The organism is Emticicia sp. GW821-FHT11C11, from assembly GCF_058808615.1.
The window spans coordinates 115344-1038089 of record NZ_JBXARV010000001.1 but is presented as its reverse complement, the minus strand read 5'-3'; the positions used below and the strand labels follow the sequence as shown (position 1 = coordinate 1038089).

General features: G+C 40.4%; 762 protein-coding genes, 9 tRNA genes and 4 pseudogenes (2 of these 775 running past the window's edge). 362 read left to right on the top strand and 413 right to left on the bottom strand.

From position 1 onward, the window contains the following. Window positions 1-1971, bottom strand: partial view of a xanthine dehydrogenase family protein molybdopterin-binding subunit gene (locus AC1RRY_RS04345; protein WP_492817841.1) — the 5' portion only. It extends 180 nt beyond the left edge of the window; only the first 1971 of its 2151 coding nucleotides appear in the window; it begins with the start codon at window positions 1969-1971; its stop codon lies beyond the left edge, outside the window. Window positions 1972-1977: 6 nt separating this feature from the next. Further along, window positions 1978-2439 (bottom strand): (2Fe-2S)-binding protein, encoded by a 462-nt coding sequence (locus AC1RRY_RS04340; protein WP_492817842.1) that lies wholly within the window; start codon window positions 2437-2439, stop codon window positions 1978-1980. Window positions 2440-2690: 251 nt separating this feature from the next. Between AC1RRY_RS04340 and AC1RRY_RS04335 the strand changes: the two genes are divergently transcribed. The 6 genes from AC1RRY_RS04335 to AC1RRY_RS04310 all read left to right on the top strand — a co-directional run bounded on the left by AC1RRY_RS04335 (window position 2691) and on the right by AC1RRY_RS04310 (window position 9847). Continuing rightward, window positions 2691-3476: an MlaE family ABC transporter permease gene (locus AC1RRY_RS04335; protein WP_492817843.1), complete on the top strand. Its 786-nt coding sequence runs from the start codon at window positions 2691-2693 to the stop codon at window positions 3474-3476. Between the two features lie 139 nt (window positions 3477-3615). Next, window positions 3616-4371, top strand: a complete 756-nt coding sequence (locus AC1RRY_RS04330) for an ABC transporter ATP-binding protein (protein WP_492817844.1) — start codon at window positions 3616-3618, stop codon at window positions 4369-4371. 3 nt (window positions 4372-4374) lie between these two features. Then, window positions 4375-5412: an MlaD family protein gene (locus AC1RRY_RS04325; RefSeq protein ID WP_492817845.1), complete on the top strand. Its 1038-nt coding sequence runs from the start codon at window positions 4375-4377 to the stop codon at window positions 5410-5412. 205 nt (window positions 5413-5617) lie between these two features. After that, on the top strand, window positions 5618-6490 hold the full coding sequence (locus AC1RRY_RS04320; protein WP_492817846.1) for a methyltransferase domain-containing protein: 873 nt from the start codon (window positions 5618-5620) through the stop codon (window positions 6488-6490). A 610-nt stretch (window positions 6491-7100) separates the two neighbouring features. Continuing rightward, window positions 7101-8249: a hypothetical protein gene (locus AC1RRY_RS04315; protein ID WP_492817847.1), complete on the top strand. Its 1149-nt coding sequence runs from the start codon at window positions 7101-7103 to the stop codon at window positions 8247-8249. 29 nt (window positions 8250-8278) lie between these two features. Beyond that, complete coding sequence (locus AC1RRY_RS04310; RefSeq protein WP_492817848.1) at window positions 8279-9847, top strand: hypothetical protein; 1569 nt, start codon at window positions 8279-8281, stop codon at window positions 9845-9847. 64 nt (window positions 9848-9911) lie between these two features. Here the strand turns inward: AC1RRY_RS04310 and aspS are convergent, their stop codons facing one another. Continuing rightward, the gene (aspS, locus tag AC1RRY_RS04305) at window positions 9912-11663 is read right to left on the bottom strand and encodes an aspartate--tRNA ligase (RefSeq protein ID WP_492817849.1); all 1752 of its coding nucleotides are present in this window, start codon (window positions 11661-11663) and stop codon (window positions 9912-9914) included. A gap of 179 nt (window positions 11664-11842) precedes the next feature. Here aspS and AC1RRY_RS04300 point away from each other — a divergent pair, with 179 nt between their 5' ends. The 4 genes from AC1RRY_RS04300 (at window position 11843) to AC1RRY_RS04285 (ending at window position 17479) form a co-directional block, all read left to right on the top strand. Continuing rightward, complete coding sequence (locus tag AC1RRY_RS04300; protein WP_492817850.1) at window positions 11843-12571, top strand: tRNA1(Val) (adenine(37)-N6)-methyltransferase; 729 nt, start codon at window positions 11843-11845, stop codon at window positions 12569-12571. A gap of 13 nt (window positions 12572-12584) precedes the next feature. Continuing rightward, window positions 12585-13550 (top strand): glycosyltransferase family 2 protein, encoded by a 966-nt coding sequence (locus AC1RRY_RS04295; protein ID WP_492817851.1) that lies wholly within the window; start codon window positions 12585-12587, stop codon window positions 13548-13550. 23 nt (window positions 13551-13573) lie between these two features. Then, the gene (locus tag AC1RRY_RS04290) at window positions 13574-14872 is read left to right on the top strand and encodes a M20/M25/M40 family metallo-hydrolase (protein ID WP_492817852.1); all 1299 of its coding nucleotides are present in this window, start codon (window positions 13574-13576) and stop codon (window positions 14870-14872) included. Window positions 14873-15157: 285 nt separating this feature from the next. Further along, a complete protein-coding gene (locus AC1RRY_RS04285; RefSeq protein ID WP_492817853.1) occupies window positions 15158-17479 on the top strand; it encodes a penicillin-binding protein 1A in 2322 nt (773 codons plus the stop codon). Here AC1RRY_RS04285 and AC1RRY_RS04280 read toward each other — a convergent pair whose 3' ends face one another. After that, a complete protein-coding gene (locus tag AC1RRY_RS04280) occupies window positions 17480-17677 on the bottom strand; it encodes a hypothetical protein (RefSeq protein ID WP_492817854.1) in 198 nt (65 codons plus the stop codon). It lies immediately after the preceding gene. 639 nt (window positions 17678-18316) lie between these two features. Between AC1RRY_RS04280 and AC1RRY_RS04275 the strand changes: the two genes are divergently transcribed. Both AC1RRY_RS04275 and AC1RRY_RS04270 read left to right on the top strand, forming a co-directional pair. Next, window positions 18317-21364, top strand: a complete 3048-nt coding sequence (locus AC1RRY_RS04275; protein ID WP_492817855.1) for a SusC/RagA family TonB-linked outer membrane protein — start codon at window positions 18317-18319, stop codon at window positions 21362-21364. 12 nt (window positions 21365-21376) lie between these two features. After that, entirely contained in the window at window positions 21377-23062 is a 1686-nt protein-coding gene (locus AC1RRY_RS04270) for a RagB/SusD family nutrient uptake outer membrane protein (protein ID WP_492817856.1), read from the top strand. A gap of 85 nt (window positions 23063-23147) precedes the next feature. On the opposite strand, the gene AC1RRY_RS04265 is transcribed toward AC1RRY_RS04270, so the two are convergent. Next, entirely contained in the window at window positions 23148-23510 is a 363-nt protein-coding gene (locus tag AC1RRY_RS04265; protein ID WP_492817857.1) for a DoxX family protein, read from the bottom strand. Window positions 23511-23648: 138 nt separating this feature from the next. Here AC1RRY_RS04265 and AC1RRY_RS04260 point away from each other — a divergent pair, with 138 nt between their 5' ends. After that, on the top strand, window positions 23649-24017 hold the full coding sequence (locus AC1RRY_RS04260) for a winged helix-turn-helix transcriptional regulator (protein ID WP_492817858.1): 369 nt from the start codon (window positions 23649-23651) through the stop codon (window positions 24015-24017). A 4-nt stretch (window positions 24018-24021) separates the two neighbouring features. Here the strand turns inward: AC1RRY_RS04260 and AC1RRY_RS04255 are convergent, their stop codons facing one another. Continuing rightward, the gene (locus AC1RRY_RS04255; protein ID WP_492817859.1) at window positions 24022-24558 is read right to left on the bottom strand and encodes an AAA family ATPase; all 537 of its coding nucleotides are present in this window, start codon (window positions 24556-24558) and stop codon (window positions 24022-24024) included. A 179-nt stretch (window positions 24559-24737) separates the two neighbouring features. On the opposite strand from AC1RRY_RS04255, the gene ffh reads away from it, so the two are divergent. Then, window positions 24738-26054, top strand: a complete 1317-nt coding sequence (gene ffh / locus AC1RRY_RS04250) for a signal recognition particle protein (protein ID WP_492817860.1) — start codon at window positions 24738-24740, stop codon at window positions 26052-26054. 88 nt (window positions 26055-26142) lie between these two features. Here the strand turns inward: ffh and AC1RRY_RS04245 are convergent, their stop codons facing one another. Continuing rightward, complete coding sequence (locus AC1RRY_RS04245; protein WP_492817861.1) at window positions 26143-27402, bottom strand: DUF937 domain-containing protein; 1260 nt, start codon at window positions 27400-27402, stop codon at window positions 26143-26145. Between the two features lie 119 nt (window positions 27403-27521). Here AC1RRY_RS04245 and AC1RRY_RS04240 point away from each other — a divergent pair, with 119 nt between their 5' ends. Next, window positions 27522-29249 carry an IlvD/Edd family dehydratase gene (locus AC1RRY_RS04240; RefSeq protein WP_492817862.1) on the top strand — a complete coding sequence of 576 codons (1728 nt, stop codon included), beginning with the start codon at window positions 27522-27524 and terminating at the stop codon, window positions 29247-29249. A gap of 50 nt (window positions 29250-29299) precedes the next feature. Further along, window positions 29300-30010, top strand: a complete 711-nt coding sequence (locus tag AC1RRY_RS04235; RefSeq protein WP_492817863.1) for a hypothetical protein — start codon at window positions 29300-29302, stop codon at window positions 30008-30010. Between the two features lie 85 nt (window positions 30011-30095). Here AC1RRY_RS04235 and lpdA read toward each other — a convergent pair whose 3' ends face one another. Next, window positions 30096-31496, bottom strand: coding sequence for a dihydrolipoyl dehydrogenase (lpdA, locus tag AC1RRY_RS04230; protein ID WP_492817864.1), 1401 nt, complete (start codon window positions 31494-31496; stop codon window positions 30096-30098). A gap of 300 nt (window positions 31497-31796) precedes the next feature. After that, a complete protein-coding gene (locus AC1RRY_RS04225; protein ID WP_492817865.1) occupies window positions 31797-32960 on the bottom strand; it encodes a sigma-54-dependent transcriptional regulator in 1164 nt (387 codons plus the stop codon). A gap of 217 nt (window positions 32961-33177) precedes the next feature. Here AC1RRY_RS04225 and crtD point away from each other — a divergent pair, with 217 nt between their 5' ends. Then, entirely contained in the window at window positions 33178-34665 is a 1488-nt protein-coding gene (gene crtD / locus AC1RRY_RS04220) for a 1-hydroxycarotenoid 3,4-desaturase CrtD (protein WP_492817866.1), read from the top strand. Here crtD and AC1RRY_RS04215 read toward each other — a convergent pair. From AC1RRY_RS04215 to AC1RRY_RS04205, 3 genes are all read right to left on the bottom strand, one after another. Further along, window positions 34662-35426, bottom strand: a complete 765-nt coding sequence (locus tag AC1RRY_RS04215) for an alpha/beta fold hydrolase (RefSeq protein ID WP_492817867.1) — start codon at window positions 35424-35426, stop codon at window positions 34662-34664. The genes crtD and AC1RRY_RS04215 overlap by 4 nt on opposite strands. 151 nt (window positions 35427-35577) lie before the next feature. Further along, a complete protein-coding gene (locus AC1RRY_RS04210) occupies window positions 35578-36462 on the bottom strand; it encodes an aldose 1-epimerase family protein (protein WP_492817868.1) in 885 nt (294 codons plus the stop codon). Window positions 36463-36623: 161 nt separating this feature from the next. After that, a complete protein-coding gene (locus AC1RRY_RS04205) occupies window positions 36624-37028 on the bottom strand; it encodes a hypothetical protein (RefSeq protein ID WP_492817869.1) in 405 nt (134 codons plus the stop codon). 322 nt (window positions 37029-37350) lie between these two features. On the opposite strand from AC1RRY_RS04205, the gene AC1RRY_RS04200 reads away from it, so the two are divergent. Then, the gene (locus AC1RRY_RS04200) at window positions 37351-38655 is read left to right on the top strand and encodes a TolC family protein (protein ID WP_492817870.1); all 1305 of its coding nucleotides are present in this window, start codon (window positions 37351-37353) and stop codon (window positions 38653-38655) included. Window positions 38656-38669: 14 nt separating this feature from the next. On the opposite strand, the gene scpA is transcribed toward AC1RRY_RS04200, so the two are convergent. Both scpA and AC1RRY_RS04190 read right to left on the bottom strand, forming a co-directional pair. Beyond that, window positions 38670-40817, bottom strand: a complete 2148-nt coding sequence (gene scpA / locus AC1RRY_RS04195; protein WP_492817871.1) for a methylmalonyl-CoA mutase — start codon at window positions 40815-40817, stop codon at window positions 38670-38672. A gap of 284 nt (window positions 40818-41101) precedes the next feature. After that, window positions 41102-41216 (bottom strand): annotated as a pseudogene (locus tag AC1RRY_RS04190) (helix-turn-helix domain-containing protein); the annotation flags it as partial. A 468-nt stretch (window positions 41217-41684) separates the two neighbouring features. On the opposite strand from AC1RRY_RS04190, the gene AC1RRY_RS04185 reads away from it, so the two are divergent. The 3 genes from AC1RRY_RS04185 (at window position 41685) to AC1RRY_RS04175 (ending at window position 46773) form a co-directional block, all read left to right on the top strand. After that, on the top strand, window positions 41685-44111 hold the full coding sequence (locus AC1RRY_RS04185; protein ID WP_492817872.1) for an ABC transporter permease: 2427 nt from the start codon (window positions 41685-41687) through the stop codon (window positions 44109-44111). 478 nt (window positions 44112-44589) lie between these two features. After that, the gene (locus AC1RRY_RS04180) at window positions 44590-45195 is read left to right on the top strand and encodes an FMN-dependent NADH-azoreductase (protein ID WP_492817873.1); all 606 of its coding nucleotides are present in this window, start codon (window positions 44590-44592) and stop codon (window positions 45193-45195) included. 213 nt (window positions 45196-45408) lie between these two features. Beyond that, window positions 45409-46773, top strand: coding sequence for an aldehyde dehydrogenase family protein (locus AC1RRY_RS04175; protein WP_492817874.1), 1365 nt, complete (start codon window positions 45409-45411; stop codon window positions 46771-46773). A 42-nt stretch (window positions 46774-46815) separates the two neighbouring features. On the opposite strand, the gene dtd is transcribed toward AC1RRY_RS04175, so the two are convergent. Genes dtd through rsmA form a run of 3 tightly spaced genes read right to left on the bottom strand, consistent with a single transcriptional unit; the run spans window position 46816 to window position 49421 of the window. Next, window positions 46816-47268 (bottom strand): D-aminoacyl-tRNA deacylase, encoded by a 453-nt coding sequence (dtd, locus tag AC1RRY_RS04170; RefSeq protein ID WP_492817875.1) that lies wholly within the window; start codon window positions 47266-47268, stop codon window positions 46816-46818. 7 nt (window positions 47269-47275) lie between these two features. Next, window positions 47276-48631 carry a magnesium transporter gene (mgtE, locus tag AC1RRY_RS04165; protein ID WP_492817876.1) on the bottom strand — a complete coding sequence of 452 codons (1356 nt, stop codon included), beginning with the start codon at window positions 48629-48631 and terminating at the stop codon, window positions 47276-47278. A 10-nt stretch (window positions 48632-48641) separates the two neighbouring features. Continuing rightward, window positions 48642-49421 carry a 16S rRNA (adenine(1518)-N(6)/adenine(1519)-N(6))-dimethyltransferase RsmA gene (gene rsmA, locus AC1RRY_RS04160; protein ID WP_492817877.1) on the bottom strand — a complete coding sequence of 260 codons (780 nt, stop codon included), beginning with the start codon at window positions 49419-49421 and terminating at the stop codon, window positions 48642-48644. A 164-nt stretch (window positions 49422-49585) separates the two neighbouring features. On the opposite strand from rsmA, the gene AC1RRY_RS04155 reads away from it, so the two are divergent. The 4 genes from AC1RRY_RS04155 to AC1RRY_RS04140 all read left to right on the top strand — a co-directional run bounded on the left by AC1RRY_RS04155 (window position 49586) and on the right by AC1RRY_RS04140 (window position 55240). Further along, window positions 49586-50245 carry an OmpA family protein gene (locus AC1RRY_RS04155; protein WP_492817878.1) on the top strand — a complete coding sequence of 220 codons (660 nt, stop codon included), beginning with the start codon at window positions 49586-49588 and terminating at the stop codon, window positions 50243-50245. 105 nt (window positions 50246-50350) lie between these two features. Then, window positions 50351-51214, top strand: coding sequence for a TolB family protein (locus AC1RRY_RS04150; RefSeq protein ID WP_492817879.1), 864 nt, complete (start codon window positions 50351-50353; stop codon window positions 51212-51214). An 80-nt stretch (window positions 51215-51294) separates the two neighbouring features. Then, on the top strand, window positions 51295-54636 hold the full coding sequence (locus tag AC1RRY_RS04145; RefSeq protein ID WP_492817880.1) for a PAS domain S-box protein: 3342 nt from the start codon (window positions 51295-51297) through the stop codon (window positions 54634-54636). A gap of 76 nt (window positions 54637-54712) precedes the next feature. Beyond that, on the top strand, window positions 54713-55240 hold the full coding sequence (locus AC1RRY_RS04140; protein ID WP_492817881.1) for a nuclear transport factor 2 family protein: 528 nt from the start codon (window positions 54713-54715) through the stop codon (window positions 55238-55240). A 38-nt stretch (window positions 55241-55278) separates the two neighbouring features. On the opposite strand, the gene AC1RRY_RS04135 is transcribed toward AC1RRY_RS04140, so the two are convergent. From AC1RRY_RS04135 to AC1RRY_RS04120, 4 genes are all read right to left on the bottom strand, one after another. Next, window positions 55279-56307 carry a DUF922 domain-containing protein gene (locus tag AC1RRY_RS04135; RefSeq protein ID WP_492856480.1) on the bottom strand — a complete coding sequence of 343 codons (1029 nt, stop codon included), beginning with the start codon at window positions 56305-56307 and terminating at the stop codon, window positions 55279-55281. 184 nt (window positions 56308-56491) lie between these two features. Continuing rightward, entirely contained in the window at window positions 56492-59140 is a 2649-nt protein-coding gene (locus AC1RRY_RS04130) for a TonB-dependent receptor (RefSeq protein ID WP_492817883.1), read from the bottom strand. A 34-nt stretch (window positions 59141-59174) separates the two neighbouring features. Further along, window positions 59175-59924: a LytR/AlgR family response regulator transcription factor gene (locus tag AC1RRY_RS04125; RefSeq protein WP_492817884.1), complete on the bottom strand. Its 750-nt coding sequence runs from the start codon at window positions 59922-59924 to the stop codon at window positions 59175-59177. 597 nt (window positions 59925-60521) lie between these two features. Then, the gene (locus AC1RRY_RS04120; protein ID WP_492817885.1) at window positions 60522-62309 is read right to left on the bottom strand and encodes a restriction endonuclease; all 1788 of its coding nucleotides are present in this window, start codon (window positions 62307-62309) and stop codon (window positions 60522-60524) included. Between the two features lie 556 nt (window positions 62310-62865). Here AC1RRY_RS04120 and AC1RRY_RS04115 point away from each other — a divergent pair. Further along, the gene (locus tag AC1RRY_RS04115; protein WP_492817886.1) at window positions 62866-63801 is read left to right on the top strand and encodes a helix-turn-helix domain-containing protein; all 936 of its coding nucleotides are present in this window, start codon (window positions 62866-62868) and stop codon (window positions 63799-63801) included. Between the two features lie 281 nt (window positions 63802-64082). Further along, window positions 64083-64934: an SDR family oxidoreductase gene (locus AC1RRY_RS04110; protein ID WP_492817887.1), complete on the top strand. Its 852-nt coding sequence runs from the start codon at window positions 64083-64085 to the stop codon at window positions 64932-64934. 103 nt (window positions 64935-65037) lie between these two features. On the opposite strand, the gene AC1RRY_RS04105 is transcribed toward AC1RRY_RS04110, so the two are convergent. The 9 genes from AC1RRY_RS04105 to AC1RRY_RS04065 form a co-directional block, all read right to left on the bottom strand. Continuing rightward, the gene (locus tag AC1RRY_RS04105) at window positions 65038-65829 is read right to left on the bottom strand and encodes an SDR family oxidoreductase (protein WP_492817888.1); all 792 of its coding nucleotides are present in this window, start codon (window positions 65827-65829) and stop codon (window positions 65038-65040) included. A gap of 104 nt (window positions 65830-65933) precedes the next feature. Then, window positions 65934-66512, bottom strand: a complete 579-nt coding sequence (locus AC1RRY_RS04100; RefSeq protein ID WP_492817889.1) for a TetR/AcrR family transcriptional regulator — start codon at window positions 66510-66512, stop codon at window positions 65934-65936. A gap of 107 nt (window positions 66513-66619) precedes the next feature. Continuing rightward, window positions 66620-67537, bottom strand: coding sequence for a helix-turn-helix domain-containing protein (locus AC1RRY_RS04095; protein WP_492817890.1), 918 nt, complete (start codon window positions 67535-67537; stop codon window positions 66620-66622). A 28-nt stretch (window positions 67538-67565) separates the two neighbouring features. Next, window positions 67566-68324 carry an SDR family oxidoreductase gene (locus AC1RRY_RS04090; RefSeq protein WP_492817891.1) on the bottom strand — a complete coding sequence of 253 codons (759 nt, stop codon included), beginning with the start codon at window positions 68322-68324 and terminating at the stop codon, window positions 67566-67568. A gap of 287 nt (window positions 68325-68611) precedes the next feature. Continuing rightward, window positions 68612-69070, bottom strand: a complete 459-nt coding sequence (locus AC1RRY_RS04085; RefSeq protein WP_492817892.1) for a MarR family winged helix-turn-helix transcriptional regulator — start codon at window positions 69068-69070, stop codon at window positions 68612-68614. After that, window positions 69063-69503 (bottom strand): EVE domain-containing protein, encoded by a 441-nt coding sequence (locus tag AC1RRY_RS04080; protein WP_492817893.1) that lies wholly within the window; start codon window positions 69501-69503, stop codon window positions 69063-69065. Before AC1RRY_RS04080 ends, AC1RRY_RS04085 begins: the two co-directional genes overlap by 8 nt. Beyond that, the gene (locus tag AC1RRY_RS04075; RefSeq protein ID WP_492817894.1) at window positions 69493-69876 is read right to left on the bottom strand and encodes a VOC family protein; all 384 of its coding nucleotides are present in this window, start codon (window positions 69874-69876) and stop codon (window positions 69493-69495) included. The genes AC1RRY_RS04080 and AC1RRY_RS04075 overlap by 11 nt, the downstream gene beginning before the upstream one ends. Before the next feature lie 238 nt (window positions 69877-70114). Next, window positions 70115-70186, bottom strand: a tRNA-Arg gene (locus AC1RRY_RS04070). A 368-nt stretch (window positions 70187-70554) separates the two neighbouring features. Then, window positions 70555-72906 carry a glycoside hydrolase family 20 protein gene (locus tag AC1RRY_RS04065; protein ID WP_492817895.1) on the bottom strand — a complete coding sequence of 784 codons (2352 nt, stop codon included), beginning with the start codon at window positions 72904-72906 and terminating at the stop codon, window positions 70555-70557. A 257-nt stretch (window positions 72907-73163) separates the two neighbouring features. Between AC1RRY_RS04065 and AC1RRY_RS04060 the strand changes: the two genes are divergently transcribed. Continuing rightward, complete coding sequence (locus AC1RRY_RS04060; protein ID WP_492817896.1) at window positions 73164-75449, top strand: ATP-dependent helicase; 2286 nt, start codon at window positions 73164-73166, stop codon at window positions 75447-75449. A gap of 53 nt (window positions 75450-75502) precedes the next feature. On the opposite strand, the gene AC1RRY_RS04055 is transcribed toward AC1RRY_RS04060, so the two are convergent. The 5 genes from AC1RRY_RS04055 to AC1RRY_RS04035 are packed head-to-tail and all read right to left on the bottom strand — an operon-like array spanning window position 75503 to window position 77944. Then, entirely contained in the window at window positions 75503-75889 is a 387-nt protein-coding gene (locus AC1RRY_RS04055; protein ID WP_492817897.1) for a thiol-disulfide oxidoreductase DCC family protein, read from the bottom strand. A 4-nt stretch (window positions 75890-75893) separates the two neighbouring features. Then, window positions 75894-76346, bottom strand: coding sequence for a cytochrome c maturation protein CcmE domain-containing protein (locus tag AC1RRY_RS04050; protein ID WP_492817898.1), 453 nt, complete (start codon window positions 76344-76346; stop codon window positions 75894-75896). Continuing rightward, entirely contained in the window at window positions 76343-76549 is a 207-nt protein-coding gene (locus tag AC1RRY_RS04045) for a CcmD family protein (RefSeq protein WP_492817899.1), read from the bottom strand. The genes AC1RRY_RS04050 and AC1RRY_RS04045 overlap by 4 nt, the downstream gene beginning before the upstream one ends. Window positions 76550-76582: 33 nt before the next feature. Next, window positions 76583-77245, bottom strand: coding sequence for a cytochrome c biogenesis protein CcsA (gene ccsA, locus AC1RRY_RS04040; RefSeq protein WP_492817900.1), 663 nt, complete (start codon window positions 77243-77245; stop codon window positions 76583-76585). A gap of 36 nt (window positions 77246-77281) precedes the next feature. Beyond that, on the bottom strand, window positions 77282-77944 hold the full coding sequence (locus AC1RRY_RS04035) for a heme exporter protein CcmB (RefSeq protein WP_492819278.1): 663 nt from the start codon (window positions 77942-77944) through the stop codon (window positions 77282-77284). A 249-nt stretch (window positions 77945-78193) separates the two neighbouring features. Here AC1RRY_RS04035 and AC1RRY_RS04030 point away from each other — a divergent pair, with 249 nt between their 5' ends. The 3 genes from AC1RRY_RS04030 (at window position 78194) to AC1RRY_RS04020 (ending at window position 81078) form a co-directional block, all read left to right on the top strand. Then, a complete protein-coding gene (locus tag AC1RRY_RS04030; RefSeq protein WP_492817901.1) occupies window positions 78194-78439 on the top strand; it encodes a FeoA family protein in 246 nt (81 codons plus the stop codon). Window positions 78440-78475: 36 nt separating this feature from the next. Beyond that, window positions 78476-80584, top strand: coding sequence for a ferrous iron transport protein B (gene feoB, locus AC1RRY_RS04025; protein WP_492817902.1), 2109 nt, complete (start codon window positions 78476-78478; stop codon window positions 80582-80584). A 116-nt stretch (window positions 80585-80700) separates the two neighbouring features. Next, the gene (locus AC1RRY_RS04020; protein ID WP_492817903.1) at window positions 80701-81078 is read left to right on the top strand and encodes a co-chaperone GroES; all 378 of its coding nucleotides are present in this window, start codon (window positions 80701-80703) and stop codon (window positions 81076-81078) included. Between the two features lie 66 nt (window positions 81079-81144). Here the strand turns inward: AC1RRY_RS04020 and AC1RRY_RS04015 are convergent, their stop codons facing one another. The 3 genes from AC1RRY_RS04015 to msrB all read right to left on the bottom strand — a co-directional run bounded on the left by AC1RRY_RS04015 (window position 81145) and on the right by msrB (window position 84191). Further along, complete coding sequence (locus tag AC1RRY_RS04015) at window positions 81145-82788, bottom strand: serine hydrolase domain-containing protein (protein ID WP_492817904.1); 1644 nt, start codon at window positions 82786-82788, stop codon at window positions 81145-81147. Between the two features lie 68 nt (window positions 82789-82856). Then, window positions 82857-83666, bottom strand: coding sequence for a helix-turn-helix domain-containing protein (locus AC1RRY_RS04010; protein WP_492817905.1), 810 nt, complete (start codon window positions 83664-83666; stop codon window positions 82857-82859). A 66-nt stretch (window positions 83667-83732) separates the two neighbouring features. Next, window positions 83733-84191: a peptide-methionine (R)-S-oxide reductase MsrB gene (gene msrB, locus AC1RRY_RS04005; protein WP_492817906.1), complete on the bottom strand. Its 459-nt coding sequence runs from the start codon at window positions 84189-84191 to the stop codon at window positions 83733-83735. 346 nt (window positions 84192-84537) lie between these two features. Here msrB and AC1RRY_RS04000 point away from each other — a divergent pair, with 346 nt between their 5' ends. Then, window positions 84538-84822, top strand: a complete 285-nt coding sequence (locus AC1RRY_RS04000; protein ID WP_492817907.1) for a PqqD family peptide modification chaperone — start codon at window positions 84538-84540, stop codon at window positions 84820-84822. Between the two features lie 90 nt (window positions 84823-84912). Here AC1RRY_RS04000 and AC1RRY_RS03995 read toward each other — a convergent pair whose 3' ends face one another. Beyond that, on the bottom strand, window positions 84913-85962 hold the full coding sequence (locus AC1RRY_RS03995) for a sugar phosphate isomerase/epimerase family protein (RefSeq protein ID WP_492817908.1): 1050 nt from the start codon (window positions 85960-85962) through the stop codon (window positions 84913-84915). Between the two features lie 42 nt (window positions 85963-86004). Beyond that, the gene (locus tag AC1RRY_RS03990; RefSeq protein WP_492817909.1) at window positions 86005-88830 is read right to left on the bottom strand and encodes a DUF7133 domain-containing protein; all 2826 of its coding nucleotides are present in this window, start codon (window positions 88828-88830) and stop codon (window positions 86005-86007) included. 388 nt (window positions 88831-89218) lie between these two features. Here AC1RRY_RS03990 and AC1RRY_RS03985 point away from each other — a divergent pair, with 388 nt between their 5' ends. After that, window positions 89219-90427, top strand: a complete 1209-nt coding sequence (locus tag AC1RRY_RS03985) for a chorismate-binding protein (protein WP_492817910.1) — start codon at window positions 89219-89221, stop codon at window positions 90425-90427. Between the two features lie 82 nt (window positions 90428-90509). Here the strand turns inward: AC1RRY_RS03985 and AC1RRY_RS03980 are convergent, their stop codons facing one another. From AC1RRY_RS03980 to AC1RRY_RS03970, 3 genes are all read right to left on the bottom strand, one after another. After that, window positions 90510-91379, bottom strand: a complete 870-nt coding sequence (locus tag AC1RRY_RS03980; protein WP_492817911.1) for a hypothetical protein — start codon at window positions 91377-91379, stop codon at window positions 90510-90512. 105 nt (window positions 91380-91484) lie between these two features. Next, complete coding sequence (locus AC1RRY_RS03975) at window positions 91485-92177, bottom strand: hypothetical protein (protein ID WP_492817912.1); 693 nt, start codon at window positions 92175-92177, stop codon at window positions 91485-91487. A 3-nt stretch (window positions 92178-92180) separates the two neighbouring features. Beyond that, window positions 92181-94388, bottom strand: a complete 2208-nt coding sequence (locus AC1RRY_RS03970; protein ID WP_492817913.1) for a carbohydrate binding family 9 domain-containing protein — start codon at window positions 94386-94388, stop codon at window positions 92181-92183. A gap of 390 nt (window positions 94389-94778) precedes the next feature. Here AC1RRY_RS03970 and panD point away from each other — a divergent pair, with 390 nt between their 5' ends. From panD to AC1RRY_RS03940, 6 genes are all read left to right on the top strand, one after another. After that, window positions 94779-95129 (top strand): aspartate 1-decarboxylase, encoded by a 351-nt coding sequence (gene panD / locus AC1RRY_RS03965; RefSeq protein WP_492817914.1) that lies wholly within the window; start codon window positions 94779-94781, stop codon window positions 95127-95129. Beyond that, the gene (locus tag AC1RRY_RS03960) at window positions 95126-96115 is read left to right on the top strand and encodes a lysylphosphatidylglycerol synthase transmembrane domain-containing protein (RefSeq protein ID WP_492817915.1); all 990 of its coding nucleotides are present in this window, start codon (window positions 95126-95128) and stop codon (window positions 96113-96115) included. Before panD ends, AC1RRY_RS03960 begins: the two co-directional genes overlap by 4 nt. 277 nt (window positions 96116-96392) lie before the next feature. Further along, window positions 96393-96872, top strand: a complete 480-nt coding sequence (gene rfaE2 / locus AC1RRY_RS03955; protein WP_492817916.1) for a D-glycero-beta-D-manno-heptose 1-phosphate adenylyltransferase — start codon at window positions 96393-96395, stop codon at window positions 96870-96872. A 54-nt stretch (window positions 96873-96926) separates the two neighbouring features. Further along, window positions 96927-97625: a zinc metallopeptidase gene (locus AC1RRY_RS03950; RefSeq protein WP_492817917.1), complete on the top strand. Its 699-nt coding sequence runs from the start codon at window positions 96927-96929 to the stop codon at window positions 97623-97625. Between the two features lie 111 nt (window positions 97626-97736). Further along, entirely contained in the window at window positions 97737-98873 is a 1137-nt protein-coding gene (locus AC1RRY_RS03945; RefSeq protein ID WP_492817918.1) for an iron-containing alcohol dehydrogenase, read from the top strand. Window positions 98874-99006: 133 nt separating this feature from the next. Continuing rightward, entirely contained in the window at window positions 99007-99756 is a 750-nt protein-coding gene (locus tag AC1RRY_RS03940) for a hypothetical protein (RefSeq protein WP_492817919.1), read from the top strand. A 58-nt stretch (window positions 99757-99814) separates the two neighbouring features. On the opposite strand, the gene AC1RRY_RS03935 is transcribed toward AC1RRY_RS03940, so the two are convergent. Next, window positions 99815-100696: an EamA family transporter gene (locus AC1RRY_RS03935; RefSeq protein WP_492817920.1), complete on the bottom strand. Its 882-nt coding sequence runs from the start codon at window positions 100694-100696 to the stop codon at window positions 99815-99817. Window positions 100697-100770: 74 nt separating this feature from the next. On the opposite strand from AC1RRY_RS03935, the gene AC1RRY_RS03930 reads away from it, so the two are divergent. Both AC1RRY_RS03930 and AC1RRY_RS03925 read left to right on the top strand, forming a co-directional pair. Beyond that, window positions 100771-101346 (top strand): dihydrofolate reductase, encoded by a 576-nt coding sequence (locus tag AC1RRY_RS03930; protein ID WP_492817921.1) that lies wholly within the window; start codon window positions 100771-100773, stop codon window positions 101344-101346. 85 nt (window positions 101347-101431) lie between these two features. Continuing rightward, window positions 101432-103111 (top strand): N-acyl-D-amino-acid deacylase family protein, encoded by a 1680-nt coding sequence (locus AC1RRY_RS03925; RefSeq protein ID WP_492817922.1) that lies wholly within the window; start codon window positions 101432-101434, stop codon window positions 103109-103111. 27 nt (window positions 103112-103138) lie between these two features. Here AC1RRY_RS03925 and AC1RRY_RS03920 read toward each other — a convergent pair whose 3' ends face one another. Both AC1RRY_RS03920 and AC1RRY_RS03915 read right to left on the bottom strand, forming a co-directional pair. Then, the gene (locus tag AC1RRY_RS03920) at window positions 103139-104698 is read right to left on the bottom strand and encodes a phytoene desaturase family protein (RefSeq protein WP_492817923.1); all 1560 of its coding nucleotides are present in this window, start codon (window positions 104696-104698) and stop codon (window positions 103139-103141) included. A 23-nt stretch (window positions 104699-104721) separates the two neighbouring features. After that, window positions 104722-105417, bottom strand: a complete 696-nt coding sequence (locus tag AC1RRY_RS03915; protein ID WP_492817924.1) for a gamma-glutamyl-gamma-aminobutyrate hydrolase family protein — start codon at window positions 105415-105417, stop codon at window positions 104722-104724. Between the two features lie 348 nt (window positions 105418-105765). Here AC1RRY_RS03915 and AC1RRY_RS03910 point away from each other — a divergent pair, with 348 nt between their 5' ends. The 3 genes from AC1RRY_RS03910 to AC1RRY_RS03900 all read left to right on the top strand — a co-directional run bounded on the left by AC1RRY_RS03910 (window position 105766) and on the right by AC1RRY_RS03900 (window position 111940). Beyond that, window positions 105766-108942 (top strand): PAS domain S-box protein, encoded by a 3177-nt coding sequence (locus AC1RRY_RS03910; protein ID WP_492817925.1) that lies wholly within the window; start codon window positions 105766-105768, stop codon window positions 108940-108942. Window positions 108943-109077: 135 nt separating this feature from the next. Next, window positions 109078-110493 carry an inorganic phosphate transporter gene (locus AC1RRY_RS03905; protein ID WP_492817926.1) on the top strand — a complete coding sequence of 472 codons (1416 nt, stop codon included), beginning with the start codon at window positions 109078-109080 and terminating at the stop codon, window positions 110491-110493. Between the two features lie 127 nt (window positions 110494-110620). Then, the gene (locus AC1RRY_RS03900; RefSeq protein ID WP_492817927.1) at window positions 110621-111940 is read left to right on the top strand and encodes a porin; all 1320 of its coding nucleotides are present in this window, start codon (window positions 110621-110623) and stop codon (window positions 111938-111940) included. Here AC1RRY_RS03900 and AC1RRY_RS03895 read toward each other — a convergent pair. Beyond that, window positions 111937-116535 (bottom strand): translocation/assembly module TamB domain-containing protein, encoded by a 4599-nt coding sequence (locus AC1RRY_RS03895; RefSeq protein WP_492817928.1) that lies wholly within the window; start codon window positions 116533-116535, stop codon window positions 111937-111939. The two genes, AC1RRY_RS03900 and AC1RRY_RS03895, sit on opposite strands and share 4 nt — an antisense overlap. Window positions 116536-116622: 87 nt before the next feature. Between AC1RRY_RS03895 and tsaD the strand changes: the two genes are divergently transcribed. Beyond that, window positions 116623-117621, top strand: coding sequence for a tRNA (adenosine(37)-N6)-threonylcarbamoyltransferase complex transferase subunit TsaD (gene tsaD, locus AC1RRY_RS03890; protein ID WP_492817929.1), 999 nt, complete (start codon window positions 116623-116625; stop codon window positions 117619-117621). Between the two features lie 58 nt (window positions 117622-117679). On the opposite strand, the gene AC1RRY_RS03885 is transcribed toward tsaD, so the two are convergent. Further along, complete coding sequence (locus AC1RRY_RS03885; RefSeq protein WP_492817930.1) at window positions 117680-119038, bottom strand: vanadium-dependent haloperoxidase; 1359 nt, start codon at window positions 119036-119038, stop codon at window positions 117680-117682. A 388-nt stretch (window positions 119039-119426) separates the two neighbouring features. Here AC1RRY_RS03885 and AC1RRY_RS03880 point away from each other — a divergent pair, with 388 nt between their 5' ends. The 5 genes from AC1RRY_RS03880 to AC1RRY_RS03860 all read left to right on the top strand — a co-directional run bounded on the left by AC1RRY_RS03880 (window position 119427) and on the right by AC1RRY_RS03860 (window position 124756). After that, a complete protein-coding gene (locus tag AC1RRY_RS03880) occupies window positions 119427-120662 on the top strand; it encodes an HD domain-containing protein (RefSeq protein WP_492817931.1) in 1236 nt (411 codons plus the stop codon). A gap of 132 nt (window positions 120663-120794) precedes the next feature. After that, on the top strand, window positions 120795-121853 hold the full coding sequence (gene lpxD, locus AC1RRY_RS03875; RefSeq protein ID WP_492817932.1) for a UDP-3-O-(3-hydroxymyristoyl)glucosamine N-acyltransferase: 1059 nt from the start codon (window positions 120795-120797) through the stop codon (window positions 121851-121853). A gap of 33 nt (window positions 121854-121886) precedes the next feature. Continuing rightward, the gene (locus AC1RRY_RS03870) at window positions 121887-123278 is read left to right on the top strand and encodes a bifunctional UDP-3-O-[3-hydroxymyristoyl] N-acetylglucosamine deacetylase/3-hydroxyacyl-ACP dehydratase (RefSeq protein ID WP_492817933.1); all 1392 of its coding nucleotides are present in this window, start codon (window positions 121887-121889) and stop codon (window positions 123276-123278) included. 64 nt (window positions 123279-123342) lie between these two features. Next, a complete protein-coding gene (lpxA, locus tag AC1RRY_RS03865) occupies window positions 123343-124143 on the top strand; it encodes an acyl-ACP--UDP-N-acetylglucosamine O-acyltransferase (RefSeq protein WP_492817934.1) in 801 nt (266 codons plus the stop codon). After that, entirely contained in the window at window positions 124133-124756 is a 624-nt protein-coding gene (locus AC1RRY_RS03860; RefSeq protein WP_492817935.1) for an ABC transporter ATP-binding protein, read from the top strand. Before lpxA ends, AC1RRY_RS03860 begins: the two co-directional genes overlap by 11 nt. 13 nt (window positions 124757-124769) lie before the next feature. Here AC1RRY_RS03860 and queG read toward each other — a convergent pair whose 3' ends face one another. Together queG and lpxK are read right to left on the bottom strand one after the other, a co-directional pair. Then, window positions 124770-125708, bottom strand: a complete 939-nt coding sequence (gene queG / locus AC1RRY_RS03855; RefSeq protein ID WP_492817936.1) for a tRNA epoxyqueuosine(34) reductase QueG — start codon at window positions 125706-125708, stop codon at window positions 124770-124772. A gap of 114 nt (window positions 125709-125822) precedes the next feature. Then, window positions 125823-126872, bottom strand: coding sequence for a tetraacyldisaccharide 4'-kinase (lpxK, locus tag AC1RRY_RS03850; RefSeq protein WP_492817937.1), 1050 nt, complete (start codon window positions 126870-126872; stop codon window positions 125823-125825). A gap of 122 nt (window positions 126873-126994) precedes the next feature. On the opposite strand from lpxK, the gene AC1RRY_RS03845 reads away from it, so the two are divergent. Then, complete coding sequence (locus AC1RRY_RS03845; protein ID WP_492817938.1) at window positions 126995-128083, top strand: o-succinylbenzoate synthase; 1089 nt, start codon at window positions 126995-126997, stop codon at window positions 128081-128083. Between the two features lie 17 nt (window positions 128084-128100). Here the strand turns inward: AC1RRY_RS03845 and AC1RRY_RS03840 are convergent, their stop codons facing one another. Together AC1RRY_RS03840 and AC1RRY_RS03835 are read right to left on the bottom strand one after the other, a co-directional pair. Continuing rightward, window positions 128101-129603, bottom strand: a complete 1503-nt coding sequence (locus AC1RRY_RS03840) for an McrB family protein (protein ID WP_492817939.1) — start codon at window positions 129601-129603, stop codon at window positions 128101-128103. Window positions 129604-129773: 170 nt separating this feature from the next. Then, the gene (locus AC1RRY_RS03835; protein ID WP_492817940.1) at window positions 129774-131093 is read right to left on the bottom strand and encodes an alkaline phosphatase D family protein; all 1320 of its coding nucleotides are present in this window, start codon (window positions 131091-131093) and stop codon (window positions 129774-129776) included. 79 nt (window positions 131094-131172) lie between these two features. Between AC1RRY_RS03835 and AC1RRY_RS03830 the strand changes: the two genes are divergently transcribed. The 7 genes from AC1RRY_RS03830 (at window position 131173) to miaA (ending at window position 139663) form a co-directional block, all read left to right on the top strand. Further along, window positions 131173-132063 (top strand): diacylglycerol/lipid kinase family protein, encoded by an 891-nt coding sequence (locus tag AC1RRY_RS03830; RefSeq protein ID WP_492817941.1) that lies wholly within the window; start codon window positions 131173-131175, stop codon window positions 132061-132063. 112 nt (window positions 132064-132175) lie between these two features. Beyond that, window positions 132176-134569, top strand: coding sequence for a TonB-dependent receptor (locus AC1RRY_RS03825; RefSeq protein ID WP_492817942.1), 2394 nt, complete (start codon window positions 132176-132178; stop codon window positions 134567-134569). A gap of 8 nt (window positions 134570-134577) precedes the next feature. Continuing rightward, window positions 134578-135576, top strand: a complete 999-nt coding sequence (locus AC1RRY_RS03820; RefSeq protein ID WP_492817943.1) for a DUF4249 domain-containing protein — start codon at window positions 134578-134580, stop codon at window positions 135574-135576. Between the two features lie 88 nt (window positions 135577-135664). Then, entirely contained in the window at window positions 135665-136042 is a 378-nt protein-coding gene (locus AC1RRY_RS03815; protein ID WP_492817944.1) for a DUF3127 domain-containing protein, read from the top strand. Window positions 136043-136170: 128 nt separating this feature from the next. Then, window positions 136171-137391 carry a diaminopimelate decarboxylase gene (gene lysA, locus AC1RRY_RS03810; RefSeq protein ID WP_492817945.1) on the top strand — a complete coding sequence of 407 codons (1221 nt, stop codon included), beginning with the start codon at window positions 136171-136173 and terminating at the stop codon, window positions 137389-137391. A 37-nt stretch (window positions 137392-137428) separates the two neighbouring features. Next, entirely contained in the window at window positions 137429-138640 is a 1212-nt protein-coding gene (locus AC1RRY_RS03805; protein ID WP_492817946.1) for an acyl-CoA dehydrogenase family protein, read from the top strand. Window positions 138641-138733: 93 nt separating this feature from the next. Then, the gene (gene miaA / locus AC1RRY_RS03800; protein WP_492817947.1) at window positions 138734-139663 is read left to right on the top strand and encodes a tRNA (adenosine(37)-N6)-dimethylallyltransferase MiaA; all 930 of its coding nucleotides are present in this window, start codon (window positions 138734-138736) and stop codon (window positions 139661-139663) included. A gap of 13 nt (window positions 139664-139676) precedes the next feature. Here miaA and AC1RRY_RS03795 read toward each other — a convergent pair whose 3' ends face one another. Continuing rightward, entirely contained in the window at window positions 139677-140285 is a 609-nt protein-coding gene (locus AC1RRY_RS03795) for a DJ-1/PfpI family protein (RefSeq protein ID WP_492817948.1), read from the bottom strand. Window positions 140286-140408: 123 nt separating this feature from the next. Between AC1RRY_RS03795 and cmk the strand changes: the two genes are divergently transcribed. From cmk to AC1RRY_RS03750, 9 genes are all read left to right on the top strand, one after another. Further along, window positions 140409-141110, top strand: coding sequence for a (d)CMP kinase (gene cmk, locus AC1RRY_RS03790; protein ID WP_492817949.1), 702 nt, complete (start codon window positions 140409-140411; stop codon window positions 141108-141110). A gap of 5 nt (window positions 141111-141115) precedes the next feature. Then, window positions 141116-142186, top strand: coding sequence for an NAD(P)/FAD-dependent oxidoreductase (locus AC1RRY_RS03785; protein WP_492817950.1), 1071 nt, complete (start codon window positions 141116-141118; stop codon window positions 142184-142186). Window positions 142187-142249: 63 nt separating this feature from the next. Next, window positions 142250-144571 carry a hypothetical protein gene (locus tag AC1RRY_RS03780; RefSeq protein WP_492817951.1) on the top strand — a complete coding sequence of 774 codons (2322 nt, stop codon included), beginning with the start codon at window positions 142250-142252 and terminating at the stop codon, window positions 144569-144571. A 105-nt stretch (window positions 144572-144676) separates the two neighbouring features. Beyond that, a complete protein-coding gene (locus AC1RRY_RS03775) occupies window positions 144677-145231 on the top strand; it encodes a glycosyl-4,4'-diaponeurosporenoate acyltransferase CrtO family protein (protein WP_492817952.1) in 555 nt (184 codons plus the stop codon). Window positions 145232-145277: 46 nt separating this feature from the next. Further along, window positions 145278-146264 carry a phosphotransferase enzyme family protein gene (locus AC1RRY_RS03770; protein WP_492817953.1) on the top strand — a complete coding sequence of 329 codons (987 nt, stop codon included), beginning with the start codon at window positions 145278-145280 and terminating at the stop codon, window positions 146262-146264. A gap of 12 nt (window positions 146265-146276) precedes the next feature. After that, window positions 146277-147350, top strand: coding sequence for a winged helix DNA-binding domain-containing protein (locus tag AC1RRY_RS03765; protein ID WP_492817954.1), 1074 nt, complete (start codon window positions 146277-146279; stop codon window positions 147348-147350). A gap of 12 nt (window positions 147351-147362) precedes the next feature. Then, the gene (locus AC1RRY_RS03760) at window positions 147363-148133 is read left to right on the top strand and encodes a helix-turn-helix domain-containing protein (RefSeq protein ID WP_492817955.1); all 771 of its coding nucleotides are present in this window, start codon (window positions 147363-147365) and stop codon (window positions 148131-148133) included. A 48-nt stretch (window positions 148134-148181) separates the two neighbouring features. Next, a complete protein-coding gene (gene bla / locus AC1RRY_RS03755; protein ID WP_492819280.1) occupies window positions 148182-148898 on the top strand; it encodes a BlaB/IND/MUS family subclass B1 metallo-beta-lactamase in 717 nt (238 codons plus the stop codon). A 162-nt stretch (window positions 148899-149060) separates the two neighbouring features. Further along, the gene (locus AC1RRY_RS03750; RefSeq protein WP_492817956.1) at window positions 149061-149726 is read left to right on the top strand and encodes an MCP four helix bundle domain-containing protein; all 666 of its coding nucleotides are present in this window, start codon (window positions 149061-149063) and stop codon (window positions 149724-149726) included. Window positions 149727-149816: 90 nt separating this feature from the next. Here AC1RRY_RS03750 and glgB read toward each other — a convergent pair whose 3' ends face one another. Continuing rightward, on the bottom strand, window positions 149817-151784 hold the full coding sequence (gene glgB, locus AC1RRY_RS03745; RefSeq protein ID WP_492817957.1) for a 1,4-alpha-glucan branching protein GlgB: 1968 nt from the start codon (window positions 151782-151784) through the stop codon (window positions 149817-149819). A gap of 161 nt (window positions 151785-151945) precedes the next feature. Between glgB and AC1RRY_RS03740 the strand changes: the two genes are divergently transcribed. Further along, a complete protein-coding gene (locus AC1RRY_RS03740) occupies window positions 151946-153208 on the top strand; it encodes a replication-associated recombination protein A (RefSeq protein WP_492817958.1) in 1263 nt (420 codons plus the stop codon). A gap of 187 nt (window positions 153209-153395) precedes the next feature. Here the strand turns inward: AC1RRY_RS03740 and AC1RRY_RS03735 are convergent, their stop codons facing one another. The 3 genes from AC1RRY_RS03735 to AC1RRY_RS03725 all read right to left on the bottom strand — a co-directional run bounded on the left by AC1RRY_RS03735 (window position 153396) and on the right by AC1RRY_RS03725 (window position 158559). Continuing rightward, on the bottom strand, window positions 153396-155111 hold the full coding sequence (locus AC1RRY_RS03735) for a GMC oxidoreductase (RefSeq protein WP_492817959.1): 1716 nt from the start codon (window positions 155109-155111) through the stop codon (window positions 153396-153398). Between the two features lie 25 nt (window positions 155112-155136). Continuing rightward, a complete protein-coding gene (locus AC1RRY_RS03730) occupies window positions 155137-155658 on the bottom strand; it encodes a gluconate 2-dehydrogenase subunit 3 family protein (protein ID WP_492817960.1) in 522 nt (173 codons plus the stop codon). Window positions 155659-155817: 159 nt separating this feature from the next. Beyond that, on the bottom strand, window positions 155818-158559 hold the full coding sequence (locus tag AC1RRY_RS03725) for a DUF1553 domain-containing protein (RefSeq protein WP_492817961.1): 2742 nt from the start codon (window positions 158557-158559) through the stop codon (window positions 155818-155820). A gap of 408 nt (window positions 158560-158967) precedes the next feature. Between AC1RRY_RS03725 and AC1RRY_RS03720 the strand changes: the two genes are divergently transcribed. From AC1RRY_RS03720 to AC1RRY_RS03710, 3 genes are all read left to right on the top strand, one after another. Further along, window positions 158968-159627 carry a hypothetical protein gene (locus AC1RRY_RS03720; protein WP_492817962.1) on the top strand — a complete coding sequence of 220 codons (660 nt, stop codon included), beginning with the start codon at window positions 158968-158970 and terminating at the stop codon, window positions 159625-159627. Between the two features lie 113 nt (window positions 159628-159740). After that, a complete protein-coding gene (locus AC1RRY_RS03715) occupies window positions 159741-160724 on the top strand; it encodes a hypothetical protein (protein ID WP_492817963.1) in 984 nt (327 codons plus the stop codon). Window positions 160725-160831: 107 nt separating this feature from the next. Beyond that, window positions 160832-161875, top strand: coding sequence for a hypothetical protein (locus tag AC1RRY_RS03710; RefSeq protein ID WP_492817964.1), 1044 nt, complete (start codon window positions 160832-160834; stop codon window positions 161873-161875). An 88-nt stretch (window positions 161876-161963) separates the two neighbouring features. On the opposite strand, the gene AC1RRY_RS03705 is transcribed toward AC1RRY_RS03710, so the two are convergent. From AC1RRY_RS03705 to AC1RRY_RS03660, 10 genes are all read right to left on the bottom strand, one after another. Beyond that, window positions 161964-164315 (bottom strand): ABC transporter permease, encoded by a 2352-nt coding sequence (locus tag AC1RRY_RS03705; protein ID WP_492817965.1) that lies wholly within the window; start codon window positions 164313-164315, stop codon window positions 161964-161966. 409 nt (window positions 164316-164724) lie between these two features. Then, window positions 164725-165732: a Gfo/Idh/MocA family oxidoreductase gene (locus AC1RRY_RS03700; protein WP_492817966.1), complete on the bottom strand. Its 1008-nt coding sequence runs from the start codon at window positions 165730-165732 to the stop codon at window positions 164725-164727. A 104-nt stretch (window positions 165733-165836) separates the two neighbouring features. Then, a complete protein-coding gene (gene thrC, locus AC1RRY_RS03695; protein ID WP_492817967.1) occupies window positions 165837-167156 on the bottom strand; it encodes a threonine synthase in 1320 nt (439 codons plus the stop codon). 153 nt (window positions 167157-167309) lie between these two features. After that, window positions 167310-168413, bottom strand: a complete 1104-nt coding sequence (gene carA, locus AC1RRY_RS03690) for a glutamine-hydrolyzing carbamoyl-phosphate synthase small subunit (RefSeq protein ID WP_492817968.1) — start codon at window positions 168411-168413, stop codon at window positions 167310-167312. Between the two features lie 223 nt (window positions 168414-168636). Further along, on the bottom strand, window positions 168637-169353 hold the full coding sequence (locus tag AC1RRY_RS03685) for a carboxypeptidase-like regulatory domain-containing protein (protein WP_492817969.1): 717 nt from the start codon (window positions 169351-169353) through the stop codon (window positions 168637-168639). A 70-nt stretch (window positions 169354-169423) separates the two neighbouring features. Further along, complete coding sequence (locus AC1RRY_RS03680; RefSeq protein ID WP_492817970.1) at window positions 169424-170257, bottom strand: phosphatidate cytidylyltransferase; 834 nt, start codon at window positions 170255-170257, stop codon at window positions 169424-169426. Next, a complete protein-coding gene (locus tag AC1RRY_RS03675; protein ID WP_492817971.1) occupies window positions 170229-170456 on the bottom strand; it encodes a putative signal transducing protein in 228 nt (75 codons plus the stop codon). The genes AC1RRY_RS03680 and AC1RRY_RS03675 overlap by 29 nt, the downstream gene beginning before the upstream one ends. A gap of 67 nt (window positions 170457-170523) precedes the next feature. After that, complete coding sequence (locus AC1RRY_RS03670) at window positions 170524-171603, bottom strand: dipeptidase (protein ID WP_492817972.1); 1080 nt, start codon at window positions 171601-171603, stop codon at window positions 170524-170526. 29 nt (window positions 171604-171632) lie between these two features. Next, on the bottom strand, window positions 171633-172103 hold the full coding sequence (locus AC1RRY_RS03665) for a GNAT family N-acetyltransferase (protein WP_492817973.1): 471 nt from the start codon (window positions 172101-172103) through the stop codon (window positions 171633-171635). 15 nt (window positions 172104-172118) lie between these two features. Next, window positions 172119-173018 carry a nucleotidyltransferase family protein gene (locus AC1RRY_RS03660; RefSeq protein WP_492817974.1) on the bottom strand — a complete coding sequence of 300 codons (900 nt, stop codon included), beginning with the start codon at window positions 173016-173018 and terminating at the stop codon, window positions 172119-172121. A gap of 135 nt (window positions 173019-173153) precedes the next feature. Here AC1RRY_RS03660 and AC1RRY_RS03655 point away from each other — a divergent pair, with 135 nt between their 5' ends. From AC1RRY_RS03655 to AC1RRY_RS03640, 4 genes are all read left to right on the top strand, one after another. Further along, the gene (locus tag AC1RRY_RS03655; protein WP_492817975.1) at window positions 173154-174857 is read left to right on the top strand and encodes a 3-keto-alpha-glucoside-1,2-lyase-like domain-containing protein; all 1704 of its coding nucleotides are present in this window, start codon (window positions 173154-173156) and stop codon (window positions 174855-174857) included. 65 nt (window positions 174858-174922) lie between these two features. Continuing rightward, window positions 174923-176911 (top strand): plastocyanin/azurin family copper-binding protein, encoded by a 1989-nt coding sequence (locus tag AC1RRY_RS03650; protein ID WP_492817976.1) that lies wholly within the window; start codon window positions 174923-174925, stop codon window positions 176909-176911. A 310-nt stretch (window positions 176912-177221) separates the two neighbouring features. Continuing rightward, window positions 177222-178121 (top strand): beta-1,6-N-acetylglucosaminyltransferase, encoded by a 900-nt coding sequence (locus AC1RRY_RS03645; protein WP_492817977.1) that lies wholly within the window; start codon window positions 177222-177224, stop codon window positions 178119-178121. A 118-nt stretch (window positions 178122-178239) separates the two neighbouring features. Continuing rightward, window positions 178240-179139: a beta-1,6-N-acetylglucosaminyltransferase gene (locus tag AC1RRY_RS03640; RefSeq protein ID WP_492817978.1), complete on the top strand. Its 900-nt coding sequence runs from the start codon at window positions 178240-178242 to the stop codon at window positions 179137-179139. A 24-nt stretch (window positions 179140-179163) separates the two neighbouring features. Here AC1RRY_RS03640 and AC1RRY_RS03635 read toward each other — a convergent pair whose 3' ends face one another. The 4 genes from AC1RRY_RS03635 to AC1RRY_RS03620 all read right to left on the bottom strand — a co-directional run bounded on the left by AC1RRY_RS03635 (window position 179164) and on the right by AC1RRY_RS03620 (window position 182324). Next, the gene (locus AC1RRY_RS03635; RefSeq protein ID WP_492817979.1) at window positions 179164-179901 is read right to left on the bottom strand and encodes an alpha/beta fold hydrolase; all 738 of its coding nucleotides are present in this window, start codon (window positions 179899-179901) and stop codon (window positions 179164-179166) included. A gap of 30 nt (window positions 179902-179931) precedes the next feature. After that, window positions 179932-180471 (bottom strand): hypothetical protein, encoded by a 540-nt coding sequence (locus tag AC1RRY_RS03630; RefSeq protein ID WP_492817980.1) that lies wholly within the window; start codon window positions 180469-180471, stop codon window positions 179932-179934. Between the two features lie 117 nt (window positions 180472-180588). After that, a complete protein-coding gene (gene clpX, locus AC1RRY_RS03625) occupies window positions 180589-181845 on the bottom strand; it encodes an ATP-dependent Clp protease ATP-binding subunit ClpX (protein ID WP_492817981.1) in 1257 nt (418 codons plus the stop codon). 122 nt (window positions 181846-181967) lie between these two features. Continuing rightward, window positions 181968-182324, bottom strand: a complete 357-nt coding sequence (locus AC1RRY_RS03620) for a hypothetical protein (RefSeq protein WP_492817982.1) — start codon at window positions 182322-182324, stop codon at window positions 181968-181970. A gap of 259 nt (window positions 182325-182583) precedes the next feature. Here AC1RRY_RS03620 and metF point away from each other — a divergent pair, with 259 nt between their 5' ends. Continuing rightward, window positions 182584-183543, top strand: coding sequence for a methylenetetrahydrofolate reductase [NAD(P)H] (metF, locus tag AC1RRY_RS03615; protein ID WP_492817983.1), 960 nt, complete (start codon window positions 182584-182586; stop codon window positions 183541-183543). Between the two features lie 77 nt (window positions 183544-183620). Here metF and AC1RRY_RS03610 read toward each other — a convergent pair whose 3' ends face one another. The 10 genes from AC1RRY_RS03610 to AC1RRY_RS03565 all read right to left on the bottom strand — a co-directional run bounded on the left by AC1RRY_RS03610 (window position 183621) and on the right by AC1RRY_RS03565 (window position 194568). After that, window positions 183621-184727 carry a D-TA family PLP-dependent enzyme gene (locus tag AC1RRY_RS03610; protein ID WP_492817984.1) on the bottom strand — a complete coding sequence of 369 codons (1107 nt, stop codon included), beginning with the start codon at window positions 184725-184727 and terminating at the stop codon, window positions 183621-183623. A 32-nt stretch (window positions 184728-184759) separates the two neighbouring features. Further along, window positions 184760-185149: an SMU1112c/YaeR family gloxylase I-like metalloprotein gene (gene gloA2 / locus AC1RRY_RS03605; protein WP_492817985.1), complete on the bottom strand. Its 390-nt coding sequence runs from the start codon at window positions 185147-185149 to the stop codon at window positions 184760-184762. Window positions 185150-185152: 3 nt separating this feature from the next. After that, window positions 185153-185620 (bottom strand): RidA family protein, encoded by a 468-nt coding sequence (locus tag AC1RRY_RS03600; RefSeq protein ID WP_492817986.1) that lies wholly within the window; start codon window positions 185618-185620, stop codon window positions 185153-185155. A gap of 9 nt (window positions 185621-185629) precedes the next feature. Further along, window positions 185630-186937 (bottom strand): gluconate:H+ symporter, encoded by a 1308-nt coding sequence (locus AC1RRY_RS03595; protein ID WP_492817987.1) that lies wholly within the window; start codon window positions 186935-186937, stop codon window positions 185630-185632. A gap of 78 nt (window positions 186938-187015) precedes the next feature. After that, on the bottom strand, window positions 187016-188281 hold the full coding sequence (locus tag AC1RRY_RS03590; RefSeq protein WP_492817988.1) for an McrC family protein: 1266 nt from the start codon (window positions 188279-188281) through the stop codon (window positions 187016-187018). Window positions 188282-188394: 113 nt separating this feature from the next. Beyond that, window positions 188395-189918, bottom strand: a complete 1524-nt coding sequence (locus tag AC1RRY_RS03585; RefSeq protein WP_492817989.1) for an ATP-binding protein — start codon at window positions 189916-189918, stop codon at window positions 188395-188397. 5 nt (window positions 189919-189923) lie between these two features. Further along, window positions 189924-191063, bottom strand: a complete 1140-nt coding sequence (locus AC1RRY_RS03580) for an FIST signal transduction protein (RefSeq protein WP_492817990.1) — start codon at window positions 191061-191063, stop codon at window positions 189924-189926. Between the two features lie 202 nt (window positions 191064-191265). Next, a complete protein-coding gene (locus AC1RRY_RS03575) occupies window positions 191266-192333 on the bottom strand; it encodes a mevalonate kinase family protein (RefSeq protein WP_492817991.1) in 1068 nt (355 codons plus the stop codon). Between the two features lie 192 nt (window positions 192334-192525). Continuing rightward, window positions 192526-193734, bottom strand: coding sequence for an MFS transporter (locus AC1RRY_RS03570; RefSeq protein WP_492817992.1), 1209 nt, complete (start codon window positions 193732-193734; stop codon window positions 192526-192528). Window positions 193735-193851: 117 nt separating this feature from the next. Beyond that, the gene (locus AC1RRY_RS03565) at window positions 193852-194568 is read right to left on the bottom strand and encodes a DUF3667 domain-containing protein (RefSeq protein ID WP_492817993.1); all 717 of its coding nucleotides are present in this window, start codon (window positions 194566-194568) and stop codon (window positions 193852-193854) included. A gap of 342 nt (window positions 194569-194910) precedes the next feature. On the opposite strand from AC1RRY_RS03565, the gene AC1RRY_RS03560 reads away from it, so the two are divergent. From AC1RRY_RS03560 to AC1RRY_RS03545, 4 genes are all read left to right on the top strand, one after another. Beyond that, entirely contained in the window at window positions 194911-196059 is a 1149-nt protein-coding gene (locus tag AC1RRY_RS03560; RefSeq protein ID WP_492817994.1) for a Gfo/Idh/MocA family protein, read from the top strand. A 102-nt stretch (window positions 196060-196161) separates the two neighbouring features. After that, a complete protein-coding gene (locus AC1RRY_RS03555; RefSeq protein ID WP_492817995.1) occupies window positions 196162-196560 on the top strand; it encodes a four helix bundle protein in 399 nt (132 codons plus the stop codon). Window positions 196561-196620: 60 nt separating this feature from the next. After that, entirely contained in the window at window positions 196621-197673 is a 1053-nt protein-coding gene (locus AC1RRY_RS03550) for a sugar phosphate isomerase/epimerase family protein (RefSeq protein ID WP_492817996.1), read from the top strand. A gap of 175 nt (window positions 197674-197848) precedes the next feature. Then, a complete protein-coding gene (locus tag AC1RRY_RS03545) occupies window positions 197849-198553 on the top strand; it encodes a 3-keto-disaccharide hydrolase (RefSeq protein ID WP_492817997.1) in 705 nt (234 codons plus the stop codon). Between the two features lie 54 nt (window positions 198554-198607). Here the strand turns inward: AC1RRY_RS03545 and AC1RRY_RS03540 are convergent, their stop codons facing one another. Next, window positions 198608-198970, bottom strand: coding sequence for a DUF4180 domain-containing protein (locus AC1RRY_RS03540; RefSeq protein WP_492817998.1), 363 nt, complete (start codon window positions 198968-198970; stop codon window positions 198608-198610). A 207-nt stretch (window positions 198971-199177) separates the two neighbouring features. Here AC1RRY_RS03540 and AC1RRY_RS03535 point away from each other — a divergent pair, with 207 nt between their 5' ends. The 3 genes from AC1RRY_RS03535 (at window position 199178) to AC1RRY_RS03525 (ending at window position 203072) form a co-directional block, all read left to right on the top strand. After that, a complete protein-coding gene (locus AC1RRY_RS03535; protein WP_492817999.1) occupies window positions 199178-199819 on the top strand; it encodes a M23 family metallopeptidase in 642 nt (213 codons plus the stop codon). Between the two features lie 151 nt (window positions 199820-199970). Continuing rightward, window positions 199971-200984, top strand: coding sequence for a LacI family DNA-binding transcriptional regulator (locus AC1RRY_RS03530; RefSeq protein ID WP_492818000.1), 1014 nt, complete (start codon window positions 199971-199973; stop codon window positions 200982-200984). A gap of 84 nt (window positions 200985-201068) precedes the next feature. Next, window positions 201069-203072, top strand: coding sequence for a M1 family metallopeptidase (locus AC1RRY_RS03525; protein ID WP_492818001.1), 2004 nt, complete (start codon window positions 201069-201071; stop codon window positions 203070-203072). Window positions 203073-203132: 60 nt separating this feature from the next. Here the strand turns inward: AC1RRY_RS03525 and AC1RRY_RS03520 are convergent, their stop codons facing one another. Further along, a complete protein-coding gene (locus AC1RRY_RS03520) occupies window positions 203133-203792 on the bottom strand; it encodes a hypothetical protein (RefSeq protein ID WP_492818002.1) in 660 nt (219 codons plus the stop codon). Between the two features lie 289 nt (window positions 203793-204081). Here AC1RRY_RS03520 and AC1RRY_RS03515 point away from each other — a divergent pair, with 289 nt between their 5' ends. The 5 genes from AC1RRY_RS03515 to AC1RRY_RS03495 all read left to right on the top strand — a co-directional run bounded on the left by AC1RRY_RS03515 (window position 204082) and on the right by AC1RRY_RS03495 (window position 208624). After that, the gene (locus AC1RRY_RS03515) at window positions 204082-204780 is read left to right on the top strand and encodes a hypothetical protein (protein ID WP_492818003.1); all 699 of its coding nucleotides are present in this window, start codon (window positions 204082-204084) and stop codon (window positions 204778-204780) included. Window positions 204781-204857: 77 nt separating this feature from the next. After that, window positions 204858-205427: a hypothetical protein gene (locus AC1RRY_RS03510; RefSeq protein ID WP_492818004.1), complete on the top strand. Its 570-nt coding sequence runs from the start codon at window positions 204858-204860 to the stop codon at window positions 205425-205427. Between the two features lie 269 nt (window positions 205428-205696). Next, window positions 205697-206716: a Kelch repeat-containing protein gene (locus tag AC1RRY_RS03505; RefSeq protein WP_492818005.1), complete on the top strand. Its 1020-nt coding sequence runs from the start codon at window positions 205697-205699 to the stop codon at window positions 206714-206716. A gap of 8 nt (window positions 206717-206724) precedes the next feature. Further along, the gene (locus AC1RRY_RS03500) at window positions 206725-207417 is read left to right on the top strand and encodes a glycosyltransferase family 2 protein (RefSeq protein ID WP_492818006.1); all 693 of its coding nucleotides are present in this window, start codon (window positions 206725-206727) and stop codon (window positions 207415-207417) included. Beyond that, the gene (locus tag AC1RRY_RS03495; RefSeq protein WP_492818007.1) at window positions 207401-208624 is read left to right on the top strand and encodes a hypothetical protein; all 1224 of its coding nucleotides are present in this window, start codon (window positions 207401-207403) and stop codon (window positions 208622-208624) included. The genes AC1RRY_RS03500 and AC1RRY_RS03495 overlap by 17 nt, the downstream gene beginning before the upstream one ends. Window positions 208625-208749: 125 nt before the next feature. On the opposite strand, the gene AC1RRY_RS03490 is transcribed toward AC1RRY_RS03495, so the two are convergent. Further along, window positions 208750-210762: a M13 family metallopeptidase gene (locus tag AC1RRY_RS03490; protein ID WP_492818008.1), complete on the bottom strand. Its 2013-nt coding sequence runs from the start codon at window positions 210760-210762 to the stop codon at window positions 208750-208752. A 255-nt stretch (window positions 210763-211017) separates the two neighbouring features. On the opposite strand from AC1RRY_RS03490, the gene AC1RRY_RS03485 reads away from it, so the two are divergent. Both AC1RRY_RS03485 and AC1RRY_RS03480 read left to right on the top strand, forming a co-directional pair. Further along, entirely contained in the window at window positions 211018-213063 is a 2046-nt protein-coding gene (locus AC1RRY_RS03485) for a leucine-rich repeat protein (RefSeq protein ID WP_492818009.1), read from the top strand. Window positions 213064-213091: 28 nt separating this feature from the next. Further along, window positions 213092-214435 (top strand): neutral/alkaline non-lysosomal ceramidase N-terminal domain-containing protein, encoded by a 1344-nt coding sequence (locus AC1RRY_RS03480; protein WP_492818010.1) that lies wholly within the window; start codon window positions 213092-213094, stop codon window positions 214433-214435. Window positions 214436-214438: 3 nt separating this feature from the next. Here the strand turns inward: AC1RRY_RS03480 and AC1RRY_RS03475 are convergent, their stop codons facing one another. The 3 genes from AC1RRY_RS03475 to AC1RRY_RS03465 form a co-directional block, all read right to left on the bottom strand. Continuing rightward, entirely contained in the window at window positions 214439-215332 is an 894-nt protein-coding gene (locus AC1RRY_RS03475) for a phage exclusion protein Lit family protein (RefSeq protein ID WP_492818011.1), read from the bottom strand. Window positions 215333-215748: 416 nt separating this feature from the next. Further along, window positions 215749-216117: a hypothetical protein gene (locus AC1RRY_RS03470; protein ID WP_492818012.1), complete on the bottom strand. Its 369-nt coding sequence runs from the start codon at window positions 216115-216117 to the stop codon at window positions 215749-215751. A gap of 17 nt (window positions 216118-216134) precedes the next feature. Next, on the bottom strand, window positions 216135-217079 hold the full coding sequence (locus tag AC1RRY_RS03465) for an SDR family NAD(P)-dependent oxidoreductase (protein ID WP_492818013.1): 945 nt from the start codon (window positions 217077-217079) through the stop codon (window positions 216135-216137). Window positions 217080-217303: 224 nt separating this feature from the next. Between AC1RRY_RS03465 and AC1RRY_RS03460 the strand changes: the two genes are divergently transcribed. Next, window positions 217304-217963, top strand: coding sequence for a hypothetical protein (locus AC1RRY_RS03460; RefSeq protein WP_492818014.1), 660 nt, complete (start codon window positions 217304-217306; stop codon window positions 217961-217963). A 181-nt stretch (window positions 217964-218144) separates the two neighbouring features. On the opposite strand, the gene AC1RRY_RS03455 is transcribed toward AC1RRY_RS03460, so the two are convergent. From AC1RRY_RS03455 to AC1RRY_RS03445, 3 genes are all read right to left on the bottom strand, one after another. After that, window positions 218145-218228, bottom strand: a tRNA-Leu gene (locus tag AC1RRY_RS03455). 231 nt (window positions 218229-218459) lie between these two features. After that, the gene (gene murA, locus AC1RRY_RS03450; RefSeq protein WP_492818015.1) at window positions 218460-219764 is read right to left on the bottom strand and encodes a UDP-N-acetylglucosamine 1-carboxyvinyltransferase; all 1305 of its coding nucleotides are present in this window, start codon (window positions 219762-219764) and stop codon (window positions 218460-218462) included. A 41-nt stretch (window positions 219765-219805) separates the two neighbouring features. Then, entirely contained in the window at window positions 219806-220525 is a 720-nt protein-coding gene (locus AC1RRY_RS03445) for a DUF4290 domain-containing protein (RefSeq protein ID WP_492818016.1), read from the bottom strand. A 196-nt stretch (window positions 220526-220721) separates the two neighbouring features. Here AC1RRY_RS03445 and AC1RRY_RS03440 point away from each other — a divergent pair, with 196 nt between their 5' ends. Together AC1RRY_RS03440 and AC1RRY_RS03435 are read left to right on the top strand one after the other, a co-directional pair. Continuing rightward, entirely contained in the window at window positions 220722-222275 is a 1554-nt protein-coding gene (locus tag AC1RRY_RS03440) for a glycoside hydrolase family 10-like protein (protein ID WP_492818017.1), read from the top strand. Between the two features lie 2 nt (window positions 222276-222277). Then, window positions 222278-223777, top strand: coding sequence for a lipopolysaccharide biosynthesis protein (locus tag AC1RRY_RS03435; RefSeq protein WP_492818018.1), 1500 nt, complete (start codon window positions 222278-222280; stop codon window positions 223775-223777). Between the two features lie 72 nt (window positions 223778-223849). Here AC1RRY_RS03435 and AC1RRY_RS03430 read toward each other — a convergent pair whose 3' ends face one another. From AC1RRY_RS03430 to AC1RRY_RS03420, 3 genes are all read right to left on the bottom strand, one after another. After that, window positions 223850-225043: a PQQ-dependent sugar dehydrogenase gene (locus tag AC1RRY_RS03430; protein WP_492818019.1), complete on the bottom strand. Its 1194-nt coding sequence runs from the start codon at window positions 225041-225043 to the stop codon at window positions 223850-223852. 87 nt (window positions 225044-225130) lie between these two features. Beyond that, window positions 225131-225763 carry a hypothetical protein gene (locus AC1RRY_RS03425; RefSeq protein ID WP_492818020.1) on the bottom strand — a complete coding sequence of 211 codons (633 nt, stop codon included), beginning with the start codon at window positions 225761-225763 and terminating at the stop codon, window positions 225131-225133. Further along, window positions 225760-226245 (bottom strand): RNA polymerase sigma factor, encoded by a 486-nt coding sequence (locus AC1RRY_RS03420; RefSeq protein ID WP_492818021.1) that lies wholly within the window; start codon window positions 226243-226245, stop codon window positions 225760-225762. The genes AC1RRY_RS03425 and AC1RRY_RS03420 overlap by 4 nt, the downstream gene beginning before the upstream one ends. Window positions 226246-226399: 154 nt before the next feature. On the opposite strand from AC1RRY_RS03420, the gene AC1RRY_RS03415 reads away from it, so the two are divergent. Then, on the top strand, window positions 226400-227677 hold the full coding sequence (locus AC1RRY_RS03415) for a glycosyltransferase family 4 protein (protein ID WP_492818022.1): 1278 nt from the start codon (window positions 226400-226402) through the stop codon (window positions 227675-227677). On the opposite strand, the gene AC1RRY_RS03410 is transcribed toward AC1RRY_RS03415, so the two are convergent. Then, complete coding sequence (locus AC1RRY_RS03410; protein ID WP_492818023.1) at window positions 227674-228828, bottom strand: glycosyltransferase family protein; 1155 nt, start codon at window positions 228826-228828, stop codon at window positions 227674-227676. The two genes, AC1RRY_RS03415 and AC1RRY_RS03410, sit on opposite strands and share 4 nt — an antisense overlap. A gap of 68 nt (window positions 228829-228896) precedes the next feature. Then, window positions 228897-229742: a hypothetical protein gene (locus AC1RRY_RS03405; RefSeq protein WP_492818024.1), complete on the bottom strand. Its 846-nt coding sequence runs from the start codon at window positions 229740-229742 to the stop codon at window positions 228897-228899. A gap of 348 nt (window positions 229743-230090) precedes the next feature. On the opposite strand from AC1RRY_RS03405, the gene AC1RRY_RS03400 reads away from it, so the two are divergent. The 5 genes from AC1RRY_RS03400 (at window position 230091) to nspC (ending at window position 236229) form a co-directional block, all read left to right on the top strand. Then, window positions 230091-231278, top strand: coding sequence for a phosphoglycerate kinase (locus AC1RRY_RS03400; protein ID WP_492819282.1), 1188 nt, complete (start codon window positions 230091-230093; stop codon window positions 231276-231278). A 421-nt stretch (window positions 231279-231699) separates the two neighbouring features. Further along, complete coding sequence (locus AC1RRY_RS03395) at window positions 231700-232911, top strand: saccharopine dehydrogenase family protein (RefSeq protein ID WP_492818025.1); 1212 nt, start codon at window positions 231700-231702, stop codon at window positions 232909-232911. A gap of 91 nt (window positions 232912-233002) precedes the next feature. Further along, entirely contained in the window at window positions 233003-233743 is a 741-nt protein-coding gene (locus AC1RRY_RS03390; RefSeq protein WP_492818026.1) for a hypothetical protein, read from the top strand. A 286-nt stretch (window positions 233744-234029) separates the two neighbouring features. Continuing rightward, on the top strand, window positions 234030-234848 hold the full coding sequence (locus AC1RRY_RS03385) for an energy transducer TonB (RefSeq protein ID WP_492818027.1): 819 nt from the start codon (window positions 234030-234032) through the stop codon (window positions 234846-234848). A 244-nt stretch (window positions 234849-235092) separates the two neighbouring features. Beyond that, window positions 235093-236229 (top strand): carboxynorspermidine decarboxylase, encoded by a 1137-nt coding sequence (nspC, locus tag AC1RRY_RS03380; protein WP_492818028.1) that lies wholly within the window; start codon window positions 235093-235095, stop codon window positions 236227-236229. A 77-nt stretch (window positions 236230-236306) separates the two neighbouring features. On the opposite strand, the gene rplI is transcribed toward nspC, so the two are convergent. From rplI to AC1RRY_RS03360, 4 genes are all read right to left on the bottom strand, one after another. After that, complete coding sequence (gene rplI / locus AC1RRY_RS03375; protein WP_492818029.1) at window positions 236307-236750, bottom strand: 50S ribosomal protein L9; 444 nt, start codon at window positions 236748-236750, stop codon at window positions 236307-236309. A 178-nt stretch (window positions 236751-236928) separates the two neighbouring features. After that, window positions 236929-237183 (bottom strand): 30S ribosomal protein S18, encoded by a 255-nt coding sequence (rpsR, locus tag AC1RRY_RS03370; RefSeq protein WP_116982542.1) that lies wholly within the window; start codon window positions 237181-237183, stop codon window positions 236929-236931. A 14-nt stretch (window positions 237184-237197) separates the two neighbouring features. Next, the gene (gene rpsF, locus AC1RRY_RS03365; protein WP_492818030.1) at window positions 237198-237599 is read right to left on the bottom strand and encodes a 30S ribosomal protein S6; all 402 of its coding nucleotides are present in this window, start codon (window positions 237597-237599) and stop codon (window positions 237198-237200) included. Window positions 237600-237745: 146 nt separating this feature from the next. Continuing rightward, window positions 237746-238195, bottom strand: coding sequence for a type I restriction enzyme HsdR N-terminal domain-containing protein (locus AC1RRY_RS03360; protein WP_492856476.1), 450 nt, complete (start codon window positions 238193-238195; stop codon window positions 237746-237748). Window positions 238196-238279: 84 nt separating this feature from the next. Here AC1RRY_RS03360 and AC1RRY_RS03355 point away from each other — a divergent pair, with 84 nt between their 5' ends. Beyond that, on the top strand, window positions 238280-239053 hold the full coding sequence (locus tag AC1RRY_RS03355) for an AMP nucleosidase (protein ID WP_492818032.1): 774 nt from the start codon (window positions 238280-238282) through the stop codon (window positions 239051-239053). A 118-nt stretch (window positions 239054-239171) separates the two neighbouring features. Here the strand turns inward: AC1RRY_RS03355 and AC1RRY_RS03350 are convergent, their stop codons facing one another. Further along, window positions 239172-240137 (bottom strand): polysaccharide deacetylase family protein, encoded by a 966-nt coding sequence (locus AC1RRY_RS03350; protein WP_492818033.1) that lies wholly within the window; start codon window positions 240135-240137, stop codon window positions 239172-239174. A gap of 561 nt (window positions 240138-240698) precedes the next feature. Here AC1RRY_RS03350 and AC1RRY_RS03345 point away from each other — a divergent pair. From AC1RRY_RS03345 to AC1RRY_RS03310, 8 genes are all read left to right on the top strand, one after another. After that, window positions 240699-241946 (top strand): efflux RND transporter periplasmic adaptor subunit, encoded by a 1248-nt coding sequence (locus AC1RRY_RS03345; RefSeq protein WP_492818034.1) that lies wholly within the window; start codon window positions 240699-240701, stop codon window positions 241944-241946. 28 nt (window positions 241947-241974) lie between these two features. Further along, window positions 241975-243432 carry a TolC family protein gene (locus tag AC1RRY_RS03340; protein ID WP_492818035.1) on the top strand — a complete coding sequence of 486 codons (1458 nt, stop codon included), beginning with the start codon at window positions 241975-241977 and terminating at the stop codon, window positions 243430-243432. 174 nt (window positions 243433-243606) lie between these two features. Beyond that, complete coding sequence (locus AC1RRY_RS03335) at window positions 243607-244272, top strand: ABC transporter ATP-binding protein (protein WP_492818036.1); 666 nt, start codon at window positions 243607-243609, stop codon at window positions 244270-244272. Between the two features lie 171 nt (window positions 244273-244443). Then, window positions 244444-245697 carry an ABC transporter permease gene (locus AC1RRY_RS03330; RefSeq protein WP_492818037.1) on the top strand — a complete coding sequence of 418 codons (1254 nt, stop codon included), beginning with the start codon at window positions 244444-244446 and terminating at the stop codon, window positions 245695-245697. A gap of 33 nt (window positions 245698-245730) precedes the next feature. Next, window positions 245731-246888: an ABC transporter permease gene (locus tag AC1RRY_RS03325; protein WP_492818038.1), complete on the top strand. Its 1158-nt coding sequence runs from the start codon at window positions 245731-245733 to the stop codon at window positions 246886-246888. A 224-nt stretch (window positions 246889-247112) separates the two neighbouring features. Next, window positions 247113-248486 (top strand): sigma-54-dependent transcriptional regulator, encoded by a 1374-nt coding sequence (locus tag AC1RRY_RS03320; RefSeq protein WP_492818039.1) that lies wholly within the window; start codon window positions 247113-247115, stop codon window positions 248484-248486. Beyond that, window positions 248467-249783, top strand: a complete 1317-nt coding sequence (locus tag AC1RRY_RS03315) for a sensor histidine kinase (protein ID WP_492818040.1) — start codon at window positions 248467-248469, stop codon at window positions 249781-249783. The genes AC1RRY_RS03320 and AC1RRY_RS03315 overlap by 20 nt, the downstream gene beginning before the upstream one ends. A 110-nt stretch (window positions 249784-249893) precedes the next feature. Beyond that, window positions 249894-251219: an alpha-L-fucosidase gene (locus AC1RRY_RS03310; protein ID WP_492818041.1), complete on the top strand. Its 1326-nt coding sequence runs from the start codon at window positions 249894-249896 to the stop codon at window positions 251217-251219. A gap of 61 nt (window positions 251220-251280) precedes the next feature. On the opposite strand, the gene AC1RRY_RS03305 is transcribed toward AC1RRY_RS03310, so the two are convergent. The 3 genes from AC1RRY_RS03305 to AC1RRY_RS03295 form a co-directional block, all read right to left on the bottom strand. After that, window positions 251281-253755, bottom strand: coding sequence for a zinc-dependent metalloprotease (locus tag AC1RRY_RS03305; RefSeq protein WP_492818042.1), 2475 nt, complete (start codon window positions 253753-253755; stop codon window positions 251281-251283). A gap of 282 nt (window positions 253756-254037) precedes the next feature. Further along, window positions 254038-254469, bottom strand: coding sequence for an IS200/IS605 family transposase (gene tnpA / locus AC1RRY_RS03300; RefSeq protein WP_492818043.1), 432 nt, complete (start codon window positions 254467-254469; stop codon window positions 254038-254040). Between the two features lie 323 nt (window positions 254470-254792). Further along, complete coding sequence (locus AC1RRY_RS03295; RefSeq protein WP_492818044.1) at window positions 254793-255383, bottom strand: DUF1684 domain-containing protein; 591 nt, start codon at window positions 255381-255383, stop codon at window positions 254793-254795. A gap of 114 nt (window positions 255384-255497) precedes the next feature. On the opposite strand from AC1RRY_RS03295, the gene AC1RRY_RS03290 reads away from it, so the two are divergent. Then, window positions 255498-256127 (top strand): riboflavin synthase, encoded by a 630-nt coding sequence (locus AC1RRY_RS03290; RefSeq protein ID WP_492818045.1) that lies wholly within the window; start codon window positions 255498-255500, stop codon window positions 256125-256127. Between the two features lie 52 nt (window positions 256128-256179). Here AC1RRY_RS03290 and AC1RRY_RS03285 read toward each other — a convergent pair whose 3' ends face one another. The 3 genes from AC1RRY_RS03285 to AC1RRY_RS03275 form a co-directional block, all read right to left on the bottom strand. Further along, window positions 256180-257457, bottom strand: coding sequence for a citrate synthase (locus tag AC1RRY_RS03285; RefSeq protein ID WP_492818046.1), 1278 nt, complete (start codon window positions 257455-257457; stop codon window positions 256180-256182). Between the two features lie 453 nt (window positions 257458-257910). After that, window positions 257911-259938 carry an NAD(+) synthase gene (gene nadE / locus AC1RRY_RS03280; RefSeq protein ID WP_492818047.1) on the bottom strand — a complete coding sequence of 676 codons (2028 nt, stop codon included), beginning with the start codon at window positions 259936-259938 and terminating at the stop codon, window positions 257911-257913. A gap of 85 nt (window positions 259939-260023) precedes the next feature. Next, window positions 260024-260467, bottom strand: a complete 444-nt coding sequence (locus tag AC1RRY_RS03275; RefSeq protein WP_492818048.1) for a transposase — start codon at window positions 260465-260467, stop codon at window positions 260024-260026. 403 nt (window positions 260468-260870) lie between these two features. Between AC1RRY_RS03275 and AC1RRY_RS03270 the strand changes: the two genes are divergently transcribed. The 5 genes from AC1RRY_RS03270 (at window position 260871) to AC1RRY_RS03250 (ending at window position 266597) form a co-directional block, all read left to right on the top strand. Further along, window positions 260871-261425, top strand: coding sequence for a DUF2975 domain-containing protein (locus tag AC1RRY_RS03270; RefSeq protein ID WP_492818049.1), 555 nt, complete (start codon window positions 260871-260873; stop codon window positions 261423-261425). A gap of 21 nt (window positions 261426-261446) precedes the next feature. Then, window positions 261447-262004, top strand: coding sequence for a DUF2975 domain-containing protein (locus AC1RRY_RS03265; protein WP_492818050.1), 558 nt, complete (start codon window positions 261447-261449; stop codon window positions 262002-262004). A gap of 30 nt (window positions 262005-262034) precedes the next feature. Continuing rightward, on the top strand, window positions 262035-262250 hold the full coding sequence (locus AC1RRY_RS03260) for a helix-turn-helix domain-containing protein (protein WP_492818051.1): 216 nt from the start codon (window positions 262035-262037) through the stop codon (window positions 262248-262250). A gap of 435 nt (window positions 262251-262685) precedes the next feature. After that, window positions 262686-265256, top strand: a complete 2571-nt coding sequence (locus AC1RRY_RS03255; protein WP_492818052.1) for a TonB-dependent receptor — start codon at window positions 262686-262688, stop codon at window positions 265254-265256. 288 nt (window positions 265257-265544) lie between these two features. After that, on the top strand, window positions 265545-266597 hold the full coding sequence (locus AC1RRY_RS03250) for a serine hydrolase domain-containing protein (RefSeq protein ID WP_492818053.1): 1053 nt from the start codon (window positions 265545-265547) through the stop codon (window positions 266595-266597). 48 nt (window positions 266598-266645) lie between these two features. Here AC1RRY_RS03250 and AC1RRY_RS03245 read toward each other — a convergent pair whose 3' ends face one another. The 4 genes from AC1RRY_RS03245 to AC1RRY_RS03230 all read right to left on the bottom strand — a co-directional run bounded on the left by AC1RRY_RS03245 (window position 266646) and on the right by AC1RRY_RS03230 (window position 270409). Beyond that, the gene (locus tag AC1RRY_RS03245) at window positions 266646-267590 is read right to left on the bottom strand and encodes a 3-keto-disaccharide hydrolase (protein WP_492818054.1); all 945 of its coding nucleotides are present in this window, start codon (window positions 267588-267590) and stop codon (window positions 266646-266648) included. Window positions 267591-267822: 232 nt separating this feature from the next. Continuing rightward, on the bottom strand, window positions 267823-269079 hold the full coding sequence (locus tag AC1RRY_RS03240) for a porin family protein (protein ID WP_492818055.1): 1257 nt from the start codon (window positions 269077-269079) through the stop codon (window positions 267823-267825). A 9-nt stretch (window positions 269080-269088) separates the two neighbouring features. Next, window positions 269089-269637: an RNA polymerase sigma factor gene (locus AC1RRY_RS03235; protein WP_492818056.1), complete on the bottom strand. Its 549-nt coding sequence runs from the start codon at window positions 269635-269637 to the stop codon at window positions 269089-269091. A 130-nt stretch (window positions 269638-269767) separates the two neighbouring features. Beyond that, a complete protein-coding gene (locus tag AC1RRY_RS03230) occupies window positions 269768-270409 on the bottom strand; it encodes an Ig-like domain-containing protein (protein ID WP_492818057.1) in 642 nt (213 codons plus the stop codon). Window positions 270410-270675: 266 nt separating this feature from the next. Here AC1RRY_RS03230 and AC1RRY_RS03225 point away from each other — a divergent pair, with 266 nt between their 5' ends. Further along, window positions 270676-271914 carry a hypothetical protein gene (locus AC1RRY_RS03225; protein WP_492818058.1) on the top strand — a complete coding sequence of 413 codons (1239 nt, stop codon included), beginning with the start codon at window positions 270676-270678 and terminating at the stop codon, window positions 271912-271914. A 6-nt stretch (window positions 271915-271920) separates the two neighbouring features. Here AC1RRY_RS03225 and AC1RRY_RS03220 read toward each other — a convergent pair whose 3' ends face one another. From AC1RRY_RS03220 to rplC, 30 genes and pseudogenes are all read right to left on the bottom strand, one after another. Further along, window positions 271921-272784 carry a glycosyltransferase family 2 protein gene (locus AC1RRY_RS03220; RefSeq protein WP_492818059.1) on the bottom strand — a complete coding sequence of 288 codons (864 nt, stop codon included), beginning with the start codon at window positions 272782-272784 and terminating at the stop codon, window positions 271921-271923. A gap of 178 nt (window positions 272785-272962) precedes the next feature. Next, window positions 272963-273568 (bottom strand): 50S ribosomal protein L17, encoded by a 606-nt coding sequence (rplQ, locus tag AC1RRY_RS03215; RefSeq protein WP_492818060.1) that lies wholly within the window; start codon window positions 273566-273568, stop codon window positions 272963-272965. Between the two features lie 159 nt (window positions 273569-273727). Next, window positions 273728-274717, bottom strand: coding sequence for a DNA-directed RNA polymerase subunit alpha (locus tag AC1RRY_RS03210; RefSeq protein WP_492818061.1), 990 nt, complete (start codon window positions 274715-274717; stop codon window positions 273728-273730). A 118-nt stretch (window positions 274718-274835) separates the two neighbouring features. Continuing rightward, a complete protein-coding gene (gene rpsD, locus AC1RRY_RS03205; RefSeq protein WP_492818062.1) occupies window positions 274836-275441 on the bottom strand; it encodes a 30S ribosomal protein S4 in 606 nt (201 codons plus the stop codon). A gap of 226 nt (window positions 275442-275667) precedes the next feature. Beyond that, window positions 275668-276063 (bottom strand): 30S ribosomal protein S11, encoded by a 396-nt coding sequence (gene rpsK / locus AC1RRY_RS03200; RefSeq protein ID WP_492818063.1) that lies wholly within the window; start codon window positions 276061-276063, stop codon window positions 275668-275670. A gap of 125 nt (window positions 276064-276188) precedes the next feature. Beyond that, a complete protein-coding gene (rpsM, locus tag AC1RRY_RS03195; RefSeq protein ID WP_492818064.1) occupies window positions 276189-276563 on the bottom strand; it encodes a 30S ribosomal protein S13 in 375 nt (124 codons plus the stop codon). Between the two features lie 6 nt (window positions 276564-276569). Beyond that, the gene (rpmJ, locus tag AC1RRY_RS03190) at window positions 276570-276686 is read right to left on the bottom strand and encodes a 50S ribosomal protein L36 (protein ID WP_015027349.1); all 117 of its coding nucleotides are present in this window, start codon (window positions 276684-276686) and stop codon (window positions 276570-276572) included. Between the two features lie 137 nt (window positions 276687-276823). Next, on the bottom strand, window positions 276824-277042 hold the full coding sequence (gene infA / locus AC1RRY_RS03185) for a translation initiation factor IF-1 (RefSeq protein WP_101727430.1): 219 nt from the start codon (window positions 277040-277042) through the stop codon (window positions 276824-276826). Window positions 277043-277092: 50 nt separating this feature from the next. After that, complete coding sequence (gene map / locus AC1RRY_RS03180) at window positions 277093-277914, bottom strand: type I methionyl aminopeptidase (RefSeq protein ID WP_492818065.1); 822 nt, start codon at window positions 277912-277914, stop codon at window positions 277093-277095. 15 nt (window positions 277915-277929) lie between these two features. Next, a complete protein-coding gene (gene secY, locus AC1RRY_RS03175) occupies window positions 277930-279264 on the bottom strand; it encodes a preprotein translocase subunit SecY (protein ID WP_492818066.1) in 1335 nt (444 codons plus the stop codon). 398 nt (window positions 279265-279662) lie between these two features. Continuing rightward, window positions 279663-280100, bottom strand: a pseudogene (rplO, locus tag AC1RRY_RS03170) (50S ribosomal protein L15); the annotation flags it as partial. A gap of 96 nt (window positions 280101-280196) precedes the next feature. Beyond that, the gene (gene rpmD, locus AC1RRY_RS03165; protein WP_130022930.1) at window positions 280197-280376 is read right to left on the bottom strand and encodes a 50S ribosomal protein L30; all 180 of its coding nucleotides are present in this window, start codon (window positions 280374-280376) and stop codon (window positions 280197-280199) included. A gap of 28 nt (window positions 280377-280404) precedes the next feature. After that, window positions 280405-280908 (bottom strand): 30S ribosomal protein S5, encoded by a 504-nt coding sequence (gene rpsE, locus AC1RRY_RS03160; RefSeq protein ID WP_460473320.1) that lies wholly within the window; start codon window positions 280906-280908, stop codon window positions 280405-280407. An 18-nt stretch (window positions 280909-280926) separates the two neighbouring features. Further along, on the bottom strand, window positions 280927-281274 hold the full coding sequence (gene rplR / locus AC1RRY_RS03155) for a 50S ribosomal protein L18 (protein WP_492818067.1): 348 nt from the start codon (window positions 281272-281274) through the stop codon (window positions 280927-280929). A 56-nt stretch (window positions 281275-281330) separates the two neighbouring features. Continuing rightward, window positions 281331-281891 carry a 50S ribosomal protein L6 gene (gene rplF, locus AC1RRY_RS03150; protein ID WP_492818068.1) on the bottom strand — a complete coding sequence of 187 codons (561 nt, stop codon included), beginning with the start codon at window positions 281889-281891 and terminating at the stop codon, window positions 281331-281333. A gap of 128 nt (window positions 281892-282019) precedes the next feature. Further along, entirely contained in the window at window positions 282020-282421 is a 402-nt protein-coding gene (rpsH, locus tag AC1RRY_RS03145) for a 30S ribosomal protein S8 (protein WP_492818069.1), read from the bottom strand. A gap of 192 nt (window positions 282422-282613) precedes the next feature. Next, window positions 282614-282883, bottom strand: a complete 270-nt coding sequence (gene rpsN, locus AC1RRY_RS03140) for a 30S ribosomal protein S14 (RefSeq protein ID WP_492818070.1) — start codon at window positions 282881-282883, stop codon at window positions 282614-282616. 44 nt (window positions 282884-282927) lie between these two features. Further along, on the bottom strand, window positions 282928-283485 hold the full coding sequence (gene rplE / locus AC1RRY_RS03135) for a 50S ribosomal protein L5 (RefSeq protein ID WP_492818071.1): 558 nt from the start codon (window positions 283483-283485) through the stop codon (window positions 282928-282930). A gap of 72 nt (window positions 283486-283557) precedes the next feature. Next, window positions 283558-283896, bottom strand: coding sequence for a 50S ribosomal protein L24 (gene rplX, locus AC1RRY_RS03130; protein ID WP_492818072.1), 339 nt, complete (start codon window positions 283894-283896; stop codon window positions 283558-283560). A 102-nt stretch (window positions 283897-283998) separates the two neighbouring features. After that, window positions 283999-284367, bottom strand: coding sequence for a 50S ribosomal protein L14 (gene rplN / locus AC1RRY_RS03125; protein WP_116982343.1), 369 nt, complete (start codon window positions 284365-284367; stop codon window positions 283999-284001). Window positions 284368-284418: 51 nt separating this feature from the next. Then, window positions 284419-284673 (bottom strand): 30S ribosomal protein S17, encoded by a 255-nt coding sequence (rpsQ, locus tag AC1RRY_RS03120; protein ID WP_101727419.1) that lies wholly within the window; start codon window positions 284671-284673, stop codon window positions 284419-284421. A gap of 40 nt (window positions 284674-284713) precedes the next feature. After that, a complete protein-coding gene (rpmC, locus tag AC1RRY_RS03115) occupies window positions 284714-284896 on the bottom strand; it encodes a 50S ribosomal protein L29 (RefSeq protein ID WP_492818073.1) in 183 nt (60 codons plus the stop codon). Window positions 284897-284970: 74 nt separating this feature from the next. Next, on the bottom strand, window positions 284971-285399 hold the full coding sequence (gene rplP, locus AC1RRY_RS03110) for a 50S ribosomal protein L16 (protein WP_492818074.1): 429 nt from the start codon (window positions 285397-285399) through the stop codon (window positions 284971-284973). A gap of 108 nt (window positions 285400-285507) precedes the next feature. After that, on the bottom strand, window positions 285508-286383 hold the full coding sequence (gene rpsC / locus AC1RRY_RS03105) for a 30S ribosomal protein S3 (protein WP_492818075.1): 876 nt from the start codon (window positions 286381-286383) through the stop codon (window positions 285508-285510). An 80-nt stretch (window positions 286384-286463) separates the two neighbouring features. Beyond that, window positions 286464-286808: a 50S ribosomal protein L22 gene (rplV, locus tag AC1RRY_RS03100; protein WP_492818076.1), complete on the bottom strand. Its 345-nt coding sequence runs from the start codon at window positions 286806-286808 to the stop codon at window positions 286464-286466. Between the two features lie 20 nt (window positions 286809-286828). After that, window positions 286829-287107, bottom strand: coding sequence for a 30S ribosomal protein S19 (gene rpsS / locus AC1RRY_RS03095; RefSeq protein WP_492818077.1), 279 nt, complete (start codon window positions 287105-287107; stop codon window positions 286829-286831). A gap of 28 nt (window positions 287108-287135) precedes the next feature. After that, on the bottom strand, window positions 287136-287960 hold the full coding sequence (gene rplB, locus AC1RRY_RS03090) for a 50S ribosomal protein L2 (protein ID WP_492818078.1): 825 nt from the start codon (window positions 287958-287960) through the stop codon (window positions 287136-287138). An 84-nt stretch (window positions 287961-288044) separates the two neighbouring features. Further along, window positions 288045-288332: a 50S ribosomal protein L23 gene (gene rplW, locus AC1RRY_RS03085; protein ID WP_492818079.1), complete on the bottom strand. Its 288-nt coding sequence runs from the start codon at window positions 288330-288332 to the stop codon at window positions 288045-288047. 34 nt (window positions 288333-288366) lie between these two features. Beyond that, window positions 288367-288993 carry a 50S ribosomal protein L4 gene (gene rplD, locus AC1RRY_RS03080; protein ID WP_492818080.1) on the bottom strand — a complete coding sequence of 209 codons (627 nt, stop codon included), beginning with the start codon at window positions 288991-288993 and terminating at the stop codon, window positions 288367-288369. Window positions 288994-289107: 114 nt separating this feature from the next. Continuing rightward, window positions 289108-289728: a 50S ribosomal protein L3 gene (rplC, locus tag AC1RRY_RS03075; protein WP_492818081.1), complete on the bottom strand. Its 621-nt coding sequence runs from the start codon at window positions 289726-289728 to the stop codon at window positions 289108-289110. A gap of 652 nt (window positions 289729-290380) precedes the next feature. Between rplC and AC1RRY_RS03070 the strand changes: the two genes are divergently transcribed. Next, on the top strand, window positions 290381-291865 hold the full coding sequence (locus AC1RRY_RS03070; RefSeq protein ID WP_492818082.1) for a TlpA family protein disulfide reductase: 1485 nt from the start codon (window positions 290381-290383) through the stop codon (window positions 291863-291865). Between the two features lie 40 nt (window positions 291866-291905). On the opposite strand, the gene AC1RRY_RS03065 is transcribed toward AC1RRY_RS03070, so the two are convergent. Further along, a complete protein-coding gene (locus AC1RRY_RS03065) occupies window positions 291906-294623 on the bottom strand; it encodes a hypothetical protein (RefSeq protein WP_492818083.1) in 2718 nt (905 codons plus the stop codon). Window positions 294624-294796: 173 nt separating this feature from the next. On the opposite strand from AC1RRY_RS03065, the gene mnmE reads away from it, so the two are divergent. From mnmE to AC1RRY_RS03020, 9 genes are all read left to right on the top strand, one after another. Next, entirely contained in the window at window positions 294797-296647 is a 1851-nt protein-coding gene (gene mnmE, locus AC1RRY_RS03060; RefSeq protein ID WP_492818084.1) for a tRNA uridine-5-carboxymethylaminomethyl(34) synthesis GTPase MnmE, read from the top strand. Between the two features lie 200 nt (window positions 296648-296847). Beyond that, window positions 296848-298020 carry a phage integrase SAM-like domain-containing protein gene (locus tag AC1RRY_RS03055; protein WP_492818085.1) on the top strand — a complete coding sequence of 391 codons (1173 nt, stop codon included), beginning with the start codon at window positions 296848-296850 and terminating at the stop codon, window positions 298018-298020. Between the two features lie 11 nt (window positions 298021-298031). Continuing rightward, window positions 298032-298658: a hypothetical protein gene (locus AC1RRY_RS03050; RefSeq protein WP_492818086.1), complete on the top strand. Its 627-nt coding sequence runs from the start codon at window positions 298032-298034 to the stop codon at window positions 298656-298658. A 150-nt stretch (window positions 298659-298808) separates the two neighbouring features. Continuing rightward, entirely contained in the window at window positions 298809-299111 is a 303-nt protein-coding gene (locus tag AC1RRY_RS03045) for a helix-turn-helix transcriptional regulator (protein WP_492818087.1), read from the top strand. After that, window positions 299111-299584, top strand: a complete 474-nt coding sequence (locus AC1RRY_RS03040; RefSeq protein ID WP_492818088.1) for a hypothetical protein — start codon at window positions 299111-299113, stop codon at window positions 299582-299584. The genes AC1RRY_RS03045 and AC1RRY_RS03040 overlap by 1 nt, the downstream gene beginning before the upstream one ends. A 57-nt stretch (window positions 299585-299641) precedes the next feature. After that, a complete protein-coding gene (locus tag AC1RRY_RS03035) occupies window positions 299642-300577 on the top strand; it encodes a phage/plasmid replication domain-containing protein (RefSeq protein WP_492818089.1) in 936 nt (311 codons plus the stop codon). A 72-nt stretch (window positions 300578-300649) separates the two neighbouring features. Then, window positions 300650-300994, top strand: a complete 345-nt coding sequence (locus AC1RRY_RS03030) for a hypothetical protein (protein ID WP_492818090.1) — start codon at window positions 300650-300652, stop codon at window positions 300992-300994. Between the two features lie 460 nt (window positions 300995-301454). Next, window positions 301455-301901, top strand: coding sequence for a hypothetical protein (locus tag AC1RRY_RS03025; protein WP_492818091.1), 447 nt, complete (start codon window positions 301455-301457; stop codon window positions 301899-301901). 91 nt (window positions 301902-301992) lie between these two features. Then, a complete protein-coding gene (locus tag AC1RRY_RS03020; RefSeq protein WP_492818092.1) occupies window positions 301993-302193 on the top strand; it encodes a hypothetical protein in 201 nt (66 codons plus the stop codon). Between the two features lie 56 nt (window positions 302194-302249). On the opposite strand, the gene AC1RRY_RS03015 is transcribed toward AC1RRY_RS03020, so the two are convergent. Beyond that, the gene (locus AC1RRY_RS03015; RefSeq protein ID WP_492818093.1) at window positions 302250-304547 is read right to left on the bottom strand and encodes a TonB-dependent receptor; all 2298 of its coding nucleotides are present in this window, start codon (window positions 304545-304547) and stop codon (window positions 302250-302252) included. A 354-nt stretch (window positions 304548-304901) separates the two neighbouring features. On the opposite strand from AC1RRY_RS03015, the gene AC1RRY_RS03010 reads away from it, so the two are divergent. The 6 genes from AC1RRY_RS03010 (at window position 304902) to AC1RRY_RS02985 (ending at window position 310442) form a co-directional block, all read left to right on the top strand. Continuing rightward, window positions 304902-307460 carry a TonB-dependent receptor gene (locus AC1RRY_RS03010; RefSeq protein WP_492818095.1) on the top strand — a complete coding sequence of 853 codons (2559 nt, stop codon included), beginning with the start codon at window positions 304902-304904 and terminating at the stop codon, window positions 307458-307460. A gap of 408 nt (window positions 307461-307868) precedes the next feature. Continuing rightward, window positions 307869-308393, top strand: a complete 525-nt coding sequence (locus tag AC1RRY_RS03005) for a phage tail protein (protein WP_492818097.1) — start codon at window positions 307869-307871, stop codon at window positions 308391-308393. Window positions 308394-308445: 52 nt separating this feature from the next. Next, entirely contained in the window at window positions 308446-308994 is a 549-nt protein-coding gene (locus AC1RRY_RS03000) for a phage tail protein (protein WP_492818099.1), read from the top strand. Between the two features lie 104 nt (window positions 308995-309098). Further along, window positions 309099-309623, top strand: coding sequence for a phage tail protein (locus AC1RRY_RS02995; protein ID WP_492818101.1), 525 nt, complete (start codon window positions 309099-309101; stop codon window positions 309621-309623). 58 nt (window positions 309624-309681) lie between these two features. Continuing rightward, window positions 309682-310230, top strand: coding sequence for a phage tail protein (locus AC1RRY_RS02990; protein WP_492818103.1), 549 nt, complete (start codon window positions 309682-309684; stop codon window positions 310228-310230). 35 nt (window positions 310231-310265) lie between these two features. Further along, window positions 310266-310442, top strand: a complete 177-nt coding sequence (locus AC1RRY_RS02985; RefSeq protein WP_492818105.1) for a hypothetical protein — start codon at window positions 310266-310268, stop codon at window positions 310440-310442. Between the two features lie 3 nt (window positions 310443-310445). Here AC1RRY_RS02985 and AC1RRY_RS02980 read toward each other — a convergent pair whose 3' ends face one another. Next, window positions 310446-312308: an asparagine synthase-related protein gene (locus AC1RRY_RS02980; RefSeq protein WP_492818107.1), complete on the bottom strand. Its 1863-nt coding sequence runs from the start codon at window positions 312306-312308 to the stop codon at window positions 310446-310448. A 94-nt stretch (window positions 312309-312402) separates the two neighbouring features. On the opposite strand from AC1RRY_RS02980, the gene AC1RRY_RS02975 reads away from it, so the two are divergent. From AC1RRY_RS02975 to AC1RRY_RS02960, 4 genes are read left to right on the top strand one after another with little or no spacing between them, the layout of a single operon-like run. After that, window positions 312403-313347 (top strand): hypothetical protein, encoded by a 945-nt coding sequence (locus AC1RRY_RS02975; RefSeq protein ID WP_492818109.1) that lies wholly within the window; start codon window positions 312403-312405, stop codon window positions 313345-313347. Continuing rightward, complete coding sequence (locus AC1RRY_RS02970; RefSeq protein WP_492818111.1) at window positions 313344-314231, top strand: sulfotransferase domain-containing protein; 888 nt, start codon at window positions 313344-313346, stop codon at window positions 314229-314231. Before AC1RRY_RS02975 ends, AC1RRY_RS02970 begins: the two co-directional genes overlap by 4 nt. Window positions 314232-314243: 12 nt before the next feature. Next, window positions 314244-314504 (top strand): PqqD family protein, encoded by a 261-nt coding sequence (locus tag AC1RRY_RS02965; protein ID WP_492818113.1) that lies wholly within the window; start codon window positions 314244-314246, stop codon window positions 314502-314504. Next, the gene (locus AC1RRY_RS02960) at window positions 314501-314932 is read left to right on the top strand and encodes a lasso peptide biosynthesis B2 protein (protein ID WP_492887583.1); all 432 of its coding nucleotides are present in this window, start codon (window positions 314501-314503) and stop codon (window positions 314930-314932) included. The genes AC1RRY_RS02965 and AC1RRY_RS02960 overlap by 4 nt, the downstream gene beginning before the upstream one ends. 77 nt (window positions 314933-315009) lie before the next feature. On the opposite strand, the gene AC1RRY_RS02955 is transcribed toward AC1RRY_RS02960, so the two are convergent. The 3 genes from AC1RRY_RS02955 to AC1RRY_RS02945 all read right to left on the bottom strand — a co-directional run bounded on the left by AC1RRY_RS02955 (window position 315010) and on the right by AC1RRY_RS02945 (window position 319903). After that, a complete protein-coding gene (locus AC1RRY_RS02955) occupies window positions 315010-316164 on the bottom strand; it encodes an FG-GAP repeat domain-containing protein (RefSeq protein ID WP_492819284.1) in 1155 nt (384 codons plus the stop codon). A 57-nt stretch (window positions 316165-316221) separates the two neighbouring features. Continuing rightward, window positions 316222-319089 (bottom strand): PVC-type heme-binding CxxCH protein, encoded by a 2868-nt coding sequence (locus AC1RRY_RS02950; protein ID WP_492819286.1) that lies wholly within the window; start codon window positions 319087-319089, stop codon window positions 316222-316224. 172 nt (window positions 319090-319261) lie between these two features. Continuing rightward, a complete protein-coding gene (locus AC1RRY_RS02945; RefSeq protein WP_492818117.1) occupies window positions 319262-319903 on the bottom strand; it encodes a 3-keto-disaccharide hydrolase in 642 nt (213 codons plus the stop codon). A 478-nt stretch (window positions 319904-320381) separates the two neighbouring features. Here AC1RRY_RS02945 and AC1RRY_RS02940 point away from each other — a divergent pair, with 478 nt between their 5' ends. Together AC1RRY_RS02940 and AC1RRY_RS02935 are read left to right on the top strand one after the other, a co-directional pair. Further along, window positions 320382-320888: an RNA polymerase sigma factor gene (locus tag AC1RRY_RS02940; RefSeq protein WP_492818119.1), complete on the top strand. Its 507-nt coding sequence runs from the start codon at window positions 320382-320384 to the stop codon at window positions 320886-320888. A gap of 4 nt (window positions 320889-320892) precedes the next feature. Beyond that, window positions 320893-321567 (top strand): hypothetical protein, encoded by a 675-nt coding sequence (locus tag AC1RRY_RS02935; protein WP_492818121.1) that lies wholly within the window; start codon window positions 320893-320895, stop codon window positions 321565-321567. Between the two features lie 168 nt (window positions 321568-321735). Here the strand turns inward: AC1RRY_RS02935 and AC1RRY_RS02930 are convergent, their stop codons facing one another. The 4 genes from AC1RRY_RS02930 to AC1RRY_RS02915 all read right to left on the bottom strand — a co-directional run bounded on the left by AC1RRY_RS02930 (window position 321736) and on the right by AC1RRY_RS02915 (window position 326047). Next, window positions 321736-322032: a hypothetical protein gene (locus tag AC1RRY_RS02930; RefSeq protein WP_492818123.1), complete on the bottom strand. Its 297-nt coding sequence runs from the start codon at window positions 322030-322032 to the stop codon at window positions 321736-321738. 142 nt (window positions 322033-322174) lie between these two features. Beyond that, a tRNA-Ala gene (locus AC1RRY_RS02925) sits at window positions 322175-322248 on the bottom strand. A 51-nt stretch (window positions 322249-322299) separates the two neighbouring features. Continuing rightward, window positions 322300-325425, bottom strand: a complete 3126-nt coding sequence (locus AC1RRY_RS02920) for a tolB protein precursor (RefSeq protein WP_492818125.1) — start codon at window positions 325423-325425, stop codon at window positions 322300-322302. Window positions 325426-325498: 73 nt separating this feature from the next. Beyond that, complete coding sequence (locus tag AC1RRY_RS02915; protein ID WP_492818127.1) at window positions 325499-326047, bottom strand: C40 family peptidase; 549 nt, start codon at window positions 326045-326047, stop codon at window positions 325499-325501. 368 nt (window positions 326048-326415) lie between these two features. Here AC1RRY_RS02915 and recN point away from each other — a divergent pair, with 368 nt between their 5' ends. The 4 genes from recN to AC1RRY_RS02895 are packed head-to-tail and all read left to right on the top strand — an operon-like array spanning window position 326416 to window position 329572. Next, window positions 326416-328074, top strand: coding sequence for a DNA repair protein RecN (gene recN, locus AC1RRY_RS02910; RefSeq protein ID WP_492818129.1), 1659 nt, complete (start codon window positions 326416-326418; stop codon window positions 328072-328074). A 29-nt stretch (window positions 328075-328103) separates the two neighbouring features. Beyond that, a complete protein-coding gene (locus AC1RRY_RS02905; RefSeq protein WP_492818131.1) occupies window positions 328104-328496 on the top strand; it encodes a hypothetical protein in 393 nt (130 codons plus the stop codon). A gap of 46 nt (window positions 328497-328542) precedes the next feature. Then, on the top strand, window positions 328543-329151 hold the full coding sequence (locus AC1RRY_RS02900; RefSeq protein WP_492818133.1) for an SCO family protein: 609 nt from the start codon (window positions 328543-328545) through the stop codon (window positions 329149-329151). 22 nt (window positions 329152-329173) lie between these two features. After that, a complete protein-coding gene (locus AC1RRY_RS02895) occupies window positions 329174-329572 on the top strand; it encodes a c-type cytochrome (RefSeq protein WP_492818135.1) in 399 nt (132 codons plus the stop codon). Here AC1RRY_RS02895 and lptC read toward each other — a convergent pair whose 3' ends face one another. From lptC to AC1RRY_RS02875, 4 genes are read right to left on the bottom strand one after another with little or no spacing between them, the layout of a single operon-like run. Then, window positions 329573-330175 carry an LPS export ABC transporter periplasmic protein LptC gene (gene lptC / locus AC1RRY_RS02890; RefSeq protein ID WP_492818137.1) on the bottom strand — a complete coding sequence of 201 codons (603 nt, stop codon included), beginning with the start codon at window positions 330173-330175 and terminating at the stop codon, window positions 329573-329575. It abuts the gene before it with no gap. Window positions 330176-330186: 11 nt separating this feature from the next. Beyond that, window positions 330187-331488, bottom strand: coding sequence for a BamG family beta-barrel-assembly machinery protein (gene bamG, locus AC1RRY_RS02885; RefSeq protein ID WP_492818139.1), 1302 nt, complete (start codon window positions 331486-331488; stop codon window positions 330187-330189). After that, on the bottom strand, window positions 331463-332248 hold the full coding sequence (locus AC1RRY_RS02880; RefSeq protein WP_492818141.1) for a type III pantothenate kinase: 786 nt from the start codon (window positions 332246-332248) through the stop codon (window positions 331463-331465). Before AC1RRY_RS02880 ends, bamG begins: the two co-directional genes overlap by 26 nt. 2 nt (window positions 332249-332250) lie before the next feature. Continuing rightward, window positions 332251-333042: a tRNA threonylcarbamoyladenosine dehydratase gene (locus AC1RRY_RS02875; protein WP_492818143.1), complete on the bottom strand. Its 792-nt coding sequence runs from the start codon at window positions 333040-333042 to the stop codon at window positions 332251-332253. Between the two features lie 227 nt (window positions 333043-333269). On the opposite strand from AC1RRY_RS02875, the gene AC1RRY_RS02870 reads away from it, so the two are divergent. Together AC1RRY_RS02870 and AC1RRY_RS02865 are read left to right on the top strand one after the other, a co-directional pair. Continuing rightward, entirely contained in the window at window positions 333270-334178 is a 909-nt protein-coding gene (locus AC1RRY_RS02870; protein WP_492818145.1) for a DNA/RNA non-specific endonuclease, read from the top strand. Window positions 334179-334209: 31 nt separating this feature from the next. Beyond that, window positions 334210-335853 (top strand): CotH kinase family protein, encoded by a 1644-nt coding sequence (locus AC1RRY_RS02865; RefSeq protein ID WP_492818147.1) that lies wholly within the window; start codon window positions 334210-334212, stop codon window positions 335851-335853. 3 nt (window positions 335854-335856) lie between these two features. Here AC1RRY_RS02865 and AC1RRY_RS02860 read toward each other — a convergent pair whose 3' ends face one another. Further along, a complete protein-coding gene (locus AC1RRY_RS02860; protein ID WP_492818149.1) occupies window positions 335857-336330 on the bottom strand; it encodes a GNAT family N-acetyltransferase in 474 nt (157 codons plus the stop codon). 48 nt (window positions 336331-336378) lie between these two features. Between AC1RRY_RS02860 and AC1RRY_RS02855 the strand changes: the two genes are divergently transcribed. The 6 genes from AC1RRY_RS02855 to AC1RRY_RS02830 all read left to right on the top strand — a co-directional run bounded on the left by AC1RRY_RS02855 (window position 336379) and on the right by AC1RRY_RS02830 (window position 341034). After that, on the top strand, window positions 336379-337053 hold the full coding sequence (locus AC1RRY_RS02855) for a TatD family hydrolase (RefSeq protein WP_492818151.1): 675 nt from the start codon (window positions 336379-336381) through the stop codon (window positions 337051-337053). A 94-nt stretch (window positions 337054-337147) separates the two neighbouring features. Next, window positions 337148-337945: a HipA family kinase gene (locus tag AC1RRY_RS02850; protein ID WP_492818153.1), complete on the top strand. Its 798-nt coding sequence runs from the start codon at window positions 337148-337150 to the stop codon at window positions 337943-337945. Beyond that, window positions 337923-338306 carry a DUF3037 domain-containing protein gene (locus tag AC1RRY_RS02845; RefSeq protein ID WP_492818155.1) on the top strand — a complete coding sequence of 128 codons (384 nt, stop codon included), beginning with the start codon at window positions 337923-337925 and terminating at the stop codon, window positions 338304-338306. Before AC1RRY_RS02850 ends, AC1RRY_RS02845 begins: the two co-directional genes overlap by 23 nt. A gap of 150 nt (window positions 338307-338456) precedes the next feature. Continuing rightward, the gene (locus tag AC1RRY_RS02840; protein ID WP_492818157.1) at window positions 338457-339830 is read left to right on the top strand and encodes a Gfo/Idh/MocA family protein; all 1374 of its coding nucleotides are present in this window, start codon (window positions 338457-338459) and stop codon (window positions 339828-339830) included. A 193-nt stretch (window positions 339831-340023) separates the two neighbouring features. Then, the gene (locus AC1RRY_RS02835) at window positions 340024-340251 is read left to right on the top strand and encodes a DUF3820 family protein (protein WP_492818159.1); all 228 of its coding nucleotides are present in this window, start codon (window positions 340024-340026) and stop codon (window positions 340249-340251) included. 60 nt (window positions 340252-340311) lie between these two features. Beyond that, a complete protein-coding gene (locus AC1RRY_RS02830; protein WP_492818161.1) occupies window positions 340312-341034 on the top strand; it encodes an SDR family oxidoreductase in 723 nt (240 codons plus the stop codon). A gap of 129 nt (window positions 341035-341163) precedes the next feature. Here AC1RRY_RS02830 and AC1RRY_RS02825 read toward each other — a convergent pair whose 3' ends face one another. The 3 genes from AC1RRY_RS02825 to AC1RRY_RS02815 form a co-directional block, all read right to left on the bottom strand. Continuing rightward, complete coding sequence (locus AC1RRY_RS02825) at window positions 341164-342444, bottom strand: amidohydrolase family protein (protein ID WP_492818163.1); 1281 nt, start codon at window positions 342442-342444, stop codon at window positions 341164-341166. A gap of 65 nt (window positions 342445-342509) precedes the next feature. After that, window positions 342510-342965 (bottom strand): DUF4920 domain-containing protein, encoded by a 456-nt coding sequence (locus tag AC1RRY_RS02820; RefSeq protein ID WP_492818165.1) that lies wholly within the window; start codon window positions 342963-342965, stop codon window positions 342510-342512. Between the two features lie 196 nt (window positions 342966-343161). Continuing rightward, entirely contained in the window at window positions 343162-344538 is a 1377-nt protein-coding gene (locus tag AC1RRY_RS02815) for a HAMP domain-containing sensor histidine kinase (RefSeq protein ID WP_492818167.1), read from the bottom strand. A gap of 90 nt (window positions 344539-344628) precedes the next feature. Here AC1RRY_RS02815 and AC1RRY_RS02810 point away from each other — a divergent pair, with 90 nt between their 5' ends. From AC1RRY_RS02810 to AC1RRY_RS02785, 6 genes are all read left to right on the top strand, one after another. Next, window positions 344629-345462 (top strand): MBL fold metallo-hydrolase, encoded by an 834-nt coding sequence (locus AC1RRY_RS02810; protein ID WP_492818169.1) that lies wholly within the window; start codon window positions 344629-344631, stop codon window positions 345460-345462. Window positions 345463-345535: 73 nt separating this feature from the next. After that, the gene (locus AC1RRY_RS02805; protein ID WP_492818171.1) at window positions 345536-346294 is read left to right on the top strand and encodes a patatin-like phospholipase family protein; all 759 of its coding nucleotides are present in this window, start codon (window positions 345536-345538) and stop codon (window positions 346292-346294) included. A gap of 101 nt (window positions 346295-346395) precedes the next feature. Further along, a complete protein-coding gene (gene porW, locus AC1RRY_RS02800) occupies window positions 346396-348576 on the top strand; it encodes a type IX secretion system periplasmic lipoprotein PorW/SprE (RefSeq protein WP_492818173.1) in 2181 nt (726 codons plus the stop codon). 26 nt (window positions 348577-348602) lie between these two features. After that, window positions 348603-348752, top strand: coding sequence for a hypothetical protein (locus tag AC1RRY_RS02795; protein WP_492818175.1), 150 nt, complete (start codon window positions 348603-348605; stop codon window positions 348750-348752). Beyond that, a complete protein-coding gene (locus AC1RRY_RS02790; protein WP_492818177.1) occupies window positions 348749-350470 on the top strand; it encodes a sodium:solute symporter family protein in 1722 nt (573 codons plus the stop codon). The genes AC1RRY_RS02795 and AC1RRY_RS02790 overlap by 4 nt, the downstream gene beginning before the upstream one ends. Further along, window positions 350425-351120: a response regulator transcription factor gene (locus tag AC1RRY_RS02785; protein WP_492818179.1), complete on the top strand. Its 696-nt coding sequence runs from the start codon at window positions 350425-350427 to the stop codon at window positions 351118-351120. The genes AC1RRY_RS02790 and AC1RRY_RS02785 overlap by 46 nt, the downstream gene beginning before the upstream one ends. On the opposite strand, the gene AC1RRY_RS02780 is transcribed toward AC1RRY_RS02785, so the two are convergent. Further along, window positions 351117-351806, bottom strand: a complete 690-nt coding sequence (locus AC1RRY_RS02780; RefSeq protein ID WP_492818181.1) for a response regulator transcription factor — start codon at window positions 351804-351806, stop codon at window positions 351117-351119. The genes AC1RRY_RS02785 and AC1RRY_RS02780 overlap by 4 nt on opposite strands. 12 nt (window positions 351807-351818) lie before the next feature. Continuing rightward, window positions 351819-353474 carry a sensor histidine kinase gene (locus tag AC1RRY_RS02775; protein WP_492818183.1) on the bottom strand — a complete coding sequence of 552 codons (1656 nt, stop codon included), beginning with the start codon at window positions 353472-353474 and terminating at the stop codon, window positions 351819-351821. A gap of 203 nt (window positions 353475-353677) precedes the next feature. Between AC1RRY_RS02775 and AC1RRY_RS02770 the strand changes: the two genes are divergently transcribed. From AC1RRY_RS02770 to AC1RRY_RS02755, 4 genes are all read left to right on the top strand, one after another. Then, window positions 353678-354421, top strand: a complete 744-nt coding sequence (locus AC1RRY_RS02770; RefSeq protein WP_492818185.1) for a GLPGLI family protein — start codon at window positions 353678-353680, stop codon at window positions 354419-354421. Window positions 354422-354660: 239 nt separating this feature from the next. Continuing rightward, complete coding sequence (locus AC1RRY_RS02765; protein ID WP_492818187.1) at window positions 354661-355011, top strand: RNA recognition motif domain-containing protein; 351 nt, start codon at window positions 354661-354663, stop codon at window positions 355009-355011. Then, a complete protein-coding gene (locus AC1RRY_RS02760; protein ID WP_492818189.1) occupies window positions 355008-356252 on the top strand; it encodes a DEAD/DEAH box helicase in 1245 nt (414 codons plus the stop codon). The genes AC1RRY_RS02765 and AC1RRY_RS02760 overlap by 4 nt, the downstream gene beginning before the upstream one ends. Continuing rightward, window positions 356249-356479 carry a VF530 family protein gene (locus AC1RRY_RS02755; RefSeq protein ID WP_492818191.1) on the top strand — a complete coding sequence of 77 codons (231 nt, stop codon included), beginning with the start codon at window positions 356249-356251 and terminating at the stop codon, window positions 356477-356479. Before AC1RRY_RS02760 ends, AC1RRY_RS02755 begins: the two co-directional genes overlap by 4 nt. A 56-nt stretch (window positions 356480-356535) precedes the next feature. On the opposite strand, the gene AC1RRY_RS02750 is transcribed toward AC1RRY_RS02755, so the two are convergent. Beyond that, window positions 356536-359316: an outer membrane beta-barrel family protein gene (locus AC1RRY_RS02750; protein WP_492818193.1), complete on the bottom strand. Its 2781-nt coding sequence runs from the start codon at window positions 359314-359316 to the stop codon at window positions 356536-356538. 228 nt (window positions 359317-359544) lie between these two features. Here AC1RRY_RS02750 and AC1RRY_RS02745 point away from each other — a divergent pair, with 228 nt between their 5' ends. Continuing rightward, entirely contained in the window at window positions 359545-359736 is a 192-nt protein-coding gene (locus AC1RRY_RS02745) for a cold-shock protein (RefSeq protein WP_492818195.1), read from the top strand. Window positions 359737-359819: 83 nt separating this feature from the next. On the opposite strand, the gene AC1RRY_RS02740 is transcribed toward AC1RRY_RS02745, so the two are convergent. Next, on the bottom strand, window positions 359820-361580 hold the full coding sequence (locus AC1RRY_RS02740; protein ID WP_492818196.1) for an ABC transporter ATP-binding protein: 1761 nt from the start codon (window positions 361578-361580) through the stop codon (window positions 359820-359822). Window positions 361581-361645: 65 nt separating this feature from the next. On the opposite strand from AC1RRY_RS02740, the gene AC1RRY_RS02735 reads away from it, so the two are divergent. From AC1RRY_RS02735 to AC1RRY_RS02715, 5 genes are all read left to right on the top strand, one after another. Next, window positions 361646-362152: a YdeI/OmpD-associated family protein gene (locus AC1RRY_RS02735; protein WP_492818198.1), complete on the top strand. Its 507-nt coding sequence runs from the start codon at window positions 361646-361648 to the stop codon at window positions 362150-362152. Between the two features lie 47 nt (window positions 362153-362199). Further along, a complete protein-coding gene (locus tag AC1RRY_RS02730) occupies window positions 362200-362799 on the top strand; it encodes a TetR/AcrR family transcriptional regulator (protein WP_492818200.1) in 600 nt (199 codons plus the stop codon). A 36-nt stretch (window positions 362800-362835) separates the two neighbouring features. Continuing rightward, window positions 362836-363051: a hypothetical protein gene (locus AC1RRY_RS02725; RefSeq protein ID WP_492818202.1), complete on the top strand. Its 216-nt coding sequence runs from the start codon at window positions 362836-362838 to the stop codon at window positions 363049-363051. A gap of 7 nt (window positions 363052-363058) precedes the next feature. Next, window positions 363059-364306 (top strand): MFS transporter, encoded by a 1248-nt coding sequence (locus tag AC1RRY_RS02720; protein WP_492818204.1) that lies wholly within the window; start codon window positions 363059-363061, stop codon window positions 364304-364306. 251 nt (window positions 364307-364557) lie between these two features. After that, window positions 364558-365874: a spinster family MFS transporter gene (locus tag AC1RRY_RS02715; protein ID WP_492818206.1), complete on the top strand. Its 1317-nt coding sequence runs from the start codon at window positions 364558-364560 to the stop codon at window positions 365872-365874. 2 nt (window positions 365875-365876) lie between these two features. Here the strand turns inward: AC1RRY_RS02715 and AC1RRY_RS02710 are convergent, their stop codons facing one another. The 3 genes from AC1RRY_RS02710 to AC1RRY_RS02700 all read right to left on the bottom strand — a co-directional run bounded on the left by AC1RRY_RS02710 (window position 365877) and on the right by AC1RRY_RS02700 (window position 369406). Further along, window positions 365877-366851, bottom strand: a complete 975-nt coding sequence (locus AC1RRY_RS02710; protein WP_492818208.1) for a glycosyltransferase family 2 protein — start codon at window positions 366849-366851, stop codon at window positions 365877-365879. Between the two features lie 127 nt (window positions 366852-366978). Next, window positions 366979-367581, bottom strand: coding sequence for a T9SS type A sorting domain-containing protein (locus tag AC1RRY_RS02705; protein ID WP_492818210.1), 603 nt, complete (start codon window positions 367579-367581; stop codon window positions 366979-366981). A gap of 181 nt (window positions 367582-367762) precedes the next feature. Further along, window positions 367763-369406 (bottom strand): OstA-like protein, encoded by a 1644-nt coding sequence (locus AC1RRY_RS02700; protein WP_492818212.1) that lies wholly within the window; start codon window positions 369404-369406, stop codon window positions 367763-367765. Between the two features lie 49 nt (window positions 369407-369455). On the opposite strand from AC1RRY_RS02700, the gene tilS reads away from it, so the two are divergent. From tilS to AC1RRY_RS02655, 9 genes are all read left to right on the top strand, one after another. Next, complete coding sequence (tilS, locus tag AC1RRY_RS02695) at window positions 369456-370793, top strand: tRNA lysidine(34) synthetase TilS (protein ID WP_492818214.1); 1338 nt, start codon at window positions 369456-369458, stop codon at window positions 370791-370793. Window positions 370794-370918: 125 nt separating this feature from the next. Then, window positions 370919-371464 (top strand): RNA polymerase sigma factor, encoded by a 546-nt coding sequence (locus AC1RRY_RS02690; RefSeq protein WP_492818216.1) that lies wholly within the window; start codon window positions 370919-370921, stop codon window positions 371462-371464. After that, window positions 371454-372026, top strand: coding sequence for a hypothetical protein (locus AC1RRY_RS02685; RefSeq protein ID WP_492818218.1), 573 nt, complete (start codon window positions 371454-371456; stop codon window positions 372024-372026). The genes AC1RRY_RS02690 and AC1RRY_RS02685 overlap by 11 nt, the downstream gene beginning before the upstream one ends. Window positions 372027-372054: 28 nt before the next feature. Continuing rightward, entirely contained in the window at window positions 372055-373200 is a 1146-nt protein-coding gene (locus AC1RRY_RS02680; protein WP_492818220.1) for a hypothetical protein, read from the top strand. 110 nt (window positions 373201-373310) lie between these two features. Continuing rightward, complete coding sequence (locus tag AC1RRY_RS02675) at window positions 373311-374183, top strand: carboxypeptidase-like regulatory domain-containing protein (protein WP_492818222.1); 873 nt, start codon at window positions 373311-373313, stop codon at window positions 374181-374183. Window positions 374184-374246: 63 nt separating this feature from the next. Further along, a complete protein-coding gene (locus AC1RRY_RS02670) occupies window positions 374247-375107 on the top strand; it encodes an alpha/beta hydrolase (RefSeq protein WP_492818224.1) in 861 nt (286 codons plus the stop codon). A gap of 104 nt (window positions 375108-375211) precedes the next feature. Continuing rightward, complete coding sequence (locus AC1RRY_RS02665) at window positions 375212-376282, top strand: M42 family metallopeptidase (RefSeq protein WP_492818226.1); 1071 nt, start codon at window positions 375212-375214, stop codon at window positions 376280-376282. 89 nt (window positions 376283-376371) lie between these two features. Further along, window positions 376372-377907, top strand: coding sequence for a glycosyltransferase family 39 protein (locus tag AC1RRY_RS02660; protein WP_492818228.1), 1536 nt, complete (start codon window positions 376372-376374; stop codon window positions 377905-377907). Between the two features lie 76 nt (window positions 377908-377983). Further along, window positions 377984-378310 carry a HesB/IscA family protein gene (locus AC1RRY_RS02655; protein WP_492818230.1) on the top strand — a complete coding sequence of 109 codons (327 nt, stop codon included), beginning with the start codon at window positions 377984-377986 and terminating at the stop codon, window positions 378308-378310. Window positions 378311-378379: 69 nt separating this feature from the next. Here the strand turns inward: AC1RRY_RS02655 and AC1RRY_RS02650 are convergent, their stop codons facing one another. From AC1RRY_RS02650 to AC1RRY_RS02640, 3 genes are all read right to left on the bottom strand, one after another. Further along, window positions 378380-379615 (bottom strand): M16 family metallopeptidase, encoded by a 1236-nt coding sequence (locus AC1RRY_RS02650; protein WP_492818232.1) that lies wholly within the window; start codon window positions 379613-379615, stop codon window positions 378380-378382. 102 nt (window positions 379616-379717) lie between these two features. Next, window positions 379718-382489, bottom strand: a complete 2772-nt coding sequence (locus AC1RRY_RS02645) for a CHAT domain-containing protein (protein ID WP_492818234.1) — start codon at window positions 382487-382489, stop codon at window positions 379718-379720. 43 nt (window positions 382490-382532) lie between these two features. Next, the gene (locus tag AC1RRY_RS02640) at window positions 382533-383666 is read right to left on the bottom strand and encodes a hypothetical protein (protein ID WP_492818236.1); all 1134 of its coding nucleotides are present in this window, start codon (window positions 383664-383666) and stop codon (window positions 382533-382535) included. A 608-nt stretch (window positions 383667-384274) separates the two neighbouring features. Here AC1RRY_RS02640 and AC1RRY_RS02635 point away from each other — a divergent pair. From AC1RRY_RS02635 to ispF, 3 genes are all read left to right on the top strand, one after another. After that, window positions 384275-384880 carry an RNA polymerase sigma factor gene (locus AC1RRY_RS02635; RefSeq protein ID WP_492818238.1) on the top strand — a complete coding sequence of 202 codons (606 nt, stop codon included), beginning with the start codon at window positions 384275-384277 and terminating at the stop codon, window positions 384878-384880. Between the two features lie 16 nt (window positions 384881-384896). Beyond that, the gene (locus AC1RRY_RS02630; protein ID WP_492818240.1) at window positions 384897-385526 is read left to right on the top strand and encodes a hypothetical protein; all 630 of its coding nucleotides are present in this window, start codon (window positions 384897-384899) and stop codon (window positions 385524-385526) included. A 216-nt stretch (window positions 385527-385742) separates the two neighbouring features. Further along, window positions 385743-386225 (top strand): 2-C-methyl-D-erythritol 2,4-cyclodiphosphate synthase, encoded by a 483-nt coding sequence (gene ispF, locus AC1RRY_RS02625; RefSeq protein ID WP_492818242.1) that lies wholly within the window; start codon window positions 385743-385745, stop codon window positions 386223-386225. 27 nt (window positions 386226-386252) lie between these two features. Here ispF and AC1RRY_RS02620 read toward each other — a convergent pair whose 3' ends face one another. Beyond that, window positions 386253-386891 carry a SanA/YdcF family protein gene (locus AC1RRY_RS02620; protein ID WP_492818244.1) on the bottom strand — a complete coding sequence of 213 codons (639 nt, stop codon included), beginning with the start codon at window positions 386889-386891 and terminating at the stop codon, window positions 386253-386255. Between the two features lie 224 nt (window positions 386892-387115). Here AC1RRY_RS02620 and AC1RRY_RS02615 point away from each other — a divergent pair, with 224 nt between their 5' ends. Both AC1RRY_RS02615 and AC1RRY_RS02610 read left to right on the top strand, forming a co-directional pair. Next, complete coding sequence (locus AC1RRY_RS02615) at window positions 387116-388258, top strand: amidohydrolase family protein (RefSeq protein ID WP_492818246.1); 1143 nt, start codon at window positions 387116-387118, stop codon at window positions 388256-388258. 18 nt (window positions 388259-388276) lie between these two features. Continuing rightward, window positions 388277-389899, top strand: coding sequence for an amidohydrolase (locus tag AC1RRY_RS02610; RefSeq protein ID WP_492818248.1), 1623 nt, complete (start codon window positions 388277-388279; stop codon window positions 389897-389899). 63 nt (window positions 389900-389962) lie between these two features. Here AC1RRY_RS02610 and AC1RRY_RS02605 read toward each other — a convergent pair whose 3' ends face one another. Together AC1RRY_RS02605 and AC1RRY_RS02600 are read right to left on the bottom strand one after the other, a co-directional pair. Beyond that, a complete protein-coding gene (locus tag AC1RRY_RS02605; RefSeq protein WP_492818251.1) occupies window positions 389963-390541 on the bottom strand; it encodes a hypothetical protein in 579 nt (192 codons plus the stop codon). A gap of 213 nt (window positions 390542-390754) precedes the next feature. Beyond that, window positions 390755-391501 carry an NIPSNAP family protein gene (locus AC1RRY_RS02600; protein WP_492818253.1) on the bottom strand — a complete coding sequence of 249 codons (747 nt, stop codon included), beginning with the start codon at window positions 391499-391501 and terminating at the stop codon, window positions 390755-390757. 207 nt (window positions 391502-391708) lie between these two features. Here AC1RRY_RS02600 and AC1RRY_RS02595 point away from each other — a divergent pair, with 207 nt between their 5' ends. After that, window positions 391709-392890, top strand: coding sequence for a hypothetical protein (locus tag AC1RRY_RS02595; RefSeq protein WP_492818255.1), 1182 nt, complete (start codon window positions 391709-391711; stop codon window positions 392888-392890). 134 nt (window positions 392891-393024) lie between these two features. Continuing rightward, window positions 393025-393942, top strand: a complete 918-nt coding sequence (locus AC1RRY_RS02590; RefSeq protein ID WP_492818257.1) for a PfkB family carbohydrate kinase — start codon at window positions 393025-393027, stop codon at window positions 393940-393942. 139 nt (window positions 393943-394081) lie between these two features. On the opposite strand, the gene AC1RRY_RS02585 is transcribed toward AC1RRY_RS02590, so the two are convergent. Both AC1RRY_RS02585 and ald read right to left on the bottom strand, forming a co-directional pair. Next, on the bottom strand, window positions 394082-394711 hold the full coding sequence (locus AC1RRY_RS02585) for a ribonuclease H1 domain-containing protein (RefSeq protein WP_492818259.1): 630 nt from the start codon (window positions 394709-394711) through the stop codon (window positions 394082-394084). A 99-nt stretch (window positions 394712-394810) separates the two neighbouring features. Next, window positions 394811-395923: an alanine dehydrogenase gene (gene ald / locus AC1RRY_RS02580; protein ID WP_492818261.1), complete on the bottom strand. Its 1113-nt coding sequence runs from the start codon at window positions 395921-395923 to the stop codon at window positions 394811-394813. Between the two features lie 291 nt (window positions 395924-396214). Between ald and AC1RRY_RS02575 the strand changes: the two genes are divergently transcribed. The 4 genes from AC1RRY_RS02575 (at window position 396215) to AC1RRY_RS02560 (ending at window position 399442) form a co-directional block, all read left to right on the top strand. After that, complete coding sequence (locus tag AC1RRY_RS02575) at window positions 396215-396670, top strand: Lrp/AsnC family transcriptional regulator (RefSeq protein ID WP_492818263.1); 456 nt, start codon at window positions 396215-396217, stop codon at window positions 396668-396670. Window positions 396671-396787: 117 nt separating this feature from the next. After that, a complete protein-coding gene (gene hemL / locus AC1RRY_RS02570; RefSeq protein ID WP_492818265.1) occupies window positions 396788-398092 on the top strand; it encodes a glutamate-1-semialdehyde 2,1-aminomutase in 1305 nt (434 codons plus the stop codon). 60 nt (window positions 398093-398152) lie between these two features. Further along, on the top strand, window positions 398153-399052 hold the full coding sequence (locus AC1RRY_RS02565; RefSeq protein ID WP_492818267.1) for an outer membrane protein assembly factor BamD: 900 nt from the start codon (window positions 398153-398155) through the stop codon (window positions 399050-399052). Between the two features lie 84 nt (window positions 399053-399136). Further along, the gene (locus tag AC1RRY_RS02560; RefSeq protein WP_492818269.1) at window positions 399137-399442 is read left to right on the top strand and encodes a DNA-directed RNA polymerase subunit omega; all 306 of its coding nucleotides are present in this window, start codon (window positions 399137-399139) and stop codon (window positions 399440-399442) included. Window positions 399443-399512: 70 nt separating this feature from the next. On the opposite strand, the gene tamL is transcribed toward AC1RRY_RS02560, so the two are convergent. Both tamL and AC1RRY_RS02550 read right to left on the bottom strand, forming a co-directional pair. Then, window positions 399513-401876, bottom strand: a complete 2364-nt coding sequence (gene tamL, locus AC1RRY_RS02555; protein WP_492818271.1) for a translocation and assembly module lipoprotein TamL — start codon at window positions 401874-401876, stop codon at window positions 399513-399515. Next, window positions 401873-406816, bottom strand: a complete 4944-nt coding sequence (locus tag AC1RRY_RS02550; protein ID WP_492818273.1) for a translocation/assembly module TamB domain-containing protein — start codon at window positions 406814-406816, stop codon at window positions 401873-401875. Before AC1RRY_RS02550 ends, tamL begins: the two co-directional genes overlap by 4 nt. 134 nt (window positions 406817-406950) lie before the next feature. Between AC1RRY_RS02550 and coaBC the strand changes: the two genes are divergently transcribed. Together coaBC and porD are read left to right on the top strand one after the other, a co-directional pair. Further along, complete coding sequence (gene coaBC, locus AC1RRY_RS02545; protein WP_492818275.1) at window positions 406951-408153, top strand: bifunctional phosphopantothenoylcysteine decarboxylase/phosphopantothenate--cysteine ligase CoaBC; 1203 nt, start codon at window positions 406951-406953, stop codon at window positions 408151-408153. A gap of 19 nt (window positions 408154-408172) precedes the next feature. Continuing rightward, on the top strand, window positions 408173-409078 hold the full coding sequence (porD, locus tag AC1RRY_RS02540) for a type IX secretion system protein PorD (protein ID WP_492818277.1): 906 nt from the start codon (window positions 408173-408175) through the stop codon (window positions 409076-409078). Window positions 409079-409127: 49 nt separating this feature from the next. Here the strand turns inward: porD and AC1RRY_RS02535 are convergent, their stop codons facing one another. After that, on the bottom strand, window positions 409128-409349 hold the full coding sequence (locus tag AC1RRY_RS02535; protein ID WP_492818279.1) for a hypothetical protein: 222 nt from the start codon (window positions 409347-409349) through the stop codon (window positions 409128-409130). A gap of 1017 nt (window positions 409350-410366) precedes the next feature. Next, window positions 410367-411395, bottom strand: coding sequence for a sialidase family protein (locus tag AC1RRY_RS02530; RefSeq protein WP_492818281.1), 1029 nt, complete (start codon window positions 411393-411395; stop codon window positions 410367-410369). Window positions 411396-411597: 202 nt separating this feature from the next. Between AC1RRY_RS02530 and AC1RRY_RS02525 the strand changes: the two genes are divergently transcribed. Together AC1RRY_RS02525 and AC1RRY_RS02520 are read left to right on the top strand one after the other, a co-directional pair. After that, a complete protein-coding gene (locus tag AC1RRY_RS02525) occupies window positions 411598-413157 on the top strand; it encodes an FMN-binding glutamate synthase family protein (protein WP_492818283.1) in 1560 nt (519 codons plus the stop codon). 142 nt (window positions 413158-413299) lie between these two features. Further along, window positions 413300-415051, top strand: coding sequence for a DUF885 domain-containing protein (locus tag AC1RRY_RS02520; protein ID WP_492818285.1), 1752 nt, complete (start codon window positions 413300-413302; stop codon window positions 415049-415051). Window positions 415052-415092: 41 nt separating this feature from the next. On the opposite strand, the gene hemF is transcribed toward AC1RRY_RS02520, so the two are convergent. Then, a complete protein-coding gene (gene hemF / locus AC1RRY_RS02515; protein WP_492818287.1) occupies window positions 415093-415989 on the bottom strand; it encodes an oxygen-dependent coproporphyrinogen oxidase in 897 nt (298 codons plus the stop codon). A gap of 78 nt (window positions 415990-416067) precedes the next feature. On the opposite strand from hemF, the gene AC1RRY_RS02510 reads away from it, so the two are divergent. Further along, a complete protein-coding gene (locus tag AC1RRY_RS02510) occupies window positions 416068-416835 on the top strand; it encodes a 3-hydroxyacyl-CoA dehydrogenase (RefSeq protein WP_492818289.1) in 768 nt (255 codons plus the stop codon). Window positions 416836-416889: 54 nt separating this feature from the next. Then, window positions 416890-417936, top strand: a complete 1047-nt coding sequence (gene hisC, locus AC1RRY_RS02505; protein WP_492818291.1) for a histidinol-phosphate transaminase — start codon at window positions 416890-416892, stop codon at window positions 417934-417936. Between the two features lie 75 nt (window positions 417937-418011). Here hisC and AC1RRY_RS02500 read toward each other — a convergent pair whose 3' ends face one another. Further along, a complete protein-coding gene (locus tag AC1RRY_RS02500; protein WP_492818293.1) occupies window positions 418012-419892 on the bottom strand; it encodes a M61 family metallopeptidase in 1881 nt (626 codons plus the stop codon). 318 nt (window positions 419893-420210) lie between these two features. On the opposite strand from AC1RRY_RS02500, the gene AC1RRY_RS02495 reads away from it, so the two are divergent. Next, window positions 420211-421095: a PhzF family phenazine biosynthesis protein gene (locus tag AC1RRY_RS02495; protein ID WP_492818295.1), complete on the top strand. Its 885-nt coding sequence runs from the start codon at window positions 420211-420213 to the stop codon at window positions 421093-421095. Window positions 421096-421147: 52 nt separating this feature from the next. After that, a complete protein-coding gene (gene mtgA / locus AC1RRY_RS02490) occupies window positions 421148-421927 on the top strand; it encodes a monofunctional biosynthetic peptidoglycan transglycosylase (RefSeq protein ID WP_492818297.1) in 780 nt (259 codons plus the stop codon). A gap of 114 nt (window positions 421928-422041) precedes the next feature. Here mtgA and AC1RRY_RS02485 read toward each other — a convergent pair whose 3' ends face one another. Next, the gene (locus AC1RRY_RS02485) at window positions 422042-422569 is read right to left on the bottom strand and encodes a DUF2911 domain-containing protein (RefSeq protein ID WP_492818299.1); all 528 of its coding nucleotides are present in this window, start codon (window positions 422567-422569) and stop codon (window positions 422042-422044) included. Window positions 422570-422709: 140 nt separating this feature from the next. Here AC1RRY_RS02485 and AC1RRY_RS02480 point away from each other — a divergent pair, with 140 nt between their 5' ends. The 3 genes from AC1RRY_RS02480 (at window position 422710) to AC1RRY_RS02470 (ending at window position 426207) form a co-directional block, all read left to right on the top strand. Beyond that, complete coding sequence (locus tag AC1RRY_RS02480; RefSeq protein ID WP_492818301.1) at window positions 422710-424020, top strand: hypothetical protein; 1311 nt, start codon at window positions 422710-422712, stop codon at window positions 424018-424020. A 29-nt stretch (window positions 424021-424049) separates the two neighbouring features. Next, complete coding sequence (locus tag AC1RRY_RS02475) at window positions 424050-425171, top strand: DmpA family aminopeptidase (protein ID WP_492818303.1); 1122 nt, start codon at window positions 424050-424052, stop codon at window positions 425169-425171. Between the two features lie 328 nt (window positions 425172-425499). After that, entirely contained in the window at window positions 425500-426207 is a 708-nt protein-coding gene (locus AC1RRY_RS02470; protein ID WP_492818305.1) for a hypothetical protein, read from the top strand. 47 nt (window positions 426208-426254) lie between these two features. Here AC1RRY_RS02470 and AC1RRY_RS02465 read toward each other — a convergent pair whose 3' ends face one another. The 15 genes from AC1RRY_RS02465 to AC1RRY_RS02395 form a co-directional block, all read right to left on the bottom strand. Further along, entirely contained in the window at window positions 426255-427733 is a 1479-nt protein-coding gene (locus tag AC1RRY_RS02465; RefSeq protein ID WP_492818307.1) for an FG-GAP repeat domain-containing protein, read from the bottom strand. Between the two features lie 137 nt (window positions 427734-427870). Next, on the bottom strand, window positions 427871-429589 hold the full coding sequence (locus tag AC1RRY_RS02460; RefSeq protein ID WP_492818309.1) for a GMC oxidoreductase: 1719 nt from the start codon (window positions 429587-429589) through the stop codon (window positions 427871-427873). Window positions 429590-429626: 37 nt separating this feature from the next. Then, window positions 429627-430157, bottom strand: coding sequence for a gluconate 2-dehydrogenase subunit 3 family protein (locus tag AC1RRY_RS02455; RefSeq protein WP_492818311.1), 531 nt, complete (start codon window positions 430155-430157; stop codon window positions 429627-429629). Between the two features lie 268 nt (window positions 430158-430425). Then, entirely contained in the window at window positions 430426-431304 is an 879-nt protein-coding gene (locus AC1RRY_RS02450; RefSeq protein WP_492818313.1) for an alpha/beta hydrolase, read from the bottom strand. Between the two features lie 12 nt (window positions 431305-431316). Then, the gene (locus tag AC1RRY_RS02445) at window positions 431317-432192 is read right to left on the bottom strand and encodes an alpha/beta hydrolase (protein ID WP_492818315.1); all 876 of its coding nucleotides are present in this window, start codon (window positions 432190-432192) and stop codon (window positions 431317-431319) included. Window positions 432193-432500: 308 nt separating this feature from the next. Further along, window positions 432501-434162 (bottom strand): carboxylesterase/lipase family protein, encoded by a 1662-nt coding sequence (locus AC1RRY_RS02440; protein ID WP_492818317.1) that lies wholly within the window; start codon window positions 434160-434162, stop codon window positions 432501-432503. Between the two features lie 415 nt (window positions 434163-434577). After that, the gene (locus AC1RRY_RS02435; RefSeq protein WP_492818319.1) at window positions 434578-438021 is read right to left on the bottom strand and encodes a VCBS repeat-containing protein; all 3444 of its coding nucleotides are present in this window, start codon (window positions 438019-438021) and stop codon (window positions 434578-434580) included. A 256-nt stretch (window positions 438022-438277) separates the two neighbouring features. Continuing rightward, complete coding sequence (locus AC1RRY_RS02430) at window positions 438278-440074, bottom strand: RagB/SusD family nutrient uptake outer membrane protein (RefSeq protein ID WP_492818321.1); 1797 nt, start codon at window positions 440072-440074, stop codon at window positions 438278-438280. 59 nt (window positions 440075-440133) lie between these two features. Next, window positions 440134-443310 (bottom strand): SusC/RagA family TonB-linked outer membrane protein, encoded by a 3177-nt coding sequence (locus AC1RRY_RS02425; RefSeq protein ID WP_492818323.1) that lies wholly within the window; start codon window positions 443308-443310, stop codon window positions 440134-440136. Window positions 443311-444070: 760 nt separating this feature from the next. After that, window positions 444071-447622 carry a VCBS repeat-containing protein gene (locus AC1RRY_RS02420; protein WP_492818325.1) on the bottom strand — a complete coding sequence of 1184 codons (3552 nt, stop codon included), beginning with the start codon at window positions 447620-447622 and terminating at the stop codon, window positions 444071-444073. A gap of 84 nt (window positions 447623-447706) precedes the next feature. Further along, window positions 447707-449428, bottom strand: a complete 1722-nt coding sequence (locus tag AC1RRY_RS02415) for a RagB/SusD family nutrient uptake outer membrane protein (protein ID WP_492818327.1) — start codon at window positions 449426-449428, stop codon at window positions 447707-447709. A 25-nt stretch (window positions 449429-449453) separates the two neighbouring features. Beyond that, a complete protein-coding gene (locus AC1RRY_RS02410) occupies window positions 449454-452711 on the bottom strand; it encodes a SusC/RagA family TonB-linked outer membrane protein (RefSeq protein WP_492818329.1) in 3258 nt (1085 codons plus the stop codon). A 786-nt stretch (window positions 452712-453497) separates the two neighbouring features. Next, on the bottom strand, window positions 453498-454709 hold the full coding sequence (locus AC1RRY_RS02405) for a dipeptidase (RefSeq protein WP_492818331.1): 1212 nt from the start codon (window positions 454707-454709) through the stop codon (window positions 453498-453500). A 25-nt stretch (window positions 454710-454734) separates the two neighbouring features. Next, a complete protein-coding gene (locus AC1RRY_RS02400; RefSeq protein WP_492818333.1) occupies window positions 454735-455883 on the bottom strand; it encodes a glycosyltransferase in 1149 nt (382 codons plus the stop codon). 28 nt (window positions 455884-455911) lie between these two features. Then, window positions 455912-456913 (bottom strand): hypothetical protein, encoded by a 1002-nt coding sequence (locus tag AC1RRY_RS02395; RefSeq protein WP_492818335.1) that lies wholly within the window; start codon window positions 456911-456913, stop codon window positions 455912-455914. A gap of 2 nt (window positions 456914-456915) precedes the next feature. Between AC1RRY_RS02395 and ruvC the strand changes: the two genes are divergently transcribed. Beyond that, entirely contained in the window at window positions 456916-457476 is a 561-nt protein-coding gene (ruvC, locus tag AC1RRY_RS02390) for a crossover junction endodeoxyribonuclease RuvC (protein ID WP_492818337.1), read from the top strand. A gap of 87 nt (window positions 457477-457563) precedes the next feature. Here ruvC and hisB read toward each other — a convergent pair whose 3' ends face one another. Beyond that, on the bottom strand, window positions 457564-458679 hold the full coding sequence (gene hisB / locus AC1RRY_RS02385; RefSeq protein ID WP_492818339.1) for a bifunctional histidinol-phosphatase/imidazoleglycerol-phosphate dehydratase HisB: 1116 nt from the start codon (window positions 458677-458679) through the stop codon (window positions 457564-457566). An 87-nt stretch (window positions 458680-458766) separates the two neighbouring features. Next, window positions 458767-459723: an ABC transporter ATP-binding protein gene (locus AC1RRY_RS02380; protein WP_492818341.1), complete on the bottom strand. Its 957-nt coding sequence runs from the start codon at window positions 459721-459723 to the stop codon at window positions 458767-458769. A 121-nt stretch (window positions 459724-459844) separates the two neighbouring features. Between AC1RRY_RS02380 and AC1RRY_RS02375 the strand changes: the two genes are divergently transcribed. Further along, window positions 459845-460552, top strand: a complete 708-nt coding sequence (locus AC1RRY_RS02375; protein WP_492818343.1) for an NUDIX hydrolase — start codon at window positions 459845-459847, stop codon at window positions 460550-460552. A gap of 169 nt (window positions 460553-460721) precedes the next feature. Here AC1RRY_RS02375 and AC1RRY_RS02370 read toward each other — a convergent pair whose 3' ends face one another. Beyond that, window positions 460722-461171 carry a hypothetical protein gene (locus tag AC1RRY_RS02370; protein ID WP_492818345.1) on the bottom strand — a complete coding sequence of 150 codons (450 nt, stop codon included), beginning with the start codon at window positions 461169-461171 and terminating at the stop codon, window positions 460722-460724. 1098 nt (window positions 461172-462269) lie between these two features. On the opposite strand from AC1RRY_RS02370, the gene AC1RRY_RS02365 reads away from it, so the two are divergent. Continuing rightward, entirely contained in the window at window positions 462270-462680 is a 411-nt protein-coding gene (locus AC1RRY_RS02365) for an OsmC family protein (RefSeq protein ID WP_492818347.1), read from the top strand. Between the two features lie 242 nt (window positions 462681-462922). Further along, on the top strand, window positions 462923-463795 hold the full coding sequence (locus AC1RRY_RS02360) for a helix-turn-helix domain-containing protein (RefSeq protein WP_492818349.1): 873 nt from the start codon (window positions 462923-462925) through the stop codon (window positions 463793-463795). Between the two features lie 93 nt (window positions 463796-463888). Here the strand turns inward: AC1RRY_RS02360 and AC1RRY_RS02355 are convergent, their stop codons facing one another. Then, complete coding sequence (locus AC1RRY_RS02355; RefSeq protein WP_492818351.1) at window positions 463889-467761, bottom strand: PKD domain-containing protein; 3873 nt, start codon at window positions 467759-467761, stop codon at window positions 463889-463891. Window positions 467762-468031: 270 nt separating this feature from the next. Here AC1RRY_RS02355 and AC1RRY_RS02350 point away from each other — a divergent pair, with 270 nt between their 5' ends. Then, window positions 468032-469063, top strand: a complete 1032-nt coding sequence (locus AC1RRY_RS02350; RefSeq protein WP_492818353.1) for a PorP/SprF family type IX secretion system membrane protein — start codon at window positions 468032-468034, stop codon at window positions 469061-469063. A gap of 25 nt (window positions 469064-469088) precedes the next feature. Here AC1RRY_RS02350 and AC1RRY_RS02345 read toward each other — a convergent pair whose 3' ends face one another. The 3 genes from AC1RRY_RS02345 to AC1RRY_RS02335 form a co-directional block, all read right to left on the bottom strand. Next, the gene (locus AC1RRY_RS02345; protein WP_492818355.1) at window positions 469089-469574 is read right to left on the bottom strand and encodes a hypothetical protein; all 486 of its coding nucleotides are present in this window, start codon (window positions 469572-469574) and stop codon (window positions 469089-469091) included. Between the two features lie 106 nt (window positions 469575-469680). Then, entirely contained in the window at window positions 469681-471084 is a 1404-nt protein-coding gene (locus AC1RRY_RS02340; protein ID WP_492818356.1) for an AAA family ATPase, read from the bottom strand. 194 nt (window positions 471085-471278) lie between these two features. Next, window positions 471279-472571 carry a Gfo/Idh/MocA family protein gene (locus AC1RRY_RS02335; RefSeq protein WP_492818358.1) on the bottom strand — a complete coding sequence of 431 codons (1293 nt, stop codon included), beginning with the start codon at window positions 472569-472571 and terminating at the stop codon, window positions 471279-471281. Between the two features lie 85 nt (window positions 472572-472656). On the opposite strand from AC1RRY_RS02335, the gene AC1RRY_RS02330 reads away from it, so the two are divergent. From AC1RRY_RS02330 to AC1RRY_RS02320, 3 genes are read left to right on the top strand one after another with little or no spacing between them, the layout of a single operon-like run. Further along, entirely contained in the window at window positions 472657-473964 is a 1308-nt protein-coding gene (locus AC1RRY_RS02330; protein WP_492818360.1) for an NCS2 family permease, read from the top strand. 11 nt (window positions 473965-473975) lie between these two features. Further along, window positions 473976-474788: a 5'-methylthioadenosine/adenosylhomocysteine nucleosidase gene (locus tag AC1RRY_RS02325; protein WP_492818362.1), complete on the top strand. Its 813-nt coding sequence runs from the start codon at window positions 473976-473978 to the stop codon at window positions 474786-474788. A gap of 7 nt (window positions 474789-474795) precedes the next feature. Further along, entirely contained in the window at window positions 474796-475941 is a 1146-nt protein-coding gene (locus AC1RRY_RS02320; RefSeq protein WP_492818364.1) for a MalY/PatB family protein, read from the top strand. An 81-nt stretch (window positions 475942-476022) separates the two neighbouring features. Here AC1RRY_RS02320 and AC1RRY_RS02315 read toward each other — a convergent pair whose 3' ends face one another. Next, the gene (locus AC1RRY_RS02315; protein ID WP_492818366.1) at window positions 476023-476580 is read right to left on the bottom strand and encodes a hypothetical protein; all 558 of its coding nucleotides are present in this window, start codon (window positions 476578-476580) and stop codon (window positions 476023-476025) included. A gap of 248 nt (window positions 476581-476828) precedes the next feature. Here AC1RRY_RS02315 and AC1RRY_RS02310 point away from each other — a divergent pair, with 248 nt between their 5' ends. After that, window positions 476829-477392 carry a hypothetical protein gene (locus AC1RRY_RS02310; protein ID WP_492818368.1) on the top strand — a complete coding sequence of 188 codons (564 nt, stop codon included), beginning with the start codon at window positions 476829-476831 and terminating at the stop codon, window positions 477390-477392. Between the two features lie 42 nt (window positions 477393-477434). On the opposite strand, the gene AC1RRY_RS02305 is transcribed toward AC1RRY_RS02310, so the two are convergent. Next, complete coding sequence (locus AC1RRY_RS02305; protein ID WP_492818370.1) at window positions 477435-478310, bottom strand: alpha/beta hydrolase; 876 nt, start codon at window positions 478308-478310, stop codon at window positions 477435-477437. A 145-nt stretch (window positions 478311-478455) separates the two neighbouring features. On the opposite strand from AC1RRY_RS02305, the gene AC1RRY_RS02300 reads away from it, so the two are divergent. The 10 genes from AC1RRY_RS02300 (at window position 478456) to AC1RRY_RS02255 (ending at window position 486972) form a co-directional block, all read left to right on the top strand. Continuing rightward, the gene (locus AC1RRY_RS02300) at window positions 478456-479034 is read left to right on the top strand and encodes a Crp/Fnr family transcriptional regulator (RefSeq protein ID WP_492818372.1); all 579 of its coding nucleotides are present in this window, start codon (window positions 478456-478458) and stop codon (window positions 479032-479034) included. A 123-nt stretch (window positions 479035-479157) separates the two neighbouring features. Next, on the top strand, window positions 479158-480342 hold the full coding sequence (locus tag AC1RRY_RS02295; RefSeq protein ID WP_492818374.1) for a parallel beta-helix domain-containing protein: 1185 nt from the start codon (window positions 479158-479160) through the stop codon (window positions 480340-480342). A 26-nt stretch (window positions 480343-480368) separates the two neighbouring features. Next, window positions 480369-481439 (top strand): SO2930 family diheme c-type cytochrome, encoded by a 1071-nt coding sequence (locus AC1RRY_RS02290; protein ID WP_492818376.1) that lies wholly within the window; start codon window positions 480369-480371, stop codon window positions 481437-481439. 134 nt (window positions 481440-481573) lie between these two features. Beyond that, window positions 481574-483067: an NHL repeat-containing protein gene (locus tag AC1RRY_RS02285; protein WP_492818378.1), complete on the top strand. Its 1494-nt coding sequence runs from the start codon at window positions 481574-481576 to the stop codon at window positions 483065-483067. 11 nt (window positions 483068-483078) lie between these two features. Continuing rightward, window positions 483079-483432, top strand: coding sequence for a hypothetical protein (locus AC1RRY_RS02280; RefSeq protein WP_492818380.1), 354 nt, complete (start codon window positions 483079-483081; stop codon window positions 483430-483432). Window positions 483433-483434: 2 nt separating this feature from the next. Continuing rightward, the gene (locus AC1RRY_RS02275) at window positions 483435-483929 is read left to right on the top strand and encodes a hypothetical protein (RefSeq protein WP_492818382.1); all 495 of its coding nucleotides are present in this window, start codon (window positions 483435-483437) and stop codon (window positions 483927-483929) included. Between the two features lie 6 nt (window positions 483930-483935). Continuing rightward, window positions 483936-484445 carry a hypothetical protein gene (locus AC1RRY_RS02270; RefSeq protein ID WP_492818384.1) on the top strand — a complete coding sequence of 170 codons (510 nt, stop codon included), beginning with the start codon at window positions 483936-483938 and terminating at the stop codon, window positions 484443-484445. Continuing rightward, window positions 484442-485509, top strand: coding sequence for a sensor histidine kinase (locus AC1RRY_RS02265; protein ID WP_492818386.1), 1068 nt, complete (start codon window positions 484442-484444; stop codon window positions 485507-485509). Before AC1RRY_RS02270 ends, AC1RRY_RS02265 begins: the two co-directional genes overlap by 4 nt. After that, the gene (locus tag AC1RRY_RS02260) at window positions 485506-486261 is read left to right on the top strand and encodes a LytR/AlgR family response regulator transcription factor (RefSeq protein WP_492818388.1); all 756 of its coding nucleotides are present in this window, start codon (window positions 485506-485508) and stop codon (window positions 486259-486261) included. Before AC1RRY_RS02265 ends, AC1RRY_RS02260 begins: the two co-directional genes overlap by 4 nt. 108 nt (window positions 486262-486369) lie before the next feature. Continuing rightward, window positions 486370-486972 (top strand): dioxygenase family protein, encoded by a 603-nt coding sequence (locus AC1RRY_RS02255; RefSeq protein ID WP_492818390.1) that lies wholly within the window; start codon window positions 486370-486372, stop codon window positions 486970-486972. Between the two features lie 7 nt (window positions 486973-486979). Here the strand turns inward: AC1RRY_RS02255 and AC1RRY_RS02250 are convergent, their stop codons facing one another. The 5 genes from AC1RRY_RS02250 to AC1RRY_RS02230 all read right to left on the bottom strand — a co-directional run bounded on the left by AC1RRY_RS02250 (window position 486980) and on the right by AC1RRY_RS02230 (window position 493153). After that, window positions 486980-487258, bottom strand: coding sequence for an Rdx family protein (locus tag AC1RRY_RS02250; RefSeq protein ID WP_492818392.1), 279 nt, complete (start codon window positions 487256-487258; stop codon window positions 486980-486982). A 57-nt stretch (window positions 487259-487315) separates the two neighbouring features. Beyond that, complete coding sequence (locus tag AC1RRY_RS02245; RefSeq protein ID WP_492818394.1) at window positions 487316-490324, bottom strand: PVC-type heme-binding CxxCH protein; 3009 nt, start codon at window positions 490322-490324, stop codon at window positions 487316-487318. Window positions 490325-490409: 85 nt separating this feature from the next. Further along, on the bottom strand, window positions 490410-491585 hold the full coding sequence (locus AC1RRY_RS02240) for a C40 family peptidase (protein ID WP_492818396.1): 1176 nt from the start codon (window positions 491583-491585) through the stop codon (window positions 490410-490412). Between the two features lie 9 nt (window positions 491586-491594). Further along, entirely contained in the window at window positions 491595-492617 is a 1023-nt protein-coding gene (gene thiL, locus AC1RRY_RS02235) for a thiamine-phosphate kinase (RefSeq protein WP_492818398.1), read from the bottom strand. Between the two features lie 98 nt (window positions 492618-492715). Beyond that, a complete protein-coding gene (locus tag AC1RRY_RS02230; protein WP_492818400.1) occupies window positions 492716-493153 on the bottom strand; it encodes a hypothetical protein in 438 nt (145 codons plus the stop codon). A gap of 247 nt (window positions 493154-493400) precedes the next feature. On the opposite strand from AC1RRY_RS02230, the gene AC1RRY_RS02225 reads away from it, so the two are divergent. Both AC1RRY_RS02225 and AC1RRY_RS02220 read left to right on the top strand, forming a co-directional pair. Further along, a complete protein-coding gene (locus tag AC1RRY_RS02225) occupies window positions 493401-493631 on the top strand; it encodes a cytochrome b5 domain-containing protein (protein ID WP_492818402.1) in 231 nt (76 codons plus the stop codon). Window positions 493632-493694: 63 nt separating this feature from the next. Further along, complete coding sequence (locus AC1RRY_RS02220) at window positions 493695-493940, top strand: hypothetical protein (protein WP_492818404.1); 246 nt, start codon at window positions 493695-493697, stop codon at window positions 493938-493940. A gap of 9 nt (window positions 493941-493949) precedes the next feature. Here AC1RRY_RS02220 and AC1RRY_RS02215 read toward each other — a convergent pair whose 3' ends face one another. Continuing rightward, window positions 493950-494756 carry an MOSC domain-containing protein gene (locus AC1RRY_RS02215; RefSeq protein ID WP_492818406.1) on the bottom strand — a complete coding sequence of 269 codons (807 nt, stop codon included), beginning with the start codon at window positions 494754-494756 and terminating at the stop codon, window positions 493950-493952. Between the two features lie 193 nt (window positions 494757-494949). Between AC1RRY_RS02215 and AC1RRY_RS02210 the strand changes: the two genes are divergently transcribed. Continuing rightward, a complete protein-coding gene (locus tag AC1RRY_RS02210; protein WP_492818408.1) occupies window positions 494950-496953 on the top strand; it encodes a CHU_0125 family OmpA-like outer membrane integrity protein in 2004 nt (667 codons plus the stop codon). 76 nt (window positions 496954-497029) lie between these two features. Here the strand turns inward: AC1RRY_RS02210 and AC1RRY_RS02205 are convergent, their stop codons facing one another. The 3 genes from AC1RRY_RS02205 to AC1RRY_RS02195 form a co-directional block, all read right to left on the bottom strand. After that, a complete protein-coding gene (locus AC1RRY_RS02205; RefSeq protein ID WP_492818410.1) occupies window positions 497030-498085 on the bottom strand; it encodes a 3-oxoacyl-ACP synthase III family protein in 1056 nt (351 codons plus the stop codon). A gap of 337 nt (window positions 498086-498422) precedes the next feature. Next, complete coding sequence (locus AC1RRY_RS02200; protein ID WP_492818412.1) at window positions 498423-499988, bottom strand: hypothetical protein; 1566 nt, start codon at window positions 499986-499988, stop codon at window positions 498423-498425. A 70-nt stretch (window positions 499989-500058) separates the two neighbouring features. Continuing rightward, entirely contained in the window at window positions 500059-501519 is a 1461-nt protein-coding gene (locus AC1RRY_RS02195) for a TonB-dependent receptor (protein ID WP_492818414.1), read from the bottom strand. 814 nt (window positions 501520-502333) lie between these two features. Here AC1RRY_RS02195 and AC1RRY_RS02190 point away from each other — a divergent pair. The 4 genes from AC1RRY_RS02190 (at window position 502334) to AC1RRY_RS02175 (ending at window position 509301) form a co-directional block, all read left to right on the top strand. After that, window positions 502334-503626, top strand: a complete 1293-nt coding sequence (locus tag AC1RRY_RS02190) for a TolC family protein (RefSeq protein ID WP_492818418.1) — start codon at window positions 502334-502336, stop codon at window positions 503624-503626. Window positions 503627-503659: 33 nt separating this feature from the next. Beyond that, window positions 503660-504763 carry an efflux RND transporter periplasmic adaptor subunit gene (locus AC1RRY_RS02185; protein ID WP_492818420.1) on the top strand — a complete coding sequence of 368 codons (1104 nt, stop codon included), beginning with the start codon at window positions 503660-503662 and terminating at the stop codon, window positions 504761-504763. 326 nt (window positions 504764-505089) lie between these two features. Next, window positions 505090-508200 (top strand): efflux RND transporter permease subunit, encoded by a 3111-nt coding sequence (locus AC1RRY_RS02180; RefSeq protein ID WP_492818422.1) that lies wholly within the window; start codon window positions 505090-505092, stop codon window positions 508198-508200. A gap of 207 nt (window positions 508201-508407) precedes the next feature. Beyond that, window positions 508408-509301, top strand: a complete 894-nt coding sequence (locus tag AC1RRY_RS02175; RefSeq protein ID WP_492818424.1) for a M23 family metallopeptidase — start codon at window positions 508408-508410, stop codon at window positions 509299-509301. A gap of 232 nt (window positions 509302-509533) precedes the next feature. On the opposite strand, the gene AC1RRY_RS02170 is transcribed toward AC1RRY_RS02175, so the two are convergent. After that, window positions 509534-509980 carry an RrF2 family transcriptional regulator gene (locus AC1RRY_RS02170; protein WP_492818426.1) on the bottom strand — a complete coding sequence of 149 codons (447 nt, stop codon included), beginning with the start codon at window positions 509978-509980 and terminating at the stop codon, window positions 509534-509536. A gap of 140 nt (window positions 509981-510120) precedes the next feature. Further along, window positions 510121-512565: a TonB-dependent receptor plug domain-containing protein gene (locus AC1RRY_RS02165; protein ID WP_492818428.1), complete on the bottom strand. Its 2445-nt coding sequence runs from the start codon at window positions 512563-512565 to the stop codon at window positions 510121-510123. A gap of 367 nt (window positions 512566-512932) precedes the next feature. Here AC1RRY_RS02165 and AC1RRY_RS02160 point away from each other — a divergent pair, with 367 nt between their 5' ends. Next, the gene (locus AC1RRY_RS02160; RefSeq protein ID WP_492818430.1) at window positions 512933-513295 is read left to right on the top strand and encodes an HPF/RaiA family ribosome-associated protein; all 363 of its coding nucleotides are present in this window, start codon (window positions 512933-512935) and stop codon (window positions 513293-513295) included. Between the two features lie 48 nt (window positions 513296-513343). On the opposite strand, the gene AC1RRY_RS02155 is transcribed toward AC1RRY_RS02160, so the two are convergent. Continuing rightward, window positions 513344-513607, bottom strand: coding sequence for a hypothetical protein (locus tag AC1RRY_RS02155; protein WP_492818432.1), 264 nt, complete (start codon window positions 513605-513607; stop codon window positions 513344-513346). A gap of 300 nt (window positions 513608-513907) precedes the next feature. On the opposite strand from AC1RRY_RS02155, the gene AC1RRY_RS02150 reads away from it, so the two are divergent. The 3 genes from AC1RRY_RS02150 to AC1RRY_RS02140 are packed head-to-tail and all read left to right on the top strand — an operon-like array spanning window position 513908 to window position 516799. Beyond that, window positions 513908-515071 carry a glycosyltransferase family 87 protein gene (locus AC1RRY_RS02150; RefSeq protein WP_492818434.1) on the top strand — a complete coding sequence of 388 codons (1164 nt, stop codon included), beginning with the start codon at window positions 513908-513910 and terminating at the stop codon, window positions 515069-515071. Then, the gene (locus tag AC1RRY_RS02145; protein ID WP_492818436.1) at window positions 515053-516012 is read left to right on the top strand and encodes a glycosyltransferase family 2 protein; all 960 of its coding nucleotides are present in this window, start codon (window positions 515053-515055) and stop codon (window positions 516010-516012) included. Before AC1RRY_RS02150 ends, AC1RRY_RS02145 begins: the two co-directional genes overlap by 19 nt. Next, the gene (locus tag AC1RRY_RS02140; RefSeq protein WP_492818438.1) at window positions 515987-516799 is read left to right on the top strand and encodes a polysaccharide deacetylase family protein; all 813 of its coding nucleotides are present in this window, start codon (window positions 515987-515989) and stop codon (window positions 516797-516799) included. Before AC1RRY_RS02145 ends, AC1RRY_RS02140 begins: the two co-directional genes overlap by 26 nt. 8 nt (window positions 516800-516807) lie before the next feature. Here AC1RRY_RS02140 and AC1RRY_RS02135 read toward each other — a convergent pair whose 3' ends face one another. Together AC1RRY_RS02135 and AC1RRY_RS02130 are read right to left on the bottom strand one after the other, a co-directional pair. Further along, window positions 516808-517329, bottom strand: coding sequence for an acyl-CoA thioesterase (locus AC1RRY_RS02135; protein WP_492818440.1), 522 nt, complete (start codon window positions 517327-517329; stop codon window positions 516808-516810). Window positions 517330-517376: 47 nt separating this feature from the next. After that, complete coding sequence (locus AC1RRY_RS02130) at window positions 517377-517967, bottom strand: methyltransferase (RefSeq protein ID WP_492818442.1); 591 nt, start codon at window positions 517965-517967, stop codon at window positions 517377-517379. Between the two features lie 102 nt (window positions 517968-518069). Here AC1RRY_RS02130 and AC1RRY_RS02125 point away from each other — a divergent pair, with 102 nt between their 5' ends. Next, complete coding sequence (locus AC1RRY_RS02125; RefSeq protein WP_492818444.1) at window positions 518070-518552, top strand: DinB family protein; 483 nt, start codon at window positions 518070-518072, stop codon at window positions 518550-518552. A gap of 37 nt (window positions 518553-518589) precedes the next feature. Here AC1RRY_RS02125 and AC1RRY_RS02120 read toward each other — a convergent pair whose 3' ends face one another. Continuing rightward, complete coding sequence (locus AC1RRY_RS02120) at window positions 518590-519483, bottom strand: nuclear transport factor 2 family protein (protein ID WP_492818446.1); 894 nt, start codon at window positions 519481-519483, stop codon at window positions 518590-518592. A 10-nt stretch (window positions 519484-519493) separates the two neighbouring features. Continuing rightward, entirely contained in the window at window positions 519494-519832 is a 339-nt protein-coding gene (locus AC1RRY_RS02115) for a DUF6249 domain-containing protein (RefSeq protein WP_492818448.1), read from the bottom strand. A gap of 165 nt (window positions 519833-519997) precedes the next feature. Between AC1RRY_RS02115 and AC1RRY_RS02110 the strand changes: the two genes are divergently transcribed. Together AC1RRY_RS02110 and AC1RRY_RS02105 are read left to right on the top strand one after the other, a co-directional pair. Then, the gene (locus AC1RRY_RS02110; RefSeq protein ID WP_492818450.1) at window positions 519998-520546 is read left to right on the top strand and encodes an RNA polymerase sigma factor; all 549 of its coding nucleotides are present in this window, start codon (window positions 519998-520000) and stop codon (window positions 520544-520546) included. Between the two features lie 12 nt (window positions 520547-520558). After that, window positions 520559-521047, top strand: coding sequence for a hypothetical protein (locus tag AC1RRY_RS02105; RefSeq protein ID WP_492818452.1), 489 nt, complete (start codon window positions 520559-520561; stop codon window positions 521045-521047). 54 nt (window positions 521048-521101) lie between these two features. On the opposite strand, the gene AC1RRY_RS02100 is transcribed toward AC1RRY_RS02105, so the two are convergent. The 7 genes from AC1RRY_RS02100 to AC1RRY_RS02070 form a co-directional block, all read right to left on the bottom strand. After that, complete coding sequence (locus tag AC1RRY_RS02100) at window positions 521102-521956, bottom strand: pirin family protein (RefSeq protein ID WP_492818454.1); 855 nt, start codon at window positions 521954-521956, stop codon at window positions 521102-521104. A 32-nt stretch (window positions 521957-521988) separates the two neighbouring features. Continuing rightward, on the bottom strand, window positions 521989-522555 hold the full coding sequence (locus AC1RRY_RS02095) for an NADPH-dependent FMN reductase (protein WP_492818456.1): 567 nt from the start codon (window positions 522553-522555) through the stop codon (window positions 521989-521991). Window positions 522556-522582: 27 nt separating this feature from the next. Continuing rightward, on the bottom strand, window positions 522583-523299 hold the full coding sequence (locus AC1RRY_RS02090; protein WP_492818458.1) for a pirin family protein: 717 nt from the start codon (window positions 523297-523299) through the stop codon (window positions 522583-522585). Window positions 523300-523385: 86 nt separating this feature from the next. Then, on the bottom strand, window positions 523386-524057 hold the full coding sequence (locus AC1RRY_RS02085) for a DUF2461 domain-containing protein (RefSeq protein ID WP_492818460.1): 672 nt from the start codon (window positions 524055-524057) through the stop codon (window positions 523386-523388). 58 nt (window positions 524058-524115) lie between these two features. Beyond that, complete coding sequence (locus AC1RRY_RS02080; RefSeq protein WP_492818462.1) at window positions 524116-525099, bottom strand: 2-hydroxyacid dehydrogenase; 984 nt, start codon at window positions 525097-525099, stop codon at window positions 524116-524118. Further along, window positions 525096-525989: a PorV/PorQ family protein gene (locus tag AC1RRY_RS02075; protein WP_492818464.1), complete on the bottom strand. Its 894-nt coding sequence runs from the start codon at window positions 525987-525989 to the stop codon at window positions 525096-525098. Before AC1RRY_RS02075 ends, AC1RRY_RS02080 begins: the two co-directional genes overlap by 4 nt. A 30-nt stretch (window positions 525990-526019) precedes the next feature. Next, on the bottom strand, window positions 526020-527240 hold the full coding sequence (locus tag AC1RRY_RS02070; RefSeq protein WP_492818466.1) for a DUF8457 domain-containing protein: 1221 nt from the start codon (window positions 527238-527240) through the stop codon (window positions 526020-526022). 155 nt (window positions 527241-527395) lie between these two features. On the opposite strand from AC1RRY_RS02070, the gene AC1RRY_RS02065 reads away from it, so the two are divergent. The 4 genes from AC1RRY_RS02065 (at window position 527396) to AC1RRY_RS02050 (ending at window position 529832) form a co-directional block, all read left to right on the top strand. Beyond that, window positions 527396-527974 carry a thymidine kinase gene (locus tag AC1RRY_RS02065; protein ID WP_492818468.1) on the top strand — a complete coding sequence of 193 codons (579 nt, stop codon included), beginning with the start codon at window positions 527396-527398 and terminating at the stop codon, window positions 527972-527974. A gap of 55 nt (window positions 527975-528029) precedes the next feature. Further along, window positions 528030-528101 (top strand) — tRNA-Arg (locus tag AC1RRY_RS02060). 264 nt (window positions 528102-528365) lie between these two features. Next, window positions 528366-529106, top strand: coding sequence for a polyphosphate polymerase domain-containing protein (locus tag AC1RRY_RS02055; RefSeq protein ID WP_492818470.1), 741 nt, complete (start codon window positions 528366-528368; stop codon window positions 529104-529106). 57 nt (window positions 529107-529163) lie between these two features. Next, window positions 529164-529832 (top strand): DUF4956 domain-containing protein, encoded by a 669-nt coding sequence (locus AC1RRY_RS02050; RefSeq protein ID WP_492818472.1) that lies wholly within the window; start codon window positions 529164-529166, stop codon window positions 529830-529832. A gap of 6 nt (window positions 529833-529838) precedes the next feature. Here the strand turns inward: AC1RRY_RS02050 and cysC are convergent, their stop codons facing one another. The 4 genes from cysC to AC1RRY_RS02030 all read right to left on the bottom strand — a co-directional run bounded on the left by cysC (window position 529839) and on the right by AC1RRY_RS02030 (window position 535739). Continuing rightward, window positions 529839-530363, bottom strand: a complete 525-nt coding sequence (cysC, locus tag AC1RRY_RS02045; RefSeq protein ID WP_492818474.1) for an adenylyl-sulfate kinase — start codon at window positions 530361-530363, stop codon at window positions 529839-529841. 224 nt (window positions 530364-530587) lie between these two features. Then, the gene (locus AC1RRY_RS02040; protein WP_492818476.1) at window positions 530588-531217 is read right to left on the bottom strand and encodes a hypothetical protein; all 630 of its coding nucleotides are present in this window, start codon (window positions 531215-531217) and stop codon (window positions 530588-530590) included. 13 nt (window positions 531218-531230) lie between these two features. After that, entirely contained in the window at window positions 531231-533903 is a 2673-nt protein-coding gene (locus tag AC1RRY_RS02035) for a hypothetical protein (protein WP_492818478.1), read from the bottom strand. A gap of 51 nt (window positions 533904-533954) precedes the next feature. Further along, window positions 533955-535739, bottom strand: a complete 1785-nt coding sequence (locus AC1RRY_RS02030; RefSeq protein ID WP_492818480.1) for a hypothetical protein — start codon at window positions 535737-535739, stop codon at window positions 533955-533957. A 715-nt stretch (window positions 535740-536454) separates the two neighbouring features. On the opposite strand from AC1RRY_RS02030, the gene AC1RRY_RS02025 reads away from it, so the two are divergent. Continuing rightward, complete coding sequence (locus AC1RRY_RS02025) at window positions 536455-536982, top strand: DinB family protein (RefSeq protein ID WP_492818482.1); 528 nt, start codon at window positions 536455-536457, stop codon at window positions 536980-536982. A 63-nt stretch (window positions 536983-537045) separates the two neighbouring features. On the opposite strand, the gene AC1RRY_RS02020 is transcribed toward AC1RRY_RS02025, so the two are convergent. The 5 genes from AC1RRY_RS02020 to AC1RRY_RS02000 form a co-directional block, all read right to left on the bottom strand. Further along, entirely contained in the window at window positions 537046-538434 is a 1389-nt protein-coding gene (locus tag AC1RRY_RS02020) for a SulP family inorganic anion transporter (protein ID WP_492818484.1), read from the bottom strand. Between the two features lie 3 nt (window positions 538435-538437). Next, window positions 538438-538920, bottom strand: coding sequence for an adenine nucleotide alpha hydrolase family protein (locus AC1RRY_RS02015; protein ID WP_492818486.1), 483 nt, complete (start codon window positions 538918-538920; stop codon window positions 538438-538440). Between the two features lie 107 nt (window positions 538921-539027). Next, window positions 539028-540404: a sensor histidine kinase gene (locus tag AC1RRY_RS02010; RefSeq protein ID WP_492818488.1), complete on the bottom strand. Its 1377-nt coding sequence runs from the start codon at window positions 540402-540404 to the stop codon at window positions 539028-539030. Then, window positions 540401-541096 carry a response regulator transcription factor gene (locus AC1RRY_RS02005; protein ID WP_492818490.1) on the bottom strand — a complete coding sequence of 232 codons (696 nt, stop codon included), beginning with the start codon at window positions 541094-541096 and terminating at the stop codon, window positions 540401-540403. The genes AC1RRY_RS02010 and AC1RRY_RS02005 overlap by 4 nt, the downstream gene beginning before the upstream one ends. A gap of 144 nt (window positions 541097-541240) precedes the next feature. Next, window positions 541241-541639: a hypothetical protein gene (locus tag AC1RRY_RS02000; RefSeq protein WP_492818492.1), complete on the bottom strand. Its 399-nt coding sequence runs from the start codon at window positions 541637-541639 to the stop codon at window positions 541241-541243. A 274-nt stretch (window positions 541640-541913) separates the two neighbouring features. On the opposite strand from AC1RRY_RS02000, the gene AC1RRY_RS01995 reads away from it, so the two are divergent. The 3 genes from AC1RRY_RS01995 (at window position 541914) to AC1RRY_RS01985 (ending at window position 544267) form a co-directional block, all read left to right on the top strand. Next, window positions 541914-542105 (top strand): hypothetical protein, encoded by a 192-nt coding sequence (locus AC1RRY_RS01995; RefSeq protein ID WP_492892825.1) that lies wholly within the window; start codon window positions 541914-541916, stop codon window positions 542103-542105. Window positions 542106-542252: 147 nt separating this feature from the next. Continuing rightward, window positions 542253-543086 carry a UDP-2,3-diacylglucosamine diphosphatase gene (locus AC1RRY_RS01990; RefSeq protein WP_492818496.1) on the top strand — a complete coding sequence of 278 codons (834 nt, stop codon included), beginning with the start codon at window positions 542253-542255 and terminating at the stop codon, window positions 543084-543086. After that, window positions 543083-544267: a glycosyltransferase family protein gene (locus AC1RRY_RS01985; protein ID WP_492818498.1), complete on the top strand. Its 1185-nt coding sequence runs from the start codon at window positions 543083-543085 to the stop codon at window positions 544265-544267. Before AC1RRY_RS01990 ends, AC1RRY_RS01985 begins: the two co-directional genes overlap by 4 nt. Before the next feature lie 97 nt (window positions 544268-544364). Here AC1RRY_RS01985 and AC1RRY_RS01980 read toward each other — a convergent pair whose 3' ends face one another. The 4 genes from AC1RRY_RS01980 to AC1RRY_RS01965 all read right to left on the bottom strand — a co-directional run bounded on the left by AC1RRY_RS01980 (window position 544365) and on the right by AC1RRY_RS01965 (window position 551027). Further along, window positions 544365-545432 carry an alkaline phosphatase family protein gene (locus AC1RRY_RS01980; RefSeq protein WP_492818500.1) on the bottom strand — a complete coding sequence of 356 codons (1068 nt, stop codon included), beginning with the start codon at window positions 545430-545432 and terminating at the stop codon, window positions 544365-544367. A gap of 86 nt (window positions 545433-545518) precedes the next feature. Next, on the bottom strand, window positions 545519-546085 hold the full coding sequence (locus tag AC1RRY_RS01975; protein ID WP_492818502.1) for a phosphonate degradation HD-domain oxygenase: 567 nt from the start codon (window positions 546083-546085) through the stop codon (window positions 545519-545521). An 82-nt stretch (window positions 546086-546167) separates the two neighbouring features. Beyond that, the gene (locus AC1RRY_RS01970; RefSeq protein ID WP_492818504.1) at window positions 546168-547760 is read right to left on the bottom strand and encodes a SusD/RagB family nutrient-binding outer membrane lipoprotein; all 1593 of its coding nucleotides are present in this window, start codon (window positions 547758-547760) and stop codon (window positions 546168-546170) included. A 63-nt stretch (window positions 547761-547823) separates the two neighbouring features. Then, window positions 547824-551027: a SusC/RagA family TonB-linked outer membrane protein gene (locus tag AC1RRY_RS01965; protein ID WP_492818506.1), complete on the bottom strand. Its 3204-nt coding sequence runs from the start codon at window positions 551025-551027 to the stop codon at window positions 547824-547826. Between the two features lie 456 nt (window positions 551028-551483). Here AC1RRY_RS01965 and AC1RRY_RS01960 point away from each other — a divergent pair, with 456 nt between their 5' ends. Continuing rightward, window positions 551484-552281, top strand: coding sequence for a protein-glutamine glutaminase family protein (locus AC1RRY_RS01960; protein ID WP_492818508.1), 798 nt, complete (start codon window positions 551484-551486; stop codon window positions 552279-552281). A gap of 57 nt (window positions 552282-552338) precedes the next feature. Here AC1RRY_RS01960 and AC1RRY_RS01955 read toward each other — a convergent pair whose 3' ends face one another. Beyond that, window positions 552339-552824, bottom strand: a complete 486-nt coding sequence (locus AC1RRY_RS01955; RefSeq protein WP_492818510.1) for a YMGG-like glycine zipper-containing protein — start codon at window positions 552822-552824, stop codon at window positions 552339-552341. A gap of 459 nt (window positions 552825-553283) precedes the next feature. Here AC1RRY_RS01955 and AC1RRY_RS01950 point away from each other — a divergent pair, with 459 nt between their 5' ends. The 3 genes from AC1RRY_RS01950 (at window position 553284) to AC1RRY_RS01940 (ending at window position 555797) form a co-directional block, all read left to right on the top strand. Then, window positions 553284-554024 carry an HAD hydrolase-like protein gene (locus AC1RRY_RS01950; RefSeq protein WP_492818512.1) on the top strand — a complete coding sequence of 247 codons (741 nt, stop codon included), beginning with the start codon at window positions 553284-553286 and terminating at the stop codon, window positions 554022-554024. Continuing rightward, on the top strand, window positions 554025-555167 hold the full coding sequence (locus AC1RRY_RS01945; protein WP_492818514.1) for a TIGR03364 family FAD-dependent oxidoreductase: 1143 nt from the start codon (window positions 554025-554027) through the stop codon (window positions 555165-555167). It abuts the gene before it with no gap. Window positions 555168-555314: 147 nt separating this feature from the next. After that, window positions 555315-555797, top strand: a complete 483-nt coding sequence (locus AC1RRY_RS01940) for a DUF4494 domain-containing protein (RefSeq protein WP_492818516.1) — start codon at window positions 555315-555317, stop codon at window positions 555795-555797. A 74-nt stretch (window positions 555798-555871) separates the two neighbouring features. Here the strand turns inward: AC1RRY_RS01940 and AC1RRY_RS01935 are convergent, their stop codons facing one another. Further along, window positions 555872-557167, bottom strand: a complete 1296-nt coding sequence (locus AC1RRY_RS01935; protein WP_492818518.1) for a DUF5690 family protein — start codon at window positions 557165-557167, stop codon at window positions 555872-555874. Window positions 557168-557403: 236 nt separating this feature from the next. On the opposite strand from AC1RRY_RS01935, the gene AC1RRY_RS01930 reads away from it, so the two are divergent. Both AC1RRY_RS01930 and AC1RRY_RS01925 read left to right on the top strand, forming a co-directional pair. After that, window positions 557404-558522 carry an AI-2E family transporter gene (locus tag AC1RRY_RS01930; RefSeq protein WP_492818520.1) on the top strand — a complete coding sequence of 373 codons (1119 nt, stop codon included), beginning with the start codon at window positions 557404-557406 and terminating at the stop codon, window positions 558520-558522. Window positions 558523-558645: 123 nt separating this feature from the next. Beyond that, window positions 558646-559899, top strand: a complete 1254-nt coding sequence (locus AC1RRY_RS01925; RefSeq protein WP_492818522.1) for a hypothetical protein — start codon at window positions 558646-558648, stop codon at window positions 559897-559899. 174 nt (window positions 559900-560073) lie between these two features. Here AC1RRY_RS01925 and AC1RRY_RS01920 read toward each other — a convergent pair whose 3' ends face one another. The 3 genes from AC1RRY_RS01920 to AC1RRY_RS01910 form a co-directional block, all read right to left on the bottom strand. Then, entirely contained in the window at window positions 560074-560622 is a 549-nt protein-coding gene (locus tag AC1RRY_RS01920; RefSeq protein ID WP_492818524.1) for a hypothetical protein, read from the bottom strand. Between the two features lie 76 nt (window positions 560623-560698). After that, window positions 560699-562459 carry a beta-helix domain-containing protein gene (locus AC1RRY_RS01915; RefSeq protein ID WP_492818526.1) on the bottom strand — a complete coding sequence of 587 codons (1761 nt, stop codon included), beginning with the start codon at window positions 562457-562459 and terminating at the stop codon, window positions 560699-560701. Between the two features lie 67 nt (window positions 562460-562526). Continuing rightward, on the bottom strand, window positions 562527-565337 hold the full coding sequence (locus AC1RRY_RS01910; RefSeq protein ID WP_492818528.1) for a TonB-dependent receptor: 2811 nt from the start codon (window positions 565335-565337) through the stop codon (window positions 562527-562529). Between the two features lie 233 nt (window positions 565338-565570). Between AC1RRY_RS01910 and AC1RRY_RS01905 the strand changes: the two genes are divergently transcribed. Next, window positions 565571-566278 (top strand): thioredoxin domain-containing protein, encoded by a 708-nt coding sequence (locus AC1RRY_RS01905; RefSeq protein ID WP_492818530.1) that lies wholly within the window; start codon window positions 565571-565573, stop codon window positions 566276-566278. 34 nt (window positions 566279-566312) lie between these two features. On the opposite strand, the gene AC1RRY_RS01900 is transcribed toward AC1RRY_RS01905, so the two are convergent. The 5 genes from AC1RRY_RS01900 to AC1RRY_RS01880 form a co-directional block, all read right to left on the bottom strand. Further along, the gene (locus AC1RRY_RS01900) at window positions 566313-568730 is read right to left on the bottom strand and encodes a 3-coathanger stack domain-containing protein (RefSeq protein ID WP_492818532.1); all 2418 of its coding nucleotides are present in this window, start codon (window positions 568728-568730) and stop codon (window positions 566313-566315) included. 8 nt (window positions 568731-568738) lie between these two features. Further along, a complete protein-coding gene (locus tag AC1RRY_RS01895) occupies window positions 568739-570253 on the bottom strand; it encodes a DUF1501 domain-containing protein (RefSeq protein ID WP_492818534.1) in 1515 nt (504 codons plus the stop codon). Window positions 570254-570260: 7 nt separating this feature from the next. Continuing rightward, complete coding sequence (locus AC1RRY_RS01890) at window positions 570261-572183, bottom strand: DUF1800 domain-containing protein (RefSeq protein ID WP_492818536.1); 1923 nt, start codon at window positions 572181-572183, stop codon at window positions 570261-570263. A gap of 379 nt (window positions 572184-572562) precedes the next feature. Continuing rightward, the gene (locus tag AC1RRY_RS01885; RefSeq protein WP_492818538.1) at window positions 572563-573657 is read right to left on the bottom strand and encodes a M48 family metallopeptidase; all 1095 of its coding nucleotides are present in this window, start codon (window positions 573655-573657) and stop codon (window positions 572563-572565) included. A 29-nt stretch (window positions 573658-573686) separates the two neighbouring features. Continuing rightward, window positions 573687-574712, bottom strand: a complete 1026-nt coding sequence (locus AC1RRY_RS01880; RefSeq protein ID WP_492818540.1) for a KpsF/GutQ family sugar-phosphate isomerase — start codon at window positions 574710-574712, stop codon at window positions 573687-573689. A gap of 442 nt (window positions 574713-575154) precedes the next feature. Between AC1RRY_RS01880 and AC1RRY_RS01875 the strand changes: the two genes are divergently transcribed. Further along, window positions 575155-577533 (top strand): RecQ family ATP-dependent DNA helicase, encoded by a 2379-nt coding sequence (locus tag AC1RRY_RS01875; protein ID WP_492818542.1) that lies wholly within the window; start codon window positions 575155-575157, stop codon window positions 577531-577533. Between the two features lie 239 nt (window positions 577534-577772). Then, window positions 577773-578099 (top strand): RNA-binding regulator, encoded by a 327-nt coding sequence (gene rbp / locus AC1RRY_RS01870; RefSeq protein WP_492818544.1) that lies wholly within the window; start codon window positions 577773-577775, stop codon window positions 578097-578099. 140 nt (window positions 578100-578239) lie between these two features. On the opposite strand, the gene AC1RRY_RS01865 is transcribed toward rbp, so the two are convergent. From AC1RRY_RS01865 to AC1RRY_RS01845, 5 genes are all read right to left on the bottom strand, one after another. After that, window positions 578240-578869, bottom strand: coding sequence for a 3-keto-disaccharide hydrolase (locus AC1RRY_RS01865; RefSeq protein ID WP_492818546.1), 630 nt, complete (start codon window positions 578867-578869; stop codon window positions 578240-578242). 126 nt (window positions 578870-578995) lie between these two features. Further along, window positions 578996-580372: an L-serine ammonia-lyase gene (locus AC1RRY_RS01860; RefSeq protein WP_492818548.1), complete on the bottom strand. Its 1377-nt coding sequence runs from the start codon at window positions 580370-580372 to the stop codon at window positions 578996-578998. 76 nt (window positions 580373-580448) lie between these two features. After that, window positions 580449-580841 (bottom strand): hypothetical protein, encoded by a 393-nt coding sequence (locus AC1RRY_RS01855; protein WP_492818550.1) that lies wholly within the window; start codon window positions 580839-580841, stop codon window positions 580449-580451. A 7-nt stretch (window positions 580842-580848) separates the two neighbouring features. Then, entirely contained in the window at window positions 580849-581256 is a 408-nt protein-coding gene (locus AC1RRY_RS01850; RefSeq protein WP_492818552.1) for a VOC family protein, read from the bottom strand. Window positions 581257-581301: 45 nt separating this feature from the next. Further along, window positions 581302-581751, bottom strand: coding sequence for an AraC family transcriptional regulator (locus AC1RRY_RS01845; protein WP_492818554.1), 450 nt, complete (start codon window positions 581749-581751; stop codon window positions 581302-581304). Between the two features lie 413 nt (window positions 581752-582164). Here AC1RRY_RS01845 and AC1RRY_RS01840 point away from each other — a divergent pair, with 413 nt between their 5' ends. Continuing rightward, entirely contained in the window at window positions 582165-582632 is a 468-nt protein-coding gene (locus AC1RRY_RS01840) for a redoxin domain-containing protein (RefSeq protein ID WP_492818556.1), read from the top strand. A gap of 60 nt (window positions 582633-582692) precedes the next feature. Here AC1RRY_RS01840 and AC1RRY_RS01835 read toward each other — a convergent pair whose 3' ends face one another. Both AC1RRY_RS01835 and hisIE read right to left on the bottom strand, forming a co-directional pair. Next, complete coding sequence (locus tag AC1RRY_RS01835) at window positions 582693-583031, bottom strand: phage holin family protein (protein ID WP_492818558.1); 339 nt, start codon at window positions 583029-583031, stop codon at window positions 582693-582695. Between the two features lie 73 nt (window positions 583032-583104). Beyond that, window positions 583105-583725, bottom strand: coding sequence for a bifunctional phosphoribosyl-AMP cyclohydrolase/phosphoribosyl-ATP diphosphatase HisIE (gene hisIE, locus AC1RRY_RS01830; protein WP_492818560.1), 621 nt, complete (start codon window positions 583723-583725; stop codon window positions 583105-583107). 254 nt (window positions 583726-583979) lie between these two features. Here hisIE and AC1RRY_RS01825 point away from each other — a divergent pair. Together AC1RRY_RS01825 and AC1RRY_RS01820 are read left to right on the top strand one after the other, a co-directional pair. Continuing rightward, window positions 583980-584052 (top strand) — tRNA-Gly (locus AC1RRY_RS01825). A 72-nt stretch (window positions 584053-584124) separates the two neighbouring features. Continuing rightward, window positions 584125-584213: transfer RNA gene (locus tag AC1RRY_RS01820), tRNA-Leu, on the top strand. Window positions 584214-584298: 85 nt separating this feature from the next. Here AC1RRY_RS01820 and AC1RRY_RS01815 read toward each other — a convergent pair. From AC1RRY_RS01815 to AC1RRY_RS01710, 22 genes are all read right to left on the bottom strand, one after another. Then, window positions 584299-584658: a hypothetical protein gene (locus AC1RRY_RS01815; RefSeq protein ID WP_492818562.1), complete on the bottom strand. Its 360-nt coding sequence runs from the start codon at window positions 584656-584658 to the stop codon at window positions 584299-584301. A 511-nt stretch (window positions 584659-585169) separates the two neighbouring features. After that, window positions 585170-585427, bottom strand: coding sequence for a hypothetical protein (locus AC1RRY_RS01810; RefSeq protein ID WP_492818564.1), 258 nt, complete (start codon window positions 585425-585427; stop codon window positions 585170-585172). Window positions 585428-585606: 179 nt separating this feature from the next. Beyond that, entirely contained in the window at window positions 585607-586392 is a 786-nt protein-coding gene (locus tag AC1RRY_RS01805; protein ID WP_492818566.1) for a hypothetical protein, read from the bottom strand. Window positions 586393-586741: 349 nt separating this feature from the next. Continuing rightward, window positions 586742-587284: a hypothetical protein gene (locus AC1RRY_RS01800; protein WP_492818568.1), complete on the bottom strand. Its 543-nt coding sequence runs from the start codon at window positions 587282-587284 to the stop codon at window positions 586742-586744. Window positions 587285-587296: 12 nt separating this feature from the next. Further along, entirely contained in the window at window positions 587297-587677 is a 381-nt protein-coding gene (locus tag AC1RRY_RS01795; RefSeq protein ID WP_492818570.1) for a M15 family metallopeptidase, read from the bottom strand. A 348-nt stretch (window positions 587678-588025) separates the two neighbouring features. Beyond that, a complete protein-coding gene (locus AC1RRY_RS01790; RefSeq protein WP_492818572.1) occupies window positions 588026-588436 on the bottom strand; it encodes a hypothetical protein in 411 nt (136 codons plus the stop codon). Between the two features lie 11 nt (window positions 588437-588447). Then, the gene (locus tag AC1RRY_RS01785) at window positions 588448-588714 is read right to left on the bottom strand and encodes a hypothetical protein (RefSeq protein WP_492818574.1); all 267 of its coding nucleotides are present in this window, start codon (window positions 588712-588714) and stop codon (window positions 588448-588450) included. 11 nt (window positions 588715-588725) lie between these two features. Continuing rightward, a complete protein-coding gene (locus AC1RRY_RS01780; protein ID WP_492818576.1) occupies window positions 588726-588926 on the bottom strand; it encodes a hypothetical protein in 201 nt (66 codons plus the stop codon). A 428-nt stretch (window positions 588927-589354) separates the two neighbouring features. Further along, window positions 589355-591718, bottom strand: coding sequence for a TonB-dependent siderophore receptor (locus tag AC1RRY_RS01775; protein ID WP_492818578.1), 2364 nt, complete (start codon window positions 591716-591718; stop codon window positions 589355-589357). 352 nt (window positions 591719-592070) lie between these two features. After that, window positions 592071-594434 (bottom strand): GH92 family glycosyl hydrolase, encoded by a 2364-nt coding sequence (locus AC1RRY_RS01770; RefSeq protein ID WP_492818580.1) that lies wholly within the window; start codon window positions 594432-594434, stop codon window positions 592071-592073. 24 nt (window positions 594435-594458) lie between these two features. Then, on the bottom strand, window positions 594459-595970 hold the full coding sequence (locus tag AC1RRY_RS01765) for a sulfatase family protein (RefSeq protein ID WP_492818582.1): 1512 nt from the start codon (window positions 595968-595970) through the stop codon (window positions 594459-594461). Window positions 595971-595996: 26 nt separating this feature from the next. Continuing rightward, on the bottom strand, window positions 595997-598264 hold the full coding sequence (locus AC1RRY_RS01760; protein WP_492818584.1) for an alpha-L-rhamnosidase-related protein: 2268 nt from the start codon (window positions 598262-598264) through the stop codon (window positions 595997-595999). Window positions 598265-598316: 52 nt separating this feature from the next. After that, a complete protein-coding gene (locus AC1RRY_RS01755) occupies window positions 598317-599642 on the bottom strand; it encodes a Gfo/Idh/MocA family protein (protein WP_492818586.1) in 1326 nt (441 codons plus the stop codon). Window positions 599643-599669: 27 nt separating this feature from the next. Beyond that, window positions 599670-601217 (bottom strand): DUF8769 domain-containing protein, encoded by a 1548-nt coding sequence (locus AC1RRY_RS01750; RefSeq protein WP_492818588.1) that lies wholly within the window; start codon window positions 601215-601217, stop codon window positions 599670-599672. Between the two features lie 33 nt (window positions 601218-601250). Further along, the gene (locus tag AC1RRY_RS01745) at window positions 601251-603269 is read right to left on the bottom strand and encodes an NPCBM/NEW2 domain-containing protein (RefSeq protein WP_492818590.1); all 2019 of its coding nucleotides are present in this window, start codon (window positions 603267-603269) and stop codon (window positions 601251-601253) included. Between the two features lie 13 nt (window positions 603270-603282). Next, on the bottom strand, window positions 603283-605289 hold the full coding sequence (locus tag AC1RRY_RS01740) for an NPCBM/NEW2 domain-containing protein (protein ID WP_492818592.1): 2007 nt from the start codon (window positions 605287-605289) through the stop codon (window positions 603283-603285). Between the two features lie 23 nt (window positions 605290-605312). After that, a complete protein-coding gene (locus AC1RRY_RS01735) occupies window positions 605313-607019 on the bottom strand; it encodes a hypothetical protein (protein ID WP_492818594.1) in 1707 nt (568 codons plus the stop codon). Between the two features lie 37 nt (window positions 607020-607056). After that, on the bottom strand, window positions 607057-608427 hold the full coding sequence (locus AC1RRY_RS01730; RefSeq protein ID WP_492818596.1) for a 3-keto-disaccharide hydrolase: 1371 nt from the start codon (window positions 608425-608427) through the stop codon (window positions 607057-607059). Between the two features lie 80 nt (window positions 608428-608507). Continuing rightward, entirely contained in the window at window positions 608508-610364 is a 1857-nt protein-coding gene (locus AC1RRY_RS01725; protein WP_492818598.1) for a RagB/SusD family nutrient uptake outer membrane protein, read from the bottom strand. Window positions 610365-610384: 20 nt separating this feature from the next. After that, window positions 610385-613693 carry a TonB-dependent receptor gene (locus tag AC1RRY_RS01720; protein ID WP_492818600.1) on the bottom strand — a complete coding sequence of 1103 codons (3309 nt, stop codon included), beginning with the start codon at window positions 613691-613693 and terminating at the stop codon, window positions 610385-610387. A gap of 318 nt (window positions 613694-614011) precedes the next feature. Next, window positions 614012-615091 (bottom strand): FecR family protein, encoded by a 1080-nt coding sequence (locus AC1RRY_RS01715; RefSeq protein ID WP_492818602.1) that lies wholly within the window; start codon window positions 615089-615091, stop codon window positions 614012-614014. Between the two features lie 67 nt (window positions 615092-615158). After that, complete coding sequence (locus AC1RRY_RS01710; protein WP_492818604.1) at window positions 615159-615773, bottom strand: RNA polymerase sigma factor; 615 nt, start codon at window positions 615771-615773, stop codon at window positions 615159-615161. A gap of 689 nt (window positions 615774-616462) precedes the next feature. Between AC1RRY_RS01710 and AC1RRY_RS01705 the strand changes: the two genes are divergently transcribed. Continuing rightward, window positions 616463-616819, top strand: a complete 357-nt coding sequence (locus AC1RRY_RS01705; RefSeq protein WP_492818606.1) for a hypothetical protein — start codon at window positions 616463-616465, stop codon at window positions 616817-616819. Window positions 616820-616922: 103 nt separating this feature from the next. Here AC1RRY_RS01705 and glyA read toward each other — a convergent pair whose 3' ends face one another. The 6 genes from glyA to AC1RRY_RS01675 form a co-directional block, all read right to left on the bottom strand. Further along, window positions 616923-618215 (bottom strand): serine hydroxymethyltransferase, encoded by a 1293-nt coding sequence (gene glyA / locus AC1RRY_RS01700; RefSeq protein ID WP_492818608.1) that lies wholly within the window; start codon window positions 618213-618215, stop codon window positions 616923-616925. A gap of 145 nt (window positions 618216-618360) precedes the next feature. After that, window positions 618361-619554 carry a hypothetical protein gene (locus tag AC1RRY_RS01695; protein ID WP_492818610.1) on the bottom strand — a complete coding sequence of 398 codons (1194 nt, stop codon included), beginning with the start codon at window positions 619552-619554 and terminating at the stop codon, window positions 618361-618363. 101 nt (window positions 619555-619655) lie between these two features. Further along, window positions 619656-620156, bottom strand: coding sequence for a hypothetical protein (locus AC1RRY_RS01690; protein ID WP_492818612.1), 501 nt, complete (start codon window positions 620154-620156; stop codon window positions 619656-619658). 26 nt (window positions 620157-620182) lie between these two features. Continuing rightward, window positions 620183-620434: a phosphoribosylformylglycinamidine synthase subunit PurS gene (purS, locus tag AC1RRY_RS01685; protein ID WP_101726793.1), complete on the bottom strand. Its 252-nt coding sequence runs from the start codon at window positions 620432-620434 to the stop codon at window positions 620183-620185. Window positions 620435-620479: 45 nt separating this feature from the next. Continuing rightward, window positions 620480-621199 carry a CDP-diacylglycerol--serine O-phosphatidyltransferase gene (gene pssA / locus AC1RRY_RS01680; RefSeq protein WP_492818614.1) on the bottom strand — a complete coding sequence of 240 codons (720 nt, stop codon included), beginning with the start codon at window positions 621197-621199 and terminating at the stop codon, window positions 620480-620482. Between the two features lie 199 nt (window positions 621200-621398). Further along, on the bottom strand, window positions 621399-622121 hold the full coding sequence (locus AC1RRY_RS01675) for a GNAT family N-acetyltransferase (RefSeq protein WP_492818616.1): 723 nt from the start codon (window positions 622119-622121) through the stop codon (window positions 621399-621401). A 328-nt stretch (window positions 622122-622449) separates the two neighbouring features. Here AC1RRY_RS01675 and AC1RRY_RS01670 point away from each other — a divergent pair, with 328 nt between their 5' ends. From AC1RRY_RS01670 to AC1RRY_RS01650, 5 genes are all read left to right on the top strand, one after another. Continuing rightward, the gene (locus AC1RRY_RS01670; RefSeq protein ID WP_492818618.1) at window positions 622450-623076 is read left to right on the top strand and encodes a hypothetical protein; all 627 of its coding nucleotides are present in this window, start codon (window positions 622450-622452) and stop codon (window positions 623074-623076) included. An 89-nt stretch (window positions 623077-623165) separates the two neighbouring features. Beyond that, window positions 623166-623774 (top strand): RNA polymerase sigma factor, encoded by a 609-nt coding sequence (locus AC1RRY_RS01665; RefSeq protein ID WP_492818620.1) that lies wholly within the window; start codon window positions 623166-623168, stop codon window positions 623772-623774. Window positions 623775-623822: 48 nt separating this feature from the next. Next, complete coding sequence (locus tag AC1RRY_RS01660) at window positions 623823-624401, top strand: hypothetical protein (RefSeq protein ID WP_492818622.1); 579 nt, start codon at window positions 623823-623825, stop codon at window positions 624399-624401. Further along, a complete protein-coding gene (locus tag AC1RRY_RS01655) occupies window positions 624376-625461 on the top strand; it encodes a DUF4097 family beta strand repeat-containing protein (RefSeq protein WP_492818624.1) in 1086 nt (361 codons plus the stop codon). Before AC1RRY_RS01660 ends, AC1RRY_RS01655 begins: the two co-directional genes overlap by 26 nt. Window positions 625462-625613: 152 nt before the next feature. Beyond that, window positions 625614-626426 carry an SDR family NAD(P)-dependent oxidoreductase gene (locus AC1RRY_RS01650; RefSeq protein WP_492818626.1) on the top strand — a complete coding sequence of 271 codons (813 nt, stop codon included), beginning with the start codon at window positions 625614-625616 and terminating at the stop codon, window positions 626424-626426. On the opposite strand, the gene AC1RRY_RS01645 is transcribed toward AC1RRY_RS01650, so the two are convergent. The 5 genes from AC1RRY_RS01645 to AC1RRY_RS01625 all read right to left on the bottom strand — a co-directional run bounded on the left by AC1RRY_RS01645 (window position 626427) and on the right by AC1RRY_RS01625 (window position 631977). Beyond that, window positions 626427-627584, bottom strand: a complete 1158-nt coding sequence (locus AC1RRY_RS01645; RefSeq protein WP_492818628.1) for an endonuclease/exonuclease/phosphatase family protein — start codon at window positions 627582-627584, stop codon at window positions 626427-626429. A gap of 40 nt (window positions 627585-627624) precedes the next feature. Beyond that, window positions 627625-628566, bottom strand: coding sequence for a coiled-coil domain-containing protein (locus AC1RRY_RS01640; protein WP_492818630.1), 942 nt, complete (start codon window positions 628564-628566; stop codon window positions 627625-627627). Window positions 628567-628659: 93 nt separating this feature from the next. Continuing rightward, on the bottom strand, window positions 628660-630036 hold the full coding sequence (locus AC1RRY_RS01635) for an ATP-binding protein (protein WP_492818632.1): 1377 nt from the start codon (window positions 630034-630036) through the stop codon (window positions 628660-628662). Beyond that, entirely contained in the window at window positions 630036-630716 is a 681-nt protein-coding gene (locus AC1RRY_RS01630; protein ID WP_492818634.1) for a response regulator, read from the bottom strand. The genes AC1RRY_RS01635 and AC1RRY_RS01630 overlap by 1 nt, the downstream gene beginning before the upstream one ends. 109 nt (window positions 630717-630825) lie before the next feature. Further along, window positions 630826-631977: a glycoside hydrolase family 88/105 protein gene (locus AC1RRY_RS01625; protein WP_492818636.1), complete on the bottom strand. Its 1152-nt coding sequence runs from the start codon at window positions 631975-631977 to the stop codon at window positions 630826-630828. A 231-nt stretch (window positions 631978-632208) separates the two neighbouring features. Between AC1RRY_RS01625 and trxA the strand changes: the two genes are divergently transcribed. After that, window positions 632209-632508, top strand: coding sequence for a thioredoxin (gene trxA / locus AC1RRY_RS01620; RefSeq protein WP_492818638.1), 300 nt, complete (start codon window positions 632209-632211; stop codon window positions 632506-632508). Between the two features lie 76 nt (window positions 632509-632584). Here the strand turns inward: trxA and AC1RRY_RS01615 are convergent, their stop codons facing one another. Both AC1RRY_RS01615 and AC1RRY_RS01610 read right to left on the bottom strand, forming a co-directional pair. After that, complete coding sequence (locus AC1RRY_RS01615; RefSeq protein ID WP_492818640.1) at window positions 632585-632737, bottom strand: hypothetical protein; 153 nt, start codon at window positions 632735-632737, stop codon at window positions 632585-632587. A gap of 191 nt (window positions 632738-632928) precedes the next feature. Then, a complete protein-coding gene (locus AC1RRY_RS01610) occupies window positions 632929-634263 on the bottom strand; it encodes a 4Fe-4S dicluster domain-containing protein (RefSeq protein WP_492818642.1) in 1335 nt (444 codons plus the stop codon). A gap of 192 nt (window positions 634264-634455) precedes the next feature. Here AC1RRY_RS01610 and AC1RRY_RS01605 point away from each other — a divergent pair. From AC1RRY_RS01605 to AC1RRY_RS01595, 3 genes are all read left to right on the top strand, one after another. Beyond that, window positions 634456-634531, top strand: a tRNA-Phe gene (locus AC1RRY_RS01605). Between the two features lie 232 nt (window positions 634532-634763). Beyond that, on the top strand, window positions 634764-635102 hold the full coding sequence (locus tag AC1RRY_RS01600; RefSeq protein WP_492818644.1) for a PadR family transcriptional regulator: 339 nt from the start codon (window positions 634764-634766) through the stop codon (window positions 635100-635102). Continuing rightward, the gene (locus tag AC1RRY_RS01595) at window positions 635090-637846 is read left to right on the top strand and encodes an ABC transporter permease (RefSeq protein ID WP_492818646.1); all 2757 of its coding nucleotides are present in this window, start codon (window positions 635090-635092) and stop codon (window positions 637844-637846) included. The genes AC1RRY_RS01600 and AC1RRY_RS01595 overlap by 13 nt, the downstream gene beginning before the upstream one ends. Before the next feature lie 137 nt (window positions 637847-637983). Here AC1RRY_RS01595 and AC1RRY_RS01590 read toward each other — a convergent pair whose 3' ends face one another. From AC1RRY_RS01590 to AC1RRY_RS01540, 11 genes are all read right to left on the bottom strand, one after another. Further along, window positions 637984-638901: a sugar ABC transporter substrate-binding protein gene (locus AC1RRY_RS01590; protein ID WP_492818648.1), complete on the bottom strand. Its 918-nt coding sequence runs from the start codon at window positions 638899-638901 to the stop codon at window positions 637984-637986. 1 nt (window position 638902) lies between these two features. Then, window positions 638903-639841: an ABC transporter permease gene (locus tag AC1RRY_RS01585; protein ID WP_492818650.1), complete on the bottom strand. Its 939-nt coding sequence runs from the start codon at window positions 639839-639841 to the stop codon at window positions 638903-638905. After that, window positions 639828-641312, bottom strand: a complete 1485-nt coding sequence (locus AC1RRY_RS01580; protein WP_492818652.1) for a sugar ABC transporter ATP-binding protein — start codon at window positions 641310-641312, stop codon at window positions 639828-639830. The genes AC1RRY_RS01585 and AC1RRY_RS01580 overlap by 14 nt, the downstream gene beginning before the upstream one ends. A 60-nt stretch (window positions 641313-641372) precedes the next feature. Then, entirely contained in the window at window positions 641373-642536 is a 1164-nt protein-coding gene (locus AC1RRY_RS01575; protein ID WP_492818654.1) for a Gfo/Idh/MocA family protein, read from the bottom strand. Between the two features lie 19 nt (window positions 642537-642555). Beyond that, the gene (locus AC1RRY_RS01570) at window positions 642556-643584 is read right to left on the bottom strand and encodes a sugar phosphate isomerase/epimerase family protein (RefSeq protein WP_492818656.1); all 1029 of its coding nucleotides are present in this window, start codon (window positions 643582-643584) and stop codon (window positions 642556-642558) included. Between the two features lie 74 nt (window positions 643585-643658). After that, complete coding sequence (locus AC1RRY_RS01565) at window positions 643659-644864, bottom strand: hypothetical protein (RefSeq protein WP_492818658.1); 1206 nt, start codon at window positions 644862-644864, stop codon at window positions 643659-643661. A gap of 35 nt (window positions 644865-644899) precedes the next feature. Continuing rightward, on the bottom strand, window positions 644900-645958 hold the full coding sequence (locus tag AC1RRY_RS01560; RefSeq protein ID WP_492818660.1) for an aldose 1-epimerase family protein: 1059 nt from the start codon (window positions 645956-645958) through the stop codon (window positions 644900-644902). 229 nt (window positions 645959-646187) lie between these two features. After that, on the bottom strand, window positions 646188-646961 hold the full coding sequence (locus AC1RRY_RS01555; protein ID WP_492818662.1) for a 3-keto-disaccharide hydrolase: 774 nt from the start codon (window positions 646959-646961) through the stop codon (window positions 646188-646190). A gap of 79 nt (window positions 646962-647040) precedes the next feature. After that, window positions 647041-649737 carry a c-type cytochrome gene (locus AC1RRY_RS01550; RefSeq protein WP_492818664.1) on the bottom strand — a complete coding sequence of 899 codons (2697 nt, stop codon included), beginning with the start codon at window positions 649735-649737 and terminating at the stop codon, window positions 647041-647043. 198 nt (window positions 649738-649935) lie between these two features. Continuing rightward, the gene (locus tag AC1RRY_RS01545) at window positions 649936-651441 is read right to left on the bottom strand and encodes a RagB/SusD family nutrient uptake outer membrane protein (protein WP_492818666.1); all 1506 of its coding nucleotides are present in this window, start codon (window positions 651439-651441) and stop codon (window positions 649936-649938) included. A gap of 23 nt (window positions 651442-651464) precedes the next feature. After that, a complete protein-coding gene (locus AC1RRY_RS01540; protein ID WP_492819288.1) occupies window positions 651465-654515 on the bottom strand; it encodes a SusC/RagA family TonB-linked outer membrane protein in 3051 nt (1016 codons plus the stop codon). Between the two features lie 887 nt (window positions 654516-655402). Between AC1RRY_RS01540 and AC1RRY_RS01535 the strand changes: the two genes are divergently transcribed. The 5 genes from AC1RRY_RS01535 to AC1RRY_RS01515 all read left to right on the top strand — a co-directional run bounded on the left by AC1RRY_RS01535 (window position 655403) and on the right by AC1RRY_RS01515 (window position 660160). Further along, window positions 655403-656443 (top strand): RNA polymerase sigma factor, encoded by a 1041-nt coding sequence (locus AC1RRY_RS01535; RefSeq protein WP_492818668.1) that lies wholly within the window; start codon window positions 655403-655405, stop codon window positions 656441-656443. Beyond that, a complete protein-coding gene (locus tag AC1RRY_RS01530; RefSeq protein WP_492818670.1) occupies window positions 656443-657078 on the top strand; it encodes a hypothetical protein in 636 nt (211 codons plus the stop codon). The genes AC1RRY_RS01535 and AC1RRY_RS01530 overlap by 1 nt, the downstream gene beginning before the upstream one ends. Continuing rightward, the gene (locus tag AC1RRY_RS01525) at window positions 657075-658730 is read left to right on the top strand and encodes a hypothetical protein (protein WP_492818672.1); all 1656 of its coding nucleotides are present in this window, start codon (window positions 657075-657077) and stop codon (window positions 658728-658730) included. The genes AC1RRY_RS01530 and AC1RRY_RS01525 overlap by 4 nt, the downstream gene beginning before the upstream one ends. An 11-nt stretch (window positions 658731-658741) precedes the next feature. Continuing rightward, window positions 658742-659737 (top strand): matrixin family metalloprotease, encoded by a 996-nt coding sequence (locus AC1RRY_RS01520; protein WP_492818674.1) that lies wholly within the window; start codon window positions 658742-658744, stop codon window positions 659735-659737. A gap of 66 nt (window positions 659738-659803) precedes the next feature. Further along, window positions 659804-660160, top strand: a complete 357-nt coding sequence (locus AC1RRY_RS01515; protein ID WP_492818676.1) for a LytTR family transcriptional regulator DNA-binding domain-containing protein — start codon at window positions 659804-659806, stop codon at window positions 660158-660160. Between the two features lie 309 nt (window positions 660161-660469). On the opposite strand, the gene AC1RRY_RS01510 is transcribed toward AC1RRY_RS01515, so the two are convergent. Then, window positions 660470-660718, bottom strand: a complete 249-nt coding sequence (locus AC1RRY_RS01510; protein WP_492818678.1) for a hypothetical protein — start codon at window positions 660716-660718, stop codon at window positions 660470-660472. 226 nt (window positions 660719-660944) lie between these two features. Next, entirely contained in the window at window positions 660945-661193 is a 249-nt protein-coding gene (locus tag AC1RRY_RS01505; RefSeq protein ID WP_492818680.1) for a hypothetical protein, read from the bottom strand. Window positions 661194-661452: 259 nt separating this feature from the next. Between AC1RRY_RS01505 and AC1RRY_RS01500 the strand changes: the two genes are divergently transcribed. Together AC1RRY_RS01500 and AC1RRY_RS01495 are read left to right on the top strand one after the other, a co-directional pair. Beyond that, window positions 661453-662016, top strand: a complete 564-nt coding sequence (locus AC1RRY_RS01500; protein WP_492818682.1) for an RNA polymerase sigma factor — start codon at window positions 661453-661455, stop codon at window positions 662014-662016. A gap of 2 nt (window positions 662017-662018) precedes the next feature. Next, window positions 662019-662723, top strand: a complete 705-nt coding sequence (locus AC1RRY_RS01495; RefSeq protein ID WP_492818684.1) for a tetratricopeptide repeat protein — start codon at window positions 662019-662021, stop codon at window positions 662721-662723. Between the two features lie 87 nt (window positions 662724-662810). Here AC1RRY_RS01495 and AC1RRY_RS01490 read toward each other — a convergent pair whose 3' ends face one another. From AC1RRY_RS01490 to sucD, 9 genes are all read right to left on the bottom strand, one after another. Beyond that, complete coding sequence (locus AC1RRY_RS01490; RefSeq protein WP_492818686.1) at window positions 662811-665492, bottom strand: CHAT domain-containing protein; 2682 nt, start codon at window positions 665490-665492, stop codon at window positions 662811-662813. A 289-nt stretch (window positions 665493-665781) separates the two neighbouring features. After that, window positions 665782-666657, bottom strand: a complete 876-nt coding sequence (gene porN, locus AC1RRY_RS01485; protein ID WP_492818688.1) for a type IX secretion system ring subunit PorN/GldN — start codon at window positions 666655-666657, stop codon at window positions 665782-665784. Window positions 666658-666680: 23 nt separating this feature from the next. Further along, window positions 666681-668282, bottom strand: coding sequence for a type IX secretion system motor protein PorM/GldM (gene porM, locus AC1RRY_RS01480; RefSeq protein ID WP_492818690.1), 1602 nt, complete (start codon window positions 668280-668282; stop codon window positions 666681-666683). A gap of 95 nt (window positions 668283-668377) precedes the next feature. After that, window positions 668378-669190: a type IX secretion system motor protein PorL/GldL gene (porL, locus tag AC1RRY_RS01475; RefSeq protein ID WP_492818692.1), complete on the bottom strand. Its 813-nt coding sequence runs from the start codon at window positions 669188-669190 to the stop codon at window positions 668378-668380. 208 nt (window positions 669191-669398) lie between these two features. Then, complete coding sequence (gene porK / locus AC1RRY_RS01470) at window positions 669399-670487, bottom strand: T9SS ring complex lipoprotein PorK/GldK (RefSeq protein ID WP_492818694.1); 1089 nt, start codon at window positions 670485-670487, stop codon at window positions 669399-669401. Between the two features lie 459 nt (window positions 670488-670946). Then, window positions 670947-671897, bottom strand: coding sequence for a PorP/SprF family type IX secretion system membrane protein (locus AC1RRY_RS01465; protein ID WP_492818696.1), 951 nt, complete (start codon window positions 671895-671897; stop codon window positions 670947-670949). A 113-nt stretch (window positions 671898-672010) separates the two neighbouring features. Next, window positions 672011-672796 carry a uroporphyrinogen-III synthase gene (locus AC1RRY_RS01460; protein WP_492818698.1) on the bottom strand — a complete coding sequence of 262 codons (786 nt, stop codon included), beginning with the start codon at window positions 672794-672796 and terminating at the stop codon, window positions 672011-672013. A gap of 87 nt (window positions 672797-672883) precedes the next feature. Next, on the bottom strand, window positions 672884-674038 hold the full coding sequence (locus AC1RRY_RS01455; protein ID WP_492818700.1) for a DUF4271 domain-containing protein: 1155 nt from the start codon (window positions 674036-674038) through the stop codon (window positions 672884-672886). An 86-nt stretch (window positions 674039-674124) separates the two neighbouring features. Continuing rightward, window positions 674125-675000 (bottom strand): succinate--CoA ligase subunit alpha, encoded by an 876-nt coding sequence (gene sucD, locus AC1RRY_RS01450; RefSeq protein ID WP_492818702.1) that lies wholly within the window; start codon window positions 674998-675000, stop codon window positions 674125-674127. A 600-nt stretch (window positions 675001-675600) separates the two neighbouring features. Here sucD and murB point away from each other — a divergent pair. Beyond that, complete coding sequence (gene murB / locus AC1RRY_RS01445) at window positions 675601-676617, top strand: UDP-N-acetylmuramate dehydrogenase (RefSeq protein ID WP_492818704.1); 1017 nt, start codon at window positions 675601-675603, stop codon at window positions 676615-676617. A gap of 213 nt (window positions 676618-676830) precedes the next feature. Next, window positions 676831-677559, top strand: a complete 729-nt coding sequence (locus AC1RRY_RS01440; RefSeq protein ID WP_492818706.1) for an outer membrane beta-barrel protein — start codon at window positions 676831-676833, stop codon at window positions 677557-677559. Window positions 677560-677638: 79 nt separating this feature from the next. Here the strand turns inward: AC1RRY_RS01440 and AC1RRY_RS01435 are convergent, their stop codons facing one another. After that, complete coding sequence (locus AC1RRY_RS01435) at window positions 677639-678091, bottom strand: hypothetical protein (protein ID WP_492818708.1); 453 nt, start codon at window positions 678089-678091, stop codon at window positions 677639-677641. Window positions 678092-678216: 125 nt separating this feature from the next. Between AC1RRY_RS01435 and AC1RRY_RS01430 the strand changes: the two genes are divergently transcribed. Continuing rightward, the gene (locus AC1RRY_RS01430) at window positions 678217-678633 is read left to right on the top strand and encodes a DoxX family protein (protein WP_492818710.1); all 417 of its coding nucleotides are present in this window, start codon (window positions 678217-678219) and stop codon (window positions 678631-678633) included. A gap of 35 nt (window positions 678634-678668) precedes the next feature. Here the strand turns inward: AC1RRY_RS01430 and AC1RRY_RS01425 are convergent, their stop codons facing one another. The 3 genes from AC1RRY_RS01425 to hflX all read right to left on the bottom strand — a co-directional run bounded on the left by AC1RRY_RS01425 (window position 678669) and on the right by hflX (window position 684144). Next, window positions 678669-680459: an acyl-CoA dehydrogenase gene (locus tag AC1RRY_RS01425; RefSeq protein ID WP_492818712.1), complete on the bottom strand. Its 1791-nt coding sequence runs from the start codon at window positions 680457-680459 to the stop codon at window positions 678669-678671. A gap of 3 nt (window positions 680460-680462) precedes the next feature. Continuing rightward, complete coding sequence (rnr, locus tag AC1RRY_RS01420; protein ID WP_492818714.1) at window positions 680463-682817, bottom strand: ribonuclease R; 2355 nt, start codon at window positions 682815-682817, stop codon at window positions 680463-680465. A gap of 91 nt (window positions 682818-682908) precedes the next feature. Further along, window positions 682909-684144 carry a GTPase HflX gene (gene hflX, locus AC1RRY_RS01415; protein WP_492818716.1) on the bottom strand — a complete coding sequence of 412 codons (1236 nt, stop codon included), beginning with the start codon at window positions 684142-684144 and terminating at the stop codon, window positions 682909-682911. An 848-nt stretch (window positions 684145-684992) separates the two neighbouring features. On the opposite strand from hflX, the gene smpB reads away from it, so the two are divergent. After that, window positions 684993-685448: an SsrA-binding protein SmpB gene (gene smpB / locus AC1RRY_RS01410; protein ID WP_492818718.1), complete on the top strand. Its 456-nt coding sequence runs from the start codon at window positions 684993-684995 to the stop codon at window positions 685446-685448. Between the two features lie 38 nt (window positions 685449-685486). Beyond that, window positions 685487-686290, top strand: a complete 804-nt coding sequence (locus tag AC1RRY_RS01405) for an HpcH/HpaI aldolase family protein (RefSeq protein WP_492818720.1) — start codon at window positions 685487-685489, stop codon at window positions 686288-686290. A 48-nt stretch (window positions 686291-686338) separates the two neighbouring features. On the opposite strand, the gene AC1RRY_RS01400 is transcribed toward AC1RRY_RS01405, so the two are convergent. The 7 genes from AC1RRY_RS01400 to AC1RRY_RS01370 all read right to left on the bottom strand — a co-directional run bounded on the left by AC1RRY_RS01400 (window position 686339) and on the right by AC1RRY_RS01370 (window position 694882). Continuing rightward, the gene (locus AC1RRY_RS01400; RefSeq protein ID WP_492818722.1) at window positions 686339-689362 is read right to left on the bottom strand and encodes a PVC-type heme-binding CxxCH protein; all 3024 of its coding nucleotides are present in this window, start codon (window positions 689360-689362) and stop codon (window positions 686339-686341) included. Between the two features lie 209 nt (window positions 689363-689571). Further along, the gene (locus AC1RRY_RS01395; protein WP_492818724.1) at window positions 689572-689916 is read right to left on the bottom strand and encodes a hypothetical protein; all 345 of its coding nucleotides are present in this window, start codon (window positions 689914-689916) and stop codon (window positions 689572-689574) included. A gap of 127 nt (window positions 689917-690043) precedes the next feature. Further along, window positions 690044-690991: a hypothetical protein gene (locus tag AC1RRY_RS01390; protein ID WP_492818726.1), complete on the bottom strand. Its 948-nt coding sequence runs from the start codon at window positions 690989-690991 to the stop codon at window positions 690044-690046. 4 nt (window positions 690992-690995) lie between these two features. After that, a complete protein-coding gene (locus AC1RRY_RS01385; protein WP_492818728.1) occupies window positions 690996-691907 on the bottom strand; it encodes a DUF6175 family protein in 912 nt (303 codons plus the stop codon). A gap of 21 nt (window positions 691908-691928) precedes the next feature. Further along, window positions 691929-692405 carry a hypothetical protein gene (locus tag AC1RRY_RS01380; RefSeq protein ID WP_492818730.1) on the bottom strand — a complete coding sequence of 159 codons (477 nt, stop codon included), beginning with the start codon at window positions 692403-692405 and terminating at the stop codon, window positions 691929-691931. Window positions 692406-692407: 2 nt separating this feature from the next. Continuing rightward, window positions 692408-693271: an LpoB-related protein gene (locus AC1RRY_RS01375; protein ID WP_492818732.1), complete on the bottom strand. Its 864-nt coding sequence runs from the start codon at window positions 693269-693271 to the stop codon at window positions 692408-692410. 444 nt (window positions 693272-693715) lie between these two features. Beyond that, complete coding sequence (locus tag AC1RRY_RS01370; RefSeq protein WP_492818734.1) at window positions 693716-694882, bottom strand: RCC1 domain-containing protein; 1167 nt, start codon at window positions 694880-694882, stop codon at window positions 693716-693718. Window positions 694883-695095: 213 nt separating this feature from the next. On the opposite strand from AC1RRY_RS01370, the gene AC1RRY_RS01365 reads away from it, so the two are divergent. The 4 genes from AC1RRY_RS01365 to AC1RRY_RS01350 all read left to right on the top strand — a co-directional run bounded on the left by AC1RRY_RS01365 (window position 695096) and on the right by AC1RRY_RS01350 (window position 699870). Beyond that, window positions 695096-696853, top strand: a complete 1758-nt coding sequence (locus AC1RRY_RS01365; protein ID WP_492818736.1) for a sensor histidine kinase — start codon at window positions 695096-695098, stop codon at window positions 696851-696853. Further along, window positions 696846-697589 (top strand): response regulator, encoded by a 744-nt coding sequence (locus AC1RRY_RS01360; RefSeq protein ID WP_492818738.1) that lies wholly within the window; start codon window positions 696846-696848, stop codon window positions 697587-697589. The genes AC1RRY_RS01365 and AC1RRY_RS01360 overlap by 8 nt, the downstream gene beginning before the upstream one ends. Before the next feature lie 219 nt (window positions 697590-697808). Next, window positions 697809-699050 (top strand): PQQ-dependent sugar dehydrogenase, encoded by a 1242-nt coding sequence (locus tag AC1RRY_RS01355; protein ID WP_492818740.1) that lies wholly within the window; start codon window positions 697809-697811, stop codon window positions 699048-699050. Between the two features lie 184 nt (window positions 699051-699234). Then, window positions 699235-699870 (top strand): TetR/AcrR family transcriptional regulator, encoded by a 636-nt coding sequence (locus tag AC1RRY_RS01350; RefSeq protein ID WP_492818742.1) that lies wholly within the window; start codon window positions 699235-699237, stop codon window positions 699868-699870. Window positions 699871-699924: 54 nt separating this feature from the next. Here the strand turns inward: AC1RRY_RS01350 and AC1RRY_RS01345 are convergent, their stop codons facing one another. Next, the gene (locus AC1RRY_RS01345) at window positions 699925-702771 is read right to left on the bottom strand and encodes a M16 family metallopeptidase (protein WP_492818744.1); all 2847 of its coding nucleotides are present in this window, start codon (window positions 702769-702771) and stop codon (window positions 699925-699927) included. A gap of 203 nt (window positions 702772-702974) precedes the next feature. Here AC1RRY_RS01345 and AC1RRY_RS01340 point away from each other — a divergent pair, with 203 nt between their 5' ends. Beyond that, window positions 702975-706916, top strand: a complete 3942-nt coding sequence (locus tag AC1RRY_RS01340; protein WP_492819290.1) for an AAA domain-containing protein — start codon at window positions 702975-702977, stop codon at window positions 706914-706916. A 58-nt stretch (window positions 706917-706974) separates the two neighbouring features. On the opposite strand, the gene AC1RRY_RS01335 is transcribed toward AC1RRY_RS01340, so the two are convergent. After that, a complete protein-coding gene (locus AC1RRY_RS01335) occupies window positions 706975-707595 on the bottom strand; it encodes a transposase (protein WP_492818745.1) in 621 nt (206 codons plus the stop codon). A gap of 49 nt (window positions 707596-707644) precedes the next feature. Further along, on the bottom strand, window positions 707645-708712 hold the full coding sequence (locus AC1RRY_RS01330; protein ID WP_492818746.1) for a TerC/Alx family metal homeostasis membrane protein: 1068 nt from the start codon (window positions 708710-708712) through the stop codon (window positions 707645-707647). Between the two features lie 200 nt (window positions 708713-708912). On the opposite strand from AC1RRY_RS01330, the gene AC1RRY_RS01325 reads away from it, so the two are divergent. Next, complete coding sequence (locus tag AC1RRY_RS01325; protein ID WP_492818747.1) at window positions 708913-709653, top strand: glycosyltransferase family 2 protein; 741 nt, start codon at window positions 708913-708915, stop codon at window positions 709651-709653. A 58-nt stretch (window positions 709654-709711) separates the two neighbouring features. Here AC1RRY_RS01325 and AC1RRY_RS01320 read toward each other — a convergent pair whose 3' ends face one another. After that, window positions 709712-710986: a metallophosphoesterase gene (locus tag AC1RRY_RS01320; RefSeq protein ID WP_492818748.1), complete on the bottom strand. Its 1275-nt coding sequence runs from the start codon at window positions 710984-710986 to the stop codon at window positions 709712-709714. Window positions 710987-711248: 262 nt separating this feature from the next. Between AC1RRY_RS01320 and AC1RRY_RS01315 the strand changes: the two genes are divergently transcribed. The 6 genes from AC1RRY_RS01315 to purU all read left to right on the top strand — a co-directional run bounded on the left by AC1RRY_RS01315 (window position 711249) and on the right by purU (window position 715515). Then, complete coding sequence (locus AC1RRY_RS01315) at window positions 711249-711806, top strand: TetR/AcrR family transcriptional regulator (RefSeq protein WP_492818750.1); 558 nt, start codon at window positions 711249-711251, stop codon at window positions 711804-711806. Between the two features lie 111 nt (window positions 711807-711917). Next, window positions 711918-712442 carry a DinB family protein gene (locus AC1RRY_RS01310; protein ID WP_492818752.1) on the top strand — a complete coding sequence of 175 codons (525 nt, stop codon included), beginning with the start codon at window positions 711918-711920 and terminating at the stop codon, window positions 712440-712442. Between the two features lie 177 nt (window positions 712443-712619). Further along, window positions 712620-713279 (top strand): thioredoxin family protein, encoded by a 660-nt coding sequence (locus AC1RRY_RS01305; RefSeq protein ID WP_492818754.1) that lies wholly within the window; start codon window positions 712620-712622, stop codon window positions 713277-713279. A 101-nt stretch (window positions 713280-713380) separates the two neighbouring features. Then, the gene (mazG, locus tag AC1RRY_RS01300; protein WP_492818756.1) at window positions 713381-714196 is read left to right on the top strand and encodes a nucleoside triphosphate pyrophosphohydrolase; all 816 of its coding nucleotides are present in this window, start codon (window positions 713381-713383) and stop codon (window positions 714194-714196) included. A gap of 20 nt (window positions 714197-714216) precedes the next feature. Continuing rightward, the gene (gene ruvX / locus AC1RRY_RS01295; protein ID WP_492818758.1) at window positions 714217-714624 is read left to right on the top strand and encodes a Holliday junction resolvase RuvX; all 408 of its coding nucleotides are present in this window, start codon (window positions 714217-714219) and stop codon (window positions 714622-714624) included. Between the two features lie 51 nt (window positions 714625-714675). Then, window positions 714676-715515 (top strand): formyltetrahydrofolate deformylase, encoded by an 840-nt coding sequence (gene purU / locus AC1RRY_RS01290; protein WP_492818760.1) that lies wholly within the window; start codon window positions 714676-714678, stop codon window positions 715513-715515. Window position 715516: 1 nt separating this feature from the next. Here purU and AC1RRY_RS01285 read toward each other — a convergent pair whose 3' ends face one another. Continuing rightward, complete coding sequence (locus AC1RRY_RS01285) at window positions 715517-717142, bottom strand: OmpA family protein (protein ID WP_492818762.1); 1626 nt, start codon at window positions 717140-717142, stop codon at window positions 715517-715519. A gap of 216 nt (window positions 717143-717358) precedes the next feature. Here AC1RRY_RS01285 and AC1RRY_RS01280 point away from each other — a divergent pair, with 216 nt between their 5' ends. Both AC1RRY_RS01280 and rsgA read left to right on the top strand, forming a co-directional pair. Next, window positions 717359-718339: a bifunctional heptose 7-phosphate kinase/heptose 1-phosphate adenyltransferase gene (locus AC1RRY_RS01280; protein WP_492818764.1), complete on the top strand. Its 981-nt coding sequence runs from the start codon at window positions 717359-717361 to the stop codon at window positions 718337-718339. 574 nt (window positions 718340-718913) lie between these two features. After that, window positions 718914-719822 (top strand): ribosome small subunit-dependent GTPase A, encoded by a 909-nt coding sequence (gene rsgA / locus AC1RRY_RS01275; RefSeq protein WP_492818766.1) that lies wholly within the window; start codon window positions 718914-718916, stop codon window positions 719820-719822. A gap of 6 nt (window positions 719823-719828) precedes the next feature. On the opposite strand, the gene AC1RRY_RS01270 is transcribed toward rsgA, so the two are convergent. Then, the gene (locus AC1RRY_RS01270) at window positions 719829-720476 is read right to left on the bottom strand and encodes a phosphatase PAP2 family protein (protein ID WP_492818768.1); all 648 of its coding nucleotides are present in this window, start codon (window positions 720474-720476) and stop codon (window positions 719829-719831) included. Window positions 720477-720538: 62 nt separating this feature from the next. Between AC1RRY_RS01270 and AC1RRY_RS01265 the strand changes: the two genes are divergently transcribed. The 8 genes from AC1RRY_RS01265 (at window position 720539) to accC (ending at window position 727043) form a co-directional block, all read left to right on the top strand. Continuing rightward, window positions 720539-721099, top strand: a complete 561-nt coding sequence (locus tag AC1RRY_RS01265; protein WP_492818770.1) for a YceD family protein — start codon at window positions 720539-720541, stop codon at window positions 721097-721099. Window positions 721100-721170: 71 nt separating this feature from the next. Continuing rightward, on the top strand, window positions 721171-721362 hold the full coding sequence (gene rpmF, locus AC1RRY_RS01260; RefSeq protein WP_130021442.1) for a 50S ribosomal protein L32: 192 nt from the start codon (window positions 721171-721173) through the stop codon (window positions 721360-721362). Between the two features lie 97 nt (window positions 721363-721459). Further along, window positions 721460-722401 (top strand): phosphate acyltransferase PlsX, encoded by a 942-nt coding sequence (gene plsX / locus AC1RRY_RS01255; RefSeq protein WP_492818772.1) that lies wholly within the window; start codon window positions 721460-721462, stop codon window positions 722399-722401. A gap of 124 nt (window positions 722402-722525) precedes the next feature. Beyond that, window positions 722526-723512: a beta-ketoacyl-ACP synthase III gene (locus AC1RRY_RS01250; RefSeq protein ID WP_492818774.1), complete on the top strand. Its 987-nt coding sequence runs from the start codon at window positions 722526-722528 to the stop codon at window positions 723510-723512. Between the two features lie 30 nt (window positions 723513-723542). Next, entirely contained in the window at window positions 723543-724211 is a 669-nt protein-coding gene (locus tag AC1RRY_RS01245; RefSeq protein ID WP_492818776.1) for a hypothetical protein, read from the top strand. 33 nt (window positions 724212-724244) lie between these two features. Continuing rightward, on the top strand, window positions 724245-724814 hold the full coding sequence (gene efp / locus AC1RRY_RS01240) for an elongation factor P (RefSeq protein ID WP_492818778.1): 570 nt from the start codon (window positions 724245-724247) through the stop codon (window positions 724812-724814). Window positions 724815-725122: 308 nt separating this feature from the next. Next, the gene (gene accB, locus AC1RRY_RS01235; RefSeq protein ID WP_492818780.1) at window positions 725123-725605 is read left to right on the top strand and encodes an acetyl-CoA carboxylase biotin carboxyl carrier protein; all 483 of its coding nucleotides are present in this window, start codon (window positions 725123-725125) and stop codon (window positions 725603-725605) included. 94 nt (window positions 725606-725699) lie between these two features. Continuing rightward, window positions 725700-727043, top strand: a complete 1344-nt coding sequence (accC, locus tag AC1RRY_RS01230) for an acetyl-CoA carboxylase biotin carboxylase subunit (RefSeq protein ID WP_492818782.1) — start codon at window positions 725700-725702, stop codon at window positions 727041-727043. Window positions 727044-727167: 124 nt separating this feature from the next. Here the strand turns inward: accC and AC1RRY_RS01225 are convergent, their stop codons facing one another. The 8 genes from AC1RRY_RS01225 to AC1RRY_RS01190 all read right to left on the bottom strand — a co-directional run bounded on the left by AC1RRY_RS01225 (window position 727168) and on the right by AC1RRY_RS01190 (window position 738999). Continuing rightward, window positions 727168-728298 (bottom strand): serine hydrolase domain-containing protein, encoded by a 1131-nt coding sequence (locus AC1RRY_RS01225; protein WP_492818784.1) that lies wholly within the window; start codon window positions 728296-728298, stop codon window positions 727168-727170. 114 nt (window positions 728299-728412) lie between these two features. Next, on the bottom strand, window positions 728413-729021 hold the full coding sequence (locus AC1RRY_RS01220) for a helix-turn-helix domain-containing protein (protein ID WP_492818786.1): 609 nt from the start codon (window positions 729019-729021) through the stop codon (window positions 728413-728415). A gap of 921 nt (window positions 729022-729942) precedes the next feature. Then, window positions 729943-731370, bottom strand: coding sequence for a TolC family protein (locus AC1RRY_RS01215; protein WP_492818788.1), 1428 nt, complete (start codon window positions 731368-731370; stop codon window positions 729943-729945). Beyond that, a complete protein-coding gene (locus AC1RRY_RS01210; protein ID WP_492818790.1) occupies window positions 731342-734587 on the bottom strand; it encodes an efflux RND transporter permease subunit in 3246 nt (1081 codons plus the stop codon). The genes AC1RRY_RS01215 and AC1RRY_RS01210 overlap by 29 nt, the downstream gene beginning before the upstream one ends. Before the next feature lie 82 nt (window positions 734588-734669). Then, window positions 734670-735752: an efflux RND transporter periplasmic adaptor subunit gene (locus AC1RRY_RS01205; RefSeq protein WP_492818792.1), complete on the bottom strand. Its 1083-nt coding sequence runs from the start codon at window positions 735750-735752 to the stop codon at window positions 734670-734672. Window positions 735753-736536: 784 nt separating this feature from the next. Then, window positions 736537-737307: a sulfite exporter TauE/SafE family protein gene (locus tag AC1RRY_RS01200; protein ID WP_492818794.1), complete on the bottom strand. Its 771-nt coding sequence runs from the start codon at window positions 737305-737307 to the stop codon at window positions 736537-736539. A gap of 102 nt (window positions 737308-737409) precedes the next feature. Beyond that, window positions 737410-738381 (bottom strand): aldo/keto reductase, encoded by a 972-nt coding sequence (locus tag AC1RRY_RS01195; RefSeq protein ID WP_492818796.1) that lies wholly within the window; start codon window positions 738379-738381, stop codon window positions 737410-737412. A 57-nt stretch (window positions 738382-738438) separates the two neighbouring features. Next, entirely contained in the window at window positions 738439-738999 is a 561-nt protein-coding gene (locus tag AC1RRY_RS01190; protein ID WP_492818798.1) for a hypothetical protein, read from the bottom strand. Window positions 739000-739191: 192 nt separating this feature from the next. Here AC1RRY_RS01190 and AC1RRY_RS01185 point away from each other — a divergent pair. Together AC1RRY_RS01185 and AC1RRY_RS01180 are read left to right on the top strand one after the other, a co-directional pair. Next, window positions 739192-739264 (top strand) — tRNA-Lys (locus tag AC1RRY_RS01185). A gap of 215 nt (window positions 739265-739479) precedes the next feature. Further along, window positions 739480-740376 carry a hypothetical protein gene (locus tag AC1RRY_RS01180; protein WP_492818800.1) on the top strand — a complete coding sequence of 299 codons (897 nt, stop codon included), beginning with the start codon at window positions 739480-739482 and terminating at the stop codon, window positions 740374-740376. A gap of 663 nt (window positions 740377-741039) precedes the next feature. Here AC1RRY_RS01180 and AC1RRY_RS01175 read toward each other — a convergent pair. Then, complete coding sequence (locus tag AC1RRY_RS01175) at window positions 741040-741408, bottom strand: winged helix-turn-helix transcriptional regulator (protein WP_492818802.1); 369 nt, start codon at window positions 741406-741408, stop codon at window positions 741040-741042. Window positions 741409-741521: 113 nt separating this feature from the next. Here AC1RRY_RS01175 and AC1RRY_RS01170 point away from each other — a divergent pair, with 113 nt between their 5' ends. Continuing rightward, the gene (locus AC1RRY_RS01170) at window positions 741522-742505 is read left to right on the top strand and encodes a zinc-dependent alcohol dehydrogenase family protein (RefSeq protein ID WP_492818804.1); all 984 of its coding nucleotides are present in this window, start codon (window positions 741522-741524) and stop codon (window positions 742503-742505) included. A 78-nt stretch (window positions 742506-742583) separates the two neighbouring features. On the opposite strand, the gene aac(6') is transcribed toward AC1RRY_RS01170, so the two are convergent. Together aac(6') and AC1RRY_RS01160 are read right to left on the bottom strand one after the other, a co-directional pair. Beyond that, complete coding sequence (gene aac(6') / locus AC1RRY_RS01165) at window positions 742584-743030, bottom strand: aminoglycoside 6'-N-acetyltransferase (protein ID WP_492818806.1); 447 nt, start codon at window positions 743028-743030, stop codon at window positions 742584-742586. A gap of 55 nt (window positions 743031-743085) precedes the next feature. Further along, the gene (locus AC1RRY_RS01160; RefSeq protein ID WP_492818808.1) at window positions 743086-743730 is read right to left on the bottom strand and encodes an ankyrin repeat domain-containing protein; all 645 of its coding nucleotides are present in this window, start codon (window positions 743728-743730) and stop codon (window positions 743086-743088) included. 229 nt (window positions 743731-743959) lie between these two features. Between AC1RRY_RS01160 and AC1RRY_RS01155 the strand changes: the two genes are divergently transcribed. The 8 genes from AC1RRY_RS01155 to AC1RRY_RS01120 all read left to right on the top strand — a co-directional run bounded on the left by AC1RRY_RS01155 (window position 743960) and on the right by AC1RRY_RS01120 (window position 756755). Next, entirely contained in the window at window positions 743960-747508 is a 3549-nt protein-coding gene (locus AC1RRY_RS01155; protein ID WP_492818810.1) for a T9SS type A sorting domain-containing protein, read from the top strand. Window positions 747509-747742: 234 nt separating this feature from the next. After that, a complete protein-coding gene (locus AC1RRY_RS01150; RefSeq protein ID WP_492818812.1) occupies window positions 747743-750331 on the top strand; it encodes a T9SS type A sorting domain-containing protein in 2589 nt (862 codons plus the stop codon). 371 nt (window positions 750332-750702) lie between these two features. Further along, on the top strand, window positions 750703-751608 hold the full coding sequence (locus tag AC1RRY_RS01145) for an OmpA/MotB family protein (protein WP_492818814.1): 906 nt from the start codon (window positions 750703-750705) through the stop codon (window positions 751606-751608). Between the two features lie 158 nt (window positions 751609-751766). Next, window positions 751767-752471, top strand: coding sequence for a DUF4386 domain-containing protein (locus tag AC1RRY_RS01140; RefSeq protein ID WP_492818816.1), 705 nt, complete (start codon window positions 751767-751769; stop codon window positions 752469-752471). A gap of 173 nt (window positions 752472-752644) precedes the next feature. Then, window positions 752645-753685: a DUF4097 family beta strand repeat-containing protein gene (locus tag AC1RRY_RS01135; RefSeq protein WP_492818818.1), complete on the top strand. Its 1041-nt coding sequence runs from the start codon at window positions 752645-752647 to the stop codon at window positions 753683-753685. A 45-nt stretch (window positions 753686-753730) separates the two neighbouring features. Continuing rightward, window positions 753731-754513: a pentapeptide repeat-containing protein gene (locus AC1RRY_RS01130; RefSeq protein WP_492818820.1), complete on the top strand. Its 783-nt coding sequence runs from the start codon at window positions 753731-753733 to the stop codon at window positions 754511-754513. Window positions 754514-754728: 215 nt separating this feature from the next. Further along, a complete protein-coding gene (locus AC1RRY_RS01125; protein ID WP_492818822.1) occupies window positions 754729-755391 on the top strand; it encodes an ABC transporter ATP-binding protein in 663 nt (220 codons plus the stop codon). 35 nt (window positions 755392-755426) lie between these two features. After that, entirely contained in the window at window positions 755427-756755 is a 1329-nt protein-coding gene (locus tag AC1RRY_RS01120) for a TolC family protein (protein ID WP_492818824.1), read from the top strand. Between the two features lie 43 nt (window positions 756756-756798). Here AC1RRY_RS01120 and folK read toward each other — a convergent pair whose 3' ends face one another. The 8 genes from folK to AC1RRY_RS01080 all read right to left on the bottom strand — a co-directional run bounded on the left by folK (window position 756799) and on the right by AC1RRY_RS01080 (window position 763785). Beyond that, window positions 756799-757287: a 2-amino-4-hydroxy-6-hydroxymethyldihydropteridine diphosphokinase gene (gene folK / locus AC1RRY_RS01115; protein ID WP_492818826.1), complete on the bottom strand. Its 489-nt coding sequence runs from the start codon at window positions 757285-757287 to the stop codon at window positions 756799-756801. Continuing rightward, window positions 757287-758045 (bottom strand): phosphoglycerol geranylgeranyltransferase, encoded by a 759-nt coding sequence (locus AC1RRY_RS01110; RefSeq protein ID WP_492818828.1) that lies wholly within the window; start codon window positions 758043-758045, stop codon window positions 757287-757289. Before AC1RRY_RS01110 ends, folK begins: the two co-directional genes overlap by 1 nt. Further along, window positions 758026-758427, bottom strand: a complete 402-nt coding sequence (locus AC1RRY_RS01105; protein ID WP_492818830.1) for a hypothetical protein — start codon at window positions 758425-758427, stop codon at window positions 758026-758028. Before AC1RRY_RS01105 ends, AC1RRY_RS01110 begins: the two co-directional genes overlap by 20 nt. 238 nt (window positions 758428-758665) lie before the next feature. Further along, on the bottom strand, window positions 758666-759856 hold the full coding sequence (locus AC1RRY_RS01100; RefSeq protein WP_492818832.1) for a molybdopterin molybdotransferase MoeA: 1191 nt from the start codon (window positions 759854-759856) through the stop codon (window positions 758666-758668). Window positions 759857-760017: 161 nt separating this feature from the next. Beyond that, on the bottom strand, window positions 760018-760773 hold the full coding sequence (locus tag AC1RRY_RS01095) for a hypothetical protein (protein WP_492818834.1): 756 nt from the start codon (window positions 760771-760773) through the stop codon (window positions 760018-760020). Window positions 760774-760921: 148 nt separating this feature from the next. Next, window positions 760922-762043, bottom strand: coding sequence for an XdhC family protein (locus AC1RRY_RS01090; RefSeq protein WP_492818836.1), 1122 nt, complete (start codon window positions 762041-762043; stop codon window positions 760922-760924). A 30-nt stretch (window positions 762044-762073) separates the two neighbouring features. Further along, window positions 762074-762553 (bottom strand): nucleoside deaminase, encoded by a 480-nt coding sequence (locus tag AC1RRY_RS01085; RefSeq protein ID WP_492818838.1) that lies wholly within the window; start codon window positions 762551-762553, stop codon window positions 762074-762076. A 77-nt stretch (window positions 762554-762630) separates the two neighbouring features. Next, window positions 762631-763785, bottom strand: coding sequence for a cysteine desulfurase family protein (locus AC1RRY_RS01080; RefSeq protein WP_492818840.1), 1155 nt, complete (start codon window positions 763783-763785; stop codon window positions 762631-762633). Between the two features lie 334 nt (window positions 763786-764119). Here AC1RRY_RS01080 and AC1RRY_RS01075 point away from each other — a divergent pair, with 334 nt between their 5' ends. Beyond that, the gene (locus AC1RRY_RS01075; protein WP_492818842.1) at window positions 764120-766579 is read left to right on the top strand and encodes a phosphoenolpyruvate carboxylase; all 2460 of its coding nucleotides are present in this window, start codon (window positions 764120-764122) and stop codon (window positions 766577-766579) included. An 88-nt stretch (window positions 766580-766667) separates the two neighbouring features. Here AC1RRY_RS01075 and AC1RRY_RS01070 read toward each other — a convergent pair whose 3' ends face one another. Next, window positions 766668-767885, bottom strand: a complete 1218-nt coding sequence (locus tag AC1RRY_RS01070; RefSeq protein ID WP_492818844.1) for an anhydro-N-acetylmuramic acid kinase — start codon at window positions 767883-767885, stop codon at window positions 766668-766670. Between the two features lie 119 nt (window positions 767886-768004). On the opposite strand from AC1RRY_RS01070, the gene AC1RRY_RS01065 reads away from it, so the two are divergent. After that, the gene (locus tag AC1RRY_RS01065; protein ID WP_492818846.1) at window positions 768005-768850 is read left to right on the top strand and encodes a PIG-L deacetylase family protein; all 846 of its coding nucleotides are present in this window, start codon (window positions 768005-768007) and stop codon (window positions 768848-768850) included. On the opposite strand, the gene dacB is transcribed toward AC1RRY_RS01065, so the two are convergent. After that, window positions 768851-770155: a D-alanyl-D-alanine carboxypeptidase/D-alanyl-D-alanine endopeptidase gene (gene dacB / locus AC1RRY_RS01060; RefSeq protein ID WP_492818848.1), complete on the bottom strand. Its 1305-nt coding sequence runs from the start codon at window positions 770153-770155 to the stop codon at window positions 768851-768853. Window positions 770156-770286: 131 nt separating this feature from the next. Further along, window positions 770287-772971, bottom strand: coding sequence for a T9SS type A sorting domain-containing protein (locus tag AC1RRY_RS01055; RefSeq protein ID WP_492818850.1), 2685 nt, complete (start codon window positions 772969-772971; stop codon window positions 770287-770289). A gap of 307 nt (window positions 772972-773278) precedes the next feature. Between AC1RRY_RS01055 and AC1RRY_RS01050 the strand changes: the two genes are divergently transcribed. Then, window positions 773279-775177: a RecQ family ATP-dependent DNA helicase gene (locus AC1RRY_RS01050; protein ID WP_492818852.1), complete on the top strand. Its 1899-nt coding sequence runs from the start codon at window positions 773279-773281 to the stop codon at window positions 775175-775177. 47 nt (window positions 775178-775224) lie between these two features. Then, the gene (gene moaC, locus AC1RRY_RS01045; RefSeq protein ID WP_492818854.1) at window positions 775225-775707 is read left to right on the top strand and encodes a cyclic pyranopterin monophosphate synthase MoaC; all 483 of its coding nucleotides are present in this window, start codon (window positions 775225-775227) and stop codon (window positions 775705-775707) included. A 40-nt stretch (window positions 775708-775747) separates the two neighbouring features. Here moaC and AC1RRY_RS01040 read toward each other — a convergent pair whose 3' ends face one another. Both AC1RRY_RS01040 and moaD read right to left on the bottom strand, forming a co-directional pair. After that, a complete protein-coding gene (locus AC1RRY_RS01040) occupies window positions 775748-776164 on the bottom strand; it encodes a molybdenum cofactor biosynthesis protein MoaE (protein ID WP_492818856.1) in 417 nt (138 codons plus the stop codon). A gap of 12 nt (window positions 776165-776176) precedes the next feature. Beyond that, window positions 776177-776419 (bottom strand): molybdopterin converting factor subunit 1, encoded by a 243-nt coding sequence (gene moaD / locus AC1RRY_RS01035; protein WP_492818858.1) that lies wholly within the window; start codon window positions 776417-776419, stop codon window positions 776177-776179. A gap of 189 nt (window positions 776420-776608) precedes the next feature. On the opposite strand from moaD, the gene blaOXA reads away from it, so the two are divergent. Continuing rightward, window positions 776609-777397, top strand: a complete 789-nt coding sequence (blaOXA, locus tag AC1RRY_RS01030) for a class D beta-lactamase (RefSeq protein WP_492818860.1) — start codon at window positions 776609-776611, stop codon at window positions 777395-777397. Window positions 777398-777523: 126 nt separating this feature from the next. Here the strand turns inward: blaOXA and AC1RRY_RS01025 are convergent, their stop codons facing one another. Then, window positions 777524-778105: an NUMOD4 domain-containing protein gene (locus tag AC1RRY_RS01025; RefSeq protein ID WP_492818862.1), complete on the bottom strand. Its 582-nt coding sequence runs from the start codon at window positions 778103-778105 to the stop codon at window positions 777524-777526. Window positions 778106-778312: 207 nt separating this feature from the next. On the opposite strand from AC1RRY_RS01025, the gene AC1RRY_RS01020 reads away from it, so the two are divergent. After that, window positions 778313-778675, top strand: coding sequence for a CoA-binding protein (locus tag AC1RRY_RS01020; protein WP_492818864.1), 363 nt, complete (start codon window positions 778313-778315; stop codon window positions 778673-778675). Window positions 778676-778741: 66 nt separating this feature from the next. Here AC1RRY_RS01020 and AC1RRY_RS01015 read toward each other — a convergent pair whose 3' ends face one another. Next, complete coding sequence (locus AC1RRY_RS01015) at window positions 778742-779410, bottom strand: YdcF family protein (RefSeq protein WP_492818866.1); 669 nt, start codon at window positions 779408-779410, stop codon at window positions 778742-778744. 438 nt (window positions 779411-779848) lie between these two features. Here AC1RRY_RS01015 and AC1RRY_RS01010 point away from each other — a divergent pair, with 438 nt between their 5' ends. Together AC1RRY_RS01010 and AC1RRY_RS01005 are read left to right on the top strand one after the other, a co-directional pair. Next, window positions 779849-783496 carry a T9SS type A sorting domain-containing protein gene (locus AC1RRY_RS01010; protein WP_492818868.1) on the top strand — a complete coding sequence of 1216 codons (3648 nt, stop codon included), beginning with the start codon at window positions 779849-779851 and terminating at the stop codon, window positions 783494-783496. A 203-nt stretch (window positions 783497-783699) separates the two neighbouring features. Next, complete coding sequence (locus tag AC1RRY_RS01005; RefSeq protein WP_492818870.1) at window positions 783700-784002, top strand: YtxH domain-containing protein; 303 nt, start codon at window positions 783700-783702, stop codon at window positions 784000-784002. Between the two features lie 43 nt (window positions 784003-784045). Here the strand turns inward: AC1RRY_RS01005 and AC1RRY_RS01000 are convergent, their stop codons facing one another. Continuing rightward, a complete protein-coding gene (locus AC1RRY_RS01000; protein ID WP_492818872.1) occupies window positions 784046-784465 on the bottom strand; it encodes a hypothetical protein in 420 nt (139 codons plus the stop codon). A gap of 247 nt (window positions 784466-784712) precedes the next feature. Here AC1RRY_RS01000 and AC1RRY_RS00995 point away from each other — a divergent pair, with 247 nt between their 5' ends. Together AC1RRY_RS00995 and AC1RRY_RS00990 are read left to right on the top strand one after the other, a co-directional pair. Next, entirely contained in the window at window positions 784713-785495 is a 783-nt protein-coding gene (locus AC1RRY_RS00995) for a TIGR00266 family protein (protein WP_492818874.1), read from the top strand. 173 nt (window positions 785496-785668) lie between these two features. Continuing rightward, window positions 785669-786505: a sugar phosphate isomerase/epimerase family protein gene (locus tag AC1RRY_RS00990; protein ID WP_492818876.1), complete on the top strand. Its 837-nt coding sequence runs from the start codon at window positions 785669-785671 to the stop codon at window positions 786503-786505. A gap of 52 nt (window positions 786506-786557) precedes the next feature. Here AC1RRY_RS00990 and rnhB read toward each other — a convergent pair whose 3' ends face one another. Next, window positions 786558-787157, bottom strand: coding sequence for a ribonuclease HII (rnhB, locus tag AC1RRY_RS00985; RefSeq protein WP_492818878.1), 600 nt, complete (start codon window positions 787155-787157; stop codon window positions 786558-786560). Further along, a complete protein-coding gene (locus tag AC1RRY_RS00980; protein ID WP_492818880.1) occupies window positions 787150-788538 on the bottom strand; it encodes an MATE family efflux transporter in 1389 nt (462 codons plus the stop codon). The genes rnhB and AC1RRY_RS00980 overlap by 8 nt, the downstream gene beginning before the upstream one ends. A 361-nt stretch (window positions 788539-788899) precedes the next feature. On the opposite strand from AC1RRY_RS00980, the gene plsY reads away from it, so the two are divergent. From plsY to AC1RRY_RS00950, 6 genes and pseudogenes are all read left to right on the top strand, one after another. After that, window positions 788900-789502, top strand: coding sequence for a glycerol-3-phosphate 1-O-acyltransferase PlsY (plsY, locus tag AC1RRY_RS00975; protein WP_492818882.1), 603 nt, complete (start codon window positions 788900-788902; stop codon window positions 789500-789502). 136 nt (window positions 789503-789638) lie between these two features. Beyond that, entirely contained in the window at window positions 789639-791018 is a 1380-nt protein-coding gene (locus AC1RRY_RS00970; protein WP_492818884.1) for a dipeptidase, read from the top strand. A gap of 5 nt (window positions 791019-791023) precedes the next feature. Then, window positions 791024-792400 (top strand): annotated as a pseudogene (locus AC1RRY_RS00965) (FAD-binding oxidoreductase). Window positions 792401-792508: 108 nt separating this feature from the next. Beyond that, window positions 792509-793627 (top strand): FG-GAP and VCBS repeat-containing protein, encoded by a 1119-nt coding sequence (locus tag AC1RRY_RS00960; protein WP_492818886.1) that lies wholly within the window; start codon window positions 792509-792511, stop codon window positions 793625-793627. A gap of 67 nt (window positions 793628-793694) precedes the next feature. Beyond that, entirely contained in the window at window positions 793695-794522 is an 828-nt protein-coding gene (gene murQ / locus AC1RRY_RS00955) for an N-acetylmuramic acid 6-phosphate etherase (RefSeq protein ID WP_492818888.1), read from the top strand. 76 nt (window positions 794523-794598) lie between these two features. Then, complete coding sequence (locus AC1RRY_RS00950; protein ID WP_492818890.1) at window positions 794599-795588, top strand: VWA domain-containing protein; 990 nt, start codon at window positions 794599-794601, stop codon at window positions 795586-795588. A gap of 1 nt (window position 795589) precedes the next feature. On the opposite strand, the gene AC1RRY_RS00945 is transcribed toward AC1RRY_RS00950, so the two are convergent. Beyond that, window positions 795590-796696 carry an SGNH/GDSL hydrolase family protein gene (locus AC1RRY_RS00945; RefSeq protein ID WP_492818892.1) on the bottom strand — a complete coding sequence of 369 codons (1107 nt, stop codon included), beginning with the start codon at window positions 796694-796696 and terminating at the stop codon, window positions 795590-795592. Between the two features lie 35 nt (window positions 796697-796731). Beyond that, window positions 796732-798468, bottom strand: coding sequence for a DUF4091 domain-containing protein (locus AC1RRY_RS00940; protein ID WP_492818894.1), 1737 nt, complete (start codon window positions 798466-798468; stop codon window positions 796732-796734). 205 nt (window positions 798469-798673) lie between these two features. Between AC1RRY_RS00940 and AC1RRY_RS00935 the strand changes: the two genes are divergently transcribed. Continuing rightward, the gene (locus AC1RRY_RS00935; RefSeq protein WP_492818896.1) at window positions 798674-799498 is read left to right on the top strand and encodes an SGNH/GDSL hydrolase family protein; all 825 of its coding nucleotides are present in this window, start codon (window positions 798674-798676) and stop codon (window positions 799496-799498) included. 29 nt (window positions 799499-799527) lie between these two features. Here AC1RRY_RS00935 and AC1RRY_RS00930 read toward each other — a convergent pair whose 3' ends face one another. The 5 genes from AC1RRY_RS00930 to AC1RRY_RS00910 all read right to left on the bottom strand — a co-directional run bounded on the left by AC1RRY_RS00930 (window position 799528) and on the right by AC1RRY_RS00910 (window position 804001). Further along, a complete protein-coding gene (locus AC1RRY_RS00930; protein ID WP_492818898.1) occupies window positions 799528-800655 on the bottom strand; it encodes a dienelactone hydrolase family protein in 1128 nt (375 codons plus the stop codon). 146 nt (window positions 800656-800801) lie between these two features. Then, a complete protein-coding gene (locus tag AC1RRY_RS00925; protein WP_492818900.1) occupies window positions 800802-801917 on the bottom strand; it encodes a nucleotidyltransferase family protein in 1116 nt (371 codons plus the stop codon). Between the two features lie 6 nt (window positions 801918-801923). After that, window positions 801924-802595 carry a glycosyltransferase gene (locus tag AC1RRY_RS00920; RefSeq protein WP_492818902.1) on the bottom strand — a complete coding sequence of 224 codons (672 nt, stop codon included), beginning with the start codon at window positions 802593-802595 and terminating at the stop codon, window positions 801924-801926. Then, a complete protein-coding gene (locus tag AC1RRY_RS00915; RefSeq protein ID WP_492818904.1) occupies window positions 802585-803583 on the bottom strand; it encodes a hypothetical protein in 999 nt (332 codons plus the stop codon). The genes AC1RRY_RS00920 and AC1RRY_RS00915 overlap by 11 nt, the downstream gene beginning before the upstream one ends. Then, window positions 803564-804001 (bottom strand): PqqD family protein, encoded by a 438-nt coding sequence (locus tag AC1RRY_RS00910; RefSeq protein ID WP_492818906.1) that lies wholly within the window; start codon window positions 803999-804001, stop codon window positions 803564-803566. The genes AC1RRY_RS00915 and AC1RRY_RS00910 overlap by 20 nt, the downstream gene beginning before the upstream one ends. Before the next feature lie 318 nt (window positions 804002-804319). Here AC1RRY_RS00910 and AC1RRY_RS00905 point away from each other — a divergent pair, with 318 nt between their 5' ends. Continuing rightward, window positions 804320-805825 (top strand): DUF6734 family protein, encoded by a 1506-nt coding sequence (locus AC1RRY_RS00905; protein ID WP_492818908.1) that lies wholly within the window; start codon window positions 804320-804322, stop codon window positions 805823-805825. Here AC1RRY_RS00905 and AC1RRY_RS00900 read toward each other — a convergent pair. After that, window positions 805812-806927 (bottom strand): acyltransferase family protein, encoded by a 1116-nt coding sequence (locus AC1RRY_RS00900; protein ID WP_492818910.1) that lies wholly within the window; start codon window positions 806925-806927, stop codon window positions 805812-805814. The genes AC1RRY_RS00905 and AC1RRY_RS00900 overlap by 14 nt on opposite strands. 258 nt (window positions 806928-807185) lie before the next feature. On the opposite strand from AC1RRY_RS00900, the gene AC1RRY_RS00895 reads away from it, so the two are divergent. The 4 genes from AC1RRY_RS00895 to AC1RRY_RS00880 all read left to right on the top strand — a co-directional run bounded on the left by AC1RRY_RS00895 (window position 807186) and on the right by AC1RRY_RS00880 (window position 814255). After that, window positions 807186-808331 (top strand): putative phage abortive infection protein, encoded by a 1146-nt coding sequence (locus tag AC1RRY_RS00895; RefSeq protein WP_492818912.1) that lies wholly within the window; start codon window positions 807186-807188, stop codon window positions 808329-808331. Window positions 808332-808705: 374 nt separating this feature from the next. Further along, window positions 808706-809920, top strand: coding sequence for a phage integrase SAM-like domain-containing protein (locus AC1RRY_RS00890; protein WP_492818914.1), 1215 nt, complete (start codon window positions 808706-808708; stop codon window positions 809918-809920). A gap of 526 nt (window positions 809921-810446) precedes the next feature. Next, window positions 810447-811928, top strand: a complete 1482-nt coding sequence (locus tag AC1RRY_RS00885; RefSeq protein WP_492818916.1) for a metallophosphoesterase family protein — start codon at window positions 810447-810449, stop codon at window positions 811926-811928. Next, window positions 811925-814255, top strand: a complete 2331-nt coding sequence (locus AC1RRY_RS00880; RefSeq protein ID WP_492818918.1) for an ATP-binding protein — start codon at window positions 811925-811927, stop codon at window positions 814253-814255. The genes AC1RRY_RS00885 and AC1RRY_RS00880 overlap by 4 nt, the downstream gene beginning before the upstream one ends. 474 nt (window positions 814256-814729) lie before the next feature. Here the strand turns inward: AC1RRY_RS00880 and AC1RRY_RS00875 are convergent, their stop codons facing one another. Then, window positions 814730-815080, bottom strand: coding sequence for a hypothetical protein (locus AC1RRY_RS00875; protein ID WP_492818920.1), 351 nt, complete (start codon window positions 815078-815080; stop codon window positions 814730-814732). A gap of 258 nt (window positions 815081-815338) precedes the next feature. On the opposite strand from AC1RRY_RS00875, the gene AC1RRY_RS00870 reads away from it, so the two are divergent. Next, window positions 815339-817156, top strand: a complete 1818-nt coding sequence (locus tag AC1RRY_RS00870; protein WP_492818922.1) for a hypothetical protein — start codon at window positions 815339-815341, stop codon at window positions 817154-817156. Window positions 817157-817189: 33 nt separating this feature from the next. Next, a complete protein-coding gene (locus AC1RRY_RS00865) occupies window positions 817190-817678 on the top strand; it encodes a hypothetical protein (protein WP_492818924.1) in 489 nt (162 codons plus the stop codon). On the opposite strand, the gene AC1RRY_RS00860 is transcribed toward AC1RRY_RS00865, so the two are convergent. Beyond that, entirely contained in the window at window positions 817675-818418 is a 744-nt protein-coding gene (locus tag AC1RRY_RS00860) for a hypothetical protein (RefSeq protein ID WP_492818926.1), read from the bottom strand. The two genes, AC1RRY_RS00865 and AC1RRY_RS00860, sit on opposite strands and share 4 nt — an antisense overlap. 333 nt (window positions 818419-818751) lie before the next feature. On the opposite strand from AC1RRY_RS00860, the gene AC1RRY_RS00855 reads away from it, so the two are divergent. The 4 genes from AC1RRY_RS00855 (at window position 818752) to AC1RRY_RS00840 (ending at window position 821176) form a co-directional block, all read left to right on the top strand. Beyond that, window positions 818752-819156: a helix-turn-helix transcriptional regulator gene (locus AC1RRY_RS00855; RefSeq protein WP_492818928.1), complete on the top strand. Its 405-nt coding sequence runs from the start codon at window positions 818752-818754 to the stop codon at window positions 819154-819156. Window positions 819157-819310: 154 nt separating this feature from the next. Next, window positions 819311-819775 (top strand): GNAT family protein, encoded by a 465-nt coding sequence (locus AC1RRY_RS00850; protein ID WP_492818930.1) that lies wholly within the window; start codon window positions 819311-819313, stop codon window positions 819773-819775. A 311-nt stretch (window positions 819776-820086) separates the two neighbouring features. Then, the gene (locus tag AC1RRY_RS00845) at window positions 820087-820632 is read left to right on the top strand and encodes a hypothetical protein (RefSeq protein WP_492818932.1); all 546 of its coding nucleotides are present in this window, start codon (window positions 820087-820089) and stop codon (window positions 820630-820632) included. A 142-nt stretch (window positions 820633-820774) separates the two neighbouring features. Then, on the top strand, window positions 820775-821176 hold the full coding sequence (locus tag AC1RRY_RS00840) for a DUF2958 domain-containing protein (protein WP_492818934.1): 402 nt from the start codon (window positions 820775-820777) through the stop codon (window positions 821174-821176). Window positions 821177-821309: 133 nt separating this feature from the next. Here the strand turns inward: AC1RRY_RS00840 and AC1RRY_RS00835 are convergent, their stop codons facing one another. From AC1RRY_RS00835 to AC1RRY_RS00820, 4 genes are read right to left on the bottom strand one after another with little or no spacing between them, the layout of a single operon-like run. Then, window positions 821310-822350, bottom strand: coding sequence for a DNA cytosine methyltransferase (locus tag AC1RRY_RS00835; protein ID WP_492818936.1), 1041 nt, complete (start codon window positions 822348-822350; stop codon window positions 821310-821312). Beyond that, window positions 822332-822907 carry a hypothetical protein gene (locus AC1RRY_RS00830; RefSeq protein WP_492818938.1) on the bottom strand — a complete coding sequence of 192 codons (576 nt, stop codon included), beginning with the start codon at window positions 822905-822907 and terminating at the stop codon, window positions 822332-822334. Before AC1RRY_RS00830 ends, AC1RRY_RS00835 begins: the two co-directional genes overlap by 19 nt. Window positions 822908-822913: 6 nt before the next feature. Then, the gene (locus AC1RRY_RS00825; RefSeq protein ID WP_492818940.1) at window positions 822914-823756 is read right to left on the bottom strand and encodes a hypothetical protein; all 843 of its coding nucleotides are present in this window, start codon (window positions 823754-823756) and stop codon (window positions 822914-822916) included. Window positions 823757-823766: 10 nt separating this feature from the next. Next, entirely contained in the window at window positions 823767-826502 is a 2736-nt protein-coding gene (locus AC1RRY_RS00820) for an ATP-binding protein (RefSeq protein WP_492818942.1), read from the bottom strand. Between the two features lie 731 nt (window positions 826503-827233). Here AC1RRY_RS00820 and AC1RRY_RS00815 point away from each other — a divergent pair. Next, window positions 827234-828337, top strand: a pseudogene (locus tag AC1RRY_RS00815) (tyrosine-type recombinase/integrase); the annotation flags it as partial. A gap of 94 nt (window positions 828338-828431) precedes the next feature. Here AC1RRY_RS00815 and AC1RRY_RS00810 read toward each other — a convergent pair. Beyond that, window positions 828432-828596 carry a helix-turn-helix transcriptional regulator gene (locus AC1RRY_RS00810; protein ID WP_492856543.1) on the bottom strand — a complete coding sequence of 55 codons (165 nt, stop codon included), beginning with the start codon at window positions 828594-828596 and terminating at the stop codon, window positions 828432-828434. 326 nt (window positions 828597-828922) lie between these two features. Between AC1RRY_RS00810 and AC1RRY_RS00805 the strand changes: the two genes are divergently transcribed. The 6 genes from AC1RRY_RS00805 to AC1RRY_RS00780 all read left to right on the top strand — a co-directional run bounded on the left by AC1RRY_RS00805 (window position 828923) and on the right by AC1RRY_RS00780 (window position 832810). Further along, on the top strand, window positions 828923-829117 hold the full coding sequence (locus AC1RRY_RS00805) for a helix-turn-helix domain-containing protein (protein WP_492818946.1): 195 nt from the start codon (window positions 828923-828925) through the stop codon (window positions 829115-829117). 41 nt (window positions 829118-829158) lie between these two features. Then, window positions 829159-829938, top strand: a complete 780-nt coding sequence (locus AC1RRY_RS00800) for a DUF8464 domain-containing protein (protein WP_492818947.1) — start codon at window positions 829159-829161, stop codon at window positions 829936-829938. Window positions 829939-829955: 17 nt separating this feature from the next. Then, entirely contained in the window at window positions 829956-830471 is a 516-nt protein-coding gene (locus AC1RRY_RS00795) for a JAB domain-containing protein (RefSeq protein ID WP_492818949.1), read from the top strand. 298 nt (window positions 830472-830769) lie between these two features. Further along, on the top strand, window positions 830770-831243 hold the full coding sequence (locus tag AC1RRY_RS00790; protein ID WP_492818951.1) for a JAB domain-containing protein: 474 nt from the start codon (window positions 830770-830772) through the stop codon (window positions 831241-831243). Window positions 831244-831275: 32 nt separating this feature from the next. Further along, the gene (locus tag AC1RRY_RS00785) at window positions 831276-832169 is read left to right on the top strand and encodes an ArdC family protein (RefSeq protein ID WP_492818953.1); all 894 of its coding nucleotides are present in this window, start codon (window positions 831276-831278) and stop codon (window positions 832167-832169) included. A 158-nt stretch (window positions 832170-832327) separates the two neighbouring features. After that, window positions 832328-832810, top strand: a complete 483-nt coding sequence (locus AC1RRY_RS00780) for a hypothetical protein (RefSeq protein ID WP_492818955.1) — start codon at window positions 832328-832330, stop codon at window positions 832808-832810. 35 nt (window positions 832811-832845) lie between these two features. Here the strand turns inward: AC1RRY_RS00780 and AC1RRY_RS00775 are convergent, their stop codons facing one another. The 5 genes from AC1RRY_RS00775 to AC1RRY_RS00755 form a co-directional block, all read right to left on the bottom strand. Then, window positions 832846-833229, bottom strand: coding sequence for a hypothetical protein (locus tag AC1RRY_RS00775; protein ID WP_492818957.1), 384 nt, complete (start codon window positions 833227-833229; stop codon window positions 832846-832848). After that, window positions 833213-835957 (bottom strand): MobF family relaxase, encoded by a 2745-nt coding sequence (gene mobF, locus AC1RRY_RS00770; RefSeq protein ID WP_492856541.1) that lies wholly within the window; start codon window positions 835955-835957, stop codon window positions 833213-833215. Before mobF ends, AC1RRY_RS00775 begins: the two co-directional genes overlap by 17 nt. Before the next feature lie 178 nt (window positions 835958-836135). After that, window positions 836136-836990: a hypothetical protein gene (locus AC1RRY_RS00765; RefSeq protein ID WP_492818961.1), complete on the bottom strand. Its 855-nt coding sequence runs from the start codon at window positions 836988-836990 to the stop codon at window positions 836136-836138. Window positions 836991-837015: 25 nt separating this feature from the next. Beyond that, window positions 837016-838512, bottom strand: coding sequence for a type IV secretory system conjugative DNA transfer family protein (locus tag AC1RRY_RS00760; protein ID WP_492818963.1), 1497 nt, complete (start codon window positions 838510-838512; stop codon window positions 837016-837018). 102 nt (window positions 838513-838614) lie between these two features. After that, window positions 838615-839241, bottom strand: coding sequence for a hypothetical protein (locus AC1RRY_RS00755; RefSeq protein ID WP_492818965.1), 627 nt, complete (start codon window positions 839239-839241; stop codon window positions 838615-838617). A gap of 69 nt (window positions 839242-839310) precedes the next feature. Here AC1RRY_RS00755 and AC1RRY_RS00750 point away from each other — a divergent pair, with 69 nt between their 5' ends. Then, window positions 839311-840036, top strand: a complete 726-nt coding sequence (locus AC1RRY_RS00750) for a hypothetical protein (RefSeq protein ID WP_492818967.1) — start codon at window positions 839311-839313, stop codon at window positions 840034-840036. A 235-nt stretch (window positions 840037-840271) separates the two neighbouring features. On the opposite strand, the gene AC1RRY_RS00745 is transcribed toward AC1RRY_RS00750, so the two are convergent. The 13 genes from AC1RRY_RS00745 to AC1RRY_RS00685 form a co-directional block, all read right to left on the bottom strand. Then, window positions 840272-840544 carry a helix-turn-helix domain-containing protein gene (locus tag AC1RRY_RS00745; RefSeq protein ID WP_492818969.1) on the bottom strand — a complete coding sequence of 91 codons (273 nt, stop codon included), beginning with the start codon at window positions 840542-840544 and terminating at the stop codon, window positions 840272-840274. A gap of 167 nt (window positions 840545-840711) precedes the next feature. Next, window positions 840712-841767, bottom strand: a complete 1056-nt coding sequence (locus tag AC1RRY_RS00740) for a hypothetical protein (RefSeq protein WP_492818971.1) — start codon at window positions 841765-841767, stop codon at window positions 840712-840714. A gap of 9 nt (window positions 841768-841776) precedes the next feature. After that, window positions 841777-842757, bottom strand: coding sequence for a PD-(D/E)XK motif protein (locus AC1RRY_RS00735; protein WP_492818973.1), 981 nt, complete (start codon window positions 842755-842757; stop codon window positions 841777-841779). A gap of 1 nt (window position 842758) precedes the next feature. Beyond that, window positions 842759-844948, bottom strand: a complete 2190-nt coding sequence (locus AC1RRY_RS00730; protein WP_492818975.1) for a Z1 domain-containing protein — start codon at window positions 844946-844948, stop codon at window positions 842759-842761. Between the two features lie 3 nt (window positions 844949-844951). Next, window positions 844952-846487, bottom strand: coding sequence for an ATP-binding protein (locus tag AC1RRY_RS00725; RefSeq protein ID WP_492818977.1), 1536 nt, complete (start codon window positions 846485-846487; stop codon window positions 844952-844954). Next, complete coding sequence (locus AC1RRY_RS00720) at window positions 846480-847772, bottom strand: DNA cytosine methyltransferase (protein ID WP_492818979.1); 1293 nt, start codon at window positions 847770-847772, stop codon at window positions 846480-846482. The genes AC1RRY_RS00725 and AC1RRY_RS00720 overlap by 8 nt, the downstream gene beginning before the upstream one ends. 400 nt (window positions 847773-848172) lie before the next feature. Next, a complete protein-coding gene (locus tag AC1RRY_RS00715) occupies window positions 848173-848520 on the bottom strand; it encodes a tyrosine-type recombinase/integrase (RefSeq protein WP_492819292.1) in 348 nt (115 codons plus the stop codon). Between the two features lie 318 nt (window positions 848521-848838). Beyond that, entirely contained in the window at window positions 848839-849108 is a 270-nt protein-coding gene (locus AC1RRY_RS00710) for a hypothetical protein (RefSeq protein ID WP_492818981.1), read from the bottom strand. Next, the gene (locus AC1RRY_RS00705; RefSeq protein ID WP_492818983.1) at window positions 849105-849380 is read right to left on the bottom strand and encodes a helix-turn-helix domain-containing protein; all 276 of its coding nucleotides are present in this window, start codon (window positions 849378-849380) and stop codon (window positions 849105-849107) included. The genes AC1RRY_RS00710 and AC1RRY_RS00705 overlap by 4 nt, the downstream gene beginning before the upstream one ends. Before the next feature lie 88 nt (window positions 849381-849468). Beyond that, window positions 849469-850269, bottom strand: a complete 801-nt coding sequence (locus tag AC1RRY_RS00700) for a tetrahydrofolate dehydrogenase/cyclohydrolase catalytic domain-containing protein (protein WP_492818985.1) — start codon at window positions 850267-850269, stop codon at window positions 849469-849471. Then, window positions 850270-850890 carry a cyclodeaminase/cyclohydrolase family protein gene (locus AC1RRY_RS00695; RefSeq protein WP_492818987.1) on the bottom strand — a complete coding sequence of 207 codons (621 nt, stop codon included), beginning with the start codon at window positions 850888-850890 and terminating at the stop codon, window positions 850270-850272. It abuts the gene before it with no gap. A 1-nt stretch (window position 850891) separates the two neighbouring features. Next, window positions 850892-851743 carry a bifunctional 5,10-methylenetetrahydrofolate dehydrogenase/5,10-methenyltetrahydrofolate cyclohydrolase gene (locus AC1RRY_RS00690; RefSeq protein ID WP_492818989.1) on the bottom strand — a complete coding sequence of 284 codons (852 nt, stop codon included), beginning with the start codon at window positions 851741-851743 and terminating at the stop codon, window positions 850892-850894. Window positions 851744-852007: 264 nt separating this feature from the next. Continuing rightward, window positions 852008-852080: transfer RNA gene (locus tag AC1RRY_RS00685), tRNA-Met, on the bottom strand. An 84-nt stretch (window positions 852081-852164) separates the two neighbouring features. Here AC1RRY_RS00685 and era point away from each other — a divergent pair. The 3 genes from era to der all read left to right on the top strand — a co-directional run bounded on the left by era (window position 852165) and on the right by der (window position 855517). Beyond that, entirely contained in the window at window positions 852165-853067 is a 903-nt protein-coding gene (gene era, locus AC1RRY_RS00680) for a GTPase Era (RefSeq protein WP_492818991.1), read from the top strand. A 39-nt stretch (window positions 853068-853106) separates the two neighbouring features. Then, window positions 853107-854006, top strand: coding sequence for a DMT family transporter (locus AC1RRY_RS00675; RefSeq protein ID WP_492818993.1), 900 nt, complete (start codon window positions 853107-853109; stop codon window positions 854004-854006). Between the two features lie 200 nt (window positions 854007-854206). Next, complete coding sequence (der, locus tag AC1RRY_RS00670) at window positions 854207-855517, top strand: ribosome biogenesis GTPase Der (protein ID WP_492818995.1); 1311 nt, start codon at window positions 854207-854209, stop codon at window positions 855515-855517. Window positions 855518-855578: 61 nt separating this feature from the next. On the opposite strand, the gene ettA is transcribed toward der, so the two are convergent. Further along, entirely contained in the window at window positions 855579-857240 is a 1662-nt protein-coding gene (ettA, locus tag AC1RRY_RS00665) for an energy-dependent translational throttle protein EttA (RefSeq protein ID WP_492818997.1), read from the bottom strand. 200 nt (window positions 857241-857440) lie between these two features. Here ettA and AC1RRY_RS00660 point away from each other — a divergent pair, with 200 nt between their 5' ends. Then, window positions 857441-858715: a DUF349 domain-containing protein gene (locus AC1RRY_RS00660; RefSeq protein WP_492818998.1), complete on the top strand. Its 1275-nt coding sequence runs from the start codon at window positions 857441-857443 to the stop codon at window positions 858713-858715. Between the two features lie 153 nt (window positions 858716-858868). Here AC1RRY_RS00660 and AC1RRY_RS00655 read toward each other — a convergent pair whose 3' ends face one another. Together AC1RRY_RS00655 and AC1RRY_RS00650 are read right to left on the bottom strand one after the other, a co-directional pair. Beyond that, window positions 858869-859258: a hypothetical protein gene (locus AC1RRY_RS00655; protein WP_492819000.1), complete on the bottom strand. Its 390-nt coding sequence runs from the start codon at window positions 859256-859258 to the stop codon at window positions 858869-858871. Window positions 859259-859375: 117 nt separating this feature from the next. Beyond that, window positions 859376-859750 (bottom strand): T9SS type A sorting domain-containing protein, encoded by a 375-nt coding sequence (locus tag AC1RRY_RS00650; protein ID WP_492819002.1) that lies wholly within the window; start codon window positions 859748-859750, stop codon window positions 859376-859378. A gap of 985 nt (window positions 859751-860735) precedes the next feature. Here AC1RRY_RS00650 and AC1RRY_RS00645 point away from each other — a divergent pair. Both AC1RRY_RS00645 and AC1RRY_RS00640 read left to right on the top strand, forming a co-directional pair. After that, complete coding sequence (locus AC1RRY_RS00645) at window positions 860736-861518, top strand: 3-keto-disaccharide hydrolase (protein WP_492819004.1); 783 nt, start codon at window positions 860736-860738, stop codon at window positions 861516-861518. Window positions 861519-861751: 233 nt separating this feature from the next. Then, complete coding sequence (locus tag AC1RRY_RS00640) at window positions 861752-862741, top strand: aldo/keto reductase (RefSeq protein ID WP_492819006.1); 990 nt, start codon at window positions 861752-861754, stop codon at window positions 862739-862741. A gap of 46 nt (window positions 862742-862787) precedes the next feature. Here AC1RRY_RS00640 and AC1RRY_RS00635 read toward each other — a convergent pair whose 3' ends face one another. From AC1RRY_RS00635 to AC1RRY_RS00605, 7 genes are all read right to left on the bottom strand, one after another. Further along, complete coding sequence (locus AC1RRY_RS00635) at window positions 862788-863759, bottom strand: S41 family peptidase (protein WP_492819008.1); 972 nt, start codon at window positions 863757-863759, stop codon at window positions 862788-862790. A 260-nt stretch (window positions 863760-864019) separates the two neighbouring features. Beyond that, window positions 864020-866407, bottom strand: a complete 2388-nt coding sequence (locus tag AC1RRY_RS00630; RefSeq protein ID WP_492819010.1) for a M56 family metallopeptidase — start codon at window positions 866405-866407, stop codon at window positions 864020-864022. Between the two features lie 39 nt (window positions 866408-866446). Continuing rightward, window positions 866447-866833 carry a BlaI/MecI/CopY family transcriptional regulator gene (locus AC1RRY_RS00625; RefSeq protein WP_492819012.1) on the bottom strand — a complete coding sequence of 129 codons (387 nt, stop codon included), beginning with the start codon at window positions 866831-866833 and terminating at the stop codon, window positions 866447-866449. Between the two features lie 277 nt (window positions 866834-867110). Then, on the bottom strand, window positions 867111-868625 hold the full coding sequence (locus AC1RRY_RS00620) for a serine hydrolase (RefSeq protein WP_492819014.1): 1515 nt from the start codon (window positions 868623-868625) through the stop codon (window positions 867111-867113). Window positions 868626-868715: 90 nt separating this feature from the next. Continuing rightward, a complete protein-coding gene (locus AC1RRY_RS00615; RefSeq protein WP_492819016.1) occupies window positions 868716-870194 on the bottom strand; it encodes a leucyl aminopeptidase family protein in 1479 nt (492 codons plus the stop codon). Window positions 870195-870426: 232 nt separating this feature from the next. Continuing rightward, on the bottom strand, window positions 870427-871518 hold the full coding sequence (locus AC1RRY_RS00610) for an alpha/beta hydrolase (protein ID WP_492819018.1): 1092 nt from the start codon (window positions 871516-871518) through the stop codon (window positions 870427-870429). 195 nt (window positions 871519-871713) lie between these two features. After that, window positions 871714-874644 carry an FAD-binding and (Fe-S)-binding domain-containing protein gene (locus tag AC1RRY_RS00605; protein WP_492819020.1) on the bottom strand — a complete coding sequence of 977 codons (2931 nt, stop codon included), beginning with the start codon at window positions 874642-874644 and terminating at the stop codon, window positions 871714-871716. Between the two features lie 403 nt (window positions 874645-875047). Here AC1RRY_RS00605 and AC1RRY_RS00600 point away from each other — a divergent pair, with 403 nt between their 5' ends. The 7 genes from AC1RRY_RS00600 to panB all read left to right on the top strand — a co-directional run bounded on the left by AC1RRY_RS00600 (window position 875048) and on the right by panB (window position 885974). After that, window positions 875048-878353, top strand: a complete 3306-nt coding sequence (locus tag AC1RRY_RS00600; protein ID WP_492819022.1) for a VCBS repeat-containing protein — start codon at window positions 875048-875050, stop codon at window positions 878351-878353. A gap of 27 nt (window positions 878354-878380) precedes the next feature. Continuing rightward, window positions 878381-879892, top strand: coding sequence for a lipopolysaccharide biosynthesis protein (locus AC1RRY_RS00595; protein WP_492819024.1), 1512 nt, complete (start codon window positions 878381-878383; stop codon window positions 879890-879892). A gap of 6 nt (window positions 879893-879898) precedes the next feature. Next, entirely contained in the window at window positions 879899-880750 is an 852-nt protein-coding gene (locus AC1RRY_RS00590; RefSeq protein ID WP_492819026.1) for an NAD(P)H-binding protein, read from the top strand. Window positions 880751-881036: 286 nt separating this feature from the next. Beyond that, window positions 881037-882761, top strand: coding sequence for a tetratricopeptide repeat protein (locus tag AC1RRY_RS00585; protein WP_492819028.1), 1725 nt, complete (start codon window positions 881037-881039; stop codon window positions 882759-882761). Between the two features lie 101 nt (window positions 882762-882862). Beyond that, entirely contained in the window at window positions 882863-883693 is an 831-nt protein-coding gene (gene lolB1, locus AC1RRY_RS00580) for a lipoprotein insertase outer membrane protein LolB1 (protein WP_492819030.1), read from the top strand. A 155-nt stretch (window positions 883694-883848) separates the two neighbouring features. Further along, complete coding sequence (locus AC1RRY_RS00575; protein WP_492819032.1) at window positions 883849-884997, top strand: murein hydrolase activator EnvC family protein; 1149 nt, start codon at window positions 883849-883851, stop codon at window positions 884995-884997. Between the two features lie 161 nt (window positions 884998-885158). Continuing rightward, window positions 885159-885974: a 3-methyl-2-oxobutanoate hydroxymethyltransferase gene (panB, locus tag AC1RRY_RS00570; RefSeq protein WP_492819034.1), complete on the top strand. Its 816-nt coding sequence runs from the start codon at window positions 885159-885161 to the stop codon at window positions 885972-885974. 74 nt (window positions 885975-886048) lie between these two features. Here panB and AC1RRY_RS00565 read toward each other — a convergent pair whose 3' ends face one another. After that, window positions 886049-888970, bottom strand: a complete 2922-nt coding sequence (locus tag AC1RRY_RS00565; RefSeq protein WP_492819036.1) for an FAD-binding and (Fe-S)-binding domain-containing protein — start codon at window positions 888968-888970, stop codon at window positions 886049-886051. Between the two features lie 308 nt (window positions 888971-889278). Here AC1RRY_RS00565 and secA point away from each other — a divergent pair, with 308 nt between their 5' ends. After that, entirely contained in the window at window positions 889279-892599 is a 3321-nt protein-coding gene (gene secA / locus AC1RRY_RS00560) for a preprotein translocase subunit SecA (protein WP_492819038.1), read from the top strand. A gap of 88 nt (window positions 892600-892687) precedes the next feature. Continuing rightward, window positions 892688-893191: a methylated-DNA--[protein]-cysteine S-methyltransferase gene (locus AC1RRY_RS00555; protein ID WP_492819040.1), complete on the top strand. Its 504-nt coding sequence runs from the start codon at window positions 892688-892690 to the stop codon at window positions 893189-893191. Window positions 893192-893514: 323 nt separating this feature from the next. Here AC1RRY_RS00555 and rpoC read toward each other — a convergent pair whose 3' ends face one another. Both rpoC and rpoB read right to left on the bottom strand, forming a co-directional pair. Then, window positions 893515-897831: a DNA-directed RNA polymerase subunit beta' gene (rpoC, locus tag AC1RRY_RS00550; protein WP_492819042.1), complete on the bottom strand. Its 4317-nt coding sequence runs from the start codon at window positions 897829-897831 to the stop codon at window positions 893515-893517. Between the two features lie 78 nt (window positions 897832-897909). After that, the gene (rpoB, locus tag AC1RRY_RS00545; protein WP_492819044.1) at window positions 897910-901767 is read right to left on the bottom strand and encodes a DNA-directed RNA polymerase subunit beta; all 3858 of its coding nucleotides are present in this window, start codon (window positions 901765-901767) and stop codon (window positions 897910-897912) included. A 563-nt stretch (window positions 901768-902330) separates the two neighbouring features. Here rpoB and AC1RRY_RS00540 point away from each other — a divergent pair. Further along, a complete protein-coding gene (locus tag AC1RRY_RS00540) occupies window positions 902331-903536 on the top strand; it encodes an RsmB/NOP family class I SAM-dependent RNA methyltransferase (RefSeq protein ID WP_492819046.1) in 1206 nt (401 codons plus the stop codon). 95 nt (window positions 903537-903631) lie between these two features. Here the strand turns inward: AC1RRY_RS00540 and AC1RRY_RS00535 are convergent, their stop codons facing one another. Then, a complete protein-coding gene (locus AC1RRY_RS00535) occupies window positions 903632-904075 on the bottom strand; it encodes a thioredoxin family protein (protein WP_492819048.1) in 444 nt (147 codons plus the stop codon). Between the two features lie 169 nt (window positions 904076-904244). Here AC1RRY_RS00535 and AC1RRY_RS00530 point away from each other — a divergent pair, with 169 nt between their 5' ends. Beyond that, window positions 904245-905648: a serine hydrolase domain-containing protein gene (locus tag AC1RRY_RS00530; protein ID WP_492819050.1), complete on the top strand. Its 1404-nt coding sequence runs from the start codon at window positions 904245-904247 to the stop codon at window positions 905646-905648. A gap of 168 nt (window positions 905649-905816) precedes the next feature. Here AC1RRY_RS00530 and AC1RRY_RS00525 read toward each other — a convergent pair whose 3' ends face one another. Together AC1RRY_RS00525 and AC1RRY_RS00520 are read right to left on the bottom strand one after the other, a co-directional pair. Further along, window positions 905817-907529, bottom strand: a complete 1713-nt coding sequence (locus AC1RRY_RS00525) for a DUF6089 family protein (RefSeq protein WP_492819051.1) — start codon at window positions 907527-907529, stop codon at window positions 905817-905819. Between the two features lie 231 nt (window positions 907530-907760). Beyond that, complete coding sequence (locus AC1RRY_RS00520) at window positions 907761-909848, bottom strand: S9 family peptidase (protein WP_492819053.1); 2088 nt, start codon at window positions 909846-909848, stop codon at window positions 907761-907763. A gap of 256 nt (window positions 909849-910104) precedes the next feature. Between AC1RRY_RS00520 and AC1RRY_RS00515 the strand changes: the two genes are divergently transcribed. Further along, window positions 910105-911586 carry a M28 family peptidase gene (locus AC1RRY_RS00515; protein ID WP_492819055.1) on the top strand — a complete coding sequence of 494 codons (1482 nt, stop codon included), beginning with the start codon at window positions 910105-910107 and terminating at the stop codon, window positions 911584-911586. Window positions 911587-911744: 158 nt separating this feature from the next. Here the strand turns inward: AC1RRY_RS00515 and AC1RRY_RS00510 are convergent, their stop codons facing one another. The 4 genes from AC1RRY_RS00510 to AC1RRY_RS00495 all read right to left on the bottom strand — a co-directional run bounded on the left by AC1RRY_RS00510 (window position 911745) and on the right by AC1RRY_RS00495 (window position 918502). Next, a complete protein-coding gene (locus AC1RRY_RS00510; protein ID WP_492819057.1) occupies window positions 911745-912137 on the bottom strand; it encodes a MerC domain-containing protein in 393 nt (130 codons plus the stop codon). A gap of 189 nt (window positions 912138-912326) precedes the next feature. After that, window positions 912327-917072, bottom strand: coding sequence for a hypothetical protein (locus tag AC1RRY_RS00505; RefSeq protein WP_492819059.1), 4746 nt, complete (start codon window positions 917070-917072; stop codon window positions 912327-912329). Window positions 917073-917112: 40 nt separating this feature from the next. Next, entirely contained in the window at window positions 917113-917934 is an 822-nt protein-coding gene (gene prmA / locus AC1RRY_RS00500; RefSeq protein ID WP_492819061.1) for a 50S ribosomal protein L11 methyltransferase, read from the bottom strand. A gap of 43 nt (window positions 917935-917977) precedes the next feature. Next, window positions 917978-918502: a DUF2911 domain-containing protein gene (locus tag AC1RRY_RS00495; protein ID WP_492819062.1), complete on the bottom strand. Its 525-nt coding sequence runs from the start codon at window positions 918500-918502 to the stop codon at window positions 917978-917980. Window positions 918503-918829: 327 nt separating this feature from the next. Between AC1RRY_RS00495 and mutL the strand changes: the two genes are divergently transcribed. From mutL to dxs, 4 genes are all read left to right on the top strand, one after another. Then, window positions 918830-920728: a DNA mismatch repair endonuclease MutL gene (gene mutL / locus AC1RRY_RS00490; protein WP_492819064.1), complete on the top strand. Its 1899-nt coding sequence runs from the start codon at window positions 918830-918832 to the stop codon at window positions 920726-920728. 10 nt (window positions 920729-920738) lie between these two features. Next, entirely contained in the window at window positions 920739-921392 is a 654-nt protein-coding gene (locus AC1RRY_RS00485; protein WP_492819066.1) for a rhomboid family intramembrane serine protease, read from the top strand. Between the two features lie 38 nt (window positions 921393-921430). Further along, on the top strand, window positions 921431-922339 hold the full coding sequence (locus AC1RRY_RS00480) for a rhomboid family intramembrane serine protease (RefSeq protein WP_492819068.1): 909 nt from the start codon (window positions 921431-921433) through the stop codon (window positions 922337-922339). A gap of 179 nt (window positions 922340-922518) precedes the next feature. Further along, window positions 922519-922746, top strand: the beginning of a protein-coding gene (gene dxs, locus AC1RRY_RS00475) for a 1-deoxy-D-xylulose-5-phosphate synthase (protein WP_492819070.1). It continues 1707 nt past the right edge of the window; 228 of the gene's 1935 nt are visible here — the first part of the coding sequence; it begins with the start codon at window positions 922519-922521; its stop codon lies beyond the right edge, outside the window.

Genomic DNA, 922746 nt, shown 5'->3' with positions numbered 1-922746 from the left:
CTCGTTCATCTTAATCAAACGGAAAGTATTGAAGTTGCTTTGTGCAGGAGTGCCTTCTTTAAAAGTAAGATTACCGAACATGGCATGACCCATGCCATCAACAATCCCTCCGACTACCTGATTTCTGGCGCCACTCTGGTTTACTACCACGCCACAATCTATGGCGGCATATATTTTCTGCAAAACTGGTTTCCCTTTTTTTGTCACTACTTCAGCTACCTGAGCCACATAAGAAGCATGAGAGAAATATACACTAAAACCCAGACTAATACCTTTACGCTTTTTGAACCAGCCCGATTTTTCAGCCGCCAGTTCAATGACTGTTTTCATGCGGTCGATGTCATACCGAATAGGGCCTGCCGGTGAGGTTCTCGCTTTTTCAAGCAGATCTAATCTGAACTGCACCGCATCTTTGCCGGCTGCGTTGGCTACTTCATCTATGAAAGATTGTTCTGCAAATGCCAAAAAATTGGTAATAGGCGCTCTCCAGGGGCCAGTAGTAATGGGTGATTTATGTTCAACCGAATCAATCAACAGGTGAGGTACTGCTCCCGATGGGAAGTTGTTCTCGCGCGTGCTGTTGCCTGAGTTGATACCCACCCCACGAAGAGAGTAACCAATCATATTACCCTGTTTATCGAGTGCAGCACGGAAACGATATCGAACCGCCGGACGATAGCTTCCACCGGTCATGTCGTCTTCACGTGTCCAGATTACTTTCACTGGCGCTTTTATGATATTAGAGACCTCAACAGCTTCCAATACATAATCGGTACCTAAACGGCGGCCAAAGCCACCACCCATGCGTGTCAATTCTACCGTCACCTTATCCGGCTCTATGTTCAATAGCTTTGCCGTTTGGGTCTGTGCAGCTTGTGGAGTCTGCGTCGGGCCGACCAATTCCACACCATCTGCTCTTACATGAGCAAAAAAGTTCATCGGCTCCATAGGGTTATGTGGCAGGAACGGGCATTGGTATTCCGATTCCACAATTTTTGCAGCATTTTTAAATGCTTCTTCTATATTACCCTCTTTACGACGCACATCTGCTTTGGGCGAATCAAGTAATTCTTTAAAAATACGGTTATGGTCTTCAGTGCTCTCCAGGTTCCCGTCTTTCTCCCATTCTATTTTCAGGGCCTCTCTGGCCTTTTTCACCTCCCAGGTAGATTTCCCTACTACAGCCACTTTGTTTTTAAACGAAACCACATCCACAATGCCGGGCATGGCTTTCGCTGCGGAGGCATCGACCGACTTCAGTTTCAAACCAAAGGCAGGTGGGCGCTGAATCATAGAGAAGAGCATTCCTTCGCGATAAAAGTCAATCCCAAAAAGCGGCTTTCCTGTCAGAATTTCTTTGTTGTCAACCCCTTTAATAGTAGAGCCGATCAGCTTGAAATCTTTTATGTCTTTCAATTTTACATCAGCCGGTGGCGTAATCTGTGCCGCTTCTGTAGCCAGTTCGCCATAGCTCAGTTTCTTATTAGAAGGAGTATGTATCACAAAACCTTTGTCGGTTGTGCATTCTGCGGCTGGTACATTCCAGCGTTTGGCGGCGGCTTCGATCAGCATCTGCCGGGCTGTTGCTCCGGCCTTGCGTAGTCTCTGCCATGAATGCGGTATGGAACCGCTGCCGCCAGCCACCTGGCGTTCAAACTTTTTAGTATCCAATGGCGCCTGTAAAACTTTTACTTTTGCCCAGTCTACATCCAGTTCTTCTGCTACGATAATCGGGAATGCGGTTTTGATTCCTTGCCCGATTTCGGGATTCGGTGACATGATAGTTACTATCCCGTCCGGACGTATAGATAGAAAGGCATTGGGAGTAAAATCGGCAGCAATGGCAGTCGTTGCAGTTTCAGAAGCAAAAACCTCTTTACCAAACCAACTGAAACTTAACATAAAACCCCCGCCGGCCAGGGCGGCAGATTTCAGAAAATCTCTACGATTATTATTGATAGTCTTATCCATGGCAGGTTATTTCATTTTGGTTGAGGCAAGTTGAACGGCTTCTCTGATACGGTGGTAAGTACCACAACGACACAAATTATTTGACATTGCAGACTCAATCTCTTCCAATGTAGGTTTTGGGTTGCTTTTCAAAAACGAAGCGGCAGTCATCATCTGTCCGGCCTGGCAATATCCGCATTGAGGAACATCTACCTCATGCCATGCAGCCTGCACAGGATGGTCACCTTTTTCAGATAAACCCTCAATTGTGGTTATTTTAGAAGCGCTAACCGATGAAACAGGTAAAATACATGAGCGGGTAGCTTCTCCGTTTACATGCACAGTGCAGGCACCGCACATGGCCATCCCGCAACCGTATTTTGTACCTAATAATCCTAAATGATCGCGCAAAATCCATAGCAAAGGTGTGTCGGGGGCAACATCCAGGTTATATTGTCGCCCGTTAACGTTAAGGTTGTAATTTGCCATCGTAGTTTATTTGATTGATAATCAATATTTTAACCAAAAATAACAAAAATACTTACATATAGGAAAGAATTTTACTTCAAATTAATTAAATTGTTATCTATTAAATCTATAGATTTACAAATATATTATCGCATCTTGGGCATTTTTTTCCACATACGTATATAAATTCCGTAAAAACTTAATTGGTTCATTAATTTAACAATATACTTTAATAACTTTGAGGCGCCAAATTTCCGCAAACGCAATACTATATGGGTTTACAATCAAGAAAAAATTTATTCTCTGAAAAAATAGATAATTGGCTTATTGGGTTTAAAGATGGCGCTGACTTTGTGGTTATGTTCTTTAAAGAAGCGCTTAGTGGGAATTTTGAATTTAAAGAATTCATCAATCAATGTTACAGAATCGGTAATAGTTCATTACTCCTCATTTCCCTTACCGGTTTCGTTACAGGCTTCGTATTTACCAAGCAGTCGCGCCCATCGCTCGAAAGTTTCGGTGCAACCTCATGGCTTCCCTCGCTAGTTACTATCGCTATCATCAGAGCGTTGGCTCCTTTGGTAACATCACTGATATCTGCCGGTAAAATCGGGTCGAGTATTGGTGCAGAGTTAGGCTCTATGAAAGTAACTGAGCAGATTGATGCCATGGAAGTATCAGCCGTTAATCCTGTTAAGTTTTTGGTTGTTACCAGAGTATTAGCTACCACTGTTACTATTCCTATTCTATCCTTTTACTGTGCTTTAATGGCCTTGACCGGCGTATTTTTGAATGTAGCTACCAACGAAGAAACCAGCCTGCCGGCTTTTTTTGAACAGGCTTTTAACAGCATCATATTCCTTGACCTCTGGACAGCCATCATCAAAGCAGTAGCTTATGGCTTTACAATAGGCATTGTAGGTTGTTATAAAGGCTACAACGCCAGCAATGGCACATTGGGTGTAGGTAAAGCAGCAAACGCGTCAGTTGTGACATCTATGTTCCTGATATTTATTGAAGAAGTATTTATAGTGCAGGTAACCAACTGGTTTAGATAGATTTATTTAGTGATTGTGAGAATGAGTGATTCAGTGATTATAATATTTAAGAATTTAATCAATCTGAAAACCTGATTTTCGAGATTTCAGAAAAAAATCACTCAATCATTCAATCACTCATTCACTCAATAAGTAACGCATGAACAAAGTAATAGAAATAGCACATCTTCATAAGGCATTTGGCGACAGGGTCGTTTTAAAAGATGCCAACCTGGATGTCTATGAAGGCGAAAACATGGTGGTGCTGGGTAAGTCAGGAAGCGGAAAATCGGTTCTGATAAAAATCATTGCCGGACTTTTAGCCGCCGACAAAGGGAGTGTAGAAGTTTTAGGGAAGGAAGTAACGCATCTGAGCAAAAAAGAACTGAATGAACTACGCCTTAAAATAGGTTTTTCGTTTCAGAACAGTGCTTTATATGACAGTATGACCGTTAAGGAAAATCTCGAGTTCCCTCTGGTAAGAAATGTACGGAATATGACCCGCGGCCAAATCGATAAAGCGGTGCGCAAGGTATTAGACTCTGTAAGTTTGTTGCAGGCTATACATCAGATGCCTGCGGAGCTTTCGGGTGGACAGAAAAAGCGGATTGGTATTGCGCGTACGCTCATTATGAATCCCAAAATTATGTTGTATGATGAACCAACCGCCGGGTTGGACCCCATCACGTGTATTGAAATCAATCAATTAATTAACGAAGTAAAAGAAAGTTATAATACGAGTTCTATCATTATTACCCACGACCTCACCTGTGCAAAAGAAACAGGCGACAGGCTGGCAGTTCTATTTGATGGTAACTTTAAATTCCAGGGTACGTTCGATGAGGTCTTTACACATCCTGACCCCCGGATCAAAAACTTTCATGATTATAATTTCATAGAAAATAAAAGGAAATAGTTTATGGCGACCCCACAATCTTCACAAAAAATAGCTGCCAAGGTTGGTTTGTTTATTTTGATAGGAATCATTATACTGGCGGCTGGTATTCTTACGCTTGGCACCATGCGGAAATCGTTTATTAGCAGGATTGATGCCACAGCTACATTCGAAAGTGTTAACGGACTTACAAAAGGTAATAACGTATGGTTTGCCGGAGTAAAAGTAGGAACCGTACGCGAAATAACGTTTACGCCTGATTCGAAAGTAAGGGTGTTGTTCAGCATAGAAGATACCTCTCAGCCTTTTATTAAGCAAGACGCCTCGGTAAGAGTAAGCTCTGACGGATTGATCGGTAATCCGATTATTTTGATTTCAGGCGGTACTCCAAACGCCAAAATGATTGAAAGCGGATTTAATTTTAAGGTTGAACCTGATGTAACCCAACAGGAAATGCTCACAACCTTACAGGCCAACAACAAAAATATTCTATCGATTACCGACGATTTGAAAGGTATAATAGGTGATATCCGCGCAGGACAGGGCTCAATAGGCAAACTGATGAAAGACGATGAACTTTACACGCATCTGAACAGAAGTATGGCTACAGTAGAAGCGGCAACCAGAGACCTCAAAAAAGGCGCTACAGGTTTGGCCACTCTAACTGATAAACTAAATGCTGATGGTAATTTCATTAACTCTATTGCAACCGACAAAGAGATATATCCGAACATCAAGAAAACAGTGGCCTCTTTAGAGAATACCTCTCAGACATTGAAAGAGACCACTATTTCTGCCAAGCAAATGGTGAATAATCTGGAACAAACCAGTAATACATTGCTTAACAATCCGAAAAGCCCGGTTGGCGTCTTATTGCACGACGAAAAAGCAGCTAATAACATCAGAGAGACTATCAGCAATCTGGAAAGCAGCAGTGCCAAACTGGATCAGAATCTGGAAGCACTGAAACATAATTTCCTGTTCAGAAGATATTTCAGGAATCAGGCGAAAGACGAAGCCAAAAGAAAAGCAGATAGCACTGCGAAAGCAAAGCAGCAATAGAGAAGGAATAAGTACCTGGCATGAAATTTTAGACAGTAGTAAACAAGTGTTTACTACTGTCTTTTTTTTAATATGCTTTGCTGTAAAAGATTTCAGTCTGTAGATAAGACCAAGTACCTCTAACAATTTTAATAAAATTTTAAGGGTCAATTTTTCAACAGGAACCTGCATTTTACTATATTTAGGTTTGTCAAAACTAGCTGATATGAAACCAGAAGATATCCAAAAGGCGTTTAATTTTCAATATGGAATAGTTTACGATAATCGTTTTCATTTGTTAGACGAATGGAGAATCAGAACCGACTCCCATATTGAAATCTTCAAAACTTTACTTGCAAATACTGGCAAAGGTAACGATGCCCATTGGTTAGATGTGGCGTGCGGAACTGGCCATTTGCTTTCTTTGATTCCTAATGTTGTACGAACTGGGTTTGATTTATCTCCAGGTATGGTATTTCAAGCCAAAAAACAAAATCCAACTGTCCCAATTATTGAAGCGAACTACTTGAATACTTCTTTATATCCCGCAAATTCGTTTGATTTAATAACTGAAACTGGTTATGCACACACATATATTGACTCTTTCGAACAATGGGATTTAATGATTAAGAATTTTCATACATGGTCGAGCGAAAATGGCGCATGCTTCATATCATTACCAGTATTATATAATTTATTCAACTGGGTGGGAAAGAACACAGCACCTGATTTTCCTTATGAAATAGGCAATGATTATGAAGGCGGGCCTATCAAACTTACCTCATTTGAATGGACATGGCAAGAGTCAATTGGTTCTTTTCATCGAATGCGTGTTCCTCAGCCTGAAGTATTAGAAGAATTATTTAGCCAATATTTTGAGGAAGTACACCGCATACATTATCCACCATGGTATATTGGAGTTCTTGCATTTAAGAAAAAACAAGATACAGATGTAGTTGAACAAATTAAAGAAAGAATGCGTCAGTTAGCAGAGGAAAGAAAGAATTTCCGTCCGGCACCAACTGACCCAAGATCTTTTATTCGTAAGTCTTTATCAAAATTGAAACAGCGCATTAAACACGCTGTAAGCAAGTGGTAAAAAGTTTTCATTTGACAGTGATAACATTCTATGCTGTAAAACAAACTGAAAACATTTACTAATTTTAAATTTTTGAAGAATTTAAAAAAATAAAATCCACAACTTACAATTATTGTTTTTTTTTATTTATTTCGCACCCAGACAGGCCAACGCTAATCTTTTTGCTAAAACTTTAAAAGCCTAAACTGTTGATTGATGTCTATTATATTCTTTTGTCTGTGATTCTTTCAAACTCTGAGCATATTAATCCTATTGTTCTGCCAGACAAAACATATAAAATGATGTCTTTCATATTTAAGGATTATTGTCGAAACCTATTATTTAGTTTTCTTTTTTTTGCACTAAAAAAGCTTAATCTCTCTTGTTTCTATCAGAAGACATTCGTCTGATAAATTAATTACACCAATATTCTAAAAGCATTTATGTATTGCGTAAGCCAACATAAGCATGTACTTACGTATAGGCATAACAATTATAGAAAAAATGAGCAGTTGACAACCGTCATTGCATAATAAAAGAAGCTCTTACATCAATGCTTACCGAACTAATCTAAACTGCGGTGTATTGCAGACTAAGCCTTTATAACCACTTTTTAAACACTTAATACTTTATGAGACTACAATTTATTTTTGTTTTTTGTATTACACTTTTGTCATCATTTCTGACATGCTTTGCTCAAAAGGTCGACTTAGACAGGTATAATTTCAATGTTAGTTTTCAACAGTTACCGAAAGAGTTTGTTCCGTTGGAGCAACGCACTTATGGAGCTAAAGTAACTGTAGGCAGTTCATTAAAGTCTTATACCGACGAAGCTACCCTATATGATAAAATAAAAATATTCGGTTGGAAGAAAGTCGAATCAAGCCCAACTGTTGGAATTGATATGAATCTTGAATATTTCTCTTTTAAGGACGCGAATTTAAAATCAGAAACAACTGAACAAAAAGACAAAGAAGGTAAAGTAACATCAAGAACAACTTCATACTGGATAGATGCTACTTACGAGTCGAGAGGTTTTTCTAAGATAAATGGTCCTCTTACTCCAAAACCGCTCAGCGAAAAAGAACTATTGGAACAAAAGAAAAAAGAAGAAGCTAAAAGTAACAACAGATTTTTGGCTAGTGTATCAGTTAATAAAGAGCCTGAAGTAACTAATGGTCTTAATATCAGGCATGGTACAATTTATACTTATGCTACGGAAAAAAACACCAGTTCTTCTGCAGCAAGCTCTGCTTTCCAAAACAAGAAAGACGCGATTTATTCAGATCAATTGAAAAATTTTGTTAAAGGTTCAGTTGAGGCGGTTAATAATAATTTAAATTTTTATTACGGATTCAGACCTATTCAGACTAATGATTATCTGTGGATTCTGAATTCAAAAGATCACCCAGAATATCAAACACAGCAAGAGGCGATTCAGGCTGTGAAAGAATTGTTTAAAACCATGAAAGCCGACCAGCCTATTACTGATCTGGAAAGCAATCTTTCTCCTCTTATTGACTATCTACAATCTTTGAAAACCAAATACAAAGGCGATGATAAGCGAAATAAAAAAATGAGGTACTCTGCCTACTACAATTTGTCAAAAATCTATTATTATCTCGACAAACCTGAAAAAGCGCGTGAAGAGGCAGAGGGGCTAATGAAAAATGAGTATGATGAAAAAGACGGAGAGTCATTAGTACAAATGGCTAACGAATTGGCAGAGGCAATGAAAATAGCCAAAACAAATACCAGACATAATCCGGAATTACGCTAAAACTAACTTTAATACTAATCAATACCTTAATGAAAAAACACCTGAGTATTATTTTATTCCTTTTTGTTGCAATAACTGGAAATGCCCAAAAGAGAAACGAAAAAAATATCGCTTTAAGAGGCCCTATTGCCCCTTTTGATCAGAATTATACTAATTACAAAAGTTATTCCCTGAAACTTAATGTGCCTGCTATGTTTGAGTCTACTGTTCGAAAAGCAGGTGGGGCCTATACCCCTTCCTGGGCAGACGATTTACGGATTTATGGTTTGAAAAATGACACTGACGGCGATTTTAAAATCGCATATAATGTCACAAAATTTGCATTCCTTGAACAAAAAACAATTTCGCGCTCTCCGGCATACGTAATGGGTATAGAAGCCAACTTGGAAATAAAAGATAAGGAGGGAAAAGTAATTTATCAAAGATATATTACGCCGAAAGTAAATACCTATATGGTAGATAATCAAATACAGCCAGCTCTGGTAATCAATATTATAATAATCAATTCTTTTAACCAGCTAATTAACGATTTTAACCAATACTTTTTATATGGCCCGGTTTTAGTTGGCCGATATGTTGAGTTAACCAAATTACCCAAGAACAGCAACCTTGAGGATTTTAATCTTTCAGCTCAGGTATTTGCAAATATTTCAGGTGTGAGCCGCGATCAATGGACAAACCTGTTTGGGGAAGCTCAAAAATATTGGGAATCACTTTTAAAATATCAGACAAAAGACGAGGATGCTACCCAAGAAGTAAGAATAGGAGCAGCAAAAAACCTTGCATTTTCTCACCTGCTACTAGGTAATCTACCACTCGCCGAAAAATATGCTGCAATGGTAAAAGAAGACGACCGTAAAGTTTTTGGTTTAGTTGCTACTCCTGCTACTCCTACAACACCTTCCATTCTTGATAACATCAAGGCAGTGAAAGATTATACAACGGATTCAAAAGAAGCTAAAAATATTAGCCCTATTTCACCAGCACCGGTTTTGCCTGAATACAACAAAACTTCAGATGCCTTCAAATATGTTTCGATAGAGGGGGAATTGATTGATAAAAAAAATGAACACTTTGTTGGGAATATAAAATTGATGAATGATAACCCGCCAATCATTGATTATCGACAAAACATACAACAAGGAGGTTTAGGGTCCGGCATATTAAACCTAAGCGCTTTCAAAGCTGACAATAGCACTGTTTTTATTGAAATGACTGGTGAAAAGAAACCTGTAAAAAGGAAAATTGATGACATCTCTTCTATTAAAACAAAAGACGGGAAGACTTATGTTGTAGGGGTTGTTGGAGACTTTATGCAAGATAATAATCATTATGCTTTACTAGAAGAAATTAAGTCGCATGCTGGCCTTTCAGTATATAATGAAGTCTTTCCTCAAAATGAAAGAGCATTAAAAAAGCCAAAAGAAGAGAAATACTATCAATTACCCTTAATAGCTGTAAAAAAATCACTAAAATCATACTTTGCTGATTGTCCGGCAATGCAAAAAAGAATTGATACTGGTGAATTTAACTCAACAACTCCGCAAAACTATATCCAAATATTTGAAGCTTATACTTCTTCATGCGGTAAAAAATAAATCAGATAAAGTATCAAAAAAATAGAGCTTCTTGCGAGGCTCTATTTTTTTGATACTTTATCTATTACAAAACCGTCTTAATCTTCAATTCATCCAATTGTTTCTGGTCGATGGTAGATGGTGAATCAATCATCATATCGCGACCAGAATTGTTTTTCGGGAAGGCAATGAAGTCGCGGATTGAATCGGCACCACCAAATATAGAGCAAAGTCGGTCGAAACCAAACGCAATACCTGCATGCGGAGGAGCACCGTATTCAAAGGCATCCATCAGGAATCCGAATTGTTTTTTCGCTTCCTCTTCACTAAAGCCCAGTATACCAAACATTTTTTGTTGTAGCGGTCGTTGGAAGATACGTACCGAGCCACCTCCTACTTCTGTTCCATTAATTACCATGTCATAAGCATTGGCTCTAACATTGCCTAAATCGTTAGTATCCAATAGCTGGATATCCTCTGGTTTCGGGCTGGTAAACGGATGGTGCATAGCAAACCAGCGCTCTTCTTCTTCGCCGTATTCCAAAAGCGGAAAATCAAGCACCCAAAGTGCCTTAAATTCTTCAGGATTACGCAAACCTAAGCGGCTACCCATTTCCAAACGAAGTTCGTTCAATTGTTTGCGGGCTTTACCTGCATCCCCTGCCAGAATCAATATCAGATCACCGGGTTTTGCTTCAAATTGATCGGCAATCTGTTTCAGTGCAGCTTCATCAAAGAATTTATCGAACGATGATTTCAAGGTACCATCAGCATTGTATCTGATATAGGCCAATCCTTTAGCGCCAACCTGCGGGCGTTTTACCCATTCTGTTATCTCATCAATCTGCTTACGGGTATACTCTGCACAACCCGATGCATTGATACCTACCACCAGTTCAGCTGAATCGAATACTACAAAGTCTTTACCTTTCACTACATCATTCAGTTCAACAAACTGCATACCGAAACGAGTATCGGGTTTATCAGACCCATACAAACGCATGGCGTCGGCGTAGGTCATGCGCGGTACTTCCGGCATATCAATATTTTTCACTGTTTTGAACAGGTGACGAATCAACCCTTCAAACATCTGTAAAATATCTTCCTGTTTCACAAAAGACATCTCGCAGTCTATCTGTGTAAACTCCGGCTGACGGTCGGCACGTAAATCTTCGTCACGGAAACATTTCACGATCTGGTAATAACGGTCAAAACCTGATACCATCAACAATTGTTTGAATGTTTGCGGAGATTGCGGCAAAGCATAAAACTCACCCGGATTCATACGGCTTGGTACTACAAAGTCACGGGCGCCTTCAGGAGTCGATTTAATCAACACGGGCGTTTCTACCTCAATGAAGTTTTGTCCGTCCAGAAAATTACGGGTTTGTTGCGCTACTTTGTGGCGTAGCTGTAAATTCTGACGAACCACGTTGCGGCGTAAATCCAGATAACGGTATTTCATCCGGATGTCATCTCCCCCATCCGTTTCATCCTGAATCAAAAACGGAGGTAATTTAGCCGGGTTCAGTATCTCTAAACCAGTTACTTTTATTTCAACATCACCGGTAACTATTTTATCATTTTTTGATACACGTTCAATTACTTCTCCCACTGCCTGAATCACAAATTCACGGCTTAAAGTACGGGCCAAAGCAATTATGTTTGCATCGCTGCTATTTTCATTCAGAATTAATTGTGTGATGCCGTAGCGGTCGCGAAGGTCAATATAAATAATGCCTCCCTTATCACGAACAACTTGTACCCACCCGCATAAGGTAACTGTCTGATTAATATCCGAGATTCTTAATTCTCCGCAGGTATGCGTTCTTAACATTATGTATCAACGTTTATGTTTTGCAATTTTTTTGCAAAAGTACGAATTTTAAAGAAAAGCTATTATGGCTTTGCTAAAAATACCGAATTTCATAATAAAGTAAATCAACAGGCGGAGAGAACTGATGCTTAGAATTACTCAAAAACCACTATCTTCGCACTCTTATAAGTCAGTTTAGCGTGCCAAAATCTTATTTTCAATTCAAGCAATTCATCATTCATCAGGACAAGTGCGCCATGAAAGTATGCACCGATGCCTGCATTTTAGGTGCCTATGCTGAAAAAGAAAATGCACAAAGGATTCTGGACATCGGCGCAGGAACAGGACTTTTGTCATTAATGCTGGCCCAAAGAACCCAGGCAACAATTGATGCCGTTGAAATTGATGACGATGCTTACACACAAGCACAAGAGAACATTGCATCAAGTAAATTTGCACACCGTATCCGGTTACACCATCTGTCTATCCAACAATTCAGCAAGTTGCACCAAGATGCAATTATTAACTCATACGATTTAATTATTTCCAATCCACCATTTTATCAGAACTCATTGCCATCGCCTGATGCACAAACCAACAAGGCACTTCATGCCGCTACGCTTACGTTTGACGAACTGGTAGACGCCGTTGTACAAATGATGGCACCTGATGGCAGGTTTGTTGTCTTATTTCCTCCTTTTGAAGCTCAACAATTAGCCGGAGTTGCTCAGAAAAAAGCCTTATATTTGTCAAAAAAATTGCTGATAAAGCATAATCCTCAAAAGCAGGTATTCAGACATATCATGACTTTCGAAAAACAACCGGAACCTGCGTATAGCGAAGATACCTTAGTGATTTTTGAAAAAGATTCGAATACGTATTCGGATAAATTCCGGGAGCTATTGAGCGATTATTACACTATTTTTTAGAACTTTGCCTTTAATGAACCCAATACTTCAAATATCTGTAGTTATTCCATTATATAATGAGGTTGAATCACTGCCCGAACTCCACGACTGGATAGTACGGGTAATGCAGCAAAATAACTTCAGCTACGAAATTCTTTTTGTTGACGATGGAAGCCAGGATGGCTCCTGGCAGGTGATTCAAGACCTGGCCAATAACAATGCCTGCGTAAGAGGTTTCAGATTTGTACGCAACTATGGCAAAACAGCTGCTTTACAAACAGCTTTTGTTCAGGCAAAAGGTAATGTAATTATTACCATGGACGCCGACCTGCAGGATAGCCCCGACGAAATTCCGGAATTATACAGAATGATAACTGAAGACGGATTCGATCTGGTGTCTGGCTGGAAAAAGAAACGTTATGACCCATTGACTAAAACTATTCCCACCAAGCTCTTCAATGCCATTTCGCGCTGGGTGTCAGGCGTTCATCTGCACGATTTCAATTGTGGTCTGAAAGCCTATCAGTCAAGAGTTGTAAAAAACATCACGATTTATGGCGAAATGCATCGGAATATCCCAATCATTGCCAAGTGGAATGGCTTCAAAAAAATAGGTGAAAAGGTGGTACAACATCAGGCACGCAAATATGGCAGCACCAAATTCGGTCTCGAACGCTTCATTTTTGGTTTTCTGGACTTGCTGACGGTTGCCTTTGTTAATAAATTCGGACGACGCCCCATGCACTTCTTCGGTACAATGGGTGTGCTCTCTTTTATTGTCGGCTCTATTATGGCCTTTTATCTGATTTTTGAAAAGCTTTATAATATCAGCCAGGGTTTGCGCTACCGCAACGTAACAGACAACCCGATGTTTTTTCTGGCATTGGTGGCTATCATTATAGGCTCACAGCTTTTTCTGGCCGGATTCATCGGCGAATTATTTGTAAAACAGACCTTTAAAAAAGACGAATACCTGATAGAAGAAAAAACCGGAGAGTAAATTCCTTAAACCAACAAACTACTATGAAGTTGATCAGACTCACCCTACTACTCTTTGTTTTCAGCCATGTTTCCATGGCTCAGAAAGTTAATAAGCTTATCAAGGAAAATGAAGTTAAACGGATCATCAGTACCCTGGCAGCCGACGATATGATGGGCAGAAGCTCGTTACACCCTCAGCAAATTGAAAAAGCTACGGCCTTTATTGCTGACGAGTTCAAAAAAATCGGTCTTCAGCCGTTGAATGGCCAGACAGGATACAGACAGGAATTCCCGATTACCAAAATTGACGGATTCGAAAAAGCAGAGGTAATTATTAACGGACAGGTTCTTACCAAAGATAAGTTCGTTTTTATGTCAGACAACGAAGAAGTAAGCTGGACTTCGAACATTCCTGTTGTAATAGTAGGCAAAGGTGATACTTTTTCTCCTAACCAGTTTATGAGTGACTCAACCAGCAAAATTGTATTGGTAGATGCCGCACACGAAAGTAAACTGGCAGGTTTAAAGCGCTTTTTTGGTCGCACACGTTTGTTATCGAAACCGTATCCTAAAATAGCCGGAAATATTTTATTTGTTTTGGGTTTTAGCTCATTAGAAAATTATTCAGTGAAAATCAAACAACATAAAGAAGCATTTAAAATGACCAATGTTGTAGGCATGATTCCGGGCAAAAGCAAACCTGATGAAATCGTTGTGTTCTCGGGTCACTACGACCATCTGGGTATTCAGAAAGCCGTTGAAGGCGATTCGATAGCCAATGGTGCTGATGATGATGCCTCGGGTACCACTGCAGTTATTGCATTAGCCAATTATTTCAGGAAACTGAAAAATAATGAGCGTACCATTGTTTTTGCAGCATTTACGGCTGAAGAAATAGGCGGTTTTGGCTCTAAGTATTTCTCTGAGCAACTAAACCCCGACAAAGTAGTGGCCATGTTTAATATAGAAATGATAGGTAAGGCATCTAAATGGGGCATTAACTCTGCTTTTATTACAGGCTTTGAACGTTCAGATTTCGGCCCGATCTTACAGAAAAATCTGACAGGTACAGCCTTTACATTCCATCCGGACCCGTATCCGCAGCAAAACCTTTTCTATCGTTCTGATAACGCCACCCTTGCCCGCCTGGGAGTACCGGCACATACCATATCAACGGATCAGATTGATTCTGACAAACTTTACCATACGGTAAACGACGAGGTGGAATCGCTTGATATGCAAAACATAGTGGCTACAATCAAAGCAATTGCCTTAAGCGCACAAAGCATTATAGCAGGAAAAGATACCCCAACCAGAATTGATAAAAGTACGGTAAAATAAGAATTGCCTCAGTTCAATAAACTAAACCTTAATCCTCTCTTCTCTCTATTGGGCAAGAGAGGATTTTGTTATCATATGCACTTCCACATATTGATTTAGAAATAGCCGGGCATCTGTTTTGTTATTCAATTTCGTATACAATAATTTCAGTCAGACTTTCGTATAATAGAGGTTTAGAGGCGTAAAAATATTTATCTGATTATGATATTTAAACCCTTTAACCTTTTGCAACAGTTCACAAAAATGCTTACGTTTGCTTTCATATAACACCCTTTCCTCACCAAAATGAAGTTTACACTCCCGCAATTAGAAAAAGGCAAGTTCAAAAAAATCATTGCTAATATTTGGAAATTTACCGGATATGCAAGCATTGCTTTTGTTATATATCTGGTGGCTGTCAGTTTCAATTTATTCTGGTTGTTTGGCAAAATGCCAAGCCTTGAAGAAATTGATAATCCAAAAAGTGAAGTGGCGTCAGAAATTATTTCAGCCGACGGAAAAGTAATTGGCAAGTTCTTTCATGAAAACCGCAGTCCTATAGAGTTCAGTGAGCTTTCTCCTAATATTATTAATGCTTTAGTAGCTACCGAAGACGCCCGGTTTACTGTGCACTCAGGTATCGATGCCCGCAGTACACTTCGGGTTGTAACGGGTGTATTCACAGGCCAGAGAAAAGGCGGAGGAAGTACTATCACTCAGCAATTAGCCAAGAACTTATTCAAGCTGCGTGAAATTGACTTTTACAAAGGCCCTTTATATAGCATACCCGGTTTTAAACAACTGCTCATTAAAACCAAAGAATGGATCACCGCCATTAAGTTGGAACGCAGATACACCAAGCAGGAAATAATGGAAAAATACCTGAACACCATTGAGTTCAGCAGTGGGGCTTTTGGTATCAAATCTGCTTCTAAAACGTATTTCAAAAAAGAACCGAGTGAATTAACCCTTGAAGAAGCCGCCGTTTTGGTGGGTATGATTCAGAATCCTTCGCGTTTCAATCCGAAGTTTCATCCGGTAGCTTCAAAAGCCCGTCGGAACATTGTATTTGACCAGATGGTGAAATATGACAAACTTTCACCTGCTACGGCAGAATCATTAAAACAAGTCCCTATTGCACTCAATTACCAGCCCGAGAGCCATAATACGGGTCCGGCACCATATTTCAGAAAGTTTTTGAAAGACTGGCTGAAAGACGAATTGGGTAAAGACGGGTATGATATTGAAGATATTGAGACGAAAGGTTTCAAAATCTATACAACCATAGACTCGAAAATGCAGATTTATGCTGAAGAAGCGTTGAGAGAGAATATGAAAGAGCAGCAGAAGAAATTCTATGAACACTGGAAAGGACGCCAACCCTGGGTATTGGGTACTGAAGGAAATTACAAACCGATACCTAACTTTATAGAAAATATTGCTAAAACTACGCCGCGTTTCAAAGAGCTGAAAGAGCAATATAATGATGACATGGACAAGGTATGGAAAGAAATGAACCGACCCACCAAGATGCGTGTGTTTTCATGGAATGGTGAAAGAGATACCGTTTTGTCATCCATGGACTCAATCAGGTATTACAAGTTTTTATTACATTCGAGTTTTCTGGCTATGGATCCTCGCAATGGCCATATCAAAGCATGGGTAGGCGGCATTAATTATAAGTATTTCAAGTACGACCATGTATATCAGGGAAAACGCCAACCCGGCTCTACGTTCAAGCCATTTGTATATGTTACAGCTATTGACAATGGGTTTTCAACCTGCGAGCAGGTGGTTGACCAACCTGTAACGATTCCTGTACCCGGTGGTAGCTGGACACCCAAAAACTCTGACGGAGAATACAGCTATAAATCTCTCACTTTGCGACAAGCCCTGGGGCAATCTGTCAACTCAGTGAGTGCTTATCTCATTAACCAGTTTAAGGCCGGGAATGTCATAAAATATGCGCACAAACTAGGTATTAAAAGTAAGTTAGACGAAGTGCCAGCACTTTGTCTGGGCATCAGTAACGTTTCCTTATATGAACTAATGGCAGGATACAGCGTATTTGCCAACGGTGGTAAGTATACCGAACCAATTTTTGTAACCCGCATTGAAGACAAAAACGGCGAGGTGATAAAAGAATACTATTCAGATAGCAAGGAAGTAATCAGTCAGGAAACCGCTTATAAGATGATACATCTTATGCGTGGGGCTACCCAACCCGGCGGTACAGCTTATGGGGGGCTTTCAAGATACGGACTACTGGATGGAAACGAAGTGGCGGCCAAAACAGGTACTACTTCCAACTACTCAGATGGTTGGTTTATGGGAATAACACCTACTCTGGTAGCCGGAGGCTGGACCGGAGGCGATGAGCCAACTATCCACTTCCGCTCTATTGCGCTGGGGCAAGGCTCGAGGGTATCATTACCTACCTGGGGGATGTTCTTTCAGAAAGTATATGCCGATAAAACCATTGAATACAAAAGAGGTTCATTCTTAAAACCGTCAACGGTTTCTATATCGGGTGATTGCGTGTTTACCGCTGGCGAAGGATATCACATTGATTCAACTCAGAAATATACTCCGCCAACGGCAAAACCTGCTGACGATGACCAGCTATAGTTAAGCTGCCATCCGGACGCGTTCTGTTTCCTGTTCTGATGCAATCTCAGAAGATTCAAATAACAGATAAACGGTCTTTGAATGCTTTTCTTTACTGACAAAGTATTCGTTCCAGTTAGAGATAATTACACTGATTCCACAGAAGATGCCCAGAATCACATACGGAATCTGTACTAGTAATATAAAGATGTGTGACATATAAGTTGTTAGTTTCATGGATATACCCTAACAATAGAAAACTCTGTTCCACAAATGATTATCCATAAAAAAGCGAAAGATGAGGAAAAAAGTCCTCATCTTTCGCTTTTTACATTACATGCCAATCACAGTTCCGTTCTTATACAGTGTAATTAAATAATACGTTAATCTGCTCAAAAACTACCCTCATTTAACAATACCTTAACACGTCGGTAACACCTCAGGAATAATAAAGCCATACTTTTGCGGCGTGAAAATTAGTAAAATCAAAGTATTACAAAGCAAAGTGCAGGTTAATTCACCAACTCATAGGGCTATTCTACCGACCGTAAACTGTTTCCAAAATTCAGGTCATTTTTCCAAAAAAATTAAAACGTTTGCAAAGCGATTTAAAACGTTTGCATTAGGTTACTCAAAAAAAATAATATTTTTTATTGTTATAATGCAACAAATTTGAAATAACACCTATAATCTGAAGATTCATAAACTTTCTGTCGTAAAGTATTTTTTGTCCCATGGATTGAACAAATCCGACGACTAAGTCTTTTGGCGCGTACATTATGCACTATTATTTATGAAACCCTTCGCCCTTTGTAAGTACATTGAAAAACATCAAATTGTTTAATTAACTATCTTATTATGAAACACCTTTCTGCCTCTCCCCCACCCTTAAAATTAATCTTGGGGGTATTTTTGTTTGCTATTGTGTGTTTGTCTGAATCATATGGACAAAACACAGTATTTGCCAGCGCGAAAACCTCATTGGGCACCAGCCCTGTTGATGGAAAAATTGTAGAGTTAACTGTGAAAGGTCGCGTGACTGATGCCACTACCGGCGAGCCATTGGTTGGCTCTAGTGTTGTTCTGAAAGGAACCCAAAAAGGTACAAGTACCGATGCAGAGGGTAACTATTCAATATCAGTAACCGACGAAAAATCAGTTCTGGTATTTGGGTTTATTGGCTATACCAAACAAGAAATTGTAGTAGGCAACAAAACCACCATTGATGTATTGCTGAAATCGGAAGCCTCAGACCTGGCGCAGGTTGTGGTAATCGGTTATGGTAGTGCTACCAAAAAGGATATGACCGGTTCGGTAAAATCTATCAAGAGTGCCGAGTTTAATAAAGGTATCATCAACTCACCTGAGCAACTATTGCAAGGTAAAGTAGCAGGCGTAAACGTTACTTCTGCCAGCGGTGAGCCGGGCGGTATTCAGGGAATCACAATCCGTGGTCCCGGAGGGGTTCGTACAGGGAGTACTCCACTATTCATTCTGGATGGTATGGCGCTTGATAACTCAAGTACCGGTGGTGCAACCAACCCTCTGAACTTCCTTAACCCACAAGATATTGAATCGATCGACGTATTGAAAGATGCTTCGGCTACGGCCATCTATGGTTCTCGCGGAGCCAATGGTGTAGTACTCATCACTACTAAAAAAGGTAAAGCAGGTTTCTCAACTTTCAACTACTCAGGAAGCGTGGGCATTTCAAAAATAGCCAGAGCATTGCCTGTGTACGGAGCCGATGAATTCAAAAAACAAGTAACAGCTATTGGCGGTATTTTAGAAGACTTAGGTGGCAATACCAACTGGCAAAACGAAATCACCAGAACTGCCATTACTCAAAACCACAATATTTCAATTGGTGGTGGTGCAGATAAACTGACTTACTATGGTTCGTTTGGTATCCAGAATCAGGAAGGTATCCTAAAAAACAACTCCCTGAATCGCTACACCGGACGTATGAATGTATCTCAGAAATTCCTTGACGACCGTTTGACCATCGATGTTAACATGAACGCCACTTATACGGCCAACACCAGACCTCCTATTGAAGGTTTGATTGGCGGGGCCATCTCAATGAACCCGACGTATCCGGCGTATAACGACAACGGTCTGCCAAGAAACTACCCGAACGTTACAAACCCTTTGATTACCTTGAAACTGGACAAAGATGTAACTAACATCAATCGGGTAATCGGTAATATCTCGCCATCGTTCAAAATCACAAAAGATCTGATTTACAAACTGAACTTCGGTATTGATAACTCCAGCTCTGTTCGTGATTTGCAATCATTACCTAATGCTGAGCCTCAAAGAGACGGAAGGTTGGAAACTATCTATACCTATAACCGCAATAAGCTGATTGAAAACTATATCACTTATACGCTTAACAAAGATATTCATAGCCTGACTGCCTTAGCGGGTCATTCATACCAGAAGATATTTGTTCAGGGCCGCACTAGCAGTATCAACAAATTCCCGATTACTGATATTGAGCCTATCTACAACCCGGGCTTAGGACAAGAACTAACACTAGCCAACAACAAACCTACAGGTTATGCTTTGGTTAATGAGCTGCAATCATTCTTTTCGCGTGTGAACTATCAGTACAGAGACAAGTATCTGGCTACTGCAACCGTACGTGTGGATGGTTCTTCTAAATTTGGTTCTAACAACAAATACGGGGTGTTCCCGTCGTTCTCAGTGGGTTGGAGACTTTCTGAAGAAGACTTCCTGAAATCGTCAAACATCGGTGAATTGAAATTGAGAGCAGGTTGGGGACAAACCGGTAATCAGGAGATCCCTTCAAAAATTACGCAGGCTTTGTTCACGTCGCAGGTTTCTGCAGCAACCAGTTATCCATTATATGGAACATCGGTATACCCTGCAGGTACTTCTTATACTCGTCTGGCTAACCCGAATATTCAGTGGGAGGTTTCGACTCAAACAGACTTAGGTCTTGATTTCGGTTTCTTTAACGGTGCTCTGACAGGTTCTGTTGATTACTTCAACAAAGTATCGAACAATATCCTATTGGAAGTTATTCCTTCTGACCCTGTTCAACCGGCCGGTACATTCTGGACAAACGTAGAAAACATGACCATTACCAACCAGGGTGTTGAACTTGACCTGAACTATCGCTACACATCAGGAAGCGGTCTTAGAGTAGACGTAGGCGGTAACATTACATTCATTGATAACGTGGTTAAAAACTCTCCATATACGGTTATCCAGTCAGGTTCTGCTTCAGGCTCTGGTCTTACCTCAGCCACCATCAATGGTTATGTGAGCGGCCAGCCTATCGGTGCATTCTATATGCTTGATTTTATCGGCTTTGACGACAAAGGCATCAGCAAATACAGAGATGTAAACGGCGATGGCATTATTACAGACAAAGACCGTATTACAGCCGGAAGTGCTCTGCCAACTAAACAGTTTAACTTTAATGCAAACATAGCTTATAAAGGCTTTGATCTGGCTGCCAACTTCAACGGGGTATCTGGTAATAAAATTTATGATAACACCGCCAATGCTAACTTCTATAAGCTGAGATTGTCGAAAAGTCTTAATACAACGCCTGAAGCCAATGACCCTAAAGAGTCAATCAACAATGCCGCTTCAGTTTCTACGAGATTCCTGAAAGACGGAACATTTTTCAGATTAAACAACTTGTCTTTGGGTTACAATGTCAATACAAAAACTATAGGACTCGGCAAATGGGTTTCTGCTTTGAGATTGTCAGTAACAGGCCAGAACCTGTTCGTTATAACCAAATACAATGGTTATGACCCGGAAGTAAATACTGACAGAACTGTAGCAGGTATTTCTTCTTACGGTATCGATTACTTAAGTTATCCTAAAGCCAAATCTGTAGTATTTGGTCTGAATGTTTCATTTTAAAATTTAAAACTCATGAAAAAGAAAATATATTCAACATTGGCTCTTGCCGGATTGTTGGTATTGAACAGTTGTACAGACCTAAAAGAAATCGTTTTAGATGAAACACTTAGTTCAAACCTTTCAGACAAAGCTGCCGTAGAGGGTATCATTGCCCCGGTTTATGCACGTCTTCCGGACATATTCTTACATACCAACTATTTTGCACTACAGGAGATTTCGACCGACGAAGCTATCCTTCCTTACCGTGGTGGTACTGACTGGGGTGATAACGGTATTTACCTGAACATGCACGCCCATAATTATGTTAGTACTGACCCGAATATCCGTAACACGTGGAACCTGATTCTGCAAGGTATGTCGAGAGCTATTACGGCTATCAACACATTACCGACACTAAAAGACCCATCTACCAAAACCTTTTTGGCAGAAGCCCGTGGTATGAGAGCCTATTACTCTTTACTTACGCTTGATTTGTTTGGTCTGGTTTTCGTAAAGGACGATATCGGACAGACTTCTAAAATCATCAGAGGTGATGAAGCAGTAGAATACATCAAAAGCGAACTATTGGCTGTGGAACCCAACCTTGAAACAAACGTTGGCCCGGGTCGCTTAACCAAAGGCGCCGTTTGGGGACTACTAGCCCGTTTGTATCTGAATGCGGCCGTTTACAGAGATATAAATGCGGCCAATTTCACGTTCAAGCCGGAAGACATGGACAAAGTAATTGAATATAGCGATAAAATCATCTCATCAGGTCAATACCAGTTGTCGAATGACTTTTTCTCTATTTTTGGTTCTAATAACCACGATAACAAAGAATTGGTTTTTGCAGTAGATCAAAGAGCAGAGTTGAACGGACATAACCGTATGGCTTACTTCTCTTTGTCTGGTGACCAGTTCCCGCTGCCTGCGTATCCTGCAGCCAACGGTACTGACGGCCCCGGTATTACCTCTGACTATTACCGCACATGGGTTAATGCTTATGCACCACAGGACCCTAAAGTTGACCCACGTTTTTACAAACAAAACATATCTATTTACACCAATCCGGCTGACTCTTGTGTAACAGAAGCCAATTTCAACGTTGACCGTGGTATCCTTCGTGGCCAACAATATGGTTTAATCAGAAAGAACGGTGTATTTGTAAAATGTGCAAACGGCAACTTTAAAGTTGGTAAATTGTTTCACGATACCCGTAACAGACCAACACAGCCGGTTGAGTTTACAGAAAAAATCGACTTTACAGTTGAAGGAAGTAACTACAACACTGGTTACCGTGTTGAGAAATATGAGTTCAGCAAGAAATCAACAAGTGGTAGAAACTTCGGTGAAGCAGATATCGTAATTGTTCGTCTGGCTGATGTTTACCTCATGCGTGCAGAAGCTAAACTTCGCAAAAGCGGAGATGCCGCCAGCGCGTTAGCCGATGTAAACACGGTAAGAGCTGCCAGAAACATTACAACGCCTCCTCCGGCATTAACATCAATGTCTTTAGACTTGTTGTATCGTGAGCGTGGTTTTGAGTTCTACTGGGAAATGTTAAGACGTTCAGATATGATTCGTTTTGGCAAATATGAAGGCACCTGGACAGAGAAAACCAACAACGATAAGCAGAAAAGAATCTTCCCGATTCCACAAACAGCTATCGATGGTGCCTCAAATATCCCGGGTTATCTGAAACAAAACCCAAGTTATTAATCAGCACTTACTTACCTATTCGTTTATCGGGCCATGTTTCCTTCATTGGAAACATGGCTTTTTTTAATAATACAGCTTCGCACTATTAGTTTTTGGCTTCAACCAGAAAGTTCTCTTTACTTTTCAAAAAGAAGCCGATCCAGGCCAGGGCAATAAGGACAAAAGCCATGGGAGGTGCTCCTGCGGCCACTTCAACCGCCGAGGCTCCACCTAAATAAGACAAAATAAAATAGAAGCCTATTTTGTAGGTTTTCGGAATCCACAACAGAATCACAAAAATGATTTCCGCAATTCCGAATACGCTGATGTAAGGACCGAAACCCGCTTTGGTAAGACCCGTCACCACCTGCTCACCTCCGGAAATTTTAGTAACGCCACTCATTACAAGCATTAACGACGGAAGTGCCAAAAAAATAATTGACAAGATTTTCTTTGTTTTGTTCGACATAAAAGTATTAGTTTATAAGTAATTAAACGATTATCAAGATTAATACACGAACTCAAAAGAATAAGTTTACGTTTAACAGTAAATTTCCTTTAGAAAGTAGTTTCCTTCAAGAAACTACCAGTATTAATAAATTGGAGTATGGAGAATAAGATTATTAAAATGCCAGACGTAAAAGATCATGCGCAATGCAGCAGCCACATGATGGCCGTGCAGGATGCCATGGATATTTTAAATGGTAAATGGAAGATAATGATAATTGGCTCACTGGGCTTTGGCAAAAAGCGCTTCATGGAATTATTACGTGACGTGAACGGAATTGGTGCTAAAATGCTTTCTAAAGAGCTGAAAGATCTGGAAGATAATGACCTCGTAAAACGTACCGTTTATGATACGAAACCGGTAACAGTAGAATATGAGCTGACAGAATACGGCGGCACATTACAAGAAGTTATAGGTGCCATTGCCAATTGGGGTGCAGAACACCGGAAACGGATATTCAATAAGTAATCTTTTACTGAAAATCACGCAACTTGTTTAAAACAAATCCCATTCGTTCGTTTACAGTATAGTCGCCTCTTAATTCAAGAATCGGGCACACCTGTTGTTGCAACCAATCTTCATGAGCGGCAAGATTTCTTCCCTGTGTGCTGTTGTCATCATAGCCATTGGCCCAGTTCATAAAGTCATGATATTGTCGTTTTCGGGTCTCATCGGTAAGAATGATATGCCCATAACGCGAATATTCTCTTTTTCGAAGTCTTTCCATTCGTATTTCATTCGAGATGTACAAAAAGACGATTAAATCGAACGCTATTTCTATATCCCATTTCAATAACGAACCTCCTATTATCCAGCTACTGTGTTTCAAAGTGTCGGCTTCAATCAATTCGTTGCGTAACTCCGGTTGCCGGCGTTCTAAAAAAGGCGGATCGGTTTTCACCCAGAAATACTCATCGCTATCAAAATATGGTACATTCAGCCGGTTGGCTAAAGCACTACCCAGTGTGGTTACGCCACTTCCAGAAGCGCCCATAATATGCAGTTTCATCCATCAATGGTTTTGTCAGTCACAAATATAATTCATCCTTAGACAAGTAAACACAATTGAGCAAAAGCAGCAAAAAACTTTTATGCAATTGCTGTTAAAATCTTAACTTTGCAAATTATTACAAAATTTACTATCCTTTAGCCATACTACTGGAAGGATAATCACTAATTGACTGGGAAATGTTTGAAAATTTAAGTGATAAGCTTAATAAAGCTGTCAAAACCCTGAAAGGGCAAGGTAGAATTTCTGATATAAATATTGCCACTACTATAAAAGAAGTACGTCGTGCCTTAATGGACGCTGACGTAAACTATAAAGTAGCTAAAGATGTAACTGACCGTGTACGTGAGAAAGCCATCGATCGTAAAGTGATGATTGCCGTTGAGCCGGGTCAGTTGTTTGTCAAAATTATTCAGGAAGAATTAACCGAACTTATGGGCGAACAAGCCCAGAGCGTAAACCTGAAGGGTTCTCCGGCAGTAGTGCTGATTGCAGGGTTGCAGGGTTCAGGTAAAACCACATTTTCGGGCAAATTTGCCAATTATTTAAAAAAACAAGGCCGCCAGGTATTATTGGTAGCCTGTGATATCTATCGTCCGGCGGCCATTACACAGTTACAGGTATTGGGCGAGCAAATCGGTATAGATGTATATGCTGAGCCTGAAAGCAAAAATGCTGTTGAAATTGCCAAAAATGCATTAGCATTTGCAAAAAGCAACGGTAAGAATATAGTCATCATTGACACCGCCGGTCGTTTGGCCGTTGACGAAGTCATGATGCAAGAGGTTGAAAATATTAAGAAGGCAGTTACTCCGGGCGAAATTCTGTTTGTAGTTGACTCAATGACCGGCCAGGACGCCGTGAATACTGCCAAAACATTTAACGAGCGTCTGGATTTTGATGGTGTGGTATTGACAAAATTAGATGGTGATGCTCGTGGTGGTGCTGCGTTGTCTATCAAAGCGGTTGTCAATAAACCTATTAAGTTTATTTCGACCGGTGAGAAAATGGAAGCCATTGATGTTTTCTACCCTGATCGTATGGCCAGTCGTATTTTAGGCATGGGTGACGTTATCTCGTTGGTAGAAAAAGCACAACAGGCTTTTGATGAAGATGAAGCCAAGCGCCTCAACAAAAAAATGCGTGAGAATAAGTTTGACTTAAACGACTTCCTGACGCAGTTGGAGCAGATAAAGAAAATGGGTAATATCAAAGACCTGATGGGCATGATTCCGGGTGTTGGTTCGCAGATAAAAGACCTTGACATCAGCAACGATTCTTTTAAACCTATAGAAGCAATTATTCGTTCAATGACTCCTACAGAGCGCGAAAAACCGGATTTGATTGATGGCAGCCGTAAGAAAAGAATCGCAGCTGGAAGTGGCACACAGATTATACAGGTAAATAATCTGTTGAAGCAATTTGATCAGATGCGCTCTATGATGAAAAAGGTAAATCAGATGCAGACCGGAGGAAAATTAAAGGCTTTTAAATAGACTTTATTCAGGATTCGATTTTGCATAAAAAAAGGCCACTTGCAGTACACAAGTGGCCTTTTTTTATGGGTCAATTTCTATTTAAGTCTTATTTCGATACAATTTTTATCTTAGCAGTGTCTCCTTCGCCTCTGATACCGATAGCGTCTATACGTGTCTGTGTAATACCTGCTGTCACTAGTTTTCTCTTAATTACAAAAGCTCTTTTAATAGCCATGGTTCTATTATCTATACCAACAGCATCTGAAGAATAACCCTGAATCTGGATTTGCAATTTAGGATATTTCGTAAACAATTCTATTAATTGATTAATCGATGTATTTGATTTATCGTCCAACGCCTGCGACCCTTTTACAAATGAAACATCTTTCAGTTCAAACACCTGACCCGCAGGTTTTGTTTGATCAGAAAGATAAGCTTCCAATTCCTGAGTCAGGCTACCTCCTGCTGTTTGAGCAGTGTTCGCAGCCGGCACACTGTCTTTTAAAGCTGTAGAATCAACTGATGCCGCAGACGTAGTGTCTATACCGGCAGTGAGTGAGTCTTCGACAACAGTGGTTTCCTCCTGAATCGTGTCAGTAAGAGACGGCTTATAATAGTTCTCATACCAATAATAGCCACCCGCTGCTGCAGTTATAATCAGTAGGAAAACCAACAAGCCCTTAATCGGGAATGTAGAACCGCTAGTTGTTTCTTCTTCTTCCGGTTCAACAAATTGTGGTGCAGCAGCCGTTTTCGATTTAAGTGCCGTAGGTTTAGCTGTAACAACACGTTTTGGCAGAGGAGACTTAGGCGAGAGTAATTCCTGCAAACCTAATTGCGGAATCATCTTTTCCATTAAGTCTTCTGGTGCTCTTTTAAATAACGGCTCGTGATGTTCAGTCAAGAATGCGGCTAAAGCATCAACATCCATTTTGTTGTTATCAATCTCTACACTAACTGCATCAATCAATATCGGTGTTATGAGGCTCGCGTAAGTACTTGAAGAGTTCTTCTTAATACCGGCATAAATACCAATAAGACTTACCAGCGGGCTTTTGTAAGCCGGGAAAATCTGGCTTACCTGGCTGTCTCCTATTTTTAGTATGGCATCAAGTTCTTCTTTTTTATTCAGATAAGACATCACATCGCCAATGAGCCTTCCACCCTGGTTACCCTTTTTAATCTGGTTATATAGCATGTTTAAACTCATGGTGCTTCCTGTTCTTCGCACCAGCCCTGCTACCAGGGTATAGAGAATGCCATCAATAGCTTTTTTAGTTTTCGTTGGGTCTTCATCAGTTAACTTGGCAAGTTTTGATACCACTTCATCAGTCAATGCCTCGTTCAACGTATCAAATAAGTTCATATTCTTTATATTTTGAATTATTCACAATTAATTACAACAAATTTCTTAATATTGGTTGCAAAACAACACAAAAATAAGGATTATTGACAAATTTTTTGCCTTTTTCTCTAACTTAAATTATGACCACTGAAAATACAACAAAACTACGCAGCCAGGATTGGTTCGGAAAAGATGGGAAAGACGGATTCATTTACAGAAGCTGGATTAAGAACCAGGGCTATCCTGCGCATCAGTTTAAAGGAAAACCCGTTATAGGAATTTGCAATACATGGTCGGAAGTAACTCCCTGCAACGGGCACTTCCGCGAACTGGCTCAATCTGTAAAAAATGGCATTTATGAGGCCGGTGGATTCCCCCTCGAATTCCCGGTGATGTCTCTTGGGGAAACCATTATTCGTCCGACAGCCATGCTTTACAGAAATCTGGCGGCGATGAGTGTAGAGGAAAGCATCAGGGGGAATCCTTTCGATGCGGTTGTACTTTTAACCGGTTGCGACAAAACCACCCCGTCGCTAGTAATGGGTGCAGCAAGTGTTGATTTGCCAACTATAGTAGTACCCGGCGGCCCAATGCTCAATGGCCGTTTTCAGGGAAAAGCCATCGGCTCAGGTACAGACGTGTGGCGTTTTGCCGATGATCTGAAAACCGGTAAAATGACACCAGAAGAATTTGAAGAGGCTGAGTCGTGCATGAGCAGAAGTATCGGGCATTGCTCAACTATGGGCACGGCATCTACCATGGCTGTAATGGTAGAATCTCTCGGATTAACACTTCCGGGAGCATCGGCCATTCCGGCGGCTGATTCGCGTAAAAAAGTATTAGCGCATATGTCGGGTATGAGAATTGTAGAGATGGTTCGTGAAAAGCTGTCGCTATCTTCTGTGCTGACGCGGGAAGCATTTGAAAACGCCATTATGATGAATGCCGCCGTGGGAGGTTCAACCAATCTGGTGCTTCATTTATTGGCCATTGCCGGACGAACAAATGTAGATATTACGCTTGATGATTTTGACAAGATTGGCAGTAAGATGCCGTTTTTACTCAATCTGATGCCGTCAGGCAAATACCTGATGGAAGATTTCTACTATGCAGGAGGGTTACCGGCAGTTATAAAGGAGATGGCAGGCTTTTTAAATAAAAATGCGGTTACTGTCAATGGCAAAAGTCTTATTGACAATTCGAAAGGAGCTAAAATATGGAATGAAGATGTCATTACTACCGCCAAGAACCCGATACTCCATGAAGGTGGCATTGCTGTTGTGAAAGGTAATCTATGCGAAAACGGAGCGGTTATCAAACCATCAGCTGCCTCAGCCCATCTGATGAAACACAGTGGTAAAGCGGTAGTTTTTGAAACCATAGAAGATTATCATGCCAGAATAGACGACCCGGATTTAGAGGTTGATGAAACCAGTGTTTTGGTTCTGAAAAACGTTGGGCCTAAAGGGTATCCGGGTATGCCTGAAGTAGGCAATATGCAATTACCTAAAAAACTGCTTGAGAAAGGTATTACAGATATGGTTCGTATATCTGACGCACGGATGAGCGGAACAGCCTATGGTACCGTATTTCTGCATGCCTCGCCTGAATCTGCCGTAGGCGGAAACCTCGGACTGGTACAAAACGGAGATTTAATAGAAGTTGACGTGGATGAGCGCAGAATATGGCTCCATGTATCAGACGAAGAACTGGCCGGAAGACGCAAAAACTGGAAACCTATTGACTTAGGATATAGTCGCGGCTATGTACAATTGTATGTCAATACCGTAACACAAGCCGATAAAGGTGCTGACTTAGACTTCCTGACTGGTTTCTCTGGTCATGAAGTAAAAAGAGAGTCTCATTAGCCACACCAAAAAGAGCCTGTAATAATCTTACAGGCTCATTTTAAGATTTGATGAACACACGATATTTAATCATTACTACTTTATTACTGCTGTCAGAGTTTTTTCTAATTAAACTTCCGGATGATGGTGTTTTCTGGATAGCCATGACAAGAATTACAGCAGCCTGTGTGCTTATTATGTGGTATTATAAATATCGCAAACCACTGCCCACTTTAATTGACAAACTCTTCATTAGCACACTGATTATCCCGGTTTTTATTTCAATATGTGTTCTGTTGCTTCCGGCAATTATTAAAGATTTTAATCTTTTGTCCCATGCCATTATGCTTAGCTTCTGGGCTGTGATATTTAAAATGATGGGCGCCAGAATAAAGTTTCAGGGGGCTTTTTTAAAATTTCTGAGAGTAATACCTGTTTATTCTTTATTCCCTATTTTGTTTTATATTTTTTCGCTGCATCCGGCACTGCCTCAATATGAAAAAATCCTGCTTTTGCTTTATACTTTAATTTATGTTTATACTTCCACTCTGGCATCTTTCCTACCGATTAATGACTCAGATAAGTTCTGGATAAGCTGGAGCGTAGCATTAATGGCCTTTGCCAATCTATTGGTATTCTACAGTATTTTTGTTGAGCAATTGCCCTGGCTTGGGTTCATACCACGGGCTATTGTGATACTTGCCAGATGTATCTTGATTATAAAAATGGTAGATTATTTTAATAAGAGACAAACCTCTGCTTCCTCTAATACTATTTCTTAAGATTTCACAGGGTTTTATTAAAAGCAGACCCGGGCAAGCGACTTGTCCGGGTCTGTCTATTTCTGTAGATAATAACTATCAAATACTAAACATGAATGGCTCTGTTATCAGCAGCTGCCAAAGCCGCTTCTTTTACTGCTTCCATATAGGTTGGGTGCGCATGCGAAATACGGGCAATATCTTCTGCACTCGCTCTGAACTCCATCGCCGTAACTGCTTCTGCAATCATATCGGCAGCTCTGGCACCAATAATGTGTACTCCTAATACCTCATCAGTGTCTTTACTTGCCAGAATTTTAACCAGTCCGTCAGTATCCCCACTGGCAGTGGCACGACCCAGCGCCTTAAACGGAAACTGTCCCGACTTGTAATTCACTCCTTTGGTTTTTAGCTCTTCCTCGGTTTGTCCTACCGAAGCTACTTCCGGCCAGGTATACACAACTCCCGGAATAAGGTTATAGTTAATATGCGGTTTCTGACCATTCATAATTTCGGCTACCAATACACCCTCTTCTTCTGCTTTATGAGCCAGCATGGCTCCTCTTATCACATCTCCGATGGCATAAATACCTTTCACATTGGTTTCTAGTGTATGTTCATCTACTACAATTTTACCACGGTCAGTTGTCACGCCGGCAGCCTCGAGATTCAATCCATCAGTATAAGCTCTTCTGCCAATACAAACCAGGCAATAATCACCCTTGATCTCCACGGGTTTACCGTCTGCGCCATCGGCTGACACCAGCACCTCTTCACCAAGATTCTCAATTTTAGTTACTTTAGTATTGAAATAGAAATCAGTACCCAATTTCTTTACAGACTTCTGTAATTCTTTACCCATGGTTTTGTCCATTGTCGGAATCATCGAATCGGCAAACTCCACAAATGTTACTTTCGCTCCCAGACGTGCGTAAACTGACCCCAGTTCTGCTCCGATTACCCCCGCACCGATCACAATTAAATGCTTGGGTATTTCTGTCAGGTTCAAGGCTTCGGTACTTGTAATGATGCGCTTTTTATCATAGTTCATAAAAGGCAAAATAGTAGGCTTTGAACCGGTAGCTATAATCACTTTTGCTGTAGTTATCTGCTCTTCTGTTCCATCTGCTTTTTTGATATGAATTGTATTCTTATCCTGAAATGAGCCCAGCCCGTTATAAACAGTGATTTTATTCTTTTTCATCAGAAAATTGATACCGCCATTCATTTTCTCAACCACACCTTTTTTTCTGGCCATCATTTGTTCGATATTTACTTTGGGCGCAGGTATTTCAATACCATGTTCAGCAAAATGATGAGCTGCGTTATAAAAATGCTCTGACGAGTCGAGCAGCGCTTTTGATGGAATACAGCCCACATTAAGGCAGGTGCCACCTAATACATTATATTTTTCAATGATTGCGGTTTTCATCCCTAGCTGAGCGGCTCTGATGGCAGCTACGTATCCTCCCGGACCTGAACCTATAACCGTAACGTCGTATTGCATGTGATTGTGAAGTTTATATTTTACTCGAATATACTTAAACCTGGAAATTGTAAACTCTTATTCTCTGGTTAGAAAGTTGCCACTCTGTCTTTCTATCCTTATAGATAAAGTGTACTTCAACCTTGTAATGACTGCTTCTTTTTATTACTCGCATTTGGCACAAATACACCTTTATTAAAGAACAAATTTTTGCATTTAATTATTCCTTTCATTCTGTTAAATGCCGCGGCAATACCAAAATAAATATATGTACTAGATAGCTGTTTCTCCCGCCGGACTTACCTAATCTCTTAAGCTATATCAGTATCCTATACCTGCGTATAATTTAACGTCGTCAAGTGTGATAGTTGCTCCGCACATAATCACGAGCCGCTCAACCACATTCCTTAGTTCTCTTACATTCCCTGTCCAGGGTAGGCTTTGCATGTATTCCATCGCCTCAGCATCAAATTCTTTTACGGCATCGCTATATTCATCAGCAATATCTTGCAGAAATTTCTCTGTCAGCAACGGGATATCATTTTTCCGGTTGGCCAGAGAAGGTACATGAATAGGTATTACATTTAAACGATGGTATAAGTCTTCACGGAAGTTTCCCTCCGCAATTTCTTTTCTCAAATCTTTATTGGTAGCGGCAATTACCCTCACATTCACTTTTATTTCTTTATCACCACCCACACGTGTAATCTTGCTTTCCTGCAAGGCTCTCAGCACTTTTGCCTGTGCTGAAAGACTCATGTCACCTATTTCGTCAAGGAAAAGCGTACCGCCATCCGCCTGTTCAAACTTACCAATCCGCTGTTTGATAGCAGAAGTAAAAGCACCTTTCTCATGACCGAAAAGTTCACTTTCAATCAATTCCGAAGGAATGGCCGCACAGTTTACCTCAATTAAGGCCTGATTGCAACGGTTACTTTTCTCATGAATCTGTTTAGCTACCATTTCTTTACCAGAGCCATTAGGCCCGGTAATTAAAACGCGTGCTTCTGTAGGGGCTACCCGGTCAATGGCATCTTTTACTTTCCTGATTAGCTCCGACTCCCCCACTATCTCATTGATTCTGTATATTCTTCGCTTGAGCGTTTTTATTACTTCTACATCCTTACTCTTTTCAATGGCATTGCGCACTGTTACAAGTAAACGATTCAAATCCGGTGGTTTGGTTATGAAATCAAAGGCACCCCGTTTGGTTGCTTCAACTGCGTTTTCAACATTACCAAAAGCCGAAATCATCACAAACTGGGTTATCACACCTTCTTCTTTAGCTTTATGCAACATTTCAAGGCCATCAAGTTTGGGCATTTTTATGTCACATAATGCCACATCATAATATGTTTTAAGCACCATTGCCAACCCCTCTTCACCGTCTTTAGCTTCGTCTACTTCATACTGTTCATATTCCAGAATGTCTCTTAGGGCATCCCGAATACTCTTTTCATCATCAACTATTAACAATTTTGCCATTATAGATTTATTGGGGGACAAGTTCAATCAAAACAATGCGAATTGTTTAATTTTAAGCTGCAAAATAATGAAAAAATAGCATAGACCGTTAGGATTTTATTCTAAAAATAGATTTCCGGTTATATCGGCTCCCTCTACCAGGAGCTACTGTTATCAACAAAGAAACTCTATATTTGTTAATTCTTAACACAAAACACTTTTACAATACACCTCGTTTATGAAGGCAGGCATTATCGGCGCGGGCATAGGAGGTATTGCAACGGCAATCCGTTTACGCAATAAAGGGTACGAGGTTGATGTATTTGAGGCCAATGATTATGTCGGAGGAAAATTGAGCAGTTTCAAACAAGGTTCTTATCGGTTTGATGCGGGTCCTTCACTTTTTACAATGCCCCAATTGGTAGAAGAGCTGTTTGAAATATCGGGCAAATCGGTAAAAGATTATTTTAAGTATATCAGGCTTCCGGAAATATGCCGTTATTTCTGGGAAGACGGCACAAGATTAAATGTATCGGCCAATAGCATTGAGTTTGCTACAGAAGCCGAAAAACAATTGGGTGAGCCTGCCGAAAAAATAACAAAAGCCTTGCAAAACAGCGCCTTCAAGTATGAAATTCTCAGTGGTCTTTTTCTGGAAGACTCTCTGCATAAATTTTCTACCTGGACCTCGGCAAAAGCGCTTAGGGGTTATCTGAACCTACCTAAATTGGGTATTTTCAGTACTATGAACAATGCCAATGAAAAGTTTTTTTCTACTGCTAAGGCTGTTCAGTTATTCAATCGCTATGCTACTTATAATGGTTCTGACCCTTACCAGACTCCTGCTACGATGAATATCATTCCTCACCTGGAATACAACGTCGGTGCATTTTTCCCTGAAAATGGCATGTACGGTATTACAGAAAGTCTGGTTGCTTTAGCAAAAGACTTAGGAGTACAATTTCATTTTAACACCCGGGTCAAAGAAATTTGCGTAGCAGATAAAAAGATAAAGGGATTGAAGGTTGAAAAAACGGAAAATAGCACCAGCGCTGATTATTTTCTTCCGTTCGATGTAGTGGTGAGTAATATGGATATTACCCCAACTTACCGGAAATTGCTACCTCATGCCAGGCACCCCGAAAAATTGCTCAACCAACCCAAAAGCGGCTCAGGTCTTATTTTCTATTGGGGCATTAAAAAGGAATTTGAGGAGTTGGGATTACACAACGTTTTTTTCTCGGATAACTACAACGCAGAGTTTACGCATCAGTTTCAGAAAAAAAACATTTATCATGACCCGACCATTTATTTGAACATTACTTCGAAATACAAAAAAGATGATGCACCGGCCGGATGCGAAAACTGGTTTATTTTATTGAATGCTCCGGCAAATGAGGGTCAGAACTGGGATACCCTCATTGAGGATACCCGACAAAATGTAATTGAAAAACTAAGCAGAAACCTGAACGCGGATATTAAATCCCTGATTGAATCAGAATCTATACTTGACCCGCGCACAATTGAGTTCAGAACATCATCGGTGCAGGGAGCTTTATATGGCAACAGTTCCAATAACAAATTTGCGGCGTTTATGCGCCATGCCAATTTTTCTTCGCGAATCAGAAATCTATATTTTGTAGGTGGCAGCGTACATCCGGGCGGGGGTATCCCGCTGGCGCTTTCCTCGGCCAAAATTGCAGGTAATATGGTGCCTAATGCTTAGGCTATAAATTTTACCACCGCCTCTACAAACTCATTCGGCTTATCCGCCTGTATCCAATGCCCTGCGCCTTCAATGGTTTCAATGACAGCATTCGGGAAAACTTTCCTGATAGCAGGTATGTCCTCATCATAAATATATCCCGACTCACTGCCACGCAGAAACAATACCGGTTCTGTGATTTCACGGGTATCGATAAAATCGCCTCCTACCTGGTATATCTCACGACTTAATACCGGAAGATTAATACGCCAGTCGAATTTACCCATTTCGTTTCTATAGAGATTTTTCAACAGGAACTGACGTTCACCTACGCTGGTTACATATCTGTCTAATTGCAGTTCTGCCTCTTTCCTGTTTGTAAGTGTGTCTAAATCTATCGAGTTGAGCCCCTGAATGATGTGCCCATGATGTGACGGGTAATATTTGGGAGCAATATCTACCACAACCAGTTTGCTAAACTTGCCCTCATGCTGCATGGCAAATTGCATAACGGTCTTCCCCCCCATTGAGTGACCTACGATAATAGGTTTATCAAGTTGATGCTCATCAATAAAGTCGTTCAGGTCTTCAGCCATCAATTCATAACTGAATTCTTCACTGCGAGGTGATTGTCCGTGATTCCGTGCATCAAGTGCATATACGGCATAACCTTTCTCAGCAATCATCTTGCTGATGGTAAACCAATTGTCTGAAGAGCCAAAAACACCGTGTAGAATCAATACAGGCTGCCCTTCGCCTGTTTTTCTATAGAAAAGTTTCATCTGTTGGTAATCATATTAAGCAATCTTGTGGCAAAGATAGGATTTTATTAGATATTGAGTGAATGAGTGAGTTAATGATTGAGTGATTTATAGTATGGAAATTCCAGCTTATTTTGCCACAATGTACACGAAGTATAACTATTTAAAATAATCACGCATTCACTAAATGCTTTATTTCCACAATCCATGTTTTATCAAAGCTTTCTTCCGGTTTCAAGGTATTAATGCCCTCTTTCTCTTCAATCTGCTGATTATGATTTACACTATCTGCAATACCACACCAGGGTTCAATACAAACAAAATCTGCATCCTTAGCAGCCCAGACTCCCAGAAACGGAAAACCTTCATAATAGAATCGGAGTTGAACCGGTGTTTTGTCTGATTTTAGTGTAACCCTGTCAGACTTTAAGTGTTTAAACACCAGTGCATCCTGATAAAATAGTTCTTTTGTTAAATGTAAGCGGCCGGAATCATCCGTAACTTTTTCAGGATTTATCTCTATCAGACCACCGTCTGCCAAAGGCCATCGCATGAAGTGTTCTTCTCTGTTGAACTCCAGGTAATAATCATGATACGAAGTACCTTCAGCAAAGGGAACCTTAAAAGCCGGGTGGCCACCTACCGAGAAAAACATGGTTTCTGCACCTAAATTTCTGACCTCATATTTTACCTTTAACTGATTTCTTTCTAATGTATAACACAAGCGAAGCTCAAACTGAAAAGGATATACCTTTAGTGAGGTTTCATCATGTGTCAGTAAAAAAACAACGCTATCCCCGGTCTGGTGTTCAACCTCAAAAACCTGTTCACGCGCAAAGCCATGACGCGGAAGAGAGTACTGCTGTTCTTTATAAATAAAAGTATTGTTCTTTAAAGATCCAACAACAGGAAATAACACCGGTGAGGACTTCCCCCAGAACTCAGGGTCAGCCGACCACATGTGTTCAATTTGTGATGGTTTATGGATTAAACTGACTAACTCAGCCCCTTTAAGGTTTATGGTAGCACTAATGAGCTCGTTCTGAATAGTTATCATACAATTGATACATGAATTATCAGACCACAAGATACATATCTCCGGTAATTCTCTCCCAAAAAAACTCAATATTTAAAATGGGATTCTCAACAAAAACAAAGGGTAAGGTCATTGACCCTACCCTGTCTTTACGAAAAAGCATTATTAATAAAACTCATTTACTAATATTTTCCATAGCGGTCGTTGTATCTGCCACCGGCATAACCACGGCTATAATCATCATATGTTAAACGATCTCTGTCTCTTTTTTCACGTGCAATCCATGTATTCAGAACAGCCAGGTCCTGTGTCAGTTCGCGACGTTCGAATGCATCCAGTCTGCCATCACGTTTAAAACGATTCTCTTTTACCTCAATTCTTTCTGCTTCTTTCAATAATCGTTTTGCTTCGTTTGAAGTAATTCTGCCACTCTCAATTCCCGCGGCAATCTGACGGCGTGCTTCACGTTGGTAACTATCTACCTTGTCATATCCGTTGTCAAAACGACCAGGTCTGTCATGTCCTCTTTGTGCATTAGCAGAGATGGCTCCAGCCACCAACATTGCTACAAACATTAACTTTTTCATAGTAAAATTCTCGGTTATTAATTCTTCTTGTTTTTGTTTATTTGAATCTTAGATATAAAAGACAAGCATCTGGTTTATTGACACAATTGTTAATGATTCGTTAAGAACTATAACCACCTAAAAATGAAGTGATTGTGAAAGAATAGACAGCCTAATGCTTATACAAAGCAGGCCTATAAGAGAATCAGATAAAATGAAGATTAGTGAATAAAACAGAAACTCAGCCGCAAATCCTGTGATTTAATGTGGCTTTTTTTCCGTCTTGCAGAAATAAATAAGTTCTCATTTTAATATGTATTTACTTTTGAGAAAAAATTGATCTATGAAACCGATTATTTTTACGATTATATTTTGTTTCGCCCTCGGAAAAATCAGTGCCCAGAAAATCAGCCTCAGTGAAGCTGTGCAGAAAGGGCTGGAGAACCGCATAGAATTGAAAGCGCAAAACCTGAATGTTCAGATAGCGACTATAGAAAATGAAAAAGTGAAAGCGCGATGGCTTCCGCAGGTAAGCGGCAATGCTGACATACGTTGGAACACGCAACTACAAACTACCATTTTACCTTTTGCCTTGCCAGGATCTAGTGAAACTCAGACCGAAATAAGACTGGGCCGACCATTCAACAACTCTTTCCTGATACAAGCCGAACAAAAAGTGTATGATGCTAATCGTAAAATTGATCAGCAATTGAATAATACGCAGTTAGAGGCACAGAAAAATAATCTTGCCCAGATAAAAGTGAATCTGAAACAGGTTATAACAGAGGCTTATTACAATAGCGTTTTTGCTAAAGAGAGACTCAATTTGTCTGTTCTGGCATTGCAAAGGGCCAATAGTTATCTCGAAGTGGGCAAAGCTCGTTTCGACCAGGGAGCTATTCTGAAAAATGATCTGGATAAACTGGAACTGGATGCCAGCAATGCAAAACTGGCACAAACTAAAAATCAACAGGATTATGACCTGAGCCTGATTGCCTTGCAGTATCAGTTAAACGCAACAGGCAACGTAGAACCGGCAGAAGACTTACCAACCATATTTGGCCATTCGCAAATCGTTGAAGGAGAATCGAACATTGAAAATCGCTCTGAAATAAAAGCAGAACAGCTGAATCTGCAACTCAATGAACTGAATGCCCGAAAACAGCTCGCCAGAAACAAACCTACGGTTTCGGCATACGGCAATTACTCCTATTTTCAATTATCTGAGACACTGAATCCCTTTGAAAAGAATACCTGGTTTCCGGCTAACTACGTAGGCATCAGAGCTAATGTACCGATATTTGACGGACGGCAGGCACGGCTTTCTGCCAATGATTTCAGGACCCGTCAGCAGATAAATACCTTAAATGCCGAACGGTTAAGAAACGATTTCAATTACGAATCTAAAAGTACCTGGAATACCCTGCAACAATCGAAACTGAATCTGGAAGAAGCACAGAAAAACATTGAACTTGCCCGGAGAATTCTGGAAACAGACAAGTTTCGTTTTGAAAAAGGGGTGATTTTATTATCTGACCTTAAAAACACTGAATACACGCTACAAAGTGCTGAAAACCAGTATTTATCAAGTATCTATAATTTTCTGATAGCAAGTGTCAGATATAAGAAGGCGAGCGGGAATTTGTAATAAAGGGAGTAATACTACTCCCCCATCAATTCCTTCAAAATCTTCTGTGCAGCTATTGAGATAACCGTACCCGGGCCAAAAACACCTTTCACGCCGGCATCATATAAAAACTGGTAGTCCTGTGCAGGAATCACTCCTCCGGCAATTACCATGATATCGTCTCTGCCTAGTTTTTTGAGTTCTTCAATTAATTGAGGAATAAGCGTTTTATGACCGGCAGCCAGACTTGATGCCCCAACAATATGCACATCGTTTTCAACGGCTTGCCGTGCTGTTTCTTCCGGTGTCTGAAAAAGCGGGCCTATGTCTACGTCAAATCCCAAGTCGGCAAAGCTGGTGGCTATTACCTTTGCTCCTCTGTCATGCCCATCCTGACCCATTTTGGCAACCATGATTCTGGGTCTTCTACCCTCCAATGCAGCAAACTTATCTGCCATTTCCTTAGCTATCCTGAAATTTTCATCGTCAGAGACCTCAGACTGATACACTCCTGAAATCGAACGGATGGTAGCCTTATGACGCCCGACAATCTTTTCCATAGCATATGATATTTCACCTAAGGTAGCCCTTTTACGAGCGGCTTCAACTGCGAGTGCCAGCAGGTTATCTTCCGGTGCACTGCTTGCATTGACTGTTACCTCAGTAATCTTGTTTAAAATCTTTTCAATCTCTTCATTATTTCGTTCGCTCTTTATTTTCTCGAGCCTTTCTATCTGCTTCCTGCGTACGTTTTGATTGTCTACCTCAAGTAGTTCTATTTCAGTTTCAGCGTTGGTTTTGTATTTATTCACTCCTACAATCACATCCTTACCTGAATCAATACGAGCCTGCTTGCGGGCAGCGGCTTCCTCTATACGCATTTTGGGCAGGCCGGTTTCTATTGCTTTAGTCATGCCGCCCAATTCTTCTACTTCCTCAATTAAAGCCCAGGCTTTTTCCACCAGTTCCTTGGTCAGATACTCCACATAATAAGAGCCGCCCCAAGGATCAACCACTCTGCAAATTTCTGTTTCGTGCTGAATGAACAACTGCGTATTACGGGCAATGCGTGCCGAAAAATCAGTCGGCAAAGCGATGGCTTCATCTAATGAGTTGGTATGCAACGATTGTGTATGCCCCAGAGCAGCAGCCATGGCTTCAATTGCCGTACGGGCTACATTATTGAATGGATCCTGCTCAGTAAGCGACCAACCCGAGGTCTGGCAATGTGTTCGCAAAGCCAATGATTTAGCGTTCTTAGGATTAAACTGTTTCACAATTTTTGCCCAAAGCAAGCGCCCGGCTCTCATTTTGGCTATTTCCATGAAATGATTCATGCCTATGCCCCAGAAAAACGAAAGCCTGGGAGCAAAATCATCTATATCCATACCTGCGGCTATACCGGTTCTGATATACTCCAGTCCATCAGCCAGAGTATAAGCCAATTCCAGATGCGCGGGCGCACCGGCCTCATGAATATGATAGCCTGATATGGATATTGAATTAAACTTAGGCATGAGCCTTGAAGCATAAGAGAAGATATCTCCCACAATTCTCATCGAAAATTCGGGCGGATAAATGTATGTATTACGAACCATGAACTCTTTCAGAATATCGTTCTGAATGGTTCCCGAAAGCTGAGCGGGGTCAACTCCCTGTTCTTCAGCTGCTACGATATAGAATGCCATAATAGGCAATACTGCACCATTCATGGTCATAGACACCGACATTTCATTGAGCGGAATCTGGTCGAAAAGAATTTTCATATCTTCGACCGAATCAATGGCTACTCCTGCCTTACCCACATCACCTACTACCCTGGGGTGGTCAGAATCATAGCCTCTGTGTGTTGCCAGATCAAAAGCGACTGACAACCCTTTTTGCCCGCCAGCCAGGTTTCTGCGATAAAAAGCATTGGATTCTTCAGCTGTTGAGAACCCCGCATACTGACGGATTGTCCAGGGCTGCATTACATACATGGTGCTATAAGGCCCTCTCAGAAAGGGGGGAATACCTGCCGAAAAATGCAGGTGCGCTGCCTGTTGAATATCAGTCGCAGTGAACCGGGGTTTTATTTGTATTCCTTCAGCTGTTTTGAAAACATACCCGCTTTCATTATTCTTCGATTCCGGTAGGGTACTATCTTTTTCAAAAAGCTTTATGCTGGAAAAATCAGGCTTCATAGTTTATCTGCTACGATTAAAAAAATCGTGATACAATTACGAAGTAAATATCTTCTTTTTTAAAAACAAACCAATGGTATTTTTCAATTTGAGTAAAGTAGAAAAAAAAAGTTTGCCCCTAGAAGAGACAAACTTTAATAAAAATAGAAGTAGATTTGTTTCAAAAAGTTTTTCTAAATTACTTAATTAGGTTCCTTAGTTAACAACGCGGTATCGCTCAATTTCACTTAAAGGAACATTATGTGATTGTTTTGGAAGATCTTTCAAACCCTTGATACCCCTTGCTTCCCATGCATCCAACCAGTTGGTAATGGTAGCTCTGCTCACTTCAAAGATATCTGACAAGGTGGTTACATTATAGCCCTTAAAACTCAACAGAATTGCTTTTGCCCGTTCACGCTCTCTGTAATTCCTGCCACGGCGAGAGACCTCTCTCAGATGCTCTACCTGATCGGGAGTTATTTTCCTTACGTAACGCATAAGCAAAATGTTTTAACTGTTAATTTCAAATGATAGCTTTTTTCCAAAATAAGCCTGCCATACTTATCTCTAATCTCTCTCACAACCCGGCGCCTCATTAGGTTTAGTGGACTCTCTAAAACCTAAGACGTTTAAAAAATCTGGAACGCTGTGGAATCGATGAAATTTATTTTGGGCTTTTAAATCATTAAGATTTGCTCGTCAATACTGATTAAAGCTTCGTTTTCAATGAGTGCAGTAAGTATTAACCCGGTCAAAGTCATATTTATTAGAGTTCGTCCCATTTTTATCATAGTTCACACCATTTTTTCATTGTGGTCAAATTGACTTACTATTTTTACTGATGGCTCTATGGACAAAAAATGTTAACCTTTTATCAACCAGATTATGATCGGAAGCTACATCAAAACATCGAAGCGTAATTTACTGCGCAACAAAATGTTCTCATTCATCAATATAGCCGGCCTTGCCATTAGTATGTCCGTCGGATTATTACTGATTGCGTTCGTGCTCGATATGCGCTCGTATGACAGGTTCCACAAAAATGGTGAGAGGATTTATCGTATCACCAGTGTACTGACTGAAAACCGTAAACAAAGCGGCAAGTTTGCCACCACATCAATAAAGACCGGGAAACTCATCCGGCAAAAATTACCTGCCATAGAAGAAGTGACTATTATGCGCACCGACTTTTCGGAAGATGCAAAGGTGGGCAACAATATTTTCCCTATTAAAGGTTTTTGGGCGGATCCGTCTGTATTCAAAATTTTCACCTTTCCGATGCTGGAAGGCAACCCCGAAACAGCGCTGAAAAATCCCTATTCTATTGTTCTTACACAGACCACCGCCAGAAAACTCTTCGGCAGTGAAGATGTGCTGGGTAAGGTAATCAGTTTTGATACATACAACTACCAGGTGACCGGTGTAATGAAAGACATACCCTTCTTTTCGCACATCAACTTCGAAGCCCTGGTATCGCTGTCTACAGCCGAGCAACTCCATAAAAACGACAACAACTTCGAAAAATGGACAAGCATGTCGTCTAACTATGTGTATCTCCGGCTACCTGAAAACGCCGATATGACTTCAATTCAGTCGCAACTTGACGCTATTGCGAAGGAGGAAAACCTTGCTGAAGAAAACACTAAAATCCGACTTGAGCTTCTTCCTCTATATAAGATTGTGGTAGGCGAGAATCTCCGTGCGTCTGAGGGCGGGCCGGGTTCTGTGGGTCCGCACATGCATCCGATGGTTCTTTGGATACTTGGCGGACTTGCTCTCGTTGTAATATTATCGGCGTGTTTCAACTATACCAATCTTTCAATAGCACGTGCCATGCGCCGCTTTAAAGAAGTAGGTATCCGGAAAGCTATCGGTGCTCAAAAGAACCAGGTATGGGAACAGTTTCTGGTAGAATCAATCATGATCTCTCTGGCAGCACTTTTTCTTTCGTTTTTCCTCTTTCTGATACTGCGGCCACAACTGATAAACCTTGCGCCGGAGATGCAGCGCACGGTAAAGCTTGGGCTCACACTGCCTATGGTGGTGGCCTTCATCATCTTTTCGATTACCGTAGGTGTGATTGCCGGCTTTATGCCTGCCCTATTCTTTTCGAAGGTCAGCGCCATCAATGCGCTCAGAAATGCGGCCTCAGTAAAAGGGTTTAAACACTTAACATTCCGACGCACACTGGTGGTGATTCAATATACGCTCACGCTGATTTTTATAACAACAACTGCCGTGGGCTATGTGCAATACAAAAATATATTGGCATTCGATCTGGGGTTCAACACAGAAAACATCCTGAATATAGACATGCAGGGTAATAAACCCGAGGCACTTCTCAAGGAACTGAGCGAGATGCCGGAAGTAAGCGCTTTGTCCAGGTCTCTGATAATCACCAGTGTGGGTAATGCCTGGGGAGGTTTTATGAAATACAAAGATTCGCGCGATTCGGTGCTGGTCATGACTAACAACGTCGACGAAAACTACCTGCCTCTGCACGATTATAAACTCATTGCCGGAGGAAATTTTATGGCACGACCTACTACCCGCGAAGCCGTAAGAGAAGTGATTGTTAACGAGAAGTTCTTAAAACGATTTAACATTGGCCAGCATGACCCCCGGAAAGCAATCGGGGAGGAAATCACATTTAGCAGTTTCAATGTACATAGTCGTAAAATGACCATTGTTGGCGTAATAAAAGACTTTCACTATGGCAAGGTCGAGAACCTCATTGAACCTGTAGCCTTCATGTTCTGGACACCCGGAGACAGGGCTGTCATCAATGCCAAAATACAAAGTACTGATATGCCCGCAACCATGGCCAGAATTGAGTCTGCATGGAAAAAAATTGATCGTGTTCATCGGTTTGAGGCTAAATTCTATGACGAAGAAATAGAAGATGCTTACAGTGAATTTTCTATCATGATCAAGATTATTAGCTTCCTTTCAATTCTGGCCATTTCTATTTCGTCAATGGGATTATTTGGAATGGTCGCGTTCACTACCGAAACCAGATTGAAAGAGATCGGCATCCGTAAAGTGATGGGTGCAAGCTCCGGCAGTCTCATCTACTTATTGAGCCGTGGCTTTCTTGTATTGCTGTCAATATCGGCACTCATCGCTTTGCCCATAACTTACCTTTTCTTCGAAAAATTTATACTTACCAATTTTCCGTATCACACACCTGTGCAGGTCGCCGAGTTGCTGGCCGGCTTGCTGGCTGTGCTACTGATTGCATTCATTATGATTGGATCGCAGACAATGAAAGCGGCCAGGAGTAATCCGGTGAAAGTTTTGAAGAATGAATAAAGATGAAAAGCTCTATCAACCGGTACCGAAGCCAATCGGTACCGGTTTCTTACTCTTATGGCAGCAATTTCTATAAACGACCGATAGAAAATTGTATTTTTCAGAGACTCGCTACATTCATTCATCATCTGTTCCATCCTCTCAATGTCTGATTAGAGTCACTCACTCTTTTTATCTCTCATTCTTTCGAATTGGTTGAGTCCACTCTTACTGTGCCAGTGTGTCCACTCAGCAATGCCATTATCAATTGAAATTTCCATTCTCTACCAGCAAAACATAATGCATCTCTCGTTGCAGTCAGGTTCTGCTGCATTACAATCCAGAAAATGCTACTTTTTACCAATAACTCTTCTGTTTTTCAGAGGCAGTAACCAAAATATTACCACTAACCTTTAGTTTACTACTAACTTTTTATTAGCAAATATACATAAGTTTGTGGCGTCAAAAATTTAGTAGTAATCATTAAAAAACAAGAATCGTGAAAAAAGTATTGCACATTATATCAAGCCCGCAAGGTGAAGCATCTGTTAGTAAAAAACTCGGAAATACCATCATTGAAAAGATTAAAGACAAGTATACTGATATCAGTGTGACTGAACGAAATCTGACAACAACCGTTTTTCCGCATTTAGACCAACTACAAATCGGTTCGTGGTTTACACCTGCCGAAAACCATTCATCCGAACAGGAAAAGGCTATTAAAATTTCAAACGAAGCGATTGCAGAAATGCAGGAAGCAGACATTTATGTGATTGGCGCCCCGTTCTATAATTTTGCTATCCCTTCTACCCTAAAAGCGTATTTAGACCACATTGCAAGACCAGGGATTACCTTCCGATACAACGAAAATGGACAACCAGAAGGCTTGTTGAAAAACAAAAAGGCATATATTGCCACTTCCTCAAGCGGCGTTTATTCTGAAGGTGCGTTTCAATCGTTTGATTTTGTGAGCCCGTACCTGAAATTCTTACTCGGATTTCTGGGCATTACAGATGTTGCCTTTGTGCGGGTTGAAGGCCTAAGAATAGATGGCTTTAAAGAAACCGCTTTCGAAAGAGGTGTTGAAAGTATTGCAATTGACTGATTGTGATAAAGTGCGCTTTCCTGTTCGTTGGCTATAAGTTTAGCGTAAGCTATATAATTTAAGTTTCTAAAGGTTAAAAGCATAATAAGGTCTTAAGATACCTTATTATGCTTATCTCTTAGTAGTCTGAATACTATCTTTTTCTGTATTATTTTGTAGATTTGCTTCAACAATTAATCATTACAGAAAAAGATATTTATTTGTCATATAGACATGCAGATTGTAAATCCAGCCACCGAAGAAATCATTACCACGCTCGCTGAAGACTCTCCCGTAAGTCTTCAGAATAAACTAAAGACACTTCAAAAAGGGCAAAAAGCCTGGGCCAAGGTTCCGCTCAAAAAACGCATCGGAATCATTGCGCACTTTTCTGACTTACTGGCCGAAAACATAGAAGAATTAGCGGCCACCCTGACGTCTGAAATGGGCAAGCCATTACAGCAGGCCCGCAATGAGGTAAACGGCGCCAGAGCCAGAATTAAATACTTCATAGAGAACTCACAAAAGTATCTGAAAGAAGAAACCGTAACTCGCCAGGAAGGACTCACAGAACGGATCTCTTACGAACCTCTGGGCGTTATCTGCAATATTTCTGCCTGGAACTACCCTTTTCTGGTGGGAGTCAACGTTTTTATTCCGGCGTTGATTGGAGGTAATTCCGTTTTCTATAAGCCATCAGAATTCTCAACGCTTACAGGTTTAAATATTGAAAAATACCTGAAAAAAGCAGGCGTGCCGGAAGATGTATTTCAGGTAGCAATTGGCGCAAAAGAAGTAGGCGAACAATTGCTGGAAATGCCTCTGGATGGTTATTTCTTTACAGGTTCTTACCGTACAGGTTTGTATATCTACGAAAAAGTAGCCAATAAGATGGTACCATGCCAGCTTGAATTAGGAGGCAAAGATCCGCTGTATGTAGCTGATGATGTGGCTGATATTCAATCGGTAGCTGCAGGGACGGCCGATGGTGCATTTTATAACAATGGCCAGAGTTGCTGTGCAGTAGAAAGAATATATGTGCACGAAAAAGTGTATGACCAATATGTAGATGCGTTTGTGAAAGAAGTAAAGGCTTATAAAATCGGTCAGCCTGATGCTGATGGTGTTTATATCGGGGCTTTAAGCAGACAATCACAATTAGGCTTTTTGGAAAATCAGGTGCAGGATGCTGTGAAAAAAGGCGCCACTCTTTTAACAGGCGGAAAAAGCATTGCCGGACAGGGCTATTTCTTTGCTCCCACTGTGCTGGCCGATGTAAACCACAAAATGAGTGTAATGAAAGATGAATCTTTTGGGCCGATCATTGGTATCATGAAAGTGAAAGATGATAAAGAAGCTACCAAACTAATGCAGGATACAGAATATGGCCTGACAGCCGCAGTTTATACTACTGATAAAAAACGAGCGGAAAAAATATTGAAGCAGATCAATGCCGGAACAAGCTACTGGAATTGTTGCGACCGTGTTTCAGCACCGTTGCCCTGGAGCGGACGTAAAAACTCTGGTTTTGGCGCTACGCTATCACATGCAGGTATCAGGGCATTTGTAAAACCTAAAGCGTGGCATTTGAGAGGTTAATGTAATATAGAGGGTATCTGTTTTGTCAGGTACCCTTTCTTATCAAATTCTATTCTTCGAATCAATTATTATTGTTACCGGGCCATCGTTTAGCAGAGCCACTTTCATGTCTGCGCCAAACTCTCCGGTTTCAATAGGTTTTCCTAATTCCTGTGACAGTTGAGCAATCATTTTTTCGTACAAAGGGATAGCTACTTCAGGTCTTGCGGCTTCAATGAAAGAAGGTCTGTTGCCTTTTTTGGTACTGGCATGTAAGGTAAATTGGCTGATTAACAGGATATCTCCGCCAATAGCAGATAAATCCAGATTCATTTTACCCTCGGCATCACCAAATACCCGTAATCCGATAATTTTCTTCGACAGCCAGTCAATATCCTCTTGTGTATCCGCATGTGTGATACCCAGTAATACCAGAAAACCCAATCCGATTTGTCCTTTTACTGAATTATTGATGGTTACCGAAGCCTGTGTTACCCGTTGAATGACTGCAATCATAATTGTGTTATAGTCGTAGCAATAAATCTGCAATTAAAAGATAAGTGCCTATGCCGATGATATCGTTGGCAGTAGTAATAAAAGGCCCCGAAGCAATAGCAGGATTCACTCCGAACCTGTCAAGTAAAAGAGGGGTAACAGTACCCATAAAAGACGCCAGCACCACTACTGAAAGCAAAGAAAAACAGACAACAAGAAAAAGCTCAGGCTCGCCGATAATATAAATATAAGCACCTGCCAATGCTCCAATTACCAACCCATTGACCAATGCCACCAGAATAATTTTAAAGAGACGTTTCCATAAACTAGTTACGATACCTGTTTTTTCAGCCAGACTTTGCACAATGAGCGAAGACGTCTGAATCCCAACGTTGCCGCCTGTAGAACCCATAATAGGAATAAACGCCGCCAAAGCTGCTACCTTCTGAAATTCTGCCTCAAAGCCTTTTATAACTGTAGCGGCCAGTAAACTACCTATTACGCCGACAACTAACCATGGCAAACGCGCTTTTGCCAGTTGCCATACACTGTCATCTTCTTCGGCTTCACCGGTAATACCGGCCATTACCTGAATATCTTCTTCAGCCTTTTCGGTGATAAAATCGACTACGTCATCAATGGTAATTCTACCTAATAACCGTCCTAATGTATTAACCACTGGAATTGCCTCCAGGTCATATTTCTGCATCAAATCGGCTACTTCTTCCGCCGCGGCTGTGGTTTCTACAAATACTATGTCGTCGTCAAGGATATTCTCTATTCTTGTATTCTTGCGTGCCAGTACAATCTGCTTCAAAGAAACTATCCCTTTCAGCTTCTGGTCGTCGTCTACTACATATATTGCAAATACCTTCTCTACATCTTCTGCCTGCCGCCTGATTTCTTCCACACACTCGCTTACGGTCCAGCTTGAGTTCACTTTCACCAACTCTTTTTGCATCAACCCACCTGCAATATCTTTCGGATAATACATCAGGTCGATGATAAACCTTGCCTGTTCACGGTCGTCGAGCAAGGCAATTACCTTTTCCCGCACTTCTATCGACTGCTCGTTCAGTAAATCAGCTGCATCATCCGAATCCAGAAGGTTTACATACTTGGCAATTTCTTCAACCGCAAACTGCTCTTTTATAAAGCTTTTCCGGGTTTCGGGCTCAATGTGTGCCAGAATTTCGGCTCCGGTTTCCACCTCAACCAGTGTCAATAAATAATGCCCCTGATGCCCGTCGAGCTCAAGCAAAAGACCTGCAATATCTGCCGGATACAGTTCTTCCATTTCAGCTTTCAGCAGATTTTCATCTCCCTGCTCAATGGCCGATTCAAGTTTTTCTATGTACTCTCTGGTTAGCTCAAAAGTACTCATTGTTACTCGATTAGTTTTCGGTAAATGCCTTAGTCAAAAATATAAACTCAGCTACACCTAATTGTTCAGCCCTTTTATTCAATAATTCATGTTCAAAATTCAATCCAATGGGCTTTAAGGCATTCCGAAGTGTTTTCCTTCGCTGATTAAACCCGGCCTTCACTACCTGAAAGAACTTTCTCTCGTCACAATCCAGTTTTTCTACTGCGTTTCTTTTAAGGCTGATCACTCCGGAATCAACTTTGGGAGGAGGATTAAATGCACCGGGCAATACTGTAAATTCATACTTAATGTCGTAATACGCCTGTAAAAATACACTTAATATGCCGTAATCTTTATTGCCGGGTGGCGAGGCTATCCGTTTAGCTACTTCTTTCTGCAGCATACAAACTACTTCGGCCACTATATCTTTATGCTCAAGAATCTTAAAGAAAATCTGTGACGAAATATTGTACGGAAAATTACCAATAACTGCCAGAGGCTCTGTGCTGTCAAACCCTTTCAGATTGGCCAGATCCATTTTCAGAAAGTCTTCCGAAAAAATTCTGTCGCTCAATTCCGGAAAATTCAATTTCAGATACTCCACCGACTCTGTATCAATCTCTACCACTGACGTCTGATAGTCAGTCTTTTTCATTAAAAACTGAGTCAACACACCCATACCCGGGCCAATCTCCAAAACATTGGTATAGTCTTTATGCTTCGAAAGCAGATTCACAATTCTTTCGGCTGCATTCAGATCTTTTAGAAAGTGCTGTCCGAGATGTTTTTTAGGTTTGACTTTTTGCATGCTCAAAATTAGTTCTTTCTATGCAGAATGTATTCAAAGGGTTGAATTTTGTTGAGGATCTTCCTCAATTTGTACAAATCTTTACACTATATCAGCCAAATATCCGGAACATCGTATTCTGGAATACTTCTTTTACTGTTCACTACAACAAAACTCCAAAACTCATGAATCGCAATCTTATTTCAAAATCGATAGTTTTAGCAACTTCTTTAATGGTGGTTGGCTATACCAATATGAGCTGTAAATCGAGCAGCTCAGTTTCTAAATCCACCGCAACTGACGTTGCAGTATCTGCACATGCAGAGCAGGCAACTATTTCTACCGTTTCAATGGGTGGTGCATCCGGCGAAGAACTTAAAAAAATAATGGCTGATTACGCTCCCCAACTGAATGAAAACCTAATCGGCATTGCAACTGTGGAAGCATATGACGAAGGCTTGTTGGTTACCATGACCAAGGGTAATCTTTTCAAAGTTGATTCATACATGATTAATGAAAAAGCAAAGCAAGACCTTCTGAGAATTGCCTACTCATTAAAACAAATACCGAACACTTTTGTTTTGGTTGGCGGTCATGCTGATGCAACCGGAAAAAATGCGTATAACGATAAGTTATCAAGAAAAAGAGCTGTTCAGGTAGCCAATTACCTTCGATCGGCAGGGGTAGAAGAAAACAGATTGTTAGTAGACGGCTTTGGTGAAAAAGTACCGGTGTCTTCTAACAAGTACCTTACGGGCAGAGATAAAAACCGTAGAGTTGACTTCGTAATTGTAGCAGATAATTTTATACGTGAAAACGTAGTTAATAATACCGGAGTAAGATAATTAAACTATCTTACTCGAAAACCCGGTCGGAGTAGCTCACCGTTACTCCGATTTTTTTGTTTCATGAATTCAATTTTTAGCTACATTTGGTTAAAAACTGAAATTATGAAACAAATTTTATTCTATCTATATCTACTTCTTCCGGCTGCTTTACTGGCACAAACCGGCTCCGAAATTTATCTGTTCGATGTTCAGTTTAAAGATAATCGATTCCGTTTATCGAACCCCGTTAACATAACACAGCATAAAGGGTATGACAATCAACCCTTTTTCCATCCTTCTTCGTCAATTATCTATTATGCATCTGCCGACGAGAATGGCCGCACCGAACTTAAATCTTACGATTATAAAAAGCGTATCACGAAGCTGGTAACAAACACCCCTGAAAGAGAATACTCTCCTACCATAACACCTGATAAGCTTTATATTTCTTGCATTATACAGAGAGACAACGGCAAACAGGACTTAGGTAAGTACCCCATAACCGGTGGCCAACCCACCACAATCATTGATGATTTAACAGTAGGATATCATACCTGGGTTGATAATACGCATCTGCTGCTATTTGTACTAGCCGACTCAACCAATAATCTGCATTATTACGACCTTAATACTAAGAAAAGTACTATTTTAGCTGTTAATCCCGGGCGGTCATTGCATAAAATTCCTGGCAGAAATGCCTTTAGTTTTATCGATAAGTCTTCTGACCAATGGTTCATCAGGCAGTTCAATCCTTCTACTGGGGTAATTGATTCCATTGTAGCCACTTTAGGAAAATCGGAAGATATTACCTGGACACCCAACGGATATATTCTGACCAGTAATGGAGAAAAACTTTTTGCTTTCAGACCCGATTCAGGTTCGGATTGGGCAGAAATAGATAGTAGTAATCTGCCTATGCTAAAGAAAATCTCTCGTCTGGCTATTAATAAGACCAACACTAAACTGGCAGTAGTAGTGAGTGAATAAGATTTAGCCTGCAAATTAGGGTTTAAAATCTTCTTCTTTCTTTGTAGATTTACCTCAACATTTATTATGCTACCAGAAAGATGACGGCCGAAAAATCGAATGAAGAGTTGTTGTATGAGATTGAAAAACTCAAACGCAAGCTTGAAGAAGCAGAACATAACAGTGCCATTGACCAGCTACAGGATTTAGTTGATAATACATCTGAAATTATCATGCTGCTTTCATTGAACGGTCGGTTTTTGTTTGTCAACAAGGCTTCAAGAGAGGTTTTAGGCTATACCAGTGAAGAACTTTCAAGGCTTACATTACAGGATATTCTGCATCCGCAGTTTGCTGAAGACATGCTTGCTACGCTTCAACAGATAAAAACAGACAGACAGGTAGTTGACTATCAGACTGTTATGCGCAATAAAGAGGGAAAACGTGTTTATCTGCTGGGAGACATCAGCTGCCGGTTTGAAAACGGTGTACCTACCGCTTTCCGTTGTCTGTTTCGTGACATCACCCTGCGCCGACGGGCAGAAAGAGCTCAGCAATTGTATTATACCATAGCCCAGCTGAACCTGAACACGCTGAACCTGAAAGATTTCTTAACACAGGTACACGTAGAACTCCAGAAACAAATACAGGCCAATAACTTTTTTGTTGCACTTTTTGAGCCCGACGAAGGTACTATCTACTACCCTTATGTAGTAGATGAGTATTCTGATACCATCGGGAATTTCCTGCGTCGTAAGCTGGGCAATGGTATCATCGAATACTCGATGGTTCAGAACAAACCCCTGTTTCTATATAAAGAAGATATTGAAAGGCTTTCAGAAACTGAAAGGTTGACGCTGTATGGCTCTTCACTGCCCGAAGTGATGCTGTGTGTGCCTCTGAAAGTAGATACCAAAACCACGGGAGTAATTGGGGTACAATCGTATAGTGACCGGAATAAATTCAATATCCGTGACCTCGAACTACTGGAATTCGTTTCCGGACAGGTAGCCGTAGCCTTAGTAAGAAAACAAAAAGAAGAAGACTTGCTGAGGCAGACGTCGCGGCTGAACGCTGTATTTGACAGCAGTTCGCACGTTATCTGGACCGTGAACCTGAAACGCCAGTTGAGTTCTTTCAACAAAAACTATGAAGAATTAATCAGGAAAAACCTGGGGTATCCTCCGGAAATCAACTCAAGTACTGAAAAAATAGGCTGGCGCCTCATTGCACCGGAAGACCGGCCGGTTTTGCGGGAAAAATACAACGATGCCTTTAAAGGCAAACCGCAGAACTTTGAAATGCACTGGGGACAGATAGATGGCGGCGACGACTGGTATGAGTTTTATCTGAACCCGATTTTATCGTCTTCCAGCGGGCAGATCGAGGAGATATCAGGCATTGCGCAAAATATTACTGAAAAGAAAAATTCAACCATACGGCTTCAGAAAAGCGAACAGAAGTTTCGCGATACCATTGAATCATTTATTGATATTTACTACCGTACTGACCTGGCCGGTAATATCAGCATGATATCCCCATCCGTATTAACTCACACAGGATACACCGTTGAAGAAGTGATGGGCAATAAGGTGGACAAATTCTTTGAAAATGCTATTGACAGCTCTAAAAACATCAAAGGGCTTCTGAAATCAGGTAGCATTACCAACTTTGAAGTAATTGTTAAACGTAAAGACGGGGAACTAAGGCAGTTTATGCTTAACATCCGGATGATTAAAGATTCCAAGGGAATTCCAATAGAGGTTGAAGGGGTAGCCCGTGATATTTCTGAATTGAAACTTGCCAATGAAGACCTAATTATTGCGAAAGACGAGGCCGAAAGATCGCTGAAAGTGAAAGAGCGCTTCCTGGCGAATATGAGCCATGAGATTCGTACGCCTATGAACGGCGTAATCGGTATGATCGATCTGATGTATGAAACCCCGCTGAATCCTGAGCAAAGAGACTATGTGCAGACCATCAAGAAATCATCAGAAACCCTGTTGACTATTCTGAACGACATACTCGACCTGTCGAAAATTGAAGCAGGTAAAATGGATTTGCATAATGCACCGCTCGACATACGCGAATTGCTGGAAAGGTTAGTTGGTTTGTTCCGCCAGCGGGCTATTGAAAAGAATAATACCCTTACCTATCATATAGCCGAAGATGTACCTGCCTATCTGATAGCCGACCAGACGCGTCTGCTTCAGATTTTCTCTAATCTTACCTCAAATGCACTGAAATTTACCGAGAACGGAAGCGTGAAGGTGTCATTATCCAAGGTATCATCAAACGGGAAAATACACATTCTGAAAGGTGAGATTAAAGACTCGGGTATTGGTATCTCAGAAGAAGACCAGAGACTATTATTCGGAGCATTTCAGCAAGTTGATAACTCTACCAAAAAGTCTTTTGGTGGTACGGGTCTCGGCCTGGCCATTTCAAGAGAATTATGCCGCCTGATGAAAGGCGATATGGGTGTAGTTTCCGGCGAAGGAGAAGGAAGTACTTTCTGGTTTACGATTGAAGTACGAGCTACTAGTATCAGCCCGAACGTTTCAGATAGCCAGGAAGGAGAAATCCAACTCACTAATTTTTTCAGTCAATACTCACCTAAAATTCTACTGGTAGACGACAACCAGGTTAACAGAAAAGTGGCGTCTGAAATATTGCATAAGTCAGGCTGTACAGTAACCACTGCTGAAAGCGGTGCCAAAGCCATTGAGATATTTGGGGATAACCCGTCTTTCGACCTGATATTCATGGACATTCAGATGCCTGAAATGGATGGCATTGAAACCACCCATCGCATGCGGGATATTTACGGGTCGTCTTTACCAAAAATCATAGCCATGACCGCCTACTCTATGCAGCACGACCGGGAGCGCTTCCTTAGTGAAGGAATGGACGACTACGTGCCTAAGCCTATCAGAGCAGCGGTTTTGGTACAAAAAGTGAACGAACTGGTAAAAACAGAAGAAAAGGCCAGGCAACTATCTGCATCAGTAGAAAAAACTTCTGCAAAGAGGCCTGTCAAAAATGTTTCACCTCCTGTAGCGGATGAAAACACCCCTGTCTTGCACGCGTTCGGTGTTGCCACCGAAATTCCGATGTTTGATATGGAAATAGTAAACCAACTAAAAGAAATGGTAGGCGATGAAATGCTGCTGACCGTATTTGAAGATTTTGAACAGGAAGCAGAAGAACAGATACGAAATACAAAAGAGGCCTATCCTGATAACGTAAAAAGCATCCAGAGTGAATTACACACACTGAAAGGCAATTCGGGTACAATCGGGCTTTCGCGCATTCATGAGATTACTAAAGATATTGAAGTGCCATCAAAAACTGGAGATTTAACGCATTTCGCTGAGCGGATGGCAGTGCTGGAAGATGAATTTGCCAGATTTCAGGAAGCCTACCGAAAGGTTTTATCCTGATTAATTGAGCGGAAAAATTTGCAATACTCCCATAATATTTTCGTTAATTTGAACAGACGATTAAACAATTATACACATGAAATATAATACACTATTATTCGCATTTATATTGTTACTTGGCTTTTCGGTGAAAGTCAACGCACAATCGGATGAAGATGCCATTAAAGAAACTCTCCTGAATTATCTGGATGGCGGAGCTACCGGAGATTCAGCCAAATTGAACCGTGCGTTTCATCCGGCAGCCAATTTACGGAGTTTGTCGAACGGACGTATCTCTGAGATTCAGGTGAAAAGATTCATTGCTTCTGTACCTGCCGGAGGCGCCAAATGGAAGAGTAATATTGTAAGTTACAGCTTTGCAGGCACCGCCGGAACAGCCGTAACAGAAGAAGAATTTGATAATTTTAAATATGTGGATTTCCTGAATCTGCTAAAAGTAAACGGGGAGTGGAAAATTGTAAGCCGTGTATTCTCTAAAGTTGACAAAACCATTGCAGTTGCATCAAACGGTCTTTCTGCTCCTCCGGCTAACACATTAAAAGCAGGTAATACGCCTGGCAAAAAACCTGCCGCCAAACCAAAACCATCAGACGACGGTTGGTGATAAAAAAACAGGCCTTTCTTTTCAGAAGGCCTGTTTTTTTATCCGATAATCTCGCTTAGCCACGCTTTTACTTTTTCTGCCCATTCGGCTTGTTTAAAAGTATCCTGACTATGGCGGGTTTCATTGTCATACTCCCGCTGCAGGCGGTTCATTTCTCTGTATGCTTCCAGATATTCATACTGAATCATGCTATTCAGATCTTCTATGCTTTCTGCCTGCATTACCTGTATTCTTTTTCTGAATCGTTCCACAACCAGTTTAGTGATATCGAAGTGTAATTGCTCATGCGCCAGTGCATAGGCATTCTTTGCACTTTCATTAGCCCACGACATCCCCCGTACCATATAGGTTCTGGTCTGAATATTAGCCCGGATAATTCCCTCTGATACCCCGAATGAAGCCGTATAAGCAAAGTTGCTGAAAATAGCCGCACCATACCTGTTTAATCCTGATGGGCTGCCTCTGAAATCATCCCAGTTTATTTTTCTGGTTTCATAATGAATAGTGTCGCTGTCGTTAAGCTTATAATCAGGCAGGAATGTTATCTGAATACCCTTTGCCAGTGCTTCATGCTTACCGTTGTTCAGATTCATCCAATCAGTAAAATACTGCAGGGTCTGAATAACCAGTTGACGCAAGACCGACTCATAGTTATTCATATTGGGTGACCCTCCCGAACGCTTATAATCCATGTACACATTGGAACTGACGAGAGAGACGGTATCGCTCCTGCCAATTCTTTCAAAACTTGCGGTTAAAGACATCCTGCCATTAATGCCTCCCGATGCATTTTTTGTTTCGTGCACTTTCAGTTGGGTAAGATTATAAAGGATAGGTACCGTTGAAGTATTTTTAGGGAGATTTCTGGTAATGAAATTCTGTAAACCGTTTTTAATACCACCTGCGATGGTAATCGGGGTTTTATCGTTTGAAGAGGTGATAATGGTACCGATTCCGTGATTTTGCGACCGGGTGTCTTTTACATTCGCTATATAATACCCCACGGGTTTCACATCAATCGGAATGTCTTTCAACGGAATTAAATACTGTCCGGATGCTATCTGCACCCAACAACAGCAACAAAACAGTATCAATATTTTGGCATTTCTATGCATATACCACCTCTAATCTTCTCAAATTTGCAAAAAAAGGGCCATTAATAATAATTTCTTCAATCATTATTAATATGTACCAACAAAAAATCTGCATGGCGGCACAGAGACCACCATGCAGATTTATATTTACAAACGATTAATTTTTGCTTTTATTGAAGTCGAGGTTGCAAACAATACCTGCATAGATAATCCGGCTGATAGGTGCTGAACCATAAACACTAATGGCATTGGCATTGGTCAGATTAGTACCTCCCAATTTAATAGTACTTCTGATATCTTTCAAGTAATAATTCAATTGTGCATCTACTGTGCCAAAAGCTTTGATTTCTCCCTCGTCAAAAGGCATAAAATACATGTATGTACTATTCCATCTATAATTAACCGAATAAGAAAAATTCTTGTTTATCAATCCGTTTGCTCCCAGATTAAATTTATGCTCCGGAGTATTGAACCCGGCTATGAGGTCTTTAATATCTGAAATCTTTGCCCAGGTATAATTGCCATAAACACTCAGCTTGTGGTTAACCCGGTAATCAAGACTGATGAAAGCACCTTGTGTAGTAACCGGCTTATCGAAATTAGCCCAGGTCTGAATAAACCTGCCTCTGGTGCGGTCAGGCGTAGCTTTTGCCCAGTCCCCGGTTTTTTGTTGATAATTGCCTTCCGGCATTTTTCCGTCTTCCCGTCCCTGAAAGCGTACAATACCTATAAAGCCATTGTAAAGGCTGTGGTAGTAGCTCAGGTCAATCTGCAAGTCTTTAGTCAATAAACCTTTATAGCCCAATTCCCAGCTGTTCATTTTTTCAGGAGCCAGTTTCTTTACCTCATAAGGTTGCGTGCCTGTCGAGTTAAGTCCTTTAAATCCGTTTTCTACGTTTCCTATCAGCAAAATGCTACCATAGTCCAGATAGATGTATTGGTCTAATTGAGCAGGAGCTCTGAAAGCGGTTGAGTAATTGGCTCTGAAATTATGCTTGCCAGCCGAGTATACAGCCGAGATTCGTGGTGAAAACTTCGCATCAAAATTCTGAAAGAAATCGGCCCTTCCTGCTGCTGCCAGTGTCAGTTTTTCATCCAGCAGTTTTTGTTGCACCTGTCCATAAATGCCTGATTCCCAATTCACAATACTGTTTCTTTTTTCCCCGGTTAATGGTGAAAAGTTTCCGTCAGACAACAAGGTACCATTCGATTTCAACAGATAAGTTCTATAGGCACCGCCAATCACGATATCAGTCGAAGGCAGCTTAAACTCTCTTTGGGCTGAAAAATCGGTATAACGGGCAGTATTAGAAAAGGCTGCTCCTTTAATAGTTGAGCCATTGATAAGCAAGTCTCCTACTCCATCAGCCACTTTTCTTGTTATCTGGTCAAATTGTGAAGTTGAAGCGCCAGCTGGTTTTGAATTCCATTGCAGGTTCTGGGTAAGATTAAAAGCAAGCCGTGCTGCATCTTCAATTGATTGGCCTCCCTGAATTACCGGTATTGAAAAGCTACCGGGTACCCCGCCGTTTACCATGTCAGGTGTATAAACACCTGCAAGGCTGCCACCACCCAAACCATTTCCTCTTGCTGCGGCAAATATCTGATTCCAGGCATTGAAATAGTTTGAAGATACAGTCGGGTATGCTCCGTTTTTAGGGTCGGTAAGTCTTACATTCTGCAAGGCATTGGCCACTCCTCCTGCTTCATAGGCTTTTCCACCGTAATCAAACATGGAATATGCCCGAATAAACCATTTATTGTTTTTCACCTCCAGTTTATGCAAATCGTATTGCATTTCTCTCCAGACAAAACGGCTTGTACTCTGGAAAATCCCGTTGCCTAACGACCAACGATACTCATAGGATGCCTGTGTTTTTTCGTTAATTTTAAAATGCAAAGAAGGATTCAGCCGAATACTACCTGCCTGAAAAGTATTGATATTTACAAATTTGTTTCCGGCATTTTCGCCAATAATATCTGCTTCTTTATAACCGGGCATATAAATCCGGTACGGCTGATTATTATTGTATTTTGTTAAATTGGGGTCGGTTACTGTGAAACCCACATCGCCAAAATAATTGACTTTGTTCCATCCGAAAGGTGACCCATAGGCATTATTGCTCGCATCAGACCCTGCCAGTCCACCGGCTGTTACGGCTTTAATGGAGGCGTCAGATTCTCCCATAAATTCTTCACCCTGTGTAAAATTCGCATTCAGTTTAAAGGCAAAGCGCTTGGCAAAGGCTTGTGCGTATCTTATTTGCCCATCAATCAAAGACCGTGACCCTCCTCTGACAGAAGCAGCCAGCCCCTGATACTTAAACGGATCTTTTGAATGCATCAGAATCACGCCATTAAATGCACCAGAACCATAAAGAGCTGAATTTGCTCCATAAATTACTTCAATGTTATCGATATCTAGGTCGGGTGTACCCATCCAGTTACCACCGTATAGCGATGAAGTGGGCGACATAAAGTCTACGTAATCGGCCAATTGCAGAATTCTTTCCGCTTTAGAGCTGTTAAATCCACGGGTACTTAGGCTTGCTACAAACCAGCTCGACTGGCTCACATCAATCCCCTTGTATCTTGACAAAGAGGATATCAACTCAATACCCGGTGATTGCTGCAGCTGCAGAGCTGAAACTTTAGTAACCGAAACAGGTGCCTTAAAAATACTCTCTTCAATTCGTGAAGCCGACACCACAACTTCATTCAAAACCCGTGCACTATCGGCTGGGATATTCTGTGCCCAAGCCACATTAGTTGCCAGACAAGCCATTAAGTAAAGCTTTCTTTTCATTTTCCTTGGTTTTATGATGGTTTTGTTTTGCTGCCTATCCTTCAATCCATCGTCTGAATTGCGTTGCATTTTCCTGGCTGATACTCACTTCGGCCTTTGAAAGATGCATCAGTTCTAAGGCTATTTTTCCTTTAAATGATGGTTTAAAATTTTTAATGGCATCTATGTTAACTATGAATTTCCGGTTTACTCTGAAAAACTGTCTACCCGGCAACTCTAATTCCAGCTCTCCCAGGTTTTTCTCTATTGTATATCTTTCACCTACTTTATCAATCAAAAAAACTACCCGCGCTTCGGTGTAGATAAAGGCGATATCGGTAATTTTAATCACATAATAATTTGTTCCTCTTTTTACAATCAATCTGTCTTTGTCTACTCCCCCCTTAAAGCCGGGTGCCTGGTCGGCGCTACGTGCATGCATTACAAAATGCTTGCGAAGCGACTCATACTTATCCAGCACCCTCATCAACTCGGCCTTTTCAATGGGTTTTCTCAGATAATCAATCGCATTATAAAGCAAAGCCTGCGACCAGTATTTGTCGTAGGCCGACATAAACACTATCGGAAAACCGGGGTTCATTTCCTGAAAAACCTCAAAACTCAGTCCGTCTGCCAATTCTACTTCAAATAAACCCAGACTCACGCCGTCATTCGCAGCCAACCAGGCCAAAGTTTCCTGAACACTCTGGCAATGAATAATGGCAGACATCGGATAAAACTCTGCCAGCGTTTTCGCTATCTGCTTAAAATTATCTTCTGCTTTTTCTACAATCAGAATAGTCATCGGCTATTTCAGGGGTGAGATTTCCATTTTCAGGCAATATATCTCGGTATTGGCGAAAAAAAATTTGCGTGGCAAAATTACAGAGAACAAATTAGAATAACGCCAAAGCCTGTATTTACCTGCATACTTATGCCCATAATAGCTTAATTTCTGCTCCGCATGTAGTTACGGAATAGATGAATTGGTGATTGGAGTTATATCTTGATCACTGTATGTGATCAAGTCTATAGAATTAATCAGAGTAGTCAACGAAGTTATTATTCTGAGGGCTTTAGTTACTGTGAGATAAAGATGTATCTCGATATGTAGGAAATTAGAAAACTAATGATGCCATCTATTTAATTAAAACAGGATTAGACATGATGTTACAATTAAAGAACTCTATATCGCGCCTAAGTATTGAAAAGCCTATATTTCTAATTATTACAATATACCAAATGACCTATCTCCTAAATTATATAGCGAAATGAAACAACAAATAAAGCAGTAAGGTTACTTGAAAATCTTATGTTTACATTGCTATGAATTACAAATTGCTGTTAAACTTATGAAGTTTAACAGCAATTTGTAATTCATAATGTTGCAATAATACTAGATTTATCCTTTGTAGTTCTTTTTCGCTTCAACCAAATCAATTTTTGCTTTATGCCCATGCTTCTCTAATAAGTAAAGTAAATTTGCACCATTCATTAATGTTAAGGGTTTATTTTTTGCAAATTCATAAGCATCTGAACCATAATCTGATGTGGTAACCAATATACCCTTAGTAGCACCTTCATTTAATACAGTACCATACAAATCACGAACTGCGGATACTCCTACTGTATTGGTATAGCGTTTTGCTTGAATAGCGATTTTACCCCCTCTAATTGGATCGGGATCAAAAGCTATAGCATCTACACCTCCATCTCTGCTTGCCTGAGTTACTTTTACTTCACCACCATTATGGCTAAATTCTTTTTGAAATATCTCACGAAGTAAATGTTCAAAATCTTCCCATGCCATAGAAGCTAAATTATCTTCTTCATTTATATTATCTGCAACATTATATGACGAAACAAACCTTTTATCATTTCTATTAATTTGAAGTACTGGCTGTATAGCAGTAAGTCCACTTAGTTTACTACTTCCTATACCTTTTAAGCTCTTAAAGCAGCTTTTAGGGTCAACTTTTGAAAGCTCGATTTCAATAAAATCTTCTTTCTTTGTTTGAATCGAAACAATGCAATTAGTAATCACTTTGCCTGTTGCTTTATTAACTGCTTCCACCCAGCCATTAAATACAATTACATCAATTGCATTCGCAATATCTGCTTCAAATAATTCATGTAAAGTTCTTAATACTATTTTGTAAATGGTTTCATCATATATCTTTAAAAGCTGAGATTCAGACAAACAATACTCCTTTAATTCTTTTTTAGTTGCTATATATTTTATCTCTAGTAGTGTTGGAATATTTTTTGGCGAAGGAAGTATATATTCAACAATTAAAACTCTATTTAAAGAATTATATTCTATTTCAAAGTCTTTAGGAAATGTATCAATATATGAGGAATTATTTAATACTAATTCACAATACTCTTTAACCGCCAAATTATCGCACTGGAGATATTTCTCCTTTAATATATCTATCTTTTTATTATAGTCAGTTTGCAATTGATAATACTCTAATTCTTGATTTTTCCATTGACTTTCTAATACTTCATATCTTTTGGTAATTTCTGCTTTCAACTCAAGCATTTCATTCACTCTTTTTCTTTCTTCTTCCTCAATTCTCTGATTATAAGCATTTATATCGTCAATATTCTTTTGCCATACAACAATTGCTGCATTATACAGATTTTCTGATTTCTCAATCTTTTTCTGCGCAAAGGATTTAAAAACTTTGTCAAAAAAAGTTAAGCTCGGTAAGTAATTCTTTTTATCCGGCTGCTTAGGAATTTCTTTCAAAACTGGAGCACTTGATAATTTAATCTTTTTCAACTCATTTGGAAGGTCATTTATAGGATTACGAACTTTAAACTTTTTATAATCCTTTAAAACATCCCAATCTATAGCATCATTAATATCAAGAGTATGAATTAGAATATCTTCAAGTGTTTTTTGTATTTCCTTTGCCTCTTTCGAACGTTCATCTGCAATATTTATACTTGCTTCTTTGTCTGCCAAGCTTTTATTCTTGCTAACAATTTTTGCCCACTGCTCATCCCATTGTTTAAACTGCGCTTCTATTTTATTATCTAAAAAAAAAGAATCAAGATCTTTTAATACTCTATATGTGCCCAATCCAAGGTGTTTAATTTCTGCAATATATCTTGTATCATAACTGCGAGTATATTCTTCAGAATGATTAATCTCATGTAATTCTTTAAAATCGTATTTCATTACTTTAATTTGTTCTAGTGGTTGGTATACAAACTGAAAATTATTTATTAATTAAAATTTTATACTCTTATAATGGTAGAATAATTTCAAATCAATCGTTAAAACTGTGTATACACATGAATATCTTTCAGAAGGAATAATTTCAAATATTTGTTTTTATTTATTTTTTTACAAAAAAACTTATTTAACGGCACCCTTGAAGATAGTGAATGTATTACGATTAATTTGAATTTTCTCTTGAATGCAATTTCAATCTATTCGTGATAAAGTGAATCCATTAAAAAATTAAAGATTATGTAGTACAATAAACTTATACACTCATAATATAACACTCAAGAAATTTATCCTTAATGAAGAGGCACTTTGCCTCGAATCGAAGCCTATACAATCCGACAAACGTTGACAGCCCGAACAAATTACCGGAAGAGTTGAAGTTACGCTGGGAAGCATCACAGCTGAATATCTTATACCTACTTTAGCCTTTTCTGACAGTCTTAAAATGATTTAAGCAAACAGAATAATTGCATCCTTGCTTTGATTTAAATAACTTTGCAAAATGCAGGAAATACATGGACTAAAGGATTTGGTATCTACTAACAAGGAGTGTTATGCAGAGTACCGGTTATTGGCTGAAGTGACCCATTTCAATGTTTTTAATCAGTCTGAAATCTGTGAACGGACCCGGCCTATGCATAGAAGCGATTTCTACAAAATTTCGCTCATTAATGGTACCGGCATATTGCAGATAAAAGATGAATACATTGAGATCAATGGAAACGTATTGATTTTTTTCAATCCGACAGTGCCTTACTATTGGCAGGCTTTGTCGGAAGAAAAACCTTCCTATTATTGTTATTTCGACAATCATTTTCAATCGAAACTATTGAACAAAGACTATTTTCAACAATCTGCTTTGTTCACTCCCCGTACCAGTCCCGTATTTATACTTAATGACGAGCAGGCTGCTGATGTACGGCTTGTTTTCGAGTCTATGTACCGGGAAATTCAAAGCGATTACCACCATAAGTACGATATACTTGCCACCTATCTTCAATTGCTTATTCAGAAAGCTTTTAAGTTCCAGAATACTTCCGAAAGGACATCTGCCAATAAATCTGCTTCTATACGCATCATTTCTAATTTTTTAAACCTGCTTGAAAAACAGTTTCCTATTGACGCAGTGGAACATTCCCTGTTACTAAAAACACCGAATGATTTTGCGCAGGAATTGTCCATCCACGTCAATCACCTTAATTATTCGGTAAAAGAACTAACAGGAAAAAAGACTTCTGAAATTATTGCCTCCCGGGTAATCACTGAAGCAAAGGCACTATTGAAACATAGCAATGCCGACATTGCAGAGATAGCCTATATGCTCGGTTTCGAGTATCCGTCCAACTTTATTACTTTCTTCAAAAGGCACACCAAAGAAACGCCCAAATCATTTCGTAATAACGGAAATATTTCGCTTCCGGAAATCCATAATATTTGAATCGAATAATTTTCCGTTTGATATAAAAACTTCTTCTCGCTGAGTAGAGCCTACCTTTGCCCTACGTTATTTTTAACAATAATAAAGTATCTGTTAAGACTATTTGCCTTGCTTGTCAATCAGTGCTAGCTGGGTAAAATACACCTTTTTTTATTGATAAGGAATGGATAACTCTATGTTTAATCAAGTATGCAAAGCCAGTTTTGATGTCCAGAAAGAGAAAAAATGTGGCTTGTGCAGTTGCGAATGAGTAATAATTGATAAAATATATAAAGCAAAAAATGAAAAAAGTAATTTTAATTACAGGCTCTAGTACCGGCTTCGGTGCTTTAATGGTAAAAACATTTGATAAGGCAGGCCACACCGTAATTGCCACGATGCGCAATGTAAACAGTAAAAATGCTGTATTCGCCGAAACCTTGGGGGCATTGCCAAATACAGAGGTGGTAGATCTGGATGTGACCGATGATGCTTCTGTAAAGAAAGCCGTAGAAGAGATATACGCAAAGCATGGTAAAATAGATGTGTTGATCAACAATGCGGGTATATACGGTGGAGGACTATTGGAAGGGTATACCACATCTCAGATTCAAAAACTATATGATGTGAATGTCTGGGGAGTTCTCAGAATGAACAATGCAGTACTGCCCGTTATGCGTGCAGCACGCGAAGGGCTGATTATTACTATCTCAAGTATAGTCGGCAGGGTTTCTTTTCCATTACAGGCTGCTTATAACTCTACTAAATTTGCTTTGGAAGGATTGGTAGAGGGGTCATATCCTGAATTGATAAGCCAGGGAGTGGAATCCGTTCTGATTGAACCGGGTAGTTTTTATACAGAAATTGCTACAAAGCAACATGTGAATCCAGACCGTGAGGGCATACTGGAATCATACGGATCAGAGATTCCCGCCATACAGCAGCATTTGCAGGCCGTTTTTACAAAAATCTTCACCGGAACAATTCCTGATCCGCAACTTGTGGCAGATGCAGCACTGAATCTGGTTAATACGGAAAAAGGCAAGCGACCTTTGAGAACACCTGTTGACCCAAATTCGAAAGGCGTTGATATTGAATATAACAATAGAACTGAGGAAATCAGAAAAAACTGGCTTGAAGTATACGGCATTTAAACAGAATAGTGTTGCCGAGTATCAAAATTGTTTAATCGGAAAAATTTCAGGTGCATACTTTTCAGGAAGTATGCACCTGTTGCTACCCGACACACAGTATAAGTTATATCATAGGTAAAGAACCCCCATCAATAGCATAGATTGTTCCTGTTAGGTACGAAGCGGCCGGTGAAACCAGAAAATGAACCAGTGAGGCAACCTCCTGAGGTTCAGCCATTCTGCCCATTGGTATTCCACCAACCTGAGTCAGCAATTGTTGAAACGCATCGTCAACTGCTATACCGGCAGAGGCGGCGTAATCATGGATAAACTTTTCCATGGGTGGTGTTTTCGTTGCACCCGGTGACACTGTCAGTACTCGCACCCCTTTAGTGGCTAGTTCAGTTGCCAACGATTTGCTATAGCTATTTAAGGCAGCTTTGGCAACAGCATAAGCCATGTTGAGATTCCATAAGGGTTGCTTAGCTGCAACTGAAGATATATGGATGATTACACCGTTTTTCTGTTCAAGCATTTTGGGTAGCAGTATCCTGTCCAACCGGATTGCTGCTAATAAATTCAATTGCAGTTCGTTCAGCCAATGTTCGTCAGTTAATGTACTGAAGCCACCGCCTGGAGTAGTAAGCCCGCCAACGTTATTGATCAGAATATCAATTCCACCGAATTTTTCGTTGATTTCCCGTTCTAATTCAGCGACCTGTTCAGGCAGCGTCAGGTCTGCCGCAATGAAATGATACGTAAAACTGGCTTCGCCTGGATGATTTCTGGCAGAGACAATAACCTGAGCACCTGCCAGCGCCAACTTGTCTGCAATGGCTTTTCCAATTCCTTTGGTGCCACCTGTTACTAAAGCCCTTTTGCCTTGAAGATCCGGGTAATTCTGATTGTTTTCCATTTACTTGTTTATTTAAAATTCTGAAATGATTGTTTCAAATTAACCACCAAATACCCACAGCAAGTCTATTCTAAAACATTTGTTTCAGAATAAGGCAAAAAAATTTACTTTGAAATCTGTCTGATAAAATATTGCGCCATTCTCTTAATCTTGATAGGGTCTTTATGAAGAATGTAAGACTCATACCAGCCTGTCCAGGTACTGATAAAATAGTCGGCTAATAGCTCCGCATCCTCTTCTGTCGATATCTCGCCATGGGCTATCGCATCCTTAATGAGAGAATACAAAAACTGATAAGCGTAGTCACTGTCGGCCTTAAGAATGTCTTTAACGCTTTGATCGTTGTTGGCGACCTCAAAAGCAGTCTTAACCGCCATACAACTGTTTGTCTCGCTGATAATTACCGTAACCGCATCGTTTATATAATTCACCAATATAGTAAGTGGCGATTCGGCACTCTCCAATCGCTTTTGGAGGTCTTTTTTCCTGATTTCGGTATAGTGCTTAACGCATCTTACAAATAGCTCCTGCTTATCGCCGATTGTGTTGTAGAGGCTACTACTGTTAATTTTCATGGCATCGGTCAAGTCACGAAGAGAAGCACCATTATAGCCCTTCTCCCAAAAAACTTCCATAGCTCTTTGGATGGCTTCTTCTTCGTTAAATTCAACATTACGTGCCATGCTTATAACATTTGTCTGGTAAATATAGGCGCGGATTATTTCTGAAACAAACGATTCAGAAATAATTTATTTTTGAAGAGTAATTATAATATCTTGAAAAGATTGTTTTAGTTGAACGATTGTCTGAATTCTACCGGTGATAGATTAGTTTTTGATTTAAACAACCTGCTAAAAGATTGTGAATGCTCAAAACCAAATTGGTAGGCTATCTCAGAAACTGATAACGTTGTGGCTGCTAATCTTTCTTTAGCCTTTTCAATCAATTTATTATGTATGAGTTGTTGTGCATTCTGCCCTATCAACGAACGCAACATATCACTTAAATAGCTTGGTGAAAGGTGCAATTGTTCTGAAAGATATTGAACAGTTGGTACTCCCTTCATCAGCAATTGCTCGCTATTAAAATAATCGTCCAGAATCTCTTCCAATTTTTGCAGCAAGTTGTTGTTTACGGCTTTTCGCGTAATGAATTGTCGCTTATAAAAACGGTTACTATAGTTCAACAATGACTCAATTTGAGAAATGATTATATCCTGGCTAAAATCATCAATCCTGTTTTGCAATTCATCATCAATGTTTTTAAAGATGGAAATAATTATCTCCTTTTCTTTAGCTGACAGATGCAATGCTTCGTTAGCCGAATAAAAAAAGAAACCGTATTGCTTGATTTTTTTTGCCAGTGGATACGACAACAAGAAATCAGGATGAATGATTAAAGTATAGCCCGAATGGTCTCCGTTATTATGGCTATTGGCGGTCAGCTGATTCGGTGAAACGAAAAATAACCCGCCTTCATCAAAATCATAATAATGCTGCCCGTATTTCAGTTTACCGCTCAGATTACTTTTATACGAAATTTTGTAGAAAACAGAAATATGCGAATCTGGCAGATGACTGCCATCCAGTGTATTATTGCTGTTATCTATTAAACTTATGAGCGGATGTACGGGTTTTGGAAGCCCGAGCATCCGATGCACGTCAGATAAAGAGTTATAATTGTAAGTAATGTTTTCGTCTTTTTTCATCTGATGAATTTATTAAATTGGACGGTAGTTACCAAGGAATCTCTCCGGTTTCAGGATTATTATCTTCACAGAAAAATTTGCCTGTCGGGCCGTCATTATCTATTAAAGCGTATTTAAGAATGTGTTGTGCTCCTACTTCCACTGTACTTGAGCCGAGATGGCGATTAAAATCGGTTGCGGTAGAAGGCGGACTTACCGCATTTACTTTAAAATTAGTATCCCGTAGTTCAAAAGCCAAAGCAATGGTATACATATTCATGGCTGATTTTGAAGACTGGTAAACTGCGCCTTTATGTTTGTAGTATTTATAGGTTGGATTGCTATGCAAAGTGAGCGATCCCTGGCTCGAACTTACATTTACTATACGAGGTTCAGAAGATTTTTTTAATAAATCTACGAACGCTTGCGTAACTCTTATGACACCAAACACATTGGTTTCATATACTTCTTTGAATTTCTCAACACCTGTGGTAATCGCACTGTGCATAACGGGTGTGTTGCCGTTAAACTCTATACCATTGATCCCTGCATTGTTGATAAGAATATCTAACACCTCTGTTTGTTTTCCTATCAGGGAACGAGCTTCGTTTACCGATTCCTGACTGGTTACGTCTAATTGTATGGCTTTGGCATTTATAAGCCCCTCATCATTAAGTATTTTGACGGCTTCAAGGCCATTCGCCAGATTCCGGCTACCTAAATAAACAAAAAAACCTTTTTGTAACAGTTGTCTTGAAATCTCAAACCCAATCCCTTTGTTGGCTCCCGTAATTAGTACCTTTTTCATTTTCTAATCGTTTAAATTTTGTAGTACAAAGGTCAACAGGTTTTATCTGCAAGTTGTAACCTAAATACGGGAGTATGTAACAATATCGAGGACTTTTGGTAACCGACGGAATTGGCATCAATATTTCAAACCACAAAGCCTTCAAAGTCAATGACTTTGAAGGCTTTGTGGTTCTGTGACCTCGCCGGGAATCGAAGACTAAGCATAACAGCAAACGTTGCGCGCAGGTATTGGCCTTGCATGTACACAGCCCCTATAACGCCAATACCTTGCTAGCGGCACCTCTTTTACTCACTATTTTTCTCAATAAGTTGTACCATATTTTTATTGAATGAAGAAAGTTTAGTGCCTAATGAAGCAAAAAAATCCAAGTCGGCATTTTCTATCTCAATAATCGCTTTCTGCAACACAAGTTCACCAGTAGTTGTCAATCGAATTGTTTTTGCTCTTGTGTCGGTTTCGTGTTCTTGTCGTGTTATAAACCGTTTATCTTCTAATGTTCGTAATACTTTTGACACCATCATTCTGTCGGCATTACTTTGATTGGCAATGTCAACTTGTGTTACCGCCTTACTTTTTTTTGAAAGCCACCCTAATGCCGCCAACAACACAAATTGGGTTTGTGTTAAGTCCAAAGGGTCTAATACCTTTTTTTGTTTCCGCTGCCATAACATAGTTACTTGCCCTAACAAATAACCCGGACTATCATTCGGACTTTTAAAATGGAATTCAATTTCTTTAGACATGATGATGTTGAAGCATTTGTGATGAAATCAGATTAAAATCGTGTTGATTAATTTCAAAAAAACCAAATCTGAACGGATATCCCCAGCTTTTTTTGTTCTGAATAAAATCTAAATGATTAATCAAAGGAAGAATAGAGGTGTCTTCGCATTCAGAGAATTCAATGTTGCGTCTTGCAGGACAAAAGTCTTCAGAAGCTTGAAACTGATATATTTCATCATCTATTACCTTTCCTAATGCTGTAAACTCCTGGCATTTATAAGGCTTTTCTAAAGTTTGTTTTCCTGAATAATAAACTACAAAATCTCTTTTCTTCATTCTTTTTAATGGTGAAGATTTACCGTGGCAGCTTTGCGCAATTCCTTGGGCAATGCCTCTTTTTACATGGTCTTTCGATGCCACTATTACCCAATATTTTGCCTCTCTATTGGTCATTGCCGGTGGTTTTAGTTTCTTCCAAAAACGTAATAACGTAACCGTCCGGGTCTTTCACTATCAATGTTTTACCAAAAGGTGTATTGTTTATGGTTCCTAAAGGTGTTACTCCTTTCTCTGCCAGTCGACTTTGAAGTTCTTCAATTTTTTCATCAATACCAAACCAAAGTGACGCACCAACGCCCAGTTCTTTTCCGTCTAAATTTACTATAGGCCTTCTAATGGCAAAACTTGCATCGCCCTTGTTGTATCTGAAAATACAAGCATCCGGATTCGTCATTTCCGATAACTCAAACCCTAACTTTTCTGTGTAGAAGACTTTTGATACTGCTAAATCTCTAACCTGAAGAGATGCAAAACTTAATTTTCTCATTGTGTTTATTTTTGTTGTCGTAAATATAATATACACGACAACAAAATCCTAATCTTTTTTTTGCTTTTTCTATATAGTTAGAATACTCTTATAAAAATACATTGGGCCATTAAACCGCAAAAGCCTTCAAAATCAATGATTTTGAAGGCTTTTGCCTTTCTTGTGACCTTGCCGGGAATCGAAGACTGCGCATCCCGCCCGCATCTAAAGTTTAGGAAACTTCTATTCTTTTGAAAAGTGACCTCGCCGGGAATCGAACCCGGATCTAAAGTTTAGGAAACTTCTATTCTATCCGTTGAACTACGTGGTCTTTATTTCTTAATTATATCTTAACTGTTAGGTGTCGTGACCTCGCCGGGAATCGAAGACTACGCGTCCCGCCCGCATCTAAAGTTTAGGAAACTTCTATCGGGCGACGTTCGCTCTATCCGTTGAACTACGTGGTCTTTATTTCTTAATTATATCTTAACTGTTAGGTGTCGTGACCTCGCCGGGAACCGAAGACTACGCGCCCCGCCCGCATCTAAAGTTTAGGAAACTTATATCGCGCGACGTTCGCCGGGCGACGTTCGCTCTATCCGTTGAACTACGTGGTCATGAGTTAATTCATAGTATTCTGAATTAACTACAAATTTCAACAATTTTTTGTTTCAATACATAAAAATTCTTCAAAAACATCTAGTCTATCGAAATCTCATCTATAAACAGCCATGCCGGATTCCCTTGCCCGGGGTGACTTTCAGGCAGTTTGCCGTAGTTTTTTGCATATACTCTCACATATCTGGCCTTCTTGCCATTGACGGCTACACCTAATTGCTGAACCGCCCTGCTTTGCTCGTCAGTGTTACCCATCGTTATTTTCTGCACGCTGGTAAATGTCTTACCATCATTAGAAATCGACACTTCTACTTCTTTTGGCAGCATAATCCAGGACGCACTGGCCCTTAGAAATGCAAAAGATACTTTAGTCAAAGAGGTTGCCTGTCCCAAATCAATGGTCATATCCAAATCTTTTCCTTCAAAACCAACCCAGGTAGCACTGTTAGCTGCCTCACCCTTTACTCCGTTGGTTAGTCCGTAGGTTTCACCGCCTGTATAGTTTTTAGGTTGGTTTACGAGGGTATAGTTGTGGCCGGTGGCCTTGTTGATATAAAAGTACTTGGTTAATACCTTGCCCAAACGCTCACCTTTCTCAGAAAATGCTGCCGCGCTTATGCTGCCATCTTCGGTGATAACCACTCCCGTTGGTTGATACTGAGCAGATTTAACGGTAGGTTCTGAACTATCGAGTGTATATCTGATAACCGCATTTTTATCAGCCGACTTCAATTTCACAACTACTTGTTTTTTCTCATTCAAGGCCGACGAAGCAGAAATATCATAATAGCTTTTGGCATAATTGACACCGAGATACTTCAAACGTTCGAAATGCGTTTTCAGGCGGGTCGTGAAATCTTCATAATCTTTCTGTTTCAGCGAAGTCCAACCTATTTCTGCAATAGCCGATGCTCTCGGAAAAATCATATATTCCAGATGTTCGGGTGTTTGTATGTATTCTGTCCAGATATTAGCCTGCACACCCAGAATATGTTTAGCCTGCTCAGGTGTAAGTCCTTTTGGAGTAGGATCATAAGAATATACCTTATCTAATGGCAGATATCCCCCGATAGCCAACGGCTCAGTTGTCGGGTCAGACTGATAATAATCCAGATAGCAAAAACCTGTCGGTGTCATAATGGCATCATGGTTCTGTTGCGCTGCAGCTATCCCCCCTTCTACACCACGCCACGACATAATGGTAGCATTAGGCGAAATACCTCCTTCCAGAATTTCATCCCAACCTATTGCTTTCTTTCCTTTAGAAGTCAGAAAATTATCGAAATGCTTAATGAAATAACTCTGCAATTCATGCTCGTCTTTCAGGCCTTCTTTCTTCATCAAATCCTGACAAAACTGGCTTTGCTTCCATGCAATTTTCGGACATTCATCACCACCGATATGAACGTATTCACCTGGGAATAACGCAATTACTTCCGTCAGTACATCTTCCAGAAAAGTAAAAGTCTTTTCGCTTGGGCAGAAAACATCATCATGTACACCCCATATACCTGTTACTTCATATGGTGTTCCTTTTAACGATTTTTCAGTACAACCCAATTCCGGATAAGACGCCAAAGCCGCTAGTGCATGACCCGGCATTTCTATTTCAGGGATAACAGTAATAAACTTTTTCTGCGCATAACTTACTACTTCTTTAATATCTTCCTGTGTATAAAAGCCGCCATGAGGGGTACCGTCAAATTTCCAATCGGTGTAGTGTCCTTTCATACTTTCTTTACGCTTAGAGCCGATTTCTGTCAGTTTCGGATACTTCTTAATCTCAATTCTCCATCCCTGATCGTCTGTCAGATGCCAGTGAAAACGGTTCATTTTGTGTAAGGCCAGCAAATCTATGTACCGTTTCACAAACGACACCGGAAAGAAATGACGGCTTACATCCAGCATACTTCCACGATGTTTATAACGAGGACGATCGAAAACAGTACAACCCGGCACAGACCACTTTACATCCTTGGCAAGCGTGCTGCTATATATTTGCGGAGGCAACAACTGCAACAAGCTTTGCAAGGCATAAAATTCGCCCTGACTCGTGGCACCTGTCAATATGATTCCTCTTGCATCAGTTTTCAGAATATAATCTTCTTCGCCCAGCATTTTATTGTATACCTGCTCTTTGAACGGCGCAAATACAATGGCTTTATTAGCGGGTACCAGACTACCGGGCACATCTTCCTCTTCAATTTTCAACGTTATACCCCCGGCTGCTGATAAACGTTCTGACAGCATTTCGGCAAGAAGACGTTGCCCGGCTCCACCTTTAGGAATAACGATTTTGGTTTGGGCATCAATCACAAATGCGCCATTGACAGGGGTCAGTTCTAAAGGCTTGGGTATAATAGCATATTTGTTTTGAGCAATGCCAGTAAAGGAAAGCATGAGCAGACTTAAATAGCCTAGTATTTTTTTCATATTGAGGGATATTTTTATTAATCTCCGGGCAAAATTAGTTTTTATTGATGAAAATTACCCGTATAAATTGTTTTTTGAGAATAATGCTGTATTCTGCATTTTAGTATGGTTTATACTGACATTAATTGATAGCAAACGCATGAAAGCAGATGAATTCTCCAGATCAGTGCATAAAAGTGAATTCCGAAAATAAATTTGATACAGATTAATAGCTATGATATAGCTATATTTGCATTAAATTTAATGAATGTGATTCCGTGCAGAACCAGAACAATTACTTAGACAAACTTAACCCACCCCAACGAGAAGCTGTAACCTATCGCGAAGGCCCGCTGATGATTATTGCCGGTGCAGGCTCGGGCAAAACCCGTGTATTAACCTACCGGATTGCCTGGTTGATAGAGCAAGGGGTTGATCCTTTCAATATTCTGTCCTTAACTTTTACCAATAAGGCCGCAGGCGAGATGCGTCATCGGATTGAACAGGTTATAGGTGGCGATGCCAAAAATCTGTGGATGGGCACGTTTCACTCTATTTTTGCCAAGATTCTACGTTTTGAGGGCAAAAGGCTGGGTTATACCTCCGACTTCACCATTTATGATACCGACGATTCGAAATCTCTGATAAGAACCATTATCAAAGAACTGGGGCTGGATGATAAAACCTACCGCCCTAATTATGTTCTGAATCGTATCTCGAACGCCAAAAATGCACTGGTTTCTTGGGAGTCTTACGCGGACAATCCTATTTATATGGAAGACGATAAGGCCGCCAGAATGCCCGAAATAGGCCGCTTATATAAAATGTATCAGCTGCGTTGTTTTCAGGCCAATGCTATGGATTTCGATGATTTGCTGTTCAATACCAACGTACTTTTCCGTGATCACCTCGATATTCTGAACAAATACCAGCACAAGTTTAAACATGTACTGGTGGATGAGTTTCAGGATACCAACGTATCTCAATATCTGATTACCAAAAAACTATCGGCGGTACATCAGAATATCTGCGTGGTGGGTGATGACGCCCAAAGTATCTATGCTTTCCGCGGAGCCAATATTCAGAACATTCTGAACTTCAAGACTGACTATCCGGAATTGCACGTGGTAAAACTGGAGCAGAATTATCGTTCTACTAAAACAATCGTTAGCGCAGCTAACTCAGTAATTGCCCGTAATAAAGAACAGCTGGAGAAAAACGTTTTTACCGATAATGAAGAAGGGACAAAGATTGATGTAATCAAAGCAGCATCTGATAACGAAGAAGCCCGTTTGGTTGCTACCAGTATTTTTGAGGCAAAGAATAACGAAGGCTTAAAAAACAGTGAGTTTTCGGTGTTGTATCGCACTAATGCACAATCGAGGGCATTTGAAGAAGCCCTCAGAAAAATCAATATCAAATACCGCATTGTTGGCGGTCTCTCTTTCTACCAACGCAAGGAGATTAAAGACTTATTGGGGTATTTGCGCTTTACCGTCAATCAGAACGATGAAGAAGCCTTTAAGCGGATTATTAATCTACCTAAAAGGGGTATTGGCGACACAACCGTAGCCAAAATAGTAGTAACAGCTGCAGAAAACAACCGCTCGGTTTGGGAAGTAGTAAGCGATATTAATCAATATGTAGCAGGCCGTGCGGCACAGTCCATAGACGACTTCGCTACGCTGATCAAGAGCTTTAAGCTCATGATAGAAGAAGGCAAAGATGCGCATACAGTTGCTTCTTATATTGCCAAAACTTCCGGCATATTACGTGAGCTTTACGAAGATAAAACCGTTGAAGGGCTCTCCCGCTACGAAAACGTACAGGAATTACTGAACTCTGTTAAACAGTTTGTTGATAATCCTGAAAACGAAGAAAAATCGTTAAGCACATTTCTACAGACGGTTACACTCATGACATCAGCCGATCAGGAAGATGAAGACGGTGATAGCGAGCGTGTAACACTCATGACTATTCACGGAGCTAAAGGTCTGGAGTTTAAATATGTCTACATTGTCGGTATGGAAGAAAACCTCTTCCCTTCTCAAATGATGTTGCAGAACCGAAATGATTTAGAAGAAGAACGCCGGTTGTTTTATGTGGCTATCACGCGGGCAGAGAAAAAACTTACCCTGAGCTATGCCGAAACCAGATATAATTATGGCAGGCTGAATTATTGTGAACCCAGCCGTTTTCTGGAAGAGATAGACAAAAGCTACCTGCAGTTATCGAAAGGCCGTTCGGTTTCCTATGAATCAACTCCTGCCAAGCCGGACCGACCGACTTCCAGCCTGTCGTTTGCAAAAAAGGAAAGCATTATTTCGAACCTGAAACCTGTGCAGAAAGCGGTTCCACCGCCTCAGCATACGCCGTCAGGAGATTTCGCACCCAGCGATACGAGCAAGCTGAAAGAGGGTGATAAGGTAGAACACCCGAAGTTCGGTTTTGGAACAGTAAAGAAAATGGATATCAATGGCTCAGACAGAAAAGCCACTATCTCATTTGATGGTCAGGGTGAAAAAACGCTATTGTTGAGTTTTGCGAAACTAAGAATACTATAAGTGATAGGCGTATTAGCAAAAGAAGCCCGGTTGATTGACCGGGCTTCTTCGTTTTATAAAAATCTTGCTCTGAGTTCTGGTGTCGGTATCCGGCAGCTATCTCGTTTTCCCATAAATTTGTAGCGGTTTTTTGCCACTAAATTGTAAACAGAATCACGGATAAACTTCGGTACTATTTTAAAGACATACAGCAATTTCCACAGGCCATCCATCTGGCGGGCAATCTCTAAAGCGGCATCAGATTTCTGATAGACTTTGCCATCTTTCTCTAACACAACGCTGTCTGATTCTGTAAGTTCTATTCCGTAACGTTTCAGAATATCTCTTCCCGGCTCTGACTGCAATGCGGCAAATTTAAAAATGCCTTTTTCGTCTCTGTCGATTAAAAAATTGATAGTTGCATTGCAGAAATTACATACACCATCAAATAAAATAATCATGATTTTATTGATTTGTCATCGATACCGCAGGTTTGGTTTCTTCAACCTCCAGCTCACCATTATTATACTTCGACGGGCACTTTAACAATATCTGGTCGGCACGAAAAACCTTATTCTGCAGATCCATGCTGCCAACAACCACTACTTTTTCAGATTTATCCAAATCCTGCGGTTTAGGCTGGCTGTAAATTACTCTTTCTTCCCTATTCAAAGAGTCCACCATGGTAAACTCAAAACTGTTTGGGTCAGCCACAGGGTCATATCTCATACCTACAATATTTCCCTGTCCATCTTTTTTCAAAGTACCTACTACGTGGATTGACTTATTGTTTCCCTCCTTCGCTAACGATTCAGCTTCACTGAATCCAACATAAGTACTGGCATCGCCCACAGTAGAAATAATAATTCCAACGGCTATCGCAATTACTCCAAGTGCGATAATATGTGATTTTTTCATAAACCTTTTTCTATTTTACTAATCTTTCTATCTAACAAAACCAGATATGTAATGATTCCCGCAAAAACTACGGCCATTACAGCTACAACTACCCATATTTTCCCGTCGGCACGCATTTTATCGGCCATTTCTACTTCCTGTTGGGCAAAAAGGTTGGTTGAAAACAGTAAAGTCATCATTACCAGTGTTAATATTCTTTTCATATACGATTATTTTTAACAAAAATTATACTGATACTATTGATCCATTTTCAATCTCTTAATAATTCTGAGTCTGATTCGCAGGCTTGTTATCCAAACACCCAGAAGTGTCCAACCTATAATGGCAGGGTAAAACACCATTCTCACGCGGTTGTCCATATCATATTTCCCAAAGGCAGGGTTTCCACCGTTACCCGGATGCAACGAGTCTGTCATGCGGGGTAATATCCACACCAAAGGCATAAAGGCTGCAAAGGCAAAAATATTGTATACTGCCGATAGACGTCCTCTTTTTTGCTCGTCTTCAAACGAACTTCTTAATACAAAATAGGCAGAGTATATCAACAAGCCTACTTCTACCGCTATAATTTTAGGATCTTTGGGTATCGGGTCTCCCCAGGTATAATTGCCCCATACAGCTCCTGTCAGAAAGCCCAGTGCACCATACAGAATGGCCGTATTGGCAAATTCTGACGAGTATTCATCATCCTGTATATTACCCCCTCTTAAATATTTAATTCCAAACCACACCGAGGCCACCATGAGTGTCATCATGCCAAACCATAAGGGTACATGAAAATACACATTGCGGAGTGTTTCGTTCAGCACGGGCTGGCGTGGAATAGTACCGCTAAGACCTTGTATAATTGTGTAGAACAAAAGCACTACACAAAGGATTTTCCACCAGGATTTTCTCATAAATCTATCAAAACTTTAAACTTATATTCATTCATCTCAGCTTCTCCATAAGTATGGAAAAAGCAAATAACTTATACTCAGCACAATGGCATCAATGGCCAGTAAAATGGCAATCTCGTCATAACTGGTTTCCCAACCCAAACCATCCATTGCACTTTTCGACAGTTTGGTTATCATCATCAACATGGGCAAAATAATTGGAAAACTCAGAATGGCCATCAACGTTGAGGTGTTTTCGGCCTTTGAGGCAATTCCGGCTACCATGGTCAGTGTACTGGCAAAACCAATTGCGCCTAGTACTAAACAGACCAGATACATGGGTATATTTATGACAGGGTTACCCATCATGATGATATAAATCAGAAAACCCAGCAACGATAGCAACAACATTAACAGGGTATTATAAATTATCTTGGACAGGATAATTCCCTGCGGACTAGCCAGTGTATAATAATACAGCTGGCGGCCTGCACCCTCTTGTGTAAAGCTTTTAATAATTGAATTCACTGCCGAAAAAAGCAGGATGATCCAGAAGAGGGTATTCCAGGTAATTGGCTCTATGGTATCTACTTTCAGTTTAAAACTCATATAACAGACAAAAACCGTGCTGATGATATACAAAAGCATACCATTCAGGGCGTATTTCTGACGCCATTCTAAACGGATTTCCTTTTCTATCAATGCTTTGATTTCCTGCATGTAACCGTAGGTCTGTTTATTCGTTGTCGTACTATCGTGCTGCAAAGGTACTACGCAAACGCTTAGCATTTTATGATTTTTATTCTTTTTTTAAACATAATCACGATTAAAAAGAAATAAATTTCATATAATAATCAGCCTTCGTTACAGGCAGGAAGTGACCTGCCAATGACCTTGCCAAAAATCATTTTTATTTCCGAACAAAAACTGTTAAACTTGCGTTTTATTTAAAATAATTCTAAATAAGTAATGGTGAAGTTTCCAGAAAAAACCGTTGCAGACCTAAACATTGGAGAGAAAGGAATAATCAATGATTTTAAAGACGCTTCTATGTCTTTAAAGCTATTGGAAATGGGTTGTCTGCCCGGAACTGAAGTTACCCTGGATTTTATTGCTCCCCTAGGTTGCCCTGTGGGTATCCGAGTAGCTGGCTACCATCTCTCTCTTCGAAAAAAAGAAGCGGCAACCATTGTGTTAAAACCCAATCAGGCATAAGAATCCGGCTTGATTTATTAAATTTTTGGATGTAAGGTGAAAGAAAAAAAAGTTATAGCACTGTTAGGAAATCCTAATGCAGGGAAATCTTCTCTTTTTAACCAATTGACCGGGCTTCGCCAGAAAATCGGAAACTTTCCGGGTGTAACGGTCGACAAAAAAGTGGGATTCTGCCGGTTGGATTCCAAAACCGATATAGAAATCCTTGATTTACCCGGTACTTACAGCATCTACCCCAACTCACTTGACGAACAAGTAGTGTTGGAAGTGCTGGCAAACCCAAAACACCCCGAATACCCTGATGTTGCCGTTGTAGTAGCAGATGCCTCAAATCTGAAACGCAACATGTTACTCTTTGAGCAGGTGAGTGACCTGGGCATACCTACCATTCTGGCACTTAATATGCTCGATGTGGCCGATGAAATGGGAATCTCGATTAATTCGGGTAAGTTATCCAAAATTCTTGGTGTTCCGGTTGTAGAGTTAAACGCCCGCCAGGGAATTGGCATAGATGGCTTGAAATATACCATTCTAAACCAATTGGAAGCCAGACGAACACACATAAACCCACCGATACTGGACGAGAAGTCTGAAGCGGTTGCTTCTGAAGTTCGTAAAAAATATAATATCTCTAATAAGTATCTTGCCTTACAATATGCTGCGCAGTCGCCTAAAATGATGTTTTTGGGCAGCGATGCTCAAAAAGACCTACAGGCACTTGTGGCCCGGCACGACTTCAATGCAGATGCATTCCAGTCTACAGAAACCATTAATCGTTATCACGACATCAGTGGTACGCTTACGCAGGTAATAACCGAAACCGGTGAAAAAAAGGAAACCATTTCAGAGAAGATTGATAAAATATTACTTCACAAAATATGGGGTTATGTCATTTTCTTAAGTATCCTGTTTCTTATCTTCCAGTCGGTTTTCTCTTTTGCTGAATATCCGATGGATCTGATCGATCAGGGTGTTGCCGGTCTGAACGACTGGCTTAAAGCTGTTCTGCCGGACAGCGTACTGGTCAGTTTACTGACCGACGGTCTGATTGCCGGTATCGGCGGAGTTGTTATTTTTATTCCGCAGATTGCTTTCTTATTCGCCTTTATATCTATTCTGGAAGAATCGGGCTATATGGCTCGTGTTGTGGTATTGATGGATAAACTCATCAGACGCTTCGGTATGAGTGGAAAATCGGTTGTACCGTTAATTTCAAGCATGGCTTGTGCGGTTCCGGCCATTATGTCGGCGCGTACTATCGGTAGCTGGAAAGACCGCCTCATTACCATCATGGTTACTCCATTAATGAGTTGCTCGGCTAGACTTCCCATCTATACTATTCTGATAGCCCTTGTGGTGCCTGATACCAAAGTTCTGGGTATCTTTAACATACAGGGTATCGCATTGATGGGTCTTTATCTGCTGGGTTTTTTATCGGCTCTGATAGCGGGTTGGATAATGAAACTGATTCTGAAATCGAAAGAAAGAAGCTACTTCATTATGGAGTTACCCACCTACAAAATGCCTCGTTGGAAACAGGTAGGATTCATGATTCTGGAAAAAGTAAAAACCTTTGTTTTTGAAGCCGGAAAAGTAATTGTGGCCATTTCGATTGTGCTTTGGGTACTGGCTTCTTATGGCCCCGGCAATGAAATGGAGCAGGCAGAACAGCAGATAATAGCAGCTAACCCAACCACACCGGAAGAAGAACTGGCCTCGAAAATCGCTTCTGTACGACTTGAGAACTCTTATGCAGGGCACTTCGGTAAGTTTATTGAACCAGCCATAGAACCACTGGGCTATGACTGGAAAATAGGTATTGCTCTGATTACCTCTTTTGCCGCTCGTGAAGTATTTGTAGGTACTGTATCTACTATATACAGCATCGGTGCAGACCCTGAAGATGAATCTACCATAAAAGAAAGACTAAAGAATGAGATTAACGCCAATACAGGTAAGCCTTCTTTCTCGGTAGCCACTTCATTCTCGTTGCTTATTTTCTATGTATTTGCCATGATGTGCATGAGTACCATCGCCACCGTATATCGTGAAACCAAAGGCTGGAAATGGCCGCTTATTCAGTTAGGTTATATGTCAGTACTGGCTTATGTTGCTGCCTTAGTGGTTTATCAGGTATTGAAGTAAACCTTTTTATTGACTTAAACGTTTGCTCGATACTACCCTACTGAAATCTGATTAACTCATAGGCTTTAGTAGTACTATTTTCCACTATTTTTGTGTTCCATATTTATTAACGACTTATGATTGGCGTAACTGCAGATAACAAATTGAAAAGACTGATTGTCGTAGGTGACAAAGTGCTGGTAAAACCTAACAATCCGGCTGATAAAACAAATACAGGTTTATACCTGCCCCCAACCGTAACCGAAAAAGAAGAGGTACAGTCTGGTTATATCATTAAAGTTGGCCCGGGCTACCCCCTGCCACAACAAAGTGAAGACGAACCCTGGAAAGAAACAGAAGAAAAAGTAAAGTATATGCCATTACAAGCGCAGGAAGGTGACCTGGCCATTTATCTGCAAAGACATGCCATTGAGGTAATGTATGAAGGTGAGAAATACGTAATCCTGCCGCAGGCATCTATTCTGATGCTGGAGCGATTCGAGGATTTAGACTGATAACCTTTATCTATTTTATAAAAGAAAAGTCGGGAATCAACCCGACTTTTCCTGTTTCTGATAGTTTCAATTCAACACAGCCGGAAGTATATATTCCTGCATCATTTTATCTACCTGTGGGTGTGCATAAGGCCTGCCGTACGCTTTGGCTGTAATCACAATTGTAAGCGGTATGTTCTGAAAAACATAAATCTTGTTACCGCCATTACCAGTACAATAAAATGCCTCATAACTTTTACCGTTTATAACAAAGGTTTTGTTCCAGAACAAATAGCCGTAATACTCATTGGTTCTTCCCGGAATCGGCAGATACTTTGTAAAGGTTTTAGCCACCCATTCTTTAGGTATAATCTGCTTGCCATTATAAACACCTTTGTTCCGGTACAATTCGCCATATCGTGCAAAGTCTAATGCCGACATCTGTAAACCACCTGCCGTGTTGGCAACATTTTGCGGAGTAAACTGCCACTCATAACTTTTGATACCTAAGGGGCTGAACAGCTTCTTATCGGCGTATTTCTGTAGCCCATCCGGTACTGATTGATGCAGAATATCACCCAGCACTACAACCCCGGCCGTAAAATAATCCCATTGTTTGCCATTGCTTTTGCGTGCATCCATCGGTAAATCCAGTGCAAACTTTACCCAATTGGCTGTAGGATACATATTTTCTTCATTGCCGGGCGAATCGCTGTCATTATCTGAGGCATCAAAGGCTGAGCTCATGCTCAATAAATCCTTAATTCTCACACTGTCTTTTCTCAGGCTGTAGTTGGCAAACTGTTTTAAATCATAAAAACTTTTCAGGGTTTGAGATTCACTTTTAATATATCCGTCATGAATCGCTATTCCCATCATGGTAGAAGCAAAGGACTTACCAACCGAGCGAGGATTGTGCAGCGTAGCTCTGTCTTCTTTATTGAAATACTCTTCCAACAATAGCTTCCCTTCTTGTATCACCACAATTCCGGTAATCTCTTTCAATTTATTGAGATGAATGTTCTTATTCATCTCTTCTATCTTTTGTTTGTCAATCGCCGCGTCAGAAATCTGCCAGCCAGAATTAGGTTGAATCGGCTGAACATCCGTTTGCTCTTTAGTTAATACCGGTGTTTTAATGATTAGCTTTAGTTCTCCCTGCGCTATCAGATTACCTACTTTTATTTCACCTGTATTAATATATGGACGCATTTCCAATCTGAAATTATGCGTACCGTCGGTCAATGCTTTGTCGCCTCCGTTCATCATGAATCGGTTAAACATATAAACCGCCCACCAGTCTTCTCCTGACGAGGTAGTCAACGGAACTCTGAAAGTGGTAGTGGTACTCTTCCTGAGCCCGGCCCCGTGATGCAGATTTTCTTTGTAAATCAACTGGCCGTCTACATAAAAGGAAAACTGGTAATTACCTTTCTTATTCAGTTCTTCTTCACTTAAATCAGGTGCCAGCTGATGCAGATAATTGGTAATGGAATTAGCCAGAAAAGGTCTGATGTTCAGGTCACTGACGGGTTTTAACTCAAAACTGGTCAGGAAATCACTTTCCTTATACTGATCAATCGGAATGTTGCCATTCATGAAGGTGATTCGGCCTACATGGGCCTGATGCAGGGGATTGGTAATACCATCTGTTTTTACCAGATCATTGCCTTGCCCGCGAGCTGTTAAATAACAGAGGGGTAATAATAAAATCAGTGTTAGCTTTTTCATTGTTCAATTTTATAAAATGCAAAGGTAGACAATAAAAAAAGCCAAAAATAGAACAGGATTAACGTGAGTTAGGCGAACAGAATGCGGCGATGCGCTAACGGCTTGATGTCATTTGCAGCTTTGAAGCAACGGGTAAAATGGCTCTGGTCAGCAAAGCCACATTCATACGTAATTTCAGTAAGCGATTTATTGTGTTGTGCGAGAAGTGAGAGGGCTTTTTCTACTTTCAGTTTTCTAATATACTCACTCAGCGTGCAATGGAAATACCTCGGAAAGTCTCTTGAAAGATGTACAGGATGAATGCCTAATTCGGTTGATAATTCATTAAGACTCAAGTTATCAGCAACGTTGTCATGCAACAATTCTCTGAGTCGATTTACCCACAGCGGTTTATCGCGAAATGCAATTTGGTCGTCCTGATGCATTTTGCTGAGTAATTCAAGCAACAAAGTCTGCACTCCTACTTCTGTGGTATTGTCTGCCAATTTTGATTCCCTGAAAATCTTATAAAGTAGTACTTTCAAATCGGGGTTCGAGATATTAATGCTTCCCGTCAGATTTTTAATATCGAAATCAAGATTTTTAAACCATTTATCTGCCAGTTCTATATGAAAACCACGGGTAAATCCGGGTGGTTTAATATTATAGTGCGGCTCCTGCCAGTGATGAAACAACAGACTTCCTGCCCCGCAGTTATACACTTCTTTCTTGTTCCCTTCTATTACATTTCCCTGTAGAATAAAAGTAAAATAGGCATTTTCATGATAATGCCAGTCTACCTTATCTAAAGTATACTCGGTGTCAGTCAGGGTAATCCCATCCAGAGAAATCGTCCGGTTGGTTTGTCCATGAAATTGCCCCGTCTGCAAGTGTTTCATTGTCTGATCAACGAAAAGCTCTTTTATCGAAAAGCCTTTAATTAAAATATCTGTTACAATACTGTATTATAATTGCGACTTGTCGTCAGGTATGAAATCCAAAGCGATAGAATTCATACAATAGCGTTTGCCTGTAGGTTCAGGGCCATCATCAAAAATATGGCCTAAATGCCCACCACAACGCCCGCATAGTGTTTCAATACGCTGCATGCCATGAGTAAAATCATCTTTAAAAACGATGCTCTTCTTATCTTCCTGCTCAAAGAAACTCGGCCAGCCACACATACTAGCAAACTTGGCATCAGAGCGGAACAACTTATTGCCACAGGATGCGCAATGATAGGTGCCCTTACCTGTGTAGTTCCAGTATTGACCCGTAAAAGGTCTTTCGGTATCTTTCTCACGCATAATAGCGTATACATCAGGTTGCAATACTTTTTTCCATTCGGCATCGCTCACGTGCAGTGGTTCTTTACTGGTAAGCGAATAATACGGATTCCCCTTTTTCTCTTGTTCTACTTGCATTGACATACTCTTATGTTGGGATTTATTTTGACAACTAACCAATCCGAAAATAGTAAACAGGGCTATTGCTAAGCCAAAGAATTTACTGCTGATATTATTAGTCATGATTTTGATGTCGGGTTTTAAAATTATAGTTCCATCTGTTTAAAAACATTAACCAATAATTAAATGTTCATTAAGACTTTGAAAATAAAACATACGCAATTTCAGTCATTTTTTCACTCCTTTTTCAATTATTGTTTAAGGATATATTACGGATTATGACACTACATTATTGCACTTTTTGGACTATATTTGCAAACAAATATGTTTAAATAAAGCTATACCAGCAACTTTTAAAGGAATCATGATTAATCTGCAAACAAAAATCAAACGCAACGAAGAATCATTTACGATTTCCGGCCTTGGAGATGAGGCGGTAATGATGAATCTGACAACCGGAGATTTCCTTGGTCTTAATCCTGTAGCAGCCGATATATGGGAATTTATGGCAGAACCAATTGCTGTAGGAGACATCATCAAAAAACTGACGGAGAAATACGATATCGACGAAGCCGTCTGTACAACCGAAACCATTACTTACCTGCAAAACATGCTGAAAGAAAAAATGGTTGTTGAGATAAGTGAATAATCAGTGATAACAGGCATAAAAATATAAAATCTCCCACATTCGACTTGCAAATTTGGGAGATTTTCTTTTTTTCAGACTGAGAAAAATAACTTAGCTCAATGAGTTTTTACAAAACTCAAGGCATTTTTTCACTTCAGCTATCGAATTAGAACCTTCCGGTATTTTATATTCAAGCTCAATAGTAGCCGGGAATTTGTACTTATTAGTTTTCATCAGATTCAAAGCTTCTCTGATTGGCGTATCGCCTTGTCCCCATACTACATTGCCTTTGCCATGTGCAGGTGTCTGGCGATCTTTAATGTGCATACTCACAATACGGTCATGCTTTTGCTTGATGATATCCAAAGGGTTCGGATTTCCGGCTGCTACGAAGTGACCTAGGTCAAGATTCAATGCATTGGCAGGAGATTGAGCCAAAGCAGTATCCCAAAGGGTAAAGGTTTGTTGTTCGTGTCCATGATATCCTACCTTAACACCCATTTTTTGAGCAATAGTACCTAGTTTCAAGGTATGCTCATCATTAGACGGGTGTTCTAAAGTTACCTGACCAGCACCTAATGCTTTAGCTGCTTTCATACCATATTCAATTTCAGCGTCACTGTTGTTTCTACCAAAAGCATTGGGTTTAAAAGCGTAGATAGATATACCTGCTTTTTTGTATGCTTTGCCTAATTCTTCAAATTTTGCCATAGAAGCACCTGCTCTCCATTTAGCCACTTCTGTATTATAGGCTTTCATTTGAGTTTCTGCATCTTCTAATTTCTTTTTCTCTTCTTCGGTCAATTCCTGTTTTTCATTTCTTTTTCTCATTAAAGGAAAAACAGAACGCATATCAACAGAACTTTTAGGCTTGCCTGCAAAAATTTCGGCGTGGTCTCCTAGCAATTCTATCGCGCTTATGCCAGACTCCAATACATATTGCAGCACGGCTTCTGCACTTTGATCAGGCATTTCTCTGAACGAGTAAGTAATAGCACCAATCTGAACCCCATTGATTAATGAATTAGGACCGAAAAGGTTTTTTATGTAAGCAGGAGCTCCGAAAATCGGACTGCTGGCTAACACCGAACCAGAAACAAGGGCAGCGGTAGTTCCCAAAAACTGACGGCGTGATACTGAGAGATTGTTTGATTTTTCCATTGAATAATTATTTTTTCCTTGATATAATACGATTATGAATATTTAGTTGAGTTCGAATATTTTCAGTTGCTTCATTGTCCACGGGATATCGTCTTCAGTGTTTTCGAGCCCCTGCTCCAGCTTTATTCTGATAAATTTCGCTTTACGCGGACTCAAAGCAATGATATTGTCGCCATCGTTTCCTTTACCTGCTACAAGGGTCGACTGCCAGTTGACACCATCTGACGATGTTTCGACATTATAGATTCTCGGGTGGGTTTGCACCATTGGCCGTTGCCCTGGAGGCGTATTAGGCTTGGGCACCCAGCCTTTTTTTACCATAGCCGCAGAGTTAAACTGTATTTCACTCACAGCTGTTTCTGCCGGAAACTCTATCTGGTACCACATGCCTTTCTCCTGTTTTACACCTGTAGACCAGCCCTCATAAGTAAACGCACTGATAGGTGAAACATTGCCACCTATGCGGGTAGACGCTGTATTGCTGGCGGTTACTTTCCATCCTTCACGTTGCTGTAATTCGTGTGGCACCGATTGAATCAGTCCGGCGTATTGATACATGCCCGATTGTCCGGCTGTTTTCTGCCGTATTTTGGCTACCATATCAGGCGAAATCAAAGAAGCATCGTTCGACAAGCCGTTTCTGATATATGAAATCACATCAGCCACCCATTCGTTCGACTGTTCTTTCATGCTGGCCATCATTCCTCCGGCATAGGTTTTGCCTTCAATGGCTCCATCCATGCCATGCAGCACTACTCTGACCGCATACTCAGGATGCGCCTGTATTCTTGAAGAACCGGCTAATGCCGGAGCCAACAGTTTACCGTCGCCGGCAGGGGTACCCATACCATTGTTGCCATGGCATTGTGAACACAATTCGTTGTAAATAACTGCTCCACGACTAAGCGACTCCTGCTGGCTTTTGTTCAGTTCAGCTACTCCTAAACCACTTCTGGGTCTTACTGGTGTAATGATTTGCCCGGCTACCAGTTTCACTCCGGCAGCTTTGTTGTTAGCTACAGTAGCCTTAATATTATTTTCCAGGTCAGGCAGTTTCAGAAACTTAGCACTTAGCATGGCCTGAATGGCCACATCTGCGTCGGCATCGTTCAATGCTGCTTTAAAATTAGCTTCCAGTTCTTTCTCTCCGTTTTTATGTAAGGTTTCCCCGGCTCTCATGGCCTGTATCCGTATGCGTGGATTGCTGTCATTAAACAACTTCTGAACTGTTTCCTTTTTAAGGGCATTTAAGCCTTCCAAAGCCCAGATGGCATGAATTCTTGCTAAAACATTGGGACTACCCAAAGCCATTTTTTCTAAAGCAGGTACTACCGAAAGGTCTTTTCTTAAAACAATCAATTGCTGGGCGGCGTCTCTCCACCAGCCATTAGGATGCTCCAGATGCTTTACCAATGCCGATGTTTTTTCGTTAAACATTTTAGGTTTGGTTTTATCGCGCTCTTTACCCTCATAGGTAATACGCCAGATGCGCCCCAACCCTACTACTTTGTCTAATTGATACTGGTCAATTTTTGTACGCAGATACGTTCCTCTCTGTGTCCACTGTCCTTCCTGAATAATACCATGATACATATCTACTATATACATCGTGCCGTCAGGCGCCGTAGCCATATCAACCGGTCTAAAAAGCGGATCGGTTGAGCGAAGGAATTCCGATTGTTGATCCTGATATACATTGTGCAGGGTAGTTAAGCCCTCTTTTACCACAGGATTAACCTGGCGAACAATACGGGCCACGGGTTCTCCATAAAAATACTGGCCTTTGAGTGATTCAGGCAGGCGGTCTCCACGGTAAACGTCATTTCCGGCTGAACCTGTTACTCGTTTTAATGAACCATCAGGTTGACGAATTTCGTCCATACCACCCTGCATATCTGATATTTTTATGGCAGCACCCCAGGGAATATCAAAGCCTTTGGCAAACTCGTTGAGTACTTCAAAATTGCCGTAATGAATCGGAAACTGAAAATAAGAAGGTAAACCACTGGCACCACCCTGAAACCACAGTTTGCCGTCATCGTCATGGGTAATACCCCACTGGGCACGGTTGAAGCCCGTCTTCTCACGAATTACACCGCCTGGTGTTTCACGTACCCTGAACGCATTAACTGTGCTATACAGCCAGTTGTCCATCCCCCAGTACATAAAAGCCTGTTGGTGCTCCACATTGCCTGAGCGTCCATATTTATTAGTGAAAAGTTCTTTTTTATCTGCTTTACCATCACCGTCAGTATCGGTATATTTATAGACATTGTCGGCGTCTGACTCCATCGTTAGCACGCAGTCTTTGCCATAAGGCAGCACAAAACGTGGAAATATCAGATTATCAACGAAAGTCGTACCTGTTTCATAAACACCGTCATTGTCTTTATCTTCCCACCTCGAAATACGGCTTGTTGGTTCCAGCTCATCTTTTGAGTCGGCATTGAGCATATAAGATCTTAATTCAAGCACATACATGCGGCCGTTGCCATCAAAAGCAATAGCACCCGGTTGTTGAATGGCGGGTTCGGTCAGTATAGGTTCAATTTTGTAGCCGGGTGGCAATAAAAAGTGTTTGGCCTCTTCGGAGGCATACAGCGGCTTAACCGGCTGTTTTTCTCCTAAGTCAATCCCTTTCCAATCATCACCCTCGGGATCTGCTCCGGCAGGTAATGTACTTTCAGGAAGATTGGAAGAAAAAGAATTGACAACATCCTTAACTAAGTCCTGTTGAGGAACAACCGTTGATGGCGCCTGCGTCTGGGTAGGTTGACTGACTTTACAAGAACTTATGAAATACAGACAAACAGCTACTGTCAGGAAAATTTTCAGTACTCCGGAAGGACTATTCTTAGATACTTTCATTTTTTTATTTAAAAAATAATATACTTCAATAAAAATAATGCTTTATCAGGCATACTACCAAACAAATCGACAAATTGCCTTATTAAAACGGCAAATCAGCGATTTACTAAATACCGGTGGTTAATCGGAGTTCATAAGACCTGAATTCGAGTGTTATTTTCAGCTATATATAATTCATTAAAGCGGTGTCTTTTGGCCTGTTTTATGGTGAGATTTCTCCAACGATTTATAGGTTTTTTTGCACATTTCTAACAAAATAGCAGGAATTAACCCCTATTAAAAAACTTCTGCTTTTTTTTGAGAGGTTTTCAAATCATATTTGTTGTAAGATGTATAAGGATTAATAATTACCACATATCTTAGTTTTTTTAAGGTATAGTATCAGCATATGACAACAGCGACTTCAAGGACAAACAGTTTCAGGCAAACACGCTGGAATGCAGCGTTACAAGTAGGATTACCGACCGTGATGTGGCGTTTGCCTAAACAAAACGACAAACACTTTCTTACCTCTTTTCTCAAAAATCCCGAACAAGTCAAGATAGATTTCGAAGAATCAGGCCCGGGCTTTGCATTTTCTCCGTTTATTAATCCTGAAGGCAACGATACTTATTTTCTGAAAGCAGACCTGCACTATGTTTTTTCGGATGCATTAAACCCAGAAAGTTTTCACGAAATCGTAAGTCCGTCATCAGTTGACCCGAATTTCATAGAGTTACTTCATGCGCAAGAAGTCGGCGGCAAATCATCCGTTAATCATTCTGATGAAATTACAGAAGACTCGACTTCAAAGGAAAATTTCATTGAGGCGGTTAATGAAGCTGTAAAACAGATTGAAGCAGGGAGTTTTCAGAAAGTTGTGCTCTCCAGAACAAAGAAAATAGCTATTCCGACCGATTTTGAAATAGTTGCCATCTTTGATAAGCTTTGCAAAGCTTATCCGACAGCTTTTGTTTCGGTGGTGTCTGTTCCCAGCTTAGGAATAGTCTGGATCGGTGCCTCGCCCGAAACACTGGTAAGCCAGGATTCAGAAGGGAAATTCCGTACAATGGCATTGGCCGGCACACAACCCTCGCACGATACAGAAGGGAATCTGATTAAAACGTCAGAAGCATTGTGGCGGCAAAAAGAAATTGAAGAGCATGCACTTGTAAGCCGGTATATAGTAAACTGTCTGAAAAGAATCCGGGTACGTGAATTTGAAGAAGATGGTCCTAAAACAGTGATTGCCGGTAATCTGATGCATCTGCGTATGGATTTTACCATTGATACCGTTGCCATCAATTTCCCCCAGCTGGCAACGGTGATGCTTGATTTACTGCACCCGACTTCTGCCGTTTGTGGTATGCCTAAAGAACCCGCCAAACAGTTTATACTGGCTCATGAGAAATATAACCGTGAGTTTTACAGCGGATTCCTCGGCCCGGTTAATATTCAGCAGGAGTCTCATATTTTCGTAAACCTGCGAACCATGAAACTGCAGAATGGTATTGCAACGCTTTATGCCGGTTGTGGTATAACGGCGGACTCGAATCCGGAAAAGGAATGGGTAGAAACCGAATTGAAATTACAGACTTTAGGAAAGATTTTATACTAGTCAGACCTGTAGAGATAAAATGAATCGGGCAGTAGAATTGAGTTCTACTGCCCGATTGACGTTTAGAGGCTATGCCAATCATTTATTTTCTACCAAATAAGCGGCTCCAGAACCCTCTGGCTTTTTCGGTTACTTTTTCAGCCACTTCTGAAGCTTCCCCAGCCAATTCCTGTGCTTTTACTTTAGCAGATTCTAAGGCTTCAGCGGCATCCTCTTTTATATCTTCCAGTTTTTCAGCCGCCTGATTTTTCAGTTCGTTGATTTTTTCTTCTGTGGCATATTTATTTTTGAATTCTTCAAACTTTTCTGACGCTTCCGCAACAAATTCCTTTGCTTTCACTTTTGCTGCTGCAACCGCTTCTTCCGCCTCTTCTCTAAAATCTTCAAACTTGTCTTTTGCGTCGTCTGCTACTTCTTTGGCTTTTGTTTTTGCTGATGAGGCAGCACCTTTTACTTCTTCTTTAAAATCTTCAAACTTATCTGCTGCATCAGAAGCGGTTTGTTGTGCTTTTACTTTGGCAGTACCTATGGCTTCAGATACATCTTCTTTTATGTCTTCCACTTTATCACTTACAGATGCTTTTACTTCCTCAGCCTTTTCTTCACCTGCTGCGATGGTTTCACTCGCTTCTGCCTTTATTTCCTCTGCTTTAGCTTCTATTTCTGCTTTCACTTCTGCTGCTTTTTCTTCTACAATCACGGCAGCCTCTTTGGCATCAGCTTTTACTTCTTCAGCTTTGGCGGCTATTTCTTCTTTTACTTCCTCTATTTTTTCTTCAGCTGCCTCTTTGGTTTCTTCTGCTTTTGCCGATATTTCAGCTTTCACTTCTGCTATTTTTTCTTTGCCCTCCTCAATTTTATCTGCTACCACAGCTTTGGCATCAGCTACTGCCTCAGATACGCTGATTGTTTCTTCTGCCTTATCGGTTTCGTTTTTCTTATTAGTTGCCATGATATTTTTTTATTTGATTATGAATCTGATATTTTTACTACAAATAAAAAGTAAACAATTGATTTTTAAGCGATTATAACGTTTTTTTATTATTAAAATAACGTACTATCTGAAACTGATGATAAAATGCGACACATAAGGGTTCAGTTTTTGTGCATTCGGGTCTTTAGAGTCAAAAGAAGAATCACCTAATAACTTATCTGCCGCACCTTGCAGACTGTCATCTTCATAGTCATAATCCAGAAATACCGCCAGATAACCACCCTGATTTTTCTCTCCCAGCTTACCACCCTCCCAGTTAACAACAGTTCCACCGTAGTCCCAGTCAAAGCCTGAAAACTTAAATGGACTGTCGTTTATCTGCTCCAATTCTTTTAATGTGGTTCCAACCTTTACTCCGGTATTGGTATACCATTTCACTTCCGATTTATCGCCAGGTTCACTGAAACCAACCATAACATATTCAGGACTTTTAAAATTAAGTGTGTCTTTCCATACAATATGTGCCTCATTAGGCGTGCCTTTATAAATAATGGTACCAATAGAAAAAATTCCTTCGGCACCATAAATGGTATCATGCGCACTTACATTAGCACTGCCCAGCTTGTCTATTAGTTCCTGCTCGCTTGTAGCGTTTGTAATAATCCCTACCTTTTGGCCAATAATACATTCCCAGTCTTCTTTCAATGTTAAAGTAGTGTCGGCTAATGCAACAGAATCCGTTTTTTGCTCCTCAACCTTAGTTGTGCAGGCATTCAGAAAACAAAGGCAAATACTTCCTAACAACAAAAATCTCATGGCTCAGAATTGTTTTAAATAACTTATTTTAGCAATCACATGGTCTTCAGTTTGTGTTTGTTTCAACTGCAGATTATCGAATCCGCGATGATTATACACCACATAAATATATGATAAGGGTCGGTATTCCCACGACAACCGTATATTATAGTTCTGTGACCGGTTTTCAGAGTTTTTCTGATAAAACCCAATCAACTGAACGCGGGGATTCAGTGCAAAACGACCTTCAATACTGTATAAGTCTATGTTGGTAGTTGTATTCAATTCACCCACATTTTTAAAGTGATTGCGGTTATACCTCGTCAGAATAGATACGTGCGGAATAGGCGCTATTTGCAGACGGATATCATGACCGTTCAATCGGCCGTTGAAATAAGTACCCCAGTTGAATTCTGTATTGATACTGACAACCTGAGAAGGATTAGTACTGGCATAAATCTGGTGGCGTACATAGTTGTATTCACCCGGGCCAATATACACACCCAATGGTTCGAATGCCTCTGTAAGGTGCTGAAACGTAGGATTAACCAGGTAGCCGAAAAAGCCACCTCGCTGAAAATTCAACCAGATCGGGTTCAGATTCAGTTGTCGCTCAATCAGTTTGCCTGTTGATGCCTGATGGTAGAACTCCGTCATGATACCCGGCTCAAAAGCGCGGATTAATTTTTTGAACGGTATCCACTTCCCTCTGTTAAAGAAAAACACGCCGGGGGTTGTTCCGATTACATCATTTCTGGACACAAAGCCCACTTCGGGGTTGAAGTCTTTCGTTACGATGGACTGTGTCCACCAGAATTTCAACTGATTGGTAGTATAATAATACTGAGCCAGACCCGAAAAACCCTGCTTGCCCCCATTGGTAGAGGTAGAATATACCGCCATTGTATTAAGCGAATGCGATTCGCCCAAACGAAAAAAACCATCAATTGTACTTGTAATATTTGTCGCATCCGGACGATTCTTTATGGTCATAAGCCCGCCTATCCGATTTTGTTTGCCGAAATTTTCAGAATACCTGCCCACAAAAAAATTAGTACCCGGTGTGTCTCCCACTTCCCGCTGGCGCATGGCTATGGCTCCATAGTTTCTTTTGAGAGAACGATAAACAAACCTCCCTCCTACATCAATCGGAATAGGATTTCCGTTATCATCCAGACCTATCCGTCTACTGAAAAAAGGCTGTACACGCATGGTTCCGCCTGACAGATCATCATTTGGCCCTATACCCACCCCAAACAATGAGGCGTTTTCCAGAAAAAACTGTCTCCGTTCAGGGAAAAAGACCGAAAACCTCGTTACGTTATTCACCTGCCTGTCGGCATCGGCTTGAGCAAAGTCGGTATTGGCTGTCAGGTCGAGAATGGCATTCGGATTGATTGCCCATTTTATTTCGCCGCCTACTTTATAATTGTTTGCATTGGGTTTGTTATCGAAATTTCTGTAGCGGTCGAACGAGGTCAGTAAATAAGGTTGCACACGCAGGTTGGTGGATGGTGGCGGTGGCTGCAGGTTGGTCAGCACCCCGGCATAATCCATACGTGTATTACTGAATGAACGCGGATATGGTGAAAATGCTGTTTGCTCATTGGTTAATCGTCGATTCCTGAATACGTTAAAGCCCCAGTTTTGTATTGGCGAGTCAGTTTTAGGATAACGCAATGTTTGCCAGGGAACAGCCATTTCGGCTACCCAACCCGAATCAGTGCGTGAAGTACGTACCCGCCAGAGTCCATCCCAGTCAAGATCGAAATAAATATCATCGAACGACAACAAGTCCCGCTGAACACCATAAGGATTAGTAACCAGTGCCATCGCATTGCGTTTATCGTTGAAGCCATCAAACGCCAAAGCCACCAGATCATGTTGCCTGAAATTAAAGTCTCTCTTAAAATCGGTAGCACGAATCGCTTTCTTACCGATTGAGTCACGTGCAAAAATACCAAAATACAGATATTGCTTGTTATAAAGCACCCGTATCTCGGTTTTATGGCTCGGAGCTTTACCCTGGTATGGTTCAATCTGTACAAAATCAGACACCGGCCGGGCCAATTTCCACTCGGTGTCGTTCATTATTCCGTCTATTTTTAATGCAGAACTAATGGGCGTAGCTTCAATTGTTTTTTTTATTGAATCCGGTTTAAAAACTTCAGCATCCTGAGCAAAAGAGAAATGAGTAATACAAAGTAAAAAAGGAAGTAATTTTCTAATCATAAATTGGTAGCTTTTCAAAAATGCAAAAGTAATAATAAAGTAGTATCTAATCCTAGATTATACCGTGTAACTAACAAATAAATTGAAGCACGTAATTCCTCTAAATCAAGCGTTTATAACTCTTCTCTACCGTACTAAGCGGCTGCATTGATTCAGACATGTTGCGTTGTACAATTTTTATAAAATGAAGCGTGACCCATGCGTTACTTTGGTGGAACAATTACTTAGCTGACCCAAACCACCAGCGATATTGATTTATCATTACTATTGAATGATAAGTAAATGAATTAATCTATCTAAAGCGGCTATAAGGAATTTTATTCAATACCGGAACGTTTGTTTACTAAGCAATTTTATAATTTTGCACCACATTCAAAAAGGTAGGTAAATATGCTTGTTAACATTTTTAAGTCGAAAATCCATAGAGTGAAAGTAACGCAGGCCGAACTCAATTATGTAGGGAGCATCACGATTGATGAAGACTTGCTCGAAGCCGCGGGTATTGTGGAAAATGAAAGGGTACAGGTAGTTAATAATAATAATGGCGAGCGTCTGGAAACCTACGCCATTAAAGGCAAAAGGGGCTCTGGTATCATTTGTCTGAACGGAGCAGCAGCAAGAAAAGCAGAAGTTGGTGATATTGTAATCATCATTGCGTACGCGTGGATGTCGCCTGAAGAGGCCAAAACCCATAAACCGCTGGTTGTTTTTCCTGACGAGAATAACCGGGTAGTGAAATGAAAAAAATTCTGCAGTATGCTATCTCACTCGCCATAGCAGGGGGCTTATTATGGTTTGTTTTTAAAGACATAGACTTAAATGAGCTCTGGAAAAAAATTAAAGAAGCCGATTACCGGTGGGTCGGTTTGTCTGCGGTACTGGCTTTAGCTGCTCACTGGAGCAGAGCTTATCGATGGGCATTAATGCTCGGTCCGCTGGGTTATAAACCATCTGTTTTCAGAACTACGCTGGCTGTTCTGGTTGGATATCTGGCCAATCTGGTTTTTCCACGTGCCGGGGAATTTGCACGTTGCGGCACCTTAAACAGACTGGAAGATATCCCCTTTGAAAAATCTTTCGGTGCCGTTGTGGCCGAACGTATAGCCGATGTGCTGATACTCCTGGTTTTGATATTACTCAACTTATTTTTAGAATTCGACCGGTTGAGTACTTTCTTCTTTAATTTTTTTGGAGATAAGTTCAAAAACCCGATTCTGCTGCTAAGTATCTTAACAGCCCTGGTTATTCTGGCAGTGATGGCGTATCTGACCTTCAAGCGTAATATTGACAGAATCTCTCAGTTGCCACTATATCAGAAAATAAGTGGTTTTGTAGCTGGGCTTGCCAGTGGTTTTTTAAGCGTACGCAACCTTAAAAATCCGATGGCGTTTGCGTTTCATACCCTGCTAATCTGGACACTCTATTTTGTAATGACTTATGTGCTCTGCTTTGCATTGCCTGAAACCGCAAACCTGTCGCCTCTGGCAGCTCTGACCATCTTTGTAATGGGGTCTATCGGTATGGCAGCACCTACACAAGGTGGTATAGGCAGTTATCATTTTCTGGTTGGCAGCATTGTGGTTTTATATGGTTTGTCTGAGCAGGATGGCATCACATTGGCCACTTTCTTACACGCCATGCAAGGGTTGATTTTCGTGGTTATTTTTGGCATTATTGCTTTTTTACTGAGCTTCATATTGCCCAAGAAAAAGGCTGAAAGTGTTTGATTTGTGGATAATTTCTTTTAATTTTCTATCAGTTAATTAATTGAATTATGATAGGTTAAGAAATAGAGTCGCTTCTCAAAGAAGCGCAAAAGAAAGTGTATGAGTAGAGGTATTTTTTAAAATTCAGATATAGGGCGTCGACAAGCATAGAAAGAGAGCAAAACATTAAACTTAAAAATGAAGGAGATTTTCTATCAAAAGGTAGTAAATTAAATCATTAATAGAATTTCATTTAGAGTTCTGTCTTTTGATGGAAAAATCAACTCTTTATAAATCCATGACCGAATCAAAAATATTAAATAGAGAAGAAGCACAAAAACAAGTAAAAGAATGGCAATCTGAGGGTGAAAAAATCGTTTTCACTAATGGATGCTTTGATATTGTTCATCTCGGACACATTGATTACCTGGAAAAAGCCCGGAATCTGGGAGACAAGCTGGTACTAGGCCTAAATACCGATGCCTCTGTCAAAAGACTGAAAGGCGAAAGCAGACCTGTTGTAAATGAATATGCAAGAGCACGGATGATGTCGGCCCTCGCATTTGTAGATGCTGTCATTTTGTTCGATGAACCTACCCCACAGGAATTGATTGAGACACTTTGTCCGAATATTCTGGTGAAAGGTGACGATTACACCATTCAGAACATTGTTGGAGCAGATTTTGTTATCGGTAAAGGAGGAGAAGTAAAGACTATCTCATTGGTCGACGGATATTCGACCAGTGCCATTATCAAAAAAATAAAGGATTTAGACTGATACCTTTTATCAAAATCAGTCGTATGACTATCACAATAATGAAAAGTTAAAACTATGATTTTTGTAATAAGTATTGTTTTTATGTTGCTGGGTCTGGCGGTATCGTCAAGACTAAAGAGCAAATTTGCCGAATACTCTAAATTCGGTTTAGCAAATGGCATGACCGGCGCAGAAATTGCCCGCAAGATGCTCAACGACAACGGGATATATGATGTACGAGTAATACAGGTAGAAGGTCAGCTGACTGATCATTACGATCCGCTCAAAAAAACTGTTAATCTGAGCTACGATGTATTCAACGGTAACAGCGCGGCTTCTGCAGCCGTAGCCGCACACGAATGTGGGCACGCAGTGCAACATGCAGTGGCTTATGCTCCGCTTAAAATGCGTTCGGCTCTGGTGCCTATTGTAAATGTGGCCACTAACGCCATGAACTTCTTCTATATGTTCGGGTTCATGTTTATGGCTTATATTTTCTCAAGAAATACCCCTATGGCACAAACGGTGTTGCTGGCTCTGATAGTAGCTAACGCCATTATTGCTTTATTTTCCTTGATTACGCTTCCGGTAGAATATGATGCAAGCAACCGTGCTTTGGCATGGATGGAATCAAGAGGCGTTGTAACCAACCGCGAACACGGCATGGCGAAAGATGCTTTAAAATGGGCGGCGCTTACCTACGTGGTAGCAGCAGCAGGTGCAGTAGCCAACTTATTGTATTATCTGAGCATGTTTCTTGGCAGACGCGACTAGACATTAGAAGCAAAAAAATAAAGCGAAACCATCAATCAAACAAGCTTATTAATTACTTTTGTTTGATTGATGGTTTTTCTGTTTATTATTCATTCTAATCGTTTTTTCATTGTGATTTTAACCTACAACTTCCCAACTAAAATACGCTTCGGCGCAGGTGCAGTAGAAGAACTGGCCGACTACCTGAAAGACAATAACCTTTCAAGACCACTCATTGTAACCGACCCGGTAGTAGCTCAATTGCCTTTTCTGAAACGGATTGTTGAGAACTTAAGTACCAAAGGTATTAGTCCCGAAGTATTTGCCGATATCCATAAAAATCCGGTTAAATCTGATGTTTACAAGGGAGACCAAGCCTATCATGCTACCCATAGAGACAGCATTATAGGAATAGGAGGAGGTGCGGCTATGGATGTGGCCCGGGCTATTGTACTGCGCATTAATCACAGAGAAGATTTATTCAAATATGATGATTTAATAGGTGGTGATATATACGTAACCAACGATGTACCGCACTTTATTACCATTCCGACTACTTCAGGTACAGGTAGTGAGGTGGGAAGAAGCGCCATCATTGCAGACGATGAAACCCATCAGAAGAAAATACTTTTTTCGCCTAAATTACTGGCAAAAATAGTTTTTGCCGATCCGCTTCTGACAATGGATCTGCCTCCTTTCGTTACTGCCGCTACGGGTATGGACGCCCTCACGCACAATATGGAAGCTTTTCTGGCCAAAATGTACCACCCTATTTGTGACGGAATAGCGCTTGAAGGTATTTCATTAATCCACCAATCATTAGAAAAAGCGGTTAATAATCCTGACGTCGAATCGCGCAGTAAAATGCTTTTGGGTTCTATGATGGGCGCCATAGCATTTCAGAAAGGATTGGGTGTCGTGCATTCACTGGCTCATCCGCTTTCTTCATTGCTTGATACTCACCACGGATTAGCTAACGCAGTCAACATTCCATACGGCATGCGATTCAACATAGCAGGTTTTGAGGGGAAGTTCCGCAGAATAGCACAGACACTCGACCTAAAAGAAGAAACAGGCGAAGCCGTAGTAAATTATCTGTTCGATCTCAATAGCCGCGTGAACATTCCACATCGTTTAAGCGACATCGGTGTAAGAGATGAGCATATTGAAACCCTAGCCGATCTGGCTATTGCTGACTTTGCACACCCAAATAATCCTAAACCTGTGAGCAGAGCCGATTTTAAGGCATTGTATCTGGAAGCGTTGTAAGATAAAGAGAGTATAGACTCATTGGTTAAAAGACATACGACAGCACTACTAGAAATATTCAAAGATTTTCTAGGAAAAATACATTTTTATCTGTTATTTTTGTTATAGATATTTACTCGTATTCTTTAAACTTATGAAAGCGCTTCTAACTCTCTTCGCTCTTGTGGCTTTGCCGCTTTGCCTTGCTGCGCAGGAACTGTATAATCCTTCCAAGGACTACCGTTACTTCATCAGAGATGCCAAAATAACCGATAATAACGATACCAGAATCGTTATTAATGGTAAAGGAGATACCACCCTTGTAGCACATTACAAATTACAGGATGTAGTCGCCAGAACTAATCAGGAGCTTACTAAAACTTTTAAGGGAACACCCTTCTTTAAAAACGGGTGGTATAATGGCACGCTCAGTTTACAAAACGGACAAAACGTGAATTTTCTGATGGCGTATAACATTCAGAAAGGCGTGGTTTATATTGTAAAAGACAAAAATGCAGATGCAGTGGCCGTGCGTCCGGAGGAATTTACCATTGCAGGGCATACTTTTCGGAAATATGAAAACGTATTTCTGGAAACGCTTTATATGCAAAAAAGCAATTTATTGAAAGCTTATGAATGCTCGTTAAGCGCTCGGACGGTTGAGAAAACAGGTTATGAAGCTACCGGAGGAGATTTTGAATATGAAGGAGAATTCACAAAGTCTCACAAGTTTTTTACCATACAGGATGACATACTGCAAGTTGTATCAACCGGTAAAAAAGCTTTGCAGAATTTCCCGAAAACCCAACGACCTCAATTAGAGTTATTTGTAAAGAAAAACAATCTCAACTTGAAAACGCAACATGGGCTTGTTCAGCTTTTCAGATATTACGATACTTTATAGTTGTACTTATTCTTCAATAGGCTTATTTCAGCAGAGATAAGCCTATTTTTGTTTGATGTCAGAACAAAATAATCAGCACCGAGCCTGCAATCATTATCATGGCACCGATTAGTTTCTTTACAATATCTACTTCCTTAAAAATCCGGTATCCAAGAAAAATATTTACCAGAACCGATAGTTGAAATAACGAAAGCGCATAACCTACGGGCATGCTGTCGAAGATAAAACCTGTCGAGAACTGCGAGACTCCTATGCAAACAACCAACCATACGAAGTTACTTGTAGCACCGGCTTTTACCTGTTTTATCTCTGTTTTCAATTCTGTTTTATTGATAAGTAACCATACAAATGAAAACAAGGCTCCAAACCAGCACCAGCTAAAAAATGAATGCGCAACCGAGGAAACCAAAATCACTTTTTTCACAAAAATGGCCTCGGTGGCTGTCAAAATCATTGCCCATATCCGGAACTGTATTTCCTTGCGTTTAAACAGTGCCAGACTAAAGCCCTCAGCAGTGGTATTCAGTACAAAATAGCTTCCGAAAATAATCAACGCTACACCCGTCAGTCCTATAACACCCGGTATTTCGTGCAAAATAAAAAGTCCGATAATCATACTGATCACGGCTTTGTAGGCATTGATAGGACCAAGAACAGAGAGGTCTCCGGCATGGAGAGCTTTTACTAAATACAAATTACCCATTGCACCGAGCAAACCCATGATGATTGAGTATGTCCAGTATTCCGGTGATACTGATGCCCAATCAAGTCTGAAACTAAAAACAAGGCAGACGATTGCTAAAATGAGGTAAGTAAAAAAATTGACAACAAGAGCAGAAAGTCCGTTAACCGTTAGTTTTTTTTGAAAAACGTTCGCTACCGGATTAGAACATATCCTTAATAAAACGACTAGTATAAGTATGAAAATATTGTCAGACAATGCTATTTAGATTAGTGGTAAAACATCCCGGCTTGCAGTAAAATTAAGTATTTAAGCCATAGCTGCTTGTTAAAATGCTAAAAATTGATATTTTTAAACTTTATTTTCCTAAACTACCGAATAAACTAACCATGCCTATTATCTCTTTAATAGCAGCCATGAGCGAAAACCGGGCTATCGGGCTTAACAACGCCTTACCTTGGGAACCAATCGTCGCAGATTGGGATAATCTAAAACGCGTAACCAAAGGCAGAAAAATGATTATGGGTCGCAAGAGTTATGATAACCCTCACAGGATCTGGTCGGAAGCTGGAAATTATGTAATTACCCGTCAGCCAGATTATCGGATTGAGCAAGGGTTTGAAGTGGTAAACAGTCTGAATGAGGCCATAGAAAAATGCCGCGACCAACAAGAAGTATTTGTACTGGGTGGTGAAGAGATTTTCAGATTGGCTATACCAATAGCCGATAAGATATACCTGACGATAGTCCATGCTGTTTTTGAAGGCGATGCCTTTTTTCCGATCTTCGACGAAAATCAGTTTAATGTAACAGAACGTAAGGAATTTAAAGCAGGTGAAAATACACCATATGATATTTCAATCCTGACTTATGAAAGGAACAGTTCCGATAACTTTATTGCCGAATAAACACAATTGGTACAATCGACTTTAACTTAAAATTCGTAATTTGAAGCCTCACATCACAACATAAATAATTTTAACCTTTACTCTCATGCGCTATCCGTCACTTTTATCGGGCTTGTTCATGCTTCTTCTATTAACTGCCTGCCAGCAGAAAGCCAGTTATGACATCATCATTAAAAACGGATTGGTATATGATGGTAATGGTGGCGAACCCCAAAAAGCAGATATTGCCGTTAATGCTGATACCATAGCTTTTATTGGTGATTTATCGGGGCAGTCGGGGACTAAACAAACCATTGATGCCCAGGGGTTAGTGGTGTCGCCGGGTTTTGTGAATATGCTAAGCTGGAGCACCGAGAGTTTGATTCACGACGGCCGTTCAATGGGAGAAATAATGCAGGGTGTTACGTTGGAAGTAATGGGTGAGGGTAACTCGATGGGACCACTGAGTGATTCTGTTAAGGCGTATGAACAAAAACTGCAGGGAGATATCAAGTATAAAATAGAATGGACAACCCTGGGCGAATACCTGCAATATCTGGAAAAGAACGGGGTTTCTACCAATGTGGCATCGTTCGTGGGAGCAGCTACCGTGAGGGCTAATGAACTGGGCTATGCCAACAGGCCACCTAAACCCGATGAACTGGAAAGAATGAAGCAGCAAGTAAGAACAGCCATGCAGGAAGGTGCCATGGGTGTGGGCTCATCGCTCATTTATGTACCGGGCACTTATGCTAATACACACGAACTGACCGAACTGGCGAAGGTGGTATCTGAGTATGGTGGCATGTATATTTCGCACATCAGAAGTGAAGGCAACAAGCTGGAAGAGGCCGTAGATGAAATCATAAAAATAGCTAAAGACGCCCATATTCACTCCGAAATATACCATCTGAAAGCAGCAGGGAAAGACAACTGGGCGAAGCTGGACAAGGTAATTACGAAAATAGATAGTGCACGCGCAGCAGGCATCACTATTACTACTGATATGTATAACTATGTGGCCGGTGCTACCGGGCTCGATGCCGCCATGCCACCATGGGTGCAGGAAGGCGGTCTGCCTCAATGGCGAAAAAGACTGCAACAAGGGACTAATAGAAATAAGGTGGGTGTAGAAATGCAGTCTAAGCAAAAAGACTGGGAGAATCTTTGTCTGGCTGCGGGACCAGATAAAACCTTACTGATAGGCTTCAAACAAGATTCCCTCAAGAAATATATCGGTAAAACACTGACCGAAGTGGCCGCTATAAGAAATAAAACATGGTACGAAACAGCAATGGATCTGGTGATTGATGATGATTCTCGCGTGGAAGTGGTTTATTTCCTGATGAGCGAAGAAAACGTAAAAAAACAGATACAATTACCGTACATGAGTTTCGGCTCTGATGCTTCATCCATGGCAGCAGAAGGCTTATTTCTTAAATCGAGTGCACACCCACGGGCTTATGGTAACTTTACGCGCTTAATTGGTAAATACGTACGTGACGAAAAAGTGATTACACTTCAGGAAGCCATTCGGAAACTGACGTCTTTACCTTGCGATAACCTGAAAGTGAAGAAAAGAGGGCGTCTGCAAGTAGGCAACTATGCCGATGTATTGGTATTTGATTTAGCTAAAATGCAGGATAAAGCCACTTTTGAAAAACCACATCAATTATCTGAAGGCATGGTGCATGTGTTTGTGAACGGACAACAGGTTTTAAATAACGGTACGCATACAGGATCAAAACCCGGCCGGTTTGTGAAAGGACCAGGTTGGAAACCATAAGAAAGAGGTTTAATTTGAATCTCTTTCTTAATCTAATAACAGCTTAGCGGCATTTCTACCTGGTATTCCGCTCACGGCGCCACCTCTGGACGCACCTGAACCACATACATAAATATGTTCGTATGGTGTTTCCACACCCCATTTGCCAACGGCATCATGATTTTCGGCATAAAACCACGACAGACCATTATGAAAAATATTACCCCGGGGCATACCTAATGCATTTTCAATATCAACCGAACTCTTGGCTTCTATGCACCAGTTACCGTTTTTGTCTCTGGCAAGACAGTCTTCTATTGGCTCAGCTAAATAGGCATTAATCCCTTTCAGAAACTTCTCAACCACTTCTGCTTTGGCTGCTTCATTGTCTTCTATAAACAATTCATACGGTAAATCAAGCCCGAATACGGTCATCGTATGGTATCCTTGTTCATGCAGTTCTTCAGATAAAATAGTAGGGTCAGTCAAAGTATGACAATAGATTTCACAGGCGATTGAACCAGGGATTCGACCCGATGCTGCTTCCTGAAAAGTTTCTTCCATTTGCGAATAAGACTGATTGATATGGAATGTACCGGCAAATGCCTGTTGCGGTGCAACCGCCTTATCTTTAAGTTGAGGAAGTTTTTTCAACAACAGATTCATCTTAAATGCAGTCCCCTCTTCTGTAGATAGGGCAGGTTTGGGAGTATTGCCCAATAGCTTTTCAAGCACCTTCGGGGCAGCATTTACCAGAACATCTCTGGCCTGCACAGTATAGGGCAAGTGGTTTTGATGGTAAATTACGTCGGTTACATCACCTGCCTTTATCTGCACCACAGTCGTATCGGTCTTTAAATCTACTCCCAATTCTGTTGCTTTGGCAATCAGCTGAGCAACCAGGTTACCCATTCCGCCTTTCGGTACCCGCCATTCTCCTGTTTTATTACCCACCACATGGTATATGAATGTTCTGTTCTGCAACAGGCTTTCGTCATAGGCATGTGTATACGACCCTATTTTGGCATCAGTCATCAATACACCTCTCAGAATATCCGATTTCACATGCCTTTCTATCAATTTGCCGATGGGTTCTTCCACAAAACTATCCCACAGTTCAGCATGCCCATTGGCCTTAAAATAAGCTTTCCATTCTTCCTTGCTTTTAAGCGGCTGCAGGAATGAATCCCATATTAATTCAGCAAAAATCTGCTGCTTTTGGAGTATGGTCTGATACCCCTCCCACTCTTCTGGTCCATATCCTAAATCTAAGATTGACTCCCTTGATACTGCCTCGTCCTCATTACTGATTATCAAACCTTTATGTGCACCATTCTGTACATAAGGCGTATAAGAAGCAACGGATCTACGCAGTAGTTGAACGTCAATATTCAGTTCATCAAATATTTCTTTCGGGAATAAACTAACCAGATAAGAATATCGAGAAAGATAGGCTTCATAATCCGGAAAAACTTTCTGTGACGTGGTGCCCCCTCCTATGTAATCATTTTGCTCCAGTACCAATACCTTTTTGCCGGCCTTGGCCAGATAGCACGCTGCCACCAATCCGTTGTGTCCACCACCGATAATAACCGAATCGTAGATCATATTTATTTTCAATTACAAAATCTTTATTTACCTGAAGCCGCCTGAATAAACACTTCTCTGATGCGACGATTAAACGGATTATGCACATCCTCAATACGTTCAGGATGCCATTGTACCAGCGTTAATGAATGATCGCCCGGAGTTTTCCACTCCAAACCCTCCACAATGCCGTCATCCGATAAAGAATTAACTACCAATGAAGAAGCCGGAATATCTACTGATTGATGATGTGCAGAATTAATCTCTCCTTTTGTTGCTCCAATCAAACCTACCAGAGTTGAATCAGGAAAGACCTCAATAGGATGATACCGGTCTTTGCCCTCATAATATTTCGAGTGGTTATTCTTACCAATGCTTGGTATATCAGCTACTAAAGTACCTCCTAAAAATACATTGACAAATTGTAATCCTCTGCAAATACCCAAAGCTGGCACTTTATTGGCAAAAATGTATTCACAAACCCGCCATTCAAATTCGTCGCGATCTTCGTCCATAAAATCCGGATTACAAAAAGGCAGGTTTTCGGGTTTATTATAAAATCTTGGGTGTACATCTTCACCACCTGTTAGCAATACACCGTCACAAAGACTGATTTCATCAAAATTGTTGTGCGCATACCCAAGCTTGATTACTTTTATATCTGCATTCTGGTTCAATATCCATTTTTCATAAATCGGATGCTTATCACCACAATCAGTAATGCCAATTGTTATTTTCATCTAGTGAATTTAAGAAATAATTTAAGTAATGTATCCATTGAATAAGAAAGCCAACAATAATTGTCAAGTAACCTGACCAATTGCAAAAAATACCCTGGCTGATATGATTTTTTGTTAACTTTGATGTTTAAATTTACTGCAAAAATTACAATTTGTCTGACTAAAAACAAGTAATTAAGAAAGCCCGCTTTAGTGAATATCAAAAAAATGTTTACAACTTTTGCTAAAATTCAAGAAAAGTTTGACAATTGTCTTTCTTGTTTTTATTAATGTACACTACAAAACACAATTTTTGATTTGATACGCAAAATTTCGGATTTGAGATTACAAGAATTCATTTAAGTATTTATGACGGATTTATTACCTGTTCCTGCTAACGAAAAAGAAAGACTTCAAGCGCTGAGAGATTATGATATTCTTGATACAGGCTATGAAAAAGAGTTTGACCGTCTTACCCAACTAGCTGCTGTTATTTGTGGTGTTCCGATGTCTGTACTCACTCTGATTGCAGAAGAACGACAGTGGTTCAAGTCAAAGGTGGGGATGGAAGGCACTGAAACTACAAGAGATATATCCTTTTGCCGATATACCATCATGGGTGATACCATGCTATCTGTTGAAGATGCAACTCAGGATATACGTTTTAAAGATAATCCTCAGGTAACAGGTGACCCTTACATACGTTTCTATGCGGGGTATCCGCTCATTGACCCTAAAGGCTACGCATTGGGTACACTATGCGTAATTGATGATAAACCCAAAAGATTAAACAACGATCAGGAATATGCCTTAAAAGTATTGGCTCAGGAGGCTATTTCTCAGATTATTGCCCGCAAAGAAAAACAAGAGCTTCAACACTATGAAACGCTCTTCAACCTGTCGAACGACCTTATCTGCATGACAGGGGCAGACGGATATTTCAAGAAAATAAATCCATCTTTTGAACAAACCCTCGGTTGGACCAACAATCAGTTAATGGGACGCCAAGCCATTGAGTTTGTGTATCCTGAAGATATTGCCTATACCCGCGAGCAATTAAGTCTTCTTAATATCGGTGCTAAAACCGTAGCTTTAAACAACAGATTCACTACAGCAAACGGAAGTTTCAGGTATCTGCATTGGGTAGTTACCAAAGACCCTGCAACTTCGTATAGTTATGCTATCGCACGAGATATTACACAACAAAAGTTAATAGAGCAGGAATTGGTCGAAACCAAAAATATGCTGGAATCGGCTAATAAAATTGCAAAAATCGGTAGTTGGAAAGCTAATCTGGAAACACAGGAAGTACATTTTTCTGACCTTATCAAGGAAATTTATGAGGTTGAGGCTGACTTCGTACCAACTTTTCAAAACAGTATTCTTTTTTCAGACCCTGAGACCCGTGAAATAATAGAAAAACTGATTGCCCATACACTGCACACCGGAGAACCTTTTGATACTGAACTTCGGATTACAACGGCTGAAGGAAACTATAAATGGACACGGGCTATGGGTGGCGTGGAATTGAAAAATGGCAGACCCCATATTATTTATGGCACTATGCAAGACATAGACCGGGAAAAACGGATTCGTTTGGAGTTCAACGAAATTTATACTGAATTAAAAGGTATTATGGACGCTGACTCAGGCATTTTAATTATTACCGGCGACATACGCGGCAAAATAAAGACATTCAATAAAGGCGCTGAAAAAATGCTGGGCTATAAACCTGAAGAAATGATTGGTATTCAGCATGCAACGGTCTTCCATGATCCTGAAGAAATTAAGAACTATGCCGAAAAAGTATCAAAAGAATTAAATATTGACTTAGTTGCACCTGGTGAGGCTCTGATTGCTAAAGCCAGACTGGGCACTACTGATACCAATGAGTGGACTTTTATTACCAAAGATGGCTCCAGAATTACAGCTGAATTATCACTGACAGCCCTTAAAAACGTAGACAACCAAATTACGGGATTCCTCGGTATTGCCAAAGATATTACAGCCAAGAGAAACTCCGAACGCCTGCTACAACTCAGTGAAGAACGCCACAGAGGTTTCTTTGAACACTCTCAGGGACTGATGTGCACTCATGACCTTAAAGGGAAGTTCTCTTCGGTAAATCCGGCGGGAGCCGAACTCCTGGGTTATTCGGCTGAAGAATATATGCAAAAAACGCTGTTTGATTTGGTACCATCAGAATTTTCGAACAGAGTACAGGAGTATCTGGATGAAATACAGCAAGAGGGGCAGTCTAAAGGACTTATGCTGGTTCAACACAGAGACGGCTCAATCAAAACATGGATGTACAACAATATACTTTCGGAATTGCTTGACGGAGAAAAGTATGTGATAGGTAATGCTGTTGATATTACCGAACGCATTCAGAATGAAAAGGAACTTGTACAGGCTAAAATTCAGGCTGAAAAAAATGCTTACGCCAAAGATGTTTTTCTCGCTAACATGAGCCACGAAATCAGAACCCCGATGAATGCGATTGTGGGTTTTGCTAATTTGCTCAAAGATAGTCCTTTAAGCACCGAGCAATCAGAGTACCTGTCTTACATTATTATATCTACTGAAAATCTGCTGGGCATCATCAATGATATTCTGGATCTCTCAAAAATCGAATCTGGTCACATTGCAATTGAAGAGGTACCATTCAGCATTAAAGAAATTTTAAAAACAATTAGAAGCATTTTTCAGGGCAAAGCCGCTGAAAAGGATCTGGAATTATTCTGCTCGGCTGATGACGCAATACCTGATTCGGTTGTAGGTGACCCTACCCGACTCAATCAGATATTACTGAATCTGACCAATAATGCCGTTAAGTTCACTACCTCAGGCTCTGTTAAGATTATTGCTGAGCAAAGCAGTGATTCGGATACCGAAACTACCATTATATTTAAGGTAATTGATACGGGTATCGGTATCTCCCAAGATAAACTTGAAATGATTTTCGACCGTTTTACTCAGGCCAATTCAGACACTACCCGTAAATACGGAGGTACCGGACTAGGTTTAAGTATTTCAAAATCACTGATTGAATTGCAAAACGGCCGTATATGGGTTGAAAGTCATCCGGGTAAGGGTTCTACCTTCGGGTTTTCGATAACCTATAAAAAGATTCGTTCAAAAACTGTTAAGGTATCTGCCATTAAAGCTTCCGAATTGATTACTGATAAAAAAATAAACATTCTGCTGGTGGAAGATAACATACTTAATCAGAAACTGGCCATTCGTGTACTGGAAAAATTCGGGTTCGATGCCGACTTAGCACAAAATGGAAAAATTGCAGTAGAAAAAGTCAAAAGCAATCGTTACAATATTATCCTTATGGATCTTCAAATGCCTGAAATGGATGGGTATCAGGCAACGACTACTATTCGGGATGAGTTGAAAAATGATACCCCGATTATCGCCATGACAGCCCACTCACTGGTTGGAGAAAAAGAAAAATGTATTGAAATCGGTATGAACGAATACATAACCAAACCATTCAATCAAAGAGAATTATTCGAAAAAATTATGCGATTTGCCTAAAACTCAAACCGTACAACTTAGTCTTTACAATTTCTTAACATGAAATCTTTCAGCTATCATGGAATCTTTCGGATTTTTGCGACCTAAATAGACACCAATATAATCGTACTGTTATAACTAAACCCCAAAGACCCCATGTTTGGCTTAGAAACCGACATTTTCCTGCTTCTCTCATTTTGTCTGCTTGCAGCCTGTGCATTTGAATTTATCAACGGTTTTCATGATACTGCCAACGCCGTTGCAACCGTTATATATACCAATTCTCTTAAACCAACTCAAGCGGTTGTCTGGTCTGGTTTAATCAATTTTATTGGTGTTGTAACCGGAGGCGTAGGGGTAGGTATGAGCATAGTAAACCTGCTTCCTGTAGAATTATTAATTGACCAGAACGTTTATCATAGCATTGCTATGGTACTGGCGCTGTTATTCAGTGCCATTATATGGAACTTCGGTACCTGGTATTTTGGTATTCCGGCTTCAAGTTCTCATACACTGATAGGTGCTATTTTGGGGGTAGGTCTTGGTTACGCTCTTTTACCTGAAAACACTCAGGGAGTAGCCGCTGTTAACTGGGACAAAGCCAGAGAAATCTTCTACGCTCTATTCCTTTCACCTTTAGTAGGTTTCAGCTTGGCTGTCATTTTAATGTTTACGCTTCGCAGAGTTCTCAATAAAGACATCAGAAAACAGATATTTGACGAACCTAAGAAAAACGAGGAACCTCCGTTCTGGGTCAGAGCCATTTTGATAACTACCTGTACATTGGTAAGCTTCTTTCATGGTCGTAACGACGGACAAAAAGGGATTGGTCTTGTGATGTTGATTCTGATTGGTGTTCTTCCTGCCTATTTTGCGATTAATAATACTATCGACTTTGACAAAATCAAACCGGAGTTAACAACGATATCTGAGAAAGTGGCATTAATCGACACTACCCGGACGTCTGACATTGAAAAACAAAGAATTAAACAAATTAAGGCAAGTGTCAGCTTTCTGAATGCACTGGCCGATAGTAATAAAGTTAGTAAAGCCAAGGCTTTAGACGCCCGCAAGGCACTGTTGACCTTAAGTGGTAATGCAAAAAAACTGGTAGAAGATCCTGATGTGATTTTGAGTGACGCCAACAAGGCTGAACTTAAAGCAGCGGCGGTTGTAGAAGAAAAAGGTATCAGAAAATATACCGATCATGCTCCTATGTGGGTTATCCTGATGATTTCGCTTTCGTTGGGTCTGGGAACAATGATAGGCTGGAAACGGATTGTAGTAACCGTTGGTGAAAAAATCGGGAAGTCTCACCTTACTTATGCACAGGGTGCTTCAGCAGAGTTGGTTGCTGCGGCAACCATTGGTATGGCTTCATGGTTTAAACTACCTGTCAGTACTACTCACTCGCTATCATCAGGTATTGCCGGAACCATGGTTGCCAGCAAAGGTATTAAAAACCTGCAATCGGGTACTATCAAAAACATTGTGCTGGCCTGGGTACTTACGCTGCCTGTAGCAATTCTTCTATCGGCAACATTGTTCATATTTTTCCGCTGGTTGTTATAACTGGTTTTAACCGGTTTTTCTGTTTAAAATTCAAAATTGTATTATACCCGGGTTCCGGAATTGACTTTCCGGAATCTGTTTATTTAAAATACTTACACAATTGTTCTGATTGTGTCTACGCACCAATATGAAACTATGCTTACATCTGTTTGTCAGAACAGGTATCACCTGTCTGCTCATAAGCTTATGCGCCTCTGTGTCTTTAGCACAAGACCACGGTTCTTTAAATGAAATTGACACCACAACTGCGCGGAAACTACTTTCAACATTCCGTAAATACGAATACATTGGTGTGGGCGGATACATTCAGCCACAATTCCAATGGATACAAAGTAAAGGCGCCAGGAATTTCAATGGAGGTGATTTCCAACCTAATGCCAGTAACCGCTACATGCTTCGACGAGGTCGTATACGTTTCGATTACGCTCGTTTCGATAAAAACAATAACCCGAAACTTTACTTTATTTTTCAGTTTGACGGCACCGAAAGGGGTATCTTTATCCGCGATTTCTGGGGACGTATCTACGAAAACAAATTCAACTCATTCTATCTCACAACCGGTATGTTTGCCCGTCCTTTCGGCTTTGAAGTTGGCTACGGATCGCCGGATAGGGAATCACCCGAACGGGGAAGGATGTCTCAGATATTAATGAAAGTTGAACGCGATTTTGGTTTTATGGGTACTTTTGAACCCCGGAACAAAGCCAATTTTATGAAATATATAAAATTTGACGTAGGGGTATTTAACGGACAGGGCGTCAATGCCGTTGCCGATTTTGATAATCATAAAGATGTTATCACCAGGTTCTCAGTGAAACACCTTCCTATTTCTCCCAGATTGTTTATCAGCGGTAGCCTATCCGGTTTCTTCGGAGGGATGGAGCAATTCACGAACCAGATTTATAGAATAAAAGGAACTGAGAGGCATTTCACTGTCGATTCGTCATTGGCTAATGTGGGCAAAATTGCTCCGCGTAATTATTTCGGTGCCGATGTGCAAATCAGAATTCCTAACCGCAAAGGTGGCGAAACAGAGTTCAGGGCAGAGTATATCAGAGGTACACAAACAGCCATACAGAGTACCACTGAAACCCCGGCCGTTATACCGATGGAAAACGGTAAGTTAGCGCCGCTATTCATCCGTAATTTTGATGGAGCGTATTTCTATTTTCTGCAGCATCTGGGTAGTAAAAAACATCAGCTTGTATTGAAATACGACTGGTATGACCCGAATAAAAAGGTTAAAAACACTGAGATCGGGCAAGGTTTCTCGGCCGCAGATGTGCGCTTCAATACTTTTGGCTTTGGCTATCTTACCCACCTGAACGAAAATGTACGTTTAATGCTGTGGTATGAAATGCCTCAAAATGAGAAAACCGCGCTTAAAGATTATACCGACGATTTGAAAGATAACAACTTTACCTGCCGCGTACAGTATCGTTTTTAAAGACCTTTAAAAGTCACTTCTGACCCTTCAGGCTTTTTGATTGTGGTAATACCGGTAGACACCTGCTTAGCAGGTTTACGTTTGAAGATCGTATTAAAGTTGCGTGTGTGCTGCAAGCTTACACCATTTACGGTTACGTTATTATTGAAATTGTAGAAATAGTTCGGCACGTTACGGCTATATGCTTTTAGTCGCCAGCTGCCGTCTTCATTCAACATCCACTCTACTTCACCTCCGTAAAAGTAGTTACTGGCAGTTTGTTCCTGATTCTGCAGAATAGTATTGTTAACACTTAGTTTTAAGCGGTTATTGCTGAACCGGTATGAGAAATTGAGCTGCATATTATTAAACAGACTCTGACGTACATTACTCAAAACGCCCAACTGAACCCCAATCTCCAGATTAGGGTCTATTTTTGATGCAATGGTACCCAATTGATTGGTTAACAGATTGCTGACGTTATCAAGCAACAGTTGTGAGTCAACCGCATCCTTGAAGCTGTTGTCAGAAAACAGACGGTTCAGTGCCGTTATACCCACAAAGTTATTGGCCAGTAATTGTTCGTCGTTTCTCAGGCGCTGCTCAAAAGCAATTACCTGAGGCTGAAGATTCAACGGAAGGCGGCGCTGGTCAAACTTGATATCATACTTAATGGTAGGTTTCATCAGTTTGTCAGTCAGCATCACATAGGCATTCACGGGATACGGCGTTTTCAATTCAGCACTATTGGTACTCGATGCTATTCCTTCCGGCAGCATCACATTAGCCGTAACAATGGCATTGATGCTTATATCTGCATCATAAGGATCACCCGACCAGCGAATCCAACTCCCTTCTGCTATATCAAATTTACGCACCCTCGATATATTCTGTAAGCTGAAATCATACTTTCCGTTTTTAATGGTATAGGGGCCTGTCATGGTAAAACCACCGCGGGTGTCATACTCAATACTTATACGCCCATTGCCTACCGCAGTGAGCATGTCTTTGTTGTTACGGTCAAAAATCACTTCACATTCGGCATCGGGGGTAAAAGTAAAATTGAAAGCCATCTTCAAACTTCCTTTCTCTTCACTTATCAACGAATCTTTTTTCGCAGCTTTGTTTTTGAACAAACCTGTATTTTTACTCACAAAGCTTATTCCGTCAGCCTCCGTATCTACACTGGTTGCGCCATCGAGCGGTATCGTAATTTTCGTTCCCGATTTGCTGGTCAGATTCCCCGTTATGGCTACGTGCTTAAAGTTGCCGGTTATGTGCATGTCGCCGGAAGCGATTCCGACGCCATAAAAATCTTCATTATCTCTGATGCTCGTATTCATGATTCTGAAACCATCACGGCCTCTCATGTAAGCATGCAGACCTAGCATAAAATGTCCGTTACCTCCATTAAAAATACCTCCGGCCAGTTCTGCTTCATTCCCATTTACTCGTGCATCCCGAACTTTAAAGCCTTTTTGCACTACAAAGCCCTCTTCATTAAAGTTGATTTTATCGTCAAAATATAGAGGGGCTCTTAATTCATTAACAATCAGACTACCCTGGTCAATATCCACACTTCCTCTGATAACCGGATCGCCCGGGGTTCCTCTAACTGTCAGTCTTCCAGAACCATAGCCCCCGAGATTTGAAAAAATATCATCAACAAACGAGTCAAATATCTCTAGATTAGCCTTGCTGAGATTGGCTTCAAGATTCAATGGATTGTACTCGTTTTTCGGATCATAGGTGCCTGACAAACGGAAAATCTCATTGTTGAGTCTGACAATGTTTCCGTTAATGTTCAGCTTTTGCGAGAGGTTATCCCACAGTACTTCTCCGGCTATTGTACCGATCAGGCTCTTTTTGTATATCAGATCAGCTACATCAAACTTACTGGTTACCAGTGCTTCGTTGTAAACATCTCTCACCATCAGCTTACCATTTACAATTCCTTTCAGATCAATATTTGAAAGCGGCTTAATGGTTTGCAAGTCAAAGTCATGCACATCAATATATGCTTCTTTGCGGGCATCTTCAGAAAGTACTCCACTCAGTGAGATACTCTGTTTTTTATTAGAAATGGCTACATTCCTGAATAGGATATCGCTTTCATTAAAACTAACTCGATTGTTTTCATCTATCCGCCAGGTATCCCCCAATAAGTCGAGTCTGGTATTGCGAGGATTAAACGCCAGATCTATACCCTCTGGCAAAAACTTCAACTGCCCGAATACCTGCGCCTGATTAGAGCTTTTCTGCTGTCTGATTTTTGCATCAAACTCAATAACATTGTCCAGACCCCAATCGCCGCTTACTTCCAGTTTTTCGGTAGGCTCCATGTCACCCAGTTTCTGTTTTTCAGAATTGAATATTAACGAAGTAAGTATGTTGGGAGAATTCAGTTCTTTCGAAGTATTGAAGTCTAGCTCATTGTTATAGAATGCAAAACTGCCATGCCGCAGGGTGTCTATCTTACCCGCAAGAGATAATTCTACGGTATTTCTGATATTCAGTTGTCCTTCCAGCTCTGTATTGGCCGCTACAAACAACTCCGGATAGAAGTAGGCAAAAAATGGCTGAGATTGTTTAAATAGCACCTTATAGCCCAGGTTATATCCGGGCTGATTGTTTCTATACGACCGCTGTGCATAATAGGCCAGCCGGGTTGCTTCGTTATCTACAAAATACTGGCTGTATTCCTTTGAGAAACGCGCCACGTCACTGATAACCTGACTTGGTGTAAATTTACCGGTAACGTCAATATTGAAAAATTCTGAAAGCAGACTTATGCGCCGGTTATCATCAACTAATGCTGAAGTGACAAAAACAGAATCTATGCCAAGCAATCTTTTATCGTATTGCAATACAGTGTGCAATAGTTGCGCCTCGCCAATCCAGTTATCCAATTCGTTACCCTGAAAGTTCAGGTTCAATTCCGAGCGCAATTTCACATCATTGTCGGTATAACCCAAAGCCCTCAGATTGGCGTTTTGAACTAATCCATGAATATCAAACTTATTTAAAGTTTTGCTGAAATCAACTCTACCCCCTACATCAAAAGTCAGATTCGTATCTTTCACACTTATCCTCCCCTCAAATAACGATTTACTCATTGCCCCGTCAACGTTTATATTTCTGAAATCATAACCGTTGAACCAGATATGTTTCACGTTGCCGTCGAAGTTCAGAAGGGCATCTTTAATGGTTAATCCTTTACCCTTGATTTCACCTGTGAAAGATATCCTCTGCAAGGTTTTTTCTTCCTCTACCAACTTACCGAGTTCGAGGTTATCAACTGTCAGGTTTCCCGCATAGGTAGCTAAAGCCTTATTGTCAGGAATCTTCATGGCAATTTTACCGGACACTGTACCTAGCTGAGATTTAATCTGGGCAGTAGTGGTGAAATCATCATACACCCCTTTGAAAATGCCTGAAAAGTTTACTACGCCAAACTTATATACCTGCCTGGTATACAGAGAGTCGCCAACATATTGCCGGGCATCGATGGCATCAATCTGAGACGGTTTCCAGTCTAAATCCATTACTGCTTTTCGCAGATCCGGCATATTTTTAAATGCAATTTCACCATTCAAATAGCTGTTCCTACCAAATTTCAGATCGAAATTTTTCACTCTGAAATCATGTACAGTACCTTTGAAATCGCCATTAAGCAGATAATTTTCGTGATACTGATACATATCTGTTGCAAACCGACCCAAATCCTGTGCATCAATTTCACAGTCTCGAAGGTCGCCAATCATTACTACTTTTTCATTGAAGTCCTGAAAATCACGTGGAGTAAGATACTCGAAATGAACCGATTTTTTCAGTATAGAATTATTAATCCGTGCATACAGATCGTCGAATCGCATGTGCTGCCTCGAATAAAAGAATTGCGTATTCATTTCTTTTATTTCTAGATCACTTCTGCGGTCTATTCCTTTCAGGTCGGTGAGTTTGAATTTAATAGTATCGCCCTGAATAAAAAAGTTTTTCAGCAGGCCCTGTACTTCATGAACCGTAAAGTTGTTGTAATCGAATTCTTCTTTCGAAAACGGCTCTTTGTCAGGGTCTTGTAAAGTAAATGTTCCTCCCTGAATATACGCTTCGTCAATCGTAAACGGAGTATTGCGCTCAATATAAGGCTTGGTAGTATCTCGCGGAGGGGACGTCAATTCTTCAACTTTGGCAATCCATTTATCAATATTGAGATCACCATCCTGCTCATAAATCAGTTTCACCCGCGGACTCATAACCATTACGTAGTCAAGGTTATTGTCGAAAGTAAGAAAAGTGTTCCAGTCAAACTTGAAATTGCTTTTGGTATTGACATACAATTCTTTCACAAAAATCATTTCACGATCTTTGTAGTCATAAATGGTAATGTTTTCAAGTGTGATTTCGTCGAGCCAGGTAAGTTTTGCTTTTTCAATTTTCACCTTCGAACCCAATTGCCGGGACAGGTATTCGGTGGCTCTTTGCAAAGTAAGGGTTTGAACTGACGGAAGCTGCAGGGCATAGAACACCATCATTATCCCCAGAAACGAGTAGAGAATAAGATTAGGTAGTATCCTCGATAATATTTTAAAAGCCCTACGCAAAATAATTGACAAATAAATTAATTAGTGAATTACTGTATAGTAATTTTGTGTTATGAATAGTATCTGAACCTCTAAAACACAAAATTTTAATCTTTAGTTTTGAATATTTTAGCAATCGAATCTTCGTGCGACGAAACGTCGGCAGCTGTTATTTCTAACGGCAAAATCTGCTCTAACATTGTGGCTGGCCAGATAATTCATGAACGTTTTGGTGGTGTAGTACCCGAATTGGCCTCGCGCGCACACCAGCAGCACATATTACCGGTGGTTGAAAACGCTCTTAGAAAAGCAAATATAACAAAAAAACAACTAAATGCTATTGCATTTACCCGCGGACCCGGCCTTTTAGGTTCTTTATTAGTGGGCACATCTTTTGCCAAGGCCATGGCACTCGGACTCGACATCCCCCTGATAGAGGTTAATCACATACAAGCGCATGTGCTGGCGCATTTTATTGATACGCCGGCCCCTGCATTTCCATTTCTGTGTCTTACTGTAAGCGGAGGCCACACGCAGATTGTATTGGTAAAGGATTATCTGAACATGGAGATAATAGGTGAAACACAGGACGACGCCGTAGGAGAAGCCTTTGACAAGACAGCAAAATTACTGGGACTACCGTACCCCGGTGGGCCGCTGGTTGACAAATATGCCCAAGGGGGAAATCCGTTGGCATTTGAGTTTCCGATGTCTGAAATGCCTGCATACAACTTTTCGTTTAGTGGTATAAAGACCTCTATTTTGTACTTTTTAAAGGCAAAACAGGCTCAAAACAGCCATTTTGTAGAAGAAAACATAGCAGATATATGTGCCAGTGTACAGCATACATTGATAAAAATGCTGCTTCAAAAATTGCGTAAAGCTGCCCGCGAACTGCGCATAAAAGAAGTTGCCATAGCAGGGGGAGTCTCGGCTAACAGTGGCTTGAGAAAAGCTATTCAGGAATTGGGAGAAAAGGAAAAATGGAAGGTTTTCATACCTGAGTTTCAGTATTGTACCGATAACGCCGGTATGATAGCCATGGCGGCTCATTTCAAATATCTGAAAGGAGAATTTACGTCTCAGCAGGTAAGTCCTTTACCACGCATGGAATGGTAAATTCCACGTCGGTTTTTAAATAAAAATGGCCTTGTTTTAGCAAGGCCATTTTGTTATATTATTTAGCCGCAACGGCATTTTTTCTTCGGGTTTGGGCTATTTGCAACACATGCTGCCCTATTTTAATACCACATTTGTTTCCTTCATCGCAGCCGGATCTATAGTGAATACCACCATACATACGGCTCACGCTCGCCATCCGAGCCGCTTCTCTGAACGACTGAAACGACATCACTCCATGGCCATGTTTATATTCTGTAGAGTCTGTAAAAGAGAAATTATCGCCATGTACAAAGCTGAGTACTTCTGCTGCCGCAGCTGATATGGTACTATGCCCGCTGGTGTATTCCGGAAATGGCGGAGTCTGCAAAAACGGTTGCCATTTCGGATCCAGCTCCTGGTTAATAACCGTCTCCGGGCGTACTTTCACACTGCGGTATTTTTCTTTCCAGCAACTGATAAATCCGTCCAGAAGAGCAACAGAGGTAAGCATGTAACCTTCCACACTTTTTTGGAACGAAGCATTTGTTTTGCGTGAAACCGTGGTGTGAATGGCCAACCAGTGCCCACCGGGAGTCATTTTCTTGTTGGCAAACATCACGTGCCCCATCACGTTCATTACAAACGGATTATCATCCCAGAACCAGGCAATACGTTTTTGTTCTTCAGTAAGGTTCCTGCCGGTATCATATACTTCTAATGTCTCTTTCCAGAAAGCGCTTTTTCTGTCATGGTTATATTGGGGCGGTGGTGGTGGTGGATATTGCCCTGCCGAGTCAAGCGAAAAGGCCCGTATCTTGTTCCATTCCGGTTCGCATGCATCAGCATATGCCGGGGGGGTTGGTACCCAGGTACCCGGAACGTTAGTTACTGTAAATCTGATTCCACGGGTTTGTTTATACTTATCTCCGCCTGAATACCGCATCACGTGTGCAGCCACACTATCGCCATAAGCCATTGAGCGCACCATTACGTCTTCAGGTACTCCCATGTCTTCATACTTCTTAAAAAATCCTTTTTCGTAATCGTCAAAAAAATTACCGGAGAAAGTCAGCGTACGTGCTATTTTCAGAAATGCTTTAGTACTTGCCAATGGGAAACAATAGTCTTTCCCTTTTTCCGGTTGCGGCCCTTCTTTGAATCCTTTCAACTTACCGGCCATGGATTGATATTCCGGAAAACCGGGTACCATCGCCTCATAGCCCGCCAGACTAGCATACGCACAAATACGACTGGCTACAGGCGGTTTGAAAATATCATGAATGATAACTTCTGTCAACAATTCTACCGATTGATGATAAAGTTCGGGGTCAGCAGCTTTAGCATTATAAACTTTAGAATCACTTTTAGGTTTACAGCCATTGCAAAGCAGCCCCAATAGAGCTACGCTCAGGAAGAGGGAGAATCTTTTAAACATGAGTAGTGTAAAAACTGAAACTAAAAAAAACACAATTATTAAATGCAAATCTACAAAAAATCCTGATTGATTGCTCTGATTTTTATCATTTTAATCTCGAATTAAATTACTCATACTTTAACATCACATATCATGATATTTTTCTGCATTTTAACCACTTTACCTGCCTATTAAGTCTGAACCCGAAAGATGTTTTATTAAACAAATGCGTACGTTTATCTGGTACTTTTTAGCCTTGGCTAAATAATTTCAGAAATTTCATTATCATTTTAAGCCTTTTCACAACCAAATACGTCTTGTTTATGTTGTTCGAATGGAAAACAATAAACTTTCATTCATACCTTTACAGCAAAGTAGCCAGTATATAAAGCCAATACCTTAAGTTTCGATGACAACCAACAAAAGAAAGATATTCAATGACCCGGTTTATGGATTTGTAACTATTTATTCGGACCTGATTTATGACCTGATTGAACATCCTTTTTTTCAGCGTTTACGTCGCATTAAACAATTGGGCATGGCCGACCTGGTATATCCAGGGGCTTTGCATACTCGTTTTCATCATGCTATGGGTGCTATGCACCTGATGCACGAAGCACTACAGGTACTGCAATCGAAAGGACACAATATTACCGAAGAAGAATTTGAAGCTGCTCAGATAGCCATTTTATTGCATGATATAGGCCATGGGCCATTTTCGCATGCATTAGAGTATTGCTTTCTGCATGATGTGCACCACGAGCATATTTCATCATTACTGATGGAAAAACTCAATCAGCAGTTTAACGGGAAACTTTCACTCGCCATTGAGATGTTTAAGGGTAATTACGGGCGGGATTTTTTCCATCAGCTGATTTCAAGCCAGTTGGATATGGATCGCATGGATTACCTGAATCGTGACAGTTTTTTTACAGGGGTGGCAGAAGGAACCATTGGTGTAGATAGAATCATTAAAATGCTTAATGTGAAAGACAACCAACTGGTAGTAGAAGAAAAAGGCGTACTGAGTGTTGAAAATTTTCTGAACGCACGCCGGCTTATGTATTGGCAGGTATATTTACACAAGACCGCCATTTGTGCCGAAAACATGTTGATTTCGATTATCAGACGGGCGCGCGAACTAATCAGTAGCGGAGAAGAGCTGTTTGCGAATCCGGTATTTCTGATTTTTTTAAAAGAAAATGTGAGTTTAGAACAGTTCAAAAGCAATGATAGCTATTTACAATCGTTTACACAATTAGACGATTATGATATCTGGGCCTGTATAAAAAACTGGCAGTTTCATTCAGACAGGACTTTATCAACCATTTGCAGAGACTTATTGAACAGAAACCTGTTCAAGATAATCATATCAAATAACCCGATTGACGAAGCACTCATTAGTACATTAAAACAAGCACTCATTGACAAAGGCATTCCCCAAAATCAATTACATTATTTTATTACTGAAGGCGATGTAAGCAACAAAGGCTATGTTCATGGTAATGAAACAATCTACATCTGCAAGAAAAACAAAGATGTTGTTGACATTGCCGATGCCTCAGATTTACCAACCATCAAGGCGCTGAGCAACATCGTTAAAAAATACTATGTATGTTGGGGCAAAAATGTATATTTGCAATGATTTTGCCATGTTGTGGTGCATTTTTGAATTATTTCAAGAATATTTTCGACAAAAATAATTTTGTCGATACTTGATAAATTAAAGTGTCATATTTCTCAACTTACGCAAAGTTTAAACTCGCTGAAGTATTCTATGCAATTTACGGTAAAGCAAATAGCACATCTGATAAACGGTGAAATTAAAGGTAATGAAACCTTGACCATCAGCAATTTAGCAAAAATAGAAGAAGGAAAAGCAGGTGATATTTCATTTCTTGCCAATCAAAAATATGAGCCTTTTATTTATACTACAAAGGCTTCAGCCGTAATTGTTAGCCGTGAGTTTGAGCCTAAAAAAAGTATTTCTTCAACTCTGATTCTGGTAGATAACGCCTATACAGCGTTTACCCAATTGCTCGAAGAATATCAAAAGATTTTGAATTTTTCTAAGAATGGCATTGAACAACCGTCTTTTGTTGGTGCAGGAACACAGGTTGGAGAAGGCGTTTATCAAGGTGCTTTTTCTTACATCAGTAATAATAGCAGAATAGGTAAAAACGTAAAGATTTACCCACAGGCATACATAGGAGACAATGTAACCATTGGTGACAATACGCTTATTTATGCAGGAGTAAAAATATATGACAACTCTGTTATCGGCAGCAATTGCATCATACATGCAGGAGCAGTAATTGGTAGTGACGGCTTTGGATTTGCTCCACAAGATGACGGCACCTATCGTACCATTCCTCAACTTGGCAATGTGCTCATTGAAGATAACGTAAGTATCGGCGCCAATGCAACTATTGATCGTGCCACAATGGGCTCTACCATTATCAGACAAGGAGTTAAAATTGATAACCTGGTGCAGATAGCCCACAATGTTGACATTGGTAAAAATACTGTGATTGCCGCGCAAACAGGTGTGGCGGGCTCAACAATCATTGGTGAAAACTGTGTAATTGCCGGACAGGTCGGATTCGTAGGCCACATAAGCATTGCCAACGGCACCAAGATTGGCGCACAGGCCGGAGTCAATAAAAGCATTAAGAAAGAAAATACTTCCATCACGGGCACCTATGCCTTTGATATCAATGAATATATGAGGTCATCAGTTATTTTCAGAAAACTTCCTCAATTGGAAAAGCAAGTAAGGGAATTAGAGAAACGTCTTGAAGAACTCATCAATGAGGGAGCCTTCACAGAGGTATAACATAGCTGACACCGAAAAATATGATATTTGCCAATGAACGTAAAACAACAAACCGTTAAAAAGAAAGTTTCAATTTCAGGCGTAGGTTTGCATACAGGTGAAAATGTAACGCTTACTATTCAACCTGCTCCTATTAACCACGGTTATAAGTTCCAGAGAATTGATTTAGACAATAAACCTGTAATTGATGCCGATGTAGACTACGTGGTAGATACCTCAAGAGGTACCGTACTTGAAAAAGATGGTGTGCGCGTACATACAACAGAACACGTTCTGGCGGCTTTGGTAGGCTTGCAGATTGACAACGTTTTGATTCAGCTAGATGGCCCCGAGATTCCTATTCTGGATGGAAGTGCCATTCAGTTTGTTGAGTTACTGGAAGAAGCCGGTGTTGAAGAACAACCTTCTTTGCGTAATTATTATGAAGTAACAGAGGCCATTCACTACCGCAACGACGAACGCAACATTGAACTGGCAGCTTTACCTTTAAACGACTATCGCATTACTGCTATGGTCGACTATAATTCTTCTATTCTGCACAGCCAGCACGCGCAATTGCATGATATAGAGCTTTTCAAGAACGAAATTGCCCCTTGCCGCACTTTTGTGTTTCTGCATGAACTGGAAGCCCTTTTTAAAGCTGGGCTTATTAAAGGTGGTGATATCGGCAACGCCGTTGTTATTGTAGATAAAGAAGTGTCGGAGGATGAGGTTGAGAATTTATCTAAGTTGCTTAATAAACCAAAAATTCAGGTAGGTAAAACCGGTGTTCTGAATGATACCCCGTTGCGTTTCCAAAACGAACCGGCAAGACACAAATTATTAGATGTAATGGGAGACCTGGCATTAGTAGGCCGCCCGTTAAAAACTCATATACTGGCTGCACGCCCGGGACATACACCGAACGTTGAACTGGCAAAGAAAATCAAAAAGCAAATGCTTGACTCTGCCAAAAGCGCTCCGCAATATGACCCTAACACGCCACCTGTGTTTAATGTAAATGATATAGCGAAACTATTGCCGCATCGTTATCCGTTTGCATTGGTAGATAAGATTGTTTATTTAGACGGACAAACCGTAGTGGGTATCAAAAACGTAACCATGAACGAACCGCAATTTACAGGTCACTTCCCCGAAAACCCTGTAATGCCGGGTGTGCTTCAGATTGAGGCCATTGCACAAACTGGTGGTGTGTTGGTGCTTACTTCTACAGGTAATCCCGAAGCTTACTGGCCATATCTGGTTAGTATAGATAACTGTCGGTTCTATAGAAATGTGTTGCCTGGCGACACGCTTATCATCAGATGCTCTCTGATTAATCCAATGAAATTGGGAGTAGCTAAAATGCACGGAGAAGCGTGGGTTGGCAAAACACTTGTTTGCGATGTAAACATGACAGCCAGACTAGTAAAAAAAGCTAAATAAGGAAGAAACAAGGCTGATATCGTCCTTATGAAGCACACCATTCAAAAGCAATAATCAAACAATTATGAATCAACCATTAGCATTCATACACCCAGACGCAAAAATTGCACATAATGTAGTTATAGAACCATTTGCTGTAATCAATAAAGATGTAGAAATCGGAGAAGGTACTTGGATTGGCTCTCATGCAATTATTATGGAAGGTGCACGAATCGGCAAAAACTGCCGTATTTTTCCGGGAGCCGTTATTTCGGCAGTACCTCAGGACCTAAAATTTAAAGGCGAACAAACGGTGACTATCATCGGTGACAACACCACAATCAGGGAATGTGTAACCGTAAACCGGGGTACCGTTGATAAATACCGTACAGAAATCGGCTCTAACTGCCTGATTATGGCCTATACACACATAGCCCATGACTGTATAGTAGGTAACAACGTGATTCTTGCCAACTGTGTGCAGTTAGCCGGCCATATTACTATAGGAGACTTCGCCAACATCGGCGGTATGTCTGCCGTGCAACAATTTGTTAAAATTGGTAAGCATACCTATATAGGTGGTTGTTCGCAGATAAGAAAAGATGTGCCTCCTTATATTAAAGCAGCGCGTGAACCTCTTTCGTATGCAGGTATTAACTCGGTAGGACTTAGACGCAGAGGCCATACTGACGAAAAAATAGCAGAGATACAAGATATTTATCGTTATATCTATCTGAAAGGATTGAATAACAATGATGCCGTTACACAGGTAGAACTAGAGTTTCCGGCTACGCCTGAGCGTGACGAAATCCTAAACTTTATTTCTAATTCTGAAAGAGGAATCATCAAAAGCCCATTAAAAAAATCTTTGGATAGTGAAAATTGAGCTCACTAACATAGGTAAGAAATACAGAAACGAATGGATTTTCCGTCACACCAATTTGTCTTTTTCAACCAATGAAAGTTATACTTTTGTAGGGCCGAATGGTAGCGGAAAATCCACACTTTTACAAGTAATAGCAGGTGCTTTGCCTCAATCTGAAGGGCAGATTTCATATTCTGAAAACGGTACGATTATCGGCATGGAGGATGTATTCAGAAAAATCACCATTGCTGCGCCCTATCTTGAGCTGGTAGAAGAATTCACCCTGCTTGAACTGATCGAATTTCACCAGAAATTCAAGCCCCTGAAAGATCACATCTCTCCTATTCAGTTACTAGAGCTGATAGAACTGGCAGTTCATAAAAACAAACCCATAAAAAATTTCTCCTCGGGTATGAAGCAAAGGCTGAAACTGGGTCTGGCGTTTTATTCAGACTGCCCCGTTGTCATGCTCGACGAACCCACTTCAAATCTGGACGCCCAAGCCACTGAATGGTATCTGAACCAGGTTGAAAAGCATACAGCTAACCGCCTGTTGATTATCTGCTCAAATCAACCACAGGAATATACTTTCTGCAAAAATATTATAGATATAAGGGATTTAAAATTGAGATAACTGCAATTGGCCGTTATGAGTCTTTAAGAAAAGTAATATTTCTTTTTAAACCTTCCAGCTTGGTTCTTTTTACAGCCGACCGACGGAAAATCTCCTGAAACAATTCTTCGGTTATTTCTTCCCAGTCTTTTTTTGTGAATTCTTTTAACTGCGGATTCAGCTCAAACTCAGGTGTTTTATGCGGACGGGCAAAGGAGTTCCAGGGGCACACATCCTGACAGATATCACAACCGAAAATCCAGTTTTCAAACTTATTCTTTACTTCGGCAGGAATAGCCTCTTTTAGTTCAATTGTAAAATAACTGATGCACTTGCTTCCATCTACCACGTATGGTTCCACAATGGCATCGGTAGGACACGCATCCACACAGCGGGTACATGTGCCACAGTAGTCTTTTATAGGGCCGTCGGGTTCGAGTTCCAGGTCACAGATAATCTCGCCTATAAAGAAGAAACTCCCTATTTCACGGTTAATCAGATTCGTATGTTTCCCTACCCACCCTACTCCGCTTTTCTTTGCCCAGGCTTTATCCATTACGGGTGCTGAATCCACAAAAACCCGTCCGTTTACCTCTCCTATTTCTTCTGAAATTGCCTCTACCAAATCTTTCAGCTTATCTTTCATTACAAAATGATAGTCTTTTCCATAAGCATATTTCGACAGCTTAAAGGCATCAGGTTCGTTTGATAAGGCTTGCTCCGGATAATAGTTCAGAATGAGAGTAATAACAGACCTGGCACCGTCGACCAGCTTGCGGGGGTCAAGTCTTTTATCGAAATGATTGGCCATGTAAGCCATTTTGCCATGATAATTCTTATTGAGCCATGCTTCCAGACGTGGAGCTTCTTCCTCCAGAAATTCAGCTTTAGATATACCACAAAAATCAAAGCCCAGTTCTCTGGCTTTGGCTTTGATAAAATCGGAGTATTTAACTGAATAAGACTGAAACATAACACAAATATACAGCTTATCATGCTGCAAGAGTTAATTAACGCAGATAGATTAGCATTTAGCATGCATAAATACCGTAGAGTAATTATTTCGGGATTAATCCGGCAGAGATAATCAATGAATTGAAATAAATTCTGACACCTTTGTCAGAATGAAGTCGTTAAAATCATTAGTACCAGATATAACTACTTCAATCGGTAGATAAAAGAATCTTTCAAGCTCTTGCTCACTTAGCAAGGGCTTGAGTTTTACCATATCTTTTTCGGTTGTAACAATCTGGAGAGAAGAGTCATTACTATCAAAGAAGTTTGCTATTTCTTTTCTTGAAAAGGCAAAATGGTCCGGGTATTCATAGGTATTTCTAACACTAATGCCCTGATCGGTAAAATATTGAATGAATACTTCCGGCTTAGCAATAGCCGTCACTACCGTAACCGGATTCTTGCTATTAAAACCTTCACTAGTTGCATAAGGTGTAACAGCATTGTATTGAATGCGGGAGAAAAACACAGGGGTATCGGGTCTTGTATACTCAGCTATGCCATTTATTAAATTTTCCTTTCCCGATTCAGCAATATCTTCGGGGCATTTGGTAACAATAACGGCATTGGCTCTTCGTGCGCTGTGGCGTACATCACGCAACAGACCGGACGGCACTATATAATCCCGATAAAAGGGATTGTTATAGTCACACAACAGCAGATTCAGATGAGGTGCAATTTTGCGGTGCTGAAAGGCATCATCTAAAATGATCAGTTTGTTATCAGGCCATTGAGATTGCAGTTGATTAACGCCACTTACCCTGTCTTCACAAACCACTACATGTATTCTATTTTTGAATTTCTGAAAGTACTGCATAGGCTCATCGCCGATTGTTTTTGCAGTAGCTGTATCATCAGCACTGACAAAACCGCTCGTTTCGCGTTTGTAGCCTCTGCTTAAAATACTCAGCTTGTATTTGTCGGCAAGCAGATTAACCAGATATTCAACATGAGGTGTTTTACCTGTGCCTCCCAGATTCAGATTCCCTACGTTAATTGTAAATACGTCAGGTCGTGTGCTTTTCAACAGGTGCTTATCATACAACCAGTTTCTTATACCAACTATACAAGCCAGTATAACGCTGAAAGGGGAAAGCAATATTTGTAAGATGGAAGGTCTCATGCACAGTTTTTACAAGAAACCCGTTTTTTAATACCGCTTAACAAGAATGCCGCACAAAACAGGTAATCTGTAGAGTAAAAAATAAAACTTTCAGTACTTTTGCCAAAATTAAGCATTTTTCAATGGGGCTGAAAGCTAAATGGTCTAAACACTTATTGAAATTCAAGTTTGAAGCTGGAACTTCGCGCGGTGTTTATACAGAAAAAGAAACATACTTCTTAAAAATCTTTGATTCTGAAAATCCTGCGGTTTTTGGTTTAGGAGAAATTGCGCCCTTGCATGGCCTGAGTATTGACCATGTACCCCATTTGGAAGAAGTAATTCATAATACCTGCGTTACTTTCGATAGCCTCGATCTGGAAGTTTTCCCCTGGAATCTCAACATTATTCTTTCTCAACTGATTGACAATGCATACCCGTCTGTCAAGTTTGGTTTTGAAACAGCTCTGCTTGATTTTATGAACGGAGGTCGAAGAATTATTTTTGAAAATGATTTTTCAGATGGTGCAAAAGCAATACCTATCAATGGCCTGATCTGGATGGGCAGTAAAGAATTTATGGAGCAACAGGTAGAAGAAAAGCTTAAAAGTGGATTTGATACGCTGAAACTCAAAATAGGTGCCATTAACTTCGAAGACGAGCTGAGTATTCTGGCCTCAATCAGAGAGAAATTCTCTGCCGACCAGATAAGTCTGCGTGTAGATGCCAATGGAGCTTTTGCCCCTACAGAAGCAGAAGAAAAACTGAAGCGATTGAGCCATTACCAACTGCATAGCATTGAGCAACCTATCAAGGCAGGACAATCTGATTTGATGGCTGTTTTAAGTGAAAAAAGTCCTGTTCCGATTGCATTAGATGAAGAGCTGATTGGCATCAGTGAATATGTGCACAAAATGCAGTTACTCAAGAAAGTAAAACCACAGTATATTATTCTGAAACCTACGTTGCTAGGTGGACTGCAACACTGCCGGGAATGGATTGAAATTGCCACCCGACTACAGATTGGCTGGTGGATTACCTCTGCCCTGGAATCGAACATCGGCCTGAATGCAATTGCCCAATTTACTGCAGAATATAAAAACATTTTACCTCAAGGCCTAGGTACCGGTGCATTATATCATAACAATGTTGATAGCCCCCTTACTGTAGAAAACGGCAACCTGAAATATGACAATCAAAAAAGCTGGGATTTAAGCGTTATCGGACATTAACTCAAAAGACTACGCTCTTAGCTATATATCCGTTTCAGAATATCAGTGCTCAGTTCCGGATTAATTAGATAGCGATATGTTTCATCATCAAAATTATCGAGGTTGGTGCCAAATATATCCTTCGTTCTAATGGTTTCTCTCAGTATAATTTCAGGTCCTAATATTAAACGTATCTTTTCCCAATCGTTATAAAAGTACTCCTGCAACAGAGGTATGACTTTGTTGAAAAATATCCGATACAGATCTTCGACCGATTTTATCTCAAGAAAATAAGCATGCCCAATGGTATGATTGCGGTCCAGCAAATACTCGATGCGCCGGTTTATTTTAATGAGTAGTTTTTCTAAGTCGATGTCATCTACTGTTTTCAGTAAAAAAGGTTTAGGCATCAGTTCTCTGAACTCAAATCTGCGTCGTAAAGCTAAATCCAAAAGCGCAATGGATCGGTCAGCAGTGTTCATGGTGCCTACAATGTGCAAATTGCCCGGTACACCGAAACGCTCCTGCGAATATGGAAGCACGAGAGAAAGCTCGTTGGTTGCACCCAATCGCTTATCTTCTTCTATCAGTGTAATCAACTCACCGAATACTTTGGAGATATTGGCCCGGTTCAACTCATCTATAATCAGCACATGGCTTTCGGCATTTTCAAACCTCTTTGCACGGTTTTCCCGGGTATCATTGAGACAATCCGCAAAACCTGAGTAGCCTGCTTTTTTCAGAGCCTCCACACAAGCCTTATAGAATATTCCTTTTACCACTTCATAATGAACCTGCCCACCTCTGGCAATGGGTCTGAGCCCTTCTATGAACTCTTCATAGCTGTAAGATTGATGAAAAGCAATAAACTGAACGGCTACATCTCCGGAAATATGCCTTGCCTCAAATGTTTTTCCTGTTCCCGGTGGGCCATATAAAATTACATTGAGTGGTATATCTAATTTAGATCCATAACTTGCTTCACCCTCATTTACTTCCGCGGGTTCGTTATCTGTGGCATTATATACAGGTTCCGAAGTATCGATTTCCCAGAGAAGTTCATTTCTCAGGTTTTCATTTTCTGCTATTTCATAAATATAAGGATTATGTCTTTCCTTACGGGCACTTGACAATGCCATTGCTTTCAGTTCTTCCAGGCACTCATGCCAGGCGCTTCTTATCTTGATATCTTCAATAATGTACTTTTGCTCGAAAGGTATATGCGCATAGAGATAATCAGGATTATTCAGCGCTGACAATTCTATGGCTTCATATTTTGCAAACAAAGCCTCGTGGCGTTTACAGAAAATGAAGTCATACCACAAACCCTTTTTGCGTTTGAAATCAAGCGCTACATAATTATTGATATTGGCCGATATAGCTTTATCCTTTCTGACTGAAAAGGAGATGCGGGGGTCATCAATACCCAGATTGGTTACTTCTATTAACTCTTTTAAAAGTACGAAAAACCATAAAGAGGCTTCCTTATGGTCTATTTCCTGTAATTTCTCTATTAGAAGTTCTTTATTCGAACCGGCCATACTCATCTTTTGTCAGGATTTTTCTTTATTCACAACATCTTTCTACGCAATAAAATTAGCATAATAAAGATTCAAAAAAAACTAAGCCTATTTATAACCCTTTTTAAACAAAAAAAGGCTGTGCGATTTATATTCACACAGCCTTTTATAAAGAACCCTTGCGGGCTATCTTATTTCAACTCACTGGCTTTTATTTCTCTTGTCCAAAGTTCCTTGCCGTCTTTATCAAGTATATTGATTTTCAACACACGGTCGGTGCGTTTACCTGAGATTTCTAGCAAACCATAGTTATGCTTGGTGACAGTCGTACCCTCTACATAAGGGCTGCCTGCCTCTTCCTTCACCGGTTTCGATGGCCCGGATGTAAGCGCAGACACCGTGAGGTCGTATAGCGGATAAGCACCGGGGCGATCTATTTTAGTAAGAGCCGTCCAATGGCGATCGCCACTGATAAAAATTACTCCCGGGATTTTCTCTTTTGTGATAAGATCAAATAACTGATTGCGTTCTTCTTCATAATTAGCGAAATTCTCAAATATCCTGGCGGGGTTGCCTACCTGCCCACCTACTATCACAAACTTAAAAGGAGCATTTGAAAACTTAAGGGCATCAACCAACCACTGAATTTGCTTTTGGCCGAAATACTCCCTATTACCGGTTATTCGGTCATTCGGAGTTCTCCACCAGCGGTCGTCCATCAAAAAGAACTGAGAGTCTGCCCATTGAAATGACCCTGTAACACCTTCATCTTTAAAAGTATAGTTCAGATTCCCCCAGAACAGCTTGAAGGCATCAAGCGTCTGTTTCTTACTGACAAAGCCTCTATCGGCATCATTCGGGCCAAAATCGTGGTCGTCCCAGATAGCGTAGTTATGAATACTCCCTAACATCGGCTGCATTTCCGGCAATGAGCGTGTATGTGTATAGCGTCTAAGAATTCCCGTTTTAGTATTCCAATCGGGTTCTCTCAGGTAAATATTATCGCCGCTCCATAGCATAAAATCAGGCTTTGATTTATATATGCTTGTGAAAATTTCATATTCTGAGCCATACGGTGTACCGGGACGGTCAAAATCTGTTTCGTTAATATAAGCGCAGCTGCCAACTGCAAATTTAAAAGCTGGCGGATCGGTGCGCCATTGCCAAAGTGCCTGAGTCTGAAATTCAAGCGGATAATTGACCGATGCTTTCTTTTTATCTAACCAAACTTCATAGGCATACTTTTTACCGGGCAGCACTTCATCAGCAATCAATCTGGCAACATAAGCATCGGTTTTACTGGTTTTTACTTCCTCAGTTGCGAATTTTATTGCAGGTCTTTCTTTGTCCCAATATACAAATTTTACCGAAGCCTCCTTTTTGGTTTGTACCCAAAGCAATACCTCTCTCATTTCAGAATACCCAAGCATTGGACCAGACTGTATCTGTGCAGAAAGCGTAGAGATACTAATCAAGGCTATGAATAGTAGCAGATGTAATTTTTTTATCATAATATTAAGTATTGATTAGAACATGAATCAATACAAATTTAACCTATTCAAAACAAACCCTGTATTAAACTTCTGTAAAATGTCCAAAAGGCTTCTTTTGCTCATCAATCCGTTTTCGGGTTCGGGTAAAAGTCTGGCTGCCAGCAATTACCTAAAAAAAAGACTGGACGGCTATGAATTTAACACCATTATAAGTCAGTACCCGGGTCATATTTTTGATTTTCTGCAAAATGAAGACCTGGCGCCCTATGAAAAAATAGTAGTATTTGGCGGCGATGGCACCATGCACGAAATATGCAATGCGATCGCCGAAAAACCATCTGTTCCCCCACTTTTATTGTTTCCCTGCGGTGGAGGCAAGGCATTGAATCATGACCTGCAGAATCTGGATTGGGAGAGTTCGCTGGAAAAATTCTTCCAAAACAATAGTAAACACATTGATATCTTCAAGGCAACTTTTCCGAAAGCACCAGCCGGGGAACAAATGAGCTATGGTTTCAATATAATCGGTTGGGGGCTGGTATCATACATTAATAAAACAGCCGAGAAACTGCGTTGGCTAGGGAGTTTGCGTTATACGCTGGGAGCTATTGTACATATTTTCAATAACCCCTCATTTAAGGCCACCGTAATTGTAGACGACGAAACATTCACCGGTCAATTCAGTTTTATACTGGCCTGTAATACCCAACACACAGGCAAAGCCATGAAGATTGCTCCGCTGGCTGTACTGGATGATGGGTTACTGGACATACTGGTAATCAGACATGTACCCTTTTATCATTTACTGCGCCTGTTTCCCTTGATTTTCTCAGGCAAACATATTCATTCACCTTTAGTCATTTATCGCAAAGCCAGAAAATTCAGTATAGATGCCGACCCTATGTTGCTGGTTATTGACGGGGAAGTTAAAGGACATAGTCCTTTACAAGTTGAAACGCTTGGTAATAAACTACCGGTAATTGTGTAAACCGGATTCTATTATCAATACAGGCACACTCACTCAAAAGCCGCATTTCACCCAATATTTCTGCCCGAAATGCGTTAATCTGCAAGGCTAATGCCTAAGAACCTATCTCGATATGAATTTAAAAATTACTTTCTTACTCTTATTTGTTTCAACGCTTGTCTTTGCTCAGACCAAACATACCATAAGTGGATACATACGCGAAAAAGGGAGCCAGGAACAACTGATAGGAGTGAATGTATACCTTCCTAATACATCTATTGCCACGGCATCTAATACCTATGGCTTTTATTCGCTGACCTTAAATGCAAACGACAGCCTTACATTGATATTTTCACTGGTGGGTTATCAAAGGATAGAAAAAAGAATCAGTCTGCAAAAAAATCTGGAACTGAATATTGAATTAGACCCGGCCAATCAGCTGCAGGAAATTGTGGTATCGGCCAAAAGACAGGAAGAAAAAGTGAGCGAGACCCCTCAGATGAGCCGGATAGATTTGCCTATTCAACAGGTAAAGAAAATACCGGCTTTTCTGGGAGAAAAAGACGTTTTAAAAGTACTGCAACTCATGCCTGGTGTGCAGAAAGGCTCTGAGGGGCAATCTGGAATCTATGTCAGAGGTGGTGGTGCAGACCAGAACCTGATTATTCTTGATGATGCCATCGTCTATAATGCCAGCCACCTTTTTGGTTTCTTTTCCACTTTCAATGGCGATGCTCTGAAAAGTGTAGAACTTACGAAAGGGGGGTTCCCCGCCCGGTATGGTGGGCGGTTGTCGTCAGTGATTGACCTGAACATGAAAGAAGGCAACAAAGAAAAACTGCATGGTGAAGGAGGAATAGGCCTGATATCGTCGAGGCTAACCCTGGAAGGCCCCATTAAAAAAGGCAAGTCGTCCTTTCTGATTTCCGGCCGGCGGACTTACCTCGATGTAGTCGCCCGACCGTTTATCAAAGCACAATCGGGCGGAGATTCTCAGGATGATGGTGGCTATTATTTTTATGATCTCAACGCTAAACTGAATTACGATTTCGGGCGTAGAGATAAGGTTTATATCAGCGGGTATTTCGGCAGAGATAAATTTTATGCCAATTCGAAAAGTGAAGCAGACAACAACGAATCTAATCTGAATTGGGGTAACATTACAACCACCGCCCGCTGGAACCATCTATTTAATGAGAAGCTATTCTCCAATACCTCATTCATTCTTAGTAGTTATCGGTTTGGTATTGGTAGTCTTTATCAGAATACTCAACAAAGCAACGATAATTTTGTACTCGATTACAGCTCGCGTATTAATGACATCGGCTTGAAAAGTGACTTTGATTATTTCCCTGATCATCTGCATTCGGTTCGGATGGGCATAGCCCTCACCCGCCATCGTTTTATTCCGTCGGCCATTGTTTTAAAAAGCAGCCAGACCAACCTTGAGCGTGAAGCGCACCCTATCGACGTAGTGGAATCAGGCATTTATGGCGAAGATACCTGGAAAGTTACCGACAAATTGAAAATGAACATGGGTCTAAGATTGAGCTGGTTTATTGCCCGGCAAAAGAACTACGTTCGGCCCGAGCCGCGTTTCTCTGCAGCATTGAAACTGGCAGAAAATCTTTCGGCCAAAGTTTCTTATGCCGAAATGAATCAGTTTGTGCATTTACTTTCAAACACCGGCATCGGCCTGCCTACCGATCTCTGGGTACCTACTACAAAAAATGTTGCACCGCAAAATTCAAGACAGGTAGCGGCAGGTCTTGCGCAAGACCTGCCTTCTCATAACCTCACCCTTACCGTTGAAGGATATTATAAATACATGCATAACATACTGGCTTATAAAGAAGGCTCTACATTTTTGAATCTGGACGGCCTTGGCGCACAGGAAGTAAACTGGGAAAACAATGTTACAGCGGGAAACGGGTGGTCATATGGGGGAGAGTTTTTACTACAACGCAAAACAGGTCGTTTTTCGGGTTGGGTAGGCTACACCCTTTCATGGACCCAATGGCAATTTGCTGAACTTAACGCAGGAAAGAAATTTTACCCCAGATATGACCGCCGGCACGATATTTCTGTGGTTGGTATTTATGAGTTGAGTCCGCGTATTACCTTGTCAGGCACATGGGTATATGGCACTGGCAATGCACTCACTCTGCCTGTTGCTACTTATGATGCCTACATTGACCGTTTCAATAATACAAGACGCGGCCAGACTGTCATTGACCGGATACAGTGGAGCAATCAGGGCGTAAACGAATATGGTGAGAAAAACTCTTTCAGGGCAGAAGCTTATCACCGGCTTGATTTTGGTATACAGTTTCATAAAAAACTCAAACACCACGAACGTACCTGGGAGTTTAGTTTATATAATGCTTACAACCGCAGGAATCCGTTTTACTATGACGTAAGCACTGAAACCAGCACCAATGGAAGTACAACCGAAGAAAAAACCGTACTAAAGAAATACTCATTGTTCCCGATAGTACCTGCTTTTTCCTACAACTTCAAATTTTAACTGATATTATGAAATACCTGATTCAACTATTATTGATACTATTGACCGGAAGTCTGTTTTCCTGTGAAAGTATGATTACCACTGTTCCAGAAAGTAAATTACCGAAGGTGACAGAAAAAATAGTGCTTCACTCCTATCTATCTCCGCAAGATACAGTCATTCTGGTAAAACTGACGCTATCAAATCCGTTATTGGGTGTTCATCGCAACAATGGTTTAGGCTATACTGTTGTGGGGCAGGATACCATTTATTATACAGGCTCTTCTGTCAGCAATGCCAGAGTGGTATTATCAAACTCAAAAGGCCAGTCTGTCGAGATTCCTTACAATACGACCGAGGCTATTTATAGACTGGATGCGCGAGTGTTTCCGATTGAGACCGGAGAAACTTACACACTCACGGCAGAAGCATCTATGGGAAAAGTAGAAGCCTCCTGCACTATCCCTAAAGAAACCGCTGTAATTAGTAGTTATAAAATTGATACATTAACCAACAGGAATCTGGAACCCCAGCGCCTCACCTACCGTATTAATTTCGACTGGGACGATATCCCCGGCCAGGCAAACTTTTATACCATGAAAGCCGAGGTTAATGCCCAAATGCTGCTAACCCCCTCTCATGATAACCGGAATCAACAGACTATAACCGGGGTATTGAAATACACCGGCTATTGGGATGAAGAAAACCGTCAGGAACAATACCAGAGCGATGCCAATCGCGACGGAAAGGTTCTTTCCACTCCTAACGGAATTATTACCCTGGGTGCAGAAGCCATTTATGAAAACAACCAGCACTACTTTACGAAGTTCTTAGGGAAAAAGAGCACTATCAGATTGATAGTACTGAATACCGACAAGAATTATTACAATTATCACCGGGCTGTGCGAATCAATAACAGACAGGACGGCAATCCGTTTGTAGAGCCGGTACCCATACCAACCAATGTAAAAAACGGTCTGGGTTGTTTTGCGGCTTCCAATAAATCTGTGCTGACTGTCATCTTCTAGACGGCGCTACAATTTGGCCGGTGCCGTTTTATTTATTGATCATTGCTTTGTATCTTTGCACTCTTAAGCACGAAATAATTTTAAACGCATGGAAATTACAGGTAAAATCGTACAGTTGTTGCCTTTACAAACAGGACAAGGGAAAAATGGTGTTTGGAAAAAACAGGATTTCGTAATTGAAACCGAAGGGCAATACCCTAAAAGAATATGTATTTCGGCATGGGGCGATAAAGTCAGCGAAAGTCTTTTGGTTGCAGGCAAAGAGGTAACTGTATCATTTGACCTGGAAAGCCGCGAATTCAACGGACGTTGGTATACAGATGTACGCGCCTGGAAAGTGGAGGAGACTTCAGCCGAAACGCCTTACTATGCAGCCGCTACTCCGTCAGCTCCGGCAGCAGGTAAATCAGCCGCACCTGAGTTTTTAGTGTCGGCAGAAGAAGGTCAGGACGACTTACCTTTCTAAAAATACATTCAAAATACTGAATATTGAAGAAACACAGAGCGGTAGTATCCTCTGTGTTTCTTTATAATAATACTGCCCTACACGAGTTATTCATAACCATTTAAATATCTGTTTTAAACAGAAAAACCATGTTTTCAATTCAGAATTACACAGTTGAGTCTTTAGCCAATCAGTTTGGAACACCGCTTTATGTCTATGACGGCAATAAAATTGAGGAACAAATCGGTAAAATGCGCACAGCATTTGCAGGCGCCAACCTCAAAATAAAATATGCCTGCAAGGCCCTTACCAATATTAACATCATGAAGTTGATGCGAAAAAACGGGGTGGATATAGACGTGGTATCCATGCAGGAAGCTCACCTGGCAATTCTGGCTGGTTATGAACCGCATCAGATACAATACACTCCAAGTGGTGTGGCTTTTACAGAAGTGCAGGAGGCCGTTACTTTAGGTTTAAGAATGAACCTTGACTCATTGCCTTTGCTGGAAAAATTCGGACAAACCTACGGCGGCTCACTGCCTATCTGTCTGCGTATCAATCCTCATATTATGGAGGGAGGCACCTTGAAAATATCAACCGGACACAAGGATTCGAAGTTCGGTATCTCTATTGAACAGGCATCTGAAATCTACGAAATAGTACAGAAGTATAACCTCCGGGTGGTTGGTTTGCACCAGCATACAGGTTCTGATTTCAAAAACGCCAATGTGATTATTGATGCAGCCGAAAAACTCTTCGATCTGGCGTTCAACTATTTCCCTGATCTTGAGTTTCTCGACTTAGGTTCAGGTTTTAAAGTAGCCTATAAAGAAGATGACCACGTGACCGACATGGAAAAACTCGGTAAAAGCGTAGTAAAAGTATTCAACGATTTCTGCCAAAAATATGGCAGAGAAGTACAGCTATGGTTTGAGCCGGGCAAATTTCTGGTAAGTGAGTGCGGATACCTGCTGGCACGTGCCAACGTAGTTAAACATAATCCGGGACGTAATTTCGTGGGGGTAGACTCCGGCCTTAACCACCTTATCCGCCCGATGATGTATGATGCTTATCACGAAATAATCAATGGGTCAAACCTCGGAGGTGAAGAAAAAGAAACCTATGATGTTGTGGGATACATCTGCGAAACAGATACCCTGGGCAAAGACCGCACGATTCCGAAAGTAAATGAAGGTGACATACTGGTTATCAAAAATGCAGGCGCCTATGGTTTCTCGATGGCCTCTAACTATAACTCACGTTTCCGCCCGGCAGAAGTATTGATTTATAATGGCCATGCGCAGTTGATTCGTCAGCGTGAAACGATGGAGGATATTCTGAGGAATCAGATTGTGCTTGAAATATAGTTTGCTTACATTTGAAGCCTCAACTTATAGCTAAAATATGATCGCTTCAGAACAAACTTTTCATCGTTCCAATAAGAAAGACGAGTTTGAATCGCCTGATTTTTACGGAATTGACGACTTACTGACCGAAGAACAACTGATGATTCGTTCGGCAGTGCGCGATTTTGTGAAGCGTGAAATATCTCCTATCATTGAAGACGCCGCTCAGCGATGCGTTTTTCCCGAACATCTGGTTAAAAAATTTGGAGAACTAGGCATCTTCGGCCCTACTATTCCGCCGGAATATGGCGGGCAGGGGCTTGACTATATTTCTTATGGCCTTATGATGCAGGAAATTGAACGTAGCGACTCAGGCATGCGTTCAACTGCTTCGGTACAAGGTTCTCTGGTCATGTTCCCCATCTTTAAATTCGGTAGTGAAGAGCAAAAGCGTAAGTACCTTCCCAAATTAGGCAGTGGGGAGTTTCTGGGTTGTTTCGGATTGACGGAACCTGATTTTGGCTCAAATCCGAGTGGCATGACAACCCATTTTGTAGAAGACGGCGACCATGTGATACTGAACGGCACTAAAATGTGGATTTCGAACGCCCCGAAAGCAGATGTGGCGGTGGTGTGGGCCAAGAACGAGCAGGGGCGTGTGAAAGGCCTGATTGTGGAACGTGGTATGGAGGGTTTCAGCACACCTGAAATACATGGTAAGTGGTCGTTGCGGGCAAGTATTACAGGTGAACTGGTATTTGACAATGTAAGAGTACCCAAGGCTAATATTTTACCGGAAGCCGATGGCTTGAAAGCGCCGATGGCTTGTCTCGACAATGCCCGATACGGCATTGCATGGGGCGCTTTAGGCGCAGCAATGGACTGCTACGAATCGGCCAGAAGATACGCTCTGGAAAGAATCCAGTTCGATAAACCCATTGCTTCATTTCAGCTGATTCAAAAGAAACTGGCTGAAATGCTTACCGAAATAACCAAAGCACAACTCATATGCTGGCGTTTGGGGAACCTGAAAAATCAGGGTAAAGCAACTACTGCACAGATATCTCTGGCCAAGCGTAACAATGTAGCCATTGCACTGGACATTGCACGTGAGGCCCGCCAGATACACGGTGCAATGGGTATAACGGGCGAATATTCCATTATGCGCCACCAGATGAACCTCGAATCGGTAGTGACTTACGAGGGTACGCACGACATCCACTTGCTTATACTTGGTAATGCCATCACGGGTATTCCTGCATTTAAATAATTTAGTGCTTGAGTGAATGAGCGATTGAGTGATTATGCCTCCATCGATTGTTATTTCATTTAATTTTATAGTCAAACCGTACTTTACATTCACTTGGCAATTACACCCGGCAAATATTTAATCCTTCTTGTTGGCCCTACTGCGGTAGGTAAAACCGACTTATCTGTTAAACTGGCACACCTGCTGGATACGGAAATCATTTCAGCCGATTCAAGACAGTTTTATCAGGAATTAAGTATCGGGACGGCAAAACCTACTGCTGAAGAAATGGATGGAATTACGCATCATTTCATCAATTCACACAGTATTTCTGACTATTATAGTGTCGGTGATTTTGAAAGAGATACCATCCAATTATTGGAAGCAGACATTTTCAGGCGAAAAGATGTGGCTATCATGACAGGTGGCTCCGGTCTGTTTGTAAAAGCCATTACTGATGGGCTCGACGATATGCCTGAAGCGCCTTTGGAATTGCGAGAAAAATTAATGAGCCGATTGGAAACTGAAGGCCTTGAAACCCTGGTTGAAGAATTACAAAAACTAGACCCCGAATACTGTGCTACTGCAGATTTGCAGAATTCGCAACGGGTGATCAGGGCTCTGGAAGTCTGCTTAAGCACGGGTATGCCCTTTTCCGAGTTCCATAAAAAAAACAAGATTCAACGAAACTTCCAATTTATTAAAATCGGTATCGAACGGCCCAGAGAGGAACTCTATGATAGAATTAACAGACGAATGGATATAATGCTGGCGAATGGGCTCGTGGATGAAGTGAAAAATTTAGCGGCATTCAGGAATCATAATGCCTTGCAAACGGTAGGTTACAAAGAAGTATTTGAGTATCTGGATGGGAATTGTGATTACGCAACAATGGTAGAGTTGCTGAAACGCAATTCGAGACGATATGCCAAAAGACAAATGACCTGGTTCAAGAATCAGGACAATTTTCAGTGGTTCAATGCCGAAGATTTTGAAGGGATTTATGAGTATATCAAACAAGAATTAAAGACTTTTAGTCTTTAATAGAATTAATATATTATCTCCAATAATCATACTGAATATACTTTGCCGTCTCATCAGCCGCATCTTTTCCATGCAATTTTGAAACTACATACAGCGCCATATCAATACCCGCCGATACCCCGGCAGAAAGAATAATCCGGCCGTTATCAACCCACCGCTCTTCCGGATATAACGTTGTACTGGGTGCCGCCAGGCGCATTTGTTCAACTGCTTTAAAGTGTGTAGTAGCAGACAAGCCCTCTAATAAACCGGCTTTAGCCAGAATCAAAGATCCCGTACAAACCGATAAAAGCAGTTCTACTTTTTCATTCATGGCTTTTACCCAGTCCAGCAGTCTTTCATTATTCATTTCCCGTCTGGTTCCAAAAGGAGTACCGTCGGGTTTGAAACCACCACCACCGGGTATCAGCAGAATATCAGGCGTTGGGCAATCTTCAAAAGTATAAGTAGGTATCACTACTAAATTATTCCTTGCTGCAATTTTCGGTTTTTCTGCCACCGTGAAAACATCAAAATAGCCCTCTGCCCCATTTTGCTTGCCTGCAACACCAAAAATTTCGAAAGGCCCGGTAAAATCCAGAACCTCCACGTCGTCAAATATAAAAATGCCTACTGTTCTCATACAACTGAATACTTGATTGATTTTGTACAATACCTGGAATCCAATGAAAAATCCCTAAATCCTGTCTCAACAGATTGTTACTCTCGCAAAATAGATTTTTCTTTGCAAAAACTTTCTGATTGAATGCAAAAAATTACAATTGCCGTTGATGGCTATTCCAGTTGTGGTAAAAGCACCACCGCTAAAAGAGTAGCCAAAAAATTGGGTTATACTTATATTGATACCGGTGCCATGTACCGTTCGGTAACGCTCTATTTTCATGAGCACCTGATCACGCTCACCAACGACAAAGAAGTAGAAAAAGCCCTTGAAAATATTCATATTGAGTTCAGAAGGAATCTGAACGACGGCCGGAACGAAACTTTTCTGAATGGCCTGAATGTGGAAGATGAAATCAGAAAGTTATACATTGCCAATCAGGTAAGTGAGGTAAGCGCTGTGGCAGCAGTAAGACACGCCATGGTAGCACAACAACGCCGCATGGGCAGGAAAAAAGGAGTTGTAATGGATGGCCGGGATATAGGAACCGTTGTTTTTCCGGATGCGGAGTTAAAAATTTTTATGACTGCCGAACCCCTCATCAGAGCCAACCGCCGACAAATAGAGTTGGCTGAAAGGGGCGATCTGGTAGACCTGGAGGATATCATCGAAAACATCAGAAAACGTGACTTTATTGATACTACACGTAAAGAAAGCCCGCTCAGAAAAGCCGATGATGCCATTGAAGTGGATACCTCGTACATGACACTCGACGAACAGATAGATGTGGTATGTTTGCTGGCAGATGAAGCGTTGAGTAAAAAAATCAAGAATGATTCGTTATAAAGCCAATGCAGGAGTTTGATTATATCATAGTGGGGCAAGGCATTGCGGGTTCATTGCTGGCATATCAGCTTATGAAAGCCGGCAAAAGGGTCATTGTCCTGAATGATGAGTCTATTCCATCGTCATCCGCAGTAGCCGGAGGCATCTTCAACCCTGTTACCGGTAAAAATCTTGATAAGACCTGGCTGGCAGATACCATTTTTCCTTTTTCCAGAGATTTTTACCATTCGATCGAAAAAGAAACGCATACCAGTTTTTATCACGAAACCAATCTTTTCCGCCCTTACGCTAATGAACAACAGCGAAAGCACTTTTTGCAGTTGACCGATGAATATGATTTAGATAATTATATCAGTCTGGCAAAACCCGGTGTTTACAATGAAATAGAAAATCCCTTAGGTGGTCTTTATACTTCTTCAGCAGGCTGGGTAGACGTGCCAATAATGTTGGATGCGCTGAAAAAAGTTTTTATCGGGTCAAATGCTTACCGCACAGAAAAATTCGACTATGCTGCCTTGCAGATTTCAGAAGAACGCGTTACTTACCACCTATTCACCGCACCGAAAATCATTTTCTGCGAAGGCTATTATGCTTCTCAAAACCCCTATTTCAAATGGCTGCCGTTTAATCCGGCCAAGGGTGAAACTCTTATTGCAACCATGACTGACTATTCCATCAAAGAAATTGTGAATCAGGGCTCATGGATTATCCCTATTGGCAACCAGCAATATCGTTTTGGTGCTACGTATATCTGGAATCAGTTAGACTGGGTGACTACTCGGGAAAGCCGGGAGACCATACTGCATAAAATTGACAAATTTCTCAAAGTCCCCTATCAAGTTATCGGCCAGCAGGCGGGTATCCGTCCGACTACAAAAGACCGTCGCCCGTTCTTAGGCAACCATCCTGCACATGCCAACGTCTGTGTTTTTAACGGGTTAGGAACCAAAGGTGTATCTTTGGCTCCATATTTCGCTCAGGAAATGTTATTTTTTTTGGAAAACCAGAAAGATTTAATGTCTGAATCTAACATTCGGCGATTTTATTCGTTATATTCGTTACAAGATTTAGCATAAACCCAAAAATCAGGAATCAGTGTTTCAGCCCCGAACGAAAGGTCGGGCTATATACAGAGCGCTATGAAAAAAATCTATACTTTTCGTCGAAACGTTGCTCGTTTATTTATCATTAATGCTCTTATTTTCATAGGAACGCCTATAGCTTTTGCTCAGAATTATTATGCCTCTACACAAGAAGAGTTCGGTAAAAACCGGATTCAGCAAAAAAGATTCGAATGGGTTACAATTACGAGCAATAACTTTGAATTTAACTACTACAGAGGTGGTGATAAAATAGCACAGAATGCAGCTAAATTCTCCGAAAGTGAATACGACCGGATTACGGAGTTGCTGGGCTATACGCCGTTTACCACCATGAAGATTTTTCTGTATAACTCTCCGAAAGATTTAGCACAAAGTAACATCGGCCTTACGGCTCCCATAGACCTCGACGGCAGCATTCTTAATCTGGCTAAATCGAGGGTACAGATTGCATACACCGGCAACGAAGAAACATTCAGAAAAGAATTGATCAGACAAATAGCCCGCCTGTTCGTCTATGACATGCTATACGGCGGCTCGTTGAAAGAAGTATTACAAAGCTCACTGCTATTGACGGTACCTGAATGGTATATGTCAGGTATTGCCGCTTATATTTCAGAAAACAGTGAAGACCCTGCCGCTCTTGACCGCATGCGGGTTGCCGTCTTGAAAAATAAAGATAAGAAGATATCGCATCTGGAAGGAAAAGATGCCGAATTGATAGGCCAGTCTATCTGGAACTACATAGCCATGAGATACGGTAAAGATAATATTTCAAACATTCTGAATCTGACTAGGATTATTCGTACTGAAGAATCGAGTATTACAAGCACGCTGGGTATCTCGTACAACCGGTTCATGAAAGAATGGAAAGAGTTTTATATGAGTGGTGCCTATGCCAATGCCCCTGAAAAAGTAGATGGACCTGCCACGAAATCGATTGTATCTCCAAAAATAGATCTTAATAAGCCTAAAGAGAAACTGGTTCTGGAAAAAGGTGAAGTAGATACCGACAACTACGAATTTGATGCCGAAAACATCATGAAGTCGTTGGCCACAGAGACCGGCAAAAGCAAGATTGAGAACAACGATAAGTCGACTCCGAAACTCGGTCGTTTCCGGGAGACCTTAAAAATCAAAGGGCCTTTTGCTTATGAAAACATTATGGTGGCCAACGATGTAAAGACCGATTTTCTGATGGATCCGGTAAGACGAATGGGTATGAAAAACACATTGGTACTTAATGACTTACTGGAAAACCACAACATCAAACTAGGGCTTTTCATTACACCGATACTTCGTAATCATGACATACAACTGGAGTACAACAATAACGCCAACCGTGTTGACTGGGGTTTAGGTATTTTTCGCCGTTCTGTTTCATTTGGCGAGCTCGACAACCGGACCATGTACCTGTTCCGTCCGCTGAATATTAATCCGCCTTCCAGCGCTGTGGGTAGCATCGACAGACGACTCTTTTATAATAAATTCTCCGCTTATGCCAATTACCCTATTTCGAGAAATCTCAGGGTTGGTATTTCGCCATTCCTGGTAACCACTACCGATGTTGATTTAATTGATCTAGGTCGTAAGACACTCAGTTCGTATTATCTTGGCTACAAAGGAGAAATTGTATTTGATAACACCACTCCTCTGTTCAGTAAAGTATTAACCGGCACCAGGGCAAAACTTCGTTTGGAACGCTCATACAGCCTTACTTCAAGTACTGAAAATTTCAGTCGCATGGTAATAGATGCACGTCATTATCAGAGAGTGCTGAACACCTTTATCTTTGCAGCCAGAGTATCATATAGCCGCTCGCTAGGTAATGCCCCCAAGGTTACATTTTTAGGTGGGGTTGAAAACTCTATCAACCGTAGTATTGAAGGATCAAATGGACAAGGTACCGGTGTTCCGCGTGACTTAAGAGATGTTTTGTTTTACGACTATGCAGGCAATTTAAGAGGTTTTAATTTTGCCAAGTTATTTGGTACCAGCCATTTATTAACCAATCTAGAACTTCGTTTACCTCTGGCTCAGTATTTCTCTAAAGGTTCGTTTACTTCCAATTTCCTTCGCAACATGCAGTTTGTGGGCTTTAGCGATATTGGTACCGCGTGGTATGGTAGTAAAGGGCCGTTTAACCGTCAGAACAGCCTGAATACAGAAGTAATCGGAGGTGGTGATAACCCGTTCCAAGCTACTGTAACAAATTTCAAAAATCCTTTTCTGGTGGGTTATGGTGTAGGTGTCAGAACTACCGTTTTGGGTTACTTTGTAAAAGCTGATTATGCCTGGGGAGTTGAAGATAGCGAAGTGGGTAAACCTAAGTTGTACCTTTCGCTTGGATATGATTTTTAATTGATACATACGCTTCAGATGCAAGCATCTGAAGACGGATATAGAAAAACCCGTTCAACACGAATGGGTTTTTCGTTTGTTTAATGGCCTCTTCATAGTTATCTGATGAATACAGAACACAAACAGATTCAGCAAAAAGCTATTTTTTATAACCAGCTGATTAATTTTTTCTGGTCTATTCTGTCGTTTACCCCTGTTGTTTATTTCTGTTATCAGTATGTACCCCTTCTACTCTTATACTGGTTTCTGGGCGCAAGTGGTCTGGTTCTTTTAGTGCCTGCTGCCTTGCTTTCTAAATTTCAACTCAGTACCCGTCAACATATATACAGACGAATAGGTATCAGAGTCATCAAAAAATATACGCAAGACGGCGACCTGGTAAACTGCTTCATCAAGAGTCAATATCCACAATATAAGTATGTTGAAAACAGGCAATCTTTCAGAAAGGTAATGGCCAAATCTTATGTCAATGAAAAATTCCATTATATGGTTTTTATCTTTTTTCTGTGTATCAGTATTTATGCCTTCGTTGAAGAACTACCGGGATGGGGCATTTGCATAAGCATCATGAATATAGTATATAACCTTTACCCTATCTTTTTGCAGCAATATAACCGGATCAGGCTCAATCGATTGATGCAACGGCAAAGCAAATCCTGATTTTACCAATTTCACCTCCACCCTATTTTAATAATTAGCGCAATCAATGAATCATTTTCCTGTTATCACTTCAACACTTTCCGAAAACCACCTGGCTCTATTTTTACAGGAAAAATATAAGCTCGGCCATGATACTACCTGCCGCCTCATAAAAACCGGAATCAACCATGTATATCTGATTACTGATCAGGAACAGAAATATGTTTTCAGGGTATATAGCCTTAACTGGCGGACAACTCAGGATATTAGTGAAGAAATCAGACTGCTGAATCTGCTGAAAGAACATCAGTTATCGGTTTCTTATCCTGTAGCAGATACACAGAATCATTACATTCAGTCTCTTAACGCACCGGAAGGCATCAGATACGGGGTTATGTTCTCTTATGCCCCGGGTGAAAAAGTATTGAGTTTCTCTTCTGAACTGCATTATAAAATCGGAGAAATAATGGCTCGTTTTCATCAGATAACACATAACCTATCGTTAGAAAGAGTCACTTATACGCCTGAAAAACTATTGTTTGATTCACTGCAGCATTTCTTTGGTTTTCTACCTGATGAGTCGCCGGAAGTAGCATTTATCAGACAAACACAGGCCTATCTGTATGAGCAACTGAAAAAGGTAAATACCAACCAGCTAAGGCAAGGAGTAGTACATATGGATATATGGTTTGACAACCTGAACATTCTGGATGAAAAGGAAATAACTATTTTCGACTTCGACTTCTGCGGTAATGGATGGCTTTGCTACGACATCAGCTATTATATCATGCAAATATATAGCACCGAAGCTGACGAGAACGAATACAAACGTAAGGCTGAAAGTTTTCTGAAAGGTTATGAGTCTGTAACACCCCTAAGCGACGAAGAAAGACGCATTTTACCTATGCTCGGCGAATGTATTTATCTGTTTTATCTGGGTGTGCAATGCCAGCGATTTAATAATTGGTCAAATACGTTTATCAATGAGGTTTATTTGAAAAGATTCATAAATTTACGTATTAAAAGATGGTTTGAATACAACAATTTAGGATAGGTTCTTAACTTGATGACAAAGGCTGAAATCATAACTTACCGGCTTTATAACCAGCAAATCAGTGAACCAAAATTTACTGAACCTCAGGAGGTGGTATCGTGTATGGTAGCCATGCAGGCACAGGAATATGCCATGGCAAAATGGGCTATCGCCCTTCGCGCAACTCATGTAAGCGAAGCAGCCATTGAACAGGCCTTTAACGACGGAAAGATACTCCGTACTCACCTGATGCGCCCTACCTGGCATTTTGTATCTCCGGCCGATATCAGATGGCTATTGGCGTTGACAGCCCCACGTGTGCATGCCTTTAATGCTTATCAATACAGAAAAAACGGGCTGGATAGTGCCGTGTTCACTCAGTGCAATGATACTATCATTGAACAATTGGAGGGAGGGAAGTTCCTCACGCGCCCTGTATTAAATGATGCCTTTGTTGAAGCCGGAATTGTAGTTGATGGTGTAGGCTTAAGTTGTCTGATGATGCAGGCTGAGTTAGATGGTATCATTTGCAGCGGCCCAAGACAAGGTAAACAATTTACCTATGCCTTAATTGACGAGCGGGTTGCTCCTACCAAACCACTGACGCAGGAAGAAGCATTGACCGAATTGGTTAAAAGATATTTTACAAGCCGGGGTCCGGCCACTATAAATGATTTTGTGTGGTGGTCAGGACTGACAGCAAAAGATGCCCGGGTTGGTATAGCGAACCTGTCATCTGATTTTATCAGAACAAAGGCAGACGGGCAGGAATACATCTATGCTCCTGTCAGTACAAAAGAGATAACACATCCCGGGCATTCGTTCCTGATGCCGGATTATGATGAATATGGTATTGCCTATAAAAACCGTGACGCTATACTTCCCGTTAAAGACGTGAATGCCGGACAAGCCGTTTTTGCTTTCAACCGAATGGTAGTTATCGACGGAGTGATTGTGGGTTCATGGCAGCGAACTACAAAAAACAAAAGTATGACTATTGAGGTTGTACCGGTTTATTCTTTAACCAAACAGGAAAAAGCAATCATTGACCAGGCCATTGACCGATTTAAAGCGTTTGCCAGTAGAATAGCCGACGAAATTGACTAATAAATTGGAAACATGAGTTTTACCACTTTCATACCATGTGATGCACTGAAACCTTACGTAAAGCTACTGGCGATTTCAGAATCTACGGAGGAATCGGCGTATAAGGTGCTTCCCGTTACAGGTATGGTAATGGGTTTTCAATACAGTGGTAATCTGGTTAGTATCGAGAATGCTAAAGAAACAAGACTGAATACAGCCGGCATAACCGGCTTACAGGATAAATTCAGACTATTTAAAAGCTCAAAGAACATAGGAACGGTGCTGGTATATTTTAATGAAACCGGGGCAGCTTATTTCTTTAAAGTACCCATGAATGAGCTATTTGGCGAAAGTGTGTCTTTAGAGAATTTTATGCGCCAGTCTGAGTTGAATGAGATAGAAGACCGACTGTCGGAAGCGCCGTCACATGCACAGCGCATTGCAATCATAGAACAATTTCTGATGGCACGTTTGCAGCCTGTTTATACAGATAAACTTATCCAGACGGCTATTTATCATATTCAGGAAGCAAAAGGAAACATTAAAATAAGCGACCTGGCTCAACAACTATACACCAGCAAAAGTCCGCTCGAAAAACGATTCAGGAAAATTGTGGGGGCATCACCCAAAAAATTTGCCAGCATTGTGCGCTTCAATACTCTGCTGAAAAGCCATACAGACCAAAAAACATTAACCGAACTGGGCTTGGAGGCAGGCTATTTCGATCAGGCGCATTTCATACACGACTTCAGGGCTTTTACTGGAGAAACCCCCGAGACGTATTTCCAGCCTAAAAACAAGTAAATTCTCAATCATCTATAAACGTGCATCGTGCTAATGAAAACAATCAAAATGTTCCTTTCTTTTATTATCTTATTTATAAGCTTTCAGTCATGGAGCCAGGTCAGCCGATTGGATATCAGACATTTAACCGGAGACTTCTACGTCTATATCACCTATAACGATTACAAAGGAACACTCTACCCTGCCAACAGCATGTATGTAGTTACGAAAGACGGGGTAGTAATGATTGATACCCCCTGGGATGAAAACCAGATGGTGCCCTTGCTGGACAGCATTGAGAAAAGACACCGAAAAAAAGTAATTATGAGTATTTCTACCCATTTTCATGCCGACAGAACCGCAGGCCTTGAAATATTAAAAGAACGGGGTATTAAAACCTATTCCAGTCGTTTAACACAGGAACTATGTCTGGAACACGACGAGCAGGTTGCCGAATATAGTTTTGCAAAAGATACCACATTCAATGTTGGAGAATATTTGATTAAGACTTACTTCCCCGGTCATGGGCATAGTCCCGACAACATTATGGTTTGGTTTGAAAAAGGCAAAGTACTCTATGGCGGATGTTTCATAAAAAGTACCGAAAGTACAGACGTTGGCAATTTATCTGATGCCAATGTACCGGAATGGGAAAATTCTCTGACACGCGCCATTAAAAAATATCCGGCACCGAAGTATATTATACCCGGGCATTTGTCATGGAGCAGTCCACAGTCAATGCAGCATACGCTTGAAATGGTAAAGAAATATAATAATACAAAGTAGAGTCGTCGGTTCTACAAAGAAGAGTTTAAAAGGAGCTATTAAATGGCTCCTTTTTGCTTTTTTATACCAAATTCTACTTCCAGACGTTAAATAAAATATAGTTATTTTTACTTATATTTGTATAAAATCAATTTATCAGAGGAATCGTCAAAATCATCCAATATGAAATGGGCATATAGTATCGAACAAAAAATGAAAGCTGCCATGGTTCTGACAGTCATTTTCGTTTTTTTATTTATCAAGAATGTATCAGATAAACGCCATTTTAATGAACTGGGCGATAGCTTCTCAGCAGTTTATGAAGACCGGTTGATGGCTGAAAGTTATATCTATGAATTATCGAACCACCTTTCAAGAAAAAAGCTGCTGGTTGATGATTGTACTACCAAAGAAGATATCGTTCATATTAAAGACAAAATAAAGGTGCATAACCGTGCCATAGAGTCATTAATAGTATCTTATGAAAAAACCAGGCTGACGCCTACCGAAGAAGTTCTGTTTAAGGATTTTAAGAAGAAGATAGATCATGGAATAACTTTGGAACAAAAACACATCTATCAGGCTGAATTCAGCAATGCGGAAAACGTGAAGCATATATTGGACGAAGCTTTTTATGGGGTACTTAATACGCTGAATCATCTGTCGAACATACAGATTACTGAAGGAGAAAAACTAAACAAAACATCTCAGAAAATTGTGCTGGGTTCGGCATCCGATACCCAGTTTGAATTAACACTGCTGATTGTTCTGGGTACCATCATATTAACTCTGATTTTCACTTCGCGATCAACTATGCCTAAAACCCCGCAGAATCCGTCACTAAATTAAGTCTATAAAAAAAGAGTCCGGCTTCCTGAGTGGAAAGCCGGACTCTTTTCATTTATATGGTTCGTGCAAAGTTTCAGAACCAATTATGGGTTATGCTTTGAGTCTGAAAACTACTCCACCCAATGGCGGCAATGAGATTTCAATAGAGTTTTCTTTGCCATGCAACGGCACTGGCCCGGTATTTACACTACCATTCAACACACCTGTGCCCCAGTATTTCTGGTTGTCACTATTAAATACTTCTTCATAAGTACCTGCCGCCGGAACACCAACTCTATAGGGCGAACGAGGCACCGGAGTAAAGTTGAGCACTATAATTACCGTATCTTTTTCATTGAAACCTTTGCGGGCATATACTATCACTGCATTTTCGCGGTCACTGGTATCAATCCATTCAAACCCTTCGGCCGAAAACTGCTTGTCAAATAAAGCCGCCTCGCCTCTGTAAAGCCGGTTCAAATCTTTTACCAGTTCGTTTACTCCTTTATTAGGTTGATGCTCCAGCAAATGCCAGTCAAGACTTTTCTCAAAGTTCCACTCGGCATACTGAGCAAATTCTCCGCCCATAAACAATAGCTTAGCCCCTGGATGGGTAAACATAAAGGTAAACAGTAAGCGCAGATTAGCGAATTTCCTCCATTGGTCGCCAGGCATTTTTTCAATCAATGACCCCTTGCCATAAACTACTTCGTCATGCGAGAGCGGCAGCATGAAATTTTCAGAAAAAGCATATACCATGCTGAACGTTATATCGTTCTGATGCCATTTTCTGTACATCGGGTCTTTGGCAAAATAACGTAGGGTATCGTGCATCCAGCCCATCATCCACTTCATACCAAAACCTAAACCTCCATTATAAACCGGCCTTGAAACACCCGGAAAAGCGGTTGATTCCTCAGCTACAGTTTGCACATCAGGGAAACTCCTGTATATTTCTTCATTGAGTTCTTTTAAAAGCGATATTACCTCCATGTTCTCTCTGCCGCCATACATATTAGGCACCCACTCACCGGCTTTGCGCGAGTAGTCACGATACAACATGGAAGCCACGGCATCTACCCTTAAGCCATCGGCATGGAATATATCCAGCCAGAACAAAGCATTACTTATGAGGAATGAGCGCACTTCAAAGCGACCGTAATTAAAGATATAACTCTTCCAGTCGGGATGATAGCCCTGTCTGGGGTCTTCATGTTCATATAAAGAGGTGCCGTCAAACCGGTAAATTCCATGCGGGTCGTTCGGATAATGTGAAGGTACCCAGTCTAGCAGAACTCCGATTTCGTTTATATGTAACTGTTCTACCAGATACATAAAATCCTGAGGCGTACCAAAACGGCTGCTTGTTGCAAAATAGCCGGTAATCTGATAACCCCACGATGGCTCGTACGGGTGCTGCATGACAGGCATGAACTCCACATGTGTGAAACCCATTTCTTTTATATAAGGCACCAGAGAATTGGCTATTTCTCTGTAACTAAGTTTGCGCTCGGGATCTGACGGATCGCGCTGCCATGAGCCCAGATGCAGTTCATAAACTGATATCGGTGCATTTAGTGCATTATGACGATGGCGTGTTTGCATCCACTCCTTATCCTGCCATTCATACCAGGTATCCCACACCACCGACGCAGTTTTAGGCGGTATCTCCCAATGCAAAGCATAAGGGTCGCCCTTTTCCATATCTTCGCCTGTATTAGAAGCTATAAAATATTTGTAAACCTCGCCATTACCTATGTTCGGAATCCATCCTTCCCATATCCCTGAGCTGTCCCAACGTAATGTTAGTGGATGCGATCCACGTTCCCAACCGTTAAAACCTCCTATCACTGATACATACCGGGCATTAGGTGCCCAGACAGCAAAGTAAGTACCCACCACACCCTGGTTTTCAACTACGTGCGACCCCATCTTTTCATATAAGCGATAATGCTTACCTGCTTTGAAAAGATTAATGTCAAAATCAGTAAATAAACTAAGGGGTTCTACGTTTTTGAAACTGGGTGTACCCGGGTTAGATTCTTCTGTCACTTCTGTAGAATTCTGTTTCTTTGCCATAGGTTGAAGCTAATCAGGTTTTGTTTTCCAATGGGTAAAAATAGAGGAGTGGTTCTACAATTCCAAGAAGCGAAGTATATTTGTCTTGCAAATTCTTTTTTAGAAAAATTAAGAAAGAATGCTACTAATATCCCATATACAAAACTTATAACAGTAATCTTATGACAGCACCATTAGCCGAACGCCTGCGTCCGAAAAAGCTGGATGAATATATCGGGCAAGAACATATTTTAGGGAAGAACAAACCTCTTCGCAAAGCCATTGAAGCCAATCTGGTTCCATCAATGATTCTGTGGGGGCCTCCCGGCACGGGTAAAACCACACTGGCCTTACTGATTGCCGAAACTACTAAAAGACAGTTTCACCAGCTGAATGCGGTTAGTTCAGGGGTAAAAGAATTACGTGAGGTGATAGGTAGGGCAACAGGCTTATTCCCCCCTATTGTGTTTATAGATGAGATTCACCGCTATAATAAATCACAGCAGGATTCTCTATTGCTGGCGGTTGAAAAAGGACAGATTACATTGATTGGCGCTACGACAGAAAACCCTTCTTTTGAGTTAAACAGTGCGGTGTTGTCGCGTTGTCAGGTATATATTCTGGAATCATTCGGTGAAAAAGAATTAAAAGAACTGACAGACAGAGCCATAAAAGAGGATGTCGCCCTGAAAGAAAGAGATATAAAAGTGGAATCGTATGATGCACTGATGCGCATTTCAGGCGGTGATGGACGAAAATTGTTGAATCTGATTGAAATCATCAGTTTTTCCTTCCCACCGGATTCACCTATTGTGATTACCGATGATTTGGTGGAGGAAGTGGCGCAGCGTAACATTGCCCGTTATGATAAATCAGGCGAGCAGCATTATGATATCATATCAGCCTTCATCAAGTCAATGAGGGGTTCAGACCCGAATGCAGCAGTATATTGGATGGCGCGTATGATTGTTGCCGGAGAAGACCCTGAATTTATTGCCCGCCGCATGCTGATTCTGGCTTCGGAAGATATTGGCAACGCTAACCCAACAGCAGTAATTATGGCCAATAATTGTATGCAGGCAGTGAAGACTGTCGGGTATCCTGAGTGCCGGATTATCCTTTCACAAACGGCTATATATCTGGCTACTTCGCCTAAATCAAACGCCTCCTATATGGCTATTGAAAATGCCATTGCTTTGGCAGAGAAAACCTCTCACCTACCTGTGCCTTTAGCCTTGCGCAATGCACCTACCAAACTGATGAAACAGATTGGTTACGGCAAAAACTACAAATATGCGCATGATTTTGAGGGTAATTTCACCAAATTGAATTTCTTACCCGATGAGTTGAAAGGCACTAAATTATATGAACCCAGTAACAATGCCAGAGAAAACGAGATACGTAGGCAATTGCAGGCCTGGTGGGCGGAATGGTATGGATATTGATAATCTGAATTAGTATATATAAAAAAGCCTTGTCCATTTAAACGTACAAGGCTTTTTTTAGTCCCTTTAGGGACGATACATTAATATACTATCCCTACGGGATTTAAATCTGTTTCTACCAATTTTCTACTGATATAACATCCCTACGGGATTGAATACATCATACAAATTCTATTTTGGAAAACTCTTACAAATTCCCTTTCTTCAATTCTTTTACGGCGTAGTCTGCTGCGCGGGCAGTAAGAGCCATGTAAGTAAGTGATGGGTTTTGTGTTGAGGTTGAGGTCATGCATGCACCGTCAGTCACGAATACATTTTTGCATTCGTGCAGGGCATTCCACTTATTCAACAATGAGGTTTTAGTGTCTTTGCCCATTCTAACGCCACCCATTTCGTGGATATCCAGCCCCGGTGTACGGTTTGAATCATTGGTACGGATATTTTTGAAACCAGCTTTGGTATACATCTCTGTCAATTGCTCAAAGAAATCTTTCACCATTTTGCGGTCGTTATCGTCATAATCCACCGAAATGCTCAACTGTGGTATTCCCCAAGGATCAAGCTTCGATTTATCCAATCTTACATAATTGCTTTCTTTTGGTATGGTCTCTCCCATCATGTGTGAGCCTACACTCCATACGTTATTCAGGTAAGGATTAAGCAAACCTTTTTTCAGGTCTTCTCCCATACCGCTTCTGTCGTCTCGCATGTATCTGCCTGCCTGAAAACCCGAAGCATAACCCCGTAAGAAATCTGTTTCCTGTTTGAACACGTTACGAAAACGAGGAATATATGGTGAGTTCGGACGACGACCATCAGTGGTAGTATCTAAAAATCCCTCGTATTCTGCGTTAATGGTAGCAGTATAATTGTGGAAAGCTACATATTTACCCAACAAACCACTATCATTGCCCAAACCATTCGGGAAACGGCTGGATACTGAGTTCAACAATATCAGGTTAGAATTTAAGGCCGCAGCATTGACAAATATAATGCGGGCATAATACTCGGTCATTTGTTTTGTGTTCGAATCTATCACTCTTACACCGGTTGCTTTGCCTTTTTTCTCATCATAAATGATTGAATGCACTACCGAATCGGGGCGTAGCGTCATTTTACCAGTTTTGGCAGCCCACGGAAGCGTTGAAGCATTACTACTGAAATAACCTCCGAAAGGACAACCACGTTCACAGATAGTGCGGTGTTGGCATTTGGCTCTTCCTTGATCGAGGTGTATTTTTTTAGGCTCTGTAATATGCGCACAACGACCCATGATAATGTGGCGGTCGTTATAGTTCTTAGCTACCTGCTGGCTGAAATACTTTTCAACGCAGTTCATTTCATGTGGTGGCAGAAACTCGCCGTCTGGTAAGCTGGCTACCCCATCTTTATTACCTGAAATACCTGCAAATTTCTCTACATAGCTATACCAGGGAGCAATATCATCATAACCGATTGGCCATTCTACTGCAAAACCGTCACGGGCAGGGCCTTCAAAATCGTATTTCGACCAGCGTTGGGTCTGGCGTGCCCATAGTAAAGATTTTCCACCTGTCTGGTATCCGCGGATCCAGTCAAATGGTTTTTCCTGCACATAAGGGTGCTCGGCATCTTTTACAAAAAACTGTTGCGTTGCCTCATAAAAAGCATAGCATTTGCTTACAATGGGGTTGGCATCTCTTACTTCTTTTTTCAATTGACCGCGATGCTCAAACTCCCAGGGTTGCATCATGGTTGTGGGGTAATCGGTTACGTGTTTCACTTCACGGCCGCGCTCCAGCACCAATGTTCTTAAACCTTTACCGGTTAATTCTTTAGCCGCCCAACCGCCACTGATACCCGAGCCGATAACGATGGCGTCAAAAGTTTGCGCCTTAACGGCATCTATATTAAAATATGACATGATAAGAAAATTTCAAATAGGGTTATTATGATTTTACAGGCACACAACCATGATAGCGACCCGGAATAAATTCATAGATTCTCAGGTTGGTCATTACGTATTCAGAGTTCAGATAGCCCTGTATGGTTATGTTTTTCACTAATCTGATGAAGCCTTTATCAGTTTCATTGTCGGCATTAGCCATTTTATTCAAAACTGCCAGTCTTTGTTTCGGATCAGCCTCGATAAATGATTTTGAAAAATCTTTTCCGGCAATGGCTTCTACGTTCAATAAACCTTTAGAAAAGACATCCTGTGCCTTAGCATCATAGCAATCGGCTACCATTAACGCAACGAACTTGTCTACATTCAGGTCTTTAGCGCCGGGAGTATCTGTTTTCGGAATTATTGTGTCAACAATTTCAGCAAGAAGTGCTTCTTGCGAAGCCAACAGAGTAGAAGTTGACTGATGGAGAGTCTCTTTGCTCCAGGCATTTGCCCACGAAGGTAAAACAAGGGTACTCCCAATGCTTAGGGCAAAAGTTTTTAGGGCTGCTCTACGTTGCATTCTATATTCAGGGTAAAATTTTCACAATTTACGGCTTTGTCAGCAAACTGAATCAGCCAGACTATTCAAAACCGATTAAAGAACGATTAAAATTGGATTATATGTCAGAAACCTTCCGATTTTAATATAATCGTTACTGTTTACCGTCTTTGTTATCTGTTATTCTTTGGTTACAATCTCGTCCAGGTTCAGCATGGCATTGGCTGTAACGGCTAAGGCAGCCATTTTGGGCGTAACATCAGACTTGCCGAAGAACTTATAGGCTTCTACAGGATGTCTGGTATATTCCTGCTCGGTTTGTCTGTAAAGTTTCGTCAGAATCTTCAGTTTATTATCATCAATATTCCGCATCATAATCAGGTTAAAGCCTGCCTGAATCTGTTCTTCGGGAGTCTTTCCTTTTTTCATCATGTTTCTGGCCAGCTGCTGTGCGGCTTCTACGTAAGTCGGGTCATTGAGGGTTACCAATGCCTGCAAAGGTGTATTGGTGCGAAGCCTTCTTAACTGGCAGAATTCCCTACTTGGTGCATCGAAAGACATCATCGACGGATATGGAGCAGTACGTTTCCAGAATGTATAGATAGCCCGGCGGTATTTATCTTCACCCTGCGAAAGCCTCCATGATTCTCCATTCCAGGGCGACTGCCACAGCCCGTCCGGTTGATAGGGCATTACGCTCTTTCCATATATCTTCTTTGATAACAGTCCACTGACAAGCAGTGCCTGATCTCTCACCTGCTCTGCCGTTAGCCGGATTCTAGGCCCGCGTGCCAGATACCGATTGTAAGGGTCTTTTTCCAGTAATTTATTATTTACTTCTGACGATTGCTGATAAGTACCAGACATCACAATCATTTTCAGTAGCTTTTTCACACTCCATTTCATATCACCCTGAAAGGTAACAGCAAGGTAATCCAGCATTTCGGGGTGGGTAGCACTAAAACCCTGTGTTCCAAAATCTTCTACTGTTTCAACAATGCCCATGCCGAATATCTGTTCCCAGAAACGATTCACAGCCACACGAGCCGTGAGAGGATTGTTCCCGTCAACCAGCCATTTAGCCAATCCGAGTCTGTTACCCGGGTAGTTCTTCGGCATTTTCGACAGATACTTTGGTACACCAGGTTTTACCTCCTTACCGTGCACCAGCCAGTTACCGCGTTCAAAAATACGCTGCTTGCGGGCCAAATCACCTTCACCCTCACTCATGATCGGGGTAAAATCGGCCTTGGCATTTAATAGTTCTTTGTATCGTGTTTCTATGGCCTCATATTCTTTGCCTTCACCAAAGGCATTCTGAAACGACAACCATTTTATCTGTAGCCAGTCTTTTGGTTTTTTAGGATTAGTAAAAGTAAAGTAGAGGTCATGTTTACCTTCCAGCTTAGGAAGCGGATAAAACATTACCGTATCTCGTGCCGGAGAAATCGGGATAGTCAGAATCACATTCCCGTCCACTTTCCCATCTTTGATATGCAGCACGCCTTTTTCAGTACCGGTGTTGAAATTCATCACCAATCTGTTTTTTCCGGTCAGGGTCACACCTTTTAACCGGCCATAACCAGTATGCTGTAAACCCAGATATTTGGCATCAAGCAGGGAAGAAGTACCGGCAGAAAGCGGTTCCACATCATGCGAGTTGAATTTCGGTTCAAGAACCTTCACAAACTTCTCAAAATCTTTCTCATTTCTTCCCTTAGTCAGAATCCAGTTTTTCACCTCTTCTATCTTCGTCGAATCTTCCGGATTATAGAATCTGAGGTAAGGGGTATCACTCACTACGTCTTCATCACGGGCATTGTTAAAAAATGCCATCAGTTTGTAATATTCATCATGCACAAAGGGGTCGTACGGGTGCGTGTGGCATTGCACACAGCCTATGGTTGTGCCCTGCCATACATCAAAGGTAGTATTCACTCTATCGATAGTTGCCGCTACTCTGAACTCCTCATCCACTGTTCCTCCCTCATCGTTGTTCATGGTGTTCCGATGGAAACCCGTAGCTATCAGTTGCTCATTGCTTGCGTTCGGCAACAAATCACCAGCCAGCTGTTCAATAGTAAACTGGTCGAAGGGTTTATCTTCATTAAAGGCTTTAATAACGTAGTCGCGGTACCGCCAGATATTCCGGTAAACATCTCTTTCATACCCTTTGGTATCGGCGTATCTGGCCAGATCGAGCCACATGGCTGCCCAACGCTCGCCGTAGGCAGGAGAAGTCAGTAACTGGTCAACTACTCTTTCGTAAGCCTTTTCAGATGTATCGTTCAAAAAGGCTTGTAATTTTTCTTCGGTTGGAGGCAGGCCGGTCAAATCCAGATAAACCCGGCGTAATAGCGTTCCTTTATCTGCCTGCTTTGAAAACGACAGCCCCTCTTCTTTTAACTTAGCTACTACAAAATTATCTATCTCATTTTTGGCAAAGCGGGTTTCGTCGTCTTCAAACAAACCTAAACGGGCAAAAAAACCACCCACCGAAGGCACATCTGGTTTTTCGGGTTTCTGATAGGCCCAATGATCACCCCAGGGAGCACCCTGCTCAATCCATCTTTTTAAAATTTCAATTTCTTCTTTCTTTAGCGGGTCTTTGCCTTTAGGCATCCGCTCTTCGGTATCGTTGGTGAGCAGACGTTTATAAAACTCCGAATGTTCTGCATCACCCGGTATGATGGCAACTTTGCCCGACTTCCCTTTTGTATTGATGGCCTCCTGTGAAAACAGGAAACTCATATCACCGGCTTTTTTTACACCTCCATGACACGCCACACAATGCTTGTTCAGAATAGGTTTGATTTCAGTATTGAAATCTACTTTATTCGAAAAAGGATTGAAGTTGAAAGCCATAATGGCTCCAACGGCAATGATTGTCAGGGTGAATAAGAAAAACCTTGTGTATCTCATAATTGCTTATACAACAAAAAATCTTTACAAATTTATAATTGTTTGAGTTAAGTTATGCATTGGCAAATGAATTAATTTTCAGACCTGAGCACAGAAATTTCGGCGCTAACAAACTTTTGACAGGCTCTCCTGAAAACATTTACTGTCAATACATCTGCCTGAAGCTGTGCTACATACAACGCTCCTATTCCGGGTGAATATTTACACAAAAACCGTCCGGATTAAAAAGTTTCCAAAAATCATCATTAAATTTAACCATTCGACACCGCGTTTCCCTTATGTCATGTGATATTATTTGTACAATTCTGGTAATCCCTCAAAATTTGAATCGAAATTGATCGAAAGATTAAAATCAAAGTAGCAATTAATTATCTGATTTAAACTAAAAGTAAAGCATCAGCATTACAAATGAGCGATTTTCTTAAAAAACTAAAGGGTATTTTTGTAGTTGAGGCCCCTGCGGGAGAGGCCTCAACCGATACGTCGACCCAAGCCAACCCGGCCGAAAAATCTGCCAGCGCCGCCCCGGTGGCTAGCACCACGCCGGAAGGCAAAGCCACAGAGAAGTTTTACGACATTCTGTTTGGGGCCATGGAAGCTAACAATCAGGAAGGTTTCGACTATCTGGAGTTTAAAAAGTCGTTGCAGACGCTGTCGAAGATGCCCATGGATGAACCCACCCGTTATCTTTCTGCGTATGCCGCAGCTCAGGCTATGGGTATAAGTCCTCAGAAACTAACAGAGTCGGCCAATTTCTATCTGAAAGTGCTGCAATCGGAAGACTCAAAGTTTCAGGAGTCTGTCAATTTGCAGCGCCAGAAACAGATTGGCAATAAAGAAAAAGCCATTGCCGATATGGAGGCTACCATAAAAGCGAAAGGCGAACAAATTGCCAGACTGACACAGGAAATTCAGGAACACCAGACGGGCATGGAAAAAATGCAGGCGGAGATTTCTGATGCCGTGGTGAAAATTGAAACAACTTTGAGCGATTTCCATGCCACATTCAGCGAGCTTACGGCTCAAATCAGCAAAGATGTGGACAACATGAGCAAATACTTAAAATAAGTAAATCCCTGATTCGGACTGAAACAGCCCCTTTGTTTCCTGCCGGATTGAAGTAAACATATCATTATACACTTATCAAATTTCTCCGGGGGCGGAGGGATACCCAATAAAACATGGAAATGCAAGAAACCAGACCCAAATCGTTTTGGGAACGCCCTGAAGGCAAAACAGGTACTCTTTTTGCCGCAGGTTTATTATTAGGTGGGGGTTATTTATTGTATAAAGCACTGCCTTTTCTGATTACTCTGGCCTCCAATACGCTTTATCTGGCCGGCTTGCTTATTGCACTGGCGGCAATTATATATATGATACTCGACCCAAAAATGAGAAACCTTGTTTTCTACATTTATAAGAGTATCATGCGATGGGTAACCGGACTGTTCATACAGCTTGACCCGATAGGTATTCTGAAAACTTACGTTGACGAATTGCGCAATAACCTGGGAAAAATGAACCAACAGATTTCTACCCTTAAAGGGCAGATGTACAATCTGAAGACTATCATTGAAAACAACAGGAAACAGATTCAGAATGATCTTAATCTGGCAAGCAAGGCTAAAGAAACAGATAAACAAGCCATGATGGTGCTAAAAGCCCGGAAAGCCGGCCGCTTGCAGGAGTCAAACATTAAGCTGGAAGATCTGTACAAAAAAATGGAGATTCTCTACCGGGTTCTCAATAAAATGTACGAAAATTCAGAGATAATGCTCGAAGACATCAAAGATCAGGTAGCGGTAAAAGAACAGGAGCGTAAAGCCATCCGTACCAGTCATTCGGCCATGCGTTCGGCCATGAATATCCTGAACGGTAATAAAGACCAGCGCCAGATGTTTGATATGGCCATGGAATCAATTGCCGATGATGTAAGTCAGAAAGTAGGTGAAATGGAACGCTTCATGGAGATGTCTTCTAATTTCATGGATTCTATCGACCTGCAAAATGGCGTATTTGAAGAAGAAGGACTGAAAATGCTTGAGAAATGGGAGCAGGAAGGTGTTTCTTTACTACTGGGCAACGACAAAAAGGCTCTGATTGCCGGCAAAGATGTGCCTACAAACAAGCCGTCGGGCAACCAATACGACAAACTTTTTGAATAAAATCTATAAATACTGTCACAGGCACAACCATTGCCTGTGACAGACAAATCTTATTTATCCATTTATTTCAATTACTCAAAATCTCTGTAGGTTTAAATAACAACACAATGAAAACAACACTCACACCATTTGCCCGCTTTCTGTTTACGCTTGCCATTCTGGGAGGTTTATTTTTTGGCGGTAAATATGTTCTTGATAACACAAGTTGGGGCAAGTCTTTATTAGATAAAAATAACGAGACCAAGATAGATGAAACTGATACCAAAGCGCCTGAAGGCGGCCCTGCTTCTGAGAGTTCATCAGCTGCTTCGGGCAGTAATTCAGAAGCAAGTACTTCCAATTCATCATCTTTTAATTACGTTGCCCGTGAACCGATCAATGGTAAGCTGAAAGGCGTGGTTGAATTAGGCGCCAGTGGTTTCAACTCATTTATTGTAAGAATTGACAAAAGCAAAAACTGGAAACTGGAAAAAGCCGAGTTTGGTAATAGTCTGGTAACAGAAAACATGGCCACAGATGATGATATCAGAGCCGGCTTGAAAAAATACATTGGTGGCATGCTTGATTTCGGTGTAAGCGGTCGTGATATCCACTTTGTGGTAAGCTCGGGTGCAGTGAAAGCCGATGTTACACAGAAAATCGTTAAAAACCTGAAAGCCCTTAATTATTTTGTAAATACTGTTACCCCAGAACAAGAAGGTGCTTTGGCTTTGAAATGTGTATTGCCTGAAGATTTTGAAGAGGAAGCATTTGTGACCGACATCGGTTCAGGTAACACAAAGATTTCATGGTCTACGAACGGTAGTGTTTCGGCACTTGAAACTTACGGAGCCAAGTATTTTCAGAATGATATTGACGATGGCAAAGTATATGACGAAGTAAAAACAAAAGCCTCAGCTATACCAAGCATGAAACGCAAAACCTGTTTCATTATCGGTGGTGTGCCTTTCTCAATGGCTAAAAAAGTGAGAGAAGGCAAAGAACGCTATACAGTGTTGAAAGAGCCTGCATTCTATAAAGGTCTGACTGATGCCAAAGACAAAGCAGGGATAAATATCTACAAGGCCATTAAAGATGCTACCGGTTGCGAGCAATTCGTATTCGACTGGGATGCTAACTTTACTATTGGCTTCTTGTTGGGATTGCCTTGATGAATTAAGTGATTGAGCGAATGAGTGATTCAGTAATTAATTTACTGAATCACTCATTTTTGTTTACAACGAATCGTTTACTAATTCGTTATTCTGTCTGTAAACTCTCAATCGGATTCAGAAGAGCCGCCTTGATACTTTGTAAGCCTACTGTTAACAGTGCAATAAGTAATGATACAGCACCTGCTATTAAAAAAAACCACCATTGCATTTCGATTTTGTATACAAAATTCTGTAGCCATAAATTACTTAAATACCAACCCGCAGGTACCGAAATAAGAATAGCAATTACTACCAGTTTAAGAAATCTGGTTGAAAGTAAGGCAAGAATGCTTGCGACCGATGCACCCAGAACTTTGCGTATGCCGATTTCTCTTGTGCGTCGCTGTGCTGAAAGCTTTGCTATTCCAAACAATCCAAGACAGCAGATGAAAAAGGAAATGACAGTAGCATAACCAATGATTTTTTGCCAGCGCTCTTCCTGATAATACTGTTTATGATTGAGTTCATCTAAAAAACTATATTGATACACTGCTCCGGGCATTATTCTTTTGAATGTTTTTTCCCAGGAATTCAAAGCAAGCGTTTGATTTTTATGGTTTATTTTTAACCATATACCTCCTCCATATTGTTCACTCATAAACATGGCCATCGGTTCAATCCGTTCTTTCAAAGACCCCGAATGGAAATTCCTTACAACTCCTATTATTTCCATTGGGCCTTTCTCAAAATATGGATCAATCACTATCTGAGCCCCTATAGGTTTTTCAATTCTGAATGCTTTTACGAACGCTTCGTTTACAATAAGGCCACGATGCCTGTCCCCCGAGAAATCAGGGGAAAAATTTCTACCAGCTTTTAACTTGATGCCTAAAGTTGGAATATGATTATAATCGGCAATCCTATAAGTACTTTTAATTGTATGATTTTCAAATTTCGTATTATAAGCCCCATACTCACCACCAAATGAGACATTTTCAATAAAACTATTAGTTAAAAGCTCATTTCTCAGCTGTGAACTAATTTTGTTTACGTCCCTGTCTCCCGGAATCTCAGATCTTAAAACCTGAGCAGGAACATAACCCAGATCTTTATTCTGAATGAAATCCATTTGATTATAAAATATGATAGTTGCAATAATCATTACCATGGAAAGAAAAAACTGAAAGACAATCAGGCTATTACCAAAGAGACCATTATTCAAGAGTTTTGGCTTTTTATTTAACGCATCAATCGGCCTCAAAGAAGACATCACCACAGAAGGATAAAAGGCCGCCAAAAAAATATTAATCAATAGCAATGCTCCCAAACACAAAATTGACTGAATACTTAATAAATTGATGAATCGGATAGATTTCTCTGACAAAACATTAAACATGGGTAGACAGATAAAAACAATTGCTATTGCCAGAACGAAAGCCATCATACAAACAATGGCAGATTCGTTCAGAAATTGAAATATAATTTGTCGCTGTGTACTTCCTGTTACTTTGCGGATACCGACCTCTTTAAAGCGGGAAAATGAATTTGCCAAACTTATATTGATGAAGTTAATGCTTGCCATAATCAGTATAAAAGCAGCAATGCCCACGAACATATAGCTGTAGATCGGTGAGCTTGTTTTAACCACTCCGGATTCACCGTTGAGTTGTAAGGGGTTTAAGTGTATATCTTTGATTGACTGCAAACCGTAGTTTATATCAGGATCATGCTTATTTTTAAGGCTCTCTGCCAATTGATCTTTAGCATAGACACGATATATTTTATTCATTTTATTGATTACATTGTCTGTATTGGCTTTGGGGTTTAGTACCATAAATGTACCCAAATAACTATTTAACCAATTGTTATCATCAAATGATAGTTGCATAAACCCGAATGGAATAAGCATTTCAAATTGAAGCGACGAGTTTTCAGGAGGGTCTTTTACAATGCCGGAAATTATTAAGGGCTTGCCCAATCGTTTAGCTGATGGGTCAGCATCAAGCTCAAGTAATTTACCTAATACATCAATGCTGTTAAAAAAACGTAGTGCCGTTTTTTCTGTAATTACAACAGAATTTAATGCCGAAAGGCTAGTCTCTTTCGTACCTCTGAGCATTTGAAAGGAAAATACATCAAAAAAGCTGCTATCCACAAATAAGGGTTTTAACCGAATTGCTTTAAGTTCCGAATGTACATCACTATGCATGTTCCCTCCCATCACTCTGGTAATAGCTACTATTTCAGCAATTTGTTGTTTAAAGACAGGAGCCTGCACCATTCCGGTACCTCCTGTAAGTTGCCTTTCCGCTCCGGGTTCTTCTGCGATAGTTGTTGTTACCCGATAAATATTAGAGTTATTCTGATGAAATGTATCAAAGTCCATCTCGTCTCTGACAAACAAATACGCCAGCAGCATGCAACTTATACCAATAGCAAGCCCAAATATATTAATCAAAGAGTAAATCTTGTTTTTGACAAGATTACGTACCGCTATTTTAAAATAATTTCTTACCATACATGAGCATTTAAACGATGATGAGGTCAAGCCTTTGTTGATACATAAATTACGTATCTTAATCAAGATTAATGCTTCTATTCTAAATTCCCTTAGAAATCCGGTAAAAGATTGTAAATCAATTGTAAATTAACTTATGCAAAATAGCTTCTATTAAAACAGGAGTTCAGATATCCGAAGAAAGCAGGTAAAATTATTTATCTGAATGAAGGGCAATCTAACTGATTCAGAGGAAGAAGATTTATAACACTATATTGTTCATTAATAAGGGCTGTAATAATTTTAAAAAATTACTACAGCCCTTATTAATGAACGCAATGGAATTCTAATTCTTTATTTATTCGCTCAATTATGCCTGCTTCACTGCTTCGATAACTTTTAGTTGCTCGAGTATTTCTTCGGGTTTAATGAGTAGTTCTTTGCCCTCGGTAATAGCTTCATAGAGATTCTGGAATAATAGCCCCCAATTGCCTACCTCGGTATCTACATGCCCTCTGACCGATATACCGTTTATCTCAGCATTCAAAATGCCACTATTCTGTTTTGATTCAATACCATAACCATCCATACCCGGCATGAGTCCGGCTTTTAGATTATCTTCCTGCACATCGAGCCCGTATTTCACAAACGACCCCCTGGTGCCATGCAACACATATCTCGGGCCTTCTTCCCGTACCAAAAGGCTGGCTTTCAATGTAACTTTCAGTTTGCCGTAATCCAACCTGATATCAAACGCATCGTCAATTTCAGAGCCCTCTCTCTGTACGAAAGTTTCACCCCATACACCTTGTGGTTTCCCGAAAAGCGTAATAGTCTGGTCAATAATATGTGCGCCCAAATCATACAGAATACCATTAGCCGGGCTTACCACTTCTTTCCACCTTTTAGGATTTAATACAGGCTTGTAGCGGTCGTAATGTGCTTCGTAGCTGATTAATTCACCTAAAACCCCACTTTCCACAACCTTTCTTACCGTTCTGAAATCGCCGTCGAAGCGTCTGTTCTGAAACACACACACAACTCTGTTCTGTTTTCTGGCAAGTTCAATAATCTCTTCTGCCTCGGCCACTGTAGAAGTAAAGGGTTTTTCAACCAGAATATGCTTATTCGCTTGCAGACTTTTGATAGCCAGCTCATGATGTGTAGCACTTGGTGAACAGATACTTACCAGATCAATTTCATCATCAGCCAGCACTTCATCTATGCTTTTAGCTACCTGCACCGACGGGAAAATGGCTTGCGGGTTCTGACTATTGGTAACAACTGTCTTTAAGCGGAAATTAGGGTTAACTTCAAAGAAGGGGGCTTGCAGGTATCTTCCCGAAAGTCCGAAACCTACCAGGGCAACGTTAATCATATCTATTAATAAGAAAGGTTTTAATTGATTGGCTAAATTATAAAAAAAGCCTTGCTATTTTCCCAAAGCAAGGCTTTTTTACCGGAATCTTTTCCGATTCTATATCAGCTTAAAGAAAACGACTCTACCAGTTTTTGTTTAAACTCTTCGTAGTCTGTACTGATTTTAGTTGCTTGTTTTTCTTTATCCAGCAATGCTGATAGTCTTTCAGGGATAGGCTGTGTGCCTATTACTTCTTCTACCACATCCAGAAACTTGGCATAATGTGCTGTTGAGAAGAAAACGCCGGAAACAGATTCCTGCAGGGTATTTGTATAATCTTTCAAACCTAAATAAGCAACTGCTGTATGCGGGCACATTACATAGCCGTTGCGTTCATATACTAGTCGCATGGCATTTTTAGTTTCAGTATCAGAGTAAAAACTACCTGTCAGCATTTTCTGCATCTGTGTCAGATCATTATCAAACAATGCCAGCATACGCGGAAAATTGCTCGGGTTACCCACATCCATCGCATTCGAAATGGTAGAGAGTGATGGGTTAATGGCTTTATAAACGCCCGTTTCCAGGTAATCAGGTACTACTTTGTTTACATTGGTAGCTGCTATAAATTGTTTCACAGGCATACCCATTCGCCAGGCGATGATACCTGCACTTAAGTTACCAAAATTACCACTGGGCACAGCTATCACAATCTCTTTATTCAGCCCTTTCTTTTTCAGTTGGGCATAAGCATTGACATAATAAAACGCCTGAGGAATCAGTCGCGCAATGTTAATGGAGTTGGCTGATGCCAATGAAAAACGGCCGGTTAATTCTGTATCCAGAAATGCCTGTTTAACCAGTTTCTGGCAGTCATCAAAGGTACCTTCTACTTCCAGGGCTTTTACGTTCTTTCCTAATGTAGTTAATTGCTTTTCCTGAATGTCACTTACTTTACCACTCGGATATAGGATCGTCACATCAATATTAGGTACCTGATAGAAGCCTTGCGCTACAGCCCCACCGGTATCACCAGAGGTGGCCACTAAAATATGAATCTGTTTCTCTGATTTCTGCAGAAAATAAGACATTAGTGCAGCCATGAACCGGGCACCGAAATCCTTAAATGCCATAGAAGGTCCATGAAACAATTCAAGGCAATAAGTATCTTCTTCAACCTCTACCAAAGGGGCCGGAAAATCAATAGCATTATTTATCAGTACTTTTAAATCATCCACCGGTACATCGCTACCAATCAGTGCATGAGCTATTTCAAAAGCAATTTCGGGCAAACTCAGATTTTCAACACTATTCCAGAAGGTCTGTGGCAGCTTCGGAATGCTGGTCGGCATATACAAGCCGTTATCAGGAGGTAGCCCTCTGAAAATGGCTTCTTCTAGATTTACATCAGGGCTTTGGTGTTTTGTACTATATAATTGCATAAAGCCTTATAATCAATTTAAACAGGTTATAGGTCGAACGGAGACATTGGGATGCTGTAGCATTCAGATGACAGACTCCCTTTTACAAATATAGGACGATTTAAAAAACCGTCCTATCCATTTATCTTTCAGTAGCTAATATCGTTTCAGATATTAATTCTCCAGCATTTCCACAAAATTATCAAACAGATATCTTGAATCATGCGGCCCCGGTGATGCTTCCGGGTGATATTGTACTGAGAATGCAGGCTTATCTTTCCGGCGGATACCTTCAATGGTATCGTCGTTCAGATTCACATGTGTTAATTCTATATTTTCATTACTTCTCACCTGGTCGGGCTTTACAGCAAAACCGTGGTTCTGAGACGTAACTTCACAGTAGCCCGTAATCAGGTTTTTAACCGGATGGTTCAGTCCACGGTGTCCGTTTTTCATTTTATAGGTTTCAATTCCACTGGCAAGGGCCAATAGCTGGTGCCCCAGACAGATGCCGAATACCGGCTTACCGGTGTCTACTACATCTTTAATGGTTTCAACTGCATAAGGCATGGCAGCAGGGTCGCCAGGGCCATTTGAGAGGAAGAATCCGTCAGGATTAAAAGCCTGAATATCTTCAAAACTCGATTTGGCATTGAAAACCTTACAGTAGCAATCTCTGGATGTAAAGTTTTTAAGAATGCTTTTCTTCACACCAAAGTCTAGTACCGCCACTTTGTATTTGGCATCTTCTTCACCCATGGTGTAGGGCTCAGGTGTACTTACTACCGACGATAGTTCCAGTCCTTCCATTGATGGACATTTCTTCAGTTCAAGCATCAGTTCTTCCGGATCAAGGATTTCAGAAGAAATAATGCAGTTCATCACACCTGCATCGCGGATATGTCTTACAATCTGGCGGGTATCTACATCGCAGATTCCAACAATGCCGGCACGCTCAAAATATTCCTGCAAAGAGAAATCGGCAGTTGTACGCGAGTAATAATGATTGGCAAAGGCATTGCAAACCATACCACTTATGGTTACACTCTTCGACTCTTCCTCATCGTCAAGCACTACGCCATAATTACCAATGTGCGAAGTAGTATTTACAATGATTTGTCCGAAATAAGAAGGATCTGTATAAATTTCCTGATAGCCGGTCATTCCGGTATTAAAACAGATTTCCCCAGCCGAAGTACCGATTTTACCAAGAGCTTTACCTTTGAAAACAGTGCCATCTTCGAGAAGTAGAATGGCGTCAGAAGGTGTATGAGTCATTGAAAGAAGAATGTATTTGTTCCGATAAATATTAAAAAAATCTGCATGATTCAATGCCATCAGGCAAACAATCCAAGTACAGTATCGGAGAACAAAGTTATAATAAAAACAGATACGCGCGGTAGAAATCTACTGAAGTAGGTATTATTTCTTTCTATAGTACAATTACACTATAATAAAGTTATATTATTGCACCTAACAGGCTAATAGAGCCTGCCCGGCTTTAGTCTTTCTTCTTCAGGTTATCTCTGAAATACTGGTCTCGGGTTACGTTGTCGCGGGGAGCTGCGTCGGCTCCTGCCTTCCACGATTTATCTTTCCATGCTCCGCTTTTAATAGATTTCACAAAGTTTGCCCATGAGAACGGATTCAGTAGTGGGTTGGTTGTTACCGACCCGCGGTTTTCAATCTGTTTCAAAAACTGACTATTCCCATACTTAAAATTATCAGTGGCTGTCATACCGTGCACGGCGGCCATTTTGGCTATGTTTTCAGCACTATATGTTTCCCTTAGTATTTGTCGCTCACGCTCATCCGGTAGTTTCATATCTACCAGTGCCTGCTTGAATTCTTCTTCAGTATTAAACGGATAAACTTTAACTTCTTTTAACAATTTTGAGTCTACCTGCAGCTCAACAAATACTGAATAATCTACATCGGTCTTCCGTGGAATCACATGGTACTGTTTCTTAAAACCCAGATAACTGAACATGACGGTGTCACCCGGAAATACCGACAAAGCAAAATATCCCCTACTATTTGAAAGTGTTCCTCTGCCTGCCTGCGGAATAGTAATATAAGCACCAGGTAAAGGTTCTTTTGTCTGGCCATCAATAACTACTCCTGAAAAAGTAACGTATTTAATTTCGCCCTGAGCAAAAGACAAATGACTTATAATCAGGCAAATAAAAACAAATAAATATGTAAGATTTCTTTTCATTGTATTTCAGTAAGGGTAACGGTCAACACACTCTATTAAAACATTTTTTTCCAGCGAGGCTTCTGAAAGATTAAGCAAAAATCTTTAAGAACGTAATTATGAAAGGCATTGAGAGCAACAGCCCGTCAAATCTATCCATAAATCCTCCATGCCCGGGAATCATACTCCCCGAATCTTTTATAGCAATACTACGCTTAAATAATGATTCCACCAAATCTCCAAGTGTCCCGGTTACCGAAATAATTACTGCCACAGCATACCATTGCCAGGGCAACACGCAATCGAAATACTTTGTTAAAACAAACGCCACGACCAATGCCAATATTGCCCCTCCGAAAAAACCTTCCCAGGTCTTTTTAGGAGAAACGCGCTCAAATAATTTACGCTTACCCAGAAACCTGCCCGCAAAATAAGCGCCTGTATCACTGGCCCATAAAATGAACAGACAACCTAATAATAGTGTCGGTTCATAGCCGTTGACAGTGAGTACCAATTCGTTAATGAGTGCAAACGGCACTGCTACATAAATAATACCCAAAAAAGTGTACCCAAGGTTTGCAAAAGGCTTGGCATCTCTTTTTTTGTATAGCTTTATAAAAAAAGTAGTTGTCAGCAGAGGCACAACTGCATAATAGAACTTAAACGGGATGATGTCTTTTTCAATAAAAAAAGTAAGCACATTGAGCACCGCACCGCAGAAAGTACCATAAAATGCCAAAGGAAGATTGGCATCTAATTTCAATAATTTGTAAAACTCACGTTGGGTTAAGATGCTGATAATGAGGAACAAAATCCAGAATGTCCATTCATTATAAAGCACACAGGCCAAAATAATTGACACCCCTATAACAGCAGCAATGATTCGTTGGTTCAGGTTAGATAGTTGGTTCAGTTTCCTCGTCATTTTGGTTGAATATATCAATAATCTCTTTTGCAATACTTTCCTGGTGATCAGGCACGTGCACTTCGCACCATCCTAACAGGTAGCTCCGGTCTTTCTTATTTAAAACTACAGCCGCTACTTCATGATTCAGTAATTCATTCTTGAGCATTTCTGCTCTGAACACATTCGGAGACTCAAAAACCTTTACCCAATTCGCCATAGTTTCTTTTAATGATTTATCAAATATAATGGTATTTTCTCTAAAACCGTATTTCTGTATATGATTATCAGGCCAGCGCTTTGCGCATTAATCTCAGCCAGTTTTTATGAAAAATATTCTCTATATCAGTCTCTGTATAGCCTCTTTTGGTTAACAGATGTTGGTAGTTCTGCAAATCAGCAATGGTATCTAAATCGTAGGGAGATTGTTCTGTTCCGAAAGTACCGTCAAGGTCGCTACCAATGGCAATATGCAAGCTATTACCGCTTATCTGGCATATGTGGTCGTAATGGTCAATCAACACTTCCAGATTCGCACCTACTGCACGTGGGTCTATCTGTCTCTGAATCAGATTCGGTTTCAGCATCCATACGTCAAGGCACCCCCCTATCACAGCATCTCTTTCTATTAAACGTTTAATTTGTTCGTCATTCAATTGTCTTTGGTGTGGCACCAGACTGCGGCAATTATGGTGGCTCGCCCATACCTGTCCCTGAAACAAATCAAGGGCTTCGTCAAAGCCTTCGTCGGTCAGATGAGTGGCATCAAGTACCATACCGAGCTTATCCATTTCTTTCACCAGTTCTCTACCCTCTTTGGTCAGGCCGCCCGTCATTCCTGTGCCGGGTGCATATCGCCCTGGGCCATAATGTGCCGGACCGATGGCTCTTAACCCATAACTATAGGCTTTTTCAAGATAAGAAAGATTAACGAGAGAATCTGCCCCCTCCAGACTCAGTATGAACCCGACGGGCTTTGTGGCATCTTCAACAGAAGCATTCTCCCACAAGGCAATATGATTATCCAGTTGTGCACGGGTGGTAATCTGAACCATTTCTCCGGCCTCAACCATTGCCTGATACCACGCCAGTTGCGCCTGAGTCATAGCCCATGCCTGATGCGGCGAATTCCAGCCAGAACCCGGCATGTTACCATTGTTTTCGCTGAACCGTGCTAATTGAGTTGCTACAATCAGGGCAATTTTACCTTTACGAAGCTCCGGCAGTGAAACCACTCCTTTTCCCCTATCAATCTTATCGGTCATTGCTTGTTCCATTGTCCGGATTTCCTCAACCGTTCGTCTGTAGTCGCGGTTCCATTCAATGGCGTTCATGGCCATATCTAAATGCGCATCAATAATAATCATCTCTGTATAATAGGTTTCAGATAAGGGTTTTAAGATAGTCTCAGTTCCATTTCATCGGTGGTAGCCCGGAAACCGAATTTTTCATAAATCGGCCGGCCGTCTTCTGAGGCATGTAAAGAAATACGTTTATAGTCTCTTCTTTTAGCTTCTTCAACAATATGTTCGAAAATCCTTTTGCCCAGTCCTTTTTTCCGCCAGGCGGGTAATGTATAAATATTAAGAATGTAGGCAACTCTGCCGTCCGGCAACGAAAAGCCCGGAAAAATCTTAAAAAAGCATAGCCCACTGGTAGAAACTATTTCGCCATCTGCCTCTGCCAGCCAGGCAACAATTTCGTCTCTTTCCAGATGTTTCTGAAAATAATCTTTCAGTACATCGTAGAGACCTTCCGCATCAATCAGATGCATTTCCTTGCTTTGTACTTCTTTAAGAAATTCAACTCTCAGTCTTGCCAGTTCTTTTACATCGGCAAGTGTGGCTTTTCGATAGGTAATGTTCATCAGGTTAAACTTTTATCAATCTGCAACCGGGTATTTGCCTTGCTCAGACAGTTTCTTCAATGCTTCTGTAACAGTTGGCTTATCTTCCGGATAGGTTACTCCAAACCACTCTGATTCGTTAGAAAACACCTTACATTTACCCAAATCGTTCTGAATCAGGTAAGTCATCACGGTTGGTATATAGAATTCGGCTTTGGGCGAATGCAGATTTTTAACCGCATAGTCTTTGAACATGGCATCAATTACCGGAAAAACATTAGGCATAAAACCCCAGAAGTTCATCGAAACAATGGTATTGTCGTCCAGATTTGTCAGAGCATCTTTTTCTTCAAATACGATCTGTCCGTCGGGTTGACGATAAATCTTGGTGCGTTCGGTTACTACTTCCAGAAACCCGCCTTTATCCAGTTCACATACTCCTCTGGACACTGAACCATTCTCAGACAATGTATTTTTTATCTGATAGCCTACCATTGCATGGCAGGTTTCATCTGTATTATCTGATAAGAAATCAGCCATGATTTTAAACCCTTCGTATCCGTAAAAATCATCGGCATTAATTACCGCGAAAGGGGTGTCTGTTTGTTCCCAGGCACACAATACAGCATGACCTGTTCCCCATGGCTTGGTACGGTCAACAGTACCTAATTCTTCAGGCACATAACTTTGTACACTCTGAATGGCAAAATCATAGTCAATTTTACCCTCTAGTTTAGGTCCGAATATCTCCTGAAAATCAGTTTTTAATTCTTCTCTGATGATAAACACTATCTTTCCGAATCCGGCTTTGATAGCATCATATATTGAATAATCTATAATTGTTTCGCCGTTGGGGCCAAACTTATCCAGTTGTTTCACTCCTCCGTAGCGGCTCCCCATACCAGCCGCCAAAATCAATAAAGTTGGTTTTGACATAAAATGCTTTGGTTTCATTAATTCACAGCAAAAGTACAAAACTGTTTCATTAGTACTTAAAAAGTTTTTCCGATTTTAATTGTAGGAAACACAATTATTCGGCTAGTTTTGTACAAAACTGTAACGAATTCAACCATGCACCTACGCTACCTCGCCATTTTTATGGCGTCTTTTTTCTATTTTCAAGCCCTTGCACAAGAATTTCCATTAAACCAGTTGCCTATTGACAACTGGGACACCGGAAACTGGAAAACGGCTGAGAGCCTTGATAATCCATTCAAAAAGAAAGCCGGTTTTAAGGCAGGCAATCAATTATTGTTTTCGAATACTCCGGGGAAAACCACTTCAAAACTGAACACTGCCGATGCGAAAGTCAGATTTGAATTTATGCTGGGTAATAACAGCGACGGTGTTTTTTATATTCAGGGGCGCCATGGCATTGTATTGAGTAATACCCGTGCTACAGGGGCTATACTCCGACCGAATGGTACTGTTCAATTACCGGGACAGAATGCAGGTAAAGCCGTAGGTCTGTGGCAAACATTAGAAGTGACTTTCTCTGATGCACCTTATGGAGGGGCTTTAATCATAGAAAAAGTGACACTCAATAATGTAGTGATACAGCAGGGATACGTAATACCAACTGAAGGTAAAAACGAAGGGCCTCTGGCTTTTGAGAATAAATCGGGCACTATAGCTGTCAGAAACATTCAGTATCTTAAATATAATAAAGAAAAACCTTTGAAGCTGAGTGACTTAAGTTATGAAATGTATGATACCTACGACTGGAATCAGCAATTTGCACCTAAAAGCACTACCCCTAATGATAAAGGTACAACCAACGCACTTACTAAAAATTATGGTGCAGGTTTCAATCGTTTTCTGTTGATCTTTAAAGGTAATCTGGACGTAGAAAAGGACGGCAGTTACTCATTGATAGCCGACTATGCTGGAAAAGCCTCAGTAACGGTTGATGGCAAAGATGTGATACCATTAGAAAGCGGGGAAACTTATCGCAGACCAAGAGCTGCTTATCTTGATTTGAAGAAAGGGAAGCATCCGATCGAGATTCGATACAACAAAGTATGGTGGCGGGCAGAGTTAGGTCTTTTTGCAGCAGGGCCGGAAATCAGAGCCTATCCGCTACATGCCGAAACCTCCCTTCCTTCTCCGCAGGCAGTTGGTGAAATAAGTATTACTCCCAAAAATCAGGTGGAAGTCATCCGTTCGTTTGTGATGTTTAATGATAAAAAACGTACACATGCCATTTCTGTGGGCACACCGGCAGGTACCCATTATTCGTTCGATCTGGATCAAGGCACTCTGCTTTATGCATGGCGTGGCGACTTTGCCGATGTAACCGAGATGTTTCATGAGCGTGGAGAACCGCAATTACTAAAACCGAAAGGTGTAAAGGCCATTTTCTCCGGCAAAACAATGATAGCCGCTTTAGCCAACACTAATGAGTCTATGCCTGACACCCTTGATGATTATAACGATTTCGTTTTTAAAGGCTATGTACTTGATGCGGAAGGATTACTCACGTATAAATACCAGTATAAAGGAACAGATATAACACAGAAATTAACACCTTCTGCCGATGGAGGACTTACAACGGTGATCAGTGCTAACGGAGGAAATAATCTCTATACCAGACTTGGAGAAGCGAAAAGCATCACCGAAATCAGTAAGGGATTCTATCTTTTAGAAAACGGCAATGCCAACGATAGTTACATCCGGTTAGATGCCAAGCTGAAACCCATTGTCAGAAATACCCGGGCCGGACAGGAGATTATTGTACCACTGACAGGCAACGTTTCCTACACTGTTTTGTGGTAAACCAGGTGCTATTCTAATAAATCAGGGTTGCACGACAACCAAAACCCATTCAATCAAATCTGAAAATGAGAAAGATATTCATTCTATTATTATTCACCATTTCGGGAGTATATGCACAAAACCGACCTTTGGTAGAAGAAGATTTTTACCGCATTGTAACCTTGCCCGTACCTGAAGGCGTAAAACTGGAAGTAGGCGGGCTGGCAGTATTGCCAGACGGCCGTCTGGGAGTTTGTACCCGTCGTGGCGAAGTATGGGTCGTTTCGAATCCTTATATGAAAAACGGCACCACTCCTACCTATAAAAGATTTGCATCCGGTTTACACGAGCCATTAGGTCTTAATTACATCAAGGGGAATCTGTGGGCTACTCAAAGAGGTGAAGTAACCATTCTGAAAGACAATGATGGTGACGAAGTAGCTGACGAATACAGTTCGTTTTATAAATTTCCACTTTCGGGCAACTACCATGAGTATTCATACGGCCCTGTAGTATTGCCCAATAATGACCTGCTGATAACACTTAATCTGGGTTGGATTGGCCACGGTGCCAGTTTATCCAAATGGCGTGGATGGATGTTAAGATTGACTCCTGATGGAAAAATGACGCCCTGGGCAACGGGTTTACGTTCTCCGGCCGGTTTCAATGTGCTCAAAAACGGTGATATTTATTATACTGAAAATCAGGGAGACTGGGTAGGCTCAGGACGCATGACACAATTGGAATCGGGCGATTTTGCCGGAAATCCGGAAGGTCTTGTCTGGACATCAGAGACGGGCTCACCGCTCAAAATCAAGGCATCTGATATACCCGATACCGGAGAACCTATGTATGACGTAGCCAAACGTGTATCCAACCTTAAAGTTCCTGCCGTGTGGTTTCCACATACATTGATGGGTATCTCTACTTCAGATATCGCCGAAGATTTATCAGATGGGAAATTCGGACCATTTGCCGGTCAGCTCTTTGTAGGCGACCAGGGGCATAGCAAAATTATGCGTGTGTTTATCGAAAAGGTAAAAGGTAAAAGCCAGGGAATATGTTTCCCTTTCCGTGAAGGATTCCAATCGGGGATTCTGCGTATGCAATGGGGACTTGACCATTCTATGTTTGTGGGCATGACCAGTCGTGGATGGTCTTCAACCGGAAAAGACGAGTTCGGACTTCAAAGAATGGAATGGACAGGCAGAACACCATTTGAGATAAAAACTGTGAAATCAATGCCTGATGGTTTTCTGATAGAATTCACCCAGCCGGTTAGTAAAGAATTGGCGAAAGATATTGACTCTTATAAACTTAATAGCTTTACCTATAAGTATCACCACAACTATGGCAGCCCGATAATTAATGCCAAAAAGCTGAGCATACAGGCTATTCAGGTGGCAGAAGACGGGTTGAGTGTACGACTGGCCATAGATTCGCTTCGATTAGGCTATATTCATGAATTGCGTCTGGAGGGAATCAAAAACACCGAAGACAGACCCTTACTGCACAACGTGGGATACTACACCCTCAACAACATTAATGACGAAGCACCGAGAATGGACATTGCTAAATATGCTGTAGCCGAAAAGAAACCAGCTGATGAACATGCGGGACATTCGACGACTAACACATCTAAGGCAGAACTAAAGACCAGCGCTAAAAGAGTACTGGAAATACCTGCAGAATGGGGAGGCAAAGTTGATCAGACTATCACCATAGGCACTAAGCCGGGATTAAAATTTGATATTGCTCGGGTGCAAGTGAAAGCCGGAGCCAGAATACGTCTGGTTTTCAATAATAACGATGACATGCTGCATAATCTGGTTATTGTAAAACCCGGTACCGTCGGTAAAGTAGGTGAAGCGGCGTTTAAAATGGGGCTTGAAGGTGAAAGCAAAGCTTATGTGCCTGATTTAGGCGAAGTACTGTTTCATACAGGATTGATGCAGCCCGAAGCACAGGAGTCTATTTACTTCGTTGTACCTGCCACTCCGGGCGATTACACATTTGTATGTACGTACCCCGGGCATTACACAGTTATGCAGGGTATTCTAAAAGTGGTGAAGTAAGCCTATACAAAAGAGTGAGCTATGGAGAACTACTAGTCTCTCCTGTTTATCAGCTATTGTAATTATAGATTCATTATCAGTTTGTATAGCTAAGAAGGAATAAATCATATATTTTAATACCTGAAACTTGCCTGTAAATCAGTAGCTTTAGCTATGAGATATAAAAGCCTATCTCAAGTTATTACAGTTTTAGGTGAGCAAATAGAATTGAATGTACGATTATGTAATTGCGGGTTCCGGACTTTTTGGTGCAACATTTCCTCATGAAGTTTCTGAAGCCCGCAAAAGTTCTGGTAATTGAAAGAAGAAAATGAAGAAGAAACATGCCTATTTAATTATTGCCCATAACAATCCGTGGCAACTTTCAGTATTACTCCAATTAATTGATGATAAGCGCAATGACATTTTCTTATTGATTGATAGTAAATCAACCTTAAAAGAAGATCAAATTCATTATACTCCTGTACATTCAAAATTCAAGGTTTTCCGGGACGAAAAAATGAAGGTTTCCTGGGGTGGGCTGAGTTTAATATTGGCAGAGATATTTTTGCTTGAGCAGGCAGTAGCCGAATATGAATATACTTATTTCCATCTCCTATCCGGTTCGGATTTACCAATAAAGTCACAAGATTATATCCATGATTTTTTTGGTAAAACGACTAAAGAATATGTCGGATTTGATGATAATCACCTTTATAGTGCTCTTTGGAAAACTGAAAGATATCACTTTTTTGTAGATGGATTTAATTATCGTGGTAATCGCATTTACAAGTATTTACGTACTAGTCTGGTTTTATTACAAAAGATTCTGGGCATAAAAAGGAAAAGAGAATTTACTAAATACTATCATGGTTCTGCGCTGTTTTCCATTTCATTGGGCTTTGCGAAACACCTTATTAATAGAAAAGCTGCAATAAGGAAATCTTATAGTTATACTCTTTGCTGTGAAGAGGTATTTTTACAAACTGAATTGGTAAACTCATCGTTTGATAGAAATCCATCTACGTCTGAAATTCCGGATAGAGAGAACATGAGATTGATTGATTGGTCACGTCGTGATGGCAATAGTCCATACACATGGAGAATTCAGGATTTTAATGATATGATTGATTCACCTTATTTATTTGCGCGAAAAATTGATGAAAACGTTGACAAAGAATTAATAATTAAAATCAGAAACTCATTATTACCAATCCACAACAAAATTTAAATCTATTTACTGATTATGTTCATTTAAGCTGCAACTCCATAAAAAATCAAACCTATTACCTTTAACAAACAAATTCTTTAGCTAACTTGCTTAAAAAAATAAATAATTGAAAAGAGATATGCAAAAAAAACATGCTTATCTGATTCTTGCTTTTAATAACCCGTGGCAGCTTTCGATACTGCTTGAATTAATCGACGACAAACGCAACGATATTTTTCTATTTATCGACGGCAAATCAAGCCTTACAGAAGACCAGATTACATATACTCCCAGATGGTCAAATTTCAAAATTTTCAGAGACAAGAAAATCAAAGTTTATTGGGGAGGATTGAGTTTCATTCTAGCAGAAATATTCATGCTTGAAAAATCATTAAATGAGTATCCTTACACGTATCTCCATTCGCTTTCAGGTATGGATTTACCTATAAAATCACAAGATTATATCCACGATTTTTTTGAAAGAACAAATAAAGAATATGTCGGATTCAACGATAATTACCTTGATGATGCCCTTTGGAAAACTGAAAGATATCATTTTTTTGTAGATGGATTTAATTATCGTGGTAATCGCATTTACAAGTATCTACGTAATGGTCTGGTTTTGTCACAAAAGATGCTGCGTATAAAAAGGAAAAGAGAATTTACTAAATATTATCATGGCTCAGCATTGTTTTCTATTACTTCAGGCTTTGCGAAGTATCTCATTAATAGAAAAAACGCAATTATTGAGACCTATAAATATACAATCGGCTGTGATGAGGTATTTGTACAAACCGAACTGATGAACTCTAATTTTGAAAGAAATCAACTGGAATCTGAAATTCCTGACAGAGAGAATATGAGATTGATTGATTGGTCGAGACGCCAGGGGAATAGTCCGTACACATGGAGAGTCCAAGATTTTGACTATATGATTAATTCATCCTATTTATTTGCGCGAAAAATTGATGAAAAAGTTGACAAAGAATTAATAGTAAAAATCAGAACCACCCTATTGCAAAATCATGAGATAGCATGATAGCGTAATATAATCATTCATATTTTACTCTAAAGAATAGGAGTCCCGGCAACCTTGTAAGAAAGCCGTTACTATCTTTGCGCATTCTTCAGGTCTCTCGAACATTCCGGCATGAGCTACTCCACTTAGAATATCAGAATACCCCTTCTTCAATAATTTCATCTGTTCTTTTGATGCTTCTACAGGTACAAACTTATCTTCTTCTCCGGCAATAATCATAATCGGGTGCTTGGCCGCTTTCAATACTGCTATAGTATCGTTCCTGTTTCTCATGGCCATCTGTGCGTTTTTCAACGCTTCCTTCGGAAAAGCGCTGTAACGTTCAATCTGGCTATCAATCAGTGTCTTATTATTCTTCTTGAATTCGTCTGTAAACATTTTCGGATAGAAGTCTTTTATAAATTCAGCCGATCCATGTTTCTCAATAAAATCAATGGTCTTTAATCTTGTAGCCTTTCTTTCTTCATCATCCGGATACGCCGACGAATGAAAAAGCCCCAGCCCTTGAACCACGTCCGGATACTTCTCAGCAAAAGCCAAAGCGATATATCCACCCATCGAGTGTCCTATCAGAACATTTTTATTTTCCTCCCGTTCGTTTAATATACCCTTTAGCCAACTCACATAATCGTCAATAGACTCACAATCCGTAAGTGTGGCATAGTTCGGAGTTACATAAGTATGCTCTCGTGGGAGCAGTGAAATAAATTTGTTCCACACAATGTGGTCTTCGCCAAAACCATGAATCAGTATTACGTTCATACTTCTCTTGTTTTTATGTGGTTATTGTCGTTAAAATAGTTTTCTCAGCCCTCGTATAATCATAAACGCCGATAAAATTCCGAAAATAATTGCCAGAATAGTAATGTGCAGCAAAGCAAAAACTACAGCTATTCCTAATAATACAAATCCTATTTCCAGTCTCACAACTGAACGATGACTCAAACCACCTCTTTTTTTTGACTTCTTCTTTTGAAAAATACCTTTTTTCTCAGGCTTCTGAAAAAGCCCGGGTTTCTTTTTTTCAGGTCCTTGTGTTTTCTTTTTAAATAACCCTTTCGGAAACAAATCTGTTTTGTTGTTTAACTGATTTTTTTCGATTGGCGTATCCGTTTCGATTCCGGCAGTAATATTCTCGAAATCAGGCATTGGTAAAGGCGCTATCTCCTTCTCATCATTTCGAGCCAAATCCTGAAGAGTATTTACAGGTTTTTCTACTTGCTTCTTAGGTTTTGGGTAATTGTCGGAGGCAGTGTTCTGGAAGTGAGCATACTCACGTCGGCATCCTTGTGCAATCAGAAGCACAAAGATAAATTTTAAGGGTTTGAGCATTGAGGTAATAGCTTTTATAAAGAAACAAATCTTGTATAAAACCGATAGAGGTATCAACAAAAAACCCTATAAAGCCACTTGGTAAGCTTTATAGGGTTCTATAAGAATGCCTGCAGATTATGCTACCAGTTTCAATTGATAGAACGCTGAGTGCTCGAATTTATTTCGTGCGTAGTCGAGCGTAAGAGTGAAAGTCTTAATGTCTTTATTAGAAGGCACTTCATACATGATATCAGTCATAATGGCTTCGCAAATAGAGCGCAGGCCACGTGCACCCAATTTGTATTCCATTGCCTTTTCTACGATATACTCTAATACCTCGTCCGAAAACTCAAGCGTTACCCCTTCCATAGCAAAAAGTTTCTTGTATTGCTTAGTCAAGGCATTTTTTGGTTCTATAAGAATACGTCTCAATGCATCATGGTCCAGCGGATTCAGATACGTCAACAAAGGTAAACGACCTATCAACTCCGGAATCAATCCATAAGACTTCAGATCCTGTTGGGTAACAAAACGTAACAGACTGGTGTTTTCCCAAAGTTCAAGCCGCTTGGCATCGTTTGAAAAACCAATCGGGCGGGTATTAATACGTTTGGCAATGTGTCTGTCGATACCGTCAAAAGCCCCACCACAAATAAACAGTATATTTTCAGTATTAATCTGAACCAGTTTTTGTTCCGGGTGTTTTCTGCCGCCCTGAGGTGGTACATTAACAATTGACCCTTCTAACAGTTTCAATAGCCCTTGCTGCACACCTTCGCCACTTACGTCACGCGTAATAGACGGATTATCGCTTTTGCGGGAAATCTTGTCAATTTCGTCAATATATACTATCCCTCTTTCGGCTAGTTCGGTATTATAATCAGCTGCCTGCAATAATCTGCTCAAGATACTCTCCACGTCCTCACCTACATAGCCGGCTTCAGTTAAAACGGTAGCATCGGCAATGGCGAAAGGCACCTGCAAAACTTTGGCGATAGTCCGCGCCAGATACGTTTTACCGGTTCCGGTCTCTCCTACCATAATGATGTTCGATTTTTCAATCGTCACGTCATCATCTTTTCTGGTTTGCATCAGGCGCTTATAGTGATTATAAACAGCCACACTCAATACTTTCTTGGCCTCGTCCTGCCCTATGACAAACTGATCAAGATGACCTTTCAGTTCGGCAGGGGGTTTCAAGTCAAATCTGGGTAAGTCTGATTTTTTCTTTTTTTCTTTCTTTGTTACTCCAAATAACTCCTGTTGTACAAGCTGATGCCCTTGTTCAACACAAAAATTGCAAATATTTGCTTCTGTACCCGAGATCAAGAGTTCTACTTCGCTTTTTCCTCTACCACAGAAAGAGCAATAAGGTTGCTGTCCAAATTCCATTGAGTATTATTATCTTATTTATCTGCAAAAATAAGAAAAATGTTTGAGTATATAATCAAAAAGCCTGAGAGCAGATTCTGGGCTCTCAGGCTTTAACGTTCGTCAGGCATTTAAAATTTCACTCAGGGCTGTTTATCTCCCTCCATGGTCGATCCCTGCATAGTAAGTTTCAGTTTAATTACTGTTTTGGCTTCATTTTTAACAAACTCCAGTTTGCCATCATAACCTACCACTTCAAATACATCCGGCTCTTTAGTTGGAGCCAGCTCGGCAACACCCTGGCCTACGGCCTCTCCTATCAGTTTGCCGCCTTTTAATGTTACGATTATTTCTTCAAACGGAGAATCTTTCATTTTATACTTACCAACGTAACTTTTTGCGGCAACAGTATCTAAGGCAGCAGTTGTAGTAGTTTGCGCAGAAACTTCAAAAGAAAACGCAAACAAGCCAATAATTAATAACGTAAATAGTCTTTTCATTTTGTTTAATTGATTTGATGTTGAAAACGATATATTGCATAAAATTAGAAATGCAAGATAATTAATTTAGGAAATATCAAAAACAAAAAGCTATTAGGTTTTAATTAAAAAAAGAAATTCGTTCGTAATTATGGACAAGTAACGATATAAAAACTATTTCATTGAAAATTAAAAGATAATTTAACTACAAAAATTTGTTCAAATAAATAATATATCTAATTTTGTCGAAAATAAAAGATATATTCTCAATCAAAGAACGATGGCTAAGGTAATTGAACACTTAAGCAATGCAACGGATAAACCCGTTTTTTCAATCGAAATCATTCCTCCAGTTAAAGGAAGCAATATCAATGATTTAATGAAGTCGATTGAGCCGATGATGGAACTGAAGCCGCCTTTTATTGATGTGACCTATCACAGAGAAGAATATATATTCAAGCAGTTGCCGGACGGACAGGTAAAAGAAATAAAAGTTCATAAGCGACCTGGTACTGTTGGTATTTGTGCTTCAATTATGCACAAATTTAAGATAGACCCCGTTCCACATGTGTTATGTGGTGGTTTTACTAAAGAAGAAACAGAAGATTTACTGATTGATCTCAATTATCTGGGCATTGAAAACGTGCTGGCCTTAAGGGGTGATTTTGCCAAACCTTACAATTCATTCATAGCGAAAGAAGACGGCCATTTTTATGCCAATGGACTGGTAAGCCAGATTAAAGATATGAATAACGGTAAATATTTGCACGATGATTCAGAGTATCTTACCAGTAGTAATTTCTGCATTGGCGTAGCTGCGTATCCTGAAAAGCATTTTGAAGCTGAAACTTTAGACCTGGATATCGAAAACCTGAAGCGTAAAATTGCCGCAGGGGCCGACTATGTAGTCACGCAGATGTTTTTTGATAATCAGAAATACTTTGATTTTGTAAACCGCTGCCGTGCCGAAGGCATCACTATACCGATTATTCCCGGACTGAAGGTTTTATCGACTAAAAAACAGTTAGATGTGCTACCGAAACTATTCTTTCTGGATATGCCGGAGGCTTTCAGAAAAGACATAGCTGCCTGCGAAAACGATAAGCAAGCAAAACAATTAGGTATAGAATGGTGCACGCAACAATGCCGTGAACTGATGGATTTTGGAGTACCGGCTTTACATTTTTATACAATGAGCAAGTCTGATACTACTCTTGCCGTTGCCAGACAGATATTTTAAGATAAGAACAATAACAAAGCCGGCGCTGTCAATGACAATGCCGGCTTTTATTTTAAAGGAGGCAATCCTGTTTGCCTCTATACACTGACTTTTCTCCGGCGGCCTAAGACCTGCCACACTTCTTTTGCCTGGCGGTCTTCAATCACATAGGCTTCATCATATAAATTAACAGTAGGGCATACATGATACGGTACACCATACAATGCATCGCCCACTTTTATTGACTCCCAATCTTTCACTTTCAATACGCCATGTTCTTCGCTTTGTCCTATCAATTCATAATCTGTCAGGTTCAGAAAACGTATGCGTTTATCTATCGGGTTTTCAGCTGATACCGCCTTATGACCCATATCAACTGTTACAATACCCTTCTGTGGCTTAGAAATGACTCTGGTAAGCACCAAAGCGGCGTACTCAAAAGGTTGTTCGGTTAGTTTATCGCCATAGCCCCAGTCCCACAAAACACAGGTACCCGGGCTGCAATAGGTTTCAGCGCGCAAGGCATGAGACGTGAAAGCAGGTGTACCACCTGCAATTACCATAGGTTTGGGTAAACCTTTTTCGTCAATGGTTTCTAACAAGTGCTTTACATCTACAAACCCATTATCAATTTCATGCTTGCGTTCTCCAAAATCATCGGCACGTATATGACCGTCATAAACATGCAGTCCATGCAACTTTAAATGAGGCTGTGAGGCCAGATACGTGTACAAATCAAGAATTTTATCGTCCAATGGATGTCCTGACCTATCCATGCCGCTGTTTACATCCAGAAACACGTTCGATACAAGCCCCGCTTCTTCAAAAATCTCATTGTGTTGTTTCGCAATCTCTATCGAATCAATCAATGAAGCAAAAACTACATCCGGATACAACCGACATAATTGCACCAGGCGCTCAATTTTCGGGCCTACTAACTGGTGGGCAATCACAATGAATTTTGCCCCGGCCATGGCTGTTATTTCAGCCTCGGCAATGGTAGCACATTTAAACTTACTGATGCCTTCGCTGATCATCATCTTCACAATCTCGGGCATTTTGTTGGTTTTCACGTGCGTAAATAAGCGCTCTGCACTTCCGGCAATCTCAATCATTTTCCGGATGTTCTCTCGCACGCGTTCTTTATAAATCAACAATGAGGGAGAATCAAGTTCATGCTCATTGCTTACTTTGTACCAATCCATAATATCATTCTTTAAAACACAATCAATGTTTATTACTGCTCGTAAATCTCAATAGGTAAATCGTCGGGATCGGCAAAAAAAGTGAACTTTTTACCGGTAAATTCATCTATCCTGACAGGTTCTACTTCTACTCCTTTCTGCTCAATGGCCGCTTTGGCTTTTTCAACATTGGCTACTTCAAAAGCCAGGTGTCTTAAACCACGGGCCTCCGGACGCGACGGACGAAGTGGAGGGTTCGGAAATGAAAACAGTTCTATCACGTAGTTATCCCCTATGGCCAGATCCAGTTTATACGACTGACGGGCTTCACGATACACTTCTCTGACGATTTGCAAACCCAAAACTTCTGTATAGAAATACTTTGATTTTGTGTAGTCGGAGCTGATGATGGCTATATGATGTACTTTATTGATTGTAAGCATTTCTCAATCTTCGTTTAGCTCAAAAATCACTTCGATTTCAACCGGAATATTTTCAGGTAGAGAACCCATTCCTACGGCAGAACGCACACCGATGCCATTTTCGGTACCCCATATATCGGCAAATAATTCGCTGCAACCGTTAATTACATAAGGGTGACTTCCGAAATCACCAGTACAATTAACCATACCCAGTATTTTCACTACGCGTTTGATCCTGTCAAGGCTTCCCAATGCTGTCTTCAATGTAGACAGGATGGTAAGCCCAACCTGACGGGCTGCTAATTTACCTGCTTCAATGTCTACATCATCGCCAATCCGGCCAAAAATGAGCGTGCCATTAGTTTGAACAGGTCCATGACCTGACACATAAATAAATTTATCAACTATCAATGCCGGCTTATATACGCCTTTAGGCGCGGGTGCCGGAGGTAACTCTACATTCAGTTTTGCCAGATTTTCTTCGGGTGTCATAATAATATTTTATACAAAAAGATTTAAAACTAATACGCCTAATAAGCCCACTACCGACACAATGGTTTCCATAACCGACCACGTTTTGATAGTATCCTTGATAGACAGGTTAAAATATTCTTTAAAAAGCCAGAATCCGCCATCATTGAGGTGCGAAAATAATAAACTTCCGGCACCTATCGAAAGTACCATCAGTTCTGGTTTTACACCTGTCTGATTCTGAATCAATGGTGCCAGTATACCTACGGCAGTTAAACCGGCCACCGTAGCTGAACCCACACAAAGACGTAGCACCGCCGCAATAGTCCAACCTAGTATCAGGGGATTAATATCAAAGCCTTGCAATTGTGCTCCGATGTAATCGCTGGTGCCACTGTCTTTCAATATTTGTTTCAAAGCGCCTGCTCCGGCAATAATCAGTAATATTACTGCGCAACTCTTAAAGGCTTCTTCCAGTTGCTTGCTTACTACCTTTATGCTATGCCCCTGTTTGATGCCAAGAAAATACATAGCCAATAGTAATGAAAGCAACATACCTACATAAGGCTCGGCAATCAACAACACTATCTGGTTATCGGGGGCATAGCCTTTAACGAAAGAGGTTAAAGTCAACAGAAAAACAGGCATTAAAGCTACCAGCAGGCTTTCAAATAAACTGGGTTGTTTTTCTTTAGGTACTGGTTTCAGGCTAAATAATGTAGTATCAATCTGAGGTTTATACTTTTTCAGGGTACGCCCGAAAATCGGCCCGGCAATAGCAATTGCCGGAATAGCCACAATGATGCCGTAAATAAGGGTTTGCCCTACATTAGCATTGAGCTGAGAAGCAATAGCAGCCGGTGAAGGATGCGGAGGTAAATAACCATGTGCTACCGATAAGGCCGAAAGCATAGGAATACCCACATACAAAATAGGCATATTGGTTGATGCCGCTATAGAAAATATAAGGGGGATAACAATAATGAAGCCTGCATTATAAAACAAAGGAATACCTATGATAAAACCTGCCAGCGCAAGCCCCCATTGCAGGTATTTTTTGCCGAAAATATTGATTAGCGTATCTGTAATGCGTTGAGCTGCACCACTCTCTGCTACCAGTTTGCCGAGCATAGCACCAAACCCGATAATGAGTATAAGGTCTCCTAATGTACCGCCAATACCTGTCTGAATGGCTTTACCAATAGCCGGAACATCCATGCCTGTTGCAAGACCCAGAGAAATGGCGATCAGAATAAATGAAATGAAGGTATCAAGCTTTACAAATGCTACTAAAACTACAAGCGCTATGATAGCAAGTAAGGTGAGTAAAATAGGCATAGTTAAGATCAGGTTGAAGGTTTCAATTGCAAGATAAGTAAAAATGTCTAGTTTAAAAGCACTGGTACTGATAACTTATCAAAGCATAATCTTTTGTAGTTCGGCACTTCCTTCGCTCATTAAATTGAAAGGTATTACGTGCAGCACCAGGTCTTCTTCGTAATCAAATACCTCCAACGATTCTCTGAAATTTTCGTTGGCCGGATAAATCAGATACAGCTTTTTAGCGTTGTATTTCTTACCATAGGCATACATCTGGTATAAATCAGTCTGTTCAATTCCGTAATTCTGCCTGTTTTTAGAGGCATCAATGAGTTTCCATTTCGTATCAAAAATCAACACTTCCCCAGCTTCATTTTCCACCACGATATCGGGTATTAACCTGAACCTTGAATTTTCCCTGTGTTTTACTATCAGGTGCTTGCGGCGGTCTTGTAGCCTGACCTGATGAGAGCCCGGTATATATTTACGGAATAAACTACCCACATAGTTTTCGAACAGAACCTCCATCGGAAACAACAAAGATAATTGTTCGTAATCGCCGGAGAATGGCAGGAACGATTGTTGATTGAGTAATACCTTAGCCCACTGCAGCAGGTTTACGTATCTCTCGAAATGCGGGTTGGCCGTATGACTTTTGACGAAGTCAAGCGTAAGGTTATCGGACAGACTAATACCTTCAAAAACTGACAGATTCTGCCAGATCCGTTGCCTGGTGTGGCTACTGAATGCCGCAGTTTTAAGTCGGTACAGGCAGGTTTTTAAGATTCTGTTTTGAGGTATATTTTCTATGAAGTTATCATAAGAAACAAACAAACGGTGCTGCTGCAAATGGTTCTGTCTGATGTTTTCAGCAATCAGTACTTTCCCTTTAATGAATGCTTCGTTGGCTTCTGTTTTCTCGTAGTTTCTGCCTAGCCCTGTTCGTAGGAGTTTCTCGAGTTCATCAAGGAAAACAACCGCATAAATTTCGAGCAAGGGTAAATGGCTGGCTTCTACATTAGCCTGAGATAAAACCTGATAAGACGGAATTTTCTGAAGCATCTTCAATAGTATCCGTCGGGCTTCTTTAGTAGAGTTAGCGGTTGTTTTAGGAAGGATTTCTATCTGAACCGCATCAGATACGGGAATAAGCCCTACATAGTTTTTCACTTTCAACTGCTCTTTGCCGCGCTGGGCAGTATAAGTAAAGAGCAGGTCATTCGCGAAGGCAAAAACAAATGTCTTTATTTGTAGAAAAACCTTGTCAGATACAAATACTTCGGTAAAAGAATCAACAGGCGAGTCATAATCACTCGCTTTTCTGATAACCCCAAACTCTGAAATAACAATATTCTTTGTCACAATCAATCCTTCAAAATGGCTTATACCGCACTAATTTACAAAATAGTTCGTAATTCAGCTATTCATCAGATTTTGGTATCCTGGTATTCAGTCAATGCACAGCAAGCAATTTATTATATCCTGCCGCTATACTTAGCTATTTTATGGTAGAGCTCTTTAGGGTTAAATGGCTTCGTTACGTAGTCATTCATACCTACAGAAAAGGCTCTGTCCTGATTATTCATGGTTGCAGAAGCAGTTAATGCAATAATAGGTATCTCTGAGCCCGTCTCCCTTATCTTTTCTGCGGCAGTATATCCGTCCATTTCGGGCATCAGTATGTCCATCAGAATCAGGTCATATTCATTGTTTCTGAACTTTTCAAGTGCAATAATGCCATTTTCAGCCGTATCAAACGTTACCTTCCATTTTTCAAGAAATTTGGAAGCCACTCTGATATTCACGAAATAATCGTCAACCAATAATAGCTTTACCCCTTCTAGGCTCACATCATTTTCATCTTCTGTCAGAGAAGACGCAACCTGTTGTTTCAGTGTGGCTCCTATACGCAGGTCTATCGTAAACCAGAATTTTGTTCCTTTGCCTACCTCACTTTCCAGACAAATATCGCTATTATGAAGTTGAACCAGTTTTTTACTGATTACCAGCCCCAGACCTGTACCGCCAAATTTCCGGGTTGTTTCGGAGTCTGCCTGCGAGAATCTTTCAAAAATCAGATTCTGCCTGTCAAGCGGAATACCTATACCGGTATCGGTAACAGAAAAGTATACAGTTGCCTTCTCTTCATTTTTCTTCACAACAGATACCTCAATAGTTACACTGCCATTCAATGTAAACTTAACGGCATTTGATACCAGATTAGTCAGCACCTGTCCAATTCTCAACGAGTCTCCGATTAAGGTAGCAGGAATATCGTCATCAAACATAAGTTTGATTTTGTTACCCTTTTCCTCAGCCTTTACCTGATTTGCCTTTTTGATGTTCGAAACCAGCAATTTCAAATCAAACGGCATCTCTTCCAATTCTACCTTTCCTGCTTCTATCTTGCTGAAATCTAATATATCGTTGATTAACAGGTGTAGGTTTTCAGCCGAAAAATGCAGGGTTTTCAGGTTTTCCATAACCGTAGGCGTCTGCTCTTCCTGTTGCATCAGGTAGGTAAGCCCAATGATGGCATTGAGTGGCGTTCTGATTTCATGACTCATCATCGACAGGAATTCAGATTTTGCCTGAGTAGCGCTTTCTGCCACTTCTTTTGCATTAATCAGTTCAGCCTCTGTCTGCTTCCTGATATGGATTTGTCTTTGAAGCAAATCAACTAATGATGCCAGATTATTATCATCTATCTTAGAAGAATCGCTTTCGGGTGTTTCAAGCAAATTGATTGCATCAATCAGCTTTTCAACCGACTGGCGACGTTGCGCTATTTCATTTTTGAGTTTCTGATTTATTTCATAAAACTCACGCTCATTCAGATACGTCGAATGCTCTGACAGTTCTTTATCACGATCAAAACTATGATAAGAATCATTAACCGCTCTTATGAAATTCTGAAAGGGTGGTTGCTTAAGACATTCTTCCGACAAATGTTTCTTTATTTGCTTGGCAAGTAGTCTATGTATATTGTCGAATTCCATTTTTATTAATTTTCAGAAAAAGTGGTAATGGTCATCGTCTGATTATGCAAATCACAATGAGAATGTAATGAAACCGGTGATATTTCACCATAAGAGTAAAAGCCCGTTATTACCGTTTTGTCACCAAAAATATCTCTGGCAGCCTCTACTTCTTCATCTATTCTTTGTCCCAAAACCAGTTTCCTCCCTACACAACTTATTAATAGTGCCAATTCCGGTGCTTTCGATTGGTTTTCTACCGAGGCTTGCGCTGCAGACGAGGAAGCATCAATAAGATGATCGAAATTGGCTTTCATAAACCTTACCATGGCACCTTTAGGCAACTCTCCGGCAAATGTCATGCTTTTCTTTTCCTCGTCTATGGTAAGAATAGTTCTTACTACGGGTTCAGAATTAGGCTTGAATCGCATTGAAAGCGGGAACAACAAAGCAGCACCCGGTAAATCTTTAGCATATTTGCCCAGATAATCCTTATATAAATCAAGGGCTGCGTTATCTCCTATCTTATATAACACATTATATTCAGATTCTGTCACTTCTCTTTCAGGCCCAAACACATCCCACCCTCCTTTTGTTCCATGGCCTATTTTCAGGTCTTTCCCATACAATCCTATACCAACTATACGGCCTTCAGTAGGCTGTTCGTTTAGCCCTACCAGTGTTTTTTCAAAACGACCTGCGTCACCGGCCAAGCCACCTGAAATCGGAATTTTATTATCGGTAGCAATATTCAGCGCCTCTATCAGTTTGCTGCCGTTTACTTTCCCGCCGTCAGAAATTACCAGAATAGCCGCTAAATCGTCGGTTTTCAGATTTTGTGCTATTGTTTCACCGGCAGTAAAACTTTCTGTATGGTCAGTAATATCAATCTTGGTAGTTTTTACGGTAGTTTTTTCAAACTCAATAGCTGTTACTATGATTGAGCCGTCATGAACGCTATCGTCGTAGATTTCTCCCGAAGTAGAATTAATAATAATCTCAGCGTTGGGATACTGTTGGTTCAGGTATGGGTAAGGATTATATACTTCCAGAATTTTCCTGTCTCCGAATGCAAGTACTAACCCGGTTTTGTGGTTTGAAAAATTGTCTTCTGTTGAAAGTTCTTTCCAGGTGTTATCGACAAATTTTGTCTGACTTATTCTCATTGACGCTTATTTTTCTAAAATTTCGTGCAAAAACTACTTTTTTTTCTTAAAAAAACACATGAAACTCAAAGGCTTTGCTAAAAAGCAAAGCCATTTCACATTTTAAGGCTATAAATTTGAAAACAAAAATAATTATTAAACGGATATATAATCACTTTTTGTCGAAAAAAATTCCATCAGAATTTACAAATCGGGAGTACCCTCAGAAACAGATCGTACCGTTATCAATCCTGATTACATAGCTTTTACCACCAACGGCGTCTATCGCTGCTGCAACTTTTTCCGGCTCATCGGGTGCATATACAAACATACAGCCACCTCCACCCGAGCCGTTGATTTTTCCGCCCAATGCCCCGGCTTCAAGTGCCGCCGACATCATACGTTCTATTTTAGGAGTGGAAATTTGAAGAAGGTCTCTTAAAATATTATGGTGTTCTGTTAATAGTTTCCCTAGTGTTTCATCGGTCATGGTATTGTTCTGAAATAACACCAGAGCCTCTCGCAGAATGTCCCGATTGCGCAAGGTTCCACTCAGCAAGGCATATTCATCTGCTGTCAGTATGGTTTCCAGTTGGGTTTTGTTATCGGTTTCAAAATCATGTAGAGAAAAAGCAGGAATGCTCTCCCTGATTTTGCTGATTAATTCCAGACGGGCAAATTTAGCGCGTCTCAGCACTCCGATAGTATCTTTAGGCTCAAGAGAATCGGCCAATACAAATGTGCCCAGCTTTGGCTGCAATGCTTCTGCTATTACTTGAGGTTCAAACTGCAGATAAACCGCATTACCAATGGCAGTAGAAAGATGATCCATCATACCGCCGGGTTCGTTGAATTCAACAATCTCAGCTTGAAATGCCAGTTCGCCCAATTCCTGTGAGGTAAACTCGTGTGGACTATCAGACATTTTAGATAGAAAATGAATCCAGGTTACCAGCAAGGCAGAGGAGCTGGATGTTCCGGAATTGATGGGGATATTGCCATTTACAGTACATTCCATGCCTTTCGAAAACGTAAGGCCTTTATCTATCAGTACATTATAACCGCTTCTGAAATAATCGCGTTTCTCCAGATAAGGCATTCTGGCATCTGAAACTTCCATTTGCAGTTCCGAGCCGATATCCGGCAAATGGATAATGATTTTGTTGTCGTTCCGGTGTTCACCTTTGATTTGCACTCTGCGCGAAATAGCTGCTGCAATGACGGGTAAGCCCAGGTAGTCCTGATGTTCGCCAAAAAGGCAGATTCTGCCCGGTGTAGAAATAGTTAGCATTTTTAATTAGATATGATTGAAGCAGTGGTAATCTGTTGATGTTCTGACACTGTGCTATGCATCTGGCATTCAACCGGATTACCCTTGAAATATGGTTAAAATTGACTCAGTAGCAAAAATAACAAAAAAGCCTTGCTAAGTGAATTAACAAGGCTTTCTTGAATATCTATATAATACTAAATAGTACTAAAATCAGGCGTGTACAGGTTTTTTATTCTTTTGCCAGAAATAAAGCCCGGCAAATAACACAATTAATACCAGTGGAAACAATGTTAAAATTCCCAGTACTTCTTGTCCGGCTGCCAGTTCTAATTGCTCACCCTGAAGCCCCAGGCTTGCCTGATTCGCTTTTGCAGTATCAAGCCATTTGCCAATTTGAGGGTTCATAAATGCCTGAGATAACATACCGATTCCACCGATTACAGACATACCAAGCGCACCACTTAAAGGTACTCTCTCAGCTGTAAAGCCAATCATAGTCGGCCAGAAATAGGCAACACCCATGGCAAAAAAGATAGCCGCTACATATGCCATAGTACCTGTTTGGGTACTGAACAAATAAACACCGATGGTAGCAAGAACTGCAGAACCTAATAAAACACCGGTTTGGTCGAATCTATGTATAATAGCGCCACCGAAAAATCTGGCAACGGCCATCAGACCTGTAACCAGAGCCAGAATCAACATTGGTTTAGCTCCGCTGCTTTTCAAAATTAAACCTACCCATTGTTGAGGACCAAATTCGGTAGTAGCGGTCATGATCATACATATAAATATGAAGATAAACAAAGGCGTAGCCATTGCTTTCAGGTTATTTCCAACAGATGTTACACCTTCAACTTTTGGTTTAGGGAACGCTTGTCCGAAGAATAAGAAAGCATAAATTAAAGTTGGAATAAGAATTATCCAGATTTGTGTTTGCCACGCAAAGCCTTGAGTAGTCATAAATTCTGATAACAAGCTTCCGATAACAATTCCTCCCGGGAACCACATATGAAACCGGTTCAACATGGTATTCATTTTTGTTCCTGAATAAGTATCTGCAATCATAGGATTACAAGCTGCTTCGGTACAACCATTACCCAATCCAATTAAAAAAGTAGATATCAACAAGCCAATGTAGCTTCCACCATAAATTGTTAATATAATTCCGGCGAAATGAGCAAAAAAGGCAAATTGCATAATAATTTTTGGTCCGATTGTATGATAAACCAATCCGCCGATAATCATTGAAAGCGGAAATCCGTAGAACCACATTGAATTGATGTATCCTACTTCTTCACCCGTAAGATTTAATTCTGTCTGGAGCTGAGGCAAAATACCTGCCCTAATACTGAATGAAAATGCTGTAGTAATTAGCGCAAAACAACTTGCATTAAATAGGCGCGAATCATTTACCATAGTGTTAGTAGTTTTTTAGGGTTTAATAAATTTTTGTGTGCGTAAAAGTAACTTTTTTTATATTCTTTCAAAAGAAAATCATATTTATAATTGTATATTTTACAATTGCATTACTATTTAGTGCTGGTTCTTAAAAAAAGCATGGTAGGCAAATCCGATTACGATGGCTATAATCATCTGATTGATTACAAATGAAGCTAAAATTTTGATTCCCGTAAGCCACAAGTTTTCTTCATAAAACTGTTTGGCTGCCCAGGTAACGTATAAGATATATATCCCAAAATAAATATACAGAATCTGATTATAATGCTCTCTGAAAAGGCTTACGAAAGTAACAAATATCAGCACGAAAAACACGAATCTGAAACCACCCAGAAAGCAATGAAAGAGGATATTTTCGGCATAGTTATACTTCTTTTTTCTGAAAAACAGCCAGGTAAAAAACGCTTGTATGGGCACGGAAGCAACGAAAATCCAGTTCACGCGTTTGGTTACAATGGCCGAAACCGGATTGGTGGATTTTAAATCGACATCGAACAGATGAAAGTAGGAAGATAAAAAGGCCGAAATAGCAACCGTAATCAGAAAAAAATTGAACGGGTTGTAGTATTTTTTCCTTTCGCCGGCTACATATTCTTTTATAACCTCGCCAGGCCTCAGCGCCAGTTCTTTTACCAGATAGAAAATTCCGGTGTCGGCATGTGTGAAGGCGTGAATCACCTCATGAACCAGAAACGAGGTATTTATGCGATGAACCGTAGCTTTTTGCCCACAAGTCGGGCAAAACTTATAAGATGTATCGTATTCCTTATGACAATTAAGGCAGGTTTTCATAAAAAGTGGTCGAAAATTAATGAAATAAAAGGTTTTCTTAATTGTAAAATCAGATTAAACCTTTTTATTTTACACAAAGTTATAATTTTAGCTTTCATTAGCAAATTTCGGCCTTTAATGATATTGTAAAGCATTTTCATCAATAAAAATACTGCTTTCTGATGCTATTCAAAGATGAATTTAACAGAGAGTTTCCTACTTAAGCGTATGTAATTGTATCTGTTAAAGTAAGTCTGTCAGAGGCATTCAAGTAACCTCGTTTTTCATTGGCAGACAATCAGTTGATGAAAAGCAGTTTTTAAATAAATAGTTTAATTAAAATTCAACCCTTTAGTCTACAATATGCAACGAAAAATCCGAATGGGAATGGTTGGTGGCGGTCGTGGAGCTTTTATTGGTGCTGTACACCGAACAGCCGCTGCCATTGATGGCGAAATCGAATTAGTTTGCGGGGCGTTCAGTTCTACTGTCGAAAAATCAAAGGCGTCAGGTGAAGACTTAATGCTGGCGCCGGAACGCTGCTATGGTGATTTCAAAGAAATGATTCAAAAAGAGAAACGACGCAAAGATCGTATGGATGCGGTTTCTATTGTTACTCCGAATCACATGCACTTTGCACCTGCTAAAATGGCCCTTGAAAACGGCTTTCATGTCATTTGCGACAAACCTGCCACATTTACTCTCTCTGAGGCCAGAAAACTAAAAGACATTGTCGAAAAAACAGGCCTTACCTTTGCTCTTACACACAATTATACCGGCTACCCGATGGTAAAACAGGCACGCCATTTAGTGCAAAGCGGTGCTTTGGGTAAAATACGCAAGGTAGTAGTCGAATATCCGCAAGGCTGGCTGTCATTTCTGGAAGAAAAACGCGGGTACAAACAAGCCGAATGGCGCACTGACCCTAAACGTTCAGGGATAGCCGGCGCTGTGGGGGATATCGGAACCCACGCTGAAAATCTGGCTGAATACATTACAGGCCTGAAGATTACCGAAATGTGTGCCGATGTGAGCACTTTTGTTGAAGGCCGTTTACTCGACGACGACGCCAACGTATTGCTTCATTTTGAAGGCGGTGCCAAAGGTATTTTGCATTGCAGCCAGATTGCCAATGGAGACGAAAACAATCTGAACATCAGAGTTTACGGTGAGTTGGGTAGTGTTGCGTGGTTCCAGCAAGAGCCAAATACCTTAACGCATAAAACACAGGAATTCCAGCATATTTACCGTCCGTCGGTGGGTAATCTTTGTCCTGAAGCGAAAGCTAATATTCGTCTTCCATCGGGCCATCCTGAAGGATACCTGGAAGCATTCGCCAATATTTACCGTAATTTCGCCCGTACTGTTCGCAAGAGAATGAACGGAGAAACCCCAACCGATATCGAACTGGATTTCCCGACTATCGAAGATGGTATCAGAGGTATGCAGTTTGTTGAAACTGTTATTGCCTCAGGCAAAAGCAATTCGAAGTGGGTCAAATTTAAATCGTGAAATTACCAATTTAGTGAGTTAGTGAATGAGTGATTTAGTGATTACGAAGAAACTTTGTGATTTAAATAGACTAGATATTAATCGTTTTAACCATATCGCTCTATGAGTTTTTTTCTTGAAGAGGCTCAGGCTGCTTATTTGCCCAAAGAAGAATTTGCTGAATTAATGATGAAGCGAATTAAATCTTTTGCAATCAGGTGTATTAAAGTCTCAGAGTCTCTTCCAAATAAGATAGAAGCAAATGTTTTTAGAACTCAATTAGTAAGGTCAGCTTCATCTACGGCAGCAAATTATAGGGCTGTACGAAGAGCCAGAAGTCGCAATGAGTTTTTCTCAAAGATTTCTATTGTTATTGAAGAATTAGACGAGTCTATATTTTGGCTAGAAATGACTATCGATATTGGTTTTCAAACGCTCGAACGTTTACAGGAATTAATCAAAGAAGGATATGAACTATTATCAATTCTAGCAAAAGCCAGAAAAAACACTAAACAACAATAATCGCATTGTAATCACTCATTCACTAATTCACACAATCACTCAATACTAATTATCAGACATATGAAAACAATCAAAGGACCAGCCATATTTCTTGCGCAGTTCATGGGCGATGAAGCCCCATTTAATTCATTAGATACCATTGCCGATTACATGGCAGACCTAGGTTATAAAGGTATTCAGTTACCTACCTGGGATGGCCGCGTCATCGACCTGCAAAAAGCGGCAGAGTCTAAAACATATGCCGACGAACTGAAAGGTAAACTGGCAGACAAAGGTCTTGAAATCACCGAATTATCAACCCACTTACAGGGTCAATTGATTGCTTCACACCCAGCTTATAATGCCATGTATGATGCTTTCGCACCTGCGTCTGTTCATGGCAACGAAAAAGCACGCCGTAAATGGGCAGAACAACAATTGCTCTGGGCAGCTAAGGCATCTCAGAACCTGGGACTTACGACGCATGTAGGTTTTTCAGGGGCACTGGCATGGCCGTTTTTATACCCATGGCCACAACGCCCTGCCGGATTGATTGAAACTGCTTTTAAAGAACTGGCCCGCCGCTGGAAACCGATTCTGAATGTTTTTGATGAAAATGGCGTAGATTACTGCTACGAATTGCACCCGGGAGAAGACCTGTTCGACGGCTCTACTTTCGAAATGTTTGTTGATTACCTGAAAGGCCACAAACGTGCTTGTATCAACTATGACCCAAGCCACTTCGTGTTACAGCAATTAGATTATCTGGCGTTTATTGACCTGTATCATGATCGTATCAAGGCATTTCATGTAAAAGATGCCGAGTTTAACCCATCAGGCCGTCAAGGTGTTTATAGTGGTTATGCCGGTTGGGCTGATCGCGCGGGTCGTTTCCGCTCATTGGGTGACGGACAGGTAGATTTCTCAAGCATTTTCAGTAAGTTGTCGCAATACAATTACGAAAGCTGGGCTGTATTGGAATGGGAATGCTGCATTAAATCGTCAGAACAAGGGGCGGCTGAAGGTGCGCCGTTCATTGCCAGTCATATCATTCAGGTAGCCACTCGTGCCTTCGACGATTTTGCTGCTACCGGTGCTGATGAAAAGGTAAACCGTAAGGCATTAGGACTTTAACAGTTTGATTAAATCTGTATAAACAAAGGGGCTTTAACGGCCCCTTTGATACGATTAAACCAGCAGGATCGTTATAAATGGCAATCAAAAGAATAATATATAAATCTCTCTTGATTTGCATTTAATTTATTATGTACTTTTGAATCAAAATCAACCTCAATCTTATTATATCTTCATGAAAAAAATTCAATTAGGTGGTGTTGCGTTAATGGTTATTTTAATGACTTGCGCAACTACTACATTTGCTCAGAAAAAAGGAAAATGGGTAACAATTTTCAATGGTAAGGATTTCACCGGCTGGCATGCATTTAATAAAACCGAGCCCCTATCAGACAAATGGAAAATAGAAGACGGCGCCATGGTTTTAACAGAAAAAGGCGGTGGCGATCTGATTACTGATAAAGAATATGAAAGTTTTGAATTAGAACTTGACTGGAAAATTGCCGAAGGTGGTAATAGTGGGGTGATGTGGGGTGTAGTTGAAGACAAAAAATATTGCTGCCCTTACCTTACAGGTCCTGAAATGCAGGTACTTGACGACGAACGCCATGCTGATGCTAAAGCTGGTAAAAACGGCAACCACAAAGCGGGTTCATTATATGACATGATTCCTCCGACGTCTTTTGACATAGTAAAACCTGCAGGTCAGTGGAACACAGCCAAAATGAGAATCGACCGTAAAGCTAATAAAGGTACTTTCTGGTTGAACGGCAAACAAACTGTTGAGTTTGACCTGAGTGGCGCGAATTGGGATAACCTTGTAGCCAACAGCAAATTCAAAAAATGGGAAGGCTTTGCAAAATTTCCAAAAGGGAAAATTGCTATTCAAGACCACGGAAATAAAGTGTGGTATAAAAATATCAAAATCAGAGAGATTTAAGCCGACATCTGCTAATATCTTTGAAAGCCCGTATCTACACCGATACGGGCTTTTTCATTTCTTTAGCAAAGCCTCTAACGCTTCTTCTACACTGCTCACAAAATTCACCCTGCCTCCTTTGTTGCTTTCATAAATAAAATCTTTCAGGCTCTTGCTTGTGTATGAGGAGTAGTCGCCCACAATGGCCAGTGGCATATTATAGTTCGAAAATTTCTGCAGAATCTCTCCGGCAATTCCGGTCTTCAGATCAAAAAAATCAGGCGTAATATTCTTTGCATGAATAATCAGTTTATCAGCACCTGAATAGCCCGCATTGGCCAATATATCTAATGCATCCTGCACTTCATTAATCACTATTCCGTCAGCAATCAATTCTGCTATAGGCACCCCGTTGCGGTCTGTTATTTCAATATTCATGAGGCAATTCTGTTTTTAGAAATGGATGCCAAAGATACTTATTCACTGAAAGAAATGAAGCTATATACGTATAAAATAGGGTGAAATACTAATTAAACCATCCGTCTTACGGCTTGTCAAAAGAATTCTGTCCGGCAATAAACACCCGGTTTATTCGTTCAGAAGAGATAAGTTACTTTTGCAAAACTTTAACCAAAGAAGTCGGGAATGAAAAAATTAGCTTTCAGTTTTTTAATTATTTTTGGATGCATCAGCTCAGGTTTCTCACAGAATATCGCACTTAACAATTTATCAAAAGCAGTAAAAGAAGACAGTTGGAAAGGATTAAGTTACCTCAGAGAAGTACACGATATTCTTCGTTACATATACAATCACCCCTTCAAAGAAAATTATATTTACAATATTCCCGCAGGCTCCCCTCTCGACAGAAGTATTCATATCAATTCTTTCTTTGGCTCTCGTAATCACCCCGTTCATAAGGTAACCCGGTTTCATCAGGGAGTTGACCTGAAAGGAGGCGTTGGCGAAAAAGTGTACTCAACCGGAGACGGCGTAGTACTTGAAGCAGGCTATAAAAGTGATATCGGCAATTACGTCCGCATCAGGCATCAGCATGGCTTTGAATCGGTTTACGGACACCTGAGTAAAATATCTGTAAAAAGAGGTCAGAAAATTTCCCGTAGACAATTGATTGGCAAAGTAGGTGCTACCGGAACCGTAACAGGCCCTCATCTGCATTATACACTAAAAAAGAATAATCAGTTTATCGATCCTTTCGATTTCCTCTTTCTTGATTCTGCGCCGGAAGGAATAAGCTTTCAATGGCATAGGAAAGGCACTTTAGCTTAGCATATCGAAGCCCTATAAGGGCTTTTTTTATGGGCCGACTCTCTTGATTTCTGCTTTAATAGCTATTCTTTACCTTATGAAAATCCGGGAAATTATATAAATATCCAATAATTATTATATTTTTGAGAGATAAACTCCCATCATCACTCCCTTGAAAAAAAGAAAGTCAATTTACGATGTGGCACAAGAGCTACAGGTTTCTGTTACTACCTTGTCATTCGTGCTTAATGGCAAAGGTCAGGAAAAAAGAATCAGCAAAGAGGTTATACAGAAGATTGAGTCCTATATTAAAGAGATTGACTATCAACCCAATCATTTAGGCCGCAGTCTGAGTACAGGCAAAAGTAGAACCATAGGCATGATTGTGGGCGATATTGACAATCCGTTCTTTTCGGAGGTTGCCAGTGGTATAGAAAAAATTGCTCTGAAAGCCGGATACACACTCATCGTAGCCAGCTCAAACAATGAACTGAATCAGATGAAATCGGTTATCAAACTCTTGCACGACCGTAATGTGGATGGTTTTATTATTTCACCAGTATCGGGTATTGAAACGGTCATTGAAAACCTGCATAAAGAGGGCAAACCCATGATCATCTACAATTGCTGCTTCTCTGAAATCAACACTTTTAATATACTGGTCGATAACAAAACGGGAGCTTATGAAGCTACCAGTCACCTGTATGAAAACGGATTCAGAAATATTGGTTTTGTAACACTGGATTTATACAGCCAGGTAGAACGAATTGAGGGCTATATGCAATTCATCGAATCGAAACAACTGAAACCGCATTTGTTGAAACTGCATTATGAGCTCAATTACGAAGAAATAACCAATACAATAACACAGTTTCTACAAGCCAATGATGAGCTGGACTCCGTCTTTTTCAGTACTAACTTCCTTACCTTTGGCGGGCTGAAAGCCATTAACAAACTGGGTGGAAAATATGCACAAATGGGGTTGGTGAGTTTTGACGACCACCTGCTGTATGATGTATTAAACCCTGCCATCACGGCGGTGAAACAACCGGTGAAACAAATCTCTTCTTCTGTCATCAATCATCTGCTTGAGATGCTCAACGCTCCTGCTGATACCACGATAGAACCCCGGACGATCGTTTTTCCGGTGGAATTGATGGTGAGACAATCTTCGTTTATGAGGTAAACACCACAACCGTTGGCTTTACGGCAAATATTACTAAATTAGCAATCTAAACTTACAAAGCAAACTCTAAACAGCTTAATGATCATGATTGCCAGAATTACCCTCATCACACTGCTGATAGCAACTACGTTTGCATCAGCGCAACAGACTAATCCCCCAAACACTAAACCATTTGAAACATCGAAGCGCTCAGTGCGATTGGATGTACCGATGACCAACTCTATCCGCAAAACATTTGCTGCTGGTACCCGTGATTTATCCGGTAAACCCGGCCCTAATTACTGGCAATTAGAAACCGATTTCACGATTCACGCAAGCCTCGACCCGGCCACACAAACCATTACCGGATCGGAGAAAATTACGGTACATAATAACAGCAAGGACGACCTGAAAACAATTGTACTGCGCCTTGATCATAACCTCTTCCGTCCGGAGATTCAGCGCGGGGCATCAGTACCTGCTGAAACAACTGAAGGCATGATAGTAACCAGCCTGAAAGTAGACGGCCAGACAGTAGACCTGACACCTCCCCCAGCCATGGGTCGTGGTGGTAATATGGCAAGTGGTAAATTGCAGGTGTATGGTCTTAAACAGTCGATAGCCACTATTACCCTTACTAATCCGGTGAAAGCAGGTGCCACCGCTGTACTGGATATTGACTGGCATACCAAGCTCCCCGGTGGATCACAGGGACTTGGACACCGCATGACACAACGATTTGATAGCAAGCTGTTTCAGCCTACGCAGTGGTTCCCTCGTCTGGCTAAATATGATGACCTGCGTGGTTGGGAAACCAGCCCTTACCTGGGCCCTTCGGAGTTCTATAATAATTTCGGCAAGTTTGATGTGTACATCACCGTGCCCGGTGGCTGGGTTGTAAGCGGTACAGGAGTACTGCAGAACCCGAACGAGGTATTGACTGAAACTGCCAGACAAAGACTTTCTACGGTTCTTAACTCGAATGATGAGGTAATCATTGTGGGCGAGGCAGAAAAAGGAGCTGGTAAAGCAACAGCAACGGGCGACAAACTCACCTGGCATTTTGCTGCCGACAAAGTGAATGATTTTGCCTGGGCTACCGCTGAAAACTTTGTATGGAGAGCCACACGTGCCACTATACCGGGCAAAGGCCCTATTCCGATTCACATGGTTTACCTGCCTGAAAGAGCCAAATTGTTTGAAAAAGCCGGTATCTTAACACGCCATGCGCTTGAGTTCTATTCAAAACTTTGGGCACCGTATCCTTTCCCTCAGATGACCTTGCAGGATGGCCCGAGTGCAGGTATGGAATACCCGATGGTTATCAACTCTAATCAAGGTGCGGCAGACCACGAGACCGGACACCAATGGTGGCCGATGGTGGTAGGCAATAATGAAACCCGTTACGGCTGGATGGATGAAGGTTTTAACCAGTATATGAATATACTGTCGAATGCTGATATAGCAGGAAGACCTTATAAGTTAGATGGGCTGGGACAAAGCTATGGCCGTGTAACCGGCGATGAAAACGAAGCGCCTCTCATGTGGAGCGCCAACGATGCAGGCAGCGGCTATAGATTCCAGACCTATGGGAAGACACCTTTGATGTTGTCGATGTTGGGTGGTATTGTGGGTGACACAGCCGTGATGAATGCCATGAAAAAATACACCACCACGTGGTCTTATAAGCACCCGTCTCCGTGGGATTATATCTTCTTTATGAATAATGAATTGGGACAGGATCTGAACTGGTTCTGGTACTATTGGCTGTGGACAACAGAAACGGTTGAAAGCTCGATACAGGATGTAAAAACCGCCAGTGGCAAAACAACGGTAACGGTGCATCAGGCAGGGCAGATGCCATCACCAGTGGTGCTGAAAGTGGAGTTTGAAGTAGAAGGTCCGGCTATTAAAACCTTAGCGAATGCTAAAATGATTGACGCCACCACCGCCGAAATTACCTGGCCTGCCTCAGTTTGGTTCGATGGCAAACGTACATACGATGCCGTGCTGAATTTTGGCAAGCGTAAAATCAAAAAAATAACTTTTGACCCTCACGGCCGTTTCCCGGATTCCAGCACTGCCGATAATGTTTGGCCGAGGGAGTAGTTTGTGATATTAAATCTTCTTTTGAACAGCCCTGAAATGCTTTTTTGGGGCTGTTTTTTATTACAGAACTGTTTCCGAATCCAGATATTTGAGCAAATCAATCAGGTCTTGTGCGGTGGTAATCTTCCGGTTCCATTTTCGGATATAATAGGTCAATCCATCATATTCTTTCTCTAGCGCAACTGCAACCGAATAGTTACTGAGGCCGATTGCGTGCAATTTATTATCCGGGAATAACAGAAAATAATCTGTTTTATGAACAACCTCTCCTATAAAATCATTGTCGATTTTAGGGAAAGACCTATCTTTTCCCCCTTTGTCAAAGTCTTTCAGCACACAACTGTAGCGTACCAGTATTTTTACTTTTGCATCAAAAAAGGTCTCAAAATAGCTGTGATTTATGTTTTTAAAGAAACGATTACCCACCTGAATATCTGTATTACGGAGAGGTACAATCTTAGTTCCGAAGTCAGCGAGAAAGCTCTGATTGAAAACATCAAAAAGAACCGGTTTCTGAAATATTTCGCCACCGGCTACAGCAAAAGTCCCCATTTCTACTGAATCCTTCAGAAAGAGGCTCCCCTTATACCTTAAAACCGGCAGGTGATTATAATTCACCTCGGTTACCATCATTCCGTTCGGTTCCTTTACTACCCGGGTTTGTGCCCAAGTGCAAAGCCCGGTTAAAGTATAAACAACTGCCAAAAGAAGTTTTCTCATGATGCTTTGTTTGAAACACTCCGTTAAATAAAGAATAAATTATAAGAAAAGCAAGGAAAGTTGGATTTTGTTTGTAGGTGAATTTAGGTAGATAACCAGTGGTTTTTATTAACCATCTTTTACAACGTGTGGTCAAGGGATTAGTTTGGTACTGAATATTGTTCTAAGCCGCCACGAGACATTTGTTCTATACTATTTTTTTGTTTTAAGGGTCGCAAATAACTAGGAAAACCTTAGTTTTACATCTTAATTTCATATTAAAAAATATTGACCACTGCGCTCTAGTTTTATGAATACCACAATTTTAGATGTGACTAATAAATACCAAAAAGAACTGGATTTAGTCAGAAAAAATCCTGATTTATTGGCAAATTACAGTTTTGATGAAAATGATGAAAACTCAAATCAGTTTTTGCGACTAAGGCTCAATATTGCCGTTTATAATGATTTTAGAGAAAGCGACTATGAGATTGTTAAGTTTTTATTCAAGGAAGAAATAAAATTGCGTAAGAATGATTGCTCAGAAACAGACTATGAAGTTGATAATTTATACTTTTGCGCATACATTCTAACGCTTTTCAATAATCTCGAAGTAATTTGGGCATTTTATGAAGCTAAAGATATAGACCTTGACAGTTGGTGTGGTTTTGATGGAGAATACTTACTATTTTCTGGAATTGAAGCTTCATATAATTATTTGCAGAGTGTCGAACACCCGTTGAAAAAGGTAATATATGATTATCTAGGCTCAGGTGTTGATAATTGCATCCATTCTCAAGCACGAATAGATGAATGGAAAACTTTTAAGCTGCAATATTTCCGAAACTATAAATACCCAATTACAGACCAATTAAGTTTCCTTTATGAAACCAAAGAAAAATCTCTTCTCTTAAAGAAACTACCCGAATGGGTTAACAACCAGAAAATCTGGGATGAAAATAGTATATACATTTATCAACTGTATGCAAGATATGTTGGGGATAAGTAAATGGAAATGGATGCGCTAAAATTGAGTAACGGGTAGCTCAGAAACTTCAATTAAACTATAATTAAAATCTTTTTTTTATGAAGGCTATAATTTTAATTCTGATTCTGTTGGTTACTTATTCCTGTAACAAACGAAATGAAACCGCAAAAACCATTGATAGTACTAGTAACTTAAAACCTTCCGAAGTTAAAGCTAAGATATTACAAGATACTATTGCCAACGGAGCCGAGGATATTCAATCTGAACAAATTTCTTTGGCACGTGAATTTAAAGATTATAAAATATACAAGTTAAACGATACCATTAAAATTGACTTGAATAATGATAATTTTATAGACCTGATTTTTTTTGTCAATAAAAATAACATAAAGAATATTATGATTATTGACGGACAAAGTAAAAAAATTACAACAGTTGGATTAGATAAATCCTTTGGTGAAATGGGAACAAATTTCAGTTGGGTAGATTTTTGGGGTACAACGATAGATAAAGAAACTAACACAGTAATTGTTGAAGACGGTGAAATTATAGGAGGTGAACAAGTTGAACTAAAAAACCCATCAATATTAGTTCGTAAACATGAAGAAGGTGGTGGAGTTATTACTTTCAAAGAAAATAAGTTTATTTGGGTTCATCAAGCAGAATAAAATTACAATTGAACCGTAAAAAACAAAAAGACCGTAACCACCAAAGCAATTACGATCTTTGATATCTATAATCAAACACAAACTGTTAACCATCCACCACATTACCATATCAAACCTAGCCGCAGGCTCCCATTAAAAATTCCCCTCCCCAATTATCTCCGGATTAAATTTAACAATCCCTTGTCTTTATAAATTGGAATTTTAAACGTATACATATACCTTCGTCAAATTTTACTATAGCCATTGATTCTAACTTAAATTAATTCCTAGTGAAGAGATATCTACTTCTGTCCTTATCCCTTGTCATTATTATTGGTGTATTCCTTGCTAAATGGTGGTTTGTTTCCTGGAGCCCCTTTGCTCTTGCTTCACCAGTTGTCACACAAAACGGCACTTTTACCATAGAAAGCGAGCTTCCCGAAGCACGTACAGAAGCGGGAGGAACTACGCAAAATGGGTTCTTCTATATTTTTGGAGGTATCAATCAATGGGGGCAAACGTTTATCAGTTCCTACCGGTATTCAGCAGATAAAAAACAATGGGAGGCCATCAAAGATACTCCTCAACCAATCAATCACGGTGGTGTTGTAGCAGACAATAAATATGTATATCTGGTTGGAGGTTTTAAGCCTTTATCTTTACGAATTAGGGGCTTTATGTTTGCCAACTGGGAGCCTCTGAATACTTTATACAGATATGACCCTGCCACTAATAATTGGGCAACTTTAGCTGCCATGCCTGAGCCCCGGGGAGCCGGAGGTATATGTATCAGCAATGATACTATCTGGTATGTAGGCGGCATTAAAGCAGATAAGAACATTTCTAATGCTTTATTCGGTTATTCCATCAAGCATAACAGCTGGTTCAGGGCGCCATCGATGACGCACCCCAGAGATCACCTGAGAGCAGAAAGTGTGAATGGGAAAATCTATGCTATCTCAGGCCGGAAAGATGATTTAAGGTTCAATCTGGCTTACATGGAAGAGTATAACCCCACCACACAAAAATGGAGAAGAATGGCTGATATACCCACACCAAGAGGCGGCTTTGGTTCTTCTGTTCATAACAATAAAATTTATACTTATGGTGGAGAAAACGTCTGGAGCTGTTTTGACGTGCTGGAAGTTTTTGACCCCCTGACCAATAAATGGGAAAAACAAGGCCCGATTCCGGAGGGGCGCCATGGTATTATCAGTGGCTGGATTGGAGATCAGTTACATTTAGTGTCCGGAGGACGACACCCAAGACTATCCATCAGTGGCATTCATAGAGTATATACACTTAAATAAGAATGCAGATGAGCGAAATTTCATTGATTATACTGGCGTACAACGACGCAGATTCACTGATTAATTTAATCCCGGGCGCGTATTCTGTTCTAGAATCGAACTTTGATCGTTTTGAATTGATAGTGGTTGATGATTGCAGCCCAGATAATACACCACAACTTGTAGGAGCGTATAAAGAGAAATATAAAAATCTGGTTTATGAGAGAAACCCTGTCAATAAAGGGGTTGGATATACTTTTCAAAGAGGTGTAGAACTTGCCAAATATGTCAGCGTAGCCTACACAGATGGCGATGGGCAGTTCGATCTGAACGACTTAGTAGAACTATATCAATATAGAGAAGAATTTGATATTGTTTCAGGGAAAAGGAACATAAGGGCAGATGGTTTAAAACGATTGATTATATCAAAAGTGTATAATCAACTGTTGAAGCAGGTTTTCGGTGTAAAAATGAAAGACACTAATTCGGCTCTGAAAATCTACAGAAGAGAAATATTTAAGGATATTCTGCCTTTACAATCTCATAGTGGGTTTTATGATGCTGAAATTATAATTAAATCTCTGCGATTAAATTATACTATTAAAGAAGTTCCTGTAACTCACTATCCCCGGCAATTCGGAGTTGCCAGCGGTGTAAAATGGAAGAGTATTGTAAATGTATCAAAATCATTAATTCAGTTTTACCGTGATACAAAAAAGTAACGTTGTTCTGTGTATAGTAATACTTGCCTGGATATCCTTAGCACTTATTATTTTACTATCTCCTAACAAATTCATACTTGATGAGTATATCTATTATAAGAATCTATATTCGAATTATCCGCCGTTTTCTGTAGAATTTATCAGAAACTATCAGGGTACGGCAGGGATAGTATCTACGTGGTTTCATATTCTTATATTAAATATTACAGACGGAGATATTGTCAAGATGAGAATCACCAATCTTTTCTGGGTATTTCTCACAGCATTATTATTCAGTAAAAGTTATAAAACTGAAGACAGTGGCTCCGATAAACTATTAGGTTTTGCACTTATTTTAAGCCCATACATGTTTGACATGACCGCTCGGGTGATGGGAGAATTCCCTATATTTTTTCTGGGTTTTGCCTTTTATACACTGTTCGATAAAATTGAGCGTACAAATACAAAGTGGTATTGGTATCTGCTAACGGGCCTTATAGGAGCCCTGGCGATTGCAGGAAAACAAACATTTATTTTGCTATTGATATTTCCTGTTTATTCTTTATTGACGAATAAGAGTAATTTCCGTAATAAGGTAATACTCATTTTAAGTATGTGCTCTTTACCAGCTTATATTTATTGGATCTGGGGCGGAATTGCCCCCAAGAGCTCATCGATCAAATACAACTCGCTCAGCATTGCCTATGCTGATTTCATGAATATACTTTTTTATCTGACACTCATCAGCATTGTATTTTATGCTTATTACATCAAAGAGTTCATCATCGCTCAATTGAAGAAAAAACTGATACTGTCAGTATTTATAATCATTATTATTGCGGCTGTAATTCTTTTCGCCTATTCGAATATACCCTCTGTAGTGGCACTAATACGTTATACACGCGGACTGGTGGTAGATGCCTTTTCGATTACGTCAGCGTTTTTCTTATATGTTTGTTGCAGAAAAGTTTTTAAAACCTCTGCTCCTCTGGCAGTATTTGTCTGCTTGTGGTGTGTAATCCTTTTGAAAATTCCCTATTTTCAAGGAAGATACCTGGCATTAATTACGCCATTCATACTTTTGCTTCTCCTGAAAGCAAATAAAATAAGGCTTACTCCATTGACTGCATTGGTCGGTTATCTGTTCAATTTATTTTCTACACTAGAATTATATCAGTTTTTCTATATCAGAAGTGCCATTAAACAACTGGTAAAAACCATTCTTTAATAATTTTACGTGGTTGATATTACATAGCTAAGTGGATTTCAAATTCCTGTATTTAAAAGGACAACAATAAAAAGACCGTAACCACTCAAAAGCAATTACAGTCTTTAAATACTTCTTTCTATACCCTACCAAACTGTAATCCGTTCGCTTTCAGGTTTGTACATTTTATCACCGGGTTGCACATTAAATGCTTTATAAAAAGGTGTAAAGTTCATCAAGGGTCCGTTCACACGCCATTTGGCAGGCGAATGTGGGTTGGTATTCACGTATGTTCTCATGTAGGCATCTTTGGTTTTTACCCGCCATATTCTGGCAATAGAAATAAAGAATCGCTGCTCGGGAGTGAATCCATCTATTTTTTCACCACTCTTGTATTGCTGGGTCAGTTTAAAGGCATCAAAGGCAATGGCTATACCGGCAATGTCTGCGGTGTTTTCGCCTACTGTCAGGGCACCTTTTACATGTACCGAATCCAATACAGTATATTGGTTATACTGGTCTATTACCTGCTGGGTTCTGGCTTTAAACTTTTTGAAATCATCTGCCTTCCACCAGTTTTTCACATTGCCAACTTTGTCGAATTGAGCGCCCTGGTCATCGAATGAGTGGGTAATCTCATGGCCAATCACCATGCCGATTCCACCATAATTAAGCGCATCATCGGCATTCAAATCAAAATAAGGCGGTTGTAGAATTCCTGCCGGAAACACAATTTCGTTCAGTGGCGGGTTGTTGTAGGCCGTAACTGTTGGCGGAGTAGTGCCCCATTCAGTGCGGTCAACCGGCTTACCTACTTTTGCTATCGAATAATTAAAATCGTTCTGACTGGTAGCCAGACGGTTTTCAAAATACGTACCCCGATTGATTTTCACGGCAGAGTAGTCTCTCCATTTATCCGGATAACCGATTTTCTCACTGAATGCATACAGCTTTTCTTTGGCCTTGGCTTTGGTGGAATCGCTCATCCAGTCTAGTTGGGTAATGCGGTTTTCAAAAGCCGTTTTCAGGTTATCTACCAACACCCGCATCCGTTTCTTGGCTTCTTCAGGGAAATACTTCTTTACATACAATTGTGCCAGTCCATGCCCAAGCGATCGGTCTATGGTCTCTGTAATCTCTTCGCCACGTGGTTTTTGTGTAGCCTGTCCTGACAATTTCTTAGAATACTCAAAAGACGCCGTAGCGAAATCTTTACTCAGGAAATCGGCATAAGCCGTCAATGTTCTGGCTTTTAGGTACGCTTTCCAGTCTTCTATTGAAACAGAGATCAGTAGTGTATTCAAACGGTCATAATATGCAGGTTGCTGCATATTTAGTGAATCTATCTTTATTCCTAGTCCGTCAAAATAGGTCACCCAACCTATATTAGGTTGTTTCAGAGCGATGTTTGCTACCGCCAGTTTGTTATAATTGGCCTGTACATTTCTGCGCTCAATATTGGTTTTGTGCGATGCCGCAAGTTCTTTCTCAATACCATACACAGCAGTTGCCATTCTGGTAGCAGCCGATGCCTCAGTACCCGATAGTTTAAACAAAGTAGTAAGGTACGTTGTATAGGCCTTCTGAATAGCAATGGTTGAAGAATCGGTTCTGAAATAATAATCTCTTTCGGGTAATCCTATACCGGTTTGTGTTAAATTGACAATGTTAATAGCGCTATTTTTGATATCAGGCCCTACACGGAACCCAATAATAGAATAGTTATTAAACTTTTGCTGGTCGGTTACAAATTTCATCAGCGAAGCCACATCCTTTATACCATTAATGCGTTTCAGAATAGGCTTTACGGGTTCATAACCTCTTTTATTGATAGTGGCGACGTCCATCCCCGAGGCGTAAAAATCACCTACTTTCTGTTCAATACTTCCTGCGGGATTTTTCGCTGCAGAAACACTGTCGAGAATGCCCTGCATCCGGACACGCTGCGGGAAATTGAGGAATGAATAAGACCCTACACCCGATTGAGTAGATGGAATCTCAACGGAATTGTACCATTTGCCGTTGACATACATAAAGAAATCGTCGCCCGGTTTGATACTTGGGTCAGTATCAGTAATGTGTACTTTCTGTGCCAGAGCGGATAATGCACCAATCAAAGCGAACAAAAAGATTAAAGAGAAAGAAAAGAGTTTTTTCATGTTTTATTTCAGGATGTTGAATAAAGGTGATTTTGATGGAAAAATACGGAAAATGTTTTGGCAAGCCAAGTAAAGATGTGAAAGTGTAGTTTTTAGTGGTTGCTGAAACTGGTTTGGTTAGCTTTGGTCTGTTAGTAATCAAGCTACTATTCAGGATACTATAAATATACTAATCACTACTACATTCAATATGCGAGATTAAATTTCTATTTTTGAGAAACAGACTCCATACCTAAACATTTTAAAACCTTTGCTATGTCTGAATTTGCTTTACGACTAATAGAAGAAAACAAAAGAACCCAAAACCCATACTTAGATTTAGGAAATTGCGGACTCGAATATAAATTACCTAAAGAGTTATTTGAATGTAATTGGTTGAAAAGTTTGATTTTGGGTAACCGATATTTTGATGATGAAGAGAATAAATGGATCGGTTCCGAAAATACAGGTGAGGAAAATATATTTCAGGGCAAGGAATTAATTGTTCTAAAACATCTTTACCAATTAGAATCTTTAAACCTTTGCTGTAATCAGATTCAAGAATTATCAGGCTTAGTTTCATTAACGACTTTACAGGATTTAAACCTTGGCGACAATCAAATTAAAGAGCTTTCAGGATTAGAATCATTGACAGCATTAAAGACATTATATCTCAATTCTAACGAAATAGAAAGAATATCAGGCTTAGATTCTTTGGTGCATTTAGAATCATTAGATATTAGTTACAACCAAATCAAAGAAATTTCAGGTCTGGAGTCATTAACTGCTTTAAAATCATTAGACATTACAGGAAATCAAATCCAAAAACTATCAGGCTTAAAATCATTAGCAGCGTTACGAACTTTACAGGCTAGCTTTAACCAAATCCAAGAATTATCTGGTCTAGATGCTTTGGTTAACTTACAGATATTATATCTTGTCTCGAATAGAATCAATAAAATATCAGGTTTAGGCTCATTAACTAACTTAGAGTCATTAGTCATTGGTCTGAATCCAATTCAGGGAATATCAGGTTTAGAGTCATTAGTTAGCTTGCAGACTTTATACCTTAGTAGGTGTCAAATTCATAAAATATCAGGCTTAGAATCATTAACTAACTTACAATTATTAGACCTTAAAGGCAATAATATTGAAGAAATATCAGGTTTAGAATCATTAGCTTCCTTAAAATCATTAGACCTTAGCGGAAATAAAATCTATCATCTGTCAGGATTAGAATCATTATCGGCTTTAAAAACATTCCGCCTTAACTTCAATCAAATTCAAGGATTATCAGGGTTAGATTCGCTAGTCTCTTTAGAATCACTAGAACTTAATTATAATCAAATCAAAGAAATATCAGGTTTAGACTCATTAGCAGCTTTACAATCATTAGACCTTCGGGAAAATCAAATCCAAAAACTATCAGGCTTAGATAGGCTTACTTCTTTACATGCAATAGACCTTAGCTTTAATCAAATCAAAGAAATATCAGGTTTAGACTCATTATACGCTTTAAAGTCACTAAACCTTTGGTCTAATCAAATTAAAGAAATTTCGGGCTTAAACTCACTGATCACTTTGCAGACACTATTCCTTAGCCGTAATCAAATCAAAGAGACATTAGGCTTGGGTTTGTTAACAGCATTGCAAGAATTAGACCTTCGTGACAATCAAATTCAAAGTTTAGCTGGTTTAGACTTCTTGAACTCATTACAATCATTAAATCTAGAAGACAACCAACTTCAAAGAATAACAGGTATAGACTCTTTAACTACTTTACAGTCACTAGACCTAAGCGGAAATCAAATCAAAGAAATATCAGGTTTAGGCTCACTCACCTCTTTAAAGACATTGTTTCTCGGGGGGAATCAAATCAAAGAAATATCGGGTTTAGATTCATTGCCTGCTTTAGAAAAATTAAGCCTTAGCAACAATCAAATTCATAAAATATCAGGTCTAGATTCATTAACGGCTTTACGATCTTTGTATCTTTACCATAATAAAATTCAAAAGTTAAACGGCTTGGAGACTTTAACAACTTTACTGGAATTAAATCTTGGTGATAATCAAATCCAAGAATTATCATGCTTAGATTCATTGGTTTCTTTACAGAAATTAGACCTAAGCGACAATCAAATCCAAAATTTAGACCAAGTAAGAAGAATTATTCAATTTCCTAAGCTAAAAGAAGCAAGACTAAATAATAATCCTTTTTCTGTACCAAATGAAGTGGATAAAAATATTTTAAGCGATTTACAAGCTTATTTTAACAATTTAGAGCAATTACCAAGAAACCAAACTTTCGTCACTTACTTATAAGCCATATTAACGAAAAAGCACTCTTGAATTGAAAAAACTCATTAAAATCCTCACCTGGTTTATTGTTGTATTGGCAGTATTGGTTGTAAGCCTGTTCACCTTGAATGATAACCGCCCCCTTGAGGAAACCGACTATTATGCAACAACCAAAAATAAGCTTAAAACACTAAAAATCAGTAGTGGACACGGAACCGCACTGAAAGGCGGGTGGAGCAAAGAAAATATCACGACAAACGCTGAAATCTATATTGCCGGATACGGCCTTCGCGAAAATCCGGCGTCGGCGGTGCACGATAGTATTTATGTACGCTCAATCATTTTAGATAACGGCAAACAAAAGATAGCCATGATTACCATGGATTTGCTGATTGCACCTCCGTTGGTGGTGGCACAGGTTATTCCGGCGCTAGGTAAGCTTGGTTTCGGCCGGGAGAATATTTATTTTGGCGCCACACATACACATAGCAGTGCAGGCGGCTGGGCAGGCGGACCAGGAGGCAGGGCAATGGCCGGACCAAAGAATGAGCAGATGATTAAAACCATTGCTGATGCCATTGTCAGAAGTGTTAAAAAGGCCGAGTCCACTGCTGCTGACTGTAAAATTGGCTTCCAAAAAATCAACGCCGGAGATTATGTAACCAACCGCTTGTTTGGAGAAACAGCAGCGGAAGACCCCTGGCTGCGTATCATGAAAATAGAAAAAGCCAATAAGGAATCGGCTTTAATACTCACTTATGCCGCCCACCCTACTGATATTCCGAAGGATGACAACCGGATAAGTGCCGACTACCCGGGCATGTTGGTTACCAGTCTGGAAAAATCTGGTGTATGCAATTTTGCTGCTTTTTTCGCAGGAGCAGTAGGCAGCATGAGTCCGGCGGATAATGGTGCTGATTCCTACCAGAAAGCTGAACTGATTGCTTCTAATCTTGCCAACCTGATCAAAGCCGGCAGTAGCTCACTAAAAACAGATACCACCTCTTTGATACGAACTGTTTATTTCCCCTTGGCATTGCGCGACCCTCAGCTGCGACTAACGAAACATATCCGTATCCGTCCATGGGTATTCAATTGGCTGATGGGAGAACAACAAGTAGGCATCAATGCCTTACGCATCGGTGATATGATATGGATAGGCACTCCATGCGATTATTCAGGAATGATGTACAGCCAGTCTGATTTGACAGCTCAGAAAATGGGCAAAAATTTGATTATTACTTCATTTAACGGTGGATACGTAGGCTATATCACCCCCGATGAGTATTACAACGAACACAAAGCCGAAACCCAGGAAATGAACTGGTTCGGGCCATACAATGGCAGGTATTTTAGGGAGGTGATAGATGGGTTGGTTGCGAAGGCAGGGAGGTAGGGTTTATGCCTCAGAGTCACTTTGCATTCCTTTTAAATATTTCGTGTATTTGAGATAATCTTCTTTAACTGTTTTTTTTTCCGTATAGAACAATTCATTAGTTTTTCTATATTGCTTATTCCATAAATTTAAAATAAGTAGCCCCATTTCCCAATACGCATCGTCACTACCATTTTTATCTTCTATATTTTGTAATATTTTATAGAATCTTTCATCACTATCTGGATGGGTATCATCACCTCTCCATGAACTTTCAATCAATAAAATAGAACCCAAGCCAATTATTATACCCATATTAAGAGAATGATTTTTTAAATCATTCTCTTTTTCATGTCCTCCAATTAAAACATCAAAAGCATACTTGTCAGCGGAAAACTCTTCCTCCTTTGCTTTTTCACCTACTTCTGAGCCACTTAAATCATGTCCAAGATAATGATGACCAATTTCATGTGCTATTATGTAGTTCATCGCAAATACTGTCATAGCATTAGCCTCATCAATACATCTATTCTCTGTCATTGTCGGATTTGGTAAATCAGTTGGCCATTCCGTCCAATTTTCCTTTAAGGAATATCCATAATTTAATAATGCAATGGCGTCATACAAATTTGAATCAGTTTTAAAGTCTATCCTCTCCCTTCTGTTATTAAATAGAGAAACTACTAAAAAACTTACACACCATACAAATGCTATATAATTCTCATAAATAGTAATTTGACTATCTGTTGTAATTTCTGCTATATCATGAATTTTTACTCGGGCATTATCGTATATAATAATACTATTAAGTCCTGAATATTCAATTGCTTCAGTAAGCTCTTTCGAATAATTAGGAGAAGCTTTGTCTAAATACTTGAGAATTTTATCAGTAAAAGGATGTAATGGTAGATTGTGCATTTGAAAAATCTTAAGTAATTCTAAAAACTATTTAAGTTATTCCTAAAGACCGTGCCAATATATGTTTCTGACAAAACTTCATCGCTTTTCCGCCATCTTGTCAGATAACAAAATTTACAGCTTTAATATAACATAGCCTGATTAATAAAATTATAAAGATCGATTTTTGGTATACTTCCCTCAAAAGTGTCTAACCTTAGTGTGTGTAAGGTTTGGGGCTTTTAGCTTTGCTGAAAACTTATGATAACAAAAGTCTATTTGTTAAGTTAAGATGTGCACACAAGCGACTCCGAGAGGGCATAAAAACTCGTAATCACTTATGAAATAATTACGGCCTAATACCCACAGCCGGAGTCGAGCCACTATACCCGTGAAGCCATTGATGTTTGAGACCAACGCGTCTACTGATTCCGCTTTTAAGTAAACAAGTTTCTGATTTTTTCAAGAACCGATGCGGGATAACCCGACCAAACTATAAAAACCGGTATCTGCAGAAATATAAATTCAAAAAATCCGCCGTGCCAATCTTTAATTACAATAAAGCAAACGATAGTAATCAGCGAATGAATTATCAACATTGTTCCACCAACTTTGAAAGTCGGTGGAAACAACAAAAGCAAGCCGCCTATTCCCAAAAATAACGATAGTAATTGTATGCCTGAACGAGAAATGTTTGCTTTATTATATACCAGGGCAGTTTCGGGTTTTATTACCCCACCAAACGAATAATAAATGGATGCCATAGAACTAATCAGAATCAGTATGGCTGTTATGGTCTTTATCATATTTTTGATGTTCAGGCTTATGATACAGCAAAAGATTTTTTGTCTTCCGATTGATTGGATGTCTTTTCGGACAAGGCTTTTGCAGGATTCTTCATATTCAGCTTATACATACTTTTATTCAGTGAAAAACGCCAGCTTAACGGAATGATTTTCGTCATTATTTTGTCCATAAAAGCAGCATCCATGGCCAAATTGTATTTGTGTTGTGGTTTTCTTGCTTCCACTATTTTGTATAACTTTTTAGCAAGAACATCGGCCGTCGGTAAAAGCTTAGAATTCCCTGAGCCCTCGCCCATTGCTTTACGATGGTCTAAGTAGGGTTTGTAGAAATCAAAACCCGCTTTCGGAAGCGCCTGTAAATTATCATCTCCATCTTCTGTCGCTTTGCCGAGCATTGGCGTTCTGGTAACACCCGGAGAGGCCAGCACTACGTGAATATCTAACAAACCCAAATCATAATACATAGATTCTGACAGCCCTATCAAAGCAGCTTTTGAGGCATTGTAAAACGGAATAAACGGTTGCCCGATATACCCGGCCCACGAAGCAATATTGATAACCCTGGCTTTGATGGCTTTGCTTGCATTATGCTTTTTGAGCAGTGGAATAAAAGTCTGCGTGATTTTGAATGGAGCCATTAAATTGACTTCCATCACCTGTCTTGCCCGTTTTTCGTCGACGTATTCAAATGGGGCTGTGTACATAATGCCGGCATTGTTGATAATGGCATACAAACCATTGTCGCCAACGATGTTTGAAATTTGCAGAAACGCTTGTTGAATGTCGTCGCCATTGGTAACATCCATTTTGACAGGCTGTACATTTTTAAGCTCACTCAATTTGCCCTTGTCTTTATCATTGCGATAAGTAGCAAAAACCTGATAACCGTTTTGGGCGAAAAGAATAGTGTCAGCTAAACCCATTCCTGTAGATGCCCCAGTAATTAAAATTGATTTTTTCATTTTGTACTATTTTTTGTTCACTGCAAAGGTGGGACAAGCCTTTCAGTAACCACTTACAAAAAAAGTCCAAAGTTGAGGAGGATTATATTTAGGACGAGTCACACCATTGGTTCTTTATATAATAGGATTAAATTGCATCAGTGAATTTAATCACAGCAACAACTATTGCATGCCAGCAGGATGATTAAGTGTTTATTATTAAATATTTTTGATTTGCAATTAATATGCGCCGCGTATCCATTTTCATTATTCTTTTTAGCTGCACGAAGATCGCCGTCGCTCAATTCTCAAATACAAATTGGGCAGCCGGTGCTTATTATGATACAAAAGGCACAAAATATACGGGGTTGCTGACATGGATAGCACCTGACCAGGATACAAAGGCCTTGGAAAGTATCATTTATTTTAAGGCCGACGTGCAGTCAAATGAAATTAAAATTCCTACCCGGGGAGTAACCGGATTTGTAATTAACCGGAATAACTTTGGCGATATTGACAGTTTTATGGTGTCAAAAAATCCGTTATTTAACCGTAAACCCATAATAGAAGTACTCGTTTACCGAAACTCCATAAAACTTTATAGAAGCATCACTTTTGTTATGAGCAAAGCCATCAGGTGGCCCGATGGCAGGATAAGCCCAAGTTCCAGAGTATTGCAGTTCGATTACTATTTCGGACCGGATGATCAGCAGCTTACTCTCCTTGATGACAACAATTTTCAGGAAATCATGCCGGTCATTATGGCTGATAATGTAGAAGCAACGGCAAGGATCAAAAATAAAGAGATGAGATTTAAAGACATCCTTACACTTTTATACACCTATAAATATAACAGCCTGCCACCTGTCTCAGCACCTGCTCCTTTGAAAAATTCCGGGCAGTGAATTTTTCGGAAATAGAAGTACCCGGGATTTTGCTTCATGCAAGTCAGTGTCAAGGACCGTAAGAAGCAGTTTTGCTCCGGAAAAGTCAATCAGGCCACTTTGTTTATCTATCAGATTAGTAGAACTTTATGACATAAAAAAACCGGATTGAAATCTAATAAAAGAAATCAATCCGGTTTTGTACCCAGAGCCGGAGTCGAACCGGCATGCCCTTGCAGGCATTGGTGTTTGAGACCAACGCGTCTACCGATTCCGCCATCTGGGCATGTACTACGGTATTAATCGAATTGGGACTGCAAAGGTATGAGTTATGATTTATAATTCAAAGTTTGAAGTAAAAAAAAATGAGTGGTTTAGTGAATGAGTGATTTAGTGATTATTTTTATTACTATTGCCACTATGTACACTAAGACACCATGAATCACGACTATTCACTAATTCATAATTCACAATTAAACCAATCACTCATTCACACAATCGCTCAATCACTAAATTCTTATATCCTCACTATCTCTGCTCCTATCGCATTCAGGCGGCCGTCTATATTCTGATACCCGCGGTCTATCTGCTCAATATTATCAATGATACTTGTTCCCTCGGCAGACATCGCTGCAATCAGTAACGATACACCGGCACGTATATCCGGCGATGACATACGGATACCTCTCAGTTTATAGTCACGGTTCAGACCAATCACATTGGCACGGTGCGGGTCACAGAGAATTATCTGTGCTCCCATGTCAATCAGTTTATCTACAAAGAACAGGCGGCTCTCAAACATCTTCTGGTGTATCAGTACCGTTCCTTTTGCCTGTATGGCTGTTACCAGTATAATAGAAATCAGGTCGGGCGTAAAGCCAGGCCACGGTGCATCATAAATGGTTAGAATAGAACCGTCAATCAGCGAACTGATCTGGTAATTCGTCTGTGCCGGAATATGAATATCATCGCCTCTGAACTCCATCTGAATCCCCAGTTTCCTGAACACATCAGGTATAATTCCTAATTCCGGTATCCGGCAGTTCTTAATCGTTATTTCCGATTGGGTCATGGCTGCCAGACCAATAAAGCTACCAATTTCAATCATATCAGGCAGCATGGTATGCTCGCAGCCGTGTAATTCTTTTACACCTTCAACGGTTAGTAAGTTAGACCCCACACCGCTTATCTTCGCTCCCATGCTGTTGAGCATCTTGCTTAGCTGCTGCAGATAAGGCTCACAGGCGGCATTGTAAATGGTGGTGGTGCCTTCGGTCATTACAGCGGCCATTAGTACATTGGCTGTGCCGGTTACTGAAATCTCATCCATCCACACATAAGCGCCTTTCATTTTTGAGCCTTCAACGGTATAAAACGCATCGTTTGGGTCATAAATAAATTCTGCTCCTAATTTCTGAAAACCCGTAAAGTGTGTATCCAGTGGTCTGCGACCTATTTTATCGCCACCCGGACGAGGCGCCTTTCCTTTGCCGAAACGAGCCAACATCGGCCCGAGAAGCATGATAGACCCACGTAACGCAGAGGCTTTCTCTTTATATTCGGCGGTTTCGAAATATTCAAAATTCACGTTATCTGCCTGAAAACGATACGAACCCTCGCCTATCTTCTCAAGGCGCACACCCATATCTTTCAACAACTCCATCAGTTTGTTTACATCTCTGATATCCGGAATATTATGGATAGTCACAGGTTCTTTAGTCATCAGTACTGCACATACAATCTGCAATGCTTCATTTTTCGCTCCCTGCGGTATAATTTCCCCCTGTAGTTTTTTACCTCCTGTAATCTTGAAAGATGCCATATAATAGAAATATCTTACGTTTTGAAAGGTGCCCCCTTCTTTTATCTTCTTCTTTTGTTGTTGTTATTATTGTTATTGTTGCTGTTACTTTTGTATCCCCCTCCGTTAAAATTCTTGTTACGGTTGCGGTCGCGGTTATCCCGGCTATCTCTATCCCTATCCCTGTTATCGCGGTTGTGTCCTTGTCCCTGCGCCTGCTGTGGTTGTGGTATACGCTGACGGCTACCGTTACCATCTTTCGGTGATGATTCCATCAGTCCGTCACGACGTAAGTCATCAATTTCTCTCTGGAATCTGAAACCAGACAATTCCAGAATCTGTTGTAAGCAATCTTCTGTTTCAATGCTGTCTTTGTTCCAGGTCTGGTAGAACCCTTTCATCAACCTTACCATATACGAAATAAAGGCCTTGCGGTCTTCAAAGTCTTCGGTTATCATGGCTTTCAATACCAGCAGCTCCAGATTGCGACCATAGAAACGGTGCTTCAACGGATGCTGGTTATAAGGAATAAGCATTGGTCTTTTCCCCAGGATTTCCTTGGGTGGTGGCGGAAAAGGGCTGTCCACATCAAGGTCAAAATTGGCTATGATATATAGGTCATCCCATAGTTTCTTAGAGTAATCAATGCCTTCACGCATATTCGGGTGAATCTGGCGCATTAATTCTATTAGAATATGGGCATACTTAGTACGTTGATCTTTGTCGGATAAACTGACAATGTACTCGGTTAATTTCTGAATGTTACTTCCGTATTCTTTCACAATAATTGGTATTGTATTGGGTGACTTGAATCTTTAAGAATCGATTCTATAAAAAAGCAGATAATAATAAGGGCTTTTTTACTATTAATAATGTTAAACCTCTAACATTATTGCAAAACAAAGCAAAAGTAACAAAAAATAGCCGTTGGGTTAAATTTTTATCTACTTTTGAATAAAATTTCAAACCAGTGGTTAGATGTATTTGAAAAAAGCTGCTCTCTTCCTGATAATCTATGCTTTCCAGAGTAGTTGTAGTCCGAAAGTTACCCAACAATATATCTCCAGATCTCCGGCACCCAAGCGGGAGTTCCGTGCGGTGTGGGTAGCTACTATCGATAACATCGACTGGCCGTCCCGCAAAGGATTATCTTCTGAAGTACAGCAACAGGAATTTAGAACCTTGCTTGACCGCCATCAAAGCTACGGTATAAATGCCGTATTGGTACAGGTAAGAGCCGCTGCCGATGCATTTTACGCCCAAAGCAAAGAACCCTGGTCTGAATGGTTGACAGGTACCCAGGGCAAAGCTCCGGTACCTTTTTATGACCCCATGCAATTCATGATCCAGGAGGCCCACCAACGAAACATGGAGTTTCATGCCTGGTTGAACATGAACCGCGGCACCCATAAAGCCTCCAGAAGTGTTGCTAAAGGGCATCTGGTAAACACAAGACCCGAGTGGTTTTTTACTTATGGCGGTCAGAAACTTTTTAATCTGGGCATACCTGAGGTAAGGGCATATATTACTGATATTGCTTTAGATATTGTCAGAAATTATGACGTAGACGGTATTCATTTTGATGATTATTTTTATCCGTATCCGGTTGCTAATGAGAAACTCCGGGACGAGGATACTTTCAGGAAATACAAGGGCAACTTCAAAAATATTGAAGACTGGCGCCGCAACAATGTTGATTTGATTGTTAAAGCGATAAGTGATGGAATCCAGGCCTTGAAACCAAAAGTAAAGTTTGGCATCAGTCCGTTTGGTGTGTGGCGAAACGCGTCTGTCGATCCGATCGGCTCACAAACCACAGGCGGGCAGGCCTCTTACGATAATCTGTATGCCGACACCAGAAAGTGGATTCAGAAAGGCTGGATTGATTACATAGCTCCGCAGGTTTATTTCAGCTTTGAATTCAACAAAGTACCTTACAAAACACTGACTGACTGGTGGACTCAACACAACTCTGACAGACATCTGTATATCGGACATGCCGCGTATCGTGTAAAAACGGGTAGTACAGAAACCGGTTGGGAAAAAGCCAGTCAGATTCCACGACAAGTAAGGTATAACCGCACTAAGCCTCAGATTTCGGGTAGTATTTATTTCAGTGCAAAGCCTCTAAGTAAAAATGAGTTGTCGGTGGCTGATTCGCTCAGAAATTTATATGCATACCGTGCCTTGCCCCCAGCCATGCCCTGGAAAGACAATATTCCGCCCAATGCCCCTGAAAAAGTAAAAGCCAGAAAAGTAAGTGATCTGGGGATGTCGATTACCTGGGATCTACCATCAATACCTGCTAAAGATGGCGATGCAATCAAATCTTTTGTGGTGTACAAGTTCGATAAAAATGAAAAAATCAATCTTGATAATCCCTCAAAAATACTGGCGATTGTCAGAAACGAAGGTGTGCTCGCGTATGTAGACAATACGTATGAGCCCCGTAAATCTTTTGTATATGTAGTAACTGCACTCGACCGGCTGAATAACGAAAGCCCTATGAGCAATGTAGTATTTGTTAAATAAGTATGAATGTTATAAAAAAACAGGCCTTTATCAGTACCATCTTCTCTTATGCCGGGGTATTGGTAGGCTTCATTTCACAGTTTTTTATTTTTCCCAATTTTTTTGAGAAAGAAGAAATTGGTTTACTGAACGTATTACTCTCTTATATGTACGTAATGGTTCAGCTTTCGTCGCTTGGCTTTAATGCTGCGGGGAGCCGTTTTTTTGTACATTTCAGAAATGCAAAGCAAGGGCACAACGGATTTTTGTTTTTAGGCCTTTCTGTCTGCCTTACGGGCTTTCTGATTTGTAGCGTTGGTATTTATTTTCTGAAAGACTGGATGATTGCCAGCAAAGGCAAAACCAATCTGCTGGCCGCTAATTTTTATTTACTTTTACCTATTACACTGGCAACAGTTCTTTTCAACCTGTTCGATAATTACGCTAAAAACCTGTATGAAACCGTAACCGGAACGTTTCTGTCTCAATTCATTCAACGATTCCTGATTCTGGCTTCGTTGTTTCTGGTGGTTTTCAATGTGCTCGATTTCTCGCAATACATCTGGGTTTGGGTGCTGGCTTTTTCTTTTTATGTGATACCCATGATCTGGAAAGCTTCCAAACTGGATGGTTTTTCGTTGAGGCCCGACTTTTCGGTCATGACACCCTATTTCACAAAGCAATTTGCTACTTATAGTGTACTGACTATTCTCACCGGGTTTTCGTCAATGATTATTCTGTATATTGACAAAATCATGCTGGCAGAAATTTCTACCTTACAGGAGACCGGTATCTACAGCACAGCAGCATTTTTTGGTAGTGTTATGGGCATGTCGTTAATAGCGCTCAATAAAGCTTCGGCTCCTATCATTGTCGACTCCTTTGCAGCTAACGACCTTAAAAATATTGCTATCATTTACCGGAAAAGCTGTACTACCTCGCTCATTGTTGGCTGCTGGATTTTCCTCGGTATCTATCTGAACATCAATAATCTTTTTGAGTTTCTTCCGCCTGGTTATGAAGAAGGTAAATGGGTTATTATTATTCTGAGTGTTGGTAAATTATTCGACTTAGCAACAGGGCTAAACGGCACTATACTAGCGCTTTCTCCATACTACAGGTATGATACCTACATTATGATCAGCCTCATTGGCCTGACCGTATTTCTAAACTGGTTACTGATACCCATGTACGGAATCAATGGTGCAGCCATTGCGTTGGCACTGGCTACTATTTACTATAATGCTGTCCGCTATGCATTTTTATGGTGGAAATTAGGGATGCAGCCCTTCACGATGGATATCCCTAAAGTACTGTTAATTATGGTTACAATAGGCTTTGCAGTAAGCCTGATACCTACTTCAGAAGGCACTAAGTTCAATACGGTAATAGATATTGTGTATCGTTCCACAGCTATAACACTAATCTATGGAGCCGTTATTTACTGGAGCAACATTTCACCGGAACTGAACGGAGCCATGAAAAATCTTTGGAAAACAATAGTAAAATTTGGAAAGAAATAACCCTATCCCTCTCTTCTCCACAATCAGAGACGGTAAGGATAGGGTTACTTCACTTTTATATCAGGAACAAGCCTATTTTTTCTGTAGAGAATAAATTTTCCCTGCGTTATAATCAAGTATATACAACTCCTTAGCGGCATCTTCACCAAAAGCAGAAACAGTGCTTACATTGTCAATTTTATCACCGCTATTGGTTGCCTTCGAGCCATCGTAATTCAAAGCCCATATTTTGCCACTTACATAATCACCAAAAATATACTTTCCGACCAGACCAGGTAATTTTGTACCCCTGTATACAAATCCTCCCGTTATTGAACGGCCATCGGCACCCTGATTATAACTCCATACAGGTGCAGCCAAACCAGCCTGATTACAATTACCCGAGGCATCGAAACACTGGTTGCCTTCTTTTATTTTCCAGCCGTAATTGCTTCCTTTCGTTACTATATCTACCTCTTCTACGTCGTTCTGGCCTACATCTGCTACCCAGAGGTTATTATTGGCAGCATCAAAACTGAATCGCCAGGGGTTACGTAAACCATAGGCATAAATCTCCTCTCTGAAACCATCGCTATTGCCTTTATAGGGGTTATCCGCAGGTATGGTATAAGTACCGCTTTCGGTTGTGCTCACATTGATACGCAATATTTTTCCAAGCAAATTTTTGCGGTTCTGCGCATTATTCTGAGGGTCGCCCCCACTTCCGCCATCGCCGGTAGCAATATACAGATGCCCATCGGCCCCGAACGCCAGTTTCCCTCCTTTATGATTCGTATAGGGTTGGTCAAAAGTAAGCAGTATCTTCTCACTGCCCGCATCGGCTGTCTGTGACCCCGAACTGACTTTGAATCTGGCTATCACTGTCTGACGCGTAGGCGAATTACGATTATAATTGACGTAAAAGAATCCGTTCGTTTTAAAATCAGGATGGAACGCAAGGCCTAATAAACCCATTTCGCCCCCGGCGTCCACACGGCTGTCAATATCAAGAAACACAGGTGCTTGCGACGTACCCGATGCGTTATCAAATACACGTATAACTCCCCTTTGCTCAACCACGTATACCTTGCCGGTACCATCGGAAGCGTGGGTAAACTCAACCGGATCATCAAATGTTAAGTTCGGAAATGCAACAACTGCCTGATATTCTCCGGCCACAGGATTAGAGGTTGAGTCGTCCGTTTTATCAACGGAGTCTGAATCACAACTAAAACCCCAAAAGGCACTTAAGGCAGACAAGACGATTAGAATGCTTATTTTTTTCATACAAGTTCTGGATTTTTAGAATAAACGAATAAAACCCCCGGAATAATTTAAGAACCTGTAAAAACACATTAAAAAATCGTACCATCATCAGTATATCTGTTCCAGTTCTTCCGAAAGAGTCTCCAACTCCTTTAAATCTTCTTTAAAACCGGCACTTTTTCGGTTTTTAAAAGCACCTAACCGAAATGCCAGAAAATATATAAACAGGCAAATAGCTAATGGAATAAACGTATCAATCACGGCAGGCCACAGGCCTTGTTTTGCTATTTTATTAGGCAAAAAAGACAGGATAGTCAAACAACCGGATGCAAGCATAATGATTCCGAACCAGCCCTCGAGTTTTTTATTTTTCTCATACTCTCGTATCATCTTTTTTAGGAATGCCCCCAACGTTGTACTGTTGATATCAGTTGCTATTATCATCTGGCTTTTATAGACTTTCCAAAGTGCCATCAGAATACCAATTGTCAAAAAAACAAATGGTATAAATTGCGCAGTATAGGTAAAGTCGAACGGATTACCGGCAAAAATGGCTCCCATTAACAAGAGTTCAAAAGCCAGCAATGCAAAGAAAAACCTGTTTTCTCTTCTTATTTGTGCCACTCTCGACTGTGACTTTTCACGTATCATATTCACAATCAGTTTTTCAGTAAGCAACTGTGATGCCTGTAGTTTAAGATCATACGTCTGCCAGGCCGATTTTAATTCATCCAAGTTCATATTCTGTTCGTTTTAATGATTTTTTCTAATTTGATTTTGATTCTATTCAGCCTTACCCCTACGTTTGAGTTCGTAATCCCGATTATTTCAGAAATTTCATCATAGCTTTTATCGTCCAGATAGAGCATAATTATTGCCTTTTCAATTTCCGACAATTGCTCAATGGCCTGTTTCAATATACCTGAGTGGTTATTCTCTTCAAATGCCATATCGGGTATCTGCAGCTCGCTGATAGAAAGAGACTTTCGTTCGGGCCTACCGGATTCTTTTCTGAAATTTGAAATAGCTGTATTCAAAGCTACTCTGTACAGCCAGGTGGTATGACGCGACTCGTTCCTGAAACCGGGGTAAGAAGTCCACAATTGCAAAACAATTTCCTGAAAAAGGTCTTTTTTATCGTCATCGTCATGACAATACAAATTACATACTTTGTATATGAGGCCTCTGTTTATATTAATCAGACTGATAAATTCCTTTTCCATTAACTGATGCATTGTTTAAACAATTAGTCGCAAAGCAGATGAAAAACTTACATGAATGGAGATATTTTTTTACGCTTGCCAATTCGATTATTAAAGATATGCCAAAAAATCGCTTAATTCGCATCTGTTATTGACACAATTGCCGGAATAATACTTGAAAATTCTACTGATAAATACCGACGACAGCATGGGTGGTGCAGCCATTGCCTGCTTACGTATACTGACGGTACTGGAAGAAGAAAAAGACATTGAAGCCGGCCTGCTGGTTCAGGAGAAAAAAGGTAAGAGAGAGGATGTCACCGCCGTTGCCACCAGCTGGCTGGACAGAAAAAAAGCTTTTGCGCGCTTTGTCTGGGAGCGACTCTATTTCAGGTTACATGAAAAGAACAAAGAAGTACGCTTTGCCTTTTCACCTGCCAATGCAGGTATTGATATATCAGAACATTCCCTGGTGCAGGAAGCCGATATCATTCATCTGCATTGGATTAACTTCGGATTTCTGTCAATTCAATCGCTCGAGAGACTGTTTAGTCTGGGCAAACCTGTTATCTGGACACTGCATGATATGTGGGCATTTACTGGGGGATGCCATCACAGTGGTGATTGCGAAAACTACCAGCAGCAATGTGGCTATTGCGTTCCTTATTTAAAGGCGCCTTCAGCCCAAGACTTATCGGCAAAGATATGGCAACAGAAAAATCTTGTTTTCGGCCAATCACAACTACCTCCGGTTAAGATTGTTGCCTGTAGCCAATGGCTGGCAAACAGGGCTCGTAAGAGCAGTTTATTTAAGCATCTGCCGGTTACATCTATCCCGAATCCTTTAGACATCACAGTTTTTAAACCAACTGGTAAAACAGAGGCCCGAACTCAACTTGGATTACCCCTCGACAAAAAACTGATTTTGTTTGCTGCTGCAAAAGTGACGGTTATCTGGAAAGGCTTCAGTTATTTTCAGGCAGCCCTAGATTTATTATATAAATTGGTTAGTAATAAGGAAGCCATTGAACTGGTGATTCTGGGCGAAAGTGATGAAGAAATAAACAAAAGCCTGCCATTTAAAACCCATGCCTTGGGAAGAATATCTGATACTCAGAAAATTGCTTTAATCTATTCGGCTGCCGATGTTTTCACAATCCCGTCGATACAGGAAAACCTACCCAATACTATTATGGAATCGCTGGCCTGTGGTACTCCGGCAGTAGGTTTTGAAGTCGGCGGTATTCCCGAAATGATTGAACACAAACAAACCGGTTTTCTCGCTAAGTATAAATCAGCTGAAAGTCTGGCAGAAGGTATCAACTGGGTTTTGTTTGAAGCAGATACGCAAACACTTGTCGCGAACGCCAGAAAAAAAGTGCTTGAGAATTATTCGCAGGAAGTAGTCAAAGCTAAGTATTTAGAGGTGTATAAAAGTCTTCTGCCTCGTTAAGGTTTCTGATTCGTCCCTAATCGTCTCACATCCTCATAGGCATCAACCACCGTATTTTGCAATTCATTGAATAACAGTTGGGCATTACCCCTTTTATGCTGCATATCTTCTGTGGTCAGGGCAACCAGAAACGCTTTTATTTGCGCATCTATCTGTTCATTTTCTTCAATCAGCCAGCCTGCACGGTGCAACAAAGCCCATGTATCTGCTTCATTGCTGCCACAAAACAAAATGCTTGCACCGGCACAGATAGAACTCACCGCCTTTGAGGGTACTGCTATGTGTGTCCATTGCTGTAATAAACTTACCAGGTGCACATCAATAAAATGCAACTGGCTGCGCGGTACACTTTTCAGAATGGTTATTCCTTCACGATTGTGTGCATAGGCTAATGCCTTATCAGCTTTCTCGCCATAAACCGCCAGTATTAAATGATGCCTGCTGCTATCAAGGTTATCGATAAATCGTAGTAAGAATTCGTCAGAATGCGCCTGCCCCAGATTTCCACAATAACCAAAATAGATTTTCCCGTCAGTTTTTTTCCATTGCGGCACAACCGGGTCGTTTTCCTGATGCACCAACACTCCGCATGGCAAAATCGTAGTCGGGATATTGTGATGATAACTCTCTCTAACAAAAGTTGCCTGATTGGGTCCAAGAGCTATCAGGTGCTGTGGGGGTGTCTGATATGTTTTTCTGAGAACCAACCGGTATAAAAAATTAGACGTACTAACAGTACCGGCTGCTACGAAACCTTCAGGGAATAAATCCATCGACCACAAGACCCAGTCCTTCAAAAACAAGGACGCCCAGAAAGGCAGCAAGGGGGGACTGGTCATCACGATTATCTTTCCTCTTCTAATTTTTCTGGCTTTTAGTACTAGAAAAAGGCCGTCCAATGTACCGGAAATTAATCTCAGTAAGCCATTTTTACCTTCATAGAAGGTCTTAACTGCATGCAGAATACCTATGGGCTTACGCACCTGTCCGCCACCATCATAAGTGCGGTCAATGTGCACAATGTGAACTTCTGCCTGATAATTTTCTATCAAATACCTGGCTAAGTCCCACGCAGACTCACCCGTGATCCCGGGGTTAGGCGGATAATGACGATTGATGATGGTAATAACCGGGGATTTGATTTCAGACATGGGATAATGGCAGCAAGTATACCATCACAAAGGTAACCAATAAAGGCAAAAAAGAAATAAGTGACGGGTTACTCCTCGTCATTCTTATCGATATACTTATAGCCTCTCAGTATATTATACCTTAGCACCAGGCCAAAGTTAAAACTGAAGCCATTGGTAAGCTGTTGTGCCTTGTCGATGGTTACTTTATTAATAGAGTAGTCTATATCTGAACGAATCAGCCCTTTGGGGGCGATATTCCCTCTGGCAAAAACAACAATTGACAGCGTTTCTGATACCCTCCCATGTAATTCAACCTGAACCTCGGCTTGCGCCGCAGCTCTTTTACTTAAAAAGGCTTCGCTTCTCAATCTGAGAGTATCAGGTACTTGCTGTGGATTATTTGAAAGACCTGCAAAATGGCGTTCACCGATCTTCATATTTTTGGCATCGGGCGAAAGTAAAACACCAAGACCCACATGGATTGTCGCATTTTTCGTAATAGGGTCTATTGTCAGAATCTTTCTTTTATAACGGATCGGAATGGTTGTCAGCCCGGAACCCAGTCGATAAATATACGGAATCGACCTGCCCGAGCTTACCGATTGTATCAGATACGTCGGATTTTTGTAATAACCCGTTTCAATCGACCAGATATTATTCATACTATAACCTAACACTACACCCCAGTACAAGTCATTACCTTTTTGTTTTCCTATCAGACCATCCAGATTGTTGACAAGCGTAGACTGGCTGAATTCCATGCCTCCTTCCACCCCCAGGTATAGATTGATTGTTTTCCTGTCCAGGTTTGGATACACGTTGTTTCTTACATCTGTTCTTTGGCCCGGTGCTCTGTAATAATCGTCTTCTTCCTGGCTAAATACCAGAAATGAGACACAGACAAATACCATTGAAAGTAAAACTTGTTTCATATTATAGTGGAAGTGAATTCAAATTTACAAAAAAACTAAACTTCAGTACGCTTAATTTGATATACATATAATTGTGACAGATACGCCATTTCGAAATGAAAGACGCTTAAACTTGTAAAATAGTTGTTAGGCCAAATAATATTTTTCATAACCAAAGAAAAAGTATAGTTATTTCAAGAAATTTTGGTATTAAGCGAAAGAATCGTGGTAAAATTTCGTGATGTTAGCGAAAAGAAAATCTATATTTGTCTAACTAAAATCGTCTGACCGCAAAATTATCTAAGCAAAAAAACAATGAGTAAATATACTCACTAGCTCAGGCTTATTACTCACTCACTAATCTCAATGATGAAAACATTAGATACTTATGACTTCTCGGGCAAAAAAGCCCTTATTAGAGTTGACTTCAATGTTCCTCTGAACGAAAAATATGAAATCACTGACGACACCCGGATTACAGCAACCATACCAACCATTAAGAAAATTCTGAAAGATGGCGGTTCTTGTATTCTGATGTCGCATCTGGGTCGTCCGAAAGACGGACCAACCGAAAAGTATTCATTGAAACATCTGGTGAATCCGCTTTCAGTAATATTGGGTCTGCAAGTGAAATTTGCTGATGATTGTATCGGAAAATCAGCTACTGAGCAAGCGGCAGGTTTACAACCCGGAGAAGTACTACTGCTTGAGAACCTGAGATTTTATAAAGAAGAAGAAAAAGGAGATGTAGCCTTTGCTGAAAAACTTTCGAAACTGGGTGATGTATGGGTAAATGATGCCTTCGGTACCGCGCATAGAGCACATGCTTCTACAGCAGTAATCGGTCAGTTCTTTACAGATCGTGTATGCGGGTATGTAATGCAGGCCGAAATTGACAATGCCCAGAAAATACTTGAGCATGCAGAGCGCCCATTCACTGCCATTATGGGAGGCGCCAAGATTTCTGATAAAATCCTTATCATTGAACGTTTGCTTGACAAAGTAGATAATCTGATTGTAGGCGGTGGTATGACCTATACCTTTACTAAAGCCAAGGGTGGTGAAATTGGTAAATCTTTGCTGGAAGCCGATAAACAACCGCTTGCTTTAGAATTAATAGAAAAAGCAAAAGCAAAAGGCGTAAATCTGATATTGCCTTTAGACAATGTTTGTGCCGATGACTTTTCTAATGATGCAAACAGACAGATAATAAAAACCGGACAGATTCCTGCTGACTGGCAAGGGCTTGATATTGGTCCTGAAACTATAGAGTTATTTAAAGATATTCTTGAAAAATCTAAGACGATTCTTTGGAATGGCCCGATGGGTGTTTTTGAGTTTCCTAATTTTGCAGTAGGTACTAATGCCATTGCAGAGGCTGTTGTAAAAGCAACCGAAGAAAACGGGGCGTTCTCATTAATAGGTGGTGGTGATTCGGCGGCGGCTGTGAACAATGCCGGATACGGAGACCGTGTATCGTATGTTTCAACAGGTGGTGGTGCTTTGCTTGAATACATGGAGGGTAAAACCTTACCGGGTGTAGCAGCTTTAGAATAATAGTATATGAGTAATAAAAATGAAAGCCCCTGTCTGTCAGATCAGGGGCTTTTTTCAATATTTTAGCGGGGAAAAACCTATTTTACCACAATTTAATATTTGTAAAATAGATACCAACGGCAACAATTAGTGTAAGGATACCTACCAGAACAATTTCGGCATACTTCACCGGAGATTCAGTTTTCGTAGTCTTTTGCATGGCGTTTTAGAGTTTTCGGGATTTTATGACTCTAATATAACGGATTTGAACAATAAAAAAATATACCCGCACTTTTTTTTATCCGGCGGCATTATTTACTTAAAAACAATACAAAGTTACTCGTTCTTTTTTTTGAATACATTATCTTTGCGGCTTGTTTAAACATTAGCATAACTTAATGGGTTGCTGATGTGACAGTTCACTCATTCTTCATTCATACAGATGTCAAAAGTAATTATTATTGGTGCCGGTGGAGTCGGCAGTGTAGTTGCCCATAAATGTGCAATGAACTCCCTTATTTTTACGGAAATTTTATTGGCAAGCAGAACAAAATCTAAATGCGATAAAATAGCAACCGATATTGAAGAAATGCACGGTGTAAAAATACAAACGGCTCAGGTTGATGCCGATAACGTACCCGAATTAGTGGCACTTATCAAAAGTTTTCAGCCAAAAATGGTTATCAACGTAGCATTGCCTTATCAGGATCTCACCATTATGGATGCGTGTCTTGAAACAGGAGTGCATTACCTTGATACCGCCAATTATGAACCAAAAGATGTTGCTAAATTTGAATACAGCTGGCAATGGGCTTATCAGGATCGTTTCAAGGAAGCCGGTTTGATGGCGCTGTTGGGTTGTGGGTTCGACCCGGGTGTTACTCAGGTATTCACTGCCTATGCAAACAAACACCATTTTGACGAGATGCATTATCTGGATATTATAGATTGTAATGCCGGAAACCACGGTAAGGCTTTTGCAACGAACTTCAATCCGGAAATTAACATTCGTGAAATTACGCAGAATGGCCGTTATTGGGAAAACGGCGAATGGATAGAAATTCCACCTATGTCTATTCACAAACCCATTGATTATCCTGAAATCGGGCCGAAAGAATCGTATGTGCTTTATCATGAAGAGTTAGAGTCGCTGGTTAAAAACTTCCCTACATTGAAACGCGCCAGATTCTGGATGACTTTCGGGCAGGCTTATCTTACTCACCTGGAAGTGCTTCAGAATGTAGGCATGACACGTATTGACTCCGTTAAATTCAATGGTATCGATATCGTTCCCTTAGAATTTCTAAAAGCAGTTTTACCGGCTCCGGACACCTTAGGTGAAAACTATACCGGCCAGACCTCAATCGGTTGCCAGATAAAAGGTATTAAGGACGGGGAAGACAAAACCTATTATGTATGGAACAACTGCGACCACGCCGAATGCTACAAAGAAGTGAAAGCGCAAGCCGTTTCTTATACCACCGGTGTGCCGGCCATGATAGGCGCCATGCTGATGCTTACCAATTCTGAATGGCAAAAACCGGGCGTTTGGAATTGCGAAGAACTGAATCCGGACCCTTTCATGGATTTACTCAATACACAGGGCTTACCTTGGCATGAAAAAGTTAACATCGAATTGCCTCATGAATATTGATAAAAACAGTAAATAATATTAAAATCCGTTAAGCACTTAGCGGATTTTTTTCGTTTCTATAGTAAATTGCACTAAATAAACCTTATTCCAAATGAAAGCTACCACCTTTATTATTGCTATCGTTTTAAGCGCTGTATCAGCTTTTGCTCAAGATAATAAAATACAAGATGCTGTGGTTTTTAATTCTTTACCCAATGGTTTTGGTACCCCGGGGAAGAATCAGAATACAGTCAGTTCTTATGATTTACGTTATGAGGGAGTAAAAGGTTCTAAGTACTTTGTAGAAGAATGGCTTACAGGGCAACTCGTTTTTGTAAAAGAAAACACCAAAGCTCCTAAAGTTGTCCCTTTAAAATACGATACATATACCAAAGAATTGTTATTCAAACGTTCAATAGGTGACTCCATCGTTGTGAATCCGAATCAGATTACAGGGTTTATCATTAATGACAGTAAAAACAACATCAGCTATCCATTTGTAAAAGTTGATGGGCTGAAAACTGAGGGAGGCACAATGCCTGTAAGCTATTTGCTGGTTTTATATAAAAACAAAATATCCTTGCTGAAACACGTCAGCAAAATGATGCAGAAAGCCAATTATCAGGGGGCATACAGTGTCGACCGCCGTTATGATGCCTATCTTGACAATTCAGAATACTATGTACAGAAAGCTGATGGCTCTCTCACGAGAGTTAAACTAAAGAAAAACTCGGTTCTGAATGCCTTTGAAGATAAGAAAGATGAGGTTGATGGATTTATCAAAAAAGAGAATCTAGCCCTGAAATCGGAATATGAATTAGCCAGGGTGGTTGATTATTACAATAGTCTCTAGTAAATGCATTAAATAGCTAAAATCCTTTTCTCAATAAGTAATTGGGAAAAGGATTTTTTCATGATTTCCCACCCTATTTAGAACTATTTTCCTGCAATCAAACCAACTCTTTTCTTGTTTACTGCTTACCTATCGGTTTCCAATATTCTCTTAAATATATTAAAAATAAATATTTAGATAATTATCTAAATATTTATTCGTTTTTACTTGCAAGAGATTATTTTGTTTTTTAATGTTGTACTGTAGTTTACTCAACTACTAAATGTTCAACTTAAACTTTACAAAAATGGAAACACATGTTCAGGCATCGCCGCCTGCGACACTCGATGAGATTGTATTCGAGTATCGGAACAAAGATTACGGAGCTTACGAGCTGCGCAAGTCTTACACTTCAACGGTCAACCGTGCCATGTGGATTGGCATCACGCTCTTCACCGCTCTTTTTGTGACTTCCTACATCTTTGCCCAACAAAAAGATGACATAGAGGCTCAGAATGAAGTAATCATTAACCTGCAGGATTTAAAAGAACCCGAACAACCACCCATTGAACAGATTCCGGAACCGGAACCACCCAAACCAATTGAGCCGGTACAAACTATTAAATATCTGGCACCTGAGATAGTGAATAATCCGGAAATAGAAGAAGCGCCGCCCACGCAGGAAGAAATGGAGAAAGCCGTAATCAGTAACAAAACAACACCCGGTGAAGAAAGCGAAAGTATTGCAGAAGCTCCACCGGCGGATGCTCCGCCTGCTGAAACAAAAGTTGCTGAAATTATAGAAGATAATACGCCGTTTCTGCATGTTGAGGTGCAGCCCTCATTTGTAGGTGGCAATAGTGAAATGTACAGGTTTTTAGGCAAAACGCTTAAGTACCCGTCAGCTGCGCAGCGGTCAAATGTTGAAGGAAAAGTTTTCCTGAGTTTTATTGTGGAGCGCGACGGTAGCATTACCGATGTGCAGGTGGCGAAGAGCGTTGGGTTTGGCTGTGATGAAGAAGCTATGAGGGCTGTAAAACTGATGCCAAAATGGATTCCGGGAAAACAAAATGGTAGAAACGTGCGCGTAAAATATACAATACCGGTCTTTTTTAAACTTGATTAATACTATGAATGTAAAACTAATGCCCCGTAATCCCCCGTAAGAGGATTTATTCCGATTTCGTCAAAAAATTTTATTTGAGGTAATGCAAGACAGTCCGAGTGATTTTCATCCGGACTGCTTTTTTATATATCTGTTAATTTTCTGTAAACACCTTTGGTAAGCCTGATACATGGGGTATATCTGTAAGAAAATGAGTAATTTTGCAAATTATTCATTCATGTTACTCATTGTTCAGCAATAGAAAATGGCTATAGATATTACTAAAATCCCGTCGCCGTGTTATGTTTTAGAAGAAAGACTGTTACGGCGAAATCTTGAACTATTGAATCGTGTACAAACGGAATCCGGTGCACAGATCATTCTGGCACTAAAAGGTTTTTCTATGTATGCTACTTTTCCTATGGTGGCCAAATATCTTTCGGGCGCTACTGCCAGTTCTTTAAACGAAGCCCGGCTGATAGTAGAAGAAATGGGTTGCCTGTCGCACACCTATGCACCGGCTTATAAGCCTGATGAGTTTGCAGAAATGATGCGCTACAGTAGCCATATCACTTTCAACTCGTTGAATCAGTGGGAGCAGTTTAAACCACAGATTCAGCAATCGCGCCGGAAAATATCCTACGGTTTAAGAATAAATCCACAGTATGCCGAAGTAGCCACTGAAATGTATAATCCTTGTATACCCGGCTCACGTCTAGGCATTACCAGAGATTTGCTGGGTGAAAAATTGCCCGAGGGGATAGAAGGTTTGCATTCACATACGCTGTGCGAAAATGACTCTTATACACTGGAACGCACATTGGTACATATAGAAGAGAAATTCGGTGATTTACTGCACCAGATCAAATGGTTGAATTTAGGTGGTGGGCATTTAATGACACGCGAAGGCTATGACCATGCGCACCTGATTAAACAAATTAAACGCCTGAAAGAAACCTACAATATTGAAATAATCCTGGAGCCAGGCTCGGCAATCGGCTGGCAAACGGGCTATCTGGTGTCAACAGTGCTGGATATTGTTGATGCACAGGGCATTGACGTAGCTATACTCGATGTTTCTTTTGCTGCTCATATGCCCGATACATTGGAAATGCCTTACAAACCGCGTATATGGGGAGCTACTGATGCCGTCACAGGAAAACCAACGTATCGTATGGGTGGTATGACTTGTCTGGCCGGTGATTTTATGGGAGATTATTCTTTTGACCAGCCGCTAAAAATCGGCGACCGCGTAGTATTTGATGACATGATACATTATACCATGGTAAAAACCACGACATTCAACGGTGTGGGGCTTCCGTCGATCGGTATCTGGAAAGAGAACGACGAGTTTCAGCTGCTGAAAAAATTCGGTTTCAGAACTTATAAGGATAGGATATAAAAAAGACAGGAGGCTCCCTTTCCGGAAAGCCTCCTGCACTCATATATCCTCCACGGATTACCAATCCGTGATACGTTTTATGCTTCAGCAACAACTTTTACTGCTACTTTGTGTTTCACTTCTTTGTGAAGGTCAACAAGGGCAGTGTAGTCACCAACATTTTTGATATCTTCCAAAGAGATTTTCTTACGGTCGATGTCAAAACCTTTTTCTTTTAAAGCATCTGCAACCTGTGTGTTAGTTACACGACCGAAGATACGACCGCTTTCACCAACTTTCATTGGGATACTGATTACCAGGTCACCGATGGCTTCTGCAGTAGCCAAAGCTTCGGTTTTGATTTTCTCAGCTTTGTGAGCAACTTGTTTAAGGTTTTCAGCTAAAACCTTGCGATTCGACGCAGTAGCTAATTGAGCAAAGCCCTGCGGAATAAGGTAGTTACGGGCATAACCTGGCTTTACAGCAACCACGTCGTTTTTGTAACCTAGCCCTACTATATCAGTTTTTAATATTATTTCCATCTTTCTTAATTGTGAATGAGATATTACAATTGAGTGATATTACTATTGAGTGATTGAGTGATTGATGATTGAGTGATTATTTAATTAATAATAACTCAGACTAATTAATTCACTTCGCAAAGATTGCTAATCACTCATTCACTAAATCACCGCAGCGGCGGACCGCTAATTCACTAAATTATTTCAATCCGTCGGCTACGAATGGTAATAGGGCCAGGTGTCTGGCGCGTTTAATAGCTACCGAAACTTTGCGTTGGAATTTAAGGCTATTGCCCGTCAGACGACGAGGAAGGATTTTACCTTGCTCATTCACAAATTTCAATAAGAAATTCGGGTCTTTATAATCTACGAATTTAATACCTGCTTTTTTGAAGCGGCAATATTTTTTACGAGCTGTATCTTTTCTGTCTACAGGATCGTTTACAAGTGACATTGTGTTATTTTTCATTATGCTGCTTCGTTTGATGCTTCTGCATTTTCTTCTTTAGCAGGAGCAGATTCTACATTTTTCTTTCCAATTAAGCCTTTGCTACGGCGTTCGCTGTAGTCAATAGCATATTTGTCTAATTTCGTAGTCAAATAACGCAATACACGCTCGTCACGTTTGTAATCGATTTCCAAAGTAGCTACAATTTTTGGAGTAGCTTTGAATTGAACTAGCTGATAATAGCCCGTGTTTTTGTGCTGAATGGTATACGCCAGTTTACGAAGACCCCAATGCTCTTCATGAACCAACTCAGCACCGTTATCAGTCAATGTTTTTTTGAATTTTTCGACAGCTTCCTTTATCTGGGCTTCAGATAAAACGGGAGTTAAAATGAAAACTGTCTCATACTGATTTTGAAACATACTAAAACAGTGTTTAATTAATAATTAAGTTTTATTCTCGAAAATGAGGGTGCAAAGGTATAAATAATTACAGAAAATGAAAAGGATAACAGCAATATTTTTCAAATAAATGTCTAAATATAAAGCAGATAGCTATCATTGCCTACTTATAATACCCGTCGGGGTAAATCCTGCAGCTGTTTAAAGCCCTGTGTAGTATAATCCATTTCAAAACAAAAGGTTTTCAAACCATTGGTAATGGCCAGATATCGGCACCTGAGCGTGAGGTTATAGCGCGACGCCTGCTCAATAACTGCCTGACTGATAGGTACCTCCGGAGCTTTGCACTCTATCAACAAAGATGGCAAGCCGGATTCATCAAAAATCACGATATCTGAGCGCTTTTGCAGCTGATTATATTTCAGCCCGCCTTCCAGGCGTATCAGATTTTTGGAATACTGATATTGATTCACCAATAAATGAACAAAGTGCTGTCTTACCCACTCTTCGGGAGTTAGAACCATGTATTTTCGACGTATAACATCAAAAATGCAGATTTTTCCCTCAATTTCCTTAATTTTGTATTCGAAAGGCGGCAGGTTTAGTGGTATCATCATTCAATTAACTAACCGTTAAATTATTAAGGCGGCACTTACGCTTTTAATAATTATACTTAATTTTAAAACAAAACTACGTTTATTATGGAAAAAAAAGAAGAGATTGTTGCGAACTGGCTTCCGCGATATACAGGCACTCCTCTATCAGAATTTAAACCCTATATCTTACTTACAAATTTTCATAACTATGTCGATATGTTTGCCGAGATGTTCGGTGTTGAAGTAAAAGGGAAAGATAAACCCATGCAGACGGCCTCAGCCGGACACATCACCATCATCAATTTTGGTATGGGCAGCGCCATGGCTGCAACTGTGATGGACTTACTGTCGGCTGTTCAGCCTAATGCTGTGCTGTTTCTTGGTAAATGCGGTGGTTTGAAAAAAACAACGCAACTAGGTGATTTGATTCTGCCGATAGCAGCCATACGCGGCGAAGGTACAAGTAATGACTATGCCCGCCCTGAGATTCCGGCACTACCATCGTTCCGTTTACAAAGAGCAGTGAGCTCAATGATAAAAAAACATGAGCTTGATTACTTGACAGGAACCGTTTACACGACCAACCGCCGTGTGTGGGAACATGACACCGTGTTTAAAGAATACCTGCGCGAAATACGCGCTATGGCCATAGACATGGAAACAGCCACTATCTTTATTACAGGCTTTGTAAACGCCATTCCACACGGTGCCTTATTGTTAGTATCTGACAACCCTATGATACCGGACGGCGTTAAAACCGAAGAAAGTGATAAAAAGGTAACAACAGGCTTTGTGCAAAAACACTTGCAGATAGGTATTGATTCATTGGAAGAACTGGCCAACTCAGGTGAATCAGTAAAACATTTGAGGTTTGAATAGACCTCTATTTTATAGAAGATAATTTGGATGCCGGATGATTTATCGTCCGGTTTTTTTGTTTGCCATCCTGATAACAGATATAGTCATGCGTTAATAGCACGATATGGCATTCGCTCCATCAAAGACCCAATTTATCCATCATTGGTTTTTCATATTCGCCGTCTTCTGCCGGGTATCGTAATATTTTCTCAAACTTACCCGATTGCTTGGCCAAAGCCCATATCAGACTTTCTCCTGCCGGTACATTGCCGGGTATTTGCTCATAAATTTTATCCTGATAGGCTTTGTTGGCGTTTACCACTTCCCAACCATTATCTTTAAAATGCGTAATCAAGTCGTCTATAAATAAAGCCGCGGCTAAATTATGATGGAGCAATATTACGTGACTGACTCTTCTGCCAGATATCTGATAAGCTAAAGAATCATAAAAGATAGCACGGCTGAGTAAATGATTTTTATAATACTCTCTGAAGCCCGCAATATCAGCTTTAGGGTTTTGTTTTAATCGTGTCGCCAGTCGATTACTAATATACCAGTCAGAAGCATCAATCGTAACATATCCGTTTTTATATCCTTTTTGCTTCATAAATTCTCTGAATCCTTCGATCTTCTCTTTGGTATTACCCTCTTTCAGGTATGGGAATCTGAAATATGGATAGTAATTACTGTAGTTTCTGATAATGGAATCATTTTTTACAAGCTCCGCCTCAAAAGCCTTCAGGCTTGTATTGTTACTATTAAAATTGGGATGCGTGAATGTATGATTGGCAATCAGGTGTCCTGCATTATTCCATGACGATAATACATATCTGCCCTTTTCTGTAGTTTTATTAGCCCCTGACGAAAATAAGATAGCTGTAAGTTGGTGCTTCTTCAATTTGCTGAGCAATAACTCATTCCAGACTTCCAGCTTATACCCTCCAATATCATCGGTTCGCCCATCATCAAAAGTAAAAGCTATTTTAGGTCTGTCTATTCCTGGTTTTATGCGCTGTGCATTAATTGGTTGATGAGAATTACTTTCATAAGAAATTGCCAGAACAGAAACTGTCGACGAAATTAAGAATAACAGGAATTTATTCATAAGTCTTGTGGGGGCACGTGATTTTCTAAAATTAAGTCTGCCAATATACAAATATTTTATAGAAGATAATTTGGATGTCTTACGATGTTTTCGTTCGTTTTTTAGTTTTCACCCAATAAATTGGGCGGCTAATGAAACAAAGGATAAGATTTAAGTAAATTGACCGACTTAAGTCGGTCATGAATACAAAAATACCTTTGTTATAATAGACGGCGAATTCATTCGCTGTAATTGCCGATACCTCACCCAATAAATTGGGCGACTAACGAAACAAAGGATACTTTTTTAGTAAATACCGACTAAAGTCGGCATTGGTATCCATTTGTCCCTTCCCACTTCCGAACAATCGTCCCATTATCGGACACTTTTTTATTCTTAAAAAAATACATAACACACTCATTATCAATAACTTACCAATTGGCACGCTGATTGAAAGGATAATACTGTATTTGTTTCAAAAATGAACATTTACAGAGTCTAACCGTGCCACGCTCATTATCGTCCGAGTATAGGCGTGACACGATTAAAAACCTCAACACTTATACAAAATTATAAAAAGCTATGGACAAAGAACTCTCAGCAAACGAGGTCCGCAAACAGAAAAGTAAAAACTGGTTAATTGGTATAGTGGCGTTGGTTGCCATTATACTGATCGTCTGGTGGGTAAGAAATTCTCTGTCGTCATCGGTCAAAAAATCAGAAATCAGAACCGCCGTTGCCGAAATGGGTGCTGTAGAGAACACGCTCACGGCCTCAGGCGAAGTGCAACCTGAATTTGAGCAGGTAATTACCAGCCCTATCACGGCCGTGATTCAGCAGGTATTGCTCGATGCCGGAAGCAATGTGAAAGCCGGAGAAAAAATTCTGGAATTAGACAAGGAAGCCACACAATTGAATTTCGATAAAGAAAAAGACCAGCTGGACTTAAAGCGGAACACCATCGTAAAACTGCGCCTTGACCTCGACAAAAGTTTCTATGACCTGAAAATCTCCGACTCTATCAAGGCTATGAAAATCACCAGCCTGAAAGCCGATGTTGAAAATGCCAAACGTCTGCAAAAAGCAGGTGGTGGTACCCGTGAGGCTATTGAAACGGCTCAGATGAATCTCAGAATTGCCGAACTGGAGAAAAAACAGTTGGAGAACGACATCAAAATTAAGCAACAAACCATGCGCGCTGATTTGAAGGAATCGGAGTTGTCGGCACAGATTCAGGAAAAACAACTGATGGAATACCAAAGCAAATTGCAAAAGGCTAATATCATCGCTTCTCGTCCGGGGGTACTCACGTATGTCAATAAAAACCTGGGGTCAAAGGTAGCAGAAGGTGAAATTCTGGCACGGCTGGCCGATTTAGGCAGCTTCAAGATTATAGGTGCTATTTCAGACAATTACGCCGATCAGGTAAAAATAGGTATGCCGGTTATTATCCGCATCAACAACACGCAACTGAGGGGCAGCCTGACCAACATTCAGCCGTCAGTGCAGAACAACATCCTGAGTTTTGATGTGGCACTTGATAGTAAAAGTACCGATATGCTTCGTCCGAAACTGAAAGTGGAAGCCTATCTCATTACTGCTGCCCAACAAAACGTGGTTCGGGTAGCGAATGGACCTGCCTTTAAAGGCGCATCAATACAGGATGTATTCGTGCTCAGAAAAGACGGTAAAGCCGAAAGAAGAACAGTCAAAATAGGACTTACGAACTTCGATTACGTAGAAATTACTGAAGGAATAAAACCGGGAGAAACCGTGATTATTACAGATTTGAGCGAATACAAAAACACCAAGGAGTTGGAGATTAAATAACCGGAATTTGCCTAACAGACCCCAGCTTATGAAATACCTTATTTATATATTAAGCCTATATTTACTGACTTACACCTACCCCACGGTGGCACAGGGCCTTACCAAACTGACCCTGACAGAAGTAGTGGAAATGGCCAAGAGTCAGTCAATTGCCTCAAGACAGGCTGCCACAACCAAAGAAACCAAGTTTTGGGAGTGGCGCACATTTCAGTCGAACTATAAGCCACAATTGGTGCTCGACGGAAGATTACCTGCCTTTACCCGCTCGTTTACGGAGGTTATCCAACCTGACGGAACCATCCAGTTTCAACCGGTACGCTATAATAATTCATCATTAAATCTGTCATTAAGCCAGTCGGTCATGCAAACAGGAGGGCAAATCTATGCTACTACGCAATTGCAGCGTTTTGATGATTTTGCCCGAAAGAATACCTTATATAACAGCACTCCTTTTGCGGTAGGCTATGAGCAACCGATTTTCAGATTCAACGGTTTTAAATGGGATAGAAAAATTGAGCCCCTAAAGTATGATGAGAGCCGCCAGGTTTATATTGAATCGCTGGAGAAAATAGCCTCAAAATCGACTGGATACTTTTTTAATCTATTATTGGCGCAGGTAAATCTGCAGATTGCAGAAACCAACTTAAGCAATACCCAGACTATTGTAAAAATAGCCAACGAAAAATATGATATAGGCAAAACTACCAGAAACGAAATTCTGCAGCTGCAATTAGAATCGCTCAAGGCACAAAAAGCCATTGCCACTGCCAAAAGAGATTTGGAAATTGCCACCTTAAATCTCAAAGCCTACATCGGTTTACAAACAGACAGCAAACTGGAATTGATAATACCGGCTACTATTTCTAGCATTTCAATACCTAATCAGCTGGCGTTGGAAGAAGCTTTTGAAAATCGTTCGGATGCTATTTCGTTTCGTCGTTTAATTTTAGAAGCTGACCGGGCAGTAGCGAAAGCCATTGGCGACAACGGACTGAATATGACCCTGACCGCCAGTCTGGGTTTTTCGAACAGAGGCTTGACGATTCCGGACTTGTATAACAAACCCCAAAGCCAGGAATCAGTACAATTGCAGCTCGATATTCCGATTCTTGACTGGGGACGCTCAAAATCAAGAACTAAAACAGCAGAAGCGCAAAAAAAGCTGACGGAGTATACGGTTGAACAGGCCAAGCAAACTTTCAGACAGGAAATTTACACACAGGTAACACTTTTTGAAATGTTGAAGAATCAACTGACGCTTACAGCACAGGCCGATAGCATTGCCTCAGAGAAGTATCAGATAGCACAAGATAGATATGTGCTGGGGAACCTGAGCATCACCGACTTGAGTATTGCTTTCCAGGAAAAAGACCAGGCAAAACGTGACTACATCAATGCGCTGCAAGATTATTGGAAAACGCATTATGAATTACGCTACCTGACACTCTATGATTTTGAAAAACAAAGAAAGATACAACCGGAATAAGGAAATTAGTGATTGTGCGAATGAGTGATTTAGTGATTAAACTATCATAGTAATTCAGGCAGATTATTGCCACAATGTACTCGAAGACACACTATGTATCACAATCAAAAAATAATCACACAAACACTAAATCACTCAATTAATACATTAATTACATTAAACTCTCAATAAATTATGATTAAGTTAAAGAACATCGAAAAAGTCTACCGCACCAGTACTATTGAAACCCTTGCCCTTAATGAGATTAACCTTGAGGTAGGCAAAGGAGAGTTTCTATCCATCATGGGGCCTTCGGGATGCGGCAAAAGTACCCTACTCAACATTATGGGTTTGTTAGACGAACCTTCAAAAGGTGAGATAACGGTTGACAACGCTGTTATCAACAATTTCTCAGACAAAAAACTGGCACATTTTCGCAATCAGAAATTGGGCTTTATTTTTCAGAGCTATCACCTCATTAACGACCTGCCTGTTATTGACAACGTAGAGCTGCCACTCCTGTATCGTACTTCCTCAGCAAGCGAACGCACCAGGCTAGCCTCAGAAGCCCTGCAAAAAGTTGGTTTGAGCAATCGCATGAAACATTATCCTTCACAACTTTCAGGTGGACAAAAACAACGTGTAGCCATTGCCCGTGCCATTGTGGGTCGCCCTGAAATTATTCTGGCCGATGAACCTACCGGAAACCTCGACAGCGCTATGGGAAATGAAATCATGGATATACTGATTAACCTGAACAAGAACGAAGGCACTACCATTGTGATGGTAACACACGATGAAAACATGGCCAAAAAGACCAATCGTCTGGTGCGCCTGTTCGACGGCACACAGGTAATGTAAAAATTGAGTGATTTGGCGATTGATTGAATAAATGATTAATAAGCTGCCACAACGATACTGGATATCCTGCGTACAGCATTTCAAAAACGGTCAAACTAAATTATTCACTATTTCAAAATCGCTGATTCGTAATCACTCATTCACTAAATCACTAAATTAATATTAACTCATATGTTAAAGAATTATTTAAAAATAACATTTGCCGTACTGAAACGCCGGAAGTTCTTCACGTTTATCAGTCTCTTCGGCATTAGTTTCACCCTATTGGTGTTGGTGGTCATTACCTCTTTTATCGACCACCTGGTTTCTGCAGGATACCCTGAACTTAACAGAGACCGGTCTTTGTACATCGAAAAAATGGTACAGCAGGATACCACCCAGCAAGGCATGCAAAGTTCTCCTGTCAGTTTGTATTTCATTCACAATTATGTACAAAAAATGACAACCCCCGAAATAATAGCCTATGGGAGCTATCCGAATACCATCAATGCTTATGCTAATCAGAATAAAATAAAGCTGATGTATAAGTATACCGATGCCAACTTCTGGAATGTAAGCAATTTTGATTTCCTGGAGGGGAAACCCTACACCAAACAGAACATTGATAATAACGACTACGTGATAGTGATTAATGATGACACCCGAGATAAATACTTTGGCAAAGGAGTATCTGTAGTGGGTAAATCGATGGAAGTCGATAACGTCAATTATCGTATCATCGGTGTAGTGCGTGGCTGTCCGGTTACCCGTATTTATGTGGCGTCAGACATCTATCTGCCTTATAACACTCAAAAAAGAGACCAGACCAAGCAAAGTCTTAACGGCAGCTATTTGGTATTTTTGCTCGCGAAAAGTAAGGAGGATTTCCCAAAAATCAAGGCTGAGTATCAGTCAATCATGAAGAAAGTACCATTAATCAGTACTGATAAATGGTTTAAACCCAATAAGGCGAGTTCTACTGCCAACACTTATGTAGGTTCATTTTTAAGTCAGTTTTTACGTTCTGATGGTGATGCAAAACTATACTATGTATATATGGCATTAATTGGCTTAGCTTTACTTTTCATGTCATTACCTGCCATTAATCTGGTGAATGTCAACATCAGCCGTATTATGGAGCGTGCTTCTGAAATCGGCATCCGTAAAGCATTCGGGGCATCATCCAAAGTACTCACTTATCAGTTTATTATCGAAAACATTATTCTCACACTAATCGGGGGTATCATTGCGATTATCCTTTCGGTAGGTGTAATATACTTTATCAATACCAGTGGTATGATCAACTATGCCGATTTAGCCATCAACTGGAAAGTTTTCGTAGTAGCTATTTCTGTTAGTCTTATATTCGGTTTGTTGTCAGGTGTTTATCCTGCGTGGCGTATGTCAAGGTTGCAGGTTGTAACAGCTCTGCGTGGTGGAGAATGAGACCCTATTTAAAACATTAAAATTATTAAAACCATGTTTAAACATCTTTTTAAATTGATATGGAAGAAGAAAAAGAGCAATTTTCTGATGATGCTCGAAATCTTCATTTCCTTCCTGATATTGTTCTCTATCTGGAGTTTGAGTTTCTACAATTACCGCAATTATTCAAAACCATCAGGTATTGACCATGAAAATGTATGGGCAGTTTTTGTTGACTTCAATACAGATAGTGATAGCTTGAGAAGCATCTATCGTGATTTGGTTCGACAAAAGCTCAAAACCTATCCTGAAATAGAGGCTTTTTCGTTCACTTCAAGTAATCTGCCATATAGTTTCAGTTCATCCAACAACGAAATGAATTATAAAGGAAACAGGACTATGACTGAAATGATGAGTGTTGACCCGGCATATCCTGATGTGCTGAAAATGCAATTATCTGAAGGCCGATGGTTTACTGAGGGAGATAAAGTAAATAAAATCAGACCTGTGATTATTACTCAGTTTCTGAAAGACAAATTGTTTGGTAACGAAAACGCTTTGGGGAAAATTATCGGAAAGGATGACGGCAGACGACAAGTGGTAGGTGTGCTCAGCCATTTTAAATTTGAAAACGATTTTCAGTCTGAATCTGCCTGTTTGTTACAACCACTTGAGACCTGGCCATCTGATATGTTGATACGTGTAAAACCGGGCACAACTGTAGAAACAGAAGCTAAATTATCTAAAGATCTGGTACAATTGGGTAAAGACTGGTCAGTTGAAGTACAGCACCTTGAAAACATGAAAGCCAATAAAAACCAAATGATATGGATACCGATTCTGATTCTGGTAATTGTATGTGGCTTCCTGATTTTCAATGTGGCGCTTGGCCTTTTCGGGGTGTTGTTCCAAACCATCAGTCGTCGGAAACAGGAAATTGGTGTCCGCAGAGCCATTGGCGCAACTCAAAGCCACATTTTATGGCATTTTGTAGGTGAAACAACCGTGATTACCACATTCGGTGTGATACTGGGGCTTTTCTTTGCTATTCAGTTCCCACTGCTGAATGTATTTGATGTAGACACTTTTGTGTATGTAACAGGCATTATTCTTGCAGTACTATCTATCTATGTATTAGTAATTGCCTGTGCTATATTTCCAAGCAAACAAGCCTCGGAAATATATCCGGCAGTTGCGCTAAGGGAGGATTAATGGGTAGCGTGTAATTATTGGTTATATTTGCGTATATGACTGAATTACGCATTAAAACAGCGAATAAATTCGCTGGCTAATAAAACAATGGAATATTTTTATTTAAAATATGCGGACTTAAGTCCGCATTAGATACATAAATACCATTGTTAACGTAGCCACCGAATTTATTCGGTGAAAACCCGGAATAATTGGCTAAGACCTCAAGATAATAAAATTACCCTATGCTCCTAATCATTGATGATGACATAGCCGTTCGAACCTCACTTTCTCTTCTGATGAAAAAAGAGGGCTTTGATTTTGTGGCTGTGGGCTCACAGCAGGAAGCCCAGGCGTTTCTGGAATCAGAGGTTCCTGATTTGATTATTCTGGACATGAACTTCTCTAACGATACCTCCGGAAATGACGGTCTGAGCCTGTTGGAAAAAATCAAGAAAATTAATAGTGTTATCCCGGTTATTCTTATCACCGGCTGGGCCACTATTGACTTGGCAGTTAACGGTATGAAGCTTGGTGCCAGCGACTTCATCAACAAACCCTGGCAAAATTCTCATTTGATGCAGTCTATCCGAACCATTCTGGATTTATCGGAGAAAAAAACGCTTACGCTCACCCGTAAAAAGCTCGACACACAATATAATTTCAGTCAGTTGATTGGTGAAGATGCCGAGTTTCTGAAGATACTGGAAACCATTGGCAGAGTAGCCTCTACTGATGCCTCGGTGCTGATTATGGGTGAAAGCGGCACGGGCAAAGAATTGATTGCGGAAGCCATTCACCAGAATAGCCAGAGAAACCGGAAACCCTTTGTTAAAGTGAATCTCGGTGGTATCTCAACCAGTTTGTTTGAATCCGAGATGTTCGGGCATGTGCGTGGTGCTTTTACCGATGCCCGTTATGACCGCATAGGTCGGTTCGAAATGGCTAATAAGGGCACCATTTTTCTGGATGAGATCGGCGATTTGGATCTGAGCAGCCAGGTTAAATTATTACGGGTACTACAAGACCGCACCTATGAAGTGCTGGGTAGCAGCCGTACTAAAACGCTAGACGTACGGGTGGTTTGCGCTACCAACAAAAACCTGGAAGAAAGTGTACAGAAAGGCGGATTCCGGGAAGATTTACTCTACCGTATCAACCTGATTACTATCAATCTGCCTCCATTACGCAAGCGTCCCGGCGATATTCCTCTGCTTGTCAACTTCTTCGTTCAGAATCTCCGAGAAATCTACAACAGGCCTCAACTGAAAGTAACACAGGAAGCCATGAAGTGGATTAAACAATTGCCATTACCGGGTAATATCCGTCAATTGAAAAATTTAGTCGAACGCACTATTCTGGTCAGCCATCATGATACGCTTGAGGCCGTCGACTTTCAGGCACAATGGCAACCTACTGCCAAAAAAGCAGGTACAAATGCACTTCCTGAAGTGGGTAGTATGACCTTAGAGGAAATGGAAGTGCAAATGATAAAAAAAGCTTTGGAGTTTCACAAAGGCAAGGTAATGACAGTTGCCAAAGCACTTGGCTTGACTAGAAGCGCTTTATATCGTAGATTGGAGAAATATAATATCCCGCATGATGAAGATACGGACTAAGTTTTTACTTTTCATGGCGCTTATTCACGTTATCGTGATTGGCCTTTCTTTCTACATTTTTAAAGACGACAAGCTATTATTCATATTCTCAGAGGTTTTCATTCTGGTTTCCCTCTTCATTTCCTGGCAATTGTATCATGATTTAATTGCGCCCATACGTCTGCTTATGACAGGTGTCGATGCCATGCGCGACAAGGATTTCAACGTAAAATTTCTAAAAATAGGCAAGTATGAAATGGATGCACTGATTGACGTGTACAATGGTATGGTAGACCAGCTCAGGCATGAACGAACCCAACAGGAGCAACAGCATTATTTTCTTGAAAAATTGGTTCAGACTTCTCCTACCGGCATTTTAATTCTTGATTTTGATGATAGAATAACCAATATAAACCCCAAGATTTGTGAAATTCTGAACCTGAATGCACATGAGTTGGTGGGCAAATCTGTTTTTGATTTCAACGACCTGTTCCTTCAATCTATCAGCACGCTTAAAACCGGCGAATCACGAACCATCGCTCTCAACGGCATTCAAACCTATAAATGCCAGAAATCACATTTTATCGACAGGGGTTTCCCACGCTATTTTGTCATGATTGAAGAGCTGACGCTCGAAATTCTGAATGCCGAGAAGAAAGCCTACGGCAAAGTGATACGGATGATGGCGCACGAAGTAAATAACTCAATCGGTTCGGTCAATTCTATTCTTGATACCACCATTCAACTACAAGAACATGATTCTGATATTAAACATGCGCTTGAAATAGCCATCCAGCGCAACGACCACCTGAACCAGTTCATGCGTAATTTTGCTGATATGGTTCGTTTGCCTGAACCCCGGCTCAACAAATTAGATTTGAATGAGTTGCTGAGAAATGCTGTCCGGCTAATGGAGTTCAGAGCATCTCAGTTCAACATCCTGATTGATACCCATCTCACCGAAACGCCGTTCTTACTATCGGCGGATTTACATCAGATAGAACAGGTACTTATCAATATCATCAAAAATGCCATTGAATCAATAGAGTTGCGTAAAAAAAGAAATCCTGACTGGGTGCAGAAAGGAACCATCCATATCAGCAATTCATTCCGCCCCAAGCAACTGCTAATTGAAGACAACGGCATAGGAATTTCTCCAGAGGCAGAACAACAGATTTTCTCTCCATTCTTCACTACCAAAGAAAACGGCCAGGGTATTGGCTTGACATTGATTCGTGAAATTCTGATCAATCATGGTTTTCAGTACTCGCTTAAAACCAATGAAAACAAGGTAACGACTTTCCGGATTGGATTCTGAGTACTCAAAATTAATCCTTGCCAATTCTATAAATTTACTAATTTTGACCCGCTGAACATACGGCAAAAGGTCAGATTTATTGGCCGGCATTACCTACAAAGCTAACACACATGAAAAAAATCTTTTTTTTATGCTTGCTTGCAAGCATGTCGATGGCACAAACTCCCAAGCCCTATGGTGCTACCCCATCGACCGAACAACTTAAATGGCACAATCTCGAATACTATGCCTTTGTACATTTCGGACCTAACTCTTTTACTGACAAAGAATGGGGAGATGGCAAGGAGAAAGAAGATGTATTCAATCCTACTCAGCTGGATTGCCGCCAATGGGCCAGAATCTGCAAAGCCGCAGGCATGAAAGGTATCATTATTACAGCCAAACACCATGATGGCTTTGCGCTGTATCCGAGCAAATATTCTACGCATACGGTGAGAGAATCTCCCTGGAAAAACGGGAAAGGAGATATTTTGAAAGAATTATCAGCTGCCTGTAAGGAATACGGTCTGAAAATGGGTGTTTATATTTCGCCTTGGGACAGAAACCATCCTACTTATGGTACTCCTGAATACAATCAGGTATATGTAAATATGCTGAAAGAAATCACTACTCAATATGGCGATTTGTTTGAAGTATGGTTCGACGGTGCCAATGGTGAAGGCCCCAACGGCAAAAAACAGGTGTACGATTTTCCGTTGTTTAACAAAACCGTAAAAACCTATCAGCCTCATGCGCTTATCTTTAGTGATGCAGGTCCGGATATCCGCTGGGTTGGCAATGAAAGTGGTTTTGCAGGCGAAACCTGCTGGAGCACCATTAATGGCGCGCAGTTGTTCCCGGCTTACGATAAACCCAAACACCTGAATGTAGGTGACGAAAATGGTACTCACTGGATTCCGGCTGAGTGCGATGTATCTATTCGCCCGGGTTGGTTTTATCATAAAAATGAAGATGATAAGGTAAAAACCCCACAGACTTTGATGGACATCTGGAATAAATCGGTAGGCAGAGGTGCTAATTTATTATTGAATATCCCGGTTGATAACCGTGGCTTAGTCCATGAAAACGATGAAAAAGCCCTTTTGGGTTTCAAGAAATTGCGTGATGACTATTTCAGGAAAAACCTATTGACTAAAGGTACTTTCACCAAGACTGCCGGAGAGAACAGCTATGGTATAAAACTGAATCAGGTACAGAACTTTAACTGTCTGGTAGTGCAGGAAGATATCCGCTACGGTCAACGCATCAGCCAATTTGCGGTGCAGATAAAAGAAAATAATGAGTGGAAAACAGTTGCAACGGCAACCACCATTGGCCATAAGCGAATTGTTTATTTCCCGAGAGTTAGCAGCAAAGAAGTTCGCATAGCAGTACAGGGCACATTAGCCAAGCCTCTGATTACGAATGTTGAATTGTATGATACCCCTGCCAATTAATTTTGTCTTTATAGCTTAACAAAAAACCCTTTCGGTGTCCGAAAGGGTTTTTTGATGGGTTTTACTTCCATTCACAATCCTGATCCAGCCACTCATAGCCTGGCTCAATCGGAGCGCCCTCCGGTGCCGGAAGCGCCATTGATGAAATGGTAGCTTCAGGGTTTTCTTCAAACTGCTTGATTTTCAGTAAGGTCAAACGAGCGAATCCTGCACCATCTACATTATTACTTTTCAGCCATCCTTGTATATCATCAATAGCACCATAAGCATTGGCACGTGCTTCCATTGATGCATTTTTGTTATTGGCCAGCATCATCAACTGGTCTAAAAACAACATAGCCACCATTCTGTCTATCTGGGCATAGTAGCTGTTATTTCTGAACATCTCCGTTTTTTTCCACAGTTTCTGAACCATAATCGATGACACCTCAGCCAGAGTAGGTAAATCGGCTTTCAGCACTTTCTGGCTTACAAGCCTGGCACTGCGCTCAGGATTCAGAATCAGTCTTAGTGTTAATCCTGCTGATGCTTCTGCAGGTCCTAACGGATCAAAACCCAAACCTGTATGGCGTTTAAATGTCTCTCTCGGATTAGCCTGATAGCGGAATGGTCTTGGAGGAATCATTTTTAGAATATGATCCGGTACAGCCAGAAAATCTGGCGTAAGAGTCTGCATCAGCGCATTAAATGCTTCCCGTTGTTTAGCGGCAGGTACCGGTTCATAAATCACCTGTCCATCGCCACGCAAGGCAAAATTATAGTCTGCACCTCCCAACACCTTAGCCGCGGCTTCAGTCTGATAGCGATGAAACATATACATAGGCACCAATACTTCTTCAATAGTAGCCATAGGGGCATTCGCTCTGATTTTCTTATCAGTAAAATCTTTTAACGCTATTTTGCGTAGCTCCATCACTCTTTTTAATTCGGTTACGGCGTCTCCACCATTATCCCATAAGTGTGTGTACGGGCTTACCGAACCTTCCGGACGGGCATCCTGATCGGTTAAGAATCGCAGACCTTTTCTTAAAGTATTCTGTACAATTTTCTCCAGTTCTGCTTTTTCATTCACGTTATCCGGGAAATCCTGATATCCCCAGATGACAGAGGCCTTGTCGTATTCACCTATGCCCATTGAATAAGCTCTTGAAAGATCAAATTTTCCATTGGCATAGCTGATAAGTGGGTGAGGATAATCCATCACAGAGGCTCTGCCGTTAATACTTGAAATATAGTTATGCGGTAGACCTAAAGTATGGCCTACTTCATGGGCTGCTAATTGTTTCAGCCTGTCGATCGACATCTGACTGATCTCTTTTACCTTTGATGAATCGGTTTCATAATTACCCAGAAAACCCTGCGCAATCAGGAAGTCCTGACGAACCCGGAGCGAGCCCAATGTTACTTTACCTTTTAATATTTCTCCGGTGCGAGGGTCAATCACACTTGCGCCATACGACCAGCCACGTGTGCTGCGGTGCACCCACTGAATCAGGTTATAACGAATATCCATAGGGTCTGCATCTGCCGGAAGCAATTTTACCTGAAAGGCGTTTTTATATCCGGCGGCTTCAAATGCCTGATCCCACCACGCAGTGCCTTCCATCAAGGCCGAACGAATAGGCTCCGGAGCACCCGGATCCATATAATACACAATAGGTTTTACGGGCTCACTCAAAATAGAAGTCGGGTCTTTCTTCTGCAATCGGTGGCGTGAAATGTATTTTTTCACAATCGGCTCGCTGATAGGCGTAGCATAATCAAAGAACTGAATACCTCCGTATCCAATTCGAGGGTCAAATTCTCTTGGAGTAAATGCTTTGCTTTTTTTGTCTGCTTCTAAATCGGGTAATGCTATAAAAGAGTGATGCTGATACATAGTAACAATAGAAGGGGTAGGAACCACTTCACGGAGATACGGACCTGGGTTATCACCAGTCAGCGTAATAATCACCTCAAATTCAGAGTTCAGAGGAAAATTTCTGGTATTAGGCAGATGGATGGCGCTGCGAGTAGCATCTAAGCGAAAAGTGCCTTGCTTGGTATTCGAAATATCACGAATTGCTCCTACGGCATCCTGAATCAGGAAAGGAGTTAAATCAACCAGAACTCTGCCATTATTCTCTGCTCTTATTTCGAATCCGTAATGTACTGATTTGGCGAACGACTGCTCTACTGCCTGTTTTTCCAGCGGGTCTTCAGAAATAGCCCTGTAGGAATAATTAGGCTCAATCATTAAAACTTTATTACCATTTCTCTGAAATTTCACTACATGTTCTTCTCCCAAACGCCCACGATCTAAGCCTATGTCATTTGAACCAATTCCCTGGGCTAATGATGGATAATAGAGGAATTCGGTATTAAACTGAGAGATTTCAAGGTAAATTCTGCCGTCTTTGGCATTCCAGTAGTAGTTCAGAAAGCCTTCTTTTTTCTCCATGCCAGTCGTGAAATTTTCTATTGATTTCAAATCCTGAGCCATGGCGTAAGCACTGCAAATCAGAAAGACAAGTGTTTGGATGAAGCGTTTTTTCATGCGAAGGTAATTTTTGTTTTTGGTTATGTTAATAGAGGTTTATGATAATTTGAAAAGGTTGAATGGGCTTGCTGGAAAAATAATAATCTTTGTTTTGATAGTCGACCAATTTATTGGGTGATTATCAATCTGCTAACTCTTTTTTCGTCGGATAACAGCGAATAAATTCGCTGGCTATTTAAACAATGGAATTTTTATCCTTCATATACCGACTTAAGTCGGTATGCTAAAATGGTAACCTTTGTTTCGATAGTCGCCCAATTTATTGGGTGAATGGGTTAATTAATTCCCCTCATCCGAAAACTTCTCAAATATTTTCAACTCATCTTCCAAATTATTAAAGGCATGATGAGTTTCCTGATTAAAAATATAATTTCTGGTTCTTATAAAATGTTGTGGGCTTACCGAAATAGCTCCATATCCATCCTGCCACGCAAAATCCTTATCAAACCACCCTTGCTGATTAAGCCACCAGGAAGATTCTCCTTTTAGAATTTTTACTATATCTGAAATACTCTGTGTTGGATGTAAACTCACTAAACAATGCAAGTGATCCTCTACTCCGTTTATTATTCTAATTTTTACACTTTTCTCCAGACCTATTTTTCTAATATAGTCTAAAAGCGGATAGCGAAATTTTGTCTCTAAAAATGGACATTTATTCTTCGTTGTCCATATTAGATGGACGTTCAAAGCAATATAGTTCCCTTTCATAGTTAAGTATAAAATTCACAGCAAATTATTAAATTGGTAAAATACAAACCGACTTTAGTCGGCATGCTAAAATCGTAACCTTTGTTTTGATAGCCGCCCAATTTATTGGGTGTACGATTGGCAATGTCAGCGAATCAAATTACACGCTAAATCTAGTCGGTGCACTAAATGATAACCTTTGTTTTGATAGTCGCTCAATTCATTAGGTGATTTTCAATCTGTTAATTCTTTCTTCGTCGGATAACAGCGAATAAATTCGCTGGCTATTTAAACAAAGGAACATTTATCCTTCATATACCGACTTAAGTCGGTATCATTACCCACTACTTATAATTCTTCTCTCCTGCGTTTATTTCAATGTTAATTTTGTTCTCTTTTGGTGGTATGGGGCATATAAAGCTTTCGTTATAAGCGCAGTAAAAATTGTGGGCATTATTAAAATCAATTTCAATTTTATTGCCTACCAACGCATCTTTCGGGATATTGATATAGCGGCCGCCCCCGTAAGTTTCCTTACCGTTAGTCAGGTCACGGAAGGGCAACAGGTAAGTGCTTTTTTCATCAAAAATGCTTACTGTATAGGTAGTGCCCTCTATTTCAAAAGTAGCCTCCCCTGCCTTTTTCATTTCGCTTTGAGTGCTGTCGGTCATTAGAACCATACTCTCGCCACTATCAGATATTGCCTTAAAGTCAGCCTCAAATCTATATCTGGCATCAGGCTCGAAATACTTAAATCCTGTAAAGTTTGTCAGATTGGAAACCGGAGAATTCTTTTCCTTAGATAAATCCTGTTCGTAGGTTTCTCTTTTTTCGTTGATACGCCCCACATAGTCTTCTGAGCCATTCAAAGAGTAAAACAGAATACCTATCACTGCGATGACGATAATTAAAAGTACAACTTTGTTCTTAAGCATAGTCTGTTTATGATTGTGGCTAAACGTCGGCTAATATACTTAAATCAGAACTTTTATTCGCTATTCTTAGTTGAAATATCGTAATTCGCAGACGAAAACCTTATTAATTATTACATGTTTACCGGAATCGTAGAGTCAATGGGACAACTCGTTGCCATTGAGCCTAATGGCACAAATTTAACTTTTACTTTTGAATCTGACATTGCTCATGAACTAAAAATAGATCAGAGTTTATCGCACAGCGGTGTTTGTCTGACAGTAGTTGAACTCCTGAATGCCGAATATCAAAGCGTGAATGCGGAGCAGATAAACACGTCGGTAATGTATAAGGTAACGGCTATCGATGAAACGCTAAAAAAGACGAATCTGGGCAAATTAAAGATTGGCGACAAAGTAAACCTGGAACGGTGCATGCCTGCGAATGGTCGCTTTGATGGACACATTGTACAGGGGCATGTCGATCAGACAGGTATCTGCACTGCACTGGAAGACCAAAACGGTAGTTGGCTTATTTCATTTGAATACGATGCTTCAAGCAATAATATAACGGTAGAGAAAGGCTCCATTTGTGTAAATGGGGTAAGCCTCACGGTTGTTCATTCAACAGACAATGGTTTTAGTGTAGCCATTATACCTTATACATGGGAACACACCAATTTCCATCAATTGTCAGTGGGCAGTGTGGTGAATCTCGAATTTGATATATTAGGAAAATACATGCAGCATATTCTGCAAAAAAAATAAAGCCTTAGAAGTTTCCTCCTAAGGCTTTTAGCATATTTGTATAGGTCAATTCTTATTCAAATGATTGGAACGGACGAAGCGTTTCTCCTGTATAAATCTGACGCGGACGACCAATCGGCTCTTTATTCGCTCTCATTTCTTTCCATTGTGCAATCCAGCCCGGTAGACGTCCCAAAGCAAACATCACGGTAAACATATTGGTTGGAATACCCAATGCACGGTAGATGATACCCGAATAGAAATCAACGTTCGGATACAATTTTCTTGCAATGAAATAATCATCATGCAAAGCGGCTTCTTCCAATCCTTTGGCAATTTCAAGTACCGGGTCGTTTACACCCAATTTAGCTAGAATATCATCCGCAGCTTTTTTAATGATTTTCGCACGTGGATCAAAGTTTTTATAAACTCTGTGTCCGAAGCCCATCAAACGGAAGCCTGAATTTTTATCCTTAGCTTTGCTTACAAATTTGTTTACATCTCCACCGTCAGCCTTAATGTCTTCCAGCATCTCAATCACTTCCTGATTCGCACCGCCGTGCAATGGTCCCCAAAGGGCTGAAATACCTGCCGAGATAGATGAGTAAATATTAGCTTTTGACGATCCCACTAAGCGAACGGTTGAAGTAGAACAGTTTTGCTCGTGGTCGGCGTGAAGAATCAATAGTTTATTCAATGCTGCCGAAACCACAGGGTCAACCGAATACTCTTCCACCGGCAGTGAAAACATCATATGTAGAAAATTAGAGCAATAATCTAATGAGTTTTTAGGATAATTGATTGGATGCCCGTTTGATTTCTTATAACACCACGTAGCCAATGTAGGGAACTTAGCCAATAAACGAATGATGTGTGTATCGGTATGATCCGGGGCCTTATCATCATACGAGTCAGGATAGAATCCGCTCATGGCACTTATTAAAGACGACATCACACCCATCGGATGAGCATTCACCGGGAATCCGTCAAAAATGCGACGCATATCTTCGTTTACCAGTGTGTGTCTGCGGATATCGTTATCAAATTTATTGTATTGCTCTTTTGTTGGCAATTCGCCGTAAATAAGCAGGTAAGCTACACTTAAAAAGTTGGCCTTTTCTGCCAGATCTTCAATGGCATAGCCGCGGTAGCGTAATATTCCTTCTTCACCATCCAAAAAAGTAATGGCACTTTTAGTAGCCCCAGTATTTTTATAGCCGCTATCAATTGTTATGTATCCTGTTTCGTCACGGAGCTTGGCAATGTCAATTGCCTTTTCTCCTTCCGAACCTTCTATGGTAGGGTATTGGTATGACTTACCGTCAAGTATTAATTCTGCTGTACCAGCCATAAAAACATTAAGATTATTTTGTGGTTATCAATTTTATTGATGAATTATTTCGCAAATTCAGTTGCAATAATAACAAAAAAAGCGTAAAAATAACCATTTACAGAGAAATATTTGTTAAAGCAACTAAAATTTAATACAACCCCTGAATATCGGGATGCGAAACTTACAATTCCTTAACTTTATAACCCTTCCGTTTCTAAAAAAGTTTGTATTTACATTAAAACATGCTTAAACTTTCCGGTAATTTCATACGAATAAGTCGGTCATTATCCTGGCTGAAAACACAAATATACTACTGAAATAGCAAGCAATAACCATTATAGCAACAAAAAAACACTTATAATTGTACGTAAGGGTTCCTTTCCTATTTCAGTGTATAAATTGATATAAAACAGACCGATTTCATTCCGCTTTTAAACAGCAAAAGCCTTGATTACTCAAGGCTTTTGCTAATCAGAATCCAATTCTTCCTTTCAGCTTTCTGTGTTCTCCTTTGGCAAGGTATTCTTGCATATCGGCCAGTTCTTTTTCAAACCCGCCACTTAAAATCGGGAACCGGCACCAGCTTCTGGGGTCAAGGTTGTGGCTGTCCAGATGGAAACTCGGCGCATAGCGCTCACGTTTCCATTGGTTACGGCTCCAGAGCCTGAAAAACCTCTCAACCCACCCGGCAAGGGTTTGTTGATCGAAACGACCCGCGAATTGCGCTTCCATAAACAAAAGGCATTCCAGCGGAGGTTTTTTATCTCTGATAGCCACTTTTTCTATTTCATTGAGCACATCATAAGGCATCAGATCTTTTTCATCTGTTTGCTTTTTATCAAGGGGTCTCAGTTCGGCAGTTGGTTGCAGATTATTCACTTTATTCAAACCTTCAATTCTGATGTGTTTGCCTTTTACTTCGCATCCTACAGTTTCCAGCCAAACCAGCCAACCTCTCAGCCAGAATTTTTCAATACCTGCAATGGGGTTAATACTGCCTGCGGTATCACCGTCCATTGTGCAATAGCCCACTGCTACTTCTGAGCGGTTAGAAGTTGCCAGCAACAAATGGTTGTATAAATTAGTAAGCAACCATACACCAGGGGCTCTTACCCGTGCCTGAATATTCTGTAAAGGCAAATCGTCGGTTTCCCAGGTAAGATTGCGGCCAATCTGAGATTCGATAAGACCTTTATAGGTTTCTACCAGTCCGTTGATATTAACATTGTAGAAAGTAGCTCCAATTGATCTGGCCAGACTTTCAGCCGACTCATAAGTATCTGTAGAACTATTTTCAGTACCCTGATAAATGCTGTGTATCAGTTCTTTTGTAATTTCTTCTGCCGTTGTGCAAGCCTGAATCTTTTTTATGTAAGAGAGCTTCTTCTTAAATGCATCCAGACCGATACTTTCATCGGCCAGGCGAATCATTAACCCACATAGGGCTACACAGGCGCAAGAATCTGCCCCGCCGGATAATGACACTGTGAAACCCTGAGAACGGGACTTACGCAGGTAGTCAAATAATGCCAGCGAAACCGCCCGGGCAAATTCTTCTTCTTTCAAGTAACCGCCTCTTTCAAATTTCTCTAACTCTGCATATTGGTTCGCAACGGGCTTAATATCAGGAAAATCGAAAAGTGCTGCTACTTTCCAGTTACTTGCCACAAGTGTAGATTTAACCTGCGAATGATTCACCCTTGGCCCCTCAATATCTACTACAGCGCTAGTTACGTAATAATCGCCATAACCAAAGCGGGGTGAAGAAACCAACAGGTTCCCGTCAGAAGCAATCATGGCATCACCATCAAAAATCAGCCGTCCGGATTCATTCCCCAATAAGTTAGTATAAATATAACTACAGGCAAAAGAACGGCTACCATCAATCACAAATCGCTCCCGGGTCACGAACTTCGAAAACGAGAAAGGGCTCGCACTAGGATTCAGAATAATGTCTACCCCTCTATCAAACAACACTCTGCCGGGTCGGTTAGCTACCCAGGCATCTTCACATATCTCGAAACCTACGCGCACGCCGCTTAAATCAAAGACTAAATCACCTATCGGGTACTTAAATTCATCTATCTCAATCTCATCGCGCATACCAGCAGGCCAGCGATGAAACCAACGGTCTTCATAAAATACTCCGTAATTAGGCAAATGCTGCTTACATACAAAACCGAGTATCCGCTTGTTGGCTATCAAGCAAGACGTATTATAAACTTTATTATTAAAACGAATCGGTAAGCCCACCGATACAATGATACCTGAGGTATGGGGTACAATCTCCAAAAGACTTTCTTTGGCCTGCTCGACTACATCGGGCGAATAAAAGGCATCGTCACAACCATAACCGGTAATACAAAGCTCTGGCAGGCACAACAGGCTTACGTTCTGCTTGTCAGCCTCTTTGATACAATCGATAATATTTTTACGGTTCTGCTCCCAGTCCAGAGGGGTCTGGTTTAGCGTACCTGCAGCCACTTTTACTAATTTCATTTTTTAATTGTTTGTTTGTTCCAATCCGTGTCACGCGTATACTCGGACGAGTATAGGCGTGACACGGTTAATCAGCACAGTTAAATCACCAAATGCCTGAAATTTTATCCGGATTTATGACTTTATAAGATTCCTCATAAAAATTGTCAAAATCTATTCTTAGAACATCTTTTGCACACAATTGATTACACAAAGTTCCGTTTCTTAGTTTGCTATAATCCCTAAAAGAAGAAAACTCCCAGTTTTCCATCTTTGTTACGAGAGCTGCCGTGACGGGATTTTGATGAATATAATGAAAACAAGTTACAGCATATTCCCAATCTGCCGGAGTGGGCGTTAAATCTTTTACCTTCGTATTTTGAGTAAACAATGAACCGGTTCGGTTTTGTTGTTTATTAATGGCCTGTGTATAACTACTCAACATATTTCTGAAAGCCTCAGATAAAACATTTCTTTCTTCATTACCTATTTTAATACTCTTTACTGAATTTTCAGTTGTCCATATCTGAAAGTGAAAATGATTGGGCATTAAACAGTATGAAATAATATGACAATGTGGTAGCAGATGTTTTCTGACTTTCTCCAGAAAGTATAAATAATTACCTCTGGAGAAAAAAAGTTTTTGTCGATTATTCCCTCTGTTATAAATATGATAGATATGATTTATCTGATATTCCATAAATATCCATTTCACAAATATACTTCCGCAAAATACTTCTAAATCAATGAAAGGCAAAATATAGAGCCTCCTTTCTATAGTTCATACCCAGTTATGCGTGACACGCTTCCAAGCGTGCCACACAAGCTATCCACTCATCCTCAAAAAACTGTTATTCATAAATATTTTTCCTTTTATTAGTATATATTTATTGTTTATCGATAAATACTTTATACATTTGCATCATCAAACTAATCAAATAACAAATACAATTATGAAAACAAGAACACAAAGTATGCTAGACGTTATCCGAGTCGTTGTCCTTTTAGGCTATATAGGAGCCATTATTCATGCAGCCAGAATCATCATTCCTTACATTATAGGTTTTGTGAGCGACAAACTCTATAGTATGGGTAAAATCAAAGAAAAATTTATAACAGATACCGGTACAGGGCTCGATCACCTGAAAGATACTCACCTGTTCCCTTATATCAGTCTTATGGCATTTGTTATCGTTATCGCCATCATTCAGGTTCAAATTTGGGAAAACCTGAAGAATATCCTTGATGAAATAAACTTCAACACACCATTCTCTATGAAAGTGGCAAAAATGATACAGAAGATGAGCTATATCGTACTAAGCCTGGGATTAACTTTTATTGCCGCCGACTTCTACCTGAGCGTGCTGACAGATGTTATTCCGGGTATAGATAAGGGGCTGTTCAAATCTGCTTTTCAGTTTTTACTTGCTGCCGGAATCATCTACGTAATAGCGCAAGTCTTCAAACGTGGTGTTGAATTACAAGAAGAAAATGAATTAACTGTTTAATAATCCATAAAAAATATTCGTATGAAAACCAGAACACAAAATATACTTGCCGTAATAAAAATTGTTGCATTGATAGGTTATATCGGAGCGATCGTTCATGCCGCCAGAATTATTATTCCTTTCATCGGAAGTAATGTTACTGACTTACTGCGGAGATTCAGCAATATAAACATTACGTTCTCTTTCGACACCGGAACAGGTCTTGACCATCTGAAAAATAATCATGATATATTTCCGTATCTGGCACTTATGTCTTTAGTTATAGTCATTGCTATTCTGAAAATACAGGTTTGGGAAAAACTGAGAAATATTCTGCAGGAAATAAACCTTCATTCACCATTCTCAACAAAAGTGGCATCAATGATTGAAAAGATGAGTTATACTATTCTTAGTTTAGGCATTCTATACTTTGCTGCCGATAGTTATGCGCATCATTTTATCAAGCGTATCGACGGAATAGACAGAGGCTTGTTCAATTCAGACTTCCAATATTTGTTTTCAGCAGGAGTTGTGTACGTAATGGCACAGATATTCAAGCGTGGCGTTGAATTACAGGAAGATAACGACTTAACCGTTTAAGAACCACTCAACCATTAAATTGATAAAAACATGCCCATTATTGTAAACCTGGATGTGATGCTGGCCAGAAGAAAGATGCCGCTTTCTGAGCTGGCCGAAAAAGTAGACATCACTTTGCCCAACCTGTCGATTCTGAAAACCGGTAAAGCCAAGGCTGTGCGATTCTCAACATTAGAGGCTATCTGTGAAGCATTGGATTGCCAGCCGGGTGATATCCTGGAATTTATTCCTGAAAAAAAATCGTAACTCAGTGCAACCGAAACCCAAATGCCTGCATCTAGAGTACATGTGCAAGGGTTTTGCCACTCATCAAAAATTAAAGCCACTTATGTAATATAAGTTACCTTGCATTACAAAGTACTATAGATTTGTACAAGAAAATTATGAAAGAGCTAACAACATTTAGTTTAACTTGGGTTAATTAAAGATTAAAACTGTCTCAGGCTTTAGGGGCAGTTTTTTAAGAGGTCGAATGTAACCCGGGTCATTTCTTTTGCATCTAACAGGATACTAAAAGAAGTTTTATAAAAAATTTATGAAAAGCAATTAATAAACAGTTTACAATTATCAGCATTTGAACCAGGTCGGAATCTTTAAAACACATTGAAACTAAACTTGTAACGTCTGCTTTAAAGATACTCACTCAATACAAAGCTATTACTAATAACAATTAAAAAAGCAATGAAAAAGCTATTACTAACACTCCTACTCGCAGGAGCGAGTTTGATTTCTTTTGCCCAAACCAACAAAGGAAAGATCTCCGGAAGCCTTTTTGACGAAAAAAAACAGGCACTCCCCTTTGCCAGCGTGCTATTACTTCGTGCACAGGACTCCGCCCTTGTAAAAGGTAGTGTGAGCGATGTAGAAGGCAAATTCTTATTCGAGCAATTTGTAAGTAACGATACTCAAAATCAATTTATCGTATCTGTTTCGATGGTTGGTTATAAAAAATACTTCTCTCCGAAAATCATTATCAGCGCCGAAAACCCTGAAGTGAAATTATCTAATGTTCAGTTAGAACTAGATACGCAGAATCTGAAAGAAGTAACGGTGTCTGCCAGAAAACCTTTTGTTGAGCAACAAGCCGACAAACTGATTGTAAATGTAGAAGGCAGTATAGTGGCTAATGGTAATACAGCTTTAGAAGTATTGCAAAAATCGCCGGGAGTTACGGTTGATAACAACGATAACATCAGCGTAAAAGGGAAACAGGGTGTTTTGATCATGATGGATGGCAAGCCGACGTATATGTCGCAGAGTGATCTGGCCAATCAGTTGAAAAACATGAACAGTGACCAGATTGAAAAAATCGAGATTATCTCAAATCCGTCTTCTCGTTACGATGCTGCAGGTAAGGCCGTTATCAATATTGTGACCAAGAAAAACAAAAACTATGGTACAAACGGAAGCGTATCAGTAGGTATGGCTGTGAGTTTGCCCCCTTTTCTAAAAACCGGGTTAAACAAAGAACTTACCGCCGTAGAAGAAATGAAACCCGGTTTAATGCCAAAATACAATACCAGCCTCAACTTAAACAACCGTCAGGGCAAATTCAATACGTTTACGAATCTTACATTTTCTGACAACCAGCGTTTTAATAACAATGCCTTTGTGAGAGAAATTGGCGGACAAACCTTTGAGCAATACGCGTATCGCTATCAGTTAAACCAGAATTTCAGCTATAAATTAGGTACAGATTATTACGCTACTAAAAAGACCACACTGGGTGTTCTGATAACCGGTAATGTGGGTTCATGGGAAAGTTCAAATCCGAATCGTAACATTACTTATATGAAAAAAATTGGTGCAGCTACTCCCGATTCAAGTCTGGTAACAACCTCAAGCAATTTGAGAACCTGGACCAACACCACTTTTAACGCCAACCTGAAACATACTTTCGATTCGACCGGAAAAGAATTGACTGCCGATATAGACTATTCAATTTATGACAACCAGGGAATGGAAAGAGGTATGATTTCCAAATTCTATAAGTATATTGACAAGGTAGAAACCGAATACAATACGCCACTTAACATTACCAGCAACGCGCCGAACAAATACAACATCTTTGCCGTAAAAGCTGATTATGTGAATCCTTTGCCAAAAATTAAAGGCAAACTGGAATTCGGAGTGAAAAGCAGCTGGGTGAAATCAGATAACGACATCCGTTTCTATCAGAACGGTGCAGTAGACAAAGGACGTACCAACTACTTTATTTATACTGAAAACATCAACGCGGCTTACGCCAATTTTAACAAAGAATTGAACAAGAAATTCAATTTACAGGCAGGTTTGCGTATGGAACATACACACTCAGAAGGCAAATCGGTAACCTTGAACGAGTCTCGTGAACGCAATTATGTGAAACTGTTCCCAAGTGTGTTTTTAACGCAGAGCATCAACAAAGACAATCAGTTGACGTATTCATACAGCCGTCGTATCGACCGCCCGGGATATAACTCACTGAATCCGTTCATTTATTTCCTTGACCCATATACTTATCAGCTTGGAAATGAATACCTGATGCCACAGTATACCAACTCGTTTGAATTGACTCACAGCTTCAAGCAATCATTTGTAACCAGCGTTGGCTACAGTATTACAAACGATTACATGGCTGAGGTGATTAAAAATGCAGTAAACGTGCCGGAAGTATTGGAGAAATTGAAAAAGTATAACAACATACAAGGCATTGACCCTGAAAAAATCACCTTTGCAACGCAGGAGAATATCGCCAGATTTGAAAACATAAATGTTAACTTCAGCGTACCGATTCCGATTACAAAATGGTGGAACTCACAGACAAACATATCAGTATACTATAATAAATATACCGGAGAAGTATCTGACCAGAACCTGAACGTAGGCCAATGGGCGTATAACTTCTATACCAACCAAAGTATCAAATTACCTAAGAATCTATCGGCCGAGGTGTCAATGTGGTACAACTCACCTAACGTGTACGGTATCATGCAGGGAAAATCTCAGTATGCTGTCAATGCAGGTTTGCAAAAAAGCATCTGGAACAAAAAGGCTACTTTGAGACTGAACATAAACGACATTTTCTTAACCAGTTTCTGGTCGGGTAAAACCAACTTTGCAGGAGTGAACATGCTCTTAAACAACCGTTGGGATAGCAGAACTGTTCGTTTCTCGTTCTCGTACAAATTCGGAAATCAGAACGTGAAAAATGCCCGCAACCGTAGCACTGCTACAGAAGCAGAACAAAGACGTACTGGTGGTGGAAATTAAATTAAGATTAGATAATATATAATGCGGAAACGCCTCAGAAAATATTCTGGGGCGTTTTTTTGGCGTAAGTGCATGGTTGTTTTGCGACCACTCAGAATCACTCAAAGACATTTGCAACAAGTTTGTGCAAATTTGTTACCGAATTAGCCAAAAAATAAAAAACCTCTTACATATTTTTTTATACATATACGTTTATATAAATAAGGCTATATTCACACGAAAATAAGTGATACAAAAACTCAACCATCGCAACACACTATAAACCATCCATATATCTACCTCCAGTTTATGAAAAACCTACTTTTCGCTCTATCTATTCTATTGTTCAATAACTGCCAAGCACAGCAGCAAGGCAACTCACTCATTAAGGAATTAAAAGACAAAGTCGCTGATAAAACTTATCCTAAAATTGATGCTATTTTAGTTGAACAGGGAGATAAGGTTATTGTAGAAGAATATTTTAACGGCTTCAAAAAAGATACGCCACACGATGTGCGCTCGTCTTTCAAATCCATCACAAGTCTTTTGGCAGGAATTGCCATCGACAAAAAACTAATGACATTGGATGACAACCTCGGGCGTTTTTTTCCGGAACTTAAACATGAAGGCAAACGAAAAATCACCGTCAGGAATTTATTGGAAATGCGGTCAGGATTAAATTACGAAGAGTATTACGATATTGGCCCCGAATGCGAAGTAGAAATGGTTAAAACACAAGACTGGGTAGCCTTTTGTCTGGGGGTTGACTTAATCAGGGAACCGGGGTTAAACTGGTCTTATAATTCTAACGAACCCATGATTATGGGAGAAATCATAGCAAGGGCCAGCAAAATGAGCGTTATGGAATTTGCCAAACAAAACCTTTTTCTGCCTCTGGGAATCACCGATTACAAATGGACTGTCTCGCCAAAAGGCCAGGGCATGACAGCCGGTTCATTTTATATGCTGCCTGCAGATATGCTCAAAATCATTGATATGGTTAAGAATGAAGGCAATTGGAAAGGCAAACAAATTATAAGCAAGGACTGGATAAAAAAATCCACTGACTGCCACATAGTAACTGACTTCTCATTTACCCGATACTCCAGAATCCCCAATGCCAGATATGAGAGTTCACGTTATGGTTTCTTCTGGTACCGGGAAAATCTGAAATACAAAGACATCAACACAGAAATCCTGTTTTCATCCGGAAACGGAGGGCAATACATGATGTTTATTCCGGAGTATAAGCTAACGGCGGTATTTACAGGCAGTAACTACGGCAACTGGAGAGGAAAGCTTCCTTTTGAAATGCTTCTGAAATATATTATCCCTGCAGTTAAAAAAGAAACCGGTAGGTAATAAGACTGTTAGTCCTGAAACAGGTTGCTGTTTCAGGACTATATACATTTACTTCGCAGGAGTAATCACAATATTCCGATACTCAATCGGGCCATGGTCTCCCTGAAAGAAAATAGGGCCGGGTTCACCTTCATTGCTATCTAAAGCTCCACCTGTTATACCTGGTATCTCGCTTTTATAGATAATCGTCTTTCCGTTCAAAGCAATGGTAACTACTCTACCCACCAACGTAATATCAAAACTTTGCCATTCACCCGCCGATTTCAATGGCAGTTCTAAAGGAGTAACGAATCCGTAAATAGCCCCCAACTGGTCTTTCGAAGGCTCTCTGCCCTCGCTATCGGTCACCTGTATTTCATATCTGCCTCTCAAGTAAACACCACTGTTACTCTCTTTCGGGTATCTGAACTCCACATGGAGTTTAAAGTCATTGAAAGTACGTACGCTACGAAGATTAGAACCTGATTTCGGGCTTTTCAATACGCCATTTTCTACAATCCATTGGTTGGTAGCACCGGTAGCTTCCCATCCATCCAGGTTTTTACCATTGAAAAGTTTGATAGGCGCTCCCCAAACGGGTGTTCTGGTGCTATTTAATTTAGGCGCTCTTACTCCAACCCAACTCAAAGTTTCGCCTTTAGGTGTAGTAATTGTACCGCTTAGCTTATCATTTTTTAAAACTCCCTCTACTACATAATCTTTGTCGATGGCATCCCATTGTGGTGGAACAGAAAACGAAACTTTATTATCAGTAAAGTTGATGCGCGAAATCGGTCTGGCGCTTCCCCCCTCGCCTACAAAAGATCCGTTCAGGAATTTCGTACCCGAGTGGTTTACTTCTAACCATGACGGCGCGGTTTTGCTTCCATGTGTAATAGTTAGGTCCCAACGGCCTTCGATACTCTTAATAGGCTCTAATTGAGCAAGTACAGTATGGCCCAAAATAAGAATAATGCTAAAAACGCTGATGCATTTTTTAAATGGAGTAGTCATTTCAGATGTTTTTTGGTTGAATAAAATTTACGGTAATAAGTTGATTAACTAAATACGCTTGTTTTTATTGGCAAAATAGCAATAAATTCAGAAAAGGATTCAATCAAGCGCATTAAATAAATTTACTAAGAAACTCATCTGAATCTATCACGCAAAAAACGCTTTAGAGATTCCTCCCTAAAGCGTTCCATTACTGTATATTCACTAATTCGCTCAATCACTAAATCACCAATTATTTCAATAAGCTCACCCCCATATTCAGGCCGAAACCATTAGTACGATACATAAACAGGTTTTCAACTGAATTTTGCGAGGATAATGAAATGGACACTGCCGGTTCCAGCCACAGCGCCCACCGGTCGTTTACAGGTCTGCTAAATCTGTACCCTACTCTTGCCTGAACCAACGGCGACCTGAATGCTGATGCCTGTACTCCCAGTTTCATGCCTACAGACAAGGCCTGCATTCGTTTAACATGAAACAGAACGTCGCTTTGTAATTCAATATATTGCCAGTTTTTATTTTCGCTCTGCGTAGAATTACCCGGATCAATCTTTATCGAATTATCATCTATTACTGTTACATTCTTTTTCGAATCGTCGGTCACGCCATAACTGATACTCGATCTTTTGGTAAAATAACTCAGTCCGGTTCTAAGATCCATTTTCCGTGCAATCGGATACACAAACCCAAGTTGCGCTGCAAAGCCCAATCGCTGGGAGCTGTTACTGAAATCACTGACAACTATGTGATCACTTCTATTCGGAGAAAACATGTAATAACTCAATGAAGAAGTCACGTTTGCAAATATCTCGGTAGGTGCCACAAATACCCTTCTTTTCTTCTCTTGTGGTAAATAGACTATTGCCTGAGTTGATACCTGAGGCACCTGTATGCATTTTTGAACAGCAGGCAGATTTACCTCTTTTCCTTTGATCACATATAAATCCTTAAACAGCATATCACTCGATTTGCTATCAGCGATTACTTCCGAAACAATGGCAACGGGTACTGATTGTTCACTTATCAATTCTTCAGCCACATTATTTACAATCCTATTTCTTTTGGGAAACGACGTTTTTTCCCGGTTTGTTGCACCTGTAAGTGCTAATGCTACATGCCGTTCTTTTCCGGTAACATCCGGTTTATTCACTATTCCTTTACTATCAATCTTGCCGGCTGTTTGTTCACCAGTTATGGTATTTAATTCATTTTTTTTGATACCTGAATTATTTTCACCCGATAATCCGGACAAATTGCTATCGTACGTTTTAAGCAGCAAATAGGCACCGGCTATTAATCCAATCAGTAGTCCGGCGGCTATACCTGCAGGGCGCTTCAGGGTATTCCATACTATCAGCCATGGGCGTTCTTTTTCAGACCCTATTCTCGCCTGAATATTACTCCATAGCAAATCATCGGGCATTTCTTCGAAATCTTCGAAACGCCTCCTGTATTCATTCTCTATGTTGTCTTCAAAATTTTCCATTTTTATCGGCTAATCAACTGTTATTCCAATAGTCTGTAGTTTTTTTTTAAGTAGTTTCTTCGCAAAAAATAATTGAGACTTCGATGTGCCTTCCGAAATACTCAACATCTGGGCTATTTCCTGATGGCTGTAACCATCTATCACAAACAGGTTAAATATCATTCTGGCACCGTCGGGTAATTCATTCACCATACTCAAAAGCTCCTGATTATTCATTTTCGAAATCACTGAATCACTCTGCCAGTCTGATGGCGCCATTTCGGGCACCTCCGTGATATCTACAAAAACCATCCGTTTATGGTAATAATCAATACATACATTTACTACTACCCTCCGGATCCAGGCACTTAATTGGTCGGCACTTCTTAGTTCTTTCAGGTTAAGAAACACTTTCACAAATGCATCCTGAAACATATCTTCTGCTTCTTCTTTACTTTGGGCATACCTTCGGCAAATACCAAAAAAGCGTCCCTTATACTGTTGGTAAAGAGCCGCTTGTGCTTTAGAATCTTTTCTAAGGCACCCCTCCAATAATTCACGATCAGTTTTTAACTGCACAGAAGTCGGTAAAAATCGAGTCTATATTATATACTAATTTTGCAGATTCATTTCTGCTTTCCCGATATAGAATACTTTTCTATACGGACTAAAACTCCCAATACCTAATTCCTTCACTGCACGCTGCCGATTACTTTATCTTCAGATCGACTGAAGTTATCGGGTTCTTCATTGTATTAATATCTACTCTGTAAAAGAAGATGTCGTCACCCCGGTAATCTTTATCCGGGGTATAAACAATTTTCTGATTAACAACCTCAGCTTTTCCATGCTTTGGCGTAATGATAACCGCTAAAGAATTAGGGTTAATAGTACTACAGGCTTTATCGTTGAGCAACACATTAATTTCTACTGCTTTTCCTGCCTCTGTTTGAGCAGTATCGCTCAAGGCGCCTGCAAAACAGGGTAATCCGGAAGAATTGCTGGCAAAAGCTATTTTTATCTCTTCAGTTATACTCGCGCCACTCACTGTTTTACCCTCTATTATAAAAGCATCCGAAGTAACCTGTGCATCAGCCGGACGATAAAAGATGAATCCATTTTCTATAAACTTCGCTTCTCCATGTTGTGGCTGTCTGCTTATTGAGATAGACGTAGCCGATCTAAGTTTTTCAAATCCAGAAGGATCAATTGTAGTATTGCCTCCCGGCAATGCATAAAAAATATTACCCGGATTAACATCTGCCCCACCTGGAGATAATGCATCATCCTGTGCCACATCGCACGATATAGCTATAGCCGATAAAAAGAATATACAAATTTTCCGAAGCATTTTTCTCATTAGTTGTTTCATTGACTGCCTATGTCATCAAAAGGTTGTAATGATTTTCATCATTTTTTAAATTTTTGAAATAATAAGCTTTGCATTCGCCATGCTGCTGGTCATTTCCAGGCTGGCTATTCAGCTTGTTCTGGTAAATTTAACATTTCAATTGTAACTTTGCACTCTAACGTTTCCATGCATCATTCGCAGGGTCTGTTTAAATGTAATATTTAATATCACCTGTGAAAACTAACACAGCAAAAACCTGATTATCGATGTCTGTAGTTCTAGGCAAAGTGGCTATCTCTATATTTTTAAGTCTTTTTACTATCGCTTTGCTTTTCTGGAAAGAGAAGCTTAACCCTTTGATTTCGAACAAAAGTAATTGGGCTATTATGAGTGTCTGGATAGCCTTTCGAGTACTGCCATTTGTTGTGTTTTATCTTGTCCTGAATTTTTCGGTAAAATCAGACGTCATTTTCTTTTACGACACCGCCAAGCAAGCCCAGGCAGGGCTTATAGTTTATCGAGATTTCTGGCAACCTTATTCACCTCTTTTTCCGTATCTCAATGCTCTCGTACTGGCAGTTATCGATTCGCCTAAATCAATCATTTTTTTAATGATGATTTACGAACTAACGGCCATCTATATCACTAAAGCCTTGTATAGTAGTAAAAACTCTGTTTTTTATATCCTACTTTATTTGACTTTGCCGGCACCGCTTATATTTCTCATTTTCGGTGGACAGGAAGACATCTTCTTATGGCTATTTATAGCATTGGCTATCTGGGTTTATAAAAAATATAAAAATCCTCTTTACATCGGAATAACACTGGGCTTAGGAATCTTGTGTACAAAAATATTGCTGATTATTCCTATCGCTATTTTACTGATTTTTTCGAGACTACGTATCATGATTCTGTACGGTTTATTGATGATAGGAATCCCGTCTATTGCTATAATGCTTTATCTGACCGGTGATAAAATCCTGGCTCCGTTAGAATTAGGAGATTTACCGTTTGCTCCTAACCTTGTCAGCATTATAAGTCCGTTTATAGGTGGTATTGCGCCAAAAAGTAAATTATTAAACTGGGGAGGGCTTATTGTCATCGTATCAGGTGCCTGTTATTACCTGAGAAATCTTAAACCATATGGGGAGTCCAGGCTGTTGATATTTACTTTTATAATCACCAATATGATTACCATTATTGTACATAAGAATTCTTTACCTAATTACTTATTTACAATATTATTACCCATCATTTATTTCTTTGGAGAGTCTTTCACAACCAGACAATGGGTATCAATGATACTTCTAAATATCATCGGTGCTGTTCAGCCTTCCTTATGGTATTATCTGGGTGGCAAATACTATGATTCTTTCGGGAGCCTATCAGTATTGCATGTGGTAGAATATATTATGCAAATAGTGTATCTCGGGCTTTGTATATACTTTTTCTATCTTTTCAGTCAGATTTCGAAGGGGAACATCAAAGTCTCGCTTCCGGAATAACTCGCATCAGGATTTAAGTTTCTCGTTCTTTTCAAGCTCTCTGATTTTTGCATCCACCAAAAATCTGAACCAAAATCCTTGCAGAAAATGGAATGTTCTACCCGAGGTTGTTTCTAAAAAACCTAATCTGATTACAAACCGATAGAAAAAATAGATCATTGGTCTGATATAGAGCGGCAGATTCCACCATATTTTTTTCAGAAACGCAGTTCTCTCATCAGGGTTTCCGAATAAGTTAGGATCCAGCGTTTGTCCTCTCAGGCCTTTTTTGCGTTGAAACTCTTCCTGAGCAGTCAGATTGCTATAGCGAATCTGTTTAGTAAGCCAGAAATCGATGTCATGCTCTTTCAGGTTATCCTCTATTAATATTTCATTCTTCCAGATTACCGTTTTGCCATCTACAACAAACCGATGGTCCATGTTTTCATTCAGATCAGACCAGCCTTTTCCTTTACGAAACATCTTAAGCATATAGAAATTTCTGTATCCGCCATACTTTAGTCTTTCGCCTTGAAAGTAATTATGCCTGTTGAAGAATATACCATTGATATCCTGAGGAACAACCGCATCTGAGAAGGCATCCAATTTATTCAACAATTCTGCTGATGGGTACTGGTCTGCGTCCAGGCCGACTATCCAGGGGGTGGTAACCTGGCAGTTTTTCAGTGCAAAATCCCATTGTTTCGGATGGTTTTCAAAAACATTGGTTTTTACAACGGCTCCGTATTCTTCTGCAATAGCAACGGTATCATCGGTGCTTCCTGAATCTACTACAAATATCGGGGCATTGATTCCGGCTATTTTCGACAACAGTCTTCTTAAATGAACAGATTCATTGTAAGTCAGAATAATAAATGAAATATCGCTCATGATCAAAGATTACGAAGAAGGAATACGAATTGAAACAATTAGAAAACGTTACAAAATTAGTAAATATCAATGAACATTGTTTGCCAGACTATTTATTCTCTACTACATAAAAGTCATTATGCCGTAACAAAAAAAGCCCCTGAAACTTTCAGGGGCTTTCTGTATTCGTATCCGAATCTTAGGCTTCTTCTTTTTTATCTTCTTCTGAAGCCGGAGTTTCTTCTTGTGCTGGTGCAGCGTCAGCCACTTCTGTTGCTGGTTCTGCTTCAACTACTGCTACTGGGGTTTCTTCAACCACCTCTGCTGATGACTCATCTGTAGTTGCTACAGGAGCTGCTTCAGCAACCGCATCAGTAGATTTTTTACCACCACGACGACTACGACGAGTTTTCGCAGATTTCTCTTCTACGGCTGTCAATAGTGCTTCGTTGTAATCAACCAACTCAATCAGAGCTACTTCGGCGTTATCACCGAAACGAGTACCTAATTTAATGATACGAGTGTATCCACCATTACGGTTAGCTACTTTCTCTGCAATCTCACCAAAAAGAGTTTTGATAGACTCTTTATCTTGCAAATAAGAGAATACCATACGACGTGAGTGTGTTGTATCATTTTTTGCCTTTGTAATAATAGGCTCAACATACTTACGCAATTCTTTAGCTTTTGCCAAAGTTGTTTCAATACGTTTGTGCTGAATTAAAGAAATGGCAAGGTTTTTCAATAACGCATCTCTGTGTGAATGGGTTCTACCTAAATGATTGGTTTTGTTACCGTGTCTCATTGTAATAATTTTCGTAAGTAACGGTCAAAATAACCTACGCAGTCTTGGCTATTCCACCTATTACGATTGATAATTGTTTTATTCGAATACTGCGGTTTCGATTATATACAAAAAATTCCCCTCCCGTTTTAAAACTATCAGGAGGGGAAAAAATCAGTATCAATCTTCGTCTAACTTGTATTTAGTTACGTCCATTCCGAAGTGAAGACCTTTGTCGGCAACTAATTGTTCCAACTCAGTCAACGACTTCTTACCGAAGTTACGGAACTTCATCATGTCAGCTACTTCAAGTCTTGCAAGATCGCCCAAAGTACGAATATCTGCCGATTTCAAACAGTTGTAGGCACGAACTGACAAGTCAAGGTCTTGAAGAGAAGTTTTCAACAGCTTACGCATGTGTAAGAATTCTTCGTCTACAATATTGTCTTCGTCATCCTTCTTAGTATCAAACACCATGTTCTCGTCAGTGAACTTCAAGAAGTGCTGAATCAGAATATGTGCAGCTTCCTGCAATGCTCTTTCAGGGTGAATTGAACCATCAGTTTTAATTTCCAACAAAAGTTTTTCGTAGTCGGTCCGTTGTTCCACACGGGTATTTTCAATGCTATACTTCACGTTTTTGATCGGAGTATAGATTGAATCAACCGAGATAAAACCGATAGGTAAATCGTTTTGTTTATGCTCTTCGGCAGAAACATAACCACGACCTTTATCTACAACAATTTCAACTTCTATTTCTTTTTGGTCGTCCAAACGGGCAATCACCAGATCAGGATTTAAAATCTGAAAACTCTGAGTGAATTTGCCGAGGTCGCCAGCAGTTAACACACTTTGATTTTTTACTCTGACGGTAAATTTATTGTCTACATAATCTGAGACTTTTTTGAAACGAACCATTTTAAGGTTTAAGATGATTTCCGTCACATCATCTACAACCCCTTCTATGCTCGAAAATTCGTGTAGTACCCCGGGGAACCTCACGGCCGTGATTGCATAACCTTCCAATGAAGATAGCAAAATACGACGTAGGGCGTTCCCGATGGTCACACCATACCCTCTTTCAAGTGGTTTAAACTCGAAAAAGCCATGGAAGTCGTCTGCTTTTTCCATGACGACCTTGTCAGGCATTTGAAATGCTAATATTGACATACGTATGCAGTGTGTTTGTTTTCGTTAACGAAAAGGGTGGTTAGCTATGCCCACCATAAAAAAACGTAGCTGTGCCACCGCCGATTTTGTCGGCAATGGCACAACTAATATTCAAATATTATTTGTTATACAACTCGACGATGGCCTGTTCGTTGAAGTTTTCAGGGATCTGGTCACGCTCCGGATAGTTAATAAATTTACCTACCAGCTCAGTACCATCCCATTCTAACCAGTTATAACGTTTAGCATTACGAGCATTCAAACTTTCAGTGATTGTTTCAAGTGCTTTCGATTTTTCACGTACACCTACCAATTGGCCTGGTTTCAAAATCAACGACGGAATGTTTAACACTTCGCCATCAACTGTGATATGACGGTGTGTCACCAACTGACGGGCAGCACGGCGTGTTGGAGCAATACCTAAACGATATACGGTGTTATCAAGACGTCCTTCACAAAGTTTAAGGAGGTTCTCGCCAGTACGTCCTTGTCTAACAGAGGCTAAATGGAAGAAACGAGCAAACTGACGCTCTAATATACCATAAGTATATTTTACCTTTTGCTTTTCGATTAGCTGTTGGCCATATTCTGATTTTTTACCTTTACGTCCTTTGCCATGTTGGCCAGGAGCATAATTCTTTTTGCTTAACGCTTTGCTTGGGCCCATTACTGGTTCGCCAAACTTTCTTGAAATTCTAACTTTCGGACCTGTGTATCTTGCCATTATTTGTTTGTGTTAAGAGAAGTAAAGATTGATTAGCCCCAATGTCCAAACTATCAATCCATATAGTTAATTCATTGCTATATTTTACTTCAGGTGTCTGCCGGGCAGGCTTTTGCAATTGATTATTAAAAATTAAGAAACAGAAGAACGAAATATTTAAATTCTGCTGCCTGAATTAATAAATTCTAAGGCATAAATCTAAACTATTTCACTCTTCTGCCTACTATTAAACTCTTCTACGTTTTGGAGGGCGACAACCATTGTGTGGCAGAGGAGTAACATCAGTAATTGAAGTAACTTCAATACCTGAACTCTGTACCGTACGAATAGCTGACTCACGACCAGAACCAGGGCCTTTTACAAATACTTCTGCTTTACGCATACCTGCATCATACGCCACTTGCGCACAACTTTGTGCAGCCATCTGGGCAGCATAAGGAGTATTTTTCTTAGAACCCCTGAATCCCATTTTACCGGCAGAACCCCAGGAAATAACCTGACCCTGACTGTTGGTAATTGAGATAATAATATTATTAAATGAAGCCCTAATGTGTACTTGACCCACCGGCTCTACTATCACTACTCTTTTTTTAGCTTTATCTTTTCTTTTAGCTTGTGCCATTGTGACAAACAGTGTTAAATGATAGGCAATACAGAAATACCTGTATTCTGTTCGATTTTACCCCCGTTACTAGTAAAATCCTACTTCGTATCTGTTCAGGATACCCGGGGAGTCCCTAGACGGGCTTACTTGGTAGCTTTCTTCTTGTTTGCTACAGTCTTACGTTTACCTTTACGGGTACGTGAGTTGTTCTTGGTACGTTGTCCGCGTAATGGTAAACCTTTACGATGGCGCACACCACGGTAGCAACCAATGTCCATCAAACGTTTAATGGCCAGCTGCACTTCAGAACGCAACTGTCCTTCAACAGTTACTTCTTCACTGATGATACCACGAATGGCATTAGCTTCTGCGTCGTTCCACTCACCTGCTTTTTTATCGAAGCTAACATTAGCTTTTTCTAAAATCTTTTGTGATGAACTACGACCAATACCGTAGATGTAAGTAAGGGCGATTTCGCCTCTTTTCTTGTCTGGGATGTCAACACCTGCAATCCTCATAGATAATTAACCTTGTCTTTGTTTAAACTTCGGATTTTTTTTGTTAATAACGTAAATTTTACCCTTACGACGGATAACTTTACATTCAGCACTACGCTTCTTTACTGACGCTTTAACTTTCATATTCTGTTTTTTACCCCGACCCTTAAAGGGAAATTTGTACGAAAGTTTTCATGTTTTGGGGTTGAAATTAAACATGAAGTTTCTATTAATAAATCATCCCGTTAACTGCTATTCCTTCACCTTCACGGCTTCAGAGATTATTTATAACGGTACGTAATTCTTGCTTTTGTTAAATCATAAGGCGACATCTCCAATCTAACCTTGTCTCCTGGCAATATACGAATGTAATTCATTCTCATTTTACCAGAAATATGGGCGACCAGTTCGTGCTTGTTTTCCAGACGCACACGAAACATGGCGTTTGAAAGTGCTTCAGTAATGATGCCGTCTACTTCGATATTTGCTTGTTTTGCCATATTTTTTAAATTGCGCCGAAAACCAAGGTTTTCCTTAAACGCTATTTCATCTACGCCACTTGTGTTTTATGCTTGGCCAGTACTTCTTCAATGTATTCAAAAGTGGTCAGTATCTCTCCGGCGCCCTTTCTTACAACAATTGTATGCTCAAAATGTGCTGATTGCTTCCGGTCTTCAGTTCTGATCGTCCAACCGTCGTTTTCCTGCACTACCGATCTCCTACCGAGGTTAATCATTGGTTCAATAGCCAGTACCATACCCTCTTGTAATTTCGGACCGTTACCACGTTTGCCAAAGTTAGGTACTTCCGGTGCTTCATGTAAAAACTTACCAACACCATGCCCTACTAATTCGCGTACTACTCCGTATCCAAGTTTTTCAGTGTAATCCTGTACTGCAGCACTAATATCACCGATTCTATTACCTGTTCTGGCTTGCTCAATACCTTTGTATAATGACTCATACGTATGTTTCAGCAAATCGGCCACTTCTTTCGATATACTTCCAACCGGATAAGTATAAGCGCTATCGGCATGATAGCCATCCTTATAAACACCACAGTCAATCGAAACTATATCTCCTTCTTTCAGCGTTCTGTTACTTGGTATGCCATGCACAACCACATCATTTACAGAAATACAAAGTGAGGCTGGATATTTAAGACCACTGACATCATAACCTAAAAAAGATGGATGCCCTTTATGATCTTTAATGTATTCGTAAGCAATCTTATCTAATTCTTTGGTGGTTACGCCCGGTGCTACTGCTTTCGCTACTTCAGCATGGGCTTTACCTAATATCTGACCATTGTTTCGGATAATCTCTAACTCTTCTTCCGATTTCAAATATATAATTCTATCCTGTTTACTCATGGCATTTATCTTCTATCAGATAGAGACCGTCGAAACCGCCTGACGACCCTGAATACGTCCTGACTGCATCAAGCCTTCATAACGCTTCATTAACAGATAGCTCTCTATTTGTTGCAATGTATCTAACACAACACCAACCAGAATCAACAGTGAAGTTCCACCGAAGAATGAAGCAAAATTCTGCGTCATTCCTAACAGGCCTGCTAGAGCTGGCAGAATAGCGATCACCGCCAGTAATACACCACCCGGTAAGGTAATTCTATCTAACACATTGGCTATGTAATCAGAAGTGGGTTGACCAGGCTTAATACCCGGAATAAAACCACCACCACGTCTCATATCGTCTGCAATCTGATTAGGATTAATCGAAATAGCTGTGTAAAAGAAAGTAAAACCAATAATAAGAATAGCGTATATCAAACAATACTGCCATGACGTTGGGCTGTTCATGATAATCGCCCAGTTCTGGAAAGTATCATTTTTGGTACTTTCAGCAAGGTAATTCAAAATCAAACCCGGAATAAACATTAATGCTTGTCCGAAAATGATAGGCATTACACCGGCAATATTCAATTTTAAAGGCAAATACTGACGTTGTCCTGTTACTACTTTGTTACCAACTATTTGTTTCGCGTATTGAACCGGAATTCTGCGTGTAGCCTGAGTAATGGCTACAGCAAACAAAACAACCATGAACAAAGCTACAATCTCTATGACAAAGAACAGAACCTCACCACTACCCGCTCTCGATTTGGCTTCTCCCAGAATTGCACCAGGGAGCCTTGAAACGATACCAATCATAATCATCATTGATATCCCGTTTCCAATACCTTTCTCAGTCATTCTTTCGCCTAACCACATACACATGATGGTTCCGGCTATAATCAACAATACTGAACTCAAGTAGAAAAGACCCTGGCTTACCATGATTGCATCTGTTGGAATAGTAGTCTGCACATAAGTAAACCCTTGTGCCGCTGCTACTGCTATGGTTAACCAACGGGTAATCTGATTCAATTTTCTTCTGCCCGACTCACCTTCTTTCTGCAATTTGCTGAAATACGGTAAAGCCAATGTCAATAGCTGGATAGCAATTGAAGCTGAAATGTATGGCATAATACCTAACGCCATAATTGAAGCATTCTTAAAAGCACCACCGACTAATGTATTTAAAAGACCCAACAAACCGTTGTCGGCTGTTAAATCTTTTAATTTAGCTACATCAACACCCGGTAAAACTACGTGGGATCCGACACGAAAAATAACTATTATCAAAAGAGTTTGAAGAATACGTTTCCTCAATTCCTCTATTGACCAAATGTTTTTGAGTGTTGTTATAAATTTGTTCATTTTTTTAGGAAAAACTAGGCTTTAGGTTGAAAATGCTCCGCTGCGTCCGTCTAAAGTTCATCCTGCAATTCTCTTAACTCATTCCACTTATCATCACTCGCTGTTTCCGCTTGTTCTGCTCAAGTAGCCGGTCATCTACTGCAAATTCCGAACTGTTTACTTAAGGATTTCTGTGACTTTTTCCGGTTTTGCTGCTAAATCACAAAGCTAATGATTACTTCGCTAATAAGCAAATCTGCCGGTTTCTTCCCTTTGCCCTAGATTATTTATAAATCGTTTCCTTCAGCTGCTTTTTTCGTCTTCTTCGGTTTCGCTTCAGCTACTGCTTCCTGAGCAGCCGGTTGCTCTGTTGCTTTTCCTAAACCTGCAGAAGCGGCCGGATCAAATGTTGCATCAACAGTTGCCGAACCACCTGCTTTCTCAATAGCAGCAATAGCTGATGCTGAGAACGCATTTGCTTTCAGATTAACTGTAGCAGTCAATTCACCACGTCCTAAAATTTTCACAAGATCTGATTTTGAAGTCAAACCATTGTTATACAAGAAACCTAAATCAATGCTATTCACACCAGTTTTGTCAAACAATGCCTGGATTGTGTCAAGATTGATAGCTTTATATTCTACTCTGTTGATATTCTTAAAACCAAACTTAGGTACACGACGTTGCAATGGCATCTGACCACCTTCAAAACCACGCTTCTGGCTGTAACCTGAACGAGATTTTGCTCCTTTATGACCACGTTTTGCAGTACCACCACCACCAGAGCCATGTCCGCGACCTACTCTGTCATTCACTTTAACTGAACCTTTAGCAGGTTGTAATGAACTTAATTTCATTGTAATTCGATTATTTTAATCGGTTAAAAATACGCAATTCCGACTTTCGGAATCACTCGGCTATGCCTACCCTAAACCCGTTGCCGGGAGAATCTATTATGCTTCTTCTATTACTAACAAGTGTTTTACCTTGTTAATCATACCTTGCATAGCAGGGTTCAGTTCTTTTTCTACAGTACGGTTAAGTTTGCCAAGACCCAAAGCAGCGATTGTACGCTTTTGCACTTCTGGTCTGCCAATTGTACTTCTTACCTGAGTAATTTTTACCTTTGCCATCTTTTTATTAGCTATAAGCTGGGCGCTATTATCCGTTAAATACTTTTGTCATTTTAACACTGCGTTGGAACGCCACGGTATGAGGTGCACGCATTTGGCTTAAAGCATCAATAGTAGCTTTAACCACGTTGTGCGGGTTTGATGAACCTTTAGATTTCGCCAATACATTATGAATACCGGCTGCTTCTAAAACGGCACGCATCGCACCACCGGCAATAATACCGGTACCAGGAGCTGCAGGTTTAACAAACACAAAACCACCTGAGAACTTGCCGTGAATTTCATGAGGAACGGTGTCATTGATTACAGGCACAGATACCAGATTTTTCTTAGCATCTTCAATAGCCTTAGCAATAGCATCTGTTACTTCATTTGCTTTGCCCAGACCTTGTCCTACAACACCTTTACCGTCGCCTAACACAACGATTGCCGAGAAACTAAAACGACGACCCCCTTTCACCACCTTGGCTACACGGTTGATGGCTACTACTCTTTCTTTGAGTTCTGCCTCGTTAACTTTTGCTTTATTCATTGATTCAGAATTGCAAGATTAGAATTTCAAACCGCCTTCTCTGGCACCATCTGCCAAGGCTTTAATATTACCATGATACAAATAACCATTACGGTCAAACACACAGGCTTCGATACCTTTTTCAGTAGCGATTTCAGCTAATTTCTTACCTACTTCTTTAGAGTTATCAACTTTCACACCTTTCAATCCTAAACCAGAAGTAGACGCTGAAGCTAAGGTAACACCTTTAGTGTCGTCAATTAACTGAGCGTATATGGCTGTATTTGAGCGAAACACCGTTAAACGTGGTCTTTCAGAAGTTCCTGAAACCTTACTACGGATGCTCCACTTAATTTTTTGTCTTCTATCAGTTTTAACACTTGACATTGTTATAAATATTTTGAGACCTTGAAACGCGTTTCGCCGTCTGGTATGTCTAATGATTATTTCTTCTTACCTGAGGTTTTACCAGCTTTGCGACGAACAACTTCACCAACAAAACGAATACCTTTTCCTTTGTAAGGCTCAACTTTACGCAGAGATTTGATCTTCGAAGCTACCAGACCGATCAATTGTTTGTCGGTACCTTCAAGCGTTACAAGCGGGTTTTTCCCTTTTTCCATAGCAGTTGTAACTTTCAACTCTTCAGGAACCACAAAATACACATTGTGTGAGAACCCTAAGCTAAGGTCTAATACGTTTCCGTTGTTTGATGCCTTATAACCTACCCCAACAATTTCCATTGAAGTTTTGTATCCTGTGCTTACACCAATAACCATGTTATTGATTAGTGAACGATACAAACCATGTAAGGCTTTGTGACGTTTTTGTTCGGTTGGTCTTTCAACTTTTAATTCGTTGTCTTCAACACCAACTGTGATATCAGAATCAACTTTTTGAGTGAGAGTTCCTTTCGGGCCTTTTACAGTTACCACATTAGCACCATCTACTGTGATACTTACTCCGCTCGGAATAGCAACTGGTTTTTTACCAATTCTTGACATTTTACTTTGAGTTTAAGGCTTCATGACACTTTCGTTGAGAAACGAGTTATCAAGAGCGGTCAACGATTCATTTAATTAGACTGCAGAAACCTGCATAAGATATAAGTATATTAACAAGCCTGAGCCTATTAATATACATAGCATAATACTTCACCACCTACTTTCAAAGAACGTGCTTCCTTGTCAGTCATTACACCTTTCGAAGTTGAAAGGATAGCAACGCCTAATCCGTTTAATACACGTGGAATTTCAGTAGTGCCTGAGTATTTACGTAAACCTGGTTTAGAAACACGTTTCAATTCAATGATGGCCGATTGTTTCGTTACCGGATTGTACTTTAATGCAATTTTGATAACACCCTGTGGAGCTGCTTCTTCAAATTTATAGCTTTGAATAAACCCTTTATCGTACAGTACTTGTGTAATCGCTTTTTTGATGTTCGAAGCAGGAATTTCTACCACTCTATGACGCGCCTTGATGGCATTTCTGATTCTGGTAAGGAAGTCTGCTATTGGATCCGTTGTAATCATTTTGCTGTTTAATTTTGGATACCTAAGCCAACATTGAGCAGTATCGCAAGCGCGACTTTCTCAATTGGGCTGCAAAATTAGAAAATATTTTTAATAAATAGTATATTGATAAGGAAATATTATTTAACAGAATTTATGTTCCTTGAATAATTTATATCAATTCACTAAATTCTACTAAACCATTCGCCTATCTTACCAAGATGCTTTAGTAACACCCGGAATCAACCCTTTTGATGCCATCTCGCGGAAGGTAACACGGTTGATACCAAATTTACGCATATACCCTCTTGGACGACCCGTCAACTTACAACGGTTGTGTAATCTAACCGGTGAAGCATTACGAGGTAATTTATCCAACGCGGCATAGTCGTTAGCTTCTTTCAAAGCGGCACGCTTAACTGCATATCTTGCTACAGTTGCCTCTTTCTTTCTATCTCTTGCTTTTATTGATTCTTTTGCCATTGTATGACTTTTAATTAAGCTGATTTCAAAGACTTAAATCTCTGTTAAGATTGTTGTTTTTTGCTGCTTGTAAATGGAAGACCCATTTCTTTTAATAGTTCGTAAGCTTCTGCATCTGTTGGAGCTGAAGTAACGAAAGTTATATCCATACCCTGAATCTTTGAGATTTTATCAATCGAAATTTCAGGGAAAATAATCTGCTCTTTAATACCAAAGGTATAGTTACCGCGTCCGTCAAAACCTTTATCGCTGATACCTTTGAAGTCTCTTACACGTGGAAGTGCAATTGCACATAGACGATCAAGAAACTCGTACATTTTCTGTCCGCGAAGTGTAACTTTCACACCAATCGGCATGTTTTCGCGAAGTTTGAAGTTAGAAACCGCTTTCTTTGAAAGGGTAGCAACTGCTTTTTGTCCGGTGATGTTGGAGATTTCTTCCAGACCACTGTCGATCAATTTCTTGTCGCCGGTTGCAGCGCCTACACCACGGTTAATAACGATTTTCTGCAAGGTAGGAACCTGCATGATAGATTTGTACCCAAACTTTGTTTTCAAAGTTGGTACTACATCATTTGTATATTTTTCTTTTAAGCGTGCCATTTTCTGAATTGCTTTTATGAGGATTTCCGACCCTCTTCTATTGTGCCGGCTTCTCAGTCAGCCAATTAAATATTAAATAAATTTATCGGTCTTCTTCGAGTAACGTTGCAGTTTGCCTTTATCGTTTTCTTTGCGACCAGTACGGGTAGTTTCACCTGTTGCCGGATCAACCAAGGCCACATTGCTGATATGAACCGAACCCTCAATCTCACGGATTTCCCCCTGAGGATTTTGAGCCGATGGTTTCACGTGTTTTTTCTGAATGTTTACACCTTCAACCACAACACGTTGTTTTTCAGCGTTAATATCAGTGATTTTACCACGCTTTCCTTTCGAATTACCTGCAATCACCTCTACTGTATCGCCCGAGCGTACATGAAGTTTCTGTTGCTTATTGAATTTTCTTTCCATTACTTTTAAATTTGAAAATTTGAATAGTTAAGCATCGGACAAAGAACTGACGCTCTCTGCCACAATGGCGGGCTAAGCTATACTTAGAAAACCGCTTTCAAATTAAAGAACTTCAGGAGCCAAAGAAACGATTTTCATGAATTGTTTCTCACGTAATTCACGTGCAACAGGTCCGAAAATACGAGTACCGCGTGGCTCGTCTTGGTTGTTTAATAATACTACTGCGTTGTCTTCAAAACGTATGTATGAACCATCTTTGCGACGAACCTCTTTCGTGGTTCTAACTACGACAGCCTTCGATACTGTTCCTTTCTTCATGTTTGATGAAGATAAGGCCGATTTTACGGATACGACAACCTTGTCACCAATAGAAGCATAACGCTTACCTGTTCCGCCCAATACACGGATCACAAGCACCTCTTTTGCTCCACTATTATCGGCAACACCTGCTCTTGATTCTTGCTGTAACATTGTCTTAATTTTTGGCTACAGGCGCATAAGCCAATAGCTATTAGCTTTAAATTACTTCGCTTTTTCTACGATTTCTACTAATCTCCAATTCTTATTCTTGCTCAATGGGCGAGTTTCCTGAATCTTAACGGTATCACCGATACCTGCCTCATTTTTCTCGTCATGGAACATGAATTTCTTGGTTTTGAGCATGAATTTTCCGTATTTCGGATGTTTCAATTTACGAACTACAGCTACAACACCAGATTTATCCATCTTGTTGCTAACTACTGTTCCGATACGCTCTTTTCTAAGATTTCTTTCCATTGTTCTTTACTTAATTCCTGATACACAGGGTATTTAATTATTAACGGGCATTCAATTCTGTCAACATTTGAGCAATCAGTCTGCGAGACTGACGAATACGCATCGGATTTTCGATAGGCGTGATAGCATGAGCAAACTTCAACTTGTTGATTCTTTCTTTCTCAACGACGATGTTCTGCTGCAACTGCTCAACTGACAATGCTTGGATTTCTGACTTTTTCATTTGATTATTGAATGAATGAATGAGTATAAACTGAGCTCATTCCGGTTATCATCACAGAGATTTTTCACTGCGAATTATTCTGCGTCTTCCTGATAATCTCTACGTACTACAAACTTGGTTTGTACCGGCAATTTCTGAGCTGCCAGACGAAGAGCTTCACTGGCTACTGCCAAAGGCACACCGGTTGCTTCGAAAAGAATAGTACCTGGTTTAACGCTGGCTACCCAATATTCTGGGGCACCTTTACCTTTACCCATACGTACCTCAAGTGGCTTTTTAGTGATAGGCTTATCAGGGAAGATACGAATCCATACCTGACCTTCACGTTTCATTGCACGGGTAACCCCGATACGAGCTGCCTCAATCTGACGAGAGGTGATTCGACCCGGCTCTAAAGATTTGATAGCGAATGTTCCGAATGCAATCTCATGTCCTCGGGTTGCGAGACCCTTGATTCTGCCTTTTTGCTGCTTACGGAATTTGGTTCTTCTTGGTTGTAACATGACGCTATTATATTATCAGCACTATGTGCTTAGTTTCAAGTTTCAAATATTCTAAGTTTCAAGTATCACATTTCAATAAAGAAACCGAAAACCTGAAACTCAAAACTATTATCTTCTATTGTTATTACCTCTGTTGTTATTGTTGTTACGGTTACCGCCGCCGCCACGATTGTTGTTGTTACGGTTACGGTCTCTGTCGCCACCGCCGCCTCTGTTGTCGTCACGTCCGCCACCTCTTCTGTCATCACGTCCACCACCTCTACGATCGTCGCGTCCGCCACGTCCGCCGGCTGATGCACCTTCGCCACCTCTTTCATTACCTTGTGATGCAGCACCACCTGCCGGAGTCAAATCACGCTTACCAAATACTTCGCCTTTGAACACCCATACTTTAATACCGATTTTTCCGTATACGGTAAGGGCTTCTGATATAGCATAGTCAATATCAGCGCGAAGTGTATGAAGCGGGATACGTCCTTCTTTATACATTTCATTACGTGCCATTTCGGCTCCTGCCAAACGACCACCTAATTTCACTTTAATACCTTGTGCACCTACACGAACAGCTGCCTGAATGGCTTGTTTCATGGCACGACGGTAAGAGATACGAGCCTCCAATTGTTGTGCAATTGATTCACCGATCAATTTAGCATCCAATTCAGGGCGTTTGATTTCGTAGATATTGATCTGAACGTCTTTACCGGTCAGTTTCTTCAACTCTTCTTTAATCTTATCAACTTCGTTACCACCTTTTCCGATTACAACACCCGGACGGGCAGTATGGATAGTAAGTGTGATACGCTTTAAGGTGCGCTCGATAACTACTTTCGAGATCGCTCCTTTCGGAATACGTGCTGCCACGTATTTACGGATTTCTTGGTCTTCTACAAGCTTCTCAGCAAAGGTTTTGCCACCATACCAGTTAGATTCCCAACCTCTGATGTACCCAAGTCTAAGACCGACAGGATTAACTTTTTGTCCCATTAGTTATGATTTGCTTATTACGGCTTATAGCCGTATACATTTTGTGCGATACGAGTAGTATATCGTTCGCTTATTAATAATTAAACTGCACTATCAACTACAATAGTAAGGTGATGAGAACGTTTACGAACCCTGTATGCACGCCCTTGAGGTGCCGGTCTTAAACGTTTGATCATACGACCACCATCAATGAAGATAGACTTCACAATAAGCTCAGCTTCTTCAATTTTCTGGTCTTCGTTTCTTTGTTGCCAGTTGGCTACTGCTGATAACAAGACTTTCTTGATAACAGGTGAAGCATGTTGAGGTTGAAAGCTCAAAATACCCAGCGCTTGGCTTACCTTTTTACCTCTGATCAGGTCTGCAACCAGTCTTGCCTTACGTGGCGAGGTAGGATAATCATTTAATTTTGCTACTGCTTCCATTTTCTACAAATGTACAATTATTATCTTTTTCCTTTATCTTTCTTTGCTATGTGACCACGGAAGTTACGCGTTGGAGAGAATTCTCCCAATTTGTGCCCTACCATGTTATCAGTTACATATACAGGTATAAATTTATTCCCGTTATGTACTGCGAAAGTATGTCCAATGAAATCCGGAGAGATCATTGAGCGACGCGACCATGTTTTGATGACTGACTTCTTGCCTGAATTGTTCATATCAACAATTTTCTTATCGAGGCGGTAATCAATATATGGTCCTTTTTTTAGTGAGCGTGCCATAAATACTTATCTATATTCTTTATTTTGATTATTTACTTCTTCTTGAAACGATTAGCTTGGTTGAAGGCTTCGTCTTGTCACGGGTTTTCTTACCTTTAGCAAGTAAACCATTACGTGAACGTGGATGACCTCCGGACGCACGGCCTTCCCCACCACCCATCGGGTGATCAACCGGGTTCATAGCTACACCTCTTACTCTAGGACGAACACCCAGCCAACGTTTACGACCGGCTTTACCGTAAGTAACGTTCATGTGATCGGCATTCGAAACAGTACCTACTGTAGCAATACAAGTAGCTAATACCATTCTCATTTCACCTGAAGGCATCTTCAAGGTTACATATTTACCGTCTTTCGCCAACACCTGTGCGTAAGTTCCTGCGCTACGTGCCATTTGGGCACCTTTACCAGGATGCAACTCAATGTTGTGAACAATTGTACCCAGCGGCATGTTTCCCAGTGGAAGAGCGTTACCGATTTCAGGAGCAACCGTTTTACCGGAAATAATTATCTGGCCAACTTTCAAACCTTGTGGGGAAATGATATAGGCCTTTTCGCCGTCTGTATATTGCACTAGGGCAATACGAGCCGAGCGGTTTGGATCGTACTCGATAGTTTTTACTTCAGCCGAAACATCTACTTTGCTTCTTTTGAAATCGATGATACGATATTTACGTTTGTGGCCACCACCGATGTAACGTGCGGTACGGTGTCCTTCGTTATTACGACCACCGGTTCTTTTGATCGAAGTGGTCAGGCTTTTCTCAGGTTTACTTGCAGTAATCTCCGAGAAATCAGGCGCTACACGATGACGTTGACCCGGGGTGATTGGTTTTAATTTCTTGATACCCATTTTTACTTAATCTTTTGCAGCCTTTTATAGGCTATACCTGAAATTTAATGATGGAATGATTTGTGCTTACACACAGAATCTTTCTTATAAATTTTCGTAGAAATCAATCATTTCGCCATCCTTCAATGTTACTACTGCTTTTTTGAAAGTAGAAGTAACACCAGAAGACGCTCTGCTACGAGTCATTCTTGATTTCTTTTTGCCGATCTGGCGAATGGTGTTTACATCAGTAACTGTTACACCATACATCTTTTCTACGGCTTTTGCGATCTCTATTTTGTTCGCATCCTTAGCCACCTCAAACACAAACTTGCCTTTAGCAGTGCTTTTTTGCGTTTTTTCGGTGATGATTGGTCTTTTAAGTACACTCATTTTCTTAATTTATTAGCAAAGCTGTTTGCAGCTTTTAGTTCAATATTGATTCTATTTTCGACAAAGCACCTTCGCTAATGATTAACTTATCAGCATTGATTAAGTCATAAGTACTTACTTCGTCAGCACTCAAAACCTTAGTTTTTGGAATGTTACGAGCTGATAAATACACATTGCTATCATAAGAAGGCAGGATGAAAAGAGTCTTGCTACCTGTCAATGACAATGCACTAAGAAATGCTAAGTATGATTTTGTTTTTGGAGACTCGAAAGTGAAATCTTCGATAACTGAGATGTTATTCTCTTTGGCTCTTGCTGAGAAAACCGACTTACGAGCCAATACTTTTACTTTCTTATTCAATTTGAAATCGTAATCGCGGGGAACAGGTCCGAATACACGACCACCACCTACGAAAATCGGAGCTTTGGTAGAACCATGACGAGCACCGCCAGAACCTTTTTGACGAACAATTTTCTTGGTTGAACGTGCAATTTCAGCTCTTTGCTTAGCTTTGTGCGTACCTTGACGCTGATTAGCCAAATAGTGTTTTACATCAAGATAAACCACATGTGTATTTGGCTCGATTCCGAAGACATCGTCTGACAATACTGCCTTACGACCTAAATCTTTTCCGTCTTTGCTTAATACTGATAATTCCATTGTATTTACCGATTTTTTCGATGTCGTCCGGTTTCGACCTAAATGTTCGCCCCCCGCCCTAAAGGGAGCTATTAAAATTAAAGGACTATTTTACCCCCCTTTAGGGGTTGGGGGTTATTTATGTAAAGTAATGAAGCCGTTTTTTGCACCAGGAATCGAACCGCTGATAACGATCAGGTTCTGGTCTGACAACACTTTCAATACTTTAAGGTTTTGCACAGTTATACGTGTGTTACCCATACGGCCGGCCATACGAATGCCTTTGAAAACACGTGATGGGAACGAACATGCACCGATTGAACCGGGGTGACGTCCGCGGTTGTGCTGACCGTGAGTCTGGCCACCTACCCCGCTGAATCCGTGGCGTTTTACAACCCCCTGGAAACCACGACCTTTTGAGTTTCCGGTTGCATCTAAGAAATCGCCTTCTGCAAAAACATCTTCAATACGAATAGTATCGCCAAGGTTGTATTCTTTTTCGAACTCTTTAAACTCAACTAATTTACGTTTAGGCGTTGTGCCTGCTTTTTTGAAATGACCTACCAACGGGCGGCTGGTATTTTTTTCTTTCTTTTCGCCGTAGCCTAACTGAATAGCTTTGTAGCCATCATTTTCTTCAGTACGAACTTGAGTTACAACACAAGGACCTGCCTCAATCAAAGTGCATGGTACTGCTTGGCCTTCTGCGTTGAAGATAGTGGTCATCCCAACTTTCTTTCCGATAATTCCAGACATGGTATTTTACGCTTTATTTTGCTATTACAACCTAATTTGATTCTTCTTCTGCCAAATCGCAATCCGGCGTCCAAACGGGGGTGCAAAATTCATAAAAAAACTGCACTAAACCAAACTTCAGTCAAAAATTATTTACTATTTCCAGAGGTTGGAAAATCCAACTTGTTCATTACACTGCAAACCGTCGGACGAATCCGCGCCGGTAAGGCCTAAAAATTAAAGGTGCAGGACGATTCCTTGTTACCTTGCAGCGATTCCTGTAAAATTCATAGCTTTCGGAGACTGTTCTGAATTAGTATTTACGAAACGTGTTCGTTGATGCTTACAGTCAAAGTTAAACTGGTTTCCCGAATGATTCGAGACTTCGTTTAACCAAATGAGAAGTACTCCGCTTTTTATTGAGGTGCAAAGGTACTGATTTTTTTTTGCCTGCAAAATATATCACAAAAGTTTTTTCAATTATTTTTCTAGTTATCAGGCAATTAGATCAATGCTATGATTTCGGCCCGTAAAGTCTAATTATTAATAGCCATAATATGCTTCCGGTCGCCCATTAAAATTAACAATACCGTGTCAATAATATTTAGAAAAAATTACTACTTTTAAAAATCTTAAATGTTCCTATACGTTCAACTTATCTTTTAACTACCTTATGAAAACATCTTTTACGTTTTTGTTGTGCCTTTGTGCGCTCTTCGGTTCGTTTGCCCAAAATACGATCATCCGCGGAAAGCTCCCTTCCATGAAAGGGGCCGTGGTTCAAATTACCCGTCCGGCCAACCAATTTATTAAAACTCCAAAAGGCTTTGTTACTAAAACCCTCGTGAATCCGGCAGGCAATTTCAGCCTCAATGCCGATTTCCTGAACAATGAAATCGTAGTCGTATCCATTGAAGACACCACCCGCAACAGAACATTATTTAAACAGTATTTTTTTATTACCAAAGGCGACAATCTGCTGATTGCTGAAAATGCCAATAACACCATTAGCATAACAGGCATTGGGGCAAATCATAATCAGCTAAGGAGTATTTCTACATTCTATCACTACGGGCAAACCAAACAAGACTCCATACCTTTCGGACTTTATAAAGTTGTGACAGGCTTTCATGAAAAAGATAAAAAGAATATAGATTCTTTAGTAGCCTCTCAAAATCCTTCAGATGCTTTTATTGAGGCTTGGCATTATCACCTGAAATATGCTCGTGTGGCCTCATTATATTATACTTATGACGACTTGAATACCTCTGGTCCAAACTCATTTAATAGAAACAAACAAGCATGGCAGAGTTTCTTCAGCATATTGGCCAACGAAGCTCCTGTATCAGATGAAAAAGCCCTGGTTGCCCCCTCCTATCATCAATATCTGGAGCTGTTTCTGGAAACAAAATATGTCGATTCGCGCGATGATTACTTTAAGCAACCTCAGAAATTTTATAACGAATGGTTTGATGGTGATAGCCTGAGCGGGAAAGCAATTATGCAGGATGACATTCGCAATCAGTTAAAACAAAAGATAATCGAAAGATATTTTGATGGGAAGGTAAAAGAGCAAATGTATGCATTCTTATTTGCTTCAATGATTAAACTCAAGGATTTCAGTAACATCGAAAGCATCTATGGCAGTTTTAAGAAGCAATTTCCTGACAGCAAGTTTAATCAATACTTCAAGAAAAATATTGGTGAAGCTATTGCACGCTCAGAAAGAACCCTTAGCACGAAAGTAATCTTTTTGAACGACACAAAAAATTGGAACGACATTCTAGCTCAGTTCAAAGGGAAAACGGTATTTCTTGATATGTGGGGGAGCTGGTGCAGGCCTTGCAGAGAAGATATAAACCTGTATTCGGCAGCTCTGAAAAAGAAGTACAAGAACAAGGGTTTGGTGTTTTTGTATATTACCAATTTTGACAATGAAGTGAAATGGAAACAATTAATAGCCTTTTATAAACTGGAAGGGTATCATGTCTTTGCTTCGGAAGATTTATCCAATGAAATCATGCGAAAAATAAAAAGTATCAGTTATCCGAGCTATGCCATTATCGATAAATATGGGAATGTAGAAAAGATGAGAGTTGAGCGTCTTGAAGAGCGGGAAATCTTAGATACACAGATTGAAGAAGCTTTGAAAAGGTAAAAATAACAGGGGCAGGGAAATTTCCCTGCCCCTGTTATTTTTACTTCAATTTAACTGTCCAGACTTCAAATCTTGTCTTATTGGTATTATAAATGAATAGCTTATTATATACCTCTGAATAGGACACTGCAGGCAAAGCACTGGCTGGTAGTGGCATATCTCCCAGCATTTGTCCTTTCAGGTTGAATAAGGTATTATTCTTCCCATCAAAAACAGCTATGAAGCGCAAGTCATTACCCAGATCAAAATACCGCAGCTGCGATTGCATAAAATTGGTACTGCCAATTTCAAGCACAGGGTTGCCCTGTCTATTAGCAATCATTAAAGATGTCGGTGTTCTTCTGGCAATAAGCCAGTCTTTACGGTTCTGATCGAAAATCACTTCAAAAACTGTTCGCTTGTCAGGTCTTTCCAGTTGTATGCCGGATCCGTTTAAGTAATTGCCGGTCATATCTACTTTTCTGATTTCACCGGTTTCTGAAATCAGCGTGATCACCGGCTGTCTGGCCGATCCTTCTTCTGCTATCATCTCTAGGGGACGCGATGACAGGGGCACTTTAGGAAAACCACTCAGCATCGGCCCCTGCTCATAAAACACACTCAAAGTGCCGTCTTTCTGAATAGCTGCCAGATACGTATTATTTTTATACTTAAGCGGATGAATCTGTACGATATCGTTCAGATGCACCTGTGTATTTAACCGGTTAATCCGCTGGGTTTCTTCATCTATGATGTAAATATTTCCGCCCTCATCTGCTACATAAATTCTGGTTTCGCTTGTTGCAACTGCTTTAATAGCCCCTTTGAAATCAATATCGGCATAATTGGCAACCAGCCCTTTCTGGTTTTCTCTGGTAAAAAACAACAACTGATTGGCTGTGGTGGCCAGGTAGTGTAACGCCCCATTCTGAAAATAATCGGTAGGTAACAAGTAGGTACTCGTTATTGCCTGCCCGAGCGGAATTTTATTGATTTCTGTAGCAGAATGACTTAGCAATGCTACCTGATTATCGTCTTGCTGTACCAGAATTTCTTCAGAAGCATTGAAAGCACTTTTAATAACAAATGGCTTACTTCTGAAAGCGGCGCCCATATTCAGACTATCCTGCAGAAAAAACCGGTTAACCAGCACTTCTTTCTGGGTCTGCGGTATCTTCTCAATCAATAGTTTGGTTCCAAACCTGTTGTTCATTACAAAGTTTTCCACCGCTATAAACCGCATCGATTTAGCACGTTGTTCATGTTTGACAACAGAGTTTTTCCACTTTTGCGGCAATGAATGGTAAAAATTGTTCCAGATTCTCTGCGGACTGATAATTGCGGTTACCTGTGCCTGCGGGCGTAGTTTTTTTATAAAATCTGAATACATGGTTGATTTGGCCCAGGTTTGTCCGAAATTCAGATTATTCAGATACTCACGCATGGCATCGTCGTCACTGGCCAGAATCATGTAATCCCCAATCTGCGTATAATAACAATCCGGAAACCCTCTGAATACCGACCCGAAAAGCAGTGCAGGCAGTTGGCTTACCTGTATTTTACGAACATAGCTATTCAGATAACTGAACGGCTTCGGTTTAAAGTAAGAAGATATTCTTTCTGCATTAACGGCCAGATCATCAAACATATTCAGTGCCTCAGCCGGGTCGCCGGTCTTTATCAACAATATCTTCTTCGATGGTTCATCGGTTGTTGTTTCCATTTCGCATAGCACCAGCTCGTTTTTCAGGATGGTATACAGGCTGCTCAGATTAATATTCAGTAACCGGTTGAGGCTATCTCTCTCCGCTAACAGTAACTGCTCATTGGTGCGGAAATAATTGTTGAAATCTTTCTCCAGCTTCGGTCTGTTATGAAAACTAAGCCTAAACGCAATGGCCGTATTAACTGGTATTAAATCGGTGCAGGTTAAGGGTTGAGGCTTCTGTTGACCAAAAATACCTAAAAACGGAATGGTATTGGTACCTTTTGAATAGATATAGGCAGACACCGTATTGGGCTCATTTGGTTTCTCAAACACGATATCAGGATTCCGCGGTGTGATGCTGCCAAAAAATTCTATCAGACCTGGTGAGAGCTGGGAAGGCAGAATATCTGCCACATCCTGCAGATTCCTGCTTTTGAAATAAATATGCGCTACTCCCCTGCGGGTTTCTTTAAACGGTGTATTCTCGATAGCCACCCCCGACTTCATCTTGTTCACCACTTCCTCCAGCAGTATTTTAGAACCACTGCAGATGAGGAAATCGTCATGGATCAAGAAATTAAAAAGTAAGCGATTATTGACACTATATAACTCTTCAATTCTGACACCCTTGTAGTTACGTCCATACACCTTTCTTTTAGTCGGGTCAGGGTTTGTCAGTTGATTCAGGAACCCGGCATCGCCAAAAGCTCCGGCAGGTATATAAACTATGTATTCGAGATTCTTTTTAGTTTCCCTATGCAAAGAATAGGTTATCAGTTTTTTCTTCAGAAATTTCTGTGCGGTTTCGGAGGTATCGACATTCTCCCCTATCAGTTTCAAGGGTTGCAGGGCATCATAGAAAAAAGGGATATCGGCCAGTTGCGTAGAGTCAATACCGTCGTTACTAAAGAGAGAACGATGAATTTGCGAACTTTCAACCACTAGAAAGGCGTTATCCGGAATATAATTCCAGGCGTCACGTCTGGGAGCAAGCCAGATGCGGTAAGCCACAAATAGGGCAACTAACACCAATAAGGCATTGATATACCAGAGGTATTTAGGTTTTATCATATGAAAGCAACGTAAATTCTATTATAAGCAGGGTTATCTGTCCGGACTACTTCCAATTACTGAAGTTTACAGGTAGATTTGCAAAAGTAAATAAATTTTGATCAAATTTTTCTGAAATAAGACCAATTTTGAACATCACAAATGGTTGAATGGTTGGTATTTCGTTACAATATATGGTTCAGTTAGACACAATATGTGCTTTAGCCACTCCGCAGGGTATAGGCGCTATAGGGGTAATCAGAGTATCAGGTGAAAGAACTTTTGAAATCGTCAACAAGATTTTCAAAGGTAAAGACCTGAGCAGAGTGGAGTCTCATACTATTCATTTCGGAACCATCAGAGATTATTCTGATAGCCCCGAAGGAAAAGTAATAGACGAAGTGCTGCTATCTGTCTTTAAAACACCGCGGAGCTTCACGAAAGAAGACGTCATAGAAATATCGTGTCACGGAAGCGACTATATCATTAAATATATACTCAAATTACTGATACAAAACGGCTGCCAAATGGCCCGGCCCGGTGAATTTACTCAAAGAGCTTTTCTGAACGGGCAATTTGATCTGGTACAGGCTGAGGCCGTGGCTGACCTGATTGCTGCCGACTCAGAAGCAGCACATAAGACGGCACTCAACCAGATGCGCGGAGGCTTTTCTACGCAACTGAAAACCCTGCGGGAAGAGCTGGTGCATTTTGCTTCGTTAGTAGAACTGGAACTGGATTTTGGCGAAGAAGACGTGGAATTTGCAGGTAGAGACGATCTAAGACAATTAATACTGAAAATTCAGAATTTTCTGAAAAAATTAATAGATTCGTTTGATTCCGGTAATGTAATCAAAGAAGGCATTCCTGTAGCCATTATTGGTCCGCCTAATGCCGGTAAATCTACCTTATTGAATGCTCTGCTGAACGAAGATAAAGCCATTGTAACCGATATTGCCGGCACGACACGCGACGTAATTGAAGACGTACTTTTTATAGGTGGCATCAAATTCCGGATCATAGATACGGCGGGAATCCGTGAGACGAAGGATGTGGTGGAGAGCATTGGCATAGAACGCTCAAAACAGGCCATGGATAAAGCGGAAATTGTACTGATGCTATTTGAAAACGAGCCTGACAGGCAGTTTCTGGCCAATACATTTGCCGACATACTCACCAGCAAAGTTGTAATCTGGGTAAGAAACAAGATTGATCTGGAGGGGAATCCTTCACTTATACAGAGTGATGAAAAGCCCTCTCCTTCAAGGAGAGGGTTGAGTGAGGTGTACTCTCACAAATCTCCTTTTGTTATAGTTTCTACTGAATTGCTAAAAAAGGCAAGAGAACTACGAAAAAACTCCACGGAAGCAGAAAAAATATTGTGGGAGTTACTAAGAGACAGACAATTACTTAATAAAAAAATCAGGAGACAACATCCATTGGAAGAAGGGTTTATTTTGGATTTTTATTGCGATGAATGCAAACTGGGGATAGAATTAGATGGGCGGTACCATGAAGACAAGGTTCAAAAAAGATATGATGAGTTCAGAACCCGAGAAATTGCAGCTATTTATGGAATTAAAATATTGCGGTTTACTAATGAAGAAGTACTTCATAATCCGGAAAAAGTGTTGGAAGTGATTGCGGAGAACTTCACCTCACCCCCTTCCCCTCTCCTGGGAGGAGAGGGGAGTGAACGTAAGCCCTCTCCTTCAAGGAGAGGGTTGGGTGAGGTGTACTCAACCATCAACATCTCAGCCAAAAACAATATAGGTGTCGATGAGTTGCGGAATGCAATAGCAGCGCAGGCACAGGTAAAGAAACAGGCCGACACAATGCTGACTAATCTTCGCCACTATGAACATCTAGTAAAAGCGCATGACGCACTGGGCGAAGTTTTAAACGGATTGAGCCTGGGTATAACCGGCGATTTCCTGGCACAAGACATCCGCCTTTCTCTCTATCATTTAGGTGAAATAACCGGACAAATCACAACAGATGATTTACTGGCAAATATCTTCAGTAAGTTTTGTATTGGCAAATGAGTCCCATTTTTTCTATTGAAAACAATAACAAAAATAAAGTCAAAAATAAGATAATAATTCTTTAATTATCAGTTATTTACAAATTAATTCTTTCATCTAGATTTACTCATTTATTTTCTTTTGATTTACTCTTATTTATTGTTATTTTGTTATTACTTTGTTACTGAAATTAGAATGAGTAACAAAAAGTAACAGTAATTATGAGTAAAACGAAAACACCTACCGGAAATAAAGGGCAAAAAGAACCTGTAAGATTAAGAGAAAAGAAATTAGCTAATGGAAGCATTAGCCTTTATCTTGATATATACTATAATGGAAAAAGAAGTTATGAGTTTTTAAAACTCTACTTAATTAATGCTAAAACTCCATTAGAGAAAGAGCAAAATCGACAAACCTTACAAACTGCCCTAAGTATAAAAGCTAAACGCCAAATAGAAATTCAAAACGGAGAGCATGGCTTTGCAAGTACTTTTAGAACCGACACGCCTTTTTTAGATTATTTTAGAAAGCTATGCGAGGGAAGAAAAGCGAATGTAGGGAATTATGGAAACTGGTTTAGCTGCTTAAAGCATCTTGAAAGGTATTGTGATGAAAAAATAACCTTTAAGAACATTGATACTAATTTTATAGAGGGGTTTAAAGTATATCTTGATAATGCATCAAAAGACCAACATAAAAGAAGACATAATCAGTTAGATGATAAAGAAGCCACTAAATCATTATCTCAAAACTCAAAAGTCAGCTATTTTAACAAACTCAGGGCGTGTATAAATCAAGCTTATGACGATAGAATATTATCCATAAATCCATTGAGAGGTATAGAGGGGTATAAACAGGATGAAACAGAAAGGGTTTACTTAACAGTCGAGGAAGTCAAGACTTTAGCTAAAACGCCTTGTAGATACCCTGTATTAAAACGTGCCTTCCTCTTTAGTTGCCTAACTGGAATAAGGAAAAGTGATATTGAAAAAATGACTTGGCGAGAGATACAACCTTTTGGAGAATATACTCGAATAGTATTTAAGCAGAAAAAGACGAAAGGTCAGGAATACTTAGATATAAATAAACAAGCTGTAGAATTTATGGGAGAAAGAGGGGAATCCGATAAACTTGTATTCTCTGGTTTTAGGTACAATAGCCAAACCTTAACTGAATTATCAAAATGGTGCATGAAAGCCGGAATAACAAAAGATGTTACTTTTCATAGTGCGCGGCACACATTTGCAGTTATGATGATTGATTTAGGAGCCGAGATATACACGGTATCCAAACTATTGGGGCATAAGGAAATTAAAACGACGCAGTTATACACTAAAGTATTAGACAAAAAGAAGCAAGAGGCCGTTAACCTTATTCCAGATATTAATATCTAATGCAAACACCTATGGAAGATGGATTTATAACCAAATTTGAAAGCCTTGATATAGCATCACAGAACACAATAGAGAGCCGGATTCAGGAATTGGAAAGAAAGATTGAAATACATAAGGAGAATGATAGTCCAGATGAATTTGATGATTTTATTGCAAAAGAAATAACCAGATGCAAAGAAGATATGAACACAATGATAAATGAAGCATGTAGCCCACTTTTAGACGTTTATTGCTTACCTAATATATCAATGATATATAATCTATCTAAAGAATATAAAAAGGTCTTAGAAGGGAAATTTAGAAAAAATAACAAAGACTCAAAATCCGCTTTGCAAAAAAAAACTCGTACTTCTTTACCCAAAGACTTAGATAACTCCGAGGTTAAAAAACTACTACAAATAGCAATAAATAAAGGTTTATTAAATAAAGATTATAGTACAACAGAGTTTACTAAAACAATAGCACAAAAAGCCCTATTGGCTCAAATAATAAGTGAACGCCTAGAACTCCCAAAACCTATGTGGAAACCATTTGAAATTCTTTGGGGAGTTAAGAATTTGGCTCAACAAAAATATGCAAGTACAGAGAAAGTAGGCACTGTTAAAGGTGGTAAAATTATAGAACAAGCTTTCAAATAAGTTTTAATAAAAAAAATTAAGGCTCCCTATATAGGTACTATAATGGTACCTATATAGGGAGTTTCTTTTATCTTTCTTTCTAATCTTTACATTATCAAACCAGACAAAGAAAGGTGCGCGCTATTTCAATGTCTATTAAACAATCAGACAATGGAAGAAAAAATCTTAGAAAAACTAGATAAGATAGAACAACTTACTATCCTATCGGCAAAGAATGTATTATGCTTTAATGATTTAGCTATTTTGACCGGGCTTAGTAAAAGCCATCTGTATAAACTGACTTGTAGCCATCAAATACCATATTATAAGCCTAATGGAAAACAGGTGTATTTTGACCGGACGGAGGTTGAAAACTGGATGAAACAAAACCGAGTTGCAACTGCAACAGAAATTGAGCAAACAGCCTTGAACCATATTGTGACTAAAAGGAGGGGTTTAAGAAGAATAAATTGATGATACTCACAGACTATTATCGCTTTGAGAAACTCTCAGACCAAAAAAGTAAGCTAAGAATAGACGGGATAGCTTCAACTAGGAGTTATAACCCTCTTGAAGCTTTAAGAGATAAGCACGGAGATTTATTTGTTTACATTGGAGATAACACCTATACAAAAGCAGGTGAGAAAAGAAAAGCTGATTTAGCAATTTCCAAAAATAAGCATATAAGTAATATTTACAATCCAGATATAAATTTACCATTCTGGTATGGCGATATGATTGGTACATCAGATGCATTTTTATTTATGCACTACAATTTTAAAATAGTAGAGGGTAGAGTACAAGCGAGTTCAATAGTTGAAATATTTATAGCCAGGGGGCAAAGGAGCAATAGGACACAGCTATATAATTTACTGACTGATAATCAACTTAATGACGAAATGAATACGCTAAGAATGCAAGCGGCCATTAAGAAAAACAAATTATAGTGAACGCAAAAGTCATTTAGCTGTAGGTTGTAATTTGTTACAAATTTAGCAAACGTTATGTATGATAGTGTAAATTTTATTCTAAAGAAAGATGATATAGGCAGGTCTAATTTCCTTAAAGAAGTACCCCGTCATTTAAAGAATGTAGGTGAACACTCCTATAATGGAGAAATGACTATATCAGGTAATCTTTATGGATTAAAAGTAACTCTCAATCAATGGCAAATAAAAGTGAAAGATGGAAGCCTATGCAAATGGCACTTAGGTGATAACTTTCAAACGATGGGGCGGGGCGATACTCAGAGAGCAATAGAAAAGTTAAGTGAAACTCTACATCTTCCAATGAGTAAAGCCACCGTTACCCGTCTGGATATAGCACATAATATTATCACTAATCACCCGCCAGAAATATACTTAAATCATTTAGGGCTACTAAAAAACTCCAAACGATTGCCAGAACCGAATGGGCTTTATTATAGCCGGACAGGTGGTAGATTATGTTTTTATGATAAGATACAAGAACAGAAAAGCAGACGTGACCCCGTCCCATTATTTTATCAAAACAAAAACGTGTTTAGGTATGAGCAACGATACACTAAAAGAATAGCCTTACAATTAGGTGTTCCTAAAGTAACAGGGGCTTTACTTTATGATGAGACTTTTTATATTGATTTGCTCAATCGGTGGCAAAACACTTATCAAGCTATACAGAAAGTAAATGATGTAATGCTAAATTTTGAAGCAATGAGAACTAAACAACAACTTTATAGAATGGGGGTACTTGTCTTAATAGAACAAGCGGGAGGACAATTAGAAATGTTAAACCAGATAAACGAGGCTTCAAAGCGAGGTGAACTTTCAAAAAAACAAGCATTTGACCTAAGGCAGACAATTAATAATGCTTGCACAATTAAAGAAAGTTTAATTGTTCCAAATGAAGCGATAAAGGAACTTGACATAAAAGTGAATGAAGCGGTAAAGCGTTACTCGTAAATACTCTATATTAAGATGTATTCTATTACCAATTTAGTAACCGACCTTAATCTAAAATAGAGAGAAATAGGTATGAGCAGAACAAAAGGAAGCCCTAAAACCGGGGGCAGAAAAGTAGGAACACCAAACAAAGTAACAGGAACTTTAAAAGATTGGATGACTGATTTGTTAGATAGGAATAGAGTGCAAATTGAAAAGGATTTAAAAGCCCTTTCACACAAAGAAAGGTTACAAATACTTGAAAAATTTATGCAGTATATAGTTCCAAAACAGAAAACAGAATTAGAAATTGTAACACAACAATCTAACGACGATTTCAACAAAATAGACTTACCTACAGAATTGCTGTTTCAATTTGCTGATTACCTACAGGATGAGAGACTTAAGCAGATTTTGAAAGACAAAACAACCCTATAAGTACTCCATTTAAAAACCACCTCTTAAATAGCTTACTTACAGGCATTTAGCATTTATTAAGTAAATCTCATGCATTAGACATAAAGAGGTTAAAAAAATCACCTAAAAAACATCAGAAAATGTAATTATTTTCCATTGCCTTCATATTGTAATTTATTTCTAATGAACCTATTCAATTTGTTCAATTGAATATGGAGAAATTCCATTAGGAGACATTATATTTGTTCCAAATATTAGGAATTATAGCGTTTAGCTATTGTTTTTGGGTAAAGAAAATCGCCAATTTTAAGCACTCCAAAGGACAATAAGTAAAACGCTCACGCTTTGGCGTGGGCTTGCTTATTGGAGTGTGGGCGTTTGGCGATGCCTCTTTACCGATTAAGTTTTGTCCACGCCTATTTTTATGGTGTGGTTTAAGGTTAAATCTCTTAACATTTAACAATTAAAATAAAACCGCATCATGAAAAAGAGCATTATTTGTATGATTTTAGCAGTTATAAGCGTCGACTTGTATTCACAAGGGTTTGATAAAAAATCAGTCACTTCAAACAAGAAAGTAGTGAGTGTTATAGGTGGAAATGTTGAATTATGGAGCCATATTGGCATTTTAGATACAACCTACACAATTAGATTAAAAGACCATCAATATTCAAGATTGCATGATTCTATTAACCTTAAATTTCAAAATAAAGCAAGCATTGTTGATTTTTTAGACAAAGTTATATATCAGTATGCGGAGATGAAAGTCGGAGATAGTTTTGATTTAGGTTTAGAGACGGGAAATACAGGTGTATGTAAAAGTATTCTTGGAATAAAAGTTTTGGCAATAACGGGAGAACTTGATATGTTTGGCTATTTAGAAAAAAAGCATGTGGAAAAGATGCTTAACTATTTAAAAAAATTGTAGAATACCAAAATATTTTAGTCATACACAGTTTTTTTATGACGTGAGTTGAAGTAAAATCTCTATTTGTTATCAATCTATAAAACCCTTTACAATGAAAAAATTAATGTGTGTCTTATCACTATCTTTATTTATATTTTCCTGCAATTCATCTGAGGATAAAGCAAAGGCACTTGTAAAAGATTATTTGAAGAACAATTTAGATGATTTTAGTAAATATGAGCCTGTTAGTTGGGGAGAGTTAGATTCAGTTGTCAATATTTTAGATAAGAACTCATATTATATTGGGAAGTAATACTATAAACCAACGGAAACCGTATCAAGAGAAAATACTGATTATAAGCATTTTATTTAAAATTCGAATTTATAGTTAAACACCGGAATTAACCCTAATTGATTAATTTCAACTAAAGCATTGGGGCTAGCGAAATACCGGCTTTTAGGATTTTTGTGATTGGTTACATTGTTCAAATCCAATGAAAAAGTAGATGTAGTTTTAGAAGTATTTTTGACAAAGCTTATGCGGAGGTCTGTTCTGAAAAAACCTGATAGTTGCTCTTTATTATAGATTTCACTGTAATTCAAAATTTCCTGTTGATTTTTTATGGATTCATCCAGGTTAATAGGTATGACTCTGATACCCCCTGCCCATGTAGTTCTTAAATTCAATCCTAACAAGTTCATGCCTTTTTTTCCTACCTTCCATTCTTTACCGGCCAGAATATTCTGCACATAATTATTATTAAATCTGGCAGTTCTTTTTACTTTATCTAAAGTTGTATAGGTACCGTTGAATAGTGAGGTAGTTCCTAAAAAATAAAAACCTTTGGTTAAAGATTTTTCTATCGTCAATTCTATGCCGTAATTCTCCCCGGTACCTTTGCTTACCAATTCAATCGCATTTACGCCATCTATTTCATTCAGAGATGAGTAAGTGCTAATTTCCTTATTAGTTAGTGAGTAGCCGACTCCAACTTTATCATGTTTTTGAAAATAAACTTCGCTCACAATTCGCCATGTATTGGCAGGTCTGAATTCGTATCCGATAATATAATGATAAGATCTTGGTATCTCTAAATTCCTGTTAGGTTGAACTATTGCTTTCGCAGTTGTATCATATTTACTAAGCATATAGGTCGAGATGGGCTCTAATCTACTGTGTATGCCAAGTCCCCAGTTTATACTGCTTTTATCACTAACCTGCCATTTCCCGGCCAATCTGGGCTCAATTGTATAGGTATTATTCAGTGTTAAAAACATAGAATGAATACCATAATTCAAGGTTACGTTAGGCGCAATTCTGTATTTCCATTGCAGATACGCCTGCAAAGTATTCGTATTTCCTGTTCCGTTTTGTTTTACAGCTGTAGCGCTTTGAACCTGAAATTTGTTTAATACATTATAATTCAAATTACTGTAAATGAATCCTAAACGAAGCGAATGCAGATTGTTTATTTTATTGTTATACTGATTTGAAAACCTTAAGGTTGAGTATTTATTCTGAGCGATATCGATAAAGTACGTACCTTTTTTACTCTCATTGCTGGTAATGTTTTCATTTCCTGACAAAGACAGTATACTTTCCATGTATGATTTTTCATTCAGTCTGTGGACAATGTTCAAACCGGAGGTGAAAAAATTGGATTTCTCCACTTGCAAAAAGTCCGGATTGGCCTTGTAGTCACTGGAACTCAAGGCGCCCAATCCCCAGATTGAAACAGAAGTTTTACGAAATAGGAAAGAAAACTTAAAAACCAGATCTTGAAAATTAGGAGTTGCAGTTGGGACAACATTTAATCCGAAAGACTCAATAATTTTCAGTGTCGAATAGCGATAGTTAAATAAATAAGAAGATTTATTCTTTTTCGAGAGAGGTCCTTCTGTCGAAGCTTCAATACCTTGAAAACCCAATTGAATACTATTTTCTCTTTTTTCGCTATTACCTTTTCTTAATCTTATATCAAATACGCCTGAACTTGCATTGCCATACTCAGCAGGAAATGCGCCTGTATAAAAATCTGAGTTACTTAGCACATTAGTACTTATTGCGCTAATCCCTCCACCGGAAGCTCCTTCTGAAGAAAAATGATTAGGACTGGGTACTTCAATTCCGTCAATTTTCCATAACAGCCCTTTAGGACTATTTCCCCGGATCACAATTTCATTAGTTTCATCATTTACGTTTGACGTACCGGCAAATGATAGTGCCATTCGACCCGGGTCACCCCATGCAGCAGCATATCTTTTTGTTTGCTCAACCGAAAAAGATCTGACACTAACAGTTGCCATATCATTAATTGGTGAGCCGTGTGCTTTTTGGGCTCTTATTACCACCTCATCCAGTTTATTAAAGCTCTGACTTAATAAAATATTCAATTCTGTTTCTTTGCCCGAACTTACCAGAACTTCGTTTAAAACAGCATCATCATACCCGACACAGGAAACTTTTACCGAATATCTGAATATCGATAAGTCCAAAATTTTAAATTCTCCCTCCTGATTGGTTAAAGTAATACTCTTGTTGTTTAAATAAATAGTTGCATTCAGAACAGGTTGTTTTGTCTCAGCGTCTATAACCTTGCCTTTAATTGTTTGAGATAAGCTCTCGGAATAAATAAAGAATAAAACAACCCCTAAAAATATTCTCATTTTGATTGAAATAACATGTAAAAAGGAACTATGTGAAAATTAATACAATTACTTAGAAAATAATAATTAAACACAAATCCGAGGTTGGAGCAACATACCCTCAATATGTAGATTATATAAAAAAAGAAGATTGTTCCTCTTCTTCCGTGTCATTTTTCTGTTAAAATTCTCTAGTTCTGCAATTCAAAACTCAAAAAAACAATTCAAATATAATTTTTCAAATAACAAATTGCACAATATAAATATATTTAAATAATATTAATCTACTAATTTGGTAGATTAAATAGAACTAGTATATATTTACATCGCCTTATTAATAACGGCATCCGCTTATAACAAAAAAACAATCTCACTATGCAGAAAATTCTATTACTCATTTTTGGAGTTATTTATTCGTTTCAGATAATTGCTCAAGATAAACCTACCATTAACGCCAATATAACAGGTAAAGTGGTAGATGCTGTCACTAATGATCCCCTTATAGGTGCTACCGTAACCATTAAAGGTACCACCAATGGCGGACAAACCGATGCCAACGGAGAGTTCAGACTTATTACCGGTCAAAAGCTCCCTTTCACACTTATAGTGAGCTACATTGGCTATCAGAAAAAGGAAGTAGTCATCTCTGAACCAAATGTTGAAATCAGATTGGATGCTGCGCAAAATCAACTCTCTGATGTGGTAATTACTTCACGTCGTCGTCAGGAGTCGGCACAATCAGTACCTATTCCGATTTCGATTATAAGAGGTGTATCGGTTGAAGACGCCGGTGCATTTAACGTAAACCGTCTGAAAGAACTGGTACCAACTGTTCAACTATATGCTTCTAATGCCCGTAATACCACTTTGAATATTCGTGGTCTGGGTTCTACCTATGGCCTAACCAACGACGGTATCGACCCCGGTGTAGGTTTCTATGTTGACGGCGTTTATTACGCCCGGCCGGCAGCCACAGCCCTTGACTTTATCGATATTGAGCAAGTAGAGGTGTTGCGCGGCCCACAAGGGACACTTTTTGGAAAAAACACTACGGCCGGTGCTTTTAACATTACTACGCGTCAGGCAAGTTTTACGCCAGGTGCAAGTTTTGAATTGAGCTACGGTAACTATGGATACATTCAGGCAAAAGGTTCAATAACCGGCCCGTTAAGCAAAAAACTCGCTGCCAGAATCTCGTTTACAGGTACTCAACGCGATGGGTTGCTTTTCAATGTAAGCAAACAACAGTATATCAACGACATCAATAACCTGGGTTTAAGAGCGCAATTGCTCTATGCACCTAGCGATAATGTGAAGATTACAATCATTGGCGATGTGACAGAACAAAAACCTAATGGTTATGGTTGGGCTGTAGCAGGAGTTGTAACCACAAAACGCCCGGCTTACCGTCAATTTAATGCTATTCTGGCTGATTTGAACTATACGCTGCCTTATTCGAGCGCCTTTGAAAGAAAAGTTGACCTTGATACACAGTCTAAAGCTGATAATAAGTTTGATGGTGTTTCGGCCAATGCTGATATCAAAATCGGTAACGGAACGCTTACTTCTACTACTGCTTATCGTTACTGGAAATGGGTTCCGCTAAACGACCGTGACTACACAGGTCTGCCAATCTTTACTATTTCATCAGGCAACTCAGTGCATACGCAATGGTCGCAGGAAATCAGATATTCGGGACAGATCTCTTCAAAAGTAAGTGGTGTAATCGGGGTATTCGGCCTTTGGCAAGACTTGAAATCAGATCCTGTACAAACAGAGGAAGCCGGTTCTGCCCAATGGAGATTCGCGCAAAGTTCAACAAGCAACTTATGGAAAACACCCGGCTTGTTTGATAACTTCGGTATCAGAACTACCAACCGGATCCAAAGCACAGGTTTAGCTGTTTTCAGCCAGGTTGACTGGGCAATCACCAGTAAAATACATGTATTGCCGGGTCTTAGATATAACTACGATAAAAAAATAGCTGATTACAAACGTGAAACCTACGGCGGATTACAAACGACTGATCCGGCTCTTATTGCTCTGAAAAATGGAATCTACAGCAATCAGGCATTTAACACTACCGTAAATGAAGATAACGTTTCAGGTCAGTTAACACTGCAATACAGAGCCAGCGATAAATTCAATGCATTTGCTACTTATTCAATCAGTTACAAACCGGTTGGTGTAAACATAGGTGGTTTACCAACTGCTAATGGCCAGGTCTTGATTGATCTTGCCAAAGTGAAACCTGAATTTGTGTCGCACAAAGAGATAGGTATCAAAACCAAACCATCAGCCAACTCAATTCTGAACATTGTTTTCCACGATACTGATATCAAAGATTATCAGACTCAAGTACAAACGCCTGAACCGGGTGTAAACAGAGGTTATCTGGCCAATGCCGAGAAAGTAAGAGTAATTGGTGTAGAATTAGACGGTAACATAAGATTGGGCAACCACTTCACTCTTAATGGTGCACTTGCTTATACAGATGGCAAGTATGTCACATTCAAAAATGCGCCAGTACCTCTTGAAGAAGTAGGCGGGGCACAAGCCTTTAAAGATATTTCAGGTAGTGAATTACCGGGTATTTCTAAATGGGCCGGGTCAATAGGTGGCGAAGTAACTGCAAAAGGTGGTCTGCTCGGACTAAAAGGTAATTATTTCTTAGGTCTTGATGCTTACTTCCGTTCTAAATTCTCTTCAAGTCCTTCACCGTCACAATACCTGAATATTGATGGATACACACTAGCCAATGGCCGTGTTGGGTTCAGGGCTTCTAATGGTATAACTTTCTTTGTGTGGAGCAGAAACCTGTTCAATGTAGATTATTACGAACAATTACTGGCAGCGCCGGGTAGTGCAGGTAATTACGCAGGTATTGTGGGTGATCCCCGTACATATGGAGTTACACTACGATATACTTACTAAAATGCAGTAAAATATACTGAAATACAGATTCAGAATTAAAGCAAACAAAAGGGATTGTACTCATAATAGAGTCAATCCCTTTCTGTTTTTTGTGTTTAATATCATATTTTTAGATGTCATTCTTATTACACTCTTCCTTGTTTATTAAGCCTCTGTTTCTCCGGCCCTAGGTACCATTAAATAAAAATAACTGAAACTAAACTACAAATGCTTGACAAAGTACCCGAATTACCATTTATTTGAAACAGTAAATATAACGCTATAGACTAAAAAAGAGGCCTTCATTTTGTCTCACATTGCTCTCGTTCAAATTAAGTCAGCTGCCACAAAATTTCACAAGAGTCAGCTGATGTAAACGTATAATCTTAAGTAAAAAATCTATCAACCTTATAAACTTTTGTTTTGACTATGGAGGAATACATTGGTATTATTAAGCCCTTTGCCGGAACCTTTGCGCCAAGAGGCTGGCAATTTTGCGACGGAAGAAAATTACCGATTCGTGATTATGAAGCGCTCTACACAATTATTGGAACAATCTATGGAGGAGACGGTGTCAAAGACTTTGCCGTGCCTGATTTAAGAAGCCGCATACCCATTGGCCAGGGGCAATCACCCGGGTTAACTGCAAGAGCAATTGGAGAAGACGGAGGCTCAGAAGAATCGATTATTGATTTAAAAACTTTAGCGCGCCACTCTCACACTTCTAATGCACTGAATGTAGCGGCCAGTTCAGATACGCCTGAAGACCACTTTTTAACTGTAACTACTACTGATCGCTATTGCACCAAAGATGCAGTAGATACTGATATACTTATGAATAATGAGGTAATATCTGTTGCAGAAGGTGGCTCTGAATCTCACTATAACATGCCCCCTTTCCTTGTCATTAATTATATAATTTGCTGTATAGGCATCTTCCCTTCTCAACAATGACTTTGTAAGACTTTATTATAACTCTGACTTTATTTTAAACTAATTAATTAAGATGGAAGATTACATAGGAATGATTAAAATGTTTGCCGGTAATTATGCACCCAAAGATTACCTTCTTTGTGACGGTAAAATACTTAGTATTAGACAATACCAGGCCCTTTTTGGCGTCCTTGGCTTTACTTATGGCGGTGATGGTAAAGAAACATTTAAGTTGCCTGACTTAAGAGGGCAAATGATAGTAGGAGTCGGCACAGGAAAAACAGATTTAACAAACCCCAATTCTGATAATCTGACTCCCAGAAGCAGAGGTAATTCCGGAGGCGTAGAAAAGGTAGTACTCGGTGCTGAGCATATACCTAAGCATACCCATACTTATAATGCTTTAACTGGCGACAGAGAAAACAAAGAACCTAATAATAATTTTTTAGGGAAAACAGTAAGTGTGTTTTATGCCAGCAAGGGGGCTACCGACCAATTAGTGCCCATGGCTTCGGGTGCTATTTCTCAGGCAGGAGAAGGATTTGGGCACGAAAACATGCCTCCATTTTTAACTATCAATTACATTATTTGCATCAGAGGTATATATCCCACAAGACCTTAACAGTTATTGTTTTTTATCAACCCTGATAATCAGTTAAAATTTGAAAGAGAAGCACAGAATATTGCTGTTTTATTTTCAAATTACTAAACACTTTTGCTTGAAATATGGAGGAATACATTGGCATTATTAAGCCCTTTGTAGGGCACTTTGTACCAAGAGGTTGGCTGCCCTGTGACGGAAGAAAACTACCGATTCGGGAATATCAGATATTATTTGCAGTTATTGGAAGAATATACGGGGGAGACGGAATGAATGACTTTGCCTTACCCGATTTAAGAAGCCACATACCAATTGGCCAGGGGCAATCACCCGGGTTAACTGCAAGATCAATCGGACAACAAGGAGGTTCTGAAAAGTCGATTATTGATTTAAAGACTTTAGCGCGTCACTCTCACACTTCTAATGCACTGAATGTAGCGGCCAGTTCAGATACGCCTGAAGACCACTTTCTAACTGTAACTACTACTGATCGCTATTGCACCAAAGATGCAGTAGATACTGATATACTTATGAATAATGAGGTAATATCTGTTGCAGAAGGTGGCTCTGAATCTCACTATAACATGCCCCCTTTCCTTGTCATTAATTACATAATCTGTTATGTGGGCCTATATCCTCACCGCTCATAACCTGATAAAAAGAATATCTTTAATACAACTCTAATTTTACTTTAAACTACTCAATAAAATGGAAGAATACATAGGAATGATTCAATCGTTTGCAGGTGATTATGCCCCCTATGGCTACTTACTTTGCGAAGGTCAAACGCTTAACATTCAGCGATATGCAGCCCTATATGCCATTATAGGTGCTACTTATGGTGGTGATGGTAGAACTACTTTTAAATTGCCTGATTTAAGGGGTCGTGCAATAGTTGGAGGTATAACCGACTTATCTCCAACAACCCCTGCCATTTCTACAGGTTCGTCCAATAGAAGTGCCGGTGAATTTGGGGGATTGGAAAAAGTAAAACTTGAAAAAAAACATATTCCCCCACATAATCATGGTTATAATGCTATATCAGGTAATAGAGAAAGTAAAGACCCGAAGGATAAGTTTCTAGGGGCTACAGCAGGTTCTTTTTACGCAAGAAAAGATGCTACTGATACGCTAATGGCTATGAATGCCGAGGTTATTTCTCCGACAGGAGAAGGGAAAGAACACGATAACATGCCTCCATTTTTATGTGTCAATTACATCATCTGCGTGGATGGTGAGTTTCCTGATAAACCATAGTAATTATTAAAAATTTATATAAATATCCTACAATCATGGAAAATTTTAACGATATCCTATCTGAAAACTCAGACGGTATCCTAACTGAAAATTCAGATAAGCATTCAACAACGAAGAAAACATGGATTAAGCCGGCAATGAGAACGCTTCAGACCTCAATTAACGGTGCAGGCGATGGAGATGATGAAAACGCTTCAGGTCTTGCTTCCTGACTCTTAATTTTTTAAATCTGAGAGATAAATTGCTGTTAAAAGGGAGGTCACATCAGTCTCCCTTTTCAAATTTTGTGGGGTTGCCAATCGTTCAATTATTTTTTTATTGTTTACCATACTGTTTTCAAAACTTTCCGGTAACCCGCTTTCAAGTAATTTCTCCAGGAAAACTTTATTTTTGAATCTCAAATAAGGTATAACTGCTCCACTTTTATCATTCCGATTATAAATTTCTTCCGGCAATATTCTTTCAAGCGATTTTCTAATAAACTGCCTTTTTATATTTTGAGGCTTGAAAAAATCTGAAGGTAATTTTAACATAAACTCCAACAATCTGATATCTGCCATTGGATACCTGCATTCTGCATTGAATCTTAATGCGTGTAAGTTTTCTGCCTCAAATCGTAGAGAAATAAATGGACGCATAATCCGAGAAACAAGATAGTTTTTGTACGACCTCACATCTATTTTATAGTCGATTCCCGGCAAATCCTTCAAATGATCAGAGCTCAGAAAATCAGCATCCTTATCCTTAGCTATGGCTCTTTTACCCATTCTGTAGCCAAAAATTCTATCCCTAATGTATCTTAAAAGCGATTTATAAATTTTTAAATCAAACCTTAAAAACTCTTTTAATATACGGCTTAACCTGAATTTGTACCAGATGTCATACATCCACAAATTGCCCGAATCGGTTACTATTTCATCTCCGGCAAAACCGCTGAGCTTGACACGGCAGTTATTTAGCCTCATTGCTTCATATATCGACTTTTGCCAGGTAAAATTCGGCATCTGTAGGCCACCGTGTACATTTATGCCATACTTTATCTCATCAAAATAGTTTTCGAATGGATGTTTATTCAGTTTACGGATATTTTCTTTTTTAATCCTTAGTAAATCCAGTACTAAATCTTGTAAATGCTCTTCTTCTTCCTTTACATCTGGTGCATGAGCTCGGCCTTCTTCCGACTGCACCAGAGAATACGAGAATAAATTGTCAATAAAACTTTCATTGCTCTTAAGAACTTCTTTGCTCATACAGGCAATTGATGAAGAATCAAGCCCTCCGCTAAGCTCCAGCCCAACCCCAAAACATTCGATTCCGCGCATTCTGCATTTAACCGCCTCATAAAACAATTGATAAAATTCCTGATAGCAATCTTCTTTCAAAACAGCTTCTTTCGGAAAAACCGGCTTCAACTCCCAGTATTGTACCTCCTCTAAATTATTCTTATCAAACATTAAATAATAGCTTGGCTTTATTCTGAAAATGTCCTCATAGCAAGTATACTGCACGCCTACTGATCTTTGAATAAACTCTCCATGAAGCATCCCCGCTAAATACGATTTTTTATATTGAGTATTGATAAATCCAAGATTCCGGAAAGCATTCATATCGCTTGCGAAAAGTAGTATTCCATTCTGATACGTATAGAAGTGAGGCCTTACTCCTATATGGTCTCTCGCCATAAAAAGTGTCTCCTGTTGCTTATCCCATACAACAAAGGCGAAGTCACCTAAAAGATGTGTCACACATTGCTCCTGATAGTGAGTGTAGGCAGCCAGTATATATTCATGGTCTGATACGGTGGGCGCATCTTTTATATTCACTTTAGAAGCCAGTTCTTCACGGTTATCTATTCTGCAGGAAGCCGCCAGCACATACCGTTCATTCTGTACAATACAGGTAGTTTTGAGAGATTCGGGAGTATTGAACAGGAATTTATTGCAGATAAACACGTCATTGGTTTGATAAATCCCTACTGCATCCCCCTTAAAAAAAGCCATTGATTGTTGCATATTTTGAGCAACCTCAGAAATATCAATAGAAGGGTTTAAACAAACACAGCCAAAGAATTGTGACATATACAGCAAAAATTAGTGTCTAGAAATAGAAGAAAACTTTATTTACTTCTTTCATTGAAAAATACGTAATTTGTAATAAAATACAAAAAGCTTAATGACTAATAAGTATCTTGCTTACGGTATCCCGGTAATTTCATCAATTAATCTGCCCGCTTTTGCAAGACTTTCTGAATTAAATGGCCATAAACCAATTAATGTGACTGTCGGTAAAGTGCCGGGTAAATTAGTAAATGTGCCACTAGTACAAAAACCATTCTCTGCCTTTAACGAATCTGAGTTTTTATACACCATACCCGGTGTGGCAAACTATTATGTTAGCAATGGAGAAAACATAATTATAGAGCCGACATGTGATAGCCAGGAAGATATATTGCTTTATTTTTACTCCAACTGCATGGCCGCGGCATTATTCCAGAGAAATCTGATCCCTTTTCATGTTTCAGGAGTATTTATTGAAGAGAATAAAGTTATCTTATTTGCCGCACCCTCACGGACAGGCAAGTCTACCACTTCGGTAATGTTGCAACAAAAAGGGTATGCTCCCTTTACTGACGACACAGCCATACTAAGTATTGAAAACGGACAATGCTTTGCGTATGCTTCCTACCCTATGATGCGCTTATGGCAAAATACTATAAAGGAGCAAAGCCTTCTGAGCGATGCCGATAAACAATTAATCCGGAACAATATCAACATAAATAAATTCGGCTTTTCGTTTCATGATCAATTTGTAACTGAGAAGGTTGAAGTAGCAGGAGTAGTATATTTAAGTGCTGAGGGAGACCATATTAGAATCAAGAGCCTTAATATGAGTGATTCTATTGAAACATTACACAAAAATGTATATAGGAAACAATGGTTACACGGCATGAAAAAACAGGTATTATTATTCAAACACCTTACAAATATTGCCAGTGCGGTTCCTACATGGAAAGCTATCCGACCTAAGTTAATACCTACCTTCAAGCATTTTGCTGATACTATTGAAAAAGAAATTATAATGCCTTTGAAACACAACGAGTCGATGTTAAGCAAATGAACTTAATTGCTGCAAAAGAAAAAAAAGTTACATCAGAAGTAACCAGCCCCTCTAACATAGTGTGGTTGGCCTCTTATCCGAAATCAGGTAATACCTGGTTTCGATCGTTTCTGACAGTTCTTTTAAATGATGCAGAGCTAGATATCAATAAAATAGGAACGGATGGAATTTTCTCCAGCAAATCATTCATAGAAAATACGTTAGATCTCAGCGCTGACTATCTGAATCCGCGAGAAATAGAAACATTTCAGAGAATCACTTTCTCTTATATGTCTGAGAAAAGTCTGAAAAATATTTACTTGAAAATCCATGATGCGTTCACTTTTTCAGAAACAGACAAACAACCGCTGATTCCGGAAAATCCAACTAAACTGGCAATCTATTTAATCAGAAACCCGTTAGATGTGGCCTTGTCATTAGCTAATCATCTGAATACAAGCGTAGATGACGCCATAGACAACTACCTGAATAATGAGAACGGAGCATTTTCAAAAAAAAGGAATATAGGTGTAAATCAATTTCATCAACCACTAGGCACCTGGTCAATGCATGCAGAGAGTTGGTTAACAAACCCCACTTTTCCTGTTCACGTCATCAGATATGAAGATATGAAAGCCCAACCTTTTGAGACATTCAAAGGCGCCGTAAACGCGATAGGGTTAGATGCACCTGACGAAAAAATACGACAGGCTATTGATGCGACAACCTTTGAGAAATTAAAAAAACTTGAAGATGAAAAAGGTTTTAAAGAAAAAATGAACTTCTCAAGCAATTTCTTTTTTAAAGGACAAGCAGGCCGGTGGAAAGAAGAATTAACACAACATCAAATTGAAAAAATACGCGTAGCCCATGAACCCATGATGCGGAAATTTGGCTACTGGTAAAATTTAATAACAATGAATTACCAACTCAACAACGAAAAAATTCTGTTCACACAATTAGGTGATGAAGGTATCATATTTGACTTAGAGAGTAACGAGTATATCTCGCTGAATGAAACGCTCTATAAAATTCTTAAAGGTGTAGAGCAAGGCAACGATACTGACACTATTGCGCTAGCCCTCTGTAATGAATATTCTATTTCAGCAGAAGAATGCAAAGTTGATGTTGCCGCTGCTTTATCTGAACTGGAGGAAAAAAAATATATAATCAGATGAGTTTTTTAAGAGGCATACGGCTTTTTTTTCGAATGAGTTTACGCCGTAAACTGCTTTTGATATCGGTGGTTCCACTGTCTTTTTACAGCTTCATTTTATTTCACTTTTTCAGGTCAAAGGCTCGGTTCGGAGAAAGAGATAAAACAGCTGATACCAGAGAAGATGTCGATATGCAGTTGGTGAGAGATATCAGCCTGGCCATCAGGGTGATTGGTAAATATAGCCCGTGGGCCAATGTTTGCCGGCACCAGGCTTATCAGGCAAAGTTGCTTTGTAAATTTTATAAAATACCTTATACCATTTATGTAGGTTTCAGGAAAAGCCCCGAGGGAGCTATTGAAGGACACGCCTGGACAATGGTTAACGGTTATTTTATGACAGGTATCTGCAAACCGGAAGAATATACAGTTCAGACGATTTTCGCTTGAAATTATAAAACCACTCAGCATATACTTAATAGTAAAAGGCCGGAATATTCCGGCCTTTTACTATTTCATTCAGTTTGTTATTTCTTCATTCGATTCTCAAACAAAAACACGCCGTTTTTATTCGCAACCACCAGGTCTATTTTTTTGTCTTTATTCATATCACGGGCAACAATATTCAAGCCTGCGCCTGAGTCGTTGTCAATTACATGCTCTTCCCAATAAGGAGCTTTAGCGGGTGTAAACTCAAACCACAGCAAAAAGGGAGAATCGGCATCGCCCGGGTCGCGGCCATGGTGCGCCAGAAATCTTTTCCCTGTAATGTATTCTTCACGACCATCCCCGTTTAAATCAGCCATTATTGATGAGTGTGTCTGCGCAGTAGTAGTGCTCATCAGGTGAGTAACAAAATCTATCTTGCCATCTTTTTCTACCTGCTCATGAAACCAGATACCTAAAGCATGGGCCGATGCACTCACTACATCATTTTTACCATCGCCGTTTACATCTAATATCTGCATATGGGAACAGGGCTCACCCAGATTAGCCGGATGAAACACCCAGTTACCTGCTTTATTATCTTTTGTACCTTCAAACCAGCCTTCGCGCACTATCACATCTTTTATACCGTCTTTATTGATATCACCAAAGCCAATACCGTGAGAAAACATTTCTGTACCGGGTACATTTTCTTTGCTGATGGCATGGCGTTTCCACGCGGTTTCTCCTTTTTTTGTCGGAGCTTGTAACCACACTATCTGTTTCTTTTCTTTGTCGCCGCAGAGTATGTCCAGCCTGCCGTCGTTATCAATATCAATAAACCCCGGTGATTCATTCGAAATACCTACCGAGTCGGCAATGATGTGTTTTTTCCATTGTCCCGGTTTATTTTTAGGGTTTTCGAACCAGAAACCTGCTTTGCCCGGAAAATCAATGATTACCACGTCATCCCAGCCGTCCAGATTTACATCCATTCCCAGATTCAGAAAAGATTCGCTGTATTCCTTGCGAGGGTCAAATGCACGGGAGGGAGCCATTTCATGGCGTTTCCAGTTTGGTGCCTCAAACCAATAATAGCCGGCAACTATATCAAGTTTTCCATCTTTGTTCAGGTCGGCTACGGCTACGCCTTCGGAAATAAAGTCTCCGGTGATTTTCGTCTTCTTGAAATCGGGCGAGGTAATGGTTTGTCCGGAAATATCACTCCAGAAAAAAGCACCGGCCAACAAGAGCATTAACTGACCGGTTTTTTGTTTTATCTTCATCTTGATACTGTTTTAAATTCTTTAAAATTAATGGGTGCCTGTTTCATTTCCATGCTGTTCATGCACTTGTGTCGGGTTCAATATTTTCGCAATTAACAGCTGGTTTTCATGATTAACCTGCGAACGCACCTTTCCTAATCTGTCATCCAGTTCCTTCAAAAGCCCCTTAGCTTCAGACGTATTCAAAGCGCCCGTGCGTTGAATGGCATAAGTCAAAAATTTAGGCAATTTGGCTCTCTCTGCCAGTTGCATGAATCTTTTGGCATCTAGCGTAGCCAATGGCTCGGCTGCATACCAAACCAAGAGTGGTATATTGTGGTCTGCTTTATCAACAGTCTTTTGCGCCAATGCATCTACTACTTCCCATCTTTGTGCCGGGTCAATTCTCTGCATAGCAGAAGCGAGGTACAGCCTCACCAAAGCAGAATTGTCGGTTTTTGCCATTGCGACAAATCTTTTCAGCGTTTCAGAAGAAATGCTGTTGTCTTCAGCCAATAGCTGAATAGCCCAGCTTCTGACATACTCACTCTGGTTAGATAACAAAGCAACTAAGTCTTTTTCAGTAAGCCCCTTGGTTACATGAAGTGCCCACAGGGCTCTTAACTTACGGGTTACATCTGGGTTTTTGGTCAGAATTTCCTTCAGTGCTTCATGAACTTTAGGATTAGGGCCACGTTCCTGCAAAATTACCCTCGCCTGCCTTACATACCACTCATTAGGGTTTAGCTGATATTTTACCAATTCCATATCTGTGGCTTTCGATAAATCAACCTGCACCCATTTGTCATTCTCGTGCGTAATCTTAAAAACACGACCCATGGTTTTATTATGCACATCGGGGTTTGGGCTATGGCATTGGTTTTTATCGTACCAATCAATGGCAAATACAGAGCCGCTTGGGTCATATTTGAAATTGAGCCATTGTGACCACGAATCATTCATGATAATGAAATCTTTATTGTGCGAAGCCACATATCCTGAGCCCGTGCGTGTCAGTTGGTCAACATTTAACCGGGCACCATTGATGTTATTCATAAAAATCTTATTCCGGTATTCAGCAGGCCAGGTGTTACCCAAATATAGCATTGCGCCTGCATGAGCATGTCCGCCACCGGCAACACCAGACCTGAAATTACCTGCATGAGGGCCTCTGTCACCCAACCAATGGCGATGGTCGGCAATGGTTGTGATATCGTCATAGATATAAGGATTAAAATGCTTACCAGCCTGGCGGAAATAACGCCCTCCCTGAATAACATGATACATGTGCGGAATAACACATGCTGTGATGAAAGGATGCCCGTAATCGTTGAAATCAAGCCCCCACGGATTACTGGAACCCTCAGCAAATACTTCGAATTTCTGAGTAGCAGGATGAAACCGCCATACACCGGCATTAAGTTTTACACGTTCGCTATCAGGTGCTCCCGGTTTACCCACATTTGAGTGCGTAAACACCCCATGCGTGCCATACAGCCAGCCGTCCGGGCCCCATCTGAAACTGTTCAGTACCTCGTGTGTATCTTGTGTTCCCCAGCCATTAAGCAATATTTGTGGCGGCCCGGCAGGTTTATCATTTTCGGCATCAAGGGGTATAAACATAAAATTCGGTGCTGCGCCTATCCATACTCCTCCCATGCCCAATTCAATGCCACTTACCAGATTTAAACCTTCTATAAATACCTTTTTCTTGTCGAGCGTACCATCACCGTTAGTGTCTTCAAAAATCAGAATACGATCTCTACCCTGTCCTTCGGGTGCAGGAACCGGATAAGTATGACCTTCGACTACCCAGAGCCTGCCGCGCCAGTCAATTGTAAAACAAATAGGGCGTATGATATCAGGCTCGGCAGCAGCCAGTGTTACTTTAAACCCTTTGGGGGCTGTCATGGCCTTAGCAGCATCTGTGCCTGACAACCCTGCATTTAGTACAGGGTCTAAAGGGGGCAGTATGATAATATCTTTTTGCTTCAGCTCATTCGGAAAATCAGGCCGGCTGGGATAGAAAAGGAAGTTATCGAAGTTAATATGCGCCCATTTATCGTTAGGTATGTAAGGTATCTGAGATATTCCCGTTTCATTGTCTATGATCCGGATGAATATGTTTTTGTTTAGATAAGGCCTCAGATCAACTACTACGGGTTGGAGGGTAGCCCTCCCCTGTCCGGTTGAATGAAAAATCACCTTTTTGGTATCTGCCTGTACAATTTCCACACGTGTATCCTGCAAGGCTCCACCAGACACCCGAAAAGCCGCATAAGGTTGGGTTACTTTAAATGGTACCGATGTGAGTGTACCCGTCAATTGATAATTCTTAGTACCTCCACTACTTAAAAAATGTTTGCCCTCAAAACCAATAAGCATTTCTTTCTCATGCACCGGCGATGGTTCCTCATTGAAAACAGGGTCTGTAAACGCATTTCCGGTAGCTGTCCAGTCTTTCAGTGTTCCGGTCTCGAAATTCAGATTCAGCGGTTGGCCCGCTTTTAATGGTAGTTTCCCGGCTACAACTGCCTCGGTTATCGGGCCATCTACTACTTCCAATTTACCTACCATACCTGCAGCCCGATGCCCCGGCACTGTACAATAGTAAGTATCGCTTTTCTCAGCTTTGAAAACAATACTGGCGGTCATGCCTTTTTCAGCTATTGTCTTACTTTTGGCGCCTGCTTTTTCAAGGGCTATATCGTGGGTCATCAATTCAGTATTAACAATCGTAATACGAACAGTCTTGCCCCTCGTTGCTTTCAATGTTGGGTTCCGGGTGCCGTCTTTGGCAAAGTAGCCAAGCATGCTTGCTTCTAATGTGTAGTCGAAATCAATTTTTACTGTGTCCTGCGGCGATTGGGCTTTAATAGGCAATACCTTTGCATAAATTTCAGGTATTACCAGCATAAGCAAGAGTAAGAGCAAATGTTTTTTTTTCATATACATAGGTTGAATATAGTAAGTAATATAGGTTGAGTATTTAATGGCGAATTAGTAAATATCTTTATGCCACCATGTATACAAAACACAATGCAGCACAGCCATTCACTAATTCATCATTCGCTAATTCGCGATTATATTAATCCGGCAATTCTTCAAGTGTAATATCTTTAAAGGCTACTTGTGCAGCACCTCCGCCATGAATCTGAAAACCGATCAGACCCGACTGTGGAATGTTTGTATCAGGTTCAACATAGTCAACCGTTTTTTTACCATTTACATACAAGCGTATATGGCGCTTTTCAGCTCTTATCTCATAGTCATTCCAATCGTTTTTCTTTATCCAACTTAGTACCTGAACCGAATCAGGTCTTATCAGCGTTTTATTTCGCCTCGATTCGTCATACAGTCCACCCCAAAATCCTTCGCCCCAATCGGCCTGATAGCCTTCCATTTCATAAGGAGGATTCACCAGTCGCTTGCTCCGGAACTGCACACCTGAATTAATAAAGCCTTTATTTCCGGTCAGTTTCACCTTCAGTTTCATTATAAAATTGGCATACGGGCGAGTAGTACACAGGAAGTCATTATGAGGTACTTCCTTTTGCGTTGAGCCCCCAATCAGCATACCGTTCTCTATGCGCCAGGTATGCAGGGTGTCGCCCTCCCACCCTTTAAAGGTCTTACCGTCAAAAAGCCTGACAGGTCTTGTTGTAGTTTGAGGTATAAAACCCATCAGAAAAAAACTGATGAGTGTTGAATAGAATAGAAAAGATTTCATCCCGGGGTTTATTTAAAATAGCGGAGAAACGCTTAAAACTTTAGCGGCCTTATGCAGAAATTATACGCTTGAAATTTTATAAAATACTCCGTTTCTCAAAGTTATCAATTCTGGAAATCATTTTCAGAATTAATACTTTTATTTTTATCAGCTGAATCTGATTGGCAACAATTAGTGTTTATCGGCTTTTTATCAAGCAGTTAGCAAAACATTTGGTATAGTTACATTTATTTTCGTAAAAAAAACTTTTACTAAATGTGATTTTCACTTGATCGATGCGAATAATTGACTAAAACACAGTTTAAGCGTATGTCAAATAAAAGATTAAGATTAGTCACTATCATTATGCTGATTATAGCATTTATGAATACGAGGTGCCAGGTAAGTATTGTTCAGAATTATTATCAGGGCTCCTTCAAAAAATTGCACATAAAAAACCACTTATTTATAGCCAAGACATTAACCCTGACCACATGCCATGAGTTCTGAAAACAGATCTGATAAATTCCTGACGGTTATCAACGCGCATAAAGGCATTGTATACAAAATAGCAAGAGCCTATTGCAAAGATACCGAAGACAGAAACGACCTGATTCAGGAAATCATGACTCAGTTATGGCGGTCATTTGATAGCTATAAGGAACAGTTTAAATATTCTACCTGGATCTATCAGATTGCTCTCAACGTGGCTATTTCATTTTACAGAAAGGAAAGCAGACGGCAACAGACGGCTGTACCTATCGACGAGCAAATTTTGAGTTACGCTGATAATACGGCAGATGAAACAGAAGGAAATATTACTATTCTGCACAAATTCATAGCAGAATTGAAGGATCTGGACAAAGCACTGATGCTGCTGTATCTGGAAGAAAAAAGCTACAAAGAAATGGCCGATATTCTCGGAATTTCGGAGACGAACGTAGCTACTAAAATAGGGCGCATCAAAAGTGTGTTAAAACAAAAATTTTCTAACATTAAAAATTAAGACAATGGAAGATAAAGAAATCATGAACATGTGGAAAGCATACGATAAAAAACTGGAAGAAAATCTGACTTTAAATAAGGCAAACGCTGCAGAAATCACAAAACTAAAAGTCCGTTCTTTTCTGGACTCGATGCGACCGATAAAATACTTTACCATTATTGTTGGTATTCTATGGGTAGTTTTTGTAGATGCACTGATTTTTGTTGCTTTCAAAGCAGGCGGTACTTTCTTTCTGATTTCGGCCATAATTCAGGTTCTGCTGACCAAACTGGCCATCGGGGTATATGTATATCAGTTAATTCTGATTAATCAGGTTAATATCAGTGATTCTGTATTGGCCACGCAGGAAAAAATAGCCCGGTTGAAATCATCAACCGTTTGGGTGGCACGCCTGCTTTTTCTTCAGATACCGGTATGGAATACTTTTTATTGGACCGTGGCCATGTGGCAGAATGCCAATATATGGTTTTACCTGATTCAGATAACCTTAACCTCTGCCTTTATCTATCTGGCCGTTTGGCTGTTTTTTAATATCAGGTATGAAAATAGAGATAAAAAATGGTTCCAGCTTATTTTCAACGGTAATGAATGGACGCCCATGCTAAAAGCAATGGCTTTGCTTGAACAAATAAAAGAATACCGGGAAACAGAGACTAAATCTATGGTTTTATCACAGTAGAAACCATTATTGACAAGTCTGAAAACACGTAAGGGTAGCAGGTAATATCAAAAACCTACTACCCTTATACTTTGGGGCATAAGATAAACCAAACCTCGCCGGTTTGATTAGAATAATTTCATACGCGCAGTTCTTCCAAAGAAGCCTTTCGGATATTCTGAACAAAGATTAGTTCGTTGATTCTCCGGATTGGTTTTGAGATGCCAAAGCCTTCTGTTGCTTCAATAGTTCTCTTTTCAATCTGCGCTGCTCTTTTCTTTTGGGCCAGCGGGCAGCTTCATAAGCGGCCAGCTTTTCCTTATTCACTTGCCGGTACTCTTTGGATTTTTCCCTTAATTCTTCCCGATGTTGAATCGCATAATCTCTCGATCTTTGATTGAGGACGTCACGATGAATCTCACGATACTTTTTATGGTATTCTCGTTGATACTCGCGACTTTTTTTTGTCTTTTCTTCTGGAGTCATGATAATAAAAAAGTTCTTGACAATAATAAATGTCTGTCTCTCTTTTTTTGATTAAACTTAAATGGAAACCGTGAAATGACAGCGCAAGAAGTTTTGGATGGGAAAATTCATCTATACAACCGACAGATGAATTTTATTACAGTGGAGAAGATGGGACTCGAACCCACGACTTTTTGACTGCCAGTCAAACGCTCTAGCCAACTGAGCTACATCCCCTTACTTTGTACCATGCACAAAAATGCAACTTTTCTTCAACATCTACAAATATTACCAGCCCGGAATCATAAAATTAATTCCTGTTACACCTTTTTGTACTTTTCCGTTATAAATCGGAAACGCCAGGTATGGCTCCAGAATCAAATAGCCCAGGGCATTTATACGCAAACTAAGCCCAGTACTAACAATGGGCTTCAACTTTAAACGTTGTTTTTCTCCATCGCTGAAAACATACTCATACTCTTTTCCGGGTGCCCGTTTGTCGTCCCAGGCCATACCCATATCAAAAAAGAAATTCAGGTCGGTCGGCACATACATAAAATCAATCAACGCCAGTTTTTTTGGTCCGGTAAAGGGCAGTCTTATTTCAAAGTTGGTTAAGCCCATCTGCGACCCTTTCAGTTGCTCTTCACTCAACGACAAGGTCGATGTCTGGTTAGCCAGAGCCTTACCCCAGAAACCATGCATATACCACGGATACCCCAGAAACATCGGGTACAATCTATTATAATCTTCCATATTTCTGGTACCCAGGCGGCCATAGTAATACAGTCTGGCAGCAATCGTAACCGGTTTCAGGTATTTATAACGTCGGTAGTCAGCCGTAATAGCATTATGGGCGATATCGCCGAAATATCTTGAAAATTCAAATCTGTAACGATAGCCGTTTAACGGAGCCGTTGTACCAAAAGTAGTGTTATCGCCCACATAAGCCACATACAATTGCTGCAGGTTAAAAGGTTTATATCCCTGGCTCAACAATTCTGCCTGTGGTATTCTCTGCGGTGTTTCGCTTCCCCGATAATAACTTCCCGTAACCGGATTTACGCCATAATAATCGCTATAAACACGCCCGCTGTAACTATACCAGTTAGCGCTCCCCCCCACTTCAATCCGTTTGGCGGTACTAAGCGGATAAAAGGCAAAAAGGCCTACCTGATTAATAAACAGCCTGTATAAATTATAGCTCGATTGAATAAGTGAATCTGTTGCCGGAATACCGAGACTGGCCTTCTGATTGGGATCAGTAATGTACTTATTAGTAGGTCGGTAATCAGAAAAACGATATGGTATTCTGGAAAAACTGGCTCCCCATTGTAAAGGACTCTTTTGATTCAGGTAGGCAAACTGCCCGCCGAAATCCTGTATTTCGCCATTAAGCGCCAGCACTCCTGACACCTGATTATTGTTCAACATATCACTGGCAAGCCCTACAACCCCTCCGCCGAGCCCTGTACCCCACCGGCTGGTAGACACGCCTAATCCGGAACTGCCCAGGTAGTCTAATTTAAACTTCGGATTGTATTTCAGCGTTTTCAGGTTTTTCTCTTGTACCCTGCCCAGAAGGCTTTGCTTGCTCAGATTACTTTCTACAATATTTCTACCTTCTTTCCACTCAAAAGGCGCCAGTGTTGCTGCAGATTTATCTACTTTATCAGCGACAGGTTTACCGACAAACTCGCCTTCCTTTACCACATACAAATTATACTTGCCTGCCTGAAAATAGGAATAAACCAAGGCTCCGGTTTTAGCCGCCACACTCACTGCAGGAGAATACATCGTAATACCACTGATGCCCGTAAAATAATTGCTTAACTTTTCGAGGCTGTTTTCTGCTATCGAATAGCGATACAGATTTCTGAAACCATCGGCATCAGACAAAAAATACAAAAAATGACCGCTCGGGTCTACCAGAGGATTAAGATTATCTGCCCCCTGAAAAAAGGAAAAGGTTTCTACTTGTAATGTACCGGCATCAAGCCTTGACACTGAAAAGTCTGATTTTTCAAACCGTGCAGAATTATTGTCGCGGTCAGACACAAAATAAATCCATTTACCATCCGGTGACCACGTAGGTTGTATGTCCGAGTGGTCATCGTTTGTCAGATTCTTTACCGTTTCTTTCTTTAAGTTGAAAGTATATAAATCGCTTACGCCATTCATCAATCCTGAAACCACAATCGTGCTCCCGTCGGGAGACCAGGCAGGATTTGTAAATGAGTCTACTCCCTTCAATTCGTAAGTACGTTTATTCCCATTGCCAATATCAACTATCGACAATTTATTGCGGCCTTTGCTCTGAATCACCAGTGCCAGACTTCTGCTATCCGGCGACCACGCACCGGCTGTCTCTAAAAAACTATACGAATCAACATGCGAGCCGAAAGATGTACTCTCTATTTTACGTACAACTTTACCCGTATGGGCATCAGCTATGAAAATATCTAAAGAAATAACATTCTTTGAAGAAATATAGGCTACAAAGTTGCCATCGGGACTAATGGTTGGCGATAAATTCATCTCCCCTGCATTTTTAACCGAGGCAATCTCCTTACCTGCCGGCATAGACGATGTACCTATTCGCAAGGGCGCATACGTATCTGTCATCACTTTTTTCCAGCGGGCCGAAAACTTGTCAATATCCATTTTCAGGTTTCTTCTGAAAGCGGCTTCAATACCGTATCTGGCCGTTTCTTTGAACAACGGGCGTATCATATCATCGCCATAAGTAGCGGCAACATATGCCCAGAAAGCCTGCCCCCAGCGATACGGAAAGTACTTATACTCTTTTGTTACCAGGTCTTTAATCGTTGGGATATCGTCACTCAATACGGCGTCACGCATCCACATGGCGGTGTGGGCATCCACTCTTCCTAAAGACATATATTCTGCCAGGCCTTCGACCATAAACAACGGTAGGTTTTGAATATTCCCCAGCGTTGTAGAATCGCCGGAAGTCATCAACTGGTACTGAAACGCATGTACCAATTCATGTCCCAATACGTGGTCTGTCTGGCGTTTGGAATACATCATGGGCATAACCACTCTGTTACGCAGCCCTTCCGTTACACCACCTGTCCCTTCCCCTATTTGTCCGCTGATTGCAGTTGTTTCCTGAAAATCGGGGTGGTTCTGATAAATAATGACCGGATTAGGTTTGATGAAAGCTAGTTTGAAAACCTCCTGATGAATTTTGTACCAGTGTTCACTGTTAATCATCAGATCGTTAGGAATGGCGTTGTCTTTGAAGTAATGATAGAGTTCGAAATGAGGGCTTTGTAAAACTTTAAAACCAAAGGATTTGTAACGAGGTTTGTTTTGTCCGAAATACTGTGACTGTGAAAACGCTAAATTACTTATTATCAACCCTATAGTTACCAAAAAAAAGTTTTTCATACCCTCTTCGTAGTGTTATTTTCTCATTATAACGTAAATTAAGAGAAAATAGCTTAAAAACCGTTCTTAAAATTTATTTTACAAAAGAGGGACGGCAGGCACGTGCAAATCTGGCTTTCCAATAGGTATTCATCATATTATCTTCGCGTACGCCTTTACTTGACGACGCATGAATAAATATAATCTCTTCTTCGCTTTTTACTTCGGTAACGATTCCGGAATGGTTAATTTCATTGCTTGTGGTTGCAAAAAAAACCAGGTCACCCTTCTGAATATTCGGAATATCAATGGCCGGATAATATTCTGACTGTTTCCATGAAATTCTGGGCAGTAAGATACCGAACTCCTTAAAGCTATTGCATATCAATCCGGAACAATCAATCCCTTTCAGATCGTTACCTCCGGTTCTATACGGCACCCCGGTATACGATCTCGCCACTTTTATCAGGTTTTTCGTATTCATTGAAACAACCGCCTCAGTACTCATGCCAGTGGCCGGTCGTTCATGTGGGGTTCTTGTTGGAACCGTAGTGTTTTTAGTTCTCAGAACACTACATGCTGAAATGCCCGACATCAGACCGATCAGGCATCCGTATCTAAGTAGTTTTTTTAAGTCAGGCACGTTTGGAAAGCATTTTTATAATCTAACGAGAAAATTATGCCAAATTTTAAAAATTTAAAAATTTTTATTCTAATTTTCTGTAATCAAACCTAAAACCCGGAGCTCTGAATAAGACTATTCCTGCTTCGGTTTCAGTATCATGGCAATGAGGGCAGTTGTTTTACAAAAAAATTATGTCATACATTGATGCCTTCGTTTTTTTACATCTAAATTTGTCATTTGAACCAACGAATTTTTTACATTCAATTGTCGTTGAAATATTTGGAGCAGTGTATGTTCAGACTAACATACGTAAAGATATACTGAGCGTTTATCTTCTTTACTGATAATGTTTTGTATAACTTAATTACTCAAACAAAGCTTTTTTCATGCTTTCAAACCTTCTGATTAAGAATTATGCACTTATAGAGCAGCTTGAAATTTCTCCGGATGCTCATCTTAACATTGTTACAGGCGAAACAGGTGCCGGGAAATCTATTATGCTGGGTGCGATAGGTTTACTGCTGGGGAATCGTGCTGACGTGAAAACGCTATACAATGAAGCAGAAAAGTGTATAATAGAGGGCACTTTTTCAATGGATGGCTTCTACATAAAGAATATATTCGACGAAGAAGAGCTTGATTTTGAAAATCCGTGTATCATTCGCCGGGAGATTGCACCCAGTGGTAAATCGCGCGCATTTATTAATGATACTCCGGTAACACTCGAAACGCTTCGCAAGATAACTTCTCAATTAATGGATATCCATTCCCAGCATGACACCATCCAGTTGGGTTCTAATGAATATCAATTAACCATTGTTGATACTTATGCGCAATGCCATTATAAACTGGTTGAGTATCAGGAGAAGTACCGCACCTATAAAAAACTGGAAGATGCTTACGCACAACTACAGACTGATGCAGAGCAAAGTAAAAAAGAATTTGAGTTTAACAGTTTTCAGTTAGATGAATTGACAAAAGCCAAACTGGAAGCCAACGAGCAGGAGCAACTGGAACAGGAACTGAATATTCTGGAGCATGCCGAAGAAGTAAAATTAAAACTACGAACAACTCATACTTACCTGACAGATACCGAGCAATCGGTACTTTCCAGTCTGCAGAGTATTGTTAGCAATCTTAATCCAATAGCTGGCTACTCGCCTGAATATCAGCAATATAAAGACAGGATTCAATCCTGCCTGCTCGAACTGAAAGATCTGGCACGAGACATTGAGGCAGAAGAAGAAAATATAGAACTTGACAGCCAACAGATAGAGAATATTCAGAGCCGCCTCGATTTGCTATTTAAACTTCAGCAAAAGCACGGGGCGAAATCAAACGCTGAGTTGCTGGAAATACAGGCCGTGCTGGAAGAAAAAGTAAGCAGGGTTATTAACCTGAGCGAAAACCTTGCTGCGGCTAAAGAGCGTGTAGACAAAGCCTATGAAATGGCCATGCATGCCGCAGAAGTTTTATCTGGCTCGCGCCAGAAAGTACTGCCCGATATAGAAAAACGCGTGGTAAGTCTGCTTGTGGAATTAGGAATGCCTAATGCTGCCATGAAAATCCAACAACAGACGGGTAAACTAACCAACGACGGCATCGACCAGATTCAGTTCCTGTTCAGTGCCAATAAAGGTATTACTCCACGGCAGTTGAAAGATGTAGCTTCAGGTGGCGAATTTTCCCGGTTGATGCTTGCTATTAAATACGTGTTGAGTGATAAGCGTTCCTTACCAACTATTATTTTTGATGAAATAGACACGGGTATTTCCGGTGAAGTGGCCATCAAAGTAGGAAAAATGATGCTCGAAATGGCACAGAACCTGCAAGTAATTGCCATTACGCATTTGCATCAGATAGCAGGCCGGGGCACCAGCCATTTCTTTGTCTATAAAGACAATAGCTCATCAAAAACCATGAGCCGGATACGCCAGTTGAAACCGGATGAACGAATTGTGGAAATCGCAAAAATGATCGGGGGCGAAAATCCGTCAGAAAGCGCCATACATAGTGCCATAGAAATATTAGGCTTCAGTATCTAAAAAAATTAATGAACAATAACCTGAATCAAATGAAAACGATACTTTATTCACTATTAGTCATTTTTACTTTTTCTTGTGCCAATAAATATGCGGAAGAAGCAGCCAAACTGAAAGAAGAAACTTTCAAATTGCACGACGATGTAATGCCGGTGAGCATGGAATTGGAAACCTATCGCGAAAAAGTAATAAAAAAGGCAGAGACCATGGACTCTACTGGCAAAAAACAGGCACTTGAAATATCAAAAATACTTGATGAAGCCTATGGTGATATGGAAGCCTGGATGCCCAAACTGGGTGATGCCGCCGACATGAAAGACAGCCAGGAGAAAGTAAGTGCATTAATAGAGCTGAAAACAGAGGGAGATAAAATCAAACAAAAAACCCTTGATGCCAAGAAAAAAGCTGAAGATTTTCTGAAATAATTATTTACTGAATGCCTAACGCTTTCAGAGAGAGAGATTTTACTATATGAAGCACCTGATTATATTAATGGTAGTTCTCAGCGGTATACTGGGAGCCTGCCAACCAAAAAAACTGCCCATACTGGGAGATCGCGAATTCATCAATGGCGACTCGGTGTATCATACCATACCTGATTTCAAATTTGTTGATCAGGATAGTAACGAAGTGACCAATCAGACCTACAACAACAAAATTTATGTGGCTGATTTCTTCTTTACTACCTGCCCTACTATTTGCCCTATCATGAAAACGCAACTGCTCCGGATCTACGACAAATTCAAAGATAATCCGCAAGTAGGTATCCTTTCGCATACCATAGACCCCCGTCATGATTCGGTAGCAGTATTGAAAGCCTATGCAAAGCGTCTTCGTGTTGAAGGAAACTTCTGGCATTTTGTAACAGGTGAAAGAAGTAAGATTTATGAATTAGGGCAGGAAGCGTATTATGTAACTGCCGGTGAAGATTCAACCGCAGCGGGTGGTATCATTCACAGCGGTGCGTTTATACTTGTCGATAAAAAACGCAGAGTAAGAGGTATGTACGACGGTACCCAGGAAAAAGACGTGAGCCGTCTGATAAAAGACATGAATACCTTGTTGAAGGAAGAAGAATGATATGATACAGAAATACAGGCGGATGCCCTTGAAATTTATCCCTTTTCTGGTTTTATTGAATGCATGCCAGTCGGCAGAGCAAATCAAACTGGAACAATATTATATTGGCGGGAAAGAAATTTTTGAACAAAACTGTGCCAACTGTCACCAGAAAGACGGCAAGGGTTTACAAAACTTATATCCGCCCATTGCAGGAAGCGATTTCCTGCAAAACAAAACCAGAGTAATTTTAGCGATAAAGAATGGTTTATCAGGCGAGATAATAGTGAACGGAAAATCTTACAACCAACCCATGCCAGCTAATAGCCACTTGCAAAATCTGGATATCGCTGAGGTTGTAACCTATATCTATAACGAATGGGGAAATGAGCAAAAAATAACTACCATAGAAGAAGTAGAAAAAGCCCTGAAACAACACTGACTAATTGCTGGTAGTATCCGGTTCGGCTTCTGCTCCACCACCTGTAGCAACAGAATCAATCGCCAAAACTCCTTTGCTTCTTCTGAGGGTATAATGGGTAAAGTCCTGATCAGCCTCCATACCTATGCCATGTATTTCATCTGCGATCGTCTTAATTACGAACGGATGATCAGTAAAGATCTTTTTCTTACTGGTACTCCAGTTTAATAAATCTGTTGAAAGGCTTTGTTTCTGAAGACGATTAAAGAAGAACACATTACCCATTACTTTGTACAATCCTTCATTTTTGAAATAACGCCCGGAGTCTCCCCTTAATGAAGAATACTCTACGCCGTTTTTATCAAAAAAAGTAACGTATATCGGCTTAGGATAAACCTCATCTTCGTTTTGCAGTTTTATCTGTCGGGCAGTAGTGACCTTCACAGTCGTTTTGCCGGAATCACTCATCATAATGGCCAGGTTGTCTGTTACCATCAACGGCCCGTTGTATCTCTGAGGTCCACCCTTTTTCTTTTTATCTTCACATGATAAGAAAAACATTCCCACAATTGCCACCAAGCAGAGCATGAGGCGCCCGATACGTAATGAAGATATACTTTTCATAGCTGTCGCTATTAATCGATTTTCGATTTAAGGAACCAGCGCGTATCGATCAATGAGAACCCTAAAGACATCTTAATGTAGTTTTCTTTAATAAGTCCATTGCCCACAACGCCTCTGTTGCCTATTGATACGCCGAAGTCAATATAACTCAGGTTTCTGTATCCTAACGGTGTAGAAAGACCAAATGAGAAGCTTCTGTCAATCACTTGCGTATTATTAATCAGATACGGTGTCTTAATCTGCTGGAAACCTACCCGATAAAACACCTGATTGAAATAGGACGTAGAAGTAACTTTAGGCAGGAATTCAATTCCGGCGGCTATTCTTTCGCTGCCGGTAAGCGTATTTTCAGCTACGCCCTGGAAATTGCGGTATTGTTTCCAGTCCTGCTTACTGTATTCAGCTGCAAAAATCCATTTTAGCGGACTTTCCAGACTGATACCGATAGCATATTGAGACGGCAGAGTCAAATTACCTTTAGCAATACTCAGAGTATCAGGTTTTTTAAGTACCTGAGGGCCATTCTGACCTTCAATCAAAGTAGTTAAACTACGCAATTGCTCCCCATTCAGTTTGTTTTGTAATTCATAGGTACCTCCCAGATTCAAATACCATTTTTCAGACAGTTTCTGTTGCCATGCAAACCCACCCTTTACACCAAATCCATTGGCATTGATACGGTCCGTATAACGCAAGTAATAATCCTCTCCATCGTTCAATAACAATCTTGAAGTAGTATCGCGACTCATACTGCCAAAATAATAAGCTCCTTCTGCTCCTACATATAGTGATTTACCAATCAAATGCCCTGTACCCATTGTGGCCTTAGAAAAACCACCCTGACCTTTGTAGATGTATTGTACATTATTGGTTGTACCAGGAACCTGCCGAATATAACGTGCTTCATATTCTACACTTGAGTGAGGTCTTAAACCAATCGACATCGTCCATTTCGGCTTTATCGGGAAAGCCATCATTATGTGGCTCAGGTTAGCTCCAAAATCAGACTGAGAATTGGTTCCGTCTGAAATGGTACGGTATTGCCCGCGGATACCTGTATTGAATGCCACAAAGCGGTTTTTGGCTAACATGGCAGGATTGATGGTGTTGAGATAAATACCATTGCCGAAAGTTAAGCCTGTATTGCCCATGGCATCACTGGCAATAGTTCCGCCTGGTGCCACATCGCCTATCCCTAAAGCCGAGTAAGGAGAGTTACCGGTTAATCTTGATTCTTTTCTTTGAGCGAATGTATCTGTAAGTACAAGAGTGCAAATGAAAAAACAATTAATGAGTAGTAAGTTTTTCAACATTGTATCTTAAAATTCGGTTTAGCCCGATCAGGACTAAATTTGGTATCAATTCAATTTTTGTATTGTCAATCGGAGTTTTTTCCAATGAGCCCGCAAAGTTCGGCTTTTTTATTCGACTTTCAAAGAAAGAGGCATCACCACCGCACAAGATTACCTCACATTTGCCCAGTTTTGTGTAATTTTCAATCATTCCGTTCACTTCTGCAATGATTCCGTTCACCACTCCGCTCTGTATACACGTTTTAGTGCTTTTACCTATCAACTCCGGAATCTCTTCTGCGCTCACGAGGGGTAATCTTTTTGTAAACGTATGGAGTGATTCAAATCGTATTCTCATGCCCGGAGAAATTATACCACCTCTAAACGTACCTTTTCCGGCATCGGCTGACACGTAGTCATATTTAATAGCCGTACCCATGTCAATAACGAGGCAATTACTATCAGGATACAGGAAATTGGCTCCTACTGCAGCAGCCAGGCGGTCGGCCCCGAGCGTTTCAGGCGTTTCATAATCTTTCTCAATAGGCAGAACAGTAGCCGGATTGAGAATCAGTTTATCAAACGGTGCCTGTTCAAAGATAGCATCTAATTCTTCCTGATTTCGGGTGACGGAAGAAATAATGGCTCTTTTAACTTTTTTTAACGAAAGAAAATCGTCCAGCGCTTCAATTTCAAGTCCGGTTACTACATCCAGTAGCTCATCCTTTTCGAAAAGACCCACTTTAGCGAATGTATTCCCGATGTCTACGGCTCCAAACATGGCTATTCTTCAGTTTTCTTAATCGTTTTTTTCCTTGACTTTTTCCGGATTCTTTTCGGTCTTTTTACCATTTCAACCGGATACCCTAGCAATTCGCGTATCACTACAGACGCACAAACTCCACCAAAGGCTGCAGGAATATACGAAATGGTACCATAGGCTGATCTTTTAAAATTACTGCCATCTGTCAGAATCAGCGAATCCCGTTTGACGGCTTCGGTCGAAAAAACTGCTTTAATACCTGCATAAACACCTAGCTTCTTGATACGCTTGCGGACATACTGTGCAAACAGGCACTCGTAGGTATCATACAAATCGGCCACAAACAACTGGGTCGGGTCCATCTTCCCTCCTGCGCCCATTGAGCTTACAATTTTTTGTTTCTGCTCATACGCTGTAGAAAGCAACGTCAATTTCGGTGTAATGCTGTCGATACAATCCATTACATAATCATATCTCACTTCCAGTATCTCCCGGCATTTTTCAGGCGTCAGAAATTCTTTCACCACATTCAATTTCAGTTCCGGATTAATCGCTGACAGGCGTTCGGCCATAATATCGGCTTTCGATACCCCGTGGTTAGTAGCCAAAGCCGGTAATTGCCGGTTTCTGTTGCTAGGGTCTACTACGTCGCCATCTACAATCGTCATTTCTCCTACACCGGCACGACATATAAACTCGGCTGCAAATGAGCCAACCCCTCCTAATCCCACCACCAATACGTGGGCACTTTGTAATTTTTCTATTCCTTCTGTTCCGACTAACAATTCGGAACGCGACAACCAGGCAGGCATTTTTTTAGCGTATTCTTAATATTTAGGTTCAATAAACCTCAAAGTTACATACAATCTGACGATTCACGTTATTTTTCTTCATAATGGGTTTGCATATTCACCCGGTTCTGTGACCGCTTGATTAAGTAAACCACACTGCTTAATTCAATCAATGATTAACATCTTCTTAACATAGACGCGGTAACTACCGATTTTTTCATATTTTTGAGAAAAATCTTACATTTTCTATGTCCGTTTTTTCAAGAAAGCCCTGGTTTGTTTTATTCTTCTCGGCTGTTGTTATTGCTTGTGTGCCTCGTAAAATTGCGACTACCACAAATAAAAACACTACTGACACAGAAAACTCAACCATTGCCACAAGGGATTACAACCTGGCACTGGGCAACCCCAGTAAAGCTTCTGTGAACGACGAGAATAATTATCTGATGATAAAGCCCCAGTATGCCCTTTCTTATAGCAGAGAACGAAGCTCGGCCAACTGGGTAAGCTGGCACCTGAGCAGTGCCTGGCTGGGAGCCGCCGAAAGAACCGATAATTTCAGGGCAGACGAAACACTACCCAAAGACTGGTACAGGGTTCATAGTACTGATTATCTTCATTCCGGGTTTGACCGTGGTCATCTGTGTCCATCGGGCGACAGAAACGGAAGCATGACTGACAACGACGCCACTTTTCTTATGACTAATATTGTTCCGCAGGCTCCTAATCACAACCGCGGCCTTTGGGCTGACCTGGAAGCCTATTGCCGAAAAGTAGCAGCCGAAGGCAATGAACTATACATTATTGCAGGTGTACACGGCACAGCAGGTACGGGCACCGACGGTGGTAAAAGCTTTACACTCGACAACGGCAAAATGGTTGTACCTCAGAATTTCTGGAAAGTAATTGTGATTCTGCCCATCGGACAAAACGATATAAGCAGAATAAACGAACAAACACGTGTTGTAGCCGTATATATCCCCAACCGGCAAACCGTATCAGATACCAAATGGGGTGAGTATCGTTTAAGCATTGATGATCTGGAGAAAATTACCGGTTACGATTTCTTATCGAATGTGCCGGTTAAAATTCAGCAAATCATAGAAGCCGAGCCTGATAATGGCCCGACTATTCAGGTATCGGCCATCAAACAGTAAGAATACTATATTATCCGAAAAAATCTAACCTATGAAAAAAATATACTTTAATCTTTTACTCATTTCTTTGTATTCAGGACTTGCCTGCGGACAGACCCTGGAATCATCAAACCTACCCATTATATACATCAATACCTTGGGGAATGCTATTTTAGATGATCCGAAGATTAAAGCCGAAATGAAAATCATTTACAATGGTCCCGGTAAAACCAATAGTGTCAAAGATATTCCGAATCATTATAATGGTTTGATAGGTATCGAAACCCGCGGGTCTTCTTCACAGATGTTCCCTAAAAAAAGTTATGGCATAGAATTATGGGACGACAAAGGGAAATCTAAAGATGCCAGCATTTTTGGCATGCCTGAAGAATCAGACTGGATTCTTTTTGCTTCTTACAACGAAAAAAGCCTGATGCATAATGTATTGACCATGCACCTGGCACGACAAATGGGAATTTACGCCAGCCGTACCCAATATGTGGAGGTTTTCATTAATGACACTTACATGGGTGTTTATGTTTTTATGGAGAAAGTCAAAAGAGCAACAGGCAGAGTCGATATTGCGAAACTGAAAGAAACAGACCTGAAAGGCGATGACATTACGGGCGGATACATTTTCAAAGTAGATAAAAATACAGGAACCAACATAGGCGGGTGGACATCTCAATTCACCAATTATCTGCCTGTCAACAACCGGACTTATTATCTGTACGAAGCGCCTAAAACCATTACTTCCGAACAAAAAACCTATTTAAGCGAATATGTTAACGGAGCCGAAAAAGCGCTGAAAAATGATAACTTCAGAGACAAGGAAAACGGTTACCGGAAATACTTCGATACCCCCTCTTTTATAAAGCTGTTTCTGACCAACGAGATTTCCAAAAATGTGGATGGTTACCGCATCAGTACTTTTTTCTACAAGGATAAAGACAGCAAGGGTGGCAAAATAAAAGCCGGTCCGCCCTGGGATTACGACATATCTTACGGCAACGGTAATTATTGCGAAGGAGACAGCTATAAAGGTTTCTCATACAAGTTTAACGATGTTTGTCCGAACGATGGGCTTCAGGTGCCATTCTGGTGGGAACGGATGATGGAAGACTCCGCTTTTGTACGAGAATTGAGTGAAGAATATAGCTACCAACGAAAAACTGGCGCATTTCAGCGCGAAAAGATTAATGAATACATCGATAGCCTGACGGTTGTTTTGCAGAAACCTGCACAGAGAAACTTCCAGAAATGGCCCATATTAGGGGTGTATGTCTGGCCACAGCCTAATCCAATATCAAATAGCTGGACCGGAGAAGTCGAAGAACTGAAAATATTCATAGCCAATCGCCTGCAATGGCTTGATAGCAACATCAAACAACTCACTAATCAAGCGATAACAGCTGTTGAGCCCGGTGGTGCTGAGCATGTCTTGTCGATGAGTACCTATCCGAACCCTTATTCAGATAAAATTTATATTACGGTTTATTCGCCAAAAGCAGAAAAAGCCAGCTTGTTTCTGACTGATATGCAAGGGAAAACATTGGTCAGAAAAGATGAAATACTGCAGGTCGGAGAAAACCGGCTCACGATACAAATACCACCCGGTACTTACCCCGGTAACTTAGGAATACTGCAACTGGAAACAACCGGAAATAAAATCGTGAAGAAGATAGTAAAGGAATAGGTCTTAGCAGAGGTGTTTATCGTAAATCATATAAGTATGCGGAATGCCGTCTTCTATGTAATCATTACCTGTTAACTCAAAACCCAGTGATTGATAAAACTTTTCGAGATACTTCTGTGCGCCTATTTTAATGGGGGCTTTTTTAAATTCGCTCAATACTTTGTCAATCGATTTTTCCATCAGCAACCTGCCTAAACCTCCACCCCGTGCATGAGGTGAAGTAACCACCCGCCCGATAGACGTATAGCCCTTATAATAGATATCCTTATCGAAAAGCCGGGTATATGCCGATAGTTTGCCGGCCTCATCATAAATCATCAGGTGTAGTGCAATCTGGTCTTTACTGTCGGCATCTAAAAAGGGGCAGTTTTGCTCTACAATAAATACCTCTTGCCGCAATGCCAGAATCGCATACAGTTCCTCCAGACTCAACTCATAGAAAGGTACACATTTGATAGTAATTGATAAACCGGGCATATATATTTGCGATTGGGTATTGATAATCAGTATAAAAAAAGCACAAAAATGCTGCTCAATTTACATACACATCTTTTGAAAAAACAAGCCGGTGAGCAGATAATTTTCAACGAAATTATACCCGATTCAGAAGAAGCATTGGAAACCTTTGCCTTGCCTAATTCTGATAACTGGCTATCGGTTGGTATACACCCCTGGTATATTAACGAGAAACTATATCCTTTACAACTTAAGAAACTGGCTTCTATAGTTGCCGACCCGTCTGTAAAAATGGTAGGTGAATGCGGCCTGGACCGGCTCAAAGGAGCGCCATTGCCTTTGCAGGAAGAAATCTTCATTAAACAAATCAGACTGGCAGAAGAGTACAGAAAACCTGTTGTCATTCACTGTGTGAGATGTTATAACGAATTGTTTTCCATCAAAAAAATAGTTCGCCCAAGGGTACCTTTAATATTGCATGGTTTCAACAGCAAAATTGAAATAGCCAGACAATTGATAGAGAAAGGATTCTATTTATCGTTAGGTGGTGCTTTATTACATGAGGACTCAAATGCATTGAAAATTCTGCACGAGATTCCGGCTGAAAAGCTTTTCCTTGAAACCGATGATAAAGACATCTCCATTGCTGAAGTCTATCAGAAAGCTGCAAAGGTGAAGAATCTTTCCGTTGAAGAACTGGAAAATATAATCTTCGATAATTATTTGGCTTCTCACAAAGCCTAATAAAAATATCGATTCCCATAAGCAATCGTAATTTTGATTACTTTTACGGCACAGTAAAAAAGGCATTTGCCTGAAGAGCAATCGAAGCAATACAATGAACAACGAACAAGCTCAGTTAAGGACCGTCAACATAACCCGCTATGTTACGCCATTGCGCGAGGGCGGATCGTTGCCTGCTATTGTGGAAGCGGACGACAATTTTTTATATGCTCTGAAATTCAGAGGTGCCGGACAGGGCGTAAAAGCACTGATTGCAGAACTGATAGGTGGCGAAATAGCCCGTACACTGGGTCTGCGCATGCCTGAAATGGTTTTTGCCAATCTGGATGCCGCTTTTGGCAGAACTGAGCCGGACGAAGAAATACAAGATCTGCTACAGGCAAGTGTCGGGCTAAACCTGGGTGTACACTACCTGTCAGGCGCTATCACTTTCGACCCTGTACTGAACACCATCAGCCCGGAACTTGCCTCGCAAATTGTGTGGCTTGATTGCCTGCTTACCAATGTTGACCGCACCGCCCGCAATACCAATATGCTCATGTGGCACAAAGAATTATGGTTGATTGACCACGGAGCCTCACTGTATTTCCATCACTCGTGGGACAACTGGAAAGAACAATCCGAACGACCTTTTGTACAGATAAAAGACCATGTGTTGCTTGCGTTTGCCAGTGAATTGGAGGCCATTGACGAAAAATTCAGAAAAATACTGACCCCTCAGTTGATAAGAGCCATTGTGGCCTTAGTACCAGACGACTGGCTGCAGGATGCCTCGCTGACAGAATCGCCGGAAGAAAGAAGGGCAGTATATGCTCAATTTTTAGAATCCAGAGTGAATCACTCCGAAAACTTTGTAAAAGAAGCCCAGCATGCAAGAGAATCACTTATATGAATATGCCGTTATCCGGATTGTACCTCGGGTTGAAAGAGAAGAATTCCTGAATGTGGGAGTGATTCTCTATTGCTCGTCTAAAGGCTTTTTGCAGGCCTTGTACAAACTGGACGAAGCACGTTTAAGAGCATTTTCGTGCACGTTGGAGGCTGAAGAACTACAGGAATACCTCCAAACTCTGGAACGCATTTGCAAAGGGGGCAGAAACAGCGGCCCTATAGGTACCCTGCCTATTGCTTCTCGTTTCCGCTGGTTGACCGCCACCCGCAGTACCATTATACAGACCTCAAAAATACACCCCGGTTTTTGCACCGACCCACAAGAGACACTTCACAGGTTGTATACACAACTGGTACTTTAAACCTCATTTTGTAATAGGTTTATGAGCCGCTATTCTATTTATCAGCAAAATACATTTATCGAGTAGTATAAGTCAGTTAATTTCTTGTATAAAATCTTAGTTAACACTAAATTTATACCCTCACGTATTTAACCCCAACAATCATTTACTATGACACCTTCTCGCAGAAAGTTCATTAAAGGTATTGGTGCGGCTTCGGTGCTGATGGCTACTGAATCATTCGCCAAGCCTTTTAATATCATCAAGAGTTTAAAAATAAGTCCGAACGACAAAATCCGCATTGCAACTATCGGTCTGGGTATTCAGGGAAACTCTGACACCAGAGCAGCTTTGAGAAATCCTGAAGCAGAATTGGTAGCTGTCGCCGATTTGTATGACGGACGATTAGTAAGAGGCAAAGAAGTATACAACAAAGACCTTTTTACCACCAGAGACTACAGAGAAATACTAGCCCGCAAAGATATAGATGCGGTTATCATAGCCACGCCTGACCATTGGCACGACCGCATTTCGATTGATGCCCTGAAAGCAGGCAAAGCTGTTTACTGCGAAAAACCGATGGTTCAACATATTGATGAAGGCCGTGCCGTAATAGAGACCTGGCAAAAGACCGGTAAAACCATGCAGGTAGGTAGCCAGCCTATCAGCGGAGCAGCCTATGCTGAAGCACAGCGATTGTTACAGTCCGGAGAAATCGGTGAGCTCAACTTCATTGAGGCCACTTACGACCGTTTCAATGCACTGGGAGCCTGGACTTACTCTATCCCACCGGATGCTTCACCGCAAACCATTGATTGGGATAAGTTTTTAGGGGATGCTCCACGCAGACCTTTCGATTCCACTCGTTTCTTCCGCTGGAGAAATTACCGTGACTATGGTACCGGAGTAGCCGGAGACTTATTTGTGCACCTCATTACCGGTATGCATTATGCGACAGGAGCCATCGGGCCACATCGTATTTTCTCATCCGGCGAATTAAGCTACTGGAAAGATGGCCGCGATGTACCCGATGTAATGGTAACCGTGCTTGACTACCCCGAAACAGAAAAACATACCAAGTTTCAGGCAGTGCTGCGAGTAAACTTTGCCAATGCGGGTGCTATTAAAAACGTAACGCGTGTAGTAGGTACTGAAGGAGAAATTCAATGGAGTGCCAGCGGATTGACGCTTACCAAAAGAAAACTTCCGAAAGCGCCGGGTTACGGAAATGGCGAAAGCTTCCCGACCTTTGCCGAAGCTACTCAACAAGAGTTTTTGAAAGAATACAATGCAAAATACTCTGAAGCCGACAGAAAGGCTGAACCGGTAAAAGAAATAAAATTTGATACACCGCAAGGAGATGATGCGCACGCCAAGCACTTCAAGAATTTCTTCGATAATATGCGTGCCAACAGCCAAAAAACCATTGAAGACCCGATTTTCGGGTTCCGTGCGGCTGCTCCGGCACTGGCTTGTAATCTCAGCTATTTCGACAACAAAATAGTTTACTGGGATCCAATTACGATGAAACTGAAAAAGAAATAAGAACAATCTCAATCCCTTCCCTACTCGAGTCTCCCCAACAGTGGGGAAGGGTTCTTTAAGTCTCTCCGCGCGACGGACAGACTTAGAGAGCAGGGTTAAATAGTGTTTAATACATCTACATAATATTTAAATCATTTTTTTGAATCACTCTTGAATAGAGTCGAAGCAACTTTAAGACTAAAACACCCACCCAATGAGTGAAGCAAATTCTGCTATAATTAAAGAACTGGTTACGTTCAGGATGCCTTTTGGCAAATATAAAGACCGGCTTATCTGTGACCTCCCCGAGCATTATCTGTTATGGTTTCAGAGAGAGGGCTTCCCCGATGGTAAACTGGGTACACTATTGGCTACCATGTATGAAATCAAACTTAACGGTCTTGAATACCTGCTCAAACCATTGAAGGAAAGAAAAATCTGAATGCAAAACTATCTGCTTGCAATGGCTGTTATAGCCTAATATAACTCATATCATTTTTATATGTCTGATAACACAACAACTATCCGGACTGCGCTGGTTACCGGCGGTTCGAAAGGAATTGGCTATGGTGTAGCAGAGGTACTCATTAAAGAAGGAATCAGAGTAGCTATTACCAGCCGTAACAAAGAAGCAGCAGAGGCAGCGGCCACAGAATTAAACAAAATCAAAGAAGGGTATGCGCTTCCACTTGTATCAGATGTTCGCGATTTCGACTCGCAGCAACAGGCGGTTGATACCATTTTGCAAACCTGGGGTCGGCTCGATTACGTAATTGCCAATGCAGGTGTAGGCCATTTAGTTCCTTTTCAGCAACTGACGGCTGACCAATGGCACGAAACCATAGATATTAACCTTACCGGAGTATTTTATAGTGCCAAAGCCACTTTAGATGCGCTTAAATCGTCGAAAGGATATTTTATAACCATTTCCAGTCTGGCAGGAGCCAATTTCTTTGACAAAGGGACAGCCTACAATGCCAGCAAATTTGGTCTGGTAGGTTTTACTCAGGCGCTTATGCTCGATTTACGCCAGGAAGGTATTAAAGTATCTACCATCATGCCCGGTTCGGTAGCTACTCATTTCAATAACCACACACCCGGCGAAAAAGATGCCTGGAAGATTCAACCGGAAGACATCGGCCAGATTGTGTCGGACTTAATCAAAATGCCGGCTCGCACTTTACCCAGCAAAATTGAAGTGCGCCCATCGATTCCATCGAAATAAAAACATTATTTTTATAAGGCAGGGTTATCAAACGCCTGCCTTATTTTTTATAAAATACCCATAAAAAAGGTTCAATACATCTGCATTGAACCTTAGTAAATATTTAAGTTTTGCGTTTGTTTTTACAACTTATTTTTCTTTATAGATCTTCCCGTCTTTCATCACAAGAGCTACGTTCATCATTACTTTGGCATCTTTAAGCGGATCGCCTTCTACAGCAACAATATCGGCTAATTTTCCTTTTTCTATTGATCCTAATTCAGATTTCATTCCTAAAATTTCGGCATTTACTATGGTTGCTGCTTTAATGGCTTCCAGCATCGGCATGCCCCCTTCTGTCATGTACTGAAACTCCTTGGCATTGTATCCATGCAGAAACACTCCCGCATCCGTTCCGAAAGCTACTTTCACGCCGGCTTTATATGCTTTGGCAAAAGTTTCAGCAATTTGCTTTGAGGTTTCAATAGCTTTAGGCACTACCAGTGGATGATAATAACCAGGTACTTTGGCCGAATCGCCAACGGTTTTTCCGGCAATAATAGTCGGCACATAATAGGCACCATGCTTTTTAAATAGTTCAATGGCTTCGTCGTCCATAAAAGTGGCGTGTTCAATTGTAGTTACACCCGCTCTGATGGCTCTTTTCATTCCTTCAGCACCATGCGCATGAGCAGCCACATGAAAGCCATAATCTTTCGCAGTAGATACAATGGCCGAAATTTCATCTTCGGTAAACTGAGGGCCTTTGCCATTTTTAGCAATACTCAATACCCCACCGGTAGCTGTTATCTTAATTGCATCTGCACCGTCTTTATATCGTTGGCGCACAGCCTGGCGTCCTTCGTCCGGGCTGTTTACTACCCCATTAGTTACAAAATCAGGTACTGAATAACTATTGCTGAAACCATTGGTAGGGTCGCCGTGTCCTCCGGTAGTAGCAATGGTTCTGCCGGAAGTAAAAATTCTTGGGCCGTTTACCAGACCTTTATTAATGGCATTACGGATAGAGATGTTCACTCCGCTGCCGCCTAAATCTCTTACAGTCGTAAAACCTGCCATTAAGGTTGTGTTCGCATGTTTTTGTGCTTCAAAAGCTATATCGGCCATGCTCTGGCTCATGCGTTTCAGGTATTGATCTTTACTGGTTTCGCTCTCAATGTGTACGTGCATATCTATCCAGCCCGGCATCACCGTGCGGTTTTTCATATTCACTACTTTGTCGGTAGGTTGTGCAGCCGAATAACCATTTTGAATATCTGTTATGCGATTTTTTTCTACAACAATTGTCATTTGTGTTTTAGGTGCATTAGCAACACCGTCAATCAGGGTACCACAGTGAATCAGAGTACGTTGTGCCAAAACCGGAGAAGAAACACCAAGTATGAGGGCTAAGAGGTAGTTTTTTTTCATAGATGTTTAGTTTAGGTATGAAGAATAAAAAAGCCTCTCTGTCAATTCGGAGAGGCTTTCAACTATTAGTTTTTCGGAATCAACACGCCATTGGCTACAAATGTCAGTTCTGTTTTAGCTTCAGTAATCTTAGCTACTTCTTCCTTGCTTTTACCGGCATCTTCGGCATAGTGACGAAGTTCATCTACCGATGTAGTTTTGGTTTTAGCATTTCCTTCAAATACTACCGTTTTTCCGGCTAAGTCTTTTGGCACAAAAAAACCATAGTCTTTAAAAGTAACACGCATGCTTTGTCCGTCTTCCATTTTCACTTTCATCCAGCAGCCTTTTACCTGACATACCGATTCTACCACACCTGTAACCTTGCTTTCGAAGGCAGGCGTTTCTTTTGCTTTTTTGCTTAATTCTGCTGTTGACAAAGCTCCATCAGAAGTGATTTTTTCACCCACGTTTTCGTATTTCTGGCCGAATGCAACATTGACGGTGATTAAAATTGCGAGAATTGAAACGAGTTTTTTCATTTGTTTGATTTTTACAAAATGTTTAAATTTAGAAATTGGCTAAACTTTTCTAAATAACTGTCTGTCATAGGTTTTAATAATTCTGGTCAGTAAAACTGTCGGGTATCTTTTTTAGAATTATGTTTTTACAAAGTTATCATTTTTTCTTTCATTCTGATATTATTACTTAGGCTGAATTAACCTAACCCGAACTCAATTATAAGTGAGGCAATGTTACTTCAAAAATACTTCCTTTCCCTACCTCGCTCTGCACTTTAATTTTCCCCTGATGAATATCTACGATTCTTCGGCACACCGACAGACCGATTCCATGCCCCCGATAAACCGAGGCATTCTGTGTACGATAAAACGGCTCAAAAATTCTGCCCAGTTCAATTTCCGGAATCCCTATCCCATTGTCTTTTACAGCTGCAATGCATTGCGTCTGGTTAAACCTTATTTTCACCTCCGCCTGGTGGTCCGGTGAATATTTGCAGGCATTATCGAGCAAATTGGTAAATACGGTTAGCAGAAGCGTTTCATTGCCGTTAACGGTTACCCACTTGTCGTCTTCAGGTATGTCGTCGAAATCTACCGTTATTTTGTAATTGGTGTTCAGGCTCTGCACCTCTTCCTGTGCTTTAAACAATACCTCATCAATCCGTGCGGGTTTCAGTGCCATATTGTCCTCACGGTTTTCTGATTTTGCCAGTTGTAACAAACCGTTAGTTAGTTGTATGAGCCTTTGCGTATCAGTCAGCAACGATTTCAGAATGCTTTTGTATTCATCACCTGTGCGTTCGTTTTCAAGGGCAATCTGAATTTCTGACTTTAATGCGGCCAATGGTGTGCGCAGCTCATGCGAGGCATTAGACACAAAACTTTTCTGCAATTGAAATGAGTTCTCTAAACGCTCCAACATCTGGTTAAAGTTGTTTGATAACTTAGCTATTTCGTCTTTGTTATTACCGGTGTTCAGTTTTCGTTTCAGATTATAGGCCGTAATATTCGAAATCTCCTCGTTAATTTCAGCAATAGGTTTCAACGATTCTCCGGCAAAAATAAACCCCAGGATAATGGTGAGTGTGATACCAATCACAAAACTGATTATCAGTGTATCACGGACATTCTGCAGTTTTTCTTTTCCGTATATATCGTTGGCTTTGGCTATTACTACGTACGACTTGTTGTTTTCATCAGTATATAATGAACCCGTCAACTGATTATCCCAATCGCTCTTTTCAATATACTTTTGTTGTCTTACCTGTTTCAGAAACGCCGGGCTGTACAGGATAGAATCAGCCTCATAGCTGGCATAGACCAGTTCGTCTTTATCATTGAACATCAGCACTTTTTCTACATTCAGCTTGCCGAGTATTGTTTTGTTGGCATCACGTAATTTCCTTTTATCTTTTTCTGTAATCTTCAGCTCTTTCAACAATTGGGCGGTCAGTATACCTCTGTCGTGCAACCTGTTATAGAACTCCTGCTTACGGAAATTCTCTGAAGTATAGTACACAGCCAATGAGAATATAATAAGAATACAGGCGATTATTATAGTGAATTGTATTGCTATCTTGGTACGTATTTGCATATTTGGTCTTTATTTAGGCCATGAATCTAAATCTTGCCTATTTACAACGAGGTGTATCAACAAAACTGAACCGAAATTTAATAAAAGAATATGCAAATTCATGTAATTGATGCAGGACATTTCAAATTAGATGGTGGCGCCATGTTCGGAGTAGTACCCAAGACCCTCTGGAACAAACAGATACCGGCAGATGAAAACAATTTGTGTAGCTGGAAGATGCGTTGCTTACTCGTAAATACTGGCCGGCAACTGATTCTGATTGACAGCGGTATGGGTGATAAACAGGAAGCGAAATGGCAATCTTATTATTTCAGACACGGAGAGGGCGACTTGATACAATCAATAAAAAAGGCAGGATATTCGCCTGATGAGATTACTGATGTGCTGAGCACTCATTTACATTTTGACCACTGCGGCGGCAGTGTAAAATGGAATAACAGCAAAGACCGCTTGGAACTGACGTTCCCGAATGCCCGGTACTGGACTCACTCTGCCCACTGGGAGTCGGCCATTAATCCTAATCCCAGAGAAAAGGCCACGTTCCTGAAAGAAAATATCTTACCAATGCAACAAACAGGTGCTTTGCATTTTACTGATAAAGTGACCGGAGCTTTCGGTGATTCAATAGAGTTGCTCTATGCCAACGGGCATACCGAAAAAATGATCATGCCTAAAATAAAACAGGGCGAAAAGACGTATTTATTCATTGCAGACACTATTCCGTCGCATGCGCATGTACATGTTCCTTATGTAATGGGTTATGATATACGTCCTCTTGAAACCATGAATGAAAAAGAACAATTACTAAAACAGGTAGTTGATAACAATTGGACAGTTATATTTGACCACGACCCTATACATGACGCAGCGTACATTCATCTGACAGAGAAAGGATACAGAGTGGCTGATTTGTTCAATTTATAACTATTTTTGACGAAAAGACCGGAAATTAAGAAAGGTATTGAATGGGTTTACCGGTTAAAACCTGCATGATATTATGAAGATAGGATTAGCATTATCAGGTGGAGGAAGCAGAGGTTTTGCTCATTTGGGAGTAATTAAAGCGCTTGATGAGATGGGCTTGAAACCATCAATGATTACCGGTACCAGTGCCGGATCTATTGTAGGAGCACTTATTGCTGCCGGCAATACTCCCGACTATGTTTTTGAAGCCGTGGCTTCTATCGGGATATTCAGTCATTTGAAATTTGCGTTTAATCGTTTTGGTTTATTTAAATTGGAAAAAGCCGAAGAGTTATTTAAACGGTTTCTCCCTGAAAATTCTTTTGAAAGCCTCAAAATTCCATTGACGGTTTGTGCCACAGACATTGAAAGTGGCGAGCCCGTTTATTTCAATGAAGGAGAATTAATCAAACCGATTCTGGCATCCTGCTGTCTGCCCGGTATTTTTGAACCAATGCGGTTTCAGGGAAGACTCCTGATTGATGGAGGTATAACCGATAACCTGCCAGTAGGCCCGTTGAAGGAGGCCTGCGACTTTGTAATAGGTGTAAATGTGATGCCCGTCAGCAGCAATATGCCTATTAACTCAGTAAAGGATATTCTGATGAAAAGCATTTTTCTGGCGATCAGAAACAATTCGGGCGAGCAACTGAAACGCTGCGATGTAGCCATTGAACCGGCAGAAATCTACAGATATGATGGCCTGAATATGTCTAAAGCTAAAGAAATGTATACGATCGGTTATGAATGTGCACTTCAGGAATTAGAAGGGAAACTTTCTCAGGTGTTATGATTTTGGCATTCAATCAGATAATTTTTTCGTCAGCAAATCGTTTAAAAAAGGGTATTATTGCATTCAGTTTCAAGCCTATCGCCCTAAAATCATCTTGTAAAGTGCAAAAACTGTTTATATTTATATTGTTGTTGGGTATTGCAACCGGGTGTTCGCAGTTCAGCCATTCGCCTACCAGCAAGGCTTGGCATAACACGAATGCACGTTTTAACTCATTGATTATAGCCCGCGAAAACATGAAAGAGGCCGAAAAGGCGCTGTTCAATACCCGGGAAGAAAATTATAGTGCACTGATACCGATTCTCTTACCTATTGACTCTGTCAAGAGCCAGGCGGTTGCCACTAATCTGAAAGAGGTAATAGAAAAAACTTCTCTGATTGCCGAAAGACACTCTAACTCAAAATACCTGGCCGAAGCCTATGTACTGTTAGGCAGAGCCCGTTTAATGAAGGGCGATTTCATTAATGCTATTGAGGTTTTCAAGTATGTAAACTCTACCAGCAAAGATGAAACCGGTCGCCAGTCGGCCTTAATCTGGCTGATGCGATCATACATTGAGCAGCACGACTACGAAACAGCATTGAAAGTAGCTGATGCCATAAGAAATCTTGATCTGACCAATGCCAATACCATCAGTTTTTATCTTACCAAGGCTTATCTGCACCAATACAGAGGAGAATTGGCTACCTCAGCCGCTATTGCAGAAGAAGCATTAAAACTGATGGCCAAAGAAGAGAAAACAGCACGGGTGCATTATGCCGTCGGGCAGATGTATGACATGATAGGTCAAAGAGCCAAAGCGCTACCACATTATGTAGCTGTAAACAAAAATCGCCCGAACTATGATATGGAGTTCTACGCAGGGATGAATGCCTTACTCGACGAAGCTACGGCTCGCCGGGGAAGCACCGCAGGGGTGCAGGAGAATTTCAAAAAAATGCTGATAGATCGGAAAAACACCGACCTGAAAGATAAAATCTATTTTACGATGGGTAATCTGGAGGCAGAGAAACTGAATTACCCAAAGGCCATTGAGTATTACAATGCTTCTATCAGAAACTCGAAAGGTAACAATGCCCAGAATGCCTATACCTATCTTGAACTCGCTGAACTGCATTATAACAAATTGCTTAAATATGATATAGCCAGTTCATATTATGACAGCACGCTTACGATTTTACCTAAAAACATACCAGATTACGAACGTATTTCTAAACGGGCGCAATCGTTAAGCGATTTTGTTAACTATCAGCGTGTATTGGTACTGGAAGACAGTCTGCAGCGTTTAGCAGCTATGAGCCCGGCATTATTGGATAAAGCACTTGAGAAAGCAATTCTTCAAAAAGAAGAGGAAACCAGAAAAGCCAAAGAACTTGCTGAACAGGCAGCTCGTAAAAATGCCAATGCTTCTGTAGAAAGACTGTCTGACAAAGACGAAACTTTTAAACGATGGGCGCTGTATGATCCTCTTGCCATTGCCCGTAATAAATCCGATTTCCAACAAATCTGGGGACAAAGAGCCCTGGAAGACAACTGGCGCAGACGTGATAAAGAAGCTGGTTCAATCAGCTTTGGAACCGAGCGCGGTGTAGCGGGCAATAGTACGTCAGCTACTAATACTAATGCCGCTGTTCAGAATACCCAACAACAGGCAACCGAAATCGCAGCCAGAGCAATGGAAGCGAAGAAAAAAGAATTGTATGTGGCTATTCCTTTAACGCCTGAAAAACTTAGTGTTTCTAAGCTTAAACAGGAAGAGGCATACTACCAGTTAGGTAAAATATACAAGTTTCAGTTCAACGAAGCTGAAAATGCCATTGCTACATTCAACACGCTTCTAGAAAAATTCCCGGGTACAGCGCACGAAGCTGAAGTATTATACCTGCTCAGCCTGAGTGCCGGTAATCAGGAGACAAATCTGTATCGCAGTGCATTATTAGAAAAGTATCCGGCCTCTACCTATGCAAGGCAATTACTGAGAGGAAACGTGGCCATCACCAGCGACATGGAATCAAAAGCCAATCTGGTATATTCTCAGGCATTTAATCTATACAGTAACGAAAGTTACTTATCGGCTCTAAAAATGGCTGAGGATGGATTAATTACTTATACAGGCACAAGCATAGAAGACAAATTTGCCATGCTGAGAATTCTGCTTCTGGCAAAAGCCGGACAGAAAGAAATCTATCAGCAAGCCCTGAACGAATTTGTTCAGGGATACCCGGCCAGTAATCTGATGCCAAAAGCCAAAGAACTGATGGCTGTAGTGAATAAAAAATAAAACATCTATAACCTATAAATAACACGATGAAACAACAACCCGATAATTCCTCTGTCGAGGATGATGATACGCATGCTCCTATTCTAAAAACCTGGCAAAACGTATATATACTGGTTGCCGGTGTGCTTTTGGTTATCATTATCCTTTTCTACTTTTTTACCATCTATTTTGCATGACAAACCTCGACTGGACTCTTTTAACTGTAACGCTACTTTTTATTATACTTTACGGTATCTACAAAAGCCACCGAGACAAAAATATTGACGGTTATCTGCTGGGCAATCAGTCTTTACCCTGGTATCATGTGGGTCTTTCGGTGATGGCTACACAAGCCAGCGCCATTACATTCCTTTCAACTACAGGCCAGGGCTTCGACGACGGCATGCGTTTCGTGCAGTTTTATTTCGGACTACCACTGGCTATGATTGTGCTTTGTATCACTTTCATTCCAATTTTTCACCGATTAAAAGTTTACACGGCCTATGAATATCTGGAACACCGGTTTGATGGAAAGGTACGCATCTTCACCGCTTTTCTGTTTCTGATTCAACGTAGTCTTTCAACCGGTATCTCTATTTATGCTCCTGCCATTATTCTGTCTACTATTTTTGGGTGGGATATTTTCTGGACCAATGTCATCATGGGTGGGCTGGTGTTGACCTACTCGGTTGTAGGAGGTACCAAAGCCATATCGTATACTCACGTGCAGCAAATGCTGGTTATTACTGTGGCTATGTTTTTGGCAGGAGTAATAGTATTACAAATGCTACCTGAGAATATCGGTATTGTAAAAGCCCTGAAGATTGCCGGCAAAGCCGGACACATGAACATGGTTTCGTTTGAATTTAACCCCAAAGACCGCTACAATCTGTGGTCGGGGTTGATTGGTGGTTTTTTTCTGCAACTTTCTTATTTCGGCACCGACCAGTCGCAGGTTGGGCGCTATCTTACCGGAGAATCGACCAGCCAAAGCCGATTGGGCCTTGTAATGAACGGTCTGTTAAAAGTGCCTATGCAGTTTTCTATTCTGCTGGTAGGTGTACTGGTTTTTGTATTTTATCAATTCAATACCTCTCCTGTTTTCTTCAACAAGATAGAGGTTGATAAGCTCCGCAGTAGCCAATATGCGCCCCAGTTGCAGGAACTGGAAAAAGAACACGTTGCCATTTCGCAGAAAAAACAACAATTATTAAGTAATATAGGTGATGCTGAAAATGAGCAACTTATGGTTTACAAAGCCTCATTGAAAGAGTCAGACTCACTCAGCAAAGGCATCAAATCGAGAGTTGTGGGTTTAATCAAACAAAATAATCCGGGTGCCACAACTAACGACCGCGACTTTGTATTTCTGCGTTTTGTTTTAGACTACCTGCCGCACGGCCTTATCGGCCTGCTGATTGCCGTAATTTTTGCAGCGTCTATGGGATCAATCGCTTCTGCCTACAACTCATTGGCGGCTACTACTGTGATAGATGTTTATCGGAAATATGCCAAAACTCCACCAACAGAAAAAGCAGAATTGAAGGCATCTAAGGTTTCAACTGTTTTATGGGGTATTTTTTGTATATTTGTAGCACAATATGCCAGCGAACTGGGCAATATGATTGAGGTTGTCAATGTATTGGGTTCATTGTTCTATGGTATTATATTAGGTGTTTTTCTGGTAGCATTCTATTTCAAAAATATTGGCGGTACAGCCACTTTCTGGGCAGCAGTAATAAGCCAGGGTATTATTTTAGGAATCGGAATTCCTCAATTAATATTGAAAAAAGAATGGATTGCCTACCTTTGGTTTAACCCCATTGGCTGTTTTCTGGTAATTGGCATAGCGTGGATGATTCAAAACTTATGGAAAAAAAGCGAATACTCATCGTCGAAGACGACCAACGCTTAGCTGAAAATATCAGCAAAGGGTTGGCCGAGAAAGATTTTGATACTTCTGTAGCCTTCGACGGACAGATAGGGCTTCGGCTGGCTTCAAGCGGTAAATTTGACCTCATTATTCTGGATGTCAATCTACCGGTAATGAATGGCTATGAAGTTTGTGCCAGAATACGCGAAAAAGACAGCCAGATACCTATTATTATGCTGACAGCGCTGGGTGAAACCGACGATAAGATATTGGGCTTTGAAAAAGGTGCCGACGATTACATTGTAAAGCCCTTCGAATACCGTGAATTACTGGCACGTGTGAATGTATTTCTGAAAAGAGCCCATGCCGAAAGTGAAACCAATGCATCGAACTTACTCAGGATTGCTGATCTGGAAATAAACCTGGAAAGCAAAACAGCATTGCGCCAGAATACCAAAATTGAACTGACCCCGAAAGAGTTTTCTTTACTTGAATACCTGATACGTAACAAAGGGAAAGTGATTTCGAAAGCAGAAATTGCCGAAAAAATATGGGACGGTAACAATGCCGAAACAAGTCTGAATGTAATTGAAGTTTATATTAACTTTCTGCGCAAGAAAATTGATAAAGATTTTGAGCCTAAGCTAATACATACCAAAACAGGTATGGGCTATGTATTGAAAGAAGATTAAGCCATAGGTGTAGTGAAATGATACCCCACACCTTTAATAGTCATCAGTTCGATGGCTTCGTCTTCTTTCAGGTAATCACGCAGTTTGGTGATATAGACATCGAGATTCCTTGAGTTAAAAAAAGAATCATCACCCCAGATCTTCAATAGTATTTCTTTCCTGTTTACTGTATAATTCCTGTTTTCTGAGAAAATCTTCAACAACTCGGTTTCTCTGTAAGAGAGTTTCCGGCAATTGCCATCAAATCTCAACTCATATTTATGCGGCGAAAACTCATACTTTCCCAGTGGGATGCTCCCCTGTTGGGTTATCCCCTTGGTAAGAGAAAGCGATAGCAGGTTATTGATTCTGACAATCAGCTCTTCCATGCTGAATGGCTTACGGATATAATCGTTCCCACCCGACTGAAAGCCCTTCAGTACATCGTCAGTCTGGGTCTTGGCTGTCAGAAATATAATAGGTATGGTCGGTTTAATCACCCTGATTTCAGCGCCCAATGTGTAACCGTCTTTATTAGGCAGCATTACATCGAGCACACAAATATCCGGTTTGAATTGCTCAAAAGCTTTTAGTACCAGATTACCGTCTGCTACCATTTTCACCTCAAAATTCCTACTTTCAAGGCTCTCTTTCACAATTTTACCCAGAAAGGGCTCGTCTTCTACATACAATATCTTTGTGGTCATAGCTGAAACTAATTAGGCCGGTAGCGGTAATGTCATAATAAAAGTACTTCCCTCCCCTACTCTGCTGCTTACTTCAATGGTGCCATTATGATGTTCTATTACATTTTTTACATAGCTAAGCCCCAATCCATAGCCTTTAATGTTATGCACATTGCCGGTAGGCACTCTGAAAAATTTATCGAATATCTTAGGCAGAAACTCTTCTGAAATTCCGATGCCGTTGTCTTCAATGCTCAGTTTCAGGTGCTCATCATTCGCTTGCAGGATTACGTTTATCTGTGGTTCGGTACTATATTTCAGGGCGTTTTCGAGCAGGTTATACACCACGTTTGTCAAGTGAATCGAATCACCCAGTATATCAAAGCGTTTGCCCAGCAAATCGAAGCTTACATGTGCACGGCATTTCTCAAACTGGAGTTTCATGGTAGCCAGTACGCTTTCCACCAAACTCTTGAAATTGACACTATCTGTATTCAACACCAACTCTTTCTGCTCAAAGACACTCATTTTTAAAACCTTATCAACCAGTATAGAAAGTCTGTTGAGTTCATTTTTTGAGATTTCGAGATACTCTTTTGTTTGTGTCGGGTTCTGCAATACATTAAAATTACTCAGCGCCTCAATGGCCACGCTTACAGTAGCAATCGGGGTCTTCAGCTCATGCGTTATGTTGCTCACAAAATCGTTTTTCAGGGCGGTCAGGCGGTTCTGCTTTTGCAGATTTCTGTAAATAAGCCAGAACGAAAGGCCAGTGATGGTTATCAGAAATAGCGAGAAAAACATCTGTGGGACGATCTTCTTAACAAGATACCAATTGGCATCTGCAAAACTAGCCTCATAGACCATGTTGCCAAAAGGTACTGCAGCTCTTATTTCAAGAGTGGTATCGGCTTCAGTCTTCTTTACTCTCGAAATACTGAATGGCAAATTTATCTGTTGCTTCAATAATCTGGCTCTGTATTTCTCGTCAATTTCAGTAGTTTTAAGTGTATCTATCATGAAATTTATAACAACATTCTGCGGTTTACCTTTCTTTTTGAATGACGAATTTAAAAATACCCGGTTAATTAATTTTCTACTGGGTTTAATGATCGTATCAAATTTCAGGTCAGACAAAAGTATCATCCGCTCGCCGGCAGGTTTGCTGTGTACTTCATTTCTGTTGGAGGAATCAGACTTAAATTGTATTCTAATACTCTTTCTATTTGAGTCCATTTGGATAGAGTGTATCATCTTTGTCAGCATTTCCTTGCCGAGAGAGTCAAAAGCACCCATTTTTCCGCTCGAATAAACCTGAAGTACGTTACGTTTATTTGCTCCGATGGGTATTTCTCCGGGCTCCATTTTTTTGCTCATAAAAACGCTACTTACTACTTTAACGGCAGAATCAGTCGTATTTTTTGAAGGCTTTTTGCTGGTAGTTTTTCTTTTAGCCGCTACCAGTTCTTTATTCGCATTCAATTTCAGGGAAGAGTCAACCTGACGTTTAATAAGAGAATCCTGCATGACCGATACGGTCTTTTCAAAACTATTTGTAATGTCTTTCTGCAGATTCCGCTTCTGCTCATTGTAATTCTGCCGAAGCCAAAAAGCATTAAACAGCGTCAGCACTGCCAGGCTCACACATATCAGTATAAATTGCGTTCTATTTTTTATCCTTGTGTTCAATGTCTTATCAATTACTAAAGCTATTACTGCCACCGCAAATTACCAGAGCCTGTTGTCTACTCCATGATGTGCAATCAAAATTAAACTACATTTTTGGTTTCACGATTATTTATTAACCTTAATTAACATTATTTCAATAAAGATTAACCTTTATAGAGCCTTATGAAATCTACTTTTGTTGAAAACATTTCAAAACCAATCATATGAAAAAGGTATTTTTATTTATTGCACTGTTTATCAGCCAGTTAGCAATGGCTCAACTACAGGAAGGTATTATTGATTATGAATTCAAGGTGAATCTTCATAAAACCCTGGGCAAAGATCAGGAAGCCATGAAAGGAATGATTCCGGAATTCAGAACCAGCAAAAACCGCTTGTATTTTACCCCTACCAGGTCATTCTATACCAATATTGATGAAGATACGGAAGAAGTCAACAACTCTGTAGGTGGTGCCAATGTACAGATGCGTTTCACCCGTCCGCAGTTAGACTTGTATCGCGACTTTGAAGCGTCTCAGTTTATTACCCTTACCGATTTTGCCGGCAAGAAATTCAGAGTGGAAGATTCTCTGAAAACCAACCCGTGGAAGTTTCATGATGAAACCAAAAAGGTGCTAGACTACACTTGCAAAAAGGCATCATTCTATAATGAAGAAGTTAAGCAGGAAGTAGTGGCGTGGTATACTGAAGCTTTAATAAGCCCAGCAGGCCCACAAAGCTTTTACGGATTGCCCGGCACTATTCTGGAGGTGAACCTTAATGAGGGTAACACCATTATTACTGCCAAGAAAGTAGAATTAAAAAAACTGACTAACGAGATTAAGACACCAACCGGTGGTAAAAAAGTAACTAACAAAGAGTTTAAGAAAATCCGTGACGATTACATGAAAGAAATGGGTATGCAGCCGGGTGCATCTGGTAATAGATTTATTATCAGAAGTAACTGATAAAATAACGGGAGAGAAGCACAAGCCATCTTTCCTCTTTACGCTTGAATCAGCTATTACTTTTTGTAAAATCAAACGAGCCCTGATTTTTGGGCAGAATAACGAATAGAGGGTGCAGATAAGACTCATCTGCACCCTCTATTCGTTTGTTTTTTACTATTCTTCACTCCTTTCCTGTCCGGTTTCTGCTTTTCAGTTTAAAATTCGTAATTTTACGCCTCAATCATAATGACCAGACAATGGATATTTTCGTGGGGAGTATTCCTTTCAAACTGAAAGAGAAAGAATTGAGAGCCTTATTTGAGAAATATGGCGAAGTGACATCAGTCAAAATCGTTAAAGACAAAGTTACACGCCAGAATAAAGGCTTTGGCTTTGTAGATATGCCAGACGAAGATGCCGTAAGAAATGCTATTCATGAATTGAATGGTACAGAGCTGATGGGTCGTGAGCTTGAAGTGAGCGTATCGGCCAAGAAAGAACCTCCCAAACCCGTCAAAAACTTCAAGATAAATCATTTGGGTAAAGCAACTACTAACCAGTCGTTCAGAGGCATTGGTAAAGGCTATGATAAACGCAACAAAAAATGAAATTTGAAGAATACCGCATAGCACCGGAGATAAAGCAGAATCTGGACAAACTGGGGTTTAAAAAACCGACGGATATTCAGTATAAATCTATTACTCCCATTTTAAAGGGAGAAGATGTACTGGCTATTGCCCAGACAGGTACGGGTAAAACTGCTGCCTTTGCGATTCCGGTATTGCACCTGATAAACGATACCAAGAAGAGTTCGAGGGCTGATGCCATCCGCTGTATTGTGATGGTGCCCACCCGTGAGCTGGCTATTCAGATTACGGAAGTTTTTCAGAAAATCGGTCAGGGTACTAAAGTGAAAACGTTTTCGCTCTTTGGAGGAGTTGAACAAGACCCTCAGATTCTGAAACTGGAAAAAGGTATAGATATATTGGTAGCAACTCCGGGCCGTATGTTCGACCTCGTGAGCCAGGGACACCTGAAATTGAATCATGTAGAGATTCTGATATTAGACGAGGCCGACCACATGCTCGACATGGGCTTTATTAAAGATATTCAGGATTTAATCAGGTTTCTGCCTCGTAAGCGGCAAACCCTGTTCTTCTCGGCTACTATCAACGAGACCATTAAGAAACTAGCCTATTCGCTGGTACATAATGCCATCAGAATACAGATTTCGCCCAACGATAAGGTTGCGAAGAACATTCAACATGCCGTAATATATGTTGAAATGGACGACAAGCGTTTCTTTCTCGAACGCTTAGTCAATGAGTATCCGGAAAGCAAAATTCTGGTATTTGTGCGTACCAAGGTAAGAGCAGAGCGTGTAAATGCAGCCATGGAACGGGTGGGCATAAAGGCAGAAACCCTGCATGGAGACAAAGAACAACAAGACCGCCTGAAAGTGCTGGGGCAGTTCAGAACCGGTGAAACCAAATTACTGATTGCTACAGATGTAAGTGCCAGAGGCATTGACATAGCCAACGTTGATTATGTAGTGAATTACGACCTGCCCGATGTGCCTGAGAATTATGTACACCGCGTAGGACGAACCGGCCGTGGTACACAAAAAGGCAATGCTATCTCGTTTTGCAGCACTGAAGAAAAACCCGTGCTCAACGAAATTGAAGCTTTCCTGAACAAACCGATACAAGTGATGGAAATAGATAAACTTGATTACGAGGCTACCATAGATTTCTCAAAAGACACAAGCAGCTCTGACTTAAAGGCCTTGCTGAAAGAAGCTGAACAATTTGAAGAAATGAAACGAAAGAAAAGCAAAGGCAAGAAATGACACAGGAACAGCCCAATAATCCGCTACATGGCAAAACCCTTGAAATGATACTGAACGAACTGGTAGAATACTACGGTTGGGATCAGATGGCGTATCATGTACGTGTTAATTGCTTCATGAGTAATCCCAGCATTAAATCGAGCCTCACTTTTCTGAGAAAAACACCCTGGGCCAGAAAAAAAGTCGAAGATCTGTATCTCAGAATGCTTGATGACCTAAAAAGATAGGCAACCCAAAACAGGGCTGCCTCTTCCAACAAACTAAAAATATTTCAAACATATATTTATCTCGATATAATCCTCACGCCTCCTCTCTGTGCCGGATTAATTCCTTTTAAAGCATAAGTGAAGCTTAGCAAGAAGTATCTGCCCAATGTTGTGATGCGTTCATCCTGTACAAAGTTCAATTGAGCCGTACGGCTTATACCGGTGTTGCGGTTCAACAGGTCATTTACTGACAACTTCAACTCTCCCCTTCTGTTTTTAAGAAAAAAAGTTGATACCGACATAGCCCACAGCGGAATCTTCTGATTGTAGCCACCTGTAAGTCCTGAATAAACGTTATAGTCAAAATCAGTACTAAAAATCAGATTTTTTGTGATGGTCCAGTTCATGTCGGTTGAAAACACGTTATTGAAATAATCCTGGTTCATTTGTCTGTTAACCGAATAATGCGTCTGGTTATATCCTACCCGGGCCTCGGCCGACATATCAAATTTATCCTGTTGATAACTCAATCTTAAGGTAGTATTCAACTGCATACCTTTGGTACGGTTTTCTTGTTGATTAATATAGTTTATGCCTCTGTTCAACATTACTCGTTCGCTTAAATCAACTCTCAGTTTAATTGGTCTGATACGGAACCCGTAGTTAATATTACCTGTCAGCAAGTAATCATCATCTACATTGACAGGCTGCGAGGTTTGCACAAACGATGGACTGATTTCTTGTGCATTATTGATTTTATTAGTGGTATAAACCAGATTAGCTGCCACAAAGAAATTGGTAAAACTCAGCTGATTGAACGACATATAGTTCAGACCCACACGATGCGAATATTCAGGCTTAAGGTTCGGATTACCCACATAAATATTCAGTGGGTCACGGTTATCTGTAATCGGTGCGAGTTGGGTTACACTTGGTTCCTGCAGATTTGTTTCGTAATCGAATCTAAGACGCTGGCTTTGCTGAAAATCATAGCTGAAATGCATATTCGGCAATACATTCTGGAAATTCCGCGAAATATCGTCATCAAGCAATAACAGTTTTCCTCTCAGATTAGCATGCTGGAAACTAAGACCTGTAGAGAAATTGTACTTTTTCTCAACTAATCTGAAGTTGGTACCGAGACGGTTATAGATAAAACTGCTCTCAAATTTATTACTCAACTGGTTATTATAAACGGGGATCCCATCTTTGATATCATTCACCAATGCATCAGACAGGTAATCGTTCTTTTGCAGGGCATAGTTTACCTCCAGGTATTTCTTTTTGCCCAGTGGTTCGGTATAAGCAGCTACTAATCCATAATTGGTACGGTCTGATTTCCGCACGCTGTTCTGTCTGATGTTCTCAGTGCGGGTAAGATTACCGTCGGTATAATATTTATTCAGGGCTGCGAGGTCTCCGTCGCTATCAGAGTTGTTAACCTGAAAGTTAAGGTTTGCCGAGAGAGTCCTGCCCTTTTTGTTGAACTTGTGGCGTAGCAATAAATTGCTGCTCACACTCAATCCTTCACTACCGCCACCATAGTTGCGGTTCCCTTCGTTCTCTAAAACATTAGCACTGTTGAGTGATTGGCTGGCACTATAAGTATTGGCTTTGGTGCGGTTATAATTAATATAAGATGACCATTTCAGTGAGTTCATCGAATCAATCTTCTGATCAAGCGTAAAGTTCAACCGATGATTATCATTAAGTGTGTTCTGAGAATTTTTCTGCAACGAAGTGTAGCTATCCCCATTAGGTAAAAAATTCTGGCGATTCACAATCCTGTCAATTATCTGGTTAATGTTATTGAACATATAACTACCATTCAGCTCAGTTTTCTTGGTTACAGGGTCATTAAAGTTTAAGCCCCCGGCCCAGTTTCTTACAAATCCATTCTGGCGGTTCCCGAAGTTCAGCGGCAAGCCCCCTTCATCGCCACCATTCAGTTCCAGGCGGAACTGCCCACCACCTCTTCCTCCCATCATGCGCATCAGATCACCCGAGAAATTCATATAGTCGTCAATTGAAAAACCCTGTTGATTCACATTATTGCCCATCGCCAGGGCCGACAATTGCTTGTCTTTGTTGAATCTGTTTACACTCAGCCTGCCTGCATAGCGTTCATCCAGACCACCACCGGCAGTAATATTACCAAATGCTCCTTTCTTACGATCCTCTTTCAGTTTCAGGTTGATGTTCTTTTGCCTTTGTCCGTCATCAATACCCGTAAAGTCTGACTGGTCAGAACGTTTGTCATACACCTGCACTTTATCAATGGCATCGGCAGGTAGGTTTTTAGTAGCCATTTTAGGATCTCTGCCAAAAAACTCTTTGCCGTCAACTGTTATACGTCTTACGGTTTCGCCCTGAGCTTTCACGGTTCCGTCTTTTTCTACTTCTACACCCGGTAGTTTTTTGAGTAAATCTTCTACTACAGAATTGGGCTTTACTTTGAAAGAATCGGCATTGAATTCAATCGTATCTCCTTTAATACTGACAGGCGCTTTCTCACCTTTAATGGTTACTTCAGCTAATTCTCTGCTGATGGGTTCCAGTTTGATGGTGCCCAGGTCTATCCCTGTGGCTTCGCCGGGAACTATCGGTTTATAAAAGGTTTTATGCCCCACATAAGTAATCTTGAACAAATAGTCGGTTGAATTCAGATTCTTAAGTTCAAAAAGGCCCTTATCGTTGGTCCTTGCGAAGTTTATCAGCGACGAGTCTTTAGGGCTTAACAATAATACGGTAGCATATTGCAAAGGCACCGACGCCGAATCGGTTACCATACCTTTAATCGTTATTTTTTGCGCAACGCCCGGTAGTGAAAAAAGAAGAAGGATAAAAAGCTTTCTCATAAGTGGTTAAAAATTTATACTGGAACAAAAGTAGAAACCACGTGTATGAAGATAGGTTAACAGAGATGGAAATAATGTTAATTAAGGTTAATGAAAGTTTTTTATTAAGCAAAACACCGGAAACGCCTGCGGCTATGTCACCATTCAGTAACAATAAATGTATTTTCTTGGTTTTGTTGATAAATAATCCATATCTTTGTATTTTAAGTACATAATACAAATTTTAAAATGTCTAACGGAACAGTTAAGTTTTTCAATGAAACCAAAGGTTATGGTTTTATTAAAGTAAATGACACAAACCAAGAGGTTTTTGTTCATGTGTCAGAGTTAAAGGATCAAATCCGCCAGGATGACGAAGTAACATTCGAAATTCAAGAAGGCAAAAGAGGTTTGAATGCCGTGAACGTGAAATTGGCATAATTATATCAATATATAATTATCAAAAAAAGCTCTCAATCTGCATTGAGAGCTTTTCATTTTTATATGGATTGTAATTATCGTTCCTATACCAGCATTTCTTTGTATTGCATCCGGTAGAGGTTGGCATAAAAGCCGTCTTTCTCTAATAGTTCCTCATGATTTCCTTCTTCCATAATCTGCCCTTTATCAAGTACAATAATTTTGTCAGCCTTCTGAATGGTACTCAGGCGATGCGCAATTACAATAGCGGTGCGGCCTTTCATTAGCAACGAGATAGCGTTCTGAATCAGCTCTTCGGTTTCAGTATCGACCGACGAAGTGGCTTCGTCCAATACTATAATCTTCGGATCCTGCACCATCGCTCTCACAAACGAAATCAATTGTCGTTGGCCTACCGAAAGTGTGGATCCGCGCTCCTGCACGTTGTAATCGTAACCGTTGGGCAATTGCATAATAAAATCGTGCACGCCAACCAGTTTCGCAGCTTCTATGATATTCTCTCTCGATATCGAGGTGTCTCCTAAGGTAATGTTCTTCTCTATGGTATCAGAAAACAAAAATACATCCTGCAACACAACGCCAATCTGTTCGCGCAAATGTTTTAATTCATACTCTTTGATATCCACCCCATCTATTTGTATCTCTCCTTTATTGATTTCGTAGAATCTCGACAGCAGATTGATAATTGAAGATTTGCCCGCTCCTGTGGCCCCTACAAAAGCGACCGTTTCGCCCGGGTTAACTTTAAATGAAATATTTTTCAATACATAGTTTTCCTGATTGTAGGCAAACCATACATCTTTGAACGACACATCGCCTTTCAGATGGGTGGTATAGGTACCTTCGTTAGAAGTGTATTCGTCGCTATCAAGCAATTTTAAAATACGATCTGTACTCACAATACCCATCTGCAGGGTATTCATTCTATCGGCCAGCATTCTGATGGGCCGGAAGAAAATATTGATAAACATAATAAAGGCTGTTACTGTACCATAGCTTACCTCACTACTCAGCATCTGTTTGGCGCCAAACCATACTACCAACCCGGTTCCCAGGGCCGCAATCACTTCTGCTACCGGATAATACACCGAGTAATACATGATAGACTTGATGTTGGCATCGCGGTGTTCTTTATTGATGGCTACAAACTTCTTATACTCTATTTTTTCGGAGTTGAAAATCTGAACAATGCTCATGCCTGTAATATGCTCCTGCACAAAAGCATTGAGATTGGCAACGGCATTGCGGACAATGTTAAACGATTTCTTGACCTTTTCTTTGAAAATATAAGTACTGATCAGCATCAGTGGAATAGTACTGAGGCTTATCAGAGATAACTTCCAGTCGGTATAAAACATAACTGTAATAATCAGCACTAGTTGCAGGATATCACCGGCTATGGCTGCAATACCTTCACTGAAAACATCGGCCAAGGTTTCAATATCTGAAATAGTACGGGTAACCAATCGGCCAATGGGGGTATCGTCAAAGAATTTCAGCCGTAAATGAATTATTTTCTGATATAACTGTATTCGGATGTCGCGGATGATATTCTGTCCCAGCCAACCTGCCAGATAAGTGTTCACAAACTGAATAAGGGATTGTAGCACTAGTACGCCGATCATCAGCAGCATCATTCGTGCCAGTCCGGTATAATTGCCAGCAGAAACAGGGCCATCGATAGTCTGGCGAATCAACAGTGGAATAGCAGGCGCCAATGCCGCCCCTGCCAGAATCACAAATACAAGTACATAAAAACGAAACCGATACGGACGTATGAACTGAAACAGCCTTTTCAGAACCGACCAATCGAAAATTTCGCCAGAAGGATTTTGTTCACTCATTAAGTTTGTTTTTGCAAAGTTTCTTAATTTTAAACTCATAAAGATACATAATCGTTCAGATAACAATGCTCACTTTTAAGACTACCATACAGAAATTTGAAAAGCAGGGAGAAAAGACCGGCTGGATGTACATTGTTATACCGGCTCACATTGCTCATGAATTAAAGCCTCGTACACGTACGTCGTTCAGAGTAAAAGGAAAACTTGACCAGCACCCTGTTAATCAGGTTGCACTGCTGCCTATGGGCGAGGGTGATTTTATCATACCTATTAATGCAGGTATACGAAAGGGCATCAGGAAAGGTGAAGGCGCCATGCTGGACGTAACCCTTGAGCTGGACGAAAGCGAATTTATTATATCTCCTGATTTTCTGGCATGCCTTGAAGACGAACCCAAAGCACTGGAAAGGTTTAATGCCATGGCTCCCAGCCATCAGAAATATTACTCTAAATGGATTGAAGAAGCCAAAACCGTTGAAACAAAAACGAAACGCATCACCCAGGCTATATTCGGATTAGTCAGAGAAATGGACTTTGGCGCTACGATCAGGCATTTCAAAAATAAAAAATAATTTTTTACAGTATTAGTGAACGAACATTCATTTATATTTGTAGAGAAATGAGAACACGCAATGAACATAAAGAACAGATAGTAAAGGAAAAGGCCATCGAGATGCTCGTGAAAGAGGGGTTTGATGGCTTCAGCATGCAAAAGCTGGCTCGCGTGGCCAAAGTTTCGCCTGCCACCTTGTATATCTACTATAAAGACAAAGAAGATTTACTGATTCAGCTGGGGGCAGAAGAAACGCAGCGGTTATCTGCCACGCTTCTAAAAGACTTTAGCTCAGACATGTCTTTTGAAGAAGGCATGCGAATACAGTGGCGAAACAGAGCAGAATATTGGTTGAGCGACCCCGTAAGAGCCTCGTTTCTGGAACAGATCAGGCATTCTCATTACAGAGACAATGTCTACCACGCTATGGATACCGAATTTGTAGAGGCCATGGGTAGATTTTTGCATAGCGCCATTGACAGGCAGGAAATATGGCCCATGAAAAAAGAAGTATTCTGGTCGGTTGCGTATGCACCCTTATATAATCTGATTCGTTTTCATACAGAAGGAATCAGTCTGGCCGGAGAACTCTTTCAGTTTTCGGATGAAATCATGTGGCAGACTTTTGATGTAGTAATAAAGGCATTGAAACGCCCAAAGACTTAGTACAACATTAGAATATAAGTGGAAAAACTATTATTTATGGAAATATTAATACTCAAAACAAACGTGCTGAGCCTCGAGATGAAAGAGGGTATCGCTCCGGCACTCAACAGAATTCCACAAATAGAAAAATGGTCAATTGATTATCAGGACTGCGACGGTGTACTGCGTGCATCAGTAACAGGACTTTGTGCAGAAGAACTGGTGAGGATAATCAGACAGTTGGGGTTTGAGTGTGAAGAATTAAACGATTAAAAATACTATGGAAAAAGCATCATTTACAGGGTATCAGAAGTTAGTTATTGGTCTGCTAGCTATTACGCAATTTACTGTTATTCTTGATTTCATGGTGATGTCGCCATTGGGTGATGTCCTGATGAAATCACTTGACATTACCCCTAAACAATTCGGTATCGCCGTATCGAGTTATGCATTCAGTGCCGGTATTTCGGGTTTACTGGCTGCAGGATTCGCCGATAAGTACGATCGCAAAAAATTGCTTCTGTTCTTTTATGTTGGTTTCATACTAGGCACATTATTTTGTGGTCTGGCACCAAACTATCATTTTCTGGTAGCAGCCCGTATCATCACCGGATTATTCGGAGGTGTAATCGGCTCGATCGGTATGGCCATTATTACCGATATCTTTGCCATTGAACAAAGAGGACGCGTGATGGGCACAGTACAAATGGGCTTTGCGGCCAGCCAGGTATTGGGTATTCCCATTGGCCTATACTTTGCCAATATCTGGGGTTGGCATGCACCTTTTCTGATGATCGTAGTTTTGAGTATTATCATAACTCTGGTTATCCTGAAAACACTTAAACCTGTAACCAAACACCTGGAATTAAAAACCGAACGCAATGTGTTTGAGCATTTTCGTCATGTGCTGGCAACGGGTAACTATCAGGTTGCTTTTCTGGGCACGGCCTTGCTCTCGGTGGGTGGATTCTTAATGATGCCTTTTGGTAGTGCCTTTGCTATCAATAACCTGCATATTTCACAAGACCAACTGCCTATTCTGTTTATGGTAACGGGTATATCGTCGCTGGTTATTATGCCTCTTGTGGGTCGATTGAGCGATAAATTTGATAAATTTAAGATATTCACCATTGGTTCTGTGTGGGCAATTATCATGATAATTATTTACACGAATCTGCCCCCTGTTCCGCTCTGGATTGTTCTTGTTTTGAACATTTTACTATTTGCCGGTATCATGTCCAGAATGATTCCTTCCACTTCATTGATGACGGCTATTCCGAAGATGCAGGACAGAGGCGCGTTTATGAGTATCAACTCATCTCTGCAGCAAATTGCAGGGGGCATTGCTTCAGTATTTGCCGGCATGATTATCGTTCAGAAAGACAAGCTCAGTCCGCTTGAGAACTATCCGATACTGGGCTATATTTCAGGCTTTATCATGCTTCTATGTATCTGGTTGGTATATAGAGTCAACGTAATTGTAAAGCACAAAATAGCTCCGAAAAAAACAGTTTCAGAAACTTTGTAAATCCATTATCAGATAAAACTGCCTGAACCGGAAAGGATTCCGTTCGGGCAGCTTTTTTATGCTCCTTCTCTGTTCAATTTCATTATATCTGCCTCGCTTTTCCTTTCTTCTCTTCTTTCCGGATACCATCATCCAATCAACTATTCTAAAAGTAAAATTACTTATTAGAATAATGCCAATTCTTCAAAAAAAAGATTAACTTACCTCCCAATCTGACACCTTAATCCTAATTCAGTTTCCGTAGCTACTCTATGAAAGAGCAACCATCACTCCGCTATGCCTGGTATGTATTGGGCATTTTATTGCTTGCGTACATTTCTTCATTCATTGACCGACAAATTCTGGCACTGCTCGTAAAACCCATTAAAGCAGCTTTCGGTATTTCTGATACCCAAATGGGCTTACTGATGGGGCTCAGTTTTGCCTTGTTTTATACATTATTGGGTATTCCTATAGGTGTAATGGCCGACAGAATGAGCCGCAAGAAAATAATAGGCTGGGGAATAGCCATCTGGAGCCTGATGACTGCCCTTTGCGGACTGGCGGGAAGTTTCTCGATGCTGTTTCTGGCCAGAGTCGGGGTTGGTATTGGCGAAGCAGCCTTATCTCCGGCAGCTTATTCCATGATTTCAGATTATTTCCCTAAGAAAAAACTGGGCACTGCTCTCGGAATTTACAACATGGGGGTTTTTCTGGGCTCAGGGCTTTCTATTCTGATAGGTGCGGCTATCAGGTCAATGGTTGGGCAGGAGAATATCCATTTGCCTTTTGTAGGCGAAATTTTCTCATGGCAGGTTGTTTTCTTTTACATTGGCTTGCCCGGTTTTCTGATAGTATTACTCGTGCAAACTATTAAGGAACCCAAACGTAAAGAACTGGACAGTAATAAAGAGTCAGCTAAAAAGGCCAGTTTCAAAGAGATTATTACGTATTTTAAAGCCAATAAATCTACATTTCTGTCGCTGAATTTCGGAATGGCTTTTATGTCTTTTGCATCATTTGCAGGAACTTACTGGATTCCGACCTTCCTGAACCGCGTACACGGCTGGACAGACACCAAGGCTGGAGTAACTTTTGGTATTATTGTGAGCGTATTCTCTACTTTGGGAGTGGTTCTTGGAGGAAGATACGCCGACCATCTGTTAAAGAAAGGTATCATTACGGCCCGTATGAAAACCAGTTGGCTGGGGATGTCCGGTGCTGTACTTTCAACAGCCGGTTTACTATTTGCCAACCCGGATATAACGCTGGTATTCATAGCGCTTTTCTGTTTCTCTTCTTCGTTTTCTTATGGCTCGGCAACGGCCGCTATTCAGGAGATAGTTCCTAATAATATGAGGGCTATTTTTTCAGCCTTTTTCTTATTTGTAGTCAACCTTATCGGTCTGGGTCTTGGGCCTTTATCGGTAGGATTCTTCAACGATGTCGTTTTTAATGATCCGCAGAAAATCCATTATTCTATATTCATTGCTCAGTTTGCCGGTTGCCTTATTTCATCCTTTTTGCTTTACACTGGACTGAAACCTTTTGCCGGAAGTATATCTTATCTGAAAAAGCACCTGGCTTAAGTTTAACCTTTCAGTTTTTCCTGTATAAAGCCCATGCCATAGGCAAAAAGCTGTATAAAGCAGGCTATAATGCTCAGGAGGCCCACTTTCAGGCTTTTGTTTGTCAGGGTAGAATCTATCAGTATCAGCAGGATATATAAAAGAAATAAACCCGCCGACAACAGAAAAGTATATTGGAAGAAAGGCAGCACAAAGCTGAGTATATATTGCACCGGAATAGCTAAACAGCCCAATGTAAATAAGGCCGGAAAAAAATGAATTGCCTTTAGTTCAGACGGAAACATACGAGCCAGATTGATGCGTCCGCGCCCGAAGAAATGCAGTTGTTTATAAAATTGCCCGAAATCGGTACGTCTTTTATGATAAATGAAAGCCTCTTCTATGAGGCCGACTTTAAATCCGTTGTCTATAATCCGGATGCTGAACTCAATGTCTTCGGCCATGCGGGTCATGGTATAGCCTTTGGTTACCTCCCATACTTTGCGCGATATACCGAAATTAAAACTACGTGGATGGAATTGCCCCCCGGCATTCTTCTTCTTCCCCCTTATTCCCCCCGTTGTAAATACCGAGGTCATGGCATAATTAATGGCTTTCTGTACATCCGTAAAACTCTCGTGCGCGGCATCGGGCCCGCCATAGGCATCCAGCCAATTTACGCTTAAAGATTTATCAACAATTTCAAAATATCCGTCTGGTATAATGGCATCAGAATCCAGCTGGACGAAGTAATCGCCGGAGGCTCTTTCAAAACCATAATTACGGGAAAAGCCCTGCCCTGAGTTCGGTTTATAGAAATAGTGAATATCCAGCCTGTTTTCAAAACTCCGGCAAACCTCCTCGCATTTCAGTGTTGAGCCGTCTTCAATAATAATTACCTCAAAGTTCTTATACGTCTGACGGGTCAGGCTTTCCAGCAATTCTCTGACTTCGTCCGGACGGTTATATACAGGTGTGACAACAGAATATTTTAACATGCAGGAAATTTAGAATTTAGGCTTGGGGCAAAACAATTTCAATGCAAAAAAGCCACATTCTGATTGTTTTTCCAAAAAAAATAGGGAAGCGTTAAAGCTTCCCTACGAGTATTTCTTTAAGTAGTACTTAATTATGTCTTATCAATAATTTCTTTGTAACAACTTTCTTATTGTCTACTACTAACTGATACAAATATACACCTGCATCCCAATTAGCAGTATTTACTTTTAACTTACGGTCACTTCTGTCTAATTCAAAGTTGGCAATCTCATTACCCAATAAATTATAGAAGGCCATGCTTGCATTGTTCAGATTACCGGTAATTGAATAATCAAACACCGCGAAATCATTAGCCGGATTAGGATAAATATTCGATACCGTTATTTTATCATTTACAAATAGCTTGTCGCTGTGCTCACTGCTTCCTATACCTCTTTCGGCATTCATCGCCACTGTTTCAGTATTTACCGCTTTAGTACTTGCAGATTTCGAAGTGCCATTTAAGAGCGCATCTCTGTAGAATTGATTAACAACAGTAGGTTTGTCCAGCTTTACTTCCTTTGGCATTGGTTTGGCAACAAAACTCAGTTTCTGGGCAGATACTTTGGTTGTTGGCTTTTTACCAATATCCAAGCGCGACTTTCCCCTCTCGACCTGTGCCAGAGCCACGTTTGATAGTAGAATCAATCCAATCAACACAAATATATATTTCCGTAAACCTTTTACCATATTTTAAAATGAACCTGTTATTAATTTAGTTATGTGATTTGTAGGGATTATACAAATGTAAACAACTCAATATAAAATTCCAACTGTTTTTTTATAGAAAGACGCTTTTTATGATCAAATGGTTGCAATAAGATTTAAATTTTATCGTTAGGGGTAATTTTCACCTCTTTTGTGTTCTTTTTCATTGTTTTATCGCCTCTTTTTCTCCAAGTACGTCTTCTTTTGTTGGCCTTTCACTCTCTCTCCAGTTAAAGCCGTCCAGTCTGTTCGCACTGTTAGTCAGCTCTTTAGGAGGCACCAGTTTTGCATCTGGTTTACCGACAAACGTTATCCGCTTTACTTGGTTCTCTCTGAACCTTATATTCATTTTACTACATTCGACATGATTCACGCCAATTAGTTTATTCTGGTCGTCTAAAGCATAGTAAATACTTTGTCCGTTACCCTCAACTACCACCTGTTCTATACGCGTTTCATCATTAAAAAAGGCTGTGATTTTTCGTCCTTTTACCTGGTTAAAATTCTGTGAAGTATCCTGGGCAATCACAAAGCCCTGATTGACCATAAACATCTTACTCACTTTACCGTTTTTCATGTATACATGAATCGTATCGGCCTCTGACTGATTCTGCGGGCTCCAGAGTATCGGCTTGGTAAAAAAATGGATAACCGAGTCTTTCAGGTCATATAGCAGTGAATCGCTTTTACTCTGTATATCCAATCTGAAAACCCGTACGTTTCCGCTGGCTATCAGTTTTTCCATTTTCTTCTCGCGCTTTACTGTGTCTTTGCCGGTTCTTGGTGTATTATCCACCATTTCGTAGGCATACAGCGTATCGGCTCTCAGGTAAAGCGTATCCCTGTCTGCTCCGTTCCGCATAATGGCATTTCCCATTATTTTGGTAAAACCTGTTTTCCCATCTCGGGTGGCTCTGTTGCCGGTCAGAATAACCTTATCTTTCTTAGAAACCAGTTCTACATTTCCCCGTGCCACACCTGATTCCATCTTCTGGTCGAATGTTAGCGTATCTCCTACCAGTGTATACTCTTCATTTATCACTTTCGACCTGCCCTTCAGGTTCGACAGCTGAGTTTGGGTGTTATAAGTACTGCCGCTGTTGGCCATTATGTTTCCATCTTTACTCTTGATAAGCGTGGGAGCTTTGAAAAGCGCAATTTTCGTTCTTGCATTGTATTGCAGGCTATCAGTAGTAATCGTATACTTCGGATTCACTATTTCTACGTTCTCCTTATAATTAAAAACCTTCGAACGCGTATTATAATACCCTTTTTCGCTTTTTAAAGTGCTTGAGTCCTGTACTATCACGCCTCTTACCGGATAATACGCTCTGTTGCGCGACAAATCATATTCAATGATGCGTGTAGTGAGCGTCACTTTGGAGTCAGTTAGCACTACTTTCCTACCCAATACCCTGGCAAAGCGTGTATTGGCATCATAATAAAGAGAGTCGCCTGTTATGGTCAGGGTATCTCCCTGCACAATCTTTACATTTCCAAAAGCCTCAAGCGTGTTAGTCAGTTCATATTGTGTGGCTGTCTCGCAATACAATATGGCTCCTTTGTGCTGAAAAGACACATTCCCGCCAAACTGCCGTACTTCTGCTGGCGTCCGGCCGGTAACATGAACACTATCGGCATTCAGAAGATTAATGTGTGTTTTGGGCGCAACAGGTGCCGGAGGGTTGAGCGGTTTCTGGGCATACGAAATAACCGGGCAAAACAAGCTGATCAACAGTGCTATGCATGCATAACCAGAACTGAATAACTTGATTAATCTTATATTTTTCTGACCAATAGTCAACATCTTCTGTGCAATATTCTAATTTTGTCTGCAAAAGTACTTAATTACGTGTATGCTTCATGCTATCTTAACATATATTAACGAACAAAGTCTCTTTAAACCCACCGATAAGGTCTTGCTGGCCGTAAGCGGAGGCAAAGACTCTGTGGTTTTATTTGACTTGTTTCTTGAAGCAAAGTTTAATTTTGCGGTAGCCCATTGTAACTTTCAATTGAGAGAAAAAGATTCGGATCAGGATGCCCAGTTTGTTCAGCAATTGTGTGAGAAAAACGGCATACCTTTTTATTCAATCTCCTTTGAAACCCGAATCTTTGCAAAAGCGAACAGGCTTTCTATTGAAATGGCTGCCCGCCGGCTGCGCTATGAGTGGTTTGAACAAATACGGCAACAATCCGGCTGCCGGTATATTGCCACGGCACACCATTTGAACGACAGCATTGAAACCATTTTGCTGAACCTCACCAAAGGTACCGGCATTGCCGGACTAAGGGGGATTCAATCTAAAAAAGAGTATATCATCCGGCCCTTGCTTTTTGCTTCCAGAGCAGATATTGAACAATATCTATCTGACAAACATCTTGACTGGCGTGAAGATAGCAGTAATGCGCTGAACGACTATCAGCGCAATCTGTTGCGCAATGAGGTGGTACCACTCTTAAAGCAAATTAATCCGAATCTGGAACACACTTTTGCACGAAACATTGAACGCCTGCAAGCACTTGAAGGTATTTTTCTGACCACCCTTGATGCATTCAAAACCGCTGTTGTCAGTAAACAGGATTCTTTTACTCTGCTCAATATAAACGCCATCCAAGCCCAACAATCAGCAGGCTATTTATTGGAAGAGACACTCAAAGACTTCGGATTTAATTATTTTCAGTCGAGAGAGATTTATCTTTCACTTGATAAAGCATCAGGTAAAACTTTTCACTCGGGCGCTTATACATTGGTTAAAGACCGGGAATACCTCCTAATCTCACCTAAAGAAACAACAGATTTTGAAGAACTAGTAATTGAGGAAGATGTTTCTTCCATTCACTATTATGACTGGCCATTACATATAACCCGGGTTTCTGTAGAAGAGTGGCAGGCTTACCTTAATACTGACAGGAACCCGGACGTTCTTTGGGTTGATGCAGAGACAATAACCTTCCCACTGAGCATTCGCCCGTGGCAGGAAGGTGACCGGTTTGTCCCATTGGGTATGAAAGGCAAGAAAAAAGTAAGCGATTTTCTGGTCGACACAAAAGTGCCGCTTCCTCAGAAAAAAACCACATTTGTGATCACTTCTGCCAATGATATTATCTGGCTTGTGGGTCACAGACCCGACGAACGGTTTAAAATAACGCCCGCTACCCAAACGTTACTAAAGATTGAAATTGAGCGGTAAGCATCAACTTATTCCCGGCTTCGAAAATTTTTTTTCTATTATTTTCAAAAAAAAACTCCACGCCAGACAACTTCTCTGTTAATATCTGCATATATACTATTGAAAGCATTATCTAATTATACTTGATGCAGGAACTTCAACTGATACAGGAACTCCAAAAGCATAACCCGTTTGTTCAGAAACGCATCTATGACCGTTTCGTAAAACGAATGTTCCGGCTATGTGTACGCTACGTTTCTGTAGAGGCCGATGCACAGGAATTACTGATGAATGGCTTTCTGAAATTTTTCAATGCGGTTGGCAAAATAGAGTATCGGAGTGAAAACACCATTGAACCCTACCTGAAGAAACTCATGGTTAACGAATGCCTGATGTTTATAAGGCAGAAAAAAATGAACTGGGTTTCAATGGAAGATATAAGCAGCGACGAACCTGCCACCGACTTTTCAGCATTTGAAAATTTTGCCGAAGAAGAGATATATCAGTTGGTGCTGAAATTACCCGATGGCTACCGAACAGTTTTCAATCTGTATGCCATAGAGGGTTTCAGTCACAAGGAAATAGCCAATCAATTGAATATCAGCGAGAATACTTCAAAAACGCAATTACACAAAGCCCGGGCAATTTTACAGGCCGGACTAACCCAATTAGGCTACAGCTATGGAACATAAACTTGATGATTACTTCCGCAAAAAAATTGAGCTTGCGGAATACGACCTCTCCGAAAGCTCAGGTTTTGATGAAAACCTGTTCTGGGGAGAATTACAGAAAAACGTACACAAACCTCAACCAAAGCACACATGGAAATGGGTGGCGGCAGTTGCTTGTCTGGCAGGTATTGCGATAGGGTTATTTTTCATTGACAGGCCGGAAGCGGGTATCCCCGAAAATACGATTGCTATACAGCCAGCAACAATGCAACCTGAACCAGCCGCAGAAACGATTGCACTGCAACCGAAACTAACCATTGCGCATAAAACAATAAAAAAAGAAACCCTAGAGGCTGCAAAAGAGACAAAACCTGAGATTGAAATGATGGCAATCAGATTGCCCGAGCCTGTTGTATCCGTCCAGGTCGTAAAACAGGATTCCATTCATTTTCAGACGCCTGCAATGGTTGAAACCAAACCAAAGTTTAAAACCGTTCATGTTAACGAAATTTCCAATACTGAAGAAGAGAGTATTCCACAACCTAAATTCAAAATAAGATTTGCAGCCAGAAATCTGCCCTAATCAAGATATTCATTTAAAATAAATCATTATGTTACGAACACTCATTATTATTTCAATGCTCATAACAGGCATTGCTGCCGGAGGCGTTTGCCAGACTAAAGCAGATTACGACACAATGGCCGTATTGGAAGGCATTCGCCCTCCTATTCTTATCAATGATTTCGGCAAACGTTCAGACGTATTTCAGCAGGAGGATGTAATCAAAAACAATAATAAGGTTACTATTCACTTCGGTCATAAAAACAGGTTATTGATTGATTTTCAAGGAAAAACATTTGACCTGAAACTGAATGCTGATTCGCTTCTGCGTAATTTCTGGGAAGACTACCAACTGGTAAAAGACAGTTTCAGAAAAGATGCGGCTAAAAAAATCACCTACTTCGGCAAGAATAAATTTGTAAATGGCCGGCCTCTGATTGATGTAACCTATTATCAGCAAAAGGATGTTTTGCAGATTGCCCACGACAAAGAAGTGCATCAGGTTCAACTGTTACAAGACACATTGATATTGGTGAATTATCTGGATAAGGCTGAATCGGAGCTGGTAAAATCGCACAACAGAGTTTTCAAGACCTATCCTCATCAGCAGTTCGTTTTTGTTTTAAACAGTCTGGATGACATCGGGGATATTCTGGAACTGAATATCAATCAGACCATCATTGAAGCTATGGAAAGAGTGCAAAACGAACGAAAAAGCGCTTACCCCTGGAAGATGGTAAAAGTTGAAAACGATGTGGTAAATCAGAAAATCAAGTCGGACGTGGTGGGATCTGCACTTTTAGACTTTCTGGAATTTCATGGAGATATAGGCGTAGGTACTTATCAAGATAAAATTATTCCCTCAGCTACCCTTGGTGTAAGTCTGGTATCCGGCAGGTATCTGAAAAAAGGGTTCGTAATTGGTGCCCAGGCCTATTTCCCTCATGAACGCAAAGCAGATAATACCTATCAGTTCAGCACCAAATACATGCCCTTTGTAGGTATGACGTTTTTCAAGCAGAAAGAAAAAAGTAACGACACTGCTTTGAAAGGCGGCATATTTGCCGGCTATGCAGAAAAATCGCTGAAACTATTCAGTTGGTATCAGGTTACCCCATTCCTTAAACTTCAGCCTGAAATCAATCTCTTTAGCAAGCAGCCACCGGTGGGTTTGCGTGTAGCCATAGGTTTCTGATTATTAGCAAATTAACTTATTTTAACAACAGTAAAATAAACCAACGTATAGAGTTTTCGTTATTAGCTTGGCATTATCCTTCCTAAACTCATCTCGAAATTTCTAATACAATGAAAACAAAAATACTTATCGCCATTTACTTTACTTTCCTGTTTTTTGTAAAAGCATTTTCACAGAATCCGACAAAAGAAAGTATTACTGTTAGAGGCGTAATTATCCAACATGAAAACAAGCAACCGCTATCTTATGCATGTATCGGACTGCTCAATAAATCAATTGGTACACTTACAGACAGTCTTGGCAACTTTAGATTTCAAATCAGTAAGGACAATCTGGCCGATACCCTTCAAATTAGTTTGGTCGGATACTTTTCAAAGAAAATTCTGGTAAAAAACTATATCGAAAGCAAAGAAGATAGAATCAGCTTAAGAGAAAAAATTACCGAACTGGGAGAAGTAGGAATAGTGAATCGCAGAATAAATACCGAAACAATTGGCAGACAAGCAAGCGGAAAATTTATTCAGATTTCTATTCACAATAAAAAGTCTGTTGAAGAAACAATTGGCTCCGAAATGGGAATGAGATACAAGACTAAAAAACCGAATGCAATCTTAAAAGACTTTAGCTTCAATATATCCGGCAACAATTTCGACTATATTAAATTCCGCATTAATATCTATTCTGTAAAAGATAATATGCCCGATACATTAATCTATAACAAACAAATTTTAAAGACTGTTGATAAGTTCAAAACAGATTGGGTAAAGATTGACCTGGCGCCATATAACATAAAAGTATCTCAAGACTTTATCGTAACTGTCCAATGGGTTGAAAGCAGAATGGATAAAAAGCAAGACCCTGTCACCTTAGTTCCTGTTGCAAAGACATTTTTTTCTAAGAATTGCTATACACGAATTGCCAGTCAGGACAAATGGAAAAGAACAGGGATAAATTTAAGCAACTTTATAACCCTTATCTATTAGGCTTCAAATCTTTGCCCGGTTGGCAGCAGTATTTAATCAATATGTACTTTATGAATTAATCAGATGCAAAAGATATTTTCCATAATTATAATAGTTTTATTTGCTTATGCCTGTTCGTTTTCCGACAAAAAAAGTACTGAGCCTATCCAGCCATTAGAGAAGCAATTCAAGCTCTATTCTGCGGCAGTGAAAGATTCATTTCATATATCGGTGCAACTACCAAAGAAATACTACGAAAAGCCCGACACTCAATACCCTACCGTTTATGTACTTGACGCTAACTTCTATTTCCCGATGTTGGCTGAGGTAGTAAAACAGTACGAAATTGCCGGTTTGTTACCACCAATGATACTGGTGGGTATAGGCTACCAATCGTTTGCGGCCATGGATTCTCTTCGGGAGCGGGATTATTTATACCCGGCTTCTATCCCATCTGATGAAATGAAAACAGTTGGAGGCGGTAAGAATTTCAATGATTTTATTACAAAACAACTGGTGCCTCATATCGACAGTCAATTCCATACCAATACCGAAAGCCGAGCATTGCTGGGGCATTCATTCGGAGGGTATTTTACACTGTACGCGCTACTAAATCAGTTGGCAACCAATCAGACCACCTTTGATAACATTGCTTCGGCGAGCCCCAGTTTATGGTATAATAATTTTTACCTCAATCAGCTGACGGAAGCTCTAAAAAACCGGAGGACCAATACACCCTTGAGTGTATTCATAACGGCAGGCGGCAAAGAAGATCCTCAATGGAACATAGAACCTGTAAAAAATCTGTCAAAAAGCATAGTTGATTCATCCACCCCAAATGTGACTCTGCAATACAGCCTCTACAATGACCTTGATCATATGGATACCGCCCTGATTACTTATATCAAAGCTTTACAAACATTTTATAAACAGGCAGCGCATTAATACCTAAAACAGCATTTATAACACTGCAAAATGAATTTTATCCTAACCGAAAATTCGCAATATTCTCTACCTTTGTGAAAATTTTACACAAAGAGTCAGAAATTATGGCAGAACCCAATATCGAATTTCTTTATAAGTATTTAAATAATGCTTCTCCTACCGGTTTTGAAGCATCAGGACAACAAATCTGGCTTGATTACATGAAGCCATATATTGATACACAACTCATTGATGTTTACGGCACCGCTGTAGGGGTTATTAATCCGGGTCAGCCTTATAAGGTCGTAATTGAAGGACATTCGGATGAAATCTCCTGGTTTGTCAACTATATAACTGAAGACGGCTACATCTATGTACGTCGTAACGGCGGTTCTGACCACCAGATCGCCCCTTCAAAAAGAGTAAACATTCATACCCGCAAAGGTATTGTAAAAGGTATCTTCGGCTGGCCGGCTATCCATGTACGTGACTCTGCCACGGAAGAAAGACCCTCATTGAAAAATATTTTTATTGATGTGGGCGCAGCCAAAAAAGCAGAAGTAGAAGAAATGGGTATCCATGTAGGTTGTGTCATTACCTTTGAAGACACCCTGATGGAACTCAACAATAAATTCTACGTTGGTCGTGCATTAGACAATCGCATTGGCGGATATATAGTAGCAGAAGTAGCACGCAAGCTGAAAGAAAACAACATACAGTTGCCTTATACCTTATATATAGTCAATTCGGTTCAGGAAGAAATCGGGCTTCGTGGTGCTGAAATGATTTCGAGAAGACTGAAACCGGATGTTGCTATTTGTTGCGATGTAATTCATGATACGCAGTCGCCGATGTATAATAAAAAAATGGATGGTGACTTAGCCTGTGGCAGGGGTCCTGTTCTGACTTACGGCCCCGCCGTGCAAAACAACCTGTTAAACTTCATTATTGATGTAGCAACCGAAAAGTCAATATCTTTCCAGAGAGCTGCAGCCAGCCGTTCAACGGGTACGGATACCGATGCATTTGCTTATTCATCAGAAGGTGTAGCTTCGGCGCTTATCTCACTGCCACAAAAATACATGCACACTACTGTAGAAATGTGCCATAAAGATGATGTACAAGCCTGTATTGACTTATATTACGAAATTCTTCTGAAACTGGAAGCAGGCCAGGATTTCAGATATATTAAATAAAAAGATTAAATCGTAAGAAAGCCACTCCTCATGAAAGGGTGGCTTTTTTTGTATAAAAATCTTACCTTGCTACAGATAAACCGCCTGTTATGCAATCAAACTACCTGAAATGGCTGATACCGGCCCTTGCCCTACTCAAAATTTGTTTTCATTTATGGTTTTATAATAGCCTGGAACCCCATCGGGACGAGCTCTTGTACTTCTCGTTGGGTACTCATCCGGCAAGCGGTTATGCCTCAGTACCTCCTATGGTAGGCTGGTTAGCATTTCTTTTGACGAAAACTTTTGGTTTTTCTGCACTGGCCATCAAGATTCTTCCGGCCATTCTCGGAGGCATCATGCTTTGGCTGACAGCACAAATAACAAAAGAACTGGGAGGTTCATGGTTTGCACAATTACTAACTGTTTTAGGTACCTTTCTGGCGCCTCTCTTTATCAGGCCGTTTTATCTCTATCAGCCGGTTTGTTTTGATATGTTCTTCTGGACACTCCTGTTTTACTTTACCATTCGCTTCTTGAATACAAATCAAGATAAATACCTGATTCTGATTGGCATTACGGCAGGGCTGGCTATACTGAACAAACATCTCGTAGTATTATTACTCATCAGCTTGTTTCTGGCCTTTTTGCTGAGTTCTGAAAGAAAAGCTTTAAGTAAAAGAAGTTTTCTATATGCCATTGCATTATGTATCATTATTGCTTCTCCTAATATTATCTGGCAGCTGAGCCACGGGCTTTCGGGCATTAAACATCTGGGCGCTTTGAACAAGCATCAACTTGTTTATCTCAGCCGGGCTAATTTTCTAAAAGACCAACTGCTTATGCCCGGTATCTTTTTCCTAATTACCTGTGCAGGGTTAGCCGCTTTGTTGTTCTTCGATAAATTAAAGAAGTATCGTTTACTGGGTATTGCCATTTTGTTTGTCATAGGAGTTCTGCTTGTAGCCAAGGGTAAAGGTTATTATACTATCGGGGTATTTCCGGTCAGTATGGCTGCTGGAGCCTTCTGGTGGGAAAACTTTCTTAAAAAATGGTATTTAAGAGCGGCTTTAACAACTGTATTAATCGGCCTCTCTATTTTTCTGGTACCTATGGGAATCCCGACTGATACCCCCGAAAATCTGGCTGTCTACTTTAAAAACTTTACCAGCAAATACGGGATGGATGGCTTATTAAGGCATGAAGATGGGAAAATCCATTCTTTACCTCAGGATTATGCTGATATGCTGGGTTGGGAAGAATTAGCCTCAATTACCTCCAAAGCTTATGACGAGACCGTCGACAAAAGTAGAATACTTATCTATTGTGAAAATTACGGGCAGGCTTCGGCGGTTAATATCCTCGGTAAGAAATACGGATTGCCGGAACCGGTAAGTTTTTCAGATAATTATTATTTCTGGTTTCCCAGAAAAATCCCTGTTACTACCGACACCTTTATTTATATAAATGATGAACTGGGTGAAGATGTCAGCAAACTGTTTGCAGATATAAAATTGGTGGGCAAAATCAGTAACCCATTGGCACGCGAATATGGCACACAGGTATATTTATGTCGCAGTCCCAGAACAAGTTTTAGTGAATTCTGGAATCATCGGGTAACAGAAATAGAAAGTCCGTTCCAATAATTCAATAATTACGAAACTTTTCGATAGCTAAAGTCGTTTTTAAATCAGCATTCAAATAATAAACCTTTTAAAGGGCATGGTAACTGTAACAGAAATAGCAAAAAACAAAATCATTGAGTTAAGAGAAAAAGACGGCTTAACTGATAATCACGGTGTGAGAGTGGCTGTAGAAGGTGGTGGTTGTTCAGGCTTGATGTATGATTTGAAATTTGATTTTGAGATTCGCTCAAACGACCATATTTTTGAAAACAACGGTATTAAAGTATTTGTAGATAAAAAAAGCCTCTTATATCTGATTGGTACTGAACTGGATTATTCTGACGGACTGAACGGCAAAGGTTTCCAATTCAAAAATCCGAACGCGTCGCGCACTTGCGGTTGCGGAGAAAGCTTTGCAGTCTAAACTGGTTTGAAAAAGATTGAGCCGTGTCTGTATGTCAGGCACGGCTCAATTGTTTATAGCTCTTATAAATCAGTTAGCTCTATAATACAAGGTAGAGCTGTTTTCTTTTCTCAGAATATGTCTGGCCATTGTTTGCAGTGATTCCGGTGTTACAGCCGCTATCTTGTCTGCATCCTGATTACACCATTCTGCATTACCTGCATTAGCTGCAAAAGCCAGGTTCATGGCTCTGTTCAGTAACTCTACCTCAGCAAAAGCCAGTGTAGATTCGCTCTGATTCTTCACTTTTTGCAATTCATCTGCATCAATTTTTTTATCTATCAGTTCCTTTACAATCTCTTCAAGGGCAGCATTAGCTGTTTCCATGGTTACGCCTTCATTCAGATTCCCCTGAATAACCATTAAACCAGGGTCCAGCGAAGCCGTTATATATGCCGAAACGTTATTGAACAATTGTTTTTCTTTCACTAATTCAGTGTATAGTCTTGACGATTTCCCCCTGCCGAGTATATCGCTCAATAAATCTGCATTGTAGAAATCGGGGTCAAAACGCCCTGGCATGTGATACGCCTTATAAATAGCATTCAAAGGTACTTTAGCTGATGCTTCTATAAATTTAGGCTCTGTCTGTATTACTTCCTGCGGAAGATTCCTATGGTATTTTTCTCCGGGCGGAATCGGCTCGAACCATTTCTCGCATAAATATTTTACCTGCGCTACTGTTACATCCCCGGCCACTACCAGAATAGCATTATTCGGTAGATAGTACTTAAAGAAGAAAGCCTTCACATCTTCCATCGTAGCCTCTTCTATATGGCTTATTTCCTTACCTATGGTTGCCCATTTATACGGGTGATTTTCATATACTACCGGGCGTAGTTTCAACCATACATCACCATAAGGCTGGTTCAGATATCGTTGTTTAAACTCTTCAATTACCACTTTCCGTTGCACCTCCAGCACTTTTTCATCAAACGATAAACTCAGCATCCGGTCTGATTCCAACCAGAAGGCCGTTTCAATATTCTTAGCAGGCAGCGTTATATAATAATTGGTTATGTCGGGCGATGTAAACGCATTATTCTCTCCACCCACTTTCTGCAAAGGTTCGTCATAAGCAGGTATGTTCTTCGAGCCTCCGAACATGAGATGCTCAAAAAGATGGGCAAATCCTGTTTTGTTCTCATCCTCATCTCTCGACCCTACGTTGTATAAAATATTTACAGCAGCCATAGGAGTCGTATGGTCTTCGTGTACATACACTTCCAAACCATTCTTTAAAGTAAAATGCTCGTATCTAATCATTCGGGTGCGATTTGTCTGGTTCTATCTATAGCGATGTTCTGATATAACAACAATCGCAAATGTAAGGTTTCTGAAAACAGTTCTAAAAGACAAGCCGGGAATTTATCTGGAGAGATTTGAGAAAAAGGCAGCGATTCTGGTTCTGAACAAATAAACGCAAATGGCTATGGTACAAAATACCCCCAGCCACAGGTAAAAGATTTGATTTGATTCAATCTGAATCACAGACGATTTGCCGATTAATATAAAATTAGACCAATAAAAAGGATGATCAGACTCAGCCTTGATTAAATCTATTTTAGATAAACGGATAGCCTCGTCTGTAGGATATCCTTTTTTAAGATAATAGTAAAATTTCTTTGATAGCTTCGCAATGCTTTCGTCGTGGGCATTCCAAAGCGTGGTAATAACTGATGGGCAACCAGCAAACTGAAATGCTCTTGCCAGGCTGATAATCCCCTCTCCTTTCCTGATCTTTCCTTTACCTGTTTCACAGGCACTTAATACTACCAATTGTGTGTTTTCAAGCGACAGGTTATACAATTCGGCTGTGTAAAGTTTAAAATCTTTCCCTTCCGGATACAACGCAATAAACGATTTTAAAGGCTCGGTGTCATCTACCTGTGCATGCGTGGCAAAATGTATAATGCCTTTATTTCTGTACGTTTCCTGAAAATTGAGTTTGGTCGCTTTCCTGTTTTTATAAATTTCACCACTAATCTCTCCGATTTCATCAGCAGACGCTGACAGCGTTTTAAAGCCCTTATCTCTGAAATCACCTTTCTGATCTCCGTTACTAAACGGGGCGTAAGCAATTATATCTGCCCGCGACTTCGTTACTGTAGTATCAAACTGCAAAGAAGCCGAATTAGCATATGAAATCGTGTAATCAAATAACAGATAATCAGACTTCCCCTTTTTCTCTAAAATTTCAAAAGGCAAAAAACCCAAAATATCATGGCGCGCAATAATCAGTTTCTTCGATTTTTTCAACATCTCTTCGACAGGAGCCAACAGAATATCGTAGGTTTTTTTCGATACCACGTGCCCTCTGTAGGCATCAATATTTGGAGGAGAATTTACCTTACTATACAACTCAAATACCTGATTGCTTATCTGCGCTGAATTCTCTTTCTTAATAATAGAATATGAATGCGTATCGGCTACCAGATAGTATAAGGACGACTCACCCAGAAAATAACTGATAAATGCTGTGTTCTGATCAATTTTTTGTTGCGTTTCATTAAGCGAAATGAGGTAATCGTCATACTTGAGCTTATAATAGTTCTTCGACGTCTGCTCGATCTTCTTTGTTAAATGATTCAACTGAATTTTAGTATCAGATAAATCCGAAAGTGTTTTTTCATTTCCCGATTCCAGCAATCTGATTTGTAGTTTCACGATCTTCTGGCGCAAGGTAGCTTCCTGAGTCAAGAGGTCTTCACCTATTTCCTTGGGTCTGATTTTTTGACCTTTTATGGCGTCCCACAAGGCCGCAGATTTACTGGCTTCCAGTGTATAAAAGAATTTCTCAGCCCATTCTGCGGACTTGCCAGACTGCCATTGCTCGTATATGCGGTCTAATGCTTTTTCATATATAGGATATACCTTTTCAGTATAAAACAATTTGGACTCCGGCATATCAAAGGTTTTCCGAATATGCGCCGCAAACTTAATGGCTTCAATATAAGTATCGGCAGATAAGGCAGGTTGAGAAACCGCGAGCAGGTCTGCCTTCTGGTCGAGTGCTACGAAAAATTCTTGTGGTGCATTAACGGCATCAAATCCGGAACGTGTCTTCAGTGTATAAGAAGTATCAGCCGCCAGAATCGCATTATTACTATGTATCAATGCTTCTTTAATATTGCCTTTTTTCTGATGGATTTCACTGAGACCATTTTCAATACGCGCCACTTGCACTCCCCGAAGATGATTGAAACTGCGTTGAAAGTCTTTTAATATACTTTTGTAGATTCCTTCGGCTTTATTGAGGTCATTTAATTTAAAATAAGATTCGCCACGGTTAAGCTGAATATTTGCCCATAGACGGGGTTGTGGCTCTTTAGACTTCCGGTAAAATCTCTCGGCTTCTGCAAATGCTTTCAGGGCATCAGCAGGCTGGTTCATCTGATTATAACAACGTCCTATTGATGAATAAACAGTAGAGGTTTTGTCATCGCTTTCTGCCAGCGGCAGAGCTTCTTTCAGCAGATTCAATGCACTTCCATATTGTTTCTTCTCGCGGAAATACTTAGCCATATTACTCAGAACCGCATACTGGTTAAGTGTAATTTCTTCTTGTTTGGCAATTTGCCTGGCTTGTTGAAAATAATAGAAACTTTGTTCCGTATCGCCCAAATCATCTATCAGGCGCCCGTAATTACTCAGAAAAGTAATAACAAAGGCAGGTATATCTTTTTGAAGACTCTTATGTTGCAGAAAAAAATCGTACCCTCTTTTGAAATATTTCTCCGCCTTATTCTGGCTGGCGGGCATTCGCCTGTAATACTCCGACAGCTCGGCATTCAATTCAAAAAAAAGAATGTCCTTTTTCTTATCATTAAAATATTTCAGGTCTCCGAGCCCTTCGAGAATCACTTTCGACGCCCCTTCATAATCATCTTTTGTAACGTAGATATCAACCGCAGCAAACAGGTATAAATCAATATAATTGTCGTAATCTTTTTCGGCAAGTAGCTTTTTCTGTAGAGTCTTATATTCCTGATAAGCTTTTTGGGGTGTAATCAACCCGGTATTCAGGTTCTTGAATACTGCATTTCTAAGCTGCTGAATCTCTTTAGCATTGTCTTTCAACTTTGCCCATACATTCAACACACAGACAGCAAAAACCGATATAAGAATATACTTTCTCATATTAACTCATTAGCTTATTGTCCCGATGAACCTATTACCCACATTAATTAGTAACCCCATCTTCTGTACCTGCTGTTGGTGGTGGTACTTTCGGGCGGTCCGGATCTGCTACTTTTAATTTTGAACTAGCCGCTGGGACTGAGAAGTCCAGTGTAGAGGGAATATTAGCATTCAAGGCTTTTAAATAATAGTCGTTCAAATAACTTGTACGATTACGAACTTTTCCTTTGGTATCAAAATATTTTTCCAGACTGGCTTTAGTCGGACGATGCGTGAAAATTCTGATACGATAGTTGGGAAGATCTTTTGACTTAGCTATAAAATAGATAACTCCATAGTTGCTCTCTGGTCTCTTTCCCTGAGGGAAAGTCAATATCCCATCATTGACAGCAAACCATGGCGAAGAACTGACAACATTGTACAACTTTGGATTCAAACCCATTGCAGTGTACAAATTAACCGAAGTCTTTGCTGTAATTAAGTCGTCAAAAAAATCAGTAAACCCACTATATTTCTCTATAAAAACCTTATTCTGAAATTTATATGCTTTCAATCCCAGGATAGTCCCTTCCTTGCGCTCAAAGCTGCCTGCCTCTCTCACATTATAGGTAAGTGCGGCGTCGTCAGCTTCTGTTATAATATCCACGGGCTGGTTATAAGTGCTTGGCTTATCCCACTGCGTGCGGTTAATAATATTCAATAATTCATTGGGAGGCAGAAGCTGAATTTTTAAAGGAAGAGGTGACTCAAAAACAACCACATCCTGGTTGTCAAGTATAAAACCATTGGGCTGTTTTCCGCCGGGTTTTATGGTTCCTATGCCATTATCTGTAATCTTAAAAACACCTAAATTGCTAGCAGAAAATAAAGTACTCAGGCTCGATTTTGAGCTCGCAAGTGTAAATGATTCAATAGTTGCCAATTGTGCGCTTATGTAGCCTTCCTCTCCACAACCCACACATCTCCAGTTCGAACCGTCATAGACTCTTACCACACCGTAAGTCAGGTCAAATACCATCATTCCTGATTGCGGCGTCTCCATCAATAATATATCCTTATTTGTCAATACGGGTAATTGAACATTGGCTTTAGGGCCTGCAGTAATAATGGTTGCCTGAGAAAAACCGCTGATGTTAAGAGTAAACAGCAAAAATAAAGTAGGTAGAATATTTTTCATTACAACTTCATTGATTAAATTGAATAAACTAAAGTATAGCCAATCATTGCAGGTATTTCAACAAATATCTTTAATTTTTGTTGTAAGGAAAACTTTGTTGACATTTTTTTTACTTATAACTTTGAAGAAAGTCAATCTCCCCCTATTTCTGAACGAAATAAGGGGAATCTTGAACTAATTAACCCTAACCCTAGTAAAATTTTGGGTGAGGGCGATGTTTTATGGCTATAAAAGTTAAATTGTGTGTATTAATATCAGCGGGGCACTATTTTGTAACCTCATCAATCGGTTTTATTTCAAAAAAAATGACGCCGGGTAAAAATAAAAAGCAGTGTGTAGATTTAGTACGCAACAAACTTTTCCTATTAATATCAACTGACACCGCTTTTGTAACTTAAAAAATTTTATTTTTTAATTTTTTTTTGTTCTTGTGTAGAGTGTATTGTTTTACATAATTTTAGCTCTAAATTTAGTTCAAATTCAGTTCACTGTAAACAACGCACCAAACATTGGACATTGAATGATTTATTACTTAACCTATATGCCTTAAAAAAAAATCTCATGCAAAAGTTACATTGCAGGGGGTTATTGATATTAATAACTGAAATATGATCCTTGGTTTATCTAAACACCCGTCCGATGAAGCAATTATAGAGGGGATTCTGGCAGGTGGACGCAAAGAACATGAGGCGTTAGTAGCATTGTATAAAAAATTTCATGTTTCGCTGGAAAGATTCATTATCCATCGAAGCACTGGAAGGGATTATGCTAAGCAACCGGAGGACATTATTTGGGAAGCCATTGAGGCTTTTGTTGTGAACGTAAAAAAAGGCTCATTTACACTCAGAGATGCCACATTAGAAACTTACCTCAAAAGTATTTGTAAAAATTTATGGTTCAGGTATATATCGCAGGAGGCTTCTCGTGAGGAGCGTCACAATAGATATGTGGCTGAATGGGATAAGCTGGAAGACGACGTAAATGATATGTTGATTGAACGTGAGAATTGGGAGTATTATATAAGTCTTGTTAACAAATTAGGTAAAAATTGTCGGCAAATACTTGAAATGCGCTTAGTAGAAGGTTTGTCAATGCAAGAGATTTCTCAAAGACTGATTGCCAACGGCACTTTTGAAAATGATCAGACAGTCAGAAATGCCAAAAGTAAATGTCTTAAAAAAATAATGGAAATGATATCCTCTAATCATCAATAAATTTCTTTTTAACACTATGGATGATATTCTGCAAAATCAGATTGAAGATTATGTAACTGGTTCAATGGCGGAGAAAGAAAAACAAGCGTTTGAGAACCAGATAAAAAGCGACCTGATTTTATATCAACAAATTGAAACCGTCAAACGCGTAAGAGAAGCCGCCATGCGGGCCAGAGTAAGAAACAATGTTGCCTTTGCCAGGTCTGTAGTTAACAAGCCCAAAAAAGGTTTAGCATATGTTTTAGGTTCATTCAGCGCTGCTGCCGGTATTATATTCTTCCTGCTTTCAACATCTATTACTTTTTCATCGAAAAAGTTTGATTATCGTGGAGAAGAAACGATCGTAAAGGCTGAAACGCAAATGAGAGCTGATGATTACGAGAAAGCTTCCAACCTTGTACAAACAGGTACAAATCCAACTGAGGCCATCAGAATATTGGAGCGTTTAAAATCTGATGAGAACGTAAGTAAAAATTATCAGAACGAATCTAAATGGATGCTTGTATTGGCGTATCTGCAAGCAGGAGAAGCCGAAAAGGCTGAAAAAGTGTTCGATGAAGTGAAATGGGAAGTTGCCGGCCAACCTTTTTCTAAATGGGTAATTACCAAAATTCATTGGCAGATTTTCTGGGGAAAACTATTCTGATTGTTTCTTTATACCAATTTCTGATTTTATAAATACTCGTAGAGTAATAGTAAACCGTTGCTATACGTATAAGCATATTTAACCAAACGACAAACTGTTTATTTTTTTTGCTACGGCCTCCTGCACACGGATTCTGAACGTCTTCTATTTCCCCAATTTCAATAAAAGTAGTAGCTTTACCCCAGTTTCAAAATTCTGACCACAAAACAATTGTATATGAATATCAGAATCGGGCAAGGTTATGACGTGCACCAGTTAGGTGAAGGATACGAATTATGGCTTGGCGGTGTTAAAATCCCACATAGTGTTGGTTCAATAGGGCACTCGGATGCCGATGTGCTTTTACATGCTATTTGCGACGCGCTTTTAGGTGCCGCTGCCATGGGCGACATAGGCAAACACTTCAAAAATACAGATCCCCAATGGAAAGGTATTGATAGTAAAATATTGCTTCAGATAGTAACAGAAATGTTAAAAAAGGAAGGATATAGCATTGGTAACATTGATTCAACCGTTTGTTTGCAGGAACCTAAAATAGGCAAGTATATTCCGGATATGATAAAAGCTATTGCTGATGTAACAGGTTTACCTGCAGACTGCATTTCTATTAAAGCTACCACCTCTGAAGAAATGGGTTTTGTAGGCAGAAAAGAAGGGCTGGAAGCTCATGCTATAGCCTTGATTTACAAAAATGTATAACGGTTTGAAAAATCGTTATACAAAAATCTAATCAGGCAAATTTATCTTTTCTCCCAGAAACTTCGGTTTGGTGGCTACCAGATAATCTACAAATACTTTTACTCTGGCCAGTTTTTCTCTAACCATAAATCCCTCTGCAACGGCATCTTGCGCATTAAAACCATTGGCCACAACGCCTTCTTTTGATGCAATATAGATGGCGCGTTCATTATGAAATAATTGCGAAATAACTGTGACGGAATCCTGCCCGAAAATTTTTTTGAGCCGTACAATCGAATCAAAGGTTCTGAATCCGGCATAATCAAGATAAATGCGTGTAGAATCAATGCCTGCCTTTATTAAATCTTCGCGCATCATTTCGGGTTCGTTATAGTCCGGTCTGCTATTATCACCACTTATAACGAGGTATTTTATTTTACCGGCTTCCATTAAGCTGGTAGCCGCCTTAATTCTGTGCGCATAATAAGGATTAACCTCTCCCGGCTTTTTGGTATATTTGCCAGTGCCCAGCAACAAACCCACTCTGCTATACGGAATATCTTTTGTGTTGGTGTAAAGCCGCCCTTTTGCATACGATTTAATCGTAGAATCAGCTACGTATATAGCTATTGCCGCTATAAATATCAATACAAGCAAAGACCGGGTAACAAGCTTCTTCTTTTTCATATAGTACCTATAAACAATCAATACTCTCTAAGGAATTAAACCATTGACAATCAATTCATTAATGGCAGCACGGTGATGGTTAAATAGCGCAATGCTACAAGCACATTTATTGAATTTTATCGCCAATTTAAGTATTCTTGTCTTGAAACGCGTATTCTTCTGCCAGAATTTTATCTTTTTCATTATATTGCGTTACACATTCATAAAACCACCTGGAACTATTAATGAGAACATTTGCATTGGCTGCCACCGCTCTACTGGCCACAAGCCCCTTATTTGCGCAACAGATTAAAATCGGAGATAACGCCGGAGCCGTTACATTTGAAGAGTACGAACCCAAATCGACACTGGTTGTACCCGGTAAGGTAATCACCCGGGCTAAATTCCCTTTCATAGATATTCATAATCACCAATGGGAAATGGGCAGTAAAGACGATCTGAAGAAACTCATTACTGAAATGGATAAAATGAATATGGGCATTATGGTCAATCTGAGTGGGCGCGGATTTAACCAGGATGAAGCCAAAAGCACAGCAGGTCTGGTAAAACAGATTGAAGCCGTAAAAACTAATTACCCGAGTCGCTTTACCGTCTTTACTAATATAGATTTTTCTAAAATCAATGAACCTGGCTGGACAGCCAAAGCAGTAAAAACGTTGGAAGATGACGTAAAACTACGAGGAGCCAAAGGCTTGAAAATCTACAAAAGTTTAGGACTCAATGTAAAAGACAAAGACAAGATAGTAGCTGTTGACGATCCTCGCATTGACCCTATCTGGAAAAAAGCCGGAGAACTCGGTATTCCGGTGTTAATTCATACGGCTGACCCTTCTTCGTTCTGGGATCCTATTAACGCGCAAAACGAACGCTGGCTTGAGCTGAAAACGCATCCCGGCCGTAAACGTGATGCCTCTGGCGGAAAGGAGTTTACCTGGGAAGAACTCATTGAACAACAACACAATGTTTTCAGAAAAAACCCTAAAACCATCTTTATCAATGCGCATATGGGTTGGTATCCGAACAATCTGGCTAAGTTGGATAGTCTGATGGATGCATTCCCTAATATGTATGCAGAAATCGGAGCAGTGATTGCCGAATTGGGCCGCCAGCCGCGTAATGCCAGAAATTTCTTTATCAAACGTCAGGATAGAATCCTTTTTGGAAAAGACTCGTGGGTGCCGGATGAATACCAGACTTACTTCCGTGTGCTGGAGTCAGAAGATGAATACTTTCCCTATCATAAAAAATATCACGCCTATTGGAAAATGTATGGTTTAGGATTGCCAGACGAAGTGCTGAAAAAAGTTTACTATAAAAACGCCCTCAAAATTGTTCCGGGTCTTGATAAAAGCCAATTTCCACGATAAACTTAAGCTAAACTCAATATGAAAAAACACTTCATCCTTGCTCTTGTATTATTAATGAGCACTGGACAGGCCTTCTCTCAGAAGAAAAAGAAAGCACCTGAAACAGCTCCTGATAAACTGGAGCTATTGAAACAGGAAGTAATCAGAAAGATTGATGAACGTCAGAAATTCACACAAGAAGTAAACGACCAGATATTCAGTTTTGCCGAACTCGGCTTTCAGGAAGTTGAAACTTCTAAATATCTTACTAATCTTCTGGAAAAAAACGGATTTACAGTTGAAAGAGGTGTAGCCGGTATGCCTACAGCATGGATAGCCAAATGGGGCTCTGGGAAACCTGTGATCGCAATTGGTTCAGATGTTGACTGTATCCCGAAGGCCTCTCAGAAACCCGGCGTTGCTTATAAAGACCCCATTGTAGAAGGTGCCCCCGGACACGGCGAAGGACACAATTCAGGACAGGCGCTTAACATAACCGCCATGCTCGCATTGAAAGAGGTAATGGAACGCGAGAAGATTTCGGGCACATTGGTTCTATGGCCGGGTATTGCAGAAGAGCAGGTCGGAGCAAAAGCAATTTATGTAAGAGAAGGATATTTTAAAGACGTGGATGCCTGTATTTTCACGCACGTGGGCGACAATCTGTCTGTAGCGTGGGGAGACGTAGGCAATGTAGGCTTGGTTTCGGTTAAATTTCACTTTGAAGGAGAAGCAGCCCACGCAGCCGGTGCTCCGTGGAGAGGCCGGAGTGCATTGGATGCCGTAGAACTGATGAATATTGGTTGGAATTACAAGCGTGAACATTTGGAAACAACCCAGCGTTCACATTATGTTATTTCAGACGGCGGTGACCAACCGAATGTAGTTCCATCAAAAGCAACTGTGTGGTATTATTTCCGTGAGCGTACCTACCCCAGAATCAAAAATCTGTTTGACAACGGATTGAAAATGGCACAGGGCGCAGCTATCATGACCGATACTAAATTTACCTACGAGATTCTTGGCAGTGCATGGCCCGGGCATTTTAATAAACCTATTGCCGAAACCATGTATTATAACATCAAACGTGTCGGGCTACCCCAATGGTCGGAAGAAGACCAACTTTTGGCCAAAGCATCGCAAAAAGAACTGAAGTCACCCAAAACTGATGGACTGGCAGTAAAACTGGATACCGTTGCCGAGCCTGTCTATACACCTAGCATTATACGTCAGGGGGGGTCTGACGACATCGCCGATATCGCATGGTCTTTACCCACAGTAGTTCTTCGTTATCCTTCTAATATGCCCGGCATGCCGGGGCACCACTGGGCTAACGCCATTACAATGGCTACACCCATTGCACACAAAGGATGCACAGCAGGCGCCAAGGTAGAGGCACTAACGGTGTTGGATATGCTTTTCAAACCGGAAATTATCCAGAAAGCGTGGGAATATTATAACAAAGAGCAAACGAAGGAGATAAAATATACGCCTCTGATTTCAAAAGACGATAAACCCGCTATTCATCTGAACAAAGAGATAATGGAAAAATACCGCCCGGAATTGAGCAAGTATTATTATGACCCCACTAAATACAAAACTTACCTGGAGCAGTTGGGCATTAAGTACCCGACGGTGAGAGAAGACCAGGGGAAAAAATAGTTTCCGGATTCCAGAATTTAACGATTTACTGCAAGATGCCCATAACAGCTGTTTATGGGCATCTTATTTTTTATGTGTGATTCTCACAAATGTTCCTCCATAAAAATACCCTGTTGGTTTATCTTTTGCATCATATTGAATAGATTTCAATTCATATTCATTTTCTGAAATCCATTTATAAGAGTATTGCCTGTAAGTACCTTCCGGTTCGTCAGCAAATGATATTTTTAAGTAAACATCTCCATTTTCATTTACAGTTCCCTTTCCTACCCCTGCTCTGGTGGCTCCGAAACTTGATAAATGATCTACCTCCTTCTTTACGGGATTATAAGACCAGAAAATATGTCCGTGAGGAGGCGCACCATCAATCACGGCAAGAAGGCTATTATCAGTATTAATTGCCTGACAAACGGTATGATGATTGGGAATCTTTATATGCTCATCTTTTCCTCCCCAGTTCTGAGACCAATTATCATCTTTTAAAGTCCATTCACCGATAAATTTCCTAAACGGATTTTTTGAATTTCCCGAACCATTTTCCTTAGGGAGATCTGAAGCCGAAGTCTTACTCTGAGAATAACAGGTAAGGTACGAAATGCTAAACAAAAACAGGAATATTGATTGAGTAGAGATATTTTTCATTGAATTGTTAGTGTTTATGGTTCAATGAACAGCGCATATAATACACTCAACGTATAAATATTACGTTTAGTGTTTAATTGACTGAGAAAGCCCTGTTTTTCATTATTTTAACACAATCAGGCTTCCGGAGCAATTAAGTCCATAAAAAAAGTGTACAATTGCTGACAATTGCACACTTTATCATTTGAGAAACTTCGTGAATTTCTTTAAGCTTTATCTGATTTCAGAGAAGTCCGTTGGCGTCATATATATTGACTCCACTTTGATGGCGAGCTTGCCATTTTTCTCTGACTCATCACGGGCTTTTACCCATTTTTTATCATTTCTGAATGCATCAAAAGATGCCTTACCTGCAGCCTCACTCTTATGCGCCAGCAGATACACAAGTCTGGGTTGTGTACCCTCTTTTTCAATACTTGTCCAGTACACTACATTCTGCATGCCATGTTTTTTGAAAAGCTTTAAAGTATAGTTTCTGAAACGCGCTAGCAGGTCTTCAAGTTTGCCGGTGTCGGCAGTATAAATTCTTAGTTCAAATACTCTCTCCGGATTTTTCTTCTGCGCCTTTACCTCAGGTGAGAAGTCCGTCCGGTTCATGAATATCGATTCCACCTTGCCTACAATTTTTCCGTTCTTTTCAGATTCCTCTCTAACGGTTTTCCACTCCGGATCAGCGCCGAAAGCCTTCCATGAAGCGTCTCTTGCTTCTTTGCTTGGATATGATAATACATAATACAACGCATTTTTATCATTTGTAATGGGCACCCAATACCCAACGTTTGTCATTCCGTGCTTTTCAAAAAGCTTAGTGGTATGGTTCCGGAAACGGTTCAGTAAATCAGGTAGTTTGCCGGGCTCGCAATAATAAATCCGCATTTCGTAATAGCGGGTATCTTGTTTATGGGCTATTGCAGCCATAGAAATAAAAGTAGCAATGAAAAGGCTAATAATTGTCTTCATAGATTGAGGTTGATTAGATGAGTACAAAGGTATTTTATTGCATCAATAATCGATTCATAATTGCCATATTTTTATCCTGATTCAACATTCACAAGATATCTTTATGCTAAAATAAACACAAAACCACTTTGAAAGGCAATCGATAGCTTGTTTCTGTTTAACCTTAAGTGAATATTGCATTACCTTTGCTTAGTAAAAATGCGTAAAATGACAATTGCAGAAGTAGGTAATAACCATCGTTTGAAGAAAGAGTTTCTGGAATTTCCGGTTCGGCTGTATGCCGGCAATCCTTATTGGATCAGGCCACTTGACAACGATATTAACAGAGTCTTTGACCCCTCGAAAAATCCGCTTCTGAATAACGATAACTGTATACGGTGGCTGGCTGTTGATACAAATGGACAGACAATTGCCCGAATAGCGGCATTTATTAATTCTAATACCGTGCACAGCAACGACCAACCGACCGGCGGTATAGGATTCTTTGAATGTATCAATGATAAAAAAATAGCGTTTGCTTTATTTGACAAATGCAAAGAATGGCTAAAAGCCAGAGGGATGGAAGCCATGGATGGGCCTGTTAATTTTGGCGAACGCGACAACTGGTGGGGACTACTGGTTGATCCTTACGATGCAGAACCCACCTGGTCTATGTTCTATCATCATCATTATTATCGTGCTTTTTTTGAAGATTACGGTTTTCAGGACTACTTTCAGCAATACACTTTTCTTTTACCGCTTGAAGAAAAAAAAGCCCGGAAGGTGGTTCGCCCGGCTCTTTTCGAAATAGCGAACCGGGTTTATAATACCCCTGGATACGATTTCCGTCATGTAGACAAAAAGCAACTTTCAAAATTTGCGCAGGATTTCAGAACTATCTATAATCTGGCATGGGCAAAAAATATGGCCGCCGGAGAAATGACCTCCGAACGTGCCGAGGCTATTATGCAAATGATGAAACCTATTCTGGTAGAAGAGCTGATGTGGTTCGGGTATCACGACGAGCAACCAATTGCTTTTTTCATTATGATACCCGAACTAAATCAAATCATCAAGCATCTTAATGGCAAGCTGAATTTTATCGGTAAGTTAAAATGGGCTTATCACCAGTTAAGGAAAACAAACCATAAAGCCCGGGGAGTTATTTTCGGGGTAATCCCTGAGTATCAGGGCCGGGGAATAGAATCTGCCATTTCACTGGCTTTTTCAAGAGCGTGCTGGCGACCCGGATACCAGTATACTACATTAGAACTGAACTGGATAGCTGACTTTAATCCGAAAATGCTGAAAGTGACACAATTGCTCGGGGCGAAAAAATTCAAGACTTATATAACCTATCGTTATATGTTTGACCACACCCGAGAGTTCAAAAGACACCCAATTATTTAAACAAATAATTGGTATAGGGCATTTATCAGGTTTTTTGTTAATTTTGCATCGTTTTTGCTTCAAAATTATATTAAACTTCATATTTTTCATCCAAAACAAAAATTTACCCAATACATAAAGGGACACATCAATATATGTCTTTACTTACAGTTGGCTCGGTGGCATTCGATAAAATTGAAACACCTTTCGGAAAAACAGATAAAATCATTGGCGGTGCTGCTACTTTCATTACGCTTACTGCTTCTTATTTTGTAAAAGAAAATAACCTGGTTGCAGTGGTTGGTGAAGATTTCCCGCAAAGCATGATTGAAGTGCTGGAAACGCACGGGGTTAATACCAAAGGGCTGGAAATTGTAGAAGGCGGAAAAACCTTCTTCTGGTCGGGTCGTTACCACAACGATATGAATTCACGCGATAGTCTTGAAACCCAGCTGAATGTAATGGGTGATTTTGATCCGAAAATTCCGGAAGCTTATCAGGATTGTAAGTACCTGATGTTAGGTAATACCTCTCCTGAGATTCAGATGCGGGTATTAACACGCCTGAACAACCGTCCGAAATTTGTGATGGTTGATACGATGAATCTATGGATAGAAATTGCGAATGTTGATTTAAAAGCTTTATTGAAACAAGTAGACTGTCTGACGATTAATGATGAAGAGGCGCGTATGTTGTCAGGCGATTACTCGCTTCGTAGAGCGGCCAAGACCATCATGGCAATGGGGCCAAAAACGCTTATCATCAAAAAAGGTGAGCATGGGGCTTTACTTTTTCAGGATGACAACATTTTCTTCTGCCCTGCCCTGCCTTTAGAGGAAGTTTTTGACCCGACCGGCGCAGGAGATACTTTTGCAGGCGGGTTTATTTCATATCTTGCCCAGACAGACGATTTGAGTTTTGAAAACCTGAAGCGTGCCATTATTTACGGTTCGGCCATGGCATCATTTTGTGTTGAGCAATTTGGTTCTGAAAGAATACAGAATCTGACACAAGAAGAAATTACAGCACGTGTGGGTGAATTTAAAAAACTGGCGAGTTTTGAATTAGAATAAGCGCATAAAATTAAAATACAACCCTAGTCAGGCTATCCGCAGAATAAAATACCGGGTAGCCTGATTTTTTTATACCCATACAGAGTATTTATATTATTATTACCCGAATAAGAGCTACTCCCCTTGTAATGCGCACCAATTATTTCCGACCGAAATCTGCCGGATTTTCACCCCAGTAATCTGTTTCCCATTTAAGTACTTTATTGGGGTATTGATTAGCTTGTAGCCATTTTTCGGCGCGGTCCAGCAGATCAAAAACCTCTTCGTTACCTCCGGCTTCTTCCAGTTTGGTATTCGCCTTTTTATTTCTTACCCAACTGATAGCCGTTCGTGAGTCGGAATATATCGGCAATGGCGAATTCATTTTTTTCAGATACGCCAGCGCATGGACTATGGCCAGAAACTCACCAATGTTATTGGTGGCTTGCGGAAATGGCCCTTTATGGAAAATTCTCTCTTTGGTTTTCAAATAAAATCCCTGATACTCCATGTCTTTCTTTACCGAATTCCAGGCGGCATCTACCACAATTGATTCCAGAATTGGCGGCGGAAATGCAGAAGCAGGAATTTTGGTCTGCTTTTGCCCGGTATTCTGGGTATATTTCCAATAGTTTTCTTTTAAAGCTTTTTCGGCCTCTGCTCTACTATCAAACGATTTGTACTTTGCTCCCTGAAAACCCTCTACCTGTTTCTTGCACTCATCCCAAGAGCTATAAACACCGCTCTTCCGGCCCTCCCACACGGTATAGTATTTCTGTTTCTTTTCCATGCTGCAAATTGCATTTTTTATACACAAAATTAAAATCAGGGCATAAAAAAAACCTCTTCTAAAAAAGAAGAGGTTTTCCGACACAAAACAATCGTTATCTTACAAAACTGTTGCTACATCGCTAAACTCAAGTCCCCATGCATCTGCAACACCCTTGTAAACCACTTTTCCATTTACAACGTTAAGCCCTTTCTTTAATTCTTCATTTTCAGTACAGGCTTTTTTCCAACCTTTGTTCGCCAACTGAATGGCATATGGCAAGGTTGCGTTTGTTAATGCCAATGTAGACGTATAAGGCACCGCGCCCGGCATATTTGCCACGCAATAATGTACCACGTCATCTATAATAAATGTGGGGTTTTCGTGTGTGGTTGGTGTACAGGTTTCGATACAACCGCCCTGATCAACCGCTACATCCACAACTACCGTACCCGCCCGCATTGTTTTCAACATATCTCTTGTAATCAAATGAGGTGCCTTTGCTCCCGGTATCAATACCGCTCCTACAATTAAATCAGCCTCTTGAATAGCCTCACGGATATTGTACTCATTCGACATTATAGTCACCACATTCTGCGGCATTGTATCAGACAAATATCTTAAACGCGGCAGGCTCACATCCATAATCACTACTCTTGCGCCCAAACCTGCAGCCATTTTCGCGGCTTGTGTTCCTACAATACCTCCTCCTAAAATCAATACTTTTGCCGGAGGCACACCAGGTACACCCCCTAATAAAATTCCTTTGCCTTTCAGTGGTTTTTCCAGATACTTTGCTCCTTCCTGTATAGCCATACGCCCTGCCACTTCCGACATCGGCACCAGTAACGGCAAACTTCTGTCAGTTTTTTCTACAGTCTCATAAGCCAGACAAACCGCATCCTGTTTAACCATGGCATGCGTTAATTCTTCTGACGAAGCAAAATGGAAATAAGTGAAAAGCAGTTGATCTTTTTTAATAAGATTATACTCTGAAGCGATAGGCTCTTTAACTTTGATAATCATCTCAGCAATTCCATACACCTCTTCTATAGTTGTCAGTAACGTTGCTCCTGCCCTGGCATATTCTTCGTCCGGAAAGCCACTGCCTTCTCCGGCCGTTGACTGCATATATACTGTATGTCCGTGTTTTTTAAATTCTGCTACGCCTGCCGGTGTAAGTGCTACTCTATTTTCGTTGTTTTTAATTTCCTTGGGTACCCCGATAATCATTCTCTATGAAAGGTTTGTTGATGAAGTGTTTCAATACAAATACAGATAAAAACTGCAGCGATTGATTTGTTATAATTTATTGATGAAGTGTAATTGTTCAACAAAGTTAGCACATGAAGAAAATATTTTTTCTATTTCAAGAAAAATAAGAAATTACTCTTATGAATAATATATATTTACATAAAATATTTCTTTTAGCAGTTACGTTTAGTATCGGCTAAAAGAAAAATTTTCGGTATGTGCTTGTGAACTTATACAATTCTTTGTGTAGCACTTTAAAATTTGAATACCATGATTGACGAAACCGACCGAAAAATACTTCGGCTTTTACAAGGAAACGCTCATCTCACTTTTAAAGAGATTGCTCAGCAAATCAATCTTTCACTCACGCCAGTACATGACCGTATCAAGCGAATGGAGCATGACGGTATCATAGAAAAATACGTTTCTATTCTTAATAAAAAGAAGCTGGGCAAACACCTGACCGTCTATTGCCAGGTGACACTTATCAAGCAAACACATGATACTTCAGAAGATTTTAACCAGTCTATCCTTGACCTACCCGAGGTCATCAGTTGTGATTTCGTCTCAGGCAGTTTCGACTATCTGCTTAAAATTGTAGTACCAGATATGGAAAGCTATCATCAGTTTCACCAGCAGAAACTCTCGGTGCTGCCCAGCGTTTCGTTGATACACAGTTTTTTTGTGATGTCGGAAGTGAAGAGTACTACGGTGTTGCCGATATAACAATTTCCCGGCGAATGAATCCGATGTGCCGACAATTGCCTAAAATTGCAAAAGACTTTCTTCATTCCCATTTCTTCACGACCTTTGCAGCGAATTTGAATTAAAATAAATCGGCTAATGACAACCAATACCAGTGAGGCGCTTTTTGCCAGAGCTAAAAATTTTATACCCGGCGGGGTCAATTCTCCTGTAAGAGCTTTTAAATCAGTAGGTGGTAACCCTCTTTTTATTAAAAGAGCAAAAGGCGCTTATATATTCGACGAAGACGACAATCAATATATAGAACTAATCAACTCATGGGGGCCTATGATTCTGGGGCATGCCTATGAACCCGTAGAAGAAGCCGTAAGAGAAGCCATTAAAAACTCGTTTTCTTTTGGCGCACCGACACGCCGCGAGGTAGAAATGGCCGAATTGATTATTGATATGGTGCCTTCTATTGAAAAAGTGAGAATGGTTAACTCAGGTACTGAAGCCACTATGTCGGCCATCCGGGTGGCGAGAGGATTCACAGGTCGCGACAAAATTATCAAATTTGAGGGTTGTTATCATGGCCACGGAGATTCGTTCCTGATTGCCGCAGGTAGTGGTGCTGTAACAATGGGTGTACCAGATAGCCCAGGTGTAACCAAAGGTGTTGCCAGCGATACGCTTACAGCTCCATTCAACAATCTGGCTGCGGTGCAGCAATTAATAGATGCCAATAAAAACCAGATTGCCGCACTGATTCTGGAACCTGTGGTAGGTAACATGGGTTGTGTACTGCCCAACGATGGTTTTCTCGAAAGCCTGCGTGAACTTTGTACCAAAGAAGGAATCGTATTGATTTTTGATGAGGTTATGACGGGCTTCCGTTTAGCCAGAGGCGGTGCGCAGGAGCGTTTTAATATCGTGCCGGACCTGACTACTCTGGGTAAGATTATAGGAGGAGGCATGCCTGTAGGCGCCTATGGTGGTCGTAAGGAAATCATGGATTGTGTGTCGCCCCAAGGGCCTGTTTATCAGGCAGGAACCTTATCAGGCAACCCGATAGCCATGGCTGCCGGTTATACTATGCTTACTTACCTGAACGAGCACCCTGATGTCTATACGCAATTAGAGCGCACAGGAAACAAGATTGTGGAGGGTATCAGAGAAACCCTCAAAAAGCTGGGATTAAATTATCAGGTTAATCACATTGGTTCTATGTACAGCTTATTCTTTACAGACAAACCGGTAGTTGATTTCGAATCGGCGAAAACCTCTGATATTCCTCGTTTTGGCAGATATTTTCATGCCATGCTTAACCGCGGAATCTATCTGGCACCTTCGCAATACGAAGCGCTTTTCCTGTCCACAGCACTAACTGACGACCACGTAAGAGTGATTCTGGAAGCAAACGAGGCAAGTCTGAAAGATTTACAGGTTAATTTGCACCAATAAAAATAATTATGCTGAATTTTTCGTTCTGAAAGCATACATTTTTTTATTATCTTTGCACCCATGTTTTTGAAAAGACCATATACCGCCCTTTTATTTGTCGTAATTGTATTATCTTCGGCTTGCTCGGCAAAATTTGCCAGATTGCAGAAAAAAGGTACAACCGAAGAAAAATACAAAGCGGCTAACGAATACTACAAAAAGGGAGACTACTATAAATCAGGTTTACTTTTTGAAGAGATTATACCGTTATTGAAGGGAGATTCATTGGCGGAGCAGGCACAGTTTTATAATGCTTATTCACAGTATCAGCAAAAGCAATATAGCATGAGCTCTTACTTGTTTAAGAGTTTTTATGCCACGTATGCCAACAGCCCGCTTGCCGAAGAAGCATTTTATATGTACGCTTTTTCGATGTACAAAGATTCGCCGAATTTTAATCTGGATCAAACCAATACGCTGACCGCTATTGATGCGTTACAGACCTTTATTAATAGTTTCCCGAATAGCAAATATGCTGAAAACAGTAATCAGCACTTGCTCGACCTGAGACACCGGTTGGAAGAAAAAGCCTACGAAAAGGCTAAGTTGTATTATAAAACCAGTGGCGTGACCATTGCCAATTTTAAGGCAGCGGTAGTGGCTATTGATAATTTTCAGAAAGATTTTCCTGATTCACAATATAACGAAGAGTTGGCGTTCCTGAAAGTTCAGGCGCAATATGAACTGGCCGTGGTAAGTTTTGAGAACAAACAGAAAGAGCGTTTTCTGGATGTACTTAAGTTCTACGAAGAGTTTATAGATGTGTATCCGAACAGCAAATATGTTAAACAGGCTCAGAAAGCTTATGACGGAGCCAACAAAGAACTGGAAACTCTTGCCAAACGCGAGCAGGAAATAAAAGAATTAAAAGCAAAACGAGCAGTTGAGGCGCAAAAAGCCGATACTGCTAAAAAAGGATAAGAGAGTTGTCCGGGGCCTCAAAGGACATTCTTATCTATCATCATACATAAATCAGCGCCCCTCGGAGGCAGGGGTTTTCATATTATGGCAGTAAATCCTTCAATAGTAACCAGAGACGTAGATAAACTTGCTGCAAAAACAGGCAATGTTTATGAGTCTGTATTCATCGTATCGCAACGTGCGAAACAGGTGGCCGTTAAGACCAAAGAAGAATTGACACAAAAACTGGCAGAGTTTGCTTCGAATATCGATAACCTTGAAGAAATTTTCGAAAACCGTGAGCAGATTGAAATCTCAAGATTTTATGAGCGCCAGCCAAAGCCAACTTCTATTGCGCTTGATGAATTCGCTGAAGACAGAGTTGAATATCGTGTAAAAGACGAAGAATAATATTTGTGTTGCAACACAAACAAAGGGTGTACGCCAATGGTGTACACCCTTTGTTTGTTGCCCGTCTATCCTAAAACGGATAGTCAACCGCTATATTCAGAATCAGGTTTTCCTGTCGCCAGGCTTTTCTTGAGAAATCAATGTCTTTCAGCACCCAGCGTTCTCCTTCCGGCAGCCAGGGTTTCCTGAACGGAGTGGCCAGGTCAAATCTGAGTTTGATATAACTGAAATCCAATCGCAGCCCTATACCTCCACCCATGGCCAGTTGCTTATAAAAATCTTTTGAAAACTCTGAGGTGACATCATATTCCGAAACCATCGGGTCAACCTTCTTCATCCAGACGTTACCTACATCAACAAAAGCGGCCAGATTAATGTAATTAGTAGCTTTATAGCGAAGCTCTGTATTTCCCTCTAATTTGATGTCTCCATAAGAAAGATAACCAAAAATAGAAACTGTAACTGAATCGGCATGATAAAGACCCGGTCCAACCGAACGAGCTCTGAAAGCCCTCATACTGTTGCTTCCCCCTATAAAATACTGCTTAATCTGCGGCAGTTGTTTTGAGTTTCCGTAAGGAAGCCCATATCCGAGCACCAATCTGTTTGCAAGCCGAAGACTGGGCGACAGGTCATAGTAATATCGCACTTCGCCATCAAAACGTACATACTGTTCATACGCTACTCCAAGCAAAAGTTTTGGTGAAGTTTCATCTGAGCCTTTCTTTGAAAACAAACTTCCTATATTACCAGCTATATCTACCCCACCCGACAGATTCAAATAATGACGACTATTCCTCTTTTGTGGTGTGTATGAAATATTATATTGCCCCCCCAAAATCAGACGTGTATCTAAAACTCTTACATATCTTATTATATCGGCCGGATTACTGCTTTCAAAGATTTTTTCTACAAACAACTGGCTGATGTTTCGCGGTTTCAGGAAATTGACCGAAAACGGAGTGAGCGTATGAATCACTCTTGGATTAGGACGCCACTCGTAACCCCACGAGGCTATCGCAGAGGTCAATACGTATTGAGTATAAGGAAATGTGGTGCTATCTTCATTATAGGCCATTCCTCTCTGTTGCAACCAGTTATACGACAAGCTAAGGTTTGTTTTCGGTAAAGCCTGGTTTCTGGCCGGATTGACTTTATAGAATGGTAAAACAAACCTTGGGAATGTTAAATCGAGCGTAACGGCATATTTATTATAACTATTGATGTTATCATTTTTACGTCCGCTTATCTGTATATCTGTCCCTGCGTTTACACCCACATTCAGCACTTCGGCTCCTCTGAACATATTTCTGTTCGACCAGTTCGTACCAAACTGAAATCCAACCAGACCATTTGATTTAGATGAACCAGTAACCTCTGCACGTAAGGCTTTTTTCTTCATGGGGGTCATGTCATAATGCACGTCTATCAATGCCGAATCTGACCGGGGTACTAATTCGAAACGGTTCTTCACAAATTTGAAGTTACGAAGGTTTATCAATCTTGATAGCGATGCATCGTGCACTGTGCTGCTGTATATCATACCCGACCGGAAACCTATGGCATCGTTAAAAACACGTGGCTTATACGTATTGTGAACGTCTGATATTTTCAGACCTTTGCGCTGTATATAATTGGCATGCAGTGTGTCTGTAGCATCGGTGTTTACAAAAATATTACCGATGCGGTATTGTTTAATTGATGTCTGATTTACATTGGGCTTTAGATCAACGTAAAGATTTACCTTATGGCTATTCTGATTGGTATCTACTTTCACAATCAGATGATCGGGCCGGAAGTAATAAAATCCACGACGCTTTAATAGCTGGTCAACACGCTCACGTTCCATTTTAACTACTTCAAACCGGTAAGGGTCTCCTTTTCTTAACAATGTCCGGCGTTGTGCCGTTTTCAGACTTTTCTGAAAAGCGCTACTGTCTTTGATAATAAATTGTGTTTCATTGATGGTGTATCGTGGTTTAAGATACACCGTGAAAACCCCTTTTGCCTTCTTACCTTTTACCACAAGCTCACCACTTGCGGTAGAGCGGAAATAGCCCTCATTATTTACGAAATTGGCAATAATTGCCGAACTGGTGGAAACAGATCTTTTATCTGCCAGTACAGGTGCCTCGCCAAAACGTTTTCTTATAAAGTTCTTGAATCCCTTTGGTTTTTTAGGTTCTCCGAACAAATAGTAAAACCAGACTTTATATGGGAATCCGAAAATTGTGCTGTTTGGTTTCGGGCGTATAATTTCCTCTGACAGCCCCCGCACTTCTTTTGCCTGTGATTTAGTAACCAGGGAATCTGCCTGTACTTTTATCTCAGCTCCTGTATATAGGCTCTCTCCTGCCGGAATATGCTTCGTAACCGAACAGCCCGACAGACTTATTATAGCTATTAGAAATATAAATACGGTAGTTCTTTTCATTTCTTCTTATTCAATAATTCTTTTAGCTGGTCATAACTTAATGTAATCAGAAAACTTACACCTGTTTCCTGAACGTATCCGTCCAGTATGAAGAACTCATTCTTACGGAAAGCTCTGAACATGTATTGCCCGTCTTTAGTAAGGGCATAATTCAAGGCAATGTTATCAAAAATTTCAGTTGAGCTTTTCTGAATCCCGGTAGTGTTTTCCAATTGGAAATTTCTACCCACCGATACCGTCAGGCGGTCATTTAAAAAGGCTTTACTTAAACCTACATTCAAATCCGTTCTGTTTCCGACTATTGAGCCTGTCTGGCCGGTAAGGATATCAGAGTTTAAGTTGAAGTCGAGTTTTACGCCTTTAATGAGGTCACCTGCCAATACATTCAACTGTTCGGTCAGAATTTTACTAACACTCTGCCGTGCCATGGCTTCGGCATTAATACCCGAGAAGAAATCAGAAGATTGCTCACCTGAGAAACGATTCAATATCAAGAGCGAGAAAACCTGCTTGTTCATGGCAACGGGGTCGTCTCTGAACGTTGAAAACAAAGCGTTATTTTCTACGAAATTCTTCTGATCTCCCGTTGCTCTCACGTCATCAAGCACAATGTCAAAACTTATGTTTGGACTCGACAAATTACCCTGCATTTTCAGTAATACCTTTACCGGCACTTTGCCAAAGGCTTTGGCTTCGTCGCTCAGGGAAGTTAACTCAACATCAATCGGATAAGCCGCCGTGATATCAATCTGCGCTTTCATAGGGTCACCGGTCCATAGTAAAGTACTACCTTTCTCAATGGTAAATTGTCTTTTCAAAACCTGAAAGGTAAGATCATACTGACCCGAAGCCAATTCATATAAACCAAAAATGTAGAATTCTCCGCTCGGGGTTATTCCGGTATTCAATTGGGCGTTACCTTTAATTTTCAGATTATCACCGTTCACTTCGTCAATGATAATATTCAACTGCGACTTGTCGTCAACCTCAATGTTCAGCGCCATTTCTGAGGCAAAATCATAATTGGTTTCAATGGCAGTACTATCTTTTGGCAGATTAGCCGCCGGATTCTTCATGTTTACAAACTCTACCACTCCCTCGGTTTCTGTTTCGCCAATTGAGTCGTCGGGTAAAATCACCGTAATATCGCTGCCTTCCTTCAGCTTCACACTTCCTTCTATGGATGGCTTCGCACCTACACCTCGCACATTTAAATTGGCATCAATAAATCCTTTTCCGTAAAAGAAATCGTTGTCTTTCCTGCTACCGTTCAGCACCATGAAGTTGTTGGCTTTTACGTCCAGGTTATAGGCAAAATCAGGTATATTCTGAATATTCAGGTTCCCGTTTACCTGCAGTTTCTGGCCCAGTGTATCTGCTATTACAAAGTTGTTGAATTTAATATCGCTGTTGTCAAAAACGAGTGTCTGGTTTGTGAGTTTGTATTTAGATCCAAGTTGGGTCAGAGTCAGAGCCACATCATCAAACTTCACGTCTCCTGTTATAAGTGGCTTAGTTGGTTCTCCTTTCAGGCTTAACTTTCCTTGTAAGTTTCCGCTTGAATTTTTTAATTGCCCGAAACTGAATGCCTGCACAGTTTCTGCGCTCAGCTTATTGATATCAACATTAAAATCAAGCGAATTCTTTTCATTAAGAAGGTAATTCCCATTTAACTGAATATCGTTTTTGTCGCTGGTTATCGCGGCTTTAGCAGCAATTCTGTCAGCTGTTTCGTTAGTTGCATTTGCGGTCAGGTTACCAATTGGTTTTTGAGAAACAGTAAGGTTTCTGATAACCAGATCTCCTGTAAAGCCAGGAGTACCGCCTGCCATATAATTAGATATCTTGAAATCGCCGTTCAGCGTTCCTCCTGCTATTGTGGAGTCGAGCGTAACCAGCGTAACAAAGGGCTTAATGTCCAGACTGTCGATATCAACCGATATCGGTGAATTAGGTTCTTCAGTAGTACTGTTTACTAACAAACGTTGGCCGTTTTGCTCTAATAGAAACTGCTTTGCTAAAATTCCCTGCGGTCCATACTCTATATATCCGGTTGAGTCAGAACGCCATTCTTTGTAATCGATTAATGTACCTCTGTTGCTCAGGTTCAGGCGGTATTTATCGTCTATTGACTGTAAACGGGCCGGAATAATATAGCGGTCTTTATTGACTGAATCTTTTAATACCACTCTGGTAGTTATCGCGTTATCGGCGATTTCACCGCCCAGGCTTGTGCGTCTGATGCTGAAATCAGCAACATTAATCCGGCCGATTGTTCCGCTGTAAGTAGCTTTATCACCGACGGCATCTATTTTAAGATTAGCATTTCTTACACTCGACGAATCATATTCAACCAATGGTACGGCAAGCGCTACATGTAATGTGGTGTCTTTACGGCTATCCAGATTGACCACCAGTCGGACAGTATCGAGTTTAGTCAGTTCAGGAACAAAGCTCTGAATAAGCGGATGCTGATTTACCTTTGCTTCAATTTTCACGTTATAGGCTTCAGTAACCGGCGTATATGCTAAGTTCGGTATGATAAAATACTTGCTTATTTCGGTAAGCAGAATATCAAGCAAACGGACGTAATCAAATTCACCATTCACCTGAGCATTGACAATCGGAGACTTCAAATCTATATTGTGCCCTTCCGGAAGATTTTTAATCACTAAACTGGTGGTATCCAGAGGTATGGTCTTGCCTCCTGTCTGCACTACCACCTGGTTAACCCATACACTTCCTTCCGGATTCTTCGGGTCAGTTGAGGCCATGTCAACTTTTATATCTCCCTTTACCTTAAAATCTTCGGCATACAGGTTGAGTTTTTTCAAATCAATATTATTGATATTGATTTCTCCTTTCACACCCGGATACGGCTTCGATAAATCAATAGTCGAAACGAGCTTAAAATCGGCGTTAGGGTCGTCAAGAGAAGTCTGAATATTGGCTATCTGATTATGGATGTCGCCTCTCAACACTATATTATTATATTCATAGCCTTTCAGAACTGCCTTTTGGGCCGTGCCTGAAAAGTTGGCATTCATGGTTTTGGGGTCAATACCTGTGCCTTTGGCGTTCAATTCCAGTGTCAGTTTACCCACATTTTCAGGCTGCTTAATCAGCTTACCTGCATCAAAGTCCTGCAGAGTAAGTTTGGCGTCATATGCCTGATTCCTGCCTTTCACAAAGTTCTGCAGTTTACCGGTTACAGCAGCCACGCCAAAGTCTGAATTGAGAGTGGCGTCTATCTGCAAATCATCTGCTTTGCCTTTCAATTTACCTCTGAGTGTTAGTTTTTCCGGTATCTCTATTGACTCAGGTAAAGTTTCAGAACCTATGAGTTTGACTATGTCTTTCCTGGTTGTGCTTACCTCGTCAATATTCAAATTAAACCCTAATTTATTTACATCAGGTAACCCGGTAATACTTCCTTTCGCCAACACTTTGGTTGCACCAAAACCAGTAACGGTGAGTTTCGGTATGGCAAGATTATTAACCTTTCCGGTTATCAACCCATCTGCCTTGATAATGTCGTTCTGGTTTTCTTTAATCGCCGGGTTCCTGGCTAAATCGGGTAACAGTATCAACAGGTCTCTCATGGCCAGTTGGCTTTGTTTGATACTTGCTTTTACGCGTACATTCCCTAAATTATTTGTTAAATCGGCAAGAGTATCATACTGCATCACTATCTCGTCGCGAATCACAGTCTGGGGAGTTTTGAGGAAAAAATTCCTCAATCCTATTTCATTGTCAGTATAATTAAAATTGGCTGTCAGGTTTTGTAGCACCAGCCCACTTTGCTCTGTAAATGTTCCTTTTGAAACCTGCCCTGCTATTTTATCGGGGCTGTAGATAAAGTTTTTCAGCATTAAACCCAGGTCTTTCACGTTCAGGTGCGAATAATCCAAGCCTCTGGTTATACGCACAGCGTTATTATCATCATACCGAAGGCCAACTTTACTGAGCCTGATGTCTCCAATAATGGCCGACCAACCCGGAGAACCACCGGCAGCAGAGTCAGGTATAGCAGATTTCGGCGTTTTCTTAGGCATTTTAGCCATTTCAACAAAGGCTTCAGTATTTTGCAGGGTAATTTTTTTGAAAATGATCTTCTGCCCGCTTAAATAAATCTTGTCGCCTTCGGCCTCTATATGCCCCAGATTTACACTGTTTTTAAGTCCGTCTTCTTCACTGTCAAGTAACCATTTAAAGTTAGCCAGATCTACTTTGCCAACATTCAAATCAAGAGTATCTGCTGCGTTAGTACCGGCAGGGGTTTCAGCGGTTGACGTACTGGTTTTCAGAGGCTTATATAATCTTAACTTCGCATTGCCTCCATCACCCTTCACGTTATCAAAGTGGTATTGTGACTTTGTAATATTGAATTCACCGAATTCAGTAGTCAGGTCTTTCAGATATAAGTCCGCATCAGTGCCTATAACAGCATCCTTATACGTTATTTTTACATTATTCAGCTTTACGCGTTTCAGACTGATATCAAAAGGAGTATTTGAAGTGGTAGTATCTTTAGGCTCTCCAGACATGAAAGCTTCCAGAATATAGTTAAAATTAAAAGTGGTATCAGGTAAAGTACGGTTCACTTTCACCCTTATATTCTCTAATTCAATCTGATTCAATCTTACCTTGTTGCTCAGCAGTGCAAGCATATCAATGTCAATATACAATCGTTCACCTGCCAGTAAGGTGTCTTTTTTAAGATCCGGCACATAAACTCCTTCCAACAGAATCCAATCGGGAATACGAAAACGTACTTTTTCGATAGAAACAGGAGTACCAAGCTTTTTACGGAGAAAGGAAGCAGCCTGAATGGTGATGAAGTCCTGCCCTGTAGGTGATTGCACAAAAAGAAAGACTAATCCCACCAAAACGAATAGTCCGACTATCAACCAAATAAAAATGCGTGTGAGTCTTTTCATTAAAATTTATTCTGGCTACCTGAGTTCTAAAAGTATATACTTTTAACGAAAATATCAAAGACTTAATCTGATGTTTTCTACTTTTGTTGTGTTATATTTATACATAGATAAAAAATTATACCAACGTTAAAACATTGAGTTTAAAAGATAAAAAAATACTGTTAGGTGTTACCGGGAGCATCGCTGCCTACAAGTCGGCATTGCTTATACGCTTATTGGTTAAAGCCGGTGCACAGGTAAAGGTAATCATGACCGATGCAGCAAAAGAGTTTATTACTCCGCTCACTTTGTCTACATTATCCAAGAATCCTGTCTTGTCTTCATTCACAAAAAATGACACAGGTGAATGGCACAATCATGTTGAATTGGGGCTCTGGGCAGATATAATGCTCATTGCGCCTGCTTCTGCCAACACACTGGCTAAATGTGCCAACGGTATGGCAGATAACCTGCTGACAGCTACATATCTGTCAGCCAGATGCCCTGTCTTTTTTGCACCGGCCATGGATCTGGACATGTACAAGCATCAGAGTACACTTAATAATATTGAAAAACTGGTTTCGTATGGCAACCATATCATCAGTGCTGAATATGGTGAGCTCGCCAGTGGATTAATAGGCGAAGGCCGTTTCGCAGAGCCTGAGCATATTGTGCATACTTTGCTCCGGCATTTTTTGAAGAATCCGGCACTTACAGGCAAAAAAGTACTTATTACGGCCGGGCCAACTCAGGAATCGATAGACCCTGTGAGGTTTATCAGCAATCATTCATCGGGCAAAATGGGGTTTGCCATTGCTGATGCCTTCCAAATGGCCGGAGCAGAAGTCACGCTTATCCATGGTCCTGTTTCTTTACCACTACCCAGCGGGGTAACTGCTACACAGGTTTTTTCGGCGCAACAAATGTACGAGTCCGCTGAAAAACATTTTCATGAAAGTGACATCGTGATTCTGGCCGCAGCCGTGGCTGACTATACCCCACTGCAAGTAGCCGACAAAAAAATAAAAAAGAAAGAGGCTGTTTTTAATATAGAGCTAACCAGAACTATTGACATTGCCGCTACACTGGGTAAACAAAAGAGAGCAGGGCAACTCATTGTAGGCTTTGCTCTGGAAACCGATAATGAACTGGAAAATGCTAAAAGCAAATTAGAAAGGAAGAACTTTGATCTGATTGTCTTAAATTCGTTACAAGATAAAGGGGCAGGTTTTCGTTATGATACCAACAAAATCAAAATTATTGACCGGGAAGGCAATCAGTATGATTTCGACCTGAAATCGAAACAGGAAGTAGCCGATGATATACTGAAAATTGTACTGGATAAATTTACAGAATAAGATAAGAGTTGTGTTCGATATGAAGAAAATACTAATTATATGGCTGTCGGGTTGTTTTTCAATGGCCGCTTATGCACAGGAACTAAGTTGTAATGTAACCATTATATCAGACCAGATTAACGCACAGCAAGCGTCTGAAAAACAGGTGTTTACGGACATGAAAATGGCTATCAGCGATTTTATGAACAACAAACGCTGGACAAATGATATTTATGCCCAGAACGAACGCGTCAAGTGCAATCTTATCATCACTTTTACGAAATCGCCGCAACAGAATATCTTTCAGGGCAATGCCCAGTTTCAGGTAATCAGGCCAGTTTACAATACGACTTATGAAACCCTACTCCTTACGTATGTAGACCGCAACTTCAATATTTCGTTTTCTCCGGATGACAGACAGATGATTTTTAATGAGCAAAACTTTTCGAATAATCTCACTTCCATTTTAGGCTTTTATTCATTAATCGCATTGACGGTCGACTACGATAGTTTCTCAAAGAACGGGGGCGATCAGTTCCTGACACGCGCCTATAACGTGGCCAATCTGGCTGCCAGTGCAGGGCAAGGCGGATGGGAGCAAACGGGAGACGTAAGAAACAGATACTGGCTGGTTGAAAATCTGCAGAATCAGCAATTGCTTCCTTTCAGAGAAGGGCTTTATACCTATCACAGGCTGGCGTTAGATAACTTAATAAACGATCCTGCAACCGGAAGGCGACAAATACTTGATTTTATGAATTCTATAAAAACCATGCAGCAGTCAAGAACCAATTCGGTGCTGATGAATAGTTTTTTGGATGCGAAAGGACAGGAACTGGTAAATGTTTTCTCGGAAGCGACAAAGGATGAGAAACAAAAGGCTTTTCAGATACTTTCTTCAATAGACCCTTCCAGAACAGAGCTATACAAGAAATTGATACGATAAATTCTAATTGATCTGATTGCTTAATTGAGAGAGTCAATAATCAGTATGTTTATCTACTGAAGCTGACCTGCCAGGAGATATTTTTACTAAAGCGAGTGGAGCGTATATCCATTATTGTTAGATACTCGTTTGAATGGTAAGTCGACGAAAGATTATTGCGCTTTATGAAAATCCGTGCGTAATCTTCTTTCTCCTGCTGTGCAATCAAGTCGTTAATTTCGGTCAATACTTCCTCAAAAGTATTCAAAGTAGCCTTCGTACGGTTTTTCATTCTTCACGAGTTTACTAGATTTATAACACATAAAAAAAGTACAAATTACCTCTGGTAAAGCAGCCGGCGTTGCAAGCAAATTTCATACCATTTTTTATTCACCTTTATTTTGATGCCGTTTGGTAATTTTATCACTTGGAACGCTTATTTTCCAAAATATTTGAGCAATAAAATTCTTTCTTCATAAAAACTATCAAGCGGTACCAATAGGCCAAATCAATGATTTGACGGTGTAATTTCCACAGCAAGCATCGCCATTATAGCTCTGCTTTCTTTACTCTTCAAAATCACTGCAAAAACAAAAGGCTATGCCTGAATGGTTTTTGGTATGATTATTTCTTAGTTAATGTTGGGACATCGTAATGGTCACTCCAACCCTCCCGTAAATGAGCATTTTTGCTCTCCTGGTGATTTGTAAAGATGCTCATTGCAGGGAGGTGTTGGAAGTGATTGTGTACTTTTGCTTGATACGATTTTTTTCTATCAAATATATTCTTTACAAAAAGTAGAATATTCCTGCGAGACATTATTGGAAAAATACAATTTCCTGAAAGAAATTACATTCTGATTTAATAAATCGGTGTAATAGAAATATTCACTCAATAGCAATTGTCAGTAAAAGTGGAGTAACCTTTAATTCCACTTTTCTTTTTTTTATACGCCTTTTGCTTTGGGCAGTATTCAGGCTTATTTTAACAAAAGCAGCAGTTTGACGTCGAGCATGTTTTATTCAATAGCAATTGTACTCTCAAATTCTTCATTCTTTAACCCAACGCTTCTTCTGCTGCGTTTTGTTGATACAAATTTAGGTTCAGATTCACGATCAAAACGGCCTTTTCGATGAAATGCAAAAAATGATGCTTTTTCGGAATCATTTCCAATTTTATCGAAAAAACAGACTTGCTATCAGCATGTTATAAGCAATAGATAATGAAATGATACGACTCTCAGATATCGATATAAACAAAAAGCAGATATGGAGGCCATATCTGCTTTTTGAATCTTATTCCAGAACGTTTATTTAATATCAAGCACTACATATTTTACGTTTTTACGATCGTTCGTATAAGTAACGTGCACCAGCCCATCGCTCGACTGAATAATGGCCGGATAGCTGAACTCCCCTTTTGGCTCATCTTCCAATACGCAAATATCTTTCCAGTTCACACCATCTTTTGAAACCGCCACACTCAGTTTCTGACGTCCGTTCGACCACTGTTTACCCTTTTTCAATGGATTATACACAATTGCCTGTAAACCATTTTTTAAAGTAACGGCATCAGTACCCGAATTAGGATTCGGCAGGTCTGTTACTTTTAATGGCCCCCAGGTTTTGCCATTATCGCTAGACCACGTCTCTACTACATAATTCTGTTTACTCCGGCAAAGCAATTGCATTCTGCCATCGGCATATTGCAGAATACTCGGCTGAATTACTCCGAAGGTATCATTTTCTATAGCAATACTCTCCCAGTTCTTCGCATTCTTATCTGATTTCTCCAGATGAATATGCCAGATATTTCCCTTTACACTTTCTGTGCTGGTTGGGTATAAGATATCGCCATTAGCCAGTTGTACTGGTTTGTTTTTAATGGGTCCCAACATTCCTTCAGGTAATTTTTCTGCCGCTGACCATGTAGCACCATTATCGGTTGATGTTTTTACCTCGCCCCACCATTCTCTTGGATTCTTACCAACTTTATAAAACAGAAAAAGCTTTCCCTCGTTAGTCTTAAACAGAACCGGATTCCACGTAGCATAGCGCAGCTTATCGTTAATAACGCCATCTGCCACTTTTTCAGGTTGCGACCATTGACTTCCGTCATACTTCGATGTCCAGATGCACACATCCGGATTTGACTCACGTGTACCGGCAAACCAGGCGGCCATCATTTTACCTTTCGACAATTCAACTATAGTTGAAGCATGACACTCGGCAAACGGAGGATTTTCGAAAATATTCCCTTTTTTAATGATAGGGCTTTGTGAAAAACTATTTTTGAAGGTCAATAAACAAATCAGAATAAATAGGTGTTGAAGTTTCATAGGATACAATAGTTTTGAGTAAGCTGTTTTTTGATTCATAAAGATTGATAATGTCGGATTACCAAATGGCAAATATCATAGATTAATACGAATTTAATCAGATATATTACTATCGGTCTTCAGAAAACTTATACATTTAGTCTATTCTGTCTCGTTTATTTAACCATACATTACTTTAAATTCATCAATCAAATTTTTGCTTATGGAAGTCATAGTACAGTTTCTGAGTAATATTCCCTGGTGGGTGTATCCTATAATTATTGTTGTTTTACTGGCTGTCCGCGATATTTCACAAAAAAAGCATACAATTCAGCACAATTTCCCCGTTGTTGGGCATCTCCGTTATTTCATAGAAAGCGTCGGGCCTGAGCTTCGCCAATACATAGTAGCCAATAACCGTGAAGAACTACCGTTTAATCGTCGGCAACGTTCATGGATCTACGCGTCGTCTAAAAAGGAGAATAATTTTCAGGGTTTTGGTACCGATCAGGATATGTATAGCTCCGGCTATACTTTCATAAAACCGGCCTTGTTACCTTTAAGACTACCCACCGGCCATCCGAATCTTGCCAATCCTTACATTTGTCCGTCGGCAAAAGTAATTGGTGAATACCATCAACGTAGGCACCCGTATCTGCCTAAATCTATCATCAATGTATCGGGTATGAGTTTTGGTTCGCTGTCTGCCGCAGCTATTGAGTCTCTTAACAAAGGAGCCGACAAGTTTGGCTGTTACCATAATACCGGTGAGGGCGGGGTATCAGCCTATCATAAAATGGGCGCAGATGTAGTGATAAACATTGGTACAGCTTATTTTGGTGTGAGAGATGACGACGGCAACTTTGTAATGGAAAAACTCGTAAAGCTCTGCAAGGATAATCCGTCAGTGAAAATGATTGAACTGAAATTGTCGCAGGGAGCCAAACCCGGTAAAGGTGGTGTATTGCCCGCTTCTAAACTAACACAGGAACTGGCCGAAATCAGGCACGTGCCTTTGGGGAAAGATGTTATTTCTCCGGCTAATCATAGTGCGTTTTCAAACATTCCTGAAATGGTCGATTTCATAGAAAAAATGGCCGATGCCACCGGGCTACCTGTAGGCATTAAATCGGCTGTTGGTAAAACGGAGATGTGGGAAGAACTGGCTGATATAATGAAGAAAACAGGAAAAGGGCCGGATTTTATTAATATTGACGGTGGAGAAGGCGGAACAGGAGCCGCACCGCCCAGCTTTGCCGACCATGTTTCCTTACCTTTTGTTTACGCGTTTTCATCTGTTTATAAAATATTTCAGAAAAGAGACCTGAACGATAAAATCACTTTTATGGGAGCAGGGAAACTCGGTTTGCCAGACAAGGCTATTATGGCTTTTGCCATGGGTGTCGATGTAATCAATGTAGCCCGGGAAGCCATGATGTCTATCGGTTGCATACAGGCACAGGTTTGCCACACGAACACGTGTCCTACCGGAGTAGCTACCCAAAACAAATGGCTACAGGCAGGTATTGACCCCACACTGAAAAGTGAACGCCTCTACAATTACATGAAAACTATGACCAAAGAGATATTGGAAATCTGCCATGCCTGCGGTTACGAACACCCCAGCCAGTTTATGATGGATGACGTTGACGTGGCAATGGGCGACAACAACAAAACACAGTCTCTGCGTACTACCTATCAATATCAGAAGACTCCGGTAAAATTTGAAGGCTTTCAAAAGTTATTGGAAAGCCCGTATCTGGGTGGTAAGTCGTCACATTGATCTGATACAAAAAGAGAGCGGGAGGTGGTCATCTCCCGCTCTCTTTTTGTACATTAATCATTCAATTTCAGACAGCTTCTATCTGAGACTCTAAATTTTACTATATTCGGACTTTCATACAACCACCTTAACTTATTGATTAATGAAAAAACTTTTCTTTCTGATTCTGATAAGCCTTGTAAGCGCTGATGCTTTCTCGCAAACCGCTTCGATAAACCCGGCGATTAATGAAGTACTCGAAGAAATAAAAGCTTTTTATAAAAGAGAAGATGCCGGAGACACTATCAATTCTGCTTACCCTTTCGGCAGAAACCGGGAAGAAGATTTTCTACGCAGATATCAGTTTTTTAAAAAGGAATCTGACAAACTGAATGTCATTGATGAAGTCAAACTGACATTTGATGATCAGATAAACATGGCACTACTGAAATACCAACTTAACGATGAGCTGATTTCCTATGAATACAAAGAATACCTGAATCCTATCCTTTCTGATGAAGGGTTCCATACCAGTCTGGCAAGAATTGCGCCTGCAGGTTTTACTACTAAAAAACAGGCTGAACACTACCTGACCAAACTGAGAGGAATACCTGTTTTTGTTGAGGAAAACCTGGCATTAATCAGAAAAGGACTATCATTAGGTATCTCGCAACCCAGCGTAGCGCTAAAAGGCTATGAGGCTACCTATAACACACACATTGTTGACAACTACGAAAAATCAGTCTTCTGGAAACCCTTCAGTGAAAAGCCACAGGGTATTTCTCAGGAAGACTGGGCACTGCTGCAAGCAGAAGGCAGAAAACAGATTGAGGAAAGTGTGATTCCGAGCTATACAAAAATCAGAACGTTTTTTGAGAAAGAGTATCACCCTAAAACCAGAACCACTCTTGGGGCTTCTCATTTTCCGAACGGTAAAAAATTCTATGCCGAAAAAGTGAAGCATTTCACTACTACCAACAAAACTCCTGATGAAATTTACACAATAGGCTTGCAGGAAGTAGAGCGCATCAGAAAGGAAATGCAGCAGGTGCTTAATGAAGTAAAATTCAATGGGTCTATCAAAGAATTTATAGATTATCTCAGAAATGAGCCTAAGTTTTACCCCACAAGCGGCGAACAACTGCTCAAGGAAGCATCATTCATTGCCAAAAAGATTGACGGTAAATTGCCATTGCTATTCGGCAAACTACCCCGCCAGCCTTATGGCGTGGTGCCTGTGCCCGATTATCTGGCACCCACTTATACAGCTGGCAGGTACAGTGGTGCCTCTATCCACTCAAAAAATGCGGGTAATTACTGGGTAAACACCTATAACCTGCCCAGCCGTACTTTATACACACTGGAAGCGCTTACATTGCATGAAGCCGTGCCAGGGCATCACCTGCAGATATCACTGACACAAGAGTTGGACTATCTGCCGGATTTCAGACGAAACCTGTACGTAAATGCGTATGGTGAAGGCTGGGGTTTATACGGTGAGTATCTGGGTTATGAATTAGGCCTTTATAAAGATCCTTATAGTCTGTTTGGAAGGTTGACCTATGAAATGTGGCGCGCCTGCCGCCTGGTAATTGATGTAGGCATCCACGATAAAGACTGGACGCGTGAACAGGCTGTAAGTTTTCTAGCCGATAACACAGCTCTTTCATTGCATGAAGTCAATACTGAAATCAACCGTTATATCTCATGGCCGGGACAAGCCCTGGCTTACAAAATCGGAGAAATAACCATTAAGAATCAGCGCAAAAAAGCGGAGGAAGCACTTAAAGATAAATTTGATGTGCGTACATTTCATGATATGGTTCTGTCGCAGGGAACTGTAACCATGGCAATACTCGAAAAAATGGTTGACAAGTACATTGCCGAAGAACTTAAAAAGAAGACTGAGAAATAAAAACTATCGTGCCACGGTTCGAAACCGTGGCACGATTAAATCTACACCCAGTCAATCCCTTTTCTCAGCAATTTAAGTGTTTTCTCTTCTTCACTATCAGGCTCAGGTTTGTAGTCATATACCCAGTTCGCTACAGGCGGTAAACTCATCAGGATAGATTCCGTGCGGCCATTGGTTTCGAGCCCGAACTTCGTACCTCTGTCCCACACCAGATTAAATTCTACATAACGTCCTCTGCGAAACATCTGCCAGTTTGTTTCACGTTCACCATAAGGCAGTTGACTGTTTTTTGCCATCAGATGTGTATAAACAGGTGCAAAGCTCTCCCCTACAGACTGCACAAAGGCAAACAATTCTTCTTTGGGCAATTGTTCTGTAGGTTTCAGGTAATCGAAGAATATTCCCCCTACGCCACGGGTCTCGTTTCTATGTGGAAGAAAAAAGTAATTATCTGCCCATTCCTTATATTTTGTGTAATACTCAGGGGCATGTTTATCGCAGGCCGCTTTCAGTTGTTCATGAAACCAGCGGGCATCATCTTCTACTACATAATGCGGGGTCAGGTCAATCCCGCCACCAAACCAGCACGTACCATTGGCCAGTTCAAAATAGCGCACGTTCATGTGTATAATAGGTACCCCCGGGTTAACCGGATGCTGCACAATAGATACGCCGGTAGCAAAATAGTCTGACTTTTCAGGCAGATTCAGTTGTTTTTGCAGGGCATCAGACACTTCGCCCGAAACCGCCGAAAAGTTTACGCCTCCTTTTGCTATAATATTACCATCTACTATTACTCTGGTGCGTCCGCCTCCGCCGCTCTGATGTTGCCATTGGTCTTCATGAAACTTCCCTTTGCCATCCGTATTTTCTATGGCAGCACATATATCATCTTGCAGGTTCCTGAAGTATTCAGCAATATTTTCTTTGGATAACATAAGATTCTTTTCAAATTTTGTGGCAATTTAGCGACACTTATAGAGCTACCAATAACAATTTTTCTTTTTTATCGATTTATGCAGCTAAAAGGAATAACAGCCGTAGTTACCGGAGGAGCATCAGGATTAGGCGAAGCCGTTGTCAGAAGATTTGTAAAAGCAGGCGCCAATGCCGTGATAGCAGACCTGAATGAAGAGAAAGGCAAAGCACTGGCCGGAGAACTGGGGCGAAAAGCAAAATTTGTAAAATGCGATGTTTCGTCAGAGAAAGATGCGCAGAAAGTGATGAATCAGGCCATAGCTCGTTTCAAAGCCATACATATTCTGGTCAATTGCGCCGGTATTGCCCCACCTGCCCGCACTGTAGGTAAAGAAGGCCCGCATTCCTTGACTCATTTTCAGAAAATCATCAATATCAACCTGATAGGTTCATTCAATATGATTCGTCTGGCGGCATTTGAAATGACCAACAATGAAGCTAATGATGGAGGCGAAAGAGGCGTGATTATCAATACAGCTTCAGTAGCTGCCTATGACGGACAAATCGGGCAGGCAGCGTATGCTGCTTCAAAGGGTGGTATTGTATCTATGACCTTACCCATTGCCAGAGATTTATCCAGAAACGGAATCAGGGTAATGACCATCGCGCCGGGTATTTTTAAAACCCCATTAATGGCTTCTCTACCCGAAGAAGCACAGTTATCATTGGGTCAACAGGTGCCCTTCCCTTCTCGTTTGGGTCAGCCGGACGAATACGCACAACTCGCCCAGCATATTGTAGAAAACACCATGCTGAACGGAGAAGTAATACGGCTGGATGGCGCAATCAGAATGGCACCGAAATGACAGTTCAATTAGTACAACAAAACACCATTGAAAAAATAAACCTGATACGCCCTTATGTTTTCTCTTAATAATATAATACGCCAACATATTCTTACACTTGCCCCTTACTCATCTGCCCGCGATGAATATACGGGCAAAGAAGGTATTTTTCTGGATGCCAACGAAAACCCTTTCGGCTCTGTGATAGAGGGGAATTATAATCGTTACCCCGACCCCTATCAAACGGACATTAAAGAAAAACTGGCAAAGATAAAAGAAGTGCGCCCGGGACAGATTTTTCTGGGCAACGGCTCTGACGAAGCCATTGACTTATTGATTCGGGCAACGTGCGAGCCCAAAGAAGATAATATTCTGATTATGCCACCGACCTACGGTATGTACAAAGTATGTGCCGATGTGCAGAATACACCGGTGATACAGGTACCGCTGACACCTGATTTTCAGATAAATACGGAAGCCGTATTAGCAGCGGTTACGCCAAATACCAAATTGATATGGGTTTGCTCGCCTAATAACCCATCCGGGAATCTGGTTAGCAGACAGGCCGTCTTAGAGATTCTGGATAATTTTAGAACCGGACTGGTGATAGTAGATGAAGCCTACATTGATTTTGCCGATGCCGGGTCTTTTACCAGGCTACTGGATACCTACCCGAATCTGGTAGTATTGCAAACCTTCTCTAAAGCATGGGGCTTGGCAGCCTTGCGCTTCGGAATGGCCTTCGCTTCAGAAGAACTGATCAGGATTCTGAATAAAATCAAATATCCTTATAATCTTAATGCCGTAACGCAATCGTTGATTCTGGAGGCGTTGGATAATGAAGAGACCAAAAACAAGTACGTGAAAGAGATTTTAAAGGCGCGCCAGCATCTGGCAGACCTGTTAAGTGAATTGCCTTTGGTCAAGCATATCTACCCGTCTGACTCTAACCAGTTACTGGTTAAGTTTGAGGATGCCAAGGCTGTTTTTAAGTATCTGATTGACCAGAAGATTATTACCAGAGACCGCTCAAACGTGCAATTGTGCGAAGGTTGTATCCGTATTTCAATCGGTACAGATACTGAAAATGTCACTTTAATAGAAGCATTGAAAGCCTATTAATTCTATAAAATAAGAGCGGCCCAAAAAATTTTCGGGCCGCTCTTATTTTATCAAACTCATCGGGAAACCCGTTAGTTAGTTATTTTCAGTACTCAACCAGTCCTTTCTTAACTTCAATTGTGCTGCTGTCGGGTTTGCAGCCAGTTTCAATACATTCTTTTCTACTACCTCCACCATTATTGCCGGTGACGACAACTTCACTATTTCCTCCTTGCCTTCACTGTTTTTACGGGCTACTTCCATCACAACTATATCACCTTCCTTGGTAGTGCTGGCATACTCATCCAGTATATGCTGTGCTTTCATCATTTCAAACGGTTGGCCGTTTAAAGATACAATCTCATCATTTAGCTGATATCCCATTTTCTTTCCAAACTCATTTATTTTGCTCACATTGGCCACCTTAATTCGTTTGGTTTGCGCATTATAACCGAGGTTAATACCGCCAAGGCTAACTTTTTTCACGGTTGCTTCAGGTAAGAAATCAATGCCTACACTTTGAAAAGTCTCAACCAGTGGCAAAGGTTCAGGGCCTTCTACATATTTGGTAAAGAACTCGCGTATTTCAGGGTAAGTCAATGCCGTGATTTTATCAAACAATTCATCATCCTTAAACGATTTCGTTTTACCGTAAGTTTTTGCCAGGTCACGCATCAGGTTCTGAGTACCATATTTCCCGCCTGACAACTGGCGAAGTTTAATATCAAGTACCAGACCAATCAATGCCCCTTTGTTATACACATTCATATACTGGTTTTTGTATTTGTCCAGTACATCTTTGCTCATTTCAGTAAACGGCAGCTTATCGTTCAGCCTATACATGGTTCCGATTTTCTCCTGCAACATACCCAGATATTGCTCTGTGCCAACCAATCCATATTTAGCCTGCATGTGTCCTGCGGCATATTCCGTAGCTCCTTCATACATCCACAGGTGTTTCGACATCTTCGGTGAATTATAATCAAAATCACCGATTTCTTCCGAGTGAATGCTCAAAGGTGTAATGATATGGAAAAACTCGTGCGATGCCACATCTTTTACGGTCTGAGCAAGCTCCTTTGAAGTGCCCTCGGGCAGGTAATAGAACGATGAATACGAGTGCTCCAATGCACCATAGCTCATCAGATTCGGGTTATCTGACAACACAATCAAAAAGGCGTATTTCTGAATCGGCAGTTTACCACCCAGATAATCTTTTTGTGCATTGAGCAGCGAATTGATATTAGCTGCAATCTCTTTAGAGTTAGCTTTTTTGTTAGGCGAGAAAACTGATACCAGAATGTCGGCCCCACCGATTTTCAACACGGTAGTATCCGGGCGGGTATAAAGAATCGGCGCATCAGATAAATCCATGTAGTTATCCGCTTCAAAAACATCGCGGGTTGCAGAAGTAGAAGCAAAATTCATGGAAGTGGCGCCATAAAACCCTTCAGGCTTGGTGAAAGACACTCTGTAAGGCACTTTCGTCATGCCATCAAAATAACCGAAAAAACAAAAAGTGTTCACGGCAAACTTCTTGTTAGGGTCAATATCACTACCGGCAGGTTCAAATATCTTCTCACCTTTTATTTCCGGCGAATCCCACGTATCATCAATTTTATAGGTGATCTTGTAAAGACTCTTCGCATTCTTAACAGACCAACTGTTTACATCTGCTCTTACAACCGGAAGCGTATCGCCTTTGGCAGTATAAGCTTTGAAATTGGAAACATAACGGCCAAAATCGTAGTTAGCATAAGTACCCGGTACAATCTTAGGCAGGAAATACGTTATCTCGTCGGTATTGATTTTGGGAGCAACCAAAGAAACCTCCAGTTTATCGCGTTCTACTTTTGTCAGGTCAACAGAAAACTGATACAGGTTATCTTTTTGTGTGGATGATGTACTCACCGAAGCGCTTCTCGTACAGGCAGTCATGACGGCCATCGTCAGAAGCAAATATGCTATTCTTTTCATAAATAATTGATTATCGTTTGTTAATAAAACTCACATGGAATATGGACTGTAAACGCACAAAGTTACCAATTCGTATGACACCACAAAACATACCGAATAAGCAATAACCGGTAAAATCTTCTTTTCTGTTGGTTCAAAGATTGCTAATCAAATAACAGGCTTGTAAGATGCGCGGCAAATAAGTAAAAAAAAATGAGCAGGCTATCACCCATTTTCGGGGATATTTCGTTCTTTAGCAAAGCGTTGGAATGGTAATTTTGTAAATTATTCCAATAGATTCCTGAAGGAAACATCCTGTAAATCTTAAATTGAAGAAATATGGAATTAGACTTTTCAATTGTCGATGTGTTTGCTCAGCAAAAATACCAGGGTAATCAGTTGGCTGTATTCAGAAATGCACAAGGGCTGACGGACGAGCAAATGCTGAAAATTGCCCGGGAAATCAATTTTCAGGAAACCACCTTCATTCTTTCAGACGAAACCGTTGACTGCGGTTATGATGTGCGGATTTTTACTCCTGAATACGAAGTGCCGTTTGCCGGTCATCCCACATTAGGTACTGCGTTTGTACTGATGGGCGAATCAGAATCTGATATAACTCTGAACCTGAAAATAGGAAAGGTGCCTGTCAAACCAGACAATGGTTTTTTATGGTTTGAACTGAACAACCCTATCTTCGGAGCTACTTTCCAAACTGATATTGCTCCTTTGCTGGGTATTTCTCCAACTGATATCGACGAAACCCTGCCTATACAACTGGTTTCAACCGGCTTGCCTTATCTGATTTTCCCGCTTAAAACACTCAGGGCTGTTCAGGAAGTGCAGATAAACGCACCGACCATAACCCAATGGCTGGCAGATAACCAATTGCATAAAAGTAATTCGCCTGATGGGCTCACTGCCGCTTTCTTTGTGTATACCTCAGAAACTCACGCAGAAGTGAATCACCTGCATGCACGAATGCTTTGCCTTGAAAACAATAAAATTGTGGAAGACGCCGCAACAGGAAGCGCCAATAGCTGTTTATTAGCTTTTTTACTCAAATACGAATTGCCTGTTATTCACAAATTTGTAGAGCAGGGTTATGAGATCAACCGCCCTTCATTAATCAGTATTAAAGGTGAGCTAAGCGATGACGGAAAATACAAATTACAGGTAGGCGGTAAAGCCCAATTGGTTGCACAAGGTAAATGGTTTGTGTAGAACCAAAATTTTACGATTTTTGTACAAATAAGCTAAATATCTAACCTACCTCATGGCTAAGAATACATTCAGAAGTAAAACACCTGCCCCTAAGAAATCTAAAACCTCGTCAAGACCCCGATTAGCCTCTGTTTGGGTCAGATTGAAGCGTGTCCTCATCAGGTTCGTGATTTTTTTCTTTGTTTCTACCATCAGTGCGGTTGTCTTTTTCAAATTTGTGCCTGTTCCTTTTACGGTAACCATGTTTTCAAGAAAAATAGAAGCCATTGCCGAGAGTAAAGACAGCGAGATTCATTACCAATGGGTTTCTTACGATAAGATATCAAAAGAAATGCCTCTGGCTGTGGTGGCAGCTGAAGACCAGCTTTTTACGGTACACAAAGGGTTTGATTTCGGATCTATGAAGACTGCCTTTAACAGGAATCTGAAAGGCCGGAAAATAAGAGGCGCCAGTACCATTTCTCAGCAGGTAGCCAAAAACGTTTTTCTATGGCAAACCCGTAGTTATATCCGCAAAGCCATTGAGGTCTATTTCACGGTGCTGATAGAGCTTATATGGGGTAAACAACGTATTCTGGAGGTGTACCTGAATGTAGCCGAAACGGGCGATATGACGTTCGGCGTAGAGGCGGCATCCAGCCGTTACTTTAATAAATCAGCCAAAAATCTTACCCGCGAACAAGCCGCTCGTATAGCGGCCGTATTACCCAGCCCAAGAAAATGGTCTATCCAAAAACCGGGGCCTTACGTAACCCGTAGAACAGCAGGAATTGTCCGGCAGATGCGGGCTTTGGGTGGGCCTGCATTTCTGAAAGACTTGCGGAAATTTTAAAATAAATACCCGCCAAAGACAGGTATTTATCTGACCTATTGATAAATAATACTAATACATATTTGTTGTATGCCTACACAGGTATGATTCCAGTTATGTAATTGGTACAGGATTCTATTTTACACCAAATGCTACTTCGGTGTTTTCCCATGCCAGGCTCACTGAATTTTTGTTAACTGCATACCACAGTTTTTCGTTAAATGCCTTGGCTTTCTTTGGTTTTACTGTCACTCGTAAAGCATCTTGCGTGGCGTCATACTTAAATGCACCCCATTGGTTTGGCACTTTGTTGAAAATGATAGTCCATTCATTCGTACCGGGAATCGTAAAGAAGCCGTATTTACCGGCAGGAAGGCTCTTCCCTTCAATACTTACGTCTTTCGAAAACTCAATGGTGGTGGCCTCATTGGCACCTGCCCGCCACACTTCATTATAAGGAACCAGTTTACCCCAAATCTCACGGCCTTTTACTGACGGTTGACCGTAATTGACAGTTACACTCTTGCCGTTAATTTGTCCGCTGGCAGTAGCTGGTGGTGACGGACGCTTGGTCTTGTCTTCCTGCGCTGAAAGAGTAAATGAAAGAAACGAGAGAGCGAAAAAAACTGCCATAAGCACCGATTTTTCTGTGTTCTTTTGCATAGCTTTGTTAGTAGTTTTAGAATTTGAAAATTGGTTTATCGAATCGACCTGACAAAGCTATGAAGACACTACACATGCGCCTATTCAAGACCTTTCCAAGTCTATTCAAGTTCATTCAAACCATTAAACATTAAAAACCGTTGAGCTCAGAAACTGACGACATATTATTGATGCATTGCAGAAATCTGATTGAAAACAAACTGGGCTGGGGCAACAGCACCCAGTGGAGCAACCGGGATTTTGAAGAATTATCTCAACGGATTTTTGAAATAACCTCAGTCAACCTGAGCCCCACTACGTTGAAGCGAATATGGGGAAAGGTAAAGTATGAGTCAGCTCCTACCAACACTACGCTGAACACATTAGCCCAATACCTGGGATTTGAAAACTGGAGAGATTTCCGTCAGAATCAGACTGATAATAAGATTCAGGAAGAACCCGCACCTTCAATTGTCAATTCGCCGGTTAAAAAGCCTGAAATCCGGAAACGCCCCTATCTGTTCTCTTTCATACTGCCGATTCTACTGGCCTTAGGGATTATCGGCTGGGTGTTGGTTTCCAGAAAAGATGTAAACACTTCAGTACAGCTTAATCCGGACGATTACCAGTTCAGCAGCAAAAAGGTGGTGGCGTCAGGTATACCTAATTCGGTTGTTTTTGATTACGACGCCTCCAAAGCGCCGGAAGATTCTGTCTATATTCAACAAAGCTGGGATCCTTCTAAAAGAGTAAGGGTTTCACGCAATCAACATCAACATACTTCCATTTACTATTATCCCGGTTTCTTTCAGGCCAAACTGGTGATTGGGCATCAGGTAGTAAAAGAGCATCATCTGTTTATCAAAACCGACGGTTGGTTACCTATGATAGATCAGGAGCCGATTCCGGTATATCTGAAAGCCGAAGAGGCTATCAACGACGGAAAACTTGGTTTGTCACCCGAAAAAATCAAAGCGCAGAATATCAATCTGAAACCGGCTGCACCGGCTGTGAAATACGTTAATTTCAGAGATTTCGGTGATACAAAAACTGACAACTTTGTATATGAGACTTCCATAAAAAATACTTATAAAGAAGGTTCTGCTGTGTGCCAGTATTCTGAAATCGGCTTACTATGTGAAGGCTCTGCCATCATGATTCGCTTGTCTGCCAAAGGGTGCATTTCAGAAAATAACCTATTTTTTATCGACAAAAACATATCCGGCAAAGAAAACGACTTATCAGGCTTCGGTGTTGATTTCAAAGACTTTGCAAAAGTTCGTTGTGAGTCGGTAAAGGGTCAGGTAAAAATATTTGTCAATAACAAGCTGGCCTATCAGTTTCCTTACAAAGGTGCCGGAAGCAAAATCGTGGGACTTTCCTATCGCTTTCAGGGCACCGGGCTGGTAGACGAAGCGAAACTTTCACAAGGTGACGGCAAGGTTGTTTATGAGGATACTTTTGATAGATAAGCCCGCTCACTCAGCAATACATTATACACATGAAATCACTTCTTCTTTCTCTGTCTTTATTAAGTATTGTAGCACACGCTCAACAGAAACGTCCACGTGAACTGGGCATTAAAATTGGCGTGATGAAACCCGGCCTAAATAATGCCATTACTGATGTGGCAGGTGTAAAAGTAGGGCACACAACCTTAATTGAAGGAGAGAAGGTTCGTACAGGAGCTACAGCCATTGTTCCACATGATGGAAATCTTTTTCAGGATAAAATACCGGCTGCTATTTTTGTCGCCAATGGCTTTGGGAAACTGACGGGCATAAGCCAGGTACAGGAACTGGGTAATATAGAAACCCCAATCGTGTTAACCAACACGCTTTCGGTACCCACAGCAGCCGATGCAGTGATAGACTATACACTGGCACAAAAAGGGAATGACAACGTACGATCGGTTAATCCGATAATAGGAGAAACCAACGATAGTTACCTTAACGACATTACAGGCAGGCATGTAAAAAAAGAGCACGTTCTGAAAGCCATTGAAACCGCCGCCGCCGGTAAGGTAGAAGAAGGTAATGTAGGTGCAGGCACCGGCACCATTTGTTTTGCATGGAAAGGCGGCATAGGAACAGCCTCAAGAGTATTGCCTGCCAAATCCGGTGGCTATACAGTGGGGGTAATTGTACAGACCAATTTCGGTGGAGTATTGCAGGTGAACGGTGTACCTGTGGGAGAAGAACTAAACCAGTATTTTTTGAACAATCAACTCAATGATCCGGCCGATGGGTCTTGCATGATAGTAGTCGCTACCGATGCTCCGCTTACCTCGCGTAATTTGGAGCGGCTGGCTAAAAGAGCTATTTTCGGACTGGCTAAAACGGGGGGTATTGCTTCAAACGGCAGTGGTGACTATGTAATTGCCTTTTCAACTGCCAAGCAATTACGGGTAACACACAGCGCCTCCGGCAGATTCTACGAAGCCACTGAACTCCGGAACGACGATGTCTCTCCTCTATTTCTGGCAGCAATTGAAGCCACTGAAGAAGCCATTATTAATTCTTTATTTGCCGCCCAAACCGTTAAAGGCGCTAACGGCACTATCCGGGCATTACCTGTCGACAAAGTACTGGAACTCAGCCGGAAGTACAATAAACTTAAATAACCGCTCGTGGCGGCAATCATGCCGTTAATAAATGTTTGCTTAACTGAGACAATGTTGCTATCCTAACTTGCATAGGCAAATGGAGAAATTACTCTTAAAACAGAGGGTTGTCTTGATGAAAAAGCATCATTATGAATATTGACGCATTTCCGATAGAAATGCCCGAGGCACTCATTGCTTCAATATTGTCTGCATCATCTCATCTCCATCTCAAAAAATTTTACAGTTCAGATAGGGGCAGTATTAACCACGATTGTCTGTAAGAAACATACAGCTTTGCGCTGGATTTGTAGGAAAGCCTTTTATTAATGTTAAAACAATTAAAATTATGAAAAAAATAGCATTGCTTTTAAGTTTATTGAGCTGCACAACAGCTTTTGGCCAATTGTTCACACCGGCTTATGACCTTTTTTCTAACAAAGAGATTGCCTATATTTATCTGGAAGACGGCAATACTTTAGAAGGGATTGTCAGTTCTGTCAATCAAAAAAACGGGCTGATACAGAGTCTTATGCTTACGCCTAAGGGTGAAACAAAAAAGATGAAAGTGAAGGCGCAGGATATCACGGCCATGTATTTGCCTATCAGTGATTTCAGCAAGGTAAATAATGCCATTAACCTGACCTTCGATCCGCGCAAGTGGAGAGATAAAGGCGTCAGCAATGAAGTTCTTCAACAAGGTTACGCGTATTTTGAAAAAACAAAAGTAACCAATAACGCAAAAATAGACGAATTACTGGTGCAATTGCTGAACCCTACTTTCAGCGAAAAAATAAAAGTGTATCATAATCCACTGGGTGTATCAACCAGAAGCATGGAATTCAAAAAGGGCTTTGCGATTGAAGATGAAGTTAACAAATCTTACTTTGTAAAAATAGGTGATGCAACAGCCATAAAGCTTAAAAAGAAGGATTATGACGATGCTTATGCCGTCTTATATAAAGACTGCCCTCAATTGGTTGAAAAACTAAGAGACAATCATCGCTGGACAAAATTTGATGAACACCTGCATGCGTATACTACGGCGTGCAAATAAAATCAAACGCATAAAGAAGCGAAAAGGCAGGGCTGAAAACCCTGCCTTTATCGTTTAATTAGCTTATTCTTCAACAATAAGAATGCAATATCTTTTTGCATAGTATCCTTCTTGTTTCGTTTGTTCAGATCCAGACTCCCTATTACCAGGTCTTTGTCGCCGTCACCATCTATGTCTCCGGCATCAATCATTAACCAGTTTCCTGCGTTTGCCTCTTTAATAGAATACGGTTTAAAATTCAGCTTACCCTGATTTTCAAGATATACAAAGCCTTCTTCGGGTTGGTTTTTCCTATCCGGGAAATAGGAAATTGTAGCAATGTCGATGTCTCCGTCATTGTCAAAATCATAAGCAATTGCCTTAAAACAACCATTGATGGGAAAGAAAAACGCCTGTTTAAACTCATTCTTACCGTTATTCAGGTATCCATACACCCCATGATAGTTTTTCAGCAGATTGCTTGAAAAATCGGCGTTATCACCACTTACATACACAATGTCTTTGTGGCCATCTTTATTCAAATCGGTGAGCTCAAAATAAGAAGAGCCATAAACCGACGGAAAACGCATAATCTCTTTGGTTTCGAATTTACCGCCCCCTTTGTTCATAAACAAAAATATGCCTTCCTGCGCCTGTGCAAACAACACCCACACATCAAGTAAGCCATCATTATTTTCATCTGTAATATAGGCTTTAATAGCTCCGGGCAGCTCTCTTATTACACGCTTTTCATAGCCTTTACCGTTCAGATTTTTATACCATGCTAATACTCCGTTTGTATTACCAAAACTACAAATCAACTGGTCTTTCAATCCATCATTGTCCAAGTCAACAGCAATGCTCTGAACCGGTCTTTGCAGACTGTCAATCAGTGCTTTACTTTTAGCGGTAGCGTCGAAATCCAATAACCTGCCTTTGCGTAAGTCATTCGGGTGTACAATACCAATGCTGGTCATAAATCCACTGCGCTTGCCCGATTGTTTCAGATCATTACTAAAGTCTATGTCTACAATGGTGGCATTAAGTTTCCTTGAAGAAACGGCTTTCAGATTTTTACAGAATACATTCAATGAGCTGTCAAAAAGGCTTGCCTGATAAATCAGTTGATTACCTTCATCAATTTTCAAATAAGTAGTTGAAGGAAAACCGTTTTTCTGAACAGGCCGCACGCTTACTTCAAATAAATCAGTAATATCTTTTATAGGTGGGCGGTTCTGTTTGGCTATTTTTTCAGGCGCTTTTTCAATGTAATAGCTAACCAGTCGTTCCCATTCATCAATGCTCATGGCCGACTTACTAACTATATAGCTTGAATCGCCTCTGATCTCCTGTTGTATATCAGGATACACCTCATCGCCGTTAATTTGAAAACCTAACTGCAGGGCCATTACGGGCAAAACACCTTTTTTCCAGGTCTGTTTATCCAATAATTCGGGCTCAGGAAATAAATGGCAGGATGCACAATGCGTTTTGGCGAGTTGTTCGCCACTTTGTTGAGCAGTTTCTTTTTTTTGCTGACAACTCATAATGAATAATAAACTCAGGACAGAAATGCAGCTTATTATCCGAAGGAATTTCATTGTATCCGGTAAGTTTATTGATAAAATTAACCTCCCCGGCAGATTGCCCGAGAGGTTAATTATTTATAGAATCATTTTACTGATTATATATTTTTCTTCTTCAACTGATCAACTGCAAAGTTAGCAGCGCGGGCTGTCAGTGCCATATAAGTCAAAGATGGGTTCACACATGAGGCAGAGGTCATACACGCACCGTCTGTTAGGAATACGTTTTTGACATCATGCACCTGGTTGTTCGCATTCAATATCGAAGTTTTCGGATCACGACCCATACGGGCTGTTCCCATTTCGTGAATCGCCATACCTAAATAAGAGCCGTTGTCATAGCCTCTCACGTTTTTCACACCTGCGCTTTCCAACATTTCCTTGGCGTCGTTCAGCATATCTACACGCATCTTCTTCTCGTTTTCTTTCAATTCTGCATCGAAAACAACCAATGGCATACCCCATTTGTCTTTCTCTGTAGCGTGTAAATACATTCTGTTTTCGTAGTATGGAAGCGTTTCACCAAAGCCGCCCAAGCCCATGGTCCACAAACCCGGTGTAGTTACTTCGTTTTTATAGTCAGCGCCAAAGCTCAATTCGGCCACGTTACGTTGCCAGCCCTGACGGCCTGCACCGGCTCCACCCTGATAACCAAAACCGCGCAGATAATCGCGTTTGTCGTTACCTATGTTGCGATAGCGAGGTACATAGATACCATTCGCACGACGGCCATAAGAATATTTATCCAGATCACCATCCCAAACGCCTGATGCACCTGTACGGAAGTGGTGGTCCATCAGGTTATGCCCCAATTGCTGAGAGTCATTGCCTAAGCCATTAGGGAAACGGTTTGATTTCGAGTTAAGTAAAAGGGCTGTAGAACCCAGAGCACTACCGCAAACAAAAACAACTTTAGCAAAATATTCTGTAGTTTGTAAAGTTACGGCATCTGTTACTCTTACACCTGTTGCGCTTTTTTTGTTTTCGTCATAAATGATTTCAGTTACTACCGAATCAGGACGTAAAGTCAAACGGCCTGTTTTGGCAGCCGGAGGTAGTGTACAAGATTGTGTACTGAAATAAGCACCAAACGGACAACCCAACGAACATTTGTTACGATACTGACACGAGGCACGGCCAACACCCAATTGTGCTTTAGCTGCTTCTGACAGGTTGGCTACACGGCCAATAGTCATGTGGCGACCCGGGAAGTTTTTCTCGATGCGTTTACGTACTTCTTTCTCTACTATATACATTTCCATCGGAGGTAAAAACTCACTGTCAGGTAATTGAGGCAAGTTCAGTTTTTCTCCTGATATACCTACGAATTTCTCTACGTAAGAATACCACGGCGCTATATCTTTATACCGGATAGGCCAGTCAACAGCTATTCCGTCTTTTAAATTAGCTTCAAAATCAATATCACTTAAACGATACGACTGACGGCCCCACATAATCGATTTACCACCTACAATACCCGGACGGAACCAGTCAAATCTTTTATCTTCTTTGTACATCGAATCTGAATCGTTCATCCAGTATTTCTCTGTCATTTCATTATACGGATAATCGCGTGATAATTTTGGATGTGACTCTTTCTGTGCAGTAGTCAAACGTCCGTTATATTGCATTTGCCATGGGTCTTTCATGGCGTTTTCATAACCTGTTACGTGCTCCAGCTGTTTGCCTTTTTCGAGCATTATAACACGTAATCCTTTTTCTGTCAATTCTTTTGCAGCCCAACCACCTGTTACACCAGAGCCAATCACAATGGCATCGTAGGTCTGGGCTTTAATTGCATCTATATTTAAGTTCATTTTTTGTCTGTACGTTTAGCTGTGATCAGGTTGATAATTAAATAGCCCAGGTTTTTTGTCCGGGTTTGTAAGGTGCACTTCCATCGAATCTACCCGGAATCGGTAAGTATTCCAAAGCCTGGGTAGCGCCTATTTCAGAAGTAAAATAACCTACGGTTGTTAGTTCTTTCATTCTTAAGAAGAAAGCCTTATCGGTAGTGATGGTTTGCTTCACCATTTCATTCTTTTCTGCAGCGCTCAAACTCACGAAACCTTTTCCGTATTTGGTTTTGCTGTCAGCATCCAGCTTAGCCAGACCTGCATAGAATTTATCCTGATCTTCTTTCACGAAGCAATCGCGCATTACTCTGATGATAAACTTTTCTGCACCTGCAGCTTTGGCACCCGGTGTATCGGTTGTTGGAATAATAACGTCGGCCAATTCTACAATCAGTGCCTCCTGTTCGGCAGTTGTAGCAACACTTGCGCCTGTATTAAGTACTTGTCCCATTACACCAGCTATTACCGGTGGAGATAATACCCCACCAACTAACAGGGTAAGTCTCTGAACAGCTTCTCTACGATTCATTCTTGATTAGATTAAATAATATGGATAATGTTTAAAAATATACGTTGTTAAAACTATTTAGTGATTGAGTGAGTTAGTGATTTTGTGATTAAACTAATTGTGAATTAGTGAATATTTTGCTTTAATCTCTAAATTCTGAATTAACTGTCTATACTATGATGAATAATCGTGTTACTTCGTTTTATACACTATGCACCACTTTATTCACGAATTCACCACTCCTAATTAATTAATCACTCATTCACACAATCACTAATTCACTCAATTCTCACCTATGAAAACTCTCTCCCACAAATTTCAGCACTTCGGGCAATGCCGTACGCCAGTAAGTCCAGGTATGTCCTCCGTCTCTTACTCTGAACTCATGCGGAATCTTCTTGTCTATCATCATGGCATGCAAGGCCATATTACCTTTGATAAGGAAATCGTCGTCACCACAATCAATATAAAACTTCACTTTCTTAAGGTCTTCGGCATTGGCTGTTTCTACAATTTTAATGGGTGCATTTTTATAGTAATGCTCTGTCAGGCGCTCTTTGCCTTTCAGATTTTTACCGTATAAGTCACCAAAAACGTAGTTCCATTGATCCTGATTCTGATTTCCTGATACCACCTCTTCATCTGTCCATACAGCTGCACTTAACGGAGCCGCTGCGGCAAACATTTCCGGATGCTTGGTTGAAAACAAAAGTGTACCCAAACCACCCATCGAAAGCCCGGCAAGGGCTCTGAATTCTTTCTTAGAACGAATTCTATAAGTAGTTTCGATATATGGAATAAACTCCTTGATGAAAAAATCTTCATATTTGGTCTTTCCGTCAAAAGAATTCATATACCAACTCACACCGGCATCAGGCATTACAATTATCATAGGCGGCGCTTCTCCGCTATTAATGGCTTTATCAGCAATCTCCGGGGTTTGTCCAAACTGTGTCCAGCCTGTTTCATCGTCAGTATAACCGTGCAACAGATATAACACCGGATACAAGCGGTTATTTTTTTCATAGTCGGCAGGTAAATAAATGTTATACTTCACTTCCTTACCTAAGGTACTACTCTTCACCTTCAAACTTTCTTTGATAATACCTTGCTGGGCAAAGCTGAGGGTTGAAATGAGTAATAACAGAAACAGACTTATCTTCTTCATGATCTGAACAGATTATTTTTGATGGAAACTTTCACTTACAAATTTCAGCACTTCCGGCAATGCCGTACGCCAGTAGGTCCAGGTATGGCCTCCCTGCCTAACACGAAACTCATGCGGTATCTTCTTGTCAATCATCAGGGCATGCAAGACCATATTACCCTTAATCAGAAAATCATCGTCGCCGCAATCAATGTAGTAACGTACTTTTTTGATTTCGTCAGGATTGGTTGTCTCAATAATTTTCAGGATGGAGTTCTTCTTATAATGCTCGTTGATACGCGCCGTACCAACCAGATTACTGCCATAGCGTTGGGCATAAGAGTTAGCCCACTGCGCATCTGGCATAGCAATTACCTCTTCGTCAGTACGAACCCCGGCACTTAACGGAGCAGCTGCGGCAAATAAATCAGGATGCTTGGTAGACATGACCAACGTACCATAGCCACCCATCGAAAGCCCGGCAATAGCTCTGTAGCGTTTCTGGGTACGAACTCTGTAGTTAGACTCAATATAGGGGATAAATTCTTTAATGAAGAAGTCTTCGTAAGGCACTTTACCGTCGAAACTGTTTACATATCCGCTTACTCCGCCATCAGGCATGGCAATAATCATCGGCGCTACTTCTCCGTTTTCAATGAGTCTGTCAGTAATGCCATTGGCTTCGCCAAATTGCACCCAACCCGTTTCATCATCACCAAAACCATGTAGTAAGTAAAGAATAGGGTAAGAACGGCTGGACTTTTCGTAGTCGGCAGGAAGATAGATATTATACTTTACGTCCTTACCTAAAAGAGAACTTTTAATGGTTAGACTTTCTTTTACAGTTCCTTTCTGCGCCAGCGCAGTAAAAGACAAAAATAAAAACAACACATTAAAAATGCGTTTCATTGCATAGGTCAAGGTTATAAGATGAATAAGTAGTAAATATACTATGATAATATGTTTAAATCCAAATTTAAAACAACTTCAAACTTGTTTAGTACAAAAACGGCTTCAGCCGCTTTCCTCTTTCGAGGAAAGACGACTGCCGCCTGTCCAGGGTCAGGTGTATACTGTTTTTTGAAAAGATTATTTCTCAATAAATTCTGCTAGCACTATCGGTTATTTTTTAATAATTCCTGTACCTCTACCTCTATCCATTTTCCGAAACACCTATCTACAAGTTTGTTTTCATCATGTCAAATCTATGACACGATTCAGGCAAGGGCTTTTCTTGCTTCCCGGTCAGGATCATTTTTTATGGCGCACACATCATCCAGAATCATGGTTTCGCCATTGGCAGCAGTGTATGGTGCCCATGTTGGCAGCCCGCCTCCATTCGGATTACCAGTCCGAACGAAATTGAGGAATGATTTTGCCATTTTCTCCGATAAACGTCTTGGCCTTGCCCCTCCGCCTGTGTGTGTCAGCATCAGGTCGGTATTATAAAACCAGAAACAGATGTCATCGCAATGAAATGCCCGCATCCGGCCATCAAACAAGGGTGGCTGCCAGCCAAACCAGGCCAGATATACAGGCGCTTTTTGCTTAGTTTTGGCATCTGCTGCCATAATAGCATTTTTGCGATTACTGAGAATCATCGACCAGATTTCAATCGGCTTTTTATTCGGAAAAACCTTTGCATAGGCATCTGCTATTTCGCCCGACTTCTCTCCGAATCTCGGTTTTAGTTTATCTTTTACATCAGTTAAAGATACTTTTTCAAGCGTAGCATCGGTTCTGCTTGGTGAAGACTCATTGAAAGTTGTGCTGATAATAAGCGGGATATCGGCTGAAAAATGATTGGTATCTGTAAAAAATGGTTTATCGCTCAGAAAATGCCCATCTGCAGCCGGGGCATAACCACCTCTTTGCAAATTCAGTTTTCTGGCTTCCTCTGCCAATGAGGTTACGGCTCTATTCGCAATGTCAATGTATTGTCTCCACGGAATCTGCTGCAGTTTTTCAATCTCATTTGCTCCTAGTCCTGCCTCTTTCAGCACAGCGGCACCCAGCTTTTCAGAATAATCTTTCTGTACACCACTTAAAGTTGAGCCACTTAAAGCTACTGCTTTATGGAACAGTCCCTTCGCTGAAGGCATAGCCATTAAAGTACAAACCTTAGCTCCCCCTCCCGACTGCCCTATAATGGTTACATTGTTGGCATCACCGCCAAAATTCGCTATGTTTTCTTTTACCCATTCCAGCGCAGCCACAATGTCGAGCATACCTACATTGCCTGATGCAGCAAATTTGCTTCCGCCCGCACCGGCCAGATTAGTAAAGCCTAAGGAGCCTAGCCTGTGGTTCAACGAACAAAAAGCCACATCACCCAAACGGCTGATGTTCTCGCCATTGTATCCATCCTGTTCGATGCCGTTTCCATTCACAAAACCACCACCATGCAGCCATACAATCACCGGTCTTTTTTTAGTGTCCGTCGCAGGTGTCCACACGTTTATTCTTAGACAATCTTCACTTACATCATCGTAGTTCCAATGATCAACAAACGAGGAATACTGATCCGCATAGCGTTTTTCCATAATCTGCGGCGCACTATTGCCCCACCAGACCGTCGGTTTTACGTCCGTCCAGGGCTTGGGTTTCTGCGGGGGCATGAAACGATTCTCTCCGCCGGTATCAGCCCCATAAGGTATACCCAAGAATGTATGAATACCTCTTAGTATATGCCCCCTTATTTTCCCGTAGCTTGTATCAACTACAGCAATATTATCTCCTACAAACAGTATCTGCTCATCTTCCTTTTCTTTATATCCGAACGATTGCGCCTGGGTCGTTAAAGGTATCGCGCCACCTATACCCAGGCCGGCTGTTCCCAAACCAAGTTTCTGAATAAAGTTTCGTCTGTCTGATTTCATAAAAATAAATTTAAGCGGTTGAAGGATGGAATGCTCTACTCTGAATGATTCTTAAATTTACAATACTAAAAAGTGTGCATGGGTAAGAATCGACTTACGGTAAGAATCCGTGTATAAATCGCTTTTTTATAACGATTTGGCACAAAGAAAAAGCCAGATTTATAATTTTTTCAATATTACATTAGAACAAATATAGTTATTGTACCATATTGTAACAATAAAATTTAACCAAAACTAATCTTGCAGATTCTCTTAATGATTGTATGTATTGATGCAGCTATCTGAACTCGGTGCAGTTTTAACCGGGAGAACTCTATTACATGAGTAACTCAGCGAAGAAGCGAAATACTAAGGAAGATACAATAAACCAAAAGAGCCGGTAAATGTTGAATTACCGGCTCTTTATACTTTCAAATTATGGCTTAACTATTCGTTTTTTGCCAGCATTATCTACAATTTCCACATTCGTCACGCCTGCTGGTAATATAACACTTCGAGACGATTGCGATAAGAACGAAGAGCCATAACCCGGTTCTTCTTTTCTTATTTTTCCTCCCTTGAGGGTCAGCAAGACTGAAGTCTCGTTCGGCTGCAAGTCAATGCTTCTAACAGGGTTTTTATAAGCGAAAAACTTCAGATTATCCCGGTTCTGCGACGCTACCAGCAGCAACTCACCCTTGGCATTTTTCAAACGCACCAGGCTTTTCGCATCTCCTTTCACACAATAACCGCTTGCTTCAGCCAGCACCGGTGTAAAATTACCTTTGCCGTCTCCTTTCAACAATAAACCGTTGAGGGCATCATGCCTGCCTACAGCTACTTCTGTTCCATAGTCGTTGCCCGCTATCAGCACATCCAGATTACCGTCCTGATCGAAATCTCCTGTCACCATACCGTTTATCGGAGCAAATTGCACCTGAACCGGGAGTTCTCTTATTTCAAACTGGCCGTTGCCTTTGTTCTCAATATAGCTGCTCTTCATCCAGTTGGCTTGTAAAACAAGCGCATCCTTCATTTCTTCCGGTTTCAGGATTTTATCAATGGTAGCTTCTGAGAACTTGGCATAATTCTGGAATCGCTGCCTTGTCTGAATAAACTGTTTCGCCAGGTCGTCACGGGTATTATAGGGGAACTCTTTCGGTTTACCGGCTTCATCCGGAAAATACACCGTCGGAATAGCATCAAAGAAGCCATCATTATTAAAATCTTTGGCATACATTCTTACAGGCTGCTCGTCGCTGGCTTGCATTAGCGTATTTAAGCCCAGGTTCCCTGCTATATAGTCCACATCACCATCGTTATCGAAATCACCCGAGGTAATGCTTGTCCACCAGCCGGTTTTCGTGGCAAGCGCTCCGCTTTGCGCCATTGGTTCCAGTTTGCCTTTATTGTTTTTCAGGATGGTAACCGGCATCCATTCACCTACCAGAATTAAATCCTGCCAGCCGTCGTTGTCGTAGTCGCTCCATAGTGCATCACATATCAGGCCTATATTCTGCAATTTAGCTGCCACCTGAGGTGTTACATCTGTAAATTTAACCTGACCATTCACGCTGTCATTTCTTAAAATGTAGCTTGAAACAGGCTTCGGATAAGCATTCGGCTCAACCCGCCCGCCTACGAACAAATCAAGGTCTCCATCATGATCATAATCTGCTGCTTTTATACAAGAGCCGCTTTTCAGAAATGCCGGAATAGCTTGCGTATTCAAAGTATAGTGTCCTTTGCCATCGTTAATGTACAGCCTGTCTTGTAAAGCCGGAGAATCAGCCTTGAACTCATAGCTGCCACTTACAATATAAAGGTCGAGGTCCTTATCGTTATCTGCATCAAAAAGCAGTACGCCCGCATCTTCTTCTGGTTTTTTAAAGCCATCTTCACCGGGTAACCAATCCTGTACACTAAACCTGCTCTCTTTATTCTGAATCAAAAATTTACCCTTTCGGTATTTAGATCCTCCTACAAATATATCTTCCAGACCGTCGCCATTCACATCACCAACTGCAACAGCCGGGCCATATTGTGAAAGCTTATGTGGCAACAGTTTTTGTACGTTGAAATCGATATAATCGTCTTCCTCGTGTTTATAAGGCACCTGCAGTTGCGTACTTATATCAGTAAATAACTGCACAGGATTTGCTTGTGCCTCTGCCGGAAGTAAAGTAGCATCACTTTCTTTTAAATTCAGTACCTGATTTGTCTTTATGTCCTTCAGTATCTGTGTTTTACCTCCCTGCCAGGTTATTTTCAGCTGGCTAATCTTCTGTATTTTTCCTAAACCAAAATGTGCTACCGGCTCAACCGACGACAAATATCCTCTATATGGAGTATGCTCATATACCTGCTTTTTACCGTTGTCATACTCAATTTCTACCCATGCCCCCAAACCCATCAGATTCGGGCTGTTACCCTTGAACTGCACCCGCAGATAATTACTCTCCTGCGGTTTCAGCTGGATAGAATTGTTTCTGTAAACCGATGCAGAGTCATTAACGTTATTGATAATATAATCAAGGTCACCGTCATTATCCAGGTCTGCATAGGCCGCTCCGTTAGAGAAAGAAGGCTCGCTCATCCCCCATTTTTGGGTCACTTCTTCAAACTGGAAATCACCCTTATTCCGGAACGCAAAATTCTGTATTTTAACCGAAGGTATGTATCCAAGCAGGTGTTCGGGTGCTGCAAGCTGCGACACCGTTTGCCTATAGGCCATAAAGTCCAGATCGGTAATATCTTTAGGGAATCCGTTTGTAACAATGATGTCACGCAGACCATCATTATCAAAATCTACCACCATCGGGGTCCAGCTCCAGTCGGTTTGTGCAATACCTGACAGTAACCCGATTTCACTGAACATCGGGCGCCCTGTTACCGGGTCTTTCCCCTGATTTGCCTGCAAAGTGTTCCGAACATACTGATAAGTATAATGAAACTGGTCATTGTTCTGGAACATCTGGTAGTTGTTGGCCATAGTCATCATCTTTTTCCGCTTATTGCTAAACGGCATCATGTCCAGGGCTACAATGTCTACTAGTCCGTCATTATTGAGGTCGGTCACATCATTACCCATGGCATAATAGGATGTATGCTTAAAATAACTACCGGCCTCCTCAGTAAAACCTGTATGCTTACCATCCTTATGCTGATTTATATACAGTAAATCGTTGGTCAGGTAGTCGTTCGTTACATAAATATCTTTCCAGCCATCCCGGTTTATATCTGTAATATTCAGTCCCAGGCCAAAACCCTCTACCAGAATACCTTCTTCCTTAGACACATTGGTAAAAAACGCATGCTTTTTAGATTCGTCCCAGTCATTTCTGTAAAGTCGGTGTGTGCGCTTAGAGCTGCCGTCTTTCAATACTTCACGATACTTATTCGGAATATTAATGTCTTCCATCTGATTTACCAATATGTATAAATCGAGATCTCCGTCATTGTCATAGTCAAAAAATGAGGAATGGATAGAATAAGTTGTATCGGCAATACCATAATCGGCAGCCATTTCTTTGAATGACGGAATACCATTCTTTCCTACGCCCTGATTGACGTACAATAAGTTTGTTCTTTGTCCGACTACTTTTTTGACCGAAGTTGAAATATAAATATCAGGCAGATTATCATTATTGATATCAACCACTGCAACCCCATTGCACCATCTGCCTTCCCCTCCTACATTAGCTTCTGCGGTTATATCCTTGAATTTCAGCTCGTTACTTTCATCAACTCCCTGATTAAGATACAGTTTGTTGGATACCTGATTTCCGGTAAAATAAACATCCGGTTTGTTGTCATTATTGAAGTCGCCTATGGCCACTCCTCCTCCATTATAGATATATTCAAACGATATTATATTCATCGTATCATTTTCTGTAATGCGGTTTGAGAACTGAATCCCGGTTTCTTCTGTAGTTAACTTACTAAAAACGGTTTCAGACTTTTCGCTACAAGAAAAAAGTATCGGTATTAATAATAGGAATAGAAGCTTTCTCGGAAGAGAGCCAGAAATGTGTAGTTTCATTATAAAATTAGGTAGTATTCAGAAAAAAACAGAGATGGCAAAGCTACCATCTCTGTAAAAATAAACTTTTTTTTCTAAAACAATCACATTAAAATTATTTGTAAGCAGGATCCTGCTCCAATGTAGCTTTGCCATCTTTTTCTGAGCGGTCAATAGCCTCCTGAGGAATAGGGTAGAATTCATTTTTACCTTTTGTGAATTTTGCACCCTTCTTATATACACGCTTATTAGACTCCACATCGTTGTATTTGTTCAATACTTCAGCAGCTATACCCCATCTTTGCAGATCAAAGAAACGGTGTCCTTCCATACCAAACTCCAGACGTGTTTCAAAACGAACCGCATTACGTGCTGCGTCTTTGCTTGCCCAAGGTGTGGTATAGTTTTTAATTACGTAATTCGCTGCCGGTACCGGAGCCCCCTGCGAGTCAAATTCCAAAGTATAGGCGTCACGAGTTGAACCTTGCGTAGCCTTTTGCACGAAACCTGCAGGATTGGCAGCACGGGTTCTGATCATATTTACCAGTTCTCTGGCTCTTTCCAGGCTTCCTATTTCTACTTCACACTCAGCCAACCAAAGCAGGATCATGTCGTAGCGAATGATACGGTAGTTGTTGCTGGTCAAGTTACCCCAACCGTTTATACCGGTAAATGCTTTAGAAGGGATGTGTTTTCTAGGTGAATACGGCCCTGCATACGTCTGGTCACGGATAAAGTCTACATTATGAATTTTGTAGTCAATAAACAAGATACCACGACGACCTACTGTCTGATCTAAGCGTGGGTCTAATCTTCCATCATACGGTGTGAAAGAATCTTCCAATTTTAAACCCTGGTCGTTTTTCACATCCGAATCGTTGAAAGTATCTATCAATGGCAAACCGTCTGCGCTTGTTTTGAAAGCATTTACCAGGTTTTGCGATGGCTGATAGAATCCACAACATCCCCAAGGAGAAGCATAAGGGTGTGCCAAAGCCACACCTTGGTTAGCGGCATCGCCGGTAGCACTTGAAGAAGCAAATTGAACTTCAAAGATTGATTCAGCATTGTTACGGGTACTGGCATCAAAATTATCTCTGTAAAGATCAACCAATCTGTATTTACCGCTATTGATAATTTCTTCCAGAATTGCTTTAGCCGCTGTTAATTTAGCAGTATTTGCAGCTCCTGTGCTTACATTAAAGCCCTGGAACATCAATGCTTTAGCCTGGAAAGCTTTAGCAGCCCATTTGGTTGGGCGACCTACCTGTGCTTGCGTAACCGGTAATACTGCTGCTGCATCTGCAAAATCTTTCTCAATTTTTGCCCATGCATTGGCATCTACAGGTACCTTGGTACTTTCAAGGTCGTCCAGATTAAACGTAGTCTCATCAATGTACGGAATATTCTTCCACATTTTTTTTGCCTCAAAGTGGAATAACCCTCTCAGAAATTTTGCTTCAGCTAAAACCTGTGCTTTTCTGGCATCGGTTATATCTTTCACATCTTTCAGCGTATTGATAACATCGTTCGTACGTGCTACACCTTTAAACAAACCTCTCCATTTATTTTTAATATGGTTATTGGTTGGTTGAAAATCCCATTTTTCAAGGAACGATTCTTCAGGTTGGTCACCGGCGTCAGTTCCTTTATAGGCATCGTCTGAAGGAATTCCACCAAAAACCCAGTTATGAATATCATTCATCCAGGGGTCTTGTCCTTCCAGTCCTGTTCCATCAATCATGGCATAGGCTCCTAATAAAATACCTTCTACACCCTTTGCCGTTTTGAGCGAGGTAGGGCTGTATTGGGCCTGTGGTTCACGGGTAAGGAAGCCGTCGCTACATCCGATCGCGAATCCACCCGTAAGTCCTGCTGCTAGAAATATTTTAACAATTTTGTTACTTTTCATATTTGAATAGTATTTGTTTAATAGTAATAAATGTGTTGGTTATCAAACCTTATTCAGGATTAGAAACCAAAGTTAACGCCTACAATAAATGTTCTTGATACTGGCATATATCCACCATCGAAACCTAAAGTATTATCAGTTCCTGTCTGAATCTCAGGGTTAAGACCTGTATACTTAGTAAACGTAGCTAAGTTCTGCACTTGCACATAAATCTGAGCATTATCCAATGCTGTTCTTTTAGCAAATTTTGAAGGCAGATTATAAGTTAACTGCACATTTTTGATACGGAAATACGAGCCATCTTCAATGAAGTAACTTGATGGGCGGCTACTAACCTGGTCATTAGCATCCATAATAGGTACAGTACCTGAAGTATGGTTAGGTTGCCATGCATCATACAAGGCGCGTTTTGAACGGTTACCCTGGAAAGTGTTGAAATCAGAGAAATAGCGAGTATAGTTGAATACATCGTTTCCTTGACTACCATTCGCAAAAATGGTCAGGTCAAATGCTTTGTATCCAAGGTTCAAACTCAAACCGTATACAAAATCAGGGTGAGGATTTCCGATAATAGTACGGTCTGCATCTGTGATTTTTCCGTCACCGTTAATATCCTCCACTTTAAACTTACCAGGTTTGTTGTAATCTTCATACTTAGGCCATGCGTCGGCTTCAGCCTGAGTCTGGAAAATACCAACAGTCTTATATCCATAGAACGAAGATATTGGTAAACCTGCCTGGGTTAGTGTAATAGCTGGCACACGTGAACCATAACCGAAATAACGTGTATTTGGGCTGGCATCCAGTTTATCTACGATGTTTTTGTAAGTAGACAAGTTAGCTGAAATGCTATAGCGGAAATTGTTGATGTTGCTCTTATAGTTAACACCCAGATCAAGACCTTTGTTGGTCATCTGACCAACGTTGAATGCCGGAGCATTCGCATCACCTACAGTGAAGGTCAATGGAGTAGTAAATAACATATCAGAGGTTACACGTTTCCACAAATCGATTTCAAAGTTCAGTTTACCTTTGAAAAACGACGCATCTAAACCAATGTTGGTTGACGTAGTAGACTCCCATTTAGCTTTAGGATTACCAAATGCCTGGGTATCATAACCGATAGTCGGAGTTGTCTGGTTACCATCAATCGGATAACCCGCATGCCATATATCTGAACGATAAGTAGTATAGGCATTGTAGTTACCAATTTTCTGGTTACCTGTTTTACCCCAACCGAAACGAAGTTTCAAATCAGAGATGAAATTCAGATTACCTGCAATGAATTTCTCTTCAGACAAACGCCAGCCTAAACTAAATGCTGGGAAAAGCGCATTACGTGATGCAGACAGGAAGCGAGAAGAGGCATCATTTCTGATAATGGCCTGTACAAGGTATTTGTCGTTGTAAGCATAGTTGAACTTACCGAACTGAGAAGACAGGGTGTAGTCATTACCTACTCTACCATAGTTACCTACTTTGGTTGGATCTCCCAGATCAAGGTAGCTGATGATCGGTAATGTTTCGAAAGCATATCCATTACGGGTTGCACCAAAATACTCACCAAACTGCTTGATGGCCTCAGTACCAATATACGCATCTACTTTATGTACATTATTAAATACTTTGCTGAACGACAAGGTATTTTGCCATACCCATTGGTAATCGTAGCTGGTGTTTGACTCCGAACTGTTGTTGAAGCTTCCTTCAATATATTCAGGGTTCGCACGACCTATGTATTTACCGTTTTCACCGGTAACATCGATACCTAAACTGGTTTTGAAGGTCAGGAATGGCAGAATTTCATATTCTGCATAAACATTACCAAAACCTCTCAGTCTATATCTTCTGTTATCAGCCTGGCGGGCAAGCGTTGCATAAGGGTTTGAGTTGTTACCCAGGTTGGCTCCGCGAGATCCGGCAAAGAATCCGTTAATATCATATATCGGAAGCAATGGGTGGTGTTTGTAAGAACCCGAAACCGCATTTTGCTCTTCATTATTAGTAAAGCCTCCCTTACGGTTGTCTAACGATACCGTGAAGTTTTCACCTACTCTCAGCTTTTTGTTGATTGCTGAAAACTCCGTATTTGAACGAAGCGTATAACGGTCATAACCAATAAATTTCACTACCCCATCTTGCGAGAAATAACCTACAGAAAGCGCATAACGGCTGTTTTCTGAACCACCGCTGGCTGTTAACTGATAGTTCTGGATAGGAGCTGTCTGTGTTAGCTCTCCCCACCAATAAGTATCTGCAGATTTGGTGATGGCATAGATGTTATCAGGCGTTAATGAATATAAAGCAGGATTCGTATTGGCTGCTCCTTGTTTACCTGCACTTGGAAACACATAGTCAGGAATGGTTACCTCACCATTAGGACCATAGGTATACTGGCCATGAGACGGGGTTTTCCCGGCATATTTATCAGCCAGATACAGGTACTCACCTAATTCTTTTGCGTTAAGTGACTGCACATCTTCTGAAACTTTCTGAGAGCCGTAATATGCCGAGAAGTTAATCTTAGCCGGGCCTATTTTCCCTTTTCTTGTGGTGATGATAACAACCCCGTTGGCTGCACGAGAACCATAAATAGAAGAAGCCGAGGCATCTTTCAGAATTTGTATGGTCTCAATGTCATTCGGGTTCAGGTTACCCTGGTTTTCAGTTGGTACACCATCTATGATAAACAGAGGGTCGTTATTACCGATAGTACCAAAACCGCGTATACGAACAGTTGCATTACCACCGGGTGTAGCGTCGTTTACGATGCTCAAACCAGAAGCACGGCCCTGTAATTGTTGCGCAAACGTTGTTGCAGGCACTGACTGTAATTCTTTAGCGTTTACCGTTGTTACGGCACCTGTAATATCTCTTTTTGATTGTGTACCGTAACCGGTAACTACCACTTCATCAAGAGCGGCTTCGTCTGATTCTAAAACAACATTTAACGTAGTTTGATTGCCAATAGCTATTTCCTGGCTTCTGAAACCAATAGAGCTCACAACCAATACACCTCCGGAGTTAGGAACATTAATCTTATAATTTCCCGATGCATCTGAGATCGTTCCGGTCGTAGTTCCTTTTACAGAAACACTGGCGCCCGGAATAGCCTCCCCTTTTGGATCACTTATTTTACCACTAACAGATTTTTGTGCAAAAGCTACAATGGACATTAACCAAAGTATGCCACAAATCAGAGTACCCCTAATGGGTACAAAGTAGTTTTCTTTCATACGCTTGTTTTGTTTGTTTAAAAATTAAAAATTAACAGTAAAAAATCAGTATTCCCTTTGCAAATACATAGAGCATAACTGAATGGAAGAAATTAATCTTTCATACGCTTTAAAAAAAATCAGACAAAATACTAGATAATGTTTTCTATCAGTGTGGAGTTTTAATATACACAGATTCCTAAGGCGTAAAGAGATTACCTCTCACGCATTTGTATTGAATCATGCATTACAAAAAATTTCATTATAAGATAATAATCCGGATTACTTGTGCGGTAACAACAAGAAATTATCTTTCATACGCTTTAAGTTACCCGATTGAATCAGGTATTTGTCAATACTCTTAAAAATGCTAGTTATCAGAATTTTTTAATGTAATGTGCGGCAGAAATATGGAAACTTCATCATAGGCTTTTTTAGTATTAGTTTAAAATTAGGTCTATTTATAATTACAATAAATCTACGGCATTCGGGCAAAATAAAAAGCCTCGATTGAAGAATAATTTATAGGTAAAGTATTTTTTCTAAAAATTCGTATTTCCCGTCTTCTTGTGAATAACGGGTACAAATTAGATGAATTCTTTAATTTTTCCAAATTTTTCCATTTATTTTATAAATTTTAATTTTTAGCTATTTTTTTAAAATAAATGTCATCGTTTCTAAAAAAAATTAAAAACCTCCTTTTGTCTTTATCTATATAAAAACACAAGAGGAGATATTGAATAATATCTCCTCTTGTTACTAATCTATATACGTTTTACTATTAAGGCTTTACCTGCCTTTTCTTACCTGAAACATTAATGATTTCAATGCTTTCTACATTAGCAGGAACAATCAGATTTCTGGATGATTGCGACAAAAATGAAGAACCATAAAGTAACTCTTCTTTTCTGGTCTTCCCTCCTTTTAATTTTAACAATGCAGAAACCTCGTCCGGTAACACGGTTACTTTTCTAACCGGCTTAACGTTTGAAAAGAATTTCAGGCTATTTTTGTTCTGCGATGTCACCAGCAACATCTCACCCTTTGCATTAGAAAGTCTAACTAAACTTTTAGCATCACCGGCTACACAATAACCACTATTGGCATGCAGTACCGGAGTAAAATTACCCTTACCGTCTCCTTTCAGTAATAACCCGTTTAATGCATCGTGCCGACCTACTGCCAGTTCAGTTCCGTAATCATTGCCGGCTACGAGCACATCCAGATTTCCATCCTGGTCAAAATCTTCAGTCACCATACCAAAAATTGGTGCGAATTGCGCCTGCACAGGTAATTCTTTTACGGTAAAGATTCCGTTCCCTCTGTTTTCTATGTAGCTGCTTTTCATCCAGTTGGCTTTCAGAATCAAAGCATCTTTCATTTCTTCGGGTTTCAGAATCTCGTTAATAGTTGCTTCTGAAAACTTGGCGTAATTCTGGAATCTCTGCCGTGTCTGGATAAACTGTTTGGCCAGATCGTCACGGGTATTGTACGGAAACTCTTTCAGATTACCCTCCTTATCAGGAAAATACACCGTCGGAATAGCATCATAAAAGCCGTCATTATTAAAATCTTTGGCATATACACTCACCGGTTTGCCTTCAGACGCCTGCATCAGTGTATTTAGCCCGAGGTTCCCTACAACGTAGTCTATGTCACCATCATTATCAAAATCGCCCGATGCAATGCTTGTCCACCATCCTGTCTTTGTTGCCAAATCACCATTTTGTGACAACGGCTCCAGTTTACCTTTGTTGTTCTTCAGTATTGTTATAGGCATCCACTCTCCAATAAGAACCAAGTCCTGCCAGCCATCATTATCGTAATCGCTCCATAATGCATCACATATCAAGCCGATATTCTGCAATTTCGGAGCTACCTGTGCAGTAATATCCGTAAATTTAACTTGTCCTTTCTGGCTGTCATTCCGAAGAATATAGCTTGACACCGGCATCGGATACTTACCGGGTTCGACTCTTCCCCCTACGAATAAATCCAGATCACCATCATGGTCATAGTCAGCTGCCTTTATACAAGACCCGCTTTTCAGAAACTTAGGTACGGCCTGCTCGTTCAGTGTGAAATGCCCTTTACCATCATTGAGATAAAACCGGTCCTGCAGAGACGGAGAGCCAGACTGGAACTCATAACTGCCGCTTACAATATACAAATCAAGATCAGAGTCATTATCTGCATCAAACAATAGCACGCCCATATCTTCAAAGGCTTTCGCCGGCCCGTCTTCACCTGCTAATAAATCTTCAACACTAAATTTCCCTTCTTTAGTCTGTATCAGAAATTTACCCTTATGTTGGTTCGCTCCACCAACAAACACGTCTTCCAGGCCGTCGCCGTTTACATCTCCTACGGCAAGGGCAGGCCCGAATTGTGAAAGCTTATGCGGCAGGAGTTTCTGTACATTGAAATCAATATAATCAATTTCTTCGTGTTTATAGGGCACATTTAATTGATTGGTTATGTCTGTAAACAATAGCGGTGCTCCCTGACTCGTCTCAGCGGGCTGCACAAAAGCATCACTTTCTTTCAGATTAATTACCTGATTAGATTTAATATTTTTCAACACCTGTGACTTACCGCTTGGCCAGGTAATTTTCAGCTGGTCAACCTTTTGCGTTTTTCCTAAGCCAAAATGAGCAATAGGCTCTATTGACGAAAGATAGCCTCTGTAAGGGGTATGCTCATATACCTGTTTTTGCCCATTATCATAAAGAATTTCAATCCAGGCCCCTAGCCCCATCAGGTTATTGGCAGCCCCTTTCATTTGCACGCGTAAATAATTGCTTTCCTGAGGTTTCAGCTGAATCGAATTATTCCGATACACAGAGGCCGAATCGTTGATATTGTTGACGATATAGTCAAGATCACCGTCATTATCTAAATCCGCATAAGCGGCTCCATTCGCGGAAGTAGGCTCAGTAATACCCCATTTATCCGTTACATCTTCAAATTGAAAGTTTCCTTTATTATGATAGGCATAATTTTTCAGCTTTATGACAGGCACATAATCTACAAGCATAGCTTTAGACATCAAACCTATTACCTGTTCTCTATAAGCCAAAAAATCGTGGTCGTTAATATCTCTCGGAAAACCGTTGGTAACAATAATATCCCGTAGTCCGTCATTATCAAAATCGGTTACCAGTGGAGCCCAGCTCCAGTCTGTTTGTGCTATCCCCGCCAAAAGCCCGATCTCACTGAACATCGGTTGGCCTGTGGCCGGGTCTTTTCCCTGGTTTACCTGCAGTGTATTACGCGCATACTGATAAATATAATTGAATTTGTCATTATTCTGATAGGTAACATAACTATTGGCCGGAGTCATCATTTTTTTCCGGTCGTTAGTGGCCGGCATCATATCCAGAGCTATTACATCTACCAATCCATCATTATTGATGTCGGTCACATCATTCCCCATGGCTGAATACGAAGTATGCTTGAAATAACTGGCCGCCTGCTCTGAAAACGTTCCGTCCTGATTATTTATATATAATAAGTCATTGGTCAGAAAGTCATTAGTAATGTAAATATCTTTCCAGCCGTCCTGATTGATATCGGTAATATTAATCCCCAGGCCAAAGCCCTCGTCAAAAATCTTAGCTTGTGTGGTTACATCGGTGAAAACAGGGTGCTTTCTTATCGGGTCAAAATCATTCCTATACAACCTATCGTTTCGCTTTGAGGAACCATCCGTTACTTTTTCATGAAATTGGTTCGGGAAACGGGTATCATCCATCTCATTTACCAACACATACAGATCCAGATCACCGTCATTGTCATAATCAAAAAAAGCGGCATTCGTGGTATGGGTAGTATCGGCAATACCATAGTCTTTGGCCATTTCTTTGAACGACGGGATACCATCCTTTCCTATTCCCTGATTCACGTATAGCATATTTGCTCTCTGGTCGGCTATTTTTCGCGCAGTAGCACAGACATACATATCAAGCAGGCCATCATTGTTGATGTCTACCAATGCTACTCCTGACGACCAACGGCCTGCTCCATCTACTCCTGCCTGCTTGGTAACATTTTCAAATTTCATATCTCCTTTGTTGAGATACAGTTGATTGGCAGTGGTATTCCCTGTAAAATAAGCATCAGTGAGGCCGTCGTTATTAAAATCACCTAAGGCTACTCCTCCGCCATTATAGACGTATTCAAAAGTAAAAATATTTAAAGTATCATTTTCGGCAATTCGATTAGAAAATGTAATATTAGATTTATCAGCGGATATTGATGTGAAGAGTTTTTGTTCTTTTTTGCAGGAGAAAAGCAAAACACAGATAACAATAAAGTACAATACCTTTTTCATGATGAATTCAGGGTAGAGGTTATAAATCAGAAGAGATGGCAGGTTTGCCATCTCTTTTTGATAAAATATTAGACAATCCGGATATTAATACCCAGGATTCTGTTTTAATACATCGGCACCTACAAGGTCGATTTGAGATTGTGGTAATGGGAATAAAGCATACTTTGCTTGATAAACAGCACTACCCAAAGCACCTGGTAGTAACACTTGGTCGTACTTAAGATAGCGGTTAATCGCTTCAACATCTTCACCCCAACGAACTAAATCATAGAAACGGTACCCTTCCATTCCCAATTCTATTCTTCTTTCAAAACGAACTGCTGATTTTGCATATTCTTTCGTAGGGAAAGAATCATACAATCCAATTTTGTAGTTAGCAGCAGGCTCACCATTAATCTTTACAAAGTCAGCGGCATTGGCAGCTCTACCTCTTACCATATTTGTATACTCAAGCGCTTTTGCTAATGAACCAACCTCAATTTCAGCTTCAGCAGCCATTAATAAAACATCTGCAAATCTTATAACTGTTATGTTATAAGCATTGTATGTTTGGTGTCCCCAACCGCCTGTTTCTGTCAGTCCGGCTTCTTTTTCTGCCTTAGTAAACAAATATTTCTTAGGAGAGTAAGGACCGCCATTTGGTTGGTTACGAATCATGCTGAAACCTGTATGTAGACCCCAATCTAAGAAAGGAATACCTCTACGACCTACTGAATGGTCTAATCTTGGGTCTAACGGGCCATTATCTAATTGGAAAGGTTCATCAGATTTAATACCCATATCAGTCTTAACTGCATTTGCAGGACTGTTATACGAATTATCCAATAATGGTAATCCGTTAGCAGTAGTACGGAATGAATTTACAAACTCAAATGCCGGTTGGAAAAATCCGCAACAAGTACCCGGGTCAACTCCTTGAATAAAGTTAAGTTGCAAATCACCATTGGCATTATTTCCACTACCTGATTTTACAGTTGCCTGAACAGCAAATATTGATTCTGAATTATTATCATTTGCAACTCTGTACAGGTCAGAATACTTAGGCAGTAGCGCATATTTTTTCCCGTTAGTAGTTTTACCATTAGCAATTACTTGATCAAAAAGTGCTTTCGCTTCTGCATATTTCTTTTGATACAAATATGTTTTTGCTAAGTATGATGCTGCTGCCCATTTATTCGCACGGCCAACCGAAGAAGAGGTTTCCGGTAAGGCATCATAAGCTGCTTTAAAGTCAGCCTCAATTTTTGGCCATAAGTCTGCATCATTTTTTACTTTCTCAATTCCGTTGCCTACACCTATGTTTTCATCAACATAAGGCACCATATTGAAGTTTCTCTTCAACTGAAAATAAAAGTGTCCTCTTATGAAATGAGCTTCAGCTGCAATTCTTACTTTATCTGCCTCTTTAACATTCGGTTGGGCGTCCTTTAATAGACTTAACACTGCGTTTGCTCTTGCTACTCCATCAAAGTAGCTTTGGTAAACATTCCCGGCCACCGCATCGGTAGAAACATACTCATATCTTTGAATAGGAATCATTTCGGTACCATCACCAGGGTCAGTTCCTTTATTGGCATCGCCTCCTCTGATACTACCAATAAGCCAGTTCGACGGGCCAGAGTGAGTTTGACTTAAGGCACTTAACTGAGCATAAGCTGCTATTAAAGATCCTTCCAAACCGGCAGTACTGGTTAATTGATCTTTAGAAAGTGTACCGGTTGCGGGCACTTCCAAGAAGCTATCTTTACAAGCATACATCCCTGCAAAGAGGACACAGCTGGATATTAATATTTTGATTTTTTTCATTATCTTAATTGTAATTTAACTTAGATTAGAATCCAACATTTAAACCGAAAGTTACTTGGCGGGTCATTGGGAAATTACCCAAATCTATACCAAAGTTAGTATCAGCAGCTCCTGCTACTTGCGGGTCAAGACCACCATATCCAGTGATTGTGAATAAGTTATTAACCGAAGCGTTAACACGAATTCTACCTAATTTCAATTTGTTTGCAAGTGACGTTGGGAGATTGTAAGCAACTGAAAGGTTCTGGAATCTTAGATATGAACCATCCTCCACATAAAAATCACTTGCCTGAGAGCCTGTACTGAAACCATCATTTTGTTCAAAACGTGGAATTTTAGTGTCTCTGTTTTCCGGAGACCAAGAATCTTTAACACGCTCAGAAATAGCAGCACCAGCAAATAATGGATAAAAATCTGTAAATCTTTTCGAAAGATTAAAGATTTTGTTGCCGATTGAAGTATAGAAGTAAGAAAGTACTTCAAAATTCTTATAAGTAAGTTTGAAATTCAATCCACCTGTAAATTTAGCAACCGGGCTACCTAAATAGGTACGGTCATCTGCAGTAATGGCACCATCTCCATTTAAGTCAGCATAGCGGAAACGACCAAGACCTGCACCAGTTTGAGTCGGAATTGAAGCACCAGGTGTTGATGTTGCTTTCAAAGCCTGATCAACTTCTTCCTGAGTCTGGAACAAACCTGTTACTTTATAACCAAAGAAAGAAGATAATGAATGTCCTAATTGGTTACGAATAGGGTTTACACCTCTGAAACCCGGGTTAACATCCAATAGGTAGGTAAGATCACCACCGATTTTAGTGATTTTATTATCAAGGAAACTACCGGTAACATCGAATTCGTATCCTACTTCGCTACCAAATTTCCCTCTTGTTATCACTTGAATATCAATACCCTTGTTGACCATTGTACCCACGTTTACTGAAGGAGCAGTAGCTCCACCAACTGTTTGTGTAATTGGCAGCGTGTATAATAAGTCTTTGGTATCTTTCTGCCAAACGTCCAAGATAACATCTAGTTTGCCTTTAAGAAATGAACCATCTATACCAATATTTTTGGTAATACTGGTTTCCCACTTAGCATTAGGGTTACCAATTCTTGATTGTCTGAATCCACCTACTATTCCACCGTTTGTACCATTAATGTCATAGCCTGAAGTTCCTACATTTTGCTCATAAAGATTAAATTGGTTTACAGGTGATACGTTATTTGAGTTACCCATTGTACCATATCCCCCTCTGATTTTCAAATCAGATACCCAAGGAAGGCTCTTCATAAATGACTCATCTGAGACTCTCCATGCAGCAGACACTGCAGGGAAAACACCATATCTGTTGTTTGAACCAAAGCGGGATGAACCATCACGTCTGATAACCCCGGTAATGATGTACTTATCTTTAAAGCTATATATCGCTCTACCAAAGTATGAGTTAAAGTTCACACCATTATCCTTAACACTGGTGGCAGGATTTCTGATATCCAGAGTAGAAATGGTTATGTAGTTAGGGTCACCAGAGAATGGAGCGCGACCGTCAGCTCTAACATCTTTACCAAATCCGGTATTAAGGGCTTCTTGTCCGGCCAATAACTCTATGTTATGAATACCAAATTTCTTCTTATAAGTAGCAGTATTGGTAAGAGTCCAGCCTAATCTGAAACCACCGCTTTCATTATAAGACCATACTACACCTTTGTTTTCAAGGGTTTCATAAATCGGACGACCATATCCCCAACCGTAGGCGTTGTTAAAAACACCTCCAATTGAAGAGCGCAATGTTAAATCTTTGATTGGGTCAACCTCAATATAGAAGTTACCCGAACCTATTGCATTATAGTTTCTGTTTAGTTTTCCTGCTTGTTGGTTAGCAACAGGGTTTGAACCTTGACCAAAACCAAGTGCAGTTGTACCAGCATATCCACCAAATTCATCATAAACAGGAAGAATAGTTGGAGATCTGAAGGCGCCAAGGATATCGTTTTCATCTTGTGATGATTGTAAACCATTATTTCCTCCCTGACGACCCAGGATTTGCAGGAATGTAAGCTGGATATTTTCACCAATTCTTACATTTTTGAAAACATCAAATTCCGTATTTACACGCATGGCAATACGCTTGGCTCTCTGACTTGCCAAAATACCCTGTTGATCTTGTAAAGACAAACCAACATAGTAGCGCGAAGCATCGCCACCACCTTCAAAACCTAATGAATGTCTTTGGATTGTACCGGTCTGAGTCAATTCTTTGTACCAGTCTGTACCTTGTTTATTGGCTTTTATTACCTGATAGAAATCACCAATTGTTGGACCTGTAATGTTGTATTTTAATTTTTCTGCAGCTAAATCAACCGTACCGATTACGCCACTTTGGTTTCCTACTTTAAGGTAGTCAGGAAGCACAGGAGTCGGGCCAGAACCATATTGTGGGTGAGATAATGGTGCTCCTGAGTTTCTAAGAGCAGTCCAGGTCCAATCTGCCTGGTCTTGCGGGTTCATCATTTTCTGACCTTTGCCCGGATCTGTAAAACCAAACACGCCATCATACGTAACATTCAATTTTCTGGCGTTTTTCTTTCCTTTCTTAGTAGTATAAATAATTACACCGTTGGCAGCTCTTGCTCCATAAATAGAAGCCGCAGAAGCATCTTTCAATACCGTAGTAGACTCAATATCTTCCGGATTCAAGAAACCTGCATCACTCGGCAAACCATCCACGATAGTTAAAGGTTCGTTACGATCAAATGCACCAAAACCACGAACACGAATCTGACTTCCTGAACCTGGCTGACTGGTTGTTACAACTGTTAAACCGGCTACTCTACCTTGTAATTGTTGTTCAACACTTGCAGAAGGAACTGTGGTAAGGTCTTTGGTTTTTACAGTTGAAATCGCACCGGTCGACTCACGTCTTTTATCAACAGAATATCCCGTTACAACAACCTCATCAAGACTTGAAGCATCATCTTCAAGAGTAACATTCAGATTGCTTTCGTTTCCTAATTTGATTTCTACCGTTTTGTAACCAATTGAACTGATTACTAATGTACCACCCGCGTTCGGAACGCTAATCTTGTAGTTCCCCTCAGCATCTGAGATTGTACCGGTTGTAGTTCCTTTTACAGAAACACTGGCACCCGGAACACCCTCTCCTTTTGAATCACTTACTTTACCACTGACAGATTTTTGTGCAAATGCTACTAAGGACATAATCCAGAGTAGTCCACAAAACAGAGCACCCCTTATAGGCACAAAGTAGTTTTGTTTCATAGTTTTGTTTTAGTTAAAAAAAAAGTAAAAAATAAATTGTAATTAAAGTCTTTTATTCTCTCACGATATCAGGAGTGTATGGATAACTCCTGATAAGTGTGTTTTACACAATTATAAAAACGCGCTTAAAATTTCCATAGTTTTTCTCGTTTTTCTTATATATTCAAAAAAACGTAAAACATCCGGACTTATTTGCGATAAATAAAAATGCTTGCACTTATTTTTCTTGTGAAAAATCTACTTTTTAAAGGAAGTGGTGGAAATCATACAACAAAATCAAGACCTACAAAAGTCAATCGAATCTTAATTCTGCGGTTACTAAAATAATAGTGCCTACTAAAGGCTGAAAATTGATTTTACGTTTTGTGTATGTGAGGATCGTAGTAATTGTACTACTTAATCTAAACGAAGTATTTTATTACAAAAGCTAAAGTTAGGTTAAAACGAAAGTATTAAAGTAAAAATCGTTAATAAGAGATTGTTTTAATAAGCAATCAAGTATTATTGTATCAATATGTTACAATATTAAACAGTTTGGACAATTCTTCCAAATTTTTCTAAGTATTTTAATATAAAAAAATCTTTGCGATTCAATTTGTTATAGAAAATGCTTAAAAAATTATAACTGGACAAATATATGAAGTTGCCTGATAAAAGCCAATTTATCATTTATTTTCGGCAAAAAAATATCAGATTGTATCAGTTTGAGATAAAATTGTATAGCTATGAAAAATTTATGTCAAATAGTCACAAAGCATAATCCGGTATTACTTAAGGTGCAGTGTTTCATTGCTTAGCTACTTTCTCGGCAGCCGCTAACACACGCATGGTGTTTCCACCCCAGATCTTACGTATGTCTTTTTCTGAATAGCCACGGCGCAATAATTCAATAGTTACATTTTTAATTTTACTTACATCTTCACATCCCACCACGTCGCTGCCGCCATCCATATCCATGCCGATACCCACATGGTCGATTCCGGCAATTCTGACTACATGGTCAATATGGTCAACTACCGTTTTCACATTGGGTACATCGCCGGGATACTTGTATTTCAACTGACGTAACTCATTGTTGATTCTCTTTTTATCTTCAGGAGTGGCATCTGCTTTCATGGCCTGCATTCTGAGGGTTCTGATAGATATCATTACTTCTTCCGAAGGTCTCTTCAGAAAATCTGCAACAAAATTAATATGAATTACGCCCCCCTTCGATGCCATCAACTTTATCATGTCATCAGTCATGTTTCTTTTCACATCGCTCAACGCCCTGCAAGAAGAGTGCGAAGCAAAGACAGGCGCCGTGCTCAGGCGCATTACATCATAAAAAGCCGAATCTGAAATATGAGACACATCAACTACTATACCCAGCTTGTTCATTTCAGCAATACATTCTTCACCAAATTTGCTAACGCCTTCGTGCTCTGCTCCCTCTGGGTCGCCCGAAGAGTCACTTAAATCATTATTAAACGAATGAGAAAGCGTAATATAGCGCAGACCTAAATCATAATATAATTTAAGGTTCGACAAGTCATGGCCTACTGGCCATCCGTTTTCCATTCCTATGAATACCCCCAGTTTACCTTTTTTATGCGCGGCATATCCTTCTTTGGAGCTGGTGACCAGTTCAGCCATATCCGGATATTTCTTTACGGCGTCATGAATTGCGCTGAAAATTTTCAGCGCTTTTTCTTTGGCCTCAGCGTTTCCTTCCGGTGTTCGCTTGCCCTGTGCCATATATACTGCAAAAAACATGGCGTCCATCCCACCCTCTTTCATACGCGGGAAATCAATTTGCGTACCGTCCTGCTCGTAATCATGTTTCACTCCGATATCAAAACCTTCCATTTCCATCATGTTGATGGGCACATCGGCGTGAGTATCGACTGTATAGGCACGGGCATGAATTTTATCGGCTTTTTTAAGAAGACGTTGTTCTTTTTTGCTCTGTGCGAAAACTACTACAGGTAAGAAGAGGATTAGGAATAAGTGTTTCATCAGATACGTTTGGTGATGCGAGTGTTTATTGAAGTTTTCTGCCTTTCCAGATATACTCGTTTTCCCCCTGGGCAATTAATCCAAAGAAAGTAACATACCACGGATAAACGAGCTGAACGAAAGGGATGAACCAAATTAATCTTTTTTTGTTCAAAAAGCTAAGAACCAGCATTAAAAAAAGAAGCTCAGCCGAAAATTTAAGAAAAAAGATAAGCAGCATTTTCTCACACGTAATTGCATGAAACAGATATAAGCCTGCCGTAAGAATGACTGAGAAATTGGCTAAAAAAATAAAGACAGCTAAAGCGGTGGTGACAACGCTATTATAATGCTTCCACTTACTCGCCCAACGCTTGCGCTGATAATAAAAAGATTTTAGCGACTCATGTGCCTGTGTTTCTACAATAGCCCCCTGATGCTTAAGAAAACGAACCCGAGCCGGATAACGAGCGGCTATTTTATGCATCAGGAATTCATCATCGCCCGAAGCCAGATTCTCATTACCCGAAAAACCGCCGACTTCAGTAAAAACTGATTTCAGATAGGCCAGATTTGCTCCGTTGCACATATTGGGTTTGCCGATAAACATGGCACAGGCTCCGGAACCTATCAGACTGCTGAACTCAATGGTTTGCAGTTGCTGCCATATTCTGCTGAAAAACCCTTGCTTATCATTAATAAATGTAACCGGTGAGCTAATCAGGTACGCACCTGTCTCTGCCTGAAAGTTTGCAATTACCTCGAGCCAATTATCGCTTACCCGGCAATCGCCATCGGTTGTAACAATCAGGTCTCCTTTGGCTAATTGAATGGACGAATCAATCGCGCGCTTTTTAGGTGAGGCGTTGTTTTCCTTAGGAGGCAATTGATTAATCAATAACCGTAACGAGGTTTGCTTTTGAAAGTTCTTTAAAAGAATCAGCGTATCATCTGTTGAATCATCATCAGCTACAATCACTTCAAATGCCTCAGTTGCATAAGTCTGTTTTTCCAGATCTTCCAATAAGCTGATGATGTTGGCTGCCTCGTTTCGCACCGGTATAATAACTGATATCTGCAACAACTGCTTGTTACCTGCCTGCAAATGATAGGGTTTGTTCCAAAGCCATACCCCTATAAGCCCGATATTCATCAGGAAATACGCAGATATAATTATGAGTAGAAAAGTTGCCAATACTAATAATAGAAAATTAACAATGAACTCACCTGGCAGATGCGTCTGAAGGTTTGACTGAAAATCTTAGTGACAAGATGAACAGGCTTCCGACAATAAGCGGCACCAACACATTAATAAACCATATAGTAAAAGTAGCTGTGGTAATCAACGAAAGTTTTACTCCGAAATACCCGAAATAATAGACCGAAGTAATGGCACGTACACTCAGGTCGCCCAGAAAATTGAAAGCCGCTCCCAAAGTTTTTGTCAGAAAAATAATCCCGACGCCTGCCAGCAATACCAATACAGGTAATTGAATTTGAAACAACTGCAATACTAATAAAAACTGAATGGTAAAGATAGCGTATCGGCCGGTGGCAATCAGAAAAATATCTCTGGTTTCCTTAAGCTCATATTCCTTTAATATAATAAGGTATTTCCAGATGTATTCAATGACCCGGTTTTTTGTGCCTGCAAAATTAAGCCCTTGCAGATTGAAGGCTATCCATACACCGAGTAACAACAGCATACACAATAATACTACTATACATATATGTAATAAAAAAGGACCTGGTTTTGCCACAACAACAAAATACAGATAGCTGATGCCTCCGAATAAAAGAGACACATATAATTGTATACCGTTACCAAGCAAAATGGCACCTACGCTTTCCGTGCGCTTTTGTGTTTTAAGCATGGCAATTTTTCCGGCATAATCTCCCATCATCAATGGTGTGAAATTACCCAGTGCCAGTCCGGCCAATACTCCACGATACGCTTCCCAGAAACTAATCTTTTCAATTTTCATGGCCAGTCTTTGCCATTTCCAGGCTTCAAAGGCCCAATTGACCGGAATTAACAATAGAACAGTTAGGAACATGACATTGAAAGGAATCTGTCTGAAGTATCCTACCATCCCGGCTATATTCTCTCCTTTTTCCACCAGCAGCAGATAAACCGCATACAACACCACTGCAAAAAGGATATTTTTTAATATCCATAACCAGAAACCAGGCTTAAAGTCTAAGATTTTTGAGTTATTTTGCATGTATGAACAACGAAAAAATTATTTTGGGTGTGGACCCCGGTACAAGAATTATGGGATACGGTATTATTGCCGTGCAAGGCAGTACCATAACCCTGATTCAATACGGAGTTTTAAAGCTCGACAAATATAGTACACACGAACTGAAGTTAAAGAAGATTTACGAAAGAATGACGCAACTGATTGAAGAATTTCTGCCTGATGAAATGGCAATTGAGGCGCCGTTTTATGGGGTTAATGTTCAATCGATGTTAAAATTGGGAAGAGCACAGGGCGTAGCCATTGCTGCTGCTCTGAACCGGGATGTACCTATTGTAGAGTATCTGCCTAAAAAAGTAAAGCAATCTGTAACCGGAAACGGGAACGCAAGTAAAGAACAGGTAGCTTATATGCTTGAACAAACGCTGAAAATAAAACTGGAAACCGAATTTTATGATGCCACCGACGCCGTAGGTGTAGCAGTGTGCCATTATATGCACGGCAAAACCAAAGCGCTGACGGGCAATTCTTCAAAGAAGAAAGGTTGGGCTGCCTTTGCAAGCGAGAACCCGGATAGGGTTAAATGAGTGAGTTAGTGATTAAGCTAATGATTGAATTATCGGCTACTATATTTTAAATATTAAGGGTTTGCAAATACTGCAAACCCTTAATATTTAAAGTACTCCTTTGGTACTTGGTAGGCTGTCGAGTTCTTTTAAATCTCTCTTAACCGCCATTTTTATCGATTTGGCAAAAGCCTTGAAAATCGCTTCTATCTTATGATGCTCGTTCTGCCCTTCACACTTTACATTCAGGTTACACTTTGAGGTATCTGAAAACGACTTAAAGAAATGATAAAACATTTCGGTAGGCATCTCCCCTACTTTCTCTCGTTTGAATTCCGCATCCCAAACCAACCAGGGTCTGCCCGAGAAATCGATGGCAACCTGTGCCAGCGCATCATCCATCGGTAAAAGGAATCCGTAACGTGAAATCCCTTTTTTATCACCCAACGCCTTCAGATACGCTTCACCTAAAGCCAGGGCAGTGTCTTCAATGGTGTGGTGCTCGTCTATGTGCAAGTCGCCCTCTACGAAAATTGACAAATCGGCACCCGAGTGCTTGGCCAGTTGGTCGAGCATGTGATCATAAAAGCCAAGGCCCGTATGTATGTCCGATTTACCCTTGCCGTCAAGGTTCAGTTCAATCTTAATGCGGGTTTCCTTCGTGTTGCGTTCAATAGCCGCTGTTCTTGGCGGCAGCTTCAGAAACTCATAGATTGCGTCCCACTCATTGGTGACAAGGGTTGTGACACTTTCCTGCTCGGGTGTCAGGGTTGGATTCTCTCCTATAAAAATGGCCTTAGCACCCAGATTAACAGCCAATTGCACATCCGTCGCTCTGTCGCCAATTACATAAGAATTGGCCAAATCATAATCACCGGTTATATATTCAGTAAGCAGGCCTGTGCCCGGTTTACGGGTGGGCAGATTCTCTTCCGGAAAACTACGATCTATATGGATAGCTTCAAAATACACATTTTCATTTTCTAAAGCCTGTAGCATTTTGTTGTGCGCAGGCCAGAAGGTATCCTCCGGAAAAGAAGCCGTTCCCAATCCGTCCTGATTGGTTACCATTACTAATTTGTAATCGGTCTCCTCGGCTATTTTTCTAAGATTAGAAAGAGTTTTAGGAAGGAAAAATAATTTTTCGAGAGAATCTATCTGAAAATCTGTCTTGGGCTCATCAATAATAGTACCGTCGCGATCGATAAAAAGAATTTTCTGCATGCTTTTGAATCAAATAGTTTTTCCGGTAAAGTTAGGGAGGTTTTTTGGAAAATATAGCTTATTGATTGGGAAACTATACATTAGCATTTACTGTCGTAGTCCGATGCCCGTTTCTGCACCTGTTTCCAAGGGTTCAAAACTAAACATCTTCAATTCCTGTTCAAGGCATTTCAGAATCACTTCATAATAATTGCCTAAAAACTTAACCGATAAAATAGTTGCTTTAAGTAATGAAGCGGGCATAACCCTGATTTGGTCCGGACGGATAAACAAGCTTTTGTGGTTTTCAATACCTGCTTTAATGAGCCATTCCTCGCTCACTACATTTACTTCGCCGGTTATCTCAGCCACATAGCGGTTCACGGGAAACTGATACACCTTATGCGGATTATCTGATTGCAGAATCTTTCCCTTTCGCATTACAGCCAGGCGGTCAGCCATGCCGTAGGCGTCACTCACATCATGCGTTACAAAAATACAACTCACTTCTTCGGCTTTAATCAGGCGCAAAATCTCTGTTTTCAGTCTGCGTTTATTGACAGTATCCAAATGGCTGAAAGGTTCGTCGAGTAGTAATAACTTCGGTTGCTCGGCAATCGCTTTAACAATCACCGCTCTTTGTTGCTCACCACCTGATACCTCACGCGGCAGATGTGCCTGCACTTTATCCAGTCCACTCAGTTTCAGTAATTTGTCTACCCGTTTATTCCGATAGTTTTCCTCATAATAACGTAGCTCATACGCAATGTTTTCTCTGATGGATACATTCGGGAAAAGGCCGTAATCCTGCCGCACAAGTTTAATATCGGGGTGCCCGGCAATGAGTTTTTGCGAAGGGGGCGTTATGCGTTTGTCTTCCAGCAGTAATGTTCCTTCATCGGGTTCCTGCAACGCTCCGATCAGGTGCAGCAAGGTTGTTTTGCCGGAACCGCTTTCGCCCAGAATCGCCAGAATCTCTCTTTTTTCCATTGTAAAAGAAATCTGATTGACAGCCTTTTTGTCTTCGAAAGATTTGGACAGATTCTGTATTTTAAGCAAGGGCATTTGTTTTTTATTGTAAAACTATGTCTTTTTTCTCTTTTTTGTTGTGCATCGGCGTTCACTTTCCTAATATTGTTGATAAATTACTAACCAAAAGAAAAACACCGCAAGCTCAACCGTCGAGATGTTAGAACTTTACAAACAGCAAACCAAATGTCTGGTAGCTCTCGATTCGATTATTTTCGGATTCGACGGAGAAGAATTAAAATTATTATTGGTAAAACGGGGCGTTCAGACCGACAAAGATACCTGGTCATTGATGGGCGGGTGGCTGAAACCTTCTGAAAGTCTGGATGAAGCGGCCAACAGAATTTTATTTGAGTTAACTGCCTTAACGGGGGTATTCCTGGAGCAACTGGGGGCTTTCGGTGACCCAAACCGTGACCCGGTAGAAAGAACAGTTGCCATAGCCTATTATGCTTTGGTGAATGTAAAAGACTATGAGACGAGAATCTCTGATTCGTATCATGCCAAGTGGTTTTCAATGCACGACTTGCCCGAACTATTGTTTGACCATGCCGGTATGATAAAAATGGCTATTGAACGCCTGCGCTATAAGGCTGCTTTTCATCCCATTGGTTTTGAACTGATGCCCGAGACCTTCACTATCCCGCAGATACAGAATCTGTATGAAGCCATTTATGGCAGTAACTTCGACAAACGGAATTTCAGCAGAAAAATACTTTCGACCGGGCTACTTATTAAACTGAAAGAGAAGCAAAAAGGCTTTTCGAAAAAAGGCGCATTCCTTTATAAACTGGACACCGAAAAGTATCTCTCACATTCAGACTCTTTCCTCAATTTTGTACCTAATCCGGATGGGTTGGTGTAGGACTAGTTTGGCTTTGAGCTTTTTAATGATTTAAAGTCAGAGATTGATGCAGTTTCAAATGAGCGTTTATCAACTAAATGCAGAACATTTAGCCGAACGAGGGGAATAAGAAAACGAGTATACTCTTATGTATTAGCGCCACAATTTTAGAAAAAATAACTAATAGTTTTTAAAATTCTCTTAATCTGATAGAATCATCAACCATATGCCCGTTGTCATGTAACTCATAATATTTTCTTGCACTCTCAGAATTGTTTATTTTAACGATATTTTTAAGAGCTTGGTTTTCTCTATTTTGTTTCATTCCTAATAATAATACATTAAGCGTGTCTTGTTTTATATAATAAAGATATGAATTCCTACTCCCCTCATAAATAATGTCATTATTCTTATCAATAGTTTGAGAACTGTCTTTTGAAATAACGATTATCTCTTTATCTTCCGTTATTCCCCCATATGCATATTTTATAAATATCAAACTATTCTGGACGTATACAGGTATGATTTTAAAATCGTCATAAGGGTCAGGCCCTTCTATTACATCTTCTTTTAAAAAAGTAAAATAAAATAAGATTGATGAGACTGCAATTAAAACAATAAGAGTAATTCTCGATTTCATACAATTACCAATTTATAATTAAAATACTCTATTTTGTTAAAAAGTGATGAATAGTTGTTTACTAATTATTTTTCACATTTTTCCTACCACCGTAGGCATCACTTCATCCCTCCGCAATCATTCTTCCAGAATACTCTGTTTAGTGTTATTTTAAATACTTTCCAAGAACGCCTGATACAACGACTAAATGCAGGATATTTGGCCGAGCTTGGGTTAACATATGCATCACGAAAGTGTCAAACCTGTATTTGCGTAAGCGATTTTTTTAATGGAAAAACCAAAAACCAATTGTAACTGCAAAATATATCGATGTAATCAAAAATGTTGAACGCTTCGATAATGGAGGATACTCACTATATATACTCTCTCGAATACCAAAAAAATACTTGTTAATAAGCCATAGAATTGACCCTATAACTAACCTCACTACCCATTTATTTCCCAATTCTTCGGTTAATGGTAGTCTATAGTTAAAAATGAAGGATACATCCAATACAAGAGTTATTTGCATTAAGATTACACAAAACATTACAGCCAAATCAGGATCGGGATTTCCAATATTATGGAATAGCTGATAAAGCCCATTTAAATATCTATTAACGATTCTCATCTTTTTCTATAAGATCTGCTGAGTTTGTTTTGTCATAATCATCCCATAAATAGTAACTATTATGATACTTCCACCTGTCGCTTAAAATATTTCTGTTTCTGTTGTTTTACCAAAGCAAGGCAAGCCTGGGTGGCATTCTCTTTTTCTACGTATCAATAGGTAGCATGAAGGCTACTGAGGTAATCTTTAATTGATACTCATATCGGCCGTACTATAGGATTTAAAGTTATCAAATTTACGCTCAAATACAAACCCCTGAATTGGTTCAAGGCCATAACTTCTCCTTGGGGTTAATGTGACAGACATAACTCATCCTCTCCCTCCCATCACCAACAACCAGTAAAATTTTCATCCAAAAATATTCGAAAACTCCTTCAAAAGGAAAAAAGTACAATATCTATAGAAAACTGTGCATTGGCTGGACTGTAAATTACGGCCAACTTTGTGCTATCAAATTAAAACAGTAAATCATCTAAAATAAAAACAAAATGAATCGTTCAGCAAAAGCCATCTGGAATGGCACTATCAAAGAAGGCAAAGGTCACCTTACTTCACAAAGTCAGATTTTGAATAAAACTCCTTATTCTTTCGTATCGAGATTCGAAAACCAGGCGGGAACCAATCCGGAAGAACTAATGGCAGCCGCCCATGCCGGATGCTTTACCATGAAACTAAGTGCCGACCTGACAACAGCAGGTTTTACTCCTGAAGAATTAAGCACCGAAGCAGTGGTTTCTCTACACAATGGCATCATTACCAAATCAGCTCTTACGGTTCACGCCATAGTGCCTGGTATCACACAAGAACAATTTATTGAGATTGCCTTTGCATCAAAAGAAACCTGTCCCGTGAGCAAGGCTTATAACTTGGAAATTACGCTGGAGGCTTATCTTAATTGACAACATTTCAAGTTTAAATAGCTATCCATAAAATAGCCAGACAACTTAACACAGAACTAGAGAAATTTGCCAGACAATAAGGCATACCTTAAATATGCGGAGGTTTTAAGCACCTCTGCATATTTAAATTTGTAATATTGTCTAAATTTAATGTTTCATGATTTCATCAGCAAGCGGCCAATTGGGCATGTCACACATTATAAGTTTTCAGACAAAGGGTTTCTTTTTAAATCGGAGAATATATGTTAAAACAAAGTCTATTTGAAGCCAGCCTCAAAAAACTCGGACTGTTATACGTAAATAACGAGAGCAGTAAGATAATCAACAGCGGTGCTTACAAAGCCTATATCAAGATTCTATATCTCCCGGCAGGTTATCAGCTTACGGTAGACTTTAACGTATACACAACCACGCAGCATACGCTTTTCTTTGTAGGGCCCAATCAGTTTCTGCACATTGAAACCGCGGGGCCGGAAGAAGGACGTCTTATCTTTTACAACCGTGATTTCTATTGCATACAGATACATGATGCAGAAGTAGCTTGCGACGGTCTGTTGTTCAACAACATCAATCGGATGCCGATGGTGAAGGTCGAGGAAGAAGAAAACGTTTCCATCAATTCTCTTTTTCAATGCATCGATGAGGAATTCAGCCTCAATGACACATCGCAGGAAGAAATGATACGTACCTATCTGAAACAGTTACTCATCAAATCAACCCGGCTATGGAAGAGACAACACCTGGGACAGGAACTACTGCAGAATAACAATGAACTGGACTTTTTTCGCCGCTTTAGTATTCTGGTCGATGCTTATTATAAAGAAAAACACAGTGTTGCCGATTATGCCGATTTGTTATGCATAGCCGCAAAAACCATCACCAACAAGTTCAAACGTCTCAACCTGCCTCAGCCCAATGAGGTCATCAAAGACCGCATTGTATTAGAAGCCAAGCGACTATTGATTCACACCTCTATGACCGCCAAAGAAATTGCCTATCAGCTCGGCTACGAAGACCCCGCCTATTTCAGTCGGCAATTCTTACAAAAAACTGGTGAAAGCCCCTCCAACTTCAAGAAAAAGTATCTTTCGGGTGTAGAGGTGCTGGAAGCCTAGGTTGTTACTTTGTTACTTCTTATTTAAATCAAATGCAATCAGGTACTAATTGAAGATAGATTGGATAGTCTGAAAACCGACTCTACGTGATTCTTAATTATCACGGATCAGCTTGATAAATCCTCTTTTTTTATCTTCCCTGCCGTCTATCAAAACGATTTTTGCCTGATATGGGTACGATCCCGTTGGCATTTTTTCACCTTTGTAAGTGCCATCCCAGCCTTTTTCGTGGTCGTTCTGAATTGTCTCATTGTTGTAATAGATAACTTCACCCCATCTGCTAAAAATGCTTAATTCGACGTTTTCAATGCCCTTTCCAAAAATCGTCCAGTATTTTCCCTGGGTTCCGTCGGGAGTAAAAGCATCCGGATAAAAGACCTCACAAGGTTGTGCATTTATTGCCGCCGGAAACAAAGTTGAATCTTGACAAGTACCATCATTGACTACCAGAATTACGTCCAGAATCCCCTCTTTTCTTGTCAAGGTAATTGCAGGAGAATTAGGCGAGCCATCGGCATATCTCTTTCCGTCAACATACCAAGTCCATAGCAGCATGTTTTCGGTAGCGCTTCTTAAAACAAACGAATTGGCTGAACATATTAAATTCGAATCGTTTACCATTTGCGCTTTCGGTTTCGACCGAACAAAAATGGAGGTATCTTTCGTAGCCAAGCATCCGTTTAAATCCCGTATTGCCAGAGATATTTTTATTGTTCCTGCCTTTTCAAATTTATGTGCAGTGTTAAAATTAGTTGAGTCAACTGGTGTACCGTCTCCGAAATCCCAATAGAATGATTTAACATTACTGAAGCCTGTCAGATTCTGAATTTTCACCTCCTCCCCTTCACAAATCACCTTGCTGCTAATGCCCATTTTTGCGTTTATCGACTGATAAGTTCTTATCTGTGACCTTCTTGTATCATAACTGTTACAATATGTTTTTGAGGTCATTATTACATCATAAACTTTGTTAGGCCCATAAAATTTATGTGTAACCAGTTCACCCGATGCAGAATCAAGCAGGGTATTTCCGTCTTTAAATGCCCATAACACTTGGTAAGGTATAGGCGTAGACGCATCTTTAAAAGTTACAACACTGCCTACGCAGACATTTTCAGTGGGTGAAATCGTAAAAAAGGCATCGATGCTTCTCGGGCTCACCACAACTTTAATAGAATCGGTATTAGTGTCACATGTATTTTGTACTTTAATTTTCACATAGAAGGTTTTTTCTTCTGTTCCATCAACTACAAATTCATGTTTGATTGTATTTTCTCTGCCGGATGTGGTTCGTTTGGGGGTACCATCTCCAAAATCCCATTCGGAAATTCCATCAGCACCAGTTGAACGATTAGTAAATAAAATATTAGCCGGACTACAGCGGGCAATGGTTGAATCAGCGCCGATAGCGGCTTTGGGCTCAGGTTTTACATTCAAATCAAGCGTTTTGCTTTGTGGACTCCCACAACCCGTATTTGCTTTAACCGTTATGGTGATTTTTTTAGTATCTACTCCCTGATTAATATATGACTTATCAGGTGGTTGAAATCCACTGAATGTAGTTCCATCTCCCAAATCCCAGGCATAACTGACATCATTTCTATTATTGCCCGTAACATTAAATACTACTTCAACAGGTGAACAATCTCTGTTTTGTGTTAAGCTAAAATCTATCGGGTCTGCCGGTGTATTTACAGTAACTGTCTTTTCGGAAGTATTTTTACAAAGTCCTGCTCCGGCAGTTAATTGAATAACAGAATTACCTGCGCTCAAATCAAACTGTGGCTGTGCCTCTGTTGATTTCAGAATCCCATTCACATGCCATTCAAATACACTGGCATTCTTTGAGTCGTTTTTTATAACAGGCTTCTGACCCATGCAAATACTGTTATCAATCGTAAAAACAGATTGCGGATTGCCAATCGTTAGAGTGGCGCTGTAGCTGGCAGGACAACCGTTAACTGCTTTTGACTCATAGGTAAACTTTAAGGTATTTTCAGTTAATATTTTAGTCAGATCGATGGTATTTCCGTTAATACATGACGATGAAGCACATTCTACGCTATTCCCGGCAATTTTCCAGATACCGCCCGCTGGCTCTGCTTCTAAAACTACAGATGGAACTCCCTGACAAACGGAAATATCTTTTGCAAAGCCTGAAACACCTTCCACATTGATTGTTTTTTGATCTTTCACTTCACAAACTCCTTTTCCGCCTGAATAAACTATTGTGTATTTTCCTGTGGCTGTAGGAGTAAAATAAGTATCATTCCCTGTTTTTTTAATCCACTGGCTTGGCTGCCAGGTTCCAACTCCATCCGGGTCTGACACACTTAAAAGAATATCTGGTGAATTCAGACAAACAACCGCCGGAATATCAGTAGTTATTTTGACAGGTTTAAACTCTCTTATCTTAAATGAGATTTCATCTTTCAATGTACTACCGCAGGCTGTAACCAATGTAGCTTTAACAACATATGGAGTTGGGGCTATTTCTAACAATTTACCTTCAGGCGGAAGCGGCGCATCATTAATTGTGTAAACTGCACCCGGTACAGGATTATCTATTTTATAAGTAAACGCCTTACAGGTATCTGCCCGGACAGGTATTTTTAATGTCGGTTCCTGAACAACAGTCACATCAATACTGGCACTTACAGGGCAGTCTGCCCCTCCGTTTTTGAAAGTAAGTTTAAATGCTCCCACCTTATTAGGATAGAAAAAGTACTTGTCGCCTTCTTTCTTAACCAGTCTGTCATCTTCCCATTTGCCACCACCTGATGGGTCACTTACCACGATTTCAACCTTTGAAGAATTGAGGCATAAGGTATTTTGGGGCAATGGAGTGATTGACACGGGCTTAATGCCTTTCACATAAAATTTTCTACTGCCTGCAGTTCCACAACCACTTGCCGAATTTGCAGAGATAGTATGCTCTTCGTCCGAGAGGTCTAGATGTATCCCTTCAGCAGGTAAAACCTTACCGTCCAGATAATACGTTACACCCGGCTCCGGGTTGTCAATTTTTACCGTAACCGGCTTGCAACTGCTGAAATCTTTTAATGTTATGACCTTATCCTTTACTACTTTGTAAGTCATGGTTTTCCAGTCACTCCAGACATTACAGGCATTTTTGACCCTTAATCTAATGCTATAGGTACCTTCGGAAATGAATTGTAATTTAGGGTTCGGAGAATTCCGGTCAGTCGTCTCAATGTATTGAACATTAGGTCCACTAATATCCCATTGATATTCATTAGGGTCATTTGAAGATGACCTTCCATCGAATCTTACGATCCCTCCTCCGGACAGACAAATTAAATTTTCACCTCCAAAAACTACAACAGCGGAATCTTTAACCACTGGCTGGGGCGGATCCAAGACTACTAAAGTCTGGCTATAAGTGCTTACGTCACACTTATTTCTTGCAGTTAATGTTATGGTATAACTACCTTTTTTATTATAGGCGTGTGAAGCAGAGGTCCCTTTCGGTGAGCCATCACCGTAATCCCATTCATAAGTTGAGCCTTCTCCAGGTGTAGACTCATTGTTAAATGTTACGTTTGTGTTATTCCCCAAACAAATTTTGTTTGAGGTTAGTGAGAATCTTGCTATTGGTGAATTAATAAAGGTAAACTCATTTAAGCCTCTGTCCGGATCAGGATTACAAGAAACATCATTATACGCTATAATTCTTACGACTATTATTTTTTCATAGTCCGATGAATTCGCAAAAGACTCTACATCATATTCATGTGGCGGGATATCAAAAAAGACCGGTTCATCTTTTGTTGCAGCAATAACCCTCTTTTCCTTATACACATCAGACGGTTTGTTAATATCCCAGATAACGTCAAATCCGGTTATTCCACAGTGATTTTTAGGAATTTGCCCTTTAAAACAAACCGTTACTTTTTTTTGTCCTCTAACACAGATATTCTGGTCATTGCACAATGCAAGCGTCACAGTTTTAGATTCAGTTTGCCCAAATAATTCTAAAGAAAGCAATAGTGATAAAAGTAGTAAGCAAAAGTTTTTCATTATAATTCAGATAAGTGCACACAGCATTGTTGCAACTCGTAATTTAGCATTTACTTAAATGTTTTTCTATTATAAAAATAGTTCTTTATAATAGAAAAATATGCACTTCCATTAACTTTTTTAGCCCCATTCTTATAAACACTAGCAAAAGAACCAACAAACAAATATATTTGAATAATGAATTTGTAAACCATTATGGTAAAAAAATTACTTTTGCTGATTACTTCTATAAACATTTGTATTGAGAGCTTTGCACAAGACCCTCAATCGTCACTGTTTAATGCTACTCCACTTTATCATAATCCGGCATTTGCGGGTAGTACCGCATTTTCTCGATTTTCTATGAGCCATAGAAGCCAATGGATTTCACTGGGCAATTTTGCGGCTTATAACACGCAAATGGCCTCATTTGATACGTACATTGACAAACTGCACTCCGGCTTTGGAGCAAGTATTATAAACGATACTCAGGGAGCCGGTTTTCATTCTTTTAGTGGTTCTTTTGCCTATTCGTTTAATTTAATCAATGCAGAAAAAAATGGAAGACTGCACCAAGTATGGCTTGGTGCTGAAGCCAATTATAAGCGGCGCTGGATCAGTGACGAAGACATGACATTCGTCTATCAATACAATTCGAATGGGTTTGACGGTTCAATACCTTCTCCTGCTTTAAACTCAAGCCTTTTCAGGAGTTCACTTATTGACTTTGGAAGTGGTATCGTTTACGCCACCCGGAGCACGCATAATATAAATGAACCGGCTTTTATTGCCGGCTTTTCTATGCAACACATGGGGCAAAGTGGCTTCAAAAACACTAAAATGACATTCCATCTCAGCAAAACCATACCTTTAACTAATGAAACAGGAACTGATGAGAATTCCCTTGTTTTTACAACATACTATAGAAGAATGTCAGGGAATCAACAGATAGATGTCGGCATTAACAGAATTAATGGAAGCTTTATGTATGGAGTATGGTATAGGGGGATGCCGTTTTTAAAGAATAACGGAATAATACAAAGTGATGCCATTTACCCAATGATTGGGCTGCAGTCTGACAAACTAAGAGTTACTTTAGCATATGACATCCCCATAACCGCTTTAAGATCCAGCGGATCCTTTGAGATTTCCGTCGGATATGTTTTTGCAAGAGGCTTCGACTTTAAAACACATACGTCTGACGACCGTACAAGGTGTACCCAGTATGGTTATTACTGGCTGTTTTAATATCCCCTAAATTAGAATACTATAATTAACTGGCTGCCGCAGCAGCCCTTCTGCGATAAACGAAATTAACAAAGGTGCTTAGCAGTACCAACAGCCCCATTTTTTCATTGTCATCCACATTGGCTGTAATCGTTCCCTCATCTGTCCAGAAATGTCTGGTTTGTTCAAAATCTACTACATCTCTGTTTGTATCATCCAAACTCCACTTCGTATTCCAGAAGTTTTTAGTTCTCATCACAAACTTTTCTCCATTTATCAAGCTAATCTCTGCCTTTTGTTTCCAGCTCGAAAACACCACCTCGCCAATCAATTGCTGGTTATCGTCCCGGTAAATTTCATAATTTGAATTCCAGAAACTCTTCTTTTTGAACCAGTATTTTGTATGCTTGAAAACCCCCGCGACATCGGTTTTGAAATTACCGAATTGTACATAACCTACCTCTGCATCTCTCTCAAGTATTTCTATTTTGTTGTGGAGTGCTTTTTTAAAATAGTTGAACGTGTTTCTCATCTTATTTTCAGTTTATAAAGTAAAAATAAGGGTTAATCTGACAAATACTTTCAAATTTATAGAGACGGGCTACCGTATGGATAACAGGTCTTTTTTAAGGATATTGTCAGTCTTCCATCACGGGTATATCAGCCTCTTTAATCAGGCTTATATCTGTATTCTCAATACCCTCCTTTACTAATCTGTTTGCCTGCTTCTCATACGTTTTTTCGAAGACATTCCGCGCCAGGCGACCATTACCAAACGATGAGTCACGGTCTTCATAGAGCTTCTTAAAAAGTTTATAGACTTTCTTTTTAGCCGCTTCCTCTACTGTCAATTGCACTTTCTGCGTCTGTATCAGAAATATCTCCAGTATTTCTTCGGGTGTATAATCTTTAAACCCAATGTATTTATTAAACCTTGAATGCAAGCCCGGATTTGAATTGATAAACTCAGTCATTTTTTCTTCGTATCCGGCCACAATCACCACAAAATCGTTGCGGTGATCTTCCATATACTTCACGATCGTGTTCACAGCCTCGGGGCCATACGTATCATCGGTATTCAAAGCATAAGCTTCGTCAATAAACAAAATACCACCTGTAGATTTCTGACATACCTCCATAGTTTTCAATGAGGTCTGTCCGGTATATCCTGCCACTAATCCGCTGCGGTCGGTTTCATACAGATGACCTTTACTCAGCACACCAAGCGCTTTAAAAATCCTGGCCAGTAAACGCGCTATTGTAGTTTTACCGGTACCGGGGTTGCCATGAAAAACCATATGCAGCGAACGCTCCGGTACTTTAATACCCTGTTCTTTCCTTATTTTCTCAATCTTCAGCACATTAACCAGGCTGCTTACTTCGTCTTTTACATTCTGTAGCCCTACTAAGGCATTCAGTTCGGCCAGCAATTCATCCAACGTTTTTTCGGGCTCTACAGGTGGGGTGGCAGTTGGGGCATTCTGAGTTGTTTTTCCAGATTGATTTACCCTTACTTCAGGATTAATCATTTTCGTAAGGCCGTCAAGCCCTCGTAAAATCACATGAAAAGGATTGCCACCCTGCTCCTGCTGTGGCTGTGCAGAATAATCCTGCTGCTCTTCTGCAGGTTTTGAATAAATATCTTTCTCGCGGTAAATCTGTGGTTCTTTGCCTTCCTGCCTGTCTTTCACTACTTTATAGAATGCCGCTATGTATTCTTCAATAGTATTATCTACTCTCACTTTTCTTTCGGCTGTACCGAACACCACCGAATCGGGGGTTGGGCATCTTACCGTAACCGTGTTGTCGTACGGAAATTCTATTACTTCCACATCGCCATACTGGTCACTATCTACCAACAGAATTCTTTGCGTAGTAGCCAACAGTAAAACATGGCGGGAGTTCCAGTATCCATGCACTGAAGCATCAATGTATTCATCTTCGCGAACAATACTCGGCAAAGCCTTGAATTCATTGCGGAGCATCAGCAATGCGAAAGGATTTAAATCTATTTGTCGTTTGATTTGTCCGTAGGTCGGCATTTGATTCAGGTAATTTGTCAGTCTAAATTAAATCTATTATTTTCTTTAAAACAACCTGATAAATGATGAACAGCCTGAAACACAGGAACAGGCCTGAGTTTTGTCTGATGAATGCGGCACCGCTTAAACAAGGAAGAGGTAAGTCTATCTGCAGACTTACCTCTTCCTGACGGGTAAATATTCTCTATGAATAATCAGGCTTTAGGATACACCCAACCATTTCTGTATTGACGACTGAGGTATTTATTGGCAGCCGGATCGTTCGTGAATATCTCCTTTTGCGTATCCCATTCAAGGCTTTTACCTGATTTCAGTGCAGCCATGCCCAGTAAGCTCATATTGGTAGCTCGGTGCCCTTTCAGAATATCGGCAAATGGTAATTGTTTGCTTTTGATAGACCTCAGTAAATCGGCAAAAACAAGATCGATGTTCTGCTGGTCTGGCAGGTTTAATACCGGATCCTGATGAATAATTTCTTTTTTCGAATCGCGCGGGTAAAACGTCCAGCCGTTTATCCACCCCATGTGGAATGTCCCTTCGGTGCCATGAAAATACACACCTACATTTTCGCTTTTCGAAGTCGGTCTTCCGTTCAGCGTGCTGTGTTCCCAGGTACAGGTAAAGTCTTCAAAGTCATAGACTACTATCTGGCTTTCAGGGGCATTGTTGTTATTGGTATTGAATTTATCGGTAGCTATTGAAAATACTTTCTTAGGTCCTATTTCTTCTGTCCACCACAAAATCTGATCAAACCAGTGCGGGCCCCAGTCACCTACCGTTCCATTGGCAAAATCTACCTGATTACGCCAGTTTCTTGGATGTATCGCTGGGTTATAAGGCACTAACGGCCCCGGCCCACACCACATGTTCCAGTCGATTCCTGCCGGTGCAGGTTCATCAGGTGTTACCTTTCCTTGTCCGAAACCGTAGGTTACAAAGGCGCGAACTTCTTTTATTTTTCCTACTTTACCAGATTTCAAAAACTCCTGTCCACTTACATTATGCGGTGAATACCGGCGGTGAAATCCTGTAATACATATTTTCTGGGTATCGCGGGCCGTTTTTACAATAGCCTTTCCTTCATTAATAGTGTGCCCGATTGGTTTTTCCAGATACACGTGCGCTCCGGCTTTCATGGCGTCAATAGCTATCAGTGCATGCCAATGGTCTGGTGTGGCATTTATTACAATCTCAGGTCTCTCTTTCTGTAATAACTCCTGATAGTTTTTATAAATCTTTGGCTGGTCGTTGGTCAACTTCGCTATTTCACCCAGACATTGCTTGATTTGCCTGTCGTCTACATCACAAACGGCTACAATCTGGCATTCACCTGACTTGATGGCTTCTCTCACAATGTTGGTTCCCCACCAGCCCGTGCCAATCAGAGCGGTTTTATATTTTGACTGCGAGGCGTAAGTTATAAACGGGCGGGAAACAAGCGCCCCCGTGGCAAGTGCAGAAGTGCGAATAAAGTCTTTACGATTCATGATTTAATTAAGTGTTTTGAATAGAATTTCAGAAAATTAAGTTTTATCCGATTATCTTGCAAAACAATTTGCAAAAGTTTACTCTATGCTGCAAAAACCTCTACTTAAAACTGAAATTCTTGCAGGCGTTTCTACTTTTCTGGCAACCATGTACATTATTGTGGTCAATCCGGCCATTTTAAGCCAGTCAGGAATGTCTTTTAACGGTGTGCTTACTGCTACAGTTTTGCTTTCATTCTTCTGCAGTCTGATGATGGGTATTTATGCCAAAAACCCCATTGTTGTAGCTCCCGGAATGGGCATGAATGCCTTTTTTACCTTCACGGCTGTAAAAGGCATGGGCATATCCTATCAGGTTGCATTGGGGGCCGTTTTCTGGGCCGGCGTGTTATTTTTGTTGTTGTCGGTATTCAATATCAGGTCTCAGATTCTAAAGGCTATTCCAAAACCGCTGCGTTATGCTATTTCAGCAGGGATAGGACTTTTTATCACGCTGATCGGCTTTGCCAACGCCAAATTTATTGTACCTAATCCGGCTACTATTATAGGTATTACCAACCTGCACGACCCTGTCATCATTACTTTTCTGATAGGGCTGGCCATCACCATGATTTTACTCGTGAAACGTATACAGGGCGGTATCATTGTCGGTATTCTGACTACTACGCTGTTGGCTATTCCGATAGGCCGTTGGTGGGGCGATGCTTCAGCTGTTAATTTTGGTCAGGCAACGCTCGTGACATGGCAGGGAGTTTTTTCGGCACCTGATTTCAGCCTGTTGTTTCAGCTCGACATCATCAATTCATTAAAAATAAGCCTGATACCCGTCATATTCGCCTTTGTTTTCACCGATTTGTTCGACAGCCTGTCCACGTTTGTAGGAGTAGCCGAAGCGGCAGATTTATATGATGCAGATGGTGAGCCACGAAATATCAAACAATCGTTGCTGACTGACGCAGTAGCTACTACGCTGGGAGGCTTACTAGGCACCAGTCCGGGCACTGCCTATATTGAATCGGCCGTGGGCATCAGCCAGGGCGGGCGCACAGGTATCACCGCTATCACGGCAGGGATACTCTTTTTACCATTCATGTTTTTGTCGCCCTTACTCAGCATCATTCCTGCCATTGCCACTGCACCTGCACTGATAATAGTAGGTGTACTCATGATAAAGCCCGTTACGAAGATTAAATGGGACAAACTCGACGACGCCATTCCGGCCTTTCTGGCTATGGTGCTGATTCCTTTCACTTATTCCATCACGCAGGGCATCATCTGGGGTTTTCTGGCATGGACCATCATTAAGCTGGTTACCGGCCAATCGAAAGAGGTTTCTCCGGCACTGATAATCATTGATATTTTTGCACTCTGGGCTCTGTATTTAGGGCATTAATTACACTTCTGATGAAAAAGAATTCCGTCTATTTATTATTGACCTTCGTTTTTTTAAACGTAACTACCCCGTTGATTTCAGTGGCACAGAAAATTGCCATTCTCGGCGCTATGCCGGAAGAAATTCAACTGCTGGAATCTCAGTTAAAGCACGTTCGCACTAAAAACATACTGGGCTTTCAGTTCAAGACCGGGAAACTGAACGGAAAAAAGGTGATTCTTACCGAAACCGGTATAGGCAAGGTAAATGCTGCCGTTGTCACTACGTTGATAATTAAGGAGTTCCATCCTGAATCAGTCATTTTCACCGGTATAGCAGGAGGTATCAGCGAGAACCTGAATCAGGGTGATATCGTAATCGGCAGCCGTCTGACCTATCATGATTACGGCAGATTAACCAATGAAGGGCTAAGCACCAATGCGACCCGGAATCCCCTGACTAAACAACTAAACCCTGTCTATTTTGCATCTGACTCTCTATTGGTTGCACTGGCTGTGCAGGCATCAAAAGAAATTCATCTACAGAAAATTTCAGCCGAAAGCCCACAACCGACAATCTCGGTGGGAACTATTGTGACGGGAGATACATTTGTTACTTCAAGCACGGCGGTGAGCCATTTCCATACAACCTTACAGGCCAATGCAACAGAAATGGAAGGTGCCGCGGTAGCTCAGGTATGTTTTCAGCTGAATGTACCATTTCTGGTGATCAGAAGCATCAGCGATAAAGCCAATGAAAAAGCTTCTGTAGATTTTTTAACTTTTAAGAAAATTGCCTCTGACAATTCAGCTATGCTGGTTAAAGAGATACTCAAAAAACTATAATTAGTAAATGACTTACGATTTTGACGAACTAATTGACCGCACACATACTGACAGTGCCAAATGGAAAAAATACGCAGGAAAGGATATTATACCCCTATGGGTAGCCGACATGGATTTCAAATCATCACCGGCTATATTGAAAGCGCTCGATAAAGTAACGAAAGAAGGGGTAATTGGCTACTGGCAGATACCGGACGAACTAGTGGAAGTGACGCTTAAGCGGCTGGAAGAACGACATAACTGGAAAGTACCCAAAGAATGGCTGGTGTGGCTGCCTGGAATGGTGCCCGGTATAACACTCACCTGCATGTGCGTAGGCAATGATGACGACGAAGTGATAACAACCGTACCTGTTTATGGGCCTTTTATGAAAGCTCCCATAGCTGCCCGCAAGAAGCTGGTGAAAGTACCTATGAAAGAAGAGAATAATCGTTGGACGCTGGATTTTGAAGCAATTAAGGCCGCTATAACCCCTCGTACACGAATATTCATGTTGTGTAATCCTTATAATCCGGGCGGTACGGTTTTTTCAAAAGAAGAATTACAAACGCTGTCTGACATTTGTACAGCTAACAATATAGTGATTTGTGCCGACGAGATTCATTGTGATTTGATATTGGACGAAACTAAAAAGCATATTTCAATCGCAACGCTGAACCCGGAAATTGAGAAAAATTCGGTTACATTGCTGGCACCAAGCAAAACATTTAATATTGCCGGGCTGGGTTGCTCGTTTGCTGTGATTCCAGATGCTGAATTGAGAACTAAATATGCCAGCCTTCGATACATTCTCGAGCCTATGGTATCGGCTTACGGGTACGAAGCTGCATTAGCCGCTTACCGCGACAGCGATGATTGGCACCAGCAATTGCTGGCTTATTTACGGAAAAACCACGAGTACATTCTGAAAGAAATGAACTCGTTTAAAGGTTTTAAAATGCTGCCGCTGGAAGCCACATATTTAGCCTGGATAGATGTACAGGAGACCGGAATAGAAAATCTGGCGCAAAAATTGGAAGAAGCAGGCGTAGGCATTTCGGATGGTGAGTTCTTTTTTGACGGCAAGGGTTTTATTCGTCTCAATTTCGGCACACAAATGAGCCGATTGGTAGAAGCCGTTGAGAGAATGAAGAAAGTTTTAGAAAGGAAATAGATATATCATTTTCGGCTTGAAAATGATATATCTATTATTAATTGCTATAGAAATCCTTGTTTTTTCCTTAAGATAAGAACGTTACTTTTCGGAATTAAACTGAAGTATTTCCGCCATTGCATTTCTTGCTAATGTCCAATATTCTGTTTCATCTACACTTAATAAATCAAGTCCTTTATGAAGATAAACCACAGCATTTTTTACATCTCCTAAATTTTTATAACACAATCCCATTTTAACATAAGCTATATTTCTGTTAGACTTACATTCATTTGCCTTTTTTTCAAATTGTATAATAGGCCTTATTTTAAAAATTGAAAAATTCTTTCTAGCTTCATAACTAGCTGAATAGTATGGTTCAACACATTGAGCTAACAAATTTGCGAGCCAATTCACATTTTTTGAATAGGATTCATAAGCGGCAGCGGCCTCTTTCCAAGATTTTGCCTCATATAAAGCATCTGCCTTCATTTTCATTTCATCAACAGAAGCAATTGTAGGAACTCCATATTTTTCTATCTGTTCCAATTGTCTAGAGATATCTAAAGGATCATCTTTTACTTTAGTTTCTTCTTTGGTTTGAGCAAACGCTGATGTGCATATACACATCAAAAAGATAATAATTAGGTTCTTTTTCATTTCACATTTAAAGTTTAAAGTTTCAGAAGAGTAAGTTTAGTTAATTTTATATTAAAATGGCTTGTTAAAGTCCCCCAATATAAAGAATTAAAAAACTATTTTGACAATAATATTGTAATAATATCTGGAGTAAATTAACACAGTTAAAAATCAATTATGCGGTTTTTAAGTTTAAAATGACCACAATAGCAATTTAGAAATAGTTGGAATAATTACTGTTAAATCAAAGAGATAAATTCTAATTCCACATGCATGAAATTGAACCTTTTTATAACTGGCAACGGTATTATCTGTCGGAAGAAGACGAAAAATCTCCTTTCTATGGCCGTACCTATGGTATAGAATATGAGGATACTATCTATGGTTATTATATTGACCCCAACTGGGACCACATAGGTTCCGAAACACTGTACTGCAAGATATTGATGGTCGATTACGACCTGCGTTATGCGGTTATTGAGCTTTTTGGCGAATGGAATGACACCCTGCACAATGATATTATGTTTCTGAAAAGAACTGTCATTGATAAACTCAATAAGCAAGGGATTAATCAATACCTATTGATTGGTGAAAACCTTTTTCAGTTTCATGGCGGTGAGGAAGATTACTACGAAGAATGGTTTGAAGACGTAGAAGATGGGTGGATAGCTGCTATCAATTTCCCGGGTTTTATTCAGGAAGAGTTCAGACGATACCGCCTCGATTCTTACATCAATTTCGGAGGCACACTTCAGGTTGGCAACTGGCGAACCTTAAAACCACACCAGTTTTATGATGTGGTAAAGGGGGTGATTATGAGGAGGCTGACGTAATATAAAATAAGGGGTGGAACAACATTCCACCCCTCGTTATTTCTACTTCATCAATTTCCTGTCTTTCAGCCAGTCCTCCATGCGGTTAGCCCAGGTTTCTACAGGCCCTCTGCCTTGTTTCTTCAAGCCGTAGCCATGCCCACCCTTTTCGTAAATATGCATTTCAACAGGTACTTTGTTTTTCTTACATGCCAGAAAATATGCAATGCTGTTTTCAGGCTGAACCCAATCGTCTGTAGTACTTACCAGAAAAGTCGGAGGGGTATCTTTAGTTACCTGTTTGTCGTTCGAATACAATTCTATTTTATCTACCGAAGGGTTCTTCCCAATCAAATTATCTCTTGAACCCAGATGCCCATGTCTGTCTCCAAATGAGATTACCGGATAAATCAGTAAAGAAAAATCCGGACGAACACTCACTGATGGGTCAGTTACCTCTCCTACCTGTGTTGTGAAATGCGTAGAGGCTGTTGAAGCCAGGTGTCCTCCGGCCGAGAAACCCATAATACCTATTTTATCAGGTGCTATACCATACTTGGCTGCATTTTTACGTATAAGCCTGATAGCCTGCTGTGCATCCTGCAGAGGTCTGATCTCATCATTATCAAATAAATCATCTTGTGGTAAACGATATTTCAATACAAAGGCTGTCATACCTCTTGCATTAAACCATTTAGCAATATCATAACCTTCATGGTCAATCGCCAGAATGCCATATCCTCCACCGGGACAAATAATAACGGTTGCGTCAGAGGTTTTCTTTTTGGCCGGATACACTATCAGAGCAGGTTGGGTTACATCTTTCACACGTGTAACGCCGTCGGAAGTTTTGGAATCCTCAGGCACCTGCTTTTTTAAGCCGGGGGTGGCATCAGTATAAAGCAAAATAGTTTCGTTTTGAGCATAAAGATCTGACATGAGAGTCGCGGTGAATAGTATTAGAAACAATTTTTTCATTGAATAATTTTTGATAGGTTGTATAATAGACGGTTATTTTACAAAGTTGGAAAAAAATATTGTTTCTGGCACATTTCTGCTAATATTGTAGAGCTATATCTTTAATATGCTTCCTGTATACGAAAAATACCTCCGGTTTGTTCAAGAATTATCCCCCCTTTCGCAGGAAAGCATTGATGCGCTTGTGCCATTTTTATCTCAGAGAACATTCGCCCGGAAAGACTTTCTGGTTCGGCAGGGAAATATATCCAATGAAATGCATTTTATTATTTCTGGTTCTGTAAGAGAGTATTTTGAAGACGCCAAGGCCAATGAAATCAATACATGGTTCGGGTTTGAAAACGCCATTGCTGTATCAACCTACAGTTTTTTTTCACAGAAACCTAGCCTGACCAACATTCAGGCATTAGAAGATACCGATACAATTGTATTGAAACATGAAGACATTCAGCAACTTTTCGACCGGTTTCATGAAATAGAAAGGTCAGGGCGTCTACTGGCCGAACAATACCTTGTGCAGATAGAAGAAATCAAGATTATTCTGCAAACACTTACGGCGAAGCAACGCTACGAATATCTGCTGCAACACAAGCCCGAATTCATTAAACGAGTACCGCTTAAATACCTGGCCTCATTCTTAGGTATAAAACTGGAAACACTAAGCCGTGTAAGAGGGCAGAAATAAATCGTATTATTACGGTTTGACAATCGAATCCGGTCATTAATCAAATTATTTGACATATATCAAACAGTTATCTCACAAAAAACTGCCTAATTTGAAATCTGTTCATTCAATTCTATCTTACACATGAAAAAAATCGCCTTTTACCTTAGCTTTCTAACGCTATGTTCGTCTCTGACCTATGCACAAAAAGACGTACAGAAACGCTACCAGACTCAGTTTATCATGGCTGAAAACGGTTCAACTATTGAGTTGGACGAAGGCTCTTTTACTTTCTCAGCCAGCCTTTCAATGGAAGGAAAAAAGAACATAATCATTAAAGGGAAAGGAAAAGATAAAACCATTTTGTCGTTCAAAGGTCAAACCGAAGGAGCCGAAGGGATACGTGTCTCAAATGCTGAAAATATCATTATTCAGGATCTGACAGTGCAGGATAGCAAAGGCGATGCCGTAAAAACCATGAATGTGAAAGGTATTACGTTCAGAAACGTAAAAACCGAGTGGACAGGCGCCCCTAAAAAAGAAAACGGCTCATATGGTTTGTATCCGGTGCAATGTGAAAAGGTACTGATTGAAGGCTGTGAAGCCATCGGCGCTTCTGATGCAGGTATTTACGTGGGGCAGTCGAAAGACATTATAGTTCGTAAATCTCGTGCCTATCATAATGTGGCAGGTATTGAAATAGAAAACTCGCTCAATGCCGATGTCTATGAAAACGAAGCCACCGAAAATACCGGGGGTATTCTTGTATTCGATCTGCCTGACTTAATCCTTAAAAAAGGTGGATACACCCGCGTTTTTAATAACAATATTCATCATAACAACCTACCCAATTTTGCCCCGAAGGGTAATATTGTAGGCAAGGTTCCGGATGGTACAGGCGTATTGATTCTGGCAGCCAATAATGTAGAGATATTCAATAACCAGATTATCAATAACAAATCTGTTAGTACCGGTATCATCAGTTATTTTACTACAGAAAATCCAATCAAAGACCCTACATACTACCCCTACCCTGTCTCTATTAATATTCACGATAACGTCTATGAGCGCGAACACGTGAAAACAACAGGCAAAGGTCGTTTCGGACAGATGTACCGGTTTAAGCTGAGATTCGGTAAGAATGTACCGCACATTCAATGGGATGGTATTGTTGACTCAAAAAATCCGGAGAAAGTTCTTTGTATTAAAAACAATAAGAATACCTCCTTTGCTAACCTGGATGTGGAGCATAATTTCAAGAATGTTTCACGCGACGCCTCAACTCACGACTGCACACTGGAAAGTCTGAAAGTGGCCACCATTGATTAATTGACCGGGCAGGAGCCTCAAATTTCATGCAGAAAATTGTTTTTTTATTCATAGCCCTTGGCATTTTTGCTTTTACTTCTTTCAATCAACAAGATGAAATCACGAAAGTAAAGGCAAGTCCGCCTAAGGAAAAATTATCTGATTACAAGTTTTTTGAAGGTAACATAACCGGGCAAAAACCGGCAACGGGTGTTGTCCCGTTTTCATTGAACACACCCCTTTTCAGCGATTATGCAGAAAAATTGCGGTTTATAAAATTACCTGAAGGTGCCAAAGTGGCTTACAATGCCACGGAGGTATTGGAGTTCCCTGTGGGTACTACACTCATCAAAACCTTTTATTATCCTAACGATTTCCGTAATACCAATAAAGGTCGGAGAATCATGGAAACACGCCTGCTGATACATGAAACCGATGGCTGGAAAGCACTGGCCTATGTCTGGAACGATGAACAGACTGAGGCTTATCTGGAAGTAGCCGGCGATACCAAAGAAGTTATTTATGTTGACCTGAACGGCAAAAAGAAAAAACACGAATACAGTGTACCGAATCTGAATCAGTGTAAGGGATGCCACAACAGAAACGAGGTGATGTCGCCCATTGGTCCGTCGGCACGACAGCTCAATGGCAGTTACAGAGCCTGGGGATTGCAAGAAGATACCGAAAATCAACTTATTACCTGGCAAAAAGCCGGACTCCTGCCAGACCTGCCTGCTATAGAACAAGTACCCAAGGCACCTATATGGAATAAACCTGAAACCGGAACCATTGACGAAAGAGCCCGTATCTGGCTTGATATCAATTGTGCGCATTGCCACCGCTTAGGTGGGCCTGCCCAAACCTCCGGGCTCAATCTGAGCATACATGAGACCGATCCGCTTGCCTTTGGTATGCTAAAAACCCCCGTAGCTGCCGGGCGGGGTTCAGGAAACCGGAAGTTTGATATTGTACCCGGCAAGCCCGACGAATCTATTTTACTCTACCGAATTGAATCGACAGACCCGGGCGAAATGATGCCGGAGTTAGGCAGAAAAACCAACCACAAAGAAGGCATTGACCTGATTAAAGAATGGATTAAACAAATGAAAAAGTCTTAAGCATTGCGCTTAAGACTTTTTCATTAATACACTTCTTCCCTCCCCTCGCCATTCTATTCCATCGTTTGGTCATATTCCCGTTCACCGGCTTTTTTATCCCGCATAGATTTGTTCAGCAAAAACAACCATGCTTTATGAAAAAGCTATTTCTTTTTATCATTTGTCTGCTTGCATTAACAAGCGTCCAAGCCCACCCGGGTATTGGCATTGCCTGTAATTCAAAAGGAGAAATTTTCTACAGCGATTTAGCCAGAGTCTGGAAAGTTTCAGCCGATGGTAAATCTAAAAATGTGGTTATACCCAATGTACATACCCATGAGCTACACATGGATGCACAGGATAACTTGTACGGCGAGCACCTGTGGTATGAAGGCGAAGCCACCAACAAATGGGGTCATTTTGTATGGAAATATGATGCCCATGGGAGTTTCACAAAAGTAATACCCAATAAGGAAGGCTTTTTGAGCAATTACAGTTTCAATCGCGATACAGCGGGGAATATGTATTGGATTGAAAGAGGTAAAAAAGAGAGCCTGCTAATGAAACGCGCCATTGACGGAACCATATCTATCGCACAAACCCTGAAAACCGTTGATGCGCGTTGGCAGCACTGCAGCAAAGATGGCACTTTTTACTATGTAGATGATAATGATTTATTCAAAGTAAAAGACGGCAAGGTATCAGCACTTGCTTTGAATCTGGACGATGTAAAGGGTTATAATCTGACCGGTAAGCCCAATCATCATATTTTCGGTATCTGGGCTGGTAACGCCAACGATATTTATGTGGCGGTGTATGACAAAAAAGAGATACGAAAGATTGGCAAAAGTGGCAAAGTAACTGTGACCTATACCAGTGAGCCGGGCTGGGGCCCTACAGGCGGGCTTTTCGATAAAGAAGGGAATCTTTGGGTACTCGAAAACAATGCACTAAATCAGGTCAGGGTTGTGAAGATAAATCAGTCCGACTTAGGTAAAGTATCTGCTGATAAATCCGGTATTGAATCGTTTATTTTCAATATTATTAGCCTTTTACTTACACTTGGTTTTATCGCTTTTCTTGTCAGAAAATTTCCTGTTATGAAATCTCTCCGGCTTATTACTCAAACCCTGTTTTTCATCTGCTTTGCTTCATCCGGGGCTTTTGTCCAACAATCAGGCATTGCTGTCGGAGCCGATGCGCCTGCTTTTGACCCCTATCATGTATCCGGTAAAGACAAAGGCACAAAAACATGCCCTATCTGTAAATACGGTACCCGAACCGATGGTTTGATGATATGGATAAACGATGACATGAAAAATTATGAACCTCTGCTTTTATTTCTTGAAGCACAATACATGATCAAAAATGCCAGTCAATGGAAAACCTTCGTAATCTATATGAATCCCAAACGTGAAAAACCGGAGGTACTTAAACAAAAATTAAGTAATTACGCTGAGAAACTGAATCTGAAGAACGTCGCACTTACATTTATTTCTTCACCGACCGATGCAGAAACAGCCGGAGTATACCAGATTAATCCCGTGGTTAAAAACACCATTTTTGAATACAAAAAGAGAGTAATCTCAAAAAAAACAATCGATTTTAATGTCAACACTGAAAGTTTTAGTACATTAATAAACCTCTAACATTTATTACTATGAAAAATCAAAAGCTTCCGATCCTGCTTACCCTATTCAATCTGGTTTTTCTGTTATTCATTGCCGCCAGACCTAATCAGGAGAACTTCGAAAAAATCGTTGTAAAAGAGTTCGAAATGGTTGATAAAGCAGGCGTGAAACGTGCCTCATTAAAAACCGAGAGCGATGGGTCAGTAATTATGCGTCTGATTGATAAAACCGGAACCATCAGAGTGAAACTAGGTGCAGATGAAAACGGTTCGGGCTTAGTGTTATTGAACAGCGACACAGAAGTAGGTCTGCACGCGCTAGTCAAAAAAGAAGGCACCAAACTTGTATTAGTTGATAAAAACGGCAAAAAAAGAGAGTTTTAATCATGAAAAAGCACTTCAAATATCCGTTTGCCGGTTTCATCTTTTTCTTGTTGAGTACAGGTATACTCCAGGCGCAAAAAACAACTCCATTTGCGGTTTATGTGGGCACGAGTCCATGCGGAAATATCATCAAACCCCTCTTAGGAGTTAACGATGACAACGAATGCGATTTCACAAAATGGACGCTGACCCTTTACCCGCAAAAGGTTAATGACCCGGCACCTGTAAAACTGGTATACCGCTTTGGCATAAGTAAGCCTAACACCAGCGGTTTTATGGAAGAAAAAAGAGTAGAATTTGAAGGGCACTGGACTATTCAGAAAGGCACTAAGACCAAGCCAAATGCTATTGTTTATCAGATAACGCTCCATCATGCCGATAAGAATCTGCTTTTTGTCAAATTAAGTGACAACGCCATTCACATGCTCGATAGCCAGCGGAACCTGATGATAGGCAACGCCGGTTATAGTTATACATTCAGTAAAGCCAAACCCTGATGCATTATGAAAAATATTATGCTGATATTTATATTCGCTTTCTTTTTTCATGAAGTTTATTCTCAAAGAAAAGGCATAGAAAACGAACCGTATGTTACCACGTCTTCCAAACCTATTCCATCGGGTAAAGATGTCTATGGCATCTTTGAAGGAAGAGGTGCCTGTCAGGAATTAGCTAAAGTACTGAATAAAGAAGTTTCACCCGACTGTTTTAAAACCAAGTGGGGGCTTGACCTTTATCAGCACCCGGAAACAAAGGCTCCGACCACTTATGTATTAGAAGGCTCGTTTTTCAGACAAGCCATTCGCAAAGGGACATGGAGCATTACAAAAGGCACAAAAACTGACCCTGACGCGCTTATCTTTGAATTAGCGGCAGACAATCAGCAAACTATTTTTCTGCTGAAAGGGGATGATAACGTATTGTTTTTCTTAGACAAGGATAAAAATATATTGACAGGCAACGAACATTTTAACTATACGCTTAACCGAGTACAGAAGAAACCGGCAGAATGAAAATTAAGCAACTGAAATACTACCTGATTCCCGCTTTCTGGATCATCGTAACGATTCTGATGATTGGACAAGACCTGCTGTTCAGTACCTTGAGAGGGAATCCTGTAGTATGGTCAGATATTCTGATTTTTAAAATCAAGTGGTTACTCTATATCCCGATTACATTTTTTGTGTTTTGGCTGGGAGAAAAATTACCCCTGCAAACACCGTATATCTATAGAAATCTGTTTATAAACTTACTGGTTTCTTTAACCGTAAGTTTGCTTGCAGTAGTGGTATATTCTGTATTGGTAACCTGGCTTTGGAACTGGTTTATCGGACAAACCGTATTCATCACCATCTTTAAACGTAATCTGTCGGTTTCACTATTTAACGAATTCGTCAATTACTGGATCATCCTGGCTGCGCACAAGGCCTATATCATTTTCCGACAGTTTCAGCAGGCACAGGTCGATAAAGCCAATCTTGAAAAACAGTTGACTGATGCCAAGCTTAGTTTTCTGAAAATGCAGTTACAACCTCATTTTCTCTTTAATACGCACCACAATATTATCGGGCTCATGCAAAAGGGAGACACCGAAAAAGCTACCCGGATGTTGATGAAACTGAGCGATTTATTACGTTTGAGTCTGAAAGAAAACAATGATGATCTGGTTCCGCTGAAAAACGAAGTGCATTTATTGCAGCTTTATCTCGACATACTGAAAGTCCGCTTTGAAGAGCGGCTCGACTACCGGATTTCCATAAGCAATGACCTGCAAAAGGCTTTTGTACCTCCTATGCTTTTACAGCCACTTGTGGAAAACGCTGTTAAGTATGGCATTGAACCTTTTGCCAAACCGGGTATTATTGAGATACTGGCGCAAAACGGGCAGGATAAACTGAAATTGCTGGTAAAAGACAATGGCATTGAAACGTTTGAATCATTCAATTTCGGAATAGGATTGATGAACACACAAGAACGCTTAAAGAACTTATTCGGAGAAGACGCAAGCCTTGATATTACCAGTAATCCATCTGATCGTGGTGTAACTGTTACCATCACTTTACCTCTTATCAAATGACCTATACAGTTGTCATAGCTGACGATGAACCTATTGCCAGAGAAATACTGCAAAAACAACTGCAGGACTATCCTCAGGTGGCGGTTTTAGCCGTTTGTTCTAACGGGAAAGAGGCACAAACAGCCATAGAAAAACACCAGCCGGATCTGGTTTTTCTTGATATTCAAATGCCGGAACTGAACGGGATTGAACTGGCTAAAAGCATAACTATTGAAAAGCTACCACTCATTATATTCGTTACAGCATTTGATAATTATGCCTTGCAGGCTTTTGAAGCCAATGCCATTGATTACCTGTTGAAACCCTTTGACAACGAACGTTTCGACAGAACTTTTCAGAAAGCGCTGAAGCAATTGCAACTATCAGACAAAGATGATTTGTCTCTGGCTTTTGATAAATATAGCAGGCTGTTTCAACAGTTTGCACAACCTAATTACCCGGAGATAGTTACTGTAAAAGATGGAGGCAGAATACAACTGCTCAAAACAGCTGACCTGATGTATATTGAAGCAGAGGGCAATTATATAGCGCTTCATACCGAGAAATCGAAACATCTGTTGTATGAAACGCTTACGAGTTTCGAACAAAAGCTAAATCCCAGGTCGTTTGTAAGAATACACCGCTCTACGATTGTCAATATCAATTTTATTAAAGAAATCCAGTCACATTTCAATGGTGACTACTCAGTGCTGCTAAAAAACACCAAGGTTTTGCGCATGAGCAGAAATTACAAAGAAAACCTGCTCCACTAGGCCGCTATTGATTCTTTCAAATGAACATTCATTAGGATAAAAATAAGATAAAGAAGCTATTCGCTCAATCACTCATTCACACAATCACTCAATTAATTACTCCAAGCTATGAAAAAGTTAATGCTATTACTTTGCCTGCCAGTGGCAGCAGTGTTTGCTCAAAAAAAAGTGGGCGGCCCCTGCGAATGTTGCGAAAGTATTTATCAGAATATGCCTAAAGTGTTATCCTGGGAAACTCAGATTTCGGATAGAAGCGAAGCAGGAGAACCTATGGAGATAACAGGCATTATTTATCAGAAAGATGGTAAAACACCTGCTGCCAATGTCATTCTCTATGTGTATCATACCGACGCGAAAGGTCTCTATTCCAGAGGTACCGGTGATGCATGTACCAAACGACACGGTAAATTACGCGGATGGATGAAAACCGATAGCCTGGGGCGATACAAGTTTACCAGTATCAGACCTGCCTCCTACCCAGATGCTACTATTCCGGCACATATTCATCCCATAATTAAAGAACCTCATAAGAACGAATATTACATTGACGAATATCGTTTCCGGGATGATAAATTCCTGACAAAAGAAGAAATTGCCAAAGATGAAAACCGTGGCGGAAGTGGTGTGATTGACCTAAAAAAGAATAGCAAGGGCGTATGGGTTGGGAAAAGAGATATTATACTGGGCAAGAATATTCCGGCTTATCAGTAAGCACGCCCTATTTTCTGTCACTATGACCCAGAGATTTACCCGGAGCCACCAGGTCTCTCACCAGTTGTTTCAATTCTTTTATTTCCGGAAAATGCCCTTCTCTCTTGCGGTCAAATATCACTTCTTCATTAAGCAATACCTTGAAGCTCCCGGCCACTTCGCTTGGGCGTAGGCTTACCTCACCCAGTTCTTCTTCAAAAGTGGTCAGCAACTCCTGGGCTATCCAGGCCGAACGCAAAAGCCAATGGCATTTGGGGCAGTATTCGAGCGTAATTTTCGGTTTCATGGGCAGTCAATTTACATTTAGCCGTGCCACGCTTTTGAAGCGTGGCACGGCTGGGGATTATTTTTTCAAGGTCGATAAATATTCTACCAGATCTACTAGTTCCTGTTTTGGCAACGGGAACTGAGGCATTAATGACTCTTTATGCTCTTTGATAGAGACAATCTCAGAGCGTTTGTAAGTAGTAGGGTTGGCGCTTCCGAGCGTTTTCATTGTTACCTCGTTTTCGGTTCTGGTCAGAATCATCCCATCTACTTCCGAGCCATTTTTCAACTTCACTGTAAAGCCTTCAAATCCGAAACTAATACCCTGACTTGGATTGAGGATAGCCGAGTACAAGGCGTCTTTCGACAATTTACTACCTATCTCAGTCAACGCAGGGCCAAAATTTACCCCTTCGCCTTTACCTACATGGCACGAAGTACAATACATTTTAAATGCCTCATGCCCTTTTGATGCATTACCTGTCAGTTTAACCAGATCATTGATATTACCGACAGATTTATCTACACTTGCTCCGAACATTTTCATGGCTTCCGAACGGATATCACCATGCCAGGTTTTTAATAGTATTTTCTGAGCAATTGGCATTACATCGTCCGGCACCTGATTGGCTTTTACCAGATTCCACAACACCTCTTCACTGTTCCAGCCGCTCATGGCCCACATAGCTCTTTCACGCACTGCCTTGCTCAGCAATTTGTTATTGTACAAAACTATCAGATAATCTGTAACGGGCTTCTCGTCAACACTGCCAAACATATCAATGGCTTTCAATACCGTTTTTTCATCCTTGCTTCTGGTTAGTTTTTTAAACTCATCTGTACCATTTAATCGTATCTGTAGTCTGGCTGCTTCACCTCCAAAGGTCTTGTCCTGCATCACCATACTCACCAACCGGGCCGACTGGTTCTTTAACTGATAGCGTTTTACGATATCGATGTAATCAGAAGGTGATTGAATACCGGCAAGCACTTTAGGCAAAAGCGCAGCATAACGTGGGTCTTTCTTGGCATTCTCCACATCCAGATGCTTGAAAACCAGCGTCATTATATCAGCAGGTGCTTTACCTCCATCAAGCATGCCTAACAAAATCTTTGTTTTTTCAGGATTCGTCTGAAAATCAAAGGCCCGGAAATACCGCAATTTTGCATCACCCTGAGTAGTTTTGGCCAGTTCAGCCAATCGTGAAATATTATCAGTTGAGCGGCTTCTCCAGACTATATCCCTGGCTTTAGGGTCGGTTTTCCATTGCTCACCAGTTTTCTCTATATATTTGGCAAAAAAGCTATCCCATTGGTTATCGGCAGCAATACCTAATGCTTCCAGATACCAACGGTCGCTGCCATCATATTGAGTGGCCAATGCAGTCCATATATCAGCAGCTTCCGGATTTTTATGATGACGAATGGCTAAAGCCACTTCCCTGCGAATTTGAGACGACGGATCTTGAGCCAATTTGCTGAGCACAGCGAAATCTGTCATTTTCAATTCCTGCGCCAATCGGATACCCATTATCCGTACGTCTTCGTCTTTATCTGCTAAAGCAGCATTGATATATTTCTTTTCTTCGCCTTTAATATTGCCCAGCAACCACAAAGCTCTGGCTCTCATGCGAGGATTTTCAGACGCCCACAAATGCAGCAAAGCCGGTTCGGCTTTCTTTTGCCATCCGTTCAATTTCGTCCATGCCAGGTATCTCACGGCCAGGTTCGAATTTTGTATGGCTTTCACACAACCCTCAGGTGTTTCTAAATCAAAAGCAGGTATTGAGTATTTGTTTCCTTTAGGCGCCACACGATAGATACGCCCACGAAGACTATCGCCCATCGCATGCCCTCCTACGCCCGGATCATACCAGTCGGCTATGAAAATGGAACCGTCGGGTGCTGTTGTGACATCCGATGGCCGGAACCACTGGTCTCTTTTCGAACCGTCAAGAATATTGTTGATGGTAGCTTTAAAACCAGCCCCACTTTTTTCTACTGCATAAGAACGCACAATGTTTGGCCCGGCATCACAATGAATCATCTGATTCCGGTACTTCTGAGGTAGCAAATCGCCTTCGTACACAATCATACCGGTTGGTGAACCTGCGCCTGTCTGAAGCAGATTAGGCACTACACCCGGATCGTTCAGGTGCCAGTGGCGTAGCGGAATTTCATTCTCCCAGTTAGTGCGGCGTTCCTGCCAGCTGGCTCCGGTCATTTCATCTTTGAAGCCATAGTTACCATGATCCATCACATAGTTGATGCGCACGCCCTTATTGCCGTCATCATCATTATCCGACTGCCACATTCTTCCGTAAGAGTCTATCGCTACCTCATAGTTGTTTCTGAAATTATGCGCCAGAATCTCAACATTAGAGCCATCAACATTACATCTGAATATTTTCCCTTGTTTGTAGCTTGAAAAAGGCCTTCCTAAATCATCCTTTAACTCTACCCCGTTTTTATCGCTTAGGGTCTCTACTTCGTTACCACCGTTGAAATACAATTTTCCGTCAGGGCCAAAAGTAAAGGCATGAATGGCATGGTCATGCTGAACCCCTTTTAGGTTTGTAAAAATTACTTCTTTTTTGTCGGCCTTATCGTCTCCGTTTTCATCAGTAAATAAAAAGACATTCGGGCTGCAGGATACAATCACCTTATTGCCCAATACTGATATACCCAAAGCCGAATTAATCTCTTCTCCCTGATAAAACACCGTGGTTTTATCGGCTTTGCCGTCTTTATCTGTATCTTCCAGAATCAATATTCTGTCTCCCTTGGTGTTGTAAGGATTCTGCGGATTAAGTTGATTCCGGTAATTATATCCTTCGCAAATCCAGACCCTGCCTTTGGCGTCAATATCCATATTGGTGGGGTTCATCATCATGGGCTCCGATGCAAAAAGCGTTACTTCCAGCTCAGGGTCGGCCAGTTTAACACCATCCAGTGCATATTGCACTTTCCGTTTGTCTTCTTCTGTCAGTTTTGCGTATTCTTCGTCGGTAAGTGGCCCGGAGTCTTGTCTGAAAGCCGTTGAGAACAATAGAATAGTGATAGAAAAAATGATAGATTTTTTCATTGCAGATAGTTAAATAGTTATAGGCTTTGAATAGATACTTTAAAAGTAAAGAATTGGTGTCAATCTGACAAATAAAAGAAGCGGACTAATTTCTGAGGGAAACGATACCCTTATCTGCTCCGATACCTAAGATGCGTTTGGCTCTCAGATATCTTGCCACGTTGCTTGCATCGTAATGGTCGCTTTCTTTATCGAAACTGCTGATTCTTACCATGCCCGACGAGTGAATGAATTCGTTGTTTCCTATCCACATCCCTACGTGCACTACTCTCTCGGCTTTTTCGGTTGTAGCTTTTTCACCAAAAAACAGCAGGTCTCCTGTTTTCAGGTTCTCAAAGGCAACGTCTTCACCCACAAAAGCCTGTTGAGAAGCGTCACGGGGCAGTAAAATACCATTCGTCTGGAAAACCATCCGCATATAGCCACTGCAATCTACGCCTTTCCACGAAGTGCCGCCCCACAAATAAGGCAGTCCCATCATTCTGTAAGCAGTTTTAGTAAGTGCTTCAGGTGAAGGGTTTGTTATTTTCTTCCATTCCTGATACGATATTACTTCTCGTTTCAATACATATCCCTTTCGGGTATCGGGGTATACAACTTCATAGAAATCCGGCAGTGACGCTTTTACCACAAGCAAGTCGCCCCAGGTAAGATCAGAAACCGTCTGGGCGTTTTCGTCTGCTTCGGCATAAGCAAAGCCAAAAGGTCTGGCAAACATCAGTTTCTGTTGGCTCTCATAACTCTCAATATCTGTGCTTGCTAATCGCTTGATGGTTGTGCCTTCTACCCAACCAATGTAGTGGTCGGGTGTCTGAACCATGTACCAGTAACGGTCTTTATCTAACACTTTAAGCCTTGTACCCATCAATGCCTGTGTAGCCAGTTCTGCTGCTTCTCTGGGCTGGGTGCGTATGTTGGCCACGGAAACATTCACCAAAGCAAAGATTTTCCCTTCCAGTTCTACTGCGTCTGGCAAAACCTTTATTTCATCAACCGGTGTATAACCGGCATCTTTCAGGTGGCTTAGTAATTCTTTCCTGGCCAAGGGCAGGTTCGTTTTGCCTTTCAGCTTATTGCTGTCGAGTGCAATCTGAAAAACAGCCACGCGCTTGTCAGGCGCATATTTTTTCTTTACCTGCTCTATAATAGCAGCTACAGAATGGTGGTTTTCCTGAGTTACCTGAGCAAAAAGAACAGGACTCAAGCCCAACAAAAACAGTAATAAGGCAAGTTTGCTACGAGTGTTCAGGTAATAGTACATGATTTATAGCTATTGTAAGTGATCCCATCCCTGGGCTTTAATACCAACTTTCGAGCCACTATTCAGTACCAGCTCCACTGCTTTATCCTCCGTCATATATCCGATAGGTGTAATATCCGACAGATTCTTGATTTTATCGAAATCTGACTGTTTGATGGTAAACAACAATTGATAGTCTTCACCTCCGTTCAAAGCAGCAGTAATAGGGCTCAGGTTAAATTCAGAGGCGGTCAGCATGGTAATATCTTCAATTGGCAACTTATCTTCAAAAATAAGCGCTCCCACACCTGACTGGCTGCTCAGATGTATAATTTCAGAAGCAAGTCCGTCTGAAATATCAATCATTGATGTAGGCACTACGCCCGCCTCTGCCAATTCATGAACAATGTCTGTTCTTGCCTCAGGTTTTAGCTGCCTGCCGACCAGATACGATTTTTCTTCCAGATCCGGCTGCATGCCCGGATTCGCGAGAAATACCTGTTTTTCGCGTTCCAAAATCTGAAGGCCAAAATAAGCAGCGCCCAGGTCACCGGTTACACACAGAATATCATTTGCTTGTGCACCATTTCTGTATGACACCTTATCTTTATCAACCAGGCCTGTAACAGTTACTGAAATAACCAGACCTGCACGTGAAGACGTAGTGTCACCACCAATTAAATCTACTTTGTAATCTTCGCAGGCAAATTTTATACCTTCATATATCTCGTCTACGGCTTCAACCGAAATACGGTTACTCAATCCTATGCTAACTGTAATATTTTTAGCGATGCCATTCATAGCGGCAATATCTGAAACATTTACCGCTACCGATTTATAGCCCAGATGGCGAAGCGGCGTATATGCCAGGTCAAAATGGACTCCCTCAAGCAGCATATCTGTTGAAATCAGCATGTACTTGTCGCCCATATCTATTACAGCCGCATCATCACCTATTCCCTTTACTGATTCGGCGTTCTGCAAACTGAATTTCGTTTTTATGCGGTCAATCAAACCAAACTCTCCTAATGTGTTCAACTCTGTTCTTTCCATACTATCTGCTGTTTTTGTACAGCCGGTTTCATTGTTTTTTTACAAAGATAAAAAAAGGTGGACTTCCCAGCCCACCTTTTTTTAAAGACCCGGTTCTCTTATTGAGTCACAAGGGTATAAGTATTAATCGTTCCTCCGGTTTTTGCACTTGCCGAAGTCCGTGTAATGATCAGCTGTGTATCGGTAATTGAATCAATAGTAAACTCTATTGTTCCGTTCGTACCTGTTGGTACCGGATTCAGATTTTTCAAAATCAATTTAGTATCGCCTACTAATTCATATTGTCCTGAAAACGCATTGCCGTCAAATTCAATATAGGTAACTGCAGGGGAAGTCAATAATCTTAACTGAAAACCTGAATAACCTGGTTTTGTATTATTAGCGGCTCCCTTGCTATATACTATAGCGCTACCTTCTTTTACTGTATTAGCCGACCAGTTTTTCTTAACCTTCTCCGATACAGGCACTACTTTTTTATCACCACATGAAAACATGAAAAAACTACAAGCGAATAAAAGAATGGCAATCTTTTTCATAGAGTATTATTTTTGAATATGTTCTTTCAATCTTTTTTAATCAGCGTCATTTGCCCAAAAGACGTTATAGCAAATACGGCTTAAATATAAGCTAAAAAAAAATCTTCTTAATCATATAGACGTAATTTTTAAAGAATTAGTTGTATGTAATAAGGTACTAATGACACATACCGGCTTAATTAATCAGATTTTCATTGCCTGCATTCATAAATCTTTACGACCTTTACCAAAAATATTTCAACAAACCTTGAAAGAGTATACCAGAAGCCAGTTGGCACTTCGAAACGGTCAGGATAAAGAAGAAATATGGGTAGCCTACCGGTCTGTCATTTATGATGTAACCGGATCAAGGCTTTGGCGGAAAGGCAAACACTACGAACACTGGGCAGGACAAGACCTGACTGACGAATTGAAGGACGCCCCCCATACCGAAAGTGTTTTTCTGAAGTTTAAGGCTGTAGGAAAACTCGTCCCCTGATTACGTAGCAATAGTAAGTAATCACTCAATCGCTCATTCACAAAATCACTCATTAATAACAATATGAAACTCATCGAATCAATCATACTTTTTGCGAGTCTTGCTTTTTTAGTCATGTTTGTAGACCAGGCACTTTACAAAAAAGTAGCCTTGAAAGACAGTTACTTCTTCCTGATGTTTTCAGTAGCGGGTTTCTTATATTATACCTACCGAAGAGGCCTGAGAAAAATGAAAGAAAAACAGGAAGCCGAAACAAAAAAGAAAGAAGAAAAGCCCACAAGTATTGAGAAACGACTTAGAAAGAAATAAGCCGCTTTCTCACTGTGCAAGTATTATCTCATCTCCGATATTGATTTTACCTTTTTCAACCACAAGCAGGTTCTGTCCGAAAAGAATTTTGTTGCCGTTGCGCCTGTATTGATTCAGGGTTTTCAGGGGTTCCTTCCCTTTTTCTGCTGTATCAGGATTGATGGTAGTCAACACACAACGGGCGCAGAGTTTTACACCTGCCAGTTTTGTGGTACCTGCACTAAAGTATCTGAAATTATCTTCATCGTGCGGCTCTCCTCCATTGAAAACCAGATTTGGCCGAAAACGTTTCATAACCATTTTTTCATCCAGTTTCTCATTCAGAAAGTCCAGACTGGCCTGCCCGATTATCAGAAGCGGATAGGCATCAGCAAAACTGGTATGTTCTGCATGGGTAATCGAATATTTAGGGTCTGTCGGGCGTATTGAATCATCCGGTTGATAATACAGATGCGTTTCTTTGTCCAGCACTTCGGTAAACCAGGCATCGGCTTCATCACTCACTCTGATAGCCCTTACGGTATCATCCCATATGGTTATCATCCGCTCATCATCTGTCTGGGGTACAAATGGTACTTTCAATGGTGCTATTGCTTTCATGCGATGGCTTACCACCAGTCCGTCGGTTTCAATAGCCACATCAATCAATGCCATCTGCTCATTTTCCCGTTGGGTTCTGAACACATTTTCATCATCCGCTAATACCCACCGGCGGTCAAATTGTAAGCCACGGTCTTCTACCAGCGCCTCCTGAAGTGAGATTCCCCCCAACGATTTAATGGGGTAAATATTTATTTCGCTTATAATCATTGACATCTTTACTTATATTTTTTCTGGCACAACATTTCTCGTTCAAAATCGTTTGTGTTATTAGGTCAAACATATAAATTGGAGGAAATTTTAAAGCACTACAGCCCGTATTTGTTTGTACCTTTGATCGAAGCAATAAACTTATAGCTACAACCCGGAAAAATTGTGGGCATATAGATTGACCCGAACCGCTTATATGATGAAAAAAATACTTTATATCATTACAATCCTGCTCCTTTCGAACAATGTTTTTGCGCAGCTTCAGCTGTACAAAAAAGGTCTGGCCAGTTTTGATAAAGGTCAGTACGACTTAGCCATCAAAGACCTGGCAAAGGTAACCAATATTGCCGAAAGTGAAAAAGCTAATCTGAATTACAAAATAGCCGAAGCATACCGGTTATCGAACCGTTGGGTAGAGGCCATTCCGTATTATGAAAAAGCTTTTGAAGCAAAATTACTGGTGCCTGAGGCCCACTTCCATTATGCATTTGCACTGAAAGCCGCCGAAAAGTATGACCTGGCACTACGTGAATTGCAACAGTTTATTGATGCAAAAAGCACTGTTAAAGCTTATAACGAAAAAGCTTACCGCGAGGTAAACACTTTAAGACTTATAGGTGAGATCAAAAAGAAGCAGACGGATATTACTTTCAAAAATCTTTCCCAACTCAATACATCAGGGGCAGAGTTTTCTCCGGTTATTCTTGGTGACGAAATCGTTTTTACGGCCTCGCGCAAAAGCAAAACTTACTCGAACGGCTTACCTTACGTAGGCTTGTATAAATCAAGACTGGCACGTTCGATGGCAGAGATAAGCAAACCAGAGAAATTCAGCAATGCCATTTTTGATGAAGAACGCAACGAAGGCACTCCTGCTTTTTCGCCGGACGGCAAAACCATGATTTATGCCAGAGGCAATACAGGTAAAAGAAAAGACTTTTCACCTGACATGGACTTGTACATCTCTCGTTATGTAAACGGCAGCGGATGGACAGAACCCAGCTATGTAAGTGCTTCTGACTCGGCCAGTTGGGATGGTTCTCCGGCTTTCTCTCGTGACGGTAAAACCGTTTATTTTGCTTCTAACCGCCCCGGTGGACTGGGCGGAATAGACCTATACAGAGTTAATATGGATGCCTCAGGACGATTCGGGAATCCTGTGAATTTAGGAAAAGAAATCAATACTGCCGGAGATGAAATGTTTCCTTATGTATCAGAAGACGGCAAACTCTATTTTGCTTCTGACGGCCACCCCGGTCTTGGGAAACTTGACCTTTTTGTTGCGATACGCTCTGGCGGTAAAATAACCGTAGAAAACTTGGGGATACCGTATAATTCGAACATGGACGATTTCGGATTGGTGATGAGCCCAAAAGGTGATATGTTCTTTTCTTCAAACAGAGCCGGAGGTGCCGGTGACGACGATATTTACTATTATGAAGCACCGAAACAAACTGAATTGGCTACAACCACTCCTTTGATTCCGGTTTCAACGCCTGATAGTCTGAGCAAACCGCTGGAAATCAAAACGGTAAGGTACTTCCTGGCAGGTACAATCTATACCAAAAATGCTAACAATGAAAATGTACCGTTGGATTCTGTGACTGTAAAGATTATTACCACAGGCCAGGATGAGCCACTGAAAGAAATCATTACGCAAAAAGACGGTAAGTTTGGCCCCATAGCGGTAATAGAAGATAATGATTATGTGATTCTGGGCAGTAAGAAAAATTATCTGGCCAAACGTGAGGATTTCTCAATGTATGGCCGGGCTATCCCACAGGCTTTATTGACCAAAGCTGTAACTGATACTACTTTTTATACTTCTCTGAATCTGGAAGAAATTACTCTGGATAAAACATTCAGGGTTGAGAATATTTACTATGATCTGGATAAGTGGGACATCAGACCGGATGCAGCCATTGAGCTGAACAAACTGGTACAGGTACTGGTTGATAACCCGACTATCAAAATTGAGTTGGGCTCGCATACCGACTCACGGGCTACTGAAATATATAACCAGCGGTTGTCTCAAAGACGTGCCGAGTCTGCAGTGAATTACATTGTTTCTAAAGGTATTGACCGGGTGCGTATCACAGCCAAAGGTTATGGCGAGAGTGAACTCATCATCAGGAACGCCAAAACCGAAGAAGAACATCAGACCAATCGCCGCACCGAGTTCAAGATTATTGAAATTGAATAACGTACATATCTGCTTTAAACAAAACACCGCGGAGAGAATCTCTCCGCGGTGTTTTGTTATTATCATCATGTAAGATTTACCAGCGAATCAGGGCTGAACCCCAGGTAAAGCCGCTACCAAAAGCAGCCAGACACACCAAATCTCCTTCTTTTACTTTTCCTGCTTCCCATGCTTCACACAGCGCTATCGGAATAGACGCCGCTGTGGTATTGCCATATTTCATAATATTATTATAGACTTTCTCATCAGGCAGTTTCAACGTTTTCTGAACAAACTGCGCAATGCGCAGATTGGCCTGATGTGGCACCAGCATATCTATATCACCGGGGGTTAGTCCTACCTTATTCAATGCCTCCATAATTACCTCCGGAAACTTCGTAACTGCTGTTTTAAACACCAGCTGCCCGTTCATATTAGGGTAATAGGTTTTATTTTCAATCAGGTTTTCATACACGAAAATTTCCCCGTATAATGCCTCAGGAAAACCGAAATTTTCTTTACCCAAATGGTATCCACCATGACTACCCGGGCTTATCAGCGCCAGTTCTTCGGCATAAGTACCGTCTGAATGCAAGTGGGTTGTCAGAATACCTTTTCCTTCTTCGGTATTAGGCTGCAATACAACCGCGCCTGCTCCGTCGCCAAACAAAACGGCAACATTACGCCCACGTGTAGTGAAATCAAGCCCCATAGAATGCATCTCAGCCCCAACAACCAGTATGTTTTTATACATACCTGTTTTGATGAACTGGTCAGCTACCGATAAGGAGTAAATAAAGCCAGAGCATTGATTACGGATATCAATTGCTCCGGCTTCTTTATGCGCAATGCCTAACTCCCGCTGTAATAATACACCGCAGCCCGGAAAATAATAATCAGGACTCAGTGTGGCAAATACTATAAAATCAATTTCTTCCGGTTTTATACCCGCTCTCTCACAGGCTATTCTGGCTGCATTAGCGGCCATGGTAGTAGGAGTTTCTTCATGTTTTTTACCGTATCTTCTTTCCTTAATACCCGAACGCTCCTGTATCCATTCATCAGAAGTATCCATTACTTTCATCAGGTCCTGATTGGTAACAACCTGCTCAGGTACGTAAAACCCTATACCTGCTATTTTCGAATTTACCATATTTGTTGTTTTTTGAATCCTGACACGAAATTACGAGAAAAACTCTTAATTGTTCAAGATATTCTTAGAATAGTACTTTATGTGGTTTTATTTTTTCTGTCCGCAAAGTAAACTACTATTGCGCATCTATTGAAACACTATTTTTACTATTACTAGTAATACCAGTAACCTTGCCAATATTACTACAGCCTATTAAAAAAAATCTGATTACAAAGGTATCGGGTTGTAAGAAACCGATTCACTACTGTAACCTCTTAAAACAAATCGCATACTTTTTTAAGGTCTTCCATTCACCTCAAAAAGTACGCGATTTAAAATAACTACGCCTGCTCAAATATCAAAACGAATCGGCCTGTTCAGGACTAAAATCCTTAAATGTTTTCTTTATAATGGTATCAGTAGGTTTAGTTTTAGGCTCCCAGGCGGCATCAAGGTCAAGCACTACCAGACCTTTCAGGTTCATGGCATTCATGAAATCGTCTACTTTTCTGATGAAATCAGGCCCACGACGCGATGACTTTAAAGAAAAGTCTCTGGCAAAAATATCTCCTTTGGTTTGTATCTCGTTTTTCTTTTCTATCACGTAGTTAAGCCTATCCAACAAATCCTTCATCGACTTTCCGATTACCTCAGTTGCTTCCAACGTACCGATTGTTAAAACTGTAGTACCACCCAGAGTCGAAGCCAATCTTTGTTGCTCCGGTTGTTCTTTAGGAATCAGGAAGGACGATAAGCTTGTAGTAGCGCCTAACGAGGCCGTTACTATCGAACGGTTCTTCTTGCCTTTTTTAGCTCTGGTATACAGTCTTTTCAATTCAGACTCTTTTTCTCTCAATTGTTCCATCAACTCCCACCCTCTCAACAATGTACCTCTGTAGATGTTATACAGCTTCAAATCTGCCTCAGCTTCGTTAACAGCGTTTTTCACAACAAATTTGATGGTCTTTACCGCTCTTTTTCTTGTTTTATCAATTACGAAGAAATCTACCGTAAAAGACAACGTATCGTACGGGTCTCTCACGAAATCATAATCGGGTTTGAATATAAACTCGTATTGATTCTGTGAATTTTTCACCAGCATACTTTTGGTAATAGCCGGGTTACCAGTCAAAAAATCAAACTCCTGAATATCGTCATCGCCGTTGGGATCTGACAAATAAAACCGAATACTTACCGTCTGGTTTTCTTTCAGTAAAAAGTTGTTTTCTCTTGGCACAACCACTATTTCAGGTGGTAAATCAATCTGTGTTGCTTCAACTTTCAGCCTTCCTTTTACCTGTACCTTAGACGGCTGGTCTTCCACGTAAAACTCAATATAAATCGGCTGGCTCTTTAACTGTTTAAATTGCGTAAGCGAAGGTGTCCATGACACTTCTCCCTGCGACGACATCTTCATGCCTTCCGGTAATGTTTCCGGTGCCGGCACTACCACAATCGGGTCGTTGTCTTCGTCATACACAAAGTAACGGTCTAGCTTATAAATATTCGTCGTATTGTACTGTACGTAAAACGGATTCTGATCTTTTACAATCGGTGGGCGGTTCGTATGCTGAATCCTGAATTCGACCTTAGACGAAATCACATCTTTAGTTGAGTCACATCTGGCTTCAAATATTACCTGCTGAAATTTAAATCCGGTCAAACGGTCAATCAGGTCATAAGAAGGTGTCCAGGAAAATTTACCCAACGAATCCAGTTCCATTCCTTCAATTTTGCCCTGGGGGATAGAAAACCTGAATCTGTCGCAGTCTTTTCCTTCAATCTTCAACTGAAACGAAACCGGCACACCTTCTTTCAGCTGGGTCCATTCCGTGCCGGAAGGCAAAACAATCTTTGGAGAATCTTGTGCGAACAAATGCTGAAAAAGTACTAAAAAACTAAAAATCAGTAGGTTAGTTCTCATTTTAATCATACGGTAAATTATAATACAAAATTGGTAAATCGGGTTGTAATTACCCATTAGTATTCACCTGTTACTTTTCTTCGGCGGCCATATCCTGCTTGTTCAGACCGGGTATAACCACACACGGAAAACCAAACAAACAACGGTCCTTTATCATTTTTATTACCTCGTCCGGAACGTTTTCTTCCCACCCGTCTTCACCCTGTTTAATAAGCTGCAGCGTTCTGTCGGTGTTGATGGCCAGGTTTTTTTCGTTGTAATGATGAATATCTTCTATTTTATTATTGGCAATCAGATAACGATACAAGTCAATAAGGTGGATCGGCGGTGTAAACCGCATGCCACTCATAATATTGTTGTTCTGGTAAGTCGGATATACAAAAACTTTCAGATTACGGCTGAATAAGGTAGCGAACGACTCCAGAATACCACCTGATAAATCAGTATAGTGTTTTTCTTCAAAAATGTATTCCAGATTCGGATAACCTATAATTAACCCCATTTTCAGTTTGGTGATCTTCGAAACATACGACGCCAGTTTATAGTATTCCTGGTAATTCGAAATCATGACCATGTGACCCGTTGAACACAGAATATCCACGCGGTCAAGGAAATCCTTCTCGTCTATTTCAGCATCGTTTTGTTTCAGACCCTGCAAGGTAATTTCACACATCACCACCACCTTCTCCTTGTCTACATCAGGCTCTCTCATAAACTGTTTCGTGCCGTTATCCAGCATATCCAGGTGCACATTTACCAATGGCCGGAACCGCCCCCTCAATACCAGCGCATGTTTTCTGAATAACACTTCCGACGGCTGCAGGTTCTCACCATCTGAGCCAAAAAGGGCAATATCAGAAAAACCATGCATAACCAGACGTAAACTCATCACACGATTATCAACATGCTGAAAATCAGGCCCTTCAAACCTAATCATGTCAATCTGGATTCTGTCCTTAGACAGGTCGTCCATTAAAGATAACAACAAAGACTCGGGATCCTGATGGTAATAAAAGCTTCCATATACCAGATTAACACCCAGTATACCAAGTGCCTGATGCTGCAACACGTTGTCGTTGTCCAGCATTTTTACGTGAATAATTATGTCATTATACTCTCCCCCCGGTGTCAGCTGAAACCTTACACCCATCCAGCCATGCGCTTCATTATTTCTATGATAATTCAACGCTGCTACTGTATCCGAAAACGCAAAAAATGTGGTTGTTTCTCCTCTCTTTTCGTTCAATCGTTCAATCAAAAGACCATACTCATGGTCAAGCATGCTCATCAAACGCGGTTCACATACATACCGCCCGTTCTCCATTGCTCCATAAATCGCGTCAGAGAAAGTCATATCATACGCCGACATGGTTTTTGCAATCGTTTTCGATGCTCCACCTGCCTTAAAAAAATTTGCCGCTACGTCCTGTCCTGCACCAATTTCAGCAAAGCACCCGTAAATCTGTTTATTCAGGTTTATGCGCAACGCCTTTTGCTTGGTACCCAGGTTTTTCTCATAGATGGTTTCCATTGTTGATGCTTTTTTACCTGTATTATTCACTCCTCACATGCCTTATTCTTCTTTACAAAGGTAGCCCTATATTTGTACTTTTCCAAGTATGAACAATAAGAATAAGTAACCTGAATATAAAATAAATATCAAGACAAATATAAGATTTTATAGCAAAAATGACTTTTTAATAAATTTTTAAGGGCTATTTGTCAGATTAAATTCGGGTAAAGCCCTAAATTTGAACCTGAAATGAACCATACATGCATTTGGTAATAAACTAATCTGAAAGCCCTTTGGTTTGTATCGATAAAAACATTATCCCGCGGCTGTTGCAGAAAAGTACTTCCTATTATTAGAACCTGTAAAAAATGTTTAAGCGAATTACATATATTATACTGTTCTTAAGCCTGAGTGGGCTATTGTTTGCCAATGAACGGCATACGGCTTCGCTTTCGCTTCCCGGTAAAAAATGTATCCGCAATACAACCGGCTTACCACCGAGCGCAGACGATTTCCTTACCGTCGACTTTCATACCAATCACTATTTTGTCCGTTGTGCTAACGACAAGCAAGACAGTTATACTCACCACAGCCCGCTATCTTATATCTTCTTTAAAGAAAATGTTTTAAAGGGTTTATTCGTTCAAAAAAAGCTTAATTTTTTCAAGAGCATATCCATCCATCTTCTTAATTGTATCTGGCTAATCTGATTCCTTCGATCCGTATTTCCTGACCCAAAACAAAACTGCATTTGTCAGGCAGCCTGTCATTTGATTTACCAAATGAAGGGTTGAATACTGCGTTTAAAATTCATTAAAATACCCACATTACCGTGAAAAGACTACAAAACATTGTTTTTCTATGGCTTTTCTGTGTCCCGGTTTTTGCCTCAACAGATTCTCTTAAAATAAATCTACGGGAATTAGAAGGCATTTTCCTGCAGAAAAACGCCCTGCTCATGGCTCATAAATTCGACATTGAAGCCAATCGGGCAACTATTATACAAGCCAAACTATGGGAGAACCCGACGTTGACGGTTGAGCAAATGCTCTATAATAATCAGACACAAAGCATTCTGCCCATATTGGGTCAGAACGACGTAAAAGGCCAGCCCACTACGCAACAGACTGTACAATTGCAGCAGCTTTTTTATCTGGCAGGTAAACGTACCAAACGCACTGCGCTGGCTGAAACGAGTACGCAAATGGCTGAGGATAGCTATTATGATGTATTGCGAGGCTTGAAATTTGAACTGCGGAGCAATTTCTATGACCTCTTTTATCTACAAAATATCATGGGGATTTACGACGAAGAAATTGCCTCTCTGGAGAAAACACTGGCAGGCATGAATACCCTGCTTCAGAAAGGAATCATTCCTATTAAAGATATAACGCGTGTCAGGGCTTTGCTGTTTACATTAGAAACCGAGCGAAAAGACCTACGGATAGAGATGCTCGAACGACAAGTGAACCTGCGCATCATCACCGGTACCCGAAACGAGGTCTTTTTTATTCCCCAGGTAGACAAAAACGCTATTGATACAGTAAACCCTCAATTGCTTACGCTTGACAACCTGATGACAGCTGCTCTGGATACGAGACCCGATTTAAAATTACAACAATCGGCATTAAAACTGGAACAACAGAATCTGGTATATCAGAAAGCCTTGAAAGTGCCTGATTTGCAGGCCGGGCTCAGCTATGACCGCGCCGGTAGCAGTGTACCCAACTATTTCGCGGCTACTCTTCAGATGAATCTGCCTTTTTTCAACAAAAATCAGGGGAATATCAAAGCAGCAGAATATAGAATCCAGTCAGTGCAAAAGCAGCTGGCAAGTCAGGAAGACAAGGTAATCGGCGATATCCAGTTGGCCTACCGGAAAGCTATGGAAACCGATAAATTGTATAAGGGCTACGACAAAGCCTTTATGATTGACTTCGACAAGCTTTTCGACAACGTAAAGCTGAATTTCGAAAAACAGATTATCTCCATGCTTGAGTTCATCGATTTTTACGAGTCATACAAAAGCAGCGCCGTGCAGATGAACCGCCTGCAAAACGACCGGATGAATGCCTTAGAAGAAATCAATTTTATGGCCGGTAAGGAAATAATCAGCCTGCCATAAGAAACCACTGAATATCAGACAAACTTCAATACAATGAAAAATATATCAAAAATTATCTTTTTACCCGGCTTATTGTTCGCTTCGGCTCTGGTATTTCAGAGCTGTAAAAGTGAAACGAAGCAGGAAGAACCGGCCAAAGAAAGCTTTATGCTCACCGACACGATGATGTCAAAACTCGGATTTGACGAAGTTACCTCAAAAGTGCTGCTGTCGGAAGTAAAACTGAGCGGAAAAGTAACCGCAAATGAAGACAAAATGGCCAAAGTGTTTCCGCGGGTAGATGGCAACATAGAAAAACTGAATGTTCAACTGGGTGATTACGTCCAAAAAGGTCAGATATTAGCCATTATACGTAGCCGTCAGGTAGCAGAAATGGACAATCAGCTAAGCATGGCCTTATCGAACCTGCAAATTGCCAAAAAGAACCTGGGAGTTGAAGAAGAACTGTTCAAAGCAGGGCTTGAACCTGAAAGAAATCTGGTAAACGCCCGCCAGGAGGTACATAAAGCAGAATCAGAGCTGAAACGCGTACAAGAAACTATGAAGATATATGATATAGGCAAAGAAGCTACGTATCAGATAAAATCACCGATTTCGGGCTTTTTGATTGAGAAAAATGCCGTAGCCGGTATGGACTTCAACATCGAAAATATTGACAATTTCTTTACTATCTCTGACTTGTCAGATATATGGGTACTTGCCGATGTATACGAAACCGACATCAACAAAGTGAAAGTAGGCTATGAGTGCGACATTACTACATTGGCAGACCCCGACAGGAAAATCAAAGGTAAAATAGACAAAATATTCAACGTGCTTGATCCTGAAAGTCGCGTCATGAAAGTGCGCATACGTCTCCCTAACCCCGGCTATACCCTAAAACCACAGATGTTTGCCATTGTGCGGGTATACCATGAAGAGCCTCAATTCATGCTTGCTATTCCTGCCAAGGCTGTGATTTTCGACAGAAGCAAGCAATGGGTAATGGTATTCAAAGACCGCCGGCATGTAGAAACCCGTCTTGTAAAGATTTTCAAAACGGTAGGAGACTATGCCTACGTTGAGTCGGGGCTGGCTGCCGGCGAAAAAATTATATCTAATCAGCAATTGCTGGTATACGATGCGCTGAACGATTAATCAGAAATCGGTAAACATTATCAAAAGACAAACATGAAAAGGTTTTATGTATCATTATCCTATTAGACAATACATTCTTTTAAGCAATGAAACAGAACCGGTAGAAGACAGGCAAAACCTGCGATTATACCGCTAACGTAATAGGATATACACAAGGCATTATGCGCCCGTTATTGACTGTCTGTTATGCTCAGATACCTTTAGAGCAAACGGAACAACAATGGACAAAGATTCTGGTAAGGCACTTTCGCATCACCTAAAAATTGAAAAAACTTTTGGTAATTCCAGTCATTCATTATTGAGTAAGCTCACTAAGCAACAATCTCATGAACAAATTCATTAAAAATATCCTGGCGTTTTCACTCAAGAATCGCTTTTTCACATTCTTCTTTGTGGGTGTGCTCTCCATTGCCGGAGTAGTAAGCTACCTCAACACTCCCATTGAAGCCTTTCCCGATGTAACTAACACACAAATTATTATCGTAACCGAATGGAATGGTCGAAGCGCCGAAGAAATTGAACGCTTTGTTACGATTCCCATTGAGGTAGCCATGAACTCCGTACAACGTAAAACTAATGTGCGGAGCATTACCATGTTTGGGCTTTCGGTCATGAAAATCATCTTTGAAGATGAAGTAGACGATTTCTTTGCCCGGCAACAGGTAAACAACCAGTTGCGCACCATAAGCCTGCCCGAAGGTGTGGAACCCGATGTACAGCCTCCCTATGGTCCCACCGGTGAGATTTTCAGATATACACTGAAAAGCCCGAACCGCGACTCCAGAGATTTATTGACTATTCAGAACTGGGTAATTGACCGCCAGCTGCGGGCAGTACCGGGCGTTGCCGATCTGGTTGCCTTTGGTGGCCGTGAGAAAATTTACGAAATCATGGTGAATCCGCTCCTATTGCATAAGTATGACATTACGCCACTGGAAGTGTACAATGCCGTAGAAAAAAGCAATGTAAACGTAGGTGGCGATGTAATCGAGAAAAACGGGCAGGCATATGTGGTACGGGGCCTGGGGCTATTGACCAAAATTGAAGACATTGAGAATATCATTGTAGAAAACATCAACGGCACTCCTATTTATGTTAAAAACGTAGCGGAAGTCAACGAATCTAATTTCCCTCGCGTAGGGCAGGTCGGCTTAGATAAAGATGACGACGTAGTAGAAGGGATAGTAGTGATGCGTAAAGGAGAAAACCCCAGCGAAGTGCTGGAAAGAGTAAAAGCCAAAATTGATGAGCTGAACAATAAGATTCTGCCGTCAGATGTAAAAATGGTTACTTTCTATGACCGCGACAATCTGATGAAATTCTGTACCGAAACAGTTTTGCACAATCTGGCCGAAGGGATTGTGCTCGTTACGGTAATTGTTTTACTGTTCATGGCTGACTGGCGAACCACCGTCATCGTTTCTATCATCATTCCTTTGTCTCTGCTTTTTGCCTTTTTCTGTCTTAGGCTTAAAGGTATGTCGGCCAATCTCCTTTCCATGGGGGCCGTCGATTTCGGAATTATCATTGACGGAGCCGTAGTGATGGTAGAAGGGATATTTGTGGCGCTCGACCATCTCTCGCATAAAGTGGGCATGGAGAAATTCAACAAACTATCTAAACTGGGATTAATTAAAAAGACCGGTGCTGAGATGGGTAAGGCCGTCTTCTTCTCCAAGCTGATTATCATCACTGCTTTAATACCGATTTTCAGTTTTCAGAAAGTAGAGGGTAAAATGTTCAGTCCGCTGGCGTGGACACTCGGTTTTGCATTACTGGGTGCGCTTATATTTACATTGACACTGGTGCCTGTACTATGTTCTATTTTATTACGGAAAAATGTGCGCGAAAAGAACAATCCGGTTGTGCGCTTCTTCGATAAAGGCATTACTTCATGGTTTGGATGGACATACGCACACAAGCGCCTGAGTGTGCTGATTGCCTTCATAATTATGGGCGTGAGTTTTGCTTCTACTGCTTTGCTGGGCACAGAGTTTCTACCTCAGTTAAACGAAGGAGCACTTTGGGTAGAAGCCAAAATGCCTATGAGTATGTCGCTTAACGAAACCGTAAAAATGGTAAGTACACTGAGAGATAAACTGAATAAATATCCGGAAGTAAACGGGGTGCTTTCACAAACCGGGCGCTCTAATGACGGTACCGACCCTTCAGGGTTTTATTATGTGCAGATGCAGGTAAACCTGAAACCCAAAAAAGAGTGGACAAGGAAAATCAATACTGATGAGCTGATTGAAGAAATGGATAAAGACCTGAAACAATTTCAGGGCGTAAATTATAACTATTCGCAACCCATTATTGATAACGTAGCCGAGGCTGTAGCGGGGATGAACGCATCCAATGCCGTTAAGATTTTCGGTAATAATCTGGACGACCTCAATAAATATGCCGATGAAGTACTCAACGCCATTAAAGATGTACCGGGTATTAAAGATATAGGTATTCTGAGGAATGTCGGCCAACCCGAAATGCGTGTAAATCTGAATCTGCGCCGAATGGCTTTCTACGGGGTACAAACCAGTGACGCCCAAGCAGTGATTGAAATGGCGATTGGAGGAAAAACCGCCTCTATTATGTATGAAGGCGAAAGGAAATTTGATATTCGCATACGTTATCTGCAGGAATACCGCAAAGATGAAAACGACTTGAGCAGCCTGCTGGTTCCTACGGCCCGGGGCACCAAGGTACCACTGAAAGAAATAGCCACCATAGAAACCGTAACAGGCCCGGCCTTTGTGTATCGTGATAAAAACAAGCGTTTCATTGGTGTAAAATTCTCTGTACGTGAACGCGACCTGGGCAGCACCATTGCCGAAGCACAGGCAAAAGTTGCTGAAAAAGTAAAACTGGATCGTGATACCAGCATTGAATGGACCGGAGAGTTTGAGAATCAGGTGCGTGCCAGCGAGCGCTTAGGCCAGGTGGTTCCGCTTTGTTTACTGGCCATTTTTGTGATTCTGTTCATTATGTTTGGTAATGCCAAAGATGCGGGTCTGGTGTTGGTTAATGTGCCTTTTGCCCTGATTGGCGGTATACTGGCATTGCATACCACAGGTACTATTTTCGGTATTTCGGCAGGGGTCGGGTTTATCGCCCTGTTTGGTATCTGTGTGCAGAACGGGGTAATCCTCATTTCGGTTTTCAATAAAAATCTAGCTGCAAGGATGCCACTGGACGATGCCATTAAAGATGGCGTAAAATCAAGAATACGCCCGGTAGTAATGACCGCCCTCATGGCAGCCATAGGACTGTTGCCTGCAGCCATATCAACAGGAATCGGATCTGAAACCCAGAAACCACTCGCCATAGTAGTGATCGGCGGGTTGATTTCTGCCACTGTGCTTACTCTGCTGATTTTCCCGATTATTTACCGGTTTTTCTACCGGCATAATGTACATACATTGAGGGATTTAGAATAACCAATGCCCTCATTTTTTTAAGCCGGATAGCTCTCCTATCCGGCTTTTTTGTTGAATTGAGCATGAGCGGAACACCGATAACCAGGCTCCAGAGCATCTACTGATAAATTCCTTATAATAATTCATTGAAAATAGCGTAATTTGTAGGGTGATTTTGATTTTCGTTTGCGAATTCCACAGGCACTATCACCACATTCATTGAAAAGTATGATTAAAATTTTTGCCTTTTGTCTGAATCTTCTGATTTTTCAGAAAGACACTTCCGGCATTACCTATGAAAGCTACCAGAGTGCCATCTACGATTACAAGCCTCTTCTGGCCGACATCAGGGAATACAAACTTACTCCTGAAGAAGCCCGTGAAAGATTTCAGAACATTATGCATACGCTGAAAAAAGCCCATCCCACGGTGGCTTACGATTCTTCTGAGGTAAGTATTTTCTTTCCTTTGCTGGGCTTCGACTACCGGGCTGTAGGTGGCAGGCGAGGCAATGGATACAAGGTAAAAGGATATGATTTGTTCGACCAGAACGCCAAAGGCAGCCACCCGGCTCATGATATTTTTATTAAAGATAAAAACCAGGATTGCAAAGACGATAGAACAGGTGACTATGTAAGCATTGTGTCAGTGAGCGACGGAGTAGTGATTGGTACAGAAACAGACTGGCAGCCCGGCAGTGATTACAGAGGAGGAAATTATATCTGGATTTATGACACTACCACCGGCGGGTTATGGTATTATGCACACCAGAAAGAAATTTATGTAAAGACCGGCGATGTAGTAAAAGCCGGGCAGAAAATCTCCATTATCGGACGAACGGGCTATAATGCCTACATGAAACGCTCTGATACCCATTTGCATCTTACCTATCTGCACATTGATGAGGGAGGGAATCCTTTCCCGGTTAATACATACGGCTGGCTGCAAAATGCTGCTACACTGCTCGACCCCCGCATTGCAGTTGACCTAAAGCCTTTCTCCTATTATGCAGAACCTAAGCCCCTGAATGTAAGTCCTAAAAAACTGTCTGCTCCTGTTATCCGCTCAAGAAAATTTACGAATGATAGCCGTAAAAAGAAAAGAAGACGCTCACGAAACTGATAATACCTACGTCCAATAATTTTCTATTGAAAAGATTATATATTCGGCTATAATCAATCATTATCTATATTTCTGTAGTATATGCCGGATTTTCATGCAAGGGTTACTATGTCCTTAATTGCAGCGGGCAAATCATAAGGCATATTGGTATTGACCTTGACACCTCTATTCAGTAAAGAACATTAGTTAAAACGTTTCTCAGCAAAACTCACTAAACTGTACGAAATTTTTATTAAACATCCGTATGCGCTGCCAGCAACGGTGTCTCTTCCATCAGATCTTTTAGTGTTGTGTGTTCATAAACAGCCAGATTGGCATCTCTCACTTTTTCCATAATAGGTCTGATACGGCAAGTCACTTCATTATCACAGTCGTCGCACTTTCCGTAGAAATGTAGAGAAACACATAGCATAGGAGCAATAGGCCCGTCTATAATCCTTACAATTTTTGCTATAGTCACCTGTTCCGGAGACAGTCTGAGTTGATACCCCCCTCCTTTACCCTTCTGGCTATGCAGTATTCCGTTATTACGCAGTTCGAGTAATATCGCTTCCAGAAATTTCTTGGGAATATTCTCTTTTTCGGCTATTTCAGCAATAAGAACAGGCTGCCTTGATACAAACCTTTCTGAAAGGAGTTTCAAGGCTTTCAGCGCGTATTTTGCTTTTTTAGAAATCATCTATTAGAATGCTGACGTGTATTAGATTTTGGTTGCTTTATATGAGCCAAGCAAAAGTAAAATTTTTTCCTGGTTTTGCAATAAATGTATTATCCCACAACTGTTAAACACATTTGCGATTCATAATTATGCTAAGTTAGCTATTTTTTTACGAAATAACTAGTTTTTGCCCTTACAGGCACGCCAGTTGTCGATATACCCTCAAGCCGTATGTCTACCGTTGTGCTTGCATTGGTGTTAAAAAACGAAAGCGTTGCTTTGCCGTTATTATCTGTTTTTACCAATGGTGCCCAGAATATGGTCGAACGGTAATCAGGTCTGGCATTTTGTTGAAAATCCTCAGCCCGGGCTTCGCCATAATTGGGGGAATAAAATTCCTTAGCTACCGAATATCCGTTTACCTCTGCTACTTCGATCCCCATTGTCGGCCCGCTCTCCTCAGAACCACCGCGCCTAGTAAGTACAGATATGACCCCGTTACCTCCCCTTGAGCCATAAATAGCCGCATCTGCTCCTTTCAATACATCAATTCTATCCACGTCAAAAACCGGTATTGACAACACAGTCTGTTTATCTACCATCATGCCGTCCAGCAAAAATGCAGGTTCTGAAGACCCGTTTATTGAACTTATTCCTCTTATCATTACTGTCGGATTCATCGGGCTCCCCGATACATTCACACCCGGCACTCTTCCTCGCAGCAAATCTATTACATTTCCATATGAGTTCATGTCCCGGGTTATCTTCAATGTGTTCGTTGGGTTGCTGTACAATACCCTGTCTTCCCGTTCCAATTGTTTTTTGGCTTTAACGATTACTTCCTGCAACAGTCTTTCTTTCCTTTCTTTTAAAATTCTCTCTATCTCCAGTGCCTCGCCGGTTCTCTTCAGGTAATCGGCCAGATCTTTCTCGTCAAAAGTAACCGGATTAAGTGGAATAGCCACTACCTGCAGTTTAGGCGATGGGCTTTTATTTATAAAAGTTCGGGTATTACGGTTTAACTTACCCGCTATGGATTGAATCAGTATCTTGGCCGAACCTGTGTAATCAAGCTCAGTTATGGAAAAAGTACCATCTGTAGCAGCCTGACCCATGCCAAACTGGCGGCTTTGGTCTTCCGCCCATATCATGTACGTCAGATTCAAAGGCTTTTCAAATAATTTACCGTTCTGTCTTGTTACTTCACCTGATATAACTAATCCTTTCTCGGCCGCAAAACGGGGTTCAGGTAAAGTTGGCTTCAGAATATCCTCCCATTTGAAGCGCCGCCAGCCCTGTGTCATCAACAGAATGTCAAGATGCCGGCGCACTTCGGGCTTGTTCTGTTCAAAATAGTAATCGGGTTGCTCTATTTTACCTCTTACATCAGAGCTTAGCAGCAGATAGGTCAGGATGTTTTCTTCATTGGGCAGCCTAAGCACCTGTTTCCCATCAGATACCACTACCGAAAAGTTACCCGCTACCGGTTCTCCGTCTACATTCGTGGCGTTGATTTCCAGCTTAATTTCATCCTTAGGCTGGTAGTTTTGCTTATCGGGCTTAATACTTACATTGACATAATCTTCATGATAAATATACACCAGGCGTTCACATCTGGGCTTACCGGTTTCGTCAAAAACGGTAAATTGTGTTACCCCCTCAGGAAACTTGTCTTTGGGTATTTTAAGAAACATCGATTTATTGCTGACGGGTGTTCGGGCAATATAACAAATGTTGCCCTGCGACTGCCCTATTACCACCATATTGCCACTTTCTTTGGGTTTGTCATAGTTATGCCCCACATACAAGCGCATAAAGTTTTTATCAGCAACCGCTTCAATCCCCATCATAAAGCCTTTTTGCTCAACAAGTGGCAGTGGCACTTCCTTTTCAAATATTTTCCGGTACTTAATCTTGGCCGTGTATAACTCACCCGGTTCGGCCTTGAAGTTAAATGCACCCATACCCAAATGCTCGCTTTCGAACTGCATGACGGTATCGCCCGACTGCGAAAGAATAATTCCACTCACATCTACACCATTACCTATCCTATCTGTGGCTTTAAAGGCAATTTTGTTATCCATTCCTTCAATTATCTGCCCGCCTTCAGGAAAAAATCTGAAATCAATTTCACGGGAATCAAATTTCACAGGATTTACCTCTTCTCCAACCCGATGCACCTTAAACTCCTTAATAAACATAAGATTTTCATCAAAATTCCTCATCCAGTTAGTATAGGCTCTTATGCTATAGTATCCGGAATGCAAGCTATCTGCCAGTTCAAACGCACCGGCGGCTACCCCGTCTTCAAGTTTCAATATTTTCTTGTCCAGCACCCTGCCTATTTGATTGTCAATCAATTCCAGATATAGCGGAACACTTATGGTATCCGGCAAGTTCGACCCCGCTTCAACGAGGTATGCTTTCAGCCAGACGGTTTCTCCGGCAGTATAATATGGTTTGTCCAGGTGCAGATAGGCTTTTTCCTGCGGATATGACGATATATATCTATTGAATTTCTCAACAATATCGGCACTTAAATCATCATTAATAGTGAAAGCAAACAGCAAAAAGGCAGCAGCAGAAAGTAAAATGTTTTTTTTCATTGTAAGAAAAAAGTTGAGGCTTTAGTCATGAAAACATCTCCGTTTCCATCTCTGACAGCATATCGAATTCAGACCCAAAGTTGCATTTCTTTCAAAACTACGTAGGTTTCCATACCATTCCAAATATTCAATATATCAATATTTCCACTTAATAAATTATTAATGACCGGCTCCGTTATTTATGCGAACCGTCAGATAATATTCTTCAAAATATTCTTGACTTGTATTGTTTTTTTCCATAAGTTAGTTCTAGGAAGTTCTTTGAAAAATGAAAGACAGTGAAACAGCTCGTAGCGAAATTTTCGCTATAGAGCCTGATTTCTGGCTTTAACCAATTTATCTATTTTTAACTTTAAATTTGTGAGTTATGAAGATTCATGTGCAAGCAGTTCATTTTGATGCTGACCCTAGCTTGGTTAGTTTCATTCAAAACAAGTTAAGTAAATTAGATACCTTTTATGACCGTGTTGTAAGCGGCGAAGTATTTTTAAAACTGGGTAAAGGAGAAAAAAGTAAAGTTCATAAAAAGTTTGTAGAAGTGAAATTGAATGTCCCCGGCCAAACCATTTATGTAGAAGAAAAGGGCGACACTTTTGAAGAGGCCACCGACATCATATTAGAAACCTTAAAATCGAAAATTAAAAAATTTAAAGATAAGAAAAACACCGTTGAACATAAAAAACCAGAACTGGATGTGGTAGCGGAAGAAGTAATTGAAGATGAATTTTAATTGAATACTTGATTAATATAGAAGAGGACAGGAACCTGTCCTCTTTTTTTATGCCCTGAAATATACAGCATATACAACAAGACCGGCAACACCTAAACAACAAGCCAATAATTTCTTAACAAATGACGCTCTGTCAAACCGATAAGCGTGAATCAAATTAAAAATACCTACAATAAAAATCAATGCAAACAATGCCATTTTGAAGGAATACCTCTCATGTGCATCGGTGCTCAATATATCAATCATTAACAACAAAATGACAAACGGAATAGCCACCAGTGGCGATTGGGTTATTTTATTTAGTCTTGTCATTTTTTTAAGTTTTAATTTTTGCAGACTTCACAAAAAACACGCGCTTTAATCAAACATCTACTTTGTTGACCGGAGTAAGACATTCTTCTATGAATATAGCATTCGTTTAATTCTTTCCCAAAAAATTCAGCAATCATTTACTATGCGGTACCAACAAATGCAAGTAATGCCCGCATTCAGTTAATAAATCAATTCATCTATTAATAATAAATTAAAACACTACAATTTCTTTTTGCGAACAGCATTAGTTCAAAATCATTTCATTATCTTGCATAAGTTTTTTGCTTATTACTATTATTTATGAGAAGAAAAAAAGAGATACCACGTATCTTGTGGTTTATCTTGCCCGCTGTTGTGGGCTTAATTCATTTTTTTAGAGACTCGTACAACAACTACTCAATTTATAAGGGGGTTTTTTATCATCTTATTCATCAGACAAACCTTTATGGTCTCTATCCGAATGAATATTTTGACAGCAACCACTACGGACCCTTTTTTGGACTGATTGTAGCTCCTTTTTCTATCTTACCTGACTATATCGGCTTAACACTCTGGACAGCTTTTCATGGTTTTGTCTTGTACAAAGCATTGACCACTCTACCCCTCAAAGATGGAAGCCTCTGGATCGTATTATTGATTTGCCTGGTAGATTTAAATACATCTTCGCACAATGTGCAGGTGAATCCCAGTATTGCAGCACTCATAATTTTATCATGGTATTTTGTAAAGGAAGAAAAAGACTTCTGGGCGGTGCTGTTTGTCATGATTGGTGCCTTTGTGAAACTATACGGCATTGTAGGGCTTGTTTTCTGGCTTTTCTCAAAGCATAAAATCAAATATATTTATTCTGCTTTCTTCTGGGCTGCTGTTTTATTTGCGCTTCCGATGCTCATCAGTTCACCGGCATTTGTTGCACAGTCGTACGTCGACTGGTATCATAGTCTGGTCGAAAAAAATCTCTCTAATCAGACAGGCAGTGAGGGTATTGGCAGCATGCAGGATGTTTCACTTATGGGTCTGTTCAGACGCGTAGGTGGGGTGAACGTATCAAATCTGGCTTTTATTATTCCGGGCTTATTGCTACAACTGGCACCGTTAGCACGTATAAAACTTTATAGTAATGTTATTTTCCAGCTTCGCTATCTGGCATCTATATTGATATTCGTTGTGATTTTCTCATCCTCTTCCGAATCATCAACCTACATCATTGCGGTTTCAGGCGTTGCTATCTGGTTTATGACACAAGAATACCCCATCAGTCGTCCGGTATGGGTATTACTTATCATTGTTGCAATATTTACTTCTTTAACAGCAACTGACATTTTCCCTTATCATATCCGGCAACTATTTATTATTTACTCAATAAAGGCATTTCCTTGTTGCCTGGTTTGGGTTGAGTGTATTTACCAATTACTAACCGACAAACATTACCCAATTGAAAGAAAATGGATATTTCAAGGCTGAAAATCTGCATTCTAACAGCTGCATACAACGAAGGCGAAAACATTCTCGTCTTTTATGATGCGGTCAAGAGCGTAATAGACACATTGCCTTATACGTTCGAGTTTTGCTTTGTAAACGATGGAAGTTCTGATAATACGCTGAGGATTATCAGAAACCTGGCACGGGAAGACCATTCCGTAAAATATCTGTCGTTTTCCCGAAATTTCGGTCAACAGGTGGCATTAAAAGCAGGAATCGATACTATCGATGCTGATGCCATTATTATGATGGACAGCGATTTGCAGCACCCGCCTTCATTGATACCTGTATTGATTGACACCTGGGAACAGTCACGGGTAAACGTAGTAAATACGATCAGAGAAGAAGACCGGGATCTGTCATGGTTTAAAAAGAAAACAAGCCAGGGGTTCTATAAGGTACTGAACAATATAAGCAACCTTTCTCTGCAACCGGGTCAGGCAGATTACCGATTGATAGACCGCCAGGTGGTGCAGACACTGAAAAACTCGAAAGAACAGGATGTTTTTCTGCGAGGCATGATACACTGGATAGGATATAAACAAATAAACATACCTTACAAACCACAGAAACGTTTTGCCGGAGAAAGCAAATATACACTGAGTAAAATGATAAAACTGGCATTGGCGGGTATAACGTCTTTTAGTGTAAAACCACTCCACAGTGCTATTTATCTGGGATTCATTATAGCTTTCGGTTCAATGTTGTATCTGCCTTATGTGCTTTATAGCTTCTTTAGCGGCAATGCAGTTGACGGATGGAGTTCTGTACTAATGACGATCGCTTTTTTTGGTGGGTTAAACCTGTTTATTTTAGGAATTATAGGGTTATATATAGGCAAAATACTGATTCAGAATAAAGAGCGGCCGCTATATATAATTCAGGAACATAATATTTATGAAAACAGCTATTCTCAGTTTTGATGTAGAGGAGTTCGACATGCCCTTTGAGTTTGGCGGGCAGTCAGGTCTGGAAGAACAGATTGCTACATCGAGCGCAGGTTTGCAGCGTGTCTTAACTATTCTGAACAGATATAAAGCGAGTGCTACCTTCTATTGTACAGGCGTATATGCCCTTGCTGAACCGGAAAGTATCAGAGGACTAAGCCAGGCACATGAGGTAGCTTCTCATAATTATTACCATTCAAGCCATAAAACCGAAGACCTGCTCAATTCTAAGCTGGTTTTAGAGAATATCATTCAGAAAGAAGTAAAGGGATTCCGCATGCCGCGCATGGCCCCTGTGTCAGACGCCGACCTGCTTTCAGCCGGTTATAATTACAATGCTTCTTATAACCCTACCTACCTGCCGGGTCGATACGATTACCGGCATATTCCCAGAACTATCTATCAGGATAACGGGCTAATACACGTACCGGCATCGGTTTCACCCAAATGGCGGCTGCCCTTATTCTGGATAGCCTTTCATAATTATCCATTATCTTACTTTTTATACCTATGTAAAAAAGTAGCAGAAGCAAATGGGTATGTGCATTTGTATTTCCATCCCTGGGAGTTTACCGATTATACCAATCTGCCTGATGGAGCAAAATATCCGTTCTATCTACGCAGAAATAACGGCCTGAAAATGCAGAAGAGATTTAATCAGCTGATGGCTTTTTTGCAGAAAGAAGGTTTTGCTTTCAAAACAACCTCATGGCTGGTAGAACAGCCTTATTTATTTCCGGACTCGGCATTAAAAAACGCATAGGTTATGGCCTATGCGTTTAATTTAAATATTTCTTTCAGTTCGTGAGCCTCTTCGGGTTTCATTCTGCCTGCCAATACGAGCCTTAGCTGTCGTCGGCGCAGTGCCCCTGCATATAATTCTTTCTCTTCGGCGGTTTCAGGTTCTACGGGCGGTACCTCTATCGGGCGACCCGTCTGGTCTACGGCCACAAAAGTCATAAAAGCCTTATTGGTATATATTCTTGTTCCTGCCGGAATATTCTCTGCCCATACGTCAATGCCAACTTCTAATGATGAGTTAAAGGCTCTTGTTACTTTGGCCTGCAAGGTAACCACCGAACCCAGCGGAATGGCCTCTTTAAAAGAAACATTATCAACCGAGGCTGTCACTACAATTCTGTTGCAATGTTTTTGTGCAGCAATGGCTCCTGCAATATCCATCATTCTCATTAAATTACCCCCCATCAGGTTCCCTAACGTATTGGTGTCGTTCGGAAAAACCATCTCGGTCATTACTGTAAGCGAGTCTTGTGCTTTACGTACTTTTTGCATAAACTGTTTTTTCAAAATATGGTTTGTTGATTATATTCCGGTTATGGTCAGATTATTTTCTTATCAAGACGAATGAACAATTCGTTTCCAGCACGCGGTGGAATGGAGTTGTAGCATCTCTCAAAAATAACAGGTTGAAAATGCGGCCTGAACAGGGTCAGGTATTCTTCTTTTGAACCACCAAATGGCGGGCCTCCCTCGAAAGGAAAATCAAAAATCACCCCCACAAGCTTACCTCCCGGCTTTAGCAGGGCATACATCTGCCCGGCATATGTTGTCCGCAAAGAGGGGTCTAAAGCAGACAGAAAGGTTTGCTCAATAATCAGGTCGTATTGATCCTGATGAGTGAAAAAATCCTGATGGATTACCCGGCAGCTGCCATTTTCGATGTAAAATTGTAAATTTCTCTGCAAACGTTCTACTAAAACCACCGAAATATCAATCAGCGTGATATTCGTAAAGCCCTGACCGAGCAGATATTCAGCCTCATAGGAGTTGCCGCAGCCAGGAATCAGAATGGCTGTAGACTTATCTGTCAGTTGGTCAAAATACGCTTTCAGCGGAGTAGAAACATAGCCGATATCCCAACCGGTTTGTCCATTCACATAGCGTTGGCTCCAGTATGCGTCATTCAGCATTTACTTTCAATTTTATTAGATTATGAACCTGATTCGTGACAGAGATGTTAGCCATTGAAACCAGCCGGTTCTGTTTAACGAAAACACAAATATACCAATAAAATGAAATCAGTTGCCGATTACCTGCGCCAAACCCTCGCACCGGTTTTACCTGCACTTCAGTCCATTTCAGACGAAGACGCCGGAATTAAACCGCAGCCAAACAAATGGTCGAAAAAAGAGATTCTAGGACATCTGATAGATTCTGCCAGCAATAATCAGCATAAATTTGTAAGAACAATGGCACAACCGCATCTGAACTTTGTAGGTTATGCACAGGATTTCTGGGTAGCACAGCAAGCATACAACAGCAAACCTTGGCAGGAGATTGTAACCTTCTGGTATACTTACAACCTGCATATTGCGCATATCATAGAATCAGTGAACCCGTCTTACTTACAGAATACCGTAAGTATTGAAGGTAGCGAGCCATTTACCTTGGCTTTTATTATGGAAGATTACGTAGAGCATCTCAAACATCACCTAAGGGTTATCCTGCCTGATGCCGGTTTGGCAAGTAAGTTTCAGAATGTTTATAATGCATAGAAAAGGCGGCTTTTCGCCGCCTTTCATCTGACTCATATCAATGATCGTAACTGGCTACTCTTGTGATTTTCCATACACCCTCTTTCTTTTGCCAGATATGCATAAACTTGAAAGTACCGCAATCGTCTCTTCCGTTTTCTTTATGACAAAAAGTATGTATGCCGGTCTGTATGGCTCCGTAACCATTTACAGGGTACACCTCCATGCTGCCCTCCACTAATTTTCTATTCAGACCATTGTTACTGGCAAATAGATTCCGGGTTGCCACTACATTCTGAGCATAATTGGAAAGCCCTCCCTTATCGTGATAAAATTCAAGGTCTTCGTCAAAAATAGTTTTTATGGTTTCAGCATCACGGGCATTAAAGGCATTGAATAATACGCTATCCATGTGAGCAATTTCATTATAAAGCGTCTTATCAACGCTTTCTTTTGAAGGCGCTTTCGTGCTAACCAGATAATCTAACTCCTGAGTCATTTTCCATTCACCTTTTTCCTTTTGCCATACTCTGGAGAACTTCGACTCCTCCATAAGTTTCCCTTCCATAAAGAAGCGTTGCACACCTGTTTGCATGGCTTTCGCTTCATTAACCATAATTACCTGCAAGCTGCCCGCTACAATCTTTCTTTTGAGCTTGATACCTTTGTCACAAAAATTCTTTTGAATGCCTGATTTGAATTCAGCCAGTGACTGGCTGGTAGTAGCAGCGTTAAGGCCGTTGTCATGGTAAAATACAAAATCCTTACTCAACAGGTTATCTATTTTGTCTAACGAACAGTCATATATGGCTTTGAATAAAAGACTGTCTTTTCGGGCTAATTCATTAAAAATAGCTTTAGAATGCAGGTTAATCTGTGCATTTGCTTTGGACAAAGGCAAAAGGGGCAGTAGCAGCCACATGGCCGCGATAATCATAAATTGCTTTTTCATATATTAAAATTTAATCTTTGTTTACTTTGTCGATAAGTGTGTGAATAATCAGGCTTAAACCGCCAAAAAGAAACACCATAGAGAAATACGCCACATTTTTATCGAGGTCAAATCTCTGATAGAGCAGGTTACCTATTAAAATGCCCAGGGCAATGCCTACAAACAGCATTCCGAATTTGAGGGTCTGCGAGCGGGCAATACTTCTTGAATGAAACATTTTGGTATCCAATCCACGCTCAATTATCATCATCCGTTCCCGGTTGCGGGTCATAAAAAAAACGTAAACAATTCCGAAGATTCCTGCAAAAGCAGCCACCGACACAATCATGTCTCTTAGTATTTCGTCCATTTTTTTGTTATTTTTAGATGATTATACCCATAAGACCACGGCCCTCATCATTCGGTTACAGATTTATGCAAAAATAAATGCCTACAAAAAAAGATTATCTTTGATGTAACCGGTATTGCACGAATGTTGTCTTACTATAAAACAAAAGAATAGCCTTTCAGCGTAATGCATACAGAAGAACAAGCCTATATTGAAAGAGTAAAAAAGGGAGATTCGGCTTCTTATGCATTTCTTGTGAATAAATCTAAGAACATGGCGTTTACGGTAGCTTTGAAAATCTTACCCAGAACAGAAGATGCGGAAGACGTACTACAGGAAAGTTTTTTAAAGGCCTATCAACAGATACATACATTTGAAAACAAATCGAAGTTTTCGACCTGGTTTTATACCATCGTATACCGCACCGCACTTTCTAAACTTCCCAGAAACAAAACAGCGTTTTTTAGTATTGATCCCGAGGCGCATGAAAGCTACGCCGTTGATTTTGCTGACACTCCGGCCATAGCACTTGAAACAAAAGATACACAGCAGTATGTAAAAGCGGCCATACAAAGGCTACCTCAAATTGAGGCGTTACTGATAACCCTCTATTACATGAATGAAAATACACTGAAAGAAATTGAGGAGATAACCGGATTAACCATGAGCAACATCAAGATTAAGTTATTCAGGGCCAGAAAGAAACTGGAACAGGAGTTACATTTTTTGATATAAATATTCAGCAAAATGAAACCACATAAAGACGACAAGCTAAAGAGATTGATTCAGCAGATTGAATCAGACCAGCCAACGGCCGGTTTTACAGAAAATTTGATGAAACAGATTGAAACGCAGGATTCGCTTGTGATTAACACTGCTTTGCAAACGTTGTTGAACCAAAATACAATAGAAAGCCCATCAGTTGATTTTACTGAAAGGGTAATGAGTGGCATTACGCGTCTTGACCGAAAAATAGTTTATGAACCTATTATCAGCAAAAAGGCCTGGTATAGCATTGGTATTGCGGCCACTTTTATTTTGACACTAGCCAGTGTTTTCGGAAAGTCTTCACAAACAACAGGCAGGCCTTCGACCAACGATTTAACACACTTCACCGGACAGGTCATTGCACAAATAAACTCGCTTCCGGTTGTATTTCTGGCCAGTTTGTTTGCTACTGTACTGTTATTGTTACTCGATTATTTTGCCGGCTTTGGAAAAAAATATCAGCTTTAAAGACATTGAATAAAAATACCCGGCATGAAAATACCACGCCGGGTAAAAGAATAATCAGTCTTCCAGTACACCCATTAAACCTAATTCATAATCTTCTATAGCCTGTTTCAACTCGGCCGGATAATTCATCACAAAAGGCCCGTAAGTAGAGAGTGGTTCCTGAATAGGCTCACCGGCCAGAAACAATAACTTACCTTTACTAATTGCTTCAAAGTCGATTCCTTCGCCTTCGTGGTCAAAAGTGACCATATTCAATTTTTCAATGGTGGTTTCATTGGCTTTTATCTCTCCGTCAAGCACATAAATCAGTGCATTGTAAGCAGCAGGTATTTCAAAGAAAGTTTTAGCACCCGCTTCAAAATTGACCATCATGGCTAGTATGGGCGAAAAAGTAGAGGCCGCCCCGGTCTTGCCTTTGTAATTACCGGCTACCAACTGCATCTCTATCCCTTCTTCTTTCAACAGTGGCATGGTGTCTTTGGTCAGATGCTGGTATTTAGGCGCTGTCATCTTATGTGCACGTGGCAGATTCACCCACAGTTGTACCAATTCAAAGTTACCTCCCTCCTGCATAAACTCTGCCGAAGGTCCTTCTGAGTGAATGATTCCCTTGCCCGAAGTCATCCATTGTACATCTCCGGCATTGAGGAATCCCTCATTTCCGAGTGAGTCTTTATGATGAATTTTGCCCTGAAACAAAAAGGTAACCGGTTCAAAACCTCTGTGCGGATGCGGACTCAAACGCGGTTTACTTTTATCAGGGCTATGGTAAGTCGGCCCCGCATGGTGCAATAATATAAAAGGACTCACCTGCCGGACATCCCTGGTTGGTAAAGGTTGTTTTACAAGCATGGGTCCTACCGGAACTTCATGCCCAAAACTGATATGTTGAACATTACGCGCTTTCATTGTTGTAACATTTAGGTAGTTTACGCTTACAGCTAAGCACGTGGCTCCACAGACTTAGGCGGTACTATCTTGTTTACCAACCAAAGATATTCATTGGTAAATAACTCTATAGCCTTAAAGAAAGTCGGGTCAATCAGATTAGCGTCTGCGTCAAATTTCTTGTCTACAGCCGGAACAATCAGCATATGCGGTGAAACAATGCCAAATAAAGCCGCCACGAGATTAATCATTTGCTGGCTGGCTCGCATACCGCCCATTGCTCCGGGAGATGCCGTTACGATACCGAACGGTTTGTGTAACTGCTTCGGAAAATGATCTAACAGATTTTTCATTGCAGGCGAATACCCCCCATTGTATTCGGGTGTTACCAGAATAAACGCATCAGCCGAAAACATACGCTCTCCCAGTTCTTTCCATTCTTCCGGAACAGCATCGATGGATGTCCACACCTTTTGAACAAACGGGAGTTCATACTCTTTCATATCAATAATACTCACCGAGGCATCTGTTATTTCGCTTAGATACTTCTGTAGATATTGCGCCACGCGCACCGTAACACTTTCTTTTCTTGGGCTTCCTGAAATGATTTCTATTTTCATTTTTCTTTGGTTTATGAATGGAGATTATCAGAATGACATCGGAACATCAATCAGAAGAATCTCTGCGTTTGTTTTCGCTTTTATACTTAACTCTTTGGTTTCACTCACACCCAGTGCGTCTCTGCGCCCCAGGGCTTGTCCGTTTATTTCGGCCTCGCCCTCAATCACAAAGGCATATACACCGTTATTATCAAGCTTGATTGTATAATCAGCCTGTTTGTTTTCCTCAAGGTTGATTAACGAAAACCACGCATCCTGATTGATACCCATTCCCCCATCATTAGCTTCCAAAGGAGAAACCAGTGTCTGAAATTTGTTCTTTCTATCTTTCGCAGGAAACGCTCTCTGATCATATCGGGGTTCAACATCTCTCAACTTCGGAAATACCCAGATTTGTAATAGCGTGAGGGCTTTATCAATATTCTTGTTTCTCTCTGAATGATAAATTCCTGTGCCGGCCGACATCACCTGCACCTCTCCCTTACTGATACTACCTACATTGCCCATGCTATCGGCATGCTCCAGATCCCCTGAAAGCGGAATGGTTACAATCTCCATGTTGTCGTGCGGATGCATGCCAAAGCCACGACCACCAATAATTTTGTCATCGTTCAATACTCGCAAGGCTCCAAAATGCACTTTTGAAGGCTCGTGGAATCCTGCAAAGCTGAAAGAATGGTAGGCGTCTAACCATCCATGATTGGCATGGCCTCTTTCTTCTGCTTTATAATATATCGTTTTCATGTTTTAATACTATTACATTTAATGTATATACATATATAAACAAGAAAAAGTTCAAATGTATAAATACGATTAAATGCCCGGGGTAATCACCCTTTGATAGCCCGGTTCAGAAATACAATAAATGGATGGATGGCCTCAAAGCCTTTAAGAATAGCCGGAACAAAATCACTTTTGAGAGCTTCGGACGCCTCGAAAGTGTCTGAAACCGTAAAACTTTTCAGCTTTAAAAACTCTATGGCAGGGTTAGATTCATCATATCCTTTCGGGGGGCGGATAGTGGCCGCTTCTCTGTCAAGTCCCGCCGGGAAGTACTTTTTGAATTCAGGGGCATCGGTAATGCTCTTTAATTCTTCAAAATTATAGTCAATTTCATCTCTTATTTTCTTCAGGTCATTGTTTTCGGGCATCCATACTCCACCTGCAAAAAAACACTCGTTGGCATCAATGTGCACATAATAACCAGCACCCGCAGCTTTTTTGCCACCGGCTGTAAACCACGCTCCAAAATTAGTTTTATAGGGAGACTTATCTTTCGAAAAACGCACATCACGATTAATTCTGAAAATACAATCTTTTGCTTTCAGGCCGGACTCCTCAATACTTCTGTCAAATTTACCTATGCCCTTTATGAGTTGTTCTACCAAATCAATAAAGTTTTCTCTGGCCGTTTCATACGTTTTACGGTTGGCATCAAACCAGGGTTTATTATTATTCGCTTTTAATTCTTCTAAAAACTGAATAGTCTGTGCTTGGATCATGTCTGATTAGTATTGATTATAGCTATAGAATCATTATACGCAGCGCAAAAGTTCCCGTCTATTTCACTTCATTTATCAGTAGGTTTCCCTGTTCAAAATCGTCAACATTGCGGAGTGTAACCATTGCAATCTGGGTTAGGGCTTCTTCCGTCAAAAATCCCTGATGCGAGGTAATAAGCACATTCGGGAATATCATCAGGCGGGCTAGTGTGTCATCCTGAAGAATCTGTTCCGATAAATCGTTAAAAAATATGTTTTCTTCCTGTTCATATACATCAATACCCAGGTATCCGACTGTCTTGCTCTTCAAGGCTTCTACCACAGCCTGAGTATCAATCAGGCCTCCTCTACTGGTATTAATCAGCATCATACCCTTTTTCATTTTAGCTAACGACTGCTCGTTAATCAGATGACGGGTAGTATCCATCAAAGGGCAATGCAACGACAGTATGTCGGCCTCAACCAGTAGTTTTTCAAAATCCAGATACTCCACTCCGGCTTTTACCAATTCCTTATCTGTATACTTATCATAAGCCAGTACCCTGCAACCTAAACCCAGCATAATGCGGGCAAACACCCCTCCTATTTTTCCGGTGCCTACCACGCCCACGGTTTTATGATACAAATCAAAACCGGTCAGTTTTTCTAAAGAAAAGTTGCCCTCACGAACCCTGTTATAGGCCTTATGCGTTTTCCGGTTCAGGGTCATAATCAAGGCCAGTGCATGTTCTGCAACCGCATAAGGCGAATAGGCAGGCACTCGCACAACCTTTATACCCGCCTTGTTGGCAGCAGATAAATCTACATTATTAAAGCCTGCACATCTCAGTGCTATTAACTGTATGCCTAGTTTTTGAAGTGTACCTATAACCCGGGCATTCAGTTGGTCGTTGACAAATACACAAACCGCACCGGCCCCTTCTGCCAGGCGCACCGATTGCTCGTTTAGGGCTGCATCAAAGAAATCAATCTGATGGGTGCCGTTGTATCGTTCAAAGTACTCTTTATCGTAAGGCTTGGTACTGAAAAATGCTATTTTCATTCTGCTGATTTTTGTCTGCGGCCTCCTAACTGATATGCCAACGACAGATGGTGGGAAAATCCCAGCATTGAGTGGCTGCTGGCTGCATAATCAAAAATAAATTGTTTTGATTGAAATCCAATACCCAAATGCAGATTACTTATCCGGGATGTAATACCTGAACGAAGATAGAAATTTTTAATAATCTGATACTCCAGTCCAAATTTGTATACAATTGGCAGAAGTATATCTTTTTCTGCTTCGCTCACCAGCAACAATTGTTTACCCGGCTGATAGGAAAGCCCTAAACGAAGAACAGTAGGAACACGTTGTGAAAGAAACAATTTCGCTCCGGTAAGATTATACGCATGGAAGCCCATATTGACAGTAGAACTCAGCCTGGCCATTACACCAAACTGTGTTAAAAGCGTTTGCTTTACGGCAAAGTTTTCAATTGCTGCTTGCAGATACGATACTTTTACTCCTAACGAAACCCTGTTTGTACTTTTGGCCAATGTCAACCCTAATTTCTGTTCATTATAAAGTTTATCGCCAAACCGCTCTGCATCAAGACCTACGTTGGCTAGTCTGGTAGAAAAATTGCCTCCCAAAGAGAAAGTCTGTAGCCCGGCTATACTGTAGCGACTGTGGTATGACGTGCTGATAAAGTGGTCGGTCAGAAAACCTACGCCTGCCGGATTATTGAAAATGGATTGCTTGTCAACAACAGCTACAGTAGCATTGCCTATACCCCAGCTCCTTGCTCCAATCGGGAAAGGGTCACCGGATGCACAGCAATCGAAAGTTCTCCAGAAAGTGAAGATACAAATGAGAATCAGGTTTTCTTTCAGGAAAAGTAAAACCCCGTACTTCTCTTCATTTTTAGCCAAAGCATTTAAATTTTGAAGCAAAATACGGGGTTACGAAGACAATTCAAAACGTTAGTTAAATCTACGTTTAACAATGTCTATAAATTCTTCGGCCTCGGCACTTTTGATATCCCACAGATAACGCGGCACATACTTTTTCAGAATCAGTTCTTTGGCTTCGCCGAAATCTTTACATAGTTCAATTTCATCAAGTGCATTTGAAAACATCTGAATATTACCGCCAAAAAGATGATTGGTAAATAAAAACCGCTGATTGAGCGAAATAGCAGCATTAATACCGTCAATACTGTTATTCTGATGATGGTCTAAGATAGTCCTGTTAGCTCTGGCCTGGTCATTAAGGCTTCTGTTTTCTGTAGCCAGCTTCTCATTTAATCTTATCTCATCCAGGTCTTTTGCTGCTGTTTTCTCGTACGAATCATTCATTCTTGAGATAACGGCTCCCAGTTTTTGCTCAAATATCTGTGTGGATGGCGTCTCTGCCATTATATTTCTGGTCGGTTCCGGTTTAGGTGGCGCAACATAAGCTACTGCTTCCTGCTGTGCAGGCACTGCTACAGCAACCTCAACCTTTTGTTCTGCAACAGGCTTACTCAGTTCAGAATCAAAAAATGACGCTGATACAGTACTCTCCCGCATTTCCTGACCGGCCTCTGTTTTAGACAAAAACAGATCGTCCGGAACCTGAACTTTTTCTGCAAACAATGAGAGGTATTTGTCCGGATTTTCTGCCGTGATCGGCATTTCATCAATCCAGCTCATTGCCTGATTGGCAAATACAAATTCCTTTCCGTTCAGTTTCTCAATCAGGTTGGGTAAAACTTCTTTATTTATCTGAATATACCTTGCCAAAGGTGCTGCATTTTCCTGAGTAAATCTGAAATCGGGCAGGTCTCTCATCAATTCTTTATAGAAAGTCTGCGGTTCCAGAATAAGAACCAGTGTTTCTGCTACCGAATCGATCAACAATGGTTCAAAATGCTCTCGTTTCACAGAAATAAACTGCGAAACTGTATTCATAAAATTCTTGAGCGCTTGCTGTACTTCCTGAACACCGAAATCAAAATACGGGCTGCGCAATCGCTGGGTATCCCCCTGCCATTTTTCATATAAAGCCCTTATTGTAAGTAGATTTACCTGCTGAATACTGCACAACGAAAGAATTTGCTTGCCAGAAATTGAATTGTTCTGGGAAAAGAAATCATCACACACACGGGCGGCATAAGCCTTACTGTATCGTTCGACAGCGGACAAATTCAATTTGTTCGACATTCTGAAATTTGTTTGTTTTGTAATAAAATAGCTAATGTTGTCACAGAAAGCTGATGTTAGCGTGCCATGCGGGAAATTCATTATCTGCATACTGGCAGTAAAATCACTGCAACTTTTTTGCCAGTTTTACTTAGAACGAAAAATTTAATAAAATAATGTTTATTGAACCAAAAAGAGGCAAAGGACAAGGCCAGAAAGCAGGGTGGGTAGAGGTAATTTGCGGCTCTATGTTTTCGGGTAAAACGGAAGAGTTAATCCGCCGGCTAAACCGTGCCAAAATTGCCAAGCAAAAGGTAGAAATTTTCAAGCCGGCTATTGATATCCGCTATCATGACTCTGACATTGTATCACACAATCAGACAACAATCCGCTCTACACCGGTCAATACTTCAGAAGAAATTCTGTTAATGACCAGCGATTGCGAGGTAGTTGGCCTCGATGAAGCACAATTTTTTGATGTAAGCATTGTAGATATAGTAAACAAACTGGCCGAACAAGGCAAACGAGTAATTGTGGCAGGGTTAGATATGGATTCGAAAGGTGTCCCGTTCGGCCCTATGCCTAGCCTGATGGCCATTGCAGAATACGTAACCAAAGTACATGCTATTTGCGTGGTATGCGGCGATATAGCTCACTATTCTTATCGTAAAGTACCTGATGCCCAACAAGTGCTATTGGGAGAATCTGATAGCTACGAAGCCCGCTGCCGCCGTTGTTATCATTTAAATCCTTAGATAGTAATTAAAAAAAGATTTTCGTAGTTTTGCACTTCCCTTGCGAGTATCGCCTGTTCCCGTAGTTCAATGGATAGAATGTCAGATTCCGGTTCTGATGATGGGGGTTCGAATCCCTTCGGGAACACATACTGTAGCCGTTTCTTTTTTAGAAGCGGCTATTTTTTTACTCTATCATCAATCTTCGTATCGTTACCAGATGAGAAAACAATACCATGGGTATTATGCAGCACGGTAACCACACAAACGGGAAATGCAACTCAGCTACACTTTTTTGCATCTATTGATAAAAATAACTGTACACATAGGCCGCAACTGCATCGGTAGTATTTGCTAACAAGAATACAATGCGTACGTTATCAATACTTTTAAGGCCTATATACCCACCCATATGATTGATCTACAGGCATTTACCGGTATCTCTTTATCTGAAATGGAGTCTGTAAAACTCCTTAACCGGATAGATAGTAAGTATATCTTTCATAGAAACACTCTGGCCGATATTTTAAAAGAAATAGAACCCTATTATTATATACTCGAAATCAATAATAAACGGCAACACTGCTACGAGTCTCTCTATTTTGATACAGCCGACTACCAACTCTACTATCAACATCACAACGGAAAACCAAACCGGCTGAAAGTGCGATACAGACGGTATTCAGACACAGGTCTGGTATTCTTTGAAGTAAAAAAGAAAACGCACAATAGTCGCACTATTAAATTCAGGGAAGAACGTAGCAATCTTAATAATAAATTGCAAAATACTGATTATCAACTCTTTAATAATTTACTGTTTGAATCTGAGTACTTACACGATCAACTCTGGATTTACTTTGACCGCATCACATTGGTCAGAAAAGATTTTGCAGAGCGCCTCACCCTTGACCTGAACCTTGTTTTTCAGAAAGCGGAATATAAAAGAGCCTACCAGAATCTGGTAGTAGCTGAAATAAAGTACGACAAAAGTTCAATTGCCAGCCCTGTTGTGCAAAGTTTCAGAAAGAGACATATCAGTACCTCAGGTTTCAGTAAATATTCTGTCGGAATCGCTACCCTCGAAAATGTCAGAAGCAATTCCTTTAAACCGGTATTATTAAAACTAAACAAGATATTAAGTATTGACCTTTAACGTATAAGTCAGTAGAAACATAATTGAAGTTAACAATTACTCACTCATTCACTATTTATGGAAGAATTCGACGGCACCTCCCGAACCATTAATCAATTTTTGGGCAATAGCGTAGTTTTTGAATTCGGCATCCGGTTTCTACTCAATATGCTGGTCATTCTTATACTGGTCCGGGGTATTTATTACAATCGTTACAAAAACAAAGACTTTGTTTTTACCTTCTTCTTGTTTAACATAGTCAATTTCCTGATATGTTTTTTATTAAGCACCACTAAACTGAAAATGGGTTTTGCATTCGGGTTATTTGCTATTTTCTCTATTATCCGCTATCGTACGGTTACAGTGCCTGTACGCGAAATGGGCTATTTTTTTATTTGTGTAGCTATAGGCATTATCAATGCCCTCACTCCGTTGAGTTTCAGTAATTATGAGTTAATCATGGCCGATATTCTGCTGATAGGCATTATTTTCGGTTTGGAACATGGCCTGAATATAAAGCATGAGAATTTCAGAGAAATACGCTATGAAAAAATAGAGTTGGTTGTACCCGAACGACACCAGGAAATGATTGACGATTTAAGAAAACGAATTGGCCTGCCGATTCACAGAGTTGAAATTCTGAATGTAGATTTTTTGCGCGATGTAGCCCGGGTGCATGCTTTTTATTATTCTAATGAAAACGAAAATAAAAGTGCTGCTTACGGAGGAAACAATAATGACGATTAGAATACTTTAGATTTCATCGGTTTCATAAAATCTCCAGATAACCTCTGCACATTCTTCAATGGTCATGGCAGTTGTATCTATTTCAATTTCATGATTGACTGGCACATCGTAAGGGGCTGATATCCCGGTGAAGTTATCAATCTGTTTATTGAGTGCTTTCTGATACAAGCCCTTAGGGTCACGCGCAATACAAGTAGCCAGAGGAGTATTTACGTATACTTCCACAAATCTGCCACATAATGCCCTTACACTTTGCCGGATATCATCGTATGGCGAAATCATAGAGACTATAACCGGATGCCCTTGCTGCTCAAATAAGGAGGCCAACCTCCCTATCCGCAGGTTATGGACTTTCCGTGACGCTTCATCAAAGCCTGTTTGTTCTATAGCTGATCTTATTTCATCTCCATCCAGCAAAACCGGAAATATATTTCTGTTTTGGAATACCTCAACCAGTTTTTCAGCTATAGTAGTTTTACCTGCTCCACTCAGGCCTGTTAACCATATCACTGCTGCTTTTTTAGACACCATACTTTAATAGATTGGATACTTTTAACTTCTCTACTTACAACTTCGGGTACTATAACCGAACCTGACCACTGAGATGCATCTCTTATCTTGCATCCTGATTAATCTGCAAATTAATACAGTTTTACGAATGATGCGAATCCGATCTTTGTATTTCAAAAAACCCGGTATTCTGAGTCCAGAAATACCGGGTAAACGCTAAAAATTACATAACTCTTGAAGCGTAATCAATCTTCAGGCATTATCTGGAGTTTAGCCACACCTAATAATACTTTTGTACCATTGATCCCCATCACAATCGGGAAACCGTAAGGATTAGCAATCACAAACTTTTTGATCGGGTAAAATTTCCAGAATGCCAGCAGATAACTAACCATATCCAGAATAGCCTGGGTTTTATGCCGCCAGTTGGTTTTGTCTGACTTATAGGCCAGAATAATACTGGTTATGCCCATTCCTAAACCCAATACTGGTGATACAAAGCCCGAAAACACCAATGTAAGCTTCTTTTTTGCAGCGGGGTTCTGTTTAAGCAGGTAATAAAAGGTTACACCAAGCGCAATGGCATGAATAGCCACCAAACCAAATATGAGCCATTGTACAGGTTTATTTTTCACCTTGGTAGTTGGTTCAAAATATTCATCGTAATAGTAAGCTGCATTCATGCCCAACTTAACGGCAGTGCAACCATAGACGATGTACTCCGGAATCTTTAAACTCTCCAGAAATTCAAGTTCATCTGTAACCTGCGTTGCTTCGTCAATAAATTCTTTTGGAGTCATAAACAGTTCTATAACACTACTGACAATTCCGGCACTGCTTCCTATATAGTTTTTAAGTACTTTGAAATCGCTCATGAGATTAATAATTTTAAAGTGAAAAATCAAAATTAAAAGCTGTTTTACCTGATTCTATAAATTGCTGTGAGTTCAGCTTTTTAAACGGAGCCTCGCCTACGCCAAGCTTATAAGCGGCAGTTGTCGGAATGGCAATCAACAGGCAAACCAAGTCAATAATACTGAGGTCATCGTCTGAAACAGATTTGTATAAGGCTGAAAAAAATGGAATTTCTATTGCTAGCTCCAAAGTTGCCTTGATAGCTCTAATAGCCGCCCTAAGTGCACCGAACAAGAGTTTAACCATGTCTTTAGCAAGCTCCAGGCCAATGTTAGCTAGTGATAAAGCAATGTATTTGAGCAAGTCCAGAATCGGTAATTCTCCCATGAAGAACGCATAAAACTTTTCAGCTACTCCGCTTAATGATTCAACCAGTAAATCCTTATATTTAATAAGATAATCCGCTATTCCATCAAAAGCCTCCACAATTGCATCTTTAATCTGCCCGGGTACTGATTCCAGCCCCTCTGACTTACCTTTATTAAGATAGCTTTTTTTTGACCCCACCCAGTTAGTTCGGCTATCGTTAGCTGAATTTGAACTCGATTTTCTGGGATCTTCCAGGTTGTCAAGACCCAAATCATGCCGGATATCCTTTTGTATGGTTTCAATATAGGATACAACCACAGCCTGAAACTTAGCTATGCCCGATTCAAAGCCATCGATAAGATTGAGCGTATACCCTTTTATTGCTTTCTTCGTAGCAATGATGTCGTCCCAATTAAATAGAAACGCCAGGTATTCGAATAAGTCTTTGAAAAATGCCTTTACAGAATTAAAGACCTTTTCTACAAAGGCTACTACTTTTTTCGCCGTGTCTACAATAAAATCAATGACCCGGCCAGCAATTTCAATAACAACCTTATAGACTTTTCCGGCAGTTTCCACCACAAATCTGGTAACTGTTTCGAAGCCTCTTTCTACTGCATGATACAAGTCGCCGATGGCATTACCCAACCAGCTGGAAGTAGCAGACAAAGATGCAGCCGTACCAATGCTACTCAAGGCAGCAACAGGCTGATTGCCGGAGAGTCTCTCATTGGCATCGCCCATTTGAGATATCGCCTTTGCTACATTTGCTATTTCTTTTTCAGAAAGCCCACTTGCAATCAGCGGATTACCTGTTTGAGTTTTGGCATTCTTTAGAGCCTCGGGCGACGAAAGTTGTGCCTTTATTTTTTTCATGATACCTGACGCCGGACTTATCTCAATCGGATCATCCAGAAAATTACCCGAAAGAATGATTTTTCCGGCCTGTAGTGTTTTTACCGGATACACCAAATTTAACAACTGATTCTCAGCCAACTCAAGAACTACAGGCTGTTCATCAATCAGGAAGTATCGTTTGTTATTGATATAAATGGAAATGTTTTCGTCCGACTTGATTTCTATTGTTCTATCAAATAGAGCCGATATTTTTTCAGCAGTGAAGCTCAGCTCTATAGTGTAAGATTCTATCTGGCGGGTGAAATTCATGTTATCGATATTCAGAAACTGCTCATGCCACTGCGTGCTGACCTTGTCCTGCCAGAAATGAATCAGACCTTCCTTAGCGCTGTCTTTGGTTTGCCCCAGCAAATACAACTGGTTAATCAGGTTCCTGCCTTTCACACTCTCAAATTCTTCGGTATTCGTTTGCATCTGCAGGGGTTTGGTCCATCCTTTTCCAACGGTTGAGTCCTCAGAGCTACTGTCATAAATGCGGTTATTTATATAAAATAATCCGCTTTTAGCACCCGATTTACCTATAACCCAGATAGCCACATCTTTTTTGAATTGTGAGGCGTCTATTTTATGGAATTGTAACTCAAGGCTTGGTGCCACAATTTCCTCCTTCTCGCTTTGAGGGCTCTGAAACCGATAAATACCTTTACCTGAAGTATAAACAACACTATTACCTTTGGCATCAGGCAGAAGATCAAAACTCTCGATATGTGCCCCGGTGTCAAACCTGTATTGCGATGTCTCACCAAATCTGTCTGCTTCCAAAGCCCTGAACAACAGCGTTTTGTTATTCTGAACATAGTACAACAGGAATACCCCAAATTTATTATTAGCTTTCCCTAAGCTGATTTGCTGCACTGTGGTAGCGTTTTCAGGTAAAGAATAAGGGCTTGGCTCACTGGTATACTTAAAATAATAGAAATTGGCATCCGTTTTAGTATAGTTTGTACTGAAAAGAACCCCCTGGTCGTCCATTGTTATGTGGTCAATGATACGTTCCTTGCGTTCTATATTTTTCTGCAGCCATTGGTAATTCGGTTTCCATTCTTCATTGTCAATTGTATCAATTCTGATGTTCTCAGAAACCAGGAGTTCAGAGATGCCGTTCTTACGCCGGGCATAGCTCAACCTGAAATGTCCTTTATCCTGATTCTCATTAATGCCAAAAGCTGTTACTTCATACGTATCAGAAGAAATGCCATACATACGCCAACCTGAACCCGAAGTTTGAGAGTGCACCAACACCTGAAGCACCGCTTTTTTATCTATAAAAAACAAAAAGGCCTCGTCTTCATTGGTTTTAACGCAACGTAGCCCTTTGCCAAAATCAATAATGCTTTCGGCAACATAATTCTGCATCAATTCGCAATGATAATTTACATTGATGCCTGATTTTTGTGGTAAACTTTCTTTATGTTCCATTGAATTTGTTCTTAAAAAATAGTAAAACAGAAGGTCATTTAAACAGTAGCATCAGCTTTTGGGAGCATAGGCAATATCGAAAATAACGGCATCGTCATCATCTTTTGCTTCAGTAAGCAGGCGAACCGTTTTGAAAGTATAGGTATTGCTACCCGGAAGCACCACACGGCTGCTGAATGATGTCATAGTACCCAGATCAAGGTAAGAGAATTTATCGTTGTCAAGGTCAAGATGAATAGAGTCATCTTTGAAAATTTTGATAATCAATGCCCCCAACAAACCAAGCGGATTTATAAAATCTATAATGGTATCAAAGAATTTGTCCCATCCGTCTTTATATAAGGGTTTTTCATAGTCAGTACCAATCTCCGGTTTGTCATACTTAGAAATCAGGTCTAATTTGCCATCGGCTCCGGCCGTCAATACAATTGAAAGTTTGCCTTTCTTTCCTTTTTTACCATTGATAGGAAATTCGCCTTGTGTAGAAAATGGCATGTCTAACCCCAGGGTAGTTCCAGAGTCTATAAAACCAAGATACTTATTCGGTTTTTCTACGTGCTGATTACCATTGATGACAATGTCCCAGCTGATTCTTATACCCTGAGCCTCCTGTTCTCTACGCGGAATGCCCTGAACCGACATTGCCTCCAGTTTTAAATCAAACCAAAGCCAACCATTTACACAACGGATACCCTGATTTGATATGAGAGATATAGTATACCCCTGCAGGGCTTTCATCATGCTGGCTTTCAATTGTTCAAGTATTGCTGGCTTAAGTGTTTCATTGATATATTTTTCAACAAAAGTTTTATAATCAATTGCAAAAACGCCATTAACCGTGTTTGTTTTATCTACAGTGCTTTCAATTAAACTTTTGGGCATTAATCCTCTATTCTGCTCTTTTGGCAGGGCATGGTTATCTACCTGCATCAAAAAGTTGAATGATTGAGACCGTAACTCAGAACTCGCGGTCGTAGAGTAAGCAATGGCAGTAGGTTTAAACAGTGAGTCGCCTATAGGGTTTTTAGGAACGATCCTGTAGCCCAGAATAAAAGGGTTCTCCTGTTTCTTTAAATTGATAAAGTAATTATTCATGATAACCTGAAACCAGGTAGTATTCAGATTTGCCGGAAAAGAACTTTTACGTTCATCATAAGCGCTGATATTAGAATTCTGGAAATCCATAAACAACGCTTCTATCTTAAATACGTCATCTGTAATACCTTCGGTTACCAACATCTTACGGTCTTCTTCGCTTAGCTCCATTTCATGGGTTTTAATAACTCTATTACCAATAGAAACTAAAAAGGCATATGTACAGGCTGAAAATTTGTTCTCTACTATTTTTTCAGCTTTAAGACTCGAATCATATTCTCTTAAATACAATGTACCTGCACCAATAGTAATAATAAAGATGAGGCGGTTACTTTCAGTAGCTATTACCTCAATATCATAAGATTTTATTTTGGCCTCCAGCGCACAATCGTATTTTTTGAACTCTTCCTGTGCTTCTTCCGACTCTTCAAGTGTTTCGAGGGTATCTCTCAGTTCATTCAATTTGTCTTTGTCAGGCTTTGCCTTGGCTTTTTCGGCCTTAACCTCAGCCTTAATTTTCTGAATCTCCGCAGCAATTTCAGTGTCAAAAGCATTTTTCCAGTTTTTTAAATTTGTTTCAAACGACTGGGCATCATTCAGAATTTTATCTCCATTTTTATCTGTCAGGAAACCCCATGTGGAAGGAATTTTTTCAACCGACATCAACTCGTCAAATTGAGATCCAATCTTGTTTACTGACAGGGCCAGAGCCATATCAAATAATCCGATGTTTTTCTTCATAGTTTACAAAAGTGTTTGAGTTGTTTGTTTGCAAAAGAATTGATTTAAAAGGACAAGCCCGACCCACAATGCTATGGGTCATTAGCTAAGATTTTTTCATGAAAAATGTAGTGATAGGTCACTAGCAAAAGGTATCAGCTGGCTATTCAATTTAAGAAAAGCCACTAATCAGGATTTGCGTCTGTATAGTTAACATCTAAATACAAGCCATATTTAAATGCTGTTTAACCATACAAATGGTATGCACTTCGATTGAACCATATTCATCATCCGGCCGGGAAACAACAATTTTCATAAGAGCAGATAAATGGCGTTGTAATCGTAAAACGGGTTGAATGTGCCTTTACTGTTCCATGAATCGTTCGGAGTATCTTTCAGTCAGCAAAACATAAAATCAAAAGCATGAAAATTTCAGAAGAACCTTCTTTAGTCAGCGCTGTTGGCTTTAAAACCTTATGGAGAGCGTGAGCGTGTAGCAAAAACAAAATGATATTCTCTCGTACTTCACAGCAGTTTTAAACCTGTGCAATGTAGGAATATTTCAATAAAATACAAGTCCGAATTATAAGAAATTTATCTGTAGCCTTAAATTAAATCCGCTGCGATTTTGTTATGGTGATAATCAATTATTCTCCGGCACGTGTGTACCAGAAGATATTTCAGCGTTTCAATTTTATATTACTATTACAGAATAAAAGCATAAACAGATAATGCTATGCCCGGATCACCTAAATTAGAAGTATGGCTTCGTGGATCACTGCTTACAATCCCCGTCTTGTTACAACCGATTGCCCATGCGCTACTACAGGCACAGGAGGAAGTGCATGACCTGATGACTGATTTTTCCGAAGATTTATTATGGCAACGCCCGTTTGGTGTGGCGTCTCCGGCTTTTCACTTACAACATCTAACCGGAGTTCTGGATCGCCTGTTTACGTATGCGCGGGGAGAATCTCTCACTGCCACACAGCTAAGCGCTTTATCGGTAGAAGGGATAGCAGATGAAAGCATTTCTGTTAATGACCTGCTGGCAGCCTTCGACAATCAGATTAAAAAATCACTGGATGCACTGGAACAAACAGAAGAGAAAACACTGACTGATGCCAGAGAAGTGGGCAGAGCCAAACTTCCGTCAACAGTCGTCGGATTATTGACTCATGCCGCTGAACATACCACAAGGCACCTTGGCCAATTGCTTGTTACTGTAAAGGTGCTGCGCAATCAGCAGAAATCAGGCAGCTAGGTACCAATTAATAAAAGAGAGCCATCAGATTTTTCCGATGGCTCTCTTTTTGTGCTTCATGAGTTATAAGACACTCTTCACCTTTCTTTTAAAAACAGCTTTAATTACAAAATAGAGAATCAAAGCTGATAAAACCCCTGTTAGGAAATCGGTAACAGGTACCATGACTGCTGTATAAATCATCATGGCAAATTCAAACTTACCCAGGTGTCTTACTTCTTTTATTTCGGCAGGTTTTATCATGTTACTCGCCACCCAGATTAAGATACCGCCAATGCAGGCCATTGGTATCAGCTCCAGATACTGCGCCAGATAAAACGCCATTACCAGTTTCAATATGGCCTTGAAATAGCCTGCCAGAGGAGTGGTTGCCCCTGCCTTGATGCTGGTGGCGGTTCTTGCCAAAGCACCGGTGCAAGGGAAACCCTGAATCAACGGTGTGAATATCTGCACAAGTCCCTGCCCGAAAAACTCCTTATCCGGATTGAACGGAGTTTTCTGGTTGTTAGCCAGTTTATCCGCCATTGAAGAGCAAAGAATACTTTCAACGCCCGATACGAATACAATAGCTCCGACGAAATATAAAATATCAATCAATATTGCTGCATCGAAACCCGGTAATGTAGGTGCCGTAAAAACAAAGAAATTGTTGGGGATAGAGCCATAGATATCTTTTACCAATATAATGCCCTTATCAGACAATACTGTTGCCGAAAGCAGGGTTGCAGTGCCCATGGCAATAATTGGCCCCGGTATAAAAACAGAAACACGCAACAAGCCTTTGGCAAGCGCGAAAGTCAGCAACCCAAGAAAAATAGACCAGAGGTTAATTTTATCAACATTCTGAAATGCACTTTGCAGATTATGCCACAGTCCACCCTTGATCTGTTCGTCTTGCCCTAATAAATCGGAGAACGACTCAATGCCCAGCACGTCTTCCAGGTTAGTAAGTGCAATAGCCACAGCTATACCAACCGTAAAACCCACAATAATAGAATTAGGAACCAGCTTGGCAAACCGGCCAAAACCAAAAGTGCCCATAATAATCAGGATAATACCTGCTATAATTGACACCAGCACCAGAAAACCATGAGCGGCTTCAAAAGTACCTCCGCCGGCAGGGCCGTATTTGGTAAATAGAGCCGCAATAACCGGGATAAACGCAGCCGTCGGGCCATAAACCTGATACTTCGAGCCGCCGAAAGTACGACCGATAACACAGGCCAGTGCGCCTGCAATAATACCGTTTTCGGGTCTCATGCCCATGGCCATAGCAAAACCCATGGCCATCGGTATGGCTGTCATGGCAACTATGAGACCGGCACTAAAATCTTTATAGGCAATCTTAGCCCAGTTGTTTTTGTTGATGTCTTCCCACCTTGAATCGAAAAAGGTAAAGAAAAGCTTTATTCTACCCGCCGGAGTGGTGGGGAAAGAGTTCTTGTTCATCATGTGTTAGTTGTTAAATAAATACTCTAAGTGATCTTTTTCTGAAGAGAAACTGTTGTCTTGCGGCCAATCTATTTCCGTGTATTCAAAGTTTGCCTGTCTGATAATACTTACTAAGTCGAAGGCCTTTTTAGGCATTCTCAGCTTGTAAGTTTGCGGAATATAGATTTCCTCAACCCCATGGTTCTCAACAAATCTTCTCAAACCTCTTCTGCTACGGTTATGAAAAAGCTTGATATCAAGATCTACAATCTGAAACTCAAATCTGTTACGCAGTACTTCCAGCGCATCTCTGAATTCGGGCGTTATCTTGCTGGCAATTTTACTCGCCGGTCTGTAAAACAACAATTCGGTAATTGAATCGTCGAGATACTCGGCATAGATAAGGATTACGCGATTAGGGCCACCGGAACTTCTTTCCAATGCATACTTGAGGGTATTGAGTGAAGCCACCCGGAAGTCGATAGGAATTAATATAGTTTTTTGCATACCTAAATTAATTTGATAATTGAGGTACAAAAGTCTATAGCCGGTATTAGTGTGGTTTAAGAACCACATTAGAATACTATTAGAGAGATTAGATTCGGGTTAGAAAACTACTTAGAGAGTTTGGCCAGAGGGAAATTGATTTGAACGCTTGTACCGCTGCCAGCCTTTGAGGTAACAAGCAAAGTACCGTTATGAAGTTTAATGATGTTACGCGACAAGGGTAACCCGATACCATAGCCCTCGAAAAGGCGGGTATTTGAGGCTCTGAAAAAAGGGTCATATATGAATGGCAGCTCGCTTTCGGGTATACCTATACCCTGATCTTTTATAAAGAGCAGAACCTGGTCATCGCTGGCGCCTATGTGCACCGAAACCGGCTTATTGTGTGAATACTTGCAGGCATTATTTAAAATATTGGCCAATGCGAGGTGCAGCAATTGCTTGTTGCCGCTGATTTTAAGCTTTTTGGGATCTTCCGGCAGCAGGCTTAAATCAAGCATGATTTTATTATCAGGATTCAGCCGGTCTATCAAACCTTTCACTTCCCATAGTACCTCGTCAATCCTTATAATTTCAAAAACTATCTTCTTGCCTTTGTAGCCTGTCTGAGCCAGAAACAGCAAAGACTTGGTAATCTGATTCAAACGCTCGGCCTGTTGTAAAACACTTTGTAGCGCCTGTTGATAATCCTCAGGCTTTCGTTCTTTGATCAAAGCAACATCTGCCTCGCCTATAATCGCCGTCAAAGGCGTGGCCAGTTCATGAGATGCATTACTTATAAAATTCTTCTGGGTTTCAAAGGCCGTTTCAATTCTGTTCAGCAGGTCGTTGAAGGTACTCGCCAATTCACTTATTTCATTGTTATTTTCCGGTTCCTTCAATCTCAGGTGTATGTTTTCGGTACTGATTTGCTTTACTTTATCAATCATTTCTCTGATCGGATCAAAGAAATGTTTAGAAAAATAAACCGACAGGTATATTGTAATTACTACAGTAAGCAGTACTCCCCAAAGTAAAATATTTCTCAGAAACTGCAGGTGGTTTGATACAAACCGGTTGTTGGCCGACACAATGCTCAGATAAGTGGCGTTATCGTGCTGCAGCTTAATACCACTATAGAAAACATTTCCCTCCTGATACCTGCCCCGCCCATCTTTCATGATGCTTCTCAATAAAGATAAAGGCACCAGGTGTGTTTCAGCCAGCTTTTCTAAGTCTGCCGATGAAGTCACTTTCATAATATATTCCTGCTCCGACTCCAGCTTTTCCAGATGCTGTTCTCTTATTTTCTTAAAAGTCTGGGCATTGGCCGTATCTATCTTCAGGTTGTATCTGACCCCGATAGTTGCCCGCGTTTCTAACCTTTTGTAAAAATCAACGTAGGAATATTCATTCAGGAAAAAATAAATACCTATTCCGAACGACAACAATATGACGCTATTAAATAATACTAACGATAAAGCAATTTTGGTTTGTGTTTTCATGATTCTTTCAACACGTAACCCATACCTATTACCGTATGGATCAGCTTTTGCTTATAGTCTGAGTCGAGTTTTTTGCGCAGATAATTAATGTATACATCCACCACATTAGTACCTAAATCGAAATTGATATCCCAGGCGCTTTCCAGTAAATCCAATCTTGATAATACCTTACCTCTGTTTTTCATGAGTGTCAACAACAACCGGTATTCAGTGGCAGTAAGAGAAATAACACTCCCCCCTCTTTCTACTGTTTTTGCGTCATCATTGATTTTCAGGTCGGCAATTGTATAAATACTAGGCGCGGAGTCACCCATTACTTCATTCTTAATTACTGACCTGCGCAGCAATGCCTTTATCCGGGCGCTTAATTCAATAAACTTGAAGGGTTTCACAAGGTAGTCGTCGGCACCGGTGTTGAGCCCCAGTACTATATTTTCAGATGTACCAAGGGCAGTCAGAAAAAGAATGGGTATCTGCAGCCCGCTTGTACGAAGCTCCTTGCAAACTTCCAGACCATTCTTGTCAGGTAGCATGATGTCCAGAATAATCAGATCGAACTCACTGCCCAAAGCCATATTAATACCGGAGTTGCCGTCAAGCGCTACAGAAACTTCGTAGTTTTCTTCAGACAACCCACTTTTAATGAAGCTGACCACACTGATTTCATCTTCAATCAGAAGTATTTTTTTCATAAATTGTTGTATAGCAAAGGTAGCGCTATTGTATAGCGTTGCTATTGGATGTGGAGCAAAGATAAGAAATAATTGAATCTGACTATTAAACGGAGTAAGCAGAAGTGCCGTAGAAAAGATTAATAGTCTTGCGCCGGAATATTTTTACTGTAGAGTTTTTGTTTTCTGAACCAGATATGTTCTAAGCTGATTGATGCTTTTAACAGCAGCCTTCTTGCTGTTGTTCTGTAACAAATTATAGATAGATTGTACCTGGGCTTTGGCTTCTTGTTCTGTGCTTAAATTAGCTACAGCTATCTCAAACTGATACAACAAACCATTTATCTGCACCATATCTGCATCCATCAGAATAGCAGCTCTTAGCTGGCTTGCATTCTTTTCGAACTCAACGCTGTTCTCATATTCTGCTGCTTTTTCTACTGCACGGCTTGGGGCTCTGAAACTTTCTTCAGGTATGCCGTTAAATGCGTAATAACAAACAATAAGCATGAAACCTGCCAATGATAAGAAATTCTGAACGTAGGTCTGACGTGTGATAACCATGGTAGTAAAACGGTACTTTTAGATTTACAAAATTCTCTCTTTAAGATTAAATAGAGTTTATCTTAATATTAAGAAAAAGTGAAGTTTCATGCAGCCTGCAGGGCACTCCTTCATTCATGGATATGTCTCAAAAAGACAATACACCATTTTATACGGCAAATTATCAGGCGAGAAAAACTTTTACGACAGGCCCTTGTTAGCAGTTTCTTAATATTGAGGCAATATTAAGTTTAAATGTTAGTATGACCTTTGTGGCATTAAAATGAATGAGAAAATGAAGAAAATACCTTATCAATTAAATCAATTCCATTGGAAATACAGCGTCAGAATTACTGATGGCTTCAGTGAGGAGCGCATTTATGAAGATTCGGACGAGGAAGTCTTTGAAGAGGCTTTTGAGGGCGATGAGTTTGACGAATATGAAGAAGAGTACTCAATTAAAGAGATGAAATGGGCAGCCGCTTAAGATTTTTGTACATACGGTAATATAGTTTGTTTAGGTTAATTGATTGAAGATTAGCAGAGGAATTTTTCTTCTGCTTTATTTTTTTCTTTACATTATGGTAACATCCTCTTAATCAAGAGTTTACAATTGTTTCAGAAATTTGTGAACATGAACAAGGGTAAACATTTTCGTACAATCGTGCTTTCTGACCTCCACTTAGGAACAAGTGGTTGTAAAGCTAAAGAGGTAACCGAGTTTTTAAAACAATACCGCTGCGAACGCCTGATTCTTAATGGCGATATTATTGACGGCTGGCAGTTGAAAAAATACGGTAACTGGAAGAAAAAACATACTGCTTTTTTTAGAGTTGTGCTAAAAAAGATGGATAAACATGATACCAAAGTAATTTATCTGCGCGGTAATCATGATGACTTTCTGGATCAGATTCTCCCATTGGTAGTTGGCCGGCAATTTCAGATACGGAGAGACTATATTCTGAAATCGGGCGACAAAAAGTTTTATGTAACCCATGGCGATGTTTTTGACAGCATCACTACCAACATGAAATGGTTGGCACATCTGGGAGACCTGGGCTATACTTTCCTGCTCTGGCTTAATAAAAATTACAACAAATACCGCGAGTGGAGAGGACTGCCCTATTATTCGCTATCTCAGCAGGTTAAACAGGCGGTTAAACTGGCTGTCAATTATGTGACCGACTTTGAAGAAAAACTGGCCGAACTAGCCAGAGCCAAAAATTGTGACGGAATCATCTGCGGCCATATACACCAACCTGCTATCAGAGAAATAGATGGTATCATGTATCTTAATTCGGGCGACTGGGTAGAAACCATGTCGGCGCTGGTAGAAGATTTTGACGGTAACTGGAGCCTTGTATACTATTCTGTAAGCGACTGCCAGTCGAAAGAAGAGCCTAATGAAGATATTGAAGTAACCAAAGACGAAAGATTTGTTTTACCACGAATCGCAGCTGCATTATGAGGTTTTTGCTAATAGTACAGGGAGAAGGCCGCGGGCATCTGACACAAGCCATTTCGCTGACAGAAATACTTGAAAACAATGGCCACACTGTTGCGGGCGCATTGGTCGGCACTGCTACGGGTAACGAGATCCCCACTTTCTTTACTGAAAACTTCAAAAACCGGATTTTCCCTTTCTCAAGCCCCTATTTAGCGTATAATACTAAAACCAAGGCGCTGGATATTCCAAAGACCATCAGCAATGCCTTTTTGAAACTACCTGCTTATTTAAGCAGTCTTAGAAAAATTCATTCGCTTGTAGAAGATCTGAATCCCGATATAATCATTAATTTTTATGATGTTCTGGGCGGAATCCACCAGTTGCTGTTCCGCTCCAGAATACCCATGGTTTGTATTGCACACCAATACTTGCTGCTTCATCCGGATTTTAAACATCCTGCAAATCATTGGTTAGATAAGCTATTGGTTAACACCAATACGCGCATTACAGCCCTTGGAGCCTCTAAAAAGCTGGCGCTTTCGTTTACCAGCTTTGCGAACCACGAAGCGCAGAAAATCGCCATTATTCCTCCGTTATTGCGTACAGAAATTTCAGGTCTTAAAACCGAAAACCATAATTTTCTGCTGGCTTACGTAACCCAATATTCGCTGGCAGAACAATTAATGGAATGGCATGATAAAAACCCTGATACTGCCATCCATTGTTTCTGGGATAATCCTAACTATAACGACACTTTCCACTATTCACCCAACCTGCATTTTCATAAAATTAACGGCAGGAAATTCCTTGACATGATGCAACATTGCCGTGGTCTGGTTACTACGGCAGGATTTGAATCGGTATGCGAAGCCATGTATTTAGGAAAACCTACATTCATGATTCCCGTACCTAAACACTATGAACAAGCCTGCAATGCTGCCGATGCCCAAAGAGCCGGTGCCGGTATTACAGGCACTAGCTTCAACTTAAGTGCATTTGTTGATTATCTGCCAACACACAAAGATATAAGCACCGAATTTCAGGCATGGCATAGCCGGGGTTCTTTCACTTTCCTGCGTGAAGTAGAAAGCCTTACACACAAACCTGCCATTCAATGGCGAAACACACGCCGCTGGGAAGTGGTACCTCAGTTTATCAAGCGCTTTGCCTTAGCTGTGGTTGCACCGCTTACAAGAAATTAAAAACACCTTTTGCCAAAACTCCATATCACATACTTAAAAGAAAAGACGAGCGATTGCTCGTCTTTTCATGTATGATTTACCTGCGGATAGTTTTGTATTACTTCATCACTGGTTTTATTTCCTTACCTATCTCCTTTCCGTTCTGGAAATCGAAACCTAAGAAACGAGCAGCCGTTTTGGCTATCTGGTTCTGAAAATATTGTCCTTCTGCTTTAATCTCGCCCAGGGCTGGGGTATCTGGCCCTATTACAGCAAACCATATCTGGTAGCAGTCAGAAACACGTTGACCGTGGCTGGTCCATTGCGATTTGTTTTTGTCGCCTCTGCCGTGGTCAGTTGTAATAATAAAAGTCGTTTTATCTTTATACTGAGGGGTACTCTGGCAATACTTCCACAAGTCTCCTATAAATTTATCGACCGTATTCGCGGCAAAAAGATATTCGTCATACTTGGCTTCGTGTGCAAACTCATCGGTTTCATCAAACGACAAAAAGAAGACCTTCGGGCTATTCTTTTTGATATATTCTTTTGCCATAAAATACGTAATAAAATCGTGGCGGTCGCTGGCCAGGCTTTCGTAGTTCGACAGTATCTCATTCAGTAACTGTTCTTTCTCGTTGATTTCACCTCTAACCTGCTCTTTACCTGAATTCACCGGAATACCACTTCTCGGTTCGTTGATAATATACGGAAACACATCCCAGGTAGAATAAGCGGCCACTTTTCCATTAAAGCCTTTTTGCTGGTTCAGGAATTCAAGCACCGTAACATTTTCGTTGAGTTTCTTGTTGTTCGAATTCACCTTATCGTCGGCATATCCGGTCAGAATTTCGTTATAACCCGGATACGAAAACCAGTAAGGATTCATTACGTTTACTTTGCTGTTATGCCAGCGGTTGCCATATAACTGGCCTTCTTTAGCAATGGTATTCCAGAAAAAAGGCAATAATTTCTTTCTTCTTTCTTCGAGCGTATCAGAGCCGAAAGTACTTTTTAGCCGGTCGCGGTTTCTTGTGAACTCCTTTTTATTTAACAAAGATGAGTCCATGCCACCGAAAAGCTCCTGCCAGCGAAACCCGTCGGTAGTAATAATAAATACATTCTCCGTTTTGTTCTGAGCAAACGTCTCCACGGCCAATAAAAGAAACAAGAGTATTTTCTTCATAGTAGATAGATGTTTTTATAATATTAAGTGGACAGATATACTGAACAATATAACAACCAGACCTTTTGTATACTTGTTTTGGTTGTTTAATTACTATTCAGATAGTTTTCACAGATTTTCAGAAAATGTTCAAGGGTTGGCAAGGGCTGATTTTCTACCTTAGCCGCCTCGTCCCATCTTCTCATGCGTATGATTACCTCAAAATGCGGATTTTTCTCAAAAGCCTCAGCTTCGTCTTTCTCCATTTTTCCTCCCTGAAACTCAAGCGTCTGCCTGCTGGCATCAGAAAGATTGTTATAATACGCCGGAATCGCGTAGCACAAATATCGCTTGGCATTTACGTGGTTTTCGACCAGAACGGCTATTTTTTCTGAGAAGCCACGTTCTCTCAGCCAGTCTGCCGCTACGCCTTCATGATCTTTCCTGCCATAAACAGCCATCAGTTCAGCTTCCGATTCCGCAGGCAACAGATGCCCTATATCATGCAGAAAAGCGGCAATCTGTACTTCATCATCAAAGCCCGATTTTTCGGCCAGTATAGCCGCCTGAGCTGCGTGTTCAAACTGGCTTACGGGTTCGCCATAATATTCTTCATCTCCCTGCGACAGGAATATTTCCCGGATCTCATCAATTACTTTGCTAATATCTTTCATTCAAATTGATGTTTAGGGTTCAATAAAAAGTAGCGGAACATGGTAGTTCCGCTACTTTTTAACTAAGCTATCTTATTTAAGATTACTTCATAATCCAAACGGCATCGTTGATATCATCCTTGCCGCCATACTGGCTGTTGATGGCATCAGTGTAATTTTTGGTATTGGTATTACGCTCCGATACCGGATATTGCCAGCGAATCGCAATACGGTTTGAGTTACCATTACCCACACCGGTTTCAAATTTAGGGAAGCCTGTACGTCTCCAGTTAAAATAAGCCTCCATACCTGAGTTCATGAAGAACGCAGCGTATTTCTGATCTATAATCTGCTCCAGACCTTTGGCAGTTTTACCATCATATTTCACTTTGTCCTGGCTATAATAAGTATCAAAGTTAAAGTTAACTGTGTAGTTAGCTAAATCGGCTGCTTCTCTACCGCCTGTTTTTGAGTAAGTCATGGTATTAGCACCATTCACAATTCCGTAGAAGTTCATTGATGCCTGAATACCTTTTTTATACCAGCCTTCACCGTCACCTGTTGCCCAGCCTCTGTGAATAGCTTCAGCAATGTTGAAACACATTTCAGGATACCCTACGATGAACGTATTTTCTGCCGTGTAATTGCGGTAGTAACGGTAGCGGTTCTGGAACGAATACAAACCAGGAGCAAAACCAGCACCGTTGTTTCTTCCGGCTTTATCACTCATGTCTGCCAGGTCTTCTGCTGAACTTGCACCCACGAATGCCGTGTAATCTGAAGGCAATTTACCTGCTTTCAATTCTGCACCGGCCGGTTCACAGGTAACCATTACACGTGGGTCATTCATACCTGATAGCAAACCTACATAAGTTTTTGCCATGTTCTGACGAGTAGCATCAAAACCAAAGTTATCAGGATTCGACGGATATTTGTTGAACTGGTTGTATTTAAACTCCAGGTTATCTTCCATACCTGCAAACAAAGGATACTTTGTAGGGTTACCCAACACTTCAGCAAAACGAGCTTTTACGTTCAATTCAGCGTCTGTGTCTTTTTTGCTCAACAGAATCAATACTCTCAATTTGAAAACATTTACTGTTTTCTGCCATTTACGAAGGTCACCACCAAAGTAGAAATCACCTGGTACTGTCTGGCCTTGTGCAATTAAAGTGGCCATGTTATCATTAGCTTCGTCCAGCCATTTCAATATCTGAACGTACGCTGCTTTTTGCGTGTCATACTTAGGCGTAGTATTACCTATACCTTTCAATGCTTCTGCCATAGGTAAATCACCTACGCGTTTTGCCATTTCATCAAAGTAAAATGCACGGAAAAACTTACCCAGTGCGGTATAACCGTTTACCTCTGCCAAACCGGCACGTTTAGCTTCTTCTTCCATTTTAACTACGTTTTTCAAAGTATTGTAGTTATTAGGTGTCGCTGTCCAGTTATACTCGTTAGTAGCGTAGTAGTTGTAGTTAGAGCAGTAGAACTGGCTCCAACGCATTTCGTCACTGAATGGCGTACCAATTGCATTAAGGATATCAGCTTCAACTCCTTGTAATACCAATGAAGCAGGTACATTTACCGGACGGTTCGGATCTTTTTCAAGCTCTTCAAACGATTTTTCGCAACCGCTAAGCGTAATAGCCAATGCAGCGAAAACTCCCGCGAATAATTGATGTATTTTCATTTTTAAATATTTTTATCTGAATGATGTTGAAACAAGGCTCAAACAGTTGAGCAACAAATTGAATTAGAAAGTAAAGTTCAGGTTGATACCGTATCTTCTGGTAGATGGTGTTTGCAAACCTGAGCCACCGTCGTTGATATACTGGTTCAAATCGATGTCTTTCTTTTCAGCAAAATACAATAGGTTTCTACCCACTAATGACACCGAAGCATTTTTGATAGCTTTACCGAACCATCTTTCAGGTAGTGTATAGCCAATCACAACCTCGCGTAGCATACCAAATGAGCGGCTCATCAGGTTACCTTCATCTGTATTGTAGAAACGGCTTACGTAGTCTTGCACAAACTGTTTGGTATCGTTCGCTTTATATTGCAATTCTGCATAGTTGGTAACTTTACCATCTGCATTAAACTGAATAGGTACATTGTTCGATACAACCACACCTTCACCAAGATACGCTTTCACACCCAGGTAATCCTGCTCACGGGCAATACCCATAGCACCTTCTACGATACCAATATGACGACCACCACGGTAGGTCTGACGTTGGATGTAGTTAGAGATTACTCCACCGATACGACCATCGAACTGGAAGCTCAGGTTGATGTTTTTATAGCTGAATTTGTTGTTGATACCAAACACAAATTTAGGATTGATATAACCTAAGAACTGTGCAACAGGAGAAGTAATCGGACGACCTGAAGCATCGTTGATGATTTGTCCTTCCGGAGTTCTGACAAATGCCGAACCATAGAATTTATCTAAACGGTCACCAACTTTGAAGAAAGTATTCAGGCTCTCAACACCCGGATAAATTTCTGTTAGTCTCTCCTGGTAAGTAGAGTAGTTTGCAACCACGTCCCAGTTCAAGCCATCCGGGTTTTTAAGCGGAGAACCTGTCAAGGCAACTTCCCATCCTTTTTTCTGTGTTTTGATACCGTTCACCAACGCTGCAGTATAACCTGTGGTTGAAGAGATAGGTAAAGAGAAAATTCTTGGACCTTCGTCTGAAACAAAGTAGGTTACATCAAGACCGATACGGTTTTTCAATATTCTGAAATCAAGACCAACCTCTGATTGTGAAGTCGAGCTTGGGTTCAAACCAGGGTTATTTAGTGTTCCTGTGAAATAGGCTGATGGTTGGTTGTTATAAGCAAATGGTGTAGAATAAACCGCCGAGTTGCTATAAGCCGGACCATCATAAGGAGAATAATACTGATCACCGTAACCTAACGGGTTGCCGTCTCCTAAACTTGGAGTAGTACCGATAGTTGAGCGGGTCAAACCGTCTTTCACGTTAGCATACGAACCTCTCAACTTGAAGAACGAGATAACTGACGGAAGCGTGATATAGTCAGACAAAACTGTTGAAGCCGATACCGACGGATAGAAGAAAGTATTGTTACCTGCCGGTAAAGTTGACAATTTATCAACACGGCCTGTAGTTCCGATAGTTACAAAATTTTTGATAGTAAAGTCAGCTGAATAGTAAGCTGAATTTACACGCATGGCCGAGTTAAAGTTAGAGGTACGAACCGGATTAGCCGAGTTGCTGAAGTTATACAAGCCCGGTACGTTCAGATAATCGGTAGAACCGAATTGTGAACTGTATTCAAAAGTACGGATATTACCACCTGCCCAGACTTTTGCATTTAAGCCACGTACAATATCTTTATCAAATTTAATCAAGACGTCTGTGTTATTTTCAAACAAGTTTCTGCGGTCTTCACGGTAGTCACCACGACGTTCTTCACGGCCATATGAACCGGCAGAATAAGGCATTTTTTCGGTACGTAATAAATTCCAGGTAGTTATTTGTGAGCGAAGTGTTGCTTCCAAATAATCAGTGAATTTATAAGTCAAAGCCGCCTGACCGATGATATCAGATTTTTGGTGACCTCTCAACCACTCATAGCTCATGAAATAAGGGTTGTTGTAACGTTGATACTCAGCATAAATCTGTTGAATACCTTCCTTACCCGGTTGCCAGTAGTTACGCATATCGTCAACATCCCAGTCAGCACCTGCCCAAAGAGTCATGTTATAGATGATTGAGTTAGGGCCATAGTTAATATCAGGGATATTCGGCGTATACTGTCTGTTATACTGTAGGTTCGATGTGAACGAAAGTTTGTCAGAGAATTTGTAGTCAGCCGCTATATTGAAATTGGAGATATTCAATTTCGTGTTAGGTACAATACCACGTTGTGAAATTTGTGAAGCTGAGAAACGTAAGTTATATTTTTCTCCGGTCGCCGAAACTGAAACGTTATTAGTAGAAAGAATACCTGTTTGTAAGAAACGTTTTAAGTTATCTTTACCACGGGCAACCCACGGAGTTCCTTGTCTTACACCTGTTACCGGGTCAACCGGGCTATCATATTGAGGAATCGATTGCCCTTCAAATTTAGGTCCCCAACCACCATCATAGTCACCGTCATTCAATCCACCACCTTTACCATCACCAAAAGCATAACGACCGTGGTCACCAGGGCCATACAAGTCTTGTGTTTCAGGAATAGCATAGAAACCTTTATCAAGCATAGTCGAAGAGTTTACTTCAACCGAGAAACCACGTTTGTCTTTCGAACCACGTTTGGTAGTAATCAGGATAGCGCCATTTTTACCACGGAAACCATATAGTGCCGAAGCAGAAGCTCCTTTCAGAACCGAATAAGTTTCAATGTCGTCAGGGCTGATGTTCCAGGTGTCTGAGTTAATAGGTACACCGTCTACTACAAACAGGATTTCGGTGTTACCACGCAACGAGATGTTCGGTTTGCGCAATAATTCTGGTTGTGCACCGATTGTCAAACCGGCCACTTTACCTGCTAACGCATTGATGGCATTAGGCTCGCGGGCTTTTACTGTAGCGGCTCCATCAAGAGACTGAATGGCCACCCCGATACGACGGATGTCTTTTTTAATACCTAAGGCTGTTACTACTACCTCGTTCAAGGCTTTAGTATCCTCGTTTAGTGTTACGTTTAACACTGTCTGATTACCAACGGTACGCTCTTCCGTTAAATAACCGATTGCTGAAAACACCAGTACGGCGTTCGTTTTTACATTGCCTAATCTGAAATTTCCGGCTGCATCAGAATTAGTACCCTGATTAGATCCTTTTACTAAAACACTTACGCCGGGAATACCCTCGCCATTGGCTGAAGATACTTTCCCACTTACTGTAGTTTGCGCATAAGTTGCCCTACTCATAAACAGGCTAGCCACAAGAACCACCATGCATAATAGGAGATTTTTTTTCATATACTTTTGTTTTTGACGTGAAAAAAGTGTTAATCGTTTAGATTTTGTATTTAAAATTCCAGCAGGTTTTCAGGGTGCAAAAGTACATTTATAAAATTCCGTGAATATTACGCGCCAATTAAGCTATTGTTAAGTCGAAAGAAAAAACTACCGTTTCCAGATAGTTTTTTGTAGAAAAACATGAAAAAAATGCAGCTTTTTAAGAAGTAGTCATTTTTACTCATGCCCGGGGTATCAGAAAATATCACAACTCTGTGGTGCAATAGGGCTCTTAGGGTACATCTTATTCTTCTTCCAGGTCATGAAACTAATGCCGCATTACTGCTTTAATATATACGTTATATGTACAGTGGTTCTTTAACTTCTGGCTTACAAATCCTTTACCAAAACATAACATGGCAATCTGCTTTAATTATCTGCATACTCGTAGTTTTGAATTCTAATCAACTCACGAAAATGTTGACTGCAATTCAGACAAAACAATTTATTCAGTCCGAAATACTTACCGTATTTAATGAAATAAAGCATTATCTGTACCCATCTTACCGATATCTTCAGGGCAATTGTCATAGCAATGCGCATTTAGGATCATTAATACTTAAAAGACACCAGATCAAACACAAAAAAATATGGGTTTTTGCTTCATGCCGTTACTCAGAAAATTCGAATGCAGCATTTCTTATTCCCGACCCCAACCGCATAGCACCTCAGGAGTATATACGTTGGGGGTATCATGTAGCTCCTTTGGTAGAATGGGAGAATCAGGAGTTGATTTTTGATTTTAACTTTTCGGAGAGCACTCCCTTAAGCAGAACCGAGTGGTTGTCGCATCTGAACACAACCCAATACCAGTGTGTTATTGAAGAGGCCGATAAATTTTTGTTTTACTCAAGCCCTTCACCCAAAAATCCCTACAAAAATCTGTTCAATGGTGATTTTTACCCTTTAGAAGGGGTTTGTTTAGAAAACAAGTGGTTCGAAAAAGGACTGGCGGCTAACGAAACCGCCCTGCTCATGTATGAGGAAGTTATTAAAAGGGCGATCGAAAATAAAGCAGATGCAAAACTTATTACCGATTACAAATATCTGATTGGCAGCATCAACAATTTCGAATGTGTGTTCAGAGACAAGAGTTTTAATAAAAGAATGACTCCTGAGTTTCAGGAAAAACACCATGATCTGATTAACTATTATCGTGGCGTTTTTGAAGATAATGTAGAAAAGTGGTCGGGACTAATAAATGACCTTACCTGACAAAAAAATAGGGCATGGGTAATCACCCATGCCCTATCCATATATAATCTCTCTTCTTTATTGCGGTTGTTTTTTCTTTTTCTGTTTATCTACTATAACACCTGTCAAAGCTCCGGCGCCAGCGCCTACTCCAGCACCAATCAGTGCTCCTTTACCTTTTTTATCTTTAGCAATCGCTACGCCTGTAAGGGCACCAACACCGGCTCCAATTAAGGCGCCTTTAGCCGCGTTACTCATTTTCTTCTTGGCCGGAGTTTGTGAAACCGGAACATACTCTCCCGATTGGCTGGCATCTGAAGCATAACTGTATACTCTTTTATTCTTTGTTCTGGCAACTCTTTCAGCCTCGGCTTTTAATTCTTCTTCCCGAACCAGATTCATCGAATCAATAGCTGCTTGTTTTACACGCTCCAACTCTACTACCCGGTTTACCGAATCAATGGCTGCCTGTCTGGCCGCCTCTACTTTTTCCTTAGTGTCTGCACTGTTATTACAACTCATCGTAATGCATACGAGTGAGATACCGATTAATACATTTTTCATAATTGTTATGTTTAGTAGTGGTACTTTTGACAATACTACTGAGTGAAGGCTTAATATATGCCCCTGTCAAGTTACCATTTCATACATTTAATAGAAAAATGTAAGACCTGAATAAACTTCTGATTTGCTTAAAACAAAGAAAAACGATAGTAAAATGCTGATAATAAGCAAATTAAACTATTTTTTACACTATTTAAATCCCAAAATTCATGAGGACTGTTGTGTAACAGCAGGTTATTTATGAGGAAAATATTCCCCGGAAAATCCCTTTTATATCCATTACCTTTTTCAGATACATTTCCAAAAGAGAATATTCAGAAGACATAACCACTTACTAAGTAGATGTAAAAAGGTGTATTTTTGATTGATTAACACCAGCTATAAAGTGGATGGCCTTAACAAAAACATAATATGTTTAATCAAAAACAGTCGTTTACTTTTGTCAAAAAACAATAGCTTATGTATCCAATCAAACTAGTCGTTTTCGATATGGCCGGCACAACGGTTCAGGACAAAAAAGAAGTGGAAACCTGCTTTGCCAAAGCATGTGAATACGTTGGACTGAATGTTTCGGCTGAACGAATCCTGGCCTTGCAGGGCTACTCAAAAATTGAGGTTTTCAAAATGCTTTGGGAAGAAAAAACAGGTAAAGACCACCCCGAATATGACGAAAACGTAATTTATTCCTATGACTACTTCCGGATGATTCTGGAAGAACACTATCGCAAGCACGAGGTTCTTCCTACCGAGGGTTGTCTGGAAATATTTGATTTCTTACGTAAGAACAATATAAAAATAGCACTCACTACTGGTTTCTATCGAGTAGTTACCAATATTATTCTTGATAAATTAGGCTGGCTTGACGGGCTGGAATATAATTATGTGAATACATCAGGTAAATCTGTAATTGATGTATCCATTGCCAGCGATGAAGTACCGAAAGGACGCCCTGAGCCTTATATGATACAAAAGGCTATGAAACTTACGGGCGTAGTCGATTCTTATGATGTTATCAATATTGGCGATACGCCTTCCGACCTGAAGTCTGGTGTGCGGGCGGGCTGCCGTTTATCTTTGGGCGTAGTAAATGGCACACATACCCGGGAACAATTAACCTTTTTACGCAACGACGGCCTGCTGGATTCTCTGAAAGATCTAAAAGACATCATTATCAATCTGGGTGTTCTCAATGAAGCATAAATGAAAAATTTCGATATAGCAATTGTAGGCGGGGGCATTATGGGAGCATTTCATGCTTACCACGCCGCTAAAAAAGGCAAAAAGGTACTTATCATAGAAAAAGATAACTTTCCGGTCAGCTCTACTGTCCGTAATTTCGGGCAGGCGGTACCATCAGGTTCTGCCGGCAAATGGTTTGATTATGGCCGCAGGAGCCTTGAGATATATAAGGATATCCAAAGCCAGTTCGATATATCTGTCAGAAAAAACGGAACCATCTACATTGCTTCAGACGACACCGAATGGCAATTGGCCAATGAGTTGTATGCTATTCATCAAGGCTGGGGGTATGAATGTACGCTACTATCGAAAAGACAATGTCTGGATTTATATCCGGAGCTTAAGCAGGACTACGTACGCGGAGCTATCTATTATCCCAACGAAGTAAGCGTAGAGCCAAATCTTCTTATTTATAAAGTTCTGCAATACTTACAGGAGCAACTACAGGTTACGTATCTTACCAACACCAGTGTGATTGATTGTACGGAACAATCGGGCAGTGTGACCCTAACTACAAGCGGAAACAAACAATACATGGTCGATAAAGCCATTATCTGTAGTGGATATGTATTTAATCTGCTTTTTCCGGAGATATACGCGCAAAGCGGCATGATCGTCAGTAAATTACAAATGCTGCAGACCGTACCCATGACCAACGTTTCAATCAAAGGCAATATCCTTACAGGTCTGTCTATCCGCCGCTATGAGTCTTTTGAGCAATGCCCTTCATTCAGCAACATAACCACTCCTGAGCATTATGCTGAACTGAAAAAATGGGGTATCCATATTTTGTTCAAACAAGCCGTTGACGGTTCCATTATCATCGGTGACTCGCATGAATATGCGCCCGTTGGCCGCACCGATGAACTCGGCTTTGATACCAAAAACCATATCAACGAGCTTATGCTGAAAGAAGCCGAGCGTATTATGAGTTTTCCGGTACGGAAAATCGCTCGTGCCTGGGCCGGGTTTTACGCCCAACACCCCAACGATATTTTTGAATATGAGGTAAGCCCCAATATCCATATCCGCACCGGTATCGGTGGTAAAGGTATGACTACCAGTGCCGGCTACGCCGAAAATACAATTGCGTCGCTTCTATAATCCGGCGTGGCATGTATTTATGTGCCACGTTTAAAACTCCTCCTGCTAAAGTTTATAATTTAATTCTCCGGTTTATACCTTTCTTTTGAACGCCCCTCTTAATTTTGCAGCTCAAAAATTTCCATTCATTAATAATCCATTTAGAATATGTCAGCTTGGTATCAAGGAAAGATTCGTTATCAGATTGTAGACGAAAAAGACAAAACTGTGAAAGTGACCGAAGTATATTTAGTAGATGCCGTGTCTTATACCGATGCCGAAGCCAGAATCTACGCCTCTGTAGCAGCCAATGTACCCGAATTCCATTTGTCAGGGCTTGCCCGCCGGAAATTCCAGGAGGTTTTCTTCGTGGAAGACGGTGCCGAAACCTGGTTTAAGGTAAAAGTAAACTTTATGAGTTTTGATGAAAAAACACAAAAGGAAAAACGTACACCGTTTAATATGCTTATCAACGCGGCCAATCCCTCAGATGCCTACAATCTGATTTCTGAAAGGCTCGGTAGTGTGGAAGATTACCAGATTACCGATATCAACCTGACCAACATTCTGGAGGTAATACCTTATGATGAAGTTGATGAAAAGCTTAAAAACGGCAATTTCAAACCGGTGGCAGAGCTATCAGTCAATTGATTCTGATTCTTGCATAAAGTAAAATGGTCCTTTCTGCTAACTGAAAGGACCATTTTTATTACCGGCTCTTAGTCTTACACCATTTCTGATTCAGGAGATAACTTCCACCAGAGCCTACCGTTTAAATGCTTGTTCGTAAAATAAATGAGTTGTATAACTAGTAAAACAAACGATACGAATGAAATAATATAGCTGAAAGTGATGAGCACATTTACGAACGAAATCTGTTTCAGGAAAAACTCGCGATAGAGCAAAAGTGACACACTACCCAGATAGCCGATGGCATCGCAGATATATACAAGAAAGCCTACATTGCCCCGTGCTTTGAACAAGGCTATCAGACGCTCGAAAACAACGGTCTGTATGAGCAGATAGGGCAGAAACAATCCGATTCCTAAACTCAGCATCCACAATTTTGCCGAAATTAACTGTTGCTGAAACGCCCACGTACTACCTCCGCAGGCAATCACGGCTATCATCATCATTAATGTAAAAGTCAGGTAAGAGCGAAAGTTATTGCGTATAAAGGCTATCAACGCTATCAGGCTCACTACCACTAACCCTATGGTGGTTTCTATTTGCGAGAAGATAATCTTGCTAAATCCAGGTTCAATCTCCCGCCATACTTCTACGGCAAAATTATCCCGGAAATCGCGCATCGTAGCCATCAGCAGATACATACCTACAAAGCAGAATAACCCTATTCCAAATTCTTTTACAATTCTGTTTTTATCATCGTTTGTCATGGCAACGCGCTTGTTGCGAAGCTTCAGATCTTCTTCATTAGGCGGTGGTATCTGTGCCAGCATCCAGACAAAAAACAAGAAAAACGGCAGAAAAACAAGCCCGATTATATAAGGTAACTGAAACTCGTCAAGACTGAAGGTTTCCTGCAGATAAAGATATATGGTCTTCAATACACCGGATGTCATCACCAGATTCAGGCTTAACCCCAGCGCCAGAAACTCCGTCAGTTTCCGGCCTTCCAGATAACTGAAAATCACTCCCCAAACCATTCCCAACGGCAAGCCGTTCAGAAACAGGAAAAGAAAATTATAAGGGAAAGCCACAAATCCAAATGCCAGTAGGGCTATTTCTGCAAAGGCTATCAGGCCGATAATCAACCCTATGCGGCTTTTTGCTTTCAGTTCGGCAATTACCTTTATTCCGATAATCTTAGACAGCATATAGCCAAATACCTGCGCTATAATCAGAATACTTTTATAGCCCATACCCCACAGCTCATAATTTTCATAAAGTCCGGTTGTAAAAGGCTTACGGAAGGCGTACATGCAAAAATAGGTACCAAAGGCAGCAATGATACACCAGACTATGAGCAACAATTCAGATTTTTCCAGGATTTTCTTCACAGGTTACCTCTCTTAAATGAACCTGTAAGTTCGATACCCAATGTAAACTCAGCGTTACGTCAATATTAAATAACACCACTGTAGAATTAATTCCTCATACCCTATACGTAGCAATCCCCACAACCAGTTATCTTGCCCTATATTCTCATCTATCAACACGCTAAATCAACTGGCTGAAGTTTTTACCTTTAAGTATAAGTACTAACTAACTTCAATACACATTAACAATTACAAAAATGGATATCAGCTCTATAAAATTACCTGTTTACCTTAAGCTGGCCCAAATCGTTATGGGTATACTAGCCTTCTTTTTTATACTGTATGTGGGGCAAAATATTATAATCCCTTTCATACTAGCTATTGTTACAGCTATTGTGCTTAACCCGATTGTTAATTTTTTATGCGGCAAAAACATTAACAGAATAGTATCCATCAGTCTTGCTATTCTGGCCGGTTTTATTCTCATAGCCGGGGTTATGTTCTTCATAGGTTCACAGCTGGTTATGTTCAGTGATTCCTTTCCACAGTTTAAAGAGAAATTCGACGGATTTACACAAGATGCTGTCAACTGGATTTCGCAAACATTTGGTCTGAGCAAAACCCGAATTCAGGAGTTGTGGGGGAATTTAAAAAACGAAGGATTGAAAAACGGCACAGTGGTTGTGACCAAAACATTGGGTGCTATGGGCAATGTACTTGCATTGTTTGTGTTGTTACCCGTTTATATTTTTCTGATTCTTTTCTATAAGCCGTTACTGCTCGAATTCATTGCCATGCTTTTTCAGAATGCTAAGAAACGAATCGTTGAAGAAGTGCTTTTTGAAACCAAAGCGCTGATTCAGAGTTATCTGATAGGCCTGTTGATAGAAGCCGTTATAGTGTCTACTCTTATCTCGGTAGGCTTATTAATTCTGGGTATACAGTATGCCGTTCTGATGGGAATCATCGCTGCACTGCTAAACCTGATACCTTACATTGGCAACATGATAGCCATGGTTTTTCCTATTACTATGGCGCTTACGAACAAAGAGCCGTCTTATATACTATGGGTCATTCTGTTGTTTTCGGTTGTGCAGTTTATAGACAATAACCTGATTGTACCCCGAGTTGTAGCCAGCAAAGTAAAAATAAATGCGCTTATTTCTATTATGGTTGTACTTATCGGTGGGGCTTTATGGGGTGTAGCAGGCATGTTTCTCTCTATACCATTGACAGCCATTCTGAAAGTGATTTTCGATAGAATAGACGACCTGAAACCGTTCGGCTTCCTGATAGGCGATAACCAACCACGGGTAGGTAAAGTAGTTTTCAATTTTAAGGGGCTGGAAAAGAAGACAAAGACGAAAGATAAGTGAGTGAGGCCACAAGCGCCGCTTTTCAGTACCTGGCAAAATAAGATACTCGTACAATTAACACCTATATACGAATATCTTTATATTTGTGCAGTAAAAACCTAAAAGCTGTGCTACGCTATCATAATGAGAACACTTATACTAACCTCAATTGCCTGTATTTTAACGATTCAACTTTTTGCTCAGGAAATTTACACCCCTGCACAAATTATAAACCTGCAAGGTGATACTTTACAAGTATTGCTGTCTAACTTCACATCGAACAAAGAAATATCTTACAAAAAGAATCAGGGAGAAAAAGCAGTTGTAGTCACCCCGGATAAAATTAAAGGGTACATTGTGAACAACAACACTTATTTATCAAGGCACGTCAATATTTCTGCCTTTAAGATCAATAAAACGCTTACAGATTTCTCATTTATGATTAATCGCCATTTCCTTGAAAAGGATAAAAACGCCAAACCCCGTAATGATAGTCTTTATTTGCAATTACTGGTAAGAGGAAAGATTAATCTTTATAAGCTGATTTCATTTGATGAAATAGACAAATTCTATGTAGAAAGAGCCGGAAAAATACACGAACTCCCTCCTATTTACCACGAATTTATAGCTGATAGCACTTTTAACTATGGTTATTTTGTACAAAATGGTGTCTATAATAAAGTTCCGCTTTTCAGAGGTACATACATGGAAAGAAAAAGTTATGTTGATACGCTGATGTATGTAATGACAACTGAAGAGTTTTATACAAAAAACTCCTTAAGGAGATCTTTGCAAGACAGGAAAGCCCTGCAAGAAATAAAATATGAAGCAGATGATCTCATTAAATTATTGGCAAAATACAATGAAGACTATCCGGAAGAATCGGAAGTTACCTACAAAAAGAATAAGCTAGGTAAGATATATATAGGCATAACTATTGGAGATGTAATGCCATTGAAAGATTACTATAATATTGAGGGACGAAAAATAAATGCCTCAAAAACACTGACTTATAATATTTTTGCGCTGATTCCTACTTATGGAAAAAACCGCAATCTTTTTTACAAAGTAGGACTACATCAGGCTAATTACGACTTTACCGGAAGCAATGGCAAGGTTTCATATCCTGTAAGCCGGCAATTAACATCTATCGCGCTCGGGCTCAGATATGCCGGATTAAAAGGATATTTTCGACCATATATGGGTTGGGCAATGACATACACTTCGCAAAAAGCCAATAGCCTCAAAGTTGAAGATGGGTTCCCCATGCTTTTTGAATTTGGTGGCCTTGTACCTATACGCAAAGTAAATCTTATGCTGCAAGCTAATTTCTCACCAATCTTAGCTAAGCAAGCTGGTTTTCAGTATTTCAGTTATAGTGCCGGCCTAATGTTTTAAACAAATGTTATTCCGTTAACTTCATTAATATTCTAATAACAAATCTATTACTTATACAAAAGAAAAAGTCAGAAGCAACGCCTCTGACTTTTCTGATTTAACACCAATATGAATCTGCTGATTCAATTCTCAACCAAAGGCTGATAGTCTTTTAGTTGTTAAACTAATGTCTTTTTATTGTATAGATTTAGAAGTGGGAGCAACCCATTCGTTTTGCTTTTTATCGTAAACCAGAGTGGCATCAGGCCATTCTACATAATGTTTCATAGGTAGATATTTATCCAGATTCCCGTTTTTCACAAGCTCCTTAAACAAAAACTTTCCGCGCTCTTTTACCAGCTTTTCATCTAAATGGGGCGTGTTTACCACCTCTTCGAAATCGGTCGGCATCAGGTTTTTATTCAACTTGTAACGGCCAATCACGCCACGTTTGTAAGGCAAATTTCCTGCGGGGCGTATCACAAAAAAATAATGAGTGCTATCCTGACTTATGTAATAATTTTCAATACTGAATTTTGGTAGAACAGCAACATAGAAATTCCTGAATCGTGGCTGGAATCTTGTTTGATTGCTTGATTGAGGGGCCTTACTATAAATATAAGTTATGATATTTGTCAGTAAAGTATCTTGTTGTGCTTTATCAAAATAGGTATTCACGTTGTATTTGTCTGGTTGGCATGATATGACAGTCAGACAAACAACTATCAAAAAACTCCTTTTCATATTATATTGGTGTTGAGATAAAAATGAAAAGAACAAGGAGAAGGTATTCCTTACCCCTTGTTCTTTCAGAGAACCATTACTTAATATATACTATCGAGCTCGGGTTAAATTCAGCCCACGTAGCTGTCCAGTCTGTATCTTTAAATGCACCTACGTAATCAGTTGCAGTAAAGAATGCAGGTAATGTATTAGCTGTAGTACCTTTAGTTAAAGCATCTGCTGCAGTAGTTGTGATAGTAAAGGTAGGACGACCTGTACCAAACACTGTGTTGCTGATACCTGTAGTTGACCATGCAGTAACAGTTTTGTTACCAGGCAAGCTTGCAAACCATGCTGATGGCTTTACTGTACCAATTATCAAATCAGCTGCAGGAGTTGCAGTGTTGATATCACGCACCGCAAACCCTTGTGGTTGTGTAGCGGCACCTTGTCCGTAACCGTTAGTTCCCCAACCTGTTACACCGGCCAATACCACGTTGTTCAATACCAATGAACCGGCGTTTGCGTTAGCAGCTGTAGTAGAACCGTCAACAAAAATACCATTAGGGAAACCAGTTACAAATGTATTGTATACTTTGATTTTGTTGTTACGACGTAAGTGCATACCATTTTGGAACAAAGTACTGATGAATGTCTCCTGGCTTTGTTTTGCACCTATCAATGAAACGTTAACCAAAGTTGGCGAAGTGAAAGGCTCAGAAGCTGTTCCTTGTCCGTCGTTGTCAACCTCGAAACCATTCGAACCCGATTGGTCAGCATTGGTTGCACCACGAAGACCTACAGCGAACTGAATTAATCCTCTGTAACCATTATCCATATCGAAATCATCATCAAGCGTTCTGTACGACACCAAATATTTAGCGTTTACTGTACCACCAAACCATTCGTAAGCATCATCACCACCAAAAGATGCCTGCAAGTACTCAAGAGTAGTACCACTACCTACTGAACCAAAAGTGAATGAGTTGATCTCCTGGTTAGGGTTGATAGGTACACCGGCGTATTCAACGCGTACATATTTCAAGCTACCAGAGTTATCAGCGTCATCGCTTCCACCATGCCAGCCTTTATAGCTACCTTCCAATTGAGCAGAACCGCCAGGTAGGTTGTTTTTCGCTTTACCGCAAATTACCAAACCACCCCAGTCACCCGCTTCACGCTCACCTACACCACGCTCAGAAGTGAACACGATAGGCTCAGAAGCAGTACCGTTAGCGATGATTTTGCTACCGCGTTGGATAATCAAAGTACCTTTAGTTGAACGCTCACCGATAATAACCGTACCTGGTTCGATAGTTAAAGTACCAGTTGCTACACCAGCACCAGCGGTTTCAGTAGTATCACCACCTACGCGAACAAAACCAGATATTTTATAGATTTTGCTTTTTGTCCAAGTAATATTACCCGTCAACAAGCCTTTAACAATTACCACTTCTTTTGGAGGAACAGCCGTAACTTTTACAGTGAAAGTAACAGGGGCCGAAGCCTGATTTTTAGTATCTGTAGCAATCACAGTAAAGTTTACAGTAGTGCCAGAAGCCAGATTATCGATAGTATATTCTTTTGAATAATTATCTGACGTTGCACCGTCAGTATACGTTTTTGTATCAAATGCTGCTCCGTTTTTCAAAACAGTAAGCGTTTTCAAACCAGCAGGTGCGCTGATAGACGCTGTAACGTTTACCTTAGCACCTGGTACACCTGATGCCTCAGCACCTGCCGATGCAGTTGGCGCCGGGAAAACCTCTCCATCTTCTTTACATGCATTAAGTACAAATACAGCCGAAACTGCCATTGCACTTGCTGCAAACAATCGAGATAATTTAGAAAATTGCATAATTTTTGGGGTTTTAAATTTAAATCCTAAAATGTTTACTTAATATAATTTGTATTCGATTTGCTGTTTATTTACCACTTATGGTGTAGCTCACACCAAGTGAGAATAATCTACCCGGCTTGTACTGCTGTACGATTTCATCGTTTTTACGATCAAACTTACCGTCCTGATTACCATCCTGAAGAATTAAAGCTGCCTGATTGAAGATGTCGTTTACACCGCCTTTAATTACAAATCTGCTGCCTATGCCTTTCGAGAAAGTAAGGTCAAGCACATTTCTCGGCATTTCGTAAAGGTCAGGATACCCCTGGAAGCCTACGGCGAATATTCTTTTGCCAATTACGTTGTAGAGCACATTTACCTGGAAGTCTCTGTCCTGGTCGTTGTAGTTAATACCCGTGTTAACAATATATGGAGATTGGCCTTGCAACGGACGGTTATCTGACTGACCTACCGAACCTTCTCTTAATTTCACTTTACTTACCAATATGGTTGCGTTGAACAACACACTTACTCTATCAAGGAATTTTGAAGAGGCAATGCTCGCCAGACCTTTTTTAACCTCTATCTCAATACCTGTGCTTCTGGCACTCTGAGCATTTTTGTAAATGAATGTTTTAGCACCCAAAGAACCACTGCCCGGCTCTACTTCAATCTCAATCGGATTTTTGAAATCTTTGTGGAAAACGGCGAAACTTACCACCTCTGCCGGAGTCGGATAAAACTCCCAACGGGCATCGAAATTGTTAACTGTAGATATTTTCAGACCGGTGTACCCTTCATAAACAACGTTGAAGTCGAAGTCATAGAATGAAAACGGCGCTAACTCTCTGAACTCCGGACGGTTAACTGTTTGTCCGTAAGCTGCTCTTACCAGCATTTTTTCAGAGAAGTTGTAAGAAAGATTGGCTGATGGAAGAATACTTAACACCGGGTTTTTCACTGCTACTTTAGCTCCACCTATAAAAGCACTTTCCAGATTCTGTGTATTGTCTTCTGCTCTTACCCCACCAATAATATTCAATTTTTTAGTAAGTGGTATGTTCGCATTGGCATAGTAAGCTAATAATTTGTTACCGGCCGTGTATGAGTCATTCGGGTTAGTCTGCTCGTCAATTCTGATACCGTTGGTATTGTTAATATTATTGAAGATGACATCAATCGGCGCTGTGAACAGCTCACCGTTGAAATTCGAGCCACGTACATAACCAAGGTTTCTACCATTGAAACTACGGTCTTTTTTCTCATAGAATACTCCCGCTTTCAATTCCATTTCGGTATCCTTCTCTTTCGAAAGCGTTATCTTCTGGCTGATATTCAATGCACCTGTATATCCGTTTTCAATCATTTTAGAATACCATCTACCCAGGAAGAATGCCTGTGCAGTACCGACCGGAATATACACCGACTTAACACCACTTACAGCATCCACATCAGAGCGGTATCTGCGATAATCCGGTTGGTCACGATAAGAGTTATTGTAACCAATTACCCAATCAATAGTAGTTTTGCCTTTGGCAAGTGTATGCTTTCCGGTCAATTGGCCGGTGTAGATACCACGATATACCTGATTGAATGAGTGGTTGTCTGGATTATAGTTGGCCTCTATGGCACGTCCTGTACGGCGTGTATAATTTGAATTGCTTAACTGATTGAAAAGGTTCTTGAATTCAATAGAGTGATTATCGTTCAAACGGAAAGCCCAGTTGTGCATGATACCCACACGGATATTACGGCTGTATTGCTGATCATTGAAATTATAAATCGGCGACTGCGTATTATTGATATTCGCGTTGAAATCGTTACGATCAATTACAAAATTGGTACGTGCATCTGAGTAGTTTACTGCTGTTACATTACCTGCTTTTACATTACCGATTGAGAATCTGTAGTTTCCTGTAATACCTATTCTTTGGTCTGGAGTAGCTGTTGAATTATTGGCAATCCATTCGTTTTTCAAAGATCTACCCGCTGTTTCTAACAAAGCAGGATTGTTTGAAATCTGACTGATATTAGCCGGGAAATACTTAGGCAGGTCATAATAACCATTGTTAAAGCCTGTCCAGTAGTTTTTCCCTTGATTAGGCTGATAGAAATCATCAAAAGTTGTATTGCTGCGGTAAGAAGTACTGTAGTCAATTACCAGTGAGTTTCTGTCTGGAATATTCTTAGTGAAGATTTTCACAAGACCGCCTGCAAATTCACCGGGTAATTCTGCTGAAGGGCTTTTGAAAATCAACATTCTGTCGATTTGTGAGCTTGGGATAATATCAAATGAAAACGATTTTACGTCCGTTTCCATACTTGGTGTAAATGCATTATGGAGCATTACGTTATTGTAACGTTGGTTCAGACCTCTGATATTGATAAATCTGTCGCCTACAATTGTAATACCCGGTACACGCTTTATCACCTGTGCTGCGTCGCGGTCAAGGGTCTTGGCAATTTGTTGTGCGGAGATCCCGTTCACAACCATTTGTGCTGCTTTTATTTCTGAAATCACCGATACTTCAGTGTTGGTCAATCGGCTCGCAGTAACTTTTACTTCCTGTAGAATAGTCTTTTCTTCTTCCAGACTCGTATTAATCTCGGTTACGCTACCATCTACCACTGAAACATCAGTAATAGCTTTGTCCTGATAAGAGACATACGTGATAACCACTTTAACTTTTCCTGCCGGAACTTTGGCTATCGAAAAGAAACCGTTGATATCTGTAACAGTCCCAAGGGTAGTACCTTCGACTTTAATAGTAGCACCAATTAAATCTTCATTGGTTTTGGCATCTTTGATTGTTCCGCGAATAGTACCCGTCTGGGCAAAGGTTATAACAGTAGCAAATAACAAAAATAGAGTAGTAGAAATTTTTCTCTTGTTCATATTGGTTTCGTGTCTTATTTTCACGGTGCAAAACTACTCTGCCAATATTAAGCAAATGTTAAGTCAATATTATGTCTTAATTATGTTTGGGTTTCCGTAAAACAAATCTTCCAACATTTTTTTTCAATAAGAACCAGGATTAAAATCATTCAATTTTACAGGTATTGTAACTGATGCCGCGCGTATAAACCAATTGAATGGTTTATATTTGCTGCATACAATAGATTAACCCTATGAAAAGATTTTTTTATACCTGTCTTGCTGCCCTGATGATAACAGGTCTTGTCTGTTCTGAAAGCCTGAGCCAATCTAATAACTTACCGGCTGAAAGGTTTTCTGACAAAATAAAACAAACGCCCGGCGCTTTAGTGCTTGACGTGAGAACTCCGGAGGAATTTTCAAAAGGGCATTTAAAAGATGCCCGGAATGTTAACTGGCGAGACAATAATTTTGCGGATCAGGTAGCACAGATAAATAAGTCAAAACCTGTTTTTGTATACTGCCTTGTAGGTGGCCGTAGTGCTTCGGCAGCCTCAAAAATGAGAGAAATGGGCTTTAAAGAGGTTTACGAACTTGAAGGAGGAATCATTAAATGGAGAGCAGCAAATTTACCTGAATCAACTGATGCCGGTAATAACTCTGCAGGAATGAGCAGACAGCAATTTAATCAGTTGCTTACTTCTGACAAGCTGGTGCTGGTCGATTTCTATGCCGACTGGTGCGAACCCTGCAAAAGAATGGAGCCATACCTGAGCGAAATTGCCTCAGAAATGAAAGACAGAGTTCTGGTAGTACGTATCAATGCCGACAATAACACCAATTTATGCAAAGAGCTGAAAATTGAGGCGCTGCCTGTTTTACAAGTTTACAAAAACGGGAAATTGCAGTGGGCCAACGAAGGGTTTATCGGTAAACCGGAAGTAATAAAGCAGTTGAAATGATTTAAAGCGAGGCCTGAACCTCGCTTTAAAAGTCTTATTTTTTAGCGTTTGATGGCTCCTGGGTTAAATCCAGTTTTTCTCTTAATACTTTGCCGGAAACCACCAGTTCAATCCAATATTCTCCTTTCGGAAGTTTGTTTATAGGCAGCAACTTGGTTTGTGTGCCGAGATTCTCGAAATAACCATCAATCAGAGTCGTTATTGGTTTTTCGTTCTTATCCTTCAGTGTCAATTTTACCTTACCGGGTCGGTTAATTCTAAAAACGATTTTCCTTTGTTTGTCTATCTCTGTGGTATCTGTCTTAAAGTCTGACACCGATTTATCATCAATTGCCGTTCTTGCTTTTTGATTGTTTACAAAGGCCTGTTGTACACAACCTGCTATATCAGCCTTGAATACCGAATTCTTGTCTACTTCAAAGCCCGGCAGTAATACTATACTGTTGCCCGCTGTAAAAGAGATATCTTTAGTAGTGGCAGATACCGTGTTCTGTGCCGTAATAGTTCTGGCCGCCTTGTAGTCACCCGCGACAATTGAGTTCTTTTGTAGTGCCAGTGAATCGGTAGCACAATTGATGCTTACCCCCTTGCAATTACAATTATTATCAAATTTATCGTTTTCTGTTAGCGGATCTCCATCATCGCAGGCAGTGCCTTCAGGTGCGCATAATGACGCATTAAAGGTTATCTTACTAAAACCTGAGCAGCTGGCATCGCCCCAGTTGTCTTTTGCCGAAATGAGAATGAAACGAGCCTTTACATCATTGAAGTTCGGGCCCGCAAACCCGGCATAATCTGCACTGCCGGGTGCCTGCGGCCAGTTATAAAGTTCGCCTAATGGTTGCCAGTTAGTACCATCTAATGAGTAATCTACGTTTACCGTTTTAAAGCCCTTGGCGGTCTCACCTATTACGTTATAGTTCCATACCCGCGAATCCTGAAATAAATAATTATCAGTAAAATCATACATTATCCAGTATCTGTTGCTGGTTCTTGCAGGGTTTGGGTTGGATTTCAGCGGGCCACAAGACAACCACGACGATTCTGCCAGGGTAGTGAGATTGTCGGTCGGCTCGCAAGCATCATATACTTTGTATCTGGCCGACTCGTCCTTACAATCAGGGCCAGTACATGGCGTGCCTACGCATTCACAGTTACCATTAATTTTATCGTCGTTTGTAAACGGGTTACCATCGTCGCAGGGAGTACCCTGAGGTATACAGGCCAGTTCACACTTGTAATCAAACAAATAAAAAGCGGGTATCCGTTTCCATACTTTCTCCTTGTGAAAAGGGGTTTTCCAGTACAAATTAAAATGGTCACGGCTGTTATTTTCTTTATGCCTGATTTCATAATAATAATACTTGCCCTTTTCCAAAAGCAAAGGTCCGATTGTTTGCGAAGCTGCATTATTATGATCTGTTTCGTCAACTCCCTGCGCCACAGATGCCTTATTAGTCAGTTTGTCTTCCACAGAGTCATTCTTACTGAGATAAAAAATGGTCTGATTATCGCCGGTAATATTAAACTCATAAGTGCCCGATACCGGCACTGTCAAAAAACCCTGCACAAGGGTTCCGTAGTTATCACCTGCATAAATGGGCGTGGTAGGTAATGGGCCGTATGCTCCTTTCAGTCTTTCTTTCCTATCAGGTGCCAGCGGGAATTTCGGCGAATTTATCAGGTCGTTTTCTACGTAGCTGCCCTTTACATTGTCATAATAATAGGCTTCAACAACGCCTCTTTCACCCACGCACGGATTGGCCGTGGGAGCAACTCCCACACAATTACAAAAACCGTCCTGCTGGTCGTTAATTGTAAGCGCATTTCCATCGTTGCACGGAGTTCCGCGTTCAGGGCAAACCTGTCCGCAAGTGTATTCATAAATTGAATTAAAATCTATGATACTCCAGGTGCTGCCAGAATTTGAAGCTTTTTTCCATGATATAGTCAGGTGATCTGCACTGGTTGTTTCAAAATTGTAGGCTTCAAAATAATAATACTGCCCACCAGTCAATTGAATAGGCACGGAAGTCTGCCCGGCCTCTTTCTCCCGTTCATCCAGGCCTGAAAAAGTGGTTACTTCTGCCCTTTTTATTTTATTTGCCGGAGATTGATCGGTACTCAGAAAGAAAACTCCTTTATCGTCGCTGGTAATATTAAACAGATAGGTATCTGTTTGAGGCACTTTAATGAATCCGCGGATCATACCTGCATAATACTCGGTATAGTTTATCGGCGCTCGTGTCGAAAACAATATCTGCGAACCATCCGGTTTGTCAGGAAAACTCTCAAGTGCCGATAAATCGGTTAAATCACTAACGCCCTGTATCGCAAAATTTGTCCAGTACGACCACCTTACTTGTCCTGCCGGGCCTATACAGTTTTGTGCATAGACAGGAACAGCCGAGCTGAGCAAACCAAAAAATAATATTTTCAGCAGTATTTTCATTTATTCACTCAATAAGTTAAACACGTTTGCGGCTTATCATCTGTTGAAATGGCCGTACCATTCATATTCATGAAGCCAATAGGATAATTGCCTGAGGCGTAGCTATAGAAATTGCCGAGATTTGGTAAAACATAACATAAATCGGCCGGGCTTACACCATACCAGAGCGCCATTTCTGCATACAATTCATCGGTCGAAACCGCCGGTATGAAATTTCCTCTGAATGAAACATTCTGCGTATTACTTGCCAGATTCATGCTCGGATACGCCCCATATATTTTACCTCCATTCACGCTTCCGCCCATTACAATTGAATTACCTCCCCAGGCGTGGTCAGATCCCAGACCATTTGAGGTAACTGTGCGCGCAAAGTCAGAAATCGTAAATGTGGTTACATTTTCGGCAATACCCAATTCAACCGTAGCATCATAAAAGGCTTTCAATGCATTATTTACTATGGGTAATTTTTGATTGAGCCCTGTAATCAGGCTATCGTGCATATCCCATCCGCCAAGGTTCACAAAAAATATCTGTCTTTTGGCGCCAAGGCTGCTCCTTACACTCATTACCTTGGCTATGGCCGCCAGGTCATTTCCTAAGGATGAGTTCGGAAACTGGGTAGCCATTGCAGGAATTTTTTTCAATGCATTTCTGAAAACCTCAAAAGAAGCAACTGTACTCTTAGCCGAATTACCATAGCTTTGCTGCAGGAGATTCGCGTATGTCTGGCCTACCATACTGTCAATGGCAGCGTTTCTCAAGTCATTAATGATGCCTGTGTTATTCCACCACGACGACGGCACCATGTCAAGCCCTACGGTATTAGGATTAACATTGTTGCTGATAGAATACTCTGCAAGGCTTTCGCCTGTCTGAAAAATATTTTTACCACTTAAAGAAATATTCATCGAGATCTGGCTATTGCTGTTCCCGCTGTTCAGCAGGTCGGCTATTCTGCCACCTACTCCAAGAGCCTTTCTGCTTTGGGGTACGGATGTCTGCCATTGCATAATCTGGTCAGAATGTGAATATATCCCGTCCGGAAGTTTTTTCTGTCCGCTTTGAAATTCTGCCGCGTTTCTAACCGGTTGCACCAAAGTACCAATGTTAGACATGAACGCCAGTTTGCCACTATTGAACAAATCTCTCACGCCAGTCATGGAAGGGTGCAGGCCAAAAGAATCATAGCCACATGCAAAATCTCTAAATCCGGTGCATTGCGGGTTATTTAAGCCCAGAAGTGATGAATAAGGTATAGACAGATCTGACCGGGTTGCCGCATACTCATTATAGCCGGTGTCTCCTCCGCTATTGCCGCGAGGAACCAACAGATTATAAGAATCAAGCCCTCCTGCCAATAATACACAAACCAGTGCCTTGTAGTCTTCAGCGTTTTCTTTTTGCACAAATTTTTTATGCCCTATAGCTCCGTTTACAGAACCAAGGCTCGTGAGTGTACTTAATAATGTGGTTGCCCCCATAGCCGCACAACCCGACTGCTTTATGAAATCGCGTCTATTCATCTTTTCATTAGTTGTTTATAATATACTCGGGGGAAGCCATAATTAAATATATAGCAATTCTTACTCTTTTAAAGGCATCGTCAGTATTAGGTACACCATTGGCAAGTCTGAGCGGCATACCCATTACAGCTTTTTTTATAATATTCAGACTCCTTTCTGACAATCTTCCATGTGCCAGAACAAGGTTGTACTTATCAAGCAATTGAGTAAGCCGGTCGTCTTTGGTTAAAGGGTAGTCGGCTGTTAAATCAAATTTTGGTTTTTGTTCTGGCTTATTGGTTTCTCCGGAAAAATAGGTCATGTATTCAACAGGCTCGTCGGTAATTACCCAGCTGTTGAGGGCATTCAGATAGCCTGTCAGGCTTTGCGCATTGAGTGTCTGAAACTCCGGCCCGTATTTTTCAGTACCTTTCAGCGCACCGTCGGGCATGTAGTCAGGTGCAAAAAAATTAAATATGCTTGGTGAAAAAAGTGGCAGCTGCCCCATCTTGTCATAGGCTCTGCGCATGGTATTTCTATAGGTACCCCCCGGACTTTTCAGATTCAGCCCTTTTATTAAATTAGTATATCTGATAAAAGGCTCTTTCAGCATTCCGGCAAATTCGGTATTCCCGTTGTTGCAGCAATCCCGTGCTTCGTTATCAAGTAATATCGCTTTGATTACTGCCTTCAAATCTCCTCTTATACCACTTCCATTATCATTAAACACCCGGGCTACTCTTTCAATGTATCCGGGAGTAGGGTTAGATGTAACCAGGCGCTGGATCAGACGTCTTGAAACAAAAGGGCCGACATTAGGATGATTGAATATAATATCCAGTGCGTCTTTTATGTCTTCTTCACCCTGTTCAACAGGCCTTGCCGGTATGGTTTGTCCCAGAAAAGTTTTAGGCCCGGCCTCATGGCCGTTTACAATTCTGGGTGTGGTTGACCAGCTTCTTAAATAAGCATCGCTTGAGTCTACAGCATAAAACTTCAGCTTTTTGGTATAGCTCCAGTAGTCTTTACTTTTCTCACCCAGATAGCGGCTGTCGCCCCACGATAATCCCGTAAATACTTTTGCCAGATTCGATATATCATTATTATCATAGGTAGGAATCGACCTCCCGTTTTCGTCTTTTTTTTCTGTTCCGTTAAGATTCAACTGGAATAGCCCTATAGAAAATAATTGCATTATTTCTCTGGCATAATTCTCGTCAGGATATATCTGTTTACCCTTGTTGACATCCGTAGCATGATTGTTCATGTAGGTCAGATACACTGCCATTGCCGGGTGGAATGTAATTTTTTCAATCAATGTTCTGTAATTGGAGAAGGCATTATCAAGCAGCAGGTCATAATAACTTGCCAATGCATAAGGATTGCTATCAAAAGCTGAAACTCTTGAGGTTACGAATACTTCGCTTAAACCCAGGGAAATTCTCCAGCGCAGCAAATCAGGCGCAGTCATAAAACCCTGAAACCACGAGATATCAAAATGCTTGTCAGATAAAGAGGTATTAGATAAATTCTTTGAGGGGTCGGTTCGTCTTATCGAATCAACAATAGACTGGTGCAAATTCTGTAGATATGCTTCAATTTTAAACGAATTAGACATATCTAATTGCCGGCTAACCCATGGCTCCACACCCATAGCAACTACGTTTTCAATTTCTTCGTAGTTGGCTCCTAAGGTAGCCTGAGAAAGCAGCCTGGCTGCAGCGGTTTTATTGGGCAAATAGCCCGAACTCAATAGCGTGGTAATACCTGTTTGGTTACCGGCTTCAGAAGAAGAAGAAACGGTTACATTTTTAATATTCCCCTTACCAAAAATTATTTTTTCCTGGGCACTGGTGTGCGTGCTTAACCAAGCAAAAACAACAAATAACGGAAGGGTTATTTTAAGATGTGCTTTAATCTTCACTTCAAATAGCAACAAAAGAACCCTCATTTCAAACCAATAAATATTAATAAATAAAAATCTTTTGATGCACCGTTCACTCAATACATACGAAAGCCAAAAACTTCCATACATAGTAAGCCTAAATACAATAATTACTTATTTTCTAATTTTTGGGTTTTTTTATAATTGCGATTGATTTCAAAACGCAGTTCTGTTGTTTCTCTGATTCTAACTGGCCCGGTTGTATTTGTCTTTATTTACAAATCGGCTCCGGAATACTAATAGAGGGGTTTAAAGTGATGATTAATTTGTCTCTAAGCAAAAATAGAATAAAATTTCAAATCACCATCATTAATTTTTTAAAACTTAGGTAATATGAAATTGTTCTAAATATAATCTATGTACTTTGCTGATCAGGGCTTTCTATTTAAGGTCGTGAGGAGCCCGTCTGCATCCGGTTCCATATTTCTTCCAGAGTCTTGTCAGGCAATTCATTATTATTACGACTGTTTTTCTGAATGTAGGCAATCCGCTCGGATGTCAGCGGATGAGAGTTAAGATAGGATGTTATTTTACTCACGTTGTGTTTTTTCTCTTCTTCCTGCAAATGTTGCATCAGGCGAAGCATCCCTTGTGTATTAACACCGTTATGCGCCATGATTTGCAAGCCTTCCAGATCGGCTTCCTTTTCCATATTTCTTGAAAACCCCAATTGGTAGATGCCATCTGCCTGATTGACTAGTAGATTCCCCACTGTGCCTGAATCACCAAACACCAACGAAATAAGCAAAGAGCCGGTGAGATTCCGCGTTAATCCTTTTAAAGAATGTCTTTCCTTTATATGCGTTACTTCGTGGGCAAGCAAGGCTGTCAGTTCTTCCGATGATTTTATCCGTTTCAGCATTTCACTGAAAACCACTACATGACCGCCCGGCAAAGCAAATGCATTGACTACCTTGTTTTCAACCACCGTAAATTGTAAGGGATAATTGGTTTCAAAATTGATATTCCCGGCAAATTCGTTGAGAATTTTCGTTGCAGGTAAATCAATCTTCGTGCCCTTGATAAAGTTCTGATAGAGTTTATCACCAATTGCTATTTCGGTCGATACCGGTACTTTACCGGCAATAAAGGAAGCAAGTAGCGGCAGCAAAGCAAAATACAGTACTGCAAAAATAAACGAAACAATTGCCAGTATAATCAAAGCGCCTTTTATAATAGCACTGTATGCACTGGTCGTAACCCCCAGCTTACCTTCACGCTCTGGCAGATACCCTTTTAAAGTTTGTGCCAGTGCTGAGTCGTCCTGAAACTCCAGATACTGATGCGGAAAAGTACCATACTGCAACATGGTTTTACCTCTGCCGGAAAACGAGCTATACTCAATTTCGGAAATGGCCCATATAACTATGGTATCGCTATAAAAAATTCGCAGCGAATTTCCGAAAACTTCTATCTGCGCTTCATGAGGTTCGCTGGTCTGTCCATTATAATATATAGCGGTGTGTTGTGCCTGATTCATTACTTGCGTCTATTCCTGGTTATACATATTTATAATAGCCCTTCTTTAAGTAAATCGTGCAAATGGACAAACCCTAGCAATAAGTCGTCCTCAACCACCACCAACTGAGTAATACTTTTCTCCTGCATCAATGCCAGCGCATTTACCGCATATTCGTCGGGAGATGTAGTTTTGGGTGATACCGTCATGATATCACTCGCTTTCAGTTGATTAAAATCCTGTTGTTTATTTAGCATTCTACGTAAATCTCCATCAGTAATAATTCCCAAAAGCTTATTGTCGGCAGTGGTCACGGCGGTGGCACCAAGCAATTTTGAAGTCATTTCTAGTATCACGGCATGAAGCCCGGCATCCGGGCCTACTGTCGGCACGGCATTATTCGGATACACATCTCTTACTTTCAGATACATTTTCTTGCCCAAACTCCCTCCGGGATGATACCTGGCAAAGTCGTTGCTCGTAAAACCCCGCATTTCCAATAAACAGATGGCGAGGGCATCTCCTAATGCTAAAGCCGCAGTGGTTGAGGTAGTTGGCGCCAGATTTAAAGGGCAGGCCTCCCGCTCTACATGGGCATTCAGTACATAGTCGGCATGAGTAGCCAGATAACTTTTCTCATTGCTTACCAGAGCTATCATCTGGTTTCCGTGCATTTTCAACAATGGCACCAGTACTTTTATTTCAGGGGTATCACCACTTTTCGATATGCATAGTACCATATCTTCTTTTTGTATCATGCCCAGATCACCGTGTATGGCATCAGCAGCATGCATAAAGAGCGCAGGTGTACCCGTAGAGTTCATTGTAGCAACAATTTTCTGACCTATAATTGCACTTTTTCCTATTCCGGTCACCACAAGCCGGCCTTTAGAAGCCAAAATAGCCTCTACGCACAATTCGAATTGTTCGTTAATATAACTTTTCAAAGAAAGTATTGCTTCCGCTTCATGTTGCAAAACTTTTTTCGCAACGCTTTGTAAATTTTTTTCTAACTTCGTCTTCACTTTTCTGAGGGGGTATTTTAACAGCAAAATTAATGCTTGTTGGGTTGGCATCAAAAGAATAGTGTAATAACCATTTATATTCGAATTATATTCGAAGAATCTGATTACAACAAAACCAATTTTTAACCATTAAATGGATCCGGCAAAAAAAACCGTATCAAAAATTTGTAAAACTCAATCAAAAAAATAGTATCTTAGCAAAGGCTAAAGTAATTATTCTGGATTAATTCAAACTTTATATAGTACCTATAGCTAAGGCATGCAACCCTTAGATAAACTGTTTTGTAAGCATAAGAATTATACCGCTGTTGTTTACACGATTATTCTGCAGGTCATAAATAGTCTAAAACTACAGCAAATATTACTACGGCAAATCACTATTAATTAAGTCATTTCTGTTGACCGGTTCATCAGAACACCCAACATAAAATTGCTCAGATACTGACCTATATTTTAAACCATTGTAAATTTCCCGTACAGCAATTTTGCGTTTATGGTAGAATCAATAATTAAACAATCATTAAAGGAAAAACTCAAAGAAATTTTCGGTTTTGATGCTTTTCGTGGCGAACAGGAAGTTATTATTAATAACATTGTAGCAGGAAAGAATACTTTTGTTATTATGCCCACGGGTGCGGGAAAATCGCTTTGTTATCAATTACCTGCTATGGTACTTGAAGGCACAGCTGTTGTTATTTCCCCACTTATTGCCCTGATGAAAAATCAGGTAGATCAGATGACCGCTTTTGGCATCAACGCTCAGTTTTTGAACTCTACGTTGAACAAAGCTGAGATGACCAAAGTGAAAAATGATGTATTGAGCGGAGAGTGCCGGTTACTTTATATTGCTCCGGAGTCACTTACCAAAGAAGATAATTTATCGTTCTTACAAAAAGCGAAGCTCTCTTTTGTTGCCGTTGATGAAGCCCACTGTATTTCAGAATGGGGGCACGATTTCCGTCCGGAGTACCGTAGAATCAGAGGAATCATTGATGATATCAGCCCTGATTTGCCAATCATTGCTCTTACGGCCACTGCTACACCAAAAGTACAACAGGATATAAAGAAGAATCTTAATATGGATGAAGCGATGATTTTTAAATCGTCGTTCAACCGTAAAAATCTGTATTACGAGATTCGTCCGAAAATAGATTCTAAAAAGCAGTTAATCCGTTATATCTTAAATAACAAAGGTAAATCTGGTATTGTCTATTGCCTGAGCCGGAAAAAAGTTGAAGAAATAGCCAATCTTTTGAGTGTAAACGGTGTCAAGGCGCTGCATTACCATGCAGGTCTGGATTCTGATACCCGGATGAGAAACCAGGATGCGTTTCTGAATGAAGAGGCCGATGTAATTGTAGCAACCATAGCATTCGGCATGGGTATCGACAAGCCTGATGTACGCTTCGTGATTCACTATGATGCACCTAAATCGTTAGAAGGCTATTATCAGGAAACCGGTAGGGCTGGTCGTGACGGACTGGAAGGAAACTGTCTGATGTTCTACAGCTTTGATGATATTCTGAAACTGGAAAAATTCAACAAAGACAAGACTGTTACCGAAAGAGACAACGCCAAAGCTCTGTTGATGGAAATGGTGGCTTATTCTAATCTCGGTATCTGTCGCAGGCGCCAATTACTAAGTTATTTTGGTGAGTATAGCGAAAAAGACTGCGGCTTTTGCGATAACTGTCTGAAACCAACCAAAAGGTTTAAAATAGAAGATGAGGCCGTATTGGCTTTAAAGGCTATACAACAAATAGGTGAACGATTTGATACTCAACACATTGCCGATGTACTGACAGCCAACACCGCCAATGCCTATATACGCAGTTACGAACACGATAAACTCGAAGTATACGGCAAGGGTAAAAACATGTTTGTTGATGCTGAAGACGATGATGATGAAGAGGATGAAGAAGAAGAATTGGAATCAGCCAACGATGAGGAACTGGAAGAAGATGAAGATACACCTGTTGTTACCAAGAGTCCTTCACATTCACCCAAAAAAGCTGAAAAATCTGCGAAGAAATCTGATAATAAAAAAACTCCGAACGACTACTGGGTTTCTATTCTACGCCAGATGATGGTATTAGGCTATCTTGAAAAAGATATAGAAAATGCCTATGGTGTAGTAAAGTTATCTGAAAAAGGTAAAAACTTTATTCTTGATTCGTATCCCATTACGATTGCAGAAGACCATAACTATGAAAACACCGAAAGCAGCGATGACGACGATGTACCAATGAATGGTGGCCCTGCAGGTGGTGGTGGTGCATTCGACTCAGCCCTATTCGAGTTGCTGAAGGCCTTACGTAAAAAAATAGCGAAAGAAAAAAATGTACCTCCGTACGTAGTCTTTCAGGATCCGTCTTTGGAAGAAATGGCTACTACTTATCCTACTGTCGCTCAGGATCTGGCTCAGATTAACGGCGTTGGTCTGGGTAAAGTACAGAAATTCGGTAAGCCATTCCTGGAATTGATTTCGAAATACGTTGAAGATAATGAAATAGAAACCACTCAGGACCTGGTCGTAAAATCAGCAATTAATAAATCTAAAATCAAGATTTATATCATTCAGCAAATTGACCGCAAGATTGATCTGGATGAAATTGCAGAGTCGAAAGATCTCACAATGGCTGAGCTGATAGAAGAGATTGAGCACATTTGCTACTCAGGTACTCGTTTAAACCTTGATTATTACATTAATCAGGTAATTGATGATGAACATCAGGACGAAATTTACGAGTATTTTATGGCCGCAGAAACCGATAATATACGCGCTGCACTCAAGACTTTTGAAGGTGATGACATTACCGAAGAAGAATTAAGATTAATGAGGATTAAATTCTTGTCGGAAATGGCAAATTAATTCTTTATATTTGGTGCGAGAAAAAGACGTAGCCATTGTTAACCATAATACAACAAAATCATGAAAAGTGTGAAAGGGACAACAACGTGCTTCACACTTTTTTATTTTAGTAATATTAAAGAGTAAATGATACTGATATTTTAATCCGATAGATTTTTATATCATGCCAAAACCAGTCGATTTTTTCAAAAAATACATATAATTTATAAAAATTTATCAATCAAAATCATCTAGTTATCATGAACATTTTTGTTGGAAGTCTTCCTTTTAGAATCGAAGAAAGTGAATTAAAGCAATATTTTGAAGAGTATGGTGAAGTTAGCTCAGTAAAAATCATTATTGACAAAGCAACCGGAAGAAGTAAAGGTTTTGCGTTTGTAGAAATGCCAGACGATGCAGCTGCTCTAAAGGCTATCAGCCAATTGAACGGTTCTGACATTGGCGGCCGTACAGCCGTTGTAAATCAAGCTGAAGAAAGAAGAGAAAGACCAAGCGGCGGCGGCGGTGGTTTCAACCGTGGCGGTGGTGACTATAACCGCGGTGGCGGTGGTGGTCGTCGCTACTAATATTCTTGAATTAAGTATCTGATATTATAAAGATCAGCCTCCATTTAATGGTGTGCCTGATTTTTTATACCCACATAAATCGGTACACTATAATAAAAAGCCTCTTAACTTGTGCTAAGAGGCTTTCAGTTTTTATACTGTTATGGCAGAGGCTTAACCATTATGTCTTTAAAATACACCTTGCTTTTGGGGTCATGACCCTGAAGGGCAAAAGTGCCACTGCTGATTCTCCTTCCTTCTCTTCCTTTGGGTAAATCAGCAGGTTCATCATATTCTACTACTGTTTTATCATTTATTTTAATGGTAACGTGTTTATCTTTTACAATGATATGCTCGGTATACCATACATTATCCTTTACCAAGGTATCTTTTACATCCTGAATCCCATATAAACTTCCGGTGCGGCGCCAATCGGTATGAGAGTTGTTTACCTGTACCTCATAGCCTTTGTCGGGCCAGCTACCCTGCTGGTACTGCGTATGAAAATAAATACCTGAATTTGAGCCCGGAGTGGTCATTACCTGAGTCTTAAACTCAAAGTTCTTGAAATCATGGTTATTAACAGAGCCTACATAAAATAAATGCGCCACCGGCCCGTTGACCGCAATAGTACCGTTTTCAATGCTGAAAGTACTTGCGTTATCTCCTACTTTCCAGCCATTAAACGACTTGCCGTCGAAGAGAGAATACCATCCTTTTTTCGCTTTCTGAGCAAAGCCCGCATTGGTAAGCATAAGCATGGCAAATGCTAAATAAAAAAATCTTTTCATAGTTTATCTGATTATCATTAAAGGTATACAACACCGAAATGTTGTTTGGTTAAATATACTCAACAATTTACGAATTAATTTCAATTCACAATCCGGAGAGTATACACAAATTCCTGTCATGTGGTACTAGCACTCGGTTGCACTAAGCGCCAACCCCGCCTGCGAGGTCTCCTTGTATTTTTTTGACATATCTTTTCCTGTTGCCCGCATCACTTTTATGACACTGTCGAGCGATATCTTCTGATATCCGGTATTACCTGACGATGCCAGCAGATAGGCATTATATGCCTTGATAGCCCCCATAGCATTGCGTTCTATACAAGGTATCTGTACGTATCCACCAATCGGGTCGCAGGTCATACCTAAGTGGTGTTCAATGGCTATTTCTGCTGCCGCTTCAACTGTTTCAACAGTGCGGCCTGCGCAATAGGCCAACATAGCAGCAGCCATAGCAGAGGCAGAGCCTATTTCACCCATACAACCCATTTCTGCACCTGATATACTGGCATTGTGCTTTATCAGAAAGCCTACGGCCGCAGCGGCAAGCATTCCTTCGCGCAATTTCTGTTTGTCATAATGATAATGGTGCCTTAACAAATACGTAATACCAGGGATTACCCCCGAAGCCCCGGAGGTCGGTGCCGTAACTACTATATTTCCGGCTGCATTTTCTTCTGATGCAGCCATACAATAGGCATTCAGAAAAACCATGAAACTATCGGTTGCTGAAGCATGGCTTTTGGCCTGTTCGTATAACACAGGGGCTTTCCGTCTGAGCTTGATGCTCCCGGGCAAAAGCCCTTTGTGCCGTAAGCCTCTTTTTACAGCTTTATGCATGGTTTCCAGAATATTATCAATTTTCTGATATATCTCCTTGCGCGATACCCCCGTCAGAGCCATCTCATTGGCTATCATTAAGTCTGTAAGAGAAAGATTGTCTTTTGCCAGATGCTCTTTCAGTTCTTTCATGCTTGAAAACGGGAACGCGGGTGTCTTATCAGAAGAAGCCTGCAGATTTTCTCCTTTCCTTTGAATGAATCCCCCACCGACAGAGTAATACTCTTCTTCCAGTAATACTCCTCCATCATGCAGCAACTGAAAAACCAGTGTATTCGGATGCGGTGAATCATAACGCCCTTTCTGAAAAATTACGCTTTTAGCAGTAAGTATAACTGGTCTTCCATTAATATTAATGGTATAAAAATCGTCCGGGTTTTTCAGAAGAGCCGTAAAGGCGGTAGGCTCACAGGTATCAGGCAACCAACCTAACAAACCGGCAATTACTGCCCGGTCGGTTCCATGGCCTTTACCGGTAGCACTCAACGAACCATACAAATGAATTTTAATCTGAAGTTCTCTTGATAACAATGAGTCAGGCAAAGCCAATGTTCGCTGAAGAAAGTCATAAGCTGCTTTCATTGGCCCGATTGTGTGCGAACTCGATGGTCCCGGGCCAATTTTAAATAAGTCGAATATAGAAGTCGTAATTGCCTCTTTTAGCATGTCTTTGAAGATGAAGTAAATTCTGTCACGAATTAATACCATTTCAGACAAAACACCAAACTTTCAGCAATCTCGCTTACTTACCCACCATTTCAGATGGCCGGCCACGCAAGGCACTCCAGGTCTCATCAATAGCTATTTGTGTAACCGCCTGCACTCCGGCTAACTCCAGAGCTGTCCAGACTGTTTCTCTCTTAATGTCACTTTTTATCTTTCCTGTTCCTTTAGGGTAACAAGCCCAGAACAGGCAATCGTACTTACCGGCATCTTTTACCGAAGTACAAAGCTCCTCCAATTCAGCCTGTTTGGTAGAAAAAACCTGTACAAAATCATACTTTTTATCTGCTTCCGGTCGGGTGTCGAACGAAAGACCCTCCAATATTATCAGGTATTCTTCGGGGGCGTTTACTATCAGTAAAGTCCCTTGCGCATTTAATCTCAGTTTTTTAAAAATAGCGTTTGCGTCCATGTTATTATTATTTCTGTCCGAGACTGAACCAATTACCGGAATCATCTTTAAATAAGGCCTCTATACCGTAAAATTCCTCAGTAGGCGTTTTAGTAAACTCTACCCCTTTTGCTTTCAGCTCTTCATAGGTAGCATAAATATCGTTACATTGAAACACCGCAAAACCAAAAGTACCTTTCTTTACGAGGTTACGCATTTGTTCGGCCGATTCCTCATCAAACATCATTCCGGGAGTAATCGACATCAGGGTAATCTCTACATCAGGCTGTTCGGGAGGTGTTACTGTGAGCCACCTCATCCCCGGTCCCATTGGGGCATCAGTTGCTACCTGAAAACCCAATTTGTTTACGTAGAAATCATAAGCGCTGTTCTGATCAAGAACATAAATACTTACATGAGAAATTCTAGATATCATTGTCGTTTAATTTAAATGAATACTGGCACAAACCTCAGTAATATTTCAGGGAGTTACTTCTTCAAAATTGCTTTTTTGTTTCCAGCCTCTTGCCTCAGCAAAACAGCCTGGTATATACCTAAGCGGTTTTGTCAGTATTTCAGCCTGTCGTTGTAATTGTTCCTGCTGATACACTGAAGGTGTTTTGCCTACATATTTTTTAAATAAACCGGTAAAAGAACTTATACTTTCGAATCCTACCTCATTACAAGCTTCGGCAATTGACACAGGTGTTTTTAGTAATAATTTTGCGTTTTCGATTCTTACGCTGGTAAGGTATTGATGAGGCGTTTTGCCGTAAGTATTTTTAAACAATCTGATGAAATGGAATTTCGAGAAGAACGCTTCATCTGCAATAGCATTTAAATCAATACTATCCTGATAGCATCTGTCAATAAATAGTTTGGCCTGTACTATTCTGCGGTAAAGGTATACTTTTGGGTATGGTACCTGCATGTGTTACTTATTTATTTTTAGTGTTTGGCTTTCTGAATACATCTTTACACAAAAAATAGCTATCTGCTTATTTGCGCAAAGTACAATTTTTCAACAAATCCTATTCCATACAAGAGATTAAATTTGCCAAAGCTCTGATCGGCTGCATTCATTTTCACTCGGCAAGTGCTCTCATCAAACTATACCTATTCGGTGATTTTCCGGAAACCTTGATAAACAGATTAAATCCGGACGTAGTATTTCATTTGGGTATATACTTAACCGAAAGAAAAAATTTATAAACAACCAGACAAATTAATTAAGATTCTACAAAAGAAAGATTATAAATTTGAACTTCTGTAGCCAATAAAGAAGCAAACTCTTTCAATGCGTTATCTGTTCTGAAATTAATACTTATTTAAACATTATTTATTATGTCTTTAAACACAGGAGACCAAGCCCCGGATTTTAAATTATATAGCAGCGACAAACAGGAAGTAAGCCTTGCTGATTATCGTGGCAAAAACGTTGTTATACTGTTCTTCCCAATGGCGTTTACAAGTGTTTGTACTGCCGAGCTTTGCCAGATGAGAGACGACATAGCCACTTATTCGAGATTAAATACTGATGTACTGGCTATTTCGGTAGACTCAATTTTTACTTTAGGAAAGTTTAAAGAAGAGCAGAAACTACCTTTCCCGCTTTTGTCTGATTTTAATAAAGAAGTGTCGCAGGCGTTTGATGCCTATTATGATACCTTCGCATTTGGCATGCGTGGTGTAGCTAAACGCTCGGCCTTTGTAGTAGATAAAGACGGTGTTATTCGTTATGCTGAAGTATTAGAAAAAGCCAGCGATGTGCCTGATTTTACAGCTATTAAAAATACGGTAGAGAGTCTGTAATCTGACTACAAATATTGAATCAGCCCTCTTTGGTGTTTGCCAAAGAGGGCTGATTTTTTATCAATCCTGAAAGCCTCCTACAATACTATTAACAATTGAAAGAATAAAACCGAAAATAAGCGGTTGCAAGAAACCATCTACTCTGAAACCTGAAACAAGCGAAGCACAGATATATACCACAAATACATTAACAACCAGATAAAAAATACCGAGTGTAAGAATGGTAATAGGCAAAGAAAGAATCTGAAGAATTGGTTTTACAAAGGTATTGAGAATACTCATCACAAAAGCCACTATTATTGCTGTAGTGAAATCCTCAACGTAAATTTTGCTCAGAATAGCAGGCATGTAATATACTGCGGCTCCACAGCATATTAAACGAATAATGTAGTTAAGCATAGCAAAAAGTCCTCCTTCCCCAAAGGAGCTAGGTTTTTATAGTTAGTACTGACATGCTCCATCTGGGTTGCCCTTACGGACGTGGAGTATGCCTTTTTATCAAAACATCGAGCACTTCATCAAACTCGTAGTTTTTCTGTTCTAAAAGTACTAAATAATGGTAAAATAAATCAGCCGCCTCGCCCAAAAATAATTCCTTATTATCATCTTTGGCTTCAATCACCAACTCTACGGCCTCCTCTCCTACTTTCTGTGCTACTTTATTGATTCCTTTTCTGAAAAGATGACTGGTATATGACTCGTCCGTAGGATTCTCCTTGCGGCCTTTAATAACCTCTCTCAGGTGGTTCACAAACAAAACCTTTTTATCGGCAGCGCTATTTACTTCATTGAAACAGGTATCGGCTCCGGTGTGACAGGTCGGGCCGTCTGGCGACGCATGAATCAGAATGGTGTCACCATCACAGTCAATCAGAATGTTTTTTACATGCAAAAAATTATTGGAGGTCTCTCCTTTCGTCCAAAGCCTTTGTTTGCTTCTGCTGAAAAAAGTCACGATGTTTTCCCGTAAGGTTTTTTCATAGGCTTCGGCATTCATATAGCCCAGCATCAGTACTTTGCCCGTTTGGTAATCTTGTATAATGACCGGCACAAGACCCTCGGGAGATTTTTCAAAATCTATTTTGGTATTCATTCCTTCAATAATTTTCCACAAAAGTACAGATGTTGAAAAAACTAATACCTATAAAAGTCTGAAAATTTATAGACATTCTGCAGAGCACTAAAATGCTCCGAAAAATTTCAAAAAAATATTCCCCACAAATACTCTTATAATCAGTCATTTACAGGTTATACTCAGAAAAAACTACATTTTTTTTCATTGCGGGCTTGACATATATTAAAAGACCCCTTATATTTGCAGTCCCATTCGACACCAACGAATGACAAGCGGAAGTAGCTCAGTTGGTAGAGCGTAACCTTGCCAAGGTTAAGGTCGCGAGTTCGAGACTCGTCTTCCGCTCGAAAAGTTCAGCACCCATCAAAAGGTGCTTTTTTTTTCTTAGGATTCGTCACCATCCAAAAATGACCATCCGCCGGGGTGGTGGAACTGGTAGACACGCAGGACTTAAAATCCTGTGAGCCGAAACGCTCGTACGGGTTCGATTCCCGTCCCCGGTACCAGTTATGCAAAAAACAGCATAATAAAAACAAAAAGAGTATAAGAAGCTTACCGCAACTTATACTCTTTTTTTATTTGGCTTTACAATTATGGCGTTTCTATCATTTCATCTATTGCGGACCTGAACCATCCCCAAAAATCCTCATACGACTGCCTTTTCTCCCACCCTTCAGACGCAAAATCATGAATAATTACAACTTTCTTTGGTTCCAATTTTTCCCAACAAGCTACGTCATCATTATCATATCTACGAGCAAAAGGTATAAGGTCACTTTTTGGATATCTTTCTTTTAACCCTTGAAATTTAGATTTTAATAGTTCTCCAGAAAGAATATGCCAAGGGCTTAAATCCAAGAGATTTTGCTCGACTACTTTTAAAAAAGAGACAGGATATTCAAACCACTTTGGTAAATCATTCTTTTCAATTAAAAAATTTGTCACTTCCATATCTTAATGGTTTTTACCGACTTAAACCTGTAATATTACCTCCTTGTAGATATTTTTTTCTAAATCCATTTGCTTGATTTTGGATTCTATTTTCCACAGCTTGCCCATAACTATTAGGTTTGATCCTAATCTACTACTTTTATACCTGATGCGTTATAATTGAGTAGTATTGGCACCTGCAATTTCCCCTCGCTGAGTGAATATGCTTCATATATTTCAAAATCATATAGAGGTAAGGGTAAAATACATTTAGATAAATATCATCAATTCGAACTGTTTAAAATTAACAATAATCTAAATACAGAAATTAATGTTTCTAGAATAAGTATTTAGAGAATGTTAAACACCTCGATAAAATATAGAACATTTAGCCAAGAGGAAATTTACACTTTCCATCTACCAATAAATAAGAAAGGTTGTCAAACAAATCGTTTTAATCTATCAATTGAGTAAAGGCTCCAAAACTAAAAATCTAAGCATCAATTTTTTTTGGCAAAAAGCCACTTAGCTTCTATCGAATGTCAGAGAATGGTAGGAAAAAGCCTTTAGATGGGTAATCAGGAGTAACTAATACCCATAATATATTGTTGTTATCACGATACCATTTTTCCTTATCCGCAGGATAGAAATCTATCACTGGTAAAGTGCCTTTTTCAATCTCAGTTATTACGTTTTCTTTTTCTAACCATTTCAGGTACGCACAGAATTTATCAAACTCTTGAAAGTTGTCAAAGCCTTTCATTGGAAATAATTCTATTTCATTTTCCATAGCGGAGTATGAAAGATGACTCTTGTTGAGCAATTGTATTTCTACCTGCCAGTAAAAGCAATAATACAAACGAAAATTTAAAGAGTTTCATGTGTTTTGCTTTAATATATAAATCAAGCCTAACGGAAGAGTTTGATATATAATAGTCAGCATTATTTGAATATTAATTCTAAATCTAATCAAAGCATTTCTGATTCAAATATTAACTCGCGAGGTGATTCACCAATAACTTTGGCAATTTCTCTTGCTCTTGTTTGACTAATAGCGCTACCACCAGAAATTCCCTTTTCTTTAATTGCCTTTAATAATCTTTCTGAAATGTAATCATCTCTTGTTAAAAAACGACATCTCCAAAAATCCAATTCTTTATTGAAATTCTTGTTAAGAAATAATTTGGTTGCGGATAGAGCAGTACCTGTATTATAGAAAATATCCATATACTCTTTATATGTACTCACTCGTAATTCATCTTCTTTTAAATTTAGATATTTCGTATGAAAACTCCTATCAAACTCTGAACGAGCAAAATCTACTGTGTGTTCTCCTGTATCTCTTTGAAAATAAAAATACCAATACTCGCTTACTTCATTAATTTCGTTCGTTTTCTTATTTAGTTGTTGGAAGGTAACTTGATAAAAATGATGAGAAGGCAATTTGAATTGCTCTAACAACTCTTTAAACTTTGAAGAAACAATATATCCATGAAGTAAAGAACTTAGATAGATTAAATCAGTATGTTTAGCGTTTTTGTGCATAGGCAGTTCTATTAAATCTAAGCTAAAGTTTGGTTGAATACCAGTACGAAATCTATCATCGTTTCTATCATTGGGCCACATAAAATCCTTTATTTGCCGATTTCTAGCCCAAAAACTATCATCAAACCAGGCTTGTCCAGTACCAGTTCTAATACCTGTTACCTTAGGCTCACCTCCATTTGTTGTGAAAATATAATATTCTACTTCCATTTATTTAAGAGCTTTAATATAATCATTCAAATGTAAAGAGCTATTTTGGGCGTTTTGAATAATGCCCTCCATTTTTTGAACAACTTGATTGATACTCTGAATTGTCAATTTTTTTGTCTGCAAGTTCTTTTGCACCATATTCATTATATGCAGAATGATTTCAGTGAAATCCTTTGTCCAGAGGAATAAGGTTTCCCATTATGCATCGAAACTCTTATATTGTTTTTTAGTCATTCAGTCTTTTGTTTTAATAATTCAAATTTCTAATGAGTTTTCCAAGAACGCTAAACACACCGACTAAATGTAGAACATTTAGCCGAACGGGTTATGTTTATGGAACTCTATAATCTCATTTTTTTCTATGAAATCCTCTCGAGTTGTTTAAATTAAAAGGAATTGTAGTTTTCAATTCTTGGAAAATATCTATCCTTTCAGATTTTATTTTTTTTAACGGAATACCATTGAAATCAATCTTATAAAAAAGATTTTTAACTAATTCTTTTTTTTCATAGATGTTATAGGTTGTTTCTATAACATCTATACTTGTATCATTAAAAATATAAAGTAGGTTTATTTCCCACATACTCGTATAAATATCCATTTCCACTTTCTGCAGTTTACTGTTGAAATAATATGCAGTGCCTTCATTTCCTTCGGTGCCAATATCTTCCAGTGAAAATCTGTATTTGATAGTATCAGACGATATTTTTGAATTAGAAATTACATCTTTTATTGAGTCTAAATCCATATGATCTATCTGCTTTTGTTTTATAGATTCTTTATTCGTTAAAGCCGTATCATATGCAATAGTGCGTTTATTAGTTTCTACAGTATGGTTACAAGAAAAGCAAAACAAAAAAAAGAGACAGATTAGAAAATGATATATTTTCATACAAACTAATTTTTACGGTAAATTAATAAAAAATCCTCTTTTATTTTTGGCAAGTGCTCTCAACTGCCTCATTGTCGAATTATATTTATATTCTACATGTATTGGATCAAAAAAAGATTTCCAATCTCCGCCCCACATTAAACCTTGCTTTTTTGCTACATTACCATAAGTTTTGTATTGCCATTCTAACCCTTTGGATAAATATTTCCCATCTTCAAAAATAGCAACATCTATAGCGATCGCAAAATTGTGGTTGCTTTGTCCTCCTTTTGCTTTAGACGCTCCTTTCCCATAAATTTCATCTTGCTCAGAATATGTCCTAAAGCCTCCTTGATAACCTATCCTTAGATCAGTTCCGTATCTCAGCTTCAACTCTAAAACTACAGCTTTCATTTGATTTTGAACCCTAGGATCTAATGAAGCAATGTTTACATTAGCACGTTCGTCTCCTGTGCTAATATCTTCTTATACCTGCGGCTACTACTTCTTGCTCAATGGTTACACCCCATGGATCATAGTGGTTTTTCCTGTGTTACCAGTGTCGGGTATGCCTGGTTGCTTTCGGTGGCATTTGGCTTTCCCACGCATCGGTAACTGGCTCTTACATGTTTCAAAAGCGCGTTCAAAGAACGCTAAACACTCCAACAAAATGTAGAACATTTAGCCAATCGGAGGAATAAAAGAAGGCAACTTTTTTTCATACTAATTTTAAAATTGAGCTTTTCAATGTTCTAAACTATGCTATTCCTTTAATGTATCTAATCCATATGGAATTTTGTCCCAGCCCCCGAAAGGAACATAATTAAGAGTATCGGGCACTTTTACATCCCAGTAAATAAAATTATAATCATCATCATAGCAATTTACTCTAAGCCAAAACCTTTCTTTTAACAAGTGCCTTCCTCTTTCAAACCTACCCATAGTAGGATGTGGTATCGTATATTCATGTTCAAAGGTTTCCCCTCTAATTGTAAATTTATAATAAATCGTAGACCTTCCCGAAAATTTTGTTGGGTAGGCGATTGTAATTATTGGGCATTCGTTAATTTTTCTTTCTATATAACTGTCTTGAATAAATACAGCTAATAGTACAAGTAAAATAACCGAAAAAATAATTATGGGCGGAATTATAATGTTTGCAGTTTTTTTCATAGAAATAAAGGCTATTTTTCTTTTTCTCCAAATTTTTCATCTATTTTAGAATTTGTGCTTTCTTCTGTCCATTTTGAAATTTTTGAATATATTACTTTCGCGCTTGATGCAGCTCCGTCTCCAAAACTATCAAGAACACCAAATGCGTTATCTTGCCCAATAGGGCTAAAAGGCATCGAATAATTTGTACTCGAAACTGAACGCTTATCTTCAATAACTGCATCATACAAAAGATTGGATCCATCACTTTGCTCTTTCAGATCTTCGTCTTCCGCCAACGGATCCCTTGCTATCTACCAATTGTAGCATCATACATGCAGGCACTGTAGTCTAAGTAATTCAAAGTACCTTGTAATTCTTTGCCGTTGTAGGTAAAGCGGTCTCTCAATTCAAATCTTGGCAGTTTGCTGGTATCCGCTACTACTTCTTGCTCAGCTGAATAAACTCCTGTTCCTGTGTTTAAACCTAATTTCTCTATTGATAAAATCACTATAAACAACATTTGCAGGTAAAACCCCTTTTCCTAAAAGTTCTACTTCAGCCATTGCAGCGGTTGAAAAACGAGTGCTGCTAATCGATTCATCGTTGTCCCGATGTGGAAGGGCTAAATTTAATAATTGCCAATGTTTTTTGCAAGGACGTGTCAGATATAAGCAATTAGGCGAAGCATCAGGTCAACAGGAAATGCTGGAAGCTGTAATTGAGCAGGTCAGAGGGCTTTAGTAAATGGGAAAGGTACTTTCATACCAATGCGTTAATTGAAAGAGTCGGGATGAATAGTCTATATTCAACTATAAATAATTTACAGTTTTCCTTAGCGGCTTTGCCCAAATAAATGGTCGAAAAAATGTTACTCCTGCAAATATTTACAGGAGTAACAAGAAGTGTGTGGATGGCAATAATTGTGTTAAAAACAAATCAGAACTTAATTAATGTCTGGATTCTGAAATTACGCGGAGTTCCGATATCAAACATCCATTCTTTAAATTCAGGATACCACCAGCCATTGGTGGCATAATTAATATTGGCCAGGTTATAGACATTCAGCCCGACACTGAATTTTTCGGTCTGATATGCAATGGTTGCATCATAGAGTGTATAGGCGGGCAGATATTTGTTACCTTCCATGGCATTCCAGCCGGGTTGCACACCGCTGCGTTCACCTGTGTATTGCATGCCTCCACCAAACGACAAGCCTTTCAGAATACCGGTAGTGAACTGGTATTTTAACCACACATTGGCCAGATTTTTGGCAGTACCCCCATTAAACAGACCAACCACTGTTGAGTCTTCATCTTTGGTAATACGGGCATCGCAATAAGAATAGTTGGCAGTAATACTTATATTATTATTGATTTTCCCCATCACATCAAAATCAAAACCCCGGCTGCGAATCTGGCCCGTTTTAACATAAAAACCATCATGCAACAAGTCGGCCGTGCCTACGTCATTTTTCTTGATATCATACCGCGACGCATTGATTAAAAGCTGGTTATCGAACAAAGAAATCTTCGCTCCTATCTCATCATTGGACCCTGTAAGTGCCGGCAAACGGCCTCCTCCGAAAATGGCTCCGCGTTGGCTTACAAAACTTTCGTCGTGGAGTGCGTAGAACGAAACATTTTTATTGAGCAGATAGGTGATACCTAAACGCGGAGTAAATTTCTTATCAATAACTTCATAAGCGGGGTCATTCTCAGTGCTGCTCCAGTCTTGTCCGGTGGTCAGGTGGGTATATCTACCCGCTAAGGTTAAAATCAGTTTGTCGTATAGTTTCAGGTGATCCTGCACATAAATGGCCATCCAGCGGTTTGTCGAACTCCAGGTATAAAAATCTTTATCCAGTTTCAGGCTGTCTTTATTCAGATAATACGCCGGTGTTTTTATAAGCAACGGAAATTTAGTATAGTCTCCCCAGGTACCGGCTGAAGTGCTTCCCTCACTTCCATCACCAAAGTCAAGGCCGGCCAATATACTATGTTCTGCACGTGACCCGGTATTGAATTTTCCGTCTACAAACAACTGCATATTCGTTAATTGTCCCCACCAGTCACTCATCGAATTGGCTCTGTAAAGTGTGTCCTTAGTCGGTGAAATACCCTGCAGACTCAGGGATGAACCATCCCAATTGGTAGTCATATAAGCTGCCTGCGCGTTGAGCGTCCATTTAGGTGCTATTTTATGCACCAGATGCATGCGATTATAAATATCTTCTCCCCAAAATTTCTTATGATTAGGGTCATTAATGGCCAGATTGACCGGCAAAGCCCAGAAATCGCCGTTAATTGAAATAGAAGTATGTGTATTTTCCTGTGTCTGTGCTTTTACATAGTTGTGTTCGAGTGTGATGCTCGTTTTGTCATTAAACTCATATTTCAGTACAGGAGCAACAAAAGTGCGGTTAAATGCTCCAAACTGGAAAAACTCATTGTTCTGCTGGGCTCCGGCATTTAATCTGAAACTCAGTTTACCATCATGCGAAAGGTTACCGCCTAAATCAATATGTGTGCGCATCAGGTTATAGCTGCCTACACCAAAGCCAATCTGCGCCGTGCGTTCATGTGTAGCCTGCTTGGTAACAGTATTCACCAGCCCACCCGGTTCAGAGTTGGCTAGCATGAATCCGGCAGGGCCTTTTACAAATTCTATTTTTTCTATCATGGCAGCATCTTCCTGTGCATTCCACCAGATAGGTCCACCCACACCGTTTCTGTAGGTTCCATAAGTGGCATTGGTACCTCTTATCTGGAGTGTCATATCTAATGTACCTCCATAGCTCTTGGTAACACCGCTCGATATTCTCGCAATTTCTCCCTTCGACAGCATGCCCATGTCGAGCAAAGTCTGCTTGGTGGCAATGTTGATGCTTTGCGGAATCTCTCTCAGTTCTGCTTTCACCCGCAGTGACTCAGAAGGCCTATCAACTACATACTTATCACTGCGTTCAGCGGTAACAGCCACTTCATTTAATAGCTTATTGTTTTCTTCGACCGTAATATCACCCAAATCCAGTGTCTCGTTAGCAATCAGCTCAATACTTTTCTCTACCTGATTATAAGCGCTTCCTCTGATCACGAGCGTATACTTGCCGGGTTTGGTGCTTATCATGAATTTACCTGATTCGTCAGTGACATTACCAGCTCTGGTATTCTTCAGCAAGACCGAAATAAAGGGGACAGGCTCCCCTTTATTCGACAAAACTTTTCCTGCAACCGCCCCTTTCTGAGCGATTACATTCAAAGAAATTATAAAACATATTAAAGTAAGGTAAGTGTATTTCATTGTTTATTTTTATTTAGACTAATTATAAATAAAGGCAAAACAAATAACAAATCGACTACCAAACAAGCAATATTCAGACTTTTATTGTTGTGTTGTAATTTTTGAATATTTTATTGAACAATGACTATAAAGTGCTGTGAAAGAGATAATTCAATAGATATCAGATACCTGTTTTAAGTATTAAAATCTTACTTGACAGAATAAAAAAGAAGCGAAGCGTTGAGAAGTTAATAATGTAATCAAAGCACAAAGGTTATGCTATGAATCCGAACATTATCTGGTGCAGAGTTTATCCGCAATAAATAAAAAAATTAGTTCGGGTAATTTTACTTACCCGAACTATGAATAACAATTATGGTTTTGTTGACATCGAAACAGGCGCATTTTCCGGCCGACTTCCCCAACTCTTGTTTGGGTTTTGCCCCATGTTTAAAACCAGTTTTCCTCCGTTCACAACGGTTTCATGCATTACCCAGGGACTGTTAAGGGCTTTGCCATTCAACTGCGCCGACTGGATATACAGATTCTGTGCTGAATTATTGCTGGTTTCAATCACAAATTGTTTGCCTTTATAATATTTAGGGTTTAGGTGAAATGTAATCTTATTGAAAACTGGACTACTGATTTCGTAATAAGGTTTAGGTGTTGTACCACCACTGGTAGAAAAAATTCCTGTTTTTAATAATACAGCCAGACTGCCCATTAGCCCCTGGTCTTCGTCTCCGCTGTATCCGGAATCAGGTGAAATACCGCTGTACACCTTATCAATAATCTGGCGTGTCCAATATTGCGTAAGCCACGGTGACCCCGAAAAATTAAACAGAAAAGGCGTTTGCATACTCGGTTGATTACCATAGTTGATATATACTCTGCGGTAGTGTTCCAGTAATTCTTTATCGTGCGATTTCCCCGATACAAAATCATGCTCTCTGGCTTTTTCAAAAGACTCGTTCAATTTATTAGTGAAAGCCTCACGGCCACCCATCAGGTTAATCAAGCCTTGAATATCATGCGGCACAAACCATGTGTATTGCGCAGCATTACCTTCTTCCCAGCCATTATCGTATCGCAAAATATCCACGGGTGTTGCCCATTTACCATCCAGTGTCCGGTTCCACATCCAGCCTATCTCCTGATTCCAGATGTTCCTGTAGTTTCCGGCACGTTTCATAAATAGGTTATAGTCGTCGGTTTTCCCTAAATCTCTGGCCATTTGCGCCAGTGTATAATCCTGATAGGCATATTCAAGCGTTTGGGTAGAACCATCCTGATGGAAACCATACTTGATATTGGTTAAAGGATGAGGCACATAGCCTCTTTCAATATAGTATTCAATGCCCCCGCCTTTCAGGGTATTGTGCTCATATCCTGCTTTACTCATTAGCCCGCCCGGAAAATGATTTTTCCGCATGCCCTCATAGGCCTTTGTGATATCAAAACCTCTGATGCCTTTCAGATATGCACTCACAATAAATGGAGTAGCCGGTGCACCGGTCATCACAAAAGTATAATTACCCCCAGCAGGGCCGCGTGGTATCAGCCCACCGTCGTTGTACATCAACAGCATCGAATTAATAAAAGACTCTGTTACTTCCGGATATACCAGATGCCAGAGGGTATTCAGCGACCATTGTGCTCCCCACAAAGCATCAAAATTATGATGATTAAATTTCGGTTTCCCATTGGCATCTAATGGAATTTGCTTGATCAAGCGCTCCGCGCCTGTCATGTCTGAATACTTACCGTTTACATCCGAAATGATTCGTCGGCCCAGCAAAGCATGCCATAAATCGGTATAAAAACGACTTTGCTCCAATTGCGTTCCTCCCTGAACCTCAATACGGCTCAACCAGTTGTTCCAGTCAATCTGGCTGTCGTTCACAACCTTGCCAAAATCCCAATGAGGTAATTCGGTTTTCAGATTTAATCTGGCTTGCTCTTCACTCACATACGAAATAGCCACTTTCATTTGCCGAACTTCGCCCCGCTTCGTTTTAAAACCCACATATACCCCTGTTCTCTCTCCTTCAATGGCCTCTTTTATTTCTTCCAGCTGCCCTTTTCTCCATCCTTTAAAAGTGTCGAAGGGTTTATCAAAAACAGCTACAAAAAATACAGTTAATGTTTTTGGCCTGCGAATGGTTGGTGCCATAATGGCGTATCCTTCTATTTCGCGGGCACTGATTTTTTTTACATATCCTTTCTGCGTATCTGATGGCCCCAGAAAAGTTGAAAAATCAAAAAGAATATGGCTCTGGTCTGATTTCGGAAACGTATACCTATGGAACCCCACCCTTGTGGTTGAGGTCAGTTCTGCCGTAATGTTGTAGGCATCTAAAACAACCTTGTGATACCCCGGCTTTACTACTTCTTTGTTGTGTGAGAACAGCGAACCATATTTTTGGTTACCCAGATGCCCTTTGAATTCTCCTACAGTGGGCATTACCGGAATGCCGGACAACTGCCAGTCGTGCACATGACTGAAACACTTGATACTATCGGAGTGATAACGATAACCGGAACCCCAATCGGAATTGACACCGGTGTCAGGACTCAGGTTGACCATACCGAACGGATGAGTGGCCGAATTGAAAAAGAACCACCTTGAATTGGCTGAGTCAACCCAGGGGTTTACCATATCGACAGGTCTCGGTTTTTGAGAAAAAACTGTATTGACTGCAAAAAAACTAATCAGAAAACTAAGAATATATTTCATGCTCAAATGTATTTGTATAAAGTATTACTTGCCCAGCCATGTCAACTGGCTCCAATGAGTCGGGCCATCATTTGTCTGTGTTTTGCCTTTGGTGCTTCGGCCTTCTTTTACATATTTTGTCAGCAAATCGGTCAGTTCTTTTACAATTTCCGGATGTTCGGCATAAACATTTCTGGTTTCAGCTATATCGGTTGAAAGATCATAGAGCTGAATGGGTGGAAGAGCCTGTGCTTCTTCACTGGTTTCTTTAGGCTTGCCGTTTCCACCTGAGTGCGAACACATAATCAGCTTCCATTTACCTTTTCTGATAGCAAAGAAACCATTAGAGGAGTGATGTATCACCGAAGCGCGCTGCTCAAAAGTAGATTTTTTACCGGTTACTTCGCTTAAGAAACTATAGCTGTCTTCAGCCACACCATCGCCCAACTGAGCATTGTTTAATTCGGCAACGGTTCTGAATAAATCGGTACTGCAAAGTAGTTTATCGGATACTTTACCCTGTTTAACAGCTTTACCCCAACTCACAATAAACGGTACTCGATGCCCGCCTTCAAAAATATCGGTTTTCAGTCCACGATAATCAATCGACGGATTATGTCCCTTGGTCAATTGAGCCTGCAGATTGGCAGAATTGGCAAAGCCATTGTCTGATGTAAATACGATAATGGTATTGTCATAGACTCCGTTTTTTTTCAGTGTGGCTACTACCTGCTTTACTACGTCGTCAACCATCAGTACAAAGTCTCCGTAGGGGGAAACTTTACTTTTACCCACAAACTCACCTAATGGTAAAACAGGCGTGTGCGGTGCAGCCAGCGGGAAATACAGGAAGAACGGTTTGTCTTTATTGGCATTCCGGTTGATGAAGTTCAGCGCTTTTTCTGTGAACTTACCAATTACTTCTTCCGGCTTAAAGTCAGGCGCGCTGATACCTGCCCTGAACAACTCTATGCCCGTTCTGCCAACGCAGGTATCTTTCGGAATGGTAGTGCAAAAACCGTTTTCTACGTAAGCATAAGGTGGCATATCTAACGATGCCGGAATACAGAAAGAGTAATCAAATCCATTGCTGTTCGGATTGTTCCTTACTTGTTTCGTAAAATCTACCTTCTTTTCTCCAGCCTCAATATTGCCCCAGGTCATTCCCAGATGCCATTTACCTACAATGCCCGTTTTGTAACCCTGCTTTTGCAGGAATGAAGCCACCGTTTCTCTTTTAGGGTCAATCAAGGGCGTGTCGTAGCCATGCAGTACTCCTTTCTTAAGTGGAGTCCGCCAGTTATACCGGCCTGTCATGATGCTGTATCGGGTAGGTGTACAAACGGCAGAGGTTGTATGTGCATCGGTAAAACGGACACCGCCCTGGGCCAGTTTGTCAATATTTTCTGTCTGTATCTTTCCGTTTGGATTATAAGAAGATACGTCACCGATACCTAAGTCATCGGCCAGTATATACACAATGTTTGGTTTTTGAGCAAAACCTGTTGACAGGATATTCCAACAGATGAGTATACTCAAAATGTATTTTTTCTTCATAATAGAATCAGTTTATATTCAGGTTGCTACTTTAATTCAAATGTGTAATTACCCGGCTTGGTATCGGGCAGATAATAATAGCCGTTTTGTGGTTTAATATTGCTGTGCTGTCCATTGATAGTTAAACGCGTTCTTTTTGTATCAGCAGGAACATATATATTAGCCTGAGTGCCTCCCGGCACTATCACTTGCATGGTTGTGACATTATTGGTTCTATTAAACGACACTGATACAGGGCCTTTGATGGTTGGCGTTTTGAGATTAGCAGAAGCCAGACTACCTAATTGGGGTTTAATCTGAAAAATTTCAAAGCCCGGACTTACCGGTTCAACGCCCATCAGTTTCCTGACGATGATATTGGCAGGTACCGCGCCCCATGCATGGTTCCAATCGAGGTTGTTTTTATATACTTTGTCCCATGCCTCCAAGGTTATGGTTGAACCGACCCTGATCATATTATACCAGCTTCTTTGGGCGGTGGATGAAAGCAATTCAAGCCCATATTCTGCTTCGCCCGCTTCATATAACGCATCCATCAGAAACTGAGACCCATACACACTACAGGCCATTTTTCTGCTTTTGATAAACTGAATTACCCTGCTGACATCTTTCTCGGGTATTAACCCAAAGGCCAATGCAAACATATTGGCATGTAAGGATGTATGGTTGGTGCTATCTCCGTCTTTAATCAAACCTGTTTTTGGATCCTGAAAGGTCTGAAGAAAAGATTCATACACTTCTCTGCCTTTAACTGCGTACATTTTCTCATCTTCTGCTTTACCTAAAACACGTGCTATTTTTTGCATCAAGACCAGGTTTCGGTAATAATAAGCATTAATAACCGAGTTGTAAGTGTTATAAACAAAGCCGTCTGTTTCTCCCTTATACTCTTTTTCATTACCTATGTAATCGCCGGTTTGGGGCCAGTCTACATTGTCGTGCAGGCCACGCCGGTTATCAAAAGTCTTGGTAATATAAATGGTTTTCAGAAACTCATCCGTTTGCTTATTGGTTCTGGTGCTTATCAGCCCTCCTTTACCGGCCAGTGGCATCAGTATTTTGTTTTGTAAGTCACCATAGTACTTCTTTAATAATTCAACATTTCCGGTATACTCATAGTCATTCCATGCAATGAGCACATTCTGCAAACTCCACTCGGTGGGCCATGTAGGGTGATAAATCAGGTAATTCAAAGAGCGACGGCCGATACTGTATTCGGCATCTACTGCATAATGAGACAACTGATTGATGAGTGCATCGGCTTCATAGGGAATCCGCTCGCGGTCGCCGTCCACATAATATCCGGTAAAGCTGGTGGCTTTCATAGAATACTTGCACAAATCCCATACCTGATTCAGTACGGAATCGCTGGATACAAAATGAGAAGCGTTTTCATCAAACGGATAAAACACGATCTTTCTTTTGACGGATTCCTTGTTGAGGCTGCCCTTAAAGTTATGAATACTTACATATCTGAAAGGATAGACTTCTCCCATGTAATCGGGCATCAACACAGGGTTACGACTATTTCGCTTTTCATTGGTTTCCCATTGGATGGTATACGTATGCGCACCTGATTGAACGAAAAGAGGAATTTTCAGATAACGTATATTTCTGCCGGGATTTTTATGAATAACAGCAGGACGCTCTATGGCTTCGCCCACTTCAATCCAGACAGAATCACTTGTGGGGCTTGTCAGATGTAACGTCAACTGTGCAAGTGCATCTTTCCCAAAATCCAGAAAAAAAGATTCTGAACCGGTTTTTGTTATTTGAACCGGTTGCTGTATTTCAGCCGTCAAAGGCTGATGTGCAAAAGGCTCTTTGGTATTGGGTGTATCAAGATAGAATGACGAGGTTTCCGAAAAGCCCGAAGCCCTGCCTTGTGTATCCCATACCTGCACTTTCCAATAATAAATTCTGTCTGGCTCTAAAGCTTTACCAGTATATACAGCCTTATTTTTAGAGGAACTAACCCTTTGAGAATCCCATAAGTCAGCCTTGTTGTTCTTTAGCATTTGTGCGTCTGACGCCACCAGTATTCTATAAGCCCCAACCCGACCCGTTGAAAGGTCTGTTTCCCAATTAAAATGAGGTTTTGTGTTACTTATATAAGCCCACTGAAACCGTTGCTTCTGGTTGATTGCAGATGCCAGTGATTCATTGGTCTGAATGCCGCTTTGGTAAACCATATCAGTATTCAGCAATAAATCACACCGCAACCTGAAAGGCTTCTGGCTTTTTGATTCTAAAAACAATAAAGTACAAAACGCTACCAAAAGAAACTTTTTCATGAATCAGCACAATTGAATTTGAACAACATAGTCAGGCCTCTAACGCCCGAAATTATACTTTTGGAAAAACAAAACCATTATGGTAGGTCGGTTTAATTAATGCATTTGCCTTTTTGTTGTCAAATTTCCCCTTGGCAGCGTCCCAATGGATTCTGTCTCCACTTCGCAGCGAAACATTGCCCATGTGCGCATTGATGGCTACTGTTGCTCCGGCATGAATAGGACAAGCCAACTGGTCGAGTTTGTCATTTTTAATTACATCGATAAAGTTCTGCGCATGAAGTTCCAGACCATTATCTGATTTTTCTATGAGTGGCACCCCTTCCATTCTGAATCCATTTCCTTCTCTTTCAGGTATTACTTCCCAGCCGGTGCGTGTTACTACCAATGTTCCTTTAGTGCCTATAAAGGCAATGCCGTGTCCTCTGCCATACTGTCCTGCGCCGGTGCCCATGTAATGTTCCCAGGTATTTGAGAAACTGCCGAAATCATAAGTTACATGTATATAGTCCGGTGTTTCACGGGCATCATTGGGAAAAAGTCTTTTTCCTCCGACAGATGACACAGAAAGCGGCTCATTGACACCCATACCCCAGAGTACAATGTCAATCAGATGCACACCCCAGTCGCACATCAACCCGCCGGCATAATCCCAGAACCAACGGAATTCGTAATGAAAACGATTGGCATTGAATGGGCGTTTGGCTGCAGGCCCTAACCACATATCATAATCCACTCCGGCAGGTACAGAGCTATTCGCTACTACGGGAAGCGGTTGAGTGCCTCGATACATCCATGTTTTGGTATTAATAATGGTGCCCAGTTTACCCGATTTCACAAAGGCGACGGCATCTTTAAAGTGTTTCTGGCTTCTTTGCCATTGATTTACCTGTACCACCTTGCCTGACGCTTCTACTGCGCGCACCATAGCTTTGGCTTCACCAATAGAATTGGCCACCGGTTTTTCGACATACACATGCTTGCCGGCAGAAAGGCTGTCAACCAGTTGCAGGCAATGCCAATGATCGGGAGTTGCAACAATGACTGCATCCAGATTTTTGTCTTCAAGCATTTTGCGGTAATCTTTGTAAACGGTAAGATTCGGAAACCCCGCCTTGCTTAAATCAGCTTTACGTTTAGCCAGTTGGTCGTCGTCAACATCACAAATGGCGGTAAGATTTACTTCGTTTATTTTCAGAAAAGCTCTGATATTATTGAATCCCTGATTTTTTACACCAATCAAACCAACATTGATTCTGTCGCTTGGAGCAACCTTTTTTCTAATCGATGCAAGCGCTTCTAAGGGTAGTAATTCCATTAATCCTAAACCCCCGATTGCCGTAGCAGTGTTTCTGATAAAATTTCTGCGAGAACTCATTTTTTGTCAATTAAAGAATGGATTGAATTATTTTTCGGGTATTATTTCCAATACAGGCTGGCTGAGGTCCTGACTTGCAGGAACCTCATACACCAGTTTGTAGAAATAGGGAACATCGTCGGCAATAGCATATTTTTTCTCTGTATCCTTACTGTCGACTTTTTCAATTTGGGTTACGTTAAGCAAGGTTTTAATATTCAGCCGCATGCCTGACAAATTCCAGACTTGTTGAGAGAAGTTCTCCCTTTCCATATTGGGTGCATAAACTAAAACTTCCAATTGATATGGGCTCATTGTATTGGCATAAACAAGCATAGCTGTCTGTGTGGTTTTTACATTCGTATGCCCGTCTCCCAGAATAGCCAGCCAACCGATGTCACCGTTTCCGGTTTTCCAGTGTATAGTACCTGCTTTTATCTGCTCCCATACTCTTTTATTACCCCATAAGCCGCCCATCATCCACTCTTTATAGATGGCAGTACTTACCCTTTTGATACTGTCTCCTTTGTAATTATTTGGCACATTGCGGGTGATAAATCTGTTTTTAGGCGCAGCTTTCAGCGACTTTAATACTTCTTTCGGAATAGCCAGACCCATACTCATAATAGGTATGAGGTTACTCATTTCGCCATACTTGGGGCCAATTGTGACAGGTATGGGCGCAAGAGCTTCATTGTCCAGAGCCAAAGCAATCCAGATTCCTGTGATGGCAAAGTATCTGGTCATATCCATGCCATAGCCTCTGAAATGCGGCCCGGGCATATTCTTAAGATAGGGATTATAGAAAGTAGCCACTTCCTGCCAGAACTCTCTTTCAAGGGTTTGCGCCATTGAACGCATCTCGTCCGAAAACGACAACTCCCGCCATAGGGCAATCCCGATGAGCGTTACACCGTAGTAGGTAGGAGAATTATATTCGCTGAAAGTCTTGTTACGCTGGTACAAGTTGTAAATAGCATGTGCTTTGGTTATGCCAGCTTTTTTAAGGTGTTCTATCCCGAAAGCAGTTCCTACATATTCCATCAAAAAAGCACTCATGATAGAAATATTGGTGTAGTCTGCCCCTACGTTTCTTTTATAGGCGCCTTTGGCTGCGTGTATCAACCCTGAATCAATGTCTTTCAGGACTTTCTCCGGTAGTAAATGTTGGAATTTCTGACGGATAATGATTAAGTCACAGCCGATGAACTCCCGCCAGTTCTGGTCAAATCTGTCGTTTAAGACAGCCGTTTTCCAGATACCATAAAGATTTGAGTTTTCATCCTGATACTGATTCCGGAGAATCCACTGCAAAATCACCGCGGCTTTCTCTTTATCGCCCGCTGCGTTTCTGAATAATAGTGCCTGGGCTGTCCGGGTTTTAGAGCGCAGACTGGTGTTATCTGTCAGTACCGATTCTACACTTACTCCCTGTGGTATTTCGCTGTCAAGAAAGGTATCGAATAGTTTTTTGGTATAAGGCGATAAAGTCGGATAAGCATAGGCATGTGTATAAACACTGCCATTCTTCTGAGCCTTTGTTTGCCAACAGCCCAGTATCCCGACCAGCATAAGTATAATGAATTCTTTTCTCATAGTGTCTTACGTTAGGGTTAAAAATGGCGCACCTTATTTTTTTGCCGGATATGCCCGAAGCAGAACCACTCCATGATGGCGGATTTCGGTTCCGAAAGATTCGGTAAATTGTCCTAAATCTTTTTGTCGCCATACATCACGGAACCGGTATTTTCCCTGTAATCCGATTTTTTTGAAATCAAGCGTAAACGCTTTGGCTTTTTCATTGCCCCAATGGAAATAGGAAGCCGGAGTTTTACCAAAATAGGCAGTATTGAACAAGCCAATGGCATAAGAGCCGTCTTCCAGAGGCTTTTGCCAGACCTCAATTCCGTCTTCATTGAAAATCAATCGGGCAGCTTTCCCCAGAGGGTCCTGATTGATTTCTATCACTTCATCGTTAGATAATAAATTCAGTGTGAATGCGTCTAATTGCTCAATGGGGCAACCTATCAATAAGGGAGCAGCCAGCAGACTAAACATGCTCACGTGGCTGTATTGCTCATCGGGCGTCAGGCGGGTGTCGTGCAACACCGGCCCAATGGAAACCTTGCCAACAATCATCATGTCCGGGTCAGCCCAGTGACCATGCCCTGTATAGGGCGACCATTTATCAAGTGAAAAAGAGGTGAGGTACAGGCTGGTCCAGCTATCTTTTATATCAGGGCCGGTACGATACATATGAGATGTACGAACCCAGTCGGTCACTTTCTCGAACGGCGCATTGTTGGATAAACTAAACACCACGTCACGCCCTGATTTCTTCAGAGCATTGCCCATTCGTTCTGTTGAATTGACATCAATCCGCCAGTCGTATTTTAGGAAATCAACGCCCCATGCTGCCATTTGCCGGGCATCAACCTCTTCAAACCTGTATTTTGCAATCCGGTTGAAAGCCCTTCGGTTAACCATGATAGACTCATGCGTTTCGCCTCCTTTTTCAAAGTCAGAAGAAGCCCCTACATAACCGCCGTAGCTGGAAATATAGGGGGTAGAATACAAACCCACTTTCAGCCCCAGTGAATGAATGTAATCAAACATCCCCTTGATATCAGGGAATTTCTTATTTGGCTGCAGTGCATATTCAGAACCGCCACGTTCTCCCTGCCAGGCGTCGTCAATGTTGATATAAGACCAGCCATGGTCTTTCAGGCCGGTTTTAACCATAGCTTCAGCCGACGCAATTACCTTTTCTCTGTCAATGTGCGCTTCCCACGCATTCCATCCATTCCAGCCGATAGGTGGTGTTAAGGCAATGGTATCACCTATTTTGATGGTCAGTTCTTTGGTGGTTTCGCCTAATGCATTCCTGGCTTTCAGTGTTGTTTTATACGTCCCTCTTTCGTTTATCCGTCCCGAAATAATGCCTGTCCGGGTATCAAGAGTCAACCCTTTAGGTAAATTGACGGCTGAGAACCTGATGGGTTTCTGTCCGGTAGCGGCAATGGTATATAAAAACGGATTCCCGGGTGTAGCACCAAACAATTTTGCAGAATTGATTCTGGGTTTGGCTGATGGTTGCGGCGTTAATATATACTTTTCGTCGGTGGTATTTACATGCTCCGGCACATTATTGCCTGCCATTTCTATTCTGGCATTTATCCAATTGCAATAGGTTCTTTTATTATTGATTCCGCCCACTTTATCTATCACCAGCAATCCTAATTGTTTAATGCCTGTCAGGTTTACATCCACATTAACAGCAGCATCCCCGATACTCATAGGTTTGCTTTCAAAAAGCACTTTCCCATCGCCCAATACATAAAAAGTCAGGGGAATGTCTTTATTGCCCAGATCATCTGCACCTACCAGAGCCGAAAAACGCGTGGCCTGCCCGTTGAGTGAAAATACCAATACACAAGGAGATTGAGCCCCAAGCCCGCGCTCATACTTTTTACCATTGATACGCAAGGTATCGCCCGTGTAGTTTTTCTTGGCCGCAACGGGTCGGATCCCCTCTGAGTACGTTTGAATCAGTAAATCATCAAACCATACTACCTTTGTGTTTTGAGCAGAAGCGGCTAGTGACAACAGTATTAAAACAATGGTCAGGTACTTATTTACTGAATTCATGATCAGGGTGTCTTTATTTGTTTAGGGGGAACATTCTTAACAGCACAACCCCATGGTGTTTTATTTCTGTTTGAAAAGACTGAGCAAACAAGCCTATATCTTTTTGACGCCATACATCTCTTAATCTGAACTTGCCTTGCAGCCCTATCGCATTGAAATTAAATTGATATTGAAAACTCTGTTCGTCTCCCCACCGGAAGTACGATTGCGGGGTTTCTCCAAAATGTGCAACATTGAAGAGTCCGACCGCATAAGAGCCGTCTTCCAGCGGTTTCAACCAGATTTGTACCCCGTTTTCCTCTTTTACCAATCGTGCGGGTTTGCCCAGTGGATCCTGATTGACTTCTATTACCTCATCATTAGTCAATAAATTGAGAGTGAAGGCATCCAGTTGTTCAATCGGACAGCCGATAAGCAAAGGAGCTGATAACAGACTAAAAAGGCTGACATGACTGTACTGCTCATCTGGCGTGAGCCTGGTAGGGTGCAAAGCAGAACCGGTAGTAACATTCCCCAGAATCATCATGTCAGGGTCGAGCCAATGCCCACGTCCGCCAAATGGTGCCCATTTGTCTAGAGTAAAGGCTGAATGATAAAGGCTCAGCCAGCTATCGCGGATATCAGGCCCTGTTCTGAAAGTATTGGTCAGTCTCGCCCAGTCTTTGGCATACGCAAAAGGCGCCGAGTTTGAGATACTGTAAACAATATCTCTGCCCGAATTTTTTAACGCAACCGACATCCTTTCGGCAGAATTAACATCAATCCTCCAGTCATATTTCAGATAATCAATACCCCAGGCTGCCATTTGCTTAGCATCGTTCTGTTCGAACCGATGTTTACCGATATAGCGGAATGCTCGCTTATTATCTTTGATTGAATCGGTTATCCGGCCATTTTCATAGTCAGAAGACCCGCCTATGTAGCCCGCATAACTGGTGATCATAGGCGTAGAATAAACACCGGCTTTTAAACCCAAATCATGTATATAATCTACCATTTTTTTAAACTGAGGGAATTTCTCATTGGGTTGAATGGCATTTAATGTACCCCCACGTTGCCCTTGCCAGGCATCATCAATATTGATATACGTCCATCCATGTTGGTTCAATCCCATTTTAACCATCGCATCGGCAGAAGCTATTACCTTCTCTTGATCAATGTTTTTAGCCCATGAGTTCCATCCATTCCAACCGATGGGTGGGGTTAAAGCTATGGTATCTCCAATCACAATTCTGAGTTCTTTCTGAGCTTCGCCCCGTGCATTTCTGGCTTTTAGTGTAGTTTTATAGTTGCCTTTCCGGGTGATTTTCCCTGATATAATTCCGGTTTTGGTATCTATCGAAAGCCCTTTCGGCAGGTTCTGAGCCGAAAAATGGATAGCACGTTCACCAGTAGCGACTATGGTATACAGAAACGGATTCCCGGGTCTGGCACCAAATAATCCGGCAGAATTGATTCTCGGCTTTTTATCCGGCTGCGGGGTCAAAATATATTTCTCCTGGTTATTAGGAATGGTTTGCGGCAAGAAACCGTCTTTCATCAACAATTGTGCATCAGCCCAGTTAGCATAAGTTCTGTTGATTTCCATATCAACCTGCACCAACAACCCCAGTTGTTGAATACCGCTTACGTTCACTTTTATCGCTTTGGGAGTCTCTCCCCATTGCATGTCGCCACTATCAAATAGAATTTTTTTATCACCGATTACATAAAATCTGTGGGGTAGTTTTTTCACTCCACGGTCGTCTACTCCAACTAGTGCAGAAAACTCGGTGGCGTGACCGGCCAGATGAAACGCAAGTACGCTGGTCGAATTGACTCCTACACCATGCGTGAAGAAAACCCCTTTGATTTTCATAGAGTCACCTGCGGCATTGGTTTTAGGCAATACCGCCGGAATCCCCTCAGAATAAGATTTGATGGGTAGGTTGTCCAGCCAGACTGATTTTATATTTTGTGCAACAACACCGGTGTTCAGCAAAGCAAACACACATAGCAAAGCTACTGTTTTGTTTATCATGAGTTAAATCTTGAAGCCGGACTTTACGATAACCGGATGGTATGTTTAAAAGGGGTGAAACCTGTCAGGTACACCGTCGGAGAATCTGATGCAGGCAGTGCGCCTCGCAACTGAATACCCTTATGCTCTATTCTACCCGAAGAAAAATGTAGTGTATCACCGCCTGCAGTATAAGAACCGCTTTGGCCTGAGAAAAGGAATGCTTTCGCGTTGGTTGGATGATTGGTTACACCGGCGAATGTGCCTCCCGGTCTGAAAATCAATTCACATGAGACCGGTACGCCTTCCGTACCGGCCATGTTTATTTCTATCTCAATACCATTGTCAGTTTCGTGAATTTTTACGGTTGTGTTTAGCTCCTGAACTTCGCTTTGCTTGCGGAGTGTCCGGGGCATTTTATCCAGATCGCCATCGGGCGATATTTTGTCTTTATCAAGCGGTTGATAGTAAGGCCCCTCAAGATGTTTTTTCAATACCCAGGTATTACCTTCCTGTTCAATCTTTTCAGACTGAAACTGACCTTTCCCAAAAAAGGAAGCAGCTACCCGCATGGCTTGCAAAACGGCATTGCCTTTATGAAAGGTGAGCCAGCCGGGATTATTGGATAAAATGGTAGTATCCCAATTGCCTCGTCTGATTCTCACCACTCCCGAATACGGAAACGCTTTGGCGTAGCTTACCGGCAAAGGTTTATCGGCGGGTAATGTCTGCCATAGAGCAGGATCTTCCAGAAAATAATCCAGATAGATTGCCAGTTGCTCTTTGGTACTGGTCTTTTCAATTTGCCGGCACATAGCTGCCATCTGGCCATTATTTTTTTGCAGGGCCATGAAGCGATAGCAGTAGTAATATTTAGACATATTACCCACGGTGCCTTTATCCTGGCGATTAGAGGCCTCAGTAACAACTTCTCCATTTGGATGAACATAATAGAGAGTCATTTCCAGGTTTTTCAGAACGGAGTCTAATAATTCTGGCTTGCCGAGACCCCTCGCCATGATTATCAACGAGCGGTTTACGATTGGTGAATAACTGTTAGTACTTTTTTCAGTATACTGCCCGTCAGGGTCAATATCTATATGTTCAGCCAGCCATTGGTCAATCCGGTTTGTATAGCGTTTATCAGGGAAAAGTTCATTTAGTTTTGTTAGGGCTGCCGAAACTACCCAACGGTGATTAGGTGTATGAATACCTCCAACAATGAGACCCTCACCGGCATTTTTCAGAAAAGTCTGCAACAAAGTCAGCGACTTCTCAGCACCTTTGGTTTGCAATTGTTTCAGAAACTTATAGGCAGGAACTATATTCTCCAATATAAAAGCCGTATCCGGTGTTGAGTGAAAATTAGTTGCCAGTAAATCGATCGTTCCGTCGCTGTGCTGAAACTTCAACATAGCAGCAGCAGCGGCTTCTACTTCCCGCAAAACCTCTCTTGACTGATAGTATGCCGATTCCTGGCAAGACATAAGCATACAGGCTTTCACAATAAAACTACTTGTTGTATGCGGATTAGGTATCTCCACATCATCAGTATATCCGCCGTAGTATTTGTTTCTGGTATCGGCTACTTTCAATGCTTTAAATCCCGGCAATTGTCGGTCATGTATTTTTATCCATTCTAGAATCCAATCGGGCTTTTGACCCAAACCTGTGTGATAAGTGTTGATTTTCAGAAAAGGCATTGAACAGACTGAAAGGATACCTGTATTGACAAATGTTCTTCTATTCATGGTTGAGTTTCATTTTTAAGAGAGGTGTTTAATCCACTCAGAATTCTCTGATTTTTATACTTCTGAAATGCACCTCATCTCCGTGATCCTGTAGTAAAATATGTCCGGCATAAGCCTGGGCAAAATTTGTATACGTGTTGTACTTACTCTTGGCAACCAGATTGCGGAATATTTGCGAATATCGGTCATACTCAACCACTTTAATATTATTCAGCCAGTGCTCCACGTGCCCGTCTCTGGATACAATTTTTAGTTTGTTCCATTTGCCAGGTGGGTTCATACGCTTTTCTTTAGTTCCTTCCGAAAGGTTTTCGGCTGTTATAAGGTCATACAGTGAGGCCGTCGTTCTGTTCCCGTTCACCCCTGCTTTTGCATCAGGATGCACGTTATCGTCTAGAATCTGGAACTCCGGCCCCAAGCCTGTACCTTCTTTTCTTTTTGGGTCATTTACTACAAAATACTTTAATCCACTATTGGCTCCTTTCGAGAGCATAAACTCTAATTCTAATTCAAAATCCGAAAACTCTTTCTCGGTTTCTATGTCTCCGCCTTTGCGTACACTGTCTTTTTTAGAGCCTGATACTATTAGCGCGCCATCCTGTATGCGCCAGCCCTCTTTAGGAAAAGAACTACCGTTGGCCAGTTTCCAACCTGCCGTTGTTTTACCATCCCATAGCAATCGCCAGCCTTTTCTGGTCTCATTATCCGAAAGTCGATTAGGTATATAATTTACTTCGGGTGCTTCTTCGCCGCCTTTCCAAACTATATCCTTCAGGTTTTCGGTTGCAATTCTGATATTCTTCCATTGCACGGTCAGGCCTTCCTGCTCCGGTTTTTTAATCTGATGCACCTGCAGCGCTATTAAACCTCTGGCTGTTTGTGAGTCAAGCACATTGGCACAAGGAATACCGTTTATCCAGGTTTTGATACTTGAGCCGATGGCTTCAATATGGTATTTGTTCCATTGCCCGTTTCTGAAAGCTTTCTGCCCCTGCGGGTTAATTGAAAGCGGGTATAACCAGCCATTTCTTGCTTCGTCATAAATGCCGCCGCTCCAGGCACGAGGAGCAGGATCAATTTCAACCTGATAGCCATGCACGCGTCCATTCATGATGCTAGGATCACTGATGCTTCGAATCTGAATGCCTGAATTGAGGCCAATATCTACTTTTACGTCTAGTTCCAGCACAAAATCTCCGTATAAGGCTTCTGTGCAAAGAAAAGTGTTAGGGGTGTTCAGGCGGGATATCCCGATGATGGTTTTATTTTCAATTCTGTATTCGGCATTTCCATTACGCTTCACCCAGCCTTTCAGATCTGTTCCGTTGAAAAGGTCTTTCCACTGCGCATTTGAAACAAAACTCAGCAGGAGCATTCCCAGAAACGCCGGTTTAAATATATTCTTCATAGTGGTTAGGTTGAATAGATGGCTGCTTTTAAGAGAGAAGAGAACAATACTCTCTTCTCTCTCAAGCAACTCCGGGATTATTAATAACCCGCGTTTTGTGGTATTTTAGGGAAAGAAAGGTCTATTTCAGATTGAGGAATCGGTCTTAAATTATGCTTGTCGGTGATTGACTGACCTTTTACCCAAGGGTTGTATTTTTTTACACGCTCAACCAGTTTGCCGGTTCTTTTCAAATCAAACCAGCGGTTATATTCACCCATCAGTTCGCGGGCTCTTTCATCCAGAATCAGGTCGATGGTGACATTTGAAGCAGTGGCGCGGTATGAAACAACTTCCAGCGATTTCTGGTTTTCAGGTGCTGCAGCACATTTAGGGTCAGTTCCTTTTTTAGTGCCCAGCGCACGGTCAAGAACCTTATTGTAGTAAACATCTGCTGTACCCAGTTTTCCGCCTTTGGCACCTTTTACAATGGCCTCAGCTGCAATCAGATAGGCTTCTGCTGCTCTGAAAATACACTCATTGAAAGTACCGAATGCATCTCCATAAGGAATACCCGGCTGCCAGAATTTCCACATAAGTGGCGCCTGGATGTTAAGCCCCGAGTTATCTATCGGATACCCCCCACCATATTCATCAGTATTCACAACGGCGTAATTTTTGGTTCCACCTAAGTCAACACCTCTTTCAGCCGTCGTTTTAGTTGGATTGTTCCATGGCCGGTTAACTAACACTGTATCTCCTACGGCATAGTTAATTTTTAAATTTGCGTTACTTAATGGAAGCGGTTTGTAATCTTTTACGGCAGAAAGCGCGTAGCCTACACTTACAAAGTTATGTGCATAACGCGTATCATTTTCAGGATCAAAAAGGCGATAAGTGGCCGTGTTGATTTGATGAATACCCTGCGAACGGTTATAATCACTTGTACGTCCTTTACTGCCTATGAATCCTTCACCACTTGGCCCGAATTTCGAGTGTAAATCGTTCCCACCGGCTACATCCTGTGTAAAAGCAGGATCTGTTTTGTTGGTTAAAACATCTGAATTGTATTGAACCGCAAAAATAATCTCTGCATTTTTATCATTCTGAGCGCCTGTATACTGAGTCAACGGGTTGTCTGATCTTTTCGGGAACAAATCTTTATAATTGGCCGCTAAAGGATACGCATCAATTATTTTGTCGGCATATTGTAGCGCCGAATCAAAATCTGCATTTGAGCCACCCAACGAATTATTGAAGTTCCAGCCTCTGGTAAGATACACCCTTGCCAACAAGAACTGCACCGTTCCTTTGGTTATACGGCCATAATTTGATGCTGTTACGGGTAATTTTGCTTCACAATCAAGCAAATCTGAAATAATCTGTTTGTAAACCTCGGCCGACGCCACTCTTGGAAAATCTTTTTGCGGAGTTTTGATTTCACTCAAAGGCATCGGGATATCACCCCATTGCTGAACAGCATAAAAGAAACACAAGGCTCTCAGGAACTTCGCTTCAGCTACTCTGGTGTCTTTCAGCGCCTGAACCATAGTTATACCTTCAGAACGGGTAATGGCAGTATTGGTACGAGCAATTTCTGCATACAATATTTGCCAAAGAGATTGGAGTTCAGGCAAAGTAGCATTAAAACGGGCATCGTATACATCATATAAACTAGGCGGATTTTCTTTGCCGTTTACTGCTGAGGGATTCCAACCACCCTGAGCAGAAAAGATGTCTGTACCGTTCAGAACCAATACTCTGCTCTGATGAATGTTTCTCAAAAGCGGATAACACGCCCTTACCAGATCTTCAAAACCAGCTTCGGTTTTATAGTATACATCGGTGGTAAGGGTAGTTTTAGGATTTTCATCAAGAAAAGAATCTTTACAACTCATCGAAACAAGTAACAGACCTGTAACGAGTAAAAATTTTGTTTTAGAATATATAGATTTCATTGTCTTTCAATTAAAATAAATTAGAAACTAAGATTAACCCCCAGGCTGATTGTCATTGACGGAACGTCATCCTGATAAATTGCTGAATTGAATTCAGGGTCAAATCCAACAAATTTTGAAACGATAATCGGGTTAATTATCTGTGTATATACTCTTGCATTGTAGAATCTCCATTTCTCCATCAGGTTTTTAGGTATGTTATATCCTAAAGTAATGTCCGAGATTCTTAAGAAGCTGGCATCCTGATAATTGATAGCGCTACGATAAGGGTTTGCCGCAGCAACTCCAAAGTAGGTATTAGATGGGTTCTCGCTCGTCCAGTAATCAAGATTGGCCAGTTTATTATAACGCTGCGCTCCTATCTCTCCGAATGTACCTGAAAGCGTTTTGTTGTTATACAATGTTCCGTTGCGGTAATAGGCAAAGAATGATAAATCGAAGTTTTTGTACTTGAAACGGTTGGTCATACCCATAATGAAATTGGGTAATTCAGAGCCCAGATATACCCGGTCGTCTTTCCCTTCGGTTGACGAAATGATACCGTCGTTGTTCTGGTCAACCACACGTACTGAGCCCGGTACCTGGCCATATTTTGCCGCCAGGTCTTTATCTGCCAATTGCCAGATGCCATCAAACTTATAGTCGAAATTGGCTCTGATAGGGTAACCCACAAAAAGGTTGTTTCCTTTATCGGCCAATTGCCCGTTGCCATACAATTCAAGAAGCTTGTTATTATTTTTGGTGAAAGTCAGAGTAGTGTTCCAGCTGAAGTCAGGAGTAGCAACATTTACTGTGTTTAGTAGTATTTCAACACCTTTGTTCTGAATCTTACCTACGTTTGACACTACCTGTGAGAATCCTGAAGTAGTTGGTATTTTCTGGCTCAGAATCAAATCCTCCGTTTTTCTGTCATATACTTCCACAGTTCCTGAAATACGGTTTCTGAACAAGCCAAAGTCTAAACCGAAGTTAAGCTCTTTACTTCTTTCCCAACGTAAATCCTTATTGCCAAGGTTTGCGGGTGCAAAGCCATAAGCAGCCGTACCGTCAAAATCATAGCCTGTATTTAAAAGCCCTGCCTGTGTGCTATATGGGTTTACGGTTGAGTTACCTACTTCGCCATAGCTTACTCTTAATTTCAGGTTTGAAAGTGCTTTTACATTCTGAACGAATGATTCGTCAATTAATCTCCAGGCTACGGCTACAGAAGGGAAAAACGCCCATTTGTTACCCGCAGCTAATTGAGAAGCACCATCTGAACGCCCTGTAACCGTCAAGAGGTATTTATCTCTGAACGTATAGTTGATGCGTCCCATATAAGATGATAACGTACGCTCAATTAAAGAACTGCTGAACGCCGTAATGGTTCCGGTATTGATAGCATACCATTCAGACTCAAAAGGCAAATCTTTTACAGCAATTGATGAGGTTTCGTTACGTTGATAGAACGCACTTTGAAGACCTGTTAAATTGATTTTGTGTCGACCTAACTCCAGATTATAGTTAATGATGTTGTCGAGGGTGTAGCTTCCCAAGGTACGGGTATCTAATTGGGTTCTTGGTTTGGCACCAATCTGCGACTTAGACCAGGCCCCTCTGTAGTCTCCGAGTTGGGTTGTACTATAAGTAGAAGACAGTGACGAGCGAATGCTCAGCCCTTTAATCGGCGAGTACTCCACATACCCATTAGCCATGATATTTGAAACCTTTGTCTGTAGTTTCGACTGGTTAGGGTCAACATCGCTCAACGGATTAGGTACTTGTTTATCGTTAATACCCATCCAGAATGCTAAACCATTCACATCAACGTCCTGGTTTTCAGATGGGTTGGGTAAATCTTTGTAATAGGCAACACCGGTAGGTCTGGCACGATACGCTCCTCTTAATGACTCCTGAGAACCCAGATTCTGGATTGAATAAGTAGCATAAGAAGTAAACCCAACTTTAAAGTGATCGCCTAATTTGCTGTCAAGACCGGCATTCAGGTTATATCTTTTGAAATTGGTGCTAAGTACGTTACCGTCTTCATTAAGAAATCCGCCCGAAAAACGGTAAGTAGTTTTTTCATTACCACCAGACACACTTAAACTTTGGTTGGTCTGAACACCCGGTTTAGTAACTAAGTCAACCCAGTCGGTTGAGCGGCCGTTTTTTATATTATCTAACTCAATAGTGGTAAATTTAGCTTCGGCAGCACCTTCCAGAATACGGTCGGTATAGGTTGCTTTGTAAAACTGTTCGCTATTCATCAATTCAGGCAAATGGGCAGGTATTTTTACACCCACGTAGCTGTCGTAACTAACCCGCGGCTTGCCTGATAAACCCTTTTTGGTAGTGATAATAACAACTCCGTTTGCTCCTCTAGCACCATAAATAGCTGTAGATGAGGCGTCTTTCAATACGTCCATCGATTGGATGTCGTTCGGGTTCAGGTTGTTGATATCACCACCCATTAATCCATCAATTACAACCAGCGGTGCGGTTGAGTTGTTGATGGTATTTTCACCTCTGATGGTAATATTGTAAGAGCTACCCGGTCTGTTATCTGCTTTTGTAACAGTAGCCCCAGCAACCTGGCCTTGCAGTGCTTTTGACGCCAGAACAGGGTTTCCACGTATAATATCTTTGCTTTGCATAGAAGCAACAGCTCCTGTTAAGTCACTCTTTTTCTGCTCACCATAACCTATCACTACTACTTCATCAAGCGATTTATCATCAGGTGCAAGCTTTATGTCTATTATCGTTTTGTTGCCTACCGCTGTTTCCTGGGTAATATAGCCTACATAGCTGAAAACCAGAATAGCTGATTCGTTTGGGACATCAAGGCGGAAAACTCCCTGTATATCAGTAGTAACCCCTTTATTGGTTCCTTTAACGACCACACTTACTCCGGGGATACCCTCACCTTTTTCGTCTGTAACTTTTCCGGTAATAATCTGCAATGGTTTTTCTTCTTCCACATCACTGCTCCCGGGTACAACCTGCACAGGTTCTTTTATCAGGCCCACCATTTCTCTGTAAAGCAATATCTGCTTGCCTTTCACTTCATACGAAATTTGCAGCGGCTTACAAATTTTCCCTAAAACTGACTTCAGGGTTTCGTTTTGTGCTTCAAAAGAAATTTTTTGCGAGATATTTATCTCTCTCGGATTGTAAACGAACTTCACACTGGCATTATGCTCAATAGAATTGAGCATAGATTTCAAGTTGTCGTTAGTGGACTTGATGCTTATCCTTTTTTCAAGAACTTCTTGCCCCTCAACCTTGTGAGCGTAAGAAATGCCTAGTCCAATCAGGCTCAATAGTACTTGTATAAATGAAACCCTCATAAGTTTCTTTAAAAATAGGGGGGAGAAATACTCTTTCATCAGAATGAGATAAAATTTAGGGTTAATATGTTTTTTATCAAAGAATATATTGGAATATTTTATTTAGTAATAGACCAATAAGCTTTTATCCGCTATGGATTAATAGCGGTACAGACATGACATAGTTTAATGAAAATTCAAAAACTGCGGGTGGGCAGGTAGTGAGGGTTAAGGTTCCATCCATAGATAATTGTGGTTTTACCTATGGATGGCAGAGAAATATTGCAGATACTTGTTTTTATTAAAAAAAAATTTGAAATAGTGCAAAAAAGATGCGTTTTAACAACCACTGCTGTGTATAACTATTTGAGCATCAACTATTTCATAAGTAGAATGAGTAACCTTGCAAATCAGATTCAATTTCTCATAAAGAGATTCGTCAGCAAAAGAGGCAGTCAGGTAACAGTTCTCCATGTTTTTTTCATCATAGATAATATGGATACCGTAGGCTTTTTCAAGTTGAGCAAAAACTTTTGAAATGGGCGCTTCCTCAAATACAAAATTTTCAAGGGGGGCATTAACGAGTATCTCCGGCTGCTTACTGATTGATTTGAGTAAGCGGGCGTCTGAAATAGAATATTCTATCGACTGATTAGGCGTTAGGATAATTCCGGCCAGTTCATTCTTTTTCTGCAGTTTGGCTTTTTCAAGGTCTTCATGACGATACACAGAGACTTTTCCAGAATGAACTTCTACTTTAATATTCTTTTCGTCGTCAAATGCTTTAACCATAAAGCTGGTTCCTAAAACCTGCGTAGATATATAATTGGTATAAACCCAGAACGGCCGTTTGGGATTTTTGGCTATGTTGAAAAACGCCTGCCCTTCCAGATATACTTCTCTGGTTTCGGTCGAAAATTGTTTCGGATACCTGATTTTACTTTTCGGATAAAGTGTGATAATACTGCTGTCTTCCAGCGTTATTGTTTTGATTTGCGTGTCGTAGTTCTCGGTCTCAATAAAATTGGAACTCAGGTTAGGAGAAATCCTTTCAAAAAAAGCCATTTTGCTTTTATCTGAATAAAACTTAAAGCCAACAAGACTAATTGCTAAAATAACGGCGATAGACGCCGCAATTCTGAAAATCTGGCTTTGCCAGATTGGCATTTTAACCACATTTTCTTTGGTAATCTTATTAGTGATAGCAGTCAGTTCGTCATCAGACAAGGCTATGCTCTTTTCATGGAGAGCCAATAAAAAAGCCCGGGCAGAATTAATTTTTTCAGCAGATTCAGGATTTTGTTCAATCCAATTATTCCAGAATGATTCACTCGGTGGGTCCGGATCAAGAACCCATTGCCGGAATGATTCATCCTGACAGAAGTCTTCTAGGTTATAGTAATGATAGTTTAATTTCATCTGTAATAAGGTATATTAAGTAGGATGCCAACGGCAGTTATAAAATACTGTTTTTATTAATTTTTTTTTACAGGATTAAATTCAATAGAAACAAATAGCTTATGATAAGCCCTACCCAATTTTCTCGGATTGTATTGAATGCCACTTGCAAAAGATTAGAAACAGACTGAGAATTGATACCCATTATCTGGGCAATCTCGTCACGTTCCATATTTTGATAATATTTCAGATAGACCACTTCCCGTTGTCTTTTTGGTAATGCATTAAGGACGCCGGATACTTTTTTAACGGTTTCCTGTTCGCTTTCATCTTTTATAATTTGTAATTCAGGAGAAAAATCAACAAAATTTGAGTCATTTTCCAGATTAACCACTTCATATTCATGATTCATTTTCTGACGAACGCTTTCGCGGAGTATTCTCTTCCGAACAGAGCTTAAGAGGTAAGCCCTGACGCTCTCTGGTTGCGTAATGGTATTTCGACGGCTCCAGATTTCAACAAAAACTTCTTGCACACAATCTTTTACAAAGTCTTCGTTCCGGATGAACTTATAACCATAGTTTTGCAGAAGATTAAAGTATTTCTTGATCAGTTTACCCAATGCCAATTCACTACCGCTCTTCAGCTGTTGCCAAAGTTGGGAGTCGAGTGACGCATTTGTATTTAATCCCTGGGAATCCATTCTGACTTTGCATTAGGGTTATATAAACCTTAGCGATACAAATAAAAAACTATTTTTACAATAATCACTTACAAGTTGACAATGTGTAGGCAAAAGTATTAAAAACCAAGATAAATAGAATAACTAAGTAAGAATACCTAGATACGAATGAAGGAGTCATTTTATAATGGTACTCTTTTATTTTACTCATAAGATAGTTGTAAAGCACAATATCGCCTGATTAATCTTAATTTCTTCTTCTTATATTTTATGTTCTGTCATATTACCTGAGGTTAATACCACACCATCGTTCAGTCCTGCTTCAACATTTTCCTGAAATTTCAATACAGAATAAGACATTGACCAGCATAAAAAGCAAAAACTTACTATTTCCAGCTTTTAGGCTAATTGCAAAGCACCTTTTCACATAAAGAAAATGCCGGTTCAACGATATTTTAACACTCTTTAACGTTTTTTAGCCTTAAAAAAGTTTTAATAGGTGCAACTTTGCATCATGGTTCTGCATCTTATTGATGTAAGCCGATAAGTGATATAGAAAACGGAAATCGAAAGAAACCGCTTATCAGCTTTTAGAACCGCTCATCCACAACTTGTAGAAAAATTAGTACTATGTATGACATAATACCAAATAAAGCATATATCTTTGTATTGTCAATTAGGAAAGATATACGCGCTCTGAAAATAAAATTATGAAAAAGCTATTATTACTATTCGCAACATTACTGATAAGCCTCAATTCTATGGCTTTGAGTTTCCCCCGCAGCGCTTACGGGCAACAACGTATCTTAAATAAAGTTACAGGCAAAACAGCAACTTTATCTGAGACCCTGTCGTTAAAAGCTTCATTGATGAAAACCGCATCTGTAAATATAGAAGAAGAAACCAACCATCAATCGTTTGTAGAAATGTTTGCAAACTATATTGTAAGGTTATTCACAGAGCGGATATTCCAAAGTAAAAATGAAACAGTTGTGAATACTTTTGAGAAAGAGGAAGCAGAGTGTTTCGCAATCAAACAAGATTTTGAATACCAATTTATTGGTTAATCATAAAGACTCTTATTTTCATACGGTTTAGTTAAGGTTTAGATAAAAAGCGCGGCTCTTTGAGCCACGCTTTTCTTATTTGAGCATCTTATGAAGCATTCTATCAGAATTGGAACAAAGGATAATCCTGCATCCAGGTATTGATCTCTTTTTTCACTGCAGCAATGGTAGTTGCTTTCTCATGGTTCATCAATACGGTGTCAATCAAATCTACAATTTTTACCATATCTTTCTCACCCAGTCCACGAGAGGTCATCGCGGCAGTTCCAACACGCATTCCTGAGGTAGTCATAGCCGTTTTATCATCAAATGGCACCATGTTTTTATTCACAGTGATATCGGCTTGTATCAGAGAGTTTTCTGCAATTTTACCGGTCAGGCCTTTCGGACGCAAATCAATCAGCATCAGGTGGTTATCTGTACCATCCGAAATGATTTTGTAGCCACGGCTCACAAACTCTGCAGCCATCACGCGGGCATTCTTTTGAACCTGTACGGCGTAGTTATAAAAATTCTCGGTCAGGGCTTCACCAAAAGCAATGGCCTTAGCAGCAATAATATGCTCTAGTGGCCCACCCTGAGTACCTGGGAACACGCCTGAATCCAGCAATGACGACATCATTCTTACCTCTCCTTTCTGCGTAGTGATTCCAAAAGGATTCGGAAAATCATTCCGCATCATAATCACTCCGCCGCGTGTACCACGTAGCGTTTTATGCGTAGTGGTTGTAACGATATGGCAATGATCGAACGGATCATTTAATAAGCCTTTAGCGATTAATCCGGCAGGGTGAGAGATATCAGCCAATAGAATGGCTCCTACCGAATCGGCAATCTGACGAAGACGTACGTAGTCCCAGTCACGTGAGTAAGCAGAGGCACCGCAGATAATCAGTTTCGGTTTTTCTCTGTGCGCCGTTTCTTCTACTTTGTTCCAGTCGATTAGTCCGGTTTCCTGCTCTACACCATAGAAAAACGGTTGAAAGTATTTACCGGAAATATTAACAGGCGAACCATGCGAAAGGTGGCCGCCATGTGATAAGTTAAATCCTAAAATTTTGTCGCCCGGTTGTAAACACGCCAAGAAAACGGCCATATTAGCCTGTGCACCCGAATGCGGTTGAACGTTCGCCCAGGTAAGATTGAACAAAGCTTTCAGGCGGTCAATTGCTATTTGTTCTACCTGATCTACTACCTCACAACCTCCGTAATAACGCTTGCCTGGAAGCCCCTCGGCATACTTATTGGTGAGCACACTTCCCGCAGCTTCCATTACTTGTGGTGAAACGAAGTTTTCAGAAGCTATCAGTTCAATACCATGTAATTGGCGATTGTTTTCTTTCGCGATTAAATCGAAGATTTCGGTATCACGATAGAGCGATGTTTGGACAGACATATTGATTATTGATGTACGAGTTAAGAAGTACGATTGATAAAAATGAGTACAAATTTAATGGAATGTTGTAAGAACAAGAATTTTGCACCAAATAATCTTTCGTCTGTCGATAAATAAAACCGCAGTTTCTTGAAAAAATACTATTTCATCTGAGCACGATTGCTCCACTTATGGTTTTGTTAATCAACTCGCAATTAGGTATATACGCCAGCTCGGCCTGGTAGTTGCCTCCATAAATAAGAAACGGAGTGCTACGGGCTTTGAAGAAAGCTTTTTTGTAGGCATCATCCAGTTTTTCTAGTCCGAGGTTCAGTCTTTTTTCGTTAATCTCTATTTCACTCATGCTGGTTGGCCTCTCTTTTTTCCAGAAGAATTTATCTTTCTTTTCTTCCCAGTTTTCATTAGGGCAATTGATGTTGTTTTCCAGCCGCAGCTGAACAACCAGTACCTTGCCCATGGTATAAGGTTCATCAGCAGAATAATTGAGTAGTACTCTCATCACATAAGGATGCGCTTTGCCATCTCTTATAGCCTGTTTTAACAAAGGCATAAGGTCAGTCTTATCGGCTTTATCATAAAAGATATTGCTTACAATAGTGTTTTCCAAGAAGTAAGAGCTCGAAGAATTGTAGATATTGGTATTCTCAACGGCTACCGGAGCGTTCAGACCTATTATATTCTCGTCAGGGTATCCATTCAAATCAATAATGCCCAGCACTTTCCGGAGTCTTTCCTGAACCTTTGTCATGTCCTTAGCTTTATTGATTTTCTGGAGGCTGTCTTGCTGTGATACCAGATTTTTGGGCATATCGGGTATATAAATCAGACTGTCTACAGGTACCCATTTCATATCTTTTAGCCGGGGTTTATAAAAATTCCTGAGGTCGGCAGTAATGGGCGCATAAGTATACAAGAATCTTTGACGGTGTATATTTTGCAGGGAATCTCTCAACTGAATATTGAATAAAGGCTTTATGAGCTGTGCGCGTTTCTCAAAATCAGTCCATTTCTTGCAGGTGTCTGCCACGTTTTTGAAAAAGGCATCTTTTCTGAAATTGCTTACTACATACCCTTTCTCAATAATCTTCTCCAGGTAGTCAAATGCGAGGGGCATTTTGCCCAACATTGTGGCGCAGATAGCAGCATTGTAATAATCTTTGGCAAAAGGTTTTTCTACGTTGGCAAAGGCTTCATTATAAAATCGGAGGGCTTCATAGTAATTGGTATCAACAATAGCCAGTTCGGCTTCATTGATGATAGGATGATAAACCCGGGTGAAATCTGTCTGGGCAAAGCCGACGGAACTGTATAACAGAAGTTGTAAAAGTAGTTTTTCCATAAAGAGAAGAATAGGCAACGGCTGTAAAATACAGCTAAAATTAAAAAACCAGTTCTGATTTGAACTGGTTTTTTAATTACTTTAACAAATGCTTAACAATATCATGAAAAGTACTTTAAATTCATAGCATATAAACCGGTGAAAAGAGCGGCGTTGATGAGCGAGAGAATACCTACTGCCCAGCCAACCTGCCCACCCAGAAGTAGTATAGGCGCCAGCACACCCAAAGCGTTGCCAGCTATGTAAACATAGAATCCTTTTTTGCGTAATCCCCACATCCAGATACCTCCCAAAATCAATAATACGCTCGAAATGATACTTACAATGCCAGTAATTATCAGGGTTTTCTCTTCAAAAAGTTTATTGGTTTCTTTCTGATTTTCTTCTACCTGTTCTAAATCTTTTTCCGATAAATATTTCGACATCATATCCATCATCATTTCATTTGCCTGTTCTTTGCTTGCTACTACCTTTTCGGGAGTAAACACATTCGGGATAGCCCCATAAAACTTATAGGCGTTCCACAAAAACGTAAGTACACACAAAATGGTAAGAAGCGTCGGCCGTACAGGCACAGTATTTTCTTCAAATGGATTCTGCATAAAAAAAATATTTATAATAGATTGGTTTAAATGGCAGTTAACTCAAAGCTGTATTCTTCCATAATGAGGTTAGCCAACAGTTTTTTGCAGGCATCTTCAACAATGCTCTCAGCAGTTGCTTTGTCGGCAGCTTCTATTTCCATGTTAATGTGTTTACCGATACGGCAGTCACTAAAACCCTGTATGTCAAGGTTTTTAAGACCCAATAACACTGCTTTTCCCTGAGGGTCAAGGATCTCTTTAATAGGCATTACGTCAATCGAAGCGAGGAATTTCATAAGTATTAACCCCCATTCCCGATGAGGGGGATTTTGTTTAAAAATTTACTCCCCTTTGGGAACAGGGGCAGATTTATTAAAAAGCGATAATACAATATAAAGGAAAACCACTAAGGGGATGCCCAGAAATTGTAAAACCACAAGCAAAATTACAGAAAGAATTATAAATATGTACTTGATTTTATTATCTACCCACGAAAAATTTTTAAACTTCATGGCAAACAGGGGTATTTCTGAAACCATCAGATAGCTCATAATAATAATATAACCAATCAGAAATATATTGTTGTAGATAACAAACGCATAGGATGGGTTAAATGCAATAATGAGCGGAAATGCCGCTACTACCAACGCATTGGCCGGAGTAGGCACTCCGATAAATGAATCAGACTGACGAGTATCAATATTAAACTTTGCAAGCCGCAATGCTGAAAAAAGAGCCAGAATAAAGGCCAGATACGCCAAAGGATGAAAAATGCCCTGAGAACCGGTAGAGGAGGCCGTATAACTGATAAGCCATGCCACTATAAAGGCAGGTAAAATGCCAAATGTAACCATATCTGCAAGCGAGTCGAGTTCTTTACCTATAGCTGAGTGTTGTTTAAGCAGGCGAGCCACAAAACCATCAAGAAAATCAAGAATACCTGCCAGAAATATAAGATAAGAAGCATAGGTGAGGTCACCCTGAAAAACAAAGATAATCCCAAAACACCCGCAAAGCAGGTTGCCGAGGGTCATGAGATTAGGAATAGTAAAAAGTTTCATATGTTGGTGCTTAGGGAATTCTTTCTAAATCGCTGAAAATTACGATATTCCTGTTTTATTCCATAACATTTGTCATTAATCTACAGGTTTGTCAGATAATATCTCTTTCCTATTTCTGAAACCACAGGTTTGGTACCAATAAAAAGGCCTCGTTTCAGAAACGAGGCCTTCATTTATTCTATTATTCCACTGATTGTGTCTATAATTCCACTAATTCCCTTGCTGTTGCCAATTTTTTTTTTCTACGTTCTTCACGTCTTAATAAAATTCTTTGCTTGAAACGCATCCAACGTTCATAGAGTGGCAACTCTTTCAGAAAATCCCAGTTTTCGTCTTTCTTTTCCCCCTCCTCTTTTTTCTTGGCTTCTACGGGATCAAAAAGCATACCTGTGCAAAGACAATGCTTGCGATTGGTACGTGTCAGGATATCATAGTTGATACAACTCGAACACCCTTTCCAGAATGAATCGTCAGCAGGTAACTCACTGAAAGTCGTTGGCTCATACCCCAAATCAGAGTTGATTTTCATCACCGCCAGACTGGTGGTCAGACCAATAATCTTGGCATCCGGATATTTAGAACGCGACAACTCAAACGCTTTTTGTTTAATACGCGTAGCAATACCACTTTTGCGGTAGTCGGGGCTTACAATCAGACCTGAATTGGCCACAAACTTACCGTGTTCCCAGGTTTCAATGTAACAAAAACCAACCCAGTTGCCTGTGGTGGTAAGCGCAATGATAGCCTTACCTTCGCGCATTTTGTCACGCAAATAATCAGGAGAACGTTTGGCAATCCCTGTACCACGGGCTTTAGCACTCTCTGCCATCTCTTCACAAATAGTTTCTGCTAAAGCAAAATGGTTTTCATTAGCTATTTGTACAATATATTGGTCGTCGGAAGTTATTTCTGTGTTATTCATCGTCATTTATTGGGCTTTCCCACAAACGGAGACGCTGTATCCTAAAATTGTTAAAATGAAAGAAATAGAAAAATTGAGCGAGGGGATGTTTTACCGCGCAGGCAAAACGGTTATAGTCGAGTCCTTTCGGACCTGACATATCGAACTGGTGTTATGGGAAGACGAATGTTCATTTCTTAAAAAACAGATGCAAAGATGTCTGGTTTAGAATTTATATCCAAAATAAACACCTAATATTTTTGTTTGCGCTTGAATAACGATGCGCCCGGTGTTTTAGTTCGTGGATTAGAAAAAATCTGATAACTTTGAAGAAAAAACTCAACAACCTTTGAATACTCGCCTGGCTACTTTTTTATCGGTTGCATTGCATCCTTTGTTAATGCCTACTTTGTTGTTTATGATTCTCTTTTTTACAGCGCCGGTTTCGCTGGGGTTGGAGAGTCTAGACCTGACCTTCAAATGGATTGTAATCGGTTTTGTATTCATGTATACTTTTGCCATACCTGCTTATCTTATCTACCTGCTTAAACGCTGGGGTATTATCAGCAGTCTTCATTTAGATAATCTCCGCGAACGCAGGTTGCCTTATTTGCTGACAGCCCTTATATATGCTATTCTTGGGTATTTTTTATATACTAAAAACTCAAGCCTGTTTATTTGTGCTTATATACTCTGGAGTATCACACTTGTCATTCTGTGCGTGGCTGTTATCAGCTTCCGTTGGCAGATCAGCGCACACGCCGCCGGTATTGGCGGGGTAATAGGTGCGCTGGCAGGTATCATGATCAAATTCGGAGAAAGCACGCTTTTCATGCCTCTATTATTTTTAATGATTCTGGCCGGCTATTTGTTGGGCGCTCGCCTGCAGCTTAATGCGCACACTCCAAAGCAAGTCTGGGCAGGCCTGGCACTAGGCGTTTTTCTGAGTTTGTTATCCGTGTCTTATTTTTTTTAATATATTAATCTACTCATTATCAGTCGTTTGTGCAATGTTTCCCGAAATCTTGCGGCAAGCGTGCAACATTCTGTTTTTTAAGGCGTCTTTTGTTTGAAACCATAAAACAGTGTACCCCTCTGGCAAACGCAGTATTCATTAACAAACATGCCGACCTGGTCGAGCAATGTAAGCGTGGCGAAAGTAAAGCACAGTACGAACTGTACAAGCATTACTCTAAGGCTATGTTCAACGTCTGTATGCGGATACTGAACCATGTAGGCGAAGCTGAAGATGTGTTGCAGGACTCGTTCATTGATGCTTTTGCCAAAATAGGTGATTTCCGCCAGCAGGCAACGTTCGGAGTATGGTTAAAACAGATTGTAGTGAACAAGGCTATCAATCATCTCAGAACAAGAAAAGTAGAACTGGTGAATATTGATGAGTATGAGCTGGGAGGCGATGAATATGATATAGCCGATTATGCTGAGACCGACACCTATAATGAAGATAATACCAGATACGAAGTTGAGCGTGTCAAAAGGGCAATGGAACAATTGCCTGAAGGTTTCAGAGTAGTGCTTTCATTGTATCTGTTTGAGGGCTACGACCACGAAGAAATAGGAAATATATTGGGTATAAGCGAGACAACCTCCCGCACACAATATATGCGAGCTAAAAAAAGGCTTCTGGAGATAGTTGGCAGACAGTTGTTTTAGATTTTATGACATTGATTAATTAAAAAATCCCGGCAAAGGGTAATAGATATGAAAGATCGTTTGGAAAGATTTGTGAGAGATAACCGCGAAGACTTTGATAGCTACGAGCCATCTAAAGCCTTATGGAAAAAAATTGAGGCGGAAGCAGCCAAACAACAACCGAAAGGCAAACGCCTGAATGGAAAAGTAGTAAGATTTGGCAGAATGCAATGGAGCATGAGCATTGCAGCAAGTATAGCGTTGATTCTGACTGTAGGGTATGGTATAATGACTTACATGCAGATGCCCAATGAAATAACCGGCCTGAGCCTCCCTCCTGCCTATAGAGGTGCTTATGGAAAAGAGCTGGTACAGTTTACCTCGCTGGTAGAGCAAAAAAGAGAGGAGCTGAAAATGCTTGAAAAGGAAGACCCTAAGCTCTACCACCAGTTTGATGCCGAATTACAGGCATTAGACAATAATTACCAAAGCCTGAAGAATGAGTTGCCGCAAAATCCGAATCCGGAAGAGTTGCTGAAGGCCATGGTACAAAACTTAAATATGCAGATCGATCTGTTAAACCAACAGTTACAAATAATTCAAAAAATTAAAGAAGTTAAAAATGGAAAAATTAAAACGATGGTGTAGCCTCTCAGGCCAGATTCGAGGGGTATTTTGGATATTGTTCTTTTTGACTGCCGCCCGGGCTTCTGCCGCTCCTTTAGAAAAAGAATGGATTGAAAAGAAGAAAAACGTAAACCTGTCGTATCCGGTTTCGGCGTCAGATAAGGTCTATCTTCACAATCAGTTCGGTGATGTAAAAGTGGGCTTCTGGGACAAAAAAGAAGTGCGCGTAGAGATAATTATTGTTGCCAATGCTTCGTCGGAAGAAAGAGCTGCTGATTTTCTGAATACAATTGATATTGTAGGCAAGAAAGATGAAGGACAAGTGAGCATCAAGACTATTATGAATCGCAGCGACAACAGAAACTGGAGTAACAAAGGCGATAAACATTCATTGAAGATTGATTACATGGTTTATATGCCGAAAACGAATCCGTTGCAATTGAAGAATTCGTTCGGTAATATTTACCTGCCTACATTTACCGCTGTCCTGAAAGTTGACCAGAGTTACGGAAAACTGATTGCAGAGGATATTCTGAATCCGGAGTCGGATATTAACCTTGCGTTTTGCCCTAACTCTTATATTAAGTCTATGACAGGCGGACGCTTAAAGGCATCATATTCCGGAATTAAGATGGAAAAAGCTGACAATTTTGATTTCAATAACAGCTTTGGTGACATCAACATCAAAGAAGTAGGTAAAATTGATGCCAAAATCAGCTATTCAAAGGGTAGAATCGATTTACTGAAAGATTCGGGTGTTCTGAAACTGGACTTCTCCGGGGACTTTAAACTGGGTAGTATCGGGAAGAACGTAAAAGAGCTGGATATTAAAGCTAATTACTCACCCGTGGCACTGGTACTCGATGATAACGTAACTTATGATTTTGATATCAAAGCTCATTACGGAGAATTCGACTATCCAAAAGACCGTGGGATATCTTTTACAAGAAACTCAGAGACCGAAAAGAAAAACAATTACAGCTTTAATCCGACCAAGCATTATTCCGGCAAGTTAGGTAAAGGCTCGTCTGATTGTAGGATTACCATAAGCACTAATTTCAGCAGTGTAAAATTGCAATAAATTATTGTTCTGAAAACTTGACAGGGCAGGTGTTGAACACCTGCCCTGTTTTTTTTGATGATTCTGAAGCGTAAAAGTTTGTAAAACAATTACGGGTTTGCAAGCGGATAATACTACGTTGTTTTTTATTTTTGTGTAAACCATCTAAACACATGAGCCAGATAAAAGACAGTGTTTTTATTGTAACAGGGGCTGCCTCGGGTATCGGCCGGTTTTTGGCTATACAAGCAGCCGCTGCCGGGGCAAAAGTGATAGCTACAGATGTGAATGAAAACGGATTGAACGAAACATTCAATATGGCATCGGGTTCTATCGAAAAACACCTGCTCGATGTATCTGACCCTGAACAAATTAAAACCTTTGCTACTGAAACCATTAAGAAACACTTTCATGAACGTATTATTCTGGTAAATAACGCCGGAGTGGCTCTGTTTTCGGGTAGTTTTCTGGAAACCTCTCTGGAAGATTTTGAGTGGCTGCTGAACATAAATCTATGGGGAGTGGTAAGAATGACGAAAGCATTTTTAAGGCACATGGTGAAGCAGAACCAGGGACACATAGTCAATGTATCCAGCATTTTCGGTATTACAAGCATGCCCAATAATTCGGCCTATTCTACAGCCAAATTTGGCGTGAAAGGTTTTTCTGATGTACTGAAATTTGAATTGCTGCGAACCAATGTAAAAGTTTCGTCGGTGCACCCGGGGGGCATCAAAACCGGTATTGCCCGTAATTCGCGTCTGGGACATTCAAAAGATAATGAAGACGGGAAGAAAGCCATCAGGCACTTTGAGAAGGTGGTTCTGAAGCTATCGCCAGACAAAGCCGCTGCCATTATACTAGCCGGAATTGAAAAAGATAAACCCCGGATTCTGATAGGTAATGATGCCAGAACAATGGATATAATTGCCCGGATTTTTCCGAACACCTATCACACGGTTCTGGCAAAATTGTTCAAACTGTAATTAACGATCTGCCACCAGATTAGTTGGTCTATCCAGTGATTTCTTGAGTACGTATTGGGCTACGACAGGAAAGTGGTCAGAGAAGGTGATACCTTTCATGGTCTGACACGATTGCACTTGCCAGTCGGAGCTAAAAAACTGTTGGTCAATCCGCACCCAATACGGGCGACGGTTTAAAGTAAAACCCAGACCCTGCCCTGCATCTTCAAAAGCATTATTGAAACTCAGGCGCAATTTGCCATAGGCGTATCCAAACGGAATTTCGTTGAAATCCCCACAAATAATAACAGGATATTTACTGCCTGATACATAAGACTCCACTTCTTTTATTTGCTCATCTCTTGCTTCAAATCCTTCTTTCATACGGCGGAAGGTATCGAAAATTTCCCAAGCAAATGTCTTGATATCTCCTTGTTTTAATGCATCAGTAGCCTGATTAATACGCACACCCATCGACCACAAATGCACATTCACCACGCGTACGGTATCCTGATTATAGGCAATATCGGCACAAATAAATCCATTGATATTAGGCTGCCCGTTTCTGTCCCATATCTTGCTGTATTGCTTCACAATAGGGTACTGCGAAAACACCGCCAGGCCTATTCTTGAATTTTCGTCGAGCGAAGCCAGCTTCACAAACTTGTCGTTATACTGTGTCTCAATGTTTCCATTGGGAGTATACTCCTGAAAACAGGCGATGTCTGCTTTGAGCGATTTCCAGTTGACCTCCGAGCCATTCTGAGTGCCGAAACTTTCACTGTTGAAACTCAATACTTTTAATGCCGGTATACCGGTAAACTCAGGTTTCGAATTTCCAATACCTACAAAACGTTTGATGATAGGAAAAGTCATCAACACCCATATTAAACCTGCCGAAGCGATCAGTTTCTGATTTTTATATAACAGATAACAACTGGCTATCAGACCGCCCAATACAGCAACAGGAAGGCTCATCATTATGAATCCTGTCAGCCAATGGTTGAAAATCGGATAATAACAGAAAGCCATCGCTATAAACATATAAAACAGGGCAGTATATGAACGCGGAAACTTTCTGAACGCCGTCACGATGTTTCGCAAGCCTGTCATGGCTATCTCTCCGAAAGTCTGAATCATAGCCCAGACAAATATTTTAAAGCCGTGTAGTGCTATCATAAATCAACTGTTTATGTTAAGGCGTCTCTTCATGAGAAACCTACTTTACCTCAAACCCACCCTTACCAATCTTAAAGCCTTCTGAGTAAAGTTCAATTACATATTTACCTGCGCGATAAGGAACATCGTGTGTATAAATAATCTCTACTTTCTGGTCATTATTCTCGAACAATACACTTTGTCTGGTACTGTAACCAAGCTCGTCACCTTCAAAATCAAATACTCCACTGGTTGAGTTATCACTCACCACGCCGCCGTTGGCATCAAGAATACGCACATATATCTCTTTCTTGTTTTTAACCGCCACTGAATTTGACGGCATAATAAATGAAATTTTAAGGCGATGCACACGAGAAGCTCTGAATGAATTTCCTTCTCTTACTTTTCCGCTTGACGACAACGCCGCAGCCTGCACATTAATAGCCTTCATTGATGAGGCTAGGGTTACCTGACGCTGCAAATTGGAGTTTTCAACCGAGTATTCAGCCACAGTCTGAGACAGCGACTCCTTATCGTCTTTCAGACTTGCGTTTTCAGTCAATACTACTTGTTTTTCCTGTTCAAGTAATTCGGTACGGGCTTTTAGCTGGTTGTTTTCTTCTCTAAGCAGATTAAACTCCTTGTCTTTAGCCGTAAGGAAATTCTCGTAATCTTTTATTTTCGTATTGTATTTCTGCAAAGAAAAATTCAGATCAGATTTAAGTAGTTTCTTGTCGTTTTCAAGCTGTGCTTTGATCTGCTTCAACTCAGCAATATTGCCGCCAAGTTTGTGGATTTTCTCTATTTTTTCGTCCAGTGCCTTTGAAATAGAATCCAGTTTTAGCTGGGTCGCAGAAAGCTGTTCTACTTTCTCTGTTAATGATTGCTGCAGCTCAAAGGTTTCGTTGCGGGCACCCATGAACAGGTATCCGAGCAGAGCCAGAATACCTGTCAGCACTCCGAAAGAAATCTTGAATATGCCCTGGGTTGCAGATGCGCTCATAGTAGTACCGTTTGTGTTCATGATACAAACTAAAACTACCCAACTTAAACAGCCGTTAAATTGACTTTAAATTTACCTTAAAATATGAGGCTGTTAAGATTGGCGGGCAAAGCTGAGTGTAAAAGTAGTCCCTTCTGCATCAGAGTTGACATTTACTTCGCCATTGTGCAGGCGCACAATCTGCGATACAATGGCAAGGCCAACTCCATGCCCCTGAACAGCCTGCGCCGAGGCGTTGCTCCTGTAAAAAGGTTGGAAAATATAAGGAAGATCTCTTGCAGGAATGGCCGGGCCACTGTTGAAAAACGAAATGGAGGTTTCGGCAGGGAAACAAAAAAAGTTGACAACAGCTGTTTTGTTGTCTGAAAATTTGCAGGCGTTATCCATCAGGTTCATGAATACCACTTTCATAGCAGCTTCATTCCCCTGAATTATCAAAGCATTTTCATCGTCCGGAAAATCGGCAAAAGTTAACTGAATCTGGTAATCTTCATGCCATTTCTGCACCTGACTTTTGGCTTCCCAAAGTAGTTCGTCAAGCCTGATGGGTACATATTTAACATTTTCGGCATTGGCCACTACGTTGGCCAGATTCAGCAAAGTATTGGTGAGCTGTGTAAGCGTACGGGTATCTTCCTGAAGCGATTTCAGGCTCTTTTCATACGCGTCGGGTGTACGTTTCTGCAAAAGAGTTACTTCAATCTGGGAATATATTTTGGTAAGAGGATTCTTCAATTCATGCGACACATTGGCAATAAACATCTTTTGGGTAACCAGCGCTTCTTCTATGCGGTCGAGCAGATGATTGAAAGTGGCAACCAGCGCGCCTATTTCATCATCAGGATTAGGATATTCCACTCTCTTTTTAACATTCCGGGGAAAAATCTGATTAACCTGCCTGATAACCCCCGATACGGGGGCTAAAGCCCGATTGGCAAAGATCCATCCCGAAATACCCAGTAGTAATATGCCGGCACCCACCATTACGATCAGAATCTTCCTCAAATCTCTCAAAGCTTCTTGTCCGGCAGTATCAATGGCGCTCACCATTATCCAGTTACCCTTATTCTTATTGGCAAAATGGATACCTAATACCTGATACTCACCGAATTTTGTATAAGTAGTAGGGTTAGCTGATAAAACCAACGGAAGCAATTTTTTATGAAAACTGGTGTCAGAAGGATGTGTAAAAAAAATAAATTGCTGAATAGATTCATTGTAGACTGAGATGCTCTCGTTTGTCAGCAATTCTTTGTCAGATACATTCACTAATTTCAGAACAGTGGTATCAGCAGCCTGAATATCAAATAATAAAGTGGTGGTAGTGATGGCGCGGTCTTGCAGGCGTTTATAAAAGCGCTTTTCGAGGTATAATTTACTGAAAAAATAGACCCCAAAAGAAAAGAACAAGAGAATGGCAGTTACTAAAACCACAAACTGGTAAGTTAACCGCGAACGTATATTTTTCATCAGGAAATTACTTTGAGAACATATCCCATGCCAATCTGGGTATGAAGAAGTTTCGGTTCAAAGTCCTTGTCTATTTTTTTTCGTAAAAAGTTTACATAAACCTCTATTACGTTTGTACCGGTATCAAAAGTGACATCCCATATTTTCTCGGCCAGTTCAGCCTTTGAAATAACCCTTCCCTGGTTGCGGATGAAATACTCCAGTAAGCCGAACTCTTTGGCAGTAAGGGTGATTTCCTGCCCTGCGCGGGTTACGGTTTTAGTATCAAGATCCATTTCGAGGTCGGCCACTTTCAGCATATTGCTTGTGTGAATGATGCCGATGTTTCTACGGGTAAGAGCTCTTACCCTTGCCATTAATTCTCTGAACTCAAATGGTTTTGCCAGGTAATCGTCTGCTCCGGCATCCAGGCCTTCTATTTTGTCGTCGGTAGTACCCAAAGCCGTCAGAAGAAGAATCGGGGACGAAACCCCTACCTCACGGAGCTTCTTGCAAAGCTCTAACCCATTCATTCCGGGAAGAATAATATCGGAAATAATGAGTGCATATACCTGCCTTGTAGCCAGCTGAAAACCCATGGCACCATCATATGCTATATCAACTTCCCATTGTTGTTCTTCAAGCCCTTGTTTGATTAGCTGAATGGTTCGTACCTCATCTTCAATTACTAAAATTTTCATATCAGGTGGCTTTAGATTATCAAAATTAGGAAATTAAACCGAAAACGCAGCTAAATTCATAAACTTAGCTGCGTTTTGATGAAATTTCAAGAACCGTCAAAAACTAATATCAGCGTTTCATCTTGTAAACTTCCGTAGCGGCCAATAAGAAACAACCAAGACCGAAGTCTTCGAAGTCGGGCACTTTGTCATAAGTAACCGGCTGCCCGTCTTTCGGTTCTTTACCGGTCCCTTGCACATACCCTAAAAAGCCATTCGGATGAATACAGTTATTCATAATAGCATACATTGCCTTGGCTACAGGAGGGTAAAATTTCCTGCGGTCTAAAATCCCCTTGTTGATACCCCAGGCCATACCATAGACAAATAACGAGGTACCTGTAAGCTCTTTGCCTCCGAAATCATTGGCATCTGCAAGATTCACATTCCAGAACCCGTCATTCCTTTGTAAAGGCACAAGGGCATTCATCATTTCCAGATACGTTTTTTCATACTCGTCCCGGTGTGGTGCATCTTTGGGCATAATATCCAACACCCTTGCCAAGGCCGCTACAACCCAGCCATTACCACGAGACCAATAACAACTTTTGCCTTCCGGGGTTTTGTAAGGCGGGTCAAAATCTTTGTCCCGCCACCATAAACCTTCGGTCTGATTATACAAGCCTTTGTCTCCATGCAATGTTTTGGTGTGCATATACATCTCATACATTTTCTCGAAATACCGGTTGTCTTCATATATAACACCCAATTGTGCAAATACGGGCATTGCCATCTGAAGCGCATCCACCCACCACCAGTCATCCTTTTTAGTACTACTGATGAGGCTGTCGATAGAAGCCTTTATGTCATGAATCCGTTCGGGCTTAGGATCTAAAAGATATAAGTCTATGTAGGTTTGTCCACAGCCTTGGTCATCGGCATTACGTGTCGTAATGCCATTGCGGAGCCCCCATTTATGAGCTTCGCCCCAGGCAACGGCATAGTCATAGTATCTCTTCTGCGGATCAACCTTATAAAGTGCCATAAGACCTTCGTAATAAACACCCCGGGTCCAGATATTACTTGGCCGTGTTTTATCCGGCCGCTCAATGGGCTTACCAACATCAGGCCATTTTAACATAAAATACTCGTTTGCCAGATTCATGGTTTTGAGCAAGTCCTGGTTTTTAGGCAGGCTTTGTGGAAATGCCGGAGTAAAACTTAAGAAAAAAAGAGGTAGCAGCAGTGCTTTGATTTTTTGAACAAGTAGTTGGTTAATCATAATTAAACGGGATAGCGTTTTCTGGTTGTATAGACGATACCAAAGCCGGAATGGCTGCCTTTGTGCACAAAGATAGCAGATAAAAAGCTTTTGATCCTCCTGTGGTACCACGATCACAGATTCATAACAACACCAAAAGTACAGAGCTTAATTAATATAGGCCACGAAGTAATTGTTAAAATTCTGAAACCTCAGCAGCCGATAATTTGTTTAGTAAAAAAATGTAGAACTATGAACGGAACTTTTGAAGAATTAATAGCCTCTGAAACACCCATTCTGATTGATTTCTTTGCCGAATGGTGTGGCCCATGCAAAACGCTGTCTCCCACATTGAACCGATTGGCTCAGGAAGCGGGCGATGACCTCAAAATTGTAAAGATTGATGTGGATAAAAATCCCAAGCTGGCAACGAAATACAAAATTTCGGGTGTTCCTACTTTAATGATATTCAAAAAGAGTGAACTGAAGTGGCGACAATCCGGAGTATTATCGTTACCGCAATTAAAAAGTGTAGTGGAGAAATTTAGCTGATTAGCAATAACAAAAAATCGTAAGAATTACTCTCAGAGCAAATCAATTATCCGTTTTCATGAAAAAAACGAGAAGCTTAAGATATTATTTCTTTCTCAATAATATCAGACGCTGCCTGCTCAAAAACACGCTTGATACCTTCAAATGCGCCACTCACAATAGCCAATGGCAATAAGAGGGGCATAAATATTATCCATTGTAAAAACATGGATGAATTGAATTTTTTCATAAGTGGTAGAGGCAAAATGCACAATTAGGATAAAAAACGAAAATTACCTTAGCAACCGGATGCAAATCTGAAAAAAATATCAGGTACACCTATGTAAAATTAAAAAAAATATTTCCTAAGTGCAAAGTTTTTTTTACATAAAAAAACCGATAAAAAGAAAAACTATTTATCGGTACCTCCACTTCCTCTGCTTATTGGTTATTTATGTTATCTGCCCAATTGAAGCGATCGCCCGGTGAGAACTTCCACGGCGCCATATTATTTTCAAGGTTTGAAAACATGGCGTTCCATGAGCCCGGTGCAGAAGATTCTTCCATCACTTTATACCGGCGGAGCTGAAGGATTATATCCAGTGGTGAAATATTTACCGGGCACTCCTGTACGCAGGCATTGCAGGTAGTACACGCCAGAATTTCTTCTTCCAGAATATAATCGCCTAAAAGTGTTTTTTCATCCTCATATTCTTTACCGTTTTTAAGCCATCCCTTTTGAATATCCTCCAGTCTGTCGCGCGTATCCATCATAATTTTTCTTGGCGAAAGTTTTTTCCCGGTAATATTGGCCGGACACGCCGAAGTACAACGGCCGCATTCGGTACAGCTGTAAGCATCCATCAGGTTTTTCCAGCTTAAATCTTTCACATCCTTTGCGCCAAAACGACCAACTTCAGCCGGAGTAACATCTGCTTGTTCGATACCCAGCATGATTTTTACCTCTTTCGTAACGGCAGGCATATTAGGCATTTCGCCTTTGGGTTGAAGATTCGAAAAGTAAGTATTCGGAAACGCCAGGAATATATGTAAGTGTTTTGAATAAGTAACATATAAGGCAAAACTCATGATACCCAGTATATGAAACCACCACGCAATACGCTCATAGGCAACCAGAGAGGCATCGCTCCAATTACCGAAAACAGGATGTAACCACTGGCTTATGGCAAAATTACCGGTTAATGCCTCGGCGTAGTGCCCTACCCCTCTTTGCTGTAAAATAGTATCTGCGGCATTCATACTTAAAAAAGCCCACATGAGCAGAATCTCAGTAATCAGAATGATGTTGGCATCGCTGCGAGGCCATGTTTTCATTTCCCGATGACGGCTTTCCTGAAAACGTTGGACTTTAAGAACATTGCGACGGAACAAAAAGATTGCACAGACGGTCAGTACTCCCAAAGCCAGTATCTCAAAAAAATTGATAAGGAGATCATAAAATCCACTCAAAAAGGGTAGAAATAACCGATGGGTGCCCAAAATGCCATCTAATATAATTTCCAGAACCTCAATATTAATAATAAGAAAACCCGCATAAACAATAAAGTGCATAAGCCCTATCAAAGGACGATTGAACATCTTCTTCTGTCCGAATGCAATCAGAAGCATGGTTTTCAGGCGTTCGGCCGGTCTGTCAGTACGGTCTTCACTATGCCCGAGTTGTATAGTCTTTTTGATGAGTAGCACCCGGCGGCTGATGAAATAGGCAGCAACACCCAAAGCGGCAATGAATAAAATTTGTGACAGGATTTGCATAATATCCGGATTTGAGAATATCAAATAAGGTAACAGGTATGACGGTATGCGTGCATACCATTACAAATATAGTCAAATTTAAGACAATGCAAGAGCAACGAAAATTTTTGAGATTTTTTTTTGAGGAAATTTGCAGTTAAAAAGTTTTTGTCTAATTTTGCATTCCCAAATCACGGGGAATGGTGGTAATAAGGTAATGTAGCTCAGTTGGTAGAGCAAAGGACTGAAAATCCTTGTGTCGGCGGTTCGATTCCGTCCATTACCACCAGAGAAAATTAAGGCAGCTATGAAGAAATTCATAGCTGCTTTTTTTATCTACTTCCCCAACTTTTTCGCTTGAGCCACTACTGTCCGTTTTCGGACTCAAATTTGTCCATTTCTGTACAGATGTCTACTCACTGAATTATAAAATTGTCTTTTTTAACCAAATAAACGCTTATTGAAAATTTGGCAAAGTATTTGTTCGACAAAATCTATACAAATCACGTACGCTATTATATATGAAACGAGCATTTTTAGGTGAGTTGGAGGAAGTTGTACTACTGACTGTAGCTGCTCTGCAGGAATCGGCATACTGTGCTTCCATTACTCAAACCATTGACCAGCAAATGGGTCGCAGTATCAGCTTTCCTACTGTGCATAGTACCTTGCAGCGGTTAGAAGAAAAAGGCTTTGTTGCCTCTATGATGGGAGGAGCCACCGCTGAACGAGGAGGCCGTCAAAAACGTCTGTTTACCGTCACGGTGGCTGGCCAGCGGGCTTTGGTGGAGTGTCGGTTAGTTCGTGCCCAATTATGGGATCAGATTCCAATTTCAATCATACAGCTATGGGGAGCTTAATTACCGATGATGGCCGTTTCCCCAAACCGCCCCGCTGGGCTGTTTGGCTACTGAGTCACTTCTGTCCGGATGGCTCGGAAGATGAACTGCAAGGCGATTTGCTGGAGATGTATGTTTACTGGCTGAAGACCGTCGGCATATCAAAAGCCCGATGGCGGTATACACTGGCAGTTCTGCAGTTGATTCGTCCTTTTATCTGGTCTAAGGCTCGTCAGAAAAATAATTATAATCACCCGGAATACCGAACCACATTTATATTTCAACCCGCTATGTTACCTAACTATCTCAAAATTGCCTTTCGCAAACTAATTCGCAACAAGATTTATTCTTTCATCAACGTATTGGGCTTAGCGTTGGGCATTTGTACCTGTCTGGTCATTTATTTGATTACCCAGTACGAATTCAGTTTTGATAATTTTCATCAGGATCGTGACCGCATCTATTCTGTAGATGCTGTAGTGTTTGGTGGTCGTTGGAATTGTGTGCCCGGTCCTATGCCTGCCGCCATGCGCCAGGAAATGACCGGCATTCAGACAGTGGCCGCTTATCAGACCTACGGAGCCAGCGTGACAATACCAGCTGACGAAAATGAAAAACCGAAGCGCTTCGATGATGACGGTAGCATAGCTATCGTGGAGCCGCAATACTTCGATATCTTTCGCTACCAGTGGTTAAGTGGAAATGCAGCAACTTCCCTGACCATGCCCAACTCGGTTGTACTTACTGCCGGAAGAGCCAGAAAATACTTTGGTGATTTCGACCCGGACAAGATCATCGGCCGGACTATCTATTATCAGGATTCGTTGATTGTCAGGGTAACAGGGATCGTCGCTGATTGGACAGGCAACAGTGATTATAATTTTAGCCAATGGATTTCTTATGCTACCATACCTGCCAGTTTTCTTAAGCGCGACATAACGTTGGACAGTTGGGACAATTTAAATCGTTCCAGCCAGGTCATGATTAAACTGGCGAAAGATGTAGCGCCTTCACAGATTGATGCGCAATTTATCCCCTTTGTCAAACGGCATTATGGCCCGAAACCGGGGTTCTCTGCCCATTTGAAACCGTTGTCTAGCGTCCATTTTAATCAGGAATATGGTGGTACCACAGGTAGAAAGGCCAGCTTACCAGTCTTGTACACGCTCATGGCGGTGGCAGGCTTCATCCTTGTTCTTGCCATTGTCAATTTTGTCAATTTGTCAACCGCGCAATCCATGCAAAGAGCGAGAGAGATTGGTGTCCGAAAGGTACTGGGTGGTAACAGGCCGGGCATAGCCGTGCAATTTTTTACCGAGACCCTATTATTGACGGTAGCTGCAGTGGGTCTTGCGGCGTTGATGGTAAAGCCAGTGATGAACGTATTTTCCGATTTGATACCAAGGGGCGTTCATTTTCGGATGGATAGTGCTACGCTTTTATTTTTATTATTGGTAACCGCGGTGACTACTCTTCTTGCCGGGTTTTATCCGGCTAAGGTACTGGGAAGCTATCAGCCCATAGTGACTCTGAAAGGGATGAATGTAGCATCAGGCAGTGGAAAAGGGACGCTGCGCAGAGGACTTATTGTCTTCCAATTTACCATATCCCTTGTGTTTATCATCGCATCCTTCGTTATTGGTTCGCAGTTGCGGTACGTGCTGCATGCCGACCTGGGTTTCAAGACGGATGCGATCATCACGCTCGGCGGTCCCCGTAATACCGGTATGAGTAATTCAGCTATTCGGTCAGATGCAAGTAGAGGCCGGCAACAGGCAAACGCAGAAGCGGGTAAGGTAGCCATACTGGCTGGCAAGATACAGCAACTGGCTGGCATAGAGCAGGTAATCAGACAGTGGAAGTCGCCGATGGACCAGATGCATAGTGGATTCGGTGGTGGTGGCCTAAAAAACAGCAATGAGAAACCAATCGATATATCCTTTCATTTCGGCAACGAAAACTACGTTCCTTTTTATGGGATGAAGGTGGTCGCAGGGAGAAATTTACTCCCAAATAACAATGGTAGGGAAGTGTTGATTAGTGAGACTTGCGCCCATGCCCTAGGTTTTGCCGATGTGAGCAAAGCTATCGGCCGGGAGTTGGTAGCCAGCCCTGTCGATGTTTATCCTATAGCTGGAGTGGTAGCCGATTTTTATGAGAACTCTTTTCATCAGGCGAGCTGGCCGATTGTCATCAGACACGATACCACGAGGGAGAATGTCATTGCGATCAAAATCTCTACAAAGGGCATGGCTGCCAGTGAACTAAAGACGCTCATCGGTAAAATAGAAAAGGAATGGAAGGCCGTCTTTCCCGATAAAACGTTTGCTTATTCTTTTCTGGATGATAGCATTGCCAAAATGTATGCGGACGATCTGCGAACCGAGCGGTTGACTAATGTGGCGATGGGAATCACCGTTTTTATCTCTTGCTTAGGTCTGCTTGGTCTGGCCATTTTTTCTACGGAAAGAAGAGCCAGAGAAATCGGTATCCGAAAGGTATTAGGCGCTACCGTGTCGGGCATTATGGTTATGCTTTGTAAGGAGATTGTCTTGTTGATTCTGATTGCCTTACTGATTGCCAGCCCACTGGCCTGGTACTTCATGCATGGCTGGCTGCAGGGCTTTGCCTACCGGACAGCGCTTAGCGGATGGATGTTTGTTGTAGCAGGAGCAGCAGCCATTGGATTAGCGCTGCTTACTGTAGGTTTTCAGGCAATGAGGGCGGCAATGGCTAATCCGGTCAAATCATTGCGTACTGAATGACCTCCACCCGGTAACAACTTTCATTTCGTATTGTAATTTTCCCTAAAGCATTTGGTGGTTAAATAGCATGTGTCAAAATGCACAAGAAAGGCTTTATGAATTTCTTCATAAAGCCTTTCTTGTTGGATATAAACTAATCACTTCAAAAACTCATTAATATTGCTTTTCGTCACCAGTTGAAACGGAATCATTACTTCTTTTTCATAGGTTTCTTTTCTGGCCAGCTTAAGCGCTGTTTCAATCGCACCGGCTCCTTGCTGCTTGGCATTTTGAAAAACTGTGGCATCTAATGAACCGTTTTTAACCGCTTGCAGTCCATCCTGAATAGCATCAATGCTTACAACCACTACTTTGTCTTTCATTCCTGCGGCTTGCAGAGCTTTTACGGCTCCCAAGCCCATTTCGTCATTGTGTGCAAATACCGCATTTATTTTTGTACCATAAGATTGAATCCAGTTTTGCATTAAATCCATCCCCTTGGCTCTATCCCATTCGGCAGTCTGGCTGGCTATTAACTTCAGGTCGGGGTATTGCTTCAGAATTTCTTTAGCCCCTTCTTCTCTCTGAATCTGTGCTGCCTGCCCCATGAAACCATGGATCATCACTACGTTACCTTTCCCTCCCAGTTTTTCAGCAATAAATTTCATGGCAATTCTAGCCGATTCTGCATCGTCTGAACCCACAAAAGCCGTCGGAGCCGTGCTCGTGGCCGAATTAACATTAATGATTGGAATCTTTGCCGCTAAAGCCTTGCTTACAGCAGGAGAACTGGCCTCTACTTCGCAAGGATTCATAATGATTACATCCACTTTTTGAGAGATAAAGCTTTCCACCTGTTCGATTTGTTTCAGTGGCGAATGTTCTGCATCAACCAGAATCAATTCAATACCTAGTTCATCGGCCTTTTTTTGCATTTCATCACTGATGTTGACAATGAATTCATTCTGCATACTGAGCATCGTAGCGCCTACTTTAATTCTGGTTTTTTCTTCTTTTTTTGCAGAGTTACAAGAAAGCAGCAACGAAACTGCGGCAAAAAATATGAGTTTTTTCATGTTAGTCTTTAGTTTTCTGATTCCAACTATCTAATAATACAGCGCCGATGATGATGACACCCATCACCACCTGTTGATAATACGAACTTACATTGAGTAAGTCCAGTCCATTATTTAAAACACCTATTAAAATAACACCAAATAGCGTTCCGCGTATACTCCCCACCCCTCCCGAAGTACTTGAACCTCCGATTACGGCCGCTGCAATGGCGTCTAATTCAAAACTTGCCCCTGCATTTGGCTGACCTGTAGTAATTCTGGAGGTCAATAAGATACCAGCTAAACCTGCCAGCAAACCGCAAAGGGCGTAAACTGCCATTTTTACTTGATTTACATTGATTCCGGATGCCCAGGAAGCCTGTTCGTTGCCACCTACTGCATACACATAACGCCCGAAGATTGTCTTTTTTAAAACAACCGAACAAATAATGAATACTATAAATAAGATGATTATCGGAAAAGGGATACCCAGAATATCGCCGCCCCCTATAAAATTAAAAGAATCGGAAAGATTAGAGATAGGGCGGCCTTTGCTGATAATGAGTGCTAAACCCCGACCGATGGTCATGACTCCTAGTGTGACAATAAAGGGAGCAATTTTGCTTCTGGTGATTAACAGTCCGTTTAATGCCCCGAATAGTAGTCCTGCGAGGAGTCCGCCAAAGATTGGAACAATGACAGGATAATTATCTTGCCGGGCCAGTAAGGCAGCTACAACGCCCGAAACGGCCACTATTGAACCAATAGAGAGGTCTATACCACCTGTAATAATGACGAAAGTAACCCCAAAAGCCAGTAAGGCATTGATAGAAACCTGAGTAAAAATAATTGACCAGTTAGAGAGTGTCAAAAATTGAGGACTGATGTAGGTTAGGGTAAGGCAAATCGCTAAAAAAGCAATAAGAATACCGTATTGTCTTAGGTTTTTAATGTATTGCATACTGCATGATTTTTTCCTGGGTAGCTTCGTGTTTGGCTAATAAAGCTGTTTGCTTACCTTTTGAAAGCACGAGTATCCGGTCGCTCATGCCTGTGATTTCAGGCAATTCAGACGAAATCAGAATAACCGCTAAACCCTTATTCTTCAATTCATTGATTAATTTATAAATTTCAATTTTTGCTCCTATGTCTATTCCGCGGGTAGGTTCGTCTAAAATAATAATTCGGGGTGAAGCAGACAAAACTTTGGCAATGACCACTTTTTGCTGATTGCCTCCACTCAAATATATTAATTTCTGACTGATGCCCGAAGCTTTAATTTTCAGATTACTTTGCATCCGATTGGCCAGTGCTTCTTCTTTTTCAGCAGAAATAAACCACTTGTTTGACACCCCGGGTAAAGCCGCTAAACTTATGTTTTGCCTGACGGATAAATGGGGAATAAATCCCAATGCTTTGCGGTCTTCGCTCACATAGCCTATACCCCATTTCATAGCATCCCTCGGCGACTGAATATTGACCTTTTCTTCATCAATAAAAACCTCTCCTTCTTCAAAATCGTCCAAGCCGGCTATTGCCCGGGCCACTTCAGTACGGCCTGCGCCTACCAAACCGGCTATCCCTAAAATTTCACCTGCCTTTACTTCAAAGCTGATGTTTTCAAACTTCCCTTTCTTGCCTAAATTAACCACTTTGATGATTGTTTTGCCGGCATTAAGTTCAGTTTTTGGAAAAACGTCTTCAATTTCTCTACCTACCATCATTGAGATCAGGTCTTTAACGACTAATTCCTGAGCAGATTTTGTGGCAATATATTGTCCATCCCGCAAAACAGTAATTCTGTCTGAAATCTGATAGATTTCATCCATTTTATGAGAAATGTAAATAATGGCCACGCCTTTGCTTTTCAGGTCTTTGATAATATTGAAAAGTGTAGAAACCTCTTTATCAGACAGTGCCGACGTGGGCTCGTCCATGATAATAATCCGGGCATTGTTTGAAATGGCTTTGGCAATCTCTACCATTTGCCTGTCAGCAATGCTCAAATGTTTCATTTTTTTGTTGGCACCAATATTTACATGCAGGGTTTTGAGTAAATCCGTGGTTTTTTTGTAACTACTATTTTCGTCCAGCCAATTGAAACGGTGGACTTCTTTTCCGAGAAAAATGTTCTGGGCAACTGTTAATTCAGGCACCATCAGTATTTCCTGATGAATCATCGAGATTCCTTTTTTTAACATGTCATGCACATTGCTGTGCTGTACTTTTTCGCCATCCAGAATTATTTCACCCGAATCGGGCGTAAGTAATCCCATCAGAATTTTCATGAATGTCGATTTCCCCGCGCCGTTTTCACCCATCAGCGCATGCACCTCTCCCTTTTCAAGATTGAAAGTGATATTATCTAAAACTTTTATTCCCGAAAAAGATTTACAAAGATGCTGTACCTCAAGGATTTTTCTCTGACTCATAAATTCAAAAATGCTGGCAAGTTTTGAACCTTGCCAGCATTATCATGTTATTACTCTGATTTAAACAAAATCACCATCCACGTTGGTATCTTTCCAACTTCTCGTATTAGCCGAATCAATGACAGCTTCGCATACTTTCTGGGTTTGAAGTGCCTCTTTAAAAGTTGGCGAGCAGGGAGTTCCTGCCTCCAGACTTTTCAGAAAGTCGGCAACCTGATGAATAAAGCTATGCTCGTAGCCAATTCCCAAACCACCAACCCACCATTTATTCATATAGGGCTGGTCACCATCGGTTACAATGATTGAACGCCAGCCACGAACAATCGAATCGTCACGGTGGTCGAAATATTCGAGGCGATTCAGGTCGTGCAGATCCCAACGAATAGAAGCATCGGCACCGTTGATTTCAAAAGTATAGAGCGCTTTATGGCCGCGTGCATAGCGTGTCGACTCAAAAAGCCCTAAAGAACCATTGGCAAAGTGACAGTGAAAAATACAGGCGTCATCAATACCTACAGGCTGAACTTTGCCAGTCAGCTGGTGCATCCGTTCTTTTACAAATGTTTCGGTCACTGCTGAAACATCAGTAATGGCACCATTCAACCACATGGCTGTGTCAATACAGTGCGCCAATAGATCGCCGGTCACGCCTGAGCCTGCGGCTTCTGAGTCCATTCTCCACAAACCCGTCCCCCCTTGCGGAAGGTCGGCGCTGATGGTCCAGTCTTGTAAGAAATTAGCTCTGTAATGGTATATTTTGCCTAGTTTACCCGAATCAATAATTTGCTTGGCTAAAGTTACAGCTGGTAGTCGCCGGTAATTATACCAGACTGTACTTTCTACACCAGCTTCCTCGATCGCGGCGACCATTGCCTCACCCTCTGCCAGATTCCGGGAGAGTGGTTTTTCACACAAAATCATTTTCCCTGCTTTTGCGGCAGCAATCGCAATTTCGGCATGGCTATCGTTTGGCGTACAGATATCGACGGCATCAATATCGTCACGCGCAATAAGCGCTTTCCAATCGGTTTCTATCGATTCATAACCCCACTGATCGGCAAAAGCCTGCACTTTTTCGGCATTTCTTGAACAAACTGCCTTTAAAACAGGGGTATATTCTAATTCCGGAAAAAAGTTCGGCACACGGTTATAGCCATTGGAGTGGGTTCGTCCCATAAAACCCGTTCCTATTAATCCTATTCTGAGTTGTTTCTTTGTTGACATTGTCTATTTGATTTTCGTTTTATTCTACCCATCCATGTTGCTGACGAACTTTTATCATTGCCGCCAGAATATCGTTCCATGTTTTTTGCTGGGTCATTACATCATTGGCAAACATACATCCATCCCAACAAATGTGTTTAAAGGCTTTAGTAAGTACACCTGCTTCATTGCGGAGCCAATAGCCCGCATCATTCGTAATGTCAAGCTTACCATTTGGATCTGTTGCCAGACAATGGCGACCTGTTTTATCATGTGAGCCTGTTCCATGAACCGTACCATCATTCTGAGCTACATGGAAGTCAATCGTCCATGGACGAAGCGCATCAGTCAGTTTTTTTAATCCTTCAAGAAATGTGGCTCTGTCGCCCCATTGAAAGTCTTCCGGTAGAATACGGGCTTCGGGTGCATTATAACCCAGTAAATATAAAGTGGTATGCGACATATCAGCCTGAAAACCGATATTCGGGCGGTCAACTGCTTCCAGAGTTTCGAGCATGGCTTTCCACGAGTGCATACCGCCCCAGCAAATTTCACCTTCAGTGGCCAATCTTTCGCCATAATCGGCTGCCACATCACAGGCTTCTCTGAATGTCTGCGCAATCAGTTTTGAATTACCAACCGGATCGGCTGCCCAGCTTTCTACACTACTTGCTGAGTCGATTCTGACAATGCCATGCGGGCGAATACCTATTTTACGAAGTTTCTGAGCAATTTCGCAAGATTTACGCACCATTTCTACAAACTGCTTGCGTTCATCGGCAGAGCCCATCGCAGGGCCACCCCAGATCGGAGCAACCAGACTGCCTATTTCAAGATTATGCTTAGCAACTTTATCGGCCAATCTTTTTACGCCATCATCTGATGTGTCCAAATCATAATGAGGGTCGAAAAGACCTAAATCAACACCATCGAATTTCACACCATCTACCTCAGCCGCGGCTGTCATTTCGAGCATGGTGTCCAACGAAATGGGTGGTTCTGAATCCGGCCCTTTTCCTACAATACCCGGCCAGGTAGCGTTGTGAAGTTTGGGATAATTATTTTCCATTGTTTAATAGATTTTGAGGTTGTATTGTTACTGTTTTAATTTCAGGCACTCGCTTCAGGTGGGTGTGCGCTATACTATATTACTAAATCGGGGTTGTTAGGGCCAAAGTGCTTCAACATTACAATCGGGTCGCAAGATGAATGGTTGCTGATGGTTACGCCTTCAACAGCCGCTTTTTCTGTGATGAAAAACTCATCGTTTGTCAATTGTCCGTAACGGATTAATGAAGGTGTTTCGATGTCCCAAACGCCCATTTTTCCATGTCCTTGCATCATAATGATACCATAAGCAGCACTATCTTTAATGGTGACGGTCTGCCCTGGCAAAATGGTTAATTCTTTAGCAGAAAACGCCTCAGAACGATAGCAAATCCAATTTTCTATGTATCCTTCGGCTTCCATCTCCGCTACAGGTTTAACAGGTTTTGGAGCCATGAAACGTGTTTCTAAGATATTCGGATTGGTATTCAATTCCCAGTCAATGACACCCATCAGCTGGTCATAATTACCAATCTGATCTGGTGGAGTACCATTCCACAATAGTTCTTCAGGAATGATGGCTTCATTTACCAGAGATTGATACATGGCAAATACATCAGATGCTTTTTGCGGTTCGTAGGTACACATACTTCCCGGTGCGTGCAACATGCCGGGAGGCACATCCCAACCCGTACCGGGAATCAAAGGGAATGCCTGAGAAAACATCGTTATTTTATTATCTCCCTTCGTGAAGTTCATTAAACATTCTTTGATTTGCTCTTTGGTGGTGCCCGGTGCAATACCAAAAAATGTATAGGGGAAATCGCCGCCATGATTATTTAACTGCGGAGGAAAATAGTAGGCCTCCGGCTTTCCTAATTGGCCAATTTTGGCAGCTTCTTCGTCATTATGGTGTATATGGTGCGGTAATGGCCCCATGTTATCAAAGAATTTCGAATACATCGGCCAGCTTTTGTATTCATCCCAAAGGCGGTTTCCGATTATTTCAGCGCCCAGTTCATCAATAGCGTCTTTGAGTAATACTTGCTCGCCTTCGTTTAAAACAACAAAGCTCAATCCCTCATTCTCTCCTGTTAGGGGGCCGTTTTTTGCAGGTGTGGTTGAAGATAGCCAACGCTCATCAATACCGCCTCGTACCCCACCTAATACGTAATAATCATCAGGGTGTAATTTTATTCTTCGTCCGGGAACACAAAATGAACGGGGAACCCAGGTCGGAGCTAATCGTAAAATACCTTTTCCTTGTTCTAATGCTTTTTGTGCGATACTTAAATTTGACATAATGTAATGTTTGGGGTTGAATGTATTTTGTAGTTTTATATCTCTGATGCTTTTATTTCTAAATCAAATGTGCGGGTTTCGTATGGATTCAGAAAAATCAGCTCGTTATTGGCTCTTGCATGTGCCTGGCCTATGGGGGGATTCGTAGCGGGCTCCAGGCCTGTTACGTATTCGCCTTTGCCCCAATGCTGCCAGTTTATCAAATGAGGCAATTCATTTTTATTAAAGTTTATTTCTACCTTTAGCCCTATTGCAGCATTTTGAAGTCCACAGGTACATTGGCCGCTTGCATTGGCTGTAGGGTCAATAAATACTACTTCTTCACCGGTACCCAGATGGGCATCTAAAGGAGCCGGGCATTTTTTAAAATCATTACCCTCTTTGAAGATACTGGCATTTTCATGACCAAACCGTGGTTGCCATTGGCCTTCCCACAAAATTTCTGTTCCTTCATCAACCATTGGATACCCGAAATTGAAATGGTATAGAAGCATGAATGGCGCGGGGGTATTGCCACGATTGATTACTTCGTCATGAATCCGGATAGTGGCCTCACCCAGTTTCCCGGAAATCGTCCGTCGCAACTCTAAATTGGGTCCAAACACCTTTGTTTCTTTGATAATGCCAGTAATACTCATTTCCATTTTGCCTGCCACGGGGTCTGGCTGAATAATTGACTCAATTTCAGCAGGTATATTGGATATTTGCCCGTGAATACCTCTTTCGCCGAATGCATCTTTTTCAGGCCCGCCCACGTGCGAAAGTCCGCAGGTAGTGAGCAACCCACCTCCAAAGGTTTTAAGCCAGTCGATTCCTTTGTCTGATTGTGGTTGCGGAGAAGTGAAGCCTCCATGACTCAACCAAGCCAAGCTATGCTCATTATAGAAAGCATCGGCAATGTCCATTCCTCTGTCAAAAACAACTTTGTACCTTAAACCCGTGCCGGTATTTATCCAGGCGATTCTATTTCCACGCCCCAGCCCGTTATCTAAAATAGAAGTTTCGATACCACCCAGCTGAGCCGGATTCGAGATTTTATCTCTCCATCCTGCCTCACCGAATGTAGAGGATTCTGCTTTTCTTTCAAAATTCATACTCTGATACTTTTCTTTGATGTTTGTCAAGCATCAATCAAACATTTGGATTTAGTTTTGTACTATTTGATTGTTAATGTGTTTACCTGCCAGATACAAATTATTTAATGGTTCTTTCATACGCTTTTTAAGGCAGGGTGTGTTGCAAAATGATAAAGTTTGATAAATCCCAAACCGAATAAACGTTTACTAATTTATGCCAAAGCCCGGAAACCTATCTTATATCATTTTACAATTGTTTCAATCTTAAATTACGGTATTGTACTTTCATGGGTGGCCCTACGTGTACCTGTACGCCCAGAATCCCTTTTGATTTGCCATTTACTAAATCGTTGTCTGTTACGTCGCTCATCAAAACGCCATTGATGTAGTGTTGTAACCGATTGCCTTTTATAACCAGATGGAAGGTATTCCAATCTTCACTTTTAATTTTTGTTTTCAGGGCTTCGTTTTCTCCTAAACTTCCGGTAACCTTCAGTTCAGTCCAGGCATTTCTTTGCACTTTTGCTCTCACATCTTCCGGTTTCCAGGTGCCGCTTTGTGGATTGATGCTTGTAATTTGTCCGCGATAGGCTAAGGTTGTGCGTCCGCGCTCTTCATAATTCTGCCCGGTGTAGCGATTGGCTCCGTCTATATCGGCCTGATACCCTCTCAATGCATAAGGTACATCGGATAGTCTTTCACTCCGATAGTTGATACCTGAATTCCCTTTTTCAGTGATATTAAATTCACCTTTCAGCTCAAAATCGGCCGGTTCTCCTCCTTTCCATACAATAAATGAATTGGTTTTGAGTAAGGTTTCCGGAGTAATTTCTCCTACCAGATTACCATTTTCTACCCGCCAGTATTTTGTGTCTCCTTCCCAGCCATTCAGCGTTTTTCCATCGAAAATAGACTTAAAACCTTTTTCGCTCTGACTAGAATTTGATGCCTTACAACCTGTTAGCAAGATAATGAAAAGTAAAATTACTTGGCTAGGTTTTGAAATATTTTTTGTTTTCATTGTATTATTTTTGTTTTTCAAAAATGCTTAAGCGTGACACACTTGTTTATCTGTGTGCCACGCTTTAACTCTATACTATTCATTTTTTTGCTTCAGCTTTCGGCGTAAACATAGGATTGTTCTCATTACCACCGGCCATCAGATAAGCCATCAGGTCTTTAAACTCTTCTTCATTCAGACTGTTGATTAATCCCTGGAACATGATTGAAACATTGGATGTCTTTTTAGAAACAACATTCTTTTTCAATACTTTCTCAAGGGTTTCCGGAGAGTATGGATTCTGAGAAATATAATAGGCAACGTTATCCTCATTAACCAGACGACCCATAATCGAATTGCCATTTTTCAGACTGAATTGAGTGGCCGCATACTGGTCTGATACTGCTTTGTTAGGGTCAACAATTGCTTCCAGCATATCTTTCGCCGAGAAGCGTGTACCTAATTGTGTCAAATCAGGGCCGGTTGCGCCACCTTCGCCTCTCATGGTGTGGCAGGCTTTGCACGTAGTAGCTGCAAACATGGCTTTCCCCTGCTCAAAATTGCGTCCGGTTAGTCCTTGTTCTATTATCGGAAGTCCGGTCCTTAAGTTCCAGAAGCGACCGGGGCCTTTCGGATAAGCCGACGAAACTAAATCATTACCCGATTTACTTAACATTTCTGCACCCGAAAGCTTATCAAAATAATCTTTTTTGGAATCTGTAACGTTTTTGAGGGCTAATTTACGAGATCTATCGATGAAGCCAACGTAGCTGCGGCCACCTTTATATTTGAAAGCATCGTTGAACCATTTAAAGTAAATTTCCTGCTCTTCCGGAGTCCATCCGGTTTTTGCCATGGTCAGAACGTTAGCATAATAGGTGTGCTGTGCCGGAGGAATATTGGCCAGCATGGCAGCAATATCGCCACCATATTGTGAGCTTCTCAGAATCAAATCGCTTGAAGCAGTTGCTGTTTCCTGCATGAGTGCATTGGTGCCCGGCTCTTCTTTAATGGTCATCAAAGCCAATGTTTTCTTGATAGCACTCGGCTCGTCAAGATAATGTAAAAGCTTGCTTAGCGAACGATTTAATTGTGCTGAATTTGCCGGATAAAGGGGATTCAGATAAGCTGTTACCTTTGCTCTGTTTGTGGCATCGGGTTGTCCCATTCTTAAGAATGCCAATTCAAAAGCACGATACACATCCAGTTGTTGTGCTTCGTTCAAGGCTTTTATATTGATTCCCATCAGGGCATTCAGAATTTCGCTTTGCTTGTCGCCCTTACCCATACGTATCAATGAAATAAGTATTTGTGTGGAAGCAACCGGGTCTTTTTCTTTCAGCGCTAAGTCCTGCCATTCAGCTACGGGTTGATGCTCAATAGCTAAACGGGCTGCATAGCGGATGAATCTGTCCGGATTTTTCAATTGCGGCCAGGCTGTTGCAACGGCCTCTTTATTTGGCCCTCCTGTATGAAACTTTTCCAGATTTCTTCTTAAAGCATTGGCGGCATTAATAGGAGCAGCGGCAACCGGAGCGGTGCTTTCGGTGCCGGTGTAGTACACCCGATACAAATCTGACTCTAGCCTGCGGCCACCTGTAAGGAAATATAGGGCACCGTCCGGGCCAATCACACCATCAGTCAATGGTAATGGTAACCCTGACAAAAACTCATCTCTGGTGGCAGTATAAGACGAACCCGAAGGTTTGAGGTGAATGGCATGGACAATTCCAAAGCTCCAGTCGAAAGCCAATAGCGTATTCTTGTATTTAGCCGGAAACTTAGCATCTTTTAAATGGAGCAAATTGGTGGGTGAACCCTGACCGATATTGATAATCGGAGGTAAATTGTCTGCAAAAGTCGGCGACCATTTACTGTTGCCGGTTCTCCAACCAAACTCGCTGGCACTGGTTGCGTGCGTAATACGCGTTGGGCGATACCATGGCAAGCCAAAGTCCCATTCCATGTCGGCATCATACACAAACAAGTCTCCGTTTTCATTAAAAGCCATATCAAAGGCATTTCTGTAACCGGCGCTTATCAGCTCCCAGTTTTTGCCTTCCGGGTCGGTATGTGCAATCCATCCGCCGGGTGCCATACGGTCGTTGGCGTGTCCACGGGGGTCTTTGATTAGCGGAAATAAATTATCTTCTTTCCAGTTTGATGGCAAGCGATACGAATCCATCGGAGGTACATCGGTGTGGTTTCCTGAAATGACATATAACGATTGTTTATCAGGAGAATAAATGACACTGTGGGGGCCGTGTTCGCCATCACCATTCATTTCTTTCAGGAGCGTAATCTTATCAAACTGGTCGTCGTTGTTGGTGTCTTGTAAGCGGTAAAGGCCACTTTTTCTTGGGAAAATCCTGTTAGATTTAGTGTTATTAATCATTACATACAGGCTGTTAAAGGCATATAACAGACCATGCGCATAACCCATACCTGTGGTATCAATATTCGGGCTGATGCCAATCTGAAGTTTTTCGACTTCAACTTTTCCGTTGGTCGTACCAATGGCAGGAATTTTTACACGGAATAATTTTCCGTATTGGTCAGAGGCAATAATCCGACCTTTGTCGTCGAAAGTCATAGATACCCATGAGCCCTGATTGCTCTCTGAAGGGCTGTAGAGATGTTGAGCCGAAAAACCTTCCGAGAGCTTCAGCTTCTTAATTTTCGGATCATCATTATTCGATGCGGGCGGTGGCGGATTTTTCAGCAACGTAAAAGACGCGGCTAATACGACGGCTGTTAATCCGACAAAAAATTGAATGGTTCGTTGATTGGATAACATGATTTTTATATGTTAAGGCGAAATAATTGAGGTTTTTATAACCAATACACAAATATAAAAATGAACTCATTAATGATGAAATATGAGGTATTAATGATGCTTAAACGAAATTTAAGCGAAGCATTAACACCCCTATTTGTTTCTAAATTACATTCATTTTTTTACTTATGAAGCGTATGAATTATCTTTTTAACTAAATCAAAAATGAGGTGACAGTGCCGCTTCATCAGCCGGTAACCCATAGAGTACGGCAATGTTGGTAAAGGCATTACCACGCACTGTTGCGCCTTCAGGATAATAATATGCTACCGGATTGGCTTTAATTCTATTACCATAAGCGGTAATAACTTCAACGGCTGTACCTGTGCGCACTAAATCAAACCAACGCTTGTTTTCAAATGCCAGTTCACTTCTGCGATCCTGATGCACCTGTCTTCTCAGATCTGCCTGAGCAGTCGTTGTGGCATCCGGTAATCCTGCACGTGTACGCACCTGATTAAGGTATGGCAGTGCTTCTGCCGTTTTTCCCTGCTCGGTCAATGCTTCGGCTAAAAACAGAAGCGCTTCTGAATAACGATAAATCGGGAAGTTATTGCCTGTATTACCATGTAAAGAATGTGGTTTTGCAAATTTTTTGATATAAGGGAAAACTTTGTTGGCTCTCAGGCTTCCGTTGATGGTAACATAAGCGATGGTTTCATTTTTCCGCTTATCGCCTGCTTCAAAAGAATTAATCAGATCAGGCGTTGGCGCTCCGTTTCCTTCGCCGGTTAATGGTTGTGGATTCGACGTTTCCGTAATAGGCTTTAATTCTTCCGGACTCATCGGACGAGGCAGGTAGTTATAAATAATAGCGCCATTATAGCCGGATGCTCCTTCCTGAAACTGTACTTCAAAAATAGATTCTATGTTATTTTTGTTACCGGTGTTGGTTGAGAACGCATCCTTGAAATCAGGCATCAATTTGTATTCGCCACTTGCTACAATTTCTTTCAGTAATTTTTCAGCTTCTGCCCAGTTCTTTTTTACGATATACACATTGGCCAGTAACATTCTGGCAGTGCCCGAAGTAACTCGTCCTGCTTCTTGTTTTGATTTTGGTAAAAGCCCCGTGATAGCGGCAGACGCATCTTTGATAATTTGCGCATAGACCTCATCAACACTTGCTAATGGCAGCGCTGCTTCCTGACGATTCGTCACCGGTGTAAGGTGCAAAGGTACTTTACCAAAATATTGTACTAATTCAAAATATGCATACGCCCTTAAAAACTGAGCCTGACCTTTCAGGTTATTTTTAGACTCTGCACCAAATTCAACTTTATCTATTGAAGTCAGAATCTGATTGGCACGGGCAATTATCTGATAGTCAAGACGGTACTGATTTAAAACATGGGTGTTTGAAGTAACACCATTAGCGGTCGGCACGGCAAAGTCTGCTATGTCTTCCTGTTGCTCGGTTGCACCAAAAAGGATATTTCTATAATAGTAGGCATTATCGGAGTGCATTTCGCTTAAAAGCCAGGCACGATCGTTGACAATAGCGCGTAAAGGCACATAGGTGGCATTAACTGCCTGCTGGAAATCAGCTTCTTTGGTAAAGAATATGGCGGTACTGAGGTTGGTTTCAGGGACAACCGTCAAAAAGTCTTTGCAACCCGTTAACCCCAAAAACATAAACAGTGCTGTTATAATTATTTTTTTCATTTTCTTAAGAATGTTTACGTTAATTAAAAGTTCAAGTTTATGCCAAGTGTATAAGTTCTTGGAACCGGATAGTTCGAAAAGTCAATACCCTGGCTAAGGTTTCCTCCATTACCATTTCCGTCACCTTGTGCAGATGTTTCAGGATTTGGCCCACCCCAGTATTTTGTAAATACATATAATTGTTGAACTGAAGCGTAAATGCGAGCAGATTTGAAAACTTTATTACTCCGTGGAATAGTATAGCCCACCGTCACGTTTTTAATTGCAAAGAATGAAGCATCCGCAATAAAACGGCTGTTCATCCAGTCTCTTTCAATACCTGTTATGTTACCCCCACCTACGGTAGTTCCATACATGCCTCTTCCCGGATTTGATTCAGAACGGAAACGGTATTTCACTCCTTCCACCATATTAAATACACCATCAAGATTGGCAGTACTATAAATGTGGCGAACTAATAATTGATTGCCCTGCGAACCCGACCCAACGATGCTTGCATCAAAATTACCATAAGCAAAGTTGTTGATGATACCATAAGTAAATTTAGGAAAAGGATTACCCATGATCACTCTGTCATCAAAATCACCACCGTTAGTAATGATACCATCACCATTCTGATCAGTCAACTTGATACTACCTACCACAGAACGACCGGGTACTTGCGGAGAGTTTTTCAGGTCTTCGGCATTTTTATACATGCCTTGTGAAATATGTCCGTAGAATTGGCCGAAAGGATAACCCACTTTGGTGATGTGGAAAGTTCCGTATACGCGGTCAATACCTTCTGCCAAAGCAATTACTTTATTACGGTTAATTGAAAGGTTTGCATTGGTGCTCCATTTGAATTTCCCGGTTGTATTCTTCGTATTCAGTGCAAACTCATGTCCCCAGAATTTAATTTCTCCGATATTATCGTTAAAGTTACCGAACCCGGCTTCCTGCGCGATTTGCACGCTATAAAGCAAATTGGTAGTACGTTTTGTATAATAATCATATACAAAAGTGATGCGGTCATTGAAGAAACCTAAGTCTAAGCCAAGATCTAATTGTTTGGTTGTTTCCCAGCCCAGGTTGCTATTGGCTAAAGACGATACAACAGCCCCAGGTGCCACGGTATTGCCAAAAACAGCATTTACTGTATTGTTTATCAAAGCATAAGGCGTGTAGTTACCTATATTATTGTTACCAATTACTCCATAACTTGCTCTTAATTTTGCAAACGATATCTTCGGCATTGATTTGATGAATCCTTCATCCGAAAGAACCCATCCCAACGAAACCGATGGGAAAGTACCCCAGCGATTGTCGGAACCAAAACGCGAAGAACCATCACGACGAACGGAAGCAGTTAACAGATACTTACCCTTGTAATTATACGTAAGTCTTGAGAGCACAGACGTCAACGCCCATTCCTGAACACCACTGTTGGTACCGCCACGGTTGATGTTGATAGCGCCCTGAATAGTTGGCAGGCGGTCATCGGCATAAGTGTCAGCCTGGATGCGCGTGCTTTCCTGTTGGAAACGTTGTTGTGAAAACCCTGCCAGAATCTCAAAGCTATGGTCATTTATAGTTTTACTATAAGTAGCCAGGTTTTCGTTCAGCCATGTAAGGTTTTCAAAATTCTGGCGTATCGAAACTGCCGTAGTCGGAATGGCAACGTTGATTGCACTTGTGGCAGTAGATGGGTTAAAGAAGAAAAACTTAGTACGTAACATTTCAACATTGAAAGTCGATTTCAGGGTCAACCCTTTGATTGGCTGATACTGGATGTACGCATTGGTTATTAAATTGGTAGTTGAGGTCTCATTCACCAGTTCGTCTGCAGCTCTTACCCAGTTCGGATATGCAAAGATGTTTCCGGTGCTGGGAGGGAAGCGGTTAAACAAGGTTAAAGTTTTGCCATCCTGCTCATAAATGGGCATTATAGGCCAGGTATGCAAGGCATTGAACAAAATACCTGTTCCTCTGTCACCATCGGTTCTTGGCGTATTGTCATATACATACTGAGGAGCAATATTAAAACCAACAGTTACTTTGTCAGAAATATCATATTCTGAGTTCATTCTTAATGAATACCTCTTGTATTCATTATTAATTACAACCCCTTGTTGATTGAAAACTCCCCCAACAAATGATGTTCTTGATTTCTCTCTGTTCGAAGTAACCGTCAGATTATAACTTTGCACAGGAGCCGTTCTTAACAAAGCCCGGTACCAGTCATTATTTTTACCTCTGTATTGTGAAGGATTCTGAAATTCAGCAGGAACAGCCTGGCCTGCATCTTCATACGATTCTTTCTTAAACTGAGCAAATTCTTCAGCATTAAGCATTTTAATCAATCCTCGGTCTGGCACATGTTGTATGCCGGCAAAAGTATTGAAAGATACATTTGTGCCTGCCGATCTGCCTTTTTTAGTCGTAACCAATACCACACCATTGGCGGCTCTTGACCCGTACAATGAAGTAGACGAAGCATCTTTCAGAATAGAAATATCTTCAATTTCATCCGGATTCATGGCTCCTATATCGCCCGTAATCGGAAACCCATCAATTACATACAGTGGGTCACTACCGGCCGAAACCGATAGTTGTCCGCGAATCCTGATGCTCATTCCCTGGCCGGGCTTTCCTGTTGTCTGATTTATTTGTACACCCGCTAGTTGCCCTTGAAGCTTTTGCCCGATTTGAGATACCGGAATATCTTTTATCTCTTTTGCTCCAATGGTTTGTACTGCACCGGTTACATTCTTTTTTAATTGACTACCATAACCCACAACAACGATTTCCCCTAATAGCTTTTCGTCGAGTTCCAGGGTTATGTTTACCTCAGTTTGATCGCTTACTGTTACCTCTTTGACTTCGAAACCAACAAAGCTGTAAACCAATACAGAACCTTTTGCTGCTTCAATTTTATAAGTACCATCACCCCCGGTCTGAGTTCCTTTCGTTGTTCCTTTTATTGAAACGTTTACTCCTACCAATGCTGTGCCGTCAGAACCTTTAACAGTACCCTTTATTTGTGAGAACGCAAAAGATGAGCAGAATAGAATTAGCAAAAAGGTTGATCCCATTACACAAATCCTACTCAAATGAATAGTAAATTTAGATTTCATAGATACGCTTGATTTAGGATGAATAAAAGTAGATATTCTTATAAAGACATAAATAATTTAGGTTTTTTTATAAAATTATTTATTTCCTATTCGTAGAGCATCCTGTACACTTCTGTATTTGGCGAAAAAAATCATATTATATATTAAAATATTACCATAATTTAATATTAGGTTTTTATAAGGAGATTTTTCGTAGTATACTTTTTGAAGAATCAGCACCGGAAAGACCTTGTATTGGCAACATAGATTTACTTATTAATGCGCTTATATTCAGACCATTACGAATAGACTCATAACCTTCTCCTTCCAGCTCAGAATAGTATTGGCTTTCCATTGATAACCTCCAAAGACTATTTCAATACCATTTATAAATGGCACAGGCATTTATTTTAAGGAATAATTGATTATAGCTTAAAATATTGAGACGAATTGAATCAATAAAACAAGAAGGTAAACTCCGTGATAAGACAGTGGTTTTACTGACTGCAGAAAGTAATACGTATCAAACTATTGGTATTCATGAGTTTCAAAGAAAAACCATAGAAGACCTGATGAAGGATGCTTACAATACTGACAACAAAGTTTATTTAAAACAGAGCCCGATTGGATTGATGATATCCAATTTGCGAAGACATTAAAACCACTATTAATTTTATTGTTGAGGTGCTTTCTGGTGTATAGGGATTCAAATGATGTTTATATGATAAAATCTTATTTGAAAAAACACCTGCTCTATTTGCCTAAAATAGCCATTTACCAGAAAGCAAGTCATTCTAAATGCATTTTTCTACAAAATACGCTTGATTTACATTGGAAATACGTAAACAAACCTGACACTCAATATAATGTTTTCTTATCCTATTGGTCAAATTACAGAAGACGATATACACCTATTATTAAATAATGTCCGTAAAAAATACCCGTTTCTGTCAAAGAGACAAAGTGATTATGTTGCCGTAGAGTTTTTATTAGAACAACGTGCGTTGGTATCGAAACAATATAAAGTTTCAACTCACCTCACGTGTGGAGATCTGATTGAATTGATTGTATCAGCAATTGTTCTGAAATTTGATTTAAACACTGCTGATGATATTAAAGCTATTAGCCATGATAAATTATACCAGCTGTATAATGATATAATCTGGCTCAGAATATGGCCGAAGTTACATTTTCCGGATACTGATGACACAGAAATTAAAAGCCTTGTATGGCAATCGTTTCTCAAAAAACTTCGCAAAAATTCATCTTCCAGACTCTTTTGTATCTATAATGGAAAACTCTGCCTGAAACAAACTCTTTTTCAGGACTATTTAATGAGTCAAATGACCATTCTTGCATTAAAGAAAGCCGATCGGGTCCATGATCGATTACGTTTTTTAGAGTACAGTAAATATTTCGAACAATTAATGAACAATGCTTTAAGATGGCGCCTTGCAGATAATCTAAGTGAAGATGATTTCAAAGATATTATTTCAGAAAAAATAATGTATTTCTTAAAAGAAATCCATGAGCCCGACTTTAAACTTACATCTACACTAAGCACCTATTTCTATTCGCTTGTAAAAAACGGTGTGATAAACTTCCTGAAACAAAAAGGGGCACGTCCACATGTTCCGATAGACGAAATCACCAAAAAAGAAGAAATTGAGTACTTTTCTGAGGAAGAACGTAACTTTATTGAAAGTGCAGAAATATACACACAGTTGGTGCTGAAAGAATGCAGAAAGGCCACAGAGCGAACGCAAGATACTATAATGATGCGTGTTAGGGGTGCTGATTACGCAACAATAGGGCGTGTTTTAAATGAAACGGATAATAACGTTGGAACAATCGTTCACAGATTCGGACTGAAATTGCGTAAAATGCTAAGAAACTTAAACCAATAATGAAGCAAGAATATAAGGCATTAATCGACAGATATGTAAACGGCACAGCTACTGGCGACGACCTGGTGCTTATTAACAGCTTAATTATAGAAAATGAAGCGTTCCGCAAAAGGTTTGAATTAAAAAAAGCATTGCATGCAGCATCTGACCTTGAAGATGAATTTCATTACAGTAAAAAGCTAAATAACCTACTGAATCGGCATGCTGCAAAAAGAACACGTATAGTTAGGGTGGTTGTAGGTATGGCTGCTTCATTAATTATCATTGTGGGGTTATTCTATTTTATTAAAACCGCCTCTACCAGCGCGTTTACCACAAACGTAGGTTATTATGAAGTCAACTACGAAGGAGGCACCGGTTTTTCAGGTAATCCGGATAAAAACAAACCTGTGTTTATCCGGAAAATAAACATCCGGTTTATAGCTAACAAACAGCAAATTGATACTACTTACCAGATTACCAATACAGATTCGTTAAAGATTACGTTGCCTAAAATTACAAATGAGCTTAAGCAATCAAACATCTCCAGTTTATATGATTATAAGCTTAAGACATCGCTGCTGTTAATCAATAAAGACACTTTTGAAATCCGGAAAAGTCTGAAAGTTGAAAAACTTCACAAATACAAGAAATGAAATATCCGATTGTATATAGTTGCCTGCTAATTATCATAATCTCTAACTACAAGACCGCCTATTCACAGTTTCCAAATAACGAGTGTAATTGCAGGGCGGTCAAGCTGGTTACAGGTGCAAACCCACAAAGTCTGGCATTCTATACTAATAATGAGGCTCAGAAATTTGTTGGAACACTGATAAGTTTACTGAACAGGCATCAGCCTATACCTTTTGTTGAACGTATTACAGTTGTATCTGGTACATGCTTACCAAGCGACATCGCCGTGGCCACAATATGTGATGGTACCACCGCTCCAAAAGGACGGTACATTCTTTATAACAACAAGCGCATGGATGACATCTTAAACCTGAAAAATGGCGCTGATCAATTTGTACTTGCGCATGAAGTAGGCCATCACACGCACAACCATCTTCATTTTGATAAAATCAACAAAGAAGCTGAAAAACAAATAGAAGAGGCTTATAAAAGCAAGAATTTCGGTATTGAAAAGATAAAGCATATACAGGAACTCGAAGCAGATGCGCTGGCCATCTGGTTTTTGAGGCTGAATAACCCGAAAATTGATAAATCTCAGATATTGAATATGATAAAAGGGATAAGCAAACTTGTGAATCAGGCCCCCGATGAAGCCACAATAGACCACCCGAGTTTCGAAGTACGCAACCTAATGGCAGGTAAGATGCTTGATAATTGGCAGAAAATTTTCATCAATGCTACATTACCTACTGACAAAACAAGAAAATTTGTTGTAGATGAAATAGACAGTGTTTTAATCGCAGCAGAGGAGTCGAAAATCACTGAAAAAGAAAAGGAATTAAAAAATCAGATCTTTCATCACAGACGAGCGATAAAACTGGTTGATTCGGCAAAGGTATTCAACGCAGCCGGCGATTATGGGAAAGTCATTAAATACTATGATGAAGCCCTGAAAGAACTGGAGCTTTCAGAGTTTTATACTGACGAAGAAAAAAAGAATATTGTTGAACCTTTGGAAGCCAGCAGAAGAATAGTAGCTAAAAAGAATTTTTTCGCGGTTTATCCTATTGTCGGAGTGCAATACATTATACCTGATTTGAGTACCATTTCCAATCTACGGCCTGGCAGGCAACCAATTGATGCCGCCGCAAGGCCAAGCTTTTTGGCAGGCGTTCGCATGGGTTTGTATAGCTGGAAGCGAAAATCGTGGTATGAAATGAGTGTCATTTATACTAAAAAGGAATTCAACACATTGGTTGTCAATAAAAATACCAAGAATGCCGTAGAGCTTTTTACCATGAACTCTCTCACAGCAGGTTTGCATTATACTTTTTCCAGCCTGGCAAACAGTGAAAAACCCAGCCAAAACTGGAAAACCGGATTCGTAGGTACAATCGCTCCCACTTACAATTATTATTTCGCCAATCAATACACCAACTATGTAATACCGGAAAACCAAAGGAATCTTAGTGTGCAGCCATCTATTGGTGCTACTGTTGGTTTGGGACTTGAGAAGATAAGCAGAAAAAGCAATAAAGTTCTCGGCAATTTCAGAATAATGGCAAACTATTCTTATGAGAATTTTAAGCTGGGGACAACTGAACCGGTCCGCGGAAATTTCAATGGCACATTGCACCAGCTAACCTTAAGTGTTTCTTATCGCCAATGGTAGTGATTAATACTATGAGAAACTTATATATTCCTTTTATATTATTGTTTATAATCTTGGGTTGTGAAGAATATGGCCCAATCGAAAAAATAAACCTGATAGCCAACAACCTCAAAAAACTACCATCCAGAAACTTCAATGGATGCCTGATAAGGTATAATCTGAAAGGATATTATAATCGGTTAAGTGAATCGGTTCAGAAAAGGGCTGTTGACAACGCATTTAGTATGTGGCAAAATGCAAATCCAAACATGCTCTACACTAACTTTTCTGATACGACCCGTACAGAAATCACTATAAAATTCGTAAATCCCGGTTTACTTAAAATTGATAGCGAAGTAGGAGATTTCGGAGTATTACAAACGAACATGCAGCCACTTTCTCAATTGAAACAATTCAGAGGTGTTCGATACGAAATTTTACTTGATAACTCTTACAATTGGGATGAAAGCTCAATAACAAAAGTAATTGGATATCAGATTGGTAGTTATCTGGGTTTCCCATCTTCTTCTGACGCCGCCTCTATCATGAATTCTATATCTTCTTTGGCAAGTTCTGTTTTATCCAAAGAAGACTCTATTCTGTATAATCAGCTTTATCCTCTTCCATGTAAAGATCTGGATATGAGCTTTCTGCCACTATCGCTGAGACTCTCAGGCTCATTATCAGGCGACGTAAAACTTGAAAAGCCCGGCACTATTTTCATACGTTCAACAGGAACAATTACTGTTGGAACATTTATCGGCGATTGTACTGCGGATGGTAAATTTCAGTTCACTTATCTGGGAATACCATTTGATGTGGATACTTATGCCTACAATATTGAGCCTACTTTTCCTCACGGTGCTGTAATGTATAAAATCAACAACGAACAAAAATGGCGCTTGTGTAAAAGCAATTGTGAGTTCACTACCGCCGGTAATGAATACATAACCCTTACTCTTCAGATAAACGACAATGACACCTCCGAGAACACAGGAGCATTTAACGTTGAAATAAATTATAAATAAATAATTGCAATTCTTGTTACCTTCTGCATGGTGATGGAATCTACTTGAAATTAACCTGTAGATCCTATGAAAGAATCTGAAATACCATGTAATAATCTGCATGAAGTCATCTACATTTCGAACAAAAACCGATATGAGAGACTTCATAAAAGAGACATTCTATACATTGAAGCTCAAGGAGCTTATGTAGACATCTTTGCTGTAGGCGGGAAAAAGAATCTTTCAACGCACTTGAAAAGCTTTCTTAGCCAGATCGACGACCAGTCGTTCATTCAGGTATCCCGAAAACATGCCGTTAATCTTATCCATATTCAGGAAGTACTAAGCGACTCGGTAATTGTAGGCAAGCAGATTATCTCAACCGGCAAAATGTACAGAAACAATCTGCTGGAGAAACTCCCTATTATTAAATCCAAAATATAAGCCTGGTTTTGTTTCGTTAGAAAGATTACCGTACCCATAAGAAAATATATTCTTAAGAATATATTTTTAAGTAATTTTCTACTATTAAGATTCAACTTTTGCTGTGACCTTTAAATACATTCTGGGAATTTGTTCAAAAATCAATTTCTAGTGAAAATTACAATTCAGCCAAAACAATAAGTGAAATACTAATTTTGTTCTCAAAGATTATCGGTATCTCTATTGTTTTCTTTTATTTCTGTTCCATTATTGTCATATTTAAAAACCGATAGACCCTTCACTTGTGAATGGCCTATCGGTTAAATTTAATCAACCACCTGAACCGCCGGCACCGCCACCGCCATTGCCTTCACGGGGAGGTTTATATGGATCATCATCGTCGTCAGTTGCAAAAAAATCTTTTTTGTCATGGAGCTGGCTGCCCTGTTCTTTTTTCTGAGGAGCCACCGCGTCATCATTACACGATGTGAGCGTAAAAGCAAGCATTCCGGCAAGTACATAGAATACTTTTATTCCACGAACTTTGCGGTTCGTCAAATTGCTTAGATTTGTCTTCATTTGTAGATATTTTTTAGTTAGCAAAAAATTTTCTGAATTAATCATAAATGTTCGACAGATACAAGAATTTGACTCAAAATTTAAAATTCCGGTAATAATTATGATTCAACCCAAAGCCCAATACCCATTTTTCTAATAAAAATCAATGGTTTTAATCGGTTCAATTATTAGCCTGTTAAAGTACCGATAGACCATTTACAATAAATGGCCTATCGGTTAAATTTAATCAACCACCTGAACCGCCACTTCCACCACCAGCTGAGCCTTCACGGGGAGGTTTATATGGATCATCATCGTCGTCAGTTGCAAAAAAATCCTTTTTGTCGTGGAGCTGGCTGCCCTGTTCTTTTTTCTGAGGAGCCACCGCGTCATCATTACACGATGTGAGCGTAAAAGCAAGCATTCCGGCAAGCACACAGAGTGCTTTTATTCCCCGAACCTTGTCATTCGCGAAATTGTTTAGATTTACCATCATTTCTAGATATTTTTAGTTTATAAAAATTTCCGAAATGAGCGAGTCTTTCACCGGTTACTTGAATTGCTCTTTCTTGGTTATATATAAAAGACAGGGTAGATTTATTACACTTTTTTTTACACTTTTTTTTACACTTTTTTTTACACTTTTTTTTTGTGTAAAAATCAACCCTTTATTGTTTATCCTGAGTTAAAATCATTGAATGTCTGTTACCTTTTTTAGTCTGCCAGAATTAAATAGAAAAAACACCGACCCAATTATGCTACAAAAATTTACTGATAGAGAAATTGTAAAAGGATTATCGAGCCGGGACAGAAATTTATGCAATGAAATAACCAAGCAGCTATATGAGCAAAATAGTAAAATAATAACTAGCCTTGTGATTAGAAATCAGGGATCAGTGGAAGACGCAGAAGATTTGTTTCAGGACGTCCTGCTTACTTTTTTTCATCAGGTATGGGATGAAAAATTTGAACTTCAGGACACAGCTAAAATCAGTACTTATTTATATTCTGTAGCTCAGAATAAATGGCTGAAAAAGTTGAACAGGGACAAAACAAAAAATGAGCATATATTAGGATTTGCCTCAAAGTTTCTGAAATTCGAATCATCGGCTATTGATAAAATAATTGAAAAGGAGGAAACCATCATTGCAGAATCAGTTTTTCAGAAACTTGGTAAACTCTGTCAAGAAATTTTGAAAGCGTACTATTTGGATGAGAAATCAATGGAAGAGATTGCACAACAGTTTAAATTCTCCAACGCAGCCACTGCCAAAGTGCGTAAGTTCAGATGCATGCAAAAATTAAGCACCTTAATATGAATATGAAAACAACAAAAGGACAAGAAGAGTTTGAACAAATTGAGTCCTATCTGATAGGTAAAATTGACAGCGAAACAAGGGCTTCTTTTGACCAAAAACTAAAAACTGATAAAGAATTTTCAGATAAAGTGGAGAAAATCAGAAAATCGATTAATCTGGTGAAAGAGTCCATCATAGAAAATACGGTGGTCGATACATTAAAGGATTTACAGACTGAAGAACGAAAGCTTAGGGAAATGTCTCAGCGCACAACTAAATTTCCGATCAGAATAATTCTACGTAATGGTTTAAATACATCTTTAGCTGCATCAGTCATTCTGATGATTTACTTATCAATTGCTCCGGTTCATTTTCCAGATACAGAAAATGACTTCAATATTACCAGAGGTATTGATAGCACTCAGTTTACTCCAGAACAAAGAGCCGCTTTCAGTAATTTTTTTGACGGGCAGGCACATCTTGTAGAGGGTAGATACTGGCTGGCGGTAAAAGATTTTCAAAAGTCACTGGAAGTGAAAAATATAAGACCCTATTTCAGAGAAGCTGCAGAATGGCACTTGCTATTAGCGTATATTAAAAGTAATCAGCCTTATAAAGCCGAAGCCGTTTATCAGAAGTTCAAATCATGTAACAGTTGTGAGTACCCTATTGATAAATTCAATCGCTGGAAACTCTGGTGGCAAATTCTGTGGGCGAAAATTCTATAAAATTGTTATGTGCATATTTGCTCCATTCAATTGTTATATGATAGTCAGCTTTGGCTTGTCAAAGAAAAGCCAGGAATAAAATACACATTAGTTTTGTTTTCTAAATATTACACCTCTTTTGAAAGTAATAAATAAGATACCTCCCGATAAGAGGAAGACTAATACCAATAGGACATACTTTTGATTGCTGATTGGTTGAAAAATTGCCTCCTCATCGCCAGTCAGAATCATATTAGCCCAGAAATGCGGATGATTGAATTTATTGGCAAACTTTGAATTTATAAAATCAAGTTTCGTTTTTTGTAAGGCAATATCTTTTGGTAGTCCTTTTTCCAGATAATCATGCATTCTTTCCGTCAGCAATGTAGCACTTTCATCATTGGTAATCCACAACGTTGATACAGTAGCCGGGCACCCGGCAAAACTAAAAGCCCGGGCAATTGATAACATCCCTTCTGACTGATGAAGTTTGCCAATACCTGCATCGCAAGCACTCAGCACTACCATTTTTGTATTAAGCAATTTAAGATTATATATCTCTTCCATGGTAAGTTGAGAGTCCCCTTCCGGATAAAAGTAGATAGTAGACTTATTAGGGAACTGGTAGTTGATCTGCGAATGTGTGGCAAAATAAATCACATTAAAATCCTGATAGTATTTCAGAAAATTGCTTTTAGTGGCTTCTTTACCTAAAAGAATCTCGTTGGCGATGGTAGCTATCTGTTTTTCTGAATTAGGCAAGTACTTCAATGAAGATTTAAGGTATTTGTCGTTGAACGGAGCTATTCCAAGCGTTTTAACCGAAGTCAGTTTTCCGGCATCATGGGTTATTTGCTTGGCCGAATAAATATATCTGATACTATACTTCTTAATTAAAAAATCATTTGCTGATTGCCCCGACTCCAACACTTCAAAAGGTAAAAAGTTAATTAACCAGTCTTTTTCAATAATTAATCGGGTATGCCCGGGAATATACTCCTTAATCGGATATATCAGGTAGCTGTACAAAAAAGATGACAGTTTCGCTCCTTCATAATTACCAAATCCCGGATTCTGATAAAGTATATTTTTATATGCGTTAAGACTATTAACAAATGCTTCTGTAATTACTATTTTTTTAACTTCAAACAACTGTTTAGTAACAATCACAATAAACATTTCTTCCTGCGTGCTAAAATATGACAGAAAAGCCTCATTTATTGCAAGATTTTTCTGAATATCTTCAAGTTCAGTTTTCTCAACCTCGAACTTAAGCCTGTAATAATCCGGAGATTTTTTTTCTATCAATCTCAACAGGTTAATTCTTTCAATTTCCAGGTTATGAAGATATTCATTTCTACTTGGCTCAATTTGTTTTTTTGCCTTCAAAATTAAGGCATTTAGGCTGTCTTCTTTTTTAAGAAGGTTTCTTGGAACAAAATCAGGTTTGATACTTGAAATACGTAGAGACTCATTCAACTCAGTAGATTTACTATTTTCAATCAGATAGAGCACATACTTTTTATCGTTAACATTGCCTAACAATCGGAATTTTTCATATGCTATTTTTACAGCTAACTGATATGAAGAATGTATTGAATTATTAAAAATCAATTTAGATTCAGACTTATCATAATTGTTTCGTGTGTCTGAAATCAGATTCAAACAATTTTGAATTACTTCTAATGATAAATACAAATATTTTGTATCATGAAATTGCAGATAGAGACCGAAAAGCATTTCACTCTTCTTAGTAAGTGCTTGTACTCCTAATGATTGATTTAGCAACCTTTTACCGCTTGGATTCTCAAATATATCTTGACTATCAAAGTCAATAAAATTGGCACTCAATGATTTCTGAACAAAGGATAAACTGATTTTAGAAGAATTTGCTTCATACAATTCACTTAGTCTGAGGTAAGCCTTAGTTAGTGTCCGATGCTTATGTTTTTTACTATTTATAAGCATTGCTATACTTTGTAAAAAGTACATTTCAGCTTCTTTTTTTTTATCCGTTCTTTGATACCCAATACCAATGTTATACAAAATAATCGCTTTCAGATCAATATTTTCACCCATTTTCTTGCTTGCTTCAAGCATCTTGGTCAGTTTAAAAGCTTTCTTCAAATTATTAATCCCCTCAGTATATCTCCCGTTAAGCATCAGACACCATCCTAATTGTCCTAATATAAAACACTTAAGCTGATTCTGCTCTTTTTGATCCTGATTTACCTTTTCAATGCATCTTAATGCTTTCGCATTCTCTCCTAACATCTCATAGAAATCACATAAATTTGTCAGAATGTATCCCTCATCTTCTTTCAAATTAAACTTCTGAGCCACCAGAAGTGCTTTCTCAATAAATATGATTCCTTCTGGATAGTCACTGTAATTGTTTAAGAATCGTCCGTAGTTGTTGTAATAATTAGACACATAATCTGGTATTTTAGCCTCAACATAAGGGCTTTTTGATAACAGTATATTAGCCTGTTCAAAATAATACTTGGCTGAGTCGGCAAAACTTAAGCCTTTAAACATGGTAGCCGTACTGGCATACAATTTAAAAGCAATAGTATCTGCCTTTACCTTACTTTTGGCCTGATAATATATTCCTTCTTTACACTTATCTAAAGCTTTTTGATAATCTGTATTATAATGATAAACTGTGCTGATATCTACACATAGGTTACTCATTCTTGTGAAATCATTCGTTTTTTTTGCCTCAGCAAATGCTTTTTCATAATAACCAAGAGCCAATTGCACATCCGTATCAAAGTAATTCTCGGCCATAGCTCTGAATTTATCTGATAAATTTTGCGAAAAGGTGTTAAAGGCAATGAAGGAAATAAAAAAGGTCAATGTTAATTTCACTATGGTAGGAGGTCACAGTACAATATAAATAAGGGTAATTGCACATAAATATAAAGTATTCCCAAATAATAGTACCAAAATTGTTAATTGTTTATTTACAACCCAGTCGGCATGTTGGAATATTACCATTTCAGAACGTGACACATGCCCAACAAAAAAAGGGAGAAGCTTAGAGGCTTCTCCCTTTTCCGGTCAATAAGACCTTATCTTAATATTCCCACAAGTTATGCTCCAATTCCATCAATTCATTCTCCACTTGCTCCGATTTAAGTAGTCCTTCTCGAGCCGATTTATAAATATCTTCCAAATCTCTGTCAGCAGCATTTGATCTTTTGGTAATTCTACCACGGAACAAACGAAGTTCGAAAGCATCGGCAAGATTTTTATGCTGAGCAATATTAGCGGCATTATACCATATACATTTTGGATTTGAACGGAAATAACGGTCTAAGTCCTTATATTTGAAATATGCCACAGGACGGTCGAAACCTAAGGCGCCCGTTTGCGAAGCAGGAACAATAACACCTAATGACTGGATATCATAATACTGGCGTGACCGTTGTTTGTCAAAAATCCAGTCTTCCTTTAACTCGAGAATAGTCAACTGATGTGGGAAATACTCAGTAGCACCACCGAGAACTCCAGTAGAGTTTGAAACACCCGTACTGTCACCAGCTGCTTTATTACCACCCCAGCCATCATCATTGGTAGGAGTATTAGTAAATCCGGCATCCTTCTCTTCCTGAGATAATCCCCCTCCTGTTTCTTTAATCTGCAGGCGTTCACTGAATTGTTCCAGAGTTAATTTGGTAGTCAATGAATCATTGGTGTATGCATCAAGCAATCCTGCCTTTACTGCATCCATCAAATGTTTGGTTATCTCGCTTCCTTTCGCAAACAGTGGTTGATTTATCTTCTCTCTTAAGTCTATTTTTCTCCAAAGTGTTACTTTGTACATGATGTTTGTATCATGCACAGGGCGCAACGAAAGAGGATTCAACTGATTATTTGTTTTTTCCTGAGCTACTGCAAACTGGCTGGTTATCAATGCAATACCTAAAGCCAAGCCTTGTAATTTTCTCATTAGCCGAAATTTATTTATTATTTTTATTTCAAGTTGATTGTTGTAATCGCTGCACTTCCTATTTCAACCGACTCAATTTCTCCTTTAAAGTTTCTACGCTCTACTCTTTTCACTTCAATTACATAACGGTCGCCCGCTTGTGCTTGTTGCGCAAGGCCGGAAATATTTGCAGGACCACCATTAACCACTATATTACCCAAAGGTTTACTGCCACGAGCAAGGTAGACCTGGTATTCGGCTACACGGAAAGCAGCATCTTTAGGATTAGTTGTTTTAAAGTTCTCATCAGCTGCTGCTACTGCATTTATTACACGCAAAGCTGCCGCCGTTTCACCGCCTTTTTCGTTAAGTCTGGCTCCCGACTGATTGGTGAAATATATATCAGGCTTCGGTACACGGCGCACTCTGAAAGGGAAACTTTTTAACACATAACCACCATTGGTAACAGTCATGGTAACCTGCGCCGAATTAGGCACAACGGTTACTAGCCCACCATTGCCCGGAATAAACTCTGCTCCTGTTCCACCAAAAGTAGGTGCATACAAACTTCCTAAACCAGGTGACGAAGTCTGTAGTTCATTGGCACATTTGAAATATAATGGAGGCATCGACGCCGATTCAATCTGTACTGAAGGTTGCAATACTGTGTAAGACTCTTCTTTATCAACGGTTTTCATGCTTCCATCAGGCGCAGGATACGATACGCTGGCCTTGTAAGAACGGGTCAATCGTCCGTTTTTATCATACTCACCACCTTGGGCCGTCAATTCATAAACACCCTTACCGTCTTTTACAGGTAATGCGGCACCATTAATACTGATACGAGGTGTAATTGATTTAGAATAGGCTCCGATCGCTACCTCTGCATGATATTTTTGTCCGGCTACAACTGCACGTGCATCAGGAATAACTACCGCAAAGATTTCATCAAATTTAATCTCCTGAATACCTACCTGCTTAGCCAGATACTCCAACGCCTGAGCTTCTAAACGACGAACCTCCGACTGTTTCTGGCTCAATACGGCCAAAGCTGCCGGTACAGGTGTTTGTGCAAAGTACAATTCCGAAAAATCTTTCTTTCTGGTTGTTACATCGGTTTTGGCGAGTGCTGGGTCTTCAGAGGCATCAATTGCCAATTCAGATAGCTTCACATTCGGGTCACCAAGTTTTTGCAAAGTAACTGCGTAATCATTCAGTTTTTTCTTCAACTCATATCCCTTGCCGTTTTTGTTTGCTCCAACCATCAGTATAGCCACTTTCTCTTCTTCCGATGGGTTTTTCACTCCGCCGGTTTCAGCGTCAAAACCACCACCGGCATTAACCACTTCCTGCTTCAGGCTTCCTATATAACTATCAATTTCAGAAGTTATTTTTCTTACTTCATTAGCTTTACGCAAAACATCGGCATATTTTTCACCACCCGGTTTTTCGATTTCTTTCTTAATTGCGCCAACAGATTTCTCGTTTGTTTCATTAGCCGATACATTTGCTCTTTCCAGACTATTATTCAATAGCTGAAATTTCTGTAAAATAGCGTTACTTATCTGGAGTGCCAACATTGCCGTCAGAACGAGATACATCATATTGATCATCTTCTGACGTGGTGACTCTTTTCCGCCTGCCATATATATTAGAGTATTATACGGTTAGTAAAAATTTTAATTTTGAATTTCACATATCGGTCAATAGTGGCCGATAAAATTCAGTATACACAATCAGATTAATTACCTCTCATTGCCGACAGCATACTGCCGTAAACATTATTCAATGAGCTAAGGTTATTGGTCAATTTAGACATTTCTGACTTAAATTGCTGCGTTTCCTTAGAGGCCTCGGCCATATCCTGCATCGCTATGGTCAGGTTGCCGTAAAAAGCGTTCATTGCTTTCAGGTGTTTGTTGGTATCCTGAAGTTCTAATTCGTATACGGCATTAAGAGCACCCATATTCTGAGTGATTTTACCAAACTGGGCTCTGTATTCCTGCGCATCTTTTGTGGCATCTGCCATGCTATTCATAGCTGTTACAGCTGTGCCATAGGCGCTGTTCATGGCTGTAATCTGAGTTGATGCCGCTTTCACATTCTTAGCGTATTCGCTGGTGGCTACAGTGGCATCGCTGATATCGCTCATTTTAGCTACCTGGCCTGTCAGGTTTTGAATACCCGATTTAAGATTATCAAAAATATCAGGAGTAATTTTTGCATTAGCCAGCATATCGTCAAACTTCGCTGTCAAACCACTACCTTGAGCTGATACTGCACTTCTTCTGACAGGCTCACCCTGATAATCATCCGCTAATTCCGGATACGCTTTTTCCCATTGGTAGTCAACCGGTGGAAATAAAAATGATTGAATTGCATATAAAACGAAAATGAATGCCTCTGTTGCTAATCCAATGGGAAGCATAAATGCTAATGACTCATAGTGCATGATTTTACCCATTGCACCCAGAATCACAACTGCTGCACCTAATGCATAAATGGTAGGTACTAGTTTGTCCCAAAAGAAATTCGTATTATTCTTTGCTGCCATCTGTTTAAATAAATTAAGAGTTCTTTTATACTTTACTATAAATAAGGTTATTCGGTTACGAAATAAAGAAAATGGTGTTCTAATTAAAAAATTAAAGCCGTAATTTTATTTTAAGGCCTATTTCTATCTATTTAACACAATTGCGAAATATAAAGATAGCATTCATTATGAATACTGATTCTTTATACTTCGCAATCGCTCAATCATATTATTCTCTGCCAGGAAGACTGCCCAGGCGATCCATCACACAACGGAAACCGATGTATGAACGTCGCGCCTTACGATCTTCAAATGTGTTGGTACCTGTTTCAAGGAAATATGCCACATCTTTCCACGAACCACCCTTAATAACTTTTCTTGGCTCGTTGTCATCATTATAAACCGGGTTCAGGTCCCATGTGATAGGCATATAAGAGTCTGCATATGCATCCTGACACCATTCGGCCACGTTTCCGGCCATGTTGAATAAACCGTAATCGTTCGGATTAAAGGCATTTGACGGAGCAGTATAAGGATACCCGTCTGCACGGTAGTTACCGCGATACGGCTTAAAGTTAGCCATAAAACATCCTTTACCATTGGCAATATATGGATTACCCCAAGGGTATTTTGCGCCTTCTTTTCCACCACGGGCAGCCCACTCCCATTCTGCCTCAGAAGGTAGACGGAAGCTTGGTGAACGGTATGCTTTGTGCTCGGCTAAGTAAGTATTATATAGCTTTGTGCGCCATTTACAAAAAAACTGTGCGGCATCCCAACTTATACCTACTACCGGGTACATATCAAATGCCGGAGACCCATAATAGTTTTCGGTCATCTGGTCGCCGTTATGATAGGTAAAATCTTTTGTCCAGACCAGTGTGTCAGGATATAATTCAGACATAATAAATTCTTCACCGAGTACAGAGGCCGAATCTTCAATCATCCGGTTAACAAACTGACGATACTCATGGTTAGTAATTTCTGTGTCGTCCATATAAAAAGGCACAATGGTTACCCTTTTGTTCATCGAAACACGCGCCGACATTACGTCTTCATCTGCCTGACCCATCAATAAAGATCCGGATGGTATTAAAACCATGCCGTCAGGGGTAACTTGTTTGTATCCTTTCCGAGCATACGCGTTGATTTGCCCATTACGGATACCATCCCTTCCAGAATCACCACTTTTCCCTTTCTTTCCACCAAATAACCCACTAAGTGGATTCTTGCCTGAAGAACCACAACCTTGCATTATAATAATTGGGGCAACAATTAACAGACTTCTAAATAAGGTCTTAAGCGTTTGCTTGTTCATACGTGTAAAACAAGTTAATAATCTAATATTTTGGGGTACTTAACTCTACTCGTTGTAAAAACGAGGCTTATGAAATCATTATTGTATTTGCTTACAAAGTTATGAAAAAAATTGGATTTTGCGGGTAATCATCAACCTTTAGAGCAATTACTATATTAAAATCTCAATTCTTTGTTTTGTGGAAGTTAGTCAATCAATCAATGAATCAACCGAGGTTCAACCGGCTATTCAGGAAAATAGAAGACGCGCCTGATTCTATTATTAGGAGACACAGTTGCACCTAAATAATAATCTGAAAATTCAGAAATAAGAAGTTGAAAGCACCCTTATGAATCAATAGCGTTTTTTCCTGATTCGCTTTTAAAATCTCCACAGATACTATATTCCTAAAATCGCACCTAAGTTACAGGTATTGGCCGAAAACCGTTAATTTTTTTTTATCAAACAGGGTATCAACGCTTAATATCTATATCTTGGTGTGCGTATAATAGACTTTTTACCTGCACGAAGCGCCGATAATGAATAGCTTAACATTACCTCATGAGTAGTGGCGCTTTTAGCTTGCGTACCACTCATTACTATGTCTATGGCATATCCAACCCTTAAGCTGCCATTTAAAATATTGGCTCCTAAAAGCGTCGTTATGGCATCTCCTACCCGATAACTTCCGCCAACCCAGTAGGTATTATCATAAGTAGCTATGGCTCCGGCAGAAAAAGTCGTTAGACTCATGTTACTCAGATTAGAGCTTACAATAAACATGGGGCTCACATCTATCATATAAGAAACTCCAAACAGCATGCTACCCGTCAGGTAAGCACTTCGCTGTAGTGCATTAGTAGCAGTATTGGTAGCGAAGCCAAACTTGGGTTCATTTATATGATTAACTGATAAACCTAATGAATACCCTGGATTATAAAAATATGCCCCGGCTCCAAAATCAAATTCTGATTGGCTTACTATGCCGGTTCCTAACACAGGGTCATTGTCATCTCTTGGTCGTAACCGACCGTAATCTATCCCTCTTGTATAAAGCCCTCCGTTTACTCCTATTGCTAACTGGCTCTCTCCTACAGGAATATGGTAAGCATAAGCCAGTTTTAGGTCACGCTGGATACTCGCCCCAATTTTATCGTTCACAAAAGTAAGCCCTAGCCCACTTTTTATCATTTTTAAGGGAACATTGGCTGAAATCACCTGAGAAACAGGAGCCCCGCCATCATCGAAAGTACTTTGGTAGCCGGTATATTGTGTTCTGTAAATAGCCTGAAACCGCGTAACATTCTCTGAACCGGCAGTAGCCGGATTGATAAACAATTGATTAAAGTAATAATGGCTGAATTGCGTGTCTTGTTGAGCTGAAGCTGTAAAAAATGCCAAAGACAATATTAAAATGTAAATTTTTCTCATAATCGGCCCGGGGCTATTTCTGTTTTACTAAAGCAATATAAGCAAAAATACTATTTGCAAAAGTATAACGTTAAAAATTAGGCTAAACTTGTAGTTTAGCCTAATTAATTCTATCATATATGATTTGCCTTCTTTATGTAAAGCTCTAAGGCACCGGTCATCGAGGGCGCATTAGGAAGTGGCGCCTCAATGTCAAGAATATAACCTGCATCTCTAATGGCCTTGGCGGTGGTGGGTCCGAAAGCCGCCAGGCGTGTATTATTCTGCTGCCAGTTCGGGAAATTATGATCTAATGATGTAATACCCGATGGGCTAAAGAAGCAAATGATATCGTAAAAAACCTCAGTTAAGTCTGATAAATCGGCCGGTACTGTTTCATACATAATGGCCTCTGTCAGATGAAGGTCGTTCCGGTTCATGATATTGGGTATATCGTTGCTTCTGATGTTTGAACAAGGAAATAAAAATTTCTCGTTTTTATGTTTCAGAATCAACGCCTCTAAATCAGCGGCTGTTTTCTGGCCTACAAAAATCTTACGTTTTCTGATAACTATGTATTTCTGCAAATAATTGGCCGTCTGCTCAGAAATGCAGAAATACTTCATATCAATAGGTATCTCTATGCGCAATTCTTTAGCAATTCTGAAAAAATTATCTACCGCATTACGGCTTGTCAGAATAATAGCTGTATGCGCTAAAATGTCTATTTTCTGACGACGGAAATCACGATGATCTAAGCCTTTGACCTCTATAAAGGGTCGAAAATCTACGTTAAGATTGTATTTTTTGGCTAATTCAAAATAGGGAGACTTTTCGTCAGTAGGTCTCGCTTGGGTTACTAAAATGCTCTCGACTTTACGGAGGCGCTCTTGAAAAAGTTTATCTGTCATTACACTCATCCAAATTGCGGGTTTCAATTACAGAATTCTTATATTAATTTTTCAACAAAAAAAGTCAACAAATGGTGTCTAAAATAGACTTTCTAACTAAATCGCAAATCTGATTCCAAGCATAATAGGCAACAATTCGACAATGCAAAGGTACGAAATTAAATAAAGACTTGGAATGCTTACACTTCTATTTATAGTAAAATACACAATAAAGAACCGTATTAGGTAAAATAAAATGACCGGAGCATACAAATAAGCAGACCAGTTAAAATTGGTCGGGAAATACGCCAGAAACAAAACCAGTAAGACCAGAACGAGAATACTGTAGAAAATAATGGACGATTGAATAATTTTAAAATAATGTATGTCTACCACTTTTTCAAGATTAAACAACTGACCGATCAGACTGATAAAAAAGTACTTAAAGATAAGCGCAATAAACACAGCCAGACATATTCTGAAATAATTCGACGCCAATACACCAAAGGTTTCACCTTCTTGCAAGAAAGTTCTTCCGCCAAAAACATATATACCCTTGCTTTGCAACAACATATAAAAGAAACTTATAATCATGGCCAGCATAGCGATGAACAGAATATTCATACGACTCAACGGCCGGTTGATTAAAAAGGACTGGTCTCTCACCAAAGTCTTGAAAAGATCCTGCAGATTATAATATCTGTCAAAGGCTCTTACATAAGAATTGGACAAATATGTGAATATGACAAGTATAAATACAGAAACCAGTACGAAATAGTTCTTATAAGGCGTGGGCATGCGCGGCTGTGCTTTAATGCCAGACTCCGCCAAAACTATGGGCTTCTGGTTCAACTGGCGTTTATACCCCAGGTAAACATTTTTATGAGCAATATCAGACGACCCATATAAAGTAATGTAAATCTGCTGTTGATTATAGACCTTATACAGACTGTCAATACTTAACACAATCCATTTATTAACAGGTATTTTTTGTCTTAATGAACCATTGATAAACAAAAAATTATCCTCTTTCTGCACATGAATCAACAAATTGTATCCTCTATTACTTTCAATATCACAGAATACTGTGTGCGCGGGATAATTGATGTGTTGCTCGGAAATATAAGGGACATACGCTTTTGCCCGATCGCTGTATACGCGCCAATCGTCATGGTAATCATGCACTAAGTAATACTCTCCGTTTGGCCCCACGGTTCCGGCGAACAAGTTAAAGGAAAGCAACAGAAAAAGTATATAGAGGGCTTTTTTCAAACTGTTATGGAGAAATTTCTCGCAAAAATAACAAAAAAAGGTCAGATTTCTAAATCTGACCTTTACCATACGATAAAATTTTTAATTTATGCTCTGCCTAGTGCTTTCAACATAGTTGCTCCGATATCAGCCGGAGAAGCCACTACATGAATACCGCATTCGGCCATAATTTTCATTTTTGCAGCTGCAGTATCATCTGCGCCACCGATAATAGCTCCTGCATGACCCATACGACGACCCTTAGGGGCGGTCTGGCCAGCAATAAAACCTACTACAGGCTTAGTACCGTGCTCTTTAATCCAATGAGCCGCTTCGGCTTCCATGCCTCCGCCAATTTCACCAATCATTATGATACCCTCTGTCTCAGGATCATTCATCAGCAATTCTACCGCCTCTTTGGTAGTAGTTCCGATAATTGGGTCACCACCGATACCGATAGCTGTTGTCTGGCCTAAACCTGCTTTGGTTAGCTGGTCTACTGCTTCATAAGTAAGCGTACCAGATTTAGACACTACACCGATAGTTCCTTTTTTAAAGATAAATCCCGGCATGATACCCACTTTACATTCTTCGGCAGTGATAATACCCGGGCAGTTAGGCCCGATCAAACGAACGTTTTTACCTTGTATATAAGATTTAGCCACAACCATGTCTTTGGTTGGGATACCTTCAGTAATACAAACAATTACTTTGATACCCGCATCAGCTGCTTCCATAATTGCATCAGCTGCAAAGGCCGGTGGCACAAAAATAATTGAAACATCAGCTCCTGTTGATACTACGGCTTGTTCAACCGTATTGAATACCGGTTTATCCAAGTGCAACTGACCGCCTTTTCCGGGGGTTACACCACCCACTACGTTCGTACCATATTCTATCATTTGTCCGGCATGGAAAGTGCCTTCAGAGCCGGTAAATCCCTGTACAATTATTTTTGAATTTTTATTGACTAAAACGCTCATTATATCATTGATTAGATGATTAGTAGATTTTTTTCAAAATAAGAGCACTGCTGGCATACCAACTACTGGTTCTCTCATTTTTATGTAAAAGTAGCCTGAAATGAGAAAAGTGCAAAAGTTTTTTTAAAGCAAAAACCCTATGGCATCAACAACAAAATACAACCGATTGATAGTCAATTGATTACACAAAAGAACCTACAGGTTAAAAATTAAATCCCTTTGGTTTTTTACAATTATTTAATGGGAAGGTTTTATAACCAACACAACTAAGAAGCAGAGCAAGTAATTTGATAGGAAGGGTTGAATAATGGTTTATATAAAACAAACACATTAAGAGTAAGCTTGAATAGATGATGCAAATATAGAATATTTTCTATAAAAAATATAATCAATGATGGAAAATCGAAACAATTCTGCTCAATCGCCCCTAAAAATATTCGTTTCCGTTGTTAACTTTCTTTAAATCAACCGGTTAAGTCAGCACTTATTTTTATGAGGTAATGATGCCGGAAGATATTTTCAGCCACTGCCTGTTTCTGATTTCTCTAAAAGCACTACATTTGCAAAATCTCGAATCAATTATTCTTTTATTTCTTCTCAATGACGGTTCAAACCAACGTTTCGCTCAAGCCTTATAATACTTTCGGTATAGAAGCTACTGCTAAATATTTTGTTGAAGTTTCGGACATTGAACAATTACGTGCTATTCTGAGTGACCCTGCGTATCTGGCGATGGAAAGATTGATGCTCGGAGGAGGAAGCAATCTGCTGCTCACGCAGGATTTTAATGGCATTGTGATAAAAATTGCGATAAAAGGTATTGAAAAAATAAAAGAAACCGGGGAGAATATCTGGCTAAAAGCCGGAGCGGGCGAAGTGTGGCATGATCTGGTGATGTATTGTGTAAACCATAATTATGCAGGTATTGAGAACCTGTCACTGATACCCGGCACGGTTGGTGCGGCCCCTATGCAGAACATCGGCGCCTATGGTGTAGAGATTAAGGAAGTATTTGAAAGCCTGGAAGCTGTTGAAATTAAAACCGGGCAAATAAGAACCTTTACCAAAGACGAATGCCGGTTCGGGTATAGAGAAAGTATTTTTAAGCACGAAGCCAAAGGGCAATATGTAATAGTAAATGTAAATTTCAAGCTCAGCAAAACACCTGTTTTCCGTGTAACCTATGGTGCTATACAGGAAACTCTGGCATCGATGGGAACTGAGACATTAAGCATAAAAGCAATCAGCGATGCCGTTATCAGTATCCGTCAAAGTAAACTACCTAATCCTGCCGAGATAGGTAATGCCGGTAGTTTCTTTAAAAATCCCGAGATACCCAAAGCGCAATTCGATTTACTGAAAGAACAGTTTCCGGATATGCCATCCTATCCTGTCAATGAAAAAACCGTGAAAGTACCGGCGGGCTGGCTGATTGAACAGGCCGGATGGAAAGGCCAACGATTCGGCGATATCGGTGTACATGCCAAACAAGCACTGGTGTTGGTCAATTATGGCGGTGGAAAAGGCAGCGATATCAGAGACCTCTCTCAAAAAATTCAGAATTCGATTCTTGAAAAATTCGGTATTCAACTCCATGCCGAAGTAAACTTTATTTAAGCCAACGTTTTCTCTCTCTATTTATCTGTTTACAGAACCGCTGATCCGGAGGTTCCGGCCATTTATCATTCCTGCAAAATTTTTTTTATTTCTACGCAACCTCTGTGTTTGCTTTCTGCATCTTGTTTATGAAAAGCAACAAAAAGTCTTTTTAAAAACTCCGCGGCAGTTTTTTTAATATATCAGATTACACCATTATTAATTATTACTATTATGAAAACGCTTATAAAAACTATCGCCGCTTTAACTATTGTCATGACAGCCCACATAGGTGCTATGGCGCAGGATGAAGAAGATCACTTCGAAACTTCGAAGAAAAACTATAATAAAAGCTATAAAGAATACCGCTATAGCAGCAAAAGTCGCAACATGTTTTCACGCAGAGACTTTGGTTTATATTTAGGTTTGAATACCTTCGATACCCAGACTATGCCTGAATTAGACAACTGGAACTCACGCTATGTGGCCCTTAGCTGGAAGAAAAATCACCGCCTGATAACCGGCAACAAAGTAGACGTAGCCATGGGAACCGGGTTTGAATTTGCCTGGAATAACTACATGTTGAAAGACAATATCACATTGTCGAATCAGGTTGGAGGAGCCGATTTTGTAGAGGTAAAAGATCAATTGGATAAATCGAAAGTGGTGGTTACCAATTTCAATGTGCCTTTGATGCTACAATTTGGTTTTAAAGAAAGCAAATGGATATTAGGCTTAGGTGCTTATGGTGGTGCCAGAATTGACAGCTACACCAAAACCAAAGGAGACAACGGGACCAAACGCGACCACGGTGCTTTCAATATGAACAAGTTTCACTATGGATTGGCAGCAGAGTTAGGACATAAAAACTTTACACTCTTTGCCCGCTATCAGATGACACCTGTCTTTAAAGATAACAACCCTGTGAACGGCAACAGTATTATGTTTGGAATACGGTTGTAAGAACGAACATTCTCTAACGGTGCCACGCCTATACTCCAACGAGTATAGGCGTGGCACCGTTAATTTAGGTTGCTTGCTATCAGATTTTCTCAAAATCAAAACTTTGTATATCAGGCTCGACGTAACCCAGTCGGGCTTTTTTTGAAAACAGGTGCTCTCTGGAATAAAAAATGAAAGCGTTGTTTCTGTCAGCATATTTGCTTTGCAGAAATTGATTGCAAACTTGCTCAAACGATTGATTATCAATTAAATGCCTTATCCAGAACTCATTCAGCAGCCACACCCAGAAAACCGTGATGGTATCATGATACCCACTTGAATCAGTATTCTTGCCTCCTGTTGACTCATTATAAACCGGAATGTGTAAGCGCATTTCAGCTAAAGCCTTTTCGTAGCCCAGTTCGGCCACATACCACAAACCTGTAATCAGGTGAGCTTCGTGTGTCCAATCTGCCGACGGAAGCGTTTTACTAAGAAAGTTTTTTACAATGTAATCGAACTCCTTTTGGGAAGAAGGGATAAAATGAGCCATGAATGCAAAATTTTATTCTGAACTGTTGACAAAAAAATAAACATTCAACCACAATTCAAAATAATATTTGGCCATATTTTTCAATCAAGGATTTTCGATATATTTGTCAGAAAAACTGAAACACTATGGGCTCTATCTTCGACTTCACTCTGCTTCAACTCATTCAGGTTGCTATATCACTTTTTGCCGGAGTACTTTTTCTTCAGTCTGGTCTTGACAAGGTGATTGATTTCAGCGGCAATAAATCTTATATACAGAGTGTATTTGCCAAGACACCTCTCAGCAGTGTTTCTACCCTTCTGTTTATTGTTATTTTGATTCTGGAAGTATCGGCCGGAATACTCAGCTTTTTAGGCGGGATATACTACTACGTTGAAGGTCAGGCCGATTTTGCAATACTTGGATTGGAACTGGCTACACTTGCCATTCTATGTCTGTTTACAGGACAAAGAATTGCGAAAGACTACGCCGGAGCGGCCTCACTGGTTAGCTATTTCTTATTGATGGTTTTTGGCATTTATCTGTTTTCCTTACACGGTTAGGCTTTACTCACGATTTGAAAAATCGTGCCACACAATCAGAACCACTCGCTTTTCATATCGATAGTTACTTTATCAGGACTCAGTAAGCGCTTCATCAGTGAATCTGCCTTTATGAGTTCATATTCATAAAAATAGCGGGCAGTCATGAGTTTCCCCTGATAAAAATCTTTGTCGGAATCATGCGCTTCCGGCAAACTTTGTTGTGCAATGATTGCCTGACTGAGCCATTGCCAACCAATAGTTATGATACCGAAAAGCTCTAAATAGAGCGTCGCATCAGATAAATATTTTTCAGTTTCTCCTCTCTGCGCCAGACTCACTAAATGTCCTGTTGCCTGTTGTGCTTTGCCCAATACTCTTTGCAATTGCTCAGCCAGGGGTTTCAGTTCATCAATATGCAAGGCCGCGTTGAGTGTTCCGGTTACTTCCTCAAAGAAAATTTGCGCGGCTTTACCCTGTTGAATAGTGATTTTACGACCCAGTAAGTCAAGCCCATGAATACCGGTTGTCCCCTCGTGAATCGGATGAATACGGGCTTCCCGATAATATTGCTCCACCGGAAAATCGGTCGTATACCCCGCCCCGCCCAGAATCTGAACTGCCGCACTGGTAGATAAACAACACATTTCGGAAGGGTAAGACTTGGCAATAGGTGTAAGTAAATCTAAAAGCAATTGAGCTTTTTCTTTCGCCTCGCCTTCTTCAACATGCACTAGATCGGCCAGTTTGCTGCAATACATCAATAAAGAAAATGCTCCTTCAGTAACGGCTTTCTGAAAAAGCAGCATACGCTTTACATCGGTATGGTTAATGATAGGTGTCTGTGGTTGGGCAGGGTCTTTCTCTGAAATCTTTCTGCCCTGTGGTCTTTCTTTTGCATAAGCCAGAGAAGCATAATAGGCAGCCGTACCAATAGCAGTAGCATTAATACCCACGCCGATGCGCGCCTCGTTCATCATCTGAAACATATAGCTTAGCCCCTTATGCGGTTCACCGACCAGATAGCCCTCGCAATCGTCGTTCGAGCCAACCATCAGGTGTGCAATCGGCGCACCTTTGTATCCCATTTTATGATATACTCCGGCCGTTGCCACATCGTTTGAAACCAAATTTCCATCAGCCGTTAGCCGCTGACGGGGCACTACAAATAAAGAAATACCTTTGGCGCCCATAGGTCCGCCTTTTATTTTGGCCAGCATCAGATGCACCACATTGCTGCAGGCATCGTGATCACCACAGGAAATAAATATTTTCTGCCCTTTGATTTTATATATGCCCTTTTGCTCCGTTGGTTCGGCGGAAGTAGTGATATCAGACAACGAACTTCCGGCATTAGGTTCGGTTAAGGCCATAGTACCCTGCCATTCGCCCGAATACATGCGCGGAGTAAATATATCAATCAGGTCTTTCGACCCAAAGCTGCGAATCAGATTGGCTGCACCGGTGGTAAGAAACGGGAATACACTGGCCGAATAATTGGCTGTCTGAAAAATAAAACCTGCGGCATTAAGCACGGTGGCCGGTAATTGTTGCCCACCCTCATCATAAGAAAACCCAGCGTTTATCCAGCCGTCTTGCCCGAACTGCTTCACAATAGGTTTCATGCCCGGGTGTACAAGTATCTGCCCTTCCACCAGTTGTGGTTCTTTCCTGTCCATTTCTGTCAGGAGCGGATACAGCATCTTTTCGGCTATCTGTTGGGCAGCATCGAGCACCATATCAAACGACTCCCGGTTATGGTCCTCAAAATAAGCATGTTGGGTAAGTGTCTCTGTATTGAGTACTTCGTAGAGATTAAACTGAATGTCTCGCTTTGAAAAAAACATGGGTTATCTTCTTCTTCTTTTACCTTTATCTTTAGTAGAACTATTGCCTGTCGACTTTCTGCCGGAACTTCCTCTTGAACCGCCCCGACCATCTCTGTCACGCGAAGCACCTCTTCTGCCACTGTTTGCTGTTCCTGACGATGACCTGAAAGCCTTACCGGCTATACTTACCAGTTCCAGATCCATGCTTCGGCGTTCAAGATCGGTGGCTTTCACACGCACTTTCACCGCTTCACCAAAAGAGATAATTCTGCCGGTTCGTTTGCCAACCACTCTGTAATTCTCTTTGTCGAGTTCATAGAAATCATCATTCAAATCGGCCAGACGCACCATGCCCTCACAACTGGTTGAAGTAATTTCTACAAAAATACCGAAGTCTGTCACACCCGTTACTACCCCATCAAAAATGGTCTGGTGGTCTTGCATACTCATAAACTCTACCTGTTTGTATTTGATAGAGGCTCTTTCAGCTTCGGCAGCCAGTTTCTCCCGGTCTGACGAATGCTTCGATTTCTTTTCGTATTCTTCGATGCTCGGGGCGCCTTTCTTATCCAGATAATTCTGTAATAAGCGGTGTGCCATCATGTCTGGATAACGACGTATAGGAGAAGTAAAGTGACTGTAATGTTCAAAAGCCAGCCCGAAGTGCCCCATTGGTTCGGTAGTATACCTTGCCTTCGACATGGTTCTTACGGCCAGTTGTTCCAGTACATTCTGCACGGGAGTGCCTTCTACTTCTTCCATCATTTTATTCATGGTATTCGACAACCCCTTTTCAGAATCAGTTTTAATAGTAAAACCAAAACGAGCAGCAAAATTGGCAAAATTCATAAGTTTTTCAGGATTAGGCGGCTCATGCACCCGATACACCATCGTGTTGCCTGTTTGTATTTCTGCGTCTTCCTCAGATTTTTTCGTCTTTTTCTTACCCAGATTAAACACAAATTCGGCTACTTTCTTGTTAGCCAGCAACATGAACTCTTCAATGAGTTTGTGCGCATCTTTTCTTATTTTCAAAACAACTCCCAAGGGTTTCCCTTTCTCATCCAGTCTGAACTTCACTTCATTGGTTTCAAAGTTAATCGCTCCCTTGCTGAAACGTTCTTTTTTAAGAATCTTTGCCAGGTGATTCAACGTATGCAAAGGCTTGCCGAACTGTCTGGTAATCTCATCCGTCCAGACCTGTTCATCTTCTATTTCCAGAATTTCCTGTGCTTCTTCGTAGCTAAACCTTTTATCTGAATGAATAATGGTACGCCCAAACCACTCTTTGGCAATACTACCGTCGTGAGTCATTTCGAAAACTGCAGAAAAGGTAAGTTTATCTTCATTCGGACGCAGTGAGCACAAGTTGTTCGAAAGTTTTTCCGGCAGCATCGGGATCGTCCTGTCTACCAGATATACCGAAGTCGCCCTGTTCAGTGCTTCTTCCTCCAGCCTTGTGCCGGGTTTCACGTAATGAGTTACATCGGCTATATGTACACCTATCTCATAGTTGCCGTTTTCCAGAATCCGGAAACTCAGGGCATCGTCAAAATCCTTGGCGTCGTGCGGATCAATTGTAAATGTGAGAATATCCCTGAAGTCTTTTCTTTTCTTAATCTCACCGGCCTCAATCACTTCGGAAATATGCTCTGCCTCTTCTTCAATTTCTTTCGGGAACCGGATAGGCAAACCAAATTCAGCCAGAATGGCGTGCATTTCGGCATTATTCTCTCCGGCTTTTCCTAAAATCTCGATAATCTCTCCTACTGCCTGCTGAGCATTGGTAGGATACGTGTGGATCTTTACAATAACGAGGTCATTTTTGGTGGCTCCGTTTATTTTTTCTTTCGGAATAAAAATATCTTCATGCAGACTCTTGTGGTCGGGTCTTACAAGGGCATAATTGCCAAATACCTGTACCTTTCCGACAATTTCACTTCTGCCTCTTTCCAGAACCTCCACTACCCTACCTTCCGGATTTTCTCCTTTGCGATAAAAATCACCGAACGTAACTACCTTTACCAGGTCGCCGTCTATGGCGCCATTCAGATCGTCGGCATTTATCCAGATATCCGGTTTGCCGTCTTCGTGTCTTACAAACCCGAAACGCGGGTTCACGTGGTCGAGGCGACCTACCACAGCGTTAGTCTCTTCATCAACTGTATACTTGCCTTTTTCTGTCTGATTTATCCTGCCTTCTTCCAGCAAATCATCTATAATCATTCCAAACAGTTTCTTTTCCTGCTTGTTGTGTACGTCATAATGTTGATAAAGGTCCTGAAGTGTATAAGGTCGTGTGGTGTTGACCGACAAAAAGGCCAGAATTTCTGCCTTTTGCTGATCGTAATATGATTGATGTTTGTTTTTTGCCATTTTATTGCTGGCAGATATATCTATCTGCCTGATTGTATATTTATTATTAGGTTATGGCCGAGTTTTAATTGATGTGTAGATAAACAAATTTTTACTGCCATTCATATAATGGATTCAATGTCGGATCCCAGTTCGGATAAATCTTGAAATGTTTTTCCTGCACTTTATCTAACAGAATATCGCGCAACTCGCCGATATTCTCTTTTTGCTCGGCCGATATAAACACTACATTTTCAGTGTTTTTGGTCAGATAACTTCTTTTCAGTTTTTCAAGATTCCGTTGCAAATCTTCTTCGGTTACTGTTTCAAGGTGCTCGTCCAGGTTTTCCTCCGTTTCTGGCTTGAACAAATCAAGTTTATTAAATACCAGCACCGTCGGTTTTTCTGTAGCGCCAATATCTGCCAGTGTTGCATTTACTACTTCAATCTGCTCCTCAAATGCCGGATGAGAAATATCTACTACATGCATCAACACATCGGCGTCCCGAATCTCATCCAATGTCGATTTAAATGACTCAATAAGCGTAGTGGGTAATTTTCTGATAAACCCTACGGTATCTGTCAGCAAGAATGGGATATTCCCCAACACTACTTTTCTGACAGTAGAATCGATCGTAGCAAAGAGCTTGTTTTCTGCAAATACATCAGCTTTTGCCAGACGCCTCATCAAAGTAGACTTACCTACGTTGGTATACCCAACCAGCGCCACACGCACCAACCTGCTTCGCTCTTTGCGGCGGGTTATACTCTGCTTATCTATCTTTTCGAGCTTATCTTTCAAAAAAGCAATTCTGTCTTGTACAATCCGCTTATCGGTTTCTAACTCCTTTTCACCGGGGCCACGCATACCGATACCCCCTTTCTGGCGGCTCAAGTGAGTCCACATACGGGTAAGACGAGGCAACAGATATTGATATTGAGCTAACTCAACCTGACGTTTGGCCTGGTCGGTTCGGGCACGTTGAGAGAAAATATTCAGAATCAACAGGCTTCTGTCGAGAATTTTTATATCCTTAAATGCGGCCTCAAGGTTACGTACCTGGGAGGGCGTCAGATCATCATCAAAAATAATAGTGTCAACCGGATTATCCGTAATCCATGTTTCTATCTCTTCCAGTTTTCCTTTCCCTACAAAAGTTTTCTGGTCGGCTCTATCCAGTCTCTGTACAAATGTTTTTTTGGTAACAACTCCGGCTGTAGTAGCTAAAAAATCTAATTCGTTGAGGTAATCATACGTACGCTCAGCGTTTTGTTTCTGCGTAATCAGACCAACCAAAACGGCCGTTTCCTGATGTCTCGCAGTTGAAAAAATGGGTGAATTAAGCAATTTTACTGTTGTTTGATTATTTAATGATAACTATTTAACCCTATGAAAAGTTTCTGCGGCAAATCACCATTCCCATGCAGATTGTCTTTCATCGAAATATACCAAAAGTGCGATAGACAGCCAAGTATGGAGAAAAGAAAAAGACTATTGTTTTTTCCTGATACTTTAGGTTACTACACAAAAAACTTTCGGTCGACCATCGGGTCTAATTAAATATAGCAAAAAAAAATGAAAAGATTATACTTTTTTTTGAATAAATTTACACCCCCATTAAATAAATACAATTGGGTAAGAGAGAAAAAAGTATTTTACTGATTACCAATATTTTACAAAATTATAAATATACTTATTGCTCGGATTGATAACTTTGGCACAGTTTTAGATTAGTATTTTCCGGATTGGTCAGGTGCAAAAAACTAAAATTGACCTGCCATTTTTATCTGACCTTATAATAAGAAATTTAGTATTTTAATTGCGTATTGATGTTTTATATCATAAATTGCACTATTTAGTACTAAAATCTGCATCGTCTGAATACAGATATACACAGGGGGAGTCGGAGAAAGTGAGGATGATTTTTTGTATATCGTTGTCTTATTCAGCTATGCTTCGGGAGGTTTCTTAAAGTTTTTTACGAAACTTCTCACATTGGAATCGAATCCAGATAGAGCTTATACATGGATTATTAGGAAAGCACGTAAGTCGGAATCCCTGTCACTATTTTGAGGCAGGGATTTTTTATTTGTAACTTTGTATTAAACATCCTAACGATGTTGCTTCCGTTTTAAGTGTATTGACAGGTGTCAATTATACGATAGATTATCTGTCTGATTCAATAGGGTAGTGTTATGAAAGAGAAAATTGCAAAAAAGATTGACGTATTTAATAAGAAAGCAGGGTTTGAATACTTCTTCTTAGAAAAATATGATGCCGGGATGGTTCTGACAGGTACAGAAATCAAGTCGATACGCCAGAATAAATTCAACATGACAGATGCTTATTGTTTTTTTATAAATGGTGAGTTGTTTGTCAAAAATCTGAATATATCGAAATACGAGCAGGGTACACATTATAATCATGAGCCGCTGCGTGACAGGAAACTCTTACTGAAAAGAAAAGAGCTGAAACGTTTAGATAATAAACTGACTGACAAGGGATTGACGATTATACCAACGCGCCTGTTTATTAATGACGGCGGCCTTGCCAAGCTGGAAATTGCATTGGCCAAGGGTAAGAAGCTGTACGACAAACGCGATACCATTAAGGAAAGAGACGTGTCACGCGAGCGCATGCGTGAAGAATAAACCTACTGAACCATTCACCTGAAAAACCCACCAAACCTATGAGACCTAACCGACTAAAACAACTCTGGAAAGATAATAAAACTGTGGTGAACGCCTGGGTTACCATACCTTCGTCGTGGACAGCCGAAGTGGTGGCGCATTCCGGATTCGACGCCATGACCATTGACGCCCAGCATGGGCTGGCAAGCGACCACATGACCATACTAACCATGTTGCAGGCTATTTCAACTACGCATACTGTTCCTTTAGTGAGAGTGCCGTGGAACGACCCCGCCACACACATGAAAATGCTCGACATGGGTGCTTATGGGGTTATCTGCCCCATGATTAACACGCGTGAAGAATCTGAAAGTTTTGTAGGCGCCTGCCGGTATATTCCGAATGGATACAGGAGTTTCGGGCCAGTGAGAGCAAGTGTTTACGGAGGTGAAAATTACTTTGAGCAATCGACAGAAGAGATCGTAACCATGAGTATGATTGAAACGGCTGAAGGCCTGAAGAATGTAGAAGATATTGCAAAAACCCCGACCATGACCGGGCTCTACATTGGCCCCTGGGATTTAAGCATTGCCATGAGACGCCCCAAACAGGGAGATTTTGATGATATCGAGTTATTGAAGGCCTTTGAGAAAGTACTAAACGCCTGTGCCAAAAATAATCTCGTTGCCGGAATCCAGTGCCCTTCACCAGAAGTGGCTGTCCGGATGTCGGAAATGGGATTCAGATTTGTAACAGCCGCCAACGATACCACTTTGCTGAAACAGGGAGCAGTGGATACAATTAAGAAGTTCCATCAGAAAGAAACAGGCCAAAGCCAGAATATAAGCAATCCTTACGCCTGATAAAATATCAATATGAACAGTAAGCATAAGAGAGGTCTGAAGCCTCTCTTATTTATTTTGGATAAATGCTATCAGATCAGCCATTTCTTTGACACTAATCGAATTTTCGAAGCCGTTGGGCATAATCGAAGATTCTGACTTCACCATTTTGGCAATATCTTTTTTCTGAATCACGCTTTCTTTTCCTCCTACTTCCCGTAATGTCAACACATTGGCGTTTTCCTGCATAATCACCCCACCCATGGTATTATTATTCTTGAAGGTCAATGTCCAGAAATCATATTTATCCGCAATCGAATTGTTCGGATTAATAATCTCTGTCAGAATCGAATTAGAATTGCGGCTTCTCAGTGTTGAAAGGTTCGGCCCGAAATTCACCCCGTTTACACCCTCAATCTGGTGGCAGGTGGCACAGTTTTTCTCAAATACTTTCTTTCCGTTTGCCTGCACTCCTTTCATTTCCAGGGCAGTCATATAGCTCTGCAATACAGCTTTGCGGTCTTCATTAACAGCCAGTACTTTGCGGGCAAAGGCCCGTATATTGGTTTCTTCATAATTCATCAGGTCAACCATTTGCCGCCAGCCTATGGCCGACTTATCAATTCTTTTTTCTTCCAACGCAGTCAGCAATAAAGGAATCCGCTCAGGTTTAGCCATGAGTAGCTCAACTACTTTCTGTTGAATGGGCGCCGAAAAAGTTTTGAACTCCTTCAAAAGGAAATCAAAGGTTGGCTTATCTCCTATTTTGCTGAGCGTTTTTAGCACAGAAACCTGCACCAGTTCAGATTCTTTATGAGATAATAATTGTAAAAACCCTTGTTTATGTGCTTTAGCATTGGCTATTGATAACAGTTCTACTGCATCGGCACGCAGTTTTTCATCCTGCTTTTTATCATTCAGTATCTCTGTTGCTTCTTTTATTTTAGCTGTTACATTGGCAGATTTGGGCAGGCCCGTTACTTCCAGCAAATCAAGACAGGCTTTCCGGTATCCCGCCGTGCTCTTTGCTGAAAAAGCCATCAGTAGCTGTTCTTTATCTGTGTCGGCCAATGGTACGGTAATGCCCTTATAATGCCAGAGTTTAGAAATACCGCTGATAGTGGCGGCTTTCCACCAATCAGTATCGGTATTTCCATCGGCTGCGCTTACTTTAGCAAACACTGCGGCAAAAACATCTTTATTACCACTGTTGGCAATAGTAGCTCCCAGATTAGAGAAAAACTCGGCGGTCTCTTCAGATTTTTCTCCGGCCAGTTCTTTTACTGCAAAATCAAATATCTGGTTTTCTTTCCCTGCAAAGGAGGCTATACAGGCAACGCCCACCCATTTATCATGGAAATCGCGTTTCAGAATATTCAAACGCGCTTGTTCCGAAGCCTCAGTTTTTACAAAACCCAGTGTATTCAAGAGTTGAAATCTGACTTTATTGTTGCCGTCATTCTGCAGGGCAATCAATTCCTTTTTTAGTTTTTCTATGTCTGCTCCTGCCGGATTCTGATTGATGTAGTTTTCAGCTACTCTGATACCGTTTTCTCGTACCCCGGCTTCTTCATCCTGAAAAGCCCGAACAAGATCTTGTGTTTCAATACTTTTTAGTCCATCCAACAGCCACAGGGCATGTACTTTTGCTTCAGGCAAGGCGCTTTTGCCTATAATATCTCTCAGGCCGCCGGTTATGCCTTTTGCCTGCCGATGCAACAACAATCTTTGTGCGGTGCGGCGGTACCAGATGTTTTCGTTTTCCAGCAGTTTTACCAGATCCGCGTCTGATTTTTTCGACAGATTCAATTTACCCAGCCAATCCATAGGCAGGCCTTTTTCCGGTACTACCCTATAGATGCGGCCTTTATCTGTACCATTATACAATGCGCCGGATTTATTAATCTCATCCGACATCCACTCAGGGTGTTCAATAATCTGGCGATAGTAATCAATTACATACAATGCGCCGTCGGGCCCTACATAGAAATTCACCGGCCGGAACCAATCATCTTTTGAGGCCAGAAATTCTGATTTCTCATTCAAGCGACTCGCAGTAAAACTGGCTCCCGATTGCTTGATAACATCGGCGTGTACCATATTATGCACTGGCTCACCCACAAAAGTTACATCTTTGAATTTGTCGCCAAACGCCCCACCCAGATACCACGTAACACCACAAGACGAAGTAATGACCCCTACATCTGTCAATAACTGGTGGTTCGGATTTTCAGTAATCGGGTAAATCTCAGCTGCATTGCCATGGTCAGAAATATCCTGAGTAGCAGTCGGAATAAGTAGATTAGGATTGTTTTTCATATAAGGCCCGGCAAGCACTTCATGAAACAGATGATCGGCATTGCTGGTGTATAAGCGATGCCCCCAGGCGTCTATCGTATGTCCGAACTGCGTTTCGCCCGACTGCTCTTCTACCTGATAACTATCCAGCTTAAACCTCACCGCACGACCATTGGCGTTTTTTCCTAATGTTTGTCCGTCAGGCTTATCCGGGAAAAATATATTATGTCCTTCATCGCCAAATTCCTTTTTGTATACAAATGGCGTAACTATGGCTTCATGACCCAGATAAATCCAGTTATCGAGCTCGTATCGGGGGGTGTTCAGGTTATGCTGAGGGTTAGAAAGCGCAAATCCTGTCAATATTACTTTCCGTATATCGGCCTTGCCATCGTTATTGGTATCTTCCAGATAAATTATATCGGGTGTATCGGTCACAATTATCCCGTTTTTCCAGCGCATGATTCCGGTAGGCAACCGCAGGCTATCGGCAAAAACAATACTTGTGTCAGGCAGGCCGTCGTTGTCCGTATCTTTCAGTAGCTTTACTTTGCCTGAATTGCTGAGGTCTAAGGGGTACCCGTGCATTTCAACTACATACATATTTCCGTCTTCATCTATCTCCATAGCCACAGGATCTGCCACTAAAGGCTCAGCAGCTACCAGCTCCACTTTAAATCCGTCCATGACGGTCAACGAAGCCAGTGCTTTCTGATGCTCAGGAGAAAGTACCTGTTGCGGTTTTTGCTCACAGGAAAAAAGCAACAATAGTAAGATGACGGAAAGGTAGCGCATAGGTGAGAATTTACAGGATAATGACTCTGATTGGTAAATTAATAAAAAAACAGATGGTAATAGTTACTAAGCACTAAAAATCCCGCGATGGGGCAATAACTCCGTAAGATATACCAGTCTGCTGTTTGAATATCATCATTCTGTATATACTGCCGGGCATAAAAAAAGGGCTATCAATAGCCCTTTCAACATTATTAAATTAATGCACCTCATTTCTTCTTAAATAAACGCCCTAGTCCCCCGGCTACAAAACTAAACACCAGCGACATGCCCACAGCTATGTGGGACGTGAACATGGCGAGGTCTTCGCTGACAGGTTTAATAGGTTTTAGATAATAAAAGCTGATCACTATTGCGCCTTGTATCAGTGCCAGAATCCACCCTCTGCGTGGTTCTAAAAAGCCAATCAGAAAGCTGGAAAGCGCAATGGCGCTCATGGCATAATAGCCTGTTTCTACATGAAAATTGGTGTAAGCTATCAATGATCCCGTACAAACGGCAATGAGAATATTTCTAACTAAAATCAGATATGATTTATTGGCATTTGCTGTCATTTGAGTAGAATTTGAAATTTAGAACAAATGTACTAAGCTTTAATTCTACTCCCAAAAATTCGATTGACTTTAAATTATACTAATCCTATCATCATCTGCATTTGTATGATTTCAATGGGTTTGAAGATTATTTTATTTTGATATAATCATAGTTTCTGCTATTGCTGGCTATGTACATAACGGCTAATTCTGACATCGCTTTCCATCGGTATTTATCTGCCTCAATAGATTTCAGAAGTACTTTCTCACGCAAATCCCAATAGCGTTTTACATTGGCATCCACTTCCGTGCCATGTTTTTTATAAAGCGCTTCCACATCTTTCGCACAGCTGGATGATGGGTCTACCTTGCTTAGTATGGCAAATCCCTCCTCGTACTTATTACCTTCCAGCTTTGCTTTCGCCTGCGAGACAAATGTTGCACAGGTATAATTCTGATAGTTTCTGTAGATTTCCAGAGATTTTTCCTGCGCTTTTTTAAAGCAGCTGGTTTCGGCAGGAATATTAAACAACATACTTATAGCCTGTGCGTGTTCATTTGTTTTAGATAACTGCTCGGCCTTTGCAATGAGCATGTCACATCTTTTGTTATAATAATCAATAATTTTGGTTTTAGCTTTCGAGACAAAATCATTATACTCGTCACTTCTGCTTGGGATAAGTGATATCAGATTATTAATTGCCTGATCTCTTGTACGCCCGCTACCTTTTATGCGTTTGGTAAAAGTAGAAAAAACAAGTTTATCATCAATTTGCTTAATAAACAGGCTTAGCTCTCCATCAATTACAGTGATTTTCTCCAAACCCGGGTTAATTGTCTGTTCATTGAAAATACTGATAACCGGATACATAACCACGCCATTGTTTGTTGCTCTGGATGCTATACCACTCTGGCTAAGCAGCGAAAGCATTTTGGTCTCTATCTTTTTTAACTGACCATTGTTAAATCCTTCTATTTCACCGGGCATGACAATCGCAATATTCAGTTTCCCAAATTCATCATCAGGGGTGTCGGTTTGCGCATAGGTACTATTGCCGGTTAGCCACAACAGCAAGAGGATGAATTGTATTTTCATGGTGTTATTTAAAATTTATAAAAATGGTATTTCCCTTAATAAGCCGCTCAATTTTAACCTTCTTGGCAGGGTCGCCCGGTAATTTCAAGCTATTACAGAATTTATATATTTCTAAGGCATATCGGGTTGGGGTCAGGTTTTTCCCGGTAACATCTGTTCTCGGAATCCTCACCTGATCAAACATTACTTTCAATTCTGTAACACCCTGAATATGATAGCCTTTTGAATTATTGCTGATCCACTCTTCAATGGTGTCTGACAACGGCAACGCATCTGCACCTACTTCTGTACTCATTTTTATTTCTGAATCTTCTTTAAGTCCAAATTCTATGGCCATATATTTCCCATTAATGACAATGTCTGTGAATTTCTCCTGCATTACATTCAGAAAATCAACAACAATTGATTCAGTAGCTTTTGCCGCTAGCGCACCTACATCTTCCGTTCTGAAATTGGGGCTCTGACCCATCTTATTAGACAATGAAGCCGAAGTAGATGACTCATAGGCCGTTAAAATCACTTTAACGCTGTTCCCTGATGCCCCTCTCTGGATATCATACTCTACTTCTACTGCAATATCAGCTCCGGAAGCCTGAACAATCTGGGTTTTCACATCAATCTGGCCATCATCAAGCGCTCTGTTTACCTGTAGGCTTCTTGCTTTTGCAATGAAGTCTACTGTCGAGTACCCTCGGTTATCAAAGGCTTCCTTGACCTTGGTAATAACAATCCGGCGGTTTATATCAGACTCAAGAATGGTTCTTATATCTTCATTTTCCTTGAAGAAAGGAAATACCATAATGGTGGGTTTAGTAACTACTTCATTTTTTTGTGCAAGGGTTTCGTTGGTCTTAATCTGTCCTTTCAGGTTTATGGCAGTTGCAAGAGTAAGTATAAGGAGTAGTATTTTTTTCATTAGTATGGCCGGGTTTAGTAATTAGTAACCAAATGCTCTTATTTGTTTGTTTTGCTCCAGATACTTGCGGAAAGCATCGCCATTAATCGTAACGCTGAATCTGATGCTGTTCCGGTTATTATAGCTCCGGTCTTTAGATACAGCATGCATATCAACTATGAATCTTCTGTACTCGCGTGACTCGAAGAAATTCTTAAGAAACGGATTGTCGTTGGTACTACGGTTCATATCCGGTGAAAGTGGCAGACGATAGTTTACACTATTGGGCAGGCCGATAAATAGTAGCTGCTCAAATGCCCGGCGCGCGGCAATGTTTTCAAGAATACTTTTCCCGGCTGCCAATGTTTTTTCTTCTTCACCTGTACCCGACACAAGAATGGTTACAAGGCCCGTTTTAGGGTCTTCGCCTTCAAAAGCTGTTTGAGGCCCACTACCGACATTCCGGCTACACCCCACAAAAAAAATTGCAGCGAATAAAATCAAAAAGAGTTTTTTCATGATTATTTTTTGGTAATAGTTGTAGCATAAATATTATTTGAAGGCGAGAACATTTCCTTAATTTCCTTTCCGCCCGAGGATACCTTACAAAGTGTAACATCCCCCTGCACTTTGTCGACCTTTATTTTGCCGATAGTAGTCTTTTGTTTTAATTGCTTGCCTCCGGCAGTAAGCATGTGTTCTCTGACTATTTCTAATGGATCACCGGACGACAGCCCATTCAATGTACCACCTACAATCATTAACTCTGTGGCTTCATCTCCCTTCGATTTAGTAATCTGCACTATCTCATAAGTGAGTGCAAAGGTTTCATTAATAAAATCCTGTATTTCTTTATCAATATTCAATAAAGCACCACCTACTGAGTTTGCTACCTGGTCTACAATTCCGTTATTTTTTTCCTTACCAAGGTATTTTGCTACTACGCCAAATTTGTTGGCAGTATTTCTTTTGTTAAAGTCTGAAATAGTTTTACTCCCCACTGTCTCACCGGTTGAAATATCAATAATCTTGATATTAAAGGATGTACCCTCAGCACTTACCGATGTTACATTTCCAACCACCAGTTGAGAGGCGCCTATCAGCTCACCCTGCTTGGCCAGATTGGAACTATTCAGATAAACCTCAGCTTTTTGCGCCTCTAGTTCTTTGAAAATCTGCTCAAAATTGGTTCTCTCAATTACTGTAAATCGTTTGGAGTTAATAAAAGCACTTTCCACTTTCTGTGCCAATGCGCTTGCGTCAGCTATTCGCACATTTGAGCCATTCTGAAAGGGAAGAATAGCGATAGTGGGTTTGCTACCACCCTGCGCAAATGCGTATGAGACAGAGATAAGTAATGAAAAAAACAGTAAAAGGTATTTCATATTTCTAAAGAGGTTTGATTTTTATTTAGGAAATTATCTACAATTAGTTCATCAAGAGAATGGTTTCTAACAGATATGGCAATATTTCTAATAAAGCCCACATTGGCTTTAACCAGTTATATTTTCGATTTAATAATGGGAAGTTTTTCTAACAAAATGTTTTTATACATTTTACTGGTATAGATAACCTGCTTACCTACCCTTGCTGACATAGGGGAAATATTGGTGATGTTCGGTGGTTAATCGGTTGGATTATTGGTTCCCGGCGATGGGTCATTCATCTCATCAGGCTTGCCACATGAGGATAGTATAAGCATATTAAGCACTACCAGATATTGTATGTATATTTATTCATAGGATAATTACGTTTATATGATTTGGTCACGTTAAATTGTTTTGAGCATACCGTATAGATTGAGAAGTTTATTAATCATAATTGCCCCTCTATAGCATATTCAGCTTTACAGGAGTAAGCTTGTCGATTTTCGTTCCATCGCCTAATTCGCCATACTCGTTTCTTCCCATTCCCCATAAGCTATCATCGTTTTTCAGCATAAGGCTATGTACACTACCTCCGGCAATTATTTTCACGTCTGACATAACTCTGATAGGGCTAGTCCTCTCAATTTTTGAACCATCACCTAATTGTCCGTAATCGTTTCGGCCCCAAGCCCAAAGGCTGTTGTCCATCTTTACTATCAGGGAATGATATCCACCTGCTGACATTGATTTTACATCAGACATGATTTTAACCGGGGTTTGCCTGTTAATTTTTGTACCATCTCCAAGTTGTCCTTGCTCATTTCTTCCTGTAGCCCATAAACTGTTGTCATTCTTTAAAATAAGACTATGCCCTGCTCCTGCCGATATCGCTTTGATATCAGTCATAATTTTTACAGGGGCTATTCTTGTAATTGTTGTACCGTCGCCTAGTTCTCCGAAATAATTATATCCAAATACCCAAAGACTGTTATCACTTTTTAGGACAAGATTATGGAGGCCACCAGCAGAAATAACTTTTACATCTGACATGATTTTGACGGGATTTGATTTATGCGTCTTCGTTCCATCTCCCAATTGCCCCTCATCATTTCTTCCCACTACCCATAGCGTATTATCTGTTTTTAAAATAAGATTATGTCCATATCCCATTGATATCGTTTTGACATCTGTCATAACTTTGACTGGGAATAATCTATCAGTAAGCGTACCATCTCCTATTTGTCCATATCGATTCTGTCCGGCAGCCCATAAGGTGTTATCGTCCTTTAAAATAAACCCATTATCGCCTGAAGTAGCAGCATTTTTAACGTTTGTAGCAATCCTGACAAAGGATTTCTTATTCTCAGTTGTTCCGTCACCTATACCGCCATAGAAATTGCTACCAGTAACCCATAATGTTTTATCGGTTTTCAAAACCATACTAGTGGCTCCACCTGCTCTCAATCTGATACTTGATTCTGATTCGTTATCGCTATTACCCGAAGAGCCATTGGTATTATTATTGCCATCGGTATTGCCATTGTTAGTTGATGTATTGTCTTTGTCGATATTCTTAACCGAACATGAACAAACTAACTGAATGAGAATAATTGCGAATAGTTTTTTCATTGCATATAAATATTTTATCCATCTACGTTTACTTATTTCCTTGTTCGAATATATCATTATATATAAAATCAAACTTGCGCTGCTTTCTGAATCCGGTCATTTGCTTTCTGGGATTCAAACAATTCTTTCTGAAATTTTTTTGATTTTTAAACACCATTTCTGGCGCATTTCCCTCTCAAAAATTCACTACATTTGAAGCCTAAAGCTTTATGTATGAGGTACTCTTCTCTCTTGCTTGTTTGTTTACTTATTACCGCATTCTGTGTTATTTCTGCGCCTGAAAGTGTGGCGCAACAACGCACTTATCTCAAACTTCAACCCCATAAAGTTCAATGGGCGCAACAGGTAATGAAAGAGGCCATCCAGAAGAAAGATTCTCTGCTATTGGCAGAGGCGTACTTCCTTTTTGGGAAAACCTATGAGGCTGCAGCGGATTTTAAAACTGCTACAGATTTTTTTCTAAAATCACTCAGAATTCAGGAGAAAAGAGGCGATTCATTTGAATTGGTCAGGTTGTATTCTTACTTATATGGCATCTCTGCTCTTACTTATAACTATTCCAATGCTAAACGGTATTCTGACCTTGCTGTAAACGCAGCTAAAAGAGTTGGTACACATAAGACTCTTTTACGTGCGTATGGTACTTTAATTAGTATGTATTCTATGGACTGGACTTTGGGTCAAAAGAATAGTAAAGCCCCCAAGCCTAATTATGACAGTTTGTTTTATACTTTAAAAAAAACACAGAAAATAGCACAAAAAAGTGGTGATGAAATGGAAGTAGTGGCTATAAATGCAGGATTAGGGGGTGAATTCCTAAGAAGAAATGACCCTAAAGCTTTAAGCCATCTTATAAAGGCAGTAGAGCTATCGAAAAAGAACAGGAAACCTCGTGCAGAATATGACTGCTTAATTCTCTTAGGTAGTGCTTACATCAAACTTGGCTCACCTGATAAGGGCTATCAAATTCTTAATGAAGCTAAAAAACTCCGAAAGACCTTACCTGCACATCAGGATGTATTTAAGAATAATAACGAGCTAGAAAGTATTTATGCTCAATATTACAAGGCAAAAAAAAACTGGAAAAAAGCGCTGGAACACTCGGAGAAGTGGTTCGAATTGGAGAAGAACAAATACCTTGCCGACAGAGAAGGGGCACTTAGTCGATTGAGTTTTGAGCATGAAATGGAAAAGAAAGACATCCAACTAGAAGCCCAACAAAAAGAACTGGCAACCAATACTGCAAACCTTTTGATTCAACGCCGCTTCATTGCGGTCATATTCGTATTATTGCTTATTTCAGTGGGCACAGGAGTTGCATTCTTTCGCCTTTCCCGTAAAAACCAACGCATCAGCGAGCGAAATGCACAATTGGTACAAGAGCAAAACCATCGTGTCAAAAACAATTTGCAGGTAGTGTCAAGTCTGCTCAGTTTACACTCAAACCGATTAACAGACGAGCAGGCGCGTCAGGCAGTTAGCGAAAGCCAGCTAAGGGTAGAAACTATGGCTATTCTGCATCGCAAATTGTATGACGGCGATAAGCTAATTGTAGTAAATATGAGAGATTTTCTTCAGGAAGTTGTAAATGGCGTACTCCTGACCTATGGCTTTGCCAAAGTAGAAACAACTTTTGAAGTTGATGATCTGGAATTAAAACCCAGCCATGCCTTATCTGTAGGTCTGATTGTTAATGAACTGAGTACTAACGCATGTAAATATGCATTTACTGAAAACGATGACCCCTCGATTTCTATCAGTTGCAAAGCAGGCAACAACAAAATAAATATTATGTTCACTGACAACGGACCCGGATTCGATTTTGAAAAGTATAAGAACAACAAATCGTTCGGGCTTAAACTTATTCTGATGCAGGTTGCGCAATTGTACGGAACCTGCGAGTTCAGAAATGAAAATGGAACTGTGTTTCAAATGCAATTTAATTCAGTTAATAAACCCATCTATGCCTAAGCCGCTCAAAGTATTAATTATCGAAGACGAGTTAATGATTGCAACCGACATAGAAGAAAAACTTCTGAGTGTCGGATATGAGGTAATTGCTATTGCCCGCAATTATAATGAAGCCATCAATGCCATAGAAAAGCAGTTGCCTGATATCGCATTGGTCGATGTCAATTTAGACGACTCAACACATGACGGCATCTCAACAGTCAGAGAACTTCTGACTTATCACTCAATGCCGATAATTTACCTCACAGGATTTTCTGAACCTGACACAGTGCTGAGAGCGCGGGAAACGAATCCCGCGGCCTACTTACTTAAGCCTTTTCGCACCCATGAATTAGCTATTCAGCTTGAATTGGCCTATGCCAACAGTGTGAAGGCTAAAAAGCAGCACTCAACCAATAATTCAGATTTTCTTTACCTCCCGTTTAATAAAGGCTACGAAAAATTATCTAAGACTGATGTAGTATATCTTCAAGCCAATGGTGCCTACGTAAATGCCTATATACTGAATGAACAACAGCCAAAGCTTTTTTCCATGAATTTAGGATACATCGCTGAGCACTTCAGCGATACCGGCTTCTACCGGCTATCAAGATCGTTACTCATTAATATGGATTATATCGACCGGGTGGAACGCGGTCAACTATGGATGCATAGCCAGCAGAAACCCATTTCTATTTCTGAAGCTAAAAGTACAGAACTGATGAAAAGACTTCTAATAATAAAAACACCTCATTAATTGACTACTAAAAATCTGAATACATCGATTTAAATTATCTCTCATTGTTTATAGCGGGATATCTTCTTATCTCTTCAAACAATTGTCTGTCAGATACTGTTTTATACAATAATTGTATTTATACAATTATTGTAACCTCACCCCTCAGTGTGCCTATATACTACTGGCATTCAATTTTTAATACAATTATCAGATTTATCACACAAAAATAGCACAACAATGAAAAAAGAAATGCTGACATGCTTTGCAGTTGCCCTGCTGGGTTTGTCTTCCTGCAAGAACAACTCTTCTGATTCGCAAAGCACTACTGCCAATGGAGACAGTATCTCAACGGTAGCTTCAGTCGAAACCAAAGAACCCAATACCAATTACGAACCTGCCTTTGAAGGACAGACAAGAATTGCAGCGGCAATCACTCAAACTCCTTTCAAAGCAACCGTCGTAACAAGCGACCTGAAAAAACCCTGGGGTATTGCTGTATTGCCAGATGGGCGTCTACTTATTACAGAAAAAGAGGGAACCATGAGAATAGCAGCCGGAGCAAGTACGTTAAGTGCGCCTATAACGGGAGTTCCGAAGGTAAACCCTGACGGACAAGGTGGCTTATTAGGCTTGACCATTGACCCTGATTTTAATAAAAACCGTATGGTTTATTGGGTATTTTCAGAGAAACGTCAGGATGGGAATCTGACCGCAGTGGCGAAAGGGAAACTTTCAGCAGATGAAAAAAGAATTGAAGGTGCCACTGTTATTTACAGAGCTACTCCGGCTTACGATGGTGACAAACATTACGGCGGACGCATCGTTTTTGACAAAAGCGGGAATTTATTTATAAGTACCGGTGAGCGCTCTGATCTCGAAACCCGTCCGCAGGCGCAATCCTTAAATTCGGCTTTAGGTAAAATAGTAAAAATCACCAAGGACGGAAAACCTGCCAGCGGTAACCCTTTTGCGGGAGATCCCAACAACAAACCTGAAATTTACTCTTATGGACATAGAAATATACAAGGGCTTGCTTTTCATCCTACAACAGGCGATTTATGGGAAAATGAGTTCGGCCCCAAAGGTGGGGATGAGGTAAACCTCATTAAAGCCGGAAAAAACTATGGTTGGCCAATCATTACTTATGGTATTGAGTATAAAGGCGGTAAAATCGGAGAAGGTATCCAGCAGAAGGAAGGGCTGGAACAACCGATATACTATTGGGACCCCGTGGTATCGGCCAGTGGTATGACTTTCTATAGCAGCGATGCCATACCTGAATGGAAAAATAATCTATTTCTGGCCTGCCTGAGCAGCACACACATTGCCAGGCTGGTGATTGTAAATAACAAAGTGACCGGTGAAGAACGACTGTTGGAATCTGAAAAACAACGTTTCCGCGATATCGCCCAGGGTACTGACGGTACCTTATATGCCGTAACAGACGAGGGCCGGCTATACAGAATATATTTGAAATAATACTTAGGAGGCCTTCGGATTAAAATCCGAAGGCCTCCTGAATCCAGCTTAATCTACTTATCAATCTGATCAATTGTCTTTTCAAACTTCTGCATTTATTCTAAGCTGTTAATCGAGTCTTTCAATTTAGTACATACGTTCTAAAAACCGGTAGTTTTTGTATCTTCGTGAAAAATTCTTTTTCATGACTACCAAACAACGGATTCTTCAGACTTCCCTGCAACTATTTAATGAACACGGTATAGACGCCGTTACTGTCAGGCACATTGCTAAAGAATTGGGTATGAGTCATGGAAATCTGTGTTATCATTTTCCGAATACTGATGCCATTGCTGAAACACTGTATGAACAACTGATTAATGAACTGAATAACGTTCTGGATGAACCCGCTTTATTAAAGACTGTGAGCCTTCAAACACTTAATAGACTATCAGCTTTTGTGTTTGAGAAACTATATAAATATAGGTTTTTAATGCAGGACTTCATCCATCTTATCAGGCGAAACCCAAATCTGAAACAGAAACACAGAGAATTGATTAGAAACCGGAGAGTTTTTTTTCAGGAAGGAATAAACGCCGGAATACAAGCCGGATTCTTAAAGCCGGAAATGATTGAAGGTCAGTATGAAAACTTCTTCAACCAACTTTTTATTATCAGCGATTTCTGGTTGGTCAGCGCCGAAATTTTGTATGAGGGCACAGAAGAAGACAAATTATCAACGTATCTGAATATTGCCTTTACGCTGATTGTGCCTTATCTGACAGAGAAAGGTCTGGACGAATACCGGGAGCTGCAAAAACAAACGGAAGCTCTGTTGTAGAGCCTCCGCCTGCGTAATTTTATTCAGATGAACTTTCAGTTCATGTCGTCCATATCAATTTTTACTACCAGATACTCCCGGAGCCGGAGCTGGCGTGCCAGTTGTTGCCTTTTTATCAAAATCACCGGCTTTTACGATAGAGATTTTCTTCGGATCAATGAATTTCTTCATGGCAGCATTTACCTGCTCTGCCGTTAAAGCTTCTACTTTTTTCTCAAAGTCGGCGTCAAAAGCAAGGGTTCTGTCATAATACAGATAGTTGTTTAAACGACTCGACAACTCATTGTCCTGAGAACGAGATACGCTACGGCTTTGTAACCAGCCAGACTTAGCCGCTTTCAGTTCTTCTTCTGTGAAGCCTTCAGAAACCACTTTGTTCATCTCTTCATAGAATGCTTTTTCCAGTTTTTCTGCGTTCTCCGGTGCATAAATAGCGTAAGTCATGAAATTACCCGATTTATCGAATGGTGCACCTGTTAATTGCGAACCAACACCGTAACTGATTCCTTCTTTCTGACGGATTCTGACAGCAAGACGAGAGCTCAGGAAGCCACCCCCCAGCATATAGTTACCCAGAATAAGTGCCGGGTAGTCAACATCGGTGTCTTGCAAAGGCATATTCAGACCTGCCAGGAAGAGCGCATTGGCTTTGTCAGGGGTCTTGATAGCGTTGTTGGTCGGAGCGATATCCTGATAAACCGCCTGAATACGTTTAAACGGAGTCGGGCTTTTCCAGGTGCCAAACGATGTGCTGATGATTTTTCTGACAGCTGCTTCATCAAAGTCGCCCACTACAGAAATAGTAGCCGCCGATGCACCGTAGAAATCAGCATAGAATTTCTTCAGGTCTTCCAGTTTTACATTTTTTACATTTTCCAGTTGTTCATCCAGTGTTCCCACATAACGGACATCGCTTTTCGGATATGGATTCATGGTTCGTTGAAACGCCGTGAACGCCAGACCCTGCGGGTCGCTTTTCTGTGCTTCTATCTGAGCAATGTTTTCTTGTCTTAGTTTATCAAACTCGTTGGCATCAAACACCGGGTTTTTCAGAATATCGTTTACGATAGCTAAGGCCTTAGGCAGATTATCTTTGCTCGATTCAATATTTACTGATACATTGTTACCACCGCCACCAAAAAATACCTGCGCCTTCAGTTTATCCAGTGTATCTTTAATCTGCTGACGTGTCAGGGTTTTGGTACCTTTATTCAACATCGAGGCAGTAAACGAGGCAATAGTCTGTTTGTTTTGCAGGCTTTGCTCGTCACCCATTCTTAATACGATATTGGCCCTTACAGTATTGCCACGAGTTGATTTTGGCAATAAGGCATACTCTAGTCCGTTTGGCTCCTGACCACGTTTCGTACGGCTTTCGATATTAGCCGGTGACGGGTCAAATGCTTCACCTTGCGCTACCACTGCACGGCCTTTGTAGTTTTTCACCAAGTCATCCACATTCGGAGACTCCGGTACTTTTACACGTTCTGAGTTTTCTTCCGGAATAAACAAACCGATGGTACGGTTCGAAGGCTTAAAGTAGAATTTAGCTACTCGTGCCACATCTTCCGGTTTTACTTTTTCAACGGCATCACGGTAAATAAACGCCAGTCTCCAGTCGCCCGCACCGATGTATTCACTCATTTGCAAGCCGGCTCTTTCAGTATTACGGAGCGTCAACTCAAGCGTTTTCAGGATTTCGTTCTTAGCACGGTCAACATCTTCTTTCGTGATTTGCATCGTCGGAACCGCGTCTAAAGTAGCCAGCATGGTTTTTTTAGCGTCTTCCAGGTCTTTATCTTTCAGAACAGCTGCTCCAAAGTACAGGAACGTCGGGTCTTTATTGGTGAACGAATAGGCGTATTGGTTAGAGGCCTTTTTGGTTTCAACCAATGATTTATATATTTTACCTGCCGGTTCGCTGGTCAGAATACCTTGCAACACATCTAAAGCCGGGTAGTCAGGGTGAGCATTACCGCAAATGTGGTAGGCTACACCTACAGCCTGCACATCGCCAACACGACGCAACACCACCGAGCGTTCGCCGTCTTGTACCGGCTCAACTGTATAAGTTGGCTGTAATACACGTGTCGGGCGAGGAATAGCGCCAAAATATTCGTTTACCAGTTTAAGGGTTTTAGCCTCATCCATTTTTCCGGCAACCAATAATACTGCGTTGTCGGGCTGATAATACTTTTTATAAAAAGCCTGCAGGTTTTCTATGGGTACTCGCTCAATATCTTCGCGTGAGCCAATGGTAGAGTTACCGTAGTTATGCCATAAATAGGCTGTAGAAATTACTCTTTCGCTTAATACACTTTCAGGGTCATTTTCACCCATTTCAAACTCATTTCTTACCACAGAAAATTCTTTTTCCAGATCTTCTTTTTTGATAAACGAGTTTATCATTCTGTCAGACTCCAGATCCAGCGCCCATTTCAGATTTTCGTCTGTGGCTGAAAAAGTCTCGAAATAGTTGGTGCGATCAAGCCAGGTTGTACCATTCGGGCGTGCACCGTGGTCTGTCAGTTCTTGTGGAATGTTGGTGTGCTTGGTTGAACCCTTGAACACCATGTGTTCTAACAAGTGAGCCATACCTGTTTCACCGTAACCTTCATGGCGCGAACCCACCAGATAGGTAATGTTAACAGTAATGGTTTGTTTTGAGAGATCCGGAAACATTAATACTCTGAGACCATTTCCTAAAAGGTATTCTGTAATGCCTTCCACCGATGTAACTTTAACAGGATCGGGAATCACAGGTTTTTCAGTCGCAGCCTTAACATCGCCTTTTTTCTTTCCTTTCTTCTGAGCGAATAGGTCTCCACTCAGCAAGAAAATGCCCACAAGCAAAGTAATAGCTATATGCCTGAATGGGAGTTGCCGGTAATTTTTTAACATAATTTTGGGGAGTAATTAGTAAATATTTACATACAAAGAAATGACAAAATAAGTATAAGTCTTTAACTTACACTTAAATTGCCGCTTTAATTTTAACATTAACGAATTTAATTCGTTAAGTAATTTAAAGCAAACAAAAAATGTTAAGACGTGTTAAACATTGATGAATGGTTAACATTATTTAATTCACAGCCAGAAAACGAATCTCTTTTGAGCGTTCAAAATTAAGAACAGTGCAAAAATTACTTAAAACATACCTCCGGAGACTGACCAATCTGACTTCTCGTAACCGGTCGCTTTTATTATTGAATTTACCACAGGAGCAATTTGTAGATTTGCATAGCCTGAATTTTCTGGACAACAAACCCTCGTTTGAATATATTCATCAGTTAATAGCACAGAAATCTCAGATACCTCTGTGCGATTTACAAGATAGCCGTTTCGACAAAGTAAATGAAGCAAGCCAGCGCCTGCGCAAACTGGCGCGCACCGAAGGTTTTATAGAAGAAGAACGAGGTGCCAGGGATTTATATGTAGGGTATCCGTTCGCGAAAGGCAAGCTGTCTGATGGCACGGTTGTCAGGTGCCCGCTTTTGTTTTTTCCGGTTACACTTAAAAATAATGGCAAAAAATGGCTGTTGGAACAACGCGATGAGCCTGTGAGTCTGAACAGAAGTTTTCTGTTGGCCTATTCTCATTTTAATCAGATAAAATTACCGGAAGAATGGCTGGAGAAATCGTTTGAAGATTTTGACAAAGACAGCCTGGCTTTTCGTACACAATTGTATGAACTGTTGAAAGACAGCCCGGTTGAGATAAATTTTAATCAGGATCTTTTCAATGATAATCTGATTGATTTTGAAAAACTGACTAAGGCAGATTTAGACAAGACAGAACGAAACGGCGAACTAAAACTGTATCCGCAGGCTGTTCTCGGCATTTTCCCGCAGGCGGGGTCTTATCTGGTACCTGATTATGAAGAACTTATCAGAAATGCCGAAGAAGGACACTACGAATTAGACACTTTCGAAGAACTGTTTCAGCATGCGGCTCCTCCTGTTCCTCAGCCGGCTTATAAAGAAGAAAATGCTTTTTTGCCCTTTGCTATTGATGCATCTCAGGAAGAAGCTATCAAGCAAGTAAAAGAGGGTGTTTCTATTGTAGTGCAGGGGCCTCCGGGTACGGGAAAATCTCAGCTGATCGCCAATCTTATTGCCGATTTTACGGCCCGGGGTAAAAGGGTGCTGGTAGTATGCCAGAAACGCGTAGCGCTCGATACCGTTTATCAGCGTCTTCAAAAAGTGCAGATGACCGACTTTGTGGCGCTGATTCATGATTTCAAGAATGACAGAAAAGCACTCTTTGAAAAAATTGCCGGACAAATTGCTCAGATAGAAGAATTTCAGAAAAAGAATAAAGGGCTGGATGCCATTTTTCTCGAGCGGAACTTCACTCAAATCAGTCGACGGATTGACCGTATTTCTGAAGAATTACAGACGCTGAAAGACGCTCTTTTTGATGAGTCTGTATGCGGTCTTTCTGTAAAGGAGCTCTACCTCAGCAGCAGCTTGAGTAACCCCGCGATTGACGTTCAGGATCTCTATCGCTCTTTTCCGTTTCATGAACTATCGGATTTCGAAGGGCGACTTAACCGTTATTTACAATACGAAGCCAAATTGCAATCTTCACCCGGATATGATTTCTGGCAATTGCGGAATTCCTTCCGCCGGAAAAATTTCATTGAGTTGCCCCGAATATCAGAAACAATTGAAGATATAATTGATTTTCAACAAAAGTATGGCCAATTGTTTTCGATTACTGAATTAAACCGTTTTGATGAAAGGATGCTCAAAAGATTTATTCAATATTTTGAGAATAAAGAGGTTGAGGAAATTTTCAGATCTATTGTACAACACCAGAAATTTATCAGTAATCGCCAGTTCGACATAGAAAGAATTTATCAGACTCTTGAGAAACTGTTCACAAATGATGGTATCGAACAAAGCATCCCTTCAGGCGATTTATCATTCAGAAGAACACAAATTGAAAAAGCTTACGCTGCAAGCCATTCGGCATTAAATTGGATTATCTGGAAAATCTTTTCTAAAGACAAGAAAGACATCGAAGCGCTACTGGCTTATAACAGACTCCCTGTTAATGAAGAAGGCATGAGCAGTCTGAGAAAGAAAATTCATCAGCGATTAACTTTTGAAGAGATTAAAGAGAAATTGGATAAAAAAGAAATCCGGATCGATGAAAACGACAGTTGGGAAACCCTGAAAGCACAACTTCAAAACTATATTCTGGCCAATAAGGCTTATGCCCAATACCAGCAGGAAGAGTTTTTACAAAGACAAACTTCGAACATACTTCATAATCCAAAAACAGGTTTCCTTCGGGCTTTTACGGCTCTTGAACAATTGATTGCAGATACCCAGCGGCTTTTTGCGCAATGGCGAGAGCATCTTTCTTTGTCACAAATCGAAAAATTGGTGGATGTACCTGATTTAAAAAAGGGTCGGCTGGGATATTTGAAACAGCATTTCGACTTAATGGTTGAGGCCGACGAATTGAAGGAAGCATTTCTTTCAGCAGAGTCGGAAGTTGTAAACCGACTGCTAAATTACAAAAGCCAACAAGTTGATACGGTAGATTTAAGTGCTGTGTTTCAGAACTCTTTACGCCTGGCCTGGACACAACACATTGAAAGCCTGTATCCGATTCTGCGGGGAGTAAGTTCCTTAAAAATAGAGCAACTGGAAGCAGAAATCCAGGAAAGCGTATTAAAAAAACAGGAGCTAAGCCAGGAAATACTCCTGCTGAAATTGCGCGAGCAGACATATCAGGAACTGGAGGTTAATCGCCTGCAAAATGTAGTTACTTATCGCGAACTGATGCATCAGACGACAAAAAAAAGGAAACTCTGGTCGGTACGGAAACTGCTCGAAAATCATTCAGATGAAATATTTAAGTTAATTCCCTGCTGGATGGCCTCGCCCGAATCTGTGTCTGCCATTTTTCCTTTGGCAGGTCAAAGTCCGGAGGATGCCCTTTTTGACCTTGTAATTTTTGATGAAGCCTCTCAGTGTTTTGCAGAAAACGGTATTCCAGCTATTTACAGGGGCAAACAGGTAGTAATTGCCGGAGATTCGAAACAACTGCAACCTACCGACCTTTATCAAATCAGATATGACGAGGATGCCGAAGATGAACCGGTGCTGGAAATAGATTCGTTGCTAGATCTGGCAGCCCAATATCTGCCACAGGCCTGGTTAAGGGGTCATTACCGTAGCCATTCTTTAGATCTGATTGATTTCTCGAATCAATATTTCTATAAAAACTCGCTTCAATTGTTGCCCCATTATACCGAAATCAGTAAAAATAAACCTGCTATCAGCTTTATTAAACTGGATGGTTTCTGGGAGAACAACACCAACCCGACAGAGGCTCAAAAGGTATTGGAAATTGTGGCTGACCTAAAGAAAAATGCCCCAACCAAAACCATTGGGGTGGTTACTTTCAATTTCAAACAAGCCGATCTGATTTACCAGACTATTACCCCTGAACTGGGAGAAGACTGGGGCGTAATTAAAAATATTGAGAATATTCAGGGAGACGAGTTCGATATTGTGATTTTCTCTATCGGATATGCCCCTACTCTGAAAGGAAAACTTCTGATGAATTTCGGTAGTCTGAACCAGCAAGGTGGTGAAAACCGACTGAATGTTGCCGTAACCCGTGCCCGTGAATATATTTATATTGTAAGCAGCATTCTGCCGCATCAACTACAGGTAGAACAAGCGGCTAATTCCGGGCCAAAATTGTTGAAGAAATACCTGGAATATGCCGTGGAGGTATCGCAAGGCAATTATTCGCCTGAACCTTTTACAACTGAAAAGCTGAATACCCGCTGGTTATTGAAGAATCGGCTGGTTCAGGAAAATCATGGATTTTACCTGGAATTACCTTTTGCCGACATTACTGTAAAAGAGGCCGGCCAGTATGAATCATTGATTCTTACTGACGATGACTTGTATTATGAGAGTATTTCGCCGAAAGATGCCCATGCCTATCTGCCGATAAGCCTGAGAGCCAAAGGATGGAAATTTGAGAGAGTTTGGAGCCGCAACCGTAACGCGGAGTGATACTCCGTGAAACCGTTCCCCGGAGTGGTACTCCGAACTACTCACAAGTACCAGTTTTTCACGTCGTCAGAAAGGAAGTATACTTCCATGCCTGCCATTTATCGGTCAATCCCGCTTTCACAGGATTCTGAACGATATAGTCAATGATTCTAACGAACTCCTCGTCATTACGCATTACGTGGTCATAACTTTCTTCTCCCCAGAAAGCATTGCCTGTCAGATCAAGCAATTCGTTAGATTTCCTCGCTGTATGACTTTTCAGTGATTGCAAAACTCTGAAAAACCCTTCCTGATGAATGATAGAGGTCAATAATACGTGCACATGATTCGGCATGATACAAAAGGCATGCAGTTGATAGTATCTGTTATTCCGATAATGTAAGGCTTCAGTCAGGACTTCCGCAATAGAATCAATCCCCAGCCACCTCACCCCATTCAGACATTGATGCAGATAGCTGTCAAATTTAGCAAAGTATCGTTTCTGAATTTTATAAAGTTCTACTTTCCGGGCTGTCTCGTCAGCAATAGTTTTTCTAACCAGTGCTTCTTCCCGGTTTCTTTCCGTCATCAGTTTTATTATTACCTCTTTAGGCAAAGAATTAGCCAGACGAAAGGTAATAAACAGCCTTTCATCCGGAGGAAGAATATGCGGTAGATTTCTTCTATAATGAGTCTTCATAGTACAGCAAAACACGGAATATCATTCCGTGGAACTCAAGCGCGGAGCATCACTCCGCGATACCGTCTTTCCTCTCTGGAAACACCACGCTCGCTCCGATACTCACCACCAGAATACCTACAATCACGAGCAATGAATGAACATTGGTAAATCCTATGGCAGTTAACTGATGATGCAAAAGCATTTTTACACCGATAAAAGTCAATAGTATACCAAGCCCATATTTCAGGAAACGGAAAAGACCCATAATACTTGCCAGAAAGAAAAACATAGAGCGCAGCCCCATGATGGCAAATACATTTGAAAAGAACACAATGTAGGGGTCTTTGGTAATAGAGAAAATAGCAGGGATAGAGTCTACAGCAAAAACTACGTCAGTACCGGCAATAACGAGCATTACCAGAAACAACGGTGTGATATACCATTTTTTGTATCGGCGATGATACACCACAAAATGGTCAATTACATTACGTTTATAAACATTGAAATATTTAGACGCGAACTTCACAATTGGGTGATGCGCCGGATCCATTTCTTCTTCCTCATCCTTATTGCGTAATATGTTAATCCCTGTGTAAATCAAAAAAGCACCGAAGATGAAAAGAATCCATTCGAACTCCTGAATAAGGGCAGCTCCTATAAAAATGAAAATGAAACGTAAAACAATAGAGCCTAAAATACCCCAAACCAATACTTTCTTATAGAATTTCTTATGAACACCAAAAGAGTTGAAAATAAGAATGAATACGAAGATATTATCTACTGACAATGAATATTCTGTCAGATAACCCGTCAGGTAATCAATAGCCATGCTATTCTGAAAAGTCTGCAGGGCAGCCTCAAAATTAGGTGGCAGTTTCAAAGACTCATAATAGAGCGACTTTATATGCTGCAGATGAGCGGCATCGCTTATATCATGAATCAGGTAGCCATACTGACGGATAAAAAAGAAAAAAGCGATGGCCAGAGATACCCATACGGCGCTCCAGATACCCGCCTCTTTAAAACTTATAATATGACTCTTCGACCTGCTGAATGCTCCCAGGTCAAGTGCCATCACAAACGCCACAAAAATAGCAAAGCCGATAAAAAATATAGTCTCACTTGATAATGTCATGTCAAAAATGCTAGTTTGAAATTTTCTTTCGTGTGTTAATCAATAGTATATGGCATTTGGCGGCCCCTTTGCAAAAGAGGGTTCAATCATTTATTCTTGGAAATCAAAAGAATCATGCCCTATTTTGCACCAAATTGTAATGTTTCGGCAGTTTGCCTAAAATCGGATGTAAATTTGCACCGAAAACTCGAATAATTAATATGTATAATGATAAAAAAGTAGTGATTGTCATGCCCGCCTACCGGGCTTCTCAAACACTGGAGCGCACGTACAAAGAAATTCCCTTCGATATTGTTGATGAAGTAATTTTAGTTGACGACTATAGTCCCGATGATACTTCTGACGTTGCCAGGAAATTAGGAATCAATCATGTAATACGCCACGATGTAAATAAAGGCTATGGCGGTAACCAGAAAACCTGTTATACCAAAGCACTTGAAATAGGTGCTGATATTGTAGTGATGGTTCACCCGGACTACCAATACACCCCAAAATTGATCAGAGCGATGGTAAGCATTATTGGCGAAGACCTCTATCCGGTTGTCTTTGGTTCAAGAATCCTCGGTAAGGGTGCATTGAAAGGAGGTATGCCTCTATATAAATACATTGCCAACCGATTCCTGACATTTACGCAAAACCTGTTGATGAATCAAAAACTATCGGAATACCATACAGGTTATCGGGCTTTTTCAAGACAAGTGCTTGAAACTGTACCTTTCAGAAAATGCGACGATGATTTTATTTTCGACAATGAAATGATAGCACAGATATTCTGGAAAGATTTTGAAATAGCAGAAGTTACCTGCCCGACCAAGTATTTTGAAGAAGCATCATCAATCAATTTTGTTCGAAGCTCCAAATACGGTTTAGGCGTGTTACGTGTGTCGGCTCTCTATTTATTGAGTAAAACCGGCCTCTATAAGTGGGATTTACTCGTATAGAAATATACACACTTTACTAAAAGGGCGAATATCGAAACAGATATTCGCCCTTTTATTATTATGCTGATTTCAACTCAAAAATCGTAATCTCAGGATAAATACCTAAACGCCCCGGATACCCAATGTAACCAAAACCACGGTTCACATATAATTTCTGGTCATCCTGTTCGTAAAGGCCTGCCCATTCTTTATAACGCAGCTGCACCGGCGACCATCTGAAACTTCCCAGCTCTACACCATACTGCATACCATGCGTGTGCCCGGCAAATGCCACATCAATATCCTTATAGTTCGGTAATACCTGTCCTCTCCAATGGCTTGGATCGTGAGACAACAATAGTTTAACCGGGTAATCTTGCGTGTTAGCATGTGCTTTCTCTAAATTACCATATTTAGAGAATCCACCGGCACCCCAGTTCTGAATACCCAGAATAGCCAGTTTTTCACCATCTACTTTTATTTCTCTGTGCTCATCCAATAGTAAATCCCAGCCGATAGTTTTATGAGCGCCCATCAGGTCAACTAAGTTCTGACGTTTTTTCTCAGCCGATATCCATTCGGTGTAGTCTCCGTAGTCATGGTTACCTAAAGTAGAGAATGTGCCTAGTGGGGCCTTTATTTTTGAAAAAATCTCTATGTAGTCCTTTACCTCAGGCGCTACGTTGTTCACAAGGTCACCGGTAAAGAAAAATACATCCGGTTTTTCTTTTATCAGCATCTCAATACCCCCTTTCACGGCAGTTTTATTAAAAAAACTACCCGAGTGGATATCTGACAACTGAGCTATTCTCATACCATCAAACTGCTTGGGCAAATTCTTTAACTTCAGGGTTACATTTCTTAGATGGTAATCATGCGCACCCGATAAAATACCCCAGGTCATGCCACCTATATGCAAGCCACCCAAAGCTAATGCCGATTTAGCCAAAAATTCTGACCGATTGATACCCGTTGATACCGGCTGTAAATTTTCAGTAACTGCCGATTGTGGAGCAGCGCTTTGAAAAAACGAAGCAATCCATTTAAAAAAGCGAATAATGTCATCAATAAACAGCACCAGTACCGAAAATACTTTAGATATATAAAAGATGAAAATACCTGCCATCAAAAAGGTTCGGAAACTTGCCTTTACCGGAGCCGTGGCAGGGGTGTAATTAAAGACAAAAATCAGCCCCACAATTGAAAAGATGGTAAGCCCCCAGTAACCAATACCAATTAACCGTTGGGTCAGTTCACTTGTTGAGCGCATTAACAATTTAATTGCCTGCCACACATACAAGTCAATCAACACGAAAACGACAGCCATCATGGCTTGTCCGGAAATTCTATTCATATATGTAATGATAGTGTTTGTAAAACCAATGAACAAAAAACGGTTTTCAATAAAAGTTGGTTTCAATTGGCTTATTTTTAATCCATCTATGTGATGAAAGGCGTATTTGCTGTAATAATAGGCAAGTGCTTGTGTTTATGCCCATCGTTTGTAGTATTATCTATCTGGTAAAATCGATTATAAAATTTTACCTACCAACCGTTTGGTAAAATAGAAAATATGTATACTTTTGTGAGGCAGCTTGCCAAGTGCCAATACTTATATGCCGGTTCAGAAAGTTACAAAGGAAGAGATACTACTCAAGTCGTCAGACATTTTCCGTACAAAGGGGTATCATAATACTTCTATGCAGGACCTTGCACAGAATTGCGGGCTATTAAAAGGCAGCTTGTATCATTATTTCCCCAGCAAAGAAATGCTGATGAAAGATTTGTTAATCTGGGTACATAACTATCTGAAAGAAAAGGTTTTCCCTATTGCAGCCGATACCACCCTTACTCCTGAAGAACGGATGGAGAAACTTCTGAAAAAAATGGGCAGGCTGCTATTGGAAAAAGAAGGAGGATGCCTGATAGGCAATACAACACTGGAAACCGTAGGGGTAATACCTGAGTTTCATGAGGTATTAAAAAGTATCATGGATGATTGGACACTCGCGCTGCAGCAGATTTTCATGACCCGAATTGATGCTGACACTTCGTTCAGATTGGCGCAGCAAACCATCATGGAGTTTGAAGGTGCCGTGATGTTTTCAAAACTATATGGCAACAAACAGTATTTGTACGATGCCTTTTTACGAACAATGAATAAGCTGAAGTAATTGGTAAATATATCAGTCCAAAGATTTTAATAGTGCGTTAACAGGTTATAGGTCAGGGAACGTATCTTATGCGTTCCCATGATTTCATCTTTCACATCAAATATCAGAATCATGACAAAGCCGGCATTAAAAGAAGCATTAAAAACAAGTTTTTATAGCGTTGCTCAAGAAACAGAAAGTGCAGATGAAAACATCTTTTTTGCCGCGATAGGCGAAAAATGGTCTATTGCTGAAAATATCCTGCACCTTACCCAATCAGCCAAAAGCTTAAATCTCGGTTTGGCTTTACCCAAAGAAGTACTGGTTGCCCAGTTTGGTAAAATTGACCGCCCCAATATGAACTATGAGGAGGTCGTAACCAATTATCTCAATATTCTGAGCACAGGTCTGAAAGCAAGAGGTGCATTTGTACCTCAATTGCCCGAAGACCCCTCAAAAACTATCCTTCTGAATAGTTTCATAAAACATCATGAGGCACTTGCCGGTTTTCTGGACAATTTTTCTGAAACCGAACTGGATGAATTATGCATAAAGCATCCGGTTTTAAAACTGCTCACCATCCGCGAAATTTATTACTTCATGCATTATCACATCAGGCATCACCAAAAAGCAATCCGAAAAGGTATCAATATTTAGAGTAGAAAGGACTCAGTATTCAGAAATGCTACCTATGGGTAAATGATTACAATCAGTGAATATCTGCCAAATCCTGATTATATTTGTTTGCTGATTAATTTTAACCATTACCCATTAAAATAAACGGTTACAATATACGTAGCTCGCTGACCGTTTCTTCTAAAAAAGAACTACACTATGAAAAAAATACCGGGTCTTACGCTGGCCGTACTTGCAGGATTGTATTTGTTGTTAAATACGGCCCCGGCATTGGCAATGGGTGAAGAACTTCCGGAGTTGGCAAAAAATAATGGCATAGGTTATGGTATCGGCGAGGTGGTTGCCGATTTCAGACTTAAAAATGTAGACGGTAAAATGGTTTCCCTGAAAGACTTCGAATCAGCCCGGGGCTTTATTGTAGTTTTCATTTCTAATCACTGTCCTTTTTCAAAAGCATACGAAGACCGCGTAATAGGCATCGACAGAAAATATGCTTCGCAAGGGTATCCGGTAATAGCCATTAACCCGAATGATCCTGAGGCGTATGAAGAAGATTCATTTGTAAATATGCAGGGAAGAGCACGTGAAAAGGGCTATACGTATCCTTATCTGACAGACAACACGCAGGCAGTAACCAAACTCTTTGGAGCGATGCGTACCCCTCAAGCCTTTGTGCTGAAGAAAGAGAACGGTCAGATTACCGTACAATACATAGGTGCAATAGACGACAACGCCCAAGACCCCGCCAATGTAACCAAGCATTATGTAACGGATGCAGTCAATAATCTGCTGCTGGGTAAGCCGGTAGTAACCCCAACAACCAAAGCTATTGGCTGTGCTATTAAGTGGAAATCCTGATTGGCTAATCAATTGAACAAGCTATTGTGCCATCTGTTTAATTCGGGTGGCTTTTTTATTTTTTATTCCCGACCTTTACAGAAATTTCCAATCATTCCGATATGAGCAATAAACTCCCTTTAGTATTTCCTCCCGAACGTATGGAGAAACTCATGGCTTTTGACCGGCTGCTGACTATTATGGATGAGCTGAGAGAGCAATGTCCCTGGGATAAAAAACAAACCATGGACACCCTGCGCCACCTGACTATTGAGGAGACTTACGAGTTATCTGATGCCATTCTGGAAAAGGACCTTCCAGAGGTCAGGAAAGAACTGGGCGATTTAATGCTACATCTGGTCTTTTATGCCAGAATAGGGTCGGAAACCGGTGATTTTGACATAGCAGACGTATTAAACGGTATCTGCGATAAACTGATTTCCCGCCACCCGCATATTTATGGCGATGTAAAAGTAGAGAACGAAGAACAGGTAAAACAAAACTGGGAGCAATTAAAACTGAAGGAAGGTAATAAATCTGTATTGGCAGGAGTGCCTCAGTCCTTACCGGCTTTGGTAAAAGCCATGCGGATACAGGAAAAAGCCAGGGGCGTCGGCTTCGACTGGGAAGAGAAAAGCCAGGTATGGGGAAAAGTAGAAGAAGAAATGCAGGAGTTCAAAGAATTATTTAACGCTGAAAAAGAAGAGCTGATTGATGCCGAAAAAGCAGAGGGAGAATTCGGCGATCTGCTGTTTTCACTCGTAAACTATGCCAGGTTTATTAATCTGAATCCTGAAACAGCACTGGAACGCACCAATAAAAAATTCATCAAGCGTTTTCAATACCTTGAACAAAAGGCCAAAGATGCCAACAAAAATCTGAAAGATATGACACTGGCCGAAATGGATGTGTTCTGGGAAGAAGCCAAAAAATTGTAGTTCACTAAAAATTAATTCAATTGCCAAGAATTCTCGCCATCGATTACGGAGCCAAACGCACCGGCCTTGCAGTAAGCGACCCGCTGAAGATTATCGCTTCAGCTTTAGAAACAGTGCCCAGCCAAACGCTGATTGAGTACCTGAAAAAGTATACAGCTTCAGAAGAAGTGGAGGCGTTTGTGGTAGGCATGCCGAAAAGTCTGGACGGTACTGATACACACGGCACTGTTTACGTAAATAAGCTGATTGAAACATTGAAAATTCATTTTCCGGCTATTCCCATTCATTTAGAGGACGAGCGATTCACTTCAAAAATGGCTGTTCAAACCATGATTGCCGGAGGAATGAAAAAAAAGGACAGGCAGGTAAAAGGCAACATTGACAAAATAAGCGCCGTGATTATATTGCAGAGTTTTATGGGTATTTAACAGCTCCTTTTTAATTTTAGTTTTCAGATATTTTCAGCAACCACAATAGTAATGGTAAAGCATATTCTCTTAATGGACGGCCCCGATGCCAAAGGACTTATTTTTCATGTAACCAGTGTCTTATATAAAAATGAGTGCAATATTCTTTCACAAGACGAATATGTGAGCCCCGACAGGCAGTTTTTTATGCGGACTGAATTTGAGGCCCCCGACGAGCTTGACCCTGAAAAGGTACTGAAAGACTTAAGAGAGAATATTCTTTCAACGGCTATTAATCTTAGAATCAGCCCGAAAAAAAAGAAAGATATAGTTGTGCTTTGCACAAAAGAGCATCACTGTCTTTCCGATTTATTGATTCGCTATAATTTTGATGAGCTCGACGCCAACATTCTGGCAGTAGTGAGTAACTATAATATTCTGCAACCATTGGCGAGCAAGTTTGGTATTCCGTTTCATTATGTGAGCCACGAGCATAAAACCCGCGAAGAGCACGAAGAAGCCATTTTAAGAACCCTTGAAATTTACCAGCCCGAATTTGTGGTACTGGCCAAATACATGCGTATTCTGTCACCGGAGTTTGTAGCTCATTATCCGAATAAGATTGTCAACATACATCATTCGTTCTTACCAGCCTTTATAGGAGCCAATCCTTACCGGCAGGCTTATGAGCGTGGCGTGAAAATCATAGGTGCCACAGCTCACTTTGTGAATAACAATCTGGACGAAGGACCCATCATTGCCCAGAACATCAAAGAGGTCGACCACCGCTATACGTATCTGGATATGGCACGAGAGGGCAAAGAAGTAGAAAAATCAGTACTCACTCAGGCTTTGAAGCTGGCATTTAACGACAGAGTATTTATTTATGGCAACAGGACGGTGATATTGTAACCTATTTCCTCACAATTGCCATTTGCACTCTGCGGTTTTGTGCTTTGCCTTCTTCGGTATCGTTGGTCTCAATCGGGCGGGTTTCACCATACCCTATGCTGGTTACTCTATCTGCCTGAATCTTCTTTGAAAGCAGGTATTTTCTAACGGCTTCTGCCCTATCCTGTGACAGCTTCATGTTGCTTTCGTTCGAACCCACATTATCTGTATGCCCCTGAATCTCAATTACCAGATTCGGATTTCGCTGCAAGGTTTCAACCATTCTGTCCAGTTCCGGATAAGAATCCGGACGTAGTGTTGCCTTGGCATATTCAAAGAATATATTGTTTAGTGGAATATCAACCCCCACCTCAATAGCTGCTATTCGCAATACTTCGTTCTTAAATTCTTTAAACTCCTTTATTTCGGTAAGGTCAATCCCTTTTTCTATACTTATAAAATCTTTAGCCTCGGCCCGGTAACTGTATTTGGCTCCATAGGGTAACACTATCTTGTATTCGCCTGTAGCCGGGTTTGTATAGGCTTCGCCGCCTTCTCCATCAGGCAGTGACTGATAAACAATCTTGGCGTCCGGAATGGGCTTACCAGTTTTATTGTCAACCACCCTGCCGCTGATAATCACCACCGGAGTGGGTGCCAGGCTTTTGGCATCAACGGGGGTTCCGCCGTTGTCCAGATTTCGTTGTTCTTCAGTGCGGCCCGATGTCTGCAATGCCGAGGTTACCACAGGGGTTTCTTTCTTCTCTTCTTTCAGTTTGAATCTCACAATATCTCCCTTGCCCAAGGAATTTTTCTTGGTACTCACATAGGCATATTCGCCCGATGCAGCTACCGAAAACGAGTACTCATTGGCATCGGTGTTTACTCTTTCTCCCATGTTCACCGGTTTCGACCATTTTTTCCAGCTTCTGTCTAATCGTTTCGATACCCAGATGTCTGTCCCGCCGAATCCGTCTTTGCGGTCGGTAGCAAAATAAAGCGTATAATTATCTGATGCCAGAAAGGGCGTAGTCTCTACACTGCCTGTATTGATGTCTGAACCCAGGCTCTCCGGTTTTGACCACTTGCCGTCTTTTGAAAGAAAAGAAACATACAGATTATCTTCTTTCGAGTTCTTCTTTTCACTAAAAGCCAGTATCAGCGTTTTACCGTCGTTAGACAGGCAGGCCGTCAGGTATTGGCCTTTACAGATATCACTCAGCTTAGGTATAACTATTTCTTCCGGTTCTGACCACCCCGTTTTTGTTCTTTTGCACATTGATATTCCCACCACATTATCTCGCCGCCCATTGTGGTATACCCCCGAAACCAAAATTTTGTTGCCATCAGGTGTAATACTGAACAAATCGTTGTATTGGTCTTTATTAATTGCATTCGGCATTCTGCGGGCTATTGTCCATTTGCCGTCGTCTCTTTTTTCAGAATACCATACATCCTGGCTGCCTTTGGTTCCGAAACTATTCGACGGATGGCTCACCCGCGCAAAATACAGCGTTTTATCGTCGGGCGAGATAACCGGATTCAACTCATTATATTCTGTATTAATAGCTGTTCCGAGGGGTTCAAGTGTTTGTGCTTTTGCCGTAAAAAAAGAAGAAACAGCTAATAAAAAGATTAAAGAACGCATAATTATGATGGTAGTCGGTATTTTAAATGTATGTGTTTGTATCTGAGGTCTGGTATATTGGTACCTTAAGCCTGCCAATTATCACTTACAAATAACGCAATCTCCGGGTCAAAATGTATGATTTTTTTAAAAATCATGTTAAAATCCTTAGTTTTGTGTCTCCAAAAAATAAACTGACTGATAAACAAGCCATTGGACACAACAAATTTTTTTTGAATGAATGTAAATCAGATTTTTGATTCTTTTGATAGCCTCCGGGTTCTTATCGTAGGCGATGTGATGATTGACTCTTATATTTTCGGGAAAGTTGAAAGAATTTCACCCGAAGCACCTATACCGGTAGTCAACGTAAAACGGAAAGAAATACGTCTGGGGGGTGCCGGCAATGTGGCCATGAATATAAAATCTCTCGGTGCTACACCTGTTTTGTGTTCTGTTGTTGGGCAGGATACTGAAGCTCGCGATTTAATAGATCTGCTTAATTTCAATCATTTACCCACAGAGGGAATTATACAAAGTGCCAACAGAATAACCACAATCAAACAAAGAATTCTGGCTGGTTCGCAGCACGTAGTAAGAATAGATTCTGAGATGGACTCGGTCATCAACGCAGAAGAAAGGAGTCTGCTGGTTGAAAAAGCAAAAGCATTGATTCCGTCGTGCCACGTAGTTATTTTTGAAGATTACGATAAGGGCGTACTCGACGAACAGAGTATTCAGGAAATTGTAGCGTTTGCGAAAGAACAGCAGATTCCAACCATAGTTGACCCAAAAAAGCGTAACTTTAAGAGTTATCAGGGAGCAGACCTTTTCAAACCTAATCTGAAAGAACTGAAAGAAGGCTTGAAAATTGATTTCAATGCCGATAATATGGATGAAGTTAAGACGGTGGTAGCTGAAGCCAAAAAGGCGCTGGGTGTAAATGGTGTTTTTCTGACACTTTCGGAAAGAGGTGTGTTTATCGATTTTCAGAATGAAGCACATCACATAGCGGCACATTTAAGAAGTATCACCGATGTTTCGGGAGCAGGCGACACCGTAGTAAGTATTGCAGCTATTTGTCTGGGGTTGAAATTAGCACCTAAGACTATCGCCGAAATATCGAATCTGGGAGGTGGGCTGGTCTGCGAATACGTAGGCGTAGTGCCGATTGAAAAAGAGAAGCTGAGAAAGGAGTACTTAAAGAATCACTCATAAGAAAAGCCTTCATAGGTGCTGAAACGAAAAGATTCTCAGCGGTGCCCGGGTGTTAGTGCGGTCAGTCACTGAGAATCTGAAATATCGGTAAAATGCTTTTGGCTATAATGCATGCACAAAATTATCTTACGTTAGGTCTGTAATACGGTAATGTTGGTTTGGTTTTCTTGGCTAAAGAATAAACGACAACTCCTACAGCTACAGCGGCTAATCCGAATAAAACGCCCTTTTTCATTGGTTGTATAAGATTTGTTATTAAAATAATAGTGTTCTATAATCTATAAACGAAAAAGTAGGACAAAACGTTGCTAAAACACTTAAAAATTTCTTAAAAACTTATTTTAAGGTAAAATACACCCTTTTCAGCCCGGATGTATTGCACGCATTCATAGAGAAACTCTATCTGAATGCCTGAATCACCCGATATCAATTGATTTGGCTTGTATCGGTTCGATTACTTCTGAAAATAAAAGCCAAGAATTTTTTAAGATTAATTTAAGGTTCATAGTATTATCTTAACCAGGTGTTTATCTGTTAAAATCCAGAAATTTTGAGTCAGAAAATAGGTCTAGTCATGCGTTCTACCGGTTCCTGGTACGAAGTCCGTACCACGCAGGGAAACATTTTGCAGTGTCGCCTGAAAGGAAAATTTAAAATCAAAGATTTAAAAGTGACCAATCCGATAGCAGTGGGCGACAAGGTGGCGTATGAAATAGAAAGTGAAACAGAAAATACGGGTATTATTTACGACATCCTGCCAAGAGAAAACTATATTATCAGGCAATCTGTACATAAAACAGCTCATGGGCACCTGATTGCTACTAATCTTGACCAGGCTATTCTAATCGTTACACTTACATTTCCGAGAACATCGCTTGGTTTTATTGACCGCTTTCTGGTCACTGCCGAGTCATTCCGTATCCCTACTGCGCTGGTATTTAATAAACTGGATATTATGAACGATGAAGCAGTAGCTTATCAGGAAGAACTTACCGAGCTATACGAAAACCTCGGGTATGCTTGTTTGTTCACCTCAGCTATTAATAAGACAGGTGTTGAGGCGTTCCGGGAATTGCTCACGGGGAAGGTCTCTTTATTATCGGGGCATTCTGGGGTAGGTAAATCTACCTTAATCAATGCCATTGCTCCAGATTTAGATTTACGTACCTCTGAAATCTCAACCTTTGCCAATAAAGGAGTGCATACTACCACTTTTGCTGAGATGTTTGAAATAGACCCGGAAACTTTCATCATTGATTCGCCGGGTATCAAAGAATTAGGTCTGGCTGATATGGAGAAAGAGGAAATAAGTCATTACTTCCCCGAAATGCGTGAACTGCTGGGTCAATGCCGCTTTCATAACTGCCTGCATATTGATGAGCCCAAATGCGCCGTAAAAGATGCCGTTGTAGAAGGCACCATTGCCGAAAGCCGGTACAGCAGCTACCTGAGCATGGTAATGGGCGAAGATAACCGGAAGTAACAGCGCTTATCCGGAGGTTTCATTGCCAAGCCATTTGTTTGCTTTAAAGAGAATCACAATCCCTAACACCAATGCCACTCCCAATATACTCCCCGCAAAAACATCTCTCGGAAAATGCTGAAATAAGTATACTCTTGAGTATCCTACCAGCGCAGCCAGCCCCAGCCACAAAAAACCAAGTGTATTATTTTTGTCCACCAGCATGAAATAAAATGCAAACGCAAACGCAGTAAAGGTATGCCCTGACGGGAAACTCTGCCAATGGTGTATTGGCAGACCTTCAATAACATGAATGGCTCGTCCGCCATGCTCATAGACCTCCATAGGCCTTGGCAGATTAAAAAGATTTTTCAGAGCAACCGATACAATTCCTTTGGTAATCCAAATAATTATAAGCATTATTGCTTTGTTTTTTACGTCTTTTTTCTCTTTAAAATACTGATACAGATAGACCGCCAGAGGTGCCAGCCAGAAGCCGTCTTCCCCTAACAGGGTAATAAGGCTAAAGAGCGTGTCAAGAAAAGAGTTATGGTGTCGGTTGACCCAAAACATCATCTCGGTAGGTGAATAAGCTATCTGCAAACAGCCCAGAACAATGAGCCACAGAAAAAACAGAGTAAAAAACAAACGATGATCTCTAAGAATTTTAAGCATTTTGTATAAAAACTTTCTTAATTCCAAAATTAGCAGTAAATTTGCAACCTTTCTGTGAAAACGTGAGCAAGGTATTATCAAAATATGACATTCACATTCAGGGCCTCGAAAATAAACGTTATATATACGAATTTGAAGGAGGCAATGAGTTTTTTGAGTTTTTCGAGCAAGATATTATCACTAGCGGCCATTTTAAAGCCCATGTGATTCTTGATAAGAACTCAACATTTATACAGTTGTTTTTAGATATTGACGGCGAAATAGGGCTGACATGCGACAGAAGTCTTGAGCCTTTTAATGAGCCTGTTCATATTAAAGAAAAGTACATCTTTAAGTTTGGTGACCGACACGAAGAAATCACCGACGAACTGGAGATGATTCCTCTGAACACTGCAACTATTAATCTGGCTCAGCATATTTATGACTTTATCGGGGTTTCGCTTCCTATGAAGAAACTTCACCCCAGGTTCAGGAATGAAGAAGATGATGATGACACGTTTATCTATTCAACAGACGAAGAGGTAGAAGGAGAAGCCGCAGAGGAAGAAATTGACCCACGCTGGGCAGCGCTGTTTGCGCTGAAAAGTGCGAAAGACGGAAACAATAAAGACGGACAAAATTAAGATAAATATAAAGTACAGAAATATTAATAGGACTCTTACAAAAGGGCTTATTAATTAAATTAATTTGAAAAATGGCACATCCAAAACGAAGACATTCGACAACCAGAAGAGATAAACGTAGAACGCATGACGCTTTGTCGACCAAAGCATTGGCGGTAGATGCAACAACAGGTGAAATCCACCTGCGTCACCGTGCGCACGTATTCGAAGGAAACTTGTATTATAAAGGCAAATTAGTGGTTGAAAGCTACGAAAAAGCGTAATTTTTCGTAACTACTTGATTTTGATTTATTGAAAAGGATAAGTTCTTGACAACCATTCAGAAGCAAGCTCCTATTTATTCACTAAAGAAAACCCTTTATGAAAATTGCCGTTGATGCTATGGGAGGAGATTACGCTCCCAAAGCCATTGTCGAAGGTGCCGTATTAGCTGCTAATCATTTGCCCGAAGGTACTAAAATAGTATTGGTAGGAAAACAGAGCGTTATGTTAGATATTTTAAGAACATTAGAATATCCTGCTCATGCTATTGAAATGGTTAATGCCGACGACATTATCGAGATGAGTGAGCATCCCACCAGGGCATTTTCTCAGAAACCCAATTCCAGTATTGGAGTTGGGTTTAAACTTTTAAAAGAAAAGCAGGTAGATGCCTTTTGTAGCGCCGGAAACACAGGTGCTATGATGGTGGGCTCGTTGTTTACGCTCAAAACCGTAGGCAACATTCAACGCCCGCCGATCGCCGGTTTTTTTCCGCTTAAAAATGGTGGATACAGCCTTATGCTCGATATAGGCGCTAATGCCGACTGCAAACCGGAAGTACTGGCCGAATTTGCAGAACTGGGTTCATTATATGCCCGATTCTCTTTTGGTATAGAACGCCCCAAAGTAGCCTTACTTAATATTGGCGAAGAAGAACAAAAAGGTTCTACAGTTGTTCAGGCGGCTTATCAGTTATTAAAAATCAACAAAAAGATAAATTTTATAGGTAACGTGGAAGGACGTGACCTGTTTGACGGCAAGGCTGACGTAATTGTTACCGAAGGCTTTACCGGCAATGTGATTTTTAAAATGGGTGAGTCGTTGTATGACTACTCTGCCGGAAGAGGCATTAAAGATCCTTTGATAGACCGCATGAATTATGAAGTAGGCGGTGGCAGTCCGATTATCGGTATCAAGGGCAACGTAATTGTAGCTCATGGTATTTCAAGCCCGGAGGCCATCAAAAATATGATTTTACTGGCAAAGCGTCAGGTCGAATCAAAGGTGACTGAGCATATTGTAGCAGCATACGAAGACTGACAAGCCGGAGCGTTTCGACTCTAAGGTTTGTCTATTGATATTTAAAGATACTTTTCCCACTGATAAACTGACTCCGTTGAGGGAACTGAACCTTAGATTCTACGGAGTTGGAAAAAATTGTACAATGAAACTTAGAGCAGCTATCACGGGTGTTCATGGCTATGTGCCAGAAGATGTTTTGACAAACGAAGACTTATCTAAGATTGTGGAAACCAGTGACGAGTGGATAACTACCCGGACAGGTATCAAACAACGCCATATTCAACGTGGAGACGGTCTTGCTACCTCTCACATGGCATCTGAAGCCGTTAGAGGCCTCCTCCAGAAAACAAACACTAAACCTGAAGAAGTAGAACTGGTAATATGTGCGACGGTAACCCCCGACTACATGTTTCCTTCAACAGCCAATCTGGTATGTACTCAATGCGGTATTCCTACCATTGGCAGCTTTGATATTCTGGCAGCATGTTCAGGATTTTTATATGCGTTATCAATCGGTTCTCAGTTTATTGAATCGGGAAAATATAAAAAAGTAATTGTAATAGGTGCCGACAAGATGTCTGCTATTGTAGATTATACTGACCGTACAACCTGTGTATTGTTTGGCGATGGTGCAGGTGCTGTAATGCTGGAACCTACCACTGAAGAGCACGGTTTAATGGATTTTCAACTGCGTTCTGACGGAACGGGTGAGAATCATCTGATTATGAAAGGAGGTGGAAGCCGCTTCCCCGCCAGCCATGAAACAGTAGACCAGAGATTGCATTACATTCATCAGGAAGGGCCATCCGTATTCAAATTTGCAGTAACGAATATGGCAGATATCTCGGCCGAAATTATGGAGCGTAACAACCTTACCGGCGATGATGTGGCATGGTTGGTTCCGCATCAGGCAAATAAACGTATCATCGATGCCACCGCCCGCCGCATGGGGATCGGTGACGAAAAGGTGATGCTTAATATCCAGAATTACGGTAACACCACCGCAGGTACAATTCCTCTTTGCCTTTTTGATTATGAAAAACAAATCAATAAAGGAGATAATTTGATTCTGGCAGCTTTTGGCGGAGGTTTCACTTGGGGCTCTGCTTACGTTAAGTGGGCATATTAACACTAATGAATTTTCTCTAAAAGGTAAGACATGAAGAAAATACTCATTTTAGCTTTAATGCTTTTAGGGCTTAAAGACTCTTTTTCTCAACGATTAAGAGTTATTGAAAATTTATCAGTAGGTTATGGCTATGACAAAAAAATGGCAGCCCCATCGATCATGTATAACCAAACCCTGGTAATGGGCAAAAAAGTTAATTTTGCTGTTGGAACAGGTTTAAGATTAACTACCTTTTTTGCCACCGGAAGAGCCTATGAAGGTTTTGAAACAAAAAATGAAGCAGTGAGTTTCAGGCCCTATCCCAGAGCAAATACCAATGCACTTAATATTCCGCTTATTTTAGAGCTGAGAACAAGAAAAATACTGATAGGTGCTAATTTTGACATTGTGGGTATCGCATTTGGTAAAAGGAGAGATTCGCTCATTGTTAACAATAAATCCGGTTTAAAGCTGGACTCATTAAATGCCAGCCCTACATTTTATAACCTGGGTTTAGGACAAAAAGGCACTACGAATAATGAAGTTTATATTGGTTTCAGGCCTCAGGAAGAACTGACCATCAAAGTAGGAGTAAGTCTTCTATTTAGTGAATATAGTGCCCGCTACCGCAAAAACAGAAAGGATGTTGACTTCGGACGTTTCAGATATGAAACCCCGCTCATGCCTTTTATAAGCGTAGTCTTTAATTTTGAACGATAATAACTATTTGATAATTAAGCTTACTGATCAGTAATGGCAACAACAGCAGACTTTAGAAATGGCCTTTGTATGGAATGGAATAATGACCTCTACACAATTGTAGAATTCCAGCACGTAAAACCCGGCAAAGGACCAGCTTTTGTTAGAACTAAACTCAGGAATCTTCGTACAGGAAGAGTAATTGACAATACTTTTAACTCGGGCGTTAGTATAACTACAGCAAGAATAGAAAAAAGACAATACCAGTTTCTTTATAAGGACGAAACAGGTTTCAATTTCATGGAAATTGAAACATTCGAACAAATAAATATAGAAGAAAAACTGGTGCCACAAGCCGACCTGATGAAAGAAGGCCAGCAGGTAGATATTCTGGTTCATGCCGAAACTGAAACTATTCTTAGTGTTGAGTTACCGGCCTATGTAGAGCTACGCGTTACTTATACCGAACCGGGTGTAAGAGGCGATACCGCCAACAGCCCATCGAAACCGGCTACTGTAGAAACCGGAGCAACTATAAAGGTACCTCTGTTTATTGAAAATGATGAGTTGATTCGCGTAAATACTACCAGTTACGAATATGACTCCAGAGTAAAAGAGAAATAAGATATTTTATAAAAGACGACATCGCATTTTATAGAAACAGGAAGTGAAATGAATCTGATTCTAAGAGTTTTTTAATCCTTAAATCAAGCCCATACATTCCGGATTTCTTTGTGTGTGTCGTCTTTATGTTTACTTTTGCAGAAGAATAACCATGCGTTTTTCTCTTTTAGAACGGAAGGAGTATAATTAAAACACGAGGTCTGTTTTCCGGAAAGTACCGGAACAGCCGCATGGAGAGTGACAGTTTTTAAAATACTTCTGTAACCAAACAAACTATACTCATTTAAAACGACAAATCTTTACCCTTCATGGAAACAAAAGACATTCAGAAACTGATTGATTTTATTGCGCAATCAGGGCTAGATGAAGTAAATATCGAAACATCGGAGTTAAAACTGGCTATTAAACGCTATTCAAATGTAGCGCCGGTAGCTGTTCAACAAGCTGCTGCACCTGTAGCACAGGCTCCTGTTTCTGCTCCGGCACCTGCTTCTGCTGCCACAGCCGCTCAACCGGCTACGCCGGCCGCACAGCCAGCTGCCCCTGCAAGCAATCTGATAACAATCAAATCTCCGATGATAGGTACATTCTATCGCTCTGCCGGTCCGGATAAGCCATCGTTTGTAGAAGTAGGCGATGAGATCTCTAGCGGAAAAGTTGTTTGCATTATTGAAGCAATGAAGCTGTTTAATGAAATTGAATCTGAAATATCAGGAAAAATTGTAAAAATATTGGTTGACAACGCCACTCCTGTTGAGTTTGACCAACCATTATTTTTGGTTGAGCCTTAATGAGTTTCCCAGCAAATGGCATTTTAACATTTTTTTGTAAAGATTGTTAATTGGTTCAGTAGCCAAAACGCTTACAACACCTAATTGAAACTATATGTTCAAGAAAATACTTATAGCCAACCGTGGCGAAATAGCCCTGAGAATCATCAGAACGTGTCGGGAGATGGGCATAAAAACGGTGGCTGTTTACTCAACTGCCGATCGCGACAGTTTACATGTGCGCTTCGCTGATGAGGCCGTTTGTATCGGGCCTGCAGTAAGCAAGCAGTCTTATCTGAATATTCCGAATATTATTTCTGCGGCAGAAATCACCAATGCAGACGCCATACATCCGGGTTATGGTTTCTTATCTGAAAATGCTGAATTTTCAAGAATCTGTGCCGAATACGGTATTAAGTTTATAGGCGCTACTGCCGAACAAATCAACTACATGGGTGACAAAGCCACGGCCAAAGCAACCATGAGAGATTCGGGCGTACCGGTTATTCCGGGCTCTGAGGGCTTGTTAGAGTCGGTAGAACAAGGCAAGAAAATAGCTGCCGAAATCGGCTATCCGGTTATTGTTAAAGCAACTGCCGGAGGTGGTGGCCGTGGTATGCGTATCATTAAAGAAGAAAGCGAATTTGAGAAAGCATGGGATGATGCCAAAATGGAATCAGGCGCAGCTTTCGGCAACGATGGTTTATATCTGGAGAAATTTGTAGAAGAACCCCGCCACATCGAAATTCAGGTTGTGGGTGATCAATACGGCAAAGTATGCCACCTTTCGGAGCGTGACTGTTCAATTCAACGCAGACACCAGAAACTGGTAGAGGAAACACCTTCTCCTATCGTATCTCAGGAATTACGTGAACAAATGGGTGAAGCAGCCATTAAGGGTGCGGCAGCCATTGGTTATGAAGGCGCCGGAACTATCGAATTTCTGGTAGATAAATACGGTAAGTTTTACTTTATGGAAATGAATACCCGTATACAGGTAGAACACCCTATTACAGAAGAAGTAACCGATTTCGATCTGATTAAAGAGCAGATAAAAGTGGCTGCGGGAGTTCCTATTTCAGGTAAGAACTATTTCCCTAAGCTATATGCTATGGAATGCCGTATCAATGCCGAAGATCCAAGAAATGGTTTCCGTCCGTCTCCTGGTAAAATAACCAATCTTCATTTGCCGGGTGGACACGGTGTAAGGATTGACAGCCACGTGTATGCAGGTTATACAATCCCTTCGAACTACGACTCTATGATTGCCAAACTGATTGTAACGGGGCAGTCGAGAGAAGAGGTAATAACACGTATGAAACGTGCTTTGCAGGAGTTTGTGATTGAAGGAATAAAAACCACTATTCCGTTCCATATCAAGTTGATGGACGACGAACAATTCAAGTCGGGTATGTTTACTACCAAATTCTTAGAAAGCTTCGATTTCAGCGATTTATAAAATAAATAGGCCGTCTCAAAATAGTTTGAGGCGGCCTATTTCTTAAGTTTTCTCACTCACCACTTTTTAGATGATTTGAAGAATTTAGCTGCTTTATACGCTAAATGCAGGCTGCGATTTGATGTTACTGCTTTTTCGCATTCGCCAACTCGGTTACAATCTGTTTTTCAAGTCTTGCCAGCCATCGTCCGCCACTGGAAGTTAGTAGTATAAGACCGACAGTTTTTTGGGGCAAAAAGACATACCCGCTTGCATATCCATCTAAGTCGCCCCCGTGTCCATAGCGGATGCCAATACTATCTACAGTCTTTACAAAGCCAAATCCGTAATGTCCCTCTGCTATATTCTTCGTAAGTATAAGCAGACTATCCCCTCTTTTGCTTTCCTGAAACTCCTGATAAGCGTTCATCTGCTTAATCATCAATTGTGAAATATCAACTACATTTGAATAAATACCACCTGCAGGAGCCATTTTACCCATCGTCCAGGGTCTCGATTTTATCCCTCTATTATCTTTTCTGTAAGGCCATGCGATTCGTTTTGATTGCCTGATTGTAGGTGAGATCGTGGTATTGAGCATATGGTATTTGTTTGTAACATAGGTTTTTACCAGGTCCGCGTATGTCTGTCCGGTCACTATTTCGCAGATGTACCCTATAATCGCGTAGCCAAAGTTGGAGTAGTTAAATTTGGTACCGGGTTGAAAGTCCAGTTTCATACTATTCAAATCTGCGATCAGATCTTGTTCGGTAAATTCGATAGTCATCGGATCTCCATCTACTCTTCGGTTGCTTGGTTCGCGGTTTGGCACTCCTGACGTATGTGTGAGCAGCATCTGTAATGTGATCGTTGACAGCTTGTCCGAGCTTTCATGGGTAAGTACATTTCCCAGGTATGACGTAACCGGCATCTCTAATGAAAGTTTGCCTTGGGCTATTAAGTTCTTTACAATGATAGCTGTGAATTTTTTGGTATCCGACCCTATCTGGTATAGCGAATGTTCATTTACGGGAGTGTTTTTCTCCCTGTCCGCCACACCAAAGCCGCCGGCATAAACCAGTCTGCCATGTTTAACGATTCCGACAGAGATAGCGGGAATGTTGTTTTGCTTCATTGTACTGTCAATGATCATTTCTAGTCGTCGGGTCAAGGGCTTGTCTAGTGAAGCCTTTTGGGCGTTTGCAACAGAAATGCTACAGACTATCAAAGCAGCCATAGAAAGCAGAGTATTCTTCTTTGTCCATTTGTTTTTCATATCAATAATTTTAGTTCTATGCAAAACTGGCAAGAAAATAATCTGCAAACGTCCGGATAAATTAGTCGAACGCTTTTTTCCAATGAAAAATGGTTCGAATAATATTCAGTCGACTCAAGCATCCTGATGCTGCTTTCTAAATTCGGTTGGGGTATATCCGGTATGCTTTTTAAAGGATGTGTTGAATGAGGACTTCGAATTGAACCCTACGTGATAAAGGATTTCAAGGACTGTCATTTTTCTGTTAACAGGATCTCTCAGCATTTCAACGGCTTTCTGAATCCTATAGTGATTGATAAAATCATAAAAATTCTGATTCAGCGTGTGATTTATTAAAAGTGAGGTTGCTTTGGTGTCGGATCCCATTTGTCGGGCCAACTCTTTTATGGTTAGGTCAGGATCTAAAAAAGGCTGCTTGTCTAGCATATGATTACGAAGCATGGTAATCTGCGACATTAATTCTTCAGGAATTTCTTTATCAGATGAATTTCCGGTAGTCACATCCGATACAGGCAGATAACTTGAAACGGGGGTTAATTTAGACTCGATGCCTGAAAAATAAGCCGGACCATACATGGCCTTTAATATCAGCCAGCATATAAATCCCAGATGAACGACAACCATAATCAGGCGGTATTCGGTAACTGCACCTCTGTCAAAGCCCCATCTGTAGATATTGTGAGTTAAGGACGAAGTAAATAACACGAGCAAAAACAAATTCATTCGCAGTAACCAAGAATAATTGACTCTGACGAATTGCGAATAATTTTCGAGAAGGATTGTTTTGTAGCGGGCTAATAGTACAAATATATAAACGATGTAGAATAAAAACTGGATTGTAGAGAGAGCAATCGTAAAGGTACCCTCAAAGGAATGCATATGATCATTAAAAAACCGAACTTTACTTGCACTGTTTACCAGATAAAATCGGGGCAACAAAATTAGTGTATTTATAAGGAAAGGAATCGAGTGCAGCAAATGTCGTAGCCGCAGCTTAAAATCTGAATAGAGAACACTCAGCACAAAGAAGAAAAGAAAAGGGTATTTTAAGAATGATCCCAGATCAATCCGGATCATTTCAAGTATGGGAGATAATTTGGTAAAAGAGTGATAAAAAAAGGATGAGTAATCTAAAGCATTTATAAGCAGGTAAATGGCAAGGCATATATTCCCTTTTTTATTTTTTGATTCAACCGTAGTCAGAAAAATCGCGAGGAGCAATGAGACAAATACGAGTATCATAGATGTAACTTGCAGCCATACGTCAGAATTCCAAACCATGATTCGCACACTAATTTGTAATCGCCTTAGATTCATTCATTTAGCAAAGATAGATAATTATTTCTATAGTCACCGTAGACCCATCTGCGACATTTAATCTCAAAATAAATTTTCAAGTATATTCATCTTGCGGTTAGTATTGTCACTATACCGCACCATTACCGCATTTGTATTGTATGGTGACAAGACTGACAATAGGCAACAAATGCTTCTATCGTACGCTTACCTGGGCTTCCTTCTACTGCCCCTTCATATCCCCATCACACGCTTAGGATAAACTTCTCGCCCAAGTGGGCGTAAAAAACGAAGGGACTGTCCTTTTTGAGACAATCCCTTCTTATACGGTCTTGTTATACCCATCAATTACTTCCAACCTCCACCTAATGCTTTATAGATATTTACTTCGGCATTGAGTTGTTTTTTCTTAATCTCGAGCAATTCCATTTTTGCCTCAAGAGCCTCGCGTTGCGTTAACAAAACCTCTGTATAATCGGCCCGTGCCGATTTGAAAAGGCTATTGGAGATTTCGACAGAGCTACTTAGAATTTCTACCTGATTGGCTTTTGTTACATAACTTTCAGAGTAATTTTTATTACCTGATAATTGATTCATTACCTCCAGATAGGCATTTAAGATCGTCTGCTCATATTTATATACTGCCTGAATTTGCTTTTCATTGGCATTATAGTAGTTTGCCTTAATCGCATTTTTGTTGATGATGGGAGCAATCAGATCGCCTAAAACATTAAAGGCAAGCGATTTAGGATTAACTAAATAAACAGGGTTAAATGCCTGCAAACCAATACCTGCACGAAGGGTGATGTTCGGATAGAAAGCGGCTCTTGCCACAGCAATATCCAATTTTGCGGCCTCTAATTCCTGTTCCGCCTGACGGATATCAGGGCGATTACTCAATAATTGCGACGGTATTCCGGCAGAAATCTTCAAAAATTGAATATCGTTGAGATTAGCAGAATTACGTTTGACAGGCTGAGGGTTTCTTGCCGTAAGGAAATTAATCCGGTTTTCGGTTTCTACAATTTGCTGCTGAATCTCAAATTGAAGATTTTCAGTATTCAAAACCTGGGCCATAAACCGATTCACTGCCAACTGATTTAATTTTGCGGCATCCTTCTGCACTTTTACCATCTGGAGGGCGCCTTTCTGAATAGCAATATTCTGCCGTACCGTTTCCAGCTGGTTATCCAACACTATCAATTCATAATAAGAGTTGGCTATTTCGGCAATGAGGTTTGTAACTACAAAATTTCTACCTTCTATGCCAGACAAATACCTTTTTACGGCAGCATCCTTGGCATTATGCAGTTTTTTCCAAACGTCTAGTTCCCACGAAAATGTACCTAAAACTGATTGTTCACCTATATACTTCGGTAATTTATCCGTTCTTGTTTTTGCATCTTCTTCCGAAACCCCGTTCCATGTATAATGTCCTGATTTCTCAGCACCCAAACCGGCCGTCACAAAACCAAATGGCATGTATTCTCCTTTTCTTGCCATGATTTCGTTTCTGCTGATTTCTATCTCATGAAGCATTATATTCAGCTCCTGGTTGTTTTTAAGGGCTTCATCAATCAGGTCGGCAAGGTTACTATCACTAAAATAATTTCTCCAGAGAATATTTTCAGCTTTAGTCGAATCCGCATTGAGTTGGTATTTGCCCGGCAGTGTGTTAGTAACTGCTTTAGTCGGCAGATTTTCTACCTTACAGCTACCCAAGCCAACAATCAGAGCCAAAAAGACACTATATCTTTTTATTTTTTTGTTCTTCATTTTGATTCAATATTTTTGAAATTAACCTTCTAAGTCTACTTTGTTCTCCGAGTTCCGTTTGTCCTTCTACTAAATCTTCACTTAGCGTTACTACGGCTTCATCGTTGATAAGTTTTCTTCCATCAATCAATTTGCCAAAAATGTAGTATAGCCCCGGCACTATTAAGACCCCGAAAATTGTTCCGAACAACATCCCACCCAAAGCAGATGAGCCAATGGTTTTGTTACCCACAGCCCCTGCACCATGCGCTCTTACCAGCGGTATCAAGCCTGCAATAAATGCAAAGGATGTCATCAGGATAGGTCTGAAACGTGCCTTTGCCCCTTCAATGGCGGCTTCGAGCACTGTCATACCTTCATTGCGTTTTTGTATGGCAAACTCTACAATCAACACGGCATTTTTACCCAAAAGACCTGTAAGCATAATCAAACCGATTTGGGCAAATACGTCATTGCTCAACCCCATTCCTTTTAATAACAGAAAAGAGCCGAATATACCCGGTGGTAAGGATAGGATAACAGCCAAAGGCATGATGAAACTTTCATACTGTGCTGCCAGAACCAGATAAACAAAAAACACCACTACAAGGAAAATAATGATTGCTTCATTTCCGCGACGGGCCTCATCGTATGACAACCCTTCCCAGGCTATGTCGTAGCCTTTGGGTAAGGTACTTTCAGCTACTTCACGAATCGCCTTAATTGCATCGCCTGATGTATAGCCCTGAGCCGGTACACCATTGATAAGAGCCGATGTATATAAGTTATATCTGGAAATCTCGTTGGGTCCCTGTGTTTTTTTGATGGTCATAAAAGATGAATACGGCACCATTTCGCCATGGTCATTTTTTACAAACATGTTCAAAATATCTGTAGGGTCTTTTCTGAAAGAAGGGTCAGCCTGAGTATAAACCTTGTAATAGTTATTGAAACGTACAAAGCCTTGCTCATAGGTACTACCAATCATAATGTTCAGGTTTTCCATGGCAGCACCCACCGAAACCCCTTTTTGCATTGCCAATACATTATTTACTATTAATTCGTATTGCGGATAGTTGGCAGAGTAAAAACTGAATAATCCGGTGAGTTCTTTTCGTTTTCTCAACGCCGCAACAAAATCTTTATTTACCTCATCGAATCTCTGGTAATCTACTTCACTACCTTTATCTAACAATCGAACTGCAAAACCTGATGAAGCACCATAACCCGGTACAGCTGGTGGCTCGAAATACTCAACTACAGCCCCGATATTTTTCGTTTGTTCTTCCAATTCTTCCATAATCTCTTTTACAGATTGCTTTCTCTCAGACCAGTCTTTGAGGTTAATTAAGCAAGTACCTGCATTAGAACCTCGGCCTTCGGTCAAAATTTCATAGCCTGCCATGGCTGTTACTGATTTTACCCCTTCAACGTTTTTAGCTATTTTTTGTAATTCCAGTGAGACACTATTCGTGCGTTCGAGGGTAGTACCCGGAGGCGTTTGAATAATTGCATAAATTTGTCCCTGGTCTTCCCCCGGTATGAAACCGGCCGGCAAAACAGTATTAATTCCTATAATACCCAATGCAAAAACTATTAATACCCCAAAGGTTACGACTCTACGATTGACAATTACGGTTAGTAATTTGGTGTATTTGCCTAATAACCATTCAAAATTCTTATTGAACCAATCAATAAACCGATTAATAGGTGTCTTTTTCCGGGCTTGTCCGTGCGTATTCTTCAGAATCATGGCACATAAAACAGGTGTAAGCGTAAGCGCCACCACCCCTGAAAGCACAATAGAAGAAGCCATTGTGATGGCGAATTGTCTGTACAACACACCCACCGGACCTGTCATAAATGCTACCGGTACAAATACCGCTGTCATGATTAAGGTAATGGCTATAATTGCCCCACTGATTTCGCTCAATACTTTCTGTACAGCTTTGAAGGGTGTTAAATGCTCTTCTGCCATTTTTACGTGAACTGCCTCTACTACCACAATGGCATCATCAACTACAACCCCAATTGCCAATACCAAGGCAAAGAGTGTAATGAGGTTAATACCAATACCAAAAAACTGCATGAAAACGAATGCTCCGATAAGCGAAACAGGCACTGCCAGAGTTGGAATGAGGGTAGAACGGAAATCACCAAGAAAAAGAAATACCACTAATGAAACCAGTATAAAAGCTTCTACAAGCGTATGTAAAACCTGGTCAATTGACGCATTTACAAAGCTCGAAACATCATAATTGATTTCATAATCAACCCCCGGTGGAAAATTCTTTCTCAATTCTTCCAATTTTGCTTTAACATCAGCAATAATCTGATTGGAGTTACTTCCGGGATTTTGTTTTAACACTAATGAAGCAGAAGGATAGCCATCTTTATTGGTGTAAATATCCACAAACTCACTACCTACATCTACCTTGGCTATATCTTTCAATTTTAAAATTTCACCTTCCGGATTTGCCCTGATGATGATGTCTTTATATTGCTCGGGTTTATTAAACCAACCCTGATAGGTAAAAACGTATTCGAGCGATTGCGCTACCTTACCAGAACTTAAACCCACACGCCCCGGGCGCCCCAACACACTTTGTTCATCAATGGCTTTAAGCACGTCATCAGCAGAAATATTGTAAGCTCTCATTCTGTCCGGATTAAGCCAGACCCGAATGGCAAACGCTCTGCTACCAACAATCTCAGAACGACCTACACCGCTTATACGTTGTAATTCGGGAACAACCAGGTTGTCGGCATAATTGAACAAAAACTTTTGGTCATACTCTTTATCTGTACTAAAGAAGTTGACATACATAAGCATACTCGGCTGTACAGGCGTAATAATAACCCCTTCCCGCTGAACCAGAACAGGTAAGTTTGCCCAAACCTGATCTACACGGGTTTTTACACGAGCAGCGGCAATAGTCGGGTCAATACCAGGTTCAAAAACGATCTGTAACGTGGCTTCACTGGCACTTGTGGCGTCCGACATCATGTATTGCATGCCGGGTACACCATTAATGGCACGCTCCATGATGGTCAAGGTAGATTTTACCAGCACGTCAGCATTTGAGCCGGGGAACTCAATGAAAATATTTACCCGGGGGGGAGCTATTTCAGGAAATTGAGATATGGGGCGAGTAAAAATAGCCAATATCCCCAAAAAGACGATTGCCAGAGACATGGCAATAGCCAGGACTGGTCTTTTTATGAATTTGCTAAACATTTTTTCTGAATTTTGTCAATACCTTACAGGTTGCGAATCATCGCACCGTCTAAAACCAATAAGGCTTTCGATGATTTAAAAATTACTCTGCATGAAGGTTCTTTAAGTCTTCAATAACTGCCTTATAAGGTTTAAATTTAGTTTTGATATGGTCGCCGTTTTTAACTTTACGTAAACCTTCAACTATAATTTTATCGTTCGGAGACAAGCCACTCGTAACCGCGTAAATATGAGGCATTTCTAAACCAGTTGTTATTTGTCTGGTCTGAACAGTGCCTTTTTCATCTACAACGAATACGAATTTTTTATCAAGGATATCAAAAGTAGCTCCCTGTGGAATCAAAAGAACATTTTTAAGATATGTGGGCATCAGAATTGTACCTGTTTCTCCATGTCGTAAAATGCCTTCTGGGTTTGGGAATGTGGCACGAAAAGCGATGTTTCCGGTTTCATTGTTGAAATCTGCCTCAATCGTTTCAAACATACCGTCATGATTAAAAACTTCATTGTTTGCCATGACTAATTTTACTTTTTGAGGACCTTCCTTCTTGATGCGCGCAGCGTAGTCCAGATATTCAGCTTCCGGAACATTAAAATAAACCCAAAGTTTACTGTTGTCCGAGAGTGTAGTGAGCAGCTCTCCCTCATCTACCAAACTTCCTAATCGCATGTGGAATTTATCCATTATGCCACTAAAAGGAGCATTAATAGATGTTAGCCCCAGATGAGTACTTGACAATTTCAAGTCAGCTTTTTCACGGTCAAGTTTTGCTTTGGCTAAGGCCAGTTCTTGAGGTGAAACAATCTTTTGGTCGGATAGAATTTTGGTATTTTGATACTCAATTTCAGCGTATTCCACATCAGCCTTCGACTTTTCCATTTCTGCCTGATACACCAGAGGCATAATCTGAAACATGGGTTGGCCTTGTCTGATATGCTGACCTTCATCAACAAATATTTTTTGTAAATACCCTCTTTCTAAAGAGCGTAATTCGATGTGATTGCTGGCCCGGATTTGACAGACATATTCTTTATTAATAGAAGTATCAACCTTGATCGGGCTACTTACTAAAAACTCTGATTCCTCTTCTTTTGTATGCTCAGCATGATTACAACCTGCTATATAAAATGCAGCAATTGCTAAAAAAATGATTGAATATTTCATGAATATTTTAAAAAATAAGAATGTAAGCCTATTGATTGAAAAAAGTTTTCAAACTAAATAATGCCTTAAAAACCTTTGAAAAAGATAGATTTTTACTTAGAAGTACGTTAAGAAACCGATTAATTAAACGGAATCTTCCAGGAATGGTGGAGTAAGAAAAAGGGAATCGTAATTCGTTTCTGAAAAGATAAATTGAAACTTACAAACGAACTTTTTAAGAAATTATGATTAAAAGAGGGTATATGTAACGGGAAATTGCTTTCAACGGTTTCGTCCTCCCCACTTTCGTCAGTGGGCTCTGATTCTTCTATAGAACTGAATACCGATAAAAAATCGTAAGGAAGAGTGGATCTTGGTTCTTGAAAAACTATATTATGAGAGCTCTCTTGATTTGCCTCAGAGAAAGAACTATTTATTCTTTCAGTTTCAGAAGTAAAGCTACTGCCTTTAACTAAAACAGAAGTAATTAAGAATAGACCACAAAACATTCCTAATAATTGGAATGCCCGGCTTATTTTAATATTTCTGTTCGAGGTTTTCATATCTATCACAAATCTACTAAACCATTTTTGAATATTGATACTGTTGTATCAACCACTCTCTGTTGATTTCTGATAAATGCAATATATTGCTTTACAATAATTTATTGATTATCAATAAATTACAATTATAAAAGCATAAAAATTATTGGAATAATTAAATGTAGGAGCGCAAATTTTTAATGACATTTTAACTGCTCACAGCATTGATAAAAACGAATTCAGATTGATTCAAGCTCCTTAAATTAATAATAGAGCTTCACCACATCATACCCAAACCTAAGTATCAATCCAAAAACCACAATCAGGAATATTATGCGCACAAAGGAGTTCCCTCGCAGAATAGCTATCTTACTACCCACATAAGCTCCTGCCATGTTGCAAATCATCATCGGGAGAGCTATCTGAAACACCACAAAACCTTTGCTGACAAAGAAAATCAGAGAGGCTACATCGGCTATTACATTTATCACTTTCGAAATGGCCGAAGCCGACAAGAAACTGTAACCAATGATACTTACAAAGCCAAACACTAACAGGCTTCCTGTGCCCGGCCCCACAAATCCATTATAGAAACCGGTTACCATACCTATCAGCAAGCCATAAAAAGGAACAATCGACAAAGTGAATCGAAGCTTTTCTTCATGACCCAAGTTCTTCTTCCTATAGGTATAAATAGCAATTACACTCATTAAAACCAGAATAGTTGGTTTCAAGATACTAGCACTCATTAAGCTTGACAGCAAAGCGCCTGAGTAAGACATAATAGCTGCACCTATTCCCGCATACGTTACGGTTTTCCAGGGAATCTTTACTTTTTTGGCATACTGATAACCTGCCACGGCAGTACCCATGAAAGACGAAAAGCGATTGGTGCCTATCACCTGAGGAACGGAATAATGCGGGAACAATATAAACAAAGCGGGGACCTGCACTAAGCCGCCCCCGCCTACAATGGAATCTATAAAACCTGCAAAAAATGCAGCTATACAGGCAATGACTGTTGTTTCGAACATTGGATTTATGGAGAATGGAAAAAGGAACAGGGAGAAAGGGAAACATCGAAATTCAGTACATAGCAGAACTCCATTCTCCTTTCTCCTATTATCTTTCTCCAACTATTGCGACCACTCAGTCGGGGTTCTGTCCCAACGATGGCTTTTGAGTTTTAGCCGAAGGTTTTCATCTAATTTTTTGCCGTCACTGGTGCCGATATTGGCATCAACATGGCGAATCTTTCTCATACCCGGTATAATGGTGTGTACATCATCATTACCCAGAATAAACCGGAGAGCCATTTCAGGCATGGTCAGGCCTTCAGGTACCAATGGTTTCAGTGCATCGGCATGTTCGACACTCGGAATCAGGTTTTCAGGCACGAAATAAGTAGAGCGCCAGTCGTCGGCAGGGAATACAGTATCTTTGGTCAATAAGCCTGTAAGCGTGCCTTCATCAAAAGGTACCCGGGCAATTACAGCGATGTCGAGTTCGCGGCAAAGTGGAAACAGCTTATCTTCCGGATTCTGATCGAAGATGTTATAAATCACCTGCACTGAGTCTATCAGGCCAGTTTTAAGAGTTTCTAAAACATTATCTGGCTCCCAGCGATTCACACTCACACCGAAGTGCTTTACCTTACCCGCCTGCTTCAATTTGGTCACTGCTTCTTTCCATTCATCGTTACCTGCCCAGGCATCTTCCCACACATGAAATTGCTGCAGATCAATGCAATCAACTGCCATATTTTTCAGACTTTTCTCGGTATATTCAATGATATGCTCGGCAGGGAAACAATCCTCCAGAAGAAAGTGGGATTTTGACGGCCACGTGAAATTCTTGGGTGGAATTTTAGTGGCTGCATACAAACGTCTGTCAGCATATTTTTTTAATACTCTTCCTAAAATCTCTTCACTTTTGCCCTCAGCATAACCCCAGGCCGTATCGAAAAAATTACAACCTAGTTCAACTGAGCGGTCAAGCGATTGTCCTACTTCGTCCTGATCAGAGCCTGTCCAACCAGCCAGACCCCACATACCGTATCCTATTTCACTGACATTCCAGCCAGTACGTCCGAATCTTCTATACTCCATAAAATAAGTATTAATTGATAATTTTATATGGTTATTAATGCTTGAATAAACGCCAATTCAGGATTTTCTTTTCTTTCGCGAGGTGATAATCCATGCTATGAGACCTGTTAAAAACAACGCGATGGTAATACCAAAGGTAATCCATTTGAACATCCCTGCCGATGACGCAAAGTTTGCAGCCTGGTCTGCCCTTGCCGGGAAAGCATTGAGCATGGTAATAATCCCTGCATTTTCAGCTAAATCGCCGATGATGACTAAAAGCGGAAAAACATTGAATTTCTGGATGAAACTATCTGCCGGAAATGCTCTTTTGAATACAAAACTTAATAGTAATATATTGGTAATCGTATAAACAACCGGGTAAATGATATCAATAAAGGTTTCCACAAGGAAGTAAGCCTTTCTACCTTCTTCTCCGTAAGCCGATAATAAGTTGTAGGCTTCCTCGGGAGTGAATCCGAATTTTAAATCTAAAACGCCTAGTACTTTCTGTGGATCAAAAATAGTTTCCATGTAGGGCAACACCCCTGCAGAGATTATCATTTGAGATACAAAGAAAATCAGAATATTACGACCCGTGGCATATCGATGAGCCAGGTTTGAAAGTGCGGTAATCATTGCCAGGTTAAATTAGTTGAAAGGTATACACAAATATAAAGAAACCAATTTATATAAAACTGAATAATCTTTCTTATTCCTCTGGTGTCCCGGGCAATATAGCAGTTCCGGAGAAGATTGTTCCGGCTCTGAAAATAATTTTACGTTAAATATCACGAGTAGTTTAAAAAAAATTAAATTTGCACACTACCAGACTCCGTAGCTCAGTTGGTAGAGCAACTGACTCTTAATCAGTGGGTCGAGAGTTCGAGCCTCTCCGGGGTCACAAGCTAAAAGCCCTTTTATATACGAAAAGGGCTTTTTATGCTCTATGAATTTTTATCGGTCCAGGGCATTTGATGGATCAGCCCGAACTCTACGGGAGCCGGGAAGATTGAAAGTTTTATCCGACCTGTCAGGTACGGTTTTACCGGCAACGCATCATCAATGATTTGCATCATTAAAAAAATGGCCCCATCTTAGTATAAAACATATCTCGGAATGAAACTATCCTTCAACAAATTAAGGATTCTTTTACATAGGATTTTATTCAAATTCAAAGTTGATAAAACCACCAAGCTTGAGAGGCTTTTACAGGTAAATCTCCAGGTAAATTATTCACAGATGCTTAATTCTTCTAAACATCTGCCTTCCTTTGATATAGTCGAATTCTCCTCCTACTCTCAAAATGGAGAAGACGGAATATTGCTTTTCATTTTTTCAATCATCGGATCTATCTCTAAGAAAGTGGTCGAAATTGGGTCAGGCGATGGTATAGAGTGCAATGCGGCTAATTTGATAATAAATCATGGCTGGCATGCTTTGTTGATAGATGGCGATAAAAGCAATGTAGAAAGGGGCAGAGCATTTTATCAACATAGAATTACTGATTCCTGGCAATTTAACAGAACACCCCCGAAAATAGTACATGCATGGGTAACGGCAGAGGGCGTTAATGATTTGATCACATCCAATGGGTTTTCAGGCGATATAGATTTGTTGAGCCTTGATATCGACGGAGTAGATTTCTGGATTTGGAAGGCTGTTACGGAAATTAGTCCACGTGTTGTCGTACTTGAATATAATAATCGCTGGGCGGCTGATCGATCCGTAACTGTCCCGTACAAAAAAGATTTTGTTGGAACCGAAGTTACCGTAGAGGGAGAGGGTTATTTTGGAGCCAGCCTGATGGCATTCACGAAACTTGCTAAAGAAAAAGGTTATCGCCTTATCGGCGCTAACAGTCCGAATACAAATGCGTTTTTTATGAGAAACGATGTAGGACTTGACATTTTTCCTGAAGTAAATGTATTAACGTGTCTTAGTTCGCATTATGCTTTAACTCAGCACGCATCCAAATATCATTTAATAAAAGAAATGCCTGTCGTTGAGATTTAATAAACTACCGGCCAGCCCTGGAAAGCCGTGTTCGCTCAGCAAACAGGGTACGTTATGCATCGATTGCAACACTAACGCATTCCGGCCTGATCCCGGATTAAGAACACGTGCCGTTTCCTCATTCCCTTAAGTTACGCCGCGTATTGCTTTTTGATTCTACCTTATTGGACGGGTCTGTGTCAGGGAATAATTTCCTCTATTTCTGACGATACAATACCTGATTAGGATAACCCTTCACCACACTCATCAACTTACGCGCTTGTTTAGCGGGACAGCAGTAAATTTAATGTCCCAATGATCCAGCTTCTCATCTATTGAACGTTTAAACCTGCCATAATCTACTTCGACAGGGCGTTTCCTGTTGCTGAGATTTTCCAACTGGGTACGTAAGGTGATGGAAGAAACCGTCTCCCATTTTATGTGGACAAACGCTACGATAAGACCATTGAGGCCAATGATAACTGCTAGCAGTCGACTATAAATTTTTGCCGCTTTAATCGCTTTACTTCGCAGTATTCGTTCTATATATCCCATCCAGAACAAAAACAATGGCAGTAAAGGTGCGAGCCTCTCCGGGGTCACCTGATAATCAAGCACTTATGAGATATTTCTTATAAGTGCTTTTTTATTGGTGCTGAAATTAATAAAGAATCCCACCACTGTTTAAGCAGATAACGCCATCTGCTGTTGTTCTTTTTGAATAATACCCCACTCATTAATTTTTTCTAATGCGGGCACCAGGCTTTCGCATGCTTTGGTTAAAGTATACTCAACACGTGGAGGTATTTCAGGAAAAATATGCCGGCTAATTAAGCCATCGTCTTCTAGCTCCCTCAATTGCTGCGAGAGCATTTTATCGGTAATAGATGGCAGTCGTTTTTTCAACAAACTGAACCGGTTGTCTTTCTGACTAATATAAGCAATAATTAATATTTTCCATTTTCCTTCAATCATGCTCATGGCAAATTGCAAAGGGCAATTGCTCAATAATTTTTTATCGTTTATAGTGGCCGTTGAGTTCTCTTTTCTCATTACTTTCTTTTTAGATAGTATAATACAATTCAGAATGTACATAACAAATATATAGAATAACTTTACTTTTGCAAAGTCAATCGTGACCATTCTCTAAAAGAAATAAAATATTTATGAAAGCAATTCAATTTAAAAGTTTCGGCGAACCAACGACCGTATTGGAAATTGTCGAAAAAGCTATTCCTGAACCTCAAGCCGATGAGATTGCCGTTAAAATGCTCTTACGCCCTATCAATCCCTATGAATTACTGATTGTCAGAGGGAAATATAGTTTCAAACCTGATTTGCCAGACACACCGGGCTTTGAAGGGATAGGCGTTGTTCAGAAAATAGGAAGTGCCGTTCAAAACATCCGGGTTGGGCAAAAAGTACTAACAATGGCGTTGGCCGGTACCTGGCAGGAAATAGTGGTTGGTAAAGCAGGTAGTTTTTTACCACTTCCTGAAAACATTTCAGACGAATCTGCTGCTTTGATTGCCAACCCGCTCACCTGCTACATTATTCTAAAAGAAATTTTCAAAATTAAGCAAGGCGACTGGTTATTAGATACCGCTTCTACCACCCATATAGGCCGGTTACTGATTCAGTATTCAGCTGTTTTAGGTTTCAACCTGATTTCTGTGGTAAGAAACGCGAATCAGGCGGAAGAGTTGGCACAACTGGGTGCTAAAAATATCATTAATCTTGAACAGGATAACTTAGCTACTGCTGTCTCGGGATTCAATGCCGCGGGTGTTGATTTTGTCCTTGAATCTCTTGGCGGAGAAAATGGTGCAATGGCAATAAATACGCTGAAATTTGGTGGCGAGGCCATTTTGTTTGCTAAACTAAGTCAGCAGAACCTATCCGTTGACTCCAGCATTATTATTGGTAAAATGCTCACTATAATGGGTTATACGAGCCTTTACTGGTTCAAGCAGAGTACGCCTGAAAAGCAATATGAAGTAATTTCGTCCGTGTTGAGTCTATTGGCGCAACAGAAAATTGTACCTCCGGTTGAAGCGATCTACCCTTTTGAAGACTTCAAATCGGCAATTGATCACTCTGAAAAGTCGGGTAGAAAAGGTAAGATTCTTTTGAAATCCTCTGCCAATTAATTTAACACGTTAAAACGCATTTCCGGATATGTTTGACTTGAACATATCCGGAAAATGTCAAGGCCTAATAAACCATGTTTATTTTAAGGATAAGTCTTTAATGAAACAAACAATTCGTTCTGCTTCCGTAAATCCAACCTTAGTATGGAAAGCTATACTTTGTAGATTAGTAATGACAGAATCTGATGCTATTTGCTTCAAGCCTTTTTCAATAGCCCAATTTTCTGCAACGCTCATTAATTCTTTCCCAATACCCTTCTGTTGATATGCGGGTTTCACATAAATTCCTTCAATATATGCAACGGGCAATTCTGTTGCACCTTCCACATAATCATTCCGGATACTTATATGAATAAATGCGACATATTGTTCTTTATCTTTTACGATATAACAAATTTCATTTTCAGCATCTACGATACTTTTATAGTCTTCAAATTCCTCATCAAATGAGCAATCAGTCCATAATTCCAAAACAAGTTCAATCAGTGGTTTGATATTGTTAATGGAAAGTTTTTCAATAGTCATTTTTTGTCTTTGTAAATAGCTTACTCTTTAACAAATATGTATTATAGGAATAATATCAACTTAATAATTCTTTCAGCACTACATCTTCATCATCAATCAAATTAAAAATAGTTTTTCCTTCCCGATTTGGAATATTTTTGTCTGCTCCGGTCTGAAGCAAAAGTCGGACACATTCCAGATAGCTTGACATTTCTTTCTTATTACTGCTATATAAACCATGCACAGCCCAAAAAAGTGGTGTTGATATGAAGTCGATACATTTTCTGTTAATTTCTGCATTCGCTTGTATCAATCTTTCTACAACTACGGGTCGGCCACACCAGGCAGCCCAATGTAAAGCCGTTCCGCCATGGCATCCCGGATGGCTTATTATTGCTCCGTGTTCGATGTATAAAATTGCTACCTGGTCGGCATGCAGGCTTGAGGCAGCCACAAGCGGAGTATCTTTTTTTTCTATCATATTGCCGCCATTAATATCTGCTCCAAACTCCAGGAATACTTTTGCCATTTCTACACCCTCTTCGTCGGTATAAGTATTGCTATAAACACCATCGCAAATCCGGTGCAGTGGATGCGCCTTTGTTGTGTTTGTTTCGTCATAGGGTAAGCCTTCATTCGCAAGGCTCGGATTTTCAGAAAGGGCCTGCCTTAATCCTTCCAGATCTTTGCTATCTATTAGTTTTTTTATTGATATTTCCATTAGAGTATAGGATATTGAATAACCTTTATAGGTATAATAGGAATAGATAATTATCTATCTGTAAATGAACATTTTCAACCCCTGTTTCAACAAACAATATACAAAATTTCTTTAATTATTTTCATGGATAAAATTTATGATTCTCATCATTAAACACATTCTATTTGACCTTACGGTATTGTTTTAAAGTTAAAAATCAAGTATTTTTCGGAATCCATTCACAATCACAATGAAAAAGAATTTACTCTCTGCAATTTTACTGTTGCTTTCTTATTATCAATGCTACGCTCAGGAGCCGATACCGGTTGTTGAATGGGCTGAACCATATTCTGGAGGAACTAATGGCGGAAGTATTACGGCTTTTCAAGGCTCTAATGACTTATTTGCTTTAATTAAAGGACAAAATACGATAAGTGGTACCGCTAGTATAAGTAAATTCAATACAGGTGGATTGATAAAGGATCAATTTATTCATTCTGAGGGAGGGTCTTCAAATGCTCCGGTTATTTCTCAATATGCTTCGCAAGATGGCGGAGTGCTCGTCTATATTTTTTTGGGCTCAATTCTCAGGAAATATAATGACACCCTCAATTTGAGTTGGCAAAAAACAGTCAGTTATACTGTTCAAAATGCTACTGCCACTTCGGCAAACGGCTTTTATTTATTAATTAAAAGAACGGTAAGCGATAGTACGGTTTCAGAAATTAAACGAATAAAAAATGATGGAACCGAGGAGTGGACAGTTGCTTTAACAGGATTTGCAGATGATATCAATGACATAGAGACAAGCAGTGACGATGGTGTAATAATAGCAACCAAAAATGGATTACGGAAATACTCTTCCGTCGGAGCATTGGTCTGGTCTAATACCACAATTCTGGGGGGATATCAATTGGCACGCTCTGATAATTCTACCTTATACCTTCTGACCTACAATAATCTAACAAACACGCGCAATGTTATTCAGGTTAATACTGCAAACGGGACTGCCAACTGGACAAAATCGTTAGTCGGAGAAAGTATCACTGATTTTGAAAGAACATCTGATAATGGTTGTGTCTTTAGTACAAATACAGGTCTTTATAGATATAATTCAGCAGGAATACTTCAATGGAAAAACACTAGTTATACTTCCTGCAAGATTGCAATTACCGGAAATGACAAAATCTTTGTAATCCAGAATAATTCGATTTTCAAACTCACTTTTGCTAATGAGTTGGTATGGAGCAAAAGTTTTAATAGTAGTTATTACATTATTAACGACATTATTGACGCTTCAGATTTTGGTCTGTATGTAACCGCAGCAAAAAGTGGAAGTAGCATCACTAATGCTCCCGATTTTGTTCTTTTTAAGCTGGCGCCTCCTACCAACCCATGCAAGACATCATTTGAGATTACCGGACAAAACACCATTTCCTGTAAAGTGGGTAATATAGCAATGACATCAAATTTCGGTAAGGTATCTATGGAATACATGAGCTATCTGACTGATTTCTCTTTTCAATGGTATAAAAATAACACCCCGATAGCATCGGCAAATAGTTATTCATATACTGCCACCCAAAGTGGTAAGTATCGCCTGGTAGTTACACAGCAGGGTTGTCCAAGCACTTCCAGAACCGTTGAACTGAATATAGTCAACGAAACTCAGCCGGTAATTGAATCCGAGGGTACTCAGTTATGCCTTGGTAATTCAGTTTCTTTACATGCCAAAGGTTGTGATGGTGGCACGGTGGTGTGGTCAACAGGAGCCCGAGGCCTGAATGTTTTGGTTAATCCATTGGTAACCACTACCTATACTGCCGTCTGTGAAAAAATGATGAATAGTGAGACCTGTCAAAGTTTTGCAAGCAACAGTATTACTATTACTGTTCTTGGTTCTTCCAATTTGAGAATCGCGGAAGTTACAGGTAAAAAGGAATTCTGCGAAAACGATTCTACAAAACTCGAGCCGGTCATTACAGGAGGAATACCTCCGTTTTCATACATCTGGGCCAGAAATTCAACAAATCTTTCCAACGAGCCAAAGCTGCCTGTAAATCAGGAAGGCAACTATGTTTTACATGTCTTTGATAGTATCGGCTGCTATTTCAGGACAGACTCTATCCCGGTTAAAAAAAGAGCAAATCCCTTGGTTCCAGTTATCAGCCAGCCCGCGAATACAATTATATGTTACGGAGAAAATCTGTTACTTACAACCTCTGCAAAAGAGAGCAGTTATCAATGGTTCTTGAATAACCATGAAATTGCCGGTGCAATCAATCAATCTTATGCTGCCACTTCTGCCGGAAGCTATCAATTAAAAGTAACCAATGCTTATAATTGCTCAACTACTTCTGCAATTCCGCTGGTTGTCAGTGCATCCAACCTGAGAATTACTGAAATTTCAGGTAAAAAAGAGTTCTGTGAACAAAGTTCTACAGAGCTTGAGCCTGTGGTTGCAGGCGGCCACGCTCCTTTCACCTACAGTTGGGTTAAGAATTCAACAAATATTGCCAATACATCTAAACTATCTGTCAATCAGGAAGGCAAGTATGTTTTATATGTTTTTGATAACATCGGCTGCTCTTCTAAATCAGACTCTGTTACGGTCAAAAAAAATGCGCTTCCCGCAATTCCTTCTATCAACCAACCGGTGCGCCCCGTTATTTGTAATGGGGAAAGCGTAGTGCTCACCACCAACGCCCAGGTAACCGGCTACCAATGGTTTTTGAATAATAATGAAATAAACGGCGCCGTCAATGCATCTTATACTACTTCAACTCCCGGCGCATATCAATTAAAAGTAACCAATGCCTCTAATTGTTCGAGCATGTCTGAGACTCCTGTAGTTATCAATTTATCGAGCTTAAAAGTTACCGGGATATCAGGTAAAAGTGAATTATGCGAAGGCACCTCTACTCAATTAAATGGCATTATAAGCGGGGGCACCACTCCTTTGGTTTTTCAATGGACAAAAAACTCTGCTAAGATTTCAAACGAGGCAACAATACTGATTAGTGATGAAGGGAAATATGTATTATCAGTTTCTGATAATATCGGGTGTACTGTAAAATCAGATACACTAGCCGTTAAAAGGGTAGCCAACCCTGAAGCACCGGTGATAGCATCTTCTTCAGGTACTCAAATCTGTGTTGGAGGCAGTACCATTATAACCACCTTATCGAAAGAAAGCGCTTATCAATGGCTCATGAATAATACTGAAATAAATGCTGCAACAGGACAGTCTTATACCGCTACCAGCGCCGGAGATTACAGATTAAAAATTACTAACGCGAATGGTTGCTCCACTTCATCTACCAATTCCATTACCATTAGTGAAATCGTTATTCCTCAACCAACCATCAAGCAATCTAACGATAGTCTCATATCTAGTGCTGCCAGCGGTAATAAGTGGTATTTTAATAGCATTGAGATGTCATCTACCAGTCAAAAAATTAAATTTACAGAACTGGGCAGCTATCAGGTAAAAGTGTTTGATAAAGGTTGCGAAAGCCTGATCTCTGCTGTTTTTCAGCCTTCGTTATTAGCTAACGAAGAAGAAAAATTCTATCTGCAACTTTACCCCAACCCTACTGCTGATAAGGTATATCTAAAGTCTGTTAAACTATTTACCTATAAACTCGTAGATATCACCGGGCGATTAGTGGGTTACACCGCTGTTAAACAGAATGCCCATACTATTGATTTCTCCGGTTTCAATTCAGGTAATTACTTTATCGTTCTGGAAGAAGAAAATGGAAATATTATGGTGAAGAAGGTAAATGTGAGTAGGTAGTAGTGTATAAGTGTCAATCCTATTTAAAATTTCATATTCTACGGCTTTCAAGAGGCATTTAAATTCCTTCTGTTTACTTTTACTTATGTTATAAATTTTAGATTCCTTTCTTATATAAAGAACCAATATTTGGTACAATAATATCCAGATTATGCCCGAATTGTTATTTATATCATAATAAGCGTTGTTTTGATTCTAAGAATTAATTATTTTTCGGAATCACTAAACAACTACATGAAAAGATCTCTATTTTTTACAATTATACTGCTGTTTCCTTTATACTTTGGTTATTCACAAGAACAGGTCCCGGCTGTTGAATGGGCTGAACCGTTTAAAAAAGGAATAGATGATTTAACTATCTCTACATTTGGAAACTCTAACTTTTTTTATTCGCTTGCAAAAATACAAAAATCAAATAGTAGTGATATTAGCATACGTAAATTTAACGTAGATGGTTTGGTGAAGAACCAGTCTATTTTCTCTACAGAAGGCTCTTTCATTTCTCCTACAATACAAAATTACTCTTCTAAAGATGGTGGAATATTAATTTATGTGGCATCCATAGGAGTCCTTAAAAAATACAACTCTGATTTAGATCTTACATGGGAAAAACAAATACCTTATACCATTGAAAAAGTTGTAGGAACCTTTGATAATGGCTTCTATTTTTTATGTACAAATTTAGTAAATGATAAACCCATGGCCTATTTAAAAAAAATAAAAGACAATGGGAGTATCGAATGGGAAGTTGATATCAACATAATAGCGAATACAGTAACTGCCATACAAATTGCGGATGATAATGGACTTGTGATAGCAACTACGTCCGGATTGATAAAATACTCTGCAGAAGGTAAGCAAATTTGGTCAAAAAATAATATTCAAGGTATTTATAACCTTATTGAGGCAGATTCTTCATCTATATATGTATTAGAGGCTATTAATGGCCTATCATCTGGAGTTCAAAGAATAAACACCTTAACAGGTAAAACAATATGGGGATTTTCAGGGTCAAGTAACATTATTTCTAATTTCGAAAAAACCTCTGATAATGGGTGCATAATTACATCAAGTAATGCATTATATAAATATTCTTCACGCGGTAAAATACAATGGTCAAATAGTAATTTCAATAATGCAAGAATAATCAGTTCAAAAAATGGTGAAGTGTTTGCAATTAAAAGCAATTTCATAACAAAGTTCAGCGCGAAAGGTGTCACGTTATGGTCCAAATACTTTACATACGATTATAGTTTTCTTAATATACATAATTCATCTGATGAGGGCCTTTATGTCACTACCAAAAAAAAATCAAGTGCGGCAACTGGTAGTCCAGAATATATTATTATCAAATTGTCTCCCCCCGGTAATTCTTGTAAATCTAACTTCAACATTACAGGTGAATCTAGCACTTTTTGTAAAGAAGGTGATTTGCTACTAACATCCAAAATAGGAAACACATTATTAAAAGATATTCTTCCAGTTGAAAATTTCACTTTCCAGTGGTATAGAAATAACACTGCAATAAAGTTAGAAAATACTTATAACACTCATTCCTATACCGCTAAACTTGCCGGAAGTTATAGCTTAACTCTAACACAAGAAGGCTGCACGTATTCTTCTCATAAAGTTGAATTAGCATTCGTTAATGCTACTGCACCTAAAATCTCAGCGGATAACATTGAGGTTTGCGCAAATTTTCCTGTGAATTTAACTGCAGATGGTTGCAATGGTATTGTAGTTTGGTCAAATGGGGAAAGAGGTCAAAAAATAAAAGTCACTCCTCAAACGACGACATCATATACAGCTTTTTGCGAAAGTACATTTAATAATCAACCTTGCTTAAGCCCTGTAAGTACTGCATTTAAAGTAACTGTTATAAAAACTTCATCTTTAAAAATAAACAATATATCAGGAAATAAAGAATTTTGTGAAAACACTTCAACATTATTGACAGCAAGTATCAGCGGTGGCACACCTCCGCTAACATATAATTGGATAAAAAACAGAACAAATTTTTCGGAAAACTCTAATATAATGGTTAATGAAGACGGCAAATATGTTTTACACGTATTTGATAAAGTTGGATGCACCGTAAAGTCTGATACTCTGTTAATTAAAAAGATATCTGGCCCAATTGCACCACTTATAGAGTCTTCTCCAAGTACATTTATTTGCAATGGCAATAATGTAAATATAACTACAAGTTTAAAAGAAAAATCCTATCAGTGGTATCTAAATGGAACAGAAATAACAAATGCCATCTTCCAATCATATACGGCAAAAATACCCGGCAAATATGAGTTGAAGGTAACCAACTCTAAAGGTTGCTCGACTACATCCACTAATTCAGTTACCATCAGTGAAATCGTTATTCCACAACCAACCATCAAGCAATCTAACGATAGTTTGATATCAAGTGCTGCCAGCGGTAATAAGTGGTATTTTAATAGCAATGAGATGTCATTTACAAGTCAAAAAATTAAATTTACCGAACTGGGTAGCTATCAGGTAAAAGTGTTTGATAAAGGTTGCGAAAGCCTGATTTCTGCTGTTTTTCAGCCTTCGTTATTAGCTAACGAAGAAGAAAAATTCTATCTGCAACTTTACCCCAACCCTACTGCTGATAAAGTATATCTTAGGTCTGCAAAGCTGTTTACCTATAAACTTGTAGATGTTACCGGGCGATTAGTGGGTTATACAGCTGTTAAACAGAATGCCCATACTATTGACTTCTCTGGGTTCAATTCAGGTAATTACTTTATCGTTCTGGAAGAAGAAAATGGAAATATTATGGTGAAGAAGGTAAATGTGAGTAGGTAGTATTTTACTGCCAGATTTCTGTCAAAGAAAGTCTCCGCTATCTTATACTATTTAAGTTTTAGGTGCTTCATAGCATTAGAACTTAATAATAGAATAAGACCGGCAATCATTTTTTCTACATTAGTGAGTATTTTTCTCCCCTATGTTACCAGTAGGTGTATGCCTGTTTGCAAAACACCGGCGCATGCCTAATTGCTTGCAGGCATACGTTTATGCCCGATTTTAATATCCACACTTATACGCTTAGTGTTCCATTGGCATACTTTTTTATGTCTTTACAGTAAAAATATGGCCGAAAAGGGAAAAACAACGCAAATCTTATATTCTCTCAGGCAGAAACTAACTTATGTAATATTAAAACACACAATCTCATGAAAGTTCTTGTTAAATCACTCGTTATCTTTTTTGCCGTTACTTCTTTGGCGTCATGCGTCACAAAAAAGAAATATGTAGCACTAAAAAATGAATATGATCGCTCCCAAACCGATTTAGTAAAATGTGGAGATCAGGTACAGGACTATAAGGACCGTCTGGCAGCAGCCCAAAGAACATCTGAAAATCAAACTCTGGCTTCGCAGAACGCCATTCAGCAACGTGACCAACAGTTGACCTACTATAAAGATCAATTGGAAGACCTGAAAAAATTGCGTGACAAACAGTTGGAACAAGTCGGAGATCTGACGGTATTATCAAAAGCCGCCAATGCCAATATTGATAATACGTTGTCACAAATGCAACAAAAAGATCAATACATTAATCGGCTTCATGCTGCAAGAACCAAGACAGACTCCATTAATCTAGCCCTGGCGGTGAATCTGACCCGTGTACTGAAAGATGGCATTGAAGATAAAGATATTGAAGTGAAAGTTGATAAAACGGTTGTGATGATTAATATTTCAGATAAGATGTTATTCAGCAGCGGTAGCTTTAAAATTTCTCCGAGAGCTAATGAAGTGTTAGGAAAAATTGCTCAGATTATCCAGTCGAGACCTGAATTAGAAGTAATGATTGAAGGTTACACTGATAATGTGGCCATTAAAAACGAATGTGTATCCGACAACTGGGATCTAAGTGTGAAACGTGCTACTTCAGTGGTTCGTACACTACAGGGTCAGTTTAAGGTAGACCCTAATAAGCTGATTGCCGCCGGCCGTGGAGAATATAATATGCTGACAAGTAATGATACAGCCGAAGGACGGTCAACTAACCGCAGAACCAGAATTATTCTGATGCCAAAACTGAATCAGTTTTATGATTTATTAGGCTCAAATAAATAATAGATAATAAAGTCAAGTCTTTAAACAGAGCTGTTTTCTCAGCTCTGTTTTTTTTGTTGTAATCTTCCCTTTTGGACATTTGTCTGTCATTTTTGCTTTTTAGCCTGCCAATTTTGCATCAGCAAATTGATTTAAAACTTATTAAAATACAGGCTATCATGGAAAATTTCAACACAGAAAAAACAATCGGCAGATTATTAATTACAGGGGGTATCTTATTATTTATTCCTTATACAATACTGGGTATTATCTTCGACTATCCGGCTATTTTAAGGCAAGACACGGGATTCATTCTTACTAAATTTCATGAGGGAGGCACACAGCTTATCTGGACATGGTTTACGTTTGCCATAGTAGGTTTACCTTTCTTGCCTGCCTACATATTGCTAGGCCAGAAACTGGAAAACAAATTCTCATCTATCCGTTGGGCTACTGCCATAGGAGTAATTGGCTTGATAGTGCAAATGATTGGCTTATTACGCTGGACATTCGTAGTGCCTGTGCTGGCCAATCATTTTGTGCACGGCAATACTGCCACAAAAGAAGCGAGTAAAGTCATTTTTGAGGTTATACACCAATATGGCGGTGTAATTCTTGGCGAACACCTGGGACAACTGTTCACAATCATCTGGACTGTCATGATTACACTTGCCTTTCAAAAACTCAAACTATTTCCTAGATGGATTATTGGTTTAGGATATATTTCATCAGGAATTTATCTGCTGGCGCAAGCAGAATTGTTTGCTACAGTAATGCCCGATTTCCCGGTTTGGGATATGGCCGGATTCATCGGCAGTACTTTGTGGCTGATCTGGCTGATTATCACCGGAATCATGCTCCAACGCAAATCAATTAAAGCATAATTGTACTTAGAACATTCACTGCATAACGAGGTTTTTTTCTTCTGCGAAAAAAACCTCGTTATACTTTTAGGGGTATTCCAAAAAATAATTGTCTTATTTGTGCAACGCCCCTATGTTATTTTGCATCTTATTAAAAACTGTATCAATTATCGATTTCAAACTATACTTAATTTATGAAAAAGCTACTCTCATTATTTATTCTCGGACTATCAGCCGTAAGCATCTCATTTGCACAGGATAAAGATACCCCTTACTTTGTAAAGTCTTATCAGTCGTCTGAGGTTCAGACTCTTCATGTACGTACATCAGGCGGTGGCATTACCGTAGCCGGCCAGGCAGGTAACGAAACCCGTGTAGAAGTATACGTCAGACCTAATAACTGGAATGGCAGCTCTATAAGCAAGGCAGAAATTGAAGAACGTTTAAGAGATTATGATCTTAGTGTCAAAAAAGAAGGCAGCACTATCTATTGCGTAGCTAAAAGAAAAAGCAGCGGCGGTTGGAACGACTGGAAAAAATCATTGAATATCTCCTTCAAAATCTACTCGCCAGAAAAAGTATCTACCGATTTACAAACCAGCGGTGGTGGTATCAATCTTAAAAACTTAAAAGGAAATCTTGAATTCTCTACCAGTGGTGGTGGTTTAAAACTCGCAGGTTTAGGAGGTAACATTAAAGGAAGAACTTCGGGCGGTGGTATTGACATTTCTGATTGCCGTGATATAATCGACGTAACTACCAGTGGTGGTGGCATAGAAGCAGCTAACTGTAAAGGCGAAATCAGATTAGGTACTTCTGGCGGAGGTTTACGCTTAAAACAACTTGACGGAATGATAAAAGCTACAACCAGCGGTGGCGGTATCAGAGCTGAGGAAATCAGCGGCGAATTCATCACTTCAACTTCAGGCGGTTCTATTCATCTGGAAGACATAAGAGCCAGCGTAAGGGCCTCAACCAGTGGTGGTGGTATTCATGCCGACATCAGATCTCTTGGCAAATACCTTTCACTATCAACCAGTGCAGGTAATATCAGCGTAAGAATGCCGATGGACAAAGGTTTAGATCTTGATCTGGACGCTAACCGCGTGCGTGTACCTGAAATCAAAAACTTCAGCGGCCGTATTGAAAAAGACCGAGTAAGAGGTTCGGTTAATGGCGGTGGTATTCCGATAACGATGGATGCCAACTCAGGAAGTATTAGCATTAATGACTAAGCGAAGTCAATAATAAAAATTACAAACTATCAATACCGATAAATCATGAAAAAACTATTCATTATTCTTTTGTGTGCAAGCATTGCAGGTACTGCAACCGCGCAAAAAGAAGTTTCGGCAAAAACCATTTTTGATGCCATAGATCAGGGTAAAAGTGTGAGCTACGATGGCGCAACCATTACAGGTAAGCTGGACCTGACCGAGCTTTCGAACAAAACTCGTGTTAAAAAAAGTAAAGGTTATGAAGAATATAAAAGCAGCGTGGAAGTGCCTTTGGTTTTTAAAAACTGTATTTTCAAAGGAGATTTTATTGCTTACAAAAACTCTGAGAACGACAGAAGCGGAAAATGGAGCCTTGGTGAGAAAAATGGTTCGTGGAGTTTTGGTGAAGGGGTAACCTATACCACTGATTTTGAACGTAGTGTAGTTTTTGAAAATTGTACGTTTGAAGGCTTAACTGAATTTAAGTATTCAGATTTTGCTGAAAAAGCTTCTTTTGCAGGAACAAAGTTTGAAAGAGAAGCCAACTTTAAATATGCCGGGTTTAAAAAAGAATCTAACTTCGCCAGTAGCACTTTCAGCGAATATGCCAATTTCAAATATTCGAAGTTTAAATATGATGCCGATTTCTTCAGTACAGCTTTCAAAAATTACGCCGATTTCAAATATGCCAATTTTGATGAGCGTGTTACATTTAAGAGCTCTACCTTTAGTAATCATGCAGATTTTAAATACGCAGAGTTTAAAGATTTAGGTAATTTCGATAACACCCGGTTCAGATCAGGCGTTGACATGAAGTATTCAAACGGTAAGAAATATATCAACTGACCGCTCCTTTTTTACAACCTCTACCCTATGTCCGAAGGCGTACAAAGTTTGTCCGTTTTCGGACATTTTTATTTTACAAAAACAACATAACATACTGACTATAAGTCAATTAAATTTAATGGCATAAACTTTGGCAAATAGTTATACAACATACAAACCGGAAAATCAGCTAAGAACCAGTATCTTAACGACCCGAACAAATCAATTCAATCAAAATGATTCAATTAAAAAACATATCTAAATATTACCCGGCGGGCTTCGGAAAAACTTATGTATTAAGAAACCTCAACCTTACCATCAACCAGGGTGAATTTGTGTCAATCATGGGGCCGTCAGGTTCCGGTAAATCAACTTTGCTGCATATTCTGGGTTTATTGGAAGAAGCCTCTGAAGGAGAATATTTATTTGAAGATGTGCCTGTACAAAAACTGTCAGAAAAAAAACGTACCGAATTACATAGAACCAGCATAGGCTTTGTGTTTCAGGCGTATCACCTGATTGACGAGCTTACCGTTTATGAAAACATTGAGACCCCGCTTTTATACAAAGGGCAGTCTGGCTCTGAACGTAAAAGCAGAGTAGCTGATGTACTGGATCGGTTCAATATGGTGGCTAAAAAAGACCTTTTCCCAACGCAACTTTCAGGAGGGCAACAACAACTGGTAGGTATTGCAAGAGCTATTGTGGCAGAGCCCAAAATAATCTTTGCCGATGAACCTACCGGGAACCTGCATTCTGAACAAGCGAAACAAATTATGGAGCTATTTAAAGAATTAAATGAAAAAGACGGTGTAACGATTGTACAGGTAACCCACTCGGAAGAAAACGCCACGTATGGCAACAGGGTCATCAGACTGAAAGATGGCTGGATAGACTAACAACTCATGTTTTGAAATTAGTGATATAAAATACAATGAATAATTTACGCAAATACTTACTTTTTTTATTATTTCCGATAGGTCTTTCGAGTGCAATGGCACAGAACAAAATGACCTTGAAAGAGAGCCTGGACATTGCCATTAAAAATAACCTGACCTACCGCGAAAGCCAGATACAATCTGAAGCTGCTAATGTGGAGCTGTCGCGGGTAAGGTCATTGCAATACCCAAGAATAGGCTTTGGTGTGGGGCAGGATGTGCGTCTTGGTAGAAGTATCGACCGCTTTACCAACAGCTACATTGAAGAGTTATACAGTACCAACGGCTTTGGTGTTGACGCCACCGTTACACTCTTCAATGGTTTTCAGATAAAGAACCAGATTCAACAGAATCTACTTTTGAAAGAAGCCGGTACTAAGGGCATAGAGGCCAGCCGTAATCTGATTACCATTAATTTGTTGCAGGCTTATCTGCAGGTGCTTGCATCACAGGAATTAGTGGAAGTAGCCAAACAGCAGGTAGAGACTTCGAGAGCTCAGCTTGACAGAATCAATAAACTGGTTAATGCCGGTGTAGTAGGACAAACCGAGTATTTCCAGATCAGATCTCAACTGGCTAACGATGAGTTTTCGCTTGTAACAACGCAGAATGCCTTGAAGACTAATCGTCTGGCTTTGTTTCAGCTGATGAACCTGACACCAACGAACAACGTTGTTTTCCAGCCGATTGTTGACGAAGTAAACATCTATAAAGTTGATGACAGTTTCGTTAATCAGTTATATGAGCAATCAATTGCTAACTTCCCTTCAGTAAAAAGAGCCGAATTACAATTGAGAAGCTTTAATAATCTGATAAAAGCTACAAAAGCCAATGTGATGCCCAACGTTTCACTTTCTGCCAATTACGGAGCATTCTATTCGACTTCAAACAAGACAGAAAGTTATGTAACACAGATCAACGGTACACGTAACGGTTCTTTGTCTTTAAACGTCAGTATACCTATTCTGGGAGGCTTACAGAACAAGCCACGGGTAGCCGCTGTGAAAGTACAACAACAATTAACAGAAAATGCGCTTAACACAGCCAAGATGCAATTACGCCAGGCTATTGAGCAATCATTCCAATCTTTTGATGCCGCTTCTGAAAGATTCAGAGTAGCTACTGAGCAGGTGAGTATCAACGAGCAGAATGTGAAAGCAGCCGAAAGCAGAATCAGTGCGGGAACGGTGAATTCGGTAGAATATGTGCTTGCAAAAGTAAATTACGACCGGGCCAGAAGCAATCTGGTACAAGCCAAATATGAAGTATTGCTTCAGCAAAAGATTCTGGATTTCTACAAAGACGGTGAATGGAAAATTAACTAGTAAAGGAATACATTTATGAAACATGGCTACGATTGAATCGTAGCTATTGTTTTTTTATTACCTCACTTGTATCCGTACAATTTTCCAATAATTCTTCGTTGGTCAGCTTCAATTGAGGATGTACAAAATCACCTGCTATTTCTGCCAACGGAACCAATACGAAACGACGTTCCTGTATGTAAGGATGCGGGATTGAGAGATGCTGAAGATTTACAATTGCATCATTATAGTACAAAATATCTATATCTATTACTCTGGCTCCCCATTTTACTTCGCGTATCCGCCCCATAGATTGCTCTACAGCCAATACCTTTGCCAGCACTTCATGCGGTTCAAATGATGTAGAAATACAAACTACCTGATTCAGAAAATCATTCTGTTCTTTCAGGCCCCAGGCTGCTGTTTCATAAATACCTGATTGCAAGAGGATAATACCGATGTTTTCGGCGATGAGTATACGGGCACGATCTAAGTTCTCTTGTCGATTACCAAGGTTAGACCCCAAGCCAAGATACACCTGATTGACTTTCACTAGGCAGTAGTTAAATTGAAGGATTGCACCACCTCTGCTATTTCCGGAAGCAACGCAGGGTTCCTCTCAAAGGCATTACCTATTACGATAATATCAGCCCCGGCAGCGAGAGCATCGTGGGCTTTTTCTGATGAATTAATACCCCCTCCCACAATCAGTGGTACATTAATATTTTCTTTTACCTTACGGATCATTTTAGGAGATATTGCGTTCAATGCACCGCTTCCTCCGTCCAGATATATCAATCGAAGACCCAGCAACTCGCCTGCTATGGCCGTACAAGCCGCAATATCCGGTTTGTCGTGCGGTATGGGTGTTGTATTGCTGATGTATGAAACGGTAGTCTGGCGGCCACTATCAATTAATATATATCCGGTTGGCAGTATTTCCAGCCCGCTCTGTTTCAGAATAGGGGCTGCAATTACATGTTGTCCGATAAGGTAGTCGGGGTTGCGGCCTGAAATCAGTGAAAGCAGCAGGATACCATCTGCTGAAGGCTCAATGTGCAAGCTATTGCCCGGAAAAATCACCACCGGAATGTTTGTCTGCCGGTGAATAATATCAACCATCTCAGCAAGAATATGATTGGTAATCAGGCTGCCACCAACAAAAAAGAAATCAACGCGGTTTTCTACACAGTTGTATAAAAATTGATTAAAAGTAGAAATCTCAATCTTATCAGGATCAAGCAAAACGGCTAAAGCTTTTTTCTTTAGTTGTTTAAGTGCTACTATTTTTTCAAGAAGTTGCTTCGGCATCTTTAGTTGTAAGGTGGTCTATCAATTCCAATAATTTTTCTTTTGCAATAGCTAATAGAACTGAAGTGGCAGCACCTTTCATGGCAGACCATAACAAAGAGTCTCCTTCTTTTTCTGGCTCTGCCGGTACCGGTAAAGGCTCACTTCCCTGCTTTGCTTTCTCTCCTTCCGGTAAAATAAGCTCTGTTATTGCATATACCGCAACAATGATTCCTCCAATGACCAGGGCATTCTTGCCAACTTTTTTCAAGTCTCCTATCTGGGTTTCAATTGCACCCAGGTATTTGTCTATCGATTCCTGTAGTTGTTCCTTGCGATCATCACGATTTGTCTTAGGCGGCACAACCGGTACTCTTGTTATGGTTTCTCTTAGATTTTTCACTTTCCCACTGATTTTTGTTCAAAATTATTGAAAAATGCTAAAAAAAGAAAGGTTAAAGCTGGTTTATAGCAATTAAAGCTTTCAGAAATTAATCATACAAACATCAACCGGTTTTCTATGAAATCATATTTATATTCTACCGGTATGTACTAAACTTTAGTAGCTTGCGAAAGGTTTCTACATTTAATTTTTATTTGATATAAATCTCTTAAACGGTAAACTACCCACAATTAGTCTGCTACCTGTACCGCCATATACGATATTGCTCACCACTTTTGAAATTCTTTTTTCCTAAAGGTAATTCCATAAACGCATCGGCATCTACCAGGCTGGCTAGGTCGCCTGAGCCGTTTCCTGTAATAGGTGTAGCTCTTAAAACGCCCGTATTTGTTTTTTTAAGGCTCACCTGCAGAAAAAACGTCAGCTCAAATTGTATTTCAAAATCCTGTGCCAGCTCAGCTGTTTCAGGTTCTGAAAGTATGCCCTCCGAAGCCTCAAGCCAGGGCTTAAAATACCGATGTAAACACATAAAAGTTGACACCGGATTACCCGGCAAGGCGAATACGGTCTGATTACCTCTTTTACCAAACCAGAATGGTTTACCGGGTCGTTGTGAAACCTTGTGAAACAACTTCTGAACACCCTGATTCTCCAACGCTGTTGGTACAAAATCAAATTTACCGGCCGACACACCTCCGCTTAATACCAGTACATCGTAAGCTTCAAGGTATTCGCTTATCTTTTGCTCTATTATCGACTGATTATCGGGCAATAACACGGTATCAGCATTTACTCCCCAGTTTTTTAAGCAAGCTTGCAAGGCATAGCTGTTAGAGGTTCGTATCTGATGCGGTAAAGGGGTTTCAGTGATTGGAATAATCTCTTCACCAGTAGCAATTATAATGGCGCGTACTTGTTTCAGCACCTGTATCTCACTTTTACCTATTGTAGCCGCTACGCCTATTTCAGCCGGGGTTATTTCAGTACCTTTACTTACTATTATTTCATTCTGCTTACGGTCTGCTCCTTGCTTATGAACACTTACACCGGCACCAGCCGGTACTACCTGTACTACAGCTATTCTATCCTTAATGTTTACATCTTCGTATCTGATTACCGTATCTGTACCTGTCGGTAAGATGGCACCCGTCATTACCTCAATGCATTGGTCTGAATCTGCTAAAGTTACCTGAGGCTCACCCGCGGCCACTGTCCTTGCAATCGGGAAACTTCTCTGCCCCTTTTCGATCTGCTCAAAAGCAACCGCAATACCATCCATAGAAACCCTGTTGAACGGCGGTAAGTCGCGGTCTGCATAAAAATCTTCGGCCAGAATTCTATTCAACGCCTTTTCTATGGCTACTTTCTCTACGGCCAATGTCATAGTATTATTCAATACAATTGCTTCGGCTTGTTCAACGGTTATCATCGTCCTACGCTCTATTATTTATTATGTTGGTTGGATTATATCCTAAAGACTTTAAGTTAAGAAAATAAATGGAAAGTATACTATAATAGACAGGCAATTATAACTTCCGGCTAATTGATATTTGAAACTATTATCCGGCAACTCATTGCCCTTGCAGATATTTAGAAATCTCTGCCTACGCTATACGACAGATTGTTCTTTCTGATCAGACATTTTTTCATTATAACATTAACAATTAACAAAATGCCCATTGAGAAAATCAGTTTACCGATTGTATGAATATACATCGGATACGAATCAAATACAAAAAGACTCAGATAGCGGTAACCATCTATTGTCACAATGGCCACTGTGCCTACTACTAATTTATACCAGTTCCGGCTAAAGGCTTTATCAGCAAAAAAACTCATATTCAGGGTCAGAATGCTTATGAAAATAGATATGAACAATGGTTTATCAACAGAGCCGCTTCGGTACACCGTTGTTAATACAAAGCCAGATCCGGTTAACAGCAAAACGCAAACCAATAAAACGTAACTGAGGTTTTTAGGATTAATCCTTGAATTTACGATAGATAGACGCTGATTATTATACAGCACAAAAAGCACTGCATAAGCAGCCGTATTATTGAGAATATCAAAAGTTATGCGAACGCCCGGTGCGACGAGATAATAATGTATTTCTGAAATTACGTTTAAAATCAGAAATGCATTTAATAGATAAAAGCGCTTATATTCTCTGATTCTCTTTTTATAGAACCAAAGATACCCCAGACAAAGCAGCACAGGTGCCTGGTTCAACAGCTTGGCCAGCAATAGCTCTTCCCATGAGAGCATTTCCGGCACGGGTAAAAAATAAAAAAACAGGGTGGTCAATAGCACGACCATCCCATAGAGTGAAACAAACTTGGGTGACATGAATGCAGTTTTTTTCAAAAGCCAAAGCGTCTGATTAATCAGCAGTAGCTTATTTTAACTCAATAGCAAATCATTTTCGGTTAAGGATAACCAGGCAGGGATTGAATAAGGCAACAATAATATTTCTCTTTTTAGTAAAAACCAAACTTTAACTTTCATAAATCGGTTTATCTCTGAACTTCAGCTTATTAGCGTCTCTGCCAGAAAAGCTTGTTCGTATTTCTGCGCACACCGCCAGGGCTATTTCTTCAGGTGTGGAAGCGCCGATATCCAGACCAACCGGACTAAATATGCGGTCTTCGTCTGCCTCATTGATACTTCTACCCTCTTCTTCCATCCGGGCATACATCTTTATTGTGCGCTTCTTTGGGCCGAGCAGACCAATGTAAGGAATATCTGTCTGTAAAAGCGTTTGAAGGTTGCTATAGTCTGTTTCGTAATCGTGGCACATCGAAATCGCCGCGGTGTACTTATCTATTACAGGTATGTGATTTTTGGGCATTACGGCATCGGCCAAAGTAAAAAGAGACGGATGCATTTTGCCGGGATTACAAATGACTATTACTTTCCACCCCAATTCTTTTGCCATACGTACCATTGGATATACGTCATAGTTACTTCCGAAAACGTATAACTGTATAGGTGGAGGAATAACCTCTATAAACAGACCAATAGTTACGCCAGCAGGCAAAGTATAAGTTTGTGATACTGATTGGGTATTGGCAAGTGCCGTCTCTATTTCGTCGCTTACCGTATCCTTAATAATTTCTAAAGGAAAAACTTCACTGAAATGAACCGCGTTATCATATCTGAATACTTGCCCCAACTCAATCTCCTGATACTCTCCGTTGGCATTCTTAACATCTGTTACCGTAATGATTACATTGGGTGTGCGTTGTTCCAGACAGTTGCTTACCTGCAAAACCGCATTCTGAGAATTCTGAGGATCGAGTGGAGTAATTAGCACATCAATGATACCGTTACAGCCTAGCCCCACCCCTATCTGATAGGGGTCGTCATCGGTGGTATCATAAGTAATCAGTGTTGCTTTATTCTGCAGCATCGCAAGTCTGGCTTTTTTGAGGGCATCTCCTTCCAGACATCCACCACTGATTCCCCCAATCCATTCTCCGGTTTCCATAACAAGCATTCTTGCTCCGGTTCTGCGGTAAGAAGAACCTTCAACCCGCACTACCGTTGCCAGAGCTGCCTTACTCTGATTAAAATCTATTTTCTGATAAGCTTCAACAATTTGCTTAATCTCTTTCATATATATCCTGATAAAAGCCATAGCAGCAATTTAATAATCTATTTTATCCTCTTTCTTTATCCAGAGTTCAAATGCTACGTGCGCTTCGTTTCGTCCTAACGCCTCGATAGGAATCTTTCTGTCTGTAAGCGGCAATGGTATTTCATGATACAGAAAAGCATCATCGAAACCAATCTCTGCGGCATCGTCCCGGGTATTGCCATAGTATATTTTCTTTAGCCGTGTCCAGTAGATGGCGCTCAGGCACATGGGGCAAGGCTCGCATGAGGTATAAATTTCGCAATCGACCAATTCAAAAGTTCCTAAATTTTTACAGGCATCTCTTATAGCCACTACTTCTGCATGAGCGGTGGGGTCGTTTGTAGCCACTACCTGATTATGCCCTTGCCCTACTATTTTACCATCTTTTACTATTACTGCTCCAAATGGCCCTTGTCCTACCCCTACCTGACTTCCGATTATCGACAGTGCAATAGCTTTCTGCATAAATTCCTGCTTTTTATCTTCCATAGCTTTCTTCAAGTCATTTTATGTGAATTCTTTTTTCATTTAAATCATCCTACATCGCTAAAATTTCAAGACCATTTTCAGCCATAAACAGTCACGTTCATCATTCTGCCTGCAACCTCGCTAATATGATTAATGGCGGCGTCCACCTCTTCGGCAGTTGTCATACGCCCCAGGCTGAAGCGAATTGAGCCATATGCCAGATCGTCGTTCAATCCCATGGCTTTCAGCACATAAGATGGCTCTGTTGATGCCGAATTACAGGCCGATCCGTTAGAAACCGCTATTTCACTCAGGCTCATGAGCAATTGCTCGCCGTCAATTCTGCCAAAACTGATATTTGTGGTATTGGGCAGGCGATTTTCAGTATCTCCATTTATTTTCACCCCTGGCAATCGTTCTAAAATACCTGTCTCTAATCTGTCTCTTAGTTGGGCAAGATGTTTACTTTCTTCAATCAAATCATGTTGGCAAATCTCACAGGCCTTGCCCAAACCTACAATACCAGCCACATTCAACGTGCCGGAGCGTAAGCCCCGCTCATGTTTACCTCCGTCCTGCTGTGCTGTAATGTTCAGTTTTTTTCTGACATATAACACTCCTACTCCCATTGGGCCATATATCTTATGTGCCGACAAACTTAGTAAATCTACTTCATCGGCCGTTACGTCAACAGGCAATTTACCTATTGCCTGTGTAGCATCGGTATGAAACAAAACCTGATGTGCATGCGCTATCTGAGCGATAGCTTTTAGTGGATGCAAAACCCCGGTTTCATTATTGGCTGCCATTATGGAAATCAGAATTGTATCCGGTCGAATAGCCTCCCCAAGCAATTTAAGATCGAGTTTTCCTTCATTATCTACAGGCAGGTAGGTAATTTCGGCCCCAAGTTTTTCTAAATGAAGGCAGGTATCCAGCACTGCTTTGTGTTCGGTCTGAACAGTTATGATGTGCTTCCCCTTGTAGCTGAATGCCTCATATACTCCTTTAATAGCCAGATTAACAGACTCTGTTGCCCCGCTCGTAAATACAATTTCTTTTTCTGTAGCATTTATTAAGCCGGCCACTTGCCGTCGAGCCACACTCACTGCCTCTGCCGCTTTCCAACCATACGCATGAAAACGGCTGGCGGCATTTCCAAAATGGTTTGTCAGATAAGGCAACATCGCTTCCAGCACCCTGGAGTCAACGGGTGTGGTGGCATTATAGTCCATATAAATCGGATACTCCATCAATTAAAAGACAACCCGGTTGCTGGTTATATTGTGTTTATTTCTATTTTTGAAAAGTAAAAATACTGAATTTACAGATTATTATTATCTAAAAAGAACAGGCTTTCAAAAGAATTGGTTTTTCTTTTGAAATGTTTTAATTTTTTCAAGAAAACCCAAACTTTATTCGGCTAAACAATCTAAATGCAGTACATTTTCGCGTAGTTTGCTTCTTCAAAACATTAATGCCTGTAATAAAATGCTGGGAAATTCTACCGATTCGATTTTCACCCAAGAAATTCATAACAAATACCTTGTATTCAATACTCTTTTTTCAAGGTTGCCTTATGATAAAATGACTAAGATTGGTCAATTAATGCCTTTTTTGCATGATATATCAGAGACGGGTTTCGAAGAAGGCAAAGAACCGAGGGAGATCATCGATAGTTTTTTCAAGCAATATACTTCTATCAAGGAAGAAAAGGAAAAAATAGATCTTTTGTTCCGTTTCATTACTTACATAGAGCGGCAGGTAGTATTATTTGACAGCGTTGAAGACTCTGCTTTTGAAAAACTGTATCCTTTAAACAGTAAAGGCACGTTGTCAAGCACGTTGGAACTGGCCAAACAACAAAATAAACTGGCAGAGGTACAGAAAAAACTACAGAATTTCAAAGTTCGTATTGTTTTTACGGCTCATCCTACCCAGTTTTATCCCAGCAGTGTGTTGCGTATTATTCAGGATTTAGAGCAACTTATTCCTAAAAATGATATTAACGGCATAGACTCGTTGCTTCAGCAATTAGGGAAAACCCCATTTATCAACGAGCAAAAGCCGACTCCTCTTGAAGAAGCTCAAAGTATTATATTTTACCTGCGCCATGTGTATTATCAGGTAATCGGTGAAATACACGAAAAACTGAATACGTATTTTCAGAACAACAGTCATGGGTTTAATCCTGTGCTGGAGCTCGGATTCTGGCCGGGTGGCGACCGCGACGGCAACCCTTTCGTAACGGCCGAAATCTCTAAAAAGGTTTCTACAGAACTGCGTACCAGTATTCTGAAATGCTATTATAATGATTTTAAAATCATTTGTCGCAGGCTTACTTTCAAAGGTGTGATGCCCTTACTGACAGCCATCAGTAACCGGATTTACACCAACATGAATGGTCTGAAAAATGACCTGACACTACAGGAATTACTGAGTTCGCTGGATGAAGTAAGACAAATACTTATCATCAAGCATAATGGTCTGCTTCTGGATGTACTCGACCGGTTCATTCAGCAGGTAAAACTATTCGGATTGCATTTTGCAAGTCTGGATATCAGACAAGACAGCAGCATTCATGAAAGTGTAATGGAGCAGATTAACCAGAAATACAGTATTTCTGACAAACCTTATGCTGAATGGAGCCACAGTGAGAAACTTAGATTTTTAACCGAGCATGAGTTGGATATCAATGAAGATGATTTTGAAGATGCACTAACCAAAGATACGTTCAGAACCGTTCGGATTATTAAGGAAATTCAAACACAGAATGGTCAAAAAGCCTGCCATCGATACATTATCAGTAATTCAACCTCTATTTTCTCAGTATTGGAAGTACTGGCGTTGTTCCGTTTCTGCGGATATAAAGAAGAAGACATTAATGTTGATATTTTACCCTTGTTTGAAACCATTGAAGGGCTTGACAGCGCACAAACCACGATGTCGAACCTTTACCAGTTACCTTTTTACAAAAAGCACCTCGAGCACCGCAGTAATCAGCAGTCTATTATGCTGGGTTTTTCTGACGGCACTAAAGACGGCGGTTATGTAAAGGCCAACTGGGAGATTTACCAGGCAAAAGAAAAACTTACGAGGGTATCGAAAAAGAATCAGGTTGAGGTTATTTTCTTCGATGGTCGCGGCGGCCCGCCGGCACGGGGAGGTGGCAAAACCCATCAGTTCTATGCCTCACAAGGCCCGACCATTGCCAATAACGAAATTCAGATAACCATTCAGGGGCAAACCATTACCTCCATGTATGGGTCTCGTTCGCAGGCCATGTATAATTTTGAGCAATTGCTTTCAGCGGGTATCATTAATGATGTATTTCAGGATGATGCGTCTGTTATTAATAAACATGAGCGCAACCTGATTGACGAATTGGCAGAAGAAGGCGTAAAAAAATATTTCGAACTAAAGGAGCACCCTTTGTTTGTACCCTATCTGGAAAACAGAAGCCCTTTAAAGTATTACGGCCTTACCAATATTGGCAGCCGCCCAAGCAAAAGAAGCTCAGGTAAAAAACTGACTTTATCTGATTTACGGGCTATCCCGTTTGTAGGTTCGTGGAGCCAGTTAAAACAGAATGTGCCGGGGTATTTCGGTTTTGGAACGGCATTGCAAAAGGTGATTGATGAAGGCCGTCTGGAAGATTTAAAGGTTTTGTATCAGACCTCCCTTTATTTCAAGACCCTGATAGAAAACAGCATGATGGCATTGACCAAAACCAATTTTCAGTTAACTTATTACATGAGAAAAGACCCTGAATACGGTGATTTCTGGCAGGTTCTTTATGACGAATATAAGCTTAGTGTGAATAATATGCTATTAGTGTCGGGAGAAGAGAGCTTGATGGCCAATGAAAGGTTAAGCAAGCTTTCTATTGATTACCGGGAGCATATCGTACTGCCATTGTTGACCATTCAGCAGTATGCCCTGCAAAAAATTGAAGATACCACTGATGAACAGCTAAGGCTGGTTTACGAAAAAATGGTTACCCGCTCTCTGTTTGGCAATATCAATGCCAGTAGAAACTCGGCGTAAGGTAAACTGTTTTGTCTGATACTTAAGAAACAGCCCCTGCGAATCTAAAGATTTTGCAGGGGCTGTTTTATTTCCGGTGGTGTATTTTTTATTTTGGAAATGAAACCTTACCCATCGATACACTAGGTACACCTTTTCTTGAACCAAAATCGGTTTTTCCTCCTGCTAATGCCTCGTTAGCAAGGGTGGCAAATAATACGGCTTCTTTCGCATCGCCGGATATCCCCAAATCATCCGTTCTATAAAATTCAAAATCAGGCAATAACTCTTTTAATGATTGCATGATCAAAGGATTATGTACCCCACCCCCGCTACCGTAAATTTTAAACGAGGCCGGACTAGCCTTGTATTCCGGCAATTGAGCCGTAAGTTTTTGTATAGCCTCTGCTATGGTCTCAGCCGAAAAACGACACAAGGTAGCCAGTATGTCTTCATGCGTTAAATGTTCTGTAGCAACTCTTCGTTGCGCACTTTCCAAATAATTAAGGTTAAACAACTCAGGCCCGGTAGTTTTAGGAAAGGGTTTACCGAAAAAATCATCTTCTTTTAAGGTCTGTAATAAAGTTTTGTTTACGTTCCCTGTGCCTGCAATTGCAGCATCTTTGTCATAAGGCAGGTTAAAATGCTTCTTCACATAGGCATCAATCAAGGTATTACCCGGGCCCGTATCGGTAGCAAATACCTCATTGGCATCAAGATTACCGGCTAAGTAAGTGAAGTTGGCTATACCGCCCATGTTGAGTAGAATGCGGTTCTCTCCGCGTTTCGAGAAAATAAGGTAATCGCCATAAACTGCGAGCGGAGCGCCTTCACCGCCTGCCGCACAATGCTTCTGGCGGAAATCGGATAAGGTAATGATACCTGTCTTTACAGCCAGATGGTCGCCGTCACCAATCTGAAGCGTGGCATTCGGAAATTTCTCAAGTCCGTGTAGAATTTTAGGCGCATGAAATACCGTCTGCCCATGACTGGCTATTACATCTACTTCCTTCGGTTTAATATTTCGTTTGCTCAGAAAATCATTAACCAATTGCCCGTGAAGATTCCCAATCCAGGGGTTCAGCACACACAATTGTTGAAAGTTTATTTCTTTTCTGGCAAATACCTTTCGTATTTCGTCTTTTATATCTTCCGGGAAACTGATGGTATCAAAATCCAGCAGTTCCACCTCTGTGTCGCCTCCGCTGTTTCTGAATTTACACAGGGCAATATCAAGACCATCCATTGATGTCCCCGACATCAGGCCGATAATTGTTCTCTCTTTCTTGCCTGCCTTGCGATAAAGCTCTTCAATATTCTGATTCATGGAGTTTGCTTATGTTTCCTTCTACCTCGTTATTCACAAAAATACTCTTTAAGATTGAAAAAACAGCGTTATCTTCTTAGCTTAGTAGCTGTCTTTTACAACCATTACCCTGCATATCTATGAAAAAAGTAATTCTCTATAGTCTTATTGTTACTGTCCTTATTCTGGCCGGGGTTTTCTTTTATTTACGCAGCCAGTTGCAAGACGATTCCATCCCATTAGCTGATGGTTTTAGCGGCGAAAAGGTCATGTTTATTTTCCCACATCCTGACGACGAAATTACCAGTGCAGGAACCTTGAAACTACTGGACGAACAAGGCATAGAAACAAGCCTGATTACTTTTACACATGGCGAAGCAGGAGGAAGCAATGGGATGGTAGATGAAACAGATCCTGTAAAAAAGAAAGTGGCATTAGCCAAGATCAGAGAAAAAGAACTTCGGGCAGTAGGGCAACTATTGGGTGTTGATAATCAGGAAATTCTGGATTTCCCCGACAGTGGCATTAAAAATCTTCCGGCTGATTCTCTCAAAAAAATAATCCGTGAGAAAATAGCGCATTATCAGCCAGCGATTTTATTTACTTATGATGATGTGATTGGTTTATACGGCCACCCTGACCATCGGTTAATAGCGCAGTATACCCGAGAGATATTCCAGAAAGAAAGAGGAACGAGCGGATTCTCACCAAAAAGACTTTATCAGGTTACCTTGCCTGCACCTATGATTGAAACGGCAAAAAAGATTTCAGCAAGTTTCAAAAGGAATTTCAGCCAAAATGCTACTCTGCCAACACCCACCATAGCAGTTAAAATCACTCCGGTTGGTGAATCCAAAAAGCAGGCTATGCTATTACATGTTTCTCAAAGACCAACATTTAACGATATGCAGCCGTATTTTGATAAGATACCTTCGTGGATATACTATAGAATTTTCGACAAGGAATATTACGCAGAGGTAAAATAATTAATAATGCTCGTAAATCCAGGTCATTACTTTCTCTGCCTCTTTCCGAACCTTAGTTGTCGACTGATTGAAGTTATTATTCATCAGGCTCACAATTAAGGTTTTTCCTTTTTTAGTAACCAGATATCCACTCAAGTTATATACACCACCCAATGACCCGGTTTTGGCAAAAATAAAAGGTTTCTCGGTAGTTTTGTAGCCATTTTTCAGTGTTCCTGTCTGCCCGCCGGCTGGTAAAATGGTGTATAGTTTTTCCTGCGGCATCTCAGCACTTATCTTTTCAAGAAGTTTTACGATTGATCGCGGCGTGAAAAGATTGTATCTTGACAAGCCCGAGCCGTCTACCCACTTGGGTGCATCGGGTAAATCCTGCAGGTATTTTTCAGTAATAGTCTTTATTACAAAGCCAGCGTTTAACGAATCTTTCAAAACCGCTCCGCAAAGCAATAAAAGATGCTCGGCCAACATGTTGTCGCTCTCCTGCATCATCATACGGTATACATCTTCCGAAGCCATACTATAGATTGTTCTGGCATTTTTCGGTACTGGTATGTGCAATAAGTTTACGTTTTTCCTGAGCGTATCCATCAGTAATTGCTGGGTAAGCGCAGTAGAGGTTTTAAAAGGAATATCGATCTTATACTGAGTTTTTTGCAGCACAGACTTGGGCAATACAAACAAATTGTCAGTCTGAATACGTTGAATGGCTGTACCTTCTTCTTTCTTGTAAAAACTATTTTTGAAAATAACCGGTTGTGGGGCAAAGATTCCTTTGTCTATACTCACTCTCACCACATTGCCATACATGGGTAATCCATAAATTTCGGCCGAGTAATAATCATTGTAATCGTCCCATGCCCAGCCATCTCCCATCGCTTGATTCGTAAAGTTGCCATCAGAATAGAAGAATGCTTTACCAGCCCTCTGGCTTTTCAGGAAATCAAAGGCCCGTGTATTTTTTAAATCGTGATGAAAAAAGGAAGGGTCACCCGTTCCCCAGAAAACCAGCGAATCTTTATTGATAGTATATCTTAAAGCAGGAATCGAATCGCCCAGTGTTTTCAGGCAGGCATAAAAGGTAAAAAGCTTGGTATTGGAAGCAGGAGTAAAATACCGATCGGCATTTCTTTCGAAAAGTGTTTTCTTTTGGGCAGGATCGTAAATTGCCATTCCTGTAAAGTTGTGCGCAAATACTTCTGAAGTATCTATCAACCTGGCATAAGGTTGTTTATGAGATAATTTGCGCGACGTAGTACAAGAAATACTTACAAAGGCCAGAAACGCCCAAAAGATGATTTTCTGCATAAGTGATTTTTGAGTCAATTTACATTTTTATTGATAAAATGAGAAGCATAGACGTCTCTATTTCATATAAAAGTAAGGAGTCCGCTCCTTAGCCGGAAACGGACCCCTTACTTTTATTAAACAGAATCTTATTAGCGATTCACTACAAATCTTTTCACGATAGTTCCGGTTTCTGTATGTAAACGAACCAGATACGTTCCTGCGTTCAGGTCACGCACATCAATTTTCTCGTAAAACATACTGATGTCTGTCAGGTACTCCCGTTCCATTATTCTTTTGCCATTAGCTCCCAAAACCTCCATTCTAACACGACCCGGCTTTGGTAAAGAGGCTGTCAGCTGTATTTCATCCGGTGATGGATTAGGCGCTAAAGTGATTGTTTTTTGCAGACCCGGCTCAACTGCCAGTATAGGCGGCGGAGGCGCTTGCTGGATTTTCAGATTGTCAATAGCCCAACCCCAGCCATGAGTTAACTGGTCACTAAACAACCTGAACCGCAGCAGGATGACTTCACCAGCAAGAAAATCTCCGCTGTTCAGCATTTTAATGGTTCGGGTTCTGTATAATCCAGGAGTTCCTACACCTTTGGAATCCTCTGAATCTTCGACTTGTCCATCCGGCCCTATGTAGGTACCTTTCTCATAATCAACAAAAACATTTTTCCATTCGCTATACTTGCTGGCATCGTACCCGTCTTCAAACGGCACCCACGAGGCCCCACCGTCGTAAGAACCCTCTACTACTGCGTAATCAAAGAATCTGATGTCTCCAAATACTGTGCCAGGTGCACCCGGTTCTACCAAAACTATCTCATCAAAAGTAATATTTGCAGAATCTTTATGAGACTTTAATTCTATGGGCTTTAAAAATAAAGCCATGGTGTTAGATTCAAGATTTTCATCACCGCCGTTTTTATAAGGATGCGCCGAATGCAACGCACCGTCAGTAAATCCTGCTGGCTGGCGTATATCCCATCCGCCGATTCCTATAAAATCTGAATTTGGCGTATTGAAATCGGTATTATATGTAGTGATTGGCTCCTGTGTGTTCAAATCAGTTACAACAAACTCAAAATAGTCGGGTGTATAAGTTACATTCTTACCGGGAGTATTCAGATAAGAAGGGATAATGGCTTTATTTTTATTCTTTGACTTATCAATGGCCACAATCCTGTACAATACACGGTCTCCTTTTTGTAATGTGCCAAACAATTCTTTGCCCAAATAGGCATAGGCATCGTTTCTACCCTGAGAATACGCTTTGTCGTCTGTGGCAGGATTGTATTTTTTCAAACCAACTGCCGGTTTCATCTGCCCATTTACCTGATACTCTACATAGACTGTATCTATACCATGCGAGAAATCGTCTTCTACATTAGCAAAAACATCAGGTTTTGAAGCTGAAGGCACAAAAGTAAGGGGGCTGGCACTTACAAAAGGTGCCGAAACATCTGCTTCTCCAACCTGAAACCCATAAAATCCTTTCGCAGGTGCTTCTGCCGGAGAAATATTTTTACGCTTGTAGTTATCATCTACCGTCAGATAATACCTGATGATAGAGCCTGGTCTGGTAATAGGAATGACCGCCGTATACTCGTTTGTTGAGCCTACACGTTTCAATTCTAAAACCTTTGCATTACTGATGGTATCGTTTTCTGAATAATAAAGTTTGGCACTGCCTTCAATCAGGCTGGTATCGCTTACAATGGTTGTAGAGACTGTTACAGTCGAAACATAATTTTCTATACTTTTTAAAGGTACATGAATTAACGAAGTACCTTTCCAGCCCATATCTGCAAACATGTTTCTCACCAATGGTCCCGGATCTCTGATTACCTCTCTTGGGCTCGCTACTGAGGTCATCAAAGAGTTAAGATTACCCGAGGTATAGGTATTGTCGTCAAGGTGTGAAACACTTGAGCCCGACTGATAGGTAGTAGGTGCATATAGCTTTGGTTTTTCTTCACCTTTCATTTCAGAAGTAGGGCTATGGAAAAACAGATTATTACTTACCATTTGCTGGCGCAATGCCGCCGAAGGATTGGGGAAAAGGCTGGTATTAATTAATTGTTGGTTAGTACCATTTTCTATAAACTGGTCAAAGATAATCGGTGACCCTGTGTCATATCCCCATGATGCAGAAGATGACGTAGTAGTTGAGCGTAACGAAGAAGTAAAGCCTAAACCGTGGCAAAGCTCGTGCAATACTACCGCAGCAAAATCAAACTGGCCTCTGGCGGGTGCGCCGGTACCCAGATACCAGTTAGCCGAACTGTTAAATTCTGCTACTAAATCGGGGTCATTTACCGAGTTAAGTTCCTGACCGGCTATTTTCTCTGCCAAAGCAATAGGATACCATGTGCCTGCTTTTTGCTGACCCGGGAAATTACGCGTATAATCTGAAGGACTGGCCTGGCCTAAGATAGTTCCATTGGTATTGCCACTATCTATAAAGTGCCAGATGGCATGAATACGGATGGGCACAGGAGAACTGATAATAGAAGCCCAGATATCTACCGCTGACTGAAATGATTGTTGAGCAGCCGGAGTGAAGCCTTCATAAGTAACAATAAAGGTTGAACTGGCCGTTGTACGTAGATTTTTCCCTTTCAGTGCCTTTTCTACTTCTTTAGCAGGGGGTACATACGTATTGGCATCCACAAAGTCGCCCGGACACACAATCATCTTACCCTTCATAAATTCAATTTTATTCGGGTTAGATTTGGCCAGGTCACTATTGCGTGGTTTAATTGGCTTCTGGGCAAATGCTGACATCAACATAAGAGATAGTAAGCCGGAAAGGTAAATTTTTCTCATATTTTCTAAATCAATTCCTGTTTTTCAGAGTCTTTTTCAATTACGTAATTCATCACGCTTAGGTTGCTGCCGAATTCCTATACAAGGTATAAATTCTGACGGATATAATACTAATTTTGAGCGGCCGAAAATTAGAATTATTCATTAGATTTTCTGCATTTCCAACACAAATCGGTGCAACAGCCATTTTTATTTCAGAATATGAATATACGTTAGTATGAATTATTTTATGCCCAAAGCCAATACTATCGGATTAACAACCGAACTCTCTATCTTTGTACTATAGACGGAAACCACGTTTTGAACGATGCAAGCACCCAAAGAAATATTAATGAAATATTGGAAGTATGGCTCGTTCCGTCCTTTACAGGAAGATATCATCTCTTCGGTATTGGAAGGAAGCGACACACTGACCATTATGCCTACCGGTGGTGGAAAGTCGATTTGCTTTCAGGTGCCTGCCATGCAAATGCCCGGTGTGTGTATTGTTATCACACCATTGATTGCCCTCATGAAAGACCAGGTAGAGCAGTTGAAACGAAGGGGTATAAAGGCCGCTGCTATCTACTCGGGCATGCATCGAACAGAAATTGATTATACACTCGACAATTTTGTATACGGTGATTACAAATTTTTATATGTTTCGCCGGAACGCCTGCTGACAGAAATTATGCAGGAGCGAACCAAACTCATGAACGTTTGCTTGCTTGTAGTTGATGAGGCACACTGTGTTTCTCAGTGGGGGTATGATTTTCGGCCTCCTTATCTTAAAATTCCGGAATTCAGGAAATTTGCGCCTAAAGCTCCGATGATAGCACTTACAGCAACTGCCACCAAGGATGTTAAACAGGATATTATACAAAAACTGGGCTTTCAAAATACTAAGGTTTTCCAGCAGAGTTTTGCACGGCCTAATATTTCATACTCTGCATTTCTTGAAGAAAGCAAGGAGCGTAAGCTCTTCGAAATCCTTCAACGGGTGGAAGGCACTGCTATTATTTACGTAAGAAACCGCAGAAGAACCAAAGAGATTTCAGACTGGCTGAATAGCAACCGGATTCGTTCAGAGTATTACCATGCGGGGCTTTCAATGCCCGACAGGTTTAAGAAACAGGAAGCCTGGATAAAAAATCAGGTGAGGGTAATTGTGGCCACTAATGCTTTCGGTATGGGTATCGACAAGCCCGATGTACGGGTTGTCATCCATCTGGATCTACCCGAGAATCTGGAAGCGTATTATCAGGAGTCCGGAAGAGCTGGTCGCGACGGACTGAAAGCTTATGCCATTCTTTTGTATTTCAAGGCAGATTTAAACGATGCCTACAAACAGGTTGAGCAAAAATATCCACCCATTGAAACGCTCAGAAGAACGTATCAGGCACTGGCTAACTATTTCGGTCTGGCAGCAGGGGCAGAAAACTATGAAAGCTACGACTTTGATTTTCAGGAGTTTATAAGCACTTTTGGGTTAGTGCCTAATGATACCCACCACGCCTTGAAAAAACTGGAAGACGAGGGACTTATTCAATTGAGCGATTCATACTTTAGTCCTTCAAAACTGCATTTTAAGGTTGATAACCACGAACTCTATAATTTTCAGCTCAAAAACGAGAATTACGATAAATTTACGAAGGTCTTGTTGCGCATGTATGGTGGCCAGTTATTTACCGACTACACAACCATTTCTGAAAGTGCCATTGGCAAGAATTTCTTTGCCCAGCCAGGCGAAGTAGAGAAAATGCTCGTTTATCTGCACCAGGCAGGGATAGCTACCTACCAGAAACAGAAAAGCACCCCCCAACTTACTTTTCTTACGGCAAGGCAAGATGCCAATTATCTTTCTATTAACCGGGTAGAATTTGAGAGACGCAAAAAGAAAGAAATAGAAAAAGTGGAAGCCGCCATACAGTTTGCCCGGGAAGAACGCCGATGCCGCATGCAATTTCTGCAGGAGTATTTCGACGAGTTTACCGAAGCCACCTGCGGTATTTGTGATAATTGTCTGAAACGTAAAAAACGTGACGTACCTTTCGACGTTTACTCCCAATACCGACAGAAAATCATGGAGATACTACCGGCAAATATCACTCAGGTAATGGATTATCATTTTTTTGACAATAAGGATTTTGTTGCCGAGGTTATCAGAAAAATGATAGAAAATGAAGAAGTCTGGTATAGTGAACTGGGTATTTTACAAAAGAGATAGCATTTAGCTGGGTTCCTATAAGATACAGTATTAAATAAGAAAAAAACATGTCTGAATTTACACATATTGATACAAGCGGGAATCCGTCAATGGTTGATGTCGGAGAGAAGAAAATCACCAGACGCCTGGCCAGAGCACGCAGCATTGTAGTGCTGGATGAAGAAATTCTGGAAAGACTTCAGAGCGATGAAATACACACTAAAAAAGGGCCGGTATTTCAGACCGCTATTATTGCGGGCGTAATGGCCGCTAAACGGACAGGCGAACTGATTCCCCTTTGCCATCCGCTTGGGCTTGAGAACTGTCAGGTAACGATATTTCTGAATGAGCAAAAGGAAATTGTAATTGAGTGCACGGCGTCTCTTACCGGAAAAACTGGCGTTGAGATGGAAGCCCTTACCGGTGCCAGCATAGCCGCATTGACAATTTATGATATGTGCAAGGCTTTCTCACACAATATTGTCATCAAAGAAACACGATTGGTTGAAAAAACCGGAGGTAAGCGCGACTTTAAGTTAGAGTTTGCGTGAGCTAAAAGAACAGCAGCAATTTGTAAAACGCAAAGGTTGGTCAAGGTGTGGCAGACACCCATACTTCACCATCTTCAAAGATTTCCTTTTTCCAGATAGGCACCGTTTCTTTCAAGGTATCTATTACAAACTCGCAGGCATCAAAGGCTGCTTTTCTATGTGCAGCAGATACGGCTATTACTACCGGCACCTCTCCTATTGCCAATGTGCCTGTTCTGTGATGCACGGCAATTTTTTTAAGAGAAAACTTCTCTACGGCTTCAATCGCTATTTTCTTCATTTCAGAAATAGCCATAGGTTCATACGCCTCAAATTCCAGCCTTATAACGGCTTTGCCTTTCGTCTGATTCCTTACAGTTCCCACAAAAGTTACTATTCCGCCTGTGTCGTCTGTTTTTACGAAGTCGAAGCATTCCTGTTCAGAGAGAGGCGTACGCAATAATTGGATGTCTATCATTTGTTACAAGTTTTACCCTCCGCTCACCGGTGGAATCAGCACTATTTCGTCGTTTTCTTTCAATGGCATGGCATCTTCGGCATATGCTTCATTCAGTGCAATGCGTAAAGATTTCAGTTTTGCAAAGTCAGGAAACTGACTCGAAAGTTGCGCTTTCAGGTCTGCCACAGTTGCTTCGGCGGGAAGCGCCATTTTATATTCAAACTGCCCTATAATATCACGGGTAATTCCGAAACACAATACTTTCAGGTTCATATTTCAATCTCTTTTTAACAATTCATTCTCCGGATTTCATACCTGACTTCTATCTTAACATTATGAATTTTTACTCTGTTTTCTGAAGTATAAATATCTTCAAAAATCTAATTGCTTCTGCCAATACTTCCGGGCAGGTATTGTATTTTTGTTAGAAATCTATCCAAATTTAATTCGTGCTTTGCTAGAATGAAAAAACTACTCACTTTTATTTTTATCCTTGGTTGTCTGTTTGATGTTTTCTCACAGAAAGTGCAGGATTTCAGCCAGTATTTTAAAGAAAAAGACCTTGAAGGCGGATTCTTTCTTTATGACTATAAAAAGAAAGAATATATTGTCAGCGACAAGGCTGAATTCCTGAAACCTACTTCGCCGGCCTCTACACATAAAATTCCGAACTCCCTGATTGCTCTTGAAACAGGAGCCATTAAAGACGAAAACGAAGTGCTTAAATGGGACGGGCAGAAACGCTCGCAGAATGCCTGGAATGCCGACCATGATCTGAAGAATGCATTCAAAAACTCTACTGTATGGTTCTATCAGGAAATGGCCAGGAGAATAGGCGAAGAAAACTACCGGAACTACCTGAAAGCCTGTGATTACGGCAACCGCGATATGAGTGGCGGGCTAACCACCTACTGGCTTGGTTCGAGTCTGCTTATTTCTCCTAAAAATCAACTCGAATTTTTAGTAAAACTTCATGAAGAGAAACTGCCTTTTTCTAAAAGAAATTTTGCTATTGTAAAGAAAATAATGATTCGAGAAGAAACCCCTGACTACATATTGAGAGGTAAAACAGGGTGGTCTGACACACCACCAAACGATATAGGCTGGTATGTAGGGTATATAGAAACAAAAAGTAATACCTATTTTTTTGCTACCAGAGTATACAAACCTGTGGACAAAAAGATGGCTTCTTTCGGAGCTGACAGAATTGAGATTACCAACAAGATACTAAAAAAGCTGAACATTCTTTAAATGCCTGCCGCATACCTGCTGAGAAGTTCAACATGATACTTAAGTTATGGAATATACTAAAGAACAACGTTGCCGTTGTTCTTTTTTTGTAGAAGACCAGTAATAGCAACTCGTAGAAATATATGCTTATTCATCAATTTTTAAATGTCCCCAGTTCTCACCTGAACGTATGCGATTCAGTTGCGTATGTGTAATACCAAATTGTTTGGCTATCATTTTCAGGCGGGTATTTTCGTTTTGCAGCATCTTTTTTATCATGCGCACTTTGGTTTCGGTGAGCTTATAGTTTTTGGTATTTCTCGGAATCGGCTTATTCTTTACTGCCGGATTCTCGCGGTTATGCTCTACCATTTCATCTTTAGTTACCCATTTCAGGTTTTCAAAATGATTATTCACTTTGTCGTAATCCAAATGAATAACAAATTTGTGGTCAGGACTATCTCTTTTGACAAAGGTTTCTGCCACCAGCTTATGGATATAGCGATTAAACGTTTTTCCTTTGGGTAATCTTACGTTCAGAGATCTGTACCCCTGAATAACCGATCCTTTAATGATTGTACCTTTCACATCTCCCTGCAAACTACGGAGTCGGCCAAAATTTGAGACTTCATAACGGGGTGGGTTCTCAACTCCCTCTACATCAATGACAACTGGTGTCCATCGTTCTGCCCAAAGGGCATTTTTTTCACTATTCAGTCCTCTGTTCATCACTAAAAATATTTAATCTTAACTATCTAATGAGTATAAAAAAGTATGCCAGCAAAAAAGTGGTTTACTAAAATCAAGAGTTAGGATTATCTTGGCATAATAACAACATTTTTGGTAAAAAATTGTTTCAGATATACCGCTTTAGTCTAATCTTAAGGAACGAAAGACTGTTCCACAGATGTTTTAATTATATAATACAGCAAAACTATGTCCAAAAAAACTTTAATTATAGGAGCATCTACTGACCCCACACGTTATGCTTTTTTAGCTGCCAACAGATTATTGAATCATGGCCACGAAATTGAATTGATAGGCAGAGACACAGGAAAAATCGGAAACAAAGAAATACTTATCAATAAACAAAACCTTGAAGGTATCGACACAGTAACCATGTATATCAGTCCGAAACGCCAACCTGAGTACTATGATTACATTGTAGGTTTAAAACCCAAAAGAGTAATCTTTAATCCGGGTACAGAAAACCCTGAATTCGAGAATTTACTCACTAAAAACAATATTGAACCGCTGGAGGCCTGTACACTTGTTATGCTTTCAACAGGACAATATTAATTCTCAAATTTTATTTTCAAATAGAACCGACCCTTTTTTAGCTGATTATTTTATCAGACGGAAAACTCAGGTGGCCATACGCCCTTCAAATCCGGCTTCAATAAGTTTTTCATAAGCCATCCATACTTCAGCAGGTATATCCATGGCTATCAGGAAACCCTTGTCAGGATAAATTTTCAGCCTTTGCAAATCACCGGTCATATTACTGATTACCCGTTCTTTACTGATACCGCCTGCCAAACAACGGGTCAGATATGAATCGTAAGTATCTGGTAAAGCCGAAACCAGAAAATCAAATTCTCTGAACTGAACCATAGCTGTGGCATAGCTCCGGCGAATCATATACGGTTTTTGTACGAGAATAAAACTCTTGAAAGTCAGATTCTTTGCCGATAACAGTTTTTTTGTGAATATGAAATTCTCACCGGTATTGGTAGCTTCGTTTTCCAACAGGATGGCTTCGGCAGGTACTCCATACTTAACAGCTATATCAAAAAATGCTTCTGCTTCCGTTTTGGGCACTGTATTTCTCAACTCTCCTGCTGGTCTCACCACTCCGCCTGAAAAAATAATGTAAGGTGCATACCCCTCGTGATACAACTGAGCAGCGTAATCGGCCACGCTGGGGTCGTGGCTACCCAATACAAAAATACAATCTGCCTTTTTTAACGGCTGCTTCAGAAAATGATAATCAAAAAGTATTCGTGCGTAATCGTCAATTAAGTTTTCAGCCATTTATCTGTATTATTTATCTATGGGCAAAATTATACATTACCACACTAAATTATTGATACTTTTACTCCATAATTTCGTCAGAAATTGATGAAAGCCATTGACAGACTTTCATCTTATGAGGCATTCCTCCGATATTTTCAAACCAGCTAAATGCAATGTAAAATCTGTTTTAAGCATTCATTAATCTGACGCCTGCAAAATTCAATGGATGGAGGGCATTGGGTTATCAGAACATCATTATTGATATAAAAACGCTTCAGATAATGCAAGAATTATTATCCATTTTAAAATGAGTAATCTCTCAATTAATTAGTATATTTCGAAACACATCTGATAAATTGATATAATAAAAAATCTGTTTGTTTTTAAACTTGTAAAGTAAAATATCTTTTAAGCTGTTTTATACATTTTGCTAACTTTTAAACAAATCCATTTATTATGAAAATCGTGACTAACCTTATTTGTCTTCTTTTTTTGTTTTTTTCAAGCTCCTTTTCAGTACAAACAACTGAAAATCATTTATCCGACAACAGCACCCTTATTTCATCTAATTCTCCCAATATCTTGATGGGATTAAAGCCGACAAAGATCGGCCGTTATTTGAGCAATTCCAGAAGCATACCTGGTAAAATTGAAACTTCTTCTACAGATATCTTAGACATTGCAAATTCCGTTAAAAAACCAAAATTTATTAGCCGGCCTACTTCCTCTTTATTTTTCAATCATGCTAGTGAACCTCAACTTATGAATAAGTTGAACGACAGACTCCTTGAACCAAAACGAGAATATAGCCTCACAAACCCCGAAAGATACTTATCACTAACCATACTCCGACATGAGGGTGATATTAATACTATTTTAAGCCGAATTAATAGTGCGAGCCAGATAGGAATAAATACTGTTGAGATTACTGTAAATCAAAAGACAGATAATAACAACTGGAGTATGCTTGATCAAATTATTATGAGTTGTTTAAGCAAAAATATGAAGGTTGCATTCAGAATCTATTTTCTGGAGACATATGTTCCAACTGCTGAGGAATGTAATTCAAATTATGCTTCGGACCAAAACTGGATGAAAGGTTTTACTCCCTCTGATAATACAATAAAACTGCACCATACGTATACTGGTGGAGAGTTCTATAGAGAACGAAGCCTGTCTGACGATGAAATAATCCAGAGCAGAAAGAATTTCGTTCAAGCCCTACTGGAACATTTTAACGCTACTACTGCAATAAAGAATGCATTCTCGTCTGGCAATGTTTTATTTATTACTCATGCAAATACTCCCACACAAGAGTTTGAGTATTTTTTTAGCACCTCAAAGTGCTTGAATTCAGAAGTTGACGCCCTATATGATTATTCAGCATTAATGATAAGCAAATACAGAAACTGGCTGACAACAAAGTATCAGAACGATGCTAATTTAAGAACCGCATGGAATAATCCCTCTGTTACTTTATCGACAGCTAATCCAAAACTTCCGCAAAATGGTACTCTTAAAACAGCCTTTTTAAATGGACAAGACGGAAAAGACTGGTTCCAATTCAGAACCTATGTTTTAAAAAACTATTCGAATGAAATTGCTGCAAGCATTCGTAACGGATTATCTAATATTCTTAATGTTTCGAATGTAAAAATTATTAACTCCCATGGTTCAGTTTTTGACGACATGAGTTTGAGAAGAGGAACCTATGCTTTCAAAAGTCTTATAGGACCCAATATTGATGGCATAAAAGTAAATGATGCTCCTACCTACAATTCCAGATTTTCAATGGATTTATTACGATCTAATGTGGGAAATAATAAATGGATAATGAACGAAGTAGCGTATGAGCCTGGAGCGACGAATCAGAAAGCACAGATTATGCAATCGTTTGATAGTGGCGCAATCTTAGTATCATTAATGAATTTTGATTTTAATAATAATAATAATCTAAACACAATAGATGCAGAAGTGCTTTCTAAATTGAGCAGTCCGGTACCTACCATAACTCCGGTTGCATCCTATTCTATTAACTTATCTGATGTTATAAATAATGGATATGATAGTTATGTTCAGGTAGCAAATCCGGCAAACTTTACATTAATAGAAGATTACTTAATCGAAAATAATTGTGCCAATTCGGTAAGTATCTCAACTTCGGGCAATCAGGTATGCAATGGGCAATCTGTAACGCTGACAGCCAACGTTGCTCCCGCTAACCTGACCGGGCTCAGTTACACCTGGAATAACGGGGCAACCGGAAGCAGCATTAATGTAAGCAGTGCAGGTACATACACTGTAACTATTAATAAAACCGGATGTAGTAATAGTGTTACAAGCTCTGTAACTATTTCCAGTTGTGAAACCGGTGGAAATTGTAATTTCACAGCTTCTAATGTAGATTATAACTGTAATAGTTATATTATTGAAGGCGTAAGTATTTCAGGTGGAGATAATAACTTCTCTTATAATGTAGATGGCTGCGAAAACAGTATAGCTTCCAGCGTTGGTTCAACCGGTGATAACCTCAAGTTTGTCCCTTACCTCTTCTGGTGGCAGCGCCTAGCCGTTGGAAATCATACTCTATTTATTAAAAATAACACAACAGGTTGTATTGTAACAGTTCCTTTTACTGTTTCCTGCTCAGCTTCCGGCTCTTCAACCGCTATTAATTGCTCTCCTATCAGTTGTGCCAATTCGGTAAGTATCTCAGCTTCGGGCAATCAGGTATGTAATGGGCAATCTGTAACGCTGACAGCCAACGTTGCTCCCGCTAATCTGACCGGGCTCAGTTACACCTGGAATAACGGGGCAACCGGAAGCAGCATTAATGTAAGCAGTGCAGGTACATACACTGTAACTGTTAATAAAACCGGATGTAGTAATAGTGTTACAAGCTCTGTAACCATTTCCAGTTGTGAAACCGGTGGAAATTGTAATTTCACAGCTTCTAATGTAGATTATAACTGTAATAGTTATATTATTGAGGGCGTAAGTATTTCAGGTGGAGATAATAACTTCTCTTATAATGTAGATGGCTGCGAAAACAGTATAGCTTCCAGCGTTGGTTCAACCGGTGATAACCTCAAGTTTGTCCCTTACCTCTTCTGGTGGCAGCGCCTAGCCGTTGGAAATCATACTCTATTTATTAAAAATAACACCACAGGTTGTATAATAACCGTTCCTTTTACTGTTTCCTGCTCGGCTTCCGGCTCTTCGACTGCTATTAATTGCTCTCCTATCAGTTGTGCCAATTCGGTAAGTATCTCAACTTCGGGCAATCAGGTATGCAATGGGCAATCTGTAACGCTGACAGCCAACGTTGCTCCCGCTAACCTGACCGGGCTCAGTTACACCTGGAATAACGGGGCAACCGGAAGCAGCATTAATGTAAGCAGTGCAGGTACATATACTGTAACTGTTAATAAAACCGGATGTAATAGTGTTACCAGTTCTGTAACCATTTCCAGTTGTGAAACCGGTGGAAATTGTAATTTCACAGCTTCTAATGTAGATTATAACTGTAGTAGTTATATTATTGAAGGCGTACTTATTTCAGGTGGAAATAATAACTTCTCTTATAATGTAGATGGCTGCGAAAACAGTATAGCTTTCACTTTTGGTTCAACCGGTGATAACCTCAAGTTTGTCCCTTACCTCTTCTGGTGGCAGCACCTATCTGTTGGAAATCATACTCTATTTATTAAAAATAACACAACAGGTTGTATAGTAACCGTTCCTTTTACTGTTTCCTGCCCAGCTTCCGGCTCTTCAACCGCTATTAATTGCTCTGGAACCAGTAGCTTTACTATTAATGACAATTTCTTCATTGTAGACAACTCTCAATCTTCTTTATTAATCTATCCTAATAAAGTAGAAAACAACATTACTTACAGATTGATTACGAATATAGCGTCTTCAGGAAAAACCGTTGTTGAGATTTATAACATAAAGGGTCATAAACTTTACAATCAAGCGATTGATTATACAAATAAAGAAATAACAGGTACCATTAAGACTGAAAGTTTACCTGCAGGAGAGTATATTATAAGATTGAGAACCAGTATGGGCGACTATTCTAAGAGATTTATAAAAGAGTGATTTTTTGCAATAGTTTTGAAACACATTCTCTTCAAATGTTAATTTTTCTAACAGCCTGACGGTTCTAAAGAAGCGTTAAATGCAATTATTATAATGATAACAAAATACTAAGCCAATAAGTAAACAATACAGCAGGGTGGTTAGTTATCAGAAAACATTTTAAAAGGCTAGTTCTGATATTAACATTTAAATCCAGGAGAATTATGATCAACGCAAAACACTTAGCTACCTTTGTACTCGGAGCAGCCGCAGGTGTAGCATTGCACAAATATTTACAGACCGAAGAAGGAGAAAAAGCATTGGAAAGCCTGAAACAAAAGGCCGGTCAGTTTAAAGACGAGGCCGAAGGAGTCATTGATAAAGCACCGGAGTATTTTGAGAAACTGAAAACCGAGGGCTCGGAGACACTGAAAGAGTATTTTCCGGGTATTGAGAAATTCTTACAGGACTTATTCGGTAAGACCACTCAGAACCCTACTTCGCCATCAGACGAACCACAGGCATGATGAAGCAAGGAAAGCCGGTCTTGATACCGGCTTTCCTTTATTTTTACACCTTTTTGATAGTAAAACTAATTCTGTAATCTTCAAGACTGATCGGGTCAGTAGTTGACGGATACGGCGATACTTCTGTTACTTCAATTGAGTAGGTAGTACCATTCAATTCAACCGTGGTTTTAGGCTCTTTGGTTTTATCGGTATACAATTCAACCGAAGCTTCTTTTGTAACGTTGTTTTCGGTTACATTAAAATAGATTTTTACCATACCTGCCCAAACGCACACCACATTTTTAGGACAACGGCTGTCTTCTATTTTAGTTACAGTTACCGAAACTCCTTCCTGCAGAACTACCGCTTTCGAGTAAGACGTTTCAATTACACCACCTAAATTTGCTCTGGGTTCTGTTGTTACATCTTTTGAGCAAGCAGTTGCCATTGCAACCATCATAATTACCATTAACTTTTTCATAAAGCTTCTTAAATTTTAAAATTATCAGATTCTGCGTTTGGTTCAAAACCATTATACCTGGCTTTGCTGTAAAAACTTTGCATCCATTAGAAGGATACGCAATAAAGTTAAATGGTTGGAACACCATTAAAATATTCAAAAAATGACCACTCCTTCAGCAAACATGCCCTTTTATGTAGTTTTTTTTGAAACTTATGCAGGCAAACTTATATATTCGTCACAAAATTATTAACCCAATTATACTGACATGCGTTCTCACGAAATTGATTACAAAATATTTGGCGAAGACATTCAGATTGTCGAAATCGAACTGGACCCTTATGAAACCGTAATTGCCGAAGCCGGTTCCATGCTTTATATGGAAGACGGTATACAGTTCGAAACCAAAATGGGTGATGGTTCGCAGCCGCAGCAAGGTCTTTTCGGTAAATTGTTACAGGCCGGCTCACGTGCTCTGATGGGCGAGTCTATCTTCATGACTCACTTTACTAATCGTGTGCCAACCATTAAGCGCAAAGTAGCTTTTGCGGCACCGTATCCGGGTACAATCAAAGCGGTTGATCTGGCCAAGATAATGGGTAATACACTGATTGTGCAAAAAGATGCATTCTTATGTGCCGCCATGGGTACAAGCATTTCTATTCATTTCAATCAGCGTTTGGGTTCGGGCTTCTTTGGCGGTGAAGGCTTTATTCTGGAGAAAATACAAGGCGACGGCATGGCATTTATACACTCCGGCGGGGTAGTAATTGAGCGCCAGTTGAACAATGAAACTCTACGTATTGACACCGGATGTGTGGTGGGTTTTGAGCCGCAGCTTCAATTTGACATTGAGCGTGCCGGTAATCTGAAATCAATGATTTTTGGAGGGGAAGGGCTATTCTTGGCTACACTGCGTGGTACAGGAAAAGTGTGGATACAGTCTTTACCAATTTCTAAATTGATTCAGCGTTTGTCGCCTCATGGTGGTAACAGCAGCAAAGAAAGCGGCTCTATTCTTGGTGGAATAGGTAATATATTTGAGAGCTAAGGTTTCAGGGGCATCCTATCCAAAGGCACGGGCAGATAAAGCTTGTGCCTTTTTTCATGGAAAAAAAATTTCTGCAATTTTTTCACAAAAAAATCACAATTATACTTCTGCTGGTTCTATAAAATCTGCTAACTTGCCGTGTCTTTTAAACAATCAAACCTTCTTTCAAAACTATGAATATTAACCGCAGAAAATTCCTGCAACAATCTGCTTCTTTGGCAGCTCTGGCGCTTGTAGCTAACAGAGTAGACGCCAAAGCTACCTTAAAACAATTTGGTTGTCAGCTTTACAGTATCCGTGATGTGTTGCCTAAAGATCCTAGAGGCTATATGAAACAACTGGCCGACATGGGCTATAAATATTTTGAAAGCTATTCGAAAGACCCGCTATGGGGTATGACACCCAAAGAAGCCAAAGCTTATTTGTCTGATATCGGCGTGAAAATGGTAAGTACTCACCTGGGCTTGCCTGATACCAACGAAGAAATGATTGCCAAATGCGCTGAAGCCGGTTTGAGCTATGTGATCTGTCCTGCTATTGGTATGCAGCCATCAGCAGATGCCTGGAAAAAGAAAGCTGAGGCATTTAACCAACATGGTGAAACCTGCAAAAAATACGGTTTGCGTTACGGTTACCATAACCACTCGTATTCGTTCCAGAATGCCAACGGTGTGAAAGGCCAACGTATTTTATTAGAAAACACCGACCCATCTATTGTATGTTTCGAGTTAGATATGTGCTGGATTGAGGCCTCTGGCGAAGACACATTGGCTCACTTGAAAGAATATGGCAAACGCTACGAACTTTGCCACATCAAGCAATTGGAAACCAAAGACCCTAAACCGAAACAAACTGATTTGGAGAAAGGTATCATTGACTACAAACAATTGATTCGTGCAGCTAAAGATGCCGGTATCAAATATTATCTGGTTGAGCAGGAGCAGTATCCGGTAAGCCCGATTGAAAGTATGAAAAATGATGCGGCTTATCTTAAAAATCTGTCATTCTAAGAATCGCCTTTTTATATAAAAAACCCTTGCAGACTTAAATGTTGCAAGGGTTTTATTGTTTAACACCTCTGAATGTAAGCCTGTGATAGGGCGTAAGCCCATGTTCCAGAATGGCATTGCGATGATGTATGGTCGGATACCCGGCGTTTACGTGCCAGTTATAGTGCGGGTACTCTGCACTCAGTTTTTCCATCAAATCATCACGATAGGTTTTTGCAAGTATAGATGCAGCAGCTATCGACAAAAATTTAGAGTCGCCCTTTACAATACAGGTATGCGGAATCAGCGGATAAGGCACAAAGCGGTTGCCATCAATCAGCAGATGTTCGGGCCGTATTGTCAGCGCTTCCACTGCCCTGTGCATAGCCAGAAAACTGGCTTTTAAAATATTAATTTTATCAATCTCTGCTTCTGACGCTTCGGCTACATGATAGGCGATAGCATCTTTCATGATTTCTTCTCTCAGACCGTTCCGCTGGCTTTTGCTTAGCTGTTTGGAATCATTAAGCCAGCTGTGCTTATAATCCTGAGGCAAAATCACGGCAGCAGCTACCACCGGCCCAGCCAGGCAGCCTCTGCCGGCCTCGTCAAGACCGGCCTCTATAAGATTTTCATTATAATATGATCTGAGTGGCTCGTAGCTTTTAAGCATTTTGCGTTTTTAATCTGTAAAGTTCTGTCTTTTTCAGCTTACCAACCATGTAGTAAAATCTTATGGTCAGGAGTATGGCTGACATCGTTAAACCAGCCCAAAGGCCAATCCAGATACCAACGGCATCCTGCTTTAATGTAAACCCTAAAAAATAACCCAAAGGCAAAGCTACAACCCAATAGGCAAACATGGTAATCCAGGTCGGAATATTCACATCGGCAATGCCTCTCAGAATACCCAGTGCCACAACCTGAATGCCGTCAGATAATTGAAATACTGCCGCTATCAGCATCAATTGAACAGCCAGTGCTATTACATCGGCATCTGATATATATAGCCCCACCAGAAAACGATTCAACACAATAATGAGTATCATCATGAGTGTCATAAAGGTGACAACTAACACCAGTGCCACATTGCCTGATGTTTTTATTCTCCGGATACTCTTCAAACCTCTGCCTTCGCCTACCCTGATGGCTCCAGCCACACCCAATCCTGATGCCATCATATAAGTGGTTGCCGCTATATTAATGGCTATCTGATGTGCTGCCAGTTGGGTTTCTCCTAACCAACCCATCATTATTACTGCCAATGAAAAAGCAGCAATCTCAAAGAAAAACTGCAGGCCACTGGGCACTCCTATCTTAAAAATCAACTTTACCAGATCTCCGACCGGCAATGGATTATATTTCCTCTTGAGGTATTCGCTGAAAGCGCTTGCCTTATAAAGATACAAAAGCATCACTAAAAACATAAGCGCCTTAGTAATGAGCGTAGAAACCGCCGAGCCATTGAGCCCTAATTTCGGAAAACCCAGATAGCCATTGATTAAAAGCACATTCAGCACAAAATTGACTACCAGCCCTATGATGGTAATCATCATGGCAACCTTGGTTTTTGAAAGGCCGTCAGATAATTGTTTAGAGGCTATAAACAGGAATGTAAATACATTGGAAATCAGAACGATGCCCATAAACGCAGGAGATTTCGCATTGATTTCGGCCGATTGCTGGAAAACCTCAAAGAATGAAATACAGAGAAACCCGATTATACACATAAAAAGGCCAAACCAGCCTGCCGCCCACAGGGCCGCACGAAACAGCCGGTTCACTTCAGATGTGTTCCGTTCTGCTTTTGCCTTCGAAATAAGCGGCGCAACAACCGCCAGCCCACCGACTCCGATAGAAGAAATCACATAGGCAATAGAATTAGCTATACCAGCTACTCCCAAGCCGATTTTACCGAGGTAGTGCCCGACCATAATATTATCGGTTACCCCCATTAATATAGACCCCAGTTGCGCCACAATAATGGGCACAGCGAGAAATATCGTTTTTTTTGCCTCCTCCCGAAAAGCGGGAGGCAATACATTTATGTTCATCTGATGTTAATACTATGGCAGAAATACAAAAAGGATCTGCTACGCAATATAGCACACAGCCTTGCAGACAACAGCATCCTGCCAAAAAAGATTTATGATTTGTTGAAAAAAATAAAACCTTTGTTTGTCTGTCATTAAGTCGTTCGGATTCTGTTTCATTGGATTGAATGCTTAATTAAAAAGATAGTATGCACGAATACTGTTTAAGTGAAATATACAATTTGTTTTGGAGAATTTTACGACATAAATAACTCATTATAAGTGTTTTATACTTTTTAATGATTTTTTAAATCTTCAAATCTCACAATATTTCATAGCTTTGTACCTTCATCCTTTAAACTAAAGAAATTGTATGATATTGATGGGCGTCATTTTAGCCTATTTGCTGGGATCAATACCCACTGCTGTTTGGTATGGTAGAATTTTTCATGGAGTAGACATCCGTCAACATGGCAGTGGCAATGCCGGGGCAACCAATTCCTTACGTACCTTCGGCCGCAAAGCAGGCATTATCGTTCTCATTATAGACTTTTTCAAAGGTTTTTTAGCCGTTAAAGCGGCTCCATTACTATTTGCTGACACCAACGAATACCTTTTCCTGTTAATGGGTATAGCTGCAGTAATCGGTCATTTGTTTCCGGTGTTTGCGCAGTTCAGAGGTGGCAAGGGAGTGGCAACTGCTTTAGGAGTTATAGCGGCCTCATTTCCATACACAGTTATTATCTGTGTGGCTGTTTTTCTGATTATTGTCTTCACTACCAAATATGTATCTCTCGGTGCTATGCTAAGCGCCTTGTTTTTCCCGCTGCAAATCGTGTTCAATGTCTGGGGAATTAACCCTGACCAGAACCCCTATTACCTTGCTTTTGCCGTCATTTTATTCCTGATTCTGGTCTACACGCATCGCCACAATATTCAGCGTTTAATGACAGGAACCGAAAATAAAGTCGGGGCGAAGAAATAAAAGCGGGTACTTAAATCCCTTGTATTCTGTCCGGCAATTCTTTTACTTTGTGTAAAAGAACAGGGAATTTTTTGCTTTTTAATTCCTGACAAACAAAACATCTGCCCCGTTTTGCGGGGTTCTTCAACATAAACATATGAGTACTTACATCAACCAGAACAAAGACCGCTTTTTAAACGAGTTGTTTGATTTCCTGAGGATTCCGTCTGTCAGTGCCGACTCTAAATTTCAGCCTGATATGATTCGTGCCGCTGAATACATTAAAGAACGATTACTGGAAGCAGGGCTCGACAAAGTTGAGATATGCCCAACAGCAGGCCAGCCGGTAGTATATGCCGAAAAAATAACGGATACTTCTTTACCCACCATTCTGGTTTACGGGCACTACGATGTGCAGCCTGCCGACCCTTATGAGTTATGGGATTCTCCTCCGTTTGAACCTACCATCAAAAAAACGAAGATACATCCCGAAGGAGCGATTTTCGCCCGTGGTTCATGTGACGACAAAGGACAGATATACATGCACGTGAAAGCCATTGAAATGATGCTGGCCGAAGGACAGCTGCCGTGTAATGTGAAGATTATGTTTGAGGGTGAAGAAGAAGTTGGGTCTGAAAACTTAGGAACTTTTGTAAAAGAAAATAAAGAAAAACTGAAGGCTGATGTCATTTTGATTTCAGATACTTCAATCATTGCCAATGATATACCCTCAGTAGAAACCGGTCTACGTGGACTAACTTACATGGAAGTATCCGTTACCGGCCCGAATCGTGATTTGCACTCGGGCGTTTACGGCGGCGCGGTGGCTAATCCTGTCAATGTTCTGTGTCAGATGATTGCCTCTATGCACGACGCCGACGGTAAAATAACCGTAAAGGGCTTTTATGATAAGGTAGTTGATTTAACACCCGAAGAAAGAGAGGCCCTCGAAGCAGCACCATTCAGCCTGGAAGAATATAAAGCCGACCTTGACATTGCGGAAGTAGCAGGAGAAAAAGGCTATACAACCCGTGAACGTGCATCTATCCGCCCTACACTGGATGTAAACGGTATCTGGGGAGGCTATACCGGCGAAGGTTCAAAAACTGTTTTACCGTCTAAAGCATTCGCTAAAATATCCATGCGTCTGGTGCCTGATCAGGATTGGGAAGAAATAGCCGGATTGTTTGATGCCCATTTCAGAGCCATTGCGCCACCGACCGTAAAGGTAACTGTCACTCGCCACCACGGAGGCCAGCCCTATGTTACACCAACCGATTCAGCCGGCTATAAGGCTGCTATGCTGGCTATGGAAGAAGCCTTTGGTAAAAAACCTGTACCTACCCGCGGGGGAGGCAGTATCCCGATTGTTGCGCTTTTCGAAAAAGAACTGGGCCTGAAATCTATCTTATTCGGTTTTGGGCTTGATTCTGACGCGCTGCACTCTCCTAACGAGCATTATGGCTTAGTCAATTTCTATAAGGGCATCGAAACCATTCCTCTGTTTTATAAGCATTATGCGGAATTAATGAAATAAAATTAATGGATAAACAACCGGTTTTCGAGCAATTACAAAATCTGTTACAAGACCGTGTAACGGACAATGCAACTATCCGAAACGAACATGGGGCAGGTTTCAGTTACCACACCTGCGCCCCACCCGACTGGGTTGTTTATCCTGTTTCTACAGAAGAAATATCCGGGATAGTCAAAATTTGTGCTGCTAACGGCATACCCATTATTCCCTTCGGTGCAGGTACATCTGTAGAAGGCCATATATTGGCTTTGCAGGGAGGCGTTTGCATAGATCTGCGCCTGATGAACCATATCATCGAAATCAATCAGGCTGATATGTATGTCACCATTCAACCGGGGGTAACGCGCAATCAACTCGATGAAGCCCTGTTGGGAAGTGGTTTCTTTTTCCCGATTGGTCCTGGGGTTAATGCTACCATCGGAGGCATGGCCAGCACAAGGGCTTCAGGAACCAACGCAGTGAAATACGGCACCATGAAAGAAAATGTGCTTACGCTACGGGTGGTAATGGCTGACGGTCAGATTATCAGAACCGGAAGCAAAGCCAGAAAATCTTCGGCAGGTTATGACCTCACCAGGCTTTTCATCGGAGCGGAGGGTACACTGGGTATTATTACCGAACTCACTATTAAATTGCATAGCTATCCGCAAGCCATTCATGCTGCGGTTTGCTCTTTCCCCACTGTAGAGGCCGCCGTAAATACTGCCATCCAAACCATTCAGACAGGTATCCCCATCGCAAAAATCGAACTGCTCGATGCACACATGATGATGGCTATCAACAAGTATTCATCCCTTAATTACGAAGAATCCCCTACACTTTTTCTGGAGTTTCATGGTTCTGCAGTAGAGCTGAAAGAGCAAATCAACCGTGTATAGACAATAGCCGATAGTTTTGGAGCCAAAGAGTTTATCTGGGAGAAAGACGAAGCCGGTCGCACTAGATTGTGGAGAGCAAGAACAGATGCAGCCCCTGCTTCTGTGGCATTGGTTGAAAACGGACAATTGATGTCGACCGATGTTTGTGTTCCTATCTCAAGGCTAGCGAAGTGTATTACTGAAACTCAGAAAGACATTCAGGAAACAGGTATTTTAGCCCCAATTCTAGGCCATGTAGGTGATGGAAATTTCCATCTTACCATCGTCATCAATCCCGACAAGCCGGAAGAATTTGAAAAAGCCAAAGCCCTGAACAAGCGACTGGTAAAAAGAGCCTTAGCTATGGAAGGCTCCTGTACCGGAGAACATGGCATAGGTATAGGTAAGCTACCCTATATGGCTATGGAACATGGGGAAGCCATAAATATGATGTGGGCTATCAAAAAAGCCCTTGACCCATTCAATATCATGAATCCCGGCAAGTTGCTGCCCAGTGTTGAGTAATCAATCATCCTCTCAATCAGATACAGTAAAGTTTATCGCTGCTCAAATCGCAATAAATGAATTTTATTGTAAACTTTGCAGTATGTTTTACTGACTCCCCTCAAACCTATGAAAACTTTACTATGTACGCTGCTCTCTGCACAGCTTTGTTTTGCCCAAACCCCTAATTTTGTGGCCCAAACCATCGACAATCAGGTAAGTATCGGTTACGGACTGGCTATTGGCGATGTAGACGGGGATAAAAAACCGGATATACTGATGGCAGACCAGAAACAGTTTGTATGGTATAGAAACGGCGACTGGAAACGCTTTGTGATGATTGAGAACCTGACAGCCCGCGACAATGTGTGCATAGCTGCACGCGACATAGACGGCGATGGCAAGGTAGAAGTAGCCGTAGGCGCTAACTGGAATCCGGCTGAAACCAACGACCTCAGTAAATCGGGTTCTGTACATTATCTGATTCGCCCTGCCGACCCTACCCAGAAATGGGAAGCCGTTGAGCTGCATCATGAAGTAACCATCCACCGCATGAAATGGGTAAAGACTAAAAACAAATATCAACTGGTGGTGGTACCCTTACATGGCCTGGGCAATCGCAATGGTGAAGGGGCTGGTGTAAAAATATGGGCTTATGATATACCCAAGAATGTTAAAACAGAATGGAAGCGAACATTGATTGATTCGACCATGCACCTGACCCATAATTTTGAAATAAAAGAAGAGAAAAACACTACCTATCTTACCGTCGGAGGAAAAGAGGGTTTACGCACTTACCAGTACACCGATAAATGGGAGAAAATGGGCAAAGAGCACAATAACATGATGATAGGTGAAGTGAAATATGCAGAAGTAAACAAAAATGGCTATTTTGCAACCGTACAGCCAATGCATGGCACTAAGCTGGTTTGGGTGAGTGATACCCGTGAACCAGTAGTGCTGAACGAAAATCTGAATCAGGGACATGCGTTGGCTTTAGCCGATTTTTTGAAACTGGGCAGGCCGCAGATTGCCGTTGGCTGGCGTGAACCCAACAAAGACAAAAAAGTTGGAATCAGGTTTTATATTCCGGATGCCTCGTTAACTCAATGGACTGAACATGTAATTGACGACAACACCATGGCTTGCGAAGATATGCAAAGCGCTGACCTGGATGGTGACGGCCGACCGGAAATCATTGCTGCGGGCAGGGCGAGTAAGAATCTGATAATTTATTGGAATAAATAGGCGTAGAACAATTTTTAAATCGTCTAGCATCATAATAAAACATTTAAAACACTACGAATAACAAAATATGTCTCTTGGCTTAGAAAAACTGGCAACAGAATCGAGTTCACATTACGATAATCTTGAAAAGATGTCGGTGCATGAACTGCTGGTAAATATTAACAACGAAGATAAAACAGTGCCCGATGCTGTAGAAAAATGTATCCCGCAAATGGAAGCATTGGTCAGCCAGATAGTACCTCGCATGAAAGCCGGTGGCAGGATTTTCTACATTGGTGCCGGAACGAGCGGTCGTTTAGGTATTGTGGATGCTTCTGAATGTCCCCCAACTTTTGGGGTGCCTCATGGCATGGTAGTAGGCATTATGGCAGGTGGCGACAAGGCCATCAGAAAAGCCGTTGAAAACGCAGAAGATGACATTGAACAGGCATGGATAGACCTTGCCAAATATACAATCAACGATAAGGACACCCTCATTGGCATTGCTGCCTCAGGAAGAACGCCATATGTAATAGGTGGTTTAAAAACCGCCCGTCAGCATGGTATTCTCACCGGTTGTGTGGTTTGTAATGCCGGAAGTGCCGTAGCAGCCGAGGCGGAATATCCGGTTGAGGCCGTAGTGGGACCCGAATTTGTGACAGGCAGCACACGCATGAAAGCAGGCACGGCACAAAAGCTTGTGCTGAACATGATTTCAACATCGGTTATGATTCAGTTGGGACGCGTGCGTGGCAACAAAATGGTAGACATGCAACTAACCAACCTGAAACTGATTGAACGTGCCACCAGAATGGTAATGAACGAATTAAAGATTCCGCATGAAGAGGCGCACGTGCTTGTGCTGAAACACGGCAGCGTAAGAAACGCAGTAGATAATTACAAGCAACCCCAATAATCACTCATTCACTAAATCGCTCATTCTCTCAATAATTATTCACTAATTCGCTAAATCACTCATTCACTAATTAACTATGTGGGATTGGTTTTCAATAGATTGGCTTAAATGGGAAACCCTGCGTTCGTTCGTTTGGGCTGAGCGGGTGTATCTCTATTGCATTGCCGGTATTCCTTTTCTGTTTCTGCTGCGCTGGCTGTTTTACAACCGGGGACAACAGAAGCTGGGTTTGTCGTTGAGCAATCCTCAGTTAAAAACCAGTTGGATAAGTTATCTGCGATTTCTCCCACCGCTGTTTTTTGTTTTGGGCATTGCCTTTATTTTACTTTCATTGGCAAGACCACAACGGGTACGAGAAAGCAAAGAACAGTTTTCAGAGGGTATCGACATCATGCTGGCGATGGATATCTCAGAGTCGATGCTTGAAAAAGACCTGAACCCCAACCGCCTGGACGCCGCCAAAAATGTAGCACGCGAGTTCGTGAAAGGCCGTTTTCAGGATCGTATCGGGCTGGTTATTTTTGCGGCCGATTCTTACTCCATCTGTCCGCTTACGACCGACTATGATATGCTGAATGAGTATCTGGATGAGATCAACAGCAATATGATAAAAACCTCAGGCACTGCTATTGGCAGTGCACTGGCTACCTGTATCAATCGCCTGCGTGAAGTACCCGGCAATAGTAAAGTGGCTATTATTCTGAGTGACGGCGACAATACAGCCGGTACACTCGACCCACTTACGGCAGCTGACTTAGCGAAATCGTTCGGCATAAAGGTGTACACCATTCTGGTAGGGAAAGACAGCCAGAATGTAAAAGTAGACGAAAGCACCCTAAAGAAAATTGCCCAACAAGGCAACGGCCAGTTCTTTACTGCCACTGATAACCAGACACTGCAGAGCATATTTGCTCAAATTAACCGCTTTGAAAAAGTAAAAATTAAAGACAGCATCTACCGCGACGTGGAAGATTTCTACTACATCTACCTCAACTGGGCAGTAGTATTTCTACTCACCGCCTTTTTCTTTAAAAATACTTTTGTTGGGAATATTCTGGAGGATTGAGTTACTTCCTCCTCCGCCCCAAAATCTTCTTAATCACCTTCTCATAAGCATCTGCATATTTCATCATGCCTATATCGGTTGGGTGAGTGCCGTCTACCGTTGAGGCGGAGTCGAAACCTATTTCTTTAACTGTAAGCAGGTAAATATTCTTCACGCCTTCTTTTTTCATGGCTGTGAAGGTCTTGTTCATTACCTCGCTGCTCCATTTGTACCGGTTAAAGAAAGTCGTGTCTACTCCCACTTCGGGCACACCACAACAATGCTCTACTAATAATATCGGTACCTCCGGGTGGTGGGTTTGCAGGCTTTTGACAGAACTACGAATCCGGTTTTTTATATCGGCTCCTGAATACACTTTCTTATCTACCAGATTAGGCTGGCAATCGAGCACAAACAGCCGGGCATTGGTTTCATTCATTAAGTCGATGACGGGCTGCTCCAATCGGCCATTGCCCGAGAAACCCAGATTAATAATTGGCAGGTTTAGTTTGCGCCCCAATATGTTTGTCCATGCCAGGCCTGGTCTGCTGGCACAGGCTCCCTGCATGATAGAGGTGCCATATAACACCAAAGCCGGTTCATTGTTTACTTGCAAGGGTGTAAAAGCCTTGTTATCAGGCACACCTACCTGCATCCATTTAGGGATATTGTATAAGGGTAAATACAGGCGAAACTCTTTGAAGGGGACTGCATTTATTACGTTCATAAACTTATATTGAACCGTATCACCAAAGCTATAGGCGCCCCGTATCCAGTGCCAGTTATTGCTGGCATCCAGTCCATACAAATCAACCCCGCTTACACCGGTGGCTGGCATGTGGTCCATGCTTTTGTTTTTGGTAATCTGGTAACGAACCGTAATTTCAGTGGCATCGGTCGTGAACCTGATATACTCTCCTGCCGTATTTTGTCCCAACGACCACACGGCATCTCTCACCGTTTTTTCCGCTTTGGCAGGCAGCCGGTCGTAGGGTCTTACCAGGTTGGTATGCCAGGCTCTACCCTCAATAACAGGATAAGTAGCCTGCGCCGGATCCCACCATTTTATCTTTTGTGCCCATGATGAAAAAGTAATGAGAATGAAACAAAGGCAAAGAGTATATTTCATAACAAGGTCTGATTCGGTTCTTGATGAATAATTACTTAAAAATCATTTAAGAGATGCTTTGCTCGAGCGATTGTCACCTCTGCACTTACGGTTTCTAATTGCTTAATATCAAAGGCTTTGAGTGCTGCTTCCAGCTTATTAAGTTTCTCTGTCTGCTGTTTATTTTGGTATTCTTTCCGCAGTAACTGAATCTTCTCAAAGTCCTGGATACCCTCTATAATCTTCTCGAAACGGATAGATGACAACGCACCCGGATAAACCTGAAAAGTATCTCCGGCAGGCCATGCCGTAAAACGACTGTCGGTCAGCGGAGTTTTAGGCCAGCTGTTAAACGCCCAACGTAAATATCCATCCATACCGGTAGCGGCTGTATACCACCCCATCCAGACCATTTCGTCCGGTGGAGAAAATGTAAAGGCATTCGGGTATTTTTCGGCACAGCAGGTGTACCAGGTGCTTATCTTGCTTTGTTGTTTTCTTTGTTGCAAAACCTCGTCAGGGTATTTCCATCTTGATGCCACGCAATAATCAAAAATATCCTTTTCAATTTCCGGGTGATAGTCTCCTGCTAAAGAGACTTTCCAGCCTGTATCAATACTTTTCAATAATTTAATAACCGACTGCATGGCTGGCATGGGGCGCTCGTCCATGGCAATGGTAGTTATGCCAAACCAGCCTTTTGCTTTCAGGTGCGCAGTAAAATCCGTCAGCATCGTTCTCCAGAACTCATTATAAGCGGGCGTACCGATGGCCTGTGTAAATACCGCTTCTTTCCCCTCGGCTTCGTCAAAATAGGTAAAGGCAATTTTCCACGGCACCATGCTATAGCAGTTAATCTGGCTTTTAATACCACAACTCATTACAAAGGTTACGTATTTATCAAAGAGAGAGTAATCATACACCCACTCTCCGTTCTTTTTCTTAGTCCATTTGATCAGGCTCGGAAAATCATCATAAGTCTGGTGTCCCCAGGGTTCATTCACAATACTGGTGGTAATGATTTTCTGTCCGGCATCAGCAAGCATGGTGTAATACTTCCGCATCATGGCAAAGTGAGCATCGCTCCAGGGTTCCAGTTTATGCACCCGGGCAATGGCAAAAGGATGTTGCCAGAAATCAAGCCGGTAGCTCCATTCAGCAGGTGGCGGGAGTGTCTTATCTACTACATTCAGTGTAACATTGAGCGTATATTTTTTATCTGCTGATACAGTGACAACACCGGCATATACCCCCGGTTGACAATCTGCCGGAACTTTTACGCTGAGCCACACAGGCTGGGTCGTATTCTTTTGCACCTGAATACTTTTGAGATCAACATTAATAATATCTGCTACTTTTGAAGAGTCAAAGTCATAAGGTTTCCGGTATCCGCAACCATTTCTGAACTCGTCAGTCATTACATACTGCAAAAATCCGGTTGATATACTTGCCTTTTTTATCAGGTCACCATTCTTACTTTTTAAATCACTTGCGCTTATCGTTACATTATTTACATCCGTTTTTGCCCATAGCAAAACCTGTGTATGTACTTTTTCCCCTTTCCAGGCGCTGGTTGTCCATGTCCGGCTTTCTTCTATGGCTGGTGGTAACTCTTGTGCAAAGCGTTTACTGCTTGAAGCAAAGCTTACGTTTACATTCTTATTTATTTTGCCCCATTGGGTCATTATTTGTGCAGAACTGACATCGGGCTTTTTTTGAAGGGCAAGGCTTACATCCTGGGCTAAAGAAAAGTTGGTGAACAAACAACATGTCCACAGAAACAGATTTTTCATTCGTAGGTATTTCAGGTTTTATCTGGTTGAACAGAGGATTTAATTCTATTTCAAATTAAACGAAAATATTGAACAGTTTTTAGCGCTTTTGAAGAAGATTGGAATACGCATAGCAAGTTCGTTATCTTGCCAACATAAAATGATTGTTGAAACACCGAAAACATTTTCAAAATTCTTAACTTTACTTACCTAAAATATTCAGCATATGAAAAAACTAGCCTTTACTATCGTCCTCCTGGCTTTTTTCAGTTCGTTTACCTTTAAAGAACTTTCATGGTTTGCCATCGGTGACTCTATTACTTACCTGAACGATCATCAGAAAGAAACCGATAACCGCATTACGAAAGGTTACATGACGATGGTAGTTGAAAAACTACCTCACATTAAATATATCAACCAGGGGCATAATGGGTGGACATCCGGCGGAATTGCCAATTCAATTGAGAAATTGAATCTGACTAAAGCAGATGTTTATTCTGTTTTTCTGGGTACGAACGACTGGTGGCAAGGCAGGCCATTGGGGCAACTGACTGATTATAAAAATAATACCGGCAATAACACAGTATATGGTTCGTTCAGAATCATTGTCGATAAACTACGCAGCCTCAATCCAAAAGCGCCGATTATTTTGATTACACCCATGCAGCGTGTAGACTTTGTCTATCTTTTCAATTTCAAGAACAATGCCCATGGTTCTTATAAGCCCAAGAAAGAACAAACTCTTGAATCTTTTGCCATGGCTATTGATTCCATAGGGAAGTATGAGAAGTTTCCGGTAGTTGATTTGTATCATACCAAAGGATTGGAAATGGAGCATCTGGTAAAATTCAAACGCCTTAAAAATCCACAGACGGGCAATTATACCAATTACAGTTTCCCTGATTTTATCAATATACCGTTCAATCCGGAAACAGATGAATACCCATATCCGGTAGAATCTATAGATATGACTTATGACGGTCTGCATCCTTCAGATAAAGGTTACGAGCTGATAGCCAAGCCGCTGATAAAGATCATGAAGAAATACTAGGATTGTGGGGCGAACTTTCAGTTCGCCTATTATCTTTTTCTCACACTTTTATTCAATTCTTCCTGCAACACTTTATTGAAAGAATTTTTACCCTGCAAATGTTCTTCTAAATAAGCGCTTGTCAGTTTGATAATAGTCTGATATGTACCTGATGGTTTACAGTTACCGGAAGATTTTACAATGAAAGGATAGGCTGAGAAATCGCCATGTTCGGCAGAATCAACTTTTAGGATCAGATAGTCTTTGGAAACCTTCTGCAGGAAATTATTGACAGAATCTTTGGCTGATGCCTGGCTAACCGGTGAGCTTTCCAATCGTAGATATGGACTTTTCAATGCCATTTGTTGAAAAGCCGGACTGTCCAGAATACCTTCGAAGCCAGCATCTTCTTCTTTATTCAATCCGTAATGATGGAACTCGGAGCCATCCAGTGAAATAACACATTTCACCTCAGGAAGCTTATCGGCTACTAAAGCCCCTGTTAATCCTCCCCAGCTATAGCCCATTACAGCTACTTTATCAAATTTCAGGTTGGTATGTGCAGATAAATATCTGACAGAAGCTATGGCATCATTTACTTGTTCCATGGCATCTTCTTTTTTCATGGTCATATCACCCGGAAACCTTCCGATAGAGTTAACAGAAACCACAACAAACCCTTTCCGAGCTAAAGCCTCAAACATCAGGTAGTTTTCCTGTCCCATGCCATTGTAACTGGCCATATAGATTATCACAGGAAAACCGCCTTCAATAGCACCATTGTGCTTATGACTTTCTGTTGGCAATCTCAGCAGTTTTGTTGAATCAGCACATTGAAAACCCTCCGAGAGCATTTGCGCAAATTTCCCTGAAAAACCCTTTCCCATATCTGAATCTGTATACCAATTTATCCTTTGTTCAAACAGCTTCAGATAATCGCCGAAAACTAATGTTGAGTCGGTCGGAGAATTGCTTACAGGATACCAGATATCAATATCTATCGGGCGGTTATATAAACGATGCGTCGAGTCAACTCCGGGTTTGTATTTTCTGGTTTTATCTGTAATATGAATTGTTTTAAAGGTCGCTTTATACGTTTTGGTTTCGTTTTCAACTGATTTATGACAGGCAGTCAGCCCAAAGACCATAATAAACAGAATACAATAGGAATACTTCATTGAAGAAAATGATTAAATAGGTAATAGCTTTTTAGCTATATATGCACAAACCGGAAGAGAAGTTGCCTGAGACAGCATTTTTATTGGTGATTATTGACGGCGGCGCTAAAAGGCAGTAGCTAAATCTAAAAAAGAGAAAGTGCATTTTATTGCCTGAATAACTCTGCTTTAATGCGATTAAAATACCAGGTAAAAAGATAGCTAAACGCTGAAAGGCTATTGCCTTTAAGAAATAAGTTATGAAAGTATATTTTCTTCTGTACATCAAACCATATTAAACTCAGTAGTCCGTATTTCCTGTTATTTACTGATACAGAACGATAATATTTTTCTTCTGCTTCACTTATCTCTAATTTCTTCAGTTTTTCTAAAAACCCGGCTGGTAACTCAAATTGATATTGATCGACGAGATAGGGCAATGCTCTTTTAAGGAAAGGCTTATAATGAAACTGTTTTGTTAATTCCAGAATCTCATCCCAATCGATATCCGAGTTACTAATAATCATTCCGGCATCAAGCACCCATCTGATCGGAGGTACCGTTTCAAATCTACTGCCCTGAACAAGGCTGACAAATAGCGCATGTGTGGCCGAAATTTTGTAATGCTCCACCCCTGCCTTCATTTCTTTTGCAGCTTTCTGCCAGATAAAATCAGATACATTAGAAACGTGCGCATATTCTCTGAAAATGCTCCAGTGTATATCAATAGCTATGTCGCCTTCGTATTCGAGGTGTATGGTTGGTGCAATATGTTTTGCTTTTGGTCTGTAGGTATTGGCCTTGTTTTCGAAAAGCCCTTTTCCGGCTAAATCAAAGACCATACTTTTATGTTCGTACTGAATCAATAGGTCTCCGTTGTACATGGGTCGGAGACCCGGGTTCTTATAAAATCCTGAAGCCAAATCCAGCCCTTTTATTCTCATAAAAGAGATACCATTCTTTTCCAGAATCTGCTCTACCTGCTGAGCTCTATGTTCTATTTGTTTATTTCTTACCCAGTAGTTTTTCCGAGTTCCGATCAGAAATTTAAAATAAGGATGTGCATCGTCACTCAGATTATGGATTACCATAGGCAGTAATCGCTGGCTACCCAAGTCAATGCTATCCATGAAATCAGACAGGAAGGTTTCAGATGCAGGATTAAGTTTGTCCAGTTTATTCGTTTCCAACCAATCTGCAAAGTACCTGATTGCCTTCAACCGGTCGTTTAAAGCCGATTTCAAGAGTAGTGTCTGCTGTGTATCCGGAAAATGCCCACCCATCTGAAATTAATTAACTGTAGCTCTTCTCTGTTTGATTCGCTCTTTTAGATATCGTAATAATTGCGGATAATAATCTTCGCTCTGCGAGAGAGAGTTTTCCCTTATTCGCCTGTTCACAACGAGGTCATTTGTCTGATTAAAAACAATACCCTTTGCCTTAGCCGAATCAAACCATTTTACAAAATCCAGCACATCAACCTCAGGAAACATTCCATACTTTATAAAAGCCTCCCGTTTAATTAAAAGTGTCATTTTCGATTGAAACGATAGCTCTCCTCTATGAAATTGAAATTTATCTGACTGAGTCGTAATCTCAGGACTAAGAAACTGCTCCATCTTACCAAATGTAGCTTCGAGTTTCGGATTTTCTTCAAATTCCCTCAATTGCTTTTCAGTTTTATCATTTACCAGAATATCGTCCCCGTCCAGAAATGCAACCATTTCGCCCGTTGCCTCTTTTAGCCCGCTATTAAGCGCTCCGGAAAGCCCCTTGTTTTCCTGATGAACAATCCTGATCTTGTCTTTATACAATTCCAGGATATCAGCCGTATTATCGGTTGACCCATCATTTACTGCAATAATTTCAATGTGTGGGTAGGTTTGATTAAACGCAGATTCTATGGCTTCAACAAGATACATCCCCACATTATAAGCTGTTATGATTAAACTAACTTTCATAAATAAACGAGGTTATGGTAGGGGCAATCTGGTTTAATTCTGTTCCGGCCATTAATCTGAAAGTAGGCGTTTTCGAAATAAGTACTTTCATTTTTTCGACTGCCTTTTTATTTGATTTTAAAATCCAGATTGATGAGGGCACTAGTGCCTTGATGGCTTCAATTTTTGAACATTTCTCAATAAAGGTATCGTCCAACCCCGTAATTGTCGGAAGCAGTATAGCCTTAATTTTAAACTGATTGATCATCGAATCAGGAAAAAACTCGTTGATGTAAACCTGCCCTTTCTCCTCAGGAATCTGGTTGCTGTTCGAAATCAATGGTTTCAAATGTGGCAGGTTTTCGAATTGGTCTATATTCAATTTGGCTACTCCATATAAGCTATAAGCTATGCTTTTTTCTGAATCAACCAATACGAAATCATCGCCTGCACATTTAATTTCAGTATTCAGACACGACAATGTACTTGTCGATTTCCCGGAGCCCCCCCTTCCTGTCAGTAAAACTCCTTTATCAACAATACCAAGTGCTGCTGAGTGACATAAAAAAAGCGGGCTGGCATCGAACCATAAATGAAAAACCAAAATTAGCGGAATAGCCGATTCTCGTGTCGGAAGCCTTGAAAAATCATCTACCCAATAGTAAATCGACTTTGAGTCGTAATCAACAAAAATAAACCATAATTCGGTTGAGTTAAAGATGGCTCTGTTGGTGCCAAAATTAAGTAACTCTCCATTATAAAGGTCAATATCAGGCCAATCAAGCCATTCCTGTGGTGGCCTCAGTCCGGTACCTTTCGATTCTATCAGATGAATGGTTACCTCAGCTTTATTTAAGCTATCAAGCTTTAAATGTCCCATTGCCTTGAGATAAGCATGGGAATCAAAATCACCGTAAGATAAAACTTTGAAAACGTACCCTCCTATACTGAAGTGGCTTTCAGCTTTAAGAAATCCTTCTATCTCCTGATTAACCATTGCCAGATTCATCCTTTTTTTGAGGCCATCCTTTAAACGATTCTACATCATGTATCGGGTCAAGCATAATAAGCTCCTGCATATCATCAAATATTTCAAGCTCTACTTTTTCATAAGGTAATTTTGAATTGACCTCTATTACTTTTACCGAAACACTTTCCGTACTGATATCAATTATTTCTTCATCTTTCAACTGATTAAAGAACTGTTCTATTTCTGTTTTTGCATCAGTCTCATTTAACTGAAACTCATTTTCGATAATGTTCCAGATGCTTTCCAAACTGGCTGGTTCCTGTAGAATTTCGAGGATTCTGATACCGGTGTATCCCCTTACACTGTAGTACTTTCCTTGCGGTATATTTATTAAAACCGCCTCTTTATCGAATACCTCTTGCGCGATATTCGTCCCGTCTAACTGATACGCTTTCATTGATTCTTATATATATTATCTCAATTGTTTGATTTTTCTAAAGAGCAGTTACTTACCGAAGTGAAAATCCCCTATTCTGAACAATATTAGTGCAATTGTTTTTCTATCCCAGAAAAAATATCCTTACTTAATTCCTCCACTCTGGCGAAGCATCTCGCAAAATTACACACTTATTTGCTTTGTTTTAACTTCAGCCTACTTTACTGATAAAAATAAGAATTAAAATCAATGAGACAATGATTAAATACCTAATTTTATGTGCCCTAGCAATGTATTAAACTGATAATAAACCTAAACTATACCGGCAAAAGCTAATCGATGAATGCAGTTCAAAGTTATTGGATTACAGAAGACTCAGTAAAGCATGGAGGATGGATAAATGAGCGTTTTGAACGCATAAGCTGGTCGTTAAGCTATTTTTTGTTGAAAAAAAACTTCGGGAATGTACATCTGTACTGTAACTCGGCGGGATTCGAATTTCTGGTTCAGCAAACAGGTTTGCAATATGATGAAATTCATCAAGATTTAGAAGGTAAAGAAGCGTTGATAAAAAAATCGTGGGGTCTGGCAAAAATGTACACCTACGCAGCACAAGATGTACCCTTTGTACATGTAGACGGGGATGTTTTCTGGTTTGACTTACCCCAGAAAGGTTTCTTTGAGGCGGATATTTTTGCACAAAGTCTTGAAATGGATGAACCTGCCTACCGGGATATATGGTTGAGTTTCAAAAAACATGGAGCTGTATTCCCTGAATTTCTAGACTCTTTCAACAAGGCAGCTTTAGCAGCCAATGCAGGTATAATTGGTGGACAAAACCCCGGGGTCTTTAAAGATTTCTTTCAGGAAGCAGTAAATTTTCTTGAGACAAACCAGATAATTATAGAAGCCCACAAAGATGAATTCAAATTTCTGAGTATTTACATTGAACAGTCGTTTTTTATATGTCTGATCAATTATCTGCAAATCAAAATCAAATTTTTAAAGAAGCCTGTATTCCGAACTAATTTTCATGAGGTTTTAAATTTTAACCAGATTTCGCCTGTTTCAAAGACCCCCGGGTTCATTCATTTGTTAGGTTCCAATCGATATCGATTGCACTATTGCAATTTAATGGAATTCTGGTTGAACCGCCTATGGCCTGAGCAATTGGCAAAAATTAATGGGTTATATACATCAACAGAAGATTCAGCAGCGGGTTTCAGTAACTTTCTGAATCCGAAAAATGAAAAAAGACTTCCACATACAAAATGGCTATTCGATAAACCCGTAGATATTTTAAACCATCCTTTTATTAGAACTGAAAGTATTTTTGGCGTTAATCCCGCTGAAATTTCTGAGGATGAAATCCGGAACCACCCGGAAACAGAAAAACTTTCAGACTGTCTTGCTTTTGAAAATGCCAGATGCGCTATTCTTTCACAATTATTGAATACCACAAATGGAGCGGTTCTGTATAGCAACTTTGAAATACATCTGGATTTTTGTTCAAAAAGCTACGCTGAAATTATAGACCTGACTTTTGAATTGAATCCGTCTAAAATTCTTAAAAGTAAGTACAACTGGTTTAATGATTTGAGCTATCAAACACAAAATTACTGGTATAATTTAATTATTGACTCTCAGAAAATCTGCTTTCAGGAGTTCCTGTTATCTGAAACGGAATGCCGGATTATGGAGTTATTTGAAGAGAAAATGTCTATAGAAAATTTATACCTGGCCTGGGGTTCACAATATCCTGAAGAAAATAATCAGAAGACCAAAGGTATGATTCATGAAACATTGAAAGAGTTAATCTCAAACGACCTGATCAGGATTTGCTGAACCCACTATCTTCGATATACGAGTATCGTTTTTTTAGATTTAAGAATATTTTCTCGAAATAATGATATAGCAAAGTACTTACCAGAATAGTTATAGACACCACCAGAACAAATACCAAGATATAGTTCATGAAGTTTTGAGTTTCGAATCGGATAAGATATTTACTAACCATAAATATTACTATAACATGGCACATGTATATTCCATAAGAAATTCTACCTAAAAAATCCATGACTTTATTTTCAAGATTTATCCATCTGTTTCTCTCACTTATTTGTGAAATAATAATGACTACTGTACACACTGATACAATTTCATGATATCCGTTAATTATGAAACCCTTAACAATCGGCAAAAAAATAAGTATCCATGCCGCTAAAACAACAAATTTATTAGTAAAAGCTTTCGCAAAAAGTTTATTACCCTCGAAGAATAGCATGGCGGCTATCCCTCCTATTATCATTGTATGAAACCGGCTTTGCCCCAAGAAATTACTATAGTTTTCGAAAACCGGGTTATGTGTTTTCAGAATACCGAAAGCCCCTCTTAAAATAATTAAAACTACTAGCAGCATTATTGAGTTTCTCAGATACTTACTCCCTGAAAATTTAATGAAGACAGGCCAGAACAAATAAAATTGCTCTTCGACACAGAGTGACCAATAGAAGTCCAGAAAAGGAAGCGCTTGCTTGATAACCAGGGCTATATTTACTATAAAAAGTAAGTAATACGGTATTGAATTCTTTGAATATTCTACACCAACCCATTCGAAAATCGTGAGTGTAGCAATAAGAATCAGAAAGTAAAGAGGCCATATTCTCAGAATCCGTCTAAGATAAAAATTTCTGATGTTTATTTTCTTCACCTGCCTTTCTTTCAGAAGCAGATAAGTAATCAGAAAACCACTTAAAGTAAAAAATATGGTTACAGCAAAAGACCCTACTCTGAAACTATATGGTTTACCACCTTCTAATTTACCCCAGATGATGTAGGGGTCTAGTCCGAATAATCCTAAATTGGTAAAAATATGATGAATCACAACACATAGTGCTGCAATTGCCCGTATTCCGTTAAGACCCTTTAAATGAACTGTATCTGACATAGGGGAGTTAGGGCTTTAGAGGAATGCAATAATACGAATTAGAGACAAATATTGTCAACTAGTATTTTATAATAAGTAATATTCTCAAGGGGCATCAGATTCTTTTAATAAGAACCTCAATATTTATGAGACATGAGAGCACGAATAATAAATATTGAATTGTTTTGTTGAAGGGATGTTATAAATTGCAATTTTATTCAATTTATAACTATGCATTAATCTTCTTGTAACTTTAAAATAATTCAATCAATGCTCTAAATGAAAAAAAATAAGCTCCTTTCTCTTTCTTGGGTTCTGATAGGAATTGGCATAATAGTGTTAGGATATTTTATTATCAGCACGTTTTGCGATGGTTATAAGATTTGGGGCCAAAATAAAATAGATTTTACTATAACCGGACAATTTGGAGACTTTGTAGGCGGTGCAGTTGGAACTATTTTTGCGCTTGCTGGAACATTTCTAATAGTGCTTACTTTTCAGGAACAAGCAAAGCAAAACCGGAGAGAATCTTTTGAATCAAAATTTTTTGAAATGATACGTTTGCATAGAGAAAATGTAAGTGCTCAAAGATTTACATACTATGACTTAAATAGGAAGGATTTTGTTACTGCTGAAAATAGAAAAGTATTTAGAGTCATATTTGAAGATTTTTTAGACTGTTTTGATGAAGTAAAAAAAATTTCAAAGTTATTAACTGTAGACGATGTTTTATTATCAAATTATCAGCAAAAATTAAAAAAAATTATTCAACATAATAATGTTAAAGCTGATTTAATAGAATTAGCTTTTATTGATATTGCATACAATATAGTTTTCTATGGAAGCGGAAAAGAAGGTAAACTAATATTACGAGATAGATTCAAAAATAGATATACAGAATCCTATTTTTCAAAACTCATAATATATATTCAACATAAGCCAAAAAAAGAAAATAACATTGCTTGGAATAAGTGGAAAAGACTTAATAAAATAGAAGAACAGATTCATTCAATTACCGAAAGTCAATCTAGTTATACTTTAAACAAACATTTTAGCAAATATTATGGAGGACATCAACATAGGCTTGGACATTATTTTAGGCATCTTTTTCAGAGCTATAAATACCTTCACTATACCTCTTTTTTAACAGATGAGGAAAAATACTCCTACGGTAAGATACTGAGGGCACAAATTTCTAGCTATGAGCAAGCTTTAATCTTTGTAAATAGCCTTTCAAGCCTGGGAATGAAATGGGAGTATATTCCAGAAGTAGATGTAAAAAACAAAAAAAAGAAAGTTGAAAAAATTAATCTTATTACTTTCTACGCATTAATAAAAAATTTACCAGGATATCATTTATTTGAGTTGAATTATAAAACATATTACCCTAGAATTAATTTTGAGACAGATGAGGGGAATGAATAAGTATGTAATAAAAGGAGCCATACTAACTTCTTTTCGTTGTTATAAACCATTATATAAGCGAATAAAATATATCTACTGCTTAACCAAACACTTAAAAAATAAGTAAACAAAAAAAGCGCAACACATTGAGAATCAATGCATTACGCTTTTTTTCGTAGCGGGAACAGGACTCGAACCTGTGACCTTTGGGTTATGAGCCCAAAAACAATCGGTCTTTATTGGTTTCTATTATATTATAAATTCCTAATAATGAGCGATTTACAAAAATTAAAATCTTATAGAATTTAAGGAAAAATACAAAATGTTGTACCTATGTTGTACCAAGTTTTTATTATCTTTGTTTCAACACAAAAATAAAGACAATAATTTTCTCTATGGCATCGTCTGTAAAAGCTGTTCTTCGCAAAAAGAAAAACAATGATGACACCTATCCTCTTACGATTCGAATAACAACAGATCGCAAGACAACTTTTATTTACTTAGGATATAATGTACTCGAAAAAGATTGGGATATAGTCGGGCAGAAGGTACGGAAATCGCATCCCAATTCGGCACGTTTGAACAATTTGATTCAACAGAAAAAAGCCGAAGCAAGTGATGTTCTTTTAGACCTGCAAAACAAGTCAGAAACAGTCACTCTAAATGATATAAAGCAAAATTTAAAACCATCAGGAGGGAAATCTTTCTTTGACCAGGCGAATGAATTTATTGCCAACATGAAGAAAGCGGGCAAATACAATCGTGAAATGCCTGAACAATCCAGAATAAACAGCTTTAAGAAATTCCTGAAAGATAAAGATATTACTTTTGATGAAATTACAGTTCCACTTCTAAAAAGATACAGAGCCTATTTAAAAGGCGAGTCTAAGCTAAAAGAAAGGTCAATAGTAAACAACCTGATGATTATACGCACCATCTTTAATCAGGCTATTGCAAGTGGAATTATTGATAAAACGAATTATCCATTCGGTAAAAATAAAATACAAATTAAAATACCAGACTCCTTAAAAATTGGACTTACTTCTGATGAAGTGAAGCTGATAGAAAACTTAGATTTAAGTAGTAAGCCAAACCTAAATCATGCCAGAAATTTATGGTTATTTTCTTTCTATTTTGCGGGCATACGTCTTGGAGATTTACTGCAAATAAAATGGTCAGACTTCCAAAATGACCGTCTTTTTTACGCAATGGATAAAAACTTAAAGCCTGGATCATTAAAAGTTCCAGAAAAAGTTTTCAAAATTCTAGACCAATACCGTAATCATGAACGCAAAAACGATTTAATCTTTCCAGAGTTGAAAGTATTGGATGACCTAAATGACAGCTATAATGTTCAAAGGAAAACATCATATGCAGATAAGAATATTAATGAGGCTTTAGAAAAGATCGCAAAAGAAATTGGATTGACAAAGCCTTTAACTATGCATATCTCTCGTCATACTTTCGGCAATATTTCGGGTGGTAAAATAGATATAAAAATTCTTCAAAAGTTGTATCGCCATACTGATTTAAGAACCACAATCGGGTATCAGGCAAACTTTATCCACCAAAATGAAGATGATGCCTTAGAAGCTGTAATTGGAGTTTGAGTTATCAATCTACTATAAACTAATCACTTTTAATCAGTTAGTCGAGAGTTTGAGTATCTCCAAGTAGTTACATTTTGGGATAAGTCAGAAAATATCTACTTTATCCCATTTTTCACCCTATAAAGTCTTATTAACAGCAACATAAGCCTAAATGACTCTTAACCCAATTGGTTCGATATTGAAATCCGTCAACAGTCAATTTCAAAGAGCATCGAACTAGTTATCTCTCAGTTGTGGTATGGCCCTTGTTCATATAAAATATCAAGTTTTAATATATTGTTCGATTGAAAATACCAAAGATTTGATGTTCATAGAATGACTTTCGATGGCTTTTGGCTTGGCTGGATATACCAATAAAAGTGTTCTTGGTTCGCGAATGCCAACTGTCCCTTAGAGTTGAGGCATGAAAAGAACAAAAGTTGTTATGAAAATCGGATAATAATTATTTATAATGATTAGGTTTGCAGTATAGTAATTATGAGTTTAGAGGCGTATAATAATCATAATAATATCAATCTGCTAACTAATGCCTGATAAAATTTCGATTTTACATATCTCCGACTTGCATAGAAGTAAAGAGTCACCTATTTCAAACAGTGCCTTAATTTCTTCTTTAATTTCTGATCGGGATAAATATGTCAATGACGAAACACCTAAAATTTGTAGTCCCGATTTAATTATCGTTAGTGGGGATATCGTTCGTGGCTCATCGAACCCTGATGCTTTGCAATCTATTAAAGAAATAGAGGATCAATATAATGAGGCAGAGGAGTTGCTCACGAGCCTTTCCGATAACTTCCTTGGTGGTGAAAAAAACAGGCTAGTAATTATACCAGGTAACCATGATATTGACTGGAATTATTCTAAAGATAGCATGGAGAAGATTGATAACGTCGCTGTATTTGACACTAAAAACAATATCAACTGGGCGATATTAAAAGACGCATTCACCCCACAATCAGTGACAAGATGGTCGTGGAAAGATTTGTCCTTCTTCAAAATTAATAATGCTGATATCTATAATAAACGCCTTGAAGCTTTTTCAACATTCTACCATAAATTTTATGATCGACACCGGACATACAGTTTAAATCCAGCGGATCAGTACGATGTGTTTGATTATCCAGAATTAGATTTATCAATCGTTGCTTATAGTAGTTGTTATAATAACGATCACCTCCGATTTGTGGGAGATATACATCCTGATTGCATTTCAAAATCAAGCATGGCTATTCGCGAGCTTGTCAAACGTGGCAGACTTATACTAGGAACCTGGCATCATAATACTAAAGGAGGGCCTTTCGAATCCAATTACATGGACGGCAGTGTTCTCAAAAATTTTATTGATACAAAAATATCAATTGGATTTCATGGGCATCAGCACAGAATGGAAGCTATACATGAATATAATAATATAATCGAACAAAAGAGCATAATAGTAATCAGTGCTGGTACGCTATGCGGCGGTCGTGACGAGTTGCCAACTGGTACTAATCGGCAGTATAATATACTTGAATTAGAAAGGGTAATATCTGAAGATAAGCTTGAAGCTACGCTCCATGTAAGGGAAAAATCGGAGTCTTCTTCCTTTACCAACCCTATTTGGGTACCTGGAAGAATTGCATCAAGAAACGCAAGTTTTTATTCTTTTAAAATAAAGGATCCTCGCAGAGTGGATTCGACAACTCAAATGCTGGATATAGAAAAACTCATAAGTAATAGAGAGTTTGAAGACGCAAAATCCAGATTGATCAAAATGGACATAAACGATGGCTTTGTTAGGGGGTTCTTAATACAATGTATTACCGAAACTGAAGATAATAACTTAGCTATTGAAAAATTCTCAGAACCCCAATCCGTAAAAGAGACAGTTGTAGTTTTTGATGCGGCCAAGCGGTTAAAGCGAATGGATTTGATAAACAAAGTTATGGCAGATTTAGACGAAACAATTAAGGAAGACCCGACTGTCAAGTATTTATATAATAATGCCAAAGCAATATTACGATGAGTAATTCAAGCAAGCTTTCATTTCAGATTGAAGTCAAGAGAATTTTAGAAATATTATCCAATGATATTTATGATTCTCCTTATGCGCTGCTTAGAGAGAACATTCAGAATGGTTATGATGCCATTTTGATGAGAAAACAACTCGAAGAAGATAGCTTTGAACCCATCATCAAAGTTGAAATTACATCATCAAAAATTGTTATTATCGACAATGGAATAGGCATGAATGAAGATGTAATACAAAACAACTTTTGGAAGGCTGGATCAAGTGGTAAAAATAATGAGATAGCCCGTAAGGCGGGAGTTGTCGGAACATTTGGAATTGGGGCAATGGCAAATTTTGGGGTATGTACTTCAATTGAGGTAATAACACACTATGCCATTGGTAACCTTACAATAAGGAGTTTTGCAAATAAAGATACTCTGTCTATTACCGATGAGTGTATTGATGTAATGAGTTTTGAAGAAATCAGAGAGCCTGGTACTACAATAATTGCAACATTAGATAACTCTTTAAATCTAACAGTTTCTGGGGCTATAAATTATCTGAGCCCTTATATTCGTTTTTTGCAGATTCCGGTTTTGATAAATGGAACAAATATTAGCCAAAGTCAATATTACGATTCATTTAAAGTTGAACCCGAAAATCAAAGCTTCACAAAAAAAATGAGCGTTATTACCTATGACAAAGCTCTGAGGTTTAATTTAACCATAAATCTTACTAATCAGAACATTGTGAAAATACTTTGTGATAGTATAACTAAAGATGGGATTTTGATAGTGGGAAATATTGTACTCTCCCAAGGAGGAGGCGGAATCTATGGTTTACGGAATTTCTTTGGATTAGCACCGGTTCCAGTTGGTGGTAGTTTTAATTTTGGTGGTGTTGTTAATCTGTCGAATCTTCATCCGACTGCTGGCAGGGAAGCGCTCAGCAGAGAAAGTATAGAGTTCGTTTCAAAAATAGTATTTGCTGCAGAATACACGATTGCTCAAGAACTTGCTGACCTCGAACTGTCCGACTTAAATTCCGGTTTTCTAAATTATATCTCCGTAAACAAGAAATATGAATTAGCAAAAAAACTTAAAATCGTTGTACAGCCAAACAATGAACGATGGAATTTGGAAAAAATTCAGCAAAATGTTGATGGGAGAAAAGTGTATTACTATTCTGGACGCGACCAATCCACGATACTTCAATTTGGTAATGAAAACACATACTTGTTACTTATCAGTCAAGAAAATCCAAGAAGGAAGATTCAATTAGAGTATATAAAAAACAAAAAAGTCGAGGAAGTGCCAGATCGGGCAAAGGTATTAAAAGAATATGAGCTAAAAAATCTCTCTATGGAAGAGTTATCTCTCATATTAAGGGTTACCAATGTTTTGACTGAAGATTACTTAATAGCTGACGTCAAAGTGATAATAGCTGATATCAGCCATGCGGTTCCAAGCTTGGTAACCCAAACAGATAAAACAGTGAATATTTTTATTTCTCGCACCTCTCCTACTGTTAGACAGGTACTTCAAATTCACAAATCTGAATGGTCGTTATTTGCCAGTTTCGTAAAAGATTTCGTGCGTAATCACCTCTACCAAAAGTTTTCTCAGTATGTACCCTCTTCAACTAGGGACGGGGCAGATGCATTACACCAAATTCTCATGAAGAATAAAGAACTTTACAAGTATGAGTCGAGTGATATGGGTAAAGTTGAATCATTATTGTTGGATCTTTCGTCAGGGGAAATTCCATTGGCTGATGTAATAAAGAAATCGAATACAATAACAAGGACCCATCGACAATATGTGAGATCAAGCCAAATTGGTTCGGTCGAAGAAGAGATACCAAGCATAATCAATGAAAACTTCTCTGAGGACTATACATTCGATGAATTCGATTCCGTTCCTCCTATTTTACGGTTGGATGTCAATACTGACAAAAAGATATTAAAGACAGAAAACGAATATCCCAGTTTGAATTCATTCAATTTGTTTCTTGGCCTTTCCGAAAAAGTCGTTAAAAGCAACCGTGATTTTTTTCTGGAGCCACATACTACTAAGGTGATTTGGAGCATGCACAAAATTGTCTATATCTTTACACATGCTTCAAATCAGTTGTCTCTCTATTACGAAATTGAGTTGAAAGAGCGCCTCGGAGATGACTCAACCGGAGGGAAAGCCATACCGACTACTACAGTTATAACTGAAAACAGGATTTTTATACCAATTATAAAAGAACTTAATTCATATTTTGCAATAAATTCTGGGGCAACCAAAGAATTCTTTGTGAGATACGACGTAATCGCAGATTTCAATGACATGGCTTAACATGAATATTATAAAATAAAGGGGCTTGCCAATTCTCGTTGTTATTATCTGCGAGAATAATTAAAAGTGTAGAGCAAACGCCTACTCAAAGCATTCGCTTTTTCACTTACTATAACCTTGATGACAAATCAATTCTAATTACTATAGCAAAATAATGAATACTCACATACCAAATATTAGTCTTCTTTAATCTCATTCCCGCCAACAATTTAAAATTCTCAATTAATTATTGCGAGTTTTGCACCAATCGATTATGTGATAATCAAGCATTTCTAAGATAATCCTTTTAAATGCTTTTTATATGCACAAGGAGTCATTTTTAAATTTTCATTTGAAATTCAAGATTGTTTTGTAATTCACCTAACCATTAGAGACTTCTTTAAAATCCTTGAAAATTTAACATTCAATATTAAATTTTCAAGGATTCTCGAAATTCCAGTTTCCAGAAAAATCAAGATTTGACAGAAATAATGTTCATCCAAAGCTAAAATGCTTGTCGATATAATCCTCATATAGTCGGAATATATCCGGAAACTTATTTACAATATCGCTATTCTCCAAGTTCATTAGTTTCATATACCTGCGCAATACCATTCCAACTCTTTTATCTGTCCATCTTTTGTTTTTATTTTGATAGGAACCTGGAACTTTTGATCTATTCAATATCTCTGCAATTTCTTTATAAGTATAAAACCCTCTTTTTAAACATCGTACTTGAATCAATAATTGTCCTTCATAAAGAGCATCATAATTTGCACTTCCAATCCGCTTTTCTAGGTCTTCAGCAAATGTATCAGGATTATAGATTATTTTCTGCTCAATCATAAAACCCCCGCGATTGGTGTCAGGGAGGTGGAAAGCCCACAACTAGGAAGACTGCCTGAATCTTTACCCTTTCGGGCTGAACATACACTCAGGCCTCCCCGACAAATCGAGGAGTTTTTTATCGGTCACAAACCGCTAGTTGTTGGATTTCCACACCCAAAAGCCTAAAAATGAGGCTTCCAGGCAATCATACAGTTTAAATCCCCAAAATCAAGTCCTTATTAACAAATATTAATACTTTGGTCATAAACTATACGCATGCACAAAAAACACTTTCGCGGTGATCCCATGCGTAAAATCGGCATTCTCCTGATTGCAATTCTGATTTCAGGTTGCCTCCCAGACGAAGGTGATGTTTCGGCGCGGTACAATGCCATCAACCAAAAAGCACATATTGAGAACGTGGCTGGAAGCCTGGCAACTTCTGCACAAAACTTTTCCTCCTATTTGGCAGCCTCTCAAATGCGGCGTAAAACGCCTTTATCGGATAAAGGTCAAATCCTTTCGGACAATCCCAATGATCTTACCGTACAAAACAATCCCATCCCCACCGCGCCGACAGGCATAATTGTAAGTCGTTGTGGTGACTTTGGTGCGATTGCCTATATCACAATAACGCCGGCTGGAATATCTGATCTGTTGCGACATGGCAATTCAATGGCGGCCACTTTGACACAAAAATTTGGAGTAGATAGCGTAGGAATAAAAATGGGCAATAGTATTCAAATACCCAAGAAAGGTATTGAATTGGGATGCACGGTTGGAAGTGATATTCAGGACGGCTCACCGATTTTCGTTGCAGGATTCCGCGCACCTGATGAAATGGTAGGATTACCAGACCCAAATAAAACAACTGAACCAACCATTATTCGAGATATAACAATCCCATGCCCAAACGGTACAGATGGCGTAATAAAACGCGAGCAGACTTGTCAATTGAAAGCACGTGATAATGAAACGGAGCAAGAACAGGGAACCATAGTCATCAACAATGCCGACAATGACTTTCAAAGAAAAACAAAATATTGGGAATGCATACCCGATACAAACTCGAATATGCCCCCGCCGACACAGGAGGAAGTAGCTATCTATTGTCGCGATCCCGCCAATAACATTTCCAAACAGAATGATAACGCCATTCCGTTACAGATAACCAACCTGAAAGAGCAACTGGAAAACAACGGCCCTGGTTACTACACGTTTTATTGTAGGAAAGGAAATGACAGCGCAAATACCTGTGATGCCAAGCCATACACACCGGAACCAAAGACATTTTTGAAATGCGATAAGGATTTGCCCCCACCCCGGTATGTATTAAACCCTGAAAATCCCCTGCGTCTGAATGATAATGGAGAAATGATCGGCAATGAAGCAGAGGTGCGCGATTGTGGCCGGGGATGGCACGGCAAAATGACCGCACGTTACCTAGCCCGCCGTTGCCAATTGATGCGCACTGAAAGCGACGGGTCAACTACGACATTATCCTCAGCGCAGACAATATACCGTATCGGCTATGCCCAGGCACAATGCGAGCGGGATATAGAGACGACGGTGGCATGTCCGACCATCAGCGGATCAGACCCGAACCGGCGTTTGCCGGTAGTGCGCCATGCGCGTATGCTGAAACCGGTGGCGTTGGATTGGAGCGAGAACAAGCCAGGTCCGGCGGCATGGGATAACAGCAAGATCGCGACGACAGACAGTCGGGCAGAGATATTATTGACGGCTGGAATGTCTGCACCGGGTAAACCCGTAGCTGTGATCCCGACGATAACAAGGGCAGAACTGGACTCTCTGACGGACAGTCGTATATGGTCTGAAAGGCTGATGGATGCTATGCGCACTTCTGATCCGACGTCGATCGAGGCTCCGATTGTATCGTGTAATAATGCGGGTGATCCGTGTGGTATAGGCGTACCAAACAATAATATTGAAATATGGATGGATACCTATCCCTTGGAGCAATATTCAGGTGCAATTTTTGAAGTCCCGAACCTGATTTGTTCAACTACAAAGGAACCTTGCAATTTGATATTAGGGGATGACCAGCCTTCTATATGCGGCGGGGGTGGATAATGTGTTCAGCCACTTCCAAACAATCCTGACGGTATGCCTTCTACTATCTGGATTTCAGGCAGCAATTTCACACAACTGACAAACGACTACTTTGAAAAGGTTGGCAGTCCTTTGCCACCAGAAAATACCATTACCATCTATACTAAAAGCGCGTCTCTACCAATGTTCAACGACCCGAATGTATTGTGCGAACTGGCGTCAACGATGGCACCGCGACTTATTATGTTTGGCGATTTTAATGAAAGTGCTGCTCTCGACAAGCCTGTTGAATGCGCTGCCTTGCCAGGTCGTAGTTACATACATATACGCGACTTGCAGGAAGATGCAGTCAATGCCTATCGTAATCGTGGTGGCGACTTGCTTATATTTTCCAACCACCTGACGTTAGGGAACGAGGGGAAACCCGTTCATCATAACCTGAATACGAATGATTTCTTGAACACTGGATTGGTTACGACAACCATAGCAAATTGGCTGATAAGTCCGATTATATCACCCAATCCATGTACGCTTGTGAATTAGTTTGGGTTTATCGAATAAAACGACGCAGAGGATGTGGTTTTAACATCCATCACGTTCATCTGTGTGAAAGTATCCGTATTATCTGCACTGTTCTGTATATAATCAGAAAATGCCTTCTTAGAAGCAAATGTGCGGAACTTAACACCACCGCTTTTCGCATCTGGTGCAAATAACTTGATTTCGGTTACATGTTTGTGAGTTTCTGTTTTTCTAACCGGATCAATCTCAACAATTTCTTTGAGATCACCGCCAGATGTCGCAGGGCGATAGGTAATAATTTCTATATCCGCGTTTTTAGATGACACATAATACATACCACCATCAGCAGACGTATAGCTGGGTTCAATATTCGGCACATTAATCGCCATAGAAAACTTGGTATTATCGCCTGCCGAAGTCCCTGTTGCTACGCGCGACGCATCCACACCATTTACCGCAGAATTTAGTCCATTGGCAATTGAATTGTCATTTTTGAGAATTGACGACCCTTGAAAAAATGAATTTGCAGGGTCAATAATTATCTTCATACCGACATATGTATCAACGCGCGTGTATTTTTGCGGGGTTGGGTTCGGATCAATGGGATTCGGATCATCTTGCTTGCTGCCACAGGATGAAAACAGGCTGGAAGCACCTAATGCCAGAACTGGCAGAACGGCGGCACGCGCATATCGCATAAACTGGTTTGTCATCACGACCCTCCTGATGTTGACGGGTCTATTATAGCACAGGAAATCCATTGTTTTCAAAGGTTTTATATTGGTTAAACAACAAGTCGTTTTCGTTATATAAGTATTTGTTTTTCAATCATTTAAGAATGGTTAAATTAAGCCGTTTTAAATGCTTGCTTTTCGTTATCAGTTTTACTGAACCGTATTTTGGGCGAATCACATTTTGATATTTTTAGGCAAAAAATGACCTGGCCACGAATCTAATGTCAAAATTTTTGTATTTTCAAACCCGCAAACAGATCGACGTTTCTATAAATCACACCTCCGCAAGTTAGGTGGATTTATTTTCACTACTTTTGCTTTGAACTTTACATTTAGACAACTCAATCAATACATTTTGTCATGAACATGCACACAGGAGATAAAATCAGAGGGATCCGATTTCTAAAAGGATACTCACAGGAAAATATGGCCGACATGCTGAACCTTTCGCGCGTGGCCTATGGTGAAATTGAGAGAGGCAAGACGGACGTTTCAGACTCTCGTCTGCAACAGATTGCGGACGTCTTAGGTGTATCACCATCTGATATTTTGAGTTTCGGGGAGAAAGTCAATAATTTTTTTGACCAATGCAACTCTCCACAAGTAATTGCAGGAATAAATAATACAAATCATCAAACCAATAATTACGATCAAAGAGAGTTGGTGCATGAAGTAGAAAGACTACGGTTAGAAAACGAGAATCTAAAATTGCAAAAAGAAAAGGCTGAGTTGGAAGCAAAATATTGGAGGGAAAAAAACTTATAAAATTAAAGGCATAATATCCGAAAAGCTATTTTCGGATATTATGCCTGTGTTTATTTTCTCTATTTTTCAATAAGGGTACCATAAATAAAAGAAATATACTGGCATTTTTCAATTGTTTCACTATTATCGAGTCTAAACTTTTGTTGACTGTTTTATGAAGATAATCATTGACAAACCAACTAATATCCAAAAAGAAGTACTATCTGAACTTACAAGTTTAGTTAGTAATGGAGGGCAAATCTCAAAACAAAAAGTAATTGAAGGTGTTCAACGTGCTGAATTAATTGCCATTATGTTTGACGATCACAAGATCGTTACTACAGCCACATTAAAGAAGCCAATAATCTCATATAGGGACAAAGTTTTTAGATTAGCAGATGCTGAGGATAAAAAATATAACTACACAAAAGAAATAGGTTATATAGCAACAAATCCCAATTACGAAAGTCAAGGGTATTGTAACCAACTTTTGCAAAGATTTATGCCAGAAGTTGATAAGCAGAATATTTTTGCAACAACAAGAAATCCAGCGATGGCACACATTCTTTTCAAATTTGACTTCACTAAATTAGGTAATACTTACAATAATGATTTAGATTTACTAATCTATAGTATATAAGATTATCTTCTTTCAATAAGGATATGAAACTAAACTAGTATACAAATATCTACTGATTATACGCACTACTATTTTTACATCTTGCACCTGAAAATGTAATTTACCAATGTTTTGTTGGTTCACGTACTAGTTCATACTTTACTAGCTGTTATATCTATTCCATTTTATCCTTCCCCATCTTCATTTTTCCCGTATTGAATAAACTACAACAACAAAATGTAAATCGAGACTTGTCAATTTGTATAGATCAATACCGGCGAATGAAAATCTTGAGATACTATCTTGCACAAAAAAAACTAAACGAACAGATTATGTTAGAAAATTTAGAGTTCCGCAAAATACAAGGAGTGGTTACTGATGTAAAAGAGTGTGTAGATGTCCAAATCTCATCTTATAAAGGTAGTGTATCTTCTGATACTCAAAGATGGTTAGACATCTTTATAAAAAACGAACATGGTGAATTTTTCTATAGAATCCACGAAATAATCCCAATTAGTGTGGGTCATAATTTGACCATGATTACTTCTTCCCGTAAGGATAAAAATAGCTGGTATGTTCTTCATGTGATGAATAATAATTTAAAAACTGCTTATAACACAACCAATACTAAAGTACGATCTGGATTAAGGTTTGCAAGTACAGGCGAAGAAATCGGAGCCGGGGCGGCAATAGGCATATTATTTGTCGCAGGTATATTTATATCTGTTATTGTCGTGGCTTTAAATAATAGTTTTCTTGGTGGCTTTTTAGTATTTTCTGTTTGCACATTACCATTGATTCTTCAAATTCAGTCAAGTAGCAAATTCAAGAGTGATATAAATAGCAAAGTCCAGAGTATTTTAGAAAACAAAGAGTAACGGACAAATGATTCTCAAGATGGATTACGATCCATAAATTCGAAAGTTTACTGTATTATACAATGATTAATTAGCCCTTCATTTTCAAGCATCTTATTGTCTTGCCTTATTATTGCTTCTGACAATTCCAACAGGAGCAGATATGCAGCTTTTAACCAAAGAACAGATGGAAAAACTTACCGAAAACGACTTAACTAAAAACCGTAGCAAAGATCATTTTCCTGTTGTTAAGTTGTTTACCCACAATGTAGGGGCTGCATGGCTTTTAACAGCGTTAGTTTATAACGACACATCTATTGCTTTTGGACTTTGTGATCTAGGTCTTGGATTACCTAAACTTGGATATATGTCTATTGACGAATTAAAAGAGGTCCGCGATCTTTCTCATCTGCCGATAGAACGTGACACATTCTTTGAAGCGAAATTCCCCCTTAGCGCCTATGCGGAGGCAGCACGAATAAAGCAAGAATTTAACGAGAATGGTTATTTATTGGAACTTATATCTGATACCCAGAAAGTCAAAGAGAACCATAAGCTATTGTAGAGTTATTATCTTGATTTGTCTGACTTTCCTTGAATTATTCAATAGGAGAGAAATCATTCTCAAAAAGTACTTTACCTCAAAAGATAAAGTACTTTTAATTAAGGAATATTGAAATTAATAGCCTAAATGAAAATCAGTATAGATGTGAAACAATATGATTTTTAATGTTTTTAGATTGAATATAACTGAAAGTTGGAGGTAAAGCATTTCCAATTAATAAAGCCAAATTTGTCCTTGTTATATCAGACGGAAATTTATAATTCGATGGAAAAGATTGAAGTAATGCCGCTTCCCTTGCAGATATACAACGATTTTGTTCTGGGTGCAAAAATCTACCCTTAGAAGGATTTAAACACCCTCCCGTGATTGTCGTAGAATAATCATCCCAGCGTAGCCTACCATAAACATCATTAAAGCCGATATTCTCCACTTGATGACATTTTAATGTATATTCTTGCGGCAAATCCTTTCTACTACCACCATTTTTTGGTGTCATGTCAATTCTTCTTTGAACGTCTGGTTTATGAATTGGGAATATTTTATGGATTGGGTCATTTGACTTTTCAGGTAATGGCAAATTACCAATTGTCTGCCTTACTGTTTTGCTTTCATAAGTAGCCTTTGCAACTTTTATTTCGCCTAATCTTGAACCAACTAAAACTAATCTTTTTCTACTCTGTGGTACTCCGTAATCTTTTACATTCACTACCTTATAGTCAATCCATTTATAACCATACTCTTTTAAAACCCCAATAGCTTCCTTAAACAAATCGTAATTTATAAGTCCTGGCACATTTTCCATCATAATAGTATAAGGCATTAGTTCTTTTACTAATCTAACATATTCCATTATCAAATTATTTCTATCATCTTCTACTGGTTTTGCTCTGTTCAATCTTCTTATTGAACTGAATCCTTGACAAGGTGGGCAACCAGCAAGCAAGTGAATTTCTTTACCATTTAGTTTTTCCTTGATTTCTGTAATAGAAACTCTACGGATATCTCTTGTAATTACTGTTGTATTAGGATGGTTCATTCTAAATGCTTTTGATGCCATTTCATCAATCTCAAAAGCTAGTTTTGTTTTGAAATCGGCTTGATGCATACCTTCTGTTAATCCCCCACAACCACTAAATAAATCAATACTATATAGTTCTAATTTTGAAGTATCCATCCTTTGGGGTTTATTTTAACAACATTTCTATAACCGACAAATTTGAAAAATTCAATTACTGCATCCCGTTGATCTAAAGTCATTGCTCCATATCTACCAGACTTGTAATTTACGTACATTGTCTCTGTCTCATTACACCACCAACATTCACCACCTTGTAAAGCTTTACCACCCGCTGATAAATTTGAGTGGCATACATTTGGCCTGCCTCCAATTTTTTTTCTCCCTTCAATATTCGGAGTATTATCAGGAATTATTTTAAAGTGTATTTCCTCGTTCTTTCTATATATTAACCATATATACATTTTACTAGATGGTATTGTTATATTGTCAGAGGTAATTTCGCTTATACTATTGTTCTCACTATTAATAATAACCTCAGTCATAATTACATGATGAGTAACAGGGGTTGGAGGACCGTCTCTAATTGCATCATATGCGTTATGAGAGAAATCAATAATTTCCTCTTCTGCAGGTTGTCGAGTAGATTCTATTCTTTCAAAGGGTAAAACTTCCGGTCCTAATCTTTCAAGCAAAATATCTAAATAATCATTCATAATTTATTATTTAATCTCAGTAAAGCCTTGTTCTTTTGCCTCTTCTATTTTGTCTATGCCAAAAGCTTGAAGTGCTTCTATAGCTGATATTTTTTGAAGGCTACCAAATCCTGATTTTAAAATTTCGCTTTCAAAAGAAGAGAGTATATTTTTTCTAGAATCAATAAAAAATGGACTTGATAAACTAGAGAATAGATTTTCAATTGTTTCTTCATTGAAAATGTTACTAGAATTTTCAAGATATTGTAATATAGAACTTGTTCCTACTATCGATTTTATTTTCCAAAAATCTTCTTGATCAATTAAATATCTTGATGGAATAATTTTAATTGCTTGATTTTCCCACATAACCTCTTCGCCCTCTTCAAATTTTGCCATAATATTGCTTATAATAGCATCCGTATCATTATCATCTCCTTTACTTTTTATCTCATATCGATTTTGCCTTTTAAATTCTTGGAATTTACTTCCATCAAGCAATGAGGGAATTTTATCAATTTTATCATAGGCAGAAAAAATGAATATTTTTGAGGTAGTAAGATTTAGAATTTCATAGAAATCTTCTGTCGATGCTGCTACAGGTTTATATTCCCAATCATAAATTAGAAAATCTGTATTAATTATTGGCTCTTCTTTAAAAGTTTGAGGATGGTTAAATGCTTGAAATTGAATTTTTCGCTTCCAAATCCTAGATTTAGAAGAAAGCTGTATACTTAATTCTCTCAAGCTTTCTTCTTGTCCCCAGTCCTCTTCTGAAGAAGTAAGCTGTTCAATTCTTTCGATGGACAATTTTTTTTCACCCATTACTGGATATCCATCATCAATAATTCCAACTGTTACAGTAGCCATTGTATTTTATTTATGATTCATCAACTCTTGAAAAATCAAGCGTAAATTGAGCTCCTTTTAAATTTTGAATTCTGTCTTTCTGATTTGTTAGTCCTATTTGACCTCTCATTCTATTCATGTAATACTGGCAAATATAGAGTCCCAAACCACTTGGGGGACTTTTCATACTTGCACCAGGTTGATATAAATATGGAAGGATTGAATTATCTATCCCAGGACCATTATCTGCAACTATGATAGTTCTACGCTCCTTATTCAATCGTAATTCTATTCTTCTATCCTTAGTGTAAACATCTGTATCTAACCAATAGGAACTATTATCAAAAAGGTTTGTAAATATTTGACAAATAGTTCCAAATCTTTCAATAATTGAGAAGTCCTCTTCCTGATTGTAATAAAACTCGATATTATATTTTTCAAAAGTCCGCTTATAAAAATCTGCTGCAAATTCGATTGCCCTTGAAATATTGAATGCTCTAACTGGCTCATTTTTTATACTTCTTAATGGACTAAGATTTTTAAGTTCCGACTTCAGAGATGAAGCAGCATCTTTCAAATCTTCGAGTTTCGACTTATCCAATTTATCTGCTTTTAATAATCTTGTAATTCCATTATAGAAATTACCCGTAATTTTTGCTAATTCATGAATTGCAACAGCTGCTGACAGTCCAAATCCAGCGTTCTCAACCAATCTCTCCTCAATCATTAGAATTTGTTTTACACTTTTTTCAAGGTTTTGTAATGATGATTGAAGATCAACTAATTTTTCTTTCCTATCTATGTCATTGCCGAAATCTAAAAGCAATTGCATTGGATCACGGATTATATCATACTTGTTCAAAATATTGCCAACTAACTTCGAAGATTCTCGCCCAACTTTCTCAATATTTTCTTTTGGCTCATGAATAATACTTTGCTTTAATTCAGTAAAATCCTGTCGTCTTCCAATAAATTCTTTTTCAATGAAATTTTCAACAATAATTTTTACTAAGAGTGAAAGTTCTTGAAACGCTTGATTTTCTAATAGTCCTTGCCTATCAGTTTTATCTATTATATCAATATTAGAATCTTGAAACACTTCAACATATCCATACATATTATAATACGAAATATTACTTCCTTTTTTTATATGGCGTTTGCTTAAATCTAACCAATCATAATTAGCACCCCAGTCTGCTGGGAAAAGGGAAACAAAATCTCGATAAAGAGCAATACCTCCATAATTATCAAGCCAATCAGACGCTCTTTTAATACTTATTGTTGGAATCCATGGTGATGTTCTATACCAAACATCGACGTGAATAAAGAATCCACCAGAAGCAGGTTTCCGATATTCATTGTTATTGATTTTAAACTCGTCTTTTTTTAGCATTCTTAAGTCAAAATGTCCTTTCAATTCTTGAGAACTATATGGAATTTCAGGACTTGTGGGCCTAAATTTTAGTTCATATTCCATTTGTCCTTCATCATTAACTATTGCATCAAAAATGAAAACTGGTGGTGCAATATCATAGATATTCTCAGTTTTTAGCTCTGATTGTAATTGTGGGCATTCAAACAAAACATTAAATTTTGTAATATCTCTATTTTCTGCTTTTTTGGTAAAAGGATTTGTAAAAGGAGAATTTAAACTTTGAATCGAATCATAAATATCTTGAACATCCCTCTTTGAAATATCAAACCCCTCTCGACCTCCAAATATGATAAGTTGAGTACCTGAATCATCTACACCATAATCTCTTGTTGGAACAGATTTAGTCAATGTTACACCTACGGATTCAAGATTTAAAAAACCATTTTGGTTTGCATTAAAGTCGTCCCAATTTATTTTAAGAACAAACTCATAAGGATTCTCTTTGATTTTTGTTTTTAAAATTAAATGTTTACCTAAACGATGTGTAGCAAATCTTCCTACTCCTTTTTCACCAAGAGGTAGTCTTCCTTTATTAGCTGCTCTATATGTTTTTAACCAACTATTGAATGCACCAATATTACCTTTTTCTAAAGCATCCTCTCTTTGTCTTCTAATTTCGTCTTTTACATTTGTTTTCAATCTTGAAGCAGGTCTAAGCCAACCGTTTTCGATTACATCTCTACTCATGCCTTTACCATCATCTTCAATTACAATTACAGGACCAGCTAAATTTTCAAATTCTGACTTTTCTAATTGCTCAACTTTCGGTATTCCTGGAATTTTCTCAATTCTAACTTTACAAAGAGAAGCCCCTGCATCAAAGGAGTTTTTTATCAATTCCAAAATTCCAACTCTTTCAGATGCTATCAATTGCTCACCTAAAACTTGAACAAGATGAGCATCAGCTTTGAAGTTTAGTTGTATCCCTCCATCAAGGCATAATTCGTCTAAGAATTGAGGTTTTATTTTTCTTACTGCATTCTGAGCGTTATAAAATTCTTTATTATTTATTTCCTCTAAAATTTCTCCATTAACATTTATTCGACTTACTGGTGTAGAAAACTTCTTATAATCTGATATTTCAACGAAATAGTAATTTGGCTCCCTCTTATCCGGAAATGGAGGATTGACTATTTTACCGTATCCAAAAAATTCACCTTTACCATCTTCCCTTGTTGGCTCATAATAAACAAATTCTATCGGGAGAGAATTAAATTGGTTTAAATAACTTTTTTTATTTGTTGCGGGAAAATGGTAGTACTTTCCAATGAAATCATTGTAGTCACCACCTTGTCTATACTGTGATAATATTAGGCAATTTCTTTCTTCCATTATCGGTTGTTGTTATTAGTTGAAGAAAGCAAGTCGTTAGTGTGAGCATTGAAAAGCTTATTATTTGCTAAGTACCTACTATTTGTATTTTTTAATAGTAACTCAAGAATCCGTTTCACATTGTTCAATAAAGGTTTTTATCTATTTTACGTATCATATCATTTCTTATCTAAATAAAACAAATTTATTGACTTTCTAATATAATAACACAAAATCAGTCAAATTAATTTGTAAATTTGGTTACATTGATACCTTTCATTCTAAGCAAATCGGCTTTCCCATCACAGATATTGTCAAAACACGAATAGTTAAAAAAGTTCTATGTTTAGCATAGGTATATTTTTGAGGAAACTGATTATTTGTCTTGTAAACTAAATGGGGCTTCTAATAAAACAAAAGATTTGCTTCCATAAAGATTTTATGATAGATATTATACAATTGTCTAACACAGTCTATTGTTTGAAGGGTGTTTTATGGGGTACTTTTAACAAACTTTGATAAAATACTTACTAAAACAACCACTTATCCTCTCAACTCCAATCCCATCCTGTCCGCCATCACCATGTCAAATCTCATCCAATACAGTCTAATAAGCCAATATAATTGCTGGCTTTTTATGGTCTTATACCACATTAGCCGCATAGTAAGTTTGGCAAATCCAGCCCATTTTAGGGGTATTTTCTGGGGTACTTTTTCATGCCTCAAAAAAAATACCCCACCGAGAGGTTCAGATGCCTTTAACTGATCTGGAGTGCCGTAAAGCCACACCTGAAAATACGCATTATCGAATGTTCGATGGTGGCGGACTTTATTTGGAGGTCATGCCTACGGGAACTAAGGTTTGGCGGTTCAAGTTTAAGTTTAATGGCAGGGAAAAACTTTTAACTATAGGGAAATACCCGAGTGTTTCATTATTTGATGCCAGAACTATACAGGTCAAAGCAAGAAAGAATTTAGATGCTGGTATTGACCCTTCCAAACTCAAACAGGAAGAAAAAAGGCTATACCGATTCAAACAATTACAGACATTTGAGTTAGTTGCCAGGGAATGGCGTCACCGAAATCTTTCTACTTGGTCAAAAAACTATGCTGACGAATTGCTTCGTCGATTGGAGAAAAATATTTTTTCAAGCCTGGGGAAGTTACCAATTAATGAAATCAGCATACATGACATATTGGTGTGTATTCAGAAAATAGAAGAAAGAGGGGCAAACGATTTAGCCCACCGGCTTTTGCGTATAATTGGCCAGATCATGCGATATGCTGTTGTCACAGGAAGAGTTGAAAGAGATATTACCGTTGACTTAAAGGGCGCATTAAAAAAATATAAGAAAGGCCATTTCGCTTCTATTGATGCAGATAGTCTTCCGGATTTAATTAATGCAATTAATAAGAATGATGCTCGATTATTCCGGCAAACTATTCTGGCCATTAAACTTATTCTACTAACATTTGTTCGTACAAATGAATTAATAAATGCACAATGGCATGAATTCGATTTAGAGAAAGCCATCTGGAATATTCCCGCAGAACGAATGAAAATGAGACGACCTCATTTTGTGCCATTGTCAAAACAGGCTATAGAAGTTTTGAAAGAATTGGGTCAGGCCTTTGGGGTTGATGGTTATATTTTGCCAAGTACAATTAATAATAAGAAATCAATCAGCAATAATACCATACTTAAGGCACTTGGGCGATTAGGTTATAAAAACCGAATGACCGGTCATGGTTTCAGATCGTTAGCCATGAGTACGATTAAAGAGAAAATGGGATATCGACACGAAGTGGTAGATAGACAATTGGCACATGTCCCCAAAAGTGCAGTTGATAAGGCTTATGACCGTGCCACTTTTATTTCAGAAAGAGTAAAAATGATGCAGGATTGGGCGAATTACATTGATTCGTTAAGTGCAAAAAATATATCTTGCTCTATGTCGATGAAAAGCCATCAAGGCATTTCTGTATATCACTCATTTTCCATGCCGTCACACGTGGACAAATCTTATACGGTTTCGGGAACCGTCCCGTTTTACATCCATTCCACCACGTTGCCCTTGAAACAGGGATAACTTTCAATACCTGATTCAGGCGCATAAATCCATCTAGCTTTTCAATTTTATCAGAATTTTCTAGCATTTTGAATACCTCTGTTTTGTGAAAGAAAATCAACTTTCATTTTAGATGGCTCATTGAATGATGTTTCTTTTCTACATGAAATGCAATCTGCCATTGCAAAAGCAATCTGTATGAGACTTAATCAATATCCCCTTCATGCAAATGTGTGTTTATTTTTTTATCCATTCTTTATGACGTTATATGTATCGGTTAAAATTCAACACAACGGAGAATCATTTTAAAAATAGTCCTCATGTCAGCCATCGAAATGATGCAACGACAAGTACAATCAGAAGGACTTTACAATGCATGAAAAAGAGAAAGAGAAACTGTTATTTTCCCGCAGGGAAGCAGCAGCATTTCTTGGTATTTCACCGAATACTCTGGCTGTCTGGGCATCAACCGGACGATACAATTTGAATTTTGTCAGGGTCGGCAGATTGGTTCGATATAGAAGGTCAGATCTTCTGCTGTTTCTTGAACAAAGATTGTCGTTCTAAAGCTACTACTACTAATTTCTAATCGTTCAACGGAGATCGCTATGAATGTTGATTCAGCGAATGGCCTTTCTATGTCCAAAATCCTGGATAAAATCAAAACATCCCCTTGTCCAGCAGAAGATAAGGCAATAATAGACCTTGTTTGTGAATACCTGAAAACACATAAACAAGACTACACACCTTTCGATGCTAGGCGTTGGATTTCCGTTATGGGTTCCACCCAAGAAAAAGAAGTGCCAGATGGAAATCAGGCACGGCTTATCAAAAAGAATAGTACAATCAGAAATCCGGCTTTATTGGTTTATCTGAATGACTTCCATATTCCTTTCAATACTGCCCGACAATATTTGGTCGAATTGAAGATTTATTCGCCTGTTCATAAGAAGCATTACTTTGCTCTGGGCTTTCAGAATGAAAATGAAGGTTTCTTTATCTCCAATCCATTGATGGAAGGTTGGGTTGGTGAGCCAACCGTATCTTTTATTAGAGGAAAGAACCCAAAAACTGATGCTCTCCATATCTTTCATACTTGTTGGGATTATCTTTCTGTGCTCTCTCATTTGAAAGTTGATAGATTGGAAACAGATACTATCATCCTTAACTCTCTCGAATTGACAACTCAAGTAAAGGGATATATTTACCAATCTGCCTATAAAAAAGTCTATTCCTGGCTCCCTAGCAACCCTGATGGCCGACGCGCCATTCGGCACATTTCCTCTCTTGTCAGACAGGAAGCAAGCCTCATTCACATCACAATGAATGCCTTCTACCAACCATTCGATAATGTGAATGATTGGTATAAAGCACAGGCCAACCTTTAATAACTCAGGAGTATACTATGAATGATTTTGCCTTACAAAACTTTCAAGCGTCTAAAATTGAGACTTCCTACCAAAACCCTACTCCGTGTAACGAAAGGGTTAGAATAACTCACTCTGAAGATGCCTATCACATTTTCAGAAATGCTTGGGACAAGAACAAAATAGAATTGATTGAGCAAGTAAAAATTCTCTTGCTTGACAGGGGTAATTACTGTCTTGGAGTTTCTGATATAGCTACAGGTAGTCCAAATGGCTGTAGTATGGACCCAAGAATTATTTATTCCATAGCCCTTTTATCCAATGCGAGTGGAATTATTCTGGCTCATAATCATCCAAGTGGAAATCTGATACCTAGTGAGGTTGATAGATTGACTACGAGAAAATTACAGGAAGTCGGAAGATTATTTGATATACCTGTTATGGATCATCTAATCCTTACCAAAGAAAGTTACTTTTCATTTGGTGAAAATAATTTGCTGAATGTGCCTGTTAATCCTGTAAAAGTCAGGGGGAGACGAGGTTTCTCCCCTTGAACCCAAAACAACTTTTGCTGTGACTAAAAATCAAATCTATGCATTTCTGACCTGATAAGCAAGATTTCTGCTACCAATCCATTCAGACAAGCTGACATTCATATTCTCCATGTGGGTGGTGGTTGTATGCTGTCAGCATGTCTCAAATCGCGGCGATGACGCTTATCCCTCCTTTTTTACTGCGTAAAAAAGGCTCGCCGGGGCGACTCGCGCCTATAGTGCGGCACTCGGGGAGCTATCGCCGCGCTTTGAGCCATTTTTGCTGCCATCATCCACCACCCACAAAGGAGAACTGATAATGAACAAGCCGCTTTTCCCAGAATTGTTTCAGGTACCAGATATTGAAATCAGCGATCAAAATAACATCCCCTTTGAGGATAGAATTAAGGTTCCCAATACTTCTACAGCTTATGATATCTTCAATTGTTCTTGGGACAGAAACAAGATTGAACTAGTCGAAGAGTGCAAAGTTCTCCTACTAAATAACACAGGTCATTGCCTCGGAGTTATCCATCTGGCATCGAGCCCAGTCATTCACCCTTCTTTTAATATACGCTTGGTTTTAACTGCTGCAATCAAGGCAAATGCTACTGCTATTATTCTGGCACACAATCATCCAGGTGGTAACACTATACCAAGCGGTGATGATATTTCACATACTAAAGCTTTGGTATTGATTGCCACGGTAATGGGCATCAAAATCGTTGACCATCTTATCCTTTCCAAACATGGATTTTTTTCGTTTAGAAACCACAACATCATGCCCGAATAAGGGTTTTACTTCTAGCTACAGGAGATATTAAAATGACCCAATCCGATGATATCTATTCCCGCATCACTAACAAAATCATTGCCGATCTTGAAAAAGGAGAACTGACCTGGCGCAAGCCCTGGAATGCAGATTATCTATCCCAAAACGTCCAAAGACCTTTGCGCTCAAATGGCATCCCTTACACAGGCATCAACACCATTGCCCTTTGGGCATATGGTTCAGAGAAAGGATATCACCTACCACATTGGATGACTTTTAACCAAGCCATTACTATGAAAGCGGCAGTCCGTAAAGGTGAAAAAGGTTCACAGGTCATTTATGCGGACAAATTTTTGAAGGAAGAAGAAAACAAAGACGGCGAAAAGGAAATCGTGCCGATTCCTTTTCTAAAGACTTACACCGTTTTTAATGCCTGCCAGATTGAGGGATTGCCAAAGCATTTCTATGAAACTGCTTCGCAAATTACAGATGATGCACCACAACGCATTGAAAAGCTGGAAACATTCTTTGCACAGACTAAAGCGGATATCCGTTCAGGAAACAAGGCAGCCTACTATTCAGTGCATGATTACGTGACCATGCCACCAATTGAAAGTTTCCAAGCAGCGAAAGACTATTATTCTGTCCTGGCACATGAAATTACCCATTGGACAAAGCATCAAACGCGCTTGAACCGTGACTTTGGCCGTAAACAATGGGGTGATGCCGGTTACGCCAAAGAGGAACTGGTCGCCGAATTGGGAGCCTGTTTTCTGGCTGCTGACCTTGGATTTTCACCTATACCGGAAATTCATCATGCGGCATACATACAACATTGGCTGAAAGCACTCAATGATGATAAACGCCTGATATTTTTCATAGCTTCCCATGCGCAGAGAGCCACTGAGTTTCTTCACAGCTTCCAGAGACCAGCATTGACTACCTAATGGCAGATTTAAGTTTAATAGATGATTTCAATTATTTGTATCATGAAAACAGCTCCTTTGTTTGTCGTTTATGTTGCTGTCAGCATGGCCCAAACGCGTTGATATGCTAACCCCTCTTTACTTCGTAAAGCTCGCAAGCGACTCCCGAAAATAAATGGATGCCTTCGCTGCGCTACGGATCAATTTTTTTTCGCTCGGGGAGGCATATCCCCGCTTTTTGGGCCTTTTATGCTGCCATCATCAACACAAACAAAGGAGATTTGATGATGACAAACCAAACTGAAACCACTACCAAAAAACTTCCTACCCATGATGTCTTTGCTCATATCTTCACCAAAGGTTATTCCGAACCCAGAAAGCACAAAATCGGTTCTGGATGGGAGAACAAGGATGGAAAAGGCGTCAACTTTCGCATCAATGGAACCATGTATAACATTCGTGAAAATAAGACCCAGCCAGATGAAGAACATCCGAATAGGCCAACACATAGTGTTAATATTATTAGTTCCGGCATAAACAATAATGACCCCCAATGGTTTAACATTGGCTCTGGTTGGCTTCAGGAAAATTCCAATGACATTGTAAGCAATATCAATGGTCATTACTTCACAATCCGCAAGCGTGAACCTTATATGCAATAATCTTCAAGTCCCGGCAGATTAACCTCTGCCGGGACTTACTTTTTTTCTTCAATCTCAATCCGAGTTACTACACATGCTTTCTGTTTTGCATACCGCTCATCTTCTTCTCTGATAATTCGGGGTAACTGGTCAAAGAATTGCCAATATAAGGTCGCCAGTCCGTAGCCATATAACTTGATTTTTTCAGATGACAGTTCAATGGTAATGACATTCTTTTCGTTCTCCATACTAAACTTAAAGCCAGAGACATAGGCATACGGAAATCCGTGCATTCTGCCGTCTTTCCAGACCAGAGCAAAGGTTCTGATTGAACCTTTGCTCTGATACTGTTCCGCGTCATCGCCTTGCGGCTCTGTCTCTGATGGCGCCGGAATGTTTTCTTTCATCTGGCCAATGCGCAGCTTAAAGTCGTGGCTCATATGTTTTATCTTTATCCGGTGATTGTTTTTTTACCTGTTTTATCGTGTTTTTCTGCATATCCTTTGGCATGTCCTTATTCATTTTATCTCGGATATGCTGCTGTATCATTGATTTCCGCTTATTCTTGTTACTTATCAGTTCGATTGCTGATTGTCGGTCACCAATCTTTGACGCATATTCCATCAATTCTTTCACATCGTCAGTATAGATTCTGACGCGCTCACGTCCTCTGCTGACTGATACATATAACTGTTTGGAACTGGTGGCCGGGAATGTCGATGTAGGCTGCACAAGCAGCACTTCATCGACTGTTTTTCCTTGTGAAGCATGGGAAGTCATGCAATAGGCATGGTTCAGGTGACCGTAATCTTTGTCCAATTCATATTTAACTTTGCTGACAACATTTCTCAACTGAATTTTACCGTTTTTCTTAACCTTTAACACTTCCATTATTTGTTGGTTATTGAGCCTGTTCTTCTGTCCATCAAAACCATTCCTGGTGATACGGACAATATCACTTTTAGCGAGTTGTATCATGCTTTTCTCATATACTTCATAATCTCTACTTCTATCAAATGGTAACTGCGCAATTGTTTTTTCTTCATTCTGGATTACAACACCTTTTTCAGAACTGCTTCTAATTGTCCATTGGCTCCCTCTTTTGATGCTCGGCCGGTTCTGGTTGAATTGAATGACCATGCCCTCATGCAGATTGCGCCAGTCGGCTTTCTGTGCTTCGGTAAGGTTCAGGTTTTGCAGGCGTGAAATTTCCAGTTCTTTTCTGCCAAGCATCCCTGAAGCTCTCATTTTCTTTCTGATGGCGTCAGTTGCTTCATCACTCTGCTTGTGCGTTGGTGAAATCACCAGCACGGATTTTTTATTCCTGACGGTTTCTATATAATCCTGTGCCAATCCCTCATATGGTTTCATCAGGTCAATTTTTTTGATGGCACCCAAATCGAAAAGTTTTTCAAAGGCACTTTCCACATCTCCAACTGATAAATCCTCAACCGCTTCTTTATAAATGGCGTTTTTCTGACGATAAACTTTACTGATTTCTGCCGTCTTGATACCGGCAACTGTATTCAATATCCGTAGGGCGTCCCCCCGGTCCACACTTGCGTGTTGCCGGGTGTCGCCCACCAGTATCAGACGCGCATTCTGATAAGTGGCCAGTTCAAGCAGGCTGGTCATTTTGGTGGTTCCCAGCATGCCCGCCTCCTCGACAATCAAAACCTGGCCTAATAGGTTGGCCTGCATCTCTTTGTCCTGCTGCAATTTAGCCACCGTGTTGGCTTGCGCAAAGCCCTCCTGTCGGAGCATCCCTCGAGATGCCTCCGCCGAGGGGGCGACGATGGTAACTATCTTGCCTGTCTTTTCAATCAGAGGAACCAATTCCTGCAAGGTGGTGGTTTTTCCTGTGCCGGCTTTGCCGGTCACAATGGAAACCCGGTCGGTAGTGCTTAAAACATGCTCGATAGCATTTCTCTGTTCTCCTTTAAGTTTGATCTCCGGCAATTGGTTATATAATGGCCTGAGTTTTCCCAGTCCCTGTCGTGCCAGCCTGACCATTCTTTGTTCCTCTGCCAGCACTTCTTTCGTGGTGGTCATGAACTTGCTTCCTTCCTCTACTTGTATGAGGCGGGCATCCTGTTCAAAACTTTGGGTGATATTGTCCAGCGTTACCTTTGCAAAGCCTGTGGCATAACGATAGGCTGATGCAAGCAGCCTCCTGTCCTGAAGGACGGAGGCTCTTTCAAAACTATGCTTTACTGCATAATCTATACAATTTTCTGGGGTCATGATTGGCACGTATGTTTGTTTCGCGAAGCGGATAACCGGGTTTTCAGTCCGGCCTTCCCGGGCTGACTGATCGTGAATTTGTCTGACCCATTCCACATTCATGTCAATCATCGAATGACCTTTCTGCTTTGCGCTGCGCGTTCTCGCGCCGAGTTCGTCCAGTTCCTTGGCATTGGTAATGCCTTTCTCAAAGGCCGCGCGGCCGATTTCATCGGTGCGCTTGGAGAACAGTTCAATCACATGTCTCGGAACGCCTTTGACCTCGAACGAGTTCTTGGTCAGGCGTACCTCGTAGCCCAGCTTAATCAGTTCATCGGCCAGACGTTTATGGAAACGGGCTTGGTAATAGGGCATGTCCCGCTTGATGTCGCGGAACTGTCCTGCCTTGATACGGCCTTCTTCCGCATCCCAGGTTGCATTGAAAACAAAGCAATGGGCATGCAGATGCGGGTCCGGCATTGACCCGTCCACGGGTCTCGCCGTCTGATGGGTGAAATCGACCCACAGAAGCTCCTCTGTTGGCCTGTCGTAATCCCGCCTATCTATGCGCACTCTTGTCATGGCATCCTTCTCCATGTCCTGCATGGTCGCCCTGACGCTTTTTTCAAAAGCGGTCAGGATATGACCATCCTTGGACAGGACGTGCAGGATGGAGACGGACTTCGGACAATGGAAGTTGATGTCATAGCCGACCGTCCGTTCGCCTTTCGTCCGGGGGGTCAGGGGCTGGCCGGTTACCGGGTGGATGTTGTCGCACAGCTTATCGAACAGGTTTTTGGTGACCTGTCCGTTAATCCCCATACGTTCCGCCAATTTGCCATGTATGACCCCTTGTAACTCCTGATCGGTCACATAGTAATCTGACCTTGAGAGTTCATCCTTGAAGTAGGCTTTGGCATGGGCAGCAGACGTGCTTTGTATCATCCGTATCATGAGCCATTGAATTTATAGCTTGCCGGATTGGTTAATTTGATAATCAGTCGGTTCGTTAAGTCTGGTATAATTTGTAGCCTGAATTATCGGCTCTTGAGCTGTGCTTTGATTTCTGTATGGAGCAGTATATTTTTTTCATCAGACATCTTCCCTAAGCACAGCTTAGGTGTCATTTTGCCACCGCAATTTCATCGTCTGTGAACTCTTCTGCCAACTCTCGACGCAGATCAGGGTCAGCTGGTTTGCGACCATAATATCTTACCCCTTTTGCATTGTTGATGCTTACACTGACAAATGCTTCCTCTTTTGCTTCATTGAAAAGCTTGTTATCAATCATATTCATAATGAATGTATCTCCAAGCCTGTATAGAATGCGATAATGTAATCCATAAGCGAAACTACAGAAAATTAAAACCAGGCCGATTGGTTGCAACAATATAAACAGAGCCAAACCCAGCAGGAAAAAGAACCGGGGTTCCAGTTTTGTTTCAATCTCTCTTTCATTCGGTTCTTTATTTTTCCCACTCCATTTCAAAAAGAACGGATGTATATCTCCCGCATACACGCTGGTACGTGCCATATCAAAAACAGAAGGCAGCCGTTTGATTTCCATTCTTCTTTTGCGACCCTCAATCAGATACCAGATGATAATAACAAACCATGAGGCCATTTGAAAAAAGCTAAACCTCCAGAAGGTTATCACATAATCAACAAATTCTTTGAGAGGAACTGACCTGAAAATAGCTTCCCAATCATATGGTCTTAATTGCCAGGGAAATACACCTTGTTCAATCGCAAAAAACATGATGCCACCGGTAATTGTAAACGTCCTGTACCCCAAATAAGTAAGGATTAAAGAGTTGAATATTACAACAAATCTTTCGTAATGACGGACACCCATATTCTTTCTTATGAAAGTTTCCAGAAATGACGTGGGTAATAGTAGTAGTAGTATAATTGCGGTAACCAATGGCTTTTGGCCTCCGGGTTGCAAAACACCTTTGAAATATAAATTCTGTTTCATAAACGTGAAGATTTAAGTTTGGAAATTAAGGTTTATAGTTCTGATCAAAACTCATTTTGATGTGGTTTTTCCCTTTGAAAATACTGTCTCCCTGTTGATGGAGATAGCCATCTACCTGCGCATTGTTTTTCTTTCCACCTGTTCTGAGCCTGTTAAAGTCTTCCGGTTTCACAGCCCTTTCGAGTTTGATGGATTTTCCACGGCTTTGTGAGAACTCCCCCGCCATCGTTACATTGGTTGATTCATCTATGACATAGACATCACCTATTAATTCAGAGGCATACCTGTTGGTTTCTATATCAGCATTAGCGTGGAATATTTTGGTTCCTAAAGTTCCTAAAAAGCTTTTGACACGGAATTCCGTTTTTTCCCCACTCATGGAGGCGTAATAATTGGGTAGATTCTGGGAAATATATACTGTAGAAATCCGGCTGCTTCTGGCCGTTGCCTGATAACTTGAATCGTGCTGATGCAAGATTTCCTGGGCTTCATCCGCCCATAAAACCAAGGGTCGGTCATTTTCTTTGATGGATCGCTTTTCCATTGCTCGCTGCCAGACATATTTAAATAATATCTGGCAATCCCGGCCTACCTTGTTGTAGATTTTGACAGGTAGATTAATAAGAATGATTTTCCCATTCAGACAATCTTCTGGTCTTATATTTGAGTCATGGCGGCAGAATAAAGAATAAACGGGTTCGCGCAGCAACCGAAAGAGAAATCCTGAAAAGGTAAAGTCAATGATGGACCTTGTTTTCTCATTTAGCGAATGATAGCTCTCCTTAAAAAACTGCCGGACGAAATTATATTGTCGGGCTTCAGGTATAGCGTTTTCTACCTTTGCCTCCAAAGTGCCTTCTGCATCCATATAATCTTTTTCCTCATCGGAAAGTCGCATATACCAGTCTTCTACTTTGGAATTGACATTCTGTTGGGCTTTTGTAAATGCTTCCAGATAGGCATTTTTACCTTCAATGAATGAGCTATCTTCCTGTTCAGGTTTAGGTATGGTTTGCACTATATCATAGAGCAACTGAATGGATAATTTTCCATGTGCCAATAAACACAAATCTATGACATTAAAAAGAAGCATATCCAAAGCGGTTTCCCAGAACGGGTCATCACTTTTACCAGACTTTTCTTCACTCGCGCGGATAACAGTCTTTAAAACTTCAACTACATTTTCAGTTATTGATTCCTTTGATTGCTCGGCTTCATATTGTAGAAAATTGAAATGATATTGACCTTTGGGTTCGATTATAAGAAGGTCTTTTTCCCGGTTTGTTAATCGGCAATACTCTTGCCAGGTTTCCTTTTCATCTGGTTTGACTGTTAAAACTAATCCACCAAATCCGGCATTAAGGTATTTCAGAGCCAGCATCCTTCCCGAACCGGAGGTCTTTCCAGAGCCAATACCTCCGAATATTTGCACGCCCTCAATGGCGTTTCGGATAGTCCAATATCCGGTAGAAGTATTTGTGGAAATTTCAATAAGTGGATTGTCTAAATCAAATTCACTCATAAAGCGTGCAGTATTTTAGTCTCACAAAAGATTGAACCCTAAAATACTAATTATTATATGGGACAAAAAGTATCTTTTGAAAAAATTATTTTACGGCACTTTTTAGTCAATGGGATGCATTGCTAATAAAGGTGACTCATTGGCTGCTACTTCACCTTCTGTAAGCCATATCTCCCGATATTTTATATTCACTATTGCTCTGTAATCAAAGGGTGTCAGATTATCAGGTAAATAAAAGGTGTCTTTTGCCATTAACTGACTCAACCAGATTTCAGCCACTTGTGAAAATTTCCGCTCCGGTTCATACCCCAGATGTTTGTAAATCCGGGTTTGAGCATTTTGTATATATGGTCTGTATGCTAGAGAATACTTTTGTATAAGTTCCGGGTTTCCCCAAAGCCTGTTATCCGGCATTAAATCCCATTTTCGCATAACTTTGAGTATTTCATCAACCAGAAAATAGAATCTGTCTTCATCAATTTCCCGCTTGTTATATCCATCATAATAAAACCTTAAAGTTGGTTCATATATCACAGCTATTGAACGTCTTGGTATGTATCCAAGTCTTTTTTCAATCAATGAAAGTGTGGAATATGCCATTTCAGGTAGCATTCTATTTTTAAAATCTGTTTCTTCTTTTACTAAAGAATCTTCAATCCGATATTCCAGTTCTGAATCAAATTCAGGCAGATTTAGTGCCGGTAAATAAATTTTCGACGTGTCATCCATTATTTTGCTCCGAATAACAATTCTCTTTTATTATATTAGCATAATTAAAATAAGTCAACTGATTTTTACATGAAAGAGGATGATAAAAAAGAATTTGAACTGGATTTACCTTTTCCGTATGATAGTTTAAGCATGTATATAGCTAAAGACCTGAAAGAACTTCACCATGATGTCAGGGCATACGAAATTTACGAGGCTGATTGGAACAAGTCTAACCAGAAAATCAAAAATGTTTCACCAGACCATCTTAATTATCAAAATAAAGCGATGAATGAGAGATACTATAGAGACAAATTATCTGAGTTAAAGGTAAGGATTGATCATCATACAAAAAAAACGTATGGCTATATTGAACGCATTAGTAAAGAAAGTAATGTTGAACCTGAATTGACAAATCAAGCTATAGAAGTCTTAGATAGAAAAATTTACCCCGGGAAGTTCATCGACAAAGACAAGAGCAAAGAAATTGAACAGAATAATGCTCCAAATGAATCAAAGAGAAATACGCAAGAATTGGTTAAACAGTTTTCTGAGAACAAAAAGGTAATTACCCCATCTGATAGAATTTACCCAAAAAGAGATCCGCTTGTCGTTGCTTTGCATGAAAGAAAGTTGAGGGAAAAGTCAGAACAAAAAGCTGAATTAGAGAGTAAGAAAACTGAAATAGAAGCCATCCCTCATAAGGGTTATCTGAATTACCAAATAAAAAATCACAAATCGGTATTTATTGAGCCGAATAAAGTTCAAAGCACAAGAGACAAAAAGAAAGATGATAAATCAAAAGGCAAAGAATGATCGACTATTCTTTATTTTGGTTCAATGACGGATTGTCTTTGAGCCAGTTGGGTAATTTATCTATCAATTGATCTCTAAGGTATTGTTCCTGGCCTTGCTGAATACCTACTATGTATGAACTTACTGCATCAATCCTTGATAATTTTTCAGCCAGGCCAGGCTCAAACGTTGCTATAATATAACCATCATTGAAACCTTACACAGGCTTTGGGGTCAGTAATATTGTTTTGCTCTATTACTCAAGAGTATTTCTAGCATTTCTTTCGAGATAAATATTTATTGAATCAGTATCATACAGAATGACTTTTTTCTGTGGTTGGCTGAAACGGATTTTCCCTTCGTTTCGGAGCTTTTGCAATGTTGTTTTTGATTTGATATTCAACATTTGCATGGCAACTTTATCACACACCCAATTATCCTTTTTGGCATCTAGTTTTCCTTCTAGCCTGGCAACAACTTTTTCTATTAATTCATAGAAGGCTGATTCTTCGAGACAGATAACTTGCATAAGAAATCTAATTTTGCGAAAATATTTATTTTTTCAATTAACTTAAGGGAAAAAGTCAGCTAAAAGTTTTGAAGAGAAAAAGATTGGTAAATTCAGAAAGTCATATACTTATTTAAATTAATCATCGTATCACATCTCTATTTTCTTCATTTTATTGTTCACGCAAATTATGTGTTTAATTTTTGATACAATAGATTCACAAGTTTATACCAATCTTTAAAACCCATACTTTTATATTGTCCTTGATAGTGTTTTATCGATAATTCGACAGCCTGTAAAACCTGGTTTTTCTTTAATAAGGGGTTTATTGCTTGAAGTAATGCTTTATCTGCAATTTCTGTCAAAATATCTATATTCTTTGGCTCGTTTGTTGTTTGATTTTTTGACTTCATGTTTATCTGACTTCCACCAAGTCTTTGTTCATATTCTCGAAAGTCAATAAATATTTTGAAAGAATTAGAGTATTGGTATTTAGCGACAATATCCTTGTTTTTAAATTCTGGTACTAAAATCCATTTTTCGTACAGTTCTTTTAGTATAGCTGGTTTCTTTATATCAAATAGTGATTTGTCCTTTAGTTCTGATATTTCGTTTAAATCTTCTGTGATTTTATTGATACAGTAGATGTATGCCTTAACTGTATTTTCAGACCACCCTTCTTGCAACCATATTACAAATCTCTGCTTATCCGAAAGAGGTTCATTTTTTTTAGTTACTGTACTTACAAGAACAGAATCTGTTGAAGAATCTCTCTTGAATAGACTAAATGCATCCTCAAAAAAACTTATCAGGTTTTCTCTTTTGAACAAAACGAATTTTTCGCCATTTGACAGGTATCCTAAACGAAATTCATCATCTTTTACCTGACTTTGCAAAGAGGAACGAGAATATAAAGAAACATTGCTTTTTACATTTAATCGCTCTTTTGCCTTTTGAGGATTCCAACAAACTACAGTATCATTATCAACATCATAGCCAAGAATGATAAAAGGAATTTCTGCATTGAAAATTTTTAGAAAATGGTCGCTATACGGCAATTGAACTCTTGTAATGTCAGGAGAGTTTTTAAAATATGCAGGAGATAAATTTTTTAAGAATATAAAATACTGCTTAGACCCAATTTTGATTAAAAAGGGATTTCCTTCTTCATATGTAAAATCATCTACTTCATTTAATGTTTCGATGAATTTTATTTTTAAATCTTTAGCTATTAAATTTCTCATTTAAACTTTTTAAAACAATGAATCGTGAAGAATTGATTTAATTGTTTTCATACCAACTGTTTCTATGTCAGTTAAATCACAATCAAACCTTACATTCAAAATATTTGACGGAATATTATTTTCGCTAATAGCAGGAATATCAAATCCGTTATAAAACTTTATAGAATCTATTGCAAGTTGGTAGTCATAAAACATGTCTATTGATTTTTCAAAATCTTTACCAAGTGTAATAGCAACTATTTCATTAATTCGAAAACTTAAATTTTTATCCTGAATTTTCTTTTCTATTTTTTCAACCAAATCAAAAACAGTTGTCCCAGTTCCTATTTCAGTAGTTAGAATAGACACAATCATTAGCTTTGAATTTGGATTTGGTGTGAGTTGCTCTAAAGAAAAACTGTGAATCCGTCTGCTTTTTGTTGTGCTCTTTACCTCAATTTTATCAATACCATTATTAAAATCAAATTTGTCTGATGTTGAATTGTGCCAAGATTGAATTAAATAATCAGGATTTTTAGATTGTTCGATAACTAATAATTCTGCCCATAATCCTTGTACTGTATTTAATGCTGGCTTTGAGAATCGATTGAATAAATTCATCAATTTTTCGACTTCAATCTTCAACTCTTTGATCAAAGGTTGTTCGGAAATATTTTTAATCAGAAAAAATACAATCTTTAAAAAATACTCTTGCAAATCTTCTGAGTCTGCTTTAAGCGAAATAATGGTATAAACTCCTTCCTCCGTTTTTTTATTCTTATTTATTAGCAGACATTGACGGTTATATTGAACGGAAATATATTCAAGATTACTGTCTAAAGATTTTACTTTTATACTATTATCACATTTGATAAAAAAAACAGGTTGCTCATTCTGTGAGATTCCAATTTTATGATTTTTAATTGACGGCAATGATGCAACGGCAAAGCTATCTCCATTTGTAGGAGACTGGATTTTAAGTTCTTGAAATATTTTAAAAATCGATTGCATTTTATCTTTCTATACCGATAAAGGAATGGGCAAAATTTTCGGGATAGTAAACCCCCAACGTGTAAACAATCTTATTAGCCCATTGCATTGAATTATGCTTTAATTTGATTTTGTGAATCTGAATACAAAGAGAATCGTCAAAATATATACCTTTATCACCAGGATATGTTTGAGAGCCTGTAATAGAACGCCCAGAAAAAATGTTGCTGATTTTTATATTTCCGTCTTCTGTACTTAAACTTCTTTCACGACCCTTTTGTACTGCATAGCTCATCTCAAAAATATAGGCATAATTAATGTCTTTCTTGTCTGCTAAGTATCGTAAATATTGAATTGTTGATGATTTTCGCAAAGCATCAGGCATATTCATTATTTTAAAATCTTTCAAAAATTCGATAACCTTTTTAATCTCTAACTTCACATAACGATGGTTTCTATCTGGTGTTCCATAATCCTTAAAATTCTTAAAATTCTGCGCAGAAAGAAAATTGGAAACAAACATTGTATTTTCGTCAATATGCTGTAACGCGTTCATTTGCCGCCAACCATTAAGTTTATGTTTAATCATGTCAGCAGAAAGAACATTGTTTCTTGTTGGATTCATTGTGCTGTTCAGGATCATCAGTTGCTCAACTCTTTCCAAAGTATTTTCTTTCAGCATTCTTCGCATAATTTCTTCGTGTTCTACATAGTCCCGATATTCTAAAATGGAGTCGGTTGGAAGAAAAACACGACAAGAATCAAGATAATTAAGTTTATATCCGAAAAATCTACATCGCTGTTGAATAGTGTCTGCATTTGATCTCCCTATGCTATAACGAGGCATATAAGAAACTGCCAGTCCTTCAACAGTATAGCCTCTATTCAGCATTTCAGCACCAACTAAAATGTGAGATGAATAATTCGCCCAGTTTATTTCATTAGTCTTTTTTGGTTTACCTGAAGGGTCTTTGCTAATGACCAATTCTATATTTGTATCAAGTATTACTTGTAATACTTGATGTATTACTTCGTTAAAGTTTGGTGGACTATCGATTCGCCTAATTGCTTCATCATAGTTTTTGAAAAACTCTGCCACTAATTCTATTTTACTCGGGTCGTTATCGTGTAAATTTAGTCTCTCAGACCAAATTTCGATAAGCCTTTTAACCCAATCGTAAAATTTTTTGCTTGCATCTTGCTCTCTATCAGCATGTATCATCATAGAAAGAAAGTTTTCTTTCTGCTCAATATTTACAGTTATAGCAACTCCCATTAAAAACAATTGTAAAGCATCTATCAAACTTTGTGGACAGTCTGTCAGTTGATTATGCTTGTGATGATAAACTTCTGTATCGGGAATTGTAAAAATAAGATCTGGATTTTGTTCAAAAAAAGTCTCCCCCCCCGTATAAGATTTTCCTGGTGTAAGCACAATATGAAATTTTGGCGAAAGCAAATCCATAATATTTATAAGCAATGGAGCTTGTGGCGTTGCAGTATATTGAATATATGAATGATTGCTTAGAGAGGCCCTTAGCTCTAAAATGCTAGAATATGTAGAGCTAAATTCATTCTCCTCCCAATCCTCTGATTTGCTATTTTTTCTTGCATAAGTATTTAAACTTGCTTGATCTGCTTCATCATCTATAATCAACACACCGTTGTTGCCTAAAGCATCTCGTAATTCTGGTTTTGTGAATATTTTTGTTAGTTCACTTATATGCTTATAATGTTTTAGTACTGTAATTAAAATTGCAGGCCTATGATTTAGCTTTAACGCACTCTGGATTTTCGTATGTGCATCCTCAGAGACTGTAGGACTTTGATAAACTTTAAAATATCTTGCGTTGTCGTAATCTGTTAATAGGTCCTTTTTTAAGCGTTTAGTTGTTTGCTCTAAAAGATTGTTTTTAATCCCTGCAAAGTAAATTACTATTCTAAACCCATTATCTATCGCTAATGCTGTCAAAGTTGTGAATGACATTGTCTTACCACTTTGAACATACCCAATGGTAATGCCAGTTGTGCTTCCCATTGACTCAACAGGATTTACACATTTGGAAAGAATTGAAGTTGTTTCATTTAACAAATTTTCTCTTTCTTCATTATCTAACTTTGTAAATCGACTAACCAAATCTCTTGTTCTTTCTCCTTCAGCGATTGAAAAATTTGAAGAAGTTGATGGAATTATTTTTATTGACTCTCCCATAGATCAAATATTTCTTAAAAAATTATTGAAGTTCAGCCGAATATTTCCTGCATTTTTTGTTCCTTGTGATGGAGCAATGACTTCTGCTAAAACCAAAGAGCGTATTATTGAAATTATAGGCTGATAGTCTTCTTCCGTTTTTAATTTCTCAAATCTTGTAAAAAAAGGGTGCGCAAGATTTATTTTATAGATAATTTTTTTGGCAAAAAGTTCATCATCTTCAAGATGCACTGAATATAAATCTGTAATAGAAGACTCTGTTATTAATTCCACTTTTAGTTTATATTTTTCATCTTTTATTTCGATGAAATCTTCGTGAGTGTCAATTGCTTTAGCTTCTTTTGATAACTGCTCATTTTTTGTCGCAAGACTTTTATTATTAATTTCTTTTAATGAAGTTTCAACCTTTTCTTTCAGATTAGAGATTTTGGTTGTTTTCTTCATATTGCTAACAATATTTTTTGCAACCTTTATATTATTATCTAGTGTTTTCGTCTTAATGTATTTCTCTGCTTGCGTGTATAAGTCAAAGTCTTTTGCAGAAATTTCTACTTGAATAGCATCCATTAAGGCTTCTAAATCTTCTCGTTCCTGAAAACTTCCTTTATTAAAACTTACAGCAAATCCTTCTAATTCCAATTCCCCAAATATTCTTTTATATCTAGGAGAACCATTTTGACCACAAATAGACTTTGGTCTATATTTTTCATCATGGCTTCCTTCAATTACTCTACCTCTTCTAAAAAGCGAAAGACCATTCACTTCATTCGTACTCATTGTATTTAAAATAGCAATAAACCCAGTAACCTTGTATTTCCCTGATGAAAAAATAATTTCTTTTTTCCACTCAATCGATTTTCCTTTGGGATTGGTATAATAAGGTGCATTTAATATTTCAGGTTCCTCATAAATAAGTTCTACATCGTTTATATATAGCTTCAAATCTCCTTTGCGTATAAACTTCCGATAAATGCTTCCTAAATGTTTTTTGATTTTATCCATTTGAAAAGCAGAGGGAGCATTCTTTGATAATAGAGATAAAGTAAGTTCTGTAAAATGTATTGATTTAGGCTTATCTGTTTTTTTAACTTCTAAAACCTCTTTTTCTTCTTTTAGAACTTTTCCTAAATCAAATTCTACAATCCGCTCTTCTGTTTCATTTAATGCCGCTGTTCTAACACTCCAAAAATCCGAAAGCCATATTGATGCTGTTTTCATCCCCATACCAAATTCGTGCAATCCTGTGTTATCAATCGGAATATTTGCTGGTTCAAACGCTCTTTGAAAGTTTATTGCATCAATGCCTGCCGCATTGTCGTATATTTTGATAAAGTTGTTTTCCCAATCAATATTAATTCTTACCTCAAACTGATATTCGCCATTATGTACTTCTTTGAGAAGATCTTTATTTGTCACAAAACTCTGAACCGCATTATCAACATACTCACCCAATGCAAACCACACCTTATTGTTGAGGTTACGAAACTGCCCATAGACGCCAGTTTGAATTTTTATAGAGACTGTATTAATTTCACTCATTTCTATTGATTAGGTTTTCAGCGATTTTTTTAACAACACCAACATTAACAGCGTTACCTAATGCTTTAAATGCTTTAGCTATAGTTGACGGTAATTCAGTTAAGCCTTCCATACATTGAAGTTTTGCAGCTTCCTTTCGAGTCATATATCTGTTAAGCCACGGAAAAATTGGTATTTGAGTTGTTGTCAAAACTAATGCAGGAGAATATGTGGGCATCTTTATACGTATTCCCGAGGGGCGAAATTGTACAATTTTATCATTAATGACTAAAGGCTCTTTATTTCCACAATTCCATTCAAATTTTTGATGACTATTTTCAAAATCTTTGATTTTAAAAATCCAATCTTCTATCCAATTTTTATGCTTATTATAAAATTGCCTATTAGCTCGTATATATTGTTTCTTCCAATCTGGGAATTCTTTCTCTTCCCCCTTTACGCCATTTTGAGCATAAATAGGTAAGCAGAGGAGCATATCATCAAGCGAATTGCCATTTATAATTTCTCCAAACGCTCCTTTTTTGCCTTCTAAATCCGCTTCATTTAAGTATATTGGAGCCTTATCTTCAAATGGATAGTCTGCCCCAAACTCCATGGCCCATATCGGAAAACGAGGAACCTCTTCAGGCTTTAAATAGTCTAAAAATTCTTGCCAAACTTCTAAGTGTTTCTTCGTATTTTCACGCAAAGTCATAAAGTCTGGGTCATCTTGGATAATAATATTGTGAATGCTGATGTTTTCGTGCTCTTCTCTTTTTGGAAACTCAAAATTGTCTAACCCTCCTTTTGTTTTAAGTCGCCCTACGATATATATTCTTGAACGGTGTTGAGGTATTCCGAAGTGGTGAGGCGATAATATCTCTTCTTTAATATCATAAAGTTTGGATAATTCTCTATGGATAACCATCCAAGTATTGCCATCATCGTGCCCTTTAAGGTTTGAAACATTTTCTAAAAACACGTATTCAGGTTTATGTTTCTCTAAAATCTCCATTATCCTGTAAAATAAATTCCCATTATTCGGATCAGCAAGCCCTAACTGAGCGCCAGCTTTGGAAAATGGCTGGCAAGGAAATCCAGCACACAAAATATCGTGAGAAGGTATAGTGTTTATATCTATTTTATTTATATCACCTTCTATTATTGTTTTGTGATTTTTTTGGTAAAGTTCTCTTAGCTCTTCATTTAGTTCACTTGCAAAAACACATTTATGTCCCAAACCTGTTAGGGCGAGATGAAAGCCTCCAAGCCCCGCAAATAAATCTATAAATTTTAGTTCTTCCATCAGAATTTGTTTAATCCAATATTTCTATACGCAACACAGTTTTTCTAATGTGTCTTCTTGCCCCTTTTAGAAATTCACACTTTATATTTTAAAAAAATTCAATTACATTACTGATTTAAAGATTATTTAATCATCAGAAAAGTAAAGAAAAAAGCATGTAGCTGAACATGCTAATACTTAGAAACTATGTAAGAATTTTTTCGAATATATTTATTTAAAAATACACCTCAAAATATACCGAAGAAAAAAACGCATCCAATATAAAAATGTTTATCTTATGTTGTAGTAGAAAATAAGTGCTCATATTCTTATTTGTAACCCCCTGATTAAAACTATGGGAGAAATAGAACTAAAATTTAGAGATTTTAGAACAAAAAAATATTACTAGCTTTCTACACACTTACCGCATAAGCCTTTCATTATAATCATCCAATATATTAGCTGGCAACCCTTTCAAATAAATTTCTATAGTTTTTATACTTGAATGACCGAGCATTGAACTGATAGCTGGCAGAGGAATATCAAGGAGTACTGCTTGGGTTGCAAATGAATGACGGCTTACATTACTTGTTAGATTTGAGACAATTCCGCATAACGTTGCTAGCCCCTTTAATTTCTTGTTGTACTTTTTTCTGGCCCATTGAATTTCCTTGTCACGAAGCGCAACTTGCTCTCTTTTCAAAATCGGAAATACAAATTTAGAATCTGCATTTTGTTCAATGTGGTAGGTTAGTTTTTTTCGAGCGATGGCGCTATCTTGATGTCATACAATTTTGCTGTTTTTCGGCGACGATATCTAATATACTGCTTTTTCTAGATAAGCCATATCAGCAAAATTCATTCCGTACATCACATAGCTTACGCGGAAATAATTACAGGTCTTAAAACTATATGACTCGTTGAAATATACTGAGTCAGAGGGCAAGAAAGTAGATATTGAAAAAGCGATTATTACACAAAGTTTTTATCTTAAGATTATCAATAAAAATAGCACAATCCGGAATTCAAAGAGTCGAGAAGGCCAAGCTACCTAAGAAAAATATTAGAACCCCAGAAATGGAATAACTCACAATTCCCTATCCAGTCCCTTGTCTTTGTCTTTTGAGGGAGACAGGTTCTTATCAGTAGATGGTTGATCTTTTAGCCAGTCAGGCAGTTTTGTTTTCAGTTGATCCTTGAGGTATTGTTCACGTCCATTCTGAATTCCTATCAGATAAGAACTTACCGCATCAATCTTTGAAAGTTTCTCCGCAAGGCCAGGTTCAAATTTGGCTATGATATAGCCATCGTTGAAGCCCTGGACTAATTTTGGGTCGGTATATCCGTTGTCATTCATATTCTAAATGGATTTTTGGCGTTCCTTTCAAGATACAAATCAATGGAATCCATATCATAGAGTATTATTCTTGGTTGAGGTTGGGAAAACCGTATCCTACCTTCATCCCTAAGTTTCTGAAGAGTGCTTTTTGATTTGATATTTAATCTCCTCATTGCCACTTCGTCCGTTACCCATTTATCATTTTTAATTTCGTTTTTCTCCCTTAGTCTTTGAACTACCTGGTCAACAAGTTCGTAGAATGCACTATCTTCAAGGCAGATTACTTGCATAATAGAAAATTTGAAATAATTTGATTTGTATACTCCATACCAATTAAATATTGTTATCAATTGAGTACCAAACTGCATCTGGATTAAATTAAGATAGCTTATTTAAGAAGAAAAATCTTTCAATTAAAACAGAGATATTAAGTGGCCCCATTCCTCCGGGAACTGGAGTGACTTTATTCAATATAGGATAGCTTTCTTTTGAAAAATCACCTACAATATTTAGATTATCATCAATATTAAATCCTATATCAATACCTACTTGATGTTGTTTTAAAATATGATGAGGAATTAAATTTGCTTTCCCAACACAGCTGATTATAATATCTGACTCCTTAATTTTCTTCTCAATATCATCATCGATGTCAACAATTCTATGATGAATTCCATTTGAATTTAATATTGAGCTAACATCAGATCCGACAAAGCCTTTGCCTCCCACGATAAGAATTTGTTTCCCTTTGAAATCCAATTCGCTTAATATTCTGAAAGCGGCCTCTGCAACGGCACAAATTTGAAATTTACTACCCTTACTTAAACCATCTATATCTTTCTCATATGCAATTAATTCAAGTATCGGTTTTAATTCTTGACGTATAGGGTGTTGAATAATGATCCCATTTATAGATGGGTCTTGGTTATATCTATCAATAATCTTACTAAATTCGAATAAAGATATATCGTATTCTAATATATCCTCAACGACATTTATATTCAACTTTCTAAAAGATTTTATTTTATTTCTAGTTGATACTTGTGAAGCAAACTCAAAATTTACTCCTCCTGGTATATTAGAGAAGCGGATTATTGCTATAGTCGCTTGTTTTATTAGACTTTTAGAAAACTTCTCAAGTGTGCTATTTAAAGTTGTATAGCCAAACAGCAATTCCATTTATTCATTCAATTTGTCTTTTACAAATTTTAGAATTTTTTCTGACAGTACCGAACTATAATTTAATAAATTTTCTTTTTGACTTATAAAATAGTTTACTGAGTTCTGATCCTTTAGACTTTTAGTATTAATATCGACATTTAAGAGGATAGCATTGAGTGAGCCATTTAAAAGGTAAGTCCCAGCTCCAATATCACTAATAACATTTTTCTCAATTTTCTCTATAACCTCAATAACGTTTTCGAGTGCTTCAATAATAGTTTTTGCAGCCTCAATCGGAACATTAGTTGCAAATAAGTTAGCCTCTTTTAGAGCATTTTTCTTTTCGTTGATTTCTGTTTCGTTTGTTTTCGGCAACTTTAAAGCTTTCATATAGCTTTCAAATGCTTTTATATCTTTTTCTGCAAAGGAAGAGATTTTGCCCAAGAGAGACTTTGATTTTTCTATATCCTGATCTATTATTAGACTACTTTTATTTTGACTTATGTTCATGGCCATAATAACCAATCCCATGCCAAAGGTTGCAGATACTGCGGCAACAGACCCCCCTCCAGGCGTTGGCGAACTGCTCAAAGTAGCATCTGTAAACTCACTTAATGATAAATTCCAAATATTATTCATTTTATAAATTACTTTCCTTTTGAAGATAAATTGCTTTAATTAAGTTTCTAAATATAATCGCTGTTGTAACAACCCCTACACCACCAGGAACAGGAGAGTATGCTTTTACTAAGTTTTTTGCGAAAGGATTAAAGTCTCCCACTATTTTCTCATCAACAAAATCTATCCCAGCATCAATAATTATTTGATTTTCACTCACGTGAGTACTATCTATAAAAAGGCCCTTACCAATTGCTATAAATATTATTTCACAATTTCTGATTGAATCTTTAATATTTCTCGTTTTTGAATTGCATACCGTTAACGTAACATTCCTATTAAGTAGAATATTTGCCAATGGTTTTCCTACCGTTTTTCCTCTTCCGATTATAGCCACATTTTTCCCTTCGATTGAGCAATATGTTTCTAATAATTCTATACAGGCTTGAGGTGTTGCAGGTAATAAAGCTTCGTTTTGCTTACCTGAAACTAATAAACCTAGATTTTTGGAGTTTAATCCATCAATATCTTTATGGGGTAAAATGGCTTCAAGAAGAATATTCCCATCAATTCTTTTTCCAACAGGGAATTCCACTAAAATCCCATGTACTGAAGAATCACGATTAAGCTCTTCTATTACAATCATTGCCTCTTCATGTGAAGGATCAAAACCTAAATCTATAATTCTTGACTCAATACCAAGCTTTTCAGCCATCTTTTTTTTACTCATTGCATAGCTACGAGCAGAAAGGTCTGAGGATGAAATAATAAAAGAAATAGTTGGTTTGACACCTTCATTTTCTAGTTTCTTAATATCCGCAATAATGTGCTGTTTAATAGACTCGGCTAGCGGTTTACCTGATATTTCAATCATTTTCTTTTGTGTTTTTTAAAATTAAAGAATGATGATACATATTAATCTTTCATCCTATAATAATATGCTAATGTTAAAAATTTAACATCCATTTAGATTATGACGCAAACATAATCTAACAAGTTTAATAATTCTATTACAATATAATAAGAAATGTAATCAAATATAAGAAGTAAATATATTTACATAAGGTTTGTTGTACCTATGTTGTACCAAACAAAAAAGGCAGTTACGTTTTTACGTGTAACTGCCTGATTATCAGAGTAGCGGGAACAGGACTCGAACCTGTGACCTTTGGGTTATGAGCCCAACGAGCTACCAACTGCTCCATCCCGCGATGTTGTTCCGAAATCGGACTGCAAAGGTACGGTTTATTCTGAAATAAAAAAACTATCTTTGCAAAAAATTAAATATTTTTATTGTGAGCACAATTTCTCCAAATCATAAGGCTGGTTTCATCAGTATTGTCGGTAAGCCCAATGTGGGTAAATCTACTCTGATGAACATACTGGTGGGTGAGCGCCTTTCAATCATTACCTCTAAAGCACAAACCACCCGGCACCGGATCATGGGCATAGTGAATGGTGTGCATAAGGGTACTGACTTTCAGTTGGTTTATTCTGATACCCCCGGTATCATTAAACCGGTGTATGAGCTTCATAAATCGATGATGCATTTTGTACATGGTTCTCTGGACGATGCCGATGTGATTTTGTTTGTGACAGATATTTTTGAAAAACATGATGAAAACGATGTTATTCAGAAACTGCAAAATACAGAAACCCCTATTTTACTGATTGTCAATAAAATAGATCTGGCAAAGCCTGAGCAGATAGAAGAAAAACTCAACTATTGGAAAGAAAACTTCAAGGCTACCGATGTAATTGCCATTTCTGCCCTGCACCAGCAAAATGTGGAAGGGCTGCTTGATAAAATCATCGATTTCCTGCCGAATCACCCTCCTTTTTTCCCTAAGGATGAATTGACAGACAAGCCAGAGCGCTTTTTTGCTGCTGAAATTATCCGTGAGAAAATTTTCACCAACTATACCAAAGAGGTGCCATACAGTTGCGAGGCGGTCATTACGAGTTTCAAAGAGAAAGAAGATGTGATTGTAATAAGCGCAGAGATATATGTGGAGCGCACCACACAGCGCGCAATTCTGTTAGGGCATAAGGGTGAGAGAATCAAAAAGGTAGGTATTGAAGCCCGGCAGGAAATGGAAAAATTCTTTGGCAAGAAGATTTTCTTAGAGCAATACATAAAAGTTGAGCCTGACTGGAGAAACAAACGGAATAAGTTAGAAAAATTCGGCTATGAATAAGCATTACAGGTGCCATTTTGTATTTAAAACCCTGCTAGTATGATTTACCTCGTTTTAAGTATCGTTTTTTCGGTTTTGTTACTGATTAATTTTCGTATTTATCCGAAATACCAGATCAGTACTTTCCAGGCTATTGCTTTCAACTATCCGGTTTGTTTTTTAACAGGGCTGTCTTTAATGCCTAAAGGCCAACATTTTGAGTTGAATTTTTCGGAAGAATGGCCACTCTATGCTTTGTTATTAGGAGTTGGTTTTATCATTACATTTATTCTGTCAGGTATTTCAACACAGAAAATGGGTATTACGGTTACTTCTCTGGCCAATAATATTTCACTGGTTATCCCTGTTATTTTCAGCCTTTTCGTGTTAGAAACAAATGGACGCACTTTCGACTGGCTCAATTATCTGGGTCTTTTTCTGGCTGTAGTTGCTGTTGGATTAAGTACTTATAAACCCAATAAGGAAAAAATTTCAGGTAAAGGTTTAGATTTTCTGCTACCACTAGCGGTGTTTTTACTGTATGGCATCACCAATACCGCTATCAATTATCTGAACATGAAATACATTACCTCAGCCGACCGGACTGTGCCTGTTACCCTTGTGATGGTACTGGGGGCAGTGATAGCCGGAGCGGTGGCGTTGACCATTCAACTCATAAGAGGTAAAGAAAAAATTGCAGGAAAAAACCTTCTGGCAAGTATCACACTGGGAGTTCCGAATTTTCTGTCATTTTATTTTCTGATATTAACCCTTACAGCCTATGGCAACAGCGGGGCATTTGTGTATCCCATATACAACATCGGTGTGATACTGGTCTCGGCTACCATTGCCTGGTTGTTTTTTAAAGAGAAGCTTTCGGGGCTCAACAAGATCGGGCTTCTATTGGCTATTGTAGCTATTGCCTTGATTTCGTGGCAGGATATTCAGGGAATTTTTTAGGTATCTGTGAACCCAAAGCACTAGTACTGTGTTGATAGTCCACAGAATTCCCTCTGTTTTCCCTATCTTTGTACCCCCATTTATACCAAATACTTAAAGAGACTCACAGACCTCTCTCTTTACCGGTATTTGAAAGAATTGTTTTTTTTAGTTCAGAGGTCTTCATATATAATTAATACCCTTTTCAGGGTTAGGGGTTTATGGCAAATATTGTTGCAATTGTAGGCCGACCGAATGTCGGTAAATCTACACTTTTTAATCGTCTTATTGAGAGCCGTGTGGCGATCACTGATAATATGCCGGGTGTTACACGTGACCGCCACTATGGGCACGCGGTTTGGACAGAAAAATATTTTACGGTTATTGATACCGGAGGCTACGTAGTAGGCTCGGAAGATACCTTTGAAGAAGCCATTCGTGAACAGGTAGAAATTGCTCTTGAAGAGGCCAGCCTTATTCTATTTGTGGTAGACACCATGACCGGACTAACCGGTTTGGATAAAGACTTTGCCAATGTTCTCAGGCGTTCAAAAAAACCTGTTTTTGTAGTAGCCAACAAAGCCGAAACTTTTGAGCGCCAACAAACGGCATCAGAATTTTATGAAATGGGTTTAGGTGGTGAAGTCTTTGCTATTTCTGCAGCAGACGGCGGTGGTACCGGAGATTTACTGGATGCCGTAGTCAAAGAATTTGAAGAAGATGGTATCGAAAACCCTAATGAGGGTATCCCGAGAATTGCGATTCTGGGTCGGCCGAATGTAGGTAAATCGTCTTTTCTGAATGCCCTGACCGGTAAAGACAGAAGTATTGTAACTGATATAGCAGGTACCACGCGTGATGCCATCGATACTCATTACAAGCTTTATGGCAAGGATTTTATACTGACCGATACGGCCGGTATCCGCAAAAAAGCGAAAGTGCATGAAAACATTGAGTTCTATTCTGTTTTACGCTCCATTAAAGCGCTGGAGGACTCTGACGTATGTATTATTCTACTCGATGCCAGTAAAGGTCTGGAAGCACAGGATATCAGCATTATTGCCAATGCTCATAATTCTAAAAAAGGCATTGTGCTGATGATTAATAAATGGGATCTGGTAGAAAAAGACTCTAAAACTGCCGATAACATGAAAAAGGAGATTCTGGAACGCATTGCGCCCATGAATTACATGCCGGTAATATTTGCATCGGTTTTAGAGAAACAACGTATTTTTCAGGTAATTGAAAAAGCAATGGAGGTTTATGAAAACAAAACTAACAAAATTACTACTTCAAAATTAAATGAGGTAATGCTGCCAATTATTGAGAACACACCGCCACCTATGTTGAAAGGTAAGCAAATCAAGATTAAATATTGTATCCAGTTGCCTACGCCTTCGCCTACTTTTGTGTTTTTCTGTAATCTGCCGCAGTACATAAAAGAAGCATATGAGCGATTCTTACAAAACAAGATACGAGAGCATTTCGGTTTCGACGGAGTGCCTATCACGGTATTTTTCAGAAATAAATAAAATGCTTATAAAAACAGAGAAGCCTCACCCGTCGGGTGAGGCTTCTCTGTTTTTAGCTTTACTATAATTTCCTGTACTTTATCCGTTTCGGGGTTATATCTGTTCCCAATCGTTTGCGTCTGTTTTCTTCGTATTCAGAGAAGTTACCTTCAAACCAATAGACCTGAGAGTCACCCTCAAATGCCAGTATATGCGTAGCAATTCTATCCAGGAACCAACGGTCATGGGAGATAACCACCGCACAACCTGCGAAGTTTTCGAGACCTTCTTCCAATGCACGCAATGTGTTTACGTCCAAATCGTTGGTAGGTTCATCTAACAGCAATAAGTTTCCACCTTCTTTCAGCATCATTGCCAGGTGCACACGGTTTCTTTCACCACCTGATAGATTAGCAATTTTCTTTTCCTGATCTGCCCCCTGGAAGTTAAAGCGGCTCACATAACCCCGGGCATTTACCTGTTTGTTACCGAGCATCACCCAATCATTACCGCCAGAAACCATTTCATAAACAGATTTGCTTCCTTCCAGTTGGTTATGTTCCTGATCTACGTAAGATAATTTTACGGTATCCCCTACTTCAAAGGTTCCTGCAATTGGTTGAAGCTGGCCTGTAATCAGCTTAAACAAAGTGGTTTTACCGGCACCGTTTGGCCCGATGATACCCACTATGCCGTTTTGTGGCAGACTAAAATTCAGGTCTTCATACAACATCCTGTCGCCAAAGCCCATTTTTACACCTTTGGCTTCTATTACTTTGTTACCCAAACGTGGCCCCGGAGGAATAAACAGTTCCAGTTTATCTTCTCTTTCTTTGCTGTCTTCATTCACCATGCGGTCGTAAGCAGCCAGACGTGCTTTCGATTTCGCCTGGCGAGCCTTAGGTGCCATACGTACCCACTCCAACTCTCGTTGTAAGGTCTTCTGACGTTTCGACTCCGATTTCTCTTCTTTTTCCAGACGGTTCTGTTTTTGTTCTAACCATGATGAGTAATTACCCTTCCATGGAATCCCCTCTCCTCTGTCCAGTTCCAGAATCCACCCTGCCACGTTATCAAGAAAGTAACGGTCGTGAGTTACGGCAATTACTGTTCCCTTATACTGGCGCAGGTGTTCTTCCAACCACAACACCGACTCGGCGTCCAAATGGTTGGTAGGCTCATCCAACAATAATACGTCTGGTTGTTTCAGCAATAGCCGGCAAAGTGCTACACGACGTTTTTCACCACCAGACAGCGTCTCAATTTTTGCATCTTCCGGTGGGCAGCGCAGGGCATCCATTGCACGTTCCAGCCGGGTATCCAGTTCCCACGCATCCAGTTGGTCGAGCTTCTCCTGTACCTCACCCTGCCTTTCAAGCAGTTTATCAAAATCGGCATCAGGTTCGGCAAAAGCATTATTAATATCTTCAAACTCTTTCAGCAAATCCACAACTTCCTGCACACCTTCTTCCACCACCTCTCTCACTGTTTTCGACGCATCCAGCTGGGGTTCCTGCTCAAGCATACCTACGGTGTAGCCGGGTGAAAACACCACTTCTCCGTTAATATTCTTGTCGATACCGGCAATTACTCTCAGCAAAGTAGACTTACCTGCTCCGTTAAGCCCAAGTACTCCGATTTTTGCTCCGTAAAAAAATGAAAGATAAATATTCTTAAGAATCTGGCGGTTCGGAGGAATGATTTTACTCACCCGCTCCATAGAAAAAATAATTTGTTCACTCATCGTTTGTAGTGGTTTCTATGGGAGTTTTAAATTTCTATGTTAAATTTTTGAAAAAACATATCGTATTTCAGGTTTTTTTTCTTCCTAAAATAAAATTTTGTGTCAAATATCGTCATTCAAGTTTGCATTATACAAAAAAACTGCGAATTTTACCTTTTCAAACCACAACCCTCGACTCACTAGCCATGTGATTTTTTATTATGGACGGCGCAACATTAGATAACGAATACGCTTACATCAAAGACAGTAAGGTATTCTTGAAGGGCTACTTACATATGCCCGACCGACAAATCGGCGAAGTAAAACGCACAGAAGAAGAAGCTTTCCAGTATTTTATTAACCGTTACCAGATTGCGGTAAATAAGGTTAATCAACTTGAAACAGAAATCGGGGAGGCCCAAAATAAGGGTTCCTTCTTAACGAAACTCACGCAACTCCGCAAAAGACTGCTGAACTTCGACGGTATCGGCGACTTTATTCCTTTGCTCAAAAAATTAGAAGAGCAGGAAGAGTACCTACGCGGGCTCATTGTAGGCAACCAGGCAAATAATCTTACGATTAAACAAGCGCTGATTGCTGAAGCCAAAGAAGCCAAAGAAGATGTTGACTGGGGTATTGTAGCTGAAAAGCTGCAAGACATTAAAACCCGCTGGATCAGAACCGGCCCTGTCGACAAACCTTATCAGGATGACATTGAAACTGAATTCCGTGAAGTACTCGATGATTTCTATCAACGTAGAAAAGCTTTCTACGAAGAGCAGAACAGAATCATTGCCGAAAGAATGGAAAAATATAACGAGTTGGTGAAAGGCGCTGAAATGTTATTCCGTATGGGTAACTGGGAGTTGTCTTTTGCAGAGTTAAAAAGACTGCAAACCGAATGGAAAAACGTAGGGGATGTTCCTCCTAAGCGTTTGAAATTCGAGTTCCGTCGCTTTAAGAAACTCACCACAACGTATTATGAAAAATACTGCGCGGCTAAGGGTATTCAGATTAAAGTACGTGTTGACCCTCGTGTAGAAGCACAGCAAAAAATGATGGAAGAAGCCGAAAGACTGGCAGACGCTAAAGACATTTTTGCATCAACCGAAAGGGCAAAAGTATTGCTGAACGACTGGAAGAATATCAAAGTTCCGTCACATCTGGCAGTACGTAATGTGGCTGAGCGCTTCAGAGCTGCCTGCGATAAAATTTTCGAGTTGAGCTACCTGATGAAAGTAATCACCCGGAAATTACCTAATTACAATTATTTGAGCGAAAGACAACAGGTCTTAACCAAATATCGTGAAATGGAGAATATCGTAACCCGTGCACGCGGCGAACTAAAACAATTAATTGAAAGTTACGACGGTGTGGCGCGGAATCCGGATATGGATAAAATCATGACCTCGAATATTCAGACCCAACGACGCAAGTTGTTAATGAAAGAAGTCATTCTGGAAGAACTGAGACGTGCATCGCAAAACGTACAGTAATTACATAAAGAAGTTTTATATAGAAGCCTCGCCTGCCTGCAGAGCGGGGCTTTTGTTTTGGCTAACTGCACTGCCTAAACGCAAATAAAAACAGCGTTGCGGAAAGTGACCACAACGCTGTCTGATTACCCTAAACTAAATACTAATGATCTATTATTTTACTTCTACAGTTCTATAATCTGTTGGTTTCGGAGAGTTAGTTTGCAAGTTTACTTCCTTCACCACGGTTTCTTTACCATTTGTAATTTCAAAACGGTAAGCGCCATCTTCCAATCCTTCAAGGTTGAATTTTTTAGCAAATTGAGTCGCTTTTCTGTTTACAACCTCCACATAGATTGTTTCATTTTTAGCATTTTTCAAGCGGATTTCTACCCAGTTGCCTTGTTCTTTGGCAATCATCATATTGACTTTCATGGTATTCATCACACGATACACGCCCACATCGAAGGTCTTACCTTCTGCTAATTCAGTAGCTGATACAGCTGAGATTGATAATAAACCGGCAACAAGGGCCAAGGCGAAATTTTTTACAGACTTTTTCATAATTGTAATTTTAAAGATGTTAATTATTAGCTTTTTCAATTTAATAGATGCACTTAAAAACCTTATGTTTCAAATTTTACGTTAATCGGCATTAAACCATGATGAGCGGTTAACTGCTTAGTAACTTAAAGATTGAGTACCTTTCAATATTTCTTTAGTGATGATACGGTCACCATTTTTTACCTCTACATAATACTTGCCTGGTTTTACGTTACTCATATCGTAACACAATTTGTAGGCAGTAACTTTTTTACCAAGAACCTCTTCATGTAGCAGGCTTCCGTCAGCATCCATCAATTTGATAGTAGCAGGAACTCCCTTATCTTTAGTAAGATTCATGTTCAGTTTCATTGAATTAGTGTAACCGGCTTCGTACATTCCTACGTTAAGGTTACTGCTTTTGTATTCAATTTTTTTGTCGTCAGCATTTGCGTTGAATGCTAATGTAGTTGCTAATAAAGCGATGGCGATAGTTGATGTTAGCTTTTTCATAATTTTATTTTTTAAAATTTTATTTAATTGTTTTGATGATTTAAAGTTAGTCGGGCTTTTATTTTCAGTTTGACTTTTGTGATGAATGCTTGATTTTATGTTACCAATCTTCATTTTATTTTGTCTTCTGCTTTTGCCTCAACCGGCTTTGTTTTTGTTTTGATGAATCAAAGATATATGTTTTACTTGGTACTATGCTATACAAACTACTCGAATGGTTATTTTAAAAGGATAAACGGTAATTAGATTTGATAGCCTCGCAATTCATGTTCTTCGAAATTTTATTTTGTTAATTTTAATTTATTTACTTTTTCAACGAGACAAACCAAACAATATTTTGAGAAACCTTAAATTCTATTTAAAACTTAATATTCTGTTAATCTTCGTTTTTCTGTTTTCGTTGTTGCTTTAACGATTCAAACTTATGAGGTATTTTCTATTTAACTAACGCGTAATTTATAAACGGTCAACCTCAATTTATGAACGGCTAAAGCGCGGGGGTCATTGGTTCGATTCGGGTACTTTACAAAATTATATTCTATCTGTGTATACTTTACTTTTAAAAAAAGGTTACAAACGAAATAATATTTTGTAAAAACTCATTTTCTTGCCTTTCCCCTCATCCGTACAATTTATATATATGACAAACTCGTGCCAAAAAACTTTAAAATTTGTTAAAATATATCTAAATTCCTTATAATCAATGATTTATATCACTACAACCATGCCAAAAAAAAATATCAGAAACAGAAATTTGTCCGATTCCGTACATTTTCATTCCGTTTTCGTACACGTACGCTTTTATTTTTTAAGTTTCTGGCACGCATTACCTGACATTTCAATCCTATAAAAAGCTTTTTTGAGCGAATGAATCCGATAAATTTTCTGTTATTTTTGACACATTTTTTTTAAAAAACTTGTAGCTTGCAAATAAATCTATGCCGGTTAAGGATAGATATAAAACATTCAACCTTATTCACTCAAGATGAAAAAAATACAGATTTTAGCCGCTTCTTTTGCCGTTGCAGTCTTGGTAAACTGTAATGCTAATGCTCAAACCAAATCTACAGTACCGGAAGTTTCGCCAGCACCCATGAAACCGGATATGACAGAAATCTGGAATCCGGAAGTAGTAGTGGTAACTCCAGGAAAAAATAATTCAGATGCTCCTTCTGATGCTATTGTACTTTTTGACGGAAAAGATTTATCACAATGGGTAAGCGCCAAAGACGGCAGTGCTCCTAAGTGGAATATTGTAAATGGTATAATGGAAGTTGCTCCGGGCACAGGTGACATCAAAACTAAAATGAAGTTCGGAGATTGTCAGTTGCACATTGAATGGAGCGCGCCGGATGAAGTAAAAGGCGTAAGCCAGGGACGCGGCAATAGTGGAGTTTTCTTCCAGGATCGCTACGAACTACAGATATTGGACTCATACCAGAACCGTACCTACCGCAACGGACAAGCCGGAAGTATTTATAAAGACCAGGGACCTTTGGTAAACGTAACCCGTAGCCCATTAGAATGGAATACTTATGATGTAATCTACACAGCGCCTCGTTTCAAAGCCGATGGCCGCTTAGATTATCCTGCCCGTATTACCGTATTGCATAATGGAGTAGTAGTTCAGAATAATACTACCATACTGGGCCTAACCCTGTATATAGGCTTACATTCGTATCCTGAAGCTCATGGTGATGACGTGATTCACTTACAAGATCACGGTAACAAAACTCAATTCAAAAATATCTGGATCAGAAAGCTGTAATGCTGCCTGTTATCTGACCTACTCATAAAAAATGCCGTTTCGTAACAGAAGCGGCATTTTTCTTTTGTGGGGCGAATTTTCAATTCGCCAAAATGGAAAAATTAAATTTCTTTAATGCCAATCTCCACATAAACCAAACTTTATTACATGCTGTTCAATTATATATAAGCTTGTTTATATTGAGGCTATTTCTACTATTAATTACTATTATCTTACACTTCAAAAAATCACTTATGAAACAAAGCAAACTTGGGAATCAGGGACTGGTGGTCTCGCAAATGGGCCTGGGCTGCATGGGCATGTCAGAGTTTTATGGTAGTAGTGACGATACAGAATCTTTAGGAACCATCAACCGGGCTATTGATTCAGGCATAAATCTACTAGACACTGCAGACATCTACGGACCATTTAAAAATGAAATATTACTGAGCAGAATTTTAAAAGAAAGGCGCAACGAAGTGGTACTAGCCACGAAGTTTGGCATTGTGAGAAGCGCAACCGATCCAACCGTAAGAGGGTTCAACGGCTCACCGGAATATTGTAAAAAAGCGTGTGAAGACAGTCTACAACGATTGGGCATTGATACCATAGACCTATATTATCTGCACAGGGTAGATCCAAACGTGCCTATTGAAGAAACAGTAGGCGCTATGGCCGATTTAGTGAAAGAAGGCAAGGTGCGTTACATTGGTTTATCAGAGGCCGCTCCTGCCACGCTCAGACGAGCATATGATGTACATCCTATTACCGCTTTACAAACAGAATACTCCTTGTGGTCACGCGAGCCAGAAGATGAGATTATTTCTACCTGCCGTGAACTGGGTATTGGTTTTGTGCCTTACAGCCCATTGGGAAGGGGATTCCTTACCGGGGAGATAAAAAGCTTTGAAGACCTGGCACCGGACGATTTCCGCAGATTTTCGCCACGGTTTCAGGGAGAGAATTTCAACCGGAATCTGTTATTGGTTGATAAAATTAAACAACTGGCTGCACAAAAAGGCTGTACGGCGTCTCAACTGGCTTTGGCATGGGTAATGGCTCAGGGAGACGATATTTTCCCGATTCCGGGTACCAGACGCATTAAATATCTGGAAGAAAACATAGCTGCTGCCGAAATTCAACTGACGGCAGAAGACCTGACAGAAATTGATGCCATTGCCCCAAAGAACATTGCTGTGGGTGACCGGTATCCGGCTGCCAGTATGCAATTTTTAAACGGATGAGCATCAATTTAGTATAAGGGGTAAACACGGGTTGAACCCCTTATAACTATTTGAGCGAATCAATTATAAAGTCTATTTCTTTTCCTGCTTCAATCTCAAAATCTGGCTTTACTCCTGTTCTTTCCCACGATGTCTCCGTATTGGGTAATGTTGGAGCAGCTGTAGAAACAGAAACAAATAATTTATCATTTACTACGTACCAACTATTCATATGAGCAGCCCCAGCTGAGGTCTGACCTACAATTTTTGCCCGACCTTGTTTTTGCATAGCAAAGGCAAAAGCCTCTGCCGCAGACCCCGTACCCTTGTTGACAATAATATAGAGAGGATTATCGTATTTCTTTTCTGTTAACCAAGACACAGTTTTGTCAGTATATGTTTGATTGGTTCTGCTTCTAAATTCAAGTAAGACTACATCCTTAGGCAAAAAATAAGAGGGAAAAACAGCTCCTACATCACTACCTCCACCTCCGTTATCTCTTAAATCAACTATTAAGCCTTTAGTATTACTAACAAATTTCATGGCTGCATACAAAGTAGGCAGGCTTTTTTCAGATATATTTATTTCTGAGAGTTTTATATAACCAACGTTAGGTTCTAAGACCTTTACCTCTCTGAACCCGAAATTCTTCTTGACAGCATCATCTCCATAAAAAAATGGGTCATAGCTGGTGTCGTTCTCTTTTTTTACATTTTTCTCGGCTGCAATGAGTTCCTCAACTGTATTTGGTTCATTTCTTACATACATATGTCCATCATTACTGATATTTTGTATGGTTGTAGTAAGATTAGTAGCCAGACTTTGCCAATCTTTGTTTTGAGCAAACTTACCTTGCTCCAGCTCTTTTAATAATGATTGAGAAATCGCATTCCCCTTCTTTTCAAAAACATATTTTTCTTTAATAAATGAAGCTATTTTAGTAACTGCACTTTCAATAGCTTGTTTATCAACCGTTTGAGAGAATAATTGATGACTAATAAGAGAAAATAAGAATATTAATCGGGCTATTGGTTTCATCGGTTCTTATGAGATTTTAACTAGCGTTTTTCATAATTTCATTAGTCAATAGTAGCTGAACAGGCTATTCAGCCATCAATCAATAGCAGTAGAAACAGCAATTTATTGGGGAATTTAATAGGTTATAATATATAAGTAGACAAACTGATAGCTAACGCTATCATATATATAAATGAAACTTTAGCTTATAGGCTGTTGCACCGGGTGGTTCTATTAAATACCGTGTTACCTCTTTTGAGATAACACGGTATTTAAAGCAATTAATTATAACTTCTGGGCACTGCCGGCGGTCTGGGCATTGGCGTAGGGTCGGGTCTTGGAATACTTTTCAAAGGTGATGCCGGAGCAATTGGTGTTCTTAATGGCGTTACCGCATAAGAGCTATGAACCGGTGGCATTGGTGGCAAAGCATCAGGAGTACTGATTCTGCCTACACGAGGCATAGGTGCCAACGCAGGTACCGGAGGCATAGGTGGAATGGCTCCGAAGCGATGATTTATGTGATTACCATTGCCATAAGTACTAAAATTGATATTATCTCCTCTCACTTCCATTCTGAAATCTTTATCTTTCAGGCCCCTCATACGGCTTCCCCACGTTTTGTTAATCAGGTTCCATACTTTTTCATACACCGCAGGAGACTGTGGCTCCAGATTAATCAATAGCTTCTCTCCTTTCAGGCGTATTTCAAAATCTTTCTTATCTTTAATCAAGCCGTCTTTGTATAATGCCTCGGTAAAATCAGCAAATTCTTTCTTAAAACGTACTTCTTCTTCTCTGGCCAGCTTTTCTATTACCTTGCTTTTCTCATCCATCAAACGGCTCAGGCTGTCCATTGGCCTGTTATAACGTTCCATCAGTCTATGCAGGCTATCCATTGGGCTATTCAGACGCTCCATTTTTTGGTGTATCGGCGCCATTTCCTGCTCTACTTTTTCCATTTCCTGTTCTATTAAACGCATCTGGTTTTCCAGATCACGTTCTTTTTTCTCAAATGTCCGCAATTTCTGTTCAGCTTCGGCAGGCATCCGGGTATCACGATACTGGTTTTCCAGTTTTCTCATGGCCAGGCTTACCTCCTGCATTTCAATGGAGATACTCTCAATTTTTCTTTGCGGTGCACGCATTTTAAATGAAACCTGCTCCATATCTTTGCTATGCTTTTCCATCTGCTTACTATATTTATCCTCTATTTGCCTGCTGTACTTTTCCATTTCCCTGCTGTATTTCTCCATTTCTTTGCTCAGCAATTCCATTTCGTTTTCTACTTGTTGCAATCTTGATGTATCAGCCGGGTATCCTCCATTGTCAAAAAACTGTTCTCTTACTTCGTCCATTTCAGATTCCTGAATACCAGGCACTATGGCAAAATTTGCATCTTTGGCCTTCAGGAAATCAAAAGCAAAACCTTTCATGAAATCAAATTCTTTGCCTGTCAATACTTTGCCGCCCTCTACAATTTTTACGATTTCACCGTTCTTGTTTTTATACACACCTACATTCTTTTTATCTTTTTCAAAAAAGTAGAAGTCGTATTTTTCTTTGGGTCTATCTAATTTAGCGTTGTTTCTGGCTATCGGGTCTTTTTTGGCAATTCTTTCCTGTCCATAGGCCACCCCTGCGGCAATAATCATAACCATGCCCACAAACACAGCCCAGTTTCCGTAACTCATCGGTTTGGCATCGTTGATACCCACAATGCGTCTGATCCTATCCATGAATGTCTGTCTCTTGGCACCAAATGCCATAGCCAGGCGCGGTTGTTGCTGAAAAGTAGCTACCTGTGTCAACGCTTTAGCAAGAGCCAGCCTGTCACCGCAGATTTTCACCGCAAAATCATCACAGCAGTTTTCTCTTTCGTCACGTACCTGCGCTGAAATGAACCACGTTGCCGGATGATAGAAGAACAGGATTTCAACACAACTCTGAAAGATATTAATCAGGTAGTCATAACGTTTGATGTGCGCCAGTTCATGAGCCAGAACAGCCTCTAGTTGTGAAACCGTAAGACCAGACATAATACCGGCCGGTAGAAGTATGATAGGTTTTATCCAACCGATTGTCATAGGTACAACCGCCTTGGCCGACTCAAACAACCGGATAGGTATGTGCAACTGCATTTTGGCTTGTAGGTCTTCCATCATGCCCAGTATTTCGTCTTTTACCGGATTGATGCTTTGCACTTTCAGTTGTTGAACATATATAAAACCTATAATTAAACGTAGCAGAAGCAGATTAGCCCCGATGAACCAGAATAAAACGAAGGTATCCAGGTTTGTCCGTACAAATAATTCTGCCTGCTGAATGAAAGACAACCGGGCAGCAGGTGCAAAAACCGACACGCCGTCAAGGTTGTTGGCGGCATTCTGAATAAAAAATGCCGTAAATCTTTTTTTACCCTCTGCATTAAGCAAATTTGCGGCAGGTTCGTAAACCACAAAAAAGGTTGCAATGGCACTAATGAATTGTAAACTTAAAGCACCTATGCCCTGCCAGTAGCGCGCATTTGAGGTTCTGAAAACCTGGCGTAGAATACTGAAAGCTACAACAATGACAATACCTTGCCAGAGTGAGTGAAAGAGTGTCCAGCCCAATGCTGAACTGATGTTTTCGGGAATACCCGCAGTAAAATCAAAAAGCTTTTTCATAATTTAATTAAGTATTTGTATTGTTCGTTTAGTAATAGGTTACTTTTCTTTTTCAATAGAATCAATCAGTTTTCTGATTTCATCCAGCTCTTCTTTACTTACCTGCTGATTACCCAAAGCCTGCATAACCATGCGGGTAGCCGAACCACGAAAAGCCGTATCAATGAATTTATCCAGAAGCATGTGCTGGGTTGGTTCTTCGCCTACCGCTGCTTTGTAGACATGGTATCTGCCCTCATCGGTACGGCTTACCAGTTGTTTCTCAAACATAATCTGCATGAGTTTGAGCGTAGTGGTATAACCTACCTCTTTCACTTTAGAGAGTTCATCGTTTACCTGTCGAACGGTTGCTTTGCCTAAAGCCCAGAGTATCTGCAGGATTTCCAGTTCCGACTCTGTGGGTTTAATGTTGGTTTGCTTTTCCATAATTATCTATTTTCCTTCCTTTATATCCATCGGTCCGGACCGATGAAATCATCTACGAATTATTTCGTAACAAATGTAGCAGAAAAGTATTTATACTTCCAAATTTTATTACGAAAATTTTCGTAGATAGGTTTGAATTAAGATATTTTAACAGAAAAGGCAGTTTAAAAGCCTACATATAAGCAGATTATAAAAAATGAAGAGAGAAGAGCACTATTTTTGCACCCTCCCTATCGTTGGGGCAACCCACGTAGGGAGGGTAAGAACGGAGTTATATTTATTTCTTTTTCAATTCAATATCCATCGCAGCGGCGGGCATTTCGAGCGACACACGGTCTATGTCTCCTTTGGCATTCATCAGAAATTTAAATTTAATGCCTTCCCAATCACCCATGCCTTCAAAAATATCATAATGGTAATGACGCAAGGCTATTTTCTCTGTATGGAAATCAGCTTTCAACGTTTCACCTTCCTGGCTCAACGTAAGCGCACCATAAGCTGGATGCCCATAAATGCCCGCATAGCTACTAACGCTATGGGTAGGTTTGGTGTCTTTCTGGCGCTGAGATTCGTTATCAACTTTTGCTTTTGCCGATTTCTCTTTTGCCTCGGTGAAATCTTTCCGTAAACGGCTATTCCAGTCTATTGTATTTTTCTCCAGATAAGTATCTACAATATAATTGGTGATTGTATTCACAAAATTATAACCTACAGCCCCGGTATTGGTTGTGATGAAAACGGCCACGTTATCGTTCGGGAAAACTGTCATTAAAGAACGATAGCCTTCAATAGAACCTCCATGCTGACGGCGAAGATGCCCACGATAAGTATTGATCGTCCAGCCCATACCGTATGTGCCAAAGCCGAGTTCAGGATACTTGGCCTCTGCAGGTTGCACAACAGCCCAGGGTGTATGGTTTTCGTTAAGGCTTTTCTCTGATACTATTACTTTGTCCCCGGCTTTTCCTTTGCTGAGTTGCAGCATAAGCCAGTTAGCCATTTCGGTTACATTTGCTTTTACTGCTCCGGCAGGGCCGATGCCGTCTACATTGCTATCAAAGCCGGCTTCTTTCTCAGGATTTTTTTCATCGTCATACGAAAGCGCATAATCTATGCTTTTCAGCATTTCAGGGTAGGTCAATACTGTAGTTTTCATGCCGATAGGATCAAGTATTTTCTCACGCATAAATGCTTCCCATGTTTTGCCCGACAGGCGCTCAATCAGTACCCCGGCAGCCATGTACATCAGGTTATTGTATTGATATTGGGAGTAAATGGGTTTGTTCAATGGCAGATATTTCAGTCGGTCGAACATTTCTTTTCTGTTAAGCGGAGCCGATACCCACAAATAATCGTGCCGGGGCAAGCCTGACCGGTGCGAAACCAGATCTCTTGCCGTGATGGTACGTGTAGCGTATTCATCATTGAGTTGAAAATCAGGCATGTACTCTTTTACAGGCTTATTCCAGTCCAGTTTTCCTTCATCGGCCAGAATAGACAAACAGGCAGAAGTAAAGGATTTAGAGCAGGAAGCAATGCCAAAAAGTGTTTGGGCAGTTACCGGTGTTTTCGTCTTCACATCTTTAACACCATATCCTTTGGCATACAGTAGTTTCCCGTCTTTTACTATACACAAAGCAGCACCGGGCACAGTCCATTCTGTGAGCATTTTATTAACGAATATATCCAGCTGTTGCAGCGTATCGACCGGAATAGGCGCTTTTGTTTTTTTCTTTTGAGCGATTGCCGGGGAGAGAACAAAAAGGAGAAGAAGCCAGTAAATATTTTTCATCAGATTCAGTTTAGGTTTTGTTCAAATTTAAACAAAATCTGATGAAAAGGAAGGTGAAAAACAAGAAATTAAGATAGGAATAAACAGAAATTACAGTCCTCTCAACCACGTTGTTAATAACCGGACACCAAATGAAGTAGCTGATTTCATAGAACCGTATTCTGAGTCTGCGAAAGCCATACCGGCGATGTCGAGATGAGCCCAGTTGCTGTGGCCGTCTATGAATATTTCCAGAAATTTAGCTGCGGTAATAGCCCCGGCAATAGGCAGGGAAGAAAGGTTTTTCACATCGGCAATGTCAGACTTCATCATGTCTTTGTAATCATCCCACAGTGGTAAACGCCACAACTTCTCGCCACTCAATTGCCCGGTTGCCAATAATTGTTCAGCGAGCACATCATTATTAGATAGCAAACCCGCTGCATTATAACCCAATGCCGAAATACAGTTGCCTGTCAAGGTAGCTAAATCTATGATAATTTCCGGCTCGTATACTTTTTTAATGTAAGACAAACCATCTGCCAGAATAATACGGCCCTCAGCGTCGGTATCTATTACTTCAATGGTTTTGCCTGAATAGGTATTGATTACATCGCTGGGTTTTAGTGAGTTACCATCTACGCAATTTTCGGTGACAGGAATCACCCCTATCAGATGTACCGGCAGTTGCAATTTAGCAGCCAACTCAATAGTGCCCAACACTGCTCCAGCTCCACCCATGTCAGACTTCATGTAACTCATGCTACCAGAGCCTTTAATAGAAACCCCGCCTGTATCAAAAGTTACCCCTTTGCCTACCAGACCGATTTTCTTCAATGGTTTATCAGCCAATGCTGAAAGGTTATATTCCAGCACAATGAATCTCGGCGGGTTTTCGGTACTGCCTTTTCCTACTGCCAGCAATGCTCCCAGCCCGAGTCCTTCACATTCTTTTTCATCAAACACTTTTACATCAAAACCATACAACTCACCGGCCTGCAGGGCATATTCAGCCATTTTCTGCGGATATTTGATATTGGCGGGTGCATCTACCAATGTCATAATCCTGATTTGCGTTTTCGCGGTTTCTTCACCTGTTTTAGCCAGTGTCTGTGCCTTTTCTACTATTTTTTCAGATACACAGATTGTCAGCTCCGAATCGGCCGAGAAGAAATCCGTCTCTTCTTTTTTATCGGTTTTGAAAACGCCTATTTCGTATTCAGCCAGTGCAATACCGTTAGTTATGTACTCAACGTTAGCTTCCAACTTGCCGGTTTTCAAATCTATACCCACTGAAAGCGGCAGTTTTCTTTTCTGCTGATAAAACAGCGAACGAAACACCTTGATGAAGTCTGATTGTTTGGGCGCTTTACCAAGCCCTAACAGATATATCTTCTCTAATTCTTTTTTTGCCGTATAAAGCGGGATAATCTCTTTCAACCCCGCCTTAAAATCCTTCTGTAAGGTTTCTGCATTAAGCCCTGCCTGACGCGCAATCTTAGCAAGATTCTCTGAAAGCTTTTCGTCGTCTAGCAACGGATAAATAATAGCCTGAGCACTATTAAGCTGAGAAGATATATTGATTTTCATAAGTGTTCAATTCCGTAACAAAACCGATTAAATAATATAGCTGTTGTGGTCAAAGAAGTTACAGCTTAATCTTATTGTAAATATCAGTGAATCAATTCACCGACTATTATAACAAAGGTATATTTATTTGTAACGTCGACTTAAGTCGGCTTCTGTATCAGAAATGTTCCTTTGTTTTTAAGCCACCGAATTCATTCTGAGTAAACAAGGAAAATTGTACAAATACCTTCCCTTAATAAAACAGCCATTCAAGTGCTTTGGAAAATTCTTCTCCCCAGCGTTTTTCGGTGTGCTCGCCTTTAGAATCCAAGGATATCTTTACAGCCACTTTATCAGCGCTCCAATGCTGGCTTTCAATTGTTTCCTTTATTTTCTTTACTCCTGCAATCATCCCCGCGCTTTCCTTGCCCCCACCATACAAATATATTTTGCTATTTACAGGACTGAAGAATTCGGTTATATCGAAATAAATCTTGTTTGACACCCACAAAGATGGAGAGAATACCATCAGGCGTCCGATGGTTTCAGGATACATCAGCCCGGCATACAGGCTAATCAGCCCGCCCATTGAGCTGCCCCCTATACCGGTAAATTCAGCGTCTGGTTTGGTGCGGTAACGGGCATCAATGTAGGGCTTTAAAGTACGAACAATAAAATTGGCATATTTCATACCCATGCCTTTGCCTTTCGCCTCTACCGTATAGGGTGAATATTCCTTAAAGCGGTCTTTATCACCGTGGTCAATGGCTACAATAATTACATCTGCTTTATTTTGCTTGGCCAGTAATGATAATCGCTTGTCTATTTCCCAATTACCGTGGATTGAGCCCTCTCCGAAAAGGTTCTGCGCATCCTGCATATACAAAACCGGATACTTCTTCTCAGGATTCTCCATGTAATCATGCGGCAGAAGCACATGAATAGAACGGGTTTTACCCAATTGCGGAATAGAGAAATCATCTGCAAGCAACTCTACTCCCGGCATTAATTTGGTAATAGAGGCCGTGGCTCCGGCTTTCCGCCAGAAAGGCACAAAGTCTTTTACACTACCCTGCTTTTTGGCAATAACACGATTAGCCGGCGCATTCCCATAGGAATCCAGCTCTACATAATCCCATCCGCCTCGTGTATATTTATATTCTATTTTTTCGGGAAGTGTTTCTTCCGGAGGAAAATTAAATTTATACTTACCTTTTCCGGTTTTCTGCATTTCAAATGCAGTAATATCCGGATACCAGTTACAAAAATTCCCGGCCAGGTACACAGGTCTTTCGTCGTCAGTGGGTGTCGTTAACTCTAAACTTAACAGCGTGCGATTGCTCATTCTTCACTCTTTGTATTCAAAATAACCGTCAAACTTACGTAACTAAACTGTCATCTCTAAGTTTGAGTTCAAAATAACTATTCTTTTTTTATCAGGCAACCTACTGAAAATCAACGTCTTGTATCTATACGAAAGTGTTGCATTTCTTTGAAAATTCATATTTTCAGGCTGATTTCTAAAGAAAACACAACTTCATCAAACCAGCGCCTCCCACAAAATTTCTACCGGATGCAGGGCTTTTCGGCCTGTGCCGTCATGAATCTGGTGTCGGCAACTCGTGCCCGGTGCGGCAATAATTACTTCTTCCGGTTGTTTTCTTACAGTCGGAAAAAGCACCAGCTCACCTATTTTCATCGATATATCGTAATGCTCCTGCTCGTATCCGAAGGAGCCGGCCATACCGCAACAACCTGACGGAATCAGATGCACTTCGTAATTAGCCGGGAACGACAGTATCTTTTTGGTAGGCGTCAATGAGGCCACTGCTTTCTGTTGGCAGTGCCCATGCAGTTTAATCAGCTTTTTCTCATCGGTGAAGCTATTTTTACTGATATTCCCTTTGTCTATTTCACGGGCGATAAACTCATCAACCATCAGCGCATTTTTAGCCAGTTCTCTGGCAGCATCTATCAACTCTGCCTCTACCAGATCAGGATATTCATCTCTGAAAGTTAAAATAGCTGATGGCTCAATTCCAATCAGTGGAGTATTTTCATTGATAATGTCTTTCAACAGACTTACGTTTCGGTTGGCCAGTTTCTGCGCGTCTTTCAGCATGCCTTTCGACAAAAACGCCCTGCCCGCATCTGCGTGCTCAGGAATGATGACCTGATAACCCAGTTTTTGCAACAAAAACACGGTCTTTTTACCAATTTCAACATCATTAAAATTAGTAAACTCGTCACAGAACAGATAAACTTTCTTGTCAGCGCTTTTATCGGTTGTTCCGGCTATATTTTTATTGTACCAGCTTTTCAGGGTATCTTTCTGCAAAAGTGGCATGGTGCGTTCCGGATGGAAACCTACTACTCTGTTAGCTATTTTACGAAGGGGTGCGTTATCAAAAACAAAATTGTAGGCCCAGGGTACATAAGAGGCAATCTTACTCATTTTTGAGTAATTGCCCACCAACCACGAGCGTACCGGCACCCCGTGTTCGTCATGATAATGCTGGAGAAACTCCATTTTCAACTTGGCTACATCCACGTTCGACGGACATTCTGATTTGCACCCTTTGCATACCAGGCATAAATCCATCACTTCTTTCACCTCCTTGCTGTCGAAACGGTTCAGTTTGTCCGAGCGGGTCAGGGTTTCTCTCAATATATTGGCTCTGGCACGGGTAGTATCTTTTTCGTTGCGGGTAGCCATATAGCTGGGGCACATGGTACCACCACTCAGCTCTGTTTTACGGCAGTCGCCTGAGCCATTACATTGCTCGGCATGTTGCAGGATATCCTGGTTATTGAACCTGAACACCGTCTTAGATTCGGGCGTTTGCTGGCCTGCCTCATAGCGCAAGAACTTATCCATGGGCGGGGTATCAACAATCTTGTTGGGATTAAAGATGTGCTGAGGATCCCAGACTTGCTTGAGCTCTTTTATTAAATCGTAGTTTTTATTGCCTATCTGCTGACGGATAAACTCGCCTCTCAAGCGCCCATCGCCATGTTCACCTGAAAGCGATCCTTTGTATTTTTTCACGAGGGTTGAAATCTCTTCGGCAATCAATCTGAATTGCTGATGTCCTTCTTTCGTTTTCAGGTTGATAATCGGGCGGAGGTGAATCTCCCCCGAACCTGCGTGGGCATAATGCACTGACGACATACCATTTTGTGCCAGTATTTTATTAAAGTCTATGATAAACTCGGGCAGGTCGTTTACGTCTACTGCTGTATCTTCAATAACAGCCACGGCCTTTGCATCACCCGGTAGGTTCGATAATAAACCCAACCCTGCTTTTCTTAAAGTCCATATTTTCTTGGTATCTTCTCCAAACAGTATCGGGAAATGATAGCCCAGCCCGGCTGTCCGCATTTCGGCTTCCATTGCAACAGCCAGTTGCTGAATTTCTTCTATATTATCTCTCGATAGCTCTACTACCAGAATAGCACCCGGGTCGCCCTGCACAAAAAAGCGGTTCTGGCGTTGTTCTTTATTCTCTTTTGTGCACTCTAAAATATAATGGTCTATCAACTCAACTGCCGACGGCTTGTATTTAAGCGCGATAAGGTTGGCACGAAGCGACTCATCAATTGAATTGAAGTGCACACATACCAATCCGGAGAATCTGGGAGGTAATGGATTGACATGCAGCTTGATTTCAGTCAGAAATATCAATGTTCCTTCTGATCCTGCTATCAGCTTACAAAAATTGAAAGACTCTTCTGAAGCGGGGGTAAACACTTCCGTTTCCAGCAGTTCATCAATGGCGTAGCCTGTGTTCCGGCGCTCAATGGTTCGTTTTGGAAACTCATTTCTTATTTCCTGCTGATTTTGCTGATTACTCAATATCTCGTTGATGTGCCTGTAGATTCTTGTTTCAAGGCTCTCATCTGTCGAATTGCTTTTACTCTGAAACTCATCCAAGCTCAAATTCTTAAACACTACATAACTGCCATCGCTCAGGTACCCTTTTACCTCCATCAGGTGATTACGGGTTGAGCCATAAACTACTGAGTTGGAGCCACAGGAGTTATTGCCTACCATTCCCCCAATCATAGCTCTGTTGGCGGTTGAGGTCTCCGGGCCAAAAAATAAACCATGCGTTTTCAGAAACATATTCAGTTCGTCGCGCACTACGCCCGGCTGCACTCTCACCCAGCTTTCTTCCTTGTTCAGTTCTAATATTTGAGTGAATGTTCTTGAAACATCAACTACAATGCCGCTCCCTACTACCTGTCCGGCTAGTGAAGTGCCGGCAGTACGGGGTATTAAGGACGTATTATTCTCTTTAGCAAAGGATATTAACTTTTTTAAATCTGATTCATTCTTAGGAATAGCAACGGCTAACGGCATCTCTCTGTAAGCTGAGGCATCGGTAGCATAGAGTGTCCGCATCACTTTGTCATAATGGAGTTCTCCTTCTAATGTTCGGGCAAGCTGGTTAAGTTGAGTATCAAGCATTCTGTCAATTGTCGTTATCTTTCCTGTACACTTTTTTCAAGACCTCAAAATTACTTAATAAGAGGGTAAATATTTAAAAAGTACAAAAGAATTATTTGGGCTCAGCGTTGGTGTCTCCTCTTTAAAAGAAACGCTTCTCCTAAACTGTTTTTCTCAAAAAAGCATATTAGAAACGCTTCATCTATCCATCTTTTCGCAGGTTTCTTCTTATTTTTATCTTCGATGTATAAGGTCTTCAATTTATAATCTCTTATAGGGTGACCCGGAAGGTTTCTGTCTTTTGTTGTTTTCTCCAAATTTCTAAAATAGCTGCAAACGCCTGATTCCGATTTATAATCTTTCAAATCTCCGCAATAGCAATAATATTCAATTTCTATTGTTAATTTTACATGCTTATATTTTCATGATGACCAAATCGCTGCTTTATTGTTTAGTTCTGATATCCCTGCTCTCATGTAAAGAGAGTTCGCAGGATTATCTGTTCGAAGCCCTTGATGCTTCTCAAACCGGCATTGACTTCACGAACAGAATTGCAGATACCCCTGAAATGAATATCATTAACTACCGCAACTTCTATAACGGAGCAGGGGTAGCGATTGGCGATGTGAATAACGATGGCTTTGCCGACATTTATCTGACGGCTAATCAGGGAGATAACAAGCTGTATCTCAATAAAGGTACACAAAAGGATGGCTCTTTCCGGTTTGAAGATGTAACCAGTCAGGCGGGTGTGACAGGTACAAAAGCCTGGAGCACGGGTGTTACTTTTGCTGACATAAATGGTGACGGCCTCATGGATATTTATGTGTGCAACTCGGGTGAATTGCGGAATGATACACGTGGGAATGAACTGTTCATCAATCAGGGTATAGGACGGAACGGTGTGCCGTCATTCAAAGAAATGGCCGTGGAATATGGCCTTTTTGACGGGGGATATTCTACGCACGCTGCTTTTTTTGATTACGACCGCGATGGCGACCTAGACATGTACCTGCTCAACAACAGCTTTATACAGGTCAATAAATTGCAATATCAGAACCTTCGTGGCCAACGCGATCCTTTTGGCGGGCATAAGTTGTTCAGAAACGATGGCAACAAATTTACCAATGTCAGCGCTGAAGCTGGTATTTACGGAAGCCTGATTGGGTTTGGCCTCGGAATAACCGTCGGTGACGTTAATAATGATAACTGGCTGGACATCTACATTTCTAACGATTTCTACGAACGCGATTACCTGTACATCAACCAGAAAAACGGCACTTTTAAAGAAGCGGTGGAAGAGTCAATGGGGCACACCAGTCTCAATTCTATGGGTGCCGATATCGGTGACATTAACAATGATGGTCAACCGGATATTTTTGTTACCGACATGCTTCCTCATGACGATTACCGGCTGAAAACTACGGCAAGCTTTGAAACATACGAATTAGAACAAATCAAACTAAACCGCGATTTCTATCATCAATATACCCGGAACACGCTGCAACTAAACAATGGCGAAAGTCGTGATGGTATTCCGGTTTTTAGTGAAATAGCTGCTTTGTCAGGCGTACATGCCACCGACTGGAGCTGGGGGGCCTTGATTTTTGATATGGATAACGACGGCCATAAAGATATTTTTGTGGCAAATGGCATTATTCATGACCTCACCGATCAGGACTTTATCAGTTTTCTTGCTGACAAAAACACGGTTCCGCAGATGGTCGATCAGAACGGCCAGCTCAATATCAACAAAATGGTAGAGAAAATGCCCTCTCAACCTATCTCCAATTATGCTTTTCAGAATCTCGGTAATCTGAAATTCGAGAATAAAGCTAACGCATGGGGGCTAGGTGAGCCGGGTTTTTCAAACGGTGCAGCGTATGGCGATTTAGACAATGACGGAGACCTTGATCTGGTTATTAATAATAATAACATGCCTGTTTCTATTTACAGAAACCACACAGTTGAAAAACACAAGAAGCATTTTCTGAGGGTAAATCTGAAAGGTCTGGACAAAAATACACTGGGTATAGGTGCCAAGGTTTATGTATACCAGCAGAGTAAAACACAGTTTCTGCAGGCAATGCCGAATCATGGATTTCAGTCGTCAAGCGACCATATCATGGTTTTTGGTCTGGACGACAATCCGGCGATCGACTCTCTGACTGTTATCTGGCAAAATGATAAAAAACAAACCATCAAAAACCCGAAAGCCGATTCGGATTTGGTATTGGAACAAAAAAATGCAACTCAGACATTCAACTATAAGCCGGCTTTAAAAACCCAATACTTTACTGACATAACTGAGCGGTCTGGCTTGAACTATCTGCACACAGAAAATGAATTTGTTGATTATAACAGAGATGCTACCCTGAAACAGATGTTTTCAAGAGAAGGCCCTGCATTGGCTGTGGGAGATGTGAACGGCGACGGGCGGGAAGATGCATACGTCGGGGCAGCCACCAATGCTGCCGGTCAACTGTTTTTACAGACACCGGCTGGAGTTTTCAAGGCATCTGCACAGTTATTTACAGCCCCGGCTTCTCACGCCGATGAAGTGGCGGCCACTTTTTTTGATGCAGATGGTGACAAAGATCTGGACTTATACATTGCTACCGGTGGCAACGAATTTCTGCACGGAAGCACTATGCTTAAAGACTACCTCTACATCAACGACGGCAGGGGGAACTTTACCCTGGGTAATTTACCGGCAATTTACGAAAACACTTCTTGCGTAGTAGCAGCTGATTTTGATAAAGATGGTGACGAAGACTTATTTGTGGGTTCAAGAATGATAAGCGCACAATATGGCAAAAGCCCGAAAAGCTATATTTTAAGAAATAACGGCAAAGGACAGTTCACAGCCGAAGACCTGGGTGCGCTGGGCATGATAACTGATGCTTCGTGGACTGATATCAATAACGATGGCTGGCCGGATCTAATACTGGCCGGGGACTGGATGCCGGTCACTATTTTTAAAAATCAGAAAGGAAAACTTTCGCCTACTCCTATCCCCGATTCTTCCGGCTGGTGGAACACGATAAAAGTAGCTGATATCGATAAAGACGGCGATCCGGATTTAATTGTCGGTAATCTGGGGCTCAATTCTAAATTAACTGCCAGTAAGGAACAACCTGCCATGCTCTATGTAAACGATTTTGATAAAAACGGCCAAGTCGAGCAACTCATTTGTGTTTATAACAATGGCAAGCCGGTACCTTTAATGCAAAAACCTGATTTGCAGAATGCGGTTCCTTCAACAAAGTCCCGGTTTGTCTATCATAAAGATTACGCTAACAAATCGGTAGATGAAATATTTACCAGTTCGCAAAAAGAAGGAATGGTCGAGAAATCGGTTGTAAATCCGCAGACATCATTTTTTATCAATGATGGCAAAGGGAATTTCAATATAGTGCCTCTGCCAATAGAAGTTCAGTTTTCTCCGGTATTTGGTATAGAAACCTGCGATTATGACCACGACGGTCGACTGGATATCATCCTTACTGGTAATTTCTTTGATGTACTACCTGAAATTGGGCGCTATGACAGTAACCATGGGCAGGTACTGCACGGAAAAGGGCAAGGCAAATTTGAATTGCTGAAATCAAAAGACACCGGATTGTTCAGTACAGGACAGGTGCGCCAGATGAAAATAGTAAAAGTTGCAAAGAAAAATATGCTAATTTTGGCAAAAAATAACGACAAAGTTCAAGTAATCGGATTCTGAGAGGGCCTCTCCCCTCTGCAATAAAACATGAGCGTAGTAAAAAAATTAGCAAGTGATACTGCCCTGTATGGTATCAGCAGTATTGTCGGAAGATTCCTTAACTGGCTTTTAGTAGCTGTGCACACCCGGGTCTTTCATCAACAACGATTACTTGCCGATAATAACCAGTTATATATCTATGTTATTCTGCTGAACATTATCTATACCTACGGTATGGAAACGGCGTTTTTCAGATATGCCAGTAAGAAAGAAAACCGTCAGGAATACTATAATCTCATTCTGTCTTACATTATTCTTACCAGTGCTGTTTTTTCGGGTATTATTTTCTTTGCAGCAACCCCCATCATCAATGCGATGGGTTTTCCGGGTAAAGAAAGGCTCATTGTATGGTTTTCAATTATACTCGCTACCGATGCCATTGCTGCCATTGCTTTTGTGAAACTACGTGCCGAAAACCGTGCGAAGAAATTTGTCGCTATTCGTCTGGTTAATATTTTCATCAACATCGGGCTAAATATATTTTACCTCATGTTTTGTAAGTACATCCACGAGGGTGTATTTCTGACAGAATGGAAGCCCTTTGCCGATTTCTTCTATAATCCCAAAATTGGTCCTGATTATATAGTTTGGGCTAATTTTATTGCCAGTCTGGCAACGGTACTATTATTGTGGAAAGAGTTTGTAGGTTTCCGGTTCGCTTTCGACTTCAAGAAGTTCAAACCTGTTTTTGTTTATGCCTACCCGCTCTTAATTATGGGTCTGGCGGGGGCAGTCAATCAAGTGGCAGACCGTGTCATGTTCCGGGAGATTTTACCGGAAGGCTTCTATGAAGGACTCACAACTGACGACGCCTTCAGTATCTATGCCAATGTTTATAAACTCTCCATCTTTATGCTTTTGGTAGTGCAGGCCTACCGCTACGCCGCCGACCCGTTTTTTTTCTCCAAAGCCGAAGATAAAAATTCGCCATCTATGATAGCTCTGGCTACCAAATGGTTTACTATTGCCTGCATTCTTATCTGGGTGGGGGTAAGCCTCAACATAGACTTAATAAGCCTGATTCTGGGTAAAAATTATCGTTCAGGTATAGTGGTTGTGCCTATTCTGCTTCTGGCTAATCTCTTTATTGGGGTCTATCAGAATATGTCCATCTGGTTTAAACTCAGCGACCAAACCCACTTCGGCACCATACTTACCTTTATCGGCATGTTCATTACGGTTATCCTGAATCTTTTTCTGATTCCCAAAATGGGCTATGTAGGTTGTGCCATTACTTTTGCCATTTCCTCATTTGTCATGATGGTACTATGCTATTGGTTCGGACAGAAATATTATCCGGTTCCTTACGAATTAGGTAAAGTTACGGCTTACCTAGTCAGTGCAGGTATTCTGATTATTGCTTCCTGGCAAATAAAAATAGCAAACCTTTATTACTCTATTCCGGTTCATATGCTATTAAGCCTTTTGTTCTTGCTGGCTGTGCTCTTCATTGAACGCAAGAGCTTGGGGCTGGGCAAATACTTCTCCTTTTTGAAATAAATAGTTATGACCGAAAACCGGAATAGTATAAGTATCATTGGATGCGGTTGGCTGGGCTTGTCTTTGGGCAGATACCTCTCCGAAAAAGGTTATCAGGTAAAAGGCAGTACTACCCGAACCGAAAAACTGGAAGAATTGCAGCAAAATGGAATAGAGCCCTTTTTGCTAAAACTTACACCACAGTTGGAGTGTGAGAATGTAGATGGCCTGCTCAATAGCCGCGTTCTAATCATCAATATTCCTCCAAAAATCAGCAAGCAAAAAACAGATACACATGTAGAGCAGATTCGTAATCTGCTGCAAGCCGTTCAGCGATCATCAATCGAAAAGATTATTTATATCAGCTCAACTTCAGTGTATCCTGAACTCAATCGTGAAGTAAAAGAAGAAGAAGTGCAGGCACCTGAGGAATCTGCCAGCCCAACTATGGTAAAAGCCGAGAACCTGCTGAAAGATTTCATGCCTGATGTAACCATTCTGCGCTCAGCCGGGCTGATGGGCTATGACCGTATCCCGGCCAGGTATTTCTCAGGTTGGAAAGGTCTTACTACAGGTGATATCCCCGTGAATTATATCCACAGGGATGATGTTATCCGGATTATTGAAACCGTAATAACACAGGAAATATGGGGGGATACCTTCAATATTGTATCTCCGATACACCCCATACGCCGGGAGATTTATATAAGAAATTGTGAAGAGTTTGGTTTCGATATACCCGAATTTACAGAACCGCCGGCACCGCAGTCCTATAAAATCATTAGCCCTGATAAATGGTTAAAGCATTCCGGTTATCATTTTATTTTCAAAAACCCCCTGGACTATTTCTATCAGCTTCCTGACAGCGCGGCATCTTAATACTTTGCTATTTCAAACATTATATAAAGCTGCATGTTAATTTAACAGATTACCCCCGATGAACAGGTCGCACTGTTTTTATCCGTTTGTGTCTATACAGCTTGTGAATTCAAGTCGAAATTATTAGATTGCCTGATAAGCCGACATTGGAGAATATACGGAATTTCATTATTTTGTATTATCCGATAATTTAGAGAACTTTGAATATTGTTTGGCAGGCTCGAGGCAGAATTGATGAGCAATAATTAGAATATCGGGGCGTTAAAATACCTACAATCTTTGGTGAATGAAACTATCAAAAATCATATTATGGGCATTTCTCTCGCTTCCGGCCATTGGTATAGCGCAGAAAAATAAGAAAATCAACGACGGAACCATCTCCGAAAAAGAGTTGCAGGCAGAAGCCATTTTTACCGACGGCATGAAATATTTCATTGCCGAAACCTACGATAAAGCACTTACTCATTTCAAAAAAGCGGCTGAAATGAACCCGGCCAGCCCCGGTGCCAATTTCATGATTGCTAAATGCTACCTCGCCACAAACGACATCAACAGTGCTGCGCTCTATAGTGAAAAAGCCTCAAAATTAGATGAAGATAATAAGTTCTACCGCAAGTTTTTAGGTGAAATCTACATTAAACAGAAACGCTACAAAGAAGCCGCTCAGGTGTATGAGAAACTGGCGGATAAATATCCGAGAGACATCGACAATTATCTTGATCTCTCAAATGCCTATATTATTCAGGAGAAATATAGCGATGCCATAGAGGTATACAATAAGATTGAGAAGACCATCGGCATGAGCGAAGAAATTACGCATCAGAAGCAGTTAATTTACCTGAAACAAAACAAGCTTGAAAAAGCCATTGAAGAGGGCAACAAATTGATTGCATCTGAGCCTACTGAGCCCGAATATGTGATGCAGCAGGCCCAGATACTGATTTCGAACCAGCGTTACGATCAGGCCCTTAAGATGCTCGAAACATCTCTGAAACGGAATCCTGATTTTGCTGAGGCCCATATTCTTCTGGCAGAAATCTACAGAAAAAAAGGAGATTTAGATAAATGTAGCCAGGAACTACAAGTGGCTTTTAGTAATAAGAATCTTTCATCAGATGTGAAGTTCAAGATTTTATCGAGCTATATGCTGATGATGCAGGATGATAAGAGTGAAAAAAACACCGATAACCTCATCAACCTTACCAAAGAGTTAATCAAGCAGTCTCCGTCGGAAGCAAAAGCCCATGTGGTATTGGGAGATTTGTTGATGAAAAAAGGAGATTTCGATGGCGCGCGCGATAGCTATGTGAAATCGACGGAGTCTGATAAATCTGTTTTTGAAGTATGGATGGCCATTGTTGAAATTGACTCCAAGCTCAATCAGGTTGACAATCTGGCCAAACATTCAGAAGAAGCCATAGAGTATTTCCCTAACCAGGCTTTATTCTGGTATCATAACGGAATAGCCAATTTTGCTAAAAAAGATTACGAAAAGGCCATTTCTTCTCTGGAAGAAGCCCGCAATCTGGCACTGGATAATAAAGAACTGACAAAATACGTCAATGGTCTGCTGGGAGATGCCTACAACGAGGCAAAACAATATGCCAAGTCAGACGATGCCTATGAAGCCGTACTGAAAATTGACCCGAACGACGAGCATGTTTTAAATAATTATGCGTATTACCTTTCTCTACGGAAAGACAAGCTGAACCGCGCGTTGGAGCTGTCGACCCGGCTAACCGAAAAGTCAGGGAATAATGCTACGTATCTTGATACCCACGCCTGGGTGCTATATGTTATGAAAGACTTCCGGAAGTCGCGTGAAATTCTTGAGCGGGCCATTAAACAAAATGCGGGTGTTAGCGGCACAATTATAGAACACTACGGAGATGTGCTTTATCAGTTAGGCGAAAAAACCAGAGCCATTGAACAATGGAGAAAAGCACACCAAATGGGCGAAAACAGTATTAATATCGAAAAAAAGATTCAATCAGGCCAGCTGATTGAATAGACTCTCACCATACAAAACCTTTGATACATTTGCCCTGATAAGATTTTTACCCCAATCATCAATTGGGAAAACCTGTATCAGTCATTTAAACACGCACAAATATGTCAAGTCGTCATATCGTTCTGTTTCTTTCCTGCCTTATCATTTTATTTACTTCGGCTTGTAAACGACAGAAAATTCATAGAACAGTAGCAACGGATTCAACAAATGTTGAAATAGGCCATGCGGATATCCCCGCAAAAAGCGACAGTGTGGCTCCTTCTATCAATCTTGCCAAAGTAGATGTAGCCCCGGCTGAGGTAGATTTCAGGTTTCTGAAAATAAGGTCTAAAATCAACTATTCTTCCGGTAGTGATTCTCAATCGTTTCCGGTAACCGTGCACATCGAAAAAGACAATAAAATCTGGTTGTCCATCGCCGTTGGGCTTGAAGTAGCCAGAGGTATTATCACGCAGGATTCTATTATTTTTCTGGACAGAATACACCGCACCTATTATAAATACGATTTTGCAACACTGAGCCGTCGGTTCAGGTTTAATCTTAACTACGGTTTGGTGCAGTCAATCTTAATTGGAAATATGCCCTTGCAAAAACGCGAAACGGACGACATTACCAAACAGGATGGCAGCTATGTGATCAGGCAGCAGGAAAAAGATTTATTTATTGAAAACTTTATTGCCGAAGCCAATCTGAAGCTTCAGAAACTCACAGCAGCAGATTCAACCGGTAGCAGTAGAATGCAGATTGACTATGGTAATTTTCTGTCGATTAACAATTTTCTGATACCGCAGGAGATTGCAGCAAAGATTGATGCCACTAAAAGTGATAAAACAACTCAGACTTTTATAAATTTGCAGCATAATAGAATTGAATTTTTAGAGGAAAGCCCCGGGTTTTCGTTCAGTATACCTAAGGGATATTCATCTAATTAGTCTGGTTAAGCCACCTTTAAGACCTGATGTTTTTGAAGCATAGAACATATTTTTTCCTAACCTGCTTTCTTTCCTTCCTATTGATAAGCCAACAGACGCTTGCTCAACGGACACGCAAAACCCGTGCGCAACTGGAGGAAGAAAAAAGAAGGAATATGGAAAAAATTACTGAAACCAGAAAAGCGCTGGAAAATGCCAGAACTACCAAAGAAATTACAGTCGGTAATATTAAAGCTTTAAAAGAGCAGATTTCATCGCAGGAAGAGCAAATAGGTTTGATGGAGCAGGATATCGACCTGATTGACATGGAAATGCAGGATATCATCAACGCAAAAGGAACGCTGGAAGACAGACTGCTGAAATTACAACAGGAATATGCCGCCATGCTCTACTCGGCTTCCAAACATAGCGGGCAACTCAACAAACTCAGTTTTTTATTCTCCTCTTCTTCTTTCAATGAGCTTCTGATGCGCTATAAGTACCTGCAACAATATACCGAAAACCGGAAAGCTCAGGTATTGCAGATGAATAAAGTTACGGCGTTGCTTCGCGAGCGACAAACGAATCTGGAAGGGAAACGAACCGATAAAAAGAGGTTGATTACGGCCAAAGTAACAGAAACCAAAAATCTGGAAGTACTGAAAACCAAACAAACCCAGATGGTGGGTGAGTTATCAAAAAAAGAGAAAGAGTTAAGAAAAGAAATTGAAGCTACCAAGCAATCGGTTACTAAGCTGGATAACCTCATTGCCGGTATTGTTTCGAGAGAGATTGAACGAAAAAATAAAGAAGCAGAACTAAAGCAGGATAAAGAAGTTAAACTGAAAAGTACGGCTCCGGCCAAGAAAAGCAACAAGAAAATTATTGAACTGGATGAAGCCGAAACTATTTTGGGGCGTTCCTTTGGCGCTTCCCGTGCACGTTTACCCTGGCCTGTTCAAAGAGGTTTTATTTCTGACCGCTTCGGCGTTAAAGAACATCCGGTGCTCCACGGCGTTTTAATCAACAATAACGGCATAGATATTCAAACGCCTTCAAATGCCACTGTAAGGGCTGTTTATACGGGCGTGGTAAAAGACATCACAACCATACCCGGCTTAGGAAAAGTTGTAGCTATTCAGCATGGCGATTATTTCACAGTTTATGCTAATCTCAATGAGGTTTTTGCTTCGGTAGGACAAAAAATCAATACGAAAGAAACGATTGGTACAGCCGGGGAATCGGGCGGGACTACCGAAATCAACTTCCAGATATGGCATAATACCGAAAGGCTGAACCCCGAAAACTGGCTGGCTCGCAAATAGTTACTCATATCCACAACAGTACCAGAACTAAAAATATACAGAAACGTTATAGTAAAATGTGCTTATAAAAAATCTGACACGCGTACGAGTTAATCACCGCAACGGCGGCCGCTCATTCGCTAATTCACCGCAGCGGCGGCCGCCCAATCACTAATTGATTTATGTCTACTCATTCTGAAATAAAACGCATTACGACTCATACCCTGCAGGAAATGAAGCGCAAAGGCAACAAAATAGCCTGTCTTACTTCTTACGACTACTCAATGGCCAAAATAATTGACGGTGGTGGTGTAGAAGTAATTCTGGTGGGCGATTCGGCCTCTAATGTGATGGCAGGACATGAAACCACTTTGCCTATTACCGTCGACAACATGATTTATCATGCACAGGCGGTAGTAAAAGCTGTTACAAGAGCTTTGGTGGTGGTCGATTTACCTTTTGGCTCTTATCAGGGTAATTCATCAGAAGCGCTTCGCTCAGCTATCAGAATCATGAAAGAATCGGGCGGGCATGCCGTAAAACTGGAAGGCGGCATTGAAGTAAAAGAATCGATTGTGCGTATTCTGAGTGCCGGTATCCCGGTAATGGGCCATTTAGGCCTCACCCCTCAGTCTATTTACAAATTCGGCACCTATGCGGTAAGAGCCAAAGAAGACGAAGAGGCCGAACAATTGATAGAAAACGCGAAAATGCTCGATGAGGTAGGATGTTTCGGAGTGGTATTGGAGAAGATTCCGGCACAGTTGGCTAAACGAGTTACAGAAAGTGTCAATATTCCGACCATCGGTATCGGAGCAGGCCCTCACTGCGACGGGCAGATACTGGTAGTACACGATATGCTGGGCATTAATAAAGAATTTTCGCCTCGTTTTCTTCGCCGGTATGCCGATCTGCACTCGATCATGACCGAAGCTGTTATTAATTACACAAAAGATGTAAAATCATCTGATTTCCCGAACGAGAAAGAGTCTTATTAAATCTCAGTGAACTAAGGGTGGCACGGCTATACTCGAACGAGTATAGCCGTGCCACCCTTAGCTATTCAAACTAACTATCTCAGCGCCTCATACAAAATCTCGGCCGGATGCCAGGCTATGCGCCCGGTTCCGTCTTTAATCTGATGCCGGCAACTGGTACCAGGAGCAGCAATCATCACTTCCTCCGGTTGTTTTCTTACCGTCGGGAAAAGCACCAACTCCCCTATTTTCATAGAAACTTCATAATGTTCAGCTTCGTATCCGAATGAACCAGCCATACCGCAACAACCAGAAGGGATCAGATGCACCTCATAATTGATCGGTAACGATAAACTTTTTTTACTGGGTGTAAGTGACGACAAAGCCTTTTGATGGCAATGTCCGTGCAGTTTAATGAGGCGTTTCTCATCGGTAAAAGCTTCCTTGCTGATGTTGCCTCTGTCTATTTCCAGAGCAAACCACTCATCAAAAATATAAGTGTTTGCCGCAATCTTTTGAGCTGCTTCGCTGAGGTTCTCCGGTACCAGTTCCAGATATTCGTCTTTCAGTGTCAGAATAGCCGAAGGCTCTATACCTATAATCGGTATTTCTGCTGTCACCACGTCTGTCAGTAGGTTCACATTCCGGATAGCAATCTTTTGTGCTTCCCGTATCATTCCTTTCGACAGATACGTTCTGCCACTTTCTACATGGTTTGGTATTAATACCTGATATCCCAATCTCTGTAAAAGCAAAATCAGTTTTTTGCCCACCTCTACATCATTAAAATCGGTAAACTCATCACAGAACAGAAATACTTTTTTGTCGGATGTGAAACCGCTTACTTCCTTATTTTGCTTAAACCAGCTTCGCAAGGTCTGGTTGTGTAGCAAAGGCATGGAGCGGTCGGGATGGAAACCGACAATCCGATTGGCTATGCGACGTGTAAAATCTGTTTTGAAAATAAAGTTATAAGCCCAGGGGGCTACTCCTGCCAGCCGCATCTGTCTGGCGAAATTTCCTATCAGTTTAGAACGAAAAGGTATTCCGTGTCTGTCATAATACTGTTGCATAAACTCACCTTTCATTTTGGCAATGTCTACACTCGACGGGCACTCTGACTTACACGCTTTGCAAGATAAACACAGGTCTAAAATCTCTTTGGTTTCATTATCCTGCACCGTTCTGGTTACAGAGGTATCTGTCAGATATTGTCTTAATATATTGGCCCTTGCCCGAGTAGTGTCTCTTTCACTCCGGGTGGCCATGTAGCTGGGGCACATGGTTCCGCCTGTTATTTCTGTCTTCCGGCAATCTCCTGAGCCACTGCATTTTTCAGCCAGCCGGAGCATGCTCTCCTGTCCGGAAAAATCATACACAGTTTTTAGCTGTGGTGCAGGTGTGTCGGCCTCATAGCGAAGAAACTCATTCATGGGTGGCGTGTCCACAATTTTACCTTTATTGAAAACCCCACTTGGATCGAAAATCTGTTTTACCTTTTTGAAAAGTTCATAGTTTTTGTCACCCATCATAAAAGGTATAAACTCACCCCTTAACCGGCCGTCGCCATGCTCTCCTGAAAGTGAGCCTCCGTATTTTTTAACCAATGCCGCAGTTTCTGCCAGAATCGTACGGAAAAGTGTTCGGCCTTCGGCGGTTTTCAGATTCACCATAGGCTCTACGTGCAATTCTCCTGCCCCTGCATGGGCATACATCGAATACGTCACCCCATGTTTTTTCAGCAATGCTTCCAGTTCATCAATATAAGCGGGTAGGTCTTCTACATCCACTGCACAATCTTCTATCAGGTTTACCGGTTGAGTATCCCCGGGTAAGTTCCGTAACAGTCCTAATCCTCCCTTGCGCACATCCCAGGCTTTTTTAGCATCTTCATTCAACAGAATCGGGTAGGCGTATCCCAATGAATTTTCTTTGAGCTCTTCAATCAGTTTTTCGGCTTTTTCAATGACATCTGCCTGAGTATCAGCAAAAAACTCAACCATCAGAATCGCCTTAGGCCCACCTTCTATAAAAAAGCGGTTCTTAGACTGCTCAATATTGGTTTTGGTGAATTCCAGAATAAAATCATCTACTAATTCAGACGCCGAGCATTCGTGTTTCAGAGCGATTAGATTGGTCAGCAGCGCCTCATGCAAAGTAGAGGTATGTACTGCCACCATTCCGGCCACTGCCGGGGGTAGGTCTATCAATTTTAATTTTGCTTCGGTCACAAAGCATAGCGTACCTTCTGATCCGGCAATCAGGCTGCTCAGGTTAAACAGTTTATCGCCTTCAAATGCCGCCATCTCCTCTATTACATCAAGCGCATAACCTGTATTTCTACGCTTAATGGACTTCTTCGGAAATCCCTCTCTGATAGCACCTTGATTCTCCGGATTATTAACCAAGGTTATTAACTCTCTGTAAATATTTCCTTCCGTATTTTGCAGACGGCACTTTTCTTCAAGTTCTTCTGCGTTTAATGCGCAAAAAACAGCCTCGTTCCCATCCGACAGCAACACTTTTACTTCCAGCAGATTGTCTCTGGTAGCACCCCAGATGATAGAATGCAACCCGCAGGAATTATTACCTATCATGCCCCCTATCATCGCCCTGCTTGAAGTAGAGGTTTCAGGGCCAAACATCAGGCCATAAGGTTTTAAGTAAGCATTTAAATCATCTCTGATTACTCCAGGTTGCACGCGCACCCATTTTTCCTCTTTGTTTACTTCCAGAATACCCGTAAAATTTTTGGAGATATCAACCACCAACCCTTTGCCTACTACCTGCCCGGCCAGCGAGGTTCCGGCAGCACGGGGTATCAGGGTAAGTTGGTTTCGATTAGCTAAATGTATTAAATGACGGATATCGTCCACGCGCTTAGGTAAAGCAACCGCCACAGGTTTTTCCTGATACACTGAGGCATCGGTAGCATAAACGGTTCTTATGGCATCATCAACAATGGTATCTCTGAAGTACAATTCCCCCTCAAAATCTTTCAGCAATGATTCAAACATCAGGTGTTATTTTTTGAGTTCAAATTTGAGCAAGAAAAAGCAGATTTGCTATGCACTGAAATAGAAAAAGTATTAAATAAAGTTTAAAATTTACCGTTCACTCCATTTCATGGTCATATATTAACAATATTCCGTTATTTTTGTGGTTAATAAACTGTCATAAAATCTTACATTTGCAGCCCCAAAAACAGAAATAGTTCGCTATCAGTCTTTTAATGTTTGACAAAATGGCAGGTTAGGCGGGTTTGGAAAGGTATTTGACAGGTTGTGTTTCATATTCATTAGAAATTAACGAACAAGATATACAAATGCTTAATTTTTTAACCAAGGGAATCACCCAGATTTTTGGAACAAAGTCTGACAGAGACAATAAGGAATTACAACCTTATGTAGGACTGACAAACGAAGAGTTCGCCAAGTTACAGAATCTTTCCCATGATGAGTTTCGTAAGAAAACAATAGAACTACAGGATTATATTGCTGAGAAACTTTCGCACATCGACAACCAGATCAATCAACTGAGAGCAAGCATTGATGAGAATCCTGATATGGAAGTTGACGAAAAGGAAGTTGTTTTCAAAAAAATTGATTCACTTAAACTTGACCGCAATAAAGAACTGGAAGAAGTTCTTCTTGAAATATTGCCCAAGGCTTTCGCCATAATAAAAGAAACGGCACGTCGTTTTACGGAAAACGCTGAAATCACCGTTACTGCCACGCATCTGGATCGTGAAATGGCTATGAAAAAAGGCCATATCAGAATAGAAGGTGATAAGGCCATCTGGCAGAATCAATGGCTGGCAGCCGGAAACATGATTACCTGGAACATGGTACACTATGATGTACAGATTATAGGGGGTGCGGCGCTTCATAAAGGTAAAATTGCCGAAATGGCAACCGGAGAAGGTAAAACCCTGGTGGCTACTTTCCCTGCCTTCTTGAATGCACTGGCAGGAAAAGGGGTACACATCGTAACCGTTAACGATTATCTGGCACGTCGTGACTCTGAGTGGATGGCGCCTATTTTTGAGTTTAACGGTATTCTCTGCGATTGTATCGATAAATATCCGGCCAACTCAACCGCGCGCAGAGCTGCCTATCAGGCAGGTATTGTCTACGGTACCAACAATGAGTTCGGTTTTGATTACCTGCGCGACAACATGGTTAATGACCCTGAAGAGTTGGTACAACGCGAACATCATTATGCAATGGTCGATGAGGTTGACTCCGTTTTAGTTGATGATGCGCGTACACCCCTCATTATCAGCGGCCCGATGTCTCGTACTGGTGATGAAGAATTGTTCCTGTCGCTGAAACCTCGTATCCAACGTATTGTTGAAGCGCAGAAAACACTCACCAACAGCTATCTGAACGAAGCTAAAAAGCTGATAACTGCCGGAAACAAAAAAGAAGGTGGGCTGGCTTTATTCCGCGCTTTCAGAGGTTTACCTAAAAGCAAACCCCTGATTAAGTTTTTGTCGGAACAGGGCATGAGACAGATTTTACAGGAAACAGAAGCCACTTATCTGGCAGAAAACCAGAAGTTGATGCCTGAAGCCGATGCTCCGCTTTACTTTACGATTGAAGAGAAAAATAACTCTATAGAATTAACTGATAAAGGTCTTGATTTCATTTCGGTAGAAGGAGAAGAACAGAATTTCTTCCTGATGCCTGATCTGGGTGTTGACCTGAATGCCATTGAAAAGTCTGATTTAAATGAGCAGGATAAAATCGTTAAAAAAGATGAACTGATTCGTGATTACTCTACCAAAGCAGAGCGCATTCACGCCGTTAATCAATTGCTGAAGGCCTATACTTTGTTCGAAAAAGACGTTGAATACGTGGTATTGGATAACAAGGTTATGATCGTTGACGAGCAGACGGGCCGTATTATGGACGGCCGTCGTTGGTCAGACGGTCTGCACCAGGCGGTTGAAGCAAAAGAAAACGTAAAAGTTGAGGATTCAACCCAGACATACGCCACCATTACGCTTCAGAACTACTTCCGTATGTATCATAAACTGGCAGGTATGACCGGTACTGCCGAAACAGAAGCTGCGGAGTTCTGGAAAATATATAAGCTAGATGTAGTAAGTATTCCTACCAACAGGTCTGTTGTCCGTAAAGATGAAGAAGACAAGGTCTACAAAACTGTACGTGAAAAATATAACGCGGTAGTTGAAGAAATTGTACAACTGGTAGAAATCGGACGCCCGATACTTGTGGGTACTACTTCGATAGAAAACTCAGAGATATTGAGCCGTATGCTTACCCTGCGTAAAATTTCGCATCAGGTATTAAATGCCAAGCAGCACGCACGCGAGGCAGATATTGTAGCAGAAGCCGGAAAACCGGGCACCGTTACCATTGCCACCAACATGGCCGGTCGTGGTACTGACATTAAACTGACGCCGGAAAGTAAAAATGCCGGTGGTCTGGCTATTATCGGTACAGAGCGCCATGATTCACGCCGCGTTGACCGCCAGTTGAGAGGTCGTGCAGGTCGTCAGGGAGATCCTGGAACATCTCAGTTCTTTGTGTCATTAGAAGACCAGTTGATGCGTTTGTTCGGGTCTGACCGCATTGCAAAAGTAATGGACCGGATGGGTATGGAAGAGGGCGAAGTGATTCAACACTCTATGATTACCAATTCTATTGAAAGAGCACAGAAGAAAGTAGAAGAAAATAACTTTGGTACCCGTAAGCGTCTGATTGAGTATGACGACGTAATGAATATTCAGCGTGATACCATCTACAAACGCCGTAAGAATGCCTTGTTCGGAGATCGTCTTTCATTAGACATCGCCAATATTCTTTACGATACTTGTAGCGATATTGTGATGAACGCCGAAGGCAATTATGATGAGTTTGAACTTCGTTGTATTCAGAAACTAAGCATTAAACCTGAAATTGAACGCCATGAGTTTACGAAAGGAAATAGCAAACTGATAGACAGACTGTATCAGCAGGCAGAAAAAACATACAAAGCCAAAAACGATGCCATCCGTAAAAATATGGTACCTGTACTGGCAGATGTACTGAAAGACCGCCGTGCGCTGGTAGATGAACCGTTTATTGCGATTATTGGAGATGGAACTCAGAACATCGGCTTATACTGCAACCTGAAAAATGCCGTAGAAAGCGATGGCCGTGAGCTGATTAAAGAAATTGAAAAAAGCATTTCGCTGACTGTTATTGACCAGGAATGGAAAGAGCATCTGCGTGATATGGACGACCTGAAACAATCGGTACAAAACGCCTCTTATGAACAAAAAGACCCCTTGTTGATTTACAAATTTGAGGCGGTAGAGCTATTCAAGAACTTCCTGAATAAGGTAAATACTGATACGGTCAGCTTCCTGATGAAAGCCAATGTGGTTGAGCTTCGCTTCCAGCAACAGGCTCCTCCGAAAGAAGACAAGCCGAAGTTGCAAACCAACAAGGCCAATGAAGAAGGTGGTAGCGGTACTGATTCTTCAATACGTGCCACACCGGCACGCCAGCAGAAAATTGCCGACAGAAACCAACGCGTGAGTGTTCAATACAAAGATGGCACCATTAAACGCGAAGTAAAATATAAACATGTGGAAGAAGATGTAATCAGCGGGAAAGCCGTATTGATTGATTAAATCTTGTCCACCAATACCTTTGAAAAAGTCGCTAAGCTTTAGCGACTTTTTTGTTTATTGTTGATATATTCAAACAAAATTCATTTGAATGATTCATATCAAACATTATCAGTCGCCGCTGGGTGCATTGGAAATCATGGCGACCGATACACACCTTACCCATGTGCTGTTTCGGGAAGCTCAAAAAAAGCCCAGCAGGCAACTGGAAGAAACACCGGAAGACTCTCTTATTATTGATGAATGTATCAGGCAATTCGATGCCTATTTTGGTGGTCTGCTCAAAGATTTCGACCTACCCTTACTGCCGGCAGGGACTGACTTCCAGAAACTGGTTTGGGAAACGCTCAAAAGCATCCCCTATGGCAAAACAGTGTCATACCTCGAACTATCCCGCCGCCTGGGCAACGAAAAGGCCATCAGAGCCGTAGGTGTTGCCAACGGGAACAATCCTCTGACAATCATTTTACCTTGCCATAGGGTAATCGGATCAGATAAGACACTGGTAGGCTACGGAGGTGATTTATGGCGCAAAGAATGGCTTCTGAAACATGAAGGAAGTCTGCCTAATCAGGAACAGCTACACTTATTTTAAAAAAGCAGCAAAAGGCGACTAATGCGCCTCTGCTGCTCACTATAAATCAACCCGTTATTGACGAAATTATTGCATACTTACTGTTCTTTTGCCATCTTAAAACATCAGAACATTATCAATTACATAAACTATACCGTTACTTTTTTATTAACGATAAGGTTAAAGAAAGTATTCCAATAGCAGTTATGGCTTTTTTACTGCGCTAGATGGCACAATAACCTCATTGTTTGTAGACTTTTTTCCCTGACTATATGCTCTTAAAAAACGAATCCTCCTCACCTTTCGGCAAGGAGGATTCGTTCCTTAATAAGAGCTAACCCTTATTAAACGTATTCTCTGCGTTGCTTCGCGGCTTCCTGAGAGCGACGCTTTTCAGCGGCGGCTTCCAGTTCAGCTTTGCTACCAACAAGTATGTTCTGATATCTACGGTTACCTGTTCCGGCAGGAATCAGGTGTCCTACGATAACGTTTTCTTTCAAACCTTCCAACATATCACGCTTACCTCTTACAGCAGCTTCTGACAACACTTTGGTGGTTTCCTGGAACGATGCCGCAGAAATGAATGATTCTGTACCTAACGATGCGGTAGTAATACCTTGAAGAGTAGGACGAGAAACGGCAGGCATGGCATCACGTACCTGAATCTGCGCTAAATCGGCACGTTTCAAACGGCTGTTTTCATCACGCATTTCACGAGAGGTGATAATCTGACCAGGCTTGAATTTATCAGAAGCACCGGCATCCATAACCACTTTTTTGTCCATGATCTTGTCATTCGCTAAACGAACCACCCACTTATCAACCATCTGGTATTCAAGGAATAAGGTATCACCTGAATCGACGATTTCAACTTTCTGCATCATCTGACGTACAATTACCTCGATGTGTTTGTCTGAAATCTTCACCCCTTGCTGGCGATAAACGGCCTGTACTTCGTTTACAAGATATTCCTGCACGGCGGTAGGCCCTTTGATACGTAGAATATCGGCCGGTGTAATGGCACCATCTGAAAGAGGATCACCCGCTAAAACGAAGTCACCATCCTGTACCAGAATCAGTTTCGATAGCGGTACCATGTATTTCAATTTAACACCGTCTTTTGCTTCTACGAAAATCTCGCGGTTACCACGTTTTACAGAACCGTATTGTACGATACCGTCAATCTCCGAAACAACCGCAGGATTCGATGGGTTACGTGCCTCAAATAGCTCGGTTACACGAGGTAAACCACCGGTGATGTCACGGTTCATGTTGATAGCACGAGGGATTTTTGCCAGAATCTGACCCGCTTTGATAGCCTGACCATTTTCTACAGTCAAACGAGCCATTACAGGTAAGTTATAGGCTTTTTCATCTTCCGTGTTACCAGTTCTGATGATGATTGCCGGGTTCTTAGAACGGTCTTTCGACTCGATAATTACCTTATCACGGAAACCGGTCTGCTCATCAGCCTCTTCCTTGAAAGTGATGTTTTCTTCAATGGCTTCGTATTCGATAGTACCATCCAATTCTGAAAGAATAACGGCGTTGAACTGATCCCAGTGGCAAAGCGCATCTCCTTTCTTCACTACATCTCCGTCTTTTACTTCTAAAGTAGCACCGTAAGGTACGTTGTTGGTAATCAGGATATTGTTAGTTCCTTCTTCAACAATACGAATCTCACCACGACGACCCAACACGATAGTAATTGCGTTACCTTCACGGTCAACCGATTGTACGGTACGCATTTCTTCCAGTTGAATAACCCCACCAAATTTGGCTTTGATGTTGGCATCTGAAGCTACGTTTTGGGCAGTCCCCCCTGTGTGGAACGTACGAAGCGTTAACTGTGTACCAGGCTCACCGATTGACTGCGAGGCAATTACACCCACAGCTTCACCATTGTCGGCCATACGACCGTTTGCCAGGTTACGTCCGTAACATTTCGAACAAACACCCGTTTGTGTTTCGCAAGTCAGTGCCGAACGAATTTCTACTGTTTCAATGGCTGTTTCATCAATCTGAGCAGCAATTTCTTCAGTAATTTCCTCACCTGATTTAATAATCAATTTTTTGGTGATCGGGTCAATGATATCATAAACTGATGTACGACCCAGGATACGTTCTGACAATGGCTCTACTATATCTTCGTTGTCTTTCAAAGCAGATATCTGAATACCACGTAAAGTACCACAGTCTTCTTCGTTCACTACCACGTCCTGCGCCACGTCATGCAAACGACGAGTCAGATAACCGGCATCGGCAGTTTTCAGGGCGGTATCGGCCAAACCTTTACGAGCACCGTGGGTAGAGATAAAGTACTCCAGTACGTCAAGACCTTCTTTGAAGTTTGACAAAATCGGGTTCTCGATGATTTCTCCTACTGAACCCTGAATATTTTTCTGTGGTTTCGCCATCAATCCACGCATACCACCCAACTGACGCACCTGCTCTTGCGAACCACGTGCACCTGAGTGCATCATCATGTAAATCGGGTTGAAACCTTTCTGATCTGCTTCCAATTGTCTCAGCAATACCTCGCGGATACGTGTGTTTACACGACCCCAGATATCAATGATCTGGTTGTAACGCTCACGCTCGGTGATGATACCAAACATATAGTTGCTTTGTACCTCTTCTACCTCTGCTTTAGCATCCTGAATCAATTTGGTTTTTTCTTCAGGTATAATGATATTATCCAAACCGATAGACAAACCACCCTTGAAGGCCGTCTGGTATCCTAGTTCTTTAATATCATCCAGGAATTTGGCTGTACGGGCATAACCGGCTTCTTTGAAAACGCGACCAATCAACTGTTGAAGTTTTTTCTTGGTCAACAATTCGTCAAGATAACCTACTTCTTCCGGCACAAACTGGTTAAAGAGAATACGGCCAGCTACTGTATCTACTACTTTCAATACTATCTCACCGTTCTCGTCTTTTACTTTCACACGGCATTTAATGTGCGCATGTTTCGAAATTCTGCCCTCGTTCAAAGCAATGATTACTTCTTCAGGAGAATAGAAAGTCATACCATTACCCGGAACCGGATCATCGTCGGACGATACACGTCCCTTTGTTACGTAATAAAGACCCAGCACCATGTCTTGCGATGGTACCGTGATTGGCGCACCGTTGGCAGGGTTCAGGATGTTGTGCGACGCCAGCATCAGGATAGATGCTTCCATGATTGCCTCCTGACCAAGTGGTACGTGTACCGCCATCTGGTCACCGTCAAAGTCGGCGTTGAAGGCCGTACAAACTAACGGGTGCAATTGGATGGCTTTACCTTCTACCAGTTTAGGCTGGAATGCCTGGATACCCAAACGGTGAAGCGTAGGGGCACGGTTCAGAAGAACAGGATGTCCTTTTAATACGTTTTCAAGAATATCCCACACTACGGCGTCTTTTCTGTCAACGATTTTCTTGGCTGATTTCACCGTTTTCACGATTCCACGTTCAATCAGTTTTCTGATGATAAACGGTTTAAACAACTCAGCTGCCATATCTTTAGGTAAACCACACTCGTGTAGTTTCAATTCAGGACCTACCACGATTACCGAACGACCCGAGTAGTCAACACGTTTACCCAAAAGGTTTTGACGGAAACGACCTTGTTTACCTTTCAACATATCTGAAAGTGATTTCAAAGCACGGTTACCTTCTGAACGAACGGCGTTTACTTTACGAGAGTTGTCGAAAAGTGAATCGACAGCTTCTTGCAACATACGTTTTTCGTTACGCAGGATTACCTCAGGAGCTTTGATTTCCAACAAGCGTTTCAAACGGTTGTTACGGATAATCACACGACGGTAAAGGTCATTCAAGTCAGAAGTTGCAAAACGACCACCATCTAAAGGTACAAGCGGACGCAACTCTGGTGGAATAACCGGAACCATGCGGATAACCATCCACTCTGGTTTGTTTTCAATACGCGTATTGGCATCACGCAATGCTTCTACAACTTTCAGACGTTTCAAAGCTTCTGCTTTACGTTGCTGAGAAGTATCAGTAGCCGCCGCGTGGCGTAAATCATAAGATAATTCATCTAGCTTGATACGAGAAAGCATCATTTCTAATGCTTCTGCACCCATTTTGGCGATAAATTTATTCGGGTCTTTATCGTCAAGCATCTGGTTTTCTCTTGGCAGTTTATCAACAATGTCAAGATATTCTTCTTCTGTCAGGAAATCATTGGCAGAGATACCATCTTCTGCTTTAACACCCGGCTGAACAACCACGTAGCGTTCGTAATAAATAATTTGGTCAAGTTTTTTCGACGACATTCCTAACAAATACCCGATTTTGTTAGGTAAGCTGCGGAAGTACCAGATATGCGCCACAGGAACTACCAGTTCGATGTGTCCCATACGCTCACGACGCACCTTCTTTTCGGTTACCTCTACACCGCAACGGTCGCAGATGATACCTTTGTAACGAATACGTTTATATTTACCACAATGGCACTCCCAGTCTTTTACAGGTCCGAAAATACGCTCGCAAAACAAACCACCCATTTCAGGTTTGTATGTACGGTAGTTGATCGTTTCCGGCTGTGTTACTTCTCCAAACGAGCTTTCCAGAATTGACTCAGGCGAGGCAAGACTAATGGTGATGCTGTTGAAGTCGCTATTAAGTTTTTTATTCTTCTTTAAAGACATTTTCCTTATGATTGATGTGAAAATGATTTTTTAAAATCTGATGCGTGTTTCCCGAAAGAAACACGCAGGTAATATTGCTTATTGCAAGGTAATCTCTAGTGCCAAGCCTCTCAACTCGTGTACTAATACGTTGAATGACTCAGGGATGTTAGCTTTCGGAAGGTTTTCACCTTTTACGATAGCCTCGTACGCTTTCGCACGGCCCACCACGTCGTCAGACTTAACAGTCAATATCTCTTGCAGAATATGAGATGCACCGAAGGCCTCTAGTGCCCACACCTCCATCTCTCCGAAACGCTGACCACCGAATTGTGCTTTACCACCCAATGGTTGTTGTGTAATAAGAGAGTATGGTCCGATAGAACGGGCGTGCATTTTATCATCAACCAAGTGACCCAGTTTCATCATATACATGATACCCACCGTAACTTTCTGGTCAAATGGCTCACCTGACAATCCGTTATACAACTGAGAACGTCCGAATGGTGGTAATTCTGCTTCTGCCAACTCTGCTGATACCTGTTGTTCGGTGGCACCGTCAAAGATTGGCGTAGCATATTTACGACCTAACTTACGACCCGCCAGACCCAATACAACTTCATACAGCTGACCGATGTTCATACGAGAAGGTACCCCCAGTGGATTCAACACGATGTCCATCGTTGTTCCGTCAGCAAGGAATGGCATATCTTCGTCACGTACAATTCTGGCAACAACCCCTTTGTTTCCGTGGCGACCAGCCATTTTATCACCCACTTTCAGCTTACGCTTCTTGGCAATATAAACTTTGGCAAGTTTCACGATACCTGCAGGTAGCTCGTCTCCTACTTCTAATACGAATCTTTCACGTTTGAATCGGCCGATTACCTCACTACGACGTGCCAGGTAGTTTTTGCAAAGCGCAACTATCAGTCTGTTCATATCAAGGTCTTCTGTCCAACCATCCAGAATCACATCACCCAAAAGGTTTACTTCTTCAGGTACGTTGTACTGGCTTTCATCCACGTAGTTATTTTTATCCGGGAACAAGTTATTGGCAATATTCGAACGATTGAATTTCACACCCTTCGATATCAGCTCATCACCGAATTTATGTTTTACACCCGCCGTAGTTTTGCCATCAAGCAATTCTACGATTTTATCCAACATTCTTTCACGCAGTTCAAGCAATGCCTTGCTATGTTTTTTCATCAAGGCTTTCAATTCTTCTTTGTGTTTCGAACGCTCTTCTTTACTTGGGCGCGAGAATAATTTTGTATCGATAATCACACCGTCCATTGATGGCGGCGCTTTTTTCGAAGCATCTTTCACGTCACCGGCTTTGTCACCAAAGATAGCGCGCAATAGTTTTTCTTCCGGTGTTGGGTCTGACTCACCTTTTGGTGTAATCTTACCAATCAGAATATCTCCTTCCTTTACTCTGGTACCGATACGCACAATACCGTTTTCGTCAAGGTTTTTAACGGTTTCTTCCGAAACGTTCGGAATCTCAGCCGTTAACTCTTCTTCTCCACGTTTGGTATCGCGCACTTCAAGTTCATATTCTTCAATATGGATAGAAGTGAAAATATCTTCACGTACCACTCTTTCAGAGATTACGATGGCATCCTCAAAGTTATACCCTTGCCAAGGCATGAAAGCAACCAACAGGTTACGTCCCAGTGCAAGTTCACCGCCCTGAGTAGCATATCCTTCAACCAGAATCTGTCCTTTTTTCACTTCCTGACCTTTCAATACAATCGGACGGATGTTGATACAGGTATCCTGGTTGGTACGACGATGCTTAATCAGATCGTATGTAGTAAGGTTTGTATCGAAGCTAACCAGATTCTGTTCTTTGGTCCAGTTATAACGAACTTTAATTAAGTTGGCATCAACAAATTCAATCACCCCATCTTCTTCTGCCACTACTAAAGTACGTGAGTCACGAGCCAGACGGCCTTCCAGACCTGTACCTACAATCGGAGCTTCAGGACGTAACAATGGTACGGCCTGACGTTGCATGTTTGAACCCATCAGGGCACGGTTGGCGTCATCATGCTCAATGAAAGGAATCAACGATGCAGCTACCGATACAATCTGATTAGAGGCAATATCCATGTAGTCGATTGAATCCGGCGTTTTCATCGGGAAGTCCCCTTCGTAACGACATTTCAAAGTATCTACCAGGAAGTTACCACCTTTGTCTACATCGGCCGTTGCCATGGCAATGTTTTTACCATCTTCTTCCTCGGCTGTCAGATAAATCAGTTCGCTGGTTAGTTTACCATTTTCAATTTTCAGGTAAGGGGTTTCAATGAAGCCCATACTGTTGATTTTGGCATAGGTACAAAGCGACGAAATCAGACCGATGTTCGGACCCTCGGGTGTTTCAATGGTACACAAACGGCCATAGTGGGTATAGTGTACGTCACGAACCTCGAAACCGGCACGCTCACGGCTCAAACCTCCTGGTCCTAAGGCAGACATACGACGTTTGTGCGTAATCTCGGCCAATGGGTTGGTCTGGTCCATGAATTGTGAAAGCTGGTTGGTACCGAAGAATGAGTTAATAACCGACGAAAGTGTACGGGCATTAATCAGATCAACCGGTTTGAAATCTTCGTTATCACGAACGTTCATACGTTCTTTGATGGTACGTGCCATACGAGCCAAACCTACACCAAACTGGGCATAAAGCTGCTCGCCTACTGTACGCACACGACGATTCGATAAGTGATCTATATCATCGACTACCGCCTTAGAGTTAATAAGGCTGATCAGGAACTTAACAATCTCAACAATGTCTTCAGTTGTTAATACACCTGTCTCCAAAGGAGTAGTCAAGTTCAATTTAGTGTTTACACGGTAGCGACCTACTTCTCCTAAATCATAACGTTTGTCAGAGAAGAACAAGCCCTGGATAATCTCACGGGCAGTTGCCTCATCAGGCGCTTCGGTGTTACGCAACTGGCGATAGATTTGCTCAACGGCCTCTTTTTCAGAGTTTGAGCTATCACGTTGTAACGTATTATAGATAATGTTAAATTCTGAAACGTTGGCGTCTTCGCGGTGCAAGATAACCGACTTTTGCTCAGTACTTAAGATGATGTCAATATCACCTTCAGAAATAATAGAGTCACGCTCTAAGATCACCTCGTTACGGTCGATTGAAACTACCTCACCTGTATCCTCGTCTACGAAGTCTTCTGTCCAGGTTCTCAACACGCGCGCAGCAAGGCGGCGGCCGATAGCTTTGGTTAAGGCTTCTTTTGTACCAGGAATCTCTTCTGAAAGACCAAACAGGTTCAGGATCTCTTTGTCAGAGCCAAAACCAATGGCGCGAAGAAGTGTAGTTACAGGGAATTTTTTCTTACGGTCAATGTACGCATACATGACGTTGTTCACGTCAGTAGAGAACTCTATCCATGAACCCTTCATCGGAATCACACGGGCAGAGTATAGCTTGGTTCCGTTGGTATGCTTGCTCATAGAGAAGAATACACCCGGAGAACGGTGCAACTGAGATACGATTACGCGCTCGGCACCATTGATAACGAAAGAGCCTCTTTCGTTCATATAAGGAATATTGCCCAGGAATACTTCCTGCTCGATTGTCTCGAAATCCTCGTTGTCGGCGTCATTACAAATCAAACGTAATTTCGCTTTTAAAGGTACTGCGTAAGTAAGACCTCTGTCGATACACTCATCTACCGAATACTTCGGTGGGTCGATGGTATAATCAACAAACTCCAATACGTAGTTCTCGCGTGAATCGGCGATTGGGAAGTTTTCAGCAAACACATTGTAAAGCCCTTCTTTTTTGCGGCTTTCGGCTGGTGTGTCAATCTGGAAGAAATCCTGAAACGATCTTACCTGCACATCCAGAAAATCAGGATAATCTATGGCAGGGAAAACAGTTGCAAAACTTTTTCTACCGGTTACAGTAAGACTCAAGGCTTTGAAAGTTTTAAGTTTATAATTTTTTTAACTACATACTGTTTCATACGAGCAACAAGCTATGACAGACTCCTGAGAGTAAGGTACTTACGCCTATAAAACCAGCTGAAAATATATATTTCGTAGTGAAGAAAATAATTGCCCCTGTGCAACTGCCCTACGTGAAACAAGTTGTGTATCGGACAAAAACCTCATGAATGATAAGCGTTTTTAAAGAGAGTATCGCTAAATAGGGTGCGAAGTTATATAATATAAACTGAAATAACAAATTCTTATTGTAGAAATGTTTGTATTATTTATAAATTTTATTTATCCGCCTGATTTTCAGCTATTCCCCATTATCTACATTTCAGTGAATAAATTCACTGGCTATGTAAACAAACGTTTTTAGTTTATGAACGCTGCCTTAAGTCGGTATTCTTATGAGAAGTATTCCTTTGTTTAATTAGACCTCGAATTTATCCGGGGAATGAATGTCTACGAAAAAACCACTTTCCTATTTCCTCATCCGATAAAAAAGCCTGACCTTTGTACTTTTTCTTATCATAGATATTGAACAAATGAAATACCATAGAGTATTGGTCGAAGCCATTGTGTATGCGCTGCAACAGATTTTTATAGAAAACCGTCAAGCCGACAAAGTAATTGAATACGTACTGAAATCGAATAAAAAATGGGGTAGCCGAGACAGAGCTTTCATTGCAGAGAATACTTATGAAATTGTGCGGTGGTGGCGGTTGCTGGAATTTGTAACGCAACTCTCCGGCACACAGGTTACTGAAACTGCCCGGTTCTGGCAGATATTCGGTGCCTGGCGTATATTGCAGGGAGATAAACTACCCGACTGGCAGGAATTGGCCGGGCTGAATCCGAAAACAATTACGGCACGCTATGAAGAAGCGCAACAAACCAGAAAGATAAAAGAATCGGTACCGGACTGGATTGACGAAATCGGAGAAAAAGAATTAGGTGCCCAATGGAATGCCGAACTGCAAGCCATGAATCATCAGGCACCGGTGGTATTGCGTACCAATACGCTTAAAACCGACGTAGCCGGGTTACGAAAAAAGCTCAACGAAGCCGGCATTGAAACCGAAACGCTTCCAGATGCTGATGCGGCATTGGTCTTGAAAAAACGAGCCAATGTTTTTTCGACTGAGGCTTTTAAAAACGGGCTTTTTGAAGTGCAGGATGCCGGAAGCCAGCTGATAGCACCTTTTCTTGACGTAAAACCGGGCATGCGGGTAATAGACGCCTGCGCAGGCGCCGGAGGTAAAACACTACACCTGGCAACACTAATGGGAAATAAAGGCCGCATTATTGCTATGGACGTGGAAGACTACAAACTGCAGGAATTGCAAAGACGCGCCCGTCGCAACGGCATTGGCAATGTGGAGACAAAACTGATAGAAACAAAGACCATTAAAAGACTGAAAGAAAGTGCGGACAGACTTCTACTCGATGTGCCATGTTCAGGACTCGGAGTTTTAAGAAGAAATCCTGATGCCAAGTGGAAGCTGAAACCTGAGTTTCTGGAAAATATCAGAAAAACCCAAAACGAAATCATCAGTAATTATTCAAAAATGCTGAAACATGGCGGAAAGATGGTCTATGCTACCTGTAGCATTTTACCCTCTGAAAGTGAAGAGCAGGTAAAGAAGTTTCTCACTTCCAATACAGATTTTGTGCTTATAAACGAACAACGCACGTCTCCTGCCAAAGACGGCTACGATGGCTTCTATATGGCCTTGCTAGAGAGAAAATAATATCAGATTGGGCATCAATCAAAAAAGAGTAGCACTCACTCGTGCTACTCTTTTTTGATTACAATTATATGCTTCGCCAATGGCTGGCAATTCTATTATACTTTCTTTTTTGCAGTGGTACGTTTTGCAGTGTTAAGCAACTGATTTGCTTCGGTATATCCTAAAACTGATTGTACTACTTTCCCGTTATTAGGGTCAATAAAGAATAAGGTCGGATACCCCTGTACTTCATAAATGCTTGATAGCCTCACACCCTCACCTTCTTCCATATCAACCGCTACATTCACAAAGTTCTGATTGAAGAATTCTCCCAATTCCTTATCAGGAAACACTTTCACCTGAAGCGCCTTACACGGACCACACCAGGTTGTGTAGGCATCCATAAAAATAAGTTTTTTCTCTGCTTTAGCTTTTTTAATTATTTCTTTCCACGAAGCTTTCTCTTCAAATTTAATCCCGGTAGCAGAAGAAGCGTGTTGGGCGAAGGTTGATAAACTAAAGAATAGCCCAAGGGTAGCCAACAATAACTTTTTATTCATTTGTAGAAATTGATTTGAAATTTTATACAAGAATAACGATAAAATTTGTGGTTTTAGTTTCTTACAACAAAAAAACCGGATTTCACATTAAAATACAATAGCCTAATGTAAAGTTTTACTTTGAGATGTACTGATACTATCCGAAATTTAAGGTATAAACACATACTCTATGAAAAAAACACTCTTCCTTATTATGCTGTCTTATACAGCTTTTGCACAATCTAATCAAAGTAAAATTGACTCTGTACGGTTGTTGCTTCAGAAAGCTTTCAATGAAAAAAATTCTACTAAAATTTACGAGTACACCGGTGAGTCATTCCGGAAACAGGTACCTGAAACCGAAATAAAAAGAGTAATTACTCAGCTGAATAACGAATTGGGTTTATGGCAATCGTCGGTATTTCAGAAAAATGTCGATGGGGTTGCCTATTATAAAGGCGTTTTTGAAAAAGCTAATCAGAATATTTATATAGGATTAGACCAATCCGACAAAATCACTACGCTCCTTTTCCAACCATATACGGGCGACAAACCCAAAAAGGATTATCAGGTGGCAACCGACAACCCCATGAAATCTGTTCTTGACTTGCGCGTTGATAGTCTCATAAGGCCATACATTCAGTTAAAACATACTGCCGGCATAGCTGTGGCAATCATTAAAGACAGAAAAGTATACTTCTATAACTACGGCGAAACCGAGAAAGGCAAGCATCAATTGCCTGACCCTGATAAAACTCTATTTGAAATCGGCTCAATCAGCAAAACTTTTACTGCGGTTCTACTGGCCGATGAAGTAATCAAAGGCAGCATGTCTCTTAATGACCCTATCAGCAAATACCTGCCCGACTCTATTCCAAATATGGCTTATAAAGATGTTCCTATTACACTTAAAACCTTGTCTAATCATAGTTCGGGGTTTCCCCGTCTGCCAATCAACCTTTATAAAAAAGGTGACCCGGCCGACAATCCATATAAAAATTACGATATGCCACGCATGCTTGCTTATCTGAAAAATTTCAGGCCGTATCGTGAAGTAGGTATCAACTATGAGTATTCCAATTTTGCGGTTGGCTTGTTGGGGACTGTAATAACCCTACAGAATGGTAGGTCATATGAACAACTGCTTGCTACATGCATAACCACTCCTTTGAAAATGAAGCATACTTTTGTTACCATTCCTGCCGAATACGCCGCCAATTTTGCACAGGGCTATAACGAAAAAGGAGAGGCTACTTCTGCCTGGGATTTAAACACCCTTGCAGGGGCAGGAGGTATACGCTCTACGGTTAATGACCTGATTAAATATCTCAATGCAAATATAGACAAAGCCCCTGACAACCTGCAAAAAGCCATAGATTTGACCCATCAGATAACTTTTGAGAAAGGTCAGAATAGGATTGGTTTAGGCTGGCACATAAGTAAAATCAAAAATAAAACTATCTTTCAGCATTCAGGAGGAACAGGGGGATTCAGAACGTTCGTTGCTTTTGATAAAACCAATAAAACGGGTATAGTAGTATTATCTAATACTGCAGAAGAAGTGGCTCCCATTGGATTTGAACTATTGAAGTAAAAAGACAATCATCAATAGTTGGGATTGTTACAGATAACCAAATACCTTCTGGCGTTTCGTCGATATTTAAGTTTATTTACAGTCTTCTATCTTATCAGGAGTAAAAACAAAACCCCGGATACACATTGTGCGTATCCGGGGTTTATTTATTTAAGAATTACTTCGGTATTATCTCAACTGGAACTCAATACGAGTGTTGGTTTTCTTACCATCTGCATTCGTATATGGAGTAGACGGATCTTCATCACCTCTACCTTCGTAAGTCATACGGGCTTTGCTGATACATTTCTTTCTCAAGAAGTAAGCATATACTGCACAGGCACGTAATTTAGCTGCACGAAGATTAGCTGCAGTGCTAGGACCATCGTTGTATGCTACTACGGCCAGCATGCTATCAGGACATCTTTGTAGTAAAGTACAAACGCGATCCAGTTTTTTGTATGATGTCGGTTTCAGTTTATTTGTACCGCTGTAGAATTCGATTCCCTGAGCTGCTAAGCTAAGTTCATCCAACTCTTCTTTAGAAATTGTACAACCGCTCAATGTTCTGTAACCCGGAGCCAGGCCGTTTACGTAACCTTCAGGGCAACCATCGTTAGATTTCAAACCAGCCAAATCAGGGCATTTGTCTTTGTCGTCAGCTACACCGTCACCATCGCGGTCAGGGCATCCGTTGGCAGAAGCAACACCAGCTACTCTTGGACAAGCATCATCTTTATCAGGTATACCATCACCGTCTGAGTCAGGACATCCGTTCAAAGAAGCAGGTCCAGCTTCGTTAGGACAAGCATCATCTTTATCGGTTATACCGTCACCATCTGTATCAGGACAGCCTCTTAATGCTTTCAAGCCAGGAACATCCGGACAAGCATCGTCTTTATCAGCTACACCATCTTTATCTCTGTCAGGACAACCTTGCAAAGATGCAAGACCCGCTATAGTAGGACATGCGTCATCTTTGTCAGCTATACCATCACCATCTGTATCAGGGCAACCTTGTAGTGCGATTGGGCCGGCCTGAGTAGGACAAGCATCATCTTTATCAGGAATACCGTCACCGTCAGTATCAGGACATCCCTGGAATTTACGCAAACCTTTTTCATTCACACAGGCGTCGCAACGGTCTACTACACCATCCTTGTCAGTATCTTTATCACCGAAGCGATACGAAACCAATATATTTCCTACGGCATATCCGTCATTATATGGTTTGTTGGTCACAAGGCTGGTTGTTGCCCGGCTCGTTCCGTCCAGATAATCAGAGAATGCATAACGGTATCCGATTTCAAGACCAAGTGTCCATCTTTCAGCAACATTATATTTTGCACCAATACCGAATGGAATTGTAAACGCCGCCTTTTTAAGATTGGCTTTGTCTTCGTCCATCCATGCCTGAAGCGGAGGCGCAGTAGCACCAGGTTGAACTGTTACTGTAGGATTAGTAAAAGCTCCACCGATTCCACCGAAGATATAAGGTGTGAAGTTTTTCTTAAAAACACCATCGCAGAAGTATTTACGCTCTCCGAAAGGATAAATTTCAGCAAGTAAAGCGGCTTCTGTTAATGGAGAAGTAGATTTCAAACGGCGGTAATCCCATCTGCCGTCTGGTTGGTCCAAATCGTTTCCGGCTAAACCACCAAAAAATACCTGACCTCTCAGAGCAAAATAGTTACCGAGGTGTCTGCGTACAAATGCACCAACCATCGGGCGGTTTTGTGAAAGATAAGATGCATCATATTGCAAATCGCCGTAGCTTTGGTTAACTCCGACCAGGAGACCAGCTTCCCATTTATATGGTTTGCAAACTTTACAGGTGTCTTGGGCTTGCGTTGTCAGTGTAAAGACGAATAACGCCGCAAATAATAGTATTGCCTTCTTCATGTTGGGGAATTTTTTTTGTTTAATCTAAATAAAACTGTTATAAAAAATTGGACTAAATAATATATCAGGTCACAATCTGTTCGGAATATGCTGGCAAATAAAAAACAAAATGTTAGAAATTTCTAAAAAATAAGCTCCTTTTTTTCGAAAATGTGATTAATTGGTAAAATCGCCTATTCATTACCTTATTTTATATTGTTAAAATACAAACTAAAAAAGTATATAAATGTTTTAAGATAAAATACCTGCCATATCTATCAGAAACGCATATTCTTTAGCAATTAACCTTATTGAAGCAAAACGACCGGACGCTCCTCCATGCCCTGCTTCCATGTCAATATACAACAGCAGTATATTGCTGTCTGTTTTGAGTGTACGTAACCTTGCCACCCACTTGGCAGGCTCAAAATATTGCACCTGCGAATCGTGTAGCCCCGTTGTTACAAGCATGTTAGGGTAATCCTTTTTCTCAATGTTATCGTATGGTGAATACGAGAGCATGTACTCATAAGAACTTCTGTTCTTAGGGTTCCCCCACTCTTCAAATTCTCCGGTGGTTAATGGTATGCTCTCATCAAGCATAGTAGTTACAACATCTACAAACGGTACCGCCGCAACTATGCCTTTATATAATTCCGGTTTAATATTAATGATGGCACCCATCAATAAACCTCCGGCACTTCCACCCATAGCAAACAGTTTATCTGGGCTGGCATACTTATTGGCTATCAGGTATTCAGAGCAATCGATAAAATCAAAGAAAGTATTTTTTTTCTTAAACATTTTACCTTCGTCATACCATTCCCTCCCCATTTCCTGTCCGCCTCTTATATGTGCAATGGCGTATACAAAACCCCTGTCGAGCAGGCTTAGGCGCACCGAACTGAAAGTGGCATCAGTTGAGTATCCATAAGACCCGTACGAGTATTGCAGCAAGGGAGCTGTACCGTCTAATCTTGTATCTTTTCTGTATACAATAGAGAGTGGTATCCTTGCTCCGTCTCTTGCTGTTACATAAACTCGCTCGGATGCATAATTGTTTTTAGAAAAATCACCTAAAACCGCTTGTTGCTTTTTCAGGTCTCCGGTTTTGGTGTCGAGGTTATAGTCGAAGGTCGAACCCGGAGTAGTGAGCGATGTATATATATAACGTAGAATATTGGTATTGAAGTCCGGATTCGCACCTATGTAGGCATCATAGGTGGGTTCACTAAATTCAATATAATGTTCTCCAAGCGTTACCTGGTTAATAACCCGTAATTGAATTAAACCCTCTTTTCTTTCCTGAAGAACCAAATATGTTGTAAAGACTTCGATAGATTCCAGAAAAACATCTTTTCTATGTGGTATTACTTCTTCCCATTTTGTTTTATCGGCTACTTCATTTTCTTTTACTTCCATCAATTTAAAATTGAGGGCCTTTTCCTGATTCGTTTTGATAAAGAATTTATCATGGAAATGCTCAATACCATATTCATGCCCGTGTTGTCGCTCAGCAAACACTTTAAAACCTTCCATTGGTTTTGAAGCATCCAATAATCGATACTCTGTAGAAACCCCGTTATGATCACAGTTAATGGCAATGTATTTTTTTGATTTCATTCTATACAACCCCATATAAAACTGGTCGTCGGTTTCTTCATATACCAGGACATCTTTTTTTACGTCAGTCCCTAATTCATGTCGCCATACCTGATACCCCAACAACGTTTGCTGGTCGCGCAGAATATAAAAGAATGTTTTATTATCGGCTGCCCATGCATAGCTGCCTCCTTCGGTATTCTTTATCTGCTCTTTATACAATTTTCCTGTTTTCAGATTTTTAAACCTGACCGTATAATTACGCCTGCTCACGGTATCAACACCGTAGGCCATTACCTCATCGTTATCGGTAATTTCGTAGCCACCTATGCTGAAATACTTCTTGTTTTTGCCCAGCTTATTTCCATCCAGTAAAATTTCTTCCGGTGCATCCAGGCTTTCTTTTTTCCGACAATAAATCGGATATTCTCCTCCTTCTATATAACGTGCATAATAGAAATAACTTCCGTCTTTCACGGGCACAGACTCATCACGCTCCTGAATGCGGCCCTTCATTTCATGAAAAAGCTTTTCTTCAAAGTCCTTAACGGGAGCCATTACCTGATCCAGATAGGCATTTTCAGCATTCAGGTAGTCAATTACTTCCGGATTCTCTCTTTCATTAAGCCAATAATAATCATCTATACGGGTGTGTCCATGGACGGATAGTTCTTTAGGTTTCGTTTTCGCTACCGGAGTAGGTATGCCGGCATGTACCATCTGTTGTCTTTTACTCATTTTATTAATGTCAGTTTTTATAATAAATACGGTTAAACAAGTAATTGTTTCACTTATTGATTACTATTAATTAATACGATTTTGTCTTTTAATGCAGGTGTTCGTTTGTACATTTAATCATTCGCTGGTTTGATTTCGGCGTACATTTTAATAACACGTAAAAAAATGGTTTTTTATTCGACAAATAAAAAAATACGATTTTTATACCTAATATTACGCGTCTAAACTAAATGAATTAAAAAAAAATTACAGGTAAATGAGCAAAAGAATTTTATTTCTGACAGTTATTATAAGCATCTCGTTGTTTTCAGCTTTTACTTTACCGAAAGACGAGTTGGAAGAAATTTTTACCAGAATCAACGAAGATGTTCTGACCAAGGGTCGTGCTTATGAAACATTGGGTGAGGCCACCTCTTCCATTGGCCACCGGCTTACAGGAAGCCCTAATGGAAAACAGGCTGAAGATTTTTCTTACAAATTATTGAAAGAGTACGGATTTGCCGATGTAAAGTATATGCCGTTTGAGGTAGAATCATGGGCAAGAGATACGGTGAGCCTATCAATAGTGCCTAAAGGTAGTGATAACTTCCGTGACGTAGAAGTAGTAGCGTTGGCGCACTCTCCGGTTTCGTCGCACCTAAAAGGACCAATTGTAGACTGTGGCGACGGTGTGGAGTCTGACTTTGAAAAAGTGAAAGACCAGGTAAAAGGTAAAATTGCCTTATTCAATATCAATCTTCAATTGCCGGAAAACAAAGGCAAGAAAAACCTGCACCGTTCAGAAAAAACAGCACTGGCTATTAAATACGGCGCTGCGGGAGTAATTATTGCCAATGCAGTTGAGGGAGGCGTATTGCTTACCGGAACGGCTTCTGTTACTGGAGCGCTGATTCCTATTCCGGCTGTTTGTATTTCAGTAGAAAGCGGAAAAGCGATTCGTAAATGGATTAGCGAGGAACCCAACCTGCTGGCAGTGATTGACATGCAGAATTTCAGCCGGCCTATCAAAGCCCGCAATGTGGTAGCTACACTACCGGGGAGTTCTAAAAAACATAGAGATGATAAGATTGTAATCGGAGGGCATCTGGACTCGTGGGATCTGGCTACCGGAGCAATGGATAACGGCATTGGCTCGTTTACTGTTATGGATGTAGCAAGGGTTTTTCAGGCTTTGAAATTAAAACCGAAAAGAACTATAGAATTTGTGCTTTTTATGGGTGAAGAACAAGGCTTGCTAGGCTCAAAGGCATTGGTGAAGAAATATAAGGACGAAGGAAAACTGGATAAGATTCAACTGATGATGAATCTGGATATGGTTAACAATGCCCGTGGATTCAACGCCATGGGGCGCCCGGAACTAAGAGCATTCTTTGATGAAGTAGGTAAGAAAATCAGAAAAGTTGATTCCAGCTTTACCAATACTAATCCGAATGCCGCTGGTCTGCATTCTGATCACCAGCCGTTTATGATTCAAGGGGTGCCGGTTTGTTCGCCATCAGGAAGTTTTCCTATAAAAGCCTATAATTGTTATCATGCCAATTGCGATAGTTTCGACCTGATCGACAAAAAACAAATTAACAATAATGTGCGCTTTACAGCTATGATGCTGTATGCTTTGGCCAATGCCGAAACTCTGCCTGTTAAGAAAATGAATGACGACGAAACCAAAGAGTTTCTGATTAAACAGAATCTTAAAAATGAGCTGATTATCGGTAAAGACTGGCGCTGGAAAGAGTAAGATTTATAATCATAAGAAGGCTCTCACTTGTGTGAGGGCTTTTTTTATGCGCATTGGTATCATTTTCTGAAATAGCAACAGAAGCTACGCAATATCATTCAATTGATATAATAGCTAAAACAAAAGTATAAATGACGAGACGGGGAAGAAACTATCAATCAATGCTGGTGGCTATGGCAGGCCCGTTTGTGAAAGTACCAGTTCAAACCATAAGCAAGGGCCATTAATAAACCGCCTGTTACATTAAAAACTGTTTCGTAGGTATTAGAGACAAAGAAGATTCCTGAAATATTGAAGAACAAAGCAAAGCATAATAAGGTAAGCGGCAGGAGATTCCGATGATTCTTATAATCTTTCTTTAATAAGTAAACGGCAAGGCCGGCGCTTATTCCAATCAAGAAAAACTCTGATTTTTCGCTGATGGCATTTTTACTCAGATATGGCAAGGATGTAAGTATAAAAGGCATAGCCAGACAATGCACCATGCATAGTATAGACAGCCACAGACCTACTTTATTGAGATTATGATAATGAGTGAAAATTTTTCGCATACTCCGTGTGAAATTGTATCACCGAAACCCTGATACAAATATAGAACAAATATGCAACATGATTGCAATTGTTTTAGTTCAATACCGGAGATTATTTCAGATTTCTACAAGAGTTACAATCACCCCTATTTTCAATTATTCAACCATACAAAAAGGGGCGACATTTATTCGCTGCCAGCCCCTGTCCTATTAAAATCCTTCTTTTTCTGCCTCTTTTTTCTTGTCGTCTTTTTTCTGTGTTGCCTCTTTAGGTGCTTCTGCCAGTTTTTTAGGGTCGGTCTTGTTTAATTTAGGTTGTTCTTTTATACCTCTGTAGGTTTCCAGAAATAACTTTCTGAACAGCACCGCTTCAGAAACATCAACCCCAATAACCTGATACCCCTTGTCTTTTTTCTTTTCGCCCTTAGTTACCAACGCATTGAAAGAGTCGTCAGAAGAAACAATTCCCATCTCACTTTCTTTATAGCCCATGTAATACCAGCTCTCAGGAGACAATTCTATGAAAATATAAACCTCATCGCCAGTAACCGGGTTTTTGCGGATCTCAACGTATCCATCAACTTTGGCATTGATATCCGTCTCTCCGATATTCGAAATACCTAATTTCCCTACACTTCTGAAGGCATTTTGCTTAGGCTCCCAGGCCAGTTGTAAATCACTGAAAACAACAGTGTTGATAAACTTAGGTGAAAACTTAAATAAAGGCACGTACTCTTTCGCTGAGCGTAATTTATAATCCTCAATATCCTTGTCGCCAACAATATATGTAATCTTAGAAATCAACTCGGGCGAATTGAGCTCAATGGCTGCTTCGTTAACACCTAAATCAAGATTAGTTTTCACAATTTTGCCTGACATGTTGGCTAATACTGGCTGAGCAACCGGGAAATTGACCAGCATCATGGTATTGAACAAATGCCTGGCGGAATCGAGTCGTAATTTGCCAAAACCCGATGTCTGCATATATTGCGACAGGTCTTTACTCAGCAGATTGAATTTACCTTCCAGATTTACTATGCCCTTATCTTCTAACAGTTCATATCTATTGATAGCCTTTGCTTTTTCGTCATCAGGTTTTATGCTGAATAACTTATTGGGTTCGTCGCGCCGTAATACCCCGGTACTAACAAAAACATCCTGATCTTCTTCGGTTTCTTTAGGTGACAAGAAAGTTGGATACAGTCCGTTTGTTGAGGTAGTAGTTCTGAAATGCAAACCCGCAAAAAGCAGTTCTTCGTTGCTCTTCAGGTTTTTATCAACGGTAATGGTTACTTCTTCTGACTTATCGCCTTTATATGGAATCCAATAGCCGCCCAGTTTGGGGTATTTTTTCAATACAGGCAACACGAAACCATCCATTGTGAGGTTCTTGACCGGAGCCGACATGGAAATTTCGCCCTGATAAATAATTTTAGGCGATAAATAGACACTGTCGCGCTCCTTCACGGTAGCATGTGCAAATGTTGAATACCCCTTTTCTTTGGTTTTCTTTCCATCAGGCCCTGCCGCTAAGCGTACTTCACGTGATTCAAAATCACCCATTTTTATATTGAATGTGTCTTTTTTTACATTCACAAACTGATAGGAAGCGTCGCCAATAAACTTGCTTTTAGATAGAATCTGGATATTACCGTTGCTCAGGTTATGATAACCATTCAATGTATCAATAGTCAAGCGGGCATTCTTGAAAGGTAACATTTCGGCTTCTCTGCGAATAGCCACCTGGCCTTTATCAGGCATAATCCTTGCATCTGCCGACTTAATAAACGGCACTCCACCGATATTGAATGTCATTTGCTCAATATCATATACGGCCGAACTTCCGTTAAAAGCAAGACCCTCCTGAGCCGGATTAGTAGAGGCAAACACAGCCGTGGCTACATCGCCTTTCATGCTTATCTGCTTTTTCTTGATGTTCCAGTCAGCTCTGCTTATATTGGTTTTGTATGCCGCATAAGGGAAGTCTAACGACGACTGTCTTGTGGTATCGTTGAAGCTACTGCCCTCATTACTTACAATGTTTACCAGGCTAGTGTTGATATTGAAATTAACATCTACATTTTTAGCCAATAAAACTGCTTTTAAAGATGGCGCAGTCGGCTTGATTTTAAATTGTGAGTTATCAGCAATAAAGCCTTCTTTATTAAATTTAAACTGCTCTGATTCTGTTTCAGAATCAGCACGAATCAGTTTGCCTAAACCATAAAGGCCGGGTTTTCTTAGCAGCAATTTACCTTTTAAAGAGGACGAACCCTCATAAAAATCGAAGCCTATGTTTGAGGCAATCACCATTGAATCGGCTTTAGGTATCCATTTCAATGTGTAATCGTTAACATCTACTTTAGGGAAATAGGATCCGGGTTTTGCGGTTTCAACTATCTTACCCTGTTTACCTTTAGCGGTTAAGGAATCAGTAAAGAAGCTTATTTCATTAGAGGTGAGTGTAGCTGCCAAATGGTTGATGTCTCCAACGGTACGTAAACCCTTACCATCCATTACGAGCTCAGAAGCAAACTTAACCGAGGTTTCGTTGCCGTATATCTGATATTTGCCGCCGGGCACTTTGTGGGAGAAACCGATGGTGGTGTCAGGCATAATCGATAACTTTTCTTTAAAAGGCTTAAATATGTTGCCCGAATAGAAAGTACCATTGAATTCCATCGATTTTACATTCAGGCTATCAAAGTCAATTTTCGGAACCTCAAAGCGAACCTCTCTGTTATACGCTTTTTTACCCCGGGAAGCCTCATCAAAATAAACAATAACACCTTTATCTATTTTAAGAATCGGATACTGCGGCAAATAAACCCTACCTGATTTATTATCCGGTTTATTTAGATACACCACCCCCTGGTTATCATATTTAAACATACCGCCTATTTCTTTCCGCCCACCTTTAGCGTACACATCCGGTGGTGTAAAGGTTATAGAATCTATTTTGGGCAAAGTGAGCATGTATTTTTCGTAATCGAAAACCAGGTCTTTACCCGAAAAACGATAGTTTTTAGCTTTCAGCTGACCATTAAAGGAAAACGTTCTGTTTTTGCTTACTTTCACAATGCCGTCATAAGGTAACACGAAGGCTCCCAATGAGTCACTCAGATTAAAACGTCTCACCCCTCTGATTACCAAAGTTTTATCGGTTAAATTGAGCGAAGCATTAGCAGTAGAGTCTTTGCTGCTGCCATAGAGAGACGGTATCAGGAAATCGTCAAAATCCTTTTTGCCCAAATTGGCAGCCACATAATGCTGCCCTTTAGTAGTGATATTATATAAGTCGGTGGTAGGATTATAAAATAAAAACCCATGTTGCTCGGCCAATGCAAAACCCGACTTCAGGGTCTGAGCAGATACTCTGTTATTATTGTAAGCTGCAACCTCATGCGCACTGAAGGTCGGTTTATTGTTTTTCTGCGCGAAATTAGACGCTACCAGCAAAGGATTAAACGAGCCACCTCCACTAAGCCCTATTAACCGCTGAGAGTCAAAGAAATCGAGCGATTCAAAAAATGCCGGAACCTGGGTTCTGCCGGATACAATGTAGAAATCCATTTTTCCTTCGGCGAGACTCCACCGCATGGCATCACATCTGATACCCAACTGATGGTATGAATTGAGAAACAAGGCATCCTTATAGCTGCCTGATTCTATTTTGTTCAACTTTAAGAGGCCGTCCGCAGGTACATAATTAAGCCGTATAGCCGGATGATAGATGGAGTCTTGTCCGATATAGGTTACGAAACTGGCTACCTGGGCATTGATGAACGAATCATTGATTTCAAAACGGGTACTGCTGGTTTTGAAAGCTACTTTTCCATCCTGTTTTACGGTTATATAAGAATAGCTGTTTTGTACCGAAGAGGAGAAAATCCTTTTGCCTATCATTGAAAACCCGCCTTTGTACTCAACGCTCTTATCAATATTCTTGATAAAGGCATCATTCTGATATGACATGAAACGCGGATAAGTAGACTGGATATTTTTGGCACGTTTTTCTCCCTTAAATTCAAGTACACCTTTAATAGGTGCAGTAAGGCGCTCGGTATATGTAAGTGTTGCTTCTCCTGCCGTAAACCGCGGATTTCGTATGTCGAAGGTATAGTCGGCGAGTACTGCAACTATTTGTGGCATACCGAGGTTCTCCCATGTGATGCTCCCTCCTTTACCCACAAAGGTACCTTCTTTTAAAGCGATTGTACCCGAAGTCTTCGATACCGTAACTGAATCGCTGGCAGTAGCTATTATTAGGTCTGTATTATTGAGTTCCAGAGCCACTCCCCCTAAAACCGGCATTGTTTTTTTATCGAAGTTTTCCCAGATCTTACCGGCAGCGGCCGTTGTTTCTGCAAGATTTGATGCACCCCAGCCATCATCTTCTTTTTCTTTCGGGTCTTCTGCTGGGGTAGTAGTTGGTGAGGCGGTTGTGCTTTCCTGATTTTTCTCTAAAAACTTAAAGTCGAAAGTACCACCCAGGGCATACAAACGATTAAACCCTGATGCGTAAATTCTTCGTTTCTCAAGAAAGTCCTTAAAAGACTCAAAAATCCGGGTGGCGGTTTTCAGGTCATATTGTTCAACTGTCTTTTGCGCTACAATAAGCAGATTATCAAGCCGGGTATTATCAAATTTTTCCTGTTCAATCACTTTGTCTATGATCAGGAACAGATAATAAAACTGCGCCATCTTATGGCCTTTCTGTCCCATTTTCTTTGTCGTACCCATCAATACCGCCTTCTGTTTGTCAGTGAAGCGGCTTGTCCAGTACGACTCGAATTTATCGCCCATGGCGATGGCAATGGCGTTTTTATCTGCCCCCATCACTGCCTTGATTTCGCTGATAAAGGTTTGTGGGTTATCCGACAACCTGATTGATTGTGCTTTTGCAGAAAACGACAAAAGAATACCACAACAGAAGATAATAGAAAGATGCCGCATAGGAGAAAGAACTGCGAAGTATTTTCGCCTTTTAAATTTACTATTTAAAAACGACGGCCGCCCAGTTATTCTTGCTCAGTTGTGCTATTTTTTTTAGCCCGACAGATTCGGCAACTGTTTGAATATCAGCTATATCTTTTTCATAAAAGCCGCTTACAATCAGTTCTCCTCCCGGAGCCAGAAAATTAACATATGCCGGTATCTGATTAAGCAGAATATTCCGATTGATATTGGCCAGTATAATCTGGTAAGTATCCCGGGGTTCATCTTCTATCGTTCCTTGTCTTACACTTACATTGGCCACGTGATTCAATCTGATATTTTCAAGGGTATTTTCTACCGACCATTCGTCAATATCAAAGGCACTGATATCGCTGGCGCCGAGTTTAGATGCCAGTACTGACAGAATACCGGTTCCGGTGCCTACATCCAGCACTTTTTTGCCGGTATGAGCAATAGTAAGCTGATGTTCCATCACCATAGAGGTAGTTTCATGATGGCCGGTACCAAACGACATCTTCGGAGTAATGATGATTTCGTAAGGAAAATCCGGTTTGGGGTCGTGGAAATCGGCCCTCACAAAAATCTGTTCGCCTATCTGAATGGGCTGAAAATTCTTCTCCCACTCTTCGTTCCAGTTTTGTCTGACTATCTTTCTGAATTCATAAGAAATGGCCGCACGTCCGGCATAATTCTCAAGCATTTGCTTCACAGCCATGTCATCAAAAATCTCTTCCTGAACATATGCTTCCAGCCCGTCGTCGGTTTCAACAAACGATTCAAAACCTAATTCCGCCAATTCTGCCATCAGAATTTCAACAAAATCGGCCTCTATTTGCAGTGTTAATTCTATGTAATCCATGCCGTAAAGTTCGGAAATTCTTCTGACTAACAAAGCATTTATGTCAAAGTCTCACAGGTACTCTTACTTCTGTGTTTTCCCATTGCAAAACCATATCACTACCGCCTGCAGCCGGTGCAAAGACAATTTTCAACTGTTCAACTGTCTCTGTTGTTTTGCCCGCAGGTACATCTACCCGCAGCACATCTTTGGTTTCGTCATATTGCGTACCCCACTGTCCGGTTTGCCCGTTCAGCACGATTGTCCAGGTGTCAGTACCCGGAATCGTCCATAGGGTATAAGTACCTGCTTTTAAAGGTTTGTCTGCAATTTTTACATCCTGTTTTACCTCGAAAAGTGTCGCTTCATTGGCGCCCGTTCTCCATACTTTACCATAAGGCACTAACTGGCCGAAAATAACCCGGTCTTTCCTATAAGGTTGGCAGTAGTCAACCTGAACTGTCAAGCCGTTCTGGTCGAATCGGGCAGTATCGGCTGGGCTTTTACTTTTAGTATAAGCCATATAACCAAAAAAGGCTATTACTAGAATAACCACCGCGAAAAGAATAACTTTAATGCTTTTATTCATTATTTCTAAGTTTTATGATTAAAATATTGATTGTAGTACCAACGAAAAGTTTAGGATTGGTATAAGGCCAATGTAAAGGGTTTTATCAGTTTTTGTCTTCTGAAAAATTAAATAAAGTTTTCTTCTGTTTTCATTTCAGAAAACGGCAATTTTGCGGGGCAGATACTTTATACATTTTTTATACTATCTACCGTTTAAATAATGTCTTTAAAGGGTTGCTCATTTAAACAAATATGGCTGAATTTATTTGTACCTAAGGAACAATTTTCTTTAAAATTAAGGTTATTTAAATAAATTTGAGAGTTAAGAGGGCAAAAAAATAATATAATGCTAGATATCATTCATTTACTACCTGATTCAATTGCCAATCAGATTGCGGCGGGAGAAGTTGTGCAGAGGCCGGCTTCAGTAGTAAAAGAATTATTGGAGAATTCGATTGACGCCCAGGCCAATACCATACAACTGATTGTAAAAGACGCGGGCAGAACACTTATACAGGTAATTGACGACGGCATAGGCATGTCGGCAACGGATGCCCGCATGAGCTTTGAAAGACATGCGACGTCAAAAATAAAAACCGCCGACGATCTGTTTGCCATCCGCACCATGGGTTTCAGAGGGGAAGCGCTGGCTTCTATTGCGGCGGTAGCTCAGGTTGAGCTGCGTACACGCAGACAGACAGACGAAGTAGGTACGATGATCAGAATTGAGGGCTCGGAATTTAAAAGCCAGGAATCGGTCTCGTGCACGAAAGGCACCAATTTTCAGGTAAAAAACCTATTCTTCAACGTGCCCGCCAGAAGGAATTTCCTGAAGTCGAACCCGGTTGAAATGAAGCATGTTTTAGATGAGTTTCAACGGGTTGCTTTGGCGCATCCTGAAATCTATTTCACGCTATACCACAACGATGTGGAAGTGTATAACCTGCCGACCGGAAAGTTGAGCCGGCGAATCATCGATATTTTTGGTAAGACCTATCGCGAACAACTGGCTAACTGTGAAGAAGAAACTCCGTTTGTAAATGTGGATGGGTTTGTGGGTAAGCCCGAGTCGGCCAAGAAGGGTCGTGGAGAACAGTTTTTCTTTGTCAATAAACGTTTCATTAAACATAACTACCTGCACCATGCGGTTCTGAGCGCTTTTGAGGCCACCATCCCTGAAGGCAGCAGTCCGTTTTATGTTTTGTTCCTGGAGATTGACCCCTCACATATTGACATCAACATTCACCCGACCAAGACTGAAATAAAGTTTGACGATGAAAGAGCAGTGTATGCCATCATAAGGTCGGCCGTAAGACGGGCCATAGGTGTTTATAATTTAACACCTACCATTGATTTTGAGTCTGATATCAATTTCGGGAATATTACCTCAACCAGCAGGTTCAACAATATACCTGCACCGATCAACTCTGCCATTTCTGATTTTGAAAAACCCCGCAGGTCATCAGAGGCTTTGCCCCCTTTAAATGACGATTTCTCACCGAGGGAACAGTCAAACCACGAAAACTGGCGTAAGCTTTTTGAAGGACTCGAAAGTTTTAAACCCAATAATCAAGCTAATCTTGACTTTGCCGTTGACACGCCTAAAGACCTACCTATAACGCTGGGAAGCAAAGCCAATGATATTGTTGATGAGAGCAGGTTATTGGCAGAAATCAAGGACATCAGCGCTATTCAGATTCCGAACAGATTCATTGTAGCCCAGGCCAAAAACGGCCTGATGCTTATAGACCAACGTGCGGCCTACGAACGGATACTGTACGAAAAGTATCATAACAACCTGAAAAACAAAAATTCGTTTACGCAACAATTGCTTTTTCCGAAAACCCTGGATCTGTCTCCCGCCGATTTTCAACTGGTACTTGAAATACAAAATGAGATCAAGGCTTTAGGATTTTCGTTTGAGGAGTTCGGGCAAAATACCATTAAAATAAGTGGTGTGCCACCTGAGGTGCAGGAAGAAAACGAAAAAGAAATTTTTGAAGGGTTGCTTCAACAATTCAAGACCAATCAAAGTGACTTACATCTGGATGTGATTGAGAATGTGGCACGCTCATTCTCAAAAAAATCTTCTGCCAAATATATTGGTGAACTTTCAAAAATTGAGATAAATTTACTGATTCATCAACTTTTTGAAACGGCTGTTCCCGGTTATACTCCTAACGGAGAACCGATTATGACCATATTGTCGCTGGAACGTTTGGCCGACCTAATTAATAAAAAATAAAAGAAAAGCTATGTTTTATTTAAGTCCTGTTGCCCGTAATTTATTGATAATAAATGTTGTAGTATTTTTTCTGTCGAGTTTTCTGAATGATGATTACATTACACAGCAATTTGCATTTTTTAACCCTATTCTGCCGGGAAGCCCCGATTTACTGAATCCGAATTTCAAGATATGGCAGCCGTTCACCTATATGTTCATGCATGGTGGGCTAGGGCACTTAATAAGCAATATGTTTGCTTTATTAATTTTTGGTTCGGGTATCGAAACATTTTTGGGTTCCAGACGTTTTTTAATATACTATTTGATTACAGGAATCGGAGCCAGTTTTATTTACACTTTTGTAAATATTTATGATATGCGTCAGTTCTCACCAGACTCTGAAGCATACTGGATATTGGCCGCAACGCCGATGGTTGGGGCATCGGGAGCTATATTCGGAATTCTGATAGCATATGCCTATTTGTTTCCGAATAATGAGTTAATCATTTTCCCGTTTCCAATACCTGTTAAGGCTAAATATCTTGTAACTTTTTATGGCATTTATGAGTTATATGCAGGTATTCAGGGTACATCTATGGGCGTCGCCCATTTTGCACATATAGGTGGGTTGTTGGTAGGCTTTATTCTGTTAAGATTTTTCGGGTTCGGGAAAATGCGTTATTGATTTATTATATTAAATTTGTTTAAGGAAAAAGAGAGCGGGTGGCAAATTTTTTAGATGACATAAAAAGGCCTTTTCGCCGTGGGAATACATTGGTGCAGCTGATGCTCATCAATGCAATAGTTTTTCTGTCTTTAATTCTGACCGGATTTATTCTGTCGTTTTTTCCCAGCGGTAATATTATCGACAAAACCATCAACGACAACATTCTGCTGGTGGCTCCTGTCAGGGAATTCATCTGGAAACCCTGGACACTCCTTACCTATTGCTTTGCACATTACAGCTTCTGGCATTTGCTCTTCAACATGCTTACGCTTTTCTGGTTCGGCACATTGGTACAGGAATTTATCGGTAGCAGAAAGCTATTGAATATCTATCTTTTGGGGGGTATTTTCAGTGGCCTGATTTACATCGGTATTTATAACCTGCTTTCGTTAGCACCTCAGGTAAACAACATTAACTCTACTGTATTAGGAGCCTCAGCTGCTGTTTGTGCGGTAATGTTTGCGGCTGTTACCCTTTTGCCCGAATACGAGTTTTATTTCTTCGGTCTTTTCCTTATTAAAATAAAATACATAGCCTGGTTTTTTCTTCTCCTGTCTTTTATAGTTCCAAGCAGTGGCATTTCTCACTTAGGCGGTGCAATGGTTGGTTACTCCTATATTTATTTATTACGCAAAGGCATAGATTTGGGTAGCCCCATTGAAGCGGTAGCCGATTGGTGGGGTGGTCTTTGGATGCCAAAACCCAAAATGAAAATTCCGCAAAGAAAATACAGCGAGTCTACGGTTGCGAGTAAAGGCATGAGCAGCTCCGGCCTCGACCCGAATTATTTTCCGGATCAGGATGAAGTTGATGCCATTTTAGATAAAATTGGTAAATCAGGTTACGAAAGCCTGACAAAAGAAGAAAAACAAAAACTCTACAGAGCCAGCCAAAAGAAAGATTAGTTCAGTCAATTTCTGATATTTTTTGTACCTTTGTCGGCTTCATTGACTTCATACTTCACAAATAAGTATGATTGACAATCTGTTTGAGTGTAAAAACATAGATTTTTACATCAGGATTAAACATTTTATAGTATGTTTGGTTTAAACAGGACAATCGACTTGTAATTTGTTATAAAGATATGCTCATCACATCCGGCGAACTTCTGGAACACATCGACGACCCCTCCGATCTAAGGAAACTTGACCGATCAAAACTTCCACAACTTGCCGACGAACTACGACAGTTTATTATAGACATTGTCTCGGTCTACGGTGGACATTTCGGGGCAAGTCTTGGTGTTGTTGAACTAACGGTAGCACTTCATTATGTATTCAATACCCCCGACGACCAGCTGGTTTGGGATGTG

Bases quoted from the DNA above. Each gene is read 5' to 3' on its own strand.
- AC1RRY_RS01735 (WP_492818594.1), bottom strand. From the start codon at position 607,019: ATGAATAGAAGAACATTTGTCAATACAGGTATCCTTTCAGTCTGTTCA.
- moaC (WP_492818854.1), top strand. From the start codon at position 775,225: ATGTCTGAATTTACACATATTGATACAAGCGGGAATCCGTCAATGGTT.
- AC1RRY_RS01500 (WP_492818682.1), top strand. From the start codon at position 661,453: ATGCTACAAAAATTTACTGATAGAGAAATTGTAAAAGGATTATCGAGC.
- lptC (WP_492818137.1), bottom strand. From the start codon at position 330,175: ATGAAAAGTATATCTTCATTACGTATCGGGCGCCTCATGCTCTGCTTG.
- AC1RRY_RS00950 (WP_492818890.1), top strand. From the start codon at position 794,599: ATGTGGGATTGGTTTTCAATAGATTGGCTTAAATGGGAAACCCTGCGT.
- panD (WP_492817914.1), top strand. From the start codon at position 94,779: ATGCTTGTTAACATTTTTAAGTCGAAAATCCATAGAGTGAAAGTAACG.
- AC1RRY_RS03035 (WP_492818089.1), top strand. From the start codon at position 299,642: ATGTATGATAGTGTAAATTTTATTCTAAAGAAAGATGATATAGGCAGG.
- AC1RRY_RS02185 (WP_492818420.1), top strand. From the start codon at position 503,660: ATGAAAAATATATCAAAAATTATCTTTTTACCCGGCTTATTGTTCGCT.
- AC1RRY_RS02320 (WP_492818364.1), top strand. From the start codon at position 474,796: ATGACTTACGATTTTGACGAACTAATTGACCGCACACATACTGACAGT.
- AC1RRY_RS02770 (WP_492818185.1), top strand. From the start codon at position 353,678: ATGAAAAAGGTATTTTTATTTATTGCACTGTTTATCAGCCAGTTAGCA.
- AC1RRY_RS03870 (WP_492817933.1), top strand. From the start codon at position 121,887: ATGAACGTAAAACAACAAACCGTTAAAAAGAAAGTTTCAATTTCAGGC.
- AC1RRY_RS02760 (WP_492818189.1), top strand. From the start codon at position 355,008: ATGAAATTTGAAGAATACCGCATAGCACCGGAGATAAAGCAGAATCTG.
- AC1RRY_RS00820 (WP_492818942.1), bottom strand. From the start codon at position 826,502: ATGGAAGAAAGAAATTGCCTAATATTATCACAGTATAGACAAGGTGGT.
- AC1RRY_RS01635 (WP_492818632.1), bottom strand. From the start codon at position 630,036: ATGAAAAATATACGTTCGCGGTTAACTTACCAGTTTGTGGTTTTAGTA.
- AC1RRY_RS00860 (WP_492818926.1), bottom strand. From the start codon at position 818,418: ATGGATTTCCTGTGCTATAATAGACCCGTCAACATCAGGAGGGTCGTG.
- AC1RRY_RS00745 (WP_492818969.1), bottom strand. From the start codon at position 840,544: ATGCAAGTTATCTGTCTCGAAGAATCAGCCTTCTATGAATTAATAGAA.
- porN (WP_492818688.1), bottom strand. From the start codon at position 666,657: ATGAGAAAATTACAAGGCTTGGCTTTAGGTATTGCATTGATAACCAGC.
- AC1RRY_RS02160 (WP_492818430.1), top strand. From the start codon at position 512,933: ATGAAGATTCATGTGCAAGCAGTTCATTTTGATGCTGACCCTAGCTTG.
- AC1RRY_RS00915 (WP_492818904.1), bottom strand. From the start codon at position 803,583: ATGAATCTGGCAATGGTTAATCAGGAGATAGAAGGATTTCTTAAAGCT.
- AC1RRY_RS02460 (WP_492818309.1), bottom strand. From the start codon at position 429,589: ATGAACTTAAATATAGATGCAATTAAAGCCCAGACCTACGATGCCATT.
- AC1RRY_RS02630 (WP_492818240.1), top strand. From the start codon at position 384,897: ATGGATGATATTCTGCAAAATCAGATTGAAGATTATGTAACTGGTTCA.
- AC1RRY_RS02715 (WP_492818206.1), top strand. From the start codon at position 364,558: ATGAAAGAGCAACCATCACTCCGCTATGCCTGGTATGTATTGGGCATT.
- AC1RRY_RS00575 (WP_492819032.1), top strand. From the start codon at position 883,849: ATGGAAAAAATTACTGAAACCAGAAAAGCGCTGGAAAATGCCAGAACT.
- AC1RRY_RS03840 (WP_492817939.1), bottom strand. From the start codon at position 129,603: ATGGCCGGTTCGAATAAAGAACTTCTAATAGAGAAATTACAGGAAATA.
- AC1RRY_RS01930 (WP_492818520.1), top strand. From the start codon at position 557,404: ATGGATATCAGCTCTATAAAATTACCTGTTTACCTTAAGCTGGCCCAA.
- AC1RRY_RS03295 (WP_492818044.1), bottom strand. From the start codon at position 255,383: ATGCTTAAGAACAAAGTTGTACTTTTAATTATCGTCATCGCAGTGATA.
- AC1RRY_RS04030 (WP_492817901.1), top strand. From the start codon at position 78,194: ATGGTGAAGTTTCCAGAAAAAACCGTTGCAGACCTAAACATTGGAGAG.
- AC1RRY_RS00750 (WP_492818967.1), top strand. From the start codon at position 839,311: ATGAAAGAGGATGATAAAAAAGAATTTGAACTGGATTTACCTTTTCCG.
- AC1RRY_RS02455 (WP_492818311.1), bottom strand. From the start codon at position 430,157: ATGAATCGTAGAGAAGCTGTTCAGAGACTTACCCTGTTAGTTGGTGGG.
- AC1RRY_RS02435 (WP_492818319.1), bottom strand. From the start codon at position 438,021: ATGAATATAATATCGTTTGAATATATCTATAATGGAGGAGGAGTGGCC.
- AC1RRY_RS01755 (WP_492818586.1), bottom strand. From the start codon at position 599,642: ATGAGTTCTCGCAGAAATTTTATCAGAAACACTGCTACGGCAATCGGG.
- AC1RRY_RS00515 (WP_492819055.1), top strand. From the start codon at position 910,105: ATGAGCAAAAGAATTTTATTTCTGACAGTTATTATAAGCATCTCGTTG.
- tnpA (WP_492818043.1), bottom strand. From the start codon at position 254,469: ATGAAAGGGAACTATATTGCTTTGAACGTCCATCTAATATGGACAACG.
- AC1RRY_RS02055 (WP_492818470.1), top strand. From the start codon at position 528,366: ATGATTGATCTACAGGCATTTACCGGTATCTCTTTATCTGAAATGGAG.
- rpsC (WP_492818075.1), bottom strand. From the start codon at position 286,383: ATGGGACAAAAAGTTAATCCTGTCGGTCTTAGACTTGGGTACATCAGA.
- AC1RRY_RS02670 (WP_492818224.1), top strand. From the start codon at position 374,247: ATGCAAAAGATATTTTCCATAATTATAATAGTTTTATTTGCTTATGCC.
- AC1RRY_RS02510 (WP_492818289.1), top strand. From the start codon at position 416,068: ATGCAGCTAAAAGGAATAACAGCCGTAGTTACCGGAGGAGCATCAGGA.
- AC1RRY_RS00885 (WP_492818916.1), top strand. From the start codon at position 810,447: ATGCCTGATAAAATTTCGATTTTACATATCTCCGACTTGCATAGAAGT.
- AC1RRY_RS02065 (WP_492818468.1), top strand. From the start codon at position 527,396: ATGTTTATTGAACCAAAAAGAGGCAAAGGACAAGGCCAGAAAGCAGGG.
- AC1RRY_RS01595 (WP_492818646.1), top strand. From the start codon at position 635,090: ATGGGGAGCTTAATTACCGATGATGGCCGTTTCCCCAAACCGCCCCGC.
- gloA2 (WP_492817985.1), bottom strand. From the start codon at position 185,149: ATGCTTACAATCAATAAAGTACATCATATAGCCATCATCAGCTCCGAC.
- AC1RRY_RS01305 (WP_492818754.1), top strand. From the start codon at position 712,620: ATGAAAAAAATACCGGGTCTTACGCTGGCCGTACTTGCAGGATTGTAT.
- AC1RRY_RS00595 (WP_492819024.1), top strand. From the start codon at position 878,381: ATGAGCGTAGTAAAAAAATTAGCAAGTGATACTGCCCTGTATGGTATC.
- AC1RRY_RS03740 (WP_492817958.1), top strand. From the start codon at position 151,946: ATGACAGCACCATTAGCCGAACGCCTGCGTCCGAAAAAGCTGGATGAA.
- AC1RRY_RS02795 (WP_492818175.1), top strand. From the start codon at position 348,603: ATGAAACAACAACCCGATAATTCCTCTGTCGAGGATGATGATACGCAT.
- AC1RRY_RS00620 (WP_492819014.1), bottom strand. From the start codon at position 868,625: ATGAAAAATATTTACTGGCTTCTTCTCCTTTTTGTTCTCTCCCCGGCA.
- rpoC (WP_492819042.1), bottom strand. From the start codon at position 897,831: ATGTCTTTAAAGAAGAATAAAAAACTTAATAGCGACTTCAACAGCATC.
- AC1RRY_RS02485 (WP_492818299.1), bottom strand. From the start codon at position 422,569: ATGCAAAAGAACACAGAAAAATCGGTGCTTATGGCAGTTTTTTTCGCT.
- AC1RRY_RS03980 (WP_492817911.1), bottom strand. From the start codon at position 91,379: ATGGCAACTAATAAGAAAAACGAAACCGATAAGGCAGAAGAAACAATC.
- rplF (WP_492818068.1), bottom strand. From the start codon at position 281,891: ATGTCAAGAATTGGTAAAAAACCAGTTGCTATTCCGAGCGGAGTAAGT.
- AC1RRY_RS03795 (WP_492817948.1), bottom strand. From the start codon at position 140,285: ATGAGAACAGTAGGCATTTTTATATTTGACGACGTGGAGGTTCTGGAT.
- AC1RRY_RS00605 (WP_492819020.1), bottom strand. From the start codon at position 874,644: ATGCTTGATACTCAACTTAACCAGCTTGCCCGAACATTAGAAGGAGAA.
- accB (WP_492818780.1), top strand. From the start codon at position 725,123: ATGGAAACAAAAGACATTCAGAAACTGATTGATTTTATTGCGCAATCA.
- ald (WP_492818261.1), bottom strand. From the start codon at position 395,923: ATGATTATCGGGGTACCCAAGGAAATTAAAAACAACGAAAATAGAGTA.
- AC1RRY_RS01900 (WP_492818532.1), bottom strand. From the start codon at position 568,730: ATGAAAATACTGCTGAAAATATTATTTTTTGGTTTGCTCAGCTCGGCT.
- AC1RRY_RS02165 (WP_492818428.1), bottom strand. From the start codon at position 512,565: ATGAAAAAAAACATTTTACTTTCTGCTGCTGCCTTTTTGCTGTTTGCT.
- AC1RRY_RS03225 (WP_492818058.1), top strand. From the start codon at position 270,676: ATGTCTGTAGTTCTAGGCAAAGTGGCTATCTCTATATTTTTAAGTCTT.
- rpsS (WP_492818077.1), bottom strand. From the start codon at position 287,107: ATGGCACGCTCACTAAAAAAAGGACCATATATTGATTACCGCCTCGAT.
- AC1RRY_RS02955 (WP_492819284.1), bottom strand. From the start codon at position 316,164: ATGCTCTTGTTGGCCGGTGCTTTTTTCTGGAGTGATATTTCCGGACAA.
- AC1RRY_RS02920 (WP_492818125.1), bottom strand. From the start codon at position 325,425: ATGAAAAACTTTTTTTTGGTAACTATAGGGTTGATAATAAGTAATTTA.
- AC1RRY_RS03285 (WP_492818046.1), bottom strand. From the start codon at position 257,457: ATGGCTGGTACAGCAGAATTAATACTTGACGGTAAGTCATACCAATAC.
- AC1RRY_RS01555 (WP_492818662.1), bottom strand. From the start codon at position 646,961: ATGAAAACAAAAAATATTTCAAAACCTAGCCAAGTAATTTTACTTTTC.
- glgB (WP_492817957.1), bottom strand. From the start codon at position 151,784: ATGGCAAAGAAACAGAATTCTACAGAAGTGACAGAAGAATCTAACCCG.
- rplQ (WP_492818060.1), bottom strand. From the start codon at position 273,568: ATGAGACACGGTAACAAAACCAATCATTTAGGTAGAACCCATTCACAC.
- AC1RRY_RS04285 (WP_492817853.1), top strand. From the start codon at position 15,158: ATGAAGTTTACACTCCCGCAATTAGAAAAAGGCAAGTTCAAAAAAATC.
- rpsH (WP_492818069.1), bottom strand. From the start codon at position 282,421: ATGATTACAACGGATCCAATAGCAGACTTCCTTACCAGAATCAGAAAT.
- AC1RRY_RS03915 (WP_492817924.1), bottom strand. From the start codon at position 105,417: ATGAAAATAACAATTGGCATTACTGATTGTGGTGATAAGCATCCGATT.
- mazG (WP_492818756.1), top strand. From the start codon at position 713,381: ATGAGCAATAAACTCCCTTTAGTATTTCCTCCCGAACGTATGGAGAAA.
- lysA (WP_492817945.1), top strand. From the start codon at position 136,171: ATGTTTTCAATTCAGAATTACACAGTTGAGTCTTTAGCCAATCAGTTT.
- AC1RRY_RS03400 (WP_492819282.1), top strand. From the start codon at position 230,091: ATGAAAACATTAGATACTTATGACTTCTCGGGCAAAAAAGCCCTTATT.
- AC1RRY_RS01980 (WP_492818500.1), bottom strand. From the start codon at position 545,432: ATGAAGAAAATACTCTTGTTTCTTTTATTGGCCGTGGAGACGTTTGCT.
- AC1RRY_RS01765 (WP_492818582.1), bottom strand. From the start codon at position 595,970: ATGAAGAAAAAATACATTTTGAGTATACTCATCTGTTGGAATATCCTG.
- AC1RRY_RS03950 (WP_492817917.1), top strand. From the start codon at position 96,927: ATGATTTTTGTAATAAGTATTGTTTTTATGTTGCTGGGTCTGGCGGTA.
- AC1RRY_RS00540 (WP_492819046.1), top strand. From the start codon at position 902,331: ATGAAATACCATAGAGTATTGGTCGAAGCCATTGTGTATGCGCTGCAA.
- infA (WP_101727430.1), bottom strand. From the start codon at position 277,042: ATGGCAAAACAAGCAAATATCGAAGTAGACGGCATCATTACTGAAGCA.
- ccsA (WP_492817900.1), bottom strand. From the start codon at position 77,245: ATGAGAAAATCCTGGTGGAAAATCCTTTGTGTAGTGCTTTTGTTCTAC.
- AC1RRY_RS03660 (WP_492817974.1), bottom strand. From the start codon at position 173,018: ATGTCAAAACCAACTTTATTGATTTTGGCGGCTGGTATGGGGAGCCGC.
- trxA (WP_492818638.1), top strand. From the start codon at position 632,209: ATGAACGGAACTTTTGAAGAATTAATAGCCTCTGAAACACCCATTCTG.
- AC1RRY_RS01085 (WP_492818838.1), bottom strand. From the start codon at position 762,553: ATGGAAGATAAAAAGCAGGAATTTATGCAGAAAGCTATTGCACTGTCG.
- AC1RRY_RS00520 (WP_492819053.1), bottom strand. From the start codon at position 909,848: ATGAGTAAAAGACAACAGATGGTACATGCCGGCATACCTACTCCGGTA.
- AC1RRY_RS00960 (WP_492818886.1), top strand. From the start codon at position 792,509: ATGAAAACTTTACTATGTACGCTGCTCTCTGCACAGCTTTGTTTTGCC.
- AC1RRY_RS03440 (WP_492818017.1), top strand. From the start codon at position 220,722: ATGTATTTGAAAAAAGCTGCTCTCTTCCTGATAATCTATGCTTTCCAG.
- AC1RRY_RS02005 (WP_492818490.1), bottom strand. From the start codon at position 541,096: ATGAAAAAAATACTTCTGATTGAAGATGAAATCAGTGTGGTCAGCTTC.
- ffh (WP_492817860.1), top strand. From the start codon at position 24,738: ATGTTTGAAAATTTAAGTGATAAGCTTAATAAAGCTGTCAAAACCCTG.
- AC1RRY_RS00615 (WP_492819016.1), bottom strand. From the start codon at position 870,194: ATGAAAATCAATATATCTTCTCAGCTTAATAGTGCTCAGGCTATTATT.
- AC1RRY_RS02835 (WP_492818159.1), top strand. From the start codon at position 340,024: ATGAGTGAAGCAAATTCTGCTATAATTAAAGAACTGGTTACGTTCAGG.
- AC1RRY_RS04340 (WP_492817842.1), bottom strand. From the start codon at position 2,439: ATGGCAAATTACAACCTTAACGTTAACGGGCGACAATATAACCTGGAT.
- AC1RRY_RS02960 (WP_492887583.1), top strand. From the start codon at position 314,501: ATGAGTTTTTTAAGAGGCATACGGCTTTTTTTTCGAATGAGTTTACGC.
- AC1RRY_RS01705 (WP_492818606.1), top strand. From the start codon at position 616,463: ATGAAAAAGCTATTATTACTATTCGCAACATTACTGATAAGCCTCAAT.
- AC1RRY_RS04245 (WP_492817861.1), bottom strand. From the start codon at position 27,402: ATGAACTTATTTGATACGTTGAACGAGGCATTGACTGATGAAGTGGTA.
- AC1RRY_RS01950 (WP_492818512.1), top strand. From the start codon at position 553,284: ATGTATCCAATCAAACTAGTCGTTTTCGATATGGCCGGCACAACGGTT.
- AC1RRY_RS01640 (WP_492818630.1), bottom strand. From the start codon at position 628,566: ATGAGCGCATCTGCAACCCAGGGCATATTCAAGATTTCTTTCGGAGTG.
- AC1RRY_RS00910 (WP_492818906.1), bottom strand. From the start codon at position 804,001: ATGAAAGCGTATCAGTTAGACGGGACGAATATCGCGCAAGAGGTATTC.
- AC1RRY_RS01285 (WP_492818762.1), bottom strand. From the start codon at position 717,142: ATGCGTTCTTTAATCTTTTTATTAGCTGTTTCTTCTTTTTTTACGGCA.
- AC1RRY_RS01770 (WP_492818580.1), bottom strand. From the start codon at position 594,434: ATGAAATATATTCTTAGTTTTCTGATTAGTTTTTTTGCAGTCAATACA.
- lpdA (WP_492817864.1), bottom strand. From the start codon at position 31,496: ATGCAATACGACGTTACGGTTATAGGTTCAGGTCCGGGAGGATACGTA.
- AC1RRY_RS01390 (WP_492818726.1), bottom strand. From the start codon at position 690,991: ATGAAAATACAATTCATCCTCTTGCTGTTGTGGCTAACCGGCAATAGT.
- mutL (WP_492819064.1), top strand. From the start codon at position 918,830: ATGCTAGATATCATTCATTTACTACCTGATTCAATTGCCAATCAGATT.
- AC1RRY_RS00925 (WP_492818900.1), bottom strand. From the start codon at position 801,917: ATGGGTGGGCATTTTCCGGATACACAGCAGACACTACTCTTGAAATCG.
- AC1RRY_RS01040 (WP_492818856.1), bottom strand. From the start codon at position 776,164: ATGATAGACATCCAATTATTGCGTACGCCTCTCTCTGAACAGGAATGC.
- AC1RRY_RS04100 (WP_492817889.1), bottom strand. From the start codon at position 66,512: ATGGCACGTAATGTTGAATTTAACGAAGAAGAAGCCATCCAAAGAGCT.
- rsmA (WP_492817877.1), bottom strand. From the start codon at position 49,421: ATGCAAAAAGTCAAACCTAAAAAACATCTCGGACAGCACTTTCTAAAA.
- AC1RRY_RS03340 (WP_492818035.1), top strand. From the start codon at position 241,975: ATGAAATACCTTATTTATATATTAAGCCTATATTTACTGACTTACACC.
- AC1RRY_RS01090 (WP_492818836.1), bottom strand. From the start codon at position 762,043: ATGAAAGAGATTAAGCAAATTGTTGAAGCTTATCAGAAAATAGATTTT.
- porK (WP_492818694.1), bottom strand. From the start codon at position 670,487: ATGAACAAGCAAACGCTTAAGACCTTATTTAGAAGTCTGTTAATTGTT.
- AC1RRY_RS00850 (WP_492818930.1), top strand. From the start codon at position 819,311: ATGAAGATAATCATTGACAAACCAACTAATATCCAAAAAGAAGTACTA.
- AC1RRY_RS02275 (WP_492818382.1), top strand. From the start codon at position 483,435: ATGAAAAAGCACTTCAAATATCCGTTTGCCGGTTTCATCTTTTTCTTG.
- AC1RRY_RS04105 (WP_492817888.1), bottom strand. From the start codon at position 65,829: ATGGAAAACAATCAGAATTACCCGGATCTTCAAGGCAAAAGGGCTTTA.
- AC1RRY_RS02050 (WP_492818472.1), top strand. From the start codon at position 529,164: ATGGAAGAATTCGACGGCACCTCCCGAACCATTAATCAATTTTTGGGC.
- rplB (WP_492818078.1), bottom strand. From the start codon at position 287,960: ATGGGTATCAAGAAATTAAAACCAATCACCCCGGGTCAACGTCATCGT.
- AC1RRY_RS04235 (WP_492817863.1), top strand. From the start codon at position 29,300: ATGAACACACGATATTTAATCATTACTACTTTATTACTGCTGTCAGAG.
- AC1RRY_RS02110 (WP_492818450.1), top strand. From the start codon at position 519,998: ATGCATACAGAAGAACAAGCCTATATTGAAAGAGTAAAAAAGGGAGAT.
- purU (WP_492818760.1), top strand. From the start codon at position 714,676: ATGGTAAAGCATATTCTCTTAATGGACGGCCCCGATGCCAAAGGACTT.
- AC1RRY_RS03020 (WP_492818092.1), top strand. From the start codon at position 301,993: ATGAAAAAATTAATGTGTGTCTTATCACTATCTTTATTTATATTTTCC.
- AC1RRY_RS01010 (WP_492818868.1), top strand. From the start codon at position 779,849: ATGAAAATCGTGACTAACCTTATTTGTCTTCTTTTTTTGTTTTTTTCA.
- AC1RRY_RS03470 (WP_492818012.1), bottom strand. From the start codon at position 216,117: ATGATAAAGACCATAACAGCCATACTGATTCTGATTAGTTCTATGGCA.
- sucD (WP_492818702.1), bottom strand. From the start codon at position 675,000: ATGAGCGTTTTAGTCAATAAAAATTCAAAAATAATTGTACAGGGATTT.
- AC1RRY_RS01125 (WP_492818822.1), top strand. From the start codon at position 754,729: ATGATTCAATTAAAAAACATATCTAAATATTACCCGGCGGGCTTCGGA.
- AC1RRY_RS01715 (WP_492818602.1), bottom strand. From the start codon at position 615,091: ATGAAATTAAACTATCATTACTATAACCTAGAAGACTTCTGTCAGGAT.
- AC1RRY_RS03585 (WP_492817989.1), bottom strand. From the start codon at position 189,918: ATGGAATTCGACAATATACATAGACTACTTGCCAAGCAAATAAAGAAA.
- AC1RRY_RS03335 (WP_492818036.1), top strand. From the start codon at position 243,607: ATGATTAAGTTAAAGAACATCGAAAAAGTCTACCGCACCAGTACTATT.
- AC1RRY_RS00765 (WP_492818961.1), bottom strand. From the start codon at position 836,990: ATGAAACAGAATTTATATTTCAAAGGTGTTTTGCAACCCGGAGGCCAA.
- AC1RRY_RS01430 (WP_492818710.1), top strand. From the start codon at position 678,217: ATGGGCTCTATCTTCGACTTCACTCTGCTTCAACTCATTCAGGTTGCT.
- AC1RRY_RS01360 (WP_492818738.1), top strand. From the start codon at position 696,846: ATGCCTAAGCCGCTCAAAGTATTAATTATCGAAGACGAGTTAATGATT.
- AC1RRY_RS01530 (WP_492818670.1), top strand. From the start codon at position 656,443: ATGAAGCAAGAATATAAGGCATTAATCGACAGATATGTAAACGGCACA.
- ispF (WP_492818242.1), top strand. From the start codon at position 385,743: ATGAATATCAGAATCGGGCAAGGTTATGACGTGCACCAGTTAGGTGAA.
- rplR (WP_492818067.1), bottom strand. From the start codon at position 281,274: ATGTCAAGTGTTAAAACTGATAGAAGACAAAAAATTAAGTGGAGCATC.
- AC1RRY_RS03390 (WP_492818026.1), top strand. From the start codon at position 233,003: ATGAAAGCTACCACCTTTATTATTGCTATCGTTTTAAGCGCTGTATCA.
- AC1RRY_RS02635 (WP_492818238.1), top strand. From the start codon at position 384,275: ATGATCCTTGGTTTATCTAAACACCCGTCCGATGAAGCAATTATAGAG.
- AC1RRY_RS03905 (WP_492817926.1), top strand. From the start codon at position 109,078: ATGTTTGGCTTAGAAACCGACATTTTCCTGCTTCTCTCATTTTGTCTG.
- AC1RRY_RS02930 (WP_492818123.1), bottom strand. From the start codon at position 322,032: ATGACTCCAGAAGAAAAGACAAAAAAAAGTCGCGAGTATCAACGAGAA.
- nadE (WP_492818047.1), bottom strand. From the start codon at position 259,938: ATGAAATTAGTAAAAGTGGCTGCAGGTACGCTAAACCAGACCCCTCTG.
- AC1RRY_RS03230 (WP_492818057.1), bottom strand. From the start codon at position 270,409: ATGCTTCGGAAAATTTGTATATTCTTTTTATCGGCTATAGCTATATCG.
- AC1RRY_RS02970 (WP_492818111.1), top strand. From the start codon at position 313,344: ATGAACTTAATTGCTGCAAAAGAAAAAAAAGTTACATCAGAAGTAACC.
- AC1RRY_RS03670 (WP_492817972.1), bottom strand. From the start codon at position 171,603: ATGATTATTATTGATGCGCATTTAGATATGGCCATGAACGCCATTGAA.
- AC1RRY_RS02945 (WP_492818117.1), bottom strand. From the start codon at position 319,903: ATGAAATCTTTTCTATTCTATTCAACACTCATCAGTTTTTTTCTGATG.
- AC1RRY_RS00900 (WP_492818910.1), bottom strand. From the start codon at position 806,927: ATGTCAGATACAGTTCATTTAAAGGGTCTTAACGGAATACGGGCAATT.
- AC1RRY_RS01695 (WP_492818610.1), bottom strand. From the start codon at position 619,554: ATGGAAAAACTACTTTTACAACTTCTGTTATACAGTTCCGTCGGCTTT.
- AC1RRY_RS02430 (WP_492818321.1), bottom strand. From the start codon at position 440,074: ATGAAAAGTAACAAAATTGTTAAAATATTTCTAGCAGCAGGACTTACG.
- AC1RRY_RS04240 (WP_492817862.1), top strand. From the start codon at position 27,522: ATGACCACTGAAAATACAACAAAACTACGCAGCCAGGATTGGTTCGGA.
- AC1RRY_RS02135 (WP_492818440.1), bottom strand. From the start codon at position 517,329: ATGCAAAAAGTACGTAAAGCACAAGACTCGCTTACAGTAATGACCGAG.
- AC1RRY_RS01330 (WP_492818746.1), bottom strand. From the start codon at position 708,712: ATGACATTATCAAGTGAGACTATATTTTTTATCGGCTTTGCTATTTTT.
- AC1RRY_RS03460 (WP_492818014.1), top strand. From the start codon at position 217,304: ATGCGCCGCGTATCCATTTTCATTATTCTTTTTAGCTGCACGAAGATC.
- AC1RRY_RS01840 (WP_492818556.1), top strand. From the start codon at position 582,165: ATGTCTTTAAACACAGGAGACCAAGCCCCGGATTTTAAATTATATAGC.
- AC1RRY_RS01800 (WP_492818568.1), bottom strand. From the start codon at position 587,284: ATGAAAATATATCATTTTCTAATCTGTCTCTTTTTTTTGTTTTGCTTT.
- AC1RRY_RS03485 (WP_492818009.1), top strand. From the start codon at position 211,018: ATGTCTGAATTTGCTTTACGACTAATAGAAGAAAACAAAAGAACCCAA.
- AC1RRY_RS01990 (WP_492818496.1), top strand. From the start codon at position 542,253: ATGAACAAGGGTAAACATTTTCGTACAATCGTGCTTTCTGACCTCCAC.
- der (WP_492818995.1), top strand. From the start codon at position 854,207: ATGGCAAATATTGTTGCAATTGTAGGCCGACCGAATGTCGGTAAATCT.
- AC1RRY_RS04315 (WP_492817847.1), top strand. From the start codon at position 7,101: ATGAGACTACAATTTATTTTTGTTTTTTGTATTACACTTTTGTCATCA.
- AC1RRY_RS03425 (WP_492818020.1), bottom strand. From the start codon at position 225,763: ATGAACTTGGATGAATTAAAATCGGCCTGGCAGACGTATGATCTTAAA.
- AC1RRY_RS02475 (WP_492818303.1), top strand. From the start codon at position 424,050: ATGAAATCACTTCTTCTTTCTCTGTCTTTATTAAGTATTGTAGCACAC.
- rplX (WP_492818072.1), bottom strand. From the start codon at position 283,896: ATGGAAAGAAAATTCAATAAGCAACAGAAACTTCATGTACGCTCGGGC.
- lpxK (WP_492817937.1), bottom strand. From the start codon at position 126,872: ATGAGACCTTCCATCTTACAAATATTGCTTTCCCCTTTCAGCGTTATA.
- AC1RRY_RS00630 (WP_492819010.1), bottom strand. From the start codon at position 866,407: ATGAAAAAGCTTTTTGATTTTACTGCGGGTATTCCCGAAAACATCAGT.
- AC1RRY_RS00735 (WP_492818973.1), bottom strand. From the start codon at position 842,757: ATGCAATCGATTTTTAAAATATTTCAAGAACTTAAAATCCAGTCTCCT.
- AC1RRY_RS01885 (WP_492818538.1), bottom strand. From the start codon at position 573,657: ATGAATCAGGCACAACACACCGCTATATATTATAATGGACAGACCAGC.
- AC1RRY_RS01535 (WP_492818668.1), top strand. From the start codon at position 655,403: ATGTTTTCTTATCCTATTGGTCAAATTACAGAAGACGATATACACCTA.
- AC1RRY_RS03330 (WP_492818037.1), top strand. From the start codon at position 244,444: ATGTTAAAGAATTATTTAAAAATAACATTTGCCGTACTGAAACGCCGG.
- AC1RRY_RS01510 (WP_492818678.1), bottom strand. From the start codon at position 660,718: ATGAAGACAAATCTAAGCAATTTGACGAACCGCAAAGTTCGTGGAATA.
- AC1RRY_RS00585 (WP_492819028.1), top strand. From the start codon at position 881,037: ATGAAACTATCAAAAATCATATTATGGGCATTTCTCTCGCTTCCGGCC.
- AC1RRY_RS02530 (WP_492818281.1), bottom strand. From the start codon at position 411,395: ATGAAACTTCAACACCTATTTATTCTGATTTGTTTATTGACCTTCAAA.
- AC1RRY_RS00980 (WP_492818880.1), bottom strand. From the start codon at position 788,538: ATGAACATAAATGTATTGCCTCCCGCTTTTCGGGAGGAGGCAAAAAAA.
- AC1RRY_RS01180 (WP_492818800.1), top strand. From the start codon at position 739,480: ATGAAACTATCCTTCAACAAATTAAGGATTCTTTTACATAGGATTTTA.
- murA (WP_492818015.1), bottom strand. From the start codon at position 219,764: ATGGCATCTTTCAAGATTACAGGAGGTAAAAAACTACAGGGGGAAATT.
- AC1RRY_RS01170 (WP_492818804.1), top strand. From the start codon at position 741,522: ATGAAAGCAATTCAATTTAAAAGTTTCGGCGAACCAACGACCGTATTG.
- AC1RRY_RS01460 (WP_492818698.1), bottom strand. From the start codon at position 672,796: ATGAGTGTAATGACAGATAAACTTTTTCAAGAGCGCCTCCGTAAAGTC.
- AC1RRY_RS04185 (WP_492817872.1), top strand. From the start codon at position 41,685: ATGATCGGAAGCTACATCAAAACATCGAAGCGTAATTTACTGCGCAAC.
- AC1RRY_RS01720 (WP_492818600.1), bottom strand. From the start codon at position 613,693: ATGAGGGTTTCATTTATACAAGTACTATTGAGCCTGATTGGACTAGGC.
- AC1RRY_RS01075 (WP_492818842.1), top strand. From the start codon at position 764,120: ATGACTAAGATTGGTCAATTAATGCCTTTTTTGCATGATATATCAGAG.
- cmk (WP_492817949.1), top strand. From the start codon at position 140,409: ATGCAAAAAATTACAATTGCCGTTGATGGCTATTCCAGTTGTGGTAAA.
- rpsQ (WP_101727419.1), bottom strand. From the start codon at position 284,673: ATGGAAAGAAATCTTAGAAAAGAGCGTATCGGAACAGTAGTTAGCAAC.
- AC1RRY_RS02680 (WP_492818220.1), top strand. From the start codon at position 372,055: ATGTTACGAACACTCATTATTATTTCAATGCTCATAACAGGCATTGCT.
- AC1RRY_RS03565 (WP_492817993.1), bottom strand. From the start codon at position 194,568: ATGAAAACCTGCCTTAATTGTCATAAGGAATACGATACATCTTATAAG.
- AC1RRY_RS02810 (WP_492818169.1), top strand. From the start codon at position 344,629: ATGCAAATTCATGTAATTGATGCAGGACATTTCAAATTAGATGGTGGC.
- AC1RRY_RS00755 (WP_492818965.1), bottom strand. From the start codon at position 839,241: ATGGATGACACGTCGAAAATTTATTTACCGGCACTAAATCTGCCTGAA.
- AC1RRY_RS03500 (WP_492818006.1), top strand. From the start codon at position 206,725: ATGAGCGAAATTTCATTGATTATACTGGCGTACAACGACGCAGATTCA.
- AC1RRY_RS00525 (WP_492819051.1), bottom strand. From the start codon at position 907,529: ATGAAGAAGGCAATACTATTATTTGCGGCGTTATTCGTCTTTACACTG.
- AC1RRY_RS01790 (WP_492818572.1), bottom strand. From the start codon at position 588,436: ATGAAAAAAACTGCAAACATTATAATTCCGCCCATAATTATTTTTTCG.
- AC1RRY_RS03560 (WP_492817994.1), top strand. From the start codon at position 194,911: ATGCAACGAAAAATCCGAATGGGAATGGTTGGTGGCGGTCGTGGAGCT.
- AC1RRY_RS01175 (WP_492818802.1), bottom strand. From the start codon at position 741,408: ATGAGAAAAGAGAACTCAACGGCCACTATAAACGATAAAAAATTATTG.
- AC1RRY_RS02215 (WP_492818406.1), bottom strand. From the start codon at position 494,756: ATGTCAATGATTATAAGCGAAATAAATATTTACCCCATTAAATCGTTG.
- AC1RRY_RS02840 (WP_492818157.1), top strand. From the start codon at position 338,457: ATGACACCTTCTCGCAGAAAGTTCATTAAAGGTATTGGTGCGGCTTCG.
- dtd (WP_492817875.1), bottom strand. From the start codon at position 47,268: ATGATTGCAGTCATTCAACGGGTAACACAGGCTTCGGTAACCATCAAT.
- AC1RRY_RS02815 (WP_492818167.1), bottom strand. From the start codon at position 344,538: ATGCAAATACGTACCAAGATAGCAATACAATTCACTATAATAATCGCC.
- AC1RRY_RS02240 (WP_492818396.1), bottom strand. From the start codon at position 491,585: ATGTACTATTACCTGAACACTCGTAGCAAACTTGCCTTATTACTGTTT.
- AC1RRY_RS01610 (WP_492818642.1), bottom strand. From the start codon at position 634,263: ATGCAAATCCTGTCACAAATTTTATTCATTGCCGCTTTGGGTGTTGCT.
- hisB (WP_492818339.1), bottom strand. From the start codon at position 458,679: ATGCAGAAAATTCTTTTTATCGATCGCGACGGTACTATTATTGATGAG.
- AC1RRY_RS02440 (WP_492818317.1), bottom strand. From the start codon at position 434,162: ATGAAATCAGACAGACGAAACTTTATTCAGAAACTTGGTTTGGGAACA.
- rpsR (WP_116982542.1), bottom strand. From the start codon at position 237,183: ATGTCACTTGTAAACGATCCTGTAGACAGAAAAGATACAGCTCGTAAA.
- map (WP_492818065.1), bottom strand. From the start codon at position 277,914: ATGAGTAAACAGGATAGAATTATATATTTGAAATCGGAAGAAGAGTTA.
- AC1RRY_RS02220 (WP_492818404.1), top strand. From the start codon at position 493,695: ATGAAACTCATCGAATCAATCATACTTTTTGCGAGTCTTGCTTTTTTA.
- AC1RRY_RS03735 (WP_492817959.1), bottom strand. From the start codon at position 155,111: ATGTCATATTTTAATATAGATGCCGTTAAGGCGCAAACTTTTGACGCC.
- AC1RRY_RS02300 (WP_492818372.1), top strand. From the start codon at position 478,456: ATGCTTCCTGTATACGAAAAATACCTCCGGTTTGTTCAAGAATTATCC.
- AC1RRY_RS00785 (WP_492818953.1), top strand. From the start codon at position 831,276: ATGACCCAATCCGATGATATCTATTCCCGCATCACTAACAAAATCATT.
- AC1RRY_RS02495 (WP_492818295.1), top strand. From the start codon at position 420,211: ATGGAATTAGACTTTTCAATTGTCGATGTGTTTGCTCAGCAAAAATAC.
- AC1RRY_RS01520 (WP_492818674.1), top strand. From the start codon at position 658,742: ATGAGAAACTTATATATTCCTTTTATATTATTGTTTATAATCTTGGGT.
- rfaE2 (WP_492817916.1), top strand. From the start codon at position 96,393: ATGACCGAATCAAAAATATTAAATAGAGAAGAAGCACAAAAACAAGTA.
- AC1RRY_RS01380 (WP_492818730.1), bottom strand. From the start codon at position 692,405: ATGAAAAAACTCTTTTTGATTTTATTCGCTGCAATTTTTTTTGTGGGG.
- AC1RRY_RS03910 (WP_492817925.1), top strand. From the start codon at position 105,766: ATGACGGATTTATTACCTGTTCCTGCTAACGAAAAAGAAAGACTTCAA.
- AC1RRY_RS01020 (WP_492818864.1), top strand. From the start codon at position 778,313: ATGTCCAAAAAAACTTTAATTATAGGAGCATCTACTGACCCCACACGT.
- AC1RRY_RS01050 (WP_492818852.1), top strand. From the start codon at position 773,279: ATGCAAGCACCCAAAGAAATATTAATGAAATATTGGAAGTATGGCTCG.
- AC1RRY_RS02295 (WP_492818374.1), top strand. From the start codon at position 479,158: ATGAAAAAAATCGCCTTTTACCTTAGCTTTCTAACGCTATGTTCGTCT.
- AC1RRY_RS01650 (WP_492818626.1), top strand. From the start codon at position 625,614: ATGAGCCAGATAAAAGACAGTGTTTTTATTGTAACAGGGGCTGCCTCG.
- AC1RRY_RS02175 (WP_492818424.1), top strand. From the start codon at position 508,408: ATGATTAAAATTTTTGCCTTTTGTCTGAATCTTCTGATTTTTCAGAAA.
- AC1RRY_RS03680 (WP_492817970.1), bottom strand. From the start codon at position 170,257: ATGACGAGGAAACTGAACCAACTATCTAACCTGAACCAACGAATCATT.
- AC1RRY_RS02640 (WP_492818236.1), bottom strand. From the start codon at position 383,666: ATGAAAAATATTCTACCTACTTTATTTTTGCTGTTTACTCTTAACATC.
- AC1RRY_RS01775 (WP_492818578.1), bottom strand. From the start codon at position 591,718: ATGAAATACACTTACCTTACTTTAATATGTTTTATAATTTCTTTGAAT.
- AC1RRY_RS01760 (WP_492818584.1), bottom strand. From the start codon at position 598,264: ATGAAAAAGTTTCTTTTGGTAGCGTTTTGTACTTTATTGTTTTTAGAA.
- AC1RRY_RS03345 (WP_492818034.1), top strand. From the start codon at position 240,699: ATGGACAAAGAACTCTCAGCAAACGAGGTCCGCAAACAGAAAAGTAAA.
- AC1RRY_RS03490 (WP_492818008.1), bottom strand. From the start codon at position 210,762: ATGAAAAAACTCTTTTCTTTCTCTTTAATCTTTTTGTTCGCTTTGATT.
- AC1RRY_RS01120 (WP_492818824.1), top strand. From the start codon at position 755,427: ATGAATAATTTACGCAAATACTTACTTTTTTTATTATTTCCGATAGGT.
- thiL (WP_492818398.1), bottom strand. From the start codon at position 492,617: ATGGAAAGAACAGAGTTGAACACATTAGGAGAGTTTGGTTTGATTGAC.
- mtgA (WP_492818297.1), top strand. From the start codon at position 421,148: ATGGCTAAGAATACATTCAGAAGTAAAACACCTGCCCCTAAGAAATCT.
- AC1RRY_RS03435 (WP_492818018.1), top strand. From the start codon at position 222,278: ATGAATGTTATAAAAAAACAGGCCTTTATCAGTACCATCTTCTCTTAT.
- AC1RRY_RS01575 (WP_492818654.1), bottom strand. From the start codon at position 642,536: ATGTCAACAAAGAAACAACTCAGAATAGGATTAATAGGAACGGGTTTT.
- AC1RRY_RS03715 (WP_492817963.1), top strand. From the start codon at position 159,741: ATGGAAATGCAAGAAACCAGACCCAAATCGTTTTGGGAACGCCCTGAA.
- AC1RRY_RS02595 (WP_492818255.1), top strand. From the start codon at position 391,709: ATGACAATTGCAGAAGTAGGTAATAACCATCGTTTGAAGAAAGAGTTT.
- AC1RRY_RS02905 (WP_492818131.1), top strand. From the start codon at position 328,104: ATGAAAACGATACTTTATTCACTATTAGTCATTTTTACTTTTTCTTGT.
- AC1RRY_RS03725 (WP_492817961.1), bottom strand. From the start codon at position 158,559: ATGAGATACACAAGGTTTTTCTTATTCACCCTGACAATCATTGCCGTT.
- AC1RRY_RS02100 (WP_492818454.1), bottom strand. From the start codon at position 521,956: ATGAAAGCGCGTAATGTTCAACATATCAGTTTTGGGCATGAAGTTCCG.
- AC1RRY_RS00990 (WP_492818876.1), top strand. From the start codon at position 785,669: ATGAATATTAACCGCAGAAAATTCCTGCAACAATCTGCTTCTTTGGCA.
- AC1RRY_RS02370 (WP_492818345.1), bottom strand. From the start codon at position 461,171: ATGAAATCGAGAATTACTCTTATTGTTTTAATTGCAGTCTCATCAATC.
- AC1RRY_RS04320 (WP_492817846.1), top strand. From the start codon at position 5,618: ATGAAACCAGAAGATATCCAAAAGGCGTTTAATTTTCAATATGGAATA.
- AC1RRY_RS03770 (WP_492817953.1), top strand. From the start codon at position 145,278: ATGAATCATTTTCCTGTTATCACTTCAACACTTTCCGAAAACCACCTG.
- AC1RRY_RS01490 (WP_492818686.1), bottom strand. From the start codon at position 665,492: ATGGCCGAGAATTACTTTGATACGGATGTGCAATTGGCTCTTGGTTAT.
- AC1RRY_RS01365 (WP_492818736.1), top strand. From the start codon at position 695,096: ATGAGGTACTCTTCTCTCTTGCTTGTTTGTTTACTTATTACCGCATTC.
- AC1RRY_RS01065 (WP_492818846.1), top strand. From the start codon at position 768,005: ATGAAAAAAGTAATTCTCTATAGTCTTATTGTTACTGTCCTTATTCTG.
- AC1RRY_RS01600 (WP_492818644.1), top strand. From the start codon at position 634,764: ATGAAACGAGCATTTTTAGGTGAGTTGGAGGAAGTTGTACTACTGACT.
- metF (WP_492817983.1), top strand. From the start codon at position 182,584: ATGGCTAAGGTAATTGAACACTTAAGCAATGCAACGGATAAACCCGTT.
- lpxA (WP_492817934.1), top strand. From the start codon at position 123,343: ATGAATCAACCATTAGCATTCATACACCCAGACGCAAAAATTGCACAT.
- plsX (WP_492818772.1), top strand. From the start codon at position 721,460: ATGAAAATTGCCGTTGATGCTATGGGAGGAGATTACGCTCCCAAAGCC.
- AC1RRY_RS00710 (WP_492818981.1), bottom strand. From the start codon at position 849,108: ATGAATGACAACGGATATACCGACCCAAAATTAGTCCAGGGCTTCAAC.
- AC1RRY_RS04175 (WP_492817874.1), top strand. From the start codon at position 45,409: ATGCAGATTGTAAATCCAGCCACCGAAGAAATCATTACCACGCTCGCT.
- AC1RRY_RS02585 (WP_492818259.1), bottom strand. From the start codon at position 394,711: ATGGAAAAGAAACAGAAATACTATACCGTGTGGGAGGGCCGGAAGAGC.
- AC1RRY_RS02710 (WP_492818208.1), bottom strand. From the start codon at position 366,851: ATGTTAAAATATTCTGTTGTCACACCTGTATATAACCGTCCGGACGAA.
- AC1RRY_RS03730 (WP_492817960.1), bottom strand. From the start codon at position 155,658: ATGCAACGTAGAGCAGCCCTAAAAACTTTTGCCCTAAGCATTGGGAGT.
- AC1RRY_RS02335 (WP_492818358.1), bottom strand. From the start codon at position 472,571: ATGAATCGTAAAGACTTTATTCGCACTTCTGCACTTGCCACGGGGGCG.
- AC1RRY_RS01150 (WP_492818812.1), top strand. From the start codon at position 747,743: ATGAAAAGATCTCTATTTTTTACAATTATACTGCTGTTTCCTTTATAC.
- AC1RRY_RS01690 (WP_492818612.1), bottom strand. From the start codon at position 620,156: ATGCAGAATCCATTTGAAGAAAATACTGTGCCTGTACGGCCGACGCTT.
- rplN (WP_116982343.1), bottom strand. From the start codon at position 284,367: ATGTTACAGCAAGAATCAAGAGCAGGTGTTGCCGATAATAGTGGAGCA.
- plsY (WP_492818882.1), top strand. From the start codon at position 788,900: ATGGGCGTCATTTTAGCCTATTTGCTGGGATCAATACCCACTGCTGTT.
- AC1RRY_RS03430 (WP_492818019.1), bottom strand. From the start codon at position 225,043: ATGAAAAAAATAAGCATTCTAATCGTCTTGTCTGCCTTAAGTGCCTTT.
- AC1RRY_RS01540 (WP_492819288.1), bottom strand. From the start codon at position 654,515: ATGGGATCAACCTTTTTGCTAATTCTATTCTGCTCATCTTTTGCGTTC.
- AC1RRY_RS01155 (WP_492818810.1), top strand. From the start codon at position 743,960: ATGAAAAAGAATTTACTCTCTGCAATTTTACTGTTGCTTTCTTATTAT.
- AC1RRY_RS03630 (WP_492817980.1), bottom strand. From the start codon at position 180,471: ATGCTCAAACCCTTAAAATTTATCTTTGTGCTTCTGATTGCACAAGGA.
- AC1RRY_RS02870 (WP_492818145.1), top strand. From the start codon at position 333,270: ATGTCCGTTTTTTCAAGAAAGCCCTGGTTTGTTTTATTCTTCTCGGCT.
- AC1RRY_RS04095 (WP_492817890.1), bottom strand. From the start codon at position 67,537: ATGAAAAAAGACGAAAACATTACTTACAATTATAACTCTTTATCTGAC.
- AC1RRY_RS04055 (WP_492817897.1), bottom strand. From the start codon at position 75,889: ATGATTATTTTATTTGATGGTGTATGTAATTTCTGCAATGCAACTATC.
- AC1RRY_RS02250 (WP_492818392.1), bottom strand. From the start codon at position 487,258: ATGAAACCGAAAATTACGCTCGAATACTGCCCCAAATGCCATTGGCTT.
- AC1RRY_RS01225 (WP_492818784.1), bottom strand. From the start codon at position 728,298: ATGAAAAACAAATGGACAAAGAAGAATACTCTGCTTTCTATGGCTGCT.
- AC1RRY_RS03930 (WP_492817921.1), top strand. From the start codon at position 100,771: ATGCTAAAAATTGATATTTTTAAACTTTATTTTCCTAAACTACCGAAT.
- AC1RRY_RS00675 (WP_492818993.1), top strand. From the start codon at position 853,107: ATGATTTACCTCGTTTTAAGTATCGTTTTTTCGGTTTTGTTACTGATT.
- glyA (WP_492818608.1), bottom strand. From the start codon at position 618,215: ATGTCTGTCCAAACATCGCTCTATCGTGATACCGAAATCTTCGATTTA.
- AC1RRY_RS00700 (WP_492818985.1), bottom strand. From the start codon at position 850,269: ATGGAATTGCTGTTTGGCTATACAACTTTAAATAGCACACTTGAGAAG.
- AC1RRY_RS02620 (WP_492818244.1), bottom strand. From the start codon at position 386,891: ATGAAAAAGAAGAAGCTTGTTACCCGGTCTTTGCTTGTATTGATATTT.
- AC1RRY_RS01515 (WP_492818676.1), top strand. From the start codon at position 659,804: ATGAAAGAATCTGAAATACCATGTAATAATCTGCATGAAGTCATCTAC.
- AC1RRY_RS00625 (WP_492819012.1), bottom strand. From the start codon at position 866,833: ATGGAAAAGCAAACCAACATTAAACCCACAGAGTCGGAACTGGAAATC.
- AC1RRY_RS00800 (WP_492818947.1), top strand. From the start codon at position 829,159: ATGAATGTTGATTCAGCGAATGGCCTTTCTATGTCCAAAATCCTGGAT.
- AC1RRY_RS02820 (WP_492818165.1), bottom strand. From the start codon at position 342,965: ATGAAAAAACTCGTTTCAATTCTCGCAATTTTAATCACCGTCAATGTT.
- AC1RRY_RS02965 (WP_492818113.1), top strand. From the start codon at position 314,244: ATGAATTACCAACTCAACAACGAAAAAATTCTGTTCACACAATTAGGT.
- AC1RRY_RS01710 (WP_492818604.1), bottom strand. From the start codon at position 615,773: ATGGATTCCCAGGGATTAAATACAAATGCGTCACTCGACTCCCAACTT.
- AC1RRY_RS01160 (WP_492818808.1), bottom strand. From the start codon at position 743,730: ATGGAAATATCAATAAAAAAACTAATAGATAGCAAAGATCTGGAAGGA.
- AC1RRY_RS03405 (WP_492818024.1), bottom strand. From the start codon at position 229,742: ATGAAACAAGTTTTACTTTCAATGGTATTTGTCTGTGTCTCATTTCTG.
- AC1RRY_RS03255 (WP_492818052.1), top strand. From the start codon at position 262,686: ATGAAAAAGCTATTACTAACACTCCTACTCGCAGGAGCGAGTTTGATT.
- AC1RRY_RS03645 (WP_492817977.1), top strand. From the start codon at position 177,222: ATGAAGAAGAAACATGCCTATTTAATTATTGCCCATAACAATCCGTGG.
- AC1RRY_RS03990 (WP_492817909.1), bottom strand. From the start codon at position 88,830: ATGAAAGTATCTAAGAATAGTCCTTCCGGAGTACTGAAAATTTTCCTG.
- AC1RRY_RS02575 (WP_492818263.1), top strand. From the start codon at position 396,215: ATGATTGACGAAACCGACCGAAAAATACTTCGGCTTTTACAAGGAAAC.
- AC1RRY_RS03220 (WP_492818059.1), bottom strand. From the start codon at position 272,784: ATGAGCGATATTTCATTTATTATTCTGACTTACAATGAATCTGTTCAT.
- queG (WP_492817936.1), bottom strand. From the start codon at position 125,708: ATGTTTCAGTCTTATTCAGTTAAATACTCCGATTTTATCAAAGCCAAA.
- AC1RRY_RS02080 (WP_492818462.1), bottom strand. From the start codon at position 525,099: ATGAAAATAGCATTTTTCAGTACCAAGCCTTACGATAAAGAGTACTTT.
- AC1RRY_RS03535 (WP_492817999.1), top strand. From the start codon at position 199,178: ATGAAAAAATTAGCTTTCAGTTTTTTAATTATTTTTGGATGCATCAGC.
- AC1RRY_RS02265 (WP_492818386.1), top strand. From the start codon at position 484,442: ATGAAAATTAAGCAACTGAAATACTACCTGATTCCCGCTTTCTGGATC.
- AC1RRY_RS01740 (WP_492818592.1), bottom strand. From the start codon at position 605,289: ATGATAAACAAAACAGTAGCTTTGCTATGTGTGTTTGCTTTGCTGAAC.
- AC1RRY_RS04130 (WP_492817883.1), bottom strand. From the start codon at position 59,140: ATGAAAAGAAAGCTTTACTTAATGGCTTGTCTGGCAACTAATGTGGCT.
- AC1RRY_RS02280 (WP_492818380.1), top strand. From the start codon at position 483,079: ATGAAAAATCAAAAGCTTCCGATCCTGCTTACCCTATTCAATCTGGTT.
- AC1RRY_RS02470 (WP_492818305.1), top strand. From the start codon at position 425,500: ATGAAAAAAATAGCATTGCTTTTAAGTTTATTGAGCTGCACAACAGCT.
- AC1RRY_RS03040 (WP_492818088.1), top strand. From the start codon at position 299,111: ATGATACTCACAGACTATTATCGCTTTGAGAAACTCTCAGACCAAAAA.
- AC1RRY_RS03325 (WP_492818038.1), top strand. From the start codon at position 245,731: ATGTTTAAACATCTTTTTAAATTGATATGGAAGAAGAAAAAGAGCAAT.
- AC1RRY_RS04115 (WP_492817886.1), top strand. From the start codon at position 62,866: ATGCAGGAAATACATGGACTAAAGGATTTGGTATCTACTAACAAGGAG.
- porM (WP_492818690.1), bottom strand. From the start codon at position 668,282: ATGGCAGGCGGAAAAGAGTCACCACGTCAGAAGATGATCAATATGATG.
- recN (WP_492818129.1), top strand. From the start codon at position 326,416: ATGCTTTCAAACCTTCTGATTAAGAATTATGCACTTATAGAGCAGCTT.
- AC1RRY_RS03885 (WP_492817930.1), bottom strand. From the start codon at position 119,038: ATGTTTAAAAGATTCTCCCTCTTCCTGAGCGTAGCTCTATTGGGGCTG.
- AC1RRY_RS03540 (WP_492817998.1), bottom strand. From the start codon at position 198,970: ATGAATATTGAAATAACAGACCGCAACGGGGTGCCTATAGCAGAATTG.
- AC1RRY_RS00930 (WP_492818898.1), bottom strand. From the start codon at position 800,655: ATGAAGTATTCCTATTGTATTCTGTTTATTATGGTCTTTGGGCTGACT.
- AC1RRY_RS02375 (WP_492818343.1), top strand. From the start codon at position 459,845: ATGTTAGAACTTTACAAACAGCAAACCAAATGTCTGGTAGCTCTCGAT.
- AC1RRY_RS03880 (WP_492817931.1), top strand. From the start codon at position 119,427: ATGACAACCAACAAAAGAAAGATATTCAATGACCCGGTTTATGGATTT.
- AC1RRY_RS01335 (WP_492818745.1), bottom strand. From the start codon at position 707,595: ATGAAGACTCATTATAGAAGAAATCTACCGCATATTCTTCCTCCGGAT.
- AC1RRY_RS02740 (WP_492818196.1), bottom strand. From the start codon at position 361,580: ATGAGTGAACAAAATCCTTCTGGCGAAATTTTCGATTGGTCGGTTCTG.
- AC1RRY_RS02610 (WP_492818248.1), top strand. From the start codon at position 388,277: ATGAAAAAACACTTCATCCTTGCTCTTGTATTATTAATGAGCACTGGA.
- AC1RRY_RS01220 (WP_492818786.1), bottom strand. From the start codon at position 729,021: ATGAATTTGTTTTTGCTCGTGTTATTTACTTCGTCCTTAACTCACAAT.
- AC1RRY_RS03610 (WP_492817984.1), bottom strand. From the start codon at position 184,727: ATGGATTGGTACAAAGTAAGCAATGAGCATGAACTTGATTCTCCCTCA.
- AC1RRY_RS04045 (WP_492817899.1), bottom strand. From the start codon at position 76,549: ATGAAAAGAATATTAACACTGGTAATGATGACTTTACTGTTTTCAACC.
- AC1RRY_RS02415 (WP_492818327.1), bottom strand. From the start codon at position 449,428: ATGAAAAAAATCAAAATATTAATATCCAGCTGTGTCCTCTTTGCAGGG.
- mobF (WP_492856541.1), bottom strand. From the start codon at position 835,957: ATGATACAAAGCACGTCTGCTGCCCATGCCAAAGCCTACTTCAAGGAT.
- AC1RRY_RS04140 (WP_492817881.1), top strand. From the start codon at position 54,713: ATGAAATATAATACACTATTATTCGCATTTATATTGTTACTTGGCTTT.
- AC1RRY_RS03780 (WP_492817951.1), top strand. From the start codon at position 142,250: ATGAAAAAAATCTATACTTTTCGTCGAAACGTTGCTCGTTTATTTATC.
- AC1RRY_RS03320 (WP_492818039.1), top strand. From the start codon at position 247,113: ATGCTCCTAATCATTGATGATGACATAGCCGTTCGAACCTCACTTTCT.
- AC1RRY_RS02895 (WP_492818135.1), top strand. From the start codon at position 329,174: ATGCCCTTGAAATTTATCCCTTTTCTGGTTTTATTGAATGCATGCCAG.
- moaD (WP_492818858.1), bottom strand. From the start codon at position 776,419: ATGAACCTGAAAGTATTGTGTTTCGGAATTACCCGTGATATTATAGGG.
- AC1RRY_RS03010 (WP_492818095.1), top strand. From the start codon at position 304,902: ATGCAGAAAATTCTATTACTCATTTTTGGAGTTATTTATTCGTTTCAG.
- AC1RRY_RS03845 (WP_492817938.1), top strand. From the start codon at position 126,995: ATGGGGCTGAAAGCTAAATGGTCTAAACACTTATTGAAATTCAAGTTT.
- AC1RRY_RS02730 (WP_492818200.1), top strand. From the start codon at position 362,200: ATGAGAACACGCAATGAACATAAAGAACAGATAGTAAAGGAAAAGGCC.
- AC1RRY_RS03290 (WP_492818045.1), top strand. From the start codon at position 255,498: ATGTTTACCGGAATCGTAGAGTCAATGGGACAACTCGTTGCCATTGAG.
- AC1RRY_RS02535 (WP_492818279.1), bottom strand. From the start codon at position 409,349: ATGAAAAACCGTACGAAGGCTACTTTGAATACTTTTGAGGAAGTATTG.
- AC1RRY_RS02655 (WP_492818230.1), top strand. From the start codon at position 377,984: ATGGTAACTGTAACAGAAATAGCAAAAAACAAAATCATTGAGTTAAGA.
- AC1RRY_RS04200 (WP_492817870.1), top strand. From the start codon at position 37,351: ATGAAACCGATTATTTTTACGATTATATTTTGTTTCGCCCTCGGAAAA.
- AC1RRY_RS02985 (WP_492818105.1), top strand. From the start codon at position 310,266: ATGGAAAATTTTAACGATATCCTATCTGAAAACTCAGACGGTATCCTA.
- AC1RRY_RS04000 (WP_492817907.1), top strand. From the start codon at position 84,538: ATGATTAATCTGCAAACAAAAATCAAACGCAACGAAGAATCATTTACG.
- AC1RRY_RS01985 (WP_492818498.1), top strand. From the start codon at position 543,083: ATGAGGTTTTTGCTAATAGTACAGGGAGAAGGCCGCGGGCATCTGACA.
- AC1RRY_RS02855 (WP_492818151.1), top strand. From the start codon at position 336,379: ATGCTGCTCAATTTACATACACATCTTTTGAAAAAACAAGCCGGTGAG.
- AC1RRY_RS02105 (WP_492818452.1), top strand. From the start codon at position 520,559: ATGAAACCACATAAAGACGACAAGCTAAAGAGATTGATTCAGCAGATT.
- msrB (WP_492817906.1), bottom strand. From the start codon at position 84,191: ATGCAAGTAGAACAAGAGAAAAAGGGGAATCCGTATTATTCGCTTACC.
- AC1RRY_RS02500 (WP_492818293.1), bottom strand. From the start codon at position 419,892: ATGAAAAGAATAGCATATTTGCTTCTGACGATGGCCGTCATGACTGCC.
- AC1RRY_RS02690 (WP_492818216.1), top strand. From the start codon at position 370,919: ATGCAGGAACTTCAACTGATACAGGAACTCCAAAAGCATAACCCGTTT.
- AC1RRY_RS00650 (WP_492819002.1), bottom strand. From the start codon at position 859,750: ATGAAAAAGCTAACATCAACTATCGCCATCGCTTTATTAGCAACTACA.
- AC1RRY_RS01550 (WP_492818664.1), bottom strand. From the start codon at position 649,737: ATGTTATCCAATCAACGAACCATTCAATTTTTTGTCGGATTAACAGCC.
- AC1RRY_RS00690 (WP_492818989.1), bottom strand. From the start codon at position 851,743: ATGATTGAAATATCAGGTAAACCGCTAGCCGAGTCTATTAAACAGCAC.
- AC1RRY_RS01140 (WP_492818816.1), top strand. From the start codon at position 751,767: ATGGAAAATTTCAACACAGAAAAAACAATCGGCAGATTATTAATTACA.
- nspC (WP_492818028.1), top strand. From the start codon at position 235,093: ATGGCTATAGATATTACTAAAATCCCGTCGCCGTGTTATGTTTTAGAA.
- rpmJ (WP_015027349.1), bottom strand. From the start codon at position 276,686: ATGAAAGTTAAAGCGTCAGTAAAGAAGCGTAGTGCTGAATGTAAAGTT.
- AC1RRY_RS03710 (WP_492817964.1), top strand. From the start codon at position 160,832: ATGAAAACAACACTCACACCATTTGCCCGCTTTCTGTTTACGCTTGCC.
- AC1RRY_RS03550 (WP_492817996.1), top strand. From the start codon at position 196,621: ATGAAAACAATCAAAGGACCAGCCATATTTCTTGCGCAGTTCATGGGC.
- AC1RRY_RS04090 (WP_492817891.1), bottom strand. From the start codon at position 68,324: ATGAAAAAGGTACTAATTACGGGAGCCAACAAAGGGATTGGGTTTGAG.
- ettA (WP_492818997.1), bottom strand. From the start codon at position 857,240: ATGAGTGAACAAATTATTTTTTCTATGGAGCGGGTGAGTAAAATCATT.
- AC1RRY_RS01545 (WP_492818666.1), bottom strand. From the start codon at position 651,441: ATGAAAAAAATAATTATAACAGCACTGTTTATGTTTTTGGGGTTAACG.
- AC1RRY_RS00600 (WP_492819022.1), top strand. From the start codon at position 875,048: ATGATGACCAAATCGCTGCTTTATTGTTTAGTTCTGATATCCCTGCTC.
- AC1RRY_RS02350 (WP_492818353.1), top strand. From the start codon at position 468,032: ATGGTAAAAAAATTACTTTTGCTGATTACTTCTATAAACATTTGTATT.
- AC1RRY_RS01725 (WP_492818598.1), bottom strand. From the start codon at position 610,364: ATGAAATCTATATATTCTAAAACAAAATTTTTACTCGTTACAGGTCTG.
- rpsK (WP_492818063.1), bottom strand. From the start codon at position 276,063: ATGGCACAAGCTAAAAGAAAAGATAAAGCTAAAAAAAGAGTAGTGATA.
- AC1RRY_RS01100 (WP_492818832.1), bottom strand. From the start codon at position 759,856: ATGATAACCGTTGAACAAGCCGAAGCAATTGTATTGAATAATACTATG.
- AC1RRY_RS02125 (WP_492818444.1), top strand. From the start codon at position 518,070: ATGAAATCAGTTGCCGATTACCTGCGCCAAACCCTCGCACCGGTTTTA.
- AC1RRY_RS02825 (WP_492818163.1), bottom strand. From the start codon at position 342,444: ATGAAAAAAAACTACCTCTTAGCCCTCATACTTGGTGTTTCTTCTCCG.
- AC1RRY_RS04265 (WP_492817857.1), bottom strand. From the start codon at position 23,510: ATGTCGAACAAAACAAAGAAAATCTTGTCAATTATTTTTTTGGCACTT.
- rplW (WP_492818079.1), bottom strand. From the start codon at position 288,332: ATGAGTGTACTTAAAAGACCAATCATCACCGAAAAAACGCAAAAAAGC.
- AC1RRY_RS01270 (WP_492818768.1), bottom strand. From the start codon at position 720,476: ATGCTTAAAATTCTTAGAGATCATCGTTTGTTTTTTACTCTGTTTTTT.
- AC1RRY_RS01355 (WP_492818740.1), top strand. From the start codon at position 697,809: ATGAAAAAAGAAATGCTGACATGCTTTGCAGTTGCCCTGCTGGGTTTG.
- AC1RRY_RS04295 (WP_492817851.1), top strand. From the start codon at position 12,585: ATGAACCCAATACTTCAAATATCTGTAGTTATTCCATTATATAATGAG.
- AC1RRY_RS01195 (WP_492818796.1), bottom strand. From the start codon at position 738,381: ATGGAGTATAGAAGATTCGGACGTACTGGCTGGAATGTCAGTGAAATA.
- AC1RRY_RS01625 (WP_492818636.1), bottom strand. From the start codon at position 631,977: ATGATTAACCAACTACTTGTTCAAAAAATCAAAGCACTGCTGCTACCT.
- AC1RRY_RS00695 (WP_492818987.1), bottom strand. From the start codon at position 850,890: ATGAATAATATTTGGAATTTATCATTAAGTGAGTTTACAGATGCTACT.
- AC1RRY_RS00790 (WP_492818951.1), top strand. From the start codon at position 830,770: ATGAACAAGCCGCTTTTCCCAGAATTGTTTCAGGTACCAGATATTGAA.
- AC1RRY_RS02590 (WP_492818257.1), top strand. From the start codon at position 393,025: ATGTCTTTACTTACAGTTGGCTCGGTGGCATTCGATAAAATTGAAACA.
- AC1RRY_RS04280 (WP_492817854.1), bottom strand. From the start codon at position 17,677: ATGTCACACATCTTTATATTACTAGTACAGATTCCGTATGTGATTCTG.
- AC1RRY_RS03970 (WP_492817913.1), bottom strand. From the start codon at position 94,388: ATGATTAGAAAATTACTTCCTTTTTTACTTTGTATTACTCATTTCTCT.
- AC1RRY_RS01350 (WP_492818742.1), top strand. From the start codon at position 699,235: ATGACTACCAAACAACGGATTCTTCAGACTTCCCTGCAACTATTTAAT.
- purS (WP_101726793.1), bottom strand. From the start codon at position 620,434: ATGAAATTCCTCGCTTCGATTGACGTAATGCCTATTAAAGAGATCCTT.
- AC1RRY_RS01860 (WP_492818548.1), bottom strand. From the start codon at position 580,372: ATGCTAAAAGAGGCAATTACGACTTCTATATTCGACTTATTTAAAATT.
- AC1RRY_RS00645 (WP_492819004.1), top strand. From the start codon at position 860,736: ATGAAAAAAATACAGATTTTAGCCGCTTCTTTTGCCGTTGCAGTCTTG.
- hisC (WP_492818291.1), top strand. From the start codon at position 416,890: ATGTTTTCTCTTAATAATATAATACGCCAACATATTCTTACACTTGCC.
- rpsN (WP_492818070.1), bottom strand. From the start codon at position 282,883: ATGGCAAAAGAATCAATAAAAGCAAGAGATAGAAAGAAAGAGGCAACT.
- AC1RRY_RS02245 (WP_492818394.1), bottom strand. From the start codon at position 490,324: ATGAAAAAATCTATCATTTTTTCTATCACTATTCTATTGTTCTCAACG.
- AC1RRY_RS04020 (WP_492817903.1), top strand. From the start codon at position 80,701: ATGATTGGCGTAACTGCAGATAACAAATTGAAAAGACTGATTGTCGTA.
- AC1RRY_RS02615 (WP_492818246.1), top strand. From the start codon at position 387,116: ATGAGAACATTTGCATTGGCTGCCACCGCTCTACTGGCCACAAGCCCC.
- AC1RRY_RS01325 (WP_492818747.1), top strand. From the start codon at position 708,913: ATGTATAATGATAAAAAAGTAGTGATTGTCATGCCCGCCTACCGGGCT.
- AC1RRY_RS03960 (WP_492817915.1), top strand. From the start codon at position 95,126: ATGAAAAAAATTCTGCAGTATGCTATCTCACTCGCCATAGCAGGGGGC.
- AC1RRY_RS03600 (WP_492817986.1), bottom strand. From the start codon at position 185,620: ATGACACCCGAAGAAAATCTGGCAAAACTGAATGTAGAGTTACCTCCG.
- prmA (WP_492819061.1), bottom strand. From the start codon at position 917,934: ATGGATTACATAGAATTAACACTGCAAATAGAGGCCGATTTTGTTGAA.
- AC1RRY_RS01750 (WP_492818588.1), bottom strand. From the start codon at position 601,217: ATGAGAAAAGAATTCATTATACTTATGCTGGTCGGGATACTGGGCTGT.
- clpX (WP_492817981.1), bottom strand. From the start codon at position 181,845: ATGGAATTTGGACAGCAACCTTATTGCTCTTTCTGTGGTAGAGGAAAA.
- AC1RRY_RS03070 (WP_492818082.1), top strand. From the start codon at position 290,381: ATGAAAACATCTTTTACGTTTTTGTTGTGCCTTTGTGCGCTCTTCGGT.
- AC1RRY_RS00760 (WP_492818963.1), bottom strand. From the start codon at position 838,512: ATGAGTGAATTTGATTTAGACAATCCACTTATTGAAATTTCCACAAAT.
- rplP (WP_492818074.1), bottom strand. From the start codon at position 285,399: ATGTTACAACCAAGAAGAACCAAATTCCGTAAGCAGCAAAAAGGCAGA.
- thrC (WP_492817967.1), bottom strand. From the start codon at position 167,156: ATGCAATTATATAGTACAAAACACCAAAGCCCTGATGTAAATCTAGAA.
- AC1RRY_RS02605 (WP_492818251.1), bottom strand. From the start codon at position 390,541: ATGAAAAATATCTCTACTCAATCAATATTCCTGTTTTTGTTTAGCATT.
- AC1RRY_RS01895 (WP_492818534.1), bottom strand. From the start codon at position 570,253: ATGAATAGACGCGATTTCATAAAGCAGTCGGGTTGTGCGGCTATGGGG.
- AC1RRY_RS03750 (WP_492817956.1), top strand. From the start codon at position 149,061: ATGAAATGGGCATATAGTATCGAACAAAAAATGAAAGCTGCCATGGTT.
- AC1RRY_RS00920 (WP_492818902.1), bottom strand. From the start codon at position 802,595: ATGAAAGTTAGTTTAATCATAACAGCTTATAATGTGGGGATGTATCTT.
- AC1RRY_RS02120 (WP_492818446.1), bottom strand. From the start codon at position 519,483: ATGAAAAAGCAATTTATGATTATCGCGGCCATGTGGCTGCTACTGCCC.
- AC1RRY_RS02780 (WP_492818181.1), bottom strand. From the start codon at position 351,806: ATGACCACAAAGATATTGTATGTAGAAGACGAGCCCTTTCTGGGTAAA.
- AC1RRY_RS02290 (WP_492818376.1), top strand. From the start codon at position 480,369: ATGCAGAAAATTGTTTTTTTATTCATAGCCCTTGGCATTTTTGCTTTT.
- AC1RRY_RS03350 (WP_492818033.1), bottom strand. From the start codon at position 240,137: ATGAATAAATTCCTGTTATTCTTAATTTCGTCGACAGTTTCTGTTCTG.
- AC1RRY_RS03820 (WP_492817943.1), top strand. From the start codon at position 134,578: ATGAAATACCTGATTCAACTATTATTGATACTATTGACCGGAAGTCTG.
- ruvC (WP_492818337.1), top strand. From the start codon at position 456,916: ATGAACAACGAAAAAATTATTTTGGGTGTGGACCCCGGTACAAGAATT.
- rpmD (WP_130022930.1), bottom strand. From the start codon at position 280,376: ATGGCAAAGGTAAAAATTACTCAGGTAAGAAGTACAATTGGCAGACCA.
- AC1RRY_RS00720 (WP_492818979.1), bottom strand. From the start codon at position 847,772: ATGGAAGAACTAAAATTTATAGATTTATTTGCGGGGCTTGGAGGCTTT.
- AC1RRY_RS01200 (WP_492818794.1), bottom strand. From the start codon at position 737,307: ATGTTCGAAACAACAGTCATTGCCTGTATAGCTGCATTTTTTGCAGGT.
- AC1RRY_RS02665 (WP_492818226.1), top strand. From the start codon at position 375,212: ATGGCAGAACCCAATATCGAATTTCTTTATAAGTATTTAAATAATGCT.
- AC1RRY_RS03355 (WP_492818032.1), top strand. From the start codon at position 238,280: ATGGAAAAAAAAGAAGAGATTGTTGCGAACTGGCTTCCGCGATATACA.
- AC1RRY_RS01730 (WP_492818596.1), bottom strand. From the start codon at position 608,427: ATGAAGAATATATTTAAACCGGCGTTTCTGGGAATGCTCCTGCTGAGT.
- AC1RRY_RS00865 (WP_492818924.1), top strand. From the start codon at position 817,190: ATGCCTTCTACTATCTGGATTTCAGGCAGCAATTTCACACAACTGACA.
- AC1RRY_RS02950 (WP_492819286.1), bottom strand. From the start codon at position 319,089: ATGCTGGTAATACCTGAAATTTATGCAAAGGTATTGCCTATTAAAGCC.
- AC1RRY_RS04085 (WP_492817892.1), bottom strand. From the start codon at position 69,070: ATGTCTAAAGAAATTGAATTCCATTTTAAAAGTCCGAATGATAGTCCG.
- AC1RRY_RS03595 (WP_492817987.1), bottom strand. From the start codon at position 186,937: ATGCCTATTTTACTCACCTTACTTGCTATCATAGCGCTTGTAGTTTTA.
- rplI (WP_492818029.1), bottom strand. From the start codon at position 236,750: ATGGAAATAATATTAAAAACTGATATAGTAGGGCTAGGTTACAAAAAC.
- AC1RRY_RS04325 (WP_492817845.1), top strand. From the start codon at position 4,375: ATGGCGACCCCACAATCTTCACAAAAAATAGCTGCCAAGGTTGGTTTG.
- AC1RRY_RS03995 (WP_492817908.1), bottom strand. From the start codon at position 85,962: ATGGAAAAATCAAACAATCTCTCAGTATCACGCCGTCAGTTTTTGGGA.
- AC1RRY_RS02345 (WP_492818355.1), bottom strand. From the start codon at position 469,574: ATGAGAAACACGTTCAACTATTTTAAAAAAGCACTCCACAACAAAATA.
- AC1RRY_RS01245 (WP_492818776.1), top strand. From the start codon at position 723,543: ATGAAGAAAATACTCATTTTAGCTTTAATGCTTTTAGGGCTTAAAGAC.
- AC1RRY_RS03315 (WP_492818040.1), top strand. From the start codon at position 248,467: ATGATGAAGATACGGACTAAGTTTTTACTTTTCATGGCGCTTATTCAC.
- AC1RRY_RS01570 (WP_492818656.1), bottom strand. From the start codon at position 643,584: ATGGAAAATAATTATCCCAAACTTCACAACGCTACCTGGCCGGGTATT.
- AC1RRY_RS00945 (WP_492818892.1), bottom strand. From the start codon at position 796,696: ATGAAATATACTCTTTGCCTTTGTTTCATTCTCATTACTTTTTCATCA.
- AC1RRY_RS02420 (WP_492818325.1), bottom strand. From the start codon at position 447,622: ATGAAAAAGGTATTGTACTTTATTGTTATCTGTGTTTTGCTTTTCTCC.
- AC1RRY_RS02090 (WP_492818458.1), bottom strand. From the start codon at position 523,299: ATGAAAACGATATATTATAAAGCAGAAGAAAGAGGCCATGCCAATCAT.
- AC1RRY_RS01560 (WP_492818660.1), bottom strand. From the start codon at position 645,958: ATGAATTTTGAAAGAAAAGCAGAATCCTCTACATTCGGTGAGGCAGGA.
- AC1RRY_RS01145 (WP_492818814.1), top strand. From the start codon at position 750,703: ATGAAAGTTCTTGTTAAATCACTCGTTATCTTTTTTGCCGTTACTTCT.
- AC1RRY_RS04010 (WP_492817905.1), bottom strand. From the start codon at position 83,666: ATGAAACACTTGCAGACGGGGCAATTTCATGGACAAACCAACCGGACG.
- AC1RRY_RS00535 (WP_492819048.1), bottom strand. From the start codon at position 904,075: ATGAATAAAAAGTTATTGTTGGCTACCCTTGGGCTATTCTTTAGTTTA.
- AC1RRY_RS03265 (WP_492818050.1), top strand. From the start codon at position 261,447: ATGAAAACCAGAACACAAAATATACTTGCCGTAATAAAAATTGTTGCA.
- AC1RRY_RS02560 (WP_492818269.1), top strand. From the start codon at position 399,137: ATGGCAGTAAATCCTTCAATAGTAACCAGAGACGTAGATAAACTTGCT.
- murB (WP_492818704.1), top strand. From the start codon at position 675,601: ATGACGGTTCAAACCAACGTTTCGCTCAAGCCTTATAATACTTTCGGT.
- AC1RRY_RS01310 (WP_492818752.1), top strand. From the start codon at position 711,918: ATGACAAAGCCGGCATTAAAAGAAGCATTAAAAACAAGTTTTTATAGC.
- AC1RRY_RS01280 (WP_492818764.1), top strand. From the start codon at position 717,359: ATGAATGTAAATCAGATTTTTGATTCTTTTGATAGCCTCCGGGTTCTT.
- AC1RRY_RS00495 (WP_492819062.1), bottom strand. From the start codon at position 918,502: ATGAATAAAAGCATTAAAGTTATTCTTTTCGCGGTGGTTATTCTAGTA.
- lpxD (WP_492817932.1), top strand. From the start codon at position 120,795: ATGCAATTTACGGTAAAGCAAATAGCACATCTGATAAACGGTGAAATT.
- rpmF (WP_130021442.1), top strand. From the start codon at position 721,171: ATGGCACATCCAAAACGAAGACATTCGACAACCAGAAGAGATAAACGT.
- AC1RRY_RS00970 (WP_492818884.1), top strand. From the start codon at position 789,639: ATGAGTACTTACATCAACCAGAACAAAGACCGCTTTTTAAACGAGTTG.
- AC1RRY_RS01945 (WP_492818514.1), top strand. From the start codon at position 554,025: ATGAAAAATTTCGATATAGCAATTGTAGGCGGGGGCATTATGGGAGCA.
- AC1RRY_RS01590 (WP_492818648.1), bottom strand. From the start codon at position 638,901: ATGAAAAAACTCATATTTTTTGCCGCAGTTTCGTTGCTGCTTTCTTGT.
- AC1RRY_RS00610 (WP_492819018.1), bottom strand. From the start codon at position 871,518: ATGAGCAATCGCACGCTGTTAAGTTTAGAGTTAACGACACCCACTGAC.
- AC1RRY_RS01110 (WP_492818828.1), bottom strand. From the start codon at position 758,045: ATGCCGAAGCAACTTCTTGAAAAAATAGTAGCACTTAAACAACTAAAG.
- AC1RRY_RS02310 (WP_492818368.1), top strand. From the start codon at position 476,829: ATGCATGAAATTGAACCTTTTTATAACTGGCAACGGTATTATCTGTCG.
- blaOXA (WP_492818860.1), top strand. From the start codon at position 776,609: ATGAAAAAACTACTCACTTTTATTTTTATCCTTGGTTGTCTGTTTGAT.
- AC1RRY_RS01565 (WP_492818658.1), bottom strand. From the start codon at position 644,864: ATGTCAAATTTAAGTATCGCACAAAAAGCATTAGAACAAGGAAAAGGT.
- AC1RRY_RS02755 (WP_492818191.1), top strand. From the start codon at position 356,249: ATGACACAGGAACAGCCCAATAATCCGCTACATGGCAAAACCCTTGAA.
- AC1RRY_RS01370 (WP_492818734.1), bottom strand. From the start codon at position 694,882: ATGAAAAAACTATTCGCAATTATTCTCATTCAGTTAGTTTGTTCATGT.
- AC1RRY_RS00795 (WP_492818949.1), top strand. From the start codon at position 829,956: ATGAATGATTTTGCCTTACAAAACTTTCAAGCGTCTAAAATTGAGACT.
- AC1RRY_RS02720 (WP_492818204.1), top strand. From the start codon at position 363,059: ATGGAAAAAGCATCATTTACAGGGTATCAGAAGTTAGTTATTGGTCTG.
- AC1RRY_RS02790 (WP_492818177.1), top strand. From the start codon at position 348,749: ATGACAAACCTCGACTGGACTCTTTTAACTGTAACGCTACTTTTTATT.
- AC1RRY_RS02735 (WP_492818198.1), top strand. From the start codon at position 361,646: ATGCTCACTTTTAAGACTACCATACAGAAATTTGAAAAGCAGGGAGAA.
- AC1RRY_RS02325 (WP_492818362.1), top strand. From the start codon at position 473,976: ATGAAAAAGAATTCCGTCTATTTATTATTGACCTTCGTTTTTTTAAAC.
- AC1RRY_RS03465 (WP_492818013.1), bottom strand. From the start codon at position 217,079: ATGAAAAAATCAATTTTAATTACTGGGGCATCTACAGGAATGGGTTTA.
- tilS (WP_492818214.1), top strand. From the start codon at position 369,456: ATGCTTCATGCTATCTTAACATATATTAACGAACAAAGTCTCTTTAAA.
- AC1RRY_RS02195 (WP_492818414.1), bottom strand. From the start codon at position 501,519: ATGGAAACCATCTATGAGAAAAACCTGGGTACCAAGCAAAAGGCGTTG.
- AC1RRY_RS03760 (WP_492817955.1), top strand. From the start codon at position 147,363: ATGAGTTTTACCACTTTCATACCATGTGATGCACTGAAACCTTACGTA.
- AC1RRY_RS00995 (WP_492818874.1), top strand. From the start codon at position 784,713: ATGCGTTCTCACGAAATTGATTACAAAATATTTGGCGAAGACATTCAG.
- AC1RRY_RS00505 (WP_492819059.1), bottom strand. From the start codon at position 917,072: ATGCGGCATCTTTCTATTATCTTCTGTTGTGGTATTCTTTTGTCGTTT.
- AC1RRY_RS02700 (WP_492818212.1), bottom strand. From the start codon at position 369,406: ATGTTGACTATTGGTCAGAAAAATATAAGATTAATCAAGTTATTCAGT.
- AC1RRY_RS01095 (WP_492818834.1), bottom strand. From the start codon at position 760,773: ATGTCACCCAAGTTTGTTTCACTCTATGGGATGGTCGTGCTATTGACC.
- AC1RRY_RS04075 (WP_492817894.1), bottom strand. From the start codon at position 69,876: ATGAGAAAATTAAGTTTTGCATCTCTTCAGGTTAGAGATTTAGCAGTA.
- AC1RRY_RS04015 (WP_492817904.1), bottom strand. From the start codon at position 82,788: ATGAAAAAGCTAACACTGATTTTATTATTACCCCTCTGTTATTTAACA.
- AC1RRY_RS03515 (WP_492818003.1), top strand. From the start codon at position 204,082: ATGAATACCACAATTTTAGATGTGACTAATAAATACCAAAAAGAACTG.
- porD (WP_492818277.1), top strand. From the start codon at position 408,173: ATGAAGAAAATACTAATTATATGGCTGTCGGGTTGTTTTTCAATGGCC.
- rsgA (WP_492818766.1), top strand. From the start codon at position 718,914: ATGCGTTCTACCGGTTCCTGGTACGAAGTCCGTACCACGCAGGGAAAC.
- AC1RRY_RS01395 (WP_492818724.1), bottom strand. From the start codon at position 689,916: ATGACAGCAAATGCCAATAAATCATATCTGATTTTAGTTAGAAATATT.
- AC1RRY_RS00880 (WP_492818918.1), top strand. From the start codon at position 811,925: ATGAGTAATTCAAGCAAGCTTTCATTTCAGATTGAAGTCAAGAGAATT.
- AC1RRY_RS02805 (WP_492818171.1), top strand. From the start codon at position 345,536: ATGAAGATAGGATTAGCATTATCAGGTGGAGGAAGCAGAGGTTTTGCT.
- AC1RRY_RS02880 (WP_492818141.1), bottom strand. From the start codon at position 332,248: ATGTTTGGAGCCGTAGACATCGGGAATACATTCGCTAAAGTGGGTCTT.
- AC1RRY_RS01130 (WP_492818820.1), top strand. From the start codon at position 753,731: ATGAAAAAACTATTCATTATTCTTTTGTGTGCAAGCATTGCAGGTACT.
- AC1RRY_RS03260 (WP_492818051.1), top strand. From the start codon at position 262,035: ATGCCCATTATTGTAAACCTGGATGTGATGCTGGCCAGAAGAAAGATG.
- AC1RRY_RS00705 (WP_492818983.1), bottom strand. From the start codon at position 849,380: ATGCAAGTAATCTGCCTTGAAGATAGTGCATTCTACGAACTTGTTGAC.
- AC1RRY_RS00845 (WP_492818932.1), top strand. From the start codon at position 820,087: ATGTTAGAAAATTTAGAGTTCCGCAAAATACAAGGAGTGGTTACTGAT.
- AC1RRY_RS00870 (WP_492818922.1), top strand. From the start codon at position 815,339: ATGCACAAAAAACACTTTCGCGGTGATCCCATGCGTAAAATCGGCATT.
- rpsM (WP_492818064.1), bottom strand. From the start codon at position 276,563: ATGAGGATTGCAGGTGTTGACATCCCAGACAAGAAAAGAGGCGAAATC.
- AC1RRY_RS00565 (WP_492819036.1), bottom strand. From the start codon at position 888,970: ATGTTTGAATCATTGCTGAAAGATTTTGAGGGGGAATTGTACTTCAGA.
- AC1RRY_RS01495 (WP_492818684.1), top strand. From the start codon at position 662,019: ATGAAAACAACAAAAGGACAAGAAGAGTTTGAACAAATTGAGTCCTAT.
- rbp (WP_492818544.1), top strand. From the start codon at position 577,773: ATGAACATTTTTGTTGGAAGTCTTCCTTTTAGAATCGAAGAAAGTGAA.
- AC1RRY_RS01925 (WP_492818522.1), top strand. From the start codon at position 558,646: ATGAGAACACTTATACTAACCTCAATTGCCTGTATTTTAACGATTCAA.
- AC1RRY_RS02340 (WP_492818356.1), bottom strand. From the start codon at position 471,084: ATGCCGACCTACGGACAAATCAAACGACAAATAGATTTAAATCCTTTC.
- AC1RRY_RS03620 (WP_492817982.1), bottom strand. From the start codon at position 182,324: ATGAAAAGACTATTTACGTTATTAATTATTGGCTTGTTTGCGTTTTCT.
- AC1RRY_RS01645 (WP_492818628.1), bottom strand. From the start codon at position 627,584: ATGATAGCACTACACGGCTTTAAAATATTTGTCTGGGCTATGATTCAG.
- hemF (WP_492818287.1), bottom strand. From the start codon at position 415,989: ATGTTATCCAAAGAAAATATTGCTGAATACTTCAGGAACCTGCAAGAT.
- AC1RRY_RS02020 (WP_492818484.1), bottom strand. From the start codon at position 538,434: ATGATGAACAAGAACTCTTTCCCCACCACTCCGGCGGGTAGAATAAAG.
- AC1RRY_RS01405 (WP_492818720.1), top strand. From the start codon at position 685,487: ATGAGACCTAACCGACTAAAACAACTCTGGAAAGATAATAAAACTGTG.
- AC1RRY_RS02070 (WP_492818466.1), bottom strand. From the start codon at position 527,240: ATGTCGAACAAATTGAATTTGTCCGCTGTCGAACGATACAGTAAGGCT.
- AC1RRY_RS03525 (WP_492818001.1), top strand. From the start codon at position 201,069: ATGATTGCCAGAATTACCCTCATCACACTGCTGATAGCAACTACGTTT.
- AC1RRY_RS03410 (WP_492818023.1), bottom strand. From the start codon at position 228,828: ATGTCTGAAATCAAATCCCCGGTTATTACCATCATCAATCGTCATTAT.
- AC1RRY_RS01315 (WP_492818750.1), top strand. From the start codon at position 711,249: ATGCCGGTTCAGAAAGTTACAAAGGAAGAGATACTACTCAAGTCGTCA.
- AC1RRY_RS01250 (WP_492818774.1), top strand. From the start codon at position 722,526: ATGAAACTTAGAGCAGCTATCACGGGTGTTCATGGCTATGTGCCAGAA.
- AC1RRY_RS04255 (WP_492817859.1), bottom strand. From the start codon at position 24,558: ATGAAACTGCATATTATGGGCGCTTCTGGAAGTGGCGTAACCACACTG.
- AC1RRY_RS03570 (WP_492817992.1), bottom strand. From the start codon at position 193,734: ATGGTAAATGATTCGCGCCTATTTAATGCAAGTTGTTTTGCGCTAATT.
- rplV (WP_492818076.1), bottom strand. From the start codon at position 286,808: ATGGAAGCAGTAGCAAAATTAAATGATTATCCTACCTCGCCACGTAAG.
- AC1RRY_RS01080 (WP_492818840.1), bottom strand. From the start codon at position 763,785: ATGGAGTATCCGATTTATATGGACTATAATGCCACCACACCCGTTGAC.
- AC1RRY_RS00510 (WP_492819057.1), bottom strand. From the start codon at position 912,137: ATGCGAAAAATTTTCACTCATTATCATAATCTCAATAAAGTAGGTCTG.
- AC1RRY_RS00530 (WP_492819050.1), top strand. From the start codon at position 904,245: ATGAAAAAAACACTCTTCCTTATTATGCTGTCTTATACAGCTTTTGCA.
- AC1RRY_RS02360 (WP_492818349.1), top strand. From the start codon at position 462,923: ATGTTAAAACAAAGTCTATTTGAAGCCAGCCTCAAAAAACTCGGACTG.
- AC1RRY_RS03055 (WP_492818085.1), top strand. From the start codon at position 296,848: ATGAGTAAAACGAAAACACCTACCGGAAATAAAGGGCAAAAAGAACCT.
- AC1RRY_RS01440 (WP_492818706.1), top strand. From the start codon at position 676,831: ATGAAAACGCTTATAAAAACTATCGCCGCTTTAACTATTGTCATGACA.
- rpsE (WP_460473320.1), bottom strand. From the start codon at position 280,908: ATGAATAAAGCAAAAGTTAACGAGGCAGAACTCAAAGAAAGAGTAGTA.
- AC1RRY_RS02030 (WP_492818480.1), bottom strand. From the start codon at position 535,739: ATGAAGAAAAACATCGGATTATTTGATATGGCTCTGGCCCTGTCAGTA.
- AC1RRY_RS03920 (WP_492817923.1), bottom strand. From the start codon at position 104,698: ATGATCTACGATTCGGTTATTATCGGTGGTGGACACAACGGATTGGTG.
- AC1RRY_RS04225 (WP_492817865.1), bottom strand. From the start codon at position 32,960: ATGGCAAAATTGTTAATAGTTGATGATGAAAAGAGTATTCGGGATGCC.
- AC1RRY_RS04155 (WP_492817878.1), top strand. From the start codon at position 49,586: ATGAATCGCAATCTTATTTCAAAATCGATAGTTTTAGCAACTTCTTTA.
- AC1RRY_RS03655 (WP_492817975.1), top strand. From the start codon at position 173,154: ATGCACCTACGCTACCTCGCCATTTTTATGGCGTCTTTTTTCTATTTT.
- AC1RRY_RS01890 (WP_492818536.1), bottom strand. From the start codon at position 572,183: ATGAGGGTTCTTTTGTTGCTATTTGAAGTGAAGATTAAAGCACATCTT.
- AC1RRY_RS03825 (WP_492817942.1), top strand. From the start codon at position 132,176: ATGAATTTAAAAATTACTTTCTTACTCTTATTTGTTTCAACGCTTGTC.
- AC1RRY_RS00825 (WP_492818940.1), bottom strand. From the start codon at position 823,756: ATGGCTACTGTAACAGTTGGAATTATTGATGATGGATATCCAGTAATG.
- AC1RRY_RS01215 (WP_492818788.1), bottom strand. From the start codon at position 731,370: ATGAAGAACAAAAAAATAAAAAGATATAGTGTCTTTTTGGCTCTGATT.
- AC1RRY_RS00730 (WP_492818975.1), bottom strand. From the start codon at position 844,948: ATGGGAGAGTCAATAAAAATAATTCCATCAACTTCTTCAAATTTTTCA.
- AC1RRY_RS03475 (WP_492818011.1), bottom strand. From the start codon at position 215,332: ATGCACAATCTACCATTACATCCTTTTACTGATAAAATTCTCAAGTAT.
- accC (WP_492818782.1), top strand. From the start codon at position 725,700: ATGTTCAAGAAAATACTTATAGCCAACCGTGGCGAAATAGCCCTGAGA.
- aspS (WP_492817849.1), bottom strand. From the start codon at position 11,663: ATGTTAAGAACGCATACCTGCGGAGAATTAAGAATCTCGGATATTAAT.
- AC1RRY_RS01320 (WP_492818748.1), bottom strand. From the start codon at position 710,986: ATGAATAGAATTTCCGGACAAGCCATGATGGCTGTCGTTTTCGTGTTG.
- AC1RRY_RS04260 (WP_492817858.1), top strand. From the start codon at position 23,649: ATGGAGAATAAGATTATTAAAATGCCAGACGTAAAAGATCATGCGCAA.
- AC1RRY_RS03700 (WP_492817966.1), bottom strand. From the start codon at position 165,732: ATGATTAACGTTGCCCTGGTAGGTTTCGGACTTTCGGGAAGATACCTG.
- AC1RRY_RS03045 (WP_492818087.1), top strand. From the start codon at position 298,809: ATGGAAGAAAAAATCTTAGAAAAACTAGATAAGATAGAACAACTTACT.
- AC1RRY_RS03210 (WP_492818061.1), bottom strand. From the start codon at position 274,717: ATGTCAATATTAGCATTTCAAATGCCTGACAAGGTCGTCATGGAAAAA.
- rpsF (WP_492818030.1), bottom strand. From the start codon at position 237,599: ATGTTTCAAAATCAGTATGAGACAGTTTTCATTTTAACTCCCGTTTTA.
- AC1RRY_RS02450 (WP_492818313.1), bottom strand. From the start codon at position 431,304: ATGAAGAAGATAAGTCTGTTTCTGTTATTACTCATTTCAACCCTCAGC.
- AC1RRY_RS03830 (WP_492817941.1), top strand. From the start codon at position 131,173: ATGTCCAAAAGGCTTCTTTTGCTCATCAATCCGTTTTCGGGTTCGGGT.
- AC1RRY_RS04210 (WP_492817868.1), bottom strand. From the start codon at position 36,462: ATGATAACTATTCAGAACGAGCTCATTAGTGCTACCATAAACCTTAAA.
- AC1RRY_RS02410 (WP_492818329.1), bottom strand. From the start codon at position 452,711: ATGAAACAAAACTACTTTGTGCCTATAAGGGGTGCTCTGTTTTGTGGA.
- AC1RRY_RS01940 (WP_492818516.1), top strand. From the start codon at position 555,315: ATGTCAGCTTGGTATCAAGGAAAGATTCGTTATCAGATTGTAGACGAA.
- AC1RRY_RS04270 (WP_492817856.1), top strand. From the start codon at position 21,377: ATGAAAAAGAAAATATATTCAACATTGGCTCTTGCCGGATTGTTGGTA.
- AC1RRY_RS02750 (WP_492818193.1), bottom strand. From the start codon at position 359,316: ATGAGAAAGCTTTTTATCCTTCTTCTTTTTTCACTACCGGGCGTTGCG.
- AC1RRY_RS01425 (WP_492818712.1), bottom strand. From the start codon at position 680,459: ATGTTTTTTTCAAAGCGAGACATTCAGTTTAATCTCTACGAAGTACTC.
- AC1RRY_RS01855 (WP_492818550.1), bottom strand. From the start codon at position 580,841: ATGGACGCAAACGCTATTTTTAAAAAACTGAGATTAAATGCGCAAGGG.
- AC1RRY_RS01000 (WP_492818872.1), bottom strand. From the start codon at position 784,465: ATGAAAAAGTTAATGGTAATTATGATGGTTGCAATGGCAACTGCTTGC.
- AC1RRY_RS02000 (WP_492818492.1), bottom strand. From the start codon at position 541,639: ATGGTTATCACACGTCAGACCTACGTTCAGAATTTCTTATCATTGGCA.
- AC1RRY_RS03305 (WP_492818042.1), bottom strand. From the start codon at position 253,755: ATGAAAAAACGCTTCATCCAAACACTTGTCTTTCTGATTTGCAGTGCT.
- AC1RRY_RS02645 (WP_492818234.1), bottom strand. From the start codon at position 382,489: ATGAGAAAGTATATTCTTATATCGGTTTTTGCTGTCTGTGTGTTGAAT.
- AC1RRY_RS01875 (WP_492818542.1), top strand. From the start codon at position 575,155: ATGGTAGAATCAATAATTAAACAATCATTAAAGGAAAAACTCAAAGAA.
- panB (WP_492819034.1), top strand. From the start codon at position 885,159: ATGTCTACTCATTCTGAAATAAAACGCATTACGACTCATACCCTGCAG.
- AC1RRY_RS03025 (WP_492818091.1), top strand. From the start codon at position 301,455: ATGAAAAAGAGCATTATTTGTATGATTTTAGCAGTTATAAGCGTCGAC.
- AC1RRY_RS00810 (WP_492856543.1), bottom strand. From the start codon at position 828,596: ATGCGCCTGAATCAGGTATTGAAAGTTATCCCTGTTTCAAGGGCAACG.
- AC1RRY_RS02380 (WP_492818341.1), bottom strand. From the start codon at position 459,723: ATGCCCTTGCTTAAAATACAGAATCTGTCCAAATCTTTCGAAGACAAA.
- AC1RRY_RS01190 (WP_492818798.1), bottom strand. From the start codon at position 738,999: ATGATTACCGCACTTTCAAACCTGGCTCATCGATATGCCACGGGTCGT.
- AC1RRY_RS02975 (WP_492818109.1), top strand. From the start codon at position 312,403: ATGACTAATAAGTATCTTGCTTACGGTATCCCGGTAATTTCATCAATT.
- AC1RRY_RS04215 (WP_492817867.1), bottom strand. From the start codon at position 35,426: ATGAAACTTTTCTATAGAAAAACAGGCGAAGGGCAGCCTGTATTGATT.
- AC1RRY_RS01675 (WP_492818616.1), bottom strand. From the start codon at position 622,121: ATGAATAACACAGAAATAACTTCCGACGACCAATATATTGTACAAATA.
- AC1RRY_RS02725 (WP_492818202.1), top strand. From the start codon at position 362,836: ATGGAAATATTAATACTCAAAACAAACGTGCTGAGCCTCGAGATGAAA.
- AC1RRY_RS01745 (WP_492818590.1), bottom strand. From the start codon at position 603,269: ATGAATTCAGTAAATAAGTACCTGACCATTGTTTTAATACTGTTGTCA.
- AC1RRY_RS00890 (WP_492818914.1), top strand. From the start codon at position 808,706: ATGGCATCGTCTGTAAAAGCTGTTCTTCGCAAAAAGAAAAACAATGAT.
- AC1RRY_RS02285 (WP_492818378.1), top strand. From the start codon at position 481,574: ATGAAAAAGCTATTTCTTTTTATCATTTGTCTGCTTGCATTAACAAGC.
- AC1RRY_RS00555 (WP_492819040.1), top strand. From the start codon at position 892,688: ATGATTCATATCAAACATTATCAGTCGCCGCTGGGTGCATTGGAAATC.
- AC1RRY_RS04290 (WP_492817852.1), top strand. From the start codon at position 13,574: ATGAAGTTGATCAGACTCACCCTACTACTCTTTGTTTTCAGCCATGTT.
- AC1RRY_RS01375 (WP_492818732.1), bottom strand. From the start codon at position 693,271: ATGAAATACCTTTTACTGTTTTTTTCATTACTTATCTCTGTCTCATAC.
- AC1RRY_RS02650 (WP_492818232.1), bottom strand. From the start codon at position 379,615: ATGATTAGATACGAGCATTTTACTTTAAAGAATGGTTTGGAAGTGTAT.
- AC1RRY_RS01505 (WP_492818680.1), bottom strand. From the start codon at position 661,193: ATGATGGTAAATCTAAACAATTTCGCGAATGACAAGGTTCGGGGAATA.
- AC1RRY_RS01915 (WP_492818526.1), bottom strand. From the start codon at position 562,459: ATGCAATTTTCTAAATTATCTCGATTGTTTGCAGCAAGTGCAATGGCA.
- AC1RRY_RS00780 (WP_492818955.1), top strand. From the start codon at position 832,328: ATGCCTTCGCTGCGCTACGGATCAATTTTTTTTCGCTCGGGGAGGCAT.
- AC1RRY_RS00905 (WP_492818908.1), top strand. From the start codon at position 804,320: ATGAATGCAGTTCAAAGTTATTGGATTACAGAAGACTCAGTAAAGCAT.
- AC1RRY_RS02600 (WP_492818253.1), bottom strand. From the start codon at position 391,501: ATGAAGACAATTATTAGCCTTTTCATTGCTACTTTTATTTCTATGGCT.
- AC1RRY_RS03985 (WP_492817910.1), top strand. From the start codon at position 89,219: ATGACAACAGCGACTTCAAGGACAAACAGTTTCAGGCAAACACGCTGG.
- AC1RRY_RS01015 (WP_492818866.1), bottom strand. From the start codon at position 779,410: ATGGCTGAAAACTTAATTGACGATTACGCACGAATACTTTTTGATTAT.
- AC1RRY_RS02095 (WP_492818456.1), bottom strand. From the start codon at position 522,555: ATGAAAATAGAAATCATTTCAGGAAGCCCAAGAAAAGAAAGTGTTACG.
- AC1RRY_RS02525 (WP_492818283.1), top strand. From the start codon at position 411,598: ATGGAAGTCATAGTACAGTTTCTGAGTAATATTCCCTGGTGGGTGTAT.
- AC1RRY_RS00740 (WP_492818971.1), bottom strand. From the start codon at position 841,767: ATGAGAAATTTAATAGCTAAAGATTTAAAAATAAAATTCATCGAAACA.
- AC1RRY_RS01805 (WP_492818566.1), bottom strand. From the start codon at position 586,392: ATGGAAGTAGAATATTATATTTTCACAACAAATGGAGGTGAGCCTAAG.
- lolB1 (WP_492819030.1), top strand. From the start codon at position 882,863: ATGTCAAGTCGTCATATCGTTCTGTTTCTTTCCTGCCTTATCATTTTA.
- bla (WP_492819280.1), top strand. From the start codon at position 148,182: ATGTTCCTTTCTTTTATTATCTTATTTATAAGCTTTCAGTCATGGAGC.
- AC1RRY_RS01845 (WP_492818554.1), bottom strand. From the start codon at position 581,751: ATGCAGGTACCATACCCAAAAGTATACCTTTACCGCAGAATAGTACAG.
- AC1RRY_RS03635 (WP_492817979.1), bottom strand. From the start codon at position 179,901: ATGAACGTAATACTGATTCATGGTTTTGGCGAAGACCACATTGTGTGG.
- AC1RRY_RS03310 (WP_492818041.1), top strand. From the start codon at position 249,894: ATGAAAAAAATCTTTTTTTTATGCTTGCTTGCAAGCATGTCGATGGCA.
- AC1RRY_RS02675 (WP_492818222.1), top strand. From the start codon at position 373,311: ATGAAAACAAAAATACTTATCGCCATTTACTTTACTTTCCTGTTTTTT.
- AC1RRY_RS00935 (WP_492818896.1), top strand. From the start codon at position 798,674: ATGAAAAAACTAGCCTTTACTATCGTCCTCCTGGCTTTTTTCAGTTCG.
- AC1RRY_RS02395 (WP_492818335.1), bottom strand. From the start codon at position 456,913: ATGCAAAATAACTCAAAAATCTTAGACTTTAAGCCTGGTTTCTGGTTA.
- AC1RRY_RS00485 (WP_492819066.1), top strand. From the start codon at position 920,739: ATGTTTTATTTAAGTCCTGTTGCCCGTAATTTATTGATAATAAATGTT.
- AC1RRY_RS03765 (WP_492817954.1), top strand. From the start codon at position 146,277: ATGACAAAGGCTGAAATCATAACTTACCGGCTTTATAACCAGCAAATC.
- AC1RRY_RS02565 (WP_492818267.1), top strand. From the start codon at position 398,153: ATGTTTTTGAAAAGACCATATACCGCCCTTTTATTTGTCGTAATTGTA.
- efp (WP_492818778.1), top strand. From the start codon at position 724,245: ATGGCAACAACAGCAGACTTTAGAAATGGCCTTTGTATGGAATGGAAT.
- AC1RRY_RS02830 (WP_492818161.1), top strand. From the start codon at position 340,312: ATGTCTGATAACACAACAACTATCCGGACTGCGCTGGTTACCGGCGGT.
- AC1RRY_RS02180 (WP_492818422.1), top strand. From the start codon at position 505,090: ATGAACAAATTCATTAAAAATATCCTGGCGTTTTCACTCAAGAATCGC.
- AC1RRY_RS02875 (WP_492818143.1), bottom strand. From the start codon at position 333,042: ATGCCTGCCTGGTTGTCGCGTTCCGAATTGTTAGTCGGAACAGAAGGA.
- AC1RRY_RS00840 (WP_492818934.1), top strand. From the start codon at position 820,775: ATGCAGCTTTTAACCAAAGAACAGATGGAAAAACTTACCGAAAACGAC.
- AC1RRY_RS02935 (WP_492818121.1), top strand. From the start codon at position 320,893: ATGGAAGATAAAGAAATCATGAACATGTGGAAAGCATACGATAAAAAA.
- AC1RRY_RS00655 (WP_492819000.1), bottom strand. From the start codon at position 859,258: ATGAAAAAGTCTGTAAAAAATTTCGCCTTGGCCCTTGTTGCCGGTTTA.
- AC1RRY_RS02130 (WP_492818442.1), bottom strand. From the start codon at position 517,967: ATGCTGAATGACGCATACTGGAGCCAACGCTATGTGAATGGACAAACC.
- AC1RRY_RS02115 (WP_492818448.1), bottom strand. From the start codon at position 519,832: ATGGACGAAATACTAAGAGACATGATTGTGTCGGTGGCTGCTTTTGCA.
- AC1RRY_RS02850 (WP_492818153.1), top strand. From the start codon at position 337,148: ATGAACAACGAACAAGCTCAGTTAAGGACCGTCAACATAACCCGCTAT.
- AC1RRY_RS02845 (WP_492818155.1), top strand. From the start codon at position 337,923: ATGCAAGAGAATCACTTATATGAATATGCCGTTATCCGGATTGTACCT.
- AC1RRY_RS04310 (WP_492817848.1), top strand. From the start codon at position 8,279: ATGAAAAAACACCTGAGTATTATTTTATTCCTTTTTGTTGCAATAACT.
- AC1RRY_RS01655 (WP_492818624.1), top strand. From the start codon at position 624,376: ATGGAAAAATTAAAACGATGGTGTAGCCTCTCAGGCCAGATTCGAGGG.
- AC1RRY_RS02010 (WP_492818488.1), bottom strand. From the start codon at position 540,404: ATGAAAACACAAACCAAAATTGCTTTATCGTTAGTATTATTTAATAGC.
- AC1RRY_RS02980 (WP_492818107.1), bottom strand. From the start codon at position 312,308: ATGTCACAATTCTTTGGCTGTGTTTGTTTAAACCCTTCTATTGATATT.
- AC1RRY_RS02085 (WP_492818460.1), bottom strand. From the start codon at position 524,057: ATGATCCAAGCACAGACTATTCAGTTTTTAGAAGAATTAAAAGCGAAT.
- murQ (WP_492818888.1), top strand. From the start codon at position 793,695: ATGTCTCTTGGCTTAGAAAAACTGGCAACAGAATCGAGTTCACATTAC.
- AC1RRY_RS03050 (WP_492818086.1), top strand. From the start codon at position 298,032: ATGGAAGATGGATTTATAACCAAATTTGAAAGCCTTGATATAGCATCA.
- mnmE (WP_492818084.1), top strand. From the start codon at position 294,797: ATGGTTCAGTTAGACACAATATGTGCTTTAGCCACTCCGCAGGGTATA.
- AC1RRY_RS01345 (WP_492818744.1), bottom strand. From the start codon at position 702,771: ATGTTAAAAAATTACCGGCAACTCCCATTCAGGCATATAGCTATTACT.
- AC1RRY_RS02155 (WP_492818432.1), bottom strand. From the start codon at position 513,607: ATGACAAGACTAAATAAAATAACCCAATCGCCACTGGTGGCTATTCCG.
- AC1RRY_RS02170 (WP_492818426.1), bottom strand. From the start codon at position 509,980: ATGATTTCTAAAAAAGCAAAATACGCGCTGAAAGCCTTGAAACTCCTT.
- AC1RRY_RS03385 (WP_492818027.1), top strand. From the start codon at position 234,030: ATGGAAACACATGTTCAGGCATCGCCGCCTGCGACACTCGATGAGATT.
- AC1RRY_RS02305 (WP_492818370.1), bottom strand. From the start codon at position 478,310: ATGTCAGATCTTTATGCTCAAAACGAAACTATTTTGCTTTATACTGAT.
- AC1RRY_RS03640 (WP_492817978.1), top strand. From the start codon at position 178,240: ATGCAAAAAAAACATGCTTATCTGATTCTTGCTTTTAATAACCCGTGG.
- AC1RRY_RS01400 (WP_492818722.1), bottom strand. From the start codon at position 689,362: ATGCGCTACCTTTCCGTCATCTTACTATTGTTGCTTTTTTCCTGTGAG.
- AC1RRY_RS02865 (WP_492818147.1), top strand. From the start codon at position 334,210: ATGAAAAAAATATACTTTAATCTTTTACTCATTTCTTTGTATTCAGGA.
- AC1RRY_RS02025 (WP_492818482.1), top strand. From the start codon at position 536,455: ATGCCCGGATCACCTAAATTAGAAGTATGGCTTCGTGGATCACTGCTT.
- smpB (WP_492818718.1), top strand. From the start codon at position 684,993: ATGAAAGAGAAAATTGCAAAAAAGATTGACGTATTTAATAAGAAAGCA.
- AC1RRY_RS02705 (WP_492818210.1), bottom strand. From the start codon at position 367,581: ATGGTAAAAGGTTTACGGAAATATATATTTGTGTTGATTGGATTGATT.
- AC1RRY_RS03900 (WP_492817927.1), top strand. From the start codon at position 110,621: ATGAAACTATGCTTACATCTGTTTGTCAGAACAGGTATCACCTGTCTG.
- AC1RRY_RS04330 (WP_492817844.1), top strand. From the start codon at position 3,616: ATGAACAAAGTAATAGAAATAGCACATCTTCATAAGGCATTTGGCGAC.
- AC1RRY_RS00835 (WP_492818936.1), bottom strand. From the start codon at position 822,350: ATGGATACTTCAAAATTAGAACTATATAGTATTGATTTATTTAGTGGT.
- secA (WP_492819038.1), top strand. From the start codon at position 889,279: ATGCTTAATTTTTTAACCAAGGGAATCACCCAGATTTTTGGAACAAAG.
- AC1RRY_RS01630 (WP_492818634.1), bottom strand. From the start codon at position 630,716: ATGAAAATTTTAGTAATTGAAGATGAGGTACGAACCATTCAGCTAATC.
- AC1RRY_RS02465 (WP_492818307.1), bottom strand. From the start codon at position 427,733: ATGAGTTGTCAGCAAAAAAAAGAAACTGCTCAACAAAGTGGCGAACAA.
- rplD (WP_492818080.1), bottom strand. From the start codon at position 288,993: ATGGAATTATCAGTATTAAGCAAAGACGGAAAAGATTTAGGTCGTAAG.
- AC1RRY_RS02210 (WP_492818408.1), top strand. From the start codon at position 494,950: ATGAAAAAAATACTTTATATCATTACAATCCTGCTCCTTTCGAACAAT.
- AC1RRY_RS02230 (WP_492818400.1), bottom strand. From the start codon at position 493,153: ATGAAAAAGATTGCCATTCTTTTATTCGCTTGTAGTTTTTTCATGTTT.
- AC1RRY_RS03555 (WP_492817995.1), top strand. From the start codon at position 196,162: ATGAGTTTTTTTCTTGAAGAGGCTCAGGCTGCTTATTTGCCCAAAGAA.
- AC1RRY_RS02145 (WP_492818436.1), top strand. From the start codon at position 515,053: ATGGATATTTCAAGGCTGAAAATCTGCATTCTAACAGCTGCATACAAC.
- AC1RRY_RS00855 (WP_492818928.1), top strand. From the start codon at position 818,752: ATGAACATGCACACAGGAGATAAAATCAGAGGGATCCGATTTCTAAAA.
- AC1RRY_RS04145 (WP_492817880.1), top strand. From the start codon at position 51,295: ATGACGGCCGAAAAATCGAATGAAGAGTTGTTGTATGAGATTGAAAAA.
- AC1RRY_RS01920 (WP_492818524.1), bottom strand. From the start codon at position 560,622: ATGAAAAGGAGTTTTTTGATAGTTGTTTGTCTGACTGTCATATCATGC.
- AC1RRY_RS01795 (WP_492818570.1), bottom strand. From the start codon at position 587,677: ATGAAAGCTGTAGTTTTAGAGTTGAAGCTGAGATACGGAACTGATCTA.
- AC1RRY_RS03685 (WP_492817969.1), bottom strand. From the start codon at position 169,353: ATGAAAAGAAATCTTACATATTTATTTGTTTTTATTTGCCTGATTATA.
- AC1RRY_RS02200 (WP_492818412.1), bottom strand. From the start codon at position 499,988: ATGAGAACTAACCTACTGATTTTTAGTTTTTTAGTACTTTTTCAGCAT.
- AC1RRY_RS02255 (WP_492818390.1), top strand. From the start codon at position 486,370: ATGAAAAAGTTAATGCTATTACTTTGCCTGCCAGTGGCAGCAGTGTTT.
- AC1RRY_RS00590 (WP_492819026.1), top strand. From the start codon at position 879,899: ATGACCGAAAACCGGAATAGTATAAGTATCATTGGATGCGGTTGGCTG.
- porL (WP_492818692.1), bottom strand. From the start codon at position 669,190: ATGGCAGCAAAGAATAATACGAATTTCTTTTGGGACAAACTAGTACCT.
- AC1RRY_RS01025 (WP_492818862.1), bottom strand. From the start codon at position 778,105: ATGAACAGAGGACTGAATAGTGAAAAAAATGCCCTTTGGGCAGAACGA.
- AC1RRY_RS01465 (WP_492818696.1), bottom strand. From the start codon at position 671,897: ATGAGAAAAATTTACATTTTAATATTGTCTTTGGCATTTTTTACAGCT.
- hemL (WP_492818265.1), top strand. From the start codon at position 396,788: ATGACAACCAATACCAGTGAGGCGCTTTTTGCCAGAGCTAAAAATTTT.
- AC1RRY_RS03940 (WP_492817919.1), top strand. From the start codon at position 99,007: ATGAAAGCGCTTCTAACTCTCTTCGCTCTTGTGGCTTTGCCGCTTTGC.
- AC1RRY_RS03580 (WP_492817990.1), bottom strand. From the start codon at position 191,063: ATGAGAATAAGTCAGACAAAATTTGTCGATAACACCTGGAAAGAACTT.
- AC1RRY_RS01905 (WP_492818530.1), top strand. From the start codon at position 565,571: ATGAAAAGATTTTTTTATACCTGTCTTGCTGCCCTGATGATAACAGGT.
- AC1RRY_RS01850 (WP_492818552.1), bottom strand. From the start codon at position 581,256: ATGATATCTAGAATTTCTCATGTAAGTATTTATGTTCTTGATCAGAAC.
- AC1RRY_RS01965 (WP_492818506.1), bottom strand. From the start codon at position 551,027: ATGAAAAAAAATCTCCTATTATGCATGGTGGTTCTTGTGGCTAGCCTG.
- AC1RRY_RS03360 (WP_492856476.1), bottom strand. From the start codon at position 238,195: ATGATGATACCACTAAACCTGCCGCCTTTCGAATACAAAATTAAGGAA.
- AC1RRY_RS01660 (WP_492818622.1), top strand. From the start codon at position 623,823: ATGAAAGATCGTTTGGAAAGATTTGTGAGAGATAACCGCGAAGACTTT.
- AC1RRY_RS02270 (WP_492818384.1), top strand. From the start codon at position 483,936: ATGAAAAATATTATGCTGATATTTATATTCGCTTTCTTTTTTCATGAA.
- rnhB (WP_492818878.1), bottom strand. From the start codon at position 787,157: ATGCTTAAAAGCTACGAGCCACTCAGATCATATTATAATGAAAATCTT.
- AC1RRY_RS01810 (WP_492818564.1), bottom strand. From the start codon at position 585,427: ATGGAAAATGAAATAGAATTATTTCCAATGAAAGGCTTTGACAACTTT.
- AC1RRY_RS01070 (WP_492818844.1), bottom strand. From the start codon at position 767,885: ATGAATCAGAATATTGAAGAGCTTTATCGCAAGGCAGGCAAGAAAGAG.
- AC1RRY_RS03245 (WP_492818054.1), bottom strand. From the start codon at position 267,590: ATGACTACTCCATTTAAAAAATGCATCAGCGTTTTTAGCATTATTCTT.
- AC1RRY_RS01955 (WP_492818510.1), bottom strand. From the start codon at position 552,824: ATGAAAAATGTATTAATCGGTATCTCACTCGTATGCATTACGATGAGT.
- AC1RRY_RS01910 (WP_492818528.1), bottom strand. From the start codon at position 565,337: ATGAACAAGAGAAAAATTTCTACTACTCTATTTTTGTTATTTGCTACT.
- AC1RRY_RS03420 (WP_492818021.1), bottom strand. From the start codon at position 226,245: ATGGAAAAGGAATTTATCAGTCTGATTAATATAAACAGAGGCCTCATA.
- AC1RRY_RS02330 (WP_492818360.1), top strand. From the start codon at position 472,657: ATGCTGCAAAAACCTCTACTTAAAACTGAAATTCTTGCAGGCGTTTCT.
- AC1RRY_RS03575 (WP_492817991.1), bottom strand. From the start codon at position 192,333: ATGCTAACTATTTCTACACCGGGCAGAATCTGCCTTTTTGGCGAACAT.
- AC1RRY_RS03005 (WP_492818097.1), top strand. From the start codon at position 307,869: ATGGAGGAATACATTGGTATTATTAAGCCCTTTGCCGGAACCTTTGCG.
- rplC (WP_492818081.1), bottom strand. From the start codon at position 289,728: ATGTCTGGAATTATCGGAAAGAAAGTTGGGATGACCACTATCTTCAAC.
- AC1RRY_RS02035 (WP_492818478.1), bottom strand. From the start codon at position 533,903: ATGGAACATAAAGAAAGTTTACCACAAAAATCAGGCATCAATGTAAAT.
- AC1RRY_RS01210 (WP_492818790.1), bottom strand. From the start codon at position 734,587: ATGTTTAGCAAATTCATAAAAAGACCAGTCCTGGCTATTGCCATGTCT.
- AC1RRY_RS04205 (WP_492817869.1), bottom strand. From the start codon at position 37,028: ATGAAAAAGTTAATGTTTGTAGCAATGTTGGTGGCTGGAGCCATCTCT.
- AC1RRY_RS03805 (WP_492817946.1), top strand. From the start codon at position 137,429: ATGATCGCTTCAGAACAAACTTTTCATCGTTCCAATAAGAAAGACGAG.
- AC1RRY_RS02140 (WP_492818438.1), top strand. From the start codon at position 515,987: ATGAAAACAGCTATTCTCAGTTTTGATGTAGAGGAGTTCGACATGCCC.
- AC1RRY_RS00830 (WP_492818938.1), bottom strand. From the start codon at position 822,907: ATGAATGATTATTTAGATATTTTGCTTGAAAGATTAGGACCGGAAGTT.
- rplE (WP_492818071.1), bottom strand. From the start codon at position 283,485: ATGGCACGCTTAAAAGAAAAATATACAAATGATGTAGTACCAACTTTG.
- AC1RRY_RS03815 (WP_492817944.1), top strand. From the start codon at position 135,665: ATGGAAATTACAGGTAAAATCGTACAGTTGTTGCCTTTACAAACAGGA.
- AC1RRY_RS01615 (WP_492818640.1), bottom strand. From the start codon at position 632,737: ATGAAAAAATTCAATTCATCCATGTTTTTACAATGGATAATATTTATG.
- AC1RRY_RS03395 (WP_492818025.1), top strand. From the start codon at position 231,700: ATGTCAAAAGTAATTATTATTGGTGCCGGTGGAGTCGGCAGTGTAGTT.
- AC1RRY_RS03925 (WP_492817922.1), top strand. From the start codon at position 101,432: ATGCGCTATCCGTCACTTTTATCGGGCTTGTTCATGCTTCTTCTATTA.
- AC1RRY_RS04080 (WP_492817893.1), bottom strand. From the start codon at position 69,503: ATGACCAATAGAGAGGCAAAATATTGGGTAATAGTGGCATCGAAAGAC.
- AC1RRY_RS01865 (WP_492818546.1), bottom strand. From the start codon at position 578,869: ATGAAAAGATTTTTTTATTTAGCATTTGCCATGCTTATGCTTACCAAT.
- mgtE (WP_492817876.1), bottom strand. From the start codon at position 48,631: ATGAGTACTTTTGAGCTAACCAGAGAGTACATAGAAAAACTTGAATCG.
- AC1RRY_RS02900 (WP_492818133.1), top strand. From the start codon at position 328,543: ATGAAGCACCTGATTATATTAATGGTAGTTCTCAGCGGTATACTGGGA.
- AC1RRY_RS04065 (WP_492817895.1), bottom strand. From the start codon at position 72,906: ATGAAAAAAATACTAGGCTATTTAAGTCTGCTCATGCTTTCCTTTACT.
- AC1RRY_RS02405 (WP_492818331.1), bottom strand. From the start codon at position 454,709: ATGAAACACTTATTCCTAATCCTCTTCTTACCTGTAGTAGTTTTCGCA.
- cysC (WP_492818474.1), bottom strand. From the start codon at position 530,363: ATGGTGTCTAAAAAAGCAGCAGTGATATGGTTAACAGGCCTGAGTGGA.
- AC1RRY_RS01135 (WP_492818818.1), top strand. From the start codon at position 752,645: ATGAAAAAGCTACTCTCATTATTTATTCTCGGACTATCAGCCGTAAGC.
- AC1RRY_RS00635 (WP_492819008.1), bottom strand. From the start codon at position 863,759: ATGAAACCAATAGCCCGATTAATATTCTTATTTTCTCTTATTAGTCAT.
- AC1RRY_RS02995 (WP_492818101.1), top strand. From the start codon at position 309,099: ATGGAGGAATACATTGGCATTATTAAGCCCTTTGTAGGGCACTTTGTA.
- AC1RRY_RS02445 (WP_492818315.1), bottom strand. From the start codon at position 432,192: ATGAAACGCATTTTTAATGTGTTGTTTTTATTTTTGTCTTTTACTGCG.
- AC1RRY_RS01205 (WP_492818792.1), bottom strand. From the start codon at position 735,752: ATGAAATATTCAATCATTTTTTTAGCAATTGCTGCATTTTATATAGCA.
- AC1RRY_RS01975 (WP_492818502.1), bottom strand. From the start codon at position 546,085: ATGAAAGATATTAGCAAAGTAATTGATGAGATCCGGGAAATATTCCTG.
- AC1RRY_RS00875 (WP_492818920.1), bottom strand. From the start codon at position 815,080: ATGATTGAGCAGAAAATAATCTATAATCCTGATACATTTGCTGAAGAC.
- AC1RRY_RS03775 (WP_492817952.1), top strand. From the start codon at position 144,677: ATGAATACAGAACACAAACAGATTCAGCAAAAAGCTATTTTTTATAAC.
- AC1RRY_RS01055 (WP_492818850.1), bottom strand. From the start codon at position 772,971: ATGAGAAAAATTTACCTTTCCGGCTTACTATCTCTTATGTTGATGTCA.
- AC1RRY_RS03065 (WP_492818083.1), bottom strand. From the start codon at position 294,623: ATGATAAAACCTAAATACCTCTGGTATATCAATGCCTTATTGGTGTTA.
- carA (WP_492817968.1), bottom strand. From the start codon at position 168,413: ATGACTCATACACCTTCTGACGCCATTCTACTTCTCGAAGATGGCACT.
- AC1RRY_RS01585 (WP_492818650.1), bottom strand. From the start codon at position 639,841: ATGCAATACATTAAAAACCTAAGACAATACGGTATTCTTATTGCTTTT.
- pssA (WP_492818614.1), bottom strand. From the start codon at position 621,199: ATGAAACTTTTTACTATTCCTAATCTCATGACCCTCGGCAACCTGCTT.
- AC1RRY_RS02765 (WP_492818187.1), top strand. From the start codon at position 354,661: ATGGATATTTTCGTGGGGAGTATTCCTTTCAAACTGAAAGAGAAAGAA.
- AC1RRY_RS03510 (WP_492818004.1), top strand. From the start codon at position 204,858: ATGAAGGCTATAATTTTAATTCTGATTCTGTTGGTTACTTATTCCTGT.
- AC1RRY_RS02860 (WP_492818149.1), bottom strand. From the start codon at position 336,330: ATGCCCGGTTTATCAATTACTATCAAATGTGTACCTTTCTATGAGTTG.
- AC1RRY_RS03675 (WP_492817971.1), bottom strand. From the start codon at position 170,456: ATGGCGAATTGGGTAAAGGTTTTTGAGTCTCCGAATGTGTTCAGAGCA.
- AC1RRY_RS02685 (WP_492818218.1), top strand. From the start codon at position 371,454: ATGGAACATAAACTTGATGATTACTTCCGCAAAAAAATTGAGCTTGCG.
- rnr (WP_492818714.1), bottom strand. From the start codon at position 682,817: ATGGCAAAAAACAAACATCAATCATATTACGATCAGCAAAAGGCAGAA.
- rpmC (WP_492818073.1), bottom strand. From the start codon at position 284,896: ATGAAAAAGTCAGAAATCCAAGCATTGTCAGTTGAGCAGTTGCAGCAG.
- AC1RRY_RS03785 (WP_492817950.1), top strand. From the start codon at position 141,116: ATGCAGGAGTTTGATTATATCATAGTGGGGCAAGGCATTGCGGGTTCA.
- AC1RRY_RS01525 (WP_492818672.1), top strand. From the start codon at position 657,075: ATGAAATATCCGATTGTATATAGTTGCCTGCTAATTATCATAATCTCT.
- AC1RRY_RS04125 (WP_492817884.1), bottom strand. From the start codon at position 59,924: ATGACTATTCTGATTGTAGAAAAAGCAGAAGATAATTTTAAGCAGATA.
- AC1RRY_RS01995 (WP_492892825.1), top strand. From the start codon at position 541,914: ATGAAGAAAATACCTTATCAATTAAATCAATTCCATTGGAAATACAGC.
- AC1RRY_RS02315 (WP_492818366.1), bottom strand. From the start codon at position 476,580: ATGAAAAAGAACCTAATTATTATCTTTTTGATGTGTATATGCACATCA.
- AC1RRY_RS04110 (WP_492817887.1), top strand. From the start codon at position 64,083: ATGAAAAAAGTAATTTTAATTACAGGCTCTAGTACCGGCTTCGGTGCT.
- AC1RRY_RS02425 (WP_492818323.1), bottom strand. From the start codon at position 443,310: ATGAAAGAAAACTACTTTGTACCCATTAGGGGTACTCTGATTTGTGGC.
- AC1RRY_RS03665 (WP_492817973.1), bottom strand. From the start codon at position 172,103: ATGAACATTACCTATCGAAAAGCCACACTTGCCGATGTAAAAGAACTG.
- dacB (WP_492818848.1), bottom strand. From the start codon at position 770,155: ATGCAGAAAATCATCTTTTGGGCGTTTCTGGCCTTTGTAAGTATTTCT.
- AC1RRY_RS00775 (WP_492818957.1), bottom strand. From the start codon at position 833,229: ATGAGCCACGACTTTAAGCTGCGCATTGGCCAGATGAAAGAAAACATT.
- AC1RRY_RS00940 (WP_492818894.1), bottom strand. From the start codon at position 798,468: ATGAAAAATCTGTTTCTGTGGACATGTTGTTTGTTCACCAACTTTTCT.
- AC1RRY_RS03000 (WP_492818099.1), top strand. From the start codon at position 308,446: ATGGAAGATTACATAGGAATGATTAAAATGTTTGCCGGTAATTATGCA.
- AC1RRY_RS02365 (WP_492818347.1), top strand. From the start codon at position 462,270: ATGAATCGTTCAGCAAAAGCCATCTGGAATGGCACTATCAAAGAAGGC.
- AC1RRY_RS02015 (WP_492818486.1), bottom strand. From the start codon at position 538,920: ATGCAAAAAACTATATTAATTCCTATCGACTTCCGGGTGGCTTCACTC.
- AC1RRY_RS04335 (WP_492817843.1), top strand. From the start codon at position 2,691: ATGGGTTTACAATCAAGAAAAAATTTATTCTCTGAAAAAATAGATAAT.
- AC1RRY_RS01960 (WP_492818508.1), top strand. From the start codon at position 551,484: ATGTTGACTGCAATTCAGACAAAACAATTTATTCAGTCCGAAATACTT.
- AC1RRY_RS04035 (WP_492819278.1), bottom strand. From the start codon at position 77,944: ATGCAGGAAATCAAAGCATTGATAGAAAAGGAAATCCGTTTAGAATGG.
- AC1RRY_RS02550 (WP_492818273.1), bottom strand. From the start codon at position 406,816: ATGAAAAGACTCACACGCATTTTTATTTGGTTGATAGTCGGACTATTC.
- AC1RRY_RS02660 (WP_492818228.1), top strand. From the start codon at position 376,372: ATGCAATCAAACTACCTGAAATGGCTGATACCGGCCCTTGCCCTACTC.
- AC1RRY_RS03250 (WP_492818053.1), top strand. From the start codon at position 265,545: ATGAAAAACCTACTTTTCGCTCTATCTATTCTATTGTTCAATAACTGC.
- AC1RRY_RS03240 (WP_492818055.1), bottom strand. From the start codon at position 269,079: ATGGAAAATTTTGAAGACAACATAGAGAATGAATACAGGAGGCGTTTC.
- AC1RRY_RS03650 (WP_492817976.1), top strand. From the start codon at position 174,923: ATGAGAAAGATATTCATTCTATTATTATTCACCATTTCGGGAGTATAT.
- AC1RRY_RS01580 (WP_492818652.1), bottom strand. From the start codon at position 641,312: ATGAGTCAGAGAAAAATCCTTGAGGTACAGCATCTTTGTAAATCTTTT.
- AC1RRY_RS01970 (WP_492818504.1), bottom strand. From the start codon at position 547,760: ATGAAAATACATCAATTATTCGCGGGAGTTTTCGCTGCATTGGCTATT.
- crtD (WP_492817866.1), top strand. From the start codon at position 33,178: ATGAAGGCAGGCATTATCGGCGCGGGCATAGGAGGTATTGCAACGGCA.
- AC1RRY_RS03270 (WP_492818049.1), top strand. From the start codon at position 260,871: ATGAAAACAAGAACACAAAGTATGCTAGACGTTATCCGAGTCGTTGTC.
- bamG (WP_492818139.1), bottom strand. From the start codon at position 331,488: ATGTTGAAAAACTTACTACTCATTAATTGTTTTTTCATTTGCACTCTT.
- AC1RRY_RS01815 (WP_492818562.1), bottom strand. From the start codon at position 584,658: ATGGAAGTGACAAATTTTTTAATTGAAAAGAATGATTTACCAAAGTGG.
- AC1RRY_RS03030 (WP_492818090.1), top strand. From the start codon at position 300,650: ATGAGCAGAACAAAAGGAAGCCCTAAAACCGGGGGCAGAAAAGTAGGA.
- AC1RRY_RS00895 (WP_492818912.1), top strand. From the start codon at position 807,186: ATGAAAAAAAATAAGCTCCTTTCTCTTTCTTGGGTTCTGATAGGAATT.
- AC1RRY_RS02040 (WP_492818476.1), bottom strand. From the start codon at position 531,217: ATGAGCGATTTCAAAGTACTTAAAAACTATATAGGAAGCAGTGCCGGA.
- AC1RRY_RS02520 (WP_492818285.1), top strand. From the start codon at position 413,300: ATGAAAAAACTTTTCTTTCTGATTCTGATAAGCCTTGTAAGCGCTGAT.
- AC1RRY_RS04275 (WP_492817855.1), top strand. From the start codon at position 18,317: ATGAAACACCTTTCTGCCTCTCCCCCACCCTTAAAATTAATCTTGGGG.
- tamL (WP_492818271.1), bottom strand. From the start codon at position 401,876: ATGAAAAGAACTACCGTATTTATATTTCTAATAGCTATAATAAGTCTG.
- AC1RRY_RS02205 (WP_492818410.1), bottom strand. From the start codon at position 498,085: ATGGTAAATTCGAAAATAGCAGGTATAGGGTTTTACGTACCTGAGCAG.
- AC1RRY_RS00640 (WP_492819006.1), top strand. From the start codon at position 861,752: ATGAAACAAAGCAAACTTGGGAATCAGGGACTGGTGGTCTCGCAAATG.
- AC1RRY_RS03975 (WP_492817912.1), bottom strand. From the start codon at position 92,177: ATGAGATTTTTGTTGTTAGGAAGTATTTGCCTTTGTTTTCTGAATGCC.
- AC1RRY_RS04150 (WP_492817879.1), top strand. From the start codon at position 50,351: ATGAAACAAATTTTATTCTATCTATATCTACTTCTTCCGGCTGCTTTA.
- AC1RRY_RS03275 (WP_492818048.1), bottom strand. From the start codon at position 260,467: ATGCCCAATCATTTTCACTTTCAGATATGGACAACTGAAAATTCAGTA.
- AC1RRY_RS04050 (WP_492817898.1), bottom strand. From the start codon at position 76,346: ATGAAAAAATCACATATTATCGCACTTGGAGTAATTGCGATAGCCGTT.
- AC1RRY_RS02260 (WP_492818388.1), top strand. From the start codon at position 485,506: ATGACCTATACAGTTGTCATAGCTGACGATGAACCTATTGCCAGAGAA.
- AC1RRY_RS01880 (WP_492818540.1), bottom strand. From the start codon at position 574,712: ATGCCAACCCAACAAGCATTAATTTTGCTGTTAAAATACCCCCTCAGA.
- AC1RRY_RS02990 (WP_492818103.1), top strand. From the start codon at position 309,682: ATGGAAGAATACATAGGAATGATTCAATCGTTTGCAGGTGATTATGCC.
- rpsD (WP_492818062.1), bottom strand. From the start codon at position 275,441: ATGGCAAGATACACAGGTCCGAAAGTTAGAATTTCAAGAAAGTTTGGC.
- AC1RRY_RS03720 (WP_492817962.1), top strand. From the start codon at position 158,968: ATGAGCGATTTTCTTAAAAAACTAAAGGGTATTTTTGTAGTTGAGGCC.
- AC1RRY_RS02785 (WP_492818179.1), top strand. From the start codon at position 350,425: ATGGAAAAAAAGCGAATACTCATCGTCGAAGACGACCAACGCTTAGCT.
- AC1RRY_RS03545 (WP_492817997.1), top strand. From the start codon at position 197,849: ATGAAAAAAATTCAATTAGGTGGTGTTGCGTTAATGGTTATTTTAATG.
- AC1RRY_RS02745 (WP_492818195.1), top strand. From the start codon at position 359,545: ATGTCTAACGGAACAGTTAAGTTTTTCAATGAAACCAAAGGTTATGGT.
- AC1RRY_RS02150 (WP_492818434.1), top strand. From the start codon at position 513,908: ATGAGAAGAAAAAAAGAGATACCACGTATCTTGTGGTTTATCTTGCCC.
- scpA (WP_492817871.1), bottom strand. From the start codon at position 40,817: ATGAAGCCTGATTTTTCCAGCATAAAGCTTTTTGAAAAAGATAGTACC.
- AC1RRY_RS03520 (WP_492818002.1), bottom strand. From the start codon at position 203,792: ATGAGAAAACTTCTTTTGGCAGTTGTTTATACTTTAACCGGGCTTTGC.
- AC1RRY_RS02940 (WP_492818119.1), top strand. From the start codon at position 320,382: ATGAGTTCTGAAAACAGATCTGATAAATTCCTGACGGTTATCAACGCG.
- AC1RRY_RS03835 (WP_492817940.1), bottom strand. From the start codon at position 131,093: ATGATAAAAAAATTACATCTGCTACTATTCATAGCCTTGATTAGTATC.
- AC1RRY_RS01385 (WP_492818728.1), bottom strand. From the start codon at position 691,907: ATGAAAAAAATACTACTCCTTATACTTACTCTTGCAACTGCCATAAAC.
- AC1RRY_RS00725 (WP_492818977.1), bottom strand. From the start codon at position 846,487: ATGAGTGAAATTAATACAGTCTCTATAAAAATTCAAACTGGCGTCTAT.
- AC1RRY_RS04120 (WP_492817885.1), bottom strand. From the start codon at position 62,309: ATGAAATACGATTTTAAAGAATTACATGAGATTAATCATTCTGAAGAA.
- AC1RRY_RS00660 (WP_492818998.1), top strand. From the start codon at position 857,441: ATGGACGGCGCAACATTAGATAACGAATACGCTTACATCAAAGACAGT.
- AC1RRY_RS03015 (WP_492818093.1), bottom strand. From the start codon at position 304,547: ATGAGAATATTTTTAGGGGTTGTTTTATTCTTTATTTATTCCGAGAGC.
- AC1RRY_RS01435 (WP_492818708.1), bottom strand. From the start codon at position 678,091: ATGGCTCATTTTATCCCTTCTTCCCAAAAGGAGTTCGATTACATTGTA.
- AC1RRY_RS01835 (WP_492818558.1), bottom strand. From the start codon at position 583,031: ATGCTTAACTACATTATTCGTTTAATATGCTGTGGAGCCGCAGTATAT.
- AC1RRY_RS00805 (WP_492818946.1), top strand. From the start codon at position 828,923: ATGCATGAAAAAGAGAAAGAGAAACTGTTATTTTCCCGCAGGGAAGCA.
- AC1RRY_RS01005 (WP_492818870.1), top strand. From the start codon at position 783,700: ATGATCAACGCAAAACACTTAGCTACCTTTGTACTCGGAGCAGCCGCA.
- hisIE (WP_492818560.1), bottom strand. From the start codon at position 583,725: ATGAATACCAAAATAGATTTTGAAAAATCTCCCGAGGGTCTTGTGCCG.
- secY (WP_492818066.1), bottom strand. From the start codon at position 279,264: ATGAACAAATTTATAACAACACTCAAAAACATTTGGTCAATAGAGGAA.